Consider the following 922,746-nt stretch of genomic DNA (forward strand, 5'->3'; position numbering starts at 1 on the left):
ATGTCGTGTATGTGACTCCTTCCCATCACTTCCCCTATGGGACGATTCTTTCCGTCAATAGGCGGACGAGGTTGTTGAATTGGGCGCAGGGCGGAGAAGACCGCTATATTATCGAGGATGATTATGATAGTGAATTCCGTTACAGTGGTAAAACGATTCCATCTTTACAAAGTATGGATGCTGGCGAAAAAGTCATATACTTGGGATCATTCTCCAAGTCATTGATGCCTTCCATCCGAATCAGTTATATGGTTCTTCCCGCTCCCTTGTTAGAAAGGCATCAGCAAGAATTATCCTTTTACCATTCAACCGTTTCACGAATTGATCAGCACGTCTTGACACAGTTCATGAAGCAAGGGGATTTCGAAAAGCATTTGAATCGGATGAGGAAAGTGTACCGCCGCAAATTGGACAAAGTGATCGAGTTGCTAAAACCTTATAAACCTATTTCCATCATTGGTGAGCGGTCAGGATTGCATATCGTGCTGATCGTGAGGAACGGCATGGATGAACAAACACTCATTCAAAAGGCAAATGAAAAGCACATTAAAATATATGGCCTTTCTGCCTATTCCATTGAAAAAATGGAAGAGCATCCCCCAACAATCATTTTGGGCTTTGCCGGCATCCCTGAAGCTGAATTGGAGAAGTCCATCCGCCTTTTATTGAATTCCTGGGGTTTGTAAAAAGAAAGAAGTTCACATCGTGAACTTCTTTCTTTTTACCGTTTAGCTAAATATTGTTCCATCATGTCCTTTGGCACCATGCTCCCGCCTGTCGCCCAGATGATATGCGTGGCGTCGTTCATTTTCCCTAGTAGTTTATGATCGTCAAGGTATTTTTGCCCTGTTGGATCCGACATAAGGTGTACGGGTCCATATGCTCCTGCCAGGGCGGATGGCTCTAAATAGTACCCTTCTGTCTCTGCCATCTGCCCGAGCAATTCAAATAATCGCTTATCTTCTATGGTATAGCTACCGCTTAGAATGGCAGTCATTAAACCGGAAACTAAGCCGGATGGCCTTCCGACGGCGAGTCCATCCGCTTCCGTTTTATTGTCGATTCCAAATTCCTGCACCGAGACTTTGTCATGAAGTCCTGTCATTAATCCTATAGTCATACATGGCGAATGCGTCGGCTCTGCAAAAAAGCAATGGACATGTTCACCGAAAGCAAGCTTCAGGCCATAAGTGATGCCACCGGGACCGCCCCCCACTCCGCAAGGCAGGTATACAAACAAAGGATGCTCTTCATCAACGCGTATCGAGCGATGCTTCAATTGATTCTTCAGGCGCTCAGCAGCCGTCGCGTAACCGAGAAACAAGTCCATCGAATCTTCATCATCAATGAAATGGCAATTGGGGTCAAGAGAGGCTTCCACCCGCCCTTCTTCCACAGCCTTACTATAGTCATCATCATATTCCTTTACAATGACACCCAGGCTTGTTAGCTTATCCTTTTTCCACTGCTTCGCATCGCCTGACATATGGACGGTAACCCGGAAGCCCAGCTTTGCGCTGATGATGCCGATGCTCATGCCTAAATTTCCGGTTGATCCGACGGCTATCGAGTAGTTTGAAAATAATTCCTTGTATGTATCGCTTGCAAGGATTCCATAATCATCCGTTTGCTTTAATCCGCCATGCTTCATGGCAATTTCCTCAGCACGCTTCAAGACTTCATAAATGCCTCCGCGCGCCTTGATAGAGCCGGATATGGGCAAGTGACTGTCGCATTTAAGCAAGAGTTTCCCCGTTATTTCAACGTTATAGGATTTTTCCATGTTTTTTTGCATGGAGGGAATTTCCACTAGTGGTGATTCAATAATCCCCTGCATAGTCCTTGTTTCAGGAAATGCCTCGACGATATAATCAGCAAATCTTCCCAACCTGTCTTCTGCCGATTTAACGTGGTCCGCTTGGACGATCGTTTCGTCCAACTCAGTACCGTAATCTGGATTAATCCAGAACACTTCATCCATTTGAATCAAATTATTAAGTAATTGATGCTTCCCTTGCCACTCCAATATTGACAAACCTGCGATTGTTTTCATCAAGAGATCCCTCCCAAAATAAATATCTACATGCTACACTTCGGTTTACTTGGCTGTTTCCATTTCTGATCAGAAGGTTAGATGAACTTTTAACATCCCTCTCACACTATTAATAAACCATATTTCTTCGACCATGGTCAGATCATCCTTTGAAATTGCCCTTTCCTTGATGATGTTTCTGGTGATTAAATCCTGACGAAAAGTTCCTGCCAGGAGTCCAGCTTCGTTTGGAGGGGTAAATAGGTTGCCCCCGATCTTCATCACTACATTTCCGTTCGTGAATTCCGTAATGAACCCTTCTTCATTCCACAGCAGGACATCAAAGTAGTCAGGGTGATTCGCTTGAAATTTTTCATATACTGCACGATTGGTCGTCTTATGAAAAAGAAATGGATTTCCGCTGGATATCGGGCCTTCCGCCAAGATGACAGATACAGGAACTATTGAATCGAATGGCTTGATTGGTTGACTGGAAACTTCAAAATCCCCCTTTTCATTTAGCAGGATTCTTACTTTTTGCAGCTCGCCTTTATTTGATTCGGCATGCTTTTGGACCTCATTTCTAAACTTAGAATCAAGGAACTGAAATCCAAAATAAACCGCAGAATTTTTCATCCGCTCAATATGCTCCTCCAGCAGATGGTACACGCCATCTTCAAGCTTAATCGATTCCAATAACTTGTAGGCAGGCCTTTCCGCTGACAGTAGTTTAGCCTTTAAGAATGCTTCTTCATATTCTTCGGTCAATTCGGAATCCCAAGTGATCCCCCCGCCCACTCCATATTCGGCTTTACCTGTATCCTCATCGATGACAACCGTTCGGATCGGCACATTAAAAACGGCTTCGGATTCGGGTGTGATATATCCAATCGCACCACAATATACCCCGCGTGGTGAGTTCTCGATTTCGGAGATGATCTCCATCGTCTTGATTTTTGGTGCGCCTGTTATCGATCCGCATGGAAAAAGCGCCTTGAATATATCAATGATTGTTGTGTCTGGCTTCGTGTCGGCAGTTATGGTGGAGGTCATTTGCCAAACCGTCGGGTATTTTTCAATTTCCTTAAGCTGCGGTACTTGTACGCTTCCTTGGACTGCAATCATTCCGAGGTCATTCCTGAGCAGGTCAACAATCATATAGTTCTCCGCTTGATTTTTTTCTGAAGCCTCTAACCAGGCTGCATGGTCTTGATCCATTTTCAGTGTCATTCCCCGCTTTACCGTTCCTTTCATGGGACGTGTAACGAGTTGTCCATTTTGCCATCGGAAGAATAGCTCGGGGGAGGCAGATAAGATCCGATGCGTCCCTACGTTCAAATATGCACTGTAATTTGATTGTTGTGCTCTCATTAAGCGATCGAAGAAAGCGAGGTCGTCCCCCTCGAACATGGATTGTAAACGCATAGTATAATTCACTTGATATGTATTTCCCTGTTTGATTTCTGATTTTATGTTTTCAAAGCCGGCACGATAGGAATCGGAATCCGTTTCTGATTTCCAATCAGCCAACTGGAATGCCCCAGAAGAACTTTCCGGTAATCCTTCCGGCTTCTCAAAAATCCCGAACCATAATAGGGGCATGTTTCCGGCATGCTTCACTCGAAAGGAGCTTTCAAATGCCGGTGCGGCTTCGTAGGAAACATAGCCTGCTGCATAACGCCCCTGCTCTACCTCTTCCTGCACCTTTTGAAACTGGGGAAGGACCTCTTCGATGCTATATGCACGAAAGATTTTTATTGGGTTCGTAAAGGATAGCGGCTTGATGTCTCCTTGTTTATCAGTAAAGTGAAATATAAGGGATTCGTCTCGTTTCATTCTTCTCTCCTGCCTTTTTGTTCATAGCGTCAATCGTTATGTATTTGATAAAAAAGCTTGCAGATACGTAATCTGCAAGCTCATTCACATTGGGATTTATTTCATTCCAGTGATTTCTGCAATGATTTCATAGGAACGAAGGCGTGCACGTTGATCATAAATAGCGGAATTAATGATCATTTCATCCGCCTGGGTTTCATCTAAAAATCTTTGCAATTGTTCTTTTACTTCTTCCGGATTTCCGATGATGGAAGCGTTCAGTTGTTTCATGACAATGGCCTTTTCATATTCTGTCCATATGCCCTCCATCGTATCAACTGGAGGGGACAATTGTCCAGGAGTATTCCGAATCAAATTCAAAAACTGCTGTTGATAAGACGTAGCGATCCTTTTTGCCTCTTCCGTCGTATCGGCTGCGAACACATTGATCCCTACCATTACATATGGCTTATCGAGCACTTCCGATGGTTGAAAATTATTGCGGTAACGGGCTAATGCCGGTTGAGTATTTTCAGGGGAAAAATGGCTTGCAAAGGAAAATGGCAGCCCTAGCTGTGCTGATAATGCAGCACTGAAGCCGCTTGATCCCAGCAGCCAAATTGGGATATCCTGTCCTTCACCAGGTATGGCCCGGACCCGATTATGTTTCGAATCAGCATCTAAATAACTACGTAGTTGGGCCAACTGTTCAGGGAAATCCTGACCATTATTTCGTTCGGCGCCGCGAAGGGCCATGGCGGTAAATTGATCGCTTCCCGGTGCACGTCCCAGCCCCAAATCTATTCTGCCAGGATACATTGCTTCCAGTGTTCCAAATTGTTCCGCGATAACGAGCGGAGCATGATTCGGAAGCATGATGCCCCCGGAACCGACCCTGATCCTTTCTGTCTTTCCAGCAACATGGCCAATAAGTACCGATGTTGCCGAGCTTGCGATACCAGGCATGCTATGGTGTTCGGCAACCCAGAAACGGTTGTAATTCCATTGCTCAGCATGCTTGGCCAATTCTACTGTATTTTTAAATGCTCCGGAAACTGAACCGCCCTCAACTATCGAAGCCAGGTCCAGAACGGAATAAGAAATGTCGCTAAGTGTTTTTTGATGGCGATCAGCATTCATATCCTCAACTTCTTTCTATCAATTATGATTAATTGGACGCAAAGTCATCATATAGAAAATGGAGATAAAATGCACACAAAATGCTTGAAGCATTTTAACCATGTAAAAGCTCCCTTGCAACCAAGCGATACGAATTCAGCTTGTCCTCCAATTTGTGGGTGATGGTCATGATCATGATTTCATCTGCTTGATATTTATCCCGAATATCCAGGAGTCTTTGCTTCACTTGAGAAGGTGTTCCAATGATCATTCTTTTATGGTCCATCTCCAACAATCCTTTTTCTTTTTCGTGTTTTCTTACCTCTTCCTTACTTGGAACCTTTTTCTTTTCGCCTTGACCAATTTGAATTTGCCAAAGCATGTTGCTAAGAGCGATTTCCTTTGCATATTCCTCGGTTTCTGCACAAATGACCGCAACCGTGACGATCGTTTTTGGAGCCTTCAGGTCCCCTTTTATTTGGAACAGTTCCCGGTATTGCTTCAAGCTCTCCACTCCATCATTTTCACTCATGAATTCACCGAATGCGTATGCTGTTCCATTCTCTGCTGCAAGAATTGCGCTTTTTCCACTTGTTCCCAATAACCATACTTCCGGCTGAATGCTTGGAATGGGGGCAGCCGAAAACTTTGAAAAAAGATGATCTTTCGAAGAACCTTGTCTAATGAAATCAAGCAATTCCTTTACACGTTCTGGCATTTTATATACATTTTGAAGAAAATTATCATTTAATGCCATCGTTGCTTCCGCAGATCCACCTGGAGCACGGCCTATGCCAAGATCAATTCGTCCTGGTAAAAGGGCAGCAAGCATATTATAGGTCTCCGCTACCCGGTATGGCTTATAATGCGGAAGCAGCACAGCCCCTGATCCGATTCGAATATTCTTCGTTTGAGCACCGACATAGCTTATCAGCACCTCAGGAACCGAGCAAGCCAGGCCAGCCAAGTCATGATGTTCAGTAAACCAGATGCGGTGATAACCAAGCCTGTCTCCCTCTTGTGCAAGTTCCAGTGAAGCCTGCAACGCTTCTTGAGCGGTCTGACCCGATGCAATCGGTGATTGATCTAAAATGCTCAGTTTCATTATCTTCCCTCACTTCTTGACTTCCGTCTCTTCATGGTAAGACAAAACGAGTCGGAAGTCGCCTAAAAAAGCTTGCTTGATTATTTTAGTTTGTTGTTCTTAGCTGAAATTATGAGGAGCTCATACAAAACTTGGGGATTCACGGACTATAATATATTCTGGCGAGGTTATTTATGGAAGATACTTAGTAAACTACAAAGAACCTTCGATTTACACGTAAAAAAAGACTGTAGACAACCTACAGTCCTTAATGCCCCTTGATTGTTGGAACCATTCTTTTTTATTCACTTTTTTTGAATTGAAAGAGTAATTCATCAGCCATCATTTCCGAATCCAAGCGAGCTGCCACAAATGGTGGCTGGACACGATTATTGGACTCAACAGGCAACCCTAACCAGACAACTCGTTTATCGATGATGAAAAAAGCAAAGGAAACGGGTAAACAAATGAAAGAATCTGAAATGATATCCTCATTCCTTTTGGCTGAAATGATCGTCAATTTTACTTCTGGCCTTCGTTTCAGCAAATGCTGCTGCCATTCTATCGGCAAACTCTTCAAGTCCGGTATAGCCATGATCACATCTCGTTTGGCGGTTTGGATATCTTCCATGAAATCCGCCAATTTCCGGGCATGCATCCATTGCAACTTTGGATGCTGGTGGTTAACCCATGTTCCAATATCCTTTTTCGTTACCACCTGATCATTTTGCGTTTGATGATCGACAAGCTGGCGAAGTGTCTTGCTTCGATAAACATGCTTGTTGATGAATGACGTATCACATACATGGACGAACTTTCCTTTCGTCCTTGTTATCGCAACATTAATGAGCCTTTCACTTTCTCTTCCCGTCAGCAGCATACCTGCCCGATTTTGCGGATAGCTGTCGACTGTATCAAAAATCATCATATCCCTTTCACTGCCCTGGAAGCGATGAACTGTTGCAGCGATGATATCGGCCGTATGCCTTTCTTCAGCATATAAATCATCCAATAATTTATCCATCAAGTCTGCCTGAGCACGATATGGTGCAACATAACCGATGGACCTTGCTCCGCCAATATACGCTTCATGAATCAATTGAAACGATAAAAGCAATTGCCAAACATTCATTCTTGAGTGGGATGTACGTTCGGTCATGCAGTATTCTCCTGACAAGCTTGTATCAACAAGTGCTGCTGCTTTGTTTGCAAACGGTTCTGCCAGCGTGATGCTTTCCCTGCTGGTCGCAACGCTATCATGATCACCAACGAAGTTGTTATAAACGACCCGATTGGTAAAGGCCGATATGTCCGGATGCATCCTGCGCTGTTCCTTCAATAAGAACAAATGTGGGTGAAGCTCCCCATCCTCCACTGATTGAGCGACACCCGCACGATGGAAGATATCTTCCTTCAGCCAAAGCTTCACAAGTGAATCACGAGCTGAAGCAATGGGTGGCAGTTGTTTGAAGTCACCACACACGATAATATGTTTCGATAACGCTGCCGCAAAAGCCACTTGGGGTACGTAAGCCATGCTCGCCTCATCCAAAATGACCAGATCATATTCCTTTTGATAAATCGTTTCGTCATTTGCGGCCTTTGCCAGGGTAGTTCCAATGATTTTTGCTTCTTTTACGAATTGGACTTCCTTTTGCCGGATCTTCTCCAATACTTTTGCCAGTTTCTTCTCCAATTCGAGTAATTGATCAGTATCCCTTTTGCTGAATGAACCGGCCAAGTCGTGTTTCAATAACCGTTTCTGCTCCGCAAGCTCTTCTTTTTCCTGCACTAACAACGGTTCATGTTTTCCTAATAATGTCCCTGTAACGATATCCTCATGAATGGCAAGCGTTTCCCCGATTCGAGAACCGTATCTAAGGACATCGCCTTCCTTGAAGCGTTCTTTCTTTTTGATGAATGAAGAAATCTCCGCCATCATGACATCGACCGCCTGGTTGCTATGTGACAAGACCAATATTTTTTTATCCTGAAGATAGTGATTGGCAACGGTTCGTGCCAATGTATAGGTCTTCCCTGTCCCCGGTGGTCCCCATACAAAAGTGACGGGATTGAACTTCGAACGTGCATACAATTCTTTTACGCTGCTTTGTTTGTCACTTACAGGATGCTTAGGCAGCATCGAAGGATCCATCAACCTCTTGATTCGGAGCCTTTTCTTCTTGCTTCTCTTGATTTCATCCAAGCGGGTAATCAATTGTTCAAGCAATTCCCATGGATCATGGAATAAAAATGCTTCGCCGATCATATCGCCTAATGAGCGTTCAAAAACAATGATGATACTTTTCCCTTCTGATGAAAGGATTCTTCCATCCTGTTTGATTCCCCCCCATTCGAGTCGGACGATGGAACCGACTGGGATATTTATCGATGCGCCTGTTTCGAAATAATAGCTAAAAGAACCATCGCCATTGAGCAGATGGCCGTTTGATACGAGGTATTTAGTGCTGCCGAATTTTTTCAAGTGCAGGATTTCCAGCTGTAGTGCCTGCTGCCATTCTTTTATATAATTAACTGTCGAATTCATTTTTTCACTTTCCTCACAAAATATGCCGTTGATTAAAGAAACTGGCCAACTGGCTTGGCCCTGATGTGAATGCTGCCCCTGAATTCCCTTGACATTGTTTTTCGCAAAGGAGTATCTTTCATATAAAATAAGGCCCAATCAATAGATTGGGCCTCTCATATGCCAATAGCTTTACTATAGCATTTTTTTCAGATACATACCATGGGCTCTTTTGGAAGAAATGGTTTAGTTCATCCTTTTGTCAGCTCGGTGAATTGATCGACCAATTCGCTGAAGATCCTCATCGCATTTTCAATCGGTTCTGGTTTAGTTAAATCGACACCTGTTTTCTTAAGAAGCTCGAGTGGAAAATCCGAACTTCCGCTTTTCAGGAAGGTCAAGTAAGTTTCGAGTGCTTTTTGATCGCCAGAAAGAATCCTATCTGCAATCGTAATCGCGGAAACATAGCCTGTAGCATATTTGTACACATAAAATGGGCGATAAAAATGGGGGATGCGTGACCATCCATATTTCACTTCTTCATCAAAAATTATTTCCTCGCCATTATAAGTACGGAAAATCGTTTCATAAGCAGTATTAAAAACGTCAGCATTCAACGGTTCATCATTTTCCGCTTTTTCATGGACAATTTTTTCAAATTCCGCGAACATTACCTGTGTGAAGAATGTTCCCTTGAAACTATCAATGAAATGGTTCAACAAATGCTTTTTCTTTTGCACTTCTTTTGTAGTCTTAATTAAATGGCGAATCAGCAGAATTTCATTCACAGTCGAAGCGACCTCGGCTACAAAGATGGAGTACCCTGCCGTTATTTGCGGCTGGTATTTCGAGCTAAAATAGGAATGCATTCCGTGTCCGGATTCATGTGCCAAAGTGAATACGCTGTCTAAATCATCACGGTGATTTAATAAAATGTATGGGTGGACGCCATAAAGACCTAAATTATAGGCTCCCGACCGCTTACCAGGCGTTTCCCGGACGTCGATATATCTTTTTTCCTTAAAGGTTTTCAGGATGGATATATACTCTTCACCGAGGGGCTTCAATGCCTCAAGCATCAAAGCGAAACCTTCATCGTACGAAATCACTTCTTTTGCTCCTTCGACCAATGGCACACTTAAATCATAGGCACGCAATTCTTCTAAGCCGAGCAGACTTTTCCTTAAGTGAATGTACTTGTGCATGGGACCGATATTTTGTTTAGTAGACATAATTAAATTATCATATACTTCCTTCGGTACTTGATCGCCAAACAGTGATTTTTCCAAGGCAGAAGGATATTGCCTTAGTTTCGATAGGTTCACATTATTTTTGATTGCTGTGGAAAGTGTGGAGGCAATCGTATTTTTCAGCTGTAAATACGGTTGATAATGTGCGATATAAGCCTCTTTCCTTTTTTCTCGATCATCATCTTCAATTAATTTGGCATACATCCCGCGGGTAAGCTCCACCTTTTCACCGTCTTCATTTGTCACCTCGCCAAATTTGATATCGGCATTATTAATCATTCCAAATGTTTTTTGCGGTGCAGAAAAGGCTTCGCCAATTTGGGACAGTACCTCTTCTTGCTCTTTCGCTAACACATGTTCTTTATAGCGATACGAATCAAGTAGATCTTCTTCAAAATATGTTAAACCTTCGACCTCTTTTATGTACCCCTTTAACTTTTGTTCCTCGAGGCTCAAAAGAAACGGCATGAAAAAAGCAGTTGCGTTACTGATTTTCTGCCCTAGCTGTCCTGCTCGATCGAGTAAGGCTTGAGAGGATGTAACCCTTGTATCAAGATCCGCTTGAAGCATGGCAAATACATAAAGCTTGTTATAGATGTATCCAAGCTCCTCACTTAAACGTAAATACTCAAATAAGCCTTGAGCGGAGCTGATTTGGCCATCATAGGTTTTTAATTTTTCTGTCATCTTAAGAACTTCCTGATAATCCTTTTCCCAAGTTGCCTGATCGTCATAAATATCTTTTAAATTCCACTTTTCTTCTTCTTTGATCTCATCACGTGTTTTATACGACTCCATATGGCACTTCCTTTCAAGCTTGATAGCCTTACCCTTTATTATAATCGACTTTCCGAAAAATCTGCATAGAAAAACCAGTATGCTAAAAAACATACCGGTTTTGTCGTTCAGACCATTAGAATTTTGCTGCAGTTTCGGCCACTTTCGCCAATCCATTCGCAACAATGTCCTGAGTTTTGTCTGGATATTGATTGTGTCCCTGGATGATGACCGTTTCCAGGTCCGTAATGCCCCATAAATTTAAATTCATCGTTACGTATTTCTCAGCCATTTCGGCAGCGTTCATTTCTGGCAACGCATAGTCCGAGCCGCGAGCATTCAGCAATGCCACTTTTTTACCTCCAGCAAGACCTACCGGGCCTTCAGCTGTATATTTGAATGTTGTACCTGCTTGGGCAAGGTAAGAAATATATGTGATCAGTGGAGCAGGTACGGTTGCATTCCATAATGGGAAGGCAAAAACCACTTTGTCAGCAGCTAGGAATTGATTTAAGTAGGATTGTACGATATCAGCAATCTTCACTTCTTCTTCTGTCAATTCCATACCTTGACTTCGTTTATATAGCGCAGTGATGGCTGTATTCCCGTAATATGGTAAGTTTAATTCAAATAAATCCAGTTCAGTTATTTCATCGTTACTGTTCGCTTCCTTGTATGCGTTCAAAAACGTTTCATACATTTTCACGCTTATTGATTGTTCCGCTGGACGGTCGTTCGACTTAACAAATAGCACTTTAGACATTTTCAGGTCCCCCAAATGTTTTTTATATTGGTAAAATACTGTCAATCCATATATCTCGAATTAACTGCAATCGATACTATCACATTATAAATCCGAAATGATAATTAGGCAAGAAATATGTTTTAAACAATACGGATGAAAAAAAAATCGAGAACCAATGGCTCTCGATTAAGGTAGTTCTTTGTGATGAAAGGGGCATTTCCCTTTTATCGGTTCGATATCATCACCGATGAAAAATTGTTTCCACTCATTATGGTTTACATCCCCAAAGTGGCTGATATCAGGGTGTTTAGGGAGATTATCCCACTTTTCCACCCTTTCACGAACCTTCTCACGTGACATGATACCGCCTTTTTCCGTTCCTTCCAACCCCTCAAAAATCATTCTCGGCTGAAATCCAAGAACAAGACTATTTCCTAAATCACGGGTTTTACGCTGTTTATATGCTGGTGCATTACCAAAGACGAATATTGGCTCCCCGGCAAAATGATAATCCCATAAATAATGTTCCGGATCTTTCGGCTTTTCAATCGGCCAAGGTTTCTTGTCCTCCTTATGCAGGAATTGCAGGATATCCCAAAAACGCTTTCGGTATAGTTCGATATCTCCTTCTTCCTTCTCAGGCTCCATAAAGACAAACAGCCCGTGCCTGATATAGGGCGGCTCCTGAAATAAACCTAAAAAGCTTTCGACCGCTTTTGGAAGATTCGACCAATCTTTCTGCGTAATGTAAGCATACCGCAGCTCTCCTTTATTCTCGGCCTTCATGCCAAAATAACAAGGAAATGTTTTATCAGTCACCGTTTGATGGAATGTTTGATATTCTTTTAACAACCATTGTGGAACTCGATCGGGATTCGTCATATCCTCTTTGGTCAATAAACCTGTTTTCGAAGTCAGCATCACGTTTCTCCTTATATCGTTTTTCCTATGTGTACCCACGCAAAATGAATTGAAACTTTCTTGCTCTTGCTCTCTTACATAATCCTATTAATTTTCCAAGCTTAACATGACTGTCATTTAAGGAATATACCGAAAACCCAAAATTGTTTTCCCGCTTTTAGGTTAACCTAAGAAAAAAAGAGGAGGTTTGGATGATGGCAAGGAGAAATAAGATCCTGATTGCTGAAGCGAGAAAAGGGCTTGATGACTTGAAGGCCAAGGTGGCTGGTACGGAATATCCTCAGGATGCAAAGTTTGAGGTGGCGAAAGAAATCGGCGTGCCGCTAAAAAAAGACTATAACGGTTTGTTGACGGCAAAAGAAAACGGCAAAATAGGCGGCAGGCTTGGCGGGGGAATGGTCAAGGAGCTTGTTAAGATGGCTCAGGAAAAGTTAATGAAAGAATAAACATACTATTCAGGAACAAAAATGAGAGCGATCGCTTGACCAACAAAAAAAGCGGCATACATTGAACGGCACCCAATGGTTAGACTACAACTAACTATTGAGGTACCGTTTTTTTGACATCTATTAATTGATTCCAACAGGGGCAACACGCGAAGCAACTGATTTTATCAATTCTGCGGACATCGGAAAATTGGCGGCAGCTGGATCCTTCATGACGGCTTTTACAATTTTTTCAACATCCAATTGGCTAACCTGGTAATCACTGAAATCAGATGGCAGACCAAGATCACTCATAAAGAAACGGAGCTTTTCAATTACGTTCGCCAAGATATCCTTTGCATCCTCATCGTCAAATTTCACTTTAAAAGCTTCAGCTATCAAACGGATTTTGGGCACGTATAAATCAGGGATGGACTCCATGACGACTGGCAGGAAAACAGCATTGGCCAATCCGTGAGGAATGCGGAATAATGCACCATACGCATGGGCGAAATTATGGATCGGTATGGCATTCAGGGCACTGGAAAAAGCGGTGATTCCCATCATGCTTCCATGCAGCATTTCCATTCTAGCTTCGATATTCATTCCATCCTTTACAGCAATGGGTAAATTTTCTTCGATGACACGAATGGCTTGAAATGCATAGGCATCCGTTACAGAGGTTGCTTGTGGAGAAACGATCGCTTCAATTGCATGCGTCAAAGCATCTGCTCCAGTAAATGCAGTGATATGGGCCGGCAAACCGACAGTTAAGTTTGGATCGAGAATGGCCATATCGGAACTTAGATAGACATTATATATATTCATTTTCACTTTAATATCCTCGTTATATATGACGGCGATGGGAGACACTTCAGACCCTGTCCCTGCTGTCGTTGCAACGGATATATGAGGGATGTTCATGGGCTGCGCTTTTGGAAAGCCCTCATACAGATAACCTCTTGGTATTGCATCATTTATTTCGGTGATTCCCTTAAATAGCCCAAATTTCAGCGCTTTAGCTGTATCCATGACACTTCCGCCGCCAACGGCAAGTATCGCATCTGCTTGGACTTCACGAGCATAATTCAATGCTTCATTCACACAGTTGCTTCCTGCATCTTGTGTTACCTTGAGAAATTCCCCTACTATTTCTGGACCAGCATTTAAAGTCGGATCCTCAAAAACTTCGGTAACCTTTTTAACAACTCCAGCGTTTTTCAATCCTTCGTCACTCACGAGAAGGATCCGTTTTGCTCCAAGACCTTTGAATAGCCCCGGTATGAGGGAACGTGAATTAGAACCACTATAAATTGAAGACCTTAACCAAAAATTAGAAAGACTATCTAAACCCATATTTCCCCACCCCATATTCATTGTTTTTTTTGATAGACGATGCTTACCCATTGCCTTTATAACCTTTTTTTCATTCGCAATCGACGGGGTAACTGAAAGGAATTTCAGCAACCGATCATAAAACCCCATACTCCTTTTCATGGCTATGATAAATTTCCTCAATCCGCTTCCCTTTTGCCCTTGCCAAGATCTCCATCCTTACAGCTAGCTGTTTCATGGTGAAATCCAACACCGCTTGTTTGTCGTTACCAAAAGGGTTCCCTGACCGCTCATATCCCTCCGTGTTCAGCGCAATGGCCATGGGTGCAAGCTCTTCCATCCTCTTCTCGACCTGGTCGAAGATATGTGGGTGTTCACTGATGATCCGTTGCAGAAGGAAGGTCCCATACGCAATGTGGCGTGACTCATCCTTCTTCAAAAGACCCACACCTTTTAACAAGCCTGGCATCATTTTATTCGCTTCAAGTGTCTGATAAAACCCGAAATATCCGGTTTCTGCAAGAACCCCCTCCGTAAACATGTTGTAAACCGTGGCTGCTTCTGCCATTGCTTCCGGTGATTGGTCCGTTAAAAGTTTCTCCATCGCCTCAGGCAAAATTTCGTAGAAAATCGCTTTATACGTATTTGAGTGAAAAAGCGTCAAATCCCCTTTTTCACCGATTTGATCAAGTGTATATCGAAAAAACTCCATATGTTTCGCTTCCTCGAACAAAAAGGTCGTCAGGTACATTTCCTCTTCAATCCTGCCCTCTTTGGCAATTGTCAAAATGAGCGGAAGTAAATCCAATGTAACCGCTTCTTCTCCACCTTGAAAAAGGGCAATGATCCTTAATAACACCTCCCTTTCGATATCAGTGAATGACTTCCAATCTTCTTTGTCCTGACTGAAATCTATGTCACGAGGATTCCACACGCCGAATTTCTTGGCCTTTTGGTAAAGTTTAAACGGAAGGATATCTTCTCTAAAGCTCCGGCTCGTAGTCGTTAACCCCATTCTTTTCATTTCGCTTCCTCCTCTAGTTTATGCAGCCTCAATATTGTAAGGGCTTTCATAATATTGTAAGATATTAGTAGGGACTCGACCAGCACTGAAAATGTAGGGAGGAATAAAGTCGAATGCTAGCGGAAACTGTCATGAACCATGTTAAAAAGATAACCCATCAAAAAGAAGGCGCCAACAAATCACAAATGATCATAAGGGGCTGTGTGGACTTTTTTCCATTTCACCGAGCTTCCTTATTCAGTTATTTTCAAGCTTAACAGGTATCGGTGAAGGAATATGTGCTTGTACAAGGGAAAATACTTTTTCTTTAGAGCATGTTAAAGAAAATATTCACGATATCTATCCCATTCATCCATAATCAACCGATATATTTAACGTTCCAGCATGCAAAATCCGCCATCCCTGCAAAATACATAAAGAGATTTAACATTGCTTCCTTGGCGATCATCCCGATAATTGTCAAGGAAACGGTGATCGGCATCGTCCTGGTAGACCCTAAAAAGCACAATGAGCCGGTTACCAAGAATGATCTAATGATGCTTTCCCATTATTTGAAGCTAGCAGTCAGTTCGACTTGCAATCCCGATTCTCCCCAATACCTTTTAAGCAAACGTGAAGTGGAGGTCTTACAGCATTTAGCCAATGGCTTGGGGTTAAAGCAAATGGCTCCAAAAATGAAAGTAAGTGAATATACGGTCCGCGATCATATTTCTTCTGCAATCAGGAAATTAGGGGTTACACACCGGACGGAGGCTGTAGCAGTTGCACTAAGGAACAAAATGATCATATAAAAATAAAAAACCTTCAAAGAAGGTCTTAAAATGCATAAAAACCCAATTGTTTGGACGGAAGGTACAATCAAGCCCAGTTCTCCCTCTGCTTGGTTATGAATGCAATGTCATGTTGGTAATGTTCAAGATGACCCTCATCTATCATCTTTTGAAAAGCAGGATCACCTTCACTCGCCTTTCTGGTAATGGTTTTGCATAATCCTTCTAGTCGCAGTAGGACCATTTCCAGATAATTCACTGCTATCCCTTCACCGTAGGATTCAAAAAACATTCCAACTCTGTTTTTAATGCGATACGCATCTTGACTTGCATTATAATGAACTTTTTCACCTGTTTCATTTAGATAAAATCTGCTTAATGGTACACAAGTGTATAGGGTATATGCTATGTCCCAAAGTCGTGGACCAGGTCCTGCTACATCGAAATCAATGATTCCGATTGGCCTTTCTTCTTGAAAAATAATATTATATAACGCAAAGTCGTTATGACATATCACCTCAGTAGGTTGCGGGGTCTGATCGATTGATGGCCAATCATCATTGAACGAAAAGTCGCTTACAGCATCATGATAGTGCCGGAGCATTTCGCCCATTTTCCGTAAGACATCATCTGACCACATATACTTTTTCAAGGGATAATTGCCCGCTTCTCCTTCGATGTACGATATAATTTCTCTTCCATTTTCATCGATACCTAAAAATTCCGGGGCGTATTCGTACCCTTTCTGATCAAGATGCGTTAATAATTCATGGATCCTATTGCTATTTGGTTTCAATTCCCGTCTCACCGTATCACCTGATTTGTAGACTTTTGAGACGTTGCCACCCGCCAACAATTCTTCATTCGAACGATTAGGCATACATAGACCTCCTTATCTTGTTTTTGCAAACCTGTCCGTTAAAAGATAACACATTTAACGTGTCCAAAGGACGATCTTGCGACTTGCTCACTATACTCTCAGCTAAAGGAAGGTAGGTCATCCTAAAAGTGATTTCCGAAACTCAAAAAGGTTTCGGAAGGAATGCCATCCCGAAACCTTTTTGAAATAAAATAAGTATCATTGAGTGACTTTTTCTTCAACTTTCATTGTCCAATTCAACTCATCTTCAATTTTACCTCTTTGAATATCAGTAAGTGTATCATAAAGCTTTTTGGATAATTCACCAGTTTCTCCATTCTGAACGATCATTTCCTCACCGTTCCATAAAAACTCACCAATTGGCGATATGACAGCAGCTGTACCTGTTCCAAAGGCTTCTTCCAGGAGACCTGACTTATAGGCTTCATAAACTTCCTCCATGGAAATGCGTCTTTCAGTAACTGGAAGATTCCAGTGTTTAAGTAATTCAATAATCGAATCACGTGTAATCCCAGGAAGTATGCTGCCATTTAAAGCCGGGGTAATGATTTCACCGTTAATCTTGAAGAATACATTCATGCTTCCAACTTCTTCAATATACTTTTTCTCTACACCATCCAGCCAGAGGACTTGGGCATAGCCCATCTTTTCGGATACCTCTTGTGCTTTGAGGCTTGAAGCATAATTGCCACCAGTTTTAGCTTCTCCAGTACCCCCGTTCACTGCACGGGTGAAGGCTGATTCCACCGCTATTTTAACGGGATGGATCCCCTCTTTATAGTAGGAACCGACAGGTGACATAATGATTATGAACTGATAGTTGTGTGAGGAGGAAACGCCTAGATATGGCTCGGTCGCTATGATGAATGGCCTGATATATAGCGATGTCCCCTCTTCCTGAGGTATCCACTCTTTATCAACGCTAATTAAGGTTTTCAAAGCCTTCAAGGCAAAGTCCACATCGACATCCGGTATACATAGCCGTCCGTTTGAACTATTCAACCGCTGGAAATTCTTTTCGGGACGGAATAAAATTACTTCATCTTCCGGCGAGGCATATGCCTTCAACCCTTCAAAAACGGATTGACCATAATGAAAGATCATCGCTGACGGCTCTAATGTGAGCGGTTGATAAGGAACAATTCTGGGATCATGCCACCCTTGTCCTTGGGTGTAATCCATAATAAACATATGATCGGTAAACTGCTTACCGAACTCAAGCTGGTCGGCTTGTGGTTTTACCTTCTTTGCTGTGCTAAGCGTGATTTGCATGTCTTGTTCCTTCATTACCAAAACCCCTTGCTGAATAAATTTACAAGATTTCACTTCCATAAAATCTATCTCTAATTAGTTTACTCCTATCAGGAATCATAGTTCAAGTCCTTAAGACTAAATTTTCGGAATTTTTTAAAAAATTTTCGGATTTATCCAAATTACTTATGCATGATTCCTGAAAATAAGGCTGCGTATGCCAATGATATAAAAAATTAGTTTTCATTTCGTCTGTTTCAGCCTGTCCGTTTATTGAAAAACAAAAACAAATTTTTATAAATTCCCAGTAGTAAAGCCAATATGTCGTATATTATATCATAAGAAAATACCTATCGCTTGTTCAATAAGCTATTTCATAATAATTATTAAATGATAACCCTTACATCGTTGTATTGCCTCCCGTTTTACCTAAAGGCTGTTTTCGCATTATTTTGTTGCTGTTCAGCAAGTAATGCGGTGTGCATGATTTCTCCTCCAATGAACACTTACTGCCTGACAGGAGTCTCGCACTTCCGCTCCAACCTTTAATCATTTCGTTTAAAAACAACACTCTTTATGAATTGAGCCTACCTTAGAAATTAATCGCCTGTTGCTTTCCAAATCTTGAGTAGGATACTTTTTGACGTGACTTCCGTTGGGTAATCAAAGCTTTTTTTTGCGTTTCTTCGCCCCCTTTCTGATTTAAAACTTCTTTTGAACCTTTGTAATTAGTTTAACTTCGTGGCAATTAAGGGAATCAAGTAACAATGGAATTAGGGGGGATTTTTTTGTGGATCAATAAACCATTTTTTAAATATGCCTGTGCGATTATATTGATCATTTTAATCATTTTTTTACTAGGTAAGATTGAATATGTTTTACAGCCGCTGCAAAACATCATTGCAGCCATGTTCTTCCCGATTATTTTGGCGGGGCTACTATATTACGTATTACGGCCCGTCGTTAACCTATTAACTGAATTTATCCCAAGGACCATCAGCATTTTCACTGTCTTTTTGATTATACTTGGTTTGATTGGGTCAGTTAGTTACTTTGGAAGTCCTATTGTTGTGGACCAATTTCAAAAACTATCCGAAGACCTACCGAACAAAGTCAAGGAAATCTCTAAAGAATCTGAAGATATCATCCAGGAAAATGACTTTGGAATTGTTAATACGGAAGCGTTAAAAGAAAATGCAGGGAAACATTTGAAGGAATATTCCGAAAAGATATTAGTGAATATAACTACCGTTTTTACCACGATAACAAGCGTCTTGACAGTACTTATCATTACACCATTCATTTTATTTTATTTCCTGAAGGATGGAGATAAACTAAGACCATTCCTGCTAAAATATATCCCAAGTGACGTGGAAGCAGAGGGAAACACGATTTTAAAAGATGTCGATAAAACACTTTCAACGTACATAATCGGCCAATTTATCGTATCGCTGGTAATTGGAACATTAATGTATATAGGCTATCTGATTATCGATTTGGATTATGCTCTTGTCTTGGCCCTTCTCGCGATGATCTTTACAGTCGTACCGTTTCTTGGACCATTAATCAGCATCCTCCCTGCCCTTTTCATTGCTTTACAGCAAGACGTAGGGATGGCAGTGAAAGTGCTTATCGTCCTCACTATCGTTCAACAAGTCGAAGGTCATCTTGTAACCCCGAATATTATGGGAAAACGTCTCAATATCCACCCATTGACCATCATCTTATTGTTACTTGCTGCAGGTTCAATCTACGGATTCATCGGCATTTTAATCGCCATTCCCACTTATTCCGTAGTAAAAACGATTTTAGGTAACTTCAGGAAGTTCTATAGATTAAGAAAGAGGACGATGTAAGCGCTGATATCCGAGCCATTTATCCACGATTAAAAGGAGACCTGAAGGTCTCCTTTTAACGTCTGATGTTTGGCTACACTACTGATTGCTTTTTCATCAGCGTTGATTAAATATTCTTTTCACCCATTGTTTTAAGTTCGTTTTCATGCTTTTCTCTTTTTTAATTTGAAAGGTCTGTTTTTGCTTTTCCACATATATTTCCTCTTTGTTTATTGCATCGTTTTCGGCTAGCACAAGACCTAATTCAGAGTCATGGTCCTTATTCAGGACAATTTTATATGGAATATTATGATTCGTAGCCAATTTAATATATTTACCAAGGTACTGATAGTCCATCTGACCATTCAATAACAAATTTGCATCTGAATGCCGTTTCATCATTTGCTCGATCTCAGGATAAACATTAGTTTCAAAAACTTGGCTTTTTTTCAAGACGATGATGACGCGCTCCCTTAAAGTGCCGAGAAATTCTTTTCGCTCACCTGGCTTAATTTCTTTAGGACCATAAATCCCTTGTTCTAAATAGTCCTCGACTTTTAGGCGTGACAATTATTCCCACCTCCATTTTCACTTCAATAATGTATGTAATATGGCCAAAAACAGTGCCCATCATTCTTAATATATCGAAAAAAGTCGAATTTAGACCGACTTGTCTCCCCCACTAAGTGTACCCTCCCCATAACAAATTGTCACTTTTTCCAGTCTGCATGCATAAGATAGTATATGCGTGAGTATATCCGCTGTTTTCAATAAGGGACGGGGAAAACATGAATAAAGTGTTGGTATTGGCATTAATATTCGTATTTAGCTTATTAGGGTTCGACCATTCTACCATTGCAGCATCAAGACAGCTGATTATCATCAAGAAAGCCAATAATCAGCTGGCATATTACGAGAATGACAAATTAGTGAAGGTGTTTCCTGTTGCGACGGGAAAGGAAGCTTCCTATACCCCTGAAGGGAAGTTCAAGGTAGTGACAAAGATCATGAATCGTCCCTACTACAAAGGAAACATTAAGGGAGGAGATCCAAAGAATCCTCTGGGAAAACGATGGCTGGGGATTAATGCACGCAATACACCGGGGAATACGTATGCCATTCATGGCAATAATGACTCTAACTCCATCGGGAAATATATAAGTGCAGGTTGTATTCGAATGTACAACAATGATATCCAATGGCTGTATGAAAAAGTGAGGATGAACACTGTAGTCTTGTTTGCCAGTTCCAATAAGCCCTTTGCTTCCATCGCTGCTCAAAACGGGTATAAAGTGAGTGGCCCTGAAAGTGTGCCAGTACAGGCAACCCTATCGACATTAAAAAAAGGAAGTAGTGGTCCTCAAGTAGTTGAACTGCAAAAAAGGTTGACAAAACTTGGATTTAATACGAAAGGAATAGACGGGGAATTTGGAAAAAATACCGAAGTGGCCGTAAAAACATTTCAAAAAACAAAAAAACTTACAGCTGATGGGGTCGTAGGACCCAAAACAAAAAAAGCGCTTGGCATAAAATAATAAGTCATTCTGATATCCAATTTGAGAGGATATCATTTTTTTTTGCCGCTCGACCTCCACTCATACAACATTACCCAGAACGACCTAAATTTCCCTACGGACATACCGGCTTTGTGTTATAATTTAATCATGAACAGCGAATCATAATCGCACTGTCTTACATTACATACAAGGAGGAAAATCAAATGTACGATGAACTTCTCATAACGATCATTAAATCAACCTTCGTTATCGGTTCCATCTTAATGTTTGTGATTTTAGGATTTGTAAAAGGACGTCAGCTTTAATTTCAATTGTGAATAGCCACAAGCCTGATTACCTTCCTTTTTCATCTTGGTAATCAGGTTTTTTTTGAAGAAAGCCTTACCAATTCCATTTATCCGTTTTATCTAAAAGCTGATCAATGTCAAATGTAACAAGGTGGAATGGAACTGATTCTTCTGCAATCTCTTCAGTAGCTTGCAATAACTGGTCGATATCTATAATGGCCAAAACAGTCCTCTCCTTTTTAAATCGTCTTTACCCTCATTTAAAATACACTAAACAGTACGTTCAAAGGATATTTTATAAGAGGGTAGCTTTTTAATTTCTATATTTGACAATTAATCCATGCGAACGGAATTCTCCTTTTCCAATTCTTCCGGAGAAAGAGTATGTATCAATTTAACCAGCTTATAAAATGTACCGCTGCAAATGGTTACTCCGGGCAAATTATGAAAAATCGATTTTTTGTTAATATGATAGTTGTCTTTCTCGGGTGAATATACAATAATATTTTTATCTAATGATAAAGCATATCCAAGCTCGGAGAGATTCCCCTTTCCTGCAGTTAGGAAAATCAGCATAAAATCGGCTTCCTCAATGCCCTTTTTTTCGTATTCGCCAATGCCATCCGCAATTTGACTTTCTTCTTCATTGACTTGTATATTCCAGTCATTAACACAAGTAAACCCTTTTGAGGTCAGTTTTTTAATCAACGACCTTACTTGCTTCATATTTTTTTCGTCTGATGCCATATAATATTTCACACATACACCTCCAAAATCTATACTTATTCATACTTTTTACCTACGTTACCTATACTATACATATTCGTTATAAAGAACGCAATATCCTTTCCGCAAAAAATAAAAAATTATAATTACAAAAAATAAATACCATCATCCTTTTTAGGAGTGATGGCCGCTCAAAGATAGACGCGTATCGTAGCGTTTAATCCTTTTTTCTATAGATCACATTACCGGGGGATGCCCACTTTAGATTAACGATTTAACATCGATCACCATTCACTTTCCAACATGAAGCCAAAATAAAAATCTTGTCCTTTACTGGGCAAGATTTTCATTTCTCATATATGATATTTTCGATTTCAATTCGGAATGGGGAAGCCTCACAGATATTAATTCCCCTATCAAGGTTCACCTTTTCCATTTCACTTGCATCCGGTATCGTTTTTTTGTCGTGAATGAAATGTTCGACCATGGTTTCCAATAGTTCTTGAGCACAAGCTAAGGCATCTACCCGGTTTCTGCCGCTAACTGAAGAAACAAATCCCTCTTGCCTGAAATCCGGAAAACAAACTTGAACAGAGAAAGAGTCGATAATCAACGGATGTTTTTCATAATAGAATACGGCTGGATACTCAAAGATTTGAATGGTCAAATTATCATCCCTTCATGAATATTTCCAATTATAAGTTAATTATATCATAAAATTTATCCAAAAAGAGGTTTATCTTCCTTTTTCTTTATTTGTCAAGTTATTTTATGTGTTATCAATAGGTAGAAATATCCGTATTCACGACAAAATAAAAAAACACGAAGAAAATTAAAATCGCTATTATATTTAGAATGATCCCGACTACGCTGCACACTTTTCCCGCTGTCACTAAACCATTTCCTGACTCTCCAGTAACCTTCATTTCCGCTTTGCTTTTTGATGCAAAGATTAGCCCAAGTACACCTAATATAATTCCGATTAAAGGAATAAGCAGGGAAAGTACTCCCATAACCAGCGTAACTATCGCTTTACTATTGCTCCGTTTAACTTCATCCATATTTACCCACCCGCCTTCTTACTTTATATATACGGCCAATGAAAGAAAAAGATTCAATTTTTATATGCTCAATCATTTACTGTAGGGCTCCCAGCTCCTTTCTTTGTTTGAGGAGGACAATAGTAACACCCAAAAATGAAAGTTATCCCATTGCTTACATTCTAGATACCCATTCATCAATCACCTGAATGTCAACAGGTCCGGAATATAATCATTCACATATCATGTGCCTCCGCAGACAGGTGCAACGAACAAAGCCTATCGTCAAAACTGAAGATTTGACTGTTTTGTCTTAACGGATCCAATAGGTATTCAACATTCCTGCTGGAATACCAGTCTCCGCTAGAAAAGCGAGGGCTTCACGTACCATTTGACAGTTTGTAAACAAAAAAATGTAGACAAACTCGAATTATCGAGCCTATCTACAATATGAAGTGACTTGTGAAAGCAACATGCTTAAGATCGTCTCACTTCAAGCCTTTGTGCCATCAAGGACAGGCTATAGTTAACGACGAAATACATAAGTGCTACGAGGATCAAAATCGGTATTAAATATTTCTGACTCTGTCCGTAAATAATCTGCCCATGATGGGTCAGCTCCGGCAATGAAATGACGACCGCCAAAGAGGTGTCCTTCAAAAGCGAGATGAATTGGCTGACTATAGGGGGAACCATGCGACGCAGCGCCTGGGGCAGAATGATATGTATCAAAGCCTGTGTATAGCTTAAGCCTGAAGACCGGGCTGCCTCCATTTGACCTTTATCAATGGATTTTAAACCGCTTCTGATGACTTCAGAAAGCATCGCCGACTCAAAGATCGTCAAAGCCACGATGGCTGCAGGAATGATTTCCAGTTTAATGCTTATTTCTGGTAAAGCAAAATAAGTAAAAAATATGATTAATAATAACGGTAAATTCCGTACCGTTTCTACGACAAGAGCTAATATTTGGGATAAAACCGGCACTTTTGCGTATCGGATTATTCCCACAATCCCGCCAATAATGAAACTAAGAACGATCGATATAAACGCTACCTTAAGCGTTACCCATAAGCCTTCCAATAAAAATGCTAAATTATCCGGTGAATAGGCACCTGCAAAATCCATACGTTATACCTCCCTCAATTACTCTTAGCCAGACGTTTTTCCAAATAACCAACGCCTAGGCTTAAAGGAATGGTAAGAATTAAATAAAACGCGGCAACAAAAATGTAGACATCGAACACGACAAAAGTTCGTGAAGAAATTAAATCTCCTTGGTACATGAGGTCAAGTCCGGCAACCACGGCTAAAATGGACGAATTCTTCACGAGATTGATGAATTGGTTACCTAAAGGCGGAATGACTATTTTGACTGCCTGCGGCAAAATGACGAGTGTCATTGCCTGTCCATAGGTCAGCCCTGATGAACGGGCAGCTTCCATTTGCCCTTTTGGCACGGAAAGTATGCCCGCCCTAATGGCCTCGGCAATGAATGATGAAGTATAGATGCTTAAGGCTAATGTTCCTGCATAAAGACCGCTAAGTTTGAGACCGAGAAAGAAGAAAAAGGTAATGATCAATAACGGAATATTTCGAATGAACTCGACATAGGCCGTTCCAAGCCAATTCAGCGGCTTTATCGGGGAAATTCGCATGATGGCAACAAGTATACCAAGGATCAAACTCGCGACTAATGCTATCAAACTCGCCAGTATCGTATTTTTAAAGCCTAATAAATACATATCCAGATTCTCTGTTAAAATGGAGAAATCAAGCACGGCATTCACTCCTTTAACTAGTAAGGATGAGCAATTCGCTCATCCTCACAGAAAAAAATGTTCAAATGTTTGTAAAGACCCTCAACCTTACTTTTGTATTAATGTTTAATCCATTTATCATGGATTTCATCGTACTTGCCAGAATCTTTAAGTGCTTTGAGTGCTTTATTCAATTCGGCAACAAAATCAGCATTTCCCTTTTTAACAGCTATCCCATACGGCTCGTCCGTAAATGTACCGCCAACAAGCTCATAACTCGGATCTTCGTCCGCCATACCATAAAGGATGGAATCGTCCGTAGTCAAGGCATCCCCTTGCCCTGATTTAAGGGCTGCAAACGCTTCAGAATAGTTTTCGAATTCAAGCACTTGTGCGTCAGGTGCTTTTTCTCGGATGTTGATGGAAGATGTCGATCCTTTTACAGCCAATACCTTTTTGCCTTTTAAACTATCGATGCCCTTGATGTCGCTGCCTTTCTTAACTAGCAAAGATTGTCCGGCATCAAAATATACATCCGTGAAATCCACTTCTTTTTTACGATCTTCCGTTATCGTCATGGTCGCTACAATTGCATCGATATCGCCATTGTTTAATAAAGCCATCCGTGTTTTGGAAGTCACTTCTTTAAATTTCACTTTGTTCTCATCACCAAGAACTTCAGCTGCAAGCGCTTTGGCGATATCAATATCAAATCCTTCTACATCGCCGGTACTGGGATTTTTCAACCCGAATAATCTTGTATCATTTTTGACCCCAAACACAATCTCATCCTTATCCTTCACCTGTGTAAGGACATCGGTATCTTTACTTTTACTGCCACCTTCTTTGCCTTTGTCGGAATCCTTGCCAGAGCTGCATCCAGCCAATAAAATGACAGCCAGTAACGATAGCAAAGACAATTTCACCCATTTCTTTTTCTTCAACATGTGATTCACCCCTGTTTTCTATTTTAATGATTTAATATACGGCTAAGGAATAAGCGTGCCCTCTCCTCACGAGGATTGGCGTAGAACTCAGCCGGTGTTGCCTCTTCTAGAACCTTACCTTCGTCCATGAATACGATTCGGTCCGCCACTTCACGGGCAAATCCCATTTCGTGGGTGACCACCACCATCGTCATTCCTTCATGGGCCAGGTCTTTCATTACATCCAATACCTCACCTATCATTTCTGGATCCAAGGCTGAGGTCGGTTCATCAAACAGCATGATCTCCGGTCCCATCGCCAACCCTCTAGCAATTGCAACCCGCTGCTGCTGACCACCTGAAAGCTGGGAAGGGAAAGAATTCGCTTTATCTACGATCCCCACTTTCTCCAAATATTTAAGGGCAATCTTTTTCGCTTCCGCTTCGGATTGTCCCAAAACCTTCCTTGGAGCAAGCATGATATTCTCGAGCACGGTTTTATGAGGATACAAATAAAAATGCTGGAAGACCATACCAATATTCCGGCGCAGTTTGTTTATGTCCGTTTTTCTATCGGCAACATTTAATCCATTAATGGAAAGTGAACCGCCGGAAATCGTCTCCAGGCGATTGATGCATCGCAGCAAGGTGCTTTTCCCTGAGCCGGAGGGGCCGATGACCACGACCACCTCGCCTTTGTTGATTGTAAGATTGATCTCTTTCAACACATGAAAATCACCAAAATATTTATTCACTTCATCAAAAACAATCATAATTAGCCTCCCTGCGACGAAAAATAATATTTAAAAAATCAGAATATTCTATGTATTCATCAACATTACCACCATCCACGACATAAAACCTTTCCATATTATTATTTCCCAATGTCCCTCTGGCAATTTTAAAAACTAGCTGATTTATTATTATTTCAATCTAGTAATTAAAATAATTTATTCAATATTCACAATTTTATTATATCTGACATTACTTAAAATTACCATATAAACTTTAATTTGTTAAAAATGTTATTATATTTCATGATACTATTGCCATATCCCATAAAACATGCATATATATAAGGGTTACCAGGCGATTTATTTCCCATAATCCTGTGTAAGCTTTAAAGAACAAAAAAAAGAAACAGCATAAACTGTCTCTTTCATTCCTTTATAGCATCTTCAAACGGAGCCGAGAATAGGCCTCTCGGCGCCAGCATATCGGTTTCCGATTCTCTGCTTTCCCCTGCTACTGAATATGGACCTGCCGGAAAAAAATCAAACAGATCACTTTCCTTATGAAGGATAAGGAAATAATCATATAAATCATCCATCAATTCTTGATGTTCTTCAAACTTTATGATTACACCATATTCATCAAATTCAAAGTTTTCATTAATTGCATCTTGAAGTTCATCATTATTGGAAGAAGCGATATATAGATCAACATCTCCACATTCCATACATAATAGAAGTTTATCCTTTTTCGCTTCTTCAAAGGATTTTCTGACGATTCCCATTAAAACGGCTTCAATTTTTGCCGCATTTGCTAGTTTAATTTTTGTCTGAATCAAAGAAACCCCTCCCCATTTAATAACAAGACAATTAAAAAAGTATATACCAGCTCGAAAAATTTAAAAAGCAATTCCTCTTATTGGCAACAAATCAATGACAATCTTACATACAAGATAAGAAACGCAGCTCTCCTAATTTAGTAACATGCAATGCTACTATAATACAAAGAAAAAGATGATCGGAAGCGTGATCAAGCTTAATGATGTACTTATGAACGTGGCACTTGATACGAATTCGGGCTCAGTATTGAATTGGAGTGCATACATCGTCGTGTTGGCCGCCGTCGGCATCGCAGCCACGATGATCATGATATGCCTGACCATTTCATTAACTGGCAACGCAAGTGAAATCAGGAAAGCAATCGCTGGTGAAACAGCCAGTTTTAGAAGCAGTGAAATCGATAGCTTCCGGTAGGCCATTTTTTTCAGCGATATGTTGGCAAGCTGCATTCCAAGTGTGACCATGATCGTCGGAATCGCCGCATCTGCAACGAGGTTTACCGCTTCCAATACCGAATTGCTTAAAGATAGATTCGCAACTTGAAAAGCCGCACCAGCAATTGCCCCATAAGCGATTGGCATCCTGCACACCGCTTTTAGTGCAGTCCTGACCCCATTACCCTCAGGGCTGCCCTTCGCAGCGAAATATATTCCAATCGTACACATGACTAATTGCTGACCCACCATGAGGATGATGGCATAATCAAGTCCGATTGCTCCGAATAAAAGGAAAATCACTGGCGTACCGTAATTCCCATTATTCATGAAGGCCGAAGCTAAAACCATGCCGCTCGTTTCAGTCACCGTATAATTCCGGAAAAAAGCAATGATATAGACCACCAATATGAGGGAAAGGCAAAGCGCGATCGTGAATAAGAACAGATAAATATAATCAATCGTAAATTCTGCGGTATAAAACGTTCTAAACACCAGGAATGGCGACATTAAATATAATGCCATCGTCGAAATCGATTTTGTATCAAGATTAAACTTTTTCTGACCGATGAAGCCTAAAACGAAAATTCCGAATATCGGTAATAAAACCCCTAAAAACCCCATGCATTTCACCTTCATCATTTTATTGATTTTAATTTAACCATATCAGGTTTAATTTTATTTGTAAAAATTCTTTCAACTACCTGATATATCCCGTCATTTAATCTAACACAAAAAATATTCCTTAATAACACAAATATGGTATATTATATATTGTATTGACGTTATAAAATATAACATACAGCTCTTGGTTTATTAATTGATGAAGGGGTGTTAAAAATGGATGTAAGATTCATGGAGATGGCGGTTCGAATGGCAAATGAAAATGTATTGGCGAAGAATGGAGGACCTTTTGGCGCCATTATCGTAAAAGATGGCACGGTCATCGGAAGAGGCTGTAATAGTGTGACGACAGCCAACGACCCGACAGCTCACGCCGAAGTACAGGCAATCCGCGATGCTTGCAGGCGCCTCCATTCTTTTCAGCTAACCGATTGTGACATATACTCAAGCTGCGAGCCTTGTCTCATGTGCATCGGTGCCATATATTGGGCACGTCCAAAAGCGGTTTATTTTGCGAGCACCAAGGAAGATGCTGCACATATTGGTTTTGATGATCTCTTTATTTACCAAGAAATCTCCATCCCAGCCGAAAACCGCACCCTTAAAATGGAACGATTGTCTTATAGCGGCCATGATTTACCGTTCCGGGCTTGGGAAACCACTAATGATAAAGTGAACTATTGAAGGGGAGTATGAGGAATCATAAAACTACACAACATTCACCTCGCTTCAGGCTTCCTGCAGAAGCAAAAGGATTTTGGATGAATATTTGTTTGCATCAGGGGACGTGAAGAGATTAATACAATGGAATCAGCCGGAAAATCGTCATCCTCTCTTTTAACGATAGTCATTTGCATATCGAATCCTTGCAAAGTCAGTGCTCTTTTTACTTTTCCCCGCTCTAACCTCATTCCCATAGAAGCATATTGCCACATTGTTAAGCTGGGATGTGTCCCCCCCTTAATCAGGGGTTTTTTTTCGTACAATAAAACATTACCTGATCGCTGCAAAGGAATTCGAGATGCATCTATGGTAAAATATAAGAAAAACGACAACACTCTTGGAGGGATTCATATGGTGAAACATGATCAGCAGATTATCGGTTATATCGGAACGTATACAAAAGGTGACAGCAAAGGTATCTACCGCTTTACCTTAAATACAGTAGAAGGAAAACTCAGCACACCGGTCCTTGCAGCCGAATTAACCGATCCGACTTATGTTACGATCAGCGAAGACAAAAAGCATCTATATGCCATCTTAAAAAAAGCGGGGAGCGGAGGGGTCTCTGCATATTCCATAAATGAAGAATCAGGGGAATTGACATTCCTGGGCGAACAGCTGACACCCAACGGTTCTTCCTGTCATGTTAGTGTTGACAGCAAGAAAGACGTTTTGATCACCTCCAATTATGGAGACGGTCTGATCGAAACATATCGGCTCCGCTCCGATGCGACTCCCCTGCCTGTATCATCCACCATTCGTCATGAAGGCCGCGGACCGAATGAAGAGCGCCAGGAAAAAGCTCATACTCACTTTGCTGGTTTCAGCCCGGATGAACGCTTCTTTGCTGTAGTCGATCTCGGAATCGATAAAGTGATAACGTATAAAATACATAACGGAGTACCGGAAGAAGTAAGCAGCCTATCAGTCGCTCCAGGAAGTGGACCAAGGCACTTGACGTTCCACCCAAATGGGAAGTTTGCCTATGTGATGGCGGAGCTTGTACCCGAAGTCATCGTTTTAAGCTTCGATGATCAAACCGGTCGTTTTTCTGAATTACAAACAATTCGAAGCACCCCCGACGATTTTAAAGAAAACAACCAAGGAAGCGCAATTCATATTTCTGATGACGGACGGTTTGTATATGCTGCAAACCGCGGACATGATAGTATTGCCGTTTATGAAACCGATCAAAAAACGGGACAGCTATCCTTTGTCCAACTTGTTTCTACAGAGGGACATTGGCCACGCGATTTTTCATTGGATCCTAGCGGAAGATTTTTGATTGCTTCCAATGAACAATCTGGAAACCTGACCTTATATTCCAGGAATGAAAATACAGGAACACTAACACTTTTGCAAAAGGATATTGTAGTTCCCTTCCCTGTTTGCGTTAAATTCCTTTAATACATTAAAATAAAAAGGATGGAAGCTGCATTGCCTGCTTCCATCCTTTTTATTACCTGGCCTTCACAGCCATTTCTCCGCCATTTCCGGGAAATCTATCAACGGGTTTCGATTACCCTGAATTTCCTGAATAGCTTGGTTTCTATGTTTTTCATACGTAGTGACCGGAAATAGCCGATGCCATTCCAGCAGAAGAGCCAAGTTCACATTGCTGCTATTGATGATTCCCTCATATCTAATTGAAAAATACATCGTTGCCCTTGCTACAATCCCCTTGCCGTATTCAGGTTCGAACTTACCTTCTTCCGATTTGCCGCACCCCGCTTTAATGCCTGCAGCTCCCACTTCAGGTACATAATCCTCAAAATCATGGTAGGGGAAGTTGCCTCGGCTGCTGTTACAGCCTGGTTCACAGGCAAACAGATGGTGCAAGTCCCCTCTCATCGGCTCTTTTTTATTGAACCACGATTGAGGTACGACATGTTCACAATTGACGAGCATGTTCTCAAGTTTTGCGGATTTGCTAGACAACACTTCCAGTATACGGATGTCGTCTTCGATGGCTTTAATGGGATCCATGCCTTTTCCGGAATACAGACTCTTCAACTTTCCATTTTCCTGTAAATCCACCCAAGGGTAAACATGACGATGCGGTGAGTAGTTCAGCTGGTTTTTATGGGTAACTGCAAGTAGATTTTTCAGCCCATCCCTGCTTAAGGAATCATCTTGATAGTACGCTTTCTTCAGTTCCTGATCTTTGTTTTCGTCGTAGTATTCGCGATTCTCACTGAATTCCACAAGAGTAGCCATGGCCAATTCACGTTCCTGTTCTAGTACTTCAAAACTATTCTTCATCCACTCATCCCTCCCAATTCTATTAAAAGCCATCTTTTCCGTAAATTAAGTTTAATTGATTTAACTGGATAAAAAAAGGTCCTTTAGAAGGGTCTACCGCAGGATATCAATGAAATGGGTAAGGATTTTCGCTGTCATTCCCCAGATGACGCGGTCCCCATATAAGTAAAAATATTCTTCCATCTGTTTTGGCTGCCATTTATAATTTTCCCCGCCTACGATCAAATCGTGGGGGAAGTTTTCATGCGGTTCAATTTTATATTGCACATGATATATTTCAGGAGGTTTTTCCATAAAAAACGAAAGCGGTACGGTGAAAACGGTTTCAACCTCAGCTAGATTAGGCGTAATCTTCTGAAGGTTACTGACAAGGCCTGCAAACGGATACACAATCATCCCAAATGGAGATACCAAATAATCAATTGGATACACGTGAGAGATATCATCCTTCCCCAATCCAAGCTCCTCATTCGTTTCCCTCAGCGCTGCCGCCTGCTCATCTCGATCCAATTTGTCTATTTTTCCGCCAGGAAAACAAATATCCCCGGGCTGCCGCCTTAATTTGTGCGAGCGCTCTTCAAAAAGAACGTGCATTCCATCTTCTTTTTCTATTAACGGCACTAAGACCGCATACTTTGAAAAATTCCCGCTCCCTAAAATTTCAGGGGTATGTACTATCAGTTTTTTTGTTATATCTTCACTTTTCATCTCCCACACCTCTATTTATGGATAATATCGATCTTTATCCTTCCATTTTCAAACATCCGTGAAAACTAATCAAGGAAAAAGATTCCGATTCTCGGTATCATTTGCAATCAAGTTATTTCGTACCAAGAAAATCTTGAAGTGCTGGAAGGCTTTTCAGGTCGGGCGAAAAATCAGCTTTGGCTCATGGTTCCGATTCATTATGGGCAATGCAAAAGCACCGTTACATGTTGAACGGTGCCTTTACAGAGCTATTGGAATCGAGTGTACACCTATTTTAAAGTTCTGCTAAAGTACTCTTTACTGTGGCCGTGATGAAAGAAAAATCTTCTTCTGTAATACTAAGTGGCGGTGCAAGTGTAAGGATATTATTGAAGCCAGCAACCGTATCTCCATTTTTGCCGATGATCAGTCCCTTTTCCTTACAGGACGCTATCACTTTATTGATTTTTGAGAGCTCAATCGGTTGTTTTGTCTGTTTATCTTCGACTAGCTCAATACCTACCAATAATCCCTTCCCACGAACATCTCCAACATTTGGGTGTGATTTGATTTCTTCAAACTCTTGCAGAAAGCGGAGCCCTAACTCTTTTGATCGTTCTATCAGTTTCTCATCTTCATATATTTCCAAATTCTTCAGGGCAAGCGCACAGGAAGCTGGATTGCCGCCAAAGGTATTCACATGACGCAATCGATCATAATCATCCGAACCGACGTACGCTTCATAAATTTCCCGTTTTACAGCTGTGGCCGATAAAGGCAGGTAAGCACTGGTAATCCCTTTTGCCATTGTAACGATATCCGGTTTTACATCATAGTTCATGAATCCGAATTTCCTTCCAGTTCGGCCAAACCCGCAAATGACCTCATCGGAAATAAGCAGTACACCATTTTTCTCGCAAATTTCCTCGACCCGCTTCATATATCCATCAGGCGGCATCAAAATTCCGCCACCGGTGATGATCGGCTCCATGATGACCGCAGCTACTGTCTCCTTTAACTCCCATGTAATCGTACGTTCGATTTCCGCCGCACTTTTTTCGCCGCTTTCGTCCTCTGGATCTCGGTAGGAATCAGGTGGCGACACATGAAGGAATCCAGGAGCAAGCGGTTCATACTTATACTTACGTTGTGCCTGTCCTGTTGCAGCCAGTGCCCCCATTGAATTGCCGTGATACCCACGGTAGCGGGAGATGAATTTATAACGTCCATGATCACCTTTTTGCAGATGGTACTGCCGAGCGATTTTAAAAGCGATTTCATTCGCTTCCGAACCACTGTTAGAAAAGAAAATGACATAATCCCCGCCAAGCCAATCATTCAATTTCGCCGCAAGCTTAATGGCTGGGATGTGACTGTTCGTTAAAGGGGCATACGGAAGTTCCTTCAGCTGCTCGTATGCTGCTTCAGCCAGTTCCGTACGTCCATAACCAACGTTGACACACCATAAACCGGACATCCCATCCAAATACCGGTTCCCATCCAAATCCGTGATCCATGCCCCTTTCCCCTTTTCTATCACCATTGTCCCTGGGTTCGGTTCAGCTCCTTTCATATGGTGCCATACATATTTCCCATCCATAGTCCTGATATCCTGACCTTGTTTTTCAACCTGCATAACACACTCTCCTCCTAAATGATGAATAAAGGAGGGTCGAGCACACATGGTGTCGACCCCAATATTCGTATCAGTATCTTGCCGTCAACATTTTCTTTCTCGTGTAAAATTCCACTCCGTCCTTTCCATTGGCATGGAGGTCTCCGTAAAATGAATTTTTATAGCCGGAGAACGGAAAGAATGCCATCGGGGCTGGTACCCCAAGGTTCACACCTAGCATTCCTGCATCAATTTCTTCGCGGAATTCCCGTATTGCCTTTGCGCTATCCGTATAGATGCAAGCTCCATTGGCAAATTCGGATTGATTGGTCAAGTCGATCGCTTCTTCAAGGGAATTGACCCGTACAATGGATAAGACAGGGGCAAAGATTTCATCCTGCCATATCTTCATGTCCGTTTTTACATGGTCAAATAAAGTCGGGCCAACGTAATAGCCATTTTCCTGATCACCTTCATTCCTGCCATCACGAAGGAGAGTCGCACCTTCTTTTACCCCGAGGTCAATATATTGCTCCGTTTTCTTTTTATGCGAATCACGGATAACCGGTCCAAGAAATACGTCTTTATCCATTCCGTTTCCAATTTTAATATCATTCGCCGCAGCCTTTAATCTATCGACGAGCACATCTCCCACTTCACCTACTGCAACGACCACCGAAGCAGCCATACAACGCTCGCCAGCTGATCCGAAAGCAGCATTGATGATGTTCGTCACGGCATTATCCAGATTGGCATCCGGCATGACGATCGAATGATTTTTCGCTCCCGATAAAGCCTGGACACGTTTTTTATTGGCAGCTGCCGTTTTGTAAACATATTCAGCGACAGGCTGGGACCCAACGAATGAAACCGCTTTAATATCATCATGCTCAAGTATTCCATTCACGACTTCGTGGGCACCGTGGACAATATTGACAACTCCGTCAGGTAGGCCTGCTTCCGTCAATAATTCAACTAGACGGTTCGCCAAGAGAGGCGTCCGTTCTGATGGTTTTAAGATGAACGTATTTCCACATGCTATTGCAAGCGGGAACATCCAGCATGGCACCATCATCGGGAAATTAAACGGTGTGATTCCCGCAACGACCCCGATCGGGTAGCGATACATGCCAGATTCAATTCCAGGGGATATATCAGGCAGCTGGCTTCCCATCATCAAGGTCGGCGCACCCGCAGCGAATTCTACGCATTCAATGCCGCGTTGTACCTCCCCGTATGCTTCCGTGTAGCTTTTTCCATTTTCAATCGTGACGAGTTTGGCAAGCTCATCCCAATGTTCGATCAATAATTGCTGGTAACGGAATAAGAAACGCGCCCTTTTTGGAACAGCAACTCGCTTCCAATCCTTATACGCCTCATTTGCAGCTTTCACTGCTTGATCGACATCTTCCTTAGTGGAAAGCGGGACGATTGCCAAAGCTTCCCCTGTCGCTGGATTAGGCACTTCTTCATGCTTCGATGTGGAGGATGCCACCCACTTGCCACCGATGTAATTCTTTAACGTTTCCACTTCTTTCATAACTTCCATTAATTAACCCTCCCATTCAATACGATTTGATAGTTTAATTATATTTTTCAATCGGCCCTATTACATTAGACGTTTTGTATAGTTTTCGCCTTCATTAATTGCACAAAGTGTTCGTTTTGTCACAATTCGAGACTTTCACTCATTTCGCATCCAGCTGTCTTTCTTGCTTGGTCATTTAATAATGGCATAAAGCTTAAGGTTCACATGCTCCCCTTTCACCAGCATCCCTTTTCTTACGATTCCTTCAAATGACATGCCCGCTTTTTGCATGACTCGCTCCGAACCCAGATTTTCAACATAGCAGCGCGCTTGAATCCGTACAAGATTCATATTTTCAAAACCAAAGGCCACAAACTTTCTAACGGCCTCAGTCATCAAGCCCCTCCCCCAATATTCCGGTGCCAGCACATACCCCATTTCTGCAAGATGATGATTCACAAGCCAGGAAACAAAGTCGATGGTACCAATTAACTTACCACTTTCCTTGTGCTCGATTCCCCACGGTGCAATTTTCTTGTCCTCATAGTTTTGCAGGACAAGCTGGATGAAATCCTTTGTATCACTCAAGGAACGGTGTGCCTCCCAAGTGACAAAACGGGAAACCGCCGGATTCGATGTATAAGCGAACATGTCTTCGGCGTCTTCCATGTTGATCTTTCGCATAATTAGACGTTTTGTTTCAATGGCAGGCAAATCTCCGTATATATCCTTCACGTTCATGTCCACACCCACTTTCATTAATTTGTATCGATAAAACCATCCTAGCACGTTTCCCAATTGATATATAAACAAAACTTACGTATAATTCAGAAAAATGGCAAAGGAGAATGTACATGTCCAAAAGAAAACTCATTATCAGTCATAATTTGAATGAACCTTTAGTGGAAAAAGTTAAAGAATTGGTTCCCGATTGGCAGGTGATCATAGGAAGGTCAACAGATATATGGAAGGATCATTTAACGGATGCCGAAGTGATCGCAGGCTGGAAATCTTCCATGTCCACAAACATAAAAGCAAGCGATGTGAAGTGGATTCAGACGTGGAGTGCCGGAGTGAACAGCCTGCCCTTGAAGAGCTTGGAACAAAATAACGTCCAAATAACGACAGCAAACGGTGTACATGCCTATCCTATATCTGAAACCATTTTCGGGTTGATGCTTGCCTTAACAAGAAAACTAGATACATATATGAAGCAACAGCTAGAAAAGTCTTGGCAACCCGCCAAAATGCATTTGGAGATCCATGAAAAGACGATCGGAATCATTGGTGTCGGTAAAATCGGCAAGGAAACCGCCAAAATCGCCAAGGCTTTTGGCATGACAGTATTGGGGTTGCGCCGCTCCGGGAAATCCGAGCAATTCGTCGACGAGATGTTCACTCAGGAACAATTGGCTGATTTACTTCCTAGATGTGATTATATCGTCGTGACTTTGCCTTTGACGGCAGAGACAGAGAATATGTTCGGCAAAAACGAATTCCAGCTTATGAAGTCTTCCGCTTTCTTCATTAATATCGGTAGAGGAAAACTCGTTAACCAACCGGAATTGGTCCAAGCACTTTTGGAGAAGCAAATTGCTGGAGCAGGCCTTGACGTATTTGAAACTGAACCGCTTCCAGAAACCAATCCTTTGTGGGATATGAATAATGTCATTATTACGCCCCACACATCGGGAGATACGGAATTGTACGACCAAAGGCTGGTCCAAGATATTTTCATTCCTAATTTAATGGAATATCTCAACGGCAAAACACCTTCAACCAACTTACTGGATTACAAAAAAGGCTATTAATAATCTCTGTGTGTTTGGACACCATAAATAATCTAGCTTTGTTCGCTTGCAGATTCCGACATTATCTGTTATATTTAAGAAGAATTATTTTTGTTCGGGAAGATCGATTAGTGAAATACTTTTCGTCTAATGATTGAGCAAGGGTAGTAACACAATGTGTGAATTCACACTAGGAGGCAACAACAATGGAACAAGGTAAAGTAAAATGGTTTAACGCAGAAAAAGGATTTGGCTTCATCGAACGCGAAAACGGAGACGATGTATTCGTACATTTCTCAGCTATCCAAAGCGAAGGATTCAAATCATTAGACGAAGGTCAAGAAGTTACTTTTGAAGTTGAGCAAGGTCAACGTGGGCCTCAAGCTACTAACGTTCAAAAAGCGTAATTTTTTAATACAATATATAACGGACTCTACTTGTAGAGTCTGTTTTTTTTATTAATTTTTCCATTTTTCCATCATAAAAAAATCCCTATTCACTTGGAATAGGGAAACATGAAACAAGTTTAGTAAATGGTAAACACAGTATACCACACTAAGATAGGAAACCCTAATTTATCCGAAAAGTAAAAATTATCACGCACTTCATCCCCATTCCTTTCACGCGTGAATCATTCATTTCTTTTCCGCTTCATGCGTTCGATCCGAGCTCCACGGATAAAATGGTGGCATATCGGAGCTGCTTTTCATTTTGAAATCAGCTTTCCTTTTCTCCAAGAATGCTTCAATCCCTTCCTGAGCATCCGGTTGTTTTCCTGTCCAATGGAGCATCTTCGATTCTATTTTATGTGATTCGACAGGATGGTTGGCCCCAAGCATCGTCCACATCAGCTGCCTGGATAAAGTCACGGAAACCGAAGACGTATTATGGGCAATGTCGGTCGCTATTTCCATTGCCGCAGCCATCAATTCATCCGGTCCGACAATTTTGTTCACCAACCTGCCCTCATACGCTTCGTTGGCCGAAATCATCCTGCCAGTATAAATCCATTCAGAGGCTTTCCCCATCCCGACAAGTCTAGGTAAGAACCATCCGCTGCAAGCCTCCATCGTAATCCCCCTACGTGCAAACACAAAGCCCATTTTGGCTTCCGTTGAAGCAATCCTGATATCCATCGGCAGGGTCATGGTAATCCCAATCCCGACCGCCGACCCATTAATGGCAGCAATGATCGGTTTCTTCAGCTCAAAAATCCGTAATGACAGCACTCCGCCAGCATCGCGGTATTCAACTAAAGGAGTGTGATCCATAAAGGTTTCTGCCCCCTTCTCCAGATCCATTCCAGCACAATAAGCCTCACCGGAACCCGTTACAATAACCGCGCGTACATCATCATTTGCGTCCGCTTCATCAAAAGCGAGAATCATTTCAGCGCACATCTTTTCATTGAAAGCATTCATTCTTTCAGGACGATTTAGCGTAACGATCATGACATGATCGATGATTTCACTGGTTATCGTAGAATACACTATCATTTCCTCCTTTTCTCACACCGAAGCATTCAACACATATTTCTTTATTTTTACATATAATTACATTTTATATGTTTTATATGTATATTCCCAGTTATTTGTTTTAATAAACAGATAATTCCTCCCTAACAACTCTTTTTGTCATGCCTTCTACATGCCGTCTGTGCTTGTTGATTACAACCGTTTCACATATAACGTAATTTTCCCGAAAGCTCCACCACCTTATCGATTCCTATATTTATCGAAGCGATTTTAACAAAATCAGTTCTCGAAATCGAAAGCAAATACCTTCCGTCTTCTTCCACTTCATCCGGTTCGTCCTCAGGGAAACGTCCTGGTTTTTCATCGCTTGGACAAACCGCTTCAGCATTTTCATATTTTTAAAATTCAGACCAGCTGCAACCTTCCAAGGTACCTCCAATTCATCACCAGATTTCATCATTTTTCAAGAAAGGAACTCTTGCACTTGAAAAATCACATAATTTTCAGATTAATATTTTCGTATTCTGCGAATATACCTAAATTATACCACACGATATTATTTGTCCTCAAAAAAAGACCAGCTGCAAAGGGCAACTGGTTTTTAGGTTTACCAATATAAATGACAAGCGACGAAATGTCCTGGTTTTTGTTCTTTCCATTCAGGGACGGCACTGGAGCAAATCTCCATCGCTTTAGGGCAACGAGTCCGGAATACACAGCCGCTTGGCGGATTGATCGGACTTGGAACATCGCCTTTAAGGACGATTCTTTCACGTTTAATCGTCGGGTCAGGAATCGGCACTGCCGAAAGCAAGGCTTGCGTGTATGGGTGCAGCGGATCCTTCGTTAACGATTCACTATCCGAAAGTTCCATCATGCGTCCAAGATACATGACCAAGATGCGATCTGAAATATACTTGACCATCGATAAATCATGCGCGATGAATAAATAAGTCAAGCCCATTTCTTTTTGCAATTCTTTCAATAAATTGACGACTTGAGCTTGAATCGAAACGTCAAGTGCTGAAATCGGTTCATCACAAACGATGAATTTAGGATTTAAAGCCAACGCTCTTGCAATCCCGATCCGCTGCCGTTGTCCGCCGCTGAATTCATGCGGGAAACGAGTGATGTGTTCCGGACTTAGACCGACCAGCTTTAACAGATCTTCCACACGTTTTCTTCTTTCTTTTCCTTTGGATATCCCATGGATGGCAAGCGGCTCGCCAATCAATTCCTCGACCTTCATCCTCGGATTCAGCGAAGCGTACGGATCCTGGAAAATCATTTGGATTTCACGGCGGATATGTGACATTTCCCCCTGTTTATAATCGAAAATATTTTTCCCCTGAAAAAGGACTTCTCCTTCTGTAGGCTCATATAGGCGGGTTATCGTCCGGCCAGCCGTTGATTTCCCGCAGCCGCTTTCCCCAACAAGTCCGACCGTTTCCCCAGGATAAATCTTGAGATCCAAGCCATCGACCGCTTTCAGCGTCTGAGAACCGACGGGAAAATATTTTTTCAGGTTCTTAATTTCAACGAGAGGAGAATCTGCGTTGATTGTTTTTTCTTCTACCGCCTTATTTTTTAGTGAAACCATTGGTTCTCCTCCTTCATACATTAGTCTGTGCTTGCAGCTGTGTTGCTTTTGCCATTGGATGGTGTAGCCAGCAAGCGGCTGTCTGCCCCTCTTCCACTACCTCTAGTTCCGGATCGTGGTCTTTGCATACCTTCATTGCAGATTCACACCTTGGATAAAATGGGCAGCCTTTAGGCGGATCCAATAAATCCGGCGGCGATCCGATGATAGGCACTAACGGAGCCGTTTTTTCCATATCAAGCCTTGGCACAGTCTTGAGCAGCCCTCTTGTATATGGATGCTGCGGCTTGGAAAATATCGCTTCAACTGTACCGGTTTCCACAACCTTACCAGCATACATGACGACCACCCGTTCGCAAGTTTCCGCAACCACTCCCAGATCATGCGTGATCAGAATGATGGATGTTTCCATTCTCCGTTGGATATCTTTCATCAGCTCCAGGATTTGCGCCTGTATCGTTACATCCAAAGCCGTCGTGGGCTCATCGGCAATCAATAGTTTCGGTTCACATGCTAGCGCCATTGCAATCATCGCCCTCTGGCGCATACCTCCTGAAAACTCATGCGGATATTGCTGCATCCTTTTTTCCGGCTGCGGAATCCCTACCAGCTTCAATGTTTCCAAAGCTCGTTCATACGCATCCTTTCGGGAGATATTGCTATTATGCTTCAATATACCTTCCATGATTTGGCTGCCGATTTTTGTCGTAGGATTAAGGGAAGTCATTGGATCCTGGAAAATCATGCTAATATCATTTCCGCGAATCTTCTGCATTTCCTTTTCACTTATTTTCGTAAGATCTTTGCCGCTAAAATTAATTGACCCTTTTCCATACTCTGCTGGAGGTGTTTCCAATAATCTCATGATAGATTTTGCAGTGACACTTTTGCCGCATCCTGACTCTCCAACAATGGCGACGGCTTCCCCTTTTTTCACTTCAAAGTTCACGCCGCGAACAGCCTGCACTTTTCCTGCATACGTATGGAAGGTGATGTGTAAATCGTTTACTTCTAATAGGTTCTCCATCATCGTCCCTCCTATTCTAGTCATATCAAATCTTTATGTTAGGACTCATTTATTTTCGTAGTTTTGGATCAAGAGCATCCTGCAGACCGTCACCAGCTACATTGAACGCGAACATCGTCAAGGAAATCAAAATAGCCGGGATGAGAAGCTGATAGAAATTCCCCACCAGGATGCTTCCCAGTGCATCACTTGTCAATGTTCCCCAGCTTGCCTGCGGCGCCGGCACTCCCAGCCCCAAAAAGCTTAAAGTCGCTTCGGCAAAAATCGCTGTTGGTACCGTCAATGTCAAATTGACAAGAATCGGTCCCATCGTATTGGGAATCATATGTTTTCTTAACGTCCAGCTCGTATTGGCTCCAGATATGGTTGCTGCATGAATGTATTCATTCTCTTTCAACTGTAATACTTGTCCCCTTACCAGTCTTGCCATAGGGATCCATCCTGTTATCGACATCGCGATGATGATCGGCAATATGCCTGGCTTTAATACAACCATCATCAAGATGACCATCAAAAGGTATGGAATCGCATAGATCACTTCTGCAAAACGCATCATCATGTTATCTGTGCGTCCGCCACGGATGGCTGAAATCCCGCCATAAAGCACACCAATCAAAAAGTCTATCAGCGCTGCCATCAATCCGATGAACAAGGAAATCCTTGCGCCATACCAAGCTCGCGTGAATAAATCCCTACCTGAGGAATCCGTTCCAAACCAATGCTCACTATTTGGGCTTAAATTCTTTTTCTCAAAGTCTTGTCCATAATACGTGTAACCGTTAATATATGGACCAAAAATCGCCAGCAGGACCAAGAGGATAATCAGGACGAAACCAGTCATTGCCAGCTTATTTTCCTTAAAACGACGCCAGACGTCAGACCAGTATGAAACTGTCGGTCTCGCAATTTTCTCGGCTTCCTTAAAGTTTCCTTCAGCGGGTTGGAACATATCCTCTGTAAAATGCACTTTATCTGCCATTATTTTTTCTCCCCCGTCACTTTAATTCTTGGATCGATCAACGTATAGGCAACATCAACGATGAATATCAAAATGATTAGCACTGCACTATACACAATGGTTGAACCAAGAATGACCGGGTAGTCTCGGTTGGAAATCCCCTTTACAAACATATCACCCATGCCAGGGATACCAAAAATACGTTCAATGATGAAGCTCCCTGTTACGATATTAGCCGTTAGGATACCAAGGATCGTGATGATCGGCAATAACGCATTCCGTATCGCATGTTTGATGATGACTCCGCTTCGTTTCAATCCTTTTGCTTTTGCTGTCAGAATGTAGTCCTGCCCCATTACCTCAAGCATGCTTGTCCGCATCAATCTGGCAATGAAAGCAAGTGGCATCATGGACAGGGCAATGGATGGTAGTATGGTATGCTGCCATGTTGCCCAAGTGGCAACAGGGAATATATGCCATTTGATTGCAAAATAATTGATCAAAATGGTCGCTAAAATAAAGTTGGGTACCGAAATCCCTACGATGGCAATGACCATAGAAAAATAGTCCGGCCATTTATTTCTTTTAAGGGAGGCCACTACCCCCAAGATGAGCCCAAAGAATATGGCAATCACCAATGCTTGTGCGCCCAAATGCAAGGACACTGGGAACCCCTTCAAGATGTAATCATTCACTGAAATGGATGAGGATTTAAGTGAAGGACCGAAATCGAATTGAACGACTTCCAATAAATAATTCCCATATTGGGTTAGCAAAGGCTTGTCCAATCCATAGTGGGTTTGAAGATTTTCATAAACAGCCGGAGGCATTGCTCCTTCTTTGGCAAATGGATTTCCCGGAATCGTATGCATTATGATGAACGTTAATGTAATAACCGCCCATAAAGTAATAATCGCCCATTTAAAACGATTTAATGTATATCTCAACATGGTAATCACCCCAATCATCGATTTTCTAAGGAGTTGAAAACGGAAATGAATTCATGAAATATTCAAATTCGTAATTGAAAATGGGGTATGTCCTTAATCGGACATACCTCCCATCTCACTTTAATCCTTCTCTTATTTTTTATCCGCGTAAACAAAGTTCGGATAAGCGTTAATCGGTGCATAAACACCAGTAACATTAGATTTAACCATATATGGTTTTGTGTAGAAGTAAACCGGAAGGATCGGCATTTCATCAATCATGACTTTCTCTGCTTTATGCAAAGCATCCATGCGTTCTTTTGGTTCCATTGTAGATTTTGCCTCATTTAATAACTTATCGTATTCTTTGTTTGACCAACCTGCATCATTATAGGCGCCGTCCGTTTCCCAAAGCATGAAAGTCATTGGGTCAACATAGTCACCAACCCATCCTGCACGGGAAATTTCAAAGTCACCAGCTTTTTCACGGTCAAGCTTAACTTGGAATTCTGCATTTTCAAGGGTAACTTCGACACCCAGGTTATCACGCCACATTCCTTGAACCGCTTCAGCAATTTTCTTGTGTGAATCTAAAGTATTGTACAAGATTGAGAAGTCAGGTAATTTTTTCATACCTTCTTCAGCTAGTCCTTCTTTTAACAATTTCTTAGCTTCGGTAACATCTTCCTTAAACAAGTCACCTGTATTCTCCTGGAAATCTCCAGATGCATCAGGAATACCCGGAGGGACTACGCCGAATGCAGGCTTTTGTCCGCCTTGAGCAACGTTATCCGTGATTTTTTGACGCTCGATTGCCATCGATAATGCTTTCCTTACTTTAGCATTATTGAAAGGTTTCACTTTTGTATTGAAATTGTAGTAGTATACAGCAAGTTCTTTGCCCATTTTGAATTCTTTGTCATCAGAATTGACCATTTGACCTTGAATATCTACAGGAAGTGGATAAGCGAGGTCCAATTCGCCGCTCTGATACATTTGCCATGCCGTATTTTCATCTTCAATTAGAGCGAAGTTGACCGCATCCAATTTGATTTTGTCTTTATCGTAGTAGTTTTCATTCTTCTCAATTTTCAGACTTTCTTTATGTTTCCACTCCGTTAACTTGAATGGACCATTCGATACGTGTGTTTTTGCATCCAATGCCCATTTAGGGTTTTCTTCCTGTACCTTTTTATCGATTGGATAGAAAGTATAGAAGGAAGTCAAATCAAGGAAATAAGGTGTCGGTTTTTCCAAAGTAACCTCAAGAGTCAAGTCGTCTGTCGCTTTAACGCCTACATCCTCTTCCTTGCCTTTTTTGCTGTTGTAAGCTTCCCCGCCTTTAAGGTAGTAAAGCTGGTATGCATAGTCAGCAGCTGTTTCCGGTTTCAAAGCATACTTCCAAGCATATTCGAAATCATGCGCTGTAAGCGGATCGCCATTAGACCATTTCAAGCCTTCTTTCAATTTAAAAGTCCATTTTAATCCATCTTCACTGATTTTCCATGATTCTGCATTTCCTGGAACGATTTTACCTTCTTCTGTTTTCTTTGTCAGACCTTCAAACGTATGTTCAAGGATCCATGATTCATGAGTTCCTTGTGCGTTTGCCGGATGTAGCGAACCAGGTTCACTCGAGTTGTTCACGTTTAGCACTTTTTCTTTGGATGAGTCACCCGACCCGCCCTCATTTTCTTTCGAAGTTTCCTTCGAACCGCCATTGCATGCCGCTAGAATAAGCATGATGGCCATTAGTAGAGCAAGCACTGAAAATTTAGACTTTTTCAAAAAATATTCCCCCTCATCTTTACTCTTTCTTTGGATATTCCCGTATTAAGAGATTATCCGACTACCACCTATTAATTGTTGGTACAGTACTTTCAAAATGTCAGCGAGGGCAGTTAAAACCATTAAGCAGAAATTCACCCATTAAAGCTAGCGAACCGTTTGCATAAATCTACGTTTCTTCCAGAAAAAATCCAGAACGGTAGTTTACCAGTAAAAAACCACCCACTTTCTAACCTCGCTAAAAGTACTATGCCTCGAATTAAAGATGTTGAATTTTAAGTATATTACGAATAAATTAAAAAATCAATAAACCAATGAGTACTTTTTCATAAGATAATAATTTTTCGCTGAATAATTCGATCTAGTTCAAGGAAAAATCATGAGGATTCGCTTGTTAAATCAGGAAGAAAATACTCCTCTCCGGCATTTTTGGCATTGAAATATCAGTATTCATATATGTTCACTTCCTGATGATGCATTTAATCATTCTAAATATTCGGATAATTAATCAAACACTTTTGAACAGCAAAAATCTCTCGAAAATTATTTTCATCCCGATGATATATTTTAGTACAATAACGTGTTAATCAATAAAAATCTCTTTTTTAATATCATTCCTTCACCCGATTAGGAAAATCGCTTTGGAAGAATAGGGCTTTTATCCCCCACTTGTTTGTTCCAGGGAGATGCACTCACTTATTTATGGTTGATTAAAAATAGCGATATGAAAAGTACGACTATCCCTGCCACCTTTTTCAAACCCTCATGAATGCGCGCACCTCCCATTAAACCAAAATGTCAATGATTGTCCCGATTAGTATTTGTCCTACGATAACCCCGACCAATACAGGCGTAATTCCAATCCGAGGAATGACCAAAACCATCACAACGACATAGTATGCCCCCAACACTACACCATCAATTTCCACTTAGGAGCCGATGCGACAGCTGTTATATGAACAGTTCCTGCAAACAATACAAGAAGCAATAAAACAATCTTCCTGATTCAAAAAACCACCATTGATCTGTCCTTGAATTGCAATCGTAATGCCGCCAAGGACCGCGCAACGGAAGTGAAATTTCCCCATGCATTACCGCTTTTTAACTTCCTACTGGACTGATGATGAATGATGTGTATCATTACTGATGGCTCGTTTATGCTGCCGTGTATGGAAATCCGAAAAAAAAAAGAAATGAAAGCTAAAACCTTTCATTTCCAATCATTACGAATGTCAGCTTATCTGATTCAATAATATATTCCGCAGCTTCATATCCAATCCGTATACCTCGATATACGGAAAATCAAGGCGGATTTTGCTATATTCCTTCTGATTCTTCTGTTCAGGTAAATAGGTAATATCCCAATTAATGATCTTGTCTTTTTTCAGCCGCTAACAGACGCGAATTGGAAGACCTTTTTACTTCATCAATAATCAATGCACGATGCATAGTTTTTGAGCATTTTTCAAGGACATTTGGAAATAAGGTAAATGACTAGAGCCCATTACAACAAACACGCATCCATCATGGTATTCCTTTCAAACCCTTAAGCTTCAGCCAATAACCCGCATACACACGGAACATTTACGTGAAAAAAATCACAACCCTTCAGCCTTTAGCATAACAATGTTTCAAACCAACTTCATACGCAATCACCCTACAAGTGCCGTCACCATTCATTTCTCTTGGATTCCAATTTCCCGAAAAGATTTTATCCTTTCCAAAAAGACCTGCCCTTATGTTCCTAAGGCAGGTGGACAAAGGTTACATATGACAAGTTTTTCTTTTAGCTTTCTGTTTATGATCTTTCATTTATCGTTAGCGCTAAAATATCCGCTTAATAAAACTTATTCCAGCTCCATAATTTTTCACTATATAATTATTCAGTTTTTCATATCCCCATACAGTTAAGACTAGGTTATTAATGCACATGATTTGATTGTAACCTTCTCTAATTCCTTCTAGGTCCATTTATGTAAAAGGCTACATCCGAATTTGGATTTTTGATTAGTTTCTTCTATATTATTAAAAGATTTCCCGAAAATGACACTTTGTCTATACTCAATTTAATAGTCAAAACCTGTATTGCACTTCACATATGTAACTTTAAAATAGAGAATATTTTGTTCCCATACAGTTCCGTTTTACCAAGCTTTTTATTTTTCCTTAAAAGGTGATATGACACCCCGTTAACTGATTTTTGCTTCATGATCCACCTTTTAAAGATGTCTAATAAATCCAAAAACCACTCCAATTGTTCAAAATAATGGGGATGTCAGGAAAATAGCTTTCCGTTGTAATCAGCATTTCCCCAGCTCTCCTCTAAACATACACTATTTAATTTATTCTAAATAATGGTTCCCGATATTAATCCCAATTCCACTTGTCATCGCCCATGATTCTATCAATAATATGTTCTTCCTCCCATACTGCAGCTTCTTCTAAATCTCTACATTTTTTTTCAGTAGATGGTGAAATTTCTCCTTTGTAATAGATAGAATAGGTCCCAGCCATGGTGTCATAAACACTCATTTCGGGTGGCCATGCTTCCTCTTCAGATGGAAATTCTCGATAATCAACAAGTAGCCATTTTCTAGATTTTAGTACATCTTGATATACTCCTACAATAAAATCAAATTCTTCTTTTTTTGGAAGTTCTTCCATTGTGTTACCTATCTCTTTATATATGCCAATACAGGCATCCTTATAGACTTTTCCAAATGCATACTTTTTGTCTGGTAGAGGAATAGCATACACATTTCCAACTTTTACGCGCTTCTTTTTTATTTTCATTTTATCTAAACTCCCTTTTTCACGCCCTATTAATCTTTTAAAAACAATAGGGCATCTTTACATTTATCAAAAACCCTCAACTAATTTCACCCAATTTCTGAATACTTCTAATATAACCGTCAAATTATTAACACTACCATACCCGAAAAATTTATTATCTCTTACTTTACAAAAAATCCAATCTTCATCAGATTTTTCGAGTTTAAAATCCTTAAAAAACTTCTCTTCACATACTGTCCCTTCAAGATCAATTTCAATTAACCAACCAGGATTGTCTAAGGTCAATACTTTAATACCGTTATGATGTTCCCACTCTCCATCACAATTTTGCACAAACCAGTTTTCAAGCCATTTTAGTGTATTCATATAATTACCTTCTCTGTTTTGGTTTCTCTTTTGGTCGAGCAGATCTAACACGGTACTCGTTTCTTTTCCATTAAACATATGAACATGCGGAGTGGCAATTGCTTTATTTCTTTTCTTAACAAAATATATGAAAAATCAATACCATCTGATACCTATTTCTTGAAAGGATTCTTTGCTTTCCAAAACACCTTCTTGATCATTATTATCAAGGATTGCTCTGTCTTCTTTTGTTAAAGTAATTAATTTATTTGGATTTTTAATTTTTATATCAAATAGTTTATTCATCAAATTGATTTGTTGTGGTTTCATATCGTAATTTTCTATCCACATCTCTTTAGCTTTTTCTGTTGATAGGAGTTGGTACTCTATTAATGAACCGCCATTAATAAAAAATTCCTCGGTTGAATGATAGGAGAATGCTGCATGTTGGCCCCAAAAAATGGTTGTAACTTCCGGGCTAGTTACTCGTTCTCTTTCTTCTAGTAAGTATTGTAAAGTTTCTTCTTCTGCTAATTTTTTTATGGCCTTTGGAGCTTTTCTAAGGAGTAGATTAGGTTTTGTGATGCTGCTATGATTACTATTAAATCCACTATAAAGAAGTTATCTTTAAATGAAATAGTTCCCCTTGTCCCTTGTCCATCTTGCACATTATAATTGTTATCATCCCACGAATGCTCATAAAAAAAATCTGGATATTCCGTCACCATTATCGCATGAGCAATGGAAGCTAATATACAACCATTCCATAAGTTTTGATAATTACAATGATACCCTTTTAATATTTCCGTCAATACTTATTCCTCCTTTTCTTCGACTCTATTTTATCAGATTTATCCCTATTTTCTTTTCTTGTTAAGACTTGTGCATTTTTAAAACTATTAGTGCCTCCTTTCTTTTTAGGGAAAACATGATCAATTTGATATTCATTTGAATTAGGTTTAACTCCTTTTTTACTTTTTTTAGCTTTGTAACATAACTGACCTGACATATCTGAACTTACTACTCCCCCATTTCTTTTTTTATTTTCATTAAAGTTGTCTGCCCCATTTTTCCATACTATTAATAAAGTTCATTAATTAATATCCATTATAAAAATATTTCCCTCACTTTTAAATATGGATGCCTTGAACAATCCTTCAATTATACTTGTTGAGGCAGTATGTACAGTAACGATGTTATTTTCTTCTTCCAGTTCATCCACATAGTCAATTAATATAATACTTACATTACTGATAGATTCATCCTTAACTATTCTATTAAGTTCTAGACTGAACGATTGGATTTCTTTAGGTACTTTATTTAAGGTTTTCCATTCATCAAACTCGCCTAAAAATTCTTGATCATACATTCTAAATACGTTTTCTTTGAAATAATGATTTATATACAAATATTTATCTTTATCCTCTGTTTTAAGGAGACTTACTTGTATATGTTCATTTTCTTCCAAAAATGATGCTGTGCTAAATGTTTCATCCGCATTAAATGAGATAAATTGAATACAATCATAAATAACAAAAGACATATAGCTCACTCCTTCATTTACGATATTTCTTATTTTTCAAGTGCTGATACAGCTGTTTAACATCCTTTTTACCAGGCTTGGTAACACCACCATTTTTTGTTTTTCTTCCTTGTCCACCATAGATTTCTCCATTTTTTGCAGCGTTTGTGGTAGGTTGATGTAAATGTGGAGAAAGGCCACCATGAGAGTCTGCTCCAAACCGTTTAAATTGACCATTAGCATTTTTTTTACTAGTATTAAAATTTTTTGATTTAGTATATAATCTTTACTCTTTGTTTTTAGGAACATTCGCTGTAACATAACCATCAAACGTTCTTTCTCCAGCTTTAGGTGTATATCCTCTTCCAGCTAATCCTTTGTCACTAGAAACGTTTTTGGGTTTCCCTTTATTTTTTCTTTCTTTTTTAATGGGGCTGCTTTAAAATTCTTTACCTTCTTCGCTTTCTTTCCGTACTTGATTGCACTGATCGCGCCTTTGGAGCCCATTTGGCTTGACCGGCACCTAGGACGAAGTTGCTTGCGACCGATACGGTGGCTCCGGCTTTTTGATACTATCTTGGTACATGGCCGCCATCGGGGTCGATGTTGTTGACTGGATCGGAATCTGTATATAGATAACTATTTAGGGAAGTTGTGGCTTCTTCCTAAAACTATCTTTGTATAAAGTTTGTGTTCTTAAGCACGAAGGTTTTTCCGCTCGCTTCTTTCATATACTGCATCGACATTGACGCCTTATCGTTAACCTATTGCTGCTTCTGCCTTCACAGTTCTAAACTGTAACCAAGCTTTGCACACAAAAGGAAACCTTGATAGGTTGTTTCCAATCAAGGTTTTTTAAAATTAATATTTCTTTAACTCTTCTTCTAAATCTAAAATTAATAGATCAATTTCTAATACTGCAGAATCTGCATTGTTCCAAAATATTGAAGGTCTAATACCATCTTCCTTCAATCCTGGTAACCAACCCTGAATAAATTCATCAAGTTCTATTGGTTCAGCTTGATAATTCTCCCAATCACCCAATGCACATAAATTTGCAAATTCTTTTTTCGGCCAAAAGGGCATTAAATAATTTCCAACATCATCTTTTGAGATTGCCCACCCACCATTGAACAATCCCCATACCTCCTCAAAGTCAGCTACTTTCTTTATAAAGTACTCATATCTTTTTGGAGCAGGTAGTTTTTTAACTAATTCAACCTCTTTGTTATTCAATTAAGATCACTTCCGTTATTATTTCTCTTCTCGTTGCAGTCATGCTCATCTTGACAATTTCTTGCATGAAGACACATTTCTTCGTAAAATTGATCATTTTCAGATGCTGCATCTTTCATTTCCACTATCCTCTTTTTAAATCAATATCTTACTGAAACCAATTACGTTTTAAAATAGAGGAAACGTCAGGAAAATAGCTTTCCGTTTTAGAGTACTTCCCTGCCGCTTCTCCAATCGTAAAATATTTGATTTATTTTATTTAAGGGTCTTCGATATTAATCCCAATTCCACTTGTCATCGCCCATGATTCTATCAATAATATGTTCTTCCTCCCATACTGCAGCTTGTTCTAAATCTCTACATTTTTCTTCAGTAGATGGTGAAATTTCTCCTTTGTAATAGATAGAATAGGTCCCAGCAATAATGTCGTACACACTCATTTCTGGTGGCCATGCTTCCTCTTCAGAAGGAAATTCTCGATAATCAACAAGTGCCCATTTTCCTGATTTCAGTATATCTTGATACACTCCGACAATAAAATCAAATTCTTCTTTTTTTGGAAGTTCTTCCATTGTGTTACCTATTTCTTTATATATGCCAATACAGGCATCCTTATAGACTTTTCCAAATGCATACTTTTTGTCTGGTAGAGGAATAGCATAAACATTACCAATTTTCACGCGTTTCTTTTTAACTTTCAATTTATCTAAACTCCCTTTTTGCAGCTTTAATATATTTTTTCCGCTTTTTATTTTAATCAGATATTCCATTAATTTTATTTCCTGATGTTCCACCTTTTGATTGAGCGCCACCATATTTTTCAATAAGTAATTGTTCTCGTCCACGTATTGCATCTTTATTCTTAGATGATTTATCAAATCTAGCTTTTCCAAACCCGGCTTTATTCATGTGATGGTTTCTATCTCTGTTTGCTATATTTTGAAACGGGGTTCCTGTTCCACTTGTTCTACCAGTAGTATAGACCTTCCCTGTTTTTTTATTTTTCTTAGTGTAGGTTTGATATGTTATTTTACAACTATTATGCGTCCAAATCCCCAAAGTAGAGACATAATAAGAGTGATAATCCTTCACCTTGAAGTTGTAGACGGTTTCTTGCTTTTGGACGATTTGGATGGTGTCAATTCGGATGGTGTTGCCTTCATTCGTCTCGACCAGATCTCCCGCTACAAGGTTTTTGGCTTCTACCCAGCCTTCGCCAACGATCCAAAAGGGGTGTTCGTCGGTCGTTTCTAAACATTGGAAATATCTTTAGTAGTTTACAATACTTATAGAAAAACCTTGATAACCATTTGAGTCTTCAAGGTTTTTCTGAATTTTTGATTTTTATTTCGTATAAAGACAGATGCACGGCTCCAGGGACTTTGATAAAAGATAAAAAGTAGTTACGTCAAACCAAAATAGTAAACTTATTTTTAAGATATCCGTTCACTCTTCAGATTTAAATAGTTCTATAATATCGAGTTCCAGCTTGGTTGAATCGAAATCTTTTTTTACCTTTTGCCCCAGGGCTCTTATGGATTCAATGATATTTTCCAAAAGTAATTCTTTTTTCTTTTGAAGATCACCATTTAAAAAACATCGAAATCAAACCTCAATTTAATATATGCATGTTTATTTTTTTTACTGAATATCACCCTTTCTTTGACAACGATCTTTGTCGGTTTTTTCTGTGTTTCAAGTTTAATTCTTATGATGTTTGCAATATTTATAGAAAAACCTTGATAATAATTATCATTATCAAGGTTTTTCTGAATTTTAATATTCAACATGAGCTTGCTACATTTTTATTAAAGACAGCACTTCAATGTTCGCACAATAGAACTTTATACTTTCATTCTCATAATCTTCTACTAAATATTTATTTTGTTTTTCGTACCCACTTTCATTTAAATTTTCGACACTAAAGCCCATTATTTGATTGAATTGGCCTCCAAATCCTAATAAATCTAAAGAAGAAACATCACTGAATTTGAGTTTCAAATTTAGCTTTTTATCTTCTATTTCCAATACAAAATCCATTTCTAAAAAAGATACTTGGTCATAATACGAATTATATCCTAAATAATATTGAAAACCTGTTATTAATTTTACATCATTCACTTTGAAATCGGGAATTTCTTGTTCTAACACAGTTCCTTTGTACCAATCTAAAGTCATTTTTTTCTCCCCCAAAAGTTATATGTATACTCTTTTCCTTTTGCTGAATATCCAGGTCCATATTTATATTCATGTAAATGTGGAACGGTATGTTTATCTGGCATGCTGTGATTTGCATGATCGACTCTATATTTTTGTCTTCCAAATTTATCATATATTACTGTGGATTTTTCTTTTTTTCCTTTATACTGTCTATAATGAATTACTTTCGAACCTGGAGTAGCATTTTGAGGGGCTTTCCTTTCCCAATATTCTTCAGGGACGAAAGTTTTTTTACTAGTTTGTTTATATGTTCCTTTAACAGAACTACGCTTAAATGTAGCCGTTTTTCCTTTTATTTTATAGGTTTTGACTTTTGTTTTGTTTTTTAGTGTCTTCTTTACAGAGGAACTATTGAATTTCTTTACTTTCTTCGCTTTCTTGCCGTACTTGACTGCACTGATCGCGCCTTTGGCGGCCCATTTGGCTTGACCGGCACCTGGAACGAAATTGCTTGCGACCGATACGGTGGCTCCGGCTTTTTGATACCATTTGGATTTAGGGTTTTTGATGGTTTTGATATCATTGCCTATATAGGCATTATACCCTTTTTTCGAGTATTTCTTCGTTGATTTCCAGCCTTTTTGCAGCCATTTTGGAGCATGGCCATCCGGGTCGATGTTATTGACTGGGTCGGCATCCGCATATAGGTAGCGATTTAGGGAAGTGGGATCTTCTTCCGTGCCTTCGTATTCATCAGGCACGATAAAGCGCCCGATTGAAGGGTCATAATCTCTCCAGCCCATTAAGTACAGGTTGGTATCGGCATCATACATGACGCCATACTTCCCTACATAACGGTAAATGTTTGTATTCGCGATATCCTTGTCACCAGTAATGGCTGTAACATTGCCCCATTCATCATACTCATAGGTCGCTTTCGTGTTGCCGGCTTTGTCGGTTAGGGCTATGACGTCTCCCCGTGCATTGAATTGGTAGTAATAGACAACATCATTAAAGCTGAAGCTTAATAAATTCCCATCTGCATCACGATGATATTTATTTTTGTCTTCCCTTTTGATTCCTTCTATACTTTCCAGGAATAACTCACCATTTGTATCCCGATGGTAATGATAGTGCGTGTTCTTCGTTCCATCGTTCACATCTTTGGCAATGCGGTTTCCATCCGTATCATATTCATAGGCGATGGTAGGTTGTTTCTTGCCGTTCACGGTTTGATTGACCTTGACTAGTTGATCATCACTATTGTAACCGTAATCGGTTACCGTCGTGTTTGCGCCTTCTTTGATCGTAACTTTCGCCAGCATCCCGACAGGATTATGGACATAATCAGTCGTACGGAGAAGCGCACCGGATGTTTCGTTATACTCTTTTTTCTGGAGTATCCGATTGTCGGTCGTATACGTATACGTCGCAGCGACCTTGCCCGATGTTACATTTTCCGTTTTAACCAGATTGGAGTTGGCATCATAGCTATATTTTAGCTTCTTTCCATCCGCTTCTACGGTTTCAAGCTGCCCTTTTGCTGTATAGGTGTATTTCTTCTTTATCTTTCCTTTATCGGAGATTTGCGTGATTTGTTCTGTATCGGAATGCTGATATTGAAGGTCAAAAAGCACGCTCTGATCCTTTTGACTTACAGCTTTCAGGGATTTCACTTTAGAACCGCCATTATAGCTGATCGATGTTTCTACTCCAGGCGCTTTTACTTTGGATAATGAATCATCGACTAAATATTCATACTGATAAGAATCAAAATTAGGTGTCAGGATTTTTGTCATCCGGTCATTGTCATCATACGTAATGACCGTATCACCAAGGGCGTTGCTCAAGATTTCTTTATTGTCTTTTTCGTCATATCTCGTCGTCGTCTGTGTATCCGTGTGGGAAATGGTTTCTGAAATCAGGCGGTTATTGGCGTCATATTCAGATACGGTTTCACTGTTATAAATCCCATCACCATCTGGATCCACCGCTACTGGGACGGGATTACTCTCATCATATACCCATGTATGCGTCACATTGCTATTATGATCATGGAGAAAACGGTTTTCCGTTATTTTCCCGTCTTCCATATTACGGCCCGTTTCTTTTACAAGCCTGCTTAACTCATCATATTCATAGGTGACTTCTTTAGAAACGGTTGTCTTGGAGCCATTTATTTCTTTCAAGCTTTTCTTTTTCACTTGACCGATAGAGTCATATTCAAAGGAAGATACTTGTGTCGTAGATTCACCGGAACTTGGATCGGCCTCTGCTTTTTTCTCGGTTTTCAGTTGACCCTCTTGATCGTATTCCCACTCCGTTACGGCACCAGTGGCATCTACAAGTTTCGTTTTATCTCCTGCAGCATTATAGGTGTATGTCGTATATTTTCCGTCTGTATCGACTACATCCTTCAATTGTCCATTGGCTTCGTAAATATAATGTGTTGCGCCTAATTTATCAAAGGCAATCGCTTCATTCCCGAGGCCGTCGTAGAGCGTCCACGTTTCCACTGCTGGACTGGAAGAATCTTTACTGTAGATGGCATTGTCATTCTTATCGTATTCATAACTGACCCAGTCCCCTGTCCCGGATATGGACTTGACAACATTACCGACAGCATCATACTTACTTTGTTCAACCAAGGTGTTTTGGTCTTTGGTCGGATCGGAGTATGCCGTCAGGCGATTTTGTTCATCGTACCGATAATAAGTTTTTCCTTTTGAATAAAGGGTGGAAGTTGTTGTATCCCATGCAAAATTCTCTTCCGTTACCTTATTATCATTTGCATCATACGTCATTCGCAGTTGATTGGCTAATGGGTCGATACTTTTACTAAGTCTGCCCAAAGGATCATATTCAAAGATATTAACGTACCCGTTGCCATCTTTTTCAGCTATTTTTTCACCGAGCTCGTTATATTCATCGATTTCAGTGCGATTCGTTATGTTCGGAGGAAGCGGTTTTTGGAAATCGTAAGCTTTCTTTGTGACTTTCGGGTTCCGTACAACGATTTGATGATTTTGTTCATCAAATTCATACTCCACCGCCTGACCAAGTGCATCCGTTTCCTTCAATAAATTGCCTACACCGTCATATTGATATTTCGTTATTTTTCCAAGTCGATCGATTTGTTCGGTTATTTGGTTATCCAGGTTATAGGAAAACCTTGCTGTTTGTCCCAATTCATTCGTTTCTTTCATTTTGTTTCCAGCTGCATCGTACTCAAATGTCATTTTCTTTCCATAAGGGTCATATGATTCTATTCCATGCAGACCGCTTGAATCGTAAACAGTTCGAGTAGTAAAATCACTTTCTTCCACTCTCACATCATCTACACTGATATTAGATGGTCCAGCTTGTATTTTCACCGTAATGAAGGAAGCATTCGCAGGAATCGCTGCACCTATATGTTGTAAATTCCATCCAGCTCCTGTTGATGCTGCACTGGATTTGGTACTAATTAATTTCTTGGACGAATCATAAAATTGAGCAGAAACAATCGCCCCTGATCCTTTTGTCCAAGCCAATGCCCGTACAGGTAGTTTTCCTGGTTTAATCGGCAGATGCTCCGATTCTATCGAACCTGTTATGGAAACGCTTCTCGTTCCCATTCTTTTTTCGGTTGTTTGGTAGGATGCACTGCCCGAACTCTTCCAATTTGAAATGGATGTGCCTTCACCCGTTTCAAAGCTAAAGTTGGGGACGGCCGCATATAGTGGTCCTCTCTCTGAGGAGCTATCCGTCAAATTTCCGAATTTATCGTATTTAAATGAATCCTTGAAACCTTCTGTATCAACAGTCCATAACCGGTTTCCCTTTGCATCATATTCATGACTGGTGACCCGGCCCAAGGCATCTATTTCTTTCGTCAATAAACTTGTGCCTGGTTTATATTCATATTTCGTTACTGGAGTCGTGCTATTGCCTTCGATGTCTTTTGTAGTGGGTTCGGTTTTCGTTAAAATATTTCCACGTTCATCGTACGTAAAGGACGTTTTATTTCCTTTGCCATCAAAGGAATCTTTGATTTTGTTTTGATCATACACATTCCTGCTCGTTACCTTTAAGCCATCAGGGTCATCAATCGTTTTAAGCAAATTTCCTTTTTCATTCGTTTCATATTCAGAAGTGGTGATCTTGTATTTACCAGATGTCGAAACTCTTGTTGTTCTTTTCAGTAAATCATAAACAAACACTTCTTTCACGGTGGACGGATCATTTTTCTTATTTGCCTTGGCGTTATAAGAGGTGAATTGCCGTTCCGTACTAACGAGCCGATGACCATTATAATCGTAGGAAGTGGCGTTTTTATTTGGATTGATATATTTATTTAACTGGCCGATTCCGTCATATTCATAATTTAATAACCGAACTGATTTTTTGTCTTTATCCTGGTATTCAACCTTTGTGAGTGCTTGATTTTCATAGATGTATTTGGTGGTTGCTCCCGTGCTATCCGTAATTGCGCTTAACAGTGCATCCGTATAAGTAAAGGTTGTACTTCTCCCTGTAGAATCAACGATTTCTTTAATGTTATTCCCATCATAAGAAATGGAATTCTTGTTACCATTTTTATCTCCGATTGATAGAAGTTGACCCTTGTCATTAAAGGTTTGAACGATCTCTGCTTCAACTAAATCGGTTAACGTGTAATCCCCGCCACTGGTTTTGACCAATTCCCGATAAACTCCGTGAGGGGAACTATACGTGCCATTTACATTCTTTTTAAAGCTGTGCCTTGACCCATCTTCGTCAATTAGGCGGATGTCCCCATTCGGCTCTTGAATGAGAGACATATGAACATTGAGTCTCCATCCTTTGCCTAGTGATGTTTGCTGGTCATCTTGACTATTATATGAACGGATTATCGTTGCATCCAGCCCTCGTCCTTTTACAGAACTATCTGTATAAGACAAATGTAGATTCCCATTGGCAAGATTCGTCTTGCTTTCTCCATATCCGGTTTCCGTGCTCGTATAAGCCCAAAAATCTTCTATTCCAAGCATCGATTGTAATGGATCGACCCATACTTTTTTAGTGGCGATCGATGTATTGCTCGCTTTGTCACGCACATTCAACTGAATTGTGTAAAGGCCCGCTTCCAAGCCAGTTACATCCCATTTGCCTAAAACCCCATCTTTTATATCATCATATTTCTTGGTGATTTCAGTCCATGCTTGAGGAGACTCTCCTTTTCCGTAACTGAGCACGTACTCGTCCATATCATCATTATCTGTAGCCGAACCATGGATTTCCGTGATTCCGTTTAGATAATCCAATGTAGCGGGAAAGGTTAATTTCGCCGTTGGTAAAGTTGCATCTAGCAGGATTTTTTCAGAATAAGTTTTTGATTCATTACCTGAACCATCCTTGAACATGACCGATACGGTTTTTTCTCCATTGCCTCCTGATAAGGTCCAAGGTTTCGTTTTCGCTTGTTTTTCATAGGCAGTCCAGTTTGCTTGTTCATTCCGGAACCTTTGGGATATGTCACTATCGCTATTATCGGAGGATGCTAGAGTTAATGTCACGTTAGGCGTATTCGTTACCTTTGCGCCGTGATTAATGACGATTTCCCCTGCAGGGGGAGTGGTATCAACGACTTTGACTTTTTGGGATATTTGATCACCGAACATTCCCGTTTTCAACTTCAGCATTTGCCATTGACTGCTATAGTCCCCGGTTTTTTTACCGCCGTTAAGCTTCACGTTAAATGTCTTTGTTTTGGAAGTGCTGATTGATTCTGAACTTGTCAGCGTTAACCTGGCGTTATTGGAAAATGGATCATTCGTTGCCGTTGATCCGAGCATGAAGCCTTCGGAATTGGTCCATGTCTCGATTCCTTCATTTTTCACCGTTATCGCTACATTGTAATCACCGCTGGCTTCCATTTGCGGAGGAATCGTGTAACTGACGATGGACGCATCCAGTTGCTTTCGCGCTATACCGGACGATGAATCTGAATTGATATAGTTTCCTTGATTATCGACTGCACGAACATACATATGGTATGTGGTACGGGCAACCGCTTTTGGCAAAGTGAAAGAGTTTTGCGTCACTAATGTGCCATTGACGACATCGGTTTTCCCGGCAGCTGTCCCGACGTATACCTGATATCCCTTCAGGCCGGAATTGGAATCCGTCGAGGCCGACCAGGTGAATTTGAAATTTGAATCTAAATGACTTGAAATTGTTGGTTTACCAGGTTTGGTTGGTGCAGTTTGATCGGCAATCGTTGGGGTAAATTGTGCGGATTGTGCACTATCCCCATATTTATTGTATGCCTTGATTCGGAAATAGTAATTTTTTTTATCTTGGTACGTTCCTTTCGAATTCTTATAAACCGGCCTAGGGTCATCCGCTAGTTCAGTTCCCGTTCCATTCAAGCGCAAATTGTAATTCCCAGCTGAGATTTGTGCAGCCGTTGGCCAAATTTTCTTCCCTTTTGTTGACCAGGATGTCACATTTCCTACATTAATTTCTTCGTAGTTTTTACCATTAAAAACGAGGACTTTATATCCTGTAGCTCCTGGGACAGGTGTCCAGTTTACGTTTACGTAGCCTGTACCTGAATTCACCCCGTTTCCGACGGCTGATCCTGTAGGTGCGCTTGGCACACCTGAATAGGTGACAGAAAGATAGGGCTGTTTGGAGGAATAATCGGAAGAGTAAAACTTTCGATATGTTCCAAGAGTGCCTTCGGAAGATGATTTTAACACGACCCCATGATTTGGAACTTTACCTTTATACCACTGATCTACAAGATCTGTAAGGTTAAAGTTATACCAGCCATTATTTCCATTGACTGCGGTACTTCCATATGTTTTTGTCGTATCGATGGAGGGCTGTTTATTCCACGTTACTCCCGTGGATGACCAGCTTGAGGTCACGCGTTGCGCGTATACATTTGTATTGATCGGAGTTGTTGGTTGACTGAATTTATAACCTTTTAATTCGGCGCTTACCAATAATCCTCCACCCATGTTCGGTAAAGAGTTGGTGAAGTCTATATAAGATCTTGTCGTACCAGTTGAATCGGTATATCCAGTTCGTAATTCGGTACTGTTATAATAATTGATTGTCGGGAACTTCTTCATGACATACGTATCTTTTGTATTGGAAGCAGCTCCGCCAATATTTACGGTTGGATCAACAATGATGGGGAAAACACGAGCAGGATCTTCCACGAATTTCTCATCGATTTCCATTTGAATGAATTGCTTATCACCTTCATTGATAACTGAATATTCTATATTTTCGGAGTATTCACCTTCAGCATCTTCCATGAAGGGCGGAAGCATTTCCCATATTACCTTGTTATCCTTGTTAAGGAATTCAATATATCTATCTACCTTTCTTGCTTTAAGTGTGCCATGAACTGAATACTTAAAACTGGTTGCACTTTTTTTACTATGTAAAATAATGTCCTCTTTTATTCCGTTTGGCAGCATTGTGTAATGTATATCGGTGTCCTGATAGACATCTTTATAGATGGCTTTCCCGTCTTTCCTGCTTGCATTTGCCAAATTCGGACCAACCAATCCAAAACCTAGTTTTTCTTTTCCGAATTTAAGTGACACCATTTGTTTCTTTTTAGTAGAGGTGGATAATTTGGCAGAAAACTTATTGTTTCCATTTTTATATTTATAATCCTTTTTGTCTGCTTCTTCATTGATTTCTAATTCATTCTCTATCGGCTTCCACTCTTTTTTTGAATCAGAATAATGGACTGGCCCGTTGTATACCTCTGTGGAATAGCTCAAATCACTATTTAGAAAAGTTTTTTCATCCACTTTTCTTTTTTCTCTAATTTCACTGACCTTTTCCGTGTATTTATGCTCTTCAGCTTTTTTTTTGACAGATTTAGATTTTTCGCCTGTATTTTCTGTTGCTTCCACAGGTTCCGAATGTGATGACATATCTCCATGTGCATACACATTTGCCGGCACCAATGGAATTAATAAGCTGAAAATAATGATAACATTCAATATCTTTTTGGATAATGCGTTTTTTCTGTTCATTTCGACTCCCCTTGTACTTTTTATATCATTCTTTTTACCCACTTACCTCCTTTAATTTCCTGTTTTGGCATCAATAAGCACTACTTTTATATTATTAATATACTTTATCTAAGTTGTCAAATAGGTTTTATGTCATTAATTTAAATCTATAATTACATCAAACCTCATTTATCAATGGTCCTTTATGTCTTTTTATGGGTCGACGCTCTTTTAGTTATTGGCAGAAGATATTTTGTTCAAGGGGAGAAGTAAATATTATTTCGAAAGCAAAACTAGGTGTTGTAAATTTGGTAAAATGATTGGCCCAAGACATACGTCAACAACATAAAAAAACTGGCACAAGTGGCCAGCCAATCCTTCTTATTTATGAAAAAATCCATTAAACCGTGTGTTGATATAGATGCCGATATTCACTGCATAACAGGGAATATACCATCGCATCGTGTGACTCGTGATGAAGAAATACATAGCTTCGCAGGCTGCCTTCCTCTTTAAATCCAAACTTCTTCAAGAGGTTTGCCGAGGCAAAATTATCTTTGAAGGTTAATGCAGCGATCCGGACCAGTTTCAATTCTTCGAATGAATAGCGTAATACTTCATTGACAGCTTCGGACGTATACTGTTTCCTCCAATAATCAGGGTGTATTTCATATCCTATTTCTGCGCGTTTGTTGGCCAGGCTCAATTGATTGATTCCAACAGTACCGATCAATTTGCCCGTATCCTTCAAGACCACTCCCCAGCGTATTCCCCGTTTGTTGATGAATGCACTTTTGAATGCATTAATCAGGCGGCGGGCATCTTCAACGTGAGATAAGCTTTCTATCCCCCCATTTTTAGTCACCTCATCTCTTGAGAGGATGTCAAACAGACTTTCCGTATGCTGGTGACCCATTTCAATCAATCTCAGCCGTTTCGTTTCCAATTCCTTAAACCACATCGAAGGATCCCTCCGTATATTGTGCTGTCTACTTAATTCTACTCATCGGGAGGAAATTCCTGTTTTAATGGGAGACCCTTTTCGGTATATTCCTTTCCTTAAGGTATAAATCCGAATCTGGATGCACACCTTTCGTGAGCAAATCCCTGATGATTTGTGAAAGGATGACACTGTATACCGTCCCGTTTCCGCCGTACCCCAATAAGAAATAGCAATTCGGGTGGTCAGGATATATCCCGATTGTCGGCAAGCCATCATGGGTCTCGCCAAAAAAAGCACCCCAAGCATAATCGGCCGTAATCTCATTTTGTAATTCAGGGAATAAGGAGACGAGCTCTTTCAATAATTCATCTCGTTTGTTTATGAGCATGGAATTCCGTTTCTCGATAAAACCAGTGGATTCGTCCAGTCCTCCAATGATGATTCGATTGTCAGCCGTTTTCCTCGCATATAGATAAGGCCTTGCCGTTTCCCAAATCATCATATCCTCATGCCATTTTGCATGATCAGCAATCGGATTGGTCGCGATGGCGTATGAACTTAGAATCACTGCATTTTTATCCCTTACCTCTTCTTGTGCCTCATATCCTGTGGCGAAGATGACCTTTTGTGCACGGATCGTATGTCCATTTTCAGTAAATAACACGGTTTGATCTTCCTTTAATACCTTTCCGTTTATTTTTGTATTGGAATAGACACGTACGCCTTTATGAAAAGCATTTTCAATCAATAAATGCGCATGTTTATAAGGGTTGATTTCCGCATCATTGCCCGTAACGAGTGCAGCGGCTTTTGAAAATGAGAATTTTTCCTTAATCTCTTTTTCAGTATAATATTCCACGGGGAAATTACGGGATTTCAGATTTTCATATTCTTCCTTCAGCATCGAAACATCGTCAGGGCTTGATGCGTAATACAGGCTTTTCCTGATTTTAAAATCCGGATTTTCTTCAAGAGTTGGGACAACCTCTTTCTCAAGCGTTCGGATCGCATCCAAACAAAGCTGAACATGACGCGTACCAGCTTCTTCACCGAAGCTATGGATGAACGAAGTCAATGTTTTATCATTTGAATACTGAAGAAGTCCAGTATTCGCAATCGTGCTGCCTTCACTAATGTCACGTTTATCGATCAGGACGACGTTCAGACCCGTCTCCGCTAAAAAATGGGCACAATGCGCCCCCGATGAGCCGCTCCCAACGATACATACATCACATGTAAGATCTTCCTCTAAGATTGGATATTTCCTAGCTTTAAATGTATCCTTCCAAAATACTTTCCCTGCCTTCAAATCCATATAAACTCCACCTTTGTACCAATTATTTCTATCATGATCGTCTTAGTTCCATATAGCTAGTTCCCGATTTTCATATGCTTCTTATTTACCCTGAACGATGTGGCTGGCAAACATAAAAATGATTCTTTTTCTACATGGAATTAATCTCCTTTTCTAAAAAAAAAGCACTATGAACAACATTCACCATTTTCCTTTCAGGTTATATGGGCCCTATTTTACTTGGTATGATTCGTTACCTTTTTCCCATTCTTCAAATGAAAAAGAAGAATCTAGTTTTACAGGGAAGAAGTTTTGTAGGATACTAGATTTTCAATCCAGATATTATCCTAGGAGGAAACAAAATGAAGAAAACGATTTTTATGACGGCTCTATCCCTTTCCCTGCTTTCTCCGACGGCAGCTTTAGGCGCCAACACTCACGAAGTGGTACAGGGAGATACTTTATCTAAAATTGCCGCAGAATATGAAGTGAGCATTTCCGATATTCTTAAAACAAACCCAGCCATTTCTGATTCCAATCGAATTATAGTCGGTCAAACAATCGATCTACCAAACGTCCAACAAACTGCAAAACAACAGAATGATCAGACGGTAGAACAACAGATTCTTCGTTTAGTTAATGAAGAGCGTTCCAAAGCTGGACTGCCGAACGTCGAAATGGATACTTCCCTTTCCAAGACTGCAACTTTGAAATCCGAAGATATGCGCGATCATGATTATTTCAATCACACAAGCCCTACATATGGCTCTCCTTTCGATATGATGAAAGCGTTTGGCATTACCTACAAATACGCGGGTGAAAATATCGCAGCCGGTCAGCCAAGCAGCGAATCCGTGATGAAATCTTGGATGAACAGTCCCGGACATAAGGCCAATATTCTGAATAAGAACTATACCCATATTGGAATCGGACATGCAACAGGAGGAAAATACAGCCACTATTGGACACAGCAATTCATCGGTAAATAAGATACTGAAATAGGAGCGGCAAATGGCCGCTTCTTTTTTATTGTGAACATTTCCTCCAAGCATACATTCATTTAATGGCCGCTTTGGTTATATCCGACTATCCTTCCGATAAATGTTACTGACAAAAATAATATTATGTTAAAATATTAATCAAAATATAGGTACAAAGAGGCTATTGGGAAATGGAAATAGAGGTTGGCTCTGTCATCTACGAATTAAGAATCGAACAAAACCTTACAAGAAAAGAACGATCAAAGGATATATGTGAACCTGATGCTTTGTTAGATTATGAAAGAAGCATTTCTTCTCCGACGAAAGAGGAGCTGGCACTGCTTATAGTGGACCTGCCATATTTCTTCATGACCAAAAATGAGCCTATTTATAATTACGTAAAAATCATTAAGCTTTTGGTAAACATGTATAAGCGGCTACGTAATTACGAAACCATTTATGAAATCGTCGAGAAGGAAATGGAAAACCGCTCCGGAAAAATCGATTTCATTTTATCAGTTTTTAAAGTGGCACGAGGGGATTTCCTTTTTTCATTTGTACAAGGACAAACAAAAGGAGATAGAGCTATTGAATGAGGCGCTTCAAATTACGATGGGAAATCGAGGTGCTGAATAGTATCGGAATCATCCATTATAATGCCCCACACTTTCAATAGCTAACACTTGTCCGCTATAATAGGTTCAAAGAAATCCAATTGGAGGAAAGAAAATTGTCTAATAGATTAGGTTTAGTGCTTGATGTAGAAACAACCGGTTTGCGTCCCTCTTCCGATGAAATGATTGAGCTTGCCCTTATATTGTTTACTTATAATAGTGAAACCGGTGAAATCATTAAACACATTGATCAGGAATCATTTTTAAGGGAACCGCTTAGCCTGCAAGCTAGGATGAATTATGATCAAGCATTCCGGATTCATGGCATCCCTTTCAGCTCAGTGGAAGGAAAAAGCTTTCACGATGAAAAAATTATCTCCTTCATCGCTCGTGCCGATGATATTTTCGCGCATAATGCTTCATTCGATAGAAGTTTTCTTTACCAACTGTACCCCGAAGTCAATGATCAAAAATGGTTCTGCACAATGCGGAATGTACCTTGGAAGCAATACGGCTTCGAAAATAGTAAACTGTTAACCTTGCTGCAGGCACATAGAATCACCAACTTCCAAACCCACCGAGCTCTGGATGACATAACCTACCTAATGGAGCTTTTGAGAAAACGGGGCCCTGCCGGTCATCCATATTTGAAAGACGTGATTGCTAAAAATCCGATGAAGAAATACACACCTGCTTCCCTAAAATCACGGGTATAGATGTTCAATCCGTTACACACACTTGATAAAGCCAGCAAGAACTTACATACAAAGGTTCACAAACATCTGGAAACATTTAAGTTGGTACCGATAAAATGTGGCGTCCCATCTCGGACGCCGCATTTTCCTTTGTTCGTTCAGCTTTTACACAGTATCAGAGAAACAGTCCTTCATCACCTTGATAGGCTTTTTCCCCCAGTGTTCACAAGCACCATTTTATTTCTCGTGTTTCAATCTCCAATATTTCCAAAGGTATAATGTGTGTTGAAACCATGGGACTCTGCGAAAACCATTACTTGGAGTGGAAAAAAGCGCCCAACCCCCTAGTTTCGGACAATGGGGGTACTTAGTTTTCAAAGGTTCGATACTGGGAAATACGGTCTAAGGGAAAATCCAGCAGGCGCAATGAAACAAAATCCCCCAACACGGTGGGCAATCTAAACGTATCTTTCGTTTTCACGCAGAGTGGAATGGAAAAGAAGGCGGCGAGACTCCTGCGGGAAATGCGGTTATGGGGAGACACCACAAGCGCAAGCGCCGAGGCGGCTCCCCGACCGCCCGCGGAAAGCGAGCGCCTGCAGTGTAATGAAACAGTTCATGTACAACTATTAAAATCAAAAAACTGCAGACAAACTCCCTTATTATCGGAATTCATCTACAGTATGCTGTACCCCATCCTGGGGCCGTTTTTTTGTTATTCGATTGTCTCTTCCTTATTATCAGCCTTTGCGTTCAACTTTTTGAACCGATACATGAAGTAAAGAAGAGATAAGACTAACGCGACTACGAGAAATATCGCCAAGATACCTAGATTATGCCACATGAAGCTATAATCTCCTGTTGAAATGACTGCCCGAAATGCATTAATCGAATAAGTCATTGGTAAAAATGGTGTAAAACCTTGCAGGAACCCTGGAACCAATTCATTGGGGAAGGTTCCGCCGCTGCTTGTCAATTGAAGAATCAAAATTAACAATGCGATAAATCGACCTGGGTTATCCAAGGCTGAACCCAGGAACTGAATGATCGCCATGAATGTACAGCTCGCAAGGATACTTACTGCAAAAAATAGCGGTAAGCTCGTAACATCAATTCCCAGTCCTAAAATCAGAATCGAATCGACCAATATGGCCTGACAAATTCCTATAAGGGCCATGACGCTATACTTACTGATGAACCAGCTGAATCCATTTGCAGGCTTAACGGCGGGCTCCCTTAACTTGAATATGATCGTCAGGACGATCGCCCCAATGAATAAGCTCAAGGAAATGAGATAGGGTGCAAAGCTGGTTCCGTAGTTTGGTACATTATTGATTGGCAGTTTATCCACTTTAACTGGACTTGCAAACATGTCATAAATATCATCATTGGATTTTATTTTGCCAGCTTCATCTGCGCCATCCTTCAATTCATCATGCAATTCTTCCGAGCCATCGGATAGCTTGGCAATGCCATCTTGCAGCTTGATCGCTCCGTTTGCCAAATCCCCCATTCCCATTGTCAAGCTCGATGAGCCTTCTTTGAGCTTATCAGTTCCGGCAATTAAACTTTTGGAACCTTCGGAAAGTTGAGAGGTACCACTCGATAACTGCTTGGAGCCATCTTCGAGCTGATCAAGCCCGTTAACCAAGTTATTGCTGCCATCGGTTAATTGTCCAAGGCCGTTTTGGGCTTCGTCGATACTATCGCCAAATGTTGTCAAGCCTGATACCAATTGACCTTGACCATCTTTAAGCTCATTCGCACCACTGGCAAGTTTATCTTGAGCTTGCTTCAATTGATTGAAACCACCGCTTAGTGAACCTGCACCTTCACCTAATCGAGTTGCTCCGTCGTTTAAATTGTTGCCGCCCTTAGCCATTTCTAAAGCACTCGCCGAAAGCTTTCCAACCCCCTCGGAGACTCCCTTACTGCCTTCACTGATGCGGGAGAGTGAGGCAATCACACCATCCAATCGTGCTTTCTCGGCGGGATCTTCCGTTATTTCGGATTGTTGCTTCAATCCGGAAATAACTTCTTCCAAACCGGCTGAAACTTCAGCAGCCCCAGCTTTCGCATCACCTGTAGCTGCACTCCATTCGGATAAGGAGCCTGAAAGCTGGCTAGCACCGGCAGCGACACCATTTGCTCCCTCAGTCAAAGCTGGAAGCTTTTCTTCGATCTGATTGAAACCAGCTATTGACTGCTGCAAGCCGTTGGCCAATTCACCGGATCCTGCTTTGGATTTTTTGGCACCTTGTAAAAGCTGGGATTGCCCGTCTTTCATTTGACCTACACCAGAGCTAAACTGTTGCAACCCCTGATTCAGCTCTTTGGACCCTGCCGCTGCTGAACCGATTCCGCTTGAAAAGGTTAATGATTTTTCGGCCAATTTCTCGAGATTATCATGGATTTCGACTGAACCTGAATGAACCGATTCAATTCCGTCTTCCACCTTTTTGGACCCTGCTTTAGCAGAGTTAATTCCTTCACCAAGTTCACTTGATCCGTTTTTGACGGAATCCGTTCCGTCTTTTAACTTTCCTGCACCATCACTGGCACTTTTAAGTCCGTCAGCAACTTCGTTTAAATTGTCAAACATGGATTCCGCGTACGTTTTCGTTACAGCTGATGATACTTCCCCTTTGATTCTTTCAGTAGCAGCATCTCCAATTTTCGTAGATATATAGTTAAATCCTTCGTTAGACGTGTAAATTAAATCGAGTTTTTCCGGATTATCATCTTGCAAAGTCGTTGCATTTTTGGAAAAGTTTTTCGGTATTTCTATTTTCATGTAATAATCTTGGTTTTCAAGACCTTCATTCGCTTCTTTTTGACTGACGAAGTGCCAATCAAAGTCCTTTTTCTCTTTTAACTCTTTCACTAAATCTTTTCCTATTGTAAGTTCCGTTTCATTGAACTCGGCTCCCTCATCCATATTGACGATGGCAACCGGTAATTTGTCCACCTTCCCATATGGATCCCAAAACGCCCAAAGGAACGTCCCGCTGTATAGTAAGGGAATCAATATGATCCCTATAATGGAAATGAGTATCATAGGATGTTTTATAATCGCTGAAAATTCACCCTTTAAAGATTTAAGCACACTTACCAAGTCCTTCCTTCACGGCAATATTACCGCTCATATATTGAATTTCAGTATGGATTGGTTTCTTTTCATCTGAAATATATCGTTCTATTCATTCTGTTCCGCCTGACCTAATAATTAATGACCAATTCGTTCAATTGGTCATTTCTACGATTGACTATAACATTTATCCAACATTTTATCAATGTTTTTCATCCTATTTTTTCTATTTCAAGACCTATTCTTGCAGCTGCTCCTCAAGGATGGCTGGAACAACGGTAACAGAAAAAAGGCATCCATGACCGGATCGCCTTTTTTCTATCATAAAATTATTTCCAAATAAAATAATGAAGCGCTTTCAAATCATTTGGAGGTGATGCCTCTCAATTTCTCCGCCTGCCTCGTCAATTTCCCTAGAGAATCGTGATACTCTTTTTCCAGTTGCTTTATGATGCCGGCAGCAGTATCGATTTTTTTTATCGCTCCAACGCCATGTCCTGCCGACCAGATGTCACGCCACGCCTTTGACTCTGATGTCTTGGACATGCTGTCAAAATCCACCTTCTCTTTTTTGGCCAACTGTTCGGGGTCCATGCCTTCCTTTCTGATGCTCGGCTTCAGCATATTGCAATTAACGCCTGAAAATGCATCAGTCAAAATGATATCATCATGATCCGAATCGACAAGCATTTCACGATACTCATCATTTGCCCTGCTCTCCTTCGCTACAATAAAACGCGTGCCCATATAAGCAAGATCTGCTCCAGCAGCTTGAGCGGCCAGGATACTGTGACCGGTGCTTATCGAGCCGGCTAGGAGTATGATGCCATCCCAGAAGGTCCTGACGCTGTCCACGAATGCAAAGCTATTAATATCACCTGCATGGCCGCCAGCTCCTGCAGCTACCAGGATCAAACCATCCACTCCGGAATCGGCAGCTTTTTTGGCGAATTCCACACTGCTGACATCCGAAAAGACTAGCCCGCCATAGCTGTGTACGACGTCCACCACATGCTTAGGAGAACCTAAGGATGTAATGATGATTGGAGGTTGATGTTTTTTGACCAGTTCCAACTCTTCTTCCAGTCGGCTATATGTACGATGGACCACCATATTCATTGCCCATGGTGCAACCTTGCTGTCCGGATCTTTATCCCTTGCAGCCTCCAATGTGTCGCTTATATCGCCCATCCATTGGTCAAGCACTTCTATCGGGCGTGCATTCGGCGCTGGAAAAGAGCCAATCACACCATTCAAGCAACATTCTTTTACTAGCTCAGGACCTGATATCAAGAACATAGGTGCTGAGATGACTGGCAGAGTTAATTGATTCCACCACTGTTCAGGCAAAGTTCTACTCATTTACGAAACCTCCCACTATTAATATATTACCAAAATATAACTTAACAAGATTATCATACTTCTAAAATGCGGAATTTTCAAGAAATTAATTACGAAGCCCTTAACCAATATGGAATGAAAAAGATTTCAATAAAAAAACCGTATATGGAGAACGCTCCATACACGGTTTCAATTTAATTGGTAAGGACCCATTTACGAATCGCCTTCGCAACCCCATCTTCTTCATTCGTTGCTGTGACCCAATCTGCCTTTTCCTTCACTTTAGCTTGTGCATTTCCCATCGCGACTCCCAGCTTCGCCTCAGAAATCATCGCTAGGTCATTAAGGCTGTCTCCTACTGCCATTACCTGATCCATCGTGATATTAAGCAATGAGCAGACAAGTGTTATCGCTTTCGCTTTATTTACGCCCATGGCATTCACTTCAATATTAGTGGGACTTGAATTGCTGATTTCCAGGTTGCCCCTTGAAACCAATTCATCCATGATGATTTGGCGGGTTGCCTCATCTTCTGTATCGAATCCGAATTTAAGCCATTCGGAATCGTAGATTTTTTCAGGCATTTCGGCTCTGTATACATGATCGCAGCTTATGGCCCAAAAATGCGTGTCATGCTTTTGGCTTAATTCCCACATCCATTGAATGGACTCGGTATCCACGATATTTCTTTCGACCAATTTTCCTTGATTATCGAAAATCTCGCTTCCATTTACCGTAATGAGATAGGATCTGAGTGCCATTGACTTTGCAAAATCACTGCAGGTCGCATAAGATCTTCCTGTGCTCAATACTACAAACACACCTTGTTCTTCTGCTTCTTTGATCGCTTTCCTATTTTCTTCGGAAATCTCCCCAGCTTGATTCAGGAGCGTTCCATCCATGTCTAACGCGACCAGCTTAATTTCTGGTTTCATCATTTTCTTCACCCTTTCGTAAATCTTCCCTATGTACTTCATACCATGATAGCTTATTTTTTGTTAATAAGGAAAGAACGTGAGCAATTGAACAGTTCCTTGTGAGCAAGATTAAGCCCTTCTCCTTGCAGCAAAATAAACAAACTAGTTAATTTGCTGCGGGAGCGTTTAAATCAGCATCATTTGAAAAGGAGGCCATGAAATAATCATGACCTTAGTCAATTGCGCTTTACCTACAAGTAGAGGTCAGTATAAATCATTACTGCTTTTCTTTTTCTATTTCATCCAATTCTTTTTTGATTTGTCCTTCCCATTTAGGAACCCCGTCATTTTCGTCGAACTCTATAATGACATCCGTCACTCCCCGCTCCTTGAATATTTCATCAAACAGGCGATCTTTAATGTCATCCGCTTCCGCAATTGAAATATGGGGATCGAGCTCCACTTCCAATTCAACGTGAAAGTCTTCACCTTCTTTTAATACCGCAAGTTTCTGAATGTCTCTGACATCCGGATCACTCATGACCATGCTACCGATTTTTTGCCGCATTTCTATATCCGCTTCCCCAAGAGCGCCTGCTGCATTGTCAAGGAAAACCCGGCCAACCACATAAAACATGCCAAGACCAATCATGACCGAAGCGACACCTTCCGCTTGAATGAAAGGGGTGAAGTTCGCTAACAGAATCGCAAGAATCGCAAGAAGCCCGCCTCCAGTTGCGACCATATCTTCCATGAATACTAATTTCGTCGCTGGTTTTGCCCGTTTCAAACCAGCAAAGCTTTTAAAGATGATGGCTGTTCCTGTTGCTTCAATCCCAGTCTCATGCACGACTTCCTTCATCGCTTTAAATAAAACATATGATTCCAACACGACCGCCAAGGATAAAACGGACAAGTTAATGATGAGTCCAGTTGAGTGTACAGGGTGCAAAATGTGATGGAACCCTTCTTTGATCGTTTCATAGGACATGATCCCGACAACAAGTACTGCACCTAAAAGCACGAGGTTGACCAAACGTCCGAATCCATCCGGAAATCGATCTGTTGGTGATTTTTTACTTAATGCTGAACCGATGAATACGAAAAACTGGTTCGCGGCATCTCCCAACGTATGTAATGTTTCTGCAAACATAGCGACATTCCCTGTCATGATATAAGCGATTCCCTTTAAGATGGCAATGATGCTATTCACGCAGGCAGCAGTGAATGCCGATTTGTTGCCTTGCTTTAATAATTGGAACAATTCCTTCAATAAGAGTCCCCCCAGTTCTATTTATAAATCCATTATCATAATGTATTATCCCCAACACTGGCTTGGCTGAAACCACAAAAGGGAAAAACGACGTTCTATGCAATTGATGCCTTGTAATGTGAGAAGGAATAAGCTTGGATGCTTGGACACCTTCATCCTTAACTGCGAAACAAAAAAGGCAGTAAGCGATATGCCTACTCCCGAACATGCAAGAATCAGCTTTTTATTTCAAGCTTCCACCCGTTTTACCAGCTTTGATGGATTATTGACTTTATATCGAATTTCCTTATTATATTTCTTGTCGACGACTTTACCATCAAATTCAATTTGGTCGCCTTCTTCTAGCTCAGCTTTTTTCAATGTCTTGCTATAACCGCACCAAGCATCGCCGATTGCTAGTTCCGGTTCTGTTGTAACTTTAACTTCCGACAGCAGGATGACTTCGTCTTCTTCACCCGTAAAATGGTTCATCTTCGCCGTGAATTCCTTGATTATTGCAGTAAAGTGCACTTTTTCAGCTGGTAAATCCAATTTGGGTTTTGCAGTTGCCTTTTTGCTTTTTGTTTTTTCCTTTTTTGGATGATCCTCACTTAAAGGCTTGGAAGGTTTCGTCATGGACGCTTCCTTTTCCGTTTTCGTTTCACTTGAAATTGAGGTTACGTCGGAAACAGGTCCACTCAACAACTCTTTCCCAAAATTAGCACTTTGCATTTCTTTTAAATAGGAAGGATTAATGCAGCTCAGCATCCCATTTTCAAATTCAACGATAACCGTATCAAGGCCGTTCCCATATTGTTCGTACCCTGCCAATTTCACCTTCCCTTGATAGCTCCCGCTTTTATATAGCAGTTCCCTTTTTACCGATCGTGCAGTGAATAATTTCCATTCCAATCCTTTAGAGATATAGTCCTCATCATCTACAAATGAGATAAACTCGCCTTTCGGGGCAATATAATGAACCAATTCTTCAGCTGGAGTATCAGCCACAGTCACCACTCCTAATCTTATGTATATGATTATATTTTAGCAAAGGATCTCCAAGATGCAAATGAATCAAGATCATATGTTAAACTTGCATGACGTGATGGCTCTCCCGAACTCTAAGTGCCTGTAGTGAGATGGATACACTCCCTTCTATGTGGCCAATTTTTTTACCACTAAAAAAGCAACGAGCCAAATTTCCCACTCAAAATTTCAGGCAATCAGAATCCCTTATGTTCAAACGAGCGGAATGAAACGAAAGGCACGAGACTACCATGAAAAATATTATAAAATAAGAAGGGGACCCATCTTCATAAAAATCAACAAAGAGCTGCCCAATATATCGACTTTCCGACTATTGGACACCCCGTGTTCATTGAATATTCAATCTTCTATTGCCGAAATGGTGCATCACGCTGTATGGTCTATTGAATCTTTTTCAGTTGTTCACGTGGCTCAGCAATGGTGACCGCTTTCTTATGATAAAACAGAAAGTATGATCCGATAACGAGAACGGCGAGAAGGGTCGTGAGAAAGAATTGCAGCCTCATGGAATCAATGAAGGCTTGCGCAACGAATATGATAAACAAGATAGCAATGGTAGCATAGGTTAAGTAGGGGAAAAGCCACATTTTCACTTTGAGTGTTCCTGGGTTTTCTTTTTCCGTCTTATTCCGTAAATACAGATGGGAAAAAGCGATAAAGATATACATGATCATGGTCACTCCGCCCGAGCTATTTGCGAGAAAGGCAAACAATTTATCAGGGGAGACAAATTTAAAAGTGGTGCACACATATGCAAAGAATACGCTGGCCATCAACGCCCAGATAGGAATTCCCCGCTTATTCACCCGAGAAAGGATTTTGGGTGCATCTCCTTTTTTTGATAAGGAGTACAACATACGTGAGCTTGTGTATAGTCCAGAATTCAAAACGGAAAGCAACGATATGAAAATAACGACATTCATGACTTGACCAGCGGCAGGAAGGCCTGCCATATCAAATACGCTGGCATATGGTGTTTTCAATAACTCTTCCGCTCCTTGAGGAATAACGATTACCAATACAGCCACTGAGCCGACGAAGAAAAGGAGCAGACGCCATACAACTGCATTTATCGCCCTCATGATATTTTTTTCCGGGTTTTCCGATTCTCCTGCGGCAATGGCCGCCACCTCACTACCCGATAATGAGAAAGTAATGAATATGACACTTAGAAGAACAGGGAGAAAACCATTAGGGAAAAGGCCGCCTTCGCTTGAAATGTTGGAAAGGCCAGGAGAATCGAATCCTGGGACAAACCCGAATATCATGGCTGCACCTAGGAACAAGAAGATAACTATGGCCGTAACTTTCATAAAGGCTAACCAGTATTCAAATTCCCCGTAGGCTTTTACAGAATAAATATTCGTGATCGTCATCAGTATGGGAAAAGATAAACTAGCAGTCCACATGGGGATGGAAGGAACCCACTCATGTATCATGGTACCCAATAATGTCGTCTCAATGGCAATGATGATGACCCAGTTGAACCAGTACAGCCAGCCAATCGTATATCCAGCCCAAGGACCTAATGCTTGATGTGCATAGGTTGAAAAAGACCCACTATCAGGATTGACTACAGCCATTTCACCTAGCATGCGCATAATAAGGACAATCATCAGCCCTGCAATGATATAGGATAAAATGGCGCCTGGACCTGCAGAACCGATGATCGTGCCACTTCCGATAAATAAGCCTGCCCCGATAACTCCGCCAATGGAAATCATGGTCACGTGTCTCGTCTTTAGACCATGCTTCAGTTCATTTGTTTGAAAAGCCACTTTCGTCACCATCCTTTAAACTGTCAGTATTCCTTTTTGTCATCGTGCCTTTTCCTTTGCCGTGGCACCAGCGGAAATCATTCATTCTTTAGCTGATAGGATATGTCCTTTTCCTTCACAGTTTGAAACAAGATCGAGTGAATGGTCGATCAGTAAAATTCATATGTACATTTGGAAAAATTAGAAGGTCTAAGGACCGCTACTTTCCTCCGCAGCGATACGCCGCGCCATTCCCATTATTCTCCTACCCCTCCCCTACATCATTTGGTCAAGCTTAATATATTAAAAAGCAATATCCATGCCAAAAAAAGGTGGGCTATATCGAGGGATATGATGCTATTGGATAAAGCATTAGATTCAATTTTGAATCGGTATAAGAAATCCGAGCTGATGAAATGCAGCGCGATTTTTTTTCATGATAAGCCAAAGAAGATGCCTCGATTCATTGCATGGATATCGGCATCTTCCAATTAATTAAGCTATTTTCCTTTTTTCAAGCCGGGAACTGTGTTTGGTTCCTAACCTATTATGTACACGCAAAAAATCGAATATGTAAAATTTTATCTAATTTATGTATCAACCCAAGTCAAGTTCACTATCCGTCATATGGGAAGTGGATACTGAATGTGGTTAAGTCGTCGTTGGACTGACAATTCATATATCCATCATTGCTCTCGATGATTTTTTTACATACGTATAAACCAATTCCTGTTCCTAACTCTTTAGTGGTGACAAAGGGTTCGAAAATGGTTTCAATCAGTTCACTGGCAATGACAGGCCCATTATTAGAAATACGAATGATTCGTTCATTTTCTTCTATTAAAGAGTGTACCTTCAAAATTCTAGGGTGTTCTTTGTCCTTTAATGCATCAATGGAATTTATAAAGAGATTTAAAAACACTTGCTTCAATCCATCCTTGCTGGCTGTCATGAAGAAGTTCGGATAAATATCTATTTCAACATTAACGCTCGCATCCACAATATTGGCATATGTCAGTTCCTGTATCTCTTCAATTAAATTCATCACGGAAATTTCCTCTCTTTGCTCCTCATTAAAATCAGATTTCGAAGTATGAAGGAATTGAGTTATCCTGAAATTCAACTGATTCAATTCATAGTCAATGATATCCAAATATTTCAATTGTGGATTCTCACGCTTCAGTAATTTATTGAAACCCATAATGGCTGTCAGCGGGTTCCTGAACTCATGTACAAAGCTAGAGGATATTTGCCCAAGCACCGCCAATTTATCTTTATGATTTTCACTGATATAAGACTTTTTTTCCTCGATCAACTCATTCGTAAGATTTGTATACTTCGTTACGGCATGATAACTGAATGTATCAAAGTGTACATTAATGGCATTAATGAATTCCTGCAAATAAGAAATGGGGATATTCGCTCCAAAAATGTTCCTTATGATGATATTTCTCCCTAAATTAATATTATAGAGAAAATCCCCGATATTAATATTTGCTTCAAGGCGCTCTTTTGCAACTTGATGAGCCAACTTTATCAGCATGTCATCAGACAAGTCTCCCCTAAACGCTCGGATGACCAAAGCATACATGCCATATCCATTCTCTTTGATTTTTTCTTTATAGGGATCTATTTCATTGATCTTAATGGTCTCGTTCCATTCAGTTAAAAATATGGTTTGATTTTCTTCCAAGTATTGTATCAGTACTTTTTTATACTGATTATGTTCAGATGACAACTCCATACTATGACCACCACATCCCCTTGCGGAATTTTAGATATTGCATCAATAACATCATTCTATATGAGATTTTGATTTCCTGCACTGCAAAGTTTATTGTATGTGAGACATGGTAACCCTCTCTTTTTCACCCAAGGAAACACGATGAAAAACTCACCTGTTTTTTGAAAAATCAAACAGATTAATAGATAATATAATTATAACAGAATATCCTAATATCTTCTAAAGTGAAACTGCTGGGATTTTAAGTTCCCCCGCTTTTCACTCTCCCTTTCCTATTGCATCCTTATGGATTTTCTCATGGCCAGAACGAGCAAGACTTTAAATCCTGTCCTTCTGGCATTGAACCAAGCACTCTTTCAATTCCAAACTTCATCTAAAGCAGCTCTAAATAGCTGATCCAATTCCTCTGTAGGGTCTTCCGGTTTTATATGCAATGTTTTAGTATAGTTCGTCAACTGACCGATTTCATTTTCTAAAAAATCATTAATGACATCAATTCTAGGTTCAACGTCCAACTCTTCACCATTTATCTTCCTCATCAGCAAAGTTTCAATTTCGGTTTTCAATGGACCCTCTGGAATGATATTGTCCAATAATGCTGGAAACTCGATTGGTGGGATGGTGTTATATTTTTGAATCCAAAGGCATGCCATGACTGGACGAAGCACATAAAAATATTTTTTGATTTTCACTTGTTCATTTTGTAAGTAATCCCTATAATTGCCCTTGGCCATGTTCAAGTAATGATACAAGGCTGCAGTAGGTACAAACACCATGCTACTCATTTCCTTCAACTTATCGGCAATCGAATAAGCTTGATGATATACGATGCCCGAGTTTAACCATTCATGAAGCGGCGGGTTGGATTTTCTGAATAACCGTAGGGCTTTCGTTAACTCCCAACCGCTGATATCCAATAAATCATTAATAGGCAGCTCAATGACATCTCTTTTTTGATCAATGGACAAGTACCACTCTTTTTTATGAATATAAATGAACCTCACATCATAATCACTATCTTTCGATGGAAATTTCCATGCTCGACTTCCCGATTCACAGGCATATAGGATTTTCACATTATAGGTTTCTTCGATTCTCTTTAACTCTTCTATTATTTTTTCTTTCATGCCACTTCCCCTTTTCGATTAATATATCTCACCTAATCTTTCGACATCCTATCCGAAACCCATCGAAAGCCGCTTCAACGATTTCGATAGCCACATCCATAGATGGCGGTTCATTCGTAGCCGCTAGAATTCGGCCTAAATCCACTTTTTTCGGCCTGCAGCCACTTAATTCGGCCTAACCCCAACTTTTTCCGACCTAAATCCACTTTAATTCGACCTAAACCCAACTTTTTCCGACCTAAACCCAATTTAATTCGACCTTGACCCACTTTAATTCGATTTAGACCCACTTTTATCGTAAGAATTGATTCCCATTATATCATTTTAATGCTAATGGGCTTCCATATATAAACAAAGAGGCCATTCATTTGTGAAAGGCCTCTTTGTGGAACATGTTATCCATTCCGTTCGATTTGCATTTTTTCCCTGCTAGCTTTTTCTTTTTCTATTTTTTGCTGCCTGGAGGTTCCAGCGACTAAAATGCCAATGACTACTAATGCTTCAAATCCATATTTAAGGAATGGGTTGGCAAAGTAATCCTGCATGAAGGGTTCAGCGACGATCATCTTGGCAGCAGTCCAGCCAAGTATTCCTGCCCCGATAATGATGATGAACGGGAATCGCTCAATTAGTTTCAGAATCAACGTGCTGCCATACATAACGACTGGAATTGATACAAGCAAGCCAATTACCACTAAAGTGAAGTTACCATGTGATGCACCTGCCACAGCAAGGACATTATCCAGTCCCATCAAAGCATCGGCAATGATGATTGTTTTGATTGCAGCCCACATCGAGTCTGCCGGCTTCAAGTCTGGTTCTTCTTCATCAATAAGTAGCTTGTACGCGATCCATACTAGAAGTAAGCCCCCAATTAAATGAAGCCCGGGAACCTCCAAGATGACGACAACTAGAAGCGTTGCAATGATCCTGATCACAATTGCCCCGACAGCTCCCCATATGATCACCTTTTTTTGCTGATCTTTCGGAAGCTTTCTGGCAGCAAGCCCGATAAGGATGGCATTATCGCCAGCAAGAACCAAATCTATCATAATGATCGCTAAAAGTCCTGAAATAAATTCACCTGTTAAAAAATCCAACACATCTTCCTCCTTTAATACAAAAATAAAGAGACCTCTGCCATAAATGGCAAAGGTCTCGCTAAGCACTAAATGAATTAGGCCAATAAAGCCGGTGGGATTCCCACGTAATGACGACTTTATTTCAGGTTATCCCTGACGCTACTCCCCTTCACGGGAATGAAGAGCAATGGTATAGGTCCTTAAAGAATATACCAATAATATATATCACTAGTTCAGTATACCAAAATTATTAATAAATGAAAGAAAAAAATCAGGAATGATAGACCTGTTTTTTTTCAAATAATTGGCTATCTTACGAAGAGGTCATGAAAATATTCATCACTTCATGCCTACTTTACAAGTTTTAGATGGACGACGCCCCCTCTATCATCTCTTCCAAGTGGTGAGTCAATTCCTTTGCAAGGCCTTTGATTGTGTTCAGGTCCTTCCCCCATAGTTCTTGATTATGCAGGATGGCCTCGATTAATTGTTTAGCCGAAATTTCTTTACGATCGTGGAGACTCCATTGCTTCTGAAAAAATTCGATCACCGGTAAATCGTCTTTAATAATGTACTTCTTACCCTTGAAGCTTTTGCCGATATACTGCCCATTGACTACTTCGCCCTTATAAAAACGCAGCAGACCCGCAAAACCTCTTGTTATCGAAGCCGGCAGCCTTCCATTCCATTCATGGTAGCCTTCCAAGGTAGGAAGGAGGCGCACTTTAAACTTTGACATGCTATTCAAGGAAATGTCTGAAAGGAGATGGTGAACATATGGATTTGCAAATCGCTCCATAACGCTTTCCCCGTATTCGAGCAGTTCATCCTGACTAAAAGGCAAGGAGGGGATTATTTCTTCCTTGATTGCCTGACAGAGCAAATGATGGAAATCCGGATGATCGATGGCTTGTTTCACTTCTTCCATGTCAAATAAAATCCCTAGAGGTGCCATTAATGTATGTAACCCATTTAATACCCTTACCTTCCTCAGCTGATAGGGTGCCAAGTTCTTTACCCAACGTACATTCAAGCCTGATCGCTGCAAAGGAAGGCGGTTATCGAGGTCCGGGTCGCCTTCAATGACCCATAAATGATAAGGTTCAGCAGTGGTCAGCAATGTATCCTTATATCCCCATGAGGAATATAATTCACCCGACTCTTTGACTGGGAAACCTGTTACGATTCGGTCTACAAGCGAGTTAAGGAAGAGGTTATCCCTCTCGACCCAATCCATGAATGTCTTTGGTAAATCCCAATCCGTACAATACTTTAACACACATTGCTTCAACGAATCACCGTTTCTTTCCAAAAGCTCACAAGGAAGCATGATGAGTCCTTTATCCGATGCACCCCCGAAATGAAGAAAACGTTGATATAAAAAAGCGGTAAGTCTTCCTGGAAAAGCTTCGATTGGCTTTCCTTCCACTAAAGGCGTTGGCTGATATTTAAGCCCGGCCTCCGTCGTGTTCGATACTATGAATTCCAATGTAGGGATTTTGGCTAACGCCAAAAACTCCCTCCAGTCTTCATAGGGGTTTATAACCTTTGAAAACACGGAAATGACCTCTGTATGTTCGACCTTTACACCTCGGTGAGACCCACGCAGCATTAAGGTATAACACCCATCCTGCTGCTTCATTTCTTCGATTTTCCCTTTTCCGGAAGGACGGGGCTGTGTAACCGCAATGCTTCCTTTGAAATGACCTTGTTTATTGCATTCGGCTATCATCCAATCGAAGAAACCGCGAAGGAAATTCCCCTCCCCAATCTGCAACACTTTTATCGGATAATCCAACATTTTTGCATGCGTGACAGACTTTGTATCTTGATCTAACCGCTTCTGATCAGCTGAATTCATGTTCACCACAAAACCCCTTTCTTATATGGAAGTGATGATATAGTCCATCTTCCTTTACATTTCGACAATGGCCTTGATCATTTTAGCTTCAGGAGCCAGCCATCCTTCAAACTGATTGATCAGTTCATCCAGCTGTGCACGATGTGTAATGTACATACTTAAATCCAACCGGTTGTTTTTCAGTGTATCCACCACGTCATTAAAATCTTGCCTTGTGGCATTTCGGCTTCCCATCAATGTAAGCTCTTTACTGTGGAAGTCAGGATCGTTAAAGCAAATATCCGATTTCACCAAACCTACATATATTAATCTTCCTCCATGGGCGGGGTACTTGAATGAATTCATCATCGACTTAGCGTTTCCAGTTGCATCGAACACTACGCTTGGCATATCCCCATTCGTCAACTCGGCCAATTTATCCAACGGATTCTCCAAAACGTTCAACGTATGATCCACTTTTGCCCATTTACGGGCAAACGCCAGTCGTTCATCGTTTACGTCCATCACAATCACTTTTGCACCTTTTTCTTTAGCAAATGCCATGACTCCCAAGCCAATCGGGCCTGCACCGATAACCAATGCAAATTCCCCTTCATGTATGGCTGCCCTCCTGACCGCATGAGCCCCAATACTTAGAGGTTCAATCATGGCTGATTGATCAAGCGTGAGCCCCTCGGTTTTCACCAAATGATCGTAAGGAACGGTGATCCATTCACTCATCCCCCCTTCTGCATGTACACCTAACACTTTCATATCCTTGCAGCAATTCGTTTTACCCACACTGCAAGCCATACATTTCCCGCAATTCAGATAAGGGATGATTGCTACTTGGTCCCCGTTCTTCAGTCCTTCCGGGTTTTCCGGTATTTCTTCAATATAGCCGGATAGTTCATGACCAAGTATTCTCGGATAGCTGAAAAAGGGTTGATTTCCTCCGAAGGCATGTATATCCGTACCGCATATTCCTATTCGCCGGATCTGAATCAATGCCTCTTGCTTGTTCGGAACCGGTTTTTCCATCTCGATCATCTTGAATGCATATGGTTTTTCACATACGATACTTTTCATTGGTTAGCACTCCTTTTTGTTTAAAGAATGACTCCTTCTTTAAAAATGCTGATTTCCCTATATCCGGATTTTTCATTATTCGTTTCCCTGGTGCCCGATGAAAGCCCAAGTATGAATTGGAACAAATCTTCTTTTAATTCATCCATCCTTTGTCCTTCAATTAATTGGCCGGCATTGTAATCGATCCAGTGCTTTTTCCTATTTGCCAATTCGGTATTCGTAGCTATCTTGACCGTCGGGACTGGCCCGCCAAATGGCGTGCCTCTTCCAGTCGTGAATAAAACGATATGGGCGCCCGCTGCTGCCAAAGCCGTCACGGATACCAGATCATTACCGGGTGAATTAATTAAATTCAATCCAGGCTTCACAATCCTTTCTCCATATCCGCTAACATCCACAACCGAAGCATGACCGCCCTTTTGCGTGCACCCAAGCGATTTTTCCTCCAGTGTACTTATGCCACCTTCTTTATTACCGGGTGAAGGATTTTCATATATCTCCTGATCATGGCGCATGAAGTATTGTTTAAAATCATTGACTAGGTTAACGATTTTTTGAAAGGTTTCTTCATCCTTTGCCCTGTTCATCAATATCGTTTCCGCTCCAAACATTTCAGGCACTTCCGTCAAAATCGTTGTACCTCCGTTTTCTACAATAAGATCGGAAACTGCCCCGACTAATGGATTAGCTGTAATGCCCGAAAAACCATCGGATCCCCCGCACTTCAAGCCTATTTTTAACTTTGAAATCGGAATGGGCACTCTGTCAAACCCTTTTGCATACTCCACTAACTCCCCGATTAAGCGTAAGCCCACCTCCAATTCATCATTCACCTCCTGGGCTTTTAAAAATTTGATCCGATTAGGCGAAAAATCTCCGATGACTTCCTTGAATGCTTCGATCTGGTTGTTTTCACAGCCTAATCCTACTATTAATACACCAGCTGCATTCGGATGCTGCGCCAGGGCTGCCAAGAGTTTTTGTGTATGTGACAAATCATCCCCTAACTGAGAACAACCGTACGGATGGGAAAAGTGGTGAATTCCATCGATTTGTCGTTCTTTAAACTGTTCATTTCCCATTCTTGCAAGCACTTCGCACGTTTTATTAATGCAGCCAACTGTATTGATGATCCAGATTTCATTGCGGATACCCGCTTCCCCATTTTCACGGATGTACCCTTGGAACGTTTGGCTGGAATTTACCGTTTTTAGCAATGGGCTGCTGGGTTGATAGGAATAATCCAATATCCCTTCCAGGCCGGATTGGAGGTTATGAGTGTGAACCCACTCACCAACAGCTATATGTTCTTTCGCTTTACCGATTGAATAACCAAATTTAATGATGTCAGCTCCCGCATGAACCGGACGAACTAGCATCTTATGGCCTTTGGGAATGTCATCAAGTGCCTTTATTTGCATAATGCCTTTGTCTCTTGCTTGAATCTCGAGGTCCTGTCCCTTACGGATTCCTTCCAATGAGATAACCACATCATCATCGGCATGCAATTGCACGAATTTATTCATCTTATCCTCTCCTTTTTCTACGCTGAACCGTTCAAGTCCACTTGCGAATAGAAAGCCCTTACATATTTATTCTATTAATAGTTTAACATCAAAAAATGAAATATAAATTGCATTTTTTGCTATAAATATACTTATTTTTGTTGTATTATACTTGCAGGAGCTGAGTGAAATGAATAAATCCTCAAAAGTATATGACCATGATGCATTATTCCCATTCGTTTTTGTCTTTCAAGATACGAAAAGCCCTCAGAATGAATTGTCCGATCATATGCATGACTTTTATGAAATCGTCTATGTTTATAGCGGCAAAGGAACCTTTTTTATCGGTGATGTGTTTTATGACATGAGGCAAGGGGATGTATTCCTGATTCCCAACAATACCATTCATAGAGCATTGCCCGATAAGGACGAACCGGTTACTTCGACGATTATCTTTTTCAGTCCGACCTTGCTTTATAAAGACATGATTGATGATTCATTTTCATATTTACATTTGTTCGACCTGACGAAAAAAAGAAAAAAATTCAAAATATCTCTAACGCAAAACAAACGATCAAGAATGGAGGAGCAGCTGCTGCACATTCATCAAGAATCAACCAGTCATGCAGTCGGTTCAAAGCATGCCTGCATGCTTACCGTTCATCAAATCATGCTGGACTTACACAGGACGAGGGTCAATGATAAACAAGCACCCTTTGTTGGCCATACATATAGTCCAGAATGGCTCAAAGCCATCTTGATCCATATAAATGACCATTTGAGTGAACCGTTGACCTTGACTATGCTCGCCGACAAAGCTGCAGTCAGCCCCTCTCATTTCAGCAGGGTTTTTAAAGAAACGACTGGAATCGGACTAGTCGTATATTTGAACACAAAAAGGATCATAAAAGCGAAGGAATTATTATTGGGAACGGATCACACCGTTTCATCCATCGCTGAAATGTGCGGCTTTGAAAGCATGCCTCAATTTTATCGCACCTTTAAAAAATACAATGATAAGACACCTGCCGCATTCCGTAATGGAACAGGCTAAGAAAAAACCGCAAGCCTGAGATCGCTCTTGTCGCAGGTTTTCCTTTCTAGCAATCAATAGCCATGCCCCGGTTCCCATTCAAGTAAAATGGAAGTGTCTCCCCTAATATCATCAAGGTAGACACTTCCATGCTAGTAATCTATTACGCAGGCTTTACTATCGGACGTACAAAGCGAATGACTGCAAGCGATGCAAAAATAGCTAATCCGCCTGCAAGCAGGAAGGCGACGGTGTATGTGCCTGAAGTATCGACGATGTAGCCCGTTAAAGTCGGGCCGATGATTCCCGCCGTATTTGCCAGGAAGTGCATGAATCCTCCAACAGACCCCACATTATCTGGATCTACCACGTCATTGATGATTGCCCAGTAAATGGCCCCCGTCAAATATAGGAAGAACACGGATAGTGCGACGAGAGTCACGGCAGAAACCGTTGTCGTGACGATCCCTGCAAAGCCAATACAGACGGCCGATAAAAACAAGCACGTTACAAGTACTAACTTCCTCGAGAATAAGACACCCTTTTGTGCAAACTTCTTAAAGAAGAAATCCGACACGAAACCACCCAATGCAAGACCGATGAATCCAAAAATCCAAGGAATCACAGTGATGATACTCATGTTTTCTACGCTTAGACCACGAGCGTTCACCAAGTAGCTTGGAAACCAGGTTAAGAAAAAGAACAAAATATAGTTGTACGAAAAAAAGGCGAGTGCTGTAAATAAAACAGTCTTTTGTTTTAAGTAAAAAGTGAACTTCAGCTTTCCTTCCGTCGCTGCCGCTACATATGAATTGCCCGGATTTTCCTGTTCAATCGACTCATTAGGTTTTTCTTTAGCAAATTTCCACCAGCAAATCGCCCATATAAGACCAATGATCATGATGGCGATGAAAGATACTCTCCAGCCATAGGAAATCGCTATAAATCCAACGATCGGTCCTGCTATTGCACCGCCAAGCGGCGTGCCGCTATTCGTTAGGCCAACCACGGATGCCCTCTGATTGGCAGGGAACCAGTTATTGACCATTTTATTGATTGTCGCCGAAAGCGGTCCTTCGCCCATCCCAAACAAGATACGGATGACAATCATACTGGCAAATCCAACAGCCAGTACTAGAGCGCCGCTGAATAAGGACCAAACGATCATCGCCACGAAAAGCGTTAGCTTCGCACCCCATCTATCAGATGCCATTCCGCCAAGGAAGTTGAATATGGCGTATCCAACCGAAAAACTACTAAATATTATCCCCATTTGTGTCGCAGTTAAGGATAGATCATCTTGAATGAACGGAGCTGCAATGGACAGTGCAGACCGATCCAGATAATTTATCACTCCTGCCAAGAATAAAAAAGCAATGATCATCCCTCTACCATTTGAAAACATAAAGACCCCCCTAATACGTTTTTATAAATGCCGCTTCACTGCTGATAACGTTTTCATTTAAAAACCACTGAATTACTAAATCGATTTAGGACCAGCCCGTAAAAAAGCGCTTACTTTTTTACGAAAATTCGAGCTATTGGCTTTAGCAAGAATTTCTCATAAGTAAAGTCGGCTTTAATCGATGCACGCTTGTGTCCTTATTTTCTTCTTTATTGATTTGGCTAAGCAGTAATTCGGCTGCCAAGTTAGCCATTTCAATGGCTGGCTGATCAATCGTGGTGATTGTCGGTGTATAAAAACTGGCATACGGTACATCATCTATCCCGATAACGGCTATATCTTCGGGTATATGTATTCCGTGCTTCTTCATATATCGCAATACGCCATTAAGGATGATATCATTTCCTGCCAATATCGCTTGAGGCGGTTTTTCCAAATCGAAAAAATCTGAAAGCGCATCTGGAATTTCTTCTGCATTCACTGTTTTGATATAATCTGGATTACATCGTATTCCGTGTGCTGAAAGTGCATCTTTGTACCCGTGGATCCGTTCGATTCGAGGACTGATATCACGGATGATCGAGGTTGTGATGATTGCAATGTTTTCGAAACCCTTGTCGACAAAACGATCGACCGCCAGCTTGGACGCTAAATGATTATCAAGCATGACCGTTGCAATATTTAATTCTTCGATCGTTCTATCCATGAAGACAATCGGAAATTGATCACGCTTCATGCGTTTATATAAATCAAGATTGTCCCCCGTAGGGAATATGATGATACCATCGACTTGTTTAGCTCTAAGCATTTCGATATAATTCTTTTCCTTTTCAGGATTGTCATCTGCATTACATACGATGATATGAAAGCCATGATCGTAAAAGTAGTTCTCTATCGCCCTAATAACTTGCGTAGAAAAAGTATGTAGAATATTGGCCACTACCACCCCAACGGTAAAAGTGGATTTCTGCTTTAAACTGCGTGCAAGGATATTAGGCTGATAGTTTAACTCTTCTATCGTTTCTTCGATTTTTTTTCTCGTTTTTTCACTCATATACTCATATCTCTTGTTCAAGTATTGGGAAACCGTGCTTTTCGATACATTTGCATGATTGGCAACATCAGTAATTGTAATGGATTTCATATCATTCATTCCTGTCGTGTGATTTCATTTATCCGCTAATTGCTTTAAACAAAATTGCTCAGATATAAAGAATATTCTATTATAATAATTGGTCGTTTACAATCAACTTCTCATGCAGTGAAAAAAGTCAGCTTCCCATACGATTGAACGAATGCTGTTGCCTAAAGGTCAACCCAATACTTGAATGCATAGTGTATGGGCATCAGGCATTCAGACACCTGAGTAAGCCATGAATCCCCCATCGACCGGTACGGTTATCCCCGTGACAAAACCTGAGTAAGTTTCATCTGCTAGCCAAAGCAAAGTACCAAGTAAATCCTCAGGCTGCCCAAAGCGCTTCATCGGTGTTGCCGTAATGATTTTATTTGATCTAGCCGTCAGGCTGCCATCTTCGGTTAATAATAAATCTCGATTTTGCTTCGTCAGGAAAAAACCTGGAGCGATGGCATTCACCCTTAACCCCTCTTCAGCAAAATGAACGGCCATCCACATGGTGAAATTATTGATCGATGCCTTGGCAGCACTATACGCAGGCACTTTAGTCATTGGCGAGTATGAGCTCATGGAAGATAGATTTACGATGGCTGGTGCTTCCACTTGCAGCAGATCTTTCCCAAAAACTTGACTGGCCAGGAATGTACCCGTGAAATTACTGGAAAAAACTTGCGAGAAGCCATCCTCATTCAAGTCGAAAAATGATTTCCCTTCGATTTCTTCGCCATGTGTCTCAGGAGCTGTGATCGCATCTGGATGGTTGCCCCCTGCACCATTTATTAATAAATCCACACGTCCGAACGTTTTTTTGATTTCCTCTCTTGCCTTTTCCAATGAGCTTCTGTCCAATACGTCAGTCGCGATGGATAGTGCAGTGCCGCCATCTCGTTCAATGAGCTCGACCACTTCCCTACCTTTTTCTGCCGTTCTATTCAATATTGCTATTTTGACTCCGTGACGAGCCAATTCAACGGCCATTTTTGAACACAATACACCGCTGCCGCCAGTGATTACCGCCACTCTATTTGTTAAGTTCTCATGGATGGGCATCATGAGCGGCCACCTAATTTAGTAGCTTCATAGGCATCCCATAGTCCCAGCAAATACATGATTCCTAAAGCTCGGTCGTATAAACCATAACCTGGGCGGCAAACCTCTCCCCATATATGGCGGCCATGGTCTGGTCTGACATATCCTGTATAATGCTGCTTATTCAATTCTGCAACAACACCCTGTACGTTTATCGATCCATCTTGTGTATAATGCGATGTTTCCACAAAATCACCGTTTTCGTAAATTTTAACATTCCGGATATGGGAGAAAGGAGAACGATACGCATATTTTCGAGCTACTTGAACCATATCATTTTCTGGGTTTGCACCCATCGAGCCAGTGCACATCGTAAACGCATTCGATGGTGAATTCGAAATCGAAATCAGTTTTTCATAACTTGATTCGCCGGTAATAATACGCGGCAAGCCAAAGATGGACCATGGTGGATCATCCGGATGGATAGCCATTTTTATGCCGCACGCTTCAGCAACTGGTAATATTTCCCGGAGAAATATTTCCAAATTCACCCAAAGCTGTTGTTCATCCACTTGTTTATATGCCTCGAACAATTCCGAAATCCGCTCCATCTTTTCTTCTTCCCAGCCTGGTAACGTTAAATCTGAAGCTTCCGCTACCGTACGGATCAATTCTTGTGGATCTAACGTATCCACTTTTGCTTTTTCATAAAATAGGGCAGTGGAACCATCTTCGAGTGGATGAAACATTTCGGTACGTGTCCAATCAAAAATCGGCATGAAATTATAACAAATGACCTTTACGCCAACCTCCGAAAGGTTACGGATCGTCTCTTTGTATTTCTCGATATACATCATGCGATCTTGGTTTCCCAATTTAATCGATTCATGAACATTCACACTTTCCACAACATCCGTGTGAAAACCAAAGGATTGGATATAGTCAACTTCCTTTTTGATTTCTTCCTTTTCCCATACTTCACCAACCGGTTTTTGGTGCAATGCCCAAACAATCCCCTTGACTCCAGGAATTTGTTTAACCTGTTCCAACGTAACGGTATCATTATCCTTCCCGTACCATCTAAATGTAATATTCATCATGCACCCCCATTATTCCGCAATTTTTTGCATGTATTTTTTACTCAATTCTACTGCAGCCTCGTAGCCGCCGCTCTTAAAAGCTTTATTCAGGTCACTGCCAATTCCTGTCGCAACTGCACCTGCACGGAGCCAATCTTTCATATTGTCCAAATTAATTCCGCCAGTCGGCATTAGCCTTACATTAGGCAGCGGCCCATTGACACTTTTGATGAATGAAGGATCAATGGTGTTTGCCGGGAATAATTTCAAAATATCACAGCCCGCCTCAAGTGCTGTAGCCATTTCCCTAATTGTCATGCAACCAGGCATATATGGAATTCCATATCGATTGCAGAGCTTGGCAACACCTTCGACAAAATAGGGACTGACAATGAATTGCGCACCAGATAAAATGGCATGTCGCGCCGTTTCGGAATCCAATACAGAGCCTGCTCCGATGAGGGCGTCCGTATTTACCAGTTGCTTGAACACTTCTTCTACTTGTGGTGTTGTATACGTCAATTCAATTGCACGTATACCGCCTTCGATAGCTGCTTTAGACAGTTTGGCAGCTTCCTCGGCATGCTGACCCCGAATGACGGCGACAACCTTCATTTCAGTTATTTGCTTGATTATTGAATGTTTATCCATTATGATCCCCCTTAATTGAATACGATGATCGCTTTGCGAACCTGCTCTGGGTGGCTTTCAACAAAATTGAATGCCTCTTGGACATCCTCAAGGGAAAAAGTATGGGTCACTAATCCTTCTTGTCTAAGCTTACCTTCATTTAACAATTTGACCACTTTAGGGAACTGGTCGGTTTGCAGCCTGGAGCCTTTCACGGAAACTTCCTTTTTCGTGATAGGGAGCTGGGAAATCGCTGCAGTGCGTTCATCAAATCCCAGTACCACAATCCTTCCTGCCGTGGAAACTACCTCGAATGACATTTCAAAAGTCATTGGTAAACAGACGGCATCTATGACGACATTGGCGCCTTCAAAATTCGTCCATTCCTCCACTCGCCTTGGAACATCTTCTTTTCCGGCATGGACAGTAATATCAGCACCGCTTTCTTTGGCGAATTTCAGGCGCTCCTCGCTTAAATCCGTGATCATTACCGATGCACCTTGAAGCTTGGCCATCTTTAATATGCATATACCAATGGGTCCAGCTCCTTGGATAAGGACCGTGTCGCCGTACTCGACCTCCCCCCTCCAAACCGCCTGGGCACCAATTGTGTAAGGTTCAGCCAATACTACTTCTTCCCAAGCGATGTCTGGGTCGACCACATGTAATTGTTTGTCTGGGAGAACACACCATTCCCTCATTCCACCTTCTTCATGGACACCAAACACTGAAAGAGTTTCACAAACATTTTGGCGTCCCTTACGGCAGGCGTAACATTTCCCGCAGTAACGGATCGGCTCTATAACAACGTGGTCCCCCACTTTAATGCCGGCAACTTCTTCACCAATCTCCACAACCTCCCCCGCCACTTCATGCCCAACGACACGCGGCAACGTTGCAAGGGGATTCGTACCATGGTAAATATGCATATCCGAACCACATATCCCGACTCTTTTCACTTTAAAGAGAACATCCTTGGGATTTGAAATCTGTGGTTTATCCACTTCTTGAATGACTAATTCATGTGCTTTACGTACTTGAACCGCTTTCATTCTTTCACCTACTTTGTAAGAAATTCATAAACAGTCGAAGCTATCGTAATACCTTCTTTTAGGTTTTTTTCTTCATTGATTTGTTCAATTTCACCGGGAATGTATACCCGATCGAATCCGGGGGCTGGCTCAACTTGCTGCAGTTCTTCCATCATTCGATCCATTTGCTCTATAAATACATCCGGATTCGTAAAGTAAGAAGGATTGATTACACAAAAGTAATGTCCAAGTTTCCGTTTCTTATCAAGATCTTCATACATTTTCCCTATATGTGGCCCAAACGCTGCACCAGCCAATAATCCAGAAAATACATCGACAATCACGGATAACCCATACCCTTTTGGACCTCCGAAAGGTGAGAGGGAAGCGACTTTATTTGGATCCGTGACAGCAGCTCCGTTTTCATCCACTCCCCAGCCTTCTGGAATTTCCGTTCCCTCTTCTCGCGCTTGAAGGATTTTCCCCAAGGCAGCATGGGAAGTTGCCATATCAAGTATAAACGGCTTCTTCTGTTTGGCAGGCACTCCATAAGCGATTGGGTTGGTGCCCAAAAATGATGTTTTTCCGCCAAAGGGAACGACAATCTTATCCGTATGCGACATCGCAATCCCGATTAACTTGGCATCAGTGGCTTTTTGGACGAAATAGCTTAGCGCTCCGCAATGGGTGCTATTAAACACGGTCACCATACCTACACCATTATTTCGCGCCATTTCGATTGCATGCTTCATCGCTTCTTCACCAATGACATGTCCAAATCCGTCATCTCCATCGACCACACCTGTAACCGGTCCAGTCTTTTCAAAGGAAACCTGTGCATCGAGGTTGATTCCCCCTGCTTTTATCCGATTTACATAATGCTCCGTTCGCAGTACCCCATGGGAATTAACATTTCTTAAATCGGCATGCACTAATACCTCTGCAACTTTCACGGCACTTTCTTCCTTCAAACCCGCTTTGGTCAGCTTTTGTATGACCAATCTTCTTGCTTCCTCTGCTTGTATCGTAACTGTAGCCATGTCACCCTCCAATACTACTAAAGTCTATCTTTCAATAACGACTTCATTGTGGATGAACGGCAGTACGTCATCCAAGTAAGGCAGCCCCTCATTATCTCCTGAAACAGTGGTGACAATTGCCCCAACGGCATTTGCGAATGTCAATCTTTCATCCGCCGATAATCCATGCAGGTATCCGTATATATATCCTGCGTCATATCCATCCCCAGCACCAACAGTATCAACCGGCGTTACCGGGAAGGCTTTTTTTCTATGCCATTCATCTTTTGCATATAATTTTGAACCATGTTCGCCATCCTTGATGACAAGCTGTTCAATGCGGTTTACTTTAGCGAATTCCTCCAAGGATTCCTCCGTATCGCTTCCTGTAATCAACTTTATTTCATCCAGACCTGTAAGCAGAATATCTACATAAGGGAATAACTCTGAATATACGATTCTCGCTTCCTCGATGGACCATAGCTTTAATCGAATATTCGGATCAAATGAAACGGGGATATCTTTTTGTTTGGCAATTTCCATGACACGCTTGGCAATATGTATATTTCCAGGATCTATCGCCAAAAATACCCCAGTGAGATGGACGAGATCGATGTTGTCAAACATCTTATCCGTTATATCTTCAGGACTTAAAGTCAGAATGGGTGATTGATGGCGGTAGTAAAAGGTCTTTCCTGAGCCATCCTCCCGAATTTCTTTAAAGTTAAGAGATGTAGGATATCCGGATACAAAGGCAACATCACTCATGTCAACGCCTTCACCACGTGCGAAATTATATATCACCCTGCCGAACTCATCATTTCCTAAACGGCTCAACCATTTCACCCGCAGGTCAAGTCTTGCACAGCCAATCGCAAAATTGAGCTCTGCCCCTCCTACTTTTCGTGCAAAACGGTTTACGAATCTTAAAGGTCCTGTTTCTTCCGGATTTAACGTTATCATGGCGTCACCCAGCGTCAAAACACCATATTTTGATGACAATACAGTACCTCCTTTTTTCAATCTATCACAATATAAAACACATATTGTGATCCAATCCATTTTTTATTACTCGGTATAATAAATCGATTTAGTAACACAGAGTCAATGAACTAAACCGGTTTGGTAAATCATAAGGAAATTGTAAATGAAAACCCTACCAAAAACAATAGTAAAGTTAGATAATTTGCAATTAATTTATTTTTAGTCATTTTTGCGCTTCTTTTTCTGCAATTTTTTTACTAAAAAACCTCTTTATTCAATTAAAATCCGTCTATTTCCTAATATTTTCTAATTAATTAGCCGTTTCGTTTTTTCAGTTCCACCGTTTCCTAACATTTGCACTCTTTGCTATACTATATCAATTGCTAAATAATTTGGAAGGGTTGTTTTGTATGAGCTATGTAAAAATTTACATGTTACTTACAGGAATTATGATTACATGGGGTTTAAACGTTTCGGTCCTTAAAATTATCGTTATGAATACCGAGCCAGTAACCATAACTGCATTAAGGATCTTTACAGCTTCCATTATAGTCATTCTTATTCTTTTTTATCTTGGACTAATACGTCTCCCGAAGAAAAAGGAACTATTTTATATTTTTGGCGGGGCACTATTGAGTGTCGTTTTCCATCATTTTTTCTTAGCTGAGGGATTAACCCGGACATCCGGTTCCAACGCTGGGTTGATTTTGGGTATGGGTCCCATATTGACAGTCATCCTGACCATGATTTTCTTTCGTCAGAAGCCGACTGTCATCCGCCTTCTTGGATTCCTATGTGGAGCCCTAGGTGTAAGTTTTACCGTAATGGCAGGGGGCGGCGGCATTCATTCTATTAATCTCGGGGACGTCGATATTCTGTTATCCATTCTTTCACAGGCGCTGAGTTTCATTCTGATTAATCAAGCTTCAAAAACGATGGATCCACGACTATTGACCGGGTATATGATGCTAATCGGCTCGTTCATTCTTTTTGCCATCAGCTTTTGGAAGGAACCAAATGGCTTGTCTTCGCTTGCAGATACCCCTCCTTCCATGTGGGGAGCTTTCTTATTTTCGGCAATTTTTGCCACTGCGCTCGGGCACATGAGCTATAATTATGCAATTGGCCAAGTCGGGGCAGCGGAAGCCTCCATTTTCCTTAACTTAAATACATTATTCGCGCTGGTCGGGTCGGTCATTTTTCTTAACGAAGCCATTTTACCTTCACATTTCATCGGACTGATCTTGATTGTTTTAGGTGTATTGCTCGGTTCTGGAGCAATGGAAATGTGGATTCTTCAAAGTAAGAACAGAAGGCTGCCTGATTGATTTCAGGCAGCTTACTTCTTACAATTCATTCAATTTTCGGGCTGGATTACACAATGGATTCCATACTAGAGATATTTGTATGGTCTAAATTATGCTTACAGAACTTCCATTCCTTCATAGGTTATTAGAGAATGCCTAAACCGACTTGGTGCGTTTATTTGCCCTCTCCATCATTGATCTTCATACCTCTTATCAAGACTTCAGCCACCTCTGGACGCGTGAACTCAAGCGGAGGAATAAGTCCCTTCCTCAGCATATCCCTGACCTTCGTCCCACTTAATATAAATCTATCCTCTTCTTTATGGGGACATGTTTTCACGGAAGCCATGTTCCCACACTTTTTACAATAGAAGCTATGCTCAAAGAACAACGGTTTTATGCCAATTTTCAAAGGATCAAACTCGCTGAAAATATCTTGGGCTTCATAAGTACCATAATAATCGCCAACACCTGCATGATCTCTGCCTACAATGAAATGGGTGCACCCATAGTTCTTACGCACAATGGCATGAAATACCGCTTCCCTTGGACCTGCATAACGCATGGCAGCAGGGTAGATAGCAAGTAAGACCCGATTTGATGGGTAGTAGTTTTTCAATAACTCTTGATAACTTTCCATTCGTATATTGGCTGGTATATCATCTTTTTTCGTCTCACCGACCAGAGGGTGAAGCAGGAGTCCATCAACTGTTTCTAATGCTGTTTTTTGTAAATATTCATGAGCCCGATGTACAGGATTTCTCGTTTGAAAGCCCACCACCGTCTTCCAATTTAGATCAGCGAACAACTTTCTCGTCTCTGCAGGGCTCAGATGGAACTTTTCAAAGGGTTCATGTAAAGCCTTATTGATGACATAAATAGGTCCTGCAACGTATACTTCCCCCTGCTCGAACAACTTTTTAACTCCAGGGTGGTCATGATCCACGGTTTTATATACAAGTTTTGCTTCCAGGATTTTATCATAGGAAAATTTTTCCTCAACCAAAATGATGCCGGTTAGTTCTCCATCATCCTTGAATAATGCAACTTCATCCCCTATCTTAATTTCCCCTGCCTCTTCCTTAGAAACCGGAAGGGTGATCGGTATGGTCCATGGCAATCCGTTCACTAAATGCATATCACTTATGACACTTTGGTAATCCGCTTTTCCCATGAATCCGATAAGAGGACTAAAGCCTCCATTCGAAATCATTTCCAGATCGGATACATTCCATTTCGATATGGTCAGAGAAAATAAGGATTTACACTTTTCCAAATACACTTCACGAGCCTCACCTGTTAATTCACGTTGGATAAGCTTGCCGCCATGTGGGGCGATATTCGTCCTTTGAACATTCATAATTAACCCCTCAATCTTTGATTTGGTTTTTTCGACTCTCCTTTTCAAATCGACCTTATATACCTGCATCGACCAAGTAGTTGATGATTTGCTGTACGCATTCCTCAATGGTGTTCTCGCTCGTTTCGATGATGATTTCAGGGTTTTCCGGTTCCTCATAAGGAGCCGAAACGCCAGTGAAGTCAGTGATTTTTCCAATTCTAGCTTTTTTATACAATCCTTTTGGGTCTCGTTCTTCACAGGCCTCAATCGGACACTTTACATAGATCTCGATAAATTCATCGGATTCGACCTTTTTCCTGACATCCTCGCGATCATTGGCATATGGAGATATGAAAGTGGCCAATACGACAATTCCGCTATCAACAAATATTTTGGATACTTCTCCTATTCGCCTTATATTCTCTTTGCGGTCATCCATGCTGAAGCCAAGGTCTTCATTCAATCCATTGCGTAAGTTATCTCCATCCAATATATACGTCGAAACACCCTTTGCGTGAAGCTTAGCCTCAACCATATTAGCGATGGTGGACTTACCTGAACCTGATAATCCTGTGAACCATAGAATATAGCTTTTATGTCCGTGAAGTGTTTGCCTATGCTCTTTCGTAAGCGAAAAAGCATGTTGATGGACATTTTCTTGTCGACTCACTTTATCTCCCCTTTTACTACTTTTTGTTGTTCCGGATAACAACGGCCAAGGAACCTGCCCAACCAAGCAATATCAGCAAATAAATGGCCACAGCCCATTCCTCGACACCCCAAATTGCAATCAATGTTCGGGCATTCGTCAGAACGATGAAGCCCCCTACAAGGACACCCAATAAATGCGATGGCAATTTTGTTACGATCCATGCAGCTATGGGAGCGGCAACGATCCCCCCTGCCATCAAGGAGATGACCCAAAACCAATTCACGTCCTGCCACCCTAGGGCAATGAGAAAACCAAGGCTTGCTGCTACGGCAATCGCGAATTCACTTGTATCAACGGTACCCACCACTTTTCTGGCAGGAACTCCTTTTTGTGATAATAAAACCGGTGTGGTGATGGGTCCCCATCCTCCCCCGCCGGTTGCATCGGCAAAACCCGCTACAAGTCCCAATAGTACTGAATTTTTTCTTGAGAGATTGATTGATTTCTTTTCACTTGTTTTCTTCGTTCCTAAAAAACGAAAAAGGACGAATACGCCAAGAATCAGCAAAAACATGGAAATATACGGTTTCATGACCTCTCCAGGTAATTGACTTAAGAAACATGCTCCTGCAAATGCCCCGATTGATCCGGGGATGATTAGTTTGAAAAGCGCTTGGCGATCAACATTTCCAAATTTCAAATGAGAAACACCAGAGGCAGCCGTTGTCACGACTTCCGCCAAATGGACGGATGCAGAGGCTACAGCAGGTGCGATTCCGAACGTCAGTAACATCGATGTAGATGTAACTCCGTATGCCATCCCTAAAGAACCGTCGATTAGCTGTGCCAAAAAACCGATAAACGCGAATATAATAAGCTTTCTCATGTTTTCCTCCTACGAAGCATTTCCTTTTTATTAGACTTGTTTCTTTAACTTCAATAACATTCAGTACCTTTGGCGCTCGTCCGATGTCGATTATCGAACTTAAACATACACTATACGAAACAAGCGATACATCCACTGATTTATGGCGATTGAGACTTCTATAAGATATGCAATCAACGCTTCGGATGCTCTAGACTTGCGTCTGAAAAAGACAAATGTAAAAATGACTCCTTCATTCAATAAAAAAAGCCCCTTAATGGCCCACTTTCCACCTAGCTTGCACCCACAGAGTCGATGAGAATAAGTACAAACTCAGGCCTATGCCTCGGGGGCTAACCGCCCCTGGATAAGTAATTGCCTGAAGTGGTGACGCTCACGATAATGCTCTTCCAAAAATATGGACTACAGGAGTCCTATCCAATAACTAAAACGGCGTGTAGTGTCATTGAACGACTATAGTAAAAAAAAACCTGTAGACATACTCCATCATCATCGAGTTTGTCTACAGACGGTAAGCACCCTTTGTGGCTTAGTACTCTATTGTTTCTTGAGCTCAGCTATCAGTAATTTTTTCATTTTGGCATGATGTCGATTAATAACGAGCCTATTTTCCTTTTTGATGCTGCCTGCAAATCTTTTGGAACCCATTTGGGTATGGATCCGATATTGTAATAACGGTTGGGGCACAAAATGAAATTTGAAGTTTTGCATGATGCGCAACCATAAATCATAATCATGTGTATATAGGAGGGCCTCGTCAAAAAAACCAATCTGTTCGAATACCTCCCTCTGGATCATGACCGAGCAGCCATTGATGATATTCCCCCTGATCATCGCTTTAATAAATTCAAGGCGAGTGGGTGGGTTGATTCCAATGATGGGGGTAATGATTTCTCCATTATCATCAATGCAATAATAACTTGTATAACTAAATGGGGCATTTACCCTTTTCATTGAATGTAACTGTATTTCCGTTTTTTCAGGGGAAAAGATGTCGTCAGAACTAAGCCAGCATATATAGTCACCTGTTGCATGCTTAATGCCAGTATTTAAAGCACTCGCAGTTCCGCCATTTTCCTTTTCGATAAATAGGATTTTATCTAGAAACGGTTCGATTCTTTCTGAATATAATGTAGAGCCATCATCGACTACGATTATTTCGATATTTTTGTAGGTTTGGTTGATTAAACTCTCCAAAGCTTTATCAATGTATGGACAATTGTAGAATGGAACGACAATAGACACTTTTGACATGTTCGAACCGCCTTTCAAGTATTGAATATCTTACCAGCCGATGGCTAGCCTCCCATGGTTATATTTATTTCACACGTGTAAAATGTGTTCCATCCTTGGTGGCCTCCCGAACATTAACGGCTATAAAACTACAATACATGTCATAGGTATATTAAATGTATATCCATTCAAATTGGAGGGATAGACAGGTTGTTCAAATAATTCATTATTTCCAAATCAGCGTCCTATTGCTCCATTATCAAGAGGAGGGTAAGAATGAATATATTGTTTGTTTTCTATGTGCCGAGCGGCGGTGTGGAAACTTTAAATCGACAGCGATTTATCGCGCTGAAAGAACACGATATCCATGCTCATTTTCTTTATTACGAAAACAGAAGGGATTTCTTGAATGACCACAGTGCTCCAACATTCGTAACGAATGACAATGATGAAATCAAGGGAATTTTGGAGGATGGGGAATACGCCGCTATCGTCATCGTATCGGATTTCAATACATTACCAAGATTCAGATCCATGGGCTATAAAGGAAAAATGATAATAGAAATACAAGGATACGGTCCGAAAAATGTTGCCAAAAATGCCCTTACAAATGCCGTTGAAGTCGTAAATGACCATGCAGATGGATTCCTCAATCCAAAAACGCCGCATATCATGCAGTTATTGGAGGAACTTTATCCGTCATTTCCAACATTCTCTTTTAATAATTGTTTTGATACCAGTCAATTCTCATACAAAGAGATGTCCTTGGATGGCTTTAAAAAAATCGCTTGGATTGGAAGAATAGAAGATAATAAAAATTGGAGGGAATTCCTCAAGATAGGATACCAACTTATTAACAATTACAATCCGAATATCCGATTACTTATGTTTGAAGACCCCACACTAAGCGACCCCATTGAAAGAATGAAATTCAATAAACTAGTCAGGCGCCTAAATTTGAACAGTAAGCTTACTTTGCACTCCAATGTTCCCAATTCGCAAATGGCCGATTTTTTTTCTGTTATCGGTGATTCCGGAGGCTTTTTATGTTCCACCTCCAAGGTGGAGGGAGCTCCCTACGCATTGCTTGAAGCAATGAGCTGCAGGTGTCCGGTGCTGACTACAGATTCAGATGGTGTAAGGAGCTCCGTCATTCATGATCAAACGGGAAAATTTTATTCATTAGGTAACATTGATAGTGCCGTCAAAGAGGCAAAGGAGTTAATGAATAACGAAAGCCTGAGGGAAAGTATACGGGAGAATGCTCTCGAGCACGTAAGGGAAAATTTCAGCCCAGAATTATATGCCCGCAATTTTATCCAAATGCTTGAATCCCTAGGAATTTCCTCTGAATAATATGAAAACAGCCGGAATAATTTCATTCCGGCTGTCGCTTATTCAGGAGCCTTGCTGACGCTTGAACTTTTCCAATTGCTGACGGTCAGCTTCCGTAAGGGATTGAAGTTTTTCGTGAAGAAGGCCCTTCGCAAAATCGTACAGGTCCAAATCCAAATGATTGTAATGCTTGATTAAGTTTATTACATCTATTGGTACTTCCTCTTTTGCCAAACGTTTTTTTGTAATATTTTTTCTAGTATAGTGAATATCCCGCCATGCAAATTGCTTTTGGATACAAAAGAGGGTTTCATTGAATAACTCCGTGACCCCCACCACTGAAAATGTCTTAAGATTTTCCTTCGCTTGTTCCAAATCAGCCGTTTCCTGACTTCCACATACCATTAATGTTTGCAGATTCGGTGCTTCGGGTCCCTTTACTACAAATTCCTCCAGGGTCATCTCTTTTACCATTTCATAACCGGGATAATCCTTTAAAAAATAATAAGACGAGATGACGCGATCTACAGGCTCACGTAACATTGTAAAATAATTGTAAGGTTTTGAGAACTCGTGATGTATTCCATAGAAATAATGGCCAGTGACTGCTTTAATATTCCTTTTTTCCTGTTCCGTTAACTCGGACAGATTCATCATCTTCTTTTCAAACGAGTCATGATCATATATTTCTCTAAGTTTATATTGTTTTTTCAATATTTCATTGATGGTCGTTCCCCCTGTTTTGGGAACATGCATAAAAATATCCAGTACACCTTCAGACATACGTGATTTCCTCCATCTTCACTTCTAGATTTCTATTTTATAGATTTTTCAAATTTTTTTTAAGAATCGGCCGGTAATGACTTTCAATCGTGAGAATATCCGCTAGCATTTCAGGCTGGAACCTACTTGTACCTGACCCTTCATGTATCCTGAACTTTGTGAGAACTTCATCCAAATAATACATCTTATATCCATTGACTAATAAACGAAGCCACATTTCATAATCATGTGTATAACGGTGATAGGTGTTAAAATATCCGACAACTTCGAATAACTCCTTCTTCAAAACCACGGTGCAGCCATTCACGGCGTTACGAAGTAAAAATGCATGGTAGACACCGTTTTCTATATCCGTAAAACGTTCTCCTGTCCAAGACAGGATGATTTCCTCATTTTGGTTAATGCTATCGAAATTCGTAAAGCTTACCTCTGCATCATGTTCAAGCATAAACGAAATTTGGTTCGATACCTTTTCTGGCAGAAAATAATCATCCGAGCTTAACCATGCGACATATTCACCTGTAGCAACACTTATTCCATGATTCAACGCAGTAGCCGTTCCACCGTTTTCCTTTTTTTCATAACGGATTTTCGAAAGGAACGGCTCGATTTTTTCAGTGAAAATGGTTGAACCATCATCCACAACGATGATTTCTAAGTTCATATAGGTTTGATCAATTGCACTTTGAATCGCTTGCTCGATGTAGGGACAATTATAAAATGGAATAATGATTGAAACTTTCGGCTCCATTGCCTACCCTCCTAAAATACTTTCACTTTACTATAAGCCACCTCAATGGTGCAGTCAGTTCCCCCCTCGATAAAAGGTGAGGATGTCCCCCAATGACGTTTCAAGCGGGATGATTGGTTTCCACCCCAAATTACCCAGTTTGGTAGAATTGATCGTCGGCTTAATTTCCATTAATTCATTACTCTGTGCGTTCATCCTTATCTCTTCCTTCGTTACAGACCTATACCCTTCAATGATCTGTCCCAAAGAACAAGCATTACCTGAAGCAACATCATACGTTTCTCCTGACTTCCCCTTTTTTAACAAGTAATCATAAGCTCTCACTGCATCTCTAACGTCCAAAAAATCACGTTGTATATTGGCATTTTCGATCTCGAGCACCTTTTCTGATCCTTGTTTTTCCATTTCGATGATTTTTTGTGCAAAAATGGAACAGACTCCGTTGGATACACCTGGCCCGATAAGATTGGAGGGTTTGGCAATAATGACCTCCAGGTTGTATAAAACGGCCCAGGATTGTGCAATTAGTACTTGAAGTGTTTTACTCAAGCTATAAGGATGGGGAATTGAACTGAGGGAGCCAAGGTCAAATTGGAGAGCCGAGCCGACTATTAAAATTTTGCACGTTGGACTTTCCTTACGAAGGGCATCGATTAAGTATGCCGTGGACATGGAATTTACCTCCAGCGTCGATAATGGATCCACCCATGATGCTCCAACGTGATTTTGGCCTGCCAAATGAAGAACATACTGAGGTTTGATTTTCTTTACAAGATGATAAACCTCATTGCCATTCGTAAGATCACAATATTCCATACTGACCTCATCATCGAAATTCATCTTTTTTCGCGTAACGGCTGTAACGTCATATCCTGCTTTTAGAAAATGAGTACATGCATGCTGACCCGTGAAGCCACTTGCCCCCGTTATTAATAATTTCCTTCCTTTATTCATTGACTTCTCATCCAATCATCATTGATATGACTAATCGCTTTTATCTCCCTAAGATTGAATGGCATGGCCGTACGTCAGCGGCGGAAGAATTATCTGCCCTCTCAAACGACCATTTTCCGTCATTCATCTACAGCGTTGCATCAATCTTCATTTCATCATACACACTGTCTCTCCATTACATTATGTCTACGCCTTCTCGATTGACATGGGCTTCTCTCACATCCCCGGCCAAAAGGGCAAATTGGCATGACACACTTGGATAAACATCGTATCATGTCCCTCTTTTTTCACTTATCCCTCTGCCTGTTCCTCACCGCTACATATGCGAACTATGTTGAAAAGAATGCACAAACATGGCATTCCGGCTACTTGAGCGTTGATGAAATCCAACCATTTTTAGCTGAAGTGAACAACTTGTCTATACAAAACATTCGTCACATTAATATGTTAGAGTATTCCATGATAAAAGAGGTGTTAACAAAATGGGGAAATTTTTAGATGCTCAGACCTCACAGAATGCTAGTTATCGGGATTCCATTTCCATACCTGTAACTACAACTCCGGTGCTGTTCGGTTCACTGGGTCTTAATACGGCAGGAGCCGGAGCTAACCTTCGGGTTGAATTCACTTTCACGGCTACCTTAAGCAGCTTGGCCGCGATTTTGACTCCCGTCAACATCGAGATTTACAGAGGTACCGGAGTCGGCAGGGTGCTTGTTTATTCCGCACAACAAACGTTACCGATAGCAGGATTAGGGGTTGCCTCCGAAACGATCATTTCATTATCCGGCGCGGACTTTAATCCACCTGCACCCAATAACTTTTTGGTTTATCAAGCATTCATCAGCATACCTGGCGGGATCGTCATCGCACCGACCCGTACTGGTCCGGAGAGTTTTTTCGCAGCTGCCTTTTCCGACTGATTGATTTCTTGTTGTGAATGTCGGTGTTGCTCCTTCTTTGTATAGCTTCGGGGCGGGTACTTAGTGATTGGACAAGTACTCGCTTCATCATTTGAATTTTTATGGAAAACCAGGAAACAAGCTACATAAACACCAGCCCATTTTCAGCGAAAACTCATAAAGAGTTACATTAGGAACGATCATTCAATAATATGAACAAAGGGGAGATTGCCATGAAAATATTACTTGCCACTTTTTGGGTCACACCACATGTAGGCGGTGTTTGGAACTATATGCAGCAATTGAAGGATAAGCTTGAAGCATTAGGACATGAAGTCGACTTTCTAAGCTATGGTGAAAATCATGAATATGTTCACATTATCAACGAAAATCGAAGGATAGATATGAATGATTTGCTTTCCGAAGAGATTTTGCAATACATGAAACAGCATAATTCCCCCACTCATCCGGATCCAATCATCCACTATTATGAAACTCGGTGTGATTTTTTTCAGTTAGCTGCCGATTATTTAGGTCTGGATAAATATGATGTCATTCATACGCAAGATATTTTTTCAACCGTCTGCATTAACCGAGTCAGGTCGAAAAAAACTGTACATGTCGCTACTCTTCATGGTTGTGTTGCCCACGAACTTAGAAGTGCTTACTATAGCTCCAAAACTAACAAACAAGACATTGCCAACCTTGGCCGAGAACATTTTGACCGACTGGAATATGATGGGGCGACATCAGCTGACCATACGATAGTGGCAAATGAATGGATGAGGGATATTTTAACCGATGAATTTCACGTTCCGAAAGAACAGCTAAGTGTTTTTCATTATGGATATGATACCGAGGCCTTCCTGAAGCGAGTCGATGAAAAAACCGAAATCGAACGACCGGCAGATAAAAAAGTGCTGATATATACAGGCAGGCTTAGTGAGTTCAAAGGTGTACATCATTTGTTAGGCGCACTATCTCAATTAAAAAAGCGGAGAACCGATTGGGTTTGCTGGATTGTGGGGGACGGCCCCATGGAAATCGAGTTGAAAAATATTAGGAAAGCCCTTGGTTTGGAAGATGATGTGGTCTTTTTAGGAAGACGGAATGATATTCCTTATTTATTATCCATTTCGGATATCTTCGTACTTCCAACATTGATGGAAAACCAACCGCTGTCGGTAATAGAAGCTCAGATCTCCGGAATGGCTGTCATTGCCAGTGATGTTGGAGGAATTCCTGAAATCATTGAACATGGAATCACTGGGGTTTTATCTCCTGTCGGGGATGAGCAGATGCTGTCTATCCATATCGAATATTTATTGGAACATGAATCTTATCGGAAAAACCTTGGGGTGAATGCCAAGACTTGGGGAATGAATCATTGGTCCGCCGATATAGCCGTACAAAAAGTACTTGGTGTATATCAACATTCACTAGACAAAAGTCGACAGAAATAACCACCTGCCGAAATGCTGACGTGTCGTATCGTCGTCAGCATTTTTCTTCTTCCTTTTTCTAAAGAATGCTAGGTAACTGCTTAAGCCAATATGAATCAGCTCACATACAATACTAAAAACAGATTAAAGGGGTATGATGCATGAAGGCTATCGTGACTGGAGGAGCTGGGTTCATCGGTTCCCATCTCGTTGAAGAACTTATCTTGAATGGTGCCGAGGTACATGTATTGGATAACATGATATCCGGACACATCGATCATGTACATCCCGATGCCATCATCCATACTGAAGATATATGCAGTAAGGAAGCTGGTCGAACGATCATTAAGGTAAAACCTGACGTCGTCTTCCATTTGGCAGCACAGGCAGACGTGGCACGCTCCATCCTTGATCCCCAGTATGATGCTGATGTGAATATCAACGGAACGATCAATATGCTCAAGGCATGTCAGGAGGCTTCTATAAAGAAGCTGATTTTCTCTTCCACTTCAGGGGTTTATGGGAATTTACAAAAAGACTTGATTTCCGAAAATGACCCGACCGGACCGATTTCTTATTATGGTTTATCCAAGTTATCGGCCGAAGCTTATATCCGTTTATTTCATCAGCTTTATGGACTCGAGTATACGATTCTCCGTTATGGTAATGTATATGGTCCGAGACAGACGGCAAAAGGGGAAGGCGGAGTCGTCGCTGTTTTTTTGGAAAAACTAAAAAAAGGGCTGCCTTTAAGTATACACGGTGATGGTGAACAAACCCGGGATTTTATCTATGTGAAGGATATTGTCAGGGCAAATATCGCGTCAGTGAATCATGGAAATCAAGAAACGATCCAAGTCAGTACTGCACAGAAAACATCCGTAAATCAGCTGTTAAGCATGCTGACACAAATTCATGGCACGGCCGTGGATACCGTTCACTCGGTCGGAAGGACGGGGGACATCAAGCATAGTTGCCTCGATAACAAGAAAGCCCGGCAATTGCTGAACTGGTATCCAAAGGCAGATATCTTTCAAGGATTATCCGAAACCTACTCTTACTCAAATTAATAGGGAAATTCTCAAGGTCCCTCTTTGATGAGTTTCCAATCAATGATTCTGCGATTCTGCGGGTTAAAGGCAATCCATGACTTAACCCGCCTCTTTTAATCTTACCTATCTTTCTAAAACAATATGCCTTAAGCAACGATTAACCCTAAAATGATAACGCTTACATTTTAAACTGGCGATACCTCATCCTCTGGTGGACCTTATTTGTATATTTCCCGTATATCCCCCAGTGAGCGTTGCCTGATGATCACAACTCCAGAAAAAAACTCCCCGGCAGGAAACTTGATTCATCCACATTTTTTCATTAACAAAAAAGTGGATGCCTTCTGTTTGGATGAGTTTTTTTGTGACTGCACTCCATGAGAAGGAAATTTCCTGATCGAAGAGATCATTACATACCGAGCCTAAAATCCTTTACGAATGAAAGACATGATGCGTACTCAAACTTTTATTCTGATTTACTTCCCATCCATTCTCCCAATTCATCTAACATCTTTTGGTAAGTAGGCATGTTGTATTGAAAATCATTTCTTGTATTTTTTATCGTTCGATCCAAATGCATGGATGAATCAGGCATGATTTCGACATCGTTTTTATGAAAGGTTTGCTGTAACAATTCCAAAAGGGCCGCTTTTGATATTTTTTCATCTGATCCGAGATGATATAATCCTGTGATCTTCTGTTGAATCATCTTGTCCAGTACCTTGGCCAGCTCGAGCGTCGTCACACCATTCCAGAGCACTTTTTCGAATCCATTGATTTTCCCCTTTTGCTTCATGAACCAAAGAAATAAACCAATTCCGTTTTCTTTTAACTCCGGTCCTATTATGGAGGTTCGTATGGTCAAATGTTTATCACTAATTATTTCACCCAAATGCTTTGATTGACCATATATGGTGGAACTATCGGGAATGTCCTCCTCCGTATAATCTCCTTTTTTACCAGAGAAAACACAATCCGTACTAATGTGGATCAATTTCCCATTATTACGTTCGGTCAACTTAACAAGCTGATGCGGAAATACACTGTTAACTTGAAAAGCAAGTTTGGTATTATCACTTGCATGATCATTTAAAATGCCGATGCAATTTATCGTAATGTCCGGTTTTACCTTTTCCATGATTTCTTCAAGACTCGTCACGTCGGTTACATCCAAGTACAATCCCTTTTTATCATTCGGATCTCGAGTCGTATAGGTTACATGATATTTCGAGTCCTGAGTGAAATAGTCTTTTATTACATGGCCTGCCATTCCTTGTCCACCGAGGACTAGTACCTTCATGTTAAATGAAGCCCCCTTTCTCTAACATTCCCTTAATCTTCGTTTTATCGATCAAGCCCGTGGCAGAATTATAATCTTCCAAGCTAACAGGCTGGTATTGGGCGTAATGCTCCTTTATCCCTTTAATGTGGATCGCTGGAAGGATTACATAATATTCATCATCATAAGCAATTGCCGTCGTGCTTTCATATTCCGAAAGCAGGATTTCATGGAGCTTTTCACCCGGACGTATACCGAGGACCTCTACTTCGACGTCTTCCTTTTTCGATGCTTCAATCAACACTTCAGCGAGATCGATAATTTTACAGGAAGGCATTTTCATCACGAATATTTCTCCGCCGATACTTTCGAAAGTCGCTTTGAATACTAATTTTATCGCTTCTTGAATGGTTAAAAAGAACCTGGTCATATTCAAGTCGGTTATACCAATTTTCCCTTTTTCTTTTATTTGCTTTTTGAAAACATGAATGACGCTACCATTCGTTCCTAAAACGTTTCCGCCTCGGATGCATACGAATCTGGTTTTCGTGTTTAATGTATTCGCATGGATGATCAACCTTTCCGCCATAGCTTTTGAAAGTCCATAGAAATTGGATGGATTCGATGCTTTGTCCGTAGAAATATTCACGACGGAGTGCACATTACAGCTAATGGCTGCTTCTATTACATTCTGTGTTCCAATCACGTTCGTTTTTAAGGCTTCGATCGGTTGATCTTCACATACTGGAACATGCTTTAAAGCGGCTAAATGGAAAATATAATCAACGCCTTGGCACGCCTCCACTAATGCTTCCTTTTCTTTTACATCACCAATGATGAATTGCAGCTTCGGATTATTATCAAACTCCTGTTTCATCGTGAATTGATTGGATTCATTTCTGGAGAAAATCCGGATTTCACTTGGTTCGAAATCCAATAATTGCCGAACCAGTTCATATCCCCACGAGCCTGTACCGCCTGTTACCAATATTTTTCGATTCTTAATCAATTTCATGGCCTCCCAGTATAATTTTTAGGACTTTATCTGATACGTTTTTATGGTCGTACCCTTCTGGAAATGACCAGTCTTTTTGTTGGTTAACCATAATATTCACACAATTGATGATTTGTTTAGCATTTATTCCTGACAACATATTGCTGCCTGATTCAATCGTTTCAGGCCTTTCAGTCGTTTTCCGGATGGTAACGGCAGGAACATGGAATAAACAGCATTCCTCTTGAACGGTACCGCTGTCAGTCAGTACACAATAGGCATTTTTTTCAAGTTTCACGAAGTCGAAGAAGCCGAAAGGCTCATGAAATTCTATTAGCGGATGTACATCTAATTGGGGACTGCGTTCTATACGGGATTTTGTCCGGGGATGTAAGCTGCAAATGACTCTTTTTTGATACGTTTCGGCAACTAAATTAATGCCTTTCATGATTTCGAACAAACGGTCTTCATAATCGACATTTTCGGCACGATGGATCGTAACGAGGAAATAATCCTCTTTTTCCAAATTGATTTTGTCCAAAATAACGCTTTGCTCAATTTCATTATCGAAGTGGTCCAAGACCTCATGTATTGGATTTCCCGATAAATAGATCCTTTTACTCGGAATCCCTTCATTGAGCAGATTCTCCTTACTTTGAGGTGTGTACGGTAAATTCAAGCTCGAAACGGCATCAATGATCCGCCGGTTTTTCTCTTCTGGCACTTCAAGGTCGAAGCAACGGTTTCCTGCTTCCATATGAATGACCGGTATGCCCAATCTTTCTGCTAGAATGGAGCTGAGCCCGGAGTTCGTATCCCCCAAAACTAATACTTTATCTGGCTTTTCATTCAATAGGATGGTTTCCAAATCCTTAAAGATGGCAGCTAACTGCTCGCCGAGGGTTTTCTGTTGATTCAGCAAGACATAATCAGGCTTCCTTACCTGAAGCTGTTGGAAGAATATATCACTTAAGGATGAGGTGAAATTCTGTCCAGTGTGTACGAGAATATGTGAATCGGCATACTGATCCAATTTCTTGATTATGAGACTTAATCTGATGATTTCAGGACGCGTCCCTAAAATGGTCATTACTTTCACGATTTGCACTCCTTACTCTTTTTCTGGTATGTGTCCTCTCCGTCTACCCTTTATTGTATGCACCTCAAATTCTATTGATATAGGCTAACCTACTGGATTTAAGCCTCTATTTAGCTAATTGGCGGCACTAAATGCCACTTCTGTCCAAGGCCTAATGCGCGATGAATGACCTTTCCCCATTCAAAAGGGACTTGGAGTATCTCCAAGTCCCTTTCATACTCTAGACAAGCTCGGAAGACATGCAGTTTGGCTAGAGCCTTTTTATACGTGTATACAAGGCACTCCATTGGATGCGACTCCACTATGTTTTAACTTTTTGGCCGTGCATTTTTTCCTATCCATATGCTCTGCATCGCCCATATCGTTCTTCCTAGCTGTGTTCAGTTCTAGCAGGGATTCCTTGTTATGTTTACCTCTTAAGGAATATGGCTGTCACAAAACCAATGCCACATTAAGTACTTACGAGTACGGAAGCCCCTAATGCAGAGGGCAACATCCGTACGTTGAATGAAGCATTCAAAAGTGCTTCCCATACGAAATTAATGGTTGCAGGCGGCGCAGGCAGTCTTTTTACAGACGAAGAGATTCCGACTGCAACCAATCCGACGAAACAATTGGTAGAGATAAAGAGAAGGGCCCTTCCACCAAAAAATGTGGAAGGGCCCTTCTCTTTGTCTGCAAATTGATTGTGGCAATCATTTTTGAAATTGTAATTGATGAAGATTGGCAAAAATGCCGCCTTGCTCAAGCAAGTCATCGTGACGGCCTTCTTCGGCAATACCCTCTTCGGTAACCACAACAATTTTGTCAGCGTTCCGAATGGTGGCCAATCGGTGCGCAATGATCAATGTCGTCCTGTTTTCGGCAAGTTCCGTAAGGGCCTTCTGAATGATCCTTTCCGTCTCGGTATCAAGTGCGGAGGTTGCTTCATCAAGAATCAATATGGGCGGATTTTTCAAGAACATCCTTGCTATCGCTATTCTTTGTTTTTGTCCTCCCGATAGCTTCAGGCCCCGCTCCCCAATTTGCGTCTCATAACCATCTGGAAGTCCGCCAATGAAGGACTCTAAATGGGCTTTACGGGCAGCCTCATGAATTTGGTCATCCGTTGCATCAAGCATTCCATATGCGATATTTTCCTTTAGTGTGCCTGTAAAAAGGAACACATCCTGCTGGACAATCCCAATTTGGGAGCGCAACGACTTTTTCGTCATTTCCCGGATATCGATGCCATCAATGGTTATCGAGCCGGCATTCACATCGTAAAAGCGGGGGATCAATGAACATATCGTCGTTTTCCCTGCTCCTGATGGTCCCACAAAAGCGACGGTTTCACCAGCTTTAATCGTTAAGTCGATACCTTTTAAAACAGGCTTTTTGTCATCATAATTAAAAGATACCTGTTTAAAAGCAATATCTCCCAAAAGGGAATTGACCGCAATTGCATCACTTTTGTCCACTACATCAGGAGCGACATCAAGCAGTTCGGTAAATCGCTTGAATCCTGCCATCCCTTTTGGATAAAGCTCCATTAATGCACTGATCTTGTCGACCGGCTTGAATAAGACGTTAACATATAATACGAATGCCACTAATTCCCCGTTAGAGAGCTGACCGTGATAAGTTAACCATGCTCCAACCACCAATACGGCCAAGGTCATGAATCTCGTCATCATGTAAATGCCTGATAAGCTGAACGACATCACTTTATATCCTACGAGCTTCGCTTTGCGGAACTTGCGATTATTCGTTGAAAACCTGTCCATTTCGTATTTTTCGTTCGTGAAGGATTGGACGACCCTCACTCCCGAGACGCTATCCTCGACGCGGGCATTGACATCGGCAACCTCAGTATACATTTGCTTCCACGCTTTATTCATCTTTAAATTGCTTATGACAATTAATAATACGAGGAGAGGCAATATACAAACAGATACGAGTGCCAGCTTCACATTGATGGTCAGCATGATCCAGAAAGCGCCGACAAAAGTCATGAAAGCGATGAATAAATCTTCGGGTCCGTGGTGAGCGAGTTCCCCTATATCGAACAGGTCATTGGTTATACGGCTCATGATATGGCCGGTTTTCGTGTTGTCAAAAAAGCGAAAAGACTGCTTTTGCACATGTTGGAATAATTCCTCACGCATATCCGTTTCAATATTGATGCCTAGTTTGTGCCCCCAATACCCTACAATGAATTGCAGGAAGGTACTAATGATATAAATCAGCAATAAACCTGCACTGACAGAAACAATTGCCGACCAATTATCGCCAGGCAGCAGTGTATCTATAAACCACTGAACCGCGAGAGGAAAAGCAAGTTCGAGTACAGCAACAACGACTGCACTGAAAAAGTCGATAATGAATAACCGCTTATGCGGCAGATAATATGAAGCAAAACGTCGAATCATCAAATTTTTCTCCTTTTTTACATATACTAAGGAGTATAATTCCATATCGGATATTCAGCAAGCATTACGGTTTCATTTTGATTATTTATGGTAAAATCATTTATATAAACCAGACCGACCCAGCCGATGGACAAAATTTCAAGGAGTGAATCCAATGTGATGATAACAACCATTCTATTAAACTAAAAAATCTTATAAGGATGGTATTCATGAAAAATTCATCATTTCGCTTCCTATGGGTCGGGCAAGCATTTGCCAATCTCGGTGATATATTTTATGTAGTCGGTTTGATTTCACTTATATATGCCATGACGGGATCGGCCTTTTATTTAAGTTTGCTTCCATTCACCACGACGATTTTCCGGTTTATCAGCAGCTTACTTGCCCCACTCGTTATTGACAGGTTTCCATTAAAAAGGATCCTAGTCCAATCACAATGTGGGAAGACAATCTTGCTCATGATTTTGGGGTTCTCCCTTCATTTCAGTGACGGTTCTGCCCTTGTCGTCCTTTGCTTCATTGCATCGATCTCATTATTGGATGGAGTCGCTGCCCCAGTGAGCGCAGCTTTGGTTCCTCAACTGGTCCCGCCCAAAGAACGGATGAAGGCTAATGGTTTCTTGAATGTACTCACCCAGACCATCTTTGTCGCAGGGTGGCCGATTGGTTCCGTGTTATTAATCAATACGAACAGCCAATTCATCATTTGGTTTACGGTCTTCTTATTTGCCGTATCAACTGGCTTTGCTATGAAAATAAAAGTTCAAGATGAAATGACAACAATCAATACCCATCCATCCAGCTGGGATTCCGTTACATCCGGATGGTTGACGATTCGCCAACTCCCAACCATCCGCACACTCATTTCGCTCGATTTCATCACATCTTTAGCATCCAGCGTGTGGGTGGCTGCCGTGATATATGTATATGTTGAACAGAACTTGCAATTAGGTGAAGAATGGTGGGGCTACATTAACACAAGCTACTTCGTCGGCATGATCATCAGTGGATTGATCGTCATCCGTTTTTCCAGATTCATTGAAAAACATACCCGCTCCTTCATCATCATCGGGCTTTTACTGAATTCCTTGCTGATCCTCTTTTTCGGATCGACAACGATGCCAGCATTGGCATTGCTGTTTGCATGTCTCTACGGGCTCCCAGAACAAATTCGCGAGGTAATTTACACCAAGCTGTTCCAAGATTACGCATCTGAAAAGACCTTAGCCAAAATATATGCCGTTTGGGGAGCGGTAATCAACCTTACATTTGCCGGCTCTGTCTTGTTATTGGGATATATAACGGAAACCTTTAGTGTCCGAACGACGTTTCAATTTTCTTCCACACTGGTGTTTCTAGCCTTTCTATATGCAATTGTAAAAAGAAAGGAGCTGTGCAGTAAAGAGTCTCAAAGCAGCATCACATCGGAAAAGGAGCCTTTTTGAAGGCTCCTTTTCCGATGAAGCAGGGCAGGGCTGGATTAACATTGCCCGCTCAGCTTGCAATCTAGCAAAGTGCTTGGTGAAACGCTTACAAACCATTAAAATCATCATCCTATTTTATTGTCACTATTTTTTGATTCATAAACGCCCAGTTCTGCGGAAACGCCAAACCGATTTGCCAATATGTTGCCCCTATCAGTTCATATGCATCAATCAATTCATATTTTGCACTTATCGAACGAATATCTTCAAACCAAACGACATGGTTTTTATCCTCTCTCCAATAAGTATAAGTAGGGGAAGCGGCTGTCGTATCATAAGAGATTTCGGACCCTGTTGCAATCGCAAGATTTTGGGCATTTTGAGCTGATAAGGCTTTCGTTTCATGGCTCGGTACGATCCAGTCATATCCATACATCGGGAATGCCGACTGTAATTTATATGCAGGTATATTCGTCAAAGCATAACGGACCACCTCGATCATCCACCACAATGGGGAAATCGGTTCCGGTGGACCAGTAGGGTACCCATAATCAATCGTCATGACGGCAACGAGGTCCGCCGCCTCACCAATTCCCCGATAATCATGCCCGCCTACAATGCGATTGTCAAGGTTATCCGCCGTCTTTGCATGCACGTTCACATGTAAGGTGAGATCATTCAACTCTGTCTTTAATTCCTTTAAAAAGAGCACATATTCGGCACGTCTTGCTGGAGGGATGAATTCGATATCCATACTGACTCCACCATAGTTCTTCTCCCTGACGAAAGTAAGCAAGCTATTGATTAAATTCCGTCTGGATACTGAACTTGTGAGGACTTCCCCCGCCAACTCAGCATCAAAATCACCGTCCTGGAAATTTCGGAGCATCAATAGCGGCATCACCCCGGTCTGTTTGCATTTCCCAATTAAAGGTCGATCATCACCATCAACGTAAGCATAGCCCTCCCTCGTAAAGGAATAAGCTACAATTGCTAAATAAGTTAATTTATCACCATGCTCTTCAAGAGTCTCAAACACCACTCCACCTGAAGTGGGAAAAGCAAACCCAAGCGTTATCAATTGGTTTTTGTAAGGAGAAGGTATCAAAATTTCCGTACCTACCTTTAATGAGCTTGCGACGATGCCTGGATTGGTTTTGATGATCGACGCAGCACTCGTTCCGAAACGACGGGCAATCATAGAGAGCGTATCCATGCTTTTTATGACATATCTTCGATTATCGACAGCTGTATCCGGTATATACAACGCCAGGCCAGGAATCAAAGCTGTTGATTCCAAGCCATTGACTTCCATTATCCTCGATGGAGTCACTTGATTTTCCGCGGCGATTTCCCAGAGGCTATCCCCTTTATCTACAACAATAATCGTCATTTACACCCCTCCAAACCCCCTTCAAAAAGTTTATGCTAGTCAGGCATTTGGATAGAACGATTTATCACAAATTCATGGGGTCGTTTCCTGCATCAATCCGCACTAAAGCAATTTTTTTGGCATGAGGCAATAAGCAGATTTCCCCCTAAAAAGGAGGCTTTCGAGTAGGACATCCGATATGATTCAATAATTTCATCGTACTTTTTATTCGTTATCCATCAAAGCAAATCTTTAATATCGTAGAACTTCCCATTCTCCAAGTCTTCCCCTTCAAGTAGCTGCAATAATGTCGAAGCTACTAACTCAGGGCTCCTTAGCATACCCTTTTCCTTATAGTCTTGAAATTTGTCCCGATCGACAAAGTCATGCTCGTCTGCTGAACGGATCGTCCCTTGCATCTCCGTATCCATTACACCAGGTGAAAAAGAAATGAGGCACACAGGAAAAGGTACTTTGTCCTGTTCCAAACCTGCCACCCTTGTGAACATTTCCAGCCCGGCCTTCGTACTGCAATAGGCAGCCCAGCCATGGTAAGGATTCTTTGCGGCTCCTGATGAAATGTTGACCACTACCTTTTTTCTGTCCGAATCACTCGTTTGTTTAATGAATTCATCAGTCAATACGATGGGTGCCATGAAATTCACCTTCATGCTGGATTCAAGGCATTCTTGACCAAGGTTTCCAATCGGTTTGATCGGGTCAATGATACCAGCATTATTAATGAAATATAAATCACTTTTCTCATCGACTTCAGTGAGAATTCCCTTGACTAACGAACTTAGCTTTTCCGTTTCCTTTAAGTCCGTTGGAATGAAGGAAAGTTTGGAGTCGGAGCTGCTAGCGAGCACTTCGAACGCAGGATCGATTGTTCGAGATATCAATATGCACCGATCACCGGTCCGCAAACATTGTTTCGCAATCGCTGACCCTAGTCCTTTCGATGCCCCTGTTATGATAAAAGTCTTCACGATATATCCCCCTTTTTTTTTGACACCTTCCATTGTATCAAAAAAAGCGGCCCCGTTTATATGGGACCGCTGCTTCATTTAGTGATTATAAAATTGGTGACAGGAGCCTTGCAATCGATTCTTTAAAGCGAATCCATTTCGATCGTTTTTCAAATTCTTCAATCGTGAGCTGCCTGCAAACTTCAACATCCTTATAAAAAAAACTGGTCAGCGTTTGGGCCATACCTTCGTCATAAATGAAAGCATTGACTTCAAAGTTCAATTTAAAGCTTCGAACATCGATGTTAGCCGTCCCTACAGAAGAAACTTCCTCGTCCACCACGATCATCTTTGCATGGATAAAGCCATTATCGTAAATATAAACCTTGGCCCCCGCCCTTAATAATTGCCCTGCATTGTATGTCGTTGCCCAGTAAACGAAGAGGTGATCAGGTTTATTCGGTATCATGATTTTCACATCTAATCCTGACAAGCTGGCAATCCTCAGAGCATCCAATAAACTTGCATCAGGTATGAAGTAAGGGGTTTGAATGAGAATCGATTTCTTTGCTGAAGAAATTAATTTAATATAGCCATTCTTGATTTGTTCCCATTCGGAATCCGGCCCACTCGTCACGATTTGCAAATCTATTTTGCCCTGAGGTTCTAAAGTTGGAAAATAATGAGGGTGATATGTAATATCATGGTATTTCGAAGCCTGATTCCAATCAAGGATAAAACGGGTTTGGATGGCTTTGACTGCAGATCCCTTTATGCGAAGGTGTGTATCACGCCAGTAACCGAATTTCGGATTGAGTCCTAAATATTCATCTCCAACATTGAATCCACCAACATACCCTACCTTTCCATCTATGATGACTAACTTTCGATGGTTACGGAAATTCAAGCGCAAATTTATGAACTTCAACTTGGATGGAAAAAATGCTTCGACTCGGCCGCCGGCTTGCCTAAACTCCTTGAAAAAGCTTTTAGTCATCCCCCTTGAACCCAACTCGTCGTATAGCAAGCGAACTTTAACGCCTTCATTGGCCTTTTTAGTCAAAGCTTCAAGGAACCGTTTACCAAGATCATCTCTTTGAATGATATAGTATTGTATATGAATATGATTTTCGGCCGCTTCGATATCTTTAAAAAGCTGGTCAAACTTCTTTTTTCCTTCCGTAAATATGTCGACTTGATTATCTTCAGTCAGAACGGCATCATTGTTCCGTAGGTGCATATAGATCAAGTCTCGATAATGACTGGAGGAAGTATTTCGAAACGGAAAATGTTCGGTGGAGAGCTCCTCCATCTGTTTATCCAGAATTTCTTCAATCCCGATTTTCTTCTTATCCTCCCATTGGAATAGATGGGCGTGTCTCAAGCTCGTCCCAAAAAGAAGATATAAAATAAAACCTACGACTGGCAGAAAATATAACACCAATAACCAGGCCCAGGTCGTGCTCGCTTCTCTTCTTTCAAAGAAAATAACGATCGTTGCGAATAGTATGTTAAGAATGATGACGAGGCCGAGCAAAACTGATGTAACATGCGTAAATTCCATAGCATTCCCCTCACTCATATTTTATCCCTTTAAGGATACCATGCAAATTCTTTATATCAAAGGATTTGCTATCGATAAGGAAAACAGGAAATGGGCCTCTCCCTTGAGAGGCCCAAAATCCTTGTATCCAAACCAACGTCCAGCTGTCTTATCAGGAGATTTCGATCTAGCGCCTGAAAGGATTCACTTCCATATAATAAGATCAGTAAAAAGGCCTATCTGCTTTTCACCAATAAATTGACGGCTTCCTTGACAAGCTCCTCTGGGTTCTTTTCCCCCGATTCATTAGCCTCCCGGACACATTCCACAAGGTTGGAGCTTACAATTACCCCAATTGTACGATCAATCGCCGATCTAGTCGCTGATAGCTGGGTTACAACATCGCGACAATCTTTATTTTCTTCCATCATTTTCAATATTCCACGCAGCTGTCCTTCAATTCGTTTCACTCTATTTTTCATTTGTTTTTCGTATTCCATGTGAGGCCAACCTCCTGCCATACCTATAGGATATCATTTTTACCCGACTTCATCCCTTTTCACTTGAAAATGAAGGAGAATGAGAATCTTATAATTTATAATACATATCCCCTAGGTATGATTGTCAAGTGCCTATAGCATTTATGGTCGATATGTATAACTAAATCTGCAGAAGGAGATTTTGTGCTATAGCCTCAGAAAACTCGATTGTCATTTGAGGAACATAGGTTTTCAACAAGGCATTGGCGATTGGGGCTTTTGCTCCTTTTGCGACAATCGCCAGGCAGCCAGTCATTTTAGTCTCTGCCATTCCATATCGTTCAGCTAAAAAATAGCCATACCCATCAAATTTTTCATTTAATCCCCTAAGTTTGAATGTGACCTTATCTGGTTCGTTCCATTCCAATATATTTACTTCCAGCTTGATTTTCTTTTTCATCAATCCTAGATCGCCTTTGAACTCCCATATAAGTGTTTCATCATCTATCATCTCATGATCGATATAACCGGGAACAAGGGGTGCCCACCGATCTATGACACTGACAAACCCCCATACGGTTTCGATTGACACCGGTAAAATGATACTATGCAGTCCTTCAGACAAAGCAGTACCCCCTTAATCATTTTCCTTCCATCCTTTTAATGTATGACCGAAGCTGAAAAACCAGAACCGAAATCAGCATAGTGCCCAGATCATTTCAGTCCCATCACATACTATGCAGTAAAGACATTTTTTGAAAGGAACGCCGCAATGAAAAATGATATGTCAAAAAAGTTATCCAGCTTTTCGAAAAGCAACGATGAGAATAATGATCCATCAGGAAATCCTGTCAGTCAACATGAGCTGAATAATCAAGGCTTCCTTGGGCCAATCGGACCCGTCGGTATAAACGCACCTGCTTTGGCGTATGGCGCTGTTTACGGATCGAGCGCAGCAGTCGTTGTAACTGCCGGAACACTTGTTGATTTCACTTCTTCCGGTCCATCATTGAATATAGCAGCCGATTTGCTAGCAAACACCTTAACGGTAGCAACTTCCGGCATATACACGATTCACTATAACATAAACCTTGCCTTGTCGGTCATATCCACTCTGCTTTCCGCCTCAAACCGGATTATAGAAGTTGCCCTGAACATTAATGGCACGGAGGACCCCGCCAGCATCAGTACTTATTCGATTACAAACATTTCAGGCGTGGCAGCTGCATTGGCTCAAGCTGGAACGGTTAGCAGGAGCATGCTCAGATCATTGAACAGTAACGATGTCGTAACGCTTGGATTCAGGAGTACATCGATTGGTCCCGGGACAGCCACATATACATCCCCGTCCCTTGTCATCACTAGAATCGAATGACACCCCCGCTTAACCTTAACTGACAAAATTAGATATGCTGAAAGCTAACAATCCAAACGTACAAGGGAGAACTCATTTAGGACAAGTCGGTTTATAAACAAACGCCAGATTGTTCTACTTTTTTTCGGAATCTGCAATTTGTCCGGTGCTTTTCACTTCAGAATTCGCTTTCCGACAAGATCCTTCTCGTGGCACCAACGGCTATGGATTTTCCCTTCGATCGTATTTTCATAGCGGGCGTCTTGCACCTTCCGTTTCAATTCATCAATGAGGTGAAAATAACGCTCAATTATCGCTGAGAGAGGCATTGGTGGATAAAAACCGCAGTGGGTTCGTGCCAGTTTCAAAAAAAGACAGCCGGCCAAAGGAAAGGAGCGGTTGTCATTCCATATAATTCAAAAAGGTATCGGAAGGGAGGCCATTCCGATACCTTTTTGTCTATCTAGGGACGAACGATATCAAATAACTCGCCCAGCTTTGTATATGTCTGACCTGCTAATCTGGCTACAGGCTTCAATCCATTTTGATCAATTCGACCATTCTCGTAAATATCTTGCTTTATATGATAGCGGACTATTTTCCCTATCAAAAAATCACATCCAGGTTTTTCAGGTGTACCCGCTAATGGTATGGATTTTTCCAAGATGCATTCAAAGCGGACTTTTGCTTCAAGCAGCCCTGGTACGGATACGACATCACTTTCAGTGGTTGTGAAATTGGTCAATCCAAGCTCGCTTTCTTCAGGGGGAAGCTCTTTGGCCGTTCGATTAGCTTCCGCAACATTTTCTTCATCGGTTATATGAACGACGAATTCACCTGTTTGGATGGCATTTCTCGCTGTATCCTTGGAAGTTCCTTCTTTCCGTTGAACAGAAATGGAAATCATCGGCGGATTGGAACTGACGATATTAAAAAAACTGAAGGGCGCTATATTGACCGTCCCATTCGCAGATTTTGTCAAAACAAGGGCTATAGGTCTCGGAATGATACTTCCTGTCAAAAACTTATAGTTTTCCCTTTCATTTAAACTCTCAGGATTTAAGGAAATCATCCATATCCCCCTTTCCATTTCTATAAAAAGTATCTATGAAACCACGTGCCTGCTGCCTCAACCTCTGATCGCGTCAGCTGATGACCGTAGTTTTCCCAGTGATTATCCACCTTGGCACCGGCTTCCTCCAACATGCGCGTGAGTTCGTTCGTTTCTGCTGCCGGGCAAATCGGATCGTTATTACCAGCAGCGATGAAGACTGGCATATCAGACAGGGCCGGTAAGGTAATCCCCCGTCTCGGGACCATCGGGTGATGAAGGATCGCACCCTTCAAAGCCCCTTCATAATGGAACATCAAACTTGCTGCTATATTGGCACCATTGGAATAGCCTAATGCCACCACCTTTTTTTTATCAAAATCATACTCTTTGGAAGCCAATTCCAAGTAATCATGAAGTTCCTTTGTACGCAGGATTAAATCTTCTTCGTCAAAAACGCCTTCGGATAACCGTCGAAAAAAACGGGGCATTCCATTTTCAAGCACATTTCCACGCACACTTAATACCGATGACCCTGGTGAAACCATTTCCGCTAATGGCAGCAGGTCCGTTTCCGTACCACCTGTACCATGTAAAAGCAAAAGCACCGGTGCTTCTTCATTACTTCCTTTTTGATAGATATGCTTCATGATTTATCCTCCTTCAATACTCGCGGCACTGCCGGTGGCAGCGTTTTTCCCATGAGTTCCCTTTTTTCTTCGAGCCAAGGGGGCAGCATTAATTTACTGCCCATCGTTTCTTTCGTTTCATCATGGGCGAAGCCGGGAGGGTCTGTGGCGACTTCAAAAAGCAAGCCCCCATCTTCCCGAAAATAAATGGCATCAAAGTATTGCCTGTCCTTAAATGGCGTCACCCCATAACCATAGCTACCGATGTGCTCTCTCCATTCTTTATGATCATCAGAATCATTCGCACGCCATGCAAGATGATGAACCATCCCAACTCCCATTTTACCAGTTGGCAAAACCGTTTTCCTTACATCAATCAAATTACCGATGTCTGAAGTGGATTTGAAGCGGATGTAGTCCCCCTCTTCTCCCACTTTTTGCAGACCCAACACGTTCTCCAATAATTCAATCGTTTTGGTGGGCTTTGCCGACAATAAAACGGCACCGCCGAATCCTTTGACAGCCTTATCAGAGGGAACTCCGCCAAAAGACCACTCGCTCCGTTTACCTTCTTTACGCTCAACAAGTTCAAGCCGCAAACCGTGTGAATCTTGAAATTCCATATAATCCTCGCCGAACCGGCTCGTTTTATCATAATCTATATTGAATTTATCCAATCGCCCTTCCCAAAATTCCATCGAACCCTCCGGAACGACATAGGTTGTAGTCCCAACCTGACCAGAGCCGATTTGTCCTTTATATGCCGCGGGCCAAGGAAAGAATGTGATGATCGAGCCTGGGGAACCCGACTCGTCTCCAAAATATAAATGATAAGTCCCTGGATCATCAAAATTGACGGTTTTTTTCACCATCCGTAATCCTAATATACCAGCATAAAAGTCAATATTCTCTTGGGGATCACCAACGATTGCAGTAATATGATGAATTCCAGCCGTTTGCTTAATCATGCCGATACCTTCCTTTCTATGATCAATTAGTCGCCTTTGTATTCAACGGTTTTAGCTTTGATTCGATTTCCCTTCTTTTTGATTCCAAAAAGGGCGGTAAAGCCAGTGTTTCACCTAGGTGCTGCTCCGTTTCATCCGTTGCAAATCCTGGTCCATCGGTAGCCAGTTCAAACAAGATGCCATTCGGCTCTCTAAAATAAAGGGAGCGAAAATAGAAGCGGTCCACATATCCCGAATTCGCAAATTTGAATTCGTTCAATTTTTCTATCCAATTTCTTAATTCTTCTTCATTATCGACCCTAAAAGCGACATGATGCACCCCACCCCTACCTAATCGCTCACGGGGGATATCCGTCCTTTCTTCAATATGGATTTCCGCTCCTGTTCCACCCTCACCTGTCTCGTAAACGCTAATTGGATTTTGTCCGCTTACAGGTGATGGATATGTGCCTGATTTCCTGAAACCGAGCAATTCAGTTAAAACTTCTTCTGTCCGTTCAATATTAGGTACGGTGAGTTTGATTGGTCCGAGCCCGAGAATGAAATGCTCTGGAGGCACAGGACTGCCCTCCCATGGAATTCCACCTTGAACGCCCCTATTTTCCTGGTCCGATACAAGTAGCAGCCTTTGACCTTCCGGATCCTTAAAGGACAAGACCCGTCTCTGAAAGCGGGTGGATACTTCATCATGATCCACATCGTATTCGATAAAGCGTTTTTTCCAAAATTCGAGTGCTTGATCATTACTCACTCTTAAAGAAATTTCTGAAATGCTATTATTTCCTTCATGCGTCCGTGCAGCATGGGGAATTTCAAAAAACGTCAATTCGGTACCCGGCGATCCGATCTGATCACCATAAAATAAGTGATACACATTTATATCATCCTGATTCACCGTTTTTTTAATTAATCTCATTCCCAACACTTTCGTGTAGAATTCAAAATTGTTTCCCGCTTTTGCTGTAAGTGCCGAAACATGGTGTAAACCTTTTAGTTTCATCCGTAACACTCCTATCTTTTATTATCAATCTTTCCTTAACCAATAAAAATTAAAGCTGTCCTTTTATCTTTAATTCGAGATATTATCCAAACGATAAATACCTTCAATAAAAATATCTTGATTTAAAGATAATTGACGGAAGTCCATTTGTCAACCTTCCCTATCTTCCCTATCATAAAAAAATGAATTCTGGTCAAAATAAGGTTGGTATAGATGATGGAGGTGTGCAATTTGACTAAGGATTTCTATAACGCAATTGAAGATCGGCGCTCTTTTTATTCTCTTAGCAAGGAGAAGGTTGTCCCTCAAAATAGGATTAAAGAAGTGATCGACCATGCCGTTCAATATTCCCCTTCCGCCTTCAATTCCCAAAGCGCCAGACTGGTGGTATTAACCGGTCAAAACCATGACCTGTTATGGGATATCACGAAAGAGACATTACGAAATGCAGCCGGTAAAAAGGAGAATGGCAAAACGGAGGATAAAATGCAATCATTTAAAAATGGCTATGGTACCGTTTTATTTTTTGAAGATCAGGTCATTATAGAAGGACTTCAAGCACAATACAAAACATATTCCGATAACTTTCCCATTTGGTCCAACCAAGCATCCGGCATTTTACAGTTTGTTGTGTGGACTTCATTGGAAATTGAAGGATTTGGTGCCAGCCTCCAGCATTATAACCCGTTAATTGACGAGGAAGTTAAAAAGACATGGGACATTCCCCCCCATTGGAAGCTCATTGCCCAGATGCCCTTCGGAAAGGCTACAGAGGGACCTGGAGATAAGGCCTTTGCCCCCATTGAGGAGCGAGTAAAGTATTTTCAATAATGTTTTTGGGCTGGCTCGGTATATCGAGCCAGCCCATTAATATGTTGTCCACTAACAATCCGGGAATGATGCACAAGATTTTGGAAAATGACTTCTGTCCATGTTTTGTCCGATGCATCCATTTCAAATCCCCCTATACAAATCTTATTGGATGGGCGAAGAACGCTTAGGCAGCCAATCCTTCAAATAAGATGGTAAACTCCCCTCATATTGCTTGGAAGCATGTCCACTTTTCAATACTTTATAAGTCTTATCATTACATGTTAAGTGATCCATGACGGGATAAATCATTTCTTGTGGAACCAAACGATCATACTTGCTAGCAATGACCAATACATTGGCATCAATCTTCGCTAACTTCGCCTTTTTCCCCCGCACCTTAAATCCGCCATTAACCAAGCGATTTTTTATCAAAAGATCTTTGGTTATCTGTTTTGCTGCGGCTCCCGACAAGGGCACATGCCCATTAGTCCAGGCATTGAAACGACGCCAATTTTGTACATATTTCTCGTCATCGGCTTGATTCAATAAAGATAAATAAGGTGTAAAATAGACGGGAGAGGTAATTAAACGAATTCCATATTTAACCGCACTGGCCGGAATCGTCTGATAAATATCAATCGTCTCGTCGAAGTTCGCTGTGCCTTTTTTCATGGCTTCCTGCCACTGATCAAAAAATTGTGAGGTGCTGAAATCGATAGGGGTGACGGAGAGGATTAAATTCTTGATCGGCTCATCTGCAATGGCTGCATAAATGGCTGCTATCGTGCCACCGAGACAAAACCCCATGACGGTAATTTCAGATGCTCCAGAATGGCGCAAAGCACGCTTTACCCCGTTTTGAATATAATCGACGATATAATCTTCTATCGATATTTCGCCATCCTCAAAGCCCGGACTTCCGAAATCAAGCAAATACACATCGAACCCTTCATTAACGAAAGACTCTATTAAGCTATTTCCCGGAGACAGATCAAGAATCATGGGAGTATTAATAAGTGAATAAATGAGAAAAACCGGCACATCATATTTTTTTTGTACCGAAGGGTAGTGCCACAAAGTGGATTTATTTTTTTTCCACACGGGGATTTTCGGTGTTAGTCCCATTTCAGGCATAGGCTGATTGGGAATATCCAAGAAGTGCTTCCATTTAGGCTCTTGCCTTGCTTTATTTCCTGGCACTTTCCGTTTAGACATTAGTATTCCTCTGTCCATCGCCATCAGATAACTTTGCACTTAACAATAAGGATTCATTGATGAAGTCCGAAACCCTTTTTTTTCTTCCATCCTTTTCAGTGGAGCTGCCTCTTGATTTCTTTTTCGCTCCTCGTGAAGAACCCCCACTTTTCACAATCCTGTTCTTTTCTGGGCTTGAAAGTATTTCTTCTAACCTATCAATTTTTTCTTCTAGCTGGATGACCAATTTTGCAACAGTTGCCACGTCTTTTTTTGTTGGATAATTCATGATGATTGACATTCTTTCTGAGGCTTCCTGCATCCTATTTATTTTTGGAACCTGCAGCTGTGCGTTTTCGCTTACGGATTCCAATAATGCGCGATTATTCAGCAAACCTTGAATTTGACTATTCAGCTCTTGCTCTTTTTGGGAACCAAGCAATTTCATCCCTTTATAAAAATCTGTCTTTTTCGCCATATAGATCTTCCCTTCTTGTTTGTTTACACTAATGCCGATATTCCCCCATCCAAGATCAACACATGTCCAACCATATAATCGGAAGCCTGTGAAGCCAAAAAAATGGCTGCACCCTTCAAATCAGTTTCATTCCCAAATCTGCGGGCAGGTGTTTTACCTAGGATGTCATAATTGGATTTTTCAAGAATTTTCTTTGTGATTTTGGTTGGAAAAAAGCCTGGTGCTATCGCATTGACTTGGATATTATATCTAGCGAGCTTTACTCCCAAGTCCTTGGTCATCGTTATGACAGCACCTTTACTCGTATTATAAGCAATGGTATCCAACAGTTCCGGAAAAGTGCCGCCAAGACCTGAAACGGATGCAATATTGATGATTTTCCCGGAATTTTGCTGTATCATGACCCTTGCAACGGCCTGTGAAAACAAGAATGTCCCTGTAACATTGACATTCAACACTTTCTCCCATTTTTCCTTTGGAAGATCCACCAACGGGCCAGACCAGGAAGTCCCGCTATTATTGACCAAAATATCGATAGTGCCGAATTGAGCAACCGTTTCGTGTACAACAAGATCAACGTCACTCTCATTGGTGATGTCACATTCAAAAGCAATTGCTTTCACACCCAGTGCTTGCAGCTCCTCACATACCTCATTGCATGCCGAGAGATTGCGCGATGCAATGACGACATTAGCCCCAGCCTCTCCCAATGCCATGGCGATCTGTTTGCCTAAACCTCTTCCGCCTCCGGTAACAATAGCCGTTTTATTCGTTAAATCGAACATATTACTCAATGTAGTCAACTTTTCAGCCCTTTCTGTCATGAATTATGATGAAGATAAACCATCTATATCATTATAGAAAAGCCCAACCGATAATGTGCTTAAAATAGCCTAATGCCTTAGCCTTTTGTTTTACTAGCCCATATCCTTCGGATGACTAACTTTTAGCTACGCCCTTATGGTTCAAAGCAAAATCACATACTTAATCATCGTTATCGTTTAAACTAAAGAACATGAAGGAGGTTTTACCATGACGATGCATCATTTTCATTTAACGGCCTCATGGCCTGGCGGCAGGAACGATATTGGCACAATCCAATCGGGTAATCTTCAGACCGAGATAAGCATCCCTACAGATATGGAAGGACCCGGAATAGGTACTAATCCCGATGAAATGCTGCTTGGAGCTGCCTCGACCTGCTATATCATCACCTTGGCAGCGATGCTGGAAAGAAGCTCCATCAAAAAGGCAAGCTTGACCATGCAATCCGAGGCTTTGGTAGATGTTACGAAGGGTGTATTCACCTATAAAAAAATCATTCATCGCCCGACACTGGTATTGGCACCCGACACCTCCGAGCAAGTGGCCGAAAAAGCGAGGAAGCTTGTTGAAAAAGCTGAATCTTCCTGTATGATATCCAGGGCGATCAAAGGTAATGTAGCTGTGGAATTGGATGCAACCATTTCCATCACACAGCAATCCTGAACAAAAAAATGCCTAACCTCGCTAAGGGGTTAGGCACTTTTTTTCGACTATTGAATAGCGTTCAGTTTGTTTTCGACCTCACGGCACACTTGGTCAGCCGTTAAACCATTCGCTTCAATGATGGACGCTTTCAATGAAGTATCGCTTATTCCCATCACATTACTTTCCAATCCTGTTACTACACAACAATCCAGGTTTTTTGCGTCAGCTTCTTGTTTAATCTCAACTACATCAAATCCTTTTTCACGAAGTGCTTCCTGAATGTTCGTTAATGAATCTTCCACACCGATTTTTGACATGAACACACACCTCCTCTACTTGCTAACCTGTCCTTTTTCGCTTCAATATATGTATAGGGTGCAAAGGAAATAGGGAAAGTAATATGGAGGTGATGAACATGAATGGAAAAAACAAAAAAGATGCCACACAAACTCGTTTAGGCTCTTCTCAAATAGAGGGACAAGGAACCACTACGAAAGAAACCGGGTCCTTCACTCAGCCATCTTCCCTTAAAAAGCAAAAGCGTACTTGACAAAACTAAAAATCCACGCTTTACGAAAACGCTTGGTTCTCTCCAAGCGTTTTCCTGTTTCACTTTTGATGGCCTGTCGTTTTTCGTTTTTAAATTTCTTCTTGAATGATTAAATCACTCCATTCACCCCGAGCAGCGGCTCCTGCTCTTTTTTTGCTATATCGATAGCATCACATTCAAATAAAACTAGCCTTTGAATATTATCCAAAGCGGCTTTTTCATTCCGTTTTTCTTCTGTACACCCGAAGAATTTTGATGAATACACCGCATCATTTCATGCAAAAATATCAATGGAGGTGGTTTTCATGGAAAATAAGAAACCAGGGAATAAGAAAATTCCGGATTTTAAAGAAATGAATGACCGAATCTTCAGGGAGGCATCCCAAAGTCCCCGTCTAGTCATCGGAACAAATCTGGATGCCAAGAACGTAAAGGACGGCAACCCTTACACAGGCAGGGTGAACAGCGAAGGATTTGAAGATTATTTTGAAGAATGAAAAAACCGGCTTAAAAAGCCGGTTTACCTTAAAAGTATTTCTTCTTCCAAAAAATGAAGGCTGTCGTACCAGCTAAAGTGATGGCAACAAGTAAAGTGAAGATAAAAGCATACGAATTGTGCTCAAACGGAAGCTTCACATTCATACCGTAAAAACTTGCCACCATCGTCGGGAGCGTTAAAATGATGGTCACGGAAGTTAAAAACTTCATGGCATTATTGACATTATTGGATATGATTGAAGCGAATGCATCCATCATCCCACTCAGGATGGAAAGATACACCTCTGCCATTTCAATTGCCTGCGCGTTTTCGATGATTACGTCTTCAAGCAATTCCTTGTCTTCTTCATACATTTTCAAATAATTAAAGCGAAGGATCTTATCAAGCACGACACGGTTGGATTTTAAAGATGTCGTGAAATATACAAGACTTTTTTCCAAAGCGAGAAAGGTATATAGCTCTTTATTTTTCATTGACTGGTGCAATTCCCTTTCGGCTTCATTGGTCATTTTATTAATCTGTTTCAAGTAACGTAAATAATAGGATGAAATTTCAAATAATAATTGCAAGGCAAACCTTGTCTTTTTGTTCGTGAAAAAACCTTTAATTTTATTATTTTTAAAATTCGCCAATATGGGTGATTCCTTCAAAGATACGGTAATAAAACAATCTTTGGTAAAAATCATCCCAATCGGGATTGTTTCAAAAATGGGCAAGTTGGCTTCGTCCCGTGTCAAATATGGGAAATCGACAATGATCAACACATTGTCATCTTCTTTTTCAATCCTTGGCCTTTCCTCATCATCCAGAGGATCTTTCATGAAATTGATGGGTAGCTTCAAGGTGTTGCAAATATGTTCAATCTCGGTTTCTGTGGGTGCGACAATATTCACCCATGAACCTTTTGTCATCTCCTCCATATTGTTCAAGAGACGATTTTCATTCGTTTTGTAGATTTCAATCATTCGTTGACCTCCTCTTTATTAGAGGAAGCCCTATTTACCTTCTTCGAGCAGATACTCAGGAAGAATAACAGTCTCGACTTCAAGCATCATATTGGCTTCCTCTTGCTTTCTGGGTTCAGGATCATAAGAACTGCTGTTCACTCGTATCCACTTCCTTTCGATTCTTTTATCTTAATCCTTATTCATTTAAAGCACAATAACGAATTTCCATCTCGATTCCCTTATTTGAAATTCACAATTATCTGATTCCTGGTAAACCATTGTGATTTTATTTTTTCATGAAAAAATCGCTTGGGGAATTCCCAAGCGATTGACACTGCATTAACCATGCTTTGCATTATTATAATAATGAACTCCATACATCGCGCCTTCATCCACCATTTTATTATCTTCATGATCATATGGATCTGGATGACCTGCCTTTTCGATCATTGGATCCAATTCTGAACACTTCCTATTTAAAAAGCTCATTGTCTTATCTTTTGTACTGTTCCAAATATCTTTTACTTTACCTCTGTTCGCTTTAGTTGATAAAAATGAGACTCCGGCAACTCCGACTCCAAGTAACATAACGTTTTTTGCTAATGCCATCATTACCTTCCTCCTTCAATTTGGATTTATATATGTATACCCGATGTCGGGTCATGTAAACCTTTATTTATATGGAGGTTTTTGATAAAAGAAATTAGGCTTCAGTATTTCATTTTTATACGGCTTGTGAAAAACGTGTGTGGTTGCTGGTGAGACAGGGGGAATTAACCATGTCCAATCCCCGGTTATACCCCGGTCATTTAAAGCCTCTTTTTCTTCAAATTTCTTGAATTGCTTTGCGGCAGTATGATGATCGACAATGCTGACCCCACTTTTCTTGAACGAATACAGGACAGCTTCATTTAATTCAATCAAGGCACGATCCTTCCATAAATTAGATTCACGTTTGATATCCAGGCCCATCCTCTCCCCAATTATCGGGAGCATATTGTACCGCTCTTCATCCGCTAGGTTTCTGGCACCGATTTCCGTCCCCATATACCACCCATTAAATGGGGCAGCTGAATAGGTAATGCCGCCAATTTCCAATTTCATACCTGATATGATCGGAACAGCATACCATTTGATTTGAAGCTCCTCGAACCAATTGTACTGCGGGTGCATGATTGGAACTTCCTTCACGAGTCGATCCGGAATATCATAGAGCTTCGGTTGCTTGCCGTCCAATTGAACCACAAGAGGCAATATGTCAAAACGACCAATGTTACCTTCCCAGCCCAATGCCAGACATTGCTTCGTAAATTCAATTGAGCTTGGATCACCGATGACACCATATTCCGTCTCATATCCCGCATAGCGAATGAGCTGATGATTCCAAATATCGATTTTTTCATTCTGTTCCTTCTGCTTGAAAATGGTAATCACTGGCCTGATGTTTCCGTTATTCGTGGCGTACTCGATATGTTCAAAAAGAGACGAAATAATTTCATCCTCACTTTGGACCATCCTTTTATCTATTACCCGCAGTGATTCCCAAAAAAAGCGGCCGATGCAGCGATTACTATTGCGCCATGCTAACTTAGCGCCGTATACTAATTCCTCATATGTATGCTCATATTTGTTTGTTTCCTTGATTTCTCTTTTAATTTGTTCTATTCTGTCATTTATTTCATCTTCGTTTTTTAACAATTCCGTATAGCTTGTCCTGATAAAGGAAATGGCCTCTTGCAGTAAATCACTCATCTTTCCCACGGATCCTTCCATTTGCAAAACTTTACTTTCACTACTAAAGTAACATATTTCTCGAAGAATCTCTAAAAGAAACCTTGAAAAGGGCATTTCTTTTCGTGTTGAAATTAATTCCTAATCATGATACTTAAAGTAAGCTAATATATTATTTACACTATAACATCTCTAGTAACTAAATAATAATCGGTAAAGTTGTTACAGAAGACGTAAATGCATTATAATATAGTAATATGGGGTGATATGATGAATAATACGACACTTTGTCCGCGTTTTGAAAAAGGGATGCAAATTTTGAGTAAACGCTGGACTGGATTGATTGTCAATCAATTGCTAAATGGCCCTCAACGGTTTTGTAATATTGAATCCGCCTTCCCGATTAGCGGCAGGATTCTATCTGAACGTTTAAAGGACTTGGAATTGGAAGGTATAGTGAAGAGGGATGTTTACCCAGAAACGCCAGTAAGAATCGAATATTCCTTAACTGAAAAGGGCATGGCGCTTGCACCGGTAATGAGTGAAATTCAAAACTGGGCTCAAAATTGGCTTGAACCAACTCAGGATCAATGACATAGCCATACGGTAATAAAGAAGGAAGGTCGCTGCATGGCAGACTTTCCTTTTTTATTACCTTCATTTGTTCACCCGTCCAAGAATAGTGGTATATTTTTCACAGATAGAACCACACTAGATTTATTCAAAAATTGTATGGGCGGTGAATTCATGAAGCAAGCAAATTGTATAATAATTGGCGGAGGCATCGCCGGCATTCAAGCAGCTATCCAGCTCGGTAGATATAAACATGATATTATCGTGATTGATTCAGCTCAAGGCCGCTCTTCCATCGCTAAGGCTTACCATAATATTCTTGGATGGCCAGATGGGGTGAGCGGCAGTCAATTAAGGAACCTGGGCAGGCAGCAAGCAGAGAAATCCGGCGTGAAATTCTTGGATGATAAGGTCACAACTCTTGAAAAGATAGAGGACAAGTTCATTGTTTCAACCAAGAAAGACAGTCAATATCAAGCCGATACGATATTTCTTGCGACGGGCATAACCGATAATATCCCGCCAATAAAAAACCTCTACTCCACGCTCGGTACTTCGACTTATATATGCCCAGACTGTGATGGGCATGAGATCACGGATAAGCAAACGGTTGTGATTGGAGGCGGAACTACAGGAGTGAAAATGTCCTTGTCCCTGTTATATTGGTCAAAAAATATTCTGTACGTAAATCACTTGAAAACAACTATAGATGAAAAGGAAAGGGAAAAGCTGAAGGAAGGCCAAATTCCCTTAATTGAAGAAAAAGTCGAGGAAGTACTTGTTGATGATGAACACCAGTTGACTGGGATACAATTGGAAAGTGGTAGAATCATTGAAGCCTCAAAAGCTTTTACAGCATTCAAAGGAAATAAACTCAACAATGAACTTGCGTTGCAATTAGGGGTGCAGGTAAATGAGAATGATCATGTCGTGACCCACCCTCGCACTAAAGAAACGAATATTACCGGAGTTTGGGCGGGCGGCGACCTGATTGCCCATTCAGAACAAGTCACCATTTCAATGGGAGATGGCACCCAAGCAGCGATATGGATTCATAAGAGACTTCTCGGACACCCCCTCCCCTATGATTGATCCGAAACCGACAGAAAAAAGGAAGGGCGACCTGATCACCAGGACGCCCTTCCTTTTCGTACTACATCTACATTCGGTTCCTTCCTTTGAACACTTTTACCAGGATAAGGATGACTGCGATAATAAGCAATATATGTATAAAGCCGGCAGCCACTTTAAAAACTAAACCAAGCACCCATATTAAAATAATTGCACCGATAATTGTCCAAAACATGATAATCTCCCTTTCTTCCATCCTTCTCATCAAAGAACCTTCTTGATGGCTTACCTTTAAATTACCCACTTCTTTCATTTACAAACCCATTTCGAATGGTGGGTAATCCAAAAATAAATTACATAAAACTGTAAATGATGTAAAAGATAATAACGAAATGTGGAATCTTCTAAAGGACGATAAACAAATGACACCCGGAAGTAATCCTTGTTTTTGATTGTCGCCCTTACAGCATGCTAAAACAAACTAAAGGAGTCGTTCATTCATGAAAAAGTTTTTGGCCATCTGTTTCACTGCCTGTGCCCTTTTCCTCGTCAACTTGGATCATCCGGCTGCACAGGATACCAACGCAAATCCGGAAAGAGTCCAATTCACTGAAGCACAAAAAACAGAGCTTGCAAAGATTCAAAAACGAATACTCGCCGACAAAAAGGAATTGATCGGGAAATACGTAGAGTATGGTGCTCTTACACAGGAAGAAGCCGATAAAATGTTTTCGCACTTTGAAAAGCATTATAAAATGATGGAGGAACATAATTTTCAAGTTCCGCAGCACCGGCCCCATGCAAGGCATATGCATAAATGATCAATTATTCAGTCTGTGCCATTCCGGCATGATCATCCGTCCTTACCCCAAGGACGGATTTTTTTCGTTTCTTTGATTCTTGATAAATAATCCTTACGCGTTTACCATTTACTAAAGGATTTATATTTCACTTTAGCGAAATACATACCTATGAGAATGGAAAGGGTGAAAAGGATGAACCAAAAAGGGATAACAGCAAGAGACTTATTTCACTTGAAATCGGTAACAGATCCAAAGCTTTCACCAGATGGCAGCATGGCTGTTTACGTTCAAACAGAAATTGATGAAAAAACGGAAAAATACATTTCCAATCTGTATATGTTCAGCTTAATCACAAATGAAACAAAACAATGGACCTTTGGCGAACATCGCAACACATCACCAGCTTGGTCTCCAGATGGTAAGCATGTCGCATTTATTTCAGACAGATCCGGAAAAAAACAAGTTCACATCATGGGCAGCATCGGCGGGGAAGCTCGACAGCTAACCCATTTCATGAATGGGGCAACCTCCCCTATCTGGTCTCCGTGTTCCACCAAGCTGTTGCTTTCAACAGGTTTAAAAAAGGGAGAAACACTTGACACAGCAGAGGAAAATAAATGGTCTAACGAGATTCATCGATATGACAGGATCAAGTATAAATGGGATGACAGAGGTTATTTCGATCAATTATATCACCAGCTTGTGGTAGTGGATGTCATGAAGAGCGAATCAGTTGTGTTAACGGAAAATGGTGTTGACCATCACCCTAATGCCTGGTCCCCTGACGGTGAGCACATCGCTTTCATATGTGGCGACGCGGAAAAAGGTGACGAAGAGCTTTTCACGGATATTTTCACCATGGAAGTTGAAACGCGAGCGCTACGTAAAATAACGAATAGCACAGGATTTTATAAAGATCCTAAATGGTCTCCAAATGGCGAATACCTTTCCTACATTGGGCATGAAAAAGAATTCGCCGGTGCGACACTGTCAAAAATTTGGTTGTATACCTTGTTTGATCAATCGATTCAGTGCTTGACGGATGGGTGGGATGTTGAGATTGGGGATTCTGCAATCGGCGATTTTCAAATCGGGGCAGTCGACCCAGGTATCTTATGGACAAACGATAGCCAGGGCTTTTACTTTTTGATTAGTGATTATGGCAGCACTGGTGTATATTATGGTTCAATTGAAGGGGCCATGTATCCATCCATTCTTGATGCCCAGCATATATACGGTCTGACTATAGATCCAGAAAGCCATCGTGCCGTCGTGGCCATCTCCACTTCCGTCCAGCCTGGTGACCTGTTTGCGTATAATCTTACAAATGGGGAAAAAGAACAAATCAGTTTTGTTAATGAAGATTTTTTGAAAGAAAAGCAAGTATCTTCAGCTGAGCCCATTTCGTTTTCAGCTGTTGATGGCCTCACGATTCACGGCTGGATCATGAAACCGGTCGGATTTGTTGAAAATCGACAATATCCACTCATTTTGGAAATCCATGGCGGTCCGCACATGATGTATGCCAATACCTATGTTCATGAATTCCAGACATTGGCTAATGAAGGGTATGCCATTTTATTTACAAACCCCCGTGGAAGTAAAGGATATGGCCAGGACTTCGCGAATGCCTGCCGTGGGGATTATGGCGGCGAGGATTATAACGACTTGATGGCTGGTGTTGACCATGCCTTGGCTACATATGATTTTATAAGCGAGCAGGATTTGGGCGTTTCCGGCGGAAGTTACGGCGGCTTCATGACAAATTGGATCGTCGGTCATACGAACCGCTTCAAGGCAGCAGTAACTCAACGGTGCATTAGTAATTGGCTAAGCTTTTATGGTGTCAGCGACATCGGCTATTATTTTACAGAGTGGGAAATTGGTGGGGATATCATTCATTCTGCAGAAAAGTTGTGGCAGCACTCCCCTTTAAAGTTTGTAGGAAATGTGGATACACCTTTGTTATTACTGCATGGTGAACGTGATTACCGCTGCCCGGTAGAACAGAGCGAGCAATTTTTTGTTGCATTGAAACGACAAAACAAAGAAGCGGTACTCGTAACCTTCCCAGAAGAAACTCATGAAGTGTCGCGCAGTGGATCACCGAAAATGCGTCTTGGGCATATTGAAGAAATCAAAGGATGGTTCAATAAATATCTATAATAACAAAGGTACTGTTCCAAAAGCCGTAAAATGACTTTTGGACAGCACCTCCTTGTTACACCATGAGTGAATTTGTCCCTTTCAAAGACAATTACTGCAAACTGTTGATTCGCGCAGACATTTTCCGATTCCCTTTACAAGGGGAATAGAACATTCCGTCTCCGTAAAAAAATTCATCGACATAGAGCTTCTCAAGAATGCCACTTGATGTGAATAAATTCTTGTGACTTCTCATATTCGATTCCCTCCAGTTGATATGCTCCTAGCCTCACTCTAGCAAATTAATCATCTCCTAAACATGAAAAACTCTAAACGACACAAAAGCAGGTTCCCTCTCACCCTATCCGATATACTTATCATTCGCGCGATTCTTGAACATCATCTTCAAAAAAGGCTTCCATAATTCCCTGTCCAATCTTCTGGCTGATTGGATGGGAGTTTGTCCTGGCATTAGGGACTACTACTGAAAAAGCTACTTCAGGATTGTCGTAGGGAGCATACCCCACCAGTGTCAGGTTGTTCGTCGGTTTATCTGTATATGTCTTCCTTAATTCAGGATCATAATAAAAGGATTGTGCCGTCCCCGTTTTACCGGCTATTTTATAGCTTTTGTATGGATGTTTATTAAAATGGGAGGCAGCGCTTCCGCCTTGTTCGTGGAACACTTTGCGGAACCCCTCTTGCACGCGTTCAATCTTTTGTTTATCCATGTCAATGCGATTCAGATAAACTGGAGAGGCGCTTTGGAAAACGACAGGATTTTCATCTTCCATTACCTGTTCGCGGATTTCCTTAAGAAGATGTGGTTGCACCCTATATCCTCCATTAGCAATTGTCGATATGTATTGAGTCAGTTGCATGGGAGTATAAGTATCATATTGGCCGATTGTAAAATCGAGCAAATGGCCTGGGGACCCGCCTTGGCCGCGATATCCGCTGGATTCATTCGGGAGATCGATTCCTGTCTTGACCCCAAGCCCGAATTGATTGAAATAATAGCGAAACGTTTCAAACGCATTCGAATCCAGCGGCAGTCTCATGTTTCTATAATAGGTCTTCCCAAGCATACTCATAGCCGTCTTAAACATATAAACGTTGGAGGATTGCTTCAATGCAATCAGGTCATTGACCATCCCCATCGTTCGAATTGACTTCTTGACTGGGGTGCTCAGCAAGTAGATAGGCTCATCCAGGAAAGACTGACCAGGTTGAATGGCGCCGCTCTCATACCCGGAAAGTACTGTCGCCCCCTTTACAGATGACCCCATTTCAAAAGATGAGTTGACAGTTCCAAGGGCATAATCGGTCGCTGCCCATTTGCCGTTAACTTCTTTAATCTGTTTCCCAACCATGGCCAGAACTTCTCCTGTAAGGGGATTCATCATGACGACAAAGGCTTTATTCAGGAATGCCCCCCCTCCATTCCTCTTAGCATTAATCAATTCAGCAGTGAGTATCTCTTCTACCTTCTCCTGTAAACCCATATCAATAGTCAGTATTAGGTCCTTACCAGGTTTACCAGCTGAGACCTCATGAGTTCCAATAATGTTTCCTTTTCTATCTGTTTCAATTTCAGTCACGGACTTCGTGCCCCTGAGGACATCTTCATATTGGTATTCCAATTGGCTTTTTCCTACTCGGTCATTCCTGCTGTACCCTTTAGATATATAACCGTCGAGCCTCTCTTTCGGTATTCCTTCATCTCGAGACGTCGTGCTTCCTAATACGGACCGAAATAATTCTCCATACCGATAAGTCCGTTCCCAATCAGTCAAAATATCCACTCCAGGAATTTCAGGCAGTGCCTCACTCACTCGTGCTAATTCTTGATAGATTACATTTTTGTCCTTGATTGGCTGAGGCGTATACGCATAGCCCTTCTTCATTTCTCTTAAAATGGCAAGTACCTTCAGTTCGTCATTTCCAATTTCTTTTAAATCGGATTCAACAATCCGGTCCAGCTGCCTCTGATAAATATCATTATTTGTCAGCTGTTGGTTCTGCAGCTCCTTGTCTGTCAGTTTCTTCAGTGCCTTCTTAGATCGTGTCACGATCCAATAATCCTTCATGTCCCGTTCTGTAATTTTGTCTGTTTTGATTGATATATACGCTGACAGTTTCGTAGCAATTTCCAGCAGTTCCTTTTCTGTTTCATTTCCGGTTTTCGTATAAACAATGATGTTTGACGCTTCATTGTCGACAAGCACTTGGTTGTTCCTGTCGTATATTTTCCCTCTTGGCAGGTGATGTCTCACTTCTCTCACATTCGTGCCATTCACTCTCTTATCGTACATATCCCCTTGATGAATCTGCACAAAAGCTAGTCTGAATATCAGAACGGCAAACAATACAAACACAAGGGTCGCGATAATAAACATCCTAGTCGACTTCATCCGCTTTTTATTAGTCTTCTGCCGATTGCCCAACGTCCTGTTCCCTCACTTTCACCCTGTTTTTTTCATTTCGCATCGTCAGACTGACACAAGCTATGCCTACGATACAAAAGAAACTGAGTGTAAGAGGCTGAGGAAAAATAGTGTAAATCATACTGCTGATAATCATCATCTGAATATGTATGGATCTCATTCTGTCCCTCCATTTACTCACCTTACTCACAACTTCATTTTAATTAGTCCCACCCATCAGCTAAAAATTCAGCTGACTTTCTTTATTCATTCTCAGTTAAGTACTGATCCAGCACAGGTTTTATTTTCGCAGTTACATAGTGGCTCCCCCCGCGATTTTTTACATCCTCCACAATGGCTGTAAGCAAGATGGATGGACTCTTTGTATCAAACACAACCACAAAGCCATTTTCCTTTCCGTCTTCCCCTTTCTTGCTCTTCAGCTCAGCTGTCCCTGTCTTTGCAGCCAGTACCTCTTTTGCTGTCTTAAGATTATGGGCAGTCCCATTACCACGCTCCACCACCTGAATTAATGCCTTTTGGACGGTTGAAGCAACCTCACTGGAAATGACGGGTTTATCGATAGGTTTATTATTTTCTTCCTTTATCAAAACAGGCATCACCATATTTCCGTCATTCACAAACGGTGTAAACGCAGCCCCTAAATGGACAATTGACATCAGGACTTCCCCCTGTCCATAGGCGGAGTCGGCAAGTAAGACTTCATTCTCGATTCCATCATTGGATAGCTGGCTCTTTTTCAAATGAATCGGCAGCTGGAAATCCTCCTGGAATCCAAATGTGGAAGCATTCTTCTCAAAATTGGCAGCTCCCATTTCCAGAGCTTCCTGAGCGAAATAGATATTATCGGAATAAGACAGTGCATCAACCATGTCCACCGGACTTGCTTCCTTAACACGGGTGACAAAATAGCCTCCCCAGCTATTGTCCTTCCTCCACTGCAAGCCGGATATTTCTCTTTTCTTCTCCGGGAATGTCGTTCCGGCGGTGAGTCCGGAGGCGGCAGTAATTGCCTTGAACGTAGACCCTGGGGCATACAAGCTGGAGAAACGGTTCAAGAATGGAAGCTGCGGGTTTTCACTATATGCTTTCCACTGCTCCGCCGTCATCCCGCTCACCATTAAATTCGGATCGAAGGATGGATAGCTGACGAGCGCCAACATTTCGCCGGTCAAGGGATGTATCGCAGACACCGCCCCTGCATCTTGCTTCATCGCTTCATACATGTTACTCTGCAATGCAGCATCGATCGTCAGATTTATGTTTTTACCATTGATGACATCCACTTGTTTAAGTATGCTTTTCTGTTCCCCTTTCTCGTTCTTAATTTGTATGATGCCGCCCTTCTTTCCTCTTAACTGCTTTTCATACACTTGTTCCAGTCCCGACTTACCGATATAATCTCCTGAAGTGTATACATGGTCGGCGTCCTTTTTAAGGTCTTCACTTGTTGCTTGCTTTACATACCCAATCAGATGGGCAGCTCTATCTTTTTCAGGATAATACCTTATCCTTTTCGTTTGGAAATATACTCCCGGTAAATCCTCATCAAGGCTTTCCGGCTGAAACTCTGCAGGCATGACAGCAATGGGGACGAAAATATCTTCTGTCACCCATTTCTGATCAAGCGCCTGTCGAAAGCGTTGTTCAGGAATTTTGAAATAAGCGCTTAGCTTAATTATTTCAGCTTCCTTGGACTCTCCAAGCTTTCCGGGGATGATTCCCATTTCATACACATCTTTATCCAGGGCGAGCGGGTTACCATTGCGGTCAAGGATTTCCCCCCGTTGGGGCAAAAAGGACTGAGCGCTGACCTTATCTCCTTTTTCCATCCCAGCAAAGATCAAAGACGGATTCCACTTTATTTTCCACTCTTTCCCATCTTTTGTTTTCTCTTCTTTAAAAAAAGTTTGATAGGATGCTGACACTTCTCCAAGAAATGTATTAATTTTTACCTTGAAAAGTCCTTTATATGTTTCACTGTCATCTTCATAAAGCAGCTCCTTGGATAAAACTTCAATAGAAGAAGTTTCAATACCTGAAAAAATCGCATGATACTTTTCGGTAAAACTCTTTTTCGTATAATCGTATGTTTCCACATCTCCTTCTGATATAAGCTTAAACATTTCCTCGTAGTTTTGTTGGGAAAATTGTCTGACATATTCATTAAAAACTTCTTCCGGGGTAGCCTTGTTCGCTTTAAGATAATGCCATAGCGGCAGTACTCCAACTGTCAATGCTACAACCAACACCAATATGATTATTTTTTTCATTGTTTTTCACTCATCCTCAAATATGCCTGATTCGCATTTTTTATATTCTGACGATTATAAAGCATATCACCTGTCTTACTGCTCTCATCACGATCAAACATCTTACTGCACTCTTTCCACTTCGTGAATATTATCTTCGTTCACTATTGCCTTCCGAGATCGTTTACCGATTCGTTTAACATAAATAAACGTTTGAAGGAGCTATTACTACGCCTCCTCTCCTGATTACAAATACATAAATCTTACACGTGTAATTTTTTAAAGTATTACACATGTAAGATTTACAGTCAATACAATTATGCTTTAAGGAAAAAAATAAACTTACAATTGTAAGTTTAATGGCTAAAGATGATTTTACCGGAATATTCCTCTTAAAATATCGAGGGGTGGACATGAAGAAATAATATAGGTATAGGAATATGGAAAAAGAATATACGTTTCCCCTACCCTTTTTCTTCAAAATTCAGAAATTACACATCAGTAAAATGACATATAATAAGTAAGGAAAGTGTTTAACGTCTTCATATTGCTGCATTGACTTCTAAAAATATGAACCATATAATTAAATTATTACAATCGTAATTTTAAGGATGGTTAAATATGAAAATAACACCCCAAATTTCAGAAGCAGAGCTTGAAGTTATGAAAATAATTTGGAAACACCCTAATATCAATACCAATGAGGTTATCGAAAAGGTCACCAAAACTAGTAAATGGAGCCCTAAAACTATTCAAACGATGTTATTAAGGCTAATAAAAAAAGGGGCACTGAATCATTATAAGGAAGGTCGTGTATTTGTTTATACCCCTAACGTTGATAAAAGTGATTATCTGGAAATAGAGAGCCGCAGTTTTTTAGAACGTTTTTATAATGGGACGTTAAATTCTATGGTATTGAACTTTTTGGAAAAAGATAGGATGTCCGAGGACGAAATTAATGAGCTGTATCAAATTTTAGAAAAACGTATGAACAGAAAGAAGGAATAACATGAGCAGCTCTTTCTTTACGTTTTTTCTCATCAGTAATATCACATTATCTCTCATTTATTGCATTATCCTTCTCATAAAAAAACTATTAAAAATTCAAATAACTGTAAATACCCAATATTATATCAGCATTATTTCTCTTTTATTATTGATTGTTCCTTTTATCCCTTTTCATTGGCTGAAAACAGTTTCTCTTTTTGATTGGATGATAAACTTAGGTGAAAATAATTCAACATTAACCAATATACATTCGGCAGGTAAAACGTCAACAACAAGTGGGCAAAACGCAAATTGGCTACAAGATTTTTCCATGTCCATTGATCAATCACCTTTCCCAATGATGGAGTCTGTTTTTTTTATAATATGGATATCAGGAATAATTTTCATCCTAATAGCTACTTTATATAGCAATCTTAGAATTTACAAAATAAAGAAAAACCTTCAAGTAATTGAAAACAAGCGGTTATCCACGCTTTTTTATACATGTAAAAAGGATATACATTTTAATAAAAAAGTGGTTTTGGGTTATTCCTCATTAATAAAATCACCCATTACATTTGGGGTCATCACTCCATATATTGTCATACCACAAGATACTTCCATGCTTTCTGCGGAAGAGATGAAATGTATTTTGCTTCACGAGTTGTATCATTGTAAACGAAGAGATATGCTAGTAAACTATTTCATGTGTCTAGCCCGAACTGTTTATTGGTTTAATCCCCTCGTATGGTACTTCTTGAATGAAATGAAAACTGAGATGGAGATTTCATGCGATTATGCAGTTTTAAGGTCGCTGGATAATGAATCACATCTAAAATATGGTGAGGTCATTTTAAAATTCGCCTCTCTTTCTAAACGTTCATCTTCTTTGTTAGTTGCTTCGGAAATTAGCAGGTCTTACAAACAAGTAAAAAGGCGTATTGTTAAGATCAGTGATTTTCATGTTGAATCAAATATGCTAAAGATGAAAAGTTCTCTAGTATTCATCTTTTTTCTAGCGATCGTTTTGATTAGTATCCCTTCTATATCTGTAATGGCCCTGAACAAAGAAAAAGAAACACATGCTCTTTCTCATACGAATGTCGTGTATAAAGATTACAGTAGCTTTTTTGATAAACTTACGGCAAGTGCTGTAATATACGATACCAAAATGAAGCAGTATACTATATACAATAAGGAAGAAAGCACTACTAGATTTAACCCTACTTCCACTTATAAGATATTCAGTGCATTGTTCGCCCTTGATTCTGGGATCATTTCAAAGGACAATTCCCAAGAGAATTGGGATGGAACCATTTATCCTTATAAGGAATGGAATGAAGATCAAGATTTATTCTCAGCTATGAAAAGCTCATCCTCATGGTATTTTCAAAAACTCGATCACCAGGTGGGTAAAAAGAAATTACAGAATTACTTTAAGCAGATACATTATGGAAATCGCGATTTATTGGGGGACTTATCTAATTATTGGCTAGATGGTTCACTAAAAATTTCTCCTGTCGAACAGGTAGATATGTTGAAGAAATTATATGATAATGAATTTTCTTTTGACCCTTCTAATATTCAAACCGTGAAAGACTCCATACTGTTAGAAGAATCAAATGGCAAGCTGTTATCTGGAAAAACGGGGACGACTGCTGTAAACGGGGAAAATGTAAGTGGCTGGTTTGTAGGATATGTAGAAACTTCAGATAATACTTTTTTCTTTGCCTTTCACATTCAAGGTGAAAAGGATTCAGGTGGAAGCAATGTTGCTGAGAAAGCACTTTCCATCTTGGAGAAGGAACATATTTATCAATCCGTATTTTGATAGATACGATTTTTTCATCAATTTTTTCGTTTCTCGATATAAACTCCAAGAGTAGAAATAATTTGAACGGGCATGTTTTGTTGCTATGGGGCAAAACATGCTCTTATTTATAAAGCTTAGGAAAGAATCTTATGATCAGATTTATCTTCTTGTGCCTTATTATTAGCATTAGATTGATTTATACGAACTTTACGTGACAATTCCGCTAGATACCTCCTTCTTACATTTCTACTTTTCAAACAATAAAGTATTATCTACCTTAATACTTTTACTCCACCTTCCAATTAAACAAATGGACGGCATGACCAAGTCATGCGGTGTGATTGATTTCCCCTCCAACGCTCAGGTTTACATAGGGCGCGAAGTAAGCCTTCTCGACCTGAACGCCATTGGTGTCTTACTTGTGCTGCTGCTCCCGCAGGAGTCTCGCATATCAAATCGGTTTGAAAACAACAACCTATACGAATTGAGCCAAAAAAAGAGACTTCATAGTCCCTTTTTATGACTTTTTTCAAACCTACACAATATTCCTACCGTCTAACAAGCACTTAAGTATCTGCCCTTTATTGTTTTAGTGTCGAATTTGATCTCTATCCTCGGAAATCGAGCTTAAGGCAATGCCAGCCTCCGAACTTGTTTGTTTATGTATGGCAAGATCCGCTAAAGCAATGATGCCGATCAGCTTATCATTTTCTACAATAGGCAGTCTCCTGATTTGTTCATTACCCATTAACTCCTCAGCTTCGTCCACTAACATATCGGGGCTGCCAGTTATAAGATGAGTGGATATCACATCTGTAATTCTCGTCGAATTCGGTTTTTTTCCGGCAACACAGCGAATCACGATGTCCCTATCAGTAATAACGCCGACCAACTTGCCATTATCCAATACAGGAATGACTCCAACATCATTGTCCTTCATTTTTACGGCTGCCTCATATATATTATCTTCCACTGTACAAAAGAACACATCCGTAGACATAATATCCCTTAAAGTAGACATGAAAATCCCTCCATTATTCAAATGTTGCTTGATTATTGTTGACCACAGGATAGATATTATTCAGCTTGATGCAAGGTTCATTCCACATACTTCCCATGATCAGGCTTAGCCAAAGAGTCGAATTCCCTAGCAAGCTTCAATAGTCCAATATCCAATTCTTCTCCTTCAGCTGGATATCCGTGCCCCGTTACAGCAATCTTAGGCTTAAGTGCTTCAAGCCATCTCACCGATTGCTTGGCCGCCTCCCAATCGGTTGTCAAATACCGCGGTGGGCCTGAGATTTCCCTCTCCTGAGTGAAAACCTTATATAACGAATCCTGCCTGACATTCACAAAAGCATCCCCCGCAATCAGACTTCTATCACTTTCCCGAAAAAGTGAAATATGTCCTTTGGTGTGCCCCGGAGTATGGATCCATTTCCACCCGTCAAGATCTGGTACAGACTGATCGTCAGGAAGGGGTTGAATTTTTTCATCCAGATTGATCCCTTCATTCGGAAACATCCAAGAAATCTTGGCAACCAATCCCCCTTCTACAGATGGGTCAGGCTCAGGATAACTTTCTTGACCCGTCAAATAAGGCATCTCTTTTATGTGGGCATAGACAGGTGCCTTCCAATACTCCATCAGCTCGATCAATGCGCCAACATGGTCGAAATGGCCATGTGTCAATATGATGGCAGCCGGAGGATGGTCCGTTCCGTATATAGCTTCTGCGTTCTTCTTTATTATTTCCGCTGAACGTGGCATTCCCGCATCGACCAATATCCATGTCCCACTTTTCGGAAGTCCTAAAAAAATGACATTGACGATTTGAACAGATAGGCAATAAATATCCTCCCTAACCTTCCTGACCTCTCCACTGGTCACTGATGTCATGGGCAAAATTTTCTCATTCAAATGGTGATCTTCCATTATAACCACTCCTAACTTGGACATACTGTCGTTAGATTACCCCGTAATTGAAAATAAAAACCAGCCCATAATTTATTATAGGCTGGTTATCTTCAATAAACATCCTTCCGGGTGAAGGCGGCAAACGAGACAATTAAAGCAAGCAGCCACCAAACGAGAAGCGTAATGACGGAGGATAATAAGGTCATTCCTTCAATTGGCGGAGCCGAACCACTAATGTAGGTGGTCAACTTCAAATTCACCATGAAGAAATATTTTGCTGATTCCCATGAAGAAACCATATTGTTCAAGATAGCTCCTGAAATCAAGGCTGCCAGCATGATACCCATCCCGGCAGGTGTACTTCTCACAAGCACCGATAGCATGAACGAAAGCGTTCCGATCACGACCGCTACCAGCCATACAAGTCCCAAATCCATCAAAAGGAATTTCCATTGTTCCACTAGCCTTACTTGGCTGACATCCACATCTGCTCCGTTCAATCCAAATCCGGTAATGACCGGGGCCGCCCAGCCTTGATAGCCAAAAACAAGACCAGATAACAAATAGGACAATAATGCTGTCATCGCCACGATGATCGATACCGACAACAATAAGGTTACATATTTGCTCATTAAGATTTTCCATCGCTTCACTGGCCGTGTCAGCAGAAGCTTAATCGTCCCTTGACTATTTTCAGAAGAAACCAAATCGCTTGCTACAATCATGATGAGCAATGGAATGAACAAATCGATGGCATTTTCCAGAAACATGCGTGTAAAAGTTGCAGCCCCAGGTTCTGAAGGGTTTATGTCATGATCAAGGTAATACTGCTGCTGCTTCAGCCCCACTTCGAGCTGTTCACGCCACTCATCGAGCATCCTATTTGAGCTTAAACGGTTTTGTGTATCAATGATCTGCTGCTGAAGAGCAGCGCGCCAATCGGTAGTACCCAACTTCTCCTGCTGCTCTTCCGCTTGCTTATATTGAGCGTACGTAAACATCAGTACCAAAATTCCGACGATGACCCCAATTATGACCAATCGTTTCTTTGCCAACAACTTCATCATTTCATTTTGGATCAAATTATTCAATGCCAGCACCCCCGCCGCCGGTTACTTGTAAAAATAATTCCTCCAAGCCCGGTAGTTTCCGGTTCATTTCATGCACCTTCACCCCAGCCAGGTTAAGTGCAGCATTCCATTCAGGGGTTTCAAGTTCATCATAAGCAGTAATGATATATTTTTGATCTACATTCACTTCCGTGAACCTGCCAAGCACTTCCACTCCCAATTGGATTGGCTCTACTCTCCAAAGTATCCGCTCTTGTGAAGCCAATAGACTTTGCACCGTATCGGTCTGGATTATTTCTCCATTTTTTATGATGGCGACCCGGTCACAAAGCTGCTGTATTTCACCTAATAAATGGGATGATACGAGGACACTCATCCCTTCTTCTTCAGCCAATTTCCTGATGAACTGGCGCATCTCCCTAATCCCGGCAGGATCAAGGCCATTTGTCGGTTCGTCCAAAATCAACAGCTTCGGACTATTCAGCATGGCCTGCGCAATTCCCAACCGCTGCCTCATACCTAGAGAATAGGTCTTCACTTTATCATGAATTCTTGCCTGTAGGCCGACTAGCTCAACAACCTCGTTCATTCTTTGCCTACCCACTTCAGGTAGCATCCTTGCAAAGTGAAGCAAATTATCCCAACCACTCAAAAATGGGTAAAGCTCTGGATTTTCAACGATACAGCCCATATATTGCATCGCCTTCGTAAAATCCTTGCGGACATCATACCCACAAATTCGAATCGATCCTGCAGAAGGCTTGATCAGCCCAACCAACATGCGTATAGTCGTCGTTTTACCGGCTCCATTCGGCCCTAAAAAGCCAAATACCTCTCCTTCGTTCAGGTCAAAATCGATTCCTTTAATAATTTCCCGATCGCCAATCCTTTTTTTCAAGCCCTTGACAGACAATGTCACCTGCTTCATCGTTTTTCATCCTCCCACTTTATTAAAGGAGCAACCCGATCAGCAATTAAACGGTACCCCTTCTTATTAGGGTGAAAATTATCCGTATATAAATAATCATTAACCGACAATTGGAAAAGATCAAAGGTCGGCACGAAAATGGCATTTTTATAGTGAGCCACGACTTCTGCCGTATCATTATTCCAATCCCTGACGATTCGGTTCGTATCCAGGTCATCATCCAATTCTATAAACGGATTATATAAACCAAGCAAAAAAATGGTAGCTTTATCATTGACTTGATTGATATTTTTAAAAATATCATTTAAGTTTTCCATATATTTCTTTTGCGACTCCGAGATGACTTGACTATCATAATCAATCAGCGTCTGTCCCTTCTGAAATAAGTCATTGCCGCCGATTGTCAGTAAAATGACATCGGCTGCCTTGATTTGTCGCCTCACTTCCTTTTGCTTGACCTGCTGCACCAATTCTTCTGAAACTTGTCCATTAATGCCGAGGTTATGTATGATTGGTTTATGATTATATTCATTCTCCAAATCTTCTAAAACAAGCCCGACGTATCCTTTTCCTGACTCATCGCCTGTACCTCGTGTAAGCGAATCACCCAATGCCACGACCGTAAAGTCATTAGCCAGATCCTTTTTAATGGGGGTTGCTTCAGTTGATCTCATATCGGATGTTTTCTTTCCATAATGATCAAAGATCGTCCATCCCAGACAAAACAAAAAAAACAGTCCGACAACAGCTGAAATTATCGTAGTAACCAACACTTTGGATTTGCTCAAGAGCACTCACCCTTCCATTCATTCTCTACTTTCCATTAAATCATATTATTTCCAAAAACAAAAAACTGATTGCTCTTTAAATGAAAAATCAATCTTACCCCCTATTCTTCAGGTCTTTCACCCAGGTGCAGGAACCTTATGGACCGCCTCTGGAAAGCTCAGCGCCTGCCGTGAAATGGAACGGGACAACCAATCCTTTAAAAACATAAAAGCTGCAGACATGCCCTGGCCTACCTAGGTCGTCTGCAGCGGTCTACGAAAAAGGAATAAAATCTAATTTCTAATTACCTGCTGTTCTTCTTGGCACTTTTTGCTTATTATCCAGCCTCATGAGCCAGATTGTTAGCAGCATGCCAATCAAGGTGAGTACACCATAGAATAAATACACCGCATATATACCCGAATCATCCAAAATGATCCCGCCGCAGAAAGTGCTGAACCAATTCCCCAATCCATTGCCGATTGCAGAATAAAGCGTAATGGCCGTAACCGTTATATGGGCAGGCACGACCTTGCGGATATACTGTAGGGCCGCTGGGATGAATAGGCCTAGTGAAAACCCTTGGATGACCGAAGTCACGTATACCATAGCTAAACTCGGTTCGCTAAAATACAGGATCCAGCGAACCAACGAGGCTGCTCCAGCCAATAAGGTGATGGGCAGCAAACCTATTCTATGAATCCAGCTGCCCGCCATTCTCATAAACGGGATTTCCGACAAAACCGCCAGAAGAAAAGCGATACCGATTCCCGTGTATGTCCCGCCTCTCGCCTCTACAAACAAACCATAATATACGTTATTAGCAAGATTAGGGCCAAAAAGCAGGAATGTTATCGCAAGGAATATGAGGAACCGTTTCATCGTAAACAATTCTTTCATCCCGCTGAAAACCTTCACCCTTCCTTGAGGCGGCTCTTCTGGCAACCGGAGAGCTAGAATGGCCGCAACCAATAGACCGGCGAAAAAGGCGTAAAATATAACCGCTGGACCAATGAACGATTCAGATAGCTTCCCCATCATAAAAACGGCCACACCAAAACCAAGTGAACCGAATAAACGGATTTTTCCATAATTTGATTTTATTCTCGTCGTATATTGAAGCGTGATGCTGTCCGAAACCGGTATGATGGCACTTTGAAAGATCGCTAAAGCAATCGCCACGGCCACTAAAAGTAAATAGGGGTCGAACAGCAAATAACCTAACCCGAAAACACCAGCAAGAAATGTGGTCACTGCCAGTATTTTTGCCGGTTTTCCGCTCCAATCACAGACAATTCCCCAAATGGGCTGAAAAATGATCATCACGACAGGTCCAACAGACATGATCGAGCCAATTTCAAGACCGGACAAGCCCGCTTCATTCGCTAAATATACACTTAAAAGCGGTGTTAAACTTCCAACAGCAAAAAATGAAAATAAGTAAAATACCTTCAAACTTATCATATTAGCTCGTATTTGCTTTTCCAAAACCAGTTTCCCCCATGCAGTCAACTTCTATCAAGACAACCTATGCCTTTTCCGAATTTTACGATTCACTTAGAATGACGCCCGTTTTTTCATTGCTTCCCTTGCAAATGGCCTCTACACGTTTTAAGGGAAGGACGATATTAAAGACCGTCCCTTCATTGACCTCGCTTTCAATAAGGACTTTTCCTAGATGATTTTCAATTATTTTGAAGCTGATCATCAATCCTAGCCCATTCCCCGATTTTTTTGTGGTGAAAAATGGTTCTCCGAGTCTTCTTATCTGCTCTGGCCGCATTCCCATTCCTGTATCGATTATCGAAATCTGCACGGCTTCCTCTTTACGTTCAACCTTGACTTTGATGTCTCCGCCATCCGGCATCGCCTCCATCCCATTTTTAATGAAGTTGATAAACACTTGTTTAATCCGGTTCTCGTCACAATTAACGAGAATCACATCATGGGAACAAAATAATTCAAGAGTTACGTTCTTTTTTCTTGCATCAAATTCCGTCAGCGATAAGATATTTTGAATGATTGGCACGATGTTCTTTGTTTCCAAAGTCAAGGACTGTGGTTTGGCCAATTGCAGGAATTCTTCAACGATCTGATTGACACGATCGATTTCATCGAGAATTATTTCCAGATACTCCAACCTGTTTTCGTCCATTTCATCTAATTGGAGAAATTCCGTATATCCTTTCATGGATGTCAGTGGATTCCTTATCTCATGTGCAACACCGGCAGCAAGCTGTCCGACTGCAGCCAATTTGTCTTGGCGATGAAGCATCTCTTCCGTTTGTTTACGCTCTGTTATATCATACCGGATGGATAAAAACTGAAAAGGCTTTCCAATCACCCCGAAAAACGGAACGATGGTTGTATCCACCCAATAGAAGCTGCCATCCTTTGCCCTGTTCCTGATTTCCCCCTTCCAAACCTTCCGGTCATAAAGGGTGCGCCACATCTCCTCGAAGAATCCCTTGGAATGAAGCCCCGAATTAATCAGTTTATGAGTCTGGCCAATCAATTCATTTCTTTCGTATCCGGATATTTCCGAGAACTTTTCATTCACATCGATAATGACTCCTTTAGCATCAGTGATGGCAACAATGGAGGACTGGTCGATGGCATATTGCATGTCCTCTAATTCCTGAATGGATCCGATCAGGTCATTTTCCGCCTTTTTCCTGCGCGAGATATCTGAACAGATTGAAATATATTGATAAGGTTTACCCTTTTTCATGAAAGGAACGATGGTCGTATCCACCCAATACGTAGCGCCGGTTTTAGTTTGATTGCATATTTCCCCATTCCAGGTCTTCCCTTGGCCAATCGTGACCCACAAATCCGTAAAAAACTCTTTTGGATGATAACCTGAGTTGATGATGGAATGATTCGTGCCGATTAGTTCCCGCTCTTCATATTGAGATATTTCCATGAATTTTTCGTTTACATAACTGATCGTCCCTTTTGCATCCGTGATAGCGACAATTGAGGATTGATCTAACGCATGCCTGATATCATTCACCGTATTATCACTCTTTGCCAAACGCCGGCCGACGATCGTACTCGAACCAATCAGACTGGCAAGGATGAATAAAGAAACTAAGCATATTAGGTAAAGCATGAATGGGGTAAGTTGAACAAAATTCCCCTGTGTGTTTTTACTGTCGATCGGTATCACTCTCAAAAAAAGATAATATCCTTCAATGATTGCCCCGCCCATCATCAATGTACTGAGCGGTTTTAATGATGATTGACTGACCTTTTTGAAGTAAAACAAGATGGCCAGTGCTGTTGCAAAGATACTAAAAATGATGAGCAGCGTACTGACAAGCAGATACGGATTATATTGCACAGAGCGGTTAATGGCAAAAATGCACATCAAATAGTTAGACAGCAATGCCATCGTTAGCATAAAACTGCAAAAAACGATTTGCAGCATTTCTGTTTTATACGATATGGCCAAAAGTCCGACTGCTGCGATCGAGATCGCTAAAAGTAAGGAAAAAATTATTGCAGAAAAATTGTATGATGCAACCCCAGAATTATCGAGTGTGTATATGATCACTAAATTCAGTGTCCATATGGCGACCCCGAGCGAACAACTGCTTCCTATGTACAAAAGGCGCTTATACTTCTTGATTGACAGAAATGTTGTCAATAAATCCAACGCCGTATAACATGCCATTATGATTAAGAGTGCCGCAATCATAAACAGGATGGGATTTAATGCTACGATTGATTGTTCCATTTGAAATGATCACCTCTACCGTTCTATTCTCCTATATTGTAATGGAAATTCATAGTGACTCAAAGGTTTTTATTTCCTTTCACCCATCCTTTCGGCCATGGCCCCTTCAGCCAGACCATTTCTGGAGAAATAAAGGCTTTCTTTCATAAAATCAAAAAAATTAGAAATACTATTCTTTTGTATAGAGTAAAATAGAAAAAGGACAAAGGCTGACAACCGTCCGATCAAGCTTTTTCAAGACGGTGCATATCTTTTGACCAAAATAATTATTCAGAAAATATATTATATATGAATGTTAATTTCTTTATTTAATTATCCCTATAGGTTTATAATTAAATGGTACATAGAGAGAGAAGGAGTGAGAGGCATGATTATGTCAGACCTGGCAGGAGCAAGCACAGCGGAAATTATGCAAAAAAAGACCCAGCATAAAAAATTGACGCTAAGACAAATTTTACAGAGAGGTCTTTTGATAACGATCGGGGCAGTTTTGATGGCTGTCGGCCTCGAGATTTTCTTGGTACCGAATAATGTTATCGATGGCGGGATAACAGGCATTTCGATTATGTTATCCTACATAACTGGTTGGAAGCTCGGTATCTTCCTTTTCATCTTAAATCTCCCTTTCTTTTTTATCGGGTATAAACAAATTGGAAAAACCTTCGCATTATCTACCCTGTATGGAATATTAGTCCTTTCCATAACTACTACATTGCTTCATCACGTACCAGCTTTCACACAAGATATTCTCTTAGCATCCGCTTTTGGCGGAATGATTCTTGGCATTGGTGTTGGAATGGTCATTCGTTATGGCGGCTCGTTGGATGGTACGGAAATTCTGGCCATACTTGCCAGCAAAAAGCTCCCATTTTCAGTTGGAGAGATTGTCATGTTCTTTAATTTATTCATCCTTGGCAGTGCTGGCTTCGTTTTCTCTTGGGATCGTGCCATGTATTCGATTATTGCGTATTTCGTGGCCTACAAAACGATGGATATCGTTATCGCTGGTTTGGATGAATCTAAATTCGTATGGATCATCAGTGATGAGTTCGGTGATATTGGAGATGCAATCATGCACCGCCTTGGAAGGGGCGTTACCTTTTTAGCTGGTGAAGGCGCTTATTCCGGGGATGACAAAAAAGTCATCTTTTGTGTAATCAACAGACTTGAGGAAGCAAAGCTTAAGGATATCGTAAAAAGTTTCGATCCATCAGCATTCCTTGCCGTGGGGGACATCGCGGAAGTTCGCGGAGGCAGGTTCAAGAAAAAGGATATTCATTGAGCTTTTCAATTATCCTTGCTGCTTTTTGCATATAGCCTAGGCAAAAAGATAAAAAAAGCTGAAGGGAATCCCCTTCAGCTTTTTTTATACAAAATTTAATAATTTCTTGGATTGTTAATTGCTTGAAGCATTCTGGTTCCGGGTTTCATCTCGCTGCTGCATAGCGGACAAACATGTTCATCGTTGCTAGTAAAGTTATCACGAATCCAACCTTTGCAATCTTCTGATGTACATTCCCATACCTTTGTTTCTTCAGGAATGATTTCTTCCGTATTATTTCTTCTATACATATATCTCACTCCTTAGAATTGAATTGACTCCGTCAAGCATAAAATCTCCCAAGCCATAAAGATAAAAGAAGAATGGATGGCGAATAATCTAAATAATTGTGAGTAATACTCATGCTTATTCTCCACACCCAACTTCACAAGTTTCAGGAAGTTGAGATTTAAGACGATGAATTTTTAATAACTCAATAATCATTATATCATATATATGCCTTAAATAATTGAGTAAAGATTGTAAAGAAGAAATGATTTCTGTAATTAGTGCCAGATAAATATGAAACACAGTCCCGAATACCTCGGGGTAATCGGGACTGTGTTGTAAGAATCCATTCCATATGGTTCTTCCTGCCGGTTCGAATGAAATTATTATAAAATGAACCAGGCATGAGAGTAATTTTAGTGCCAAAACCTAAAACAATGAAAGCCCTGCCTCTCTCCCATCCATACGGTTCCTAGACCGCGCCTGCGAGAATCAGGTAAAAGCTTGTAAGTACATGTTTATTAATTAAAACCGTCCGTAATTCCAATTGGGAAAAGTAAATTCCAAAAGATAAATGGTACATAGAAGTAAGTTAATGAAGAACAGAAATGGATCGAGGAAAATACTTGGTGACTATTTGTATTTCTATTTATCTAGATGTGTTTAACTTGATTCTACTTCATCGCATATATGATGAAAAATTATTTGATTAATAAAAATGCTACTTTAAATTACCCTCCAGTGCTTATTGTTAATAACACTGAATCTTTATATTACCACAAATACATTTACATGTAAAGTGTTATATTTGAATTCAGTTTACCCTGACATTAACGCAAAAAAATAAAGAGGCAAAGTTTCACCTCTTTTATTTGAACGCATTATATTCATTTTCAATTTTCGGCAATTCCCTGACTTCCTCGACCAATTGACTGCCGCACATTGGGCAATCATAATTTTCCGAGGCGAAATCCTTTCTCATCCACCCGTTGCAATCTGCTGATCCGCATGCATATACTATCGTATCTTCCATAATGATTTCTGGTTCCTCTGAATTCTTTTTGCCAAAATACATGAGCAACCTCCTCTTTTTTATATAAAGACTCTGATTAAAGGCATTGACCTCACCTTACATCAACCCTAGTATACGCATTAAATCAAAATCTTATTTATTCACGGTAAAAAATTCCCAAAATCCATCTCATCTTTCTTCTAACCCTGCTTTCACCATGATCGCTCTAATCATGAAATATGAAATATGTTCAGGCAGTGCTTCTTTCAGGGGTTTAAGTTTTTCGGAATCCAAGTGTAACGCCGTTTCCAAAACGAGATTGTACACTTCATCCGAGAATATATCGTCCCATTCAATGTCCAAGCGCTCTTGAGCACACTTTAATAAATGATTTTCGACGGATATCGAAGACAGCCCTCTCAAGGTTCCAATTTCTTTTATTGATTTTCCCTCTTGGTACAAGCGATAGCTTTCCAGGTGTGACGGTTCCACGCTTCGCTTACTTGTTTCTTTAGTAATCATTGTATTCGCCTCAAGTTCAGGGTGTGCCTGTACATATCGGGAAATCCTTTCTATGAACACGGTGCCGAAGCGTTCAAATTTCTGGGTGCCCACCCCTTTGACTTCCAGGAATGCCTGTTCCGCTGTTGGCAGTTTTGCAGCCATATCCTTTAAGGAAGCATCGGAAAAAATAATGAATGGCGGGACATTTTCCTTAGCAGCCATTTCTTTTCTTAGTTGCCGCAGTTCTTCAAATAACCCATGATCCACACTGATGCTGCTAACTTGCTTCACTTCTTTCCGAAGTACTTTTTTTTGTCCCAAAAGAACCTCCCTTCCGGAATTGGTTACTTTAAGGACCGGGAACTGCCCACCCGTCATTTCGATATACTGTTTAGCTGTCAGGAAGTCAATGAAATCAGCAACATCCTTTGCCGTTTGATTATTGATGATTCCATAAGTCGAAAGCTGCTGAAAGCCAAACTCCTCCACTTTCTTATTCCGTGAACCTGTCAGCACCTGTGAAATCATCGTCTTGCCAAATCGTTCACCCATGCGCAGCATGCATGAAAGAACCATCTGTGCCTGGGTCGTTACATCAACGGAATCGCGTTTATCTGTACAGTTCTCGCAATGACCGCAATCCGCCGGGTTTTCTTCCCCAAAATAGCGCAGAATAAAGGCCTGTAAACACCCTTCGGTAAAGCAATAGTCCTTCATTTTATTTAACTTCTTCAGTTCTTGGGCTTGCCACTCCTGAGAGGGGTTGGACTGATCGATCAAGAATCGTTGAATCTGCATATCTTGCGGGGAATACAATAGGATGCATTCACTATCCAAACCATCACGCCCTGCACGACCAGCTTCCTGATAATAACTTTCCATATTCTTTGGAGTTTGATAATGGATGACGTATCTAACATTCGATTTATCGATACCCATGCCAAAGGCCGAAGTCGCAACCATCAAAGAAACTTCATCACGAATGAATTCATCTTGCTGTGTTGAACGATCCTGTTCATTCATCCCAGCGTGGTAGCGTCCGGTTTTGAAGCCAGCTTTATTAAGCTTTGCATGCAATGAATCCACTTCTTTCCTTGTTGCTGCATATATGATACCTGATTCATTTTTATTCTTTTCGATATAGCGCATTAAAAAACGTCCGCGATTTTCTTCCTTCACAACGGAGAAAAACAAGTTTTCCCTGGAGAATCCCGTTGATACGGCATGCTCCTTGGATATACCAAGCGACTGACATATATCGTCAGTCACGTGCGGCGTGGCGGTTGCCGTCAAGGCCAGGACAGTCGGTTCGGCCGGCATGTTCTTCAGCAATGTTTTGATTTTTAAATAGCTTGGTCTGAAGTCATGACCCCATTGTGAGATACAATGAGCTTCATCGATGGCAACCAATGAAATTTCCACACTAAATAATTCCTGTTGAAAAGCAGGGTTTTCCAGTCTTTCCGGAGCAATGTATACCAACTTATATCTTCCTTGCTTAATATCGTTCATTCTCTTTGAAGATTCCAAACCTGAAATGGAGCTATTCAGAAATGTGGCATCAATTCCGTTTTGTTCGAGGGCATCTACTTGATCCTTCATAAGGGAAATAAGCGGGGATATCACGAGTGTAACACCAGGCAGCAAAAGTGCCGGAATTTGATAACAAATGGACTTACCACCCCCAGTGGGCATGATTCCCGCTGTATTCATTCCTTTTAACACCTGTTCAATGATTTGTTCCTGTCCTTTACGAAATGATTCATACCCATAATATTGTTGTAAATATTCACGTGCTTTTTCCATCAATTCACTACTCCTTCTATTTACCTTGTAAGGTTCGTTAAGGATCCATTACTTCCATTGTACCTGCTTTTTGAATGAACCAAAAGCATAAAAAGAGTAGACACATTAATCCCGGTGTCTACTCTACTCTTATATATATAAACATGTTTGGCATAATTCATTTAGTTCAGGACTTGCACTTTAACATTTCTTACGCCCCAATTATTGGCGTCCTGTTCATTAGGAACAAAGATGTCCACTCTATTTCCTTTGATGGCACTACCGGTATCGGCTGCCGTTGCGTATCCATAACCCTCCACATAAACTTTCGAACCTAGTGGAATGACTGACGGATCGACGGAAATCACTTTTGCATTTGGATTAGCTTTCAAGTCAACGCCAGTTGCTGTAGTGCCGCTGCAACCTTGACAATCAGCGGTATAAGCCGTTGCTCTTACGGTCAATTCTTTTTCCACACCGGCTTGATCGTTGGATTCTTGATTTGATTCTGCCTTTTCTGGTTGTTCTGCCGATTTAGCTTGTTCTGCTGGCTTGGCTTGTTCTGCTGGCTTGGCTTGTTCTGCCGGTTTAGCCTGTTCAGATGTTTGCTCAGGGCCCGCGCTTGCTGCTTCCACTTTGTTGCCCGCTGGCTTAATGACTAAATCCTGATCCGGATGAATCATATCCGAATTTAGGTCGTTCCAAGATTTAATATCAGATACCGATACATCATATTTGTGTGCTATTTCCGATAATGTCTCCCCTGACTTGACTTTATGATGCTGTTCTTGAGAGATATGTATGGTTTCTCCTACATAAATCGAGTCTGAAGACAAATCATTCCAAGACTTAATATCTTCTATTGATACTTTATATGTTTGAGATATCCCCCATAATGTGTCTCCATCTTTCACTTTGACATCTTCTGCTTGTACCGGAATAGTGAATGCACCGGATATTGCAGCCGCTGCCGCTAACGATAAGATTGATTTTTTCATATGTTGTTACCTCCTTGTGAACTGCTTTATAAGCTATGAGATAAATAGTAACATAGTTTTTTTCTATACAAAGAACAAACAGATAAAGAATAGATGACAAACATCACAGGAAGATAACGGAACTATAACAAGTTTTTATAATATTCTGAAAAAATATCTTTCTCCAAACCTCACCCCTTTCAGAAGAGTGGAGACATATTATGCATTACCGAGGCATAAAAATTTAAGGGCCATATCTTTACAAAGGAGGCATATCCGTGACGCGTGATAAGACCTTTACATTAGTCAAATCATATAAACCTTTTCATAGTAAGTATGATCCCTGCCCTCCCATAGGGAGGAATTACTACAGAACGCCCCCCAATCTATATATGAATTTTCAACCTCCGAACCTGGAGCAATTCACCCCGGAGGAAGCTCTGAAATACGGGACGCTATGGAAATTCTTTTATGATTACTATGATAATCCATATCGGGAAAGGGAGACGTAAATGAATAAGAACCTGGATGATGAATATTATCATTTGCTGGAACAAATACAGGCTGCGGATTTTGTGCTTGTCGAACTGACACATTATTTGGATACGCATCCTACTGACCAACAAGCACTGCAGCAATTCAATCAATTCCATGAATACTCCAAGCAACTGAAATCGGTTTTTGAACCTAAATACGGTCCATTATCAGGATTCGGAAACAGTTTTGGCGGTGAAAATAAATGGGAATGGGGTCAAGGCCCATGGCCATGGCAGGTATAAGGAGAGATATCCATGTGGGTATATGAAAAAAAACTGCAATATCCGGTTAAGGTGAGGAACTGCAACCCGAGATTGGCAAAATATTTAATAGAACAATACGGGGGTGCCGATGGTGAGTTGGCAGCCGCCCTTCGTTACTTAAATCAGCGCTACACGATTCCAGACAAAGTGATTGGCCTTTTAACCGATATTGGAACGGAAGAATTCGCACACCTGGAAATGATCGCTACGATGATTTATAAACTCACGAAAGACGCTACGCCACAACAGATGGCTGAAGCAGGACTTGGAGATCATTATGTTAACCATGACAGTGCACTTTTTTATCACGATGCCGCAGGAAACCCATGGACTGCCACATATATCCAAGCTAAAGGCGATCCCATTGCCGACCTATACGAAGATATTGCCGCTGAAGAGAAGGCGCGGGCCACGTATCAATGGTTGATTGACATTTCAGATGATCCCGATATCAATGATTCCCTTAGGTTTTTACGCGAAAGGGAAATTGTCCATAGCATGAGATTTAGAGAGGCCGTGGAGATTTTAAAAGATGAACAAGGGAAAAAGAAGTTTTTTTGAAGATCAGTATAAAAACTGGACCCCCATGTAAGACTTTTGCCTAACAATGGGGGTCCAGTTGAGATCTGCGTTATTATCATTTACGGTCTGAAGAATAAGTCCAGCCATCTTCCTGATATATCTTGTCTTCCTTCATTAGTTTGCCAAGAGCACGTTTGAACGCTCCCTTGCTTAAACCGAAGTGAAATTGAATCTCATCTGGTGGGGTTTTATCCCCATAAGGCATCGCTCCGCCACGATTCATTAAATACGTAAAAATGACATCGGCATCTTCGCCCATTAAATCTTGTTTAAACGGGATTAGAGAGACGTTCAGCGTCCCATCTTCTTTACTATCTATGACGCGGCCTTCCACTAATTCCCCAAGGCGAGGCTCCTCCTTGCGTTCACTTTCATGAATGAAGCAGCGATAGCCTTCCTGTGAAACAAAGAACGAACCGACCATAAGCAGCCGATAGACGTTACCGCTCACGGTTGTATTACGAACTCCTTTTAATGGGGCCTTCTCGGCAATCTCCTGGATTACATCCTCCGTTGCAAGCTTACCGAACAAGCGGTCATTGCGATCCGTCTTCAAGGATACATAAAGCCGATCGCCTACCTCAGGCCACAAGCGGTCAATATTCGGAAGATCATCAAGAGATACAAGTATATCTTTGGAGAGTCCGATGTTCACGAACACCCCTAGCTTCCTTTTCACGTTGACAACTTCCGCCCATCCATATCGATCGATTTGAATGTCAGGGATTTTCATTGTAGCCGTAAGTCTTGCTTGTTTATCATGGTAGATGAATACCGTCACCGAATCGCCAATCTCAAGCTCCGTTCCTTCATTCGTTTCATTATGATGAAGTAACACATCTTCTGAACCGTCAGTTAAAAACCAGCCAAAATCCGCCTTACGTTCCACTTCTAACTCGACAGCCATACCGGCCTGAATTTTTTGCATGTATATGAATCCTCCTGTAACTAACCTTTACCTACACTTATATACCATGAATTATTTTTTCCAACATCATTGAATTTATCATCTTTTTGTTGTTATGTATACCCATTCCTATATTTTTCTTTATACCTGCTCATCTTCATTACAGGAATGCGGTATCAAGATTTGCCCTTTTTTACTATTGCTTAACAACGTATGCATGATCACTTTCGATAATTGGCTTGGCTTATATGGCTTAACTAAATAATCCTTGGCACCTAAGGAGAGCCCCTTTTCCCTTTCATCAAGTGCGGTCGATATGAAAACCGGGATTTCCTTCAAGCCAGCGGATACTTTTAACTCCCTTAAGATTCCCCACCCGTCCATCTCTCCTTCTTCAAGCAAGATATCCAGCACAATGGCGTCAGGCGGAGATTTTTTCAGCTCCTGGAAGGCTTTCCTTCCACTATTGAAATAATTCACATGAAAGCCGCTATCCATCAATTCATATTTCAATAATTCCGCCAAATTTATATCATCCTCAATGACCATGATTTCATAGCTCAGTTTTATCGACTGTCCATCATGATTCGAGCCCATCCCCTTTTGGGTAACTCTCGGTAAAGAAATGGTAAACGTGCTCCCTTGTCCGTACTGTGATACCACCGTCACCTGACCGCCGTGTGATTTGATGATTTCATCAACGATGGCCAACCCCAGGCCTGTCCCTCCGATTCTGCGGCGATCTGAATTATCGACACGATAAAACTTCTGAAATAAATGAGGCAGTGATTCTTTTGGGATTCCTAGCCCCTCATCCTCGATGTCTATGGAAAGCATATCATTCCTTGTATGAACACGGACCAATATCCTTCCTCCATCAGGAGAATATTTGATGGAATTGCTTAGTAGGTTGGTAAAGGCCTGTTCAATCTTAATCCGATCTCCTAAAATCATCAAGTCACTAGTTTCAATTTGGAGTTGTATATCATGGTGTTCTGTATTAATTTCAAGATGCTCAATTACCTTCTGAATCAATGGAAGGATTTCGACATATTTTTTTTCATAGATTTGTTTGCCGGATTCCATTTTTTGAACATCAAGAAAATCATTGATAAGTGCTGTAAGGCGTTTCGCTTCATTGTAAATTGTCTGCAGATATTTTGTCTGCCTCTCGGGCTTCAAGGGTTTATTCAGCATCAATTCGGTGAAACCAAGAACACTAGCAAGCGGAGTCCTCAATTCGTGGCTGACCGTACTGACGAACTCGGATTTCATTTGATCCACTTCATATTCCTTTGTAATGTCCCGGTAAACCAAAATAGTGCCAAAACCCTCTTCACGATAGCGCAAAGCTTCAAAATATACCTTTATGACCTGATTCGTCTCTTTCTTTTTAAATGTAAAGCTCCGTTGTTCATGATTGGCTTCTTCAAGATGCTGAATCGCTTCATCCAAAGAACGTAAAAATCTGTCTCCTTCCGTTTGATCAGACATCTCGGCACTCCACTTTTCCCAGGTCAGGTCAATGATCTGTTCTGGGGTGGAACCGGCTTTATAAATATCGCAGAAAGGCTGATTGACCTGAACGACTTTTCCATCCTGATCGATTAACTGGATGCCTTCCTTAATCGTGTTAAGAATGTCTTGATTTAACCTTCGATTCCCTTCGGTTTGCTCGTATAGCTTGATTTTGTCAAGCGACGTCGAGATCTGCTTCGCTAGCGTTTCGCATTCTTCCACCTCCTGATCGGTAAAGGGTGTTCCATATCTGCTAAACACCATGATTGCGTCCACCTCCTGAAACGTGGATAAAACGGGAAGATACAAATCATAGCTGTAATTCGTATTTTCGTGATACCCTTTCTCTGCGTCCAATTGTTCCCTTTTTATCGTGAATGGTTTCTTTTCTTTTAGCAAACGATAATTCAAGCCACTGTGGATATTGTTGCGGAATTGCTTCACGCCATTTTCCGAAATTCCAAATGACGAAGAGGCATCTTCATGTACTAAAGCAATCATTCCCCGATCAGCCGAAATAATCTTGCTCATATTAAAGACAATGCTCTTTAATACTTCGTTCTTATTTAAAGTGGAGGATATTCCATTGATTAATTCATTTCTCCTTGTCAGCTTCTGTTCATTATCCCTTATGATGCCTAGCGTAACTTGCAGTTCATTTTGCTGGGCCTGGAGCTCATCTTGCTGCGCCAGCAACTCTTCATTATGCGCCATCAATTCCTGCTCTTTTTCCTGTACGCTGGATACCATTTTTTTAAAGGCAATCGACAAAACCCCTAGCTCATCCTTGCGACTTTCATTGACGGTAATGACAGCATCCCGACCAGCAGCGATTTCATTGGCTGCTGCAGAGAAATCGGCAAGCGGCTTCCCAATATTCCTGATTATCGATCTGATAATGAATAGGAAGATGACTAAGAAAATTAAAACGAACCCGACAAAAACTCCTTGAAGGATGGATTGTTCTTTTGTAAGATCCTTCACATTTTCATCACGCTTCTCCGTCAGATTGCCTAAATATGATTTTATCAAGCTGCGAAAATCCGAAATTTGTGCGGAGATTTGTGTGCCGCCCATGTTTTCGGGAGAAGCCCTGAAGGATGGGAGATGTTCGCTAAAATAATAATCGGAAAATGCCTCAAGCCTATTGGACATGTTCCTATCCTCCTTGGAAGTGGCAATCGCCTTGAACTGCTCCATTTTTTTCCTGATTGAAGTTTCCTCTTGGACTGCTTGTTCCTTCACTTCCTCATTATTCACTACATTTTTGGACGCGCTATTTAAAAAGACTGTATGATATTGGTCGAGTATATCTTCCACTAATAATTGTTTTTCGACAATGGTTTGCCTGTGATGGATATATTCAGCGTGTAAAGACTGTAATTGGAAAAATAAGATACCTGTTCCGGCAATAAAAAGGATGATGCACCCTGTCATCAATGACACGACTTGCCTGGATAGACTTTTAGTAATGTATGGATTCAGCTTCATGCAGAATGACCTCTATCTTTTCGATTAACTTTAACGGGCTGAATGGTTTGGCCATAAAATAATCCGCACCCGCTTCCAATATTCTATCTTGTTCAAATTGCTGGCTTTTGGCAGATAACATGAGGATTTTCCCTTGTGTTTTTATTTCGGAAGACTGGATTTTTTCAATGATCTCCAGCCCGGTATACCCAGGCATCATGTAATCAAGAATAATCAGGTCATAGGTACGGTCCTTAAGGAGCTGTACCGCCTCCATTCCGTCTGCCGCTTCGTCAACTACATAATCTTCATCCTCAAGGGTGTCCACCACCAGCATTCGCAACACTTCTTCATCTTCCGCTAATAAAATTCGCTTCATCCTTCAGTCTCCTTAAACTCGTTTGTTTCATCCATTTCATCTGAAATGCTTATTTCGCACTATGGTGTTTATATTCTTTCCTTGAAACCGGTTTAAATCAGCTTTGTCAATAGACGCTCTATCCTTGCCTTAAGTTCCGTAATGCTGAATGGTTTGGTTACATAATCATCTGCACCTAATTTCAATGCTTTGGCAATATCATCCGTACTTTTTCTTCCTGTCAGCATAAGTACGGTATAAAAATTAGCATTGCTTCCTTGTTTCACTTCCTGCAGCACCTCGATTCCATCCATGATCGGCATCACTCCATCAAGAATCAGGAAATGCCCCACGTCTTCCTTGGCCCGATCGGAATTCAAAAACGAAGGGCCGTCTTCATAAACGGCAATATTCAAGTCGAAGTGCGGTACCTGCAGCGAACGCAACTCTTTGGTTAAGATGGTCCGGATGATAATATCGTCATCTATCACGGACACATTAAGGGATTTCTTGTTAAATCGTGTTTGCTGTATACTTTCAACCTTTGCACGCCCTGTTCGTTTCGCTTCATATAAAGAAGTGTCCGCTTCCTCAAGAGCTTCCTTCGGCGTAACGTGTTCATTTTCAACCGTAAATACACCGGCGGAAAATGTAATCGAGAATGCTTGTCCCTCGTGGATGAATTCCTTCGTGGAAAAGTCCTTGATTAACCTTGTTAGCTTATGCTTCGCTTGTTCATTTGAAGTATCAGGGAAAATAAGGACGAACTCCTCCCCTCCATAGCGGCAAATCAAATCAGAGCTCCTGATATTGCTTTTAATGAATTGGGCAAATTCGGCAAGTACGAAGTCTCCCACCGCATGTCCGTATTGATCATTCACCCGTTTAAAGTGATCTATATCAATGATGCTTATCGTAAAGCTCTGCCCTGAACGCTTATAATCATTGAAATGTCGCGGCAGTGTGTCTTCAAGAAATCTCCGGTTATATACTTGTGTCAACTCGTCTATTAAAACCGATTGATCAAAAATCCTTTTCCGCTGGATATGTCTCTCCATCTTGACGATAAACTCATCTATATCGATTGGCTTACCGATGAAATCATCCGCCCCCATCTTGAATGCTTTTATTCGGGTATGCTTATCGTTCTGAATGCTGATCATGATTTTCGGAATGAAATATTTCTCATTGTGGACGTGAATGTCATGAAGGATTTGAAACCCATCCTTTGCAGGCAGCTGAATATCAAGAATCAGGCAATCTGGCTGCATTTCAAAATATTGATTGGTCGCCTTGACAGGATCGGCATTCGTGATCACCATCCACCCCTGTTCCTCCAGAATATCTTTCAATAAAATCAGCATGGAAATATCATCATCAATGATCTGGATGAGCGGGGCCTGCGAATTACGTACCGGCTTTCCCTTTATTTCAATTTCATCAAAATGCTCATATTCGTATGTATGTTCAATAAGATCGAAAAGGAAATTCCTAAGATCGGATGGAATCCATAATCGGTCACTTTCTTCATCCATTTCATCTAACAGCTGTTCCGTAATTGACATAAGCCCACATAATTGCAGCGTACCAGCCGTCCCTTTGATAGAATGCAGGAAACGGAATACTTCTTGACCCGGGATGGTCTGAGCATCTTCAAGCTCCAGCCATTCAGACAGTTTGTTCTTAATATTTCCAAATAGACTATTTTTGTATTTTTCCATATTTACAAGTTTCACTTCTAATCACTTGACCCTTTCTTCATGTGGAAATAAAACCTTTGACCTATTAAAATTGCATACCCCACTTAAAATTAGGTCTAAAGTATATAACATCAGGAATATTTTACATCATAAAAGTTTGTCTATAAATAGAATATCGCCATCTTGCAAAATTTATTTAAAATATGTCATAAATTTTTCTTATTTAACCGACTCAGCCGTCTAATGCCGCATTGTTTAAAATAAAGGGAATTCGATGGTATAATTTATTGATCAACAGAAAGGAGCAGGGAAACATTCATGACAAAACAATTATATTATTCGTCCCCCCATACTTCCCAATGGGACTCCAAGCTCATGGGTTGCTTCAAGGAAAATGATTATTACTACGTTACACTTGATGAGACAGCCTTCTATCCTGAAGGAGGTGGCCAACCTTCAGATACTGGAACGATTGATGGACTCGGCGTCCTTGACGTAATTAAGGGGGCTGATGGAGAAATCCTTCACAAGCTTGAGAAAATGCCAAGTTCGAAAATTGTACACTGTGACCTGGATTGGTCACGCCGCTTCGATCACATGCAATCGCATAGTGGTCAGCATCTTCTCTCAGCCGTCTGCCGGGAGCTTTTTGAGGCGAATACCGTCAGCTTCCACCTTGGAAAAGAGTATTTGACCATCGATATATCCGAATCCGATTGGACTGAAGTACATACGATTGCAGCAGAAGAAAAGGTGAATCAATATATCATTGAAAATCGCCAACTGCTCACCTATTATGTAACGAAGGAGCAATTACAGTCTCTTCCCGTCGTCAAAATGCCCAAGGTTACCGAGAATATCCGTATTGTTGAAATCGAAGGGATAGAGTATAACCCCTGCGGTGGAACCCATGTCGAACGAACCGGTGAGATTGGAATGATTAAAATTCTCAAAACCGAGAAGCAAAAGGATCATACCCGTCTATTTTTCAAATGCGGCTTCAGGGCATTAAAGGATTATTCCGAAGGTCTCGGCATCCTTTCGGCTTTATCAAACAAATTCAATACCGGACGTAAAGATATTTTCAATCGGGTCGAAAAATTGGAACATGACCACAAACAGCTTCTTTCGACTATTGAAGACTTAAAGCTTGAAAATGCAAAATTCCTTGCTGACTCCTTGCTTGCAGAAAATAAGGAAGGGTTCATCTACCATATATTCGAAGAAAGCTCACTGAAAGAACTGCAATATTTAGCAGCTATGATTGTAAAAAAAGAAAAAGCGCTCGTATTATTGGCGTCCCGCAAAGATCAAAAAGTCATTTTCTCCAACAGTGGACAACTGCCCATTCATTGCGGCCAATATTTCAAAGCCGAGCTCAGTCCCTTTAACGGAAAAGGCGGCGGAAGTGAACAAGCTGCTCAAGCAGGGTTTAGCTCACAAGATGATTTGCTAGCCTTCTACCGGTTCACTGTGGAAAAATTCAGTCAAACATCCCTTGATTGAAGCGGTGGCGAGAGCATCAATCTTATAAAGATTTGCAATATGGATTAGAACGATAGTGGAAGACGTCCCTAAGGATATGTGTCCAAGCGGGGATACTGATAAAATCATCGTAAAGAAAAAAAGAAGTTGAATACCTACTATATGTAGATAATCAACTTCTTTTATTTATTATAAGTTGATGAAGGTGTTCCTGTTAATTATTCAAAGGGACACTTTTTCGGTAAACTTCAGAAAACTCAGTTCCCAACGTGGACAGCAACGGGCTAAAAACAATACTCTGGCAAGCAAGTTTCCACACCTTTGTGTTAACTCCGAGTGGAATGGAGCGGAAAGAGTGAGAATCCTGCCGTAATGCGCGTATACGTGGGATTTCACAAGCTGAAATTCGCCTCTGGGTAAAGGAATGCCAGCGGTGCAATGAATGCCCGTAGTCCAAATCCTCCAGGATAGTTAAGTACTTACCTTAAAAAATCATCTTATCGAGAGTCCGTCAATAGTCTGAGAGGGCCAAACCGCGCTCTTTCCCATTATTCTTCTACCTTCAATTTTCGTATTCCATGCTCTTCGATATGAATGTGATACTTTTCTTCAAGCTCCATAAGACGTTTAAACGCTTCTTCTTGATTATATTCTTGTTCCTCAGATTCCGCGATAAACTCTTTTCTCGCCAAGTGATAGGCGAGTTTATCCTGGAAGACGCCTTCTTCATACTCGTCTATCACTTTATGAAGTTGATCTTCCAACTCCCTGCTTATATCATATAGCTCATATTCCGGCACAAATTGCACCCCTTCGATGCCGAAATCTTTGGCATAGGAATTGATGTACTGTTCCATCTCCCCAAACTCTTTATTGTTTTCCGTATCGGAAGCGACCCAATATCCATATTGAACCATTTTGAATAACGTTTCATATTGTTTTTTTGTGAAATTAATCTTCATTGTTCAAAACCCCTTTTTATCGATACTAAAAAGAATAAACCGCATTGGAACAAAAGTCCAATGCGGTTCATCTTCAATCCGATATTTCCGTTACGGAAAAATAAGCTGCCTTCTCCGTATCCACGACATAATGACAATCGCCTTTAACCAAATTATAATATCGGTGCTTTTGAATATTTGAAATCATTTGAGTTGAGTCATCACCTTCAACCTCATGCTCTATTTCTTTACCTCCTGGAAAATAAAAACCAACTTTCAAAGTCATCTTCTCATCCTTCCCTTCATCTAGTTGAATCGCTCTTTTATTTCATTTCCCTTATAAGGTAGTTATAAACATAATTTAAATGCTTATTCACCCTTCCCATGATATTCTAGGTAAAAAACAATAAAAGCAAAGGGTGTTTTTTAATGAAAATAAGAAAAGCGATGGAGAACGATATAAAAGGTATAGCCCAAGTGCATGTAAATAGTTGGCAATCAACTTATGCAGGAATTCTCCCACATCACTATTTAGCTTCATTGAACATTGAAACCCGGATGAAAAATTGGCAAAGGAATTTAAAAATGCTGCATAATGTCACATTTGTAGCCGAAAATTCCGACGGGGAAATCATCGGTTTTGCATCAGGCGGGCCTGAACAAACGAATGACCCGCATATACAAGGTGAAGTGTATGCCATCTATTTCTTAAAAGAATATCAGCGACAGGGACTCGGCAAGCAAATGATAAAAACGGTAATTGATGAACTTATGAAAATGGGCCATAAGAATTTAATCATTTGGGCTTTAAAGGATAATCCTTCATGCGGCTTTTACGAGACTTTAGGAGGTCTGGCCGTTGCTGAAAAGACGGTTAAAATGGCTGGCATCGAGCTAATCGAAGTAGGATACGGGTGGAAGGATATCCAGGATATCCTGATTCATTTGTGAAGTTTCCAAGGTGCAGGTCAACATCCACCCCCTATATTTCACGTCTCGATAAGGAAGGCGTCTTTCTTCCGGCCTAAAAAATATAGACGATGCAACGGCCTTGTCATCGTGACGTATAGCAGTTTGATGTCAAGGTCATTTTCGGTGCCATACGTTTCCTCCAGCGATATGGCAAAGACAACATCGAATTCCAGCCCCTTGGCTTGGTATGAAGGAACGATGAGGGTTTTGTCCTTCGGTATGCTTCCGGCCTCGTCTATTAGGTGGAAGGCTTGACTGTATTCGCTTAGCTTATCGTCAGCCAGTTTACAATCCTTCATCGTTTTGGCAATCACCGCAAACGTTTTAAAGCCCTCCTCTTTAAGCGTTTCAATCCGGTCAATCAGCTCTTCTTCCCACCCACCCTTGTCAATGGAGATGAATTCAGGTTCCCTGCCATGACGGACAACAGGTTCAACTTCAGGGAAATCATATGTTAATAACTGAAGAACTTGATTAGCCTGGTTCATGATTTCGACGGTCGTCCTGTAGCTTTTTTGTAATTCCGTATATGTCGCCCGCGGGAAAATACGCCGGTGGACCTCCTCCCACGTTTGTAAGCCCCGGTATGAATGGATGCCTTGTGCCAAGTCACCTACCAATGTGAACATATCCGTATCCACTGCCGTCTTGAGTGCTTGTAACTGCATGAAGCTATAATCCTGTGCTTCATCGATGACGACATTTTTTGCTTTGTTATCTTTGGCGACACCGAAAAGCCGCTCCTGAAGATATAATAATGCACCCAAATCTTCGGTTTCATAGTTTTTCATGGAAAACAATCTTCGATTATAGGCACACAATGTATCAGCATCTTCCAAAGTCAGTTTTCCGTTACTGTACGAGGCCAGCCGCCCAGGGTCTCCAAACAATTCCTCGTAGTATTGGAAGAGGTCTTTCATTTGAAATTGCTTGAAATAGGTTTTTACAGAAGTTCGGATCGCCTTTTGAACCTGCCTGATCCGCTCCTCCTTTTTATCGTGGCATTTCGTAACAAATTCCTTACGTATGACCGGATCGATATTTTTATAGAGTGCCTTTTCGATCTTAGCCTCATAAAATTCAGTGACCCGCTCAATGATAGTTTTCTTTTTCAATTTCACTTCATTTTGTAATATGGCCTTCAGTTTATCCAATCTGGTGTATAGAGGCAAATACCAATAATCCTCTTCCAATAACCTGACGAACTTCTTAGCCGAATAAAGGCGATACTTATCACAATAAAAATCAGCATCCGGATGAAATCCGCTGAATATATCCTTCACATATTCGTCCAAAATATTTTTGAACCCAGGAGAGCCCTTCAAGCCTGAAATCCAGACTGCGGCCTTTGTTTCTTCATCATCCTTCTCCAGCAATCGAATTAACTTATCGTCTGCTGCAAGCTTCACTTGTTTTCCGATTGCCGCCTGGACATATTCGGCGAATGTGAATTGCTTTACTTTTTCAACACCCAATTCAGGCAATGCCTCCGATATGTAATCGATGAATACCCTGTTCGGAGCCAAAATCATCAATTGCCGTGGGTCGAACATGTCTTTATAGTGATAAATGAAATAGGATATCCTATGCAAAGCGATTGTTGTTTTGCCACTGCCTGCGGCCCCCTGAACGATGATCGGTTTATTCAAATCCGCACGAATGATTTTATTTTGCTCTTCCTGAATCGTCGTAATGATATCGGTCAACCGATTGCTTGAGCTTTTGGAAAGGGATTCCTGCAACAATTCATCCGTTGTCGTTAAATCGATGTCCCTTACCTCTTCCAGGATACCTTCCTCGATCATTAGCTGTCTCTTTAACGTAATGTTACCGCTAAAAGTTTCCCCTTCGGCTTCGTATTCTATTTGGCCAATCCTTCCTTCGTAATAAAGATTGGCAATTGGTGATCGCCAGTCGACGATAATCTGTTCCTGGCTTTCCCTCTGGTAAAGGGAGGTTTTTCCGAAATAAAGCATCTCACCGCTGCCGCCATCATTTCTTTCAAAATCGACTCTAGCAAAATAAGGCTTTTTACTCGCCTTCCGCAGACTCTCCAGTTCAGTTTTGGACATTTCAAAAAAGTTCGCTGTCGTCAGCAGCTGAGAATACAATCCGGATTCAGACCAATCCGCATCACCAAAAGCTTCTTGCATATTCCGCTGAAATTGATCTTTGCTCGTTTCTGAGGTTTTGATGACTACATCGATATAGCGTTTAGTAAAATCCAGCCTTTTCCGCTCCTTCTCAAAATCCGGATGACTTCCCAAATCTCCCACTCTCCCTTCACTTTTAAACCGATACTAAGATGAAATGGACATTCATACTATCAGAAAACCTTATGGTTGACAAATCTAAATGCATGATTCTTCCAATTTTGATTTAACTTTATATAGTCGACTGCTACAGGATCCAGATGCGTGTAATCAACACTTTGGGAAAAAAATCCTGATGAGGCTGATCTTAAACTTTATCTCATTTTTCGTAATGTTAAGCCTTTTCGTACTAGGAAGCATAAGCTGATGAGAATTAATATGTCTGGGAGGTATGCGCAGAAGTTGAACGAGGTGAGAGGGACTGCTTGAAGCTTTCGTTAATAAAACAAGAACAAAGGAGTGGAGAAATGACCTCCACCCCCTTACTATTATAATGTAAATATTATTTTATGGAGCCTTCTCCTGTTGCCGTAGGTTTTATATCGGTAGTTGCTCCGGAATCAACACTTGTCAAGGTTGTATTGACTGCATCCATTTCCTTCTGGGTAAGCGGCTGATCATCTTTGGTTTGTTCTTTAACGCTTTTCACTGCCTCACCATGTGCCTTGACTTCATCATTGGCTTTCTGAACCTCTTTTTCTAGCTGCGCCACTAATTTATCTGCTTCTTCAGCTTTTTGTTCAGCATATATAAGCAAACCTTCGTATTTAGCAATCTTTTCTTTCGTTGCATTCAACTCCGTTACTTTCGAATTATACTCGTTAGTCTTAGTATTTAGAGCCGCCCTGGTCGCGTCCAAATTCGTGTTGGAATCGTTTAAGCTTGTTTTTAGATTTGTAATATCAGCTTTAAGTGAAGCGATGTCCGTTGTTAGATTATCTTTTTCTGAGGTCATATTTTTAATATCTTTATTTAATTTTGAAATCTCGTTTTTCTTCCCGCTGATGATGTCATTCGCTTCATTAATTTTAGAATTAGCACTATCCCGTAAAGTATTGATCTTGTTCACCAAGGTTTTCTCATTTCCTTCAAATTGAGTTAACTTTGTTCCTGCTTCTTTAACAAAATCGGTAGCCTGCTGCAATGTGCCAGTCCCTGTGAATACCAGCCCAGCCCCAGCCAAAGTAAAACCTCCTAATACTACACCTGCCGCAATCTTACTTGTAAATAAACCCATTTACTCTTCCTCCAAATGATTAAATATCGACCAACGAACGCTACCGTACGTTGCCTTTACTACTAATTTTTCAATTTAACGCTTGAAACATAAAAAAAGAGCCTTGAATGGCACAAAACAGCTTATTACATATCGTTCAAGTTTTCTTATTTATATGAACTCCCATATTGTTCAACGCATACAATTACGTTAAATATCCATCGGCTTAAACTGACAAAATCTCTCGTGACTATATAGAAAATATTCACTGCTGAAGAACTTCTCTTATTTGCAACCTTTTGTAAACATGCTTTTTTCCATCAAAACACCCACTACCCTAAATGCGGCGGAAGCAGTAAGAGTTTATAAAAACACAACTATTTCATCCATATTAGGCAACCTGAACCACTGCTCAGTCAATCATAAAAGTTCCTCCCATTACATAAGTCACAATTATTTATATTACGGATATAAAAGGAATTTACAATGAGTCTTTGGACCTTTATATATGAACGGAAAAGATTTTCTATCCCTTCCACGAATTTTGTTTGAAATCAAATGCCCTTTTATACTTTTTTCCCATTAACCGTTTGTTTTTACTGATTACCTTTTATTTCCTGAGAAATAAGATACAATATATTGGATGGCATAGTTTGAAGAATCAACTGAACTTGTGTTAAAAGTATTGACACACAAGTATTTTGGAGTAGGCAACAGAAAAATCACTTTAAATACTGTAGGTTTTTCGGAGTGTCATCTCAATCGGTTTAATACTGGGAGAGCGAGAAAGTGATCATATCACCAATGTGGTAATCTACTTGACAAATGCAAAAGCTATCTCCTCCCAATATTGACATTACTAAAAAACTCGAACTGAAGGTGGACGTGCATTGTTTGACCTTCCTGCCTTTTCTAAAGTGAAAATGCTGAAACTAACGATACATGCTTTGCTCATACGCATTTTATTTAGCTTATTTCGTTCATAAAAGAATTAGTTCCGACGTATTTTGCATACCAGTACTCATGTTTTTTTGGATGATGATGGCTATAAAAAAACATTTATCAAAAATAAAATATATTCTCCTGTGGTTATCTTTGAAATATTAATTCTATGTATCTTTATACCTTTTCCCTTCAATCAAAATTCAACAAGCCATATGGTATCCGGGTAATATCCCGCATCCTATTCCGTTCATCTTCTTCCAAAAGCTCATATTTGTGTGAACATATAGGATTGACCATATGTCACTCAGCGAAGCTGAAAGCATGTCCGCTTGAACAATCGTCCAGTATGTCTCCTGACTAACACCTGGAAAAGGCATATGTTCTCCATTTATTTCTTTAAGAACCGGCACCTCCTCCAATATTAGATGAAATCGATGTAAGCAGGATCTCCATTTAGCGCATATGAAAAAATGACACGTACCCTCAATTCAGTTTGCAATTGATAATTAGTAAGTATCAGTTATCCTCATTCATTACAGGAAATGGTAGCCCCATATCCATTGTCAAAGTAATCAAATTTTTTACTGTATTCACTTGTTTTTGCTAATGAACCTTTAAATTTCAACTGAAATAAGATACAATTTAAATGATGCACAGTTTAAAGCATACATGAATGTAAACTGTCTTTTATGTGACACATCAAAAAAATAATGAAACTTATGTTGAAACAAAAGTATTTTGGAGGAATGTAAATAAATGATTACTGTAAATAATGTTGGTTTACGCTATGGCGATCGTAAGCTGTTTGAAGATGTTAATATAAAATTCACGCCTGGAAACTGCTACGGGCTTATTGGTGCAAATGGTGCAGGTAAATCCACGTTCTTAAAAATCCTTTCTGGTGAAATTGAAGCACAATCCGGAGATGTTCATATGGGACCAGGCGAACGCCTTGCCGTACTTAAGCAAGATCACTTCGCTTTTGAAGAAGAGGAAGTCCTTAAAGTCGTCATCATGGGACATGAAAGATTATATCAAGTGATGCAAGAAAAAGATGCCATCTACATGAAGGAAAACTTCACGGACGAGGACGGTATGAAAGCAGCTGAGCTTGAAGGAGAATTTGCGGAATTGAACGGCTGGGAAGCGGAACCTGAAGCTTCCATCCTTTTAAAAGGCCTAGGCATTACAGAAGACCTGCATACGAAGAAGATGGCTGAATTGACCGGTGGCGACAAGGTTAAAGTGTTGCTTGCCCAAGCACTTTTCGGTAAACCGGATGTTCTATTACTGGATGAGCCTACCAACCACTTGGATTTGAAAGCGATCAAATGGCTGGAAGAATTCTTGATCAACTTTGAAAATACCGTTATCGTCGTTTCCCATGACCGGTACTTCCTTAACAAGGTTTGTACACATATCGCAGATCTTGACTTCGGTAAAATCAAAGTGTATATCGGGAACTATGACTTCTGGTATGAATCCAGTCAGCTTGCCCTTAAACTGACTCAAGATGCAAACAAGAAAAAAGAAGAAAAAATTAAAGAGCTGCAAAATTTCATCGCTCGATTCAGTGCCAATGCATCCAAATCGAGTCAGGCAACTTCCCGTAAGAAGTTATTGGATAAAATCAGTTTGGATGATATCCAGCCTTCATCACGCCGCTATCCTTATGTTGGTTTCACACCTGAGCGTGAAATCGGGAACGACCTGCTTCGCGTGGATGGAATTTCGAAAACGATCGATGGCATCAAAATACTGGATAATGTCAGCTTCACGATGAACAAAGGTGACAAGATTGCATTTGTCGGCAAAGATGAGATTGCCAAAACGACCATGTTCAAAATCTTGGCCGGAGAAATTGAACCGGATGGCGGATCTTTCAAGTGGGGCGTAACGACTTCACAGGCATACTTCCCTAAAGATAATGCCGAATTCTTTGAAGGCGTCGACTTGACTCTTGTCGATTGGCTTCGTCAATATTCCCCAAATGATCAAAGCGAAAGCTTCCTGCGCGGATTCCTTGGGAGAATGCTATTCTCTGGTGATGAAGTGACGAAAAAGGCTAGTGTTCTTTCAGGGGGCGAGAAAGTCCGCTGCATGCTTTCCAAAATGATGTTAAGCGGCTCCAACGTACTTATGCTTGATGAACCGACTAACCATCTGGACTTAGAGTCCATAACAGCATTGAACAACGGGTTGATCGCCTTTAAGGGATCAATGATTTTCTCTTCTCATGACCATCAGTTCATTCAAACTGTTGCGAACCGGATCATTGAACTTACACCTAAAGGCACGGTAGATAAGCAAGTCAGCTATGATGAGTATCTTGAAAATAGCCAATTGCAAAAACAAGTGGCTGAAATGTACAAGTAATGTTTTTAAAAGCAGCACATCCATAATTGGATGTGCTTTTTTCGTGATGCCTCCCCTTTTGATCCATTTCTTTTTACCCTTTCAACGTATTGAAGGAATAAAAAACGGTCTGTTTGAAATATAATAAAAAACCATAGATGGACATTGTATAAAACCATTGATTTAAAGGTATAGTGGGAAGAAAGGAGTGGGTTGGTTTGGATGGGCATTCCGTGAAGAATATTTTTGAAGATACTGGCTATCTTTTTTTATACGATAAATTCAATTATCAATTTTATGTATCGGGGCTGTTTGACTCACTCGATCAAGAGCGGATCATTTCTGATTTTTTAAGCGCATTTGCCTTTGACGAAAAAAATCCACTTTTTTTTGATGACTTCTCCTTTTACTTTAATTGCTTTCATTATTCGCAGCAAAAGCAACAAATGTTGGATTTCCTTCGAACCGATTATGATGACCATATATGTTGATTGACCATAAAAGAAGATTTTAATGCCTAAGTATCAGAATGAAGGCAAATTAGATTTAAAGAAAATTTGTCTTCCATTTTTTAAGCTTTTATCATTTGGACTTAATTGCTTTCAATAAAATACAAAAAGGTTGCGAAATGGTTTCGTTCCGCAGCCTTTTAAGTCAGACCTGACTAACGCATTCACCTAACTTTGTATAGGCGTGCTGCCATCGCAATTTACTATCTTAAAACCAAAAAAGGTAAGAGCATTAAATACTCTTACCTTCCTTCATTTTTTCTTAACCGTCACTCTTCCTTGCCTGCTGCCATATCCATGTTCACTTCAGGATTTTCTTGTTTGATGGCGGCTACTGATATATTGCGCTTCCCTGAGAAATTCTCAAGCAAGTCTTTGACATCGATGCCTGAAGATGCCTTTAGTGATTCCTGCAATGTGGCCATTAAATTCGTTGCATAACCCGTCACTTTATTGGCCCCGCCATTCGCACCGCTTCCGCCTGTATCGACGACAGTGATTTTGTCGATATTGCTAAGCGGGCTTGCCACTTGTTTGGCGTATTCCGGAAGCATTTTCAGGATCATATCCATGACGGCTGCCTGACCGAACTGTTCGAAGGCTTCGGCAATCTTCTGTTTGGCTTCAGCCTCTGCCACCCCTTTTAAACGGATGATTTCGGCTTCAGACGTACCCTGTGCCCTTTGTGCGTCCGCTTTGGCTAGACCATCCATACGAACGCGTTCCGCTTCCGCTTGTGCCATGGCTTCGATTTTATACTTATCGGCATCCGCTTCCGTTATCTGTTTCATCTTATTGGCGGAAGCTGCCTGCTCTACCGCATAACGATCGGCATCCGCCTTTTTCTTCACTTCTGAATCATATTGCTTTTCACGGCGAAGGATCTCTTTTTCCTCCAGCTCGATTTGCTTTTGCCTCTCGATGATCCTGATTTGCATTTCCTGCTCGGTTACATCCTGTTTGGAGCGGGCGGTTTCCAAGTCGTATGCTTGGTCAGCACGAGCTTTGGCAATATCTTGCTCACGCCGGAATTCCGCTACCTTCAGTTTGTTGATTTTTTCGGCTTCGGCTATTTCAGTCGCCCTTTCAAGCTCGGCTCGCTGGGCTTCCTTCGATGCTTCGGCCCGCTTGATTCGCGTTTCCTTCTCTGCTTCAGCTGTAGCGATATCGGCATCCCTTTTCACCTGGGCGATTCTTGGCTTACCAAGAGATTCAAGGTATCCGTTTTTATCACGGACATCTTTAATCGTGAACGAGACGATAATCAGCCCCATCTTCGCTAAATCCTGTGAGGCTACCCTTTGCACTTCCTGGGAAAATTTTTCACGGTTTTTATAAATCTCCTCGACTGTCATCGAACCAAGAATGGAACGAAGATGACCTTCTAACACTTCGCGCGCTTCCTGTTCACGGTCATCTTTGGATTTTCCGAGAAATTGTTCAGCCGCTGTGGCAATGTCGGTGATCGAACCGCCAATCTTGATGATCGAGACACCATCCGCCATGACAGGAACCCCTTGTTCCGTATATACTTCCGGAGTCGAGACCTCGAGTTTGCTAGAAAGCAAACTTAATGGTTCCGCTTGCTGGAACACAGGCAGGACGAAAGCTCCCCCTCCGCGTACAATCTTAATTTTATTTCCTGATTCGTCGACGTGGACATTTTTACTGCCCAAGTAGCTTCCGGTTACAATCAAGGCCTCATCAGGACCCGCAGTACGGTATTTCGTAACAAAAACAGCAATGAGTGCGATCAATAAAAATGCCACAATGGCAACGACAATCCAGATTAAACTAAACATAAATGACCTCCTACCCCTTATTCATTCTCGTGGGGAATGACATAGATTACCCCGTTTTTCACTTCAATGATCAAGACTTTCGTATTCGAAACAATTTCTTCATTCTTATAGCTGGCTGCAGTCTTCGCAATGCTTCCACTGATGTTTTCGATCAAGACCTCCCCGAACCCATCAACCGGGACCGATGTCAGGACCCTGCCGACCCTGCCTCTCAGATCGTTGTCATGAAAGGCTAAACTTTCCTCTGCAGATGAGATGGGAATCAACACGAATACGTTCAGTAGGGTGACGATGGAAATTGAAATTAGCAGGGAAATCGCGGCATTCATCACACTATTGATTCCTGTAAGCGATTCAAGCAAAAATCCACTTGCAAAAAAGACCGTTAAAAAACTGAAAATGAGTGTTGGATTAAATATATCCGGTAGTTCAAGGCCAGAGAATATATCATTAAACAAAATGAATAAGAATGTTAGCCCCCCGAAAATAATTAATCCATATAAATAGATCGTTTCTAATGGAACTCCGAATAACTCCATCTCTTTCATCCTTTAAATTTGATTTTCCTAGGCAGCAGTCCGCCTTTAACGGCCTAGGATAGCAATTTGCTGCGAAATGATAATGATGTTCGTGATATATGATCCCCTCCAATTATGCTGCATACCTTTAATACGGGTGACAGATCGGAAAGTTTCATTTTTCTCCCACCTTTAGAATAATTTATCCAATTCTTTCGGGATGTAAGACTTATTAATGGGGAAGAAACCGGGCATCCAATATATACATATGAAAGTCACTTTGATCTCCCAAAATTAGCGAAGAATTCATTCATTTGCTGCCTGAGGTCAAGATTAAGCATTTTTTCACGTTTTACAAACGAATTTTCAGTGGGTCTAAGGTACTGCGAAGCATAATGTTATTGACAGTGCTTACGTAACATATTAAAATTCTAATATGTTAACTATAATTATAATAGGTTTACAATAGGAGGAAGCATAATGAAGGAAAGTCATGAGAAGTTAAGAATGATGATGGTTACAGCTTTGTTTGCAGCACTTATCGGAATACTGGCACAAATTACGATTCCATTGCCATTGGTACCGATCACAGGACAGACATTGGCTGTCGGGCTGGCAGCGACAATACTTGGTTCACGTTATGGAACATCTTCGGTTTTGCTTTACTTATTCATCGGAGCCGCAGGAGTGCCGGTTTTCGCTGAGATGTCCGGCGGGCTGGCCAAAATATTCGGTCCAACGGGCGGTTACTTATTATCCTATATACCAACAGTCTATATAACAGGCCTGATATTGGAAAAAACCCGCTTCACCGTGCCAATGGCTTTCCTTGCAAATATAATCGGTATGCTACTTACCTTGATAATCGGAACGGTTTGGTTGAAATATATGAGTTCGCTATCTTGGACAGTAGCGTTTGCCAGTGGTTTTGCTCCATTTATCATCGTCGGCATCCTGAAGGCTTTCCTTGCATCCTGGCTTGGCATCACGATTCGATCCAGATTAGCAACAGCCAATATGCTTCCCAAAAAAAATGCGACACTTTCCCGTTAAGCTTTACCTAGGCTAAAGCAAGAAAGGGGATCGGTTTTCGGTCCCTCCCCCCCTCTTTGTTATCCATTTATGAAATAGAAAAAAAAGACCCTTATAAAAGAATCTTTTTTACATTTATTTATTGCGGTCCTATCCCCATAAGTCCGAATATGATAGCAAATATATGTTATCCCCTTTGCTAACCGTATCCATTTTACTATACGATCGGCCATTTGACAACCGTTGAGGAAATATAAGTAAGCCTTCATATTAATGGTGGATACCTTTTTTGCGTCTTTATTTATTGTTCACTTTGTACTCTTTTTTCGTGCCATCATCAAAAACGACTTCTAAATCAAACTCTTCATAGTCATCCTTCAAATTAAACACTTTTGTCACTTCTTGAATGACTTCCTCATCTTTGGAATCTTTCGTGAAAGTCAATTTCTCTAACATAGGAGTCAATTCTTTCATGGCTTCATCACCAAGAACTTTGTGGTTGTTCGCTTCGTCTTCAATGGAAGCTTCCGTTTGAGCCCCTGTAGCATCATATTCTGCTTCATAGTCGTTATCATTACCTGGATAGTCAACCTCCAATTGGAAGTCCTTGAACGCGAATGGTAGCTTTTCATTATTATTATCCGTTCCCGTTTCAGTATTCGTGTCCGCTTGGTTTTCATTTTCCTGAACCGGTGGATTTTTCACTTCGTCCTTGTCTTCCCCGCATCCAGCCAAAACTAGCATGGCCGCAAATGGTACTGATAATACTTTCAATGTTCTTTTCATTGTCATTTCCTCCTTGGAAGTTTGTATACCTTATCTATTTCCTAAAAGAAGTCTTTTAAAACCAAAAACCTTTTAGATTTCCTAAGGTAAGCCAAATGAAGGAAACGCTGGAATGACTTATAGTGGAATGATATAAAACAATACAGCAAAAAAGTGTGTGACCGAGCCACCAAGAACGAATACATGCCAAACGGCGTGGTGGAAGGGAAAACCGCGCCATACATAGAAGATTGCGCCAAACGTGTAAAGCAGCCCCCCTGCAATCAGCAACTGGATGCCAGCAGAAGGCATCGTTGCAGTCAGCGGACCCCATACGATCACGATCATCCACCCCATGGCGATATAAAGAATCGTTGAAAGGAATAAGAACTTTTTCACATAGAAAGCTTTGAAGACGACTCCAATTATCGCGACTCCCCAAATGATCCCTAGCAACGTCCAACCGAGGGTTCCTTGTATTACAAGCAGCATAATCGGCGTATATGTGCCTGCAATGAATATGTAGATTGCTGAATGATCGAAGATTTCGAATAAATCTTTTGTTTTCCCCTCCGGAAAGCTATGAACCAGGGTAGATGATAGATATAAAAGAAGCATGGAGACGCCATAAATGACTGAAACGACAACATGCCAAGGCGGTCCCTCCTGTGCCGAGTGTATGATTAAGAATACTAGGGCGGCAATGCTCAATAACGCACCGATTCCGTGAGTTATCGCATTGACCACTTCTTCTTTTTTCGTATAAATATGTGTATTGGCCATGTTACAGCTCCTAACTCTTTCATTAACATTATTTGATATCTTTATTATACATCAGTTCAGTCATAGCCATGTAGGAAAGTGAATATTTACTTGAAAATGGAAGTTAATTAGATTATTATCTAATTAGACAACAATCTAATTAGGAGGTACAGGCGTGCAAATAGAAAAATTGGTCGCATTCCATAAAACGATGGGCGATGTGACGAGAATCAGGATTATATCGATTCTCGCAAATGGACCAAAACGCGGCCAGGCAATAGCAGGCATATTAAGTCTGACCGCCCCAACCATATCACATCATCTGACTAAATTGAAGGAGATTAATTTAGTGAGAGATCGCAGGGAGAAAAATTCGGTATATTATTTCTTAAATGATGATGTCCTTCAGCATTATTCTCGGGCATTGCCTGAAATGATATTAAAAAAAGGGGAATCCAAGATGGATACGCAAAAACTGTCAGGAGAGCAAAAAAAGATCCTTGAAAATTTCCTTACGGCAGATGGTCGATTGAAAACCATTCCAGCACAAAGGAAAAAGAAATTGATCGTTCTTTATCATATAGCTAGCCTTTTGGAAAACGGTCGTAAATATGAGGAAAAAGACTTGAATTCATTCATTCAAACCTTTCATGATGATTACGCAACGATAAGACGGGAGCTTATCATCGGAAGCATCATGTATAGGGAAAACAGCATTTATGAACTGAATCCCCGCGAGATGTGGGCCACTATCGAGTAACATGAATTATTGCAGTAAAAAACCGGCTTCCCTCAAGAGGGTGAGCCGGTTCGATGTTATTAAATGGCAAAATGGTGGCCGCCAATGATCTTGATGACCTCCAATTTTTCCATCCATTTGCTATCCGAAATGCTCGGATTCCAAAAATACAAGGCATCATTCGTGTAGCCATGAACCGCCAGTGCCTCGTTGACAGCCTTCTTTGCGTCTTTACCGGCAGGTCGGTTGATACTCCCGTCGCCGACAGGGGAGAATTGATTTTTTTGATAAATCACTTCCCTCACAGTATCGGGGAATTCATCACTGTCCAAACGATTCAATACTACACCAGCGACTTCCACTTTTCCTCTGTACGGTTCCCCTTTTGCTTCAGCATGAACGAGCCTTGCTAATAATTCTTTATCTTTTTCATTCATTACATGTGGAATGATCAATGTTTTACCAGGTTCGGCAACATTGTTTACATTATGATTGACTTCTTTTAACTTCGCGATCGGCACCCCATACTGCTTAGCAATATCCCATATCGATTCGCCCTGTTTGATGACATGCTTGGTTGCTCCATCAGAAGCTTCACTGGTCGTTCCTTTAGGGAAAATGATTCCTATTGCAATGACGCTTAGAGTCATTATCACAGCTATTACGGCTGGTAATTTCATCCTGTAACCTCCTCATTAAGCATGTACCAAGGATAACAAACCATATAAGAGAAAACAGCACTAAATTTTTTCCAAGGAAATCAAGGAAAAAATTACACGGATCAATGATCATCCTTTTTTCAGTGATTCCCATTCATCACGTATGATTCCCATTCTGATCGAATCATAATATATGCCATCATAATAACGGCATTTTCTCATCCTGCCTTCGATTTGCATTCCTACCTTTTCGGCAACAGCCATCATACGCGGATTGCCTGACCAAGTCGTCAGCCCAACTCGTTCAATCTCGATATTTTCAAACAAGTAGCCCATGTACAATATGAGCGCTTCCGTACCATATCCACCATTCCAATACGTTGGCTCGAAAATCGTAATTCCAATTTCAAGCCAGCGTGAAGGTTCGTGTTCCCAGTAATAAACAATGGAGCCTATTATTTGGTCATCAGTTTCAAGCAAAAGCTCTGAATAAGCCCCAACCTTTTCATCAAAGGCTTTCATCTTCATTTCTTTATCGATAAACATAGTGAAATCAACGAGCTCCAAAGGAAAATATGGTGCATCCCATTTCTTCCATTCCGGATTGGCTTCTCCATACTTCATACTCCATAAGCATTTAAGATCAGCTTCCTTCACGTTCCGTAAGCTAACTCTTTTACCTTCAATTCGAACATCTTCCAATTTGTATCCTCCACTTCCGCCTAAGCTCCTTTTTAACGGTCAACATCCAACTTAATGAAATATTGCCTCTCTCTCGGTCCGTCGAATTCACAAAAGTACACACCCTGCCATGTTCCAAGAATTAAACTTCCTTTATGAATGATTACCTGTTGTGAAGCGCCGACTGTACTTGATTTCAAATGGGCCGCCGTATTTCCTTCCATATGTAAATCCAGTGTATGATTCCAAGGATATTGCTCATCCAATCTTCTCAGCAAATCTTTTTTGACATCAGGATCGGCATTTTCATTTATCGTAACTCCTGCAGTCGTATGCGGGCAATAAATGAGCGCGATGCCTTCTTGAATTCCGCATTCCGTGATGAAAGCCTGCACTTCGTTTGAAACATCAATCATATCATCCCTTTTTGTCGTTTTTAACGTATATTTCTTCAGCATTCCCGTTCACTCCTTCTAGTCATTTTTATTTCTATACCCATTCCCTTGAGACTTATGCTTTTATACCAAAAGGCAATAAAGTAAACTTATCTCTACCGATAAATTAATCAACCTTTCCTTATTGTAGTTTTCGTTTTAAAATTGGAAATATAATGAATCAGGAGAGTGTGAATAATGGACTTCCATTTTAAATCAATCGATCATTTTCAATTAGCATCCCCAAATGGTAGCGAGGACATATCCAGGAGTTTTTATCATGGCATTTTAAAGCTACGGGAAGTCGAGAAACCCGAGACATTAAAGGCTAACGGAGGGGTATGGTTTGAAGCAGGTTCGATCAACATCCATATTGGGACAGAGGAACCCTTCATTCCCGCCCGAAAGGCCCATCCAGCGCTGGAAATCAAAAATCTCCCGGCCCTGAAACAGCATTTAATCGATAACGAAATATCCTTTATAGAAGACGAAAGGCTGCCTGGTGCAAACCGCATATACGTGGCGGACCCCTTCGGAAACCGTATCGAGATTTTGGAATGGAATAAATGATCCGGAACAAACCAATTCGGACCTGTTCAAATTTTAGACAAGTTCGAAATTCGTGTTATGAATAAATTCTTGGTCATCTCAGTTCATCTTAAGGTAATAAAAGGGTGAAGGGGATCATTTAGATGAACCTTTTGATGAAAGAATTTAAAACATCAAAAGACCTATAGGAGTAGCTTTAATTAAATCCTATCAAGATCGACAGCCTTTTACAGGGAATTTCATTTGGTCAGTATTCGTTTTTATTAATACAATTTGTGTGTGCAAACCTTTTTTCATTAATAATTAGGGGGTAAAAAAGAAACAAGGACATTATGAGGACGCCAGGAAAAGGTAAACTCAAGAAGTAATCAAAAAAGCGGGTCCAATCTAATTGGACCCGCTTCTTTTCACGGCTGTTTCTTTTTCCAGACACCTAATAATAATGCAGTGATGAGAGAGCCTATTAATATGGCCAGCAAATAGAGTACAGGGTGATTGACGAGAGGGATGACGAATATTCCTCCATGTGGTGCAGGCAGTGTCACGTGAAAGGCCATTGACAGTGCTCCCGCAGTCGCTGCTCCAATCACACTGCTAACGATGACCCGCAATGGATCCGCTGCAGCAAAAGGGATGGCTCCTTCAGTAATGAATGAAGCGCCCATAAAGTAATTGGTAAAGCCTGATTTCCTTTCCGTTTCACTGAATTTGCTTTTAAAGAACGTTGTTGCCAAAGCAATTCCTAGTGGCGGAACCATACCGCCTGCCATAACTGCAGCATGTGGTCCGAAGCTGGAAGCTTCAATGGCCGCTATTCCAAAGGTGAAGGCAGCTTTGTTAATCGGTCCGCCCATATCCACTGCCATCATCCCCCCAAGGATCAAGCCCAGGAATATGGCATTCGTACCTGATAAGCCTTGGAGCCAATTGGTCAAGCCTTGATTAATGGCCGTCACTGGTTCATTGATGAGAAAAATCATGATCAACCCGGTAATCAACATCCCAAATACAGGATATAGCAGTACCGGTTTTATTCCTTCAAGAGTATGGGGTAGCTTGGAAAACACTTTCTTTAAAAGCAATACGACATAACCAGCAAGGAAACCGGCAATCAGACCGCCAAGAAAACCGGCATTGGCCTGTGCGGCCAATAGCCCCCCGACCATACCAGGAGCAAAGCCTGGTCGATCGGCTATACTCGAAGCAATGAAACCGGCAAGGATTGGAACAAGCAAGAAGAAGGCACCATTTCCCCCTCCAATATCGCTTAATGCTTTGGCAAGGGGATTATACTGTGGGTTTGCCGGATCGGCTGCCTCGATTCCAAAAAAGAAAGAAAGCGCAATCAAGATTCCGCCACCTACTACAAATGGGAGCATATTACTTACCCCATTCATCAAGTGCTTGTAAATCCCTAGACCGCTTTTAGAGTCAGCTTCGTTGCTTTTATCTTTGTCAGATCCTTTGTAAACAGGCGCATCCTGCTTTATCGCTCTAGTCAACAGTTCTTCGGTCTTCCGGATACCTTGGGCAACCGGAACGATTATCACGTGCTTCCCATTAAAACGATCCATCTCGACCTGTTTATCAGCGGCAACGATAATCGCATCCGCCTCAGCTATTTCAGCAGCGGTCAATGCATTCTTGATGCCAGTCGAGCCATTCGTTTCCACTTTAAAGTCGATTCCCATTTCCTTCGCTTTCGCCTTGAGCGCATCCGCTGCCATATAGGTGTGGGCAATCCCGGTCGGGCAGGCTGTAACGGCGAGGACCTTGCCATTTTTATGGACACTTCCGCTTTCAGTCGCATGCAGTTCTTTCTCTTCTGCTGCATCGGCTTCCATTTCTTTTTGGTTGATGATTTCAATTATTTCCTCACCGGTGGAAGCGGAGATCAAGCTGGCTCTAAATTGTTCATCCATTAATAATGAGGATAGACGAGAAAGTGTTTCCAGGTGATCCGCATTCGCTCCGTCACTTGCTGCAATCATGAAGAACAAATGTGAGGGCATGCCATCTAGCGATTCATAATCGACACCGTTTACGGATTTTCCAAAACATATGGCAGGTACCTTCACAGCACTCGTTTTAGCATGTGGAATTGCAATTCCTTCTCCAATTCCTGTCGTGCTCTGTTCTTCACGTTTTAAGATGGCAGCCTTGAATGCCCCCACATCGTTTAAGCGGTCGGCATCCGCCAACTTCCCTGACAATTCATCAATGACAGCTTGCTTTGAAACACTTTGAAGGTCGATGATGATTGTATCCAATTTCAACAAGTCCGTGATTTTCATAGAGTCAGCCTCCTGTTAGTAGATTGATATCGATTTGAGGTAATAATTCTTCTATTTTATCCAATGTCCCAAGATCGGATGAAAAGGCTGTAGCACTTCCTGACGCAAGACTGAAGCGAAAGGCAGCTAAGAGATCGCCGGTCTTTTCATAGGTTCCGATGAACCCTGCCACCATGGAATCACCGGCTCCGACAGAGTTGATGACTTTTCCCTTCGGCACATTGGCCGAATAGCACTGTCCTTTTGAGCAAAGAACGGCACCCTCTCCTGCCATGGAAACGATTACGTTTTGAGCCCCTTTATCAATCAATTTATTCCCATACTCAACAGCATCGGCAACCGTTTTGATTTCGGTACCAAATAGCTCGCCCAGTTCATGATGATTGGGTTTTATTAAAAATGGCCGATGTAAAAGGACATTCAGTAATTCCTTCCCGCTCGTATCCACCACCACTTTAATGCCGTTAGCAGAACAAGTTTCTGCCAAAGCTGCATATACATCCGCAGGGACGCTTGAAGGGATGCTGCCAGACAAAATGAGGATATCACCATTTTCCAATTGCTCGATTTGATTGAATAATTGTTGATAATTTCCTTTTGAAATGGTAGGACCCTGACTGTTTATTTCAGTCTCGACTCCTGTTTTCAACTTAATGTTAATTCTTGTATCCCCTGCAATTTCCGTAAAATCTGTGTAAATCTCTTCTTGCTTTAAAAACCGTTTGACGAAATCACCCGTTTGGCCGCCTATAAAACCTAAGGCCGTCGTATCATTTCCAAGCCTTTTAAGAACTCGGGAAACGTTGATTCCTTTACCACCGGGAAATTTTGCGTCATAAGAAGTCCGATTCACCCTACCAATTTGAAAGCTATCCACCTCTACCAAATAATCGATGGATGGATTGAGCGTTACTGTATAAATCATGAAGTGGTCACAACCTTTACCTTTGGATTTTTTTGGAGCTGAGCAACAGCTTCTTCACCGTTGCCATCCGTTATGATGATGGCATCGCTTACATCCGCTACCTTTGCAAATGTCGCTTCATTCAACTTGGAGCTGTCACAAAGTACGTACGTTTCATTAGAGAGACTGATTGCCAGCTTCTTCAATAAGGCTTCTTCCGGATCCGGAGTTGTGAAACCAAGCTCTTGATGGATGCCATTCATTCCCAAGAAACATTTATCGAATCTGTATTCATTCAAAAATTGTCCGGCATTGCTTCCGATAACCGCATTAGTTGAGAATTTTATTGTACCGCCCACTAGAACGGTTTTAATTTCCAGCTCGATCAGCTTCGGGATATGCATGAGTCCATTTGTCATGACCGTCACATTCTTCTCTTTTAAAAAAGGAATCATTTCTGCCGTGGTTGTACCTGCATCAAGGTAAATGCAATCATTTTTCTCGATGTATGACGATGCCCGCTTTGCTATGAGCTGCTTTTCAGCTCTTGCTTTGTTTTGCTTTTCGATCGTGGTAGGCTCAAGACCTTTTCTTTGAAGTAAGGAAGCCCCGCCATGCACACGTTTCAACAGCTTCATTTCTTCGAGCTGCACTAAATCCCTTCGAATCGTCGACTCTGAAGCCTGGAGCTGATCTACAAGCTCCTGCAGCTTTACCGTTCCATGTTTTTTTAGAATCGAAATGATGAATTCATGCCTTTCAGTCGTTAACAATCCGTCCACCTCACTTTAATATCATCATCATATATGAAAACACCAAAACAATCAATCAAAAACATTTAAAATTATTCAAATTCATTCATATCACCTCAAAATTCGTTCATAAACATTCATATTATAGAAAATTCTATTCATTCAAGCTTGATGTCTCTATTTTTTTCTCCTATAAAAATAACGATATATTCTTTCACGCAAAAAAACCTCCGTCATATGACAGAGGTTTTTTTATCATTTTATTTGTTACCCTTGAAGTAAAAGTTGTTCAGGATCTTCAAGCATATCTTTGATGGCCACTAAGAAGCCAACTGCTTCTTTACCATCAACGATACGGTGATCGTATGATAATGCAAGGTACATCATCGGTCTGTTTTCGATTTGATCTCCAACAGCGATTGGGCGTGTCTTAATTGTATGCATTCCCAAAATCCCGACTTGCGGGGCGTTCAAGATCGGTGTTGATAATAGGGAACCGAAAGTACCGCCGTTTGTGATGGTGAAAGTACCACCTGATAAATCAGAAAGACCTAATTTATTACTACGCGCTTTAACAGCTAAATCCGAAATGTTCTTTTCAATTTCAGCAAAGCTTTTACGGTCTGCATCCCTTACAACAGGAACGACTAAACCTTCATCAGTCGATACAGCTACACCGATATCGTAAAAGTTCTTTTTCAAGATATGGTCGCCTTTGATTTCTGCATTCAATAGCGGATATTTTTTCAAAGCGCCAATGACTGCTTTAGTGAAGAATGACATGAAGCCAAGTTTAACATCATTCGCTTTGACGAATGAATCTTTATGGCGGCTGCGCAATTCCATGACTGCAGAAAGGTCCACTTCATTAAAAGTTGTAAGCATGGCTGCTTCGGATTGTACTTGAACCAGACGCTTTGCAATGGTTTGACGACGGCGAGTCATTTTGACCACTTCAATACGGTCATCATTCACTTCAACAGGTGCTGCGGCTTGTTTAGCTGCAGGCGCTGTATTTGTTGCTGCTGCAGGTGCTGCTGGCGCATTGCTTGCAGCTTCTACATCCTGAACACGTACACGGCCTAGCGGATCGGCTACAGGCACTTGAGACAAGTCAATTCCTTTTTCACGAGCCAATTTTCTTGCAGCTGGTGAAGCAATAACTTGTTGAGTGGATGATGCATCTTTCGTTTCTGCTTTACCTTTTGCAGGAGCGGCTTGTTCCTTTTTGGCTGGCTCGGCTTTTGCTTCCTTAGCTTCTTCTGCTTTTGGAGCTTCCGCTTTAGGAGCTGCTGCAGCTGATCCATTCTCATCGACGATGGCGATTGCTTGTCCAACTTGGACAGTGTCGCCTTCTTCTGCTAAATGTTCAGAAAGTGTACCCGTATAATCTGAAATGATTTCTACGTTTACTTTGTCCGTTTCCAGTTCAAGGACATATTCTCCTTTTTCAACGTGGTCACCGGGTTGTTTTAACCATTGCGCAATAGATCCTTCAGATATCGATTCAGCTAATTCAGGTACTTTTACTTCAGCCATTTTATTTCTCCCCCTCATTATTGCGTGTGATCGCTTGAGTCATAATCCGTTGTTGTTCATTTTTATGGACAAGTGGATCTCCCTCAGCCGGGCTTGATCTGCGTTTCCTTCCGATATATGTGACGGAAAGGTTACGAGGAGCCGCTGCATTAAGGCGTGGTTCAACAAATGTCCAAGCCCCCATATTTTTAGGTTCTTCTTGAGCCCAGAAGATTTCTTTCAGGTTTGTATATTTTTTCAACGCTTCTTGAACCCCAGTGAATGGGAATGGGTAAATCTCTTCGATACTGATGATTTGCAGCCATTCCGTATTTTTTTCAGCTGCCGCTTTTTCACGAAGTTCAACAGCCAACTTACCGGTTGCGAAGACAATGCGTTCAACCGATTTAGGTTTTTTGCCTAACGCCTTCGTTTCCATGAACGATTCAAACGAACCTTCGCTGAATTCCGAAGATGCAGAAGCCATCACTTGGTTACGAAGCATGCTCTTCGGTGTCATGATGACAAGCGGGCGTACTTGCTCTTGATCCAAAATCTTAGCTTGTCTTCTAAGGATATGGAAGTATTGAGCTGCCGAACTTAAGTTGGCAACGGTCCAGTTGTTCTCAGCCGCCAATTGCAGGAAACGTTCAAGGCGTGCACTTGAGTGCTCTGGTCCTTGTCCTTCATATCCGTGCGGAAGCAGCATGACAAGTCCTGATTTCTGACCCCATTTTGCACGGCCGGCAGCGATGAATTGATCAAAGATGACTTGTGCAGTATTGGCGAAATCCCCGAATTGCCCTTCCCATAGTACCAGTGTTTCAGGCGCGAATACGTTATACCCATATTCATACGCTAAAACTGCCGTTTCAGTCAGCGGGCTGTTATGGACAGCGAAAGAAGCTTTGGCCATTTCAAGTGTGTGAAGTGGTGAATAAGTTTTTCCATTCACACTGTCATGTAACATGATATTACGCTGAGCGAATGTTCCGCGCTCTGAATCTTGCCCTGTCAAGCGAATTGGCGTAGCATCGTTCAAAATGGTCGCAAATGCTAGCGTTTCGGCATGAGCCCAATCAATTTTACCCTCAGGTGCAAAGGAATCCAAGCGACGTGACAAGATCTTTCCTAATTTCTTATTAGGAGTGAATCCTTCCGGCCACTGAACAAGTTCTTCGTTGATCGAAACCAGTTCTTGCTTCGGAACTCCTGTCTCGATGGTCGGAATTCCTTTTTCGATGATGCCAGGAGGGTTACACTCTTTAGAAGCTTCTGGTTTGTTTCCAGAAATTTTCGCATAGGCGTCGGCAAGCCTTGTATCCACTTGCTCTGCGATAGCTTTCACTTCTTCTTCCGTGAACTCACCAGAATGAATCAGCTTGTTCCCATAAAGGTCTTTGACTGTTTTATGCTTATGGATCAAAGCATACATTTCAGGTTGAGTCACCAACGGCTCATCCATTTCGTTATGGCCGAAACGTCTATAACCGATCAAATCGATCAAGAAATCTTTTTTATATTTCTCACGGTATTGGTTAGCAAGGTTCACTGCAGCGATACATGCTTCAGGATCATCCGCATTCACATGCACGATCGGCACTTCAAAGCCTTTAGCCAAATCACTGGCATATTTGGTTGAACGTGAATCTTCACTTTCCGTTGTAAAACCAATCATGTTATTGGCGATGATATGGATGGCACCACCAACTTGATATCCGCGTAAACGGCTTAAGTTGAATGTTTCCGGTACAATTCCCTCACCTGGGAACGCTGCATCACCATGTATCAGGATGGCTAGTGACTTGGAAATATCCTGTGCTGGGAATCCCTTTGCCGAACGGTCTTCTTGTGCCGCACGGGAATACCCTTCCACGATTGGACCGACTACTTCCAAGTGACTAGGGTTATTGGCAAGAGTGATTCTTGCTTTTTGTATGTTGGCTTTGGTGATTTGCTTATCAAGACCTAAATGATACTTGACATCACCTGTCCACCCATTGTTAATCCCTGTCGAACCTTCGGAAGGAACCAAATCTTTATTTGGCGAATGTTGAAATTCCGAGAAGATGACTTCATATGGCTTGCCTAGTACATGTGCAAGCACATTCAAGCGTCCGCGGTGGGCCATGGCGATATTTACATTACCTGTTCCGTTTTGGACCGTCTGTGAAATCATTTCATCTAGGATAGGCACTAATATATCTAGACCTTCTATAGAAAAACGTTTTTGGCCGACATATGTGCGGTGAAGGAATTTTTCAAACCCTTCCACCTCATTCAGCCGTTTTAGTAACAGTTCTCTTTTCTCTTTAGTCACTTCCGGGAACATGCTTCCGGATTCGACCATATCTGTAAGCCATTGCTTTTCTTCCAAGTCATTAACATGGTGAAATTCAAAGGCTATCGTTTTTGTATAAAGTTGTTTAAGGTATTGTACGGCATCGTATCCGTCTTTTACGTCCTTTGGTGATTCTGGACAAATAAAGTCAGCCGGTATCTTTCTTAAGTCATCTGCAGTTAAGCCGTATTTTTCAAAGTGAATTTGTTCAGTATCCAGTGCTTCTTCTTTTAAAGGATAAATGTTCGCAGCAAGATGTCCGTAAGCGCGGATGTTTTCCGCTAGCTTCACTGCAGACATAATTTTCTTCATTGGAAGAACTTCTCCAGTTTGTACAATTGGTGCACTTCCGATTGTCGTTTCTGCCGATACATCGAATGAAGGAGGACCTGATACTTCAAAAAAGTTTTTCAGCTCCGGATCTACTTCTTCCGGATTGGCTTGAAATAGATCGTATTGCTCCATGACATACCCAAGGTTTGGACCTGAAAAAGCTCTCCATGGGTCGTATGCCTTAGCATCCTTGATGGTCATTTTTGTAAACCCCCAAATTTCTCTCATAATTTTTTTCAATTCGTTTTATCCATCCCCAAATTTCTTTCTTCTAACTATTCGCCAAATATATGAATGATAATTAATTAACTTTGGTCATGAATAATAAAATTTTAAAGGATAAAACGTTTTCAGATGTTATATTAACATGTTTTTGTCGAAATATCCAAAGGTTAAACCACTTTATGCAACCTTTTTGCAACTATATTTCTGCTTAATTCGTCATTATGCGCCTTTAATTGACTTTTTTGCTCATTAAAGTCTTTTTTCGCTAAAAAAAGATTTACGTATTTTCGTATATTCGATTGCCGGAGGGTCTATTTAACCAGGCGGAAAAACCCTTAAAAATCAATCAAACTTCCAAGCTGTCAAACTTAAGTTGCCGTATTGAAAAGTCCTATGCAGCATAGTCGCCTTTTTGTGTCCATCTCCTGCTCCCATGGCGATGATCAAAGGAATGAAATGCTCTTTGGTGGGCACTGCATCCATACTGTATGGAGCGTATTGATCATAGTTGAATAAAGATTCCAAATCCCATGCCATGATTTTTCCTTCTACCCAGTTTTCGAAATTGATTGCCCAGCCCTCCGCAACATTCATATCCTTCTGAATGTGCGTGAAATTATGTACGATTCCGCCGCTCCCGATGATCAGGACATTTTCCTCTTTTAGTTCCGCCAATGCTTTTCCGATTTCATATTGTTTGTTTAATGGAAGTTCAGGATTGATGGACAGCGATACGATCGGGATATCGGCTTCCGGATACATGATGTGCAATAGCCCCCATGCCCCATGATCCAAAGGGCGTCTATCATCAAGCTCGCCCAAAACTCCGATACTGGAAAATAAAGTTAAGATCCGGTCGGACAGCTCCAAACACCCTGGAGCAGGATAGGTAATTTTGAATATTTCTTCAGAAAAACCAACAAAATCATAAATGACCTGATGTTTCCTCACTGCCGAAATCAACTGCTCTTCGCTTTCCCAATGTGCAGACATGATAACGATTGCAGCAGGTTTATTCATAGCATTCGTATATTCCTTCAAAAAAGCAGTATATCCATTATTTTCCAAAGCCAATAAAGGTGTACCATGTGATAAAAACAATGATGGCATCATAGAAACGATAAATCCTTTCGCAATATAATCTCTTAACCCCACCCTTAATTTACTATATATAAACGAACTGTTCATCAATTAAATTGCATTTTGGGGGTTGTCTCATCAATAGTATCAAAAGAATACCCTTCTTTTTTTAGGAATTCGATAATATCGGGCAGTGCCTTCACGGTATTTTTCATACTATTGATATCATGCAATAAGATATTAACATGCTTTTGACCTTTCGTCCCTTTTTGTACGGAAGAAATGATTTGCTGTTCACTGATCGTCGGACTGATACCGTCTGTCGAATCAATGTTCCAGTCGACATAAGTATAGCCTTTTTCCGTTAATTGTTGAAGGATTCCATTAATGATAGGTCTTGTTGCGGCTTGATGCCTAAGTAAATTATTCGAACCCCCTGGAAGGCGTACAATACGGCTCTTTATACCAAATTCCGTTTGCAGCTTCGATTCTAAACGATTCAAATCTTGAAAGAAGCCCTCAGGCGATTGATAGACGATTGCATAATCATGTGTATAGGAATGCAGGGCAAGCGCATGCCCTCGGGATATCATTTCCTCATAACCTTTCTTGGCATATGGCTCTTCATTACCCATCACGAAAAATGTCGCCTTAACATGATAGCGGTCCAATATATCCAATATATCCATCGTATTCAATGATGGTCCATCATCGAAAGTCAAATAAGCGATTTTCTGGTTTTCTTTACTTTTAACGAGCGGGATCATTTCTTCAGGTACCATAGCATGGACATGAATCGGCCCCAGAGCCGTCAAAAGCATACATATAATAAAAGAACTTACCATTGAAAGTAATAATACTGACAGCTTCTTCATCTTTCGCTCCCCTTCCTCTTGACCTTTAAGATGTACTAACGGAGGGGTTTCATGCGCAAAAAAGGCAGCGGTAAAAAATACCGCTGCCTTATCCATTCATTTAGCGATCGACATTGAAGTAACGTGCTTCCGGATGAGCAAAAACGATTGCAGAAACCGACGCTTCCGGCTCCATCATGCATCCTTCAGTCAATTCCACGCCAATATCCTGAGGCTGCAGGAGGCGGAACAGCTTCTCCTGGTCTTCCAGATTCGGGCAAGCGGGATAGCCAAATGAAAATCTTTGTCCCGTATATTTAGCTGCAAACCGCTCTTTCATGGACATTTCAATTGGATCGCTTATCCCTAAATCATCTCGCATCAATTGGTGCATTCTTTCAGCAAATCCCTCCGCCGTTTCAAGTGCAAGTGATTGCAAAGCATGATTTTTCAGAAAATCACCTTCAAGTTTTAGTTTTTCTGCCCACTTCCTGATTCCTTTACCGGCTGTCACGAGGAAGAATCCAACATAATCCAGTTCTCCCGACGAGACGGGCTTGGCAAAATCCGCTAAACAAAGATGCGGATTGGTATCCTGCCGAGGAAAATCGAACGTTTCCAATATCTCCGAAGGATCATCCGGGTTATAAACCAAGAGTTTGTCTCCATCACTTTGTGCAGGGAAAAATTGATAAATGGCATGTAACCCATAATCCGGTTCCGTTTTTAGGAATTCAATCAGCTCATCGACAAGGTCATTCAGCTGCACCGCTTTTTCATTCCCTTGCTTGATCAGGTCCGCTACCTTGCCCTTTAATCCCAAATGATGCCCAATCAGCATTTGCCGATTAATGTATGGCTGGATGACATCCAAGGGATAGTTTTTCAAAACGTGACGCTTCGTATCACGCGGTTTTTGAACAGGAACGTTACTCAAAGGGGCAGCATTCGATTGTTTTCGAGCAGGCTTCTCCATCGTGGCAGCAATGGCAGCATTCGCTTTCGATTTTTCCCGCTTCTCGACCAGTTCCTCCAAATACACCACTTTTTTGTTCGAGTCATGTAAAATGTTCGTTACCGCCAAGCCATCCATCGCATCCTTGGAATAAAGAACCGGGCCGCCATACTCTGGTGATATTTTAAAATCGGTGAATTTACGGGATAAGGCAGCCCCTCCAACCAATATCGGGGTATCTATCCCCGCATGCCTTAAATCTTGTGCCGTCAAGACCATTTGCTGTGCCGATTTTACAAGTAAGCCTGATAAGCCAATGACCGTTGGTTCATGTTTTCGTACTTCTTCAATGATTTGCTGGGGCGCAACCTTAATACCTAGATCAATCACTTCGTAGCCATTATTCGAAAGAATGATATCCACTAGATTTTTACCGATATCATGCACATCACCCTTCACAGTCGCTAAAAGGATTTTTCCTTTCTTCGCGCTATCTTCGGAGTTCTCCATCAGCGGCTCAAGGTGTGACACTGCCGCCTTCATCACCTCTGCACTTTGAAGAACCTCTGCAACGATAAGCTGATTGTCGTTGAATAATCTTCCCACTTCAGCCATCCCAGCCATCAATGGCCCATTGATGATTTCCAACGGAGCATCTCCACGCTGAATTGCCTTGTTTAAGTCTTCAATTAAGCCTTCCTTCGTCCCTTCGATGATATAGTTCCCTAAACGCTCGTTCAATGGCAGGAGAACGCCATCATCCTTCTTCTCCGCTTTTTTGCCACGATAAAATTCAGTGAAGATGGCCAATGTTTCACTGGATGTCTCGAATAGGAGTGCCTCGGCCAATTTCACCTCATCTTCAGGTATCAGGGCGAAGCGTTCAAGCTTTTCCGTATTCACGATGGCGTAATCGAGGCCTGCTTTTGTACAATGATAAAGGAATACGGCATTCAGGATTTCCCTTCCCCGTGCTGGCAGGCCGAATGAAACATTCGATATGCCGAGTATCGTCAAGCATTCCGGAAACTTATCTTTGATTGCTTTAATACCTTTAACCGTTTCCAACGCAGAACCGATATATTGCTCATCTCCGGTACCGACCGGGAATACAAGCGGATCGAAAATGATATCACTTTTGTTCAGTCCATACTTATTAACAAGCAAATCAACAGAACGGGTGGCCACTTCGATTTTCCGTTCAGCATCGACTGCCATTCCCGTTTCATCGATGGTTCCCACGACGACGGCGGCACCGTATTGATGGATAAATGGTACGATTTTTTCAAAACGCTCTTCACCATCTTCAAGGTTAATGGAATTAATGATTGATTTCCCTTGCGAATGCTTCAATGCTTGCTCAAGAACGGATTCATCCGTCGTATCGATCACCAATGGCACCTTCACCTTTTTGACGACCTCTTCCACGAATTCTTTCATATCGCCTAGTTCATCGCCATCCGGGTCTGCAAGACAAATATCAATTACATGTGCACCTTTTTTCACCTGGGCACGTGCTATTTCGGCAGCTGGCTCGTATTGCTTCCCACGAATCAGCTCCTTGAATTTCCTTGATCCGATAACATTCGTCCTTTCACCTACGAATAAAGGTCGCATTGACTCTTCATAAATGAGGGGCTCTATGCCTGATACGGCATGTCCGTGAGCAGTTTCAGCCCTTAGGCGAGGCTGCAAGCCATCAAGAACCCTAGAAAGCTCACTTATGTGCTCAGGGGTCGTACCGCAGCATCCGCCAATGATATTGACCCAGCCCTTTTCGGCAAATTGCTTCATTTTCTCTGCAAGTGAAGCAGGCGACTCATGATAGTGTCCCTCTTCATCCGGAAGTCCAGCATTCGGGTAACAGCTAATCGCGCTGTTTGCTATCTCTGCAAGTGTCCGGATATGATCGATCATGAATTCCGGTCCTGTTGCACAATTCAGGCCGACTGCAACAGGCTTCATATGCTCGACCGATAAATAGAAAGCCTCTATTGATTGACCGGCGAGTGTTGTGCCCATCGGTTCGATCGTACCGGATATCATCACAGGGACTTCTTTTCCAGTTTTGGCAAAGGCCGCTTTTATTCCTGAAAAGGCGGCCTTGACATTAAGCATGTCCTGACACGTTTCCACCAATAATAGGTCCACACCGCCGTCCAGGAGGCCGAGTGCCTGCTCTTCATAAGAATCGGTTAGAATGTCGAAAGTCGTCCCCCCTGTAACGGATAGTGTTTTTGTCGTAGGTCCCATCGAGCCAGCTACATATCTAGGCCAGCTATTGTTTGAAAACTTTTCACAAGCTTGGACTGCAAGCTTTGCCGAAATTTCATTAATCTTGTATGCAAGCGTGCTTATTTGATATTCCTCCAAGACGATGCTTGTCGCCCCAAAAGTATTTGTTTCAATGATATCGGCACCTGCTGCCAAATATTTTTCATGGATGGATTGGATGAGTTCCGGTTGCGTCAGCGATAAATATTCATTGCATCCCTCGAACTGTTCGCCGCCGAACTCCGCTGCTGTCAAATTCTCCGCCTGAAGCATGGTTCCCATCGCTCCATCAAGTAGGAGAATTTTGGAATCCAACTGTTCTTGTAGCGCTTTTTTATTCATGCACTGCCACCTCTGATGTTTGTTTACTATCGATTTTTTTTATATATTTCGTAAGTTCCGCTGTCATTTCATAACGAAGGAATGGAGTGATTAAATAAATTCCCTTGAATTTATCTCTTGCTGCGTCCACTAGCTCCCTAGCAATGTTAACACCTTCCATCCTTGCCTTTACAGGGTCATTCCCTGCTAAAGCCATTGCTCGCCTGACATTGTCCGGCAATTTGATGCCTGGGATTTCATTGTGGATGAATTCGGCATTCCTCGTGCTTGTCAAAGGCATGATCCCGATGAAGATCGGCGTTTCCAAATGTTTGGTCGCTTCATGAACTTCCTCCATTTGTTGGACTGAATAAATGGGCTGCGTCAAAAAGGAATGCGCACCACAGGCAATTTTCTTTTCGATTCGCTGCACTGCTTTATCCAAATATTTCACATTGGGATTAAACGCGGCGGCAATCTTGAAATTTGCGCGTTGGCCCAAACTTTGACCCGAATAAGAAAGACCCTCATTAAATTGTTTGACCATGCTTATCAAATCAAAGGATGATAAATCATAAACCGATGTGGCACCGGGAAAGTCCCCGATTTTGGATGGATCGCCGGTAATGATCAATATCTCGTTCAACCCCACCGTCTGCAAGCCCATTAAGTGGGACTGCAGACCGATTAAATTACGATCACGACATGTTATATGTACCATTGGCTTCACATTCAATTGGGTCTTCAATAAATTTGCCAGTGCCTCATTCGATATTCTTGGTGAAGCAAGTGAATTATCCGCTAATGTAATGGAATCCACGCCTGCACTTTTTAAAGCTTTCGCACCAATCATGAAATTTTCTATCCCCAACTTTTTCGGTGGATCGAGTTCAACAAGAATCGTCCTTTCTGTTTTGGCCTTTTCATATAGAGGAAGTTCCCCTTCTCTATCGTTTATCTCAATTATTTCTATTTGCCGTGGTTTCGTGAATTTTTCATTTACAGGAGCCAAGCTTCCAACTGCCTTCTTCACGGCTTGAATATGCAGGGGAGTGGTTCCGCAGCACCCGCCTATGATCGTCGCTCCTTGCTTACGTAAGTCCAGGGCACTCGAGCCGAAATATTCAGGAACTGCTTTATAGACGAGCCTTCCATCCACATAATCCGGGAGGCTTGCATTCGGATAGATGGCAATCGAAGCATGTTTTGGCAAATTCACTTCTTCCAATGAACGAATCATATGGTGCGGGCCAAGCCGGCAATTCACGCCAACAACATCTGCCCCCAATTGCTCAAGCTTTTGAAATGCATCATTTAAATGGAGCCCATTTTGGAGATTGCCCAGTTCATGCATGGATACATTTGCAATGATGGGCAGTTCCGTTTCTTTTTTAACGATTTGCAATACGGTTTCCAGTTCTTCGAGATCATAATATGTTTCCAGTAGGATCCCATCCGGATTTTCCATCAATAAGCTGTAAAGTTGTTCACGAAAGCCTCGCTTTATTTCTTCCATGCTCAAATCGGATTTTCTAATACTTCGCTGTGCCCCGATTGTACCGAAGACGTAAGCCTTGCCTTTTGCCGCTTTTTTAGCGAGGATGACTCCTTGGCGATTGATCTTGCTTACCTCATCTTCGAGCCCATGACGCTTCAACTTGTTGAAGTTGGCACCATAGGTATTCGATTGAAGGATATCTGCACCCGCCTCCAGATAGGCACGATGGATCGATTCTATTTGATCGGGGTTCGTACAGTTCAATTCCTCATAACACTGATCAATGCCATAGGAGTATAATAAAGTCCCCATTGCCCCTTCTCCTACCAGCATTCTTTCTTTTAATTCTTTACGAAAATTCATTATTACACCCTCTCTCAAAAACGATTATGTTTTTGTCATTTTCTAAGAGTATGAGAGAAAAGGAAAAAAACCTTCTCAAAGAAGAAGGTTTCTTGAAACTTTCTCCTCATCTATCAAGCTCTGCTTGCTGGATTTAGCACCTTTGCCTAAGCTGGTTGCTGAGGTTTCTTCGGGCCAGTCCCTCCACCTCTCTCGATAAGATCGATATTCAATTTTCACAAATTTCAAAATTTATTTATATTTAATTTACATGATTAACCTGTCCATTTCAATACCTTACTCGCCATTTTTTCATTTTTCCGATAATTACTTCACTTCTTTACAGCCTGAATTCGTTTTCCGGCCCTTTGTTTCCAGTCCTCCGCGAGTGAATCCAAAGCAAATAAAGTACGTGCTCCTTCCAGCCCGTCCCTTCCATGGAGAATCACCTCCGTTGCGTATTGAACGGTAATTTTTTCCTGATGTCGTTCAAGTAACACGATCTCATCTTGCTTCTTTATGGTCCCCTCTTTGATGACCCTTGCAAAATACCCAGTGAAACCAGTTTTCATGACTGATTTCAAAAAGCGAGGCTCGAGGTTATAATGGGATATCGTCGAGCAGGGTATCCTTCCCTGGTTAATTTGGATGATCGCTTCACCCATTTGATAAACATCTCCAATATATGTAGTATCCTCGGTCATCCCTGTCACTGTTACATTTTCACCAAATGCAGGAATATCCAGTTTTTTAGAGAATTTGGCATTCCATAATGCGTAGTGTTCATAAGGATAAAAACATATAACCCGATCAGGACCCCCGTGGAATTTTACATTGCCTACTCCGTCACCCATTATGCCCGATTTTGTTACCGTTAAGGTCTCGACTGCTTGTTTGCTCATCGCGGAGAATATGTTGATATTCGCAAATGTTTCTTGTTTTGGCTTCCCGACTTGAAGTGAAACTATTTTCTTGTTATTCATTTATCCCTCTTCCAATCCTCATAAAATGTGAATTATTCTTATATGAATAAATTATACTAAAAATCCCTTTTATTCTATAGTTTTTTTAGGAGAATATACCATTACTGAAAATCACACAACTTTCGAATTGGATGAAATATCATTGAATTCCAAGAAAAATCATTAGTAAGTTACCGTAATAATGTTGCTATTTCAGAATTAAATATGGTAGAATATGAACACAATATATAGTCGAAAACTACAACGGTTCGCCTATATGTTGATTTCACGATTGAATTCCTCATTGTCGCTCTTTAGGGAGCGATTTTTTTTTGCCCTGCTTTCGCCTTCCGACATGACCACTTCTTCATAGTCGCTAAACATACATACAGAAAGCCAAGCATTCCTTCTCCGCTTGGCTTTTTTTCGTATTAAGCTTGTTTCTTTTTTTTCGGTGCCGCCTTCTTTCTGGTGGTTTTTTTCTTTTCCGGCTCTTCATGTTTCGTTCGGTCAATGGAAGCCTGTAATGCCTCCATTAAATCGGTTACATTGTTTGCGACCGGTTCCTTTGTTGTGGCACTAATCGCCTTCTGTCCCTTTTTCTTAGATTCAATCAGTTCAAGTAAAGCGGTTCGATAATCATCAGTATATTTGGTCGGGTCGAACGTCGATGTTAATTGATCAATTAACAGGACTGCTGTATCAATTTCTTTTTTTACGATCGTATCATTAGCTGGGATATTGGGAACATCCGCTGCAGGACGCACTTCATCCGGATAATGAATCGTTTCCATCACTAGCGTATTATCAACGACTCGAATGACAGCCATTTGTTCTTTTGAACGAATGATTATTTTCGCTATTCCTACCTTATTGGATTCCTTAAGCGCTTGTCTTAAAAGGGAATAGGCTTTTATTCCTCCGTCGTTGGGAGACATATAATAACTGCGGTTAAAATAAATCGGATCGATTTCCTCTATTTTCACGAAATCCACGATTTCCACAGCTTTTTCTTCATTTTGTTTCTTCAGTTGTTCTAGTTCATCGTCCTCCAAGACGACAAACTTTCCTTTTGTATATTCGAAAGCGCGAACGATATCATCTTTACCCACTTCTTTCTGGCATACCGGGCAAACCTTTTCATATTTAATTGGTGAGTGACATTCCTTATGCAACGTCCGTAAAGATATATCCTTATCTTCCGTAGCCGCATGAAGTTTAATCGGTATGTTCACCAAACCGAATGATATGCTCCCCTTCCACATTGTATGCATATGGGTCACCTCATAATTTATTTTTTATTAATTTTAAGAACACTGTTATTATCCCCCTTCGTCATAAAAAAACCGAAAAAAAATTTGCCAACTCTAAGCCTTTGTTTTTTTGGAAAAAATAATGTTAATCATCTATTTGCGGAAGGTGTTATTTAAAAATGAAACCGATGCTGCCAACTTATTACCCAGAAGCGCCCAACTCTAACGATTGGCGTTATGAAGTCAAGTATGACGGCTTTAGGGCCGTTCTAACGGTTGACTCCGATACGATAAGCATTGTGAGTCGGAATGAAAAGGAATTATCTCAGCTATTCCCGGAAGTCATTACCTTCATTAAGGAAATGGATTTGGAAACGTATCTCCCCTTAGAGCTGGATGGAGAATTGGTATGGCTGACGAATCAAGCAAAGGCAGATTTCTTTCAGATGCAATGGCGAGGCCGTTTACGAAACCAATCTTTGATACTGGAAAATGCTCATTATTCCCCATGCCGTTTTATAGCGTTCGATCTCCTGCGAATCAAAGGAAAGGACGTCAGAGGCACATCCATGGAGAAGCGCCGGGAATTGATGGTGAAGATGGGGAAACAACTCGGCCTTCCAAGTCCTCCCGACCCTACCGATCAAGCAATAATACAAATAATTGAAAGCTTCGATTGTCTGGATGCCGCATTGAATGAGGTGATTCTCTTTGATGGAGAGGGAGTAGTTGCCAAGGAAATTCGAGGTACATGGCAAGAAGGGAAACGAACGACATCTTGGATTAAGACCAAAAATTGGAAGGCGGTTTCCTGTTTCATCACGGCATTGCATAAAGAAAACGGATATATATCCCTTGGGGTATTCAAGGAAGGTGAAATATCGAAAATCGGAAGTGTCAAAAATGGTTTGAGTGCTCAAAACAAAAGGATCCTGCATGACCTCATTAAGCAAAATGCCTCAGGAGAGGACGCACAGTTTTACTATATCCACCCTTCCATTTGCATCGAAGTTCAATACTTACACGTTTATGAGGAAAATGAATTGCGTGAGCCTCAGTTTTCGCAATGGCTTTTGCAAACGGTGCCAACTGAATGCACGTGGGAAAAATTCAGATTAAGTCAGTATACTTTTCCCGAAACCGTCCAATTAACCTCCCGCGACAAACCGCTATGGACAACGGCAGGCAAAGACGTGATCAAAGTGGAATATCTTCATTATTTGCGTGAGGTTTCCGCTTTCTTCTTACCTTTCTTAAAGGATAAATTATTGACGACGATTAGGTACCCTCATGGAACTTTGGCTCAAGAAAGGTTTTTTCAGAAAAACAAACCTGATTATGCACCAGGTTTCATTGAAACGTTCAGGGACGAGGGTATTGAGTATATGCTTTGCAACGATGTTGAAACGCTTCTTTGGTTTGGTAACCAACTTGCATTGGAGTTTCATGTTCCATTCCAAAAGGCGGGAAAAACAAATCCTGATGAAATCGTTCTGGACTTGGATCCTCCTTCGATTGAATACTTTTCACTTGCGGTCAAAGCCGCACTGGAAATAAAAAAGGTGACGGAATCATTAAAAATTCAAGCCTTTGTCAAAACTTCTGGCAACAAAGGACTGCAGATTCACATCCCGTTGCCAGAAGGCAAATTCACATATCAAGACACACGAATTTTCACGGATTTTCTCGGTCGTTACTTAACAAGTTCTCACCCCAATGACTTTACCATGGAAAGATTGAAAGTGAATCGGCATAATCGCCTTTACTTGGACTTTATCCAGCACAGTGAAGGAAAAACCATCATAGTACCCTATTCCCCGCGCGGGAATGATTTTGCAGGCGTTGCTACACCTTTATTTTGGGAGGAAGTGAACGAAACGCTGCAACTAAAAGACTATACCATCCAAACCGTCCCAGCCCGCATCAAAAAGGATGGCTGTTCATTCAGGGAATATCGATATGTCGATAATGGGACTGCCTTCCATGATGTTTTGGCCTTTCTCAAGCAAAAGAAGGACTAGCATTGGAGCTACTAATTGTGAGATCGGGGCGTATACTCGTGAATGTAAGATGTTTGCTTGAAAATTGAGTCGTTTACTCGTAAGTTTGAGGCGTTCTCTCTACATTTTTTGATGTTTTTGCATGATTTTGGGCAATTACTCGCCAGTTTGGACGCTCTACTCGCCAATTCAGCATCTTTACTCGCCAATTCAGCGTCTTTACTCGCTAATTCAGCGTCTTTACTCGCCAATTGGTGCTTGACACGCAAAAGTGGATTGCTTTTAGCTCCAGTTCCAAAAAAGGTGAGGAATTAAATGATTCCTCACCTTTTTTGTGTCATTTCTATAAGGCAGTTTGCAAATAGGTTTGAACTTCATCCTGCAGTTTGGCATATAAGCTTGTTTCTTCTTCGAATTTTTGTTTTTCAAGTATTACGAATTGTTCCGGTTGATTTTTGTCTATTTCTAGCGATATCTTGAATTCATAGGTTGCGTTCCCTATTAAATCAATTGAATAGGTTTGTTTTTTTTCATCAAAGTGAACGACGCATTTCACTTTCCCGCCATTATTGTATACGGAAATTTCGCGCTCCAATTCATTCAATCCAATTGAGCAGGTTACTAGGCTAGAAGCGGACATCGCCGTGCCACACGCATTCGTGAACCCCACTCCCCGTTCATAAGTCCGGACATAAATGCTTCCTGGTTCGAGTTCTTTGACAAAACTGACATTGACGCCGTCAGGAAAAAGCTCATTCGGTTGATTGACCTTTGCAGAAAGGTCTGCCTGGAGGCCGCTTTGTAAAATCTCCGAATCGACGAGGGTAATCAAATGCGGATTGGGAACCGCCAATGCCGAGAACAATAGGGAAGAATGAAGCTCTGGCAATGGTTCGTTTTGCAACGTTTCTCTTTCAATGATGAGTGGCAGGTCCTTCACATTGAAACTGACGGGGGAAATTTCGACCTTGAACGTAGGGATTCCCTTATATATATCTTTTGTTTTTTCAACGAGTAAATTCGCTTTCATCGTTTCGACAATCATTTTGTCGAGTCCCAATGCATCGTTTGCATATCTTGCAACACAGCGGAGTCCATTTCCACACATTGATGCTTCCGATCCATCCGCGTTAAAAACACGCATCCGGCAATCAGCCTGTTCACTTTTCATTACAAACAAAATGCCGTCTGCGCCAAGTCTTCCTCTATCGCAAAGGGCTTTTGCCAACTTTTCTCTCTCTTGTTCAGTAAACGTCAAGTTTGTCGTCAATTCATCAATGATCAAGAAATCATTTCCTGAACCATGACTTTTCAATCCTTCAATAATCATCCTGTCACATCCTTAAATATGCATGTCATCATCACTTTTTTAAATATTCTATATCATAGCATTTTCACGATAGATGTGTCATCGCGAAAAGTAAATAAATCAAATCCTTCAATGTTTTGTACTATGCAAGGAAGAGCGGTTGGCAGGAGAACTCCTCCCCTTTCCAACCGCTCTTCCAAAAATATTAACCGATCAAACCGATGATGAAATAGACGATAAACATGGCCGCACTTACATACATCGGGGCTGAAACTTCTCTAGCTTTTCCGGTTACAAGCTTCAAGAATGGGTAGAGAATGAAACCGAATGCCATTCCATCCGCAATACTGTATGTGAATGGAATGATCGTAATGATCATGATTGCAGGTACACTCTCGGTTAAATCGCTGAAATCCAGTCTTTTTATGTTACCTAGCATCAAAATGCCAATTATGATTAAAATTGGCGCAATGGCGCTATCCGGGATCACTTTTATCACCGGAATAAATAACATGGAAAGGATGAAAAGCACACCAGTCACCACAGAGGTGAGCCCAGTCCTGCCCCCGGATGTGATTCCAGCAGCCGTTTCAACTGTTGCAACCGTAGGGCTCGAACCGAAAATACCTGATAACAGAACGGAAACACTCGTCGCCTTCAGCGACTTTTTATAGGCATCCTGGCGGTTGATACTGTCTACATGTCCGTGTACAAGTCCAATATTTTCAAAAACCAGAACCATCGTCATCGCAAAGACACTTATCCAAAATTCGATTCGGTCCGCTTGCATGAACGATAATGAAAAGAAAAGATCGCCATATGAAGCTGTTTCCATACCAGAAAAATGGATGTCCGATAGTTGAACCGTCCCACACAAGTAGGCAATGATACTTCCTGCCAAGATGGTGATCATGAAATTACCAGGGACATTTTTGATGAATAGCGTAATGGCCAGTAAAAAGGTCAGCACCGTCGCACACACGGCTGGATTGCTTAAATCTCCCAGCGCGATGATGGAGGTTGAACCTTCCGTGATGATCCCGCCCTTTTCAAGTCCAATCAGCATCAAGAATAAGCCCAGGCCAACGGATATGGCATCTTTGAGCGAGTTCGGAATCGAATCACTGATTATCCGGGAGTATTTAGTGAAGGCTATGATTACAAAAATAACTCCCGAAATAAATACAGCTCCAAGCGCTGATTGCCAGGATAACCCCATTCCTTGGACCATCGTATAAGCAAATAGTGCATTCACGCCCATTCCTGGAACGAGCAGGATCGGGACATTTGCCCAAAGCCCTATCATGATGCAGCTTAAGGCGGATAAAAGGATGGTGGCAATCACCGCACCGTTAATCGGTATGCCCGCTTCCGATAAAATCAGGGAATTCACGATGAGGATATATACGATCGTAAAATAACCGACAACTCCGGCAAGGATTTCTCGTTTTCCATTCGTTCCATAGCTGGAAAAATGAAAAAGGGCTTCCAAGTTTAATTTCTTCATGTTGTATCCTTATTAAATTATCCCTCGCCCACCCGTTTGTTTAAGTGACAAACTACACTTGGCGATTTTAACAAAAATAAGAGCAAAAATAAATAGAATTTTTAAAAATAAAGAAAACTGCCGAAAATCATTCCGGCAGTTACCTATCTTTTCATTATTTTTCTTCTTCCGCTGCATACCCGTCGACTACCAATTCCAGCTTCCCTGTTTCAGGAGAAATGATTAGTCCATGTACAGGAATTGTTTTAGGAATCAAAGGATGGCCTTTAATTACTTCCACACTGTTTTTACAGCTTTGATAAACATCATCAAATCCGCGAAGCCAGCTGCGGATATCGATTCCTGCAGCTCCCAGTGTATCGATGGTACTCTTTGGAATATCGCGGTCAATCATTTTTTCCACTACGGAATCTGCATCGACTGATGCCATCCCACAGTCATGGTGAGGTATGACCAATACTTCATCAGCCTTTAGCTCATAAATGGCAATAAGGATACTACGCATCACACTACCAAATGGGTGGGAGACGATTGCCCCGGCAGTCTTCAATATTTTCACATCGCCATTTTTGACATTTAAGGATTTTGGCAATAGTTCAACAAGCCGGGTGTCCATACAGCTTATGATGACCATACGCTTCTCTGGAAACTTATCCGTTCTATACTTAACATACTCACCTTTTTCTACAAACTGTTCATTATAATCAAGTATCTCATTAAGTAAACTCATATTTACCACCCTTTTTATGTAATTAAGCTTTTTATTTCTCTATGATTATATCAAATATATAAAAGATTTGCTAAAGTGTATTGTCATAGTCAATTTGAACGATGATTTAAGGTGGCGGCACAGAATCCGAAAATGATGAATCTGGGGATTTCTTCAACATGAGATGAAAAGGTAAGAATAGGTGTATTTGTCTTAAATCGCTTTCCCCATTCTAACGGCATCCATCCTTCTTGGTAGGAAACGATTTTTTCCCCGTTTTTAGTCGCAATCTCAAATGAATTTAAACTTCCCGGCGTGTGAATGGGCATCCACTCCGTACCATCTTCCTTGTATATCATTCCCTCTATTTTCATGAGAGTCCTTTTTTCTTCATAGGAACCAATGAGGCTCCCTTCTTCATCCATGATCGACATTTCATTGAATAGACCCTTTTTGATATGATAATTGGCAAGTAAACGCCCATCATGATCGACTAATTCATACCGCTTGGCTAAGAGCATCGACAAGAAATTAGGTACCATCCACATGAACCACTTCATATTCCTATCCCGAATCTCGCCCAACAGGGAACCATCAGGTGCAAAGAGAAGCAGCCGCAATGTCGGTGCTGGGAGGAACGTCAGCAATATATGTTCAGCATCTAGCAAATCGGCATTTTTCCCATATAGATCATGAGGCAATTCCTTGATTCGGTTTTCATAGATTCGATGGATGATATATTGGACAATACTAAAAAAAATGAATGGAGACGTAATCAAGATGATGGGACCTCGGATCAAGCTCGTAACATGGCCAATGAAAAAGAGAATGGCCAATCCAAGAGATATCCAGGAAGCATGAAAATTGGAATTGCTTATCTTTTGATAATATTCGCGTATATTCATATCTTATTCTGCTTTTCACTCCCTACTAGGAAAGTTCTTCGTCATAAATGGCGTGCCATATATGTCTCAAGCCGCCATCCATCCTTTACCCTTTCGTATTTAATTCGCGTTCATGTGAGCGATTCCCTTTTTTAAACAGCCATTTCCGTGCGCCAATAATATGAAAAAAAAGAAGGACTCCGTCATGGACGGAACCCTTCTTCCTTTTGCTATAATATCCTGAAAATCAACGGGAATCGGTAATCCGTTCCTTCATAAGCCCTAATGGCAGCAATGATCGTGAATATAATTAATGCTATTCCGATAACCGGCAATAGCAAGAAGCCAATCAAGACTATCGAAAGTAACCCAGCAACGATTGAATATATCGTGTAGGAAATGAAAAAATTCAAGTATTCCCTTCCATGATAATCCACAAACTGTGATGAGTCCTTCTTTATTAACCAAATCACTAAAGGACCGATAAATGCTGTGAAAAAGCTGATTACATATATAAGGGCAGCAAACACTCTTTCATCTTTAGTAGGCATAGTGTCTTCTCCTCCTCTCCTATATGAATAATTACGTATCAAATGAAAAATGGTTTCATTTTCTTTTCATTTTATTCGAAAAAAGGGAAAGGAGAGAACCTATTTTTGATAAATCCTTGATGACGAAATATCTGGACATGTTCAACCAGCTGGTGCATAAAGATAACATAATGGATCGTCCGAAATCTTCAGGAATGGAGTGATGTTTTTTTGCTGAACGAATTCCAGGCCTTCATCCTTGGAATCATCCAAGGCCTGACTGAGTTTTTACCTATTTCAAGCACCGGACATTTATATTTGGGAAGACATTTATTCCACCTTGATGAGGCAGGCATTTTTCTCGATACCATGCTGCACATCGGTACATTGCTGGCATTATTGGTCGTTTATAAGAATGACATTCTTTCGATTTTAAAAAACCCTTTTTCCAAACTGACCCTGGTCCTTATTGCCGGAACGATCCCTGCCGTGATTGCCGGCCTTTTACTCAGCGATTGGTTTGATGGTCTTTCAAAAACGGGAGTGACCATAGGCTGGGAATTTTTAGCGACAGGATTGATTTTATGGGTAGCCGACGGGATCAGAAAAGGAGAAAAATCTCTGAATGATATATCCGTCAAAGATGCCTTGATCATCGGAACCTTTCAAGCTGCTGCAATCATGCCTGCGCTTTCGCGTTCAGGCCTTACAATTGCTGCTGGTCTCTTCTGCAGGCTTGATCGGGCGACCGCCGCTTATTTTTCCTTTTTGCTTTCGATCCCAGCCATTACTGGCGGCATTGTTTTTCAGATGAAGCCGATCTTTACGGGGGAGGTTGAGCGGCTTCCCGTCACTGCCCTTTTTGTCGGGACCCTTGCTGCAGCCATATTTGGTTATATTGCCGTGGTTTGGATGATCGATTTTCTTAAAAAGCGGTCCCTTAAAGTATTCTCCATTTACGTATGGGCGCTTGGAGCAATCATTTTATTCATGCAATTCACTGGAAGGTTTTAAGGGATGAAGCACTTGAAATGGAGGTGGAAAACTGGTTTTTCAAGGGCATAATGCAGACGTGTGCCCGCTATTAATACCCGTCAAAAAAAAGTTGGAAATTGACGAAAAAAAAAGGCAAAAAACCTATTCCCAAACCGGATTTTTTTTAGTATTATACCTTCGTAAGCTTCTTTAGATTTATATAATTTCTGACAATAAAAATAGGGAAGGCAAATGGTGCGCCACCGGTTTCCGGTTCTAGTGGGTTCGATTCCCACCCCGAAATTTTTTGATGAACGACTTAAAAAATTTCGAGGGTGGGCAGCGACTACGCATAAAAACTGCCCTCAAACGGAGGGACGGAAATGTTAAAAAAGAGAGATTTCTCAGATTGTTTTTCTCTTTATGAACAAATGACGCATCCAGATGTCTTCCCTTTCGTGCGCCATAAAGTAGATTCATATGAAGAATATGTATTCATTACTAAGCAAACGATCGAGGCAGAAGAAGCTGGGGAACTCATTTCACGAACGATCCTGGACGAATGGGAAAACCCAATCGGTTGCATTTCTTTATACGATATTGAAAATGGTGCAGGTTTCTTAGGCACATGGCTTGGCAAGTCTTATCATGGAAAAGGATATAATGCCATCGCAAAAGACGCTTTCTTTAAAGAGCTCTTCTTCGAACTGGGCCTTGAAACGGTCTTCATGCGAATTCGCAAAAAAAATATCCGTTCGATTAAAGCCGCGGAAAAGCTTCCCTATGCCATCAATGCCAACGATACAAGAAAGTCCCTTTATGATCAGATCAATCATGAAGGAGATATCTTCGATTTGTTTGAAATACCTAAAGATTTGTATAACCTTCATATCCTTAGGCAGCATGATGATGACGAACAGCAATTACTCGAAGCATAAACAGCGGATCGGTTGATTTCTTAAGGAAATTGCTTATCTTTTCATATAAAGGCGAGAGCTTCCATAATTGGATAGCTCTTTTCTCCGTTTTGAAAGGCCAGACCGAAAAGAATGTTGCGATTCCCTATTCTTTTTAGGGATATTTTTTTATAATGAATACAATTGACTCATTCAACATTATATTCAAAGCGTCATCGAAAGGATTTAATCATGAAAAAACTATTGGTTTTTCCCGTGCAGCTTATCCTGCTGCTCATCATTTGCAAGCTCGGCTATTATTTTGCTGACTTACTTCATTTACCCATTCCAGGCAATGTCATCGGCATGATTCTATTATTCTTTTTATTACAAACGAAGGTCCTTAAGGTCGAGTGGATTGAACTGGCTTCAGGATTCTTAGTGAAGCACCTCGCCTTTTTCTTTATTCCCATTTCCATCAGTTTGATGACCATGGGATGGCTATTCATTGAATTCGGTTTGCCTTTGGCACTAACGCTTGGGGTCAGTTTGATTTGTGGGTTCATCGTTTCCGCTTGGACCGTTCAGAAATTTTCTCATAGAGGAGAGGCTAATCAGCATGACAGCGTTAATCACACCCTATAGCATCGTGATAACCCTCCTTGCCTATTATATAGGAAGGAAAATATATGCCAAACATCCGTCACCTTTCACGACGCCCGTGTTTTTCAGCACGGTCACCATCATTCTCATCTTACTGGCCAGCGGTATGGACTTTGATGATTATACACCTGCAAAAGATATCATCTCCTATTTCCTAGGTCCTGCTACTGTTGCTTTGGCTGTACCGCTTTATAAAAATAGAAAGATAATCGTTAAATATGCTATACCGGCGATAAGCGGAATGATATTGGGCCTAATGGTCACCTTGACTATCGCCTTCACCATTGCTCAAGCCTTTTCACTGCCCCATTTTATCCTTCAGGGGCTGGCGGTTAAGTCCATCACTGTCCCGATTGCAGTGGAAATTACCGAGCTTTATGGCGGTGATTCCAATATTTCAGCAGCCTTCGTTATCTTGACTGGTGTCCTGGGAACGATGATCGCCCCCAAGCTGATGGATAAATTGAACATAACCATGCCCTTTGCCCGCGGTATCGCATATGGGACCATCGCTCATGGTCTTGGAACGGCACAAGCTGCTCAGGAAAGCGAATTTACCGGAGCTGTCGCTGGTGCAGCCATGGCGATTGCAGGGATCCTGATTTCCTGCTTTTTCCCCTTGATCAGCCGTTTCCTTTAAATGCAAGAACCGCAACGTCAATGACGTTGCGGTTCTTTTTATGATTGATCTTTTTTCAGGTCTTCGTATAATCGTCTTAAAATATGCGTTTTATACAGTTCGAGCTTTTTCTTCTCGATCGGGTGATAGCTTATCCCTCCGGCTTTCAATTGCTGGATGAACCACCCCTTGGAAAATTCATAAGCCATACTGCCCCCTCCTCTGTTCAAGAAAAAGATATGCTTCGAAGAGGAAATTGATACTTATTTTTTTGCAGTCATGACTTCCAGTAATAAATCATACATTTCTGCAGCTGTCTTGAATGGTCTTTTTTGACGCATTTTATCTTGATATACACCCGATTGATTGACCAACTCTGCTAATGTATCTGTGAAAATCCCGTCATTTAACTCTTCTTCTTGAATGACTTTACAGAATCCCTGCTTTTCAAAGCTGGATGCATTCAGGATTTGATCTCCACGTGATGCATTGGCACTTAGAGGGATAAGCAACATCGGCTTTTGCAAACCGAGGAATTCGAAAATTGAATTGGAACCAGCCCTTGACACGACGACATCTGCAGCCGCCAAAAGGTCGAACAATTCCTCATGGACGAATTCGAATGGTGCATATCCCGGTTGCTTCAATTCCGGTTTCACATGTCCTTTTCCACAAATATGAATGATCTGGTAATCCATTAATAACGCATCAAGATTATCAGTGATCAAGTTGTTGATTTTCACTGCCCCAAGACTTCCGCCCATGACAAGCAACACCGGCTTTTTGCTTGTGAATCCGCAGAAAGCCTTGCCGGCAGAAGCGCTTCCCTTGAAAATACCATCCCGCAATACGGCACCCAGATACATGGCCTTCTCCTGTGGAAGGCCTTTTTCGGTTTCCTGGAAGGTCGTGAAAATTTTTGATGCGAGTGGCATGGCAATTTTATTCGCCAGACCAGGAGTATAATCCGATTCATGTATGGCAATCGGAATCTTCAGCATCCTCCCAGCCAAAACGACGGGAACCGAAACGAACCCTCCTTTAGAGAAAATGAAATCCGGTTTTTCCCTTTTTAAGATCTTTCGTGCATCAAAAATCCCTTTTATGACCCTGAACGGGTCTTTCATATTTTCAATGGAAAGGTAACGACGGAATTTCCCAACGGAAATCGTCTCATAACGAACCTCAGGAAATTCCTTTTCGATAATATTTTTTTCAATGCCTTTTTTTGATCCGATATAAGTAACATCCCAATCTTGCTTGAGAAATTCAGGGATGATTGCTGCATTAACTGATACATGACCGGCAGAACCGCCTCCGGTAAACACTATTTTCTTAGTCAATATTTCCACCTTCCAAACTTAAAAATCACTTTGCATCCATATTACCATATATCCTCGCCATTAATAACTTGAAAAAGCATTTATATGGATTGCTCTTCCCTTAATCATCGATAATTTTTCCTTTTTCAGCAAGGATATATTATAATCTTAGTATTCTACAATACTACAAGATACATTGGAGGAGTAATACATTGCAAGAAGTTTCTAAATCTCTAAATCAGTTCGATGGAATCGAGGCCTGGACCGAATTAGGAATATCTATCGGTATTCTTCTAATCTTTCTTTTGCTTCGGAAAGTATTTACTACATATATATTCAAATTCCTTCTGCGAATTGCCGAAAAAAGAAAAATTGAATTTGCCGCCAACTTAATGCTCGCTTTGGAAAGGCCGGTAAGATGGCTCATCGTTTTGATTGGTGTAATTATTTCCTTGCACTATTTTCCGATTGACTCACCTTCGGATGAGCTTAAATCAAAAATATACAGATCATTTTTTGTTTTCCTTTTCTTTTGGACGATTTTCAATATCAGTTCAATCTTGACGATTTTATTTCCAAAGCTTGTTAGTAAATTCGGCCTGGAAGTTGACCAAATTGTCCTCCCGTTTTTCACAAAAATCATTAAATTGATCATCATCGCTTTTGGTGCATCCATCATTGCGGAAGAATGGGGATTCAATGTCGACGGATTTGTTGCAGGACTTGGCTTAGGCGGATTAGCCTTCGCTCTTGCTGCCAAGGATACCGTCAGCAATTTCTTCGGCGGAATCGTCATCGTTACCGAGAAGCCATTCACCATAGGTGATTGGATCAAAACACCAAGTGTCGAGGGTACGATTGAAGACATCACGTTCCGGAGCACCAAAGTGCGGACATTTGCCCAGGCGCTTGTTACCGTACCGAATGCGACACTCTCGAATGAACCGATCATCAACTGGTCCAAGATGGGGAAACGCCAAATTGCGTTCCATTTGGGTGTGAACGTTACGACTCCAAAGGAAAAGCTGGAAAATGTCATTAAAGACATCGAGTCTATGCTGATCGAGCACAAAGAGGTACATCCCGAAACGATACTCGTCAAATTTGATGAATTCAGTCATTCCGGTTTCAATCTCTATCTTTACTTCTTTACTAATGCAACTGACTTTGGAGGATATTTATCCATCAAGGAAGATGTGAACTTTAAAATAATGGAGATACTTGAACGGGAAGAGGTCCAAATCGCCATTCCTTCCCAAGCGTTCATTCTCCAAAAAGACTCAAATGTGGAAGCGATGAACGAATTTGAATCGATGCGCGACTGACAAACTTCACCTTGCCCTCAATAGGCAAGGTGAAGTTTGTAGACCAAAGGGTTCGGAAGTGACTTTCCGAACCCTTTTGGCTTTTCAACCACTGGTAATGAATGAATGGTACTCACTATTGCCTTCTTTTATTTCGCAAGCATTATCTTTTAAACTAGATATCGTAATACGGAATCATTTTTGCAGAGGTACATGACTCTTGCGGGCAATGCGTGTCTACTCGAGACACCGCCGGCTGAAAGCCAAGGAGGCTCACGGACCGCCGCTGGATAAGCGAGCGCCCGCAGTGAAACGAAACGTCCATTGTACAAACCATCAATCCTGTTTTCTTTGTTTCCACTCATAGTGGAATGAAGCGGTCGGATTTTATAAAACAAAAATTGAATTGTCTACGTTCAGGGACTTGCCTTAAATCGGCAAGTCTTTTTATTGCTAAATAAACTTAAAAACATCACACCATTATGTGATATAATTTTTTCATTGTGTTTACAATTTCAAAATCCAGATATAGAGGTACATCGATGAAACAGACTTACACGAAACCACAAAAGATCCGCCTATTATTTTATATATTGATTCCCATCCTGATCACCCAACTCAGTATGTATGCGATGACATTTTTTGATGTGATGATGTCTGGCCAGTACAGCACGCAAGATGTTGCGGGCGTATCGATCGGCAGTTCGCTCTGGACTCCTGTCTACACGGGGCTGAGCGGGATATTGATCGCCTTGACGCCTGTCGTTTCACAGCTTATTGGTTCCAGAAAATTCAAATCTGTTTCCTATTCCGTCATGCAGGCCGTCTATTTAGCCCTCGCTTTAGCACTGGTCATTTTAATTGTCGGGGCTTTTTGTTTGAATCCGATCCTTACAGCCATGAATCTGGAAGACAATGTTCACCGGGTTGCTCATGATTATTTAATCGCCCTTTCTTTCGGAATCATCCCCCTGTTCGTTTATAACGCATTGAGGGCGTTCATAGATGCGTTAGGGCAAACCAGGATTTCCATGGTGATCACTTTGGGTGCACTTCCGGTTAACGTCATATTCAATTATCTGTTCATCTATGGAAAGTTCGGATTCCCCGAACTCGGAGGCGTCGGATCCGGTTATGCCACTGCCATAACCTATTGGATCATTGCCCTTACTGCCATCCTTGTGGTGTTGAAAATCCACCCGTTTTCCACTTATGACGTCTTTCGTGAATTTTTCCGGGTTTCCTTGAAAGAATGGCGGGCCTTATTATCGATCGGAGTCCCCATCGGGTTGGCCATCTTTTTTGAAACGAGCATATTCTCGGCCGTTACCCTCTTGATGAGTAAATATGATACCGTTACAATAGCATCGCATCAGATTGCCATGAACTTTGCGTCCCTGCTCTATATGATGCCGCTCAGCATGTCCATGGCATTGACGATTGTCATCGGCTACGAAATCGGGGCGGCCCGGTATAAGGATGCCAGGGAATACAGTTTTATTGGCATAACGCTCGCATTGATGATGTCACTTGTATTATCGGCGATCCTATTTTTCTTCCGGGAACCTGTTGCCTCTGCTTATACAAAAGATCATGCCGTCATGCTGCTGACATCTCATTTTTTAATATACGCCATCTTCTTTCAGATTTCAGATGCCCTCCAGGCACCGATACAAGGTATATTGCGCGGATACAAGGATGTGAATGTCACCTTTGCGATGTCACTTGTGTCCTACTGGATACTCGGACTTCCGATCGGCTATTTCTTTGCCAAGTATACGGATATGGGCGCCTTTGGATATTGGATCGGCTTAATATCCGGTTTGGCTTTGGGAGCTATTGGATTGGCGGCCCGGTTAAGGTTCATCCAGCAAGTCAAATTTAAAAAATTGGCGTAAAAATGCGTGAGGCTGAATAATCGGCCTCACGCATTTTTTACACTGAAGATCTTTTCCCGAGGACATCCTTTCCGCCTGTTACCGGTATGATGCTGCCGGTGATGAAATCCGATTTTTCATCACACAGAAACGTGATGACCCTTGCTATATCCTCACCTGTACCCGGTCTTCCGATCGGAACGGTATCATCCTTTTCCTCTTTCGCGACCTTGATCTCTTGCTCCTTCCATTCACCGATGATATCGCCAGGACAAACCATATTCACGGTGATGTTATATGCAGCTTCTTCCGCAGCCAATGTTCTCGTTAAGGAGGTCAATCCGCTCTTTGCTGCGGCAAATGCCGAGCGATATATCCACCCCGGTGAGGTATCACACCGTTCAAACCCAAGTGTAATGACTCTTCCCCACCCTCTTCGGCGCATTTGGGGAATAATCTCCTTTGCAAAATAGAAAAATCCATTTAAATTGCCATCGATGATGTATTTCCATTCATCGCTGCTGTATTCACTCATCGGCTTACGATCGTGCATATAAGGCCCTGCGTTATGAACGAAGATATCAACATGCCCAAAGATCGCAAGGACCTTACTGATGATATGACGGCAATCTTCCTCACTTCCGGCATCACCTTGAACCGCCAGCGCCTTTACGTGATGTTTTTTACACAATTCATCCACCAAATCTAAAGCTGCCTCGTTACTTTTTCGATACGAGATAATGATGGACATTCCTTTTTCCGCTAATGAAAATGCCAACCTCTTGCCGATTCCCGTTGCGCCTCCAGTAATAAAAGCTACTTTTTCATCCACAGGTCATCCCTCTTCGTCTAAAGGATTTTACTTTATTATACATAAGTTTTGCTCATTTTCGATAATTTAGTAATTGTTTGAACGAACCTCTAGGCTTTAGCCTGCATAAAATACACTAAAAATAAACCTGTAAGTCCAAAAGCAGGAGAGAGGAATTCGACATGTTTCCCTGGAATTCACTTTTTTCTTTTAAGAACAACCCGAACCAAAAGGACTTCATGAAAAATATGCAACAAACTGATGTCCAATCGTTCATCGAAAAGATGTTTTCACAAGTCATCCCTGACAATATGCAAGGCATGATGAACAATAATGATTTCGGTTCAAAAAAAGAACCTGCCCGAACAGAGCATCCTTTGCATGCCACTGTATTCGAAACCCACTTATATGTTTTTGTAAGAATTCCCATCGTTGATGAATCTTGGCTAAAGACAATGAAACTTTACCATACCTCTAACCAATCGATCATTGAGGGAATTCCAGAAGCCTCCGATCGTCACGTCATCACGCTGCCAGCACTTGTGAAGAAAAAAGGGGCATCCGCCCAATTTAAAGAATCAACATTGGAAATACGCCTTCAGAAAAGCTTCAATACCCAATATTCCGAAATCGATGTATCCGAGATTTGATTTGGGTGCACACTTAGGAGTGGGTGCGGTTCCTGTGATTTCTTGCTACCTTCGTTCAATACGACTAGCGAAAGCTTAATCTGATTGAAGGCTGATCGATATCGATACGCAAAAAAGCACATCCCGTTTCAATGGGATGTGCTTTAAAACTATCACTCTATTATTTTCCGATGAATTGTTGAGTCCAGTAGTTACCAGATTCTACGTAGCCTACTCCAATGTGAGTGAAGCTAGAATTCATGATATTTTCACGGTGTCCTTGGCTGTTCATCCAAGCTTGTACCACTTCTTCTGGTGTTTGTTGACCTTGTGCGATGTTTTCACCAGCTGATGAATAGCTGATGCCGAATTTTTTCATCATATCGAAAGGTGAACCATACGTTGGGCTATTGTGGTCAAAGTAGTTATTATCTTTCATATCTTGGGACTTGATACGAGCCACTTTGCTTAACTCAGTGTCGATTTTAAGAGCTGACAAGCCTTGTTTTGCACGCTCTGCATTTGTTAATTTAACAACTTGTTGTTCAAAAGCACTTAATTCAGAGTTTGTCTCAGTTTTTTCATTAGTTGGTTTTTCTGGTTTAGCTTCAGGTGCAGGTGCAGGTTTTGCTTCTGGTTTTGCTTGGTTTACCGTTCCATTTTGACCAGGATTTTGAACTGGTTTTTGAACTGGCTTTTGAACTGGCTTTTGAACTGGCTTTTGTTGTGCTTGTGCAGCTGGTAGAGTGATATTATACTTAGCTAGATATTGGTTTAGGACCTTTTGCATATCTTCTTGATTCATTGTTTTATATGTTACTTGTTTAACCGTATCACAGTTAGCTGCTTCCGCTTGGTTAGCTCCTACTCCTGTGAATATAATTGCTGCAGCCGCTGCTGCTGACATGATCATTTTCTTTTTCATTCGTATTTCCTCCTGTGATGTTCGTTTTTTTTGTTGTTCTTGCTTCTGGAATTATCATAACATGCATTTTTTGTAATATATGCCCCATGAATTTCCAACGAATTCACAGGTTACGAACAAGAAAATAATTTTATCGCCAGTTCAGTGAAAGCAAGCGAAAAAGCTTAATCTATCTATGTTTTGATTTGCAGTATATATACTCATAATTTTCCAGACATTCCTTGTCAATGGTAGTTACATAGAACCATTTCCATTGAATACTAATAACTTTTAATTGACATATCATTTTCAAGCAAAATAGTATGACTTTCATTACTTTTATGTTACAAATTTTTCGTTTCCGCTTCACAATTTGAAAAATAAGGTGATATTGTTACGTATATCCATCTTATCGATAAAAGGCTTTGACTTCGATCGCTTTAACATTTTTTAAGGCCTCCCTTTAGCCCACAGTATTGGAGGTTTATTTATAGACTGTTGCTTTTGGCTGCAGGCAGCTGTAACCCCGTACCTTCCGTCCAGTACATTCAGTTTTAACATTTGAATTGAAATTAGATTGGGGAAATGCACTTATCTCGTCCCCTATGCGTGAAAGCAGTACCCTTTTCCTTCCCATTCATCTTTTAAGGGGAGCGGAAGCCTAGAGATTAAAGGTTCACTGAACATGAAAGCTGTTTGACTGGAATATCCATGGAAATGCTCGTAAAACAGCTCATGACTGCCATAATTCCAATGAAAATTAAAAAGGCTTCGGAAGGAAAGCCATTCCGAAGCCTTTTTTGCTGCAGTTTCAATTCATGTCTTTTTCATTCATATCGTCCATTTCATCCATTTCCTTGTTCCCGTCATTTTGTTCAGGAGGACTTGGTTTGCCAATGACGAATTCTTCCTTCGGCATGCTGTGCATATCTCTTGCCGTTACGTGGGCATAAACATAATACGTGCCTTCTTCATCAAAGGTCTTTTCGATCTCATATATGCCGTTGCCTTTATGTTTGGCAGCAATTTTGTCATGATCGTCACTGTTTGCCAACCATATTTCAAAGCTGACATCATCCGCATCTTTCACCTTTTCATCCCCATATGCTACTTTCGCCTGAAACTTCACTGGTTCCTTCATTTCGCCTTGAATCGGATTGACAGCCAAGTCGACATTTAACATTTGTGGAATGTCCTCTTCCTTACCACAGCCGGCCAACATAATGAACATCGTGCAAAATAACATGATCTTTTTCATCTTGAACGTATCCCCTTTTTTATGAAGTCCATTCTTCTTTTATTGTCGGAAGTATAATCTTGACCGTTGTCCCGATTTTTTCCGTACTTTGGATTTCCATCTTGCCTTGTTGCCATTCCACCATTTTTTTAACGATCGATAGTCCAAGCCCTGACCCGCCATCAAAACGACTGCGTGCTTTGTTCACGCGATAAAAACGATTCATCACATACGGCAGATCTGCTTTTGGTATTCCGGTGCCTGTGTCAGAAATCGATAGCTCACACTCCTTATTCTGCTGAATGAGGGTAATATGGATGGATCCACCTGGATTTGTATACTGAATCGCATTATCAATGATGTTATGCAAGATTTGCTCCATCCTCCCTTCATCCCCATAAATAATCGGGTCTGGATCCAGTTCCAATTGCAAGTGCAACTGCTTCTCTTTTATGATCGGTTCATATTTAACGAGGACATCTTCAATGAATTGGGCAAAAGCTATCGGCGTTTTGCATGAATGGAATGAGTCCCCATCCACTTTCGATAAGTCCATCAAATCCCCGACAATCCGCTGCAGTCTTAGTGCTTCCCTTGAAATGAGCTGAAGATATTTCCTTTCCTCACCTTCATTCTTCACGACCCCATCCAAAATGGCATGCGTGTATCCTTTGACGTAACTAAGCGGCGTCCTGAGCTCATGGGCAACATTTTCAAGAAACTCTTTTTTTCTTTCTTCTTCCAAATGAATGGAATTGGCCATTTCATTAAAGGCTTGTGCCAGCTTACCAATTTCATCATGACTCTTTACCTGTAGCTGAATGTCATAGTCCCCTTCAGAAACCCGATGGGCAGCAGCCTCGATTTCCTTTATCGGACTGACGAGCTTCTTCAACCATTTTGTCGTAAAAAAAATCGCGATAATCAGGAATAACAGGATGGCCGCCAGCCATTTTGCAGCAAATTCCTTCAGTAAGTCCGTAATCGAATCCACTGAAACATATGTATAGATGATGCCCTCAAGGCGGTCGTCATCAATTAACGGAATGATGGCCGCTACGATGTTTTTTTCGAACCTTTTTTCATACCCCTCTTTTTCGACCGCTTTTCCAGCCAGAAGCATCTGCCTTTCTTCTTCGGAAATGAGTGTGTCATAATCAATTTCAAAAGGCAGGCAGGCACTCAATTCCCTTGGATTATTGACGACAAAGACTTCGCTTTCATTTTTACTGTTGAACCATTCCACCTTTTCCTTGAAGTCATCACTAATTTCGCCACCGGTATAATCGCCACCAAGCAATGAGGCTTCATTGACCAAATCTGTTTTAAGCTTTTCCACGTAAAGGTTTTTATAATAATATTGTGAAAGGGAGTATGCGAACAGTACGGATAGGATGATGGCTGTGATGATGGTCAGCCATAGCTTAAAGGTGAGCGATTTCCACTTATGGTTCATTTCTTTTCCTCGATTTTATACCCGATTCCCCAGACGGTCTGAATATAGTCGGCCGTCCTTAATTTCATCCGAAGCGTTTTGATATGGGTATCGACGGTACGTAGAGACCCTTCATATTCCCCGCCCCAAACATTTTCAAGGAGTTGCTCCCGGCTGAGTGCTTGACCTTTATGACGCATTAGGAATAAAAGCAATTCAAACTCTTTCAAGGTAAGGCTGATCGACATTCCTTCCACCAAAACCGTTCTCGACGGGATGTTCAAGCTGATTTTCCCGAATCGGACATAGTTTGGATTGCCTTCATTCATTGACAATTTCCCTGTCCTACGCAATACGGCTTCAACTCTTGCGACCAATTCGCCTGGATTGAAGGGCTTAACGATGTAATCGTCTCCTCCGAGCTTCAACCCCTTCACTTTATCCCATTCCTCACCTTTCGCACTGACAAATATAACCGGTATATCCCATTTTTCCCGTATTTTTTCACAAACGGAGAAACCATCCATTCCTGGCATCATGATATCCAATAGGATTAGATCGACTTCCTGTTTTTCAACCAGGCTGATGGCTTCTTTCCCATTTGCAGCCTGGAGGCATCCATAACCGGAGTTCAGTAAATACATTTCAACTAAATTTCGCATATCCTCTTCATCATCAACGACTAAAATGGTGTAAACATGCATGTCATCTACTCCCTCAACAACAATTGAAATGGGCCTTCGCCGACTTTGATCGTTTGTTTAACATCGACTGTCTTTGCATCCATCACATAAATTTCATCACTATCATACCCCGCCACAATCACATCTTTCTTAAAGCTTGCCATTTCAAAGGGATTGACGCCGACCACTTTCCTTTCCACTTCCTCATATTTCCCATTCAATTTATATAATGAGCTGGTTCCATGGCTTAGGACATATATGCCTTCGTCACTCTCCAAAAACTTTATCGGCATGGTAGGCGCCTTCAGCTTTTTTTTCAATTTGCCTGTCGTTGCCGAATAAATGTAAAGGTCCTCTTCGACGTGGTCGCCATCACCGTGGCCGCCTATCCAAATTTCATCCTGTTCTTCCCTTAATAATGTGCCCGTGCTGGAACTATGTATAGGGAATTCAAAATCGACCTTTTTCGTTTCGAGGTTGATCACAGTACATTTCGTATCACCAAAGTTGATTACATACAATCGGTTTGCTTTCTCTCCTTGGAGAACGGTCAAAGGGCTCTTGCCAACCTTGACGACATGCTGTTTCTCTCCTTCACCATTCAAAAAATATATCGAGTGATCCGATTGGTTGACGGCGACGATGCTTTTTCCATCATGCAAGAGCTGCATATTGACGATTCCCTTCCCTGTTTTCCAGCTCTTAATCCGCTTTCCGGCTGATAATGAGAATACTTGGACTTCTTCCATCTCCTTTCCATATAAAAGAATCGTATCTTTATCTGCGAGAAGCAGGGCTCCCGTGAATGGTTCGGCCATGTCCCATTCTGCAAAGGAATGATAGTTTTCGTCGATGAAGGTAAGGGAGGTGTCCTTGATATTGACTGTCGCCAAGAACGCTTCATCTTTGTTTATTTTAGTGTATGCATGACTGCCATTACATCCTGTAAGCAAAAAGGCGGCAAGCAATAGATTAATGCTCCACTTCATATATTGGCTCCTTATTCATGAAATATCTATTTTTGGAAATTTTAACAATGATTTGTGAAAAAAGTATGAAGCAGATAAGAAAATTTTGATAACATGCCTGTATCAAAGTCTATCCAATTCAGCAATATAAACCTTGACGATGGCGTTTTTCATCTCATGGGATAGCGATGATTCCATTACACGTTTAATGCAAAGGTAAAACTTCTCGAGTGCAGGCTTGCGAACACGCGGATGTGCATTTTCATCCGAAAGCTCCCGGCGGACGAGTTCCGCGAGGACGCCCTCCCCACCTTCATCCGTCACCTTGCGATTATTCCAAATGCTTAAATATGCTTCCAATAATGCTTTCTGGTTACTTGTTTCATTCATATTTCTCTTCCATCCTTTACTAATTTATACATATTACCTGTCAAGTTTGTAAAGACTATTTTACTAATAAGATCCATGCTTTAAAAAATAAAAAAAGGAGTGAGTACACTGTCTCAAGTATACCGCTGTCCGAATTGCCGGACAAATAAATCTCGCTTCAATCTCATCCAGCAAGTACCGACCCCCATCAAAAAGGACCCGCAATCCGGAGAGATTGTTGAACAATATTCAAACGATACTCTTCAACCATTCCATCTAGCCTATAATGGTCCGGAGATTCGGGTGCAATGTGCTGCATGCGGTTTAATCGAAGACGAAAAAACTTTTGCAGCATTCGGCTTGCAATCATAAAAAAATGGTCAGGCCCTTTTATGGGCCTGACCATTTTTTCAATCATTTCCCACAGACTTTTTTGCCCGGTCTATGGCAATGGGAATGGCTTTTCCATCCTCATATCCTTCTTCCAATAACGCATTTGCGATTTCTATTGCCTTTTCCCTGACATCTTTATCCAGATTCTTCATCGAATCTGGGTAATCGTTCTTATTCCACGGCATATATACCGCCTCCTTGATAAGAAAGTCTGGTTTTATAATTCCCTCATTCAACTGGCGGCAAACACCTATTGGTTCGCTTTCACTTCCAAAGCCTCCAGCTGACCGATCATGATACCTTTATCAAGCCTTTCCCCGATGATGACGATGTTCAAGGGCATTTTGATCATTTCATTCATATACATCGGCATTCCGTAGGAGTATTGGAATAAGTGGGGGTATTGTGAATGGGTAAAGGAAATGTAACCTTTCATGCGATAGACCGTTTCCGGAAGGGATCTAAGCCAATCTTCAAAATCAGTTTGCTTCACGGACCCTTCAAAAGTATGGACGACAGCCGATAGATGCAAATGATCCTGCACATCAAGCTTTTTATGGCCATTATGCCGTTTTCTTTGCATATGCTGTAACGACGTCAAGGAAATTGCTGCATATTCGGTCAATAAACAGACAGCATCCTTATTCAGTGCTTGTATGGAGTATATCAGCTGTGCCGCCTCCATCTCACTTACCAGATCCGCTTTATTCAGCAATATGAAATCGGCATGATGGATTTGCTCGGCAAGCAATTTGCGCAGCTGCGGGGATAGCCCCTCTCTATCGCGCCACCTCATTAAGTCGACAACCGTTATAATTCCTTTATACTCCAGCCTTTTAGCGAAAAGGGGTGACATGATGCCATCCAGTACTTCTACCGGATGCGCCGCACCGGTCGTTTCAATGTATACGGCATCCAGATCGTTTTCTGTAAGCAGCTCATGTAGCTGGACCTCAAGCTTATCTTGAATGGTGCAGCAGATGCACCCGTCAAAGAGCTCCTTCAGAGGCACTTCATCCCCGATGAGGCCACTATCGACCGATATGCTGCCGAGCTCATTCAAAAGCACCGCCACTTTTCTGCCCGTTTCACTTTCCTGTTTTAATATATTACGCAGAAGCGTCGTTTTCCCGCTGCCGAGAAAACCGCCTAATATGTATACTTCTGTTGTTTTCATTCACATCTGCTCCCATGATCCGGTAATAATTGCTTCCCTTAGATTTTATCATACTTCCCCTCCATAAGCACATGCCGGAACCAACTAAAAAAACCAGCCGTAAGCTGGTTTTCAATCATTGCTCATGCTTGTACTTCATCTTTAGCGTAAATCGGCACCCATCCTGCTTTTGTAACGAAAATACGGACAGCAACTGTTTTCCTATCTTCCGCCAAGGTGAAATAATGTCTTGTCGATTCTGGAACGCTAATTAAGTCTCCTGGTTTAAGCCGTACGTCAAACCATCGTTCATCGGTTCCTTCAATGGCAAAGATACTCGTTCCGCCTGCAATGAAACGGACTTCATCATCTTCATGGTGATGTTCCTGCTTGAAGTTTTCAAGCAATTGATCAAGGTTCGGGGTTGTATCAGATAAAGTGATGATATCATGCGCTTTATACCCTCTTCTTTCGGAAATCTCCGTTATCTCCACTTGGAACGCTGTTAGGATTTCCCCCTTATCAGCATCCGTAAGATCATATTTTTCCACAAGCTGTGCCGGTAATTTTGTAATATCCCACTGCTCATAAATCACCCCTTGAGATTCCAAAAACGCCTTCACCTGTTCACCATTTTCAATAACTTCATTCGTATCATGCAATCTAATTGTCGCCATCCTTCATTCCTCCTCTATGAGTGTTATGTTAAAGAAGCAGTATGTGCCAGTTGAGTATTTAGCAGCAGTTGATATTGAAATAAAAACTCGCAAGCTTCCAGTATTCTTTTTGCTTCAAACCCGCTTTTTCCCCAAACCGTGATCCCATGATTGCGGATGAGCACCGCACCGGAATCGTCTTGAACATGCAGATTGAATTTCTCGGCTAGCAATGGAATATCCCCATGATTATAGATGATTGGAATCCGAAATTCCGAATCCTCATCCCATCTCCCTGTCGCTTTAATGATTTCTTGATTCCGAAAAGTTACAGAACCTTCATCTCCATACAATTCGGACACTACATTATTTTCCACTGTGTGGACATGAAGTACACAATTCGCTTTGGTTTTCCCATAAATGACGGTATGAAGTAGCGTTTCCGCGGAGGGCCTCAGCTCCGTCTCCTGGACGGGGCTTCCTTTTAAATCTACCAATAAAAAATCGGAATCCGTTTGTTTTCGTTTGTCCTTACCGCTTGCCGTAATATAAAAGGTTGGGCCATCGGGCTCGCGGATGGAAAGGTTTCCGCTTGTACCCATAAACCAATCTCGTTCGGCGAGTTCCGCTTTGATTTCCGCTAGCTCCAGCCACTCCTTCGTATCGGTGTTCAAGACTTTACCTCCTCACGCTGCTTTAAAATCTCCATTACATCATAAAACGTTTCGAACCCTCGATGCGGCAGACCTTCACTTATGCATTTCTCAAGCAATATATCACGGGCTATAACAAAATCAGCCCGTTTTGCCGCTTCAAAATCAGTCACGGAATCACCAATTACATACATGAAGTCATCCGCACCAGCCATTTGCCTCATAATCGACGGCTTACAGCAGCCGCACTCATTATTACATTGCTCATCACAAGCATGCGGCCACTCAATATAGATCTTTTTCTTATCAAAGTGGGCATTGTTACAAAAAACCGTGCCTGTGGGCAAGATGTCATTTAATAGTGGGGCAATGAAAAAATCCATGCCTCCGCTTACGATATATAAAGGAAACCCAGCTTGTTTCGTATACTCAACGAAATCATGGAAACCTGGCCGGATGTGTGCTTTCTCCTTCACGAATTGAATGATTTCTGCCTTCAGGTCACTATCAAGCAGGGAAAACATTTCCCCAACCCCAGAGGATATGCTGATTTTTTGCCGAAGAACGTCATCCTTCAACCTTTCCCATTCCGGGGGAGCGAATTTTTTCATGATGGAAATGATGTTATCCGTGTTGGTTATCGTTCCGTCAAAATCACAAAAGATGATTGGTTTCATGCTTTCTCATAGTCCTCCCCATAAAACAAGCGCTTTTTTTAATGCTTCTTCATTTGACGCCGCCTCAGCTAGGTCCTTTCCTTCAAGGACGGCTTCCACAGCAGAACGAAAGGCCTCTGCCCCGCCCTTAGCTCCGTCAGGGTGCCCGTGTATTCCGCCTCCGGCATTGATGACACTGTCCAGTCCGAAATCCTTGATCAAATCGGGTACCATCCCTGGATGAATACCAGCTGAAGGAACTGGAAATGCTTCTTTCCATGAAGGTTCGTCTTTCGTCAATGCACTGGCGATCGCCAATGCTTCCTCTTTTTCAAGTGCGACATTTCCATAAGGGGATGGGAATAATGATAGATCCGCACCTGATAGCCTGACTAATTTACCAAGCAATAGTGGATAGCCGACACCATAAAAGGAGGATGAGCCCAACGCTCCGCTAAATGACGGATGGGCCATGATCGGCAGCTTGATTTGATCATGTTCACTCAGGGCTTGCAATACATCCAAGCCATATGTATGGACGTTGAACAATAAAGCGTCTGCACCCGCATCTGCCGCTTGTTTCGCCTTATCCAATAACTCGAATGTCTTTCCTGATAGATTGACGGCATATAACGTCCGGTGACCAGTACTTTCATGGACTTCGGTCAATATTTTCTTGCCGGTTTTGATTCTTTCAATAAATGGCGTCTGTCCCTGATCAAAGAGGATTTCATCATCTTTAACAAGGTCGACACCCCCCAACGCTTGTTGCTTCAATTGCTCATTATGGAACGTTAGATCACGCCCTAATACACCTTTGAAAATGCTCATGACTAGCGGCCGGTCATACACTCCAATCTTTTTCCTGATTCCTGTAATGCCATATCTGGGACCGGGGAAAGCTTTTTCGATATCCCCGATAAAATCAAGGTCGATCAATTTAACCGCACCGTCCAATGACAGTTTTCCGAAGACCGTGGTCAAAATGGCTGGCAAATCATTTGAGAAATTTCCTGCCGGATACGCGATTTTAATGATCGAACGATACACCTTACGATCGAAGTACCGGTTTGCCCCCTCTTCTTCGGAAAGCGGCGATACGGAGACGACGCGACCCTTATGCTTTTCCAGCTGCTTTTGAACCAGCTGGGGCAGGTCCGTCCATGTTCCTACAGTCAGGCCCAAGGCGATGCCTTCCGCTTTTTTTTCGTGATTCCCATTAAAATCATGAATTAAATAAGTGGCGATTATCTCGCTCATTTGATCACTCCTATAACACGTTAGTAATCTCACGAAGTCATTATCGGACTCTTTAATAATAGTAAAAGCCCCTTCATGACGAAGAGGCTTTAAAAAAGCCATCTTCTTATCTCCCAGCACATATGCTGCAAGAATTAGCACCGTGCCCTGTGGACGAGAAAGTCCGGCGGAGGATTCCGCCCCATCTTACAATGGAATTACGGTCGGTTGCTGGGCTTCATCGGGCTAGTCCCTCCACCTGCTCAAAATAAGAAAACGCTGATATATAGGTACATGGTAGTTTCGAAAGATTAAGAATTTATTTAGTATTCTGACAGGTAATCCATACTTTGTCAATAAGTTTTTAATTGTATGAGGATTCACTAAAGTTTAAAACAGATTTAACCTGCGTATCCGCCCTACAGCCTCCTTGAGCCGCTCTTCGGAGGTCAGAAGCCCGACCCTGACGTATCCTTCGCCAAATTCGCCGAACCCATTTCCAGCAGCTACCGCCACGTGGGCGTGCGTTAATAAATGATCGGCAAAGCTCTCGGAGGTGAATCCCGTTGGTATTTTAAGCCAGGCAAAAAAAGAAGCATCCGGAGCTTTAACCTCCCAGCCAATGTCCCGTAACCCCTCGATGAAAACATTCCTGCGCCCCTCATACACCTTCACCAATTCCTCTACACACTCTTGCGAATCAAGCAAGGCGGTTGCTGCAGCCTCCTGTATCGCCGGAAAAAGGCTCACATATAAATGGTCCTGCAGCAGTTCAAGAGCTTCAATGACACTTTTGTTGCCTACAGCAAAGCCGACCCTCCATCCTGCCATATTGTAAGTTTTCGAGAGTGTATATATTTCTATCCCGACATCCTTCGCTCCCTCTGCCTGGAGAAAGCTAATCGGTTTTCTTCCAGTGTAACCTATTGCCCCATACGCAAAATCATGGACCACACAAATTGAATGCTCTTTAGCATAGGATACGGTTTCGCTAAAAAATTCTCCGGTTGCGGATGCACCTGTAGGATTATTCGGATAGTTCAAGAACATCATTTTGGCTTTATCGAGCACATCTTTATGTATAGCTTCGTAATTCGGTAGAAAAGCATTTTCCTCCTTCAACGGCATGCGTTCCATTTGCGCCTGAGCCAAAACGACACCGGAAAGATAATCAGGATAGCCGGGATCTGGTACGAGTATCGTATCTCCTGGATTCAATAAACACTGCGGCAATTCGACAAGTCCTGCCTTACCGCCAAAAAGAATGGCTATTTCACTTTTTGGATCGAGCTTGACGCCATATTCCCGTTCATAAAAGGAAGCTGCAGCATCTTTTAAATATTGATGTCCCCTGAACGGCGAATATTTATGGTTGATCGTTTTTTCAGCTGCTGTTTGTAACCTTTTCACGATATGCTCAGGCGTCGGTTGATCGGGATTCCCTTGACCCAGGTTAATCACGTCATGCCCTTGCGCAGTAATCGCATTGACCTTTGCGACCAATGAAGCAAAAAACTGCTTGGGGAGTTCCTGAAGCTGCTTCGATTTTTCGAATTGCAACATTTATTCACCTTCTCTGAAATTTCTTGAAATTCTAGTCACAAATGATATATGTTTATCATAGTCTTGTAAAGCATTTTTTACTTATGGAGGTTTTTATTGATGAAATGGAAAATAGCTTGTATCCAGATGGATATTGCCTTCGGACAACCGGATATCAATTATCAGCATGCTGAACAATGGGTGGAGAAGGCCGTAAACGCAGCGGCCGATATCGTAATTTTACCAGAGCTATGGACTACGGGCTATGACTTGACCAGATTGAATGAGATTGGTGATGTAGAAGCCGAAAAGACGATCGGATTTATAAAAAATATGGCGCGAAAGCACCAAATCCATATCGTTGGCGGGTCCATCGCCAAAAAAACGCACAAAGGCATATATAACACGATGATCATCATCGATAAAAACGGAAACCTCGTTAAAGAATATGATAAGCTTCACTTATTTCAGTTAATGGATGAACATCATTTCCTGCAGCCAGGCGAGAATGATGGTTTATTTACACTTGATGACAAAATATGTGCTGGTTTCATTTGTTATGACATTCGCTTTCCGGAGTGGCAGCGTGCCCATTCCGCTCGCGGGGCAGAAGTTCTGTTCGTTACCGCAGAATGGCCGAAGCCTAGACTTGATCACTGGAGGAGCTTATTGATCAGCCGTGCCATCGAAAACCAGGCCTATGTTGTAGCCGTTAACCGTTCAGGATCGGATGTCAACAATGTATTTGCCGGTCACTCCATGATCATTGACCCTTGGGGCCGTATCGTAAGTGAGGCCGGTGAGGAAAGCGAACTGTTGACAGGCACCTTGGACTTCACCGAAGTATCGAGCGCTCGCAGCAAAATACCGGTATTCGAAGATCGCCGTCCTGATTATTATTAATTTGCCATTGACAAACTATTTAAAAGATTGATATCATTTTCCCGAAGATTAAAATTTCAGAAAACATATAAACTCTTATCAAGAGCAGGCTGAGGGATTAAGGCCCTATGAAGCCCAGCAACCGACTGTAATACCATTGTGAAATGGGGCGGATACACCGCCGGATTGCAAAATCCGCAGAGCACGGTGCCAATTCCACCAGAAAACACTTTTCTGGGAGATGAGAGGTCCGAAGCTAATACTTCTGCCTCTTTCTATATGAAAGAGGCTTTTTTATTCTTATTTTTAATGGAGGGGAAAGAAATGACTCAAAACCATTCGAATTTCAAAAGATTGACAAGCGTAACGGCCATTATCCTTGCAAAAAAATTGGGGCTTGTAGATGCCGATGCCAATTTAAGCTGTAAAGAAATTGGTGATGGTAACTTGAATTATGTGTTCCATATAACAGACACGGCCACGAATAAAGGGATAATCATCAAGCAAGCGGTCCCTTATGCCAAGGTGCTTGGCGAAAGCTGGCCGCTGACATTGAAAAGGGCTGCCATTGAAGCGAATGCCCTTATCCATTTCCGAAGCTATTGCCCCGAATTCGTACCGCAAGTCTATTATTCGGATGAACAGCTAGCCATCACGGTCATGGAAGACTTATCACACCTAAAAATTGTCAGAAGCGGTTTTATTGATGGCGATCCGTTTCCATTGCTTTCGCAGCATATTGGGGAGTATGTTGCGAAGACGTCCTTTTACACTTCCGATTATCATTTGGAGCCCTCCGCAAAGAAAGAAGTGGCACGGCACTTCACGAATCCGGAGCTCTGCAAAATTACGGAAGTCTTTATTTTCACCGATCCTTTTTTCGAAGAGCTGCCTGGTGATTTCGAGGTGGAATTGACGGATGCCGCCAAAACGATTTGGGATGATCAAGAAGTGATACTGGAAGTGGCTAAACTGAAACAAAGCTTTGAAACCGAACAGGAAGCCTTGCTCCATGGAGATTTACATACAGGAAGCATCTTTGCAAGTGAAACCGAAACAAAAGTAATCGATCCTGAATTCGCTTTTTATGGACCAGTCGGTTTTGATCTTGGTCAATACACCGCCAACCTCCTCTTTCAGGCGGTCACTCGAAATGTAGCGGGAAAAGAAGAAATTTTTACACATCTCGATCAATTTTGGCGGTCATTCGAAAAAACATATACGGAACTTTGGAACACCCAGAATAAAAGTCCGTTCCGCCATGTGACTGGCTATCTCCCCTATTTACTGACTAAATTCAAGCGGGATGCATTCGGTTTTGCCGGCTGTGAACTGATTAGAAGAACCATCGGCCTCTCTCATGTCGCTGATTTAAATGTCATGGAAGATAAAGAAACGAAAATCGCAGCCAAAACGGCGACATTGAACCTCGGTGCTTTGTTAATAAAAAAACGGGAAGAATTAGATGTTCCAGCGGTCATTGATTTGGTAAAGCAACAAACGCTGACTTCTTATTCACCCATCTAAAAGGAGACCTGCACGTGACGACGTTAGCACCATTACCATATTCGGTACAATGGGAAAATACCCATATCACATTATTGAATCAACAAGCCCTTCCTGCCATCACTGAGTTTATTCATCTTCATTCAGTCGAGGATGTTTATGACAGCATCCTGACATTGAAGGTACGCGGCGCTCCAGCGATTGGACTGACCGCTGCATTCGGGGTGGCACTTGGTGCCAAGCAGGAAGCTGCAACGGATTTAGCCGATTTCAAAAAAAATGTAACGGAACATATCGAGAGGCTCGCCTCTTCAAGGCCCACTGCCGTCAATCTTTTTTGGGCATTGAAGAGAATGAAGAATATTTTGCAGGAGGCCCAGAGCATATCAGCTGCCAAGGAAGCACTTGTTTTCGAGGCTAAGGCCATCTTTGCGGAAGACGAAGAAATGTGCAGGAAAATCGGGGAGCATGGCTTATCGCTATTCGAAAAAGGGGATTCCGTATTAACGCATTGCAACGCCGGTGGAATTGCCACTGCCCGCTATGGAACAGCCCTGGCTCCGTTCCACCTTGCTAAAGAACGGAATTTCCCGCTGAAAGTGTATGCCTGTGAAACCAGACCTGTTCTGCAGGGTGCGCGATTGACCGCTTGGGAACTGATGCAAGCAGGGGTTGACGTCACCTTGATCTCTGATAACATGGCGGCCCATACGATACACCAAAAGGAAATCGATGCCATTATAGTCGGGGCCGACCGCATTGCAGCAAATGGAGATACAGCCAATAAAATAGGGACATTGGGCTTGGCCATCTTAGCCAAGCACTTCGGGATACCATTTTATGTGGCGGCTCCATCAAGCACCTTCGACCTCTCTCTCGAATCGGGTGCTTCCATTCCAATTGAAGAACGAGATGGAGCCGAAATCACCTATATTCAAGGCATCAGGGTCGCCCCGGAAGACGTCAGCACATTCAATCCTGCCTTTGACGTTACGCCCCATCATCTCATTACTGGTATCATCACTGAAAACGGCATCATTACACCGGAATTCGCCCATAACATCCCGAATTTTGTGAAGTGAAGTTTTCCTTCATTATTGGTAACTTAATAAACGAGCTGGATGTTACATCCATGCTCGTTTTATGGAGAACTTTTTCATTTATTCTTGCGAGGTCCATTACTGAATATTGAAATCAGATGACGGTTTTCATTACGAATGGAATAGTCATCCACCCTACTTTGAAAAGAACGCTTGAAGCGCTCGCTTATTTTTCGTTTCATCCATTTCCAGCACAGCACCGATCTCGGGGTATTCAGCATCTTTAAAGCTTCCTTCGACAGGAATCCTCAACGTTTCCACGGTGTCCGATGCCTGGAAGACGGCTTTGGGACCCATCTCCAATATCGTTTTCAGCCCAATATCGGTATCCAGGTAGGAGAGACCTTGTTCAATTATGCTTGGAAGGGCTACAACGCCTTCAAGGGAGGAGATTTGATCGATAAATCCATTCTTTAATTGAAGCAGTACACCTTGCTGCCTGTCCACCCTTCCGAAATCGCTTTCATCATCATGTCTAAAGCGGACATATTTCAATAGCTCCTCACCATGTAAAACATTTTTACCTATACTTGCTTGGATGCTCATATCATCAATGATTTTCTGATCCACGTCCACCACCACCCCCTCAGGGGCAAGCAAGTCCACCATCTTCACAAATCCCTGAAAATCAATTACGGCTACATGATCGATTTTGACACCAAAGGCTTCATCTATTGTTTTCTTAAGCAATTCCTTTCCGCCGTAATAATATGCTGCATTTATCTTATTGTATTGAGGATGATCGCCTGGGATTTTAACATAGCTGTCACGCATGATCGAAGCGAGCTTTAGCTTCCCCCGTTCAGGAAAATATCTGGCTATCATGATCGCGTCCGCTCGCGATTTTTTCTCCCCTCTGGAATCAGCACCAATTAACAGGAATGTTTTCGCGTCTCCGTGGTTACTTTCATCGGTTACTTTTTTATCCGTACTTGCATTTCCATTTTGTTTCGGTAAAGGGGCATAGGTGCATCCTGCCAAAATCAAGACCAATAGATATATGTACAGTACCTTTTGTTTCATTACCTCACCTCATCGGAAAATTACTCCTATCTTTACCTTAAAATGGTTAAATATGCATTAAACGACAAAAAAACTTCGTTCCAAACAACTCAGCTTCAAGTTGAAGCTAGCATCTCGATTGCTTCCAGGATTTTTGAGGGATTGTATGGCAATGGCTACACTTATTTACACCATTATTTGAAGGTGAGAATAGGAGATTGACTGACGCGAGCATGGACATTCACTCAAGAATACTAAGAACAAATGAAAAACGACGCAAAAAATTGATAAAGTAGGACAGCTGAATAATCCTCCTCGTTCGATAAATGGACATGCCCATAACGTTTTCGCTGCTATTCACCAAGGAAATGGGGGTGTGATTGATTTCTCCTCCAAGGCTTGATGAGCTGTACACTTGCCTCAAAGCCTGCAGCGGCTTTGGAACATTATTTAATTTAAAGAATGAACTATTTCATTATAAGAGCTGGTTAATTGAATAAGAATTCAAGGATCATTAAGTTAAGCAAGCTGTCTAGGTTTTATTGCTGAAATACAAATATGCTAAAATCCTTTAAACTCGGACAAAAGGGCTTGTAACGTCGATTACAGGCAAAGTGGAATGAAATGGTCTGGATACATCACCACAAAACGGTGGACAATTGGAATTCCATATACATGTTCTTGCGGGGAGGGTGCAATGAACCGTGCTTAGTACAGCCCTCCAAGACTGTAAAATGAAAGAGATGCCGCCTGTAATATACAGACAGCATCTCTTTCAAGTTGCCCTTTTTTAAAATGTCCTTTTCAGGATACACTTTACTGAAAGGCTTCTTCCGTTTACTTAATATCTTTTTTCACTACCTCTACCGCTTTTTTCAATTGAGTATCGTTTTCGAGGATTTTATCCCGGATAACCTGCATCAATTTCACGGTTGTATCATCTTTAATGATCCCAGTTTCTTTGATTTTTTGATCCCTCTGGAATGCTTTGACCGCATTCGTGGTATCTTCATCAAAGAATCCATCTATCTTACCTGGATCATGTCCGGCTTCCTTGAGCATCTTTTCTGCCGCTTTCACTTCACTGGAGGAATCTGAAGCTTTCAATTCCTTATCCGGCGAAATGTACGGAAGGCTTGCATAATCAGGAAGCTTCACCTCAATATCCGGCTTGATCCCTTTTTTATGGATCCAATTTCCGTCAGGAGTCAACCATTTAGCTGCCGTGTATTTGAAGTTTGAGCCATCATCGAAGTCTTCGGCAGTCTGTACAGTTCCTTTACCAAATGATTTAACGCCTACCAAAGGAATGTCAGCAGATTCACGGACGGCTGCTGCAACGATTTCCGATGCGCTTGCACTACCATCATCGATCAACACGACAACCGGCACCTTCTTCAACGCACCGTCATTATTCGATTTATACACTTCTTTTTTACCGCTGCGATTCTCAACTTGAAGAACCACTTCCCCGTTCGGTATGAACAGGCTTGCCATATCTATCGCTTGATCAAGCAGTCCTCCTGGGTTTCCACGCAAGTCCAAAACCAGGCCCTTCATATCTTTTTTGGACATTTCTTCAAGCGACGTTTTCAACTCATCGACCGTATGTTCGGAAAAGCTGGTCACTTGAATTTTTGCGACACCATCATCAAGCATTTCGGCATAAACGGTTTCAATTGGAATCGTGTCACGTTTGATCGTGAATTCAATCGGGTCCGTCTCACCTGCTCTTGAGATGGTCAATTTCACTTTCGTTCCCTTTTCTCCCCTGATTTTAAGGACAGCTTCTGAAGAGCTTAGCCCTTTTACGCTTTTACCATCCACACTTAAGACGATATCATTCGGTTTTATCCCCGCTTTTTCTGCTGGAGACCCTTTTATCGGTGAGACGACCGCTATGTGTCCATCCTGCTCTTGTATCTCGGCACCAATTCCTTCAAAGGAAGATGAGATGCTCTCATGAAAACTCGAGGCTTCCTTTTTATCCATATAAGCAGAGTACGGATCATCCAAGGATTTGATCATGCCATTGATCGCACCATCAACGAGCTTGTCTTCATCAATATCCTTATAGTAATTACCCTTTATCGTGTCGTATGTAGAAAACAGCTTTTCGAATTCCGAATGTTTATCCGGTGCCAGTGATTCCACTTTTTCATCTCCAAAAGTCAAGGCTATCGTAGTAATCCCTGCAGTTAGAAATATGAGTAAGAAAATCCCCATAATGAACGTAAACTTCTTTACTTTAATGAATTTCCCTGCCTCTTTCGGCTGTTCTTGATTTTCTTCTTCCACTGATGCCTCACCACTTTCATTCTTCATGACAAATATGTAACGATTTGTTTCCATTTTATCAGCTTTGAAGCCAATCGAAAAATATTAGTTATCAAAAATAACAATTTACCTTCCGTGTGTTTTTCAAGTGCTCTCAATTGTATAGATAGAGGGGATCCGCCCGTGCCAGCGTCTCTTCTATCTTCCGTTGCATTAAAAATGCGGATGCCAAGGAATAAATGAGACCGTATCAGGACCAGCATATATACAGCCACATTTATTCCTGGCCACCCGCCAGACCTTCACACTCCTGTATCAGTCTTGTATAGCTGCTTCCAGGGCCACCTCAACCATTTCGTTAAATGTTGACTGACGTTCCTCGGACGACGTTTCCTCACCAGTTAAAATATGATCGGAGATGGTCAACACCGATAAAGCTTGTCGCCCGAATTTAGCTGCAAGAGTGTATAAGGCAGCTGATTCCATTTCTATCGCTAATATCTGGTATTTTGCCCATTTTTCCAATTCACCATTATCATTATAAAATTGATCGGCCGTAAACACGTTGCCGACCTTTAATTGCAAGCCTTTAGCCGTTCCTGCGTCATATGCCTTTCTTAACAAATCGAAATCGGCGGTGGGAGCAAAATCGACTCCGCCAAAAGTCAAACGATTCATTTGTGAGTCTGTTGAAGCACTCATGGCAAGAATTACATCCCTGACCTTTACATCCTTTTGGATAGCCCCGGCAGTACCTACACGAATCAGCTTTTGGACATTATAGCTATTCATCAATTCGTTTATATAGATGGAAATCGATGGGACACCCATGCCTGTACCTTGGACAGAAATGCGTTTCCCTTTATATGTACCTGTATATCCAAACATGTTCCGTACTTCATTATAAAGTTTGGCATCCTCTAAAAATGTTTCAGCAATGTATTTTGCACGCAATGGGTCCCCGGGAAGTAAGACCGTTTCCGCAATTTCATTTTCTTTTGCACCAATATGTACGCTCATTTAACTATGTCCTCCTTAACTTGTGGTTGAAATGATATTCAAAAACTACTATACCATATCAACCACAAGTTAGGAAAATCGAACCTTATTCAAACGCCATAAAAGTTAAGGAGACAGCAAACATGATCTTGGCTCGGCAATTGGAGCTCATGCACCGAAAACAAAACGGCGGAGATCCGCCGTCTTTCGTATGTTTATTTAATTAAGGGAAAGGAAGCTGCTTACCGTCTATTGACAGTCTACTCATCGACTTCTTCATCAATTATGCATTTTTCCAGAAGATATTCGAATGTGATGTCAGCAAGATCTTCAACTTCAGCTTCTGTTGGAAGATAGCCCCGTCTTATCAATTCTTGAAAAAAGAATTCCGCTATCTCTTCTGTATCAATAAAAACCTCGATTTCTCGCAAATCATCGCCCCCTTAATTAAAGGTGTATGAATGGATAGAGACAAATATTCCAGTTAGGGATCCCATAATGGTAATTAGCGGGAAAAGCCCGCTGCTTATTGGCTATTAATGAAGCTTTTATTGGGATTTGTAATAGCGCGCCATAAAAACTTGGAAACACTCACTTTGTTTGCTTCTTTTTATGATCTGGATAGATTTCCTCTGCCGCCTTTTCAATTTTAGCAAGGGCGATTTTCATGATATGACGATATTCATCATCGCCAAAATGCTCATAGAGCTTACAGTAATCATTGTATAAATCCAAAAGTCCATCAATCATTTCCTTTTTTTCATTTTTTGTCATTGTCATATCTCGCTCACCTTTACCGGGGTTGTTTTGTTTAGCAATGATAGCAAGCTCATTATTCTTCTTAGAAAGGAGCAGCCCTAATTTTTGAATAATCCCATCTGCACGCTTAGCATCGGCAATTAAAGTCAATTCTTCCTCATGCGCTTCAAGCCATTCACCATCTGTGATTCTTGATAATTCATAGATGACATCTTCCCAGGCATTTTCCTTATAGCGCCATATTTCCGTTCGATAGCCGATTATCTTGAAATAATCTTGTTCATATCCATCTACCTGGACTAAGTCACCTAATAAAAATTTATATTCAATATCGATTTGTTCCTTTTGATAAAGGATTTCTCCTTCATATTCATTTATCGATTGCAATGTTTTTTCGATATAAAGACCTTCACTATAGTTCACTTCATACACATAAGCACCATCGAGAAATTTTATATCGGTTAAATTTCTAAATTATTGGGTTAAAGAAGTATTCATACTTAAAGAAAAAAGAAAAAAACCTGTGCACCGAAATGGCATACAGGTCGTTTGAGGAATTACTCAGCTTTTTTTAGTGGTTGTTCTTTTTTGTAGTTCTTCTTGTAGGTTCTATCAGAAAGTTCAATTAGTGCTTCAGCTATAAGTTCGATATCAGGTTCGTTGATGAATGTTACTTTGAGTTCCATGATGATCACCTCAGATTAAGATATGTAGACTCTTTGTCTGAGGTGCTTGTATCTATTGATGGGTCAAGTGTAAATCAAAAATAAAAAATAATTTAAAATAACCATTTCATTTCAAAAGAAATAAGACATAGCCAGTTAGGCTATGCCTCAGACTGTAGACAAACTCGATGAAAATCGAGTTTGTCTATTTTTATGAGTTGCACAATGTGGCCGTTGATTTCCTCTCCAGGCACTCGCTTTCCGCGGGCGGTCCGGGAGTCTCCTCGGCTTTACAGCCTGTGGGGTCTCCCGTGACTCGCACTTCCCGCAGGAGTCTCGCACCTTCCGTTCCAATCAACTTTGTTTGTCCCTTTAGATAGAACCCTACCGAGAAGGATTCTTGTTTTAAAATAGAAGGATCAAAACGTGAGGTGATGAGGATGCTTTCTACACATGATTCTATTCAGCGAGATCAACTTGAAATGATTACGTTAGATCAATTGGTGCCACCGAACCATTTGGTTCGTAAAATGGAGGCTGCCATTGACTTCACTTTCATTTATGACTTGGTGAAAGAGATGTATTCTGAGATAGGACGCCCTAGTATTGATCCCGTTGTTTTAGTCAAGCTGGCATTCATTCAATATACCTTCGGTATTCGTTCCATGCGTAAAACGATTGAAGAGGTCGAAACCAATATGGCTTACCGTTGGTTCTTAGGCTATGGTTTCCATGATAAAGTCCCTCACTTCTCTACCTTTGGCAAAAATTATGAGCGGCGCTTTAAAGATACAGACCTGTTTGAACAGATTTTCTATCACATCTTAATGACAGCTGCCAATAAAAAGTTAATACGTGCTGAACATGTTTTCGTGGATTCCACCCATGTGAAAGCCAGTGCGAATAAGAAGAAATTTGAAAAGAAAATCGTTCGCAAAGAAACACGTGCGTATCAAAAACGACTTCAAGATGAAATCAATCAAGACCGTGAAAACCATGGAAAGAAACCTTTTCCACCGGATAAATTTGATAGGAACTAAACGAAAGAAATAAAAGAAAGTACAACGGATTCCGAGAGTGGCTACTATGAGAAAGATGAACGAACAAAACAGTTTGCCTATTCATTCCACGCAGCTGCAGACCGCAACGGGTTCGTATTAGGAACGATTGTAACGCCTGGAAATACGCATGATAGTCAAGTTTTAGAGCCACTTGTTGATCAAGTGATTGAGCATATTGGAAAACCGGAAGCCGTTGCGGCAGATGCCGCATATAAAACACCGGCCATTACAAGCTACCTATTTAACAAAGAAATCACGCCAGCTTTACCCTATACGCGACCACGGACAAAAGAAGGATTCTTCCGCAAACATGAGTATGTTTACGATGAACATTTTGACTGTTACCTTTGCCCATCGGGCGAGGTTTTAACGTACTCAACAACAAATAAAGAGGGATATCGCGAGTATAAATCTCCCAAACACAAGTGTAAGACATGCTCATTTTTATCACAGTGTACGGAAAGCAAAGACCATCAAAAAGTTGGTGACACGCCATATCTGGCAAGAAAATATGGAAGAAGCAGATCATCTGCGTCATCATCAAGATGTAAAACCTATCTATGCGAAACGCAAGGAAACGATTGAGCGTGTATTCGCAGATGCAAAAGAAAAGCATGGAATGCGTTGGACTACTTTAAGGGGACTTAAAAAATTGTCGATGCAAGCGATGCTTACTTTCGCTGCCATGAATGTAAAGAAGATGGCCAATTGGGCATGGTAAATCCCAAAAATGGTTTAACATAGGAGGCTCGTAGAGCCCGAATCTCTTCACTATAGGCACAATTCAAAGAGAATCTCAAAAAGGGGTTCGGAATTTATAATTCCGAACCCCTTTTGTCTACAAACTGAAAGGACCTAACTGGTCCTTTTAATTTTTAATAAAATATTGATTTTATGCTCTTTTTCTTATGCAAAAATTCCGGGCAATAAAAAAGAACAGACTCATAAAAAGCCTGTCCTTAAAGCAATTTATAAAATGCTATATGTTCGTCTTAAATCCAAAATTCCATGAAACCCTGATATGACAACGTTCCAGAGGATAACTAACTTCTTATAATTTTTAATTATGTCAACAAGACGCTGGGAGTGTATATGACTCCAAATAGTACAGGACCGTCACTAAAAAGATAACCTTTTCTTCTATCAGACACACAATCTAATCCTCTGTCATTTGCTCCTTCAATCTCTTCTTCGCTTAATACAGATTCAAGATACTTGATCCTAGCTCTTGTTTTTTTCTTGTCATCTTCACCATGGTAGTCATAATGCCTATCGACGTATAAACCAGCTAATTCTGCAATTTCATTTATTTTCATTATAATTACCCCAATTTTTTATCTGGAGCTATTATAGGGTGCTTACGCAAACCAAAAATCGAAAATAATTTTAAAAACGGCAGATTATTTATACCAATCCGTATATTTATAGTGAGTCTCAGTTTTCACATATTTTGTTCTCTTTGAATCCGAATAAAATTTAACAACTTTCTTTTCACCTGCTACAGGCCTTAAGTACTGTCCTGTTTCCGCATATTTCTTATAAGTTTTTTGAGTATAGTAGACATTTTGTTTATTTAATTGATAGTACAGATTTCCAAGATTTGTAGCGATTTTCCCTTTAGTCCAAGGTATGTATGCAGAAATTACGATACCTATAGCTCCAACAGTGAGTTTTTCTGCTTTTACATTATTCTTAAGAGTTGAGTGATACTCCCAATCTGAGTATTTATAATTTGCTTGTGCAGCCTCTACTTTATTGCTATTAGACAAACCTACAGCAGAACTACCTAACAGAAAGGTCAATGATGAAGCAACAACGATCTTCTTTAATAAATTCAATTAAAAGAACCTCCTTTGGTTTATATTACTTATTATACCAAAAAAGGAAATTAATACTAGTTATTAATGTTTTTATTTTCCTAACTTCTTTCAAAACCTCTGATAGAATTGAAAATCAAAAACAGTATTGTAAAAGATAAGATAGTGATCGCGTTAATATCTACATCTATAAAAACGCTATACAAAACTAAAATACCTAAAACAAGTGCAGTGCTATTCAAATTTTGTTTATTGAAAATATTCTTCATTTGTAAAACCTCCTTGTAATTATAATACTAGACAAAAGTAGTCTTCATGTAGAGTCCTACGTTAAACCAATAAGAGAGAGGTATACCCACAAAAACAAATCTAATTGTCTCTGAGGCCCCCTCACAAACACTGGTTTAATCACTTTTAGGTTTTTTTAAGGCCTTTTCTAAATTTATTTCTACCTGGTCAATTTTTTTTCTAATTGATCAGATCGTTCGTTCAGAGCCTCAATAATCTGTTCCATCTGTAGTACCTCGTTCGATTCCATGTTTGTTGTAGTATCTAAAGCATTTTTTCTTCCAATAACTTCCACCAGCCTTCATTTTCCATCCTTCAATTAATTTTAATATCTCTTCGGCTTTCATTAAATTCTTTCCTTATTCTAAAATGCTCTGTGTTGAATTTTGAAGGAATCTTATACAAATATTCATATAAGAAATTAAAGTTCTGTACACAGCCATTATGGACTTCTGAGAGCTATCTATTAATCATTGCGATACTTTCTTTTTCTTTAAGAGATTTTAATTTTTTAAAGACTCTTTTAAACCTTTGATCAATATTCTCTTCTAACTCTGCAATTCTTTCATCATTAGAACTAACTACCTCTTTTATTGCTAAGAGTTCTTGTTTTGTTTCTTTAAGTAGTTGTAGAAATAATAGATCTCGTTCAATTATAGCTGATTTATGTATCTTACCATAGAAAAGGTTATTCAGTTAGACAATTTGCTTAAACGAGACCTTACCACCCAGACCATTAATGAGAAATGGGTAGCTGACATTACGTATATCCACACGTTAAAAGACGGATGGTTTTATTTAGCTTCTGTATTGGATCTTCATTCTAAGAAAAAAGTAGGGTATGCCTTTTCACGTTCTATGACGACAGAACTGGTCATAAAAGCTTTTAATAACGCACACTTATCATAAAAGCCCTCTGAGGACTTAGTTCTTCATACGGATCTTGGCTCACAATATACAAGTAGTGAGTTTACTCAACATATCCAAAACCATCATATTAAGCAATCCTTTAGCCAGAAAGGTTGCCCGTACGATAACGCCTGTATGGAATCTTTTCATGCAATATTAAAGAAGGAAAAAGTCAACCACGTACAGTATCTAAACTACCAAACAGCAAAATTAGCAATGTCCAATTTATTAAAGGTTGGTATAACCGAAAAAGAATTCACAGCAGCTTAGGATATAAAACCCCACAAGCCATTGAAGATCAAATTAGAAATACAGCTTAAGATTTAACTTTTTTGTGTTCAAAATATTGACTCAAATCCACATTATGATTTGCAATTTTTTCGAGACATTTGTAAGCAAAGCCTTTAATCTTATGCTCTGGAACATTTATGTAACGCTTACTTACAATTGTGTCATTAACGAATTTTTCAATTAAGGAATTCCATTGCTTTTTGGAATATCTACCTAGGGAAAACTTAATGTAGAACTTATTAGATTCATTTGTTAATAATTCTCTAAATTTATCGCATGTTAAAGGTTTCTTGAAATTACAATTGTAATTATCTTTATTTGTATTTATTTCTTTGTTATCTTGTTTATTTGTAAATGTACTCTCAGTAAAGTTCTCTGAGTATTGTACTATGGGTACTTTAGTAAAGTTGCTCTCTTGCACCGAAAGTACAACAGTAATTTTTTCGGTAATGACAAGGTTTGAATGAATCATTGTATCTAAACTTCTTATTACAAATCCTTGTTCTTGAAGTCCTTTAATCTGATCAATAACGAATTCATCGAACTCATCTTGATTAAATGGTACATCTGATACATTGTAAAAATAATTCTTCTTGCCATCTTTGTAGCAACTGAATCCCATCGCATATTTTTTCTCAGCAAGTTCTTTCCATCCTGCATCAACATTTTTACGAGTATAAAAACCTTGGAGCTGAGTTTTGAACAATGTCCAATCTTCTGGAAAACTCATGATATGAGATAATAAGCCAAGTGCTCTTAAATCTTTTAAATCACCCTGTAGCGGATTATTATGAATTTGAGCATAGTTGGAAGTCTTTCTTCTTTTGATAATAGACATGATTTCTTCCCCTTTGACACGGCTAAAGAAGACATGCTAAAATTTAATAGTAGAGGTCTATCTTCTGTGTTTTGTATTAAGGGAGTGGGAAGGGTCCTAATCTTACACCTCTCTCTTATTTAATTATATAATTTTCAGAATATTACGAACATTAAAAGAAAACGAGAGATAATATATCCCTCGAAATTTAAATTTTTTTATGAAACTCTATAGAAATTGTTGGTTCAACTCGATCTACTTTTGTGTCATGGCTACTGCTCATGTTACTGCTAAAATTAATCTTTTTAATAATCATTTTTAAGAAGGCATTAACTTCACCATTTTCTAAATCGCTAAAATCGTTGAGAGTAAATAAGATTCTTTCCAATCTTTCTTGCTCTTGATCAGTATTTAATACGTTCTCACGTTGCATATTAATTAATTCAATTTGTTGTTCGATATTCTGAATTTGTTCATTAACTTCATTTCTTAATTCTTCAAATTCCTGTTTTGTAATTTCTCCGTCAGAACGCATTATTGCAAGGTTTTTACTTCTCTTATTGACACGATTTAAAGAGTTTTGCAAGTCTGTTTTTTGTTCCATCAGCGTCTTCTCAATAGTTGAGGTGTCTCTTGTCTTTAGTCGTTCTAATGATTGCTCAAGCTGAGGTCTTAAATTTTGAACAGCCTTTATAACAGCTTCTTCAATCGGAAGATATTTATGACCTCGATCTTCACATTTGTTGTTGTCGATTTTATAAGAGCAAGTCTTTAGGAATTCAGTTCCATTTCCATCTTTTTGAATGTACCTTTTTCTTCCACAACAGTTACAGTAAATAAGACCATGAAGTTTTCTTGTAGCAATACCTTTTTGTCTGAACTCACGATTTTTTTCTCCAACCACCCTTTGAGCTTCAAAAAACTCTTGCTTCGTTACGATTCCTTCATGAGCATTTTCAACAAATACTTCATCAACAACTTTTCCATTAACTCGCCTCTTCATGGATACGCAGCCATAATAAACATCGTTCTTTCTAAGTATTGAAATATGAGAAGTAGTTAAAACTTTTCCTTGTCGACTTCTCCACTTTAAAGCATCTAATTCTCTTGCTATGCGATTGGAAGAATATCCTTTTATGGTTTTCTCAAAAATAAATTTGATGATACGTGCTTCATCTTCTCTGATTACAAGCTTCTTTTCCTCGTTCTTGTTATACCCAAGAGGAACTTTATTGCTCATCACCCATTTACCTTGTGCTGCCGCTGCCAGTCTTCCTCTGCCCATACGTTTGCGAATTTGCTTCCACTCATAATTTGCTAGTAAACTTGAAAAGCTAAATAATAAATCATTTGACTCGTTATTGAAGTCAATCTCACCAGATGGAGTCAATATCTTGATGTCATTTAATATGAAAATTCTTTTGATTTGTTCTGCCTGAATATTGTCACGAGTCAGCCTGTCAATATCCATAACTAGCACGTAATCATAGTCAGGAAGATTTTCTAGCAGTTTATTGAGCTGAGGTCTTTCTGTGTCCATACCCGAGGAGACTTCTTCGTAAATCTCAAAATGTAAGTTGTTTTTTTCGGCCAACTTAACCAAAGCATTTCTGTGAGAATATAGAACTTCCTCGACACCTCGATTTTCTTCATCTCTCGATAGTCGTAGATAAATAGCTGAAAGCATAAATATCCCCCTTTTTATGTACACCTAGTATATCATTCGATTATTTAGCCAGTAAATAAGAAATTTTATATCGGTTATATTCCCGACTGTCCCATACATTGTTATTACGACTGTATCGCCTAATTTAAATTTCGGCTGTTTCTTCTTGCCCATAAGAGACATCCCCCAATATGGTCCTTATCGTTTGATTAGTAAATTATATGCACAAACAAACAGGGAGGTTAATGGAAAAGGGAGGGCTCTTTGCTCATTTAGATGAGTAAGTTGCTACACTTCCCATCCGTTGCCTACAATTGGAGGTTTCGTATTTTGAGCGTTTCTTCCCGCTCCAGACACTCGCCTTTGCCACAGTGGAAATTCATATCCACAGAAACTCGCGCGCTAGTTCAGGCAAAAGGGAAGTACAGTCGTAAGAAAGTGTGTGCATTCATGAAGGAAAAAAGGAAGGAAGGAAGGCAGGAGGATGGAACGAAAACTCGAAGTGGACGTATAATCGGAAAAATGGCATGTATAACAAAAAAATCAAAAGGGACCCGGATTTGCACATAACCCTGTCAAGTAGACAATAAAAAAAAGAGTGTTTTTTAAGCTGCGGCCTTTTCTCGATATTCAATTGGGGAAAGGCCGTTGAATTTCTCTTGAAAGCGTGCCGTATTGTAAAACTCTATATACTCTTGAATAGCTAGATAAGCCTGGTCTGCTGTTTTTGGACATAGTAAATATAACTTTTCTGTTTTTAAATGTGAGAAGAAGCTTTCTATACACGCGTTGTCGTGACAATTGCCACGACGAGAGTGGCTTCCTCGAATGCCGAGTTCCTTCACCTGATTTTCATATGCTTTCGTCGTATATTGGAATCCTTGATCTGAGTGCAGGAGAGCCCCCTTGCTAAATGGCTTGCCCCTTAGCTGATTTAGCGTATTATGAACCAATTCAAGGTCGTTTCGTGTAGAAACTTCCCATGCAACAATTTCATTATTATACAAATCTAAAACGGCGGAAAGGTAGGCAAACGTGTCTCCAATCCGTACATAGGTTATATCTGTTACTAACTTATGAAACCTCATCTCTGCGTGGAATTCACGATTTAAGACATTATGAAATACAACGGACCCTCTTCGACCGTAGAAAGGACGTTTCTTCCGAATGACAGATTGAACACCCAGGTCTCTCATCAATCGACGAACACGTTTATGGTTTACAACGATTCCTTCTCTGGACAAAGCTCGAGTCATCCGTTTATATCCGTAGTAGGGGTGTAGCTTATGGATGGCTAAAATATGTTCTTTGATCCATAGATTTTTCTCAAGTCGCAGAGAACGAGCAGACTGTGTCTTCCTCCATTTGTAGTATCCAGCCCTTGAAACTTCAGCGATTTTTAATAGCCACGCAAGTGGGTACGTTTTCCTCAAACCATCGATTATTTGAAACCTTTCGGCTTTCAGGACCATTCCTTTCCATGCAGATTTGGATTGCGCTTTTTTAAATAATTCACCTGTGCTTTAAGATAGGCATTTTCCTCTTCTACACTAGAAAAATTCTTACGGTTCCATACACCACGTTGATCTTCAAAAGACTCATTATTCTGCACTTTCTTTACCCAACTCGCTATCTGTGCATCACTTTTAATACCAAAACGGTCACGAATCTGACGATATGACCAGCCTTCCTCCACCTTCAGACGAACCACTTCTCTCTTTAATTCTTCTGTATATGTTTGAAACGTTTGCCCCTTTTTTGCCATATGAAAAATCCCCTCCAGATAGACAGTTAAGAACATTTTATCATGTTCTCTTTTTTCTCTGTCTACCTGTAGGGGATAATACCAATTGTTCATTCCGGGCCCCCTTTTTTCAATTGATGAGCCGGTTCGTAGTGGGGATGATGAGGGTCACTTTCGTCCCTAGCGAGTAGGTGCTTTCAATTAGGAATTTCCCTTTCAATTCCTCCATGATCTGAATGCACGTCGCAATCCCCAGCCCGTTTCCATCCGGCTTTGTCGTGTAAAAAGGCGTGCCGATATTTTTTAAATTATCGGGACTGATTCCATTGCCATCATCAATCACGGTTAACATAACAGACTGTGATCCGGCGGTTTGCCGTATTTCAATACGTCCCCTAGAATCGATGGCTTCACAAGAATTATTCAGCACATTCAATAATACCTGTCGAAGCCGGTTTCTATCGGTATGAACAAAGACCGACTTCGTCACTTTATTGATTATTTCTACATGAGAACTCGGAATTGAAGAAGTATAGATATCCAGTATTTCATCCAGGAAATCCTTCAGATCAAGTTTCTCCCATTCCAATTGATGCGGTTTTGCCAAATCCAATAGCTGGCTCACAAATACATTGACCCGTTCCACTTCAAGAAGCATGACGTCACTATACTTTTCTATTAACGCTTTGTCATGATCCTGACTCTTCAACAGTTGGAAAAAACCCTTTATTGTTGTCAAGGGGTTCCTGATTTCATGGGCAACACCTGCGGCAAGCTGGCCAACATACTTTAACTTTTCAGTCCTTATGATTTCCCTTTCGCGATCTTCAATCGTCTCCATCATTCTCAGAAAAGCAACGTTCAATTTTTCCATTTCCTCAAAGCTACTATTCTCGGAAGTGATGAATTCCTTTCCATCTATAAAGTCCTCTGTTGCTTCGACGAGGCCTTGGACGGGCCTGACAATCGATTTCGTAAGAAGATAGACTGCAAGGATGATCGATACAAACACGATGCTATAAATCGTTAAATAGCGTGTCAATAGGTCATTCAATGGCTGGAACACTTGTTTTTTACTTGCCCCTACCACTACAAACCATTTATTCTCCGTCTGTGCTATCGTATGGATAGGCTGAATGGAATAAATTTTCTCGCCATTCTCTGCACTGTAGAGTTTATCCGATGAGGAAGCTTCCAACAGTTTTCCTTTGGTTAAACCCATTTCATCCAAGGCGGAATTTTGAATGACACCATGCGGATCCTTTTTGGAGATCATGATGCCTTCTTGGTTCATCATGAAGAAATCCACAGGGTATTTATCGCTCACTTCATTAGCCTTTTTCTCCATCATCTCCCAAAGCCCTTCCAATCGGAATGCCGGAGACACGACACCGATCAAATTCCCAGCAGGATCATGCACCGGTGCACTTAAGGCAATGATCGGCTCCGAGTAAGCACGGGTTTTATAGACGTCGGAAAGGAATTCATGCCCCTCCATGGCTTCTTTAAACCATATTCTATTGGAGAGGTTATCTCCAATCATTTTATTGGAGGTATCTGCCGTTACATTTCCTTTTAAGTCCAGAAATAACATTCCGTAATAATTCCCTTTTGCTTCGATGAACTTCTTAAGTTCAACTGACTTCTCTTCTTTTGTAGAGTGAGGGTCCATGATTACCGAATTTGTACTCATCAGCTTTACATCACTGATCCGTTCGTTCAAGTAGCTATATGTTTCATTGACAATATTGAATGAGCCTGCATTCAAGGCATTGTACGCTTCTTTTTCAAGCAGTGAACGTTGTGATTCATAGGAGATGACTCCCAAGATCAGGAGAGGAGCACTTGCAATAAGTAGGGAATAAAGCAAAATACGGGTTTGAAGGCTCTTAATCATCCTTCGACTCCTCCCTATTCCTGATCTCCCTGCAGGAGTCCTTCTTCAATTTGGACATATTGGTCCCACGCTTGATCAAATACAGTCATACTCTCGAGATAGTCTGCGTTCAGTTCCAAATAACTGCTCACTTCATGATAATCAGTCGACTGTTTTGGAAAGCCGTGATCCTCATATGCATGATTGGCAAATTTAGTGATGGCGTCCATTTCCTTCGGTTGACGAAACTTCATTAAATATAAATAAAATGGTCTCATAGTGTCGAGCCCCCCCTAAAAATAACGATGATTCCTGCTTAAATATATCGGAATCTTCCTCTTCCGTCCACTCTTTTGAAATTCCAACCGATGGTTCTTGTTGTTTTATGGAGAAACAACGTTTTTTACCAGGAATTTCAATCTAATGACATTCAAGTCTTACAGCAAGGAATTGATTGATTCCTTTTCGTTTTTTCGGGGGCGGTCAGACCTGTCGGGATGATTGGGAGATTGACTATTCGAGCATCAGCCATTGCTTTCCGTAGTGCATGAATGGAAAAAACCCTTCATTCAGGAGAAGTGATGGACACTCGTTCTTCCCTAAATGAAAGGTTTTCATATGATCGATATTCAGCCACCCTTAAGAAAAGTCAAAGTAGTTACGTTTCAACAACCTTTTCATACCCATTAACTCACTGTACTTTGTCTGTTTTTCAAGCTGCTTCGAATCGATCAAGAACAGTTGATCTTCAATTTCCTTCACAATTTCGTCACTTTGAAAAAGAGCATCGCATTCCGCACAATGAGAGGAAGGAGTTTCAGTAATTTCTATCGCTCTCGTGCCATCCGGCAATTCCCAGTATACGGTCCCATTGATCGCCGTCAGTTTTCCCTTCTCGCACCATGGACACTTCTCCATACTATTCATCCCCCTTTGGCTTGCTCTTTTGTTGCTGGGCCTGGAATTTCTTCTCCTTTAACAAATCCCGCTTTTCCCGCTGGTTTTTCAATGAAGCGTGCTCTGGATTAGTCACATAATTTTCCCTTCGGTTCATCCGTTTCAGTCCTTCAGGCACTAAATTGAATTGCTTGTCGTTCATTAAACCGGATAAGCCAATATCTGACCGTTTTTCTTCCATATCCGGATAAACTCCTTTGAAATAGTCATCTGCCAAACCAGGAGTATAATGCTCGGGTTCTGGATAGGTGGTTATTACGCCCTCAAAATTGCGCAAAACGGTTTTAGTTGGAGACTGCGAGAGGATATAATTCGGCTGGAGCGTGATTTTTCCTCCCCCTCCTGGTGCATCGACTACGAATGTAGGTACAGCGTACCCGGATGTATGTCCCCTGAGCCCTTCAATGATTTCAATCCCTTTTGATATGGGTGCCCGGAAGTGCCCGATTCCTTCCGAAAGGTCGCATTGATAAATATAGTAAGGACGGACACGAATTTTGACTAGGTCATGCATCAGCTTCTTCATGATGGCGACACTGTCATTTATGCCTGCCAAAATGACGGCCTGATTGCCGACAGGGACACCTGCATCGGCAAGCATCTCACACGCTTTTTTCGACTCTTCGGTAATTTCTATTGAAGTGTTGAAATGGGTATTCAGCCAAACCGGATGATATTTTTTTAAAATCGCACATAAATTCTCCGTGATCCTTTGAGGAAAGACGACAGGTGCCCGGGTTCCGATCCTGATTATTTCAACATGAGGGATCTCCCTTAAGTTTTTGAGGATATATTCCAGGATCGTGTCATTGATCAGCAGCCCATCCCCTCCGGATATAAGCACATCCCGTACGGCTGGTGTGTCGCGTATATAGCCGATTGCCGCATCCAATTGTTTTTTAGGTACACCCATGCCGATTTGCCCTGAAAAACGTCTTCTCGTACAATACCGGCAGTACATGGAGCACTGATTCGTCACCAGGAAAAGGACTCGATCAGGATATCTATGGGTCAGACCGGGAACAGGAGAGTCCTCGTCTTCGTGTAAGGGATCTTCCATGTCGTATTTGGTTTTATGCATCTCCTCCGAAATCGGAACCGATTGCATCCTAATTGGACATCGCGGATCATCTTTATTCATTAACGAGGCATAGTAAGGCGTAATGTTCAGCGGAATCGTTTTAGTGGAAATCCTAACTCCCTCTTCTTCATCGGGAGTTAGATCGATCACTTTCTTCAAATCATCGACTGTGCGGATCGTGTTCGTAAGCTGCCACAGCCAATTATTCCATTGTTCTTCGGTTACATCTTTCCATAGCTCGATATCTTTCCAATCACGCTCTGGCTTATATAAGTCAAATAACATGGTCATACCTCCTGAGTTATGATAGTAGTATTAAATGCAAGAGAGGTGCCAAAATGACCCAGAAAATTTCCATTACCCATAAAAAAATCCAGTCTGCAGCGATTGCATCCGGATTCTTTTGCATTCAAATAAATTTCCTGATTTTATATTGCAGCGTCTGCCGCGGAATCTGCAATAGCTTCGATGCCTGAAAAACATTTCCGTTTGTATGAAGCAGTGCATCGGTAATCAATTTTGTTTCCATCTCAAGCATCGCTTCTCGAAGCGGAAGGATATTTTCAGGTGGAGATGATCGTTTCCTTAATAACTGTGGCAAATCTTCAAGAATCAAGATTTCCTGCTCGGCATGGTTCATCATGAATTCTATTGTATGTTTCAGCTCCCTTACATTCCCCGGCCATTGGTACCGCTGAAAAAAGACCCTGGTCTCCTCATCGACTCCTTTCATGTCGATTCCTAATTTCCTATTATACAGGGATACGAAATGCTCCGTAAGAAGCTCGATATCTCTCGCTCGCTCCCTTAACGGAGGCAGCTCGTAACTCAATACATTCAACCGATAAAATAAGTCTGGTCTAAGTTTATTTTCCGAAACGGCCTTATTGGGATCGATATTCATCGCTGCCATGATCCTGACATCCACCTGGACGCTTCCAGTGCCCCCTATCCTCCTGATGGATCCATCTTCGAGCACGCGCAGTAGCTTCGCCTGCAAGTCAATCGGCATTGACTGCAATTCATCCAGAAACAAAGTTCCGCCATGGGCCAATTCAAATAATCCTTTCCGCTCCAAAGCACCGGTGTAGCTTCCTTTAGCCGTTCCGAACAGGAGTGATTCCAGCAACTCTCCTGGTAATGCTGCACAGTTTTGGGCAATGAACGGCTCTTTCCGGCGGCCGGAATCTCTATGGATGCTTTGGACAAAAAGCTCTTTTCCTACACCGCTCTCCCCATAAACCAAAACAGATGAAGAAGAGCGGGCAGCCTTCTTCCCTTTTGATATCAAGCTTTTGAATTGCGGATCGCTCGTTAAGATTTCCGCGAATGAATGCAAATGGCCGTGCTCCGTTTTCTTTTCAGGATTCTTACTTGTCTTGAGCGAGCTCTCCAGGTCTGCTAACCTCTCCGATAATTGCTTTATGCTTGAATAATCCTTGGCAATTTCAATTGCACCTACGATAACCCCGTCAACCTTTATCGGGAGGGTCGTGTTCAGCGTCTCTATGATTCGCCCATGTGCATTTACATAGGACTGGTTATAGTTGTGAATAGGTTTTTCGGATTTGATGACCCGCAGTAATGTGGATGATTTATGATTTAATGATGGAAATGCTTCCAGCAATGGTTTCCCGAGCACTTCCCTTCTTTTCATACCGTCATGATTGGCTGCAACCCCGTTATAAAAAATGGTCTGCCCTTTTGGATCTATCACATGAATTCCTTCATCGATCGAATCCAATATTGCTTCAAGTACCTCGCGTGTATTAAATGATTCACTTGGCAACATATCCCTCCTCAAGTACATACTTGCTATATGTATATGAGGAAATGCCGAAAACTTGCCATGAACCGCCGGATATTTGGCAGTCAGGTGTAATTTTTCACCCATAGATTCATGTCTTCAAGTTTATCGAAAATGTAACAATTATTGGCCAAACGCCCACGATATGAATAGCCATACTGATGCAGTGCCGCATTCATCCCGAACGAGAGCGACCTGGCAATGGAATAGATGCAGTAAATTTCATGTGAAATTAAGTAGTCTTCAATTCTTGCAATCAAATGCTTCATCAAACCATACTGCCGATGTTCCGGCAAAGTGGCACAATCCGTGATTTCTGCATTATGGTAAAAAGCATCAATCTCAGCTGAAGCGGCACTGACAAGCTTCCCGTCATGAAGGTAGATATAAAACACCGTTCCGTTTTCGATGCATTTTTTTACATAGGCCGGATCATCCATCGGAGTGGGATACACCTCGAAGATTTTGCCATACAACTGTGCCAGCTGCTTGGAATCTGACAGCTCCGCTTTGCGTACTTGATAAGCGGAAGGGGGGGCATCCAGCATTGATTTGAGCGGCAGCGCCAAAACATCGTTGAGGATTCGATCTTCCCTAGCCCATCCGTCACTGTTACGCCGTTCATTCCTGGTATATTTAACAAGGAAGAAGCAGTCGCTCCCCAAAAAGAACTTATCAATGCTGCCTTCATATAAGAAGCCCCGTGAGAGCAATTCCTGCATATTTTCCTTGCGTGTTTTGAAGATGATCTTCTCGGCTGCCATCTCATTGGCCACCTTTAAGGACTCTTCGAGGCATTCTTGAAAATGACCGAGATAATCCTCCACCCTGACCCGCTTATTAAAATGATCGATCGTCAAATGTATGGTGCTTCGTTGCTTTTGGATTTTTCTTTCAATGATTCCCGTTTCCATTCATCTCGCTCCTTCCACATCCATTCTCCATTGTAACAAAAGGCCTGACCCTTTTTGGAGTCAAACCCATCGGAAAATGATTAGAGCTGCTCGGCCTCACACCAATCAATAATGGTCAAGGCGATGATTTTCGCAGCCTCCATCATTCTGTCCACTTCTATATATTCGTTGGCGTCATGGGCCATCTTCGTTTCTCCCGGTCCAAATACGACGACGGGAGTCGATCCCACCGTTGACAGATAGCCTCCATCCGTCGCCCATGGAGATGCTTCGACGACCGGTTCTTTCCCCTTCACCAATTCATAATTCGTTCCAATCGTTTTCATTAGCGGATGGTCCGTTTCGAGACTGCCAGGCAGCCACCTGGCGCCAAACCATTCCAATTTCATCGGCTTTTCCTTGAACCATTCGTCACGTTCATTCATGGATTCGATCAACTGTATTAGCGAATTCTGCGCCTGCTCCATGGTTTCGGTAGGAGCAATGCCAAATCGACCTTCAAGAACGGCTGTATCGGGCACGGAAGAAGGCCAGTTGCCGCTTTGCATGCTTCCTATGTTAATAGGAATCGGAATGGGGACATTTTTATAAAGTGAATGACGGAGTGGCTCGTTCCGTTCTTGTTCAAGTTGCTTGATTTCTTTCATGACCAACATGGCTTTTTCGATGGCGCTAACTCCTTCATACCTTGTGCCTCCATGCGCAGACTTACCAGTTACTATCAGCCGAAACCACATCGATCCCTGCTGTAGGGGAAATAGTTTCATATTGGTAGGTTCCGGGATGATTGCCCCATCCGCTTTATATCCGCGTATGACCGCGGCTAGTGTTCCGGCACCGCCGCTTTCCTCTTCAATCACACTTTGAAAAATCACGTCTCCCTTCAATTGGATACCTGACTCGACGATCGCTTCAATCGCCAGCAACAAGGAAACATTGCCGCCTTTCATATCGGTCGTTCCCCTTCCGAATACTTTTCCGTCTATTAATCTGCCACTATACGGATCGTCCTGCCATGCTGAATGATCACCTTCAGGAACGACATCAATGTGACCGTTCAAAATAATGGACTTCCCTGTGCCGGTTCCCCTTTTTATCGCGACAAGATTCGGATTTCCTTTAAAATCCTTGCGATCACAATAAAAATGAGGATGATTCCGCAAATGCTCATCCCCGATTTCCCACAAATCTATTTCAAGTCCGAGTTGTCTGCACTTCTCGACTACTATGGCTTGAGCGCTTCCTTCCTGTCCTCTCTTGCTCGGTTCCTGGACCAGCTTTTGCAACAATTGAATCGCCTTTGTCCGTGAATCATCCAGCCATGTTCTTATTTTATCCTCATACATATCCATTCTCCTTTCTCACTCTTGTAAAATATGGATGTTTTCAGACACGGTAAAGGAGGCTCCGGTCTTATTCCTGATTTCACCAATGCTTGCGGCTGCAAATATATCGGTTAAAAGGAGGCCTTCTCTCGTTACAGAAAATACGCCAAGTTCCGTAATGATCATATGTACGCATTTTTTCGCCGTTAACGGTAACGTACATGCTTCGACTATTTTAGACATCCCCGCTTTGTCCGTATGCTCCATCAAGACGATGACCTTCTTTGCCTTGGCCGCCAATTCCATGGCGCCGCCCATGCCCGGTATTCGACTACCCGGGACGATCCAATTGGCAAGATCCCCGGCTTCACTGACTTGGAGTGCCCCAAGAATCGTGATATCCACCAAGCCGCGCCGTATCATGCCGAACGCAAGCGTACTATCACAGTAGGACGCCCCGTTCCTGATGGTGATCGGCTGTCCGCCTGCATTGCAAAGATGAGCATCTTCCTTTCCTTTGTCAGGGGCACTGCCCATTCCCACTAGTCCATTTTCTGCATGAAACATCACATCTTGAGCATGGATGAGATGATTAGGGACAAGCGATGGAATGCCTATCCCTAAGTTGACCAGCATCCCATTGCTTATTTCAGCTGCTGCCCGTTTCGCTAATCTATTTCTATCTTTGGTTCCCAAGCCCACTTCCAATCGACTCCTTTCGATGGAATGATATGATCCACGAAGGGTCCCGGTACAATGATGTCCTCCGGATCCATCGCGCCAAGCGGAACGATATGCTTGGCTTCGACAATCGTGATTTTGCCGGCCATCGCCACGAGGGGATTCGTATTGCGGGCGGTTTTGTCAAATTTCAAATTACCATATGAATCTGCCATTTCTGCATAAACAATGGCGATATCCCCGGTTAACGACGGTTCGACCAAATAATGTTCATCACCGAGCTGGATGGTCTGCTTGCCGTCCCGGACGATATCGGCATCGATGCCGATATCAGTCAGTATCCCGCCTAAGCCCATCCCGCCTGCTCTAATGCGTTCGGCAAGCGTTCCTTGAGGGGAGAATTCCACCTCCAGTTCACCGTTATTCATGAATGAACCAGCATTGGGATTGGAGCCGATATGGGAAACGATGATTTTTTTGGCACGGCGTTTTGTGACCAATTTTCCAATGCCTATCTCAGGGAAGCCAGTATCATTACCAATCAAAGTTAGATGCTGAACACCAGACTCCAAAATCAAATTAATTAAGCCCGGAGGAGTGCCTACGCCACCAAAGCCACCAAAAAGAATCGACTGATGATCTTTAAAAAGGTGGATAACATCGTCCAAACGGCATATTTTCCCGAATGTATTTTCTGACACCGCAACTCACTTCCTTGTTAGGATGGCAACTTGCCCAAGGTCTCATTAAATTGCTGAAACGTTATATCAATCCTCATTAACAATTCTGCACATTCCTCTTCCGTTATCGTCAGCGGCGGGGATATGATGATCGCTGATCCAGTTACACCGTCAAGACCTGCTGCTGCAGGATAGAGGAGGATCCCATTTTTTGTGCCCAACCCAATGATTGCATTAGTCACATCTGCCGGATTTGCAAATGGCTTCTTAGTCGCTTTGTCCTGTACGAATTCGAGGCCAATCAGCAAACCTCTGCCACGGATATCACCGATAAAGGAATACTTCCGCGCCAGTTTCTTCAGGCCTCTGCTCAGGTCTTTCCCTCGATCGGCTGATTTTTCGACAAGTTCATTCTCCTCGACATATTTCAATACGGCTAACGAAACGGCACACGATAGCGGATTCGCACTAAGCGTGTGCCCGCCTATGATGGACCGTGATCCGTTCCGTATCGGCTCCATCACTTTTTTGGTCATGACTGCCGCAGCTATCGGGGTATATCCGCCGCTCATCCCTTTACCAAATGTAACGATATCAGGTTCCACATCCCAATATTCACAGGCAAGCATCTTACCTGTCCGGCCAAAGCCCGTCATGACTTCGTCGGCAATGAATAAAATGTCATTCTCCTCACAGATTTTCTTTAGTTTTTGAAAATAACCATCAGGCGGGACGATGACACCTCCCGCAGCGCCGATGACAGGTTCAGCTATGAAGGCCGCTATATTATCGCTGCCAATTCTGCGGATTGATGCTTCCAATTCCGAAGCACAGACCATTCCGCACGTATGTGGATCAAGTTGCAGAGGGCACCTATAACAATACGGCGGAGACACGGAAGGATAAGATTCAAGCATCGAGGTAAATCGTTCCCGGCGAATCGGATGACCCGACATCGATAGTGCCCCCATCGTGATGCCATGGTAGCTCATCCAACGGGAAATAACTTTTTGCTTCTTTGGCTTTCCTTTTTCCTGCCAATGCTGAATGGCAATTTTCAAGGCAGTTTCAGTCGCTTCGGAGCCGCTGTTCACAAAAAAGCTATACGCTAAGTCCCCCTTGGTCAATTCAGCCATTTTGTCGGCGAGTTCCTCTGCAGCCTCACTAGTGAACTGTGAACGATAAACAAATGAAACCTGTTTGGCCTGTTGGACCATCGCCTCCATGACTTCCTGCACACCATGGCCAATATTGGCAGTAACTGCACCGGAGGAGGCATCCAGGTAGTCCTTTCCATCTTTGTCATATAAAAAAACGCCATGGCCATGACTGATGGTCGGATAGGTTCCCCCCAGGACCGGCTTAATCAATGAAGATTGCTCCATAAGCCCACACTCTCCTTCTCATAAAAAACATGCAGTATAATAAAGTGTATGTCCTGCAGAAGCTAATCTTGCTAAGGAAATTGCCCTAAGCTTGTTCAGAGATCGATTTCTTGATTTCGCACGATTGTCCAAAAATAACGGACAAAAAAAGTGTATCCACGAGAGATACACTTTTTTATTACACTACGGGTATTAGTTTTTGTTCGCGTATTGATTCCAAAAAACTTTCATCCTTTAAAACAGCCAGTACATTTTTATAAAAAGCAGCTTTATCGATAACTGAAGTATGTACATATTCATACTCTTTTAAAGAAGGATGACGCAAAACATCTTTCATACAGGAAAGACAAACCTTTTTAGTTCCTAGCTTATAGTAGTTCAAGTTGCTTGCATCCCCATTGGAAGTGTCTTCGTTACAAACGAAGCAAGTATGGCTCACACGGCCCTTTTTATTGTACTCGGCCAAAGCCCCTTCTAAACGAATGGATGCGGGAATTGTTAATAACACATAATCACCTTTTCTATTTTAAATCTCTTAGTATTATATCAGAAAAATATAGAATTTGAACAATTAGACTCATATTCCCTGATAATGCTTATAAAACAAGCAAATTTCCAGGGCAGATTAGATGTTTCACTCCTAAAAAACACCAAAAACGAAAATATATTTCTTACTGCCAAAGCAGAATAAAACACCGTCCACTTCTGAACGGCGCATTTACATGAATTTATGGTTGGATATGAATCGTTGCTTTTCCCATCTTCACACTCATGGATGCCTTCGAACCGTTCGGCACCGTCACGAATGGGTGAACATGGCCAAAATTGGCATTTGCGATGACAGGAATGCCCTTAAGCTCTTTTTTAGCTGCAATGATTTCCTGCAACGCATAATCGGTCATTCCCGATTCCTTTTGGAAACGGCCGATGACGATTCCTTTGATCCCACCTGCATCTGGCTGGTGCAGCAATGATTGTAAATCCCTGTCAAAACTGAACGGATGACTTTCTTCGTCATCTTCTAGGAAAAGAATACGATCCTCAAGGGAGGGCATGAACTCAGTACCCTGCAATAAATTGAGCGTACAAAGATTTCCGCCAATGACTGTCCCTGCTGCATCCCCTTCCTGGATGACCATATATCCTTCATTGGGGTGGAAGGTGCGTTCATCCTGTTCCAAATGCCAAGAATCATCACTCCACGTTTCACTCGGTATTAGATCGAAGCCGTCACTGTCGATTATGGCCTTTTTGAAGTGCTCCATCGTGTATGCAAGCCCAGCCTTCATCCCGAATGTAGAAAAATGCGGACCGGAGTATGTAGTCAAGCCTGTTTTTTTGTGGATAGCCAATAAAATCGCGGTTATATCACTATATCCCATCAACACTTTAGGGTTTTTTTCAATTAAATCGTAATCAATATACCGTAATAATTGATTGGCATTATATCCCCCTATGCCTGTAAAGATTCCTTTTACGGACGGATCCCTGAATGCATCATGTAAATCCTCAATTCGATCCTCGATCGAATTCGAAAAAAAGTCATCATGAAACAACGCCGTTTTTCCGTATGTCACCTTAAAACCAAGCTCCGTCAATCTTTCTTCGGCCAATCTCCGTTGCTCCCCCTTGACAATCGCCAAGCTTCTTGAAGGTGCAATGACGCGTATTTCATCCCCTGCTTGTAGACGGGAAGGTATCATTTCCATTTCCCCCTTCATTACGTAACATCGTCGTTATTTTAGCAGAAATGATCAATAAAGAAAAACCAAGACACTTAAAACATGTGCAAAGCAGTGAAAGAAGCCCTTTTTCCTGTTTGTCCTTTTATTATCGATCTTTTAGAAACATTCCTCACCACTCCTTTCCATATGAAGAAAGACCAGCTTTTTCAACTGGTCTTTTAGTCTATTCAATTAGCAACAGAATGAAGCACCGATGATAATCAACAGAATGAACAAGACAACGATTAACGCGAAGCCTGAACCAAATCCGCCGCAACCGCCACCGTATCCACCGCCGCAGTTACCACCATAACCGTATCCTCCGCCAAATCCACCATATCCGTACATTAAGTTTCACTCCTTTTAGAATTCTGATTTCTCTTTACACCTTACCATATGTGAATACGCCCGCCTTGGTCTGTGTATTTGCCCATTTTTCTTGATTTAGGTAAAAACTTTCGGTTTCATCGCTTCATCATAAAGGAATGCTTCACTAAAAATAACGATGAAAAATGTCAAAAATCGTTACTTATTTTATTGTGTTACGTTGAATTTGGGATATAATAAGAAAAAACAATTCTTAGCCTCTTTAGACTATCTCATTCCTATAATGGATACATAAAAGGTTAAACGGGGGAACACAATTGAAAAAGAACACAAAATCCTTCATCCCTTTCGCTGCAATCGCCACGATTCTTCTTATCAGCTATATCCTTCAAAAAGTTCCTAAAACCTATGGATCGGATGATTCATTAAATGTCTATCAAAAATTCCAATCAGGGCAGCCAATTCAATATCTCGTTGTTGGTGACAGTATCGGCCGGGGATCTGGCGCAGAAAACCCTAGCCTGACATGGTTCAAACAGCTAGAGCATAAAATGTACCAAAAAGATGATTCCCGCTTACACGGAGATTATGTAGTCCAAAGCGGCTCCACTGCTTTTGAGGGTCTATTTAAACTCTCCCAAAGAAGGGAACATGAACATAAAGATTTGATTTTCATCGTATTTGGTGAAAACGACCGAAAATATATGAGTGTCGATGATTTTATGATGACCTATGAGGCATTGATCAGAAAGGCAAAGCACCTTCACCCTCACGCAGAATTGTTCACGATTACCGAAAGTTCCTTGAAGCAAGACGAATTTGCAGCTGCAATTGAACGTTTATCTAACCACTATGGCGCAACCAACGTCGATATGCGTCCGATCTTCAAAAATTCGGGTTATACGGAAAAACAGTTGACTAAAGATCTCGTCCATCCGAATGGCCATGGCTATAAATTTTATGCAAATGCCATTTACGAACGCTTCCAGGATAATGTAAAACGGGAAAAGTCTATCGCAGAGCTTCCTTCCAAGCTTCATGCCCATTCTGATTTAGAGTTAACGGAGATTGAACACTATGAAAAAATCAAGGGCTTCCGACCAAAAGGAGGCTATTATACAAGCAGTGAAAAAGGAAGTGTGATAGATTATCGATTCAATGGAAGAATCCTTGGCGTAAAGCTGCTTAGAAGTCCGGATGGCGGAGAGATCAAAGTCTGGATTGACGGCAATGAAGTCACTACATTGAATACATGGTGGCCATTCGCCCGGGAAAGATATATATTCATCACAAACGGGCTTTCCCCTGGTACACATACCGTCCGGTTTGAAGTGGCGGGCAGAATAAAGGCACTGGACCATGACACCCTGCCATATGTCCGGATTGCATCGATCATTACCAATTAACATGATAGGAAAAAACGCCCCCCCGATTATTAGTAATCGGGGGGGCGTTTTATGCTGATTCAATCAAATAGCTTTTTGTATTCTCCGTACCCTTCTTTTTCGAGATCTTCAAGCGGTATGAACCTTAATGATGCGGAATTGATGCAATAACGCAATCCGGATGGTCCCGGTCCATCATTGAAAACATGACCAAGATGAGAATCGGCAGTTTTTGAACGAACCTCGATTCTTCTCATCCCGTAACTCGTATCCAGGTTTTCCACCACTTCCTCTTCTTTTAGCGGTTTCGTGAAACTTGGCCAACCGCAGCCTGAATCGAATTTTTCTTTTGAAGTGAAAAGAGGGTCACCAGAAACGATATCCACATATAGCCCAGCTTCCTTCAAGTTCCAATATTCATTATTAAACGCCGGCTCCGTTCCACTGTTTTGCGTGACTTCATATTGGATTGGTGAAAGTTTTTGTTTCAATTCGTCTTTATTTTTCATTTTTATCCCCCCAGTGGTTTTGTATAAATGCTTTTCTGCCCGAACCGGTTGAATATCTTTCATAATGCTCAGGCTGCTTTTTATAATAATGCTGATGATAGGTTTCGGCTGGATAAAACGTAGAAGCTGGTATGATCGGCGTTACGATCTGTTTCGAAAATTTTCCGCTTGCCGAAAGTTCAGCTTTGGAGGCTTCCGCCAATTCCCGTTGTTTTTCGTCATGGTAAAAAATCGCCGTTTGGTACGAGCTGCCGCGGTCATAAAATTGTCCTCCGGCATCAGTCGGATCGATTTGCTGCCAAAACAACTCGACAATGTTCTCATATGGAAAGACTTCAGGGTCAAAGGTGATTTGAACAGCTTCAAAATGTCCCGTGGTTTCAGAGCAAACTTCCTTGTACGTAGGGTTTTCCGTTTTCCCGCCGGTATACCCGGAAATAACGGATTCGATACCAGGCTGCTCATCGAACGGTTTAACCATGCACCAGAAGCATCCGCCTGCAAATGTTGCTTTCTCTAACTGTTTCGTCAAAAGAAATCCTCCCTTTTACAATCGATTCATTGAATGAATTTTAACGCTTTTCCCTTGTCCTGTAAAATAATATGCCGTTTTACCCTCCATCTTAATGAACGGGGGAGACACACACACTGGCATTCAACCATAAGATGGAGTCATCATGGAAAAATGCGAGGTGTTTGGAAATGAGCGATACACGATCATTTTTACAAACAGCGAAAACGTATGATTTACTATCGTCTTATTATCAATACAGCAATCCGAAGCTACTTGAGTATTATTCCCAGAAACACTTGAAAAATCTTAAAAAAGCAGCACAACAATTAAAGTATGAACAAATGAAAATCACACTTCCTGCCCGAGTGCGCATTTTACATGCGGCTTCAGCTGCACCTTCCATTGATATTCATGTAAATGGTGTACGTATTTTCAAAAACCTTTCATTTAAAGCGAGCAGTGGTTACATGTCGTTTCCTGCTGGAGGGCACCAGTTGGACATTTATTTGAGTGGAGAAGCACGTTCCCCCCTGTACAGCCTGAAAATGGAGTTCGAAGGCGGAGCATCTTATACCGTGGCCAGCGCTTATGCCAATGAGTCCTTGACACTCTTACCATTCATAGATCTTCCATTTGTTCCCCCATGTGAAGGCAAGTTTCGCTTCATTCATTTATCACCCTCAATGTCCCCTGTCGACATTGCCGTCAAAAATGGAGATGTCGTATTTGAAGAGGTCGCTTTCCAACAGGCAAGTGACTATCTTACGATCCATCCCATGATCGTTGATTTTGATGTAAGGGAAGCCGGGACAAAACATAACATATCCTTCTTGCCTAATATGGAATTTAACGAAAATATAACGTCGACCCTTTATTTGATTGGCTTGAACGGTGAAACAAACCGGTTAGAAACGTTAACGTTATCTCCATGAACGGCAAAAAACCAGGACTTATCGAACCTGGTTTTTTCCGTTTTCACACGATCACTGAAACGATGATGGGATGGTCAATAAAAATGAAATGTCATCCTTTTTTAAATTGAAATCCTTCGCCTTGACCCTTATGTCGCTTTTCAATTCCATATCCTGTAACGACACGTAAATGGCTTCATCATTTGGACTGATGCTGACCCATTCCGGCATATTATACCGTTCGTTTATTAAATTCATTACATATGACACGGGAAGATTCATTCGTCCGACAGCGATTGATTTTTGCTTTAAGATCAAGTCGCCATTCTTTTGGGCAATGGGCTCGAATGTTAATTTCATTTCCACTTCACGATTGAAAAATGGCATCGTTCCGTACAACTCGACCTCGTCAGTCAAATATACTTCGTAATGCATGGAGCCTGTCAAACCTTCTTTATCGAGATACTGATTGATTAATCTTGTAAGATCTTCCCGATTTGTGTGAATTTGAAATTGGATATCTTCCTCGTGGCTGACCTTTGGTTTGAGTTCTTTGTCTTTAGCCGGTAAATTAACTAAAATCAGAAAGAACAGGATGACCAGGATGTTTATCGCTAAGAGGGAAAAAAACAAAGTCTTCCATTTGACCTTTGTCATTCTTGGTCATCATCTCCTTTGGCACTTGCTTCCAACGTGTCCTTTCCAATAGTGGTGATATCCATGTCATTATAGATTCTTGTCGCAATCAATTCATAACCACGATCATTCGGATGAAAATAATCCTCAGCATAAAGCAGATCTTCATCAGAATTCTTGAAAATGTCTGCTATCTCAATGAAGTAAGCCGAATCATAATCTTCGATAATTTCTTTACCACTTTCATTCCAATCATTCATGATCAGATCAAGCTCATAAAAATCCCCGAACCACTTGGAAAATGGGTTATACACGCCGACAAGATAGATTTGGGCATGGTCATTTTCTGAGCGCACTTTATCAAGTATCTGCCTCAATCTTTTTTCATACCCTGATTTTGCCGCCTTAAACTGATTCAGTTCCAAATTCGAGAAATTCTTTTTAAAGACCTTCATGATATCATTGCCACCAATTGTGACAACGATCGAATCAGCTTGTTCAATGTCTTCTTTTATTCTTGCTTTATCCAGCCTTTTCAAAAGTTGGTCGGTCCGATTTCCACGTATACCATGATTGATCATCTCTACAGAAGTAATCGATGGTTCTTTTTCCAGCTTATTTTGTAAATAAGGCAGATACCCGCCATTATCTTTGCTATCACCGACGCCTTGAGTCAAGGAATCGCCAATTGACACGATTTTCACAGGATCTGGAAAAAAGCTGGCAGGAATCGTTTCCTTTTCACTCAGCTTAACGATGCTTTTCTGCTGAACAGCTGGTTGGTTTGAAGCAGTTTCACTTTGACCACAACCAGAAATCCAAACTATGCATATGAAAAGACAGGTGATTCTGTATCTCATGGCCCTCACCTTCCTACCCATATATTATATCATGCAAAAAACGTAAGATTGCAAACAATATACCTCCACTGTAATTCAAGCTAAAGCTCTTCCTACCATATGATATGAAATAAGCCGCTAATTAAAGCTGGTCCTATAAAATTTAGCATGTTACTTAGCATGTAAAATCATTCTTCAGTTCCTTCGTTTCTTCAAAAATCCACTCGACCGTTCTACATACCCCTATCAAAAGCAAGATAAACAAAAAGGCTCTTTTCGTAAAGCGTGTAACTTTTAAAACGCAACGATTTACGGTTGATCGGAGCGGGCTGCATTGAAGGGAAAAACAACCTTACCGCATCACTTGGTGAATAGAACAAAGTATGAAAAATCAACCAAAAAAAAGAACAGGTCAATTAACCTGTTCAATAATTTTGCAGGATTTTAATATGCTTGATTATGTCCTCAAAGGGGATATCCTGCAGACCCGTATAATCCCTTATGATCTTGCCTTCTTGATCCATAAGAAAAAAACTGGTCCCGTGAATGACCTGATCTTCTTTTTCTGGCTTTTTGACTAACGTCTTGAAATTATCCAATGCAAATTGCTCGATTTCTTCTTGACCATAACCAGTCAAAAAATGCCAATTTCTATAATCGACGTTAAATTGATTACCATACTTCTTCATTACTTCTGGCTTGTCTATTTCGGGATCCACAGAAAAGGAGACGAATTCCACATCCTCTACCCCTTCATCCTTCAATTGCTGTTGCAGCTTCGACATATTGGAGGTCATTGGCAGACATACCGTCTCACAGCTGGTAAATATGAAATCCGCTACCCAAACCTTGCCCTTGAGATCACTCTTTGAAAAAGGCTTGCCATCCTGATCGATGTAACTAAAATCCTCAAGGTCCCAATTTTTCGCATCCGGGACACCGTTCGATCCACATGCCGTCAATAGCAATAGGATCGATGCCCCCATAGCTGCCATTAGCACATGCAGCTTTCTCATTTTCAACCCCGTCCTTTATGTATAAAATATTCTGATACTTCTTTCATTCTAACAGAACCTTTGCATGGAGGACAGTAACTCTTTCAAAGAGGCGAGTATTTATATGAAAAGGCGGCATCCAGACGTCCCAGCACACTCAATCCCAATAATACATGATTGCCATGGCGCCTTCGCCTGTATGGGTACTGACAACGGCAGTGGTTTCTTCTATCATTATATCTTGAAAGCCTGATAGTTCACTAATGGCATGGCGGACTTTATCTGCCATGGCAAAACCATTGGCATGTACAAAACCAATGCCCCTGATTTTTTTACCTTCCGTATCTTCCTTGAATTTCTTGATGATGAACTTCACGACCTGTGACTGACTTCTGGCTTTGGAAACCGGATGCAAAACGCCATCCTCCAAAAGCGCAATCGGCTTGATGTGGAGCAAGGAGCCGATAAAAGCAGAAACCTTCCCGATCCTGCCGCCCTTTACGAGGTTATCAAGCGTTTCGATGACAATGATCAAGCTTGACTGCTTCTTAATATGCTCCAGCCTCTCAATTATCTCCGTAACGGATTTTCCTTCTTTGGCCAGTTTCGCAGCCTCGATCACTTGAAATGACATCGACTTCGAAATGAATTTCGAATCGAAAACGGTTACCTTCGCGTCCGACATACTTGCGGCACTCTCCGCAGAGCGGACAGTACCGCTCATACCTCCTGTCATATGGATGGAAAGGATTTCCGTGCCATCTTTGCCAAGCTCGTTGTAAACCTCCATAAAAGTTCCTGCCGCAGGCTGTGAGCTTTTCGGGAGTTCTTTTGAGCGGTTCATCCTTTTCAGGAATTCTTCCTGCTCGATTTCAACTTTATCCAAAAAGGTTTCCCCATCAATGGAAATCGATAAAGGAACCATCGTGATATTATAATTTTCCAGTTCTTCTTGTGTCATATCCACCGTCGAGTCTGTTACTATCTTTACTTTATTCATCATTACACATCCCTAAATTAACATATCTATTGTATTATACCTACTCAAGGTAAGCATTTAAACCTAAGTTCATTTTTGTTCTCTCAAGCCATATTTCGCCCCGAAAAGATTACACAAAAAAAGACCATTCCATTCACTAACCTTAAACATATGCCGCTTCATTCGAAGTTTCATGGAATTCGTGGCATTCTTTTATCGGATTAGTTAGAAATGGAACAGTCCGCATTAAGCATTATTAAGTAAATTCCCAGGAAAAATTGTGTTATATACAGGCCATTTGAGCACGGATGCTAAATATTGCTTAAATGAGTAACTTTCTTTATGATCTTTATTGGCAAAAACTTTCTTTACGAATACTTCCAAACGCACGGTCAACATAAAAAAATTCGGATCACTTGGCAGTAAGACAGGTATTTCTGAAATGGTGACCTTATGTCCAAAACAATCTTTGAATTCCAAGCATTTGAACATCAAAATATCAATCCTCATTTTTAACCGATTGCTTACATTATACACAATAAATCCAAAAGTATAAATATTCAAATGTGTAAAAAATCGGACAAAGCATGCTTGTTTTCCATCATTCAAAAAGGCCCATGAAGTCCGAATGCCTTCATGGGCCTTTTTTAGATATTTTCCTCAATATTTCCATCACGTAAGCTCTCACGTTTCACCCTGCGTTTATAGACGACCTTTGATAAGGAAATGCTGATTTCATATAATAGCAGCAACGGAACCATTACCAAGAAGTCTGACATAAAGTCGGGCGGTGTAATCGATACGGCGATGACCACGAGTACAAAGTACGCATATTTCCTTAATTTTTGAAGCACATACGGATTGATGATGCCAATCGAGGTCAAAAACATCGTAACGACGGGAAGCTCGAACAAAACAGCAAATGGCATGGTCATATTGAAGACGAAGGAAAAGTACTTATCCGCCGTGAAACTCGTTATGAACATCCCATCTCCCAGTTCAATCAAAAACTGGAGGATCGTTGGAAATATGACGAAATAACCGAATGCCAGGCCACCGATAAATAACAGGAAAAGTGCCGGGATGTAGGAAAGCGTCGCCCTCACTTCATTTGGCATCAAGGCAGGCTTGACGAATAACCAGATTTGCAGGGCAATTATCGGTATTGTTGCTGCAATGGCTACCACGCCTGAGAGCATGAAGTAAATCCAAATGATATCACTTGGGCCTAACACCATCAGGTCAAAGTCAAGATCCTTCACGAACCATTGATAAATCTCTTCAACATAAATGAAACTGGCGATAAAAAAGATGAGAAAAGCAACAACCGTTATAATGAGCCGTTTTCTTAGTTCATCAAGATGATCGATGATATTTAGTTCTTTATCTTCCACTATTGATCACGCCTTCAAAATCAGTGTCGTTATTCCAGCAAAAAAGGCGCAAGACGATTCCATCTTACGCCCACCATTAATCATTCTTGATTTTTTTGTTGTAGTTTCTTATCTTCCTCATAATCGCCTTTTGTTAATTCACTCGTGGATTTTTTAAATTCACGAAGCGTTTGTCCAAATGCACGGCCAATCTCCGGCAGTTTCTTCGGACCGAATATTATTAGAGCCAATATTAGGATGAGAATTAGACCAGGTACTCCAATGTTCGACATGGATACAACCCCTTTGATGTTATAATTAAACATACCTTGATTATAATACCATTTCCAACCAATTGAAAGTAATCCGACAATCCGTCATATAATGGTAACAATTATCGACAGGATGTTCGTTACGACTGGGAAGGTAGAATGAAGCGTAAAAATAAGTATCATTCTATCCTAATTTATCATGTTGCCGTTGATTAAATCAACAAATGAAATAAATTACTGTCTTTATTGACCTCGACGAAGGAGAAACCTTTCTTGTTCATTCTTTGGATGAGCCCCTCATAATCACCCTTAACCTTCAATTCGATCCCAACCAATGCCGGTCCGCTTTCTTTATTGTTTTTCTTCGTGTATTCAAAACGGCTAATATCGTCATTCGGCCCCAGCACCTCGTCAAGGAATTCCCTTAAGGCTCCGGCGCGTTGTGGGAAATTCACGATGAAATAATACAGCAGCCCTTCATATAATAAAGATTTCTCCTTAATTTCCTGCATGCGCCCTATATCGTTGTTCCCACCGCTGACCATGCAAACGACCGTTTTTCCTTTGATTTGTTCTTTGTACAAATCCAAAGCCGCTACAGATATTGCACCTGCTGGTTCGGCGACGATCGCATGCTGATTATATAAATCAAGAATGGTCGTACAGATTTGCCCGGAAGGAACGACAACGATGTCTTCCAGGTTTTCTTTGCATAACCGATATGTCTTTTGCCCTACACACTTGACTGCTGCGCCGTCCACGAATGTATCTATACTATCAAGTCCCGTGACTTTTCCTTCCTTGAAGGAATATTCCATCGACGCAGCATCAAGTGGCTCCACTCCGATGCATTTCGTATTTGGCGAGACCGATTTGAAATAACTGGATACCCCGGCCATCAGTCCGCCCCCACCAATTGCCGCGAAGACATAATCAATTTCATCTTCACAATCATTCAAGATTTCAACAGCCGTCGTACCCTGTCCGGCAATTACTTTATCATCATCAAAGGGATGGATAAAAGTGCGTCCTTCCTGTTCACAGCACTCCATCGCAAGCGCAAAAGCATCATCGAATGTGTCACCCGCAAGAATGATTTCGACATTATCCTTACCGAAAAGCTGCACTTGATCGACCTTTTGCCTTGGTGTAGTGGCAGGCATGAAAATTTTTCCGTGAATCCCTAACTGGCTGCAGGAAAAAGCGACCCCTTGTGCATGGTTGCCTGCACTGGCGCATATAACCCCGCTCTTCGTCTCTTCGGCTGTCAAACTCTTCATTTTGTGGAATGCCCCTCTTAACTTAAACGAGCGAACATGCTGAAGATCCTCGCGTTTCAAATAAACATTGCATTCATATTTGTCAGATAGTCTCTGATTTTTTTGTAGAGGAGTATGTAGAACAATATCTTTCAGTTCTCTGTAGGCAATTAGAATATCCTCCAATTGGATCCCCCTATTCATTGATGCTGTCTGATTCATAGCAATCCCTCATTTCCTTCCTAATCAATTCAATCATTATAGCACTTTACACAGCTAATGTAATTGATTTTTCTAAAAATTCTTTCTTTTATCCTTTTCATACAAAAAAATCCGGCCATGGGTATTTCCCATGACCGGATCTGTCATTTAACTCTTTTGTAGAATAATAAAATTATGTGCAAAGCGATTTTTTTCATCCACAATTCCTTCAATCGAGGATACCTTTTGCCACTCATTTTCATCAATCGCAGGGAAGAAGGTATCACCTTCGAACGTTTCATGAATTTCCGTAATATATAATCGATCGGCAAACGGCAAGACCTCTTTGAAGATTTCTGCCCCGCCAATCACGAATACTTCATCTTCACGTTTGTCAGCATACGTTTTGATGTTTAGAATATCATGCAAGACCACACAGTCGAGAGCTTGGAAATCCTCATTGCGGGTTACGATGACATTCTCCCTTCCAGGCAGCACCCGGCCAATCGATTCAAATGTTTTCCGTCCCATGACGATGGGATGACCTAGCGTCACTTTTTTAAAATACTGCAAATCTGCCGGCAAATGCCATGGTAATTGGTTATTGTTACCGATTACCCGATTTTCATCCATGGCGACTATTAACGAAATCATATGCTTACCTCACCCTTAATATGGGGATGCGCTTCATAATTTTCCAGAACGAAGTCCTCGAAGCTAAAATCGAAAATATTTTTCACGTCCGGATTTATTTTCATGATCGGCAATGGTTTCGGATCACGAGTCAATTGCAGTTCCACTTGTTCAAGGTGGTTAGAATAAATATGGACATCCCCAAATGTATGTACAAATTCACCGACTTCCAAATCACACACCTGGGCAATCATCATCGTTAACAAGGCATACGAAGCTATATTAAAGGGAACCCCTAGGAAAACATCCGCCGACCGTTGATATAACTGGCAGGAAAGCTTGCCGTCAGCCACATAGAATTGAAAGAAAGCATGACAAGGGGGTAAGGCCATCTCATCCAATTCCCCTACATTCCAAGCACTCACTATCAATCTTCTTGAATTGGGATTCGTTTTGATTTGCTCGATCAATTCACTGATTTGGTCGATTTGCCCACCATCAGCCGTTCCCCATGATCGCCATTGATGGCCATATATCGGACCTAGTTCACCATTATCATCAGCCCATTCATTCCAGATCCGCACGTTATTTTCCTGAAGGTAGCCAACGTTCGTATCTCCCTTTAAAAACCATAACAATTCATGGATTATCGCTTTCAAGCTAACTTTTTTCGTCGTCAGGACAGGGAATCCTTCTCTTAAATCGAACCTCATTTGATAGCCAAAGGTACTGATCGTTCCCGTTCCAGTACGATCGCCTTTTTTAGTCCCATTTTCCAGGACATGCTTACATAGATCCAAATATTGCTTCATGCTATTCCACCTTTTCTACATTCATTCATCTTATTTTAACGTAAGTCCGTTGTTTAATCTAATTGTTTAATAAAATGATAAGTCTCGGGTGCTTTTTGTTTAAGTAACTGGTTTTGTTCTGCGTTCACATAAAACATGGCAAACGTTTCGGCAAAATATTCTTCAGGATAATTGGAAAAATACGTCTGTCCGGGAAACAAACCATCCACTTCCTTACCCCAGATTGTCAAATAATCGATATTCTCCCTGATTCCATCAAATACGATATTATCAATCGAATGCGCCAGCTCATGGAGCTCCAAATTAACCGACCCATGCCCGTTTCCCTTATCGCTTGCGCCGATTTTGACCAATACGGTATGGGAACCGCCCATGCCAGGCACATCATCCCAGGTCGTTTTTTTATTCAGGTAACCGCGGGGCGTCTGTCCCTTTAATTTAGCTGCCGATTGATTTTCGGTTAAATTACCTTGAAATAATTTGACCCTGACACCGCTCTCAGCCGTTTTCTCCAATAACGAAGGGGGCAGTTTGTCAATCGTTGCCCCGATTTTCAACGCTTCGTTTTCATCGAAAGCTTCTTCAGGAAATAAAAATATTTTTCGTAAAACTTTATGATCTTTAAATAAGTCCGCTTGTCTTATTAAACTATCTTTAGGCAATTGACGCCATCTCACACCATCTTCCTTCGCCAATGAATAGGAGAGCATGGATAAAAAAAAGACAAATAACGCAATTATGGTCAGCCACTTTTTCCGCTGCATAAAACCTCTCCCCTTCACCATCACTGAAAATGTATATATAACTATTATTCTAGTATAACATATACGTTGAGAGCGAAACTCCTTGTTTTATTGGTAAATTCGGCAGAGCATATTATGGAGCACCCTTGCAGCAACTTTTTCATATATCAACTATATATAACGTAAAAGGTTTAAGGTGATTTCATGGAATCCAATACTAAAAAGGCCCTGTTGAATGAGCAACGGGAGCTCGCTGAAGAAGTGCTTGATATCTACAGTTTAAAAGTGTTCAGCATTCTCGACCTTTTGCTGTTCTCCATTTTCTTTGGCCTCCTGCTGCATCCATTGCTACCTTCTCTCTGGCTTAACCTTTTATTGCCTGTGGTCTTCTTCATTACATTCACCGCCCTTCTTCAAATACTTGATATGTTCCATAAAAAAAGCTGACATCATTTTTGATATCAGCTCGGACTGTAGACAAACTCAAGAAAATCGAGTTTGTCTATTTTTTTATGGCTAGAACAATGTGGAGGTCTCTAGTAACGATGAGCGCTAAGCTTTCCAGAGGGAGGCCCCGCGAGTCTCCTCCGGCCTCCGCCTATGCTCCCGTATACGTGCATTTCCCACAGCAGTCTCGAACACCCGCTTCAAGCAACTTTGTTTTAACTTAAAGATAAATCCTTTTCCCATAAAGTCATTATTATTTACAATGCTACAGTTCGTGTTAAGTGAACTATAACTCTAAGAGGAAAATTCATTTTTTTATGTAATGTAACATAGCAAGCTGACCTAATTTTTCCACTTTGGTTAATGTATATTTTAAAGTAATATCATCTCCTCCAATATAAAGCGGGATTCCTTTCCCTAAAATAATAGGAGAAATGGCTAGTTGAAACTCATCAATTAAATTTTCTTTAAAAAACTCATGAGCTACATTCCCTCCACCAATTAACCATATATCTTTACCAGGTTTTTGTTTTATATTTTTAATGAAAGTTTTGATATCTTCATTAATGAATGAAGCATATTCATCTGAACCACTAACAGATTTGGAAAATACGTAACTTTCATACTCACTATAAGGATAATTCATATCAAACCCACGAATGACATCATAGGTTCTTTTTCCCATTACAACCGTGTCAATTCTTTCCAGGAGCGACTCGTAGCCAGGGTCTCCTTCTACTTCCGTTGACTCTAACCATTCTAATGTACCATCAGTATTTGCTATAAAGCCATCAATTGAAGTACCAATATATAAAATGATGTTACGCTCTTTATTCATCAACCAGCAGTCCCTCCTAACCATTTTGAAATTTTAGCGACGCTCCCTTCAGTGGAAAGCATTCCTAATTAAAATTAATTCTTCACTTGAATTGTCTCCCTTTTCACAAACCCGCGTCTTACGTTGCAGAAAGATGGACAATAATGGTGGTACGATTTCGAGTTTCGATGATTTCAAAACGTATGGCGACAAAAAGCTGGCATCATTTTTTGATGACAGCATTTCATAATTGTGTTCAGCCATGTTCTTTACGCTTTTTCCCATTTTTCAAATGATATACGATCGTGGTGCCGAAAATCAGCAAAATGAAAGCAAAAAAGATTGTGGACGGTATTTCGATTCCCACGACGGCAATCAGCATTTTTATTGAAATGAACCCGATAAGTACATAAGCCGCCGTTTCCAATTGAGGGATCCTATCGATCAATTTCAAGAATAATCCTGCAACACCCCTCATCATCAGGACTCCAATCATCCCGCCCGTCAGGAGAACCCAGACTTTTTCACTCACTCCAAAGGCAGCCAAGACACTATCGACGGAGAATGCGATATCCATCAGTTCCACTGACGCAACCGTTCCCCAAAACATGCCGAACATTCGGATCAGCACGCTGTTTTTACTCATTCCCTCGATAGCTTCCTCGCCGTCCCCGGCACGCCTTTTTCTTTTATTCCGAAAGTATTTATACGAGAGCCAGCCTAGGTAGGCTGCTCCAATCACTTTCACCCACCATAGTTTAATGAGGAAAACACCGATTCCAATCGCTACGAACCTAAAGGCATATGCCCCCAATAAACCATAAAAAAGGGCCTTCTTACGCTGTTTAACGGGAAGATGCCTGACCATGACTGCCAATACCAAGGCATTATCAGCTGATAGCAATCCTTCCATCAAGACGAGCGTGCCAATAAGCCCCCAACTCACTGGATCTGATAAAACTTCCGTCCACATATGCCAGTCGAAAAATTGGGCATACGTTTGTATGATGTTATTCAACAACTCTGACATGAAAAAGACTCCTCTGCTCCTATTCTGCATAGTAATGATCATTTACCATTATTCCCACTAAAGCGGTGGATAATATCTCCATTCAATGGGAAAACAAAATAAATACGTTGCATGGCAACGTATCATTTACTTGCTATAAGGAATTTCATCTTCATCTTACTCTTCCCATGTAAATAAATCAATGAAACCAACTTAGGAGAGCTTTTGTTTGCTTGTCCATTCAGGCGGTGTGTTTTTATCCCAGTATATCTTCCCGAGATCATGGTGGGCGGCAAACGAATCATGGTAGGTATGATAATGAAAATCGAACCAATATCCTTCAAGCGGAGGGTTTTCCTGCCTGACGTGAAAGCGGATGATATCCTTTCCGCTTATGGAATCATAAATATGAAAGATTTTCTCTGCCCTTCCCGCACTGGGCTGCTCGGTAATCGTTAATTGCTGTAATTTCCCATCAGGATATTGGGACGCCATCTCTGTAAGTGCCTCTTCCATTTTAGGTAGTATCACCTGCTTGAATTCATCGCCGATTTTAGGATTGATCTTTTCGCCAAATTTCATATATGCGCTTTCCTCTGCTTTATCCAGTATTCCTGATAAAAACTCTTCCCGGTTGAACTCCTCTTTCCGTTCAGTCGAGTTCTGTGAAGCAAGATAGGCTAATCCCTCTTCTTCGACCAGCCCTTTTTTCGTATCCTTTAACGTATCGGCCTCGGCAAGCCACGCCAAATCTGAGGGGGTGACAAGACCGAACGTCAAAACGGATACTAAAATGACGAGACTTTTCCTAAACCACGCCGTTGCTTTCAACTTACACTCCCCCTTCTTGTTTGTATTTTCTTTATTTTTAGTATACTTTTATTTTTTGGTAATTACGAATATATAGTGTCCTATGTTTCAAATATTTTAAAAAAGGATAAATACCTATATACACCCAAACTTTTTCACAGAATATCCGAAACCTTACATTTAAATGAAGGATTTTGACGATATTTGGAGAACTTAATTAGATTCAAGTCTTTTTAAGGAGGGGTCTTATATGGCTTTGACCACGACTGCCATGGTGGCTTTATGTCTTGTAACATTAGCATTTTTCGTATATTTATCATTTGCGGATTAAGAATAAATGAATACTTACGAAAAATCTCCTTGTCATTCTCCAACGATGACAAGGTTTTCTTTTCACATAAAGTCGAACATCGTGGTGATAAATGGACTTGATACTGGAGGAATGATCATGGATAACAATAATGGAAATACTAAAGAAGAAGATTATAAACGGGAAACGGCAAAAGGGAAGGCCGGAATGGTTGTAACCGCTCATCCCGTAGCTACCTCGATTGGGGAAAAAATACTACGTGACGGCGGGAATGCCGTCGATGCGGCGGTTGCCATCCAATTCGCGCTCAATATTGTCGAGCCAATGATGACAGGCATCGGAGGCAGCGGTTTCCTGATGGTATATAATGCTAAAGATAAGGCCACAAAAATATTCGACGGCCATGTGAGGGCACCTCAAGCGGCCCATCCGAACATGTTCCTTGATGATGACGGGGAAGTCATTCCATTTAAAGAACGTTCAATCAAGGCTACGGCCGTAGGCATCCCTGGAATCCTGAAAGCCATGGATGAAGCTCTCTCCGAATATGGCAGCAAGCCACTCAGTGACCTGATCGAGCCCTCGATTGAATTCGCTGAAAAAGGCGTCCCGGTCAATTGGGTACTCTGTGATGCTTTGGAAAACTTCGAATACCGATTGGGTGAAGAAGCCCGTAATTTCTTTATGCCTGAGGGTAAACGATATAAAGCGGGCGACTTGCTGGTAAAAGAAAAATTGGCGAATACGTATCGAATATTGCAACGTGAGGGAATCTCCGCTTTTTATGACGGTGAGATCGGAAAGGGCATCATTTCCTGTATTAAGGAGCTTGGCGGTTTCATGGAGCTTTCCGATTTACAGAACTATAAAGCGACCATCGATGAACCGATGTATGGGACGTATAAGGATTATGCCATCGCTTCATCGATGGCACCAAGCGCGGGCGGCTTCACGGTCATCCAAATCTTGAAAATCCTCGAAAGCTTCGACTTGGAGCAGTATGATGTTCATTCTTGGGAAAAATATTATTTAATTGCCGAAGCGATGCGTTTAGCCTTCACCGACAAAAAGGCATTTCTTGCCGATCCGGAATTTGCCGAATTGCCATTGAAGGGTCTCATGCATGACGACTATATAGCGAAACGTCGCTCTTTCATTAATTTTAAATCACGGAATAATGCCATCGAATACGGTAACCCGTGGATTTATGATTCGGTCAACAAAAGCGCAGTGATTCCGCAGCCCAATGATGAAGATATCAGTGAAACGACACACTTCACGGTCCGCGACAGATGGGGCAATATCGCCGCTTGCACCTCAACGGTGGAGCACCCATTCGGATCCGGGATCATGGTTTCCGACTATGGCTTCATGCTGAATAACGAATTGACCGATTTCGATTCCGTTCCAGGCGGCATGAATGAAGTGCAGCCGAACAAGCGGCCAGTCAGCTGCAAAAGCCCGACGATCATTTTTAAAGACGGCGAGCCGGTTTTGACGCTCGGATCTCCTGGTGGACCAACCATCATCAGTTCAGTGGTTCAAACGATCATCAATGTACTAGATTTGAATATGGACTTGAAAGCAGCCATCGAAGAGCCAAGGATTTTCACGCCGATGGGCCCACACATCGAATGGGAAGCAGGCATGGACATGACCAGTAAAGGACAATTGGAAGCTATGGGCTTCGTCTTCAATGAAGTGCCCCATTCTATCGGGAACGTCCAGGCCATCCAAATCAACCCTGATGGCTCTAACTACGGGGCTGCCGATTCAAGCCGGGAAGGCTGTGCCATTGGCCTTGATGAAACAGATTATCACGCTTGATCATCGTACGGAAATGTAGCCAAAATGGAATTTGGATGTTTTTCTCTTTTGTACCTCAAATCCGAATTCCTCAAATCGGGTGCTGCGGAAGTGGTCTTTCAACACGACTCTCTTTCGCGCCACCCGTTTGGCTTGTACCATTATTTCCATTGTTAGCCCCTTATCTTCTGCAAAGTGACCCAGCCCTTTAATTCCATTTGATTCTGATATCGTTTCCTCAAACATGGGATCGAAATAGACTACATCAAAAGAATTATCCGGCATTGATTTCAGCATTTCATGATGATCTGCATGAATGACCTCAATCCTTTTCATCGCTTCTATCATCTTTGCTTCAGCATCACTCCACGTTTTCAAACCTTGTTCCACCAGCAAGGCCAAATATCGATTGCCTTCCAATGCAACGACTCTTCCCTTTGCCCCAACCGCAAAGCTCGCGATGATCGCATCAGAGCCCAAGCCCAGCGTGCAATCCAGCACAGTGCAGTCTGCAGTAATTCCTCCGGCAATGAGAAACGGGTCATGATCCCCTTGAATGATTCTTTTCAAGCGGATCATGGCAAGATTCGGATGAAAAAAGAAGGGTTCCTTCTCGTTGCACCGATATAACTCCATTCTTTTTTTTCCATACACAATGCAGTCTTCTTCTCCAGTGTCACATTGTAAATCACGCACCGAGCGTTTTTTTCTGGCTATATAGGGGATTTGTAATTCTTCTGCCACCTTTCTTGCTAACATCATTGTTTCTTTATCGGCCCTTCCTGCTGTTGTGACAAACATGCTCCTCCCCCTTTTCACACGCATAAATTCGAAAGGAATGCCCCGTTTCCGGGACATTCCAATTCATTACTTATTTACTTGGCTGAATGCCGTTAATAAATTTTCCATAATCGCTTCCATTGGCTGCCCTTCAATATCATGACGGGGAATGAAGTGCAAGACCTCTTTACCCTTCAAAAGTGCCATGGAAGGTGAAGAAGGCTCAATTCCTGTGAAGTATTCCCTCATTTTAGCTGTTGCATCTTTATCTTGACCGGCAAAAACCGTCACAAGATGATTGGGCTTACCCTCTTCCGCCTGCATTACGGCTTGAGTGGCAGCCGGACGAGCTAAACCTGCGGCACAGCCACAAACCGAATTAATGACGACCAATGTCGTACCATCCGCAGATTCCATGAAGTTCTCTACCGCTTCAGCCGTCACCAGCTCATCGAAACCTGCCTGCACCAGTTCCGCGCGCATCGGCTTCACCATTTGCTTCATATATTCATCATATGCCATCGACATAAAAAAACCTCCTAATAACAATTCTTCAATTAGTCTAATCATACTATATTTTTGCGTGAATATGCAAAAATGGCGCTTATTTCTCAATGAATCATTGAGCTAGCTTGGTTCTTTTTCAGCTGCAAGAAGCATTATGCTCTTGCCAAACCATCCTTACTGCGAATCCGCTACAAAATACTCGCATGACATATACATTATCGCTTTACGGAAAGTCCTGCAAACCAATTAATAGTAAATTATCATTACGGGTACATTATCAACAAATAAGAAGAAGAGGTGTATGAATGAAAGCATTGCTCGTGATTATATTATTCCTCTCAACCTCCGTTATCTACCCCACCCACCCTCAGGCAATGATGATGCCTTGCAGTATGGTACTGGAACCGATTGATGAAAAACTAGCTAACGCAAAGGGAGCGGCATTAATTTATAAAGTTCAGTTACGTCCTCCAAGTTCTGCACGCACTAATGTAAGCATCCTTAGTGTCCACCTTCCACCCCCTTCTGCCTACGGAGAATATGATGCCTATGAAGGCTTTGCTTTTATACCTGGCGTCATTAGTTGGCAGTTCATGCTCGATCCTACTCAAGAAGAAAGTCCGACCTGGGCTGGAAGATTTGATGAAATTACAGCGGAAATGGAAAATGTTAAGGTACAGGTCCGTCTTTTCAATTCAAAGACTGCAAAGCTGGGACCAGCTATCCTTGGAAACGATATCAAGAACTGTCATTGAGCCTGAATGAATGAATGATTGAACGAGAATCCTGTCACCTTCAAAATGCGAAGAATTTCCATAGCCAGTTTGGAGCGGTTGAACTTCGACCGTTCCCTTACTGCAGGCGCTCCCATTCTCCTGGAGGTCCGGCAGTCTTCCCGTCGATAAAGCGGCCTGCGGTATTTCCCTTTGGACTCTCACTCCTAAGGGGGATTTGCACATCCTTTATAAATGGAGGTTACCCTTTTCTTGTGCGAGAAAACAACATGGCCGTTTTTACCATGGTGTACAGCAAGCAAATAAAATCAATAAGTGGACACTGCTATATGCGAAACATATGTGGATTCAAAGGAAACTCAAAAGGGGTTTGGAATATTACATTCCGAACCCCTTTTGTCTACAAACTGAGGAGACTCTATCAGGTCTCCTTCCGTTTAAAATAATATAGCCAGTGCCTTTTCAAGGATAGCCCGAAATTAAACTTTCATGACACCGCCTGAGCTTGCATTCGTTACAAGCGCGGAGTAGCGTGCTAAATAGCCAGTTTTCACTTTGGACTCGAAGCCTTTCCAATTGGCTTTGCGTTTTTCGAATTCCTCATCTGAAATCTCCAATTGGATGGTCCTGTTTTCCAGATCCAGCTCGATGATATCACCATCTTCGACAAAGGCGATCGGGCCTCCCTCAGCTGCTTCAGGAGATATATGGCCAATGCTGATGCCGCGGGACGCTCCAGAAAAACGCCCGTCCGTAATCAAGCCGACTTTGGCTCCAAGTCCCCTTCCGACGATTTGGGAAGTCGGTGCCAACATTTCCGGCATGCCAGGCCCTCCTTTCGGTCCTTCATAACGGATGACCACTACATTCCCTTCTTTCACCTTTCCGGTTATGATTCCGGATAATGCATCTTCTTGGGAATCGAAGCATATGGCAGGTCCCCTGTGATAACCACCAACCGAGGCGTCGACGGCTCCCACTTTTATGATCGAACCTTGCGGGGCAAGATTTCCGAACAATACCGCAAGCCCCCCACGCTCAGAATGCGGGTTATCCAAAGGATGGAGAACATCTTTGTCCAAGATTTCACAACCGGCAACATTTTCACGGAGCGTTTTGCCTGAAACGGATAGGCAGTCCCCATTAAAAGCACCTGGTTTTTTGAGCAGCTCGTTGATGATGGCACTTACACCACCGGCATTATGTACATCTTCGATATGATAATCCGAAGCCGGGGCAATTTTAGCTAAGTGCGGTACCCGGTTGGCAATTTCATTGATGCGCTCCATTGGATATTCGAATCCCGCTTCATGTGCCAAGGCAAGTGTATGGAGAACGGTGTTAGTCGATCCACCCATGGCCATATCCAATGCAAATGCGTTATCAATGGCATCGATGGTCACGATATCACGAGGCTTGATATCCTGCTTGATGATTTCCATCAATTGCTTGGCCGATTTCTTGACGAATTCTTTACGTTCCTCGGCGACAGCCAAAATCGTGCCATTTCCCGGTAGTGCAAGTCCAAGGCCTTCAGCGAGACAGTTCATGGAGTTTGCCGTGAACATCCCCGAACATGATCCGCAAGTCGGGCATGCCACTTGCTCGATTTCCTGCAAGTCCTCTTCATTGATATTACCTGCTTGATAAGCGCCAACACCTTCGAATACAGATGTCAATGACAGAGATTTACCGTTTTTATCTTTACCGGCTTTCATCGGCCCTCCGCTTACGAAAATGGTCGGGATATTGACGCGCAGGGCGCCCATCATCATTCCCGGCGTTATCTTATCACAGTTTGGAATGCAGACCATCCCGTCAAACCAATGTGCAGATACAACCGTTTCCACCGAATCCGCGATGATTTCCCGGCTAGGCAAGGAATAGCGCATGCCGATGTGGCCCATTGCAATTCCATCGTCGACCCCGATCGTATTGAATTCAAAAGGAACTCCGCCAGCCTCGCGAATGGCCTCCTTCACTATTTTTCCGAATTCCTGAAGATGTACATGCCCTGGAACGATATCAATATAGGAATTACAAACCGCAATGAACGGTTTGCCGAAATCTTCTTCCTTAACTCCTGCTGCACGCAACAGACTTCTGTGAGGAGCACGATCGACTCCTTTTGTTATCATGTCACTTCTCTTGTTTGATGTAGACATATGCTGTACCCCCAATTTCCACTAAATGTTTGATAATTCAGATAATATAATTTTTAGTATACTCTAAAAATTCTAACATATTTATAAACAAATGCAACCATTCATCGTTTAAATATCTAAAAAATCATTTTCCTAAAATAATAGACCACATTACCATTAGCGTAAACCTCCATAATGCAACAAAAATCGCTCCTCGATATGACTCGAAACTTGCCGATACAAAAAATGGAAAAGGCACGGAGTTCATCACCCTCATGCCTTTTCCATTAATGGAGCTGCTTATTTTTCGTTTACCTTTCGTCGTTCGGTTGTCTTGATTCCGTCATTTGCTTCCAAACCGAACCTTTTGCTTCTTCCCCATTTTCTATCCGGGCGATGGCCATCTTGATCTGCAGGGCGACTTCGAATTCTGGATCTTGTTCTGCTTCCTTTAAGTACGTGAGGGTCGATTCATCACCGGCTTCGTATAAAAACATCGCGGCTCTCCATCTGACCAATTTATTCTTATCCGATAGTGATTGTGACATTTCACCCATCGCTTCCTCAAAGCCTAGGTCGGATAAACAGTCTCCAGCCGTCCGTCTTACGGCAGCACTCTTATCCTTCAATGCCTTGTATAGGCTTGGTAGCACTTTCCTGTCTTCGATCATGCCTAAGTAGACAACCGCAAGCCTCCTGATGGAGACCTTGCTATCGGAAAGGGCCATATCCAATACCGGGATATCATCAGCAGTTGGGTCTTCCATTTGTTCTAGAGCCTGATACCGTTTTTCCCAGCTTTCATCATTCAGCATTTCGGCTGTCAATTTTATTTTGGGGCGTTTCACGAATGATTCTTTTTTATCCGCTAATTGATCAGTTGCCGCTACAAGTTGTTTAATCCGTTCTTCCGGGTAAGCGGCGATTAGCTCGTCCGATACTTCCTTGACGATATCTTCCATATCTCCATATCTTACGCCGTAATCCTTCCATTTTCGAAGCATGACGACGTTATCCTCTTCTTTTTGTGCAGCAGCTATGCCCTTTAGGAAATACTCCGGTAATGCAAAACGTTTTTCCTGATGGCTATCACTCGCCTTTATTTGCATCGGAATGCCTTTGAATTGTTGGATGGCAACCGTCACTTCACCATAATGTTCATTTAAAATCGTTTTCTCGCTTTGTTCTTCGGTTTTTTCCCCGAACACCTGACGGATTTGGACCAGAATATCCTTCCAATCATATTTCGCATTGCGTTCAACCGCGAGGAAGTCCGCAACATGATAGACACCCTTCACCCCATCGATCGTAAATAAATCCTTGATCAGCTGCGGTGCCTGTTCAGCTTGATCCTTCTTATAATTATTGCTTTTACCTGCTAAAAGCTCTTCCGTCAGATTGATTTTCATTGTATTCGGACTTGGTGTGGGTTCTATTGATTTAATTTTCAATGTATATCTCTCCTTTACAAAACGTTTCCATGTACTAGATATTACCACAACGGCTTCAGTTTCTCATGCAATTGAGATTGACGAGAAAAAGACTGGGCCAAGTTTTCTCCCTTGGGCCAGTCCCCGCTTATTCTTCTTCCAACTTTTCCGCTAGATAGGTCCATCTTTCCAGCAGGTGCTCCAGTTTTTCCGTTAATTCCTTTTCTTCCTCAAGCAGAAGCCGGACTTGTTCAAAATCACTCCCCGCTGATGACATGTTTGTCGTGATGTCTTTCAGACGCAGCTCGACTTGTTCCATGTTCCCCTCTATCTCTTCCCATTCCTTACTTTCGGCATAAGTCAGCTTTTTCTTTTTCCTTTCTGTCCGGTTCGGCTGAAGCTCAGGCGTTTTTACCGGTGCCGCCTCCACCGTCTTTTCTTCGAGGAACTCGGAGTAATTTCCATAATAGAAATCGATTTCCCCTTTTTTCTTGAAAACAAGAAGCTGATGGCACGTCTTATCAAGGAAATAGCGATCATGTGATACGGTGATGACGACACCCGAAAACGTTTCTAGGTAATCTTCCAGGACAGTTAAGGTTTGCGTGTCCAGGTCATTCGTCGGTTCATCCAATAGCAGGACATTAGGTGCGCCCATCAATATATTCAGGAGATATAATCGCCTTTTTTCGCCGCCGGAAAGCTTGCGTATCGGCGTTCCATGAGATCCCATCGGAAAGAGGAATCTTTCTAGCATCTGTGCGGCGGAGATGAAGCTGCCATCTTTAAGGGCGATCGAATCCGCCGTTTCGCGAATATACTCGATCATACGAAGATTCTCATCCATATCGACGCTTTCCTGCGTATAATAGCCGATTTTAACAGTTTGCCCAATCTCCACGTTTCCTTCATCGATAGGCTCCCGTCCCGCCAATATATTCAACAGGGTCGATTTTCCACTGCCATTATTGCCGACGATGCCAATTCGATCACCCGGTTTGAAGAGGAAGGAAAAATGGCTGATGACGGACTGATCTCCAAAGGATTTAGAGACATCTTGCAGCTCCAGAACCTTTTTCCCAAGCCTGGCACCACTCAATTCCATTTCCAGGCTTTCCGTTTTTTGCTTATCCTTCACACCCGATTCCAACGTTTCAAAACGCTGGATACGTGCCTTTTGTTTCGTAGTACGGGCCTTTGCACCTTTACGGATCCAAGCCAGTTCTTTTTTGAATAAGCTTTCCTTTTTCGATTTTTCGGCAGATTCATTCTCTTCACGAATGGCTTTGGATTCCAAATAATCTGCATAGTTTCCTTTGTATTCGAAAAGCTGCGTTTGGGAGATTTCCCAAATTTTATTGGAAATGCGATCAAGGAAATAGCGATCATGGGTTACAAATAGAACCGACTTCTGATATTTCCCCAGGTATTCTTCCAACCAGGTAATGCTTTCGAAATCAAGATGGTTGGTAGGCTCGTCGAGAATCAGCAGATCCGGTGTCTCTATTAGCGTTTTTGCAAGGGCCGCACGCTTTTTTTGGCCGCCTGAAAGCTCCCCCAACTTCCGTGAGTGATCTGGAAGTCCAAGCTTGGTCAGTATCGTTCTCGCATTGGCACTCGTATCCCATGCGCCAAGCGTGTCCATATCCTGCTGCAGTTTCAGCAAACGATCCTGCACGGCACCATTCTGTGGGTCAAGCTGGAGTTGAATCAACGTTTTTTCATACTCCTTAATTAACGAAAATACCGGAGTGGAGCTTTCATACATATATTCCATAATCGTCAATTTCTCATCAAAATGCGGATCTTGCGATAGATAAGAAATCGTGTAATCATTCGGATGATCCTTCGTTCCCGAATCACTTTCCTCCAATCCGGCAATGATATTCATCAATGTGGATTTACCGGTACCGTTAATACCGACGATCCCGATTTTTTCCCCTTCAGTGATGGAAAAAGACACATCCTTAAAAAGGAGCTTCTCCCCTTGCGTTTTCATTACATGTTCCATGCTAAAAACTTTCATAAGCGTACATCCCATTCCTTATAAAATTCCTTTAAATATCCGACCATATATTCATGTCTTTCTTGAGCGATCTTCTTTGCTGTACTTGTATTGAGCATTTCTTGCAAACGCAGTAATTTTTCATAAAAGTGATGAACGGAGGAGCTTTTCCCCTTCCTGTACTCCATCTTGGTCATATTTTCCCTTATCGGCAGTTCGGGATCATAAAGGGACTGTCCCGTCTTCCCCCCATAAGCAAATGTCCTGGCAATCCCGATGGCGCCAAGTGCATCCAGGCGATCGGCATCCTGTACAATTTCAGCCTCGATGGAAGGCAGATTCAACTGCCCGGCACTATACGAAATGGTGCGGATGATCTCCCGAATGTCCTTAACACTATCATCATCCAGCATTAATTCCTGCAACCACGCCTCCAGCTTCCCCCACGCTGCATCTTGATCGTCATTTAGTTTATCATCCGGGATATCATGAAGGAGTGCGGCCATTTCAATGATGAACACGTTTCCGCTATTTTCTTCTTTCGCAATATGTAAAGCCAGCTTACGAACACGATCGATATGGAACCAATCATGTCCGCTGGCATCTAAATTCAATTGATCATAAACATACTTCTCCGTTAAATCAATCATCGTTTGTTTCATTTCACCACTCCAAGTCCTTTCTATTTTACCATGGTTCACAATATAGTAGTGCTTTAATCTTCATTGAACCAACTGATTCCAATCGTCTGTTCCCCGGTATGGACACCTATTGCGCTTCCAAGCGAAGAAATATGGGTAATGACTTGGGGAAATTCCACTGATATCCTTTTTTTCCACTTAAGGGCTTCTTTCAGCACAGCACCATATAGTATGGTGCATTCAGTTACTTTTCCCGTTTCGATCGACCGACGAAAATCCGTGAAAATCTGATTTTGTGCCTTTTTTAGGTTTCGTGGCTTCGATTTAGTCTGAAGCAAACCTTTTTCAACCGAAATGATGGGCTTAAAGCTCAAAAGACTTCCAAGAATATACTGTGTATTCGTAAGCCTCCCGCTTCGATGGAGCTGATCCAAAGAACCGATCACTACGTAGGTTTCATGGTTATCCGCATATAACCTCGTTTTCCGGAAGGCCTCTTCGATGGAATTTCCTTCATCCATATATTGCATCAATCTTTTCAAAATTAAGATCATGGGAAAGGAAATGAGTAATGTATCAAATACGTCAACTGGAATCTTAATCAAGTGCCCAGCTTGTTTGCTTGCGGAAACGGTCCCGCTCAATTCGCTTGAAAGATGGACAGCAATGATCCGATCATAATCTTGTTCAAGTTGCTTATATAATGCATGAAATCTACCGACCGAAGGCTGTGAAGTCGTTGCGTTTATTTTTTCCTCCCGCATTCTTCGGTATAGTTCCTCAGGTAAAATGTCAACACCATCTTCATATTCCATTCCACCGATGATAACGACCATCGGAACGACATAAACATGTTGATTCATTGACAAAACTTCGTCTAAAGTTCCCGTACTGTCGGTTACCCATGCAATTCGCTCCATCGTTTCCCCCCTCGATTGTGTTTCCTATTATATTCAGCTTCCCCTTCTTCTTTCCCATTTTGAAAACGTTAGCGGGAGCACAAAAAGAGCCCAACAGAACATGCTCCTTCTGATGAACTCGAGTTGATATATCATAATAATTTTTTTATGTCACTTTCAAACTCCATTGGTTTTGTTTTGGGTGCGTATCGATTGATGATATTTCCTTCACGGTCGATCAAGAACTTCGTGAAATTCCACTTGATCGATTTCGACCCCATCAATCCTGGAGCATTTTCAGCCAAATAGCTGAACAATGGATGAGCTTCCTTTCCATTGACATTGACCTTTGCAAACATTGGGAAGGTTACGCCATGATTCAGTTTACAATATGAATCGATTTCCAGATCATCTCCTGGCTCCTGGTTCAAGAACTGATTGCATGGAAAACCAAGAACGGCCAGTCCTTGTTCTTCATATTGTACATACAGGCTTTGCAAATCATCATATTGTGGCGAAAAACCGCATTTACTGGCGGTGTTCACAATAATCATCACTTTGCCTCTGTATTCCTCGAGCGAAATGGTATCGCCATTGATTTTATTGACTTCATATTCGTAAATGGACATGTATGATCTCCCCCTATTAGTATATTGCTGTCATTTTACCGTATATAGAGGTGCATTTACCAACTTTACTATTCTTCTTTTACCATTAACCATTATCCTTGAAGCTTGACTGCTTGTATGGATTGAATCAAATATTCGACCATATCTTCCAAGTCCTCCATTTGTTCCTCTTTCACGAGTCTTCCAAAAGAAACCTTGTAAACGGAAGAATAATTGGGTTTCTCCTTTTTACGGACCGTTTCACTGGTCTTTAAGGTGATGATCCTTTGATCTCCCCATATTCTTTCCAAATTGTTCAAAAGCTCTTGGGCCATCACTTCATCAAGCTTTGTCGGAATGGATATGAAAATATCGACCGTGCATCCGGTATGAGTCTCATTAATATGGCCCTCAAGTAACTCTGCACTGAGGTTCTCGATTCCTGCATGTATCTCGATCGCACCGCTAATGGAAATGGGCGCAACGTATTGCTTCAATTCCAACCCGATCTTATAGGTTCTGGACATGGTGGAGAGATTCACGATGTCATCACGGCTTATGACGGTTATATCGCCAACGAAATCACGGTCATAAACCGCTCCTTCCAATACCACTTTCATATTATCAAATGCTGTAGGATCAAACAATCTCCATACACCTCCGACTTCTTACGTTTATCTAGATCATCATCACCCCATTTTACCATTAACGGCCATTTCCTTCTTGGATTTACAACAAATTATTAAAATAGCTTTTCTATTCAATAATTTTCTATATAATTAAAATATTATGATTTTGATGAAGGAGGATAATCATGCCAATTAGAATTCCGGAACAATTGCCGGCTAAGGAGATTTTAGAACAGGAAAATATATTCGTCATGGATGAGGATAGAGCGACCAAGCAAGAAATCCGTCCATTGAATATACTGATCTTGAACCTGATGCCAGAGAAAGAAAAAACAGAGGCTCAGTTACTGCGCTTTCTTGGCAATACTCCGATTCAAGTTAATATTTCATTCCTGCGATTGAGCACACATGAATCAAAAAACACAAGCAAATTTCATTTGGATCAATTCTATAAATCCTTCGATGATATCCGGACAAAGCGATTTGACGGCATGATCATTACAGGTGCACCTGTCGAGAAGCTGGAATTCTCTGACGTGAATTATTGGGAAGAGCTGCAAAGCATCATGGAATGGTCGACAAAAAATGTTACATCCACCCTACATATCTGCTGGGGGGCTCAAGCTGCCCTGTACCATCATTATGGGATAGGCAAATACGAGCTTCCGGCGAAATGCTTTGGCATTTACAGGCATGAAGTACTGGAACCGAAAGAAAATCTGGTCCGCGGATTCGATGATTATTTCATGGCGCCTCATTCACGTTATACGGATATAGACTATCAAAAGCTTATCCGCATTCCTGATCTGAAGGTTTTGGCCCAGTCCGATCAAGCAGGGGTATTGATCGCCGCTTCAAGCGATGGCAAAAGAATCATGGTGACCGGCCATTTCGAGTATGATGCCGAAACTCTCGGTGAGGAATATAAGCGTGATAGGGAACGGGGAATCGATACGCAGCTTCCTGAAAATTATTATCCTGATGATGACCCCTCCAACGTCCCGCTTCACCGCTGGAAGAGCCATTGCAGCCTGATGTTTTCGAATTGGCTCAACTATTATGTTTACCAGTCTACCCCTTATGAATGGGATTGAAAGGGAAAGGGAAAGGATGGTTATGCTTTTACTAAGTAGTTTTTTCTTTAGGCAGCCCCTTTCATATATCTCTTGGGAAACAAAAAAACCTGAGTTATTGACCCAGGTTTTTTGTTTCATGACTCTTTATTGCCGAAATAAACCTCTTCATAAGGTTGGACGACCACGAAACCCCGCCCCTCGAATTTCATTTGGACGGATTCGCCGCTTCCCCGTCCGAAAAAAGACTTTAACGAAACATCTGTCACGAATTCTGGCTGAAGATCCCCAGACCAGGCAACTGTGGCATTCGGGTCCGTATAAACGGGATTACCGGGCTCCACAATTAACGTAAGCGGCTCATAATGGGAAGTGAACGCAACCATCCCTTTCCCCTCGAGCCTGACGTTGAATAATCCGCCCGCCAGTAAACCGGCAATGCGCCGCATCATTTTTATATCCCATTGAATGCCCGGCTCGAAGGCGAGTAAATCATTTCCGTTGACACAAATGGATTCGCCATTCAACTGTAAAATTGAAATTTTCTTCCCCTGATCCGCGACATATAACTTACCGCTTCCGGTCGCTTTCATTAAGGATGCACCCTCGCCAGTCAACGCTTTTTTAAAGAGCTTACCTAAACCATGCTCCAGGATTCCTTCCCGTTCAAATTTAATCTGCCCCCGATAAGAAACCATCGTCCCCATTTTTGCCCAGATTTGCTCTTCGAGGTTGATTTCCAGTATTCGTTCCGTTTCCAGTTCAAATAAGCCCTGCCCTTTATCCTGCTGCTTCGTCTTTTCAACGAATTGATAAATTTGATACTTCTCCATCAATCGACCACCTCTTTCTGAAGGAGGAATAACCACATGAACGATACCGCTTGCTTTAATTCCTTTGAGAAATGGCCCAGCTTTTTGTAATCCACTCCTCTTTTCGCAACGCCGATATCCGCGACCATTTCCCATCCCGAATTCATTGCCATTTTTTCAAATTCCCAGGGCTGCATCGTATTCATAATCACTTTGTCCCCTAACAACCGTGGAAAGCTGAACTTTTTTCGCGGCTCCGCTGTCGGTCCGAGTATCGCAAAACAAGCATAACCGCCAGGCTTGATGACCCGTAGGATTTCTTTCATCACCAATAAAGGGTCTCCCGTATATTCCAATGAATTAATGACCATTGCTGCATCCATTTCCTCATCCATGAATGGGAGCGCGTTAAAATCTCCTTGAATAAAGGATAGCCCAGGCTGATGAGCGGCTTTTCCTTCCGCAAAGTCAATCATCACCTTCGATAAATCGACACCCGTCACTTCAAATCCAGCTTTGGCCAGCTTTAAAGAGCCGACACCGTCTCCACAGCCAATATCAGCCACCTTCGATCCCTCAGGAACATATTCGGCAAAGAACGGGATAATAGTTTTCCTGCTGCCCGTTTCCCACATATCATGGGAACTCTTGACCCACATAGGTGCAAAGATGTCCCATTCCTTTTCCGATTCCTTATGCCAAGTATGTATATTCATAGACAAGCTCCCTTCTAACCACACCTTTAAATAATTCGCAGAAATAAACACCCGAATAACAAAGATGCACCCATCACTGCTCACAAAATACAAGAACCTGATTATAACTATTCTGCTCTTCATCAATTAAAACCTTTTTTTTAGACACATTGTCATGAATGGAAAAATAAGATATTAAGAAAATGTACAATCCCATAAAGGGATTATTTCATTCGGAAAACGGGAAGTGGTTTAAACAAAAAAACAACCAACGTAATTTCCGGATTTTTTTAATAGATGATGAAATGTAAAAGTAAAAAAAAGCTGCCAGCGGCAGCTTACAGTTTGTAGACAAAAGGGGTTCGGAATTATAAATTCCGAACCCCTTTTTGAGATTCTCTTTGAATTGTGCCTAGAGTGAAGAGATTCGGGCTCTACGAGCCTCCTATGTTAAACCATTTTTGGGATTTCCCATGCCCAATTGGCCATCTTCTTTACATTCATGGCAGCGAAAGTAAGCATCGCTTGCATCGACAATTTTTTAAGTCCCCTTAAAGTAGTCCAACGCATTCCATGCTTTTCTTTTGCATCTGCGAATACACGCTCAATCGTTTCCTTGAGTTTCGCATAGATAAGTTTTACATCTTGATGATGACGCAGATGATCTGCTTCTTCCATATTTTCTTGCCAGATATGGCGTGTCACCACTTTTTGATGGTCTTTGCTTTCCGTACACTGTGATAAAAATGAGCATCTCTTACACTTATGTTTGGGAGATTTATACTCGCGATATCCCTCTTTATTTGTTGTTGAGTACGTTAAAACCTCGCCCGATGGGCAAAGGTAACAGTCAAAATGTTCATCGTAAACATACTCATGTTTGCGGAAGAATCCTTCTTTTGTCCGTGGTCGTGTATAGGGTAAAGCTGGCGTGATTTCTTTGTTAAATAGGTAGCTTGTAATGGCCGGTGTTTTATAAGCGGCATCTGCCGCAACGGCTTCCGGTTTTCCAATATTCTCAATCACTTGATCAACAAGTGGCTCTAAAACTTGACTATCATGNGTATTTCCAGGCGNTACAATCGTTCCTAATACGAACCCGTTGCGGTCTGCAGCTGCGTGGAATGAATAGGCAAACTGTTTTGTTCGTTCATCTTTCACATAGTAGCCACTCTCGGAATCCGTTGTACTTTCTTTTATTTCTTTCGTTTCGTTCTTATCAAATTTATCCGGTGGAAAAGGCTTCTTTCCATGGTTTTCACGGTCTTGATTGATTTCATCTTGAAGTCGTTTTTGATACGCACGTGTTTCTTTGCGAACGATTTTCTTTTCAAATTTCTTCTTATTCGCACTGGCTTTCACATGGGTGGAATCCACGAAAACATGTTCAGCACGTATTAACTTTTTATTGGCAGCTGTCATTAAGATGTAATAGAAAATCTGTTCAAACAGGTCTGTATCTTTAAAGCGCCGCTCATAATTTTTGCCGAAGGTAGAGAAGTGAGGGACTTTATCATGGAAACCATAGCCTAAGAACCAACGGTAAGCCATATTGGTTTCGACCTCTTCAATCGTTTTACGCATGGAACGAATACCGAAGGTATATTGAATGAATGCCAGCTTGACTAAAACAACGGGATCAATACTAGGGCGTCCTATCTCAGAATACATCTCTTTCACCAAGTCATAAATGAAAGTGAAGTCAATGGCAGCCTCCATTTTACGAACCAAATGGTTCGGTGGCACCAATTGATCTAACGTAATCATTTCAAGTTGATCTCGCTGAATAGAATCATGTGTAGAAAGCATCCTCATCACCTCACGTTTTGATCCTTCTATTTTAAAACAAGAATCCTTTTCGGTAAAAGGGTTCTATCTAAAGGGACAAACAAAGTTGATTGGAACGGAAGGTACGAGACTCCTGCGGGAAGTGCGAGTCACGGGAGACCCCACAGGCTGTAAAGCCGAGGAGACTCCCGGACCGCCCGCGGAAAGCGAGTGCCTGGAGAGGAAATCAACGGCCACATTGTGCAACTCATAAAAATAGACAAACTCGATTTTCATCGAGTTTGTCTACAGTCTGAAAGCTGCCAGCGGCAGCTTATTTTTGATTTTCTTCATTTCTTTTTTGTATCTTGCGTAAATCCTCGACACGTTCAGGCGCTTCCTCAAAAAATTCCACAAGGTCCCCAATCCTATCGATGGCATTCCAACTGAGATGGTGTTCGATTCCCTCAACATCATGATATATATTTTCTTCCTTGACCCCAATCAATCTTAGCATCTGTTCTAAAAGTTCATGGCGATATACAAGCCTTTTCCCGACTTTTTTTCCGTTTGCCGTTAAAACGAGACCGCGATACTTTTCATATATCAAATATTTTTCATGATCGAGTTTTTGAACCATTTTTGTCACGGAAGATGGATGGACCGAAAGATTTTCAGCAATATCTGAAACCCTTGCATACCCTTTTTCTTCAATAAGTAAATATATTTGTTCTATGTAATCCTCCATGCTTGGTGTAGGCATTCGGAGTCCTCCCATTCAAAAGCATATCTAAAAATATTACTATATAAACGTCCCCGAAACAAGCCGTTATTGTCTCAGGGCACCAATAAATGCAGTTTCTGCTCAATTTTGATTGACGGCTTGTCCTGCCGGGAATGTAAAATTGATTTTCTTTTCCGAGTCGGACCAAGATAAAATCGCATCAAAGGTTTTTTCACCTTTCTTAAACCCGCTTATCAAGTCCGTTTCACCGCTCGCCAGCAGCTTTTTAATATTGGCTTGGCTAATTTTCTTATTGAGGATTTTTTTGGATATCGTAAAGTTACACTTCGTTTTTTGATAACTCACACACCCATAGAATTCCCCTTTATCGACAATTTTTGAACCGCATAGCTTACAACTGCCCACGGATGCGGAACTCCTCTTTTTAGAACCGCTTCTTTGAATGGATTCCGTATCCAGCCCTTGGAAATCCCAGCTTTCCGAAGACTCGACAGCATCGCTGATGATTTTTGCTGACATCTTTTTAACAGCTTCCATAAAGGCTCCGGCAGAAGCCCTTCCTTCGCCAATTTCCCTTAATCGCTGCTCCCATTTGGCCGTCATCTCTGGCGAGGCGAGGATTTTCTCCCCAATTGCCGATATCAGCACCTTTCCTTTATCGGTTGCAAATACCTGGTTTTTTTTTACATCAATGTATTTACGGTCTTTAAGCATGGTAATGATCCCAGCTCGTGTAGCTTCGGTGCCAAGGCCTTCCGTTTTCATCAGCACTTTTTCCAGCTCTTCATTATCGAGGTGTTTTCCTGCCGTTTTCATCAAGGTGATCAACTGGCCCTCCGTATAACGCTTTGGCGGCTGTGTTTTTCCTTCCTTCACCTTCAGTTTGGCGACCTTTCCGGAATCTCCTTTTGAAACCGACGGCAATAGGACATCATCGTCTTCTTTATCATTTTGGAAAATCACTTTACGCCATCCTTCTTGGATTTGCTGCTTACCCTTTGAAATAAATTCGGCACGCCTATCGACAAGGGTCTTAATGGTCGTATAATCGAAGATCGCCTTCTCGTAATGAGCGGCAATCAGCCTGCGTACCACCAAGTCATATATATTGCGTTCTTCAGCCGAAAGACGCTTTGGGTCAGTAACCTGCTCCGTTGGAATTATCGCATAGTGATCCGTCACTTTCTTTTCATTTACATACCGCTTATTATTCATGATGCTCGGCTGCGGTAAAGGGAAAAGAGCTTCATATTCCGAAAAGCCACTAAGCTTTTGCAGGATATCAGGAAATGTCGCCGCTTCCCCCTCTGTCACATAGTTCGAGTCGGAACGTGGATAAGAGACGATTCCTTTTTGATATAAGCTTTGAACGATATCGAGCGTCTGCTTTGGTGAATATTTATAAATCTTATTCACGGTTGCCTGCAATGACGATAGATTGAACAGCAAAGGAGGCTGATATTCTTTTCTTTCTGTATCCATTTCAGCTATTTCCGCTTCCTTGTCCTTGCAAAATGCGGCAATCTTTTCAGCAAGCTCTTTTGTTTTTATTCTTGAATCATCGTTCTGCTGCCATTTGCCCTGATATTTCTTACCATCCATCTTGAAATCAGCGAACACTTCCCAGAACGGTTCAGACTTGAACCGCTCAATCTCCATTTCCCGCTTAACGATCAACGCGAGGGTGGGAGTTTGAACCCTTCCAGCTGAAAAAACATCCGATACACCCTTTTGTTTCAATAAAATGCTATAGGCCCTTGATGCATTCATGCCCACAACCCAGTCTGCGCATGCCCTTGTGTATGCTTCATGATAGAGCGGCCTCGTTTTTTCTTCGCTGATCAGGTTTTGGAAACCTTCATAAATGGCTTTCGGGGTCAAAGAGGAAATCCATAAACGCTTCATCGGTTTATGGATGCTGCATAGATTAACGATGTTGCGTACAATCAATTCTCCTTCACGCCCGGCATCGCCGGCATGGATGATTTCATCGACATCCTGCTTCCTTAGCAACGTCTTCACGACATTGAACTGCTTTGCCTTTTGCCGGGTCACTTCATATTGAAACCTCTCTGGAATCATCGGTAACGTATCCAGCGACCATTTCTTCCAATTCGCGTGATACGTTTCCGGAGACACGAGTTGACATAGATGCCCGACAGCCCATGTCACATAAGCTCCATCGGGGAAAAGTTCATTTGGCATTATCTCTATATATCCCTGTTGCTTCCTTGATTTAAATTGAGCTGCTAACGTTGAACCTTGATCCGGTTTCTCCGCTATGATTAGCTTCATGTTCATCTTCACCTAATCCGTAACATAATATCTTTCCCTATTATTATACCTTAATTATTTCAATCGGGTAGAGATGACTTCATTTTTAGAAAACTGTTCTGAAGAAGTTTGAACTGACAGTTGCTTTTTTTATTTTTCCATCCTTTTCTACGGTGTGTCAGTGGCAGAAGCAGCTTGAATGCAAGAAAGGGACATTGAGCTCCTGGAGGCAATACAAGCAGAAATAGAACATTTACGGATGGGAAATTGCCTATTTAAAAGGTTGAATGCCTTAGTTCAAGCATAGAAAGAGGACAAACAACAAAAAGGTAGTATGGCTATCTGCCCTGTAACCTTGAATTCCGTACTCCAGGCCATGTTTTAAACCGCAACTTCAAACAAACTGGTTAGAATGCCCCCCATTCCCTGAAATGAGACTTCACAGCTTTACGCACAAATTAGAGCGGTGTTAGAGTTTCACCTTTTTGGTGAGAAACGATACTTCCTCTTATTCTCAAACTTTATACTGCAAGAATTTGAGAGCAGGAAACTATAGCCACAAACGAATCAAGGCAAAATTAAAAGGATAGGTCCGGTGTGATACCGAACTCCATCCTTATTTGGAGAAGCGTAATTAAATAAAGAGTCTAGCTTTTTAATCAGAACTTGGGAGCAGGTCTTTTTGCATACGGTGAATATCTCGCCTTCACTTGTCATACAGTCCCTTTTAGCGTCTTTTTTTCCTGATTCAAAATTTTCATTTCAAACGGCTGCAGCACATTTTCTTCAAAGACTGCTTCCTCGTGGTTATGGTTCATGACGATCATATGTCCGTTACGAACGACCACTTCTAAGCCAGGTTCGCTCTCAATGAATGCGTTAAAGGCAGTCAAAGGACAGCACACCTGCATTTGCACCGGTTCCGACGTAGTACGCTAGTCCATTTCCATACTTGTTGACAGTTAGTGCTGCATAGTTTATATAGAAACGGTCGCTGTAGGAATAAAGTGCATTTGCCGTCGTTGGGCAGATTATATCTCTCCATCATACTTGCCTTTTTCATAAGGCGAACTTCATCACTAGAAGATACACGCTTGCTCATAGAAATGGAACCTCTTATTCAAATTAGCTTCCTTTTAATTCATTGATGATCTGCACAAGATTCGGATCATTGATATAATTTTCTATAGTAATGATATTTTTGTCTATATGCGTTAATCTCGCTCTTTCTAATAGGTCTTTATGAACCACGATTATATCGGAATCTTGGGGGACATCTTCTATTCTATAATGCTTCACATCAATTCCGGATATATTTTCCTTTTGCAGTCTTTTTCTAAATGTAGTAGCACCGAGCGCGCTGCTGCCAGCCCCTGCATCACAAGCAAATGATATTTTACTTACGTTATTCATAGTTGGCATTTCATTGGTTTTACTTAAGATTTCTTTTCCTTCCGATTTCATGGATTTTGATTTTTCTATTGAACTGGCAAATACTTCGTCATCTTCAGTTTTCTTATCAAGCTTTAAAATGATGGATGTAACGATGAAAGATACTACTGCAGCAACAAGTACCCCTAAAATGATGCCCACAAAATTCCCTTTAGGCGTTAACGCTAAATACGAGAAAATGGAACCAGGGCTTGGTCCGGCTACAAGGCCTGCATCAAAAATTTTGAAAACAGTGATTCCGGACATCCCTCCAGCAATCATTCCTATTAATGTAAGTGGTTTCATTAAAACATATGGAAAGTACAATTCATGAATGCCGCCAAAGAAGTGAATGATAATTGCACCTGGAGCCGTTCTTTTAGCGGCCTTTTGTCCAAAAAAGCTAAATGCCAATAATAAACCCAGCCCCGGTCCTGGGTTCGATGCTACGGTAAAATAAATTGATTTTCCCGCTTCAAGCGTCTCCTGCATGCCTAAAGGATAATAAATGCCTTGGTCAATTACGTTATTCAAGAACAAAACCTTGGCAGGCTCATTGATAATTGAAAGCAACGGTAACATACCCGTCGAAACTAAAGCTTTAATTGCCGATGTTACAAGGTTGTTAGCCGATTCGATAACTGGTCCTATGAAGAAAAAGGACAAAATCATTAATAAGAAGCCTAAAATACCAATTGAAAAGTTATTAACGATCATTTCAAATCCTGCAGGAACTTTATTTTCGATGGATTTATCGAACTTTTGGATAACCCACCCCCCTAGTGGGCCAATGATCATTGCTCCTAAGAACATGGGGATATCTGATCCAACTATTAACCCGATGGCTCCAATGGCACCCATTACAGCTCCTCTTTGACCAGCAACCATCCTTCCCCCGGTGATGGCTAAAAGCAATGGCAGCAAGTAAGTAATGGCTGGACCAACAATTCCCTCAAGTTCTTCGTTTGGAATCCAACCAGACGGTATAAACAACGCGGTGAGTATACCCCAAGCTATAAAAGCTCCTATATTAGGTAAAACCATATTGGTTAAAAAGCCACCAAAGGCCTGAACACGAGCACGAGTTGATGGGGTATTGACTTGGGTTACATTCACTACATTCGCCATATCATATCACCCTTTCTCAGTGTTTTTAAACCCATTTCACATTCGTAACTTGAGAGGTGTTACTTCAAAATGCCCAATGCACGAGATGCTATTCGACCATTTCCATCAGCTCTATTATTTCCTCTTCATTATCCGAACTTTTAAATTTACTCATAACCTCTTCGTCAATTAAGATGGAAGACAAATCTGAAATCAAATCTAAATGTCCTACGCTATCTTCAGCGGCTAAAACAATCAGAAGGCTTACCTCTTTATCTTCCGGAAAAAGTACAGGTCTTTTCAATTTCAATAACGATATACCGGTTTCGATTACTCCTCCTTCATTTTTCGCATGAGGCATGGCAATCCCTGGAACAATTACAATATACGGGCCATTCATCTTGACATTATCGATCATATCTTGAATATATTCAGTTGTAATATTGCCTTTTGTTAATAACGGATCAGCGGCTACTTTTATGGAATTCTCCCATGAAGACACTTCATCTAAAAAACGGATATTATTTTTCAAATATTTACTTAGCATATTAATTCTCCTCTACTTAATTAGTTGTGCAAGCGTTTCACTACTACTATTTTTAAATACATCATATTTTTCTTTCATTTTATTCCGCAATTCTTTATTTTTAATCTGTGTAAAGTGCAAAATTGCTTGATCTATGCCTTTTTCACTGATATATTTCTGTAAAATGACTGATTCTTCATCATGTGGATTATCAAATAGAAAGGCAGCAGCAACCGCCATGGTTAAATATTCTATTGAAAGACCTGCATCAAAACTTTCCCTGGTCGGTTTGGTCAATCGTTCCTCATAGCCTATTTTCCGTATAGGAGATCTTCCCACCCGAAAAATATCATCGCTGATATTTTCATTTTTAAAGCGCTTCATGGTCTTTTCAATGAAAGAGCTCATGTCTTCATTTTCAATACTGAATTTTCGAATAATATATTGTGATGCTTCATTTAATGTATTCCTCACGAAACGTTCAATGCCGGGATTCGCCAGTGCGCTTTGAATGGTGGTATGTCCCGTTAGAAATCCAATATAAGCCGTTGCTGCATGTCCCATGTTGACAATATAAAGCTTACGTTCGATATAAGGTTCCAAATCATCAACATAGCTTGCGTTTTTTATTAAAGGTAAGTCCAAATTAATCATTTCGGATTTATTGATGATCCACTCGTACATAGGTTCTACAAGCGCTATCTCCCCTTCCCCACCGCTTCTTGATAAAGCTAATCGATCAATGGCTGAATTGGGGAACCCAATGAAAAAACTGATTTCTTTCATTTCACCACTTGTTACATGCCGTTCTATTTCTTGTTTCAAGGTTGAAGTAGCATGGATGGCGTTCTCATTTGCCATGATGTCGAGCCTTTTTTTGTTTTCCTTCACTCTCTTCAACAGACCTTTAGAAACGATATTAGCGATTCTAGATAAATTATTCACTCCTACAGATGTTGTAATTAAATCCGCCTCTACGATTGCATCAATCACCCTTGCTTCTTGTGTAATGACATTCAAAGCTGTCACAGGCGAGATTACTTCTACTGTATGACTATCATCCAAAAGTTCCACTATGTAACTTTCATTTTTGTTTAGACGATCAACCATTTGTTGATTGATATCAGCAAAGCAAACATCGTAACCTGTTTTGTTTAACAAATAACCGATAAAACCCTTTCCGATATTCCCGGCGCCAAAATGCAATGCTTTCATATTCCTCCCCCTTCAACTATCACAATGAACGGTTTATTAATATAAAAAACATCATTCCAAATTTGCATGGTATTTCCATAGACTAGGCATATCAAGCTTCTGTTCCCGAATCATCATTAATGCTAATGTGTCGCCCAATAATAATAAGCTTTGTTCAAAAAGACTTGTCATTGGCTGTACAGATGGTATTTCACCTGGCAATTGTAATTTAGTGCTTACAGGTATTTTAACGAAACAGTCCGAAAATTCTCCCATTGAACTATTCGCATTTGCACCGATATGAGCTACTTTGGCCTTATATTGTTTTGCCTTTTTGGCAATGATCAGCGGGAAAGCCGACTCACCGCTCCCTGAACCTACTATTAATAAATCTTTTTCCGTAATGGCCGGCTCAGTGATCTGTCCAACAATATAGGTGTTGAAACCGAGATGGGCCAACCTTTTAGCAATTGCTTTTAAAGATAATAAAACTCTACCAACCCCTACAAAGAAGATTTTATCAGCCCTTTGGATTTCCGATAGCAACGTATTTATATCTTCACCATCAATGTTGCATAAAGTCGTGGTCAGTTCATTCGTAATTTCCTTCGCAATATCCTTTGCACGATCACAGTATTGGCTCATTTTAATTTACCTCCTTATATAAACCTTCTAAAATGGCAGCTTCCATTACTCTTTTATTTTCTGCTAGACTTTCGTTAGGAAGGAACAAACTCGTACTTCCAGCGACTAACGTATCCGCTCCAGCTCTTACCAAGCTTGGGATTGTCTCCAAAGAAACTCTGCCATCGACTTCAATGCTTGTTTCCAATCCTTTTTCTTTTATCAAGCGATACAGATCTTCCACTTTTTTCACTGCATAACTTACTTGTTTTTCATTCTTATCTGTTGCGAATCCCGGATTGATTAACATCAATAAAACCGTATCACACTGTGGCAATACATAGTCCAAAACAGTTAATGGAGTTGCTGGATTAAGAGCCAATCCCACTTTCGTGTCATGTTTTTTTATTAATTGAATAAAACGATCAATATGTGTGCTCGTTTCTTCATGGAAAGAAATTTGTTGAACACCTATGTTTAGCATCTCTTGAATAAAATACTCATTATTAGTGGACATGATATGTACATCAAAATTCATATCCGTTATCTTTCTTAATTGTTTAACGGTTTCTATCCCCAATGGCATACTTGGACTGTACGATCCGTCAATGATATCTATGTGCAATGTTTCCAATCCTTCTCTTTCAATCTCCCTTACACTTTCTTCTAAATTGCATAAGTCTGCACACATAATGGAAGGAGCGATTGTAATATTATCTTTTTGCATGTTTATGTCTCCTATTTCTGCGTTTTTGCGCCTTTTTTCATATTATAAAGCGTTAACACGCTTTAGTAAAGCTTGTTTGTGCATATTTGTAATGTTTTTTGCCTGTTTGCTTAAACGTATGTTAAAATGAAAGAAATAAATGAAGGGGTAATTACACAATGCTAAAAGAAGAACGGCAACAAAAAATATTACAGATATTAGATGACGAGCATAAAGTGATTGCAAGTGATTTAAGTAAGCGCTTATCTGTTTCAGAGGATACCATCCGAAGAGATTTAAAGGAGCTGGATACTCAAGGACATATAAATAGAGTCCATAGCGGTGCCTTGAGAAAAGGGCCTCCTGTTGTGGATTTTTCAACAAGACAGAATATATCTAATGAAATAAAGGGCAATTTAGCACGAAAAGCGCTGGATTTCATTAAAGAAGGAATGGTTCTACTAATAGATGGGGGTACAACGAACTTACAATTGGTAAATCAACTGCCATTAACATTTAGCGCCAAGGTCATAACTAATAGTCCGCCCATTGCTATGGCACTTATAAATCATCAAAATATTGATGTAATTATGATTGGCGGAACCCTATTCAAGCAATCATTAGTTAACTTGGGAATCGACACGGTTGAAGCACTGCGCACAATGAGAGCCGATTTATATATAATGGGCATTTATAAAATCGATCCCCAATTAGGCATTAGTGTCCCAAGTCTCGAGGAGGCATTGGTCAAAAGAAAAATGGCTGAAATTTCCAATAACATACTTGGAATGGTCACTTCTGATAAATTAGCTACAATTTCTTATCAAATCATTTGCCCGACAAGTGATTTAACTTATTTAATAACGGAAAATGTCAATGAAGATATCAAAAGACTTTATAACAAACAAGGTATACATGTGATTGATTGATAAAATATGCCTACCTTCGCCTTACCTTTAAAAAAATATCCTTCCTTTGTTTTGAGATAAAGGCAAAAAAACCTGACTGGTCCGGAAACCAGGCAGGTTTTTCTATCTTCCATCAGTCGGTCTATTCAGATTGAATTGCTATTAGAAGGCAGCTTGTCCTTTTTTCTTCCTTTACGATCAAATTTCTTTCTTTTCCCCCACGGTTTTAAATAAGAAATCACGACTAAAAAAGTTAGGATCGTTACGCTGATTCCCATACCTAAAAATAGGATTTGCCGGCTCTGAAAGTAAAGGGGGTTTTGGAAGGGCTGCACATCACTCGAAATGATTTTCGGGAATAGGTTATGTACTACATTGCCAGTAATGGTTGATCCTAATAAGATGGCGAAGATGTTACCGACCCACTTGGTGATGACCCAATGATATGTCGTAAGTCCTCCCCAATTCGTTCGTAATGCGATCCAAATTCCTGTAACGAAGGCGCCCATTGCGCCTGGGATCGTTAAATAGTCGTCAAAATAACTGATGAATTTCAGTCCTGCAAGAATAGACTCTTTATCTGAAAAGGAAGCCATTGAAAACAGAACCACAAGTTGACCGGCAATGCCGCAGAAATACACAATAACAAAAAGGATATGGGCAATCACCCACCATCGTTTTCGTTTAATGGTCCATTTTTTTGTTACTTTTTTAGCGATGAATACCATTAATCCTATTAACAATAATAATATCGCTGCTACCCGTATAATAAAAATGACCATATGCTAGCCTCCCAAAAGTTTCAACTGACGCTTGAATAACATACTGCATTACAATTACGGGGGAACGGATTTCCAAATTCATCATCTTCCACCAAATGGAGAAATTAGGGTTTTAACACCGAAAATTATCCGAGGCTTCACATTCGATTTGTCGGGGCCGTTTATGCAAGTATCGCTGTCGGCGATCCAGTAAGTGGTTCGCTGTTTTTCCTCATCGGTTACATTTTAATAGCCGGTTCTTATATTTATCATCATAAAAAAGAAAATTCGCTTCAGTGAACGATAACGATCGTCATAACCTTGACACTTCAGTTAAAGAAAAAGCACCTTGATGGTGCTTTTTCTTTAACTAATTCCTGCATCATAACTCCAGATTGTTGAAGGTCATTGGTTAACCAGTAAGAAAAAAACTTGATTTTTCATTAAAGTGGTGGATTTTTCACGCCTAGATGAATCCAATCTTCTTTTGGCGGTCCATAGACACCAGGAGGCTTAATTCCTGCTTGGCGCATTAAAACCGTCATTTGCCCGCGATGATGAACGATATGCTTGATTAACCCCATTAAAATCTCAGCATTCGATTCTTGTCTTCCAAAGGCAGTCCGCGTTTGTTCGAGTGATTCGTCTGTCCATTGCTGTTCGATGATTTGGGCTGCCTGGGAGCTAATGTCCTTAAAGGTCGCCGCAATTTTCCGGGCTGATGCCGGGACGCTTTCTTCGTCCTCTACCCTATCCACCTTGAATCCGAAGTGAGTTAAATAATCAGGGATATTGGTTGTTACATGCCACGCAATTCTTCCTAAAGTGCGCCCTTCGGCATACACTTGTTGTGTTAAGGCATCATCTGTCAAGCTATCCAAAACATTTTGAGTTAAATTGGCTTCTTTATTCCATTCTTTAATAAAATCGGAAATTGAACGATACATACCTTTACCTCCTTATAATGAAACTGGATTGCTCAACATCGAAAACATACATTACAATATTTCATATTAAACGTTCATTCTTGAAAAAAACGCTTCAAATGCCGTTGTCGGATCGGCGAACCATTGAGCAATTTCGTTCGCTTTATCCTGATCCTGTGCACCCTGCATCAGTAATTGAACAACATGCTCAGGCAATGGTCCTGTCATCGCATTTGTCCATTCCGTTATTTCTTTTACGTATTGTTTCGTCCGCTTCCAATAAGATTCTCCCATTTCGCCGTCCCACTTGGAATGCTTCCATTCAATAAGGGTTTCATACAATTGTTCCGCACAAAAAGAAGAGAGATTACAGCCTTGACCAGTAATCGGATCATTTAGAAATACGCTGTCCCCGCAGCCTACCACGAGCTTATCATGAACCATGAGATACGGCTTCCTTATAACAGATGTTATCGCTGGATAGCCGTTTTCATCACATAACTTAAATTTTTCCATATCCATGCGCTTATAAACATGAGGAAAGAAACGTTGCACTGCATCACTCATTTTACAAGTGAATTCCTCTCCGTTTTTCATCCCTTTAAATACGTCCAGATCAGATTTTGGAATGGCCATGATGAATAAAATCGTAACAGGTCCCTGTTCAGTCATTGAGGGGATTTCAAACATATATACCTGCAAAATAGCCAACAATGCACTTTCGCTGCGGGGCTGGAAAGGGAGACAGCTCCGTTTCCAGCGGAAACGGAAAAAGAGGTCCATTTTTCCCGGTACAATCAATGATTAAATCAAATTTTTCAAGTTACGCTTTCGCACTTTCGTTATCCTCCTTTTCCCTTCGGAAGGAAACGCCTTTTTCGGCAAGAACTTTCATTGAATGGGCGTAAAACAAACGCTGATCAACAGATGATGCCGGCTCCTGCAACATACCTGCAAATAGTTTTTGATTTCCAATCGTAATATGGATGCTTTCAATCAGAGATTGTTCTTCCCATTTTGGCATGTTAAAACGTTCCTCACGTGACCTTGTCGATCCGAAGTGGACCTGGGTGGACATGATGCGTCCTTTCCTGATTTGCTCTGATGTATGACGTTCGATGACAGTGATATCAAATTCGTTCCTTAGGGCATATGCCAGGTGCAGCCCGGCTATACCGCTGCCAATGATGCCAATATTCTTTTTCTACAGACCATTTCCTTATCGGGAACAAATTTTTTTCATCATTCAGGAGCTTCCATGTTTGCTGCCTTTGGATGATAATCTGAACAGGTTTACAGCTTATGCTGGCTAACATTTCCAGCCTTCTATTTATTTTATTGGAGGCTGTTTTTCATGTAAATGGTTCTTTAGTGACAACATGGCAGGCTGAAAAAGTATTGAATTCAGCAATGGGACGTCCAAATTCTTTGAAACATCTCTATCGCTTATGTGAATTTTTCCTGTCGCCCAGTATAACGGGCCCTTCTTTTTGAATAGGCAAAAAGGTATATGAGAAGTGAATTATGCTATAATTAGAAAATGAAAAATTACTGAAAAAAAATATTATTCAGTAAATTAGACCTTTTGAGGAGTCGATGGAAATTGACAATTGATATCAGTAAAGAACAAACCATCTTTAACCACATTGGAAATAAAATCAAAACCGAAGATAGAGTGATTAATATAATTGCTAGAATGGAAGAACCACTAATCCTAATTTTAGGAAACGTTTTGAGTAATGAGGAATGTGACGAACTGATCGGATTGTCAAAAGACAAATTACATCGTTCCAAAATTGGCGATACACGCGAAATTAATGAGATGAGAACAAGCAGCAGCATGTTTTTTCAGGAAAATGAAAATGAAACCATTACCAGAATCGAAAAAAGAATATCAACCATCATGAATATCCCCAGTGAACATGGTGATGGCATTCAAATTCTTAAATATACTCCCGGCCAAGAATATAAAGCTCATTTTGATTTTTTCACTAGTAAAGAGACAAAGAATAATCGAATCAGTACACTTGTCATGTATTTAAATGATGTGGAGCATGGAGGGGAAACTTTTTTCCCTAAGCTGAATTTATCCATATCCCCACATAAAGGAATGGCCGTGTACTTCGAATATTTCTATAATGACCATGAAATGAATAAGCGAACCCTGCACGGCGGTGCACCCGTTATAGCCGATGAAAAATGGGTTGCAACCCAATGGATGCGAAGACAAAAAAGGTAACGTTTTAGTGGATTTCCCTGTTAAAGGCGGTACGGTTTTATGGTAGCTTTCGCCTTCAAAAAATATTTTTCCTATCATGTATATTACCCTTTACAATATCGAAACCTATGACTAGCAACACATTAAATTATTAGGAGCTGAAGACATGGCTAAGAATAACAACAGCAATCAATTGGTAGTTAGTGGTGCAGAACAAGCTCTAGAACAAATGAAATACGAGATCGCAAATGAATTTGGCGTAAACCTTGGTGCTGATACAACAGCACGCGCAAATGGTTCTGTTGGCGGAGAAATCACGAAACGTTTAGTGCAAATGGCTGAACAACAATTAGGTGGACGAACTCGTTAAACGAAATCATATGTACTGCTGGGGATAGTGATTATGCTATCCCTTTTCATTTTGTTCATTCCTCTTTAAACTCGATCTCCTTTTAGGGTATCTCCATCATCTCCTCCATATCAAACCTTTTCAGCAAAAAAAATTCAAACGGCCTTTCCCCGATCAGTATCGGAAAAAGGCCGCAGCTTGATTTTCATTTCATATGCTAGTTTGTCGAGGTTACGTTTACGAAAGCAATATCAAGACGGCATCCCCAGAATGGCTTTTGGCTCCAGGAATTCTTCAATTCCGTAATCGCCCCATTCACGTCCGATTCCTGACTGCTTGAACCCGCCAAACGGTGCTGAATAGTCTATTTTTGCATTGTTGACGGTTATCTGACCAGCCCGAATATTCGTAGCCACTTTTCTCAATTGCTCTGGGTCCTGGCCGAACACATACCCAGCTAAACCATAAATCGTATCATTGGCGATCTCAATCGCTTCGTCAATGGTTTCATACGTAAGAATGGACATGACGGGACCGAATATTTCTTCTTTGGCTATCGTCATATCGCTTTTCACATCAGAGAAAACCGTAATCTTCGTGAAATAACCTTTTTCAAGGCCTTCTGGTTTTCCTGTGCCTCCAGCGACAAGTACCGCCCCTTCGTCCATTCCCTTTTCAATGTAGGATTGGACCGTTTTCCACTGTCCCTCCGATACTTGCGGACCCATGAAGGTGGCCTCGTCCTGCGGATCTCCTACAGGGAATTCCGGAAGCACCTCTTTTATCGCTTCAATAAACTCATCCTGCATCGATTTAGGAATGATGGTCCTCGTTGCAGCCGTACAAACTTGTCCAGTATTCATCGCCACATTCAAAACAGCGGTTCGCGCGGCTTCTTTTACATTGGCGTCTTGTAAAATCACTAATGGGGATTTGCCGCCAAGTTCGAGTGACACTTTCTTTATATCCTGAGCGGCGTTTTCCATGATTTTTGAACCGACGCTCCCAGATCCAGTAAATGAAACAAAATCTATATCAGGGTGGGAGCTGATCGCTTCCCCAATGGTGGAACCAGAGCCATTCACTAGATTAAATACACCTTTTGGCATTCCAGCCTTTTCGAAGATTTCCGCGAGAATGATTGCTGTAAGCGGCGTCATGGCAGCAGGCTTCAATACGACTGTGCTTCCTGCAGCAAATGCACTCGCCAACTTCGTGCAAACTTGGTTGGCAGGGAAATTCCATGGTGTAATGAGTCCGGCTACACCAATCGCCTCTTTTTGGATGAAGGTGTCTCCGCGCTGTTCCGTGAATTCGAAGGTTTTCAGCTTCTCGGCCGCTTCCTTAAAATGCTGCAAGCCCATCTCATACTGAACTTGTTCACTTCGTGTAATAGGAGAACCTAATTCTTCTGTCATGACTTTGACAAGGTCATCCTTCCGATTTTCATATTCCTTGGCGATATTCTCCAATAACTTGATCCGCTCTTCTATTTGCATTCTAGAGAATGAAGGAAATGCTGCACGAGCCGCTTCAACTGCGCGGTCGACATCCTCCTTGGTACCCGAAATGATCTTTCCGATGACTTCTTCCGTAGCTGGATTGATAACATCAATCGTTTCCGACCCTGTAGAATCAACCCATTCTCCATTGATATACTGTTGTGTATAATTACGCATCTTTCCAGCTCCTTTATCTTGTATGGATTTATTTATATAGATTATTTTCCCTAAATTATTTTCAGTAAACCCTTAAACAAAATTTGAAATTTTGAATCAACCTTCAAGAACCCTTCTTTTTGACACGATTAACTACCGCCTTACTTAAGCCCCGTCGACGCTCACGCAAAAACCCCGTTCGGCTTTTCCCGAACGAGGTAGAAAAATAGATGTCAAAGTTCCAGCTAAAATCAAGCTATTCTTTGCCCCGATTTTATTCACGATGAATGGGGCTACGAATAGCATGCCTGCCTAAAAGAATACTTGGAACGAATTCTGATAACCGAATACCTCGTTCCCCATGGCAACTGACGGGAATAAAGATACGTAATATAGGGGAAATTGTTGATCATACACGGCATAGACGCAGGTCACTCCCATTACGTACAGCATCAAAAACCAAAATCCTTCAGTAAGAAAAGGCCGCCAACATCCTTCAAGGTTATGGAATCAGCTTTGACCATCTCGTAATCTGTCACTTCTATCTTTACAGACATGATGATGGCAACCAATATGATCGCTGATGCCGATGCCACCCAAAAATTGATATTCGGGTTCACGTTGAATTGCTGACCTGCAAAAAAGGTGGCTGTCTCCCATCCCAATGAACCCCACATTCTCGATTTGCCATATTCAAATCCATATTTCCGACTGACTTTTTCAATGTACGATTCAATGACACCAATTCCAGCCAAAAACGATACGCCTTAATAAATGCCCCCGACCACTGCACCTAAAATGAGATGGTATCGCAAGAGTGGTCCGTACACAAAAATAAAAAACGGTCCTACAAAGATGAGCAACATACTGATGAAGAACAAGATATTCTTCTTTAAACCTATCCTATCCGAAATATAACCATATATAGGTATAGGCTGCATGCATAAAGCGGAGATAGCATTCAGGGAGAAGATGATCCCTGTGGCTGACCCGTCCAAATGTATTGCTTGTCCCAACCAAATGGAAAATAACGCCTAACTGAAAGACCATGTGAAAAAGAAAAAATAGGCACTTAATTTCCAATAAAGCCTTTTTGAATCATTCCTTGTAATTGCCATATGATAGCCCCTTATACTTGAAAATTCCAACCTTATATCGGGAAGAAACAGCCACCGCCTGCATCGCTATTGATAAAGTTGCTTCATTCTCACTGAATGCTAATATGTGCACAGGTAATTCCGGCACATGCAAACCTACTTAATGCCAGTTCCCGAGCCTCCGAGGCCTTCCAAGATGTATCGTTGTGCCACGATATAAATAAGAATCAGAGGAATCGTGGATATCGTCAATACAGCCATGACCTGATTGATGTAAACTGGATCGGTACTATTGATGGCAGTTATCGCCACCTGGATAGGGAATTTCGACTTATCCGTCAAGACCATAAGCGGCCAGATATAATCATTCCAGCTTCCGATGAACGCCAATGTTCCAACTGTGGCGACAGCCGGCTTTGACATCGGCAGCATGATTCTCCAGAAAATCTGCCAATTGTCGGCACCATCCAGTTTTGCCGATTCGATAACTGATTCCGGAATCGCCATGAAGAAGTTTCTGAACAAATAAATATTGAATGCTCCTGCCAATGCGGGCAAAATAACCGCGAGACGCGTGTCCACTAAGCCGAGTTTGTGAATAATGGTAAATTGGGAGATTAAGATCGTTTCGAATGGTACGATCAAAAGCGCCAACAATATCCCGAACAACCATTTTTTCCCGCTGAATTTGAGTTTAGCGAATGCATACCCCGCCATCCCATTGATAATGATGGAGCCGATGGCCACACACCCGCCATAAAACAAACTATTGCCGATATAACCGATTAAATGAAAGCGTGATAGAACTTGACCATATGATACAAACCATTCCGAGATATGAAAGGATGGCAGGAAAGCCTTGAATGTATTCATATTATTGTAAACTTCCGCCTCAGGCTTCATCGAGGATGCTACCATCCAAAATAGCGGGAAAATGAATAGTATCGCTAACATAACCAAGCAAACGTATTCAAGAATGGTTAAGGGCCTGAATTTCTTCTGCATCAATCATCGTCCTCCTTGACCAGTTTTCGTTGCGCAACGGTAACTATTCCAATGATGGTACCAAACAAAAGCGCCATCGAACTGGCATAACCGACCATCCGATCCGTAAATCCCGTTTGATAAATGTAATAGACAACCGTCATGGTGGAATTCATCGGTCCCCCTTGTGTCATGACCATTGGTTGGACCAACAGTTTAAATGCCCCAATCAACGTTGTGATGAAGATGAACACGGAAGTCGGCTTCAATAAAGGTAAGGTGATGTATATGAATCTGTGCCATTTGTTCATCCCATCCATTTGTGCCGCTTCATATACATCCACCGGAATATTCTGCAACCCAGCCAAAAAGATCAACATCTGAAAACCTGCCCCTTGCCAAGCCGAAACCACAACAATCGTAAATATTGCCTGCTTCGGACTCGTTAGAAATGGTTGAGCCGAAATACCGATGTTTCTTAGTGCGTTGTTGATGATTCCCTCATTCGGATTCAGCAAATATAGCCAAAGAACGGAGATGACCACAAGTGACATGACGACGGGACTGAAGTAGGCCACTTTAAAAAACGTATTGGCCCTTCGTTGTTTATTTAATAGGAGGGCCATCCCAAGCGCTGCCCCTACCTGTAATGGAATGACACAAACTACGAATTTCAGTGTGTTTAACAAGCTTTTCAGAAAGATAGGGTCTTTAAATAAATTGAAAAAGTTATCCAGTCCCACAAATTTACGCATATCGGGTGTCAGTAAATAATAATCGGTAAAAGCATAATAGACTGCCATGATTGCCGGTATGACCAGGAACATCGACAAAACCAATAAAGCGGGCCCCAAAAACGCATATGCGATCATATTATCCTTCCAGTGGATACCACCCCTCAACCCTCTCTCCGATTTCATTACCGTGTAGGCCAAACCATTCGTTTTCCATCCCATTCTACTCATATATCCTCCCTCTAATTGGCCTTATCAACAGCTGTTTGCATTTCTTTCGCTCGCGCATCCAGAACTTTCTGAATATCGTGATTTTGATCATAGAAGCTGATATCATCGACCGCTTGCTGGAAGGCACGCGTCACTTGCGGATAAGCTGGTGTCACGGGGCGTGCGTGTCCTGTTTCCTTTAATTGCTTCATGAATACATTCATTTGCTCGGAAAATTCTTTCGACATAACTTCTTCGGAAGAAAAGCGAACTGGCAGTGCGGCAATCGAACGGCTAAGCTCTATATTGGATTCTTTGTTCGTCATCCAATCGACCAATTTTGCGGACCATTCTTTATTTTCCGAGGTTTGCGTCATGGCAAATTGCCAGCTTCCTGAAGGAGAAACCAATTTCTTCGTATTTGGTGAGACTGGATATGGCATGACACCATACTCCACTTCCGGGAAGTTTGTTTTCAAATCCGTCACTGTCCATACACCACTAAATTTCATGGGGTATTTTTCCGTTTCAAATGCTTGTTTGACCGGAGTCCGTGTCGTATAGCCTTTCTTTAGCATCGTCTGGATGAAATCCATAGCTTCAACGGTAGCAGCTTGATTGAAGACACCGTCGGCTTTTTTTCCATCCTTCGAAATAAGATCACCTCCAGCTGACCATACAAAAGGCGTCAGTGCATATGTCAGCATTTCATCTTTCGCTTGTAATTGCATATCGATCGATGGTTTTTTATATTTATCTGTTAGCGTTTTACAAAGCTCAAGGAATTGGGTCCATGTCCAAGGGGAATCGACGGTTGGCAGCGTTTTCAAATCGACTCCAGCCTCTTGAAGCATTTTTTTATTGTAATAAATGCCTACTGAGGATTCACTCACACCGATTGCATAAAGCTTGTCCTGATACGTTCCCTGCTGCTTAATACTTGGAAGCAAATCATCCTGATCTTTCACATATTCGTCCAAAGGCGAAATGACACCAGATTTGGCATATGCGGCTGTATTGGGCCCGTCCAAAGTGATGACATCAGGCAAGGTACTGGTCGTCAGCGCTGCATTCACTTTATCCTCATAGCCCCCGCCATTTCCGCTGCGCGGAATGAACTCGATTTTGGCTTCGACATGATCGGAGGCATACTCCTTGTTAAATACTTCAACACGTTTTTGGTAAACCTTTCCTTCTTCATTTTCATCCGAAACGTGGACCCACATTGTGATATTCTTTTGCCCATCGCCATCCACGCTTTCACTTTTGCTGCAACCAACCGCTACAACTAGCAATAATAGAGATATCCCGACAAAAAGTAATTTTTTCATGGCCTTTCATTCCCCCTTATTCATTTTTAAGATTCATGAGTAAAAGCGCTTTCAACTAGAATTTTATGTCAACCGGTACCACATGTCAATCGGTTGTCATGTTTTTTTTGAAAAATTAAAATTTTATGGTAAACTTCAAAAAAGAATGATGTTGGAAACTATTAAAAATATCCAGCCAAACTAGCTTCCTGTTAAACCATTACATGCTTCTTCGCAAAAACAAGGGACAGGTCGATATCGAAACGAAAAAAAGCTTATACAGTTACTATTTAAGAAAGATGTCTGTACAATATGAATGGACGTGTACTTTACAATGACAAGCGGGAGGAATGAAAATGAAGCCCAGCATTGATGATGTAGCAGAAGCTGCAGGCGTTTCAAGGACAACGGTTTCACGTGTCTTGAATAATCGCGGTTACATCAGTCAAAAAACGAAAGACAATGTATACAAAGCGATGAAGGAAATCAATTATATTCCAAACGATTTGGCTCGTTCCCTTTTTAATAAGCGAACCCATATCATTGGACTGATCGTCCCCAAAACGAGTAACCCCTTTTTCGGTGAACTAGCCTTCCACATTGAGAGCATTTGCGCTTCTTTCGGTTTTAAGGTGTTGCTGTGCAACAGTGTAAACAGAATGGACAAAGAGGAAAAATATCTTGAAATGCTTTTACGAAATCAGGTCGACGGGGTAATCGTTGTCACCTATAACAGAGGAATCATGAATTATCATCGTGAAAATTTCCCTGTCGTCGCGGTTGATCATTACCTTTCAGAAAAGATTCCGGTCGTTGGCTCTGATAATTATGACGGCGGAAAACAAGCTACCGAACTATTATTGAAAAAGGGCTGCCGACATATTATTCATATTAATGGCCCTATTGAGCTGGAAACGCCTGCAAACTTAAGAAGAAAAGCTTATGAGGATATCATGATGGAAAATGGAAGAACGCCCATCACATATGAAGTTTCCAATACATTTGACCAGCAGATCCATCGGGAGCTGATTTGTAAGCTTTTTGATGAGCAGCCCGAGGTGGATGGGATCTTTGCAAGCGATGATTTAATCGCGGCTTCCGTAATGGCTGAAGCTAAAAAACGCAATAAAGTCATCCCTTCGCAATTGAAAGTCGTCGGGTATGATGGCACGGAAACCGGTCAGATTTTATTACCGGAATTGACCACGATCCAACAGCCAATTGATTTAATCGCAAAGACGGCCATCGACATTTTATTGAAAGAAATTGAAGGCGAGTTCAACGATCTGCCGCTGGAAACATGCCTCCCCGTCACTCTCATTGAAGGAGGAAGCACGTAAAATCCATGACAGCCTACATAAGCAAAAAGCCTGTATCCGGAATGGATATAGGCTTTTTGCTTATAGATGAAAAAGGCAAGAATGTTTGATGGATACAACATATAATTAAAACTCCGTCACGTCTGTATCCGAATTTTCTATGGGCCTGGTTGATTTAATTTCAGGCGACAATTTCGAAGACTGAATTTTCCGTATCTTTTGGGTGCAATTCCTTACTACATATAACTATAGTTCCAGTCCTCAATAAAAGGCAATCGGTTTAAGTTGAAACGGTTATTTTCCTAAACCAGGATTCAGCTGTCGCTTTCAAAACGACATTCAGTTCTTCAATATTTCTCTTACCAGTATCTTGTAGCCAGATACGGCCTGCTTGTTCTCCGCCTATGGCAAAAGGTGGCACACCCTCTTTCCAGGTTGCCCGGCCACATAACACACCATTAAAGGTAGAACCAGATTCTTTGGCAAATTTCAATGTTTCTTGAAAGAGTTTTGCACTCACCCCAGCACTCAAGAAAATAAAGGGCAGTTCAGTTGCTTTACTTTGCTCATTGAAAAGAAAGGCAGCTTCTTCTTTACTGTGAACGGCTTCTTCCTCCGCATACCCTTCCACAAAGTTCATATTAACCGGAACCTCAACCTTCAATACATCTACTTGGTATTGGGGTTTGGAGAACTCCTTCATGGCCCCAATCACTTTATTCGGTTTGACTTTTGCAAATTCTTTACTTTTCACATCATCGTTTTTCGCATCATAAGTTATAATTTCCAAGAAAAATGGAAGATCTTCAGCCGCACACTCGGATCCAACCCGTTCCATATAAACATGTTTGGAGTTATTAATTTTATCTGCTTCATCGACATCATAATACAGGAGGAATTTGATCGCATCGGCGCCGGCTTCTTTCAAGCGTTTCACTGACCATTCCGGCAGTAAATCAGGTAGACGTCCCACGTCTGACGCATCGTAGCCTGTTTTTTCATAGGCTACTAATAAACCTGCGTTCTTGTCACGCACCTTTGCCGCTGGGATACCATATTCAGGGTCCAAAAGAATAGCCGTTGCAAAGGGTGTTAATTCCTCAGAAACCAACCTTTTGAAACGAATGATACCTTCATCTCCCACATGGCTAGCATTACCGGTTGCAATCATTTTCTTCAAGGAGCCACGTTGATCAATGGCCAATGCTCCAATCACACCATGTTCATCCGATAAACGTTTAAGAGCTTCCAATTTATTTTTTGTTAGGGCTAACATCGGCATTCTCCTCTTTAATACATTTTTTCAACTTTTACAAAGTTGAAGAACTGTTTAAATTTGTCTTTATTAATATAGCCGGTTCTGGCTTCAATGGTATTTAACATCCCTGTGGTCATAGCCGTTTTCAGCACATTGTCCACAGTTTGATTTCGGTTCAGGGCCACAGCAAATCCGGCAACGGTGGCATCTCCCGCCCCTACTGGATTGATCGCATTTATTTCTGGAATCGTAACCCGGTAGTAATCAGCCCCGTGCTTGACAAAGGCTCCCCTACTACCCATGGACACGACAATCCATTCAATCCCAGCGAAAATCTTATGGTTTAACGTTTGTTTCAAATCCATGATTTCAGCTTCCACTTCGAACCCCAGCAACTGTGACAATTCCGCGGTATTCGGCTTGATGGCAAAAGGTTTTTTCTTTTGCATCAAGACTTGTTTTAACGATTCTCCTGACGTATCGACAATCACGCGTTTCCCTTTTTTATGACTGATTTCAACCATTTCACAGTAATAGTCAGTAGGTAAGCCTTTGGGTAGACTTCCTGAAATTGTTACTAGGGAAGCATGAATTATCAAACCTTCAAATTTTTCTAGAAAAGCTATTCCTTCTTGCTCTGATAATGTCGGTCCAGATTCTAAAATTTCGGTTTGCATTCCTGCATGAAGGATGGCGATACAATTCCTTGAATCACTTTCAATTCTCAAAAAGTCATTTCGAACATTACTTTCATTTAATTGCTGAACAATATAATCGCCAACCGTTCCGCCTAAAACACCTGTTGACATGACATCTTCTTTCATTTGTGAGATTACTCGGGCAACATTCAAGCCCTTTCCACCAGCCGTTTTTCTTACCGTTTCTACACGATTGACATCATCCAATTCAAATCGATTTAACGAATAGGAAATATCGACCGAAGGATTCATTGTTACAGCTACAATCATCATAATCACTCTTTCCGGATGTTGTTAAGGCTTGATAACGACTGTCACCATTCAAACTAGCTGGATCCAATAAGATAAAGCAGCCTACCCCTTTTTCAATTTACTCCCATTCGTTTTCGATTTGAACACTTATAGCAGGAGCATCACTTCCATCTAAATGGCTTATACCGTAATAGCTATACCCCATTGGATACCTTTTTTGATGGCATCTCTCAAATACAAGGACCTGCCTGCTAAAATTCCACCTTCATTTCGGGCAGCTCCATCTTTAACTTCTATAGGATATTCTGCGAGTAGATAAATCCCTTCAGACGTACGTCAGTATCATACAATCAGGAAAAAACAAGGTTGACATGCCAAATTCTATAAAACTACTAAAAGCTCAAGGACATATCATTTACTTATACTCGTACAGGGTTACCCCTTTTACAACACGGTTGACGGTGCCTGTCGGTGAAGGTGTATCAGGTGTATTACCGACTTTTATGGAAGCAAGTAGTGAGACAGTTTGCCCAACCATGACAAATGGTAATGCCAGGTAAGCATCAGGTACGGACTGAGCGTCACAGTTAAATAAAAATGTGTTCCCGGCATATTTGGTTTTTCCATCAACTTCAATGGCACAGATGTAGTTAGCAATGTTATCACGCTGCAATTCATTTAACAGATCCAAATCATATTGACGTGTATAAGGATGATTCGAAACAAAAACAAAAACCACCGCCTTTCCATTGACAAATGATTTGGGTCCATGACGGAATCCTAATGGGGAATCGAATGCTGTTACGATTTTGCCTGCTGTCAGCTCTAATATTTTTAACTGAGATTCCCTCGCCAAGCCTTCCAAGCACCCTGATCCAAGATAAATTATCCTTTCAAAATCATGATCGATAATTTTTTGGATATCTTCTTCTCGCCCGATAACACTTTCGCCCATTTGAGAAATCCTTTGTACAAGTGATTCCTTTTCCTCCAATGGCAGCGGATCAAAAACGAGTAATGCTGATAGCGTCATGCATGAGTAGCTTCCTGTCATAGCAAATCCTTGATCATTCGCTTTTTCGGGCATCAACAATAAAAGATTATCTTCGTCACCTTTTGCCCTTCTCGCTAGCTCTCCATCATTTGCACAAGTAATCGTTAACTGGTAGAAATTAGTGATAATACGCTCCGCTAATTCTACGGCAGCCAAGCTCTCAGGGCTGTTGCCACTTCGAGCAAATGAAACCAACAAGGTTGGGATATCAGCTTTTAGAAATTCATAGGGGTTAGACACCAAAGTGGTAGTTGGGATATTCAGTAATTCCCACTTTTTTTCATTCATTTTCCCTTTTAAATAAGGTGTAACCGTATCACCGACGTAGGCAGAAGTTCCCGCACCTGTAAAAATGACACGAATCCGTTCATATTGTTCGGCTAATTTTTGTAAAAATGCTTGAATTTCTACACGTTTCTTTTTATACAATGAATAGGTTTCATCCCATAAAACAGGTTGTTGCTTGATTTCACCTGTTGTAATCGATGCACCTAACGATACTAATTTTTCCTTATTAAGTGTAAACATCCTTAACACTCCTCTTTTCATGATCGTCCGAATACGTGCAATCCTGCCCCAATGACGCCATTATCTTGCTTCAATGTACTGATGCTCATCTGTCTTAAAATATGTTGTTGTTCAGGTAAAAGGTAACTTCTTAGCTTTCCTTTAATTAACTTCAGCAGAAAGGGGTTATTAACGATGACACTGCCGCCGAAAACCATTTTATGTGGATCCAATAAACAGGAAATCGCATATAGTCCTTGAGCTAGGTTGTCAGTCACCTCTTCGATGACAGGTAGGTAATCACAAGCCCCCTTTACATAGCCTCCAAAGACTTCTTTAGTGGAAATTTGGTCGATTTGCAATTCCATTTCCGCCAACTTTTTAATGGCAGGTCCAGCCGCCACTTGTTCCAATCGCCGATTTTCCTTATCGTTCGCCTTAGAAAGTACTGGTATTAACCCAAGTTCCCCGGCAAATCCCGCCCCCCTGAAAAATGTTCCATTTTGTATGATGGAACAGGAGATGCCGGTACTAATAGTCACATAGACAAATGTTTCATTCCGCTTTTCCTGTACAACCTTCCACTCGGCATATGCTGCCATATGGACATCATTGTCAATGCTTATCCGTTCAATGCCGAATTGCTCTCGCAATCGAGCGATGACGGGGAATTGTTCCCAAGGTAGATTATTTTGAAAAATAGCGATTCCATTCTCACAATCCACTTTACCTGGTACACCCACACCGATACCCTCTATATCAGCCAAGGAAAAAGAGGTTTTTTTAAGAAGTTGCTCCACTGCTTCCAAGACTCTAGCAAACATTTTTTCCCGATCTGATGGATCACTTTCAACCTCCTCACGCATTAGCATTTCTCCGGATTGTGTTATCATCCCCGCTGCAATTTTAGTCCCTCCAATGTCAATGCCGATTGCCTTTTTCATTTTCCTGCACCTCATATCCCTCTCCAACGTCTACTTTTCCAATTCAAGCTGTTACTTTCAAAAGGAGCCAGCTATTTTTCAACTTTCATACCCATCGGTTGGGTTGTTGGTATAAGTTGTTCTTGTAAAAAACTCCTAGCCAAATACTACGAGTTTTTTATACTTATTTACCGCCAGTTACTGCAATTCCTTCAATGAATTGTTTTTGTAAGATGATGAATAAAACGAGCATGGGCAGTATAGCTAAAAAGGAGCCAGCCATAAGTATAGGATAGTTCGTTAAATACTGACCTTGAAGAGATGACAATCCAACTGAAAGTGTCATTGATTCAGGAGAACTGTTCACAATCATTGGCCACATCAATTCATTCCAGCTCCAAAGAGTCGTGAAAATACCCAAGGCAATTAAACCAGGTTTGGCAAGAGGAAGCATCACTTTCCAGTAAATTTGGAAATGGTTACAGCCATCGAGTCTTGCTGCCTCTTCTAGTTCTTTTGGAAGGCCCATAAAGAATTGCCTTAGCAGGAACGTACCGAATGCACTGAACATTCCTGGGACTATTACCGCCTGTAATGTATTCAACCAACCAAGTTTAACCATAATCATATATTGTGGGAGTAAAAACACTTGCCCTGGTACCATTAAAACGGATAAAGCTAACAAAAACAGGATATTCCTGCCAGGAAATTCAATTCTCGCAAATGCATATGCGGCTAACGAACACAAAAATAATTGCCCTGCTGTCCGTACGACCGTAATTATAACTGTATTAAACATAAATTTGAAAAATGGCAGAAGTCCAAAAATTTCTATATAATTACCCCATTGCAAATCCTTCGGAAATATAATGGGCGGAACGTGAATGGACTCAGCATACGTTTTTAAGGAGGTTAAGATCATCCATAAAAAGGGTGTGACCATTGCTATTGATCCCAAAATAAGGACGAAATGGATAAGAAATGTTTTACTTGTCACAAGCTGCCTCGTTTTTTCCACTGGCTCTACCTCCTTTAGTCATAGTGAACCCATTTTTTCTGTAAGACCATTTGGACTGCAGTGATAATCAAGATTACTATCAATAATAGAACAGCGATTGCTGCTGCATATCCTTTATCGTTTAATACAAATGCGTGCTGATAGAATAGATAAACAACTGATTGCGTACTTTCCAAGGCTGTACTGCTTTTACCAATCATCATGAAAATCAGATCAAAAACTTGAAAAGCGCCAATTAAGGACGTGATACTCACAAAGAAAATTACAGGGGAGAGAAGCGGCAGTGTAATATTGAAGAATACCCTGAACGGGCCAGCTCCATCCATTTCAGCAGCTTCATAATAGGACTTCGGAATTCCTTGTAATCCGGAAAGGAAAATGATCATGTTGTAACCGATCCCACTCCAGATTGCTACGACAATTATCGAATATAAGGCAATTTTCGGATCACTCACCCATTGTGGGCCCTTGATTCCGAATAGAGACAAAAGATAGTTTAGCAGTCCGTAATCAGAATTGTATAGCCATTTCCAAACCATTGCGATGGCAGCTGGCATGGTAATTACGGGTAAGAAATATAATGTGCGATAAATGGATTTCCCTTTAATATTTTGGTTCAGGAGTACAGCTATTAGTATCGATAGGAAAATCCCGAAGGGAACAGTAAGGATAATATATATCGCTGTATTCTTAAATGATTTTATGAGGTTTGTATCCTCTAGCATGCGCTTATAGTTATCCAGCCCCGTCCACTCATATTGTCCAAAGGCTCCCCATTCGGTGAAACTAAAGTAAAAGTTCTGAAAGATGGGCCAGAGATAAAAAATGAACAAGCCTAACATGGTAGGAGCAATCATGAGATAAGCCCAAAAAAAGTCTGAACTTTTCCTTGTCTTCGTTAAGTTAGTAACCTTAAGTTTTGTATTCGCTTTAACCTCGACCTGGAGAGGATGTTCCTGCACCGTATTCACTCCTTTTATGTAAAGAAGAGAAGAAACATCTTCCCTCCTTCAATTTTTCTATTTCTTTGATAGTGCCCCATTTGCCTTGTTTGTTAACTCTTTTACGGCATCCTCCACACTTACTTCTTCGCTCCAAACCTTTTTTAGAACATCCGTTTCATACTGCCAAATTTCTCCTGTGTTTTTAACACTAGGCAGCGGAACAGAATAATCAGCGCCATCAATAAAGGCTTGAAGATTTATACTGGGAACGGCTTGAACCCAAGCCTCTTGTGTCCCATTATAGGCTGGAATGACCGTCCCTGTTTTGGCAAATATCTCTGCCGCTTTTTTAGAACCTAGGAATTGGGCAAACTTCCACGCAGCATCTTTATGCTTTGTGTTAGCCGCAATAACATTGGCTAGGCCATGAATGGCAACTGCACGCTGTTTTCCTTTTGGCACGACAGCAACATTTATATCTGGATTGTCCTTATACTCTTGTAACATCCATGGGCCATCGAACATCATCGCTACTTTTCCAGAAGAGAATAATTCGGAAGCGGCTGTTTCTGTCATTTGGGCTTGTGTGGGAGATAATCCTTCCTTTATGAAACTAGTATTATAATGAAGTGCCTCAATCGCTTCCGGTTGATCGAATCCTACAGACTTTTCATCGTCAGAAATGATATAACCCCCATTTTGCCAAATGAAATCATAATAACCACCTTGGTTGCCCATTAAAGCTGCATAACCCCAAATACCTTTTTTATTATCTGTCAGTTTTTCAGCGTTTTCCTTTAACTTATTCCAATCCCAGGTGTCATCTGGATATGGCACACCTGCTTCATCAAAGATTTTTTTGTTATACCATAAGCCTGTTGTATCAAAATCTTTTGGTATACCATATATATCTCCTTTGACAGTATAAAGATCAATTAAAGATTCCGGATAATTATCCAAGCTATAGTTTTCTTTTTTTGCAAGATCGGTAAGTGGTAGAATTACCTTTCCCTCAGCATATTGTTGAACATGGGCACCATTCATCCACATAACATCAGGCAACGCCTCACCAGTGGCAGCAGTTTCAAGTTTTTGAAAATACTGACCGTAAGGAGTTATCTCCTTTTTGACTTTAATGTTCGGATATTTTTCGTTAAATGCTTTGATAACTTCATCTATGGCAGAGACTTGCTTCTTATCCCAAAACCCATACGTGATTTCAACATCCCCGTCCCCTGAGGCTGCGTCCTCATTACTACATCCGGCTATTACCATTAATCCTAAAATCGCTGTCAAAACCATTAGTGGCCATTTTTTCATCATATTTCCCTTCCTTTTAATAAAGTTTAGTAGATTTCTTAAAACGCCTAGGACATGATGGTTTTATGCACAGTTCCACTTTGGTAGCCCTTACATTTCCTTCATCCCTTTATCCATTTCTACTAGCTAGCCGATAAATAGCTACAAATGCTGATAGCTTACCACCCCCACTAAATAAAAAAGTCTCAGAAATAATTTTTCATTTCAGCAAATGACTTCTTGTTTATAAGCCCGGTTGTGAACAAACTTACTTTATAATCGCCCATGTGCCCATGTATTAAATCTTTGTATTTTCTTCTAAACTACGGTAATAATGGTCAATATTAATGGATTGACCTTTATTTAACCTTGACTCTTCAGCAGCAAATGCCATTAGGTGACTTCTTACCGAAGCTAATGCGGATGAAACGCTATCCTGTTTATTTCCAAATTGAATTTCTCTCAAAAAAGTCCTTATGATGCTACTATCACCACCACCATGTCCGCCAATCGGATTGTCAAATTTTATAACCGTTTCATGCTTAGTGAGAAAATTAAAGATCGAAATACTATTTTCCTCCATGTTTCCACGTATTTCCCCTTTAGTTCCCATTATCTGAACAATACGTGTTTGCTCCCTAGTAAACCCGCACATACTAAATGTCGCTGTTGCCCCACCCTCGAATTCCATATTTACGACTTGATGATCCACCACGTTATTATCTGAGCGATAAACACATTTTCCGTATGGAGTATCATTTAATGCTTTTATGATTCCTTCATTCGTATAATCTTCTGTAAATTTCCTTGCCCACCCTCTACCTTCACCAAGATAATACCTTCCAGCATGATAGGGACATTCATATTCAACAGGACAACCATCCAAACATCTCTTTGGCGCTCCGACTGGTGCATTATCTTCTTTAAAATGCATAAGCGAACCATATGAACTTACACGTTTACAATCCCTGCCTATTACAAAAGAAATGATATCCATGTCATGACATGACTTTTGAAGAATCATTGGGCTCGTTCTTTCTTTATTATTCCAATTACCACGTACAAAACTATGAGACATATGCATCACTTCCACGTTTTCATTTAATTGCAGCGACACTACCTCTCCAATTTCCCCAGTGGAAATAACCTTTTTTATCGCTGTCCAAAACTCCGTATACCTCAATACATGACATATTGTAAGATTTCGATTATATTTTTGGGCTGCTTGTTCCATTGCAATGCATTCCATCGGATCTGGGGACATCGGTTTTTCCAAAAGAACATGATAGCCCAGTTCCAATGCTCTCATGGTCGGTTTATAATGATGGCGATCCAGTGTACATATGATTGCAATATCTGCTATTTTTCTTTTTAATTGGAATGCCTCCTCCCACGATTCAAAACTATTTTCAATGGAGATATTATGTTCTTTTTGAAATTTAATTCTTCTATCTTTATTCGGTTCTGCCACACCTGTAATCTTAAATTCATGAGGATTCTCTAAGGCATAAGGTGCGTACGCTCTCCCTCCTCTGTCACCTGCTCCGATAATTATTGCTGTCATTTGTTTCATGGCATATTCTCCCATCTTTGTTTTTCCAATCATTTTCCGGATTTTAGCCAAACGTTTTCCGATAAGTTTTAAAAAAAGAACCGCTCAGGTTCGTTTTATGTTAGAAGATTCTCGAATGACTAATTCAAACGGCAGTATAATTTTCACCGGGAGTTTAATTTTCCCTTCAACCATTTCTATAATCGTTTTAGCTGCCATTCTCCCCATTTCATATTTAGGAATATCTACCGTTGACAGCTGGGGTGACGAATATTTGCCCATCTCTAAATTATCTACTCCAAAGAATGCGATGTCCTCTGGAATTCTAATTTTATTTTCCCTGGCAGCTCTCATGGCAGCGATAGCCATCAAATCACTGGCGCAGACCATTGCTGTTGGCAGGTGCAACGGATTCTTTTTAATCAATCTTTTCATTTCCACATAGCTATTTTCCATTTTCCACCGTGTATTCAATACCCATTCAGGTTGGATTTCCAGTCCGGTTTCTTCCATGGCACGTTGAAAGCCTTTAAAACGATGTTCAGCATACAAATCTTCAAATGTTTCATTAACACCTCCACCAATAAAACCTATATCGCGGTGACCTTGCTTAACTAAATACTTAACAACCATCTTGATAGAAGCCGCGCGATCGTAATCAATGATCGCTATATTTTTATCTGCATAAAAAAAGTCCAACCCTACTAGTGGTATATATTGTTGAATATATTCGATCATATTATCATTAATCTTATCGATGAGAAGCAGTCCTTCAATCCCCAGATCATGAATGGTCTTAAGGAGCAGCGCCTCGTTTTCAAGTTCATCCTTAGTAATACTAATCAAGTTGTACTCATTATTGGTTAATTCATCACGAATGCCTGTATAAATATCTGCAAAGTACGGGTTAATCTCCGCTTGTTTGGGGTTGGCTACCCATCCAATCTTCATTGTTCTTACGTTCCGCTTCTCTTGCTTATTAGCAACTAAATTTCGGGCATGCTGATTTGGTATATACCCTAACTCTTTAACTGCCTCCCAAATTCTCGCTTTTGTTTCCTGGTTAACATTTCTAGTTTGATCATTTTGAATTACTCTCGAAACAGTTGAGATAGAAACTCCTACTTGTTCAGCAATATCCTTTAGCCTTATCACGAATAAAACACCTCTTAATTATGTACTTAACAGCCTTCTTAAATAGAATAACAAATATTGTATCCTTTTAAGAAATACTTTTGCATCTTTATTATGTCTTAAGAGAAGTTTTACTTTTTCCTATGGAATAATCATTTTAAAATTAAGTTAATGGGTTGTAGGTACAAGTTTAACCAAAAAAATATTCCAGCAAAATAATGTTCACGTTAACTTCAATTATTGACAGAAAATTTTAACTAATACAAATATACACTTTAAAAGTTATCCTGTCAACCCGACAACTAAAATGAATTTAAACCATAATTTGAGTCTTTTATCTTTGATAATTTATCATTTTATTTTTTTGTATGTTTAAAAAAGAAAACTCATAGACACATTGCTATGAGTGATTGAATCTTTATGTAAGTTCTGTGTAAAAACGGCAACGATCACCTCGAACGATGGAAATGCAAAATTCAACAGGCTTTCCATTGATATCATAAGCAGTTCTTTCAAGCAACAGAGCTGGACTGCCTTCTTCCGTTTGAAGGTACTCACTTTCTTCAGCACGAATAAGAACTGGTTCAAATGACTCCTTTGCTCTGGTTACTACAATATTAAATTGTTGTGAAAGTAAATCGTATAATGATACTTCACCAACTTTTTTAAGTTGCTCTGTATCTGAAGCCACGTTTTTCGGTATGAAAGATGATTCTAAAATATATGGTTCATCGTTGGCACAACGAAGGCGTTTCATTTCAATGACATTCTCATCTTCCCCAATCAGCAGCGCTTCCCTGATTTTTGAACTTGGATGTACTTCCTCTATTTTTAGAATGATATCTTTGGGATTCATTCCTTTTTCCTTTAATACTTTACTAAAGCTGTAAAACCCCATCAATGACTGATGCAATTTAGGTTTTGCCACGAAGGTACCTTTACCTTGAATTCGGTAGAGGATTCCTTCCTGTACTAACTCTTCAATAGCTTTTTTTGCAGTGTTCCGACTCACGCGAAATTGGTCCATTAATTGATTTTCAGATGGGATTTTATCACCGAGCGACCAATGACCATTTTCAATAGAACCCTTTAGCCTCTCCATTAATTGGTGATAAAGAGGTATTACACTTCCATGCTCCAGTGGTTTCATTATCATAAGCCTACCTTCCATCCAAACTTGCTTTTTACCAAATTATATCATCGACACTAATTGTGTCAAACCAGCAAGCACAGTTGTCTTAGGGTATGGTTTTACGATGGGTAATGAACAATCTATTAAGTTCTGTATTGTGTAGTAAGGTTCTCGACATTCGCCTCTTCCGCTAGCAAGGATCCCCTGTTTAAAAAAGTTATCCATTCACCCATTTCTAATCCGCCTAACAAACCGCTTCATGCTTACAGTGACATGGAATTCGAATTTTCACCATTTGTGGATCTCTTCTTTTTCAAAAGATCATTTAATTTTTCCGAGCCCAAGAACATCGCTGCCACAAAAAAGGCAATGAAAAACGGAAAAATCCCGATAGTTGTGTGAGATGCGATGAAGCCAAGCAGAGGCGGCATGGACATGCTGCCTGTATAGGCCATGGCCATTTGAAAGCCCATGATGGTCTGGGAATGTTCCTTTCCGAAGCGTGCTGGCGTTTCATGCAGCATACATGGGAAAATTGGAGCGAATCCTAATCCAATCATAATGAAACCTACAAGCAAGAAACCTGCCGGCAAAGGTAATAATAAAAGTACTGTTCCTAACAGGGCTGTCACCTGACCGAATCGTATCAGTGTACGATTTCTGACCTTTAATGTAATGAAGCCCGTAATGAACCTTCCGATCGTTATTCCTGCATAATATAAGGAAACCCATTTTGCCGCTGCATCAACAGGCAATTCCTTTACATTCACAAGGAAGCTGCTTCCCCAAAGTCCTATTGTAGCTTCGGCCCCGCAATAAAACAAAAAGGACACAAGAGCAAGCTTCACACCCTTGATTCGCAAAGGCTTTGTTTGTTTAGCCTCTTCTTCAAGCAAGGCACCAGCCTGTTCGTCCTTTTCTTCCGAAGACATGGCAGCACTGTTTTTTGCGATTTTATTCCATAAAGGAAGTGTGAAGAAAAGGATGACGACCAATGCAAACTGAATGCAGGCAATTGTAAGATACCCGCTTCTCCAAGAATTTTGCCCTGAAATGGACTGAGCCATAATGATCGGACCAAGGGTGGCACCGACTCCCCAAAAGCAATGCAACCAACTCATGTGGTGTGCTTTGTAATGTGTAGCAACATAATTGTTCAATCCAGCATCGACTGACCCTGCGCCTAATCCCAATGGTATGGCGAATATGACCAGCCAGACAACCGATGGAGCAAAATGAAACCCTAACAGGCTCCCCGCCGTCAGTAAGCAGCTCACAAAGGTGACATTTCCAGTCCCGAACCGTTTAAGGACGGCTCCGCTAGCTAAACTGGAAATGATGGTACCGCCTGCGATCGTCATGAAAAGCCAGCCAGCCGTTTCAAGCGGAGCACCATATTCCGCGCTCATCACCGGCCAAGCGACTCCTAACAATGAATCTGGTAAACCTAGGCTGATAAAAGCCAAATAGATGATCACTAAAAAAAATGTTGCCATGAATCTGCCTCCCGTTAAGTTGGTTTCTTGTTCTATTGTTGTCCCGTTGCGTTTCAGCTACTTTCTCCTGTAATCATCAGATTAAGGCCGAGAACCTGTAAGCCATATAAATAGTCTTGTTTCCAATCACTTGCTACAAGCTCTGGAAGATGTTTTTCCGGGATATATGTCGAGCTTCTTCCTGAAATTTGTTTCAATATTGTCTCGTCGACTTCATCATTGCAAAAAATGATTGTTTTTGGATTGATGATGGCTGTAAATGAAGCGACTAGCCTGCTGAACGCATCGATTTCATATTCCTCACGAATGGCCTTCTTCTCTGTCCGCTTTCCTTTTCCCAACGCTTGCAGGAAGTTTCGATCATCATACTGAGGGACAAAGGACACCTCTCCCGAAAAAAAGGTGCTCCCTCGAACCACGCCCCCGTTGATCAAGATTCCTGCACCTGGGCCATTTTGACCGGAATATAAATAAACGAGAGAATGATCGTGCTTGATTTTCCTCGTGTTGTGATAGCCAAGTACAGCAGCATTCATATCGTTTTCCACTACTATAGGTATCGAAAAATGATTTTCAAAATACCCTTTTAAATCAAAATCCTGAAGATGCTCATAGCCTGGAATAAAGAAAATCCGGCCATTATCAACAGATCCAGGCACCCCGACCGCCATGGAGCTCACCTGAGGATATTTATCCATGAGATCTTCAATATCCTTGGTTAGCAAACTAAATGCATCATCCTTTAAGGCAGGTGCCGTTTTTCCCTGCTCCTTCACTTCCCCGAAACAATTAAAAATCACATAATTCGTTTCATTCTCCTCCATGAATAAGGCCAAACCTAACTTATACTCTGGATTATATGTATATCTTTTTGCTCTTCGCCCACCACTTGAATCATCGAGACCTGTCAAAATAAGTTCGCCATCCTTCTCCATCTGCTGAAGAAATTTACTTATGGTCGGGAAACTGATTCCCAAATTTTCACTGAGCTCAACCTTTGTAGCACTTCCGCGTTCTAACAGGGCTGCTCGAATGCCATGAAGGATTGCCCTCTTCATGGATTTTGGCTTAGCCACTAATTCATCCATATCGTCACCACCTGCTTCCATTGACTTATTAAAGAAGTTTAATAAGTTCCGATTCAATATATCATATCCAGTTATTGAAAACAATGGATACTAGATTGTTATATTAATACATGCTGAAAACGCAAAGAAGCCTTCGTATCCACTACAAAGGCTGAGGGGATTGGCCTCCCTTTTTTTAAGATTATTTTTTTAAGGTGACAAATGTTGTATCGGCAAGATCCTGAAGAAAATCGGAGATAATGAGCAGCTCGCTTTCGCTGTACTTTTGTAAAAAATGTCCAAAGTTCATTTCCATTTCCTTATGTAATCTTTGATGGAGAATGAAAAGGTCTTGGCCAAGCGGTGTTGTATGGTACAGCACTTCTTTTTTATTGTTTGGGAGATATTCTGCTTTGATTAGTTTTTTTTCAATCAGCTTTCGGGTGATTTTAGATACACTGCCTTTGGGGATATTCAGCTGCCTTGAAATCGTTATGCCATTGACGGGCTCAAACCGTCCGATGCCATCAAGAACATGAAGCATCAGGGTCGTCATTCCCATAATCGTTTCGGTGATGGCATCATCGCTGCTGTTTTGCACTAACCATTGTTTCTCCTCGTCATTCTCCGATTCTCTTTCCATTAATTTAATAAAAGAATCCAGTATTTGTTGTTGTGAAGAATCATTCATAACATTAAGCCCCTCCTTTGAATACTTATCATAATTTCATTTTACTGATATATCAAGACATTGATCAATAATATTGTTTCTGAGAAACAATATTGACAACCGGTTAAAGCATTGATATTATTGTTTCCAGGAAACAATAATACCAATGCTTGTTAGGAGATGACCTGAATGAATCCAGTGATTGAAACAATAATGAGTCACCGCTCCATTCGCCAATTCAAGGATGAAAGAATTTCAAATGAACAAATTTCGTCCATCATAAAGGCAGCACAAATGGCCCCTTCTTCCCGATTCATGCAAACTTATTCGATTATTGGAATAACCAACCCGCTTATTAAAAAAGAATTAGGAAAGATCACTGGCTTAACCTATGTCGAAAACAATGGACACTTCCTACTATTTTGTGCCGATTTACATAGATTGACGATCAAAGCCTCCGATAAGGAAAAGCAAAACATGCAAGATATGCTTGAAAGTACCCAGTTTTATCAAATAGCGACGATAGATGCATCGTTAGCCGCGCAAAATGCTGCACTCGCAGCAGAATCCATGGGACTGGGAGTTGTCTATATTGGTGCCATCGCAAAAGGATTACCTGAAATAGACAAGTTGTTGAACATACCTTCCCATGTCATTCCTTTGTTCGGGATGGCAATCGGCTTTCCGGACCAGCAACCGGAAATTAAGCCTCGTTTACCGCTAGAGGCGGTTTACTTTGAAAATCAATACAATACCAATATGGATGAGCAGCAGGAGCTAATTGAAGGTTATGACCAAAAAATGAAAGCATATTATGAAACACGATCCGAAAATCAACGGGCGGATACATGGTCCTGTAAGAATATTGCTCTCTTTCAAAAAAAAGCGGATGCACATTTTTCACAATATGTAAAAGAAAAAAGAATGAATTTATTATAGAACGGTCTCAGCCCATGCTTTGACCGAATCCAGATAAACTGTTTTGTGAGGCACTATATTTCCTATCAATCACCTTATCTCATTGATTATAAGGTGATGGATAGGTTGCGTACGAAAATGAATTTTCCTTGAATAAGATAGGTCCCCTTACTATGACCTCTCCCTCTCCATATCGATTGTCAGCTGATAGCGGTCTGCTCGGTAGACAGATTTGGCAACTTCAAACGGCTTGTTTGTCTCGAGCCTGCTTATCCGTTCAATTCGCAATACGGGGGCACCTTCTGCAACCTCTAGCATCTCAGCCTCGATTTTTTGAGCGACGGAGGCCTCTATGGATTGCCTTCCAAACTGGATTTTCAGACCAAACGTTTTTTCTGCATGGCTATAAATGGAGGAAAAGGCCATTTCTTCCGTCAATCCCCCTGAAAGTACCTTCGAAAGATAGGCGGTTTCTAATGACATGGGCAAGTGGTCGGCCAGTCTTACCCGTTTCAACTCAAGAATTGGCGTTCCTGCTTCCACCTCAAGTTTAGCTGCCAGATCAAGTTCAGCTTTGATCTCTGATAAACTGATTACACGTGTACTTGGCTCAAGCCCCCTAGCTAGCATATCTTCGGAAAAGCTGGTCAAACCTTGCAGGGGCTGCACGATTTTTTGGTGGGTAACGAATGTTCCAATACCTCGCTGCCTATATAAGTATCCATCATTCACAAGATTAGTTATGGCTTGTCTAACCGTCATCCTGCTTATTTTGTATTTTTCCGTATATTCCCTTTCAGAAGGAATCATCTCACCTGGCATTAATTGATGGGTATGAATTGCTTTTTTAATCGCTTCTTCAAGTTGATAGTATATCGGAAGCGGCGAATTCTTGTAGATCATTTAGGATACATCATCCTTTCATCTAGATGTAGGACAGCCAAAATACCTGTTTGGAACCTACCGAAATATATACCCTCGTCCTAACAAAAATCCACATTACATTCACTTTTCCGGCGTTTCCTTATTTCTTTTCGTGAATTTCAAGACAGATTCCCTTGAACGTTCAATCCCATTTTTATTTTCGTTATAATATTTTGAAACATACGCATAGAAAATAATGCTGACCGTTAAAAGTTGTGCGAACAACGAGCTTGTTGCTGCACTTCGGAATTTAGCCTCCGGTGCACGTACATGCTGTAAAGGCATATCGACTTTTTTCGTTAACCCATTGTCGCCCAAACGCGATAATCCAATCGTTTTAATGCCATAAGCTTTAGCGATATCAACAAGCTGCAGGACTTCTTCGGTTTCACCACTATTGGAAATACAGAAAAAAACGGTATTTTTTGATGCTGCCGCAAGCGCTGTCGCCGTAATATGAGGATCTTGATTTGCACTTACGATTTTGCCCAATCGTAGCCATTTCTGTGTGATATCCTCCGCGATGAGCCATGAAGCCCCCAGGCCATAAACATAAATGACATCAGCTACCCTCATGGTTTCGACTATTTGATCAAGGATGGCTTCATCCAAATAGTGTGCTGTTTCTTGTATGGCCTGAACGGAGTTGGAAACGATTTTATCTTTAATGGAGGCGATCGTTTCGTCAGGTTCTATGTCATGGAAGCCTTTTTTTTCCGGTTGCGAAATAAGCGATGATAAAGATACCTTTAGTTCTGAAAAACTGTTGACTTTTATGGAACGGCAAAACCTTGTTACAGCAGAACTGCTGGCATCGGCGTGAGCAGCTAATTCATGAATGGTCATTCTTACGATATCCTTTGGGTGTTCTAAAATATATTGGGCGATTTTTCTTTCTGATTTTGGCAACTGATTCAGTAGACTTTCAATTCTCAATAAAATATTCTCGACGTGCATATCATGGCTCCCTCGATCTTGTATTAAGTAATATGATTCAACGCTATGTAATAGCAGCCCAGCGTAGATGAAACCTCATCCACGATAAAGGTCACTTCTGGTTTTTCAAGTTTAATATGATTGAAAAAGGAGCTTCGGACCGTTGGGATATGGGTGAGAATGCTGCCTTTTATTGCAATTGTAACATTCTCTCCAACATTTAACTTCCTGCAAACATCGAGGGCGTTCTTTGCAAGGTGATAACCTGCCTGAATAAGAATATTTTTTGAGAACTCATCACCTGAATCCGCTTGTTTGACAATGAACGGAACATATGCGGCAATTTCGGCTTTCGTTGCGGAATAGATGAATTTTTTCAATTCCCCTACACTTCGATAGCCCAGTTTTGTCAGGATCGCCTCCGTTAGTTGGCTATGTTCCAGACCTTCGTCTTCTTGTTTTGTCATGTTGATAAAAGCCTTCATCGCTATCCAATAGCCGCTTCCTTCGTCTCCAAGGAGATGACCCCAGCCTCCAGCCATTTCTTCGGCACCATCATGGATGCCGATACTTACAGCTCCGGTTCCTGAAATCGTCAATACCCCATCATTTCCTTTTAATAAGGCAGCATGGGCAATGATTCCATCATTAACGATCGTAAAGGGGATATCGAATGCCTTCTTTAATGCACTTTTTAGGACTTGTTGGTTTTTCACCCCACCATATCCCGCTAATCCTAAGCAAATGTAAAGGCAGATTCCATCATCAATTGAAGCCTTGCATTGTTCAATGGCCTGGATGATGTTCGCAATCGCTTGGTCTTCATTTATGAGCAGGTTGCCAAACCCGGCATTGCCTTCACTTATTTTATGCCCCGCTAGCCCATAAGCGACTGCCTCTGTTTTAGTGCCGCCACCATCAACACCGATAATATACTTCATTATCATTCTCCTATTCATTAAAAAAAGGGAGGAATCTTTAATGTTCCTTCCCTTTTCGCCTTTAAACGACTAATTCAAACTGAATTGAAATTTACCCCATGGCTCCAAATGATCCAAAAGGAAAATTTCCTCCTCAGTGATACGGCCCACTACGTTCGTTTTTCCTGAGTTTTTCATATCCTTCAAGGCAATCTGCAATTCACCTTTATATTGTCCGTACAGCTCATTTTCGATTAAAAGGTCTCCGCGTTTAATATCCGGCGTGAATGTCGGTTTAAATTCCTCATTCTTATACTTGACGCGAGATTGAGTCGAACGAATAAGATAATCGGACACATCTCCACGGTAAAAATGAAATTCTTCCAAGACGATTTTTTTCTCTAAATCCGTTATCGTTTCATGAAGATCCACATTGAATGTTAACAATCCACTATTCAGCAAGCTAAGCTGTTTCAATTCCGCTTCAGATGCATAGGCATTTGCAATGATTACATCATCTATTAATCCAGTTGCAAACAGGTGCTTCGCTTGTGTAGCACTCGCTAATTCCCGGTGCATCTCCAAAGTACATAGCCCCTCTGTTATAGGCCAAGGGCCAAACGTGGCCGCTTGTGAGCTAATGAAGGCTGCCGTGCGAATGTTATGTTTTTTGAAGGTTTGACAGCATTTCACAAAATGTGAATAGCTCAATCCTGCATAACGATGAGGATAGAAGTTGTGTGATCCAACCAAGTTACCTTTTTTCGGTTTGTAATTCATGATATTATCCAGATAATTCGTTGCATTGCTCATGTTTATTTCAATTTTCAAATCATATGGGTTATGTGTCATGATCGATTCTTCATTCCCTGTAAAGCCCATATCCAGCCTAATTCCATATGCACCTAATTCAGAAAAAAATGATAGGTCGTCGTAAGAAATGCCCAGAGTTCCAAAAACCCGCGGCGCAATATCCACCATCACTTCCATATTCAATTGGTTGGCAAAGCTGATCGTTTCTTTGAAATCCTTCATGATTTTCTCTTTATCGCCTTCAACGGATAGCAGGCAAGTAAAAATCTTTTTGAAACCGTACTTATGTGCCAATGCAATGTATTCCATGTCTTTTGCTACGGTTGAATGTTCTGGGTAGATGGAAATACCTAGTTTGCCCATTTGTTTCACCTCTATCTTTATTTACTGTTGTGGGGATAATTTTTTTATGATCCGAATCATATGTTCAATCAACTTTTGTTCACTCAATGCCGTCATCAGGTGATCTTGCGCATGAATCATCAATAAAGTCTTTTCACTTGGAACTCCGTTCAATTCAGCTTGAATTAGCTTCGTTTGTGTTTTATGAGCCAAATTCAATTCTTCCTGAACTTGTTTAACCAATTCATCCGCTTTTTCAAAATTAAATTCTTCCGCTTCCGATAAGGCTTCAAATGCCAGGCTTCTCGCATTTCCGCTATGTGATATGATTTCGAAGATTTCCATTTCGTTATTGTTCAGTTCAGTTGACATAGTTACACACTCCCGTATATGTTCAATATTGTAAGTTGTGTTTTCATTAAGCTGTATTCGCATGCTTTGCTACCATTCACCAAATAATGCGGTGTGGTTGAATTTCCCCTCCAATGCTCGCGTAACCAAAGGGCTCACTCGATCCGCCGCTCCAATCAACTTTAAAGCGTTTCGTTTTAACTAGGAAAGGGTTGAAGTCCACACGCCGTCCGGGAAGGATTGGATTTAGCCTTGGTTGTTCAACAAAGCATTGTCAGTGAAGAATTGTGGTAAGTGCTCCTCATGCGCCGCCAACAGCTTTTGCAAAACCGCTTCAGCCAGATCATCACTGGGGATCAGCGGGTTTATGGTTAATGCAAGCAAAGCTTTGTCATAGGAGCCTGTAACAGCTGCTTCAGCGCCCATTCTTTCAAACGATTTAATTTGCTGAATCAAGCCCAGTATTTGGACAGGCAGTTTTCCCATTGTCATTGGGATGGGTCCATTTTTGGTGACGATGCAGCTTACTTCGACAGCGGATTCAAAGTCGATTTCGGCAAGAGCACCATTGTTTTTCACATTCAGAACTTGAATGTCCTTTTTGTCATTGTAAATGGAAGATATGACATTACAGGCAGCATCGCTATAGTATGCTCCGCCACGCTGCTCCAATTGTGGCGGCTTGATGGCAAGGGCATCATCCTTGTATAGCTCAAACAAGCCTTCTTCCAATGTTTTGACAATTTCAGCCCGGGTTTGCCCTGATTTGAATGCTTCCAACTCTTCTTCTAAAATGGTACTTGTTTTGTAATAATAACGATGGTATGGGCAGGGTACAACACCTAATGATTTCAGGAATCTCCTGTTCCAAGGAAGCGGGGCAATATTCTTCATCGTCAATTGAATTTCTGGATTGGCGAGCATTTCAAGCACTTCATTGGTCACTTCCCGATCATCAACGAATACATGAATTCCGAAAACCATATGGTTCAGTCCCGCAAAGTCTATATGTACTCTTTTCATTTCCACACCCAGCATTTTGGAAATGGACAAATGCATATTAAACGGCACATTGCATACTCCAATGACCTTTTTGTGGCTGCTATAGCGGAGAAGTGCTTCCGTTACCATTCCAGCTGGGTTTGTGAAGTTAATCAACCATGCGTCCGGGCATAGCTCTTGCATTTCCTCAGCGATTTCAAGGAGAACGGGTATCGTCCGCAGTCCTTTAAACAAACCACCAGCCCCATTCGTTTCCTGACCGATCAGTCCTAGTTCCAATGGAATCCGTTCATCTTTCACTCGTGCATCGAGTAAGCCGACCCTCATTTGCGTAGTGACAAAATCTGCATTTTGCAAGGCTTGACGTCGATCCAATGTAAGATGGATTTCCATGGGCACTCCCGCTTTTTCAACCATCCTCCTAGCCAAACTCCCCACGATCTCAAGCTTTTCTTTTCCTGCTTCAATGTCCACTAACCAAAGTTCTTTAATGGGCAGCTCATCAAAACGTTTAATGAAACCTTCTATCAATTCCGGTGTATAACTGGATCCGCCTCCAATGGTGGCTATCTTCAACCCTTTTGACTCATTCATTTTCCCATCACCTCTTTCTAAAGCTTTTATGCAAAGATGATTGCATAACAAACAACGACGCTGACTGCCAGTAAAGACAGGAATAATAGTGACGCCTGTTTCTTGTTTTTAAACTTACCTTCAACCAAACATATAACCATCGTCAACCCTGCGCTTATCGCGAATGTATTTCCTAAGTAGAGGGATAATTGCTTATCCATACCGAGGGCATTCATCATTGCGTTAAAGATAAAATTAAAAACAAGAATGAAACTGAAAAAGAAAAAGGCACTTTTGTAACTGAAGAAGTGAATTCTGGATGTTGAATTCATGTTTATCCTCCCTTTCCTTATAATAAGAAAAGGAGTCTGGAGCAATTGATCCAAACTCCTTTTTAGATAGTGCTTATAAAGCGATTTTTTTATTTTCCGTTGTTTCTACCGTGTTTTCCTGCGCCAAAAGCTTTTTATCGTACATTTTAAAGAATGGCAGATATATAATAACCGAGATTGCTAAATTGACCATTACTAAAATGATCGCTCTCCAATCACCGCCTGTTGATAGGTAGGCGCCTATTGGAGCAGGCAAGGTCCAAGGAACCATGACATAGGTTGGATTCACTAGCCCAATGGATGTTGCGATATACGCAAGTGTTGCACCAATCAGTGGGGTTATGATAAATGGAATGATCAATACTGGGTTCAGTACAATGGGCATTCCAAAAATAACCGGTTCATTGATGTTAAAAATACTTGGGACGATCGTAGCTTTCCCCATCGCTTTACTGTAAGACGATTTTGCCGTTAAGAGCATAGCGATGACAAGGCCCAATGTTGCACCAGACCCTCCAATCCAGATGAACCACTGGAAAAATGTTTCAGGAGCTATGTGCGGAATTGCCTTTCCAGCTGCAACCGCTGCGGAGTTATTCGCTAAGTACACTTCCCAAACCGGCCTGGCAACGGCGCCCACAACTGACACGCCATGAATGCCAAACGACCAGAAGAATGTAATCAAGAACACCGGAACCAATACACCTGGCAAAGTATCACCTGCACTAATCAATGGTGCAACCGCTTTATCGACAAGGGAATGTAAATCAACAGCAAAGACGACTGTAACCAACGTCATGACAAGCAGGACGATTGTAACCGGTATCAATGCTTCGAATGAACGGGCCACTGATGTTGGCACCGAATCCGGCATTTTAATGGTGATGTTTTTCGTCTTGCATAGCCGCAAGGTTTCCACGGCAAAAATGGATACAAGCATTCCCACAAATAGACCATGGCCTCCGAGATTTGTCATCGGCAGCACAAACCCCACGTCTTCCATCGTTTTTACGCCGATTGTGAACAAGAAGGCGGCCAGTGATAGTAGCCCTCCTGATAATGGATCAAGTTTATAGCTTTGGGATAAGCTGTAGCCTATACCAAATGTTATATAAAGCGTCATGATGAACATCGTTAACCGATATGGAATCAATATTTCCGCAATGTGTTTTGCTGACCATTCACCTATAGCCGAGTCTGCTGAAACAGGCGGGAAAGCAATGATTAAAAACAAACTCCCAAAGATGATGAATGGCAACGCAGAAACCACTCCATCCCGAATTGCCCGTAAATGCTTTTGCTCAGACAGTTTTGCCATCGGAGTTGAAAGATTATTTTCTAAAAACGCTACAAACTTGTCCATGGTTGTTTTCCCCTTTTACTTAAAATAGATAAGAAGCCCTCAATCGTTGATTATTTTACTAGTTCAGTTACGAGTTTCAAGAGCTTAGGGCCGCCAAGAGGGCTGTAAGCTTGAGCGGGTATCGCCTCACATGGCACTCCCGCATCATCTGCGGAAGCCTTGAAGCCGTCAAAACGATGCTTTACCTGAGGTGCCACCATGGCAACATCCCAGCCGTTTCGAACCTCTGAATCGAATTCCTGCGTGCCCACTGCTAACACTTCAATGTTCATACCTTGTTTTTCGCCTTCCTTTTTTAAAGCGCTTACAACGATTGCACTTGACATTCCACCTGAACATACGAATAATACCTTCATCATTTATTCCTCCCTATTTTTTATTAAAAGCTTAGATCGTTTTTCTGATGAATCCTCGTGCTTTTTCCAAACGATTTGCAGCTTCTTCATATGAAACATTCGTTAAAATCATCACGATGGCAATTTTAGGCTGTGAATGTGCCTTTGCTAAATATTCATCTGCCACGTCATAACTGCAGTCGGTGGCATCCATGATAATCCGTTTTGCCCGTTCGACCAGCTTTTCGTTTGTCAACTGTAAATCCACCATTAAATTCCCATAAACTTTCCCGATGCCCACCATTGAAGCTGTGGAAAGCATGTTGCATACGAGCTTTTGGGCCGTTCCCGCTTTCAATCGTGTTGAACCAGTCAGTACTTCAGGACCGTTAACGACTTCAATGGCAACTTTGGCGATTTTCCCTATCTCTGAACCTTTGTTACAGCTTATTGAGATGGTGCCTGCGCCAACTGAATTGGCATATTCAAGACCGGCAATAACATATGGCGTACGCCCGCTTGCCGCAATGCCGACAACTACATCTTCACTTGTTAATTCGATTTTCTTTAGATCCTCAGGACCTAATTCAAAGCTGTCTTCCGCACCTTCTACCGCTTTAATGAAAGCTTTTTCTCCTCCTGCTATAAGACCCACCACTTCCCCTGGGTCAGTATTGAAGGTAGGGGGACATTCCACGGCATCCAACAAACCGATGCGTCCGCTCGTTCCGGCACCCATATAGATCAATCTGCCCTTCTCATTCATCGCAGAAACAATCATATCCACGGCCTTTGAAATTTGCGGAATTTCCTTTTTAACACATTGTGCAACCTTCAGGTCTTCCTCGTTCATCACTTCTAAAAATTCCATCGTTTTCATTTCATCCAAACTCATGGTCTTTTCGTTTCGACGTTCTGTCGTTAAATGCTCTAACATGCCTATCATCCTTTTTATTTCTGTAATGATGCTGTTGAATCTCTAAAAAGAATATAACACTACTAAAAATAAATTTCAATATAGTATATACATTTTTGAAAATTAATTTTAAAATAAGCGTAATACATCGATATTATGTTATTTCCTGGCTTCCTGCTTACAGTTGTCGCTTCATATGCTTTCACTTTTTTTAACAGGCATTCCTTGTCATGGCTTAGGTGAACTATGTATATTCATTATTTGTTAACGCTTACAAATAATCATATAAAAAATTAGAAGCTGAAAAGAGGTTGTACGATTGATGAATGAAATTATGACAAAGAGAAAACTAGGTTCATTGGCGCTGACTGCTTTGGTGGGAGGATCACTTCTCCTTCCCTCAAACCTGATGGCAGGAGCAGAAGCTCACTCCCCCTCTCCCCAAACTGCCTATGTAAAGCAGGAATTGCGTGCCACTTGGATTGCAAGTGTGTTAAATATCGACTGGCCTTCCAAGCCCGGCTTGTCCGTTACGGCCCAGAAGGAAGAATTCATGAAGTATTTGGACGAACAAAAGGCAATGGGGATGAACGCTGTCGTCATGCAGATCAAACCGACGGCCGATGCTTTTTATCCTTCCCGCTATGGGCTTTGGTCACAGTATTTAACAGGTGTTCAAGGAAAGGATCCAGGATACAATCCCCTTTCATTCATGATCAAAGAAGCCCACAAACGAAATATGGAATTTCACGCCTGGTTCAATCCTTATCGAATCACCATGCCTTTAGGGAAGACGGCTGAACTCTCGGATCTTGATAAACTGCCAGAAACCCATCCAGCCAGGCTGCATCCGAATTGGGTCATCCCCTATGGTCAGCAATTATACTTTGATCCAGGCATCCCTGAAGTACAGCAGTTCGTGATTGACGGTATCATGGAAGTTGTAAAGAAGTATGATATTGACGCGGTTCACATGGACGATTATTTCTACCCATATAAGATCGCCGGCATACCTTTTCCAGATGAAGCTTCCTATCAAAGATATGGGGCAAGTGAGTTTTCGAATGTAGAAGATTGGCGCAGGGATAATGTTAATAATCTAGTTAAACATATCAATGAACACATCAAAGCGGAAAAATCATATGTGAAGTTTGGTATCAGTCCGTTTGGAGTATGGCGTAACAAAGCAATTGATCCGACAGGCTCAGACACCGCTGCCGGGCAAACCAACTATGATGATTTATATGCCGATACAAGAACATGGATCAATCATGGCTACATCGATTACATTGCACCTCAATTATACTGGAATATAGGGCTGCCTGTAGCTGACTATGCGAAGCTTCTTGAATGGTGGACTAAAGAAGTCAAAGGTAAGAATGTGCAGCTTTATATTGGACAAGCGGATTATAAAATCAATACAGAGTCCAACGAGGTGCAAAACTGGTTTGATCCGGAAGAACTGCCGAACCAGATAAAATTAAATCGATCTTTCCAGGAGTTCGATGGCAGCATGCATTTCAGTGCGAAAGATTTACGGAAGAACCCACTTGGGATAGCGGACCGGCTGCGTGAAGACATTTATCGCTATCCAGCTTTGGTTCCATCGATGCCTTGGATAGATAATGAAGCACCTAAAGCTCCCCAGGTTGGAAAGGCAAAACAAAAGGGTGCCCCAATCCAATTCGAAATTCGCGACCACAAGCATTCAGATGCTTCGTATTATGCCATATATCGTTTCAATGGGAAGCATAAAGGAAATATTGCGGAACCAAAGAACCTACTGGCTACAGTCCGTAAAGAAGCGAAAGACCAACTATTTAACGATCGCACCGTCGAAAAAGGGCAAACTTACACATATGTAGTGACGGCCTTGGACCGTACTCATAACGAAAGCAAGCAAGCCAATCAGATTACCATTAAAGTAAGATAACATCCCTCAAATTTATAAAACTAACAAAAGTGGGTGACATGACCATGTACATAGTAGGATTAATGTCCGGAACATCATTGGATGGTATCGATGCAGCACTTGTTCGCATGAATAATCGTGGCCTGAAAACGGAAACTGAAATGATTGATTTCATTACCCATCCTTTTCCTAAAGATGTGGAAGAAGAAATCATTCAGTCTTTATCCGTCAATACCTCCAATGTGCAATTGATTTGCAGTTTGAATTTCAAGCTAGGGAAATTATTTTCAGAGGCAACGAAGGAAGTTTGCCAAAAAGCCGGACTGCCTCTGAAGGATCTGGATTTAATAGGGTGCCATGGGCAAACGATTTATCATCAGCCCTTGCAGGAACAGAACATGGTTCCCTCAACCCTCCAAATTGGGGAGCCCGCAGTGATTGCTTACGAAACGAACACACCGGTCATATCCAATTTTCGCACAATGGATATGGCCGCTGGCGGTCAAGGGGCTCCGCTCGTACCTTATACCGAATATGTTCTTTACAGAAGTGAATCGAAGGGAAGATTACTTCAAAATATTGGGGGGATCGGTAATGTGACAGTCCTTCCCAAGCAGGCCACCCTAGATGACATGTATGCCTTTGATACCGGGCCGGGAAATATGATCATTGATGAAGTATGTCGCCAGTTGTTTCATAGGAAATATGATGAAGGGGGGGAAATAGCGAAGCAGGGGCACGTTAATGAAGAGCTCTTATCCCATTGCCTCAGCCATCCCTATATAATGAGCCATCCGCCAAAATCAACAGGCAGGGAATTGTTCGGCAAGCAATATGTTGAAAACCTATTAAAAAAATTCGAAACGGTTCCTGGGCAAGACATCTTAACGACAGTAACGATGTTTACCGCCAAGTCGATCGTTGAGAACTATCGGGCCTTCATTTTGCCGAAAACGGAAATAGAAGAAGTGATCATCGGTGGCGGCGGCAGTTACAATAACACATTAATCGAAATGATCCAGTCATTGCTAGGAGATTCCGTTACAGTCCTCACGCAGGAAGAATTGGGATTCTCATCTGAAGCTAAAGAAGCTATCGCATTTGCCTTGCTTGCAAATGAGACGTTTCATGGCAAACCAAGTAATGTCCCCAGCGCCACAGGAGCAAAAAAAGCTGTCATCCTTGGAAACATCACCTTCCCTCCTTTAAAAGGTAGTAGATGAAGAAACATAAAGGTATGAGCTGAAAAAATACAAAAATCCCCCTAGGAAAAGGATCTTAGGGGAATTTCTCATGCTGTTCCGGGACATCTGTCATAGGCGAGTATGATGAAAAGCAAGTCCTGGATGGCAAAAATACCTTCTATTCGCGCCAGTTGCTACAGCCATGAAATCCTTCATGATATACACTTAGATAGAGAATAACCCGTTCGCAAAATGCCTCTTTGCAAACGGGTTATTTTGTAAGGCTACATAATTTTCTCATTCCCGTTTTCCATCTTCATTGTCGGCGGGATGTTTTTTGCCAATTTGAGCTTATAGAATAATAGGCAGGCTACTAAAAACCCGATCCCATAAAGCAACCCCACCCGTTGCGTCGGATCAAAAGCAAGGAAGATTAATACCATTAAGCAAAAGGCTAAGCAAAACAATGGTACAAATGGATAAAAAGGTACTTTGTATTGCAGCTCCTCCGTTTTCCCTCCCGCTTTTATGAATTTCCTGCGAAACATATATTGTGATAAGGCAATCCCCATCCACGAAATCGTGACGGAAATGCCCGCAATGGACATGAGCAATACGAATACGGTATCAGCTGCCATGAAGCTGGTTAATAACGATAAAAGTGAAAACATTATCGTGAATAAAAGGGCATTCAAGGGCACTTTCCTTTTGGATAATGAACCGAATACCTTTGGTGCCATTCCATCATGAGCCATCGCCCAAAGCAAGCGTGTGGAGGCATAAAGACATGAATTCCCAACGGAAAGGATCGCCGTTAAAATGATGAAATTCATGATGCCTGCAGCATAAGGTACCCCCGCTATCTTCATCAAGGTAACAAAAGGACTTTCCAATAAGCCCAATTCCGAAGAAGGGAATATGGCAGAAAGGATGATGATGGACGCAATATAAAAGACGATGATCCTAAAAAGGACGTTGCGAATCGCCTTGGGGATATTCTCTTCCGGTTTTTCACTCTCCCCCGCTGCAATTCCGATCAGTTCCGAGCCTTGATATGAGAATATCACATTCATCATCGTGACGAAGATAATCGTTACTCCCCCTGCCGGGAAAAGTCCGGAAGGAGCAAGATTCTCAAAGAATGGAGTTGGACGATCCGATAAAGAGATAAAACCGAAAATGCCAGCGATTCCTATTAAGATGAACAAGATGACGGCAATGATTTTTATTCCGGAGAACCAATATTCCGCCTCTGCAAACCCTCTCGTCGTTAAAGCATTCAATGCGAATAAAAGCAGAATGAACACTGCACACCATATCCAGGTGGGTACGTGCGGAAACCAGTGCTTCATCAAGATTCCTGCTGCCGTAAACTCCACTCCCGCTGTGGCAGCCGAGCCGACGAAATACATCCAACCTAGCGAAAACCCCGCGGAAGGCCCGATATATTCAGCGGCGTATTTTTGGAAGGAACCAGTAACGGGCATATGAACCGCCAGCTCGCCAAGGCAAACCATGACCATATATAAAATGACACCGCCCGCTAAATAACCAATCAACGCCCCTCCTGCACCTGCTTGATTAATCGTATAGCCTGCATTTAGAAAAAGCCCCGTACCAATGACGCCGCCAAGCGAAAGCATGAATAAATGGCGTCGCTTCATCGAGCGCTGCAGTTGATCATCGTTCCCCAGTCCATTCCCCATATTTTCCACGTCCTTATCTTGTCTATTAACTACCTTCTCCCTGACTATCTTAAAAAGAATCGAAAAACAGAGACACTTCGGTATCGCTGTCAGCCGTGATTCGTTCTGCAACTCACCGTCCACCGCTTTTTAAGGGAGAAAGGAAAATAATGATGTCAATCCTTTGTCCGTTTGAAACGGTTAAAAGACTAACAGGGAGTAAAGCCACCGCTTCTTTTCAATTGTTAGTTACCGACCGCATAATTCATCTGCGATTCCGACAAAATATCTCACTCCATATTCCAATGCCCCTTCGTCGATTTTAAATTTAGGATGGTGTAATGGGTAAGCTTGTCCAAGCTCATCACTATGGACCCCCAGGAATTGCATGGAAGCTGGAACAATTTCGGAAAACGCCGAAAAATCTTCTGTTCCAAACATAGGATCATCGACGATGATGACCTGTTCTTCCTCGAATATCCCCCCCATTACCGCTCTCGAAATATTAACGGCTGTCTGATCATTCACTACAGCTGGATAGCCTAGATGCCAAGTCAATTCGTACCTTGCTCCATGTGCATCTGCAACACCTTTGACGATTTGCTCCAAGTACTCTCTTGCCTTCACTCGGCTATCGGAATGTAAGGAACGAATCGTACCGCCGATTTCGGCATATTCCGGTATGACATTGAGCGCACTTCCAGCGTGAAACTGTGTAATGGAAATGACGGGTGCTTTAAGAGCGGAAATCTTTCTGGAAACGATGCTTTGAATATTGGTTGTCATTTCTGCGCCGATCATTAGCGGGTCGATCGTCAATTCAGGGGTCGAAGCATGTCCACCCTGACCAATGATTTTGATTTCAAAGTCATCAGCTGCAGCACAGAACACCCCATCCCTTAAACATATTGTCCCTGTTCGTTCGTAAGGAGTCACATGAAGGGCAAATGCCAAATCGACTCCCTCCAGGACCCCTTTTTTCACCAACTCTTGAGCCCCCCCTGGCAAAACCTCTTCAGCGTGCTGGAAAATGAACCTTATCTCCCCATTGATGACGGTTTTTTTTTCAGAAAGGATTTTGGCCGCACCCAATAACATCGCTGCATGCGCATCATGTCCGCATGCATGCATAACGCCAGGATTCTTCGATTTACATTCCAATTCTGTTTCTTCTTCGATCGGCAGTGCATCGATATCTGCGCGAAATGCGATCGTATACGGTTTTTGCGCTGAATTCTTCGTTCCTTTGAGAACCGCCATTACGCTAGTAGCAGTAGGTCTCGTTACCTCTAACCGTGGAAGGGCACTCAATATCTTGTAGATGTAATCCGAAGTCTCGTGCTCCTCATACGAAAGCTCGGGATTTGCATGAAAATGGCGCCTCCACGAAATCACATCATCTAGAATCGTCGCCTGTATCTGTTTCAATATAAAAGGCCTCCTCGAATAATTTATTTTGAAAATTCTGATATTTAAAAACCTAAAAAGGGCCATATTGAATGCTTTGGGCAATGATCAAAAAGATAATCGCCACGATTATCTGTATCATTAGGAAAGGAAGCACCCATTTCACCCATTTCGTGAATGAGATTCCCGCTACGGCAAGACCGGCCAAAAGTACTCCAGACGTCGGGAATATCATATTGGATATCCCATCCCCCAATTGGAAAGCCAGTACGGCAGTTTGTCTTGTCACTCCCATTATATCCGCCAACGGCGCCATGATCGGCATCGTCAAAGCTGCTTGACCGCTGCCGGACGGAACGATGAAGTTAAGGAACATTTGTACGATGAACATACCAATTGCATTGATGGCGGGCGGGAGATACTCGACCAAACCTGCCGCATAATATAAAATCGTATCCAGCAGTCCGCCACTTGTTATGATGACCAAGATCGTCTGTGCAACGCCTATTATCAATGCGCCTGAAACCATACTACCTGCTCCTGAAATAAAACCATTGGCCATCTTGGAAGAAGATAAGCCTCCTATCATTCCCATGATGATTGCGCTTAGTAAAAATAGGCCGCCAATTTCGCTGATATACCAGCCTAATTTAATCACACCATAGATTAATAAGATAAAATTCAACAATAAAATGAGTAACGCCGCAGAATGTCGTTTACTCATCTTAAAGTTATCATCGACCATTGTATGATCTTCACGCCTGAACTTCCCGTATTCACCTAGTTCAGGATTTCGTTTCACTTTCATGGCATGAAAATATATATACATAACGGTTACGATGTAAAACACTGCAAGGATTGCGATTCTCAAGCCCATTCCCGAGTACATGGGCAGTTCCGCAATACTTTGGGCGACACCTACATTGAATGGATTGGTGATCCCGGAAATGAAGCCCGTTGCCAAAGTTCCAAGGATGACAATCGCAAAACCTGTAAGGGCGTCAAAGCCCAAGGCAATCGTCATCGGAACGATGATCGCGATATAGACGAGCGCATCTTCAGCTGAGCCAATCAACGTTCCCAATGATGCGAAGATCAATACCATTAGCGGAATAAGCAATTTTTCTTTTGTCCCGAAACGGACCGCTACAAATTTAATGAATGAGTCGAGTGCACCTGTTGCCTGCATGATTCCAAGTGCACCACCAAATAAAAACACAAACAAGATGATCGATGACCCTTCGACCATTCCAGCATGAATGCTGCTGAACATTTGCAATAGTCCCACTGGTGTAGATTCAATAAATTCGAAGGACGTCGGATCAACGACACTTCTACCATCTTTTTCAATTCTTTCATATTGACCTGCAGGCAAAATATAAGTTAATATCGTTACAATTACAATGACAATGAACATCAATACAAAAGGATTGATTCCTTTTTCGGGTAACTCGGTTAGCTCGTTAGGCACCTTATTCTTCTGATTAAGCGGCTCGGATGTGATTTGCTCGTTAGGTAGGTTATCCATATTCGACCCTCCAATATATTTTCTTCTTTTTGGGGCTACAGCCTTGACCTTTACGTTAATTCATCCTCGCATGCTGTTTTATCTGCCGAAGGATCATGGAGCCTCCTTCAATTCCCCATCAGGGATTTCCATCATGCTTTTGATTAATCTTTCAAGCATGAAAGGAGTCTGAATGAAGGCACTATCGATGTGAAGCCGCTCAGTTCGCTGATGTGCATCCTTTCCGAATGGACCTACATTGAGCACCGGTGCTTGAAGTTGCAGCATATCATCAAATGGAATGCTATAACTATCCCCCCAAACTGGCGTGTTCTTTTCAAACGATGTCCAGCCATCAGAATCATCCTTATACTGAACATAGCTCAGATCGCAAAGACCATTGAAATAATGAACCTGGCTGACTTCTTCCTTAAATGATTTCGCCGTTTCCTTTAATAGTTTAATGGACTCAATGATAAGCGGATCACTGGATGTATTGACGGCAGGATAGTAGGGCGGCGCAAACAGCAAGACAATGGCGGGTGCAAGCTCCTGGCATTGTATCATCAGTTTTTCAACGATCCGCATTGATTTTTCCCGCTCATCCCAATCCGTATTTGCCTGGACGCCTCTTTTTATTTGCTCGACAAGTTCCGCCCCGAATTTCCCGACGGCATAGGATAGCAGCTTTTCGTAGCGCAGCACCTGTACTTCGCCTACCCCTTCCATTCGTTCACGTTGGCATATAGCCTTATAGGACTCATTGCACTTTATCGCTGCTTCTTCTGCAACCTTCTCAAAAATATCCATGATATCCGCAGCGCTTCTCTTCATGATGAAAACATTATAAAGCGCTGCTGCGCGGTAAGGCGTTTGTGTTGAATATTGCAATTTCAAATCTTTTTGCTGAAGTGATACAGGCAAAGGTGTTTCCTCCGAGAGATCTCTTTCCAAAAATGAAGGGTTCCACTCCATGAGCTGTGTAAGGAACGAAGCCATATAGTTAGCTGTCATCCCCTTCAATGGCTCGCCCACGTGTGTTTCCTTCCCATAAAAAAGCGCCGCTGGCATGATTTTCCCCATTGTTCCAGAATATATATAATGTCTTTCGTCTCCAGGTTTCTGTGAAAAAGATGGTTCACTATTAAAAAACATTTTATACGAGAGCCCATGTTTATCACGTAAGGCGACAAGCTCTTTGACTGCTGCCCTCATCCCGGCAGAATTGACTTCCTCATCAGGAACGGTTACGAGCAGGAGATTGATCGGCCATTCTTCCATGCTTGCTTTTTCGATGAGTGCCATATGTAGGGCTAGCCCCATTTTCATATCCATCGTTCCCCTGCCAAATAAGTATTTACCCGATTCGAGATCGATGCGCGCTTCTTCAGGCAAATCATCTTTTCGTTCATGAAGTTTTTTCGTAAGCTGTTCTGGCTGAAAAGCCAGTATCTCGAGGTCACCATATTCCTCTGTCTGTACCGTATCAAAATGGCTAATCAATACGATTGTTTCTTTCACTTCAGGATGCTTATAAAACGCATTGACGAAGTGCCTCCCTAAATCAACTTCATGAAGTGATAGATTGGCCGGATTCTTCTTGAAAAAATCAAGCTTACCTAATTTCTCCTGGACTTTATAAGGAAATGTGATCTCTCCTTCTGTAAGCGTCCTGCTTTCCCAGCTCACAAGCTCACATAATAATGCACGAAGCGCTTCCGGAGTTCCCCATTGTAAATGACCCATTGTAATCCCCCTTTCCGGATTTCATCAAAATGCCAGGAAGCATGCATTCATGCTTTCCCGCATTTACCTTTATTTAAAAGCGGAGCGATAAACAACTCAAACCGCCGTCCTGCTTTTGGAACTCAGACATCTCCAGCTCAATCGTTTCATACCCAGCTTCATTCAATTTACGTTTCGTCTGTTCATATCCGCTTGGGATGATCACATAGTCATTGACTAGAATGCAGTTTGCCGAGTATTCGTCTTCAGCTGACACCGTGATTTTTTTGTATCGGGTAAAATCTGGATGATCAATGAACTCACCTGCGGCAACAATTAAATCATCTCCCAAATACGCAATCCCTGTCTTTAAATGAAAGAACTTTTTTAAGGGAACAATTGTCCCTTTATAGCCTTCGGATTCTACGATTCTCTTTAACTGCTGTGCACCTTCCTCATTTGTCCTGTCGGATATGCCGATATAAAAATGATCATCGACTTGAAGTACGTCGCCTCCATCTAAAGTTCCCGGAGTGTTTATATGGTGAACCGTTTCGTAAAACTCCTTCAGGGTGGGCTCCATAGCTACTATTTCCTTGTTTCTAGCGACATCGCCTGGATTCGTGATGACCGCAAATTCCGAGGCAATGATGGCTGTATCTTCAACGAATGTCGAATCGGGAAACTCTTCATCTGCAGGCAGGTGTGTCACTTCGACTCCGCACTTTTTCAAGGCTTCCACATAAGCGGCATGCTGCTCTAATGCTTTCGCATAGTTTGGTGTGCCGAGATCTGATGTTGTTAATCCATTAATATAACTTCTTCCTGGTGTTTTTACGATGACATGTTTATACATAGCTCATTCCCCCATTATTCACGTTTTTTTTTCGTACTACCGGGCATGTCAAACAGGTTGGACCGCCTGTGCCTTTGTAACTGATTTCAGTTCCTTTGTATTCATATACAGTGGCGTTAGCATCTAGAAGCTTTTGCTTTGTGTAAGCGTTCCCTTCAGTCATTACACAAACCCTTGGAGCCAAGGCAAGTACATTGCAGCCTAGGTTCATATATTCGTCTTCTGGCACGTCGATAAGCTGGATGCCTCGTTCAATAAGGAGTTTTCTGAAGTAGACTGGCATAAGGCGAGAATGGACGACAGCCAAATCATGGTCAATCATGCTGAAGAAGGACATTAGATGGAGACACTCTGCCTCGCCTAGATCATGGGGAATCTGGACTACGATGAATTCATCCACTAGATGTCCAGTCATTTCTTTCAATTGCCGGATAGCCTCGGCGTTAGTCCGGTAACCAAGTCCTGCAACCAGAGTCCTATCATCCAGCCAAACGAGATCGCCGCCATCGGCAACCGCATCACCCGTTAATTCGCCAATGATCGGGATGTCATTATCCATGCAAAAATGCTTATATACACGGGCCTCAGGCTGCCTAAGTTCTTTTCCGGACTTTAAAATAATCGCTCCTTCGCTTGTGAACTTGACTGGGTCATGCGCGTATAAGGAGTCAATGCCCACTTCGTTCGATGCGGGCAAGTAATTGATGTTGGCTACATATTTCTCCAAAATGGAAATGAAATCACCAAACTCCTTTACAGCCTCTTTAAAATCCGGCTCTTCGGAAAAATTGAACGTTTCCCACTTATCATATAAATGTACTTGACTAATAAATGCATCGTGCGGATGTTTAACGATGACACGTTCTAAAGGGGCATACATAGACGAACAATAAACCACTTCCACTCCTCCTTTTCCACAATGCGGAAAACATTTCCGCCAATAGGAATTTTTCTTTTATTATAAAATTACCCATGCTATAATGTCAATATGTTTTAAATATTCAAACAATATATCTTCAAGACTTCTGTACGGAAAGATAGGTGGAATGTTTATGCAATCGATTGACCGTGCGATGAATGTCATTAACGTATTAGTTTCCAATTCATCGGTAAATTGGCTCTCAATTACGGATCTCTCCCAAGAATGTGATCTTCCTGTAAGTTCCATGCATCGTTTGTTAAAAGCCATGTCCAAGCATGGTTTAATTCAACAAGATGAGCAATCCAAGCATTATGGTTTAGGGAATATATGGCTCGAATATGGCTTGCGGATGTACGACAAAATGGATTATATCAGTCAAATAAGGCCTGAGTTGGAAAGGCTGATGAATAAAGTGGAGGAAAGTGTCTACCTCAGCCAGCCAATGGAAATGGAGTCCCTCATCATTGAACGAATCGATAGTGAAAAAAGCCAAATCCGTGTTTATGATCAGCTTGGCTCGAGAATTCCTATGCATATCGGTGCTGCCAATAAAGCTATGTTAGCCTACATGCCATATAGTCAAGCAAACGCAATCATAGAGTCTCTTCTTCCTTTACAGGAAAGGGCCGCTTTTTGGGATATATTGAAAGAAACCAAAAGGTTGGGATACGGAATTAGCCACAATGAGAGAACGGAAGGCACCTCTTCTGTAGCCGTTCCGATCTTAAACCATTTTGGGGAAGTGCATGGCGGAGTGAGTATCGGTTTTGTCAGCTTTAATTTAAAAAGGGACAGACTTGATTTTCTCATTCAAAATGTGATGGAAACAGGTAAGCGTATTTCTTCCATTTTAGGATATAGGGGACCATGACAAGTCAGCCATGGCCCTTCCGTTTCTTTCCTTAACCAGCAAGGCAGGGAGGATGAATGAATGAATGAAAAAAGAAGATGAGTCATATCATCTTCTTTCGCTTACTATTAATCGCTGCCGGTCACGAATGAATCTTCTCGAAAATAGGCGAGGACCTCCCCTGTCACCACTTCTTCCCCTTCCATTACCTCCAATGACTGTATCTCACCGCTGAGACCAATATCGATGATCTCTATACAGCCATCTGGCCTCCTGATTTGAAATAACTGTTCCCATTCGTAAAATCTTGAGTTTTTGGATATCGAAATTTTTTCAACCATGCCTTCGCATGGGCAAAGGATCACATCAAGATACATTTATATACCTCCTCTTACTATTTCCCAAAAATAAACGGGGATTGCAGGACTAACTTGAGAAAGTATTGGAATTCAAGGATATCTTCCAGTTCGATGCCAAGCGTCGGGACCATATCGATCCAAAGGAATATCGTCGGCACACATCAGGATCATCCTTCCGCTTGCATGGAGGTTACCATTGCTTTACCGAAAAACTGCGCCGAATATACAATGGTCACATCATAACCATATTTTTTGGACTATAGCCAATAATGGTCGATCGCTTCGTTTTCTTTAATTTCGGAAAGAATGTCAAAATTCATGGCATAGTCTCCTTCCTTCCAGCTCGCATCATTTTAGTACCTAATCCACCCTCGAAGCCTTGATGCTTCTGCGATTTTGCGTATCCCTTCTATATATGCTGCAACCTTCAAATTCACCGAAAATTTTTGGGAGGTATGATGGACATTCAAAAAGCTTTCTGCCATCTTTTCTTTCAATCGTTCATCCACAAGCTCTTCTGACCAGTAATATCCTTGATTGTTTTGGCACCATTCAAAATATGAGACGATCACTCCCCCTGAATTGGCCAGAATGTCCGGAACGAGGATGATACCTTTTTCATCAAGAAGTTTGATTGCTTCTTTTGTTGTCGGCCCGTTTGCGGCTTCAATCACGATTTTACATTGCAACCGTTCGACATTTTCTTTATGTACCACGCCGCTAATTGCCGCAGGAATCAGTACATCGCATTCCTTTTCCAGGATGTCGGAATTCGATAATGATTCTTTGAATAAATTGGAGACGACACCAAAAGAGTTCCTTTTCTCCAAAAGATATGGAATGTCCAACCCATCCGGGTCATATAAGCCCCCATACTCATCCGCTATCCCAACCACTTTTGCCCCCAATTCGTGCAAATACAAAGCTAAGTGGCTGCCAACATTTCCGAACCCCTGGATGATCACACGCAGACCTTGAATGGGAATCCTCTCTAATTCACAGACCATTTGAAGCGTATATAACACGCCCTTGGAGGTAGCCGTTTCCCGTCCCTTGGATCCGCCTAATGTCAGAGGCTTGCCGGTAATGAAGCCGGGTGAATCGAATTCCCTGATATGATCGTATTCATCGAGCATCCACGCCATGATTTGGGAATTCGTATACATATCCGGTGCAGGAATATCCTTGGTCGGTCCCACTATCTGGCTGACTGCCCTGACATATCCTCTGCTTAATCGTTCTAGCTCAGACGAACTCAACAATCTGGTGTCACAAACAATCCCACCCTTTGCCCCTCCATAAGGAAGATCCGTTATTCCGCATTTCAAGCTCATCCAACCCGCCAAGGCCTTAACCTCTTCAGCTGTGACCTCCGGGTGAAACCGGATTCCTCCTTTCGTCGGTCCTGTCGCATCATTATGTTGGGCTCGATATCCTTGAAACATCCTCGTTTCACCATTATCCATTTGGATGGAAATGCTGACTTCCAAAAATCGCATCGGCACCTTTAAAAATTGATAAACGGAATCCGGATAGCCTGAAACTTGAACCGCTTCTTTTAAGATATCCTGGAACTCTTGCAGGGGATTATCCGTTTGTCGTGTTTCCATCAGCTTTGTTTTGTTTGTCATTATAGCACCTCACTTTTATTTTTATTAAACTATTAAGCAACTTTCATGCCAGTTTTGAAAACACCGGGTATGCAGACGTATAACGTGAGTGTGCCTTCTACTCCGTTGACCTTCATCCTTTCTCACTTATGTATGGATTCATAAGCCATTCAGGTTTGCATATTATGAAACTGAAAGCATTAGCCATGCATATGCCTTATTACTAAATCCACCTCCATGGATGAGTACATTAAATGAAATATGCTTGAACTAGATTGCAGCGGACTAATTCAAGCAACAAAAAAAGGGCTGATGAACGCCCTTTTCACATCAACTCGTTTTGTGCAATGGAGACAGCCAAAAAAATCGTTCCCTAGGTGTCTATTTTTCTCGCAACAGCTTCAATTCATCTACAAACCATTTAGTGATAATTTCCGGACGAGTTATGGCCGTTCCAACCACGACGGCAAAAGCACCGCTTTCAATGGCTTTTCGAGCATGTTCCTTCGTGTGGATATGACCTTCAGCAATGATGGGGACTTCACATGCAGCAGCTAGTTTACGAATGAGATCATAATCGACTTCTTTTACAAGCTTAGTTTCCTCCGTATACCCGGATAATGTCGTTGATACGATATCCGCTCCCAGTTCTTCTGCGATTTGTCCCTCTTCAAAAGTCGCACAATCTGCCATCACTAAAATACCGGGATGCCCATTATGGATCTTCCCTATAATTCCTTCCAGCGTTTCTCCCCCAGGACGCCTTCGTTGGGTGCCATCCAAGGCTACAATGCAGGCTCCAGCATCAATGATGCTTTTAGCACTTTCATAGGTAGGGGTGATATAAACCTCACATTCATCAGACCATTGTTTATGAATCCCCAAGATAGGCAATGCCGTTACCTTCCTGATCGCTTCAATATTTTCAGGCCCGGTTGCCCTTATTCCAACGGCGCCACCTTTTTCTGCAGCCTTGCTTAAGGCACCCATGATATTCGCCCCATACATGGGCCATCCTTCCCTTGCCTGGCAAGACACAATCAAGCCATTTTTAAACGTCTTCAATATACTTTTTTTATCCATCCTTATCACCTACAATACTCCAAAAAATTTACCAGCTAGACCGACAACAAAGCAAAAGAGGATGAGCCAGTATATTGCCTTCTTATATTCTCGCAGCACCCATAAGAAGACAAGCGTCAAGATGAGGGGCAAAAGCCCGGGCAAGATCGAATCGAGAAGTTCTTGCAGGACGATTTCTTTGCCAGCGAAGTTCCATTTAGCGGCCACACCCACATGAACGAAATTGACGATCATTGATCCCGTTACCATTAATCCCACTATGGTTGCCCCTTGTACAAACTTATTGAGAATATCCGAATCTTTCATTTTTAAGATTAGGTTCATTCCAAACCGGTACCCATACATCAAGCCGTAGTAACGCGAGATAATGTTCAGCAATACATTGGGCACGATGAATATGATCGGACCTAATGGGTTGCCCCCCAATGCCAAGCCAGCACCGATTGCCGCAAAAATGGTCATGAAGGTCGCTTTGAACACAGAGTCACCAATCCCAGAAAGAGGCCCCATCAAAGCGGCTTTCGTGGAAGAAATGGTTTCAGAGGTGATTGGTTTTCCTTGCGCCCGTTGATCCTCCAAGGCAAGTGTCACACCGATGATGGCATTAGTAGTATACGGATGACAGTTAAAAAACTCATTATGGCGGACAATTGCTTCTTTTAATTCCTCATCATCTCCATAGAGTCTTTTGAGTGCCGGCATTACCGCATAGCAAAATCCTAAACTGCCATACCGCTCATAATTTATGGACGTCATGCTGAAGAAGGAACGAAAAAAAGTGATGATTAAATCCTTCCTTGTCAGTTTCGCCTTTTCCATCTCACCTCGCTGGGGTGATGGAAGAGACATGTCACGGTTATCCCCCTTATTCATCACCACCGAAATGCTTATTGCAATTCCAAGACCCAACAAGGCAATCGACAGTACAGGAAGTTCCAAATAAACGGCCAGTACGAATCCAATCAGGAAAAATGACCAATACTTCTTGAAGTTCATCATTTTCAGAAGCATCGCCATACCAATGGCAGGCAGAATTCCAGCAGAAACCTTTAAACCATCCATAAACCAAGCAGGCATGGAATCCACAAAGTTCTTTACAAAGTCACTCCCGAAGTGAACAGCCAAAAATGTCGGAATGAACATAACTGTAAAAAAAACGATCAAACCAGACAGATGAAGCCGTCCTGCCCTTTTTAGATTAAGCTCTTTTAGAGCATTGTCAGCACGATGCACGAGATACATATTGAAGTTCCAAGCAAGCATGATCAAAAGCTGTGCCAGAATGCCAATTGGCAAGGCCAGGGCAATTCCAACCTCCGGTTTACCTCCAGCACTGATCGCAAAAATCGTACCAATCAGGCCTGCAATTTGTGCATTGGGAGGGACGCTCCCACCTATCGGCAGCACCCCCATGAACATCAATTCGACGCTTGCCCCTACGATCAATCCCGTTTGGAGGTCGCCCATCATTAAACCTAGTAAAGGGCCCGCAAAAATCGGTCGGCTGATCATCCAATATCCGTACCCATAATTTTCAGTCATTAGAACTGCAACAAAAGCGCTAAGCAAAACGGCCGAAAGGATGCCAATCTCCACTTTTTCTCCTCCTATAATAAATGACGTTCTTTCCCGACTATATTTTCGTGAATAAATCGATGGATTTGTCACTTGGTGATGTCCTGATTTCACAGGCGATCCCGTGACCTCTTATTTTTCGAAAGACATCCCTATCTTCTTCGTCCAAATAGACAGTTTTACTTATTTCCTGTTTACCAGGTTTATAATACATGCCGCCTACATTTATTGAAGGCAGGGTAATTCCCTTTTCAATCAGGGATAAGAGAACATGGGGACTTTTAACGACGATGAATGTTTTCACGGACTCCGGCTGTGCAGCTAAATATCTCACTGCATTTTCGACGGAAAGTATTGCATGTTTTTTTCCGGAAGGGACTGCCATACTAAGCAGCAGGATTTGGGTCGGGTCGTTCGCCGCTTCATCATCAATTACAAGATATTCCGTGACTTGATAAGCAACGCTCCATGAATAAGCGACCTGTCCATGTATAAGCCGTTCATCTATTCGGGTAATAACAATGCTCATGACCAACCTCCTTGACGATTATTATTTGATTACTGAGTTTATATGACTAATGCTTTGGGAAGCATTGGCGATTAACTCTCCCGGACTAGCAGGTGATAGGCAGCATTCAATCACCAAACCCAGATGGAAACCGGCGATTACGTGTATATCGCTCCCTCCCAACACTTGAAGTGTAGCTGCATTGCATGGGGAACCGCCTTTAATATCTGCCAGTATGATAATCTCTTGATGGCAGACCCGCAGTTGATTGACTGAAGTTCCGAGCTGGCTTGAAAATGATTCGAACGTTTCGTTCGCATCCATGCTCAATGCATAGAGATGTTCTTGTTTTCCTGTAATCAGTTCCACACATTCCTTCATCGTCAAGGCTAGTTTGCCATGACTTACAAGTAAAATGGCCCTATTCAAATTATCACCTCCTTATATTTGAATTTTTAAAATATTCTATCTTTAATCATGATATATAAACAGAATTAAAATATCAACATTTTTACATAAAAAACAAGAAATAAAATTTCAAAAATGACATTATTTTCTGCAAATGGACCAAATGAAATTTCAATTGTGATATAAATGTAATAAGGATATCTCTTACAAGGAGGACAATTATGAGCTCATCTTTATTACAAAAAATCAAAGAAAAATCCGACTCACTGTCACGTGCAGAACGGCAAGTAGCCCAATATATATTGGAACATGCCGATTTGGTGCAAACGTACACGATTTCTGAAATATCGATTAACGCTAATGTTTCCCAAGCGAGCGTTGTCCGTTTTTGTAAACGGATGGGCATTGAAAGTTTTAAAACCTTTCAACTTACCTTGGTGAAAGAATTGAGTTCGAACCATACCAATATTAATGACCTTTCTTTATTACGTGAGAATGATACTCCTTACCAACTTTTTCAAAAGGTAACGATGAGCAATAAAATCGCCTTGGATTCGCTAGAACAAACATTGAATAAGAAAGAGTTTGATAAAGCGGTAGAATGCTTAAGCCTGGCAAAGCGGATTGCCTTTTTCGGAGTGGGCGGCTCTTCTACAGCTGCATTGGATGCCAGTCATAAATTCGCCAAACTTGGCGTAGCGACAGGGATGAACACGGATTTTCATACCGTTATCTCGTATGTTTCCAATTTCACTTCACAAGATGCATTGGTCCTTTTTTCAACATCCGGTAAAACGAAGGATGTTTTGGAGATGGCTTCCTATGCAAAAAAAATTGACGTTCCCATTGTGGCCATAACCGCCTACTCAAAGTCTCCTCTATTGAAACTCGCTACGATACAGCTTTGCTTTCCTGACATTGAACATGATCACCGAATCGGCAGCATTGCATCGAGAATCATGCAGCTTAACATGGTCGATGCCCTTTACTTAAGCGTTTTTCACCGCATCGACAAACAGACGATCGATAATTATCAAAAGGCCAGAGAAGAAATCCTTCGTCTGAGAAGATGAATGTACAGGACACATATGCTCGACAAGTGAAGCGCTCACTGCCTTCCATACATCTGTTGCGAGCCATGAACCATTCTCGGTTTTGAAATTGAACTTTAATGTTTTGTCAAAAAAATACAAAAAACCAATAAGGGACTAACATCATCAAATATAACCCATTCTTCACTTAAGGAAAGAATTTAAAAAGGGGTACGGAATTGGAAAAATCCGTACCCCTTTCGTCTATGATTTGAACGCAGCCTTCCAAGATGCCGTTTGTGTTGTGAAGTCTATAGCTGTATTTCTTCCACATGATATTGAGGCGGGGCTGTCCGGAATGCTTTTGTAATGTATAGCAGATAACAAAATCCAATCAAAAACCAGCCCACCCCCATGATTAGGGAACTTGTCTCAAGGTTGATCCAAAGAATGCCAATGGATACCGCCCCGATCAGGGGCATGATTAAGTAATGGAAATATCCCTTTATCGTTCGATACTTGTTTTCCTTAATGATAAAATGGCTGATCACCGACAGATTTACGAAAGTAAAGGCCATTAATGCACCAAAGTTAATCAGTGATGCGGCCGTCACTAAATCGAAGAATAAGGCCGACAAGGCAATGATCCCCACGATGAGTACATTGATGGCAGGTGTTTTCCATTTAGGATGAATATAGCCAAACCATTTTTCCGGAAACACTTTATCGCGGCCCATTACATACAATAGGCGTGATACGCTGGCATGCGACGCCAGTCCCGATGCAAGCGTATTGACGAGAGTCGTACATAAAAAAATCGATTGGAACAGCTTCCCACCCACGTATAGGGCGATTTCCGGCAAGGCAGCGTCAGGTTCCTTGAAACGGGAGATATCAGGAAAAAAGAGCTGGATAAAAAATGAGGAGATAATGAAGATCATTCCGCCCCATAGAGCCGTCAGAAAAATGGCTTTCGGAATCGTTTTTGTCGGATTTGGCGTTTCCTCCGATAATGTCGTTACGGCATCAAACCCCAAAAAGGAAAAACAAAGGATGGTAGCTCCAGTTACAATGGAAGAATAATCCATACCTTCCTGTGCAAATGGCTGAATCGTAAACACCTCCCCTGTCCCTTCTCCACTGTGCAGTCCCCTGATTACTAGAACGATGAACACCGTCATGATGGCTATCTGAATCACTACAAAAAGAGCATTGAAGTTAGCCAGTACATTCACACTCCGCAGATTAAGAATGGTTACAATGGCAACGAACAGGACTACCCATAGCCATGTTGGTACTTCTGGAAATAATGCTGTTAGATAAATTTTGGTCAATAATGCATTTACCATCGGTAAAAACAGATAATCCAACAACGAGGACCACCCTACAAGGAACCCTAAATGGCGGCTGATCGCCTTTTGCGTATACGTGTATGCCGAGCCCGCTTCCGGAAAAACCTTTACGAGTTTTCCGTAGCTTGAGGCTGTAAAAAGCATGCCAACCAATGCAACGATATAAGCAGTCGGCACATGCCCTCCGGTGATTCCGGAAACGATACCAAATGTATCGAATACGACCATCGGAGTCATATAAGCCAATCCCATCATAACAATTTGCCATAATTTTAGCGTTCGTTTCAGTTTCGCATCATTTTCCACTATCATTCCTCCTTGTAACCGCTTTCAATCTTTTGGTTTTACAATCTCTAAATATTGATAAGACCTCCCTCCTTCTTAAAAAACCAACCTGAATATCTAGTAGCAAATATCATGCCAATTGCACATGTCTTACGTCAATAACCGCCATTCCTGAATTATCCAAGGTTCATGTGTGCAGATGGAGCCATGGTTTCTGCTGCATCACGATTCATTTTTCGATAGTTTATTCGCGATTGCATAAAATCCCTAAAGGAAAACGGTAGAGAACGGGTTGAAAATCGCTTTCGGTGAATTGGCATGGCAATTGCATTTGACAAGAGGGAGTATGCAGACGATTAATGGCGAAAAGAAAATGGAGGAATAAAAAATGAAATATCCTTTATCACCGGATGTAAAACCGGAGTTTTGTACCACTGGATCATTTATGCGCTTACCTTCTTCAAGAGAAAATGCCAAATTGGCAGTGGTTGGCCTGCCTTTTGATACAGCCGCTTCATTCAGGGTAGGAGCAAGGTTCGCTCCACAGGCTGTCCGTCAGGCATCCATGACTTTATTCCCGTATCATCCCATTCACAAAGTATTTCCATTTGACGAGTGTAACGCCATTGATATTGGGGATGTTTCAGTGATTCCCCATAATATCCACCGAAGCTATGAATTGATAGAAACGGCAATGGCAGAATTGATGAAAACAGGAATCATCCCAATCGGTATTGGAGGAGATCACTCCGTTACATTGGCCAATTTAAGAGCTGCCGCAAAAATTCATGGACCAGTTGCACTTCTCCATTTTGATTCACATACAGACACATGGGATACGTATTATGAAGAGAAATATTGGCATGGTTCACCGTTCATCCGTGCATATGAGGAGGGATTGCTTCAAACCGATAAAGTTTTCCAAATTGGAATTAGAGGGACGCTCAATCATCCCGGGGATATTGATTCCAGTACAGATTTGGGCTATACCGTGATAACCACGCCTCAGCTGAAGGAAAGAGGGATTATGGATGTCGTGAAGGAAGTCAAAAAGACCATAGGGGATACACCATGTTTCTTGAGCTTCGATATCGATTTCGTTGATCCCTCGTGCGCTCCTGGAACGGGTACGTTGGAGGTCGGTGGATTGAGTAGCTTTGAAACGCTGGAGCTGATTCGCTCCCTGCACGGATTCAACTTCATCGGCTTCGACCTGGTTGAGGTTCTCCCACCCTATGACCCAACCCAAATCACCTCCTTATTGGCGGCCACCATCATTCATGACTTTGCCAGTTTAGTAGCCCTGAAATTAAGGGCAGATCAAGAAATACCAGTAGAAAATAGTCAAAAAAGCTAAGACAGCAAGTGGCCGCGACCAAGGGTTGAATACTTCATTTGATATTTAGGAGGACACCCTCCACCACAGGCAAGAAGGGCCATTTAATAAAAAATGGCCCTTCTTGTCATCTTCTATTATGGCCCACCTACCGAACAAGGATTTTCATTTGAATAACAATGTGGTATCAGGCATCCCTGTTCTTTACGTTTGTGATAATTGATAATAGGTCGTTGCATGAACTGACTGTATTTTTCATATTCCTTTTTTCGTTATTATGTGGTCATTGCGCTCCTTTTTTCATCAATATTTGTTCAATGTCCTTAAAGCCTTTCATTCGGGCGTGCTGTAATGGGGTCACTTTTTCATGATCGGCTAAATTCACATCAGCCCCATGATCTAACAGCAATTGCACGGTTTCCTGTTGCCGTTCCCCTCCATCATTCAAAAGAATCGCCTCCAATAATGCCGTCCAACCTAGGTTATTGACATGATTTATATCAATATCAGTTTGTGTCAAAAGCTCATTGATCACGTGGACATACCCATGTTCGGAAGCAGGAATCAATGCCGTTCCTCCATATCGGTTGGTCATCGCAGGGTCTGCACCTGCATCAATCGTAGCCTTGAGGATTTCTAGATACCCTTCTGCACCAGCATATAAGAAAGGATTGTTTTTCAGATTATCTTGGATGTTGACGTCTGCACCTGCTGCGATTAGAATTTTTGCCGTCTTAAGATCATTATGATAAGTAGCGATCATAAGGGCTGTCCTCCCCTTTGAATCCTGAGAATCGATATCAGTTCCGCCCTCTATCAACTTACTTATCGTTTCCGTATCTTCCTTTTTTGCAGCTTGAAAAAGTTGTTCATTCAATTCAATCTCTTCATCCCCCATTTTTCTCAATTGCTTCTTGGAATCAGGCGCACATGCTTGAAGCAAGAAAAGACATCCCACCATTACAACCATCCACTTCCACATCCATAACACGTCCCTTTTATCATTCGTTTCCGATCTTCGTTACATCTGCCTTCCATTCCGCTGAACCCATTGACTCAAGCTTGAACCCAGCCCTGTTCGGTCTCCCTCCCATTAATACTTAGCTGAAACTTTTTATCCGTCCAATATGAGGGTAAAGCCTAATCATTAACTCCCGTCATGCAATTTCTTAAAAAAAGCTTAACATCTTTCAAAATTTCATTAATGATTATAAAAAACCGCCACTTTTGTGACGGGTAATGCAAAGACCATCTATACATTGAATCGATACCCGGCACCCCAAACCGTTTCCAGGTATTTAGGATGTGCTGGGTCTCTTTCGATTTTTTCACGTAATTTTCTAATATGAACGGTCACAGTCGAGACATCAGCGGCCGACTCCATTCCCCAATTACTTTCATATAGTTGTTCTTTGCTCAACACTTGGTTCGGGTGCATCACAAGAAACAGTAACAAATCGAATTCCTTTGTCGTGAAGGGCACTTCACTGCCATGGATTTGAACTTTACGCGAAGCCTTATCTATCGAAATACCATGAACGAAAACAGTATTCATTTTGGATTGATTCCCTGCCAAACGATCATAGCGGGCTAAATGCGCTTTCACCCTGGCAACCAATTCACTTGGGCTAAAGGGCTTCGTGATATAATCGTCAGCCCCTAAGCCAAGTCCTCGAATTTTATCGATATCCTCCTTCTTGGCTGACACGATCAATATCGGTATATCCCTGGCAGCACGTATTTGCTTGCATATCTCAAATCCATTCACGCCGGGAAGCATGATGTCGAGAATAATCAGATCATAGTTTTTTTGAAGGGCCTGCTGAAGTCCTGCATCACCAGTATGTTGAATGTTGACTATAAAATCATCAATCTCTAAATAATCCCGCTGCAGTTCAGCAATGCTGACATCATCTTCAATAAGTAATATTTTTTTCATTTCTGCTCACCTTTCTTTAAGGTAAAGAAGACACTTGTGCCTTTTCCTTTCTCGCTTGTAGCCCAAATATCCCCTTGATGCTCTCGTATAATTTGGTTGGCAATCGCAAGCCCTAAGCCACTTCCACCAGTCTGGGAATTCCTCGATTGTTCTGCTCGGTAAAAACGGTCAAAAATGAAAGGGAGGGAAGCAGGATCTATTCCTTGCCCGTTATCCGTAACCTTTACAACTGCATCTTCCTGTCCTTCATGCAAACTAATGGAAATGTTCACTTCATCCCTCTCCGCATATTTCATGCAATTACTGATTAAATTAGCCAATACTCGCCTTAATTTTTCCCTATCCGCTGTCACGAATATTGGTTCATCCAATTGATTCCATTCAATTTGTGTCCCCTTTTGAAGGAAATCCAATTGAATTTCTTCCACATAGTCACTGATAAATTGATTCAGTTCGACATTTTCAAAAGTGAATGGTTCTTTATTTAAATCCAGCTTGGAAAATAGGAATAATTCATCGATCAAAGAATCCAGGTCTTTCGCCTTTATATGGATAGTCGATAAGTATTTTTCCATTTTTTGCGGGGTATTGGCTACACCATCCTGTATCCCCTCAACATATCCGATGATCGAAGTAATCGGTGTTTTCAGATCATGCGAAATATTTGATAGGAGTTCTTTCCTGTTTTCTTCATATTGAAGCTGGATCTTGACGGACTCTTTTAATTTTATCCTCATTTCATCGAAGGTCCGATTCATTTGTCCGATTTCATCATTGGAAACAGCTTTTATTTCAAAGTTTAAATCACCTGATTTAATCCGATTAGCTCCTTCCTTAAGAAGCGAAATCGGTTTGATGATGCTTCTTGAAACTAAATAGTTTAACAGCCCGATGATCATAATGAATAGAAATAGTAACAGCCCGAATAAAATAGGAAATAACTCCCGAGCCAGCTCGGCAGAGGAACTCGCCTTTCGCAACACAAATATACTTCCTTGGCTTTTATCAGAAAAATAAAAATCAAACTTTACATACGTATAAAAAAAGTCATCAAACTTAATCGTATCCCTCGTATTGATGTTCGTTGCTTCAAACCCTGGAAGGGACCTGCCAAGTACCTGCTTATTAAAGGAGAGCGACGTAAACTCGATCTTCGAATCTTTTCTGACGACGATGTCGATGCCCTTCTGTTTAATTTCCTTCAATTGATTTTCTTTCAAAAGCTGTTCAGGTTTATTTTTAGCCAAGAGCTTCAAATCGAGAAATGCCGTTTCCTCAACAGTTGTCAATGGTTTCTGGACATAAGATTTTTTGTAAAAATTTTCGATGGCGTTTGCATCGCCAGTTATTGCAAAAATAATTAAAAACCCAGCGACCAATAACAAAGCGATGGAGAATAGGATCACCCCGACGTAAGATAAGAGAAACCTCGTTTTAATTGACATTCAATCAACTCCGGTTGTACGTTTCAGTGCTTCTTTTACTAATTTATTCGTGCTCAAAATGCGAGTTTACCACTACAATAGCACAAAAATCTTAAAATTTTCTAAAGTAAGTATGAAAAATCCCTAAACATTGAAGTACAATATGACTTAATGGTACGTTCCTTCACGATTTTTATAAAAGCGTGCCGCTTCTCTTCTATGTGGCTAGTTTCCTTGATTATACTGGACAAGATATTATAAGAGGAGAGTAGATGGGGTATTGTTTGCGTGGGTTCGATCAGTCATGTCAAATCATTCCCTTGTTATTCATCCATTCGTTCTTTAATTAGGATCGTCAACATTGTTGGGCTACCTCCAAATTCCAGGAGATTAGATATACTCCCTCTCACCGCTTACTTAGGATAGGTTAATTTCCTCCTTGCCACCAAGTGTTGCAAGCGGGCACAATTATATGTTTGAACGATATTGATTGGAAAAAAGGATAGCATAGACTCCATAGGAAAAAGAAACCCGCTGGAAGGATCGAAAGCCAGTGAGTTAATTTTGCGCGTTTTGATTCCAATATGAATGTCGTAAAAGAGCTTGTATCCGTTCCTTGAAGCCCTTTCTTTTCAAAACTGCGTTTGATTATTTTGATCCATCCGGTATGTAATCTTTCCATATTTTCACTAGGCAATACATGTGCCACACTTGACGTTATTTTCACAGCCTTTTACCCGGTTTATTAATGAATATTCGATCAGGTACATTCACAGAAAATAGTGATATTCCTATAAAAAAACACGATGCAGCAATATCGATGATTATTTCCAACCCGCCTGGCAAAAGGCGGGTTAATCGCTTCGGTTGCATTCATCCTGCCAAATGCCTGTCTGCATCGTCAATTTCATTAAATAAAACACCCAGTTCTGAAACATACATAATTCTTCTCCATTTTTCTTTTCGAAATAGATTTGCAGGTGAATTAGCCTTGAGCGGAATCCTTTTGCACGATTTTATCCCGTACTTGCTGGCCGCTTAACGTTACCATGGGCATTCCACCGCCAGGATTAACGGTCCCCCCCACGAAGTAGAGATTATCGTATCGTTCACTTTGCTTTCCATGCTTGAATCCACGGTTTTTCGTACGGTGGGAGACTGTGCCATAAATGGATCCGCGATGTGATCCATACATTGTTTCAATATCATGTGGCGTCCACATGTCTTCCGTAACAATATTTTGACGCAAATCCGTCAAGCCCATTTTCTCCAATTTCGTTAATACACGTTCACGAAGCTTTATGTAATCATCCTGAGTGAATGGTTTATCTTGAATATAAGGGATATGTGGAAGTATTTTAATATTTTCATGTCCAGGAAGTGCCTGGGATGGATCTGTTTTGTTCACATTGACCACATATATGGTTGGATCATCGGGCAGTTCATGGTCACGGAATACTTTATTCATTTGTTCGTGTAAGTTATTAGAAAAGAAAAAGTTATGATGTGACAGCTGAGGGTATGTTTTGCGTACACCTAAGTGCAGGATTAGCCCAGAACTGGATGGCTCAAAACGTTTTTCAAGCTTTTTGATGAATTTCGGTTTTTCATCCAATAACTTTTCATAAGCTGGAATCACTTCCATGTTGGAGATAAAATAATCTGCTGTTTTCCTCGATCCATCATTCAGCTCTGCTGCTATGATTTCCCTTGAAGGTCCTTTCCTGATGAGTTTTTTGACCGCTTTTCCAGTATATAATTCCACACCTAATTCAGTTGCAAGTTTGACCATACCTTGAGCGATTCGATGCATCCCACCAGGGACGTACCAAACACCTTGAGCATGCTGCATATAGATCATCATATTAAGAACGGCAGGTGCATCATATGGAGAAGACCCTACATATTTAATAAAATAAGCGAGCATATCCCGGAGCTTTTGATTGCTGATTCGTTTCCTGATGGCATCATACATCGTTGAAAAAAGATCAAAGCCTTTAAAGGATTCTAACAAACCATGCTGTTTAAAGATTTCCATCGTCGAATCTAAGCCCTTATCAAAGTATCCTTCTTCGGTCACCTCATATATCCGGCGGGCATAGTCTAAAAAATGTTTGTATTCCTCTATGTCCTTTTCGCTCAAACAAGAGTTTTCCTGCAGCATCAAAGTCAAATCTCCATAGAGATCTATGATCGAATCGTCCGGAAAGAAGGAACGCCATTCATTTTTTAATCGAATGGTAGGGATATAGTCAGCCATATCGCGGCCGCTTTTTACAAACAATGTTTGGAATATTTGAGGCATGGTCAAAATCGACGGGCCAAGGTCGAAACCAAAGCCATCCTGTTCCAGTCGATTCAATTTACCTCCAAGATGGCCGTTCTTTTCATAAAGTGAAACCTTATAACCACTTTGGGCCATGGATATTGCGGCTGAAAGTCCTCCCAGCCCGCCTCCAATAATGACAACCGTTTTATTGGCTTCGGTCATGACGCCCACTCTCCTTATTCTTTTTTTAAAATATAGACAATCGCTGACCTTTTCCATATCGAAGCGGGAGCGAAAGGCAGGATAGCATCACACAGTTAAAACCTTGGTTTCTTGTTGAATTTGCTCCATTTCTTCTGGAGATATAAAGTTCCTCTTCAAAAGGCAGTCATATTTATTATCCCTAACGGCGTTTAAGATTCCACGATAAAGACGTGCCGATAGCAAAACCTGGAATTGGCTGTCTTTATCAAAATAATGGACGCCTTCTTGAAATTCATCAAACAACTCTTCGGCACGACGGGCCATCTTTTCCCAAATCCTGATGAAGCCGATACTGATTATGGCTTTTTTGATATCCTCCTCAGTGTACGACTCCGATTTCATCTCGGACAACGGCAAGTAAATTCGATCATTTTTTCTATAGTCCTCCCCGACGTCCCTTAATATATTAGTAATTTGCATAGCCACGCCAAGAGATATCGCTTGCTGAGTGAGGTCTTGTTTTGATTCTGAAGCAATGATGGGCAAGAGCATTAAACCAACCGTCCCTGCAACATAATAGCTATATTCTTCTACCTCCCCCATTGTTTGAGGAATTGTGAAATCAATGTCCCTCCTCTGACCATTCAGCTGATCAAAGAAAGGCTGAATATCCATTTCATAACGGGTAAACACATCTCTTAAAGCTCTCCAAAGTGGCTGGTCCATTTCCTTATTTGCCTGGAACAAGCTCAACTCCTGTTTTATACGGTTTAAAGCGTTGATTTTTTCTGACCTGTGCCCCCCCAAGTCAACACTATCATCTGCAATCCTGCAAAAAGCATAGATGGCATAAACGGCGTTTGCTTTCTCCTTCGGTAATCCTAAAAAAGCAAAATAGAAACTTTTAGAATTCTGCTTGATGATGTCCTCACAATACCGATAATCTTTGTCCAATTGTGTTTGATCAGTCAATCTCATTGGCCGACCTCCTAATTATTACCTGCATGTAATACCTGCTTACTGCCATGATCATCCAAAATCAATTCTTCTGTAGCGATTTTAGCTGAAAGTAATACGATGGGGACTCCGGCACCAGGGTGAGTGCTGCTTCCAGTAAAATATAGATTTTCACATTTTTTAGCTTTACTCTGTGGGCGAAGATGATTACTTTGTGCCAGGTTAGGACGTAAGCCGAAGCAGGCACCGTTATAGGCATTGAATTTTGATTCAAAATCAGGCGGTGTCATATAGGATTCCGAAACAATTTCATTTTCAATATTTTCAAGGCCTTCTACTTTTTTAAGAGATTCGAACACTTTTGAACGGTAATAGCTTATCGTCTCATCATTCCATTCGTATTCCGAGGTGGACAAATCAGATACAGGCACCAAAATGTAAATCCCATCTTTTCCTTCTGGAGCCAATGAAGGATCAAGCTTTGAGCCGAGATAAACATAAAAGGATGGGTCATCTAAAATCCGTCCATCAAAAATGTCTGTTAAGTTCTTCTCTAACCCTTCGCTAAATACAAAATTATGGATCGTTTTCAGCGATTCATATTTCCGATCCATTCCCAAATACATAATGAAACACGAACAGGAATACTTCATGCTGTCAATTTTTTTATCGGTATACTTGCCTTTCGATTTCGTGTCTTTGACCAGATTTTTCATCGCATATGGAAAATCTGCATTACAAAGTACGTAGTCGGAATAAATATCTTTATCATCCACTTTAATGCCAAGGGCTTGCTGATTTTCAATCAGGATTTCTTGAACACTCACGTTATAGTGCACATTGCCGCCTAACTCTAAAAACAGTCGTTCCATGGACTGGGCCATCGTATACATTCCACCTTTGATGAACCAAACGCCATAGAGTAATTCGATCATCGGGATAATGGTATATAAGGAAGGTCCATTGTATGGAGATACACCTATGTATAAGGTTTGAAAACTAATCATCTGCTTAAGGCGTTCATTCTTCACATATTTCCCGATAAAATGATCGGCATTATCGAAAGTCTTCAATTTCAATGCTTGACGAATCATGAATGGGTTATAGAAATCAGACGCGTGTCGGAACGGCCGTTGAATAAAATGATTTTTTGCAACAACAAACCGTTCATAGATTTTTTGAAGATACTTCAAGAAACCTTCTGCATCTTCGTCGCTAATTTTCTCCAAGGTCTTCATTAAATCCACTAAGTCTGAAGAGATTTCATATGCATCTTCCGGTTCGCTTCCAAAGAAAACGGAATACATCGGATCTAATTTCTCCATTGGAATATAGTCATCAGGATTACGGCCTGCCAGTTCAAAAATTTCCTGGTAAAGCTCAGGCATCATGACGATGCTTGGTCCTAAGTCGAATTTGTAGCCATCCTTTTCAATTCTGTGCATTTTCCCACCGGGCATCGATTCTTTTTCGAATATTTCTACTTGATACCCTGCATGCTGCAATCGGATTGCACTTGCCAATCCAGCTACACCCGCTCCCACAACGATTACTTTCTTTTTATTTACCATGGTTTCCCCCAATATCATATTCATTATTTTTTTGTATAAGTTCAAATAGTCTGCCAGTTTTATCGACAAAATAGATGAAAGTCAATTTTAACGATATTAAAAGTATTGATTTAATTATTGCTAGGAAGTTGTTTAGTTGTCAACTGTTTTGTATAATGTTTAATGATAAACATTATACAAAACAGTTGACCATCCTGTCTAAGCCAATAGAGTGAATAAGCAAGTCACTATATACATTCCGTTAAATGGCTTGTACAATATTATAGGATTTTCATTATACGTTCGAAGCCGCAGATTATACATAAAATATTTCGATATAAAGGATGAAAGCTATGAATCATACTCGTGGTGGTACGTTTTATATAAAAGATGTTTCAGCTGTTACAGGACTTTCCAAACAAGTTATCCGAAAATGGGAAGAAAGGTATGACATCATACAACCTGTCCGCCATGAGAATGGATACCGACTTTACAGCAAGGAAGATATCAACACTCTTTTAACTATAAAATCGCTTCAAAAAAAGGGATTCTCCATTAAACAAGCAGCTAATTTCGCAAAAGAGGGGCTACTTACGGAGGAAAAAGCAGAGGTACAGTCCAATAGTGCTTTTAACCCAGATTTAAATGATTATGTGATTCGGTTGATTGAAAAAGGGTACACGTGTAATGAATTGGATTTACTTGTAGTTTTAAAACAGGCTTACCACTTTTACGGTTTAGAAAAATTCCTAACAACCGTCGTTTCCCCTTTTTTAATAGAAGTCGGTGATAGGTGGGAAAGCGGTGAATGGGATGAATATCAGGAATCTGTCTCAAGCATGGTAGTGAAGGATTTTCTTGTCCAAATACGCCGTAACTTTCAATACGCGGATAAAGCGTCATTAGTTTTAGGCGCATGCCTTCCACATGAACATCATGAGATACCTGTACACTATATTTTGTTACGCTTCATGTTAAGAGGCTGGAAAACGACCCTGATAGGTGCTTCACCGGCTCCTGGATCCATTCAATCATTAGTTACAAGATTGAAACCCAGAAAAGTGCTGCTATCTGCTTCGACGACACTTCCATTCGAAAAGGATCCTGATTTACTTAAAACCCTTGATTCATTCGCTGCTGAAAATAAAACAATCGAGTTTTATTTAGGTGGAGCTGGTGCGATGCTATACACTAAAGATAAAACGATCAACAACATATGTGTTACCAACAGCATTGAAGATATCCTGTCTTTGAAGCAATAGTAGGAAGCAGGAACTTCGGGGCAGCTTGATGAATGATAAGGCATTTTACTCATATACCGAAAGACCGACATACATTTCATATTTATGTCAGTCTTTCACAAGAGTTTTCACCCATTTTTAAAACTGGTTATTGCCGGATAATCCTCAACTCATGGTCCAAACCTGTCATATGTGCTAGATCATAAAAGTTTCGCCATACAAAAAAACGACCATCTTTTAGATAGTCGCTAATAAATGGTCATTTGAATATGATGGATATGATTTTTTCTGTTGACATTTTACTATCCACCTCATATGTTCCAGGGCGTAAACCGTTGGCTTTGCCTTTCTTTTCAACCTCGTCAGAAAATGCATTTGCATTTTTAATGACTTTTGCCTTTTGTAGGTTTTTCCCCACATCGATGCTAGTCGAACCTTTAGACACTTGCAACACTGTGCGGTATACGATTTTTTCTGTTGGTTCTTTTTCTGCTTCTTTTTCTTTTGCCGCATCCATTTGTTCTTTAATGGACTCCGCTTCAGCAATTTGATCTTCCCATTCCTTTTCAGAATGGATGACATACCCTTTGGAAGTGAGGGACGCTTTCATATCATCATCAGAAATTTTCTCCGAGGTGCCCGTCGCTTCTCCCGGTCCAAAGAAGTATACTGCTCCGCACAGACCGGCAGCCACAATGAGACCGCCTGCAAAGCTGCGCATTGATTTAGATGTCATTGGCAACGGTTCTCCTTTCATTCTTCGTTTTTATGTAAGGAGTAAGCAAGATTTCAATCTCATTTTCTGGATATTTAGTTTTCAATGCGATGCTTTCTGATGAATAGCCACGCTTATGTAGATCTAGCACCTCTCGCAGCAAACTCCGCTTTTCGGAAGACATGGCAAGGACGCCTGCCTCTTGTGCCGTAATTTCCGCATCTATCTCGATGTTCCTGATTTTTTCTTGTAATACATTCATTTCATCTCCAAATGTACTGGCAAGCTGCTCCATTTGTTCGTCCACTTTTACGGAATCCTTTTTGCTAAACGATAAAATGAACAGTAAAACTGCTGCACCAAACAAAATGACAAGAGTCCATTCCATCATTCTATGTCCCTCCTTAATCTTGTATCGATTGTCTCGCTTTCTAATTATATATTGATTTGCATGAAAACTCGATTTAAAAGAACAAAATAACACAAAAGTCATGCATTTATGACAAAAAAAGGCGTAATAATGCCACCACTCCCGATTCTGCATGATTAAACGAAAGATCCACCTTCCATTTAAGGACCATTTTACCATAAAATAATCCACTTTGATAGATTTGGTACTTGCAAGCTTCCCTTGAATGATTGCTGATACATCGTATTCTATTTGACCCTTACGAAAGCTTTTCGCGATTTCCATGACGAACTTGCTTCACCTTCCTTCCAGCCTTTAAAAGTAGATTAACATGACAAATACGGTTTTAAACGATAAAATATGTAGTATAAGGTTCCTTTCCTGTTTCATTAAATAGGTGAAATTTTTCCGTGTCATTTGCTTAATGGATGCATGCAAAATCATAAGGAGGAAACTATGAATATAAAACTAACGAATATCCCGAGTTTCATGCAGGCAGAACTTGACCAGCTTCAGGAAAATCTATCTCCTATGTTGAAGAAAAGCATGAAATACGGCTTGCTATCGACTGCGATGATCGGGTTTTCCGTCATCAATCTTTTTTTCTTATTCTTTAACAACGAGTCCTTATCGATCTCGAATATAGCACTTGGAATCTATGCATTGATTGGCGCTATCGGATTTGCTCTATTGAAGGAAAATAAGCATAACCAAAAAGAAATTGCTAAAATGAGCCGGACCTATATGTTGGACAGGATGAAAAAAAGCCGCTATGTAACGGAGGCGCGAAAAAGCAATTACTATAAAAAGGTGAATGAGCAGCCTCTATATGCCATGAATGTTTTTTTCGAGTTTCTAGCGGAAGAACAGCAGCGGAAGGACCAATCCTTCCATAACGAATTTTAAAGGCAACAAGCCCCTTCATGATCGTTCAAGAAGGGGGCCCGGGCTATAGCAGAACTCGCGATAATGGATTGACCTTGAGCAATTTATACGTTGGTCGACCTTTGCCACTGCTGGTGCTCGGCCTAGCGCTTGCAGTGACTCTCATGTCTCGCACTTCTTAGCAGGACTTCCGCCCTTTCAATCAATGAACTATTCATGGCAGCTGCCCTTTCTTTAAAAATCGAATTCACGAAAACGGTGGAAGAAGATTTTTGACAGGAAATGAACTAAAGCCCCCTTATGAACGCATAAGGGGGCTTTATATTAATGCTGACATTCATTCACTTAGTACGAGGTCTGCAATGACAAGGATTTTTCCTGCCTTGATATCTTCCACGTATTGATCGACTTCTTCTTCCTCTAATCCCATATCCAATAGCGGTTTCCTCAAGCCGCCTGCTCCTGAGGCTGCTCCAGCTGCCGCTCCGCCAAACGTTGCAAATATCGGCCCAGCTGCCAGGATGGGTCCTATTCCCGGTACGGCTAATGCACTCATCCCAATCAATAGCCCCGTCAAGCCGACAGCACCGCCAGCTGCTGCACCGGCTACCAATCCATCAGTCTTTGTCGGGCTGACTTCTTCCGCTTCATTAGGCAATTTGTCAATGTTCTTTGCTATGATGGATATTTGTTCCGAAGTATATCCTTGTTGCTTTAAATTCCCTACTGCTTCAGTCGCTTGTTTTTCATTTTCATATATTGCGATAAACCTCTTGTCCATGGTATCTGCTCCTTTAAAAGTAATGTACTCTACAATACCCTTATTTGAGCTTCACTAACCCTCCATAGAAAAAATGAATGTCACCCGCGAATTTGCCCCTGACCATAAATGAAGTACTTGCTCGATGTCATGGCAGGCAGGCCCATTGGTCCACGTGCATGAAGCTTTTGAGTGGAAATGCCGATTTCTGCACCATAACCGAATTCAAAGCCATCTGTAAAACGGGTGGAAGCATTGTGGTAAACTGCTGCTGCATCCACTTTATTTAAAAATATGGCGGCGTTTTGTTCATCTTTCGTAAGAATCGCTTCGGAATGCTTCGTACCGTAGCAATTGATATGATCGATGGCTTCCGTTACATCCTTAACGATTTTCACGCTGATTTTCAATGCTAGGTATTCATTGGACCAATCTTCCTCCGTAGCAGCTTTCGCTTTCGGAAAAGCAAGGCATACCTCGTCATCCCCAACTATTTCGATTCCCGCTTCATCGAGAAGTGTCAGTATGCGCTGGCCATTTCCCTTAAACCAGTTTTCATGAATGAGCAAGCTCTCGATTGCATTGCATACGGATGGACGCTGTGTTTTACCGTTTAAGACAACGCTCCCGACCATATCGATATCTGCCGCCTCGTCGATGAAGATATGGCAATTACCTGCTCCTGTTTCAAGGACGGGAACAGTGGACTCCTTAATGACCGTTTCAATTAACTGCTTACCTCCCCGGGGAATCAAAACATCTAAGTATTCATTAAGATGGAAAAGTTCCTTAGCGGTTTCTCGGCTCGTATCTTCGATCAGCTGTATAGCTTCCACAGGAATATCCGTTTTCTCCAAAGCTTCATGGATGGAGGAAACCAACGCCATATTGGAATGTCTCGCTGATGAACTCCCCCTTAGCAGGACGGCATTCCCCGTTTTTAAAGCTAATGTAGCGGCATCGATGGTCACATTCGGCCTTGCTTCATAAATCATTCCAATTACACCGATCGGCACCCGCCGTTTTTTAATCAATAAACCGTTTTCTTTTTCGATCGTCTCCAATGTTTCACCGATTGGATCTTTTAATTCTATTAAAAGCCTTATCGCAGCTGCCATATCATCTATACGAACATCATTTAACATGATCCGATCCAATATTGACTCACTCAAGCCCTTTTTTCGGCCTTCTTCAAGATCTTTTTTGTTTTCTAGTAACAGCCTTTCTTTATCGTTAACAAGTTGCTCAGCTATTTTCTCGAGTGCCTCATTCTTTTTTCCCGTTGTCGCTCCGATTAGCTCATAACTGGCTGCCTTCGCTGCTTTACCCTTCGCCATCACTTCACTCATTTCAAATGCCCCCTATTCCTGCTTTAGATTAATTATGCTTTCACCCATCTATCACGGTGGATGACTTCAATGGATGTGATTACAAGCTCGGTTGTCCGCTTGCCCATGGCCTGTTTCAATTCCTCATCGGAATATAGGACCTCTCCACGACCTAACAATCCGTTTGCCCCATAGACCTCCACGACGTCCCCCTTGTTAAAAACGCCGGTAATATCATAAATCCCTGCAGGCAATAGACTGCTTCCATTCGAAACCAATGCCCGTTCAGCACCTTCATCAACGAAGATTTTTCCGGAAACTTGTGAATGAAGGGAGATCCATTGCTTGTTTTTCGTAACCGTCGTCAAGACGTCCTTGCCAATGTATGTGCCGTCCCCTTCACCCTCAAGGATCTTGATGAGTTTTTCACTTCCCGCTCCAGACCCGATAAATACTTTCACACCAAGAGACAATGCTGTCTGGGCAGCAATCAGCTTTGACTTCATCCCTCCTGTGCCCACACTGGAGCCTGTACCTTTTGCCATGTGCAATAAATCGTCCGTGACGTCGGAAAGCTTATCAAATCGTTTAGCCTCCGGGTTTGTATGGGGATTGGCATCATAGAGGCCATTGATGTCCGTTAAAATGATTAAGTGGTTAGCGTGGACCAATCCGCTCACTAAAGCGGAGAGCATATCATTGTCACCGAAGGTCAGCTCTTCGACAGATACTGTATCATTTTCATTGATGATCGGCAGGATGCCACGCTCCAGCAACTCCATTAATGTAGCATAGGCATTCTTGTATCTATCTTTTTTCGAGAAATCCTTACGGGTTAACAAAATCTGTGCCGGCACGATTCCAAACTGCCCCAACTGCTCCATATATGACTGAATCAGCAAGCTTTGGCCCACAGCCGCTGCCGCTTGCTTTCCTTTTAGCGTAACGGGTCTTGTCGGATATCCGAGCTTGCGGAATCCAGTCGCTACAGCCCCTGATGATACAAGGACCACTTCATGTCCCGCTTTCCTTAAAGCTGCCACAGCCTGAATATGATCGCTAAATTTGCTTTGATCGATTTCACCTTGTGAGTTGGTTAAAGAACTACTTCCTATCTTCACTACGATGCGTTTCTTTTCCATCGATTCTGTCCTCCAGTAAATATCTTAGCCATGAAAAAAAGCCCTTTTCATCCTCGAAACAAGGACGAAAAGGGCTGCTCTCCGTGGTACCACCTTCATTGAATGCCAGCTTGATGCATTCCACTTTGCCTGATAACGCCAGGTTCTGCGCCTATGTGTTGCATAGGACTCAAGAAGCAGGTTCTGCGTTTTCCTGTCGCGGGCCTTCCAGCTATTGGCGCCGCTCTCTGTCACAGTCATGTCTCGCATACTAATCTTCTCTCAACGTTCATGGTTTTAATATAGTATGCAAAATTATCTTCTTGATGTCAACAACATTCCTTGCATGAAAACCTACCTGCTTATAACGACACGGCAGGACCGAAGAACTCGTAGTGAATGTTATCCGGTTCGACGCCTAACTCCTTCAGGCATGTGATGATCGCTTTCATGAAAGGAACAGGGCCACAAATATAATAGTCAGCGTCAGGCTTTACATGGAGGCTCAATAATTCCTTATCCATATACCCTTCCTTCACAAAATTTGGCAGCTGCTTATCTTCCTTCTCCGGATTTTTAAACACGAACGCTAATTGATAGCTCTCGAGTTTCTGTGCGAGACCTGTCAGTTCTCTTCTGAACGGTTGTACTTTCCCATTATCGGAAGCATGAATGAATTGTACATCACGGTCGGGCGTTTGATCGGCAACAGCATGCACCATGCTCATGAAAGGAGTGATTCCGACGCCGCCGCCAAGGAAGACGACAGGTGTCCCTTTCTCCAGATCAATGGAGAAATGGCCTGCAGGCGCGGTTAAGTCAAGACTGTCCCCCACCTGGATGGAATCATGCAAATAGTTCGAGACTCTGCCATCCGGAGAGCTTTCCGTCCGCTCTTTTTTAACGGAAATTCGGAAGTAATCTTTTCCGGCAGCATCTGATAAACTATATTGCCGATTGAATAGAAAGCGTTCACCCGGTATCCCGATACGAACGGTTACATATTGACCAGGAAGGAAGGCTGGAATTCCTTCACCATTTGCCGGCTTTAAATAAAAGGATGTAATTACATCACTTTCCGGCACCTTTTTGACGACTGTGAAGGGTTTGAAGTCAGCCCATCCCCCTTCCTGTTTAGAAGCTTGGTCGTACATTTCCTTCTCGACGCTTATGAAAACCCCGGCGATGACTCCATAAGCGTCCCCCCATGCTTGGAGGATCTCCTCGGTAGCTGCTTCTTGCAGAACTTCCTTGATTGCAGCCAATAAATATTCCCCGACGATTGGATAATGCTCAGGCTTAACAGCGAGACTTCTATGCTTCTGTGCAATTTGCTTCACTACGGGCAAAATCGTTTCGAGTTGATCGATATGTTTGGCAGCAGCCAAAACTGTATTGGCAAGTGCATGTTGCTGCCGTCCCTTTTTCTGGTTGGCATGATTGAAAATATTCAATAATTCCGGATATGCTTCAAAAAGATTTTTGTAGAATACGGTTGTGATGGTTGTACCATGTACCTCTAATACTGGTACAGTGGATTTAATGATTTCGATGGTTTTCTGGGATAGCATAAATAAACCCCTTTTCATAAACAAGTATTTTAAATACATGTTTATATTAGAACGGAACTGTTTAAAAAGCAATATATTTAATACATCTTTTCAGCGGCTAAAGTTTAATGTTTAAAAATTGTTCACATTTATGATATAGTCAAATGGGGATAGAATGTGAGGCGATAGACATGAGGTTGACAAGTTACTCCGATTACTCACTTAGAGTGTTGATATACCTGGCTTCCCACGACCAAAGCAAATTATCGAATATAAAAGAGATTTCGGAAGTTTATCAACTATCTAAAAATCATTTGATGAAGATCGTTCATAATCTAGGTAAATTAGGCTATATCGAGACGATACGCGGAAGAAATGGCGGTTTTCGCCTGGCAAAACCACCTGCTGAAATAAATGTCGGGGAAATTGTAAGGAAAACAGAAGAGGATTTTTATTTGGTGGAATGTTTTAAGGACCATGGCAATTGCATCATTTCCCCTGTCTGTTCATTGAAATTTGTCCTTAATGATGCTTTGGATGCTTTCCTACAGGTCCTTGATCAATATACGATTGCAGACTTCATCGAAAATAAAATGATGCTCAAAGCCTATTTCGATTCTGCAAAACAGCATGACGAAGGGACCGACTCTTTATAATCGGTCCCTTTTTCATTAACCAATAATCCGTTCGATTCCACAATCCTCTTCCCTTCTCAGGTCTTTGATCCCAGTTTCCGTATTCACCAAAACTTTAAGCGGATCGTATGGATTGATCATGATGACCGTCCCCGTTTGCCTATTGGTCAGCATGACTTCTTTACCTACCAGGGTGGACATCAATTGATTGATGAACCCCATCAGTATTGCCGGATTGAATTTATCGAACATATCACGATTCATTTGTTCAATCACCTTATAAAATGGCATGGCCTTTTGATACACACGATCGGATGACATGGCGTGAAATACATCGGCTATCGCCACGATCTTCGAATGATGATGAATATCGTTTCCCTTCAATCTTAACGGATAACCGTTCCCATTTTCCCGTTCATGATGCTGAAGGGCAGATAATGCAATCGAAGGCGGCAATCCAGGGATATCTTTCATTAATTCATAACCATAGATTGTATGAAGCTTCATTTCCTCATATTCTGCCGCAGTCAATTTAGCCCTTTTTTCCAATACGCTCTCGGAAATCCTTGTTTTACCAACATCGTGCAGAGTGGCGGCCAAAGTCAGTGTTGAAAGATTTTCTTTGGAAAATCCAAGCTTTCTCCCTATGTAGGTCGCAATGATCGCCACACCGATATTATGGCTGTATGTGTACTCTTTGCTTGCTTGCAATTGTTCGAAAAGGTAATGAATATCCGGATTTTTTGCAGCTTCCAAAATGACAGGTGCAATATCCGTTTGAATTGCCTGGACCGTTTCAAGCTTCATATTTCCATTGCTGCGTATATCTTGAAAAAAACCTTTCATTCGAACGGAAGCTTCATTAATTTTTCTATTGATTTCCGCTTTGGATAGTGATTGATGTTCGGTCAGGCCCGATCTGCAATCTTCGCCTTTTTTCAGTTCTGCGATCATGATGTCAATTTCCGGAATGGTAAGAGGCGGTAACGGTTTATTATTATTCAGCTTCCCTTTTCTATTGTTCAACGCGCTCACACTTTCCTCTATTTTTTACCTATAATACCATACCCTTGATGAATCTGCAGGAGATAATGAGTGACTTTATTAAAGCTTACACATGGCCTTTAAGTTCGTTGCCTAGCTTCTTTAGCTTTTCCCCAACCGTACATTCGGTAATACAGAACTGATGGGCGTAAGTACGTCCCTTCTCTTTCCGGAAATGTTTTCTCAAAAAGCAATCCTGGCAGAATGAAGTGAGGACATCTTCGACTTCTTCATAAATTTTTTTCCTATTCATGGTTGATATGGCTCCTTTGATCCTGCAATTTCGGATTTGCTGAAAATGGCCTTTCCCTCAAGAGCAATGGTTGCCAGACGATCGGCTTCCTGATTGTCCTTTCGCGATATTGGCTTATAAACTGGAATGATCTTTAACTTATCAAGCTTAGCCTCAATGCGGTCCAGCCACTTATTCAAATTTTCTTCCATGCATGGCCATTCACCTGAAAGTTGATTTAAGACAACAAGCGAATCCCCTTTGAATACACAGCTCTGGTGGTGGACCCCAAGTTCATCAAGTTGTCTGACGGCTTCGTGAAAGGCAGCATATTCCGCTTCGTTATTGGATTCGAATTGCTCCAGTTTTAAATTGGCGCGTAAACGCCAGAACTTTTTGCCTTGGCGAAAGTAAATGGCAACACCTATTCCGGCGATCCCTTCTTCTTTAAGGTGCCCGCCATCAAAAAAAATCGTCACATCCTGCGGTTCTTCCTCAACTTCCTTCAAGAGTTTCTTTAACTGCTTCTTCGTCCATGCTGTATCGAATTCATCCTTGTATTCAACTTCCTTCAGCCTTCCTGCCTTTTCAAGATCTTCTGTAATGACGAGCGCAATATCGGCTTCCAGCCAATCCGATATGAAAACGGCAGATGGCTTTTTTGATGCATGATAGGTCCATTGCATAATAACCTTCAAAAATATCCAGCTCCTTTTCATCTCAATATTCATGCAGCATAGTCGTACAATTTGATACCTATTTTTCTCCATACCATTTATAATATAAGGTAGGGGAGTTAATGCATTCTTACTATTATAGTCCCCATATTAGCTTGAAATTCTCTGTTTCAAGCTTATTTCTCCACATAATAGTAATTCTTAAACCAGAGGGGGGAGTACATCATGATTGAAGTATATATCGATGGTGCCAGCGCAGGCAATCCAGGGCCAAGCGGTGCTGGTGTATTCATAAATAACAACGGCGTAGTGGAACGGCATGCCATTCCACTTGGAATAATGGACAACCACGAAGCGGAATACCATGCTTTAATTAAAGCATTGGAAATTTGTGTAGCCAACAAGTATGAAGTCGTTTCATTCCGAACGGACTCCCAAGCCATCAATCAAGCCATTGAAAAGGAATATGCTAAAAAAAAATACGCCATTTTGCTTGAACGGGCGCTCAAGCTCTCAGCCAAGCTTGATCTATTTTTCTTGAAATGGATTCCAAGTATTGAAAATAAATCTGCTGATGAGTTGGCTAGACGGGCCATTCGCTTAAATCAGAATGAGGAAATTCATGAACAAGACTGCTGACCTTTCATTATTATTCGTTGTTTTCATCTGGGGAGTAACGTTTGTCATGGTTCAAAACGCCCTGTCGTTTCTTGAACCCTTCACATTCAATGCCGTCCGTTTCTTCATGGCCTTCATTTTCTTGCTGATCCCTTATTTACTGACCTTACGCAAAAGGCAAAAAAGAAGCAATAAAGGTCTGTTATTGGCAGGGATTCATATCGGGGTTTGGCTCTTTCTGGGATATGGGTTTCAAACGGTTGGATTGAATTACACGACTCCTGCGAAGACAGGCTTCATAACGGGATTGAGTGTTGTCATGGTCCCCGTTTTTTCACTTCTCCTTTTAAAGCACAAGCTTTCCCGCCCTACCATGATAGGTGTCGGTGCCGCCACAGCAGGACTCTACTTAATGACCTTCGCTGACAGGTCCACCATGAATATCGGTGATTTACTGGTATTTTTATGCGCAATAAGTTTTGCCATGCAAATCATCACGACAGCCAGATATGCCAAGAGTTTGCCTGCATTACCGCTGACGCTGGTCCAGCTTTCTACCGTATCATTATTATCATTTGCGTCAGCCTTCATTTTCAATGAGAATCATTCCGTCATCTTCCAGTCATCAGTCATGCTGCAAAAAGACGTATGGACCGCATTATTGGTGACGGCAGCATTTGCCACCGCTTTCGCTTTTTTTGCCCAAACTTTCTTCCAAGCGTATACGACACCTACGAGGGTTGCATTGATCTTTTCAATGGAACCGGTTTTTGCAGCGTTATCTTCTTACATATTGATTGGGGAAAAATTGACTTCCGCTTCCCTCATCGGCTGTGTACTCATTTTCTTGGGGATGATACTTGCTGAGTTGCCATCAAGACGGAAGAAAACGAAGATAACTCAGGAAATTACCTGATGATTCACAAAAATAAATCGGACTTCTAAATAAGGAAGTCCGATTTATTTAAGAAGCCCTTGTTCCATTGCGAAAGATATCGCCCCGTTACGCGTTTCTATGCCATTTTGTTTCAAGTTTTCCAAAAAGGAGATATAAAAGCTGCCGTCAAAATTCTTTTGGACCTTTAAAGTTAACTCTATCGCTGCATTGACTAAAATATCACTTGCATCTGTATAGCGCTTGCCAAAATAAATAAAGCCAATGGCATCATTGCCAAAGGTGAATCCCTTTCCTTCCAAAAAACGAACGTACTCCTCAGTCGATTTCACCACTTCTGCATCCACTCCAAAATTCATGCCTTATTTTCATCTTACCGTAAATAAAAGATTTTGACTATCCATTTTTCGACAAAAAATTCACCGTACAAAGAAATGAAGTTTCCTTATGACAGCTGCTGTTCTTTAGACAAAACCCATGAAAATCAAGGAACGACACGCATATTTGCCTCAGGAGTCCCGTACCTTCCGTTTCAATTCACTCTGCTAGAAAATGTGGAATGGATTTCAGATTGCTTGTAATTTTTGTCGTTTTGTCCAGAATCGGCCACATTAAGTTAGACAAGTATTATGACATTACTAGATCGCCGTACATTTACCCAAAAATGTGAAGAACGAATGATGCAAATTGAATACTTGCCTAACAGAAGTGGTAATGCCAACCTCTTAATCTTAGCCGATAATTCAAAGGGGAGCTTCCATTTAGGAAGCTCCCCTTGTTTCGCGTTTATATCATCCTCAGTAAAGCCCTGAATTCATGGTCCCTAGCCAGAGTCTGCACCTTCTCACGGTCATACCGGTAGACTGCATCATCCAATGAACATGAAATTGGTACGTCACATTTTATTTCAGCAAGTTTTCTGGATAAATGAAGCATATCGACGGCAGACTCGATCTTAACCCGCTGCCCGTTAGTCAATGAAGCGACATTTTCAAGGATGCCTTCAATGCTTTGATACTGTATTAATAATTTTAACGCTGTCTTCTCCCCAATCCCTTTCACTCCGGGATAATTATCAGCAGTATCACCCATTAGAGCCTTTAAATCAATCATTTGCCTTGGGGTGATCCCTTTCCACTCATAAAAGCTATCGGGATTATGAACCTCATAATTACCATAGCCTTTCTTTAACAAAAGAACGGATATGTTTTCTTCTATTAACTGAAGCATGTCTTGATCGCCTGTCAATATACTTACTCGGCTATGCTGGGCAGAAGCTTTTGCAATGGTCCCGATACAGTCATCCGCTTCATAACCAGAGAGCCCTATATTTGGTATGTCAAATGCTTCTACTGCTTTTTTCGCCAAGTCGAATTGCGGGATCATTTCAATGGGAGCTTCGGAACGGTTGGCCTTGTATCCATCGAATAATTCATTCCGGAACGTCTTGCTGCCCATATCCCAGCATACAGCTACATGACTGGGCGAAAATTGATTCACAGCTGTCAGCATATGTTTCAAAAAGCCTTGAACGGCATTTGTCGGCATTCCCTTTGAATTGACCATGAATTGACCGGTAACGGCCGTTGCATAAAATGCCCTGAATAGGAGCGCCATTCCGTCAACAAGCATGAAGGAACGTTGCTGCTCGTTTTCTTTCTCTAACACAATATCACCTCTATCATGATGTATATCCATTTTATCATACTTGGCCACTTTTTTAAGAGCGTTTATTTGGAAACTAAATCACTCAACCGGATTATCTTCATAGGAAATCCAGTCACTAAAGCTGCCAATATAAATTTTAACATGTTTAAAACCAGCTTCTTTCAATGCAATGAAATTGGGGGAAGCCGTAACCCCTGAACCACAGTACACTATGATTTCCTTATCTCTGCTGATATCACTGAAATTCGCCTGAAGCTCTTCCTTCTTTTTGAAATGGCCATTAACGAGCACCTTCGTCCATAGCTTGTTGACTGCCCCAGGAATATGTCCTGCTTTTTTATCGATTGGCTCCTCGATCCCCTGGTACCGTTTCGATTCTCTTGAATCCACTAAAACGATATCATCTGGCCTATTCAATGTAAAACCCTTCACTTTTTCATAAGAGGCAAAAACTGCCTCATTTAATTCAATACGATAATCCGTTGAAGGGTACTCCGGAAGGGAATTATCAATCGGGTAACCGGCTTCCTTCCAGTCGGCATATCCTCCGTCAAGCACCTTTACATCCCGATGGCCAAGATAGCTCAGCAGCCAGGCAAACCTTGACGCATAAGAACCATCTCCGCCATCATAAGCCACGAGTGCCGTATCATTGGTTATTCCGTATGCTTCCAATTTCCCTTTTAACGTTGATAAGTCTGGAAGCGGATGCCTGCCACCATGTATCTGGACTGGTCCTGATAAATCTTTTTCAAGATCGAAATAAACGGCGCCAGGAATATGGTCTTGGTCATATTCACTTCGCCCTGCTTCAGGAACGCCTAGACGAAAACGGCAGTCACAGAATCTAATATCATTGGAAGTGAGTAACGGCAACAATTTTTCCTTGTCAATTATATAACTCATCCACATCTCCTCCTTTTTTTAAACCAAATCGGTCCACAATAGCTAGAATGCACGTACTTGCAGAAGGCTTCATTCTTTCATTCTTTATGGATGATGGTTTTCCTTCTATTGATGAAAATTTTTTTCGCCTGCCTGGCAATGGCGATCTGCCATCCATCCGTTGTTTTCGACTCTCAGTTGGATATATACGGAGGATACTGTAAATCCTTTGATGAATGAAAAGAATGGCTGCCTGCAGCAGCCATCCTTTATTTTCAGTCTTTTTATCCACTTTAGGTTTGTGGTTCTTTACTTAGTTTATTTCGATTGCATATTCGCCAATTGCAATACCGCATTTTCATAGTATGGTAAATCCACTTTTTCCTCCAAAGCTGCACGTAGCCCCGCAAATATATCGGCTATCTCCTTCTTGAACTCATTTTGGATGGCAAGCAATTCTTGATCAAGCACTTGATCATACATGGCAAAAATCCGTTCACCCTGCTCTTTTACATACGTAAGGGCAGGTTCATCCAGACGCTTCTGAAGTCCCTCGCTCATCTTCACCTTTTCATTTTTTTCAAAGAAAGATTTAGGGTTTTTGAATAAAGCCAATTCTTTCTTGAATTCCGCCGTATCCAATTGGACGAAAGCTCCCGTGAATTCCGGAGATTCCCGCTCATTAGGTTCATATGGCTGTAACGAGAGCGTTTTTCTTACTTTCTGCATTTGCTGCAGCAAACCGTTTTGTTTCTCATTCAATAATTTATTCACGAACATTTCCGATCTTAAAGCCGTTGCCCGCATTTCCTGGGCGAGGTCAAAGCCTAGCGCGTCCAGCAGATTGATCAGTGCTTGCTTAAGGACCATTTTCAGATCTCCGCCATCCTCCTTCAATACAGCCGGGTTGAAAGACTCCTTGAAGAAATCATTGAACCGGAAGAAGACCCGTTGCTTACTATAAAACGTCAATTCATCAATCTCTTTTTTCAGGCGTTGCTTTTCTGCATCACCTTTCATGACAGAGAGAATTTCGGTAATTGCCTGAGCCTCAACCGAAAGGGTTTCTAAAGCTTTTCGTTTCGTTTTTTCATCCTGCTTTGAAGCCGCAATCACATCACGAAGCAGCTCTTCCGTTCTCTTTACGGCTGCTTGTGCCGATTCAATGGCCAGTCCTGTTAAATCGTTTTCAATAAAGAAATCGAACTGCTTCTGAAACTCGGAAATCCCACTATTCGGAAGGAACGAGTGCTTAAAGGAACCTGGCGTTTGTTTTTCCGATAAGGCCCCTTTACTCGTAAGCGGAAATAGCTTCGGAAAACGGATGCCAAACCCATTCAATTGATCTGTGACATATTCCATCACTTCGTCCAATTCATCGGTTGTTTGGGCAAGATCGACGGCATTGACGATAAAGAACATCTTATCCATGGCAAACGAATCCTTGACACGGCCAAGTTGAATCAGGAATTCCCTGTCTGCCCGGGAAAATGGATGATTATAATAGGTCACGAAAAGAATGGCGTCGGAATTCTTGATATATTCGAAAGCAGCGCCTGTATGCCGTGCATTTATCGAATCCGCCCCTGGAGTGTCGACAAGCACCATCCCCTGCTTTGTCATTTCGCAGTCATACCTCAATTCGATCAAATCCACTAGACATGACTTGGATTCTTCCGCAGCAAACCGTTTGAACCCATCGAGATCGACCGTTACCACATTGCCTAAATCGGCTTTATGCTCGGGCATCCCTTGGTGAAAGGCGCGAAGAAAGGATAAATGTGTTTTCCCTTTATCCACTTCGCCGGCTTTCGCAATGATTTGCCCTGCCAGTTGAAGGGCTTCTTCAAGTGTCTTAGCCGATTTATCAAAAGCAGCCAGAGCCAGGCTAACATCTTCTAACAGCATCGCTTCCGTTTTTAATTTGACCGTTGCTGTCCCGTGGGGATGATCAGCGTCAGATGCCATGATTTTGTTGATGGCCGCTGTTGTCGGGTTAGGCGAAACAGGAAGGACGCTTTCTCCCATTAAAGCATTGGCAAAGGAAGATTTACCGGCACTGAAGGCACCGAAAAGGGCAACAGTGAAAGTTTGCTTCTCCAAGCGATTGGCCTTATCTGTCAATTCTTTATGAAGTGATTGGAAGCCTCTCAAAGGCTGAATCAATTCAGCGGCTTGCTGCAAGCTTGTGGCCGTTTCCATTAGCTTTTCTTTTCCCCGTAGATCCGTTGCACCTTGGAATGGAACCGCAGTTAAAGGTGCAGCACCCTGCAATCCTTGCTGAGATACAACTGGATCTTTGATAGGCTTTGGCGTACTCGCTTCCGCTGTTTTCATGATTTTGACGGTAATGTTTTTTTCCTCATCATTCCACTGACTTAATAGATTTTCAATATCTTGATCCGTTGCCAATGTTGCCGTTTGATTGGCGATTGCCTCCAATCTTTCCGATTGGGCTTCTATTTCAGCGTTGATTGCCGCCGTTACTTTTAAGGCTTCCGCGAATTCGGCAAAGCCCTCCAGCTCCTTATCGATGGATTGTGACTGCACTTCCACGATTCCTTCCATGACGGAAGCTATTTGATTCAAAAAGCCTTCCGATACATCACGGGCCTTCTTTTTGATGGCAGTGGCCAAGTCATTTGTATAGTTTAAGACATATTCACCGGTAATATCGACTTGAGGCTTCAAGGAGTCTTTTATGTAAGCTTCCGTTACCTCGATTTGCAGTGCTTGTGCCGTGCCCTCAAGCGCTGAATCATGAACTTCCGCTTTTGTCAGCGTTTTGACCGCCAACTCCTTAAGATGCCATTCCAGCTGGGTCTTCACCTTTTCTTGCAAATCCGCCAAAAATGCTCGAATCCGTTCCTCACGCTGCGCCTCCGTTTTTTTCTTAGCAAATAGAAGCCCCATTTTAAAATCGGGTTGTGCTGACTCCAAGAAGGCTTTTCCTAGGTCACGTGTGGACGCGGGCATGATGTATGCACTCTTCAGGATTGTTTCCAAAGCCTCCGAATATTGGACCTTGATGGCTTGGATCCGGCCATTCAATGAATTTTTTTCCTTCATTAGGCTGTCCACTTGATGCGTCAGGTGCGTTCGCTCTTCAAAAGGAAGTTCCGACAAGACTTCAAAATCATTCGCATGCTCTTCTTCATATTGTTCCTTAAGCCAGACAAGATGCCTCTCGACCAAGGCTTTAGCTGATTGCATGATGGCATCCTTTCCATCACTGTGGCCCCTATCCGCCATTTCATATATAAACTTGCGAACCTCTTCTATTTCATTCTCTTTGTTATTCAGATCTCTAACGGATGTATAAAAAATCCCATCAGGATACACATTCCAATTTGCAAATGCTTCGGAAACGGAAAGCTTGAAGTCTTGGAAGCTAAGCTCACTCTCATCATGCTTATCGATCATGTTGATAATCAAATACGTCGGTTTCTCGGCCTCAAGCAATTCTTTCGTGAACAGGAAATTCACTTCTGATTGAACGTGATTATAGTCCATTACATAGAAAACGACATCTGCGAGATGGAGGGCTGATTCCGTAGAAACCCTATGTGCATCGTCAGTCGAATCGATTCCCGGCGTATCCATGATGGCACATGAATCCGGCAGGGAAAAATGCTTGGAACTTATGGTTATTGCCGAAACGGAATCTCCGTCTTTGGCAAATTTCTTGACCTCTTTAAAATCATATGGTGCAGGAAATAAAACGGGCGGCTGATTATGATAAAAGACTTTGGCATAGTCTTCCCCTTTTTGCACTTTAACCGTATTGGCACTCGTTGGAATCGGTGAAGAAGGCAATACTTGTTCATCAAGCAGAAAATTGATCATACTTGATTTTCCTGCTGAAAAATGCCCGCAAAAAGCGATGATGAATTCCTCATTATTCACTTTCATGATTAACTGCTTCAGCTTATCAGCGTTGCCTGTATCTCCTGCCGATTGAAATTTCTCATACATCGCAGTCAAAATTCCCAATTTGGACTGTTGTTTAACTGTTTCTTGAATCATGAATCCATACCCCTTAATCTATCGTCATTTTAATATTCTTATTGTAAACGATTTCGATTGTTATTCATACCGTCAGCTTTTAGTTTTACTATATGATTCAATACAGGGCATGTTAAAAAAACCACCGATTGGTGGATAGTCTCGGTTTGATTGAAAACATCCTAATATTTTTTGAAACAAAAAAAACCAGGCAATTTACCTGGTTGTCGGAGTGGGGTTGAATGAAGCTCGGTTTTCCTTTGTTGACTCATCATAAGATTTAATTGCCTTTGCCGGTTTTTGAATATTACTCAGTACATATTTCATCACAAAACCATATGTAGCGATTGTCAATAAAATGAATACCCAGACCATTACATACACCATCCTCTTTTATATTAAGCTGCCATTAATTATTTTAAGATTTCAATGATATCCGATTGAGAATAATTTTCATCTTCATTTAAAATCTTATCACGAACGATAATCATTTTCAATAAGAAAATGGATTTTTTCTCATTTTCCTTTGAAAACCGTCGAGTATTGCGTATTTTCCTTTAACGCCTTCTCTTCAAGAGGGATTCTTACCGCCATCATCCAGGCATTCAAGATCGTAAAGAGGATGGCTGTAAAAAAAGCATTGAAAAGCAAGGAAATAACAATGATTTCAGTAGCCACTATAATATAGTTTGGATGTTTGAAAAATTTATAAGGTCCTTTTATGACCACTTCCGCATCAGGAACGACGATGATTTTTGTATTCCAATGCTTCCCTAATGAACTGATCACCCAAATCCTTCCTGATTGGGCAACCAGAAAAAGAGTCAGCCATATCGGCCAAAGTGCAGAGACATTCCTTCCAAATGCGAGCACCTCCAATATGAGGACGACAAAAAAGCTCACGTGCATCAGGACCATCCATCTGTAATGGGACTCCCCGTATTCAACAGCTCCAGCCACTTTGAGCTGCTTTTCATTTTGTTTGGCAATATATAATTCTACAAGGCGTTGAATGGCAATCAGGATAATGAAAATGGTGAAAATCATCATGTCCACCTCATTAACAAAAGTTCCGATGAAAATCCTGGCCCCAATGCGGCGGCCAAGCCTATGTCTTCTTTATTTCCGCCACGCTGCATGAATCTTTCCAAGACATACAAAATGGTAGCTGATGACATATTGCCAAACTCCCTCAATACACTCATTGACTCTCTTGTCATGCTTTCATCGAATCCCAAAGCTTCATGATAGGCGTCAATGACCTTTTTCCCGCCTGGATGGGCAATGAAGTCCGAGATATCGTCGAGCTTCAGACCATTTTCAACTAAAAAGGCTTGTACATTCGGTTTTAGCCATTCCTTGATGATGGTTGGGATATCCTTGGAAAAAACGACGTATAGTCCCTGATCCCTTACATCCCAACCCATTACATCCAAAGAATCCGGCATGAGCGTGGATTGGGAATTCATGAAGGCCAAATGACTTTCTTTTTTTGAAAGCTCATGAGGGACTTCGTCGCCGCAAACCAATACACAGCTTACTCCATCAGCGAATAAGGAAGTGCCAATTAGATTGCTTTTTGAAATATCATTTCTTTGGAATGTCAAACTGCACAACTCCACGCTCAAGACAATGACCTTCGCCCTCGGGTATGCCTTGCAATATTCGAAAGCCCGCGATAATCCGCTTGCCCCTCCTGCACAGCCTAGCCCCCAAATCGGGATTCTTTTCGCATGCGGGTTAAATGGAAGTTCATTCATGATCCTGGCATCGATCGTCGGAGTGGCCATCCCCGTGCTGGATACATAAAAGAAAGCATCCAATTCGTTTGCCGGCAGCTCTTCTTTTAAAAATTCCGTGTTGGCTAAGCACTTTTGTATCGCCTCCACCCCAAACTCGATCGCCTGCTTGATGTACAAATCATTCCGCTCGGCAAAAGTATGATCCTCTTTAAACCATTCAAGATCATTTGAAAAATACCGATTCTCTACTTGACCATTCTTAAAAGCCTTTAGTAACCGTTCAATATTTTTAAAGGAAGGTCCGAAAATTTCCCGTGAAAATTCCATTATTTTTTCCTGTGATAATAAATATGGCAACTTTATATGTGCAGCAGATAGCAAATATGGCATGAGCCCACCCCTTAATATTCATGATATGGTTAATATACCCACATAGGCAATATTTATGCTTTCCATCTAAATACCCATTATATTTACTGGAAACTTATTATTTTTTCTTATTTCATTAAAATAATTAGGCAAAAGAACCTATTTATTTGTTAAAATAGAGAAAATACCATACCATCGGAGGAATATTCATATGGAAAGCAACGCTGTTCTCACAAAAGTCTTAAATGGGACCATTCTTGCCGTCAAATCGGTCCTTCCCTTCTCGTTAGTTATTCAAAAGCCTTCTTTCCTGAGGCAGCCATTCGAGCAGGAATCCATCAGCGTCCTTATCGGGATGACGGGCGATATTCGGGGCAGATTGATCATTGAGGGCACAAATGAATCCATGAGTAAAATTGGTGAAAGCATGTTTGGCATGCCGCTGGAAGGCGAAATGCTTGAATCTTTTGCAGCAGAACTTGGCAATATGCTCGCAGGAAATATGACAACTTCCTTAGCAGCGGATACAATCATGGATATTACGCCACCCACCGTCATTGTGGGCAAGACGAAATTGTACGGGTTTAATGAAGCGATCAATTTACCCATCTCTTTGGAGGGTGCAGGAACGCTACATTTCATCTTCATGATTGAAATGTAGTGATATCCAATAAAGCCCCCTTACCGATGAGGTAAGGGGGTGATTTCAATCTTCCTCTTTTACGGAAGATTGATTTTGTACTTGAATAATGATGTTTTGAAACTCCTCTTTGCCACAAACACTGCATCTAAACTCCTGACTTAAAATGGTGCGACAATGAATGCAATATTTTTTTTCCATCTCTATCACTACTTTCCTGAACATATACTATCAATATATTCATAAACGGAAGATAGTTTCCTTTTATCTGAAAAAATCAGTCATTCTTTATCGACGCTTCATTTTCCTGGACAAAAAATGCCCAAATTCTCTTATATTGAGATTTTAGGGCATGATTTGTCTGAATCTATTACTATTTAGGCCGCCTTCTGGCCATCGATACGTGCTTGCTTTACTTTTCCCTTTGTCGGAATGATGTTGAAGATGATATTCAGGAAAATCGCTGTCAAACTTCCGGCAACAATTCCGTTTTCCGTCAAGATTCGAAAACTTTGCGGAATTTGGGCAAATAACTCAGGAACGACCGTTACCCCAAGTCCCATGCCGACTGAACAAGCGATGATCAATAAATTTTCTTGGGATGCAAAGTCCACTTTGCTCAACATTTTGATCCCGGCTGCAACCACCATGCCGAACATCGCCACCATTGCACCACCCAGGACGGATGAAGGAATAATGGTCGTGAATGCACCAATTTTCGGAACAAAACCAATGAAAACAAGGATACCAGCCGTTGTATAAATGACATTCCTTGTTTTAATGCCTGACAATTGAATCAAGCCGACATTTTGTGAAAAAGCGGTATATGGAAATGCATTGAACAAACCGCCAATCATGATGGCTAGCCCCTCAGAACGGTATCCACGAGCTAGATCGTCTTCTGAAATCTCTTTTTCCGTAATTTCACCAAGAGCATAATATACGCCAGTGGACTCCACCAAGCTGACTATCGCCACCAAGGTCATGGTGATGATCGGTGTGACATGGAATGTCGGAAGGCCGAAGTAGAAGAAATGCGGCATATGCAGCCACGTAGCGTTTGCCACTGAACTAAAATCCACCTTCCCAAGGAAGAATGCCACCAAGGTACCGGCCAACAGCCCCAATAAAATGGATATGGACCGTACGAATCCCGTTGAGAATTTATACATGAATATGATGAATAATAAAGTACCAAACCCAAGAGCTACGTTCGTCAAGTCACCGAAATCCTCAGCCCCTTGACCTCCGCCAAGATTGTTGATCGCGACAGGAATGAGTGTGATGCCAATGATCAAAACGACCGAGCCAGTGACAATCGGCGGGAAGAACCTTGCCAATTTACCGAAGAATTTACTGATTAACACGACAATCAATCCCGAAACCAAAATGGAGCCATAAATGGAGTTGATTCCATATTGCGTACCAATGGCTATCATCGGGCTAACTGCTGTGAACGTGCACCCCAGGACGACAGGAAGGCCAATCCCAAAGAATTTATTTTTCCATACTTGCAATAAAGTTGCTATTCCACACATTAAAATATCAATCGATACTAAGTAAGTTAACTGCGCTGCGGTCAATCCCAGCGCCCCTCCGACAATCAATGGAATGACGATCGCACCTGCATACATGGCAAGAACATGCTGTAATCCTAAGGAAGCAACTTTTAATGGTGATTGATTAGACATTGATTGGAGCCCCTTCCTTTTCTTCAACGAACGTTATCTCACCGAATTTCAACTCTGCTATTTCTGCAAGCGACTCCACTTGAAAGCCTTGTTCCCTAAGGTCCTTCCCGCCACTTTGGAAAGCTTTTTCTATAACGATGCCGATTCCTACCACATCTGCTCCAACTTGACTGCAAATATCCACCAAGCCTCTAGCTGCTTGACCGACCGCAAGGAAGTCATCGATGATCAAAACCTTATCCCCTGCTTCAATATATTTATTCGAAACCGTGATTGTATTGGTTTCTTGTTTTGTAAAAGAGTGGACCGAGGCAGTCACTAAATCATTGGTCAAAGTAAGCGATTTACGTTTGCGTGCAAAGATCAGCGGGACTCCCAATTCCAAGGCTGCCATCAATCCAGGGCCAATTCCTGAAGATTCAATGGTCAGTACTTTCGTTATTTCCTTTTGTTCAAAACGTTTGGCGAATTCTTTACCGATTTCTTTCATCAGCAAAGGATCCATTTGATGATTTAAGAATGAATCCACTTTTAATATGTCTTCAGATAAAGCTTGGCCCTCTGATAAGATTTTTTCCTTTAAAAGTTGCATGATGGTTCCTCCCAATATTGGATGTTTAGTGACCCATAAACCATGCCTATTTTCCCGACAAATAAAAAAGCCCAGGAAACATTGCGGCACTTTGTTGGAGTGAGGCAATATTTCCTGGGCATACATGAAAAATGAATCAGCAAAAGCCTTCCATTGTATGCGACAGAATCCATTACTCACCCATAGTCGAATCATTTACGGTAATTCGGTAGAAACTTGCAGGCCATATCCCTGCTATTATACGAGTGAAACTTTATACTTTTATTAATATATGAATTATAACAACGCTTGTTTAATTTGAAAAGGCATTTTTTATAAAAACCGAACTTTCTATTAAAATATGAAAATATCATTCGTTTTTTTAGAAAATTTCGACATTTACAACAAGCCAATTCTCCGCTCGGTCCAAAAATATGTGAAGACCCTGGCAATTTTGCCAAGGTCCCCCTTATTCTATTCGATTTTATAAACAGCTTTGTATTTATCTTCAAGATACTGAATCAAATACTGAACATTCAACCCTTCCCCTGTCGTCTCTTCCAATATTTCCAAGGGTTTTTTTGTTTTTCCGTATTTATGTATCTTCTCATTCAGCCATATCCTGATTGGGGCAATGTTGCCGGATTCCAACAAATCATCAAAGTCTGGCAAGTCTTTTAGCATGGATTGCTTGATTTGGGCTGCATACATATATCCCAATGCATAAGATGGAAAGTAGCCAAAGCTGCCGTCTGACCAATGTACATCCTGCAATACGCCCATGGCATCATTCTCAGGCACGATCCCCAAATATTCCTTATACTTTTCATTCCAGAACTTAGGTAAATCCTTCACTTCAAGCTCTCCGTTAAACAGGGCTTTTTCCAATTCATACCGAATCATGATGTGTAATGGATAGGAAAGCTCATCTGCTTCGATACGGATGAACGAAGGCTTTGATTCGTTAATGCCACGGTAAAAGTCATCCAGTGTCACATCATTGAATTGGTCTGGAGCAAATTCTTTTAGAAGGGAAAATTTATTCTTCCAGAAACTATGGTTCCGTCCAATGAAGTTTTCGAAAAACAATGATTGTGATTCGTGAATTCCCATTGAAGTCCCTTCATCAAGTAGTGTCCCGGTTAGCTCCTCGGCGATATTCTGCTCATAAATGGCATGTCCGCATTCATGGATCGTCCCAAAGATGGCCCCCCTGAAATCATTTTCATCGTAGCGGGTCGTCACCCGGACATCACCGCGGTTTATCCCAGTCGCAAAAGGATGAACGGTTTCATCCAGCCTGCCAGCCTTGAAATCATATCCCAGCTGCTCTAAAACGGCCAGGTTCAGCTGATGCTGCTTATCTTTTGGAAACTTTTTATAAAGGAATGCCGTTTCAGGTGGATGTTCACTTGCTGCGATTCGCTTTACAAGAGGAACTATACTCGCACGAAGTTCACCGAAAACCTTGTCAAGTATATCTACGGTTACACCTGGCTCATACATATCCAAAAGGGTATTATATTTCTGCCCCTCATAGCCCCAATACTCAACGAACTTACGCGTATACGCAACGATTTGCTCTAAATATGGTTGAAATAACGAAAAATCCGCTTTTTCCCTTGCCTCTTCCCAAGCACTTTCAGAGCGGGATTGCAAAATCACGAATTCTTTGAATTCATCTGCAGGGATTTTCTTGTTTCTGTCAAACTCTTTTTTACACTCTTGTACCATTTTATTGGTCGTCTCGCTCAAGCGTGTTTCCCCCATGGCAAGTTCTATAATGAAGGACTCCATTTCTTTACTTGTGCTCATATTAAAAACCTCTGAGGATAATACCCCAATGACTTCTGATCGCTGCTCCACACCCTTTTTCGGTGCCCCTGTGCGCAAATCCCAAAAAATCAGCGCAAGGGCCTCCTTATAGGCTGCAATTTTCTTAACATAATCTTTAAATTCATTTTCTATCAGTTCGATACCCTCATTATTCATATTCATTGCTCCTTCCACCTACAGTTTACCATATTATACTAAAAACCTTCACCTCAGAACTATCAGCAAAAAAAAGAGCCAAGGAGCATGCCCCTATAGCTCTAAATAGTATGTGAGTTTATAGCGTTACAGGAAGTACGGAGACAATCTTAGCTTTCACTTGCTCCGTCATATCCTTATCCGTCAATATCTGTACGGTCCCGGAGTCATTGCTCGTCCTGATCAAACGGCCAATTCCTTGACGCAGGCGGAGGAGCATGTAAGGAAGATCCACTTCCTCGAATGCATGGGCGACTGAATTCCGTTTCGCTTCAAAAACCGGATCACGCGGCGGGAAAGGCAAGGAGTGTATCACGACATTTTTAAGTGATGATCCTGGAACATCCAGACCCTCCCATAAATGATAGGAGAAAAGAGACGATTGCTCTTCTTCTTGAAATTTCTTAACAAGCTCGCTGATTTCCGCTTCCCCTTCAAAATAAAAGGGATAAGCTGATTCCGGACAATGATTCTTGAACCAATGCAATTCCTCTTTAGAGTGGAATAACACCAGCGTCCTTCCTTCATTTTCCTCAATCGTTTTCAGTGTATACTGAAGTTTCGCCAATTGATCACCCGCTTCAAAGACAGGCATTTTCATTTTCATGACTTCATCATAGTCGAATGGAGATTCGACAGAGAAGCTGTCATACTTTTCTATCCCTAAGCTATCGGCAATGTATTGGAAAGATTTATTATCCGATAATGTTGCCGATGAGAAAATGTATGGGATCTTTTTAGAAAAGACTTGTTCAGACAGGATATCCTGTACCAGCCTTGGCATGATGACCAATGTCTTCGTCATCTCATTTTCTTCAAACCAGGAAACGGCCTGCTCATCCCTCACGAATAGTGAAAGCGAGTAGCCAAGCTGTTCTAAATATTCTTCCGTCACTTTTAGGTCATAATCATTGATCGTGTACATTTCCGCTTCAAAAACGAGGCTTTCCTCCAACTCTTCAACCTTTTTATGAAGCTTTTGGGCGAAGCTCGTTATTTCTTTGGACATCGGGATTTCATAGCGATTCGATCCGCTTACATGGATCGCTTTTTCATCGAGCAAATCAAAAAACTCTTCATTGATGTCAATTAAGTCTTCAATGATGTATAGCGTTTCTTCACGAACCTGATTGCCTGTTAGCAATTCCAAAACGGAAGCAAGCGTTTGTTCGCCGACTTTGTACGTTAACGCCTTTTGAGCAGCAAATTCCAATAGATGGCCTTCATCAAAGACGACGCAGCTATGCTCTGGAAGTAACGGCAATTGTCCTTCACGCTTCCGCTTCTCTTTAGTCCATACATGCTCCATAAAAAAGTCATGTGAACAAATGATCAAATCACTTGATTTTCGATAGTGATCCCTTGATAGGGTCTGACCGCAGCGATGCCGTTTATCACAAGTAAAACAGTTTTGAAGCTGATCCCAGCCGACTTTGGACCAATCCTCATCATTTAAATATGGATACTGTTTACGATCACCATATGGTGTATAGGCGTTCATGGATGAGTTATCATGGACAAACTTCGGAAGTTCATCATAAAGCTGATCTATTCCTTCAGAATCTTCATGGTTGACTGCATGCTCCAATTTTTTAAGACAAACATATTGATCGTGATATTTTGCAAGACGGACATCCACTTCTATACCTAAAGCATTTTTGATTTTTTCAATGTCGCCTTCTTCTTTCACAAGCTGTTCAATCAACGTTTCATCTGCACATGAAATGATTGCCGGCTTATTCGTATATCTTGCATAACAAATCGCATATAGTAAATAGACCAAGGTCTTACCGGTCCCTACACCAGCTTCAGCAAAGCTTACATTCTTTTCTTTAAAGGCTTTTTCCAATTGAAAGGCCATGAAGATTTGTTCATCACGCAGCTCGAATCCTTTTTCGGGAAGAATATCGTAAAAAACATCACCGATCCATTCTGAAAGCTTATCGTAAAAAGAATCTTCCTTTGTTACCGAAAAAGGCAGTGTTTTAAGCATCCTGGTCTCCCCTTTTATCTATCATAAGTAAGTCTAATCCGCACACTAATTTTCTTAAGCAAAAGTATATTATCCTTTATTGCACTTTAATAGTCAAGATATTTGCCAATATACCAAATATGAAAGCCCCATATATGCTGTCCCTTTTTTCATTCATATTGAAAAAAGGCTGTTTACGCATACTTTTTTGCCATTCATCAAGTAATGCTGTGTGGTTGACTTCCCCACCAATCAACCTTAAATGGTTCCGTTTTAAAAACAATAGCCTTACGAAAAGCGCCAAAATAAAAGACAGGCTCTTAAGAGCCTGTCTGTAAATAATATAGGGTTGAATTAAGCTTTGTTTACGTTTGATGCTTGTGGTCCACGTTGACCTTGTTCAACATCAAATGTAACATCTTGGCCTTCTTCAAGTGTTTTGAAACCTTCGCCTTGAATAGCTGAGAAATGTACGAATACATCGTCTCCGCCTTCACGTTCGATGAAGCCAAAACCTTTTTCTGCGTTAAACCATTTTACTTTACCTTGTTCCATTTTTGTTGCCTCCTAGTGTGTTCTCCACACATTATATTACTATCCTTGCTCATTGCACATTAAGGTATTCCTTAAATCTGAACAAAAATAATTCACTATTAGAATAACAGAAAAGGAAATGATAAGCAAGACTGGAACCTATTATGAATAAAACGTCCTGACTATTCAAAATGTTCCATTATTCAGGACCTACTCATCCACTCGAGGCTGTCTCGGCGGGCGTTTCCCCCAATATTGATAAAGATCGGCCCGAATGAAACCGTTAAATAGCTTCCTTTTTTTAGTTGCCGGTTTACCATAATGCTGCTCGAAGTCAGGATTGGAGGTAATCATGTATACGGACCATGTATCTAGCTTCTTGAAGGCTTGGCCCATTTCCCGGTACATCCGTTCAACCTCTTTTTTCTCCCCGAGACGTTCTCCATAAGGCGGATTCCCGACGATGACACCATACTCTTTCCTGGTTGAGATATCCCGCACCTGCATCTGCTTGAAGTCAATCAAATCCCCTAGGCCCGCTTCAAAACTATTAGCTTTGGCTATATCGACCATCCGATGATCGATATCACAACCGGAAATGTCCAAATACTGATCATAATCGGCTAAGTCCTCCGCTTCATTCCTCGCTTCATCCCAGACCTTACCGTCCATCCACGACCACGTTTCCGCAACAAATTCCCTATTGAATCCAGGTGCTATATTCTGCCCAATCAAAGCTGCTTCGATCGGAATCGTTCCAGATCCACAGAATGGATCTATAAAGGGTTTATCCGGTTTCCAATTGGTCAGCATGATCAAGGCTGCGGCCAGTGTTTCTTTAAGGGGAGCTTCCCCCTGCCCGGTCCGATATCCCCGTTTATGCAAGCCTGCACCTGAGGTATCCATTGTAAGCGTCACTACATCTTTCAAGATGGAAACTTCAATTTTAAACAAAGGACCAGTCTCAGCAAACCAGGATACTTGTTTATATTTGCTTTTCAATCTGTCAACGATCGCCTTTTTGACGATAGCCTGACAATCAGGCACGCTATATAGCTGCGATTTAACGGATTTACCGCTAACAGGGAACTCGACATCGGCAGACAAATAATCTTCCCAATTCAAGGCCTTCGTTTTTTCAAACAACTCATCAAAAGAATATGCTTTAAATTCTCCGATTTTAATTTTGACTCTATCTGCACTCCGAAGCCATAAATTGGAGCGGGCAATGGCAGATTGGTCTCCTTTGTACATGATCTTTCCATTTTCGACCTGACATTCGTAGCCTAAGTCCCTAACTTCCTTGGCAACAATGGATTCCAATCCCATTGCTGACGTAGCGATAATATCGAATTGTTTCATTAGCCTTGCACCTTCTTTCCATTAATCCAAATCGATGTCACCCAGCGCTGCCTTCCTTTGCCGGACGGGACATCGATTTAAGCAAGTAAAGCTTTCTTCAAAAAAGTTCACTTTCCATTTTAATTCTCTTAGCGTTCGTCATTGATTGCCGCTTTACAAAGCTTCGCCGTATGCAGTCCCTCCAACGCTAAAAGCTTACACACATTCTATGTATCGACTGGCAAGCACCGGAATCGTTTATTGATGAAATTTCGATACTCGTGCAGCTATTCACAACCATCCATATAAACTATTATTGAATCCTTATATTATATAGGATACCCAGAATCATGGAATAGCTTAACGATCTCACGTATTTTTTAAGAAGCATACAGGCAGTGGATGAAATAATCCATTGTCCTTCTGATAACCGGAAAACTTTGTGATTCTTGATTTCGAAGCCCACCAAGTACTTAGTGTAACACAGAGGAGTTTTGGATATCGAAAAATAATGAAATCCGTCCACTTTTTATTAAAGGGCTGCTTCATATAACAAAAACTCTCCTTCATAAAAGGAGAGTTGTGCTTTTGATATAATATGATAACGTTCTGTAAGCCATGTTTTGTTCCTCAGTACTGCAAGCGACTTGCGTCTCGTACTTCGGCGGTAATCATCTATCTACAGAAGCATGGCTTCTGTCCTTCTCCTCGTTCAATTCCAAGGAAGAAAGCGCCCCTACCATTAATTTGGGTTTCTCGCTCGTGGGGTTTACCTCGTTCCACCCTTTACATTTCTGTAAAGGCTCCGTCACTGTGGCACTTTTATAGGTAGTCATGCCATATCCAAAAGGACTTAGGCATTTTCCCAGCCGTCAGCAATCCAAGACTGCTGCCCAAGCTTATTTTTTCGCCAGGCACGAACACTACGGACATCGCAGTCCGTGCGAGCATGGACTTTCCTCTACTGCAAAGAATGCAGCAGCAATTACCCAAACGTTAACATAACATCATTGATTATACTTCATTACTTATCAAAACACAACACCAAAATCATTTTCCTTTTTGTAAAAGATCTTAATCAAAAAGCTTGTTTCCAAAAACGTGCTTTTCCAGATTGGATAACCGTTTTAGGATGTCAAAGTTAGTGGTTCCCGGAGTTGCACTGGGAGCAGGTTGGTTGGGACGTTTTGTACTTTCTTCGGCATGTTTTTTCAATTTGAGATTTTCTTGCTTAAGATCTTCGATTTCCTGATGGAACACTTCATAATCTTTAATGATCAGATCCAGGAATTGATCGACATCTTCAGGTTTATAACCGCGCATGGCTGTTTTAAAATCCTTCTCAAGAATATCTTTAGCCGTTAATTTTATCTTATCGGATAGCATAAGACTTCACCTCAATACTTTCGCCAATACAATCGACTTTTTATTATTTTTTCAAATCTGACCGGGTTTGTCAACGAAACACACCAATAAATGAATACTGTTTACGTGCACGCTATGTACTCCCGTGAATCTCTACCTAAATTTCATCATAATATGAATGGCTTTCAGAAACAACTTTTAATCCATATTATTTTCACACAGTCATTGTTCCGACCAGTTGCCCTCTTCCGCCGCCATTTGCAGGTCATCAAAGTTTACCTGGTAGATTGGGTATGGTTGATTTCCCGCCTGTTTCAGCGCTTCATAATATGGGTATTTGGCTGAACCATCTTTTTCGGCTTCAAAAATGATGAGCATCGCATCACTTTTATGGATCATATATTTATTTTTCATTTTCAATTGTTCGGGCCCTTCATATGGTTTATTGAATATGGATTGCACAAAATCGGCACGTGCCAATATCGATCGATAATACTCTTGATTGGTCTCGTTCCATGATTCCTCCTGTTTCAGGAAGGGTGTGAGAACGCCTAATTTCAGCTGTTCATAATGCTCCCGCATTTCAAATACCACTTCGGCTCCCCAAAGCTCGGTACCTAGCTGACCGGATATGATTACCCATTCCAGCCCATCTTCCACCAACGGCAAGAGACGCTGTTCAATCGCTTTCTTTATATATCTTACGGCTTCGTGGTCATTTTTGAATATCCCGAATTCAAAAGCTTTGTAGCCAGTCAAATATAAAACCTTCATTGCTTGGCCAATCTCCCTTTTTAGTGATTATGTATGAAAATAAGGGCTTGATAGCCCTTATTCATTAGTATCCGAAATGCCTAGGTGGACAGCACGGGTTGTGCGGCTTGCCACAAATCAAGTTTTGGGTATAGCATTCATTCACCACGGATTGTGTATGCGGGAAGTAATGTTTATACGTGTTCACATGTTTGTTGACGGTTGTCGTATGTGATGGATGAACGACAGGAATCACTGTGTTCGATACATTCGTATTGACATATTGCTTCGTTGGGTTGACTTGTGCTGGAGCCGTTTGGGATGGAAGTGTTTGCGTTGGGCTATATTGCATCGGTGGGGAATAAGCACCCATCACATTGGAGTTATTATTGTTGGATACGCCCATAACGTTAGAGTTGTTGTTGTTGGATACGCCCATTACGTTATTATTTGATACACCCATTACGTTATTATTTGATACGCCCATAACATTGGCGTTATTGTTATTGGATACGCCCATTACTCCTGGTGCGTTCCCATAAGCTCCCATTACATTGGCGTTATTTCCTCCACAATTACGAAAATTCATTTAAAATACGTCCCCTTTCGTCTGATAAGTTTAGTCTTACCATTACAGACTATGAAAAAAGGGGGAGACGTGTACTGAGGAAATGACCTATTTATACCGAATAGGCATAAAACTCTTGTGACGGACGCCGCATACACATCATATACAGTGGCTAACCCTTAATGCGATTCATTCAGGTTATGCTTTTTCTTATAAAAAGGAGTATAAACTGCCTTTTAGTGATGTAAATAAAACAATCGTTAAACAAAGGACAACAAAAAATAGAAATAAAGTCGTTTTATGCATTTCTCCGCTCCGCTTTCAAATTTAATTGATGTCAAGAAGTGAAAGCAGCATCAAGAGGCTTTCACATCCTCAGCTCTTTCCATTTTACACATAATAGTTGAAGGCTACAATATTTGTATTCTTTTTTTTACTCACTGATTGGCATCGCTGATTTTCTTGCACCATTGGCAATATCGTTGGATTTTTTTTTCTGTTCGAGCCGGTGAATCCTTTTTTCCAGCTCGATTTGTTTTCTTTTGGAAGGGAGTCCCAGCTCTTCCCCCTTCATCTCTTGTTGTGCAGCTAAAGAGCATTCGATAGCGTTGGGTATATCCTTGAATTGATGCTCATATAATTTTGCACATTCAATACTTGCCGCTATCCTTAACTGTACTTGCCCCTTCAAGGCAACCTCCCTCCAAATTTCCAGCGCTTCATTGTATTGTTTCTGCTTCTTTTTCTGAAAAGCAAGGGCGTGGCCGGCAATAATCCGGTCTTCTTCGTTTCCAGCTGCCAGTATTTTTTCATAGGCATCCACCGATTCTTGTTTCTTCCCCAAGTAATCGAGCCATCGTGCAATTTCCATTGATTCTTCCGTATATCCATCCATTTGGAGAATTTTCCGGGACAAATGAATATACAAAGTGATCAATGATAAAACATCCATTTCATTGTGCTTCATGATCCCGAATAAAATTTCCGGATTCTTTCTCTCAACAAAATCAAAATATATCATCGGTGCCAAATATCCGGGAATGTCATCCTTCCGATGTACTCCTAGAATATCCGTTTCGACTGCCGACAGCTTCACGCGTTCCAATTTATTTTTCCATAGCCTCCTAGAAGCATGGTATAGATCGAAATGTCCGAATTCAGGGAGTTTCGGAACGTGTTCCTTAATCAGGGTATGCCTCGTTTTTAACTGAGGCCAGTCAAATGACTTCCCATTATAAGTGACGAGCGTTTCGTAATTGATGCTTTCAAGGAAGCTTTGATATAGCGGTATTTCACTTCCTGGCTCTCGCAGGATATGCTGCTTGACGACTACCTCTTCGCCTTCAATATAAGCATATCCGAGCAAAAAAATGGTATTGCCCGCACCACCGCCAAGCCCTGTCGTCTCTGTATCGAAAAAAAAGAGCTCTTCACTTTTCCTACCCTTAGTGGAAAGTGGATGCGAAAGCGGCGTTTGATTCCATTCCTTTACGATCTTTTTCAGTTCGGAAAAGGCATATATCCCATGTTCATGATTCAAAGGGTAGCGTACCTCCCTGATGAAACAATAGTCATCATCGAAATGATAAGAAACGGTATCGTCCTCCAACCACTTGTCGAGATAAGGAATGTCCTTTCCGGTCCCGGCATTTTTAGCAACAGGCAAAGAATGCGTAGCCGGCTCTAGATTCATATGCTTTTTCATCCGGTTTAATTTATTTTTTAAAGACATGAACAACACCCCTTTTTTCCAATATCAGCACTCTAGCACTCTATGATCGTTTTTCCTTACAAAATTGCCCTAATAACCTTTTGGCATCACTTTTGGCTGTCATGGCAGCGGATTCCGTTCCAATACAGGAAGGGCAGCCGCTTTCACACGTACAATTTTCAATCATTGATATCGTTTCTTGGAGAATCAGCTCAGAATTCTCATATACTTTATCACTTAAGCCTATCCCCCCTGGATAACTATCATAGATAAAAATCGTCGGTTTCTCATTATGCGCCGCCTTAACCTGGGGATACACATGGATATCATGAGGATCGCACATAACATATAGCGGAATTATGCAATTAAGTGCATGGGAGGCACCTATCATGCCTTGCTCGATGCGATTTTCGTCCCATTCAAATATATCAGGCTCCGTTGATAGCATCGCGGAACTTGTATGTAATTCCATTTCAGGCAAAGTGATAGGACCTGATCCAATGTTTTCGTGCGTTTCAAATTTGATTTTTTTGAAGATCGTCGGCATCGCCCGGATGGCTACGTCACCAAAGGCCGCAGAAGTGGAAGCGAAGATCCGCTGTTTATCCACTTCCAATACAGACAGCTGCACAGCCAGGTTAGCATCCGTATAATAATCCACATTCACTTCACGCACAAAAGCTTTCTTTTCTTCCCAATCCAGTTTTTCCACTTGGAATTGGGTGCCCTGATGCAAATAGATGGCTTCGTCGTGAAGAAGAGTCATCGCACTGAACGTATCCATCTCTCCTATGACCTTATTGCCCGGGGCATTGGTTTGATCGATAATTACGACATTCTCCTGGGCTGCTGAGCGAAGGCTTATATTGCTTGCAGGAAATGCATCGTTCATCCAATGCCATTTATCGCCATTCTGATGCAAGACCCTTTCTTCGGTAAGGAACTCCAGCACGTCCATGATTTCTGCCTTTCCAAACGTATCCCCTTTTTTAAACGGGAGCTCATATGCGGCACACTTGACATGATCAACCAAGATCAGAAGATTATCCGGATTGATTCTTGCCGTTTCTGGATTTCTGTTAAAGAAATAATCAGGGTGCTGTACAATATATTGATCAAGGGCGCTGGAGCTGCCAACCATGATGATCAGTGCTTCACCATGCCTTCTTCCCGCTCGGCCGGCCTGTTGCCAGGCACTTGATATTGAACCAGGGTAACCGGTCATGATGCAAACTTGAAGCTGGCCGATATCGACTCCCAGCTCCAGTGCATTTGTTGATATCACTCCATAAATGGAGCCATCCCTCAAGCCTTGTTCAATTTCTCTACGCTGCGTCGGAAGGTAGCCGCCACGGTAGCCCCTGATCGATTTTGGCCCGAGCTGCTTTGATACAAGTTCCTGCAAATACGACAATAATATCTCTACACGAACCCTGCTCCTGGCGAAAACGATCGTTTGAATTTTATTTTTCAAAAACTCGTTTGCCAGCCTCCTGACCTCCAAAACCGCACTTCTTCGAATATTCAGCGGTTTATTGACGACTGGTGGATTGTAAAAAACAAAGTGTTTTTTCCCACTAGGCGCCCCGTTATTATTGACGAGGACCATGGGGGTTTCCGTAAGCTCCGTGGCCAACTCTTTAGGATTGTTGATGGTAGCGGATGTACACACGAATACGGGATCACTTCCATAAAACCGGCAAATTCTTTTTAACCTTCTAATGACATTTGCCGTATGACTTCCGAAGACGCCCCGGTATATATGAAGCTCATCAATGATTACATACTTAAGGTTTTCAAAAAGAGAGACCCATTTCGTATGATGCGGCAGGATTCCAGAATGAAGCATATCTGGATTGGTGATAACGATATGCCCAGCCTGACGGATTTTCTGTCTAATGTTGGAGGGTGTGTCTCCATCGTACGTGTAACTATTTATTTGAACTTCCATTTCGTCGATCATTTCGTTCAATTCGCTTTTTTGATCGTAACTAAGCGCTTTGGTAGGAAAAATATAAAGCGCCCTCGCTTTTTCATCTTCCAGTATTTTTTGAAGGACCGGCAAATTATAGCATAATGTTTTACCGGATGCCGTTGGCGTGACCGCAACAAGGCTATTGCCGCTTACCGCTGTTTCAAATGCAGTTGCCTGGTGGGTATACAGCCCATCGATTCCTCTTTTGTACAATGCCTGTTTGATTTTTTCATCCAACCGTTCCGGAAAAGGAACATGCTTAGCCTCTTTTGCTTCAATTACTTGCCAATGTACAATATTCTCATTAAAATCCTCATTCGTTTTTAAATCAGAGATAACTTCTTGTAAATCTTTTCTCAATTTCATATACCCACCTCATATCCCTATTCTACTGAATGAACGTTCTATGCAAAAGGGAAACTATTTCCTTTTCAAAAAAAAAAGCAGGAAACGGCAACATCCCGTCTCCTGCTTTAATCTATAGTGTGTTAATTCGTATCGACAAACTGCCTGATCTCTTCGACCAATCTCCTTGGAGATTCTTGCATACTCATGTGGCCGCAACCTTCAAGGGTAATTTCCTGAATATGGTTACCTTTTACGGAAAAAGTTTTTTCTGCAGGTATGACCTTATCATGTTCACCTGCAATTAAAAGGACAGGCAGCTTCGTTGTTTTTAGTACATGATTTCTGTCCACTCTATTCCTCATCGCATGTAATGAGCCAATCGCTCCACTTTCACTTGTTTTGTATCCGATTTCCTTCATTGGTTCTATGCGAGTGTCATCTGAATGGGCGAAAAGCTTAGGCACAAGCCCATCAATGAAATCAGGTACCCCCTTCGCTTCGATGGTTTCAATGGATTTTAAACGACCTTCCTTACCCGCTTCATCATCAGGCAAGGCGGTGGAATGAACCAGTGAAAAACCAGACAATTTCCCAGGAAACCTATCAGCAAACGCCAAAGTAATATAGCCGCCGAGAGAATGTCCAAACATATAAACCTGATCGATTTCCAGCTCTTCCAGCACCGATGCGACATCATTTGCCATATCTTCGATTGAAAAAGATGCATCAATCGGTTCACTTTCACCGTGTCCCCGTAAATCGACAGCCACTATGCGGTATTCATCTTTTAATTTTGAGACGATATCATTCCAGTATTCAAGGCTTCCGCAAAAACCATGGATAAATAGCAACGTTTTATTTCCCTTCCCCGTATCTATGTAAGAAAGCTTGCTACTTTCTGTCATATTAATCCCTCATTTCCGATTATATTCATCCATAATGTTATTCCCCGTAGCTCCCCTTCTAAAACCTTCGTGCATTCACAAATCTTCAGGCTTCACATAGCCTATAGGCAAAGGAATTTTTAGAAAGGAGCACCGTGATGACCTCTTCTGAAAAAAACAATAATAGGACTCGAAGCGAACCGTTTACTCATTTCATCAATAAAATGGATCGGCTGTTTTCAGAAAGACCTCCTAAAGGCATGCTGCAATCTTTGGATGAATTCTTTGGTTCCACTAAAGAACGCGGCTTTCCGGTTGATATACAAGAATCAAATTCGGAATATATCCTGACAGCTACCCTGCCTGGCATCGCACGCAACCAAATATCGATTGATGTGCTGACACAGGCAGTGACCATATCGGCGAGGCAGCCCGAAAAACCGCATAAACAGCATGGCCCTCATGGCATGTTTCAAAAGGATGGCACTACAGGGAGCATGTCACGCACCATAACCTTTCAAAAACCAATTGATGATGCACATGTGACTGCACGCCATCGCGATGGCATCCTTACACTGCACCTGCCCAAAATTAGAGGAAATCGAATTGAAATCAATTAGGCAAAATTAAAAGCAGACTTAGAAAAGTGGCTGGGTCACTTGTAAGTCTGCCTTTTTTTTATTTATCATTAAACTTTAAAGAAGCCCCCTACCCCTTTGACCATTGAAGAAACTTGAGAAACCGTATTCATCATTTGTCCAGCTGTATTCATCATCTTCGTTATATCCATGGAGCCATCTTGGGTTTTGAATTGGTTCATCACCGATTTGATGCCTGATGGCTGAGGCTTTTGCATGAACTGCTGTTTCGGATAAGGGTTATGGGCCTGCTGTTGTCCAATAGGTGGCCTTTTGGCTGGCAACAGTGGGTTGTCGAAAGGGCTGAACGCTTGCTGCTGCGGATACTGATTGTACTGATTCGATTGCATGTGTGGCATGTAATGCATTTGCGGCATTTGCTGCGTTGGCTGCATTTGCGGTGTCGGCTGCATTTGCGGTGTCAGCTGCATTTGCGGTGTCGGCTGCATTTGCTGCGTTGGCTGCATTTGCGGTGTCGGGGACATCGGCTGCATGACACTGTTTCCCGGATGCTGCGCACTTACAGGAATTGTCTGCGGCTGACTTTGTTGAAATGGCTGATAGGCACCCTGCTGATAATTATCATGAAATGGCAGCATATAGCCCTCCGAATTTTGCGGATATGAGGGAAAGAAGGTTTCATGATTCTGTTCATTTTGCAAGGGATACTGCATGTGCTGTTGGTATCCACCCCCGTAGTCCGGCAGTGATTGAGGATACTGTCCTGGATGTGGGGAGAATTGGTTAAAACCGGATCTCATCATGCTCAATGAGCCCTCCTCTCTTTTCATTACATCGTTCTGATAATATATGAAAAAAGAGGAAATAAAGTGTAGGTGTTTTTTATGATAATATCCGTGCGATTTCCGCTTTTACATTATGCAAAATAAAGTCGACGGATTGGACATGACTTTTGAATCGCTTATAGCTGGTCTTCGGAAAAAATGCCTGTACGGCTACATCGGAAAGGTTATGGGCTGTTTGTTCGATTTGCTCAGGGAACAGATGCTTGAATTCGGTTTCCCTCATCCATTGCTTCATTCCAGCTTCCCACTCGTCGCACGCTTCCCTTACCTGATCAGCAAATGGCTTGACTTCAGCATAAAAATCTTTTTCTTTTCCTTCTTCACGAACATCCTCATAGATATCATTCGCTTTTGCCGTATATGTTATTAATTCTTCTGTCAATCGTTGCAGCTTTTCTTTTTCCACAATGGATTCCTCCGGAGATTTTTCCCTAAGTATAATCCAGTTCCTGAAAAAATGAAATTTTGGGCTTATATCTGCACTTCAGTCAGAATTTTGGGCTTATTCACCGATTTCTCCGTAATGAAGGAAAAGGAACGGTCATCTGCAGTATTCACCCAAAAATCCTCGGCTTTCTCTATGGCCTCCTGGGCATCATTCACCAATGTATATTGCTCTGCCCATAGTTTGCACCGTACTGTATTAACAGTTTCCCCATATGAAAGTTCCAAGCGATCCAGGCTGGTACTGATCTCAGCTATCATCCTCAATATTTCCTCTGTTGCTACACTTTTATTGACCATGCTGACCCCTCCCATTCTTTACCTGTACTATTCTTTTTTTTATCTTAAAGCCCTTCATGCCTGACAAAACTAGAAGCGAATCGGCAAAGAAAGTGGAATTCACTTAATTTATTATGCCCTTCGACAACAATGGCAGAATGAAGATTGGACTTTTAAACAAAAATACATCATATAGGAGGTGATTTCATGCAGTCGAATGACAGCAAAGAGCAAGAGTACGAAAAACGACAAAAGCCGCCCTCTAAAAAGGCAGGAACCGGCAACCCGAAACTTAGCGGGAAAAACCATCCCTCAACGTAACGGATGAAGGTTAGCACCACGAACAGGGAAGGTTTTATACGCTGCCTTCCCTGTTTACTTTCTAATAAATCCAATTCTTGACCATTACGGCTAGGTGAAGCTGTTTCTGCTTATGGTCATACCATTCGGTCAATTGCGGGTCTTCCTCCCACTCCGGCTCAATGAACCAATCCTTTTTTACTCTCCTGAACATATCCCACTGTTCTGTCTTCCCTGCTTGATGGGAAATCACCGGATAAACTCTTCGCAGCATCGGAGTTTCATGGAATCTCGGTTCATCCCTATATTGTTCATAATCAAGTCTAGCCCCGGTCGGCTCCGTTCTATAGGAAAACTCAAGAAATTGCGGAAACAATTCTTCGGAAAACAAGAGGCCGGCCAACCTTTTCCCCAATTTGATCCTTTCATCGATATTTCTGAAATGGGAAACGGATGAGCCATAGAGCTTTCCATTGCAGGTGGGGAATAGCACAGTGCTAAAATGCATCCAATCCTGCAGGAAAAATAATAAAGAATGAAAAACGAAGGATTGTTTTTTGATAACCGGTTTTTCAATGATATTTTGTTCGTTTATTATAAGTGCAGTGACCAGTTTTTCTTTATTCCCGTGTTTCCAAAAGGCATTCCATGCCTTTGTCATGAATTGAGTAATGAAAAAAAAACGACATAAGTGAAACAAAGGGCGACCATTCCTCGTCGAATAGTGGTAGAGAAGTAATTGCGGATATGCATCTTGAAATATTCTCCAATTGGCTTCTTCATATGTAAGGAATAAGTGTCGCCTGTACTTAAGGCCCAGCATCCGGGAAAACCAAATCCCTTCAAGATCGCACATATTCCAGCCTGCATTCCTGGAGACCATTCCTGCTAAAAAAGACCATTGAATTTCGGGATGTTTTTTAAAAAATTGTTCATATGCCTTCGTTCTTGATATATTATCTCTATTCGCTCTTGCTGTTTGGACTTTTATGGAATGGAGCAATCGCTTTTCCGTCTTTGACAAATGCATTTAAGATATCAACCCTTCCTTAAGCGTGTGAATTGTGACATATCATTGTACTTAAACCCTATCGTTCTAAGAAACAATTCTTTTTATTCACATTTTGGATTCTTTTTTTGCTAATATAGATAAGTGAAAAAAAGGAGGGGTAAAAGTGGCATTTCATTATCCCAACGGACGAAGATTTGAACCGCAGGCCATGGAAGAAAAGAAAAGCCCACTAAAAAAAATCAGTTATAGCAACCGGGGAAAAACATTGGAAGACGACTTGAACGAAACCAACCAGTATTATTTAGCACACGGCATAGCCGTCATCCATAAAAAACCGACACCGATTCAAATTGTCGATGTCCACTACCCGAAGAGAAGTGCTGCCGTCATCAAGGAAGCTTACTTCAAACAAGCATCGACCACTGATTACAATGGTGTTTATAAAGGAAGGTACATTGATTTTGAGGCAAAGGAAACGAAAAATGGCAATTCCTTCCCCCTCAAGAACTTTCATGATCATCAAATTGAACATATGAAACACATCGTCCAGCATGACGGAATTGCCTTTGTGATCATCCGGTTCTCCGCAAAGGATGACATATACTTAATGAGTTCCGAGCAATTGAGTTTTTATTGGCAGAGAATGAAAGATGGCGGACGAAAATCCATTACTCTTAAAGAGGTTGAAAACAGCTCAAAGAAGATTACTCTTGGCTTTCAACCGAGAATTGACTATATTAAAGTAGTAGATTCGCTTATCGCAGAAAATTTTTAGTTTTTTTTAGAAAGGCAGGTTAGCTGTAATGGCTGAAAAATATAATACTAGAGAAGAGCGCCGAAAGCAGGGTCAGTCTCAAAAAAAGGTCCCGAAAAGCGGCCCTAAAAAGTCAACCAATATGCTTAAGCGCATTTTCCTTATACTCGTAACGATCGGGATCGTCGGATTGGTTACAGGAGGCGCGGCTTTGGCTTATTTTATAAGCGATGCCCCCAAGCTCGATGAAAAGTTATTGAAAGATCCAGTCACATCCAAAATACTTGATGAGAATGGCAAATTGCTGGCTGAAGTCGGTACCGAGAACCGGGATTTTGTCAATTATGAAGACATCCCCGATCTTGTCGAACATGCCTTCCTCGCAACGGAGGATTCCCGTTTTTATAAACATCACGGAGTAGATTTCCTACGTCTGGGCAGTGCCGTCATAGCCAACGTCAAAAACGGATTCGGCTCAGAGGGCGCAAGTACATTGACCCAGCAGGTCATCAAGCGTTCTTATTTGACGCCTGATAAGACCATTAAAAGGAAAGTCCAGGAAATGTGGCTATCCATCCAGCTTGAACGGAAATATACAAAAGAAGAAATTTTTGAAATGTATGTGAATAAGATTTTCTTTGCTAACCGTGCAAATGGGATCTTAACTGCATCACGAACCTACTATGGAAAAGACCTAAACGAATTGAAATTGAATGAAGCGGCCATGCTTGTCGGGTTACCGCAAAGCCCAAGCCGTTATGATCCGTACAAATATCCGGAACGCGCGAAGGAACGCCGTGATATCGTCCTTCACTTGATGAATAAACACGGATATATCACCGAAAAAGAAATGAAGGATGCACAAGCGATCGATATAAAAGAAGGACTGCAAGAAATTGATAAAAGTCAAATCGATACGACTGCTTACGATGCATTCATTGACTTAGTAATCGAAGAAGTCGGTGATATGGGTGACTATAACGTCTTCACCGATGGTTTGGAAATCCAAACGACGATCGATAAAGACGCCCAGGAATATGTTTACAAAATGCTGAACAGTGATGAAATCATCAATTATCCAAGTAAGGATCTTCAAGCTGGGATCACCTTACTGGATACGCAATCCGGTGAAATCAAAGCAGTCGGCGGCGGCAGGAATACGACGGTCAAACGCGGCTGGAATTACGCCACGGATGCCAAGCGTTCACCAGGATCGACAATCAAGCCGATTTTGGATTACGGTCCTGCTGTAGAATATTTGAATTGGTCCACCTACCAACCAATTAAAGATGAGGAATATTCATATACCAATGGAACTCCGCTTAAGAATGCGTCAGGCCGACATTATGGCACGGTAACCATTCGCGAAGCGTTGGCGCGGTCATTAAATATCCCTGCCTTGAAAACACTTCAGGAAGTCGGATTGGACAGGGCACGAGATTTTGCCGTCGAGCTCGGCATTCCCTTTGATAAGGAAATTACCGAATCAGCTTCACTTGGCGGCGGCAAGGACGTATCGACCCTTGAACTTGCCGGGGCTTATAGTTCATTCGGAAACAACGGGACTTATAATCAACCGCATAGTGTGAAAAAGATCGTTTTACGTGACAAAACGACCATCAAGAACAAAACTGAATCGAAGCCAGTCATGAAGGATTCCACTGCTTTCATCGTGACGGATATGTTGAAGAGCGTCTTGAATGAACCTTATGGAACAGGAAGGCTAGCGAATATACCTGGTCTGCCTGTAGCCGGTAAAACGGGATCAACCAATTTCACGCCTGAACAGCGTGCAGCAAACAACATCCCCTCTTCCGGTGTTAAAGATAGCTGGATGGCTGGATATACAACCAATTATACAGTCGCGGTTTGGGCTGGTTATGATAATGCATCAGGCAAAAAACTGGAATACCTTGGAGATTCATCGCAAAGGATTCCTAAGGCGATCTTTAAGAATTTGATGGAGCATATGGCGCAAACAAAGGAAACGAAGGACTTTGATCAACCGGACAGCGTTGTGAAGGTTGGCGTCATTAAAGGTTCGAATCCAGCGGTAAAAGCCAATGCCTATACACCGAGCAGTAAAATCACTTATGAGTATTATGTTAAAGGCCATGAGCCGACACAGGTGACGACAGAATATGAAAAAATCGACAAACCTAGTATAAGTGCTTCTTACGATCAAGAAGGTAATCAAATCAACCTATCATGGGCATATCCTAAAGGTGACGGAGATACTCAATTCGAGGTGAAGATGTCCGTTGATGGCGGTGCTCAGAGTGTATTGAAGAAATCGAAGGATACTAGTTTAACGATTCCAAAACCAAACCCAGGAAGTAAATATACCTTCTCTGTGGTAGCTTTGGCGGATGGTCAACAAAGTGACCCTGCAAGCACCTCCGTGAATATCCCTGCAGAAGCGGAGGATCCGGAAGGTACGGATGATGAGATTAAAGATCCGGCTGAAGATGAAAATCCTGATCAAGAAACGCCGGCTGAAGGCGATGAAGATAAGCAGGATGAAGACAAAAACAACAATGGCGATACTGATAATGGCAATACCGATAATAATGGCAACACTGATAATAATGGGAACGGCAACACTGATAATAATGGCAATGGCAACAACCCGGATGACGGAAAAGGCAAAGATGATGAAAACGGTGAGGATGGGAATACCGGTACCGACCCTGGTACGGTGGAAGAAGATAAACCCGCGGAAACTCCTGCCCCTGAGCCTGATCCGGAAAAAGATAAAGACCAGGATAATGGTAACAATGGTTAACTAAACAAACAAAACCGTCCAGGCTATAACCTAGGCGGTTTTGTTTATCTTCAAAAAGAACTCTATCTTAGAGCAACCTATTAAACCTAATTTTCACGCAAAGTGAAGTGGAATGAAGCAGTTAAACTATCAAATCAAAAAAACGTCTAAGCTTCCGCTTGGACGTTTTTTTTGACATGTGCATGTTTCATCATGTATTTGGCATATTGTTTTTCAAATTCTTGGAACAGCTCGCTAAGCTGCCTATATGAGGGATAGAAAGCCGGTCTGGAAAGGATGAACGCAAGCCTTTCAGCCACATTAACCGGAATCGTATGGAAGGACTCCATTTGCTCCTGCCAGGCTCTCAGCATCACAGGCCTTCCATGCAACCAGAAAACTGCTGCCAAAAATAAGCTGATTCCCCTCTTCATAAGTTCTAAGGTCTGTCCTGCTTTCCGTTCTGAAAACAGCAATCTGCATTCCGTCTCAATTTGCTTCCAGTTTTCCAGAATTTCCTTTATATGCTCAGCCCCCTTTGTCCAGGGTGTATATGAAACCACTTCATTTAAATACAGGACTTCAAATGGAAAAGCCTCAAATGGAATTGACTCACTCCAAGCTGCATAGTGTCCTGTTTCTAAAATAATTTCCTTTTCAGGGAAAAATAAGGGATGATTCAATTGCTTGGGCACTTTTAATGATAGGAACTGCGTCAAATGGCTTCTTTCCTTTTCATTCGTTTTTTTCCTTCACGGCATAAATCAAGAAGTGGACAGATTTCACATTGTGGTGACTGGGCCTTGCAATGATAGCGTCCAAAGAAGATCAAACGGTGATGCGTAACGGACCATTCATCCTTCGGAACCTTAACCATCAATGCTTTTTCAACCTCTAAGACACTATCCTTCCAGCGGCAAAATCCCAAACGCTTGGAAACACGCTCTACATGCGTATCCACTGCTATCGCTGGCACATGATAGGCTACGGAAACGACCACATTCGCCGTCTTTCTTCCGACACCTGGTAATTTAACTAGCTCATCACGGTCCCGGGGCACTACCTTCCCATAATCGTCGATCAGCATGCGCGAAAGCTTTTGAATATTTTTAGCCTTGTTACGAAACAAACCGATCGAGCGAATGTCATTTTCCAACTCTTCTATCGGAACGCTTATGTAATCCTCAGGCGTTTTATATTTTTGAAAAAGATCCTTCGTGACTTTATTGACCAATACGTCGGTACATTGAGCTGAAAGTGCAACAGCAATCACCAATTCAAATGGATTGGAATGATTCAGCTCACAATGGGCATCGGGAAACATTTCCCCCATTGTATCCAGACAATATCGAATTTGAGCTTTGTTCAACATTTTCGTTCTCCTTCATTTGCATTACTGCTCTAGCCAATTATAAAAGGGCACATCTTTGATTGGTTGTGCAGTTTCCGTTTTACGTTCCCTCTTTTGATGGACTCTGAACTTTTGTCCTTGCTCCCTTGCCTGTGACAAAGTTTTTATCCCATTCTTTTTCCACTCGAACAATATTCGATCAATGTAACGGAAATTCAATTTCCCGGAAATGACTGATTCCCTGAGCGCTGACTTAATGATTTCAGGTTGGTGGTCATCCTCCATCCACATTGCCAATGTCTCACATTCAAAAGGAGATAGCGGACGGCCAAATTCCTGTTCGAAAATCGTATAGAGGCTCTCCTCCGCTTTTTGCACTTCAGCCGATTCTGCCTGCTTCAACGTTTTCAGGAAACAGTCCATCATTTTTTCATATAGCGGAGCTAGCGAATATTTTTCCTGGCCAATTTCTTGATTTTCTTCAACAGCCATTTGCACGAATCCCCTTTGAACCAACCGCTGAATCAAGAATAGACACTCCGTCTCCTGAAGGGTCATTCGATCGGATATTTGGGATGGTGCAGGAAAATGGTTACCTTTATCGATAAAGCTTTGCAATTGTAATAATAGGACCATTTCTTGCTCATTAAGTCCCAATGACTTATAGTTAGTCAACAAAAAGGATGGAATTGTTATCGTTCCTTCCTTAAACCACGCATATAAATGTTCTTTATTCATGTTTTTGGACACCTCGTTTTAAGTATAACATGAATACGGCTCCCCGAATAAGTTTATAATTTTAACAAAAAACGGTTATCTGCCAAAAATGACAAGATAACCGCTTCATCAAGAAATCAAGGATATAATCGATTCAATAGACGTGGGAACGGAATCGTCTCACGGACATGCTCCACACCGCTGATCCATGCAACCGTCCGTTCCAACCCCAAACCGAAGCCTGAATGTGGTACAGAGCCGTATTTTCTTAATTCCATATACCATTTGTATGCATCTTCGCTCAATCCATGCTCATTTATTCTCTGTTCAAGCAATTTTTGATCATGAATTCGCTCCGAACCGCCAATGATTTCTCCATATCCTTCTGGGGCAATCAAATCTGCACAAAGAACGACTTCCTCCCTACCAGGGGCTGGCTGCATATAGAAAGGTTTGATTTTAGTTGGATAATGCGTGATGAAAACCGGCTTATCGTAACTTTCAGCAATTGCCGTTTCATGCGGAGCCCCAAAGTCATCACCCCATTGTATATCTTCAAATCCCTGTTCATGAAGGAATTTAATCGCATCATCGTACGTGATCCTCGGGAAAGGAGCTTGTATTTGTTCAAGTTTGGCCGTGTCCCGGCCTAAGGTATTAAGCTCAAGCTGGCAATTTTTCAACACCGACTGGATGACGGAAGAAACGAACTGTTCCTGAACCTCCAGGTTTTCATTAAATTCGATGAAGGCCATTTCAGGTTCAATCATCCAAAACTCGATTAAATGACGTCTTGTTTTGGATTTTTCAGCGCGGAAAGTCGGTCCGAAGGAAAATACCTTTCCTAGCGCCATGGCTGCCGCTTCCATATAAAGCTGACCGCTTTGTGAAAGGTATGCATCTTCATCAAAATATTTAGTTGCAAACAATTCACTCGTTCCCTCTGGAGCGCTGCCAGTCAAAATCGGGGGATCTACCTTGACGAATCCTTCTTCATTGAAGAATTCATATGTAGCACGGATGATTTCGTTGCGGATTTTCATGACAGCATGCTGACGTTTTGAACGCAGCCACAGATGGCGATTATCCATCAAAAATTCAGGTCCATGTGCTTTAGGTGTAATCGGGTAATCCAATGATTCATGAATGATTTCAATATCTTTCACTTGTAATTCAAAGCCGAACGGCGAACGTTCATCCTTTTGGATCACACCCGTTACGTACAAGGATGTCTCTTGTGTAACCGATTTCGCACGGGCAAAAATTTCTTCACCCACTTCAGCCTTCACGACCACCCCTTGAATGAAACCGGAGCCATCACGAATTTGAAGGAAAGCAATCTTCCCACTGGAACGTTTGCTGGCAAGCCAGCCTCCAATCGTAACTTCTTGATCGACGAACTTGCTTGCATCTTTTATTGTAATTTTCACGGAATTTCCCTCCAAAAATAGCTTAACTTACTAAGGAATTTACTCTACTTATTATACCTATAGCCCTCCTTACAAGCAAATAAATCTCCTATCGGATATTCACCCGCTCTCAATCATCTTTTTGGAAGCCGACTCACAGGTAGCTTGATGGTTTGCTTATTTACAAGTCCGAAGAATGTCGGGCTGTAATCAAAACCAAAATCATGAAATGTTCTCCAATCATCCATATTATAACCGGCTATCGATCACATCCAGTCTCATGACCTGCTAACCTAGCTTTTACCTATATATGCGGAACAAATATTTTACTTTTTTTTACTCATTATCCTTAATAATCTAAAAATGTTGAACTTGAACAAAAAATCATATACGATATCATATATGATTGTAAAAAATTTCGAGGGGTGAGAGCATTGGTAAAAGCAAGGGTGAGACTTAAAGATTCCGAGTTTTCAGTAAATGTTCATGTTTCTGATCGTCATTTGGAAATGAACGGAAAAAACTATGAATTATCTCAGGTGAGTCTGGATATTCCGATTACAGGAACCGTATATGGAACATTATTAAACTTCCAAGGATCATTGGAAGCGCTGAAGGAACAAGTACACCACCCACCATATAATCAACCGCCTATAGGTCCGGTGCTTTATATTAAGCCCAGAAACACATTTTCTGCTTTTGCGAAACCAATTCCCCTTCCAGCTGGGGTACCTGAATTGGAAATCGGTGCATCACTTGGAATTGTAATCAGCAAGACAGCTACAAGAGTCAAGAAAGCACAGGCAATGGATTATATAGAAGGATTTACGATCGTCAATGATATTAGTATCCCCCATGAAAGCGTTTACCGACCGGCGGTCCGTTTTAAAGCCCGTGATGGTTTTTGCCCGATCGGCCCTTGGGTAGTAACTAAAGATTCGATCTTGGATCCCGATTGTTTAGGAATCCGTGTGTATATTAATGGGGAGCTAAGGCAAGAAAATACAACAGCCAATCTCATACGGCCCATTTCCCGGCTCATTGAAGATGTAACGGACTTCATGACCTTGAATGCCGGGGACGTTCTTTTAGTCGGAGTACCGGAGAATGCCCCTCTCGCGAAGGCGAATGATCATATCAGAATCGAAATAGACGAAATTGGTTATTTGGAAAATCCAATTATACCGGAAGAAAAACTAGCGATGGAGGGGATATCATGAAAAATGCACGTGTAGCCTATGCTGGTGCCATCCATCAGGCATGCGAATTCAATGGACAGCTAAAATTGGCAGATGGTCGGATCGTTGATGAGCAAGATGTTATCTGGCTTCCTCCGTTGGAGCCCCGTACAGTATTCGCATTAGGTTTGAATTATGCTGACCATGCAAAGGAACTTGCTTTTAAAGCCCCTGAAGAACCCCTGGCTTTCTTAAAAGGGCCCAATACTTTCATCGGACATCGGGGGCAGACAAAACGGCCCATTGATGCCACATATATGCATTATGAATGCGAACTGGCTGTCGTCATCGGAAAAACGGCGAAGAACGTAAAAAAGGAAGAAGCATTCGAATATGTTTGCGGTTATACCATTGCCAATGATTATGCAATAAGAGATTACCTCGAGAACTACTACCGCCCGAACTTAAAGGTTAAAAATCGCGATACTTGCACCCCGATTGGCCCATGGCTCGTCGATGCTAGAGATATTCCAGACCCGATGAACCTTAAGCTGAAGACTTACGTGAACGGGAAATTGACCCAGGAAGGCAATACGTCCGATATGATATTCGGAATTGCTGAATTAATTCAATACTTCAGCAGTTTCATGACACTGAGTCCAGGTGATGTGATATTGACCGGAACACCTGAAGGCTTGGCGGATACCGCTGTAGGCGACGAAATCACAACGGAAATTGAAGGAATCGGGAAGCTCGTCAGCACCATTGTCAGTGACGATATCTTCACGAAAGGACAGGACCATTCGCACATAAAAATTCCTTATTAATAGAAAGGATCAATCATATGCCTCATATCATTATAGAATACACGGACAATATTAAGGAAGACATCCTGATTGAAGAATTATTAAAGAAAATGAATGATGTATTGATTTCCTATCCCTCCATCTTTCCGATTGGCGGCATTCGTTCCCGTGCCATTGAACTGAAGCATTATCGGGTTGCCGATGGCACAGAGAATGATGCCTTTGTTCACGCCATGCTGAAAATTGGCGCAGGAAGAAATGAGCCTGATAAGACTAACGTATGCGATTTGCTTTTTGCAACGATGGAAGCCCATTTCGCAACGCTCTTTTCCAAAAGATATCTCGCCCTTTCCATGGAGCTTGTGGAATTCAGTGAGTCGGGCACATATAAAAAGAATAATATTCATGATCGATATAAGTGAAACTTTATATTTAATTCCAATTCAAAGGCCTTCCCTATAATTAGGAAGGCCTTTGATTATTACACTCTATATAGATCAGTTGATTTCTGCGAGATGTTCAGAGCGGTTTAAAAACTCCTTGACGCGGTCCACATATTCCTGTTTGTCGTAGCCGTTATATAATGCGCTTGCCATCCGGATCGGATCTCCAAAAAAGAACCGTTCATACAGCGTTTGTCTTGTGCCAAATGAGCTCATGCACACATCCCAAGCCAGCCGGTACAACCTGACCCTTTCATATGCCGGCCCATTTGCTGCCTGAAGATATTTATCTAAATCTGGCCGGAGCTCAGAATTGAAATCCGCCTCATTCGGAATGGCCATTAAGCCGCTCGCTCCAAGAAGCTGCATGATTTCACTGAACCTCGGATAAATTTTCGGATAATAATTACGGGCAATGTTCAGCGGGGTGAAATCCGGAGTCATAATTCCCCACTTATCCAATTTTGCATTTGCCTCAGAGGCTGTAATGAATGCCTTCACCGTTTCAAGTGCAATGATGACTTCCGAAATCTTTTCCTGGACATGCTGATACTGCCCAATGTTGATCGTTTCCACCATCAGTTGCAAAATCCCCAAGATGAACTCCGTTTTTGCGATATTCTTTGCTACCACCTGATGCGTCATATGGACAACGGCATTACTTTCATTATAAGCTTGGTTACAAATGCCAACATCCCCGTAGGCAAATACCCGATTCCAAGGAACGACCACATCATCAAAAACGATGATTGCATCCATTTCCTCAAATCTTGAGCCAAGCGGATGGTCATAATGTGATTTGCCATAATCGAAGGTTTCTCGACAAATGAACTTTAGTCCTGGAGTGTTATTGGGGATGGAGAAGGCGAAAGCATAAGGATTTTCTTCTTCCGATTGCTTAAGTAATGTTGAAGGAAAAACCATGATTTCATCCGTTATCCCCCCCTGTGTAGCAAGTAGCCTCGCTCCTTTAATAATGAGCCCTTCTGAATTCTTGCCCGCTATCCTGGCGGCGATGTATGGATCGGGAAGCTTTGCCGCACTTACTCCCCTATTGACCTGCGGCTGGATCAGGGTATGTGTCAATGACAAATCCTTTTCCCTGCAGAGCTCATAATAAGCTTTCATATTTTTTGCAAATGCCGGATCCTGCGTGCCGAACATGTCCGCAGCCGAGCCATAGGCCATCAGCCCGCTATTGATATAATCAGGAGACCTTCCCATCATGCCATTATTATGACGAGCCCATTCCTGAATCATATTTCTTCTTGTTTCAAGATCTTCCTTCGTCCGCGGCTGCAAGAATGAAGTCCCCACCCTATCATTCGAGGTTGGCGAGATGTATGTCATGATATCTTGTTTTTTGGGGTCATGCTGAAGGTCATATAATTCAGCCTGGGTTTTCATGACTCCCATGAATGCGGGATGTTCACTGAACTTACCCTTCACTTGCTCCCCATCGATCCATACATTCGCCCCTGCTTCGTCCACCCCATTAATATATTCTTCCCCTGTTTTCGCTGGCATCTAGTATCCTCCTTTAATCCAATGATAATGAAGCGCTTATAAAATACGGTTCTGAAAATGCCGAAATCTGCCGTCCAATTTTTGAAAACCCTTCCTGCAACAAACGACAGCTTGAAGCCGCAGGCCTAGATCATGAATTCAGGCTTCTTTTTTTCAAGGATGGGATCTTCAAGGAGAACTTCTTCGCGCGTGATGATATCAAGGACGACGGAAGCCTCATCGAACCAAGAATCAGGAGCCTTGGCACCCCAGAAGGTCTGTCGCCTCGGATCATCCAAATCCCAATGGATCGGTTCATTATCAGGATCGGACGTTAAATAATCGCCATTGTATAATTCGATCCTATGTCCATCCGGATCTCTTAAATAAAGGAAAAATGCGTTGGAAAGACCATGCCTTCCGGGTCCGCGTTCAATGGACTGGGCATAACCGAGTGATGCCAGCACATCACAGGCATGGATGATCGCGAGCGGGTCCGGCAGCCAGAAGCCGATATGGTGCAGCTTTGGACCAACACCATTCATGAAGGCCTGATCATGGACCGTTTGTTTCCTATGCAGCCATGTAGCCCATAAATGCCCCGCCTCATCGATTGTATCTTCCGAGCATACAAAACCTAATTCTTTGACATAAAAGTCATGGGCTTTTTGTACATTGGGAACGCTGCAATTCACATGATCGATTCTCTGGACCCTTGAGCCTCTGTGCAAATCGAATCGTTGCAGCAGTCTCTCCGCTTTATCCATTTTGCAAAAAAACTCCATTGGCAGGCCGGAAATGTCCTGAACACGAAGCGTCCTGCCTAAAGCATGCTGCGTTCCAGCCTCCATCCACTTCATTTTCATCCCTTTGGATTTCAGAAATATTTCCAGTTCATTTAAATCCTCCTCTTTTTCAACCTTGTACCCTATCGCCTCCACGCTAGGATTTTCCGCCTTTTGCAGGATCAGCGAATGATGGTGCGCTTCCTCCAGTCCGCGTAGATAAATGTGTTCATCCGTTCTTTCCGTTTCAATAAAACCTAAGGCGTCCACATAGAATGCCCTCGATTTGTCTAAATCGGTAACATTAAGGATCGTTCTCGCAACACGAATAATGGAAAAGTTCATAGAGTTCTCCCCTTCTTAATCTCGATTAATTTTCGGCAGATGAAACGGCATTCTGTTCTTCCACTCCAAATTTCGGAATGTGATGCTCTCCAATTGCAACATGGATGACTTGGGTTTCCGTATAAAATTCAAAGCTGTAATGGCCGCCTTCACGACCAACCCCACTGTATTTCGAACCTCCAAACGGAATGCGCAAATCCCTGACATTTTGGGAGTTCACCCACACCATTCCGCTGTCCACCGCTTGAGCGAATCTATGTCCACGCTTCATATCGTTCGTCCATACATATGCGGCAAGCCCATACTTTACATCGTTAGCCATTCTCAGGACTTCCTCTTCCGTCTTGAATGGAATGACCGCCATCACTGGGCCAAAAATCTCCTCCTGTGCCACCGTCATTTCATTTGTGCAGTTCAGTAGTAGTGTCGGGGCGATAAAGTTCCCTTGATTGAACTCCTCCGGAATGGTAGCGCTTACAACACTGGCGCCTTCATCCTTCGCTATTTTCAAGTAACGGGAGACATTATCAAAATGATTTCGATGGATTAGCGGGCCGATCTCCGTTCCTGGATCCAGTGGATTACCAATCTTGATCGTGTGAACACGCTGCTTCAATTGTTGAACGAACGGATTGATGATCGATTCATGAACGAATAACCTCGAATTTGCCGTGCAGCGCTCCCCATTGAAAGAATAGATCCCCCAAACGACGGAATCCAGGGCCCTTTCCAAGTCGGCATCTTCAAAGATGATTGCAGGTGACTTTCCTCCGAGCTCCATGGAAAACCGCTTCATTGTATCGGCGCCATTTTTAATGATTTCAGCCCCAGTAGTCGTCTCTCCGGTAAAGGAAATCAATTGGACATCAGGATGGGCAACGAGCGATGCACCTGCCGTCTCCCCAAAACCGTGGACAATATTCAATACGCCTTTTGGCAAACCTGATTGCTCAATGATCCGAGCTAATTTATTGGCGGTCAAAGGAGACCATTCCGCTGGTTTAAGAACACAAGTATTGCCTGTGGCCAGAGCCGGGGCGATTTTCCATGTTTCCAGCATGAAAGGTGCATTCCACGGTGTAATTAACCCGGCAACACCTATAGGTTTATGAATTGTATAATTGATGAAAGTGTCATCGACCTGATACGATTCACCAATCAATCTGCTTTTCACCATTTCAGCATAAAACCGAAAATTCTCCGCTCCCCTTGCTGCCTGTTTTTTTGTCTGGCTGATGGGAAGCCCGGTATCAAGTGTTTCCAAAAAGGAAATTTCCTCGGCATTTTCTTCAATCAAATCAGCAATCCTGCTCAAGTATGCCAATCTTTCTTCCACCTTCATCGTTCGCCACGGTCCATTATCGAATGCTTCTTTTGCAGCTGCTACCGCCTGATCGATATCTTCTTTAAACCCTTCTGCGACATTATTGATCACTTGATTATTAAAAGGATTCAGATTGGCAAAGGTTTTTCCTGATTTTCCATCAATAAATTGCCCATTGATGTAATGCTGGACATCCTGAACTGGAAAGGTTGGCAAGATGATTCCTCCTTTGATTTATCATATAAATTGTAGGGATAATTAAAATTACATTATCCCTACAATCTCGTAATTATGACTTGATTTCTCTTTTAACCAATCCGTATGATTGAAGGGTTTCACGCAATTCACGCTCCAAAGGTTCAGAAGGCGGGCCCATCGGAGGACGCAGTGCTGGATTTATTTTCCCCATCATTCCCATCGCCGCTTTCAATGGTCCTGGATTGGTTTCTTTAAACAATACATCATTGAGAGGCATCAATTTATAATGGAGGTCGAGTGCCTTATCTACCTCGCCTTCCACCCAAAGGTTATAGATTTCGGCCACTTCTTTAGGCGTGATGTTCGCTGTCGCACTAATATGACCCGCTCCGCCGATCGCCAGCATAGGATAGCATAACAATTCGATGCCAGAATATAAGAGGAAATCCCTTCCACAATTTAACAAGACGCGGTTCACATGTTCGAAATCCTTATTGGATTCCTTTACACCAATGATATTTTTGCAATCTTCAGCAAGGCGTGCCAGGGTCTTCACTTCTAAATTAGTCGCCGTCCTGCCAGGAATGTTATAAATGACAATCGGCATAGCAACTGAATCCGCCACTGTTTTAAAATGATTGTAAAGTGCCTGCTGGTTTGGCTTATTGTAGTAAGGAACGATCACTAAAGCGGCATCCGCTCCCATTTCCTCAGCTCTCTTTGTCAAATGCAGCGTTTCTTTTTGATTGGCGGATCCAGTACCTGGTGCAACCGGAACACGGCCATTTGCTGTTTTTATTGCAGTTTCCATCACCAATTCCCGCTCTTCAACGGTTAATGAACTGGGCTCTCCTGTCGTCCCGCATACCGAAATTCCATGGGTACCACTTTCAATATGCCAGTTTACGAGATTTTCCAGTGCAGGTACGTCCACCTCCAATTTATTGTCAAATGGTGTTATGACTGGAGCGATGGATCCCCTTAAACGACTTTTGATTTCCTCGTACATTTTTTCGACCACCTTTTCATTAGTATGAATATTCCGAATGATACAAGTGAAAAAAAATTGGCTTTGCTTTTATAGATAATCAATCGACTATTATAAAACAAAGCCTGGGTCATCAAAGTGCTTGATCGCGGTTCGTGTCTGCCCTCTGCTTGAATGTACTGATGGCATTCAGCTTATGCTTCCTTACCATTGATTCAATTTCTTCAAATGATGCTTTTTCCTTAAGGAGCTTGATGATATGTTCATGTTCACGAATCGATTGGACTGCACGCTGCGGCACCATGGTGAACATCGACTTTCTGACTCTATTCATTCTTTGCTGGGAATGCTTGATTTCTTCTATTAAAAAGGAATTTCCGCATTTCTCATTAATTTCGGCATGGAAGCACTCGTTTAATTTTCCAAACAGCTCCAATTCAAAGAGATGGAGCGCTTTTTCCATCTCTTTGTTTAAATTAATTAGTTTGTCAAAATCCTGATCATCCATCGTTAAAGAACTTAGCGCCGCTGCATAGCCCTCAAGAAGCGATAAAACAGAAAGCGTTTCAATGTATTCGCTTTCATTGATGCTTGTGACAACCGCTCCGCTATATGGCTTATATTGAATGAGTCCATCGGATTCAAGTTGCCTGATCGCTTCCCTGACCGGGATTGGACTTAATTTTAGTTCTTTAGCGATTTGATCGATGATGATACGCTGTCCAGAACCGTATGTTCCATCCAAGATCAATTGACGAAGATGTTCATATGCCATTTGCTTTTTACTGATTTTATTGTTTTTATTTTCCATATTTTCATCATATATGAAATCATATACGATTGCAATTGATTTTTACGGAAAATCATATATGATTTTCACGTCTTTAAAACTACCTAACTGGATATTGGCATTAGCTGGCGAGCGCTTTTTGTCTAACGGACTAACTGGTCTCGCCCATGCCTCCCCAATTGGTTTGAGCCCCGACGATGGAAATTTATGCAAGTAATTTATGATGCAATCTCCTCGGTATGCAAAAAAAAGCCTGCAGGTGTCCGGTTGTAACGGATAACCTGCAGACTAAATACATATTAGGCCATTTTGGATGTAACAAAAGAATGAATTCTCTCAATCGCCGCTTCAAGCAATTCCAACGAAGTTGCATAAGAAAGACGGATGTTATCAGGTGCACCAAAACCTGAACCTGGAATGACAGCTACTTTAGCTTCTTCCAGCAATGCAGTCGTGAAGTCCTCGACATTACTGTACCCTGTCAATTCAGCGGCCCGCTTAACATTCGGAAACAGGTAAAATGCTCCCTGAGGTTTAATGCAGCTAAATCCTGGGATCTCGATCAATTTATCATATATCTTATTCAGACGTTCCTCGAACGCTTGACGCATTTCTTCAACGGCGTCCTGCGGCCCTTCATAGGCAGCAATCGCCCCATACTGTGCAGTCGTCGTAGGGTTCGATGTACTATGGCTGGCAAGGTTCGTCATCGCTTTAATGATCGACTCATCACCTGCAGCATAGCCGATTCTCCAGCCTGTCATTGAATGAGATTTGGAAACGCCATTGATGATGATCGTTTGCTTTTTCAATGCAGGTGAAATCTCTGCAATGGATGTATGCGTTGCATTTCCATAAACCAATTTTTCATAAATTTCATCGGAAACGATCAAGATATCATGTGCAAGGCACACTTCCCCAATGGCCGCCAGCTCTTCCCTCGAATAAAGCATGCCCGTTGGATTGCTTGGAGAGTTAATGATCACCGCTTTCGTTTTCTCGGTTATGGCTTGCTCTAATTGTTCCTTCGTTATTTTATATTGATTTTCCTCCGTACCAACAATATAAACCGGCTTTCCGTCAGCAAGCTTAATTTGCTCAGGGTAACTTACCCAATATGGAATCGGGACGATGACTTCATCACCTTCATCCAGGATCGCTTGAAATAACGTATAAAGTGCATGCTTGGCACCGGATCCTACCAGGATTTCGGAAGTCTTGTATTCCAAGCCTTGATCACGCTTCAATTTAGCTGCAATCGCTTCTTTAAGCTTCGGCAGACCAGCAGAAGGTGTATATTTGGTTTGACCGTCATTCATCGATTGAATCGCTGCATCTATAATATGCTGGGGCGTATTATAGTCAGGCTCACCTGCCCCCAAACCAATGATATCAATACCTTGGGCCTTAAGTTCTTTTGCTTTTGCCGTGATGGCCAATGTTGTTGATGGTGTCAATGACTGAACCCGGTTAGCTAATTTCATAATAAAATACTCCCCCATTCTAAATGCTTCGATAATACTTAAGCCATTCCCCCGTTTTAAAATCATAATAATCATAATTAAAACGCTCGGATTCATCAAGATATGTTACTTCCCAAAGAGGAACATTCTTTTCCATGCCAAGCTTGACGGAAATGATTTTTTGCGGATTTAGCTTTTCCTCGGCAATGCGTAAGATTTCTTTTTTCGATTTACCATCTTTATAGTCTTCCACTACTAGTTTCTTTTTCTTATCCTCGGGAAGCCAGACTACTTTTTTAGTCCCGTTTTCCCCTTTACCAATGATGACGGAATACGAATCCTGTCCATTATAAAGGTAGAAATCATCCATGGTCCGAAGGCCGGCCTCTTCCCTTGCCTTTTTAAAAGCCGCACTGCCAGCTTCTTTTTTTGGCTGCAATGCTTTAATATATGCTCCCCCGACAAATCCGATAAAACAAAGGACCAGAATGGAAGCGATAATCAACCATTTTTTCAAAGCTGCTTTTCCTTCTTTCTATGTACGATAAATTGTAAATATCGCTTTTTCTTGATCTTCGGAATCCAATGCCAATCCGAACATTAAATCGTCTTTTTTCAATGTTCGGTTCAAAGAATCCACAATTTTATACAAGTCAGGTGAATGCTGCAGCCTGACTGTCGAAATAACTTCGATTTTGCTTTCCATGAAAACGCCCCTCCATTATAAAAATTGTCAATTATCGCTGGTATGAATAGGATGAGAAGGCTTTACCACCTTTCACATTATACCAGTTCGAAGATTATTTTTCTTTAAAATTTCACAAAAATTCAACGGATCTCACCAATTATCAAAAAACTCATTCTATCCAGTCTTCTATCATCTCGGCCATCTCAGAGATGGACGCTTGGTGCCAGTCGACCGCGGGAATGGCTTTTCGGAATTCAGGACCATATTTGGCCGTGACGATACGGCGATCAAGAATGACCAAGACCCCTTTATCGGTTGGAGTCCGTATGAGCCTGCCGAACCCTTGGCGAAATCTTAGCAATGCTTCAGGTAAAGAGTACGCAGCAAATGGGTTGCGCCCTTGCTTCTCGAAATACTGGCATTTTGCAGCGGTTACCGGCTCATCCGGCGGTGAAAACGGCAGCCTGACAATGACCAAACAAGATAAATCCTCACCTGGGATATCGACGCCCTCCCAAAGGCTTGTCGTTCCAAAAAGGATGGCTTTCTCAAAATTTTGGAAGTTCCTGAGTAGCCTCATTCGGCTTCCTCCAGAAATCCCTTGCGCAAATAAAGTGAACTCATCCAGAACCCCAGTGTCTTTGATGGAATGATAAGTGGCCCGCAACATCTCATGCGAAGTGAATAATACCATCATCCTGCCTTTGGCTGCCTGAGCAGCGGCAATAATATGGTTCGCTGCCGCTTCTGAAAACTCCTCCACCGATAAACCATTGATATCGGGTAAGTCATTGGGTACGAGAACCTTTACAAGTTCCTTATAACGGAATGGCGAAGGAAAACTAGCCGTAAGGATTGACTGGTTCTCTAATCCAAGTTGTTCTTTGAAGTACTGAAAAGAATTCTTCACGACAAGGGTAGCCGATGTCATCACCACGCTTTTTTGGCGCCCGAAATAGGAATCCCACAGCCATTTACTGCCGGCAATCGGCTGAACCGTCAAAGTCACTCCATGCTGCGGCGCTGCATTCGTATAATCAAGCCAATAAATATTTTCTTCATGCGGCTTCATGAAAAACTCATGTAACGACTCCCTCGTATCCTGTAACTGACCAAGCAGCACTTCTATATCGTTTAAGTAGAATAATGAATTTTTTCCTAAGGGAGACTCGTGATCCAATAATAGCGCCAATCTTTGCGAGAGCTCCGTTATGATGAGCCCCAACAAGTCAACCAATCGCTCACCAATCAGGATGGCCTTACCCCACTTTCCATCATCGACTTTGAATGAGATCCGTTTTGGACCCATGGAACGTGAAAGTTTTTCCGCCTGATTGGAGAGGTAATGAAAAAGCTGCTCGAATTCATAAGAAAAATCATTCAGCTTTCGATCTAACTCCTGACTGTTCCTGCCTTCAGCCAATCCATTATTTACGAGTAATTTATTCAATTTATATAATAACTGCTTTTGATCGGATGTCCCTAATCGGTTCAAAACGGTCTTGACCGCTATATAATTGAGCCTTCGTCCCAGCTGTTTAGAGGCAGCTTGCTCTAAATGATGTGCTTCATCGAGGATCAGGTATCCTTTCTTTGGAATCAAGGCATCTTCTGTAAGGAGATCGGACATTAAAAAAGAATGATTGGTAATGATGATATCGGCCTTGACTGCCGTTTTTTTGGCCCGTTCAAAAAAATCCAATGTCTGCCAAGGTTGTTTCAAACCATTATATGTAAGGCCGTCACTTTGCAGCCTATTCCAGAACAGCTGACCGCCACTGGAGAGATTCAATTCATCCTTATCCCCTGTTTCCGTTTCAGTGAGCCAGACCAGTATCTGCATTTTCGTTAAGGCCGTTTCATAATTATCTTCCTTTTCACGTAATGCCCGTTCGAACTTCGCCAGGCTTAAATAATTTCCCCTCCCCTTTAAAAGGACAGCCTGAAAGCTAAATGGAAGGATGGTCTTAAGCTTAGGAACCTCGTTTTGGAGAAGCTGATCCTGCAGTTGAAGCGTATACGTCGAAACGACGACCGGTTTTTTATGTTTTTTTGCAAAATAAACGGCTGGAAGCAAATAGCCTAACGATTTTCCGATTCCCGTCCCGGCTTCGATGATTGCATCTTGGTTGGTTTCGAAGGAATGGTGAATCATATTCATCATTTCAAGCTGTCCGCTCCTTGCTTCGAAAGCAGGAAAAGCACGTTGAAGCAGCGCCATTTTCTCCGAAACATCGAGCGGGTAATCCGACTCGGTGTCACTGCGCTCACTTTCTTCCTCGTTCTTTTTAAAGGCAAGGCCCCTATACGCATTAAATTCAGGTGAATGCACTTCCGCTTTCGCCAATTTGCTTGCAATGCAAGCATCTATCAATTCGGAAACCTCGCTTTGCAGCGAATAAGATAATCGATATAACTGTTTTAGCGTCATCACCGGAAGATTCATCAGCTTTTTCTTCAATTCCAGCAAAAGCAAGGCAGTTGCATATGCATCACTGTCCGCTTGATGTGGCCTCGAATGATCAAGGTTCTCTTCTTTAGCGAGCTGATGAAGCTTATATCCATCCGATGTTGGTTTTAAAATTTTGGCTAATTCCACCGTATCCAGGGTCGAACCGTAAAACGGCTCAAATCCGCAGCGTACCAATTCTTCCTGTAAAAAAGATAAATCAAATAAAACATTGTGGGCTACAAAACATGCCCCATCTATAAGCTGGGCAATATTATTTGCTACATCTTCAAAGTCAGGTGCATGTTTTACAGTCTCGTTGCTGATTCCGGTCAATTCTTCAATAAATAAGGAAATTTCCTGCCCAGGGTGAATATATGTCGAGTATTCATCAACAATTTGGTCATTTTCAATGACCACCCCGGCAAACTGAATAATTCTATCCCCTTTTTTCGGAGAATTCCCTGTTGTTTCTAAATCGACCACTACATATCGTTGCGTCATCAATGTACACCTCAAACTTCGCTTTCTCCACTTCCTGATGGAATTCTCTTATCTTTTTTATACCATAATAATCGTAATAAAGGAAACAAGCCGTTCATCCTTTCAGACGAAAAGGGCCGGCCCATATATGCGAGATTCATGCACACATGGGCCGGCCCTTTACTTACATGATTGTAGCGGCAGGTTCGTTGGAAATCAATTCGATTATTTTGTTTTCTTCATTCATGATCGCTACCTTTGGCTTGTGATCACTGAGCTTCTCTTCAGCGACCAGCACATACGATATGATTATCACGATATCTTCCGGCTGGACAAGTCTTGCTGCTGCCCCGTTCAAACAAACGACACCACTTCCCCGCTCTCCCGCAATTACGTATGTTTCAAGTCTTGCTCCATTGTTATTATTCACGATGGCAACCTTTTCATTAGGCAGGATACCTACTGCATCAATGATATCTTCATCGATAGTAATGCTGCCTACATAATTCAAATTTGCCTCGGTCACCCTTGCACGATGGATTTTCCCATTCATCATCGTTCGAAACATCTAAATTCCCCCTGAAGAACTATGTTTTATTTCATGTTAATCGTCATATTATCTATGAGACGCGCATGCTTGAATTTAACGGCTAGTGCAATGATGATGTTTCCCGAAAGCGTTTCAAGCGGTTTAAGCTCTGGATATTGGTAAACTTCAACATAGTCGATCACTCCATGTGTGTGGGATTCGATATGTTCCTTTATAAGTGCCCTAACGGTCTCAGCATTCGATTCACCTGAATCAATGGCTTTTGCCGCTCTCAATAAACTTTGGTACAACTCTTTAGCTTCCATTCGTTCAGAATCTGATAGGTAAACATTACGCGAGCTCTTCGCTAACCCGTCTTCTTCACGAACAGTATCTACAGCGATAAGCTGTATCGGGAAATTAAAATCCTTGATCAAACCATCTATCACCGCGACCTGCTGGGCATCCTTCTTGCCGAAGTATGCCCGATCGGGAAGGATGATATTGAAAAACTTCGTTAGGACTGTGGCTACACCATCAAAGTGGCCTGGCCTTTGCCTGCCGCATAGGCAATCCGTCCGGCTTTGGACCACAACCGTCACTGAAGGTTCCTCACCGTACATCTCTTGTACGGTTGGATAAAAGAGAAAATCCACCCCCGCATTGGCAGCAACATTCTCATCACGTACCAAATCGCGTGGGTATGTTTCGAAATCCTCATTCGGCCCGAATTGCAAAGGATTGACGAATATACTCAATACGACGATATCATTTTCCTTCCGTGCCTTCTCCATGAGAGTAGCATGCCCTTCATGTAAATAGCCCATCGTCGCTACATAGCCGATACTTTTCTGGTTGCTTTTTTCTTCGCGAAGCATCTGCTGCAATTCTCCTGCTGATGTATAAGTTTTCATCTTTTTCCTCCGTAAAGCTCTGTGAGCTGCTCTTCCTTCATCGTGAATGTATGTTCTTGAGACGGAAATTGATTGCTTTTCACTTCAACGACGAAGTTTGTTAGTGAGTGCCCAATGAGTTCATTCGCATCTCCATACACTTTGACGAATTTGGCAACTCGATCAACGCCATATCTGATCACGTCATGATAAACGAGAACCTGGCCATCCGTATCTGCACCTGCTCCAATCCCGATGGTCGGTATTCCCAAGTGATGCGTGACGAGCTCCCCCACTTGATGGGGTACACATTCAAATACTATTGCCATTGCCCCAGCAGCTTCACATTTCTTCGCATCCTCCACAAGCTGTGCAGCAGCTTCGGCGTCTTTTCCCTGTACTTTATATCCCCCTAGCACCCCTACCGATTGGGGAGTCAAGCCAAGATGGGCTACAACCGGGATGCCAGCCTTCGTCAAGGCCGCTATTTTTTCAACGACATCATCTGCTCCTTCAAGCTTCACGGCATCTGCATGGCCTTCCTGCATGATCCGTGCTGCATTCCTGAGTGTTTCATCCATTGAAAGATGATAGCTCATGAAGGGCATATCGGTGACGACAAATGTATCGGGCGCCCCCCGTTTTACGGCCTTGGTGTGATGAATCATGTCATTAACCGTTACAGGAATCGTAGACTCATATCCCAATACGACCATTCCTAGAGAATCGCCCACTAAAATCATATCTACTCCTGCTTGTTCGGCTAATTTTGCGGACGGATAATCATAAGCCGTCAGCATGACTATTTTCTCTTGATTTTGTTTCATTTTCAAAAAATCTCCGGACAATTTCATTACGTTTCCTCCTTTTTGATGGAGGAGATGAAAACATCAGTGTAAGGTAAACTGGTGTCTCTACATTCATACGCAAAAAAAAGACTGACTAAAAGGGTATCTGTTCCGCTACGACAAATGGAAAAAAATCCACGTATCGTTCAATAAACAGCACTTGTCTTTTTAGTCAATCCTTTTGTTCCAGCAGAAGTATCATCCCTCCGTCCCAGTCCAGTACTCTGGATCAAGGCAGATTTTCAAATAATTTGGCATTTATGGGGGTGCAGTTCAAATAGATACTGCCCACTTGCATTATATCAAGCAAAAATCAAAATTTCTATTTTTTTTTTACGAATTGACAAATTTCTACTGAATCTCAATGTCTGCTGAATAAACCGAGTGTACTTTTCCTTTATCATCTTCAAGGAGCAACACTCCGGCATCGGTTATGCCCAATGCTTTTCCGACAATCGTATCGTTTACAGTGCTGGCCCTGATAACCTGTCCAAGGCTGATCGCATAACTTTCCCATAAATCCTTTATCGGTTTGAAGCCTTCTTTCAGGTAAAGATCATACAATTTTTCCAGGCGATATAAAGCACGTTGAATGACCGTCGATCTTGAAATCGTTTCTCCACTTTCTATTAAAAGTGAAGATGCCTTTTCCTGCAGTTCTTCGGGGAAGTCTTCCAATTGCTGATTGATATTCATTCCAATCCCGATAATGACAGAATGAATCCTATCCGATTCCGCCTGCATCTCAGTCAAGATGCCAACCACTTTCTTGCGATTCACCAAAATGTCATTGGGCCATTTTATTTGCGGTTTCAAGGCGGTCGTATCCTCTATGGCCTGAGCCACGGCAACTGCTGCCAGCAAGGTTAGCTGGGGGGCTTCATGAACCGGTATTTTTGGCCGTAAGATGAGGCTCATCCATATGCCGCTGTATTTTGGTGAATGCCAAGATCTCATCAGTCTGCCTTTTCCGGAGATTTGCTCCTCGGCAACAACCAATGTCCCCTCCTGAACGCCTTCATTTGCCAGTTGATGGGCAATTTTTTGTGTGGATTCCACCGTTTCCTGATAGTGGATCATTTTGCCTATCGTCCTTGTTTCCAAGCCAAGCTGAATTTCGCTTTCGGACACTTTTTCTGGTGCTGATATGATCCGATAGCCTTTTTTTCTAACCGCCTCCACACGATATCCTTCACTGCGCAGGTCTTCTATATGCTTCCAAACCGCTGTTCGTGAACAACCAATATATTCGGCAATTTCCTGGCCTGAAATAAATGCGCCATCCGCCTTTGAAAGGGCTTCCATCAACTTTGTTCTTAACTCAGATTGCATTTCACGAGCCACCTCTTTATTTCTTCTTTATCATTTCTCACTTGTCCATCCAAGACAGCTTTTACGATCATTTCCAAGACGGCTTTTACCCATGGACCTGGCTTTTCTTGACGCCAATTCACTAAATCCGTCCCCGTCACGGCAAGATCGGACATCGTTTTGATGGTCAGTGAGTCGTAATGATGCCGGCCGCTTTCCTCTGCATCGAAAACATCCGCCCCCGTCAGGGAAGCCCTTACCTTGAACGCCTGTACAGTCAAGTCGTTCCCTGCCTGGAATACCTCTAGTGATGATTTTTCAAATGATGGTTCCTGCTTTACCAGCTGTACAATCCGCTGGACGTTTCGGATCGTTTTCAATGGCAGTTTCCACGCTCTCAAAGCCGCTTCCATTTCATCATCATTAGTCTGAACCATGATCAATGACCATAACTCTGCCGCCTTTAAATGGCGAAGCGGCAGATCCAGTATTTTCCTTAAATGGTCCTTCTTGTCCGAAAGTCGGGGCAAGTATTGATATAATCCACTTTCCAGCAAAAGGGAGATCGCCCTCTTCTTGTTTGTGCCATCCATTAACTTCTCAAATTCGACAAGGATCCTTTCGACTGCAATTTTGCTGATGATGGGGGCATTCACTTGAAGCGAGTGAAACGTATCATAATCCAAATCAAAACCAAGCTGGCTGACGAACCTTAATGCCCTCATCATCCTTAATGCATCCTCATGAAACCTCTCATGCGGGTTACCGACCGTAATGATCCTTTGCTCTGAAAGATCACGCTTCCCATTGAATGGATCGATGATATTCCCCGCTTTATCCATGGCCATGGCATTGATCGTAAAATCCCTTCTCTGCAAGTCCTCCCTCAAAGAGCGGACAAATTGGACGGAATCCGGTCTTCGGAAGTCCGAATAACTGCCTTCCGTTCTAAATGTCGTAATTTCATATGTACCTGATGCCGTAATGGCCAGCACCGTTCCGTGATCGATCCCGATATCCGCCGTTTTGGGGAAAACCTCTTTTATTTCCAAGGGTGTCGCGGAAGTGGCGATGTCCACATCATTTATCGGACGACCCAGAATATAATCCCTTACAGATCCACCAACAAAATAAGCCTCGAATCCTGCATGTTCAATCTTTTCAAGAATGGGCACCGATTTTAAGAATAATTGATCCATCAGCATCCCCTCCCTATCTCATTGAGTTAGCTTCAAGAGCTTCCATGTAAATGGCTTCATATTGCGACATGATCGTATCCGAATGAAAATCAGTACTGGCCCTTTTCAGTGCAGCCTTTGAAAAACGTTCATGTAACGCCGGATCACTTAAAAGACCGATCGCTTTTTCAGCAACCGTCGTGACATCTCCCAGATCACATATATAACCAGTCTCCCCATCAATGATGACCTCGGGAATACCGCCGATATCCGTCCCGATACAAGGAACTCCACAGGCCATCGCCTCTAGCAGGACAAGGCCAAAACTTTCTTTTTCCGATAACAGATATAACAAATCACTAATTGAATATAATTCGGCAAGGTTATCCTGTTTGCCAAGGAACAAGACCGATTCATCGATTCCAAGTTCTTTAGCCAAATTCAAGACGGTTGTCACTTCCGGTCCGTCCCCAACCAGGAGAAGCTTGGCAGGAATTTTCTTTTGGGTTAAATAAAACGCTTGAATCACATCTTTCACACGCTTGACCGAACGGAAATTCGACACATGTATGACCACTTTTTCCTCATCCTTGATGCCATATTCATCTTTCAAGTAATCGGAATCGGATTTATGGTAATCTCTTTCATCAATGAAATTATATACCGTTTTAATTTCCTTATCGGGCGCGATCAGATCGTATGTTTGTTGAACAAGTGAATCTGACACACCTGTAACCACATCTGATTGTTCGATACCGAATTTTATTAAATTGGTCAGTGAAGGATCATGTCCCAGTACGGTTATGTCGGTACCATGAAGAGTGGTCACGATTTTAACTTCATTGCCTGACATTTGTTTGGCCAGGATCGCACAAACAGCATGGGGAATGGCATAATGCACGTGAAGGATATCCAATTTCTCCCGTTTCACCACTTCTGCCATCTTGCTAGCAAGCGCCAAATCGTATGGTGGATATTGAAATACGGAATACGAATTCACTTCCACTTGGTGATAATAAATATTGTGATACATCTTATTCAGGCGGAAAGGAAGGCTTGAAGAAATAAAATGTATTTCATGGCCTTTCTCCGCAAGCATTTTGCCTAATTCAGTCGCTACAACACCTGAACCTCCAACTGTAGGATAGCAGGTAATTCCAATTTTTAATTTCATAAGATTAATTTTCTCCTAACAAATCGGCATCAATCAGTAACGGTTTCTTTGTCATGAATCCCTCAGCATATGGGACTCCAACTTCTTTGCCAAGCATTCGCTCCCGTGCCTCCACTGTCTCGATATAGCCGTTCACAAGCGGGGTATCGACCGTTACATCACTTTTTTCGAATTGGCTGCCGTACGCCCTGAGGCTTTCCAGTTTTTTCGGCAATGTAGAGGTGATGTCCACAACGAAGTCCGGCTTGTGAAAACCGTTTATCATATAGTAATACATATCTTTAACACGATGATGTGTCACTCCGTCTTCTTCCAAACATTTTCTTACGCCTGCAGAAAAAACCGCTTCTTCCACTAATTTGGCGCAGTTTCCATGATCGGGATGGCGATCAGCCGCAAAAGGAGCAAACACGAGTGAAGGTTTGTACTTGCGAATGACGGTTATGATTTGATTTATGTATTCCGCTTTCATATATAGCCCGCGGTCGGGTAAATCAAGGGATATTCGCTCCACTCCAAGGATGTCTGCAGCCTTTTTCGCTTCCTTTAGTCTTAACGGCACGGATCCATTCGATGACATTTCAGCTTTGGTCAAATCACATATTACGATTTTCTTGCCTTGCTGTACATATTTAGCGATCGTGCCGCCCATACCGATTTCAACATCATCGGCGTGTGCACCGAACGCCAGAATATCTATATTACTTTTGTTTATCATTAATCTCACCTTGTTTTTTTCGTAGTTTAAGCCAGTCCATATACCCATGCTTCAAACCTTGTATCAGTACTTCTGCCGTACCCATATTGGTCGCCAAGGGAATTTCATACACGTCGGAAAGGCGGATAAGGGCCGATACATCAGGTTCATGGGGCTGTGACGTCAATGGATCGCGGAAAAATAAGACCATATCCATTTCCCCGCGTGCAATCATGGCTCCAATTTCCTGATCTCCGCCTAGTGGTCCTGAATGAAAGCGATGAACTGTCAAGGATACTTCTTCCATGATTCGTTTCCCGGTCGTTCCTGTTGCAAATAATTCATGCTGCTGAAATACTGATTTATACGCTGTTACAAATTGAATGATATCTTCTTTTTTCTTATCATGGGCAATTAAGGCAATTTTCATCGTATATCCTCCACTCCCTATTCAATAATATTTTCCAGACCGTATACAAGTATGTCCAATTTCATGACCGTATCTACGGCAAGTTTAACCCCAGACATGAAGGATGCCCGATTAAAGGAATCATGCCTAACCGTCAGCAGCTCCCCATCACTTCCGAAAAGCACCTGTTGATGTGCGACGAGCCCAGGAAGCCGAACACTATGGATATGCATGCCGTCTACATTCGCTCCCCTTGCTCCCTGAATGGTTTCTTTCTCATTGGGGTGGCCTTGTTGCTTCGTTTCCCTTACCGCTGCAATCATATCCGCCGTTTTGGAGGCCGTTCCTGAAGGTGCATCCAGTTTCTGATCATGATGCATTTCAATGATTTCCACATCCGGGAAATATTTAGCCGCCATTTGGGAAAACTTCATCATCAATATGGCACCTATTGCAAAATTTGGTGCGATAATGCAGCCGATGCCTTTTTCCTTAGTCAATGATTCCAGCTTCGCTAAATCTTCCTTCGTAAAACCGGTCGTGCCCACTACGGGCCGGATGTTGTGGTTCAGCGCGGTTTCGGTATGGTACATCCCGACTTCCGGTGTAGTCAAATCAATCAATACATCTGCTTTCACCGTAGAAAAGCATTCGTTTATATCCGAAAAAACAGGCACCTCCATGCCTTGAAAACCTTCTATGGAGGAAAGGGTAATTCCGTTATGTTTATGATCGATGACAGCCGCCAACTCAAATTCTTCTGTCCTTTGCACCAGCTTCACCGCTTCATTTCCCATTCTGCCACGCGGACCGGCTACAATCACTTTTACTTTACTCATCTTTACTTTCCCCCTCCGTTTTATCTTCTTTTTTTGTCCATCTATCTTTATCACGGGTTGTAAACTTCTGCATCACCTTATCATGTGAGTTCTGGAGGTCGATACCTAAAGAATTGGCAAAACAAATCAAAACAAAAAGCATGTCGCCCAATTCTTCCTCTACCGTGTTCTCGTCCTCCGTCGTTTTCTTCGGTTTTTCACCATGGAAATGATTGACCTCCCTAGCCAGCTCCCCCAGCTCTTCAGTCATGCGAGCGAGCATGGCCAGAGGGCTGAAATAGCCTTCCTTGAATTGACCTATGTATTCGTCTACCTCAGCCTGCATTTGTTGAATCGTCTTGTGCTTTTCCATATAGTCACCCAATCTCGATTTTCGTTTACAAACTTTATGTCTTCTCCATGTTAGCTAAAAGTGAAACAGATGACAACAGATACGTTTGCGAAACACAATTGCCCATAGTTGGTTAATTAGTTATAATAAGTCAATTGATGTTTTACTCAACCATTTGGAGGTATGGAGATGCTTTACGGCTTAAAACTAAAAAATACACTATTCATCCTATTTGGGGCTGGAATCTTTGCCTTTGGCCTTGTACATTTCAACATGCAAAATAATTTGGCAGAAGGCGGCTTCACCGGTCTAACCTTGATTATATATCAACTTGTCGGCATAAATCCTTCCTATTCCAATTTGGTTTTGAACATTCCCCTGTTTTTAATCGGGTGGAAATATTTAGGTCGCACTTCCTTCCTTTATACACTCATTGGAACGGTAGGCCTTTCGGTTTGGCTATGGGTGTTTGAAAAGTACCAAATCCATATCAACCTCGGAAACGACTTGATGCTGGTAGCGCTGTTTGCCGGGGTATTTGTCGGTGTCGGTCTTGGTATAATCTTTCGTTACGGGGGAACAACGGGGGGAGTCGATATCATTGCCCGTTTTGCACATCGGTATTTAGGAATGGGCATGGGACGTACCATGTTCATCTTTGATGCCGTCGTGATCGGCCTATCCATCCTCACCTACTTGGACTATCGCCAAGCGATGTATACGCTTGTTGCCGTATTTATCGGGGCTAGAGTGATCGACTTCATGCAGGAAGGAGCGTATGCAGCCAGAGGGGCGATGATCATTAGTGAAAAGAACGACGAAATTGCCCAAAAGATCATGAAAGATATGGAGAGGGGCGTGACGGTCTTACGAGGATATGGATCCTTCACTCGGAATGACCGGGAAGTTTTGTATTGCGTAGTTGCCAAAAATGAGCTTGTCCGCTTAAAAAATGCCATTACATCAGTTGATCCCCATGCCTTCGTATCCGTAAGTGAAGTGCATGACGTATTGGGTGAGGGCTTCACCCTTGATGAGAATAAGAATCCGATAGAAAGGTGATTCATCATTCTGAAGGATTCCCGGAAACGCTTAATTTCATGACAAGCCATCTTTTCATGCTTAACGTATACGAAAAAGGACGCCATCATATGATGGCGTCCTTGACCTATTAATCCTCATCCCTCATCATGCCTGTATACATCAGCAGAAGGCGGACCAGTTCAAGCACGGCTACAAGAGCGGCAGCAACATACGTCATCGCAGCAGCACTCAATACCTTTTTCGTCTCCCGCTCTTCGTCATTCCGGATGACACCAACTGAAACGAGTTGGTCCATTGCACGTGACGAAGCATTGAACTCGACCGGCAGTGTAATCACTTGGAATACTACAGCCGCTGCCATAAATACGATCCCCGCCAATAGCAACCCTGGAATACGAGCCAACATCCCGACTAAAATCAAAATCCAAGATATGTTGGAACCAAAGTTAGCTACCGGTACCAATGCATGGCGAAAACGCAGGAATGCGTACGCTTCTTTATCTTGGATCGCATGTCCGACTTCATGCGCCGCGACAGCTACACCTGCAACCGAGTGACCGTGATAGTTGTCCGTTGATAACCGTACCGTTTTATCTCTTGGATCATAATGGTCAGATAGCATTCCAGGCGTCTCTTCCACCCTTACATTGAACAGCCCATTTTGATCCAAAATGGCCCTTGCCGTCTCAGCACCATTCATCCCGGAAGATGCCGGCACTTGGGAATACTTTTTATACGTACTTTTCACTTTCATTTGAGCATAAATCGGGATTAAAATGATAATCGCCAAATATATGAAATACATGGTCTCCTCCTATAACTATAATTACTCTTAATTCTATGGATAGAAGACACCCCTGTCAAATATAGTGTTCTCTCCCCTTCTATTTTTAATCATTATGTTGCTTTCTTGGTTTTTCCCGATCTCCTTTGTATTTTCTCCAGCCTACATAAGAAAGAGTCATGATGATGATGCTTCCCGTAGATATGATGACCCACCAAAGCGAAGGATCGGTATCATCTTCTCCCATATCTTCAAAAATGGAAGTCAGTTCGGTTTGTAAAGCGTCCAGCTCCTTTTGACCTTCACCATCATTGATCACTTCCGGTCTATACTGGTTAATGTATTGGATCCTTGTGTCCAATTGCTGCATCGTTTCTTTGGAAAGGTCCACTTTCAAGCTTGGATAGATCATTTCATATTGTGATAGGAATAAGTTCAATTGACTGTTGAAGGTAATCGTGTCTTGTTTGATGGCTGCATTCTTCGTCTGCTGGAAAGAACTCATCATCTGATCCTCCATTTCGGTCCAAAGGGGCTGATGAGTTGACTTGACCGCATCAACGACAAGGCGGAATTTCGTCACAGAATTGACTTTTTCGGAATCCCCCTTGTTCATATCCTTTATCGTCATCAACGCCTCATTATGAGCTACAGTGATAATGCGAAGTTCGTCCATATCAAGAATCTGCTCTTTCGCTGTCTCTTTTAAAAACCGGTCAGAAAAATACGTCAACATCTTTTCCGAATCTCCATATCGCTTCAACTTGGTCATTTCCAAGGCTCTATCGGAAATGTTATCCAATTGCTCCAAACTTGAAGAGGATTCTGCATAGACAGGGAATTGTAAGACGACAAATGAAACAGCAATGGTCAATATGAATTTTTTCAACATGCTACTCGTCCCTCCTCATATCTCTACTAAAACGATATGAAACAAAAAACATGAGTAGACCTTGTTCCACATAAAAAAGTTAACCTCGCCTTTACAAAACTGTAGCGAGGTTAACTTTTTAATGAATGAAAGAAAGCGTAATTCGTTTTTTTCTATACCCGAAGTACCAGCCAACAAAGATGGAAAGGATACTGAGCCAAAAAGTAAAATAGCCGATTTCATTCATATACATCAATAGATCACGGTATATAGGCATCATTTCAAAAACGTAATCAATTATGTCATTATGTATCGTCCATATTCCCGCAACAATCAAATGCCAAGGCTTTATTCGGTAAAATGGTGCATATAATATTCCTTGAATCGCCATGCCCAAGTGGGAGGCCATTAACATATAACCTTCCCATGGCAATGTACCTGTTGTCACTAGCGTCATTACATTCATGACAACTGCCCAAATGCCATATTTGAATAAGGTTATGATCGCTAAAGCTTCCATTAGACCAAAATTCCTTTTTAACAGGAATCCCAATAGCACAAACACAAAAAACAGGCTTGCTGTCGGGCTATCCGGTACGAAGGCCAAAAATATGCCTGGCGTCTCTTCCAATTGCCTCCCGTACCAATAATACCCAAATGCAGTCCCGAGTACATTTATGATGAATAACAAAACTAGCATTTGCCGACTGGCAAGCCACCCATAAATAACATTCATTCCCTTAACCTCTCTTACATTCTCAATTATTCTCATTCTACAGGTCTTTCTCGAGAAAACCAAGAAATTATCTTCAATTTCTTTTCATTTCCGCTTCAATTTACCAATAAAAAAAGCCGACAACCGCAGTCGTCAGCTTTTTCGTTTGTTCTGCTTGTGGTGGAAACTGAATGTTTCGCTTATTTCGCCGATAATCCAGATACGAATTCAGCCAATGTTGCCAATTCTTTATCTGAACCTTTAAACATGCCAGCTGGCATCGCACCCTGTCCTTTGACAGCGATTTTTGAGATTTCTTCTGGACTTAGTCCCGTGTCTATCAAGCTTGGTGCTCCTGCACCGCCAGTTAATTCAGCACCATGGCAACTGATACAGCCATTTTTATCCATCAGCTTGTATCCATCGCTGTCTTTATCGATGTCTGCACCTTCGACGATTGCCCCTTGCTTCTTGGAAGCTTCCCAGTCATGATGGGCAGCGGACTCCCATGTTAAATAAAAAACACCGGCAATGGCCAATAGCATGAAGCCGACAGCAAACGGACGTTTCGCTGGGCTCCGCTCTGGACCACGGTCCAAAAAAGGCGCCAAAAGCAATGCCCCGAAAGCCAAACCGGGAATGACGAGAGCCCCGATTGCATTGTATGGTCCTGAAGCATACGTATACTTAAGTAATTGGTAAAGGAATAGGAAATACCAGTCAGGCAGCGGGATATACGCTGTATCTGTAGGATCTGCTATCCTTTCCAATGGAGATGGATGTGCGATTGTCAGGCATAGGTAGCCAACAAGAAATACAGCTCCAACCATCCATTCCTTTAAAAGGAAATTAGGCCAAAATGCTTCAGTTTTTCCTGGATATTCTGAGTAATCTTTCGGAATATTCGGTTTACGGTTCGCGGAAATACGCGAGTCACCTACGAATTTCATACCTTTCCCACGATGCATTGAACAATTCCCCTCCTTTATGAAAAGGTTTTTTTGGTTCTTGGTTCATAATTCTCTTATAGCGGACCTGAAATACCTTGTTTACGGATCATTAAGAAATGAGCCGCCAGTAAAGCGAATAATGCTGCAGGCAGGAAGAATACATGAATGGCGAAGAATCGTGTCAATGTCTGTGCTCCGACAATGGTTGGGTCTCCTGCGATCAATGTCTTGAGTGCCGGTCCCATTAAAGGTACCGAATCGACGATTGTCAACGTAACTTTCGTCGCGAATAGCGCTTTCATATCCCACGGCAGTAAATAACCGGTCAAGCCTAGTGCCAGCATGATGAAGAAAATCAATACGCCGACCATCCAGTTCAATTCACGCGGTTTTTTATAAGCTCCCTGGAAGAAGACACGAAGAGTATGTAAAAACATCATAACAATAACGAGACTCGCTCCCCAGTGATGCATACCACGTACAATTTGACCGAAAGCAACTTCATTTTGTAAATAATAAACAGATTCCCAAGCGTTTTTAATGTCCGGGACATAGTACATGGTCAAGAACATGCCTGATAAAATTTGGATGACCGTGATGAAAAATGTTAACCCACCAAAACAATATACGAATGCAGAAAAATGATGTGCGGGGTTAACATGTTCAGGAACCTCATGGTCAGCAATATCCCGCCATAACGGCGTAATGTCTAAACGCTCGTCCACCCAGTCATATAACTTTGTTAACAATGTTTACGCCTCCCCGTGCGGTTTTAGTCGACCCAAGTAAAGAATTCCATCTTTTTCTTTCGTTTCATAGACATCCAAAGGTGAAACTGGAGGTGTCCCTTTTACGTTGACGCCATCTTTCGTATACCTGCCGTAATGGCAAGGACAGAAAAATTGATTCGGATGGGATTTATCCGTATTCCACGCCACCGTACACCCTAAATGCTTACAGATTGGAGATAATGCAATGATTTTTCCATCATCCATCTTGTACACCCAAGCTGTATTTGTTTCTTCAGACTCATACCACCCATCGACCTGTTTAAAACTAAAGTCAACACGAGTCGGTTCGGTAGTCAGTTCGCTCACCTTCTGTTTGGTTGCAATGTAATCTCCGGCTTTATCTGCAGATAATACAGGATCGATCGCAAACCTTACCATCGGCATCAACATACCGGCCGCCATAAATCCACCAACGCCAGTAAGTGTGTAATTAAGGAATTGACGTCGTGAAACATTATGCTTGCTCATGCGTTTTCCCCCCCTCTATTACTATACTGAGAGTCCAAAGGACCAATTAATAGCAACACTATAAAACTAGGACATTTCCATGATATCTCAATAATTTACCAAGGTCAATATTTGTAAAACCCAAAAGGTGGCAACTATGTGTCAAATTATGCGAAAAATCCTACTTTTTTTCATTTTTCCAATTATAAGTGAAAATATCTAGTATTTGGATCACTTGCTGGTTGATCATTCCCCTGGCTTGGTCAGTTTCCAGACTTTCCAATGCGATGGCAGGAATCCAAATCAAGTGGTTTTCCAATTCCCCTTCGTGCTTCTTCCATTCATAATCCGATGTCAGAAAAAAAACATGCTTGATATTATTTTCCTTCACTTCATTTGCCCAATACTTCAAACGTTCCACCTTATCTCCTTCATTACTTACATAATGAAAGGATGGCATTAGAAGGATCCTCCCTTTCATTTGTTTTTCGATTTCCATGCTTAAAATGGTAAGAAATTCATTCATGGAGCCCGAATGCTTCATTTGTCCCCCAAAAGATATCGGTACCAATGGAATCAAAACGGTATCCACATATTCCTTTGACTGACTATACATGTCAAGTTCTTTTGCTGTCCATCTCATACTGTTTCTTCACTCCCGATTTTTCGAATCAACTCCTTTTCATTTTACCATGATTTTTATAACATCTTTACCATATACCCATAGTCTTTACAAAAATGTGGATTTTATCTATATTTTATGAAAAAACCCTTCCTCTACAAGGAAAGGAGAGTTTGTATATAGTTTTATGGTTTAACATAAGAACATTTCTTTCCACTGCAGGCTTTCGCTTATCCAGATGCACTTTTTCCGGCCGTTCATAGGATTTATTCGTCCGTGCATGGGCGCTCATGATATTACTATCCGTATAGTCGCTTTGAATCCAACGCTTAATAAAAAAAGATTTCGGAATAGAAATATTCCGAAACCTTTTTGTTTACAACCCGACCTTACGTTAATAAGGAAAGGGTTTTTATGTCAGCCAAGCACTTTCAATTGATTCAATTGTTCAGTCAAGCTCTTGAATGCTTGTTCATCATGCTTATCCAACGCTTCATCGATTTCCTTCAGCAGGCGATCCCTTTGAAAGTAGAGCATGCTTTTTTCTAAAAATTGTTCCGCCAGCAACTGATCTTTTTCATTGGATGCCGTGATTTTTGGCATGAATGGGTTTTGCTCCAAAACCGCTGCGTACTGATAGGACGAATAAGCCGATTTAAAATTGAGCTGGATATAAATATCTTCATCCCGGTTTAATCGAATATCGTGAAAGGATTTCTCTGCATCCGTCGTCATGATATTGGACTTATAAAATCGGAATGGAACCTCTTCCACACAATGTGTCGACATGATGAGTCCACGAGGGCAATATTGGGCATTTTCCACAAAATGAACCTTTTTCATCAGTTGATCATGACTCATCAAATAATTCAATATCCAAACGCATTCTCTTCGTTTAAGTTGATAATGATTTAAAAACCACCGAATAAAATCCTTCTTCTCATTCACAGAAACAGGGGCAGCCACCATGAATTCCCTCCTCTGTCTTGATTTAGTTTCAATTCACTTGCCTATGCTTCTTCCGGACCTTCATCAAGCCGCTCCAAAATCATGGCATACTCATCATTCGCTGGGTTGATCTCAAGCAGCTTATTAAATACTTCTCTAGATGTGGCTCTGTCTCCTTCTTCAATTAAAAAGAAACCATAGTCTTCTAGGAAATCTTGATTGTTCTTGAATGAATTATATGCATTATGATAGCTGGTTAATGACTCTTTAAATTGTTCGGTGTGTTGGTAGGATACGGCAGCTATCCAATCAAACTGCGGATCATCCTCCCCGTACCTCCTCACTTCCCCGATGCATTCCAAGACATCTTCGTACCTTTCCTGATGCGTATACAATTTCAAGAGGGTAAGTGCCGCTTCCAAGTATCCTGGATCAAGGGCTAGAGCTTCTTTAAATAGGTTTTCAGCTTCTTCATCAAGTCCGCTTTTCAAGGCTATTTTGCCGCCGAAGAAATAAAGTTCCTTATTGAATTCATCAGCCTTGATTCCATCCTTGGCCGTTTTCAAGGCTTTTTCCAAATCCTCCAGATGTTCATAACTCTTTGCCAAGTATAAATACAAGGAATGATACTCATGATCCAAGTCTTTCAGCTCGATAAATTTACGGACGGCCGTTTCGTATAACCCGGCTTGGAAAGCCGTGAAAGCATACTCGAATAGCGTATTGATTTCAAGTCCATCCTCCAAGGCTTTCTCAAAATGCGGAAGGGCCTCCTCGAACTTACCTGAACTGCTTAATGCTTCAGCGAGCCGCTGATGGACATTGACTCCAGGAACTTCTTGTTCGTGTTCCAAAACCTTTATGTAATTTGCAATGGCTTCCTGATCTCTTCCTTGATGGAAGAACAGTTCACCTAGCGCAAAATCAATGATGACCTCTTCAGGTAGTATTTCCTTTGCTTTCAGTAGTTTTCTTTCACTGACCTCATCCATCCCCTGTAATTGGTATAGGTCCGCTTCCAAAAGCAAAGCACTTGGATATACTTCATCATCTGCACTTACTTTTTCAAGCATTAACATCGCTTCATCTTCCTGGTCCATGTCAATCAGGATTTCGGCCAACGAAACCAACAATTCGCCTTCATCCGGATAGAGTTCAAGGAGATGTTCAAAAAGGTCTTTAGCCTCCTCCACAAAACCAAGCTGGAGCATTTCTTCGGCCAGCAGCAAAATGTCCTCCACTGACTCTGATGATTTAATTCGATTTATATGTTTAAGAGCTTCCTTTAATTCCCCTTTTTTTAAATGCTGGATAACTTGTTCCACTGTTTTCATTGCTAATTCCTTCCTTTTGCATGATAAACTGGTTTTTCATCAAACATCCTCACGCGAAAAAATCTCATATCCTTTGAATGAAATACTCTTGTAATGGTGAGGTGCCCGGTAAACAGTATTTATTAGTTTACCATACTGCAGCCCTGTATTCCATTGATGAAGTCCCCTCCATTCTCATTTAAAAAAGGTTACTAGTTAATTCTCCATACTATGGTCAATTTCCTTTTTGATTCGAGGGCCCTTTTTCATGAATATCATGCCCCAAATACGCATAAACGCCGTTATGACAGCGCTTCCAACGACTGAAAGCTCCTGAAATGAAAATAAAAAAAGTTTACGGTCCTGATTAGGGCCGTAAACTTTTGGATATTCATTTCATCAAATGCGTCAAATGCTCAAAGAATTCCGGATAAGAGACATCAATCGCATCAGGATCGGCGAGTTCAACATCACCATCCGTTATCAAGGCTGCCACTGCCAGCATCATTCCGATGCGGTGATCTCCATGGCTTGTAACGCTTCCACCATTTAGAGATTTGCCTCCATTGATAATCAATCCATCTGCTGTAGGTGTTATATCCGCCCCCAGGATCGAGAGCTCGTTTGCCACCGTATCGATTCGATTGGTTTCTTTCACCTTTAGTTCTGCTGCATCCTTGATTGTCGTCATTCCTTCTGCCTGGGAAGCCAGAAGGGCAATAACCGGAATTTCATCGATGAGGCGCGGTATTAGGTCACCTGAGATGGTTGTTCCCTTCAGGCGTGAGCTCCTGACAGTGATATCCCCTGCCGGTTCTCCCCCGCTCGTCTTCTTCTCGATGGTGATATCCGCTCCCATCGCTTTCAAGACATCGAGGATTCCAGTCCTAGTCGGATTTAAGCCGACATTCTTTAAGACCACTTCACTATCTTTTGTAATCGCAGCTGCGACCAAGAAGAAAGCGGCTGAAGATATATCTCCCGGCACATGGATGGTCGTTCCTTTGAAAACCTGATTTCCCCCCACCTTGATGGTATGACCATCCTTTACGATTTTCCCGCCAAACGCCTGGATCATTCGTTCGGTATGATCACGGGTCTCCTCCGGTTCGATTATGGTCGTTTCCCCATCGGCCTGTAAGCCTGCCAGGATGATCGCGGATTTGACTTGAGCACTTGCCACAGGCAATTCATAGCGGATCCCTTCCAGCTTGCCCCCTCTTATGAAAATCGGGGTATATTCTGCTCCTTTACGCCCATCAATCCTCGCTCCCATTTGACGGAGTGGGTTCACCACCCTTGTCATTGGTCGCTTGGCTATGGATTCATCCCCTGTCAACACGGCCGAAAAATCTTGACCTGCCAAAATGCCCGTCATTAATCGGATTGTCGTCCCTGAATTTCCGACATCCAGCACTTCTTTAGGTTCCGTTAATCCATTAAAGCCCTTGCCTTGGATGCGAACTTGCTTCCCTTCCCGTTCAATGTGGATGCCCAGCTGCTTAAAACACGAAATCGTACTTAAACAATCGGCTCCCGGAAGAAAATTAGTGACGGTCGTTTCACCCTCGGCAAGTGCTCCGAACATGATCGAGCGATGGGAGATGGACTTGTCCCCTGGTATGTCTATCGAACCACGTAATGAGTGGATCGCCGTTAGTAATTTTTTTGTTTTCATACTACCTTCCTTCCCCTGTCATCATGCCAGGATCGTTTCATAATCAGAATGTCTGGAGATACAATCCGCTGCTTTAATGCGATCAACATCCGTTTGGAAGCTAATGACCAATACACCGTATATCTCTTCCCTGGTTTCGATGATTCTTATATTCGTAATGCTGATTCCTTCTTGCGCCAAATATCCGGTTATTTCTGAAATTATTCCAGCATAGTCCGGTATATCGATATATAAATCATAAAAGGCTGGTATCGCACCTTTTGCGTGAGTTGGAAGATCATCCCTGAAAACCTTGGCGTCGGCAAAGAAGCGAAGGATTTCCTCACTATCTTCTTTTTCCACCAACCCTTTAACATGCTTCATTTCTTGCAGCCAATCATCCATTAACTCGAGTAACACGTTCCGGTTATGCAACAATATGTCACGCCACATTTCCGGGCTGCTTGAAGCTATTCTAGTAATATCACGAAAACCACCGGCCGCTAGCCTGGAAATCAGTTTATTTTCCTTACTATAATTTTCTGCCTGCTTCACAAGCCCTGATGCGACAATATGGGGAAAATGACTGACGACTCCGGTCAGCTTATCATGCATGGCAGGAGTGACGACCAAGAAGTTCGCTCTTGTTCCCTTTAGCCATTCCTTCAGCTGCTCCACCTTTTTCTCCTCGATGGATTCATCGGGAGTAAGCAAATAAAACGCATGTTCAAAAAGATGCAGCTTGGCTGCGCCAGCGCCGCTTTTGTGGGAACCAGCCATAGGGTGTCCCCCGATGAAGGCCACCCCTTTATCTATCAATGGTTTTGCTGCCTTTACCACTGTGTCCTTCGTGCTTCCCGCATCCGATATAAGGACGCCACTTTTTAAATTCATGTCAGCTAATTGTGTTAAAATCTTGACGGTCTCATTGACTGGCACAGCAAGAAGGATTAAATCAGCCTCACATGCCCCCGCTTCCAAAGTGGATACGGAGTCATCTATCGTGCCTAACAGCATCGATAGCTGAATATTCTTTTCACTTACATCCGTACCAATTATCATGGCTTCAGGATGTGCATAACGTACAGCCTTGGCCAATGATCCACCAATTAGCCCGAGACCTATTACAAAAACCTTTCCCTTCACTCTTCTCTCCTCCGCATCCTTAAAGGCTCCATAGGGTTTGATACCACTTCAAAGCAGCGAATCAGAAGGCGCCTCAACTTCATTCAAGAAGGCATTGATAGCGTTGATCATTCCTTCATTTTCCTCCGTTGAACCAATCGTAACCCTTAAGCTGGTAGGAAAACCGAAAGCTTTACCCGACCTTGCAATATAGCCGCGCTCAAGTAAATATTGAAACACTACATCGGCATCTTGTTTAAAGTGGATAAAAATGAAATTACCTTGCGAGGGGTAATATGCTAAATTTTCCATGTCACAAAATTCGTAGTACCGCTTAAGCCCTTTTTGGTTTTCATCCTTGCATTTTTCTATGAAAGCTTGATCTTCCAGAGCGACTATAGCGATATTCTGTGCGAGTGTGTTGACATTGAATGGTTCGCGCGATGGATCCAGCTTCTGAATGATGTCCTCATCAGCCAATCCATAACCTACCCTGAAGCTTGCCAGACCATAAATCTTTGAAAATGTTCGAAGTATGATCAAATTTTTGAATGTATTGATCCATTGATTCGTTCTTGGGTAATCCTCAGCCGTTGCGTATTCACAATAAGCTTCATCCAGTACGATAAGGACATCTTCAGGCACCTTTTCCATGAACGATAATAGGTCCTTCTCCGGGATGTATTTCCCTGTCGGATTATTCGGTGTACACAACCAAACAACTGCGGTTTTTTCGTCAATCGCCTTTAGCATACCTCCCAGATCATGCGCTCCGTCGAGATGAGGAACTTCCCTGACCTCTGCACCTTCAAGCGTAGCATTGTGACGGTATTGTGAAAAAGTGCCAGTTGCCATGACCGTATTTTTTCCTGCCCCCAACAAACTTCTGGAAATGATTTGAATGTTTTCATCAGAACCATTTCCAAAGATGAGCTGAGTCTGCTTGACGCCTGTATGCTTTGCAACAGCTTCTCTAAGCATCGTGGCATAGCCATCCGGATATATGGCAAAAGAATGGGTTGAACCCTTGACGGCATCCCTGACCTTTTCGGAACACCCGAACGGGTTTTCATTGGAAGCTAATTTCGTGATTTTTTCGAGACCGTATAATTTTTTCACTTCATCTGTGGACTTTCCCGGTTGGTAAGACTTCAAGGAAAGGACCGCTTCATTCCATTTCATATCAATCACCTCTATAGTTTTTATCACTTTAAAGTAAGAAAGTGTGGGAATAGTATATCATATTCATAGGTTTCAGAACGTCTTAAACCTATTTTTTCAAGTCTGGCCGTAATGCAATGGCCCCTGCCTGATAGATATGCTTAATTTCTTGTTGCTTCTTCGTTGTATTGACATGAATCATGACGCGTATGCAAAATGGAAGGGAGTTACTCACTGGTATCTCCCTCATGCAGGTTACTGGAACATACGTCCAACCGTCGAATTTCCTCAAGGCTTTGGCAGGGAAAACCGAACGGATTTCATCCGTAGCTGAAAAAAATACGGAGGCAACCATGTCAGGATCAATCTCATTGGCCTGGATGATTTCCGCCATCAACCTCTCGGCGGCCGCAAGGACTTCAGTTTCTGTGTCTTTTTCAACTGTAGTGGCACCTCTAATTCCTCTTATCACACACAGTTCCCCCTTTTCCTGAATTCATTTCATTTCAATCATTTCCTCTATCAGCTCAGAGTCGGCTATATCCATTAATATTGGGGACCCCACCTGATTCAAGAGGACGAAGGTGGCCGCTTCATTGACCGATTTTTTGTCCGTTTTCATTAAATTGAGTAATATTGCAGTTTCAAGACCGTCAGGAATGGTGATTCGGTACCCTAATTGAGATACCCATTCAATGAATTCCTCAAGATTAAAATCGAGACCCTCTTTTTTAATGCTCAATTTAAGTGCATAAATCATTCCGATCAAAATCGATTCTCCATGCGTGAAATTTCCATAGCCCATGGAGCCCTCCACTGCATGCCCAAGTGTATGACCAAAATTCAAATATGCACGAATGCCCATTTCTTTTTCATCTTCTTCGACAATTGCCGCTTTAATGGAAATTCCTTTTTTAATCATTGTCATAAATTGCTCATCCGTTATATCATTCAAGTCGACTATATTCGACTTTAGCCATTGATAAAAGTCATGATCGGCAATCAAGGAATGCTTAATGACTTCAGCGAAACCTGACCTTAATTCTTGCAGCGGCAAAGTTTGTAAAAACTCCAGATCATAAATGACCGCTTCAGGCTGATGAAAGGCACCGATCATATTTTTCCCTAGGGGGTGATTGATCGCAACCTTGCCTCCCACGGCACTATCGTGGGCAAGCAAAGTCGTCGGGACCTGCATAAACGGGATCCCCCTCATGAATGTAGCCGCAACAAATCCAGCCAAGTCACCCACTGCACCTCCACCAAGGGCAATGATCAATGACTTGCGATTAAGCTTTTGGGAAAGGCAATAACTTTGGCATTCATAAAATACATCGAATGTTTTCGCATGCTCCCCTTCAGGCACGATATGCTGCAGCACCGGTTTCCCTGCCTTGATCAATGCCTGTTTCACGGATTGTAAATGAAGCTCAGCCACTTTCTCATCCGTTATGATCAAAATCTTGTTTATGTGGTTGAATTCATGTGTGATTAATTCTGGTAATTCCTGTATAGCTTTCTCGCCAACCAAAACCGGATATTGCTTGGAAGCCGTCTTTACTTGGATGGATTCCATCTTTTAAAACCCCTTTACATCTTCCCGATAAGACCTTATGTATTCCGCTAACTGCTCATAACGATCTGAAGGGAATTGATCAACGATGGCTGCCGCCAGCTCCCATGCTACCACTGCTTCGGCAACGACTGCCGCTGCTGGAACTGCACAACTATCTGAGCGCTCGACACTCGCTTCGAAAACTTCTTTCGTATCGATATCAACACTTTTCAAAGGCTTATATAAAGTCGGGATTGGCTTCATCACACCGCGGACAACGATCGGCATCCCAGTTGTCATACCGCCTTCGAAACCGCCAAGGCGATTGGTTTTCCGGTAATACCCCTTTTCTTCATCCCAGGCAATTTCATCATGGACTTCACTGCCGAAGCGATGGGCCGCTTCGAATCCAAGACCTATTTCGACCCCTTTAAATGCATTGATGCTCATGATTGCAGCAGCTAGCTTGGCATCAAGCTTACGATCATAATGCACATAACTTCCTACACCAACAGGCATTCCTTCGACAATGACTTCGACGATGCCGCCAATGGAATCGCCTTTTTGTTTCGCTTCATCAATGGCATCCTTCATCTGCTGCTCGACATTTTTATCAAAGCATCTAACTGAAGACTCTTCTGTCACTTGTTGTAATTGCTGAATCGTTTCATATGCCGGCGGTTCCGCCTTCACTCCGCCAATTTCCAAAACATGCGAGGCCACTTCAATCCCCAATAATGACAATAGCTTTTTAGCCACGGCACCTGCCGCTACCCTAACAGTTGTTTCCCTTGCTGATGACCGTTCCAAAACGTTTCTCAAATCGCGGTGTCCATATTTGATCCCGCCGTTCAAATCCGCATGTCCTGGACGAGGACGGGTGATTTTACGTTTGATTTCTTCAGCTTTTTTCTCTGAAAGACCTTCACTTCCCATGATCTTTGTCCAATGCTTCCAGTCGTCATTCTCGACGACTAAAGCCACCGGTGAGCCCAATGTATAACCATGTCTTATCCCCGCGGATATAAAAGCCTGATCCTTTTCGATCTGCATCCTGCGGCCACGACCATGCCCTTTTTGCCGGCGTCCCAGTTCTTCATTGATATCTTCATTCGTAATCGGCATTCCAGCCGGTAATCCCTCAATAATTGTAGTTAGCTGCGGACCATGTGATTCTCCCGCTGTTAAGTATCTCATCTTCCAGCCTCCTTTTAGCACTTTAAAGTGTATATGTATCAATATACCACAATTTTATTGAATGTGGGTATATGTAAACCTAAAAACCTTTTTGTACGTTGAATTTATTCATTATTCATTTTATTTTACATCTTCTCCACCATTTTCGATATAGTTTAATCATTCTAGTCATGGCCCTCGTCATCATTGATCATTTTACAGGCGAACGAAAAGAGACTGAATGCGTATGCACGATCAGTCCCTTTTAATTTAGTATTCACTTTTTTTGATAAAAAAATGTGTCGATCGTCTCGAATTGATATTTTCCGGGGGTGAATATTTGCTCGGTACTTCCTACAAAAAATACCCCGCCGTCATTTAACGATGAGCTGAATTTCCCATACAATAAATTTTTGGCTTCCTCGGTGAAGTATATCAAAACATTCCGGCAAACGACTAAATCAAATCCCCGCTCAAAAGGTTCCGCAAGAAGATTATGCTGTTTAAATGTGACCCTCTTTTTGATTTCATCTGCGACGTGATAATAATCCTCTTCTTTTTTAAAGTACTTCCTCTTTATTTCTTCAGGCACTTCATTCAAGGACCTTTCCGGGTACATTCCCAATTTCGCCCTTGCCAAGACATTTACATCCAAATCCGTTGCCAATATCTCTATTTGGCTGAGTGGGACAAGGTTCGATAAAATCATTGCGATCGTATATGGTTCCTCCCCCGTTGAACAGGCTGCACTCCATATTTTCAATTTTTTTTTGCTTCCCAATAATCCAGGAAGAATCTTTTGCTCCAGCACTTCCCATCTTTTCGCGTTTCTATAAAATTCAGATACATTGATGGTCATCCTATCCAAAAACTCGTTTAACACGCCGGGTTTGGCCTGAATTTCATTATAGTAATCACCGAATGAACGATACCCTCTTTTTTCATATAAAGATGTCAGGCGCCTTTTCATTTGCCCTTCCTTATATAATGCCAAATCAATGCCTGTCAGCATCTTGATATTCCGAATAAACGCTTCATATTCTTGAGGCATTCCAACGACTCCCCCGCACCTATTTATTTGATTTAGTTCTTCTTTATATATATCGGAGAATGACATTTTTTCTTTAAAGCCCAATATAAAAAAGCGGATTCCGTCGCATGAGGGCGATGAAATCCGCTTTAACATTCAATTACATCTATTGATTAATAAACCCACTCATTAACAAGCTTTGAATACTCAACAAGTTCTTCTTCTTTGAAGAATAAACCGATTTCACGTACAGCGCTTTCAGCTGAATCAGATCCGTGAATGATATTCTTGCCGACAGTTACAGCGAAATCGCCGCGAATGGTTGCTGCAGCTGCATCTTTAGGGTTAGTTGCACCCATCATTTGACGTGCAGTCGCGATAACATTTTCACCTTCCCAAACCATTGCGAAGACAGGACCGGAAGTGATGAAGTCCACTAATTCGCCAAAGAAAGGACGTTCTTTATGTTCGCCATAATGCTGCTCAGCCAATTCCTGAGAAATGACCATTAATTTTGCCCCTGCAAGCAAGAAGCCTTTCTTTTCAAAACGGGAAACGATTTCACCGATTAAATTGCGTTGAACGCCGTCAGGCTTAACCATTAAAAATGTTCTTTCCATTGTTGTCACTCCTAATATGTATCTTTGTTATTTGCCTATATAAGGCAATCCTTTTAGAATATTACCATTGTTTGAGCATTTTCGCAACAGCAAGTATTAAAACTTTCTTTTTCCGATATTTTTCGCGATATCGGATAGTGTTTTTCTCGCTTTAATGGCAGGCAAGCCTTTCAATTCAGCAAATGCCTTTTCCAAATACATGTCACTGACGTTAGCTGCCTGTTCAATGGCACCGGAAGATTTTATCGCATGGATGATGGCGGACATTTCCTCTTTAGGCGTATCCTCACGGACGGTTTCGATAAGCTTCTTCAGCTTGGGATCCTCCATTGCGATCAATACGGGCAATGTGATGTTTCCCTGGATCAAATCACTACCGGCCGGTTTTCCAAGTTCTTCTTCGGAAGCGGTGAAGTCCAATATATCATCGGTGATTTGATAAGACATCCCGACATAATATCCGAATTTGAATAGCTTTTGATGAATCTTCTCTTCAACACCTGCAGCAATGGCTCCCAATTGGCAGCTGGAGGCGATGAGCAATGCCGTTTTTCGTTTGATCCTTCTAAAGTAGATCCGCCAATTCTGTTCGAAATTATATTTATCTTTAATTTGTTCTATTTCCCCTAGACATAGTTCGACCATCGTATCCGCTAAAATTTGATGTGCAAGGGGAGATTCGATCACTGACATCATTTCCAGTGCACGTGCAAAAATGAAGTCGCCTGTATACATGGCGACACGGTTATCCCATTTTGATTTGATGGTTGCAGATCCCCGGCGCAAATCCGCATCATCCACAACATCATCATGTACAAGGGATGCAGTATGAATCAGTTCCAATGTTGCTGCAACATGCTTGACGATATGGATATCATAATCGCCGAACTTCGCTCCCAATAGGACGAATACCGGTCGGATACGCTTACCGCCGGATTGCAGTAAATGCAGGGAGGCTTCCCTTAAAACAGTGGAGTCCGCTTCAATCGCGGCTTCTAATTCTTTTTCTATTAATTGCAAATCTGCATTCAAAAATGAATACATCATTTTAAATTTCATACATTCCACCCAGCTTTGTCCATTGCTATTATGCTTATTTTGAAGGCTTATACCCGAAATGTGTTGCTGCAACACCGCCGAAGTGAGCCTTGTAACTGACCTTTTCCATTCCTGCCTGCTTGAACATGCCTTCAAGCTTTTTCATACCTGGGAAATCGCGAGCAGATTCCTGAAGCCAAGAATATTCGCTGTAGCTTTTTGCGAATAACTTGCCGAATACAGGCATGATGAAGCGGAAGTAAAAATAATACCCCTGCTTGAAGCCAAGCATCGTTGGCTGTGATGTATCAAGACAAACGACCATTCCTCCAGGTTTGGCGACACGGTTTAACTCTTTAAGCACTTGCATGTAGTCAGGAACATTCCGCAGCCCGAACCCGATCGTGACATAATCGAAGCTATCATCCTCAAAAGGAAGCTCCATTGCATTCCCCTGCATCAGGGAAACTTGCTCCAAATTGAGATCCTTCACCTTTTGTTCACCGATTTTGAGCATGTTTTTACTGAAGTCCAGACCGACAACACTACCTTCTGGTCCCACTTCATTAGCGAGGGCAATGGTCCAGTCCGCGGTTCCGCAGCATACGTCAAGGGCGCGGGCGCCTTTCGGGACATTCATGGTGGCCATTGTGGCCTTACGCCATTTAAGATGCTGCTTAAAGCTGATGAGGGAATTCATCTTGTCATAGTTACCGTAAATCTTTTCAAAGACATGATGAACTTTTTGCTCTTTAGACTGCTCCATGGTTCACCCTTCTTTCACATATGAATTGGCTATACTTGCTGTTTGCTCCATGAGGACCTTCACTCGATCCTTAAGATCATCATCCACTTTCACCAGCTTTTTCATCGAACGCTCCAAGGATTTCCTGGCATCCCCCAAACACTTCTCGAACCTGATCCGGACCTGTTCTTCCTTTTGTGGAGCAAGTTCGTCCTGTCCAGCCGAACAGCCTGAAGGCATATCCCGGAGGATATCGAATATGATCGATTGCCCCGTCGTCAAGTAACGCCCCTTCTCGGCATGAAGCCTACTCAAAAGCAAGAAATCTTCTGAGACATAGCTCCAGTCAGGCTGTTGATAATAAGAGGCGAGTTTATGGATCAACGAAGCCTCGATCGCTTTAATCGTCGTTAAAAGCGACTGAACATCCTTTATTGACCCTTGTTGATATAGGATGATTTTGTTATCATTTATTTTTTTTATGGCGCTTGATAGAATACGGATCATTTCAACATTCCCCACAGTGGCAAGGACCTGATAGTACAGCCCACTGTAGTAGTCGCCGGCAAGCACTTGCAATTGGCGGTTTTTCAATACGTCAGGCAAATCCAGTCCCTCACCTGAATTCGAAACGATTTCGTGTGTGTCAAGGGCTATTTGCACGAGCATGGTCGAAGTGATGTATTGATCCCTTTTTTCGCTTTTAACATCCACATCGTTAAACAACCCCCAAAGCAATAACAATTTATCTTCGTCCAAGCTTGGTTTTTGTATAAACTTCAATAAATATGGATGTTGAGCTTTCTTTTCTATTAATTGTTTTAATTGGCTTTTGTCGTCCGTTATGTTTAACAAATGAGACCACCCTTGCATCCCTGAAAGATATTTTTTTCATGCATATTGGTTTCTGTCTGTGTAAAATACACATTATTATACCATAAAAACAATCAGATGAAATGGACAACGTTTATAAAAAGAAACTTCCAATAATAAGGAAACGGCCAGCTTCGTTTCTTCAAAAAAATGGATGCGGGGAATTTCCAGCTTGTTAAACGTGATATCAGATGATTGATTCAGTGTCCTGCAATATTTAAACAAGTTATTATTTATCGGATGGGGATTTTTTAGAATCACTTTCTATTTCACCGAATGGCGTATACACTTTCGCATGTCCCCTGATTTTGATCGCCGAGGTGTGCTCCGTGAATTGCGCAATCATCACCTCGCCTGAGTCAAGCTTTTCGGAGTGATGGAACTTGGTGTCCGTTCCTCTCGTCAATCCGATTACATTCACACTATCCTCAATGGCCTTGATTACGACAAAATCATTCAGTATCTTTTTCTCATTCATTTTTTTTCCCCCAAACCCTTAGTTTTTAATGAACGCCAACACTTCCGCCCTTGTACGATGATCTTTCGCGAAAGTTCCCCTTACAGCTGATGTAATGGTTTTGGAACCTGGCTTTTTGACACCGCGCATCGTCATGCACATATGTTCAGCCTCGACCACCACCATCACACCATGAGGTTCAAGCTTTTCCATTATCGAGTCGGCAACTGTTGAAGTGATGCGCTCCTGCAGCTGTGGACGTTTTGATACGGCCTCGACCGCACGCGCCAATTTGCTTAAGCCTGTCACTTTTCCGTTTTTCGGGATATAAGCTACATGCGCTTTACCGTAAAAAGGGACTAAGTGATGTTCACAGACTGAGTAAAAGGGAATATCCTTCACGAGGACCAGTTCTTCATGGTCCTCACCAAAAACCGTATCGAAATATTCCTTCGGATCCTGATTGAGTCCAGAAAAAATTTCCTCATACATTCTTGCCACACGCCCTGGTGTATCAAGCAGTCCTTCTCTATTCGGGTCTTCCCCTACAGCCTCAAGAAGCATCTTCACTGCTTCTTCTATTTTGGCATGATCTACATTAGCCATTCATCCGTACCTCCTAAAAATTCGAAAATAGTATGTATTTTAAAAAATCCAAGGCAACCATACCTTGATATCCTTCAATCCTATCGTTTATGCAGCCCGTACCGCCTGCAAAATTGTACCATTCAAGCACAGCCTTGTCAGAACCGTATTTTACGAGCCTCATTTCATTATAACTCATTCTTCCTCTAGAGCATTTCTAAAATATTCACTGTCTTTTATATTATCACAGATGGAAATTAAGAAGCAAAAAAAGGACCGCGTTTGCACGCGGCCCTTTTCGGTTAAGCACCCGTATGTAATGGTAGAATTACTTCACTGCATCTTTCAGTGCTTTACCAGGTTTGAAAGCTGGCACTTTGCTAGCTGCAATTTCGATTTCGTCTCCAGTTTGTGGGTTGCGTCCTTTACGAGCCGCACGTTCACGAACTTCAAAGTTACCAAAACCAATCAATTGGACTTTATCACCGTTTTTTAGAGCTTCTAAGATTGTATCAAAAACAGCATCAACAGCTTTTGTAGCGTCTTTCTTAGAAATTTCAGTCGCTGTAACAACTTCATTAATCAATTCTGTTTTGTTCATGCCATTCACCTCCTCCCAAAAGGAATCTTTATAAAAAATCATTATTACAACACTATAATAGTGATTTGATATTTGTTTCGTTTCGAACATTTTCAATCCCTCTCATCGGGGATCACCAAGCTAATTAAATTTCCAAATAATGCATCGGAAAATTTAAAAATAGGTTGAAATCGCTGTTACAACGCGTTTTCTGTATGTAGATTATCACAAATCCTATAAGCTTAGCAAGGGAATTCAAAAAATAATGGGAATCTTTTCATTAATATTTGTATATATTATAAATTTTGTCTTTCGCTATTCATCATTTCCCGTTTTTATAGATATTAAACTTATTATTTCTTTCAAAATCGCTTAACCATAGGGTTTTTTCAAGATTTCCTTAAAAAAGCGAATCATTTTTTTAAAAAAAGCGGACTCTAGCTGAGATTCTTTTTTTAACTCTTGCCGGCGGTGCATGCAAAAAGACCAATCCATTAAAGGAGTTGGTCCAACTTTTTTTACGCTTATAAGATGATCGCTATTAAGCCCCCGCTGCCCTCATTAATGATCCTCTCCAAGGTTTCTTTCAATTTATAACGTGCATTGTCTGGCATCATCGCCAGTTTTACCTGGATGCCTTCCCTTACGTAAGAACTCAGGCTCCTGCCAAAAATATCCGAGTTCCAGATGGAAAGTGGATTGTCTTCGAAATCCTGCATCAAGTATCTTACCAATTCTTCACTTTGCTTCTCCGTCCCAATGATCGGGGAGAATTCCGACTCGACATCAACCTTGATCATATGGATGGAAGGAGCCACCGCTTTTAGTCTGACACCGAACCTGGCTCCCTGACGAATAATTTCCGGTTCATCAAGGCTCATATCATTTAGTGAAGGCGCCGCCACGCCGTATCCGGTTTGTTTGACCATCCTCAGTGCATCGGCTACCTGATCATATTCCGCTTTCGCATACGCAAAATCCTGCATCAAAGATAATAGATGGTCCTTGCCCCGTATTTCCACACCGACGATTTCCTTCAGGATTTCATCATAGAGTTCATCAGGGGCGTATAGGTCGATTTCAGCAACGCCCTGACCCATTTCGATACCTGCAAGTGCTGCACGTTCAATGAACTCGAATTCATTGAAATGGCCGACCACCCGATCAACGTCCCTCAGTCGCTTAATGTCCTTCACGGTCTCTTTAACCGCTTCCTGATAACTTTCCCTTAACCAATGATCTTCACGTAAAACCATTACCCAGCTTGGTAGGTTCACATTGACTTCGAGGACAGGAAATTCATAAAGGGCTTCACGGAGGACGCTGTAAACATCCGATTCCCTCATTCCCTCGACACTCATCGCCAATACAGGGATATCATATTTTTCCTGGAGGGATTCCTTCAAGGCTACCGTATTGGGATGGTGCGGCTGAACGGAATTGACAATCATGATAAACGGCTTGCCGACCTCCTTCAATTCTTCTACTACCCTTTCCTCCGCCTCTAAATAATCACTCCGTGGAATATCTCCGATTGAACCATCCGTCGTAACAACTACACCCAATGTGGAATGATCTTGAATCACTTTGCGTGTGCCAATTTCCGCCGCCTCATTGAACGGGATTGGATCTTCATACCATGGCGTATGGATCATACGCGGGCCATTTTCATCTTCATACCCTTTTGCTCCAGGTATCGAATAACCGACACAATCCACTAAACGAATGTTCACTTCCAGTCCTTCAGCTATTGAAATCGATGCCGCCTGGTTAGGTACGAATTTAGGCTCTGTCGTCATGATCGTTTTTCCGGCAGCACTCTGCGGCAATTCATCCTGTGCCCGGGCACGGTCAGCCTCTGACGGGATGTTGGGTATAACGACTAACTCCATGAATTTTTTAATGAATGTTGATTTTCCAGTCCTGACGGCACCAACCACCCCTAAATATATGTCGCCGCCGGTCCGCTCAGCTATATCTTTAAAAATATCTACCTTTTCCAAGGTATCCCCTCCCGAATTAGCGTTTTGGGATTTCGTTTTTCGATTTGCTTTTATTAGGACACTATATATCTATGATGTTGTCCTAAAAATTTATTCCAATTATTTCCCTGGTTTCATCCCTTCCTCCACCAGAAATTTTATATAAGGGTTGTTATTTTTATAAGTAAGATGAAATGAAGATAAAGAAATAACCCTTCCCCTACAATATATTTTGCAGAAGAAGGGTTATGCCTATTTTGTATAAAAAACTGGATTATTTGTTTTTGCATCAATTGTATACGGCAATGAATAAGCAGGAACGAACTCTGAACTTTGCACAAGCAGTTCCCTGATATCATCACCAGGCTTGATTTTTGCTTCATTCGCTTTCAAAGCTTCAATGAGGTCCGGGGTATAATCAACAAAAATATTTCCTTGTCCATCCACTACAAGATATAGATCCCTTTGTGAGAAGGGACTCGTGACCGTGGGTGCTTCCTTCAGACCCATTTTTTCATAATCAAGGGTAAATACATTGTCCGATAACCTTTCCTTGAATGGCGGATATCCGTTGCTCTGCTGATACGCGGTCAATCTCAAGGAAACATCCTGGATCTTCTGTGCCATCCTGACATCAAGCAGTTTTACAGTCGGATCGTTTTCAACATTGACCAGGATATATTGAAAAACACCTCCAGATTCATAGGCATTATCCGGCGGCTCTGCCATGTACTTAGGAGAAATCTTGGAAAATTTAATAACGTATTTTTGATAAATCGGTGTCTCTGCGTCTTTCGTAACGATTGGCAAAATGCCACCTTCGTCTTTTTGAAATTGATCGACTGCACTTTGGACGGATTGCATTTGCTCTTTATAAGGGAGCTGATTTTGCATTTTTTGCTTCTCCGGATACAAACAGCCGGATAATGATACAGAGATGGTCAATAAACATAATATTTTGAAAAAATTTTTCATCATTTCTCCTCACCTATCAAGTGGTTGGCCCGCTAAGAACAACGACAATGATGATCAAGCCGGCTAGTATCATGAGTATGTATGCGATGATTGCTGTCAAACCTCTCCAAAAACCTTTAAACTTGTATCGGCTTAAGTAGATAAGAAATATCGAGATAACCATAAAGCCCATAGCTATGAAGGATATCCACATTTTTTGCAGAGCAGGTGTCATAAATTTATCACTCCTTTTTCCAGAAATTATTATAACATACCAAATTACGTTAAAGGAATTAAATCATTGTCCAAACTGTGTAATTGTCCCTCTAACTCCTCATTTTCACATAGGAAACATCACGAATCCGCTTCCTTTGCCATGGCTCCTCGGCTTGAATCAAGATGGATTTGCGTATTCCATTCACATTGTCCAACCATAAAAATAGACAAACTCGATTTTCATCGAGTTTGTCTACAGTCTGAAAGACAGCCCTAAGGCTGTCTTTCTGCAGATCCCACTTATGCTTGAAGCGTTGGAAGCACTTCTTTAAACGCGTTAATGACTGTATCGACTTCATCCAATTGAATGGTCAATGACGGCTCAATCCTGATCGTTTTAGAATTAATGAGCGTACCTGCCACTAAAATGCCTTTATCAAACAAAGCCTTTGAAAATTCGTAGCCCACCTCATCTTTATGGAATTCAATACCGATCATCAACCCTTGGCCGCGAATTTCCAAAACCTTGTCTTTATGCCCGGAAGCTGCTTCCCTTAAGCCATTCAAGAAATATTCTCCCACTTCCGCAGCACGCTCCGGTAATTTTTCTTCCAAAAGAACGTCGATCGTAGCAATGGCCGCAGCGCAAGCGAGTGGGTTTCCACCAAATGTCGTCGTGTGCATGAACGGATTGTCAAACCAGCTTTTGAACACTTTCTCATTGGCCACGACAGCACCAGCCGGCATTACACCGCCGCCAAATGCTTTTGCCAAACAAATAATATCCGGAACGACATCATAGAGCTCGGAAGCGAACATTTTTCCCGTCCGACCCATACCAGTCTGAACTTCATCCAATATCAACAATGCATCATATTCATCACACAAAGCCCGAACCTGTTTTAAATAATCTTGCGGGGGTAGAATGACCCCGCCTTCACCCTGGATAGGTTCCAACAGCACGGCAGCGACATCCTCACCGACCAATGCGCAACTTTCAAATGTTTTTCGCATCATATCCACATCACCGAAAGCAACATGACGCACTCCAGGAATCAGTGGAATGAATGGTTTTCGGAACATGCCCTTTGCAGTAGCCGAAAGAGAACCAAGGCTCTTACCATGAAATGATTTAGTCGTGGAGATGATCGTGAAGCGATCACTGTACATTTTAGCAAGCTTTAGCGCAGCCTCCACGCTCTCCGTACCGCTGTTCGTAAAGAAGGAGTATTTAAGATCCCCCGGTGTGATATCGGCAAGGATCTTGGCTAGCATCGCCCGTAACGGGTCCAGTAAGTCCTGGCTATGGAGGGCTTGTCTTTGTAATTGATCTGTGACTGCTTTCACGACTTTAGGATTACGATGACCAACATTATAAATCCCGAAGCCGCCTAAACAATCAATATACTTTTTCCCATTTACATCCGTAAAGCAGGAGTCCTGGTCTGACCATTCCACAGCTGCGAATTGTGTGTCTTTTGTGACCGTCTTCCGATATTCCAAAAACCCTGGGTTTACATGATTGCGGAAATTTTCGACCGTTTCCTTTGTAACCCATTGGGCATCCTCTTTGGATATTTCCTTTTGCTCGATTAATTGAAGCACTTTTTTAATATAATCTTGAGTTTCCGATTGGTTAGCTTGCCTTTTTTTGCTTTCAACTTTGATTGACATTTTTTTAATCTCCTTTTTGATAACTGTATTGGATGAATCGTTTATTAATCATTTCTGATGAGACGTTAATGCTTACCTCCCTTTTTGCTTATATATATCTATTAAGCAAAAACCATGCCAAGATCAATGTGCTTTGAATATTGCGATTCTGATAAGAAAACCCTTCAAAACTATGCATACTTGCATAGCATTATTTTCATTTGCATAGTCCCGTATTAGCCGGCAAATGTCGGCCACCCTGATTCTCCATGAAAAAAGCTTTTGGGCAAGTCGCTATAAAGCACTTGTCCAAAAGCTTGATTTAAAATGCATTTTCTCCGATTCTCCTGCTCTGTTCTGCCAAGACCTTTTGATACTTCCTGCTGACGGAGGACTGACTTATCCCTAGTGCTTTAGCCGCTTTCGTCGTCGTTTTATACTGTTTCATGGCAAGCATGATCAATTGCTCCTCGACATGATCTATCGCTTCCTGAAGTGGCAGGATTCTCGTTATGATCGGCTTCGTTTGTTTAAAGCCGCTGCCGACAGGAATGAATCGTTGAATGAAGTCAGCATCAATCATCTCTTCATCAGCAGAAACAACCAATCTCTCGATCATGTTCTGCAATTCACGAATATTGCCGGGCCACGTATAAACCTCCAGTATGTTCAAGGCATCAGGGGAAAAGTGGTAGTTCCGCTGATATCTTTCATTCAGTTTCTGCAGAAAATGAAAAGCAAGCGGCGGTATATCCTCCGGCCTTTCCCTTAAAGGCGGAACATGTATCGGAATGACGTTCAGCCGATAGAACAAATCTTCCCGGAACGTTCCCATTTCGACCATTTTTTCCAGTCCTTTATTTGTGGCGGCAACGATTTGAACATCAATGGGTATCGGTGTCGTACTGCCGATTGGAATCACTTCCTGTTCCTGAAGGACCCGCAGAAGCTTGACCTGAAGATGGATTGGCATGTCACCCACTTCATCAAGGAATAATACACCTTTATTGGCCTGTTGAAAATAGCCCACCTTCCCGTTTTTATCCGCTCCGGTAAAGGACCCTTTCGTATAACCGAACAATTCACTTTCAAGAAGGTTTTCCGGTATTGCCCCGCAATTTATCTTTAGGAAGGGCTGCTTCGAACGCCTCCCCATTTTATGAATGGCTTCGGCTATGACCTCTTTCCCGACTCCCGATTCCCCGTTGATCAGTACGGTAGATGAAAAATGAGCGATTTTCTTGATTTGACTGATGATTTGTTCCATTTTAGGACTGGCAAAAATCAACTCTTTGTAAAATTGATCTTGCTTCTTGAACGAATCCAATTCTTTTCTCATTTCATTCAATTCCGATTTCAACTTAGTCGTTTCGGTGATATCCCTTGATGCAATCACAATTCGTTCGATCTCACCTTTTTCATTGAATACTGGCGTTCCGACGGAAAGGACTTTTTTATTCATTTTCGTATCTTGGACAATCGAGACCTTCTTTTTTTGTTCAAGGACAAGCCGGGTCACCGATGGATTGAAAATCCCTTCATCCTCTAACTGCAAGAGATTCTTTCCGATATAATCCTTTAAATCCTTTCCCCAAAAACCGGAAATGATGCTGTCACTATAGCGAAGCAGTTCTCCTTTTTGATTGACGACCAAAATTTCATCATAAATATTAGCTAAAATGGCATTCAAGTCTTTATTCGAACTTTTTATCAATTCTATTTCCATAGCCATTTCCTCAACCATCGGTAAATCCTGAACGATGATGATCAGGCCTTCCACTTCTTTTGCATGGTTGAGGATAGGGCTATAATCGACAAGCACACTCATGATATCCGTGATTTCCAGCTGATTTAGTATACTTCCACCGCTCGCGAACACGCTATGTATATGCTCTTTATTGAAGATGGTCGCTGCTGGTTCATTTAAAACCTGTTCAGCAGGCTTCTTGATCATTTTCAAGCCCGATTCATTGAAGTTCACGATATTTTTTTCTTTATCCGCTACAAAAATCCCCATTGGAATGGAAGTTAACATGACATTAAGCAGGTCCACATTTTGCTTGCTGTCCTGCTTGAATAATTCCGCTAACACATCTTCCCTTTTGACATAACCGGTAAGCACGCCATCATCTGTCTTGATCAAGACGATTGGTTCACCGATAATTTGAAACAGAAGCGGCAAGGAAATGTTTGGAGGCAATTTACAGACATTATCTATCGATAAGGCATACTGTAAAAGCTGTTCGACTGTTGTTATACTTTCATTTAACGGCAAATCATCCAAACGGATATAGGCAAACACTTGATTTTCCTTCATCAGAAAGAAAAATGGTTCCTGTATCTCATGAATGTTTTGCTCTGAAAGTGCTGGCTGATCGATTGTGATCGTTATGAATGGTCTAATTTTATCATCCGGTATGGATAACACAGTTTCACTCCCCTTAAAGTAACCTAGTCTATATTTTAACATAATTCCGAATTGCTAGAAAAAATAATCTGCAACTTTCGATACCCACTTCCTTTTCAACTCATTCCAACCACAATAAAAGGGCCCTCCGCTGGACCCTTTTCATCTTAGAGAATGACAGGCAAAAGCTTATAAGAAGGCGCTTTTGTAGCGTTTTACCTACCTACACACTCCCAATCGTCACAATAATCAGTAAACTGACTACCTACGTATCAAGTTGAAAAAGCTGTTTCACCATATACTTGGACCCATTTATGGTTATATGGGGATAGAACGGCTGCTGCGAAAAGGCATGAACCTAAAAAATGTTTTGTCCCATTGCAGTGAAAACAACAACGCACTCACATATGCGTTGAATCTGCGCTAGCCAAGACGATACGGAAACCGATTGGAACATAAGGATGAGCGTTGACGAAATTTTATTGGACGATTGGTGGCTTCCTTCAATTCACGGAAAGTGGTTTACTGGGCTTCTTCAAAGCGGAATAGTGGAGGGGATTCCGTAAACCATTTCGTCCGGTAAAGAAGATAAGCGATGCCCATTGCCGCCCAGATAGTTCCCAGAATCAAGGAGCTCATTTCAAGATTTAGCCAAAGGATGAACACCGATGCCCCTCCAATAACCGGGAACAGTATATTGGAAATAAATCCTTTAACCGAATGGTACCTTTTGTTCCTGACTGCGTGGACGATAACGCACAAATTCACGAAAGTAAAGGCCATTAACGCTCCGAAATTTATTAGGGAGGTAGCCGTGACCAAATCCAGGAATAAGGCGACCAAGGAAATGATTCCGACAAAGATGACATTATAAAAGGGCGTATTATATTTAGGGTGGACAAACCCAAAAAGTTTTTTCGAGATCATCTGATCTCGCCCCATGACATATAACAACCTTGATACACTAGCATGGGAGGCAAGTCCTGAGGCAAGGGTACCGCATAGTGTGCCTGCCAGGAATATGGATTGAAATAACTTCCCGCCTACGAAAAGTGCAATTTCCGGGGAAGCCGCTTCCGGATCATTGAAACGGGAAACATCGGGAAAGAATAGCTGGGTGAAAAATGCAGCTGTGACAAACAAAACCCCGCCAATAAGGGCAGTTAAGAGGATCGCCCGCGGAATCGTTTTGGCTGGATTTGGTGTTTCTTCCGATAAGGTCGTGACAGCATCGAACCCCAAGAAGGAAAAGCAAAGAATCGTTGCACCGGCTATGAGCGTCGACATTTCCATATGAGACCCGATAAAAGGCTGAAGCGAGGTGACATCCCCTGTCCCTTCACCACTCATGACCCCTTTGATGACAAGTGCCACGAAAATGATGATGACCAACATTTGAAAGAAAACAAGGAAGCTGTTGAAGTTGGCAGCGAAATTAACATTGAACAAGTTGATCCCTGTCATTAACAGGACAAATCCAACTACCCACATCCAGGGGGAAACTTCGGGAAATAGTGCAGTTAAATATATTTTTGTTAAGATTGCGTTCACCATCGGTAAAAATAAATAATCAAGCATCGATGACCATCCGACCAGGAAGCCTAAATGTGGATTGATCGTTTTTTGTGTATACGTATAAGATGACCCTGCTTGAGGATAAATTTTCACCATTTTCCCATAGCTTGCTGCCGTAAACAGCATTGCCACCAAAGCAATGACATATGCAGTCGGTACATGTCCTCCCGTTAATTCAGAAACGATCCCGAATGTATCAAAAACGACCATCGGGGTCATATACCCCACACCTAGCAAGACGATTTGCCATAAGCTTAAAGACCTTTTCAGTTTACCTGTTTGCATGTATCATACCCCTTCCCTTTTTGCCGGGAAAAAGTGAATGAGCTTCCCCCGGTAACCTCGATAATTCTTTGATATAATACACTCCGCAATTTTCATACCAAAAAAAACAGTCGAAATTTAACTGAAAACAAGGAATTAAAGCGAATATTTCATGCAGTTTTGAATAACTTATTCAATTTTTCATAATTTACAGATAATTATATCGCACAAAAAAAAGCAGAAGATATCGATATCTTCTGCTCATTTGACTAAATCCCCCCGTGCCGAGGTCAAATTACTAGTTTACTTTCGTTGCATTGTATGCTGATACATGGCAAGACGCATCATCGAATGCCTAATTTATTGAAATTCTTTTATGAAAGAGGCTTTTTAGGGGAAATCCTACTGCCTGCTATCCAGGATGTTATAAAGTTCTTCCATTTCATTGGTCTTTGAACGATTCATCAAAAGGTCAACTGCCTTTTTCACTTCTTCTCCATTGAATAAAACGTTATACAAGGCTTCCGTGATCGGCATATTGACTTCGTATTTTTGAGCTAGCTGGTAAGCGGCTTTAGTGGTTCTGACTCCTTCTACCACCATCCCCATATTTTCCAGCACTTCTTCCAGTTTTTTCCCTTTACCAAGCATATTCCCCGCTCTCCAGTTTCGGGAATGAACACTTGTACAAGTGACGATCAGATCACCTATACCTGCCAGTCCGGAAAAGGTAAGTGGGTTGGCACCCATGGCCACTCCTAAACGGGAGATTTCAGCCAATCCACGGGTCATCAAGGCAGCCTTGGCATTATCACCATAGCCAAGCCCATCGGTAATGCCTGAAGCTAAAGCAATGATGTTTTTCAAGGCCCCGCCAATTTCAACACCAATCAAATCCGGATTCGTATAGACGCGGAAATTATTGTTGATAAAGACGTCCTGAACCTTTTCGGCAGCCTTCATATTTTTTGAAGAAACGGCAACTGTCGTTGGGTGACGGAGACTGACTTCTTCTGCATGACTTGGTCCAGAAAGAACCACGATATCCTTCAACCAATCCGTGGAAGACACTTCTTCAATCATTTCCGAAATGCGAAGCAAGGAATCCGGTTCAATCCCCTTACTCACATGAACGATTGTCAATGGTTTATCATGAGCTGCTTCAATCTGTCCAAGCACTTCCCGGTAAGCTTTGGTCGGAACAGCCAAAATGATCATTTCGATTCCGGCCAATGCTTCCTTAATGGAAGTATATCCTTTAATCCCTTTAGGCAATTCAATACCAGGCAAGTATTTGCCATTCGTATGATGTTGGTTTACTTCTTCGATTTGCTTCGAATTATGTCCCCATAATCTAACTTCATGCTGGTTATCAGCTAATACCATCGCTAAAGCAGTTCCCCAGCTACCTGCACCAATGATTGCGATGCTTTCTTTTGCTTTCACCATTGTATGACTTCCTTTACTATTTTCTTTGTCGTCCGAAGATCCGAATTGGTGTTCCTTCAAAACCAAAGGCATCCCTAATTCGATTCTCTAAAAATCTTTCATATGAGAAATGCAATAACTCAGGATCATTAACGAATACAACGAAAGTAGGCGGCTTGATCGCTACCTGGGTCGTATAATAAATTTTCAGGCGGTTCCCATTATGGGTCGGTGTCGGATTCATCGCCACGGCATCCATGACCACTTCATTCAATACATTTGTTTGAACACGAATGGCATGGTTTTCACTAGCCTGATCGATGACCGGGATTAATGTATGTGTCCGCTTTTTAGTTAAGGCAGATAGATAGATGATCGGCGCATAATCCAGGAATAGGAAATGGGCACGGATTTTTTCTTCAAGATCCTTCATCGTTTTCTCATCTTTCTCGATGGCATCCCATTTATTGACGACGATGATGACCGCCCTGCCCGCTTCATGGGCATAACCGGCGATTTTTTTATCTTGCTCACGAATGCCTTCCTCAGCGTTCAATACCACAAGAACGACGTCTGAGCGTTCAATCGCCCGTAACGCACGAAGTACGCTATATTTTTCCGTACTTTCATACACCTTTCCTTTTTTCCTCATTCCAGCGGTATCAATGATGACATACTCTTTACCGTTGTATTTATAAGGAGAATCGATTGCATCACGGGTCGTCCCCTCAATTTCACTGACGATAACACGGTCTTCCCCTAACAATGCATTGACCAATGATGATTTGCCTACATTCGGCCTTCCGATCAAACTGAATTTAATGACATCATCTGCATAATCCTGACCGCTGAATTTAGGGAAATGTTTCGCAGCCTCATCCAGTAAGTCTCCAAGTCCAAGTCCGTGTGACCCGGATATCGGGTATGGATCCCCAAAGCCTAACGCGTAGAAATCATAGATTTGATCCCTCATCTCTGGATTATCGACTTTATTGACCGCAAGGACAACAGGCTTTTTGGATTTATAGAGTATCTTGGCAACCTCTTCATCCGCAGCCGTCACCCCTTCACGGCCATTCGTCATAAAGATTATCACATCGGCCTCGTCGATCGCAATTTCGGCTTGCTGGCGAATTTGTTCAAGAAACGGCTCATCACCGATATCGATTCCGCCTGTATCAATGATGTTAAAGTCATGTGTCAACCATTCACCAGAACTATATATCCTGTCACGCGTCACACCTGGAACGTCTTCTACAATCGAAACCCGTTCTCCCACTATTCTATTAAAGATCGTCGATTTACCTACGTTCGGACGACCGACTATCGCAATTACCGGTTTTGGCATTGCTATTCACCCTTTCTGCTACTATATCTCTGTCAAAGTCACGAAATCCATGAATGCGTGCATTGCCATTGCTTTGCATTGTTGTTTTTCATTATTTCCTGTTCAAGGAAAAGACTGTATCCATCATCATATAAAGGAAACTTTCATCAGGACTACATGCACAACTGATGAACAGTTAAACGTATCAAGGATTCACAGGCAGTTTGTCCGCTTCTTTTAAAGTGAACCGACTGCATGCTAAAACGTGATTGTATACAGCCCAAAAAAATGAAGAAAGCTCTAAGGCATGTGCTTCCTTATAAATTAGTTTAGAGCACTTTACGATTTATCTACAGACCTCTAACTACCCTATAGTAACAAATTTCGCGCCAATCAACAATGATTGTATAAATAAAAGCCTCCCATTCCAATATACTCCATTTATTGGACCTCATTTGAACAAATCAGGGGAAGGAAATCCTTTTAACGCCCCACCTCTATTTTTCACTGATTAAAATTCTCTTTCCTGAGCTTTGTTGACAACTTCGATTGGGATGATAAATAAATATATTGTCCAACAAGCTCCAACATCCGCCATACAATATTCGCTCCAAGTACAAGCGCTGCATCATCATGCCAGGCGAATGCTAAAGCCACATATGGCAAAGAGTGATAAACGAGCAATACAGCATAGATGATATCGCCCATGATCAAACCAATCAAAAGGACAAACAATCGGTGTTTCCAATTTTTAAAAAGTAATAGGATAAGATAATTCAGAAAGAGGCATAGGAGATAGGAGGGTTTGATAATAAGCCATATCGGGTCAAGTAAAGAAAAAAGTTGAAAACTTGCATAAGCGAGCGTAACGATAAGGCAGCCGCTGATCAGCTCCATGATTTTGAAAATCGATTGCTTCCTGATATACACACATAGGATAAAAAAAAGGTATAAGCCGCTCATATGCATGGAAAGAAAGGAAATCTCCAATTTATATCCCGCTAATACCATGACGGCCAATAGATGAAACAAGAAATCGAAACGAAATGGAACCGTTTTCGGAATAAAAAACATGACAATGACCCAAACTATCCATGACATCCAATAAAACAATATTCCATCCATGCAGCTTCCCCCCTTTAGGAAACATTATGGCTCGTTTTTTAAAAGAATAAACGTTAACTCTGTAATTCATAGGCTTTACATAAGGCTCATTCCGATTCGATTCGGTCATTATCTTTATAAAGGAGGTGGCAAAATGGGCAAAGATCGGCAGGAAAAAAAGTTGAAAGAAAGTAAACGGGTAGAGTCTGATAGAGATCAATCCTTGAAGTATAAAGGGGCAACAAGCATGGAAGGCCCTGAAGAGGCACGAAAAAGGAATAGCTAAACCTGTTTAAACGGAAAAGAAGCATCCCAATGCTCAATTGAGATGCTTCTTTCCATGGCTATATCATCTAGCATAAGCGGAACAATCAAATCCCCTTTGTGTTAACCAATGGTAGGTTGCCCCTGAAATAACCATTTTTGATTTCCTTAATTCCTGGATATCACGACAGCCAAGGGCAGTCATGATAATTTTTAAATCTTCATGTATGTAGGTTATTTCTTTTATTAATTGTTCAAGGCCAAGCTCTTTATGCACCTTGAGAAAATGGCCGGCCAAACCTACACCTTTCGCTCCTAAGGCAAGGCTTTTTGTGATTTCCAGGGAATTACGGATGCCGCCGGATCCGATCACTGAAAGCTCAGGTGAAACTTTAACCGCTTCCACGATTGAAGCAGCCGTCGGAATTCCCCATTCATTAAAATATCCGAGTACTTTCGCTCGCCTTTCATTCTCGATTTTGGCAAAATTCGTGCCGCCAAAACCACCTACATCAATGATTGAAACTCCAACGGAAAGCAATTGCCTCACCGTTTCCTTACTCATTCCAAAGCCGACCTCTTTTACAATGACAGGAATTCCGATGCTGCTGTTGATTTTTTCTATTCTTGACAGGGTTCCTGCAAAATCCCTATCTCCTTCAGGCATCGTCAGCTCCTGTATCGTGTTGATATGAATCTGCAAGGCATTTGCCTCAATCATGTCACTTGCTCGCTTCGCTTGGTCTACAGTTGCTTCCCCGCCAAGATTGCCAATCAGCACGCCGTCAGGATTCTCCTGTCTGACCACTTTGAAAGAAGCCTGCTGGGCAGGTTCCTTGATTGCAGCCATTTGTGAACCGACCGCCATGGCGATCCCCGTTTCCCTTGCTGCTATCGCAAGGTCACCATTTAATTTTTCCGTTTCGGCGCCCCCGCCTCCGGTCATGGCATTTATGAAAATTGGCGAACTTAACTCAAGTTCGCCAATTTCTGCTGTGAGGGTCACGTTATTCAAGGAAATTTCTGGTAAGCTTTGGTGGATAAACGAAATATCTTCTAGTCCGGAGTTATGCTGCTGACCTGTTTTTAGCGCAAATTCTATATGATCTAATTTTCGTTTTTCTCTCTCCAAGGCCATCACCATTATTATCTTATTTTAGTTTTTTTAATTGATCCCCAATCATATCACCTAGCTGAAAGCCCTTTGATTCTTCGGGAAGTTCATAATTTGATGTGTTGTAATTAGAGGATTGAGGTTCTTCAAGTTCTTTTATGCTCAATGATAGACGCTGTTCCGTTTCATTGACATCCAGGACCTTCACCTCGACTGACTGACCTTCCTTCAGTACTTCTTGTGGTGTGGCAATATGCTTATGCGAGATTTGTGAAATGTGGACAAGTCCTTCCACACCCGGGAAAATCTCGACGAATGCACCGAATGAAACAAGGCGCTTCACGCTTCCCTCTAGTGTAGAACCTTTTGCTGCCTTTTCGGCAATGCCCGCCCACGGTCCTGGAAGAGTATCCTTGATGGAAAGTGATATCCTCTCATTATCACGATCGATGGAAAGCACCTTCACGTGGACGTTGTCTCCTTCGGAAACGACATCGGATGCTTTGTCGACATGCTGGTGGGATAGCTGGGAAATGTGGACAAGTCCATCCACGCCTCCAATATCGACGAATGCCCCAAAATCGGTGATCCTTTGGACAACACCCTCAAGCACCTGCCCACTTTCAAGGTTATCGAGTACATTCGCCTTTTGTTTTTCCTTTTGATCTTGGACTACTGCACGATGTGAGAGAATTAAGCGATTCTTGTCTTTCTCAAGCTCGACGATCTTGAATGTTAAAGTTTTGTTTTTGTAATCAGAAAAATCTTCAACGAAATAGTCTTCTACTAGAGAAGCCGGAACGAAACCACGTACGCCTAGATCTACAACAAGTCCGCCTTTGACGACATCTTTCACTTCAGCCTCAAATACGTCACCGTTTTCAAATTTCAATTCAAGGTCATCCCAAGCCTTTAGCGCATCGATTTTACGTTTTGATAGAATAAGAGCTTCTTCTTCCACTTTAATGACTTCAAGCTCCAATACGTCCCCTTCGGAAACGGCATCTGATGCCTTTTCGACATGAAGGCTGGACAGCTCACTGATAGGAATGATTCCATCGGATTTACTGTTTTCAACATCGACGATGACCTGCTTTTCTTCTACCTTTGAAACGGTTGCTTTCACTTGATCCCCAACTTTGTAATTGTTCACTTCTACCTGGTTCATATCTTCTGTCATTACTAACTCCTCCTTAACCCATGACTGATCAGCAATATTCCTCTCCATCGGCCACATATTTTATTTAAGTGGTTCAATAAAAACACTTACCTAATAAAGATAAAAACAGTTTTTTTAGAATAATCCCTATTTTATAAATTCTAACAAATTCAGAAAATTGTCAAGTATGAAGGACTATTTATGCTCGGAAATCAATTTCCTTATATGGTCCATGATGATTTTTGTCGCTTCATCTGCTGAAATCTTCTGATCCCGATATTCGCTGAAATGAATCGGAGGACCGTACACCACCTTCAATGGCCGTAAAAACTTATAGGGGCCGATGATGGCACAAGGTATGATCACGGCATCGGATCGCAATGCGAAAAATCCAGCACCCGCCAAACCATCTCCCAATTCACCTGTCTTGCTTCTGGTTCCCTCAGGAAACAGCCCAATGACCTTACCTTCCTTCAGAAGCTTTAAACCCTTTCTTAGCGATTCCCGATCACTGTTGCCCCGCTTAACGGGAAAAGCGTTAACCCTTGGTAATATACCCTTTAAAACGGGTGCTTGAAACAACTCTTCTTTCGCCATGAAATGTATATCCCGAGGTGATGTCATGCCAACTACGGGCGGGTCCAAATTATCAATGTGATTGGCACAAATCAAAACTCCCCCCTCTTTAGGTACATGTTCCCTTCCTAGCGTTTTAACCCTATAAGCAGGCGTTAAAACGCCTTTAACAACGTTTTTGGCAAATGTGTAAAAATCCAAATTCATCTTTTCCTCTCTTCTATTAAAGACATGATGCTTTCTGCCACTTCATGAATCGATAAGGAAGTCGTGTCGATTTCGATGGCATCCTTTGCCTTTTTCAGGGGTGATACCTCCCGTTCGGAATCCAACTTGTCCCTTGTTGCAATCTCTTCCCTTAACTTTTCAATGTCGGAAGGAAAACCCTTCGAAAAGTTTTCCTGATGCCTCCGTTGTGCCCTTTCATCAACAGATGCAATCAGGAAAACCTTCACTTCAGCGTTTGGCAGCACATGTGTGCCGATATCCCTTCCATCCATGACCACGCCGCCATTTTCACCAAAGATTTGTTGCCTGCGCACCATTTCTTCACGGATACTCCTATGCTTCGCCACTTCCGATACGGATCCAGTCACTTCATTGTTCCTGATTTGAGCCGTGACATCCTCATTATCCAGGAACACCAACTGGCCATTTTCACTTGGCCTTAATTCGATTTCCGTATCGAGGAGCACTCCGAAAAGAGCTTGCTCATCATTCAGGCGAATCTTTTGGTTAAGAGCCTTAAAGGTAAGGGCCCTGTACATTGCGCCTGTATCCACATATATGTAATTGAATTTTTCTGCGACAATTTTAGCAACCGTGCTTTTGCCAGCAGCAGCTGGCCCATCGATTGCAACTGATATTTTTTTTTCCATAAATCCTCCCAAGAATCTTACAATCATGCTGATTATTTATTTCCCTTTCATTTTATCACAACTGGCAGGAAAATCATTAATAAAAGGAAGAGTACAATCAAAATCCCCCTTCGATTTAACCAACCCTCAATAGTTTTCCATTATTGAAAATCCTCATACAAAAAAAAGCGGTTCACCGCTTCATTTTGAAATCCCATTGAACGTTTCAATGATTTTCGTATAATTATTGCTCGTAACACCTTCATACCTCGAAAGCTTGGTAAAATCAAAGATTTGATCCTCCCTGCTTAAAAGGAACTGGAATAAGAACAAGCAGACCAGTTGGATGATAATCACTTTAATTAAAATTCTTTCAAACGTTTTCATGCTCCGCCCCTTCCATACTGAATATATTAGCAGTATGGATGGAATCACCGTTTTTCATTCAATTCTGTCAAACATACAACCCTTTTTTCTTTAAATCGACCTGCTTTTCGAAAATGAATCTCATTAAAGTTTGTACATCATTTTTTGTCGGCTCAAGAAATTGAACATGTAAAAGCATATTGCCATGATCCTTCTCCGTCACCCGAATGACTTTGCTTTTCAAGCGTAAATAATGTATTTCCCCCGATTTCAGAGTAAGCGCCATCCATAGGTATAACTGCGATGCCGATTGTATCGTAGCCCCTTTTAAAAGCCTCAAGGATGCTCCGCCAGCACTGATATCCTCCGTTAATGCACGAAAGGGGGAAAACTCGGAATGTTCCGGATGAAGCGCAGCATCAAGGGTTACATCCAGCCGCACGTACTGCCTTCGCTGTATTTTCACAAACGTGTCCATATGCGGGAGCGACAGCTGAATCATCGGTATTCTCCCTTTCACTTTTCCGAGGACTTCAGAATCAAACACATAAACTGCCTGTTCCTCATTGGAAAACGTGACGTTCAGCTCAGTCCCATCCATCAGGAAGGCGATTTTTCCCGTTTCTGCATGAATGGGAAAATCTATATAAACAGAACCGGGCTCCAATTCCACTACCATACATTTGAATTTTTCCTTATGGATGGAGTATTTCTGTTCGAGCATTAATATATCACCAATTTTTAACAATGCGATCCACTTCCTTTATGAGAGCAAGTAATGAAGTTTCAACACCAAATTACCCACCAATCTTCCCATTTAATCCTGAAATCATTTATATTATTATGTCATGAAATGAGGAAAAGGGAAAGTGACTAGGCACATTTCCCCATTGTAAAATAATCTGTTAAATTAAATTTTCGTATACCGGCTCGGAATTCTTTAATTTTTCCACCTTTTCTTCTTGACCAGTATCGGCATTAATGAAAATACGATATGTATCTTCCTTAATCGTACCAAGAAATTCATAACATAGGACTTCCTTGCCGATATCATTGATGATTAGCGCTTTTCCAGCTTCCATGATCGTTACATTTTGATTGATTTTATCCCTGGCTTCTTTCTCGGATATCTTTGGAGTTTCGATTTCCCTCGTTTTATGTGATTTTAAATACTCATCCGCCGAGAATCCTATAACGGCTCCGTCATCCAATGCAATCTTGACTTTGACTGAATCCGGATAAATCTTGACTCCATTCACGGATGACACGAAATTCAATAAAGCGATGTTATCGTACTGTGCACTTTCAAAAAGCTCAAGTGAACTGAAGTCATGTTCTTTTAGAAATTCCGCCGCTTTTGTATAGGCTTGATTCAAATCAATATTTGTTTTATTCACATCCCTATTATTTATATACCAAATAGGGTAACCGCCTTTTTTGGTCAAATCCATATTCAATTCGCTATTGGAATCTTTATTCAGGATGCTGACGCTATAGAAACCATAATCAGAACCTTTTCCGTTTTCCTCCACCTTCACTTCTACATTTCCACTTTTGGAGTGTGCATAGCTTTTTGCCGTCTCGATCGCTTCTTTTTTAGTGATCGTTTTACCTTGCAAATTCTTGAAGTTTTCATCCCTCTGCTGGGAGGAGGTGAAGGTCGGATTCATTTCATCTGCCTCTCCATACCCCGAAACTTTTTTCTCCACCGTCTCCAAACCATCAATGATCGTATTATCCGAATTTTCTTTTCCGTTCGCTAGGGCCATCTCAACATCCATCCATCTTAAATGGTTTTTAAGGACTAAATATTGCACCTTCCTCAATTCGCCCTGGATGTCTCCAGCCTGTGCATATAAGGATTGTAAAGTCGAATATTCCTGATCATTCAATGGTTCTTTTTCAAGGTCACGTACAGCTGTTTTATAACTGAAATCCGCAATTTTCGATAAAAATTCTTCCGTCTTATTAAAAGGAAGCAAGGTCAGTGGCAACTGCCCGACATCGCTTTGGGCTTCGGAAGTGATCCGCCAAACGTCTGTCAGGGCCGGACTTAATGAATAGCGTGAATTCATCGCCAATGTACTGCCGACCTTGTCGTGCAATATATCCACTTGATAACTTAAATCGTGAAAGGCGCGCTGATATGTGTTTTCCGCATTGATTAATACGGCGTTTTTTTCCTTATGTTCTTGATAGCCCCAGAATGCAGTTCCTGCAACACCTACAACTAGCAGGGCAATGACTATATTCCTGATCATGTACCTTCACCTCTTTACTTACAAAAGATATGTTTTCCGATTTTTTTGATTTGCGGTCTGGTCCAAATCCATTTGCTTGTTGCCGTTTCGGGATTAAAGTAATATTCGGCATTGCCGCTTGGATCCCAACCATTGATGGCATCCACGACAGCTTCTTTTGCCCGTTCGTTCGGAGTCAGCCATATTTGTCCATCCGCAACAGCAGTGAAGGCACCAGGTTCAAAAATCACCCCCGAAATGGAGTTAGGGAAAGCGGCACTTTCCACTCTGTTCAAAATGACCGCGGCAACTGCCACCTGTCCTGTATAAGGCTCGCCACGGGATTCTCCATAAACGGCATTGGCCATCAACTGAATATCGTTTTGAGAATAACCTCCCGGAAGATTGGCTGAAGTTCCTGGCTTCGCTGGCTCCTTCCCTGCATTGGCATTCCCTCCACCCTGCTTGGATCCATTTGCATTTCCTTTCACCTTTACCTGCTTGTCTATATCGACTCCGCCGTAATAGGTGAACTCGTTCCCTTTATTAATTTGTTCGTGGACGAACTGCCTATTGAAATTGGATGCCTTCGTCAACTTCTGTTTTGTCGTGGTCCCTGCCAGTCCATCGATCGGCAGCCCGAAATCTTGCTGAAAGTTTCGAAGTGCCCAATAAGTGCCCCAACCATAGACCCCATCAATCTTTCCATGATAGTAACCGATGTTCTGCAAGCGTGCCTGAAGTTCAATTACATCATCTCCAACCGCACCTTTTTGAATGATTTGGCTCGAAAAGGCATTTGTTCTTGTTTCCGGGTAAATTCCGAAACATATTGTTATACACGAAAACAGCAAAAGCCATTTCCATTTTGACGAAATTCCTTTCATCAAAAACACTCCTCTTTTTCTTGAATTAATGTAAACATATTTTCTTCTTAACTGACTTTTTTATTCCATTCCATAAAAAAAACGGAGTGGGCAAAATATGCCAGCACTCCGTTTAGATCGTATTCGTCATTTGCTGATGAATTGTTTTCGAGACAGCTTTTCTGCATGAAAATCAGATAATATACGGGCTTTTTTCACTTTTTTCATCCCTAACCACCAAAGGTATATCATGAAGGGCATGATGAAATATATCCAAAACTTTTGGGACACTAAAATATAATCATAAACGCCATGTAATGATATGGGGATGATTAGTGCCAATAATAAATAAAATCTATTATTTGAGGATGAAAACTTTGCCCTGCCCAAATAGTACCCCATTATCACACCAAACAAAGCATGACTGGATACAGGAAGAACGGCTCTGATAAAAGCATGTTCCACTCCATTTGCCAGCAAATACAAAATATTCTCCATCGTGGCGAAACCAAGCGATACGGCCGCACCGTATACGATCCCGTCATATGGCTCATCGAAGGCTACATGCTGATAAATGACATAAATGAGGATGAACCACTTGAAGAATTCCTCAAGCAATGCTGCCCATAGAAAGGCGTTTGCTAAGTCGGTATTCAAAATTTGCTCCGTTTCAAGCACATACTGTATGAACATAATCGGCAAAACGAGGAAGACGCCGAATAAAAATGTTTTGACCACAACCGATATCGGTTCGGTTTCATATTGATCTTTCAGATAGAAATAGCTGAGAAGCGCCAAGCCTGGCGCAATAGCCGCAGACATCATGACCAGCATTAGCTGACCCTCTTTTCCTCTTCTTTTCCTTAATCCTACCACGTAATGCAAAAAAACTGAATCCAAGAATCCAGTCTTCCAGCATTTATTTTTAACGCGTCAGTACTTAAAGAAGGTTTCATCTACTTCGTTTTCACTTGCCAGCACGACAGCCAACTTTATTCTGGCTTTCTTGCTATCATAATCGGCACCTAAAATCACGCCCCGCTGTTTCAAATCAAAAGCACTGCCTTCATAATCATAGGCTGGATAAACCTTACCTTCTTCGGCACTTGTAGTCATGACGATCGTTATGTCTTGATCGATCGCATCTTGAATCGACTGAACCATTTCCGGAGTAACTTGTCCCCTTCCCACACCTTCAAGCACGATTCCCTTCGCACCAATCTTGACCGCAGACTCAATAAAGATGCCATCAGCACCCGTATGGCACTTGATGATATCCACTCTCGGAATATGATTGTGAGTCTCATAATACTCCCTATGTAACGGTTTTTGGTAAATGCTGACGACATCGTTATCGATTATGCCTAAATACCCATAACCAAAAGATTCGAACCCTTGCAAATTGGAAGCATGCACTTTTTTCACATATTTTGCCGAATAAATCCGTTCATTAAAAACGACAACCACACCTACATCCTTTAGGAGGTCACTTGCAGCACATAAGATCGAATTCCTTAAATTGGAATATACATCCGTTCCAACTTCTTTTGGAGAACGCTGTGATCCCGTTACAACGATGGGACGTCGATCTTTATTCGTGATATCAAGGAAATAGGCCGTCTCCTCCAATGTATCGGTCCCATGGGTCACGACGATCCCGGTCACTTCCGGATCCTCCAGTTCCTTTTGGATGGCAAGATTAAGTTGTTCCATTCTCCCGAAAGACATGGACATGCTTGAAATCTGGAAAAGGTCGACCACTTTAAGTTCAATATCGTTTGGTAATTCACAAGTTGAAGCCAGTTCCTGCCCGCTTAGCGCACCAGAAGCCAACATTCCGTTTGTCGTTTCTTTACTGGCAATCGTTCCGCCTGTCGTTATTAATGATATTTTCTCCATGCTCATGTATGCTCCTTTTCATTCGTATTTGGCTTTTTCAACAATTAAATGATTAGCAATCAAACCACCATGGAATCTGCCGTTTTCAATGAAGATTTCGTTCGCATTATTCCCAGCTGCCAGAACTCCGGCAATATAGATACCTTTAACATTAGTCTCCATCGTTTCCTCGTTATAAGCAGGCCTTCCCGTTCCCTTATCAATATTTATGCCCATAGAAGCTAAAAAGGAATGGTCAGGATGATAACCAGTCATGGCAAACACAAAATCATTTTTCACAGCCTTTTCCTCTTCGCCTACATGGTATATGACGCTATCTTCCGTAATCTTGTCCACATTCGCATTAAATTCCATCTTGATTGTTCCATTGCGGACCAATGCTTCGAATTCGGGAAGGATCCATGGCTTAATACTTGGGGAATACTCGGTTCCCCTATAAAGGACGGTCACCCTTGCACCGGATTTGACCAATTCCAGCGCCGCATCCACACTTGAATTTTTACCGCCGATCACCGCCACATCACAACTAAAGTAAGGGTGGCCTTCTTTGAAATAATGAAACACCTTCGGGAGCTGCTCGCCGGGAATGCACATATAATTCGGATGATCGTAGTATCCTGTTGCGACAATCACTTGCAGGGCCGTATAGTCACCTTTCGAAGTCTGGACCGTAAATTTCCCATCTTCCCGTTTCCCGACCCTTTCCACTTTTTCGAATGTATTTACACGTAAATCTTTCCTTCTGACAACCTCCCGATAATAGGCCATCGCCTGACTGCGGACCGGTTTCCGGTTTTCAATGATAAAAGCGGTGTCTCCGATTTCCAATTTCTCGCTTGAACTAAAAAAGGTTTGATGTGTAGGGTAACGATAAATCGAATCCACCACATTGCCCTTTTCAATGATCAGGGACTGTATTCCCGCGTCTTTAAGCGCGATTGCAGCAGCCAGTCCACAAGGGCCCCCACCTATGATAATGACTTCTTCAACTTTCATCTTAACTCCACTGCCTTTCCATCCACTGTTTAATTCGTTCATTTAAAAATAAAAACTCCTATCAATACATGATAGGAGTTTTTGCGAATCATTTCAATGATAAACCAATGAATATGATTTTACCTATGAAGCGAACTCAATCGCAATCTTTTAAATCCAACCGCGGAAGCGTGAAGCTTCAGCCATTTTCCTTACGCCGATCATATAAGCGGCAAGACGCATATCAACACGTCTCGATTGTGCAAGTTCATAAATGTTATTGAAAGATTTCACAAGGATTTTTTCCAGTTTTTCGTCCACTTCTTCTTCAGACCAGTAGTACCCTTGATTGTTTTGCACCCATTCGAAGTAAGAAACCGTCACTCCGCCTGCAGATGCCAGGACATCAGGAACAAGCAGAATGCCTCGGTCCGTCAGGATTTGTGTCGCTTCTATAGTCGTTGGTCCATTAGCTGCTTCGACAACGATTGAAGCTTTAATATCCGCAGCATTTTCTTCTGTAATTTGATTTTCGATTGCAGCAGGTACTAAAATATCACATTCCAGCTCAAGCAGCTCTTTATTTGAAATTGTCGTTTTAAACAATTTGGTTACGGTTCCGAAACTATCTCTCCGATCAAGAAGATAATCGATATCAAGACCTTCAGGGTCATGAAGGGCACCATATGCATCCGAAATCCCTATTACCTTAGCACCGGCATCATGCATGAACTTAGCGAGGAAACTTCCTGCGTTACCAAAACCTTGAATGACCACCCTAGCCCCTTTAATATCGATGCCGCGCTTCTTGGCAGCTTCATTGATGCAAATCGTTACACCCTTAGCCGTTGCAGATTCACGTCCATGTGAACCACCAAGGACAAGCGGTTTACCTGTAATGAAACCTGGTGAGTTGAATTCGTCCATACGGCTGTATTCATCCATCATCCAAGCCATGATTTGTGAATTCGTAAAAACATCCGGTGCCGGGATATCTTTAGTCGGCCCGACAATTTGGCTGATTGCGCGAACGTAGCCCCGGCTCAGTCTTTCCAACTCACGGAAGGACATATTACGAGGATCACAAACGATACCGCCCTTTCCTCCGCCATATGGCAGATCCACGATACCACATTTTAAGCTCATCCAAATGGATAATGCCTTCACTTCACGTTCCGTTACATTGGGATGGAAACGGATACCGCCCTTTGTTGGCCCTACAGCGTCGTTATGCTGTGCCCTGTAACCCGTGAAAATCTTTACCGATCCATCATCCATGCGGATTGGCATTTTCACTGTTAATAAACGCAATGGCTCCTTCAACAACTCATAAACTTCCTCCGGGTAACCTAGCTTGTCCAAGGCTTTATGTATGACAGTTTGAGTGGACCTCAGTACGTCATGTTTTTCTTCTTCATTTACATGGCTATTGTCTTTTGCCGATTCCATTAAAAGTACCTCCTAGAAAATCTCATCCATATATTAAAATATAATTAACAAATAGTCCTCTTCATGTGCTAGTATACACCTTCGTTATATTTATGCAAGAGTAAAAATGGGAAATGTAAAGTTGGAAATATTCAAAAAATGAAACCGTTATCATCCCTATGATCCCCCATTCCATTCTTCATCCAGGAAGGTGAGGCAAATAAGGCAAACCACATAGTTTTTTCGACGATGCGCCTGCCTTGTCTCCATCTTTTTGGTTCTAGCTAAAGTGTGCAACCAAGATTTGTATCGCCTCATTTTCAATTATGCAAGTTCCATATTCATTGATACGGCACATAGTGAGCGTTGAAGCACGGCCATACTCGGCAGCTAAGGAAATGACCATGTCATAGGTGGTATCTTTGACATTTTCGATAAGTAAATAATACCTTCCCTCATAATGATACAGGTTACTTTTCAGCATGCCTTGTATAGATAATCTATGAGATAATTGGACAATATCCTCAAACTCATCAAAAACGTACAAAATATGGGGGAAATCATCGATTTTCACCTGTAAGTCCAAGAATTCGTCTTCATCAGCCAATAATTCTTCTTCATCCTTAGTAACGATGATGATCAGTCCTTGGGCGGGCAGGGAAAATATTTCGATTGCAATGGAACCACTCATTTTAAAGCTGAGTTCTTCGCACGCTTCTTCGACCATATCCTGAAATAGCTTGTGGACCTTTAAAGAATTCCCTAAAATATCTTCTTTGGTTATGCCTCTATCAATTAAATCATCAAGGGTCAAAAAAATCTTGATTTTATTATTCGTTAATCGTTCCAGCTTCATAAAAAAATGCCCCCTGGTTACCATCTTCATACATCATATGAAGCCTTGGTCGCAGGGTGCATATCCATTATTCCACTCAGTATCGACAGCTAAACCTTCAGCCATTCCTCCCAATCCGATTGCGTTTCCCCAATCATGATGCCGCATAAGTCTTCACGCTCTTCTTCGGATATAAAACTGAGCGCCGCTCCCCCAAGCCCTACCTTCAAATCCGGGAAGTCTTTTTTTAATGCTTCAATAAGCTCTAGTGTCGCTTCAAGGTTCGCTTGCATTGAACATGACATGAATAGGTATCGAGGCTTTATGATGTTCAATACGATTAAAAGGTCGTTATCGGCAATGGATTCCCCCAAATAAATGGTTTCATATCCCTTCCGTTTTAAAAAAATGGTAAAAATCAGTAAACCGAATTCATGCTTCTCACCCGGGGCGCAAACAGCAAGGGCTTTTGGAAGAAAACCGCTGGTCGGTATCGTATGCATGACGGAGCTGATCCTTGCTTTTAATATATTGGACGCAAAATGTTCATGAGCAGAAGTGATTTCTCCATTTTCCCACTTATCGCCTATTTGCACCAATATGGAACCAAGGACACCCACTATCGTATGTTCGATTGTATACATGCTGAAGGCTTGGCTAATCAGCATTTGCGCTTTGTTTTCATCGAAATTCAACAAAGCTTCGATCAGGTCATCCGATAGCTTGATCGTTTGCTCATCCTTGCGGTTTTCAGTCGATCCACTTTCTTCAGACCCGGTGCTTTCAAGAAGGGACACGGCTTGGCTTATCGTGAACCCTTGTTCGGTTTTATTGATGAGCCACTTTAAGGTTTGCAGGTGTTTTTCTGTATAAAGCCTGTGACCTGACTCATTTCTGACGGGTTCGATGAATTTATAGCGCCTTTCCCATGCTCGTAGAGTTCCCGGCTGTATGTTTAGCAGGTTTGAAACTGCCTTTATATTATATTTACCTTCTTGCATGGTTTTACAAGGCCTCCAATAGCTGAACTTTCATTTATTGAAATTATAGTGGATTCTTTTTCGACTGTAAAATTCCAATATGCTGACTGGACAATCCCGCTTAATAGACCTTCTCCACCGCTTCGCCAATTTCCGTCCGTTTCCCTCTTTTCAAGGTGAAAAGATGTGTCTCCGGCCTAGCTTCAAGCCTCAAAGGCACAGCGCTTGTCCCGTAGCCATTGCTTGTCATGTACAAACAGTCCCCCTCTTTTTTTATGCCGCCAATCTGATAAGGTCCGTAGCCGAATATCCGAATTTGCCCGCCATGGGTGTGACCTGACAGGACAAGACTGATTCGGTGTTCCGAAGTTAGCTGTTTTTTGACCGAGGGGTTATGGCTCACCAGAATCCTAAAGGGCTCATTTCCGCAATCTGAAAGGGCTAGGTCAAGGCGATCACGTTCTTCCGTAATATCATCAATGCCCAATAGAGCAATTTCCCTGCCTTTTTGCGATTCGAATGACACCGCTGTATTATCAAGGATTTTCACTCCATGCTTTAAAAGTGTTGCATCGAGTTCATGAAAATCTCCTTCATAATCATTATTTCCCCATACAAAATAAAGAGGACCAAGTTCTTTCAATTTCAAAAGGTTGTTTTCCACACGTTCAATGGGCACCCCGCTCTCTCTTATATCTCCGCCGATGATCACCAAATCGACTTTGCCGCGGGCGCCTTCAATCAAATGATCCGAAAGGATTCGTCGATGAAGATCAGAAATGAAAAAAATCCGCATGTCGCCAAATCCTTCAGGAAAATCATTGAAATATAAATCTTGAATAATCAGCCGATCTTGCTTTGCCGTTCGCCACATGTAAAATACCATGACAAATACCAGCACAATAATGATAAAAAATACTCCAGATACCCATAACATCTGCATTAAACCTTCTTTCCATCCTAAGCCTAAGAGTTATCTTCATGTAACCATAAAATCATGATACCCGCAATCATCTATCATTTAACACATCATCATTTGTTTTCATGGTATAAATTGATATCAAAATTTTTCTTCATCATTTCAAAAACCTTATGGCGGCTTTTCCACTCTTCCTCTTTTTCCCACAGCTGCTTACTTTTATTGATGATTTCACAGCGAAGCAGTTGAAATTCCTTTTCCGCTTTATCGAGCTTCTTCTTAATCATCACCATATATCCATAAAGCCCGATAGCTGAAGCCAAGAACAGGAAATGGCTGAAATGGTCGACGAAAACACTGAACATCGTGAAAAAAGAATATGAATAAGGAACTACAATATTAAGATAAAGGTAAATTAAAAAAAAACCAGCAACAATCATGGTCGCCCATAAGCTTTTCATGTGCTTTTTTTTAAGAGCCTCGAACTTCTTTTTGCGGTCCACTACATTCTGCAGCATTTGTTTTGTTGCTTGGTCCGTCTTTTCATCCAATAAAATGATTGTCGATTCCATTCTTTTTCCTCCTTCACTCTCTCTAAAATAGAATATGAAGTTGTCCAGGAAAAAATGATAAAGTGCCTACCCATCTTGTTTTTGCCGTATATGAAAAATTGGAATTAAAAATAACACCCTGGCTATAAGACAGGGTGTCATCATTATTTCTTAATCGGAATCTTCAATACCTGCCCCTTGGAAATTTCATTGCCATTCAATCCATTCCACTGCCTGATCAGCGCAATGCCTTCCTGCGATTTATAATAGTTCATTGAAATCCGGAAAAGGGTTTCCTGTGGTTGAACCGTATGTAAGACAACCTTATACTCATCCTTATCAGGCTTTGCGGCTTGAACGTCTTGGGTCGCCTTCTGCTTTTCTTCCGCTTCCTTCTTGGCTCTTTCATCAGCAAGTTGCTGAGCCCGAGCCTTTTCTTTTGCTTCTTGCTCCGCTTTGGCCTTTTCTTTCGCTTCCTGCTCAGCTTGGGCTTTCTCTTCAGCCTTTTTCTTAGCTTGTTCCTGCTCCTTAGCCTTCTGCTTTTCCTCTTCTGCCTCCGCTTTAGCCTTAGCTTCTTCTTTCTCTTTCTTCGCATCCGCCTTCGACGAATCTTTTTCATCATTATCCTTTAAGTCACTTGCAGTTGCTGTAGTCGGAATCGCTTCTTTAGCGTCCTCACTGTTATCAATGACGATTGGATTGGGTTTTTGATCATGTTCCGGTAATTTCTGAAGATATGAATAAAGGCTGTAAAAACCAATCGGAAGCAAAATGAAAAACAACGCTAATGCCTTAATAATCGGAAACTTAAACTTCACCTTACTTTTTTTCTTTTTATTTTGATGGATTTTACTGCGCTTAGGCAAAGACTTAGCCTTATGACGATCAACTCGCGAACGAAGTTCACCCGCCTGATCGTTTTCCTTCTCACTCTTTTGCACTCGATTCATTCAAGTCACCTCCCTTCTTGCTCAACCTCAACGTTTTTTGTTTTTTTCCCTAATTAAAACCCCAAGAATAAAGTCAATGACAAAATGGGCCATTATCGTCACGATGATATTATCGGTCCATTCGAACAGAAAACCGATAAAAAAGCTCAAAACCAATACGTTTAAAAATAAGAACCAATTAAACAAGTAACGATAATGAACGGCTGCAAAAATGATGCTCGTCCAAAGCAAACCAAAATGAGTTTGCAGCACTCCGCGGAATAATAATTCTTCACTTATCGCAACAACTGATGCAACGACAAAAATCATCGAATATGGCAAATTGCCGAAAATGCGTTCGTTAATTCCACCATCATCCTGATAGGAAGGCGGTGTCACTTTCATCAATATAATATCCAATACAACAACCAGGACTCCAGCGGGTACCCCGATCAATAAAATGCTCAGGTCATCGAACATAAATAATTCGAAAAATGCAGAACGGTCTTCAAATAAAATAATACCCAAGAACAATGCTAACATTAAGAGAATAATTTGTGTAAGAAACAAATTATGGAGCAATTGTTTATCTGTCAGTTGCTTAATTAATTCAGCCTGCTTATTTTTCATGCCCATTTTCCTTCTTCAATAAGATGAAAGCCAGTTCCTCTTTCCATGTGGAAAAGGAATTAACGTGTTCAAGCTTGACATCAGGCCATAGCTCTTCCATTTTTTTAGCGTCCATCCCGCAGTTATCACAGCATTGCGGGTTCACTGCTTGCTGCTCTTCATCAAAATAGGCCAGTACTCCCGTGCGGCGGCATTCCTTTGCACGGATCCAATTCAGGAATTTTTGCAGCTTTTCTTGATTCGCAAACTTTCGTTTACGGCAATATTCCTTCATCTCCGCCACTTGGTGTAACGGATTTGCAGTGGCTACAATGAGTTGAATGAAAAAACGAAGCTGGACTTCGTTCAAGGAATACGATTGGGACAGATGTTCTTTTTCCGTAAGGGTGCAAGTCGCTAGAGTCATGCCTGTAGCTCCCAAGTACGAACAAACCCCTTCAATTTGATTATCTGTAGGCAATTGTTGCTCCATCAAATGCAGGGGAAGCCCTTCATCGCCATCATTATATAGTAAAATGGCCACGCTTTGCTTCTGATCCCTTCCCGCTCTGCCTATTTCCTGAAGATATGCTTCCATTGTCGAAGGCATATGAAAATGAATCACATATCTGACATCCGCTTTATTTACCCCCATACCGAAGGCACTTGTCGCACAGATCACTTTCAGCTGACCGGAAATGAATTGCTGCTGAATCAGCATCCTTTGTTCCTGTTCCATCCCACCGTGATAATAATTGACACTATCCACTCCATTTTCCTGTAAAAAACCAGTGACTGCCTCAGCCACTCGTTTAGATGAAAAATAAATGATTCCACTGCCGGTAAATTCCTTGACAAGTTCCAATAAGCGATATTGCTTCTCTTCATAGCTGTGGATACGTTCTATTAATATCGTAATATTTTCACGGTCAACGGACGAAACGATTTCCTTCGCTTGTCCGATGTTGAGTTTACTTACGATGTCCTGCCTGACTTCATTCGTTGCGGTCGCAGTCAGAGCTAGCGTCAGCGGATCGTTCAGCTCCCGCCTCACTTCACCTAAGTTCAAATAATCGGGACGGAAATCATAGCCCCATTGCGAGATGCAATGGGCTTCATCTATGACGAACAAACCTATATCGATTGATTTCAAGGATTGGATCACACCTTCAAGGCTAAGCATTTCAGGTGATAAAAAGATAAACCGGTACCTATGTAGCCGATCGAATGCCATTCTTTTTTGATTCATCGTCAAAAAGGAATTGAGCGTCAAAACACTTTTTTCCCCATTCATTTTCAACTGATCTGCCTGATCCTGCATTAATGATAATAATGGGGAAACAATGAGGACGGTCTTATTCAAAAGATAAGCAGGCAGCTGATAGCATAGCGATTTACCGGATCCGGTGGGCAGCATCGCCAATGTATGGTGGCCGGACATCAAGGATTCAATCACTTCTTTTTGTCCCGGTCGGAATTCGTCAAAGCCGAATTTCATTTTAAGGAAATGTTTGATATTCATCATTGGTCACCCATTTTCGCCAGTACAAGCCTGATTTGGAAAAAGCTTATTTGTTTATTATCGACCATTTGCATGATTGCCTTTAGCTTTTTGGTGCCAAGTTCCGCAATTGCTGCGGCAATATCACGTTCATCCTCGCCCGACACATAATCGTGTATTGGAAAGCTTTTATCCGAAAGTACAATTTCGACAAGATGATCTTCAATCGTATTTTGCTTCAAGCGGCGGATTTCGGCGATTTCCCCCATGCTTCTCCCTTCCAGCAAGTATTGCAGGGTCCTTTGTGTCGATTGGGTCAAATGAGGGTTTCCTCCCCTTTTCCAATCATATGTCAACGACGCCAAAAGGGGATGATCGGCTCCATCACCCAATTCGGCAAGCAATTGATGCAACGAGTCAAAAAACATGAACCGCACATATTCTTCTTCTGCCTCTTTGCTTTTGGCAATCTGTTCAAAAGTTAGCCCAATCCTGTTAACGCCCGTTAATTTCAAGATGAATATATCCCTTTTCAAGTCACTTTGCCCCTCTAGTAGCGATACCAGTTCTTCATAGAGATGCCTCGCAATCAAGTCTCGATCCTGACGATGTGTATGCAGGAATTCCTTAACGAAGGATTGGATCTTAAGGTTTCGCTGTATCGGATAAAAACGTCTTTCATTGTGGACAATATGGGATATAGTTTGAATGAGTAAGTTTAACCTTCCCCAGAATACCGGGGTTATATTTTGGTACTTCCAACCATTAAGATAGGTTGGAAACGGATTATTCAGCAAATATCCGGCTAATATCCCCTCACCATGTCCGCTAATTTCATATGCATCGGTTTTATCCGTTGGATTAATGAAGCCATCTTTAAGGAATTGTTCAATGTTTTGATTTAATTGCTGACGGGTAAATACAGGCATTGTCCCAAAAATATTCGTTAATCCGAACAAATGGGCATCCTGAATCGTTTGTGACGACTTCTTCCCCTGCAGCATATGGTATATAGCATAAACGGAACGCTCGCCTTGAAATTTTTTTATCGCATATAGAATGATTGCCTGTAGATAATTATTCATGGGACACACATCCTTATTTCATGGATCCATTAACTCCATTGTAACAAAAAACTGCAAAAACCGCCGTTTTTATTACTTAAATTAAGGAAGAATTTGTGACTTCATGACGAAACAAGGCAAGAATAAAATTAAATATATGAATGTTTTCCATTGACATTCCGCTCTATGATAGTAATTCTCAATACACTTTCTATTGAAAAGTTTGGCATTGGGTCTTACAATAAGAAAGAGATAATAATCTGGACAAAAAGATTATCAGTTGTTAAGTAACTTAGGAGGGGTTATATTCATGGCTAAATTTACGATTGTGGATAAAGAAACATGCATCGCATGCGGAGCTTGTGGAGCAGCAGCACCGGATATATATGATTATGATGACGAAGGGATCGCTTTTGTCACCCTTGACGATAACGAGGGTATCGTGGAAATTCCGGATGTACTGATAGATGACATGATGGACGCGTTCGAAGGGTGTCCAACAGATTCGATTAAAGTTTCCGAAGAGGCATTTGACGGGGACGCACTGAAATACGAATAAAGTCACAAGCCATTTTCAAATGAGAATGGCTTTTTTTTAGGCATACTATTCCGCTTCTTCCCTTTCATGTAGGCGGACAAAAAAACCGGATAGCGCTATCCGGTTTTTTTTGTTCATATTTTCTATGTCATCAAGCATTTTTATATAATATTTGTTTATTGATCCATGTCTGCAGTTTAATGAACAATACCATGAATACAGAGGTGATCAGTAGGCCCTTTATCACGTTGAAAGGTAGAATGGCAGTCGTGACAAGTGTTCTTGATTCTGGTCCCGACATGGCTTCCGCCCCTAAAAAGAAGGTGTATGCCGGTAGAAAAACGAAATAATTCAGGACACTCATGAAAACCGCCATGGTTACTGTGCCTGCAAGCAAAGCGAAGGTCATCCCTTTTTTTGAATTGATTTTTTTGAACACATAGTAGGTTGGCAACACGAACAGGATGCCCGCTATGAAGTTAGCGATGTGTCCAATTGGTACAACTGTCAGTGTACCTGTCATGACTAAATCCAAAAGGTTTTTAATGAACTCAACCAAAATTCCAGCGACAGGTCCAAAAATCAAGGCAGCCATCAATGCTGGAATATCACTAAAGTCAACATTAAGAAATGGAGGGAATCCGGGAAACGGAAAATTCAAAAGCATCAATAAATACGAGATGCTTCCCATCATGGCCAGTGTCACCGTTTTTTTCACTTTGTTCTTTTTCATAGTTCTCTCTCCTTCTTTTCCGATCTACCTGAAAAAGAGGTTTGGGTTCCATCAGCAAGTTGATGTTCAATAAAAAACCCTTTAATTCCGATTGAATTAAAGGGATAAATTAAAGGTTACATCAAACAAACGTTCAGCAAATGATTGTTGAAACGCAATCAGGAACCTCCATCTTCTCCCATCCAGACTATACTGTCGGCTTTGGAATCACACCAAATCCTGCCCCTTAAGGCTCGCGGGCTTAGAAGAACATTTCTTCATCACCGCCGGTGGGGAATTGCGCCCCGCCCCGAAGATAGACCTATAAAATTTTTTATTTAACAAACCCATTATATCCGATAATCTTACTTTTGAATAGCATTTTCTTTTAATTAATTGTTATAGTATGGAAAACGGCCAACATAAGTGACGATTATTCACTTGGGCGTCCCACTCTCCCTGGACCGCTTCCGGAAAGCTTATCTCCTGCAGTGGAACGAAACGGCCGATGTCCAAATCTCAAAATAGTGGGCTATGTGCTTTTTAGCTGCTGAACCTAAAGGGGATGCACTCAGATGAAAGCTATAGACAACCCCATTTTCATCGAATTTGTCATAGACTGAGAATTATTGAAAATTTTTTTCTGCCGTAGCTCACTACGGTAAAACCACTAATACGTTATGCTTGAGCTGCGCACATAAGGCCACCCCCTCCAATTAAACGTATAAACGACAAAGCACCAAATTGACATCATCCCTCATTCGATTGTAAAATTAACTGAAATTTAAGATAATTCATTCATAAGGAAGGTGTATAATCGTGTATCGGATTTTAGTAGCAGATGCCATCAAACCAGAGGGACTCGAACCTCTATCAGGCGCATCCAATATTCTTCTCATTCAAAAGACGGTAGAGGAAGCAGCAAACGAACTTGAGCAGATTGATGCTATCCTTGTTAGAAGCGCAACGAAGGTCACCGAAGAATTAATGAAAGGGATGCCTCAATTGAAAATCATTGCCCGCGCAGGTGTTGGCGTTGATAATATAGACATCCCGGCTGCAACGAAACGCGGAATCGTCGTCGTCAATGCACCTGATGGCAATACCATTTCAACAGCTGAGCATACTTTTGCCATGATGGCTTCACTAATGCGCCACATTCCGCAGGCAAACGCCTCACTAAAAAATGGAGAATGGAAACGTTCTTCGTACACAGGTACGGAACTTCGGGGCAAGACATTGGGCATTGTTGGATTTGGGCGTATTGGAGGGGAAATCGCCAAGCGAGCTAAAGTGTTTGGGATGGATGTCATTGTATATGATCCATTCCTGTCAGCCGATCGTGCTAAAAAGATGTCGGTCCTATCATTACCCTTGGATGAATTGCTTCCTAAAGCAGACATCATTACTGTACATACGCCTCTGACCGCTGAAACGAGAGGGTTAATCAATAAAGAAAAATTGTACACTTGTAAAAAAGGCGTTTATATACTGAACTGTGCCCGGGGTGGAATTCTGGACGAAGATGATTTATATGAGATGATCGTTAAAGGTCAAGTAGCAGGCGCTGCCTTGGACGTTTTCGTCGAAGAACCTCCGTTTGGACATAAACTCCTCGAACTTGATAATGTCATTGCCACACCACATTTGGGAGCCTCCACGAAAGAAGCCCAATTGAATGTGGCCGTACAGGTTGCCCAGGAAGTCCTGACCTTTTTTGAGGGAAATCCAGTCTCAAGTTCCATCAACCTTCCAGCCATCTCTAAAGAAGTGTTCGAAAGGGTCCAGCCCTTTTATCAGCTCGTTCAGCAAATGGGATCGATTGCCTCACAATGCATGAAAGAAGGTATTCAAGAAATCTCGGTAACATACGCAGGCGAATCACTAGACTTCGATACTGCAATTCTGACAAAAAGTTTAATTTCAGGTTTCTTCAAATCAAGAGTTGACGCATCCGTCAATGAGGTGAATGCCTTGCTGGTCGCAAAAGAGCGCGGCATCACTGTCGGGGAAAAAATCTCCACTGACTCACTAGGGTACGCGAACTTGATCAGTGTAAAGGTGAAAGGAGATAATCGGGAACTAACGATCAGTGGGACTTATATCGAAAATTACGGTTCACGGATTGTAAATTTGAATGGCTTCAAAATCGACTTTCATCCGGAAGCACATTTACTTTATATTCAGCATACCGATAAACCTGGGGTAATCGGAAACGTAGGGAAAATCCTTGGAGATCACAAGGTGAACATCGCCACGATGCAGGTAGGCCGAAAAGAAGCTGGAGGAGAAGCCATCATGGTATTGAGCTTTGATGCGCCGCTCGAGGACGCTCTGAAACAAGTCCTGATGGAAACAAAAGAAATCACCTTCATGTCCCGCATTTCATTATAAACAAATAAAAGTGCCCGAATCCCGGGCACTTTTGCTTGTTCCTCCCCTGACTCAATTCATTTGGTTCGGGGCTCTCGGCACTGCTATATCTCCAGTTAAATCCAGATGCCCCACTTTTTCAATTGAAGCATTTTCGAACCTCACTGTTTCATACCCAAAATCCTTCGCAATGAAAAGAATCGCTTCTAAAGCTTGAAGGGTCTGTTTACTATTTTCAATGGCCGTATTTTCTGCGAAATGAATGGTCACATGACTCCCATTGATATTTACCCTTTTCCAATTCAGGTCTCTCGGGATGGCAGGAGCTATCCCTTTTATATCAGACTGGCTTTTTGCCGCCTGCAGCGCTTCAGCAAAGCTTTGATACTTGACATTGCTTGGAACAAGTAAACTTGGAGAGTATTCATCTTTTTTGTAAAGAAGATATGTTCGATGTTTATATTGGGGTATATCCAGCGTCTTTAAAAAACCCTTATGCGAAAACTTTGCCCCCGGCTTGCCATCTGTAGCAAAAGTCATCTTCGTTATATTATTATAAGATAGGGTTTCTTCCATGGAAGCTAGAAAAAGTGCATCATCATCCAATAGTGAACTATCTTCTTGAAACTCAATGTGAGCAGTGGTGCTATCGGTACCTTTGCTAATGGTCACATCAAGGGGAAAATAGTCGGATAATCCATATTGCTTTTCATCGATAGCAGACATTTGCTTGACCATCTGGATCAGGGTATCCGATTCGTCAAAGTATTTAAGCTTGATGGAAACGGGAACGATGATATTCATTTGATCATCCGGTATGCCTATCGTAATGGTCGAGGCATTTTTCAGTTCATCCTCGTAAATCGCATGTGCGAACATGTTTTCCTGTGCTCCTTTAAAAGGGACAATATCCAATTGCTCGTCTTGAGCTAGGATTTTTGGGTGCTCGCTCGAAAGCGCTTGATTTTCCTGAATATCATCCGAGCTGTTTCCTTTGGATTTCGCTCCGTAATCCGCTGATTCCTTACTCTCAGAAACTGATAATTTTTGATTGCTGTCACTTTTCTCTTGACTTACCTCCCCTTCTTTACCAGTCATCAATGCTGACGCCAAAATAATCATCAGGATTAGGGAAGCAGCGCCAGCCATCAGATGTAACGAGCGCTTCTTTTTCTTTTTCTTTTTATCTTCTATTCCCACCATTATCTCAGCCTTGGTTCTGTCATCCGTCACTCTCGGAAGCTCGCGTAGCATGTCTTCAATATCTTTTTCGTTCCATCGGGATTTCCTCAATGGGGCGTCCCTCCTTCCCAGTTAAATCTTCCATCAGCTTTTTGATAACCTTCAAGGCTCGGTGTTGGGTCGTTTTCACCTTACTTTCACTCCAGTTTAATATATCAGCTGTTTCTGTTATCGACATCCCCTGTATATATCGCAGAATGATGACCGACCTTTGATTCGTGGTGCATCGGTTCAAGCATTGATAAAGAGCTTGGATATCATCGTTCAATATCGCCACTTCCTCCGGCATCGGCTTGGTATCTTCAATCGATTGCCGATCCCAATCGAAGTTAGCGAAAATTTTATCCTTCCACCCTTTTTGTTTTCGGAAATGATCGATCGTCACATTTCTCGCTATGGAATACATCCAGGTTTTTTCACTGCTTTTACCTTCGAATCGTTCATAGGCCTTCATGATCCGGATATAGACTTCATGCATAAGATCCTCTGCCGTTTCACGATTTTTAGTCATATAATAAATGAATTGATAAATTTCCTGATGATATTTTTCATAAAGATCGTGGAAAACGGAATCCATCATTTCCCCACATCCGTTCGTAAATATAGTCGTCAAACTTTAACGAAAAGTTACATAATCCCGCTTCATTCCCATTATAACATTCCGGCATTTTTTCCTTTATCTTGCTTAAAAAAACAAAGGCAGTTGGAATTACGTCCAATTGCCTTTGTTTTCACCGTTTCTTATGAAACAAGATTTTCTGGCAAGCTCCCCGTCATTCATTCAGGATTTTCCATAATTCGAGGCAGGATAAAACTGAATGTTGTTCCTTTATCCAGTAAACTGTTTACCGAAATGTAGCCATCGTGGGCATTGATGATATTTTTTGCGATTGCCAACCCCAATCCCGTACCTGACCGACCGCGTGTCCTTGCTTTATCCGCTTTATAAAATCTCTCGAATACAAATGGTAAGTCCTCTTCGGGGATACCCGATCCAGAATCCCTCACATCTATGACCAGGCCTCTTCGATCACTTGTCCTTTGAATGACATCAATGTTCCCTCCTGAAGGAGTATGGCGGATTGCATTATCGATCAGATTCGTCAAGACCTGTTCAATACGATCCGGATCGAAATGCCAATCGATATCATCATCTTGAAGGCTCATCGATATGGAGATTCCCTTTTCCTTGGCAAGCACGGCAAACTTGCTGGTAATTCTTTTCAAGTAAGGGGAAATGTGAACACGCTCATAGCTAAGATTCATTTTTCCCGATTCCAATTTAGCTAAATCGAGTAAATCATTGACTAAACGGCCCATCCTCAAGGACTCATCATAAATGATGCGGGCCATCTCCATCTTTTCCTCTTCGCTGCCGGCTATGTCATCAACGATCGCTTCACTGTACCCTTGCAGCATGGAAATCGGTGTTCTCAGCTCATGGGAAACATTCGCAATGAAATCCGTTCTTAGCTTGTCCATCCGCCTTTCATCAGTCATATCGCGAATGATGGCAACCGCTCCCCGGATATTGTCGGGAGTGGTATATAAGGGACTGACAATCAAGCCCCAGTCGCGCCCCTGCAACGTAATTTCCCCGATTTGCTCCTTATCCAGAGAATCCGACTCATCAAATAGATTCATCAGCACCAACGGGACATTCACATTATCTTCCCTGTTAAATCCCTTTTCGAAATACCAGGATTGCAGGAATCTTTCAGCTGGCGGATTCGTCTCAAGAATCGTACCATCTTTATTGAAGGTAATGACCCCATCTGCCATACTGCTTAAAATGCTTGAAAGGTGCTCCTTTTCCTGGCTGAGCGCATTCATATTGAATTTCAGTTGCTTTCTCATCTGATTAAACGCTATCGCCAGCTCACCGATTTCATCTTGGGTCAGGATCGGCACCTTCGTATCAAACTTCCCTCGTGCGATGGCAAGTGCAGCCTCCCTCATCTTCACTAATGGAGCATTGATTCTGGTTGATAAAAAGAAGGCAAAAAACGTAGTTAAAATAATGGCAATTCCTGCTGCCAATAAAATGAACTGTGTCGTAGATTTAGTCGTTTCTTCCATCGACTCCAACGATTGAAACAGGAAGACCTCATCCTTCTCTCCATTCAACTCAAGCGGCACGCCTACAACGATGGCGGATAAATCCTCATCATTTTTTTTAGACAGCGCCATTTCCTTTTTTACGGTCTTCCTTTCCGTAAAAACCTTAAGCAATTCGGAGTCTGACTTAATCGATTGCGGCGTTATTTCAATTTCGTCATCACCGATGGATGAGAATACCATTTTATCATCGTTCAAAATGATCATTTTCGTTTCATTGCCTATCAGTTCAGAAGCTATTTGTAAAACATCCGTATTAGATCCTTGATGATCATTTGTCACCTTGATGATTTGTTCAGCCGTTTTCGTTAAATCATTCTCAATATTTTCTATTTGGAAATTCTCAAAAAATTCGACGAGAAGAACGGTTAAAACGATCAATACAAATGACACGAGCAATAAGATCGTTGCCCAAAGCTTTCCTACAACACTGCCCCATAACATCAGTCATTAATAACTTCGAACTTGTAACCGACACCCCAAACCGTGACAATCATCTTAGCTGCATTTTCTGATATTCGGTTTAGTTTTTCACGCAAGCGTTTTACGTGTGTGTCTACAGTTCGAAGATCTCCAAAGAATTCATAGTGCCACACTTCTTTTAATAGCTGCTCCCGATCGAAAACTTTATCAGGGGATTTGGCCAAGAAATATAATAATTCATATTCCTTTGGAGTTAGAGAAACCTCTTTGTCATCGGCTAGCACCCTATGGGCATCATTATCTATGGTTAAATGCGAGAAAACGATAACATCTTTAGCAGTCGTTTCAGTCTGTACGTAACTCGTGCTGGACGATCGACGCAATAAAGCTTTCACCCTCAATACGACTTCCCGGGGACTGAACGGTTTCACGATATAATCATCGGTCCCGACTTCGAATCCTTGGACCCGGTTCACTTCTTCTCCTTTAGCCGTCAGCATGATGATAGGTGTCGTTTTCTTCTCCCGCAGCTCACGGCATACTTCGATTCCATCTTTACCAGGCATCATGATATCCAATAAAATTAAATCATAATCATTTTCGAGGGCTTTTGTTAATGCCACATCACCATTTTCCGCTTCATCGATTATGTATTCCTCTCTTTCCAAATACATCTTTAATAACCGGCGGATTCTTTCTTCGTCATCCACCACGAGAATTTTAATTGCATTATACATTATGTAATCAGCCTCCTATCCTATATTCTACAAAATGAATACTGCGATGACTAATATTATTTCCATCCAAAGTATGATAAAAAGGCAATTCCGCATCACCACCACGGACATTTCACCATTTTGTCACAATGATTGGCTGCACCCACTCTACATTCAACGCGTTATCCTTTTTATAATCATCTTTATAAAAAAAAAGGATCGTTCTCTAGAAAATTCGATCATCCATCTCCTCGAATTTCTATCAAAAGACCCCCTTCAGCTACATATTACAATACAGAATCATGCGTATGAATGCAAACCGGCTATAACGAGATTAACGAATATCAAATTGAATATCATGATGGCGAAACCGATTACGGCAAGCCAGGCCGATTTCTCCCCCTGCCAGCCCTTTGACATGCGCAAATGCAGGAAAGCGGCATAAAACAACCAGGTTATAAGCGCCCATACCTCTTTCGGGTCCCAGCCCCAAAATCTTGTCCACGCCACTTGTGCCCATATCATGGCAAAAACAAGTGCACCGAGCGTAAAGATTGGAAAACCGATAAGCACCGAACGATAACTGATCTCGTCCAATAGGCTCAAATTAACATTTTTAACGATTGGCTTTATCAATGCCGCCACTCTTCTGCGGGTTATCAATCTTATTAGACCGTAAAGGACAAGCCCCGCACCTGTTGACCAAATGACTGTATTCAATTTTTTGGCATTGATGATAGCAGGCATGTTCACAAGCGGCTCCAACCGATCCGACTCGATCAGTTTTCCTTCATGGGGGCCCACTAAGGCAGGCAGGTTGAATTCCTGCTTGTCCGCTGCACCCTTTTTATCGACCCAATCAAAATTCGCTTTGTAATCCATTGCTGCAAAGCTTGAAGTGATGATGACAAATCCGATGGTGCTGACTAACGTGAACATGATGACCTCCAGCCAGAACGTTCTTTTACTGGAATGTGTCTGATCGACGAATTTGACCAAGTATATGATGGCTGCAACGAAACTGATGGCAAGTATTGACTGACCTGCCGCTGCAGTCGTAACATGAATATGAAGCCAATCACTCTGCAATGCAGGGATGAGTGGTGATATTTCTCTAGGGAACATACTCGCATAGGCAATGATCAATAATGAAATGGGTAAAGCGAACAACCCAAGGGCGGGTGTTTTATAAAGGAAGTAAATCAATATGAATGCACCGACCAGCATCATTCCGAAGAAGGTCGTAAATTCGAACAGGTTACTTACAGGGGCGTGGCCTGCTGCAATCCATCGAGTAATGAAATACCCAATTTGCGCAGCGAAACCTAGAATGGTAATGAAAATGGCGAGCTTTGCCCATTTATTTTGTTTCTTTTCCTCCGCTCCCTGTTTATCCTTTATCGCACCCCCGAAAAAGAAAGTGGCGACCAGGTATAGAATGAAAGCTGCATATAAAAAGTTACTGCTTATTTCAGCCATTTAAAACTTCCCCCTTAGTAGAAGATTTCTCCTCTTCAAGTTGATCTGTTGGTTCAGAAAGAGATGTCGATTCTATCGCTTTTTTAATATCTCTTTTGATGCCGTGCCAGTTTTTATTTGTATGGCCGGCTATCACTATCTCATCCTGTTTCCTCTTGATCCAGATACGACGGTGATTCCAATACGACCCTTGGACCACACCCACCATGAAAATGATCCCTCCGCTGAACAGAATCCAGAGCGTCAAATCCTTCCGGACGGTCAAGGCCGTGACATCTTGTGTTTCCACACCATTGAAAGCCATTTTAAATGTGTTTTCACCTAATGGCTCGGCAGTCTCTTTAATCGCCACGAAACTGACTTCACCCTTAGGCTTGTCCGGTGTATGCATCTTGAAAATAAATGCTGGATTATTCGGAATCTTCGATATCGTCCTAGGTTCTCCTTTTTCATCAAATTCGAAATCAGGGAAGTAACTGATCAGATCCACGGAATATCCCTTATCCAATTCGTATTTCTTTTGCGGATCATTCAAATCGATCTTCACACTACCAAATTTTTCTTCCGTTTTTTTATTGATCAAATTAAAGGACATCGTACTGAGCTCATCCAACTTATAATCTACTTGATACAGGGCGTAATGATCATATTTCAGAGGTTCATTGACTTTGATTTTATAATCTTTAATCTTTTCTAGGTCAACTTTGGCCCCTGGTATGGCTTCCCCCTTGCGTTCATAAAGCGTAACATCGGACTGATAGGTTTTGGCTATCGTGCCGGTCTTATCGATGGCGGCACTATATTGTTCATCCTCTTTATTGCCTTTGTCATAGACCTCTAAGGTAAATTCATTATTCTGGAGATAGTATTCACCATTCGTGCCAGGAATCTCTTTTTTCTCGCCTTCCCTAAGCCAAACGACTTTATCGATATACATGCCTGGGACAGAACGCAGCAAGGCGCCAATTAAAAAAATGATAAGTCCAATATGATTTACATAGGGCCCCCACCGTGAAAACCTGTTTTTTTCGGCAAGTATATGACCATTCTCCTCACGTATATGGTAACGCTGCCTTTTTAGTTCAGCCTTTACTTTATTTAGGTCGCTATCCGGATCAACAAGCTTCGTTACCCCATAAACCCTCTGCCGTTTCATGAACCCGTCATGTCGGGTGACTCCTTGTTTTTTTAGAGAACGATAGAGAGGGAAGAAACGATCGATGCTGGCAACAAGCAGTGATATGCCGAGCATGCCGATGATGAGCAAATACCACCATGAACTATACAAATTATGAAATCCGAGTTCATAATACACCTTACCGAACCAGCCGTATTCCATTTCATAATGCTCTGCCGGCGTAGCAGTCGAAGGAATATACATTTCCTGCGGTAAAATCGTACCGATGGCTGAAGCTATCAAAGCTATGACAATGAGCGTCACCCCTACCTTGACGGATGAAAAAAAGTTCCATATTTTATCAATCGCCGTTTTCTTGTAGGTTTGCGAACGCCTCGCACTACCTTCATAGCGCATATCGATTAGCTGATTATCTTTTTCATTACCAAGCACCATTCCACACTTTCCACAAATCTTCGTGCCGAACGGATTTACATGACCACAATCGCATTTTACTTCTTTCATGTCAAAAACTCCCCAGTATTATGGTTTGATTCTCTCCATATGCTTTTGGATGCTCTCTTCTGTCAAAGCTCCGGTGATGATATCTATCACTTGTCCCTCTTTATCAATCAAAAAGGTAACGGGTAAAATATCCACGCGATAAGCATTCTCCACTTCCCTGCCTTGATCAATCATGACTGGAAAGGTAAGATCATGCTTTGTGATGAAATTATCGACAGCATACTCGGATTCCCCGACGTTGACCGCCAATACTTCCACACCCTGGTCTTTATAGTTTTGATATTGATGTTCCATATACGGCATTTCATATTCACACGGCTTACAATATGTACCCCAAAAATTCAGGAAAACACCTTTTCCTTTGTAATCGGACAGTTTATGTTCTTTGCCTTTCATATCCGTCAATACGAAATTGGGCGCATCTGATCCTTTTCTAAGACTTTCATTCTTATCTTTAGTGAAGTTCGTATAAAGGGCAAACACTAAAGCTGCACCTAACAGCAACAGAATGATGGTTCTGCTTATTAAGCGTCGCTTCTTTTTTTCCATAGAAATCCTCCTAAGGCAACACTAAATTTAACCCTACCATTATACCACTTAACACCATGCCCATTTTTTTGCATTTTCGAAGGTTTTGTGACATTCATTACCGTATCATGAAAGAAAAGGGATTTACAGGTTGGTTTCCACCCCATCTTCACCGAAAAAGATGGGGTAGTGGCCTTCAATCTATCAAAACAAGTACAGTCTTGCTTACATCCTTCTTTGTTTAGGGTCGGTCGATGCCATGGTACGCATCAATTTGACCTCATGCGGAGTAAGCTCCCTGGAATCCCCTGCAGTTAAGCCATCCAAGGTCAAAAATCCGTATTGTTCCCGCTTCAATTTAATCACGGGATGTCCAATCGCTTCGAACATGCGGCGTACCTGTCTGTTCCTGCCCTCATGTATCGTGATTTCAACAATGGCCGTTTCCTTTTTTTTGTCGGTCGACAATACCCTTGTCTTGGCTGGGGCTGTCTTGCCATCTTCCAGCTTGATGCCTTTTTCCAGCTTTTTCAAACTCTCACGAAGAGGCATTCCTTTCACTTTTGCCACATACACTTTATCCACTTCATGCTTGGGATGCATTAATGTATTTGCAAATTCTCCGTCATTGGTCAATACCAACAAACCGGATGTATCGTAATCCAAGCGACCGACTGGATATATCCGTTCATTGATGTAAGGGAAATAATCCGTAACGACCTTTCTATTCTTATCATCCGAAACGGCCGAAATGACCCCGCGCGGTTTATAGAAGAGGAAATAAACCGGAGCTTCTTTTTCAAGCGGGACTTCATTGACCTCAACCTTATCATTAGGACCCACCTTCACACCCAATTCCTTCACTACTTTGCCATTCACCTTGACCTTACCTTCCAAAATCAACTCTTCTGCTTTACGGCGGGAAGCCAGTCCAGCATGCGCTATCACCTTTTGTAATCGTTCCATCTATCTTCACCTCATAGTCTAATCATTCGTTTGTTATTGTCTACAAATACACAATCATACAATTATTACATATAGAGAGACAAAAACAAAAGGTTTTTCGCGATAATGGGCTTTTCTTTTATTATTGCACCAATAATGAGACTAGTTAAATGGGTTGGTTTCCATAATGAGTGTAACATAGCTTTTTTTTCCATACAAAAAAATGTTCCTTCTTTTAGATAAAGTTTAAACAGACGAAAAACACGGGCCCCCACTACGGAACTTTTGTTGAAAAAAGACAAAAAAAAAGAAATGGGGCGCCCATTTCCTTGACTTTTAATTCATTCCGAAAACGAGTGTCACGACAATGACAGCTGCTATGATTCCGATCAAATCGGCCAAGAGTCCAACCTTCAGGGCATCCCCCATTTTTTTAATCCCGACAGCCCCAAAATAAACCGTCAATACATAGAAGGTGGTATCTGTGCTTCCTTGGATCGTGCCAGCTAGACGGCCAACAAATGAATCAGGTCCATAAACCGATATCAGGTCACTTGTCATGCCTAATGCAGCCGTTCCCGAGATGGGCCTGATTATCGCAAGGGGTAAAACCTCGGACGGAAAATGGAGAAGTGCAAGCAATGGATTTACCAATTGGACAAAGTAATCCAAAGCCCCTGATGCCCTAAACACCGAAATCGCTACTAACATCCCTACAAGGAAAGGGATGAGGGAAAAAGACATGTTAATTCCTTCTTTTCCCCCTTCGACGAAGGTTTCATAGGTCGGGACTCTTTTCATTGTACCGTACAGTAAGATGGAGAGAATCAAAAGCGGTATCATCCAAATCGAAATGGTGGTCATCCAATGCAACATATTATTCCCTCCCGTTCCTCTTTCTCCTATAATAAAAATATCGATCGATCGCAATGCCCCCGATGGCGGAAATGGCGGTGGCTATTATCGTCGGAAAAACGATGTCTGTTGGGGAATGGGCATCGTAATTCATGCGGATCGCAATGACAGTCGTAGGAATCAGCGTTACGCTTGAGGTATTGATTGCCAAAAAAGTGACCATCGAGCGGCTGACCGTCGCTTTTCCGCCATTTAATTTCTTTAGCTGCTCCATGGCTTTTATCCCAAGGGGAGTAGCGGCATTTCCAAGACCGAATGTATTAGCCATCATATTCGATAATATATACCCCATGGCAGGATGGTTGGGCGGGACTTCAGGAAATAACCATCGCATGAATGGCTTGAACAAGGTGGATAGCTTATCAAGCAATCCCGATTCCTCAGCAATCTTCATCAAGCCCAGCCAAAAAACAAGTATGCTCATCAAGCCCAGACATAGGGTGACAGCTTCCTTTGCACTGACAAAAAGAGCTTCATTCACCTGATCCATCGTTCCATTGATCATCCCGAATACAATCCCGATCACGAACATGCCACCCCAAATGTAATTAACCATTGCGTTCGAGTCCCAACACAGCTTCGAAGATCTCAGCCCAAGAAGATTGGAATGATTGCTGCTTGAAGCTCTCTTTTGATTCCCCATAAAATATCGACCGCGTCCCTATTTTCTTTCCATCGAGATAAATGGAGGCCTTGCCGACCACTTCCGGGATTTTCCGTTTATCTTCCCAGGCTTTCTTTGGCTTCAGCAATTTCATTTTCACCTTGACCAGTTCGCTTTCTTCTTTCGTCAGCGGGTACGTGAAATCGTTTTTAATGTAAACATGTCCTTTATATGCTTTGTTTTTCATGTCAGCTACCGGGCCTTGGGGTAAGATTTCCGTCCGCTTGTAATCCTTAAAAGCGGATTCATACATTTGAATATGATCATTCCAATCATCCGGCCCATTCAAAGTCACAGCGATCAGATCATGCCCGTTTTTTGTTGCCGTCGTGACCAAGGTGCGTTTTGCCAGCTTCGTATACCCTGTTTTTCCACCTGTACAATATTCATATAATTGTGTGAGAAGACGGTTTTTGTTCTTCCATACATAATCCCATTGTTCATTTGAATTGGGCGCTCTATGCAGTTTCGTGCCGGCAATCTTTGCGTACGTTTCATTTTGCATCGCATAGCGGGTCAGAATGGCCATATCATAAGCCGTTGAATAATGGTTTTCCGTATTATCAAGTCCATGTGGATTTGAAAAGTGTGTATTCTTCATGCCGATTTCTTCCGCCTTTTGATTCATCATCCATACGAACCCATCCAGGCTGCCGCCGACCTTTTCACTGATTGCGACAGCTGCATCATTCCCGGAACGCAGCATCAACCCGTAAACCAAATCTTCGAGCTTGATCTTTTCACCTTCTTTCAAATAAAGGGAAGAACCCTCCGTCCCGAAAGCATTGCTGCTGACCTTTACTTTATCATCCATTTGTCCCGATTCGATGGCAAGGATTGCCGTCATGATTTTTGTGATGCTCGCTATGCGATTCTTTTCATGAGCATTCACCTCATAAATGACCCTTCCGCTTTCCTCATCCATTAGGATCGCACTATGGGCGCTGACGGCTACAGCTGCTTTGGCGCTTTGTACAGGTGCCATAAAAGACAGCAGGAGAATGACTATACAGAAACTCGATAACTCTTTATATGGAAAACGCATGAGTGCCCCCTCGTCTCTTTACTTGTTTTTGTACAAGTTTATGCAAAGGGACAAGGGTTATGAATAAAAGAATTAAAACCGCAGTGGATTTCGCTTTTTCAAGTACAGAGGCAAATAAAAAAACGATAGAGGAAACCCCCTATCGAATTATCGTTCTATTATACTAATAATGCAGCGATTTCATCGATTTTCTTGGCACCGAATACGACTTCTTCATCATTGATGATCATAGCCGGGACACTCATGACTTTATATTTCTTCTTAATTTCCTGGAAATTACTGATATCGACCATTTCCGCTTCAACATTAGGGTTTTCGATCGCAATGCGCTGTGCACCGACTACAACATCTGGACAGTAATGGCAGGCCAATGAAACCATAACCTTAATGTTCGCTTTTTTACTGATTCCCTTAATTGAATTCAATACGGTTGAATCCAAAGCCTGACCTGGACCAGCTAAATTATAGATAGCCAAAATGAACGAATTCAACTCGTGGCCGCCTGGTACACCATGATATTTGACGCCGCTGTATTCACCGTTCGCATTCAGGAGGGAAACGACAGGGAATTTATCGGCATTGATTTTTTCCTCGATTTCCTTGTTCTCACCCTTTACGTACAATTCAAGATGAAGCTTGTCACCTAATTCCGCAACGTCCAATAGGAAGTCACGCAATTCGACCGATTTTGGCAAACTTTCATCCACGATGGAAACCAATGTGACATCACTCTCCATTTTACCGAAGATTCCCTTCAATTGGCCCCGTAATGCATCACTTAATAATGCGCTCTTCCCTGTTGGGACGGCAGCTTGTTCTTTCTTCACCGGTTTTTCAGCCTCAGGCTCGTCCTTGATGCCTAAGCGATCTTTTTCCTCGGCGATATATTTGCCAGCATCCGTTGCGGCAATCGCACCGTCAGAAACAGCCGTGATAATCTGGCGCAGGGATTTTGGCCTTAAATCACCAGCCGCATATACACCATTCACATTCGTCTTCATATCATCATCCGTAAGAATGTACCCAGCATGGTCCATTTCAATATGACCGCGGAAGATTTCCGTTTTCGGCTCGTATCCAATAAATACGAATACACCGAACGTGTTGTCTTCTTCTTTCGCCATATATTCAAATTCCACTTTGGTCTTGTTATTGATAAAGCGGGCACTTTGAATCATCCCGTCTCCATATACACCAAGGATTTCTGTATTGAATTTCACTTCAATCCTATCATTGGCCATTACCTTATCGATGATGGACGGGGCACACGTGAAGTTTGATTCCCGGGCAATGATTGTAACCTTCGTAGCAAATCGAGTCAGGAAGATGGCCTCTTCGGCAGCTGCATATCCAGCACCGATGACGAAAACTTCCAACCCATCAAAGAATTCCCCATCACACGTGGAGCAATAAGCTACCCCGCGTCCGGTAAATTCCTCTTCACCGGGAAATCCAAGTGTTCTCGGTGAAGCGCCTGTTGCGATGATGATGGCACGCGCATTGTAGTCCCCGCCAAGTGTTTTAACGACTTTCACCTCACCGGAGAAATCGACGCCCGTAACGTCAGCTTTTGCGAATTGGACGCCAAAATCTTCATTTTGAAGCTTCATTTCTTCCACTAACCTCGGTCCGGAAATATGGCGGATACCGGGATAGTTCGCTATTTCCGATGTCGTGGCAGCTTGTCCGCCGCCAGTTCCTTTTTCAAGGATGATGGTCTTCAATTTAGCTCTCCCTGCATAAACGCCAGCTGAGAGGCCTGCAGGCCCACCGCCAATAATCAGTAAATCATATATGTTTTTCATTTTTTGTGCTCCTTGCTGTATATTAATTCCGTGCCAAACCGATTATATTGAAAAACAAAAGGCACTTATTTTAGGTAAGTGCCTTTTGCATTAAATTCGACCCGATAAAAATTAAAGTTTTCCTACTAGGTCTAAGCTTGGTTCAAGTGTATCTTCACCTGGAGTCCATTTAGCAGGGCAAACTTTATCTCCATGTTCTGCTACGAATTGTGCAGCTTGTACTTTTCTAACAAGCTCTTCTGCATTACGGCCAATTCCTAGGTCATTAATTTCATATGCTTTGATTTGCCCTTCTGGGTTTACGATGAAAGTACCGCGTAGTGCCAGTCCATCTTCTTCAATCAATACGCCGAATTGACGGGATAATACGTTTGCTGGGTCAGCTAACATCGGATATTGGATTTTGCCGATTGTATCTGTAGCATCCGCCCATCCTTTATGGCTGAAATGAGTATCAGTGGAAACGGAGTATACTTCACAGCCGATTTCCTTGAATGTTTCATAGTTATCTTGAAGGTCCGCTAATTCAGTAGGACATACGAATGAGAAGTCAGCTGGGTAGAAAAAGAAGACAGCCCATTTTCCTTTAACATCTTCAAGTGTAACCTCTTTGAATTCTCCTGCATGGTAAGCTTGTACTTTGAAATCTTCAACTTGTTTATTAATCAATGACATATTAAATTCCTCCAATAGCTTTTTTTTATCTGCTCCTATTTATAATAATTATTAAATAGAAATTAGTCAATAAATATCCCTTAATAATTTTCGAGTTCACAATTTAGTCACAGTTTATATATTGATATATATTTATTAATTTCATTTACCTGACATACTTTAAAATAGCTCATTCTTCAGATTTTTAATACTATCTCAAGGTAATATTGAAACTCAAAATCATTATTTCAAAAGTCATCTTTGCCTCCTTTTTCAATTAATATCAATTCCCAAATGAGAATCAATAGACCCACAATCACGCCAAGCCATTCCTTAATAACATTTCCATATTCCCCCTAAATGATTCTTCTTCCACATGATCAAGCAAAAAAACCGGACCATTACGGCCCGGTTCCTTCAATTTGCGTTCCCAACTCCCTTTAGGTAGTGTCCGTTATTGTTTTTTCCAGATAAGCTTCTTCGCCTCGGAGAACCTCGCCGCCGTTTGCGGCCAGTTTACGACATCCCACCATTTATCCACATAGCTGGCGCGTTCATTTTTATATTGAAGGTAATAGGCATGTTCCCACACATCAAGTACAAGGATCGGAATCGTATCCCATTGGGTGAGGACCATATGCAGCTCCGATTGAAGGATTTCCAACCGCCGCGCCCTAGGTGCCCAGACTAATATCGCCCAGCCAACACCTTCAACCTGTTTGGCCGCTTCGCTAAAATGGCTTTTAAAAGCTGTAAAGCTTCCAAAATCCTTCTCTATCTGTTTAAGTATATCCCCCTTTGGCTGCCCGCCTCCTCCTGGAGTCATCTCTTCCCAAAATAATGTATGAAGATAATGACCTGACCCATGAAAGGCTGCTTCCTTTTCCCAGTGCTTCAGCAAGGCATAGTCTTTCGTTTCCCTCGCTTTTTCCATCATTAGCTCCGCTTTATTCAGACCATCAACATAGGATTGATGATGCTTATCATGATGAAGTCTCATGATTTCCCTTGAAATCGTCGGTTCTAGTGCTTCATAGGCATAAGGTAATGGCGGCAGTGTATGTTTTCCGATCGGGACGGATTGCCTATCCTTGCTCCTGAGTTCTAAAGCTATTTCCTCAATTTCTCCATAAACCCGCGACATTTCTTCTTCAATCACGACCATATCATCATAATCCATTTCTTCCTCATCCAAATCCTTGGTCCATTGGGAAAGCCGTTCGATATTTGACAGCAATCGCGAATCCTTTATATCGATCTTTTCGAGGTATATCATGATTTCATCAATCCAATCACTTACCTCTTTAACATACTCTCTTACATCAGACATCTTTCACCCTCCTTGTAGCCTTATTGCACATAAATCATCAACGTATTTTATGTTTTGATTACGCGGAGATTCCATTTTAAGAATAAAAAAACAGCAAGGCCTGTAAGCCTTGCTGTTTTTTCATCTTGACTGTAACATTTTCGTGCGGTAATCCGTTTCATAAAACTCCAACTCTTCACGCATGTTCTGAAAACCGCTTTCGACTGCCTTCAGAATCACTATGATGCTATCTGGTACACTTTTGTGAAACTTTATCGAGTTCTTTCCTGTATAAGCCGATCTGCTATCCTCGAACCAACGATCAGATTTTGGGGAAAAATATTCTTCGATACATTGGTGATAGACTCTATAAAGCGTTTTTTCAGCTGCTGCTTTATTGAAGTTTTCATTCTTCAGGACGATTTGGCAAGCTTCCAAGCCCTCTTCACAACTTACAAGCATTCTTCTTAAACTGGAAAGGACACCTTTATAATACATTTCATCGCCGCTTTTTTCCTCTTGCAGTTTAGAATAGGTCGTCTCATTCATGAATTCTTCTAGCTGAGCCACTGTCAATTCTAAAAAGCTTTTTACATCCTCAAGCTGAGATTTTACCAATGTATTCCCCAACCGTGAACCCTCCTCAAAATGATCAAGATTGAATATAATAGTCAAAAGCTGTTTCTATATCATATGGTTTAGCTTGGTCAATCGATATAAACACTTTCTCCAATTTTTGAAAATCGATATTTTCGAAATAACCAGCTAACTCTTTTTCCGAATTTATATATATACGTTTTCGGTTAACCAAACTTGGGTCTTTAAGTAGACAGACCAGAGCAATGATATCAACCATGTAAATCTCCCTGTTAGGGGTTTGGAATATGGGATTGGCAGGATAGGGAGTCCGATGCATGACCATCTCGTCAAAATAACGAAGGTAAAGTACATTCAATGATTTTTCTTTTCCATCCTTTATGTATTGTATAACGGATCGATTAAAAAATTCCTCAGGCGAATTCGACTTTTCCTTTTCAAGCTCAAATCCATTGCATGCAACAATTCTCACCTGCAATCCCCCCGCATTCATTTTTTTCTATATTATCACAATTCAAGGGAAAATGTTATTCGATTGTTTGCTGAAATTTTCAAAAAATAAATCCGCTTCACCATTTTCAAAGCCTTCATCCGAATGGTCGGTAAGAGGCGGCAGCTCATCAATGGAATTGAGACCGAAGTAATCCAAAAACTCCTTTGTCGTCCCATATAAATAAGCCCTGCCCGAGCCCTCCGCACGGCCGACTTCTTTAATCAGTACCTTCGTGACGAGTGTATGGATTGGTCGATCTGTTTTCACACCGCGAATTTCATCGATTTCAGCCCTTGTAATCGGCTGCTTATAGGCAATGATTGCAAGGGTTTCCAAAGCTGCCTGGGATAAGCCCTGGGTGCTTGATGTTTCTACAAGTTTTTTCAAATATTCAGAGTGTTCCTTTTTTGTTGTCATTTGATAGACACCTGCAATTTCAATTACCTGGATCCCGCGTATATCCTCTACATATTCTTCCTTCAACCCTTCAACGATGTCCGTTGCTTGAAATTCCGTTATATCGAGTACAGAAGCGATCTGCTTGACGGAGAGCCCTTCATCTCCAGCAGCAAACAGCAATGCCTCCAAAATCCCTTTCCAATTAATAACTTCCAACTGTCTCTACACCTCCCTTTGCTCCAATCATGATTTCGGAAAAATTATCTTCCTGTTCAACGATGATTTCATTCAGCTTCATCAGTTCCAGCATCGCCATAAAGGTGATGACGATATGTTCTTTAACCGGGACAGGGAACAGTTCGAAGAAACTCTTCTTTCCTTTAATCGATTGTAGCTCCAACAAAATTTCATCCATCCGCTTTTCTATCGATATCTCTTGTTTCGTCACTTTCGTGTAAAGCGGCTTTTGTATTTTTTGCCGCCTGAGCAGTTTTTGCAGGGCCCCCAACATATCATATAGACTTATATTCAATTCCTGTTTATCGCTTTCCGCCTCTTTGGCATACACCGATAAATCACTTGGAGGTTTCGTGAACATCAAGCTGCGTTCTTCCTCCAACCCTTTAAACTCTTCAGCGGCATTTTTATACTTTTTATATTCTAATAGTTTCTCCACAAGCTCATCCCGTGGATCCTCTTCAAATAGGTCCCCATCTTCATCGATCAATTGTTCATCTTCGTGCTTCGGCAGAAGCATTTTACTCTTGATGGCAAGCAATGTTGCAGCCATTACCAAATATTCGCTGGCCACATCCAATTCAAGATGCTGCATCGTATGGATGTAACCTAGGTATTGATCTGTAATATCAGCCATCGGAATATCATAGATGTCTATTTCGAGGCGATTAATCAAATGCAGGAGTAAATCCATTGGACCTTCGAACGCATCAATTTTTATATTATAACCCATTAAATTACCCCATTTAAATCTAATTGGCCTAGATAAGGCCTATTTTCTTTTACTATTCAAGTATAGTGGATTGCTGTCCTTTATCCAATAATAATAATTTTGGTACTTAAAATGTTCTTAAACGGATTTTAAACAATTGGGTTTTTGCCCAATCACTTTCTTAAAACCAACATAACCTAGGAATGTAAGAATAGCAGAACAAAGGAGGTACTCATTATGGGTGCAGGTGGTTTCGGAAACGGCGGCGGATTCGCGTTTATCGTAGTATTGTTCATTTTGTTAGTAATCGTCGGTGCTTCTTGGTGTTAATGGAAGGCTGATGAATCAAGCTGATTGCTTAGCAATCGGCTTTCTTTATATTCCAAGAAAAAATTCTATGCTACACTTAGACAGAAACAATGCGATTGTTAATCTCCTTAGGTGATTCATCAAAATAAAAGGGGGACTCCTAATGAAATACGCGGAAGACTACCTTTCTTTCCTTGTCCATTTCCACGGTTCAAGGGATTACTTCGAATGTCATGAAATTCTTGAGGAATATTGGAAGGAAATCGCCCCAAAGGAGCGTGACTCCCATTGGGTCGGCCTCATCCAAATAGCCGTTGCCCTGTACCATGAACGTAGGGGAAATAAAAAAGGGGCTGCACGGACCCTGGCAAAAGCGGTTGCAAATCTTCAGGCTAAAAAGCCTGAGCTCCTCAAGTTGGGACTTGATCCCGAAATGCTGATGAACATACTCGGCGAGGTCCATCAAAGGATGTTAACCGAGAGCCCATATGAAAGCATCAACCTTCCGATTGCCGATCAACGATTGATCGAGAAATGCCGTTTCATTTGCTTGAAGGAAGGATACATATGGTGCAGCAAGAGCGACATGGGGAATGCAGCATTAATCGATAAGCATCTAATCCGCGATCGATCGGATGTCATTTCCGAAAGGGCCAGGCAACTATCCCTGCGACAAACAAGAATGGAGGACCGCCCTTAAGGGTGGCCCTCCATTCTCACTTACCCACTCAGACCTCTTCACACCGGTCAAGAAAGCTCTCCGTAAACTCGTTTGCCTTCAATTCCTTGTCAGGGTATTGCTCCTTAATAGCCCTGACCATCGTTTTACCGATACCTTGCTTCCGAAAGGATGGATTTACAGATATATGCTGTATCTCAATCTCATGTTGAGAAACTTCAATTCCGATCAAGCCTGTAATCTCTTCATCTTTCCACAGAAACAACTGCAGATTTTCATCCGTTTCATAATTCTTCATGGTATTCCGGAGCACTTTTATCTCTTTTTCATTTGGCATGAAAGATAATAATCCCATGGCAAACTTCTCATAGCTTTTCTTATACTTAATCAACATAATATCCCTCGTTACTGAATAACGTTTTTATTATCTACCTGATTCGCTTTGAATTTATAACATTTCCATCATACATAAAAACCTCATTCGTTTCAACATCACTTTAAGCACTTGATTTATGGACGTGCCTTGTGCTATGTACTACGCGATAAACAGCCAGTATACGATTCCCCAAATTAAAGCGGTTGCAAACATCATTAGTGAAGCTCGTGATTGCGTTTCGTCATTCCCTACTCCCTTTATGAACGGTCCCAATATTGATATACCGCATTCATTTTACTATAACTTAACACAATCTGACAAATATCCCTTGCAATCTTGCTTCGATTTTACTACATTGATAAAGTGCTCTTCGTTCATGTCGGGCACAAAGGGGATAAAAGATATGGCCGTGTCTTTTAGAATTCATTGACGGTCTTTTGCCTGGAGAATATTTTTTTATAAAAATATGTATCTTTTTTATCCTTTGTTTCGTCCAATACTATGAATCTTCATTTAAAGCGCATCCCTTTAAATGAAAGATTCGAATTCAGCAGGAAAATGTTAAGGAGGATTACGATGAAAAAAATGAATAAATGGGTCATTTTGACCATATTATTATGTCTATTACTGCCATATAAGGCTTTTGCCGATGCAGCTGTTGGCGAAATGATCGTCACTCTAGGAGAAAATTTGTCAAAAGAACAAAAGAATATGATTCTGTCGGAAATGAAAGCCCCCAATGATGTAGAGGTTCTAACGGTTACGAACGCCGAGGAGCATGAATACCTAGGAGATTATATCGCCAGCCGATTAATTGGTACAAAAGCGATTTCCTCTTCCGCCATTACATTGGAGGAAAAAGGCACAGGTCTTAAACTCGAGTCGAAAAACATTAACTGGGTCACCGATGAAATGTATATCAATGCCCTGGCCACTGCTGGAGTGAAGGATGCCACCGTTTATGTCACGGCACCTATCCCCGTTTCTGGTACAGCAGCTTTGACTGGTGTCATTAAAGCATATGAGCTTTCTTCCGATAAGAAAATCCCAGAGGACGTGAAGCAGGCCGCCAATGAAGAAATGGTGAAAACGGCTAAGTTGGGCGATGAAATCGGTACCGAGGAAGCTTCGGCACTGGTAACGAAAATTAAAGAAAAAATGGCTGAAAATCCCCCTGCCAATACCGAAGAAGTACGCGATGTGGTCGAATCTTCGGCGAAAGATCTTGGAATCTCCTTGAATGATGCCCAAGTTCAAAGTCTTATTGACTTATTCAATAAGCTGAAAGAATTGAATATTGATTGGAACGCAGTCGGCGATCAGCTTACTGCAGCAAAAGATAAGCTATCCAATTTTCTTGAATCCGAAGAGGGTCAATCATTTCTGGATAAACTTAAAGAAGTCTTCAGCAGTTTAATAGATGCAATAAAATCACTCTTTAACTGATTTTATTAAAAATGCTTCGGAATGGTCTATCTTCCGAAGCATTTTTTTGATTTCCAACTAAAAAAAAACTGTAAAGAAACCCCGTTATCATCGAGTTTCCCTACAGTTTGAGAGCAACGATCATTATTTTTCATTCTTTATTCGTAACAGCTGCTTCCTGAAGCGCCAAATCCAAAGAAATAAGATCTTCGAACGTCTCACGTTTGATGACAAGCCTGGCTTCCCCATTTTCGACGAAGACGACGGCTGGTCTTGGAATTCGATTGTAATTGTTGGACATGGAATACCCATATGCACCTGTACAAAAGACGGCCAGCACATCCCCGCGGCCGGCTTTCGGCAAAGGCAAATCCCATATCAGCATATCCCCGCTTTCACAGCATTTACCAGCGATGGACACGGTCTCTTCTACAGGATCAAGCGGCCGGTTTGCTAAAATGGCATCATATTTTGCTTCATAAAGCGCGGGACGTATATTGTCACTCATGCCGCCATCAACCGCAATATATTTACGGACATTCGGCACTTGCTTTTCAGAGCCGACTTTATACAAAGTGACACCGGCATCCCCGACTAATGAACGGCCAGGTTCAATCCAGATTTCAGGCATTTGCAAATCTGTATCGGCAACCAAATTCTGCACTTCCCTAACGATTTCTTCAACATATTGAGAAGCCGGCAGCGGGTCATCTTCCTGCGTATAGCGAATCCCGAAGCCACCGCCGAGATTCAAAACCTTCGGCTGATACCCTATCGAACCATGCCAACTATCCAGCTTGCCGATGATTTTCCGTGCAGCAAGCAGGAAGCCTGTCGTTTGAAAGATCTGCGAGCCAATATGGCAGTGCAGGCCGAGAACCTCCAGCCATTCGCTCTGCAGCGCTTGTCTAAGGGCATCTTCCGCTTGACCATTAATGAGATCGAAACCAAATTTGGAATCTTCTTGCCCTGTCAAGATATAATCATGGGTATGGGCTTCGATTCCTGGTGTAACACGAAGAAGGATTTTCACCTTTTGTTCACGGTTTGTACAAATTTCTTCTAACAGCACCAACTCTGAAAAATTATCGACTACGATACAGCCAATTTTATGATCCAAAGCCATATGTAGCTCTTCTTCACTTTTGTTGTTTCCATGAAAATGAATGCGTTCAGTTGGGAAATCCGCCTTGATTGCCGTATACAATTCCCCTGCCGAGACAACATCGAGAGAAAGCCCCTCTTGGTCAGCCAACTGGATCATGGCAATCGAAGAGAAGGCTTTACTTGCGTAAGCAACTTGTGCCGGTATTCCCAATTCTTCAAAGGTCCTTTTGAATCCTCTTGCTCGTTCACGTATTAGCTCTACATCATAAACATATAATGGTGTCCCGAATTGCTCGATCAGCTCGATCGTGTCCACTCCGCCAATCTCCAGATGTCCACGCTCATTGACACCACTGGTTCCGTACAAATGCATGATAGCTTCACCTTCCTGACTTAGAAACTAAAGATTAATTAGAAATGAGGCAGCCTCCAAAAAAGAAGCTCCTGAAGTACGTGAAGGGTTCTCCATATCGACAAGCCTCATCCGAATCAATCGATCATCCCATTTAAATATTGTTATCTATGACTGCTCAGTAGTTCGAAGGGAAAGCCAGATTGATTTAACGTCAAAGAGTCATGATGCCTCCATCTGTTTGTGATCCTCAACTTTACCGCTTTATCGAATAAAATTAAATTACCACAACTTTTCGACAACATCAACCTTAAGGTTTTCTAGGCTGCCTATATTTATCCTGCGGATGCACAATACTTGGACGTTCCACTGATCCTGGAAAAGGTCTTCTGAATAGTATATGTGACAAGGCCTTAGGTTGAAATGGGATAAGCGGCCATAAATACGGTGTATTTAAAGCTTTTATGCTAGCCAATAAAATGATGTAGAGAGTGATGCCTATGACCAGCCCAGGCACTTTAAATAATGCGACCAGCACGAGCAGCATCAGACGGGAGATTTTATTCGCCACACCAAGTTCCAGGCTAGGAGTAACGAAGGTGCCGATTGTCGCCACGGAAGCGTAGAGGACCACCTCAGGGACAAATAGGCCGACGTCTATTGCAATCTGCCCGATGAGCACTGCCGCAACCAAGCCCATGGCGGTCGAAAGCGGCGTCGGGGTATGGACGGCTGCCATCCTCAGAAATTCTATCCCGATATCGGAAATGAAGATTTGTACCACAATGGGAATATGTGTTTTTTCGTTAGGTCCGATAAATTCGAACTTCTCCGGCAGAAGCGATGGCTCCAAACAAAACAACAACCAAATCGGCAGCAAATATAACGAAACGAAAATCCCGAAAAAACGTGTCCAGCGCACGAGCGTTCCAACAGCGGGTGCCTGCCGATACTCCTCGGCATGCTGCATATGATGGAAAAGGGTCGACGGGGTAATGATGACACTTGGGGAGGTATCCACATAAATCAGGACATGCCCTTCAAGTAAGTGTGTAGCCGCAACATCAGCACGCTCGGTATAGCGCACAAGCGGATATGGGTTATATCCTTGTTTGACGATGAACTCTTCGATCGTTTTATCAGCCATCGTTAATCCGTCCACATCAATGCCTTCCAATTCCTTACGAACGATATCGATCAAATCGGGATCAGCAATACCTTTAATGTAGCCAATCGAAATATCCGTTTTGGAGCGTTCACCAACGTGCAGCATTTCAAAGCGTAATCGCTCATCCCGGATCCTTCGTCTCGTTATCGCCGTATTCACGATGATGTTTTCGACAAAACCATCCCTGGAACCGCGAACGACTTTTTCCGTATCCGGTTCTTCAGGCTGCCGTCCTGGGTAACTCCTCACATCCACGACCAATCCAATTGGTTTACCGTCGATAACGATGACGATCAAGCCGGATAATACTTGATCGACAAGCTCATCCATCGTACTTATTTCTTCAACGGACTGGTGTACGAGCAAACCTTTTACAACTTCGAAAATTTTCGTCGTGACGATTTCCGTGTTTTTATTATGGATTAGCGAGTCAAGGATTTCGATGATGTACTCCGTATCCGTCAATCCGTTTATATAGTAGAGATGCACATCTTTTTTTAACACCTTTATCCTTCTTACGCCTAAGTCAAAGCTGACGCCAAGACCCACTTTCTCTTCCATGAAGGCGTCTACTTCCGCTACCTTATTCGGAATCGGTTTCATGTTTTGCGGTTTTTCTGAAGACATCGTGACCACTCCTTTCCAATATGATTTCCACCGCTAGCTTCGTGATGGGCGAACCCCTTTTACAATCATCCTGATGGGACATTTTACCTACATCCCCTATCCCCACTACGATCGGGACATGCAATCCGTCGATGCAGTACACCGTATCTCCTGTGATCTTTCCCAGCTCGAATTCCTCGGCACCGTATTTATCGACGCCATTAGGTGTCAAATTCCCATCCCGGTCGATACAGACATCGACCTTGGTCCATTCTTCCCTTCTAGTCTTTGAGGCGACGGCTATCACACCAAGGACATTCATATCAGGATGTCCGGCAACCACTTTCAGCGCCTGTTCACCGGATCCTTCGCCGATAAAACCACTATCATCAAACATGACCAACACTGGATCATGCTTCGCCCTTTTTATCAATTCAACTAGCTCCAAGCCCGTATATCGTGATGGATTTCCTTGGGACATCGAGATACATCGCCCGCCAATTTCCTTGGCTACAAGTTCCACGGCCCGTTTCGCATATTCATCTCCATCCGTAATCAATATCACATTTCGTTTGGTCACCATCTTGGGCCTACCTTTCATCAGGAATAGTTACCTAAAAAACTTACATATCGACAAAATAAATCCATTGAAATAACGACCCTGCTATCTTCCCCAAAACGAGTGCCATTAACAGATAAATGATTTTCTCCTGAATGCCGATTCGCTTTGATAAAACGGGGAAAACATTGAGAACCTCAGTCAAGGCAGCTGCAAGCATCCCATTAAAGACCCCGTCAGCCAAACCAATCGGAATCAATAGGACTTGCGGGAGGAAAAACTCGGTTTCTTGTAGTCCGAACCATGTTCCAGCGACAACACCGGCAATGATGGCTCCTTCGTAGTAATGGATCATTTTCATTGTTTTTGTCAGCTGAGTCAGTCTCGGAATCACCCCAAGTACAGTTAAAAACGCTACAAAACCTGCACCAGTCGCGAAACCACCTGCTAAACCGGCAAAAATGCCAAAGATGATTCTACCTGTCATCAAGATGACGCACATTCTCCTTGTTTTCATTCATGGTGACATAACGATCCAAATCCTGCTGATAGTTGAACATTTCAACCTCGAGCGGACTAGGTTCCTCGTTGAAGCGTTTTTTAAAGAAGTGATTGAAAAATAAAATCATCCCTATCCCAAGACCAAAGCTATAAGGAATTTGGATCAATAAAGGCTTTTCCTCCACTTTTCCCGTTATGATCGTAAAGATTTTTTGATGCACTTCCCCCATGCTGACATCCACATGAAAATTCATGATGGTCATCGCACCGCCAATGAACAGCAGGAACCAGACTAATGCAAAGGTGAGAAATGACATTTTCTTTTTTGTGAGTATGATTTCAATGATCGTTTGGGATGGTCCGAAGGTTTCCACTTCAATACTTGGGTCCACTTTTCGAATGGCCATGATCACTTGGGCCAAATCGATGACGATGATACTCCTATCTTCCTTTTTGACGGTCAGTAACAAGATTTCTTCAATCATTCGTATCTCATCTTCAGGGCCGATTATCCTTGCTATATCTTTTATCCTCACCGTCTGATTTCCCTTTACTTGTACACGGTTCCTCATCCTGATATATACAACTGCCACGTTCATCACATCCCGACCTTTTATTTCCTTATACTAGTAGTATGGATTGGAAACAGATTGAAAATGCAGGAAGTGACCTATGTCCAAATATTACTAATTACAAAAAAAAAGACACGCTGCAACGACAGCATGTCTTTTTCGTAATTAATGGGTAGGGAAGAAAATGAGTTGCACCATAAAGATCACTCCGAAAATATAAATGAGCGGATGAACCGATTTCCCTTTTCCACTAAATAGCTTCATAAGGGGGTACGTAATGAAACCTATTGCAATCCCAGTCGATATGCTCGACGTAAGCGGCATCGTCAAAATGATTGCGAAAGCCGGAAATGCTTCATCGAACGTTTTCCAATTGACTTTTGCCAAGCCCTCCATCATGAAACATCCGACGATAATCAAAACGGGAGCAGTAATCGCTGCAACAGATGAAATTGCAGATATTAACGGAGAAAAGAAAATCGATGCAGCGAACAAGATTGCCACCACTGTAGCCGTTAATCCCGTACGTCCGCCTGCAGCCACTCCTGTACTCGATTCAACGTAAGCTGTCGAAGGACTTGTACCAAACAAGGATCCGACTGTCGTAGCAATGGCGTCACCCAAAAACGCTTTCTTGGCTCGAGGGATCTTGCCGTCCTTCGTAAGCCCAGCCTGTTCCGTCACACCAATCAAGGTACCTGTCGTATCGAAGATCGTGACAAGTAAAAAGGCGAAAACAACCGAATATAAAGAATGAGTGAACACCCCAGCTATATCAATATCAAAGAATACCGGTGTAGGCGGCACGGATAAGATGCCTTTGAAATCGAGCAAACCGATGAAATAGCCAATGATGGCCGTAACGATCATGCCAATGAAAATGGCTCCTTTGATATTGCGCGCCATTAAAATCAAGGTAATGAACAAGCCAGCTAACGCTAAAACGGTTCCTGGCTGATGCAGGTCACCAAGAGTCACCATCGTTGATTCATTAGGTACGACGATACCTGCGTTTTTCAAACCGATAAACGCGATGAATAAACCAATTCCTGATGTGATGCCATACTTTAAGGAATTAGGAATGGCGTCAATGATCATTTTACGCAAGCTTGTCACGCTAATTAATAAAAATAGCAAGCCTGCGATGAAGACAGTCCCGAATACGGTCTGATAGGAGAGGCCCTGCGCCCCCACTACGCTAGCAAAATAAGCATTCAAACCCATACCCGGCGCTATCGCAATCGGGTATTTTGCGACCAGCCCCATAAGAAGGGTTCCGATGACTGCTGATATGACTGTTGCCATGAAAACCTGTTCAAAGGGGATACCGATTGAAGATAGCAAAGCTGGATTCACAATAAGGATATAAACCATAGTCAAAAATGTCGTAACACCCGCCATGACTTCCGTACGGACATCCGTCCCATTTTCTTTCAGGGAGAAAAACTTTTCCATAAACATATTTAGACCTCCAGATCTAAAGGAAACACCGACAACCGTTTGCATGCGAAGACTTGGTGTCCTAAAATTGTACTGCAACGACGCTTTTTCTGTTGGAATCATTCATGTAACGAACAAAAAAACGAATGAAAAACGCGACCTTTACTATAATATTCGTTTTTAATACGAAATTCAATAAAAAAATTTGCTCGACAGTGAATTTTTCATATTTTTTTATCCTTCCCGGATGATGGGAGGGCGAGCACTTTAACTTTTTTCCAAAAGCGAGATTTATCTCCAGTAAAAATGAAAAACCACATGAATCACTGATTCATGTGGTTTTTCATTTGCTGAAGAATCTTTTTTTCAAGCCTGGATACTTGAACTTGCGATATACCAAGCCTCGCAGCCACTTCCGATTGTGTCTGGTCTTTGTAATATCTCAGAAAAACGATTAGCCGTTCACGTTCATTCAATTCTTGGATCGCTTCTTTCAAAGCGATTTGATCGAACCATGATGTTTCATTATTGTCGGCAATCTGATCAAGAAGCGTAATCGGATCACCATCATTTTCGTAGACCGTTTCATGGATGGATGAAGGGCTCCTGCTAGCTTCTTGGGCCATGATGATTTCCTCAGGCGATAACTCAAGATGTTCCGCCAGTTCATTGACAGTGGGGACACGGCCATACGTCTTGGAAAGTTCCTCTTTCGCCCTGCGGATTTTATTTGCCATTTCCTTTAAGGACCGGCTCACCTTTACCGTTCCGTCATCACGGATAAAGCGTTGGATTTCACCAATGATCATTGGCACAGCATACGTAGAGAATTTCACTTCAAACGATAAGTCAAATTTATCCACGGACTTCAACAGACCAATACAGCCAATTTGATAAAGGTCATCCGGTTCGTAACCTCGATTGAGGAACCTTTGCACCACTGACCATACAAGCCTAAGATTACTATTGACGATCAAGTTCCTTGCGTCTTGGTCACCGCTTTGACTGCGTTGGATTAAACTCCTCAATTCCTCATCTTTTAAATGGGGCTGGCCTTTTTTACCCTTCTCGTTTTTAACCTCCACATCCATATGCAAGTCTCCCTTAATTGCACAAAGCTCTGCTTGTAGTTAAGTGCTTTTTTAATCGAATGATCGTGCCTTCACCCTTATGGGATACGATATTGATTTCATCCATGAAGTTTTCCATAATGGTGAATCCCATGCCAGAACGTTCAAGCTCCGGTTTCGTCGTGAACAACGGTTGTTTAGCCTCCTCGACATCCTCAATGCCCAATCCTTCATCCCTGATCGTCAATTCGACCGTATCGCCTTCGATGACCGCTGAAATGTATACCCAGCCTTCCGGGTCACTCTCATATCCATGAATGATCGAATTCGTAACCGCTTCAGACACGACCGTCTTGATTTCCGTCAATTCATCCATCGTCGGGTCCAATTGGGCGATGAAAGCCGCAACAGTCACCCTGGCAAAAGATTCATTTTGGCTTAGTGCAGAAAATTTCGTTTCCATTTTATTTTTCATATTAGGCAACCCCCAGTCTTTGCAAAGCGTTTTGTTCGGATAGTTCCATTTTAACAATTTTAAACAACCCTGACATCTCGAATAACCGCTTTACTGCTGGAGAAATTGCACAGACCACCATTTCACCTTGCTTTTTATTTACCTGCTTATAACGCCCTAATATGACGCCGAGCCCAGAACTGTCCATAAAATGCAATTCTTCCATGTTGAGGATAATATGCTGAATGTTGTGCTTTTGAATGGCTGCCTCAGCCTGATTTTTCAATTTTTCTGCTGTATGATGATCTAAATCACCTTTGAGACGAATGCACAATACGCGATTCTTCGCCTCCATATTAATCGTAAGACTCACTATATACAGCCTCCTTCACTGTCTTATAAGAGTCAAATTCTCTTTTTCACCTGCCGATTCCTTCTTACTGGCAAAACTAGTGCCGTTTCGCCTAAATTAGTTTTATTACCAAACATTGCGACATTTTTTTTATTTCGCTTGGGTAAACATGCCGAAAGCCCGTTTATACAATTGCCACCAGCTCGCATTTTTAACCGGTTCCTTCGCAACAATCGGTGATTTCACATACACCTTGCCGTTTTTCTTCAATTCAAGCGTACCAATTTCATCACCCTTTTGAATCGGGGCTTTCAAATTGTCATCAAGCGTGATTTTTTTCGTAAAGTCTTTTGCCGTTCCGTTTTTTGCCGTCAAAACCGAGATCGGCTCGCTTGTCACACCAATCACCGATTTCTTACTGCCTTTGCTTACCTTCGTTTCCCCTAACACCTCACCGCGTTTATAAATTGGATAGGTGATGTATTGTGAAAATGCGTAATCTAACATCTTCGTAACCTGGGCGTTTCGTTCCTTAGGGGAAGCAGCTCCGAATACGACGGCAATGACCCGCATATTCCCTTTTTTTGCGGTTGCCGTTAAACAGTACTTCGCTTCATTCGTGAATCCTGTCTTCAACCCATCCACCCCAGGGTAAAATTTCACTAATCGGTTCGTATTGACGAGCCAGAATTTCTTATCGGTATTTTCACGGAGATAATCTTCATATGTACCCGTGAACCTTGTAATCATATCGTATTTCAATAGTTCCTTCGCCATGATCGACATATCATGAGCAGAACTGTAGTGATCCTTAACTGGAAGGCCCGTTGCGTTTTGGAACTTCGTATTCTTCAGCCCCAGTTCCTTTGCCTTTTCATTCATTTTCTTTACGAATTCTTCTTCCGATCCGGCAAGACGTTCAGCCATCGCCACCGAGGCATCATTCGCCGAACCGACAGAAATGCCTTTGAGCATGTGCTCTGTGGTCATTTCTTCACCTGGCTCGAGGAATATTTGGGATCCCCCCATCGATGCTGCATACTCGCTCGTCCTGATTTTTTCCTTCATGCTAAGCTCGCCTTTATCAATGGCTTCCATGATTAGCAGCATCGTCATGATTTTGGTCATGCTTGCCGGTGAAAGACGAACATCAGAATTTTTATCATAGAGAACAGTGCCTGTATCCCGTTCAATCAAAATAGCGGATTTAGCATTCGCTGCCAAGTCCACTCCTTTATTTTCCGCTGCCTTTGTATGTGGGCTGCCAAAACTTATTACTATAAATACAGTTAAAAATAGAGAAAGAACCCGCTTCATCTCCATACCCTCCAATCTTTATATCATTTATTTTTTCCACAAAACCCATTTTTATACAAATAAAGAGCAATTTTGAATTATCACCAGACGGAAGAAATCATAGTGGCGATATCGCTTTCCCTCTGCTCACCCTGATCGCCCATGAAAAGCTACGTATCGTAGAGCCGAAAGGTCAAATTAAAGCAAATGGGATTCACACAAATACGAACGTTGAAAGGAAGGAGCGAGTGCCGGGGAGGCTCAGGAGCGCCTGCAGTGGAATGGAACTACGCACAGTTTCATCCGAGTTCGGGTTTTTCGTAAATTTCGCGCTTTTCACACGCAGTTTGGGTCTTAACTCGACAGTTTCATGCGCGTTTCTCGCAAAATGCTCGTGTTGATGCGTTCCATGATCATTTTGGAGCGTTACTCGCGAGTTCAGGCTGTGCATCGAATTCTGCGCAAAGTGGATTGGATTGAAATGGTCCAAAAACCTAAAAAAACTGTAGACAAACTCAATTGTTATCGAGTTTGTCTACAGTGATATTTTGGAAAATGTTCATTATTCCATAATTTCTTTATAAATCAATGTCGGTTTTTCAACTTTCGCTTTTGAAACCGCAATGCTTTCATACAATTTTTCCTTCACTTTGGAAACATCTTCAAAGTTGCTGTAAATCGTTACAAGGGATTCACCTTTTGCTACGGTTTCCCCAATTTTTTTACGGAGTACAAGCCCGACTGCCAAATCGATTTCAGATTCTTTCGTCGCCCGGCCGGCACCTAGAAGCATGGCTGCGGTTCCCACTTCATCCGCGATGATTTCCGATACATAGCCGTCCTCTTTCGCTTCCAGCTCAAAAGTATAAGCGGCCTGCGGAAGTTTTTCCGGATGATCAACAACCGATCCATCGCCTCCTTGTGCTTCCAAGAAAATTTTGAACGAATTAAGTGCAGATCCATCTTTGATCGCATTTTCAAGCAACGTTCTTGCTTCTTTCAATGAATCCGCTTTTTTAGCTAGGTAAACCATATGGCTTCCCAGTGTTAATGAAAGTTCCGTTAAATCCTCCGGTCCCTCTCCTTTAAGCGTATCGATCGCTTCCTTCACTTCTAAGGCATTTCCGATTGCGTAACCAAGCGGCTGGCTCATGTCGGAGATGACAGCCATCGTGTTTCTTCCAACATTGTTTCCGATGCTCACCATTGCATGCGCCAATTCTTCTGAATCGGCAAGAGTTTTCATGAAAGCCCCTGCACCTGTTTTAACATCAAGCACGATAGCATCTGCACCAGCGGCGATTTTCTTGCTCATGATCGAGCCAGCAATCAGACCGATGCTATTGACAGTGGCTGTTACGTCGCGCAACGCATACAGTTTTTTATCGGCTGGGGTCAAGTTCCCGCTTTGTCCGATAACGGCGATTTTGTTTTTATTCACAAGTCTAATGAACTCATCATTTTCAATTTCAACATGAAAACCTGCAACGGATTCCAGCTTATCGATCGTACCGCCCGTGTGGCCAAGTCCGCGTCCTGACATTTTTGCAACAGGAACACCTACCGCAGCAACCAATGGGCCAAGCACTAGTGTCGTCGTATCGCCAACACCGCCTGTTGAATGTTTATCGACCTTGATTCCTTCAATCATCGATAAATCGATTTGATCACCCGACTCGACCATTGCCATCGTTAAATCAGCACGCTCCTGCTCATTCATTCCTTTGAAATAAACAGCCATCGACCAGGCGCTCATTTGGTAATCAGGAATCGTTCCATCCGTGAAGCCTTTGATAATGAATTGTATTTCTTCTGTTGAAAGGGCCTTTCCATCACGCTTTTTCTCGATTAAGTCTACCATTCTCATATTAGAATCCCCACTTCTTAATGACACCTATTTTCAGGTGCACTTGTATTTTTTGATCGGTTTAAATGTCCTTAACGATTTGCTTAACAAATTCCAGGAAACTGCTTTTCACCTTTTCAGTTGTTTCGATTACTTCTTCATGTGACAAAGGCTGATCCAGAATGCCTGCAGCCATATTGGTGATGCATGAAATTCCGAGGACCGACATGTCACTATGTCTAGCCACGATGACTTCCGGAACGGTTGACATTCCCACCGCATCCCCTCCAAGGATCCTTGCCATTTTCACTTCTGCAGGTGTTTCATAAGTCGGCCCGGAATTCCCGACATAGACGCCTTCCTTAATATCCATATTAAGTGAAGATGCGATTTTTTTAGCTTTTGCACGAAGGTCTTTACTATACGCTTCTGACATATCAGGGAACCTTGGCCCGAATCGATTCTCATTAGGACCAATCAGCGGGTTTGTCCCCATGAAATTGATATGATCCGTAATAAGCATCAAATCGCCAGGTGCGAAGCTTTCATTAACGCTTCCGGCAGCGTTCGTTACAATTAACTGCTCCACACCGAGAAGTTTCATCACACGGACAGGAAAAGTGACCTTCTCCATGGAGTAGCCTTCATAAAAGTGAAAGCGTCCTTGCATGGCTACCACTTTTTTACCGCTTAATTGGCCAATGACAAGCTGACCCGCGTGCCCTTCAACAGTCGAAACCGGAAACTCCGGGATGTCTTGGTAGGGAATCGTGATCGGATTTTCAATTTCATCTGCCAATACTCCCAGCCCAGAACCAAGAATCAATCCTATTTCCGGAGAACCATCTATCTTGTTTTTTATGAATGCTGCAGCTGTCTCTATTTTATTGAACATCTATTTCTCTCCCCCTTATTTTAAATCGCCTAACATACTTTCCCCGAATGCCGGCATTTTCACATCGAAATTAGCAGCAACTGTCGCCCCGATATCAGCAAATGTATCTCTTACTGAAAGCTCGGCGCCTTCTTTGAAACGTTTGGAGTAGACCAATAATGGAACAAATTCACGTGTATGATCGGTTCCTTCATGTACAGGGTCATTTCCATGATCGGCAGTGATGATCAATAAGTCATCCTCTTTAAGCTTTTCAAGGACTTCCGGCATCCTGGCATCGAATTCCTCCAGTGCCTTACCGTAGCCCTCTGGATCGCGACGATGGCCGTATAAAGCATCGAAGTCGACTAGGTTAAGGAAGCTTAGTCCTTTGAAGTCCTGGTCTATCGTTTGGATTAACTTATCCATTCCATCCATATTGGATACAGTCCTTAGTGATTCAGTCACGCCTTCTCCATCAAAAATATCCGAGATTTTCCCGATTGCCAGTACATCAAACCCGGAATCCTTCAATTCATCCATCACCGTCCGGTTAAAAGGCTTCAACGCATAATCATGGCGGTTAGGCGTCCTTTTGAAGCTGCCCGGTTCACCAGTGAAAGGCCTCGCTATCACACGGCCAACCTTGTACTCATCGGCCATTGTCACTTCACGTGCAATTTCACAAACCTTGTATAATTCTTCGATTGGAACGATATCTTCATGTGCAGCAATTTGCAGGACGGAATCAGCTGATGTATAAACGATCAATGCGCCCGTCTTCATATGCTCTTCGCCAAGCTTTTCAATGATTTCCGTGCCGCTTGCCGGTACATTTCCTATGATTCCACGGCCCATTTTCGCTTCAAGCTCATTGACCAATAATTCAGGAAAGCCATTTGGAAATACCTTAAACGGAGTGGAGATATTCAGCCCCATTATTTCCCAATGCCCAGTCATCGTATCTTTTCCTGTTGATGCCTCTTTCATTTTCGTATAGTATGCGAGAGGTTGCTGGGCTTTATCGATTCCTTTTATGTCACGGATATTGCCTAAACCGAGCTTTGCGAGATTCGGCATGTGCAATCCATTCATCTCTTCAGCAATATGTCCGAGTGTATCGGATCCTTTATCGCCGAATAAATCCGCATCAGGTGCTTCGCCGATTCCGACCGAATCCATAACCACTACAAATATACGTTTAAACGCTGAATTCCCTTCCATGCTCATTCCTCCTAAAATAGTAAATCGCTTTTTATACTCTTTATCTTACCCTTAACCTGCTTAGTTACTCTTATAAAAAAATCAAATAGCGAGAACGTCAGAAGTCTGACCTCTCTACATTGTAAACGATTACCTAGATGGAGACAAATAATATATTTCAAAAAAACCAACGAAGTGACGATGTGAATCACCAGGAATGCCAAGCGAACTTTCCGCTCCTAGCACCAACTGGAAAAAGGCTGCTTCCCCTGCCTGACCTGCAGGTAGGAAGCAACCGCTCTATCATTCTACTATTCTTCTATGCCCGCGGATGGAATTTTGAATATACATCCTTTATGCGAACGTTGGTTATATGTGTATATATTTGTGTTGTCGAAATATCCGCATGTCCAAGCATCTCCTGGACGGCACGTAAATCAGCCCCATTCATCAAAAGATGTGTCGCAAAAGAATGCCTTAGCGTATGCGGCGTGATTTCTTTTTCTATATGGGCCGATTTTACAAGTTTCTTGAGGATCTTCCAAAAACCCTGTCTTGTCAGCCTGTTGCCATGATGATTCAAAAAAAGCGAATCCGTCCTGTGCTTCGGGCTGGCCAACTTTCCTCGGGAACCCTCCAAATAATGTTCGATGGCTCCCAATGCCGTTTGTCCAATCGGAATGATCCTCTCTTTATTTCCTTTCCCGACACAGCGGACAAACCCCATCGATGCATGAACATCACTCACATCCATGGAGATCAACTCACTGACCCGCATACCCGTCGCATACATCAATTCAAGCATCGCCTTATCTCGCAAACCGAATTCGTCCATCATCTTCGGAGCTTCCAATAACGCTTCAACCTCTTCCATGCTCAACACTTTCGGCAAGGTACGCTCCGGTTTTGGCGTTTCTATATGTATGGAAGGATCCTGATCTGTTACTTTTTCCCTTAGAAGAAATTGATGGAAAGACCGAATCGAGGCGATATGACGGGCTACCGTTTTCGATGATTTCCCTTGATCCTTCAAATGTACGAGAAAATGCAGGATGTTCACACGCCGTGCACTGTTCCAGTCGTCAATGGTTTCAACTTCCATCAAATAGTTCCAGTATGATCTTAAGTCGCGCTCATAGGAAACGAGCGTATTCTTGGCAAGACCCTTTTCAATCGTTAAAAAATGAATGAAATCCCTGATTTGATTTTCCATAGTCATTACTCCCCGTTTAAATAAAACAGCATTAAGCGTTCCAGCCATGCATCATCACCCGTATCTACGGCCTTCGATACTTTCACGGCCATCCCTTTCGGTTCATCATAACGATGATAACTTTGATATTCCTGATTTAACCATACCATTCCTATATAAAAAAGAACAGTGAAGCTAACGAAGAGCACCATCACTTTTGCCGTATGTAACACAAGCGATAAAGATGTTTTCATCATCTTTCCCCTCCCATTTCATCCCTTGTATCAATCTATGCCCAACAGGACAAGATTTATACGTGTTTCGATACGGGGAAGGAAAAAACCGCCTTTACTTTGCCGATACCCCTATTGCACGGATGTCCGTAACAGGAATCGGTTTTGTATCTTTTTTAAACGCAGAAAACCTTCTCCAGTAAATGGAAAAGGTCCGTCTTCATTCACCTTTATTTTCTTGTTTATCATGACATCGATGACAAATGCCATGAAAGGTTAATCTATGATCTTTTATCTTGAAGTTCCAATCGCGTTCAACGATGGATTCCACGTCTTCAAGTAAGTCCTCCTGAATCTCATCCACCGCACCGCATTCCACACAAACAAGATGATGATGGAAATGCGCAGCTCCTTCTTGTCTTAAATCATAACGGGAAACCCCGTCTCCAAAGTTAATTTTATCCACTATTTTCAATTCAGTCAGCAACTCTAGCGTACGGTATACTGTTGCCAATCCAATTTCCGGCGACTTTTCTTTGACAAGGAGGTAAACGTCTTCTGCGCTTAAATGATCCTCTTCGTGCTCAAGTAAAACGCGGACGGTCGCTTCTCGCTGAGGCGTTAATTTGTAGCTGGACGAGTGCAACTGCTTTTTTATCCTATCGATTCTGTTTTCTATTTCCATACCTAATATTCCCTCCCGCGCCGCTATCTTATCCATTATATCAAATGAGGGAAAACTGTCAAAATAGATTTCTTGTTAATGATAAAAAAATTTGCGATAAAGGCAAATTTTCGTCAATTACCCAATAGACTCACGACGTTTTTCATTAAGGAAGGTGATAGGTACGCTTCAAATGCAGCAGCCGTTACCAAAAACAAACCAGACAGGATCAACGAGAAAATATACCTTGATATGATTGGCTTCAGCGGCTCACGAACCTGCTTAAGGAAAATCCTGCTGATCATTTTCATCGACAGTGACACCGCAAGGACCGTTATCACGATGAAAATCGGCACGATGAAGATATTTTGAGGCAGAATGGAGACGAAAGATAATAAGAACCCACTCCATCCCATTTGGTTGACCAAAAAACCGACGGTGAAGCCGACTACCATCCCTTTTATGAATAATAAAACCAAAATGACCGGCAAGCCGATGACCGATATTCCTAATATCCAGATGACGCCAATATATCTTATATTATGCATGATACTTTGGGTGAACATATCATGGGAAGAGGCAAATTCACCTTTGGATACTTGTCCGAAGAATTGCGATAAATAATAGAACAAGTCCTCCTTTTGGGTAAAGCTCAAACTATTCACAAGAACCGCTCCAAAAATGACACCCATCAAAAAAAGCACGGTGATAAAGACATATAATGAGGAATGTTCGTTAATATGTTTCATTACGGCATTTTGTACGACAGATTTTTTTTTCATCTTTCATCCTCCCAACTCCGCTTACTAGAATCTATGTTTTCACTCTCTCATTTATGCTAAGAAAAACTTTTCGTTGTAAACGGACATCCGAAATGGAATCCGTGCTATAATTTTCCATAATCATGAGATGGAGGTAGGTTATGAAAGCGATATTAATGGATTTCCCAGAAAAGATCGAAACCCCGCGATTATATTTAAGGCCCTGTCAGCCAGGGGATGGCCTTGATGTTTACGAGGCCATCATCCATTCTGAACATGAACTTAAACAATGGCTGCCATTCGCCCATCAAGAGGCGTCAGTGGATATTTCCGAGCGGAACGTGTTGAAATCCTTTGCGGACTTTATTTTAAAAGAGGATATCAGGTTGCTTATTTATAGGAAAGAAGACGACCAGTTCATTGGTTCAACCGGCCTGCACCGAATTGATTGGACCATCCCTAAATTCGAAATCGGCTATTGGATTGATACGAGGTACAGTAAAAAAGGATACATAACGGAAGCGATAGAAAAATTGACAAAGTTCGCTTTTTACCACTATGGAGCAAAGCGGGTGGAAATTCGCTGTGATCCCAACAATATTGCCAGCAAACGAATTCCCGAGAAGTTAGGGTACACGCTTGAAGGAATTTTGCATAATGACAGCCTTAGTGCGGATGGCAAGGATGTGCGGAGCACCTCGGTCTATGCGAAAACGACAAATTAAAAAATGCCAGGAAGCTTAGCAATCTCTAAAAAGATAGTACCCTATGGGATCATACTTCGAGAGAGTCTATCCCATAGGGTACTTCCGTTCATGATAAGTAACAACGTTCCTTTCACTACAGGCAACCGCTCATCCATAATTCAGGAGCTTACCCGTCGCTTTTAGCTAGTCAATGGAATCTAAAAAAGCTGCCGCCTGCAATTTACAGACAGCAGCTCCTTCAGGTTGCCCCTCATGCTCTTCAGCTTTCCTTTTTGACCTTCCCGTATTTCCCTCCGCCCCCTGCTTCCAAGATAAGCGTCCCTTTCCTGGCTGCATCGATGTAGCCGGCCAGCTTATCAGGCACGATGGCCTTAAGCTGTTCGAGCGTAACTTTATGAAGGATATTCATTTCGGTCCCAAATGCCTCAAGCAGTTTTTCCATGGATTTAGGTCCGAGCCCTGGGATGAAGTCGAGTGGCACTTGATGGATATATGGCGGTCTTTTCCTTTTGAATCCATCATCCCTTTTTACTTTCGACAGTTCCTGGATGCGCGAGGATACCCCTTTTATGATTGATTCATTCCCGCATTCGGTACATGGTCCACTTATGTTCAATACCTCACGGAAACATGCGGAACATACGGTTTGATGATATTTCCCCAATAGGGGATTCAATCCATAATTGGCGACCACTTTACGATTTCCTTTTTCTTGTAGCGCTTTTTCCAGCTCAGCGAAGCTTGGTTCCTCAAGCTGGATTTTTTGATATTCTCGTGCGATTTTCCCAAGTGAATGGGCATCTGAGTTCGTCACGAATACATAAGACTCCAACTCCGCGATATCCTTGACCATTTCTGTATCCGAGCTCAGACCAAGCTCGATGGCATCAATTAGCTCTGCATCGAATACTTCTTTCAGACTTGACCGCACCCCTTTTCCATATAAGCTCTTGAACGGGGTGAAAACATGGGCTGGAATGAACAGGCCGCCGAGTGACTTTACGATTTTTTGCAGCGTCTTTCCCTCACAATAAATCCTTTGTGAACTTAATGTGATGTTTTTAACATGGCCGCTCATCCATGCGGAGAATTCCTTCATCGCCTTTAAGGTGGGAAAGTAGGCAAGAACATGGATTGGCCCCTTGCAATTCTGATCATAGATTTCAATCTCCGAGCCGGGAATGATGGTTGTTTCCCTGTAAAGAAGACCCCCTTCACTCTTCTCGATGATTTTCCCATCCACAATTGCCGCTTCGATTTCTTGGATTATTTCTGGTGAATGGCAATCGATGATCCCGATTAAATCAAGGCCCTTCCTCTCACTTGCCACCTGCAGGATGCTATTGAAGGTCAATGTTTTAGCACCGGTTATTTTCACGGCCTTCCCGCTTCTCGTCCTGCCTATATGGATATGGAGGTCAGCGTAGCACTCTTTCATTTAAGAATTCATCGCCTTTTTCAGCAGCAGATACTGAACGGCATATGCCGTCTTGGCATCTTGGATTTTCCCTTCAAGTAAATGGTTTTCGGCCTCCTCGAGCGTAAGCTCAATCAGCTCGACAAATTCATCTTCATCCAGCGGTGCAGCATTTTCTTTCTTTTTCAAATTGTGGGCCACATAAAGATGGACCAATTCATCAGCAAAGCCTGGCGACGTGTAAAAGGAAATGATGTGCTCCATTTTTTCGCATTCATAGCCGGTCTCTTCTTCCAGCTCCCGTTCTGCTGACAAAACCGGCTCCTCGCCTTTTTCCAGCTTTCCGGCAGGAATTTCGATCAAACTTCGTTCCAGCGCTTTACGATACTGTTCAACCATGATGATTTTATTGTCTGCCGTAAGTGCTATGATGGCAACCGCGCCCGGATGTTTAACTATTTCACGTTTACTCGTTTTTCCATCAGGAAGCTCCACTTCATCCACTTGCAGGCTGATTACCCTTCCTGTGAAGATTTTTTCCGAAGACAGCGTTTTTTCTTCAAATTTTTTCATTCTGAACACTCCTCTGTTCTAATTGCAGCATGATTTCTCATACATTTTACCATAATAGAGATGGAGGGCGATTTAATGAAGATTTATGTACTGGAAAAAAGCGTTACTTTATCCGGAAAGAGCTGGGAGATCATACAAAAACTAAAACAAATGCAAGATCAATATGTCTATATCAATGATTGGATTGCCGACATGGGCCGCCAGGGTCCCCATCCCCCTTTAAAAAGGATCAAGTGAATTCTTTGAGTGAAATGGGTTTCTCCTTTACAATGAACGTAAAGGGAGAGTGGATAATATGAAAAAACGCAGACTTGGTCATTCAGATTTGCTCGTTTCTGAAATCGGGCTCGGATGCATGTCATTGGGGACTGATGAAAAACAAGCATCCGAAATCATACAAGCCGCTTTAGATGAAGGGATCAATTATTTCGATACCGCAGATTTATATGATTTCGGTGTGAATGAAGAAATTGTCGGGAGGAATTTAAAATCGGTCCGCGAACAGGTCTACATAGCCACCAAGGTTGGAAACCGCTGGAATGAAAATAAAGATTCCTGGTCTTGGGACCCTTCTGCCACTTATATCAAAGCGGCCGTAAAAGATAGCTTAAAGCGGCTCGCAACGGATTACATCGATCTCTACCAGCTGCATGGAGGAACCATGGCAGATAATATCGAAGAAACGGTAGAAGCGTTCGAAGAGCTAAAAAAGCAAGGCTATATTCGCCACTATGGTATATCCTCGATCCGTCCGAACGTGATCAAGGAATTCACTGAAACGTCCGAGCTTGATTCCGTAATGATGCAGTATAGTCTGCTCGACCGCCGACCGGAAGAGTGGATGCCCCTTTTGGAAAACAAACAAATCAGCATCATCGCACGCGGTCCCCTTGCGAAGGGCTTGCTTAGCGAGAAAATGCTTGAAAAGGCAAATGAGGATGGATACCTTGATTATAGCTATCACGAGCTGAAAGATTTGCTTCCGCAATTAAAGGACAAGCTTTCCAATCGGAAATTGAATGAAACGGCACTTCAATATACACTGTCACATCCAAGTGTCGCTGCCGTTGTTTCAGGAGCAAGCTCAGTAAAGCAGCTCCGTGAAAACTGCCAGGCCGCCAGCAGCCCTTCCTTGTCAAAAACCGAGCTTGACATCCTGAAGCAGCTGACCAAAGCGAGCCGATATGAAAGTCATCGCGAATGACAAAAACAATTGGAATAGGCTGCACCCTCCACACGTTTAGCCAACGGGAGGGGCAGCTTATTTCCGCTTGCCTTCTTATTGCGCGGCCTGCGTTTCCTAGCTCGAACATCTCTAACCTGGCTGATGAAATCATTCGATCTTTTTGATTGCCATCGCCAAATTAATGTTGTACAATTCAGTTGTGCACAATTAAAATATGAGGATGAGGGAGAATAACAATGACTAAAACATTATTTACTACATCTGTAACGGTTGATGGCGGAAGAGAAGGAACGGCCATTTCTGCAGATGGTAACTTCACGGTTGATATTGCGATGCCTGGAACACCGAGGGCGAAACAGATGCCTGAAGCATCCAATCCTGAACAGCTATTTGCTGCTGGGTATGCGGCATGCTTCGATAGTGCTTTGCAATCAGTCGGTAAAGTCGAACGTGTTTCATTCGATTCAAAGGTCACTGCCAGCGTTAGTTTATTGATGGGTGAGATGCATCAGTACAGCTTGGCTGTCACCTTAGCTGTGAAAGGATCGGGCATCGATAAAGACACGTTTGAAGCTCTCGTTCATAAAGCCCATCAAATGTGTCCCTATTCAAAAGCAATCAATGGCAATGTCGACGTCACCATTGAAATCGATGTAGATTAATATATCCAACAAGAAAAACGCTTCGGGTGAAGTCTCACCCGAAGCGTTTTTCTTTAAAATTGCTGTAAAGTTTTCAGTAGATGCAGCAACGAAGCTTTCAAATCCTCGACCACCCGCTTATCTTCGCCAGATATAGCTGAAATGCGATCGGGAATGAAGCAGGCATCTGCCTGCAAGCCGCGTCCTTTTTCAGTCAGCAAAATCATGACCGAACGTTCATCTTGGGCGGAACGTTCTCGGACAATCAAATCATTCTGCTCCATTCGTTTCAACATCGGGGTAAGCGTTCCTGAATCAAGGGCCAGTAGCTCCCCTAGTTTCTTGACCGTAAGTGTATCCTGTTCCCACAGCAGGAGAAGAACGAGATATTGAGGATACGTCACTTCAAGTTTATCCAGCAGCGGTTTATATTTTTTCGTCATTTCCCTTGAGCTTGCATAAAGCAGGAAACATAATTGATTTTCAAGCACATTTTCCAGTTTATTTTGCATCGTATCACCAGCTAGTCTTAGTCAGTCCGAGCTTCATCCGATCGGAACTTATCTTTACTATAATCGTTCTGCTTTATAAAATAAAGGGATATCCTGATGGATGAATGACAGCTCCTTCGGTTTTGAAAAATCCGGAAAATAGGGACTGCTCCATTTTGTCTCTATTTATAATTCTTCCAGTTCAGATTGCTTTCGCCCAGTAGTTCTTCGAATGATTTATTCTTCTCCCTCTGCTTTCTTTCTGCGCGTTTCTTTTCTTCTTCCGCCGCCTTTTTCTCAACTTCCGCCGCATTCAGTTCTTGTTGCTTTTGACGAAGCTGGGACATGATATCCTGATTAAGCATATCGCCAAGTTTCAATGATGATGAATCCTTTTCTTGGCTTTTACTGGAATTTTGCTTTTGTGGCTGTTTCTTTTTCATCCTTAAACCTCCTAGCCCTTATTATGACCTGATTATATCATGATTGCCGTTTTTCCCGTTACGGTTTTCAAACCGTGTTTTCCCATTTCTCTCGTGGTAAAATAAAGAAAATCAAACGAGGGGGATCCTTCATGAAAAAATGGTGGCTTGCATTAGTTGGGATTCTGACTTATATCATCGGCGTCGGCCTTTATTTCTCCAATCGGATCATGTACATGAAAAAGAAAGAAGATGCTTTCATTCAAAATCGGGAAATCACGGCCAAACGTCTGATCAGGGAGGATTTTGATAATCTGCCCAAAACGGATATCTGGGTATCCTCACCCTCGGGCTATTCATTGAAATGCTTGTTTGTCGAACCGCATGACACCAACAAGTGGGTCGTCATTTCTCATGGTGTGACGGAAAACAAAGTCAATTCGATTAAGTATATGAATATTTTTCTTAAGCGGGGCTTTAATACGATCATTTATGATCACCGTCGACACGGGGATTCCGGTGGCAAGACGAGCAGCTATGGACATTATGAGAAACTCGACCTGAAGGCCGTAATCGATGAATTGAAGCGGCGTAAAGGCCCCGACCTTACCATTGGCATTCACGGGGAGTCCATGGGGGCCGCAACCTTGCTTTTATATGCCGGGATGCTTGAAGATGGAGCTGACTTTTACATTGCCGACTGTCCATTTTCGAATTTCGAGGATCAGATCCAACATCAGCTCAAAGCTGAAATCCCCATTCCTTCATGGACCGTATTTCCGCTTGGGCGCATGTTCATCAAACTCCGGGACGGATATTGGACCAATGAAGTGTCCCCGATTGAATATATTAAAAACATCCGCAGCCCGGTGCTCTTCATTCATAGTGAACAGGACACCTTCATTCCCGTTTCGATGACGATCGAATTATATGCAGCAAAAGAGGGCCCAAAGCAGCTGTACATCGCTAAAAAAGGGGCCCATGCTCAATCTTATAATGAAAATCCGCAAGAATATGAAGCTCAAATCGATCAGTTTCTAGAAACTTGTCTGAAAAGCAGCTGAAAGGAAACAGAGGGTATTTAAAACTCCCTCTTTTCTTCCTTTACATTTTGTTAAAAAAGCTCATTCTTGGGTTCAAGATTTGATTCGGACTTTTTAACTGAAAACTGTTCGCTTCCGGCACGAAGTCTATTTTCATGCTTTCATCGAGAAAAATCATTTTTGATTTTTCCACGAATAGCGGGATACCGTTCGTTTCCACCTTTTCCGTCCCTTCTTCCACTTCGTCGACCAGCCATAATGCCGTCACACCGCTTACAACGCAGCCGCAGCCCTCCGTGTCATATTTCAGCTGTAAATGCCCTTTTTGTCCTTCTAGCTTATCGGCTATTTTCCCTGCCGCTCTTTCCGTCCATTCAATATACATGATCACATGCCTCCCGATGTCTTTGCATGCTCCCATTATAAACGATAAGCATGCTGCTGTTAATGAATTTGCCTGCTTCACTGATGTTTTTATTGCCGAGGTGCCGCCCTCTAAAAGAGGCGGTCCTTCCGCATCAGCCTTCCATTATCCTCACATCCGCTATATCAGAAAGCTTGATATAGTGGGCCTGCTGAAAATGATCGACGATATGGAGTTTTTGGGTGAGTTCATTATAATAATGAATCCTGCCAATTAGCAGCTGATACCGGTTTCCTTCATAATGTGCAACCGTGACATCCTTTCTCTCCTCCATCGCCTCCCCCATCACGGCATTCATTTCTTCCAGTTGCTGCTCATCAAGGATGCGCTTCGTTTCATAACCATCCTCCACCACCCAATCACGCAGCATCTTCACATGCTCCGGCAACATCATTGATGTCCATTTGATACGGCCTCGATCTTGAATCATTCTTTTTTCCTCCCTTCAAAATTCCAGCCTCATGCCTTATGTCCGCCAAGCAGCCTGCTTCGGTAAACGGCTGTACCCGCTTCTGTGTACGAAACGGCACGCAATAACGCTTTGTGCCCATATTTATGGCGAATTCGATCAACCGTGTAACTCAGCTCCCGCTTCTTCCAGCGCGACGTATCAAATAAAGCCAGCTGCATCTCGTTATCATCGACAATATTCGAGAGTGTGACCGCTATGCTCCGAACCGTTTTTTGCTTCTTATAGTTCTCACGGAAAAGCTCCAGGCAAACTTTATACAGCTCCATCGTAATGTTGGTCGGTTCGCTAATCGAACGGGAGCGCTGAAAGCCCCCGCCAAATTCATCCTTGCTGTAACCAATGCCCAGGCTGACCGTCCTTCCTGCCTTGTGATGGGTGCGTGCCCTTCTTCCAACTTCTTCGCAAATCTCCAGCATCACCTGCTTGATTTCATGCTCCTCCTTGTAATCCCGCAGCAGGATCTGGCTTTTGCCAAAGCTCACCTGTCCCTCGATGATCGGTGCACCCATATCCGATAAATCTACTCCCCACGCATGGTGATAAAGCTGATTGCCCATAATTCCAAACTTCGCTTCAAGTAATTGAAGGTCATAATTGGCAAGCTGCCCAACCGTGAATATCCCCATTCCATTAAGGGTTTTTTCCACACGCCTGCCAATTCCCCACATTTCACGAAGCGGGGAAATCGACCAAAGCTTGTTTGGTACATCCTCATACTTCCATTCCGCAATCCCTTCATGCTTAGCTTCTAAATCCAAGCAAAGCTTAGCCATAAGCATGTTAGGACCAATCCCTATGGCGCAGGGGAGCTGTAATTCCCTTTCGATCTCATCTTTTATCTTTTCAGCTATCGACCGGGCATCTCCCCATAAAGAAGCGGCCCCATCGACTTTCACGAAACTTTCATCGACACTATACACATGAATGGCTTCTTTCGGCACATAACGGTTGAACAGTCGCGTGATTTCCGTCGAGACCCTTAAATAAGTCGCCATTTTCGGTTCAACGACGAAAATCCTTGGATCATCCGGAATCTCAAACATCCGCGAACCCGTTTTGATGCCAAATTCCTTCTTCATCTTTGGAGAAGCAGCAAGCACAATGCTTCCCGTCCTCTGCAAATCACCAACCACCGCCAGATAACACTCGAGCGGATTCAAGCCAAGCATGACCGCTGAACAGCTTGCGTAAAAGCTTTTCATATCGATACACATAATTGATTGGTTCGGCATCGTTCCATAATCCATCATCCATTCACCCTAACAAGAATATATGTTCGCTTTTATTGTATTCATTACTTTAAACGAATATACGTTCTTATTCAATGGAAGTTTTCAACCGAATTTCTACTTTTTATTGCATTTTCCTCAAAAAAATAGATTCACCCTAAAAATAGATAAAAACCCAGTATTTCTCTGTATATCCATATAGTTTTTTCACAATCGATCAATTCGTAGCTTGAATAGTTAAAAATGAATCTAAATGCCCACTTCATCATTTTATTCACTTTTGATATCAATAGACTTTAGACCGTCATTCACATGGTCTTTGTGCTTATTTTTTGTAATGAAATTGTAATCAAAAATATGTCTATTTGTCATAATGGTATTGTAGGATAATATTGTTAAGAAGAATCGTGAGATAGATAGAGAGGAAATGAAAACAATGAAGAAATGGATCGCTTCAGCTGCTGTCGCTTCTGCCATGATGCTAACCCCGCTGCAAGCCTTTGCTAATATTGGAGACCAAACCCTCAGACCCGGAATGACAAATAACGATGTCAAACAACTACAACAACTATTAAAAACCAAAGGTTACTTCACATATTCAGGTTCACTGACTACATACTATGGAACCTATTCCACATCAGCGGTAAAGAAATTCCAAAAAGCTAAAGGACTAACGGCCGACGGAATTGCCGGCCGAGGCACATTCAATGCACTTGGTGTTTATAATGTCAATAACACAAGCATGATTAACTATGCAAAAACCTTAATGGGCAAACCATATAAATGGGGCGGAACGACTCCGGCTGGATTCGATTGCTCCGGCTTCATCTATTACGTGTTCCAAAAGTCACAAGGTATCACCTTACCTCGTACCACGTCCTTGCTTTATTCCAATACAGGTTTAAAAGTATCGTCACCGTCTAAAGGTGATCTTGTATTCTTCGATACTTCTTCAGGGAGAACAGGCGTATCACACGTTGGGATTTATATCGGAAATGGTCAATTCATTCAGGCTTCGACATCAAAAGGAGTAACCATTACGGATATGGATAATTCTTATTGGAAACCAAGATATTTAGGTGCAAAAACTTTATAAACCCCAGGATGCGAGCTCGACTTATGAGCGAAGCACCACTCAAGGAACCGGACGGAATCATCTGTCCGGTTCCTTTTTTTATTTATGGTTTCGTTACAGCTGATTATCATGGATCAGCGACCGAAAGAAAGAGGGCTCAACGTCGTCCGCTTTCATATCCCCTTAAGTGCACATAGCTGTTATTTTAATAAACTGAACGAAAGAAAAGACCCATGAAGGGTGCATTTTCGTATGAACCGCCATCAATCGCAATGAGTTCACGATGAACATCCCTAATCCGCATGGTATGACATGTGCCGTCATTTTTGACCTTCTCAAACCTATTAACATGACCGGCTAGTTCATCAAGAACTATTTTATATACAAAATCTCATCCGTTACATCCTCTACAATGACCATGAAAGAAGCATCCATATTGGAACGATTCATCATTTCGATCGTGTACACATGCTCCGATGGCAGATGGGTGACTCCAAGAACGATGAAGCGCTGACTTTCAGCTTCCCTGACATGTTCTAGGGCAGCAGTCACCGCTCGTTGCTCGGCTGCGCTTTCCTCGTCCGTCAAAACAAGAATTAATTTCGCATTCGCTTTCCCAGGAAATGATTTCGTGGCCTCGCCCCTGTGCCACGGTTTCACTTTCATCCCGACCTTTAACTCGGAATAATCAAGATGCTTACCATGTTGATTTTGAATATATGTATCATGGGTCACCTTATAGTACGTCCCTTTAATCAGAAGTCTTTCATCATCGAGATCTGTAAGGAAGCCTTCTTCTCCCTTATCAATGCCCTCCCGCTTGTTCCACTCGGAGGGCTGACAGCTCCCCAGCATACAGGCGATCAGCACATACAGGTAAAGGTTTACCATCTTCTTCATGAAAATCCCTCCTAAGAAATAGACGCAATCCACCATGGAATGGTTACCAATTCATTTTGAATAAATGACCCTTCCCCAAAAAAAGTGTCAGTTTTGGTTGGGTGAAATCACATTTTTGAAAGGATAATGGCAATCGTACGGTTTTATCAATGCATCCGTAACGATGCAGCCCATGGAAAGAAGGGAATTGGCATGTTTTATAGAATTAGTAGGTAGTACATTTTGATTTTGAAAGGAAGGAAACGCGTGAAATTAAAAATCATGAACAGTATTCGGACAAATAATTTTAATGACGAACATTTGATGCAAAAGATTACAGATTTATGGCAGGAGGCCTCTGGTCTTCTGGATAATCAAAAAGTGATTACCTACGCTGTATATCATAATTATGAAAGTGACTATAAAGGTGATTATTCATTAAGTATAACCGTTGAAGATGATGCTGGGGAACCTTCATTGAAAATCCTGAATAACGCAAAATATGAAATCTTCAATGTCGATACAACAAAGGAACATGGGGTCTACGACACCTGGAAGGAAATATGGGCCCGTGAGGAAGCAGGCACATTGGAGAGGGCATACTCATTTGATTTTGAGAAATATAGCCCTAATGGAGAAATTGAAGTATACATAGCATTAAGATAGTGTGCTTGTATGTGACCAATGACGAAAAACGGAGGTTTGCACTAAAGACGTTCCTTTCATATGCAAGGCCCGCGGGCAGTCCTTGTGGGCCCTCCCTTGTGCCTCCGACGCCTTCTGCGGCGCTGTCCAGGGGCACGTATACTAAGGAAGAGTGAGCATCGATTTCCACTTATGCTTTCCATTTTTGTATGACGGCATCACTATAAATGGCTAAAAAAAGGGTTTCAAAATGAAAACATTTCATTTCGAAACCCTTTTATCTATAAACTGAATCCCCAGATAGTATCCAAGCGTTATGTCCGAATCCTGTACATGGGGTTATTTTTTAAAAAATGCTTTTTTTCCAAAAAATTCGGTGATTGCCGGAAACAGGGTATACCATTTACCCGCTAAATCCATCCAGCCAGGGAGATTGATTTCCCTTTTATTGGTGAGCATCGCTTTGACAATTTCAGTCGCGACTTTCTCAGGCTTAAGCATGAATTTTTCAATATTCTTTACATATGTACCCGATTCATCGGCAATGTCGAAGAAATTCGTTTCTATCGGGCCCGGGTTGACGGTGGTCACATAAACATGATCTTCCATCAGCTCGAGCCGAAGAGCGTTTGAATAGCCAAGTACGGCAAATTTGGTCGAAGAATATAAGGTTGATTTAGGAGTGGCAATTTTAGCTGCCTGTGAAGCGATATTGATGATATGCCCTGATCTTCTCTGCTTCATATAGGGAAGGACTTGCTTTGTACAGGCCATTAATCCTATCACATTGACGGCAAACATCGCTTTCGTTTCGTCGATTTCCGTATCCTGCGCTTCTTTGAATGTCCCGAAGCCAGCATTATTGACCAATACATCCACTTCACCTATTTGCGTATGAATGTGATGAAAGACAGCGGCAATCTGATCTGTATCTGATACGTCAAGCTTACAAGCATATGCATCAATTCCATATTGAGTGGTTAACTCACTCTTTACCTGTTCTAATTTATCAAGGCTTCTCGCCAAGAGAACAAGACGGCCGCCCCGCTTTGCCGCATCGATAGCCACTTCCTTGCCAATCCCTCCGGAAGCACCGGTAATCACGATTACTTTCCCTTGCAAGTTTTTCAAAAAGTTGCTCCTCCTTTAAGCGATGGAATAGAGAATGACCCCAGCTTGGATTTCCGTTTCGACTTCACCCAGACTTTCCAAATAATCCAACTGACCGATCGTTTCAGAAAGTGTCAAGCCCACTTCCTGAAGATATACTTTCGGGAACAACTGCTGACACACCTCAAAAACCGATAATGGCTTGTCATAAAGCATTCCTTTCACCTGCATCGCCCGATTATGCTGCCGCTCGAATCTGTATTGAATGAGGTCCGCCACGGCATCGCCTTTCACTTCATCTCCATGTCCGGAGTAGACGGTAGATATGGAAAAATCCAATAACTTCTGAAGTGAAGCATTATATTGCAGTAACGGCCGCGGTCTATTGCCTCCCGGAAGAATCGGCGGTTCCATCAATGGATTAGGTGAAATTTTGGCAAGCAAGTGATCCCCCGCAATCATGACACCGTCACTTTCCCGATAAAAAGATAAGTGACTTTGCGCGTGCCCAGGAGTCTCGATTGTTTTCCAGCCCGGAAGACCAGGGAGTTCATCACCCTCAGCCAAATATCCCCGCAGCTTTCGTTCACTGAGAAAACCGATTTCGTCGCGATGATGGGTCAATTTATTTTTCAATTCTTCAGCCACTCCAAACTTCGCGGCATAATCAAGAAAGAAACGATTATGGCTTTCAAGGAAATCGTCACTAATGTCCAGCCAGCGCTGATTGTTTTTGTGCCCATAAACCGGGATTTCCTTTGCAAAGAAATCGAGTGCGCCAGCATGATCAGGATGATGGTGTGTCAAAATGATTTGTTCGATATCGGACAATTCCAGGCCCAAAGCCGCAAGTCCCTGAGTCAACGCTTCTTTTGATCGTTCTGTTTTAACGCCAGTGTCTATAAGGGTCAATGCATCCCCTTTCACTACATAAACATTTACATCACCCACTGCAAACGGTGTGGGCAAAGCAATTTTTGCAATATCTCCATTCCATTTCACCATAAATATTTCCACCTTAAAAATTATATTTATATAAAATTTTTTATGCATCAAACCAAATTCTTAGTACACATTACAAGAAATTCATTGTATAATTACCATTTTACATATTTTTATTAACACTGTCATTATTTTCACATAATTCATGTCTAATTTTTGATGTCGATGCATATATTATCATTGACAGAGTACCGATTTATCCTTCATAATCACAAGTAATTAAAGACGGCATGGCTTTGATTAAGGCCAAGTAAATCTATTGATGGTGTAAAGAGAATGAAGCCCGGTATGTGCTGAAAGGCTTCATCGCCCTCTCATGATTGAACCTACCTTATGAGCCTTCAGGAAAACCTGACGTAAATCCCGCGTTAGAGGATACGAGTGCAGCCTTCCTGTTTATTCGGAACGCTGAACAAAGGTGGTACCACGGAAGCGAGACCTTTCGTCCTTTATAGGATGAGGGGTCTTTTTGTTTTTATGAAAGAATTATTTTTAGAAGGAATAGGAGCGGAGATCATGAAGAAAATCGCATTCATCGGGGCTGGTTCGATGGCAGAAGCAATCATTTCGGGGCTGGTGACGCAACGGGTGATACAGCCTGCCAATATTTTCGTAACGAATAAAAGAAATGATGACAGGTTCAATTATTTAGCGGAGCAATACGGCGTCACGACCACAAGATCGCTGCAGCCATTATTGCAGGATGCCGACCTTGTCGTCCTTGCAGTGAAGCCGAAGGACATTCTTGAAACGATGCAATCAATAAAAGGATATATCCGTGAAGAAATGCTGTTGCTTTCCGTAGTGGCCGGAGTTCACACATCAAGCTTGGAGGGAATCGCCAACAAGCAATTCTCCATCGTCCGTGCCATGCCGAATACATCGGCGACAGTAGGAAAATCAGCAACGGCCCTTGCCGCAAATGGCCATACGAAGGAGTCGCAATTACAAACGGCGATCACCCTTTTTGAAACGGTAGGGACGGTCGCAATCGTTGAAGAAAATCAGCTCGATGCGGTTACAGGCTTATCAGGAAGCGGTCCAGCTTATATTTATTACTTGGTCGAAGCATTGGAAAGATCAGCCGAAACAATTGGTCTCGATTCCCAAACGGCGAAGCAATTGATTCTTCAGACCTTGTTGGGCGCAGCCGACATGTTGCAGAAATCGCCTAAAACGCCAGCCGTACTCAGAAAGGAAGTAACGTCACCGGGCGGAACGACTGAAGCAGGATTGAAAGAGCTTCAAGCCCATCAAGTGCAGGAAGCCTTCATTGCCTGTGTACAAGAAGCGACTGAGCAATCGAAGCGAATGGGTGACCAAATAAGCAAAGAACTTGCCAAATATGTCGTCCCCCAGTAAGCATTGGGTAATGGGCTGATGTCTGGCCCCCCCTTCATAGGGAGCGGCCGCAAGGCATCAGCCCTTTTCGTGATGCATGGCAACCATTTTAGTAGGGGACGCTCACTCTATGATCAGCATATCTTTTTCGTCAAAACGCCAATCCTTCGAATACGCCACTTCCCAATAGTACCCATCAAGATCGGAAAAATACCCACTGTATCCCCCCCACTCCACATCTTGGGGTGACTTCTCGATTACTCCACCGGCTTTTTCAGCCTTACTCATCACCTCATGCACTTCTTCAACCGATTTGGCATTATAAGCAAGCGTGATGCCCGAAAATCCCCCCCGCTTCAGCGGTTTCTCCGTGCTGATATCATTCGCCAGCTCCTCCAATGGGTACAAAGCAAGTTTCGTTCCCGCATTATTGAAAAAAACAATGGCAGGATCATCGTCTTGAATCGAGGTCTGAAACCCCAATCCATCCCGATAAAATGTTAGAGATTCACTTATATCCTTTACGCCTAACGTGATAAGGTTGATCCTGTTCATGATATTCCTCCTTTTTTCGGTTCAAATGGTAATTCGACATCAAAAGTACATATCCCTTTTTCGGTACGGGGCAGCATGTACATCCCTTTGGCGTCGCCCCATAGATCTTCATGCAAATTACGTAGGAAATCCACTTTCTTTGCCGAATGGATACAAGTTTTGTCAACTGTAAAGGATTTGTTTCTTTCTTATCGAATTCAACAACCAAAAGGGGGAATTTCGATGAATACAAGTGCAGTTGCCCGGTTACTGAATGTTTCCCATAGTACGATCCAACGTTGGGTTAGCCAATTGAACATGGAAGTAGAACGGAATCAGCTTGGCCACTACCAGTTTTCAGAGGAAGACATTGCCTTGTTAAGAAAAATCCAAAATCAGCTGAACGAAGGGATCATTCTCCAAAAGGTCAGCATATCAGAGAGTAAGATCAGAAAAGCAACCGTTCAGAAACACACTGAAATGACGAAAGAACATGAACAACTGCTGGAACGGATCGTCCGGCTTGAAAATGGTTTGAAAACAAAAGCCGATGATGTGGTATCTTATCAACTTTTACAGCACAGAAGTGAAATGGAAGAGATGCACAAACTCGTAAAAAAACTCGAAGCTCGAATCGAAGCTTTAGAAACGCCAACCATTCCGCCGTTTGATTACTTCATCGCTGCTGAAGAAGCCGCCGTCACTAAAAAAACGAAAAAGAGACCGTTCATGAAAACGATTTTCGGCATTGGCAGAAAGGACGATTCTACTTCATGGAGCACGGCAGACAGCGATTAAGTCGCGTTTTAGAAAAAATGAAAAGGCCCTGACCCTAGGTTCGTTTCACCCTTGGGTCGAGCCTTTTTCTTTTTACCTTAGATCAGCACGGCACGGTCATTGATCATTTTCTCGCCTTTGATCCGTTGGAATTCGTTAAGCAGTTTTTCAACGGTAAGCTTCTGCTTTTCAACCCCTCTGGCTTCAAAAATGATTTGTCCCTTATCCATCATGATCAAGGAATTTCCAAGATCGATTGCCTGCTGCATATTATGGGTGACCATCAAGGTGGTCAATTGGTTCTTTTCGACGATTTCCTTCGTCAAGTTTGTTACAAGCTCCGCCCTGGAGGGATCCAGAGCGGCAGTATGTTCATCAAGAAGCAATATCTTCGGATCGGTAAAGGTTGCCATCAACAATGATAATGCCTGACGCTCACCTCCTGATAATAATCCGACCTTGGCAGTCATCCGGGTTTCCAATCCTAAATGGAGGGTAGCCAAACTTTCTTTAAAAAGCTCCTTCCGTTTTTTGGTCACGCCGAAGCCTAGACCTCTTCTATTGGTCCTGCCATAAGCAATGGCCATATTTTCTTCAATTGTCATATGCGGGGCCGTGCCAAGCATCGGATCCTGAAACACACGGCCAATCATCTTGGCACGGGCATGCTCCTCAATTGCCGAAACGTTCCCGCCATGTATGAAGACTTCACCGGCATCAGGGAGAATTTTACCGGAAATCATATTCATCAACGTCGATTTCCCGGCACCGTTACTTCCGATGACCGTTACGAATTCGCCTTTTTTCATTTGCAGATCCAGATTACAAAGGGCCAGCTTCTCATCCGGTGTCCCTTCATTGAAGACCTTATAAATCCGATTTAACTGAAGCATATCCATCCCCCCCTTTCGATAAAGACCCCGCATGGCGGGTTTGAATTTCCTTGAGGCGCTTTTTCTTCCGGCTTTTTTCCTTTTGTTTATCGGAGATTTTCGGAATGACAAGTGCTCCAATCACAATAAGTGCCGTAATCAATTTAACATCACCTGTATCAAAGAATTTCACCCGAAGGGCCAAAGTGACGACGATTCGGTAAATGATTGCTCCCCCAATCACCGCAAGCGTTGCACGGGCAATCGTTTTTGCACCGAATAACGCTTCACCAATGATGACGGAGGCCAAGCCGATGACAATGATGCCTATCCCCATTCCAATATCGCTAAAGCCGTTATATTGGGCAACGAGGGCACCAGAGAAGGCGACCAGGGCATTCCCGATAGCGAGTCCCAAGACCTTCATGCTGCCAGTATGGGCAGAAAAACTGTTGACCATCGCTTCATTATCCCCCGTCGCTCGTAAAGCAAGACCAATTTCCGTTTTTAAAAATGCGGACATCCCCATTTGAATGATTACAACGACGATCAGCATGACGATCAATATCGACCACGTTTTCGGCAGGCTATCACCAAGGCCCATCATCGTTAAAAGTCCATTCAACATATTGTCCAATCCAGTGCCAGCAAAAGCGTCCTGGATTTTCGTGATAATGGTCGTCTGGGAAAGCAACGGGATGTTGGATGCACCCATGATCCTTAAATTGATGGAGTAGAGGGCGATCATTATCAGAATACCTGCCAGGAGCGGATTGACTTTCCCCTTCGTATGCAGAAGCCCCGTTATGGTCCCAGCGATGAAGCCGGCCACCATCGCACAGAAGGTGGCCAGGATCGGCGAGAAGCCATTAACGATCATTATGGCGGCGACTGAGGCACCAGTCACAAAACTCCCTTCGACTGTCAAATCCGGAAAGTCGAGGATCCTGAACGTTAAATAGACACCAAGCGCCATAATCGCGTAAATCATTCCCGACTCAAAAGAATTGAATAAGGCTGTAGGCATGTTCTTCTTCCTTCCCTGAACAAAAGCAGAGTTTATTTTACAAACTCAGCATCTGCTTTCCATTCTTCTTTTATTTCAACACCCATTTCTTTTGCTGCCTTTTCATTAATGACCAATTTCAGCTTTTGTGGATATTGAACCGCGATATCTCCAGGTTTTTTACCATCCTTCAAGATTTCAACCGCTTTTTGTCCCGCTTCATAGCCAATATCGAAGTAGCTGAAGCCATAGGCTGCGAAGCCGCCGGCATTCACGGAATCTAGCTCGCCAACGAACAACGGGATATCTTTGTCATTTGCCACCGAAATGACCGATTCCAGTGCCGAGACTACGGTATTATCGGTAATGATATAGAAAGCATCCGCTTTGCCAATTAATGATTCCGTTGCCTGTTTAACGTCCGCTGAAGTCGAAACCGAAGCTTCCACGACCTTCAATCCGGCTTTTTTCGCTTCCACTTTCACGTTTTTGATTTGGACGACGGAATTTTGCTCCCCTGTGTTATAAACGGTCCCGATCGTCTTTGCCCCAAGTTCTTCCGCCAGGAATTTCATCGATTTGGCAATCGCTTCCGGATGTGAATCCGTCGTCCCCGTTACATTCCCGCCTGGCTTGTCCAAAGAAGTAACGAGCTTAGCCGCCACAGGGTCGGTGACCGATGTAAACACGATAGGGATATCCTTTGTCGCATTCAAGGCACTTAGGGCACTTGGAGTCGAATTGGCGAAAATCAAGTCAACCTTATCGCCAACAAAGTTACTAGCAATCGTCTGATTGTTGTTTTGATCGCCCTGCGCGATTTGAAGGTCATACTTGGCCTTGACGTCATTGTCCTTCAAAGCGGCCTTGAATCCTTCATACGCCTGATCCAGTGAATCATGCTGAACGATTTGGGTCACCCCGATGTTGTAAGTATCCGTTTTGCTTCCTTCCTTTGCCGTATTTTTTTCCTTGTCACTCCCGCAGCCTGCCAATGCCATCCCTGCTACTAAGGTCATGGCTAAAGTCGAATATAATTTCTTTTTCATATTTTCCCCCCGCTTTTTACTTATTTAAGAACATGTACTTCCAATCACGCCAGCTTTTTCACGTTTATGTCCTAAATTATAATCGTTTAGTCCCAATTATTCCAATATATTTTTTAACTTTTTAGAATTTTTTGAGTTATCAGATGAATTATCCAAAAAAAGCTGCCGTGAAAGGGTATCTCACCTTTTCACGGCAGCTTTTTTTTGGAATGGTCAATGTTCAACAACTTGGTTCACGATGTCGGTTACAGTGGCACGATCAATTTTTTCTTTGCCCTCTTTTAATGCCTTCAATGTAGCTTTTGCTAATTCCAAGGGGATTTTGCAAAAATGGATGATTTCTTTCGTTTCTATCTCTGCAATATAGGCATCCGCTAATGCTAAATTACGTTCCGTATGGGAGAGCATCTCTTCGAATCCCCAGCCATCAGGATAAAAATTAACCCCACGTTCGGCATCTTCCTCCCGGTTACGGAGAATATTGACCGTTTGGAGCCCACGGCCAAATGCGATGGCAAGTTTACGATCCGTTACGGTTCCATCAAACCAATTCCACATATCAGACAGCATGACGCCAACTAAACCTGCAACATAATAGGTATAATCATCAAGCTCTTCTTCATCATGGATTTGCCAATCCTTCGTAACCCATTTTGCCATGCCTTCTGCCATCTCCCGTGTCGACTCCAAAACCTTGGCTCTCGCTCCTGGAGGACAATATTGAATCCAATCAGCTAAAAGCAAGGTCACCTCGGGCAGATCATCTTTATATGGCGTGAATAATGATTGAAGCTGTTCTTCACGGTAATCCGCCTTAAGCAGGTTGCTTAGGGATTGTAATAGGGAAACCTTACTGTCTGCAGGAAGGCCTGGATGATCCTCGATCTCATCTATGGCACGCATGCACAGGTAGGCAGCTCCGATCGCCTCTTGTAATCCTTTCGGAAGATAGCTAATCGGAATGAAGAAAGTCCGGCTTGTTTTTAAGAGAAAATCCATTGCTTTAGTATGTAGGTTGCTTTGGTCAGTCATAGGTTACACTCCTTTAAATATCCAATGAACAGTTGTTTCATTATATCAAACATTCGTATTGATTTCAGCTTCCCTCTTTCTCTGCATATAATGGAATTTTAATCGTCATTAAATCTTCTGCCATGATGGTGTTTTTGAATATTGCCTCGCTTTGCTTCTTTAACCGCTCCGAATCCTCGGCGCTATACCGCGAGCTGATATGGGTAAGGATTAAATGCTTGGCGCCTGCCTTCGAGGCCGTCGTTGCCGCCTGGGCGTTTGTCGAATGGTAATAGCTAGAGGCCATTTCCGTTTCTTCTGCAGAAAATGTGGCTTCATGAACAAGGTAATCTGCCGAATCAGCAAGTACGAGGGCATTGTCGCACACTCTTGTATCCCCAAGGATCGTGATGATCCGCCCCCTTTGCGGAGTGCCTAGATAATCTTTCCCGTTCAGGACACGGCCATCCTCGAGTTGGACCGTTTGTCCATCTTTCAATGCTTTAAAAAGCGGACCAGGCTTCACACCCGCTTGATGGAGCCGGTCAACGAGCAGGCTTCCTGGACGGTCCTTCTCTCTAATCCGGTAACCGATGCTATATATGCCATGATCAAGCGGCATGGCCGTCACGGTGAATTGTCCGTCCTCGAACACGATGCCTTCTTCGATTTCGACGATTTCCAATGGGTATTTCAAATGAGTGCCACTCACAAGTAAGCTTGTCTTGATATAAGCATCAAGCCCTTTCGGACCATATACGGTCAATTTATCCACCCCGCCCTGAAAAGATCTGCTGCTTAACAGGCCAGGGAGACCGAAGATGTGATCACCATGTAAATGGGTGATGAAAATCTTTTCAATCTTTCGCGGTTTGACAGCCGTTTTTAAAATTTGGTGCTGTGTTGCCTCACCACAATCGAATAACCAAACGGTCCCGCGTTCTTCCAATAATTGCAGGGCGATTGACGTCACATTCCGCGCCTTGGCGGGAACGCCGGCACCTGTACCCAATAAAACAAAATCCACTGATACTACCTCCGTTGCAAATACGTTAATAGCTTAACTATAGCATAACCATGTCGGTTCTTTCATTTATGACCGACAAAAAACTTAATCAGATAAAACATTTTATGAAATATGATAAAAAATGCGCAAATTGATTGCTTTGAGGGAAAGCTAACCGTAAAATTAGAAATTGGTACACATACGGGAATTCCAACTTTAGATATAGAATTAACGGAAAGTTGAGGTTTTAACATGACAGAAAATAATAAACCAACGGCATTGATCATGATTTTTGGTGCTACTGGAGATTTGGCAAAAAGGAAATTGTTTCCTTCCATATATCGACTTTTTCAAAAAGAAAAAATCAATAAATTTGCCGTCGTGGGCGTAGCAAGGAGATCCTTGACAAACGAGGAGTTTCAATCGAGCGTCAAAGATTCCATCCTTACGTTCGGACACGCGGAGGAAAAAGTCGATGAATTCATTTCACATTTCCAATATCATTCTCATGACGTATCGAGCTCAGAATCATATCTGCAGTTAAAGGGGATTGCCGAGGAATTGGACGGGCAGTATCAATTGGAAGGCAATCGCATTTTCTATTTAGCGATGGCGCCTGAGTTTTTCGGAACGATTGCCGAACAGATTAAAGCGCAAGGCCTGACTGAATCGAAAGGATATAAGCGCCTGGTCATTGAAAAACCATTTGGGCACAGTTTTGAAACGGCCCAAAAATTGAATGAACAAATACGCACGGCATTCGCCGAAGATGAAATATACCGTATCGATCATTATTTAGGTAAAGAAATGGTTCAAAACATAGAAGTCATCCGTTTTTCGAATGCGCTATTCGAACCGCTTTGGAATAACCGGTATATCTCCAATATCCAGGTTACTTCCAGTGAGACGCTTGGCGTTGAAGAACGCGGCCGTTATTATGAAACGAGCGGTGCCCTTAGGGATATGGTCCAAAACCACTTGCTCCAGATGGTGGCCTTGCTTGCGATGGAGCCTCCGATCGCTTTGACGACGGAAGAGATTCGCAGCGAAAAAGTACGGGCATTGCGCTCGCTTCGGCCGATGAAGGTCGATGAAGTCGATAAATACTTCATCCGCGGCCAGTACGGGGAAGGAACAGTAGACGAGAAAACACTGCCAGGTTACCGCAATGAACATAACGTGAATCCTGATTCCAATACAGAAACCTATGTTGCCGGGAAATTGCTGATTGATAACTTCAGATGGGCAGGTGTTCCTTTTTATATTCGCACCGGCAAGAGAATGGATGTAAAGTCGACGAATATCGTTGTCCAATTCAAAGATATCCCGATGAATCTGTATTACAAAACGGAAGAAACCTTGAACCCGAACCTGCTCGTTATCAATATCCAGCCAGATGAGGGCATCACATTATACTTAAATGTCAAGAAATCCGGGACGACTTCGAATACGAAGCCAATGAAGCTGACAGTCTCCAACAAGGGGATCGAGCACATCAATTCCCCAGAGGCATATGAAAAGCTATTGTTCGATAGCATGCGCGGAGATGCTACAAACTTCACCCATTGGGACGAGGTCGCCCTCTCATGGAAGTTTGTCGATACGATTTCCAACGCATGGGAACACACGAAAGAAGAGTCTTTCCCGAACTACGCTGCAGGGTCTACAGGTCCGCTTGCATCCGATGAACTTTTAGCTGATGACGGACATATTTGGTGGCAAATCAAGAAAGACACAACCGAGAGCAATTAAATAAATGAAGGGGATGCAGAGTTAACCCTGCATCCCCTTCTTCATTCATGATACACGCTTCCTGACTAACTTCTCCCGGATCGTATGAAGCATTTCCTTAGATTTAGACAGTTCTTCATCCATTTCGGAATTGAGCCAATAAGAAACACCAAGTTCTAAAGCAATAAAAAATAAAAATATGGCAATAGCCAACCAGATGATAAACATGTTCAACCCGCTCCTTCTCTCTTGACTGCCGACTTATCATGAATTCCGTCCTTAGCTTTACATGTTTATATTCCTTGTTATGTTGGTGTTCAAACCTAAATGGGAAGCATGAGGTATATCATACTATATTTTCCATTAAAAAGGGAGAAGTTTCTTTGATCATTCCCATTTTCACCATGTTCGACCAGTAGAAAACTTGGTCACGAACCTGCAGGATCTTGTGCATACTCCCGTTATCTACAACGATGCATGGATCTGCTTTTTGGGACTGGAATGGTACGGTCTTGCAGAGGTTACACTAAGACGGGTGCTTCATAATGAAACGGCACCAATACTTCGATGTGGAGGGATTAAACGATGGACATTCGTGAAGGATTAATTCCAACAGCGTTAGGGACAGCCGTAACAGCAGCGGGTTATGCAATGAAGCAGACTCGCGGCTCAAACAAAATGGTCGCCAATACCGTCTTTGGTTTCGGTTTGGCACATGTTGTGTTAGGGGTCATTGACCTTGTAGAGCATCGGAGATCATGAAAAGAGAGGGCGCCGCTTGGCGTCCTCTCTTTTTTACGTGCGTCTCGCTTCCTTTACAAAAGCCGTCTAAAAAGGAGTTATTTTTCCATCCATTCGGTATGGAATGTACCTTCTTTGTCGATGCGTTGGTACGTATGGGCTCCGAAATAATCGCGCTGCGCTTGAATTAAGTTGGCTGGCAGCGTTTCAGTACGGTAGCTATCGAAATAAGCAAGTGCTGACGAAAGACAAGGAACGGGAACTCCGTTCATCACCGCTGTCGAGACAACCTCACGTAAAGCCCCTTGGTAGCTTTCAACGATTCCTTGGAAGTAAGGATCAAGCAGCAGGTTGTTCAGGTTGGCTTCACGATCATACGCTTCCTTGATTTTTTGCAAGAATTGTGCACGGATGATGCAGCCGCCACGGAATATCATCGCGATGTCACCATATTGCAAGTTCCAATCATTTTCTTCCGACGCTGCTTTCATTTGTGCGAAGCCTTGTGCATAGGAACAGATTTTACTCATATAAAGTGCTTTACGAATGCTTTCGATCAAGGCCTTCTTATCGCCTGTAAAGCTCTCCGCCTTTGGACCGCGCAGGATTCTGCTCGCTTCGACACGCTCGTCCTTGATGGCCGAAATGAAACGGGCGAATACGGATTCGGTAATGATTGGCAGCGGTACACCAAGATCAAGTGCACTTTGGCTTGTCCATTTCCCGGTTCCTTTTTGGCCAGCTTTATCTAAAATGACATCAACCATCGGCTTCCCGGTTTCTTCATCATACTTTTTGAAGATGTCAGCAGTGATTTCAATGAGATAGCTATCAAGTTCCCCTTCATTCCACTCGGTAAATACTTCATGGAATTCCTCAGCAGTAAGTCCAAGAAGATTTTTCATGAGGAAATAAGATTCGGAAATCAACTGCATGTCGCCATACTCGATACCGTTATGTACCATCTTCACATAGTGGCCTGCTCCATCCGGCCCGATATACGTACAGCAAGCATCGCCATCTACTTTAGCCGAAATATCCTTCAAGATCGGTGCAACCAGTTCATATGCTTCTTTTTGACCGCCAGGCATGATGGAAGGACCCGTAAGCGCTCCTTCTTCCCCGCCTGAGACACCTGTACCGATGAAATGGATGCCAAGCTGACTTAATTCCTCATTGCGGCGTTGAGTGTCCTTGAAGAACGTATTTCCGCCATCAATGACGATATCACCTTTTTCAAGTAACGGTTTTAATTGTTCGATGGTTGCATCCGTGGCCGCGCCGGCTTTAACCATCAACAAGATTTTGCGTGGTGTTTCCAATGAATCGACGAATTCTTCAAGCGTATATGCAGCCTTTACATTTTTGCCTTCCGCTTCCTTCATCATGTCATCCGTTTTTGAACCTGAACGATTGTAAACGGATATCGAATAGCCTCTGCTCTCGATATTAAACGCAAGATTCTTACCCATTACTGCAAGTCCGATAACACCAATCTGTTGTTTTGTCATGACCATCTTTCCCTTCTCTATATCTTTACACAGCCAGAAGCTATTCTTTGCCACCTGGAGGACCCTTCCTCCTTGATCGCTCGAAGAAATCTTTACTGAAGCTCGTGTCTGTTCCGATCGAACCGTTCTTCAAGGGCAATCCCTTTTTAATAATATTTTCTCCGTACTTATTTTGCAAGTGTTCCATCGCTTCATACAACGGTTCCTTTTCAGCTTCCTTTTGAAAAGAAAAAATATCCAACTGCAAGAAGGCCGACTCCTTCTCGACGACATCATGGGCGGTTACGCCGAGAAGCCTGATACCTTCACCATTCCAATTTTTCATGAAAAGTTCGGTCGCTCCAGCCAATATGTCCTTTTTTTCAAACACCGGGTTGGAAACGGTCCGGCTTCTCGTAATGGTGCGACGGTCTTTGTACCGGATCGTCACTCCTATTTTTTGACCAAGGAGGCGTTTATTTTTCAAACGGGCAGCCACCTTTCCCGAAAGCTTTTCCAGGACACCGAGCAGTTCTTTTTGGTTGGTGGAGTCATGAGGGAGAGTGGTCGAGTTCCCGATGCTCTTATGTTCAAAAATCGATTCAGGATCCACAAGCCTTGGGTCAATGCCATTGGCCCTATCTTTCAAACGGATCCCATTGATCCCAAGCAATTGTTTCAGCTGACTTTCCAGGGAATGGGCAAGGTCTTTGATTGTGATGATGCCGATCGTATGAAGTTTTTCGGAGGTTTTCTCACCGATACCATGCATTTCACCGACTTGCAGTGGCCAAAGCTTCTCAGGAATGTCCCTTTTCCTTAAAACCGTGATCCCCATTGGCTTCTTCATATCCGAGGCAGTTTTGGCCAGGAATTTATTAGGAGCGATCCCGATACTGCATGGGAGGTCCATCGTGTTATAAATCCTTTCCTGAATGCTTTTGGCTATTTCCACAGGTGAACCCAATTCGGCGCATTCACTGATATCCAGATAGCCTTCATCGATCGAAACCGGTTCAACCAGCTCCGTATATTGCCTTAATAAATCGAAAATGGCCAGTGAAGCCTTTCGATAACGTTCGAAGTTCGGCTTCTGGATGACCAATTGGGGGCAGAGTTTTTTCGCCTGCCATATCGGCATCGTCGTTTTAACCCCGAACTTTCTCGCCTCATAGCTGCAGGTGACGATTATGCCCCTTCTCTCTTCAACATTACCAGCGATAGCAAGCGGCTTGCCCTTCAAAGAAACATCATAGGACATTTCCACCGAAGCATAAAAGCTATTCATGTCTACATGGAGAATGACCCTGCCATTTTTGGGATACATGTTCTTCATATTGACCGTCACATCCTTGAAAAAATAAAAATACGGATAGCGGGGTCCATAAAAAAACATTTCTTCTAAGATCCCCCTATTAAAACGGGTTAGCCAAGGGAAAGGCTTGTCGCTTAAAGAAAAACAGCCATCATTTCATTGATGACCGTAAATGTCTTCTGCCATACTTGAACGCCAACCGCAATCAAACCGTTAATAGCCTTTCATCCAATAGTCACATAAGCAGATTTAAGCTTGTGCTGCCGTTACATCAAGCCCGTCCATCATCTTCTATTGAATATGAGCAAGAACAGGGGATGGTTCAGAAGCAACTTCTCGTCTAAGTACTTAACGGAAACGAAGCTCCCCACATCCCCTATCCTTTTTTCACTACTACGCGGATACTTCCTGAATGATGCTGATGACCATTTCAGCAAGTTTTGTCAATTCCTCAACCGGAATTCTTTCATTCGTAGTATGGATATCTTCATAGCCGACTGCAAGATTGACAGTTGGTATCCCAAAACCAGCAATGACATTCGCATCGCTTCCGCCGCCGCTTTTCACAAGCTCGCATGGGCGGCCGATTTTTTCCGCTGCCTTCCTTGCAATTTCGACAACATGATCGCCGGCACCATATTTGAATCCAGGGTACATGACGTTAACTTCCACTTCAGCACGCCCGCCCATTTCAATGGCTGCCGTCTCGAATGCTTCTTTCATTCTCGCTACCTGTTTTTCCATCTTCTCAGGGACTAAGGATCTTGCTTCAGCAAGGATTTCCACATGGTCACAAACGATATTCGTTTGCTGTCCTCCTTGGAAACGGCCGATGTTAGCTGTCGTTTCCTCGTCGATACGGCCCAATGGCATTCTTGAAATCGCTTTGGCAGCAATCGTTATCGCTGAAACCCCTTTTTCAGGAGCCACACCGGCATGGGCGGTTTTGCCTAAGATGGTTGCAGACACTTTCGCCTGAGTAGGTGCAGCGACCACCACATTCCCCACTTTTCCATCACTATCAAGTGCAAAACCGAATTTAGCCGTTACAAGGGAGCGATCCATCGCTTTTGCTCCAACCAATCCAGATTCTTCCCCGACCGTGATGATGAATTCGATTGTCCCATGCTCAATTTTTTGTTCCTTCAATACTTTAAGCGTTTCTAACATGACCGCTAATCCCGCTTTGTCATCCGCTCCCAAAATGGTTGTTCCGTCTGACACTATGTATCCATCCTTAATGGAAGGCTTGATGCCCTGACCAGGCACAACCGTATCCATATGCGAAGTGAAATAAATTGTATCTACGCCTTCCTTCGTTCCTTTAAGCGTACATATTAAATTGCCTGCACCATGACCGGTAACAGCCGTTGTATCATCTTCGAAAACCTCTACACCTAAAGCCGTGAATTTTTCTTTCAGGACTTTGGCGATGGCTGCTTCATTTTTCGTTTCGGAATCAATTTGCACCAATTCCATAAATTCGCTTACGATACGCTCTTCATTAATCATAAAATAAAACCTCCAAAAAAGTTTTCCTCTTTAATTATACTTCTAAAAGCGGCGCTCCGGCAAATAATGTGAAAGTCAATCGCCTCTGATCATGCTTGTTAACTGCTGAGTGAAACTCTGCATCACTCCCTTTTAGCTTTCTCCCCCTAGAGGTAAGAGCCCAAACAACTAGCATTTGGGCTCTTTGCATATGGCATTACAGCGGGATATTTCCATGTTTTTTCCACGGTCGCTTCTCTTTTTTGTTGCGGAGCATTTCAAGCGATTGGATGATCTTGATCCTGGTTTCCCGGGGATCAATGACATCATCCACCATACCAAGGCTGGCAGCGATATAAGGATTGGCGAATTTTTCCCGGTATTCTTCAATTTTAGCCGCACGAGCAGCTTCCGGATCTTCACTGTTTTGTATCTCACGAGCAAAGATGATATTTGCCGCTCCAGCAGAGCCCATCACCGCAATTTCGGCATTCGGCCAGGCAAAAGTAAGGTCCGCCCCAATCGATTTACTGTTTAAGGCCACATAGGCTCCGCCGTATGCTTTACGCAGGATAATTGTCAACTTCGGCACGGTCGCTTCGGAGTAAGCATAGAGAAGCTTTGCTCCGTGGCGGATAATCCCCCCATGCTCCTGCTTGACACCCGGGAAGAATCCTGACACGTCCTCAAACGTAATTAAAGGAATGTTGAATGAGTCACAAAAACGGATGAAGCGGGCAGCCTTATCGGATGAATCAATATCCAGTCCGCCAGCCAACACTTTCGGCTGGTTGCAAACAAGCCCCACTGTTTTCCCTTTGATTCGTGCCAAACCAATCACGATATTTTTCGCAAAGCCCTCCTGTACCTCCATGAAGGAACCCTCATCGACGACTTGCTCCAACACTTTCCGAACATCATATGGGCGAATACCTTCAAAAGGGACAACATCCGTTAAATCAGGACGGTAGTCATCTCCATCGTCACTTTCCAAAACCGGCGGCTTCTCTTCATTATTTTGTGGCAAATAGCTCAGGAGACGTCTAACGTCAGCCAGAACCTGCTCTTCAGATGCCCCCTTGAAATGGGCATTACCGCTAATGGTATTATGTACAGTCGCTCCGCCCAATCCTTCTGATGAAATCTTCTCCCCTGTAACTGTCTCAATCACTTTTGGTCCAGTAATGAACATTTGACTCGTTTTTTCCACCATGAAAACGAAGTCGGTTATGGCTGGAGAATAAACGGCCCCGCCTGCACAAGGTCCCAAGATAACTGAAATTTGTGGAATGACGCCTGAATAAATGGAGTTCCGGTAAAAGATTTGGCCATATCCGTCAAGAGAGACTACACCCTCTTGAATGCGTGCCCCTCCAGAATCATTCAAACCGATGAAGGGTGCTCCATTTTCCGCTGCCAAATCCATGACATTGGCAATTTTCAAAGCATGCATTTCCCCTAGTGCACCGCCAAACACAGTGAAATCCTGTGAGAACAAATAGATGTCACGGCCGTTTACCTTTCCGTAGCCCGTAACGACCCCTTCCCCCGGTCCTTCTTCCTTTGCCATCCCAAAATTGGTGTTACGGTGTTTGATAAAGGGATTAAGTTCGATGAACGATCCTGGATCAACTAAAAGATCGATCCTTTCCCTTGCCGTAAGCTTTCCTTTTTCATGTTGCTTATCGATTCTTCCTTCACCGCCGCCCATCTCCACTTTACGGCGTCTATCATATAAATCATTGATCGCTCCATATATGTCCTCTGTCATCCCTGCTCCTCCTTCGATAATGATTGTTCACAAAGTTCATATAATACACCTGCAGTAGACTTCGGATGAACGAAAGCCACATCCGCATCATGTGCCCCCTTACGCGATGTATCATCGATCATGCGTATTCCTGATTGTTTCAAATCTTTGATCCGCGCTTCGATATCCTCTACACCAAGAGCGACATGATGAATGCCTTCACCATGCTTTACGATGAATTTAGCGATTGGACTTTCCGGTGATAACGCTTCCAATAATTCCAAACGGGTATTGCCTGCCATGATAAAGGCTACTTTCACACCTTGGCTTTCCACAGTCTCGATCCCTTCGAGTTCCAACTTCAGTGTTTCCGTGTAAAGCGGCAACGTCTCATCCAATGACTTGACCGCAATGCCGATATGATCGATATGTTTTATCATCTTCCAGTCCCCCTAATCCAATCGGTTGATTCTATTAAAATATGACTATCATTCACATGAAATCCTAAGATTCGAAATAATATGAACATTATACTTTTACTTGTTTCTGCCAAACGTACACGTTAAAATGAAATCAATTAAACTGTTTAAAGGGAGAGAGCATATGGGAAACAAAAAAATGAGAAAAATCGTTGTGTATTTAATGCTTATCTCAATGATACTAACAACGTTATTGTCAGGGATTGCATTTCTTTTGTAATAGATATCGAATGGAGAGGGGAGCATCAAGCTTCCCTCTCTTTATTTTATCGCGCCACTTTTCATTGCCAATGTTTTGAAGTCCTCGGATGAATGGGTGATCAACACCTTTGTACCTGCAGTGACTTTTTCGTACAAGCGCTCTACATCGGATTTATGCATGCGCACACAGCCATTTGAAATGAACTTTCCAATCGAGGAAGGTTGATTCGTACCATGAATCCCGTAAATCCTTCCATCGGTATTCCGTGCATCAAATCCAATCCATCTCGATCCCAATGGATTCCTGGGATCGCCGCCAGGAATATTCTTTTTTCGATAATAAGGATTGACAGCTTTAACCTTAATGGTGAAAATCCCTTCAGGCGTCAGCTCCTGGCTCTTCCCGGTACCGACCGGCAAAATCTCCTTGACCTCGTTATCATCGATGAAAGCCAATTTATTGCTGGCTTTATTGATGATGATGAAAGCATCACCAGCCTTAACGGGCTGAGGTTCGGCATGTACAGATAGCGGCCACAACGATAACATAAGCATTAAAGAAAGGATCCATCTCATTTGTATCAATTCCTTTACTTTTTGCTTAGTTTAAGCCAAGTGCCTCTTCTTCATTCGGTGATTGTTAAGTTTCGGCAATCCCTTGAATGAATGCTTCAACAATAAGTAGCGCTCCATTTCCTTCATGAGCTGCAATAATGCGGCCCTGGATTCAAACTCTTCCCGTGTCTGCGGAAGTGCCATCCCCCTAAAAAAGACCTCCAGCTCCTCAAGCTTCTTCAAGTAGATGATGGCCGTATTTTGGGGATGGACATTCTCGGCCAGGTCTTCTATGAAATTCGCCACGATGCCGCTTTGCTTGACGACCAACGGAATATTCGTGACTAAAGGGAGAATGCGCTCAATTATTTCAAATTGCTTTTCACGCATTTTAAAATAATGGTAATACAGATCTTCTTCCCTTAAAAAATGATTCTCCACATCCCTGAAGGCAAGGCTTTTGGCTTCGTTAAGAAGATCACCCGTTTCAGTGATTTCCTTTCCACCCCATGTGTGATCATTATCCCGTAAATACCGGACGATCCCCATCAAAATTTCGCTGAAATTCGTTTCAATGCGCTCCTGATAGTCCAAAAGCTTATCATCCACACTAGGCATGTACAGATTCATGACAAGCGCCACCCCGACCCCTACGGCGATTAATATCGTTTCATTCATCAGCAAGGAAAACGTGATGTCTCCCGAACCATATAAATGTAAAATGATGACACAGCTCGTAACGATTCCCTCATTGATCTTCAAGGCAACGGTCGTAGGAATGAAGATCAATAGGATCAATCCTATGATCAGCGGATGGAAGGCGATGAATTGAAACATAAGGGCTGAATAGGCCATTGCGATTATACAAGCTAAAAACCGGTGCCAGGAGGCATACACCGACTTTTTTTTCGTAACCTGGATACATAAAATCGTAATGATTCCCGCAGACGCGAAATTATCCAAATTAAGCATTTGTGAAATAATGATTGCCAAGGTAGCCCCTAAAGCGGTTTTAATCGTTCTGTATCCGATTTTAAACATTGTTATGTATCACCTGGCTCTTTCTCTTACTATTATAATACTATCAGGATTACAGAAATTTTCACAGTCCTTTGAACATAAAATTCCCGATTTTCATATACATTCATTCAAAAATACGTTATTGAAATAAAATAAAAAAAGGCAACCTAAATGTCACCTTTTTTTCTTGATTATATACTATTTGCTCCGCTTATAAAACTTTTTCCAAGAAGTCTTTTGCTCGCTGACTTTTTGGATTGGAAAAGAATTCACTCGGGGCACTTTCCTCAACGAGCAGGCCTTCATCCAAGAACAGAACGCGATCGGCCACTTCTTTGGCGAATCCCATCTCATGCGTTACGATCAGCATGGTCATTCCCGTATGAGCCAATGACTTCATGACCTCGAGCACTTCCTTCACCATCTCGGGATCGAGCGCTGAAGTCGGCTCATCGAAAAGCATGACCTCCGGGTTCATGGCCAATGCCCGTGCAATGGCAACCCTTTGTTTTTGTCCGCCTGACAGGCGATTCGGGTAGGACGATTCTTTATCGGCCAAGCCCACTTTGGTCAAGAGCTCACGTGCTTGCCTTACTGCCTCCGCCTTGGATAATTTTTTCACCTTCATCGGTGCATATGTCAAGTTTTCAAGCACGGTCTTATGAGGGAATAAATGAAAATGCTGAAATACCATACCGACATTTTCCCGCACTTTCATGATATTGGTCTTTTTATCGGTGATAACTTGATCTTTAAACCAGATTTGACCATCTGTAGGGGTTTCCAGCATATTAATGCAACGCAGGAAGGTTGATTTACCGGATCCGGATGGACCGATAATGGCCAACACTTCACCCTGGGCGATCTCGGTGCTGATTCCTTTCAACACCTCGAGCCTGCCATAATTTTTTTTGAGTTCATCAATTTTAATCACTGCGTCTCATTCTCCTTTCAATCACTTTGCCTAAGATGGTAAGAATCATGACCATCACATAATAAATGAGGCCGGCAAATAAAATCGGCTCGAAGAATTTATAGGTCTCACCGCCGACAATATATGAACGGCGCATGATATCACCCAATCCAATGATCGTGACCACAGCCGATTCCTTCGTCAGAGATATCAGTTCGTTCACGAGGGACGGCAGGATATTCTTGATGGCTTGCGGAAGGATAATATTGAGCATCATCCCGGAATACGGAACCCCTAGCGCCAGTGCAGCCTCACGCTGTCCTTTATCAACAGCTAAGATGCCTCCCCTGATGATTTCCGAGATGTACGCGGCAGAATTTAATCCGAAGGCTAAAAATGCTGCTTGGAATGCTTCGATTTGGATTCCGAGTATTTGTGGTGAACCAAAATAAATTAACATCAATTGCAGTACTAAAGGTGTACCGCGAAAAATGGAAGTATAAAAGTCCGCAATCCAATTCAGTGGTTTAATTCTACTGATTTTAAGTATTGATAATAGTATCCCCAAAACGAAACCTATTACAGCCGCTACCGCCACTACCTTTAATGTAGTCGGTATCCCTTCCATAATATATGGCAGGGATGGCATGATCCTATCAAATTCCAGATTCACTCCATTCATCCTCTCTAAAAGAAGGTCCCCGTGACCTTCCTTGCTTCATTACAACAACAATAAAGCGAGGAAAAACGTTCAGAAGGTATACTATTGCATCACTTCTGAACGCTTTTCCTTTCTTTGTATTATTCAGTTGCGTTACCACCGAACCATTTTATAATTAATTTTTCCATCTCGCCATTCTCTAACATTTTCTTCAATTCAGCATTGAATTGGTCCGTTAGTTTACTTCCCTTTTGGAATGCGATTGCCGAACCGGCTTCTTCTTCACCGGATTCGATTAAGTAGCCAACTAACTCTTTATTGTCTTTTAAATAGCCTTTTGCCACAGTATCTTCCATGATGACGGCATCAAAACGTCCAGTGGACATTTCTTGAACAACCTCTGGAATCCGATTCCGCTTTTCGACCTTCATTCCAAGATCCTTGCTTTTATCCAAGTCTGTCGCCAATGTCTCCTGAATGGATGCAAGCTGCACGCCAACCGTTTTTCCTTTTAAATCTTCAACCGTTTTGATTTTGCTGTCCTGTGTCGTGATGATCATGTTTTTAGCCGTATAATAAATATCACTGAAATCGACGGATTGCTCACGTTTTTCTGTAGGTGTCATTCCAGAGATGACAAAATCGATGGATTTGTTTTCCAGCGCAGGAACGAGACTATTAAAATCAATATCCTTCACTTGAACCTCATAGCCCAATTTCTTTCCGATCGCTTTAGCGATATCGATGTCAAAGCCCTTTATTTCATCACTTTTAGATGTTTCCACATATTCAAATGGCGGATAATCCGCAGAAGTTCCCATGACCAGAACCTTTTTGTCCTTATTGCCAGCTGTGCTCTTATCTTCTTCTTTCTTTGATGTTCCGCATGCCGCCAATACTCCAATCATCAATACGGTAGCAAGCAACAACGATAACTGCTTTTTAAATTTCATCATTATTCCTCCAAAATGATATTTTCATTTCTTTTGTTATTAAATTTGGTAATTAGTTAAAATATCAATTAATTTAAATAACTAATATTCATACACTATTTTGTATTTTAACACACTCTTGCAATTATTCAATATCGCAATCAATAGATTTATTTTTCAGAATATTACCATAAATCACATTGCTGTGCTCACCTTTTTCTCAAGCGCAAAGCTTATATGTGACCCTTCTTTATCTTTTTTCCTAAATGTTTCTTTTTTATGCAGATTTACGAATGAAAAGACCAACCAAGCTTGCGGGGCCAGGCTGTGGAGGAAGGCAAAGGAACACGAAGTTTATCTATCATATATTTTCGTGAAATTCGAATGTTGTTTTTTGATTGACACTGCTAGAAATAGGACGGAAAGCGAGCTCCCAAGTGTATAAACAAAATAGCGTTCACTAAATAGCAAAAGGGGTCCGGAATTAAATCATTCCGAACCCCTTTTTTCTGAACGCGCCGAACGGGCGGTGCCTTCGTTTTATTAATGACTTACACTTCTTCGCAATATTGATCGAAGTAGTCTTGTAATTTTTCGACAACTGACATCGGATGATGGCCTTCAATTTCATGGCGTTCTATCATCGTGATGATTTTTCCATCTTTAAGCAATGCGAATGATGGCGATGATGGCGGATACCCTTCGAAATAATCGCGCGCCTTCTCCGTCGCTGCTTTATCTTGCCCGGCAAAAACTGTCACAAGCTGGTCTGGACGTTTATCGTTATGGATGGCATGAGCCGCTGCTGGTCTGGCTATTCCCCCCGCGCAGCCACAAACGGAGTTGACCATGACAAGTGTGGTGCCTTTTTGTGCAAATACTTCTTCCACTTCCTCGGGAGTCGTCAATTCTGTATATCCAGCAATCTTAATCTCATCGCGAGCTTGTTTGACCACATCGTTCATCAAAAAATTAAAATCCATATTCATGGTTATGCCCCTTCCAAGTTTTCTCTTCAACTCTATCATAACAATTGCCACATCTCGATTCAATAAATTTACCTGCCATTTTGCCTAAAGGCTTAGACAAACAAGTTTAAAACGGAACCGAAGTGGGAAACATATGTCTAACAACGAGAAAGCTTCACTTCATACAAAAGGAAGGGATATGCATAAACTAATGCATACTCCCTTTTTTTACTTAAGTGTATCCATAAAAGCTTGAAATGCCTGCTTAACGGCAGCGGTGACCGTTTTATTGCCAGACATCACCTCATTTTCGAGGATGGGGAGCAGCTCCTTGACGGCTTCATTTTTATAAAACATCATTTTAAGCTGATGATCCATTAATGAATAAAGCCACTCCTTGGCTTGCATTCTTCTCCGTTCCTGGAAAACACCAGATTTCTTTGTCGTATCGGAAAAATCCTCCAATACATCCCAAAGCTCGGGTATTCCTTTTCCGGTTATTGCAGAACATGTATAGGCTTTCCCTCCCCACCCTTTCGTTGCCGGCTGGAGAAAATGCAGGATTCTGCTATATTCCGACTTCGTCCTAATCGCAAGCGGAATATTATCACCATCCGCTTTGTTGACCACAATCCCATCAACAAGCTCCATTATCCCTTTTTTCATTCCTTGTAATTCATCGCCTGCGCCTGTCAGGACAAGGAGCATGAAGAAATCAACCATGCTTCGGACGATCGCTTCACTCTGACCGACACCGACGGTTTCAATAAGGATGACATCGAATCCTGCCGCTTCACAAAGCAGCATCGTTTCCCTAGTTTTGCGATGCACGCCTCCCAAAGTACCTTCTGAAGGCGAAGGTCTGATGAATGCGAAAGGATTTCTTGCCAGTTCCTCCATCCTCGTCTTATCACCTAATATACTTCCCCCGTTAATGGAAGAACTTGGATCGACGGCAAGGACCGCAACCTTATGGCCTTTGTCACATAAATAGGTTCCGAACGTCTCGATGAACGTGCTTTTCCCGGCTCCTGGCACTCCTGAAATACCGATTCGAATCGACCGCCCCGTATGGGGAAGGAGTGAATGCAACAATTCCTGTGCATAATCAAAATGGTGGGCAGCATTGCTTTCAATCAATGTAATACCTTTAGCCAGCCTTGCCCTGTTCCCGGATAAGATCCCCTTTTTCAGTTCTTGGACCGATATGGGGGCATCTTGCTTTTTGACGAATCTGCTCGTTGATCCTTTGTTACGGTCAGAGGTCAATTCCACACCTGGTTTTAACGATGAAGCAAAACCCTCCTGATTGTTAGGATCGAACCATTCCGGCTTCTTGTGATCACTCATTATTGGGCCACTTCTTCATATCCGAGGCGCCTGTATATTTCGAAAAGCACCTTTTTCGCTGCCTGGGGAATGACCGTTCCAGGCCCGAAAATGGCAGAAGCACCATTTTCCATTAAGTACTCATAATCCTGTGCCGGAATGACGCCGCCAACGATCACAATGATGTCTTCACGCCCCAGCTTCTTCAGTTCCGCCATAAGCTGCGGCAACAGGGTCTTATGTCCGGCAGCCAGTGAGCTCATGCCAACTACGTGTACATCATTTTCGACGGCCTGTAGAGCCGTTTCTTCCGGGGTTTGGAATAATGGACCGATATCGACATCATAGCCCAAATCTGCAAATCCCGTTCCCACCACTTTTGCTCCGCGATCATGACCGTCCTGGCCCATTTTGGCCATAAGCAAACGCGGTCTCCTTCCTTCATTTTCAAGGAATTCCTCCGTCATGCGGACAACTTCCTCAATCTCCGCTTCCCTGGAGTATGCAGCGCTATAAACGCCGCTGACGGAACGGATCGTCGCTTTGTGGCGGCCGGCGACCTCTTCGATCGCATCCGAAATTTCGCCTAACGAGGCCCTCACCCTTGCAGCCTGCACAGCCAATTCAAGCAGATTCCCCTCACCTGTACTGGCAGCCGCTGTTAAAGCCTGAAGAGCTTCGTCCACCATTGCCTGATCACGTTTCCCCTTCAATTCACGTAAACGCTTAAGCTGGCTTTCGCGAACGGCGGTATTATCGATCTCCAGTATTTCAATAGGATCTTCTTTTTTCAAACGATATTTATTGACCCCGACGATCGTCTCATCTTGGGAGTCGATTTTAGCCTGCCGCTTTGCCGCTGCCTCCTCGATTCTCATTTTTGGCAGTCCGGTTTCAATCGCCTTTGCCATTCCTCCAAGCTCTTCGATTTCTTCGATATGGGCCCAGGCCCGCTCGATTAATTCATCCGTAAGTGCTTCTACATAATATGAACCTGCCCACGGATCGATGACCTTTGTAATTCCCGTCTCCTCCTGCAAATAAAGCTGTGTGTTACGGGCAATCCGTGCCGAAAAATCGGTAGGCAGAGCAATGGCCTCATCCAAAGCGTTCGTATGCAGGGACTGTGTATGTCCAAGAGCGGCTGCATGTGCTTCAATCAACGTCCGCGCAACATTGTTAAACGGATCCTGTTCGGAGAGACTCCAGCCAGAGGTTTGGGAATGGGTCCTCAACGCCATCGCCTTTTTGTTTTTCGGATCGAATTGTTTCATCAGTTTTGACCAAATGAAACGGGCGGCCCTCATTTTCGCCACTTCCATGAAGTAGTTCATCCCTACAGCCCAGAAGAATGACAGCCGCGGCGCGAATTTGTCGATGGCTATGCCTGCTTTCATCCCTGTACGTGCATACTCAAGACCATCTGCCAACGTATACGCAAGCTCGATATCCGCCGGAGCCCCAGCCTCTTGCAGATGATAGCCGGAGATGGATATGGAATTGAATTTCGGCATATATTTGGACGTATACTCGAAAATGTCAGCAATGATTTTCATCGACATTTCAGGCGGGTAAATATACGTATTCCGAACCATATATTCCTTGAGGATATCATTTTGGATCGTACCTGAAAGTTTATCCTGTGTGACGCCTTGCTCTTCTGCTGTCACGATGTAAAAAGCCAGAATAGGCAGAACGGCACCATTCATCGTCATCGAAACAGACATCTGATCGAGCGGAATCCCATCGAAAAGGATTTTCATGTCCAAAATGGAATCAATGGCAACACCCGCCTTCCCCACATCACCGATAACACGGGGATGATCGGAGTCATAGCCACGGTGTGTGGCTAAATCAAAAGCAACGGAAAGTCCCTTTTGGCCCATCGCCAAATTACGCCTGTAAAAAGCATTGGATTCCTCTGCAGTAGAAAAACCTGCATATTGACGTACCGTCCAAGGGCGATTGACATACATAGAAGGATAAGGTCCCCTTGTAAATGGAGCGATGCCCGGCATACTTTCCATATGCTCCAAATCCTGATTATCCGTTTTTACATAAAGCGGCTTGACCATTATTTGTTCGTTCGTTTCAAACACTAAATCATCAATTTTTTCTCCAACGGCTTTTTCAGCTTCTTTTTTCCATGCTTCAACGGTCCCTTTTCTTTCCGCCCTGATTGGGTTTATAGTTGAAAAATCCGGCTTTTTCATTTCATTCCACCCCTAGCTCATGCAATAATTCCTCTACCATGGCAATAGCATTCGTTTTAACATGAATAAAATCTTTGACACCAGCTTCGCTTAGGGTAATTTCCAGTTCCTTTTGCTGTTTGCCGGCACAATAAATATGGATATGTGGAAATCGCTTTTTAATCTCGCTAATGACGACTGCCGCGAATTCGCTGTAGTCAGCATCGCTCCCACAAACACAATAGATGGCGAGATTGGTTGAAGCGACGTACTCGACTGCTTCCCCAATGGATTGACAGCCTTTACTTTCCAGCGTTTCGATCCCTCCTGCTGCAGTAAGTCCTTTTATGAAGTCGGCACGCGGCTTATGGGATTTGATGTCTTTCAAATTGATCAAGCCGATTTTCGGTGAAGCTCCGTTCGTTGCCTTGTGCCTTTCGCTGCGCATTCTAATCCTTTCGAACTGAACAGATATGCGTTCCAAGTTAATTGGCATGATTTCAATTGCCTTCTCAACCTTGATATATGATGTATGGCCTTCCTTCGCAGGGGCTTTCATAATCTTATCTGCTGGATTCGGATATACATTCGTCCCGATCATGCTTTCTTTTCTATAAGCTGCCTTTTGGATTCTTTCTTGGAAGACGCTAGCTATTTCCTTCTGTAAAGTTCCTTGCTTGATCAACGGTATAATCCCTCCGGCCTCGTCGATTTCAAGGAATTTATTCCAAGCCTTTTCAGCCAATTCATCCGTTAATTGCTCAACATACCAAGAACCGCCTGCAGGATCGACCACCGTCGTTATATTCGTTTCTTCTTTTAAGATCAAGTGTATGTTACGGGCAATTCTTTCCGCAAAATCATCCGTTCCGCCACTAGCGTGATTGAATGGATGAATTTGAAGATAATCAATGCCTCCAATGGCGGCTGCAAAGGCTTGGTTGGTGGTCCGAAGGATATTGACGTGCTCGTCATATAGCGTTTCCGTCAATTCGGACGTAACGGCATGAATCGACATTTTAAAATGATCCGGAGCTGTTTCAAAAGCTTCGCCAATACAGGCCCAAAGGCGCCTAGCCGCCCTTAGCTTAGCGATTGTCATGAAGTAATTGGAGTCCACTGCAAAAGAAAAGACGATTTTTTCGGCAAAGGCAGCGATAGGCAGTCCTTGTTTTTGCCCTTCCAATAAATAATGGACGGCAACCGACAATCCGTACGCAATTTCTTGCACGGCATTCGCTCCGCCATTATGATATACAGCCGTATCGATCAGGACGGTTTTTAAATTTTGACCTACCTTTTGATATTCTTCGGTCGTCTTCACCCATTCTGCAAAATAATCGTCCATATCTTCCGGCAACTGGCCGACAATGAGCCATTGGGCAATGGGATCCTCTGCAAGTACGCCTGTCAATTGGGCATTATCGGATTTGCCTGCAGCTTTGAATTGTGCCAGAAATCTCTTTTGGCCACCTTTTAAATCCATGAAAACCGGTACAACCTTTAATGGAATATCCTTAATCAAGTTTTCAAACCTTACTCCTTCAGCAAGCAACCGGGCTGGGTATGCAGCGATATTTTGGCCGCGCTTGAAAGCTGCCAGCATTTTTTCATTCGCCTCTTTTGCCGTGATACCGCTTACAGGCTGGACGGCGAGCCAAGGATTTTCATGATAACCCATGGGGGATGTTCCGCGCGTGAAAGGAAAGAACCCTGGTAATTCAACTTTTTTTGCTCTTGAATTGGCCGTTTCCGTATAGAGCGGATCTAGGGTGATGCCTTCATATGTATCTGTTTTTAATTGGTCCATACTTTTACCTTTTAAAGTGACCTCCACCGCTTCTTTCCATTCGGCTAAAGAAGGCTCCGGAAAGGTTATGTTTCTTACATCCTTAAGCTCCATTTGTAATCGCTTTCTTATCGCTTGTCATCTCAAGCGTCCAGCCTTTTTACGGAGAACGAACGCTCAGTCAGTTTAGATAAGAAAACCACCCTCCCATCGATATGATCTCGATTATACTAATATTCTATCATAATTTTCTTGCAATTTAAGGTAAGGGAACTATTTTCGCCTATGAAAGGTTACAGTCAAAGAGCTGTATTACAACAGCCCTCTCTAAAATAATAGCAAAAATAAAATTTTTGTCGATGTTTTTCTAGGAAAAAGGAAGCGATAATACCGCCAAACAAGATTCTTTTCAGCGAAATCCACTTGAAAAATCATCGGATTCCTAAAAAGAAGCTGCCATTGGCTGCTCTTTCATTCGTACGAAAAACAAAAAAATGTCAAAAGGGGTTCGGATAAAAATCCGAACCCCTTTGTCTGGAAACTGCCTATTTGGCCTTTCCTTTTCAATCTTTTAATAGATCGAGGTGTTGTCTTTGGAAATATTTTCGATGATTTCTTTGACCCTGGCAAGGAACCGGCCGCATACAAGACCGTCCAAAACACGATGGTCAAGAGATAGACAGAGATTCACCATGTCACGTACAGCAATCATGTCATTGATCACGACTGGACGTTTTACAATCGTTTCGACTTGTAAAATCGCCGCCTGTGGATAATTGATGATTCCCATGGATTGCACCGAACCGAATGAGCCTGTGTTATTCACCGTGAACGTGCCGCCCTGCATATCCTCAGCTTTTAACCTGCCTGCCTTCACTTTTGATGCAAGCTCTTGTATCTCCCTTGCAATTCCCTTAATTGATTTTTCATCTGCATTTTTGATGACTGGAACAAACAAGGCATCCTCCGTCGCAACGGCAATCGAAATATTGATATCTTTCTTCTGGATGATTTTATCTCCTGCCCACGTCGAATTAAGCTCAGGAAACTCCGTTAGTGCTTGTGCGACCGCTTTAACGAAAAAGGCGAAGTATGTCAAATTATATCCTTCTTTTTGTTTAAAGCCGGATTTAAGATTATCACGCAGTTTTACCATATTGGTTGCGTCCACTTCCACCATCGTCCAAGCATGCGGAATTTCGTGCTTGCTTTTTAACATATTGGAGGCGATCGCTTTACGCACACCAGTAACGGCAATTTCCTTGTCGCCAGCAGCAGTCGGAACAGATGAAGCGTTAACTTCTGGTGCTGAGCGCCGAGTCATGGCAGGAGCTGCTTCATTGTGAGTCGGTTCGGTTGTTCGAGAAGGTTCGTCCATGCTAGGAACGGCACCTGACTCAACAAGCTTTAGTAAGTCCTTGCGGGTGATTCGCCCTTCACTTCCCGTTCCTTTCACTTTGGAAAGATCGATTCCATGCTCCTGGGAGAGTTTCAACACGGCAGGTGAATAGCGAGCTTTCCTAGATTGGTCAGCTGTTTGCTGCACTTCTCCTGTAAGAGGCGCTCCAGCATTTTCTTCCGTTCGTGAAGCTGCTTGCCCTTGATTTTCAGTATCCTTGTTTGCCGATTCGACTTCAATTGAGCAAATGACTTCGCCCACGGCCAGCGTTTGGTTTTCTTCCGCTTTCAATTCCTTGACGATGCCGGTAAAGGAAGAAGGAACCTCAGCATTTACTTTATCCGTCATCACTTCAGCCAGCGGGTCGTATTTCGTGACATGATCGCCAGGCTTAACAAGCCATTTACTGATGGTTCCTTCTGTGACACTTTCGCCTAGTTGAGGCATCTTCATTAATTCCATAGCCATAAATCGTTCCTCCTTCTTACAGTCATTAATACTCAGCCAATTCCCTCATCGCTTTTTCCACTTTATCCGGATTGACCATAAAGTGTTTTTCCATCGTAGGAGCATAAGGCATGGCAGGCACATCAGGTCCAGCCAACCGCCTTACCGGAGCATCCAGATCGAATAGGCAATTCTCGGCAATGATGGCGGCGACCTCACTCATGATGCTGCCTTCCTTGTTATCCTCGGTAACGAGAAGCACTTTCCCCGTTTTTGAGGCTGCTTCGATGATGGCTTCCTTGTCTAAAGGATAGACCGTCCGCAGGTCCAGAACGTGAGCGGAAATTCCATCTGCAGCTAATTTTTCTGCTGCCTGCAGGGCAAAATGCACGCAAAGTCCATAAGAGATGACCGTAATGTCTTCCCCTTCCCTCTTCACATCCGCCTTACCGATTGGCAGTACATAATCATCAGTTGGCACCTCTCCCTTGATCAGGCGATAAGCGCGTTTATGTTCAAAGAAAAGCACGGGATCTTCATCTCGAATGGCTGCTTTAAGCAGTCCCTTGACATCATATGGTGTGGATGGCATCACGATTTTCAATCCCGGCTGATTGGCAAAGATGGCTTCAACCGATTGTGAATGATACAAGGCCCCATGAATGCCTCCGCCATATGGAGCACGAATGACCATGGGACAGCTCCAGTCATTATTGGAGCGATATCTAATCTTGGCAGCCTCCGAAACAATTTGGTTAATGGCAGGCATGATGAAATCGGCAAATTGCATTTCCGCAATTGGCCGAAGGCCGTACATGGCTGCTCCAATTCCCACCCCCGCAATGGCAGATTCAGCTAGCGGCGTATCGATGACCCTGTCTTCACCGAATTGCTCGTATAAACCATTGGTTGCTTTAAAGACGCCACCTTTTTTACCAACATCTTCCCCCAATACGAATACACGGGAATCTCGTTCCATCTCTTCCCTCATTGCCATCGTTACGGCATCTATATAAGAAATCACTGGCATTCTATTACCCCCTTACTTTTGTGCATACACATGGTTCATCGCACTTTCAGCTTTCGGATATGAAGCATTTTCAGCATAATCAGTCGCTTCATTGACGATTTTCATGACCTCATCGTTCATTTGTTTTTCAGACTCGTCATTCAAAATGCCCACTTCTCTCAAATAAGCTCCGAATGTTTTGATGGAATCCTTCGTTTTTGCTTCGGCCACTTCATCGGCAGTCCTGTAACTCCGGTCATCATCATCACTGGAATGAGGCGTGAGCCGGTATGAAACCGTTTCTACAAGGGTAGGACCTTCTCCCCTTCGTGCCCGATCGGCCGCTTCCTTCACTGCGGCGTAAACTTCCAGTGGATCATTCCCATCCACCGTTATACCAGGCATGCCATAGCCAATTGCCCTGTCGGAAACATTTTCACACGAAAGCTGTTTCGAAATCGGAACGGATATTGCATACTTATTATTTTCACACATGAAAATCACCGGTAGCTTATGCACACCTGCGAAGTTGGCACCTTCATGAAAGTCACCTTGATTGGATGAGCCTTCCCCGAACGTTACGAAGGTTACCAAATCCTTCCCTTCCATCTTCCCTGCAAGGGCAATTCCGACTGCATGCGGGACCTGCGTCGTTACAGGAGATGAACCAGTGACGATCCTATTTTTCTTTTGACCAAAATGGCCAGGCATTTGACGTCCTCCGGAATTCGGGTCCTCCTCTTTCGCAAAACCTGATAGCATCAAGTCTTTTGCCGTCATTCCGAAGGTTAGCACCACACCTACATCCCGATAATAAGGCAATACATAATCCTTTTGCCGATCAAGTGCAAACGCTGCCCCAACCTGCGCAGCTTCTTGCCCCTGGCAGGAAATCACGAAGGGGATTTTCCCAGATCGGTTCAACAACCACATCCGCTCATCAATCCTTCGGGATAATAGCATTGTCCGATACATATCTAGAACCGTTTCTTCGTTTAAGCCTAATTGTTCATGACGTTTTTCTGACATCATAAAACCTCCTGACCTTATTCTTTATGAATGAATGGCTAGACCATCGACAGCTAGCGCTGCCTCGCCGATTGCTTCGGAAAGACTTGGATGCGGATGAATGGTTTTTGCTATCTCCCAAGGCGTCGCATCAAGCACACTTGCAAGACCTGCTTCTGAAATCATATCCGTGACATGTGGTCCTATCATATGAACTCCTAGGATATCATCCGTTTTCTTGTCTGCAATGATTTTGACAAAGCCATCCGCTTCTCCATAAACAAGCGCCTTACCGACTGCACGGAATGGGAATTTACCAATTTTAAGCTCGTACCCTTCCTTTTTCGCCTGTTCTTCCGTCAGACCTACGCTGGCGGCTTCCGGACTTGAATACACACATTTTGAAATAAGCGAATAATCCAATCGTTCCGGTTTTTGCCCAGCCATATGTTCGACGGCTGTAATCCCTTCATGTGAAGCTACATGTGCCAATTGCAAACCGCCGATACAGTCACCGATCGCATAGATGTGCGTTTCCTTCGTTTGGAAAAACTCATTGGTTTCAATGTAGCCTTTTTCTTTGACGATTTCAGTATTTTCAAGGCCGATTCCTTCAACATTTGCTGACCTGCCAACGGAAACGAGCATTTTTTCTGCCGTGAATTCCTCTGTCGTTCCATTTACTTCAGCAGAAATGACTACTGAACCATCCGTTTTCAAGGTTTCTGGCAATACCTTTGCTCCCGTGACGAATTTAACGCCTTTTTTACCGAGAAGACGCAGCATTTCCTTTGATATATCATGATCCTCGGTCGGGATGATCCTATCTGCATATTCCAGCACCGTCACTTCCACGCCAAAATCGTTAAGCATGGATGCCCATTCAATGCCGATGACTCCCCCACCGACAATTATGATGGAACGGGGCAGGCTCTCAAGCTTAAGAGCTTCATCAGATGTAAGCACCATTTCGCCATCGATTTCCAAACCGGGCAGTGTCCTTGGACGGGAACCGGTGGCAATGATGATATTTTGGGGAATCAGCATTTCATTTTCACTGCCATTGTTCATTTCCACGGAAATCGTTCCTGGCATCGGTGAAAAGATCGATGGGCCAAGGATACGCCCCAAACCTTCATACACCGTGATCTTCCCTTGTTTCATCAGGTGCTGTACACCTTTATAAAGTTGATCGACCACTTTATTTTTTCTGTCCTGCACCTTTGAGAAATCTATCTTAACATCTTCGGTCACAATACCGAATTCCTCACTTTTCACGGCAGTCTGATAAACTTCCGCACTTCTTAAAAGTGCTTTTGAAGGAATACATCCATTATGTAGACACGTTCCGCCGAGTTTGCCCTTCTCCACGACAGCCGTTTTCAAACCTAATTGAGCAGCCCTTATTGCAGCCACATACCCGCCAGTTCCTCCGCCGAGGATAACGAGGTCGAATTCTTCAGCCAAAATGACTCCTCCTCACTATTAAACAATTGGGCCCCCAATTTCACTGCCCCTTTGTTTATTACGTTACCCATGTTCAAGATTCCTGTGTTCATTTGTAAATAATCACAGGAATCTTCATGTTGTCCCATTAAAATCATTTACGTCCATTCAATATATGCTTTTCATTTTGCAGAAATTGGCTTCTCGAATTCCTCATTCGTGCAATACGTTCCTCAGCCATCCGGTCCGCGGCTTTATAGGTTGGAATTTGATCACGTTTTGCGATCTCAATCACGCGTTCAATGGTGTCATAAACCATTTCCACCTTCTTAAGGGCTCTTTCCCGATTATACCCTAAAAGCTCATCCGCGACATTTATGACTCCGCCTGCATTAATGACATAATCAGGTGCATAAATAATGCCTTTTTCATGAATTTGGTCTCCATGAACAGCTTCCTTCAATTGATTATTGGCTGCTCCTGCAATGACCTTCGCCTTAATTTGATTGATGGTTTGATCATTGATGACGGCACCCAATGCACAAGGTGCATATATATCACATTCGACTCCATAAATTTCATCCGTATTAACGGCAGTTGCGCCAAACGATTCAACCGCACGTGCAACGCTATCTTTATTGATATCCGTAACGATGAGCTTAGCACCCTCCTCATGAAGATGACGGCATAAGTTATAAGCCACATTCCCGACGCCTTGAACGGCTACGACTTTCCCTTCCAATGAATCCGTGCCAAAAGCTTCTTTGGCAGCGGCTTTCATTCCACGATAAACGCCATAAGCCGTTACAGGTGAAGGATTGCCTGAAGAACCGAATGCAGGGGAAATCCCGGTTACAAAATCCGTTTCCTCATGAATAAGATCCATATCCTCCACTGTTGTCCCTACATCTTCAGCTGTTATATAACGTCCGTTCAACCCTTGGATATACCTTCCGAAGGCACGGAACATTTCCTCATTTTTATCCTTACGCGGATCGCCGATGATCACGGTTTTACCTCCGCCTAAATTCAGCCCGGCAGCCGCGTTTTTATAGGTCATCCCTTTTGAAAGCCTCAGGGCATCTTCGATCGCATCTTCTTCGGATGCATACGTCCACATCCTCGTACCCCCAAGTGCTGGCCCCAACGTCGTATCATGAATGGCTATGATTGCTTTCAAGCCTGATTGTTTATCCTGACAGAATAGCAATTGTTCGTAATCATACTTCTCAAGATATTTAAAAATTTCCATAAAGAAATCCTCCCTAGATGTTTTATTGCGTGACAGTTTAAGCAAGGATGAAACGGTTCAGCCTTACCGTTTAATACGTTCATTTCAATTAATATTTGCTGCTTACATGATATTTTCCTCGATGGAAAAAGTGCGCTTGAAACATGCAACTCACCTAACTATCGTACGCGTTAATTCGTTGCGTACGTTTTATTAAATATGCAAATAACATGCCAATAAAAGGGTGCCAAAAGCCCCGGTCACATCAAAATGGGGATGCCTGCTGAAAAGTTTACCCATTATAGCCTATACCAAAATTAAAAAAATTTCATGCCAGAAGTGAATTCTCACATAAATTAAAATAAATCAGAAAATTTCATGCAATATTTTGCGCACTACGCAATATTTTGCATGCATTTTTTTTCACAGTTCTAGTTTTTCCATTTTGTAATATAGATTTCTGACTGAGATGCCAAGCGCTTTTGCCGTAAGCGTTTTATTTCCATTAAAGGTATGTATCGCTTGCTCAATGATTTTCGCTTCACACTCGTCTATTATCTCCGAGAGCGTTTTACCTGATACGTAGGCAGGGGGCTTCGATATCTCTTTATCATGTTTAAATGATTCTGATTCCGTTTCGATAAAATCGGGAATATGCTGGATATCAATGATCGTTTCATTCAATTTCATGAAAATGATCGCCCGTCCCAATATGTTTTCCAGTTCCCTGACATTCCCCGGCCAGTCATAATTTTTCATTTTATGTATCGCAGACGCAGTGATTCCTTCTATGCCCCTCCCGTACTCTTGATTGATTTTATGAATTAAATGTTCCGCCAGTTCCCTTAAATCTTCCTTTCGCTTCCGTAAAGGAGCGATGAAAATAGGCATGCGGTTCAACCTGAAGTATAGGTCTTCCCTGAAGGAACCGTTGGATATCGCTTTTTCAAGGTTGATATTCGTAGCGGCTATGACCCTGACATTGATGGCAATCGGCTTTGTTCCGCCTACTCTGATGATTTCCCGTTCTTGTAAAACACGAAGCAATTTAGCTTGGATATTGGCAGGCAATTCACCAATTTCGTCCAAAAAGATACTCCCTTGATTGGCCTCTTCAAAGAAACCGACCTTTCCGCCCCTGCTTGCCCCTGTAAAGGCTCCCTCTTCATACCCGAACAGTTCACTTTCAAGTAGTGATTCAGAGATGGCTGCACAGTTAACGCGAACGAATTTATTGAATTTCCTATCGCTCGCATTGTGGATGGCATGGGCAAATAACTCCTTGCCTGTCCCTGATTCACCCCTCAGTAAAACAGTCGCCGGTGTCCTTGCTGATAATTTCGCCTGTTCAACGGGCAGCTTCATTTCTTCGGAAGCTCCTATTATATCATCAAAGGAATATTTAGCCTGAAGTGTCCTGATGATCTGACGTGCCCGATTCAATTCATGAGTCAAGTTCTGGATTTCCGACACATCATGAATGACGCCCACACTTCCTTTCAAATGGCCATCGACAATGATTGGCGCAACATTCACGATTACCTCCTTATGCTTCGGGCCGACGCGCATATTGACTCCCCGCACAGGCTTTCTTGTCTGGAGCACTTTCATATGCATGCTTTCGCCTTCGTATATATCAATGGATGCCGGCTTTCCAATCACTTGGTTCTTTGTCAAACCGGTAATCCTTGTATATGCAGGATTGATCAAAAGGCCCCTCCCTTGCTCATCTACGACTGAAATGGCTTCATCACTTGATTGAATGATTGCTTGGAGCATTGTCTGAATTTCCTTTAAATCCGTGATTTGCTCCGCTAGCTGGACTGCTTCCGTTTTATTCCTGAACATGGAAAAGGCACCGATGATTTCCCCATCGGCATTCACAAGAGGAATTCTTGTTGCAATGAGCTCCAATCCATTACCAAGGATGATCCGCTGATTCACTTCCTTCCGGTTCGTTTCCATCACACGCAACAAACCCGTTGAAGGGACGAGATCTTTAATATGTCTGCCAATCACATCCTTACGTGGTATGCTCGCTGCTCGCTCGGCACTATCATTGAACATGACGATCAATCCATCATGATCGATCACGACCATTCCTTCACTGGTCGTATTGAGGATGAGGTCCATTTTTGCCGAAGCGTTCTCCAATATATTAATTAACCGATTTTTTTCTTCAAAAAGCTTGGACATGATGTGGGCGACGCTGCCTGGAATGAGGATCGTCCGATCGCCCATCTCCCTTTTGATCTCCTTATAGACCGCTGGATCCCCCGTGGTATCGACGATGATGTCCAAATCCTCAGTTAATCCCCTTCTCCAGCTAGTCACTGTAGGAATCCCTCGTTCTTTGGCAGCAAGCATCCCTTCTGTACATTCATTCGTATCAGCCATATAAACGATTGAGAATACTTCACTTTCCGAAAGGAGTTTCAACACGGTCGTTCCCCCGACGCCCCCTCCTACTATCATGACCTTTTGCATGAGCCAGCTCCCTTCAGATAATTACCTCATAAATAAAAAATACCCAGCAATCCTTTTCGTACTCTCCCCTCATTTTAGCATATTGATTTAATCTAAAAAACAGTCATCACACTCCCAGCCTTTTTCCGTTTTCCCGGAACTTGACAAATATTTTATATCCTTTATCATTTTTTTAAGACGGAATTATCGGAAGGGATTGGACCGAATGAAACGCTTACTCGCTTTTTTGATACTTTTTATCCCCGGGGCATTTGCCGCTTACGGTATAAAAATAATGAGGGACATGGTATTCGGCATTTTACAGCCTCCCTATCCACACCTATGGCTGCAATTCTTAATCGGTATGATTATTACGATTGGGGGAATTGCCTTTATTGCAGGGTTCATCCTTCATCGAGATCGGAAACAAAATAAGGTTCAAAGCAGGTTCAATAAGTTTTAATTCTTGAAAAGAAGGTGCCATTCAATATGGCACCTTCTTTCTTTTACATATTAAGTCCTTCCCTGACCCGTACCGCTACTTTGGGAAAATCGGTGATGATGGCGCTGCACCCCATACCGTATAACCGCTTCATTTCAGCTGCTTTATTAATGGTATAGGGCCTTACAGGCATACCCATGCTCAAAGATGCTTGAATGATGGCATCCGGGGCAGCACGGATATTCGGATGGATGGCGCTTCCGCCAATTGCTTTTGCATAAACCCACGGCATGTAAAGGCCATCCCTATAGAGCGGTGCTGTTTCCAGTTCAGGCGCCAATTGATGACAATTGACCAAACTATAATGATTGAAGGAAGAAAGAATGATCCTTCCCTCCATCTCGTATGCACGTACGAGTTGGATGACCTTCTCCTCCAAGCCTGGATAAAGGAAAAAAGTGTTTTTCAATTCAATGTTGCACAACAATTGATTATGGCTTAGCCATATCAATAACTCCTCGAGCGTCGGTATTTTTTCTTTTCCCCAATTCCCCTTAAAACCGAAGGATGCATCGACCGTCTTCAACTGTTGCAATGTCCAATCCTTTACATATCCAGAAGCATTTGTCGTTCGGTCCAGCCTCTCATCATGCATGATGATGACTTCTCCATCTTTAGAAAGCTGAACATCCGTTTCAATTCCATCCGCCCCGACACGTGCTGCTTCATGGAACGCGGACATCGTATTTTCCGGATGTGTGCCTGCCGAGCCCCGATGAGCAAAGATTAAGGTCATGTTGAACGCACCCACCTCTCAAAAACCGTTATATCCCAATTTATGAAAAGTCAGCGAAATTCAGTCGAAATGCAGGTGATTATTTTCTGCATAGAATGTTCCCTTCGTCATATCATCCAATTTCTTTTCCAAACTTTTGATTTGCAAGCGTGTATGCGGAAAGGCCATTTGGCCAATCGTGATTTCACCTTCTCCTTTTGATTCAAGCATATCCATGAGAGATTTCCGTTTCCCATCAATTTGAAAAATATGGGCTAACAATAACTCCATTTGCTTTCTGGTCTGTTCATATTGGAATTGCTGCACTTCAGTCCATTCACCAAGAAACATATCAAATACTTCAAGCTTTTCCTTTATCGATTCCAATTGTTTTATCTTTGACTTATATAGAAGCAAGGTTTGGTTCAGTTCTTCCTTGATAAGATTACGATTAAACCCCTTAACGGTAATGATCGTTTTCCGTTCCATACGGTTACCGATCACTGCCGCCCTCACCTTTCCTTGCGCCTCGATTACGCCGCCAATTAATTTCCCCTTTTTTTCGTCCGTGAAAATATTCTTCGCTTTAAGGAAACTGCCCAGCGAATATGATCCAATATGTATATTTTCTCCAGCGGTTAAATGACATTCATTGGCATATTTCACAAAAATGTTTCTTCCGGCCGAGACCTTTGATAGCCCTTTACCAAATATCCCCCCTTTAATGAAAACATCGCCCTCTTTTGAGTTGATTTCTTCCACATTACATACACCGAGTTCACTTAATATGGAGATATCCTTCGTAGCTGTCATGGAAAAATGATCCATGACCGTTCCTTTAACCGTTACGCTCCCATCAAATTCGATATTACCGGTTTCAATCCCTACATCTCCATCAATCAATAAGTGTGCGCCTACCGTAATCTTTCCATCCCTGAATTCCACTACTCCGTCAATCAATGCTCTTAAAACAATCTTACCTTCTTCCTCATATTCAGCGATCGTCTTTTTGTCATAAAGAAGTTTTTTATCCTTTCCTTTTCTAGGCAAAGCAAGCTCCCCCGTTATCAACCGCCCCATTTCCCCTGAAGAAGGCGGTATCCTTTCGCCAAGCCAATCGCCCTTCTTCACCTCATCGAGAAAACTCATGTCATAATAATCAGCTTTCCCATCTTCCCTGACCGCAGGCTTTCGCTCCGATCGTTTGAAATAGGTGACGACGGCATCCTTGCCATGGACTGGTTCCTTTCCCAACGCGATGACCGTACGATCTTTATTGGTCAGTTCGTTTTGCAAAACATTCATCAATATCCCATCTGAAATATATTCCTTTTGTAAATTCTCCAGAATATTTGCGACAATGGCTGAATGATTCTCGTTAAGGTAGTTTTCTGAACAATTGAGCTTAACATGTGCGGACATTTTATCTTCAGCTATGTCCACCTCCACTATCGGTTTCACCCGTCCCACAGGAATTCTTTCACCATTAGCCTCCGTAAGGGCTTGTTTTACGTCTTTCACGTGCTCTAGCACTATTTGTGGAAACGTGAGCAGGATCGCGTTTAAGTTCAGAATCGGAAAGCCCTTCAAATGAACGCTGATATACACAACTCCGAGGTCATCCTCTAATACAAAATGCTCATTTTTCACAAAAATCATATGCGATCACCTCCATCAAACGATTATATATACCTATGATTATAATCGAAACATTAAGATAAATCCCAAAATAGGAAACTTTTTTCTATTTTTAAAATGATCTGACTTGATAAGAAAAACAAAAACGCCTTTTATTTATTGGATTCTTCCTGCAAAATCCAATAAATAAAAGGCGTTTAATTTTTAGCCGGCAGTGTAAAAAATTGAAGTTGCCAAATAGAATGAATCGCAAAGCAACTTCTTTCAGTCTCATGCCACCAGCAAGGGGAATTCCTATTTATCTTTAGCGGCTCTAGCCTTTACTTGTCGAAGGATAACACAACGAGTCTTTATCAACAGGTTCCCCGTATCCCTGTCAAGAAGCTTTATGTTCAAGGCGAAGCTTATCGGCAACCATCGCTATAAATTCGGAATTCGTGGGTTTTGCCTTGGTCATGCTGACTGTATAACCGAATAGAGATGAAATGGATTCAATGTTGCCGCGGCTCCAGGCCACTTCAATTGCATGGCGGATGGCACGCTCAACACGGCTGGCGGTTGTATTGTATTTTTTGGCGATATCCGGATACAAAACCTTGGTAATCGACCCCAGCAGTTCAATATCGTTGTAAACCATGGATATTGCTTCCCTCAAATACAAATAGCCCTTAATGTGTGCAGGTACACCAATCTCATGGATGATGCTTGTAATGCTGGCATCAAGATTTTTGGGCTTGGATTCGTTTTGGGGACGATAGCTGAACTGACTATGATTTTTCAATACCGCCTGTCCTTTACCGCTCACCTGCCGAATATGATTGGCCAGGTTCTCCATATCAAAAGGCTTTAGGATAAAGTACGACGCGCCTAAATCAACTGCTTTTTTCGTGACATCTTCTTGACCAAAGGCAGTAAGCATAATTACATTAGGCATGGCGCCACGTTTTACTTCACGAAGCTTTTCCAGTACACCTAACCCATCTAAATGAGGCATGATAATATCAAGGATCAATATATCGGGATCAACGCTTTCAAGCATACCCAGGCAGTCTTGACCGTTATGGGCTACCCCAATTACCTCCATATCTTCCTGTGCAGAAATGTATTCTTCCAGAAGGCCAACAAGTTCTCTATTATCATCTACAACGCACACCTTAATTTTTTTCACGCTTGATTTCCTCCTCAACTACAATTGGTCTTTTTTTCTATATGACTAAATTCTATTGTAATTGAACTTTTCGACAATGGAAACTAAATTCCTTTTATTTTTGAAAAAATATAAGGAATTCAATATTATTCTCCCGATATCTCTTGTTTTCGACTTCGTTTGCTATCCGAATAAATCGATTTGTCGAAAAATCTTCACATCGTTATCATTTTATCACATCGTTTCGAAAAATCCTCTACTTTTTAATTAAAACAATTGAAATCCCCTACTTACCCTTTTTTGCGAATGGAACTCTGACCGTCACTCAAGCAAAAAAGGGCATCCAAAAGGATACCCGGCTCTTCAACTTGCCTTTTCGTAATTATCTTTGTCGTATATATTGATACCGGCTTCGTTTAACATCCACTCAATATGGACTCCATACCCACTTGTAGGATCATTAACAAATACATGGGTGACTGCACCGATTAATTTCCCATTTTGTATGATGGGACTGCCGCTCATACCTTGAACGATCCCACCCGTTTTTTGGAGCAATTCTTTATCCGTCACTTTCAAAACCATTCCTTTGATAGCAGGAAACTTTTGAGGAATGGAACTGACGATTTCGACATCGAATTCTTCTACTTTGGAGCCATCTACCACCGTCAGGATTTTTGCTGGTCCTTCCTTTACCTCATGGGAAAGGGTGATGGGGAGTGCTTTGTCACTAATCCCATTTTTAAAATCTTGATTTAATTTTCCGAAGATCCCAAAAGGACTATTACGATTTATATTCCCTATTTTTTCTTTATTGGAAGAAAAGCGTGCCAATTTTTCTCCCGGATCTCCATTGCTTCCCTTTTCAATGGATGTGACCGTCGATTGAACAATCTGTCCATCCTTTACAACAATCGGTTTTTTCGTGTCCATATCAGAAATAACATGTCCCAACGCCCCATATTTTTTTGAATCGGGGTGATAAAAAGTCATCGTTCCGATGCCAGCTGCTGAATCACGGATATATAAACCCAATTTGTATGTTCCTTCATTCTTATCCTTTAAAGGTAAAAGGGTACTATGAAGCACTTCATTATCACGATTGATGACAAGTTTCAACGCTTCTCCCTTTTCACCTGCCTGCTGAACAAAAGGGGTAACATCCCCCATCTTCTTTATCGTCTGACCATTGATTTCTGTAATAATATCACCGATTTCAATTTTCGCTTTTTCTCCTGGTGATTTTTTTCCCTGCGCAGTATCAATAAGATGATGACCTACTACGAGCACCCCAAGAGTATTAAGTTTCACCCCGATGGATTGGCCTCCGGGCATGACTTTAAAGTCCTTTAACACCCTAATGTCGACCTTTTTGGCAGGCAATCCCGCTACATCAAGTAACACTTCATTCGTCCCCGGTTTCTCAGCACCAAGCGTAATAGAAGCTTGCTCATCATGAAGCGAAATCCCGTCACTGGATCCAGAAGCTCTTGCAGAAACAGGCAATGATTTGGAAATACTATATTGACTTCCTTCAAATAGTACAAGATGATTTGGAATCAAAAAATATTCACGAGATGGCTGGTATAACCCTAATGTTAATAGCGAAACAAGGAGAATTCCACCGATGATTCTTTTTATCCATATAAATTTCACTCCATTCACTCTCCTCGCTCTCTGAAACTTTATGGCTACACCTTTAATTTAGCCCTCATGACAATCATTTATAACAGGAGCAAAAAATAAAAGCTATCCGTTTTTGGATAGCTTTACAATGAATGCTTATGATGAAGTTGAAAAAATCTTCATAATCTTCTCACGACCCCATCAAGAAGTGATTTTCAGCCTTTTGGCGAGCTGTATTAGCTCACTGGCATGCTGCTTCGTTAAATCGGTAATCTCGACTCCTGAAATCATCCTGCCAATTTCTTTTATTTTTTCGGTTTCTATCAGAGGCTTGACGGAGGTATTGGTGCGTCCTGCCCTGACATTTTTTGCAATGAATAAATGGGTATCCGCCATAGCCGCGACCTGCGGCAAATGGGAGATGCACAAAACTTGAGATCCCGTTGCCACTTTATAAATCTTCTCGGCAATGGATTGGGCAACCCGCCCGCTGACACCTGTGTCCACTTCATCAAAAATGATGGAGGTAATGCCTTGATGCTTGGAAAAAATGCTTTTCAGCGCCAGCATGATCCGCGACAGCTCTCCGCCCGAGGCAATTTTGGAAAGTGGTTTTAACGGTTCGCCTGGATTCGTGGAAATATAAAATTCCATGGAATCCAAACCGGACTGATTTATGCCTCTATCTGACAATTCATCGAACGTATATGCAGTTTGATGGAAATGAGGCTCGAAAATTGTTTTTTCCATGTATAAATCTTTTAATTCCTGATGAATTTTTTTTGTAAGCTGCCGAGCGAATGCCTGCCTTAATTCTGACAGGTTCTTTGCTTCGACGATTAAATCGGCCTTAATCGATTTCATTTCCTTTTCAAGCTTCGCTATGTGCGTTTCCCTGTTCAGGAGTTTTTCGACTTCCTCTTCGATGCCGGCACCATATTCGAGAATTTCCTCGATGGAACGACCGTATTTACGTTTCAATTGATTTATTTCGTTAAGGCGGCCCTCAATGAATTCGACACGCTCCGTATCATAATCCAAGGAATCCAATTGATCTCGAATGTTAGACACGGCTTCTTCAAGCAGAAAGTAACTATTGGAGACGACCTCCGAGCTTGCTCTTAACCCCTCATCAAGGCCTGCCGCCTCTTCCATGTTATTCATGGCTACCGATAGCCAATCGATTGCATGCTGTTCACCATTTAAGGCATTGTAGCTCGTTTGCAGCGCTTCATGAATTTTTTCGAAATTATTAATTTTCTTCCGTTCTTCCATCAATTCTTCATCTTCTTGAAATTTCAAATCAGCTTTTTGGATTTCATCGAATTGAAATTGGATCAAGTCAAGGCGGTGGACCATTTGTTGCTCGTTTTGACTTAAATCATTCAATTGCTTCGAAGCGAATTCATAGCGTTTATATAGTTTTTGGTATTCCGTAAGCGCCGATGCGATTTTTTCACCGCCAAATTGGTCCAGCAGCGGCAGATGAAGCCTTTCGTCCATTAATTCCTGATGCTCATGCTGGCCATGGATATCAATCAATGTCCGTCCTATCTCCCGTAAAATAGCGATCGTTACGAGTTTTCCATTAACTCGGCATACGCTTTTTCCACTGAGCGAAATGTCTCTTCTAAGAATGGCCATACCATCATTCATGTCCAGACCAAATTCTTCGGCCTTGGCAAAGACCGGATGTTTTTCATCATCGATTTGAAATAAACCTTCTATCTCCGCCTTTGACTCACCATGCCGAATAAATTCCGAGGAACCGCGCCCCCCAACCAGAAGATGGACAGCATCTATAATAATTGATTTACCTGCCCCTGTTTCCCCGGTCAAGACAGTCAAGCCTTTCTCGAACGAAACGGAGAGGCTATCTATGATCGCAAAATTTCTTATCGATAGTTCTGTTAACAAATGAGGTCACCTCACAAAAATATTAGAGCATGTCCAAGAATTTACCGGAAATGATCTTTGCATCTTCCTCAGAGCGGCAAATAATTAAACACGTATCATCGCCGCCGATCGTCCCAAGTATTTCCTCCCAATTTAAATTATCAATCAATGCACAGATCGCCTGGGCGTTTCCCGGAAGCATTTTCATGACGAGTAAATTGTTCGCTGCATCGATGCGTACAAATGCATCAACCAGGATCCTCTTTAATTTTTGAAGCGGGTTGAAGCGTTGATCGGCAGGCAGGCTGTATTTATACCTTCCATCCGATAACGGAACCTTTACAAGATGGAGCTCCTTGATATCCCTCGACACTGTCGCCTGAGTCACGTTATATCCAGCTAATTTAAGCTCTTCAACTAGCTCATCTTGCGTTTCGATATCATTATTGGTGATAATGTCCCTAATTTTTATATGTCGTTGTCCTTTATTCATAAGTAGAAGCACCTCTTCTCAACTGTTGTTCATTAATGGTCATCGGTATCACTTCGTATCATACGGCTTCGCAAACATCCCTATGTGCAAATAGGCCGCTTTTGCCGTCGTCATTATTAATGTTAGCGGATTTTTATGCAATTGTACAACTTTTTCTCTAAATGGCATGCGTGGCGCTTTCACTGTTTGTTGACAAATACTCCCCGATTCTTCCCCCATTTAAAGGTAAAAGGCTCCTTTTAGCCAACCATTCAGCCAAAGGAGCCATTCAAAGTTCCAGCTATTCTTTTTTAAACTGGGCATGTGCTTCCACAACGATATCATCGACCGTTTTTGGCAGCTTGATCTCTCCATCCGCTTTGGAGCCTTGCCAAAATAAATGAAGCAGGAATTCAATATTTCCATCGCCGCCGGTAATCGGGGAGAAGGAGGCATCCAAAATATCGTAGCCTTCTTTTTTCGCAAAAGAAATGATTTTATCCAGCACCTGCTTATGGATTTTTGGATCACGAACGATTCCCTTTTTCCCCACTTGATCCTTTCCAGCTTCGAATTGCGGTTTCACCAGGGCAACGACATCACTGTTAGGAACCAGCAAAGTCTTTAACACAGGTAAAATTAACGTGAGCGAGATGAAAGAAACGTCAATGCTTGCAAAGTTCGGCATCTCCCCATCAAGATCTGCCGGTGTAACGTAACGGAAGTTTGTCCGCTCCATTACTTTCACCCGCTCATCCTGCCTAAGCTTCCAAGCAAGTTGGTTATAGCCGACATCAAGTGCATAAGACATTGTCGCACCATTTTGCAAGGCGCAGTCGGTGAACCCTCCAGTTGATGAGCCGATATCCAGGAGGATCTTCCCATCCATTCGCAAGTCGAATTCGTTTAAGGCTTTCTCCAGTTTCAAACCGCCTCTCGAAACATAGGGCATCACTTTTCCTTTGATCGTAAATTCGAGATCGACGGGCACCTTTTCCCCCGGTTTTTCGTACCTCTCCTCATTCGCGTAGACAAGACCGGCCATAACCATCCGTTTTGCTTTTTCACGTGTATCGGCCAAGCCCTGTTCCACTAGTAATACATCTACTCTTTCTTTCATTACTTTCATATTGTCAGGCCCTTTTTTCTTTTTTGGGTGTTATCATTTTTATCTTTTTAATGGCTGTTTCGGACGTCAAGCCGATTTCTTCAAGCAATTCATCGACACTGCCATGTTCAATGAAATAATCCGGGATGCCCATTCGATCGATGATGGCACCATAAAAGCCCTGATCATGAGCATATTCCAGTACTGAACTTCCAAATCCACCTTGTAGCACGGCTTCTTCTATTGTCAAGATCGGCATTTTTTCACCAAGGAGGCTGCTAAGCAGCTTCTCATCCAAAGGCTTAATGAACCTGGCATTGATCACCTTGACGGAATAATCCTCTTTCTCCAGTTGTTCTGCAGCTTCAAGAGCCATTGGAATCGTAGTGCCGAACGTCAAGATCGCAGCATCCGTTCCCTCTTTCAGGACTTCCCATGACCCGATTGGTATCTGTTTTAATTCGGAATCCATCGCAATGCCCAAGCCGTTACCGCGCGGGAAGCGCATGGCGATCGGACCATCATCATAGCTTATGGCCGTATTGACCATATGCTGACCTTCGTTTTCATCCTTCGGCATCATCAATACCATATTCGGAACATGACGTAAGAAAGCGATATCGAAAACGCCTTGATGCGTTTCCCCATCGGAACCAACCAACCCGGCACGATCGATTCCTATGAATACGTTCAAATTCTGGCGGCAGATATCATGAACCACTTGGTCATAAGCTCTTTGGAGAAAGGTCGAATAAATAGCCAAAAATGGTTTCATGTTTTGGGTGGCCAATCCAGCTGCAAAAGTGGCAGCATGCTGCTCGGCAATCCCTACATCATAGAAACGCTCCGGGAATTCTTGAGCAAACCCTACCAATTTCGAACCGACCGGCATTGCAGGTGTAATGGCTACAATGCGTTCGTCTTCACGGGCAAGCCTGCTGACGGTATCGCTCACAAGGGCGCTCCATGCAGGACCTTTCGTAGGCGATTTGACGAAATCACCAGTATCGACCTTGTACGGGCCTGTCCCATGCCAATTACCTGTCGTGTCCAATTCGGCTGGGGAATAGCCCTTGCCTTTTTTCGTGATGACATGCAGCAGGACCGGCCCCTTCGTTTTCTTGGCGTATCTTAAATTCTCCAGCAATTCTTCATAATTATGGCCATCTACCGGGCCAAGGTATGTGAAGCCAAGCTCTTCGAAAAAGATTCCTGAAACCAATAAATACTTCATGCTATCCTTCAAGCGTTCAGCGGTAGCCGCAAGCTTCCCTCCGACGGCAGGTATTTTTTTCAGCAGTAACTCCAATTCATCTTTTGCCCAATTATATTTGCCCGCCGTACGCAATCTTCCCAATATCGTGTGCAAGGCGCCAACGTTAGGCGCAATCGACATTTCGTTATCATTAAGAATGACGATCATGTCCTTTTTTTCGTCACCGATATGATTCAAGGCTTCAAGTGCCATTCCACCTGTAAGGGCTCCGTCCCCGATTACGGGTAAAATGAAACTTTGTTCACCTTTTATATCACGGGCAGCTGCCATGCCCATTGCAGCCGAAAGGGAAGTTGAACTATGCCCTGTTTCCCAAACATCATGGGGGCTTTCAATCATTTTCGGAAAGCCGCACAGCCCTTTGTATTTCTTTAAGGTATCGAACTCCCCGGCCCTGCCTGTCAGGATTTTGTGGACATATGATTGATGTCCGACATCCCACAAAATTTTATCATTCGGACTGTCGAACTCTTTATGCAAGGCAATGGTCAATTCAACGACTCCTAAATTGGGACCGATATGCCCTCCTGTGACCGATAACTTTTCCACAAGGAATTTACGTATTTCCACACTTAACTCTTCTAATTCTTCATTATTCATCTTCTTCAAAAAAGAAGGGTCTTTTATAGATAGAAGATCCAAACAGGATCACTCACTTTCTGTCATTTTCGGTTGAAGGCAAAACAAAGCCTCTTATACGAAGGCTATATGGAAGACTTGACCGAAAAATTGGTTTTAAGTTTTAAGTTAAAAATAGCCGCCAACACCCAGGTGATTTCGGCGGCTTAATATACCTATTTATCACATTTTTCATTAAAAAAGCAAATATTGTATTTCGCATATTTTTGCACAATGAGTATACCATAAAACCTTAATTGATAACAAATTTAGCCACAATCAATGATCACGAGTAGCTATTAAATCGGTCAGCTCATTCAACAAACCGGTCTGCAGGGCCGTTTTTCCTAGGGAGGCATGGGCAAGTCCAATATGTTGGTCAAGCTTTTCCTTCGCCCCTTGTAGCGTAAGCAGTGAGGGATAGGTGCTTTTATGGTTTTCCTCATCACTGCCAACCGGCTTGCCGATCAATTCGACAGAGCCTTCAATATCCAGAATATCATCCCGAATTTGAAAAGCAAGTCCTAGGTGATAGCCGAAGTCACGCAAATGCTGAAGCTGTTCTTCATTCGCTCCTGATAAGATGGCCCCCGAAAGGATGCTTGCCGTGAGAAGCTTGCCAGTTTTATGCTCATGGATATACTCCAATTCCTGAAGGCTCAACCGCTTATCTTCACCTTCCATATCGGCGACTTGACCGCCAACCATTCCCTCTGCTCCGGCAGACTTGGCAATTTCGCTTACAAGGTCCAGTTTCATTTGGGCCGTCACCTCGGGATCGTTCATGCCAGAGACCAACTGAAAACTATATGTAAGCAAGGCATCACCGGCAAGGACGGCTACTGCCTCTCCGAAAACTTTATGGTTCGTCGGTTTTCCGCGGCGAAGATCATCATCATCCATCGCTGGAAGATCATCATGGATCAAGGAATATGTATGAATCATTTCAATCGCGGCAGCCGCCGGAATCCCGCACCTCAGGTTTTTGCCGAAAGCTTCCAACACCGCAAAAACCAATAAAGGACGTATTCTTTTTCCGCCTGCTTCAAGTGAGTAGGCCATCGCTTTTTTCACCACGGCGGGAGCTTCAAGCTTATTGACATATTCAATGATTTCCGTTTCGATTATTGCCTTATATTCTTTAGAAAAATGGTCGAAGGACGCCGTACCCATGTTATTCTTCCTCCTGTACAGTAAAGTTTTCAAGTTCCCCGTCTTCACGTAAAATTTGCGTCAGCTGATCTTCCACTGCTTTAAGCTTGGAATGACACAGTCTGGATAAATCCATCCCTTGTTTATATATGGAGATGGCTTCTTCCAAGGGCACATCTCCCTCCTCCAATTGCTCCACGATTTTCTCGAGATTCTCCATTGCCTCTTCGAATGTAGCTTCCTGTTTTTTTGTCATGGTTCAATTCGCTCCTTTATATCTTTAATTTCACACTCAAGAATGCCATCCTTTATGGAAACGGCTATCTGTTCCCCAATGGATACCTGCTGCGTGGTCTTCACGAGCGTCTCATCTCCAGCAAAAACCAATCCATATCCCCGTTCCATGATTTTCAATGGGCTGAGGGCAGATAACGTGGCAGTAGTATGAACGAACTGCTGCGACTTTTGGCGAAAGATCGCTTCCATCGCCCTCCGCAATATCTTTTCATGCTGTTGCAGTGCTTCCTTAGCATTGTTCACTGCTTGTTCAGGATGCTGTTTCTTTAGAATATCGTTCAATTGATTTAGCTCGTCCCTCTTTTTCAAAAAGTACCGCGTACTTGTCTTAAAGAGCCTGTCCTTCGTCCTGTCAAGCTGTTCAAGCTTCTGTTCATACATTTTATGCGGATAACGGAAAGCATAGGATCTTTCCAGCCTCGTCAATTTGGTGCGTTCAAAATTCACCGCCTCACGAATCGAGCGGGTCAAGCGGTTCTTGCGGTTCATCAGGCGCTCCAGTATTTCATTCAAATGCGGGACCGCTAGCTCTGCCGCCCCGGTTGGTGTCGGAGCACGCATATCAGCGACAAAATCGGCAATCGTAAAATCGGTTTCGTGCCCGACAGCAGAAATGATCGGGATATCGGAATCATAGATCGATTCAGCCACTATTTCTTCATTAAAGGCCCATAACTCCTCGATCGACCCACCGCCCCTTCCGACTATAAGCACATCGCTCTCCGCCCTTGCGTTGGCCATCGAAATCGCCTTGGCAATCGATTTAGCCGCATTGTTCCCTTGGACAAGCGCCGGGTAAACGATGATCTTCGCAATAGGATACCGCCGCTTGATGGTTGTCAGGATATCTCGTAATGCAGCACCGGTCGGAGAGGTTATCACACCTACCGATTTTGGATACTGTGGAATCCCTTTCTTATGTTCGGCCAAAAACAAGCCTGCCGCCTCCAGCTTTTTCTTCAGCTGCTCATAAGCCAGATACAAATCCCCCACACCGTCCGGGGCCATGCTTTTCACATATAGCTGATACTGTCCGCTCGCTTCATATAATGAAATATCACCCTTAACGAGTACCTTCATTCCATTTTCGGGCATGAATTTCATCCCTTTGGAATTTGCGGCAAACATGACGGAAAGGAGGCGGGCCTTCTCGTCTTTGAGCGTGAAATACATATGTCCGCTCGTATGCTGTTTAAAATTCGAAATTTCACCTTTTATGTATACATTCTGTAAATGGGGATCGGCATCAAATTTCCTTTTAATGTACTTCGTTAATGCCGACACGCTTAAATATTGCTGCTGGTTACTCATATCATGTCTCCTTCCGACAAAAATCGGATATAAAGAAAGCTCATCTATAGGTTACACGTAACGCTCGAATAAAATCTATCAATGAAAAAAAGCGGTCTCCCGTTATTATAAAACAAGAGGTCCGCTTCTTTAAATGATTTAACGCTTTTTTCAGCTTTTTTGTGCTGATTTTCTCTGTTCAAGGGCTTTTTGAGCAGATTTCACCGTATTCTTCATAAGCATGGTAATTGTCATGGGACCGACGCCTTTAGGAACGGGGGTAATGTATGACGCCTTATTTTTCACTTCATCAAACGCCACATCACCGCAGAGCTTTCCTTCATCATTCCTGTTCATCCCGACATCAATGACGACCGCACCTTCTTTAATATGGTCACTCGTGATTGTATCCCTCTTACCGACAGCTGCCACGACCACATCAGCTTGCTTAGTGAAATACGCAAGATCCTTTGTCTTTGAATGACAGTAAGTAACGGTTGCGTTTGCATTTAAAAACAATTGTCCGGCCGGTTTTCCGACGATATTGCTTCTTCCGACAATGACCACATGCTTCCCTTCGACATCATAGCCGATATGCTCAAGCATCACCATGATCCCATAAGGCGTACAAGGCAAGAAAGCATCCTGACCAGTCATCATACGACCAATGTTAATCGGGTGGAACCCATCAACATCCTTCTCGGGGGAAATCGCCTCGATGATCGCCTTTTCAGAGATATGTCCTGGCAATGGGAGTTGTACCAATATGCCATGAATGCTTTCATCCTGGTTCAATTCATCAATGCTCTGAATTAATTCCTCCTGAGTCAGATTTGCAGGTTTTTTGATCAATACAGAATGCATGCCCAAGTCCTTACACGCTTTTTCCTTATTGCGTACATAGGTTTGTGAGGCTTGGTTGTCACCGACGAGAATTACAGCCAGCCCCGGGATAAAATGTTTTTCGCTTAATTGTTGAACTTCCTTGCTGATTTCCTGTCTAACTGCCTCTGCAATTTCTTTACCATTAATGATTTGAGCTGACATGTGTATATTCCTCCCAAGTTGATTTTGCTAAAGAAATTGCTGGGAGATTCATGGCTAGACTGCAGCCTTAGCTGTCGCTTTTCACCTTCACTTTGGATAAAACGGCATTTACAAAGCTGCTGGATTGATCATCACCGAATTTCTTAGCAATTTCAATAGCTTCATTCATTGCGACACTTACAGGAACATCTTCACTGTGAACCATTTCATAAATCGCGATTCGCAGTAAATTCCGATCAATGTTCGCCAATCTTTCCAACGTCCAATTCTCTAAATTGTCCCTGATCATTCCATCAAGCTGTTCTCGATTTTCCGTAATCCCCTTGACCAATTTCTTGAAATATTCATCAGTAGGAGCGCCATTCAATACGCTTTCCATTGCTTCTTCTGCATTCGACTTGGCAATATCTATCTGATATAGTGCTTGAAGGGATTTTTCACGGGCTACTCTTCTTTTCATAATCTTACTCCTTTAACATCTACTATTATATATGAAAACGCCAGAACAAACGAACATTAATTGACATCTTTTCGAAAATATTAAGATTTACAGCGTGTTTTAACGTAATTAGTCTTATTTTCACTTAAAGAAAGGGCAAAATGCATAATCATCTCGCATCCTTTCAAGTGAAAAAACACGATTTCCATCCTTTTTGAAAGTGTCAAAAAAGGGGATTGCCTAGCTTTCATGCTCATATTTCACCTTTTACACTCTAACAGAAATCACCCTTGAATTAAAGGGAAACTTCCAGACACGGCCTTATTATGTTCAATTACCGTAATATTATCAGCACAGCTCGCTTGAAAAGCAAAACAAGTCTTGAGCAAAAATCCACAAAAACAAAAACCCGGCTTTTTGCCGGGTTTCTGCAGGTGTGAATCGAATGATGACACTTACACTTCTTGTTCGTAATCCGCTTCTTGTTTCGCGTTTTCAAACGCTATGCCGACAACATGGATATTCACTTCACCAGCATCGATAGCCGTCATGTTCAACAATGCTTCACGAATGTTGTCTTGCACTTCTTGAGCAACTTTCGGAATTGAAACACCGAATTTCATGACGCAGTATAGTTCGACTTTGATCGCTTCTCCCGTCAAATCCACCTTAACGCCCTTACCGTGGTTCTTTTTACCAAGCTTTTCAACTACACCAGTTGCGAAATTCCCACGCATATGTGCAACACCTTCAACTTCCGATGCAGCTATGCCCGCAATGACCTCTATCACTTCAGGTGCAATCTCCACTTTGCCCAGTCCACTGTTATAATCATTCATTTCTAGTAATTGGCCTTCCATTTCACTCATTCAAAAGCACCTCCTGTCTTCCTTTACATTATGAGTTCATTACATCATATATTTCAAGGAATTTGGTATTAAATTCTCCGGAAACGAATTGTTCATGCTGAAGTAACTTAATATGGAAAGGAATGGTTGTACTGATCCCTTCGATGACAAACTCACCTAATGCCCGCTTCATCTTCTCGATCGCTTCATCTCTAGTCGGTGCATGGACGATCAACTTGGCAATCATGGAATCATAATATGGAGGTATCGAGTACCCTGGATATGCTGCAGAATCCACCCTAACCCCATACCCTCCCGGAGGTAAATACATGTGTATTTTCCCTGCGGAAGGCATGAAATTCTTTTCAGGGTTTTCCGCATTGATCCGGCATTCGATGGACCAGCCGTTAAATGTTACATCCTCTTGTGAAAGGGAAAGCTTATCGCCTGAAGCGACTTTGATCTGTTCTTTAATCAAATCCACTCCCGTCACCATTTCCGTAACTGGATGTTCAACCTGGATACGTGTATTCATTTCCATAAAGTAGTATTTTCTATTCACATAGTCATAAATAAATTCGACTGTACCGGCTCCTGAATAATTAACGGCAAGAGCGGCAGTAACTGCAGCCTGCCCCATTTCCGCTCTTATTTCACCGTCCAAAGCCGGAGATGGAGTTTCTTCAACCAGCTTTTGCAGGCGTCGTTGAATGGAGCAATCACGCTCACCTAAATGGATGGCATTGCCATGATTATCGGCCATGACTTGAATTTCAACATGACGGAAGTCTTCAATGAATTTTTCAATATAGACACCCGGATTGCCAAATGCCGTCGCAGCCTCCTGTTGCGTGATGTTGATGCCCTTGATGAGATCTTCTTCGGTTCTTGCAACCCTGATTCCTTTACCGCCTCCGCCGGCCGTGGCTTTGATGATGACTGGATAGCCCATTTCATTAGCAAGGGCCACCCCTTCATCCGTATCCTTAATGATGCCTTTGGAGCCGGGAACGATCGGTACGCCAGCTTTGCGCATCGTTTCCCTCGCTACGTCCTTCGTTCCCATTTTATTGATCGCTTCAGGGCTAGGGCCGATGAAAATAATATTGCATTCACGGCAAAGCTCAGCAAAGTTCGCGTTTTCAGCAAGGAAGCCATATCCCGGGTGGATTGCATCCGAACCCGTTTTCTTGGCGGTACTGATGATGTTCGTTGTATTTAAATAACTGTCTTTTGACAGTTTGGGACCGATGCAATATGCTTCATCAGCAATTTGGACATGTAATGCCTCTTTGTCGGCTTCTGAATAAACCGCTACAGTCTCAATTCCCAGTTCCTTGCATGCCCGGATGATTCGGACAGCAATTTCCCCTCTATTGGCAATTAATACCTTTTTAATCATTTAAGAACAGCTCCTCATTCCGGCTTCACTAAAAATAATGGTTGACCATATTCTACAAGTTGCCCTTCTTTTATAAGGACTTCAACGATTTCGCCACTAACTTCAGCTTCGATTTCATTGAATAGTTTCATGGCCTCGACGATGCAGACAATCGAATCCGCTGTCACTTTATCGCCTGCTTTTACGTATGCCGGAGAATCCGGTGCAGGTGATTGATAAAATGTCCCCACCATAGGAGAAGTGATTTTATGTAGGTTTTCCCGTTCAGAGACGGCGGCAGCCGGTGCTGCAGCTTCAACGGCCTTTGGAGTTGCAGGGGCAGCAGGCTTGACCTCAACCGCTGCATTGCCTTGAACAACGTCAGGAGAAGCCGTTGGCTGGATGACAGTTACCGTTTCAGTTTTTTTCAATTTAATTTTCGTTCCTTCGTTTTCATAAACGAATTCATTGATATTGGATTGATCGACTAGCTTGATGATTTCACGAATTTCTTGCACTTTCATTTTTGTGCACCCCTTGTCTAATTTAATATGAGTTTGTGAGGCAATAATTTTTTATATAACATTTTATACCCTTTTACTCTTAGCTTATCTCTATCTTGTCCAATTCTGCAAGATGAAGTCGAGCCTCCATCCGAAAGCGATGCACGCTTCCTGTTTTATAACAGAATTTCACTTTCCCAAAATATTGTTCGTTTAGAGAATTGAAAAGTTTATGACCAGCTTCTAACATCATACAATATTAGCTTATACAAATTCAATGATAGATTAGTTGCAAGTTGATATCCACACTTCCATTCTACACCTTTATTATACTATTGTGAATTCTTTACCCTTCGTTTCCTTGGAACATTCCCTTGAATTTCATTGATTTCACTCCTAAATGACAATAAACTTACCTTAAATTACTTTTCTAGAAAAGTAATTTCTTATCTCCTTCTTGATTTTTCAATATCAATTGGCATAAAAAAGCTTTTCCTCTAAAATTTACGCCTAATACGAGATCGAAAAACACAAAAAAAAGATCCCTTTTATAAAGGGAGTCCTTTAAACTGGAGCTGTTGTGTATCAGCACGCTTTATCGTGGCAACTATTTTTCAGGTTGGAAGTCGACCACTACATTTTGCGCATCGCTCACTTCTTTTCGTACTAGACGGATAATGTTATTGGCTTCTGTTTTTGTTTGCTTATCAGCCTTGACACTCACCTTCACGTCCGTTCCATCTACGCGAACCAGTGCTGCATTATAATCCATGGCTACAATTAAGTTTTCGATGATATTTTCTTTAACCTTCGTTTCACTTAATTGTTCCATTTTTGCATATGCCTCGTCTCTCTCTTCAGCCGATAGATCTGTATTACCCATCTTTGTAGTCAGTTCTTCATTGAGCTTTGCGCGTTCATCTTCGATTTGCATCCTTAATGATTCAAATTCATCACCTGATGCTATCGTTACAGAAGAACCTTCAGCATTTTTGGCCGTTTCTTTATTCACTTTGCTTTCACCTTTTGTTTCAGTTTTGCTGTCTGTTTTATTTTCCATTTTATTTTCTGCCTTTTCCGCTTGTTCAGTTGCCGTCATATCGGCAGCATTTTCTTCAGGAGCGGTCAAATAGTAGACTGAAAGGACAACGACCAGACTTAACATAGTCAATAACCAAACCGTTTGCTTTTTTAATAACATGTGAATTTTCCCCCTTATTTTTTAGGCATGACAGAAACCCTGTGACTCGGTACATCGAGTGATCGTGTGACAGCTTCGATGATCCACTTTTTTATTTGGATGTTTTCGGCTCCTTTTGCGACTACCAGAACGCCCCTTACACTAGGCTTCTTAGTTTCGGAAATGATCGGCCCTTCTTTTTCCCCGCTTTTAACCAAAACGAGTTGTTCGTCCACCGATGTATCCTCCACCGTCCTTTTGCCGCCTTCCTGGTCGGTTTCTTGCGTGACCTGTTTCTGGGTGACTTTATTCCTTTCGTATACTTTTTTCTCGGACGCATCCACATAGATTACGACTTTTACATCCTGGACCCCCGCTATCGATTCCAACGCTTCCTTCATTTCATTCTGAAGGTATATTTCATAATCCTTCGTTGTCTTGAATTCGGATTGATTTTTCTGCCCGAATGTTTCAACATCATCTTTATCCTCTTGCTTATTATTGAATACCGTCTTCACGTCGGATGTTTGTCCCGTCTGGTTGGTGGTTAACAAATTACCGGCCATCATGATCCCCGCTCCCAAAAGGACGACGATTAAAGCATAGACATACAGGGAAGGTTTTTTTTCCTTAGGCTCTTTTTGGTCAGGGTCCTTATTCAATAGTTTTTGCAGCCAGGATAATGGACCTTTGTCTTTGTTCAATACTTAAGTCACTTCCTTTCCCCGGCGATTTCAATGATCTCTTTATCGACAGACCAACTTGTTGCCAAAAAACTTTTGACAGCATCCAGATTCGCATCGCTTGAAGGTGATGGCCTTTCTGCGTTAATATCGATTTTTGCAACAGCCTCTATCGAAGTGTCTTCTTTCCCTTCTGCCGTTTCCAAAGATATGTTGATATTTTGCAAATTTTCCGCGGTGGGGTTTTCCTCATTTTTGACGTCAACTTCAATCGCACTGATCTTCATGTTATAATCCTTCATCAACTCCTCTTCCACTTCTGCCTGTAAGTCAACAGCCATTTGTTTTAAAATATATGCACCCTGGGTAGCTTGTATTTCTTTTTTCTTCATTTCTGTCAAATTTCCTAAATCTTTTTTTTTCTGATTTTCAAATTCGCTCGTGGCGGCAGATAGAATTTCGTCGAAATCTTTATTGAATAATCCCAATATAGGTGTGATGATGATGGCAATCAGTAAAAGCCCGATTACCATTTTTGCATATTTCTGCAAAGCTGAATTGGGAAGGAGCATATCGATTACAGTGGCAAGCAATACGAATACGATGATATTGGATACCCAGCCAGCCAAAAAGCTCACCAAGCCCTCCTCCTTTCTAACGAACCATCAGTGTAATGTTTCCAGAGGCGATGATGACCGTGATGCTTAAAAAGAACATGAGCGATACGATGGCCAATGCCGCAAAGATATAAATCATGCTTTTACTGATGATATCCATACATTTTATTACCGGGCCGCCGCCAAGCGGCTGTAAAAGGCTTGCTGCCAATTTATAGACAAAAGAAATCATTAGGATTTTGATTGCGGGAAAGGTCGTAATGAGCAGCAGGATGATGACCCCTGACAATCCAACCGTATTTTTCAGAAGGACGGAGGCACTGATGACCGTATCCGTTGCATCGGTGAACATGCGACCGATTACCGGTATGAAGTTACCTGTCACGAATTTGGCCGTTCTGATCGTCACCCCATCCGCTACAGCGGAGGATGCCCCCTGGACGGATATGACGCCAAGGAATATCGTCATGAACGCTCCTAAAATACCGATGGCAAAGTTACGGAGAAGCTGAGCCAGCTGAGTTACTTTGTAATGTTCCGTGAGCGTGCTGACAATGCTTAAAATCGCTGCAAAGAATAATAACGGGAGGACGATGTATTGTATCAGGATACCGCTCGTATTCATTAAGAACATTAAGACCGGATGAAAGAAGGCCGCTGACACAAGCCCGCCTGATGCGGCTATCAAAGCTAAAAGCAGGGGGATGAGCGCCATCAAAAAGGAAATCATCAAATCTATCGTGTCTTTTGTATATTCGATCGCGACATGAAAGCTGTTAAGCGCCAAAATGATCAGCACCATATAAACGATTGCATAAGCGACCTTACTTACGGAGCTTTGCTCGAACGCGTTCTGCAAATTCTGTAAAAACATGCTGAAAACGGTTAACAAGATGAGTGAGCCCAACAACTTACCATTGACGAGCAGTTCATGAAAAATGAATTTTGTAATGCCCTTCAGCCACTGATCAAAGGAGAATTTCTTTTCACCGCTCACAAAATCCATGAAACTGCCTTTCTGGCTTTCCGGCAAGAATCCCCCGTATTCCGTGACAATGCCATCCCAATATTGTTTAAGCTCATCAACCCCCAGTCTTTCTATTTGAGCTTGTACCAGTTCGGACTGCATGATCGGCTCTTGTACGGTTTCAACATTTTCAGGGTTTTCGGCAGCTTGTCCAATAGATGCATGAAAAAAAAAGAGTAAAATGAATACAATCGATAAATAAGGCATCCGCTGCTTCATATATTCACCTCATTGACTAGTAGGAATATCGATTAACTTGGGAGCATTTGAATAATCGTTTCGATGATGACCGTCAAAATCGGAATTGCCATCGCCAATATCAATATTTTTCCGCTCAATTCTATTTTGGAGGCAAGCGAGCCTTGCCCGGCATCTTTTGTAATTTGGGAAGCGAATTCAGCAATATAGGCAATTCCGATTATTTTTAAGATGGTCTCAAGATACACCGTATTTACATTGGCATTGACTGCAATTTTTTCTAACATTAAAATGATCTCGTATATTTTATCTGCCAGAAAAAGAAAAATGGAGCACCCTACAAAAACGATGAGCAGGAATGCCAAATTGGGTTTTTGCTCCTTGACGATTAAAGCCAGAAAGGTGGCAACTAGGGCAATGGCTACGATTTTTATGATTTCAATCGCCAATCCCCCCTTACTGAAATAGGAATACAGATTTAATTTTTTGGAATAAGTCCTCCACTACAGAAGCGACCATGAATAAAATATAGATGAAGCCGAAAAGTGTCACCCACTGGGCATACTCCTTCTTCCCAACCTGGTCGAGTATCGTGTGAAGAAAGGCCACAACAAGGCCAACACCTGCTATTTTAAAAATGATGTCCACATCAATGCCCATTTTCATTCCCCCCACTTAAACTACATCAGCAAGATGATCAATAATAATCCGGTTAAAAAGCCAAGGCTCTTCATCATTTTTTCATATTTTCCCTGTCGGTCCAGGGCATCGCTCTCCTCCCGTTCCAAGTGTGCCATCGTCAGCATGATTTGTTTTTGCTGATGGTGCCTATCGCTTTTTCCAAGCGTCTCGCCGAACTGCGAAAGGATTTCGAACTCCCCCTGCTTCAAGGCTAGGGATTGCCATATTTTCTTCAGGCTCTCATCCCAAGCTTCTTTGACGGTCGTCTCACCTGACTGGAGCCGATTTGCGAATGTATCGAAAAAGAAGGATAAAGGTTTTGCCAGCTGCTTGGAAAGCTTTCTCGCCGCTTCTTGAAGAGGTGTGTGTCCGTACATGATTTCCGCTTCAAGCGATTGCAGGGCGACCTTCAGCTGTCTTAGCTGCCGCGGCCTCATACTCAATTTTTTTGCAGCCTCGAAACCTGCCCATGTCGTGGCAAGGATGATGATTGCTGCCCCCACCAACTTAAACATGCCGCTTCACACTTTCACCCGAGAATAGGGTAACCCCATCGGCGTTCAGCACTTTGTAACTTCTCGTCCCAGCTTTGGTTCTTTGTAATTCTATAAAGCGTTCAAAGATGTTTTGTTTTAATATTTCTGCGATGAAGGGACGCTTCTTCATTTCTTCCAGTGTATGGCCATGTGTCGTGATCATGAGTTTAATGCCGGCATTCACCGCTTCAAGAACTGCTTGAGTATCTTCTGCGCGGCCTATTTCATCCACGACCAATACATCCGGGGACATCGAACGTATCATCATCATCATTCCTTCCGCTTTAGGACATCCATCGAGGACATCAAGCCTCGTACCGAATTCAAGTTGCGGCACACCATGAACAGAGCCCGCAATTTCAGAGCGCTCGTCCACAATTCCCACCTTTTGCGGGGCAATCCCCCTCTTTTCATTTCCACTGGATATCATTCTTGCAATATCCCGTAACACCGTCGTTTTTCCAGTTTGCGGAGCACCGATCAATAAGGTATGCTGCCATTCCCCATTATATAAATATGATGTAAGCGGCTCAGCCACACCTACTTTTTCACGGGCAATCCGAAAATTGAATGAGGAAATATCCCGGATTGCCTTGACCGCTCCATTTTCCAGGATCACCTTGCCTGCAAGACCAACCCGATGTCCACCAGCTATGGTTATATATCCTCGCTTTAATTCTTCCTCAAGCGTATACAACGAAAATTGACCTATTTGGTTCAATAATTGATCTGCATCCGTTTTGGTCACTGCATACGAAAAGAAGAAGGGTTCCCCACCTATAATGACCTCAAGCGGCCTTCCGATCCGTATCCTCAGCTCTTCCATTTTTTCAATCATCATCGGTGTCATACCCTGGAGCTGCTCGTAAATCGTTTTCGGTAAAAAAGAAAGAATCGTTTCCATTTTGACAATCCTCCTGTATACACCACTTTCAATAAAATATATGCCGTCCCTTCGTCAATGATGCCAAGCTATTACAGAAACTGGACATTTATTGAATGTTTATGGGCCGTGCTGAAACAAGCAAAAAAATGGCCGAGACACGAATCTCGGCCACCTAATGGATCGTTTCCTTCTACTTTGCGTAAAATTTTGTGCACGCCAGTCTTGGAAAATCTGTACTTAGACGTTTCATTGCACTGCAGGATCTCACTTAGACGCGCACTTCCCGCAGGAGTCATGAGGAAACGCCTCGAATTCAGTCCAAAACCTAAACTCGCGAGTAAAGCTCCTAACATGAAATCAACTGGTGGTTAGTACATTATCTGGTTTTTAACTGGGGATGCCATTGACACATTGACTAAGCTATGGGTTGGCCTGCTTTAAGGGGCTTAAATAATGGTCCAAGCTTACGGCTTATCTTTTCAAAGTGAACTGCAAAAGGGGTCCGGAAATTTAATTCCGAACCCCTTCTGTCTATAAACTGAAAGACCGAGATATGAATCTCGGCCTTCTAGCCATTATGCGCGTGATACGTATGAACCTTCGTTCGTATTGATCAATAATTTGTCACCTTGGTTGATGAAGAATGGTACTTGAACGGATAGGCCTGTCTCAAGCACTGCTGATTTCGTTCCACCTGAAGAAGTATCGCCTTTAATTCCAGGCTCAGTTTCCGCCACTTCAAGCTCCACTGTATTCGGAAGCTCAACCCCAAGCGTTTCAGCTTGGAACGTCATGATATGGACTTCCATATTTTCTTTAAGGAATTTCAATTCGCGCTCGATGCTTGAAGCAGGCAGCTCGATTTGGTCATATGTTTCGTTATCCATGAATACATGGCTATCGCCGCTTGCATATAGGTACTGCATCTTGCGGTTTTCGATATGTGCCTTTGCAACTTTCTCGCCGGCACGGAATGTTTTCTCTTGGATGGAGCCTGTACGAAGATTGCGAAGCTTAGAACGTACAAAGGCTGCACCTTTACCAGGTTTAACATGTTGGAACTCGATAACCTGCCAAATTCCATTATCTACCTCAATGGTAACACCCGTGCGAAAATCGTTTACAGAAATCATAAATTTGTCCTCCTACATGTACATGTTTACAGAATGATTAACTCTTTCGTTGAATGAGTAAGTGCTTCGTTACCTTCAATTGTAACGATTGTATCATCTTCAATCCGCACCCCGCCGACACCTGGCAAGTAAATGCCCGGCTCTACGGTTACGGCCATACCTGGTTCCAAAATGATATCAGACCTTAAGGATAATGCTGGACCTTCATGAACTTCAAGACCGATTCCATGTCCGGTCGAATGTCCAAAATACTGCCCAAAACCCTTTTCTTCAATTAAGTTACGAGTCAGTGCATCCGCTTCCTTGCCCGTCATGCCTGGTTTGATCCCAGCCATACCGCGCAGCTGCGCTTCCAAAACAATGTCATAAATGTTAATAAGTTCTTCACTTGGCTTGCCAACTGCTAATGTCCGAGTTATATCAGACACATACCCGTTCAAGTATGCTCCATAATCCAATGTGACAAAATCGCCTTTTTCAATGATTTTATCCGTAGCCACTCCATGTGGAAGTGCCGACCTTTTGCCGGATGCTACAATAATATCGAAGGAAGAAGAAGTTGCCCCCTGTTTTCTCATGAAGAATTCAAGTTCATTGGATACATCCAATTCCGAAATTCCTGGACGGATGAAATCGAGGATATGTGTAAAGGCAGCATCGGCAATAGCAGCCGCTTCCTTTAATATCTTAATCTCTGATGAAGTCTTTATCAAGCGTAAATTCTCAATAATGGCGGACACTGGCAAAAGTTTTCCTTCAACAGCTGCCTCGTATGCCTTGTATGTCGCAAAAGTCATGTGCTCCTGCTCAAAACCAAGTACGCCAATATTCATTTCTTTAGTCTGTTTACCGACTTCTTCGATGATGGTGCCCTTGTGTTGAACGATTTCATAGTCCGTTGCCTGCTTACCCGCTTGTTCCACATATCGGAAATCAGTGATGAATTTAGCTTCATTCCGGGAAATCAATACGACCCCGGCGCTGCCCGTAAAATTCGTCATGTAACGGCGATTATATGTACTGGTGATCAAAAGGCCATCAATGCCCGCCTTTTCCATCGAGGCTCTTAAGCTCAAAAGTTTATTCATTCAATTTCTCCCCTTTGCAATCTTTGTGACCGCCTGCAATGCCAATTCATATCCGTGTATCCCCAAGCCGACAATTTGCCCTGCCGTGACCGGTGCGGTCACTGACTCATGCCGAAAGCTTTCACGGGCATGGATGTTCGAAATATGCACTTCCACAACTGGAACATCAATTCCGGCAATTGCATCACGAATCGCATAGCTATAATGAGTAAAAGCACCAGGATTGATGATAATCCCGTCGATCCCATGATCCTCTGACCAATGGAGCTTATCGATGATTGCTCCTTCATGGTTAGATTGAAAAGAAGTGAATTCCACCTGCAACCCTTCAGCTTGCTGCTGTAAAATGGCTTCCACATCCGCAAGCGTCGAGGATCCATAATGCGCTGGTTCCCGCTTTCCTAATCGATTTAAATTCGGACCATTGATTAATAAGATTTTTTCCATCACTTAACACCTGCTCATACATAAAAGAATGCTTACCATCAACATTCTACCATAATTGCAAATTGTCTTACTACTTTTTTACAACTAAGTTGCCTTCACCTTCCTGTTGCTTTTGAGCCTTGTTTTTTTCACGTATATATTCCTGATGATCGTATGATATAGAATATCCTACAAAAAGTCCGTATAAAATAAAAATGCAAGCACTTGTTATGATCGTATTAGACGACATTTTCGAAAAAGCGGGCAAATCGGAGAACATCGGTTTTAAAACGAAAATTAACAAGGCCCAGCAAACCGCTCCAAAAATTATCCCTGTCAAAATGCTCTTCATCCTTTTAAAAAAGCCATAGTATATTAAAGCAATCACCATGGATAGGATTCCAAATACGATGATGGTCATGACTGCGCCGAGCCAGTGCTCGATCCAGCTCATATTCGACCAAGAAGTAAGGATGAATCGGGGACTGAAATCCATGAAATTAACATAGTGTGCAATCATTCCGGCAAGACTGCCTGCCGCCCCTCCTACAAAACCGATAATTAATGCGTTAAAGACTAATACGCTTTGATTTTCCCGTTGATTTTGTCCATGTTCATTAGAAGACATATCAAACACCTCCGCTTGTAGTATGCCCTTTGTCAAATAGAACTATTTTTTTTTATTGTTATAGAGGAGAATCACTAGAGGTTTTTCGATTTATTCTGTATGATTAAATCATAAATAATGGACTTTCAACGAAGGAATATATGTCCCCTTTGTTGAAGTTTATAAAGTACACAGGATGCTCCTTTCCCGTGATTCTTCAACATTCATAAAGCATTGCTGGTATTTATAAACCCGATTCCTTTATGGATATCGTCTCAACCCCTGCAATGCTTGATAATAAACATGTTAGCACCCATGAGAGAGCTACATGAATAACTATTTAGGTTGGTGTAGAAATGTCTGAGGTCCAAAAACCCGTTTATGGAGGGCAGGCTGTTGTGGAAGGCGTCATGTTCGGCGGCAAGCATCACACAGTCACTGCGGTCCGCCGCAAAGATTCAACGATCGCTTATTATCATTTACCGCGTGAATCGAAGCCTGCTGTTAAGCTGATGAAAAAAATTCCGTTTCTACGGGGGATCGTATCGTTGATCCAATCCAGTGCTACCGGCTCGAAACATCTGAACTTTTCCACAGAACAGTATGAAGAAGAAGACGGGGAAAAACAGGTCGAAACGAAACAAGAAACGAAAGACCCCTCTAAATTAAGCCTTTGGCTGGGTGTTGCCGTAATCGGTGTGATCTCCTTCCTATTTGGGAAATTGCTCTTCACCTTGATTCCTGTCTTCCTCGCCAAATTGACGGAACCCATTTTCAGCGGCGATACGGCTCAGGTATTAGTCGAAAGCTTGTTCAAGCTGATCTTACTGCTCGTATATATTTATGTGGTTTCCTTGACGCCATTGATCAAGCGGGTTTTTCAATATCACGGTGCTGAGCATAAGGTGATCAATTGCTTCGAAAGCGGAAAGGAATTGACCGTGGCAAATGTGCAGGCAAGTTCCCGTCTTCATTATCGCTGTGGAAGCAGTTTTATTTTATTTACGGTCATTGTAGGCATGTTTGTCTATCTTCTCGTCCCGGTCGATCCATTATGGGTTCGCGTCGTCAATCGCATTTTACTTATCCCCGTCGTGCTCGGCATTGCCTTCGAGGTATTGCAGGCTACGAACAAATTAAAAGATATTCCTGTTCTGCGCTACCTTGGTTACCCTGGGCTTTGGCTTCAATTATTGACGACCAAGGCTCCCACAGATGATCAAGTCGAAGTCGCATTGGCGTCCTTCCATGAATTATTAAGGATGGAAAAAGAGACGGAAAAAGGTTTAGGGTCTGATGTTATTGTGTAAAAACCTATACACAATTCACTCATGAAATCACATATACTACCTAAGGGAACGATCTTCATTTTTTGAAATATTTTACATGGAGAATGTTTAAAATAAGCCAAAAATGCTTATGATGCTCTTAAGGAGGTGTCTTTGTTGAAACGTTTCATATCTTTCATGATATACGGAATCATCGCCCTCGGAGTCCTCGGATTATTGAGCCGACTATTTAATGACCCGATTGGCTTTTTTAGGAACATTCTCATAATTGCCATTGTCGCAGGGATTATTTATATGATTTATACCGGATTAACAAAGGGTAAACCAGTGAAAAAAGAGCAGCAGGCATTCCGGAAGGCTGCCCGCCAATCGAAAAAAAGGCTAAAAAGCCGAACGTCGAAAAAGGATAATGTGGCTAGCTTTTCAGCAGCAAAATCTTCAAACAAAATAAAAGTCAGAAAAAAAACGGATAGCCATCTAACCGTCATCGAAGGAAAAAAGAACAAAAAGAAAAACCGGGCTTCTTTTTAAAAGCCTAGTTCAGTTTGTAGTTAAAAGGGGGGCGGAATTAATAAATTCCGCCCCCCCTTTTAACGTTGAAGGGAACGGAGGGAGCGAGACTCCTTCGGAAAAATGCATCCACGGGAATCCCAGAGACGGCGGTCCGCGGAAAGGAAGCCCTGCATTCATAAAAGAACTGCAGACAAAACTCCATGATCACCGAGTTTGTCTACAGAACCATTTTTCTTTTCAAGATCCGATTTATAGGTTCATCAATAGGTCCATTGCTTTAGGAATTCTTTCGTACGCTGTTTGCCTCGATTAATCAATTCCATCTTTTTTTCATCATTCAGGTTGAAATCCATGGCAGATATCCCTTTCATCGGGATAAACACAATATTTTGGACGTGCTTCTTGGAAATGTAACGTGCGTCATGAGCATCTTTCATCGTCTTGAAAAGGGCGGAAAACAATTCAACCGCATTATCCACCTCATGCGGTTTCCATATTTCATCGACGCTCAGACGCAATCCAATGACCGGCCTTTCCTTCCTTACATGATCTGAATTGAATAACCACATTGGAAAATTACTCAAAACACCTCCATCCACAAATAGGAATGTGCTTTTCCCTACTTCAAGTTTGACAGGCTCGAAGAAATAGGGAATGCTGCAGCTCATTCGTACTGCCTTGGCCACCGGGAACGTAATTGGATCAAATCCATAATTCGGCAAATCATCAGGCAGTACAACCAATTTCCCATTCGTGATATCAGAAGTTATGATACGAAGGGAATTCGGTCGAACATCCTTGAAGGTGACTACATCTCTTTCTGCAAGCTTACCGGCAATCCATGCTTCCATCGCATCCCCTTTATAGAGACCCAATTTCCAATATACGAGAAGCCATTTGGCAAGCGGGATAGGCAAAAGTCCCCTCCTTTTATCTAATAGACTGCTTAAATCTATATCAAAAAACAGCTTTTCCATTTCTTTTCCCGTATATCCGGCAGCTACGAAAGCCGCTATTATCGAACCTGCACTAGTACCGGCTGTCCTATGAAATACGAATCCCCGATCCTCCAGTTCCTGCAGGGCTCCCACTAAACCATAACCTTTAATCCCGCCTCCGGAAAAAACGCCGTCAATAATCATAGCTGCCCTCCCCTAATCCGGTCTTTACATTTCTAAGCGGGATCAGGGTGAATTATGACAATTTTATCTGGAAAATCCCCTTCATCAAGTAAAGTACTGAATGTCCGCTTTAGGGAAAAATTCAGCTATATACCCACGGATGGTCGTCTCCAGTTCTGCGGCTTCTTCGTTTTGATAAACATATTTCCCAATTCCGTACCGCCCCCATTTATACTTGCGCTTCGATTCATCCAATTCCAATTTCGTTTTCGGGTAGTTTTTTTGAATCACTTTTTTTGCAGGTCCGGTAAATCGATGTTGGATCAGTTCAAACGTCAAGTCCGGGATATCCACCCCTTCCAAGGCCACACTTAACCGTTCGAATAGCTCATGATAGCCTTCCTTCCATCCTTCATGACGATAAATCGGGGCAACGATAAATCCTAGCGGATATCCCGCGCCTGCAACCTTGCGAGCTGCCTCCATTCTCTCCTCGAAGCTGGATGTGCCCGGTTCGAAATTTTTTATCACATAACGGGAATTGATGCTGAATCGAAATCTAGTTTTCCCATTATGCTCGGCATCCAGAAGATGATCGACGTGATGGAATTTGGTTACGAATCTTAAGACCCCATATTCGCTCTTCCCAAAATATTCGATAGCCCGTTTTAATGAATGCGTCAAATGATCGATGCCTACGATATCAGATGTACATGCTGCTTCAAAACGGGTGATTTCCGGCTTTCTCTCTTCTATATATTTTTCGGCTGCCTCGAAGATTTCATCCAGATTCACATAAGTCCTAATATAAGGCTTGGAGCCAAGTGTCGTCTGCAAATAACAATAATGGCAATGTCCCATGCATCCGGTCGCAAGCGGGATCGCATATTCAGCAGATGGCTTGGATGTATCGAATTTCAATGTCTTTCTGATCCCAACCACAAGCGTAGATTTGGCTACACGATATTTCTGCAGATCATTTTCACCTGGAAGGTCCCTTATTTGGTTGTGTGAGGTTGTCTCTCGGATTTCAATATTCATATCCTCGAATTTCTTCTTCAACTCGCGCCCAAGCGGATATTCCAAGGCTTTAGGCTCAATGTAAACTAACTGTGGGATAAATGGTTTCATATCGTTCTCCATTCTTTTAATTGATACAGTTAGCTTTTCTTTATTCTGTTATCCTCATGATTGTTTTTAGCTGGAAATTATAAGGAAGGAAATATGTAAAGAAAAACGGCCGTCTTTATGGACACTTCATGCTGTGGGATTTCCCATATACGCGCATTTCACCCTAAAGTCATGATTATTCACAATGGATATTAAGAGGTAGGACGCCCAAGTATGGATGCCTATTTTAGTTATACTGACGTGATGATACGGCATATCCGGCAAACACATATGGAAGGGGCAGATCATCTGCATCTTCATCAAGATGAAAAAACGATCTATGCGAAACGTAAAGAAACGATTGAGCGTACATTCGCAGATTCTAACGAAAAGCATGATATGCAGGGGACTTAAAAAACGGGCGATGCTTACTTTTTCCTGCCATGGGATGTAAAGAAGATGGTCAATTCGACATGTTAAAGTCAAAACTGCCCTAACATAGAGAGGACCCGTAGAGCCCAGATTTATTAACTTTAGGTGAAAATCAATGGGGAATTTAATAAGGGAGCGGATTTTAACCAATTCGAGAAAAAAAAAGCCGTTAAGGAAATAAATCTCCTTAACGGCTATTCGGCTAGCTTAGAGTCCGCATTTCAATTGTGCGCCGCAATTGGTGCAAGTGTTACAGCCACCCATTTCCTGAACTTCCCCTTTACGGCAAACAGGACAAGTGTTGCCCACTTCCGAACCAATCGTAACATTCGTCGAACGCAGTTCATTAATCGTATCGACCAATACAACTTTTTTCTTTACTTCCACATCTGTCAATTCGTCCATTTCAAGCTGCTCGTCCATTTGGTTTTCTTCCGCTTTAAGCGTTAGGACCTGACTGTCACGGCTGCCATCGACATACACGGTACCGCCTTTTGCTCCGCCTTTATATAGACGTTCATATACTTTTTCGACTTGCTCGACCGTATATCCCTTTGGTGCATTGACCGTTTTACTGATCGAGCTATCAATCCAGCGTTGAATGATGCATTGAACATCTGCATGAGCTTCAGGTGCCAGTTCCATCGCGGAAATGAACCATTTTGGAAGCTCTTCCGTTGCCGCTTCAGGATGACGGTCCAGATACTCCTGTACAATGTCAGCTTTCACTTCAATGAACTTACCGAGACGGCCGCTGCGGAAATATGTGAAGGAGAAATACGGTTCAAGTCCCGTTGATACCCCGACCATCGTCCCTGTGCTACCAGTAGGCGCCACTGTCAATAAATGAGAATTTCGGATGCCGTATGCAGCAACGCTCTCCCTGATATCTTCCGGCATTTTTTCCATGAATCCAGTTTGTGTAAAACGTGTTCTAAGCTCTTCAGTTTCTTTATCCGTAGACCCGATCAGGAACGGGAAACTGCCTTTTTCTTTCGCAAGCTCGACGGAAGCCCTGTAGGCTGTAGTCGCAATCGTTTCAAAAACCTTATCCACGAGGAGATTTCCTTCCTCGGAGCCATATTCCGTTTCACAGTAGATCAACAAATCATGCAGACCCATCACACCGAGGCCGACCCGACGCTCTCCAAGGGCTTGTTTCTTGTTTTCCTCCAAGAAATAAGGAGTGGCGTCAATGACATTATCCTGCATGCGCACACCGACTTCGACCGTTACTTTAAGCTTCTCGAAATCGACGGTTTTATTGTCTTTATCAGCCATTTCAGCCAAATTGACGGCCGCAAGGTTACATACAGAATACGGAGCCAAAGGCTGCTCTCCACATGGGTTCGTAGCAACGACCTGTTGACCATAGGCCTTCGCATTCGTCATTTCATTGGCATTATCGATAAAGAAAATGCCTGGTTCAGCTGAATAAGTCGCACAAATGTTAATCAAGTTCCAAAGCTCTTTAGCACGGATTTTACGATAAACACGAACTTTATGACCGAGCTTCTCCCATTCACGAACATCGCCGACTTTATGCCATTCTTCATTATAAATGGCCATTTCTTCGGCATTGTAGCTTTCAACATCAGGGAAGCGTAATTCATACTCTTCATCTCGTTCTGCCGCTTCCATAAACTCCTTGGTCAAGCAAATCGAAATGTTGGCCCCTGTCAGAAAATCAGGATTATGAACGCTGTACGTTCCGCCCGTACGGAGCTTTTCCTCCGCATCCCTTATGATTTTCTCGTTAAATCCGCCTAGACCAGGAATTTCTTTATAATTGATGATTCCTTGATACATCGCCAATTCCTGCTCGTTATGGGCAGTGAACTTCAACTTATCCGTCGCATACTTCTTGATCATTTCATCTTTCGTGTTTTCCACCAGATAACGAAGAATCCGTGGGTTTTGCATTTTAGAAATGATGAATTCTGCGATATCCGGGTGCCAGTCAGCAAGCATGATCATTTGAGCACCGCGCCTGCTGCCGCCCTGCTCAACAAGATGTGTCAGTTTCGCAATATCATCCAGCCATGACACCGAACCTGAGGATTTTCCATTTACCCCTTTTGCCAGCGTGTTTCTTGGACGAAGTGTCGATCCATTCGTTCCTACCCCGCCGCCGCGGCTCATGATTTCCATGACCTGTTTCCGATGTTCGGAAATGCCTTCACGCGAATCCGGCACGAACGGCATCACATAGCAGTTGAAGTACGTAACATCCGTATTGGAACCAGCACCATATAAAACGCGTCCTGCTGGAACAAAATTAAGGTTTTTCAATTCCTCATAGAATTTATTGAACCATTCCGTCCTTTTTTCTTCCGTTGTTTCCACTGAAGCCAGTCCCGTTGCATTTCGTTTAGCAATTTGCTCATAAAATATTTCAAGCGGCTTTTCGATGATATCCAGCGGGCGGTTTACGATACCCGTCTCGACTTCTTCAGGATTATCCAATACGCCGCGGAATTCCTCATCCACCAAGACCTTGGCTTTTTTCGTTTCCCAATCTATTTCAACGATGGAACCGAGGCCCCGTGCCGGGAATTTCGGATCCTCCTTAATTGTCAGCACCACAAAATCGCCTGCCGAGAGCGTGATTTTTTCAGTATCCTTAAAAGAATAGCGGTCAAGCATGACTAGACGGGATACACCCTTATGCGTCATTTTCATATCAGCCGTTACGGGGTGAACCTGGGGAAATAAAGAAATATCCTTATTCAACCTTTCTAGATCAACCTTCAAAGCATCTTTTATTACAACCGACATAATTCCCTCTCCTTTATATGTTTCAAGATCCGTCCTTGCTGATGCAAAAATCTATATGTAGCCTTACATGCCGTTTCGCTTAAACAAGTATCCTAAATTTATCATAGCGAACCCCAAATATCAACATATAGTGTGATTCAAATTATTAAAACCACTATATATTGTGTTTTTTTGAATAACTTTTTATTTTGTCAAACGTTTAATCAATTAATATAGTTAGCAAAAGGGAGGAAAATGTCGATTTACGATAAATTTTCATCAGATTTCAATTAATTTGAGCCTTGCTTTTTTATCATCCCTTTTTACGCTTATCCCATCAAGGAAAAGCCCTTTCAGTCATATTAATCTGAAAAAACTTTTTTATTACAAAGCCCATTAACTCGCTTTCATCTCATGAAATTCCATTCATCGCTTTCATATTTACTTTCTGCAATCGCCTTCACTTCCAGCATTTGCTTTTCAGTGAGGGTGTATGGCACTAAATCGATGGACAGTCCCTCTGCAAACCCTTTTTCAAAAGCATCTTTCGCTTCCGGTATGCCTATTTTTCTCCCAGCAATGTCATTTATCGCCACTGCTTTATTTTTCAGGTTTTTTTGCATTCTCTCTTTAACCCTGTCATTGGAAAATTTAAATACACTAAACAGTTTTTCATCATCAAGTTCAAGTAAAATCGCACCGTGCTGAAGGATGACTCCCTTTTGTCTCGTTTGGGCGCTGCCGGCAACTTTCCTGCCCTCCACGACAAGTTCATACCAGCTTGGTGCATCGAAGCAGACGGAAGACTTCGGCGCTTTTAATGCCGCTTTCTCCTGATCGGTTCGAGGCACTGCAAAGTAAGCATCCAAACCTAGGTTCCTGAACCCCATTAATATGCCTTCTGAAATAACACGATATGCCTCGGTGACAGTGCTCGGCATGCCAGGATAGGATTCCGGGACGATTACGCTATATGTCAATTCATGCTCATGCAGGACCGCTCTTCCTCCTGTGGGTCTCCGCACAAACCCAAGACCTTGCCGTTTGACTTCCTCAATATCAATTTCCGCTTTTGCCTTCTGGAAATAACCAATCGACAATGTCGCCGGATCCCAACCGTAAAAGCGTATGATGGGAGGAATGTCCCCTTGGCTTTGCCAGTTCAATAGTGCTTCGTCCAGCGCCATATTAAAGGCTGGTGAACAATACCCGGAATCGATAAAACCCCATTTTTCTTTCGTCATCCTTACCCCTCATTTCAAATAGACTATATCTCTAAATCGTCATACCCTATAAAAAACTCACATGTAGTAGTTTAACAGACTTTATCGCTCTAAAAAAGAAACAGCCACCAAGTTCGATCCTGAAATTGCTGAAAATTCTTTTTGATTATTGTGTAAAGCAATTATATAATAAAGATTGTCTGTATTCGTTAAGGTAGAAGGGAGTTTTTATGCTTGGAAATATTATATACACTGCTCATCATCTTAGGAGCGGTTATTGTGTATTCACTTTTTAATTGGTACCGCCAGCGTAAAATCGTTAAAACATTGACACAGGACGAGTTTATCGCCAACTACAGAAAAGTGCAGCTGATCGACGTGCGGGAACCGAATGAATTTGATAACGGTCATATCTTAGGAGCACGGAACATCCCCATGACGCAAATGAAAACCCGCTTGGTGGAAGTCAGGCCTGACAAGCCCGTATATTTGTATGCCCAAAGCGAAATGATCAGCGGAAGAGCTGCGGCCATGCTATACAAAAAGGGATACAGGGAACTTTATCACCTAAAAGGCGGTTTCAAGATGTGGACAGGGAAAATCAAGGCTAAGAAATAAGCCCAAGCTTTTGCTGGGCTCAGCCTCGATATACCTCTTTACTGTAACTGAAAGTGCACGCATGGACTTTTATGGATTCTTCACTAGATACATAAGCAAGAAAAAATCCCCGCCCGACAGGCTGGGATTTTTTTTCATATACTTGCAGGTATTAAAGGCTACGCTTGATAACGCAGAATTGGCTTTCTTGCAGCAAGTGTTTCATCAAGACGCTTAATGACAGTTGTGTGCGGAGCTTCCTGAACGATTTCCGGCGTTTCTTCCGCTTCCTTGGCAATCTGGATCATGGCATCGATGAAGGCATCAAGGGTTTCCTTCGACTCCGTTTCAGTCGGTTCTATCATCATTCCTTCTTCCACATTCAACGGGAAGTAAATGGTTGGAGGATGATAACCGAAGTCCAACAGCCTTTTCGCTATGTCGAGAGTCCTGACACCCAATTGCTTTTGCCGGCGACCGCTTAATACGAATTCATGCTTGCAATGGCGATTATATGGCAAATCGAAAAATGGTTCCAGCCTTCGCATCATATAATTTGCATTGATGACCGCATTTTCGGTGACCGCTTTCAGACCATCCGGTCCCATTGAGCGGATGTACGTATATGCCCTCACATTTATACCGAAGTTTCCGTAATATGGCTTCACCCGTCCAATCGATTGCGGGCGATCGTAATCCAAGGTGTATCGCTCATCCTGTTTGACCACGAGCGGCTTCGGCAAGTAAGGAATCAAATCCGCTTTCACCCCGACAGGCCCAGAACCCGGGCCGCCGCCGCCATGCGGGCCAGTGAAGGTTTTGTGAAGATTCAAGTGCACCACATCAAAGCCCATGTCACCAGGACGCGCCTTGGAAAGTACGGCATTCAGATTGGCTCCATCATAGTATAGCTTCCCGCCGGCTTCATGGACAAGCTGGGCCATTTCCAAAATGTTCTCCTCGAATAATCCGAGCGTATTGGGATTCGTCAGCATCAAGGCCGCCGTATCCGGTCCCACCACTCTCTTTAAATCTTCAAGGTCAACTAACCCATTTTCATCGGATTTCACCGTAATCGTTTCAAGACCGGCAACCGTGGCAGACGCCGGGTTCGTACCATGGGCCGAATCGGGCACGATCACCTTTGTCCTTTCTGTATCGCCGTTCGCCTCGTGGAAGGCCCGGATCATCATTAACCCGGTCCATTCACCGTGTGCACCTGCCGCAGGCTGCAAGGTCACTTGATCCATCCCGGTGATTTCGGTTAAATGCTCCTGCAAGTCAAATAATAGCTCCAAGGCCCCTTGGACGGTAGATGGATCTTGATATGGATGAATATGGGCAAATCCGTTATAACGAGCAACGTTTTCATTGATTTTCGGATTGTATTTCATCGTACATGATCCTAGCGGATAAAAACCTGAGTCCACCCCATGATTACGCTTGGAAAGGGCTGTATAGTGACGCATGATATCAAGCTCCGACACCTCGGGAAGGGCGGCTTCTTCTGTACGGATATACCCCTCCGGAAGGATTTCTTCAAGCGGAGTGGCTTCCACATCCATTTCCGGCAGGCTGTACCCGATGCGTCCAGGTGTACTGATTTCAAAGATGAGTGATTGATCTTGATTATTCATGTTGATCCCCCAATTCCTGCACAAATGCATCGATTTCTTCTTTGGTCCTAAGTTCAGTTACAGCGACAAGCATATGGTCATTCAATTCAGGATAAACCGAGCCTAAGTTGAAGCCGCCGATCATCCCTTTTTCAAATAGGTTCTTATTGACTTCCGAAAACGGAGCTGGAAGTTTGATCACGAACTCATTGAATGACGGACCATCAAACACAATCTCCATCCCTTTTTGCATGAAAGCTTTTTTTGCATAATGCGCCTTTTGAATATTTTGCACAGCCATCTCCTTGACACCCTTTTTCCCTAGGGCTGTCATGGCAACGGAAGCCGCCAGTGCATTCAACGCTTGGTTGGAGCAAATATTGGATGTTGCTTTATCACGGCGAATGTGCTGCTCACGGGCTTGGAGCGTCAGCACGAAGCCTCTCTTACCATCTTCATCGACCGTTTGACCGACGAGCCTTCCAGGCACTTTTCGCACTAATTTATTCGTGACGGCAAAATATCCACAATGAGGACCGCCAAAAGCTGCCGGAATGCCGAAGGGCTGGGCATCTCCAGTTACGATATCCGCACCAAGTGAACCTGGCGACGCCAAAGCTCCCAATGCAAGCGGATTACTGGACACGATGAACATGGACTTGGCAGCATGAATGATTTCTTCCATTTCTTTCAATGGCTCGATCCGGCCAAAAAAGTTAGGATATTGCACGATGACCCCAGCGATATCCTCGTTTGCCAATTCCTTCAAAGCGGCAACATCCGTCACCCCGTCTTTATAAGGAATTTCGATCACGTCCACGCGTTGCCCCTTCGCATACGTCTTGACCACTTCTCTTGATTCAGGATGTACCGCTTTGGACAGGAGAATTTTCTTCCGGCGTGTCTGACCTGAAGCAAGCATCGCCGCTTCAGCAAGCGAAGTCCCCCCGTCATACATCGAGGAGTTAGCTACATCCATACCCGTCAACTCACAAATCATCGTTTGGTATTCAAAGATGGCTTGAAGCTCTCCTTGCGAAATTTCTGGCTGGTAAGGTGTATAAGCGGTATAGAATTCAGAACGGGAAAGAACATGGTCGACGATGACCGGTGCATAATGGTCATATACACCCGCACCAAGGAATGATGCATAGCTTTTCAGATCAGCATTCCTGGAAGCGAGCCTCGCTAATTCCTTCATTAACGCAGGCTCTGATTTAGCTGGTTTGATATCATATTCCCCTTGAAAGCGTACACTTTCAGGGATATCTTTAAAAAGATCTTCAACCGTGGGTACCCCTATCACTTGCAGCATGTCCTGTTTATCTTGCTCTGTCATGGGTAAATAACGATGTTTCATCTAATGACCAGTCCCCTCTATTTACGTGGTTTTTTATAAAAAGGTGTTTGTATGATAACGGCTTTCAAACGTTTGGAGCGTATTTCCACTTCGACTGTTGCATCCAGTACCGAGTATTCCTTATCGATAAGCACCAATCCAACATTTTTCTTCAATGTAGGGGATTGGGTTCCGGTCGTGACCTCGCCAATGATTTTGTCGCCGCTGTATATCTTATAACCATGACGGGGAATCCCGCGGTCAATCATCTCAATTCCAACAAGCTTGCGGGGAGCCCCTTTTTCCTTTTGTTCGGCAAGAACGGCTTTCCCGAAAAAATCAGCCTCCTTATCCACTTTCACTGCAAAACCGATTCCAGCCTCTATCGGCGTGATGTCGGCCGATAGCTCCTGCCCATATAGCGGCAGCTTTGCTTCGAATCGCAGCGTATCCCGCGCACCCAAACCGATCGGCTGAATTCCTTCTTCCTGCCCGGCATCCAAAATCGCCTTCCATAGGGCAGGACCATTTTCACTGCGGCTATATATTTCAAAACCATCTTCACCTGTATATCCGGTACGGGAAACGATCGTTGCGATCCCGTTGATCATGACGTTTTCCTTGAACTTGAAAAAGCCAATTTCACTTAGGTCCGTGTCACCGGACAGTTTTTGCAATATCTCCTCAGCAGCCGGTCCTTGAAGGGCTAGCTGTGTATAGTCACTCGATACATTCGTAAGTTGGACATCATCCGGACAATTGGCCTGCAGCCAGTTAAAATCTTTTTCCGTGTTTGCTGCATTGACCACGAGCAAATAGTCGTCTTCGGCCAGTTTATAAACGATGAGATCATCAACCGTACCACCGTTTTCATAACACATAGCCGTATACAGCGCACCGCCCTGCTGCAGCTTCGATACATCGTTGGTAAGCATCTTCTGTAAAAAAGGGAGGCTTCCAGACCCCTTGACAACAACCTCACCCATATGGGATACATCGAATAATCCCGCCTTTGTACGGACTGCTTCATGCTCATCCTTGATGCCCGAAAATTGAACGGGAAGTTCCCAGCCGCCAAAATCAATCGTTTTTCCTCCGCTTTCCTGATAAACCTCGAATAGTGGTGTTCTTTTTAAATTGGTCAAAAAATGACCCCCTTCGGATTTTTTTTGGATTAAATGGCTTCATTGATCAATTAGCTTCTTAATCATTCGTGTTTCGGAAAAAAGCACAAAAAGGACAGAGAAAGCCCCCATGAGCTTTTTCTCTGTCCTGAAACCTGAAAGTTTACCTATATGATAGGTTTTCCCCTTTGGTGGCCGTCCTTAATTGGCGGCGCTCTCCAGAGTTGCGTCCAATAAGAGTTCTTTTGCCTGAGAGATTCACTGCTAAGTTTGCTCCTTCGGCGCTACATTCGTAGTCTCTCCCCTTATCTTCAACCGCATATAGATGGGTTACGAATGAAAGGGATCACTCCCGAGCATTCTTAATCCCTGGCATTCATGGAACGTGTTCGCTGCCTCCTCTTTTGAAAACTCCCGAAACTGATTGTATGCTCGCTTCAGTTAACTTGGATAAAGTGGGAGCCTATGGCCCATACTATGAAAAAACGAGCCACAAAATCAAAGTGCTACATGCATGGGAAATTGGAATTTTCTAAATATACTTATATCCTACCCTAAGAAACTTATCTCTGCAATATCTTTTGGAGATAATATTTTTCTTATTTCACATACGGAATGTTCGGATTTCGACCATATATTAAGGAAATTATGATGTAAGAGGGAGTTATTTCTATGAAAATCAATATATCCTCCAATTCTGAATGGAATGATGAGTTTCTGCAAAAAATTGAAAATGACGGCCCATGGGGAAATTGGGAGCTTTTTAAGCTGGCTGTTCAAATGGAGAAAAAACTCATCATCCCTGATTTTGAAGGGTTACAGGCACCCAAGCACCTTCCTCATTTAACCTCGCTTCCCCATCAATTGGAGGCAGCAAAACAAGTCGTGGAAACGATGAATGGAAAGGCCATTTTAGCTGATGAGGTGGGACTCGGAAAAACGATCGAAGCTGGGCTGATTTTAAAGGAATATATGATACGCGGTCTTGTCAAAAAGGTTTTGATCCTTGTACCTGCTTCCCTCGTTTCACAATGGGCATTTGAATTGAATACGAAATTTCATATCCCGGCAGTCGCCCAAAGGAAAAGCTATGTTTGGGAATCATGTGATGTTGTCATTTCTTCCATTGATACTGCGAAACGCGCTCCACATCGTGATATCATTTTCAATCAGGAATATGACTTCATCATCATTGATGAGGCTCATAAACTTAAAAATAACAAGACGAAGAACTATGAATTCGTCCAAAACCTGAAAAAGAAATTTTGTTTGCTCCTGACGGCAACTCCCATCCAAAATAAAGTGGAGGAGATCTTCCACCTTGTTTCCTTACTGAAACCAGGCCACTTAGGTAACGCGTCACTCTTTTCGGAGAAATATAAAGGAAAAGGAAAGAACATAATCGAAGACGAACGCCTCAAGGAACTGGTCAACACGGTCATGATTCGCAATCGAAGGGCCGATACTGGGATTGAATGGACAAAAAGGCATGTGGAAACCATCATCATCGAGTTTTCCCCGACCGAACAAGCCTTATATGATGCCGTTTCCCAATTCAAGCCTCTTTCAGATGGAACGAAAGGAAGCGCCTTTTCCGCTCTCACTCTCCAAAGAGAAGCTTGCTCAAGCAGGGAGGCGGTCTATTACACATTAAAAAATATGAAAGCAAAATATGAGGAGCCTTCGCCCGACTATACCGCAAAGCTTGATGATTTATTTACAAAAGTGAATGAAACGGTTCAGAACTCGAAGGCCGAAAAGGCTCTGGAACTCATCAAAAAAATCGATGATAAAGTAATCATTTTCACTGAATACAGAGCAACCCAACTTTATTTACAATGGTATTTACAACAAAACGGCATATCCTCCGTCCCTTTTCGCGGCGGCTTCAAACGCGGAAAGAAAGACTGGATGAGAGAATTGTTTCAAAAGAACATACAAGTATTAATTGCTACAGAAGCTGGCGGTGAAGGGATAAACCTGCAGTTTTGCCATCATTTGATTAATTTCGACCTACCATGGAACCCGATGAGACTTGAGCAAAGAATCGGGCGGATTCATCGGCTTGGTCAAGAAGAAGATGTCATGATTTATAACTTTGCCACGAAAAATACGGTTGAAGAGCATATTCTCAAGTTACTATATGAAAAGATTAATTTGTTTGAAAAGGTAATTGGGGAATTGGATGATATTCTAACCAAATTGGATATCAGCAATATTGAAGAATATTTAATAGATGTAGTCGGCGAGTCGAAAACCGAGGGTGAGATGAAAATCAAAATGGATAATTTTTCTTCGTTAATCCAATTCGCTCAAGCCATGAAGGAAGGTGAGGTTCATGCAGCAACAGGAAATTCATGATTTTTTACGAACTTACTTTAAAGCCAATGATTGCGAAATACTGGACGATGCAACCTCTCATCTCACCATTCAACTGACAATCGACATGGATAAAGAGTTAATGAATCGGCCTTTTTATTGGCATTATCTAGAAAAGACAGGCGGTATCCCGAACCCGGCAAGAATCACTTTCATAACCGATCAAGAAAAAGCACCGGCAGATTTAAAGGGGGAAATGATTCATTTCGGTTCACCTCGCCTTCATCAAATTATTCAATCCACAAAAAAACTGGCCGGGTATACGAGACTATTCGAGAATACACCACCGGCCAAAGGCGGGAATCACCCATTATTTCCATGGCTGACACTCAATGTGAAAATATCATATCAATGCGATCGTAAAAAAGATACATTTATGTCCATCGGTTTGAATCTCATCTCAGGGGAAATCAAGGAGGATTTCCACAATCGGCTCTTGCCAGTCAAGGTTACTCCTAAGATACCGGATTACTCCTTTACCCTTTCACCGCTCATCAAGCCTAAGAGTGGATTGGCAAGACTGGATACATACATCAGAACCAGCTTCGAGGAAGATGATCACACTTGGGCGGAAGAAGCCATGAGACGCTGGCAGGATGACTTGAATCTGCTGGAGCATTTTTACAAAGACATGGATGAAAAAAGTGAAAGCTATTTTACCGAAAAAGAGGCGCTCAAGGCCCAATATGAGCCAAACATCCGCATATCGATCATTAACGGAGGATTGTTTTACCTTTCAGACCGAGCATTGGGATAATCCGTCCCTCATTGTTATTAATCCGGCCTAACTCGAGATTAATCCGTCCCACATTGTATTAATCCGGCCTAACTCGAGATTAATTCGTCCCACAACGCCATTAATACGGCCTAACATGTAAATGTGAATCAAAATTCAAATAAAAAATAACTGTAAGCAAACTCCCGTATTTTAATCGAGTTTGCCTACAGTTTGAGATGTCCTTGTGCATCGTTGAGGATATCTGTTTCATTTTTTGATATTTTTCCTTACGAACATCGTCAACGCAAAAGGGACAATGCCAAACCAATGGGACATCCCATGATTTTTATCCTCTTTTCTATGACGCCGCTTTTCTTTTCGTTCTTTTTTGGTCAGATTAAAATATTCGACAAACTGTTGCGTCAAAAATTTTATATAAGCATTAGTAGACATTTGAAATCACCCTATGCGTAGCATGCCCGTTTTCCGCCGCTTTTATTCCTCCCCTTCTCTTAAACGAACCTAGGCCCTGAGTTCATCCCACCTGTTTTTCGATCCACCCGACCACCATCCCCGCTTCTTTATCATATTGAATGATGATCCTTCCCACTCGATCATTAGCAGTCGTGGAAGAAAATTCGATAAAGGCATATCGACCGTCTTGTTTCATTAACGAATACCGCACCAAACCATTGGGGTACGAAATGTCCCCTTGAAAAATTTCCGGAGTTTCCTCCTCCCACCCTGCCGTCACCTCCTTAACGGCAAGGTGAACAAGATGATCGGCCACTAGTGACTCTTCCACTTCTTTATAAAATCTTTTATCGATGATAAATTGATCAATCATTAAAATCATCAGCATGATGAAAATACTGGCTATAATCAGCACCATCGGGAAAACGACTCCTTTTTGATTATTCATCGGCTTCCTGCACATTTTTAAGATAAGGATGAAAGCTGCGGCTAAAAGTAGTCCCGGCCTTGTCCGTTATTTCCAAGATAATGACGCCGCCATCCTTCTCCACCTTAAATCGCGAAATATTCTGTAAAATGACTTCATGTCCCATTCCATCCACCCTCCTGCGAACCTTATCTTCATATTGTTCAATGAACGACAATTTTTCACCTGTAAGTAAATATAATCGGTTTCCAGCTACATCCTGAAACTTTGAGCTTCGAACCTCCTGCTGCATTTGCATGGTAAAGACCTCCCACTCTTTAGGATGCAATTTGTCAATGGCCCCTACCTGGGTTTGAATGATTGAAAAAAGCTGCAAGACAAAAAGAGAGATAATCAGCAAAATCAGCAGCGAAAAAAGCATTTCGATCATCGTAAAGCCATCATTTTGTCGCAGTATCACAAATGGTTTGACTTCTTCCTGACGCATCTTCATAACGTACACATCCTTCAATAGTCCCCATTGAGTCTTTACCGTCTTTCCAGATCATGCGATACATTCTTTCTTGAATTATGAATTCCTGCTCCATGCCTTGTATCTCCCCATCCATGAACGCCGTCAATCTCTCATACAATAAATGATGGGCTTCCGTTCTCATGATCATATTTTTGCGGTCCGTCATCACTTTCTCCAGAATCGGTAAAATCGACAGCACCAAAAATATACAAACAGAAAAGGCGGCTATCAGCTCAAGGTAGACATACCCTTTACAATTTCTCAATCCTGAACCTCCCTTTACCGATATTCAGAACCAATTTGTACTTCCCTTTTGGCGTGTCAATCCTCATCGTTCCTGCCTTTGATACATTTCCATTTTGATTAAAATGAAAGCTATGCCCCAAAGTGCTACTTAAAAAGTGAACATCTGCCGGTATGCTCCGTTCCAAGATCCTTCCCTCCTTGTACGAGGAAATGATATAAATCTTATTCCCGTTATTGATATGCAGGTAAATCAGGCTTTCATGGCTGATGGCATATTGTTGTGCATAAAAAAGATCCTCATGAAATTGGGAAAGGAACATCCTTTCTTCCATCCCTTTATGGAAGCGCGGATATAAATTGGGGGTTATGGAAAGCAGCAGTACGAAAATGGTGAGGACAATAAGGGTTTCCGACATGGTAAATCCCCCATTGGCAGTTTTCATTATTCCTTTTCTTCTACTCAACGATCGTTATCTTTCCATTTTTGTCCAAACTAATATCATCTCCATTCGGACAGGATGTCTGATTAAGGTAGCCTTGACTTTCCAATTCATCGATACTTCCAGGCAGCTTGGCATTGTCAATTTCATATGCCTGCACTTGAGCTTGAGCCATCTTAACGAATGCTTCACATCCTCTAGAATGGATTGTCGATTGATTCTTGGTGATATTGGGAATCGTAATAATCAAAAGTATCGATATGACAAGTAAAACAATAAGCATCTCAATTAGGGTGAAACCTCTTTCATTCAAAACTTTTTTCATATCTTCCTGCTCCAAAGCCTTTGGATTCAAAATGGCTTTCGTGCAGTTTTCACCTCCTAATAAAATTCTATATACCTTCGAGCAATGAAAACATCGGCAGTAAAACCGCTAAATAAATCGATACGATCAAGAGACCAATCACCGAAAACATTAGGGGCTGGAGAATTTTCAGGATGCCATTCATTCTCTCCTCCATTTTCTCAAGCAAAAATCGGCTGTAATGAAGCAACTCCACATCTAGCCTGCCATATTTTTGTCCATTTGCGGCAATCACTGACAAATTCATATCAAAATACGGAAGCTCCCGGAAAACCATTTCAAGCGAACGGCCCTCTGTCAGATCATCCTTAATGATCGAACATAGTTTTTGGTAGAATGGCTGCTGCTGATTTATCGAAAATAATTTAATGCTTTCGTTAATGGACAATCCCCCGGAAAGCATACCGCTGAATTGGCTCGCAAAAAAATAGGTTTCATATAATTTGATGAAGCTCCCGAATATTGGAATGCCCATTAATATTCTTCGCTGCCGTAAAGGGCATAATCTGTCAAACCAAAAATGCTTGAACAGAAGTAAGCATAGGAACAAGCCAAGCAAAATGAAGGGAAGAAGAGGAAGAATGAAGGAAAACGCTGACAACAGGATCAGGATGGCATTTTGGTCGACATCCATCGTGACATAGATAGCTTGAAATTTAGGAAGAAGGACACTTTGGAGAATATAAAACACGATACTTACAAAAAAAATCAAGAATATGGGGTAAATCAATATTTTTTTTACTTTATCCATATCTTCCGTTCTTTTCTTCCAATATCCCCCTCCTTCTTTCAACGCCCGATCAAGGTCGCCGTACTGCTCCCCATAAAAGATATAACTAACAAGTTGAGGATGAAAATGAAGATGGGTCAGCACCTGATGCAAGGGATAGCCATTTCTTAAATCTTGTAAGGCTTTAGCAAAATCGCCCGCCTTCTTCTTAGATTCTTGAAACTCCAGAAAATGGATAGCTTCTGCCAAGGGATAGCCATGACTTAATAATTCCCCTAGCTTCGTTACGAAGACGGCTTGTTCCTTCAACTGCCATTTACTTTTTGCCATCTTGATATACCAACCGGTCATATTCCTGTGAATCGACATAGCCCATCGCAACGGCTTTTCCAATTTCATCCCTTAATCGGCGATAGCTGATGAACGCGCTGCCCTTTTCGTCCTTAAGCATGTGAATAAGGTCGACCAAACTTTTTCCATATAGCATTTCATACACACTTGCCCTTTTCGCACAATTACAGTCGCCCATGCATGCAAGGCAGCGAAGTTCAACCAACCGCTGCGCCGTCACGCCAATCAAGCTTTGTTCAATCTCAAGCAAGCTTACACCAAATTCCAGCAATCTGGAGATGGCGCCTTGAGCATCCCTCGTATGCATCGTCGTAAGAATCAAGTGGCCGGTCAATGCGGCACGCACCGCGATTTTTGCCGTTTCTGCATCCCTGATTTCCCCCACTATGATCACATCAGGATCATGCCGCAGCACAGCTTTTAAGCCGACGGAATAGGTAATGCCCGCCTTTTCATTAATTTGGACCTGCAGCACCTTTTCGGACACATTTTCAATCGGATCTTCAAGTGTAATGATGTTTCGAGTAAGCATCACATGTGCATGATGGAGCAGGGAATATAAAGTCGTCGTTTTCCCGCTGCCTGTTGGACCTGTAAGAATAAGCATGCCATGGGAGTGCTTCAAAAGCGCAATTAATTTTTGAGCGGTTTTCGGGAATAAGGATAATTGTTCCAGAGGAAGGATCTTCTGTTGGGGTATCAAGCGGATGACCAGACTTTCGAGATAGGCAGTGGGAAGTGTGGAGAGGCGGAGCCCTACCACTTGGTCCGCTAAATTCATGGTGATGGCACCACTTTGCGGCCTCCTTTTCTCGCCAATATCCATCGCGGCAAGGAACTTCAAATGGGCTATCAGCCTTTCAGCTTCAAAGAACGATAACGTTTCCTGAGGTACGAGCTTATTATCTATCCTGAACTGGATAAATGGTCCCTCCTTGCGAAAAAAAATGTGGATGTCCGACGCCGATAACTGAATGGCACGAGTAAGGATTTTTTCTGCTGTCTTTTCAATTGATATCAAATCATTCATCACCTCCTGTTTTTCTTGAAGTAATATTTCGACAACGAACGACAATTTCCTGCTTTATCAATAAAAAAATCCCCGAAAAATTTCGAGAATCATCATTACATGCTCATTTTCAAATCCTGTTTTTTTGAAACCAAATTCTTCAATGCATCTTCATTGTGGCCGATCACTAATTTTTCCCCATCGGTAAGGATGGGCCTTCTTAATAGCCTTGGCTCTTTTGTAAGTAATTGGATCACATCAAAAAGCATCATTTCGTCAATATTAACATGTAAGCCTTTAAATGCCTCACTTCTAGTTGCCAATACCTCATCTAGCCCTTCTGTTGTCAATTCAAGAATTCGCATTAACTCTGCCTCCGTCGGAGTTTCTCTGAATAAATGGCGCTCGTCGAAGGAAATATGATTGGCATTTAACCATTTTTTTGTTTTACGGCAAGATGTACAACTAGGATACGAAAAGAAAGTTAATCGTTCCATTTTTACAACCCCTCAGTCACAATTTGTCTATTTATTCTTTTTATATAATCATTGTACAACATTTGTATAATGTATGTATATTTATATGCTCTATAATAACGTCTCAAATGTGAACTTTTTCTAACTATAGCGGGATTGCCCGTTCTCTTATTCCATTTTTTTCTGCCTGTATTATAATGAACAAGTAATACTATGGAAAAGCAGGAGGGCATTATGGAACATACTTTAAAAATCACGAACGTGTTAGCAGATCCTACTCGATATTATATATATCAATATATTGTGAACAATCATGGGGATGTGACGGTACAGCAAATTGCCGATTCGTTTAATATCCATCCAAATGTCGCCCGTCTACATTTATCAAAACTCGAAGATATTGAGATGTTGACATCGGAAGCTCGTAAAACGGGGAAAGGCGGACGCCCAAGCAGGCTTTATCGTTTGTCGGATAAAGTCATTCAGCTGCATTTTCCCTATAGGGATTATCAGCTGCTTTCAAGGATTAGCATCCAGACGATGATGACATTAGGCGAGCAAGGAAAACAGGCCCTTTACGATACGGGGAAAGTATTCGGAGAGGAGTTGGTCAACCAGCAATTAGCACTGAGCTTAAACTCGGTCAACAGTCTTACTTTTGAGGAAAAAGTCGGCATGCTTAAAAATGCCGCTGCCATTGCAGGGTTCTCGCCTGAAATTCAAGCAAGCGAAGAAGAAAATAAAATCCTCTTTCGTATCTTCAATTGTCCATTCAAGGAAGTTACAGCCGTAGAGCCAAGTATAATCTGCTCGATGCATAATTCATTCTTAAAAGGAATGTTCGAAGCCTTGTTTGATAATGTCCATATTGTGGAATTAGAAAATATGATGTCTGATTGTTCCACATGCTCTTATCAAGCATCGGTTCTCACATAGAAACAAAAGGCATCCTTTACATTACCTTACAATTTCATTTATAATTATTTGGAATGTACACGACTAAAAAAGGAGGGATTCGGATGGAACGCATGTTCAGAGTATGTGGATTTTGGACAGGAATTATGGCTATTTTCTTTTATCTCGGCCATATGCATCAAACGTCTTTACTTTTCTTTGCACAAACTATCTTTTTTGTTCTTTTAAGTTATTTGAAATTATCTGAGCGCATGTATATTTATGTTTTTGGCGCCTATCTCACCGTTTTCTTTGCAGGATTTTCGTACTGGAGCGTATTTATGATGACTCCTGGTGCCGCCCATTAAGTACGGAATAAGCATGATACATAACCCATGAATTTTGGTTCATGGGTTTTCACTTGTCATCATTCAGGAAAGACCTTTGCTGTTTCAGCTAGTTCCTTCGTTTGAAGCAGTACCCTGAAATGCTCGCTGAATCCGCCTGGAACGATTAATCCCCGTATTGCACGATTGCGTTTTGCCTTTTTTGAGAATGGATCCTTCTCTTGGTGTTCCTTCAGTTCCTGGAGGATTCCCGTTTTAAGCAGGAATTCATGCTGCTGATAAAGTTCACAGGTAGCTAAACCATTTTTTTTCCCACTATCCATTAATGTGTCAAAATGGATATGCGTGGTCAAATCCATATCACCTGGATACATAAGGGCATCTTTCATCATTTCATGCTGATGATAGCCCCTTAGGCTTCCCTTATGGTGTGCTGGCTCCATCCATTCTTCTTGAGTATAACCATAATCGATTGTAAGAAGGACCCCCGACTGGATGTTTGAGGCGATCTTTTCATATTCCTCAACCATTTTCAGCGGAATTTCGTATCTTTGCTTATCTTGTAATGTCACGGAACGTTCCGAAAGGTAAGTAAGGATATCAGGATTGTCCAAAGGTTCCTTCACTTCCAACAATCGGCCATCCTTAACCGTGACGAAGACCTCTACAAGGGCTCCGTCATCCTTTTCAATGACATGAACAGGCAAAGCATCGAAGAATTCATTTGAAAACACGATTCCATTCATGTTTGTCCATTCTTCTGCCTCAGAAGCAAAACATGCCTGTTTGAACATCCCAATACGCTCTTGCTGCGCCTTTTTATGAAATGGACTTGTTTCGACCAGAACATACGTCAGCGAGTCCCAAATCTGCGGCTCGGTTTCTTTAATATAGACAAGAATGTCATATGCAAGCTTCCCCTCTCCTGCACCGATTTCAACGATTTTCGGGGATATCCCGCACACCTTTATCAAGTGAACGAACCACCTTGCTAGGGACCTCCCAAATGCGTCCCCGACATTGCCCGACGTATAAAAATCCCCTTTGGAACCAATCTTCTTTTTTTGCTTCACATAGTAACCGATGGCGGGGGCATATAAAGCGGCATTCATGTAGTCATGATAGGAAATTCTCTTTTTTGGGCTGCTTTCAATCATTTTTTTCAGGTGATGCTTCAACATAACGCCTCCTCTTCCTTCATCCTACATAACGAATGAGTTTGTTTCTTTGACATCCATGCACAAAAACCCGATTGATTTTTCACGAAACAATCTTTTTCATCCAGGAAATATATTCAGTATAATTCCACGTACTTTTTCAATATTCTAACATTTTCGGACCGAAAAATAAAACAGGTGCCATATGGCACCTGAAAAAGCGATTATCTCAAGAATGGATTGGCATTCTTTTCATCTAAAATGGTCGTGACTGGCCCATGTCCCGGAAAAACGATCGTATCATCAGGCAGCGGCAGCAGTTTCGTATCAATGCTATTTAACAGCACTTGTTCACTTCCGCCTATTAAATCTGTCCTGCCGACGCTTCCCTGGAACAAGACATCACCCGAAAAGAGCAGCCGTTCATCCCTTGCAAAATAGGATACACTGCCTGGTGAGTGCCCTGGTGTTTCAAAAATGTCGAAAGTGAAGCCTCCAATGGTAAGCTTTTGCTCATTTGCAATGATATGGTCTGCCGGCTTCATGCGCATCGGGTTTTCTGGAAACCAGTTCAAGGAGCCATTCAACGCGGGATCAAGCAGCCACTTGGCCTCTTTTTCATGAAGATAGGCAGGCACTTCATAATGATCCCGGATGGCATCAAGAGCACCAATATGATCAAAATGAGCATGTGTCAATAAAATCGCCAAAGGCTTCAATTTTTTTGTTTGTATATATTGTATGATTTTCTGCGGCTCTTCTCCCGGATCGACAATGATGCAATCATTTCCATCGGAAACTACATAACAATTCGTTTGCAGCGGGCCTAGAGGGATTTGTGTCCATTTCATTTCCATCAACTCCAATATGATATTCTCTCTCCATCTTACACCAAATCATGTCGTTCATGTTAATCCACTTCACTACAAGCTAAGTGAGATTCACCTTTAAACCTCGACAAATAATTGAAAAAATATTAAAATATTAACAAATGCATTCTTTTCTACATATTTTTGGTAGTTGTTTTATCCTCTGGGTATATTATTAAGGATTGGCATTACGAAAAAAGGGGGTTTTAAGATGATATTAATGGTCGTATTCGGACTGGTGGCTATATTGGGAGTAGCTGCTGTATTTACCTCATTAAAAAAGAGAAACTTCTTAGGATTCATTTTTGCAGCCGGCAGTGCGGTCGTATTCGGCTGGTTCACTGTCATGACGATCATCAACAGCGGCTTTCCTGTTGCCCATTAACGAAAAAAAGGTTTTGGAAGGATATCCCTTCCGAAACCTTTTTTGATTCCCCGATTGCCTAAAGTTTGGAGTATTTGTACTTAGACCGTTACATTGCACCCGGTGTGAAAACTTAGGTTAGAATTGAAACGATCTGGATGCAATTTTGTGGAAGTCTCAACGAAGGTTATGACATACAGTAGTGTTTCTATTCATATTGTCCTAATGGATCCGGGTTACGTAATAACAAAACATCCACTACAAAACGTACCTTAGTGTTAAAGAAGATATCAATACAATGGCACAAATACATACAATAACAAGTGAAATTCGGATTTATCCTTACAAGCAATACAGGTAGATGTAGAGGTAGTTTTATTTTATTAAGGTTGTGTTATTATTTGCTCCACTTTATTAAGAGTCATCGCATTACTTGGAATAAATTGAGCAGTCAGTTGATAGTCTCCTTTTGAAAGCAACTTCGAATGTATCGTTATCGTATACTCCCATGTTTCTCCTTTTTTAAGCTCTTTGTAATGTTCTTTAGTTGGTTGAGGTTCAACTGTAATGATTGTATCCCCTTTAATTGAACGATTCTTTAAAGAGTGGATTTCTACATCTATTTCATCCCCTATATCAAACCGCAGATTAACATTTTTATTAGCCTTATTAGCAATTTTATAAGTAAAAATCTCATAGTCTTTTTCTGTCAATCGATGTTCAAGCGATTGTTCGACGCTCAGTTCGATTGCATTGTTCCCTTTATCCATTTGAGCTATGTAGGAGTAATATCCAAATGCTATTAATGAAATAGACACAATAACAACAATACTACTCATAAGTAACTTACTCATACTATCCCCCCTTCAACCATTGTGTATGGCAAAAAAATGCTTAGAACAGAAAGAGAGTAATTCATCCTCTCTTTCTGTTAATTAGTAACTTTTCACACTGCTTTTAGGAGGATTGTCAGCGTAGTCTTTACCCGTTCCTGTAGAAATTCCGTATGAAAAACCTCCTGAGCCACCACCTATAGATGGAGTGATCATTGTGAAAGCATGAGAATATTCTACCATTGCCTGTAAAGGTCCATTGTTTTTACTTGAAGCAGACTTAGGCAGATAAATATATTGTGTGAATTTTCCGATATCATCATGCGATCCAGCACGTAGATCTACTTTCCAAGACATACCCGCTTTTAATGAAGGTTTAAAAACAGTAACAGATTCAGTAATGGGAATTGCACCATAATAGGTATGAGATAATTTACTTGTAGATTTATACCAAGCGTTATCAGTCCAGGCTAGAGCAAAAAGATCCACGTACCGATTTTTTGGCATGCTATTCCAATTATAACTACCCTTTATTTTAAACTGTTTTTCATTACTATTCTTGATTCCAAGATAAGACGCACTTACTTTTAGAGTAATACTTCCACCATTCTTTAAATTTTGAGCTTGAACATCCCCACTAAATTCATCTTCCGGTACAAGAGTATAAGTCGTTTCAGAATAGTCAGGATTCATAGCTCCTTCAGATATAAACTCTTGCAATTCTTGATTAGTTGTTCCATTGATAGCTTCTTCTGACCAACCTGCTTCAGTTAGAAATGCCAATTCTTCTTCATTTAATTCATCTTGTTTTGAATCTGTTTGGATGTTATCTGGATTGTACGGTTCTACATATTGAGAGATAGAAGGATCAATATTCACCAAATTATATTTTTTTTGATTATCTATTGTTGTAGCGAAGTTTTTTAATTTTGTGTGTATTTCTTTATTATCAAGGTTTACATTTTGTGACCAAAGAAGGGCTGCAGCTCCTGAAACATATGAGGCAGCTATAGAAGTTCCACTTGCAGTTATATGATCGCCATTTAAATCTAAAGTTTGAATATTTACTCCCGGGGCAACCAGTTCTAATTGATTGCTATAATTAGACAGTGAACTCATTTGATTATAGAAGTCTGAGGCTCCAACACCAATTACATTATCATAGGCGGCCGGATAAGTAACTTTTTCAGTCCCCTCATTTCCAACTGAAGAAATCATTAAAACTCCTTGTTCATAAGCTTTATCAATTACATTTTTCAATATTTCAGATTCTTTAATACCACCGAAGCTCATGTTTATAATATTGATATCTTCTTCAATTGCCCACTCAATTCCTTCAATTATATCACTATATTGTCCTGTTCCATTTTGATCAAGTACTTTCCCAACATATAATTTAACATCTGGAGCTACTCCGTGGAACCCAGAACTTTCATATGAAGTTGCAATTATACTAGATACTGCTGTTCCGTGACCGTTTAAATCAATAACTCCTTCTTCACTATCTATAAATGAAGCTTGCTTTTCTATTACTATCCCAGAATGATTTGAAATTCCCGTGTCTAAAATGGCAAGTTTAATACCTTTTCCAGTAATACCATTTTCATGTGCTTTATCAGCATTAATTCTTTTTGTCCCCCAACTATATCCATTTTCTAGATATGTTTCTCCATTTAAAGGAGTAGATTGTACTGTTACATCTTCTTCAATCAATTTTACACTTGGATTTTTCTTTATTTTATATAATTCATCAGTTGTTAATGATGCTTTTGCAGTCTTAAAATGCTTGTATTTTCCTTTAATTTCCCCTCCCTCTTTTTCTATTAATTTAGTATCCAATTTTTTATTAAACTCTACTAAATAGTTTTTTTCGCCTTGATTCTTTGCCTTAATTGCACGAGGCTGTGAAAAAAATGAAAATATTAAGATAAAAACCGCAATAAATGAAATTATTTTTTTCAACTAATACATCTCCTAGTTCTTTCTTGTCTTAAATTAATTTTTTAACAAATTCACTAATGCGATGGAATGTTACATACCTATAAATCATCTGGAGTATATGAAACAGAAACATCGCAGAGGTAATAATTGTTTTCAGCCCTCCCTAATAATACAAAACTTACTACGGTGGATTTGTTAATAATCAAATTAAATCATGTAAAACTACACCATAGCGTCCCTATTTTGAAATGTGCATTCTCAAATTTGGAATTAGCAATTCGAACTAGTAGGTTTATATGAGGACTTTTCATTATCATGGGGCCCGATTTAATAGTTAGGTAATTTAGCGAAGAATCTCGTGAAGTCTCGGAGACTATGTCAGTATCGCAAGTGTCTACACTATTATTATCCAGGCTAATTATATGGATTAACTGAGAACAATGGAAATTCCATAACACTCACAGTGGAATGAAACGGAAGGCGGCGACACTCCTGGGGGAAATGCGCGTCTTCGTGAGACCCCGCAGGCTGGAAGCCAAGGAGGCTCACGGACCGCCCGCGGAAAGCGAGTGCCTGAAGTGCAATGAAACGGTCTAAGTAGCCCCCCCATACTGTGGGCAGAGATGTTCTTTCTATCTATTAAATCTAAGTGGAATGCAACGGAAGGCGGCGACACTCCTGGGGGAAATGCAGTCTACGTGAGATCCCGCAGGCTGGAAGCCGAGGAGGCTCACGGACCGCCCGCGGAAAGCGAGTGCCTGAAGTGCAATGAAACGGTCTAAGTAGAAACCTCATACTGTGGGCAGAGATGTTCTTTCTATCTGTTAAATCTAAGTGGAGTGGAACGGAAGGCATCGAGACTCCTGCGGGAAATGCGTGTCAACGAATGAAACGGTCGATGGACAGAAACTAACGTGGGTAATAGAGGATTTATAATAGTTTTCACGCAAAGTCGTTTAAAAAACAGTGTTCAGATTTTCTGAACCTAAAAAAATACTGAAGGTACACTCCATCCTTACAAAGTGTGCCTACAGTATAAAAGCTCGCCATTGTGGCGAGCTTGTGGTTTAAGTCATGATTGTTTAAATAGTCTTTGTATTTGATGGGTTTTCATATCAATGATTTTCTCGAATTGATATCCATATAAGCAGAAGTTGCCATCAAGCGAACAGCTTAACGGTTCATTTTCCATGTCCTTCATCACTTCTTCTTGTGTGCCTTTTTCCCAATTTAATTTAGTCAAGGTAAACCTTCCCTCATATTGGTCCGCGTCTTTTGATTCATTTGGAATGAACGTTATGAATTCCTTGTTTTTTTCATTGAAATCATAGGAAGGAATCACCCAATCTGAAAAGCTTTTCAATAGCGGCACGGAAAAAGAGTGAATCGGCTTGTTTGTTTGATCATAAAAAGCGTATGTACCCCGATCATGTTGTTCTGTCTCCACTTGAATCGTCATAAGCGCATGCTTCATTTTTTTAAAGTGAATGACATCGAGCATAAGGCTATCCGCCCCATCAGCATTCAACGCTTTTTTTACTAAGGGAGCCGTCAAAGCAGGTTCATTCCTATCCCAATCGAGAAACATCAATTCCTTTTCACCCGCCCACTGTGCAAAGGGCTGTGGAAAATCGAGTGCTTCCATTGATTGTTCATCCGGGTTCAGCACATAGGAGCTGTATGTCCAATCTTCATTAAAACTAGATAAAAACAGCGTTCCATCTCGATAGGAGTTCCACTCATAAGCTAATTCATAGGCTGGTATCGCCACAGAATACAATGGATTGCCTGTACGGTCGAGAATGGTGATTGATGCTTTGCCTGAAGATGTGAAGGACGATATCAAGACATGCGTTCCAGATGGACTGATTGAAACTTCGGAAAACGCAGTGGCAGGCTGATAGAAAACGGATGTGTCATTCGTTTTCGTATTCCAAGTCATTAGCTGGGGGAGTTCATTGCCATCCCGCTTTCCAGCAAATAAAATGGTTTTGGAATCAAGCCATCCATAAATCGCGTCGATTTTTTCGGTTTCAGCAGTCGGGATCTTCCATTCACGCGAAGAATTCCCCATATTCGATTGGGAGTGTTCTTTTTCCGTATCAGTTACGGGTTTACTAAGGTCCTTGGAAGGCTCACAAGCCGAGATAAGAAGGATAGTGGAGATAAATAATGGGACGAAACACAACATCTTGCAAATGGTAATCCGCATACAAAGCGCTGCTTTGATTGCTTTAATCTCCACACACCTCCAACTTCAAAACTAAAAAACGCCTGGCATATGTGAGCGAGACATTAGAAAGACGCAAGGATCACTCGAATCCTTACGACTTTCATTATAAAGTAAAAAAGTGAAAATGTGGCGAATAATTATCTTATATTTTTGTGGAAGTATATTCCTTAGTCAAATCGGCTCACATATACAGCCCTGCCATTAAAATCTTCACGGAATCTTCATAAATGCCAGGCAGATGCGATAAAGGAAGTGGATTGATTCCCTTCCCCAGCTCAATCGTGAATCCAGGCCGTTTGAATTCCTGAATGAACCAATCTTTATAGCCGGCATGGCTATCAACGTAGCGAACGGCACGATATCCGCTGCACTCTTCAAACTCCCTTGCGATATTCGCTGAATGCTCAGGCTCATATCCTTCATATCCCCAATAAAATTCCTTTCCCTGTGTATGAAGCGCGATCACGCCTTCAAAATTCCGCTTTTCAGCCAACTCCTTCATGGCTAATGCTTCTGGCTCCGATATTGGGAACTCTCCCGGGAAATCCCTCGGAGCAGGAAATTTTGGAAGCTTTCTTTCCTTTTCAATCTCCCAATTAGCAGGATATTGATTATTCAGGTCCACACCACGGATATTGGCCTTCCAGGCGTAAAAGGCTGGGTTGCCGTTATTCATCTTTATAACATCAAATTTCCCTTCAGCGGCTGGCTCACCTTTTATCACTAGGTCAACTCCATCTGGATCGACCATCGGTACGAATGAGATGGTCACATTTTGATAAAAAGGCATGCAGTCCACACCGCAAAGCCGGCAATCATTCGTAACCGCCAACAGGAAATCATTCAGCCATTTCATCAATACTGCCGAGGTGATCCATTCGTTGGCATGGAATGAGCCGTTATAATGGATCACCTTCTTCCCTTGACCGACCCTTACTTCAAAAAGCTCTTTTCCTAATACACTCTTCCCGATCGATTCAACTTGAATGAAGGGATAATGAAAAGAAAGAATGTCAAGGTCATCAAGAAGGGATTGGTAATCATACGGTTTGTCGATGATAAGCAAGGGATCGATGATCCTAACCGGCACGGAAAACGTTTCTTTTTCAACTTGATTCAATAATGATAAAGCATCGACGGGCAATTGGGCTCGTAACGCGATCTCTTTCAACGTACTCCCCGAACGGGATTCTTTCCCCGTAACAAACCCGGGAATCTGCACCTCGATGTCTGTTGGCAAAATCCCTTCAGAGATGGTGGGATTGGCATCCGCCAGTAAAACTTGAGGGATTTGGAACAATTCACTGTAATAAGTCAATGTATCCCCGCTTCTGCTCACGACTTTCATATAATGTTCCGCCCCCTTCCTAGTCTGATTTTATGAAGCGATCTCCAAAAAAATGTTCGGAAGAGCACTACAAAAAAAACCTGGATTGCTCCAGGCTTTGTTTGGTTATTGCTTCTTATAAAAAATCCAGGGGCATTGTTCTTGACCCCCACAGGATGCATTCAAGCTCACTTACCAACATTAATTTTTTCGAACCTTTTTCTGGGCACTTTTTTTAAGCAGGGCTGAAAGGGAAACGGCTCAAGAATGATTCTTAATTAACCAAGCTGCTCCTATTACGCCTGCATCATTGCCTAATGTTGCGAGGCTTATTTTCGTTGATTTGCCAACGCGTTTGAACGCATATTTTTCAAAGGCGGAACGGACAGTATCAAGCAAGATTGCTCCTGCCTGAGAAACGCCCCCGCCAATGACGATTTTGTCGGGATTCATGACATTTCCTACATGTGATAGCGCAAGTCCTAAGTAATTGCCTACCTTATCGACCACGGCTTTTGATAGGGGATCGCCATCGATTGCGCATTGGAATAGCAATTTGGAAGAAACTGCATTTCCTTCGTTCACTTTTTGCTGCAGCAAAGATGTTCCATCGTCTTCATTCAATGCCTCCACAGCCAGTCGCACGATTCCAGTAGCTGAAGCAACCGTTTCCAAACAACCTGTCTTGCCGCAATTACATGGTGCTCCTCCTTCCGGTATTACCGTCATATGCCCTATCTCTCCCGCCGCCCCACTTGTTCCATGGACAATGCGGCCATTATGAATGATTCCGCCGCCTACACCCGTACCAAGTGTGACACAAACAAGATCTTTGGCCCCATTACCAGCACCCTTCCACATTTCTCCGAGAGCAGCCATATTGGCATCATTATCAATGACCGCAGGCAGAGAGGTTTCCACTTCCAATAAATCCTTTAATGGATAGTCTTTCCAACCAAGATTCACTCCTTCATAAATGGAGCCATTGACAAAATCCACAGGGCCAGGTGCACCCATTCCTATCCCCACTACCTTACTTTTCGGTTCATTCAATTCTTCAAGCTTCGCATCGATCGATTTAGCAATGTTCGTCGTGATGAATTTCCCCTTTTCGGAGATGTCGGTGCTGATTTCCCATTTATGTATGATCTCCCCATATGAATTGATTAAAGCTAGTTTGGTAGTTGTACCGCCTAAATCGACACCCATCAGCCATTTTTCCATCATTCTCACCTTTTTTTATCAATTTTTTTCTGTTTCTCCAACTCAAGAGACAATTGCTGCCTAATTAAAAGGATTGCCATTTGATAATCTTTCGTATCCATCATCTGCATACGATGGATTTCCCTGATCTCAGCTTCCATCAGTTCAAGCTCCGCAATACGATCGCCAATGTAAATAAATGTACCAAATCTTTTCAAATATTGTTGAAGATCATAATAGGTTTTCATAATCTGCCTCTTTACTCTTTTCTATAGGAAAGTATATCGAATCAGCCACTTTGTAACAAGCATCCATTTCCGCTTTTGATAATTTCCCGATCTCCCTCATACATGTCCGACTCCATTCATATGATGGAATACAGGACAAGTGAACGCCGTTATTCATATTTTAACAGGCAATACTGCTGGAAAGCCTTGCATCATGCATTAAAACGGAGGGGAAAAATGAAATTACAATTAAAGTATACCGTTTTATTAGTCATAACTACCATTTTTGTCATCCTTTATTTTTCAAATAATCAGGCAGAGGAAACGATCACATATTTTCCCATCGATTCCTCGCTTCATTTTGAACATGCCTCCACACTTCTTACGCCAAAGGAAAACGGGGGTTCCGCCTATTCGATCACTTGGAGGGTTACTTCGGCTTTGGATCGGCCAGCCTACCTCCGTCAAGACGTATCCCTTTTATATACCAATGGAAAATTGACAGGCGCTCTAAAAAATTGGCGGCAAAATAAACAAGAGCTGTCCCAAAAAGCGAAAGCAAAAGAAAGTGAAAGCGGACGCTATGATGCCGTTACCTTCCATTATGCAGAGGTTCATCCAAGTGAAACCATTTTCACCAGTGCCCAGCAGCTCAGTAAAGATAAAATTTATGCGATAACGACACCTTCATTCCAATATTTCCACCGTCCAATTTCGGAAGAGCAGATCGAATGGAAAAAAACTTTGGACAGCTTGACGAATCAAACGGTCCAAGACGGTTTGGAAAAAGCCAGTCATGCCTATCAAATAAATTTAGAACAATATAACATCATCCCATTAACCGACCTTCCCGACAAAAAAAACCAGTGGCTTTCCGCATTTCCTTCATTCAAGCGGGAAGAAATTGTTGGCAAGCTATGGGAGGGACTTTATAAAGATTATGTATTAGGAGTAAAAAAAGAGGATGGGTCCACCGTTAATGCACAAGGCAGCACCATCCCCCTATTGCTAATTGCGCAAAATCAGCGTGAACTACTTGTCTTGTTTACGCTGAGGGATGGCACCCCCATCATGCTGCGTCAAGAATTATAGTTGTGCTTCGACTTTCTTCAAAAGTTTAGCATATGACTTGTTTTCCGGAGCAAGCTCGGTCGCCATTTGTGCTTGCTCCTTAGCTTGATCGTAAGCTCCTAGGCTCATTTGGACCAAGGCAAGGTTGTAATGCGCTTGATGTAAATCTGGGTCCGCTTCGATCGATTTTTCATAATATTCCTTGGCCTTGTATGTGTCTTTTTTATCAAGGGCTAAATTTCCGAGCATGAAAAGCGAAACCGATGCATTCGGGTTTTCACCTACATAATTGATTAACATATCTTCCGCTTTAGCTGTTTTTTCATCATCCATATACTTTTGGGCTAGCATAGCCATCGTCTTATCATTTGTCTCCGAGCTGTTTTGATGATTGAAGCCGTACTGTAGCAAAATATAAGTCAAAATCACCGTTCCAAATAGAAAAACGAGCCGTCGCAGGAGATTTTTGTTTTTAGGCAGATGAACCACTCCTGCAGCCAGGAAGCCACCAATCAAACCACCTATATGTCCCGCATTGTCAATCCCCGAAACGGAGAACCCATATATTAAATTTATGATGATTAACACGAAGACCGATGACCCCATCGAGCGCATGAATAATTTTGGATAGACGATCCCAAAATACAGCAGTGCACCAAAACAGCCAAAAATGGCTCCGCTCGCTCCAGCCGAAAGGTTCGGGGTCATGATGAAGCTTCCTAGTGTCCCGGCAAAACCAGCAAATACATAAATGAAAAGGAACCGGGCATTACCGTAAATCCTTTCCACTTCAGCCCCAATTAAATACAAAGAAAAAGTGTTCATCAGCAAATGAAAGAAGCCAATATGGACGATCATCGGGCTAAAGAACCTCCACCACTCCCCTTGCATGATCAATGGGGAGTATTTCGCCCCAAATTCAATCAATGTATTGGAATTGGTGCTGCCCCCATTAAACTCCATCAGGATGAATACAGCTATCTGAATGGCCATGAACATATATGTAAAGAATGGCTTGTTGGCATTTTGAAACACTTTCTGCTCGGCCTTCGCCTTTTTGACTGACTCCGAGATGGCTTCCTTCTTTAGTACAAGAACCTTTTCTTCATCTATTTCATCTTCTTGAAGAACTTGAATTGAAAGTGGTTTTTTCAAAACATGCTCAAGATTTTGCAGCGACTGTTGATATGTTTCACAAGAGAAAATGAATGTGTTCACCTTCGTTTTTTTATAGGAAGCAGCCTGAAAACTAAATTCATGATCATCGACAGGCGCAAATTTACTCACATAGATACTTAATATGTTTATTGGTTTTTTGTATAATTTCTGTCTGATTCTTTCCCCATTCTGCAACGTCCGTTCCATATCACGCTTCAGCCAATTAGCCCAATCCAAATCATGCCGGATCAGCCTGATGACCGGAAATTCCTTATTCGTATCACTTTCAAGCCATATCTCCTGATGGTTTTCCGTGACGGTGATCATTCGATAATCATATTGGGCCGACAACTCCCTGATGGTTCCCCAAAACAAATAATCCTCTTTAAATCCCAATGCCTTCCCCACTTTCCAATCGATCTCAAGCTTCTGATTTCATTACTTAAAACTATAGACGATATCATGAAAAAAGTAAAAAAAGGAGACTGCTTTGATGATTCTTTCTCCCTTCTAAATGAAAAAGGAACCTTGAGCAGGTTCCTTTTTAAGAAATGCAGGCATCATTCATTTGGTCTGACTGAACATGCTTTGCATCATTTTATCCCTGAACATTGGCATACTCAAGGATTTGGTCACTAGAAATCTTCTCAGGATGCCATTGGAAAGAGCTGCGTTGACCAAACGGTACCGGTTTTTATAACCGGCATAAACTGCCAAACCAACCAAGAAGATGTGAATAATCGATCGAAGCATAACGATCCCTCCTACCATTAGTGTGATACAGGACAGGATTTTTATGAGCTAAATGTGATAAATATTAAACATCTTCTATTGGGCGGACGTCCGCAGAACTTTTGAAGGGGTAATCAGCTTACCAACTGCAATATCGTGAACCTCCACCGGTAGCTCATCCACAAGTTGAATCTCGTATGCAAGGGCCAACGTAGCACCTTTGTATCCGGGGAGGAAACGGTCATAATAGCCGCCCCCGAAGCCGAGGCGAAACCCCTCTTTCGTAAACGCGAGGCCCGGGACGATCAGTGCATCCAATTCGTCTTTGGTCACTTTGGCTGTTTCGGCTACTGGTTCAAGCAGCCCATGATATACCGTTTCCAGCTGATTGAAGGAGGAAATCTTTCTGAATTCCATCGTCTTTTTATCAGGGTCACATTTTGGTACCGCCACTCCCTTGCCTTCTCTCCACGCTTGTTCGATGATCCGGATTGTTGGAACTTCAGGATGGATGGAAATGGTGATGCCGATCGTTTTAGCCTTTTTCCATTCTTCCAGCGAAAATAGGTTATCTGCTATCCCGCTCGATCGTTCTTCATGCTCCTCAATGGTCAGCTCCATTAAGCGCGATTTAACTTCCTCCCGGAGCTTTTTCTTGTTTTCCTTCATCATTTCACACTCCTTTGTTCTGCTACAATTAGTATCTCATGATAGTAGTGCGTTTCCGAAACGTCCGTGACACATCAAAAAAAAAATAAAAAAAAGCATAAAAAAAACAACAGGAAAAATCCTGTTGCTTACTTTGTTTCACGGTGAGTCGTGCTGCGTTTTTCTCTTGAGCAGTATTTTTTAAGCTCAAGACGGTCTGGATTGTTACGTTTATTTTTTTTAGAAATATAGTTACGGTCTCCACATTCAGTGCAAGCTAATGTAATATTCACGCGCATGTGTATTTCCCTCCAAACATATTGACTTTTTCACATAGGACTTTTCTATAATAGCATTATTTCATGTGAATTGCTAGTATGTTTTTTGGGAAATGGAACATTAACTTTTAACCAAGTCAATTCGTAACGTTTTGCATCGTCAGTAGAAGCTGATTATTGATGATTTTCGCTTCCTCCTTCGTTTCTGCATGAATGACCCAGGCTACCGCTTCGATACATTCCTTTGGCAGGATCTCCGCCTCCAATGTAAACATGCTTGTCACTTCCCCCTTGGCGAGCGGTGAGTAAGCAAGGAGCCCTTCTTTCAATGATTTGAAGCACCCCTCTTGATAAAGGCTTCCCTTGCCTTGAATGCAATATTGCGAGATGCTTTTACCTTTGACCAAGCCACCTAATAAGGCAATGGATCGGGGGGCTACATGTAAGATGGCCCGCTCATTTGGGCTATAAAAAGCCACAGCCTGCCTTTCGAAAGCGTTTTCATAGTGAAAAAACACTTTTGGGTGCTTCGTCTCGAATGAGGTATTCCTGATCGTGAACTTCGAAAAGGTCACCTGCCCTTGTGTAAAGGTTTGTACCAGTGTCCGTATCTCCCCATTCGGATGACTCATCATGTCTTCTTCCGGATACCAATCGAAACTCTCATCCATCCATAAACCAGCCTTTAATCCCTTACGATATAGATCTTGGTTATCCTGCGGTATATATGCGTATAACGAATTCATCTAATCATCCCTTCCCCTCTCTATTGATAGACAGCTTATCGTTAGGCGCTGACAGCGAAAGAATCCACTCTTGAACCTGAACACCATGCCCTCATGATTAAAAATGAATATTCTAAATATTTCGTTTTCCGATTTATTCTATCTTCATGTTAGCACTGATTGGGCCCATGGACAATAAACACATTTTGTCGAATTTTATGCAAGCTATCAAGCAAAGCTTTTATGCCGGATTTTTCTGGTTCACTTTTTTTTCAAAGCTATAGCCCTGATGCGTTTCGACATTTTTTTAGAAAAAATCAGACAAAAAATGGAGCTTATTACCCATGCAATGGATATATAAATAGGAAATTCTCCATTTTTTTAAAAATATGTGTAAAATATAAGTATATGTCGAAAATTATCTTCTGAGGTGAAAACATGGAAACAATAATCATCCTTCTCTTCTCGCTGGCGATCATCCTTCTTATCCTTTCCTTTTTCAGTAAAGATAAAGTGGCCAAATTGGAAGAAGATATAGAACAGATGACAATAACGTATATGCAGGATATTTACCAATTAAAAAAGAAAGTGAAGATCCTTGAAGAGGAATTCGTCATCGGGGATGATCCAATTCCTGCCGTAAAAGCCAACTATCAGCAACCACCGGGCACTTCCGGTGGTTCCGAACCGATTCATGAGATACTAAAGAGCCAGGTTCTATCCTTATACGGACAAGGGCTTTCTTTGGCCCAAATCGCTAAACAATCCTCCTTAACCGAGGAGCAAACCCTATCGGTCATCGAACAGCATAGAATGCGGGGAAATGAGCATGTTTAAAGCAAAGCTGCAAGGCTTTTCCACCGGAATCATCTTTACGACAAGCATCTTTGCCGGCTGTTATTATGGCACCGGATTAATGAAAGAGACTAACTTGACCAAGGAAGAGGCCAAGGAAATGCTCGAAAATGACGGTTTCGTCGTCTCGCTTCCTAAGGAGGCGGACAAGCAGGCTGTCCAGCCGTCCATGGAAACCGACAAAGCTGCAAAGGTAAAGGAGCTTCCTATCGTTTCATATACCATCAAAGTCAAATCCAATATGACCACAACGGAAATTGCCAGCGCCCTTTATAAGGAAAAGATCATCGATGATGAGTCCCGATTCGAAACTTACATGAACGATCATGGATTTTCGAAAAAAGTTCAAATTGGCGAGTTTGTGGTTACGAATACGATGACCTATCGGCAATTGGCCAATACCTTATCACATCAGTGAATAAATAAAAGAGGCTTTGTAAAAAGCCTCTTTTATTATTCAATCAGTCATTTCTGCCGATATATCTGCCTCTTACAAGGAAATAAATGTTTTCTGCTATATTAGTCGTATGATCGGCAGTCCTTTCCAGGTAGCGGGCAATGAAAGAGAGCTGCGTTACCTGTTGAAGGTTCTTTTCATCGGATAGCCGGAGGAGGCTGCGGATCATTTCTCCATAAAAGCGATCGACCTCTTCATCCATTTCGATAATTTCCCGAGATAACACAACATCTTCCTTCTCGAATGCTTCTATGGAGAGTTCAATCATATTTAATGTGATTTCATACATCTGTTGCAGCGGCGTTAAAGGGAGTATGAACGGCTGATCGCCGATACGGATTGCCGACTTGGCGATATTGACGCCAAAGTCTGCCATCCGTTCAATGTCTGAGGCAATTTTTATGGCCGCGATGATCCTTCTCAAGTCAATGGCAACAGGCTGCTGCTTCGCAATCAGCAAAATCGCGAAATCATTGATTTCCTCCTCCAATAAATCCGCTTTCGTATCATCATCAATGACTTCCAGTGCCGCTTCTACATCCCTGTTTTCCAGTGCTTGGAATGATTTTGAAATAGCATCAGAAGCTAAATTGGCCAAATCGACTACTTTTTCTTGTAACTCTTTCAATTGAAGCTCAAAATTTTCACGAACGATCATGATATTATCTCCCTTTCTCGTTAACCGAAGCGTCCTGTAATGTAATCTTCCGTTCTTTTATCAGTCGGATTAGAGAAGATGGTATTGGTATCGGCGTACTCTATGACTTCCCCGTTTAAGAAGAAGGCTGTTCTATCGGAGATACGAGCTGCCTGCTGCATATTATGGGTGACAATGATGATGCTGAAGTCCTTTTTCAGTTCCTGGACCAATTCTTCTATTTTCAAGGTGGATATCGGATCGAGGGCGGAAGTCGGCTCATCCATTAATATGACGTCCGGTTCGATTGCCAAGCACCTGGCAATACAAAGCCGCTGCTGCTGTCCACCTGAAAGTCCATATGCATTTTCGTGCAGCCGGTCTTTCACTTCATTCCAAATGGCTGCTCCCTTTAAACTCTTTTCAACGATTTGATCCAGTATCTTTTTGTTTTTGATACCGTGGGTTCTTGGTCCGTAGACCACATTATCGTATATGGATTTAGGGAATGGATTAGGTTTTTGGAAGACCATTCCCACCTGTGTCCGTAAATCTTCGACCTTGTATGACTGATCGAGGATATTTCTATTCCTGTATTTGATTTGACCTGTCGTTTTGACATCAGGGACCAATTCGATCATTCTGTTCAAAGTTTTGATGTAGGTGGATTTCCCGCATCCAGAAGGCCCGATGATGGCTGTCACCTCATTTTGATGCATATCAAGGTTAATATTTTTCAATGCATGGTTTTCCCCATACCATAAATTGAGATAGGACGTTTCATATACCTTTTCCGGTGAGGCGGCGGGTTGTACAGCACCCGTCGCGATGGCTGGTGACTCTTTTTCTCTCGTTAAGGTCATATTCATGCTTCCTTCCTCCTAATTTAGTATCTTTTTTGGAATTTATTTCGAATCAGAACCGCAATTGAATTCATAAATATCAACAAGATCAGTAATACGATAATTCCTGCGGCAGCGACCTGCTGGAATTCCTCCTGTGGACGAGATGTCCAATTGTAGATCTGCATCGGAAGCACCGTAAATGTATCTAGGACCGTTTGAGGCAAAAAGGCGATGAACAATGGGATGCCAACCACGACCAACGGGGCCGTTTCACCGATTGCCCGGGATAAAGCAAGTATTCCGCCCGTTAATATGCCGGGTATGGCAGCTGGCAGGACAACTTTCCGTATCGTCTGCCATTTTGTTGCTCCCATCCCAAATGAAGCTTCCCTCAAATCACGCGGGACGGCACGTATGGCCTCCTGGGATGCCACGATGATCACGGGAAGGACGAGGAGACTCATCGTCAAGCCTGCCGCCAATACGGACCGATCCAACGCAAGGGCCCGGACGAAAACCGTTAAGCCAAGCAATCCGAACACAATCGAGGGAACACCGGCCAGATTGGAAATATTCACTTTGATGAAAGTGGTGATCCAATTCTTCCGCGCATATTCCTCTAAATAAATGGCCGTACCGACACCAAGCATCAGCGAAACGGGCGCAACGACGGCCATCAACCAGATCGACCCGATCAAGGCCGCTTTTATTCCAGCTTCCTCTGGCTTCCTCGAAGCGAAATTCTGCAGGAAATCCCCATTCAAATGTCCAATTCCTTGAGTGAATATCCGATAAAATAAGATGGCCAATACAATAAGGCCAATCAGTGTTGCCAAGAAAAACAATCCTTTACATATCGTGTTGACAGCCAGCCTTACGGGCATTTTTTTTGCAACATGACTTTTATTTATCAGCTTCATGTCTTAATATTCCTCCCTGAACCTGCGAGAGATGAACTGCGCCAGTAAATTCATAACAAGCGTAAAGACGAACAGTGTCATTCCCACCGCATAGATGCTGTAGTAAATCGTTGTCCCATACCCTGCATCCCCGGAACTTACCTGTACGATATAGGCAGTCATCGTTTGAATCGACGATGTGACATCCATATTCATGCTCGGGGTCGATCCCCCTGCCACACTCACGATCATGGTCTCGCCGATCGCCCTGGATAAGCCAAGCACGATGGATGCGACAATTCCAGAAATGGCCGCCGGCAATACCACTTTAATGGTCGTCTCAAGTTTTGTTGCACCAAGCGCATACGCACCTTCACGAATCGACTTTGGCACGGAAACAAGAGCATCTTCCGACAAGGAGGCCACCATCGGCATGATCATGATTCCTACAACGATCCCGGGACTTAAGGCGTTGAACATGTCAAGGGAAGGAAATAGTTCCCGCAAGACCGGTGTTACAAAAGTTAAGGCAAAGAAGCCGTAAACGATAGTCGGGATCCCGGCTAAAACTTCTAAAATCGGTTTGATGATCCTCCGTGTTTTCTCAGATGCATATTCACTCAAGAAAATGGCTGTTGCAAGTCCTACAGGAACTGCAACCACCGCTGCTATCAGCGTAATCTTCAACGTCCCAACGATAAGGGGCATGATCCCAAAAGAAGGAACGGATGCAAATGGGAGCCACTTGCTTGCCGTGAAAAATTCCACGATGGAAACCCTGTCAAAAAAGATGAATGTTTCAAAAATGAGCGTCAGGATAATCCCGATAGTAGTAAAAACGGAAATGGCCGCCATAAGGAACAAAAGCTTCGGTATGATTTTTTCTACATCTACTTTTTTCTTGCTTTTCTTTTCCAGGATCATTTGCTGTACAGAATAGGTTTCTGTTTCTCTCAGTTCCAACTTGCATCCTCCATTTCAGACACGCAATATTTGGATTTACAAGCCGTTGCCCCCGCCTTCACCTTGCCAAGGCGGGATCTTTCATAGCCTGTAAAATCAATTATTTTTTCAGTTCTTTCAATTTATCAAGATCTTTTTGGTACTCTTCTTCAGGAAGGCTTATATACCCCACCTCTTCGGAGAGTTCCCCTGCATTTTCGATGACGAATTGAGTATAGTCGGCCACCTGTTCTTTTTCAGCTACAGATTTGTTGGCGACATATGTGTAAAGCGGACGGGACAATGGTGCATACTCCCCGCTTTTAATCGTTTCATGAGTTGGCTCAACAGCGCCTTTTCCGTTATCGATGGAAATGATCTTCAGCTTATCTTTATTTTCCGCATAGTAGGCAAATCCGAAGAATCCGATGGCATTTTTATCACCTTCCACACCTTGTACAAGGACGTTATCGTCTTCGGAAAGCGTCGCATTTTCCACCATCGGCTTTTCTTCCAGGATGACTTCATTGAAATAATCGTATGTGCCCGAATCTGTTCCCGGGGAGTAGAATTTAATTTCTTCCTTCGGCCAGTCAGGGCGAATATCGGACCACATCTTCACCTTGCCATTATCAACCCACAGCTTTTGCAGTTCTTCGACGGTAAGTGAGTCGATGAAGTCATTATCTTTATTGACGACGATTGAAATGCCGTCAAATGCCAGTTTCAACTCTGTATATTTAATTCCCTTGTCATCAAGCATTGCACTTTCTTCTTCTTTGACCGGGCGTGAGGCATTACTTAAATCCGTCTCACCGGCGATGAATTTCTTAAAGCCGCCGCCAGTTCCTGACGATCCAACGGAAACTTTGACATCAGGCTGTGCACTCATATATTCTTCTGCCACTGCCTCCATGATCGGAAAGACCGTAGAAGAACCATCCGTGATCACTTCCCCTTGCAGCTGGCTTGAACCTTTTGCTTCACTGCCGCTAGTCTTAGCATCATCAGATCCACAACCTGCCGCCACTGCAATTACTCCGCCCAACACTACAGTCATCGCCACACCTTTGAAACGTCTCATTTGTAAATCCCCCTAAGAATTTTTTATATGAATATTTTGTCCTACAACCAAATCATACGGTTAATCTGTAAACCACGTTTGAAGGGATTGTAAATATTCAGTAAATTATTGTGTGTTAATTGTAAATATGTCGAATCAGGAATGATTAAGGACAAAATGGGCAAAAAAAACACGCCTCGGTTTATCCGAAAACGTGTTTTGATTTCTTTTATTCATTTTCCTGGCTTTTTCTGACCTCTGCCTGATCTTTTTGGACGTCTTTTCCATTTTCCACTTTCAAATCAGTCGATTTTTCAGCATCTTTATTCGTTTCCTTCTTAGCCCGTTCTTTTTTCAGTTTGAAATACGTGTCCATGATATCTCTACCTATTTCTTTACTCATGTCATGACCCGTATGGCCCTGATATGCCCACGGTACGACGACTGCAAATGCAACCTCCGGATTTTTAGCAGGTGCATAGCCCACCATCGTGATGTTCATCGTATCTTGAGGCTCGCTGAACTTCGCCCGGTCCGGTCCGTCATAAAAGGCTTCAGCGGTCCCTGTTTTAGCAGCGACTGTATAAGGCTTATTACCGAAAAACCGATAAGCTGTTCCGCCTTGTTCCATTGATACCTTCTCGAAACCGCTCTGTACGCGCTTGATCCAGTCTTCCTTCATATCCAGGCGATTCATGACCGTCGGCGAAACATCTTCGGCCACAGGGCCTAAATCCTCGTTATTATCGACCGGATCACGGATTTCCTTGACCATATGCGGCTTCATGCGGTTTCCGCCATTGGCTATGGACGAAACATATTGCGCAAGCTGCATCGGTGTGTACGTATCATACTGCCCGATAGCAAGGTCAAGCAGCTTACCTGGAGATGTTTCCGAGCCTTTGAAACCGCTCATTTCATTTGGAAGGTCGATTCCCGTGCGAACACCCAAGCCAAATTGCGAAAATGAATTCCGCATCGTCGAAAAGGCGCTTGACCTGATATTCAACGGCTCATTCGGCACATAATGGGCACCCGCGATATTGATGGCCGTCCTGAACATATAAACGTTCGAGGAAACTTTCAAGGCCGTCAAATCGTTGATATTCCCGAAGTTACTGTATGATCCCTTTGCCTTTGTACCCTTGATCTTCAGTTTCGTATCATAAAAGACGGTACCCGGCTGGATCGCTCCTTGCTGGTATCCCGTCAGGACGGTGGCACCCTTCACGGCAGAACCCATCGTGTAAGAGGTCGTGATATTCCCTAAGGCAAAGTCCTCTATGCTCGATTTTCCCGTTTTCGAATCTTTTTCAATTTTCTTGCCCGCCATCGTCAAAACTTCCCCTGTGTCTGGATCCATCATCACGACGAATGCCCTATCGAGGAACTTCGTGTTACCCAATTTTTTCTTGGCGATCAATTGTTTCTCAATGATTTCTTCCGTAGCCAGCTGTAAATCCATATCAACTGTCAATATAAGATCTTTTCCACGCTGCCCTTCCGAAATCACTTCGGAGTCGACGACATTTCCCGACTTGTCAGTCACGTTTTTCACTTTGGCTTTCTGCCCCTGAAGGATATCTTCATATTGCAGCTCAATATAGCTCTTCCCTACACGGTCATTCCGGCTGTAGTCACGTGCCAGGTAGTAATTAAGGCTTTCACTCGGCAACCCTTCTTCGGAAGAGGAAACTTTTCCTAATACAGATTTAAGTGTCTTATTATACGTATAAAAACGATCCCAATCCGTCGATATATCCACTCCTGGGAGCGAATCGAGGTTTTCACTCACCCTGGCGAATTCTTCTTTTGTCACTTTCTTGTTTTTCACGATCTGCGGCGTAAGTGCATATCCGCTGGCAAACTCCCTATATATCGCGAGGGTTTCCAAGTCCTTGTCAGAAAGTTTTATTTCATCTTCTGTAATCCGGTCAAGCTGAAGCTTATACAAATCACTCTCTTTCAGCTCACCTTCTTCCACTTTCTTTCTCTCTTTACTGGTAACCTTTTTCTCTGCCAGCTTTGGATTATTCATTATCCAGAAATCCTTCTTATCGCGCTCAGTCACTTTATCCGTATCTTTTTCGATCAACTTCGCAAGTTTCTCGGCGGTTTCCACCATTTCTACTGGTTTCGTACCTTGCTTTCGTGTATATGTAATTGCATCCAGTGGTTGGTTATCGACCATCAATTTTAAATTCCGGTCATACATTTTCCCACGGGGCACCGAATTATTCACGGTCACTTCCTCTGTTCTTTCAATTTCACGCCGGTAATCGTCGCCATATACAATCTGCACAACACCTAAGCGTAAAATGAGAGCGGAAAACAAAACAAACACTAAAAAGAAAAGAATATTCAATCTGAAAGGCACATGCGTCTTTTTCTTTTTCTTTTTATTCACACTAAGCCACACATCCTTTTTTACATAGTCATAATGGTCCTTTACTATTCTATAGAACATTCTTATTTTTTTCTACCTTAGTGTTCTAGAAATATTAAACATCTGACCAACTTTCGACAAAATGTGACTTACGGCTCATACCTACAAAAACAGATATCCATTCATTGAAAAAGAGGCCTCTTTAGGCCCCTATTTCAATCATGGTCGTTGATATCGATCTTCCGCACAAACCAATATATCATCGTATGCCCTGCGCCGACGATCAGCAAATAAATCGGCAGGACTTGCTTGAGGTCAAAAAGCATGACGGACAAAATGAACCCCAAAATGGAGACAATCCTTCCAAAATGGACGAATAGCTCCCTGACGACAATATATTCAATCCTCATGTCGGCAGCCTTCCATGCCCGGCCTATGATGTCATAGGTCAAGGATATGTATGGGACCAACAGGATCGGATAAGCAGTCGCCACAATTGCCCCATAAATCAGGAGCTTCCCGAAGGTGACATCAAATGAAATCAGCAAGACCCCCGCATATAACAGAATTCCCCCTATAAGGATCGCTTTTTTTCGCATCGGTTGTTTTATATACCGAGAAGCGAGAAAATACGCAACGAATGCTATCGCGGAATTCAATAAACCATAGCTACCCAAGGCAAGTTCACTATCTGTCTGAATGTAAACGATGATCGAAATGATGAACATGAAAGTACCCTCTCGCAGCCCTTGAAAAAAATGGGCACGAGTGATCAAGAGCCAATTCCGATTGTTCTTACGCTCTTTCAATATCCTCAGGAAAAAGTATTTCCCATGAGCAGGGCGCCTTTTTAACGAAAAGCTAAGAAACACGGCAACGGAAAACAAAAGCAATGATAATCCGAATACAATGGAATACCCCGTGAATTTTTCAAGCCTCGAAATGATGAAACCTGAAAGAATCGGACCAATCATTCCACCAAGTGAAGATAAAATCCCAAGAAACCCATTGAAGAAGTCCCTCGTTTCCGGTTCGGTAATCTCGAAAGTCAATACATTAAAAGCCAGCCAATAAAACCCATACCCTATCCCAATCAATGCACCAAGAAGCCAAATGAAATCCGTGGCACTTGTCCCGACCAAAAGAACAGATAAATAAAACAGGGCCAAAAAGATAACACCCAGACGCAAAACAATGATACGATCCACTTTCTTCGCCAACCTGCCAGCAAAGACAAAAGTCACTGGTTGAAAAAGCACCACGGTTAGATTATATACGGCAATATCAACAATTTGACCGGATTGTTTCCACAAGTACACATTAACGAAGGTATTGGACAAAGCAATACTCAGGCTATAAAGTCCGCCAATAAACAAAAGCAGGTGCAGATCTTTCTTCCCTCCCGCTTCACCCAACCATCTCTCTAAAATACCCATTGTTTTAACTCTCCTTTAAATTCCACTCTAGTGTTTGAGAAAACAAGGGGATTTATGTAAAAAAAAGCAAAGAAAACTCTTCGATTGGAGAGACAAGGCGGAGACAGAAAAGTAGTTCGTAAAATCTGAGTATTTACTCGTGAATTGGAGCGTAATCATCGTGATTTCACAGTTTGCACACCCATAGTTGAGCGTAACTCACTAGTTTCGCTCTTTTACTCGCCAATTCAGCTCCTTTACTCGCCAATTCAGCTCTTTTACTCGCCAATTAGGGATTCAGTTAGGAGAAAAAGCAAAAAGACAGGATCCCGCCAAGGGAACCTGTCTTTTTTAAATTTCACTGCTTATTTAGCAGCGTTGTAACGTTTAGACACTTCATCCCAGTTTACAACATTCCAGAAGGAATTGATGTATTCAGGACGACGGTTTTGGTAGTTTAGGTAGTAAGCATGTTCCCAAACGTCCAATCCAAGAAGTGGCGTTTTGCCTTCAGATAATGGATTGTCTTGGTTCGGAGTGCTTGTTACTTCCAACTCTCCATTGTTGACGGCAAGCCAAGCCCAGCCAGATCCAAAGCGGGTGGTAGCCGCTTTTGCGAACTCTTCTTTAAAGCTGTCGAAGCTGCCGAATTTAGATGTGATTGCATCTGCTAATTCACCAGTTGGCTGTCCGCCACCGTTCGGTGAAAGGATTTCCCAGAATAATGTGTGGTTAGCGTGTCCGCCTCCATTGTTGCGAACTGCAGTGCGAGCCGCTTCAGGTACTGCATCCAGGTTAGCGACGATTTCTTCAACGCTTTTGCTTAGAAGCTCTTGGTTGCCTTCAAGGGCATTGTTCAAGTTCGTCACATATGTGTTGTGATGTTTAGTGTGGTGAATGTTCATTGTTTCTTTGTCGATGTGTGGTTCCAATGCATCATATGCGTACGGTAATTGCGGAAGTTCAAAAGCCATAATAAAATTCCTCCCTATGTAAGCTGTTTTTTTGAGGGCTTCAGTTCCCGAAGGATACTGAAGCTCGCTAGCATTAGAGTATCAAATTTTTGTAAACGTTTCAAACCTTATGCCTCGTTTTGCGATTTTATTTCCTATGAGAATACCACGAATAGAAAATAACCGATCATCAATAGTTGGATGATGCCTTTCGTGATCACACTGCTAATAAAACCAACTACAGATCCGAGTCCGATTTTAGATGCAGTAACCGGATCTTTTCTGTGAACGAGGATCTCTGCCAGAAAGGCACCGATGAAGGGCCCAATCAAGATTCCGACGAACGGGATCACGAACGGTCCAACCAAAAGTCCGATCGTACTGCCCCAAATGCCAGCTTTCGTACCTCCGTATTTTTTGACACCAACCATGTTTGCGATATAATCCGCCGCGAACAAAAGGATGACGAATAAAATTTGGACGGTCCAGAAGAACCAGCCAAACGGGGCAAAGGAATAAAACAGGCCATAAAGTACGATTCCGCCAAATATGAATAAAACGCTTGGTATGATTGGAAAAATCAGACCGACGAAGCCCATTATGAACATAAGGACAATAATTATCCAAAATAATGTATCCACAATCAAAACGCCCTTTCTCATTTCATTTATGTTTGCTCTATCTCTCCATAATTGCCTCTTTACTGTTAGTTGAAACCACTGGCTCCTCATACAGGTTGTTTTATTTTCCCCATATAGTTAAAATTGGTTAGGAATCTTAAAAAGATAGGTGCTGAAAAAATTGAACATATTCAAACAACTTTGGGTAAGCTTATATTCCCCTAAAGATATCGCTTCCTTTCAAAACCAAGGTATCGGCAAAACGATTTTATACGTATTCCTTGTAAGTCTCATTGCCTTTCTTCCCTCTGCCTTTTATTTCGGTACAATGATGGTTGATGGGATAAATGCCATGCACGAAACCGTTTCGGAAGACTTACCGGAATTCAAGATCCATAATGGCACATTGACGACAGAAAGTGATGAACCATTCAGCTTGAATAAAAATGGTTATCAAATATTCGTCGATGGAACCGGTACGCTGAACCCGGAAGATGTCGCTGAAAAAGCAGATGAGGCTGTAGCCCTGTTAAAAACGGACCTGGTTTTCGTATCTGGAGGCAACGTGCAATCCTCACCATATTCTCTTCTGGAAGGAGATAACCAGGAAATTTCGTCTTGGCTCGATTCCGTCGAATCCGTGCTGCCAATTATCCTACCGTTGCTGCTCCTTATATTATACCTGTTTACTGCCAGTGGAATCTTCATCAAAGTAACGATTCTTGCTGCCTTCGGTCTTCTATTCAAGAATGCTCTTGGCCGGACGCTTTCATATAGGCATCTTTGGAGAATTGGTGCATACAGCATAACGCTTTCGACCATTTTCTTCACCGTCATGGATTCGTTTCAAGCCACGGTGCCTTTTGCTTCATTCATCAGCTGGTTCGTCACATTGATGATGCTCTATTTATCCATTAAGGAAACCTCGGCCAACTCTCCCGTGGAGTGACCAAAAAACACAAAGATCAAGTCCCCTCGGGCTGAAGATCTTTGTGTTTTTTCCTTTTTTTCAGGTTCTTTCATCCGATTCCTTCCATATGACTGCAGTCATCATTTTTTATATCTCCTTAATTCGACAAAATACTCAGCAAGTATTCCCTATACTGATGATGTTAATTGAATTAGGTTATAAGAGGTGATAAACGTGAAGACAAGTTATCTTGATTTGCAGTGGTTGTCACTAATCATGGAGGCAAAAGAAATAGGTCTGACTCCGAAGGAAATCAGTGCCTTTCTTGACTCCTGCTCAAATAAACAGGATGCTACACAATTGAATAAAAATAATTGACCATTTTAGAGATGCCCATTTTTAGGCATAATTGCAGTCCCTTTCAAGTATATATAGTGTAAAGACAAGCTTGGGAGGGTGGAAAATTGAAAAGGCTATTGGTTTTTATTTCATTTTGCTTCACATTATTCATTATTTATTTCGATTTGACTACCGGCACTCTGCCGACTCCACATTCACCGGCTTCCACAGTTCAGCCAGCCATCCCGGCAAGTCAGCAGCAACCTGCCCCGACTGCAGTTTTTAAAGAAATTACCATGAAACCAGGAGATACCTTACTCTCCATCGTCGAAACGCAAAAATACGGGAACAATAAGCCGATCGAAACAATCATCTCTGATTTCCAAAGCTTGAATGAAGGTATAAAGCCTGAAAATATGCAGATCGGAAAAACATATAAGATTCCTGTTTATAAATAGACGGAAAACGGGAAGGGTTTTGCGTTTTCGAGAGTAACGAAAGACATCGGAAATATCGGGAAGTATGAATTCTTCCCACCGAAAAAAGATATTACGTCCTATTTCCTTGTCAAGAAGTAAGTACATTGATACAATATTTCAGAGAAGTAAATGAAAAATCAAAACTGATTTTTTCCTAAAGGAGAGAATTCCACTTGAGTGAAATCATACATCGCACCAAGACGCGGCCAATTAAAGTCGGAAACTTAACGATTGGCGGCAATAATGAAGTTATCGTACAAAGCATGACAACAACTAAAACACATGATGTCGAAGCAACTGTTGCAGAAATCCTTCGCCTTGAAGAAGCGGGATGTCAAGTCGTACGAGTTGCCTGTCCGGACGAAAGAGCGGCAGATGCAATTTCTGAAATAAAGAAACGGATAAACATTCCCCTTGTAGTCGATATTCATTTCGATTATAAGCTGGCATTGAAGGCAATTGAAGGCGGAGCGGATAAAATCAGGATCAACCCAGGAAATATCGGACGCCGCGAAAAGGTTGAAGCAGTCGTTAAAGCTGCGAAAGCAAAAGGCATTCCAATCCGGATCGGGGTCAATGCCGGTTCCCTTGAGAGGAAAATCCTTGATAAATACGGATACCCAACGGCAGATGGAATGGTCGAAAGTGCCCTGCACCATATCAAGATTCTCGAAGATCTCGACTTTCATGACATCATCGTGTCCATGAAGGCTTCTGATGTGAATTTAGCCATCGAAGCATATGAAAAAGCTTCGAAAGCATTCGATTACCCACTACATTTGGGAATCACTGAATCCGGTACTTTATTCTCCGGAACGGTAAAAAGCGCTGCCGGCCTAGGGGCGATCCTAAGCCAGGGCATCGGAAGCACGATGCGTGTTTCCCTTAGCGCGGACCCAGTCGAAGAGGTGAAGGTAGCACGGGAGCTCCTGAAAGTATTCGGACTTGCTTCCAACATGGCCACTTTGATCTCCTGCCCGACTTGCGGTCGCATCGAGATCGATTTAATCTCCATCGCCAATGAGGTCGAGGAGTACATCCAGACGATTAAAGCCCCAATCAAGGTATCTGTGCTCGGTTGCGCGGTAAACGGTCCTGGAGAGGCCCGTGAGGCTGATATCGGCATAGCCGGTGCCCGCGGTGAAGGCTTGCTGTTCAGAAAAGGGCAAATCGTACGTAAGGTACCTGAAGAAACGATGGTCGAGGAACTGAAGAAGGAAATTGACAAAATCGCTGAAGAGTATTATGAAAAACAAAGAGCGGAAGCTGCTGCATCGAATAAATAAAACAAAACCCCGATTTTTTATCGGGGTTTTTGTTTTACTCTAAAAGAACGGCAGGATGAATATGCCTACGATGATGGAAAGAGCACCTATGCCTATTGCCCATGTACCCATGTTCGATCCACGGCTGCGGGCCACGATCCCTACGATGATCCCTGCAATTCCCAAAAGGAAGGGCATCATGAATAGCGATAAAATGGAAATGATCAAGGCTGCAACACCAATGACTTTTCCTCTTGATGCCACGTCCCCAGAATCAACAGCCCCTGCTACAGACTCATCCTTATATGACCTGCTTCTTCGAGGCATGGTCGAAATCTCTGCCGACGTCTCTTCATGATACCGGTTATCCGCATTTGACACGGACCTTCGATTTTCATTACGCCGGTCATCTGCCGGTTGATCTTCATTATAATACCGCTCATGATGCGGGTCATCGACAATCGTTGGTTCAGTGCCTTCTTTGCTCAATCGTATTTCATCGTCAACACTGGAGTATTGATCTTTTTCCATTCGTGCATCCCTCACTTTCGTTTATAGGAGCAGTTATAGTATATGTAAAAGCTACGGAATCCACCGTGATAATGGTTTCTTGTCTTGGAAATAAATAAGCGATTTTACCAAAGCCGTGATTGTATATGTTACACTATTACAAGTACTTTTAGATGAGGAGAGATTCATCATGAAAAAACGTTTTGGCATCGACATAGACGGGACTGTCACAAGACCTGATTCGATGGTCCCCTTTTTAAATGAAGCTTTTCAGCTGAATTTAGCTTATGAAGACATTACCGAGTATGACTTATTCCCATTCGTCAATGTACCGAAGGAGGATTTCACCAAATGGTTCATCGAGACGGAGCCGCTCATATACACCGAATCTTCATTGGCTGAAGGAGCGAAGGATGTTCTCGAAAAATGGACAAAACAAGCCGACCTATATTTCATCAGTGCCAGAAGCAACCGGTTATTCGATGTGACGAAGGATTGGTTCACAACGAACGGAGTCCTCTATAATCATATAGAGCTTGTGGGCTCACACGATAAAGTGGCGGCAGCCAAGAAATTCGCGGTCGATCTCTTCCTAGAGGACAAGCACGATAATGCGGTGGCCATTTCTGAAGAATGCAAAATACCGGTGATTTTATTCAATACCCCATACAACCAAGACACTGTGCCTGAAAGCGTCATCCGGGTCAACAATTGGCAAGAGGCCTCTTCCTGGGTGACCAACTGGCTGGCAGAAAATCCTGTTGCCATCAAATGAAAAAAAACCATTGACTAAAAAGTCAATGGTTTTTTAGGCCTCTACAGATACACTGCATGCGGGACAGCGCCCGTATATTTCAAATTTATGTCCTGAAACATCGTAGTCCTTCAAGCTATCCTCCAGCTCCTGCATCGGGCACACTTCAATTTCTTTCGTTTTACCGCAATTCAAGCAGATGAAGTGATGATGATGGGAAGAATGGCCGCATGTGAAGCGGAAATGCTTTTCCCCTTCCAACTCGGTCGTTTCAAATATCCCCAATTCAACGAACAAAGAAAGGTTCCGGTAAATCGTATCAAAGCTCAATCCCGGATAATCCTGTTTCATATTCTCCAGCACATCTTTTGCGGTTAAATATTTATCGCTGGTCGAGAAAAGCTGAAGCATCTCTTCCCTCTTCCCAGTATGTTTAAAACCTTTATCTTTCATTAATTGCATGGCAGTAGAAACGTTCAAAACATCACCCCATCTATCGATTTTTCCACTTATCAAACAAAATTGACAAGATGAGAATTAGCACAGCGATTATTACAATGGTGCCGCCAGGAGCGAGATCAAGGTTGTATGATAAAAACAAACCACCTACAACTGAAACCTCACCGAATAAGATCGAAAACACGATCATTTGCTTAAAGCCCTTCGCAAAGCGGAGACTAGCCGCCACAGGAAGCGTCATGAGCGAAGATACCAGCAATATGCCAATGATTTTCATGGAAGCGGCGATCACCAAGGCTACCATCACGATAAAAATAAAATGTATGGCTTTATACGGAATTCCGGAAGCTTTGGCATGCTCTTCATCAAATGATAACAGAAATAATTCTTTATACAATAGGGTAAGGGTCAAGACGACGACTATCCCCACTGCCAAGATGACATACAAATCCGTCCGGCTGACTGCACTGACACTGCCGAATAAATATCCATATAAATCCGTGTTGAAGCCGTCTGCAATGGATATGAAAATGACGCTTAGGCCCATCCCGCCAGACATAATGATAGGAATTGCAAGCTCTTGGTAATGCTTGTATACCCCTCTTAATTTTTCAATGAATAATGAACCACCCACGGAAAAGGCCATCCCCATATAGAGCGGATTCAATCCAGCCAGTGAAAGAAAACTCTTCTGAAGCAATAAACTGAACGCTATGCCAGCAAGCGCTACATGACTGAGCGCATCAGAAATCATCGACATCCGCCTCACCACAACAAAAACGCCCACTAATGGCGCAATCGCTCCGATTATGATTCCCGTCAAGAATGCGTTCTGCAAAAATTCGAATTGCAATATCCCCGATATCATTCGGCTATCCCCCAAAACTTTTTAATGATCATGATTTAAAAATTGGACGCCATGCCCATAAATGGATGAAAGCTCGACTTCATCCAGCTCATTATATTCACAGGCATCTCCGTGAAAATGGAGCTTTTTATTCAGGCAGGCAACATGTGTGACTTTATCGGTCACTGTACCGACATCATGGGTTACCAAAATCAAGGTGATTCCCAACTTTTTGTTCAGCATCTCTAGCATTTCATAAAATTGATGGACATTCTTTGAATCGACTCCGACCGTGGGCTCATCCAAGATCAACAATTCCGGCTCACTGACCAGTGAGCGGGCAATGAATACCCTCTGTTGCTGCCCTCCGGACAATTCTCCGATATTGCGGTTCTGATATCCAAGCATGTCGACGGATTCCAGAGCCTTCTTCACCCTGCTCTTATCCTCTTTGCTTGCGAACTTGAATAAGCCGATTTTCTTGGTCAAGCCGCTCTGAACCACTTCAAATACGGTCGCAGGGAATCCAGAGTTGAAGGAATTCGCCTTTTGGGAAACGAACCCAACCCTTTGCCAAGCTTTAAAACGTCGTATGTCTTCCCCGAATAATTCAATTTTACCTTTTTGGAGCTTGAACAGTCCGAGGAGCAACTTTAATAATGTCGATTTTCCAGAGCCATTCGGACCGACGATCGCCAGGAATGCCCCCTTGGGAATTTCAAGCGAAACATGTTCAAGCACCAGATCTTTTGTATATTTGTAAGAAATATCTTCTATCTTGATTATCGGGTTTACTACATTATCCAAAGAGATCACCTATTTTTTTTAAGAATCATTACGATTAACAATCGTTAGTATAAAACAAAGACGGCCAGATGTAAAGAAACTGGACCTTTGGATCAACGCCCCTCCATCCCGAATCACCGAAATTCGTCAATTACCGTGAATCAAACGAAGTTTCATGTTCACATACGCCTTCCTCCTTCATATGTTTTAAAAAAGGAGGAGATCGTTTGAAATTATTCGAAATGATGGTCAATCATAAAATCAACAATATTCGGCCCGATGAACTGCTTTCCCTTGCCAAGCAGCATAAGGTTGCAATCACGCAAAAACAAGCACAGGATATCACTGCACTTCTAGCCGGTAAAAATATCAACATTTTTGATATACGCCAAAGGCAAAATGTATTGGGACAGATTACAAAGGTTGCCGGAGCAAATACAGCCAGGGAAATAGAATCTCTCTTCAACAATCTTACTTCCACCTTTTAAAAAGTACATTTGTTTAAATGAAAGGACGATTCATCTGTAGTGGATGAACCGTCCTTTTTCAAATTGGAATATTATTGGAATCGTATCTTCTCCAGTATATGTTCGTCAAATTGATTGTTCTTAAACATATCGATTTCAAATTTATATGGGGCCTTTTTGTCTTTCTTGTCTTCCCCAACATAAGGTGTTTCCAGTATTTTCGGAACGGCACTTAACTGTGGATGATGGACTATATCATTTAACGCCTTGAATCCGATATGACCGATCCCAATGTTTTCATGGCGATCCTTGCGCATGCCTCGTTCATTTTTGCTGTCATTGATGTGCAGTACCTTGATGCGTTCGACTCCGACCAATTTGTCGAATTCATTCAGGACGCCATCGAAATCTTCAATGATATTATACCCGGCATCATGGGTATGGCAAGTATCGAAGCATACCGATAATTTTTCATTGTGGGTAACACCGTCGATGATCATCGCCAGCTCCTCGAATGACCTGCCGCATTCAGACCCTTTTCCAGCCATCGTTTCAAGGGCAATCTGAACCTTATCGTCTGCTGTCAGCACTTCATTCAAGCCTTCGATGATCCGCTTGATCCCCAGTTCACTGCCTGCTCCGACGTGCGCACCTGGATGAAGGACGATTTGCCTGGCACCAAGCGCTTCTGTGCGATCGATTTCGCTCCGCAGGAAGCTGACACCTAGCTCGTATGTGGCTGGATTGGTCGTGTTCGCTATGTTAATGATATATGGAGCGTGGACGACGATGTCCGTTATGCCATTTTCCTCCATATGCAATCTTCCGGCCTCGATATTTAAATCCTCGATTTTTTTACGTCTTGTATTTTGAGGGGCCCCCGTATAGATCATGAATGTATTGGAGCCATATGAAACGGCTTCTTGACTCGCAGCAAGAAGCATGTTTTTCCCACTCATGGAAACATGCGATCCTATCTTCAGCATCTGATTACTCCCCTATTTCTTTCTCTGTAAACGACGTTCGCGTTTTTTGAAGTTTTCCACGTCACGCTGGATTTTCTTCTTGTAACCTGGTTTTACTTTCGTAGGCTTCTTAACATGCCTGCTCGCTTTAACATCGATATCAGATTTTTGTTTTTTACGGTTTTTCCGTTTATTGCGTTCTTCTATATCCACCCAATCCCCATTTTGGATATCGGCATCACGAAATTCGATGCCCATTTTTTCCAAACGGTTCAAAGAATCTTCATCTGATGTATCATAGATGGTTGTGGCAATGCCTGAATAGCCTGCACGAGCAGTCCTTCCCGTCCTATGGATGTAAAAATCGAGATCTGTTGGCAATTCATAGTTGATGATATGGCTGACACCTTCAATATCGATTCCACGGGAAGCCAAATCTGTCGCAACGATGAATTGATACTCAAGGTCATTGATTTGCTTCATCATTTTTTTACGCTCACGAGGCGTTAAATCCCCATGAATGCGGCCGACATTCAGACCCTTTTCAATCAAGGAATTGGCCACATGGTCCGCCATTTTCTTTGTGTTCGTGAATATGATCGCCAAATATGGATTATACCGAACGATGATATCATGAAGCAGCTGTTCTCTGTTACGGTGGCGAAGCGGTACCAAAACATGCTCGATCTTCGCAGCGGTCGCCTGCTTCGGATTCACCTGGACGTACTTCGGATTTTCCATATATTTATTTAAGAACGGCTTCAGTTTTTCTGGAATGGTTGCAGAGAAGACGAGCATTTGGATTTTTTCAGCCATACGCGACGCGAATATATCGACATCTTCAATGAACCCCATATCCAACATAAGGTCCGCTTCATCGACTACAAGCATTTTTGCCGTATATACTTGAAGTGCCTGAGCCGCGACAAGATCCTTGATCCTGCCTGGCGTTCCTATCACGACCTGTGGCTGTGTCTTCAACTTATCGATCATGCGCTGTTTATCCGTGCCACCGATAAAACAACGAACAGAAATCTGCTCATCTTCAGGGAAATGCTCAGCAATTTTCAAAGCTTCTTTGTAGATTTGGTTCGCTAACTCACGGGTTGGTGCGGAAATAATCGCTTGAACTTCATTTTTACCTGCATCAAGCCTATTCATAATCGGCAGCAAATAGGAATGTGTTTTTCCTGTACCTGTCTGCGACTGTCCAATTAAGCTACTTCCCTTTAAAAGCGACGGAAGCACGCGTTCCTGAATCTCCGTCGGCTTATCGAACCCTAAAGTACGAACCGCATCTAGAATGTAGCTTTTCAAATTAAATCGTTCAAATTGGTTTTGTTTCATCAAAAAACTCCTTTATCCTTGTCAGTCATTAGACATGTCCTGTTATTATAATAAATTATACACAAAAAGCGCAAGCGCCTTGGGCAGCTCGGGCAGGAAAATAGGGATGGACCCAGAAGGCGATCTTTGCCTTTTGCGGTCCATCTTCTTTTTCTCACCGAGCTAGGTGCTGGAGCTGGATTATACAAAAAGCGCAAGCGCCTTGGGCAGCTCGGGCAGGAAAATAGGGATGGACCCAGAAGGCGATCTTTGCCTTTTGCGGTCCATCTTCTTTTTCTCACCGAGCTAGGTGCTGGAGCTGGATTATACAAAAAGCGCAAGCGCTGAGGCTAGTTCTCTTAAAATGGACTCTTGCAAACGAAAAGCCCCTGTCCTGGTCATAGCGTATCCCCCGCAGACATGGAGCTAAAAGACTACCGTTACCATCTTACCTTCTTTACGGTAACTTCACAACAGCCCAGTCACTCTTTCCTCAAACCTTTTTTGCCGACTTGCATAATTTATAGAGAAGAATACACCTGCACATAAAATCAGAGGAGGTGAAACCTATGTTCCCAGATAGAAATCGTCAACCCGGACCCGGTTTTGGGCCGCCCCGTGGCAGGAGGATGCAGCAGCCTCCTGCACCATTCAGGCAGCCGACGCATATGCCTCAAGCTTTCCAGCCGATGCGGCGGCCTATTACCCCGAATGGACCACATGCTCAGCAAGGACCACAAGGTTTCCGGGCACCATTCGGCCAGCAGCAGCGGCAGGATATGCCACAAGCAAAGAAGGAAGGCCTGCTGTCGAAAATACTTGGCAAGTCCAAACAAAGGGGTGCTCCTCCGAACTTGTTCGCCCCAGCAGCTTCCAGTAACCAAAGTTCATCAAGAAGCAGCGCTGGAGGGATTTTGGAAACATTGAAAAATCCCGATTCCTTGAACAATATGTTAGCCAACACGCAAAAGGTGCTTCAGGCAGCCGAACAGTTCACCCCCATGGTGCAACAATACGGACCCGTGATTAAAAACCTGCCGTCCATGTGGAAGGTCTTCAGGAGCATATCATCAGCTGGCGATACAGAGAACCAGGAGACATCCGTTGATGCCGATCCTCATTCAGTGACACAAACGAACGTTGAGGAAACGGCGGAGCCAATTAAAAAGGAGAAACCACTGGATGCTGTGTCCACCACAAGGCTTCGTCCTGAAGGCAAACGGAAAAGATCATCCGGACCCAAGCTTTATATATGAATTCCAAAAAAAAATTTCCAGTAACTGATTTTAAAGAAATAGGATGTTTTGTAATATCATCTATGGTCTTATATAATAGAAAGGTATAAAAAGTGAGAGTTTCTTGCCTTTGAAGGAGGACACATAGATGAAAGTGATTAAAATTTCCCCGCGCGGCTATTGTTATGGTGTTGTCGATGCCATGGTCATCGCCCGAAATGCGGCTTTAGATAAAACATTGCCACGCCCCATCTACATTTTGGGCATGATTGTGCATAACAAGCATGTTACGGATGCATTTGAAGAAGAAGGCATCATCACATTGGACGGCAGCAACCGCAACGATATCATCGAGCAGGTGGACAGCGGAACCGTCATCTTCACTGCTCACGGCGTTTCCCCTGAAATCAGGAAGATCGCTAAAGAAAAAGGGCTGGTGACCCTTGATGCAACCTGCCCGGATGTTACGGCCACGCATGACTTGATCCGCGAAAAAGAAGCGGAAGGCTATCAGATCATCTATATCGGCAAAAAAGGCCATCCAGAGCCGGAGGGCGCAGTCGGAGTTGCTCCCGATGTCGTTCACCTCGTACAAAAAGATGAAGATGTCGAAGCCCTGACATTGAATAGTGATAAGATCATCGTGACCAACCAGACAACGATGAGCCAATGGGATGTTTTGGATATCATGGATAAGGTGAAGGAAAAATTCCCGCATGCCGAAGTTCATAAGGAAATTTGTCTAGCGACACAGGTGCGTCAAGAAGCCGTTGCCCAGCAAGCTGGCAAGGCTGATGTTTTGATCGTCGTCGGTGATCCGAAAAGCAATAACTCAAACCGCCTGGCACAAGTATCCGAGGAAATTGCCAGTACGACCGCTTATCGAATTGCCGATATTTCAGAGCTGAACCTTGAATGGCTGAAAGATGCCCAAACGGTTGCTGTCACTTCCGGGGCCTCAACACCGACCCCGATCACAAAAGAGGTCATCTCATTCCTGGAACAGTACGAACCAAATGATGAATTGACTTGGAATACCGAAAAGAAAACGCCGTTGCATAAAATTCTACCTAAGATTAAAGTAAAGAAATAAACAAAAAAGGCAGCCATAATGGCTGCTCTTTTTTATTTCAGATGAAGCGGAAAGGGTCTGTATTCAGCTGCGAGGAAATGAATTCGACATCGAAGTTCCTTTCGCGGCACATTTCTCCAAGTATCCGGGCAACGCCTTTTTTCATCACTTTTTCAACATTATGGCCTGGGTCCACAATATTCAAGCCGAGCATCATCGCGTCATGGGCGGTATGGTAATACATATCGCCTGTAACATACACATCGGCTCCCTTGAATTTAGCTGTCGCAAAGTATTTATTGCCGTCTCCGCCAAGCACGGCCACTTTTTTAATCGGACTTTGCAAATCACCGACGACCCGCACCTTATCAACATCCAGTGTCATTTTCACGTGTTCGGCAAACTGTTCAAGTGTCATTTCTTCAGCAAGGATGCCAATCTTCCCCAATCCTAAAGATTCGCCCTGATTCTCCAGTTGGTATATATCGTAAGCGACCTCCTCATAAGGGTGTGCCTTCATCATTGCAGCAAGCACTTTTTTTTCGATATTTTCCGGGAATACCGTTTCAATCCTTATTTCAGCGACAGCTTCGAGCTTGCCTTTAGAGCCGATTACCGGTTGGCTGCCTTCACCGGGCAGAAAGCGGCCTGTCCCTTCCGAAGAAAACGAACAATCGCTGTAATTTCCGATTGCTCCTGCACCTGCCTTACCTAGCGCGTCCCTTACCTTTTGTTCAGCGGCCGCTGGAACATAAACGACGAGTTTTTTCAAGCGCGTCTCATAAGTCGGCACCAGCACTTGTGTATCCTGTAATTGAAGCGCCTCGGCAAGTAAATCATTCACCCCGCCCTTGGCGACATCCAAATTGGTATGTGCCGCATAAACGGCGATATCATGTTTGATCAGCTTTTCGATGATACGACCTCCGGCAGCCATCGTATCAATCCGTTTTAATGGCCGGTATATGAGCGGATGGTGGGCGATGATCAATTCAACTCCTTGTTCGATCGCTTCGTCCACGACCTCCTCCAGCACATCAAGGGCTATCATGACTTTCGTAACAGTCTTGTTCAGCTGCCCGACATGCAGCCCGATGGGGTCTCCCTCCATAGCATATTGCTTTGGTGAAAATTGCTCAAACAGCTCAATGATCTGGTTACCGTTTACCTTCTTCACCGTTCAAGCACCTCCTCAATCATCGATATTTGCGACTGTAGTTCCTTGCGCTTCGTTTCCAGTCCGCTCCGCCCGCTTTCATCCAGCTGTTGGATGATTCTTTCCAAATGCTTTTTCTCCAGCTGCCATTTCTTGATGAAGGTGCCACTGAATTGCTCTGTTAAATACGGACCGAACATAAGGCCCTTTTTCTTGTCTGCACGATAAGGCCGAAGTGGGTCCCCTTTTTCGGCAATTAATATTTCGTAAATTTTACCATCCTCTTCAAGGATTTCCTCACCACTTAGCTCCCAGCCGTTATCGATCAGCCAGCTGCGCACATTAGCCGCACCGACATTCGGCTGAAGGATAAGCCTTTTTGCCGTGCCTAGTTTTTCTTTCCCGCTTTCCAATATGCTGGATATTAGGGTCCCTCCCATGCCGCAAATCGTAATGCATGTCGCTTCATCAGGATTCAATACTTCCAGTCCGTCCCCTTTACGCACTTCTATCTTAGCCTCAAGTCCCGTCATTGCCACTTGCTTACGGGCTGACTGATAGGGTCCTTCCACAACCTCTCCGGCTATGGCATGGTCGCACAGGCCGTTACTCACTGCATAGCAAGGCAAGTAAGCATGGTCGGAGCCTATATCGGCCAGAACGCTCCCTTTAGGGATATGTATGGCAACTCGTTCCAATCTCATCGATAGTCTTTCATGATTCATATTCATCAACTCTCTTAATTCTAGTAATGTCTTACAAATAATTAGTTTCCCATTCGATTATAACAAGTTCCATGGAAAAATTACAGAAAGAGAAAAGACACTCTCCATCACCGCACGGAAGGAAGCCTTCCATTTTGAAACTCCCTTTTTTTGAAAAAAAAAAAACCGACCCAAAACCTCGCCTTCCAACGATTTTTTTGAGTCAGTATCCGGACATTATTTCAATCCATGAATATATTTGGCCATGGCGTCAATGTTCTGTTCTTCCACCAAGCCTGCTGGCATGGCGCCACGTCCATTCGTGATCACTTCTTTCACCTGGTCTACCGACAGACGGTCACCCACGCCTTTAAGGGCTGGACCGACGCCGCCCTGATAGGCGTTACCGTGACAAGAGATACAGTTTTTCTTATAGATGTCTTCAGGTGAAGCAGAGGCACTGTCAGATTCTTCAGTCTTTGCGCCGCCCTCTTTTTCCTTGGCAAGATCTTTGGCATCACCCAAACCTTTAAACGAAAGTAAAAACATAAGTCCAATACCAAAAACCATGATAATAATAAAAGGCATTACTGGATTGCGATTCATAGTCTTTCCTCCCCTATGTATAACCTAAACTTACCATATTTAATATTATATACAAACAGCTATATATTATTTTACTTGAAAAGAGTTTCAAGTAAAACCCCAAAAATAGAAGATATTATATAATTTCTTAAAATTGTCAAAAATTTATGTATATTTCCAAACATTTTCCCTTTAACTTACATATTTTTCATAATACCCTTAATTCCCCATTTGAAACCACTGAAATCCTTTTGGCTTTACGTCAGCAAAAAGTAAAGAGTGACGGCAGCCCCCAAGCCTCCGGCAATCGAGAAATGAAGCAGCTTCAGTCTAACACCGAGGAAAATCCAGGACCCGCAATTCAAAAACAAGAACATAAATAGGATTCCCACTTTTCCAGGTGCGATGAAATCAGCCAAGCTGACCGTCAAAAGTAGCAAGGTTAAGGTCATTCCCATCAATGCCATCTGAAAGACGAGCTTCCTGCCGATGAAGCGGCGGACCATCAGCCCAAAGACGATGATCGAAATAGTTGTCAGAAGCATTTGCATTCTTATGGGTATTTCAGTAAAATAATTCAAAAATACAATAAATGCAAAAAGCGCTCCAATCCACAGCATGGAAAAGAGATCTTTTTTACCTTTTTGGATTTTATGCGAAGAAGGGGATGCGGGCCTATCACCTTCACTGTATAGGGCAAGCAGGTAATTACAATATTGCTCAGGAAGCATACGGCTTTCCTTCCAGGCATTTATTTCTTGAATGATTATTTTCTTTCTCGTCTCATCCATACATTTCACATCCTTATGGCATCTGTTCTTTTTTACGGCTTTCAGCCGGGATTTGCAGGTAATGTATGTGCTTTTAACATCCATTGCAAATTGACAAAAAAAAAGCCGCTCCCGAACGCTGGGCATTCAAAGAGGGCTCTGTGAAGGGCATTTATCTATATTATTCCAAGAAATCTTTCAGGCGCTTGCTGCGGCTTGGGTGCCTTAGCTTACGCAATGCTTTCGCTTCGATTTGGCGGATACGCTCGCGGGTAACCCCGAACACCTTACCTACCTCTTCAAGTGTGCGAGTACGGCCATCATCAAGTCCAAAGCGCAGTCTCAAGACGTTTTCTTCACGGTCAGTCAGTGTATCCAATACGTCTTCAAGCTGTTCTTTCAGAAGTTCATACGCTGCATGCTCCGATGGGGAAGTCGCATCCTGATCCTCAATGAAGTCACCTAAATGGGAATCATCTTCTTCGCCTATCGGCGTTTCCAGGGAAACGGGCTCCTGAGCTATTTTCAAGATTTCGCGGACCTTTTCAGGCGTCAAGTCCATATCCTCTGCAATTTCCTCCGGTGAAGGCTCACGCCCTAAATCCTGAAGAAGCTGTCTTTGGACACGAATCAATTTATTGATGGTTTCCACCATATGAACCGGTATCCGAATCGTTCTTGCTTGGTCGGCAATGGCACGGGTAATGGCTTGGCGAATCCACCATGTTGCATACGTACTGAACTTGAATCCTTTGCGGTAATCGAATTTTTCCACCGCTTTGATAAGACCCATATTCCCTTCCTGAATCAAATCAAGGAAAAGCATGCCGCGTCCTACATAGCGTTTGGCAATGGAAACGACCAGACGAAGATTGGCTTCAGCCAAACGGCGTTTCGCTTCTTCATCGCCGTCTTCGATTCGTGTAGCCAATGAGATTTCCTCTTCAGCGGATAATAGGTCCACCCGGCCAATTTCCTTCAAGTACATCCGGACTGGATCATTAATCTTAACGCCAGGAGGAACACTTAAATCATTCAGATCAAACTCTTCTTCTTTTGCAAGCTTCTTCTCATCCGGATCATCTTCATCATCGTCTTCCTCGCCATCCGTGAGAATTTCGACGCTATTTTCTGTCAACACCTCATAGAACTCATCCATTTGATCGGAATCCAACTCAAAGCCGCCAATCATTTCAGCGATTTTTTCTAAAGTCAAAGAGCCTCGTTTTTTACCTAGCTCTAATAATTTTTCTTTCACCTGCTCAAGGCTAAACTCATTATCAACTTGTTTGGAACGTGCTGGTTTTTCAGCCATTAGTTCCCCTCCTTCCAGGACTTACACCTAAACAACTACAACATTTTTCGCAATTTAATGATTTCCATGGCTATTTGCGCAGCGGTGACATAATCACTTCGTCTGACTGCATCTTTTTCTTCAACTTGTTTTTCTTTTATCTTTAACAATTTTTCATATTTCAACACTTGATTTATACAATCGGTCAGCTCTTTATCGGTAACTTCCTCATTCACTGACATCATTTCTATTTCCGAAACGATCCTTCTCAAGTTTGGATCCGGTAAATAAGTTAGGAAAAAGCTTGTATCCGGTTCGTGTCCATCTTCATAGAACGCATATAAATAGGTGATGATTGCCTGATGTTCATCTACATGAAAGGACGTTTGCCCAAGTAGCTGCTGAATTTTCAAACTCATATCCCTGCTTTTAAGCATATGGGCAATCAACTTCGTTTCAGCATTATGGTGTGCAGGCTTTAACTTATGCTCATATTGCAGGGCCATTTTCTTTTGGGCTGCAGGCTGCGGCAATGTCCCCTTCTTCCGTTCCGTAAAGAACACTTGTCGCTGCTGCTGCTCCAGCGCATCCAATGACAGGGAAAATTCAGAGGATATTTGCCGGAGATAATGATCCCTCTCCACTGCATTGGGCAATCGCGAAATCTCCTTAAGGACTTCTTCGATATATTGAATTCGATCTCCTTCATTATTTACATTTTTCCCTCGGCGCAAATAATGCATTTTGAAAGCCATGTAGGTTAAACTGGCCCCTATTACTTCAGAAACAAAGCTTTTTTCACCGAATTCCTTTATGTAGTCATCGGGGTCCAGGTTATCGGGCATGAGAGAGACCTTCACTGAAAAGTCATGTTCCTGTAACATATTGACTGCACGATTGGCAGCATTCAAACCCGCAGAGTCCGAATCGTAGCAGATAAGTATCTGATCGGTATTCCTTTTTAACAGCTGGATATGCTGCTCCGTCAGGGCAGTCCCCATAGTCGCGACCGAATTCTCCACCCCTGCACGCACAGCTGAAATGCAATCGGCAAAGCCCTCAAAGATAACGACTTGTTCTTTCTTGCGTATGTGCGGTCTTGCCAGATGAAAATTATATAAAGTTTTACTTTTATTGAAGATTGGCGTTTCGGGACTATTCAAATATTTGGGCTCATCGTCCCCCATCGCTCTCCCTGAAAACGCAATCGTATTTCCTTGATGATCCATAATTGGGAACATGACTCTATTTCTGAAACGGTCAAAATATGACTCGTCTTTTTCCCTGTATATAATTAGCCCTGCTTGTTCCATATATTCCGCTGGAAATCCTCGTTTCAAAAGAAATTTGGATACGAAGTCCCAGGAATCCAACGAATAGCCGATTTGGAACTTTTCGATCGTCTCTTCGCTAAAACCTCGTTTGAGTAAGTATTCGAGTGCTTCCTGCCCCTCATTAGTATTAACGAGGAGATGATGATAGAACTTCCGCAGCAGGTCATGGGCTTCAACCATTTGCTGCGATCCGGCAGGCATGTTGGAACGCTTTGAATCCTTATTAACTTCAACATCCAAAGGAATATTTCCTTTTTCAGCTAAAACTTTTGCCGATTCCACAAAATTGTAGCCTTCTATGTCCATTAAAAAGGTGAAAATGTTTCCGCCTGCTCCGCATCCGAAACAGTGAAAGATCTGTTTATCCGGTGAAACGGAAAACGAGGGCGAGTTTTCACCATGGAAAGGACATAGACCAAAGTAATTGCGCCCTTGCTTCTTCAGCTGGACATACTCCCCAATTAAGTCGACGATGTCCACAGCTTCGCGAATTTGGTTAATTTTCTCATCTTCTATGCGGCCATTTATCATTTTTCCACCTTGCCATATTGGTGATAGTTTCTAATTCGATACAGATTACTAATTTCCTGCAAAGTTCGACAAAGTTTTCAAAAGTATATTTGTAAAGCACAGTCGATCTTCCTTCGTGAATGGCTTCGGCCCTTTCGTATGCTTACCCTGCCTGCGCAGCTTAGCAGACTGATAGCGCATATCCAGGAGCATGAAAATATTCTCGTCCGTGTATTCCTTTCCCCTTGGAGAAAGAACGTAAACACCTTTAGGAAGCAGGGTACCAGCCAATCCAATATCTGCAGTAACGACAATATCACCCTTTTTTACTGAGTTTACTATATAAAGATCCGCCGCTTCCTTGTCTGCATCGACATAAACCCATTTTCCTTCAGGTTCATTCATCATGTTCTTATATGATGCAACAAAACAGACATCTATATCGTGTAATCGTGCACAATGGAGGATTTCGGATTTCACCGGGCATGCATCGGCATCGACATGTATCGTTGGTTTTTCATTCATACCTTTTAATTCTACATCTTTCTGCATAATCCTTTTTCTCCCCTAAACTTTATGAAGATATAGTGAATTTTCAGCGTTAGTTCAAAGTGAATACGCTAAAAGAGCTTACATTATTCTTCAAGGAATACCGCTTATTTAAGTGAAAATCCTGCTATTGCGTTGATTATACGGAACATGTCGAATTATTTTTTTGGTAAAAACCTTGACATCTCACTAACCTTTAGTTTATTCCTTATTAATTAAGTCTAAACCTTAAGATTGCTTTTTTCTCACAATTTTTTATTATAGTCTATTTGTTTGAAAGATGCCAACATTTAAATTACGTTTATGTTTTCACGCCAATCTACGGATGGGCATGAAGGAATTAAGGAGGAATATATGTAATTTTATTCTATTTTTGTTGACGATTCCCTAAGACGAGCTTGGCATTAAAATGTGAGCTGACACTATAAGTGTCTAGCTCACATTTTGTTTTTTCCTGATTTATGAAAATGTATCGTCAACGATTTTTATTTTGGAGGATATTGATGATCAAGTTGGCTGTTTCTTCCACAGCCTTATTGGTTACATCAATGATTGGACAGTTCAGCCTTGATATGATTTTATCAAAGTATGTCAATTCCTCTTTTATGCGCTCCACATTTGCGTAAATGGCATGATCATTGAGCCCGAGTGACTTTAACCGTTCTTTGCGTATATGGTTCAGCTTTTCCGGACTGATCTTTAAACCGATGCATTTTTCAGGAGGAACCAGGAACAATTCTTCTGGAGGCTCCACCTCAGGCACTAAAGGCACATTCGCCACTTTATAGCGCTTGTGGGCTAAATATTGTGAAAGAGGCGTTTTTGAAGTACGTGAAACGCCGACAAGAACGATATCTGCACGTAAAATGCCTCGGGGATCTCGGCCATCATCATATTTCACGGCAAATTCAATTGCCTCGACACGCTTGAAATAATCATCATCCAGCTTCCTTACAAGACCAGGTTCATTAAGCGGTCCCTTTGGCGCCCTTTCCTGTAGAATGTCCATGAGCGGTCCCAGAATGTCATAAGCAGACAGGTTTTCACGTTCGACCTGTGCTTTCATATACGCCCTTATAGCTGGCTTCACAAGAGTATAAGCAATGATCGCCCCATCTAGCTTAGCCAATGAAATCACTTCATCCACGTTTTGTTCGTCTTCAATATACGGTATTCGCTTTATGGAAAAAGCCGACCCAGCGAACTGGCTGGCAGCTGCTTTCGTAACCAGTTCAGCCGTTTCCCCCACTGAATCCGATACAACATATATAATAGAACCCTTCATATTCTCCGTCATCCCTTTTGCAAGCCCCCTAATAGCCTTCTTCAGCCAAAGCTACGAATGCTTTGGTTATATTGGTTTTTGTAATTCGTCCAATTACTTCATAGCCCTTATCGGTGTCTTTGACGACCGGTAATGAATCGATTTGTTTATCTATCAATTTTTTGGCAACATCTATCAGAAGGTCTTCTTTTGAACACATGGTAATATTGGGCATCCTGGTCATGATGATATTGACTGGAATGGAGTTAAGCTCCTGTTTGCCAATACTCGCACGCAACAAGTCCTTTCTTGATAAGACACCGACAAGCAATGCATGTTTATCGACGACAAACATGGTCCCGACATCTTCTAAAAACATCATGACGATCGCATCATATACGGAAATGCCCTCGTCAACAACGACAGGGATCGATTGGTAATCACGTACATATAGATGGTTCAGGCTGTCCGTCAAAAGCTGTGTGCCCGACCTGCCTGTATAAAAATACCCCACACGCGGCCTGGCATCAAGGAAACCTGCCATCGTTAAAATCGCTAGGTCTGGACGTAATGTAGCCCTTGTGAGATTCAATCTATCTGCAATATGTTCTCCTGTAATCGGTCCATTTTCTTTAACAATTTGCAAAATAGTTTCCTGACGCTTATTTAATTGGATTGTAATCACCACCCCACTGCGCTTCGCAGAGCAAAGTAACAAAAGTTATTCATTCAATAATTATATACTAAATTATTTAATAAAGGCATGTTTGTCCTATTTTATCTTTTGGCAAATGGAAACCCTGCTTAAAAAGGCTTCCATTTACCTTTCCTTATGAAAGGATGATTTTATTCATCGCCGCGAAACTCGCCACCCAATCACTGATTTCCTTCATTAGCGATAATCGGTTAATACGGAGAGCTTCATCCTCTGCCATGACCATTGTATTGTCGAAGTACGCCTCTATTTCGCTTTGCAGAGAAATAAGCAGTTCAAACCGCTCATCTTCGTTTTTGGACTCTTTATATTGCACTGCCGCATGCTGATATTTTTCATAAAGGGCCTTTTCTTGATCATTTTCAAAAACGCTTGGATCGACCGTCACTTTATCATCACATTTTACGGCAATGTTCATGACCCGGCTCAATGCCTCCATGCTTTCTTTAAAGCCTGCTTCATCCTTTCTCGTATCCAGGACGTGGGCACGCTCGACGATGGAGTGAATATAGCCGATTTCACCGAACAGAACGGCATCAATCATATCATAGCGGATTTGCTCTTCTTGCAGAAGATGCTTGATCCTTGCTTTGAAGAACGTGAACATATCGGCTTTAACTTCCTCTATATCGCGTTTCAAGATATTTTTTGCTTCAAGACCTTCAAGGCCAAGAGCGATTAGCTCCTCCAAAGAAATATCCCATTTCTTCTCGGCGAGAATCTGGACGATACCGCTCGCCTGCCTTCTTAACGCATATGGATCCTGGGATCCTGTCGGGATGACGCCTATAGCGAAGAATGATGCTAGCGTATCGATTTTTTCGGCTAAACTTACAACCGCTCCAATCACCGATGGCGGTACATCGTCTTCCGCATGTCTTGGCATATAGTGTTCGTTGATGGCCGCAGCCACTTCTTTGGCTTCGCCTTTTAGAAGCGCGTATTTTTCACCCATATATCCTTGCAATTCCGGGAATTCATAAACCATATGACTCACCAAATCGAACTTGGCGATTTCAGCTGCACGAAGGGCCAATCCTTTTTCTTCCCCTAAGTTCAGGACGTCCGCAAGAATGCCCGCCACTTCCTTCACTCGCTCGGTTTTCTCGGCTAACGTACCGATTTCTTCATGATAGACGATGCTATCAAGTTTTTTCAAAGCATCTGAAATTTCTTTTTTCTGATCTTCCTTATAGAAAAATGCTGCATCGGATAACCGGGCCCGCAATACTTTTTCATTTCCTTTAGAAACCTTATCCAGGTGCTTTGCATCTCCGTTACGAACGGTTATAAAGAAAGGAAGTAACTTGCCATCTTGGTCCTTTACAGGGAAATAGCGCTGATGCTCCTTCATTGAAGTGATCAGTACCTCCGCCGGAAGCTCAAGGAACTCTTCCTCGAATTGACCAAATAGCACCGTTGGATATTCGATTAAATTATTGACTTCTTCCAGCAACGATTCGTCGACGGGGATGATCCAGCCTTTTTCCTGCTCAAGTCCTTTAATTTGATCTAAAATGACTTGCCGGCGTTTATCCGGATCGGCCATTACAAATTGTTCCGCCAACGTTTCTTCATATTGGGCCGGTTTCTCGATGATTGCTTTTTCACCCAAGAAACGATGACCTTTCGTTTCACGTCCCGTTTGCACATCCGCGATCGAAAATGGCACGACTTCCTGGCCGAATAGCGCAATCAGCCACTTAATCGGACGGACAAAGCGCAGCTCTTGATCGGCCCATCGCATATTTTTCGGAAACGTCATCCCGCTGATAATACCCTCCAGTTCAGATAAAAGTTGAACTGTCGGCTGTCCCTTAATGAATTTATTCACATGAGCATATTCAACACCCTTAAGTTCCTTGAAAAAAATATCCTCGGAGGTCATTCCTTGACCCCTGACGAAGCCCAAAGCCGCTTTTGACCAGTTCCCTTCACTATCCAAGGCGATTTTCTTAGCCGGTCCTTTAGCTTCTTCTTCGATATCCTTTTGGGATTCTTCAACATCCTTCACCAATATCGCTAATCGTCTTGGTGTTGAAAAAGCTTCAACCGTGCCGAATTGAATCGCTTTTTCCGTCAGCCATTTCTGCACTTTATCTGACAGCTGGTTCATCGACGCTGTCACGAACCGGGCCGGCAGTTCTTCCAAACCAATTTCCAATAACAAATCACGCTTGCTCATTTGTATTTTCCCCTTTCACTTTCAGAATCGGGAAGCCTAATTTCTCGCGCTCTTCATAGAAGGTTTTGGCAACCTTACGCGCCAGATTACGGCACCGGGCAATGTATCCGGTTCTTTCCGTCACTGAGATGGCCCCTTTTGCATCCAAAAGGTTAAATGTATGTGAACATTTCAAAACATAATCGTAGGCTGGGTGTACAAGACCTTCTTCCATTTGGCGATGTGCTTCCTTCTCGTACATCGTAAATAGTTGGAACAGCATATCAAGGTCCGAGGTTTCAAACGTATATTTTGAATGCTCGTATTCCGGCTGCCCAAAAATATCACGGACTGTGAATCCTTCTGTCCATTCAAGGTCAAATACGTTCTCCTTATCTTGAATGTAAGAGGCAAGACGTTCGATTCCGTATGTAATTTCAACGGAAACCGGCTTGCACTCAAGACCGCCCACTTGTTGGAAATATGTAAATTGGGTGATTTCCATTCCATCAAGCCATACTTCCCAACCTAGGCCTGCACATCCAAGTGATGGGTTTTCCCAGTTATCCTCGACGAAGCGAATGTCATGCTCAAGCGGATTGATGCCTAATGCCCGCAGTGAATCCAAATATAACTCTTGGATATTGTCAGGTGAAGGCTTCATGATCACCTGGAATTGATGATGCTGATACAGGCGATTGGGGTTCTCGCCGTACCTGCCATCTGCCGGGCGGCGTGATGGCTCGACATAAGCAACGCTCCACGGCTCAGGGCCAATCGCTCTCAGGAACGTATATGGGCTCATCGTGCCTGCCCCTTTCTCGACATCATAAGCATTCATTAATATACAGCCCTGTTTAGACCAATGCTTTTGTAGCGTTAAAATCATATTTTGAATATTCATCGTACACCTCCAAATTATTTAAAACGGCTCTTTGTAAATTCAGGTCCGGAGTTCATCCACAGTTTTTTGCAAACAAAAAACTCCCGTCCCTATGCGATTTGCATAGGGACGAGAGTTTACCCGCGGTTCCACCCTAATTGCCGTCATTAAACGGCCTCTTTTCAAAGCAGCATGCTCCGGAAACGCCCTTCCCTGTCATTCCATATCCCGGCTTCCACCTTCCCGGGTTCGCTTTTTATGGATAATGCCAGATACTCTTTTCCATCAACGCACATCTTCTATTTTAATGATTAGAATTCTATACAATCTATCACGGAATGTCAATAGGTCAGGTCTTAAAACATATCTTTCATCGTATCAATCTGCTTCAGGAACTTTTTTGATTTCAAATGAAGACCGGAATATTCCTCGTAATAAGCATCAATGATTTTCTGCAGTTCCTTTTTCGTTTCCGGCTTGACGGAAATGTTTCCGAGCCTGGATAAATCCAAGTAATAAAAGATTCGCAGCAATCTGACGGCTGCCGGTGATATTTTATAATGATAAGGATCTTTGCCTAAACAGCGGTGACATATGAACCCCGCTTCCCGAAGCGAGAAGGAGAATTCCCCTTCCGTTTCACCACAAACAGCACATTGATTCAGCACTGGATTAATCCCATTGACGGGCAGCATCTTCATTTCAAATATGAATTTCAAGACCTCTGCGTCATATTCTTCGTTTATGTAATGCAAGGTTTGCGCAAGAAGCTCATACAAGTAGGGATTCGGTTTTTTATCCTCGACACTTTTATCAAGCAGTTCCACAATGTAAGAAGCATACGCAGTGGCAAATAGATCTTCCCTGATGAAGCGGAGCGAGTCGACCATCTCCCCTTGCTGAAGACTTCCGAGACCGGTAGATGTGGTTACAAGAAAATACCCGGAGCAAAAAAGCTGGGTGACGGCCGATAGCCTACTGTTAGGTTTACTGGCCCCTCTAGCCATAACGCCAATTTTTCCTAGCTCACGGGTATAAATAGTAATGATTTTGTTATTTTCTCCATATGCAGTTCGCCTTATGACAATGCCTTCACATTTTTGGAGCACACCAAGACACCACCCACACTAGTCAAGACTAACCTATGAAACGGGAAAATCAAATTCTGCTAGCTCTTCTTTCAGTACCAAGGGTCTTTCCTGTCTTTCGACTTCTATCTCCTTAAACAGCAAATAGGTGTCCACATTACCTGTTTCACTAAATAATTCCCAGGTAAATTCCAACATATAAAGCCCACCTTTCATTTTTAACTAGCAATATGAATATCCGACCATATAATTAGCTTGACCGTTTTCCAAACTTTCATGAAGCGTAAAATTTGTTAATTAATATTCGCTTTCATTGAAGCCGTAATCACGAAGCTGACTGGCTTTGTTGCGCCAATCCTTCTGGACCTTGACCCATAGTTCCAGGAATACCTTCGAGCCCAATAGATTTTCGATATCCACGCGCGCACGGCTTCCGACTTCTTTAAGCATTTTCCCTTGCTTTCCGATGACGATGCCTTTTTGGGAATCACGCTCGACGACGATCGTCGCCATCACATTGATGGTATCGCTGTTATCCATCTTTTTAATCGAATCGATGACAACGGCCACGGAATGCGGAATTTCTTCACGCGTTAGGTGCAGAACCTTTTCACGGACCAATTCGGAAATGATGAAACGCTCCGGATGGTCGGTCACTTGGTCAGCAGGATAAAACTGGGGACCTTCAGGCAGATGCTCCTTGATTTGTTCAAGCAGTGTATCGACATTATTTCCTTCAAGGGCAGAAATCGGAACGACTGCCGCGAAAGGATAAAGCTGCTGATATTTTTCGATGATCGGCAGCAGCTCATCTGGATGCATCGCGTCGATTTTGTTCACAACTAGGAAAACGGGCGTTTTAACGGTTTGGAGTTTTTCAATGATGAACTCGTCACCGCGGCCATATCCTTCGGTCGCATTGATCATGAAGAGAATCAAATCGACCTCTTTCAATGTATTCGTCGCCACTTTCATCATGAAATCACCAAGCTTATGCTTCGGCTTATGGATGCCAGGCGTATCAATGAATATCATTTGTGAGTCGTTTTGCGTTAGCACGCCTTGCACTTTGTTTCTAGTCGTTTGCGGTTTATCACTCATTATGGCAATCTTTTGGCCAATGACACGATTCAAGAACGTACTTTTTCCAACGTTTGGACGGCCAATGATCGAGATGAAACCTGATTTGTATCCTTTTTCTTGTGTATCTTGAAATAATTTATCCATTTAAATCCTCCGGTGAAAAAGCTCCTGGAAGCAATTCCTGTACTGTTAATTCTTTTATATCACCATTTAAGTTGGTCAAGACAACCGGCATATCCTTATCGCACAGTTCGGATATAACCTGCCTGCACGCTCCGCATGGGGATACGGGGCCATCGGTATCTGCGACGACCGCCAGTTTGGTGAATGCTTTATCGTTATGTGCATAAGCGCTGAATAAAGCGGTCCTCTCGGCACAATTGCACATGCTATATGCGGCGTTTTCTATATTACAACCATGATAGACCTTGCCATCGACGGTTAATAGGGCTGCGCCCACTTTAAATTTGGAATAAGGCACATAAGCTTTTTCCCTTGCCATTTTAGCTTCCTCAATCAAATCTTTCGTATTCAATTCTCATCTTCCTTTCAAATTGAGTGCCACGCTGCCAGCTACAGGCCCAGCTTAGGCAAAAAAATAATCAATCCAACTATGATAGAAAATATAGCATATATGAATACAGCTCCGGCTGCAATATCTTTTGCCTGCTTGGCCAATGGATGGAATTGATCTGTAACCAGGTCCACGACCCTTTCAATTGCTGAATTGACAAGCTCCAATGCAATCGTTCCCGCTATCGCTGCCAGTATGAAGAGCCATTCCATCCCATTCAAGGAAAAATACCAGCCAAAGAATAGGATGATTGCCGTGAGCACAAAATGAATCTTGATATTGCGCTCCGTTCGAACTGCCTCCAAAATCCCCTGACAGGCAAAAGAGAAACTTTTAATTAAAGGATACCTTTTTTTATCCTTCTCTTGAAAGTCCATATTCTTCCAAGATCTCCTTTTGTTTAGTGAACATCACCTTTTCCTCTTCTTCATTCATGTGATCGAATCCCAATAAATGAAGGAAGCCATGAAGTGCCAAAAAACCAAGCTCACGGTCGAAGGAATGCCCATATTCTTCCGCCTGCTCTTTCGTACGCTCAATCGAAATGATGATATCGCCTAGCATCCGCGGCATTTCCCCTCCGACAATCTCGACTTCATCTTCTCCCATTTCTTCAAGTGCAAAGGAAATGACATCCGTAGCGGCATCTTTATGACGATATTCCTTATTGATTTCACGAATTCGTTCATTGTCCACGAATGTGACGGATAATTCGGTATCCTCTTCGATTTTTTCTTTTTTTGCCGCAAATTGCAGAATGCTTTCAACAAGTTGTTGAGCTTCCTCCGTAACTTCGTTCGTTTCATCCATTAAATCGATCGCTAAAATCATTCTTTCACCTTCTGTCCTAAATTATCCGGCTCCGGATATTCAATCCTGGAGTGGAAGATACCGTTCAGCGATTCACACAAGGAATGCTTCACGATACTTAATTCTCTCATAGTAATGTCACATTCATCAAATTGACCATCTTGAATCCTCTCCTGGATGATGAAATTCACCAGTTCTTCTATCTTGTCCGGAGTTGGATGCTGCATCGATCTCACGGCAGCCTCCACACTGTCGGCAATGCCGATGACCGCCACTTCCTTCATGATTGCCTTCGGTCCAGGATAACGATATGCGTCCTCAAGTGTGGCATCATCCTGTTTTTTTGCCTTATAATAGAAAAATTTCAACAAAGTCGTCCCATGATGCTGCTCTGCGATATCGACGATTTCTTTAGGCAATTTATGATTCCGCAGCATCTCCCCGCCATCCACGGCATGGGCAATGATGATATCCCTGCTCGTTTCGGGCTGCAGCCGATCATGCGGGTTATCACCGCTCATCTGATTTTCGATGAAAAAATGCGGCATCTTCGTTTTGCCGATATCATGATAATAACTGCCGACCCTTGCCAGCAGGCCATTCGAACCGATCGCCTCGCAAGCCGATTCCGCCAAATTGGCGACCATCACACTGTGATGGTACGTTCCCGGTGCCTCGATCAAGATCTTCCGCAATAAAGGATGATTGGGGTTTGCAAGCTCGATCAGCTTCATCGATGATAAGATGCCGAAGCCCGACTCGAAAAATGGCAGAAGGCCCATCGTCAATATCGCCGAGCCAACACCAGAGCCAATTGCCGCACCAGCATAATACAAATACTCCATTCTAGTATAATGGCCGTCCATGATGAAGATAAGCGAAAATACAAAGGCCATATTGATTAAAGACAGCAACAGACCTGCCACGAGCACCTTTGATTTGAAATTGAGCCTCGATAAGATGAGGATGGCCGTCAATCCGCCGAAAATGATATAAAGCCCCATTGAAACATCGAGATTTCCAGGCGTATCTCCATTGAATATGACCGTTCCATAAGAACCTAACAAAAGGATCATCGCCACCGCTAACTTATCATTCAATAAAATCTTGATGAGCATTGCTGACATGGCAACAGGGAAAATATATTCCAAATTCGAGTTTTTCATATCTGCCAGGATGCTGATCGTTTTCATGGTGGCCATAGAAAGGATGAAGACAAGACTGAAGATCAATAATTGATTGTACTTGTTATCCTTTTTGGAAATCGAAAAGGTGAAAAAGTAATAAAAGGCAGCAAAGGTCAACATGATGAATAACAGCAGTCCGATATACGGATAAATCGTCGACTCGGTATTTAAAAAGCCTGCAAGTTCAAGCTGCCGATACACATCCCTGTCCACTAACTGATTTTCCTCGACGATGATTTGCCCTTGGAGAATTCGGATCGGCTCCACGCTTTCAATCGCTTTCCTGCGCTGTTCCTCCGTTTTGTCCTTATCGAAAAAAACATTTTGGATGATTGCCGTGCGTGCCAAGGAATTAGAAGCTTTTTTCATATCACTGCTGATACTCATATAGCCCAATTCCTCAACGACCTTTTTCTTGGCGTTTTCGACGTCACTCGCTGCAATCCTGGAGCTCATCACATTATTCACGGCAGTGATGGTTGAATCCCTCGCAATCTTCAGCTCGTCTTCATCCGCCTGCACTAAAGCGAGGAAAACGGATTCCTCAATATTTTTATTGACTTCATCAGTCAATTTTTCTTTTAAAATGGAAACCTTTTGTGCATCCGTCTTCAAGGTTCCCTTTTTATTTTCCTTCTCCCCGTCGTTTTTATGATCGCTATCGGGATCCGTTTCCTTGTTGACCTCGATCGCCGTATCGAAAATCGATGAAATCAGATCGACTTTATTCTTGGCATACTCTTTTTTTAACGAATATACATCCGCCACCTGCTTGGATATCTCTTCTTTTTCCTGTTCCGTCTTATAAGTATCTTCCACGGTCTTGGTTGAACGAATCGTTTGTTCCGCAGGTTTAAAAAGCTCAACTTGGACTCTTTCCGGTTTAACGTTGGAAAACATTAGCCCGTAGGCGAATACCCCAAGTATGATGAACAATAGCACTTGAAAAAAACGATGGACCAACAGCCCTTTTAATTTAGTGAAGAATTTCTGGATACGATTCAAGGAAGGTCCTCCTAAAAAATGATGGTTATTATTCTAGATATGTAAAATCATAACAGTTTTCATATTAATTTTCACCTGCGTATTCGATAAATGTAAGGCTCGTTCACTTCATTTCCACTTTTTCATGAAAAAGGCGGGGCATTACGAAAAATCCGCCTATTGAAATGGCGGATTCGTCCTTACCCCTTTGCCTGCTCGTAAGCAGTGATGATTTTGGCAACTAACGGATGTCGCACTACATCGCTTTGTTCAAAATAAACGAAGGAAAGGCCCTTGACATTCTTCAAGATTTCCTCTACCCGGACCAAACCTGACTTCATCCCTTTTGGGAGATCAATTTGGGTCCGGTCCCCCGTAATGACCATCTTCGATCCGAACCCAAGACGGGTCAAGAACATTTTCATTTGGGCTTCCGTCGTATTTTGGGCTTCATCCAAAATGACAAAGGCATCTTCAAGCGTACGGCCCCTCATATAAGCCAGGGGAGCGATTTCAATCGTCCCTCGCTCTATCATCCTTTGGGTCTGTTCCATCCCAAGGAGATCATGAAGAGCGTCATATAGCGGCCGTAGATAAGGATCTACCTTCTCCTTCAGGTCGCCCGGAAGGAAACCGAGACTTTCGCCAGCTTCGACGGCAGGCCTTGTCAGGATGATCCGCTTAACTTGTCCATTTTTCAGGGCATTGATTGCCATCACTACTGCGAGATATGTCTTTCCCGTTCCCGCGGGCCCGATTCCAAATACAAGGTCTTGTTTCTTTATCGCCTGGATATAGTATCTTTGCCCGATCGTTTTGACTTTAATCGATTTCCCCTTCGCCGTTTTGGCGATTTCCTCATCATACAATTCACCGAAATACTCAAGGGTGCCTTTTTTAGCCAATTCAATGGCATAAAGGACATCTCTAGAACTGATTGCAATTCCTTTTCTAATCACTGTCAATAGTGCTTTCAGGATTTCCTGCCCCATCGTTATCCTATCGATATTGCCGGCGACACTGACGGCTTCACCGCGGGTAATCACGGAAATGCCCAGCTCCTCTTCAAGCACTTTTACATTTGAATCCCCATTGCCTAACAAAGCGATCGCTTCATTAGGTGATTCGATTTCCAGCTTAATTACTTTCACATCATCTGCCATTCGTTAGTCTCCTTGAATGATTGGCTGTCCAATCGCTATATCTTCAATAACTTGGTAATGTATAGACAATTTAACTTTACCATTCTCCATGCTTTCGTGCAAAATTTTTTCTTCGATGATTTCATCTTCTTCATCCAAATGCTTTTTCAACTCCGCTTTAGCCATTTTCCTCCCCTCTTTCACCGCCTCTTCCCTCGTATAACTGCGAACGATATCCTCCTTGCTCCTTAACGTCACCTGTTTGTAGGAGATGGGGAGCTCCCATTGCAAAAAGTGAAAAGGCTTGAGGGTCGTTTCTTTTTCCTGCTTGTCATATTTTGGATCCTTGAATCCCCAAACCGGAAGGGAAAAATCGCCCATTTTCAAATAGTGCTTGTTCGTTTCATTTCCATTCAGTACGGAAAATTTAGTTTTCATCGGGATTTTCACTTCGGCATTGTACCAGGTTTTTCCTTTGATCACTCCCTGTGCCGATACGATTTCCTGCTTATCCTCTTTTCCGATCAAACCTGAGACGAGAAGCTGTCCCTTTCCGACATAATCATTCACATTTACTATAGATTGTCCTTTTTTTACATACATATCAGCAATAACCGCCTTTTTCGAGGCCACCAAATTTTGCGGAGATGTTTTTTCCACTTCCTTCGGCTGTCGTTTTTCAACGACACGAAAATGGTACGTCGTTCCCTTGAGCTCGACCCCAACCCATGTCAATGCACTGATTCGATCCGAAAGCTTACGCTGGATCGTATCCACATCATCAACGAAAAATTGCAACTTGCCGATCTTCACGCCCATCTTGTCCAATTCTTTGCGGATCGCATGCTCGGTTGCCGGCTTCGCATCCTTCACCTCGATGCCCCACACCATATTGGAAAGCACGAAAATGCAAAGCAGGAACGCAATGAGACCGACCAGGAACCCGCTGTTCTTCATCACTCTCTTCACTAGGAAAGGGAAGCCCCTTCCCTGCATGAACGATACCTTGCAATCGCTTTTGCGCATGACCTGCCGGAGTTTCGGTATATCCCTGAAATCCATATGGAAAATCAGGGTTTCACTTCCGACGCGCTTCAAATCCCAGATATGAAGCCCCCTTCGTGTCAGCATATTGATCAGCCGTTCTGCACCTTTTCCATGTGCCTTCACTTTTACATAGCCTGTATAATAGTTTGTCCATTGGTTTTTCATCGAGACCTCCCGGGATCATTCATTAATAAAATAAACCTTATCAATCTTGCCTTCGAGCATGATTTCTTCAGGTAAGATCGTCTTTATGACAAAGGAGCTACCCTTTATCAGCAGCTGACCATTTTTCAGCATCAATCGTACTTCGCTGTCAGTAAAAGCCAACAAGCCACGATGGTTTTCAATGTAAATATGTAATTGTCCAATCATTGTGATTCGCGGCAGGTCCATCATGACATCTTGCGGAAGGTCCATTGTTTTGGTCATAAGCTGTTTCATTTTTTTTCCCCAATTACGAGCCATAAAAAAGAACCCCCTTTCATCTCAATGTATGAGGTGAAAGGGGGTTCTAGCACAAAATAATCTCGGAACGATAGTCTATTTTTTCTTGAAGCGATCACGAGAGGAATAAACCTCCATGCTCGGTTATCTCCTAGACCTTTGGAGACTTCGCTTCGCCCTTGGCGGTCCAAGCACTTCTGACATGATGATGCCATCAATCAACTGCTTTTTCCCAAAAGAAGGCCCTTTCCGATAAACGGGACTTACATGATCGGAAATGGATGAAGCGATGTTATCGGCCTTCGCCTTTTGATATAAACGTTCTTGATCGTACTTCTGCTGAAGCCGCCTAAGCTCGGCAATCCTTTTGTTCGCTTCGTTCTTCGTCTCATCGATTATCTCGGCAGCCTGAGGTGCTTGCTGTTCGGCCTTCCTTACAGGAGCTGGTGCAGGACGACCTTGCTGCTGATCTCCTTGCATTTCACCTTGAAGCTCCCGCATGACCTCCTGCCATTTCTTTTTGGGCGGGCCGTTAGGGGCATCAGTTTGCTGAGACTGCTTTTTTCTTCCTAACATGGACGATACAATACCGATCAAGATAATGATTAGGAATGGGTTCCCGAGAAAGAAATCAATGATATCTCCCATTTAAAGACCTCCCTTCCCTAACCTAGTTATTATGGTTGTTATTGTTGTTATCTTTCGGATTTTCGGAAATTTTGCTGATCGAACCACGCATATCGGTATCAGCTGTTATATTTTGAATGTTCATATAATCCATTACGCCAAGATTTCCGCTTTTAAGTGCATCTGCCATGGCCAGCGGTACTTCCGCTTCGGATTGGACAACCTTCGCACGCATTTCCTGAACACGCGCAACCATTTCCTGTTCAAGGGCAACAGCCATCGCACGGCGCTCTTCGGCCTTTGCCTGGGCAATTTTCTTATCGGCTTCGGCTTGGTCCGTTTGTAAGATGGCCCCGATGTTTTTGCCGATATCCACTTCAGCGATATCGATGGAAAGAATTTCAAACGCGGTTCCTGAATCCAATCCTTTTGATAATACGGTTCTTGAAATCAGATCTGGATTTTCGAGGACATCCGTATGCATTTTCGAAGCACCGATCGTCGATACGATCCCTTCACCTACACGGGCAATGATCGTTTCTTCACCGGCACCACCGACAAGACGTTCTATATTGGCTCGAACAGTGATCCTTGCCTTCGCCTTCACTTCGATCCCGTTCATCGCCACACCGGAGATGAATGGCGTTTCGATCACTTTCGGGTTAACGCTCATTTGAACGGCTTCCAGTACATCACGACCAGCTAGGTCAATGGCTGCACCGCGCTCGAAAGGCAGTACGATATTGGCACGTTCCGCAGCAATCAAAGCATTCACGACCCGATCGACATTACCTCCTGCTAGGTAATGGCTCTCCAATTGATTCGTTGAAACATTAATTCCTGCCTTGTGTGCCTTGATAAGGGGGTTAACGACCCTGCTTGGTATAACCCGGCGAAGTCTCATCCCCACCAATGTAAATATACTGATTTTGACTCCTGCCGCCAGAGCGGAAATCCAGAGCATTACTGGTACGAATGTAAAAAATACCGACAATACGATGATGGCAGCAATCACTGCCAGTACAATAAAAACTGTTCCTGATGTTATCACCTAAGAATTCATCCTTCCTGTATCCTTTATTATTTAATTGAAGTCCGGTATTTCCCGGACGACTACCCTAGAGCCTTCAACCTTAACGATGATGAGTGACGACCCTTTGGAAATGTAGCTTCCCTCTGTCACGACATCCACTCTCTCATCAATGATCAAAGCAGTTCCCGAAGGCCGTAAATCCGTAAAGGCCTTCCCTTTTACACCTAATAGATCGACTCGATTCGGATTGCTAACGTATCCTTGCTCCGTCTTTGTTGCATCGGTTAAAATCATTTTTTTGAAAAATTTCATTTGTTTTCCAAACACCTTTACAAGTAGAATGAATGCCAAAATCGATACGGTGACCGCAATAAGCAGGGATATCGTCATATGGACAGGATCATCCGTAGCGAGGAACAAACTCCCCACTATCGCCGTAAATCCTAGCAGGCCTATAATTCCCCCTGGGAGGAAGAATTCCGCCAGCACGAGGATGACCCCGATGATGAACATCGTCAACGATTCGTACCCCGTGATGCCTGCGACAAGATGACCATAAAAGAACAAAACAAGACTGGAAACCCCAATGACTCCCGGAATTCCAAAGCCAGGCGAAAACAATTCAATCACAATCCCGATACCGGCAATCGTCAATAAAATCGGAACGACAATTGGATTGGTCAAGAAACGGGCAAGTTTTTCAGGAAAACTTTCTTCAATCGTTCTGATATCTGCATCCTCAACCCCAAGTTTGCTGTACAGCTCCGATTTGCCCGAAACAATCCCTTCACTATATCCAGCCTTTTTAGCCTGTTCCGCTGTAAATGTGAGCAGCTTCCCTTTTCCTGCGCCATATTCAGGAAGGTTGATGTCTTCATCCGCCATGGCTTGGGCGAATTTCGGATCGCGTCCATTTTGTTCCGCTGCTGTCTTCATCGCAGCCAGCCAATAAGACTGTGCTTTCTTGCTTGCAGCGTTCCCCGCCGAATCAATCACAGCTGCCGATCCCATCGTAGCACTTGGGACCATATAGATTTCATCTGCACTCAGGGCAATATATGCACCCGCAGACAAAGCCCTGTTATTGACATAGGCGACGGTTTTCACCGGAGAATCCGACAGTAGCTTCGAAATCTCTCCAGCTGCATCGACAGCACCGCCAGGGGTATTCACCTCGAAAATGACAAGATCTGCATCAGCTGCTTCAGCAGTGTTCAGTGCACGCTCCAAAAAAGCCGAAAGTCCCTTTTCCACCGTCTTTTCAATCGGAACATGATAAACGATTTTCTCCTGTGCAGAAGCCGCCAATCCTCCAAATGATGACATGGTGAACAGCAATCCTAATATGAGTACAGATATACAACGCCAAATTTTCAGGCGGAACGCCCCCTTCCCCGTCTCAAATGCTGTAAGCCCCACCAATTTCCAGAAGAGTCCTTACCATTCACATTCAGCTCTTAACTAAAAGCGGAATAAGGATACCCGAAGCCACCCTTTACACTGTTCCTTAGTTATTACGTATGTATATGAAAAAGGTTTCAAAATAAAGCAAATAAATTTGAAAACGCCGCTGTTTCCTAGAGCTCCGTTACAATAATATACGCATAATGATCGTGAAATACACAAAAACCACAGGCAATTTGCCTGCGGTTAGGTTTCGAGTTTTAAGTTTCGAGTTTAAGATAGATGTTGTAATACTAATTTGTTAACTAGAGAACCATCTGCTTTACCTTTAACTTTAGGCATTAAAGCTCCCATAACTCTCCCCATATCTGCTTTGGATGTTGCATTGACTTCTTTGATCGTCTGTTGAACGATGTCAGAAATCTCTTCTTCTGAAAGTTGCTCAGGCATATATGCCTCTACGTATACTAGTTCGGTGCGGACTTTATCCACGAGATCGGAACGACCTGCGTTTTCAAACTCCTGGAGGGAGTCTTTGCGTTGTTTTAATTCGCGAGAGAGCACTGTCAATTCTTCATTATCCGTTAAATCTTGTCTCAGCTTAAGAGCTTCGTTTTGAATGGAAGCTTTCAGCATCCGAATAACAGATAGTTTGTCCTTTTCCTTGTTCTTCATCGCTTGTTTCATATCATTATTTAAACGCTCGAGAAGACTCATCTTTCCACCCTCTCTTAGAATTTACGTTTTCTTGCAGCTTCAGACTTTTTCTTACGTTTTACGCTTGGTTTTTCATAAAATTCACGCTTCCTAGCTTCCTGAAGCGATCCTGCTTTAGATACAGTACGTTTGAAACGACGAAGAGCATCTTCAAGCGATTCGTTTTTACGAACGACGGTTTTAGACATCTCTTTCCCTCCCTCCGAAAACAACACACTAACTCAAGTTGTCAACATGTTATACATGTACTAAACAATTATAATATATGATCTTTATCAGGTCAACCAATATAATCAAACTTATTTCGATTATTCTCATGTTCTTTCCATAATTTTTATCAAACCGATCATTCCAGTAAAATGAAACCCTTTTTAAAGCATGTCTCCCCCAACTGGACCATATGCTTAGAAAGGGGTGAGAGTCATGTATGAGCTTTTTTTATTCGGATTTTACATTGCGATGTTTCTTGCAGGAATGTCGGTTTTGCGAATCGGCCTGTTCAATATGTCAGGCGCCGCACTAAAGACTTTCCTCTCAAAGGTAACGGATAAGCCATGGAAGGGGTTTATCGCAGGGACCATCTTCACTGGCATCCTTCAGAGCAGCTCGGCAGTCATGGTCATGACGGTCGGACTCGTCTCTGCAGGAAGTTTAACTTTCCCGCAAACAATCGGGATTATTCTTGGAACGAATATCGGCTCCACTCTCACAGCAGAGTTCATGAGCTTCACTTTGGATCGATGGATCATTCCCGGCGTCATATGCGGAGCCCTCCTATGCTTCATGCCCAAAGTCTTGCCGAGAAGCTTGGGAATGACACTCATCGGCATCTCAGCCATCTTTGCGGCGATGGGGGGGTTCAAAACACTTTCGACACCTATTGCCGCATACCCAGCCATCCAAACGCTCATCTCTTACATAGAAGGCCAAATGAGTTATGCCCTATTAGCCGGGATCGCATTAACGGCACTGATCCACTCCAGTTCTGTAACCATCGGGATTGCCATGAGTTTTTTGATGAATGGAGAATTATCCGTCTCTTCCGCCATCATCATCATGCTCGGCTCCAATATAGGCACATGCATCACCGGATACATGGCGAGCATCGGTTCCGGCAGACAAGCTGCCTTTACAGCATATGCCCATATTTGGCTTAATGTCCTCGGAGTTGCCGCTTTCCTGCCCTTTGTCGATCTACTGGAACGAACCGCTGCCTTTTTCACTGAAAATGAAGCGACACAACTCGCACACGCAAGCGTCATTTTCAATATTTTGACCTCGCTGGCTGTCCTGCCATTCGCACGGCAATTTTCCACCTACATCCTTTGGGTGCATCGGGCGAACATGAAAAAATGAAGTGCCGTCCTTCCTGACTCTGACTCAGTTTTGGACCGTTTTCTCACCAATTTGGCGCTTTCACTCGCGAGTTCAGCTGTTTTCTCGCCAATTTGGCGCCTTTACTCGCCAATTTCATGCTTTTACTCACGAGTTTAAGCTGTTTTCTCGCCAATTCGGCACTTTTACTCGCGAGTTTTAGCTGTTTACTCGCCAATTCGGCACCTTTACTCGCGAGTTTCAGCTGTTTACTCGCCAATTCGGCACCTTTACTCGCGAGTTTGGTATTTGTGCATTTTTCTTTAAAGTGGAGGCCTATATTCATTCCCATATATCCAATATACATAATTATGAAAGCTTGCTTGTTCCAAAAATAACGTATGAGAATTCAAATTTGAGACATTCTTCACCATTTGCCGTGAAGAGGCTTTTTCTTTGGCAAGCAGAATACAAGCGCGATGAGGTGCTGAGAAAAAAAGGGTAATAAAAAAAGGCGGAGAAAAATTATTCTCCGTCCTTTGAAAAATCAATAATCGGAATCAGCCGTTAAGCCTTTTACGATGGAGACGCCTGCACTGGCACCAATTCTTGTGGCTCCTGCTTCAATCACATTTTGAGCGTCAGCCGTGTTACGGACTCCTCCAGAGGCTTTGACACCGATGTTTGGTCCAACCGTTTTTCTCATCAATGCGATATCTTCGACAGTTGCTCCTCCAGTGGAGAAACCAGTTGATGTTTTCACGTAATCCGTACCCGCTTTTACAGCCAGTTCGCAAGCGCGGACTTTTTCTTCCTCAGTCAATAATGAGGTTTCGATGATCACTTTTGAAAGAGCTTTCCCAGTTGAAGCGGCCACTACAGCACGGATATCCCGCTCTACCAATTCATCATCCTTGTCCTTCAAGGCGCCGATGTTGATGACCATATCGACTTCGTGTGCACCATTGGAGATGGCATCCTTCGTTTCAAATGCTTTCGTTTCCGGTGTTGTTGCACCTAGAGGGAAACCGATGACCGTACATACTTTCACTTCTGAACCTTCCAATAGTTCGCTTGCATATTTCACCCATGTCGGATTCACGCAAACGGAAGCAAACTTGTACTCGCGCGCTTCTTCGCATAATACCTTTATTTGCTCTTTCGTTGCATCTGCTTTCAATAACGTGTGGTCTATTAAACCTGCTACATTTTGTGACATATATTTTCCTCCTCAAAACATATTATTACTAGTTGTACGTACCTCTCATGATATCACAATTTGTCCAATTTGACGATATATATAGTCTTTACCCGAATGATCAAAGAAAACACATAAAAAAAAGACAGCGTAATTCGCTGTCTTACATGTTTGCTGCTTGCTGCAACGGAAAATCTTTCACAACCGTCACGAACTGACCTTCACTATGAGGGTAGCCAGACTTTGTTATTTTCACTTTTACGATTTCACCGACCATTTCTTCTGTAGCCGGAAAGACGATTTTCATGTAATTATCGGAGTAGCCTTCATATAAGCCATTTTCCAGCTTCGTCTCAGGAATGACTTCAAGGACTTCCCCTTCGAAACGGGAAGCATACTCTTTTGCCAATTGATCGGACAAGGCGATAAGACGGTGGACGCGTTCGTTTTTGACCTCTTCATCCACTTGATCTTCCATTCGTGCTGCCGGAGTACCGGTACGCTTTGAATAAGGGAAAACATGAAGCTCGGAGAATTTATATTTTTCGATGAAGTCATACGTCTCCATGAACTCTTCTTCCGTTTCACCCGGGAAGCCAACGATGACATCCGACGTAACAGCTAGGCCAGGAAGTGCAATTTTCAATTTTTCGATGCGATCACCGAAGAAATCCATCGTATATTTACGTCTCATCCGTTTTAGGACTGTGTCGGATCCCGATTGTATCGGAATATGCAGATGACGCACCACTTTTTTCGAATTCGTCAGCACTTCGATGATTTCATCAGTGATTTGGCTGGCTTCAATCGATGAAATGCGTATGCGCTTCAACCCATCGACTTGTTCCAAGTCACGAAGAAGCATGGCTAAATTGTAGTCCTTCAAATCATCTCCGTATCCACCTGTGTGAATTCCGGTCAAAACTAGCTCTTTATACCCTGCCTCGACAAGTTGTTCTGCTTGGTGTACGACTTCCTTTGGATCACGGGAACGCATTAAGCCGCGTGCCCAAGGTATGATGCAGAAAGTGCAGAAATTATTGCATCCTTCCTGGATTTTCAGTGAAGCGCGGGTACGATCCGTAAAAGCAGGTACATCCAGTTCTTCGTAAACACGGTTTTTCATGATATTGCCCACTGCATTGATCGGTTCACGCTCTTCCTTGAACTGCTCGATGTAATCTAGAAGCTTAACCCTATCCTGTGTTCCGACGACAATATCCACGCCTGGTATGGCCATGATCTCCGCTGGCGATGTCTGGGCGTAGCAACCGGTTACCGCGATGACGGCATTCGGATTTTTGCGAATGGCACGCCGGATAACCTGGCGACTCTTCTTATCGCCCGTGTTGGTCACCGTGCATGTGTTGATGACGTATACATCCGAAGCATGTTCAAACTCAACACGATCATATCCTCCAGTTTTGAATAATTGCCAAATAGCCTCTGTTTCATAATGATTCACTTTACAGCCTAATGTATGGAAAGCGACCGTTGCCATTTTCATCACCTCAAAAGTTCTACATGATAAGAAACAGCGGAAAGTGCATATAAAGGTGCTGTTTCAGTTCTTAATATTCTTGGTCCAAGGCCGCAAGCTACAAAGCCGGCAGCGGACAGTTTTTCGATTTCCTTGTCTGTTAAGCCACCTTCAGGGCCAAATACGAATAAGATCGACTGTCCTGCGGTGATATTCTTCAAGACGGATGCAAGCACGGAAGTTTCCCCCCGTTTCGCTTCCTCTTCAAAAGCGATTAATTTATGATCGAAATTGGCAGCATGCCGGGCTAGCTGATCTGCCGTCATCGGCTCCTTGACTTCAGGGATGACCGTTCGATGAGATTGCTCAGCCGCCTCTTTTGATATCTTCTGGAGCCTCTCCAATTTCTTTTCCATCTTTTTGTGGTCCCATTTTACCACCGAACGAGCAGCAATAAAAGGGATAAATTCAGCGGCACCAAGTTCGGTCCCCTTCTGAACGATATATTCCAACTTATCCCCTTTAGGCAGACCGCTCGCTATCACCACCCTCACGGGAAGCTCCTTCTCTTCATTCTTCCATTCCATGACAGTTCCTATAACGGCATCATCCGTCATTTCGGAAATTTCGGTGACAGCCGCCATACCGTTTGCCTTCACAGTAATGATTCGCTCTCCCGGCGCCATCCTCATCACCCTGGCGATATGGTGAAAATCATCGCCTGAAATCGTTACCGTGCTTCCTTTGATGTCTTCGTCGTTAAGAAAATACCGTTGCACACTGCCACCTACTTCTTCTAGTCTAAAAACCTTACAGCCTGGTCAGAGGCCCATTACCAAGCATACAAGCCGTGCAAAGATTCAAGCTAAAAAAAGGTACTCTGAATATCCAACTACCCGATAATCAGAGTAACTTTTCCAATTAATCATTCCTTTTTGCGATTAAGGCCACCCAATCTTCCATCAAGATCGTTTCCTCGATGGTGAATCCAGATGCCGTGATCGCATCCTTGACATCTTGTTTTTTCGGCTGGATGATCCCGGAGGCTATGAAATGACCGCCAGGCTTAACCACTTTTGCCACATCATCGGTAAAGCGCATGATGACTTCGGCAAGTATATTGGCCACGACGACGTCGGCTTGTTCATCGACACCATCCAACAAGTTGCCTTGTGAAACAGATACCCGATCTTGTACGTTATTGAGCTCCACGTTTTGCGTTGCGGATTGTACAGCCACTTCATCCAAATCCAGAGACTGAATTCGCTTTGCTTCGAGCAATGCGGCAGCAATGCTCAATACGCCTGAACCGGTTCCTACATCAACCACCAAATCGCCAGGCTTCACTGTCCGTTCCAACGCTTGGATGCACATGACCGTAGTAGGGTGTGTGCCTGTTCCGAAGGCCATCCCTGGATCAAGCTCAATGATCAATTCATCACTGCTTACAGGAGTGTATTCCTCCCATGTAGGAACGATGGTAAAGCGTTCGGAAATCTTTACGGGATTATAGTATTTTTTCCAGGCGGTCGCCCACTCTTCTTCATTCACTTCGCTGATGGAGACGATATTCTTCCCAAGGTCAATATCAAAAAGAAGGAGATTATTGATAGATTCCTTAATGGCATCAACGGTTTCACCAAGAAAGCTGTTTACGGGCAGATACGCCTTGATCATTACACCTTCATCCGGATAATCATCGGGGTTCAAGTGATAGATTTCGCCAAAAACATTTTCACGTTCCTTGACTAATTCCAGAGGATCCTCAATGACAACACCGCTGGCACCTGCCTCATGAAGAATATTCGAAACAGGTTCAACCGCTTCATTCGTTGTTTGGATTGCAAATTCAGACCACTTCATAATCTACCAACTCCCAATTTCTTCATTTACTTTAGTCACCTAATCATTCACCTATCTTTAAAAGCACGCTTCACTTTCGAGAAAAAGCCATCCTCTTGTTCATCCAGATCTGGCTGCCCGCTGATATCGCTGAATTCACGAAGCAGGTCCTTTTGTTTTTCCGTCAATTTTTTAGGCGTGACCACCAATACGACAACATGCTGATCTCCTTGGCCATATCCCCTGACATTCGGGACACCTTTGCCTTTCAAACGGAAACGGGTACTAGTTTGTGTACCGGCAGGAATCTTAAGTTTCACTTTTCCATGAAGAGTGGGAACCTCGATTTCATCCCCTAATGCTGCCTGGGCAAACGTGACCGGCATTTCACAATAAATGTCATCGCCATCCCGCTCGAAGAATTCATGGCTGCGCACGTGGAAGACAACATATAGATCTCCAGCCGGACCACCATTGATTCCTGGTTCCCCTTGACCTGTTACCCGCAACTGCTGCCCATCATCAATTCCGGCCGGCACTTTGACTTGAATCTTTTTACGTTTTTGAACTTTTCCATCTCCGCCACATGTTGAACATTTGTGAGGAATGATTTTCCCTGTTCCTTGACAGTGATGACATGCTCTCCGGTTCACAATCCTGCCGAACGCAGTATTTTGCTCTACATTCAATTGACCGGTTCCATGGCAATGTGAACAAGTTTCGACTTTAGTCCCTGGCTTGGCGCCGGATCCTTTACATGTATCACAATCCTCTTCACGCGGAATTTCAATTTCGGTATCTTTTCCGAAAGCCGCCTCTTCAAACGAAAGCGTCATGGTATATTGCAAATCCGCCCCTTGGCGTGGTGCATTAGGATCTCTCCTACGTCCGCCGCCGCCAAAAAAGCTGCTGAAAATGTCTTCAAAGCCGCCGAAACCGCCGAAATCCTGACCGCCGAATCCTTGGTTCGGATCGGTATGCCCGAATTGATCATAATGGGACTTTTTTTGTTCGTCGCTCAATACCTCATAAGCTTCCTTGATTTCCTTGAACTTATCCGCTGCATCGTCCGCTTTATTAATATCAGGGTGATATTGTTTGGAGAGCTTGCGGTACGCTTTTTTGATTTCATCCTTCGAAGCACTCTTCGAAAGGCCTAACACCTCATAATAATCGCGTTTACTCATATCTAAAATCCACTCCCGATTCGATTCACATAAAGGTAATATTATCACTGAACGAAGACAATAATCAACTAGAAAAGTACAAACGGCTTTGACACTTTTTTGCAAATGTTATGCCAGCCCCGATTTGCACACTATTTCTCTCATCATTACATGTTTCCCCACGCGATGATCGTAAGAGAGAAAGCTAGTTGCCATTCATTATAAAAAAGCCAAAGTCAAGATAACCTGACTTTGACTTTTCTACAATGACAGGCCATAAACACTGCCATATATCAGTGTCCCGGTTGGGTCACTTTTTATTTTTTCTCTTCTTCGTTAACTTCTGTGTATTCTGCATCAACGACGTTATCGTCTTTAGCATCGGCTTCACCAGCACCAGCTTCGCCAGCTTGCTGAGCTTTTGCCGCTTCTTCATAAAGCTTCATTGTCAATGCTTGAACGATTTCGTTCAGTGCATCTTTTTTCACGCGGATTTCTTCAAGCTCGTTTTTCTCGATGGCAGCTTTCAGTTCGTCCTTCGCTTCGTTAGCTTTCGTTACTTCCGCTTCGTCCACTTTACCTTCTAGATCTTTAAGCGTTTTTTCCGTTTGGAAGACTAATTGATCGGCTTCATTGCGAAGCTCCACTTCTTCCTTACGTTGCTTATCGCTATCAGCATTTTCTTCCGCTTCGCGTACCATGCGGTCGATTTCTTCATCTGAAAGGCCTGAAGATGATTTGATCGTGATCGCTTGCTCCTTGTTTGTGCCAAGATCCTTGGCACGAACGTTTACGATACCATTTTTATCGATATCAAATGTAACTTCAACTTGTGGAATCCCGCGCGGTGCCGGTGGGATGTCACTCAATTGGAAACGGCCAAGCGTCTTGTTATCCGCTGACATTGGACGCTCACCTTGAAGAACATGGATATCAACAGCTGTTTGGTTATCGGCAGCAGTCGAGAATACTTGGGATTTACTAGTTGGAATCGTTGTATTACGGTCGATCAATTTCGTGAATACGCCGCCCATCGTTTCAATTCCAAGTGAAAGTGGAGTTACGTCAAGAAGAACGACGTCTTTAACATCTCCTGTTAATACGCCACCTTGAATGGCTGCACCCATAGCCACTACTTCATCAGGGTTGACACCTTTGCTTGGCTCTTGGCCGATTTCCTTTTTGATCGCTTCAACAACTGCAGGAATACGCGTAGATCCACCAACAAGGATGACTTTATCGATTTCAGATGCTGAAAGACCTGCATCTTTCATTGCTTGACGAGTAGGTCCCATCGTGCGCTCGACAAGGCCTGAAGAAAGCTCATCGAATTTAGCTCTAGTCAATGTTACATCCAAGTGAAGCGGGCCAGCATCCCCAGCTGTGATGAATGGCAATGAAATTTGTGTGGATGTTACACCGGAAAGATCCTTTTTCGCTTTTTCAGCTGCATCTTTCAAACGTTGAACGGCCATTTTGTCTTTGGAAAGGTCTATTCCGTTTTCCTTCTTGAATGCTTCCACTAAATAATCGATGATGACTTGGTCGAAATCATCTCCGCCAAGACGATTGTCACCAGCAGTGGATTTCACTTCGAATACGCCATCGCCAAGTTCCATGACGGATACGTCGAATGTACCGCCGCCAAGGTCGAATACAAGGATCGTTTGATCTTCTTCCGTTTTATCCAAGCCGTATGCAAGTGCTGCAGCTGTCGGTTCGTTGATGATACGTTCCACTTCTAGACCGGCAATTTGCCCAGCGTCCTTCGTTGCTTGACGTTCTGCATCATTGAAGTAAGCAGGCACAGTGATGACCGCTTTCGTAACTTTTTCACCTAAATATTCTTCAGCATAAGATTTCAAGTATTGAAGGATGATTGCCGAAACTTCCTGAGGGGAATATTCTTTTCCTTCAATCACTTCTTTATGGTTAGTACCCATATGACGTTTAATGGAAATGATCGTGTTAGGGTTCGTGATCGCTTGGCGTTTTGCCACTTCCCCTACTTGTCTTTCTCCATTTTTGAATGCCACTACGGATGGAGTTGTACGGTTTCCTTCTGGATTCGGGATTACTTTTGGTTCCCCGCCTTCAAGTACAGATACACAAGAGTTTGTTGTACCTAAGTCAATACCAATAATCTTGCTCATAGTTTCACTACCTCCCAATAAATATATGTAAATTTCTTATTCGTTCACTTTCACCATTGCTGGTCGGATCACTCGGTCCTTAAGCACATATCCTTTTTGGAATTCCTCCACGACGATATTAGAACCGAAGTTTTCATCTTGAACCTGCATGACCGCTTGATGCAAACGAGGATCGAACTCTTCACCAACCGAGCTGATCGGCTCGATGCCTTCTTTGGCCAATGCATCTGTAATCGCCTTGTAAACCATTTCCATGCCCGAAAGCAAGGATTTCGTTTGTTCATTTTCCGCTTCGATTTTTGTAGCTCTTTCAAAATTATCAAGGGCTTCAACTAAATCTCCAGCGATGCTTTGAACTCTGTATTTTTGAGCCGCCTCCATATCAAGCTTGGCACGGCGTCTAGAATTATCAAAATCGGCCTGCAGACGAAGATAACGGTTGTCCATTTCTTCGATTTTTGCTTGAAGCTCGGCAATCTTTTCCTGAGCCAATTGAAGCTCATCCTTTTCAACCGGACTCTCGCTTTGCTCCGCTGGAATTTCTTCTTCAGCGAAAACCGCTTCTGCAGCGTTTTCTTCGATTGTTTCATTTTCCAATGTTTGCTCTTCGTTTTTATTTTCTGTCACAATCTCACCTCCCTAAAAGGGTTATACAATTTATGCTAAAGTATTATGCCAGACAGCGGGATTTTGCCGCCCCGCCACCTTAACAATATTACCTTTGCTCCTATTTTTGATACAGTTTTGTCATGAGCGCAGTCAAATCCTTCGAGAAAAACGAAAGCAAACTGATCACCCTCGAATATTCCATCCTCGTCGGTCCCAATATGGCTAATGTGCCGACTTGCTCCTGCCCAATTGAGTAAGTTGCGGTAATCAAGCTGCAATCATCAAGCACCGTGTTTTGATTTTCGCGGCCTATCCTGACGTGAATGCCGGATGGGTTTTGGGTAATGAGTTCATAAAACCCTTGCTCTTGCTCAATCATGGATAAAAGCGTGCTGACTTTAGCGATATCATGGAACTCCGGCTGCCTCAGCATATTCGTTTTCCCGCCGAAAAAGATCTTTTCGGGCTTGGTGTCCGTCAGGGTATCCGCAAGGACGGAAACCATCGATCCATAGTTATGAATGTGGCGGCTTAACAAAACGGCCACTTCCTTATAAATCTTATCCTTCAAATCCACTAAAGGAACGTCGACCAGACGGGCATTCAATATGTTTACCATCTTTTCGATTTCGTTTATATCGAAGGAGGGTGGCAGGGAAATCATTCGATTCTCCACATGACCTGTATCGGTAATGATGATGGCAATCGCAGTCTCGGGACTCAAGGGAATGATCTGGATTTTCTTAAGCTTATGTTCATTCACTTTCGGCCCAAGCACTATAGCCGTATAATTCGTCAGTTCCGAAAGGATTTTCGCTGACTTTTGAACGATCTTTTCCAATTCATAAATTCGTTCTACAAAAACGGATTTCAATAATTTCATTTCATTCTTTTTCGGAGCTTGAGGAGAAAGTAAATGATCCACATAATATCTATACCCTTTTTCAGAAGGAATCCTACCGGAAGATGTATGGGTTTTTTCTAAAAAGCCCATTTCTTCAAGATCGGACATTTCATTGCGGATTGTCGCAGAGCTGAACGTAATTTCATCCTTCTTCGACAAGCTTCGTGACCCGACTGGCTGGGCTGAATGGATAAAATCCTCGATTATCACTTGTAGAATCAACAATTGACGATCAGTTAGCATGGATGATCACCTCTGTTAGCACTCTATCTCCCTGAGTGCTAATATACTAATAAATTATCAAATGCAGCCAATGATGTCAACAAAGAAAACCCGTAATTCATCGTAAAGTGACGAGGGATTTCCTTCACTCAGAATCGGCAACACCTAAAAATGATTGGAACACTTCATTTCCTAGCAGTTTCCCTTGTTCAGTCAAGCGGACGAAGCCATCCTTCACCATTAAAAGACCCTTTGACACTTCTTCCTGGAGCGGTTTTTGAAAAATCTCCGTCATGTCAACAGAAAATTTATCCAAGAAGTTCTCCATTGAAACGCCCTCGGTTTTTCGAAGGCCCAAAAACATTTCCTCTTCCATCCGTTCATGGAGCGGGACATGATGTTCCTCTAAAACCGGCAGCTGATTTGCTAATAACGGGGTGATATATTTCTTCACCGGCCCATGATTAGCCACTCTCTTTCCTCCAGTATAGCCATGTGCACCCGCACCAATGCCATAATACTCCACATTATCCCAATATGTCAGATTGTGCCGGCTTTCAAAGCCAGGCCGGGCAAAATTACTGATTTCATATTGCTGGTTACCATGCTTCTCCATCTCTTCCATGAGCTTCTCATACATGGAGGCCTCGAGCTCCTGCGGCGGCAGGTTCAATTTCCCCCTGCGCATCTGATTGTAAAAAACCGTCTTTGGCTCAACGATCAATGAGTAGCTGGAATAGTGCGGCAATTGGAGGGCAAGAGCTTTATCCAACGTATCCTCAAAGTCTGCCATCGTTTGTCCGGGCAATCCATAAATCAAATCGATGCTGATATTCGTGAAGCCCACCTCTTGAGCCAAGGCGATCGTTTCATACACCTCTGAAGCCCGGTGAGTCCGGCCTATCCGTTTCAATAATTCATCATTGAAGCTTTGCACGCCAAAGCTAAGTCGATTGACACCCGATTGATGCAGGATCTCGAGTTTTTCTCTCGAAAGGTCCCCTGGATTAGCCTCGAAAGTATACTCCGCTTTTTCCGGATCGAATGGCAAGGTTTCATTGATCGCTTCACATAGGAATGTGAGCTGTTTTTCATTTAATGAGGTCGGTGTTCCTCCGCCGACGAAAACGGTATCCAATCCAGTCGTTGGGTATTTGGCAAGCTGCAGTGCCATTTCCCTCTTCATCATCTCCAAATATTCGTCGACAGGCTGTCCCTGCAGGAATACTTTATTAAAATCACAATAGTGACAAATATGTTCACAGAACGGTATATGGAGATAGGCGCTTTTAATCATCGTGTTCACAACCTTTATTCGAATGAGTCGATAGAAAAAGAGGCTAGAATCACTCTACCCTCTTTTCCCCTCTATCGTTAATTTAATTTATTTCTTAGGTGTCGTATCATCCATTTTCAAAACAGCCATGAAAGCTTCTTGCGGCACTTCAACGGATCCTACCTGCTTCATCCGCTTTTTACCTTCTTTCTGTTTTTCAAGCAACTTACGTTTACGAGATATATCTCCGCCGTAACATTTAGCCAATACGTTTTTGCGCATTGCACTAATTGAGGAACGGGCCACGATTTTCTGTCCGATGGCTGCTTGGATCGGCACTTCAAATTGTTGTCTCGGAATCAATTTCTTCAGTTTTTCAACAATGACTTTACCGCGTTCGTAGGCAAAGTCTTTATGAACGATGAAGCTCAAGGCATCCACCGTTTCCCCATTTAGCAAGATATCCATCTTCACAAGCTTGGACGGTTTATAACCGATCAACTCATAATCGAAGGAAGCATAGCCTCGCGTATTCGATTTCAATTGATCGAAGAAATCATACACGATTTCCGATAATGGTATTTCATAATGAATGCTCACGCGTGTCTCATCGATATATTCCATGTCAATGAAGTTTCCGCGTTTGTTTTGACAAATTTCCATGATGGTCCCGACGAATTCAGTCGGTGCCATCATCGTTGCTTTTACATATGGCTCCTCGACGCGTTCAATCTTTTGGGCGTCAGGCATATTAGATGGGTTATCTACCTTCAGAACCGTTCCGTCCGTTTGGACGACATCGTAAATAACACTTGGGGCAGTGGTGATTAAATCGATTTTGAATTCACGTTCAATCCGTTCTTGAATGATTTCCATATGAAGAAGCCCAAGGAATCCGCAACGGAAGCCGAAGCCTAACGCTTGCGATGATTCCGCCTCGAACTGAAGCGCTGAATCGTTCAATTCCAGTTTTTCCAAAGCATCCCGGAGATCATTGAACTTCGATGCGTCAATTGGATATAACCCGCAATATACCATCGGATTCATCTTCCTGTAACCTGGAAGCGGCTCTGTAGCACTGTTCACGGCACTTGTGACCGTATCACCCACCGTCGTATCGCCGACGTTTTTGATGGCCGCTGTAAGGAAACCAACATCACCCACGTTCAGTTCATCGAGGAGCTGCGTTTTTGGATTGAAGACACCCAATTCCGTTACATCAAATTCCTTGCCCGTGGACATCATTTTAATTTTGTCGCCCACTTTTATGGAACCTTCGACAACACGGATATAGGCAACAACACCGCGATAGGCATCAAACAATGAATCGAAAATAAGCGCCTTGAAAGGGGCATCCGGATCTCCTTGAGGCGGCGGCACCAATTCAACCACCTGCTCCAGAATCTCCTCGATCCCAATACCGGCTTTTGCCGAAGCCAACACCGCATCGGAAGCATCGAGGCCGATCACTTCTTCAATTTCTCCACGCACCCTTTCCGGGTCAGCACTTGGCAAGTCGATCTTATTAATGACCGGAATGATTTCCAGGTTGTTATCCAAGGCCAAATACACATTAGCAAGCGTTTGGGCTTCAATGCCCTGAGCTGCATCAACGACAAGGACTGCACCCTCACAAGCTGCTAGGCTTCTTGAAACCTCGTACGTGAAATCGACATGCCCCGGTGTGTCGATCAGATGGAAAATATATTCTTCTCCATCTTTCGCATTATATTTCAATTGAATTGCATTCAATTTAATCGTAATTCCACGCTCACGCTCTAAATCCATGGAATCCAGCAGTTGACTCTTCATTTCACGCTGAGTCATGGCGTTCGTTTTTTCAATGATGCGATCCGCCAATGTAGATTTACCATGATCAATATGAGCGATGATGGAAAAGTTACGAATCTTGGATTGTCTTTTTAATTTTTCTTCTCTATTCACAACATTCACTCCCACTAGTCGACACAATACACTATTTTTTATTATATCAATAGAAAATGCAAGATTCAACAGAATAGTTACAAAAGAAGCATTCTTAAAGGGCAAACCATAAAAAAAGGCTGCATTCCGGATGGGAAGCAACCCTTTTGCTGGAGAAAGTACAACTTCTGGAACTAAATCATGTCAATAAGCGCCTGAAAGGCCCCTGAGATGGTGTCACCAAGCGTTTTACCGATCGAGGAGAAAAAATTGAAGGCTTTCATTTCTTCAAGCCTTTCTTTTTTCGTCTCCAAATCATGGCTCGTTACTTTTTGGCCAAGGATATCGGCCTCCATCTCCCCTTGGTCTGATTGGTTGATGATGAATGCACTATTTAAAGAAGGATCTTCATACCCCTTCATTTTCTTCATCCCGTCATTCGCCTGCTGCATCCCAATCAGAACGCCTAAAAATAATACGAGTACAATCCCTGCACATTTCAACCAAAATCGAACCATTATGGAGATCTCCTTTCCCATTACTTCGCTTCCGGTTCTCCGGACGTTTTATCCACCGCTTTCGCATCCCAATAAAATTCGCTGAAAACGTCTGAAAAGGCATCGACGGTTAAATACATTTCCTCAAAAGTATTGTCCACGCCGCCAACCTCGATTAACATGGCATTGCCTGATAAATCCTGATTATATATACCATTATGGGTAGATCCGCCCTGTTTCATAACCCCGCGGGAAATGCCTGGGTATTTTTTCTCCAAGGCTTTATGCAGTTTGTTTGCAAGAGCGGCATTTTTTTCAAAGTTAGGATTATTACCGCCAATCACGAAGGCGATTTTTGCATATTGCTTGCCGTTAATCGTAATCGTCGTATATTTTTTGCGTTTCGAATCCCGGTGGATATCAATGAGATACTCCAAATCCTTGTTAGTGGCCAAAGCCGTCTGAACGGATTTTCGAGATTCTTGATAGGATTTGTTGTAGTTCAGTCCTTTGTTATTCAAATTGCCCATGATATCCGTTTTATCGAGCGAAGATCCGATTCCTTTATCAGCAAGATCCTTAGACATTCGCTCCCCAAGTTTCGTTATGTTAATTTGAGAGTGATAGGCGAGATTCGGATTCGTCACACCCTTTAGATAAGGAAGATAAGATTCCCGATTGTGGCTATGATAGATTTCGACCACCTTCCGCCCATTGGTGGTTTGGTTAGGCTGGTTGGCATCTCCCTTTTCAGGTTCTTCAATTTCATCCAGATTTTGCAGGGATGCATCCCGGTCTTCATTCAATACGTCCACAGGCGGCGAGGATTCATAAGGCATGTTCGTATAATTCGTTCCTTCTCCAGCCACGAGAATCTCATTATCAAAAATCGAGAAACCAGGAAGTTCCCTGCCAAGTAAACTGCGCGGGTCCTCCAATGATATGTTGGTTGATACTTTTATCAGCTGATCCGTGATCACCGATTCTTTTTTGCCCTCAGGCAATGCGTTAAAAAAGTATTGGTTTTCATTAGCCATCATCGAAAACAGCATTTTCCCTGAAAATTGGTTGGCTACGGTATGTACCGAATCGGAAGATATCCGATACTCCGGTTTCAGGGAAGTCATGACCCCACTGATTGAAAAAACAAAAAGAAGCAAGGCGAGAATACCTAGAAATGTTTTTATGATCGTTGTTCCGTGAATGGCTGTTATGATCCCTGGGGAATTTCTTCTTTTCATCCTTCCACCCTCTCTATAGCTTGTCTATTAATACTTATGACTTTGCTAGAAAGGGTAGAACACCATTTTTGGGCACAAACATGATTCAGCGGGTGTAGTATCCGGCATTATCTTGATTGATTGATTTATGCAGGGCTGCGTTAAGCCCATTCGCTATCAAATTAGCCATATCCTCAATGAAAACATCGACTTCCTTCGGTGTAACCATTAAATTTTGCCCGAGAGGTGACAGCACTTCATAGATCAACTTCCGTTTTTCGTCATCGGGAAGAACCCCGATCATCCCCATGAAAGTTTGGCGTTCCTTCTCCCCTGGCATGTCCTCATCGGTAAGCTTTGTACGCTTGCCAAAACTAAATCCAGCAGGTGCCAAGGAGCGTGATGGCCTGTCCCCTTCATTCAGCTCCTTGCCAAAGTGCTTCAAAATATAATCGATCGTATCGCTCGCAATCGATACGGCATCGACGACCGTGGGAATCCCTATCGCTATGACGGGAACCCCCAGTGTATCCTGACTCAGCTCTTTCCGCTTATTCCCTACACCAGAACCTGGATGAATGCCGGTATCGGTAATTTGGATCGTGGAATTGACACGGTCGATCGAGCGTGCAGCCAGGGCATCCACGACAATCAGGAAATCCGGTTTGCTTTTCTCGATGACACCTTTTATGATGTCACTCGTCTCAATGCCGGTAATCCCCATTACACCTGGTGAAATCGCACTGACTGGCCGATACCCTTCTTTAACGGACCCCGGCTGCAACTCGAACAAATGTCTTGTGACGACAAGATTCTCAATGACTGCAGGTCCCAGAGCATCGGGAGTTACATTCCAATTACCAAGTCCCACAACTAAGCAGCTGTGTTCTTGGGTGATTTTATTCCGTTGCAGGAAGTAAGCCAGTTCATTGGCGAACACCTTTTCCACCCGGTGCTGTGTATCCGTATCCTGTTGGCGAATCCCCTGGACCTCGATCGTCAAATAGCTGCCCTGTTTTTTGCCGATCTCCTTTTCTCCCTCAGCCGTGACCTCGACCAAGGAAACCTTCAGCTCATCTACTTCTTTTTCCTTTATGATGACCCCTTCGATATGGGATACATCCACTTCCTCAACGACACCTTTATGTTCAAGGGCAATTTCCTTTGCTTCAATTGCCAAATCTGTCCGAATTCCATATTCACTAAGGTCCAAATGATTTTCCATAGCGCCCTCCTGCTGTTTGAATTGTAATCCAATCTAGTAATTTCCATAGTCTCTCTTAAACATTCTGTCGTTTTTGCTTTTTTATTATTCATTTTTTTGGTACAATGAATGGTGACGAGATGAATTTATTTTTGAAATTATAATTCCTTTTCGATTCTCAATCTGAAGTATTGCATATTTATGAGCAGTCTGATAGAATAGCACTTGTGCTATTTGATATGGATTTGAAAAGTCGAGTTCATATAATCTCGATTTCTTTGTAGGAGGTGAACGGAATGCCAAACATTAAATCTGCTATTAAACGTGTGAAAATCAACGACAAAAAACGCGTACAAAACATTACAGTTCGATCTACTATGCGTACTACAGTGAAAAATGCTGAAGTTGCATTAGCTGGTGAAAACGTTGAAGCTGCTAAAGAAGCCCTATTAACAGCTGCTGTGAAATTAGACAAAGCTGCATCTAAAGGATTAATCCATAAAAATGCGGCAGCCCGTAAAAAATCTCGTTTAGCGAAAAGACTTAACGCTCTTAACGCATAATGACAAAAAATTAAACGATCCAACCGGATCGTTTTTTTTGTGCCTTATTTTCCATGTATTCGCAGTGTCCCATCAATTTTGAACATTCTCCCCTTCCCACTTTGGATGACAGAAAAAAGTAACTTTAAACATGAATAAGGTGACAGCAATGCTGTCACCTTATTCATCATCTAATTTTCAAGAGCAGCAATTCAAGCGTTATCGCCTTATCTGCTTGGCCGGTTTTCATTTTATAATCCGCCTCCGCCAAATCGTTCATGATGCCCAATAGCTCGCGTTCCTGGAATTTCCCGGTCTTTTCAAGTGCGAGCTTTACCCTGAAAGGATGCACCTTTAATTGCCCGGCAATTTTTTGCTGGCTGTATCCTTGACGGGAAAGCTCCTTCACTTGATACATGAGCCTGACTTGTCCAGCCATCACACTCAATATCTTGATCGGCTCCTCGTTCTGACGGAGAAGGTCGTGCAAAATCGTCATCGCACTCTCCATCTTCCGCTGTAACACATGGTCAACAAGCGTGAAAATATTCTGTTCAAGTGATTTAGCAACAAGCTTTTCCACAATCTCGGCGGTGATGTGTTTATCGGCTTCCACATAAAGCAACATTTTATCCAATTCATTCGTCAGCATCATAAGATTCGTTCCTGCAAGTTCAAGTAAAAGCTCTATGGCCTGCTCATCAATACGGACAGAACCTACCCGCTCCCTAACCCACCCCTTCAACTCATGATCACCAAGCTTCTTCGCTTCAACGAGAACCGCTTTTCGCTTCAGTTCCTTAGTGATTTTCTTTCGTTCATCCAACTTCTCATAGGGCGCAGTCAGGACGACGATCGAATAAGGGACGGGATCAGCCAAATAAGCTTCAAGTCTCTTCACATCGTGCTCAACTCTCGACTTCGCTTTTTCAGCAGTCAGAAAAAATGGGTTTTGCATGAAAACGAGTCGACGCTCCCCGATAAAGGGTAGTGTTTCTACATCTTCGAGCGCCGTTTCAACAGGCGTCTCTTCCAAGTCAAATTGAGAAAAATTGAAATCCATCTCATCTTCATGAAGGACATTTTCAATTAAAAGCTGCTTCGTTTCATTAATAAGGTAGGCCTCCGTCCCAAACAACAAGTACACTGGCGCGAATTGCCCTTTTTTTATGCTCTTCCAAACGTCTAATACCAATAGAATCCGCCTCATTTTTTATGTATTCTTCTCTAATGGTATAGGTGGATTGACCATTTGACAAGCGATAAAAGGGAACTAGCCCCCTAAAGGACTAATTCCGGATCTATATGAACACTTTCAAGAAAGGCCCGGGTAATCTTCCTTGAAAGCGGGTAAAGTATTCATGTAGAACAAATTTCGAGCTTTTCTTTTTTCACTTGCTTTGTTTGTACTTTTATTTTGACCTCATAACCGTAAACTATTTGTGACAACTCTTGTCAGTAAAGGAAATGAAGAAGTATGACCTGTAGATTTTTTATTGGTAATGTTTTATACTATTAGCAGAAATAGGAGGGGTAAATCATGAACGAATTCGAAAAGAATGTCCAATCTAAGACAGATGACGTCGCCGATTCCGCAATCGGATTCATCGGATCTTTTGTATTTTTCGCTGCCATGTTCACCATAGCTGTCGTCATCAAAGCTGTCGGATCCTGATTTCTGCACTTATTTTTCTGGAATGGGGCTGCTTTTGCAGCCTTTTTCTTTTTGATTTCTACAACATACTATGGAATAGTCTTCCGAAAGGTTCCTTTCCTTTTGTAATACTTGTAAATGATGGAGCCATCTTCATCCGTCCTGAACACCCTAATTCGATGTGCTTCCAGATTTCCTAAGACGTCCTGATGGGGATGACCGTATCTATTATCTTTTCCGGCTGAAATCAACGCAACTCCCGGCTGCAGCTGCAGAAGGAAAGGCTCGGAGGTAGATGTCTTGCTGCCATGGTGGCCTACCTTCAATACATCCGCCTGCAATCGCGGAAAAGCTGTCACCAGCTTCCTTTCCCCCTCCTCCTCCACATCTCCCGTCAAGATCCATGATAGGCCCCCAAGCTCCGTGTATATAACGATTGAAGAATCATTCTTGTTTTCCTCTTTTCCCTCTGGATTAAGAACGAAAAACGCAGCTCCGCCCGCTACCCACCTGTCCCCTCTTTTACTTACTGACATCTGCACTTTTTTACTCCTTGCAATCGAAACAAAGTCCAGATCGCGATATTGCTCTTCACTGCCGCCTCCGATGACGATTTCTTCCACTTTGAAATGTTCGATTAATTCTTTCGCACTTCCTACATGATCTGCATCCGCATGAGTCAGGATCAGTTTATCCAATTGATGGATTCCCTTACTTTTCAATAAGGGAATGATGATATCGTCCGCAGTGTTGAACTTCTTCCGACTTTGCGCCCACGGCTCTACGGGAAATGTTATCTGCCCGCCTGTATCGATCAAATAATTGCCACGATCAAACGGCAGGATGATTAAAATGGAATCACCTTGTCCAATATCGATTATTTGCACTTCCCCAAAGGGTGACAACTTTTGTATATTATATTGAAAAAACAAAAGCACAATCAGAATCCCCCACCACCATTTGCTTTTTTCAAAAGATTTCTCCCAAGTGAGGAATAGCCCCAACAGGGATACAACTAGTAAGGACATCACGATAAAATGGGGCTTTCCAAAGACAATGGAGGCTAAAGGCAAATTGGAGGCTGCATCGGCAGCTTTATTGGAGAGGGAGAAGCAGACATTCAATATCAAGATAAACAGCTCGCCTAATGCAGGGAATAGTACATGACAAATGAGGGCAATCAAAGAAAGAGGCAGCAAAACAATTGAATAAAGCGGAACATACACGACATTCAGGGACACTCCAAGAAAAGAGGCTTCATAAAAGTGAAAAAGCAAAATCGGAAGGGCCGTCAATTGGCAGATGAGGCTAATCATGAATAACTGCAGCATTTTTTGCGGGTAGCGCAAGAAGATGCTTGAGGACATGATTATGGAAAAAGTAACGGCAAACGAGAGTTGAAAACCGATATCATAAAGCATATTGGGCCGAAAGAACAACAATGCGATATAAACCAGTCCAATCGTGGATCCTGCGGAGACTCGCTTTTTGAATAACAAAAATAAAAAGAATAGCATCGCCATGAAACAGGAACGAACGACAGATGGACTGCCTCCGGAGAGCACCATATAAACGGGCAGGAAGATTAGAAGGACGATAATCATCCTTTCCCGGGTAATTCCAATCCTGATGCCTAAGTAAAATAACATCCCTGTCAAAAAACTGACGTGAAGCCCTGATATCGCCAATAAATGCACCAAACCAAGCCTTTGATAATTAGTAAGGTCATCTTCATCGATATAGGTTTGGTCACCGAATATGAGAGCAGTGACAAAGCCGCTTGATTCTTGTGGAAAGTGCTCCTCAATATGCGCAATTCCCCTCATCCGTAAATTACGTATCTTACTGACAATCGAGTTTCCTTCATTGACGCATTCTTGAAACGTAATGGATTCAGCTTTCAAGATCCAATGAGTGCTATTGCGCTTAAGATAGCGTTGATAATCGAAACCGTTTTCATTCCTTTGTTTGTCGGGAATCATCAGGCTCCCTTCGACTGGGCAAGTTAAGCCGATCCGTAAACTTCTGCCCAGCGTTTCTTTTTCTTGCTCAGAGCCCATTTTATAACGGAGCATGAGCCTTTCGCCGTGCTTACTGACGATGACGCCTTTTAATGACTTCCCATCTATATGCGGCTGGTCGGTGAAGGTGATGGTAAAACGATTTTCCGTCCCCTCATACATGGTTTCGTTTCGATGTTCGAAATGGAAAGCCGCCCCAAAAAAAATCACGATCACCACTACATGCAGGCTGAGGGCCGCAGCACTCAGCCGCAACGAATAATAGAGGAAGCTGAGAAAGATCATGATCATGATCACGATCAGTTGCGTTACATTTAATGATGAATGGGCCGCTACGCCAAAAGTGGCTGAAACGGCTAATAAAAGAAGGTGTCTTTCCATACCTGCACCTCCGTCAATCTACTTAGCGAATATTTGTTTCGCCTGCCTTTCAAGCTCCGATACCGCTTCTTTTTCTAACCCTGTTTGTTCAAGTTGGGCCAGTAAGGTACGTACAAAGTCTTGTTTTTCTTTTCCGTTAACGTCGATGGCCCCTCTTGCTTCAACTTTTTCTGTCCTGACACCTGCCTGCTTGAACAAATCAAGTGCATATGGATGATTTTTATAATCCTCCGCATAAAAAACGGCTTTAATTCCAGCTTGAATGAGCGATTTACAGCATTGCAAGCAAGGAAAATGGGTCACGTAAATCTCTGCTCCATCAGTCGGCACCCCGAATTTTGCACATTGCAGGAGTGCGTTCATTTCAGCATGTATCGTCCTGACACAATGGTTATCGATTACGTAACAGCCATCATCTATACAGTGCGTCCCTCCAGCAATGGAGCCGTTGTATCCTCCTGCAATGATCCGATTATCCCTGACGATCGTCGCCCCTACGGTCAGGCGCGTACATGTGCTTCTTAACGCTAATAAATGGCTTTGTGCCATGAAATATTGATCCCAGCTAATCCTGTTCATGTTGAAGTATCCCCTTATTTAAAAATGATTTTCTTCAATTTTACCCTCTTGCTGTCCATTTGTGTAGTCCCTTCAAGCATTCACTGTACTGAAATGGAGTCCTGTAGCCTTTCGAATGTTTTCTCACCGATTCCCGTCACTTTCTTCAATTCATCAATTTGCTTGAATTTACCTACTGATTCCCTGTATTCCAAGATGGCAGTCGCTTTGGATGGACCTATTCCGGTAAGCGTCTCCAATTCTTCCTGAGTGGCTTTATTCAAATTCACCTGCCCCGCCGTCACACCACCTGAAGGAGAGGTATTGTTAGGTTCCAAAATCCCTTTTTCTTCTTCACCTATTTCCGGAACATAAATGACCATTTGATCTTCCACAAGTTGAGCAAAATTCACCTTGTCCTTATCGGCCTTTTCCGTAAAGCTACCTGCAGCCGAAATCATATCAATGACCCTGTCACCTGCCTGAGCAGTAAAAATACCGGGCTGCTTTACCGCTCCTTTGACATCCACTTTAATGACAAGGTCATCCAAAACATTTTTTTCACTTTGTTCCACCGAATCTCCTTTTGCGGCATCGGCAAAGATATCGTCCGGTTCAATAGGATCGTGATCATGGTCATTTTGCAAAAAGAAGTAAATGAACACGGACCCAATTACCATTGCAAGGGCAATCATCGTCGTTTTATTCTTTAAAATCCTATCCATCCATTTGCCTCCTTATTGGATTTTGCAGCATACATAGTCATAGGACAGATCATTAATACATAGTGTTTCTAGGAGAATCAATCGTTTTTAAGTGAGGGGAGTTGATCGGTTTTGAAGAAAATCGGTGTGATTGGAACAGGCAATATGGGTACCATTTTAATCGAGGCGTGGCTGGAGGCAAAAATATTGAATCCGGCAGATCTAATGATTACAAACCGGACACTATCCAAAGCATTGTCCCTGAAAGAAAAGCATCCAGATATCGAGGTTGCGGAAAGCGCGGCCGAAATCGCCCAGCAAGCGGATTTTATTTTTCTTTGTGTAAAACCATTACAAATCGACGGCTTGCTTTCAGACATCAAGCATCATATAAACAAGGAGCAATTGGTCATCTCCATCACGAGCCCACTATCGGTGGCGCAGCTTGAGTCGGCCGTAAAGGCCCCTTGCGCGCGATTCATCCCCAGCATAACCAATCGGGTCGGTTCGGGGGTATCGCTGCTGAGCTTCGGTGAAGGATGCAGCAAGGAGGCCAAGACAGCCTTGCATGAATTGGCCTCTGCGATATCGGCACCTGTCGTCATTGAGAATGATATCACCCGGGTAGCTTCCGACATCGTCAGCTGCGGTCCTGCCTTCTTTAGCTATTTAGCACAAGCTTTTATTGACGCAGCCTGTCAGACGACGAAAATAGACAAGGAAACGGCTACGACTTTGACTGAGAACATGCTGATCGGATTAGGGGAATTGCTTGGCAAGGGCGTTTATACATTGCCGGCCTTGCAGGAAAAGGTATGTGTGAAAGGTGGAATAACGGGAGAAGGGATCAAGGTTTTGGAAGCAGAGACAGGGGAAATGTTCCACCATCTTTTTCAAGCGACGCATGAGAAGTTTGCGGAAGATCTTCATGAAGTAGAAAAGCAGTTTGGCCATCCTTATTAATATTCGTAATGCTTTTCTCATTTCCTGCTAAAAATAAAAAAAAAGAGGTCAGACTTTACTCGCATATGCGGGCGAGGTCTGACTTCTTGATTCATTTTCTGGCTACGAACAAAATCCGTTCAGTTTCTGTTACAGGCAGAGCTTCTTCGAGATCGGCCATAAGCTCAGTCACGGTAAATCCTGCTTGTTGCAACCATTTTTTATATTGGTCAACCGGATAAGTCCGTTGATAATGCAATTCATCAAAGCGGTCATACAGGCCACTCCGTTCATCCTTGACGAAAAAACTCAACTCATGTTCCACACTGTAGGCTTCTTCTCCGGGAAAACAATCCCATATATAGGATACGTCTTCATCGCTGACGGCAAACGTATGGTCACGAAACACTTCTTCCATTTTATAGATGGAATGGACATCGAACAAAAATAGTCCTCCATCCTTCAAATGCTCGTGAACTCTGTTGAACGTTTTTACGATATCCGCTTCATCACGAAGGTAGTTCAATGAATCACAAAAAATCGTGACACAGTCAAATTGGCCCAGCCCTTCAAGTTCCGCCATATTCTGTTGGAAAAGGGGAATCGCTAACCCGAGCTTCACCGCTTTTTCGTTGGCGACCAGAAGCATTTCGTCAGAAAGGTCCACACCAGTGACCTCAAATCCGTGCTGAGCTAATTCGACGGTCATTTCACCGGTTCCACAAGCTAAATCGAGCACTTTCCTTCCGCCAATTCCGTACTGTTCCAGCTTCGCCGTAAGGATCATCAGCCATTTTTCATAGGGAGCATCCTTCATCAATTCATCGTATACATAGGCAAAGCGTTCGTAGGTCATGTAGTCAGTTCACTCTCTAAATCTTCAAAAGGTGCATCTCCCCATAAACGCTCGAGATTATAATAGTTTCTTTCATCCTTATGGAAAATGTGCGCAACTACATCGCCAAGATCGACAAGCACCCATTTCGCTTCATCAAATCCTTCAAGGCGTTTTACATCGATACCTGATTCATCAGCCTTGCTCTTCATTTCACGAGCGATGGCTTGTACTTGTTTTTCGGAATTACCGTGACAGATTAAAAAATAATCGGCAACAAGTGATATGCCTTGCATATTCAGGGCCACAATATCCTCCGCCCTTTTATCATCCGCCGCTTTTGCTGCAATTACAAGAAGTTCACGTTCAGTCATTACATCTTCTCCTTCAAATTCATGATCAAATCATTGTATGTGTAAAATGTGTCAGGGTAAATAGCCTGATTTCGTTTCATTAAAAAAACAACGGTATTCCTTAAAGCCTGTATGACAGCATGATCCAAGTTTTGCTTGGCTGTCTGCCTGACTTCTTCGACCCCTGGGAAGGAACGTCCCGGCTCAATATAATCCGCAAGGTAAATGACCTTATCCAAAAGGCTCATGCCGACCCTGCCTGACGTGTGATGGGCGATCGCATCCAAGATTTCGACATCCGTTATGCCTGCTTCCTTTTTCACCAGGTAAGCCCCGACTGGAGCATGCCATAGCTCCATGTTGTATTGAAGTAAATCCGGCGCCATCTTTTCGGCGATGATGATTTGCTCCATTTCTTCCTTTGGACGAAACTTTGCATAATCGTGGAAGATAGCTGCAAGTTCCGCTTTTTTTATGTCAGCACCATAGAGCTCGGCAAGTTCAATCGCTGACTCCATCACGCCAAGAGTATGGATGTACCTGCGCTCCGTGATTTGTTCCTTGACAAGCGCAAGTGCTCTTTCACGATTCATATAAACCATTCCCTTTAATATACTTCACCACTGGATCTGCAATTAAATATTTCACGGTTTTCCCCGTTCTTAGCTTCCTTCGTATCATGGAAGAGGAAATGAACATCTGCGGGACTTTCACCATCGTAATCGGGTATAAGGTCTCCTCATTATAGCCAGGACGCTTCACCCCGACGAAATGGACCAATTCCATCAACTCGTCGATGCGATGCCAATTAGGTAAATACTCAATCATATCTGCGCCAATGATGAAATAGAATTCATTGGTCGGCTCAAGTTCTTTCAGGAGCTTTATCGTATCATACGTATAAGATGTGCCTTTTCTTTCTATTTCAATACCCTCAATATAAAAAGCTGGATTGGTGGCTATCGCATTTTCCAACATAGCCAGCCTGTCCATATCGGTTACTTCCTCCGATTTTTCCTTATGGGGAGGAACATGATTTGGCATGAATCTGATTTCATCAAGCTCTAGAGCGTCCAGCACTTCATTCGCTATAATTAAATGACCGATGTGCGGTGGATTGAATGTACCGCCAAGAATTCCAATTTTTTTCATGGATAGGTTCCCTTAAGGTAGTTTGATTTGTTTGTTTTCTTTTGATTCTTTATACAGGACGATGGTGTTGCCGATGATTTGAACCAATTCCGCCCGCGCGCCTTTTGATAAAGAAAGTCCGACGTCATTGCGGTCTTCTTCACAGTTTTGCAGAATGCTGACCTTGATCAGTTCACGTACTTCAAGCGCCTCACCAATTTGTTTGATGAGATTATCATTGACCCCGCCTTTACCAACTTGAAAAATCGGATTGAGGTGATGGGCCTTTGATCGTAAAAATCTTTTCTGTTTTCCTGTTAACATGTGTTACCTCCTAGTTTGTTCAAGACAATATCTGTCATTCTTGCTGTATCCGGAATAATGTCCGTCCATATCTCAAAAGCGAGCGCAGCCTGGTTGATGAACATTCCGAGGCCATTCTGCGTTTTCGCCCCTTTTTCGAAAGCTTCAAGCAATAGCTTAGTCTGCAAGGGATTGTAGATGATGTCACTTACTATTGCACCGGCTTTGAGCTGGTCGAGCTTCAAAGGAGAATGATCCGTTTCCGGACTCATTCCAGAAGAAGTCGTTTGGATGATCAAATCATATTGTGATAAGCTTTGTTCCGCTTCGATAATCGAGAGTGCCTTCGATATTTTATCATATGGGCAATCAGAAACAAGCTCTGCCGCTCTTTCCTTCGTCCGATTTGCAATATCAACCTGCTTTACCCCTTCGTTAACAAGAGTAAAATAAATCGCACGCGCAGCACCGCCCGCTCCGATCACTAACGTTTTTTTAGCCTTAATGTCACCTGATATTTCATCGCATAAAGATTTTAAAAATCCTTTTCCGTCTGTATTATACCCTATAAAGCGACCATTTTTGTTAACAACCGTATTTACAGCCCCGATTGCCAAGGCCAATTCATCCACTTCATCAAGGAAGGGGATGATTGCCGCCTTATGCGGGATCGTGATGTTGAACCCTTCTATACCAAGGGCTTTCATGCCTTTCACAGCATCTTGCAATCCTTCTTTCGTCACATGAAAATGGTGATAAACCGCTTCTATATTTTCTTTTTCAAATGCATCATTATGAATGTCCGGTGACATCGAATGTGCAATTGGATCTCCCATTACCCCATAGATCTTTTTCATAGACTTTGACGACCCCTATATCAGATTAATGATTTTCGAACGATGACATTGACCCCTTTTGGGACATGTGCAACGACCTTTGCTCCCGGCTCATTGACGGTCACCCAGCCAAGACCAGAAAACACAATATCCATTTTACCATCTTTCAAAGAGAATTCATGTGGAATCAACTTCGGAAATTCCTCTAGCTGTTCTGGCCGTGGAGGCGCCAATAATTCCCCTGCATGATTTTCGTATAATTCATCGGCCTTTTCCAATTTCGTACGATGGATGTTCAACTCATTCGAAAGGTAGCAAGTGAGGGAACGTCTTCCGCCGGAGATGTAATCCATCCTGGCCAGTCCTCCAAAGAATAGCGTCTGAGCCTCATTGAGCTGATACACTCTTGGTTTGATTTCCTTCTTTGGCATGATCACCTTGAAATCCCGCTTGTCCACGTAATGGGCCATTTGATGGTGATTAATGATACCTGGCGTATCGATCAATGCCTGTCCATCATCCAAAGGAATTTCAATCATATCCAAAGTCGTGCCCGGGAAGTGGGATGTCGTGATGATATCGCCTTCTCCGCTCACTTCTTTAATAAGGCGATTGATGAAGGTAGATTTACCAACATTCGTACAGCCCACAACATAGACATCCTTCCCTTTGCGGTACCGTTCAATCGCATCGGCCGCTTCCAGGATGTTCTTCCCCTTATCTGCACTGACAAGTAAAACATCGACTGGGTTCAGCCCCAATTCCTTTGAAGATTGCTTCATCCAATTAATCAATTTATTCGGTTTAACTGACTTTGGCAATAAGTCGACCTTATTCCCGATCAAAAGAACATCATTTCTTCCAACAAATCGATGAAGGCCTGGCAGCCAGCTTCCATTGAAATCAAAAATATCGACGATCTTGACGATCAAGGAATCTGTTTCGCCGACCTTATTCAAGATTTTCAAGAAGTCATCGTCTGTCAAGGATACATCCTGAACCTCATTATAATGTTTCAATTTAAAGCAGCGCTGACAAACGATCGTCTCTTTTTCCAAAGCTGATTGAGGCGCATAGCCCAATTCCTTAGGATCTTCTGTCTGGACCTTCACGCCGCAGCCGATGCATACTAATTCTTGATGATTGTTCAATTGTGATCCTCCCATTTTATCATTCCTTTTCGTTTAAAAAACGCCATGATCTTTCTTTCAAAATAACGATTGATTTTCGTCCTGAACTCATCAGTCTGGGCGACAGGAACGACTAAGATCGTATGGAAGCCACCTCTGTTCCCTCCCAATACATCCGTCAATAGCTGGTCGCCGATTACCACTGTTTCTTCCAACTTCAGCCCCATCGCCTTACGGGCTTTATGGAACGCCCTCGACATCGGCTTCCTCGCCTGATGTATGAACGGAATGTGAAGCGGATCGGAAAATGACCGGACACGATTTTCATTATTATTGGAAACAATCGTCACTAAAATCCCATGGTCCCTCATATTATCGAACCATTTGATTAAATCAGGCGTAGCGGTTGGTCTGTCCCATTCCACGAGAGTATTATCCAAGTCCGTGATGACTCCCTTAATCCCTTTTTTCTTCAATTCTTGAGGATCTATATTAAAAATGCTTTTAACATGTTCACTCGGCAAAAATAATTTAAGCATATTGACACCTCTATATTTTCATTAAAATTTACCGTCTCCATCATATCGAATTTTCGGCTTACTTTCAAAAAAATTTAGGAAAGCGGGGCTTGCGGTAAAAAATCATCATAATGTAAGTTTTCTGATATGGGAAGGCATTTTTAAGAAAGACAGGAAATTTAGCGTAACGTAAGACCTAATTATTCCGAAAAGATTTCGACAAAAATTTCATTCTTCCAGCCTGTGGATAACTTTACTAACATTTTCCAAGCTGACCCGTACCATTTCGGCCACTTTGTAAACATTTTAACCACAGGTTATCCACTTTTAACTGTGGATAACAGAACGATTGTTCTCCGTGTTTATTTCTGATACAGTAGGGGTACAGCAAGGAAGACTTATCAATATATGTAAGGAAACACTAAATTATTCCTCGCAATTCCTACTGGAGGTGAGCAGCCGTAAATGGCGTCCTGATGCAAAAACTATCTGATGACCTGTTGCTGGAATCCTATTTTAAAGCGCAGAATTTAAAGTTAAGTACCGAATTCATCCGTCTCATAGAAACGGAAATTCATCGAAGAGCCCTGACACATAAAATCCGATCCTTATTTTAATATCGAATACATAGGCTGACATCAAATGTCAGCCTTCTTATTTTTTTCGTGACTAAACGGCCTTCATGAACCCGATCGTTTCACCGACACGGACATCGGCGGGAATGGACAGGTTGCCTTCAAGCTCAAACTTATTCTTTTCAAAGAGAAGGACGACAGTCGACCCAAAGCTGAAATAAGAAAACTCCTGGCCTTGCTCCAATTCCTTCGATTGGTCGGTAATGACGATCGAATTGATATACATGGCACCAACCTTCACCATCGCCAAACTCCCCTCCTCATTTTGAAGTTCAGTTATTGTACGATAATTTTTGGATAAAGGCTCTTTTCCATATTTCATCCCCCATTTATTAACGGGGTACGATTTCCTCCCAAGCGTCCAACGTTTGATTACGGAGCCCTTGATCGGTGCATGAATCCTATGATAATGACTTGGGCTTAAGTACAAGACCAGGTATTTGCCACCTAAGTACTTTTCCAATGCAAGCTCGTCCCCAAGCATTTCCTCCATCGAATATACTTTTCCCTTAACGACGATTTTTTTATCTGTCCTTATTTCCCCCGCATCCTCGAGAACGCCATCCACGGGACATGCCACCGCACAAGGGAGGGACGTAATTGGCCTGACCTCCTCCTTCAGCTTCCTCGTAAACAACTCGTGCAGATTGGAATATGCTTTTATATCTTCCCCAAATTCTTGTTGATTGAGATTAAATGTTTTTACATATTGCAAAATCAAGGGTTTGCTCCAGCGAGATTGGCTAAAGCGCTTCAATAAACCGGATGAATACCTTCCATTCGTCAGTTCAATCAAAATCCGATAAAAAGATTGATACAAATAAATCCACTCCAAATTGTAAAATTATTCAAAAATACCTTGCATAAATTGTGCTAAATAAAATATTATTATATAATAAACGCTTGTGTTCATTATATTTTTGTTTCATTTTGTTTCATTTGAAAGGAGTGAAAAGATGTTTTTTCTACACGCCCTAGATCAAACCATTAAAAAAGTGAAAGCTCAAACAGCAAATATACTTACTTTAATGAATTTATCCCTTGGAGGATTCGCAATAATTGCCGTGATGCACGGCCAAATGAATTTAAGCCTGCTATTGATATTCCTAGCTGCCCTTGCAGATCGCTTTGACGGAATGGTTGCACGGAAGTTCAACATTGAATCGGAGTTGGGCAAGCAGCTTGATTCCATGTGTGACATCATATCTTTCGGCGTCGCACCCGCTCTATTATTATACCAAGGAATTTTAATAGAATTCGGTGCTCCAGGCACAATTTTCACAGTTTTCTATATAGGCTGCGGTGCTTTCCGCCTCGCACGCTTCAATATTAGCGAAAGCAACGGTTACTTTACAGGGGTTCCCATTACGGTCGCCGGCTGCATTGCAACGGTTAGCTATCTGGCCATCCCATATTTCCATCCGGCCTTTTTCTTATCCCTCATGATTATATTATCATTGCTTATGGTCAGTCCATTTAAATTGAAGAAAGTTTAATTGGAAAAGCGGATTGTCCTAAACTGGACATCCGCCTCACAATGCAGGCAAACTCAATAAAAAATGAGTTTGCCTATATTTTTTTCTTGGTGTATACCATTTTGAACAATGATGTCCACAGCAGGCACATAGCTTTGCAAAGACATCCGGGGGCATCGACTTTGATTTAACTTTTCGATAACCGAACGTGTCAATGCAAGACAGCGGACGTCCTATACCGGACATCCGCTTTTTTTGGTTACTATTCACCCATTTATGAGGGTTTACGCTTTTTTGACAAGCGGATCAGTCAGACTCATGAATTCCTCGACATCTTTCATGCAGGTGTGAACCGCTTCTTCCCAAAAATCACGTGTAGTCAAATCGACACCTAAATGCTTCATGGCTAAATCCTCGACCTTCATTGACCCAGTATCCTTTAATAAGGCAATATATTTTTCTTCAAAACCAACAGGTTCCTTTAGAGCATTCGCATAAATCCCTAAGGAAAATAGGTAACCGAATGTGTACGGGAAATTATAAAATGGCACACCGGTAATATAGAAATGCAGCTTCGAAGCCCAGAACGTTGGATGGTAATCACTTAATGCATCACCATATGCTTCTTTTTGGGCGTCAAGCATCAGCTCATTCAATCGTTCTTCACTGACATATCCTTGTTTCCGCTCATCATAAAATCTTGTCTCGAATAAAAAGCGGGCATGGATATTCATCAATAATGCCACGGAACGCTGAATTTTATCTTCTAACTGAACCAATCTTTCCTCCTCGCTGCCCGCTTCCTTCACAGCCGCATCCGAAACGACCATCTCAGCAAAGGTCGAAGCGGTTTCTGCCACGTTCATCGCATATGAACAATTCAGCGGATGGATGTCCCTCATCGCATAAGAATGGAACGCATGTCCCAATTCGTGAGCCAACGTCGACACATTCGAAGGTGTACCCGAATACGTCATGAATATCCTCGACTGCTTATGTAATGGGAAGCCCGTACAAAATCCCCCAGGCCGCTTACCAGGCCTGTCCTCCGCTTCAATCCAGCTATCCTCGAAGGCTTTTCGAGTGAAGCTTGCTAATTCAGCTCCGAATTTAGAGAATTGCTGGACGATGAAGTCTGCACCTTCTTGATATTCCATCACTTTGGATTCTGCAGTAACCGCTAGCGGTGCATCCAAATCCGCCCAACTCAATTTATCCAAATCCAGTAACTCCGCTTTCCTTTGTAAGAACCTCACCAACGGCTCCTTATGATCCGCAATGACATTCCACATGCTCTCGAGGGTTGCTTTTTTCATCCTTCCGATCTCAAGCGGCTCTTTCAAAATATCCTCCCAGCCCCTTTTTTCATTCACACTGAGACGAAACCCAGCCAAATGGTTCAACGTTCGGGCAAAAAGTTCACTTTTTTCTTCCCAAGCCTGTTCCCAGGCTGCAAACAATTCTTTCCTCGCTTTTTGATCGGGCTCTGAAAATTTATTCGCCGCTTGACCTACCGAGAGCATCTCCCCTTTATACGGAATGGACATGGAACCGACGATCGTATCATACATTTGGCTCCACCCTTCGAATCCATCCATGGACAATTGGGTGATTAATGCCTCTTCCTTCACTGAGAGCTTATCCTTCGCCCTTTTTCGGCGTTCGTTCACAACAAATGCCAACTCATTCAGCGGTTCTTTGCCTAGCATGCTTTGCAAAAATGCCTCATCAAGCTGGATCAGCTTTTCATCAAGCTTGCTCATAACCATTTTGAGCGAAGCGACGACCTTCATTTGCTCGATCCGCAGCTGCCCTGCTTTTTTATCCTGCGCATTTTGAGCTTCCAGACACCCGATGTAGGCGCTGGCCTGCTTGGATTTCATCTGGGTGTTTTTCAATAGATCGAATGCTTTGATGAATTGGCTTTCGTCATTTGCTTCTGGAGAGATGATGCTCACAAGCTGATCGAGTTCTTGCACCTCTTCCTTGATTTCATCCAAAAAAAGCAGGAACTCACCAGAAGAGCTTCCTCCTTTAAAAAAGACATCCAAATCCCAAGTTAAAGAATATCCCATTTGCAATTACCCCCTTTTATCAATACATTCATTATAGAGGTTTATGCTATTTTTTTCTAATTAAAAGGAATTTTCAGTTTTTTTAATGCATTTTTCTATATCTAAGATGAAAAAAGTGTTATGATGTATATATTCTTCGGGAAAGGGGTGGTTCATATGAAATTCTTCATCCAGCTGTCTGCCATCATTCTCCTTTTATGGACCGTGCCCGGGCAGTTCCATCAGCACACGCAACAGCTAACCCTTGAAGAGCATACCGATGTTCACCATTGGGATAAAGCCGATAAGAAAGTGCCTTTCATCCCTTCCTTAAATTCGTTGCAGGCGATCATCATTTTTCTAGTATTCGAAATATCGATTTTAAGTTTTCTTTATTTCCATTCGAACCTGCGGCAACGGTATCTCAGTCCCGTATTTTTTCAGGCGAATTACGTAGCCGCCCACTCTGACATTTTATTAAAAAAATAAAATCGAGGAGTGATTCATATGTGGTTTCGTTTTATTATGATAGGGATTTTTTCATTAACCGCGTCACGTCTGTTCCTATTTCAAGGTATCGAGATTTATCATGCATTTGCAGACATGGTTCGAAGTAAATATTAATGCAAAAAGAGTGCCGGGAATATTCCCGACACTCTTTTTTACGTTTACCCTTTAGCCTTCTTTTCCTTCTCTTTTTCTGCCCTGTAAAATTCATGGAACATCTTCATCAATGCCCGCTTCTCGATCCTTGATACATAACTACGGGAAATCCCTAGTTCTTTAGCGATTTCCCGCTGGGTTTTTTCCTTTTTCAAATCAAGCCCGAACCTGCCTACAATGACTTCCTTTTCCCGTTCATCCAAAATATCAATGTACTTTTTCACTTTTTCGATTTCCATATTGAGCTGGATCGTATCGATGACATCTTCCGATTCCGATTTCAGCACATCGATTAAACTGATTTCATTTCCCTCTTTATCCTGGCCAATCGGATCATGCAAGGAAATATCCTTCTTCGTTTTCTTTGTCGCACGCAAATGCATCAGAATCTCATTCTCGATACATCGCGCAGCATACGTAGCGAGCTTGGTGCCTTTCCCATCCGAATAACTTTCGATCGCTTTTATCAGTCCAATCGTCCCAATTGAAATCAGATCCTCCGTATCTTCGCCCGTATTCTCGAATTTCTTGACAATGTGGGCAACAAGCCTGAGGTTATGCTCGATCAAAATGTTGCGGGCATCACCATCCCCCTCACTCATGAGCTTCAGATATTTCTTTTCATCCTGTGCTGATAAAGGCTGGGGAAAAGCATTGTTCTTTACATAGGAAACAAATAAGTAAAATTCTTTGATGATATAGCCGACAACAGTAAGTATTCCGGGCATTGGTTTCATCCCCCGTTTCTTAGGTTTCCCTATTCATACCTATGCAGCGGTGGGCTTGTTCGTGTCTGTCCCGTTAAAAGAAAATCATGAAAGGATGAAATATTTGGAACGGTAATGGCTGAATTCCCATGCGGACAAAAAAAGAGAAGGATGTCCTGGAACGGAATCTAACTATGAACCATACGGTTGCTGCAACTATGATATCCAAATCCGCCACCCCATTTAGTAGGTGGGTACGAATCCGTTAATGCTTGTTTATTTTCCTGTTGGTTGTATTGCCCCCATACAGGTTTCGCTAGTTTCCAGCATACGGATACAGCGGAAAAGGTGCGTGCTGCTTAATCAAAAAAACTCGGCATTTGGCCGAGTTTTTCCTTTTAACCTGCTCAATTTTCCGATTGGGGATCATCCGTTATGTGCCAAGTTCGTTAGCCGGTATCCTTCTCCTGCCAGTAGCAACGCTTCGCTCCCTTTACATAAACTGAATTCATCATATTAACCTCCACCTTTCATTGAATTATTGGGAAACCAAACCTCATTAACTTAGAAAAAAGGACGATGCTTCATCGCTTTGTCTAAATGTTCTTCCCGAAGTTTATTGATTCTCTCCTGCTGCATGCATTCTTCGGCAGTCATTTTTTTCATTTTGATTGTAATTGTGAAAAAAAGCATATTCAATGTCATAAATATCACCTCCTTTTAGGGTGCGGCCCCGCAAAAAGGCATAAAAAGGCCGCAGAAAGTTATGTCCTCCTGCAGCTTTTTCAAAAAAATATAAAAAGGCCGCAGGACAAAAGACTTCTCCCTGCGGCCGCTATGTCTGAATGATTAATAAAGCCCGTTTGCTTTAGAAATATTCCGCGTGGCACAGGTCGAATAGTATTTGATTGTCAATTGAAACAGTCCAGCTAATTTGAGTGACGACTCCATATAGATACAAATTCATTTTCTTCGACCTCCCTTGGAATATTTTTTATTACTTGGTAAGTATATCCACAAATCCGTAATTTGTAAACGGCTTTTGCCCATTTTTTTAAAAATTCTTTCTTTTTACCCATTTTTCAAACGGAATTTATTGAAGGGGGAGGCAATAAGAATGACAAATCCGTGCAATATAAGCTTACTCTTGAGTTAGAAAAAAAAGTGCGACACTCCTGTGGAAAATACGTGTCCGCAGGAGCCCCTATGGACGAAGAGGCCGATAATGGCCTTGCGGACACCGCCTCTGGATAAGGGAGTGCCTGCAGTGCAATGCAACGGTCTAAGGTACAGTTACTCGCGGATTTTGTGCTTTTTCTCGAGAGTTTGGACTTTGCATCGAAATTGAGGTGTTTTCCACTAAAAAGTCCCCTTTTCACAGACAGTTGGGGCCGTTTCTCGTCTATTTCTTGCGTTACTCGCGAATTTATCGACTTTACTCGCGAGTTTAACCACTTTACTCGCGAGTTTATACTTTCCATCGAATTTAAAGAATTTTTTCATGAAGATCGTGATATTCACATGCTTTTTATACCGTTTCTCGCCAGCTACATGTACGGAGTGCCTGCAGTGAAATGTAACGCACAAGGTACAAATCCTCAAAAAGAATCATGCAGAATGAAACCAAAAAAAGGCTGCAGGCGAACTCCTTTAACACTTGAGTTTGCCTGCAGCCTTCATCCTGATTTTATTGTTGTAAAGAATCCTGGTCATCCATTTCTGCCAAGACCTTTTTGTATTTATTTGATAAACGGAAAAATACAATGGATACACCAAGGAACAGGATCGTCGCTCCCATATAGGCATATGTGTCAATCATCGTTTTGCCGTCAGAGGGAAGGATGGTTCCTAAATAGAAAAACGAACCCACACATAGCAAAGTGATGCCAAATTGTTTAAAATCGGCCATTTTCGAACGCAGTATTGCAGCCGTCTGGTTTGTACGGTTTTTCATGCCATTCCACCTTCTTTCAAGCTAATAAGTTATCGATATCTCATTCTACCATATTTATTCCAGATGACAGAAAGTAAATAATGGCAGTCAGCTTGAATCGGCGGCATGTTCCGCGTTTATCCTCTTAGTGCTTGCTCCAAGTCTTCCAATAAATCTTCCGCGTCCTCCAGGCCTACGGAAAGTCGGATCAGCCCGTCAGTTATTCCAAGCTCGGCACGGCGCTCTGCTGGAATGGAAGCATGCGTCATCAAAGCCGGAATGGAGATTAAGCTTTCCACCGCTCCAAGACTTTCAGCCAGCGTGAAATATTTCACCTTTTTCAAAACAGATGCGGCTTTTTCGGCACTGCCGACATCGAATGAAACCATGCCGCCGAAGCCTCGTGCTTGCTTCTTCGCTATTTCATGATTCGGATGGTTTTCCAGACCTGGATAATAGATTTTCGACACGCCTGCATGACCGGATAGATATTCAACGATCCGGGATGTATTTTTTTCATGCTCTTCCATCCGGATTCCCAGCGTTTTAATGCCTCGCATCAACAACCACGAATCTTGAGGCCCTAGCACGCCTCCTGTGGAGTTTTGGATGAAGTGAAGGTCATTGCCGATTTTTTCATCATTCACCACGACAAGGCCCGCTACAACATCGCTGTGTCCCCCTAGGTACTTAGTGGCGCTGTGAAGGACGATATCTGCACCGAGCGTAAGTGGATTCTGCCAGTATGGCGTACTGAAAGTATTATCCACGATCGTAAGGATGCCGTTTGCCTTCGCAATTTTTGCTACAGCTTCCAGATCCGTGATTTTCAATAATGGATTCGTCGGAGTTTCGATGAACAATGCTTTCGTATTGTCCCTGATTTCGTTCTGAATCGAATCTATATCGCTCGTATTGACGAATGAAGCTTCAATTCCGAAGCGGTTCAGCACCTTCGTCATCACCCTGAAAGAGCCTCCATAAACGTCATCGGTCATCAAGACATGATCGCCATGACTCAGCAGCATCATCACAGCTGTCATCGCCGCCATACCTGAGCCGAAAGCGAAGCCCCTTTTTCCATCTTCAAGATCCTTGATCAATTCCTCAAGGGCATGGCGGGTAGGATTGCCCGTACGGGAATACTCATATCCGCGATGATCCCCCGGTCCATCCTGCTTATAGGTGCTTACTTGATAAATCGGCACCGAAACGGCACCTGTTGCTTCATCACCAAAAATTCCACCGTGAATCAATTGTGTTTTCTTTCTCATTTTACATACCTCCCTGATAAATTTTCTTGCTTAAGTAACGTTCACTGGAATCCGGGAATACCACGACGATATTCGTGCCTGGGGATGCGTTGGCCGCCTCATTCAAGGCTGCAGCGAATGCCGAGCCCGATGAACTTCCGACTAGCAAGCCTTCCTTCAAGGCCAATTCCTTGACCATGTCGAACGCTTCCCGATCGCTTATCGTATGAATACGATCAAAGTACGTTTCATCCATATAAGCTGGCAGGAACTCCATACCTATGCCCTCTGTTTTATGAGGTCCCGCTTCTCCTCCGTTCAAAATCGATCCTTCCGGTTCGACAATGATCGTTTTGATAGCAGCTTTTTTTTCTTTTAAATAACGTGATGTTCCCATGAAGGTCCCTCCCGTCCCGGCACCGGCAACAAAAACATCGACCTTGCCATCAAGCTGCTCCCAAAGTTCAGGTCCCAGTGTTTTGTAATAAGCATCGGGATTGGCTGGGTTGGCAAATTGCTGAGGACAATAAGATCCTGGAATTTCAGCAAGCAACGCCTTCGCTTTTGCAATCGCTCCTGTCATTCCCTCCTCTGTTGGGGTCTGGACCACTTTTGCTCCCAGAGCACGCATCAATTCCTGTTTTTCGGCACTGAATTTCTCGGGTACACAAAAGATCACATCGACTCCGCTGTTTATCGCTGCCAGCGCCAGTCCAATCCCGGTATTCCCGGCAGTCGGCTCGATGATCGTTCCGCCCTTTTTCACTTTCCCAGTCTGCAACGCTTGTGTCAAAAGCTCCTGACCGAGGCGGTCCTTCACACTGCCTCCCGGATTGAAGTATTCCAATTTGGCAAAGATGCGAACGCCCTCAGGAAGCGTGAAATGGGTAATTTCCATCAACGGCGTCTTCCCGATCAACTCATGTATGTTTTGAAAGACCTTCATATTCGTACATCCTTTCATAGTTACCCTACCAATTTAGTGAGTTATAAAACTAAAGAGTAATCAGCGGAGAGCCTCACGCTGATCACTGCCCATTCATTTCATTTTCCCAACCATTTTCAAAATCAATTCCGCTGAATGAAGGGCCGCCGTTTCAAGGAACTTATCAAAGGAAATATTGGACTCCTTACCTGCGATGTCCGAAAGCGAACGGATGATGACAAATGGTGTTTGGAATTGGTAGGCTACCTGTGCAATCGCTGCCGCTTCCATTTCCACAGCATATAGATCCGTGAATTTCCCTCTGACGAATTCGACCCTGACAGGATCATTCATGAACGAGTCCCCCGTAACGATCAATCCTTTCGCCACTTGTATATCCTGGATTTCCTTAGCAGCTTCTTCTGCAAGAGCAAAAAGCTTCTCATCCGGGATGAAGGCTGCCGGCAGCTGAGGAACCTGGCCATACTCATATCCAAAAACCGTCACATCGACATCATGATGGCGAACTTCGGTAGAGATGACGACATCCCCTACATTAAGTTCCGGATGATAACCGCCTGCGGAACCAGTATTGATGATGGCATCCGGTTTGAATCTTTCCAAAAGGACTGCAGTTGACATGGCGGCATTCACTTTACCGATACCGGATTTAAGCAAAATGACTTCGACACCGTTCAGTTTTCCTGTATTGAATTCGGAACCGGCAATGGTCACCTGCTCCAAACCTTCCAATTTATCACGTAAAATCGTAACTTCTTCTTCCATTGCTCCGATTATGGCTACTTTCATTAGTAAAAACCTCTTCCTATAATTTTTCCGCCTCCATAATCCAGACAAATTGATTGCAGCGCTCGAAGTTCACCGTATAACCATGTGCTTCAAGAACTTTTTCCAAAAAAGGAATGGTTGTGTAATATTCCGTTTGCAAATCTTTCGCCAAATTATGGAAGCCTGCCTGCGTTGCCTCGGAAATCGCCTGTTCGTGCGCTTCCTTCGATTGATACATCGTATCCGCAAACACTATTTTACCACCAGTATTCTGTAACTTTCCATAGCTGGCTATCGCTTTTTCTTTTTCTTCATCCGTCAAATGATGAAATGCATACGTACTCACGATCGTATCGACCTGCTCAGGCTCAGGGAAATCCATGAAATCGCCATCGGCTATATGCGTTACATTGCCCAGCTTGCCGACCGCAATCTCCCTCATTGCCGGTGAAGGCTCGATGCCGGTAACCTTGAGGCCTTCCTTCAATAACCTCTCCGTTAAATTCCCGGTGCCCACCCCGAACTCAAGAACATGCCCATGAGCCCGCTTCGTCACGCTATCCAAGATCTTATCATAATGTTTAAATACCTCTTGATATTCAATATCGTGTCCACCGACAGTATCATCATACGATTTCGACCATTCTTCAAATAAATCCAAAAATTCTCTGCCCATTTTTTATCACCTTTTTATTATAATATAATAAAGCCTATAAGTATAATATGAATTAAACACTAAATTAGTGCTCGTTATTTAGGCGAATCCACCAAAAGCTATCGATTCGACTAAGCACTCTTTTATTATAATACAATAAAACCTATAAGTATAATATGAAATAATATAAAAACAGTTCGGATTTTTTAGGCAAATCCCTCATTTGGTTTTGATTGAGCTAAAATGGTGTTAAACTATCATTATCTAACATGTTGGAGGGAAGCCGTTATGAATTTCCAGCTCGACTTAAATCTATTCGAAGATAAAATAGAGTTTTTCGAAGCAGAAAGCATCAAGAATCTCGAAGAAAAAATCCAGGCACAGATCGAAATCAATAAAGCGATCATGCTCCAGGTTCATTCCGTATCACACGAAATGTATGTAAGCGAGGAGGGCAGACGTTTCTATAGTGCAGTCGTTCACTTCAAGGCAAAAAAATGACCAATATGAAAATCCCTCGGAATTAGTGCTTCCGAGGGATTTTTGGGCTATTTGCGTTTATCATTAACCTTCAATTCTTCAACTTTTTCAGGTTTCCAGCCAGAACCGTCGACCCATTCGATATGGACCCGATAGGTTTTTGGATTGTCCCCAGCAGATACGGTACCGATTGCCGTGTTGGGCGAGCCGCCATTTTGAAGCCACCATAGCTTCATGCTTCCTTCATCGATCCCAGCTCCGAGCGCAATGGCTTTACGCATTTCATTCCAGTCGACCGAATCCTTTTGAAAGCTTGCCGTATGGTCCCCGGATTGCTCGGTACCGACTGGTTTCCAGGCCTCACTCGTATAGGTAGCCGCGACATTGCCATCTCCGCTGCCTTCGACTTCCACCAACTCGGCATCCCCTCCTTCATCAGAAGCTTCTTCATCCTCTGTTGCCCCTTCTTCACTTTCCTCTTTTGCTTTAAGATCTTCGTCCGCTTCCTTCTCTGAATCCTTTTCTTCCACCTTTCCAGCTGGTTTGTCCACTTTGCCCTTGTCTTTATCGGCAATTTGCTTTGGTTCAGTCGTGGTCGGATCAGCTTTTGTACCGCCATCACTTAAGAAAATGGTGATGGCGACTATGACGATTAAAACGGAAACGATGGTTATTGCAATATTGTATATTTTATTTACTTTTCTTTTTTGATCTCGTTGATTGAATCTTGAGCCCAAGGTCCATTCCTCCCTCACCATTTCATTACTGCCCCATTTTAACATGATTCAGTGACAGATAGAAGAAAAGGGTTTCCTACATTTTTCGTCATTTCCCGTATCAATCCTGGTCCTTGGAGTATAAAACTTTTACAATATCCGAAAAAAGCGGCGTCATGCTGGTGCTATTCTCCTTCGTTTCAAAATTTACGGCAACTAGTGCATATTGGGGATTTTTATAAGGAAAGTAGCCAGCAAACCATTTGTTGAGCTCCCCTTTTTCCATGTTCGTCTGAGCCGTTCCCGACTTGCCCGCAACCTCTACAGGCAAGTCCCTCAAGGAAGCACCGGTCCCCTTATCTTCGGTCACAACCTTCCTTAAAAGCTGCTGCATCTTCATTGCTGTGTAGGGAGAAATTGTCTCCCCACCCATGTCTTGATTCTTAAAATCGACCACAGTCGTACTATTGTTGAATTCAACCTTGGATACGGCTTTGACTTGTTCCTTCTTGCCGCCGCGGGCGATCGTGGCCATCATGTTCGCTATCGCCAATGGTGTCGTTTGGACATCCTGCTGGCCGATGGCGGTTTTGGCAATCATTTTAGGATCTTTTTTTAAATCGGCGTCGTGCCACACCTTTCCGGTTTGTTCATGATACAGCTGAGTAACTCTCGTATGATATACATCACCTTGCCAGCCCGTTTCACCTATCAAGCCCAACTTCTTCGCATAGCTTTCCAGGAAGTCAGGATCCTTCTCGGCAATTTCCTGAGACAATTCGGCGAATGTCCTGTTACAGCTTTGGGCAAAGCTGCTTTCGAAATTGAGCATCCCCAGTTCCCTCTGTTTATCCGTCCTTCCGTCAATCGTCAAGTTACAATTGAATGTCCTGGAGGGACTTGCCGCTTTATGATCAATGGCCGCTGCCGCAGTGACCGTTTTAAAGACGGACCCTGGCGTTTTTTGCGTGAGCATCATATTGACTGCCCCTGCGCCATTCGGATCTTTTACATTCAGTGCTGGACGCGATACCATGGCGACGATTTCACTTTTTTTGATATCGATCAGTACAATCCCGCCTTTTTTTATGCCGCGCTCATCCACCAGCTTTTCCGCCTTTTCCTGTATCTCTTTATCGATTGTCGTTACGACCTTCACAGGGTATAAGGGGTTGGCCGGTTCGACGTATTTCACATCGACGCCAAACATCGGGCCGCCGCTCGCATCCACATGAAAAACAAGCTTCGATTCCCCTGAGGAAAGCAAAAACTCATCAAAGGTCCTTTGCAGACCTGTATTGCCTATCTTCGTTTCCGGGGATAAATTCATGTCAGGATACCGTTTTTTCTTCTCCGCATCCGATATATTCGTCGTGCCGATCAATTGTGCTGCAGGTGTTTGGTTATGATACAGCTTTTCGTTCACGGCAAATACCCCGGGAATTTTCAATTGGTTGATCGCCTTCGATTGACTGGCCGTCAATTCGATCGGTTCATCCCCGCCGAATACGAACGGTTCATCCGCTTGCTCAATGGCCCTTTTCAGCTCACTTTCCGATCTGCCGATAATCGAGGCGATTTCATCTATCGGCCATGTCATTTTTTTCAGAAATGGAAATAGCACGAGCGTGGGAATTTCTTCATGAGCAAGAGGCTCCCCATTCCTGTCATAAAACTTTCCACGTCCATCATCTATCTTTAATATTTGTGAACGTTGATCCACACTTGCTTCTAACAGGTTTATATCATGCTTCGAAAAAGATTCTGTCGATACAAGTTGAATGTAAACAAGCCTGCCTATGAGTATCAGCATGCAAGTCGTCAAAAAAATGGCCAGCAACCTCATTCGTTTCTTTTTCATAAAATACACCTCGTAACCATTGTTGACGAGGTGCGAATTTTTAAACAATTATATACAACTTTCACGCAACATTTTTTTTCGCAAAAAAAAAAGGATGCCCAAATGGGTCATCCTTTTTTAATCTGTACTTTGGATTAACTGATGGATACGATCTTGACGCTCATTTCGCCGCCAGGTGTTTGGATCGAGACTTTATCGCCAACCCTTTTTCCCATCAGGCTTTTCGCGATCGGCGAATCGTTGGAGATTTTCCCTTCAAACGGGTCCGCTTCAACGCTTCCTACGATGGAGTATGTTTCTTCGTCGCCATTTGGCAGTTCCACGAATGTTACCGACTTCCCAAGTGAAACGGTATCTGTATTCGAATCATCGCCTTCGATGATTTTTGCATTCCGGATCATGTTTTCAATCGTTGTAATACGGCCTTCAACGAAAGCTTGCTCCTCTTTTGCCGAATCGTACTCAGAGTTCTCGGAAAGGTCTCCAAAACTGCGGGCAATCTTGATCCTCTCCACTACTTCTTTCCGTTTAACCGTTTTTAATTGTTCCAGTTCCTGTTCAAGTTTCAACTTACCTTCTTTAGTCATTGGATATTCTTTTTCAATTGCCAAAACCCTTCACTCCTTCAAATTCTTTATGCCAAGTTTATGTACTATACATTGCTTAACCCTAAAAACTCGAGTCAAAATATATAAGTGCGCGACTCAAGAAGCACGCACAACCGATACTAAGAAACGACCGTTCTTTAGTATATGAACCGACTGCGGTGAGCAGCCGGTTCATTCTGTATCAAGAATAGAGTATTGCGTTTTCCAACATTTGTCCAGCATTTCCCTCTAAATAAAGGTGATTATTTCAAAAACGGAGGAAAATGGCGCCTATCATTATTTATGCTATGTTATTACAAAAAAGACTTTTGTTCAAGGATTGTTTGAATTTTAGTCACCATGAGGTCAATCGCCACATGGTTCTGTCCGCCTTCAGGAATGATGATGTCGGCATAACGTTTCGTTGGTTCGATGAACTGGTTGTGCATCGGGCGGACGACACTGATATATTGATCGATGACGGATTCTATGGAACGGCCGCGTTCTTTAATGTCACGCGTCATCCGGCGGAGTATCCGCAAGTCTGCATCCGTATCCACATATAGCTTCATGTCCATCAAGTCGCGAAGGCGTTCATCCTCCAGCACCAGAATCCCTTCAAGGATGATGACATCCTGCGGTTCGACGGTGATGACCTCCTCGGAACGAGTATGGATCGAATAATCATAAACGGGTTTTTCTATCGCTTCATAGCGCAGTAAAGCGTTAAGGTGTTCGATCAGCAAATCATTATCAAATGCCAACGGATGATCATAATTCGTTTTCAACCGCTCTTCATACGGCAGGTGACTTTGATCTTTATAGTAATAATCTTGTTCGATCATCAAGATCGAGTGTCCTTGAAAGAATTCAAAAATGGAACGGGTAACACTCGTTTTACCTGAACCCGATCCTCCCGTAACTCCGATGACCACTGGTTTTTTTCTTGTCATGTCAATTCTCCTTCCGCATCATATTGCTCACATATACTTGATTATCTACTTGAATGCGGACAATTTGAAGCGGATGGCGAGCAGCCTCCAGCTCGTTGCCTGACTCATCCCAGATCGTTCCGATTTTTTGCGTGAAGTTCTCGATTTCCGGACCGAAGAACTCGACTTCATCTCCAGGCTTGAAGAAGTTACGCTGTTGCAAGGTCGCGATTTGCGTTTCTTCGTCGTAATCAAGCACCAAACCTGCGAAGTCGAAGCGAGTCTTTACGGTATGATTCCCGAACATTTGCTGTTTATACCCAGGAATTTCCCCTTCCATGAAGGATGATGCCGTCTCACGGTTCGCACACTTATCAAGCTCCTCCAGCCATTCTTGTTTGATCTTGAAATGGTCCGGATCGGCGCAATACGCATCAATAACCTTGCGATAGACGCTGATTACCGTTGCAATATAGTGAATCGATTTCATCCTTCCTTCGACTTTTAAGCTATCAATGCCAATTTCGATCATCCCTGGCAGTGATTCAATCAACTTCAGGTCTTTCGGGCTCATGGCGAATGGAGCATCTTCTTTTTCGAATAATGCTTTTTCACCGTCTTGACCCAATTCGTATAAATCGTAATCCCAACGGCAGGATTGGCAGCAGCCGCCGCGGTTCGAGTCACGTGCCGTCATATGATTCGAAAGCGTACAGCGTCCGGAATAGGCGATGCACATGGCACCATGAACGAAGGCCTCGATTTCGATATCGACCTTTTCCTTCATTTCACGGATTTCTTCAGCACTTGTCTCACGGGCCAAGACGACACGCTCCAAGCCCTCCTCTTTCCAATACTGGACAGCCTTCCAGTTTGATAGTGATTGCTGTGTGCTCAAATGGATTTCCACTTTCGGGGCGACTCTTTTGCACGTTTCAATGATTAAGGGATCGGCGACGATGATTCCATGAACGCCAGCCTCCTGAAGACCTTTTAAATATTCATCAAGGCCATCGATATTTTCATTGTGCGCAAAGATATTGGTCGTAACATATACTTTCGCACCGTACTTTTTCGCGAATTCGACGCCTTCGGTCATTTCCTCAAACGTGAAATTCCCCGCATTGGAGCGCAGTCCATATTCCTGCCCGCCAATGAAAACGGCATCTGCGCCATAATGGACGGCGATTTTTAGTTTTTCCAAATTGCCAGCCGGGGCCAGCAATTCAGGTTTTTTAACAATGACTCTCTTCCCATCGATGATCCTGGAAATTTTATCAGCAATAGCATTCAAGGCTATTCCTCCTCTTTCTCGTACGCTTTTCTTTAATAAACCGACTCTTTGAAGAAGAATCCTGTATCCAGCTCCCGGCTAATTGGCTGAAGCGCTTTGACTTTTTCATAAAGTTCCATTTTCGAATCTTCATAACGGTCGGGATCTTCTACACATAAATCGATCGCTTCCCGATATAGGTTCGTCATTGCCGTTATATATTCAGGGGTTTGTAATAACCCTTCGATTTTTAACGAGTCGATTTCAGCCTCAATCAAATCCTGCAGTTCATCGATCATGCACATATCGTTCGGGCTCATGATATGTGTCCCATTTTCATCTTCATAGATTGGATATTTGTTTTCACGTTCCTTATCATGCAGGAACATGTTTCTGTTTTCCTGGCGATTTTCAACGGCCAATTCCTTGCCCTGGTATTCAAAGTAGTTTCCAAGAAGCGTACGCTTGGATTGGAATATGCACGTCATGCCGTGTACCTGCACTTCAAGCTCGACCTCGGCATTTTCCTTCATTTCTACTATTTCGTCCAAACTTATTTCACGGGCAGCGAGTGCACGGACAGCACCGCGTTTTCCCCAATAATTACAGGTGTACCAATTCGTCACCGTCATCTCTGTATTCCAGTGCAAAGGCATGTCAGGAGCAACGGCACGGACTGCCATCAAGACTGCCGGGTCACCGAAAACAATCCGGTCTGCACCGGCTTCTTTAAGGAACGTGACATAATCTTCAAGCTCATCCACCAATTCATTATGGAAAATGGCGTTCATGGATACGTACACCTTCTTGCCTGCGGCATGAACCATCCCAATCGCTTTCTTGACATCCTCACGGGTGAATTCCCCTGCCAGCCTAAGAGCGTAGCGTTGCTCGCCAATGACGAAGGCGTCAGCACCAGCGTCAATAAGCTCTCGGAGATGAGTGACGCTGGTCGGGGTCACGAGTAATTCAGGCTTTTTCATTTTTTGTCACCTCTATGTTTACTTATGGCTACACCATCTCCAATCGGCAATATGACGGTATCGAAGTGAGGATGGTCATGTAACCATATGTTAAAGTCTCTAATTTTTTTGATGAGTGCTCGCTTACGTCTCGTCATTTCCATTTCTTCAATGTTTTCTGCGACCAAGCCTTTAAATAATACATTATCAGTAATGATTACTCCAGTTTCAGCAAGGAATGGTTCAAACAGTTCAAAGAAACGTTTATACTGCCCCTTGGCAGCATCCACGAAGATGATATCGAACGGGCCATGCTCGTCCACTTTCGGCCCGGCTTCAAGGGCATCTCCTTCAATGAGAGTGATCCTATTGGCAAGTCCAGCTTTGTTGATGTTGGCTGTTGCCTGCTCAATACGAGCCTCATTGCGTTCAAGCGTCACGATTTTAGCCTCGGGCAGTGTTTCTGCCATCCTAATGGCGGAATAACCTATCGCGGAACCTACCTCCAATATCGCCTTCGGCTGATGAAGCCTTAAGATCTGAAGCAGCACCTCAATGCCTTCCGGCTCCATGATCGGCACGTTATGTTCCAATGCGAAATCTTCCATCTCCTTGATCAACCCCGTACGATCCGGAATCAAGGAATGAAGATATTGTTCTATTTTACCGTTCAAGACGTTTCCTCCAGTTATAAGAAAAACGAAAGCGCTTCGTCAGTCATGCTATACATGCCAGGTCCGAATGATGCCTGCAAGTCATCACGATGGCTGAAGCAAATATGCTTGACGACCTACATTTCCTTATCTTTCAAAATAAAACCCGGCATTCGCCGAGTTACTGATCACCGATAAAACGGATCCGAAAATTCACTTGTACTATTCTATCATAAAAACAAGGGGAAAGTAATATCTCTCCCCCTACGTTGCCTGGCTTTTATTTATTGGAAATATGTTCTGCCTTTTTAATATTATGTTCATCCAAGTTTTTGGAGTAAAGGACTTCGCCTTCTGGTGTTGCCAAGAAGTATAGGAAATCCGTTTTCTCCGGTTTCAATGCCGCTTCGATCGATGTCGCTCCAGCATTGGCAATCGGTCCTGGCGGCAGCCCCTTATTCTTATACGTATTATACGGGGACTTCACCTCAAGGTCTTTATAATACACCCTGCTTTTATGGGACCCTTTTGCATACAGCACGGTAGGATCCGTTTGAAGCGGCATGTCCTCCTTGATACGATTGTAAAAGACGGAGGCTATTTTGCCCCGATCTACCTGCGCCGTCGCCTCTTCTTCCACTAGCGAAGCGAAGGTCAGCATTTCGTGCACGGAATAATCATCCTTTTCCATCTGCGGTTTATATACTTGGAGCGTCTCTTCGGTTTTCTTCAGCATCTCGGTGACGATCGATTCAAGGTTTGGTTTTTCCTCATAGAAGTCATAGGTTGCCGGGAAAAGATACCCTTCGAGCGGATATAAAACCTTTTCATTTTCGATTTCCGAAGTCAATAACTCCGGGAACTGCTCCTGCATGGACTTAACGAATTTCTTATCATTCAATTCCTTAAAGACTTTTTTCGGGTCTTGGCCTGTCTTTACGGCAATGATATCGGCAATTTGAACAAGCTGCTTCCCCTCGGGGATTGTAATCTTCAATGCCGCTTCTTTCATCAGTTTCCCGGTTTTGATGCTTGTGACGATATCTTCAATCGGCATGGAAGGTGATAACTTATACTCACCTGCCTGGAAACCGGATTCATTGCGGAATTTAATATAATATTTGAATACCCGCGCGTCCTTGATTATTCCCTGCTCTTCAAGCAGTGTCGAAATTCCGTTCACGGAAGAACCGATCGGTATTTTCACTTTTTTGATGGTATCATCATCCGGATCGACGGGTTTCATGGCCGAATTTATGTATAAAAAACCGACGAGACCAACAATCCCAATTAGTAATATGAGCGAAGCTATCGTAATCAAGATAATTTTACGAACGAGCCTCGCTTCTCCTTGCCGTTCCAACAATTTCATTTGGATATGTTCCTTTTTAGATAAATTATGATCTTTTTCATCCATTTTCATTCCCCCTGCAAACTCACACCAACTTCAGAATGGCTTCTGGATGATGCTTTCTCTAATAGACTTTGCTTCGAACATTATACTAAAACCAACAAAAAATTACATGTTTTTTGTGAAACTACATTCATTATTACTCTATTTTTGGCAAAAACGCACTAGTTTTGTCAGTACCAGGAGTTTTTAACAGAAAAAAAGCGTTATGATCACTATTGCATTTTAGTAAGGATGATCCGTATCCATTTTTATGGTAGACAATTCATCCACGAACCGGAATAATCATATAATAGGCTTATTATGAAAAGGAAGGCGGTGTGAAGGAATTGGATAATTCTTATTTTGTCGGGTGGGGGACGCTGGCCCTCATAAACGCCGGACTCGCGCAAGGTAAAAATAGAACGGCGTTGAATTGGTTCTTGCTTTCTTTATATTTAGGACCTTTAGCGACTTTTATTCTTCTATTCGCAGAGAAAAGATAAGGCTTCATAGGTACATAAATGAAAAAGCTCGATAAAACAGTTAATTTATATGCTTTCGAATGCTTCATAGGCAAAAATATAGCCGTTATCCTTAAGTTCCGGCGCCTTATTCGTGAATTTGGGCTCTTTACTCGCCAATTCGGGCTCTTTACTCGCGAGTTTTGATGCTTTACTCGCCAATTCTGATGCTTTACTCGCCAATTCGGGCTCTTAATTCAAGAGTTTGATGCTCATCTCCTGCCCTCTTGCATTGCTGGGCATGAGAGGAAAAATCAATTACACGCATTGCTTGATGAGTAGCAACGACATATGTGAAAACAGCAAAAAAAGATGCCGCCTGCAAAATACAGACAGCATCTCCTTCAAGTTGCCTGGTTTCATTAAGATGCCCTTAATCAAGGATGCACTCTATGAACCCAAGTCAGTTTTTTTATTCTTCTTCGGCTTCTTCCTGATCCAGGAATGTATTTAACATTTCCTCGACTAGGTCCCACTCTTCTTCTGTCTCGATCGGAGTAAGCTCACCATCTTTGTTGTCTTCGCTCGGTACGAATGAAGAAGCGTGGATTTCAATCTCTTCCTCTTCATCTTCTGCGGACATCGGATAGTAAAGGACATAAGATTTGTTGAATTTATCTGAATCGAATGTGAAAAGGATTTCGCATAGCTGCTCGTTTCCGTTTTCATCTACTACTGTAATGTTGTTTTCACCGTGTTCCATTTGCATTCACCTCATATTGAATTTGTTTGTCTGTCCAAGAAACCTTGCAGAATCATGACAGCTGCCATTTTATCAATGACTTTCTTACGTTTGCTTCGGCTCACGTCCGCCTCAAGAAGGACACGTTCAGCTGCCATAGTTGTCAACCGTTCATCCCAGAGAAACACCGGCAGCTTGAATTTCTTTTCTAATCGCTTAGCGAAATCTTGGCTGATTTCGCCTCGCGGTCCTACAGTCCCGTTCATATTTTTAGGTAAACCGAGGACGATTTTAGAAACTTCATGCTCTTTTATGATTTCATTGAGACGTTTAAAGCCGAAGTCATTTCCAGCTTCGTTAATTTTGATCGTTTCCAATCCTTGTGCAGTCCAGCCCATCGCGTCGCTTACGGCGACGCCGATGGTTTTTGAACCTAAATCAAGACCCATTGTGCGCATTAGTAATCCTCTCGGTGTTTCGTTAGATACGACTTGACCAACTCTTCGATGATTTCGTCGCGTTCAAGCTTACGGATGATGTTTCGGGCATCCATATGGCGCGGGATGTAAGCCGGGTCACCGGATAATAGATATCCGACAATCTGGTTGATCGGATTATAGCCTTTTTCCTGAAGGGCAACATAAACTTGAGACAATACTTGTTGTACATCTCTTTCAAATGGTTCTTCCGGAAAATTAAATTTCATCGTTTTATCAAAGGAACTCATTAACATGCACCTCTCCTCAGCGTCCAAAATCCACTAATACCTACATTGTACAACACTTTTCATGGATTATGAAATCGTTAAGACCCATTCTTCAACAAAATTAAGTGCTGCATCCAATTTTTCTGGGTCTTTCCCCCCTGCTTGGGCCATATCCGGACGGCCGCCGCCGCCGCCGCCGCAACGGGATGCCACTTCTTTGATCAATTTGCCTGCATGGAAGCCGCGATCGATATAATCTTTCGTAACACCTGCAATCAAATTGACTTTATCACCTTGGGCCGACCCTAATACGATAATGACAGAATCAAGCTTTTGTTTCAAATCATCCGCCATGGCGCGCAGATTATTCATGTCAGTAGCTTGAACCTTGGCCACCAATACTTGGACCCCGTTGATTTCTTTCACATTGGACACGAGGCTTCCTGCTTCAATATTGCTTAATTTAGCAGTCAGGCTTTCATTTTCACGATGAAGATCCTTCACCTCAGCCAAGACCGTTTCGATTCTTGCAGGGACATCCTTCAGGTTCGTTTTCAATTTAGCTGCCGCCTCTTTTAAGATGCCGATTTGATCCGTCATCAATTGGTAGGCGCCAGCGCCCGTTACCGCCTCGATCCGGCGCGTTCCTGCACCGATGCCGCTTTCGGAGACGATTTTGAACAAGCCGATCACCGCAGTATTCGGGACATGTACACCGCCGCAAAGCTCAAGGCTATAGTCGCCGATTTGAACGACACGTACGACCTTTCCGTATTTTTCGCCGAACAAGGCCATGGCTCCCATCGCTTTTGCTTCATCAATATTTTTATAATCTGTATTCACTTGAAGGCTTTGCCAGATCTTTTCATTTACAATCGTTTCGATCCGCTCTATTTCCTCGGCCGTTATCTGTCCGAAATGAGAGAAGTCGAAGCGAAGGCGTTCAGCTTGTACGAGTGAACCAGCTTGATTGACGTGTGTTCCGAGAACGTCCTTCAATGCCTGATGCAACAGATGTGTCGCTGTATGGTTTTTAGTGATATGGATGCGGTTTTCTTGATTTACCGCAGCAGCTATATCGGAATCTGTCGTTAAAGTGCCGGCAACGACCGTAACACGATGCAGGTTTTGACCATTCGGTGCCTTTTGAACATCGTGGACATCGACTTTCACGGATTCACTAGCCATCGTGCCTTTATCGGCTATTTGTCCGCCGCTTTCCGCATAGAAAGGAGTTTTGTCCAGAATGACCTGCACTTCCTCCCCTTCCTGTGCTTCCGTGACAAGCTCGCCATTTTTAATGATGGCGGCAACCTTGGCATCGACCGCAACTTGATCATAGCCGACAAATTCGCTTTCGATCTTAATATCGCCCAATACTCCGCCTTGGATTTGCATTGAATCCACATCTTGGCGTGCTGACCGAGCACGTTCACGCTGTGCATCCATTTCCTTTTCGAATCCTGCGTGATCGACCGTCATGCCCTCTTCCTCGGCATATTCCTCCGTTAGCTCGATTGGGAATCCATATGTGTCATATAAACGGAAAGCATCACTGCCAGGTATGGTCGTGCCGCCTTTTTCCTTTTCCTTTTTAATGACCTCCGAGAGAATGGCCAATCCATCATGAAGGGTTTCGTGGAAGCGTTCCTCTTCATTTTTGATTACTTTTGCAATGAAATCTTTATTATTGAGTACTTCAGGATAGAAGTCCTTCATGATTTCACCAACGACTGTCACAAGCTCGAACATGAACGGGCGATTGATGTTGATTTGCTTGGCATATCGAACAGCCCTGCGAAGCAAACGGCGCAATACATACCCACGGCCTTCGTTTGATGGAAGAGCTCCGTCCCCTACAGCAAATGCCACCGTACGGATATGGTCGGCAATGACCTTGAAGGCAACGTCTTTTTCTGCGTCGACACCATACTTCACATCGGCGATTTCTTCGACCGCGCGGATGATTGGCATGAATAGATCCGTATCATAGTTCGTCGCCACATCCTGCACGACGGAAGCCATGCGCTCCAGCCCCATTCCCGTATCGATGTTTTTCTTTGGAAGCGGAGTATAAGAACCGTCCGGATTATGGTTGAATTGAGAAAACACTAGATTCCAGACTTCTAGATGACGTTCATTTTCCCCGCCTGGATATAATTCCGGGTCATTCGGATCATCCCCATAGGCTGGTCCGCGGTCGTAAAAAATCTCCGTATTGGGACCGCTTGGACCTTCCCCGATATCCCAGAAATTTTCTTCAAGACGAATGATCCTTTCTGCAGGAACACCGATCTTTTTATTCCAAAGTTCAAATGCTTCATCATCTTCAGGATGGATGGTCACGGCTAATTTCTCCTTGTCGAACCCAATCCATTTTTCATCAGTCAAAAACTCCCATGCCCAAGTGATGGCTTCTTCCTTGAAGTATTCACCAATCGAGAAGTTACCTAGCATTTCAAAAAATGTATGATGACGTGCCGTCTTACCGACGTTTTCAATGTCGTTTGTACGAATCGCCTTCTGTGCATTCGTGATGCGGGGATTCTCAGGGATCACACGCCCATCAAAATATTTCTTTAACGTCGCCACCCCGGAGTTGATCCATAGCAATGATGGATCTTCATGAGGAACCAATGACGCACTCGGTTCGATGTTATGGCCTTTTTCACTAAAAAAATCTAAATACATTTGGCGGATTTGGGCACCAGTTAAATACTTCATATATATATCCTCCTTTAAAAATCAGGCTATTTCCGCAGAATTGGTTGCTATTGAACAAGGTATGCACTGTAATTCAAGAGGGCGGGCGATGCTTTCCCCTCCGCTCCAAACAACCTTATATCGTTTCACAAACTTTACGAAAAGAGCCAAAAATTATGTAATTTTTGGGCACACAAAAAACCCCCATCCCAAAAACAGGGACGAGAGTCAACTCGCGGTACCACCCTGATTACGGACGCAGGAAAATCCTATGTCCATCACCTTCATAAAAGCCTTAACGCGGCGGGACGGCAGGTATTAGCTGCTCTCGGGACTAGCTTTCTGCCGCTCTTCACCTCGCGATCCCTCTCAGCCAAGGGGACCCGTCTCTTTTAGGTGGACTTCAGCATACTTCATCCTTCAACGAATTATCTTATGTAATGGATTATATTCACAAGACTTTTATTTGTCAATAAGGGGCGGCTTCTTTCTAAAGTGAACACGGGCATGAAGGACAAAAACTTTCAGCACAGCCAAAATGGGAATCGACAGGACCATCCCCATGATACCGCCTATTTCGCCACCGGCCAATAAGGCAAGCATGATGAATAGCGGGTGCATATGCAGGCTTTTCCCGACAATCAGCGGCGATAGGACATTTCCTTCGAGAAATTGAAGGACGAGTACGATGACTGCAACGATCACCACCATTTTCACTGAAATCGTCGCGGCGATTATTACGGCAGGAATAGCGCCGATGATCGGGCCGAAGTACGGTATGACGTTCGTTATCCCGATGATCGCCCCCAATAACAGCGGGTAATCCATTCCGACTATCCAAAAGAGCAGCGAGGATAACAAGCCGATCACGGCACAAACGATGATTTGCCCGCGAATATAACTGCCAAGCGATGCATCGACATCGCGGACGAATGCCCGTCCTCTATTACGCCATTTTTTCGGGGTCATATACCAGGCCATTTTTTTCAAGACGGTGAAATCCTTCAGTATATAAAATGCGATGAATGGGATCAGCGCAATCAGCAAGATGAAGTCGATCATTTTCACGGCATACTCCATCGCTTTTTCGGGCATACGCTTCAACCAGCCCTCGAATAGGAAGATGCCTTCTTCCACTCTTTCATGAATTCCGAATGGCCAGGCCGCGGTTTGATGATTAAGCTTATCGATCCGGCTCCGGTACTGTTCAACCAGTTCCGGCACGCTTTCGGAAAGCTCCCTAACCTGACTGACCATCACCGGTATCCCTTTATACACGGCAAAGCCGATACCGCCGAAAAATAACAAATAAATGATCGTAATCGAAAGCCAGCGACGCATTCCTTTTCCCTTTAAATATTCGACGACCGGATGCAGCAAGTAACTGATGAACGCGCCGATCAAAAAAGGGGTCAGGACTGTTATGCATACGGTGACAATCGGTCCCCACAGGGGTTCAAGTTTCATGAAAATATAAACGACGAAGAATAAGAGCAATAAAAAACCGAGGCGATAAAACCACTTTACACGAATACTCACACCTAAAACCTCCCGCTCGTTTATTCTTCGAAAGGCAGCTCGTTTTCATACATGAAAAAAGAGTGCCCTGTGATAAGGACACCCTAGCCACACGTTATAATAATGACTTTAATCTTTTACGGACCTTCTTCATGCTTCGTTTGAGCATCTTCGAGTTCATCATGTCCGAACCGAAACTCATGAGTCCATTGCGTGAACGTCTAGCCATTGCAAACACCTCTTCCGATAATTACATACTGAAGCGGCGGTCATTTTCCTCAAACAAATCGTCCAATGAGCTTAAACTTCCATCTTCCTCGACCTGGTGAGTATTGATGATTCCTTCGGACAAGGACATTTCAATAAAACAATTCCAACAATAATATTGGTTTACACCGATTTTCCCCACATCTTTACTGCGGCAATTCGGACATTTAATTTCCAAGATTGGACACCTCACTGTTCATAAACTGAAACAATGATGGTATCCTTCCCAAACGTAGGCGGCTGTTTTGATTGGATCACTGTCGACTCCGAGAAAAACCCATCCGTTGTTTCATACGCTATAATCGTGCCCATTTTTTCCTTGAAATATACATCCTGCAGTAAACCAAGCTCCTCGCCCATTTCTGAAAAAAGCATCCGCCCCAATAACTCGTCCTTCGTGAAGCAAAGTGTATCCTCGGGCATTTTTTTTGCGGCTGAATCTTTGAGCTTGATGACGATCCCGTCTTGCCCGTAAGAAGTTATGTCGGTTAATTGCAAATGGAAGGCTCTCTTGAACAATGCTTGCTGATGAATGACCAAGCCGATTACCTGACCCGATTCTGAAATTGATAAATCATGGACGGTGCCGATTCGTTCTCCTGATATGGTAAAAACCGGCATCCCTTTCAATAAAGAAAACGTCCGCAAGGTCATCCCGCCTTTCCGAACATTATTATTATTTCTTTCAGCTTGAAAATAGATGTGCTGAAAGGTTTTCCATTCTCGTTTGGGGTTACACATAATCTTGATGACACATCATGAAAAAAAGCACCCCAATTCGTCGGTATGTCCAACGATTGGGGTGCTTCACATTTCCATATCCCTTTACTTCCTTACCAACCTCTGCTGGAGCCTCCGCCACCGGAGCTTCCTCCGCCGCCTCCGCGCGGGCCGCCTCCGCCCCGGCCACCGCCGCCGCCTCCTCCACGACTGATGAATATCAAGAGGATATTCAGCAGCGTTTGCAGGAAAAAGCCTTTAAAGAATTTGGCATCGAGGATGAACACGATGACGATGACAAGGATAATGAGAAAAATCTGTATCCCGGATGGCTGAAAGGTATCTGGCTCTGGCTGAACGGAAAGATCTTGCTGAAACTCGTCGCCTAAATCATATTCTTTCGTGACATCGTTATAGACGGCCTTGTAGGTTTCAGTCAGTGCAGAATCATACTTCCCTTCCTTCAGCTCTGGAATGGCGATATTGTCCAAAATCTGTCCAGATCTTATATCGGTAATGGCCCCTTCCAGACCATACCCCACTTCAATGCGGATCTTCTTCTCTTCCTTGGCAAATACGATGAGGACGCCATTGTTCAGCTCAGCATCTCCAAGCTTGAATGACCTCAATGCCGCAACCGAGTACTCTTCGATCTCGGATCCTTCCATTGAATCCACGGTCAATACGGAAATCTGCGCTTTCGTTGCATCATCCAAGCGTTTTCCAAGTTCGTTCAGCTCGGATTTTTCCTGATCATCAAGCACTCCGGCAAAGTCTTGGACATAGATATCCCCAACGGGTGCCGGGATGTTAGGTTGTGCTGCGACTACGTTTGCAAATTGTAACGTGAAAATGAAGAATAGCGCAAACACAGCGAGTCTTTTCATTATTTATCGCTCCCGAAATCAACCTTTGGCGTTTCTTTTTCTTGGTCGGTCACTTCAAAATACGGCTTCGTCTCGAACCCGAATGCGCCCGCCATCAAGTTCTTCGGAAAGCGTTTGATCGTCTTATTATATGTTGTGACTTCATCATTATAGTCTTTTCGTGCCACCGTCAGACGGTTCTCCGTCCCCTCCAGGCTGCCCATAAGTCCCTTGAAATTCTCATTTGCCTTTAAATCGGGATAGTTCTCAACGACAACTAAAAGACGGCTTAAAGCCCCGCTCAGCTGTTGATCAGCTTGTATTGCATCTTCTGTAGTATTGGCTCCGGCAAGCTTCGAACGAGCATCACTGACCGCTTTAATGGCTTCCGTTTCGTGCTTCGCATATCCCTTTACCGTTTCGACGAGATTTGGAATCAAATCCGCCCTCCGCTTCAATTGGTTATCCACCTGTGACCACTTATTGTCGACGTCTTCATTGGCACTGACAAGGCCGTTGTATGAGCTTGCCCCATATATTACAAGCAAAACGACAACGACTATTCCTATGATCCATCCTTTTTTCATCCTGGTCCCCCCTGCTCATTCATATCAGTTATATTTTATAGTACTTCCACCAAAACTATGATTGTAAAACAAAATTCCACAAATCGATGAATGGAACCTGTTACATAAAATCATAAGGTGTGACATTTTCCATCCCGATCATCGGGTCAGCCTGCATGAAAATATCAAGATAGCGTGCCTCAGGCTCATGCACAATGCCCTCTTCAACCGGAGCTTGAGCTTCGCTCAAAGCCTCGCGCAGCTTTTCACGGAGGGTCGTTTTTCGGCGCATCTCATCATTCCGTTCGATTCCCAGACGGAACGCATCTTCTTCCCCACAAAGAATCAGGAAATTCTTGCTGCGGGTGATCGCGGTATACAGTAGATTGCGCCGAAGCATACGATAATAGCTTTTCACTACAGGCAAGATGACGATGGGAAACTCACTTCCCTGTGACTTATGAATCGAGCAGCAATACGCATGTGTAATCTGGTTCAAATCCTGTTTCGTGTAGGTCACTTCGATCCCTTCAAACGATATGATGACTTTATCGACATGATCGGTATTTTCCTTAGCGAACAAAATCGACACGATTTCTCCCATATCGCCGTTAAAGACCCCTTCCTCAGGCTGGTTCACCAGCTGCAATACCTTATCTCCCGTCCTGTAAATCACATCGCCAAATTTGATTTCCCGCCGCTTTTCATCCACATTGCTATTGAAAACTTCCTGAAGCATTTTATTCAAGGCATCGATCCCGGCTGGACCTCTGTACATTGGCGCCAAAACCTGTATATCCCTAGCCGTGAAGCCCTTTGTTCGCGCATTTGCGACCACCTTCTCGATAACCTGGGCGATTTGGCCGGTCTGGCAGCGAATGAACGACCGATCTTCTTGCTGCTTCGTCACATCATCTGGCAGCCTTCCCTTTTTGATATCATGGGCCAATTCAATGATCGAAGAACCATCAGCTTGACGATAAATATGCTCAAGACTGACCGTAGGTACACAATTCGAAGCAAGCAGATCCTTCAGAACCTGTCCGGGACCGACTGATGGCAGCTGGTCTTCATCACCAACCAAGATAACCTGGACATTTTCCGGCAGGGCTTTAAATAATTGATTGGCCAGCCACGTATCCACCATGGACACCTCATCGATGATCACGATCCGGCCATCCAACTGATTATCCTCATCATGGGAAAAGCCTTCACTCCCGTTCCATCCCAGCAAACGGTGAATCGTGACGGCCGGGAGACCGGTCGATTCAGCCATTCGTTTCGCCGCACGCCCGGTAGGGGCCGCAAGGACAAAGGGAAATGGGTCGCTTCCTTCTTTTTTATAATCATTGATATCCATGGATACACCATGAAGCTCTGCATAAAGCTCGACAATCCCCTTGATGACCGTCGTCTTACCGGTACCCGGGCCCCCCGTCAAGATTAACATGGGTGATTGCAGGGCTGTCTGGATCGCTTCCTTTTGGGCCGAGGCATAGGAAACACCAAGCCGCTCCTCCAACTCACCAAGTGCCAGTAAAAACTCCGATTCCGGAAACTGGTCCTCATACTCTGTTTGGTCGAGCAGCCGCTTGATGTTCTTCACGATCCCCATTTCGGAAAAGAATAAGGAAGGCGGATAAATCCGTTGATCTTCGACAACGATTTTCCCTTCCTCCGTCAATTCGATTATTTCCGAGGAAATGTTCGTGAATTCGATCTGGTCCCGTTTATTTTCCTCAAGCAGCTTCTTTACCGCTTCCAAAAGCTGCTCGGCTTCTATGTAGATATTTCCGTCCTGGAGGCACTGTGATTCAAGCGTATACAGGCAGGCAGCCTTGATACGGTCAGGGTGGCTTCCGGATATCCCGAGCTGATGCCCTAGTTCATCCGCCCGTCCAAAACCGATCCCTTCAATATCCTCGACCAGCTTATACGGATTTCCCTGTACCATCGAAATCGTATCCTGCTTATACATTTGATAGATCTTCATCGAGAGCTGCGGACCGAAGCCATATTGATTCAGGGCAATCATCACCTGCTCCAGACCTTGATGCTCCACTAACGTGTCATAGAGCCCCTTAGCTTTTTCACCGGATAGCTTCGGGATATCATCAAGTAACGATGGCTGAGCCAGAATCTTGGAAATTGCCTTTTCCCCTAGCGTATCAACAATGCTTTCGGCTGTTTTTTTCCCAATGCCTTTAAAAAGGTCACCGGACAAATAACTGACGATGCCTTCCTTCGATTGGGGCAAATCCTTGCGAAAATGCTCAACATGAAATTGAAGGCCAAAACGCGGATGCTCCTTCATGGCCCCATAAAAAATATAGATCTCGTCCTCATGCATCCTTGGAAAATAACCGGTTACGACAGCTTCCTTCTCTTCATAATTCAAATTCGTTTCATGAACGCGAATTCTTACGACCGAGTACATATTATCATCATTATGAAAAATCGTTACCAAATGGCTACCCTTCATGAACATTTTCTCTTCTGCAAACAAATCCAACGAATCTTGCTGGCTCAACGCTACTCCCCACCTCTCCAACAGCATATGCCTTCTATTTACTCGGCATTCATTTCTTCCATCAGTTTTTTACCGTGCGCCGCCAGCATGTGGTCAGGCTGTGCTTCCAGCGCTTTGTTGAAGTAAGTCATCGCTGCCTGCGCATCTTCCTTATATCCAGCAAACGCCACCCCTAAATTATAATAAGCATCGGCATGACCCGGATCCTGTTCCACCACGAGATTCAGCTGATTGATCAATTCATCATACAATTCGGCATTTGCAAGGCAAAGTGCATATTGAAATCTCGCATCAACATCCTCCGGGCTCAGCTCCACCGTTCTTTGTAAATAAGGCATAGCCAGCTTTGGCTGCTCCAATGCCATCAAAGTCAAGCCAAGCATGAAGTAAGAATCGCTGTTTTCCAAGCCTAAACGGATCGCTTTCTCAAACATGTCCTTCGCCTCACTTAATTTCGAATCAGACTCATAGTATAAGTTACCTAAAGAATAGTAAGCGGCAGCTGCGTTTTCATCCAACTCAATCGCCTTTTTGTAAAACTTGACGGCTTTATCCGTTTCACCCACTGCGGTCAATACATTCCCAAAGTTTATATAGGCAACAGGCTCCTTCGGATTTTCCTCGATTGCCTCATTGAAGACCTTCGCCGCTTCCTCGTATTTCCCTTGCTGCATAAATTCAATGCCTTGTTGATTTTTATCCATGTCCATTCACACTCCATTTTCATAATAAAAAGTATAGCATAAGCAAGTGGTCGGTTTCAGGCGGACCACCCGCAATCCAAAAAGCCCCCAACCGCAAACACAGCTGGGGACATGCCTATTTTACCCTACGTAAGTCAGTTTTTCACCTTTTTTAAATACTTCATCGATCGTACCGCCGCCAAGGCATACTTCACCATCATAAAATACGACCGCTTGTCCAGGTGTGATCGCACGGACAGGCTCGTCAAAGATAACCTCGACATCACCATTTTCCAAGACCTTCACATGAACGCCGCTATCCTCTTGACGGTACCTGAATTTCGCCGTACAGGAAAATTCCCCTGCCGGGATATGCTGCGCGACCCAGCTGACATTAACGGCCAGAAGGGAATTGGAATACAGCACATCATTATCAAAGCCTTGACACACATATAATATGTTACGCTTCAAGTCTTTTCCCGCAACAAACCAAGGATCGCCGCTGCCGCCAATCCCAAGGCCGTGACGCTGACCGATCGTGTAATACATCAATCCATCATGCTTGCCCATGACCTTCCCGTCCATCGTGACCATGTCACCTGGTTGGGCTGGAAGGTAATTGCTTAAAAACTCCTTGAAATTGCGTTCGCCGATGAAACAAATACCTGTCGAATCTTTCTTCGTTGCCGTTGCCAGACCCGCTTCTTTCGCCATCTCACGAACTTCCTTTTTATCGATATGCCCGAGCGGAAACATGACTTTTTCCAATTGCTCTTGCGTAAGCTGGTTGAGGAAGTACGTTTGATCTTTATTGTTATCAACACCGCGTAGCATTTTGTATTCGCCATCCCGATATTCAACCTGAGCATAATGCCCTGTGGCGACATAGTCCGCTCCGAGGCTTACCGCATGCTCAAGAAACGCCTTGAACTTAATTTCCTTGTTGCACATAACATCCGGATTTGGGGTACGGCCCGCTTTATACTCCTCCAAGAAATATGTGAACACTTTATCCCAATATTGCTTTTCGAAGTTGACTGCATAATAAGGGATGCCGATTTGATTACAAACGGCAATCACGTCATTGTAGTCCTCCGTTGCGGTACAAAATCCGTTTTCATCCGTATCATCCCAGTTCTTCATGAAGATCCCGACCACATCATAGCCTTGATTCTTCAACAGCAGGGCTGACACAGAGGAATCCACGCCTCCTGACATGCCGACGACTACGCGGGTATCTTGTGGTGCTTTATTCATCCTGTCACCTCGTTTATTTTAAAGGAAGGTTTATCTTCCCACTAATCTGTTAATGATTTTCACGGTCACCTCAGCCGCCTGCCTGACTTCCTGTTCCGTATTGTGCAAACCGAAGCTAAAGCGAATCGAATTCTTCGTCCGCTCCGAATCCTTGCCAAACATGGCGACAAGTACATGCGAAGGCTCGATGGACCCTGCCGTACAAGCGGAGCCGCTCGAAACCGCCACCCCTGACAGGTCCAGATTAACGAGCATCGATTCCACGTTCGTGCCTGGGAAACTTACATTCAGCACATGCGGCAACGACTGTTCGATAGATCCGTTAATTTCATATTGTACATCCGCCTCATCGAAGACGGCAAGCAATACGTCTTTAAAGCGCTTGTACTGTGCCGGCTTCCTTTCCAACTCATGTTGGGCGATTAACACCGCTTCTGAAAATCCAGCAATGGCCGGCACACTTTCCGTACCCGCCCTGCGTTTGCGTTCTTGCTCCCCGCCATATAGAAACGGACTCAGCTTCAACCCTTCACGAATATATAGAAAGCCGATTCCCTTCGGACCGTTAATTTTATGGGCTGAAACACTCAGCAAATCCACGCCCAATTCATGAACGTCGATGGGCATCACTCCGTATGCCTGAACCGCATCCGTATGGAAAAGGGCTGGATGGCCTTTAAGCAGCTGCCCAATTTCAGCAATCGGCTGGATGGAACCGACCTCATTGTTGCCGAACATGACCGAAACCAAAATCGTATCATCGCGCAATGCCGCCTTTAAATCCGCAACGGAAATAAGCCCCGCTTCATTCACAGGCAAATAAGTGAGTTCAAAGCCAGACTTCTCAAGGAATTGGCAAGTATGCAAAACCGCATGATGCTCAATCTCCGTCGTGATGATGTGCTTTCCTATATTTTCTTGGGCATTCGCCACCCCTATGATGGCCGTATTATCCGCCTCTGTTCCACCGCTCGTGAAAATGATTTCATTCCGTCCGGCACCAATGCTCTTGGCAATGCTCGAACGCGCCTCATCCAAAACATGGCGCGCCTCCCGCCCGAAAGCATGAATGCTCGAAGGATTACCAAAGTCATGGCTCATGACGGTCATCATCCTATCCACCACATTCGGATGCATCGGTGAAGTCGCCGCATGATCTAAATATATTCTCTCCACTTTTTTGTCGCCTCCATTAAAAAAAACGCAAGCGCCTACATAATAGGCGCATTGCTGATCACTTAAATATAGTACATATAAGAATCGATTTCACCCGTATCTTTATAATTCGCCAAATCCATCAACGTCGTATTATCCAATACATCCTTCACGGCATCCCTGATGCGGATCCAAAGCTGGCGCTTAACCGGCTCTTCCTCCTCGATTCCTTCAACCGGGGTGATCGGGCCTTCCAACACGCGAATGACATCACCCGACGTAATCTCCTGTGGATCCTTGGACAAAACATACCCGCCATACGCCCCACGGACGCTCTTCACCAAACCCGCATTACGAAGCGGTGCAATCAGCTGCTCCAAGTAATGCTCGGACAAATTATGCGTCTGCGCAATCGATTTCAAGCTCTTAGGTCCTTCTCCATAATGTTTAGCAAGCTCGATCATGATCGTTAAACCATAACGGCCTTTAGTAGATATCTTCATACATATACACCTCAAATTATTTATCCGTTTCTAAATCCTTATGAAATTATAGCATATCCCCGGCAGAAATGCATTCACCCTCCCTTCATTTTACAAATTATCCTAATTGGAGAACTAGGATAAGTAAAATGACTACTTTTTAAGACGAATGGACGAATTATCCCCCGGGCGGACGGATTTCCTGCCCTTTGGGACGGATTATCCTCCGGACGGATTTTCTGCCCTTTGGGACGGATTCTCCCCCGGGCGGACGGATTTTCTGCCCTTTGGGACGAATTATCCCCTGGGAAGGACGGATTTTCTGCCCTTTAGGACGGATTTTTCCCCGGGACGGACGGATTTCCTGCCCTTTGGGACGATTCCCCTCCGGGCGGAACGATTTTTCGCACTTTGAGTCGAATTATCCCTTGGACGCACAAATATACCCTTCCCTTAGGAAAAATTCATTCTGGATGGCCGTATTAAACAGAAGTTTGATTATTTATTTGATTTATTTTCTCCAAATTACAGGAAACCAATTGTTAATGGAGAATACTTTACTTAAATCTATAAGGAGTGATGACAATGATCATAAAAGATTGCAAAATGCCTTTAAAGATAGGCATGCTAGAATCTCTCGTGAGGCGTTTACCTCCTGGGCATGTAAGGCACCCGTCAATAAATGAAGACATCAAAAAAATTCAAGCAGGGTACAGAGGTGAATATAGAGTCTTCCATTTACTTAAAGCCCTTCCCGAAAAAGACTATCTACTCTTTCATGACCTCCGACTAAGCGGTTCCCCTTTTCCATTTCAAATGGATATCCTGATCCTCACACCCTTTTTCCTGTTAATCGTTGAAGTTAAAAACATGGCTGGTGAAATTTTATTTGACAACACATTCAATCAACTTATCCGCACAAATCCAGATGGAAAAACTGAAGCTTTTGACGATCCAATATCGCAGGTAAGCCGACAGCGGATACACCTGTTAGAATGGTTAAAAACAAAAAAAATCAACAACCTTCCAGTTGAAACCCTCGTAGTCAGTGCCAATTCTTCAACCATCATTCGCGCAGCGAATAAGGAGCTTAAAGGAAAAGTAATACGCAAGGATCGGATTCTTCTTCAAATTGCGGAATTAAAGAATAAATATACCGAAGAGTCACTTTCAAAAAGAGCTATAAAACGTTTATCGAATGTACTGCTCGATGGACATACCACTTTTATTCCTAAACCTTTAGAAACCTATGGAATACCAAGTTCTGCCCTTCAAACAGGTGTCTTCTGCCAAAAGTGTCATACTTTTACCATGGAGCGGCATAGAAAGTGGATTTGCCACACATGTTTGGATACTTCCCATGATGCTCATATTTCGGCACTTATAGATTATGTATATCTCGTAAAACCCTCCATTACCAACAGCGAATTTCGGAACTTCCTCCAAATCAAATCTCCATCAAGCGCAAAAAAATTATTAACTTCATTGAACCTGAAACATTCCGGACATACAAAAGGCAGAGTTTATCTACTAGATTCTCTAATAGAAGGCTAGAACGGATTCTCCGCTGTTTGGGACGAATTCTCTCGACGGTAGGTCGAATTAAACCTATTTGGGACGAATTCTCTCGATGGTAGGTCGAATTAAACCTGCTTGGGACGAATTCTCTCGCTGTTGGGACGAATTAATCCTGCTTAGGACGAATTCTCTCGACGGTAGGTCGAATTTTTCCTGTTTAGGACGAATTCTCTCGACGGTAGGTCGAATTAATCCTGCTTAGGACGAATTCTCTCGACGGTAGGTCGAATTATCCCTGTTTGGGACGAATTCTCTCGACGGTAGGTCGAATTAAACCTGCTTGGGACGAATTCTCTCGACGGTAGGACGAATTAAACCTGCTTAGGACGAATTCTCTCGACGGTAGGTCGAATTTTTCCTGTTTAGGACGAATTCTCTCGACGGTAGGTCGAATTAAACCTATTTGGGACGAATTCTCTCCCCGGTAGGTCGAATTAAACCTGCTTGGGACGAATTCTCTCGACGGTAGGTCGAATTAAACCTGCTTAGTACGAATTAACCTCGGTAAAGGCGGGTTAATTATGATTTTATCGTTACAGGCATCATAATCAGCGCATTTCACCCATAAGTTGTGATACCTTATATTAAAAGGAGAGGTGCGCAATGAATATTAAACCGCTGGCTTACCGGATGCGGCCTCGATCGATAGATGAGATCATCGGGCAGGAGCATCTGGTTGGTGAAGGGAAAATAATCGCGAGAATGGTGAAGGCCAAGCAGCTTTCCTCGATGATTTTGTATGGACCTCCGGGAATTGGCAAAACATCGATTGCAAGCGCGATTGCCGGAAGCACGAAGTTTGCATTCCGGACGTTGAATGCCGTGACCAATAACAAAAAAGATATGGAGATCGTTGCAGCCGAGGCAAAAATGTCCGGCAAAGTGATTTTACTGCTCGATGAAGTTCATCGCCTCGATAAGGCCAAACAGGATTTCCTTTTGCCTTATCTGGAAAATGGCATGATTACCTTGATCGGTGCAACGACTAGCAATCCCTATCATGCCATCAATCCGGCCATCCGCAGCCGGTGTCAGATTTTTGAATTAAAATCGTTGGAAACCGTTGATATCATCAAAGCGTTGGAACGGGCACTGCATGATGAAGAGCGCGGGCTTGGTACATATAAAACGAATGTCGACCTTGAAGCCCTTACCCATTTCGCAACCGCTTCGAATGGTGATGTCCGCAGTGCGCTAAATGCTTTGGAGCTCGCCGTCATTTCGACCGAGCCTGATGAAGAAGGTACGATTCAGATCGATGTGCAGATTGCAGAGGAATGCATGCAGAAAAAGAGCTTTTCACATGACAAGGATGGTGATGCCCACTATGACGTCCTGTCAGCTTTCCAGAAATCGATTCGGGGCAGTGATGCGAATGCAGCCCTTCATTATTTGGGGCGCTTGGTCGAAGCCGGCGATCTTGTCAGCATTGCCCGCCGCATGGTGGTCATTGCCTACGAAGACATTGGCTTAGCCAATCCGCAGGCTGGCCCGAGGGCACTCGCTGCGGTCGAAGCTGCTGAACGGCTCGGGTTTCCGGAAGCCCGGATCCCGCTTGCCAACTCCGTGATCGAGTTATGCCTATCACCTAAATCGAACACGGCCATTACCGCGATTGATGCGGCTCTTTCCGACATTCGCAGCGGCCATAGCGGAGATGTACCCGATCATCTTAAGGATGCCCATTATAAAGGGGCCGCCGATCTCGGGCGCGGCATCAATTACCTTTATCCGCATGACTATGAGAATGGCTGGGTGAAGCAGCAATACTTACCGAATAAATTGCTTCGCAAAAAATATTACAAACCGAAAAAGAGCGGGAAATTTGAGCAAGCCCTGGCCACTGTTTATGAAAATATCGAGAAAAAGAAATAACTCCGGATCGCTTCAGACCGGAGTTATTACCATTATCGGTTTTGCCGACTGTCCGCGAGACTTCGTTAACAAGCGTTCCTGGCCTTCACATTCAATCAACAGAAAAAAAGAGGCACATCAACTATGTTTGCATACACAAAGAAAGGCACAACAACTCCATTTGGTTGCTGTGCCTGTTTGGTCTTTCTTGTTACTTATTGTTTTGAGATGATGCTTTGATTAAGTTCTCAAGCCATAACTGCTTGAATTGGTTTGAACGGACGCGTCTTTGACCCCTGCCTGAGCTTTCATCTGAGGAACTGCTTGATGAGCTCTCGCATGAGGAACTGCTTGACGAGCTCTCACATGAAGAACTGCTTGATGAGCTCTCGCATGAGGAACTGCTTGACGAGCTCTCGCATGAGGAACTGCTTGATGAGCTCTCGCATGAGGAACTGCTTGATGAGCTCTCGCATGAGGAACTGCTTGATGAGCTCTCGCATGAGGAACTGCTTGACGAGCTCTCGCATGAGGAACTGCTTGACGAGCTCTCGCATGAGGAACTGCTTGACGAGCTCTCGCAACAAGTTTCTTCTATCCGAACCGATAAAGCTACGAATTGGATATGTTCCGTTGTCACATAAAATAACTCTTCATTATGCACAACAACGATATATTCTTCAGCCACTTCAATCAGAATTCCTTCAACCCTTTCAGGGCCGCCTGCGCTAACGGATACCCAGTTGTGGATCAATCTTGAAAGAATGCCATTAAGTGAATCAATACCCTCATATAGGTCCTGAGGAGGCAATTCACGGCATGCAAATTCCACCACAATTACACTTTTGATATGGGAGATCGGGAATAAAACCAACCCTTCCCTTTCCGTGGAAAGCACCAAAAATTCTTCTTTCACATCGATAACCCGGCCAACTTTTGAAGTCGGGCCGCCGCCATTCACTTGAATGCAGCTATCCTGCAATGCTTCCAGCGCCCCTATAAAAGTTTCTGGATATACAAATCCTTTATCGTTGATCGGGCATAAATTAAGTGCCCTCTTCGCATTTTCGACCACGATCTTCAAATGCTCGATGGCGTAATAGACGAGGTGATTTTCTTCCGTTTGCAGAACGATATAATCACTCCGAACTTCTACAAGCCTGCCTTCTCTCGATTCAGGGCCGCCTTTATATACCCTCACAAATTTCCCCTTTAAAGCTTCAAGGTACGGTAAACTAACAGTCTCTGCCATTTTTCCTTTAGCCTCCAATAGTTATTTATACTTTAGTGATATCCGTACTGCATATATATGCGCCTTATTTCTATTACGGACTCTTCCAATCACCCATTTTGCAGTAAATCGTCGAACGCCCAGAAATACTATATGAAACTTCACTTTTTCCAGTCTATTCACAATTCTGAAAAGCGTTTTTCTTTTCACAAAAAAAACTCCGGATTTTTCCCCCGGAGTGTTGTTCCATCACCATGAATGATTCCTTCTTGAAGTCAGTTTTGAGTTTTCAGATTCTTTTTACGTCGCAATCAACCAATAGATATTCGAAGGTCAATCCGCCAGCCGGAGCCCGCTAATCATTTTTCCTTATCGTACGGAACCGCCAAACGGGCACTTTCCCTTTGCCCATGCTTAGTCACCGTCATAGACAGCTTGCCTGATTGCTTTCCAAGCTGCTTGATCGACACATTCTCCACTTTCCCTTTGGCGGTCGCCTTGGCCAAAACGGCTCCTTTGCCACCGTATACCTTGATTACATCGCCTTTCGTCACGCCGCTCACTTTGACGATATCGGCTTTTCCTTTATTATTGACCACCTTTACCTGGGCTTTTTTCAAAGGATCAGAGATTTCACCTTGGTAGGCCCGAGCCACAAGGACGCTTTCCCTCAATGGTGACTGTGTTGCCGAAACGTAGATATTCCCCGATTTCTTACCAAGCTGCTTCACCTTAACAGTCAATGACGTTCCTGCTGCGGTAGCTTTCCCTACCATTTTCCCCCTGCTTTTTTCGTCATACACTTTAATGATGGTCCCCTTTTTCATGCCGCTCAGCTTGATATCATCCGGCTTTCCAGTTTCATTTGACACGCTGATTTGGGCTGCCTTTACTGCAGGCGAGGTATCCGAAAGGGTAAACTGATAGGGAGCATCGATCGTATTCTCAGCGTTTTCCATGACCATGTAATAGCTCCCTTTTTTCAAGTATGGTGTGATGGCCGGCTTTTCACTCGTGTATAACTCACCATATTTCTTACCTGAACGATCTTGAATCACCGCATGCCAATTCGTCTCAGCTTGTTGTTTAACTGACATGACTACATGCCCATTTTGCGGAACGTTGAACTTGAATGCATCACGATCATCGGAAGTACTGATCACCCCTCTCCACGTCTCATTCAAGCGAATGGCATTGGCCGCCTCTAGCGTATCATTCGACTCTTGTTCAAAATGGTCATCCTTCGTGTACTTCACCGAAAACTGAAACGGAACCTTCGTAGCCGCCCCATTATCGCTAATCACGATATGATACGTCCCCTTTGGCAGTCCAACTTTCACTTCCTCGAAGCTCGAACTGCCATTTTGACTGCCCGTATAGACGTGAGTATAGTTGGTTCCTTTATCGTTCTGGATGGTACCCTCCCATGAAGCCTTGGCATTACGCTTGATCGATAACGTCACAACTCCAGCTTCCGGCAATACAGCTTTATAGACCTTCTTGTCCTTGCTGCTGGCTAAGGCTCCTTTATACATTGTATTGACTTGACCATTCAACGGGGCATGAGCCTCTGTGTTAACAGCCAGCGTTAGGAGGAGAATGACGATCCCAAGCCCCAATACACCTTGACTCAACTCTCTTATTCGCACCATCTCTTACCCCTTCACGATTAAAATGATAGTATAATATAACTAGTTACATACTCCTACACTACCACGATTAAGCCCTTTCTTACACACGAATAAAAAAAGCTCCAAAGAAAATTTGGAGCTTGACCGTTCACCCATGATTTTCTTTTAACCATCCGATTATTGATTTCCCCCTGCTTTCGCGGAGAGCTTCTGCTCCTTCCTTGACGATGACCTTGCCTTCCTTTATGATGATCACTTCATCCAGGATGTTCTCAATTTCCTCAATTTCATGAGTGGCCATGATTACCAATTGTTTATCTAAATCCACATAAGAAAGCAGGCTCCGGACAATCGACTCCCTGACCATGACATCGAGCCCTGAAAATGGTTCATCCAATAGCACGATAGGGGCTTCCCGGGACAGAGCGAGCAATAACTTAAGCTTTCCCCGATTTCCCTTGGACATCGCAACGACCTTCTTTTCGGCATCCAATTTCATGAATGCGAGCATTTCGATTGCCTTTTCCCGATTAAAATCGGCAAACTGCGATGCATGAAAATCGATATAACGACCTGCCGTAAAATTAGGATAGAAAAAATCAAGCTCAGTCAAATAAGACACCTCTGAAGCAATCCTCCTGTCAACTGCCACTCCATCCACCAGCACCTGACCCAATTCCGGTTTCACGAGACCGGCAACCAGCTTCAGCAACGTCGACTTACCGCTTCCATTGGCTCCTAACACCCCGTAGATCCTTCCCGCCTCAAAGGTGAGCGAAATATCTTCAAGGGCAGCAATGCTTCGATACTTTTTCGATACCTTGTGCAACTCAACCGTCATTTTTCATCCTCCTGTTTTTTCAGAAATTGCTGGACAGCCGCCACCATTTCTTGATTTGACATGCCAATGCCCTTCATGTTTTGAACGAATGTCTCTGTAATCTCCGCTTGAATCCTGGTCCGCAATGACGAAATCAAGGCGGAATCATTTTTCACGAACGTTCCCTGCCCCCTTCTTGTCTCCACGAATCCATCCCTCTCGATCTCCGCATACGTACGCTGGATGGTGTTCGGATTGACCCCCATTTCGACCGCCATTTCACGGACAGATGGCAGCTTTTCCCCGCCCTTCATATCACCGCGTGCAATCGAATGGCAAATTCGGTCGGCTACCTGTAAATAAATCGGTCTTGATGCATGAAAATCGGCTGACATACCTCACACCTCAATCTTTCTATCCAGCAGCCAACATGAAATGAGGAACAATATCACTAATCCGATCAATTCGAATCCGCTTGTCAACAGGGAAAGGCTGCCCCCTGTTTGGAAGGAAAACTCAAAGTGATCAAGAGACATGCTAAACGACGAATCACTTATGATCGGAACTGTCCATAATTCGTCCAGCTTCATGTACAAGCCCGTACTGAACAGCCAATTGCGGAAAAACAACATCCCTAAGCAGATAGCTGAAATCAAAAGCACACGAAGCGGTTTCATAACATCATTCCCGGCGAGCGCGTGATAGACGATCCATAAAAACAGGGTAAACACAGCAAGAGCTAAACTAACCACGACCAATACTCCGGCTGTCATCAGCAAGCTGCCACCATCCAGCATCGTTTCATTATGAAAACCCTTTTTAAACAGACTTTCAGGAATCTTCATCCCCCCAAAAACAACACAAGCAGAAAAGAAAATAGATGCGACTTGAAAAAACATGCTGATCGAAAGCTTACTGCCTAGGAGCATCGCTGCAGATTGCGGATTATGGATCCAGAGCAGCGTCTTCCCCTCAGAATGTAAACAGCTCAGAATGACAGAGAAAATGAAAAGAGGCTGCACCAGCATATTTAACCAAGTACAAAGATAAAAAAGACCAGCAACTTCCCAATACTTGGCCGCGAAAAAAGCAAGGCAGACAAAGCCAGCCTGTGCAACCAATAACCAAAGCAGGGTCGTTTTTCCGACCACCCACTCCTTTTGGACTAAACCTTTGAACGAATTCACGTTTCCAACTCCTTCACTACTGTTCTAGTTATATAGTACACTAGTAAACCAAATTATGTCAAAGCTATGATAAAATAGTAAATTATACTGTTATTTTCGCGAAAAATTAAATATAATAGAGTATGTAGCAACAAAAAGAGGAAGGAAGTAATCTATGAGACACGAAAAAAAGAAGAAAAAGAAACGGACTTGGCTAAAGGTAGTCGGGATAATTGTCCTACTTTTCATATTAGCAGGAGGCGCTTTTGCCTACTCCGTCTGGAATTCCCTAAATAACACCGTCGATTCCATGCATACGCCCATAGACCGTGACACAGATAAACGAACGAAGGAACTTGCCCTATCCGATCGGGAGCCCTTCTCGATGCTCATGCTTGGGGTCGATGAACGTGATGGCGACAAAGGCCGCTCGGATACGATGATCGTGTTGACCGTCAACCCACAGAAGAAGTCCGTGAAAATGCTCAGCATCCCACGTGATACACGGACCGAGATCGTCGGCCATGGCACACAGGATAAAATCAATCACGCCTTTGCATTCGGCGGAGCAAAAATGTCCATGGATACCGTTGAAAACTTCCTCGATATTCCGATCGATTATTATATGAAGATCAATATGGAGGGCTTCAAGGATATCGTCGATGCCGTCGGCGGCGTGACTGTGCAAAACGATTTGGACTTCTCTTATGACGGTTACCATTTCGCCAAGGGAAGCATCAGCCTGACTGGAAAAGAAGCGCTAGCCTATTCGCGTATGAGATATGACGATCCAAATGGTGATTTTGGCCGTCAATCGAGACAACGTGCCATCATTGAAGCCGTCATTAAAGAAGGCGCAAGCATCTCTTCCTTGACGAAATATGATGATGTCTTCGATGCCCTAAGCAAAAACATCCAGACGAATTTGACGTTCGATGACATGATGGATATCCAGAAGCATTACAGGGATGCAAGCAAAAGCATCACCCAATCGACGATTCCTGGCGATGGAAGGAAAATCGACGGAATCTACTATAATATCGTGTCCGATGAAGAAAAAGAAATGGTCCAATCCGAATTAAAGGAACAATTGGACATTAAATAAGCAAAAAAGTAAAGCTGCCAGAACCCGCATTCTGACAGCTTTTTCTTTTTATCCATCCAATATTCTGACAAAAAATGGACGTCAATTGTAGAGATTTGTTGGAATTTTTGTTGTTTATTAGACGGTAAAAGACGGTATAATCTAGTATGAGCCAATAAAAAACCAACTTCCCCCTGCCCCTTTCACCAAATGACTCTAGTAATCTCTGGACCCGGAACCCACCAACCGCCATTCATTGCCTACAATAAATCATCCTAAACAAAAGGAGTGTATCGTATGAAAATCAAAGCAGGCAGCTGGGCTATGCTAAGCAAACAGGACAAAATGTTCATTCTGAAGGCCATCAGTGATCGCTCGAGAATGAAATATGTTTCATGAGGATTGAATCCCTTCCTTCCCCATAAGCATCCCCTCTCTTTTTTCAATCTACAGCTCTGGTGCCCGAAAAAGGAGAGGAATTCCATTCACACCGCAAACGCCATTCGCCAAATCATAAAAAAAAGAAGCATGTTGTTGGACATGCTCCTTCCATGTATGGATCGGTTTCAGACATGATTTCTTCAAGTTCGACGTTTTCTCCAACGATTAAACATCAGAAAGCAAAAAAGGCCTAACAAGCCGCCAAACGTATCGAGCATCACATCCTGCAGCAACGGAGTACGGCCGCCCGTCAGCTTTTGGTGCAGCTCATCGGCACTCGCATAAAGCAGGACACAAACCAAAGCCCCTGAAAACGAAAGCACTGCATTCCTGACAAAATGCCGCCAAACACCCAACGTTAACAGCCCAAACACGAAAAAGATAAACAGATGGGCCCCCTTCCGAATGAAAAACTCCAGAAACCCACTCACCCCGGCCGCACGGGCACTCACTTCAGCCCCGCCATACATGAAGGAAATGCCCGCCAAGCGATCATACCAATACGGCGTATCGAACTGCGCAAAAAAAGGCGTAATCCTCTGCTCCTCATACGTCTGCGAGGAAAAAAAGAAAATCACCATCGCCCAAACAACGAGCAGGATGGGGAATATGTATTTTGGGATCATAAACGATCAGACTCCTCGATGATTGCGCTTAATTTTTCCTTAAGCTCCTCCACCAGCCCAGTCAGGGTAATATCCTCTCCCGACTCCCCTTTTGCAAACGTATCCTTTAAGATTTCAAAAAACTCCATATTAAGCTCCCACTCCAATGTAATCGAGCCGCCTTCTCCGACTGATTCCCAATTCCTAATATTGAAATATAAGGAATATAGCTCATTTATTTGATAATTACATAAATGGCGGGGATTGGCAAGTGGAAGTACTTCAAAGTACCTATCTTGAAATCATTTGAATTCCAAAGGGGCCTTATCAATTTTACCAAAACGATATAAAATATCTTGAACGATTCGATAAGATGCTTGGCCATCTCCATAAGGGTTTGCCGATTTAGCCATTTCATTGTATTTCCCTTCATTATTCAATAACTCATGTGCAGTCTGAAAGATAATATCTTCATCAGTGCCAACAAGCTTTAATGTTCCTGCTTCTACTCCTTCCGGCCTTTCTGTTGTATCTCTAAGAACCAGCACAGGAACACCTAATGATGGAGCTTCTTCTTGAACTCCACCAGAGTCAGTCAGAATGAGGTGTGAACGTGAAGCAAAGTTATGGAAGTCTATTACTCCTAACGGCTCGATCAGATGAATCCTTTTATGATTGCCCAATACTTCTTTGGCCATTTCTCTTACAGCAGGATTGCGATGAACAGGATAGACCACTTGCACATTACTGTTTTCTTCTAAAAGACGTTTAATGGCCTTAAACATGTTTCTCATAGGTTCACCAAGATTTTCCCGTCTATGAGCAGTCAGCAATATCATTTTATCTAAGCCGATTTCTTCGATAAGGTCATGCTTATATGAATCTGATACAGTAGTTTTTAAAGCATCGATAGCCGTATTGCCTGTTACAATGATCGCTTCTTGTTTTTTATTTTCTTGTATAAGATTTTCTTTCGACTGTACTGTTGGGGAAAAATGCAGATCCGCTATTACTCCTGTTAATTGCCTATTCACTTCCTCGGGGAATGGTGAGTACTTATTCCATGTCCTTAAACCAGCTTCAACATGACCAACTGCTATTTGGTTATAAAACGCAGCAAGACTTGCTACAAAAGTGGTTGAAGTATCTCCGTGAACGAGAACCAAGTCTGGCTGCACTTCTTTCATTATTTTTTCTAAGCCAGATAAAGCATCTATCGTGATTCCTGCCAAAGTTTGACGTTCTTTCATGATATTCAAGTCATGATCCGGGGTTATATTGAATACCTCCAAAACTTGATCTAACATTTCCCTATGCTGTGCTGTCACAGTAACGATGGATTCAATAGTATCGGAATGTTTCTTTAATTCCAATACTAGGGGAGCCATTTTAATGGCTTCAGGTCTTGTTCCAAAAATGGTCATTATTTTAATTTTACTTTTCATGCTTATCTCCTTCATTTAAAATATAAATCACGCTAGCCCCTTATCCTGCTCCGATTGTGGCTGATGGGAGGATCGTCCGCTGGTTTTGGCTTTTCCTTTGTGACGGATGGTTCATATGCACCTTGCTATGTTTATTCCGCTAGCTCTTGTTCAATAATTTCAAATCTAGTACTCCAATCATTCCTTTTAGCAAAGGACTTTAATGAACTCTTATCGAATTTTGTTGTTAGCATCGTCTTTAATTTCCCCAAAAACTCTACCTTATTTATAGCAATTTCGAATGGGCCATCAATATGATTTATTTCATTAAAACTAGTAGTCAAGGTCGGGGTACCCGCTGCCAAATACTCAAATAACTTAACGGGATTGATCGCGTTCGTTAATTTATTCACTTTAAAAGGGATGATGGCTATGTCACTAAAAAATAAAAAATGTGGTAGACTATTATATTTTTTAGGACCAATAATGTGTACGTTGTTAAACCTTTCAAGCCCTGTTAATCCACCATGATCCGGTCCAATGAAAAAAAACTGAACCTCACTTAGATGACTAACTACAAATTCGATCAATTCCTTATCCAGCCATTCACCTATGGCTCCAATGTATATACATATTTTACTGTTTTGATGTTCCTTGAATTCCGAAGGCAATACATAAGTTTCTTTTTGAAAATCTTCAAAGTTTACAGCATTGGGCAGATAAATAACATCACTTCTAATTTCCCTCACTCTATTTTCCAATAACTTGGCAGTCGAAAAAACGATATCACTTTCATTGATCAATCTCTTCTCAAAGTTTTCAAGCGTTTTAAAGTAACCTTTAAAACCTGTTTGTTCATCTGCTACTCGATGAACAAGCTTTTTATAAGTAAGGAATTCTTTTATATAATAAGATTTAATATTCGAAAGCCATAATACATCAACGTCTCCAAAACCGATTTTCATTAATTCTTTCTTTAAATTTGGTATAGCCGTATACAAGTACTTTTTTCCTATTACCGATGTATTGAATATTGGCATTTTTATAAATGGAATCAAAGTAAATGGGGCATACCCATATATATTTTTGCTCAATTCAACTCTCTTAGATGAGTTAAGTTTCCTTCTTTGGTTTACCAACGCTTTATCATTAACATAGTGAGCAATGCTATACGCTGGAGATAGCCACAAAACCTCATACCCATTTTTTGCGAATAATTCAGCGTAATGGTGAGCACCAATTTTTACAGTGCTATTAAACTCCTGACTTTCAACCATTACTATCTTTTTCAATTTTTTACCCCCTTTTGTTACAACCACCAAAAAATTGAACACAAACCGTTTGCACAAACTGCCAAACTATTTTTTTAAATTCTTGTAATTAATAAAAAATATGACCATTAAGAGAAAAATCCCTATACCTATTTGTATCGGATTCGTTTTAGTAAGCGTAGAAATTAATGCAAAAAACGTTAAGGAAAAAATTTCAAAATAAAGCTTTTTATAATTAATATTAAAAGAAAAATTCTTCACACCAAAATTAGTTCGTAAAATTAAGAAGAACACATAAGAAACCCCAGTTGAAATTGCCGCTCCCTTAGCTCCCAAATAGGGAACTAATCCAAGGTTCCCTATTATGCTTACCAAACATACCAATACGGAAATCAAAATATGATATTTAGGTTTTTTATTGAAATTTATGCCAACAACCGAAATCTCGGAAATGGTATACATAACCGGAACTAAGACTAACATTGGAAATATGTATACGGCTTCCATATATTGTTCTCCAAACATTATCTTCAACAAATCTTTGGAAAATATCAAAATAAAGCCTATAGCAGTCATGGCAAAAGAAACCAGGCTAAACATCCTCGAAAAGAACTGTCTATCTTGATTATTTTCTTGGTATTTTTGATTACTTAGTGGAACCCAAAAGGTTGTAAAACTAATTTGAATGATCGTTAAAATCGCGACTAGCTTAAACGCAGCGGCATATAATCCAAGCTCTCTATAATCCCCTAATGCTTTAATGAAAAATCGGTCGGTATATTGGAAAACCCATGTCATGATCATTGTTATGGCTAATGGAAAGCCATAGCTGATCAATTGCCTATAGTTATAGGTTTTCTTGTTTCCAGGATCACCTTTACTTAATTTCCAATTTTCTTTCGTAAGAATAATGGCGATGAGTGATACTGCAAGACAAGTAACTATCATTGAAATTATGGGAATATAATATTCTTTTATATTGAAATAACTATAATATATAAGGAGCAGGATACCGAAATCCAATAATTTTGTTGTGACCTGGAGAACGGAATATAAGCCACCCCGTTGCTCCATCCTAACAACCAATAGGGAAAATCTATTGAAGATACTCATCACTAATCCTATTAATAATAAGATGATTAAATTAAAATCATTACTATCAAAAAGGAAAAACACAGCATACTCACGAAAGATTAAAATGATCAATGCAATTGCTATGAGCATGAAGAAGGAAATCCTCAAACAATAAAATAATAAATTCTTCCTTAATCCTTTATCCACTTCATAATAAAATCTCCCATAACTTTGATCCGTACCAAGCATTGAAATCATTAATAATAGATTAAGTATGATGGTGAAAAGTGAAAAAACTCCAAAGTCCTCAGGGGAAATGATTCTTGTAATGATCGGTGTACTAATTAAAGCTATTAATAAGCTCACCCAATTTCCTATGGAAAAAGAAAGGAATTTTTTCATTAAAGAATGACTAAACATTTTTCGCATCAGAAATTAACTCCAGCTCTTTTGATGTAACTAATTCTGGTCTGCACTTTTCCTGTATGGACATTGACGCATGTTTAGAAAGGAATGCAAATTCAGAAGGATTCTCATATAAATGTTTAATGGAGGAAGCAATTTCTTTAGCTCCGCCAGTAAGAATCCCTGTTTTTTCATGTACCACATACTCAGGAATGGCCGTGTTATTGGAGGTGATGGGAACCAATCCACTTGACATTGCTTCACACATCGAGACTCCTTGGGCATCCTGTCTTGTTGGACAAAGAAAGATCCCATGTTCTTTATGTACGTTAGCCATTTCCTGTTGATTTAAAAAATTCCTGTGCAGCTTTACATTCTTGAATTTTTCCAGTGGTTCCGTTAATGGATCAAAATACTTTCCTTCCCCGTAGATGGTAAACTCCAATTCATTAAACATAGATTCTTCACTTAATTGCAGAATGGCATCGATAGCGATATCATTGGCATATTTTTTAGAAGAGAAAGGCCTGATCATCAATATTTTTCTCCTTAATTCCTGACCTTTCTCTAAATATGGAAACAATTGATTGTCTATAGGGTTAGGTATAATATCAAATCGTTTGATCTTAGTGCCCGTGTCACATTCTAAAATATCTTTCATCCACTCAGATACAAATATGAAGGACGTATTCTTATTTGAATGGTTGATGAATTTCCTGAAATTCCACATTTGTCTCATGTTTATCAACGCGTATTTTGGAAATTCTCTCCAGTCGAAATTAAATAACCTTCTGTACCATCCAAGCGCCTCTACACCATGGACCCAAACGATCGTCTTGATGTGAACTTGTTCAATAACGGACATCATATGTCTATCCAAAAAATGAATCAATAATTTTTCCGGTTTTATTTGATTGATGATTTCCAGCAAATCCTCACGATTGCCTTCAACGATATCAATCGAATCAAAGGAATAGTTTATCTTGCTTTTTATCTTATTATCTAAAACAAAGACAGATATATTCATATTTGGCGAGAATTCCAGATAATTAATGATTCTTCGATGTACAAAGGCATTTCTATATAAATTCCCTTGTTTAGGATACCTATTAGTAATTAAAAGATAATTCAATGTTAATCGCCTCAAACGGTTAGGTATTTTTCTGTTGCTGCATTATCGTATGGCTCACTTTTCGTATATAATCCCCTCGTATCTATGATATGTTTTTCCTTAATACTATTTTTATCTATTGCTTTAAAGTAGTCGTGATCCACTAATATGACCAATATGTCGGCATTTGCTATTGCATCCTCCGTGTTTATCAATTCAATGTTTTTATTTCTAAGAACACTCGGTAATTCCGAAATATGAGGTTCCACTACATAAATGGTCGAAGGAAGCATTTCAGCTAAATCTTTTACGATTTCCAAAGCGGGGCTTTCTCTTAAATCATCAATGTTTGCCTTGAAAGCAAGACCTAAACATGCAATTTTGGAATGGGCCGGATCAGTAGCTGCTTCTTTGATTTTATCAATAACGAAGTTTGGTTTTGAATCATTGACGTTTCTTGCGGTATAAATCAATTGTGCTCTCTCAGGTGCTGCATCCACAATGAACCATGGATCGACCGCAATACAATGTCCCCCGACTCCAGGACCCGGTTGTAGAATATCCACACGGGGATGATGATTAGCCAATCTTATCAATTCCCAAACATCAATCTCTTGATCATCACAAATCATGGAAAGTTCATTTGCAAAAGCAATATTCACATCTCTGTATGTGTTTTCAGTTAGTTTGGTTAATTCCGCAGTCTTTGCATTTGTCTGAAGGACCTCCCCCTCAACGAATGATTCATAAAATTCCGCTGTTTTTTGTGTGGACATCTTATTGATCCCGCCGACAGTTCGATCATTTTCAATTAATTCCTTCAGTATTTTCCCAGGCAATACACGTTCCGGACAATGCGATATGAAAATTTGGTTGGATTTTCTTTCATCCATGCTTAAATCCGGTCTTTCATTTAATATCCACTCTGCCATTTTTTCAGTCGTACCGATGGGGCTAGTAGATTCAAGGATGATTAGGTTCCCAGGTTCAATATATGGGATGATCGATTTAGTGGCTGATTCGACATATGCCATATCAGGCTTATGCTTCTCTTTAAATGGTGTCGGTACAGCCAGAATATAAATATCGGCCTTTATAGGCTCGATATCGGCCGTCAATTTACCTGCCGTCACCACCTTTTTCACAACTTTCTCTAGGTCCGGTTCATATATGTGCACCTGCCCATTGTTAATTAAACGGACGGCTTCTTCATTAACGTCTACACCATGTACCGTGAATCCTTTATCCGCTAAAACAGCTGCTGTTGGTAAACCAATATAACCCAAACCAACTATACAAATCTTTGATTTCAATTCAATCATCTCCATTTTTTTAGTAAGTCTTACCCGAAGTAATCATGCATTTCTCGTTTCCATATCAAAATATACATTTCGGTTATGGATATAAGCCACAGCTTTCCATTTGGCTACTCCCTTACTGATTATTCTTTTACCTTTTGTTTTTCTAATAGATTTTCTATAAACGCCAAAATATCATCTTTAAGAATGTCATCCTTCAAGGCAAACTCAATCGTTGTCTGGATGAAACCGAATTTCTCGCCAACGTCAAATCGTTTCCCTTCAAAGTCGTAAGCAAAGACTCTCTGAATTTCGTTCAATTTTTGGATGGCATCCGTCAGTTGGATTTCTCCGCCAGCCCCCAGTTCTTGTTTCTCCAGGAACATGATTATTTCCGGGGTGAAAATGTAACGGCCCATGATTGCCAGGTTGGAGGGGGCTGTCCCTTTTTCCGGCTTTTCGACAAAGTTATGGACTTCATAGCGCCGGCCGTTCCGGTTACCGGGATCGACAATTCCGTAACGGTGCGTTTCTTCTTGCGGAACGGTTTGGACACCGATGACAGACGATAAGGTTTTATCGTATTGGTTGATTAGCTGCTTTAAGCATGGTGTCTCCGCTTGGACGATATCATCGCCAAGCAAAACGGCGAAGGGTTCATTTCCGATGAATTTCCTTGCACACCAGACAGCATGACCCAACCCTTTTGGCTCCTTTTGCCTGATGTAATGAATGTCCACTTTGGAAGGAGCCTGTACTCTCTCCAATAATTCGAATTTGTTTTTTTCCATTAAGTTATTTTCCAGTTCGAATGCATTATCGAAATGATCCTCAATCGCGCGCTTCCCTTTTCCAGTCACGATAATGATATCTTCAATACCGGAAGCCACCGCTTCTTCAATGATATATTGGATGGTCGGCTTATCCACGATCGGCAGCATTTCCTTCGGCATCGCTTTGGTCGCAGGCAGAAACCTTGTTCCTAGCCCCGCCGCCGGAATGATGGCTTTTTTAACTCTTTTCAAACGGTTCTCCCCCTCTAGCAATTCGTCAGCCCCATAAAAAAATGAACCTGAGGCTAATGAGCATTTTTTCACTCAATATCAAATAAACGGTGATATTCCCTTCCTTGAAAATGGCAAGATTCACAAAAGCCTGATATTCCATGCAGCTACTATTGCGCTCTTAACCATTGATTTAATTGTTACTTCTTCTTTTTTCAGCAATCTCTGTATAAATGGATCTTCCTTAAACCATCATAAGCTTCGTTCATTTTGAAGCTCGATTTGTAGTATACTGAGCATCTGTCATTCCTTCATTTTATAAGAATAAATGACACGAGGTGTTCCAAATTTGAAACTCCCTGTGCCATTTATGAACTTCATCAAAAGCATTTTTATGATTCGTAATACAGAGTATCGACCATTGCACGCGTTAGTCGTCGCATGTGCACTCGATGTAATTAGACGGAATGATGTAATCCTCCGCGCGTTCAACCCCAAAATAAGAGACTCCACTGTTCAGGTGAAATTTGCACCAAATAAAAAAAGAGCGGAACCGACGAATCTCTCTGGTTTGCCAGTAAAAGATTCAGTACATGCCCCTACTCCTATTGTGGAAACCCGATGTTCCCAGTTTTTTTTCACACACTTGTTTTGAGAGAATCTGCAGTTAGCTGGGTGAACTTTCTATCCAAAAGGATGAAGAGCACCCGAACTCTTAGATGAAGACGATCATGCATCGATTATGAAACTGGGCATTTTATCAATTTCGATGAAAATGGGGAAAAGTAAACCGGTGTTGAAGTATGCCCACTCACCTCAACCCGCCCAAGCATGAAGGAAAACTCCCCCAAGCAATCCTATTAAAGCGAACTGCGCGCCAATAAAGGCGTCATCCCCTGCTCCTCATAGATCTGCGAGAAAAAAGAAAATCACCATCGCCCCGGATGGGGTATATGTATTATGGATCATACACGTTCAGGCTCCTCGATGATTGCGCTTAATTTTCCCTTAAGCTCCTCCACCAGCTCCGTTATCGTAATATCCTCTCCAGACTCCCCTTTTGCGTACGTATCCTTTAAGATTTCTAAAAATTCCATTTCAAAATCCAACTCCCATATAGTCGAGCCGCCCGCTCATACTGTTTTCCCATTCCAATTTTTGATATATTAGGAATATAGCTCATTTAATTGATAATTACATATATGGTTGAATATGACAAGTTAAATTACTGTAAAGCTACCATTAGTAACTAGTTCAACTAGTATATTTAGCGGATACAACAAAAAAAAGGACCGATTCCTCAGCCCCAGCATTCCCCAATTATGATTGACCCAGAAAAAAAGTCATGACTGAAATTAAAACCAAAATAATCGTAATATAAGACCCGATAAACAGCTTCTTTTTTCTCTGTTTCTTTGCATAAACTTCCTCGAACGTAATGAATTTGTTTTTTGTCATCGAATAATCTCCTTTAATTCTGATGGCAGCTAACTGACATCGCCCTCCGCGAAGTCCCTTTGCTTTATTTATATGTATAGTATCGGCACACATCGCGAAATATTTAAGAGATTATATGAACTATTTTTCATCTTCCTTTTGTAGAAGGTTCACTTGGGATGAAATAAAAAAAAGACTGTATAACAGTCTTTCAAAGAAACCCTTTCCTATACTCTTATGTATTGCTTTTCTCTCGTACCATTTTCTGCAATGAATATTTGCACATCTTCAATGGATAGCCCAGCATTTCTCGCTTCCACCATTAAACTAACCCATTCTTCCAATTCCTTGCTTGCGTTCAAGACAAACCCCACCCAACTTGTGGCAACACAGCCATCTTAGCATTAGCCTTAGACCTGTAATTTTGCGTCCCTACTTTTCAATAGGTTTGCCTTTCTCAAGAATTCTCCGCATTTTTTCCAATCGATTAGACCAATATTAATTATCTTGAATACTTACTATTATTATACTTTTAATTATGATTAAAAGGATCAAAATAGCTCATAATACTATTCGTTTTATTTCGTCATTTTTCACCAATTAGCGACATCTTGATATAAAATCATTGTTAAATCAATCTTTCTCCATTCAGAAAAAATAGAAACAACTGTTGAAATTAAATAATATTACTATTCCATAAAAATAATTTCCATACCATCATCATCAAGCATTTCAGTAACTACCCTATAAAAAAAGACAGGATGACAAACCATTTCATAGGTGCATCCTGACTTTCCTTACATGATATATATGTCTTTTACCCATACACACTAGATTTCTTTGGAATGCCTAATAAATGGCTGAATATCCCTCCCCTCACATTCGCTAACTGATTATATTCACCCACCTGTATGATTTCTCCCTGATTCATGACAAGCACTTGATCTGCATCGTCTAAACCTGATCACTTTAACTTTCTGCGATGTTTATTAAACACTTTCATGAAAATACTTCCATCATCTGTTTTGTAAAACTTTACTCCAACTAATTTTAAAGGTGTCCATACTTCTCTCATTTGGTATAAAGGCATAAAAATTCATCCTTTCTTTTCTAATTCATTAATCGAGTTTTTGCTTTGGATGAGGAAAAAATACAAATGTATATTTACCATTTTCACAACTGTATTTTTATAAAATCTCTTTATCTTTTTTATCTAAGAACGATTTGTTCATTATAACGAATTAATAAAAAAAACTTACCACTCTTACATTATTATGTCAATTAGCTTCATTCCTCTTTCTATTTACCTCACTATCTATTGGTAAACTTTCCTCAGCCATTAGGACTATATCTTTTTTAACATTTGTCCTTCCCGTAACCCGACTTGCCTATTTACAGTCAATTGTCTCTTGAATCAGTGGATGCTCTAGGCATATAGGAACAAATAAAAAAAAGCTGCTTTTTTTCCAATATTCTTTCGAATTCCAAAGAATTAACGTTACTTTTTTTTATATGTTCCTCAGGCAAAATATAAGATTTCATCATTAGGTTTATGCTTTTTTTGTCTAATTTTGTCTGTTTTAAAGAACTTAGTATACTTTATTGAGAACAAATGCTATATTATAAAAAAACGGTTCATATGGAGGAAAATATGACTAGCAGATATGGGGAATTTGACTCATTAAGGGGGGTGGCAGCGCTTATTGTCTTAATTGGGCACTATATGATGGTTTTCCCGTCATATGCAAATTATCAGTACGGTTCAAACAGCCCGAATATGGTCTATTTTTTCAAGGAGAGCCCCCTACGCCTTATTTTCAGCAGTGGAAATGAGTCTGTCATTTTGTTCTTTGTATTGAGTGGTTTTGTTTTGTATTTATCCATTAATAGTAAAAAATTCGACTATTCTACATTCTTAGTAAAACGGATGTTTCGAATTTATATTCCATATATAGTGGCTATAAGCATCGCTATACTAGCAAAGGTTCTCTTAAGTCATACTGAATTGCCATTTATCAGTACGTGGTTTGCTAAATCGTGGAAATCCTTGGATACACCTTCCTTATTAATACAACATTTTTTATTTATTGGACAATACAATACAGATGCCTATAACAATGTAATCTGGTCACTTGTTCACGAAATGAGAATATCCATTATATTTCCTGTATTAATCTTCTTATTTATAAGAAAAAAGCTTATGTACTCATTATTTTGGCTTGGAGGCTTAAGTCTATTAACGACTTTAATTCTTTATGTGTTTGGTTCTGGTTTAAGTATTACGAGCATTCTTCTTAGCCTTCATTACTGTACTCTTTTTTTAATGGGAGCTATCTTGGCTAAATACCGACATGAACTTTTTGCCTATGCTTCGAAAATGCGAAAAGTGATGAAAACGACATTATTAATTGTCGCAATTATCTGTTTCATGTACGAGGGGATCATTGGTGAAGTTGATTTTCTGAACAATTATATTTTTAGAGATTATGTAGTCTCATTTGGTGTTTGTATCTTTATCACCTTAAGCGTGTCTTCCCAAAAAGCTTCTAGGCTATTAAGATCTAACATTCTTACTTTTCTAGGGAAAATATCATATAGCTTATATTTATATCATCTCGTTTCCTTATTCTCATTGATGTACCTATTTTACGGTAAGATGCCGACCCTTTTATTATTGGTATGTTCCTTGATCTTTTCTATTCTACTCTCTTCAGTGGCTTATCAATTCATAGAAAAACCATCGATGAAGCTCGGATCTTATTTTACGAAGACGAAACGGATAGATACGATAGAAGAAACAATCGAGGCAAAACGCAAAGTCGGATAACTGCTTACGTTTTCCGAACACCCATACTTACAAAAAATCATTAGCTCCATCTTTAAACTTATGGATTTTCTTACTATTTCGAAAAAGTGGTGAACTCGATGAATGAAAAAGTGAAAATTAAAGATTTTATACGGATTCTAAAAAAACGACTGCTGATCATTATACTCACTGCACTTTGTATAACTGGCTTCATTATTTTTTCATCCCTGTATATTATGAAACCTACGTATCAATACTCGACGCAAGTGCTCGCGGGATCATTAAGCATGAATGAAAAGGAAGCTTCCATAAATAAAGTTCAAGAAAATAGGCAACTCGCCCTTTCATATATGGATATTATCAAGAGTCCGCAAATCATGATAGGTGTTAAAGAGGCATTGAATCTTAAGACTTCAAGCTATGACTTACTTAAACAAGTATCGATTACCAATCGTGATAATTCACAAATCATTACGATTGCCGTCAAGGATTCAAATCCTGAATCCGCAAAAGTGATCGCTCAAACGGTCGCGACGCAATCCATCTCAACATTCAAGGACATTACAAGTGTAAAACAAATCAGTATCCTTAATGAGAACGAAACGGGTCAAGCAGAGCTGCTTTTCCCAAAACCGAAATTCATCATCGCCATTTCAATTGTAATCGGATTTTTTGCCGGAATAGGATTGGCGCTTCTTAGAGAACATTTCGATGACTCTACCTACACAGATCGGGAACTTGAGCGTCTTGGCATTCCTATATTAGGTCGTTTACATGTAAATGACAAAAGAGCTAACAGAAAACGGAAAACATCTTATAAAAATTTACCTTCCACGAAACGAGGTGAATTCAGTGAGTATTAAATTCACAAGGAAACAATCCTTTTACCTAAATGATGTAATCAATAAAGACCAATTATATTCCATATGTAATACGATTCAGGCCAAACTTCAAAAAGATAATTCCGTATTGATGATCACTTCCATCTCACAATCTCAACATATAGCAAATGCTGCCGCATACTTGGCACTCGCCTTGTCCGATCAACGAAAACGGGTGCTGGTAGTTGACGCAAATCTGCGCCAACCTTCGCTGCATCAATTGTTTAATATCGATAATTCATTTGGTTTGACCAACTTGCTTTTAAGTGAAGCGCCCCTTAATAACCAGGCTATACATATAAAAGGGACTCTATTTTGTCTTCCAACAAGCGAAGTACTTTATGAACCAACAGCTTTATTAACATTAGACACCCTCCCTACTTTGATAGCGGAATGGAAGGAACATTTCGATATCATTTTATTTCACACATCGGATAGCTTGGATAAACCTGATGCGAATATTGTAGCTAAATATTGTGATGGCATCATTTTAGCGATACAAGAAGGAAGAGATAAGTTAGAAAAGATTGCAGGTGTGAAAAGGCAATTTGAAAGGGCGAATCTTGAAATATCGGGATCAATGATCATTTCATGACTCAAGGAGGGTAACCATTGGAATCTAAAGTAAGAGTCGATGGACAAGAAGAAATTCTACTGAAGCCACTATCGACATCATCATATTTTCATATAAAGCGTGCTATGGATTTTATCATCTCGTTTTTGTTGTTGCTGCTTTTATCACCTGTTTTATTCTTATTTTGCATTCTCATCCCTCTTGATTCGACTGGCTCGCCTTTTTTTTATCAGCAGAGACTCGGGCTGGATGGGAAGCCTTTCCAAATAATCAAATTACGTTCCATGGGCATCGACGCCGAAAAAAACGGTCCTAAATGGGCAAGCCAAAATGATCCGAGGGTGACGAGAATCGGCGCATTTATCCGAAAAACCAGGATTGATGAGCTCCCTCAATTAATTAATGTTTTAAAAGGAGATATGTCACTCATCGGTCCAAGGCCTGAAAGGGAATATTTTTATAAAGAATTCGAAACGTTTTTGCCTGGCTTTAAAAACCGTTTATATGTGAAGCCTGGAATAACGGGATGGGCGCAGGTGAATGGGGGGTATGATTTAACGCCAAAAGAGAAGCTGCATTTCGATTTATATTACATTCGCCATCGCTCATTTACTATGGAGCTCAAGATTTTCTTACGAACGCTGACTATCGTCTTTACGGGTAATGGAGCCAGATAAACTATTAAAAGGGGTAATGAAAAATGAATAAGGTACTAGTAACCGGGGGCTTTGGGTTTATCGGCTCTCATATTGTCGATGCATTGATGCGGAAAAATTATGAAGTGGCCATATATGACAACCTATCCAGCGGCTCCATCGGGAATGTACAAGCCAAAGTCACTCCCTTCTTTGGAAATGTGGAAGATGAAGCCTCCCTTGAAAATGCAATGGATACCTTCAGGCCTGACTATGTCATCCACCAAGCTGCCCAGGTTAGTGTACAAAAGTCGATATCTGATATTACGAACGATGCACGGATCAATATCATGGGAACGATCAACATCGCCAAGCTCTCCCATAAGTATTCGGTAAAAAAGGTCGTGTTCGCTTCATCCGCGGCCGTATATGGAGATTCCGATGTTATGCCCATCACTTTATCACATCCTACTTCTCCATTATCTCCTTATGGTGCTTCAAAAAAGACGGCAGAGGATTATCTAAAGCTTGCTAAAGAATTATACGATTTAAACTATGTGAATCTTCGGTACAGTAATGTGTATGGGCCTAGGCAGACAGCCAATGGCGAAGGCGGCGTCATATCGATCTTCACTAATTTAGTCATCAATAATGAGCGGCCTTATATATATGGGAACGGTAATCAAACGAGAGATTTCATTTTTGTAAATGATGTAGCCGATGCCAATGTGAAAGCGTTGGAATTCGAAGGAAGCGGCACCTTCAATATCTCATCAACCACCAGTACAAGCATCAATCAATTATTTTCCATCATTCAATCATTTGGCAGTCATCATATATCTCCCCTTTATAGACCAGCGAAAAACGGGGATATTAAAGAAAGCTTACTTTGCAATAAAATGACTATCCAGAAATTAGGTTGGGAACCCATTCATTCACTTGAATCCGGCCTTGCCAGCACATATGAATTTTATGCCAATCAAAACCAGCATTCTTTACCTGCAACCGAAGTTGGTTCAACTTCACCTATTCTTAAGCCAACGACTTTATCGTCTTGAATCGGGAGCAAAACTAGTGAATACAAAGAAAAACTCCATATTGATCAATATTGTTCATTTATTTTACAGCACCATTCTATCAAATGTATTAAATGCTGCGACTCTCATTTTATTAGCCAATTATTTCAACTCCAAGAACTATGGAATTTTCAGTGTGGCTCTTGCACTTGCCATGGTCATGAACTTTTTTACGGATCTCGGAGTAAGCAATACTTTTTTGCGTGAAGGAACGAAGCTGGAAAACCTCGGAAGAACATTTTCATCTTATATGAATCTTCGGATTGTCTGCTTGTTAGTAACCTTTATTGTATTCTTCTTCGCAATCAAGGTTCTCTATCAAGAACAAGACGTTTTGTATATGATTTATAGCTTGATGATTCCGATGGTTATTGGCCTGGCCATGCAAAGTATCGGCATCACCTATTTTCAATTGATTGAAAGGATGCAGTTCATAGCATCCATCAAAATCTTCTCGTCCGTCGCTTTGATCATTTCAACAGCAGTTAGTATGGGCTTGCAAGTCGATGTCCATATAGCCGCCTTTTTATATGGATTTTCTTATTTATCCGGTGGACTTTACAGCCTGTATTTACTGCTGAAGAAAGCGCAAATGAATTGGGGAACTTCTTTTGAAAGAAAATTGTTAACGAACCTCAGTCCGTTTTTGATCAGTGGATTATTCATTATGTTAATCCCGCAATTGGGTCCGCTAGTGTTGGAAAAGACCTTGCCTTTAACGCTTGTTGGCCTATTTGCAGTAGCCTATCGGATTCCATCCGCTTTATACCAAATACCAGGGGTCATTGCAGGGGCTTTCTTTCCGCTTTTGTTTAAGCAATATAATCGAGGTGAACTGGGCGAACACACGAGATTAAATATACTGCAAATGAAAATCATGTCATACATCGGTATGTGCATGACGGTATCATTATTTTACCTGGCTGCCTACCTCGTCACCCTTTTATTTGGTGCCGAGTGGGGCTCTGCGGTTCAGCCTTTGAAAATATTGGCCTTCATCATCGTTCTGCAAGGCTTTAACATTGCCATCGCTGACGGTCTCACAACCAGAGGCCTACAAAACAGACGTACAATCGTTCAGTTTTTCACCATCATGATCGGGTTGCTTTCCTTCTATTATATGAGCAGCAACTATGCTGTCGCTGGTGCAGCCTTTGCCGTATTAACCATGGAGATTGTCTCCTTCATTGGCTATGTCATTGCTTACCCAGAGAAGAAAACGGTCATTACAAAGGTCATCCTGCCTTATGGTGCCTTCTTTACGATTAGCTTTGGCTTGATGGACTACTTATTATCAAAGCATCCTTTCATAGCCATGATTTCCACCATCATGATGGTAACAGCCGCCATATTGCTGCTTGATAAACAGATCAAGGATCTAATCACAAACTTCATTAAAAAGAAACATACGGCCAAACATGAACAAGATGGGAGACAAAAAGGGAATGGAAAGATTGCTAATTAATAAAAACACCTCCATATGGTCAGTCTTTCTCTTGCTATTTTTCATAACGCTCAGTAAATACAATATCTCCATCGGTTTTTCCTTAAAAATTTACATGATATTTCTAGCCATTTTTTTCTGCATGCATTTTCGGGATTTTTATTTCGGTACACTTTATCATTATGAAATCCTTTTGCTGCTATTTTATTTCACTTATTGCCTGAGCGGCGCATTTTCACAATATCCTGAATCAAGCATTCGCGTCATCCTGGGAGTGATACTCGTAATCGGCTGTTATTTCATCATGAGATATGTACTGGAGTTAACGTCTATAGGTGCCATTGAAAGCTCCATTGCCAATGTAGGAATCATCTTCAACATCCTCAGCCTATTCTTATATATCGTTGGAATACAGGTGACAGGAAGATTCCCGACGGGTGTTGAGATTACATCATATGGTTTATTATTGGACCGGGATTATCCAAGATTGATTGGTCTGCTTGATGATCCAAACATCTTCATTTTCTTTAACACTCTATTTTTCTCGTTTTATTTAACCCATTTAAAGGGCTTCAAGCATTCAGCCGGATTCATCCTATGCATGATCACTTCCCTCCTGACTTTTTCAAGAGGCGGAATTTTAGCTCTTGTCCTTGTGGTGTTTTTGTACATGCTGATAGCTAATTTTTCAAAAAAAATCAAAATGATCGTTGTATCCTTATTATGTATATCCATGATGTATATCGCTGCATCACTCATACATATCGATGTTAATGACATCATCACGAGCCGTGTTGATGACTTTTCAACCGATGGAGGAAGCGGACGGTTCGAGCTATGGGAGCAGGCACTTAACTACTTCATGTCCAATCCCCTTTTCGGTATTGGTGCTTTCAACTTTTCCGATTATTACGCCTTCGAGCATGACGAAAAGCTTTATGTCCACAACACGTATCTCGAAGTTTTAGTGGAATCCGGAATCATTGGTTTCCTTTTTTACCTATCTTTTTTATTGATGCTCATCATCACCTTATTCAAGACTAGATTACATAAAGAAAAACCGTTCATTGTGCTTACCCTGTTTGCCTTCTTGATACAGATGATGTCCCTTTCGCTTATGATCAATGAAGCATTTTTTTTCTTTTTAGCATTAACGTTAAAATATATTTCCCTATATGAGAGAAAAGAGGTGGATTATAATGACTTTCAGCATAAAGGATGACAGTCCTTTAGTTTCCGTGATAACGCCCTCATATAACTGCTCGGCCTATATTAAGGAAACCATCGACACCGTCCTGGATCAATCCTACCCTAACTGGGAAATGATCATTGTGGACGATCACTCACAGGATGACTCGGTACAGGTCATTCAATCCTATGAGGCTATGGATTCACGGATCAGACTAATCCCTTTAGCTAACAATGTCGGGGCGGCACGTGCTAGGAATATAGCCATTAAAGAAGCACGCGGAGATTATATTGCCTTTCTTGATAGTGATGATTTATGGCTTCCTACTAAATTGGACGAACAAGTCGAATTCATGAAAAGCGGGAATCTCGCTTTTTCCTTTACCTCTTATTCTTTAATAGATGAACAAGGCCATTCACTTGCTATCGAAGTAAAGGCACCGCAAACAGTCGATTATAAGCACCTGATTGGAAATACGACGATCGGCTGTTTAACCGTTATGCTGGATAGAAAGCAAATCAAGCATATTGAAATGCCCGATATCCAGCCTGAGGATACGGCATTATGGCTGTCATTGCTGCGGAACGGATACCAAGCGCATGGCTTACCGAAGATTCTATCCAAATACCGGATCGTCAGTAACTCGACTTCAAGAAATAAATGGAAGGCTGCCTATCGATATTGGAAGCTATTGAGGGTCCAGGAAAAACTGAATATTGTCGAAGCGAATTTTTATTTTACCAAATATGCCTATAATGCCTACAACAAAAGCAGAGGGTTACAGCCTGTCTCTATACAAAATGGGGGAAAATGAATATGAACAATGTCCTGCTACTTACCGATAAACTCATAATAGGCGGAGCCGAGATGTATTTTTGCAAATTGGAAAACCATCTCCAAGATAACAACATGACCTTTTACTCTGCCGCCGCCACTGGTGAATTATACAAGCACATCCAGCACAAACAACAATTCATTCCGTTAAGCGTAAAGAATCATGCTGCTAATCTAAAGCTGTTAAGCAAACAAGTCCTCCTAAAACAGATTGATGTGATTCATGCCAATAGCTTGCGCATGCTGCTTTACTCGATTGCGATCAAGAAACTGACCAGAAGAAAGATCAAGCTGGTGTACACGAAGCATAATGTAACCATCCTGGAAAAAAAGCTGCCTTCCCTTTTTAAAAGGGTGCTGAATGAGCATGTAGAGCAAATCATCGCCATTAGTAATTTTGAAAAAGAAAACCTGCTTCATCTAGGAGTAAATGAAGCGCTTATTCGGACGATTTACAACGGAGTGGATGTTGAACACTTTTCTTTTAAACAGATTCAGCCTAAGCAAGCATTCAATGTGGGCATTCTAGCCCGCTTATCAAAAGAGAAAAATCATGAGCTTTTCTTAAAAATCGTAAATGAGTTAAAAGAGGTACCTAACGTGATGTTTTATATCGCTGGAGATGGACCTGAGCGGGAGTTCGTCGAAGAGGTGATTAAAGACTTAAAGCTACAACATAAAGTGATGCTCCTAGGCAATGCTTCCAATCCATACGAATTCATATGCAATATGGACGTACTTCTATTAACTTCAATAAGAGAAGTCTTCCCAATGGTCGTGCTCGAAGCAATGGCGGCAGGAACGCCGATGATGTCAGTCGATGTAGGCGGCATTAAAGAAGCGATCGTGGACCATGAAACCGGGATTCTCATTCCACATCACTCAGAACGGGAATTTGCTAAACAGATCCAATCTCTTCAGGAAGATGAGGACTTAAGGCTGCGATTGGGAAGCAAAGCACGGCAAAAGGTCGAGGAATCCTTCTCCCTCTCGCGTATGATCCATTCCACACTTAAAACGTATCAATGATAAAAAACAAACGATGCTCTCGTTTGTTTTTGTTTTTTATACCTATACATCCATTCTGGACAAGCATATACTATATAACATTACCATAAAAGGAGTGTTATACATGGCAGACCCACTCAACCTCCCTGAAGACTGCCAGAACGGGAATGCTGCCAATATTGATTGTTTTGGCGCCCATCCTGATCTAGCGGACAATTCAGCCGCCATTCAAGCAGCGATTGATTATTGTGTAGATAATCATTATTCAAAAGTTGTCATTACAGGGACGAAGCAATATACCCTATCCTCCCCCATTGTCATCAAGTCGAATGTACATCTTGAAATGGATCCCACCATCACATTACGTGTAAAAGGTGATTTCCAGGTTTTTGAACTCCAAAAGGATGCATCCATCTCCGGCGGGACCATTGAAGTGGTCGATAAGAGTTTTAATTCATCCGTCATTTTTCTTTCGGGGGAGCAACAAATCGAGATCCATAATCATACAGCCATATCCAACATCAATTTGATAAACCGATCGGCAAGCTACCAAGGAATAGCCATCCATTTATCCTGTAAAAAAGCATGGGATTTCATCAGCTTCTTTAAGGTAAGCTCCCTCCAAATCACTAACTTCCAAACCGCCATCTATCTAAAAACCGAAAAACTGTTCAATGTAGATACCCCCTGCTGGATCAATGCGAACTCCTTCCAGTCGATTTTTATCGATGGCTGCCAGTACGGTATCGAGATCGTAGGAAACAGCGATTTGCCATACGAAATTTCGGGGAATACCTTTACCGATATCCAAGTCCAATGCCGAAAACAAACAAAAAAAGTCATTCGCTGCTCAGGCGCTTACAATCTATTTGGAGGTGTCATATGGGATACGTACCGTATGGATACCCCTCCCATCGTCATTGAATTCTCGGCTACTTCCCATCACAATTACCTGAACTCGAATCAAGTAGCGACATCGATTCTTGATCGCGGCCAATACAACCGATGCACAACTCCTCATGAAGAATCCCTCCAGGTAACTCCGCCTCTTGCGCTCGGTAAAGCCCATCTCGTCGGGAATCAGGATGATATTTTAGTACAGGCAAACGTTCGCTACGCTGTCCGTCAGCTTTCCGGAAAAGCCCCTTACGGAGGTACTATCAATAACTGTTTCAACTTACTCGATGAACAAAGTGTCAATTACCTGGATGTTCCCAGTGCCCAACCGGTTGTGATCGAACTGGATTTTTCGAAGCAGCCCATTAACATGCTCAATTGCTTTGGCATTTATTTTGGATGGAATGAAAGCCCCAGCCGCGTTGTGATTGAATATCAACAAAGCTTGAATGGACCATGGACCGTTGCCAAAAACCTCCCATTCAATGCCGGTAACACGGTTATATCAGAAACAAGAGCAGAAACGCTCTATAAAATTAGACTGACCTTAAGCGGCTATACACAGGAGCACAAACGATTCCGGATCAACCGGATCTTCGCAAGATCCTCGCTGCAGCAAGGTGCAGCATGGCTGCCGACCGCAGGCGGAACATTATATGGAGATCTGGAACTGCAAAAAGGAAAAGCCGTGACAATGACTTCACCAAACGGTACGAAGTGGAAAGTGAGCATGAATGACCAAGGTCAAATCATCACCTCAAAGCTATGAGCAGTAAATAAAAAAACTGGCACATATACTCGTTATCCAATGAGGAAGTTCATAGATAATGAGGATAAGACCAGTTGACTCTCCCATTCAAAATACAGGGTGTGTGCCTCTTTTATTAGCTAATCACCCTTTCCATTAATTCAACCTATTGGCCTGACCATTATCTGTGATCCGGTCCATCGGCAATGACGGCATATCAAAGCTAGTGTTCATGCTATTTTCGGTAAGTTCAATGACTTCGTTTTGCATCGTGATTTTGTCCAAATCCCAAATCATTCCCTCGAACGTATTGTATTGCCCACTTACTTTCAGTATACGCTTTGTATTGTCTGAAGGCTGTATTTGTAAGTTCGTAAATTGGTTGCCACTGACCTCATTCGGGACGGTAGTGCCACTAATTATGTCTATCATATTCACACAATCCTCTAACGATAGACTCACAAACCGATTGGCATTCACCCATGCCTTACCTGAAGCCGGTGCTTCTGCCATTAGCTTCACTCCCGTCTTCATCCCTGCAACCTTGATATCCTCAAAGTTCACGAATGAAATCTCCTGTTCCTTACCACCGGCATATAAAGAAATTCCCGTCCCCTGATGACTCTCGGACCAATTAATGATATTTACATCCTTCACCTCGGTTTTGTTCCAAGTATTATAGTACTTATATTTCCCATCTAAATAAATGACCTCAGAATTGAAATCAGCATCATTGATCACTACATAAGCACCTTCAATGGAAGCATTCTGCTCAAGCTCAAGCACCCTGAAATTCCCCTCGACAATCAACTTCGTACCGTATCCGGAAAGCAGCTTAACGCCTTTCCTCACGATGATCGGTGATGAAATCACATAATCCCGATCATCCAGCATAACCGTCTTTAGCTTATTTTTTTTCGCATGATCAATCGCAGCCTGAATTTTCGCAGAATCAGTAGCCCCTTTAAAATCTTCAACATAAATCTTTTCTTCGTGCTTCGATGGAGAATGTTTCTGCTGGAAAATGAAGAAAACGAGTAACAATAAACAGAAGGCAAAAACGATGATTTTTTTCATGAAACACATCCTTATTTTCTTATGGGTAGTATTATTGAAGGCATTTATAGTAAAATATGTGTGTTGGGCATGAGGAATATATAATAGAAGAAACACGACTCATCCAGGTTAATAAAAAGACAAAGAGCTTTCAGTGTCAACATCGGTTTTCCCCATTTTCATCGAAATAAAAATCCCCATTCATATCGGTTACTCAGTTAACTTGGTAGGGAAAACGCCTGCCTTTTTCTTTTCTTTGAGGCGATAAGATTCACCTTTGATATTAAAAGTGATGGAGTGACGAAGGATGCGATCTAGAATCGCTGTAGCTAACACATCATCTCCAAAAACCTTTCCCCATTCCATAAATGATTTATTAGATGTTAGGATCATCGCCCCATTCTCATATCGTTTGGACACTACCTGAAAAAAGATATTGGCCGTTCGTTCATCAAAAGGAAAATACCCTACTTCATCGATGATGAGTAAATTGGGTCGGCTCCATTTGTTAACTAAACGATGGATAGTCCCTTTGAATTCTGCCTTTCGGCATTCTGATACCACACTTCATCAGCCGTTAAAAATAAGGCAGTGTATCCTTATGTAAGAGCTTCTATGGCGAAGGATATGGCCAAATGTATTTTTCCTACACCTGGTGGACCTAATAGAATTCTATTTTCCCCGTTTGCGATGTATCGACAAGCAAGGTCTTCCTTACGCGCTGCTCACTTACACTTGGTTGAAACGTATATTCAAAATCATAGATTGTCTTCATGTAAGGAAGCTTGGCACTCTTCATCCTCTTGGATAAAAGATTTGACTGTCTAGCTTCAGATTCTCTCAAAACAAGCGTGTGTAAAAAATGAAAATATGATACATTTTTTTAGAAGCTTTCTCTAAAAGATCATCTAATTGATTGGCTGTTTCTAGCCAACCAAGCGTCTCTAACTGCTCTTCGAGTTGGTTTTTCATAGTGAATCACCTTCTTCCAGAGCTGCCTAAGAAGCTAGGGAACGTGTTTCAACCATAGGAGTAGGGACTTGTACAGAATTTTTGGCCGCCAAACCAGGAGGATTCGTGAGTTCCTGCTCTTTTTCTATTTCTTGCATTCCTTCATAATGCTCTTGCTTTACATAAACCTTCGTTTTACTCGTTAAAATAGGATGTTGAGCAATGCATTCCTGCTCGTCATACATTTCAATTTGATGATCCAAGGTTACTTTAACCTTTACTTTTTGACCCGCATACCGGAAAGGAACAGAATATTTTTTACCTAAATAAGAGATAAAATAATCCCGGCTTACTTCTCGCATTTCCCAATGACTAGTCGGGAAGAGCGACTTAATTCCCCAAGACCGAAGAAATTTTTGTTCGTGTTGTAGGCGTTGAACCGGTGTTTCATTAGTCGTTTGATTCTTCTTTTGATTGGCCGTATGATCAAGCCATATACGGATATCATGATTTAAAGCATACAATGTCGGTTCATGTTTTCTTTGAAAGAAATTATTCTTCACGTAAAGAACCGTTCTTTTCACTTTCCCTTTTGTTTGAGGGAGATAAGGATAACACGCTTTTGGCTTATGACGACTGTTTTCATATTGTCATAGAGGATCTGTTCCGGCAGTCCATTAAAGTAGGCAAAGGTATTCATATGGCATTTCATCAGTGTTTCTAATTTCATATCTGGTATAAAATCCACATATTTCATTCTGGAATAACTTAAAAACATGATGAATTCATGCACTTTTTGAACATGCACCTCATACATCCCTACATCCACCCAATCCATCTGAGCCTGTTTTTCTGGTGGAGTTTCAAATCTTACAGTGGCTTGTTTTTTCGGCTGAATTCGATAGGGTTTGGATAGGCTACACTTAGTTGGACAGAATTTTTAGGTCAAGTAGACTACAGATAATATATTCGAGGAGAATCTACATGACCAAAAGAGAACGCAGAACATTTACGGGAAGATTTCAAACAACAGATGGTACAGCTGTACCAAAACGGGAAACCAAGAAAAGAGATTATTCGTGAGTATGACCTTACGCCTTCGTCTTTGGATAAGTGGGTGAGTCAAAGTCAGAACTCTGGTTCCTTTAAGGAAAAAGAGAATCTAACAGATGAACAAAAGGAACTGATCGAACTCCGAAAACGAAATAAACAACTTGAAATGGAAAATGACATTTTAAAGCAAGCTGCGCTGATACTAGGACGAAAGTAAATGTGATTCAGAATAATCAACATAAATACTCGATATCAGCAATGTGCAAAGTCCTTCAACTACCGAGAAGCACCTATTATTATGAAGCGAAGGAAAGAGAAAAAGAGGATGACATTACATCCGATGTGATCGACATATTTTTGGCAAGCCGTCAAAATTATGGGACACGTAAAATCAAAGTAGAATTAAAAAAGCGCGGACTCATCGCCTCGCGGCGAAGAATTGGACGTATTATGCAAGAGCAGGGTCTTGTCTCTACTTACACCGTAGCTCAATTTAAGCCACATATGAAATCATGTAATGAATCAAAACAGAAAAATGAACTAAACCGTGCGTTTGACCAGGAGGAAGAAATGACGGTGATTGTAAGCGATTTGACGTACGTAAGAGTCAATCAACAATGGCATTACGTATGTGTATTTGTCGATCTCTTTAATCGAGAAATCGTAGGCTTCAGTACAGGCCCAAACAAAGATGCCTTCCTCGTTTATCGTGCATTTGCCTCCATCAAGGTCGACCTACGTAAAATACAGTTGTTCCATACGGATCGTGGAAATGAGTTTAAGAATAAACTGATTGACGATGCATTAGAGACTTTTCATATTCAGCGGTCTTTAAGCACGAAGGGCTGCCCCTATGATAATGCAGTAGCTGAAGCAACGTTCAAAATCATCAAAACAGAGTTTGTGAAAGGTCAACATTTTGATAGCTTAGAAGAATTAACAAGGGAATTACATGACTATGTCCACTGGTTTAATCATATACGAATTCATGGGACACTTGGTTATGTAAGTCCGATTAATTACAAACTTGAACACCTTAAAAAAGTTGTCTAGTTTAGTGTTGACAGTCCAAAACTTCATAAACTCCCTTTCTTGAAATAGTTTATATTTGAGCATTTAAGTTCCTCAACAAATCCGATTAATAAAACAGTAGATGATTTATTAAAACAACTATAATGATAGATTTCATATAACACTAATAAACACTAGCTACCGCCATCAGTTCCTCTCAACTCTACGTTTTTAAGACGTGTATTTTTGACTGACCCACTACTGTCTGTATTTCTTTCTAGAAATATTGGTCGTTCCGCTTCAATTTCCGCATTTTCCACAACTACATTATCACCCATTATTAGTATTCCAGTATTTTGGCTATTGCTTGTTGGGGTAGTTTTTTCTATTTTTATATCAATATTCCGAAAAGTTGTGTTCCTACCAACAGCTGCTAAAGCAATATAAGCCTTACCGCGAATTGTCACGTCTTCAATTACACTGTTAACCTTTTCTCCTAAGCCTTCTCCAGAGTTAACAAATATGGCTGATAGAGCATCATTGGTTTCTGAATATGCATATACCTTTTTTATATTTACGTTTGAGGCATGTAGTTTAATTAGACGCTTTCCAAAATTGTATCCGTATACGTCCTCAATGTGTAAATCATTTTTATTATCGTTTTTCGAAGTTATAACATAAATACCGGACGTATCCTCATTAGTTATATTATTTTTGGAGTCTATATTGTGAATATTATTAATGCGAACACCTTTAATTTTGCCTACAGCTGAAGAGGTGACTACATTTGTAATATAGAGGCAGGTAAGATTTCCAGCATAGTCTGTAATCACTCCATTTCCCTTTTTTTGCATATCTTCAAAGGCTATATCTTGTACATTCAACCGATTGCCTTGAGTTTCTATGTACACGATAATTGTACCATCATTACTGTTGGAGTCTTTAATGTTTTTGAACTTAATGTTCTTCAGTGAAATATTTCCTAGTTCAGCATGAAAAAACATACCGTACCGTAAAAACCCGTGGTTAAAGTCAAATACAATATTTTCAAACGATATGTTGCGACTTAATTCTAAAAGATTCTCCCCTGCTGCTAACTTAACAGAAATCACAACGTCTGATCCTCCTGAGACATGACGTGTTGTTCCAGGTGTAACGATGATTGGAGAAGTTATTAAATACTTTCCACTTGGAAAGTATAGATCACTCACATCCTCAGAATTGAAGGCTCTTTTAATAGCTTTGGTGTCATCAGAAACTCCATCTCCTTTTGCACCAAACGATTTTATATTGACACCATGACTTTCTATTTTCTCTTTATCAGTAATCCCTTTATTAGAATTTATTATCTGATTAATAACAATTAAAATCACAATAATTACCAGAGTGATGATGAGACTACGTTTTTTATTATTTTTAATCCAATGCAAAGTCAGTAATCCCTTTTCCATTTTCATGTTTCTAATTTTTTCTTATTGTCAAAATTCAATCTGTGAGTGATCCCTAGAATTAGGCAAAAGATACAAAAAAAAGTAAACCATCCTTGTATGATCGGTTCGACGAAAAACGTTATAAAACTTGTTGTATATAGTGCAATAAATATTCCTTTTATGATAACGGGATGCTTCGCTTTCACAAATCTTAATAAAGAAATTAAAGATAAAAGAGTGAAAATACATAATAATAGGAAAGGGACAATTCCTGCATCATAACCAGTGTCAAGCCACAAATTATGAGCGTAATTTAACTGGATTTCAGTTTGTCGTCCTCCTAACGGGTTATCCAGAATCCCTATGAATACTTTTTTCCATGTTATAATTCTGGGATCTTCGGATAATTCCATATCTTGAAAACGAGCATGTAATAGTGTGCCTTCCCAAGCATATCTAATACTTAAAAAATTACTATCAAAAAGAACTTTAGTAATAATAGTTAAAGTTAACAAAAGAACAAAATTGATTATCTTTCTGGCACTTACTTTCATTGAAAATAGGAATACCGTTATAAAACAAGCCACTATTATAATAAGGCCCGTCCTGTTCCCTAATTGAGTAACTGAATAAGCACTAGCTCCGAAACAAAGGATAATTAAAATCTTCATCTTAGAATATGCATTATTTTTAAAAGTTAGAAATATCACAGGTAGCAATGCTAATCCAAACGATAAGCTCGTATTTAGCCCTGTAGCTGTTATAGTATTCCCCCCCCAAATACTTATAACTATCCTACCGCCTAATGCAGAACTAGCGTTTTCCATGCTCCCAAATGTTTGTATTGTTTGTATTAAGCTAGAAAAACCAAAAAAAGTAAAAGATGCAACAATCAAAAAAATCCACCTGTTGGTTTTTTTGTATTTGTGGTCACCCTCTACAAGCTTATACCCTAAAATAAATAAAGTGATAGGGTAAATTAAATACATAAGAACTAATCCTTTTGTAGCGAATCCGTAATTATAAACAATGATTGAATATAATATAGAGAATGAAACCAAAAAAAGAGTGATTAACCAAAAACCTTTTCCAAATCTACTTTTCATTAGGTATATAAAAGTATATGGAAAAAAAGCTAAAGGAAGATAAACTCCTAAATTTAAAAGATTTGTACAGTAAGCAAATATAATAAACATCCACAATATATTTTTAAAATTCACTTGTATACAACGATTATTTTCTAGTGTTAATGCATATTCCATTGCATTTCCCCATCCCTGTTAATGTTCACTTCTAATCTACCCCATATCTAGGAGCCTAAAAAGCGTATGTAAGACCCCAAAAATCGGAATTCAAGAGAGGTGGAAAAGATTCTTCCACTCTATGGAAGTACCTTTGAAGCGCAATGATGTTACCAACCTACAATAATTTTGCACTTATATCTAAAAAAGGTGCCTGAAACTATATAATTTTCTTTTTTTTGTTTTTAGTCCTTTTGAAAATGAGTTTTCTTTTAAAATATTGTAAAATTTCATAACTTAATAAATGTAATAAACTTTTATTAGAAATTGCCCTCACATCATATCTTACTTCTGATATTTTGAGATTATTACTCTGAATAGCTGTTATATTTGTTTCTTCACTGTATGTATCATAAAGGTAAATCCCCTCACCCTTTAAATTATATTGTACATTAAGTTCATGAGGTCTTAGTTGAATTGGGAATTTTTTGATTACCTTATAATTACATACTTTTGCAGTTAACCAAAATTGCTTTTTATGAATATTATTTTTATCACCATAAAGATCCACACATAATTCTTCATCACTAAGATTTAAAACACTACCTAAATCCTCCTGCTCAAAAAAAACATCATACTTCAATGTATCTTTTTTAAAATCCGGAAGGTTATAGGTTTCTTTATTAAAAGAGAGCAAGGGAACCTGAAAACCAGTATTTGAAATGCTATTATGGGTACCTGGATCAGTAAAATTAGTAGTAAGTGCTACATATGGATAAACAAAATAACGATTTGTCTTTACGATATAACGAATATAATATTTTAACCAAGAAGATTTTGGCCAATTAACAACGCTATTGGGTAAATCTATATCTTCACTAAATTCATGATTATTTTCTATATACCATTCATAAAACTGAGACCACATTCTCTTAGTCCAAACTTGTCCCCATGATTGTGCGTACTGTAAAAAGTAAGCATCGTACCCATTATTCTGTGGAACAAATGGTCTGTGAATTCCTACATTCCATAAATGAGTATAAAGAGAAATACCAGCAATTTGATCACATGAATCATATTTTTCAATTGATTGATAAACATAGGGGATAAAATTCTTTGATATAAATAAATCGTCCTCTAACATTACCACAGCATCATAATTACTTGTTAAATTCCCACAATACAAAACGTGATTTCTTAAACCAAGACGATTAGGATGTTGAATAACCTCTTTTTCACCAAAAGGCCATTTAAAATCACGTGCATACGATGCAACTTCGTCGCTACCGCTATTGTCTATACTAATTATTAGAGTTATCTTTTTTCCGTAGTATTCCGCTTGTGTTATTGACTTTAACAATCTAGATAATGAATTAACACGATTGAATGCTACAACAACTATAGCTATATTTTTCATGTATGCCCATCTCCGTATTCTAGTGAGTGTAAAGCCATGAATTTTTTTATATCTGAAAATAAAAAGGCATTTTCGCTAATCCATTCTGTTTCACGTTCCCACCATTTAAAACTTAAAAGAAACGCTTTTTCTTCTTCTGTAAATCTAGTTCCAATTCTCCTTGCTGGTACTCCACCATAAATATTATATGGTTCCAAATCATTAGCAACTACTGCCCCTGTAGCAATGATAGCTCCATCACCAATATTAACTCCTCCAATTATCTTGACATCGGCTCCTATCCACACATCATTTCCAATAGTAACAGCATACATATCATTAATATCTGAATACTTAAACTCATTAAATTTTGTATCTGTAACATAACTAAATCCCGATTGTTTTAACGTAGAAAAAAAGGCTGGATGTGTAGATACGAATGTATTTGTAGGGTGACCCCCAGTTATTAATTTTACATTCTCAGCTATAGAACAATATCTTCCAATTAGAGAGTTTGTTAATTTCGAATCTTTTCCAATATAAGTACCATACCCTAGTTTACTATTAGAAAAGGAAACATTATTATGAATAACATTTCTTCCTTCTAGTACAGTGTTAAAATTCACGTCGCATCTTTCTTTTATAATAGATTTAGTTTTAATAGATAGATACCTCGACAAAAAAAACTTAATAACCCTTTTAGCTGTAGACTTCAATTTATTTCACCTATCTTCATAAATTTTTTTTAAGTAATATGGTGGTAAATCACTCCTACTCATCAAAGATAAAAATTTTATTTTTAGAGAAAATAAGTAATTGCTGTGTTCCTTTCCTATTGAACTTTGCATAGATTTAAAATAACAATAACAATGCTCCTAATCTCATAAAAATAGGCTGATATATTTGTCGTTTTTATACACATGTTTTTCTCAATCTAACTCTCTCGAATAAGAGTGAACACTTTTTCAAAAAAATTTAGTAGCCGTTGGTATTTCTTTTCATAGCTCAGAATTACTGAGGCTCCATGTATACTAATAATATGAATAATCATTTTTTACTTCACTAGATTGTTTCACTATTGAATTATTTCCTTAGTTTTGACCATTGCACAAAAGTAACCACTACACATGTAAGACTTTATTTATCATTCTTTTTAATAATTTTTAATGACTTCAACATACTGGAGGTTATAATTCTTCATAGCAGGACATTCTAACACTTTATACTTCATTGTATTGCATTTAGTAAACAACCGTTCCCTGCCCCAAAGGTTCTAAATATCCCTTTAAATAATATAGCTTAGATTAAATTACTGAATCTAATTAACATTTAAAGTTTTCTTATCATTCTAATACTTTCTATAAGGTTTGGTATTGAAAATGCCTTTAGTATCATATAAGTAGAAATCTTAGTTTTAGAAAAGAAATATAATACAAATACATTAGCAAATATTTGTGCAGCCAAGGTAGCAATAGCTGCTCCATACGCACCCATTTGGGGTATTAAGAAATAATTTAATATGACGTTTAATATTAAACCTACAAGAGTATAAATTAATGTGTATTTTTGTAAGCCTTCAGATATTAACCATACCGACCTCGCCGATCCAAGCAAAGCAAATGTTCCTGCAAAGACACTGATAGACAAAATACTGGCCGCTTCTATATATTCTACTCCATACAATACTCTTACTATTATTTTTGACAAAATTAATATTGCTATCCCAAATCCAATTCCAGTCCATGCGATAATGGTGTACAAAATTTGCATAGAGTTAAGGTAGTTTTCTTCATTGTTAATTTTATTATTCATAATTATAGGTTTAAACGAGGTTATAATGGCCATTGGTACAAAATACCACATTTCGGAAATTTGCACTGCTGCAGAGTAGATACCAACTTCTGTCTTTGTTGGCATCATTGTTCCAAGCATAACCTGGTCTATTCTCATATAAAGTGTAATCATAAGACCTGAGAGTATAAGATACCAACTCTGCGTTAAAATTCCTTTTGCATAGGAAAAACTAAATGTCCAGAGTGATTTATCCTCTCTTACTTTAAAATAGGCTATCAAAAGGGCGACACTAATTAAAAACGCATCAAGAGTATATATAAGCGCAAATTGTAGGAGAGTTCCTTCTTTAACAACTAAGAGAATTTTCAAAACAGCCATAATGACATAAACAGACATGCGAATGATAGAAGAAATTTTAGCTTTTTGATTAGCCTGTATCCAGTACTCGATTACTTCAACTGATTTAACACTTATCGTAAACGACATAACTAGAACTAACAAATGCAGGTTTTTGTCCTCAGGTTCAATGATTCTTATTATCCCAGTAGCCATTATTGTTAAAACAATTCCACCAATTACTCTAAGTAGTAAGCTTGTAAATAAAATGACCCCTTCATTTACCCTCTTATCGATGATAGACTTAACAGTCAACGTTTCCAGTCCTAGAGTAGAAATAGCAGTAAACAAAGAAACAAATGCCAAGGTGTAGTTAAATTGACCATATTGCTCGGGTCCAAAATAGCGAGCAATAAGGGCAGTAACAAACACGCCTATAACCAACGTAAACAGCTTATCACTTACTATCCAGCCGGAATTTTTGATTATTCTAGTAGCAACTACATTTTTTGAAATAAGCATTTTAAAAGTTTTATTACTATTATTCATAGTCAAATTATTTCCTTCTCGCTTATTATATATTTTGACCAGCTCTATTTTTTATATTTTAATTCGCCAAATATTTTAGAAAACAAAAAAATGCTCCTAGTTATATTACGGACGAATAAAAAAAGGAAACCTAAATTCAAACACTATTACTTGTATAATAAAAATATGAAATTTTGTTAGAATTATATATACTCAATCCATATTAAATCAATGGTTACTCCGTTTTTTAAAATATAGATTAATTTATGATTCCAGTACAAAAAGTATTAAATGTCAAATTCTGACCTACAAACCCAATCTACCTTAAACTGGATGTAGTTATTAGTGGAAACAAAAGAATATCCTAAAAGTGTGAAAGACTATAATAAAATAACAAAAAAAAAATCTTTTTTTAAAAATTTAAAAACATTACTAAACTTTTCACAGAAAAATTTCAAGAAGATATAGGCGACCAAAAATGTAAAACTCTATTCGATGGATTTTTCACTAAAAGAACAGAAAACCAATCCATAAGTGTCAACACCAAAACTTTTCTTGATTAAGACACAACTTTTATTAAACAATCCGCTTGATAATAAAGAGATTATCATCGTGAGCAAATCATGTGTGAATTTCGCAAGTATGTTTGGTGAAGACTAACTTAAATGGAATAATTATCTTAGAGTTGATATATCTTTATATAATTATATTACTAATAGATTACATAACCACTACAAACCCGAAAAAAATGTATTTTATTGGTTTATTTGCTATAAGTTAGAATACTAATTTAAAACTACCGCTGCCTATCTAAGTTATTAGGTTATAACAGCTATTTTTTAAAAAAAAGATATTGTCACAAGACCTTATCCGTTTTAATTTCATTCACTAAATCAATTATTCTTTTAGCTTGAATTTTATTATTTTTTTCATTTATTACAAAATTTCGAGCTTTCATACCATGAAGTTTTAATTCTCTTCTACCATTTTTTAAAACTCTTTCTATACTAGAAGCTATACCTATTGGTCCTATCCCTTCAATTGTAAATATATAACTATAATACTCTTCAGGAATACCTTGTAATTTATAAATTAACACGGGAGTACCTGAAAGCAAATATTCCATAGTTTTTGATGGAAATGAAAATTTAGTATACTCTCCCTCATTGTTACGTGGGTTAATTAAAAGATTAGCTTCACTTTGAAGCTTCATTGCAGTATTTCGAGATACCTGACCAAAGTACTTAATTCTCTCATCATACGCAGATGATTTTTCCACTTCTACTTGGGCATCACCTGCCCCACAAATCCAAAGATGAATAGAAGGATCAGTTATTATATTAAATGACTCTAAAAGGTCCATTATACCGTAAGCTTTGTTTAGCGTCCCCGTATATAACACTACTTTTTCATTACTTTTTTTAAACTCATCGTTTTGTTTTACTATTAACTCACTAGTATTAACTATCCCTTCCATAACAATCCAAGGTTTAGTTCCTACAGCGATTCTTTCTTCCATATACTTGGTTAAAAACACAAATGAATCAACCATTTTTAAAAACCGATTCATGAAATATTTATCCATGGACTTAAGTATACTTAACAACTTGTTATCCTTTCCTCCTGGATTCATGTATTCTGGTAAATCAGGACATATAAGACAAATATGTACATTTGGATTTACTTGCTTCGCTTTTATAGCTGCATATATGAAAGGAGTGTGCATTGAGTATATAATTATAACCTTTTTCTCATCATTTTTAGTTTCAGCCCATTTTAATATTTGTATGCTTAAAGCTTTAGCTTTCCACATATGCTTTACTCCAAACAAATTAAGGAAACCTACATCTTTGTCGTTTGCACCATTAGTATGGCTCCAATGTCTTGATTTTATATAAATATCTTTATAACGATTAGGGAATGATCCCACAAAAATAGAATTTATTATTTTAATAGGGGTTATATTCCAAGAGTCTAACCCCTCTATAATATTCCATTGTAATGCATTTGCTGCAGCTTGAACTGTTCCATTACTCTTTTTGTAAATTTCCTCTTCTTTATCTTTTGCAAATACTCCTCCTAAAAAAAGTATATCCATTTTAATCATCCTCGAATAAGTTTATTCTTTTCTCCATACTACTTTATCTATTATCTTTACATAACTTTGCAAAATCTTAATAACCTTAACCGACACATTTTCATCCTGATAATCATTCGCAAGATATGTTATTTCCTCGTTCTCCCACATTGCTCTGCTCAATTCTACACCTAGCACAATATCTTTTTCTGTAATACCACCGATTACCACAGTTCCTTTATCAAGAACTTCAGGACGTTCTGTTGATGTCCTTATTAAAACACCTGGGAAGTTTAGAATAGCAGATTCCTCTGAAAGTGTTCCGCTGTCTGATAATACTGTGAAAGCATTATGCTGCAGCTGGTTGTAGTCAAAAAATCCGAAAGGTTGTAATTGACGGACGAGTGGATGGAATTTGAAACCTCTTTCCTCAATTTTTTTCCAGCTACGTGGGTGAGTTGAATAAATAACAGGTAATTGATATTTTTCTGCAATATTGTTAATAGCATTCATTAATGATAAAAAATTTTTTTCGTTATCAATATTTTCTTCACGATGTGCCGAAATAAGGATATATTCACCTTTTTCAAGATTTAATTCTTCTAGCACTGCACTATTTTTAATACTATTCATATTTTTATTTAGAACTTCTGTCATTGGGGATCCTGTTACAAAAACATGTTCTTTTCTAATACCTTCTGATAATAAGTAGCGACGACTATGTTCCGTATAGGCCAAATTGATATCAGATATATGATCCACAATTTTTCTATTTATTTCTTCTGGTACATTTTGGTCAAAGCAACGATTACCAGCTTCCATATGAAAAATAGGTATTTTTAAGCGTTTTGCCGCAACTGCACTTAAACAGCTATTTGTATCCCCTAAAATCAATAGCGCATCAGGTTGCTCTTGTTTTAGAATTTTGTAGGAAGCAGCGATAATATTCCCCATGGTTTCACCAAGATCTTCACCAACCACTCCTAAATAATGATTTGGCTGTTTTAATCCTAATTCATCAAAAAAGATATCATTAAGACTATAATCCCAATTTTGTCCTGTGTGTACCAAAATATGTTTAAAGTATTTATCGCAAGCTTTAATTACTTCTGATAGCCTAATAATCTCTGGTCTTGTTCCTACTATAGTCATTACTTTCATTTTTTCCATTAAAATTATACCTCCAAATATATTGTATCGGGTTTTTCTGAATCAAAGCATTCATTAACCCACATTACTGTTACAAGATCATTTTCTCCTACATTTACAATAGAATGTGTATAGCCAGTAGGAATATCTACAACTTGTAACTTTTCTCCGCTTACTCTATATTCAATAATTTCTTCTGAATCTATTTTTCTGAATCTAATAAGACCTTCTCCACTTACTACTAAAAATTTTTCATTTTTAGTATGATGCCAGTGGTTTCCTTTGGTAATACCAGGTTTTGATACATTTACCGACACTTGCCCTCTTTCAGGTGTTCTAATAAATTCTGTGAAAGAACCTCTGTTATCACAATTCATTTTCAAATCATAGGAAAAGCTGTCTTCTGGTAAAAAGCTTAAATATGTACTGTAAAGCTTCTTTGTTAAGACGTCTTCCATATTAGGAATGCTTAACTCCACTCTACTCTCTTTAAAGCTTTTTATACGTTCAGCTAATTCCCCTAATTTAATCGTATGTGTTGTTTTCACGTAGCAATATAGATTTTCTTTAGTAGGATTCCCTTCCAAAGCGTTTATAAATTCTTCTAGTACATCATCAATATAACAGAGCGTTAATTCGGCATCATAATTATTAATTTGAATATCTATATTTCTAGAGATATTATGGCAATAAGTCGCCACAACTGTATTGTAATTAGGTTTACTCCACTTTCCAAATAAATTAGAAAGTCTGTATACAAATGCCTCAGCTCCTGTTTGATTACTATATTCAAACAGAACATCCTCACCAGCTTTTTTGCTTATACCATATGGGTTATCTTTTCCAGCCTGTATAGACGAGGTAATAAGCACAGGCGATTTATTATTATGTTTTTTTAATAGCTCAAGTAACTCGAGCGTAAAGTGGAAGTTACCTTGAATAAATTCTTTTTCATCGTCAGGACGGTTTACTCCCGCCAAATGAAAAACAAAATCACATTCTTTAGCATAAGTATCCAATAAAGTCGGTTCAGTTTCTCTAGTAACCTTGAAAATATCTTCATAGCCTTTATTTTTTAATTCCTCAATTAAGTTTTGGCCTACAAATCCATTTGCTCCTGTAACGAGTATTTTCACTATAAAAACCAACCTTTCTAAGTACCTAAAAAATATAAGAAGCTTAATGTATTCTTATTATGAAGAAAGTACCTTCATACCCTTAAGTTCATTTTGAACATATTCTAATTCAATTAGTTTTTCTTTAATCTGTTCGATACTTAAGATTTGGGTATTATGAGAGTTATATTCTTCTTCCGTAGATAGCTTTTTATCACCTTCTGCGAAATATTTATCATAATTTAAATCTCTTTTATCTGCTGGAACCCGGAAGAAACCACCTAGATCTTCTGATACTACATATTCTTCTCTTGTAAGCAGAGTTTCGTATAATTTTTCTCCGTGCCTTGTACCAATAACTTTAATTTCATTATCTGCCTTGAATAATTCTTTAATCGCCTGAGCCAAGTCTCCAATGTAACTTGCAGGTGCTTTCTGTACCATAATGTCTCCAGCTGCTGCATTTTGGAACGCAAAGATAACCAGCTCTACTGCTTCTTCAAGACTCATGAGATATCTAGTCATATTAGGATCCGTAATGGTTAAAGACTGACCACTTTTAATTTGTTCAATAAATAATGGTATAACAGATCCACGTGAGGCCATTACATTACCATATCTAGTTCCACAAATAAGCGTTTTTTCTGGATCAACAGTTTTTGCTTTAGCAACAAAAACTTTTTCCATCATGGCTTTAGAAATCCCCATGGCATTTATTGGGTAAGCTGCTTTATCTGTTGAAAGACAAATTACCTTTTTGACTCCGAAATCTATAGCCGCTGTTAAAACATTATCCGTCCCTAAAATGTTAGTTTTCACGGCTTCTAACGGGAAAAACTCACAAGATGGAACTTGTTTTAAGGCAGCAGCATGGAAAACATAATCCACCCCGTGCATAGCATTTTTAACACTAGCCAAATCTCTAACATCCCCAAGATAAAACTTAAGCTTATCGTTATTATATTTCTTTCTCATATCATCTTGTTTTTTTTCATCACGAGAGAAAATACGAATTTCTTTTATATCAGTATCTAGAAATCTATTCATTACGGCATTACCAAATGAGCCAGTTCCTCCAGTTATTAATAACGTTTTATCTTTAAACATATTAGTTCCTCCTATTTATAAATGCTTTATTATTATATCTACTGTCTTTTTTATATCAAAGTTATCTTCTAAATACTTCCTTCCATTAAGACCCATTTGACACCTTAATCTTTCGTCTTTTGAAAGTTTATTTGCGTTACCAATAAAGGTATTTACATTAAAACTTTCTGACCATAGTCCACTTTCTGATTCCTTTAGTACATCTTTTAAGTCTGTATTTTTATCAGTTGCTGCTAATACAGGAAGGGAATACTCCATATAGGCAGTTAATCTGGAAGGGAAGTTTGGGATAGTAAATCTTCTGTCTAAAAATATTAATCCCACATCAGCTATCTCCAGTAATTGGTCATATTCATCCTTAGGTAGTTTATTAAATAAACTTACGCTTTTAGTTTTTTTCTGTTCTATATGCTTTTTTATTTTTACATACTCAGTACCTGACCCTACAATTAACAGATGACCATTACTAATTTTATGAAAATTATCTGCTACTTCTAATAAAAATTCTATTCCTTGTGGTTTCCCTAAATTTCCTCCATATACAAATAAGGTTGATTCATTAGGTATGTTAAATTTACTAAAGAGTTCTTTATTTTTATTTTCCCTTTCAAATCTCTCAATCGGGCTTATTGAATTAGGAAAAATTTCCACTTTTCTTTTTTGAATAAAAGGATTATGTTTTAATACATAATCCATGTTCCCTTTTGACATGCAGCCAATTATATCTGACATTTCATACAATCTTTTTTCTTTATTTCTAAAATGTTTCCATAAAAGGCTCCCTTCCTTTATTACATTTATATCTACTGCATTTTGCGGAAAAATATCTTTTAGAACAAGATAAGTTTTACTTTTATGCTTTTCTTTAAAATATTGAACAACTTTTTCAAAGGTTATAGGTGGAGTGGAGTACATAACCATATCAAAGTGAATATCTTTAAAATATTTTTTTACCGCTTTTAGATATTGCTTTTCTATAACAAGTGTTGATATACCTTTTTCAATAAAGTTTGTTTTTGTAATATTTCCTGTCCTAACTTTTAAGACATTTATATTATTATTCGTAGAAAACTCTGTAGGTAAGTCAGTTCTCTTTTCTCTAGGTGCAACTACATATACATTTATTCCTCTATGAGAGAGTTCCCTTACAAGATCAGTATAGATGCCTCTTTGATCTACATTTTCCATATTTGATAACGTTAAAAATAATACGTTCAAACTATCACCTACTAGATTTTGTTAGGCTAACATTATAACTTTTGAGAGAACTTAACACTATACGAACATCTTTTTCAACTAAATTACTACTACAAGGGATATTCAAAAGATTTCTCTCATAAAACTCTGCTTCCTCGATTTTATATCTTTGGTTTTCCGTGTAAGGTTTTTGTTTATGCATTAAACCCCATAAAGGCCTTGTCTGAATTTTATTTTCATTTAGCTTAATTAGAAGTTCATCTCTATCCATACCAAACTTTTCTTTATCAACTAATACTGAATAAAACCAATGATTAGCCCTAGTATCATTTCTAAATGATAATAAAGTTAAACCTTCAATACTTTCTATAGAAATTCTATAAAGATTATAGTTCTTTATCTTTGTCTCAATGAAACTCTCAATTCTATCTATTTGATCCGTCCCAAAGGCCGCTTGGATGTTTGTCATACGATAGTTGAAACCTACTTCATCATGGATAAAATATAGTGGGTCTGTTTTTGCTTGGACAGATAAAAAGGCTATTTTATCTAATAACTCCAGGTTGTGAGAAACTACCATCCCCCCACCACCAGTTGTAAGAATCTTATTAGCGTTAAAAGAATATACTCCGATATCCCCAATGGTTCCACAATGTCTACCTGCATATTTTCCATTTAGATAATAAGATCCTAGAGCTTCTGTAGCATCCTCGATAAGTTTTAAGTTATATTTCTTTTTTATCTCAATGAGCTTTTCCATTTGAAGAGGATTACCAAATACATGTACAGCAATTATTGCCTTAATTACTTTACTTGTTTTTTTATTAATAACCTTTCCATCTATATAATGGCATTCATTTTCTAAAAATTCTTCGAGTTTATTCATATCCATATTTAGATTTTTGTCACAGTCCATAAATATGGGTTCTGCCCCCATATATTTAACAGGATTTACTGCAGCAACAAATGTTACTGTAGGGACAATAACTTCATCTCCATGTTCAATTCCAAGAACTCTCAATGCAAGATGTAAACCTGCTGTACCACTTTGACAAGCGATAGCTTTATCTACACCAACATATTTAGCTATTTTACTTTCAAATTCTTGAATGAATCTTCCTCCAGTAGATACCCATCCAGTTTCAATAGTTTCTTTTACATTTTCCAGGATATCTATAGAGAGGTTTGGTACTGAAAGAGGTATTGTTTTGTTAACCATTTTCTATCACTCCGACCCTTTTTTTATTATTGCTGGAACTCCTGCCGCCATAACATTATCAGGAATATTTTTAATAACAACCGCACCGGCAGCCAATACTACATTACTTCCTATAATTATATTATTGATCACACTTGAACCTATTCCAGCCCATGAACACTCATCTATAGTTACGGTTCCACCAAGATTCACACCAGGTGATATATGTACACCATCTTTAAGAATACAGTCGTGATCGATGCTAGAAGAAGTATTTATGATACAACCCCTTCCAATACGTGTATCCGCATTTATCACAGACCCTGCCATCACAACAGTGCCTTCGCCTATATTGCTTGATTTACTTATTGAGCTATAGGGATGAATTAATGTAACCATAATAAATCCTTCTTTTGACAATAGCTCAATCCATTTAAGCCTTAATTTATTATTTCCTATGGCAACAAAGGCATATTGAAAGTTTTGTTTAAAATAATTATAATCATTTAATTTACCGATTATTGATATATTTAAAACTTCCTTTAAATCATCTCTATCGTCAAGAAAAGCTATATTTCTCCAATAATTGGAGAGTAATGCTATTTCGGAAACCACTTTCCCATGACCTCCAGCACCAAATATTAATAAATTCGCCATAGTTCCCCCTCAATAAAGTTTACTATTACATATTGTTCTGCTTTTGTGTTTCCTTGTTTCCTGTAAAGAATGGCATTGTATTGCCTTGAGAATTATTAATATCTTTTCTATTCAAGACATTATATAAAGTTAGCCAAAGTATCCTTAAATCGAGACAAAGACTAATGTTATCTACGTACCAAAGGTCAAGTTTAAATTTTTCTTCCCAACTGAGTGTATTTCTTCCATTCACCTGAGCCCACCCTGATATTCCAGGAGTAATCTCATGTCTTCTCATTTGTTCATGAGAGTAATGTTTTAAGTAACTGACAAGCAACGGTCTAGGACCTATAAAACTCATCTCACCACGAAGTATATTGAAGAGTTGAGGCAGTTCATCTACACTAGTCTTACGTAAAAATGAACCAATCTTTGTCATTCTCTCCATATCTGTAAGTGAGCGCCCCTCTCTCTGAGTTTCAATTTTCATTGTCCTGAATTTATAAACTGTAAAAATTTCTGCGTTTTTTCCAGGTCGTTCTTGTTTGAAAAGTGATGGTCCTTTTGATTCCAATTTTATAGCTATACTTGCTAAAAACATAATTGGCGATGCTATTATTAATAAAATCATTGAAAAAAAGAAATCTAATATTCTCTTAAGAACTAAATACGGTTTCATTAACAACATCCTTAAAAATTCATATTTTTTTGGTTATTGTTACATTAAATAGAAATATTGAAGTATTATATTAATTTTATTTTTCCACCAATACTTTTTGTTTTTTTACATTTGGACGCCCTATTGAATAATATTCAATTTCATGTTCTTTGACATTACTTAACTCGTAACAGTTACGACCATCAAAAACAATTGCTTCTTTCATTAATTTTTTGTAGTTTTCCAAAGGAAATTCTTTTATTTTACTCCACTCAGTAAGAATTAATGCTAAATCAGAACCCTTTAGCGCATCCTCAACAGAATTAACATAAATAATTTCACTTGATAATAGCTTCTTAGCATTTTCAATCGCAGCTGGATCATACGCAATTAATTCAGCCCCCTGTTCAATTAATCTTTTAGTAACAACAATCGAAGGAGCCTCTCTCATATCATCCGTATTAGGTTTAAATGCAAGACCTAACACAGCAATTTTCATCCCAGCAATACTATCAAACCGTTGATTCAACTTATATAAAAGTAGATTTTGCTGATTTTGATTAACATGCACAACTCCCTTTAAAAGCTCAAACTCATATCCAGCATTACCAGAAATTTGAATTAAAGCCTTCGTATCTTTTGGGAAACAAGACCCCCCATACCCAATACCAGCATTCAAAAACTGATTGCCAATTCTACTATCCTGCCCCATTCCTAAAGCTACATCTTCAACATTAGCTCCAATACGTTCACAAATATTTGAAATTTCATTAATAAAACTAATTTTCGTAGCTAAAAATGCATTTGAAGCATATTTAATCATCTCTGCACTTCGTAAATCAGTTTTAAATACAGAAATATCAAACGGCTTGTTAATCTCTTCTATTAACTTTCCGGCTGGCTCATGGTCAGCTCCAATAACAATTCGATCACCATTAAACGTATCAAAAATTGCTGACCCTTCTCGTAAGAACTCTGGATTAGAAACAACATGAATTGTAACATTATTCACTAAGTTGTTTTGAATAATTTCATTTATTCTATCATTCGTCCCTACTGGGACTGTGCTCTTTGTAACAACAACAACATCTGAATTAACATTTTCCGCGATATCTTTAGCAACCCGCTCTACATATAATAGATTTGCCGAACCATCATCATTTTCTGGGGTTCCAACAGCAATATATATCGCATCAGCATCCATGAAGCCTTCCTTATGATTAGTGGTAAAAAACAAACGTTTTTCTGCTATATTTTTCACCATCAGTTCTTCTAAACCAGGTTCGTAAATAGGAGAAAACCCCAAACGCATCTTCTCGACTTTTTCACTGTCAATATCAATACATTGCACCTTATGACCAATATCAGCTAAACATACTCCCGTTACTAACCCGACATAACCCGTTCCAACAACTGCAATTTTCAAGCTAGACCCTCCCGCTTATAGTCTTTTTTTTACAATTTTTTTGTAAATACTGAAATACGATTTCTCTTAAGCCTTCACTTTCTAAAACAAATTCAAAATTGAAATTCTCCACTAGTTCTAGGAGTTTGCTTTACAACTATTTCAAAGATTCCCGGTCCAATGTATACATTCCTATAATTACATAGTTAGATGGTGCATCTTTCATTAGGTTTTTCTACCACTCACCTATTCGTCCTCCTTCAGCCTATTTCACTGCTGAATAAGTTTTATTTCTTCTGCGATTGGCTAAATTTATCACGAATTGTTTAAGTTCTGTCATGGAAAAACCATCATAGGAGTTTAAAAGATACTGAATTTCATCTTCCTGATCCAATACCGCTTTTCCGATAAAGATTTTCGGGAATACGGCTTCACTATGAACCTCTTTTTCCCCTAATAGTTCTTCATACATCTTCTCACCAGGTCTGATCCCTGAGAATTCGATTCCGATATCCTCTATTGAATAGCCGGATAATTGGATAAGATTCGTTGCTAATTCAACGATCTTCACGGGTTCACCCATATCAAGGACGAAGATTTCTCCGCCTCGAGCCAACGAACTTGCCTGGATGACTAATCTGGATGCTTCGGGTATGGTCATGAAATACCTCGTCATGTCTGGATGGGTGACGGTTACAGGACCACCGGCTTGGATTTGTTTTTTAAATAACGGGATGACACTTCCTCTGCTGCCCAAAACATTTCCGAAGCGAACGGCAACGAATTTGGTTGCGCTATTTTTAGCCAGCTGCTGGATGATCATTTCTGCAATCCGCTTCGTCGACCCCATGACATTGGTTGGGTTGACGGCCTTATCGGATGAAATCATCACAAATGCTCCTACACCAAACGTTTCTGACGCTTCTGCAACATTCTTCGTTCCAAAAACATTATTCTTGACAGCTTCACGTGGATTGTATTCCATAAGGGGAACATGTTTGTGTGCAGCGGCATGGTACACGACATCAGGACGATGTGTCTCCATCACTTCGAAAATCCTTTCCCGATCCTGAATATCTGCAATGACCGGTATGATTTCCATTTGATTGGCATATAACTTTTTCAATTCCATATCAATTTGATAGATACTATTCTCGCCGTGTCCTAGGAGGATCAGTTGGCCGGGTGAGAAGCGGCAGATTTGCCGGCAAATTTCCGAACCGATCGAGCCTCCAGCCCCTGTAACCAAAATCGTCTTGCCGGTTACATATTGGGATATGCTCGTTATGTCCAGTTCAACCGGTTCCCTGCCCAATAAGTCTTCCACTTCGACTTCTTTAAATTGATTCACGGCTACTTTCCCTAACATAATATCTTCAATCATCGGAATAATTTGAGTTTTCGCACTCGTTTTTACACACTCATCAAATATGACCTTCAACTCTTTCTTGCTTAATGAAGGAATTGCAATGACGATATTATCGATATGATATTTCTCTACCATTTCTGGAATATGCTTAGAGTTGCCGACAACGGGTATTCCCAAGATATCCAATTTTTCTTTTTTTGGATCATCATCGATGAATGCGACAGGCTTCAGTTCAATATCCTGATTAGTAAGAAGCTGCCGTACAGCCATCGTTCCTGCCGATCCAGCACCGATGATCAACGTATTCCTGGTTTCCGTTTGATTATGGATCAGACGGTTCCGCAGCATTCTCCACGAAAAACGGGACCCGCCAATGAGGATGATATGCATCATCCATGTAAGTGCCATGGCTCGTACAAACACATCTTGAAAAACGATGATTTGAATGGCGATAACCGCAATAACAGATAAGCTTACTGCTTTAACAATCGACACTAACTCCCGGATGCTCGCATATTCCCAGGCATTCTTATACAGTTTATAAATGGAAGCAAAAAAATGATGGCTAAATAATAGAGAGACTGAAGTGACCAAGAGTGTTGGTAATTTAAATATTTCCAAATAAGGATACAAGAACAAATAACTTACATAAATGGCCGATAATACGATCAATGAATCCAACAGCGCCAATAATGTCAGTCGTTTCCGATAGGCCAACTACATTTCCCCCTTTAATAAAATTCACAGGTACCCGCGCTTTTAAATGAAGCATTGAAATATTGTGTTCCTTTTCACAAGAAAGTACTATAAAAAAATTTGCATTGCAGAATAGGCCCCTCTTGTAGCTAGCATGTCCCATTACACTTACCTTTTAAAAAATGCCTAGTATTTTCTTTTTGAATGGCAGTGGTTTTTCAACAGCTGGACTTAGTCCCTTCATGAGCAGTTCCGCATTTTCCTTAAAATAAAAGCTCCGTTCGACACCATGCATCTTTGTGATTGTTTCGTACGCCTCTTGTAGGGTGAATCCCCTTGAGCCGGTATTATGAGCATCAGTTGCAACGAAATGTGCCAGATTATGCTCGATGATTTTCTTTGAAAACGTTTGAATTTTCTTCCCGAAATTGCCGATGATGCTTCCAGAGGTAATTTGCGTTAAGGCACCTTCTTGAATTAATTCAAATAACCGTTTAGGGTTTTCCATCAATTCCTTATTTCGTTCCGGATGTACGATAATCGGGGTGATCCCTCTCAGCAGCAGCTCGTATATCATATCTTGTGTGTATGTAGGGACACGTCCAGACGGAAGCTCCAGTAGCATATACCTGCCTTTGTCGTCGAGTGTCAGAATTTCTTCCTTTTCCAGTGAAATGAATAAATCTCGGTGTATTCTTACTTCCTGCCCGAGATGAATCGTAAGGGGAATATGGGTCTGTTGAAATTTCTCGTTTAATTTCATGACTCTAGCGATGATGTCACTCTTCACGTTGACAAACTTCTCATTTAAGTGATGCGGCGTTGCATACAAATCGGTGATTCCTTCTTCCACCGCTTTTTTTGCCATGCTCATGCTTGCCTCCACGTCTGTAGATCCATCATCGACGCCTGGGAGAATGTGACAATGTATATCAATCAATCTCAAACACTTCCTTTATAACGAACGGGTCTAAATACCTACTTCGTAAAAATAGTAATTATTACCCTGATTAATAGTAGCATACAAACCTTCCATTAAACAGGGTGTTATTTTGTCGAACTTTGTCTTATTGATCAAGATTGATAGTAATAATAATTGCTGTTATCCGTTTCCACGCCATTCAAGACGACACCAAGCACGGATGTATTGGCTTTCGTTAATAGCTCCTTCGCCTTCACTGCACTTTGTTTGTTCGTCTTGCCGCTTGAGACGACCATGATCACGCCATCACATTTATTGGCGACAATTTGAGAGTCAGGAACGACCAGGACCGGCGGTGTATCAAAAATGATATAATCATACATTTCTTTCAGTTCCTTTATGGTTATGCCTATCGCTCTGGAATTCAATAATTCCGAAGGGTTGGGGGGAATGGGTCCGCTCGTCAAAATCTCCAGATTAGGCACATCCGTCTGCATGACCGCTGTTTCAATGCTCATTTTCTTCGTTAGCACACTCGTGAGTCCTTGTATATTACTAAGACCAAAGGCATAATGAACGGACGGTTTTCTCAAGTCTGCATCTACAAGCAGTACTTTTTTCTCCTCCTGAGCCAATACAATCGCGAGGTTCGCGGATGTCGTCGATTTCCCATCATTAGGCTCGGCTGAGGTAACGACAATGGTTTGTATATCTTCATCCACTGAGGAAAATTGGATATTCGTCCGAATCAATCGATATTGCTCCGTGATCGGTGATTTAGGATTATTTTGGGCAATCAAATTCACTTGTTTTTTATCTTTACTTCTCAAAAATCCCGCTTCCTTTCGTCCAGCTTAGCCTTTATTATGTACGTTCGAAATCTTCTGAATCGAGCCAAGTAGAGGCAATTCCAGGAGTGTCTCGATATCCTTCTCATCCTTGATCGTATTGTCCATGAACTCGAGCAAAAATGCCAAGCCAACGCCAGCCATCAAGCCGACCACCGCTGCAATCGCGATATTCAATATGGGATTAGGTTTTACAGGTGCAGGGTTCTCTTTGATTTCAGCTTTGGCAAGTACGCTAACATTGTCGACGTTCATGATATTTTTGATTTCTTTTTGGAACGTTTCAGAAATCGTATTGGCAATCTCCACTGCTTGCGATGGATTGCCATCCTGGACCGTTAAGGAAAACACTTGTGAATTTTGTTGGCTGTTAATGGTGATTTTTTCACTAAGCTGCTCCACGCTTTCGTCCAGTCCAAGCTTATCGATGACCTTCTCCAAAATGGCTGGGCTTTTAATGATCACGCTGTATGTATTGATCATGTCGATATTGGATCGTATTTGGGTCGAGTCCAATGGATTTTCGGATTGTTTCTGATTAACGAGAATTTGTGTCGAAGATTGGTAGACGGGTGATAATAAGAAATAAGAAATCGATCCACTGATTAACGCCGCAATTAATGTCAGCAGCATGATTAGCTTCCAACGCTTCTTTAATGTTTTGAAAATATCTGTAATACTAATCGTTTCTTCCATTTCATCCTCCTAATATAATAAAAATGACCTAGTGCATTATAACACATAATATTACCTATATTAATGTATTATCAAGGAAATTTTCATGAATCTTACAATGCATGAATACTTTTCTAGCGCTTAGATGATTCTATCGTATAAATATCCTCGATTCAAAGGAATTTTTTTCCTAATCAAGCACCTTTGAAGCCATTACAGCTGAAGAACCCGCATTCTAAAAGGATTTCCGGATAAATAAATTAATCCTATTTACCCAATACTTGGTGTCCCCCATTGACACGATTAGATGAATCCACCTAAAACTAATTGCCCATTAAATGAAGAAAAACCATTTATGGACCGAATTGTGTCAGGTTTTTAGGGCGTAGTTATCATTATTAATGGAGTAAAACTGTGTAAACTGAAAATATGGTTTATATATTCATAGAAATGGTTAGGTGTGGTCAATATGATAGGTTACCGAGTCAAGTCGCTTAGGGAAGAAAGGAACATGTCAATTAGTGAACTCTCCACAAAATCGGGCGTTGCCAAATCCTATATAAGCTCACTGGAAAGAAACCTTCAAACAAACCCCACTATTTTAGTTTTGGAAAAAATAGCAAGAATTCTAGGTATTAAGGTTGATGCACTGCTTTATGAACAAGGAAACAAAAGTATGGATGAAGAGTGGATCCAAATCATGCAGGATGTTATGGGTTCTGGCATATCGAAAGAGGAAATGCGCGAATTCATTCAGGATCGCAAATGATCGGTTTACATTATCGGTATCGCTTTCTTATGTATGCCAGTGAAAAGGGGGGAAGCAGCTTAAGCCACTCCTTCCCCCTTTTTTTCACTACCTGTCCTGTTTTTGCTGAAAATAGTCCTGCAGCACCTCGAACCATATCTGATGTCCTCGGTCATTTGGATGGATGTTATCATTGGTTAAAACATCAGCCAATCTCAAATTCTGTTTTTCTAGCTTCTTTTCCATACCTGCCTTGCTATTCAAATACGTCCACTGATTCTTTTTGATGACATCCTCGGAAGCGTTCATATAATCCAGATAACTCAAACCTAAGCTATTTTCCATTTCACCATTTGCGACTGAATTTGGTGAAATCATCAGAATCTTGGCATTTGGCCGTTCTTTTTGCCATTTTGCCATGATTTTTTCCAAATCGATTTCCGTCTGTTCCAGGCTAAGTGATTGATAGTGATTGTTAATCAGCGGCTTTTCAAAAATAATCAAATCAGGGTCATCTTTTATGACTTCTTCGATTTTTTTACCTTCCAACAAATCCTCAGTTGAATACCCTTCATGACTATGATTCAAAAAACGCAATGCTTTAGCCTCATCAAGATCGGCACGCAGACTCTTCTCCAGACGCGCTGTCCATCTTTTCGCAGAAGTACTTGCTCCCGTTCCTGAAGTACCGTTACTCCCCACTAGGGAGACAATGACCTTATCTTGCGTAAGTGACTTATACCGTAAATAATCGATTAACGGCTGCTGTTGATTATCTTCCGGTTTTAAGCTCTGTATCAATGCTTCCCTTTCTTCTTTTTCCTTTTGTTTAAGTTTTGCTTCAGCTTCTCTAGCCTCCACCCCGGCTGCCTGGTTTTTGTTTTTCCAATGGATTTGACCGGATGCCAGTACAGCTAAGCAAATGATCGCGATAATGATTAACCCATACTTCCTCATCTTTACCTCCGTTTATAAACTAAGAATTTACATGGACCACGATTCAATACTTTTCTCTTTTTTTTGTCTAATTCATTATAACTAACATATTATCCGTTATAAAGAATGTTTTTCCAATCATTTCTGACATCACTCGACAAATCCGATGAATAAGATTCATTCATTAACCCCACGTAAACTATGTAATGCCCATATGAAATTTCCGTAATGTTATTGTATTTCCTGCTTCCTTCACGCTTTTTCGTTGTATGATAAGAAAAAAAGGAGTTTTGGTAATGATTATTCTGCAGTATATGGAAAAGATTTTTTCATTCATGCATAAGGATATACCGGAAACTCATGTAAAATGCCATGTTTGTGCAGGTACGGGTGCCTACGATATTTATACGGATTGCCTTACCTGTAATGCAAAGGGGCTGATCAGTAAAGTGGAGTATAAGAGGAGGCTTGAAGAAGGTGAAATTTAACGGATTTCGTGAAGTCGATATGTGTAATCAAAGAAGCGGTATTGGCTATCGCTTCTTTTTTTTGTTTCAAAAAGGACCGTTTGTCCGCTGTCGTAAAAGGGTATTTTATTACGAGAGGTGATGGATATGACAGCAATTACGCACATCGGCTTGGCTGTGCCTGATTTGGATGCTGCGATTTCGTGGTATGGGCAGGTCCTGGGATTCAAGCTATTGGCGGGTCCGTATTCGTTTGATGCGAGTGCCGAGGACATGCCGAATATGACAAATGATCTTCTTGGCAATCATGTTAAAAAAATGCGGAACGCCCATTTGATGGCGGATAATCAGGTCGGCATCGAGCTTTTTGAATTCCAGGAGCCGAGAATGCCCAAAAGTGATAGTGATGCGTATCAGGGCTTTTTTCATATTTGCTTGGTTTCTGAAGATATTGAAGAGCTTGCCGATAAGATTGCGGATTCTGGCGGGAAGAAACGAAGCGATATGTGGAATACGTGGGAGAACAAGCCCTATTATTTAATTTATTGTGAAGATCCTTTTGGCAATATCATTGAACTATACAGCCGCAGCACGGAATGGATGTATGGCAATAAGGATTGATGCAAAAACAGCCCCCCAAACGATGGGAGGCTGTTTTTTTCCGTTACTTTTTCACCGTGACTTTTCTTGCTTCACTTACATTTTTCGCTTTGTCCTTAGCGGTGACATAGAGGTTCTTCCCTGCTTTTTGCTTCGGGATCCTAACCGAGAAGGTCCCTTTATTCGTTGCTGTCGCAGAGCCGATTTCTTTCCCTGATACCTTGATGGACACAGTGGAATTGGCTTCCGCTTTGCCTGTTACAATCGTCGTTTTCGTCGTGACCTTGTCTACCGTCGGTTTGCCAGGTGCGGTTTTGTCTGCGACGGTGACGGTTTTGATCGAGCTTGTATTGCCAGCCTTATCCGTAGCTGTAATCGAGAGGACGGTTCCGGCTTTTTGTTTTTTTGACATCGTTACGGTGAAGTTCCCTGCGCTATTGGCATTCGCCTTTCCAAGGACGGTGCTTTGGCTTTTGACCGTGACGGAGGAGCCTGCTTCCGCTTTGCCTGTCACTTTTACCGTATTGTCACCAACCGTATTGACTGACGGTTTGTTTGGCGCAGTTTTATCTTCGACTTTAAAAGAAACGGGCACACTTTTATTTCCTGAATGATCGATGATTCTTGTAGTGATTGCCGTGCCGGCTGTTTGTTTGGCTATCGTCGCTGTAAACGTTTTTTCGCCATTGATCTTCAATGTGGCCAGCTGCTTCTTATCGGTGTAAATCGAGACGGTTCCCGTTTTGAAATTGGCTGGGATGCTTCCTGTTATCTTGATGTCCTTATCGGAAATCGTTTTAACGGTCGGCTTGGTCAGCGTCTTCATCTCCAAGGCCTTTTTCGCATTGACCCTTCCGTTTCCATAGTATATGTCCTTCCCTTTCGTACCAAGATCCTTCGCTGAATCATAGAGACGATATTCAACCTCCGTTTTGTTGAGCTTAGGCTCATTGGACCAAATGAGTGCCGCTACCCCCGCCACCATGGGCGTGGCCATCGATGTTCCGCTCATCCAGCCATATTTACCATGCGGCAAGGTAGAAAGGATCTCATCCCCAGGGGCTGCAATATCCACGGTTGAATCGTAATTGGAATAATAGGGGCGCTTGTCCCTTTCATCCGTGGCGGCAACGGAAATGACGTTATTGTAGGCGGCTGGGTATACCCGCTGGACATTTTTCCCCATATCGCCTTCATTACCGGCAGCCGCAACGATCAAAATCCCTTTTTTCGAGGCTTCCTGAACAGCTTTATTCAATGCCTCCGAATACATGTTGACTCCGAGACTCATATTGATGATTTTCGCTTTTTTCTGAATCGCATAATGTATCGCCTCAATGATATCGGCCGTATCGGCATACTCGCCATCAAAAACATTGATCGGCATCAGCTTTACATTCGGGGCAACACCCGCTCCGCCCATGTTATTGTTTGCACTTCCGGCAATGATGCCGGCGATATGCGTCCCGTGCTCCCCTTCCGGCAAAATATTCTTCCGCTTGCGGATCGTATCATAAGCTTCGACGATTTTCCCGGTTAAATCCTCATGCTTGCGATCGATTCCATCGTCGATGATCGCCACGATCATCTCCTTCGAACCCATCGATTTTGTCCAGGCACTTTCCGTACCAAGATTTTTATGATGCCACTGATCTATGTAAGCTGGATCATTTGGTATATCCATCTTCTTGAACAAATAGTTGGGCTCGGCATATTCGACATTCTTCCGTTTCTCAAGCTTCTCGATCAGCTTGTCCGTCGTTTGCCCTTTCGGAACCTCGACCTTCTCTATCAGCTCGTGAATCGGCTCATCATCCGTTTCCTTATATTTGACGAGAACACCATCGGATTCCGGGGCTTCCTCCGCAGCTGCAATCTCTGGCTGAATATGTGGCAGGAACATGAACAGCAACACAACCGGCAATATCGCCTGAATAAACTTGTACATGAAATCACTCCAAAATTATATGATTAAGAATAAATATGATGACGTTGATGCAAGATCTCACTCTACCATTATCCCTAACTAGATTGTATACCGAGTGAAATCGTTTTACTAACCTTTTTATTTATGAAAGACTTTTTTTGGAATAATACGAACGTCATATTGTCACAGCTGGCAAACCGAAGATGGTATTGATAGATTAATGTGGTTAAATCTGACTGCTTAGACTTGGTGGAATGGAAGGCAAGGATCACAGTACAAATTCCCGAGATTACGGGCCATTCGAGCTCTATTTTATATATACAGCGTGGGATGAAGCGGTTCTTGGTAAAGTTTCCTGCTTTCACTCCCGGGTTTGGACGTTGCTGTGAATATGAGGTGAGCTCCCATAAAAATGGCCCTTTTCACAGGGAATGGGGGCCGTTTTGCGTCCATTTTTTGCGTTACTCTCAAATTCGACTATGATTCTACTTATAATTCCTGCTTTCATTCTTCATTTCGGAGCGTTACTCGCGAATGAAAGATTAAGTCCGTATAATTGTGTAAAAAAAGAGAGTCATTTCGTTCACTCTTGGAAACAATGTTTTCTACCACAGAAATCACATTGAAAAGAGGAATAAAATGACTCAGTTACAGTTTAACCTTGATCTCGATCTTTTAAAAGTATCCATTATGAATTCTACAATGGATGACGTGATTAAATCAGCGGTTGTATTAATCTTAAATGAGTTTATGGAGAAGGAGAGAGACGCCTATCTACAAGTTTCATCTTATGAGCGCTCCTCCGAACGTCAGGATTATCGGAATGGCTATTATGAACGTGACTTTACGATGAGTATTGGGAAGATTAAATTGAAGGTACCCAGGACGCGTACTGGTGACTTTTCCCCTTCTGTTTTTGAAAAATATGCCCGGTGTGATCAGGCGCTTATCCTTTCCATGTTGGAGATGGTGATCAATGGGGTCTCTACTCGGAAAGTCACCCATGTTGTCGAACAGCTTTGCGGAGAAAGTGTTTCAAAGTCTTTTGTTTCCTCGCTTACCCAAAAGCTGGATCCCATTGTTAATGGCTGGGCAACTAGGCCCCTAAATATCACATACTATCCCTTTATTTTCGTGGATGCCATGTATATCAAGGTGCGTGAGCACCAACAGGTTGTTTCAAAAGCCGTATATATCGCCACAGCTCTTACCAAACAAAATAAGCGGGAGATTATAGGGGTACATATCGATCATGTTGAAAGTTTTGAATGCTGGTCCCAGTTCTTTAAACAACTAAAATCTCGTGGCCTTCAATCCCCTAAGCTGGTGATTTCTGATGCCCATCAAGGATTACAAAAAGCGATCCAACGCGATTTCATTGGAACCTCCTGGCAAAGATGCAATGTCCATTTTAAGCGGAACATTTTAGAGAAACTGCCCAAAAAGGGATCATCCGACATTCGTTTAATGATTAAACGGGTATTTGAGGCTGTCACGATTGAGGATTGTCGTCTATTCAAAGCGGAGTTAATCGATAAATTCGGGGAGGAATTAAAATATGAAAAAGCCCTTCAAATTTTAGATGAAGGGTTCGAAGACACCGTTCAATACATGAATCATCCAGAAAAAATCAGGCAGCACATCCGCAGTACCAACTCGCTGGAACGTTTAAACCAAGAAGTTCGTAGAAGAGAAAGAGTCATCCGAATCTTTCCTAATACCCAATCAGCCTTCCGATTAATAGGTGCCGTATTAATGCAGTATCAAGACACGGTTTACGCTAAGAAAAAAGGATAGTCCAAGTACCTATTTTGTGAAACTTTCATCATGAATAATTTCACATTCGAACAGGACCGTCAAAGTGAAAAGCCTTTGACAGCCCTGCCCGAATGTGAGAGAAGATGATCATGAAAGTTTCGCAAAAAAAATGTGTCAGGATAGAGTTTTGCGTACCTCTAAAATAGCTTTTTAATCTGAGGAAACATCAAATTAAATGGTTGAAAACATTGTGTTAGTGAATTTACACAATAATAAGGGCTTGACTGAATTTAACCACTTTACTCGCCAATTTATCGATTTTACTCGCGAGTTTCCTGCTTTTACTCGCCAATTTATCGACTTTACTCGCGAGTTTCCGCTTTCCATCGGAAAAATAAGTGCCTGCAGTACAATGAAACGTTCGTTGTACAAAACATCAAAAAACTGTAGGTAAACTCCATAACTTATCGAGTTTACCTACAGTATGTGAACGCTCTTGGCCCTTTAATGTCCGCCTAAATAAGCCTTCTTGATTTCCTCGCTTGTGGTCAGCTCCTCTGATTTCCCTGAAAGGACAATCCGACCCGTTTCAACGACATAAGCTCTGTCGGCAATTGATAGCGCCAAGTTGGCGTTTTGCTCGACAAGCAGGATCGTCGTTCCCGTCTTATTGATTTCTTCTATTATATGAAAAATCTGTTTCACCAATAATGGCGCAAGACCCATCGACGGCTCGTCCAATAGAAGCAGCCGGGGCTTGGCCATCAGCGCCCTCCCCATGGCAAGCATTTGCTGTTCCCCGCCGGAAAGCGTCCCGGATTGCTGCTTCAGACGTTCGAGCAAACGCGGGAATAACTCATAGACCTTCTCCATATCCTGCTTGATGCCTGCCTTATCCTTGCGTAAATAAGCGCCTAGCTGAAGGTTTTCTTCAACGGACATGTTAGCAAAGACCCGGCGGCCTTCAGGAACATGGGAAATGCCCATTTTCACGATCGACTGTGCAGCCTTTCCGCCGATTGACTGCCCTTCATAGAGGATTTTGCCTTGCTTTGGTTTTAATAGGCCGGAAACGGTTTTCAGCATCGTACTCTTCCCTGCCCCGTTCGCGCCGATCAAGGTCACGATTTCACCTTCGTTGATGGAAAGCGAAACTCCCTTCAACGCTTGAATGTTTCCGTAATAGACGTTAATATCCTCGATTTTCAGCATTATGAAACCTCCTCGCCCAGATAGGCCTCGATGACTTTTGGATTGTTGCGGATTTCCTCAGGCTGTCCTTGGGCGATCAGCTGTCCGTGGTCCAGTACGTATATGCGTTCGCAAACACCCATGACAAGCGGCATATCATGCTCGATCAATAGTACGGTCAAATCAAATTTTTCCCGGATGAGGGCGATCAGGTTCATCAGTTCATGCGTTTCTTGGGGGTTCATGCCCGCTGCCGGTTCATCGAGCAAAAGCAGCTTCGGGTTGGCGGCAAGTGCACGGGCTATTTCCAGACGTCTCTGTTTTCCATAGGGCAGGTTCTTCGCCTTCTCATCCTTGTATTGATCAAGGTTGAAGATCTTCAGGAATTCAATCGCCTTCTCATCCATCTCCTTTTCCCCTTTAAAATGGCTGGGCATGCGGAAGATCGAGCTTAAAATGCTATGCTTCGAAAGGGAATGATAGGCAACCTTTACATTGTCAATGACGGATAGCTCACTGAACAAGCGAATGTTCTGGAAGGTCCGGCTGATTCCCTTTTGCGTGATTTTATAAGGCGGGCGTTTTTTCAAGTCCTCCCCTTCCAAGGAGATCGTTCCTTCCGTCGGGACGTAAACCCCTGTCAGCAGGTTGAAGAATGTGGTTTTCCCAGCACCATTCGGCCCGATCAAGCCAACCAATTCACCTGGATATAGCTCGACGTTCACATCGGAAACGGCTTTAAGCCCCCCGAAATGAATGCCGACCGAATCGACCTTAAGCAGCGGTGTTTTTGTTTTCATGGCTGCTGCCTCCTTTACGTTTGAACATGGAAGTTATTTCTTTCGTACCCATTAAGCCTTGCGGACGGTAAATCATCATGACGATGAGCACCAGACTGTAAATGATCATCCGCGTTTCCGGATAATCCTGGAGGAATGTCGTGATCACCGTCAGTAATATGGCCGCCAATACAGCTCCGGACAAGCTTCCAAGTCCGCCAAGCACGACTAGGATCAAAATATCGAATGACTTCAGGAACCCGAAGTTCGATGGCTGGATGATATAGAAGTTATGGGCATAAAGCGCTCCGGCAATACCGGCGAAAAATGCACCGATCGCAAATGCGACAACTTTGTAATAGGTTGTATTGATTCCCATTGAATCGGCCGCCGTCTCGTCCTCACGGATCGAGATGCAAGCCCTTCCATGTGTCGAGCTCGTGAAATTCCTGATGACGATGATCGTAACGAGAACGGAAGCGAATACCCATGGCCAAGTGGTCAAATGGGAAACCTGCATGCCGCTCGCCCCGCCAACATAATCGATATTCAATAGCACGATACGGACGATTTCCCCGAACCCAAGGGTGGCTATTGCCAGGTAGTCACCTTTTAGACGCAAGCTTGGAATTCCGATGATCAGTCCGGCAAGTGCTGCCGCCAAACCGCCCACTATCAACGCTAGCGTGAATGGCATGTTCAGCTTCATCGTCATGACGGCTGAAGCGTAGGCACCGACTGCAAGGAATCCGGCATGGCCGATGGAGAACTGTCCCGTTATCCCGATGATCAAGTGCAGGCTTGCTGCAAGGATGATATTGATCCCGATGAACATGAGCGTATTTTGATAAAAAGGATTGAGCGATCCGCCGCCGATCAGCACTTGTACGATGGCGAAAAAGATCAATGATAGTGAAATCGAGAGCCAAAAACCTTTTGCTCGCTTAATTGTTGTCATTGCTTTGTCTCCCCTATACTTTTTCTTTTTTGTTTTTACCGAATAAGCCTTGTGGCATGAAAATCAAGATAAGAATCAGGACGACGAAGGCTACCGCATCACGCCATAATGAGTAACCGGCGGCACTGACCAAAGCTTCGATGACACCAAGCAATAATCCTCCGACCATCGCTCCCGGAATGATCCCTATCCCGCCAAGCACAGCGGCGACAAAAGCCTTAAGACCAGGCAGCACACCCATAAGCGGCTCGATCTTAATATAGTAAATCCCGAAAATGACTCCTGCTGCCCCAGCTAATGCGGAACCGATTGCAAAGGTGGCAGAAATCGTGTTATTAACATTAATTCCCATCAGTTTGGCTGCATCCGCGTCGAAGGAAACGGCACGCATCGCTTTGCCTATTTTGGTTTTATGGACGATGATTTGGAGAATGATCATTAAAACGACAGCGACTCCAAAGATCAAAATCGATTGGCTATTGATGGAAACTCCGAAAATATCGAATTTGTCTGTCGGCAATACATCATTCGGATAAGCTTCCGGCTGTGCGCCGCGGACGTAAATGAAGCCATATTCGATCAACAGGGAAACCCCGATCGCCGTGATGAGTGCGGCAATGCGTGTTGCGTTACGCAATGGCTTGTAAGCGATGCGTTCGATCAATACCCCAAACAGTGCACAGACCGTCATCGAGATTAACAGGGCGGGCACGAATGACAGATCCAAAACCGTTATCGAATAAAACCCTACGAATGAACCAACCATGAAAACATCACCATGTGCAAAGTTAATCAATTTAACAATCCCGTAAACCATCGTATAACCGAGAGCGATAAGGGCATAAATGCTTCCTAATGAAACCCCGTTTATTAACTGCTGTATCAATTCCATGTTCGACTCTCCTTGAAAAATCTAATTTTATAATGATCGTCCAGACTCTTTCATTCCACTCATGGAAGTTTCGGCAACCTGGTATTCTGGAAAAATGAGAATTCGCCAGCGCCTTCTTATGGAAGAAGGGCCGGCGAAGGGTTGGACTTTTTTTCGGTATTAAGGATTGATTTTTGTATTGAATACTTGTTTTCCTTCTTTGAACTCAAGGATGGTGGCTGATTTGATCGGATTATGTTTTTCATCCAAAGTGAAGGTACCTGTTACAAGCTCAAGGTTTTTGGTTTTTTCCAGCGCTTCCTTGATTTTTGTCGAATCCGCAGATCCAGCACGCTTGATTGCGTCTGCTAGGAAATATCCTGTGTCATAGCCAAGCGCGTTAAAGGCATCCGGAGATTTATCTTTGTATTTCGCCTTGAATGCAGACACAAAATTCTGAATTTTCTCATCGGGATCACCTGAAGAATAGTGGTTCGTGATGAACGTGTTATTCAATGCCTTGGCACCGGCAATTTCCACTAGCTTAGGAGAATCCCAGCCGTCACCGCCCATGAATGGAACATCGAGTCCAGTTTCCCGAGCCTGCTTCACGATCAAGCCGGCTTCCTCATAGTAACCTGGCAGGAAGATGAAATCAGGTTTGGCTGATTTCAAACGAGTCAATGTGGAGCGGAAATCGGTATCCTTCGCGATGTAGGCTTCCTCTGCGACGATCTTTCCGCCATTTTTTTCGAATTGCTCTTTAAAGGCTGCCGCTAAACCTTTTGAATAATCGCTTGCGCTGTCGATATAGATGGCTGCACTTTTCGCTTTGATTTCTTTGGACGCGAAATTCGCAGCAACCGTTCCTTGGAACGGATCGATGAAGCTTGTCCTGAAGATGTAGTCGTTCAATTTATCTTTGCTGAATGTGATTTCCGGGCTCGTACCTGAAGGTGAGATGACCGGCACTTTATTATCCTGTGCAATTTGCACCTGGGCAATTGAATTCGTGCTTGTCGCCGCACCGACGATCGCTGCAACCTGATCTTGTGATGTCAGCTTGATCGCTCCGCTTGTTGCTTCGGATGCTTCGGATTTATTATCGACTTTGATAAGTTTGATTTTTTTACCGTCAATGCCTTCTTTATTGATTTCCTCTGTCGCCAGCTCGAGGCCTTCGGCAATCGATTGGCCATATGAGGCTACACCGCCTGATAATTCAAGGTTGACACCGATTTTGATCGTATCACCATCCCCGCTAGATTTATCTGATGAACCAGAGCCGCTACATCCTGCTAGCATGCCTGCAGCAAGTGATAGAGAAAGAAATGCACCTGCTAGTTTTTTCTTCTTCATAAATAATCCCCCCATTTTGTAATCAGAGCTCTGATGCATGAATAATTATTCAATACGCTTCAGAAAAATTTGATTAGATGAAATGTTTAAAATTTAATTAATATTTCGAAAAATAGTTTACCGCATAATTTTCATTCCGTCTATACAATAATAGTGAGAAAATTTCGTGAAATAGGAGGTTTTTCATAGACTTTGAGAAGACCTTTTTATATCCATATATTTTAAATATTGCGAAAACACGCATCATATTCAGAAAAGACTGATAACTTAATTATATTAATATCGTATTTTCTGCCTTTATTACCCAAAATTTTTTATTCAATTCCTTCTTTTCTTCTCCCTATTACTTACATTTATCCCAAAAAAGTTGTATACCAATAGGGAATTACCCCCAGCTGGGACAATTCGTTTTAGTCTTATTTCCTATTTCAAAATTGAATTATACTATCTTGGATGCATAAAATATTGCATGAACCGTCTGCCTATCTTCATGCCGCCTTATATATTTTGCATATTCACACACAAAAAAAACCGCCTGTTGGCGGTTCAGTGTCCTCTTAAATGAGCCTGCTTGATTTCTGGTTATGGATTGATTTTTGTCTTGAATGTTTGTTTGCCATCCACATATTCCAAAATGGTGGCCGATTTGATCGGATCATGATTTTTATCGAGGTTCAGTGTACCTGAAACTAATTGAAGGTCCTTGACATCCTCCAATGCTTGCCTGATTTTTTCTGGTGATGCATCGCCAGATCTTTTGATGGCATCCGCCAGGTAGTATCCCGTATCATAGCCAAGCGCGGCAAAGGCATCCGGTGTTTTATTGTACTCTTTTTTGTAGGCTGCAACGAAATCCTGGATTTTTGCATCTTCATCTTCAGGTGAATAGTGATTGGTGATGTAGGTATTTTTTAGAGCGTCGGCTCCTGCAATTTCAACGACTTTCGGGGAATCCCAGCCATCTCCGCCCATGAAAGGAAGGTCTATGCCATTTTCCCGTGCCTGCTTCAAGATTAAGCCGACCTCTTCATAATAACCAGGAAGGAACACGAACTCCGGCTTGGCCGATTTAATACGCGTCAATGTGGAGCGGAAATCCGTATCTTTTGTGACATAGGCCTCTTCCGCTACGATTTTGCCGCCTTTGGCAGTGAACGCTTCTTTAAAGGCAGCGGCCAATCCTTTGGAATAGTCACTTGCACTATCCACATAGATCGCTGCTGTTTTCGCCCCTACTTCGTCAGAGGCAAAATTGGCTGCAACCGTCCCTTGAAACGGATCGATGAAGCACGTTCTGAACACATAATCATTCACTTTTCCAGCTTTATTGGTGATGTCGGGATTTGTTGCAGTAGGTGTGATCAACGGGACCTTGTTATCTTGTGCGACTTGAACCTGAGCCAATGTATTCGTGCTTGTAGCCGATCCGACCACAGCCACTACCTTGTCCTGACTGACCAGTTTAATCGAGCCGCTTGTCGCTTCTGCAGCATCGGATTTATTATCAACCTTGACGATTTCCAATTTCTTTCCGTTGATGCCCTCTTTATTAATTTCATCGATGGCCAGTTTCAAACCATCTGCAGCCGATTGGCCGAATGATGCCGTACCGCCAGACAACTCAAGATTCGCACCGATCTTAATCGTGTCACCCGAATTGGATGAACCTCCGCTTGAACTGCTCGTTGTTGAGTCGCCGCAACCTGCGAGTACCCCAGCAACCAATGAAAGTGATAGAAACACTCCTGCTAGCTTTTTCTTCTTCATTTGAAACCCCCTTGTTTGGTATGTTCTTTCAGCCCATTAGAATATCTGAATAAAAATAATATTCTGAAAACAGTTTATCTCATTCTTTCGACCCCGTCTATATGATCTGGATAAAAAAGTTATTTAAAGGAAAAATCTACTATATCTACACAAAAAAAACTGACTCTCTGCCTGGAGTCAGTTTGTCGGCTTGTCAGTCGTTTACACGGCGGACTTCGACCTCTTTTAATAGATCGTTGATCACCCAGCTTGCTGCAATCAATCCAGCTACTGAAGGGACGAATGCATTCGAGGACGGCGGCATTTGGGCTTTACGGATTTTTGCTTGTTCATTGCCGACCTCTTTGCGAACATCCTCACGAATGACAATCGGACTTTCGTCAGAGAAAACAACCGGAATTCCCTTTGTGATGCCCTCTTTGCGCAATCTTGTACGGATGACCTTCGCAAGCGGATCGGTATGCGTTTTGGAAATATCGGCGATTTGGAAACGTGTCGGGTCCATTTTGTTAGCGGCCCCCATGCTTGAAATCACCTTGATATTCCGCTTCAGGCACTCCTTCATCACGTGCATCTTATAAATCACCGTATCGGAGGCATCAATGACGTAATCGAGGCCATAACTGAAGAACTCCTCAAACGTTTCTTCTGTATAAAACATTTTCAGGGCAATCACTTCGCAGTCTGGATTGATATCATGAATGCGATTTTTCATCAATTCCGCCTTCGGTTGGCCAACTGTCGATAAAAGAGCATGAATCTGCCTGTTGACATTGGTGATGTCGACATCGTCCTTGTCGACTAGAATGATCCGGCCAATCCCGGTACGGGCCAGTGCCTCAGCTGAAAAAGACCCTACACCGCCTACCCCTAGGACAGCAACGGTCGTGTTTTTCAGTATATCGATGCCTTCTTTGCCAATTGCTAATTCATTACGTGAAAACTGATGCAGCATATATATTCAACTCCAATAAATTCTGTTCTTATTTAGCTTCCCAATTAACAATATATCATAAACATCATTTATGACAAGCGAAATATGAGCAGTCTAATCGGAATTAGGTTTCTCGTTCATTTTTGACAATTTTTGAATGACGGTCGCCAGCAGCAAAGTCCGCTCAGTCAGGCTCGGTATTTCCAGATATTCTTCCTCACTATGAGCATTCCCGCCAATCGGTCCAAGTCCATCCACTGTCGGTATTCCCAAATCTGCCGTAAAGGAAGCATCCGAACCCCCGCCCGTCGCCGTATCGGTGATATTGATGCCAATCTCCTTCCCCGCCTCGCGGATCGTCTCCAAAAGCATCGTCGTTTTCTCGGTCTTTTCCATCGGAGACCGATCCATTTTTCCAGTCAATGTCGTCTTCGTTCCTGGAATATTTGACTTTGCACATATTTTTTTCATTTGCTTCAGGATGAAATCTTCCTGCCTTTTTTCCGTGATCCGTACATCGACAAAACCGGCCGCATGCGAAGCGATCGTATTGACCGCAGACCCGCCCTCGATCATGCCGACATTAACGCTGATCCCCTTCTTCCGATCATTCAATTGATGGAAGGCTATGATTTTATGAGCCAATTCCTCAATGGCACTTCTTCCCTTTTCCGGCTCGATCCCCGAGTGGGCCGCAACCCCGATTATATCTATCTTGAATTGGCCGCAGCCCCTTCTTGCCGTCACCAATGACCCATCCATCCTTGCCGGCTCAAGCACTAACGCATACTTCTTTCTTGCCGCCTTTTCAGCAATGAGGGAAGACGAAGACGGTGAACCGATCTCCTCATCACTGTTCAAAATGATTTGAACATGCTTATAGCCTGTCTGCCCCGTCTGTTTCAAACAAAGAATCGCATAAAAAATTTCGACCAAGCTCGCCTTCATATCAGCTACACCAGGCCCGAACGCCCGATTTCCCTTCACCTTGAACGGCCGTTTCAGCACCGTCCCTTCCGGAAACACCGTATCCATATGTGCCACGACCAGAATATGCGGCTGAACCGCTTCACGATGCTGAATGACCAGCTGATTGCCATACTCCTTTTGCTTCACGACATCCACAATGAAATCCAAACCTTCAAATTTCGCTTTCAATATCAAGCCAATTTCATCTATGCCCTTTTTGGTATAAGAGCCGCTATCGATATTCACCAGCTGCTCCACGAATTGCAGCATTTCTTTCCGCTTAGCATTCAATAAGTCTCTCAAAGCCCTCACAACTTTCCTTCCATGGCTTATGATTTTTCAACCTTACTATAATTTACGAAGCTATACGATGGAATGTTACTTAAATGGGAGATAATTTAAAGTGTATAGGTGCTTTACTCGGGAATTTGAGCACTTTACTCGCCAATTTGCGGGCTTTACTCGCCAATTCGCGCGCTTTACTCGCCAATTTGCGCGCTTTACTCGCCAATTTACGGGTTTTACTCGCCAATTCGCAGGTTTTACTCGCCAATTCGCGCGCTTTACTCGCCAATTCGCAGGCTTTACTCGCCAATTAATCTTTCAAGACTATATACTCTATTTCTAAATTTCCCCCAATGGGGCAATTCCAAGACATATAACATTTTCTGCATAGTATTGATTGACTCCACCTGCAAAAATTGACGTGCCTGTTTATTGGTAATCGTGGCATTGATAAGAAGGGCGTAATCACGTAGAGTTTGAATGTGGGCATCTTTGGAGACCTTAGAACAGTGGCGGCATGACCATTTTCCCCAGTGATATTGCATCTGAAGGGCAGAACAGGCAGGACATTGAACGCTATTGAGCAAATCTTTTTCTTCAATTTGATACATTTGGAGGATATCAGGATAATGTGGGGTATTTTTTTCCACTATCGTCTTGGTTAGCTTGTTTTGCTGCCTTTGAGTTAATTGTTCAGATGGGTACCTATCTTTCAAGGTTTGGATTTTGGAGATGAGCATTTCTTTTCCTGTGATTTTCTTGAGAATGGGAGTAAAACCGGGGGTAGTCCTGATAATTGTATTCGGGTTGGCATTCGCAACAAGCGTTTCGATCGGCAGCGCAGGAAAATCATGAACAGCGAACCATTCGCTTAACCGTGTTTTTTGCACATCGACCTGGAGGAGTGGATCCAGATAAGCTTGTTCCTGTCCATCTTTCGTCTGAATCAATTGATGGTAGGTTCGATCGAAATAGAGCATTCCTTTGAAGTCTTTCACTTCTATGATGAGGCAGTATTTCTTTGATATTATGAGGTAATCGATTTGAAAAAAGCGGTTCCCTTCGTGGCATAATCTCAAATCATGTAATACGTGATAATCTTTCGAAAGACTATTTAACTCATTTCCAATCCTCCGCTCCCCGTTAAAGCCCGCACGGATTTTTCGGAAATCATTGTTAATACTTTCCTGTTTAGGATGATTCGCTGGCAGCCTCCTCATCAAAGCCTCCAGCATAAGCATTTTAACCGGCTTTTCACACTGTTTTCGCATATTCATCACTCCTTCTCCTTTATTTTCTTTATTGAAGCTCGCTATTCCTCCTAGAAGCTGAAAATCGGTGCTAACTAGGCTATTTTTTGCTGTTTTTTTGCGAATTTGGGAGCTTTACTCGCCATTTCCCGGGTTTACTCGCCAATTCTCAGGCTTTACTCGCCAATTCGCGCACTTTACTCGCCAATTCGCGTACTTTACTCGCCAATTCGCAAGCTTTACTCGCCAATTTGCAAGCTTTACTCGCCAATTGAGCTTTTGGCATGAGTACGGGTGCTTTTCTCATGAATTGAGCGTTTGCGGTTTTATTGGTTTTTTGCGCGCTTCACTCGTGAAAGCGCACAAAAAAACCCATGTCAGGAACATGAGTTGCTTTGTGATGTATAAGAGTCCCAATTGTGCCGTTTACGCCTTTGTTTTGAACCCGCTCTCCGCAGGTGGGTGCTCGGTTCCTCGCGTTTGTAAGTCCTCCTCGAGGGGAGGCATGTACGCGGCCAGGAAACTAGTGCTCCCGGTAACTATAAGTGTTCGGTCAAAACTTATAGGTTAAAGAACGAACACATCAGGACTCTTATTTATTGAAAACATCATATCATAATGCTTCGCTCTCTTTCAAGAGAAAGCATCTAGGTATTTTTTCATATTTTTCCCAAGCTGTTATTTCTTTAAGGCGGCCAGTCTTAGGCTTAGTTCTGCCAGTTGCTTGTCGCTTACGGCACTTGGTGCGTCAACGAGCAGGTCGCTTGCGCTTGCGGTTTTCGGGAACGCGATGGTGTCGCGCAGGTTCGTGCGGCCTGCAAGCAGCATGACCATGCGATCCAATCCAAGGGCGATTCCGCCATGTGGAGGCGTTCCGTATTCGAAGGCATCCATTAGGAAGCCGAATTGTGCGTTGGCTTCTTCTTCCGAGAATCCAAGTACTTTGAACATTTTTTCCTGAACGTCACGTTCGAAGATACGGAGCGATCCACCGCCAAGCTCGTAGCCGTTCAAGACGAGGTCATATGCTTGGGCACGGACGCTTGCCGGATCTGATTCCAGTTTGTCCATGTCTTCACGGAATGGCATCGTGAAAGGATGGTGTGCTGCATAGTAGCGGCCTTCTTCTTCGTCATATTCGAATAGTGGCCAATCGGTTACCCAAAGGAAGTTGAATTTGCTTTGATCGATCAAGCCTCTTTCCTTGCCGAGCTTGTTGCGAAGCGCTCCAAGTGCATCGGCGACGATGCCTTTCTTGTCTGCCACGAATAAGATCAAATCGCCCACTTCCGCTTCCAGTGCAGCCACTAGCTGCTGTTGGTCTTCAGCGAAGAATTTGGCTATCGGTCCTTTCACGCCGTCTGCTTCCACTTTCAGCCAGGCTAATCCTTTTGCGCCGTAGATGGCGGCGAATTCAGCCAATGCATCGATATCTTTACGGGAATAGTCGGCGTTTCCGTCCTTGACGACGATCGCTTTAACTTGCCCGCCGCTTGCAACGGCGCCAGTGAATACTTTAAAGTCGCTGTCTTTGACGATTTCAGATACGTCTTTAAGCTCCATTCCGAAACGTGTATCCGGTTTATCTGAGCCATAGCGGCCCATCGCTTCATTGTAGGTCATTCTAGGGAATGGCAAGGATACGTCAAGTCCTTTTACATCCTTCATCACTTTCGCCATCATCTTTTCAGCCGTGTTAATGATATCTTCTTGGCTCATGAAGCTTGTTTCGATATCGATTTGCGTGAATTCAGGCTGTCTGTCAGCACGCAGATCTTCATCACGGAAGCAGCGGGCAATTTGATAATAACGTTCGAAGCCGGATACCATCAATAGCTGCTTGAAAATTTGCGGTGACTGTGGAAGCGCATAGAATTCGCCTTCGTGTACACGGCTAGGCACCAAATAATCACGGGCCCCTTCAGGTGTGCTTTTCGTTAAGATAGGTGTTTCGATATCAAGGAAGCCTTCACCGTCCAAATAATCACGGATTGCCTTAGTGGTTTGGTTACGCATTTTCAGCGTTTCGAACATCGCCGGACGACGCAAGTCCAAATAACGGTATTTCAAGCGGATATCTTCTGAAACATCCGTTCTCTCATCAATGATGAAAGGAGGGGTTTTCGCTTCATTCAAAATCGTAACGCTTTCGGCTTGGACCTCGACCGTTCCCGTTGATACATTCGGGTTGATATTGGCTTCATCACGCTTGATGACTGTACCCTGGATATCAAGGACATATTCATTGCGGATTTTTTCGGCAGTGGCCAAAGCTTCCGCCGAAATGTCAGGATTGAAAACGACTTGTACGACACCGCTTCTGTCGCGAAGGTCGATGAAGATGACCCCGCCCAAGTCGCGTCGTTTTTGTACCCAACCCTTTAATGTTACTTTCTCACCAATTGCTGCTTCTGTTACTTCTCCATTGAAGTATGTTCTGCCAAACATGGTATTTCCCCCTTAAGCCTGTAGCTTTTTGAATTGTTCAACGAAAGTGGCAAGCTCCAATTGGACTTGTTCTCCGGTTTCCATGAACTTTACATTGATTTTATCATTAGCCAATTCATCATCACCGAGTGTCGCCACATATCTCGCTTCCAGGCGGTCGGCCGATTTGAATTGGGCTTTCACTTTACGGTCTTGATAGTCTTTTTCAACAGTGATACCGGCACTCCGCATTTGATGGGCAAGCTTGACGTTATAATCCTTGGCTGCTTCGCCTAGAGATACGAGGTAACAGTCGATGCCCTTTTTGATGGGCAGTTCGATGTTTTCTGCTTGCAAGGCTGCAATCAGGCGTTCGATGCTTAGTGCAAAGCCGATTCCCGGAGTTTCCGGACCGCCAAGTTCTTCAGACAGACCATTATATCGCCCGCCCCCACATAGCGTTGTAATGGCGCCAAAGCCCTCTGCATCACTCATGATTTCAAACGCGGTATGGTTATAATAATCCAGGCCACGCACTAATGTCGGATCTTCAACGAAGTCGATTTCCAAATCGGTCAAATGCTGTTTCACCTTGTCGAAATAAACACGAGATTCATCATTTAAGTACTCAATGATGGATGGCGCCGTTTTCATCAATTCATGATCATGGTCTTTTTTACAATCCAGGATTCTCAACGGATTTTTTTCAAGACGGTTTTGACAATCACCGCAAAACTCGCCAATCCGAGGTTGAAAATGTTCGATTAGGGCATTTCGATGGGCCATGCGGCTTTCCTTATCTCCAAGGCTGTTGATGACAAGCTTCAGCTTCTTCAGCCCAAGCTCCTTGTACAGGCTCATCGCAAGTGATAAAACCTCGGCATCGATGCCTGGATCCTTGCTTCCTAAAGCTTCGATCCCGAATTGAACGAACTGGCGGAACCGCCCTGCCTGCGGACGTTCATAACGGAACATCGGCCCGATATAGTATAGCTTGACCGGTTGATTCGCCCACCCGAACATCTTGTTCTCGATGTATGAACGGACAACCGATGCAGTGCCTTCCGGACGAAGGGTCAAATTCCGCTCGCCGCGGTCTTGAAAGGAATACATCTCTTTTTGGACGATATCGGTCGTATCGCCTACACCGCGTAAAAATAGTTCCGTATGCTCGAAAATCGGTGTACGGATTTCTTTGTATTGATAACGGAGACAGATCTCACGCGCGGTTTTTTCGATATACTGCCAAATTTCCGTCTGGCCCGGTAATAAATCCTGTGTACCTCTAGGAATCTGAATCGACATATATGTTTCCTCCTTTAAAGCAAAACGCCTCATTGTTACGGCGCTATACTGATTTTTGCCAAACAAAAACTCCCGCCCCTTGTAACTGATCCGTTACAAGGGACGAGAGTTGGATATCCCGTGGTGCCACCCTAGTTGAAGCACAAAAAAATCAGTGCCCCCGCTTAAAACAGTTAACGCCTGTTATACGTCCATCTCCTATTAGGAAATCCGTTCGGAGTGAAGCCTACGGAGGGTTCTTTCATTAAGTCATCATGCAGAATGCTTTCAGCCAAGGCATTTCCTCTCTTTTCATGTGTTTCTTAATTACTCTTCTCCATCATTGGTTGTTGCAGTTATAAGTCTGATATTTTATAATCATACGGACGTTAACTACAAATGTCAAGGCAGGCTTTAAGATTTCACCGCATTTTATTGGTTCAAATGTTTTTTCAGGTTTTTGATTGTCCGGACATTGACTCCGAACTCGGATGCCAATTCAACCAGATTTGCACTTTGTTCCTTTTGGATAAAATCGTGGAAATCGACGCCTAACACTTGATTGCCTCCGCTTAGACTCGTTTGATCTTTTTCGCTGAATTTCATGTGATTCCCTCCTATATCTATATACGGTTTAGTCTTTCCTAAAAAAAATGTTTTTTGCATTGGGAAAGAGGGAAATTTTTATTGAACAAGAATACATACAGTAGGACACGAAAAGGGAGAGACAACTTATGAAGAAGAAACCGGGTTTATTCAGCCTGATCCTTTTACTGATCATGGCAGCGATAGTGCCCGTCAATCATGCATTCGGAAAAGAAGCAGGGGAAATAACCGTGACGAGTAAAGTGGTCAATGTCCGGGAAGGCGCCGGCCTCAGTTTCCCCATCGTCAAGAAACTGGAAAAAGGGGAATCGTACCCTATCGTAAAAGAAGAAGGCGACTGGTTTGAAATCCGGATGGACTCAAATGAAACGGGTTGGGTTGCCAATTGGTTAGTGGAAAGAAAATCCGAGTCAAGCGTTACGAAAAAAGGTTCAGGACAAGGACAAGGAATCATAACAGGCAGCTCCGTCCGTGTCCGTACAGGTCCCGGCACTACGTTCCAAACGGTCGGGTCCTTGACGAAGGGAACGGCTGTTGACATTATTGAAAAGAACCAAAATTGGACAAAGATCAAAACCGCGGATTTCGAAGGCTGGGTCGCTTCAGACTACTTAGAGGACGAGTCAGCATCGGGCAGTGCCGTAAAGAAAGATGAAGATACCAAAAAAGAAGCGGACACTGAATCAGTTAAAACCGGAGTCACCTTGGTCGACCGGCTTAATGTTCGCTCCGAACCTTCGAAAAATAGCTCCACACTTGGGAAGCTGAACAAAAACACTTCAGTGACCGTACATCGCATGGAGAATGAATGGGCGGAGATCGATTTTCAAGGGGGAAAAGGCTGGATAGCGGACTCTTACATACAGATGGACGAGGATCAAGTCAAAAAGGCCATCGATCCGGCTGGCGACACAGCGAGGGTGACCGCTTCCAGTTTGCATGTACGGAAGGATGCCTCTTTGAACGCCAAGGTCATCGGCTCGGTGAACAAGGATGAAACCTACACCGTTTTGCAAACGAAAGGAAAGATGACACAAATCCAGCTTTCCCATTCCCAAAAGGGCTGGGTCGTCAGTTGGTATTTGGAAAAAGAACGTGTGGAAGAACCAAAGAAAAAGAAGATGGATATCAAGGGACACAAGATTACCATCATTCATGATGGTACGATATTGAGGAGTTCTGCCAGCGGAAACTCAGGGATAGTCGGGCAGGCAAATGAAGGGGAAACCTTTTCTGTCAGCGGTATGGAGGGCGACTGGTACTCCATTAAACTAAAAGGTGGAAAAAAGGCTTATGTTGCTGGCTGGATCGTGACGCTTGAGGGAAATTCCGAGCAGGTCCAACGCCAAGGCGTCGAGAAATATTTAAAGGATAAAACCATCGTCATCGATCCAGGTCATGGCGGCAGGGATAGCGGTACAATCGGTGTCGGGGGCACCCTTGAGAAAAATCTGACGATACGGACGGCCGAGCTGCTGCGGGACAAACTTCAGGCAGCGGGCGCAAAAGTGATCCTGACGAGAAGCGGCAATACCTATGTGCCTCTGTCTTCCCGGGTCGGCACATCACATATCCATAACGCGGATGCTTTCATCAGCCTCCATTACGATAGCACCATGGACCAAATCACCAGCGGCATCACTACGTATTATTATCATGACTATCAGAAAGGTTTGGCGTCTTCACTCGCCCATTCCTTCAGCTCAACCATGCAGGTGACCAACCGCGGGTCACGTTACGGAAATTACCATGTGATCCGTGAAAACAAGCGGGTGGCAACGCTGATTGAATTAGGCTATTTAAGTAACCCCGTCGAAGAATTGACCATAACATCAAATGAATATCAAGAAGGAATCACCTCTGCCATTTATAATGGATTGGCGCGGTATTTCAAATGAAAGCGCGCAAGGCCCGCTCAAGGGGTATGAATGGAACTTGCACCAAAACAAAAATAACCTGCCGCAGCAGGTTATTTTTTGCTTTCCAGTATTAATGTAACCGGTCCGTCATTCGTAAGCCGCACATCCATCATGGCTCCAAATTGACCGGTTTCCGTATGGACGCCCTTCTTACGGAGCTCCTCGTTAAATGCTTCATATAATTCATTCGCGACTTCCGGACGGGCGGCATCCATGAAGTTCGGGCGGCGTCCTTTACGGCAATCGCCATACAAGGTGAATTGTGAAACCGATAAAATCGAACCTCCGACATCCAACAAGGAATGGTTCATCTTTTCATTTTCATCCTCGAATATGCGAAGATGGACAATCTTATCGGCCAAATAGGCGGCATCCTCGATGGTGTCACCATGGGTGATGCCGACCAACAGGACGAGCCCGCTGTCGATTTGGCCGATTATTTCATCTGCAACAACGACTTTCGCCGCTTTGGCACGTTGTAAAACTACACGCATGGCATGAAAAACTCCTTAGTTCATGATCCTTCGAACGGAATAAACATCCGAGATTTGTTTTATACGGTCGACGACCTTCTGCAGGTGGGCAATGTTATGAATATATATCGACATATGAATGGTCGCCACTTTATTTCTGTCGGATTTACCAGAAACCGCTGAAATGTTCGTTTTCGTTTCATTGACGGCCTGAAGCACTTCGTTCAATAAACCACGACGGTCATATCCGCTGATTTCAATCTCGACGATGTATTCCTTCCGCTCATTGATCGTGCTTTCCCATTCAACCGGAACGAGGCGGTGATCGGAATCCCCGCTTTCCAGGTTCGGACAGTCCTGCCTATGGACAGAGACACCCCGGCCTTTTGTGATATAACCGACGATTTCATCACCAGGGACTGGATTGCAGCAGCGAGATAGGCGGATAAGCAGGTTATCGATGCCTGGTACCTGTACACCTGAATCGCGTTTTTTAGAGGAGGTGGAGAATGTTTTCAAATCGGCCACTGCCTCTGAAATATCCGCCTCCTGCTCGACCATTTTCTGCTTGCGCCACTTTTCGGTGAGGCGGTTAGCTACCTGAAGGGCGGTGATTCCGTTATACCCGACTGCAGCATACATATCCTCTTCATTCAGGAAGTTGAATTTATCCGCAACACGCCTAATGTTGTCGGCAGTCAGGATTTCCTTTAGTTCGAACTCCATATCCTTGATCTCTTTTTCAACAAGCTCTTTGCCTTTTTCGATATTTTCTTCGCGGCGCTGTTTTTTGAAAAACTGGCGGATCTTGTTTTTCGCCTGAGATGTCTGGGTAAGCTTTAACCAGTCCTGACTTGGACCATAAGAATGCTTGGACGTCAAGATTTCTATGATATCGCCAGTCTTCAGTTTATAATCCAGCGGCACCATCTTCCCGTTCACCTTGGCACCGATCGTCTTGTTCCCGATTTCGGAGTGGATCCGGTAGGCAAAGTCGATCGGGTTCGATCCGGCTGGCAGTTCAATAACATCACCCTTTGGCGTGAAGATGAACACCATATCGGAAAAAAGGTCGATCTTAAGGGATTCCATGAATTCCTCGGCATTGGTCGCGTCATCTTGGAATTCAAGTATTTCCCTGAACCATGTCAATTTTTCTTCTAATGAAGGCTGCTCGCCCACATCCTTGCCTTCTTTATAAGCCCAATGCGCCGCAACCCCGAATTCGGCGATGCGATGCATATCCGAAGTGCGGATCTGCACTTCAAGCGGATCGCCTTTCGGTCCGATCACGGTCGTATGAAGCGATTGGTACATATTCGGCTTAGGCATGGCGATATAATCCTTGAATCGGCCAGGCATCGGCTTCCAGCACGTATGGATGATTCCCAGGACGGCATAGCAATCCTTGATGCTATGGACGACGATCCGAACAGCCAGCAAATCGTAAATTTCGCTGAACTGCTTGTTCTGTAGAGCCATTTTCCGATAAATGCTGTAAATATGTTTCGGCCTGCCGGAAAGATCGGCTTTAATGTTGACTTCCTCCACGTTTTTACGCACTTCATCAATGACTTCTTCCAAGTACTTTTCACGTTCTGCCCGCTTTTTCTTCATCAGGTTGACGATCCGGTAATACTGCTGTGGATTCAAATACCTCAAAGCCGTATCTTCAAGTTCCCATTTGATCGTACTGATGCCAAGACGATGAGCGAGCGGCGCAAAGATTTCCAGCGTCTCGTTCGAGATCCTTCTTTGCTTTTCCTGCGGTAAATGCTTCAATGTCCGCATATTATGCAGCCTGTCTGCAAGCTTGATCAAGATGACCCGGATGTCCTGGGCCATCGCCACGAACATTTTCCGATGGTTCTCCGCCTGCTGCTCCTGCTGTGATTTATACTTGATTTTCCCTAATTTGGTCACGCCATCCACGAGCATGGCAACTTCAGGACTGAAATTTTCTTCGATATCCTTCAGAGTGACCTCCGTGTCTTCAACAACATCATGTAAAAAACCTGCCGCAATGGTTGCCGGATCCATCTCAAGATCGGCGAGAATGCCCGCGACCTGAATCGGATGAATGATATACGGCTCTCCCGATTTACGGAATTGTTCTCGGTGAGCAAACTCTGCATACTTAAACGCTCTATGAATAAATTCAGCTTCTTCAGGCTGAAGATATAAGCTGGCCCGTTCCACAACCTGCTCGGCAGTCAATATTTGATCATTAGCCATTTAATCACCTTAACCCCACTTTAACTGCCACCGGATATGATCCGGATTGAGTATGATTGGTAGCACTTCCCTTAATTCAGCAAAACGTGACAATTTCTGCGAAAAAAATAAATCCGCTAAAAACGGATGCAAGTGCAAATAACTTATTAGCAGAAAAACTCTTTAATATTACTATTATCGAAAAAAAAGGCTAGGATGTAAAGACTTAAACGAGTATTTTATTAAGAATACTGCTTTTTTTCACTGGAAATTCGACAAAATCCAATAAAAACATGCGCAAAACAGAAAGAGCACCCTTATTAGAGTGCTCTCCTTTATTAAAAGCTCATCAATGTCAAAACATCATAGCCATCTAATTTATCTTTACCGTCAAGATCAGTCAATTCGATGAGGAATGCAATCCCGGCCACGATTCCGCCAAGCTCCTCGACCAATTTGATCGTTGCTTCGATTGTACCGCCAGTGGCAAGCAAATCATCTGTGATCAAAACACGTTGTCCCGGTTTGATGGCATCTTTATGGATGGTCAATACATCCGTTCCATACTCCAGGCCATATTCCACTTTGATCGTTTCACGCGGTAGCTTTCCTTCTTTTCTCACTGGTGCAAAGCCCACTTCCAATGAGTAAGCGACTGGACACCCGATGATGAATCCGCGTGCTTCCGGTCCCACAACCAAATCAATTTGCTTATCGCGTGCATACTCGACGATTTGATCTGTTGCGTATTTATAAGCGGCGCCGTTATCCATTAATGTTGTAATATCTTTAAAGATAACACCCGGTTTTGGCCAGTCTTGCACAATTGTTACATATTGCTTTAAATCCATTGCTTTGTTTCCTCCTCAAGGTCTGTTGCCTCATGAACTAAATAAAGATTGAACCAATCGAATAATTGCTGATAGGAAGAATAAACAAGCTCTTGTTCAAGCTCAAATTGCTCTTTCTTTCTTATGAACGATTCAGATTCACTGAGATCGCGTTTTTTCGCATTGGTTGTGAGCATAATTAACCCATTCTCTATTGTAACAAAATCCAGCTCAAAAAACACCTTTGAAATGAAATCGACCGTATCCCTGGACCAGCCGCGGTATTTGGCCAAGTCATCTCCATACCGTTTCACGTCGAGCGGACCCTTTTTTGCCAGAAAGGCATAAAACCATTTAAAATGATCCCTTGTCGGCATCGTGCTTAAAAAATGATCCTGATCATGGGAAAAATGGGCATAAATGCGCGATGGCTGCTTATTGGCAATCACCCGTTTCAAAACATCCCTTAATGGAGGCATGTCCATGAAAACGACATGCGCCCCGAAGCAATCGAGTTGATCGGCATCCTCCCCGTTCTTGATATGGACAAGTTCGGGATGATTTTGTAAAAATGGATGCCTTGCAAGAATATCCTCCGAGAAAATGACGATTTTCCGGTTTGCGGGAATGTCCGCCAGCCATTTTTCCGTCTGTCCCTTCCCGCGATAATCGAATAGCTGCCAATGGTCCACCGAAATGTCCTGGACAAAGATCTGAGGCTTCTTCATATTATTCCATTCATTGATGGATAGCTCCCCGATCATTGAAACTTCAGCGTGAGGGGCTATTTCATCGACAAAGTGACCGAGCCCGAAGCCTACGCCGTCCAGTTTGTGATTGTCCCCGTCTTCAAGCTGAACTTTCAAATGATTTTGGTTCGCACCGATTTTGCGGACACTTGAAAGCTGAACGGAATCTATCAAAATCCTCGGCTTCGGATTCGTCACCCCAAATGGAGCAAGCAAGCTCATCTCCTGAATCGTTTGAATCGAAACGTCAGCCAAGGCCGTCTCCCCATCCAAGTCAGTAATGGGCGTGAAGTCCTCCTCCGTTAGCTGTTCCTTGGCTATCGCGTTCATGCGGTCCCTAAGCTCCTGAACATCTTCTATTTTCAATGTCATTCCAGCTGCCATCGGATGTCCGCCAAAATGGGGCAGCAATTCCCGGCAGGACGAAAGGCTTTCGAAAAGATCGAATCCGGCGATGCTCCGTGCAGAACCTTTCGCCAATTCCTTTTCCTGGTCATAGCTCAAAACGATCGTGGGACGGTAAAAGCGTTCAACAAGCTTGGAGGCGACGATCCCCACCACTCCTGCATTCCAGCCTTCCCTTCCGATGATGAGCACACCATTGGATGCCGGCGGGAAGTTTTCCTCGACTTCCTTGATCGCCTCTTCCGCCATCGTAGCGACCATGGCTTGCCGTTCTTTATTGATATCATTGATTTCATTGGCAAGCTCGATCGCTTCCGCAAGGTTTGCCGACATCAATAGATCGACAGCCGGGTCGGCATCACCAAGCCGGCCGACTGCATTGATCCGCGGAGCCATGGCAAACCCGATCGATTCCTCATTCAAGGCTTCCTGTTGGATATTCGCCACTTTCATTAGGGCAACAAGCCCCGGACGGCCAGTCAAGCGCAGCTGCTCGATTCCTTTGGCTGCGATGAGGCGGTTCTCCCCTTTTAAAGGCACCAAATCCGCAATGGTGCCGATTGCCGCTATTTCTAGCAAATCCTCAGGCAGTTCGCCAAGCAAGGCGTGCGCCAGCTTAAAGGCGACACCCACTCCTGCAAGGTCTTTAAAGGGATATGAACCATCCTCCAGTTTAGGATGGATGATGGCCAATGCCTTTGGCAGTACAGGACCTGGTTCATGGTGGTCGGTCAAGATATAATCCATGCCAAGCTCGCCGGCAAGGTCCGCTTCCGCGACTGCCGAAATTCCGGTATCAACGGTGATCAATACCTTCACTCCTTGCTCAGCCGCCAGGCGAAATGCCATCGGATTCGGGCCATAGCCCTCCGTAAACCGGTTCGGAATATAAAAATCCACATCGGCTCCCATTCTCATCAGCGTCGTCAACATCACCGTAGTCGATGTTACTCCATCGGCATCATAATCACCGAATATCCTTATTTTTTCTCCATTTTGAATCGCTTCTTTTATTCTATATACGGCTTTATCCATATCTTTCAATAAAAATGGATCATGGAAAGTTTGATTTTTTACAAATAAAAAGGATCGGGCACTATCGATCGTATCCATGCCTCGATTCACAAGCAGGGCTGCAACCAAAGGTGTGATATGAAGCTCTTCCGCTAGTATAGCAACTTTGTTTTCATCGGCAGTTCGCAAGTTCCACCGCGTTTTAGGCTTTAACATGAATTCACCCCTCAATTCACTTATTATACAAAACGAGTATGCCGGTTTCAATTTTATTTTAAACCCAAAGGTATGAAGAAATTTATGAAGGGAAAGAAAAGGAGGCTGGCATCATGCCAGCCCCCGTACGTATTAAACTTGCCCTTCAAGACTTTGTTTCTTTTCTTTTGCCGTATTCAGCGGACCTTTCTTCTTCAATTCCCTGATTTTCAAATCAAGCCAGAATTGCGAAGCGATCAATAGTGATGAGTACACGCCGCATATCAACCCGATGAACAGGGCAATCGAAAAGTTCCTGATCGCTTCACTGCCGAAAATCGTCAAGGCGATAACCGTAACGAGTACCGTCAGTACCGTATTGATCGATCTCGTCAGCGTTTGCCTGATACTGATATTGACGATGTTCTCAAGCTCTTCGACGGTTTTGATTTTACGGCTGAAACGCAGGTTTTCCCGAATCCGGTCAAACGTAACGATCGTATCATTGATGGAATAACCGACAATTGTCAGTACCGCAGCAATGAAGGTGATATCGACCTCAAGGCGAAGCAAGCTGAAAATCGTAACGATGAAGAACGCATCATGAATGAGCGCTACGACGGCCGGTACAGCCATTCGCCATTCGAACCGTATCGAAACATACAAAATGATTCCGAGTGAGGCGATCGCCAAGGCAAAGATGGCATTTTTGGCAAGCTCTTTCCCTACAGTCGGGGATACGGTGCTCACATTCGGCTCTGCTCCGTAATCCTTCTTGAAATGATCCTTCAAGACAGCGATTTCCTGCTTATTAAGGACCCCTACCGTCCGGACGACAGCATTTTTGTTTTCTTTCCCGGCAAGTCTGACATCCTTGATATCATTGACATCAATGCCGGCCTTGCCCATTTCGGTTTCGACTTGTTCAGTCGTAAGGACATTTTTAGACGCGACTTCAATGCGGGTACCGCTCGTGAAGTCGATTCCCAGATTCAAGCGGAAAACGAACAGGAAGATGATCCCGATAATCGTAATTCCGATCGAAATGGCATAAAAGGCCTTCCGATGTTTGACGAAGTCGATTTTATCGAAGCGTGTCGGCAATGACATTAAATTGATCTTCTCGTTAATGTTATGAATGTATTTCTTCTTCACGCCAAACCATGATTTACGATTGTCGAGGAACCCGCTTTTCACCCACAGGCTCATGAAAAGACGAGTACCATAGACGGCTGTAATGAAGCTCATAAAAATCGAAATGATCAAGGTCGTCGCAAACCCTTTAACCGAGCTTGTCCCGTAATAGAACAGAACGGCTGCAGCAAGCAGGGTCGTCAAGTTCGCATCCATGATCGTGCTGAGCGAGTTTTTCGTACCTTCTTTATAAGCCGCTTTTACAGAACGTCCGAGTTTGAGTTCATCCCTGATCCGTTCATAGGTGATGATATTGGCATCGACGGCCATCCCGACCCCGAGCACCAATGCCGCTATACCTGGAAGCGTAAGGACTGCATTCATCCACTCGAAGACGAGCAGCGTCAGGAAAATATATATGCTCAAGGTGACGACGGCGATGAATCCCGGGAAGCGGTAATAAACAAGCATGAAAATGAATATGAGTGCAATCCCGATGATGCCCGCAATAATCGTATCATTCAGTGCGCCTGCACCAAATTGGGCTCCTACGGAAGTGGAGTATTTTTCCTTCAAGTCAACCGGCAGTGCGCCCGCATCAAGTAGGTCTGCAAGCTCCTTCGCCTCATCTACCGTGAATTGCCCTGTAATGTATACCTTTTTCGTATTGAAGACTTCACTGACAGCAGGAGCGGATATCATATTGTCCTGTGAAGCTTTATCCTTGATGGAATCTTTGCCTTCCTCGAAGTCCAGCCAGATGGCAAGTACATTCGTCGGTGATGGCATTGATGAAATTTTTTGCGTGATTTCTTTAAACTTGTTCACATCTTTCAATGTGACTTCAACGACGGGCTTATTATCTTGGAACGTTTGTTTCGCGCCGCCTTCTTTCAGGTCGGCTCCGGTCATCATTTCCTTATCGTTATAATCCCGGAAGGATAATTTAGCTTGTGTCGAAAGGATTTCCCGAGCGTTATTTTGGTCTTTAACCCCGGCCAACTGAACCCTGATCCTGTCTTTCCCTTCGATTTGAATATTAGGCTCGCTAACACCCAAAACATTGACACGTCGCTCAAGTGAGCTTACTGTAGCCCGTAAAACTTCCGGGGTGATCTTTTCCCCAGACAGAGGCTTCACTTCATATAACACTTCAAAACCGCCTTGAAGGTCAAGCCCCAGCTTGATATCCTTTAGGATTCCTTTTGAAGTCGTTCCCATCGCTGCGAAAATCAAAAGAACGATTAGAAAAAACGCAACGATCCTGCTTCTTTTTACCATTATGTAGTAGGCCCCTTTCTATAAACCGCCTGTTCCTGAAGTTTAAAAACCTGTCATTTTTTGCTTGCATTTCCTTTGATTCTTGAGAAAAAAGGCACAGCTACCCATGCTTTTTTCCAAAAAAAGCATAACCATATCTATTATGAGTCATTTACAAACAGCTGTCAATTTAAGTATATCTTTGTTTCATTCCTTTAAAAGTTCTTTCAATTCCTCCTCGGATAGCGGCTCAAATAGGCTTGGTGATTTATATGCTTCGACCATTTGAAAGGTCATGAACTGGTTGCTCGAAAATGTCACGATATCCGCGACAAGCTCGTGAAGGTGAATGTTATCCTGCGGGCGCTTCCATTTGTTTTTCGTTAAGGTTCCCCAAATATCCTCTTCCGTCACGGCATTCAACCCGACCATTTGAAATTCCTCGCGCTTGCTCTTCAAAAATGGACGTACCTTTACATAGTAGCTTTCATAGGGATGATTCATTTTCGCCATCACTTTGCCTCCAGTAAAAATGATTCTCTATCGATTGCGCATTTTCTTAGCAGGGTTCCAATCGGATGTCAGAGCGCAAACAAACACTTTTGTCATGCTTTGTCCAAGTACAAGCATATAGATAATTGTATAGCATATCCGCTTTTTTGAGAAGGCAGGGAGGGAGTTCAATGTCTAAATTTTTAAAAGGGACGCTGATATTATTAATCGCAAGCCTGATTACAAGAGTTCTTGGGTTCATTAACCGCATTGTCATCGCCCGCTTCATCGGCGAAGAAGGCGTTGGTTTATATATGATGGCTTTACCGACCCTCTTTCTCGTCGTTAACATTACCCAATTGGGGCTGCCGATCGCGATTTCCAAATTCGTGGCCGAGGCCAATGCCCGGGGTGACGAACGGAAAATCAAAAAGATCCTCGTCGTTTCTTTGGCCTGCACCTTTGCTCTATCGATGATTTTCACTCCAGCGATGCTGTTGTTCGCACCGGTTCTCTCAGAATACTTATTCACCGATCCGCGAACGGTCTGGCCCCTGATGGCGATTGCACCAATCGTACCGATCATTGCGATATCATCCGTACTGCGCGGGTATTTCCAAGGCAAGCAAAATATGAAGCCTTTCGCTTTCTCGCAAGTGATCGAACAGGTGGCACGCATCACTTTCATCGCCGTCCTGACGAAAGCCTTTTTGCCATATGGGATTGAATATGCGGCTGCCGGGGCGATGTTCGCCTCGATAATCGGTGAGCTCGTCTCTCTCATTTACCTTTTGACTAGCTTCAAGCTTAAGAAGCATTTTAAGTTCAGGAAGAACTTTTTCAAAAATGTGAAGTCGGGTAAGGGGACGTTCACGGAATTGATGGGAATCGCCCTTCCTTCCACCGGAAGCAGGATGATCGGCTCCCTTTCATGGTTTTTCGAGCCGATAGTGGTGGCCCAGAGCTTGGCCCTTGCCGGTGTCACCGCGGCCGCAGCCACCAGTCAATACGGCGAGCTGACAGGATATGCCCTGCCATTACTGATGCTTCCTTCTTTCATTACATCATCCTTGGCGACCGCCCTTGTACCGGCAGTCAGCGAGGCTCGCACGACCGGAAACTTCCTGCTTGTTGAACACAGGCTGCAGCAGGCCCTGAAAATCACATTTATCACAGGCTGCTTAGCCGTCGTCATTTTGTTCATCTTTGCCGAACCGATCCTGCAGGTGATGTACGGCTCATCACATGCCGCCGTTTTCATAAAATTCCTGGCACCTTTCTTCATCCTCTTTTACTTCCAGTTCCCGCTGCAATCCATGCTTCAAGCATTGGACCTTGCAAAAGCGGCCATGTTCAACAGCCTGGCGGGTAACATTCTTAAAATCGGTGTGATCTGGCTGCTTGCATCAAAGGAAAGCTTCGGGATCATGGGGGCAGCGGTCGGGATAGCGGTCGGTTCAATGCTCGTCACCTTCCTGCATTTTTCCACCGTGCTGAAAGTCGTTCCCTTCACGCTGCATTTCAGGAGTTATATATCAGCTTTGATCATTGCACTAATCTCAGGCTGGGGCGGCTATTATTTGTATCAAGCCCCACTCTCGGCACAACCGCTCGTACCAAGGCTGTTGCTGTCCGTAACGGTCGTGATCCTGCTGTTCACCTTTTTCCTGCTCATGACGGGCAGTATAAAAAAAGCAGACCTGATCCGGATTCCTGTAGTGGGCGGATTCTTATCGAAGTTTGCCTGGAAATAAAATGGACCGAAGCATTTACCCGCTTCGGTCATTTCTTCGTTTCATTTGTATCGATATAAAATTGGCCATCTATGTACCCGCAAATCGAAATCTCTTGAATTTTCACTTCACCATGTTTTTTCAACTGGTGCCGGAGCCAAAATTGATTTTTGCCAATTTTATAAAGATTGTCTTCCTGAATCTTTCCATCAACGATAAGAGGATAAGGGGTTTCCTTCATTTTTGACCTTTTCCCTTGGGTATTTTTGATGACTGAAAGTTTCCCCGAGGATTCGAGGATGGCAAATTGTACATCATTGAGATCATTGATCCCTTGCTCCCTCAACTGTGTCAATAAATCATCAAAATTATATCGTTGCTTACGCATCGCCTTTTCATCTATTTTCCCTTGATTGATGATGATCTGCGGCGTACCGTCGACGATATTCCGAAACCTGATGCTTTTCAAGGAAATGAAAGCCAAGACGATCTGGATGAAAGCCAGAACGAACATCGGGGTGATTTGCCGGAAAAATGGTTTATCCAAATCTTCAAAGGATAGGACTGCAATGTCCCCTATCATGATGGATACCACTAAATCCAGAATGCTCAGTTCCCCAACTTCCCGCTTACCCATCATTCGGAAAAGGAATAAGATGACTAGATAGATCACCGTCGTTCTAAAAATAATAGCCAGATAGGTTTCCACTTCAATAACACATCCTTCTTCCATAGCATGGCTTGCGAATAGAAAAATTACTCCATAATCTTTTCTATTTTCACGGCAGCTATGGTCTAAAGGCTTCATATGAGGAATATGCTTGTACAAACACATATACAGGCTAAAACGTATCAGCCTTAAAAAAGGAGGAATACCCATCGAAACTAAAAAAATGAGTGTCGCCGTAATTTATGGCGTTGGCTCCATCTTTGCCATAGCGATGATTGCAAGTTTGATCGTTTCCATCCTTCTTCGTTTCACTTCATTGACGGAATCATCCCTGACATACGTGGTCATGATCGTATCCTTTTTATCGTTGTTCATTGGTGGATTCATTTCAGGAGGCAAAGGTAAAAAGCAAGGACTTTTCTTAGGCGGCAGCACAGGATTGCTTTATCTTTTGGTCGTGTTCCTTTTTCAATATTTGGGGCATGATGCCCTCTTTACCATCAAGCAATGGATTTACTATGGCTGCTTTGTCATCACGGCCATGATGGGCGGCGTGCTTGGGGTCAATATGAGCTCCGACTCACGCACCGACTAATAAAAAGCAAAAAACCGGGCATCTTGCCCGGTTTTCGTTCGTTAAGGGGCATAGCACCGAAGAGGCTCCCTGCCGCCCGCTGGATGTAAACCTCAAAACCAGGAGCTGATGGATTTTTCTGTAAATGTTAAAAGTGAGAGGTCGCAACTGAAGATACGGGGTCTCCCCTGGTTATAGTACAACAAAAAAACTGTGGACAAACTCCATTTTCATCGAGTATGTCCACAGTCGGAACCGGCCACACGGGCCGGTTTTCGTTTATCTTATATGGATACTTCTTTATTCGGTGCACTTTCCGTAATTTCACGGATTGCAGCGCGATCGAATGTCAATTTAGTACCATCTGGTGACTTAATGACGATTTGCAATTCATCGATGGCATCGATTGTTCCATGCATGCCGCCGATAGTGGCAACCTTATCACCTTTTTTCAAGCTGCTTTGCATGCTTTGAGTAGCTTTTTGGCGTTTTTGCTGCGGGCGGATCAATAGGAAATAGAACAATACGAACATTAAGATTAATGGAAGTATTTGAGTTATAGCCATTTGTAAATTCACTCCTTTCGTTCATTAAAATATTTATGGAATTAGAAGTTTCTCGCATTTGGTTGATTGAAACCATACTGCTCAAAAAACTCTTCCCTAAAGTCTCCAAGACGATCTTCTCGAATGGCTTGTCTGACCTGTTCCATCAAGTTTAACAGAAAATGCAGGTTATGATAAGTCGTAAGACGAATCCCAAAAGTTTCTTCACATTTAATCAAATGGCGGATATAGGCACGGCTGTAATTCTTGCAGACATGGCAATCGCAATTTTCGTCGATAGGACCAAAGTCGCGTGCATACTTTGCATTTTTCACGACAAGGCGGCCATTGCTCGTCATCAATGTACCATTACGCGCAATTCGCGTCGGCAGTACACAGTCAAACATATCGACACCGCGTATGGCCCCATCGATCAAGGAGTCAGGCGAACCGACACCCATCAGGTAACGCGGTTTATTGGTTGGCAGAAGCGGACTTGTAAACTCAAGCACGCGGTTCATGATATCCTTCGGTTCCCCTACGGATAGTCCTCCAATAGCATAACCCGGGAAGTCAAGGGAGACAAGGTCTTTTGCACTTTGTTTGCGAAGATTTTCAAACTCTCCGCCTTGAACGATCCCGAACAGCCCTTGGTCATTCGGACGTTCATGGGCATTCAAGCAACGCTCCGCCCAGCGTGATGTCCGTTCAACCGATTTCTTCATATACTCCTCGGTTGCCGGGAATGGCGGGCATTCATCAAATGCCATCATGATATCGGAGCCAAGCGCGTTTTGGATTTCCATCGCTTTTTCAGGAGATAAAAATAGTTTATCGCCATTGAGATGGTTCCTGAAATGTACGCCCTCTTCCTCAATTTTGCGGAATTCGCTCAAACTGAAGACTTGGAAGCCGCCGGAATCCGTCAAAATCGCCCGATCCCAGTTCATGAACTTATGCAATCCACCAGCTTCCTTGATGATTTCATGCCCAGGACGTAGCCATAGATGGTACGTATTACTGAGGATGATCCCTGCACCCATCTGCTTCAGATCTTCCGGGGACATCGTCTTGACAGTAGCAAGCGTCCCTACCGGCATAAATGCCGGTGTATCGAAAGAACCATGCGGCGTATGGACCCTGCCTAGCCGCGCCCCGGTCTGTTTACATGTTTTGATTAACTCGTATCGTATTGCTGTCAACGCAATAACTCCCTTCAAGAGCTTATCACTCTTATATTACTTAATTAACATTGCATCTCCAAAACTAAAGAACCTGTATTTTTCTTCCACTGCCGTTTCATAGGCATGCAGAACATGCTCCCTTCCAGCCAAGGCAGAAATAAGCATGATTAAAGTCGATTTCGGTAAATGGAAATTCGTAATCATGGCATCGATCCCTTTAAACTCATAACCGGGATAGATGAAGATGCTCGTCCAGCCGCTTGCTTCCTTGAAGACGCCAGCATTACCGGAGGCAATCGTTTCCAAAGTCCTTGTGGAGGTTGTACCGACGGTGATGATTTTACCGCCTTTTTCTTTCACTTCATTAAGCAAACGGGCAGTGCCTTCGGTCATTTGGTAAAATTCCGAATGCATTTCATGGCTGTCGATATCGTCCACACTGACCGGGCGGAACGTTCCAAGCCCGACATGAAGCGTAATGAAGGCGATATGTACTCCCATTCCTTTCAGCTTCTCAAGCAAATGCTCGGTAAAGTGCAGTCCGGCCGTCGGTGCGGCTGCGGATCCTCTTTCACGCGCATATACCGTTTGATAACGATCCTGATCGTCAAGCTGCTCCTTAATATATGGAGGCAGCGGCATTTCCCCAAGCTTATCCAGTATTTCGTAGAAAATACCTTCATATCGAAACTCCAGGATACGGCCTCCATGCTCAAGTACGCCTGTACAGACGGCACTTAACTTACCATCGCCAAAGAAGATGGTCGAGCCTTCTTTTATTCGTTTGGCTGGCTTTACAAGGGTTTCCCAGACATCATCATGCTCCTGCTTGAGCAGTAAAACCTCTATTTTTGCACCGGTTCCTTCCTTGCTTCCATATAATCGTGCCGGCAGCACCCTCGTATCATTCAAAACAAGGCAATCTCCCGGTTTGATATATTCAGTGATATGGCTGAAGACATCATGCTCGATCTTGCCCGTTTCCTTGTCCAGCACCATCAACCGACTTGCTTCCCTATCTTCCAAAGGAACCTGGGCAATCAATTCCTCCGGTAAATGAAAATCAAACATATCCAATTTCATCTGTTCCACTTCCTAACCTGTGTATCATGCTGTATTCATCATTTAAAACGGCCAATCAAATAAAAAATAGCGGACAACACGACACTGACGATGATAGATGTCACAATCGGAAAATAAAACGTCGTATTGCCTTTTTTGAGGAAGATATCTCCCGGCAGCCTGCCGAGGTGGATATACTTCATCGCAAAACCGATCACGAATATGATCATGCCGAGTATCATCACCATTTTCGGTATATTCATCATTCAGGCATCACCAAACCGAAGTGCTCGTAAACGAGCTGTGTCGCGATACGTCCCCTTGGGGTACGCTGAAGAAAACCGACTTGGAGCAGATATGGCTCATATACATCTTCGATCGTATGTGCTTCTTCGCCAATCGTGGCGGCAATCGTCTCCAGACCTACGGGGCCGCCGCGGAATTTTTCAATGATCCCTTTAAGTAATTTATGGTCAATATGATCGAGTCCTAAACGGTCGACCTGCATTAATTCAAGTGCATAATCGGCAAGCCCGGCCGTTATCGTACCATCTCCGCGAACCTGCGCGAAATCCCTGACCCTCCGTAAAAGGCGATTGGCAATCCTCGGGGTGCCCCTCGATCTCCTCGCAAGCTCTGCAGCTGCTTGGTCATCCATTTCCGTATCCATGATCCTGGAGGTACGGATGATGATATCGGTCAGATGGTTTTCCGTATAATATTCGAGCCGGCACAAAACACCGAAACGGTCCCTAAGCGGTGCAGACAATGAGCCAGCACGTGTCGTTGCCCCGACGAGAGTGAACGGCGGCAGGTCTATTCGAATTGATCGTGCCTCCGGACCTTTGCCGACAACGATATCGAGACAGAAATCCTCCATCGCCGGATACAGCACTTCCTCGACCACCCGGGGCAGGCGGTGTATTTCATCGATGAAAAGCACATCGCCAGGTTCGAGCGCACTCAAAATCGCCGCCAAATCTCCGGGCCGCTCAATGGCAGGTCCGGAAGTCGTGCGGATATTGACACCCATTTCGTTGGCGATGATGACCGCAAGCGTCGTCTTCCCAAGACCAGGCGGCCCGTATAAAAGGACATGATCGAGCGTTTCCTCCCGCATCCTTGCCGCCTCGATGTATACACTTAAGTTCGCTTTCACTTTATCCTGTCCAATATATTGCTTTAAGTTTTGCGGCCGCAGGCTTTGTTCAAAGGACAGTTCGTTCAAATCGGCTTCCTGATTGAATATTCTCTCCTCCATTGCGCCACCCCTTATCTTAGCATCAATTGCAATGCTTTCTTAATATATTGCTCGGTCGTCATTTCTTCCGTCTGTAATTTCTTGGCAACCTTTTGGATTTCCTTTTCCGAATAACCAAGTGCCTTCAAAGCAAGCATCGCTTCATCCAAATCCTCCGAGTAGCCATTTGAACCGGAAGCAGCCGTGACACCTTCGTTGAACAAGCTTGGAAAAGCATCCGGAATGATGTTCTCCAATTTCCCTTTCAAATCCAGGATCATCTGCCTGGCCGTCTTCTTGCCGACTCCCGGGAATTTCACCAAAAACGATTCATCTTCATTTTCAATTGCCTGCACCACTTGATCGACCTGACCTGACGCAAGTATGGCAAGCGCCCCCTTCGGCCCGATTCCAGTTACATTCAACAGCTTGGTGAATAATGCCTTTTCTTGACGATTCTGAAAACCATATAAGGCAACCATATCCTCACGTACGTAATGATACAAAAAAACTTGGATATCTTTCTCGTATTGGGCGGAAAAAATAAAAGGATTCGGCGTCATCACTTGATATCCGATTCCCCCATTTTCCACGACTATGTATTCAGGTCCAATATAATCGACCTTGCCTTTTATAAAATCATACAAATTAATTCTCTCCCTGATTTTGCTGTACCTCTCATTTTATCATAAAACGGATCGTTGTTCATAGAAAGTTATTTTATAATCGGCAAAGGGCTGAGTTACTCGCGAATTTGGTAACTTTACTCGGGAGTTTCGGCTTTGCATTGAATTAAAAGCTGGTTTACGTAAATATTGCGCTTTTTACACTCACATTTGGGGCCGGGTTTCGCCATTTTCTTTGTTTACTCGCCAATTTAGCCACTTTACTCGCGAGTTTGGCGCTTTTACTCGCCAATTTAACGACTTTACTCGCCAATTCCGTGCTTTTTACTCGCCAATTTCGGCTTTGCATCGAATTAAGCTGGTTTACGTAAATATTGCGCTTTTCACACTCGCATTTGGGACGGGGGTTCGCCGGTTGCAATTGGACAATGGGGATTCCTTCTTCGCGTTCACATAGAGTTGAGGGGGAACGGAAGACGCGAGACCGGTTCGGGACATCATACGGTCCAGCGGAAAGCAGGTGTTTTCAATTGAAACAGACAAAGTAAAGATCATCCAAAACTGTGGTCATGCTGGATTCCTCTTTCGTTTAAATAAAAAGTTTTTGTAATTAAATCCCTTTTAATGATAATATTTCATAAAATACAATTGTGAATTTCAGGGGGAGAAGCGTTGAAAAAAATGATCACTGTATTATTTCTCATGATGGTTTTAACAGCTTGTGCTAACGCCACTGATAAAGAGAATTTGGAAGCCACTAAAAAAGATTCTACGAAAAAAACAGAACACCATTATCAATTTACAGGAGAAAGCGAACACTGGGAGGCTGTATATTCTTATAAAGCAACCCAATTATGGGGAAGAGAAAACGGACAAATAACTTATTCTAGCAAAGATAATTATGTACTTACATTAAAATACAAGGGGTCCTTGAAAGAATTATCTTCCATGAAAAAACTTGAATATTCTTATGAAACAACCGCTTCAAGCGGAAGTAAAACAGAGGACTACCCTGATCCACCTAGGGAAAATTCATTTAAAACTAGTGGAGGTTCTAAAAATGGAGCATTGGTAGGTAAAGGGGAAGTTATAAAGGTGAATGTAAAATGGGCTGACAATGACGAGTCATTTGAATTGCGTAATAAAGCAAAGTAATTTTGTCCAAGAAGGAAGCAGCAAATTCGATTAAAATACTCAAAATAAATGGCTTCGTCATGGAAGTCATTTATTTTGAGTGGTCAATAAAATGCTCACTTCGTTTTATTGCAGATTGGAACGCAACGGTCAAACCAAAATTGCGGACTGTTGGGATTCTCCTACTCCTTATGAAAAGTGGAATGAAGGAATGGTCAAATAACACTCAAAAAAAACTCTGAATGATGTGGAATCCTCCCACGCTAGTTTACCGAATAAGGCTCGTATTCTTTAATAAGCTGTTTATATTGGTCTTTATTCATGATCGGGATACCCTTTTGCAGTTCCTCCTGCTTATATACTTCAAGTTTCCCAACATCCAATTGATAAAAAGTATGAATGATTTTGGCGTGCTCAGGCCTTCCGATAAAAATGGACAACGTCCCATCCTCCCTCATCCCGAGATAGCCGTTCGCTTTCAAAAGCGGAGAGATATCATTTTCAATTTTCTTAAGAACGATTTGCTCCTCATTTTGGTCGACCACTTTCCATCCTTCATATTTGGACCAAAAATCTTCCATCGACCATATTGTTTCAGTCAACTTCTCCTCGCTGAGTTCACCATCCAAATACATACGCTGCAGGATGACCTTCCTTTCGATCGGGTCATTTTCCTTTTGCACTGATTCTTCCGCAAAAACGGTCAAGCAAAAGGGCATGATGAAAAGGGTCAAGAATAGTTGAAGTCTTAGCTGTTTAGTCAATATACTCACCTCTTAAGGCGTTTACTTTTTAAGTAGTTTGACCTCAAACAACGTTTATTAACCAGACAAAATCAAAAAGACTGACCCAATGATCGCGGTCAGCCCCTATATCATTTCAAGTGATTTTCATGGATGTTAAGATTATCGAACATATCATTCGCATCCTGAATGATCAAGTCCCTCGTATCGCCATCGCGAAGATTGTTATCAAGTGTCATCGTCCGGAAATAGACCCCTTCATCAGTAGTGACATATAAGGTCCTTCCTTGAGATAATGGTCCGATTTTTTGCTTCACCGCTTCTTTGGTTTCTTGAGCTTGGCTGTAGTCATCAAGCAGCAGTGCAACAAGCATTTCATTTTTCATGATGACGGCCCTTGCATCAACGACCGGATCGACACTATTGGCAGTCTGATTGACCCGGTCTGCCAAATTGCCTTCGTATGCATTATAATAGGATGACTTGGCCCGGAGCGGCTTACTTTCATGACCATGGTAGTTTCGATCACGTTTACTGTAAGCATCATCTTTATCATATAGCCCTTGCACCATATTATGATAATTTATGTTCCGGACCAACTGATCTTTTTCAGTGGAATGGTATCCCGTTTCATCTATGAGGCTCTCGTTTTCCGCTGTATCATTATTGGCACATCCTACCAGACAAACGGCGGCTAATGCTGTATAAAGCGGCAGTACACATTTTATTTTTTGCACCCATGACCCTCCCATAGCAAGTAATGAACGATAATTCGCTCATAGTTAGCATGGGTGTCTTCCTTCAATTGTACTCAGTAAGTTATGGCCAAAATAACGGGTTATTTCCTATTCAGGGAGGAAATCTTTTTCGCCAGCTTTTCATTCATTTCCATCCGCTCCGAAAAACCTTCGACAGTCAGTTTCCATACGGAATGTAACTGTGATGAGCTCTTATTAAGTCGATTCCATTCCCGGAAAATATCCGTTGGATACGTTAAAGCATATAAAAAGGCAAGATCTGACTCGTATTTTTGCAGCTGCGGCACGTGCCACAGCTTCGTTGCGGCATCACCTAAATGATGGGATATCCGGTTTGCGTATTGTAAATAATCAATGCATCGTGGAGCAATCGCCATCAAATCAAAATCAATCAAAGTCAGTGTGCCGTCTGCTTTCCGCAAAAAATTATGGTGGGCACAATCTCCATGGATGATGACTTTTTTCTCCTGATCCCATAAGGACTGGTTTTTTTCAAATCCTTCTAATGACCACTCCCCCCACCTAATCCATTCCTTGACGATATCTTCAGAAACATATTGACGAACATAAGTAAAATTCTTTTTAAATAGAGATAGCCGTTCGCGCCATTTTTTTGCTTGATCGAATAATGGTGCCTTTATGGAAAGGTTTTCAGATACATCATGGAAGCTTTCCAGTAGCTTTATCCCCTCCAAGCGGTCCTTATGATGCGAGAAGCGAAATTTTTTCTTGCTAGGTTGAAAATAGTCCATACTACCATACCATTTTCCTTTGAATTGAAAGGGCATTAAGTTCTGGTGAATATTATACGTTTGATCAAATCCCTTTTGCCTTAACAAGGTTGTCAATTCTCGTTGCCGATCCCACTTTTCAAAACTGTCGAATCCTTTAAGGATCAATGGCCCGCCCTTTTCAAAAGTTATTAAATAGACGCTGCTTTGAAGATGATGGATACTCTTTGGCTGACGGTTTAAATAAGAGAGGAGACGAGTGTTGAACACACTGTCTCCGTGATAATTAGTAGTCATCGCTTTCATCTACATATGTCGGCATTCCAAATGTTTCAGGCGCACGAACACCGCCGAATTGGCCTGGTTGGCCTCCCATTTGTCCAGGTAACATTGCTTCCGGGTGACCCCCAATCTGACCGCGCATCATGCCGGGCTGGCCTCCGTTTTGACCGCCCATCATGCCGGGCTGACCTCCATATGGACCGCCCATCATCATGCCGGGCTGACCTCCGTTTTGGCCGCCCATCATCATGCCGGGCTGGCCTCCGTTTTGACCGCCCATCATCATGCCGGGCTGGCCTCCATTTTGGCCGCCCATCATGCCGGGCTGGCCTCCATTTTGACCGCCCATCATCATGCCGGGCTGGCCTCCGTTTTGACCGCCCATCATGCCGGGCTGACCTCCATTTTGACCGCCCATCATCATGCCGGGCTGACCTCCATTTTGACCGCCCATCATGCCGGGCTGGCCTCCGTTTTGACCGCCCATCATGCCGGGCTGACCTCCATTTTGGCCGCCCATCATGCCGGGCTGACCTCCGTTTTGGCCGCCCATCATGCCGGGCTGACTTCCGTTTTGACCGCCCATCATGCCGGGTTGGCCTCCGTTTTGACCGCCCATCATGCCGGGCTGACTTCCATTTGGACCGCCCATCATGCCGGGCTGGCCTCCGTTTTGGCCGCCCATCATGCCGGGCTGACTTCCATATGGACCGCCCATCATGCCGGGCTGGCCTCCGTTTTGGCCGCCCATCATCATGCCGGGCTGACCTCCGTTTTGGCCGCCCATCATCATGCCAGGTTGGCCTCCGTTTTGACCGCCCATCATCATGCCGGGTTGGCCTCCGTTTTGACCTGGCATTACGAATGGCTCATATTGTTGAACCTGCTCTGATTCCATTGACTCTGTTTCATGCTCATATTGCATTTGATTGCCCATCTGTGGATAGGCGCCTAAATTCGGGTCATGGTAATGCTGCTGTGATGGCTCGGATTGATGATAATCAGGATGGTGATGTCCATAGGCATTCATAGATTGATCGGATTGATACTGGCCCTGCGCTTCCGGCCCATACGTTCCAAGTAACCCTTTATTACAGCCACAATCTTCTTCATTTTCAGACTGTTGTTGTGAATGATTATGATGGTTGTATGAAGCTGGCGATTCACTTGGCGACTCATGGTCTTGTTGCATATATGAGCCTGCCACTTGATGCTGCTGCCCCATCCCCCCATAATAATGGTGCGGCATCGGTGCAGATGCTTGATATGGATAGTGTTGCTGCTGCTGACCGTATGGATTCATGCTTGCACCTTGAACAAATCCTTGCTGCCCCATTGATTGCATGTCAGGAGATTCTCCCCAGACCTCGGAGCTTTCTTCCATCATTTGATAGCCTTGTGTTTCCGGGTTTCCATAGCCGCCATGATATGGGGCTTCCATCCCCTGCATCGGCATATGCGCCCATGGCGGAGGCTGCATACTATAGCCGGTTCCTGGCATGATTGGCGTCATCGGAATGCAATCATCGACAGGCTCACAATAATCCTGGGTTGGAGAAACGGCTGGCTTTTTCTTCTTTTTCTTTGTAGCGACAGGTTCTTCTTTTTTCTTCGGTATTGGTGGCGGTGCAGGGGGCTTTTGCACACTCATATTGGTCATGTTGACCATATAATAATTATTGATATCGATCTCAGGTATCACCGGTGTCGGTACCGGAGCTTCTTTTGGAACAATTATTTGCTTTTCTTTCACGATTGGTTTTGGCTGAACGATCGGCTGCTCTTTGATCGGAGCTTGATACTTCGGTTGTTCTTTGATCGGCTGCTGATATTTCGGCTGCTCTTTGATCGGTGCCTGGTACTTCGGCTGTTCTTTGATCGGCTGCTGATACTTCGGGTGCTCCTTGATCGGTGCCTGATACTTCGGCTGTTCTTTGATCGGCTGCTGATATTTCGGTTGTTCTTTGACTGGCGGTTTTTGCATCATTTGCTGCTCTTTCATTGGTGTCGGCTGAGCCGGATACGGTTGGATTTGGGATTCTTTCACTCCCATATGAATATTAGGTTTAATCGTTTCTTTTAATACTGCTCCGGTTGTCCCTGGTATTTTAATTTTCATTCCCGGCATCATCATGTCCGGGTTGCTCAATTGCGCGTTCACTTTTTTTAGTTCTTCAAAACTGACACCGTATTTTTTGGCGAGTTTCCAAAGTGTATCGCCTTTTTGGACTATATGAATTTTCACGCTGTTAACCCCTCCTGTGCATATGTCCATATATACTATGATGTAGTGGGTGAATTGCTATTATTTTTATCATGAAAACTTATGCATCAAAATGGGCATTTATGATTGGATCAATGATTTAGGGACAGTGATGCCCTTTTCTGACGAAAAAATTAGCGTTGAAACAATCCAGGAATTTCCCACATCTTCAACCCTGGCTTTATTTTCGGACGTACTCTTCCTTTTACCACCTGTCTAAACTCAAGGCATTCCGGGTATAAGAAAGTAGATGGCCCAAGGGCTATATCTGGCACTTATATTCATCCTGGGAGGAATGTAAATGAAATGGAAGGGACGTCAGGGCAGTTCGAATGTCGAGGACAAAAGGGGAATGAGCGGCAAAGGGATGGCAGGCATCGGCGGCGGGGTCGGATTGATAATCGTCTTGATCGTGACACTGCTCGGTGGCAACCCAAGCGATTTGTTGGGCGGGTTGACTTCACCTGATCCCGGAAGCGGCGGCACTTATGTGGAAAGTGATGAAGAAAAGGAATTGGCACAGTTTGTGTCAGTCGTACTAGCAGATACGGAGCGTGTCTGGACGGAGGAATTCCGGAAGAATGGCCTTGAATATGAAGAACCGACTCTTGTTCTGTACTCAGGAAGTGTGGAATCGGCGTGCGGGATCGCAGGTTCTTCAGTGGGACCGTTTTATTGTCCAGGTGATAAGAAGCTTTATATCGATCTCAGCTTTTATCAGGAGTTAAAGGAAGAATTCCAGGCACCAGGGGATTTTGCCATGGCCTATGTGATTGCTCATGAAGTGGGGCACCACGTCCAGACATTACTGGGAACGACAAAAAAGGTTATGCCTGATCGTTCAAAGGTTAGTGAAACGGAATATAATAAGTATTCTGTCCGCCTCGAATTACAGGCCGATTATTTAGCAGGGGTTTGGGCACATCATGTTCAAGGAGAGAATTTGCTTGAGAAGGGCGACCTTGATGAGGCTTTGAATGCAGCGAGCGGTGTGGGAGATGACACCATCCAGAAAAAGGCACAAGGCTACGCAGTTCCAGACAGCTTCACTCACGGTACCTCCGAACAGCGAAAACGTTGGTTCAATAAGGGGTTTGAATCAGGGAATATGAATGAAGGCAATACATTCAAAGTAAAAAATCTTTAACGGTAAAAAAATATGGGACATACATAAAAAGGGGGCTGCAAAGGCCCCCTTTTTATGTATGTCCAGTAAGCCTCGAGATAGTCGGGGCAATCATGCCCTTTCAAGCATTCGATTCAAAGCAAGGATGGCATCAGCCGCCATTTTCTTTTCCACTTTTATCGGGTTGATGGTTTGATTTGCTTCAATTGATTCAAGCGCCCATAACAAATGCGGTAAATCTATTCGATTCATCGTAAGGCATGGGCACATATTCGGATTTAACGAGATGATGTTCTTGTCTGGATTATTGGCGATAAGTCGTTTGACGAGGTTCATTTCCGTGCCGATTGCCCAAGAGCTGCCCGCTTTTGCCTTTTCAATCATGTCAATGATATAGGATGTCGAACCTGCATAATCCGACATGGCCACCACTTCCCGGCGGCATTCCGGATGGACGATGATGTTCATCGCAGGCTGTTCTTCCCTTAATGCTTCAATATTCGCCGTCGTGAAATTTTCATGGACCGAACAATGCCCTTTCCAAAGAAGTACCTTTAGATCCTCGATGTCACCCTCATGGATCAATTCCTCCTTATGAGGATCCCAAACAGCCATGGCATTCAATGGAATGCCAATATCAAAGGCTGTATTCCTGCCAAGATGCTGATCGGGAAGAAACAGGATCCGTTCTTTTTGCTCAAATGCCCATGAAACCATGTCTTGGGCGTTTGAAGATGTAACCGTAGCCCCGCCATTTCTACCCACAAATGCTTTAATGGCCGCAGTCGAATTAACATAAGTAAGCGGAAGGATCGTATCACCGAATAATTCCTGAAGCTTCGTCCAGGCCCGTTCAGTTTGGTCGATATCCGCCATATCTGCCATGGAACAGCCTGCACGCATGTCAGGCAGAATGACGGTCTGCCGCTCCTCCGTCAAAATATCGGCGGTTTCCGCCATGAAATGAACGCCGCAAAACACGATATAATCCGCTTCACGATTTTGGGCGGAAAGCTGGGCCAGCTGAAGTGAATCTCCCGTTACATCGGAAAAGCGAATCACTTCCTCCCGTTGATAATGGTGACCAGGAATATAAAGACGATTACCTAAGCGCTTTTTTATGCCCAGTACCGCTTTCTCCATATCCTCCACTGACATCGTTTTATACTTTTCGGGCAAGACATTGCCTGCTGAGCTAACCATCTCCACTATATTCATCTCATTATCCCCTCACATTCTGTAACCTTTGCGCTAATATCGAGTGCCCGGACGCTGTGCGTCAGACTGCCCAACGAAATGTAATCCACCCCTGTTTCACGATACGTTGCTAAATTGCCAAGCGTCATTCCACCGGAGGCTTCCGTTATGATCGAATCAGGAACAGATTTGACCCATTGCTTAATTTCTTCTGGCGTCCTGTTATCGAACATGATGATATCCACACCGGCTTCCACAGCCTCAAGCACCTGTTCCAGTGACTCCGTTTCAACCTCCACTTTCCACGCATGACCCAATTTGCCTTTGACCGCTTGAACCGCCTTCGTGATGGAACCGGCGAAAGCAATGTGATTGTCTTTGATCATGACGGCATCATACAAACCATTTCGGTGGTTGAAGGCCCCGCCTGAACGAACCGCATATTTTTCAAGCATCCGCAGGCCAGGCGTGGTTTTCCTTGTATCACATGCCCTTGTCTTCGTCCCCGCCAGGATCATCGTCGCTTCACTTGCAAGCGTGGCAATTCCGGACATGCGCTGCACCAAGTTCAAAACGACCCGTTCCCCTTTTAATAGCGAAGCCATATTGCCGGTCATTCGCGCAAGCTGCTGACCTGCTTCAAACACTTCACCATCACGGACATGCAGGGCCACCTCGATTTGGGTATCCAACAAGGAAAAGCCTGTTATGATGACGTCGCCTCCGCTAAAAACCCCTCCCTCTTTTGCAATGAAAGTCAAGGTCCCTTGTTTTGCTTGGCCAAAAATCGTATCACTCGTTACGTCATATTCCCCTATATCTTCGATCAAAAAATGCTCCAGCATTTGCTTAAGCTTCAATATGTTCATATTGCCTTCTCCCCTTCACTCGGTTTTTCACATCTTCGCAAGCAAGGATGACCGAATTTTCTAGCCATGAGGAGTCATCTTCGCTTGGATAATCACTGCGGAAATGACCGCCCCTGCTTTCCGTTCTAGTCAATGCCGATTCGGCAATCAGCCACGCGACGATCATGGCGTTAGCTTTAGTGATTTCCGTCAGCGATCGTCCGGTAACGTCCGGATGGAGCAAGCTTTCGATGTGAAAAGCCTCAAGATAACCCTTCAAGCGAATTAACCCAGCTTCCGTTCGGACGATTCCGGCTTCACTCATCAATTTTTCCTGCAAATCCGATATATCGGGTAATGAAGCTATATGACAGGAAACCTTAGGATACTCCTTTTCTGCTGGTAGCTCCCTTGCTGGCAAATTAGCCAGCAAATCACCAAGTGCCCTGCCAAATACGAGGCCTTCGAGAAGCGAATTGCTTGCCAACCGGCTCGCACCATGTACACCCGTGCATGCCACCTCACCGACTGCATACAACGAGGGGACAGAGGTTCGCCCCGATTCATCCACTTCGATTCCGCCCATTAGAAAATGATTTCCAGGTGCAACCGGGATTTTTCCGAGCTGGAGGTCCACCCCGTTTTTTTCACATAATGAGCTTACCGTCGGGAAACGCTTTTTAAAATCCTTGATCATCGATATATCCAAAAACACCTTTTCACCGCTCTGTAAATAAGAAAAAATCGTCTGTGCGACAATATGCCTTGGGGCAAGGTCCTTCAAATGATGAATATCCTGCATGATCGGACTTCCATTTTCAGTCACTAATATGGCGCCATCACCACGGACCGCTTCTGAAACAAGCCCCTCGGCTTTATCATTCATAAAAAGGAGCGTCGGATGGAACTGGATGAATTCCATATCACGGACTTTTGCCCCTGCCTTGAAAGCAAGAGCGATGCCATCACCCGATACCGTTTGTGAATTGGACGTTATTTGGTATAGCGAACCGCATCCGCCCGTTGCCAAAACCGTGTGCTCTGCATGATAGACAGCCAGTTTCCCTGACCTATCAAGCGTTTTGATGCCGATGCAAGAGTCATCCTCACCGACGACCAACTCCACTGCAGCCTCATTCTCGATAACCTGAATCTTCGAGCCATTCAAGCAGCCTATTAAATGTTCCATGATGTACTTTCCAGTCCCATCCCCATGACTATGGAGGATTCTCCTTTCACTATGGGCACCCTCCAGGCCAAGCATGAGGGACCCGTCATGATCTCGGTCAAATTGCATCCCGGATTGAAGAAGTTCAGCTATCGCCAAAGGAGCTTCCTCGACAAGTTTCTCCACAGCCTCCACTTTGTTATATCGCTGACCAGCAGCCAGCGTGTCTTTTTTATGTAAGGATACTTCATCCTGATCGGATATTGCGGCAGCAATACCGCCTTGCGCCAAATATGAATTACTATGACGAATTTTTGATTTTGTGATGAGTATCACATGCTTATGCTCACTTGCTACCAATGCCGTTTTCAAAGCCGCAATACCGCTGCCTATCACGATGACTTCCGTTTTGACCATCATTACATTCCTCCTGTTTATGACAGGTGTCTTGACAACTATATTTACATATTATTAAACTATTATCAAGAGTTTTTTAAAATGAAGGATGGAAGTGATTCAATGATTTATTTGGACTATGCGGCCACAACGCCGATGGATGAAGAAGCGATTGACGTGTTCAGCCAAGCATCCCGGAGGTTTTTCGGAAACGCAAGCAGCTTGCATGATATAGGCTCTGAAAGTGCACGTTTATTGGATATGTCACGACGGCAGCTGGCAGAAATGCTACATATGAAAAAAGAAGGCGTCATCTTTACGAGCGGCGGATCGGAAAGTAATATGCTTGCAATCGATACATTTATCGCTTCAAAACCGGCCTGGCAGAATCACTTGATCGTTAGCCGGACCGAGCATGCATCGATCGACAACCTTATCTGCAGGTTTGAACGCTCCGGCTACGAGGTGACGTATTTACGGCATGGGGAGGATGGCCGCATCGATATCGAACACCTGAGAGGAGCGCTGTCGGAGAAAACCTGCCTGGTCATTGTCCAACATGTGAATTCAGAAATCGGAGTCATACAGCCGATTGAGCAAATAAGTAAAATCGTTAGGGAGCATCAAGCCTTTTTACATGTCGACTGCGTTCAATCGTTTGCAAAATTGCCATTGGACGAGATATCTGGGTTATGTGATGGAATGTCCATTTCCAGCCACAAAGTTTATGGACCAAAAGGGACAGGGGCCGTCATTTTCCCAGCAATCCATCAGTTGAGGGCTCCGATTCCGAATATCACCCATGAATCCGGCTTCCGGCCTGGTACGGTGGACGTCCCCAGTATAGCCTCCTTCGTAACCGCCGCCAAAAATTCAGCAAATATCAGCGAAAAGGAACATGAACGCATCTCCAAGCTGAGGAAGCAATTGATCCAGCAACTAACCGAAAGAAAGATGGGCTTTCAAATCATCGGCGCGAAAACCGAACAATTGCCGCACATTCTTGCTCTTACCTTCCCTGGCTTGCAAGGCCAGTACGTCATGCTCGAATTAAACAAGAAGGGCTTTGCCGTATCGACGGGAAGTGCCTGTCAGATCGGTAAACAAAATCCATCCAAAACCATGATGGCGATTGGAAAAAGCGAAGAAGAGGCGCATCAATTCATCCGCCTTTCCTTTGGTAAACATACGACGGCGGATGATATTGAAAAATTGGCAGACTGCCTCGAAGGAATCGCTTCCATTCGATAAAACCGCCCATTCTATGATAGAATGTTTATATATTAAAGAGGTGAATGAATGATGGAAAGAAAGAAATTACTCGGGGAAGAAAGACGAACGAAACTTTTACATATATTGCAAACAAGTGCACAGCCCGTTACAGGCACGGAGCTTTCGCAAATGGCCAATGTAAGCCGCCAGGTCATCGTTGGTGATATAACGCTCCTGAAGGCCCGGAATGAACCGATCATAGCCACGAGCCAAGGCTATATCTTTTTGGCGACCGAAAGTACGAAAAAGCCAGAAAGGACAATTGCTTGCCAGCACGATCCTTCCCGGGCTCAGGAAGAGCTTTACCTGCTCGTGGATATCGGGATCACGGTGAAGGATGTCAAAATCGAGCATCCTGTATACGGCGACCTAACTGCTTCCATCATGGTCAGCAGCCGTAAGGAAGTCCAGCAATTCCTCTCAAGGGTATCTGCCACGAATGCTTCTTTTTTATCGGAGCTAACGAGCGGCATCCATCTCCATACACTGAGCGCATCCTCGGAGGAACTGCTTGACGAGGCGGAGACTGCCCTGCGTGAAGCCGGCATATTGGTCGATTGACTGACGAAACCCTTCATATCCTGAGGGGTTTTCCTTATCTTATGCTCCTATGCCGGCTCATCATCCGACTGGCTTTCACTGTTGCTTCTCAATTGGCCGATGAGGTTGAGGACGGAGCCGACGGCTTGTATCCAGCCTCCCATCGTCTGTATTAATTCGCCATCTGTCGGCTTTTCTTCTAAATCCGGGTATTGATATTTTTGTTTCCCTTCCTCGTTCCCTTCTTCTTTGTCTTCATCGTCCTCATCTTGTGTTTCATCTTCATCACTTTCCTGATCTTTTTCCAGAATGCTATTCCTTAGTTCGCTAATTCCTCCAATCGCCTGCATCGAGTTCCCTATCGCCTGCAACATATTTCCCGTGACATTCAAGGCCTGTTCTGGTTCATCAGGATTCTCGTAAGCCCCCGCCACCGCAGTTCCTCCTCCTAACGCTTGAATCAGGTTACCTTTGATGATCAATTCCTTCTTCGTCACCTCATCGAAGTCAATGACCAATCCTAAGATGACAGTCGAATTTCCGATGGCCTGTATTTGATTGCCGAATTTATTTAGTGACCATGTGTCTTCCGAATCCGCCAATATCGCATTTCCTGTCGCTTGAAGTTCATTGCCGATCAAATCCAAGTTTTTTCGGAAATCCTCGTCGAGCACATTCGATGGCGTTCCTCCAACAGCGGAAATGACTGTCCCTATCGCTTGGGTCCAAGAACCGAAAGTTTCTTTGAATTGACTTTCCATCTCTACTGAACACCACCCGCTCCATGCATTTTTGATCCTTCTTTTGCCATAAAAAAAGTGCCGCAGTTACTCCAGTCTTGAAGGTATGTATCTTCGTTAATGATATCGCGGTCGCCTAGCCATTGTATACGAAATCACCAAGAATGGTGTGTAATCTCTCCTCTATTTCAAGACTGAATACCCTTCGATTCAAGAACGGCGCCCCCACACAAAAAAACGCCCCGGATAATTGAACTATACCCCGGATAACGGACACACATAAAAAAGTGTTCCTTATCCGGGTTTTTTTATGTTTCAATGGATGTAATGAGTATGGACGGAGGGTTTCTATGAGTAAGAATATATATACTGAATTTCAAATTAAAGAACTTGAAAAGAATCCAAATATCATTAGTGCTTCCGAGCGATCTATTTCCTATAGTCCTGAATTCAAGAAAAAATCTGTTAAAGAATATAAAAAGGGGAAAGCCCCCTCTCAAATTTTCATGGACCAGGGAATTAATCTCGAAATAGTTGGAAAGAAACAACCCATACGTTGTCTACAGCGCTGGCGTAGTACCTTTGAAAGGTTTGGTGAGGAAGGCTTCCTTACGGAACGGCGTGGAAAAGGAAGTACAGGACGTCCCACTTCCAAGCCACAGTCTGTAGAGGAACAACTTAGGAAGGCCGAGGCGAGAATTAAATTCCTTGAAGCAGAAAATGACTTCCTAAAAAAGCTGGAAGAGCTAGAAAGGCAGGCTTTGAAAAAGAAATAATTCTAACTTCTGCCGAGAAGTTCTATCTGATTGAAAGGACGATTAGAATACACCAATTAAAGAAGGCTGTTTCTTATCTATGCAAATTGGCTGGTGTAAGTCGAAGTGGTTACTATGATTGGGTAAAGGCAGCTCCTTACCGGGAGCTACGTGAAGAACAGGATGGATTGGATATAGAATTGATCAGAAATATTTTCATCAGTAAAAAGGAAAAAGTAAGCGCTCTCCAAATCAAAATGATTATGGAGAATGACTACTCTGCTGTAATGAATCATAAGAAAATCAGACGGTTGATGACAAAATATAATCTCCTAGCGAAAATCAGAAGGGCGAACCCCTATAGGAAGATGGCCAAGGCAACCAAGGAGCACCTTACTTGTCCAAACCTTCTTAAACGTAAATTCAATCAGGAGGTGCCAGGGAAGGTCCTGCTTACTGACATTACCTATCTTTATTATGGGAAAGGCCAAAAAGCTTATTTATCATGCGTGAAGGATGCCGCCACAAAAGAAATCGTTACGTACCATTTATCTACTTCATTAGAAATGGATATTGTTTACGAGACCTTACATAAGCTAAAGCAGGCTGTGTGTCACGAATTCCATCCGAGTGTAATCCTTCATTCTGACCAGGGGTTCCATTACACCAATCCTCTATTTCAACGCAAAGTGAAGGAACTTGGGATAACCCAATCCATGTCCCGTAAGGGAAACTGTTGGGATAATGCGCCAATGGAAAGTTTTTTTGGCCACTTTAAGGATTTGGCAGAATATAAAACATGTACTAATTTAACGGATGTGAAGGAAGAAATTGATCGAGTTATTGAAGAATATAATGAACATCGATACCAATGGGGGTTAAAGAAAATGGCCCCGGTACAATACCGGGACCACTTATTAGCCATTTAGGCACTTTTTTATACTGTCCGTAAAATGGGGTACAGTTCAAATTCCAGGGCGCCACTTCATTCCTTATTTTCCTTCTTCAATCCATGTCCCGTTGGAAAAGGATCGCTTTCCTTGGAGCAAGTGATTCAATGCAGGAAATCAACGCTGTACCACACCGCTTCTTACTTTAAAACATGAATAGCTTCCCATGACCGTAACCTTGCAGCCGAGGGCCTCCAACTCGGAAATGGCGCCTGGGATGAGGACATCGTCAAGGCCCATTTCAATGTCAATGATGAAAAGATAATTGCCAAGGCCCGTTTTCATCGGTCTTGATTCAATTTTGGAGAGATTAAGCTTTCTCCAGGAGAAAGCGGAAAGGACTTGGTGCAGCTGCCCTGAATGGTCGGCTGGAAGCTGGATCATCAAAGTCGTCTTCGCATCTCCTTCAACCGTCAAATGCCCGGCATAATCAACTTCACTGTTGGATACGACGATAAACTTCGTATGATTATGTTCGTAATCATGGATATTTTGCTTGACGATTGTCAGCCCATACTCCGCTGCCGCCATATCATTGGCAATCGCAGCAATGTTGATATCAGGGTTCTCCATCACCATCTTAGCCGCAGCGGCAGTGGAAGTAACATATTCATACGGGATGCCCCTCAGTTCTTTATGTAGGAATTTGCGGCATTGTGCAATGGCATGGGAATGTGAATAGACCATGTCCGGCTTGAAGCCGGAATACGCATGATCCGGATGCACCATATAATGCTGCTGTATCGGAATCGTCACTTCCCCTTTTATCGGCAATGTGACTTCATGGATCAAGTAATCCATCGTTATATTGACCGATCCCTCCAATGCATTCTCGATCGGGACGAGCGCGTGGTTCGCTTCGCCGTCACGGACAGCATCAAGGCAGTCAGGAATCGTGTTCATCGGCATTTTTATGTCATTAGGAAATAGTCGTGAAACAGCTAAATCCGTGAACGTTGCTTTTGGTCCTAGAAATGCAATTTTTTTTGATGTCATATTATAAACTCCTTTTCACGGAAAATCTATTGTTTATGTTATGCCATTTTCTGATTTTTTACAATACTTATTCGCTAATTTCGGAAAACAGCCTGTAGACGTCCCCAGGATGTCTACAGGCTGTTGCAGATTATTGAAATTTGCCCCCGCTGATTGGGACACAGGGCATCCCCTTTCCTCGGGCGGTCCTGGAGGCTCGTGTCCTTTTGCTTTTTTTAGATTAGAAACGCGTCATTGTTCCCCTGCACGAATTTCTTTGGTCTCGCATGAAACCAATAAGCGAACTGTTCGTCCATCTTTTTATAACATAGTTGCCGCCACTCTCAGAATTGATTACAAATAAACAGCCTGTACATCTGAAATGTACAGGCTGTTTTTCATGCGCCATTCCCAATGATTTCGACTTTTTCGACGAACTCCATTTTACGCAGTTTGGTAAGCAGTTCATTAATATCCATCGTCATTCCGCCCGTGTTTAAAGACAGGGTGACATTGGCACGTCCCTGCAAAGGGATCGTTTGATGGATGGTCATGATGTTGCAGCCGGATGATGCGACGAGCCGTAAGAGCTCCGATAGAGTACCGGAACGATCTTCAAGATAGAAGAACAGGGTAATCAGTTTTTCTTTGACAACTGTATGAAACGGAAACACCGTGTCACGGTATTTGTAAAAAGCACTTCTGCTTAGGTCGACACGCTGTACCGCTTCCCAAACTGATTCTGCTTTTCCCCGTTCAATCATTTCTTTTGCATCCAGCGTTTTTTTCATCGCTTCGGGAAGGACATCCTCACGAACGAGGAAAAACTTCTGATCGGCCTTATTCAAACTCTGCACGCCTCCTTTTGCCTGCCGTCATGGCAACTAATCAATCAACAAATTCAAATTCATATTCAAGGATACGGACGATATCACCATTTGTAGCACCTCTTTGACGTAGGCCTTCGTCGACTCCGAATGAACGAAGCTGCCTGGCGAAACGACGGATCGATTCTTCACGGGTGAAGTCCGTCATTTTGAATAGACGCTCGATCTTGAATCCTGATACGGCAAAGCTGCCATCCGATTCGCGTTCAATGTTGAACTCATCCGTCTGTGATGTGTGTTTATAAAGAACACGGTGAATTCCCGTATTTTCTTCTTCATGATCAAGAGGGAACTCAGGTGTTTCTTCGATTTTATCAGCAATTGCATAAAGAAGCTCACGTATTCCGTCACGCGTTACCGCAGAAATCGGGAAGACCGGGTAGTCTTCTTCCAGCTTTTCTTTGAATGCCGCCAGATTTTCTGCTGAGTCCGGCATATCCATTTTACTTGCAACGATGATTTGCGGACGCTCGGTCAAACGCAGGTTATATTCTTCCAACTCTTTATTGATTGTTTGGTAGTCTTCATACGGATCCCTGCCTTCAAGACCAGACATATCGATTACATGAACGATTACCCTCGTTCTTTCAATATGGCGCAGGAATTGATGCCCAAGGCCGACCCCTTCGGAAGCCCCTTCGATCAGACCAGGCAAATCGGCCATGACGAAGCTGCGGTGATCTTCCGTTTCCACCATTCCGAGGTTAGGGACGATCGTAGTGAAATGATATTCGGCAATTTTAGGTCTTGCTGCAGATACGACTGAAAGCAAAGTGGATTTCCCCACGCTAGGGAAACCGACCAAGCCGACATCAGCAAGCAGCTTCAATTCCATGATGATATCGCGTTCCTGGCCGGGTTCACCGTTCTCCGCAATTTCTGGAGCAGGGTTGGCAGGTGTAGCAAAACGGGAGTTTCCACGGCCTCCGCGTCCACCCTTGGCAATAATGGCGCGCTGCCCGTGCTCAACTAAATCGGCAAGGACTTCCTTCGTTTTTTCATCAATGACCACCGTGCCTGGCGGAACTTTGATGATCATATCCTTCGCGGCCGCCCCATGCATGTTTTTGGACATGCCATGCTCTCCGCGGGGTGCCTTGAAATGACGCTGATAACGGAAATCCATCAACGTACGCAAGCCCTCTTCCACTTCAAATACGACATTGGCCCCATTACCGCCATCTCCGCCGGCAGGTCCGCCTTTTGGAATGAATTTTTCGCGACGATAAGCAACTATCCCGTTACCACCGTCTCCGCCTTTTATATAGACTTTCGTTTGATCGACAAACATGCTATCACTTCCTTGTTTTCTGCAAGTCAATTCTTGCTGTATACTTCTCTAAAAATTAATATTCATCTTAAAAAACAGTTCATCTTCATTACATTCGCACAATTCAATCGTTTGCCCATCGGTTAGGGAACGTTCCAAAAACTCCATCACTTCGGATTGGTCAATGAACCGGCCTTGCATATGAAATGAACAGTGCATGCCATTCACTTCTTTTTCTCCCAAGGAAACAGCCAATATATTTTCAAAAGCCGGATCCAGGCTCTTATCCAAAATGGTAAAGTAAGCGGCCGTCCAGCGATACATCAGCTCATCCAAATCGGCAGAGCCTTTAAAAACATCGATGATTTCATATTCGCAATAAAAGGAGCCACTATTCCAATTCGATGTCAGCAGCATCTCGGTGAACTTAGGTAAATTCAAACTGGAGAGGCGTGCTTCATTCTGGGTTTCAACAATGATTTCATCAATGATGCCCTTGACTCGATCGATCCTATTCAACTCGAGGTTCCCTTTGATGATTTGAATTTTGTTCAGCCAATCATGCCTGGTTTGACGCAAGGTTTCTATAGTCGCCCAATTTTTATCCATTATTAACACCTTCAATTATGATAAAGAAACTTTTTTCGGCTCTATCATGTTGAATACTTCCATTTGTACAGTATAACAAAAAAACAACAAACAGGAAATGAAGCTCGATTCACATGCCTTCACATGAAAGCCCCCGTCCAAAAAATACAGCCACACACCCTGAGTTCTTTGGACGATGGTAGAGCCATTTGAACTGGAAAAGAGAATGGGCCTTTTTTATGCACCAATTGGAGATATTACAGTTGTGATGGACTGTCCATTTGAAAGAACAAATGGGATGGATCAGTAATCCGGTTTCCCCCTGAAAGTGTAAGAAAGCCCGCCGGTTGGCGAGCCTTTTGTAAGTCAGAGGTTGTTTTCCTTATACTGATGACTAAAGTCTCCTGCAAAACGCTGGTTATTCATCGAACCATATTATAAATAAAGGGCCGGACCCCTTCTTCACTATATCGCCCTTCCATTATTAAAAATGACCGGTATATAGTTTCTCGTAGAAGGAATCAGACCCTTTTGAGTCAGCCTCTGTTCAAAGATGCCAATTATGCTTCTTGTGCAACTGGATATACGCTTACTTTTTTACGGTCACGTCCGAAACGTTCGAATTTAACAACACCGTCTACTTTAGCGTATAGAGTATCGTCTCCACCACGGCCTACGTTCTCACCTGGATAGATTTTCGTTCCGCGTTGACGGTAAAGGATAGAACCACCAGATACGAATTGACCGTCTGCACGTTTAGCGCCAAGACGCTTAGATTGAGAGTCACGTCCGTTCTTTGTAGAACCTACTCCTTTTTTCGAAGCGAAGAACTGAAGATTTAATCTTAACATTTGTTCCACCTCCTATTGGTTGAGGATAATTTTCATGTATTTACCATAATCACGCTCGATGGTTTGCAGCGATACGAGCATGCCGTTCAAAAGCAGCTGGACCTTCTCTTCGGATTCCGGTGAAATATTCGCCGGAATGGCGCAGCGAAGGTAGCCGCCTTCTCTTCCTTGCTCGATCTCAGGCTTCACGTCCGTTAAGGACATGATCGCATTGACTGCCCCGAAGGAAACAGCCGATACACCTGCACAAACGATATCGGAACCTTTTTTAGCAAAATTAGCATGTCCGCTTAAGGTGAACGAAGCGATTCGTTCCTGCGGAGCATCAAAGACAACTTTAATCATCTAGAATCAGCCCTTACGCGTTGATTGCTTCGATAACAACTTTTGTGTATGGTTGACGATGACCTTGTTTTTTACGATTGTTTTTCTTCGCTTTGTATTTGAAAACAGTGATTTTCTTTTGCTTCCCTTGTTTTTCGACAGTACCTGTTACAGTAGCGCCTTCAACTAGTGGAGCACCGACTTTCACGTCTTCGCCACCTACGAATAAAACTTTGTCAAATGTAACAGTTTCGCCTGCTTCTGCGTTTAATTTTTCAATGTAAACCGCTTCGCCAGCTGCTACTTTAATTTGTTTACCGCCAGTTTCGATAATTGCGTACATACTTGCACCTCCTTGAATGTCTCAGACTCGCCAATCACAGGCGTTCTACCTGAAAGGCAAAAGCTTAGGACCTGTTGTTGAGCGGTTGTAGCACGGGTGCTACAAACATAACAGTAAAATCCTATCATGAAACCGGAATGCCTGTCAATATATTTATAGAAATTCTTGCCCTTCACTTGAAGGCGCCGCTGATTTCCTGAATGCTGCCGAAGCGCTTGATGGAATAGGCATTCATGGAGCCGGGGATAAATGATAGGAATAACCTTTTGCCGATCAATTCCTCCAGTGTCTGCCTGTACGATTCCTTTTCACCGAGCAGCGCATCGGCCACTGCCTTGCTTGCCTCGACCCAGACCGCTTCATCATCTGTCTTCCGATGCTCCAGCAGTTCACGCTCCAGCCGGAAGGCCACGGTTTCCGGGCTCTCGATTTTGCCGCTTCCACTGCAAACCGGACAGGGAACCGTCATCAATTCACTTAAAGATGGCGACGTTCTCTTTCGCGTCACTTGGAGGATGCCCAGATCAGTGAAGCCGATGACCTGGACCCGCTTCTCATCCTTCGCCGTTTCCTTTTTGACGATATCTTTGATTTCCTGTTCGTGTCTTGATTGGGCCATATTGATGAAATCAATCAAGATGATGCCACTGATATTCCTTAGCCTTAACTGGCGGGCGACCTCTTTCGCCGCCGCCTGATTGACGGCAAACAAGGTTGCCTCCTTTGCCACTTTTCCGGTGAACTTGCCAGAGTTGACATCGATGACGGTGAAAGCTTCCGTTTCTTCAAAAATCAAATAACCGCCATTATCAAGCCAAACGATTTTCTTGTTCATTTTCTCCACTTGCGCTTCAATATCCATTTCGGAAAACACATTTTGCGGACCGGGTGCATGGGATATTTCCCACTCCTTATGATTTTCCTGTGCCCATTTCTTCAAGTCACGGCAGGCGTCGAAATCATCGATGACTAGCTGTCCACCAGCCGTTTGGGACATTTCATTCATGACCATCATAAGAAACGTGTCCTTCGCAAGGAGCAGCGCCGGAGCCTTGAGTGTGGCAGCCTTCCGCTCAAGTCCTTTATACTGCTCACGCAATGAAGACAGCCTTTCCAAGAAGACCGCTTCACTCTCATTCTCCATAGAGGTACGGACAATCAATCCCTCATCACGGTTTTTATTTTGCAGGGCCATTTCCCGCCACCGCTTTTGCTTATGCTCATTTTTGAATTTCTTTGAAACACCGACATAATCCATTCCATGTATGTATACGAGGGTTTCTGTGGAAAACTCGATCAGCCCCGTCAATTTAGCCCCTTTTGTTCCTGCCTCATCCCGGCTTACCTGAACGAGCAGCTTTTCTCCCTGACGGACAAATTGCCCGATGGCTGCTTTTCCATCACTGTTTTTTGTCAATTGGTAAGAGGGAAGCTCGTCGCGATGCAAAAAGCCATTCTTCTCTGCTCCATAATCAATGAAGACGGCGTCCATGCCCGGTAATACCTTCGTCACTTTCCCAAGATAAACATTGCCGACCGTACTGCGCTGGTGATCAGGCGTAATGACAAGCTTACTTAACACCCCATCCTCCAATACGGCGATTCTTTTTTCGCGTGAAGCCAGGTTCGCGATCATCTTTTTCATTAAAAAAATCCTCTCCTCAATTTGAAGAAAGGATAACATATTTAATAAGAATATAATAGGTCACCGATTTTCCCATTTGTCATTTTCTCGGAAAAATAGGCATGAAGGATTTCCGTTTCATCCAACGAGCCGCTTTCCTTGCCGTTTTTCATGATGATGACGGGATGTTTGCACCCCCGTTGAAACATTTCCAGCACTTTATAAATCGGTTCTTGTGAATCCACCAAAATCGGCTTCAATTTCGCCAAATCATTCGTATGCCCATAATGACGCTGCAGGAGGAACCGGATAAACGCATAATAGCGCTGCCGCCATTCCATCACGAGTGAGAGACTGATGAAAAAGATGATGAGCCAAATGTTCAAATTGAGCGGATCAAGAATGAGCCAGGTCAAAAAAGCGACAACAGCGAATGCTGCCGAAAAATGAAGTGTGTGTTTCTGTGCTTCGAGGAATGTGCAATATAGCGACACCCCGATGAATAGAAGCCGTCCCCCATCCAAGGGCCAAATCGGCAACAAATTAAAAGCCAGCAGCATCAGGTTCATGTACAAAAAAGGCTGATACAGCTCATAGGAAATAAAAGAAAAGAAATAAAGCAAAAAAGCAGCACCAATGAGCCAAACATGCTGAAGCGGACCGGCAAGCACCACCGCCAAATCCTCCTTCAAGCTTTTGTTGCCATACTCCTCGGTCTCGACAGCCCCCCCAAAAGGAAGTAGCTGGATGGACTTTATCCGCCATTTAAAGTGCTGAGCACAGATGGCATGCCCCATTTCATGAATGAAGACGATGAGCAGGAGCATCAGCATTTCAACGAAATGAGCAGTAAGGATGGCGACGCCAATGACGAACCACAATGTCGGATGCACCCTGATCTTAAGCAGCAATTTCCCATATTCACTCAAATTCGATCACCTTTTTAGGATTGACGAAAGCGTCATTTTCCTTGATGGCTAAATAAAATCTTCCCTTGGAGCCGTCTTCACTGACTGTAACCTGTCCTACTTCATTGCCCTTTTTAACGGTTTCGTACAGCTTTACATCAATCTCTTTCAGCTGCCCATACCAGGATTCACTTTTATTGGCATGCTGAATGACGACCGTCTTTCCTATCCCCTCCTTTTCCCCGGCAAAAATGACGACCCCTTCATTGATTGCCTCCACCTTGGAGCCTTTGCTCGTTTCCAGTATGAGTCCCTCACCGTTTGTCTCGAAAGTTTGGGTTATCTTGGCTGAGGCAGGCTTCGCATAGCCTTCCTTCGAGTCGACCGTTTCCTTGTCCGCTTCCTTCGGCAAAAAAGCGATTGGCTTGCCAAACGCACTTTCGTACCAATTGGAGATCGAAGCGAACTGAAATTCCTTGCTCATGTTTTCCGTCACAAAGCTCCTGGCAGTATCCAGCCGTGCCGAAGGGTGTTTAAACATCACCGCGATGACCAGGAACAGGCAGACACTGACAAGTATTTTAAAGAAGAAATATTCTTTCCTGAAAAGCGGATGATCTTTTTCGGAATATCCATTGAATGAATCAACACCGTACGGTTCATCATTGTTGATCTCCGTCCAACTTCCGTTTTCAATCGGACTATCATTAAACTTACGTCTCTTGGCGATACGATTGCGGATATCTTTCCTGCGATCATCCATACAGAATCCCCCCTGCTCTTGTCAAAACGCTATATTACAACGTATGAGCAACTTGTCCTGACTATGACCGAGAAAGGATTTTAGAAATAAAATAAATATTTCCAATGAAAATCAGGTGAAAACTCAAAAAATACAAGGTTTTTTCGAAATGATTGATGAAATCGGACAATTGGGGCAAAAATCCGATTGATATTGTTCCCGAAAATTTGTTATAATAAAGTGGTTTTAACATTATCGAGGGGGAACATTTTTTTATGTCAATCGAAATAGGCAGCAAAGTACAAGGTAAAGTAACAGGTATCACTAATTTTGGAGCATTCGTAGAATTACCAGGAGGCTCGACAGGTCTTGTGCATATCAGTGAGGTAGCAGATAGCTATGTAAAAGACGTCAATGACCATCTTAAAGTAGGCGACCAAATTGAAGTAAAAGTGATTAGTGAGAAAGACGGAAAAACTGCCTTGTCCATCAAAAAGGCTATAGATAGACCCGAAGGGCAAACCTCTTCTTATACCAAACGCCCACCACGCCAAGGGGATAGCCGTTCTAAAGATTTTCGTTCAAAAGGTAATTTCCAGCCAAAGGAAAATTTCGAAGATAAAATGGTTCGCTTTTTAAAGACTAGTGAAGAAAATTTATCGACTCTTAAACGCAGCACTGAATCGAAGCGCGGCGGCAGAGGCGGAAGACGCGGATAACCCATCTGCATTTTTCAACCATATGGATAAGGCAAGCCAAGAACGCCGGCTTGCCTTTTTTATATATGCGGAAGCAAAAAAAAGCGGGAGCATCAAGTGCTCCCGCTTCCAGAATCCAATTCAATTGGCTTACCAAGCAATCGTAATCAAGCCAGAGGTCAAGTCACCGAAAAAAAACCTAGCGCACGCTAAAGAATTTTTTCAATTTGGACATGAAGCCCTTCGGTTCGATGCCGATAGGCGACAAAGGTACGGATTCACCAAGAATCCTGCGGGCTATGTTCCGATAGGCAAGTGAGACTCTATTGTCTGGATTATAGGCGATCGGTTCCTTTTTATTCGCAGCCACAATGACCTGGTCATCGTCGGGAATTACGCCAATTAAATCGATTTTAAGAAAATCGGTAACGCCGTCGATATCCATTTCTTCATCTTCATGAAGCAAATGGCCGCGTATCCGGTTGATGATCAATTGGGGCGGTTCGATTTGCTCCTCTTTTTCAAGCAAGCCAATGATGCGGTCTGCATCCCTGACAGCAGGTCTCTCCGCCGTCGTAACGATGATTGCCTTGTCTGCACCGGCGATGGCATTCCTGAAGCCCTGTTCAATGCCTGCGGGGCAGTCAATGAGGATATAATCATAGTCCGGCTTCATATCGCTTATGAGCTTCTTCATTTGCTCCTCATTCACAGCAGATTTATCACTATTTTGTGGAGCCGGAAGCAAATAAAGCAGATCCTCGAAGTGCTTATCTTTAATAAGCGCTTGATGTATCTTGCAGCGCCCTTCGACCACATCGACCAAATCATAGATGATCCGATTTTCCAACCCCATGATCACATCCAAGTTCCGAAGACCGATATCCGTATCAATCAAGCAAACCTTTTTGCCTAGAAGAGCTAAAGATGTTCCCAAATTGGCGGAGGTAGTCGTTTTCCCGACACCACCCTTACCGGATGTTATAACTATTGCCTCTCCCACGATTAGAGACCCCCTTCTAATCTATTTAAATTAGGTCTATATTTCTTTAATACTTGCAGTTTATCGATGATGATATTTTCTTCTTCATCCATGAAGGCACATTCCAAATCATGTCCCCATTTCGTATATTCGTCAGGAGATAAATTGACTTGTCCGGCAATGCGGAGCTGGGCAGGCTTCATGACCGAGGCCGCTATTATGGCCTCGTTATTCCCCTTGTAGCCGGCATGGGCTATTCCCCTGAGCTGTCCCATGACATATATGCTGCCACCCGCGCGTACCGTTCCATCCGGATTGACATCCCCGATCAAAAGTAAATCTCCGGGAACTTCAAAAACCTGTCCAGATCTTATCACCTTGGTTACGGTCGTCACTTGGTTTTCGTCTTTCCAGCGGTTCGCTTCATCCTTTGTCAGGACATTCGAAATCATCTCATCTACGAAAAGCTTTTTCTTTTTGTGGATGACTTCTTTAATCATTTCTTCTTGTTTATCATCAAGATAGCGGTTCCCTGTATGTACTTTAACGGAAATGGACGGGTCATTTTCTTGAAACTGATAGTTTGCCGAAAGCTTCGCTTCTAACTCTTTCAATAATTCGGAAAATGAGCAAGAATCATCGAGATGAAGCATAAACCCGTCTTTTGTTCCCTTAATCATGACATTTTGCTGAATTCTTTTATTCATGACGTTTGTTTCACCTCAATGAAATATAATTCGACATAGGAAAACAAATTTCCTTTTTCTATGATCCCGGAAAGGAGAAAATACTTTCCTGCCTGCTCTCGGACATTGAAACGTTATTCCGCGTCTCCTTGCAAATCAAGCTTTTCAAATATTCTCTTTAAAGGATAGCAGCTGACGATGATGAATGCGAGGTTCAATAACAAGGTCGGCAGCAATCTCCTTTTTGCGAATTCACCGAATGGCATATCGGCGAAAGAAAGGATGGTATTCATCTGAAAGATGACCAGCTCTAAAACGGCCGTGAATACAAAAGCCGTCAAACAGGCAATCAATATATTATTTTGCAGGATTTTCATGCATTTTGAAATCAAGTAGGCAAGAAAAGGAAGCAGGAACATATAGATCCCCAAGATTTCCGTATACACGACATCATAGGTCAATCCAAGGATGGCCCCATAAAGCATGCCCATTTTCCTGGAGCCGTACATGGTCAGGAAAAAAATGAAAATCATCATGAAATGGGGAACCAGGATTTTATCGTCCCCGAATGTATCACCAGCAAATAGCTGCGCGAAGATGCTTTCAAAAACAAAAAAAACCAAGGCTATAAAAGAAAGGATGAATTGTTTCACTCCACTTCATCCTCCCCATCGCTTTCATCCGCTACCCCGCCAACTTCACGTTGAACGACCATAACATTATTTATATCGTATAAATCCGTGGCAGGTTCGATATACGCCGTCTGATTCAGTCCATATTGATCCACTTTGACATCAACCACTTTTCCGATCAATAGACCTTTAGGGAAGATCCCTCCATAACCGGAAGTGATGACCGTAGAACCCTTCTTGATTTTTTTATCATATGGAATCCGTTTCATTAACAAAAGGTTCCTTTTATCATCGAATCCTTCGATCAAACCGTATGCTTTATCACCTTGGACGATCGCCGAGACACGGTTGGCTTTATCGATCGAGCTTAAGAGCTGAACAGAAGCCGTGAAATCAGTCGCCGATTTAACCTTGCCCACAAGCACATTGGACTTGATGACCGCCATATTCTTTTCTACCCCATTACGCTTTCCTTTATTGATCGTCAGCATTTCATTCCAACGGTCAGGATTACGGCCGATGACCGTCGATTGAATCGATGAATACTTCCGGAGGTCATCTTCTTTTTTGAGGTTATCGCGAAATTCATCATTTTCTTCTTTTAAATCCTGAACTTGGGTTTTCAATAATACATATTCATCCAAGCGGGCCTTCAACTTTTTGTTTTCATCGTATGTATGCTGAAGATCTTTTAAGCCCCCTACAAAACCTGTTATACCCGATACTGGCTTATTAAACACATTTCCAACCCAGCCTGTCGTGTCTTTCAGGAATTGCTCCGGCCATGTCAACTCTTCTCTCTCCTTTAAGGAAAAACCGATCAATGCCACGAGAACGATGATACTAACGAGCAAGAGAAGGAGCTTTTTATTAAAAAACTGTGGCATGATAATTGCACCTCTATCTAAAAATCTAAAATCTCAACACTTAAAATCCTAATACTTAAAATTTTTACGTCTAAAATCTTAATATCAAAAATGCGTTTCCTGTGCTATCGGGTCATGAAGCGCTTGAACATAAGAAAAACCGGCTCAAAATTGCAACCTTTTGTTGAGCCGGCTCCTATTTGAGAAGATATGCTTATCGGGAATCTCTTGATTTAGTTTTGAATAAATGAATGTGGTCCAACGCTTTCCCCGTGCCGATCGCGACACAATCAAGCGGATCTTCGGCGATGATCACCGGCATTTGCGTTTCTTCGCTGATGACTTTATCCAAATTACGCAGCAAAGCGCCTCCGCCCGTCAACACGATGCCTCTGTCCATGATGTCAGCGGCCAATTCAGGTGGTGTTTTTTCAAGTGTGTTTTTCACGGAATCCACAATCGCAGAAACTGTATCGCCTAATGCTTTCGAAATTTCATCTGCTGTAATTTCAATCGTCTTCGGTAGACCAGTCAATAAGTCACGGCCGCGAATTTCCATGTTATCGACGCCTTCCGTGTCACCGGCAGAACCAATTTCCATTTTGATCGCTTCAGCAGTACGCTCACCAATCATCAAGTTGTAGTTTTTGCGTATGTAAACGATAATGGCATCATCCATTTCGTCACCAGCAATGCGGATGGATTGGCTTGTAACGATTCCGCCAAGGGAAATGATCGCCACTTCCGTCGTACCTCCGCCGATATCCACGACCATGCTGCCTGTAGGTTCCCAAACAGGAAGGTCTGCACCGATCGCCGCTGCAAACGGTTCTTCGATAGGGTATGCATCACGTGCACCGGCTTGTCTGGCAGCATCGATGACAGCACGCTGCTCAACTGCCGTTATTCCAGAAGGCACGCAGATCATGACATATGGCTTGTTACCGAATACACCCTTTTTTTGAGCTTCTTTCATATAGTACTTCATCATGGTAGCCGTCGTTTCATAATCGGCAATTACCCCATCTTTCATCGGACGAAGGGCAACCACGTTTCCTGGTGTACGGCCGATCATGTTCTTTGCATCATTCCCGACTGCAACGATTTGCTTTGTATCGGTTTGAACCGCAACAACCGATGGTTCGCGAACTGCAATCCCTTTTCCTTTCACATATACGAGTGTGTTAGCCGTTCCTAAATCAATCCCTATATCTCTAGCGCCTATTCCAAACATTGGTATCTCCCTTTCGTAAACAAAAATGCCTTTTTTTATAAGTTCAACATGTAATTTGTCGTTTTTTGACAATAAGAGTTTTGAAAAAGTTTCCTCTTTTAAAAATCATAAACAATATTATATCGTATCGTCAAAAATTTTGATAGTGTCATAAATAACCTTTTTCCTTCAAACTAACATATTTATGCTCCCCGATAATGATGTGGTCCAATACCTCGATCCCGATAATTCTACCACATTCGACTAATCTTTTCGTCACTTCAATATCTTCTCGGCTAGGAGTGGGGTCTCCGGAGGGGTGGTTATGAAGACAGATGATAGAGGCGGCAGACCTTCTGAAAGCTTCTTTAAAAACCTCTCGGGGGTGCACGATTGAAGCATTGAGGCTGCCGATGAAGACTGTTGTTTTTTGAAGCACTTGATTTTTCGTATTTAAATAGAGGCAGACGAAATGTTCCTGCGACAAAAACCGCATTTCCTCCATGCAGTAATTGGCCCCGTCTTCAGGGGAACGAATCACATAGCGATCTTGATCATTCAATCGATTGATCCTCCTGCCAAGCTCGACTGATGCCAGAATATGAATTGCCTTCGCTTCACCTATTCCTTTGATCCCGGTCAATTCCTCCACGGTAGCTTCTTTTAACAGACGCAGGCCTTTGACGGAATTGATGAGCCTGCCAGCTAGTTGCAGTACGGATTCTTCCCTTGTTCCCGTTCTCAATAGCAGCGCAAGCAATTCCTGGTTGGAGAGGCTTTGCGGCCCGTCCTCCAGAAACCGTTCGCGCGGTCTCTCTTCTTTTGGGTAATCCCGTATTAACATTTTTTCACTCAAAACATCCGCCCTCCCATAGAATGGGAGATGCCAGAAGAGATCTATCAGCCTAAGTCCGCCTGCATCGACTTGAGCTCACGGGCCAATCTTGAAACCGGAAGCCCGACGACAGAGAAATAGTCCCCTTTGATTTGTTTGACAAGCAGGGATCCGTATCCTTGTATCCCGTAGCCGCCAGCTTTATCAAAAGGTTCCCCGCTATCCAGATAACGGTCGATTTCAGCTTCTGGCAGCTCCCAAAATGTCACTTCCGTTTTTTCCGCGAACACTTTGCAATGCTCACCGAATAAGATGGCAACACCCGTATATACATCATGTGTCCTGCCAGATAACATCTCCAGCATCCTTTTTCCATCCGCTCGGCTTGTTGGCTTGCCTAATATCCTTCCATCAAGGACGACAACCGTGTCCGAACCGATTACCCAGCGTTCCTGATACGCTGCTGCAATGGCTTTCGCTTTACGCGAGGCAAGCTCTTTCACCGCAGCATCCGGACACATCGTATCATCAATACTTTCATCGACATTGGAATTGATGCTTTCGAAGGGGATTTGTAGAAATTGCAGAAGTTCTTTGCGACGTGGTGATGAAGAAGCTAAAATCAATGGCTGCATAATTAAAAGGTCACCTTTCTTTACATAGGGAGATACATATCTATCCTATCAAATTATTATGCAATCCACAATTATTGTTTACTAGGAATCGACAAATCTGGAGAAGTATTTCCCGGAAAATAAAAAAAGCTGTCACCTGACAGTTTCTTGATGGGGAGCTTGTCCGGTTGGATAGCTCCCTGTACTCGTCAGTTAACTTGCTGAACTTTGGTAACTCGATAAAAATTCCAGAAGGCTTCCTTGTGCCTGCAGTAGCTTGTCTTCCTTTTTGGAAAGCTCAAATTCGGCGATCGACTCTGCCGCAGCAGACAGGTCAGCATTCATTTTCGATAACTCTGTCGACACTTTCGCCGTTTTCAATTCATTCAGGTTTTTCTTCAGCGCTTCTCTGTTCACTGTCGCTTCCTTACCGCGAAGCTTGGCAGCGGATATTTCCGCTAACGAAGCATATACATTCTTCATCTTGTCGAGAGTTTGCTCATCTCCTCCATTTTTTACAGAGCCTTCCAAATTGATTTCCTTCCAATATACATCCACATCATAGGATTTCAAGAATAAGGCCAGCTCCTTACTTGAAGCTAGACTCTCTGCGGAACCCAGGAATAAATAATAGCTGTCTTCCACTTTGAAAATTTCAGCGGGAACCTTCTTTTCCAAAATTTTCTTTTGTATTTGCTTAGCCGCATCCTCGCTGCTGAACACTCCTCCCTGAACAAGGAATGTCTTCAACTGGTTCCCATTCTCCTTCACTGCCGCTTTTTTATCCTCAACTGGAGCCTTCGTTGAAATGGGAGTCTCGACTGATGGAACCGCGGCTTTTTCCCTGGTGATCGTTTTAACGGCAATCAAGCCAAGAATCGACCCAAAAAACACGGCACAAATGACGGCGATCAAAAATGTTTTAATCGGCCTATTTCCCGAGCCTTTTCGTGAGCTGGCACCAAAACCGATAAGCTTCGGCATTTTCTTCTTTGGAGGTGAAGGGACCAATACAATCTTGTTCTCATTCATTTCATCAGGAAGTATCCATTCGAAACTCTCATCTTGTTGCTCCTGCTCTTCACTCGCTGCCTCTTCGCTTTCCATTCTGCCATTATCGGCAAACACTTTTTCTTCCCCATTAATTTTAATCGTGACACCTTTGCTTTTTCCTGACTTGCCCACTTTTTTTCCTCCTCTCCTAATCATTTTTTTCATCCTATCATAGTGCAAAAAAAAAATAACAAGACTTTTGTCGTCTTGTCATTAATAGGTTTCGTCAAATTTCCCTTTTGCCGGCTACTGGATTACACGGCACTCCGAAGTGACTGGTACTTCTGGTTCATTGCCGCATCATTATCCGTGCCTCACCAATTACGAGCCACTCCGATTCTTCATTTTCACCTGTAAGCGAATGGGGGAAATTCACTAGCTTTGCTTACAGAGGGGAATTGTGACAAATTCCCACTTTTATGGAATGGTCCTTTACGCTCATCTTAGGAAGCTTGCGTACAAATGCACAATGTGATCGCCCCAAAAATAAGCCGTCAATGTCCCAAAAACGATGTACGGGCCGAATGGTATGACGGTTTTCTTTTCTAGGACGCCGGTGAGCATACCGATGATGCCAAGGATCGCCCCATAAAAGCTCGCAAAAAGAAAGGACAATAGCATCAGCTTCGTTCCCAGTGCAAATCCTATCACGGCAAACAGTTTGATGTCCCCGCCGCCCATACCGCCCTTGCTCACTATGGCAATCAAGAGAAGCAGACTGAAGCCCATCAAGGCCCCAGCTATTGAATCCCACCATGGAGACAGCGGGAATGATACTCTCAGCATAATGAAAATCACCATAAAGAAAAGTAGGATTTTATCAGGTATGAGCATATAAATCACATCGGATACCAAGATGATCATCAATAATGAGATCAAGGTCCAGCAAATAAGAAGCTCGTCAGACCAGCCTAGGACTAGTGGTGCAGAGGCAAATAATGTGCCAGTCAGCAGTTCCACGACTGGGTATATGGGGGATATTCCAGCTCTGCAGCCCCGGCATTTACCGCCCTGCAGCATATAGGAAATAACCGGTATCAGCTCGAAGGACGTCAAGGTACGCCCACAGGAGGGGCAAGCGGAGCGACGGTTCACAAATGGCTGACTTACCGGAACACTTAAACCGACAACGTTAAAAAATGAGCCCAAAACTAAACCAAGGACGAAGAGATAAATATGGATACTTATCATATATGTATTCTGCACAAGGAATTCATCTGTACAGGCTCCTTCATCAGCACGTTCCATTCCTTTGCCAGGATATTCATTGTACAATGCCCGCTACGGTACTTCATCGCCAATCATCTCCCCGTATATCATTCTCCTCCATGCCTTCCCTTCTGTAAAAATCCCCATCCTCTATTGATTCCAGTCATCTACAAACAATATATAAGCATATTTTAACAAATATACTAGATGTTAGCTGACATTGACTTCATAATAAGCCAAGGAATCCGGCAACGATCCTTTGCTGCTGCGCACATTTCCTTCACGCCAACGGGATTAATCTTTCCCGAACCAGATCAGTCATTCAACAGACAGGAATGTTTTCACAAATGAAAGGAAATGCAGGGAACCGGTGATGACAAGAATCTCCTTATCCCCTGTCTTCCGCCTTCCTTCCGTTATGGCCGCCTTCCAATCCTTGATTAACTGTTTATTCTCTTGATGAGCTGCTTCAAAAAGCTCCTGCGCATCGGCGGCCCGATCATGGACGAATTCGGTAACGATGACCTCAAGCGCATCTTTTTCAAGTTCATGCAGCATCTTGGCATAATCTTTATCCTTAAAAGAGCTGAAAACGAATCGGTACTTATATTCAGGGTAATGCACCTTCAGCGCATCCACGAGTACCTGAATGCCCGCAGGATTATGGGCACCATCCATGATCACCAAAGGATCTTTGGAAACCATCTCAAAACGGCCATCCCATTTCGCATCCGCTATTCCCTTGCGGATGTTTTTTTCATTGATACGTTCAAGGCCAATCAGGACAGCAGCAATGGCCAATGCAGCATTCTCGATTTGATGCTGGCCCAACATGTTCATATCGATATGATCGATTGTCCCATTTTCATGCGTAAGCGAGAAACTTTGTTTGCCTTCGCTTATCTCGACATTTGATACATGAAAATCCCTGCCTAATTGGTAATACGGAGCACCGACTGCATGCGCCTTATCTTCGATCACGTCCGCCGGTTCTTTCTCCCTCACTCCGCTTATGACCGGCGCCCCGTTTTTAATGATGCCCGCCTTCTCTGAAGCGATTTCAGCCAGTGTATCACCGAGGATATTCGTATGCTCCAATGAAATCGAGGTAATGATCGATAGTAGCGGCTTGATGACATTCGTTGTATCCAGCCTGCCTCCAAGCCCGGTTTCCAGTAAGACCAGATCCGGCTCTTTTTTGCTAAAATAAGAAAACGCCATGGCTGTCAGTATCTCGAATTGGGTGGGACCACTGCCAGCAAGATCCATCTCTTGGATGGACGGCCACATTTCCATGAACACAGCGATGAAATCCTTATCGCTGATTTCATCCGCATTTATCTTTAGCTGCTCATTCATGCGGCTTAAATACGGGGATGTGAACGAAGCGACCGTGACCCCTTCTGCCAACAGGATTTCTTTCATATACTGCAGCGTCGATCCTTTGCCATTCGAGCCGGCAATATGAATATACGTTAACCCTTCATGCGGGTTGCCTAATTTCTTTAATAATGCTTCCATGCGGGACAGGCCGAAATTCATGCCCAGCCGAACTTGGCGTCGTTCAAAAAAATGATTGATTTCTTTCATGGTCATTGCCATTAATCATCGAGCCTCCTCTATCTTTATACCGCTCTCATGCGTTAAGATTATTTTATCAATATATGAACGATTAACCTAGATGAAAGGTAGTGTTATTTCATGAAAACTTCTGACCTCCACTGTTGGATCGTCGTGAATGGCTATTTACAGCATGATAAATTTTCCAGCTTAGCTTTGTTCATTCAAGACTCGGCTGAAAGACAAAAGATCAAAGCAACCTTAATCCGTAATTCGGACCTTATTCCAGTCATAGAAAAAGGGGTTCCCCTGCTTAAAGGAGCGTTTGAAATGCTGCCTGATTTTGTGCTGTTCATGGATAAAGACATTCATTTGGCACGCCATTTAGAGTTGCTTGGCCTTCCGGTATATAACAGCAGTACCGCCATCGACATTTGCGACAGCAAAGCAAAAACCCATCAAGCCTTAGCGGGGCATGGCATACCGATGCCAAAGACCATCTTTCCCCCTTTCACATACGAAGGTATCGAAAGGGTTGATATGGATGTGTTTAAACAAATCGGGAGCGAACTGGGATTTCCGCTCATCGTCAAAGAATCATACGGTTCTTTCGGGGAACAAGTTTATTTGCTCCAAACTGAGGAAGAGCTTCTGATGACGATCCGTCAACTTGGCCACAAACCCTTTATCATCCAGGAATTCATCAGGCACAGCAAAGGACGGGACATTCGTGTCAATGTCGTCGGCGATCAAGTCGTCGCTGCGATGCAACGACATTCCGAGCACGACTTCCGAGCGAACATGACTGCTGGAGGCAAGGCCGTACCCTACACGCCCACGAAGGAGGAAGCCAAACTGGCGATTCGCTGTGCAAAGCTTCTCGGCGCCTCGTTTGCCGGGGTCGATTTGTTGTTTGGGGAAGATGGCCCGCTTTTGTGCGAGGTCAATTCTAATTCGCATTTACTGAATATATATGAATGCACTGGCATCAACATCGCTGACAGCATGTTTGAGCATGTGCTCAACAATTTAGGAAAAGGGAGTACGACAGATGAAAAAACAAGCAGGTTGGCTGATTTATAAACGCGAGGATGCCGCAAAAAATAAAGGATACATAGATTGGATGCTAGACGAGGCAAATACGCTCGATCTTGATTTGCATATATACCACCGTGAGGATCTTAGGATCGGCCATCGCTTCAATGAACTATATGTCGAGCATATGTTGGGGCCCCTCTCCTTGCCAGCCTTCGCCATCGTGAGGACCATCGATCCTTTTTTCACGAGGCAGCTGGAACAAATGGGGATTGCTTGCTTCAACTCCTCTTTCGTATCCGAAATGGCGAATGACAAAGCCAAGACGCATCAGCATTTATCAGCTCTGGGAATCCCAATGACCGATACCGTATATTGCAACGGAAGGCCGACTTCCAAAGATATGGAATTCCCCTTCATCGCTAAAGAAACAGGGGGACGCGGCGGGAAGCAGGTTTATTTAATCGAGAATAACGCCGATTTGGCCCAGTTGAATGATGGAAATTGGATTGTCCAAAAGCCCGGGCGGTTCGGACAGGACATCCGTGTCTTTGTAGTAGGCAACCAAGTGCAGGCAGCCGTGCTCCGCGAATCTGCATCCAGCTTCAAGGCGAATTATACATTAGGCGGAACAGCTTCTTTATATGAGCTGACTTCACACGATTTAGCGCTTGTTGAAAAAGTTATCGAAGCCTTTGATTTCGGCCTGGTCGGCATTGATTTCATTTTTGCCAAAGATGGCAGCCTGATGCTCAACGAAATCGAGGATGTCGTGGGCAGCCGGACGTTAAGTGCCTTAAGCGACATGAATATTGTCAGGGAGTACCTCACATTCATCAAAGAAAGAATCTCTTCCTTTTAGGACGCTGGAGAAATAAAAAGGATGAACCAGCAAAAGCTGAGTCCATCCTTTTTGTTTTACAGTTGTTTCAGTTCATTGATTCTGTGGATCACGGAGTCGCGTTTCTCGCTATAGTCTTTTTCTTTGGCCCGCTCTTCTTCAATGACGCTTGCTGGCGCCTTCTTCACGAAGCCCTCGTTACCCAATTTTTTCTGCACCCGTTCCACTTCTTTGTTAAGTTTGTCGAGTTCTTTTTCGAGACGTTTCACTTCTTCGTCAATATTGATCAGTCCTGTAAGCGGAAGGATCAACTCCACTCCGGTTACGACAGCTGTCATCGCCTGAGCTGGCTCTTCAACTTCGATTCCGATCGTCAATTGTTCAGGATTACAGAAACGCTCGATATAACTGCTGTTTTTCTGCAGTGTCGTCAAGATGGATTCGTCCTTCGCTTTTAAAATCAAATTGATTTTTTTGCTTAGCGGCGTGTTCACCTCAGCCCGGATGTTACGGACGGAGCGAATGATTTCAACAAGCAGCTTCATTTCCTCGGCTGCAGCCGTATCCGTCAATTCTTCGTTCACTTCCGGCCAAGCGGCAACAGTGATGGATTCCCCTTGATGAGGTAGGTTTTTCCAGATTTCTTCTGTGATGAATGGCATGAAAGGATGCAGCAGCCTCATCGTGTTATCAAGCACATAAGCCAAGATTGAACGTGTCGTTTTCTTTGCCGCTTCATCTTCCCCGTATAATGGAAGCTTCGCCATTTCGATATACCAGTCACAGAAGTCATCCCAGATGAAGTTATAAAGCACACGGCCGACTTCACCGAATTCATAACGGTCCGCGAGCCTCGTCACGTTCGTGATCGTTTCATTCAAACGTGTCAAAATCCATTTATCGGCTACGGATTTCTCGCCGCTTAAATCGATTTCATCATATGTCATGCCATTCATGTTCATTAAAGCAAATCGGGATGCGTTCCAGATTTTGTTCGAGAAGTTCCAAACCGCCTCGACCTTTTCCGTGCTGTAACGAAGGTCCTGGCCTGGTGAGCTGCCGGTCGATAAGAAGTAACGCAAGGAATCGGCGCCGTATTGATCGATGACATCCATCGGATCGACCCCATTTCCAAGCGATTTACTCATCTTGCGTCCCTGTTCATCACGAACAAGACCGTGAATCAGCACATCTTCGAATGGACGTTCACCCGTGAACTCAAGAGCTTGGAAAATCATCCTTGACACCCAGAAGAAGATGATGTCATAGCCCGTAACAAGTGCACCGGTCGGGTAGTAACGTTTGAAATCGACACTGTCCGCATCTGGCCAGCCCATCGTCGAGAACGGCCATAAAGCCGAGCTGAACCATGTATCCAGAACATCCGTGTCTTGTTCCCAGTTCTCCGCATCAGCAGGCTCCTCATGTCCTACATACACTTCACCTGTTTCTTTATGGTACCAGGCCGGAATGCGGTGGCCCCACCATAGTTGACGCGAAATGCACCAGTCACGGATATTTTCCATCCAGTGTAAGTATGTTTTTTCGAAACGGTCTGGAACGAAATGGACTTTTTCATCATCGGACCCTTTTTGAAGTTCAACCGAAGCATCAGCAAGCGGCTGCATCTTAACGAACCATTGCGTGGACAAATAGGGCTCGACAACAGCTCCGCTTCTCTCTGAATGTCCGACTGAGTGCAGGTGATCTTCGATTTTGAAGAGTACACCCTCTTCCTGAAGGTCTTTGACGATTTGTTTACGGCATTCAAAGCGATCCATGCCTTCATATTTACCAGCCTTTTCATTCATCGAACCATCTTCATGCATGACGAGGATGCGCTCCAAATCATGACGGTTGCCGATCTCAAAGTCATTCGGATCATGTGCCGGAGTGATTTTCACCGCGCCGGAGCCGAATTCCATATCGACATAATCATCACCGACGATCGGGATTTCCCTGCCCGTGATCGGCAGGCGGACCATTTTGCCGATCAAGTGTTTATATCGATCATCTTCAGGGTGTACAGCAACCGCCGTATCGCCAAGCATCGTTTCCGGACGGGTTGTGGCTATTTCGATTTCACCCGGGCCGTCCACTAAAGGGTATTTCATATGATAGAACGCACCTTGAACATCCTTGTAAATGACCTCGATATCGGACAGCGCCGTTTTCGTTGATGGATCCCAGTTGATGATGTATTCGCCGCGGTAAATCAAGTCCTTGTTATAAAGGGAAACGAATACTTCGCGGACCGCTTTTGAAAGCCCCTCATCAAGAGTGAAGCGTTCACGCGTATAATCAAGCCCAAGACCTAGCTTTGACCACTGTTCGCGGATATGGCTGGCATATTCTTCCTTCCATTTCCATGTTTCTTCAACGAACTTTTCACGTCCAAGGTCATAGCGGCTTACGCCTTCAGCACGTAGTTTCTGTTCCACCTTCGCTTGCGTCGCGATACCGGCATGGTCCATGCCCGGCAGCCATAATACATCATACCCCTGCATCCTTTTCATGCGCGTCAATATATCTTGAAGCGTCGTGTCCCATGCGTGGCCAAGATGCAGCTTGCCTGTCACGTTCGGCGGCGGGATGACAATCGTATAAGGTTCTTTTGTATCGTCACCCGTCGTTTCAAAAAACTTCCCATCCAGCCACCATTTATAGCGGCCTTTCTCTATTGTCTGCGGATCATATTTGGTCGGCATCGAAATCTGGTTCTCTTCCATATCATTTCCTCCTTTTTGGGCATAAAAAAAACTTCCATCATCATAAAAGGACGAAGGAAGTTGTTCGCGGTGCCACCTTTTTTCCGAAAAAGAGAAATAATCCCTTTCGGCTCTCAAATCGGATAACGGCTCTTCACCGGCCTTCGCTACTAAAAATCTTTCACGAAAACTGCTCACGGACGACTTCGGATGCTGCTGCCCGGAAGCCTCCCACCAATCGGCTTCCTCTCTGAAAAGTGCATTTCATCTTACTATTTCCGGTCTTAGCTTTGATTTATATTCATATGTAAAATCATTAAACGCATATAGTATATAGTACAAAAAATATGGGTCTCCAGTCAATCCTCTTTTCGCTTACTTTTTTAAGGATATTTCATAGTATCCTCCAATAACGGTCAATGTGACGGCTTTTTCACCTTTTCCACTGGCACCCATACAATACAAGAAGTCCTAAAAAGGAAGGTAATCAATATGAAGCGAAGATATACTCCCTATACTTTACCGCCTTGGATGAAAAAATTCCGTGGTGTTTGCCAGCAATTCATCGTTCCCTTCATCGTATTTCAAGGGTTGCGGACCCTTATTTTCCCGACGTTCTTTGATATGCTCCTATTGGTCGCATTCATTTTCCTGGCTATGTCTTTATATTTCGAATGGATTTAATTATTCCCTTACAGCAAAAAAATATACATGACTGGAAATGATCCAATCATGTATATTTAGCTTGAGGGTGATTGCTCTTCTTTGGCGGCCTCGGCAGCTGCCTTTTTCTGCTGTTCGATTTCCTCGATTTTCATCACCATATACTCAACATTCTTCAATAACCAGAATTGCCGCTGCAACTGGGTGACATGATCAAGCTCTGAACGCTTCGACCTGCCATCCGAATACCCCTTCACCAATTCCAAAGCCGACCCAGGAAAAGCTAAATAGCTCTGCATGAGCAGCAGCTCTTCCTCCTTAAGCGGAAAATAGCGCATGTAATTATATAGCCAGTCGACGCAGTCATCACATTGGACTGGATACGTCCTCGCAGATTTAACGAGAAAAGGCAATAAATCGAAATGTGGCGGCGCCGTATTCGAATTCTCAAAATTGATAAAATAACCATATCCCCGTTCATCATAAACGAAATGCTTAAGGGAAACCTTACCATGAGTAACTACGGTTCGAACCTTTTCACTTTCCTTCGTCTTCTCATACCAGGTTTCGAACTTCTTTATCGAATACTTCAGTGCCTGTGAAATATCAGTGAAGAACGTACATACCGACATTTCGAACGGCGACATATACCACTTCTTTTCACAGCTGACAATATACTCATCCATAAAGTCCTTCTCGTTATTCCAAGCATCAAGCGTCCGCTCATAGTGCGCTTCCCGTTCTTCTATATCCACTTGTATATCCTTTACGGTCAGCGTATGCATCCGGGCAAGCTCCCGGAACATTTGCTTATGCTTCTCATCGCGCTCCCCATCCCCTTCGTTGTTCAGCCAGGGCATCAAGTAATACAACCGGCCATTATGGAGGACGGCATAACGTTGATCCATCGTTTGATAGATGGGAACGATCCGATTATAACCGCGATGGTACAGCTTTTGGACATTTTTTATAAAATCGATCCCATTATGCGGTAATATCGATTTCAAGGCAAACGTACCACGATCACTATATACTTTCTTCACCCGTCCGAAATCCTCAATATATTGTACATAAAGGGCATATTCCTTCAAGACGGATTCCGTGTCCCGATCCCGATTAGCCGACTGCTGATTCTCGTTTTCCCTCACGAGACTCACTCACCTTCTTTAATAAAAACTAAAACCCGACCTTTTCCCTAGTAAAAAACAGGAGCAGGCCATTTATATGCTCTGCTCTCTGTCATGGTTAATTTTTATAGGCAACTGCCTTCGGTATATAGACGACTTGACCTTCCTCGATATTTTGATTCGATTCCAATTCATTGCTGAAAAGTATCGATTGCACCGTTACATCATAACGCTGGGCCAAATCTTCCAGCGTTTCTCCTTGCTGAACGATGCACACCTTCATCCTCACCAACTCTTCTTCTTGCTTTCTGCCGAATAAATCCATGATGGAAGACTGCTTTTCCCCATGTTCAGCCGCTTCTTTTTCATCGCGATCCGCAGCTTGCTTCCTGCCCTTATAAGTTTTCACTTCCTTGTCTTTCGCTTGCGGTGCCGGTCTTTCCCGTTCTTTGAACAGGTCACTTATCGATGAAGGAAGCTCCTCATCCTTTTCCACCTTCACCTGTTCGTTGAGAACCGGACCGGCTGCCACAACTTCATTCTCTTCCTGACGGGGGCTGCCCTCGGTTTTAAAACGCGACACAGGACCGCTGGCAATCGGAGCACTTTGTTCACTGCCAACAATCTCCTGAGCTTCTTCCGCTTTCAAGGACTCCTTTGCCGTCTCCACCTTCTCTATCGTTTTTTCCTGTCTGCTTGGCTTCTCTTCTTGAATGGATGCGGCAGGTTCCCCGGTTCCTTGTTCACTGGCAACATTCATATCTTCCTGCCTGCTTACCTCCGCTTCCCACTCCTCCTCTTCAGGATAAGGAGAAACCGGCATTTCAAAAACAGGAGCACTATTTTGATCACTTAAGAAAATCGGCTCTTCTTCCTCTTCCTCAGCTTCCGCTACCCGTTTGGCCTCTGCAGAAAATGGCGTATATAACTCATCTTCCTCGTCATCACGGAAAATAGGCTGGAAATCCGGAATGGTCGGCATACCAGCCGCATAAGGAATGTAAGATTCATTTTCACCATCCGTTTCTTCCTGTTCCTCCATTTCCGCTACTTCCTGTTCCGTATCGAACCGCTCTTCCACATACGAATCATTATAAATACCAGTAATCAGCAAATCCGCCTGCAACTTCAAACAGTTATGTTCAGGCAACGCATAATCAAAGCTCTGGATCGAGACATCAATCTCCTCTAATGAGGCAATCCGATTAGTCGGTATCGTTATATCAACCGGAAAACGGTGTGTGAACTCATTAAGTCCATTGAGATGCCTCTCGACCTTTTGCACGGCTTTTGGCAAAAAGGTTTGCGAAAACTCCGCTTGTTCACCATTTTGCGAATCCTTATATTCACCGCATAAGTCTAACGAGCCTCGTATAAAAACATATTGATCACTCTCTTGAATCGTCACATTCGGATCCAGTGAAATCGAATAAAGCTCAGCCACTTCCTGTCCCTTCTGGAACCAAACGGATTCCTCTAAAGAAAATCGTAAATACGATTCATTTTCTTGCGACAAGACAACTCCTCCTTTCAGCTTCAGAAACGGTACATATACCAATAACAATCTATGAGGGAAGACTATCGATTATTCCTTCTTTCATGGAAACTCACCTTGTCCCCCGTTTTCTGCAGCATGGAAAGGAGATTTTGCAGCGCGCAGATTCTTATTGCACCTGAATCGACCTTATATAGACAACATCCACTATAAATTGTCCTGCATTATGCTTTTTTTTGCCCTTGATTCTGCTTTTTTTGGCCTGGATTTCACTTTTTTCGTCCTACAACCACTTTTTCCGGCCTACACCAAACTTAATTCGGCCTACAACCACTTTTTCCGGCTTACAACCAAATTTAGTCGGACTGCAACCACTTTTTCCGGCCTACATCTAACATAATTCGTCCTACAACCAACTTAAATCGTCCTACGCTCAACTTATTCCGGCCTTCACCCAACTTAATTCGGCCTAAGCCCAACTTAATCCAGCCACGTTCGCGAAAATAAAAAAAAGTCAGGCTCCCGTTTTCAAAAAAGGGAGTCTGACTTAGCAGTTTCATTCAAGTCATTTTTTCAATTGGGCAAAAGCCTTTTCTGCAGCAGAGATGGTTTTTTCGATATCTTCATCAGTATGAGCAGTGGATAGGAATAAGCCCTCGAATTGGGACGGCGGGAGGTAAATGCCTTGGTCCGCCATTTCCCGGTAATAAGATGCAAAGAATTCCAAATCGGATGTTTTGGCAGTATCGTAGTTGATGACTTCTTCATTTGTAAAGAATAGTCCAATCATCGAGCCTGCCCGGTTGAAAGTATGCGGTACTCCATATTTTTGGGCTGCTTCACCAATACCTTTTTCAAGCATATCGCCTTTACGGGTGAATTCTTGATAAGATGCTGGAGTCAATTGGCTGAGTGTTTCAAGACCAGCCGTCATGGCCAGCGGGTTTCCTGACAATGTTCCCGCTTGATAAATCGTTCCGCTCGGTGCAATTCGTTCCATGAATTCACGCTTGCCGCCGAAGGCTCCTACCGGCAGACCACCGCCAATCACTTTTCCAAGGCAGGTAAGGTCCGGTGCGATGCCAAAATATCCTTGGGCACAATTATACCCGACACGGAAGCCCGTCATGACCTCATCAAAGATCAATAGTGCCCCGTATTTGGTCGTCACTTCCCGTAAGCCTTCGAGGAAACCTGGCTGCGGCGGCACGACACCCATATTCCCGGCAACTGGCTCGACGATGATACATGCAATGTCTTCGCCAAATTGTTCAAATGCATATTTGGTTGCTGCAAGGTCATTATATGGCACGGTGATCGTATTTTTCGCAATGCCTTCCGGTACTCCTGGGCTATCCGGCAATCCCAACGTCGCAACGCCCGAGCCTGCTTTGATTAACAAGGAATCTCCATGACCGTGGTAAGAGCCTTCGAATTTCAGGATTTTATCCCGGCCTGTAATGCCTCGCGCCAACCTCAGCGCACTCATGGTCGCCTCCGTTCCGGAAGACACCATCCGGATCATTTCAATCGAAGGCACGCGGTCCATGACCAACTTAGCGAGCTCATTTTCGATCACCGTAGACGTTCCAAAGCTAGTACCTGATTCGGCTACCTTTTTCAATGCTTCGACGACACGATCATTTGTGTGACCTAGGATGAGCGGTCCCCATGAAAGAACATAGTCGATATATTCATTGCCATCGATATCATACATTTTTGAGCCTTTGCCGCGCTCCATGAATATCGGGTCCATGTTCACAGACTTGAAGGCACGCACCGGGCTGTTCACTCCGCCCGGCATCAAATTCACTGCTTCGGCAAACGCTTTTTTCGAATTTTCATATGACCGCATGTTTTAATCCCCTTTTCCATTACCGGTTTTTTTATTATCTTTGTAGATCTTCGTCCATCCACCGTGCAACATCTTTTGAGAAGTATGTGATGATCAAGTCGGAACCAGCACGTTTCAAGCCTGTCAGCATTTCCATTACGATCGCTTTTTCATCGATCCAGCCATTTTGGGCAGCTGCCTTGACCATGGAATATTCACCGCTGACATTGTAGGAAACGACAGGGAGATTGAAATTATTTTTAACATCACGGATGATGTCCATGTAAGCGAGTGCCGGTTTAACGATCAGGAAATCGGCACCTTCGGCGACATCGGATTCAGCTTCACGGAATGCTTCAAGGCGGTTGGCAGGATCCATTTGATACGTTTTCCTATCGCCAAATTGCGGCGCGCCATTTGCAGCATCGCGGAAGGGGCCGTAAAAGGCCGAAGCATATTTCACGGCATAGGACATGATCGGAATATCTTCATAGCCAGCCTCATCCAGTCCGGCGCGGATGGCTGCAACGAACCCGTCCATCATATTGGAAGGGGCGATGATATCAGCTCCGGCCTCTGCCTGGCTTATTGCCGTTTTGGCAAGGAGGTCAAGGGATGCGTCATTAAGGATTTTTTCCCCTTCCACCACTCCGCAATGACCATGGCTTGTATATTCACAAAGGCAGGTGTCAGCAATGACGATCACTTGGGGATATTGTTTTTTTATAAGGCGGGTCGCTTCCTGGACGAGTCCGTTATGATGAAATGCCCCTGTACCATGCTCGTCTTTGTCATGTTCAAAGGGAACACCGAATAAAATGACCGACTTAATGCCAAGACTGACCACTTCATCCATTTCCGCCTCCAAATTATCCATGGAGAGCTGATAGATCCCCGGCATCGAGTTAATTTCATTTTTTACCTGTTCACCATCAATGACGAAGATGGGATAAATCAAATCCTCTTTATGTAATTGCGTTTCACGGACCAAAGCCCTCATGCCTGCACTTGCACGCAAGCGACGGTGGCGATTGAATGGAATGTTTTTCATTGTAAAGTTCCTCCCTTGGTATTTCGCTTCATGATGAAGAGAATGATATCGGCAACCATGGCTTCCGTCGTGTAAACATCCGGACACACGTCCACTGATAATCCATGTCTGGCAGCCGTCTTAGCGGCGATGGGTCCGATGCATGCGATGACTATCCGGTCTAAATATGCACCCAGCTCATGGCGCTCCATGGTCTGCAGGAAATGGTTGACCGTCGAAGAACTCGTAAAGGTTATGATGTCAATGGCATGATTCTTTATAAGATGTACGAGTTCTTGTTCGCTGCTTGCTGGAAGTACGGTATGATAGATGATCACTTCATCGCATGATGATCCGGCTTCATTAATGGCCTCCGCAATGACGGACCGGGCGAGATTTCCTTTCGCCAGCAGCACACGGGTTCCCGGTGCCAAAGTGGTAATGAACTCCGAAACGAACCCTTCGGCAACAAATTCGGATGGTACGAAATCCGCTTTATATCCGTATCGTTTCAGGGCGACTTCCGTCTTGGAGCCGATCACTGCTATTTTCGGAAGCATGATCGGCTGTTTTCCGAGAAGCTTAAAGAAGTAATCCACCCCATTTTGACTGGTCAAGATGATCCAATCATAAGTATGGATCGCCCCTAAGCGTTGGTGGACCTCCTCCATATGATCAGGCAGGGTGAACTCCAGCAATGGCACAAGAAGCGGCGTTCCGCCATTTTCCTTGATTGACGCCATTAGACCCTCAGCCTGATCTTTCCCTCTGGTGATCAGTACGTGATAATCCTTAAGGGGCTGTACGGGAAGCATTACTGATCGAGCTCCTCTTTTACGCGATCGATCAACTCTTTACCGCCCATTTCACTAATTTTTTTGGCAGCTTCATGTCCAACTGCCTCGGGATCTGCTCCCTCGACCATTTCCTTGTAAATCACCTTACCATCAGGAGAAGCGACCAATGCCGTCAAGGATACGGAGCCATTATCCTTTGCCACCGCGAATCCGGCAATCGGCACCTGGCAGCCGCCTTCCATTTTATCCAAATAGGCTCGTTCCGCTTCGACGGTCCTTTTCGTTTTTTCACATGTTAATTTCGCAAGTTCAACGAGCAATTCTTTGTCATCTTCACGGCATTCAATGGAAAGCGCGCCTTGGCCGACTGCAGGAATGCAAATGTCTTCATCCAAAAATTCGGTGACGGTCTCCCGTTCCCAGCCCATTCTTGAAAGTCCGGCTGCCGCTAAAATGATGGCGTCATAATCTTCCGTTTTCAGCTTGTTTAGACGAGTATCGATATTGCCGCGAATCCATTTAATTTCAAGATCGGGCCTTCTAGCCAAAATCTGGGCACCGCGGCGAAGGCTGCTTGTGCCGATGATGGAGCCTGGCTTCAATTCAGATAGGGTTTCATGGTTTTTTGATATCAAGGCATCCCGGTGATCCTCACGCGGCGGTATGCAGCCTATCGTCAAGCCCGAAGGAAGCATCGCGGGCATATCCTTCATGCTATGTACGGCCATATCGATTTCTTTATCCAGCATCGCTTGTTCGATTTCCTTGACGAACAAACCTTTACCGCCTACCTTGGAAAGCGTAACATCAAGGATTTGGTCACCTTTAGTGACGATCTCCTTCACCTCGAACTCATAGGGAGCTCCAAGCTCTTTAAGTTGGGCAATGACCCAATTCGTTTGGGTGATCGCTAATTTACTTCTTCTAGAACCGACAATAATTTTTCTCATAGTTTCCTCCTAAGTATTCCAAAAGTGGAATGTTGAAAGGCTTCCGAAAAGGAAAAAGTTGATCAACACAATCATGAAGGATCCAATATTCAGAAAGGCCAGTGTCCTTCCATACATTTGTTTCCGGATTTTCAAGTATAAAAATACACTGTAGCCGACGAGCAATATGAACGAGCCGATGATTTTCATATCCAGCCACGATACACCCGGCACTTTTATATAGGCCCATTGAATGCCAAGGATAAGCGAGACTACCAATAAGGGAACTCCTATTACCGCAAGTACATAAGACATATGCTCGAGCTTTGTTAGATCACCGAGTCGAAGCAGCCTTTTCCCCCACTTCTTCCGTTTCAATAAATCATATTGAATCAAGTAGAGCAGTGAAAATACGAAAGAAAGGGTAAATGCCCCATAAGATAGAATGGCAAAAGTGATATGTATGAGCAAAAGCTCTGACACGAGACGCTGTGCCAGAACTTGTGATTCTATCTGGACAGGTGCAAAGGTATGTATGGCCATGACCATAAAGCCTAAAACATTCGTAAAAAAGACCGTAAAATCGACTCTTAACAATCGATTAATGATTAATGATAACGATACGAGGACCCATGCATAAAAGTATAAGCCTTCGAAAATCGTCAATACCGGGAACCTGCCCGTTTTCCATACATATAGAAACAAAAAAATTGTTTGCAGTACCCAAACAATAGAAAGCAACCAGAAAGCGACCTTGTTCGCCTTCTGGTCATTATTAAGGAAGTCCATAAAATATAAAAGCATACTGATGGCATACAGCAATACAGTGACTTCATGCAATCTTGTCATTAGTAATTCTAATTCCATATCTACCTCATTACTGGACAGGAACTGGATTTAGCAGAGATGCCTTGGAGCCGTTCCGTTCTTTTGCATCATCCGCTACGAGATGGTCTTCTACCAATTCCTCCAAATGGAAAATCTTCACGAAGTTATTTAATTGCTCTTTTGCATTTGGCTCATCCGCTAGCTCTTTTGCATAAAGGATCGGATCTTTTAACATTTGGTTGATGATGCTCTTCGTATGCTTGTTCAGTACCTTTTTGTCACGCTCGCTTAAGTGCGGAAGCTTTCTCTCGATGCTTTCCATCGTTTCCTTCTGTATCGAAAGCGATTTTTCCCGCAATGAAGATATGACAGGAACCACACCAAGCAAATTTATCCATTGATTGAAGTCGACGATTTCGGATTCAATCATCATTTCAATTTTGTCGGCAGCTTTTCTGCGCTCTTCGATATTCGCCTGCACGATCCCTTCAAGATCGTCAATGTCGTACAGGAAGACATTCTCAAGCTCCGCCAATGTTGGATCGAGGTCACGCGGAACTGCGATATCGACCATGAAAATGGGACGGCCTTTACGAAGCTTATTCACGAATGTCATCATTTCTTTTGTTACGAGAAGCTCTTTGGCCCCAGTGGAGGTGATCAGGATATCCGCTTCCACTAAAGCGCATTGCAGCTCCTGAAGCTGTTTCGCCTTACCATTGAACCTTCCGGCCAAATCGACCGCTTTCTGGAAGGTACGGTTAATGACCGTAATGCTGTCTGCACCATTGCTATGAAGATTTTGAATGGCCAGCTCCCCCATTTTACCGGCACCAAGAATCAGGACATTCTTGCCGTTCAGACCGCCGAAGATTTTCTTCGCAAGCTCGACGGCCGCATAGCTGACAGAAACGGCATTCGTATTGATTTCGGTTTCTGAATGGGCCTTTTTCGCCAATGTAAGGGCTTGCTTGAAAAGATGGTTAAAAACGGTCCCGATCGTATCTTCTTTCTGTCCAAGCATATAGCTGGAGCGTACTTGTCCCAAAATCTGGGTTTCACCAAGTATCATGGAATTCAAGCCGCACGTAACTGAAAATAAATGCTCGACGGCCCCATCGCCTTCATAGATGAACAGGTATTTGGAAAATTCCTCTTTATCGATCTGGAACCATTCGGAAAGAAATTCCTTGATGTAATACCTGCTTGTATGAAGCTGGTCACCGACCACATATATCTCCGTTCTGTTACATGTTGAAATAATGATATTTTCCAAGATACTTTTTTTATTTTTAAGAGCTTTCATTGCCTCGGCAAGTTCGGCTTCGCTAAAAGATAGTTTTTCCCGAATTTCAACAGGGGCAGTTTTGTAATTAATACCAACCGCTAAAATATGCATCCTTTTGTTTTGCACCCCCAAAATTTTTCATGTAAATTTATTATACCATGTACTAAAATTGATTCCCGCAAATAATATGAACAGTTTATGAAAACATATGCTACCATGAAAAGAAGTTAATACGCCTGAATTGCTTCTAAAGCTTTTCAAGCGGGATTCGTTACGTTACATACATATTTCGACATTGTGTACAAAAGTACCATATCAAAAATGGCAAAAAACTTCAAGTAATCGAATTGGATAGGAGGATAACATGAAAACGCAACGTATTTTTCCTGGAATCGTATTGATCGGTTTCGGTCTCTATTTTTTTCTTGAACATTCTCAAATAGAAATCTTCCCTGGCTTTTTTAGCTGGCCGACCTTATTGTGCATAGTGGGGGCCGCCTTCTTGATTCAGGCTTATAGCGGAAATGAATATGAGTCGATCCTGCCAGGTGTGATCTTGCTTGGGTTTGGGGCTCATTTTCACATCGTAAAAAACCTGGAAATATGGCCAGATAATATAGGTACCTTTATTTTAATCATCTCACTGGGATTTATACTGCGGGCCCGTAAAACAAATAATGGAATGTTTCATGGATTGATACTGCTGATCATCTCGTTGCTTTTCTTATTCTATGATAAAATCACAACCTCTTTCGGGCTGGTTGAAACGAGCACGGCGAACATTGAAAGGTTTTGGCCATTTGCCTTGATGGCAATCGGCATCTATTTTTTAGTTCGGAAAAAGTAATACTGAAAAAGGGTATTCCGGAAGCGGAATACCCTTTTTGTTTACATATATTTCTTTAGTACGCCCCAGGCTTGTTCTTTCCCTTCGCCCGTTTCACCAGAGAAAAGAAGCAATTCATCTTCTTTTTCCATGTTTAACGTTTGGCGCGTGACTTTTAAGTGCTTCTGCCATTTGCCCTTCGGAATTTTATCCGCTTTTGTGGCGATGACGATCCGTGGCAGGTCATAATGCTTCAGGAATTCATACATCGCGATATCATCCTTTGTCGGTGGATGACGCAAATCGACGACCAGAAGTGCAGCGCGGAGCTGATCACGGGAAGTGAAGTACGTTTCGATCATCCTTCCCCAAGCATCACGCTCCGTTTTCGATACTTTTGCGTACCCATAACCAGGAACATCCACAAAATGAAGTGCTTCATTTATGATATAGAAGTTCAAAGTCTGCGTCTTGCCCGGTTTGGACGATGTGCGTGCCAAGTTTTTCCGGTTGATCATTTTGTTGATGAAGCTGGATTTACCAACATTGGAGCGGCCAGCCAGGGCAAACTCCGGTATTGGAGTATTGGGATATTGTTCAGGCTTTACGGCACTGATGACAATATCTGAACTTGTCACTTTCATTCGTCCGCACCTGCCAATGCATGCTCAAGAACTTCATCGACGTGTGAGACTGGAACAAATGTTAATGCTTTACGGACACTCTCCGGGATATCATCAATATCCTTTTCGTTATTTTGCGGGATGATGATTTTCGTAAGTCCTGCCCGGTGAGCCGCTAAAGATTTTTCTTTAAGGCCGCCGATTGGAAGGACCCGTCCGCGTAATGTAATTTCGCCTGTCATGCCTACCTCTTTTCTGATCGGCCTGTTTGTAAGGGCCGATATTAACGCTGTTGCAATCGTGATGCCTGCAGAAGGACCATCCTTAGGGACAGCACCTTCAGGGACATGAATATGAATATCATATTTTTCATGGAAGTCCGTATCAATATGAAGTTTCTCGGTTTTCGAACGGACATAACTGAAAGCGGCCTGTGCCGACTCTTTCATTACATCGCCAAGCTTTCCTGTCAGGATCAGCTTGCCTTTACCTGGTGATAAAGAAACCTCGATTTGCAGCGTATCGCCGCCAACCGATGTGTAGGCCAAACCATTGGCTACACCGACTTGGTTCTCGACCTCCGCCTGACCATAATGAAACATCGTTTTCCCAAGAAACTCCTCGACATTCCTGTCAGAAATGACGACCCGCTTTTTATCCCCGGACACGATGATCTTCGCGGTTTTCCGGCAGATGCCTGCAAGCTGTCGTTCCAAGCTCCGGACACCGGCTTCACGGGTATAATAACGGATGATTTTGGTAAGGGCTTCCTCACGTATTTGCAATTGTGTCTTCAATAAACCATGGCTCTCCAACTGTCTAGGCAGGAGGTGGTCCTTGGCTATATGAAGCTTCTCTATTTCAGTATAACCTGCAATCGAAATGATTTCCATACGATCACGAAGCGGACCTGGTATGGATCCCAAATTATTTGCCGTCGCTATGAACATGACTTTGGAAAGGTCATACGTTTCTTCAATATAATGATCACTGAAGTTATGATTTTGCTCCGGATCGAGCACCTCAAGCATCGCTGCAGATGGATCTCCCCTAAAGTCATTGGACATTTTATCCACTTCATCAAGTAAAAAGACGGGATTGATCGTTCCAGCTTTTTTCATGCCCTGGATGATACGTCCCGGCATCGCCCCTACGTATGTGCGGCGATGTCCGCGGATTTCCGATTCATCACGCACTCCACCAAGGGAAATTCGAACGAAGTTCCTATTCATGGATGATGCGATCGATTTTGCCAGGCTTGTTTTCCCGACTCCAGGCGGTCCGACCAAGCAAAGGATCGGCCCCTTCAATGAATTGGTCAATTGCTGGACAGCCAAATACTCCAACACCCGCTCTTTCACCTTTTCCAATCCATGATGATCCCTGTTCAGGATTCTTTCAGCTTTATGGATGTTCAAATCATCTTTAGTCGCTTTGGACCAAGGAAGTGCGATCAGCCATTCAATATAGTTGCGGATGACAGAGCTTTCGGCAGAGCTTGAAGGCACTTTTTCGTACCGGTCCAATTCCTTTAAGGCCGCTGCTTTAATGTGTTCAGGCATATCCGCTTCTTCGATCTTTTCGTTAAGGACTTCAATCTCGCCAGTCTTTCCTTCTTTATCGCCCAGTTCCTTTTGGATCGCCTTCATTTGTTCTCGCAGATAATATTCCTTTTGAGTGCGTTCCATCGAACGTTTGACGCGCTGGCCGATCTTCTTCTCGAGAAAAAGAACTTCTTTTTCATTATTGATGATCTCGATTACACGGCTTAATCGCTTCTTCATGTCGATGGTCTCAAGCACTTCTTGCTTTTCCTTCAGCTTCAGAGGCAGATGGGAGGCAATGATATCAGCCAATCTGCCCGGCTCTTCAATATCGGAAGTGGATGTGAATGTTTCACCGGTTATTTTCTTGGACATTTTTATGTATTGTTCAAAATAATCCAGTAGAGTGCGCATCAACGCCTGATGTTCCGCATCCTTTTCATCACTGTCTTCGTATATTTTTATTTTGGCACCATAATGTGTCTCATAATCGTAAAATTCAACGACCTCCGCTCGGTTCAACCCTTCCACCAATACGCGGATTGTTCCGTTCGGGAGCTTCAACATCTGTTTCACCTTTGTTAAAGTGCCCATTTTAAATAAGTCTTCTTCGCCTGGTTCGTCCAACGAAACATCTTGTTGTGTCGTCAAAAATATAAGATGGTCTTCCACCATTGCTTTCTCAAGTGCTTGCACCGATTTATCTCGGCCTACATCTAAATGAAGTACCATCGTTGGATATACAAGCAATCCTCTAAGCGGCAGGAGGGGGACGATGATTTCTTTATCAGTCATTTCCTGACACCTCCATCTATTTAGTATCGTCGTTGTAAACTATTTACCCATGTTCTCAACCTTTTAACAATTCTATCCTATTTATATAGAAGTGTCTATTCGTTTACCTTATCACGTTTCGACTGCTCTTATTATCTCCAATATTAAATAAAAAAGCACGCCTGAACTTGCAATTATTTTTCCTGGAGAATGATTACATGACTTCATTATAATGCCCCGGTTCCATTAAGCCGGGGCACTTCCTTTATACACTTTCTTTTTTCGATAGGTCCAAGGATGTGAGTATTTGCTCCGCCATCATTTCCTTTTTCAATGCTTTATCCAGCACTTCTTTTACATGTGTAACCGGAATGATTTCGATATCTTTGATTTCCAGCAACAGCGGCTGCATATTATCTGCCGGGATGATCACTTTTTTTGCTCCCGCTAGCTTCGCCGCCTTGATTTTCGGGATCACCCCGCCAATCGGCTTAACACCGCCATGAATGCTGATTTCCCCAGTCATCGCTATTGTGTGGTCAACAGGGATTTTATAAATGGCCGAGTATATGCCCGTTGCCATCGCTATCCCCGCTGAAGGTCCATCGACGGGACTTCCGCCCGGGAAGTTCACATGGATGTCGAATTGATCGGCCGGAACCCCCATCGAGCGAAGAACCGTAATCACGTTTTCAACCGACCCTTTTGCCATGCTCTTGCGGCGGATCGATTTGCCATTTCCTCCCCCAATGCTCTCTTCTTCAACGATCCCGGTAATATTTATCGAGCCTTTTTCATTGGATGCTGCCATGACGGTAACCTCGATTTCCAGCAGCGCTCCCGAGTTGGGACCATAGACGGCAAGACCGTTGACGAGGCCGATTTTCGAATTCGCTTCAATTTTCCGATCCATGCGTTGAGTCAATTGACTGCTGTGTGCCATCCAATCAATATCTTCTTCCCTGATGAAGGTCCTGTCTTCATTAATGGAGATTCCTGCAAGACTCTGAATCATATTGACCGCTTCCCTACCATTGCGGGCATAATCGGAAACCGACTGCAAACCTTTTTCACTTATCGTGATCCCGACTTTATCGGAGGCGTTCTTAGCCACTTTGATTATCTCTTCCCGGTCAAGCTCGCGGAAAAACACTTCTATGCATCTTGAACGGATCGCTGGTGCTATTTCATTCGGGGTCCTCGTGGTCGCGCCAATCAAGCGAAAATCGGCCGGAAGCCCATTTTTGAAAATATCATGGATATGAGTGGGGATATTTTGATTTTCCTCTTGATAATAGGCACTTTCGAGAAAGACCTTCCGATCCTCCAATACCTTCAAAAGTTTATTCATCTGGATGGGATGCAGCTCACCTATTTCATCTATGAACAGTACCCCGCCATGAGCATTGCTGACAGCGCCTTGCTTTGGCTGCGGTATGCCAGCCTGCCCCATTGCCCCGGCCCCTTGATAGATCGGGTCGTGCACCGAACCAATCAGCGGATCGGCAATACCACGCTCATCGAATCTGGCTGTTGTCGCATCCAATTCAACAAACACGGCTGAATTCTTAAAAGGTGACTTACCATTTTTCTTAGCCTCTTCAAGGACAAGTCTGGCTGCTGCGGTTTTCCCAACTCCCGGAGGGCCGTAAACGATCACGTGCTGCGGATTTGGTCCACATAATGCAGCTTTTAATGCTTTAATTCCATCTTCCTGCCCGATGATTTCGTTGAATTTGCTAGGTCTGACCTTCTCTGCCAAAGGTTCCGTCAATGATATGGACCTCATCTTCCGTAATTGGTCCATTTCCTTTTTTGAATCACGGTCAATCGAAACCTTTTGGGTCCGCTGGCCTTTCAATAGGTTCAAAAAGTACAATCCAATAATAATCCCAAAAAACAGCTGAATAAATAACGCCAATCCTGTCCAATTCATTCTATTCCCTCCTGCACTCTCCTAGTTTGTCATTTCTGTTAGTATCTCCTTGGGAAGGGCGAAATTATCCAAGAAATCCACGTTGTAAATTTTTGGGGTTTTGGCAGGGAAATTCCGTTTTTCCGTTCAGATTGAGGTTAGACTTTCATTGCCTAGAATTTCGGTGAGTTTGAACAATGACCGTTTCATTGCACTGCAGGCGCTCCCTTTCCGCGGGCGGTCCTTGAGCCACCTCGGCTTTCAGCCTGCGGGTCTCAAGTGGACACGCATTTCCCGCAGGAGTCTCGCCGCCTTCCGTTTCATTCCACTTTACGTGAAAATGTATTTCGAATCCTGCCTAATCACAGGTTTGGAGGACATGGACATTGACCGTTGCTTTACTTTTCAGGCACTCGCTTATCCAGAGGAGGTCGGGGAAAATGATGAGCTACATTTTGGGTCTTAACTTGTTTAAACAGTTCTTCTACCGCGCCTAGCCACCGAAACATCGGACAAGAGGATAAAATCAAGCGTGCAATTTGCAAAAAAAGGGTTTCGGAATGAGATCACTCCGAAACCCTTTTGTCTATACTTGGAGACTGCCCTTATGTACTGGCCGTCTTATTTTTTCGATTAAGCAGATGTTTTCTTTTCTTGTCCCTTGATGGTTGTGCCATCTTTAAGGACAAGCTTGGGAGATTCATTTTTGGAAATGGTGTTGCCTGTGATTACACATTTTGCAACATCATCACGTGAAGGAAGATCGAACATCACTTCAAGAATGATACCTTCAATGATGGAACGCAATCCACGGGCACCCGTTTTACGTTCAATCGCTTTTTTGGCAATTTCACTCAACGCTTCCGGTTCGAATTCCAATTCAACATCATCAAGCTCAAGTAATTTTTGATATTGTTTAACAAGAGCATTTTTCGGTTGTGTCAGGATTTCAATCAAAGCCGCTTCATCCAATTGCTCAAGAGTTGCAATTACTGGCAGCCGTCCGATGAATTCCGGAATCAATCCGAAACGAAGCAAGTCTTCAGGAAGCACTTTGGAAAGCAATTCTTTTTCGGCAATATCATCCTTTTTCACATCAGAGCCAAAGCCAATGACCTTTTGGCCAAGACGGCGTTTGATGATCGGTTCGATGCCATCGAATGCACCGCCACAGATGAACAGGATATTGGTCGTATCGATTTGGATGAATTCCTGATGCGGATGCTTACGCCCACCTTGAGGCGGAACGCTTGCAACCGTTCCTTCAAGAATTTTTAACAAGGCTTGTTGCACGCCTTCTCCAGATACGTCACGTGTAATCGATGGATTTTCCGATTTACGGGCAACTTTATCGATTTCATCAATATAAATGATTCCTTTTTCCGCTTTTTCCACATCATAATCGGCTGCTTGGATCAATTTAAGGAGGATATTCTCGACATCTTCCCCTACGTATCCAGCTTCCGTCAATGAAGTCGCATCAGCAATGGCAAAAGGAACATTCAATAGTCGGGCCAGTGTTTGCGCAAGAAGGGTTTTCCCGCTTCCTGTCGGTCCGATTAGGGCAATGTTACTTTTAGAAAGCTCGACATCGTCGACTTTGCTATTGGAATTGATGCGCTTATAATGATTGTAAACGGCAACAGCCAAAGATTTCTTCGCCTGTTCTTGTCCAATCACGTATTCATCAAGAATTTCACGGATTTCCATAGGTTTAGGTACATCTCTGAATTCGACTTCTTCATCGGTACCAAGTTCTTCCTCGACGATTTCCGTACAAAGCTCGATACACTCGTCACAAATATATACACCTGGACCAGCAACCAGTTTACGGACTTGTTCTTGTGTTTTTCCGCAAAAAGAACATTTCAATTGTCCTTTTTCATCATTAAATTTAAACATGTACGTTCACCCCTTTTAATACTCTTCCAACTCTATTACATAGCGGTACCCAATCTTAATTGAAAAAAAACTAGGCACACATCTACTTAAGCATTCCAAAATCCCTAGTATGTTTTGCATTTTAACATGTTCTTGGAAGTTTAGTAACAAAAATGCTCACGTGTCGAGTTGTTGAATAAGTACAATGATCAATCAATATGTATTTGCCCTTTACCAGTATGCCCAAAACTTTTGATTTTTAAAATTAGGATTCGCTGTATAAATATGTATATGCGGTATTAGAACTAATCTACACCGAAATCCAAAAAAAATCAATCAGGAAATAACCGATATTTAAAATTTCCACTAATTCTCAATATGTATAAAACAAGGCACGATTACTCGCGCCTTGTTTTTTTAAAAAAGGAACTATTAAAATCCCCTACTTATAAAAATTATTTAGCGTCAACTGTTTTGCTGTTTTCTACCAAGAAGTCAATCGCTTTCTTAATTTTAAGATCGCCTTTGATACCTTCTAAGTTTCCAAGAGCTTGTTTGATCGCATCGATTTCCATATTGTACATTGTAGCCATTTGTCCAAGCTCAGCTTCTACATCTTCATCAGTCGCTTCAAGCTTTTCAGTTTCGGCGATTGCTTCAAGAGTTAAGCTCGTACGAACTTGTCCTTCAGCTTCTTCTTTCATTTGCGCTTTCAAAGCCTCTTCGTCTTGACCTGAGAATTGGTAGTAAAGTTCTAGATTAAGACCTTGAGATTGAATGCGTTGAGAGAATTCATTCATCATGCGGTCCACTTCGTTGGAAACCATAGCTTCAGGAACGTCCATTTCTGCACCTTCAACAGCTTTGCCAATTACAGTGTTTTGAATGAAGTTTTCTTCTTCGTGTTTTTTGTCATGCTCTAATTTATGTTTTGTTTTTTCTTTCAGTTCAGCCAACGTTTCCACTTCGTCGTCAACGTCTTTCGCGAACTCATCATCCAACTCAGGAAGTTGCTTTGTTTTGATTTCGTGGATTTTCACTTTGAATACAGCTGGTTTTCCTGCAAGTTCAGCAGCATGGTATTCTTCAGGGAAAGTAACCTCGATATCTTTTTCAGCGCCAGTTTCAAGACCGACAAGTTGCTCTTCGAATCCTGGGATGAAAGAATTAGAACCGATTTCCAATGAATGGTTTTCGCTTGCTCCGCCTTCGAATGCTTCACCATCAACGAATCCTTCAAAGTCAAGAACAACTGTATCGCCTTCGGCAACTTGTCCTTCTTCTTTCACGACTAGCTCAGCTTGACGTTCTTGTAGAGTTTTCAGTTCGTTGTCAACATCTTCGTCCGTTACTTCAGTGTTGAACTTTTCAACTTCAACACCTTTGTAATCTCCTAATTTAACTTCCGGCTTAACTGTTACAGTTGCAGTGAAAATTAGGTTTTCGCCTTTTTCCATTTTTTCGATGTCGATTTCTGGACGGTCTACAGGCTGAATTCCAGCTTCTTCGACAGCATTTGCGTAAGCATCCGGAAGAATGATATCAAGCGCATCTTGGTAAAGTGATTCTACGCCGAATTTTTTTTCGAACATTTGACGTGGCATTTTACCTTTACGGAAGCCAGGTACGTTTACTTGTTTCACTACTTTTTTGAAAGCTGCGTCTAAACCTTCGTTCACTTTTGCAGCGTCAACTTCGATTGTTAGTACACCTTGATTACCTTCTTGTTTTTCCCATTTTACAGACATGTGTTTCCCTCCAAAAAATCTATATACTTCAATAATAAGCATTGGATGAATATGCTTTGCAAGTGTTAACAAGTCATCCTTCAAATATACCCAAAAAAAACTTGGGATTTCGTCAAAATTAGACGAATTATACATTACAACCACTACATTATACCACAGGTTGAATCTGTTACAACAGCAATAGGTTAAATAATGGGATAAGAAATTTCCTCAAGTTCTTTTAAATAGGACAGAATATCAGCCATGGTTTCCTCTTTTGCGTGATAAAAACCCGCTATGTTCCCCACGGAAACTTCGCCAGCCATGTATTCCTCCGCTAAGGCATGGTAAGCCCCCGCCCAGGAAGGGATGCTTTCCCCCTCCGGTTCGAAAGGGTACAACAAGAACGAATGCCGTTCGATTAAACTATGCACCATTTCAAATAAGCTTGGATTATCCTGACTGATTTTTTCTTCCGTCAGGCTGGTGATCGTCTTATAGAAGTCCGTTTCCTTCATACTCTTCAATTCCGTCGGTAGGATAGCTTTCCATTCATCGAATTTTATAATTGACACTTCTTCGTTGTATTCCTGTTCGGTCAAAATATTCAGGAGCATCGTTTTAAAGAAGGGGTGCCCTTCATCGCTTTGAAGAAATTGCTCGATTTGAGGAATAAACGGTCGGATATTGATATGCGTTATTTTGGAAATGACCAAGAACATTTCACTATCCGTCTTTCCTTCAAAAAGCCCATCCTCTTGTAACTCGGCGGAAATTTGCTCATTTTGCCTATCTTCTTCTTCTTTTTTATCTTCAATTGCCCGTTTACTGAACTGAAGCATCTTTTCGAATTGTTCCTCTTTATCGAACGGAATCTGGTTCTCATCAAATAGCAGTTCGATCGTCGTGACCATTTCCTGATGCTCGCCTAATTGCAGCAGGACCATCAAATGGATATTGATCAGTTGAAAATAGTCACCGATGCCTTTATTCAGCATCTCTATACACAACTCTTTCGACTCCTCATAAAACTCCAATTCAACAAGTGAGACAACAAGCCCCATACAAACCTCATCATCTTCAGGTTCATACTCCCTCGCTTGACTGAAGAGCTGTGCAGCAGCTTTGAAGTTTCTGTTTTCCAGCTCATCCAGGCCTTTTGCCTTCAGCCTTTCACCGAGATTTGGAAAGGCGATAATCCTGGATTCTCCAGCCTTATTTCGGTTTTTCTCATTATCCATCCTATTTTCCGCCTCACCGTTCACTTTTTGAGAAACAGTTTAGCATGGAATGGAAGGAAACACAAAAATTCAATCGGCTACTTATCCCCTATGTCCTGATTTCCCCGGGCCCAATCCATAAAAAATCCCGCTTCTTTCCACAGTGGAAAAGAGAACGGGATATCATCCTTCTACTATTAAATGGAAACCTTCGTTCGTGATTCATAAGCGGAAATCTCTTTGTCATATTGAAGGGTGATGGAAATTTCATCCCATCCTTTCACAAGCATTTCCTTCCAATATGGATGAATTTCAAAGCTTGCTTCGAAACCTTGGTCATCCTTCAAGGTTTGATTGGGAAGATCGATCGTCAACTCGTAATCAGGTGCTGATGCTCCCTCCATCAAACGCTTAACTTCATCAGGTGTCAGGGCAATCGGGACCATGCCGTTTTTCATGCAATTACTTTTGAAAATATCAGCAAAGGACGGGGCAACGATGATATCGAAGCCGTAGTCTTTCAATGACCATGGAGCGTGCTCGCGCGAGGAACCACAGCCAAAATTTTCACCTGCTATTAAAATGGATTTGTTTTGATTATCGGGTTGATTCAATTCGAACTCTGGACGTTCTTTCCCGGTTTCATCGAAACGCCAGTTATAAAATAAAAATTCCCCGAACCCGCTACGCTCGATCCGTTTCAAAAACTGCTTTGGGATGATTTGATCGGTATCCACGTTTTTACGGTCGAGCACCGCCGCTCTTCCTTTATATAAAGTGATTGGTTCCATTTTGCACCTCCAGTTTTATTCCTATCAGTGGACTTGTTCAGTCCGCTGAAAATTTCTGATATCGACAAATTTCCCATGAATGGCCGCGGCAGCAGCCATGGCAGGACTAACCAAGTGTGTTCTTGCTCCTGCCCCCTGCCGGCCTTCAAAGTTTCGGTTACTGGTGGAAGCACAATGCTCACCGGATGGCACGGCATCAGGATTCATGCTCAGACACATGCTGCAGCCCGACTCACGCCACTCAAAGCCTGCCGATTTAAAGACTTCATCCAGCCCTTCATCTTCGGCTTGCCTCTTGACACTTTGCGAACCGGGGACGACCATCGCCCGAACCCCTTTATGAACCTCCTGGCCTTCTATCATTTCTGCAGCTTGTCGCAAATCCTCGATCCGGGAATTCGTACAAGACCCAATGAAAACATGCTGAACGGGAATATCCGTGATGGCCATGCCTTCCTCCAGGCCCATATACTCAAGTGCTCGATTCAATTCCTTGGAATCGATGACATCCTCGGCAAAGGTCGGCACCTTTCCGTCTACACCACTAGCCATTCCAGGGTTCGTGCCCCAGCTTACCATTGGTGGAATAAGGCTGCCATCGAGAAAGATTTCTTGGTCATACACAGCATCGTCATCACTGGCCAGTGATTTCCAATCCTGAACACAACGCTCGAACTCCTCCCCTTTCGGCACATATTTACGACCATTCAAATAAGAAAAAGTCGTTTCATCCGGAGCGACCAGACCTGCTCTCGCTCCCCCTTCTATGGACATATTGCATACGGTCATTCGCTCTTCCATGGACATATCCCGGAAAACTTCCCCACAATATTCAATGATGTGGCCCGTACCAAAATCGACACCGAATTTGGAAATGACATATAAAATGACGTCTTTCGCCTTCACGCCATGCCCGAGCATCCCATTGACCTCAAGCTTTAAAGTTTTCGGTTTTGTTTGCCATAAAGTTTGCGTCGCCAATACATGCTCGACCTCACTTGTACCGATTCCGAACGCAATCGATCCGAATGCACCATGAGTGGAGGTATGACTGTCTCCACAAACAATTGTCATCCCCGGCTGCGTCAGCCCCAATTCCGGACCGATGACGTGAACGATCCCTTGTTCCGGGCTATCCAAATCAGCAAGGCGGATACCGAACTCCTTACAGTTTTGCTCAAGTGCTTCTAGCTGCTTCCTGGCAATATCATCCTCGATGAAATAGCGATTGACGGTCGGTACATTATGGTCCATCGTCGCGAAGGTACGGTTAGGCCTCCTGACGGTGCGCCCCTTTAATCTCAACCCCTCAAATGCTTGCGGCGAGGTCACCTCATGGATATATTGAAGATCTATATACAATAAATCCGGTTTACCTTCCTCTTCATTCACAATATGACGGTCCCATATTTTCTCTATTATCGACTTTCCCATCCGTATCCACCTCGATCAAATTCTGTATTTTTTTAAAAAACACGGCCTAAGGTTAGGCCGTGAAAGACGTTTATGCATAAGCACCCATAATATTGGAAATGGCTTCCTGGTCTAAAAGACTGGCTTTGATTTCGGAAATCATCTCTGAAGTAGAGGTGATTTCCGGTTGGCCATTTGCGATATCGCCTGTTCTTAAGCCATATTCAAGCACCGTTTCCACAGCCTGCTCGACGGCATGTGCCTCATCCTCCAAACCAAAGGATAACCGCAGCATCGACGCCGCTGATAAAATGGTCCCGATTGGATTGGCAAGGTTTTTACCCGCAATATCAGGTGCAGAGCCATGAATCGGCTCATAAAGATTCGGTCCTTGCGTAGATATCGAAGCCGAAGGAAGCATACCAAGCGAGCCGGTCAATACGGACGCTTCATCACTTAAAATATCACCGAACATATTTTCCGTTACGATAATATCGAATTGTTTCGGGTTTTTAATCAGCTGCATGGCCGCATTATCCACAAGCATGTGTTCAAGCGTTACATCGGGATAATCGTTGGAGACTTCCTCGGCCGTTTCACGCCACATCCTGCTGGATTCAAGGACATTCGCTTTATCGACGGATGTCACCTTTTTCTTCCGATCTGATGCCAACGCAAACGCCAGTTCAAGAATACGTTTCATTTCACTTTTCTGATAGAACAGCGTATCGACGACCGCTTCTTCGCCATCCCTTTCCACTCGTTCACTTGGCGTTCCAAAATAAAGACCTCCGGTTAGTTCCCTGACGATCACGAAATCCACATCTTCAATGAATTCCTTTTTAAGGGGCGAAGACTCCGACAAGCTGGAATAGTAGCTGATAGGACGGATGTTGGCATACAGATTCAAGTCTTTACGGATTTTCAGCAACCCTCGTTCAGGCCTAAGATGGGCTGGCTGATCATCCCATTTCGGTCCTCCTACGGCTCCTAATAATACCGCATCGCTGTTTTTACAAATCTTCACCGTTTCATCTGGCAATGGTGAACCTGTAAGATCGATGGCGCCGCCGCCAATATCACCATATTGAAAGTCAAACTCATGTCCGTATCTTTGGGCAACGGCTTCGAGGATTTCCACAGCGCCTCTTGTCACTTCTTTCCCTATGCCGTCTCCTTGAAGCACCGCAATATTCCTTTTCATCGAAATCTCCCCTTCCTATTGTAATACTGCCTTTTCTTCCAATTCCTTCATGATGATGACACGGTTCACAGCGTTCAAATATGCTTTGGCGGATGCTTCGAGAACGTCCTGATCAAGGCCGCGGCCGCTCGTTTCCACACCATCAAAATCAATTTTGACAAAAACTTGAGCAAGGGCATCCATTCCGCCGCCTATTGATTGAATTCGGTAGTCCTGCAAGTTCACTTCGCACCCCAAGCATCTCTCAAGCGTATTATAAAGGGCCTCAACACTTCCTGCGCCTGTAGCCGCTTCCTGGATTTCTTCGTTATCGCCTTTTTTCAACGTTACCGTCGCTGTCGCTGTCTGATGTGTACCGTGAGAAATCTGCAAGGAGGCCAAGTCATAAAAGCTGATATCCGTCGCTTTCTCTTCAAGCACAAGTGCCACGATATCTTCATCCGTCATTGTCTTTTTATTATCAGCCAATTCCTTGAATTGAACGAATAGCGAGTTCATTTCCTCATCCGAAACGGAAAAATTCAATTCTTGCAATCTCTCTTTGAAGGCATGACGCCCTGAATGTTTGCCTAATACGAGTGAGTTGGAGGATACCCCGACTAGTTCAGGCGATATGATTTCGTATGTCGTTTTTTCTTTCAACATGCCATCCTGATGAATGCCTGACTCATGGGCGTAAGCATTGGCACCAATTATGGCTTTATTGGCAGGAACCTGCATGCCTGTCAGACGACTGACCAAATCACTGGTCCTTTTGATTTCGTTCAAAACAAGATCCGTTTTTGCGTGATAGAAATCTTTACGGATGTACAGCGCCATGGCCACTTCTTCTAGTGCAACGTTTCCGGCACGTTCGCCAATGCCGTTGATCGTTCCTTCCACTTGTGTCGCCCCGCCTTCGATGGCAGCCAATGAATTGGCCGTTGCCATTCCAAGGTCGTCATGGCAGTGTGCCGATAAACTTACCTTATCAATAGAAGGAACATGTTCCCGAAGGTAGCGGAAGATGTTGCCGTATTCGATAGGAGCGGCATAACCTACCGTATCCGGTATATTGATGACCTTAGCACCAGCCTGTATGACCGCCTCGACGATCTCCGCCAAATAGTCAAGCTCCGTTCGACTCGCATCTTCTGCGGACCACTGGACGATTGGAAAACGAGCTGCCCCGTATTTGACCATCTCGACTGACTTCTCAATCACTTGCTGCTTCGTCATTTTCAACTTATATTCACGATGTATCGGGGAAGTGGCGATGAACGTGTGCAATCTCGGTTCCGCGCCCATCTTCAATGAATCCCAAGCTGCATCGATATCCCCTTTCACCGCACGCGCCAGCCCTGTAACAGAGCTGTTTTTAATTTTGCGCGCGATTTCCTGGACCGAATTGAAATCTCCTTTTGATGCTGCTGGAAAACCAGCTTCGATAATATCGACACCCAGCCTTTCAAGCTGATAAGCTATTTCAAGTTTTTCGGAAAAATTCAAGTTGACTCCAGCCGATTGCTCCCCATCCCGAAGCGTCGTTTCAAATATATTAATTTTTCGCAACGGCTACCACTTCTTTCTCTTTTTGTTGAGGTTTGACGAATGGCATCATATTTCTTAATTCACGCCCGACCACTTCGATCTGATGTTGGTTTTCACGATTATTGATGGCATTGAAGACTGGGCGATTCGCTTGGTTTTCCAAGATCCATCCTTTAGCAAACTCACCGTCCTGGATATCTTTCAAGATCGCTTTCATGGCCTCTTTCGTCGTTTCCGTCACAACGCGCGGTCCGGACACGAAATCTCCCCATTGAGCTGTGTCGGAGATCGAATAGCGCATGTTCTCCATTCCGCCTTCATACATAAGGTCGATGATCAATTTAAGTTCATGTAAACACTCGAAATAGGCGACTTCCGGCTGATATCCGGCTTCTGTCAAGGTTTCAAAGCCAGCTTTGACTAAGGATGTCAGTCCGCCACATAGGACCGCTTGCTCACCGAACAAATCCGTTTCCGTTTCTTCCTGGAATGTCGTTTCCAATCCGCCCGCTCTTAATGCGCCGATTGCCCTAGCGTACGCAAGAGCCAATTCCCTTGCATCTCCCGTTACATTTTGATGGATGGCAAACAATGCCGGTACCCCTGCCCCTTGTTCATATGTACGGCGAACTAAATGTCCAGGACCTTTTGGAGCTACCAATAATACATCTACGTCTGCCGGAGGAACGATTTGATTGAAATGGACATTGAATCCGTGCGCGAACATTAACGCTTGACCTGCACGCAATACCGGTTTGATTTCATCTTGATATACTTTAGGCTGAGTTTCATCCGGCAACAGGTTCATGATTACATCTGCCTGTTCAGCCGCTTCTTTAACCGTGTAAACGTTGAATCCGTCTTCCACCGCTTTATCGAAGGATTTTCCTTTTCTGATTCCGATGATCACTTCAACGCCGCTGTCACGAAGGTTTTGTGCGTGTGCGTGTCCTTGTGATCCATATCCGATTACTGCTACCTTTTTATTGTTGAAAAAATTCTCGTTTGCTTCTGCGTTATAATATACTTTTGCCATAATAATTACATCTCCCTTTTCTTTTCATGTTTTTTAGTATTTTGTTTTATACGATGGTTGCGCTTTTCGCATGTGCCATTTGCATGCCCCGCGGGATGGCAGCTGTCCCTGTCCTTGCCAATTCCTTGATGCCATATGGTTTGATCAGTTCAATGAAGGCTCCGATTTTATCGGATTCCCCAGTGATTTGTACGGTCAGGCTATCTTTGCTGACATCGATGACGGATGCTCGAAACGGTTCAATCAATGCATAAATCTCGGTCCGGCTCTGTGTGGTCACCACTATTTTGATAAGCGCAAGCTCCCTCGCCACAATGGATTGGTTCGTAATGTCGATCACTTTCAATACTTCGATTTGCTTATTCAATTGCTTCGTGATTTGTTCGACGACCGCTTCATCATCAACATCGACCACGAAGGTCATTCTTGAAATGCCTTCCTGCTCGGATGGTCCGACAGCCATGCTTTCAATGTTATAATTTCTTTTCGTGAACAGGTTCGTAATCCGATTCAGGACACCTGGCCTGTTGTTCACTGTGAGGCTAAGAATTCCCTTCATTACTAAACTCCTTCCATTTCATCAAGCCCTTTTCCTTGTGCCACCATCGGAAAGACATTTTCATTTTGCTTTACACGAAAATCAATCAACACTGGGCCATCAGTCGCTAACGCTACATCGAGGCAGCGGCTTGCTTCTTCCTCCGTCGTCACCTTGTATCCCGGTATTCCATATGCATCAGCCAATTTCACGAAGTCTGGATGCGATTGGAAAATACTGTGTGAAAAACGATTTTCATGAAAGAGTTCCTGCCACTGCCTAACCATTCCGAGCGCCCCATTGTTGACGATGATGATTTTGATCGGCAGCTTCCTTTCGGCAATGACCGAAAGTTCCTGAAGGCACATCTGGAATCCCCCATCCCCCGATATCGAAAGCACCGTCGCCTTCGGATCGGCCAGTTGTGCCCCCAGGGCCGAAGGAAGCCCAAAGCCCATCGTCCCCAGCCCCCCCGAGGTGACCCATGAATTCGGTTTGTTAAATGGATAGTATTGCGCTGCCCACATTTGATGCTGTCCGACATCCGTCGTGACAATTGCTTCTCCATTCGTTTTTTCATGAAGCATCTGGATGACCCGCTGCGGTTTCAGCACTCCCTCTTCCTGTTCATACCGCAATGGAAACTCTTCATTCCACTTCGTCAGCTGCGCCGTCCATTCTTCGATTTCAGGCTTCCTGCCGTTTTGTGCAATCAATTCCTTCAGCGCTTCCTTTGCACTGCCGACTACCGGAATCTTCGTCGGGATGTTTTTACCGATTTCAGCTGGATCAATATCGATGTGGGCGATTGTTGCATGCGGTGCGAACTTGGCCAGATTACCGGTCAAGCGGTCATCGAACCTGGCACCGATATTAATTAATAGATCACATTTCGATAACGCCATATTGGCTGCAAAACAGCCATGCATACCGCCCATTCCGATAAAGAGCGGGTGATCGGCGGGAAATCCCCCAAGCCCCAATAAGGTGTGGACGACAGGAATGCCTTGCTGCTCGACATAGTCCTTTAATAAATGGGACGCCTTCGCATGCAGGACTCCTGCCCCTGCGAGGATGACCGGTCTTTTCGCTCCGCTTACCGCCTCCACAAGCTTTCTGATCTGCAGGTAATTCGGATGGGTTGTCGGCTGATAACCCGGGAGATCCATTTCGGGCTCGGTTTCCAAGGACGCCGCTTCCACAATCGCCATGTCTTTTGGGATATCGATCAATACAGGTCCAGGCCTTCCGCTTGAAGCGATATAAAAGGCTTCTTTTATGATGCGCGGGAGGTCTTCCGGTTTTCTTACCTGATAGTTATGTTTCGTAATCGGGGTTGTGATCCCCAGTACATCTGCCTCCTGGAATGCATCTGAACCAATCACACTTGTAGAGACCTGACCTGAAATAACGACCAGAGGCAAGGAGTCAATCATCGCATCCGCCAAACCGGTAACAATATTCGTTGCACCGGGACCTGAAGTGACGATGACCACCCCCGGCTTGCCGGTGATTCTGGCGTATCCTTCAGCTGCATGGATGGCGCCTTGTTCATGCCTTGTCAAAATATGAAAAAGCTCCGAGCTATAGAGCTTGTCATAAATCGGCAATACCGAACCGCCCGGGTAACCAAAGATGACATCGACATTTTCCTTCTTCAATGCATTCAACAAGAACTCGGCACCACTGTAATGCTTCTTGCCGCTTTTCCGATCAGCCACCACTGATTTTTGTGCCATTTCGTAAAGACCTCCTTCTCTTTCTCACCCTTTTAAAAATCTGAATTTTCAGCTTTTTGCGCATACAAAAAAGCCTTCACACCCCAAATGTACTTGCCTTTGCAAGTTAAAGGGGTGAAAAGGCTTGATGAGCCACTCCACGGTACCACCCTTTTTCGCATGAGTTTCCATGCGCACTTCGAACGGCCTATAGCCATTCTCTGTTTTGGTAACGGGTACTGGTACGCACCCGTTCAGCTCTACTAGTCTGACGTTCAAGCTGAAACTCCAAGGTGAGTTCATCTTTCGGGACAATACCGGTTCTCAGCTACCCGGCTCTCTGTGAATGCCTTGTAAAAAGACTACTTATCCTCTTCAATGTTTTTCGCATTATTCAGTATTTTCAGAAATGATTATGTGTGATGTCTTGTATTTGTGATTATCTTACGCGTATTTCAGATGGTAGTCAACAGGTTTTTGAGAATTTTTTGATAATTCCAAATTAAAAGAATTATTGTATACGCTTACATACCTGCCACGGCCATATTCTATAAAAATGTTATTTCAATAATTATTTTTTTGGAAGTGGCCATTGAAGTACGAACCTCTTGTCGAAAAATCACCTCTTGTAGCAGATGCCGAATCTGGGCTTTTCACTGCCCGTCTTCTTTCTGGTCCCGAATTCTGGATATAAGTCTTGGCCTCCACCCCTGCTGGAGATTTCTTATGGAAAGCCCACCTGTCATTTCAAGGTGCGGAATATCCTTGAACAGGGAAAAATCCCCGCCCCAAACAAACCCTAGTGATTTCGCGATGACCGCTACTCTTGTCCACTTTTTATCATCAGTCCACATTGCGCGCCTGCCGTCATCGCCAACAATGACAAAATCTACAGCTAACCCATAATTGTACAACGATTGACCCGGTTTGGCATAGGTCACGATCGGCTTGGATTTGTCCGTCCTCCCATGCCCATACAATTGGGCTTGCTGCGAAAAACTTCGATGACCGAGTGTTATTCGTACCATTATCCCTTCTTCATATGCTAATTTCACCACTTCCAGCATCGTCTCTTTCACGATCGGGTTCATGCCGCTTCCCATACATTCGTCCGCGGAATTCAAAAGGGTTTGCAATTTAATGGCCATATTGGCACCTCCCCTATATTTAATGCAAGCACAGCCGCTTGCGGAAAGGCACTTTACGACAAAGTTTGGATGAAGGCACTTTCAGGAGATGATACGCAAGCGATAAAAAGGCAAAAGGGCTGGAGAAGGAAGGGGTCAGAATACATTTCTCCCTCCCAGTTCCAGCCCTTTCATTCATTTAGCCCAAACATCCGCGTATTCCGCATGTTTTTCGAACTGCTGCTGAACGAAGGAACATACCGGAACAATTTTCAGGTTTTCCTCACGTGCAAATGCAACTACTTTTTCAAGAAGGGCATTTCCTACCTTCTGACCGCGAAGCTTGTCAGACACGACAGTATGGTCGACGGTAATTTCATGAACACCTGATTTAAAGAATGTGATTTCTGCAAGCCTTTGGCCATTTTCTTCAACAAAAAAGAATTCTCCCCTTTTTGGATATCCACCATATGGATGACCTCCTTTCAGATCTCTTTTATCATATCTCACAAAATCGAAATTAAACAAATGATGCATATCCGGCTCCCTTACTCCTCTTCATCTGCAGATCTGCTGGTGAAGACTTGCCATGTAAAGCTTTCTCTCAATGATTTTTAACACAAGATCTCCAACAGGATGCTTTAGAGAACGAAATCCACGGAGCATTAAGGCAGCCCTGCCCACGGACCTAATGGAAGGAATCTTACCAAATCGATGTAATCATATAGAAAGAATTAAAAAACTGCCCTATGGCAAGGGCAGGATGAAAAACTTTCATAAAAAGGAAAAATATAAAACGATCATTGATAGCAGGATGACCATGAATACTGCGATAAGTATGACGTTCACACTGGAGGGCTGGAAGGTCCCTTCATGGATTTGCCGCCTCTTCTGCAGATATGCGGCCGTTGCCAGCACTGTAATGATAAGGCCCAAAGCACACGCGAACATGCCGAGCACGATACTGATCAAATCTATCCGGGCATCGCGATGGACACCGATCGTGAAATGCAAGCTCGTCGTTAGAAAACCAACCCCGACGATTGCAATCACCGTTCTAATCCATGCTAAAAAGGTGCGTTCATTCGCGAGGTGCTGCTGGGCATATTTCAATTGATTTTTATCCATGTCATCATTGCGCTTCATTCATTTGGCTCCATCCAATCCTTTTATGTACTTTACCCCGTTTTTACACATCACCCATCATTTTTTAAGGAGAGAAAAAGCCCTGATCATCGAACCTATGAACATAAGCCCCGCACCGCCAAGCAAAAAATATATACAACGTGTTTTATCAATAACATTCAAAGGATAAAGCAAGGCACATAGTGCTATGATTGTCCCTATCCCGGTCATCACCCATCCTAGTTTTTTCATTTGCAGCTCCTATAAATATATTATTTAGTGAACGTTTTTCTACGAAAACGATTCACCCCTCAATAATAGCTTAAACCATTTAAAAACCAACAACAAGTAGACCATGAAATTATACACAAAAAAAAGAACCATAATCGGCTCCTAGTTGAAAATTTCCACCTTTTTGTCTCTTCCTTAATACTAGCTAACCTGCCCTTCCTTCAAGCAGAGCTGTAGTGATTCAGTCGGCTTTCTCCTTGTTATAGCCGCGTACCCCATACGGCTGCACCTTCTCCAGCCACGCTTCTTCAAGTTTTTGCAGTTCCCGTTTCGTATCAAAAAAACCTGTTTCCTTCGGCTTTAATACCTCTAGCACCTCAAAGACAAAAGCATCTTTTCCATAATGATTCCACTCCTCTTGCAGCGCTTTATTGGTACTGGTTCCCATCGATAATTCAAATTGTTTACCTTTCAATGTCTTCAGGTTTCTTGTGCTCGCGATCAACACCTTCTGATTTTGCTGATTTTTTATTTGATAAATTCCCGCTTCAACTTTCGTTTCTTTAAATAATTGCTTCAATTCTTTTTTGCGATCCATCTTCATTGCCCCCATTCTTCATTTCTTCAGCCAATATTGGCTCCCATCAGACGTTCTATCCAAAAATCCGTATTCAATCAAGTATCTTCTCAAAAGAACATGATCGTGATAGACCGTTTCTAATATTTGATTGATTTCTTTTTCATCGTACTTCCGCTCATTTTCGAACCGTTTCGTAATTTCCTGGAGAATGAGCAGCCTTTGTTTTTCCTTTGGCGGAAAAGACTTCAATGCATCCTCGCTCCCATGAGGGAAAAACTTCTTTAAAACCACGGCTTTTTCATCCTCTGTAACGTTATAACGGTCATCGACCATCCTTGCTTTTTGATGGAGCGGAACGAATGCCGGCGCATGTTCATCTCTCTCTTTCAAAAGTTCCATCATCGCTAAAAAAAGCTTGGCTTGACGCTCCTTCTCCTTCAAAACAAAACGGTGGTTCCGAATGGTCGAAGCACTGCCAATACCCATTTCCTTTTGAACCTCGGCATCGCTCTTTCCTTGGTAAAACAGACGAAGAAGGCGATTTTGATGTTCCGTGAGACCCGTAAGTTTTTTATCAAGATCCATCAAGTATTCAAATACGGATCGGTGTTCACGTTCGATATGAATGCGTATATACCGCTTCGCCTCATAAAGAACCCCCTCCTCAGGGTATACGATCCCTTTCTGAACCGCATGTCCGCACAATAAGCATGTATATTGCCGCTCATCTTCGATATACCCTTGTTTAAGTTCATCCTGAGATGCACTCCAAAACATTTCTGCCTTTTCCAAAAACAAACACTTCCTCTTTTTGTTTACTATATAATAAACATAATATTCATTAGTTTGAAATATGTCAAATCTTTTTCCTACTTCGCCATCATCGGCAGGCGCTTTTACGAAAGTTTAACTCAGACTGATGTTACTATACAGGAATAATAACCTATACGGGGGGATTATCGCGGATGTCGAATGATAGCCATCCGTGTATCATTTTCTTATCCTCCTAAAATGCTATAAAGGACCGGACAAAACTTAAAGGGGGTTATACATTGAAAGATGAACACGAAACGAAGAATACTGCCATTGAGAACCCCGACCTACATAGGGCATTACGTGATTTATCGGAACGATTCAACCTAACCATGACTGAATTATCTGCAACGGTTAGAATTCTCATCCAAAACCAAGCAGGCATCAAGCTATATGATGAAGATGAGGAAAAAGACTCTCCTGTCGAGGAATGGAAGTCAGCACTCATCAAAAACGAGGAAATCATCAAAAAAAACCTGTAAACACTTAACAGGCTTTGAAAGTAACGATATAGGTTTAGCGGTTCGGAACAAGCGCCGAGGATGCTCACGGACAGCCTCTGGATACGCTAAGCACATGCTGCAGTGCCATATAAAAGTCTGTAGAGAAACTCTGTTAACATTCGCGTTTGTCTACAGATTGAAGCATATGAAGCATTACAGGAAAAGCTAATCCGTTAAAGCTCTTAACGAATTAGCTAGGCACAAACTTCAGTATTCCCTCCAGATAAATTCCTTGCTCCTTGCGCGTGCATTCCCTCAGCTTGATTCTACCTTCGTTCTCTAACTCCTTGGCTAATTGGGCCACCTTAGTTCCATCTTCGGCTATCTCGACTGAAAAGAAATTACCCCGAGTGGAAGTTTGAATGAACTTGAACAAACGATCTTTATTCATTTAAACAACTCCTTATCCATTACAAATTCGACATAAAAAGCAATCCACCTGCGATAATTTGAAATTAAATACTTCTTACCTGCATGTGAATATCTGCCGCCCTCGATAGAAAGATTCAGTTTCAATAAAAAACAAAACACTTTTATTTTTTTATAAATTACCCGATACAAAAATCGTCATATAGTCCCGTTTACTCACTATTTTTTTCATTATTCATAGATAAAATACAGACTTTTTACTTGTTTTTGTTTGAAATTTATCAGAATATTATATATACTTTAGGTGGTTGCAGCCAATATAACCTTTAATTGGAAGGAGAATTGCATTGGCTGAAAAATTTGCACCATATTCGTTGAGAAAATCAAACACTAGAGGTGTTGTTAATTTATCAAACGATTCTGGTTCTGCATGGATTACAGCAACTATGAAAAACTCTGATGGTGTATACATAGGTGGAACAACTGTCCAAAGAGGAAAGCGGGCCACATTTTCAGCTGTAAATTGCAAAGTAGGGTATAAGTACAAATTAGGGCTAAGAAAAACGAATAATACCGGCGGAGGAAAAGTGACGATTAAAGGTTCTTGGTCCGCAAGTGGAGGTTAAACGTTAATGGAATAATAAGTGTTGTCCGGGATTTCATTCTTGGGCAACACTCCTTTTAATAATTAAAGCTAGTAGAAACAGCGGAGGAAATTCAATGTTACTCAGTAAATTTAAAATCAGAAGCAGATATATGGCGTTAGCATCATTTTTGTTGTTTGGCGGATTAACCCTTTCCTGGGTGTTTGCTAGTCATTATTTTGAAATCATGACTATGGATTATAACGCACCTGATTTAGTAGGGTCTAAAGAAGACATCAGACACAGTTTTATAGCAGGCATTTCAACTTGGGAAGTATTTGTTGATTCATCGATGTTTCACATCATCAACTTCATTCCCGTTTTATTCATATTACCTACGCTTGGATTATTCACAGAAAAGAGAAGTTTATACGTTCTCGGAAGACATCGATTTCCATTGATAAAGAAGGCTGTTTATAGAGATGTCATACAATATACATTGTTATCAACGTTTACTGTTGTATCAACCTATTTATTGTATTATTCGATCGGGGCAATCTTTGTTTATCGCAGTCTTGATGATATAGGAGGATTTGCTTCGATTTTACCTCACAATTTTTATAGCAGCCATCCTTACCTCTTCTTTGTTTTCATGGTATGTACGATTTATTTATGTTTAGCATTCGTGTTCAGTTTGTTAGCGTGTGCATTGGTTTTATTATTAAATC

Annotated in this window: 901 protein-coding genes, 2 other RNA genes, 9 pseudogenes, 8 riboswitches and 4 other annotated features (2 of these 924 cut by a window edge); of the genes and pseudogenes, 167 read left to right on the forward strand and 745 right to left on the reverse strand. The window is 42.3% G+C overall.

The window, feature by feature from the left end; all coding sequences use genetic code 11:
- Positions 1–686 carry the 3' end of a MocR-like pyridoxine biosynthesis transcription factor PdxR gene (gene pdxR / locus ABE28_RS12115; RefSeq protein WP_064464937.1) on the forward strand. 709 nt of this gene lie to the left of the window's left edge, so only the last 686 of its 1,395 coding nucleotides appear in the window; its start codon lies beyond the left edge, outside the window; the stop codon is at positions 684–686.
- A 35-nt stretch (positions 687–721) separates the two neighbouring features.
- Here pdxR and ABE28_RS12120 read toward each other — a convergent pair whose 3' ends face one another.
- The 8 genes from ABE28_RS12120 to ABE28_RS12155 all read right to left on the reverse strand — a co-directional run bounded on the left by ABE28_RS12120 (position 722) and on the right by ABE28_RS12155 (position 12,270).
- The gene (locus ABE28_RS12120) at positions 722–2,053 is read right to left on the reverse strand and encodes a D-serine ammonia-lyase (protein WP_064464935.1); all 1,332 of its coding nucleotides are present in this window, start codon (positions 2,051–2,053) and stop codon (positions 722–724) included.
- 69 nt (positions 2,054–2,122) lie between these two features.
- A complete protein-coding gene (pabB, locus tag ABE28_RS12125; RefSeq protein WP_064464933.1) occupies positions 2,123–3,868 on the reverse strand; it encodes an aminodeoxychorismate synthase component I in 1,746 nt (581 codons plus the stop codon).
- A gap of 96 nt (positions 3,869–3,964) precedes the next feature.
- Complete coding sequence (locus ABE28_RS12130) at positions 3,965–4,987, reverse strand: LLM class flavin-dependent oxidoreductase (RefSeq protein WP_064464931.1); 1,023 nt, start codon at positions 4,985–4,987, stop codon at positions 3,965–3,967.
- 94 nt (positions 4,988–5,081) lie between these two features.
- Positions 5,082–6,071, reverse strand: coding sequence for an LLM class flavin-dependent oxidoreductase (locus tag ABE28_RS12135; RefSeq protein ID WP_064464929.1), 990 nt, complete (start codon positions 6,069–6,071; stop codon positions 5,082–5,084).
- 280 nt (positions 6,072–6,351) lie between these two features.
- A complete protein-coding gene (locus ABE28_RS12140; protein ID WP_064465308.1) occupies positions 6,352–8,598 on the reverse strand; it encodes an AAA domain-containing protein in 2,247 nt (748 codons plus the stop codon).
- 230 nt (positions 8,599–8,828) lie between these two features.
- The gene (gene pepF / locus ABE28_RS12145) at positions 8,829–10,625 is read right to left on the reverse strand and encodes an oligoendopeptidase F (RefSeq protein WP_064464927.1); all 1,797 of its coding nucleotides are present in this window, start codon (positions 10,623–10,625) and stop codon (positions 8,829–8,831) included.
- Positions 10,626–10,740: 115 nt separating this feature from the next.
- On the reverse strand, positions 10,741–11,367 hold the full coding sequence (locus tag ABE28_RS12150; protein WP_064464925.1) for an FMN-dependent NADH-azoreductase: 627 nt from the start codon (positions 11,365–11,367) through the stop codon (positions 10,741–10,743).
- 168 nt (positions 11,368–11,535) lie between these two features.
- Complete coding sequence (locus ABE28_RS12155) at positions 11,536–12,270, reverse strand: YqcI/YcgG family protein (protein ID WP_064464923.1); 735 nt, start codon at positions 12,268–12,270, stop codon at positions 11,536–11,538.
- A gap of 194 nt (positions 12,271–12,464) precedes the next feature.
- Here ABE28_RS12155 and ABE28_RS12160 point away from each other — a divergent pair, with 194 nt between their 5' ends.
- Positions 12,465–12,716 (forward strand): alpha/beta-type small acid-soluble spore protein, encoded by a 252-nt coding sequence (locus ABE28_RS12160; RefSeq protein ID WP_064464921.1) that lies wholly within the window; start codon positions 12,465–12,467, stop codon positions 12,714–12,716.
- A gap of 123 nt (positions 12,717–12,839) precedes the next feature.
- Here ABE28_RS12160 and ABE28_RS12165 read toward each other — a convergent pair whose 3' ends face one another.
- Positions 12,840–14,051 (reverse strand): iron-containing alcohol dehydrogenase, encoded by a 1,212-nt coding sequence (locus tag ABE28_RS12165; RefSeq protein WP_064465307.1) that lies wholly within the window; start codon positions 14,049–14,051, stop codon positions 12,840–12,842.
- Positions 14,052–14,166: 115 nt separating this feature from the next.
- Entirely contained in the window at positions 14,167–15,054 is an 888-nt protein-coding gene (locus ABE28_RS12170; RefSeq protein WP_064464919.1) for a R2-like ligand-binding oxidase, read from the reverse strand.
- Between the two features lie 314 nt (positions 15,055–15,368).
- Between ABE28_RS12170 and ABE28_RS12175 the strand changes: the two genes are divergently transcribed.
- The gene (locus tag ABE28_RS12175; protein WP_064464917.1) at positions 15,369–15,845 is read left to right on the forward strand and encodes a response regulator transcription factor; all 477 of its coding nucleotides are present in this window, start codon (positions 15,369–15,371) and stop codon (positions 15,843–15,845) included.
- Between the two features lie 67 nt (positions 15,846–15,912).
- Here the strand turns inward: ABE28_RS12175 and ABE28_RS12180 are convergent, their stop codons facing one another.
- A complete protein-coding gene (locus tag ABE28_RS12180; protein WP_064464915.1) occupies positions 15,913–16,704 on the reverse strand; it encodes a phosphotransferase enzyme family protein in 792 nt (263 codons plus the stop codon).
- 198 nt (positions 16,705–16,902) lie between these two features.
- Positions 16,903–17,991 (reverse strand): branched-chain amino acid aminotransferase, encoded by a 1,089-nt coding sequence (locus ABE28_RS12185; RefSeq protein ID WP_064464913.1) that lies wholly within the window; start codon positions 17,989–17,991, stop codon positions 16,903–16,905.
- 752 nt (positions 17,992–18,743) lie between these two features.
- Between ABE28_RS12185 and ABE28_RS12190 the strand changes: the two genes are divergently transcribed.
- The gene (locus ABE28_RS12190) at positions 18,744–19,811 is read left to right on the forward strand and encodes an AI-2E family transporter (RefSeq protein ID WP_064464911.1); all 1,068 of its coding nucleotides are present in this window, start codon (positions 18,744–18,746) and stop codon (positions 19,809–19,811) included.
- Between the two features lie 96 nt (positions 19,812–19,907).
- On the opposite strand, the gene ABE28_RS12195 is transcribed toward ABE28_RS12190, so the two are convergent.
- Positions 19,908–20,360, reverse strand: a complete 453-nt coding sequence (locus tag ABE28_RS12195) for a YueI family protein (protein ID WP_064464909.1) — start codon at positions 20,358–20,360, stop codon at positions 19,908–19,910.
- A gap of 218 nt (positions 20,361–20,578) precedes the next feature.
- On the opposite strand from ABE28_RS12195, the gene ABE28_RS12200 reads away from it, so the two are divergent.
- Entirely contained in the window at positions 20,579–21,325 is a 747-nt protein-coding gene (locus ABE28_RS12200; protein ID WP_064464907.1) for a L,D-transpeptidase family protein, read from the forward strand.
- A 363-nt stretch (positions 21,326–21,688) separates the two neighbouring features.
- On the opposite strand, the gene ABE28_RS25735 is transcribed toward ABE28_RS12200, so the two are convergent.
- The 10 genes from ABE28_RS25735 to ABE28_RS12245 all read right to left on the reverse strand — a co-directional run bounded on the left by ABE28_RS25735 (position 21,689) and on the right by ABE28_RS12245 (position 28,675).
- Positions 21,689–21,817 (reverse strand): hypothetical protein, encoded by a 129-nt coding sequence (locus tag ABE28_RS25735; protein WP_257390566.1) that lies wholly within the window; start codon positions 21,815–21,817, stop codon positions 21,689–21,691.
- A gap of 110 nt (positions 21,818–21,927) precedes the next feature.
- Positions 21,928–22,353: a nucleoside 2-deoxyribosyltransferase gene (locus tag ABE28_RS12205; protein ID WP_064464905.1), complete on the reverse strand. Its 426-nt coding sequence runs from the start codon at positions 22,351–22,353 to the stop codon at positions 21,928–21,930.
- Between the two features lie 313 nt (positions 22,354–22,666).
- On the reverse strand, positions 22,667–22,987 hold the full coding sequence (locus ABE28_RS12210; RefSeq protein ID WP_064464903.1) for a type II toxin-antitoxin system HicB family antitoxin: 321 nt from the start codon (positions 22,985–22,987) through the stop codon (positions 22,667–22,669).
- 112 nt (positions 22,988–23,099) lie between these two features.
- A complete protein-coding gene (locus ABE28_RS12215) occupies positions 23,100–23,381 on the reverse strand; it encodes a DUF4190 domain-containing protein (protein WP_064464902.1) in 282 nt (93 codons plus the stop codon).
- A gap of 456 nt (positions 23,382–23,837) precedes the next feature.
- Positions 23,838–24,488 carry an amino acid ABC transporter permease gene (locus ABE28_RS12220; RefSeq protein ID WP_064464900.1) on the reverse strand — a complete coding sequence of 217 codons (651 nt, stop codon included), beginning with the start codon at positions 24,486–24,488 and terminating at the stop codon, positions 23,838–23,840.
- 14 nt (positions 24,489–24,502) lie between these two features.
- Complete coding sequence (locus tag ABE28_RS12225; protein WP_064464898.1) at positions 24,503–25,141, reverse strand: amino acid ABC transporter permease; 639 nt, start codon at positions 25,139–25,141, stop codon at positions 24,503–24,505.
- Positions 25,142–25,239: 98 nt separating this feature from the next.
- Positions 25,240–26,067 carry a transporter substrate-binding domain-containing protein gene (locus tag ABE28_RS12230; RefSeq protein ID WP_064464896.1) on the reverse strand — a complete coding sequence of 276 codons (828 nt, stop codon included), beginning with the start codon at positions 26,065–26,067 and terminating at the stop codon, positions 25,240–25,242.
- 23 nt (positions 26,068–26,090) lie between these two features.
- Entirely contained in the window at positions 26,091–26,819 is a 729-nt protein-coding gene (locus ABE28_RS12235; protein ID WP_064464895.1) for an amino acid ABC transporter ATP-binding protein, read from the reverse strand.
- 386 nt (positions 26,820–27,205) lie between these two features.
- The gene (locus tag ABE28_RS12240) at positions 27,206–27,616 is read right to left on the reverse strand and encodes a hypothetical protein (protein WP_064464893.1); all 411 of its coding nucleotides are present in this window, start codon (positions 27,614–27,616) and stop codon (positions 27,206–27,208) included.
- Between the two features lie 156 nt (positions 27,617–27,772).
- Positions 27,773–28,675 carry an AEC family transporter gene (locus ABE28_RS12245; RefSeq protein ID WP_064464891.1) on the reverse strand — a complete coding sequence of 301 codons (903 nt, stop codon included), beginning with the start codon at positions 28,673–28,675 and terminating at the stop codon, positions 27,773–27,775.
- Positions 28,676–28,891: 216 nt separating this feature from the next.
- Here ABE28_RS12245 and ABE28_RS12250 point away from each other — a divergent pair, with 216 nt between their 5' ends.
- Complete coding sequence (locus ABE28_RS12250; protein WP_064464889.1) at positions 28,892–29,359, forward strand: nucleoside deaminase; 468 nt, start codon at positions 28,892–28,894, stop codon at positions 29,357–29,359.
- A gap of 393 nt (positions 29,360–29,752) precedes the next feature.
- Complete coding sequence (locus ABE28_RS12260; RefSeq protein ID WP_064465306.1) at positions 29,753–30,805, forward strand: lactonase family protein; 1,053 nt, start codon at positions 29,753–29,755, stop codon at positions 30,803–30,805.
- Between the two features lie 63 nt (positions 30,806–30,868).
- On the opposite strand, the gene ABE28_RS12265 is transcribed toward ABE28_RS12260, so the two are convergent.
- The 5 genes from ABE28_RS12265 to ABE28_RS12285 all read right to left on the reverse strand — a co-directional run bounded on the left by ABE28_RS12265 (position 30,869) and on the right by ABE28_RS12285 (position 36,231).
- A complete protein-coding gene (locus tag ABE28_RS12265; protein ID WP_064464884.1) occupies positions 30,869–31,660 on the reverse strand; it encodes an endonuclease I family protein in 792 nt (263 codons plus the stop codon).
- Positions 31,661–31,753: 93 nt separating this feature from the next.
- On the reverse strand, positions 31,754–32,368 hold the full coding sequence (locus tag ABE28_RS12270; protein ID WP_064464882.1) for an NUDIX hydrolase: 615 nt from the start codon (positions 32,366–32,368) through the stop codon (positions 31,754–31,756).
- 274 nt (positions 32,369–32,642) lie between these two features.
- Complete coding sequence (locus ABE28_RS12275; protein ID WP_064464879.1) at positions 32,643–33,983, reverse strand: aspartate aminotransferase family protein; 1,341 nt, start codon at positions 33,981–33,983, stop codon at positions 32,643–32,645.
- A gap of 70 nt (positions 33,984–34,053) precedes the next feature.
- Positions 34,054–35,511 carry a CoA-acylating methylmalonate-semialdehyde dehydrogenase gene (locus ABE28_RS12280; protein ID WP_064464877.1) on the reverse strand — a complete coding sequence of 486 codons (1,458 nt, stop codon included), beginning with the start codon at positions 35,509–35,511 and terminating at the stop codon, positions 34,054–34,056.
- A gap of 171 nt (positions 35,512–35,682) precedes the next feature.
- On the reverse strand, positions 35,683–36,231 hold the full coding sequence (locus ABE28_RS12285; RefSeq protein WP_064465305.1) for a GNAT family N-acetyltransferase: 549 nt from the start codon (positions 36,229–36,231) through the stop codon (positions 35,683–35,685).
- Positions 36,232–36,344: 113 nt separating this feature from the next.
- Here ABE28_RS12285 and ABE28_RS12290 point away from each other — a divergent pair, with 113 nt between their 5' ends.
- Positions 36,345–37,301 carry a D-2-hydroxyacid dehydrogenase gene (locus ABE28_RS12290; protein ID WP_064464875.1) on the forward strand — a complete coding sequence of 319 codons (957 nt, stop codon included), beginning with the start codon at positions 36,345–36,347 and terminating at the stop codon, positions 37,299–37,301.
- A 185-nt stretch (positions 37,302–37,486) separates the two neighbouring features.
- A complete protein-coding gene (locus ABE28_RS12295) occupies positions 37,487–37,687 on the forward strand; it encodes a cold-shock protein (protein WP_029714163.1) in 201 nt (66 codons plus the stop codon).
- A 228-nt stretch (positions 37,688–37,915) separates the two neighbouring features.
- On the opposite strand, the gene ABE28_RS12300 is transcribed toward ABE28_RS12295, so the two are convergent.
- The 24 genes and pseudogenes from ABE28_RS12300 to ABE28_RS12400 all read right to left on the reverse strand — a co-directional run bounded on the left by ABE28_RS12300 (position 37,916) and on the right by ABE28_RS12400 (position 63,377).
- Positions 37,916–38,770, reverse strand: coding sequence for a crotonase/enoyl-CoA hydratase family protein (locus ABE28_RS12300; protein ID WP_257390567.1), 855 nt, complete (start codon positions 38,768–38,770; stop codon positions 37,916–37,918).
- Positions 38,771–39,362: 592 nt separating this feature from the next.
- Positions 39,363–40,355, reverse strand: a complete 993-nt coding sequence (locus tag ABE28_RS12310) for an ABC transporter ATP-binding protein (RefSeq protein ID WP_064464871.1) — start codon at positions 40,353–40,355, stop codon at positions 39,363–39,365.
- A gap of 13 nt (positions 40,356–40,368) precedes the next feature.
- Positions 40,369–41,382 carry an ABC transporter ATP-binding protein gene (locus ABE28_RS12315; protein ID WP_064464869.1) on the reverse strand — a complete coding sequence of 338 codons (1,014 nt, stop codon included), beginning with the start codon at positions 41,380–41,382 and terminating at the stop codon, positions 40,369–40,371.
- Positions 41,383–41,431: 49 nt separating this feature from the next.
- Complete coding sequence (locus ABE28_RS12320; RefSeq protein ID WP_061140251.1) at positions 41,432–42,361, reverse strand: ABC transporter permease; 930 nt, start codon at positions 42,359–42,361, stop codon at positions 41,432–41,434.
- Positions 42,361–43,290 (reverse strand): ABC transporter permease, encoded by a 930-nt coding sequence (locus ABE28_RS12325; RefSeq protein WP_064464868.1) that lies wholly within the window; start codon positions 43,288–43,290, stop codon positions 42,361–42,363. The genes ABE28_RS12320 and ABE28_RS12325 overlap by 1 nt, the downstream gene beginning before the upstream one ends.
- 132 nt (positions 43,291–43,422) lie before the next feature.
- Entirely contained in the window at positions 43,423–45,057 is a 1,635-nt protein-coding gene (locus tag ABE28_RS12330; RefSeq protein ID WP_257390568.1) for a peptide ABC transporter substrate-binding protein, read from the reverse strand.
- A gap of 785 nt (positions 45,058–45,842) precedes the next feature.
- Complete coding sequence (locus ABE28_RS24525) at positions 45,843–45,965, reverse strand: DMT family transporter (RefSeq protein WP_156775752.1); 123 nt, start codon at positions 45,963–45,965, stop codon at positions 45,843–45,845.
- Positions 45,966–47,424: 1,459 nt separating this feature from the next.
- Positions 47,425–47,850: an Imm26 family immunity protein gene (locus ABE28_RS12335; RefSeq protein WP_064464866.1), complete on the reverse strand. Its 426-nt coding sequence runs from the start codon at positions 47,848–47,850 to the stop codon at positions 47,425–47,427.
- 66 nt (positions 47,851–47,916) lie between these two features.
- Positions 47,917–48,216, reverse strand: coding sequence for an immunity 53 family protein (locus ABE28_RS12340; RefSeq protein ID WP_064464864.1), 300 nt, complete (start codon positions 48,214–48,216; stop codon positions 47,917–47,919).
- 135 nt (positions 48,217–48,351) lie between these two features.
- Complete coding sequence (locus ABE28_RS24530) at positions 48,352–48,525, reverse strand: hypothetical protein (protein WP_156775753.1); 174 nt, start codon at positions 48,523–48,525, stop codon at positions 48,352–48,354.
- 209 nt (positions 48,526–48,734) lie between these two features.
- A complete protein-coding gene (locus ABE28_RS24535; protein ID WP_083232065.1) occupies positions 48,735–49,007 on the reverse strand; it encodes a hypothetical protein in 273 nt (90 codons plus the stop codon).
- A complete protein-coding gene (locus ABE28_RS12350) occupies positions 49,004–49,204 on the reverse strand; it encodes an HNH endonuclease domain-containing protein (RefSeq protein WP_064464862.1) in 201 nt (66 codons plus the stop codon). Before ABE28_RS12350 ends, ABE28_RS24535 begins: the two co-directional genes overlap by 4 nt.
- An 84-nt stretch (positions 49,205–49,288) precedes the next feature.
- Positions 49,289–49,738 (reverse strand): hypothetical protein, encoded by a 450-nt coding sequence (locus ABE28_RS12355; protein WP_064464860.1) that lies wholly within the window; start codon positions 49,736–49,738, stop codon positions 49,289–49,291.
- A 36-nt stretch (positions 49,739–49,774) separates the two neighbouring features.
- Entirely contained in the window at positions 49,775–50,047 is a 273-nt protein-coding gene (locus tag ABE28_RS12360) for a hypothetical protein (protein ID WP_156775754.1), read from the reverse strand.
- A 531-nt stretch (positions 50,048–50,578) separates the two neighbouring features.
- Complete coding sequence (locus ABE28_RS12365; protein ID WP_064464856.1) at positions 50,579–50,953, reverse strand: DUF2750 domain-containing protein; 375 nt, start codon at positions 50,951–50,953, stop codon at positions 50,579–50,581.
- The gene (locus ABE28_RS25740) at positions 50,950–51,072 is read right to left on the reverse strand and encodes a hypothetical protein (RefSeq protein WP_257390569.1); all 123 of its coding nucleotides are present in this window, start codon (positions 51,070–51,072) and stop codon (positions 50,950–50,952) included. The genes ABE28_RS12365 and ABE28_RS25740 overlap by 4 nt, the downstream gene beginning before the upstream one ends.
- Positions 51,073–51,228: 156 nt before the next feature.
- Positions 51,229–51,723 (reverse strand): Imm26 family immunity protein, encoded by a 495-nt coding sequence (locus ABE28_RS12370; RefSeq protein ID WP_156775755.1) that lies wholly within the window; start codon positions 51,721–51,723, stop codon positions 51,229–51,231.
- Positions 51,707–51,862 carry a hypothetical protein gene (locus tag ABE28_RS25745; protein ID WP_257390570.1) on the reverse strand — a complete coding sequence of 52 codons (156 nt, stop codon included), beginning with the start codon at positions 51,860–51,862 and terminating at the stop codon, positions 51,707–51,709. Before ABE28_RS25745 ends, ABE28_RS12370 begins: the two co-directional genes overlap by 17 nt.
- 132 nt (positions 51,863–51,994) lie before the next feature.
- Positions 51,995–52,177, reverse strand: a pseudogene (locus ABE28_RS26095) (polymorphic toxin-type HINT domain-containing protein); the annotation flags it as partial.
- 222 nt (positions 52,178–52,399) lie between these two features.
- A pseudogene (locus ABE28_RS26100) lies at positions 52,400–52,546 on the reverse strand (hypothetical protein); the annotation flags it as partial.
- Between the two features lie 204 nt (positions 52,547–52,750).
- Entirely contained in the window at positions 52,751–53,131 is a 381-nt protein-coding gene (locus ABE28_RS12385; RefSeq protein ID WP_064464850.1) for a hypothetical protein, read from the reverse strand.
- A complete protein-coding gene (locus ABE28_RS12390) occupies positions 53,128–61,140 on the reverse strand; it encodes a DNRLRE domain-containing protein (RefSeq protein ID WP_156775757.1) in 8,013 nt (2,670 codons plus the stop codon). Before ABE28_RS12390 ends, ABE28_RS12385 begins: the two co-directional genes overlap by 4 nt.
- 379 nt (positions 61,141–61,519) lie before the next feature.
- Positions 61,520–62,080, reverse strand: a complete 561-nt coding sequence (locus ABE28_RS12395; RefSeq protein WP_064464846.1) for a GNAT family N-acetyltransferase — start codon at positions 62,078–62,080, stop codon at positions 61,520–61,522.
- Between the two features lie 64 nt (positions 62,081–62,144).
- Positions 62,145–63,377, reverse strand: coding sequence for an NAD(P)/FAD-dependent oxidoreductase (locus ABE28_RS12400; RefSeq protein WP_064464844.1), 1,233 nt, complete (start codon positions 63,375–63,377; stop codon positions 62,145–62,147).
- Positions 63,378–63,718: 341 nt separating this feature from the next.
- Here ABE28_RS12400 and ABE28_RS12405 point away from each other — a divergent pair, with 341 nt between their 5' ends.
- From ABE28_RS12405 to ABE28_RS12415, 3 genes are all read left to right on the forward strand, one after another.
- Positions 63,719–64,345: a CAP domain-containing protein gene (locus ABE28_RS12405; protein WP_064464842.1), complete on the forward strand. Its 627-nt coding sequence runs from the start codon at positions 63,719–63,721 to the stop codon at positions 64,343–64,345.
- A 182-nt stretch (positions 64,346–64,527) separates the two neighbouring features.
- Positions 64,528–64,932 carry a hypothetical protein gene (locus ABE28_RS12410; RefSeq protein ID WP_064464840.1) on the forward strand — a complete coding sequence of 135 codons (405 nt, stop codon included), beginning with the start codon at positions 64,528–64,530 and terminating at the stop codon, positions 64,930–64,932.
- A 134-nt stretch (positions 64,933–65,066) separates the two neighbouring features.
- Positions 65,067–65,666, forward strand: coding sequence for an exonuclease domain-containing protein (locus ABE28_RS12415; protein WP_083232067.1), 600 nt, complete (start codon positions 65,067–65,069; stop codon positions 65,664–65,666).
- Positions 65,667–66,360: 694 nt separating this feature from the next.
- On the opposite strand, the gene ABE28_RS12420 is transcribed toward ABE28_RS12415, so the two are convergent.
- The 12 genes from ABE28_RS12420 to ABE28_RS12475 all read right to left on the reverse strand — a co-directional run bounded on the left by ABE28_RS12420 (position 66,361) and on the right by ABE28_RS12475 (position 83,455).
- On the reverse strand, positions 66,361–68,751 hold the full coding sequence (locus ABE28_RS12420) for a YhgE/Pip domain-containing protein (RefSeq protein WP_083232068.1): 2,391 nt from the start codon (positions 68,749–68,751) through the stop codon (positions 66,361–66,363).
- 345 nt (positions 68,752–69,096) lie between these two features.
- Positions 69,097–70,095, reverse strand: coding sequence for an NAD(P)H-dependent flavin oxidoreductase (locus ABE28_RS12425; RefSeq protein ID WP_064464836.1), 999 nt, complete (start codon positions 70,093–70,095; stop codon positions 69,097–69,099).
- Positions 70,096–70,268: 173 nt separating this feature from the next.
- The gene (locus tag ABE28_RS12430; RefSeq protein WP_083232251.1) at positions 70,269–71,009 is read right to left on the reverse strand and encodes a Cof-type HAD-IIB family hydrolase; all 741 of its coding nucleotides are present in this window, start codon (positions 71,007–71,009) and stop codon (positions 70,269–70,271) included.
- Between the two features lie 259 nt (positions 71,010–71,268).
- A complete protein-coding gene (locus ABE28_RS12435; RefSeq protein ID WP_064464833.1) occupies positions 71,269–72,264 on the reverse strand; it encodes a cation diffusion facilitator family transporter in 996 nt (331 codons plus the stop codon).
- 228 nt (positions 72,265–72,492) lie between these two features.
- Positions 72,493–73,251: a hypothetical protein gene (locus ABE28_RS12440; protein WP_083232069.1), complete on the reverse strand. Its 759-nt coding sequence runs from the start codon at positions 73,249–73,251 to the stop codon at positions 72,493–72,495.
- Positions 73,252–73,670: 419 nt separating this feature from the next.
- Positions 73,671–75,080: an amino acid permease gene (locus ABE28_RS12445; protein ID WP_064464831.1), complete on the reverse strand. Its 1,410-nt coding sequence runs from the start codon at positions 75,078–75,080 to the stop codon at positions 73,671–73,673.
- A gap of 583 nt (positions 75,081–75,663) precedes the next feature.
- Entirely contained in the window at positions 75,664–76,791 is a 1,128-nt protein-coding gene (locus ABE28_RS12450) for a histidine kinase N-terminal domain-containing protein (RefSeq protein WP_064464829.1), read from the reverse strand.
- Between the two features lie 356 nt (positions 76,792–77,147).
- Positions 77,148–77,918, reverse strand: a complete 771-nt coding sequence (locus ABE28_RS12455; protein ID WP_064464827.1) for a nucleotidyltransferase domain-containing protein — start codon at positions 77,916–77,918, stop codon at positions 77,148–77,150.
- Between the two features lie 395 nt (positions 77,919–78,313).
- On the reverse strand, positions 78,314–79,018 hold the full coding sequence (locus tag ABE28_RS12460) for a TerC family protein (protein ID WP_064464825.1): 705 nt from the start codon (positions 79,016–79,018) through the stop codon (positions 78,314–78,316).
- 346 nt (positions 79,019–79,364) lie between these two features.
- Positions 79,365–80,861: a tagaturonate reductase gene (locus ABE28_RS12465; RefSeq protein ID WP_064464823.1), complete on the reverse strand. Its 1,497-nt coding sequence runs from the start codon at positions 80,859–80,861 to the stop codon at positions 79,365–79,367.
- Positions 80,862–80,915: 54 nt separating this feature from the next.
- Positions 80,916–81,929, reverse strand: coding sequence for a zinc-binding alcohol dehydrogenase family protein (locus tag ABE28_RS12470; protein WP_064464821.1), 1,014 nt, complete (start codon positions 81,927–81,929; stop codon positions 80,916–80,918).
- Between the two features lie 20 nt (positions 81,930–81,949).
- Positions 81,950–83,455 carry a UxaA family hydrolase gene (locus tag ABE28_RS12475; protein WP_064464819.1) on the reverse strand — a complete coding sequence of 502 codons (1,506 nt, stop codon included), beginning with the start codon at positions 83,453–83,455 and terminating at the stop codon, positions 81,950–81,952.
- Positions 83,456–83,624: 169 nt separating this feature from the next.
- Here ABE28_RS12475 and ABE28_RS12480 point away from each other — a divergent pair, with 169 nt between their 5' ends.
- Positions 83,625–84,488: an AraC family transcriptional regulator gene (locus ABE28_RS12480; protein WP_064464817.1), complete on the forward strand. Its 864-nt coding sequence runs from the start codon at positions 83,625–83,627 to the stop codon at positions 84,486–84,488.
- A 142-nt stretch (positions 84,489–84,630) separates the two neighbouring features.
- On the opposite strand, the gene ABE28_RS12485 is transcribed toward ABE28_RS12480, so the two are convergent.
- The 8 genes from ABE28_RS12485 to ABE28_RS12520 form a co-directional block, all read right to left on the reverse strand.
- Positions 84,631–85,872: an MFS transporter gene (locus ABE28_RS12485; protein ID WP_064464815.1), complete on the reverse strand. Its 1,242-nt coding sequence runs from the start codon at positions 85,870–85,872 to the stop codon at positions 84,631–84,633.
- A gap of 142 nt (positions 85,873–86,014) precedes the next feature.
- Positions 86,015–87,016, reverse strand: coding sequence for a LacI family DNA-binding transcriptional regulator (locus ABE28_RS12490; RefSeq protein WP_064464813.1), 1,002 nt, complete (start codon positions 87,014–87,016; stop codon positions 86,015–86,017).
- Between the two features lie 210 nt (positions 87,017–87,226).
- Positions 87,227–88,063, reverse strand: coding sequence for an SDR family oxidoreductase (locus ABE28_RS12495; RefSeq protein WP_064464811.1), 837 nt, complete (start codon positions 88,061–88,063; stop codon positions 87,227–87,229).
- Positions 88,060–89,136, reverse strand: a complete 1,077-nt coding sequence (gene uxuA, locus ABE28_RS12500) for a mannonate dehydratase (protein ID WP_064464809.1) — start codon at positions 89,134–89,136, stop codon at positions 88,060–88,062. Before uxuA ends, ABE28_RS12495 begins: the two co-directional genes overlap by 4 nt.
- Before the next feature lie 12 nt (positions 89,137–89,148).
- Positions 89,149–89,769 carry a bifunctional 2-keto-4-hydroxyglutarate aldolase/2-keto-3-deoxy-6-phosphogluconate aldolase gene (locus tag ABE28_RS12505; RefSeq protein ID WP_064464807.1) on the reverse strand — a complete coding sequence of 207 codons (621 nt, stop codon included), beginning with the start codon at positions 89,767–89,769 and terminating at the stop codon, positions 89,149–89,151.
- A gap of 11 nt (positions 89,770–89,780) precedes the next feature.
- On the reverse strand, positions 89,781–90,800 hold the full coding sequence (locus tag ABE28_RS12510; protein ID WP_064464805.1) for a zinc-binding alcohol dehydrogenase family protein: 1,020 nt from the start codon (positions 90,798–90,800) through the stop codon (positions 89,781–89,783).
- A gap of 8 nt (positions 90,801–90,808) precedes the next feature.
- A complete protein-coding gene (allD, locus tag ABE28_RS12515) occupies positions 90,809–91,819 on the reverse strand; it encodes an ureidoglycolate dehydrogenase (RefSeq protein ID WP_064464803.1) in 1,011 nt (336 codons plus the stop codon).
- A gap of 24 nt (positions 91,820–91,843) precedes the next feature.
- Entirely contained in the window at positions 91,844–92,800 is a 957-nt protein-coding gene (locus ABE28_RS12520) for a sugar kinase (RefSeq protein WP_064464801.1), read from the reverse strand.
- A 392-nt stretch (positions 92,801–93,192) separates the two neighbouring features.
- Between ABE28_RS12520 and ABE28_RS12525 the strand changes: the two genes are divergently transcribed.
- Entirely contained in the window at positions 93,193–94,110 is a 918-nt protein-coding gene (locus ABE28_RS12525; RefSeq protein WP_064464799.1) for a DMT family transporter, read from the forward strand.
- Between the two features lie 154 nt (positions 94,111–94,264).
- Here ABE28_RS12525 and sat read toward each other — a convergent pair whose 3' ends face one another.
- The 4 genes from sat to ABE28_RS12545 form a co-directional block, all read right to left on the reverse strand.
- Positions 94,265–95,449 carry a sulfate adenylyltransferase gene (sat, locus tag ABE28_RS12530; protein WP_064465299.1) on the reverse strand — a complete coding sequence of 395 codons (1,185 nt, stop codon included), beginning with the start codon at positions 95,447–95,449 and terminating at the stop codon, positions 94,265–94,267.
- Between the two features lie 55 nt (positions 95,450–95,504).
- Positions 95,505–96,101: an adenylyl-sulfate kinase gene (gene cysC / locus ABE28_RS12535; protein WP_064464797.1), complete on the reverse strand. Its 597-nt coding sequence runs from the start codon at positions 96,099–96,101 to the stop codon at positions 95,505–95,507.
- Between the two features lie 16 nt (positions 96,102–96,117).
- Positions 96,118–96,969: a sulfite exporter TauE/SafE family protein gene (locus ABE28_RS12540; RefSeq protein ID WP_064464795.1), complete on the reverse strand. Its 852-nt coding sequence runs from the start codon at positions 96,967–96,969 to the stop codon at positions 96,118–96,120.
- Between the two features lie 537 nt (positions 96,970–97,506).
- Positions 97,507–98,223, reverse strand: a complete 717-nt coding sequence (locus ABE28_RS12545; protein WP_064464793.1) for a glycosyltransferase — start codon at positions 98,221–98,223, stop codon at positions 97,507–97,509.
- Between the two features lie 255 nt (positions 98,224–98,478).
- On the opposite strand from ABE28_RS12545, the gene ABE28_RS12550 reads away from it, so the two are divergent.
- The gene (locus ABE28_RS12550; RefSeq protein WP_064464791.1) at positions 98,479–99,558 is read left to right on the forward strand and encodes a glycosyltransferase family 4 protein; all 1,080 of its coding nucleotides are present in this window, start codon (positions 98,479–98,481) and stop codon (positions 99,556–99,558) included.
- Positions 99,559–99,600: 42 nt separating this feature from the next.
- Here the strand turns inward: ABE28_RS12550 and ABE28_RS12555 are convergent, their stop codons facing one another.
- The 3 genes from ABE28_RS12555 to ABE28_RS12565 are packed head-to-tail and all read right to left on the reverse strand — an operon-like array spanning position 99,601 to position 102,025.
- The gene (locus ABE28_RS12555; RefSeq protein ID WP_064464789.1) at positions 99,601–100,320 is read right to left on the reverse strand and encodes a sulfotransferase family 2 domain-containing protein; all 720 of its coding nucleotides are present in this window, start codon (positions 100,318–100,320) and stop codon (positions 99,601–99,603) included.
- Between the two features lie 37 nt (positions 100,321–100,357).
- Positions 100,358–101,071: a glycosyltransferase gene (locus ABE28_RS12560; protein ID WP_064464787.1), complete on the reverse strand. Its 714-nt coding sequence runs from the start codon at positions 101,069–101,071 to the stop codon at positions 100,358–100,360.
- A gap of 54 nt (positions 101,072–101,125) precedes the next feature.
- Entirely contained in the window at positions 101,126–102,025 is a 900-nt protein-coding gene (locus ABE28_RS12565) for an NAD-dependent epimerase/dehydratase family protein (RefSeq protein ID WP_064464785.1), read from the reverse strand.
- Between the two features lie 482 nt (positions 102,026–102,507).
- Here ABE28_RS12565 and ABE28_RS12575 point away from each other — a divergent pair, with 482 nt between their 5' ends.
- The 3 genes from ABE28_RS12575 (at position 102,508) to ABE28_RS12585 (ending at position 105,439) form a co-directional block, all read left to right on the forward strand.
- Complete coding sequence (locus ABE28_RS12575; protein ID WP_064464781.1) at positions 102,508–102,948, forward strand: hypothetical protein; 441 nt, start codon at positions 102,508–102,510, stop codon at positions 102,946–102,948.
- A gap of 212 nt (positions 102,949–103,160) precedes the next feature.
- Entirely contained in the window at positions 103,161–104,390 is a 1,230-nt protein-coding gene (locus tag ABE28_RS12580) for a glycosyltransferase family 4 protein (protein ID WP_064464780.1), read from the forward strand.
- A gap of 140 nt (positions 104,391–104,530) precedes the next feature.
- Positions 104,531–105,439: an NAD-dependent epimerase/dehydratase family protein gene (locus tag ABE28_RS12585; protein WP_064464778.1), complete on the forward strand. Its 909-nt coding sequence runs from the start codon at positions 104,531–104,533 to the stop codon at positions 105,437–105,439.
- A gap of 448 nt (positions 105,440–105,887) precedes the next feature.
- Here ABE28_RS12585 and ABE28_RS12590 read toward each other — a convergent pair whose 3' ends face one another.
- From ABE28_RS12590 to wecB (ABE28_RS12600), 3 genes are read right to left on the reverse strand one after another with little or no spacing between them, the layout of a single operon-like run.
- Positions 105,888–106,721 (reverse strand): dTDP-4-dehydrorhamnose reductase family protein, encoded by an 834-nt coding sequence (locus ABE28_RS12590; RefSeq protein ID WP_064464776.1) that lies wholly within the window; start codon positions 106,719–106,721, stop codon positions 105,888–105,890.
- A 1-nt stretch (position 106,722) separates the two neighbouring features.
- Positions 106,723–107,709, reverse strand: coding sequence for a polysaccharide biosynthesis protein (locus ABE28_RS12595; protein WP_064464774.1), 987 nt, complete (start codon positions 107,707–107,709; stop codon positions 106,723–106,725).
- The gene (gene wecB, locus ABE28_RS12600) at positions 107,702–108,793 is read right to left on the reverse strand and encodes a non-hydrolyzing UDP-N-acetylglucosamine 2-epimerase (protein ID WP_064464772.1); all 1,092 of its coding nucleotides are present in this window, start codon (positions 108,791–108,793) and stop codon (positions 107,702–107,704) included. Before wecB (ABE28_RS12600) ends, ABE28_RS12595 begins: the two co-directional genes overlap by 8 nt.
- A 488-nt stretch (positions 108,794–109,281) precedes the next feature.
- Between wecB (ABE28_RS12600) and ABE28_RS25755 the strand changes: the two are divergent.
- Positions 109,282–109,386: pseudogene (locus ABE28_RS25755) on the forward strand (NAD(P)-dependent oxidoreductase); the annotation flags it as partial.
- Between the two features lie 102 nt (positions 109,387–109,488).
- On the opposite strand, the gene ABE28_RS12610 reads toward ABE28_RS25755, so the two are convergent.
- A complete protein-coding gene (locus ABE28_RS12610) occupies positions 109,489–111,204 on the reverse strand; it encodes an ABC transporter ATP-binding protein (RefSeq protein WP_064464768.1) in 1,716 nt (571 codons plus the stop codon).
- A 209-nt stretch (positions 111,205–111,413) separates the two neighbouring features.
- Here ABE28_RS12610 and ABE28_RS12615 point away from each other — a divergent pair, with 209 nt between their 5' ends.
- The gene (locus tag ABE28_RS12615; protein ID WP_064464766.1) at positions 111,414–112,649 is read left to right on the forward strand and encodes an MFS transporter; all 1,236 of its coding nucleotides are present in this window, start codon (positions 111,414–111,416) and stop codon (positions 112,647–112,649) included.
- A gap of 109 nt (positions 112,650–112,758) precedes the next feature.
- Here the strand turns inward: ABE28_RS12615 and ABE28_RS12620 are convergent, their stop codons facing one another.
- The 5 genes from ABE28_RS12620 to ABE28_RS12640 all read right to left on the reverse strand — a co-directional run bounded on the left by ABE28_RS12620 (position 112,759) and on the right by ABE28_RS12640 (position 117,615).
- The gene (locus tag ABE28_RS12620) at positions 112,759–114,021 is read right to left on the reverse strand and encodes a glycosyl hydrolase family 18 protein (protein WP_064464764.1); all 1,263 of its coding nucleotides are present in this window, start codon (positions 114,019–114,021) and stop codon (positions 112,759–112,761) included.
- Between the two features lie 218 nt (positions 114,022–114,239).
- The gene (locus tag ABE28_RS12625) at positions 114,240–114,989 is read right to left on the reverse strand and encodes a (S)-benzoin forming benzil reductase (RefSeq protein ID WP_064464762.1); all 750 of its coding nucleotides are present in this window, start codon (positions 114,987–114,989) and stop codon (positions 114,240–114,242) included.
- Between the two features lie 85 nt (positions 114,990–115,074).
- Entirely contained in the window at positions 115,075–116,532 is a 1,458-nt protein-coding gene (gene cls / locus ABE28_RS12630) for a cardiolipin synthase (RefSeq protein ID WP_156775760.1), read from the reverse strand.
- 215 nt (positions 116,533–116,747) lie between these two features.
- Positions 116,748–117,011 carry a metal-sensitive transcriptional regulator gene (locus ABE28_RS12635; protein ID WP_064464758.1) on the reverse strand — a complete coding sequence of 88 codons (264 nt, stop codon included), beginning with the start codon at positions 117,009–117,011 and terminating at the stop codon, positions 116,748–116,750.
- Between the two features lie 160 nt (positions 117,012–117,171).
- The gene (locus tag ABE28_RS12640; RefSeq protein WP_064464756.1) at positions 117,172–117,615 is read right to left on the reverse strand and encodes an SRPBCC family protein; all 444 of its coding nucleotides are present in this window, start codon (positions 117,613–117,615) and stop codon (positions 117,172–117,174) included.
- 147 nt (positions 117,616–117,762) lie between these two features.
- On the opposite strand from ABE28_RS12640, the gene ABE28_RS12645 reads away from it, so the two are divergent.
- Entirely contained in the window at positions 117,763–118,365 is a 603-nt protein-coding gene (locus tag ABE28_RS12645; protein ID WP_064464754.1) for a hypothetical protein, read from the forward strand.
- Between the two features lie 442 nt (positions 118,366–118,807).
- On the opposite strand, the gene ABE28_RS12650 is transcribed toward ABE28_RS12645, so the two are convergent.
- Genes ABE28_RS12650 through ABE28_RS12665 form a run of 4 tightly spaced genes read right to left on the reverse strand, consistent with a single transcriptional unit; the run spans position 118,808 to position 121,992 of the window.
- Positions 118,808–119,416, reverse strand: a complete 609-nt coding sequence (locus tag ABE28_RS12650; RefSeq protein WP_064464752.1) for a flavin reductase family protein — start codon at positions 119,414–119,416, stop codon at positions 118,808–118,810.
- A 20-nt stretch (positions 119,417–119,436) separates the two neighbouring features.
- On the reverse strand, positions 119,437–120,045 hold the full coding sequence (locus ABE28_RS12655) for an alpha/beta hydrolase (RefSeq protein WP_064464750.1): 609 nt from the start codon (positions 120,043–120,045) through the stop codon (positions 119,437–119,439).
- Complete coding sequence (locus ABE28_RS12660) at positions 120,042–120,992, reverse strand: ring-cleaving dioxygenase (RefSeq protein ID WP_064464748.1); 951 nt, start codon at positions 120,990–120,992, stop codon at positions 120,042–120,044. Before ABE28_RS12660 ends, ABE28_RS12655 begins: the two co-directional genes overlap by 4 nt.
- 22 nt (positions 120,993–121,014) lie before the next feature.
- Complete coding sequence (locus ABE28_RS12665; RefSeq protein WP_064464746.1) at positions 121,015–121,992, reverse strand: ring-cleaving dioxygenase; 978 nt, start codon at positions 121,990–121,992, stop codon at positions 121,015–121,017.
- Positions 121,993–122,208: 216 nt separating this feature from the next.
- Here ABE28_RS12665 and ABE28_RS12670 point away from each other — a divergent pair, with 216 nt between their 5' ends.
- Positions 122,209–122,823: a nitroreductase family protein gene (locus tag ABE28_RS12670; RefSeq protein ID WP_180320004.1), complete on the forward strand. Its 615-nt coding sequence runs from the start codon at positions 122,209–122,211 to the stop codon at positions 122,821–122,823.
- Here the strand turns inward: ABE28_RS12670 and ABE28_RS25760 are convergent.
- Genes ABE28_RS25760 through ABE28_RS12685 form a run of 4 tightly spaced genes read right to left on the reverse strand, consistent with a single transcriptional unit; the run spans position 122,817 to position 125,262 of the window.
- Positions 122,817–122,945, reverse strand: a complete 129-nt coding sequence (locus tag ABE28_RS25760; RefSeq protein ID WP_257390572.1) for a hypothetical protein — start codon at positions 122,943–122,945, stop codon at positions 122,817–122,819. The two genes, ABE28_RS12670 and ABE28_RS25760, sit on opposite strands and share 7 nt — an antisense overlap.
- A gap of 22 nt (positions 122,946–122,967) precedes the next feature.
- The gene (locus tag ABE28_RS12675) at positions 122,968–124,020 is read right to left on the reverse strand and encodes an alpha/beta fold hydrolase (protein ID WP_083232071.1); all 1,053 of its coding nucleotides are present in this window, start codon (positions 124,018–124,020) and stop codon (positions 122,968–122,970) included.
- The gene (locus ABE28_RS12680) at positions 124,013–124,477 is read right to left on the reverse strand and encodes a hypothetical protein (protein ID WP_064464742.1); all 465 of its coding nucleotides are present in this window, start codon (positions 124,475–124,477) and stop codon (positions 124,013–124,015) included. The genes ABE28_RS12675 and ABE28_RS12680 overlap by 8 nt, the downstream gene beginning before the upstream one ends.
- A 23-nt stretch (positions 124,478–124,500) precedes the next feature.
- Positions 124,501–125,262, reverse strand: a complete 762-nt coding sequence (locus ABE28_RS12685; RefSeq protein WP_257390813.1) for an SDR family oxidoreductase — start codon at positions 125,260–125,262, stop codon at positions 124,501–124,503.
- 247 nt (positions 125,263–125,509) lie between these two features.
- Between ABE28_RS12685 and ABE28_RS12690 the strand changes: the two genes are divergently transcribed.
- The gene (locus tag ABE28_RS12690) at positions 125,510–125,965 is read left to right on the forward strand and encodes an OsmC family protein (protein ID WP_064464738.1); all 456 of its coding nucleotides are present in this window, start codon (positions 125,510–125,512) and stop codon (positions 125,963–125,965) included.
- Between the two features lie 47 nt (positions 125,966–126,012).
- Here the strand turns inward: ABE28_RS12690 and ABE28_RS12695 are convergent, their stop codons facing one another.
- Positions 126,013–126,264, reverse strand: a complete 252-nt coding sequence (locus ABE28_RS12695; RefSeq protein WP_064464736.1) for a YkuS family protein — start codon at positions 126,262–126,264, stop codon at positions 126,013–126,015.
- 98 nt (positions 126,265–126,362) lie between these two features.
- On the opposite strand from ABE28_RS12695, the gene ABE28_RS25055 reads away from it, so the two are divergent.
- Complete coding sequence (locus tag ABE28_RS25055; protein ID WP_156775762.1) at positions 126,363–126,497, forward strand: YuzL family protein; 135 nt, start codon at positions 126,363–126,365, stop codon at positions 126,495–126,497.
- Positions 126,498–126,606: 109 nt separating this feature from the next.
- Here the strand turns inward: ABE28_RS25055 and ABE28_RS25060 are convergent, their stop codons facing one another.
- Positions 126,607–126,762, reverse strand: a complete 156-nt coding sequence (locus tag ABE28_RS25060) for a hypothetical protein (protein WP_156775764.1) — start codon at positions 126,760–126,762, stop codon at positions 126,607–126,609.
- A gap of 40 nt (positions 126,763–126,802) precedes the next feature.
- Here ABE28_RS25060 and ABE28_RS12700 point away from each other — a divergent pair, with 40 nt between their 5' ends.
- Complete coding sequence (locus ABE28_RS12700; RefSeq protein WP_064464734.1) at positions 126,803–126,994, forward strand: hypothetical protein; 192 nt, start codon at positions 126,803–126,805, stop codon at positions 126,992–126,994.
- A 28-nt stretch (positions 126,995–127,022) separates the two neighbouring features.
- Here the strand turns inward: ABE28_RS12700 and ABE28_RS12705 are convergent, their stop codons facing one another.
- The 3 genes from ABE28_RS12705 to ABE28_RS12715 all read right to left on the reverse strand — a co-directional run bounded on the left by ABE28_RS12705 (position 127,023) and on the right by ABE28_RS12715 (position 129,695).
- Positions 127,023–127,961, reverse strand: a complete 939-nt coding sequence (locus ABE28_RS12705; RefSeq protein ID WP_064464732.1) for a magnesium transporter CorA family protein — start codon at positions 127,959–127,961, stop codon at positions 127,023–127,025.
- Positions 127,962–128,282: 321 nt separating this feature from the next.
- Positions 128,283–128,555: a hypothetical protein gene (locus ABE28_RS12710; protein ID WP_064464730.1), complete on the reverse strand. Its 273-nt coding sequence runs from the start codon at positions 128,553–128,555 to the stop codon at positions 128,283–128,285.
- Positions 128,556–128,615: 60 nt separating this feature from the next.
- Entirely contained in the window at positions 128,616–129,695 is a 1,080-nt protein-coding gene (locus ABE28_RS12715) for a nitric oxide synthase oxygenase (protein ID WP_064465297.1), read from the reverse strand.
- A 249-nt stretch (positions 129,696–129,944) separates the two neighbouring features.
- On the opposite strand from ABE28_RS12715, the gene ABE28_RS12720 reads away from it, so the two are divergent.
- A complete protein-coding gene (locus ABE28_RS12720; protein ID WP_064464728.1) occupies positions 129,945–130,268 on the forward strand; it encodes a winged helix-turn-helix transcriptional regulator in 324 nt (107 codons plus the stop codon).
- A gap of 153 nt (positions 130,269–130,421) precedes the next feature.
- Positions 130,422–131,339, forward strand: a complete 918-nt coding sequence (locus tag ABE28_RS12725; RefSeq protein WP_064465296.1) for an NAD(P)/FAD-dependent oxidoreductase — start codon at positions 130,422–130,424, stop codon at positions 131,337–131,339.
- A gap of 67 nt (positions 131,340–131,406) precedes the next feature.
- On the opposite strand, the gene ABE28_RS12730 is transcribed toward ABE28_RS12725, so the two are convergent.
- On the reverse strand, positions 131,407–131,553 hold the full coding sequence (locus ABE28_RS12730) for a lmo0937 family membrane protein (protein ID WP_152983703.1): 147 nt from the start codon (positions 131,551–131,553) through the stop codon (positions 131,407–131,409).
- Positions 131,554–131,818: 265 nt separating this feature from the next.
- Here ABE28_RS12730 and ABE28_RS12735 point away from each other — a divergent pair, with 265 nt between their 5' ends.
- Together ABE28_RS12735 and ABE28_RS12740 are read left to right on the forward strand one after the other, a co-directional pair.
- Positions 131,819–132,139, forward strand: a complete 321-nt coding sequence (locus ABE28_RS12735; RefSeq protein ID WP_064464724.1) for a YckD family protein — start codon at positions 131,819–131,821, stop codon at positions 132,137–132,139.
- A 174-nt stretch (positions 132,140–132,313) separates the two neighbouring features.
- Positions 132,314–134,287, forward strand: coding sequence for a S9 family peptidase (locus tag ABE28_RS12740; RefSeq protein WP_064464722.1), 1,974 nt, complete (start codon positions 132,314–132,316; stop codon positions 134,285–134,287).
- A gap of 356 nt (positions 134,288–134,643) precedes the next feature.
- Here ABE28_RS12740 and ABE28_RS12745 read toward each other — a convergent pair whose 3' ends face one another.
- The 3 genes from ABE28_RS12745 to pbp4 form a co-directional block, all read right to left on the reverse strand.
- On the reverse strand, positions 134,644–136,713 hold the full coding sequence (locus ABE28_RS12745) for a peptidoglycan D,D-transpeptidase FtsI family protein (RefSeq protein WP_064464720.1): 2,070 nt from the start codon (positions 136,711–136,713) through the stop codon (positions 134,644–134,646).
- Positions 136,691–136,873 (reverse strand): hypothetical protein, encoded by a 183-nt coding sequence (locus tag ABE28_RS12750; RefSeq protein ID WP_064464718.1) that lies wholly within the window; start codon positions 136,871–136,873, stop codon positions 136,691–136,693. Before ABE28_RS12750 ends, ABE28_RS12745 begins: the two co-directional genes overlap by 23 nt.
- A gap of 82 nt (positions 136,874–136,955) precedes the next feature.
- Positions 136,956–138,986, reverse strand: a complete 2,031-nt coding sequence (pbp4, locus tag ABE28_RS12755; RefSeq protein ID WP_064464716.1) for a penicillin-binding protein PBP4(5) — start codon at positions 138,984–138,986, stop codon at positions 136,956–136,958.
- 600 nt (positions 138,987–139,586) lie between these two features.
- Between pbp4 and ABE28_RS12760 the strand changes: the two genes are divergently transcribed.
- Together ABE28_RS12760 and ABE28_RS12765 are read left to right on the forward strand one after the other, a co-directional pair.
- Positions 139,587–139,973 (forward strand): BlaI/MecI/CopY family transcriptional regulator, encoded by a 387-nt coding sequence (locus tag ABE28_RS12760; protein ID WP_064464714.1) that lies wholly within the window; start codon positions 139,587–139,589, stop codon positions 139,971–139,973.
- 1 nt (position 139,974) lies between these two features.
- On the forward strand, positions 139,975–141,783 hold the full coding sequence (locus ABE28_RS12765) for a BlaR1 family beta-lactam sensor/signal transducer (RefSeq protein ID WP_064464712.1): 1,809 nt from the start codon (positions 139,975–139,977) through the stop codon (positions 141,781–141,783).
- A gap of 571 nt (positions 141,784–142,354) precedes the next feature.
- On the opposite strand, the gene ABE28_RS12770 is transcribed toward ABE28_RS12765, so the two are convergent.
- From ABE28_RS12770 to ABE28_RS12800, 7 genes are all read right to left on the reverse strand, one after another.
- Positions 142,355–142,786: a CBS domain-containing protein gene (locus tag ABE28_RS12770; protein ID WP_064464710.1), complete on the reverse strand. Its 432-nt coding sequence runs from the start codon at positions 142,784–142,786 to the stop codon at positions 142,355–142,357.
- 77 nt (positions 142,787–142,863) lie between these two features.
- Complete coding sequence (locus ABE28_RS12775) at positions 142,864–143,700, reverse strand: MBL fold metallo-hydrolase (protein ID WP_064464708.1); 837 nt, start codon at positions 143,698–143,700, stop codon at positions 142,864–142,866.
- A 92-nt stretch (positions 143,701–143,792) separates the two neighbouring features.
- Positions 143,793–144,773, reverse strand: a complete 981-nt coding sequence (locus tag ABE28_RS12780) for an ABC transporter permease (protein ID WP_064464706.1) — start codon at positions 144,771–144,773, stop codon at positions 143,793–143,795.
- Positions 144,766–145,680 (reverse strand): ABC transporter ATP-binding protein, encoded by a 915-nt coding sequence (locus ABE28_RS12785; protein WP_064464704.1) that lies wholly within the window; start codon positions 145,678–145,680, stop codon positions 144,766–144,768. Before ABE28_RS12785 ends, ABE28_RS12780 begins: the two co-directional genes overlap by 8 nt.
- On the reverse strand, positions 145,677–146,468 hold the full coding sequence (locus ABE28_RS12790; RefSeq protein WP_156775766.1) for an SGNH/GDSL hydrolase family protein: 792 nt from the start codon (positions 146,466–146,468) through the stop codon (positions 145,677–145,679). The genes ABE28_RS12785 and ABE28_RS12790 overlap by 4 nt, the downstream gene beginning before the upstream one ends.
- A 280-nt stretch (positions 146,469–146,748) precedes the next feature.
- The gene (locus ABE28_RS12795; RefSeq protein ID WP_064465295.1) at positions 146,749–147,912 is read right to left on the reverse strand and encodes an MFS transporter; all 1,164 of its coding nucleotides are present in this window, start codon (positions 147,910–147,912) and stop codon (positions 146,749–146,751) included.
- Positions 147,913–147,994: 82 nt separating this feature from the next.
- A complete protein-coding gene (locus ABE28_RS12800) occupies positions 147,995–150,190 on the reverse strand; it encodes a PAS domain S-box protein (RefSeq protein ID WP_064464700.1) in 2,196 nt (731 codons plus the stop codon).
- A 409-nt stretch (positions 150,191–150,599) separates the two neighbouring features.
- Between ABE28_RS12800 and ABE28_RS12805 the strand changes: the two genes are divergently transcribed.
- Positions 150,600–151,472: a YitT family protein gene (locus ABE28_RS12805; protein ID WP_373921344.1), complete on the forward strand. Its 873-nt coding sequence runs from the start codon at positions 150,600–150,602 to the stop codon at positions 151,470–151,472.
- A 95-nt stretch (positions 151,473–151,567) separates the two neighbouring features.
- On the opposite strand, the gene ABE28_RS12810 is transcribed toward ABE28_RS12805, so the two are convergent.
- The 4 genes from ABE28_RS12810 to ABE28_RS12825 all read right to left on the reverse strand — a co-directional run bounded on the left by ABE28_RS12810 (position 151,568) and on the right by ABE28_RS12825 (position 156,038).
- Positions 151,568–151,762 (reverse strand): cold-shock protein, encoded by a 195-nt coding sequence (locus tag ABE28_RS12810; RefSeq protein ID WP_034307294.1) that lies wholly within the window; start codon positions 151,760–151,762, stop codon positions 151,568–151,570.
- Positions 151,763–152,607: 845 nt separating this feature from the next.
- Positions 152,608–152,814: a cold-inducible protein YdjO-related protein gene (locus ABE28_RS12815; RefSeq protein ID WP_053346482.1), complete on the reverse strand. Its 207-nt coding sequence runs from the start codon at positions 152,812–152,814 to the stop codon at positions 152,608–152,610.
- A 126-nt stretch (positions 152,815–152,940) separates the two neighbouring features.
- A complete protein-coding gene (recQ, locus tag ABE28_RS12820) occupies positions 152,941–155,061 on the reverse strand; it encodes a DNA helicase RecQ (RefSeq protein ID WP_064464698.1) in 2,121 nt (706 codons plus the stop codon).
- A 161-nt stretch (positions 155,062–155,222) separates the two neighbouring features.
- Positions 155,223–156,038, reverse strand: coding sequence for a LysM peptidoglycan-binding and 3D domain-containing protein (locus tag ABE28_RS12825; RefSeq protein ID WP_064464696.1), 816 nt, complete (start codon positions 156,036–156,038; stop codon positions 155,223–155,225).
- A gap of 257 nt (positions 156,039–156,295) precedes the next feature.
- Here ABE28_RS12825 and ABE28_RS12830 point away from each other — a divergent pair, with 257 nt between their 5' ends.
- The 3 genes from ABE28_RS12830 to cotJC are packed head-to-tail and all read left to right on the forward strand — an operon-like array spanning position 156,296 to position 157,378.
- Entirely contained in the window at positions 156,296–156,529 is a 234-nt protein-coding gene (locus ABE28_RS12830) for a spore coat associated protein CotJA (protein WP_064464694.1), read from the forward strand.
- Positions 156,530–156,796: a spore coat protein CotJB gene (locus ABE28_RS12835; RefSeq protein WP_064464692.1), complete on the forward strand. Its 267-nt coding sequence runs from the start codon at positions 156,530–156,532 to the stop codon at positions 156,794–156,796.
- A gap of 12 nt (positions 156,797–156,808) precedes the next feature.
- On the forward strand, positions 156,809–157,378 hold the full coding sequence (gene cotJC, locus ABE28_RS12840) for a spore coat protein CotJC (protein WP_064464690.1): 570 nt from the start codon (positions 156,809–156,811) through the stop codon (positions 157,376–157,378).
- 76 nt (positions 157,379–157,454) lie between these two features.
- Here the strand turns inward: cotJC and ABE28_RS12845 are convergent, their stop codons facing one another.
- The 4 genes from ABE28_RS12845 to ABE28_RS12860 form a co-directional block, all read right to left on the reverse strand.
- On the reverse strand, positions 157,455–158,327 hold the full coding sequence (locus ABE28_RS12845; protein ID WP_064464688.1) for a CvfB family protein: 873 nt from the start codon (positions 158,325–158,327) through the stop codon (positions 157,455–157,457).
- A 120-nt stretch (positions 158,328–158,447) separates the two neighbouring features.
- Positions 158,448–161,315, reverse strand: a complete 2,868-nt coding sequence (locus ABE28_RS12850) for an ATP-binding protein (protein ID WP_064464686.1) — start codon at positions 161,313–161,315, stop codon at positions 158,448–158,450.
- A complete protein-coding gene (locus tag ABE28_RS12855) occupies positions 161,290–161,673 on the reverse strand; it encodes a response regulator transcription factor (protein WP_064464684.1) in 384 nt (127 codons plus the stop codon). Before ABE28_RS12855 ends, ABE28_RS12850 begins: the two co-directional genes overlap by 26 nt.
- Positions 161,674–161,765: 92 nt before the next feature.
- A complete protein-coding gene (locus ABE28_RS12860; RefSeq protein ID WP_064464682.1) occupies positions 161,766–163,373 on the reverse strand; it encodes a GGDEF domain-containing response regulator in 1,608 nt (535 codons plus the stop codon).
- A 297-nt stretch (positions 163,374–163,670) separates the two neighbouring features.
- On the opposite strand from ABE28_RS12860, the gene ABE28_RS12865 reads away from it, so the two are divergent.
- Complete coding sequence (locus ABE28_RS12865) at positions 163,671–164,858, forward strand: alanyl-tRNA editing protein (RefSeq protein ID WP_064464680.1); 1,188 nt, start codon at positions 163,671–163,673, stop codon at positions 164,856–164,858.
- Positions 164,859–165,385: 527 nt separating this feature from the next.
- Here ABE28_RS12865 and ABE28_RS12870 read toward each other — a convergent pair.
- Complete coding sequence (locus tag ABE28_RS12870) at positions 165,386–165,799, reverse strand: hypothetical protein (protein ID WP_064464678.1); 414 nt, start codon at positions 165,797–165,799, stop codon at positions 165,386–165,388.
- 73 nt (positions 165,800–165,872) lie between these two features.
- Entirely contained in the window at positions 165,873–166,064 is a 192-nt protein-coding gene (locus tag ABE28_RS12875; RefSeq protein WP_064464676.1) for a hypothetical protein, read from the reverse strand.
- 143 nt (positions 166,065–166,207) lie between these two features.
- Between ABE28_RS12875 and ABE28_RS12880 the strand changes: the two genes are divergently transcribed.
- Complete coding sequence (locus ABE28_RS12880; protein ID WP_064464674.1) at positions 166,208–166,729, forward strand: GNAT family N-acetyltransferase; 522 nt, start codon at positions 166,208–166,210, stop codon at positions 166,727–166,729.
- 38 nt (positions 166,730–166,767) lie between these two features.
- Here the strand turns inward: ABE28_RS12880 and helD are convergent, their stop codons facing one another.
- On the reverse strand, positions 166,768–169,017 hold the full coding sequence (helD, locus tag ABE28_RS12885) for an RNA polymerase recycling motor HelD (RefSeq protein ID WP_257390573.1): 2,250 nt from the start codon (positions 169,015–169,017) through the stop codon (positions 166,768–166,770).
- Between the two features lie 388 nt (positions 169,018–169,405).
- The gene (locus tag ABE28_RS12890) at positions 169,406–170,140 is read right to left on the reverse strand and encodes a hypothetical protein (RefSeq protein ID WP_064464670.1); all 735 of its coding nucleotides are present in this window, start codon (positions 170,138–170,140) and stop codon (positions 169,406–169,408) included.
- A gap of 1,680 nt (positions 170,141–171,820) precedes the next feature.
- Here ABE28_RS12890 and ABE28_RS12895 point away from each other — a divergent pair.
- On the forward strand, positions 171,821–173,440 hold the full coding sequence (locus ABE28_RS12895; RefSeq protein ID WP_064464668.1) for an ABC-F family ATP-binding cassette domain-containing protein: 1,620 nt from the start codon (positions 171,821–171,823) through the stop codon (positions 173,438–173,440).
- Between the two features lie 197 nt (positions 173,441–173,637).
- Entirely contained in the window at positions 173,638–173,910 is a 273-nt protein-coding gene (locus ABE28_RS12900) for a hypothetical protein (protein WP_064464666.1), read from the forward strand.
- A 287-nt stretch (positions 173,911–174,197) separates the two neighbouring features.
- On the opposite strand, the gene ABE28_RS12905 is transcribed toward ABE28_RS12900, so the two are convergent.
- Both ABE28_RS12905 and ABE28_RS12910 read right to left on the reverse strand, forming a co-directional pair.
- Entirely contained in the window at positions 174,198–175,730 is a 1,533-nt protein-coding gene (locus ABE28_RS12905) for a flotillin lipid rafts scaffold protein FloT (RefSeq protein ID WP_069191709.1), read from the reverse strand.
- Positions 175,731–175,747: 17 nt separating this feature from the next.
- Complete coding sequence (locus tag ABE28_RS12910; protein ID WP_064467381.1) at positions 175,748–176,269, reverse strand: NfeD family membrane protein; 522 nt, start codon at positions 176,267–176,269, stop codon at positions 175,748–175,750.
- Positions 176,270–176,728: 459 nt separating this feature from the next.
- Here ABE28_RS12910 and ABE28_RS12915 point away from each other — a divergent pair, with 459 nt between their 5' ends.
- A complete protein-coding gene (locus ABE28_RS12915; RefSeq protein WP_064467380.1) occupies positions 176,729–177,301 on the forward strand; it encodes a biotin transporter BioY in 573 nt (190 codons plus the stop codon).
- 276 nt (positions 177,302–177,577) lie between these two features.
- On the opposite strand, the gene ABE28_RS12920 is transcribed toward ABE28_RS12915, so the two are convergent.
- Both ABE28_RS12920 and trhA read right to left on the reverse strand, forming a co-directional pair.
- Entirely contained in the window at positions 177,578–178,066 is a 489-nt protein-coding gene (locus ABE28_RS12920) for a YusW family protein (RefSeq protein WP_064467379.1), read from the reverse strand.
- A 117-nt stretch (positions 178,067–178,183) separates the two neighbouring features.
- On the reverse strand, positions 178,184–178,828 hold the full coding sequence (gene trhA, locus ABE28_RS12925; protein WP_064467378.1) for a PAQR family membrane homeostasis protein TrhA: 645 nt from the start codon (positions 178,826–178,828) through the stop codon (positions 178,184–178,186).
- A 154-nt stretch (positions 178,829–178,982) separates the two neighbouring features.
- Here trhA and ABE28_RS12930 point away from each other — a divergent pair, with 154 nt between their 5' ends.
- Positions 178,983–179,567, forward strand: coding sequence for a DUF2087 domain-containing protein (locus ABE28_RS12930; RefSeq protein ID WP_064467377.1), 585 nt, complete (start codon positions 178,983–178,985; stop codon positions 179,565–179,567).
- 59 nt (positions 179,568–179,626) lie between these two features.
- Here the strand turns inward: ABE28_RS12930 and ABE28_RS12935 are convergent, their stop codons facing one another.
- The 3 genes from ABE28_RS12935 to ABE28_RS12945 all read right to left on the reverse strand — a co-directional run bounded on the left by ABE28_RS12935 (position 179,627) and on the right by ABE28_RS12945 (position 181,344).
- Positions 179,627–180,226 (reverse strand): cell wall hydrolase, encoded by a 600-nt coding sequence (locus tag ABE28_RS12935; protein ID WP_083232074.1) that lies wholly within the window; start codon positions 180,224–180,226, stop codon positions 179,627–179,629.
- A gap of 108 nt (positions 180,227–180,334) precedes the next feature.
- Positions 180,335–180,907: a GNAT family N-acetyltransferase gene (locus tag ABE28_RS12940; RefSeq protein ID WP_064467376.1), complete on the reverse strand. Its 573-nt coding sequence runs from the start codon at positions 180,905–180,907 to the stop codon at positions 180,335–180,337.
- Positions 180,908–180,939: 32 nt separating this feature from the next.
- On the reverse strand, positions 180,940–181,344 hold the full coding sequence (locus ABE28_RS12945) for a secondary thiamine-phosphate synthase enzyme YjbQ (protein WP_064467375.1): 405 nt from the start codon (positions 181,342–181,344) through the stop codon (positions 180,940–180,942).
- Positions 181,345–181,518: 174 nt separating this feature from the next.
- Here ABE28_RS12945 and ABE28_RS12950 point away from each other — a divergent pair, with 174 nt between their 5' ends.
- Complete coding sequence (locus ABE28_RS12950; RefSeq protein WP_064467374.1) at positions 181,519–181,890, forward strand: VOC family protein; 372 nt, start codon at positions 181,519–181,521, stop codon at positions 181,888–181,890.
- Between the two features lie 386 nt (positions 181,891–182,276).
- Here ABE28_RS12950 and ABE28_RS12955 read toward each other — a convergent pair whose 3' ends face one another.
- From ABE28_RS12955 to ku, 11 genes are all read right to left on the reverse strand, one after another.
- Complete coding sequence (locus tag ABE28_RS12955) at positions 182,277–184,163, reverse strand: PTS fructose transporter subunit IIABC (RefSeq protein WP_064467373.1); 1,887 nt, start codon at positions 184,161–184,163, stop codon at positions 182,277–182,279.
- 4 nt (positions 184,164–184,167) lie between these two features.
- Entirely contained in the window at positions 184,168–185,088 is a 921-nt protein-coding gene (gene pfkB / locus ABE28_RS12960; RefSeq protein WP_064467372.1) for a 1-phosphofructokinase, read from the reverse strand.
- On the reverse strand, positions 185,085–185,840 hold the full coding sequence (locus ABE28_RS12965) for a DeoR/GlpR family DNA-binding transcription regulator (protein ID WP_064467371.1): 756 nt from the start codon (positions 185,838–185,840) through the stop codon (positions 185,085–185,087). The genes pfkB and ABE28_RS12965 overlap by 4 nt, the downstream gene beginning before the upstream one ends.
- Before the next feature lie 246 nt (positions 185,841–186,086).
- Positions 186,087–187,358 carry a 2-oxoglutarate dehydrogenase complex dihydrolipoyllysine-residue succinyltransferase gene (gene odhB / locus ABE28_RS12970; RefSeq protein WP_064467370.1) on the reverse strand — a complete coding sequence of 424 codons (1,272 nt, stop codon included), beginning with the start codon at positions 187,356–187,358 and terminating at the stop codon, positions 186,087–186,089.
- A 1-nt stretch (position 187,359) separates the two neighbouring features.
- Positions 187,360–190,212 (reverse strand): 2-oxoglutarate dehydrogenase E1 component, encoded by a 2,853-nt coding sequence (locus tag ABE28_RS12975; RefSeq protein WP_064467369.1) that lies wholly within the window; start codon positions 190,210–190,212, stop codon positions 187,360–187,362.
- Positions 190,213–190,578: 366 nt separating this feature from the next.
- On the reverse strand, positions 190,579–191,349 hold the full coding sequence (locus ABE28_RS12980; protein WP_064467368.1) for a dioxygenase family protein: 771 nt from the start codon (positions 191,347–191,349) through the stop codon (positions 190,579–190,581).
- Positions 191,350–191,423: 74 nt separating this feature from the next.
- Positions 191,424–192,191 carry a polysaccharide deacetylase family protein gene (locus tag ABE28_RS12985; RefSeq protein ID WP_167353403.1) on the reverse strand — a complete coding sequence of 256 codons (768 nt, stop codon included), beginning with the start codon at positions 192,189–192,191 and terminating at the stop codon, positions 191,424–191,426.
- 100 nt (positions 192,192–192,291) lie between these two features.
- Positions 192,292–195,741, reverse strand: coding sequence for a methionine synthase (gene metH, locus ABE28_RS12990; protein ID WP_064467367.1), 3,450 nt, complete (start codon positions 195,739–195,741; stop codon positions 192,292–192,294).
- Positions 195,734–197,581 carry a bifunctional homocysteine S-methyltransferase/methylenetetrahydrofolate reductase gene (locus ABE28_RS12995; protein WP_064467366.1) on the reverse strand — a complete coding sequence of 616 codons (1,848 nt, stop codon included), beginning with the start codon at positions 197,579–197,581 and terminating at the stop codon, positions 195,734–195,736. Before ABE28_RS12995 ends, metH begins: the two co-directional genes overlap by 8 nt.
- A 103-nt stretch (positions 197,582–197,684) precedes the next feature.
- Positions 197,685–197,783: riboswitch (SAM riboswitch) on the reverse strand.
- A gap of 109 nt (positions 197,784–197,892) precedes the next feature.
- Positions 197,893–198,543 (reverse strand): MOSC domain-containing protein, encoded by a 651-nt coding sequence (locus ABE28_RS13000; protein WP_064467365.1) that lies wholly within the window; start codon positions 198,541–198,543, stop codon positions 197,893–197,895.
- A gap of 410 nt (positions 198,544–198,953) precedes the next feature.
- Entirely contained in the window at positions 198,954–199,796 is an 843-nt protein-coding gene (gene ku, locus ABE28_RS13005; RefSeq protein ID WP_064467364.1) for a non-homologous end joining protein Ku, read from the reverse strand.
- Between the two features lie 158 nt (positions 199,797–199,954).
- Here ku and ligD point away from each other — a divergent pair, with 158 nt between their 5' ends.
- On the forward strand, positions 199,955–201,796 hold the full coding sequence (gene ligD / locus ABE28_RS13010; protein ID WP_064467363.1) for a DNA ligase D: 1,842 nt from the start codon (positions 199,955–199,957) through the stop codon (positions 201,794–201,796).
- A gap of 322 nt (positions 201,797–202,118) precedes the next feature.
- Here ligD and dapF read toward each other — a convergent pair whose 3' ends face one another.
- The 5 genes from dapF to ABE28_RS13035 all read right to left on the reverse strand — a co-directional run bounded on the left by dapF (position 202,119) and on the right by ABE28_RS13035 (position 206,735).
- Entirely contained in the window at positions 202,119–203,105 is a 987-nt protein-coding gene (gene dapF, locus ABE28_RS13015) for a diaminopimelate epimerase (RefSeq protein WP_064467362.1), read from the reverse strand.
- A gap of 184 nt (positions 203,106–203,289) precedes the next feature.
- Positions 203,290–204,591, reverse strand: a complete 1,302-nt coding sequence (locus tag ABE28_RS13020; RefSeq protein ID WP_064467361.1) for an NCS2 family permease — start codon at positions 204,589–204,591, stop codon at positions 203,290–203,292.
- A gap of 154 nt (positions 204,592–204,745) precedes the next feature.
- Positions 204,746–205,321 carry a beta-class carbonic anhydrase gene (locus tag ABE28_RS13025; protein ID WP_064467360.1) on the reverse strand — a complete coding sequence of 192 codons (576 nt, stop codon included), beginning with the start codon at positions 205,319–205,321 and terminating at the stop codon, positions 204,746–204,748.
- Positions 205,322–205,410: 89 nt separating this feature from the next.
- Positions 205,411–206,205, reverse strand: coding sequence for a hypothetical protein (locus tag ABE28_RS13030; protein ID WP_064467359.1), 795 nt, complete (start codon positions 206,203–206,205; stop codon positions 205,411–205,413).
- A 209-nt stretch (positions 206,206–206,414) separates the two neighbouring features.
- Positions 206,415–206,735, reverse strand: a complete 321-nt coding sequence (locus tag ABE28_RS13035) for a DUF4870 domain-containing protein (RefSeq protein WP_064467358.1) — start codon at positions 206,733–206,735, stop codon at positions 206,415–206,417.
- 213 nt (positions 206,736–206,948) lie between these two features.
- Between ABE28_RS13035 and ABE28_RS13045 the strand changes: the two genes are divergently transcribed.
- From ABE28_RS13045 to ABE28_RS13060, 4 genes are all read left to right on the forward strand, one after another.
- On the forward strand, positions 206,949–207,728 hold the full coding sequence (locus tag ABE28_RS13045; RefSeq protein WP_064467385.1) for an undecaprenyl-diphosphate phosphatase: 780 nt from the start codon (positions 206,949–206,951) through the stop codon (positions 207,726–207,728).
- A 344-nt stretch (positions 207,729–208,072) separates the two neighbouring features.
- Entirely contained in the window at positions 208,073–208,627 is a 555-nt protein-coding gene (locus ABE28_RS13050) for a GNAT family N-acetyltransferase (RefSeq protein WP_064467356.1), read from the forward strand.
- Positions 208,628–208,837: 210 nt separating this feature from the next.
- On the forward strand, positions 208,838–209,230 hold the full coding sequence (locus ABE28_RS13055; RefSeq protein WP_064467355.1) for a CidA/LrgA family protein: 393 nt from the start codon (positions 208,838–208,840) through the stop codon (positions 209,228–209,230).
- A complete protein-coding gene (locus ABE28_RS13060) occupies positions 209,205–209,888 on the forward strand; it encodes an LrgB family protein (RefSeq protein ID WP_064467354.1) in 684 nt (227 codons plus the stop codon). Before ABE28_RS13055 ends, ABE28_RS13060 begins: the two co-directional genes overlap by 26 nt.
- A gap of 38 nt (positions 209,889–209,926) precedes the next feature.
- On the opposite strand, the gene ABE28_RS24545 is transcribed toward ABE28_RS13060, so the two are convergent.
- A complete protein-coding gene (locus ABE28_RS24545; RefSeq protein ID WP_083232076.1) occupies positions 209,927–210,076 on the reverse strand; it encodes a DUF2639 domain-containing protein in 150 nt (49 codons plus the stop codon).
- Between the two features lie 54 nt (positions 210,077–210,130).
- A complete protein-coding gene (locus ABE28_RS13065; RefSeq protein WP_257390576.1) occupies positions 210,131–211,219 on the reverse strand; it encodes an undecaprenyldiphospho-muramoylpentapeptide beta-N-acetylglucosaminyltransferase in 1,089 nt (362 codons plus the stop codon).
- 182 nt (positions 211,220–211,401) lie between these two features.
- On the opposite strand from ABE28_RS13065, the gene ABE28_RS13070 reads away from it, so the two are divergent.
- Both ABE28_RS13070 and ABE28_RS13075 read left to right on the forward strand, forming a co-directional pair.
- The gene (locus ABE28_RS13070; RefSeq protein ID WP_064467353.1) at positions 211,402–212,514 is read left to right on the forward strand and encodes a mechanosensitive ion channel family protein; all 1,113 of its coding nucleotides are present in this window, start codon (positions 211,402–211,404) and stop codon (positions 212,512–212,514) included.
- 521 nt (positions 212,515–213,035) lie between these two features.
- Complete coding sequence (locus tag ABE28_RS13075) at positions 213,036–214,391, forward strand: MATE family efflux transporter (RefSeq protein WP_064467352.1); 1,356 nt, start codon at positions 213,036–213,038, stop codon at positions 214,389–214,391.
- A gap of 37 nt (positions 214,392–214,428) precedes the next feature.
- Here ABE28_RS13075 and ABE28_RS13080 read toward each other — a convergent pair whose 3' ends face one another.
- Positions 214,429–215,202, reverse strand: coding sequence for an SDR family oxidoreductase (locus tag ABE28_RS13080; RefSeq protein ID WP_064467351.1), 774 nt, complete (start codon positions 215,200–215,202; stop codon positions 214,429–214,431).
- 218 nt (positions 215,203–215,420) lie between these two features.
- On the opposite strand from ABE28_RS13080, the gene ABE28_RS13085 reads away from it, so the two are divergent.
- Complete coding sequence (locus ABE28_RS13085) at positions 215,421–215,831, forward strand: Hsp20/alpha crystallin family protein (protein ID WP_257390577.1); 411 nt, start codon at positions 215,421–215,423, stop codon at positions 215,829–215,831.
- Positions 215,832–215,991: 160 nt separating this feature from the next.
- Here ABE28_RS13085 and ABE28_RS13090 read toward each other — a convergent pair whose 3' ends face one another.
- The 6 genes from ABE28_RS13090 to ABE28_RS13115 form a co-directional block, all read right to left on the reverse strand.
- The gene (locus tag ABE28_RS13090; RefSeq protein ID WP_064467349.1) at positions 215,992–216,735 is read right to left on the reverse strand and encodes a CAP domain-containing protein; all 744 of its coding nucleotides are present in this window, start codon (positions 216,733–216,735) and stop codon (positions 215,992–215,994) included.
- Positions 216,736–217,525: 790 nt separating this feature from the next.
- Entirely contained in the window at positions 217,526–217,972 is a 447-nt protein-coding gene (locus tag ABE28_RS13095; protein ID WP_064467348.1) for a FixH family protein, read from the reverse strand.
- A 19-nt stretch (positions 217,973–217,991) separates the two neighbouring features.
- Complete coding sequence (locus tag ABE28_RS13100; RefSeq protein ID WP_064467347.1) at positions 217,992–219,407, reverse strand: sensor histidine kinase; 1,416 nt, start codon at positions 219,405–219,407, stop codon at positions 217,992–217,994.
- Entirely contained in the window at positions 219,404–220,090 is a 687-nt protein-coding gene (locus ABE28_RS13105; RefSeq protein WP_064467346.1) for a response regulator transcription factor, read from the reverse strand. The genes ABE28_RS13100 and ABE28_RS13105 overlap by 4 nt, the downstream gene beginning before the upstream one ends.
- 5 nt (positions 220,091–220,095) lie before the next feature.
- Positions 220,096–221,058 carry a YncE family protein gene (locus tag ABE28_RS13110; RefSeq protein WP_064467345.1) on the reverse strand — a complete coding sequence of 321 codons (963 nt, stop codon included), beginning with the start codon at positions 221,056–221,058 and terminating at the stop codon, positions 220,096–220,098.
- Positions 221,059–221,160: 102 nt separating this feature from the next.
- Complete coding sequence (locus ABE28_RS13115) at positions 221,161–221,427, reverse strand: hypothetical protein (protein ID WP_064467344.1); 267 nt, start codon at positions 221,425–221,427, stop codon at positions 221,161–221,163.
- A 108-nt stretch (positions 221,428–221,535) separates the two neighbouring features.
- Here ABE28_RS13115 and ABE28_RS25765 point away from each other — a divergent pair, with 108 nt between their 5' ends.
- Complete coding sequence (locus ABE28_RS25765) at positions 221,536–221,778, forward strand: DNA alkylation repair protein (RefSeq protein WP_083232253.1); 243 nt, start codon at positions 221,536–221,538, stop codon at positions 221,776–221,778.
- Positions 221,779–221,816: 38 nt separating this feature from the next.
- On the opposite strand, the gene ABE28_RS25065 is transcribed toward ABE28_RS25765, so the two are convergent.
- The 7 genes from ABE28_RS25065 to ABE28_RS13150 all read right to left on the reverse strand — a co-directional run bounded on the left by ABE28_RS25065 (position 221,817) and on the right by ABE28_RS13150 (position 227,722).
- Positions 221,817–221,984, reverse strand: a complete 168-nt coding sequence (locus tag ABE28_RS25065) for a DUF2188 domain-containing protein (protein ID WP_156775768.1) — start codon at positions 221,982–221,984, stop codon at positions 221,817–221,819.
- A 65-nt stretch (positions 221,985–222,049) separates the two neighbouring features.
- Positions 222,050–222,976 carry a CobW family GTP-binding protein gene (locus tag ABE28_RS13125; RefSeq protein ID WP_064467342.1) on the reverse strand — a complete coding sequence of 309 codons (927 nt, stop codon included), beginning with the start codon at positions 222,974–222,976 and terminating at the stop codon, positions 222,050–222,052.
- Between the two features lie 122 nt (positions 222,977–223,098).
- A complete protein-coding gene (locus ABE28_RS13130) occupies positions 223,099–223,632 on the reverse strand; it encodes a cupin domain-containing protein (RefSeq protein ID WP_064467341.1) in 534 nt (177 codons plus the stop codon).
- A gap of 23 nt (positions 223,633–223,655) precedes the next feature.
- On the reverse strand, positions 223,656–224,285 hold the full coding sequence (locus tag ABE28_RS13135) for a methylthioribulose 1-phosphate dehydratase (RefSeq protein ID WP_064467340.1): 630 nt from the start codon (positions 224,283–224,285) through the stop codon (positions 223,656–223,658).
- Positions 224,282–224,941, reverse strand: a complete 660-nt coding sequence (locus ABE28_RS13140; RefSeq protein WP_064467339.1) for a 2-hydroxy-3-keto-5-methylthiopentenyl-1-phosphate phosphatase — start codon at positions 224,939–224,941, stop codon at positions 224,282–224,284. The genes ABE28_RS13135 and ABE28_RS13140 overlap by 4 nt, the downstream gene beginning before the upstream one ends.
- A 6-nt stretch (positions 224,942–224,947) precedes the next feature.
- Complete coding sequence (mtnW, locus tag ABE28_RS13145; RefSeq protein ID WP_064467338.1) at positions 224,948–226,180, reverse strand: 2,3-diketo-5-methylthiopentyl-1-phosphate enolase; 1,233 nt, start codon at positions 226,178–226,180, stop codon at positions 224,948–224,950.
- Between the two features lie 103 nt (positions 226,181–226,283).
- Positions 226,284–226,434: riboswitch (SAM riboswitch) on the reverse strand.
- A 115-nt stretch (positions 226,435–226,549) separates the two neighbouring features.
- Complete coding sequence (locus ABE28_RS13150) at positions 226,550–227,722, reverse strand: pyridoxal phosphate-dependent aminotransferase (protein WP_064467337.1); 1,173 nt, start codon at positions 227,720–227,722, stop codon at positions 226,550–226,552.
- 99 nt (positions 227,723–227,821) lie between these two features.
- Here ABE28_RS13150 and ABE28_RS13155 point away from each other — a divergent pair, with 99 nt between their 5' ends.
- From ABE28_RS13155 to mtnA, 3 genes are all read left to right on the forward strand, one after another.
- Positions 227,822–228,604 (forward strand): carbon-nitrogen family hydrolase, encoded by a 783-nt coding sequence (locus tag ABE28_RS13155; protein ID WP_064467336.1) that lies wholly within the window; start codon positions 227,822–227,824, stop codon positions 228,602–228,604.
- 72 nt (positions 228,605–228,676) lie between these two features.
- A riboswitch (SAM riboswitch) is annotated at positions 228,677–228,831 on the forward strand.
- 76 nt (positions 228,832–228,907) lie between these two features.
- Positions 228,908–230,110, forward strand: coding sequence for an S-methyl-5-thioribose kinase (gene mtnK / locus ABE28_RS13160; protein ID WP_064467383.1), 1,203 nt, complete (start codon positions 228,908–228,910; stop codon positions 230,108–230,110).
- 14 nt (positions 230,111–230,124) lie between these two features.
- Positions 230,125–231,171, forward strand: a complete 1,047-nt coding sequence (gene mtnA / locus ABE28_RS13165; RefSeq protein ID WP_064467335.1) for an S-methyl-5-thioribose-1-phosphate isomerase — start codon at positions 230,125–230,127, stop codon at positions 231,169–231,171.
- A 153-nt stretch (positions 231,172–231,324) separates the two neighbouring features.
- On the opposite strand, the gene ABE28_RS13170 is transcribed toward mtnA, so the two are convergent.
- The 6 genes and pseudogenes from ABE28_RS13170 to ABE28_RS25770 form a co-directional block, all read right to left on the reverse strand.
- Positions 231,325–232,212, reverse strand: a complete 888-nt coding sequence (locus ABE28_RS13170) for an LCP family protein (protein ID WP_064467334.1) — start codon at positions 232,210–232,212, stop codon at positions 231,325–231,327.
- Positions 232,213–233,028: 816 nt separating this feature from the next.
- On the reverse strand, positions 233,029–234,543 hold the full coding sequence (locus ABE28_RS13175) for a lmo1851 family serine protease (protein ID WP_257390580.1): 1,515 nt from the start codon (positions 234,541–234,543) through the stop codon (positions 233,029–233,031).
- A gap of 240 nt (positions 234,544–234,783) precedes the next feature.
- Positions 234,784–235,488 carry a purine-nucleoside phosphorylase gene (deoD, locus tag ABE28_RS13185; protein WP_064467331.1) on the reverse strand — a complete coding sequence of 235 codons (705 nt, stop codon included), beginning with the start codon at positions 235,486–235,488 and terminating at the stop codon, positions 234,784–234,786.
- A gap of 239 nt (positions 235,489–235,727) precedes the next feature.
- The gene (locus tag ABE28_RS13190) at positions 235,728–235,898 is read right to left on the reverse strand and encodes a YozD family protein (protein WP_064505166.1); all 171 of its coding nucleotides are present in this window, start codon (positions 235,896–235,898) and stop codon (positions 235,728–235,730) included.
- A gap of 160 nt (positions 235,899–236,058) precedes the next feature.
- Positions 236,059–236,691: pseudogene (locus tag ABE28_RS13195) on the reverse strand (hypothetical protein); the annotation flags it as partial.
- Positions 236,692–236,783: 92 nt separating this feature from the next.
- Complete coding sequence (locus tag ABE28_RS25770; protein WP_257390582.1) at positions 236,784–236,912, reverse strand: hypothetical protein; 129 nt, start codon at positions 236,910–236,912, stop codon at positions 236,784–236,786.
- A gap of 419 nt (positions 236,913–237,331) precedes the next feature.
- Between ABE28_RS25770 and ABE28_RS25070 the strand changes: the two are divergent.
- Positions 237,332–238,673 (forward strand): annotated as a pseudogene (locus tag ABE28_RS25070) (IS1182 family transposase).
- 343 nt (positions 238,674–239,016) lie between these two features.
- Here the strand turns inward: ABE28_RS25070 and ABE28_RS13205 are convergent.
- The 3 genes from ABE28_RS13205 to ABE28_RS25075 form a co-directional block, all read right to left on the reverse strand.
- On the reverse strand, positions 239,017–239,268 hold the full coding sequence (locus ABE28_RS13205) for a hypothetical protein (protein ID WP_064462095.1): 252 nt from the start codon (positions 239,266–239,268) through the stop codon (positions 239,017–239,019).
- A gap of 84 nt (positions 239,269–239,352) precedes the next feature.
- Positions 239,353–239,790, reverse strand: a complete 438-nt coding sequence (locus ABE28_RS13210; RefSeq protein WP_064462096.1) for a hypothetical protein — start codon at positions 239,788–239,790, stop codon at positions 239,353–239,355.
- Positions 239,791–240,266: 476 nt separating this feature from the next.
- Entirely contained in the window at positions 240,267–240,404 is a 138-nt protein-coding gene (locus ABE28_RS25075) for a hypothetical protein (RefSeq protein WP_156775769.1), read from the reverse strand.
- A gap of 328 nt (positions 240,405–240,732) precedes the next feature.
- Between ABE28_RS25075 and ABE28_RS25775 the strand changes: the two are divergent.
- Positions 240,733–241,286, forward strand: a pseudogene (locus ABE28_RS25775) (IS3 family transposase); the annotation flags it as partial.
- Here the strand turns inward: ABE28_RS25775 and ABE28_RS25780 are convergent.
- The 16 genes from ABE28_RS25780 to ABE28_RS13300 all read right to left on the reverse strand — a co-directional run bounded on the left by ABE28_RS25780 (position 241,283) and on the right by ABE28_RS13300 (position 258,262).
- The gene (locus ABE28_RS25780; protein ID WP_257390583.1) at positions 241,283–242,095 is read right to left on the reverse strand and encodes a hypothetical protein; all 813 of its coding nucleotides are present in this window, start codon (positions 242,093–242,095) and stop codon (positions 241,283–241,285) included. The pseudogene ABE28_RS25775 and the gene ABE28_RS25780 overlap by 4 nt on opposite strands.
- Positions 242,096–242,282: 187 nt before the next feature.
- Positions 242,283–243,761 (reverse strand): recombinase family protein, encoded by a 1,479-nt coding sequence (locus tag ABE28_RS13220; RefSeq protein WP_064462097.1) that lies wholly within the window; start codon positions 243,759–243,761, stop codon positions 242,283–242,285.
- A gap of 584 nt (positions 243,762–244,345) precedes the next feature.
- Positions 244,346–245,505, reverse strand: a protein-coding gene (locus tag ABE28_RS13230; RefSeq protein ID WP_156775658.1) for an IS3 family transposase whose coding sequence is annotated in 2 segments (ribosomal slippage) — positions 244,346–245,247 and positions 245,247–245,505 — 1,161 coding nt in all. Because the reading frame shifts where the segments join, the coding sequence is not laid out codon by codon here.
- Between the two features lie 109 nt (positions 245,506–245,614).
- Positions 245,615–247,381 carry an ATP-binding protein gene (locus ABE28_RS13240; RefSeq protein WP_064467388.1) on the reverse strand — a complete coding sequence of 589 codons (1,767 nt, stop codon included), beginning with the start codon at positions 247,379–247,381 and terminating at the stop codon, positions 245,615–245,617.
- Positions 247,382–247,395: 14 nt separating this feature from the next.
- Positions 247,396–247,638, reverse strand: a complete 243-nt coding sequence (locus ABE28_RS13245; protein ID WP_064467389.1) for a YozE family protein — start codon at positions 247,636–247,638, stop codon at positions 247,396–247,398.
- Positions 247,639–247,999: 361 nt separating this feature from the next.
- Complete coding sequence (locus ABE28_RS13250; protein ID WP_064467390.1) at positions 248,000–248,278, reverse strand: YokU family protein; 279 nt, start codon at positions 248,276–248,278, stop codon at positions 248,000–248,002.
- Between the two features lies 1 nt (position 248,279).
- Positions 248,280–249,683, reverse strand: a complete 1,404-nt coding sequence (ablA, locus tag ABE28_RS13255) for a lysine 2,3-aminomutase (RefSeq protein ID WP_064467391.1) — start codon at positions 249,681–249,683, stop codon at positions 248,280–248,282.
- A 124-nt stretch (positions 249,684–249,807) separates the two neighbouring features.
- A complete protein-coding gene (locus ABE28_RS13260) occupies positions 249,808–251,190 on the reverse strand; it encodes a sigma-54 interaction domain-containing protein (RefSeq protein WP_064467392.1) in 1,383 nt (460 codons plus the stop codon).
- Between the two features lie 80 nt (positions 251,191–251,270).
- Positions 251,271–252,119, reverse strand: a complete 849-nt coding sequence (ablB, locus tag ABE28_RS13265; RefSeq protein ID WP_064467393.1) for a putative beta-lysine N-acetyltransferase — start codon at positions 252,117–252,119, stop codon at positions 251,271–251,273.
- 80 nt (positions 252,120–252,199) lie between these two features.
- Positions 252,200–253,471: a peptidase gene (locus ABE28_RS13270; protein ID WP_064467394.1), complete on the reverse strand. Its 1,272-nt coding sequence runs from the start codon at positions 253,469–253,471 to the stop codon at positions 252,200–252,202.
- A gap of 9 nt (positions 253,472–253,480) precedes the next feature.
- Positions 253,481–254,146, reverse strand: a complete 666-nt coding sequence (locus ABE28_RS13275; RefSeq protein ID WP_064467395.1) for a 3-oxoacid CoA-transferase subunit B — start codon at positions 254,144–254,146, stop codon at positions 253,481–253,483.
- Entirely contained in the window at positions 254,113–254,826 is a 714-nt protein-coding gene (locus tag ABE28_RS13280) for a CoA transferase subunit A (protein ID WP_064467396.1), read from the reverse strand. Before ABE28_RS13280 ends, ABE28_RS13275 begins: the two co-directional genes overlap by 34 nt.
- A 17-nt stretch (positions 254,827–254,843) precedes the next feature.
- A complete protein-coding gene (locus tag ABE28_RS13285) occupies positions 254,844–256,190 on the reverse strand; it encodes an aspartate aminotransferase family protein (RefSeq protein ID WP_064467397.1) in 1,347 nt (448 codons plus the stop codon).
- A gap of 178 nt (positions 256,191–256,368) precedes the next feature.
- Complete coding sequence (locus ABE28_RS13290) at positions 256,369–256,698, reverse strand: hypothetical protein (RefSeq protein WP_064467398.1); 330 nt, start codon at positions 256,696–256,698, stop codon at positions 256,369–256,371.
- A gap of 220 nt (positions 256,699–256,918) precedes the next feature.
- Positions 256,919–257,893: a S66 family peptidase gene (locus ABE28_RS13295; RefSeq protein ID WP_064467399.1), complete on the reverse strand. Its 975-nt coding sequence runs from the start codon at positions 257,891–257,893 to the stop codon at positions 256,919–256,921.
- Between the two features lie 213 nt (positions 257,894–258,106).
- The gene (locus ABE28_RS13300; protein WP_064467400.1) at positions 258,107–258,262 is read right to left on the reverse strand and encodes a YjcZ family sporulation protein; all 156 of its coding nucleotides are present in this window, start codon (positions 258,260–258,262) and stop codon (positions 258,107–258,109) included.
- A gap of 296 nt (positions 258,263–258,558) precedes the next feature.
- Between ABE28_RS13300 and ABE28_RS13305 the strand changes: the two genes are divergently transcribed.
- Positions 258,559–259,647, forward strand: a complete 1,089-nt coding sequence (locus ABE28_RS13305; protein ID WP_167353405.1) for an SGNH/GDSL hydrolase family protein — start codon at positions 258,559–258,561, stop codon at positions 259,645–259,647.
- Positions 259,648–259,706: 59 nt separating this feature from the next.
- On the opposite strand, the gene msrB is transcribed toward ABE28_RS13305, so the two are convergent.
- Together msrB and msrA are read right to left on the reverse strand one after the other, a co-directional pair.
- Complete coding sequence (msrB, locus tag ABE28_RS13310; protein WP_064467401.1) at positions 259,707–260,135, reverse strand: peptide-methionine (R)-S-oxide reductase MsrB; 429 nt, start codon at positions 260,133–260,135, stop codon at positions 259,707–259,709.
- Positions 260,125–260,616 (reverse strand): peptide-methionine (S)-S-oxide reductase MsrA, encoded by a 492-nt coding sequence (msrA, locus tag ABE28_RS13315; protein WP_064467432.1) that lies wholly within the window; start codon positions 260,614–260,616, stop codon positions 260,125–260,127. The genes msrB and msrA overlap by 11 nt, the downstream gene beginning before the upstream one ends.
- Positions 260,617–260,837: 221 nt before the next feature.
- On the opposite strand from msrA, the gene ABE28_RS13320 reads away from it, so the two are divergent.
- Positions 260,838–261,581 (forward strand): DUF4397 domain-containing protein, encoded by a 744-nt coding sequence (locus ABE28_RS13320; RefSeq protein WP_064467402.1) that lies wholly within the window; start codon positions 260,838–260,840, stop codon positions 261,579–261,581.
- 51 nt (positions 261,582–261,632) lie between these two features.
- On the opposite strand, the gene ABE28_RS13325 is transcribed toward ABE28_RS13320, so the two are convergent.
- From ABE28_RS13325 to ABE28_RS13375, 11 genes are all read right to left on the reverse strand, one after another.
- Positions 261,633–262,217, reverse strand: a complete 585-nt coding sequence (locus ABE28_RS13325; protein ID WP_064467403.1) for a YpmS family protein — start codon at positions 262,215–262,217, stop codon at positions 261,633–261,635.
- Positions 262,214–263,056: an SGNH/GDSL hydrolase family protein gene (locus ABE28_RS13330; RefSeq protein ID WP_064467404.1), complete on the reverse strand. Its 843-nt coding sequence runs from the start codon at positions 263,054–263,056 to the stop codon at positions 262,214–262,216. Before ABE28_RS13330 ends, ABE28_RS13325 begins: the two co-directional genes overlap by 4 nt.
- 404 nt (positions 263,057–263,460) lie before the next feature.
- Complete coding sequence (locus tag ABE28_RS13335) at positions 263,461–264,051, reverse strand: SCO family protein (RefSeq protein ID WP_064467405.1); 591 nt, start codon at positions 264,049–264,051, stop codon at positions 263,461–263,463.
- Positions 264,052–264,187: 136 nt separating this feature from the next.
- Positions 264,188–265,030, reverse strand: a complete 843-nt coding sequence (locus tag ABE28_RS13340; RefSeq protein WP_064467406.1) for a DegV family protein — start codon at positions 265,028–265,030, stop codon at positions 264,188–264,190.
- Positions 265,031–265,255: 225 nt separating this feature from the next.
- The gene (locus ABE28_RS13345) at positions 265,256–265,519 is read right to left on the reverse strand and encodes a DUF2535 family protein (protein ID WP_306807340.1); all 264 of its coding nucleotides are present in this window, start codon (positions 265,517–265,519) and stop codon (positions 265,256–265,258) included.
- Between the two features lie 137 nt (positions 265,520–265,656).
- Positions 265,657–266,403: a twin-arginine translocase subunit TatC gene (tatC, locus tag ABE28_RS13350; RefSeq protein WP_064467407.1), complete on the reverse strand. Its 747-nt coding sequence runs from the start codon at positions 266,401–266,403 to the stop codon at positions 265,657–265,659.
- An 80-nt stretch (positions 266,404–266,483) separates the two neighbouring features.
- Entirely contained in the window at positions 266,484–266,675 is a 192-nt protein-coding gene (tatA, locus tag ABE28_RS13355) for a twin-arginine translocase TatA/TatE family subunit (protein ID WP_064467408.1), read from the reverse strand.
- 191 nt (positions 266,676–266,866) lie between these two features.
- The gene (gene ilvA / locus ABE28_RS13360) at positions 266,867–268,135 is read right to left on the reverse strand and encodes a threonine ammonia-lyase IlvA (RefSeq protein WP_064467409.1); all 1,269 of its coding nucleotides are present in this window, start codon (positions 268,133–268,135) and stop codon (positions 266,867–266,869) included.
- Positions 268,136–268,282: 147 nt separating this feature from the next.
- Positions 268,283–268,768: a dihydrofolate reductase gene (locus tag ABE28_RS13365; RefSeq protein ID WP_064467410.1), complete on the reverse strand. Its 486-nt coding sequence runs from the start codon at positions 268,766–268,768 to the stop codon at positions 268,283–268,285.
- Entirely contained in the window at positions 268,765–269,559 is a 795-nt protein-coding gene (locus tag ABE28_RS13370) for a thymidylate synthase (RefSeq protein ID WP_064467411.1), read from the reverse strand. The genes ABE28_RS13365 and ABE28_RS13370 overlap by 4 nt, the downstream gene beginning before the upstream one ends.
- A 53-nt stretch (positions 269,560–269,612) precedes the next feature.
- Positions 269,613–270,323, reverse strand: a complete 711-nt coding sequence (locus tag ABE28_RS13375) for an anthrax toxin lethal factor-related metalloendopeptidase (RefSeq protein ID WP_064467412.1) — start codon at positions 270,321–270,323, stop codon at positions 269,613–269,615.
- 183 nt (positions 270,324–270,506) lie between these two features.
- Here ABE28_RS13375 and ABE28_RS13380 point away from each other — a divergent pair, with 183 nt between their 5' ends.
- Positions 270,507–270,749, forward strand: coding sequence for a hypothetical protein (locus ABE28_RS13380; protein WP_064467413.1), 243 nt, complete (start codon positions 270,507–270,509; stop codon positions 270,747–270,749).
- A 307-nt stretch (positions 270,750–271,056) separates the two neighbouring features.
- On the opposite strand, the gene ABE28_RS13385 is transcribed toward ABE28_RS13380, so the two are convergent.
- From ABE28_RS13385 to ABE28_RS13395, 3 genes are all read right to left on the reverse strand, one after another.
- Positions 271,057–271,587 (reverse strand): dihydrofolate reductase family protein, encoded by a 531-nt coding sequence (locus ABE28_RS13385; protein WP_064467433.1) that lies wholly within the window; start codon positions 271,585–271,587, stop codon positions 271,057–271,059.
- A gap of 235 nt (positions 271,588–271,822) precedes the next feature.
- Positions 271,823–272,596 (reverse strand): TerC family protein, encoded by a 774-nt coding sequence (locus ABE28_RS13390; protein WP_064467414.1) that lies wholly within the window; start codon positions 272,594–272,596, stop codon positions 271,823–271,825.
- 192 nt (positions 272,597–272,788) lie between these two features.
- Entirely contained in the window at positions 272,789–273,406 is a 618-nt protein-coding gene (locus ABE28_RS13395; protein ID WP_064467415.1) for a YpjP family protein, read from the reverse strand.
- A 427-nt stretch (positions 273,407–273,833) separates the two neighbouring features.
- Between ABE28_RS13395 and ggt the strand changes: the two genes are divergently transcribed.
- Complete coding sequence (gene ggt, locus ABE28_RS13400) at positions 273,834–275,522, forward strand: gamma-glutamyltransferase (RefSeq protein ID WP_257390584.1); 1,689 nt, start codon at positions 273,834–273,836, stop codon at positions 275,520–275,522.
- On the opposite strand, the gene ABE28_RS13405 is transcribed toward ggt, so the two are convergent.
- Complete coding sequence (locus ABE28_RS13405; protein WP_064467417.1) at positions 275,523–276,302, reverse strand: class I SAM-dependent methyltransferase; 780 nt, start codon at positions 276,300–276,302, stop codon at positions 275,523–275,525.
- A 66-nt stretch (positions 276,303–276,368) separates the two neighbouring features.
- Complete coding sequence (locus ABE28_RS13410; protein ID WP_064467418.1) at positions 276,369–276,809, reverse strand: BrxA/BrxB family bacilliredoxin; 441 nt, start codon at positions 276,807–276,809, stop codon at positions 276,369–276,371.
- 284 nt (positions 276,810–277,093) lie between these two features.
- On the opposite strand from ABE28_RS13410, the gene ABE28_RS13415 reads away from it, so the two are divergent.
- A complete protein-coding gene (locus ABE28_RS13415) occupies positions 277,094–277,543 on the forward strand; it encodes a YoqH family protein (protein WP_064467419.1) in 450 nt (149 codons plus the stop codon).
- 458 nt (positions 277,544–278,001) lie between these two features.
- On the opposite strand, the gene ilvD is transcribed toward ABE28_RS13415, so the two are convergent.
- The 7 genes from ilvD to ABE28_RS13455 form a co-directional block, all read right to left on the reverse strand.
- On the reverse strand, positions 278,002–279,687 hold the full coding sequence (ilvD, locus tag ABE28_RS13425; RefSeq protein WP_064467421.1) for a dihydroxy-acid dehydratase: 1,686 nt from the start codon (positions 279,685–279,687) through the stop codon (positions 278,002–278,004).
- A 290-nt stretch (positions 279,688–279,977) separates the two neighbouring features.
- Positions 279,978–281,117, reverse strand: coding sequence for a conserved virulence factor C family protein (locus ABE28_RS13430; RefSeq protein ID WP_064467422.1), 1,140 nt, complete (start codon positions 281,115–281,117; stop codon positions 279,978–279,980).
- Between the two features lie 127 nt (positions 281,118–281,244).
- A complete protein-coding gene (locus ABE28_RS13435; protein ID WP_064467423.1) occupies positions 281,245–283,122 on the reverse strand; it encodes an ABC-F family ATP-binding cassette domain-containing protein in 1,878 nt (625 codons plus the stop codon).
- A complete protein-coding gene (locus ABE28_RS13440; RefSeq protein ID WP_064467424.1) occupies positions 283,119–283,763 on the reverse strand; it encodes an HD domain-containing protein in 645 nt (214 codons plus the stop codon). The genes ABE28_RS13435 and ABE28_RS13440 overlap by 4 nt, the downstream gene beginning before the upstream one ends.
- 53 nt (positions 283,764–283,816) lie before the next feature.
- The gene (locus ABE28_RS13445) at positions 283,817–284,662 is read right to left on the reverse strand and encodes a DegV family protein (RefSeq protein WP_064467425.1); all 846 of its coding nucleotides are present in this window, start codon (positions 284,660–284,662) and stop codon (positions 283,817–283,819) included.
- 131 nt (positions 284,663–284,793) lie between these two features.
- On the reverse strand, positions 284,794–285,270 hold the full coding sequence (locus ABE28_RS13450) for a glutathione peroxidase (protein WP_064467426.1): 477 nt from the start codon (positions 285,268–285,270) through the stop codon (positions 284,794–284,796).
- A gap of 92 nt (positions 285,271–285,362) precedes the next feature.
- The gene (locus ABE28_RS13455; protein WP_064467427.1) at positions 285,363–285,896 is read right to left on the reverse strand and encodes a hypothetical protein; all 534 of its coding nucleotides are present in this window, start codon (positions 285,894–285,896) and stop codon (positions 285,363–285,365) included.
- 167 nt (positions 285,897–286,063) lie between these two features.
- Here ABE28_RS13455 and metA point away from each other — a divergent pair, with 167 nt between their 5' ends.
- A complete protein-coding gene (gene metA, locus ABE28_RS13460; protein ID WP_064467428.1) occupies positions 286,064–286,972 on the forward strand; it encodes a homoserine O-acetyltransferase MetA in 909 nt (302 codons plus the stop codon).
- Between the two features lie 116 nt (positions 286,973–287,088).
- Here the strand turns inward: metA and ABE28_RS13465 are convergent, their stop codons facing one another.
- The 12 genes from ABE28_RS13465 to ABE28_RS13515 form a co-directional block, all read right to left on the reverse strand.
- Positions 287,089–287,784, reverse strand: a complete 696-nt coding sequence (locus tag ABE28_RS13465) for an AIM24 family protein (RefSeq protein WP_064467429.1) — start codon at positions 287,782–287,784, stop codon at positions 287,089–287,091.
- Positions 287,784–288,479 carry a class I SAM-dependent methyltransferase gene (locus tag ABE28_RS13470; RefSeq protein ID WP_064467430.1) on the reverse strand — a complete coding sequence of 232 codons (696 nt, stop codon included), beginning with the start codon at positions 288,477–288,479 and terminating at the stop codon, positions 287,784–287,786. Before ABE28_RS13470 ends, ABE28_RS13465 begins: the two co-directional genes overlap by 1 nt.
- 429 nt (positions 288,480–288,908) lie before the next feature.
- The gene (locus tag ABE28_RS13475) at positions 288,909–290,267 is read right to left on the reverse strand and encodes an IS1182 family transposase (protein ID WP_069191711.1); all 1,359 of its coding nucleotides are present in this window, start codon (positions 290,265–290,267) and stop codon (positions 288,909–288,911) included.
- A 292-nt stretch (positions 290,268–290,559) separates the two neighbouring features.
- Positions 290,560–290,988: a transcriptional regulator MntR gene (gene mntR, locus ABE28_RS13480; RefSeq protein WP_064462806.1), complete on the reverse strand. Its 429-nt coding sequence runs from the start codon at positions 290,986–290,988 to the stop codon at positions 290,560–290,562.
- 102 nt (positions 290,989–291,090) lie between these two features.
- A complete protein-coding gene (locus ABE28_RS13485; protein ID WP_064462807.1) occupies positions 291,091–293,265 on the reverse strand; it encodes a DNA topoisomerase III in 2,175 nt (724 codons plus the stop codon).
- 692 nt (positions 293,266–293,957) lie between these two features.
- Positions 293,958–294,137 (reverse strand): hypothetical protein, encoded by a 180-nt coding sequence (locus ABE28_RS13490; RefSeq protein WP_064462808.1) that lies wholly within the window; start codon positions 294,135–294,137, stop codon positions 293,958–293,960.
- Positions 294,124–294,279, reverse strand: coding sequence for a beta-galactosidase trimerization domain-containing protein (locus ABE28_RS26105; RefSeq protein WP_083232254.1), 156 nt, complete (start codon positions 294,277–294,279; stop codon positions 294,124–294,126). Before ABE28_RS26105 ends, ABE28_RS13490 begins: the two co-directional genes overlap by 14 nt.
- 90 nt (positions 294,280–294,369) lie before the next feature.
- Positions 294,370–295,803 carry a PTS mannitol transporter subunit IIBC gene (locus tag ABE28_RS13495; RefSeq protein WP_083232087.1) on the reverse strand — a complete coding sequence of 478 codons (1,434 nt, stop codon included), beginning with the start codon at positions 295,801–295,803 and terminating at the stop codon, positions 294,370–294,372.
- An 88-nt stretch (positions 295,804–295,891) separates the two neighbouring features.
- Positions 295,892–296,329: a PTS sugar transporter subunit IIA gene (locus ABE28_RS13500; RefSeq protein ID WP_064462809.1), complete on the reverse strand. Its 438-nt coding sequence runs from the start codon at positions 296,327–296,329 to the stop codon at positions 295,892–295,894.
- Positions 296,330–296,341: 12 nt separating this feature from the next.
- Entirely contained in the window at positions 296,342–297,523 is a 1,182-nt protein-coding gene (locus ABE28_RS13505; protein ID WP_064462810.1) for a mannitol-1-phosphate 5-dehydrogenase, read from the reverse strand.
- A 51-nt stretch (positions 297,524–297,574) separates the two neighbouring features.
- Positions 297,575–298,147, reverse strand: a complete 573-nt coding sequence (hxlB, locus tag ABE28_RS13510; RefSeq protein WP_064462811.1) for a 6-phospho-3-hexuloisomerase — start codon at positions 298,145–298,147, stop codon at positions 297,575–297,577.
- A gap of 1 nt (position 298,148) precedes the next feature.
- Positions 298,149–298,853 (reverse strand): ribulose-phosphate 3-epimerase, encoded by a 705-nt coding sequence (locus tag ABE28_RS13515; protein ID WP_064462812.1) that lies wholly within the window; start codon positions 298,851–298,853, stop codon positions 298,149–298,151.
- Positions 298,854–299,011: 158 nt separating this feature from the next.
- On the opposite strand from ABE28_RS13515, the gene ABE28_RS13520 reads away from it, so the two are divergent.
- Entirely contained in the window at positions 299,012–299,761 is a 750-nt protein-coding gene (locus tag ABE28_RS13520; RefSeq protein ID WP_064462813.1) for a DeoR/GlpR family DNA-binding transcription regulator, read from the forward strand.
- Positions 299,762–299,886: 125 nt separating this feature from the next.
- On the opposite strand, the gene ABE28_RS13525 is transcribed toward ABE28_RS13520, so the two are convergent.
- From ABE28_RS13525 to ABE28_RS13540, 6 genes are all read right to left on the reverse strand, one after another.
- Positions 299,887–300,522, reverse strand: a complete 636-nt coding sequence (locus ABE28_RS13525; protein WP_064462814.1) for a hypothetical protein — start codon at positions 300,520–300,522, stop codon at positions 299,887–299,889.
- Between the two features lie 422 nt (positions 300,523–300,944).
- The gene (locus ABE28_RS13530; RefSeq protein ID WP_064462815.1) at positions 300,945–301,448 is read right to left on the reverse strand and encodes a DinB family protein; all 504 of its coding nucleotides are present in this window, start codon (positions 301,446–301,448) and stop codon (positions 300,945–300,947) included.
- A gap of 66 nt (positions 301,449–301,514) precedes the next feature.
- Entirely contained in the window at positions 301,515–302,117 is a 603-nt protein-coding gene (locus ABE28_RS25785; protein WP_257390585.1) for a styrene monooxygenase/indole monooxygenase family protein, read from the reverse strand.
- Complete coding sequence (locus ABE28_RS26110; protein WP_373921345.1) at positions 302,110–302,232, reverse strand: styrene monooxygenase/indole monooxygenase family protein; 123 nt, start codon at positions 302,230–302,232, stop codon at positions 302,110–302,112. Before ABE28_RS26110 ends, ABE28_RS25785 begins: the two co-directional genes overlap by 8 nt.
- An 18-nt stretch (positions 302,233–302,250) precedes the next feature.
- Positions 302,251–302,622: an NAD(P)-binding protein gene (locus tag ABE28_RS25790; protein ID WP_306807341.1), complete on the reverse strand. Its 372-nt coding sequence runs from the start codon at positions 302,620–302,622 to the stop codon at positions 302,251–302,253.
- Positions 302,558–302,743, reverse strand: coding sequence for a hypothetical protein (locus tag ABE28_RS13540; RefSeq protein WP_064462816.1), 186 nt, complete (start codon positions 302,741–302,743; stop codon positions 302,558–302,560). The genes ABE28_RS25790 and ABE28_RS13540 overlap by 65 nt, the downstream gene beginning before the upstream one ends.
- Positions 302,744–303,030: 287 nt before the next feature.
- Here ABE28_RS13540 and ABE28_RS13545 point away from each other — a divergent pair, with 287 nt between their 5' ends.
- Both ABE28_RS13545 and ABE28_RS13550 read left to right on the forward strand, forming a co-directional pair.
- Positions 303,031–303,666: a 2OG-Fe(II) oxygenase gene (locus ABE28_RS13545; RefSeq protein WP_064462817.1), complete on the forward strand. Its 636-nt coding sequence runs from the start codon at positions 303,031–303,033 to the stop codon at positions 303,664–303,666.
- Between the two features lie 145 nt (positions 303,667–303,811).
- Complete coding sequence (locus ABE28_RS13550; RefSeq protein ID WP_064462818.1) at positions 303,812–304,015, forward strand: alpha/beta-type small acid-soluble spore protein; 204 nt, start codon at positions 303,812–303,814, stop codon at positions 304,013–304,015.
- 230 nt (positions 304,016–304,245) lie between these two features.
- Here ABE28_RS13550 and ABE28_RS13555 read toward each other — a convergent pair whose 3' ends face one another.
- The 5 genes and pseudogenes from ABE28_RS13555 to ABE28_RS13575 form a co-directional block, all read right to left on the reverse strand.
- Positions 304,246–305,673, reverse strand: coding sequence for an aldehyde dehydrogenase family protein (locus ABE28_RS13555; RefSeq protein ID WP_064462819.1), 1,428 nt, complete (start codon positions 305,671–305,673; stop codon positions 304,246–304,248).
- 180 nt (positions 305,674–305,853) lie between these two features.
- Positions 305,854–306,770, reverse strand: a pseudogene (locus tag ABE28_RS13560) (oligosaccharide MFS transporter); the annotation flags it as partial.
- A 135-nt stretch (positions 306,771–306,905) separates the two neighbouring features.
- Positions 306,906–307,754 (reverse strand): carbohydrate ABC transporter permease, encoded by an 849-nt coding sequence (locus ABE28_RS13565; protein WP_064462820.1) that lies wholly within the window; start codon positions 307,752–307,754, stop codon positions 306,906–306,908.
- Positions 307,754–308,698: a carbohydrate ABC transporter permease gene (locus ABE28_RS13570; protein ID WP_083232088.1), complete on the reverse strand. Its 945-nt coding sequence runs from the start codon at positions 308,696–308,698 to the stop codon at positions 307,754–307,756. The genes ABE28_RS13565 and ABE28_RS13570 overlap by 1 nt, the downstream gene beginning before the upstream one ends.
- A gap of 11 nt (positions 308,699–308,709) precedes the next feature.
- Positions 308,710–310,008, reverse strand: a complete 1,299-nt coding sequence (locus tag ABE28_RS13575; protein WP_064462821.1) for an ABC transporter substrate-binding protein — start codon at positions 310,006–310,008, stop codon at positions 308,710–308,712.
- 335 nt (positions 310,009–310,343) lie between these two features.
- Between ABE28_RS13575 and ABE28_RS13580 the strand changes: the two genes are divergently transcribed.
- Entirely contained in the window at positions 310,344–311,327 is a 984-nt protein-coding gene (locus ABE28_RS13580; protein WP_064462822.1) for a LacI family DNA-binding transcriptional regulator, read from the forward strand.
- 259 nt (positions 311,328–311,586) lie between these two features.
- Here the strand turns inward: ABE28_RS13580 and lacD are convergent, their stop codons facing one another.
- The 13 genes from lacD to ABE28_RS13645 all read right to left on the reverse strand — a co-directional run bounded on the left by lacD (position 311,587) and on the right by ABE28_RS13645 (position 326,331).
- A complete protein-coding gene (gene lacD, locus ABE28_RS13585) occupies positions 311,587–312,582 on the reverse strand; it encodes a tagatose-bisphosphate aldolase (RefSeq protein ID WP_064462823.1) in 996 nt (331 codons plus the stop codon).
- 14 nt (positions 312,583–312,596) lie between these two features.
- Positions 312,597–313,532 (reverse strand): hexose kinase, encoded by a 936-nt coding sequence (locus ABE28_RS13590; protein ID WP_064462825.1) that lies wholly within the window; start codon positions 313,530–313,532, stop codon positions 312,597–312,599.
- A 397-nt stretch (positions 313,533–313,929) separates the two neighbouring features.
- The gene (gene agaS / locus ABE28_RS13595; protein WP_064462827.1) at positions 313,930–315,096 is read right to left on the reverse strand and encodes an AgaS family sugar isomerase; all 1,167 of its coding nucleotides are present in this window, start codon (positions 315,094–315,096) and stop codon (positions 313,930–313,932) included.
- A gap of 17 nt (positions 315,097–315,113) precedes the next feature.
- Entirely contained in the window at positions 315,114–316,019 is a 906-nt protein-coding gene (locus tag ABE28_RS13600) for an ROK family protein (RefSeq protein ID WP_064462829.1), read from the reverse strand.
- Positions 316,020–316,182: 163 nt separating this feature from the next.
- Entirely contained in the window at positions 316,183–316,941 is a 759-nt protein-coding gene (locus ABE28_RS13605) for a carbohydrate ABC transporter permease (protein ID WP_156775949.1), read from the reverse strand.
- Positions 316,942–317,030: 89 nt separating this feature from the next.
- Complete coding sequence (locus ABE28_RS13610) at positions 317,031–317,978, reverse strand: carbohydrate ABC transporter permease (RefSeq protein WP_064462833.1); 948 nt, start codon at positions 317,976–317,978, stop codon at positions 317,031–317,033.
- Positions 317,979–318,035: 57 nt separating this feature from the next.
- Positions 318,036–319,280: an ABC transporter substrate-binding protein gene (locus ABE28_RS13615; protein WP_064463630.1), complete on the reverse strand. Its 1,245-nt coding sequence runs from the start codon at positions 319,278–319,280 to the stop codon at positions 318,036–318,038.
- Positions 319,281–319,557: 277 nt separating this feature from the next.
- On the reverse strand, positions 319,558–320,832 hold the full coding sequence (locus ABE28_RS13620) for a Gfo/Idh/MocA family protein (protein WP_064463632.1): 1,275 nt from the start codon (positions 320,830–320,832) through the stop codon (positions 319,558–319,560).
- 84 nt (positions 320,833–320,916) lie between these two features.
- On the reverse strand, positions 320,917–321,966 hold the full coding sequence (locus ABE28_RS13625; RefSeq protein WP_064462835.1) for a LacI family DNA-binding transcriptional regulator: 1,050 nt from the start codon (positions 321,964–321,966) through the stop codon (positions 320,917–320,919).
- A gap of 397 nt (positions 321,967–322,363) precedes the next feature.
- A complete protein-coding gene (locus tag ABE28_RS25965) occupies positions 322,364–323,101 on the reverse strand; it encodes a GntR family transcriptional regulator (protein ID WP_306807294.1) in 738 nt (245 codons plus the stop codon).
- Positions 323,102–323,340: 239 nt separating this feature from the next.
- On the reverse strand, positions 323,341–324,573 hold the full coding sequence (locus ABE28_RS13635) for an MFS transporter (RefSeq protein WP_064462837.1): 1,233 nt from the start codon (positions 324,571–324,573) through the stop codon (positions 323,341–323,343).
- A gap of 53 nt (positions 324,574–324,626) precedes the next feature.
- A complete protein-coding gene (locus ABE28_RS13640) occupies positions 324,627–325,661 on the reverse strand; it encodes an ROK family transcriptional regulator (protein WP_064462839.1) in 1,035 nt (344 codons plus the stop codon).
- A 181-nt stretch (positions 325,662–325,842) separates the two neighbouring features.
- Positions 325,843–326,331 (reverse strand): winged helix DNA-binding protein, encoded by a 489-nt coding sequence (locus tag ABE28_RS13645; protein WP_064462841.1) that lies wholly within the window; start codon positions 326,329–326,331, stop codon positions 325,843–325,845.
- 168 nt (positions 326,332–326,499) lie between these two features.
- On the opposite strand from ABE28_RS13645, the gene nfsA reads away from it, so the two are divergent.
- The gene (nfsA, locus tag ABE28_RS13650) at positions 326,500–327,249 is read left to right on the forward strand and encodes an oxygen-insensitive NADPH nitroreductase (protein ID WP_064462843.1); all 750 of its coding nucleotides are present in this window, start codon (positions 326,500–326,502) and stop codon (positions 327,247–327,249) included.
- A 150-nt stretch (positions 327,250–327,399) separates the two neighbouring features.
- Here the strand turns inward: nfsA and ABE28_RS13655 are convergent, their stop codons facing one another.
- The 10 genes from ABE28_RS13655 to murQ form a co-directional block, all read right to left on the reverse strand.
- Positions 327,400–328,131 (reverse strand): GntR family transcriptional regulator, encoded by a 732-nt coding sequence (locus ABE28_RS13655; protein ID WP_064462845.1) that lies wholly within the window; start codon positions 328,129–328,131, stop codon positions 327,400–327,402.
- Between the two features lie 102 nt (positions 328,132–328,233).
- The gene (locus ABE28_RS13660) at positions 328,234–329,109 is read right to left on the reverse strand and encodes a MurR/RpiR family transcriptional regulator (RefSeq protein ID WP_064462847.1); all 876 of its coding nucleotides are present in this window, start codon (positions 329,107–329,109) and stop codon (positions 328,234–328,236) included.
- A 23-nt stretch (positions 329,110–329,132) separates the two neighbouring features.
- Positions 329,133–330,029, reverse strand: coding sequence for an N-acetylglucosamine kinase (locus ABE28_RS13665; protein WP_064462849.1), 897 nt, complete (start codon positions 330,027–330,029; stop codon positions 329,133–329,135).
- A gap of 69 nt (positions 330,030–330,098) precedes the next feature.
- Positions 330,099–331,184: a DUF871 domain-containing protein gene (locus tag ABE28_RS13670; RefSeq protein WP_064462851.1), complete on the reverse strand. Its 1,086-nt coding sequence runs from the start codon at positions 331,182–331,184 to the stop codon at positions 330,099–330,101.
- 21 nt (positions 331,185–331,205) lie between these two features.
- Positions 331,206–331,535 carry a PTS lactose/cellobiose transporter subunit IIA gene (locus ABE28_RS13675; protein ID WP_064462853.1) on the reverse strand — a complete coding sequence of 110 codons (330 nt, stop codon included), beginning with the start codon at positions 331,533–331,535 and terminating at the stop codon, positions 331,206–331,208.
- A 225-nt stretch (positions 331,536–331,760) separates the two neighbouring features.
- Positions 331,761–333,110, reverse strand: coding sequence for a 6-phospho-beta-glucosidase (locus ABE28_RS13680; RefSeq protein WP_064462854.1), 1,350 nt, complete (start codon positions 333,108–333,110; stop codon positions 331,761–331,763).
- A gap of 26 nt (positions 333,111–333,136) precedes the next feature.
- Positions 333,137–333,421 (reverse strand): hypothetical protein, encoded by a 285-nt coding sequence (locus ABE28_RS13685; protein ID WP_064462856.1) that lies wholly within the window; start codon positions 333,419–333,421, stop codon positions 333,137–333,139.
- Positions 333,422–333,494: 73 nt separating this feature from the next.
- Positions 333,495–334,784, reverse strand: coding sequence for a PTS sugar transporter subunit IIC (locus tag ABE28_RS13690; protein ID WP_064462858.1), 1,290 nt, complete (start codon positions 334,782–334,784; stop codon positions 333,495–333,497).
- 50 nt (positions 334,785–334,834) lie between these two features.
- On the reverse strand, positions 334,835–335,140 hold the full coding sequence (locus ABE28_RS13695) for a PTS sugar transporter subunit IIB (protein WP_064462860.1): 306 nt from the start codon (positions 335,138–335,140) through the stop codon (positions 334,835–334,837).
- A gap of 31 nt (positions 335,141–335,171) precedes the next feature.
- Positions 335,172–336,065 carry an N-acetylmuramic acid 6-phosphate etherase gene (gene murQ / locus ABE28_RS13700; RefSeq protein ID WP_257390586.1) on the reverse strand — a complete coding sequence of 298 codons (894 nt, stop codon included), beginning with the start codon at positions 336,063–336,065 and terminating at the stop codon, positions 335,172–335,174.
- A 379-nt stretch (positions 336,066–336,444) separates the two neighbouring features.
- Between murQ and ABE28_RS13705 the strand changes: the two genes are divergently transcribed.
- Together ABE28_RS13705 and anmK are read left to right on the forward strand one after the other, a co-directional pair.
- The gene (locus ABE28_RS13705; RefSeq protein WP_156775950.1) at positions 336,445–337,968 is read left to right on the forward strand and encodes a glycoside hydrolase family 10-like protein; all 1,524 of its coding nucleotides are present in this window, start codon (positions 336,445–336,447) and stop codon (positions 337,966–337,968) included.
- 44 nt (positions 337,969–338,012) lie between these two features.
- Complete coding sequence (gene anmK, locus ABE28_RS13710; RefSeq protein WP_064462864.1) at positions 338,013–339,170, forward strand: anhydro-N-acetylmuramic acid kinase AnmK; 1,158 nt, start codon at positions 338,013–338,015, stop codon at positions 339,168–339,170.
- Between the two features lie 245 nt (positions 339,171–339,415).
- Here the strand turns inward: anmK and ABE28_RS13715 are convergent, their stop codons facing one another.
- The 6 genes from ABE28_RS13715 to ABE28_RS13740 all read right to left on the reverse strand — a co-directional run bounded on the left by ABE28_RS13715 (position 339,416) and on the right by ABE28_RS13740 (position 347,191).
- Positions 339,416–340,837: an amino acid permease gene (locus ABE28_RS13715; protein ID WP_064462866.1), complete on the reverse strand. Its 1,422-nt coding sequence runs from the start codon at positions 340,835–340,837 to the stop codon at positions 339,416–339,418.
- A gap of 228 nt (positions 340,838–341,065) precedes the next feature.
- The gene (locus ABE28_RS13720; protein ID WP_257390587.1) at positions 341,066–342,244 is read right to left on the reverse strand and encodes an amidohydrolase; all 1,179 of its coding nucleotides are present in this window, start codon (positions 342,242–342,244) and stop codon (positions 341,066–341,068) included.
- 52 nt (positions 342,245–342,296) lie between these two features.
- A complete protein-coding gene (locus ABE28_RS13725; RefSeq protein WP_064462868.1) occupies positions 342,297–343,751 on the reverse strand; it encodes a YfcC family protein in 1,455 nt (484 codons plus the stop codon).
- 93 nt (positions 343,752–343,844) lie between these two features.
- The gene (locus ABE28_RS13730) at positions 343,845–345,476 is read right to left on the reverse strand and encodes a M20/M25/M40 family metallo-hydrolase (protein ID WP_064462870.1); all 1,632 of its coding nucleotides are present in this window, start codon (positions 345,474–345,476) and stop codon (positions 343,845–343,847) included.
- A gap of 73 nt (positions 345,477–345,549) precedes the next feature.
- Entirely contained in the window at positions 345,550–346,311 is a 762-nt protein-coding gene (locus tag ABE28_RS13735) for a dimethylarginine dimethylaminohydrolase family protein (protein WP_064462871.1), read from the reverse strand.
- Positions 346,304–347,191 (reverse strand): dimethylarginine dimethylaminohydrolase family protein, encoded by an 888-nt coding sequence (locus ABE28_RS13740; protein WP_064462873.1) that lies wholly within the window; start codon positions 347,189–347,191, stop codon positions 346,304–346,306. Before ABE28_RS13740 ends, ABE28_RS13735 begins: the two co-directional genes overlap by 8 nt.
- Before the next feature lie 172 nt (positions 347,192–347,363).
- Between ABE28_RS13740 and ABE28_RS13745 the strand changes: the two genes are divergently transcribed.
- Complete coding sequence (locus ABE28_RS13745) at positions 347,364–348,104, forward strand: IclR family transcriptional regulator (protein ID WP_064462875.1); 741 nt, start codon at positions 347,364–347,366, stop codon at positions 348,102–348,104.
- Positions 348,105–348,211: 107 nt separating this feature from the next.
- On the opposite strand, the gene ABE28_RS13750 is transcribed toward ABE28_RS13745, so the two are convergent.
- Positions 348,212–348,460: a biotin/lipoyl attachment domain-containing protein gene (locus ABE28_RS13750; RefSeq protein WP_064462878.1), complete on the reverse strand. Its 249-nt coding sequence runs from the start codon at positions 348,458–348,460 to the stop codon at positions 348,212–348,214.
- Positions 348,461–348,514: 54 nt separating this feature from the next.
- Here ABE28_RS13750 and ABE28_RS26115 point away from each other — a divergent pair, with 54 nt between their 5' ends.
- A complete protein-coding gene (locus ABE28_RS26115) occupies positions 348,515–348,685 on the forward strand; it encodes a hypothetical protein (protein WP_257390588.1) in 171 nt (56 codons plus the stop codon).
- 110 nt (positions 348,686–348,795) lie between these two features.
- Here the strand turns inward: ABE28_RS26115 and ABE28_RS13755 are convergent, their stop codons facing one another.
- From ABE28_RS13755 to ABE28_RS13775, 5 genes are all read right to left on the reverse strand, one after another.
- Positions 348,796–350,073 (reverse strand): Glu/Leu/Phe/Val family dehydrogenase, encoded by a 1,278-nt coding sequence (locus ABE28_RS13755; protein WP_064462880.1) that lies wholly within the window; start codon positions 350,071–350,073, stop codon positions 348,796–348,798.
- 360 nt (positions 350,074–350,433) lie between these two features.
- Entirely contained in the window at positions 350,434–351,135 is a 702-nt protein-coding gene (locus tag ABE28_RS13760; protein WP_064463641.1) for an N-acetylmannosamine-6-phosphate 2-epimerase, read from the reverse strand.
- Between the two features lie 9 nt (positions 351,136–351,144).
- Positions 351,145–352,731: a PTS system mannose/fructose/sorbose family transporter subunit IID gene (locus ABE28_RS13765; protein ID WP_218971328.1), complete on the reverse strand. Its 1,587-nt coding sequence runs from the start codon at positions 352,729–352,731 to the stop codon at positions 351,145–351,147.
- A gap of 37 nt (positions 352,732–352,768) precedes the next feature.
- Complete coding sequence (locus tag ABE28_RS13770) at positions 352,769–353,239, reverse strand: PTS sugar transporter subunit IIB (protein ID WP_064462882.1); 471 nt, start codon at positions 353,237–353,239, stop codon at positions 352,769–352,771.
- Between the two features lie 21 nt (positions 353,240–353,260).
- Positions 353,261–353,647: a PTS sugar transporter subunit IIA gene (locus tag ABE28_RS13775; protein ID WP_064462884.1), complete on the reverse strand. Its 387-nt coding sequence runs from the start codon at positions 353,645–353,647 to the stop codon at positions 353,261–353,263.
- Positions 353,648–353,847: 200 nt separating this feature from the next.
- On the opposite strand from ABE28_RS13775, the gene ABE28_RS13780 reads away from it, so the two are divergent.
- On the forward strand, positions 353,848–354,699 hold the full coding sequence (locus ABE28_RS13780; RefSeq protein ID WP_064462886.1) for a MurR/RpiR family transcriptional regulator: 852 nt from the start codon (positions 353,848–353,850) through the stop codon (positions 354,697–354,699).
- Positions 354,700–354,968: 269 nt separating this feature from the next.
- Here the strand turns inward: ABE28_RS13780 and ABE28_RS13785 are convergent, their stop codons facing one another.
- Positions 354,969–356,315 (reverse strand): APC family permease, encoded by a 1,347-nt coding sequence (locus ABE28_RS13785; protein WP_373921279.1) that lies wholly within the window; start codon positions 356,313–356,315, stop codon positions 354,969–354,971.
- 367 nt (positions 356,316–356,682) lie between these two features.
- Between ABE28_RS13785 and speB the strand changes: the two genes are divergently transcribed.
- Positions 356,683–357,651, forward strand: a complete 969-nt coding sequence (gene speB, locus ABE28_RS13790; protein WP_064462890.1) for an agmatinase — start codon at positions 356,683–356,685, stop codon at positions 357,649–357,651.
- A gap of 262 nt (positions 357,652–357,913) precedes the next feature.
- Here the strand turns inward: speB and ABE28_RS13795 are convergent, their stop codons facing one another.
- The 7 genes from ABE28_RS13795 to ABE28_RS13820 form a co-directional block, all read right to left on the reverse strand.
- Positions 357,914–358,612, reverse strand: a complete 699-nt coding sequence (locus ABE28_RS13795) for an ankyrin repeat domain-containing protein (protein ID WP_156775776.1) — start codon at positions 358,610–358,612, stop codon at positions 357,914–357,916.
- A 270-nt stretch (positions 358,613–358,882) separates the two neighbouring features.
- Complete coding sequence (locus ABE28_RS13800; RefSeq protein WP_064462892.1) at positions 358,883–359,569, reverse strand: response regulator transcription factor; 687 nt, start codon at positions 359,567–359,569, stop codon at positions 358,883–358,885.
- Positions 359,566–361,014, reverse strand: a complete 1,449-nt coding sequence (locus tag ABE28_RS13805) for a sensor histidine kinase (protein ID WP_064462894.1) — start codon at positions 361,012–361,014, stop codon at positions 359,566–359,568. The genes ABE28_RS13800 and ABE28_RS13805 overlap by 4 nt, the downstream gene beginning before the upstream one ends.
- A gap of 406 nt (positions 361,015–361,420) precedes the next feature.
- Positions 361,421–361,675 carry a glycosyl-4,4'-diaponeurosporenoate acyltransferase CrtO family protein gene (locus tag ABE28_RS26120; RefSeq protein WP_373921346.1) on the reverse strand — a complete coding sequence of 85 codons (255 nt, stop codon included), beginning with the start codon at positions 361,673–361,675 and terminating at the stop codon, positions 361,421–361,423.
- 303 nt (positions 361,676–361,978) lie between these two features.
- Entirely contained in the window at positions 361,979–363,484 is a 1,506-nt protein-coding gene (locus tag ABE28_RS13810) for a phytoene desaturase family protein (RefSeq protein ID WP_064462896.1), read from the reverse strand.
- Between the two features lie 87 nt (positions 363,485–363,571).
- Positions 363,572–364,444, reverse strand: coding sequence for a phytoene/squalene synthase family protein (locus ABE28_RS13815; RefSeq protein WP_064462898.1), 873 nt, complete (start codon positions 364,442–364,444; stop codon positions 363,572–363,574).
- A gap of 11 nt (positions 364,445–364,455) precedes the next feature.
- A complete protein-coding gene (locus ABE28_RS13820) occupies positions 364,456–365,994 on the reverse strand; it encodes a phytoene desaturase family protein (RefSeq protein ID WP_064462900.1) in 1,539 nt (512 codons plus the stop codon).
- Between the two features lie 332 nt (positions 365,995–366,326).
- On the opposite strand from ABE28_RS13820, the gene ABE28_RS13825 reads away from it, so the two are divergent.
- A complete protein-coding gene (locus tag ABE28_RS13825) occupies positions 366,327–367,235 on the forward strand; it encodes a MerR family transcriptional regulator (RefSeq protein ID WP_064462902.1) in 909 nt (302 codons plus the stop codon).
- Positions 367,236–367,473: 238 nt separating this feature from the next.
- Here the strand turns inward: ABE28_RS13825 and ABE28_RS13830 are convergent, their stop codons facing one another.
- Positions 367,474–367,950: an endolytic transglycosylase MltG gene (locus tag ABE28_RS13830; RefSeq protein ID WP_064462904.1), complete on the reverse strand. Its 477-nt coding sequence runs from the start codon at positions 367,948–367,950 to the stop codon at positions 367,474–367,476.
- Positions 367,940–368,320: a hypothetical protein gene (locus ABE28_RS13835; RefSeq protein ID WP_257390591.1), complete on the reverse strand. Its 381-nt coding sequence runs from the start codon at positions 368,318–368,320 to the stop codon at positions 367,940–367,942. The genes ABE28_RS13830 and ABE28_RS13835 overlap by 11 nt, the downstream gene beginning before the upstream one ends.
- A 474-nt stretch (positions 368,321–368,794) precedes the next feature.
- Here ABE28_RS13835 and ABE28_RS13840 point away from each other — a divergent pair, with 474 nt between their 5' ends.
- Entirely contained in the window at positions 368,795–369,244 is a 450-nt protein-coding gene (locus ABE28_RS13840) for a DUF5392 family protein (RefSeq protein WP_064462906.1), read from the forward strand.
- 316 nt (positions 369,245–369,560) lie between these two features.
- Here the strand turns inward: ABE28_RS13840 and ABE28_RS13845 are convergent, their stop codons facing one another.
- From ABE28_RS13845 to hmpA, 4 genes are all read right to left on the reverse strand, one after another.
- Positions 369,561–370,004, reverse strand: coding sequence for a general stress protein (locus ABE28_RS13845; protein WP_064462908.1), 444 nt, complete (start codon positions 370,002–370,004; stop codon positions 369,561–369,563).
- A gap of 80 nt (positions 370,005–370,084) precedes the next feature.
- Positions 370,085–371,332, reverse strand: coding sequence for a glutamate-5-semialdehyde dehydrogenase (locus ABE28_RS13850; RefSeq protein WP_064462910.1), 1,248 nt, complete (start codon positions 371,330–371,332; stop codon positions 370,085–370,087).
- A gap of 32 nt (positions 371,333–371,364) precedes the next feature.
- A complete protein-coding gene (gene proB, locus ABE28_RS13855) occupies positions 371,365–372,453 on the reverse strand; it encodes a glutamate 5-kinase (protein ID WP_064462912.1) in 1,089 nt (362 codons plus the stop codon).
- A gap of 341 nt (positions 372,454–372,794) precedes the next feature.
- On the reverse strand, positions 372,795–374,003 hold the full coding sequence (gene hmpA, locus ABE28_RS13865) for an NO-inducible flavohemoprotein (RefSeq protein ID WP_064462916.1): 1,209 nt from the start codon (positions 374,001–374,003) through the stop codon (positions 372,795–372,797).
- 170 nt (positions 374,004–374,173) lie between these two features.
- On the opposite strand from hmpA, the gene ABE28_RS13870 reads away from it, so the two are divergent.
- Positions 374,174–374,638 (forward strand): RrF2 family transcriptional regulator, encoded by a 465-nt coding sequence (locus ABE28_RS13870; RefSeq protein WP_064462918.1) that lies wholly within the window; start codon positions 374,174–374,176, stop codon positions 374,636–374,638.
- A 15-nt stretch (positions 374,639–374,653) separates the two neighbouring features.
- Here ABE28_RS13870 and ABE28_RS13875 read toward each other — a convergent pair whose 3' ends face one another.
- From ABE28_RS13875 to ABE28_RS13885, 3 genes are all read right to left on the reverse strand, one after another.
- A complete protein-coding gene (locus ABE28_RS13875; RefSeq protein ID WP_156775777.1) occupies positions 374,654–375,643 on the reverse strand; it encodes an HD-GYP domain-containing protein in 990 nt (329 codons plus the stop codon).
- An 85-nt stretch (positions 375,644–375,728) separates the two neighbouring features.
- Positions 375,729–375,914 (reverse strand): zinc-finger domain-containing protein, encoded by a 186-nt coding sequence (locus ABE28_RS13880; RefSeq protein ID WP_064462920.1) that lies wholly within the window; start codon positions 375,912–375,914, stop codon positions 375,729–375,731.
- A complete protein-coding gene (locus tag ABE28_RS13885) occupies positions 375,911–376,591 on the reverse strand; it encodes a reverse transcriptase-like protein (RefSeq protein WP_257390592.1) in 681 nt (226 codons plus the stop codon). The genes ABE28_RS13880 and ABE28_RS13885 overlap by 4 nt, the downstream gene beginning before the upstream one ends.
- Positions 376,592–376,795: 204 nt before the next feature.
- Between ABE28_RS13885 and ABE28_RS13890 the strand changes: the two genes are divergently transcribed.
- Positions 376,796–377,209 (forward strand): reverse transcriptase-like protein, encoded by a 414-nt coding sequence (locus ABE28_RS13890; RefSeq protein ID WP_064462922.1) that lies wholly within the window; start codon positions 376,796–376,798, stop codon positions 377,207–377,209.
- Complete coding sequence (locus ABE28_RS13895) at positions 377,193–378,104, forward strand: DMT family transporter (protein WP_064462923.1); 912 nt, start codon at positions 377,193–377,195, stop codon at positions 378,102–378,104. Before ABE28_RS13890 ends, ABE28_RS13895 begins: the two co-directional genes overlap by 17 nt.
- Positions 378,105–378,148: 44 nt before the next feature.
- Here the strand turns inward: ABE28_RS13895 and ABE28_RS13900 are convergent, their stop codons facing one another.
- The 7 genes from ABE28_RS13900 to ABE28_RS13930 all read right to left on the reverse strand — a co-directional run bounded on the left by ABE28_RS13900 (position 378,149) and on the right by ABE28_RS13930 (position 386,773).
- Entirely contained in the window at positions 378,149–378,442 is a 294-nt protein-coding gene (locus tag ABE28_RS13900) for a DUF6123 family protein (RefSeq protein ID WP_257390593.1), read from the reverse strand.
- Positions 378,443–378,869: 427 nt separating this feature from the next.
- Positions 378,870–379,715: a 5'-3' exonuclease gene (locus ABE28_RS13905; RefSeq protein ID WP_257390818.1), complete on the reverse strand. Its 846-nt coding sequence runs from the start codon at positions 379,713–379,715 to the stop codon at positions 378,870–378,872.
- 114 nt (positions 379,716–379,829) lie between these two features.
- A complete protein-coding gene (locus ABE28_RS13910) occupies positions 379,830–380,657 on the reverse strand; it encodes a sulfurtransferase (RefSeq protein WP_064462927.1) in 828 nt (275 codons plus the stop codon).
- Positions 380,658–380,954: 297 nt separating this feature from the next.
- Positions 380,955–384,662, reverse strand: coding sequence for a dynamin family protein (locus ABE28_RS13920; protein ID WP_064462931.1), 3,708 nt, complete (start codon positions 384,660–384,662; stop codon positions 380,955–380,957).
- Positions 384,663–384,857: 195 nt separating this feature from the next.
- Positions 384,858–385,016: a hypothetical protein gene (locus tag ABE28_RS25090; protein ID WP_156775780.1), complete on the reverse strand. Its 159-nt coding sequence runs from the start codon at positions 385,014–385,016 to the stop codon at positions 384,858–384,860.
- 141 nt (positions 385,017–385,157) lie between these two features.
- Complete coding sequence (locus ABE28_RS13925) at positions 385,158–385,691, reverse strand: isoprenylcysteine carboxyl methyltransferase family protein (RefSeq protein ID WP_306807295.1); 534 nt, start codon at positions 385,689–385,691, stop codon at positions 385,158–385,160.
- Positions 385,688–386,773, reverse strand: coding sequence for a type III polyketide synthase (locus ABE28_RS13930; protein ID WP_064462934.1), 1,086 nt, complete (start codon positions 386,771–386,773; stop codon positions 385,688–385,690). The genes ABE28_RS13925 and ABE28_RS13930 overlap by 4 nt, the downstream gene beginning before the upstream one ends.
- A 190-nt stretch (positions 386,774–386,963) precedes the next feature.
- Between ABE28_RS13930 and ABE28_RS13935 the strand changes: the two genes are divergently transcribed.
- The gene (locus ABE28_RS13935; RefSeq protein WP_064462936.1) at positions 386,964–387,413 is read left to right on the forward strand and encodes a chemotaxis protein CheX; all 450 of its coding nucleotides are present in this window, start codon (positions 386,964–386,966) and stop codon (positions 387,411–387,413) included.
- A gap of 356 nt (positions 387,414–387,769) precedes the next feature.
- Here ABE28_RS13935 and ABE28_RS13940 read toward each other — a convergent pair whose 3' ends face one another.
- From ABE28_RS13940 to ABE28_RS14010, 13 genes are all read right to left on the reverse strand, one after another.
- Positions 387,770–389,083: a nucleobase:cation symporter-2 family protein gene (locus ABE28_RS13940; protein WP_064462938.1), complete on the reverse strand. Its 1,314-nt coding sequence runs from the start codon at positions 389,081–389,083 to the stop codon at positions 387,770–387,772.
- The gene (locus ABE28_RS13945) at positions 389,076–389,675 is read right to left on the reverse strand and encodes a xanthine phosphoribosyltransferase (protein ID WP_064463655.1); all 600 of its coding nucleotides are present in this window, start codon (positions 389,673–389,675) and stop codon (positions 389,076–389,078) included. The genes ABE28_RS13940 and ABE28_RS13945 overlap by 8 nt, the downstream gene beginning before the upstream one ends.
- A gap of 163 nt (positions 389,676–389,838) precedes the next feature.
- Positions 389,839–389,940: riboswitch (purine riboswitch) on the reverse strand.
- A 188-nt stretch (positions 389,941–390,128) separates the two neighbouring features.
- Positions 390,129–391,652, reverse strand: a complete 1,524-nt coding sequence (locus ABE28_RS13950) for a carboxypeptidase M32 (RefSeq protein WP_373921280.1) — start codon at positions 391,650–391,652, stop codon at positions 390,129–390,131.
- Positions 391,653–391,764: 112 nt separating this feature from the next.
- The gene (locus ABE28_RS13955; protein ID WP_064462940.1) at positions 391,765–393,678 is read right to left on the reverse strand and encodes an ATP-dependent DNA helicase; all 1,914 of its coding nucleotides are present in this window, start codon (positions 393,676–393,678) and stop codon (positions 391,765–391,767) included.
- 333 nt (positions 393,679–394,011) lie between these two features.
- Positions 394,012–394,212, reverse strand: coding sequence for a cold-shock protein (locus ABE28_RS13965; protein ID WP_034307871.1), 201 nt, complete (start codon positions 394,210–394,212; stop codon positions 394,012–394,014).
- Between the two features lie 189 nt (positions 394,213–394,401).
- Positions 394,402–395,553 (reverse strand): THUMP domain-containing class I SAM-dependent RNA methyltransferase, encoded by a 1,152-nt coding sequence (locus tag ABE28_RS13970; protein ID WP_064462944.1) that lies wholly within the window; start codon positions 395,551–395,553, stop codon positions 394,402–394,404.
- A 586-nt stretch (positions 395,554–396,139) separates the two neighbouring features.
- Positions 396,140–396,529: RNase P RNA component class B (gene rnpB, locus ABE28_RS13980), an RNA gene on the reverse strand.
- Positions 396,530–396,606: 77 nt separating this feature from the next.
- The gene (gpsB, locus tag ABE28_RS13985; RefSeq protein WP_057915139.1) at positions 396,607–396,918 is read right to left on the reverse strand and encodes a cell division regulator GpsB; all 312 of its coding nucleotides are present in this window, start codon (positions 396,916–396,918) and stop codon (positions 396,607–396,609) included.
- A gap of 201 nt (positions 396,919–397,119) precedes the next feature.
- A complete protein-coding gene (locus ABE28_RS13990; RefSeq protein WP_064462949.1) occupies positions 397,120–397,671 on the reverse strand; it encodes an SLOG family protein in 552 nt (183 codons plus the stop codon).
- Positions 397,672–397,735: 64 nt separating this feature from the next.
- Positions 397,736–398,239 (reverse strand): spore coat protein, encoded by a 504-nt coding sequence (locus ABE28_RS25810; RefSeq protein WP_257390594.1) that lies wholly within the window; start codon positions 398,237–398,239, stop codon positions 397,736–397,738.
- 412 nt (positions 398,240–398,651) lie between these two features.
- Positions 398,652–399,950 (reverse strand): ribonuclease H-like domain-containing protein, encoded by a 1,299-nt coding sequence (locus tag ABE28_RS14000; RefSeq protein WP_064462951.1) that lies wholly within the window; start codon positions 399,948–399,950, stop codon positions 398,652–398,654.
- 40 nt (positions 399,951–399,990) lie between these two features.
- Positions 399,991–402,270 (reverse strand): DEAD/DEAH box helicase, encoded by a 2,280-nt coding sequence (locus ABE28_RS14005; RefSeq protein ID WP_064462953.1) that lies wholly within the window; start codon positions 402,268–402,270, stop codon positions 399,991–399,993.
- A gap of 122 nt (positions 402,271–402,392) precedes the next feature.
- Positions 402,393–403,157, reverse strand: a complete 765-nt coding sequence (locus tag ABE28_RS14010) for an alpha/beta fold hydrolase (RefSeq protein ID WP_064462955.1) — start codon at positions 403,155–403,157, stop codon at positions 402,393–402,395.
- 137 nt (positions 403,158–403,294) lie between these two features.
- Between ABE28_RS14010 and ABE28_RS14015 the strand changes: the two genes are divergently transcribed.
- The gene (locus ABE28_RS14015) at positions 403,295–403,756 is read left to right on the forward strand and encodes an Hsp20/alpha crystallin family protein (protein ID WP_064462957.1); all 462 of its coding nucleotides are present in this window, start codon (positions 403,295–403,297) and stop codon (positions 403,754–403,756) included.
- A 68-nt stretch (positions 403,757–403,824) separates the two neighbouring features.
- On the opposite strand, the gene ABE28_RS25525 is transcribed toward ABE28_RS14015, so the two are convergent.
- The 4 genes from ABE28_RS25525 to ABE28_RS14035 form a co-directional block, all read right to left on the reverse strand.
- Positions 403,825–404,538, reverse strand: a complete 714-nt coding sequence (locus ABE28_RS25525; RefSeq protein WP_064462959.1) for a YppG family protein — start codon at positions 404,536–404,538, stop codon at positions 403,825–403,827.
- A gap of 79 nt (positions 404,539–404,617) precedes the next feature.
- Positions 404,618–404,986 (reverse strand): YppE family protein, encoded by a 369-nt coding sequence (locus ABE28_RS14025; RefSeq protein WP_064462961.1) that lies wholly within the window; start codon positions 404,984–404,986, stop codon positions 404,618–404,620.
- Positions 404,987–405,051: 65 nt separating this feature from the next.
- Positions 405,052–405,324, reverse strand: coding sequence for a hypothetical protein (locus ABE28_RS14030; protein ID WP_064462963.1), 273 nt, complete (start codon positions 405,322–405,324; stop codon positions 405,052–405,054).
- A gap of 361 nt (positions 405,325–405,685) precedes the next feature.
- On the reverse strand, positions 405,686–406,633 hold the full coding sequence (locus ABE28_RS14035) for a DUF2515 family protein (protein ID WP_064462965.1): 948 nt from the start codon (positions 406,631–406,633) through the stop codon (positions 405,686–405,688).
- Positions 406,634–406,778: 145 nt separating this feature from the next.
- Between ABE28_RS14035 and recU the strand changes: the two genes are divergently transcribed.
- Positions 406,779–407,390 (forward strand): Holliday junction resolvase RecU, encoded by a 612-nt coding sequence (gene recU, locus ABE28_RS14040; RefSeq protein ID WP_083232095.1) that lies wholly within the window; start codon positions 406,779–406,781, stop codon positions 407,388–407,390.
- Between the two features lie 28 nt (positions 407,391–407,418).
- Positions 407,419–410,154: a PBP1A family penicillin-binding protein gene (locus tag ABE28_RS14045; protein WP_064462967.1), complete on the forward strand. Its 2,736-nt coding sequence runs from the start codon at positions 407,419–407,421 to the stop codon at positions 410,152–410,154.
- Positions 410,155–410,300: 146 nt separating this feature from the next.
- Here the strand turns inward: ABE28_RS14045 and ABE28_RS14050 are convergent, their stop codons facing one another.
- The 4 genes from ABE28_RS14050 to asnS form a co-directional block, all read right to left on the reverse strand.
- Positions 410,301–410,852 (reverse strand): YpoC family protein, encoded by a 552-nt coding sequence (locus ABE28_RS14050; RefSeq protein ID WP_064462969.1) that lies wholly within the window; start codon positions 410,850–410,852, stop codon positions 410,301–410,303.
- Positions 410,849–411,505 carry an endonuclease III gene (gene nth, locus ABE28_RS14055; RefSeq protein ID WP_064462971.1) on the reverse strand — a complete coding sequence of 219 codons (657 nt, stop codon included), beginning with the start codon at positions 411,503–411,505 and terminating at the stop codon, positions 410,849–410,851. The genes ABE28_RS14050 and nth overlap by 4 nt, the downstream gene beginning before the upstream one ends.
- A gap of 21 nt (positions 411,506–411,526) precedes the next feature.
- Positions 411,527–412,222 carry a DnaD domain-containing protein gene (locus ABE28_RS14060; protein ID WP_064462973.1) on the reverse strand — a complete coding sequence of 232 codons (696 nt, stop codon included), beginning with the start codon at positions 412,220–412,222 and terminating at the stop codon, positions 411,527–411,529.
- A gap of 116 nt (positions 412,223–412,338) precedes the next feature.
- The gene (gene asnS / locus ABE28_RS14065; protein WP_064462975.1) at positions 412,339–413,631 is read right to left on the reverse strand and encodes an asparagine--tRNA ligase; all 1,293 of its coding nucleotides are present in this window, start codon (positions 413,629–413,631) and stop codon (positions 412,339–412,341) included.
- A gap of 404 nt (positions 413,632–414,035) precedes the next feature.
- Here asnS and ABE28_RS14070 point away from each other — a divergent pair, with 404 nt between their 5' ends.
- The 3 genes from ABE28_RS14070 to ABE28_RS14080 are packed head-to-tail and all read left to right on the forward strand — an operon-like array spanning position 414,036 to position 416,016.
- Complete coding sequence (locus ABE28_RS14070; protein WP_064462977.1) at positions 414,036–414,830, forward strand: fumarylacetoacetate hydrolase family protein; 795 nt, start codon at positions 414,036–414,038, stop codon at positions 414,828–414,830.
- Positions 414,827–415,615: a fumarylacetoacetate hydrolase family protein gene (locus ABE28_RS14075; protein WP_064462979.1), complete on the forward strand. Its 789-nt coding sequence runs from the start codon at positions 414,827–414,829 to the stop codon at positions 415,613–415,615. Before ABE28_RS14070 ends, ABE28_RS14075 begins: the two co-directional genes overlap by 4 nt.
- A gap of 17 nt (positions 415,616–415,632) precedes the next feature.
- Complete coding sequence (locus tag ABE28_RS14080) at positions 415,633–416,016, forward strand: 5-carboxymethyl-2-hydroxymuconate Delta-isomerase (RefSeq protein ID WP_064462981.1); 384 nt, start codon at positions 415,633–415,635, stop codon at positions 416,014–416,016.
- Between the two features lie 75 nt (positions 416,017–416,091).
- On the opposite strand, the gene hpaB is transcribed toward ABE28_RS14080, so the two are convergent.
- The 19 genes from hpaB to ABE28_RS14175 all read right to left on the reverse strand — a co-directional run bounded on the left by hpaB (position 416,092) and on the right by ABE28_RS14175 (position 435,286).
- Positions 416,092–417,564, reverse strand: a complete 1,473-nt coding sequence (gene hpaB, locus ABE28_RS14085) for a 4-hydroxyphenylacetate 3-monooxygenase, oxygenase component (RefSeq protein ID WP_064462983.1) — start codon at positions 417,562–417,564, stop codon at positions 416,092–416,094.
- Positions 417,565–417,689: 125 nt separating this feature from the next.
- Positions 417,690–418,673 (reverse strand): 3,4-dihydroxyphenylacetate 2,3-dioxygenase, encoded by a 984-nt coding sequence (gene hpaD, locus ABE28_RS14090; protein WP_064462985.1) that lies wholly within the window; start codon positions 418,671–418,673, stop codon positions 417,690–417,692.
- Positions 418,674–418,698: 25 nt separating this feature from the next.
- Complete coding sequence (hpaE, locus tag ABE28_RS14095) at positions 418,699–420,213, reverse strand: 5-carboxymethyl-2-hydroxymuconate semialdehyde dehydrogenase (protein WP_064462987.1); 1,515 nt, start codon at positions 420,211–420,213, stop codon at positions 418,699–418,701.
- A 73-nt stretch (positions 420,214–420,286) separates the two neighbouring features.
- Entirely contained in the window at positions 420,287–421,204 is a 918-nt protein-coding gene (hpaI, locus tag ABE28_RS14100; RefSeq protein WP_064462989.1) for a 2,4-dihydroxyhept-2-ene-1,7-dioic acid aldolase, read from the reverse strand.
- Positions 421,205–421,316: 112 nt separating this feature from the next.
- Positions 421,317–421,994 carry a GntR family transcriptional regulator gene (locus ABE28_RS14105; RefSeq protein WP_064462991.1) on the reverse strand — a complete coding sequence of 226 codons (678 nt, stop codon included), beginning with the start codon at positions 421,992–421,994 and terminating at the stop codon, positions 421,317–421,319.
- A gap of 278 nt (positions 421,995–422,272) precedes the next feature.
- On the reverse strand, positions 422,273–423,457 hold the full coding sequence (locus ABE28_RS14110) for a pyridoxal phosphate-dependent aminotransferase (protein WP_064462993.1): 1,185 nt from the start codon (positions 423,455–423,457) through the stop codon (positions 422,273–422,275).
- A gap of 19 nt (positions 423,458–423,476) precedes the next feature.
- Positions 423,477–423,953, reverse strand: a complete 477-nt coding sequence (locus ABE28_RS14115; protein WP_064462995.1) for a cell wall elongation regulator TseB-like domain-containing protein — start codon at positions 423,951–423,953, stop codon at positions 423,477–423,479.
- 18 nt (positions 423,954–423,971) lie between these two features.
- Positions 423,972–424,142 (reverse strand): YpmA family protein, encoded by a 171-nt coding sequence (locus tag ABE28_RS14120; protein WP_064505144.1) that lies wholly within the window; start codon positions 424,140–424,142, stop codon positions 423,972–423,974.
- Between the two features lie 151 nt (positions 424,143–424,293).
- Complete coding sequence (gene dinG, locus ABE28_RS14125; protein WP_064462997.1) at positions 424,294–427,077, reverse strand: ATP-dependent DNA helicase DinG; 2,784 nt, start codon at positions 427,075–427,077, stop codon at positions 424,294–424,296.
- Positions 427,078–427,240: 163 nt separating this feature from the next.
- Positions 427,241–427,624 carry an aspartate 1-decarboxylase gene (gene panD, locus ABE28_RS14130; protein WP_064462999.1) on the reverse strand — a complete coding sequence of 128 codons (384 nt, stop codon included), beginning with the start codon at positions 427,622–427,624 and terminating at the stop codon, positions 427,241–427,243.
- 26 nt (positions 427,625–427,650) lie between these two features.
- A complete protein-coding gene (gene panC / locus ABE28_RS14135) occupies positions 427,651–428,499 on the reverse strand; it encodes a pantoate--beta-alanine ligase (RefSeq protein ID WP_064463001.1) in 849 nt (282 codons plus the stop codon).
- Entirely contained in the window at positions 428,496–429,332 is an 837-nt protein-coding gene (gene panB / locus ABE28_RS14140; RefSeq protein ID WP_064463003.1) for a 3-methyl-2-oxobutanoate hydroxymethyltransferase, read from the reverse strand. Before panB ends, panC begins: the two co-directional genes overlap by 4 nt.
- A 345-nt stretch (positions 429,333–429,677) precedes the next feature.
- Positions 429,678–430,658, reverse strand: a complete 981-nt coding sequence (locus tag ABE28_RS14145) for a biotin--[acetyl-CoA-carboxylase] ligase (RefSeq protein ID WP_064463005.1) — start codon at positions 430,656–430,658, stop codon at positions 429,678–429,680.
- Positions 430,643–431,836, reverse strand: a complete 1,194-nt coding sequence (locus ABE28_RS14150) for a CCA tRNA nucleotidyltransferase (protein ID WP_064463007.1) — start codon at positions 431,834–431,836, stop codon at positions 430,643–430,645. Before ABE28_RS14150 ends, ABE28_RS14145 begins: the two co-directional genes overlap by 16 nt.
- 13 nt (positions 431,837–431,849) lie before the next feature.
- The gene (gene bshA, locus ABE28_RS14155) at positions 431,850–432,989 is read right to left on the reverse strand and encodes an N-acetyl-alpha-D-glucosaminyl L-malate synthase BshA (RefSeq protein WP_064463009.1); all 1,140 of its coding nucleotides are present in this window, start codon (positions 432,987–432,989) and stop codon (positions 431,850–431,852) included.
- A gap of 4 nt (positions 432,990–432,993) precedes the next feature.
- Positions 432,994–433,707 carry a bacillithiol biosynthesis deacetylase BshB1 gene (gene bshB1, locus ABE28_RS14160; RefSeq protein WP_064463011.1) on the reverse strand — a complete coding sequence of 238 codons (714 nt, stop codon included), beginning with the start codon at positions 433,705–433,707 and terminating at the stop codon, positions 432,994–432,996.
- Positions 433,691–434,116, reverse strand: coding sequence for a methylglyoxal synthase (locus tag ABE28_RS14165; RefSeq protein WP_064463013.1), 426 nt, complete (start codon positions 434,114–434,116; stop codon positions 433,691–433,693). Before ABE28_RS14165 ends, bshB1 begins: the two co-directional genes overlap by 17 nt.
- 17 nt (positions 434,117–434,133) lie before the next feature.
- Positions 434,134–434,934 carry a 4-hydroxy-tetrahydrodipicolinate reductase gene (dapB, locus tag ABE28_RS14170; protein ID WP_064463015.1) on the reverse strand — a complete coding sequence of 267 codons (801 nt, stop codon included), beginning with the start codon at positions 434,932–434,934 and terminating at the stop codon, positions 434,134–434,136.
- Entirely contained in the window at positions 434,927–435,286 is a 360-nt protein-coding gene (locus ABE28_RS14175; protein ID WP_064463017.1) for a nucleotide pyrophosphohydrolase, read from the reverse strand. The genes dapB and ABE28_RS14175 overlap by 8 nt, the downstream gene beginning before the upstream one ends.
- A 168-nt stretch (positions 435,287–435,454) precedes the next feature.
- On the opposite strand from ABE28_RS14175, the gene ABE28_RS14180 reads away from it, so the two are divergent.
- Positions 435,455–436,327: a YitT family protein gene (locus tag ABE28_RS14180; RefSeq protein ID WP_064463019.1), complete on the forward strand. Its 873-nt coding sequence runs from the start codon at positions 435,455–435,457 to the stop codon at positions 436,325–436,327.
- 109 nt (positions 436,328–436,436) lie between these two features.
- Here the strand turns inward: ABE28_RS14180 and ABE28_RS14185 are convergent, their stop codons facing one another.
- From ABE28_RS14185 to ABE28_RS14340, 32 genes are all read right to left on the reverse strand, one after another.
- The gene (locus tag ABE28_RS14185) at positions 436,437–437,114 is read right to left on the reverse strand and encodes a zinc metallopeptidase (RefSeq protein WP_064463021.1); all 678 of its coding nucleotides are present in this window, start codon (positions 437,112–437,114) and stop codon (positions 436,437–436,439) included.
- 85 nt (positions 437,115–437,199) lie between these two features.
- Positions 437,200–437,985 (reverse strand): sporulation protein YpjB, encoded by a 786-nt coding sequence (gene ypjB, locus ABE28_RS14190; protein WP_064463023.1) that lies wholly within the window; start codon positions 437,983–437,985, stop codon positions 437,200–437,202.
- Positions 437,986–438,103: 118 nt separating this feature from the next.
- Complete coding sequence (locus tag ABE28_RS14195) at positions 438,104–438,700, reverse strand: lipoprotein heptaprenylglyceryl N-acetyltransferase LhaT (RefSeq protein ID WP_064463025.1); 597 nt, start codon at positions 438,698–438,700, stop codon at positions 438,104–438,106.
- A gap of 179 nt (positions 438,701–438,879) precedes the next feature.
- Positions 438,880–439,647 (reverse strand): menaquinol-cytochrome c reductase cytochrome b/c subunit, encoded by a 768-nt coding sequence (locus tag ABE28_RS14200; RefSeq protein ID WP_064463027.1) that lies wholly within the window; start codon positions 439,645–439,647, stop codon positions 438,880–438,882.
- 56 nt (positions 439,648–439,703) lie between these two features.
- Positions 439,704–440,378, reverse strand: coding sequence for a menaquinol-cytochrome c reductase cytochrome b subunit (qcrB, locus tag ABE28_RS14205; protein WP_053346766.1), 675 nt, complete (start codon positions 440,376–440,378; stop codon positions 439,704–439,706).
- A gap of 3 nt (positions 440,379–440,381) precedes the next feature.
- Complete coding sequence (locus tag ABE28_RS14210) at positions 440,382–440,888, reverse strand: Rieske (2Fe-2S) protein (RefSeq protein ID WP_064463029.1); 507 nt, start codon at positions 440,886–440,888, stop codon at positions 440,382–440,384.
- Between the two features lie 160 nt (positions 440,889–441,048).
- The gene (locus tag ABE28_RS14215; RefSeq protein ID WP_064463031.1) at positions 441,049–441,510 is read right to left on the reverse strand and encodes a YpiF family protein; all 462 of its coding nucleotides are present in this window, start codon (positions 441,508–441,510) and stop codon (positions 441,049–441,051) included.
- 396 nt (positions 441,511–441,906) lie between these two features.
- A complete protein-coding gene (locus ABE28_RS14220) occupies positions 441,907–442,458 on the reverse strand; it encodes a ReoY family proteolytic degradation factor (protein WP_064463033.1) in 552 nt (183 codons plus the stop codon).
- A 41-nt stretch (positions 442,459–442,499) separates the two neighbouring features.
- Positions 442,500–443,771 (reverse strand): tetratricopeptide repeat protein, encoded by a 1,272-nt coding sequence (locus tag ABE28_RS14225; protein ID WP_064463035.1) that lies wholly within the window; start codon positions 443,769–443,771, stop codon positions 442,500–442,502.
- Between the two features lie 370 nt (positions 443,772–444,141).
- Positions 444,142–445,428, reverse strand: a complete 1,287-nt coding sequence (aroA, locus tag ABE28_RS14230) for a 3-phosphoshikimate 1-carboxyvinyltransferase (protein ID WP_064463037.1) — start codon at positions 445,426–445,428, stop codon at positions 444,142–444,144.
- Between the two features lie 21 nt (positions 445,429–445,449).
- Positions 445,450–446,553: a prephenate dehydrogenase gene (locus tag ABE28_RS14235; RefSeq protein ID WP_064463039.1), complete on the reverse strand. Its 1,104-nt coding sequence runs from the start codon at positions 446,551–446,553 to the stop codon at positions 445,450–445,452.
- A gap of 48 nt (positions 446,554–446,601) precedes the next feature.
- Positions 446,602–447,714 carry a histidinol-phosphate transaminase gene (gene hisC, locus ABE28_RS14240; RefSeq protein ID WP_064463041.1) on the reverse strand — a complete coding sequence of 371 codons (1,113 nt, stop codon included), beginning with the start codon at positions 447,712–447,714 and terminating at the stop codon, positions 446,602–446,604.
- Positions 447,715–447,802: 88 nt separating this feature from the next.
- Positions 447,803–448,165 (reverse strand): chorismate mutase, encoded by a 363-nt coding sequence (gene aroH, locus ABE28_RS14245; protein WP_064463043.1) that lies wholly within the window; start codon positions 448,163–448,165, stop codon positions 447,803–447,805.
- A gap of 24 nt (positions 448,166–448,189) precedes the next feature.
- Entirely contained in the window at positions 448,190–449,269 is a 1,080-nt protein-coding gene (gene aroB / locus ABE28_RS14250; RefSeq protein ID WP_064463045.1) for a 3-dehydroquinate synthase, read from the reverse strand.
- Between the two features lie 3 nt (positions 449,270–449,272).
- On the reverse strand, positions 449,273–450,445 hold the full coding sequence (aroC, locus tag ABE28_RS14255) for a chorismate synthase (protein WP_064463047.1): 1,173 nt from the start codon (positions 450,443–450,445) through the stop codon (positions 449,273–449,275).
- 256 nt (positions 450,446–450,701) lie between these two features.
- Positions 450,702–451,475, reverse strand: a complete 774-nt coding sequence (locus ABE28_RS14260; RefSeq protein ID WP_064463049.1) for a CheR family methyltransferase — start codon at positions 451,473–451,475, stop codon at positions 450,702–450,704.
- 152 nt (positions 451,476–451,627) lie between these two features.
- Complete coding sequence (gene ndk, locus ABE28_RS14265; RefSeq protein WP_034308008.1) at positions 451,628–452,074, reverse strand: nucleoside-diphosphate kinase; 447 nt, start codon at positions 452,072–452,074, stop codon at positions 451,628–451,630.
- A 96-nt stretch (positions 452,075–452,170) separates the two neighbouring features.
- Positions 452,171–453,133, reverse strand: a complete 963-nt coding sequence (gene hepT, locus ABE28_RS14270; protein WP_064463051.1) for a heptaprenyl diphosphate synthase component II — start codon at positions 453,131–453,133, stop codon at positions 452,171–452,173.
- Between the two features lie 34 nt (positions 453,134–453,167).
- Entirely contained in the window at positions 453,168–453,878 is a 711-nt protein-coding gene (locus ABE28_RS14275; RefSeq protein WP_064463054.1) for a demethylmenaquinone methyltransferase, read from the reverse strand.
- A 3-nt stretch (positions 453,879–453,881) separates the two neighbouring features.
- The gene (locus ABE28_RS14280) at positions 453,882–454,712 is read right to left on the reverse strand and encodes a heptaprenyl diphosphate synthase component 1 (protein WP_064463055.1); all 831 of its coding nucleotides are present in this window, start codon (positions 454,710–454,712) and stop codon (positions 453,882–453,884) included.
- Between the two features lie 247 nt (positions 454,713–454,959).
- Positions 454,960–455,208, reverse strand: coding sequence for a trp RNA-binding attenuation protein MtrB (gene mtrB / locus ABE28_RS14285; protein WP_064463057.1), 249 nt, complete (start codon positions 455,206–455,208; stop codon positions 454,960–454,962).
- 18 nt (positions 455,209–455,226) lie between these two features.
- Positions 455,227–455,793: a GTP cyclohydrolase I FolE gene (gene folE / locus ABE28_RS14290; RefSeq protein ID WP_064463059.1), complete on the reverse strand. Its 567-nt coding sequence runs from the start codon at positions 455,791–455,793 to the stop codon at positions 455,227–455,229.
- Positions 455,794–456,100: 307 nt separating this feature from the next.
- A complete protein-coding gene (locus tag ABE28_RS14295; protein WP_034308023.1) occupies positions 456,101–456,373 on the reverse strand; it encodes an HU family DNA-binding protein in 273 nt (90 codons plus the stop codon).
- Positions 456,374–456,876: 503 nt separating this feature from the next.
- On the reverse strand, positions 456,877–458,355 hold the full coding sequence (gene spoIVA, locus ABE28_RS14300; RefSeq protein WP_064463061.1) for a stage IV sporulation protein A: 1,479 nt from the start codon (positions 458,353–458,355) through the stop codon (positions 456,877–456,879).
- A gap of 231 nt (positions 458,356–458,586) precedes the next feature.
- Positions 458,587–459,309, reverse strand: a complete 723-nt coding sequence (locus ABE28_RS14305) for a hypothetical protein (protein WP_064463666.1) — start codon at positions 459,307–459,309, stop codon at positions 458,587–458,589.
- Positions 459,310–459,325: 16 nt separating this feature from the next.
- Entirely contained in the window at positions 459,326–459,523 is a 198-nt protein-coding gene (locus ABE28_RS14310; protein ID WP_064463063.1) for a DUF2768 domain-containing protein, read from the reverse strand.
- A gap of 281 nt (positions 459,524–459,804) precedes the next feature.
- Entirely contained in the window at positions 459,805–461,178 is a 1,374-nt protein-coding gene (locus tag ABE28_RS14315) for a putrescine aminotransferase (RefSeq protein WP_064463065.1), read from the reverse strand.
- Positions 461,179–461,479: 301 nt separating this feature from the next.
- Positions 461,480–463,585 (reverse strand): sigma 54-interacting transcriptional regulator, encoded by a 2,106-nt coding sequence (locus tag ABE28_RS14320; protein WP_064463067.1) that lies wholly within the window; start codon positions 463,583–463,585, stop codon positions 461,480–461,482.
- 501 nt (positions 463,586–464,086) lie between these two features.
- Positions 464,087–465,424 (reverse strand): APC family permease, encoded by a 1,338-nt coding sequence (locus ABE28_RS14325; protein ID WP_064463069.1) that lies wholly within the window; start codon positions 465,422–465,424, stop codon positions 464,087–464,089.
- A 381-nt stretch (positions 465,425–465,805) separates the two neighbouring features.
- On the reverse strand, positions 465,806–466,852 hold the full coding sequence (locus tag ABE28_RS14330; RefSeq protein WP_064463071.1) for an NAD(P)H-dependent glycerol-3-phosphate dehydrogenase: 1,047 nt from the start codon (positions 466,850–466,852) through the stop codon (positions 465,806–465,808).
- Positions 466,853–466,868: 16 nt separating this feature from the next.
- A complete protein-coding gene (gene der, locus ABE28_RS14335; protein WP_064463073.1) occupies positions 466,869–468,179 on the reverse strand; it encodes a ribosome biogenesis GTPase Der in 1,311 nt (436 codons plus the stop codon).
- A 483-nt stretch (positions 468,180–468,662) separates the two neighbouring features.
- A complete protein-coding gene (locus ABE28_RS14340) occupies positions 468,663–469,283 on the reverse strand; it encodes a YphA family membrane protein (protein WP_064463075.1) in 621 nt (206 codons plus the stop codon).
- 133 nt (positions 469,284–469,416) lie between these two features.
- On the opposite strand from ABE28_RS14340, the gene ABE28_RS14345 reads away from it, so the two are divergent.
- Positions 469,417–469,548 (forward strand): YpzI family protein, encoded by a 132-nt coding sequence (locus ABE28_RS14345; protein ID WP_064505146.1) that lies wholly within the window; start codon positions 469,417–469,419, stop codon positions 469,546–469,548.
- Between the two features lie 63 nt (positions 469,549–469,611).
- Here ABE28_RS14345 and fni read toward each other — a convergent pair whose 3' ends face one another.
- The 20 genes from fni to ABE28_RS14445 all read right to left on the reverse strand — a co-directional run bounded on the left by fni (position 469,612) and on the right by ABE28_RS14445 (position 488,415).
- On the reverse strand, positions 469,612–470,658 hold the full coding sequence (fni, locus tag ABE28_RS14350; protein ID WP_064463668.1) for a type 2 isopentenyl-diphosphate Delta-isomerase: 1,047 nt from the start codon (positions 470,656–470,658) through the stop codon (positions 469,612–469,614).
- 19 nt (positions 470,659–470,677) lie between these two features.
- A complete protein-coding gene (rpsA, locus tag ABE28_RS14355; RefSeq protein WP_064463077.1) occupies positions 470,678–471,820 on the reverse strand; it encodes a 30S ribosomal protein S1 in 1,143 nt (380 codons plus the stop codon).
- 174 nt (positions 471,821–471,994) lie between these two features.
- The gene (locus tag ABE28_RS14360; protein ID WP_064463670.1) at positions 471,995–472,576 is read right to left on the reverse strand and encodes a lysophospholipid acyltransferase family protein; all 582 of its coding nucleotides are present in this window, start codon (positions 472,574–472,576) and stop codon (positions 471,995–471,997) included.
- A gap of 2 nt (positions 472,577–472,578) precedes the next feature.
- Positions 472,579–473,253 carry a (d)CMP kinase gene (gene cmk / locus ABE28_RS14365; RefSeq protein WP_064463079.1) on the reverse strand — a complete coding sequence of 225 codons (675 nt, stop codon included), beginning with the start codon at positions 473,251–473,253 and terminating at the stop codon, positions 472,579–472,581.
- 180 nt (positions 473,254–473,433) lie between these two features.
- On the reverse strand, positions 473,434–473,619 hold the full coding sequence (locus ABE28_RS14370; RefSeq protein WP_064463081.1) for a YpfB family protein: 186 nt from the start codon (positions 473,617–473,619) through the stop codon (positions 473,434–473,436).
- Between the two features lie 67 nt (positions 473,620–473,686).
- Positions 473,687–474,346, reverse strand: coding sequence for a flagellar brake protein (locus ABE28_RS14375; RefSeq protein ID WP_064463083.1), 660 nt, complete (start codon positions 474,344–474,346; stop codon positions 473,687–473,689).
- 157 nt (positions 474,347–474,503) lie between these two features.
- Positions 474,504–475,859 carry a germination protein YpeB gene (ypeB, locus tag ABE28_RS14380; protein ID WP_064463085.1) on the reverse strand — a complete coding sequence of 452 codons (1,356 nt, stop codon included), beginning with the start codon at positions 475,857–475,859 and terminating at the stop codon, positions 474,504–474,506.
- 14 nt (positions 475,860–475,873) lie between these two features.
- Positions 475,874–476,725, reverse strand: a complete 852-nt coding sequence (gene sleB, locus ABE28_RS14385; RefSeq protein WP_064463087.1) for a spore cortex-lytic enzyme — start codon at positions 476,723–476,725, stop codon at positions 475,874–475,876.
- Between the two features lie 126 nt (positions 476,726–476,851).
- The gene (gene prsW / locus ABE28_RS14390) at positions 476,852–477,538 is read right to left on the reverse strand and encodes a glutamic-type intramembrane protease PrsW (RefSeq protein WP_064463089.1); all 687 of its coding nucleotides are present in this window, start codon (positions 477,536–477,538) and stop codon (positions 476,852–476,854) included.
- A gap of 99 nt (positions 477,539–477,637) precedes the next feature.
- Entirely contained in the window at positions 477,638–478,603 is a 966-nt protein-coding gene (locus ABE28_RS14395; protein ID WP_064463091.1) for an asparaginase, read from the reverse strand.
- An 18-nt stretch (positions 478,604–478,621) separates the two neighbouring features.
- On the reverse strand, positions 478,622–479,599 hold the full coding sequence (locus ABE28_RS14400) for a YpdA family putative bacillithiol disulfide reductase (RefSeq protein ID WP_064463672.1): 978 nt from the start codon (positions 479,597–479,599) through the stop codon (positions 478,622–478,624).
- A 150-nt stretch (positions 479,600–479,749) separates the two neighbouring features.
- The gene (locus ABE28_RS14405) at positions 479,750–481,027 is read right to left on the reverse strand and encodes a Glu/Leu/Phe/Val family dehydrogenase (RefSeq protein WP_064463093.1); all 1,278 of its coding nucleotides are present in this window, start codon (positions 481,025–481,027) and stop codon (positions 479,750–479,752) included.
- A 259-nt stretch (positions 481,028–481,286) separates the two neighbouring features.
- Positions 481,287–481,862 carry a genetic competence negative regulator gene (locus tag ABE28_RS14410; RefSeq protein WP_064463095.1) on the reverse strand — a complete coding sequence of 192 codons (576 nt, stop codon included), beginning with the start codon at positions 481,860–481,862 and terminating at the stop codon, positions 481,287–481,289.
- 89 nt (positions 481,863–481,951) lie between these two features.
- Positions 481,952–482,842, reverse strand: a complete 891-nt coding sequence (locus ABE28_RS14415) for a MerR family transcriptional regulator (RefSeq protein ID WP_064463097.1) — start codon at positions 482,840–482,842, stop codon at positions 481,952–481,954.
- Between the two features lie 100 nt (positions 482,843–482,942).
- Positions 482,943–483,758 carry a metallophosphoesterase gene (locus ABE28_RS14420; protein ID WP_064463099.1) on the reverse strand — a complete coding sequence of 272 codons (816 nt, stop codon included), beginning with the start codon at positions 483,756–483,758 and terminating at the stop codon, positions 482,943–482,945.
- A gap of 95 nt (positions 483,759–483,853) precedes the next feature.
- Positions 483,854–484,312 carry a YpbF family protein gene (locus ABE28_RS14425; protein WP_064463101.1) on the reverse strand — a complete coding sequence of 153 codons (459 nt, stop codon included), beginning with the start codon at positions 484,310–484,312 and terminating at the stop codon, positions 483,854–483,856.
- A 143-nt stretch (positions 484,313–484,455) separates the two neighbouring features.
- Entirely contained in the window at positions 484,456–485,241 is a 786-nt protein-coding gene (locus tag ABE28_RS14430; RefSeq protein WP_064463103.1) for a LysM peptidoglycan-binding domain-containing protein, read from the reverse strand.
- 27 nt (positions 485,242–485,268) lie between these two features.
- Positions 485,269–485,850 carry a CPBP family intramembrane glutamic endopeptidase gene (locus ABE28_RS14435; protein WP_064463105.1) on the reverse strand — a complete coding sequence of 194 codons (582 nt, stop codon included), beginning with the start codon at positions 485,848–485,850 and terminating at the stop codon, positions 485,269–485,271.
- Positions 485,840–487,354, reverse strand: coding sequence for a RecQ family ATP-dependent DNA helicase (locus ABE28_RS14440; RefSeq protein WP_257390600.1), 1,515 nt, complete (start codon positions 487,352–487,354; stop codon positions 485,840–485,842). Before ABE28_RS14440 ends, ABE28_RS14435 begins: the two co-directional genes overlap by 11 nt.
- Positions 487,351–488,415 carry a YpbB family protein gene (locus tag ABE28_RS14445; RefSeq protein ID WP_064463109.1) on the reverse strand — a complete coding sequence of 355 codons (1,065 nt, stop codon included), beginning with the start codon at positions 488,413–488,415 and terminating at the stop codon, positions 487,351–487,353. The genes ABE28_RS14440 and ABE28_RS14445 overlap by 4 nt, the downstream gene beginning before the upstream one ends.
- A 289-nt stretch (positions 488,416–488,704) precedes the next feature.
- Here ABE28_RS14445 and ABE28_RS14450 point away from each other — a divergent pair, with 289 nt between their 5' ends.
- On the forward strand, positions 488,705–488,953 hold the full coding sequence (locus ABE28_RS14450) for a ferredoxin (protein ID WP_064463111.1): 249 nt from the start codon (positions 488,705–488,707) through the stop codon (positions 488,951–488,953).
- A 130-nt stretch (positions 488,954–489,083) separates the two neighbouring features.
- Here ABE28_RS14450 and ABE28_RS14455 read toward each other — a convergent pair whose 3' ends face one another.
- Complete coding sequence (locus ABE28_RS14455) at positions 489,084–489,665, reverse strand: ECF transporter S component (protein ID WP_064463113.1); 582 nt, start codon at positions 489,663–489,665, stop codon at positions 489,084–489,086.
- Between the two features lie 166 nt (positions 489,666–489,831).
- Positions 489,832–489,966, reverse strand: a riboswitch (FMN riboswitch).
- 497 nt (positions 489,967–490,463) lie between these two features.
- On the opposite strand from ABE28_RS14455, the gene serA reads away from it, so the two are divergent.
- Positions 490,464–492,038, forward strand: coding sequence for a phosphoglycerate dehydrogenase (gene serA / locus ABE28_RS14460; protein WP_064463115.1), 1,575 nt, complete (start codon positions 490,464–490,466; stop codon positions 492,036–492,038).
- A gap of 51 nt (positions 492,039–492,089) precedes the next feature.
- Here the strand turns inward: serA and ABE28_RS14465 are convergent, their stop codons facing one another.
- The 18 genes from ABE28_RS14465 to ABE28_RS14550 all read right to left on the reverse strand — a co-directional run bounded on the left by ABE28_RS14465 (position 492,090) and on the right by ABE28_RS14550 (position 509,961).
- Complete coding sequence (locus ABE28_RS14465; protein WP_064463117.1) at positions 492,090–493,310, reverse strand: hypothetical protein; 1,221 nt, start codon at positions 493,308–493,310, stop codon at positions 492,090–492,092.
- Positions 493,276–493,836, reverse strand: a complete 561-nt coding sequence (gene sigX / locus ABE28_RS14470; RefSeq protein ID WP_064463674.1) for an RNA polymerase sigma factor SigX — start codon at positions 493,834–493,836, stop codon at positions 493,276–493,278. The genes ABE28_RS14465 and sigX overlap by 35 nt, the downstream gene beginning before the upstream one ends.
- A 200-nt stretch (positions 493,837–494,036) precedes the next feature.
- Complete coding sequence (locus ABE28_RS14475; RefSeq protein ID WP_064463119.1) at positions 494,037–495,824, reverse strand: ATP-binding protein; 1,788 nt, start codon at positions 495,822–495,824, stop codon at positions 494,037–494,039.
- Positions 495,821–496,537 (reverse strand): response regulator, encoded by a 717-nt coding sequence (locus tag ABE28_RS14480; protein ID WP_064463121.1) that lies wholly within the window; start codon positions 496,535–496,537, stop codon positions 495,821–495,823. Before ABE28_RS14480 ends, ABE28_RS14475 begins: the two co-directional genes overlap by 4 nt.
- 279 nt (positions 496,538–496,816) lie before the next feature.
- Complete coding sequence (gene ccsB / locus ABE28_RS14485; protein WP_064463123.1) at positions 496,817–497,995, reverse strand: c-type cytochrome biogenesis protein CcsB; 1,179 nt, start codon at positions 497,993–497,995, stop codon at positions 496,817–496,819.
- Complete coding sequence (gene resB / locus ABE28_RS14490) at positions 497,988–499,637, reverse strand: cytochrome c biogenesis protein ResB (protein ID WP_064463124.1); 1,650 nt, start codon at positions 499,635–499,637, stop codon at positions 497,988–497,990. The genes ccsB and resB overlap by 8 nt, the downstream gene beginning before the upstream one ends.
- 18 nt (positions 499,638–499,655) lie before the next feature.
- The gene (gene resA / locus ABE28_RS14495) at positions 499,656–500,186 is read right to left on the reverse strand and encodes a thiol-disulfide oxidoreductase ResA (protein WP_064463126.1); all 531 of its coding nucleotides are present in this window, start codon (positions 500,184–500,186) and stop codon (positions 499,656–499,658) included.
- Positions 500,187–500,390: 204 nt separating this feature from the next.
- The gene (gene rluB / locus ABE28_RS14500; RefSeq protein WP_064463128.1) at positions 500,391–501,131 is read right to left on the reverse strand and encodes a 23S rRNA pseudouridine(2605) synthase RluB; all 741 of its coding nucleotides are present in this window, start codon (positions 501,129–501,131) and stop codon (positions 500,391–500,393) included.
- 315 nt (positions 501,132–501,446) lie between these two features.
- Positions 501,447–501,986 (reverse strand): spore maturation protein, encoded by a 540-nt coding sequence (locus tag ABE28_RS14505; RefSeq protein ID WP_180319963.1) that lies wholly within the window; start codon positions 501,984–501,986, stop codon positions 501,447–501,449.
- 1 nt (position 501,987) lies between these two features.
- Positions 501,988–502,581 carry a nucleoside recognition domain-containing protein gene (locus ABE28_RS14510; protein ID WP_064463130.1) on the reverse strand — a complete coding sequence of 198 codons (594 nt, stop codon included), beginning with the start codon at positions 502,579–502,581 and terminating at the stop codon, positions 501,988–501,990.
- Complete coding sequence (locus ABE28_RS14515; RefSeq protein ID WP_064463132.1) at positions 502,574–503,734, reverse strand: D-alanyl-D-alanine carboxypeptidase family protein; 1,161 nt, start codon at positions 503,732–503,734, stop codon at positions 502,574–502,576. The genes ABE28_RS14510 and ABE28_RS14515 overlap by 8 nt, the downstream gene beginning before the upstream one ends.
- 158 nt (positions 503,735–503,892) lie before the next feature.
- Positions 503,893–505,539: an FAD-dependent oxidoreductase gene (locus ABE28_RS14520; RefSeq protein WP_064463134.1), complete on the reverse strand. Its 1,647-nt coding sequence runs from the start codon at positions 505,537–505,539 to the stop codon at positions 503,893–503,895.
- A 111-nt stretch (positions 505,540–505,650) separates the two neighbouring features.
- Positions 505,651–506,214 carry an alkyl hydroperoxide reductase subunit C gene (ahpC, locus tag ABE28_RS14525; RefSeq protein WP_061144331.1) on the reverse strand — a complete coding sequence of 188 codons (564 nt, stop codon included), beginning with the start codon at positions 506,212–506,214 and terminating at the stop codon, positions 505,651–505,653.
- A 433-nt stretch (positions 506,215–506,647) separates the two neighbouring features.
- Positions 506,648–507,523 carry a superoxide dismutase gene (locus tag ABE28_RS14530; protein ID WP_064463136.1) on the reverse strand — a complete coding sequence of 292 codons (876 nt, stop codon included), beginning with the start codon at positions 507,521–507,523 and terminating at the stop codon, positions 506,648–506,650.
- 120 nt (positions 507,524–507,643) lie between these two features.
- Entirely contained in the window at positions 507,644–508,132 is a 489-nt protein-coding gene (locus tag ABE28_RS14535; protein WP_064463139.1) for a YpuI family protein, read from the reverse strand.
- A gap of 22 nt (positions 508,133–508,154) precedes the next feature.
- Positions 508,155–508,571 carry a hypothetical protein gene (locus tag ABE28_RS14540; protein WP_064463141.1) on the reverse strand — a complete coding sequence of 139 codons (417 nt, stop codon included), beginning with the start codon at positions 508,569–508,571 and terminating at the stop codon, positions 508,155–508,157.
- A gap of 42 nt (positions 508,572–508,613) precedes the next feature.
- Complete coding sequence (scpB, locus tag ABE28_RS14545; protein WP_064463143.1) at positions 508,614–509,207, reverse strand: SMC-Scp complex subunit ScpB; 594 nt, start codon at positions 509,205–509,207, stop codon at positions 508,614–508,616.
- Positions 509,194–509,961: a segregation/condensation protein A gene (locus ABE28_RS14550; RefSeq protein WP_064463144.1), complete on the reverse strand. Its 768-nt coding sequence runs from the start codon at positions 509,959–509,961 to the stop codon at positions 509,194–509,196. Before ABE28_RS14550 ends, scpB begins: the two co-directional genes overlap by 14 nt.
- Before the next feature lie 216 nt (positions 509,962–510,177).
- Here ABE28_RS14550 and ABE28_RS24595 point away from each other — a divergent pair, with 216 nt between their 5' ends.
- Both ABE28_RS24595 and ABE28_RS14555 read left to right on the forward strand, forming a co-directional pair.
- The gene (locus ABE28_RS24595; RefSeq protein ID WP_072273196.1) at positions 510,178–510,270 is read left to right on the forward strand and encodes a YjcZ family sporulation protein; all 93 of its coding nucleotides are present in this window, start codon (positions 510,178–510,180) and stop codon (positions 510,268–510,270) included.
- Between the two features lie 142 nt (positions 510,271–510,412).
- Positions 510,413–510,949 (forward strand): DUF309 domain-containing protein, encoded by a 537-nt coding sequence (locus tag ABE28_RS14555; RefSeq protein ID WP_064463146.1) that lies wholly within the window; start codon positions 510,413–510,415, stop codon positions 510,947–510,949.
- A 28-nt stretch (positions 510,950–510,977) separates the two neighbouring features.
- Here ABE28_RS14555 and ABE28_RS14560 read toward each other — a convergent pair whose 3' ends face one another.
- Positions 510,978–511,322, reverse strand: coding sequence for a GNAT family N-acetyltransferase (locus ABE28_RS14560; protein ID WP_064463148.1), 345 nt, complete (start codon positions 511,320–511,322; stop codon positions 510,978–510,980).
- A 567-nt stretch (positions 511,323–511,889) separates the two neighbouring features.
- On the opposite strand from ABE28_RS14560, the gene ABE28_RS14565 reads away from it, so the two are divergent.
- On the forward strand, positions 511,890–512,750 hold the full coding sequence (locus ABE28_RS14565; protein ID WP_064463679.1) for a DUF1002 domain-containing protein: 861 nt from the start codon (positions 511,890–511,892) through the stop codon (positions 512,748–512,750).
- A gap of 130 nt (positions 512,751–512,880) precedes the next feature.
- Here the strand turns inward: ABE28_RS14565 and lysA are convergent, their stop codons facing one another.
- From lysA to spoIIM, 17 genes are all read right to left on the reverse strand, one after another.
- The gene (gene lysA, locus ABE28_RS14570) at positions 512,881–514,209 is read right to left on the reverse strand and encodes a diaminopimelate decarboxylase (protein WP_064463150.1); all 1,329 of its coding nucleotides are present in this window, start codon (positions 514,207–514,209) and stop codon (positions 512,881–512,883) included.
- Between the two features lie 289 nt (positions 514,210–514,498).
- Positions 514,499–515,959, reverse strand: coding sequence for a spore germination protein (locus ABE28_RS14575; RefSeq protein WP_373921347.1), 1,461 nt, complete (start codon positions 515,957–515,959; stop codon positions 514,499–514,501).
- Positions 515,940–516,545, reverse strand: a complete 606-nt coding sequence (locus tag ABE28_RS14580; RefSeq protein ID WP_064463153.1) for a stage V sporulation protein SpoVABEA — start codon at positions 516,543–516,545, stop codon at positions 515,940–515,942. Before ABE28_RS14580 ends, ABE28_RS14575 begins: the two co-directional genes overlap by 20 nt.
- 40 nt (positions 516,546–516,585) lie before the next feature.
- Positions 516,586–517,008: a stage V sporulation protein AB gene (locus ABE28_RS14585; protein ID WP_064463155.1), complete on the reverse strand. Its 423-nt coding sequence runs from the start codon at positions 517,006–517,008 to the stop codon at positions 516,586–516,588.
- Positions 516,998–517,594: a stage V sporulation protein AA gene (locus ABE28_RS14590; protein ID WP_373921348.1), complete on the reverse strand. Its 597-nt coding sequence runs from the start codon at positions 517,592–517,594 to the stop codon at positions 516,998–517,000. Before ABE28_RS14590 ends, ABE28_RS14585 begins: the two co-directional genes overlap by 11 nt.
- Positions 517,595–517,759: 165 nt before the next feature.
- Positions 517,760–519,049, reverse strand: coding sequence for an NCS2 family permease (locus ABE28_RS14595; protein WP_064463681.1), 1,290 nt, complete (start codon positions 519,047–519,049; stop codon positions 517,760–517,762).
- 308 nt (positions 519,050–519,357) lie between these two features.
- Complete coding sequence (gene sigF / locus ABE28_RS14600; RefSeq protein WP_064463159.1) at positions 519,358–520,125, reverse strand: RNA polymerase sporulation sigma factor SigF; 768 nt, start codon at positions 520,123–520,125, stop codon at positions 519,358–519,360.
- Positions 520,126–520,138: 13 nt separating this feature from the next.
- On the reverse strand, positions 520,139–520,579 hold the full coding sequence (spoIIAB, locus tag ABE28_RS14605) for an anti-sigma F factor (RefSeq protein WP_057914309.1): 441 nt from the start codon (positions 520,577–520,579) through the stop codon (positions 520,139–520,141).
- A gap of 1 nt (position 520,580) precedes the next feature.
- The gene (spoIIAA, locus tag ABE28_RS14610) at positions 520,581–520,931 is read right to left on the reverse strand and encodes an anti-sigma F factor antagonist (RefSeq protein WP_064463161.1); all 351 of its coding nucleotides are present in this window, start codon (positions 520,929–520,931) and stop codon (positions 520,581–520,583) included.
- 129 nt (positions 520,932–521,060) lie between these two features.
- Positions 521,061–522,227 (reverse strand): D-alanyl-D-alanine carboxypeptidase family protein, encoded by a 1,167-nt coding sequence (locus tag ABE28_RS14615; RefSeq protein WP_064463163.1) that lies wholly within the window; start codon positions 522,225–522,227, stop codon positions 521,061–521,063.
- A gap of 541 nt (positions 522,228–522,768) precedes the next feature.
- Positions 522,769–524,073 carry a pyrimidine-nucleoside phosphorylase gene (locus tag ABE28_RS14620; protein WP_064463165.1) on the reverse strand — a complete coding sequence of 435 codons (1,305 nt, stop codon included), beginning with the start codon at positions 524,071–524,073 and terminating at the stop codon, positions 522,769–522,771.
- A 61-nt stretch (positions 524,074–524,134) separates the two neighbouring features.
- Positions 524,135–524,947: a purine-nucleoside phosphorylase gene (locus ABE28_RS14625; protein ID WP_064463167.1), complete on the reverse strand. Its 813-nt coding sequence runs from the start codon at positions 524,945–524,947 to the stop codon at positions 524,135–524,137.
- 15 nt (positions 524,948–524,962) lie between these two features.
- A complete protein-coding gene (gene deoB / locus ABE28_RS14630; RefSeq protein ID WP_064463169.1) occupies positions 524,963–526,150 on the reverse strand; it encodes a phosphopentomutase in 1,188 nt (395 codons plus the stop codon).
- 298 nt (positions 526,151–526,448) lie between these two features.
- Entirely contained in the window at positions 526,449–527,342 is an 894-nt protein-coding gene (gene xerD / locus ABE28_RS14635) for a site-specific tyrosine recombinase XerD (RefSeq protein ID WP_064463171.1), read from the reverse strand.
- A gap of 5 nt (positions 527,343–527,347) precedes the next feature.
- Complete coding sequence (locus ABE28_RS14640) at positions 527,348–527,578, reverse strand: YqzK family protein (protein WP_370662551.1); 231 nt, start codon at positions 527,576–527,578, stop codon at positions 527,348–527,350.
- 196 nt (positions 527,579–527,774) lie between these two features.
- Positions 527,775–528,233 carry a ferric iron uptake transcriptional regulator gene (gene fur / locus ABE28_RS14645; protein ID WP_061144437.1) on the reverse strand — a complete coding sequence of 153 codons (459 nt, stop codon included), beginning with the start codon at positions 528,231–528,233 and terminating at the stop codon, positions 527,775–527,777.
- A gap of 119 nt (positions 528,234–528,352) precedes the next feature.
- Positions 528,353–529,000: a stage II sporulation protein M gene (spoIIM, locus tag ABE28_RS14650; protein ID WP_064463173.1), complete on the reverse strand. Its 648-nt coding sequence runs from the start codon at positions 528,998–529,000 to the stop codon at positions 528,353–528,355.
- Between the two features lie 140 nt (positions 529,001–529,140).
- Here spoIIM and ABE28_RS14655 point away from each other — a divergent pair, with 140 nt between their 5' ends.
- On the forward strand, positions 529,141–529,704 hold the full coding sequence (locus ABE28_RS14655) for a GNAT family N-acetyltransferase (RefSeq protein WP_064463175.1): 564 nt from the start codon (positions 529,141–529,143) through the stop codon (positions 529,702–529,704).
- A gap of 241 nt (positions 529,705–529,945) precedes the next feature.
- On the opposite strand, the gene ABE28_RS14660 is transcribed toward ABE28_RS14655, so the two are convergent.
- The gene (locus tag ABE28_RS14660; protein WP_064463178.1) at positions 529,946–531,124 is read right to left on the reverse strand and encodes an endonuclease Q family protein; all 1,179 of its coding nucleotides are present in this window, start codon (positions 531,122–531,124) and stop codon (positions 529,946–529,948) included.
- Entirely contained in the window at positions 531,125–531,676 is a 552-nt protein-coding gene (locus tag ABE28_RS14665; RefSeq protein WP_064463180.1) for an NUDIX hydrolase, read from the reverse strand.
- Between the two features lie 75 nt (positions 531,677–531,751).
- Here ABE28_RS14665 and mciZ point away from each other — a divergent pair, with 75 nt between their 5' ends.
- From mciZ to ABE28_RS14675, 3 genes are all read left to right on the forward strand, one after another.
- Positions 531,752–531,913, forward strand: coding sequence for a Z-ring formation inhibitor MciZ (gene mciZ / locus ABE28_RS24600; protein WP_156775785.1), 162 nt, complete (start codon positions 531,752–531,754; stop codon positions 531,911–531,913).
- A gap of 58 nt (positions 531,914–531,971) precedes the next feature.
- Positions 531,972–532,880: an aldo/keto reductase gene (locus tag ABE28_RS14670; protein WP_064463182.1), complete on the forward strand. Its 909-nt coding sequence runs from the start codon at positions 531,972–531,974 to the stop codon at positions 532,878–532,880.
- A gap of 218 nt (positions 532,881–533,098) precedes the next feature.
- Entirely contained in the window at positions 533,099–533,524 is a 426-nt protein-coding gene (locus tag ABE28_RS14675; RefSeq protein ID WP_064463184.1) for an organic hydroperoxide resistance protein, read from the forward strand.
- A 53-nt stretch (positions 533,525–533,577) separates the two neighbouring features.
- Here the strand turns inward: ABE28_RS14675 and ABE28_RS14680 are convergent, their stop codons facing one another.
- Positions 533,578–534,015, reverse strand: coding sequence for a MarR family winged helix-turn-helix transcriptional regulator (locus ABE28_RS14680; protein WP_064463186.1), 438 nt, complete (start codon positions 534,013–534,015; stop codon positions 533,578–533,580).
- A 161-nt stretch (positions 534,016–534,176) separates the two neighbouring features.
- Positions 534,177–534,437: a YqkE family protein gene (locus ABE28_RS14685; protein ID WP_064463188.1), complete on the reverse strand. Its 261-nt coding sequence runs from the start codon at positions 534,435–534,437 to the stop codon at positions 534,177–534,179.
- A gap of 131 nt (positions 534,438–534,568) precedes the next feature.
- On the opposite strand from ABE28_RS14685, the gene ABE28_RS14690 reads away from it, so the two are divergent.
- Positions 534,569–535,480, forward strand: a complete 912-nt coding sequence (locus tag ABE28_RS14690) for an alpha/beta hydrolase (RefSeq protein WP_064463190.1) — start codon at positions 534,569–534,571, stop codon at positions 535,478–535,480.
- 40 nt (positions 535,481–535,520) lie between these two features.
- Here ABE28_RS14690 and ABE28_RS14695 read toward each other — a convergent pair whose 3' ends face one another.
- From ABE28_RS14695 to ABE28_RS14705, 3 genes are all read right to left on the reverse strand, one after another.
- Positions 535,521–535,844 (reverse strand): iron-sulfur cluster biosynthesis family protein, encoded by a 324-nt coding sequence (locus ABE28_RS14695; RefSeq protein WP_064463192.1) that lies wholly within the window; start codon positions 535,842–535,844, stop codon positions 535,521–535,523.
- 133 nt (positions 535,845–535,977) lie between these two features.
- On the reverse strand, positions 535,978–536,313 hold the full coding sequence (locus tag ABE28_RS14700; RefSeq protein ID WP_064463194.1) for a YolD-like family protein: 336 nt from the start codon (positions 536,311–536,313) through the stop codon (positions 535,978–535,980).
- Between the two features lie 29 nt (positions 536,314–536,342).
- Positions 536,343–537,605: a Y-family DNA polymerase gene (locus tag ABE28_RS14705; protein WP_064463196.1), complete on the reverse strand. Its 1,263-nt coding sequence runs from the start codon at positions 537,603–537,605 to the stop codon at positions 536,343–536,345.
- A gap of 415 nt (positions 537,606–538,020) precedes the next feature.
- On the opposite strand from ABE28_RS14705, the gene ABE28_RS14710 reads away from it, so the two are divergent.
- Entirely contained in the window at positions 538,021–538,680 is a 660-nt protein-coding gene (locus tag ABE28_RS14710) for a C40 family peptidase (protein WP_064463198.1), read from the forward strand.
- Between the two features lie 351 nt (positions 538,681–539,031).
- On the opposite strand, the gene ABE28_RS14715 is transcribed toward ABE28_RS14710, so the two are convergent.
- Positions 539,032–539,559, reverse strand: a complete 528-nt coding sequence (locus tag ABE28_RS14715; RefSeq protein WP_064463200.1) for a hypothetical protein — start codon at positions 539,557–539,559, stop codon at positions 539,032–539,034.
- A gap of 246 nt (positions 539,560–539,805) precedes the next feature.
- On the opposite strand from ABE28_RS14715, the gene ABE28_RS14720 reads away from it, so the two are divergent.
- Positions 539,806–540,204, forward strand: coding sequence for a GyrI-like domain-containing protein (locus tag ABE28_RS14720; RefSeq protein ID WP_064463691.1), 399 nt, complete (start codon positions 539,806–539,808; stop codon positions 540,202–540,204).
- Positions 540,205–540,522: 318 nt separating this feature from the next.
- On the opposite strand, the gene ABE28_RS14725 is transcribed toward ABE28_RS14720, so the two are convergent.
- Entirely contained in the window at positions 540,523–541,314 is a 792-nt protein-coding gene (locus tag ABE28_RS14725) for an SDR family NAD(P)-dependent oxidoreductase (RefSeq protein WP_064463202.1), read from the reverse strand.
- A 15-nt stretch (positions 541,315–541,329) separates the two neighbouring features.
- Positions 541,330–542,298, reverse strand: coding sequence for an MBL fold metallo-hydrolase (locus ABE28_RS14730; protein WP_064463204.1), 969 nt, complete (start codon positions 542,296–542,298; stop codon positions 541,330–541,332).
- A 474-nt stretch (positions 542,299–542,772) separates the two neighbouring features.
- Between ABE28_RS14730 and proC the strand changes: the two genes are divergently transcribed.
- Complete coding sequence (gene proC / locus ABE28_RS14735) at positions 542,773–543,657, forward strand: pyrroline-5-carboxylate reductase (RefSeq protein WP_373921281.1); 885 nt, start codon at positions 542,773–542,775, stop codon at positions 543,655–543,657.
- 102 nt (positions 543,658–543,759) lie between these two features.
- Here proC and ABE28_RS14740 read toward each other — a convergent pair whose 3' ends face one another.
- Entirely contained in the window at positions 543,760–544,191 is a 432-nt protein-coding gene (locus ABE28_RS14740) for a VOC family protein (RefSeq protein WP_064463206.1), read from the reverse strand.
- Positions 544,192–544,413: 222 nt separating this feature from the next.
- Between ABE28_RS14740 and ABE28_RS14745 the strand changes: the two genes are divergently transcribed.
- Positions 544,414–544,968, forward strand: coding sequence for a MerR family transcriptional regulator (locus ABE28_RS14745; RefSeq protein ID WP_064463208.1), 555 nt, complete (start codon positions 544,414–544,416; stop codon positions 544,966–544,968).
- Between the two features lie 77 nt (positions 544,969–545,045).
- Here ABE28_RS14745 and ABE28_RS14750 read toward each other — a convergent pair whose 3' ends face one another.
- The 5 genes from ABE28_RS14750 to rnz all read right to left on the reverse strand — a co-directional run bounded on the left by ABE28_RS14750 (position 545,046) and on the right by rnz (position 549,912).
- A complete protein-coding gene (locus ABE28_RS14750; RefSeq protein ID WP_064463210.1) occupies positions 545,046–545,840 on the reverse strand; it encodes an ABC transporter ATP-binding protein in 795 nt (264 codons plus the stop codon).
- Positions 545,815–546,846 (reverse strand): ABC transporter permease, encoded by a 1,032-nt coding sequence (locus ABE28_RS14755; protein ID WP_064463212.1) that lies wholly within the window; start codon positions 546,844–546,846, stop codon positions 545,815–545,817. Before ABE28_RS14755 ends, ABE28_RS14750 begins: the two co-directional genes overlap by 26 nt.
- Positions 546,847–546,878: 32 nt before the next feature.
- Positions 546,879–547,874 (reverse strand): ABC transporter substrate-binding protein, encoded by a 996-nt coding sequence (locus ABE28_RS14760; RefSeq protein ID WP_064463214.1) that lies wholly within the window; start codon positions 547,872–547,874, stop codon positions 546,879–546,881.
- A 213-nt stretch (positions 547,875–548,087) separates the two neighbouring features.
- Positions 548,088–548,906: a squalene/phytoene synthase family protein gene (locus ABE28_RS14765; RefSeq protein ID WP_064463215.1), complete on the reverse strand. Its 819-nt coding sequence runs from the start codon at positions 548,904–548,906 to the stop codon at positions 548,088–548,090.
- Positions 548,907–548,970: 64 nt separating this feature from the next.
- A complete protein-coding gene (gene rnz / locus ABE28_RS14770) occupies positions 548,971–549,912 on the reverse strand; it encodes a ribonuclease Z (RefSeq protein WP_064463217.1) in 942 nt (313 codons plus the stop codon).
- Positions 549,913–550,143: 231 nt separating this feature from the next.
- Here rnz and zwf point away from each other — a divergent pair, with 231 nt between their 5' ends.
- Positions 550,144–551,643, forward strand: a complete 1,500-nt coding sequence (gene zwf / locus ABE28_RS14775; RefSeq protein ID WP_064463219.1) for a glucose-6-phosphate dehydrogenase — start codon at positions 550,144–550,146, stop codon at positions 551,641–551,643.
- A 45-nt stretch (positions 551,644–551,688) separates the two neighbouring features.
- On the opposite strand, the gene ABE28_RS25100 is transcribed toward zwf, so the two are convergent.
- On the reverse strand, positions 551,689–551,850 hold the full coding sequence (locus ABE28_RS25100) for a hypothetical protein (RefSeq protein ID WP_156775787.1): 162 nt from the start codon (positions 551,848–551,850) through the stop codon (positions 551,689–551,691).
- 357 nt (positions 551,851–552,207) lie between these two features.
- Here ABE28_RS25100 and ABE28_RS14780 point away from each other — a divergent pair, with 357 nt between their 5' ends.
- Positions 552,208–552,384 (forward strand): hypothetical protein, encoded by a 177-nt coding sequence (locus ABE28_RS14780; RefSeq protein WP_064463220.1) that lies wholly within the window; start codon positions 552,208–552,210, stop codon positions 552,382–552,384.
- A gap of 77 nt (positions 552,385–552,461) precedes the next feature.
- On the opposite strand, the gene gndA is transcribed toward ABE28_RS14780, so the two are convergent.
- From gndA to mce, 5 genes are all read right to left on the reverse strand, one after another.
- Entirely contained in the window at positions 552,462–553,874 is a 1,413-nt protein-coding gene (gene gndA / locus ABE28_RS14785) for an NADP-dependent phosphogluconate dehydrogenase (protein ID WP_064463695.1), read from the reverse strand.
- 40 nt (positions 553,875–553,914) lie between these two features.
- Entirely contained in the window at positions 553,915–555,189 is a 1,275-nt protein-coding gene (locus ABE28_RS14790; protein WP_064463697.1) for a DNA polymerase IV, read from the reverse strand.
- A gap of 372 nt (positions 555,190–555,561) precedes the next feature.
- Complete coding sequence (locus tag ABE28_RS14795; protein WP_064463225.1) at positions 555,562–556,680, reverse strand: tripeptidase T; 1,119 nt, start codon at positions 556,678–556,680, stop codon at positions 555,562–555,564.
- 196 nt (positions 556,681–556,876) lie between these two features.
- A complete protein-coding gene (locus ABE28_RS14800; RefSeq protein ID WP_064463227.1) occupies positions 556,877–558,430 on the reverse strand; it encodes an acyl-CoA carboxylase subunit beta in 1,554 nt (517 codons plus the stop codon).
- The gene (gene mce, locus ABE28_RS14805) at positions 558,427–558,849 is read right to left on the reverse strand and encodes a methylmalonyl-CoA epimerase (RefSeq protein WP_064463229.1); all 423 of its coding nucleotides are present in this window, start codon (positions 558,847–558,849) and stop codon (positions 558,427–558,429) included. Before mce ends, ABE28_RS14800 begins: the two co-directional genes overlap by 4 nt.
- A gap of 163 nt (positions 558,850–559,012) precedes the next feature.
- Between mce and prli42 the strand changes: the two genes are divergently transcribed.
- On the forward strand, positions 559,013–559,108 hold the full coding sequence (gene prli42, locus ABE28_RS25105) for a stressosome-associated protein Prli42 (protein ID WP_155645590.1): 96 nt from the start codon (positions 559,013–559,015) through the stop codon (positions 559,106–559,108).
- Positions 559,109–559,149: 41 nt separating this feature from the next.
- Here the strand turns inward: prli42 and ABE28_RS14810 are convergent, their stop codons facing one another.
- The 15 genes from ABE28_RS14810 to ABE28_RS14880 form a co-directional block, all read right to left on the reverse strand.
- The gene (locus tag ABE28_RS14810; RefSeq protein WP_064463232.1) at positions 559,150–559,665 is read right to left on the reverse strand and encodes a L,D-transpeptidase; all 516 of its coding nucleotides are present in this window, start codon (positions 559,663–559,665) and stop codon (positions 559,150–559,152) included.
- Between the two features lie 30 nt (positions 559,666–559,695).
- A complete protein-coding gene (locus ABE28_RS14815; protein WP_064463233.1) occupies positions 559,696–560,685 on the reverse strand; it encodes an aromatic acid exporter family protein in 990 nt (329 codons plus the stop codon).
- Positions 560,686–560,875: 190 nt separating this feature from the next.
- The gene (locus ABE28_RS14820; RefSeq protein WP_064463235.1) at positions 560,876–561,598 is read right to left on the reverse strand and encodes an amino acid ABC transporter ATP-binding protein; all 723 of its coding nucleotides are present in this window, start codon (positions 561,596–561,598) and stop codon (positions 560,876–560,878) included.
- The gene (locus ABE28_RS14825) at positions 561,591–562,250 is read right to left on the reverse strand and encodes an amino acid ABC transporter permease (protein WP_061144441.1); all 660 of its coding nucleotides are present in this window, start codon (positions 562,248–562,250) and stop codon (positions 561,591–561,593) included. Before ABE28_RS14825 ends, ABE28_RS14820 begins: the two co-directional genes overlap by 8 nt.
- 128 nt (positions 562,251–562,378) lie before the next feature.
- Positions 562,379–563,191 (reverse strand): transporter substrate-binding domain-containing protein, encoded by an 813-nt coding sequence (locus ABE28_RS14830; RefSeq protein WP_064463237.1) that lies wholly within the window; start codon positions 563,189–563,191, stop codon positions 562,379–562,381.
- Between the two features lie 530 nt (positions 563,192–563,721).
- Positions 563,722–564,159, reverse strand: coding sequence for a BrxA/BrxB family bacilliredoxin (locus ABE28_RS14835; protein ID WP_064463239.1), 438 nt, complete (start codon positions 564,157–564,159; stop codon positions 563,722–563,724).
- A 207-nt stretch (positions 564,160–564,366) separates the two neighbouring features.
- The gene (gene meaB / locus ABE28_RS14840) at positions 564,367–565,488 is read right to left on the reverse strand and encodes a methylmalonyl Co-A mutase-associated GTPase MeaB (protein ID WP_064463241.1); all 1,122 of its coding nucleotides are present in this window, start codon (positions 565,486–565,488) and stop codon (positions 564,367–564,369) included.
- Complete coding sequence (gene scpA / locus ABE28_RS14845) at positions 565,488–567,680, reverse strand: methylmalonyl-CoA mutase (protein WP_064463243.1); 2,193 nt, start codon at positions 567,678–567,680, stop codon at positions 565,488–565,490. Before scpA ends, meaB begins: the two co-directional genes overlap by 1 nt.
- Position 567,681: 1 nt before the next feature.
- Positions 567,682–569,562, reverse strand: a complete 1,881-nt coding sequence (locus tag ABE28_RS14850) for a methylmalonyl-CoA mutase family protein (RefSeq protein WP_064463245.1) — start codon at positions 569,560–569,562, stop codon at positions 567,682–567,684.
- A gap of 457 nt (positions 569,563–570,019) precedes the next feature.
- Positions 570,020–571,315, reverse strand: a complete 1,296-nt coding sequence (locus ABE28_RS14855) for a dihydrolipoamide acetyltransferase family protein (protein WP_064463247.1) — start codon at positions 571,313–571,315, stop codon at positions 570,020–570,022.
- A gap of 25 nt (positions 571,316–571,340) precedes the next feature.
- A complete protein-coding gene (locus ABE28_RS14860; protein WP_064463249.1) occupies positions 571,341–572,324 on the reverse strand; it encodes an alpha-ketoacid dehydrogenase subunit beta in 984 nt (327 codons plus the stop codon).
- A 12-nt stretch (positions 572,325–572,336) separates the two neighbouring features.
- A complete protein-coding gene (locus ABE28_RS14865) occupies positions 572,337–573,332 on the reverse strand; it encodes a thiamine pyrophosphate-dependent dehydrogenase E1 component subunit alpha (RefSeq protein ID WP_064463251.1) in 996 nt (331 codons plus the stop codon).
- A gap of 24 nt (positions 573,333–573,356) precedes the next feature.
- Positions 573,357–574,778: a dihydrolipoyl dehydrogenase gene (gene lpdA / locus ABE28_RS14870; protein ID WP_064463253.1), complete on the reverse strand. Its 1,422-nt coding sequence runs from the start codon at positions 574,776–574,778 to the stop codon at positions 573,357–573,359.
- Positions 574,779–574,911: 133 nt separating this feature from the next.
- Positions 574,912–576,009, reverse strand: coding sequence for a branched-chain amino acid dehydrogenase (bcd, locus tag ABE28_RS14875; protein WP_064463255.1), 1,098 nt, complete (start codon positions 576,007–576,009; stop codon positions 574,912–574,914).
- Between the two features lie 402 nt (positions 576,010–576,411).
- The gene (locus tag ABE28_RS14880) at positions 576,412–578,475 is read right to left on the reverse strand and encodes a sigma-54 interaction domain-containing protein (RefSeq protein ID WP_064463257.1); all 2,064 of its coding nucleotides are present in this window, start codon (positions 578,473–578,475) and stop codon (positions 576,412–576,414) included.
- Positions 578,476–578,680: 205 nt separating this feature from the next.
- On the opposite strand from ABE28_RS14880, the gene ABE28_RS14885 reads away from it, so the two are divergent.
- The gene (locus ABE28_RS14885) at positions 578,681–578,917 is read left to right on the forward strand and encodes a DUF2627 domain-containing protein (protein WP_064463259.1); all 237 of its coding nucleotides are present in this window, start codon (positions 578,681–578,683) and stop codon (positions 578,915–578,917) included.
- Between the two features lie 43 nt (positions 578,918–578,960).
- On the opposite strand, the gene ABE28_RS14890 is transcribed toward ABE28_RS14885, so the two are convergent.
- The 28 genes from ABE28_RS14890 to ABE28_RS15025 form a co-directional block, all read right to left on the reverse strand.
- The gene (locus ABE28_RS14890; RefSeq protein ID WP_064463260.1) at positions 578,961–579,692 is read right to left on the reverse strand and encodes a glycerophosphodiester phosphodiesterase; all 732 of its coding nucleotides are present in this window, start codon (positions 579,690–579,692) and stop codon (positions 578,961–578,963) included.
- A gap of 60 nt (positions 579,693–579,752) precedes the next feature.
- The gene (locus ABE28_RS14895) at positions 579,753–581,330 is read right to left on the reverse strand and encodes a flagellar assembly protein A (protein WP_064463262.1); all 1,578 of its coding nucleotides are present in this window, start codon (positions 581,328–581,330) and stop codon (positions 579,753–579,755) included.
- A 355-nt stretch (positions 581,331–581,685) separates the two neighbouring features.
- Positions 581,686–582,477: a sporulation transcription factor Spo0A gene (spo0A, locus tag ABE28_RS14900; RefSeq protein WP_034308269.1), complete on the reverse strand. Its 792-nt coding sequence runs from the start codon at positions 582,475–582,477 to the stop codon at positions 581,686–581,688.
- A 342-nt stretch (positions 582,478–582,819) separates the two neighbouring features.
- Complete coding sequence (spoIVB, locus tag ABE28_RS14905) at positions 582,820–584,112, reverse strand: SpoIVB peptidase (protein ID WP_064463264.1); 1,293 nt, start codon at positions 584,110–584,112, stop codon at positions 582,820–582,822.
- 171 nt (positions 584,113–584,283) lie between these two features.
- Positions 584,284–585,999: a DNA repair protein RecN gene (gene recN, locus ABE28_RS14910; RefSeq protein ID WP_064463266.1), complete on the reverse strand. Its 1,716-nt coding sequence runs from the start codon at positions 585,997–585,999 to the stop codon at positions 584,284–584,286.
- 22 nt (positions 586,000–586,021) lie between these two features.
- Positions 586,022–586,471: a transcriptional regulator AhrC/ArgR gene (ahrC, locus tag ABE28_RS14915; RefSeq protein ID WP_064463268.1), complete on the reverse strand. Its 450-nt coding sequence runs from the start codon at positions 586,469–586,471 to the stop codon at positions 586,022–586,024.
- A 280-nt stretch (positions 586,472–586,751) separates the two neighbouring features.
- Positions 586,752–587,579, reverse strand: coding sequence for a TlyA family RNA methyltransferase (locus tag ABE28_RS14920; protein ID WP_064463270.1), 828 nt, complete (start codon positions 587,577–587,579; stop codon positions 586,752–586,754).
- 4 nt (positions 587,580–587,583) lie between these two features.
- Positions 587,584–589,476 (reverse strand): 1-deoxy-D-xylulose-5-phosphate synthase, encoded by a 1,893-nt coding sequence (gene dxs, locus ABE28_RS14925; protein WP_064463272.1) that lies wholly within the window; start codon positions 589,474–589,476, stop codon positions 587,584–587,586.
- Between the two features lie 255 nt (positions 589,477–589,731).
- Entirely contained in the window at positions 589,732–590,625 is an 894-nt protein-coding gene (locus ABE28_RS14930; RefSeq protein ID WP_064463274.1) for a polyprenyl synthetase family protein, read from the reverse strand.
- A gap of 1 nt (position 590,626) precedes the next feature.
- Positions 590,627–590,860, reverse strand: a complete 234-nt coding sequence (locus ABE28_RS14935) for an exodeoxyribonuclease VII small subunit (protein WP_064463276.1) — start codon at positions 590,858–590,860, stop codon at positions 590,627–590,629.
- Positions 590,857–592,212 (reverse strand): exodeoxyribonuclease VII large subunit, encoded by a 1,356-nt coding sequence (xseA, locus tag ABE28_RS14940; protein WP_064463278.1) that lies wholly within the window; start codon positions 592,210–592,212, stop codon positions 590,857–590,859. The genes ABE28_RS14935 and xseA overlap by 4 nt, the downstream gene beginning before the upstream one ends.
- Positions 592,213–592,362: 150 nt before the next feature.
- Positions 592,363–593,238, reverse strand: a complete 876-nt coding sequence (gene folD / locus ABE28_RS14945) for a bifunctional methylenetetrahydrofolate dehydrogenase/methenyltetrahydrofolate cyclohydrolase FolD (RefSeq protein WP_064463280.1) — start codon at positions 593,236–593,238, stop codon at positions 592,363–592,365.
- Between the two features lie 67 nt (positions 593,239–593,305).
- Positions 593,306–593,698: a transcription antitermination factor NusB gene (nusB, locus tag ABE28_RS14950; protein WP_064463282.1), complete on the reverse strand. Its 393-nt coding sequence runs from the start codon at positions 593,696–593,698 to the stop codon at positions 593,306–593,308.
- 434 nt (positions 593,699–594,132) lie between these two features.
- Positions 594,133–594,537, reverse strand: coding sequence for an Asp23/Gls24 family envelope stress response protein (locus tag ABE28_RS14955; RefSeq protein ID WP_373921349.1), 405 nt, complete (start codon positions 594,535–594,537; stop codon positions 594,133–594,135).
- A 37-nt stretch (positions 594,538–594,574) separates the two neighbouring features.
- A complete protein-coding gene (accC, locus tag ABE28_RS14960; protein WP_064463286.1) occupies positions 594,575–595,927 on the reverse strand; it encodes an acetyl-CoA carboxylase biotin carboxylase subunit in 1,353 nt (450 codons plus the stop codon).
- Positions 595,928–595,941: 14 nt separating this feature from the next.
- The gene (gene accB / locus ABE28_RS14965) at positions 595,942–596,430 is read right to left on the reverse strand and encodes an acetyl-CoA carboxylase biotin carboxyl carrier protein (RefSeq protein ID WP_064463288.1); all 489 of its coding nucleotides are present in this window, start codon (positions 596,428–596,430) and stop codon (positions 595,942–595,944) included.
- Positions 596,431–597,016: 586 nt separating this feature from the next.
- Positions 597,017–597,610 carry a SpoIIIAH-like family protein gene (locus ABE28_RS14970; RefSeq protein ID WP_064463290.1) on the reverse strand — a complete coding sequence of 198 codons (594 nt, stop codon included), beginning with the start codon at positions 597,608–597,610 and terminating at the stop codon, positions 597,017–597,019.
- Between the two features lie 14 nt (positions 597,611–597,624).
- Positions 597,625–598,293, reverse strand: coding sequence for a stage III sporulation protein AG (gene spoIIIAG / locus ABE28_RS14975; protein WP_064463292.1), 669 nt, complete (start codon positions 598,291–598,293; stop codon positions 597,625–597,627).
- 8 nt (positions 598,294–598,301) lie between these two features.
- On the reverse strand, positions 598,302–598,910 hold the full coding sequence (spoIIIAF, locus tag ABE28_RS14980; RefSeq protein ID WP_064463294.1) for a stage III sporulation protein AF: 609 nt from the start codon (positions 598,908–598,910) through the stop codon (positions 598,302–598,304).
- 16 nt (positions 598,911–598,926) lie between these two features.
- The gene (gene spoIIIAE / locus ABE28_RS14985) at positions 598,927–600,135 is read right to left on the reverse strand and encodes a stage III sporulation protein AE (protein WP_064463296.1); all 1,209 of its coding nucleotides are present in this window, start codon (positions 600,133–600,135) and stop codon (positions 598,927–598,929) included.
- A gap of 32 nt (positions 600,136–600,167) precedes the next feature.
- Entirely contained in the window at positions 600,168–600,563 is a 396-nt protein-coding gene (gene spoIIIAD / locus ABE28_RS14990; protein ID WP_100531630.1) for a stage III sporulation protein AD, read from the reverse strand.
- A 7-nt stretch (positions 600,564–600,570) separates the two neighbouring features.
- Positions 600,571–600,774: a stage III sporulation protein AC gene (spoIIIAC, locus tag ABE28_RS14995; RefSeq protein ID WP_034308319.1), complete on the reverse strand. Its 204-nt coding sequence runs from the start codon at positions 600,772–600,774 to the stop codon at positions 600,571–600,573.
- 20 nt (positions 600,775–600,794) lie between these two features.
- A complete protein-coding gene (gene spoIIIAB, locus ABE28_RS15000) occupies positions 600,795–601,310 on the reverse strand; it encodes a stage III sporulation protein SpoIIIAB (protein ID WP_064463298.1) in 516 nt (171 codons plus the stop codon).
- A complete protein-coding gene (gene spoIIIAA, locus ABE28_RS15005) occupies positions 601,303–602,235 on the reverse strand; it encodes a stage III sporulation protein AA (protein WP_064463300.1) in 933 nt (310 codons plus the stop codon). The genes spoIIIAB and spoIIIAA overlap by 8 nt, the downstream gene beginning before the upstream one ends.
- 557 nt (positions 602,236–602,792) lie before the next feature.
- On the reverse strand, positions 602,793–603,350 hold the full coding sequence (gene efp, locus ABE28_RS15010) for an elongation factor P (protein ID WP_034308328.1): 558 nt from the start codon (positions 603,348–603,350) through the stop codon (positions 602,793–602,795).
- 26 nt (positions 603,351–603,376) lie between these two features.
- Entirely contained in the window at positions 603,377–604,438 is a 1,062-nt protein-coding gene (locus tag ABE28_RS15015) for a M24 family metallopeptidase (protein ID WP_064463302.1), read from the reverse strand.
- Positions 604,439–604,885 (reverse strand): type II 3-dehydroquinate dehydratase, encoded by a 447-nt coding sequence (gene aroQ, locus ABE28_RS15020; protein WP_064463304.1) that lies wholly within the window; start codon positions 604,883–604,885, stop codon positions 604,439–604,441.
- Positions 604,886–604,955: 70 nt separating this feature from the next.
- Entirely contained in the window at positions 604,956–605,492 is a 537-nt protein-coding gene (locus ABE28_RS15025) for a YqhR family membrane protein (protein WP_064463306.1), read from the reverse strand.
- 335 nt (positions 605,493–605,827) lie between these two features.
- Between ABE28_RS15025 and ABE28_RS15030 the strand changes: the two genes are divergently transcribed.
- Complete coding sequence (locus tag ABE28_RS15030) at positions 605,828–606,781, forward strand: DUF1385 domain-containing protein (RefSeq protein WP_064463308.1); 954 nt, start codon at positions 605,828–605,830, stop codon at positions 606,779–606,781.
- Positions 606,782–606,916: 135 nt separating this feature from the next.
- Entirely contained in the window at positions 606,917–607,291 is a 375-nt protein-coding gene (locus ABE28_RS15035) for an SA1362 family protein (protein ID WP_083232098.1), read from the forward strand.
- Positions 607,292–607,533: 242 nt separating this feature from the next.
- Here the strand turns inward: ABE28_RS15035 and ABE28_RS15040 are convergent, their stop codons facing one another.
- Positions 607,534–608,415 carry a patatin-like phospholipase family protein gene (locus ABE28_RS15040; protein ID WP_064463310.1) on the reverse strand — a complete coding sequence of 294 codons (882 nt, stop codon included), beginning with the start codon at positions 608,413–608,415 and terminating at the stop codon, positions 607,534–607,536.
- An 84-nt stretch (positions 608,416–608,499) separates the two neighbouring features.
- Positions 608,500–609,525: a spore photoproduct lyase gene (gene splB / locus ABE28_RS15045; protein WP_064463312.1), complete on the reverse strand. Its 1,026-nt coding sequence runs from the start codon at positions 609,523–609,525 to the stop codon at positions 608,500–608,502.
- A gap of 213 nt (positions 609,526–609,738) precedes the next feature.
- Here splB and ABE28_RS15050 point away from each other — a divergent pair, with 213 nt between their 5' ends.
- A complete protein-coding gene (locus tag ABE28_RS15050; RefSeq protein ID WP_064463314.1) occupies positions 609,739–609,918 on the forward strand; it encodes a hypothetical protein in 180 nt (59 codons plus the stop codon).
- Between the two features lie 225 nt (positions 609,919–610,143).
- Here the strand turns inward: ABE28_RS15050 and ABE28_RS15055 are convergent, their stop codons facing one another.
- Both ABE28_RS15055 and ABE28_RS15060 read right to left on the reverse strand, forming a co-directional pair.
- A complete protein-coding gene (locus ABE28_RS15055) occupies positions 610,144–612,714 on the reverse strand; it encodes a vitamin B12-dependent ribonucleotide reductase (protein WP_064463316.1) in 2,571 nt (856 codons plus the stop codon).
- Between the two features lie 386 nt (positions 612,715–613,100).
- Complete coding sequence (locus ABE28_RS15060) at positions 613,101–613,937, reverse strand: lipoate--protein ligase family protein (protein ID WP_064463318.1); 837 nt, start codon at positions 613,935–613,937, stop codon at positions 613,101–613,103.
- 213 nt (positions 613,938–614,150) lie between these two features.
- On the opposite strand from ABE28_RS15060, the gene ABE28_RS15065 reads away from it, so the two are divergent.
- A complete protein-coding gene (locus ABE28_RS15065) occupies positions 614,151–614,534 on the forward strand; it encodes a rhodanese-like domain-containing protein (protein ID WP_064463320.1) in 384 nt (127 codons plus the stop codon).
- 158 nt (positions 614,535–614,692) lie between these two features.
- Here ABE28_RS15065 and gcvPB read toward each other — a convergent pair whose 3' ends face one another.
- Genes gcvPB through gcvT form a run of 3 tightly spaced genes read right to left on the reverse strand, consistent with a single transcriptional unit; the run spans position 614,693 to position 618,613 of the window.
- Complete coding sequence (gene gcvPB, locus ABE28_RS15070; protein WP_064463322.1) at positions 614,693–616,150, reverse strand: aminomethyl-transferring glycine dehydrogenase subunit GcvPB; 1,458 nt, start codon at positions 616,148–616,150, stop codon at positions 614,693–614,695.
- A complete protein-coding gene (gene gcvPA, locus ABE28_RS15075) occupies positions 616,143–617,489 on the reverse strand; it encodes an aminomethyl-transferring glycine dehydrogenase subunit GcvPA (protein ID WP_064463324.1) in 1,347 nt (448 codons plus the stop codon). Before gcvPA ends, gcvPB begins: the two co-directional genes overlap by 8 nt.
- Before the next feature lie 17 nt (positions 617,490–617,506).
- Positions 617,507–618,613 carry a glycine cleavage system aminomethyltransferase GcvT gene (gene gcvT, locus ABE28_RS15080; RefSeq protein WP_064463326.1) on the reverse strand — a complete coding sequence of 369 codons (1,107 nt, stop codon included), beginning with the start codon at positions 618,611–618,613 and terminating at the stop codon, positions 617,507–617,509.
- 120 nt (positions 618,614–618,733) lie between these two features.
- Positions 618,734–618,816: riboswitch (glycine riboswitch) on the reverse strand.
- Positions 618,817–618,819: 3 nt separating this feature from the next.
- Positions 618,820–618,907, reverse strand: a riboswitch (glycine riboswitch).
- Between the two features lie 357 nt (positions 618,908–619,264).
- Between gcvT and ABE28_RS15085 the strand changes: the two genes are divergently transcribed.
- The gene (locus ABE28_RS15085) at positions 619,265–620,953 is read left to right on the forward strand and encodes a DEAD/DEAH box helicase (protein ID WP_064463328.1); all 1,689 of its coding nucleotides are present in this window, start codon (positions 619,265–619,267) and stop codon (positions 620,951–620,953) included.
- Entirely contained in the window at positions 620,931–621,728 is a 798-nt protein-coding gene (locus ABE28_RS15090; RefSeq protein WP_064463330.1) for a YqhG family protein, read from the forward strand. Before ABE28_RS15085 ends, ABE28_RS15090 begins: the two co-directional genes overlap by 23 nt.
- A 228-nt stretch (positions 621,729–621,956) precedes the next feature.
- On the opposite strand, the gene ABE28_RS15095 is transcribed toward ABE28_RS15090, so the two are convergent.
- The 9 genes from ABE28_RS15095 to ABE28_RS15135 form a co-directional block, all read right to left on the reverse strand.
- Positions 621,957–622,142 (reverse strand): YqzE family protein, encoded by a 186-nt coding sequence (locus ABE28_RS15095; RefSeq protein ID WP_064463332.1) that lies wholly within the window; start codon positions 622,140–622,142, stop codon positions 621,957–621,959.
- An 82-nt stretch (positions 622,143–622,224) separates the two neighbouring features.
- Positions 622,225–622,611: a competence type IV pilus minor pilin ComGG gene (comGG, locus tag ABE28_RS15100; protein ID WP_064463334.1), complete on the reverse strand. Its 387-nt coding sequence runs from the start codon at positions 622,609–622,611 to the stop codon at positions 622,225–622,227.
- Positions 622,604–623,083, reverse strand: a complete 480-nt coding sequence (gene comGF / locus ABE28_RS15105) for a competence type IV pilus minor pilin ComGF (RefSeq protein WP_064463336.1) — start codon at positions 623,081–623,083, stop codon at positions 622,604–622,606. The genes comGG and comGF overlap by 8 nt, the downstream gene beginning before the upstream one ends.
- Positions 623,031–623,369 (reverse strand): hypothetical protein, encoded by a 339-nt coding sequence (locus ABE28_RS15110; protein ID WP_064463338.1) that lies wholly within the window; start codon positions 623,367–623,369, stop codon positions 623,031–623,033. Before ABE28_RS15110 ends, comGF begins: the two co-directional genes overlap by 53 nt.
- Positions 623,356–623,766 carry a competence type IV pilus minor pilin ComGD gene (comGD, locus tag ABE28_RS15115; RefSeq protein WP_064463340.1) on the reverse strand — a complete coding sequence of 137 codons (411 nt, stop codon included), beginning with the start codon at positions 623,764–623,766 and terminating at the stop codon, positions 623,356–623,358. Before comGD ends, ABE28_RS15110 begins: the two co-directional genes overlap by 14 nt.
- A 40-nt stretch (positions 623,767–623,806) precedes the next feature.
- Complete coding sequence (comGC, locus tag ABE28_RS15120; protein ID WP_064463701.1) at positions 623,807–624,115, reverse strand: competence type IV pilus major pilin ComGC; 309 nt, start codon at positions 624,113–624,115, stop codon at positions 623,807–623,809.
- Positions 624,116–624,182: 67 nt separating this feature from the next.
- Positions 624,183–625,214: a competence type IV pilus assembly protein ComGB gene (gene comGB, locus ABE28_RS15125; RefSeq protein WP_064463341.1), complete on the reverse strand. Its 1,032-nt coding sequence runs from the start codon at positions 625,212–625,214 to the stop codon at positions 624,183–624,185.
- The gene (gene comGA / locus ABE28_RS15130) at positions 625,201–626,265 is read right to left on the reverse strand and encodes a competence type IV pilus ATPase ComGA (RefSeq protein WP_373921284.1); all 1,065 of its coding nucleotides are present in this window, start codon (positions 626,263–626,265) and stop codon (positions 625,201–625,203) included. Before comGA ends, comGB begins: the two co-directional genes overlap by 14 nt.
- A 95-nt stretch (positions 626,266–626,360) precedes the next feature.
- Positions 626,361–626,741, reverse strand: a complete 381-nt coding sequence (locus ABE28_RS15135) for a Spx/MgsR family RNA polymerase-binding regulatory protein (RefSeq protein ID WP_064463343.1) — start codon at positions 626,739–626,741, stop codon at positions 626,361–626,363.
- Positions 626,742–626,954: 213 nt separating this feature from the next.
- Between ABE28_RS15135 and ABE28_RS15140 the strand changes: the two genes are divergently transcribed.
- Positions 626,955–627,656: a helix-turn-helix transcriptional regulator gene (locus ABE28_RS15140; protein ID WP_064463345.1), complete on the forward strand. Its 702-nt coding sequence runs from the start codon at positions 626,955–626,957 to the stop codon at positions 627,654–627,656.
- 83 nt (positions 627,657–627,739) lie between these two features.
- Positions 627,740–627,982 carry a DUF2626 domain-containing protein gene (locus tag ABE28_RS15145; RefSeq protein ID WP_034308393.1) on the forward strand — a complete coding sequence of 81 codons (243 nt, stop codon included), beginning with the start codon at positions 627,740–627,742 and terminating at the stop codon, positions 627,980–627,982.
- A gap of 59 nt (positions 627,983–628,041) precedes the next feature.
- Here ABE28_RS15145 and ABE28_RS15150 read toward each other — a convergent pair whose 3' ends face one another.
- Positions 628,042–629,142, reverse strand: a complete 1,101-nt coding sequence (locus ABE28_RS15150) for a class I SAM-dependent methyltransferase (protein WP_064463347.1) — start codon at positions 629,140–629,142, stop codon at positions 628,042–628,044.
- A 200-nt stretch (positions 629,143–629,342) separates the two neighbouring features.
- Positions 629,343–629,969 carry an MBL fold metallo-hydrolase gene (locus ABE28_RS15155; RefSeq protein ID WP_064463349.1) on the reverse strand — a complete coding sequence of 209 codons (627 nt, stop codon included), beginning with the start codon at positions 629,967–629,969 and terminating at the stop codon, positions 629,343–629,345.
- A gap of 229 nt (positions 629,970–630,198) precedes the next feature.
- Here ABE28_RS15155 and ABE28_RS15160 point away from each other — a divergent pair, with 229 nt between their 5' ends.
- Complete coding sequence (locus tag ABE28_RS15160) at positions 630,199–630,372, forward strand: DUF2759 domain-containing protein (RefSeq protein WP_064505148.1); 174 nt, start codon at positions 630,199–630,201, stop codon at positions 630,370–630,372.
- Positions 630,373–630,734: 362 nt separating this feature from the next.
- Here ABE28_RS15160 and ABE28_RS15165 read toward each other — a convergent pair whose 3' ends face one another.
- The 6 genes from ABE28_RS15165 to ABE28_RS15190 all read right to left on the reverse strand — a co-directional run bounded on the left by ABE28_RS15165 (position 630,735) and on the right by ABE28_RS15190 (position 638,136).
- On the reverse strand, positions 630,735–631,205 hold the full coding sequence (locus ABE28_RS15165; RefSeq protein WP_064463351.1) for a hypothetical protein: 471 nt from the start codon (positions 631,203–631,205) through the stop codon (positions 630,735–630,737).
- An 81-nt stretch (positions 631,206–631,286) separates the two neighbouring features.
- The gene (locus ABE28_RS15170) at positions 631,287–633,146 is read right to left on the reverse strand and encodes a S8 family peptidase (RefSeq protein ID WP_064463354.1); all 1,860 of its coding nucleotides are present in this window, start codon (positions 633,144–633,146) and stop codon (positions 631,287–631,289) included.
- Positions 633,147–634,197: 1,051 nt separating this feature from the next.
- A complete protein-coding gene (locus tag ABE28_RS15175; protein ID WP_064463356.1) occupies positions 634,198–635,370 on the reverse strand; it encodes a YqgU-like beta propeller domain-containing protein in 1,173 nt (390 codons plus the stop codon).
- Between the two features lie 169 nt (positions 635,371–635,539).
- Entirely contained in the window at positions 635,540–636,706 is a 1,167-nt protein-coding gene (locus tag ABE28_RS15180; protein WP_064463358.1) for a M14 family zinc carboxypeptidase, read from the reverse strand.
- 240 nt (positions 636,707–636,946) lie between these two features.
- Entirely contained in the window at positions 636,947–637,912 is a 966-nt protein-coding gene (locus ABE28_RS15185; protein WP_064463360.1) for an ROK family glucokinase, read from the reverse strand.
- Between the two features lie 2 nt (positions 637,913–637,914).
- Positions 637,915–638,136 carry a YqgQ family protein gene (locus ABE28_RS15190; protein ID WP_064463361.1) on the reverse strand — a complete coding sequence of 74 codons (222 nt, stop codon included), beginning with the start codon at positions 638,134–638,136 and terminating at the stop codon, positions 637,915–637,917.
- A 216-nt stretch (positions 638,137–638,352) separates the two neighbouring features.
- On the opposite strand from ABE28_RS15190, the gene ABE28_RS15195 reads away from it, so the two are divergent.
- Complete coding sequence (locus ABE28_RS15195) at positions 638,353–639,207, forward strand: hypothetical protein (RefSeq protein ID WP_064463363.1); 855 nt, start codon at positions 638,353–638,355, stop codon at positions 639,205–639,207.
- Here ABE28_RS15195 and ABE28_RS15200 read toward each other — a convergent pair.
- The 5 genes from ABE28_RS15200 to ABE28_RS15215 all read right to left on the reverse strand — a co-directional run bounded on the left by ABE28_RS15200 (position 639,202) and on the right by ABE28_RS15215 (position 642,748).
- A complete protein-coding gene (locus tag ABE28_RS15200) occupies positions 639,202–640,740 on the reverse strand; it encodes a rhomboid family intramembrane serine protease (protein WP_064463366.1) in 1,539 nt (512 codons plus the stop codon). The genes ABE28_RS15195 and ABE28_RS15200 overlap by 6 nt on opposite strands.
- 168 nt (positions 640,741–640,908) lie before the next feature.
- On the reverse strand, positions 640,909–641,097 hold the full coding sequence (locus ABE28_RS15205) for a hypothetical protein (protein WP_064463368.1): 189 nt from the start codon (positions 641,095–641,097) through the stop codon (positions 640,909–640,911).
- 75 nt (positions 641,098–641,172) lie between these two features.
- Entirely contained in the window at positions 641,173–641,748 is a 576-nt protein-coding gene (locus ABE28_RS15210) for a 5-formyltetrahydrofolate cyclo-ligase (RefSeq protein WP_306807296.1), read from the reverse strand.
- 125 nt (positions 641,749–641,873) lie between these two features.
- Entirely contained in the window at positions 641,874–642,023 is a 150-nt protein-coding gene (rpmG, locus tag ABE28_RS24605) for a 50S ribosomal protein L33 (protein ID WP_028391797.1), read from the reverse strand.
- 116 nt (positions 642,024–642,139) lie between these two features.
- On the reverse strand, positions 642,140–642,748 hold the full coding sequence (locus ABE28_RS15215; protein WP_064463372.1) for a hypothetical protein: 609 nt from the start codon (positions 642,746–642,748) through the stop codon (positions 642,140–642,142).
- A 417-nt stretch (positions 642,749–643,165) separates the two neighbouring features.
- Between ABE28_RS15215 and ABE28_RS15220 the strand changes: the two genes are divergently transcribed.
- Positions 643,166–643,564, forward strand: a complete 399-nt coding sequence (locus ABE28_RS15220) for a hypothetical protein (RefSeq protein ID WP_064463374.1) — start codon at positions 643,166–643,168, stop codon at positions 643,562–643,564.
- Positions 643,557–644,000, forward strand: coding sequence for an endolytic transglycosylase MltG (locus ABE28_RS15225; protein WP_064463376.1), 444 nt, complete (start codon positions 643,557–643,559; stop codon positions 643,998–644,000). Before ABE28_RS15220 ends, ABE28_RS15225 begins: the two co-directional genes overlap by 8 nt.
- A 43-nt stretch (positions 644,001–644,043) precedes the next feature.
- Here ABE28_RS15225 and phoU read toward each other — a convergent pair whose 3' ends face one another.
- The 9 genes from phoU to ABE28_RS15270 all read right to left on the reverse strand — a co-directional run bounded on the left by phoU (position 644,044) and on the right by ABE28_RS15270 (position 653,820).
- Entirely contained in the window at positions 644,044–644,697 is a 654-nt protein-coding gene (phoU, locus tag ABE28_RS15230) for a phosphate signaling complex protein PhoU (RefSeq protein WP_064463378.1), read from the reverse strand.
- Positions 644,698–644,717: 20 nt separating this feature from the next.
- Positions 644,718–645,539: a phosphate ABC transporter ATP-binding protein PstB gene (gene pstB / locus ABE28_RS15235; RefSeq protein WP_373921350.1), complete on the reverse strand. Its 822-nt coding sequence runs from the start codon at positions 645,537–645,539 to the stop codon at positions 644,718–644,720.
- 23 nt (positions 645,540–645,562) lie between these two features.
- Positions 645,563–646,441 (reverse strand): phosphate ABC transporter permease PstA, encoded by an 879-nt coding sequence (pstA, locus tag ABE28_RS15240; protein WP_064463381.1) that lies wholly within the window; start codon positions 646,439–646,441, stop codon positions 645,563–645,565.
- 3 nt (positions 646,442–646,444) lie between these two features.
- Positions 646,445–647,344 (reverse strand): phosphate ABC transporter permease subunit PstC, encoded by a 900-nt coding sequence (gene pstC / locus ABE28_RS15245; protein ID WP_064463705.1) that lies wholly within the window; start codon positions 647,342–647,344, stop codon positions 646,445–646,447.
- Between the two features lie 139 nt (positions 647,345–647,483).
- Complete coding sequence (locus ABE28_RS15250) at positions 647,484–648,446, reverse strand: PstS family phosphate ABC transporter substrate-binding protein (RefSeq protein WP_064463383.1); 963 nt, start codon at positions 648,444–648,446, stop codon at positions 647,484–647,486.
- A gap of 208 nt (positions 648,447–648,654) precedes the next feature.
- Positions 648,655–650,832 carry a peptidoglycan D,D-transpeptidase FtsI family protein gene (locus ABE28_RS15255; RefSeq protein ID WP_064463385.1) on the reverse strand — a complete coding sequence of 726 codons (2,178 nt, stop codon included), beginning with the start codon at positions 650,830–650,832 and terminating at the stop codon, positions 648,655–648,657.
- 194 nt (positions 650,833–651,026) lie between these two features.
- Entirely contained in the window at positions 651,027–652,247 is a 1,221-nt protein-coding gene (locus ABE28_RS15260) for an MFS transporter (RefSeq protein WP_064463387.1), read from the reverse strand.
- 344 nt (positions 652,248–652,591) lie between these two features.
- Positions 652,592–653,200: a superoxide dismutase gene (locus ABE28_RS15265; protein WP_064463389.1), complete on the reverse strand. Its 609-nt coding sequence runs from the start codon at positions 653,198–653,200 to the stop codon at positions 652,592–652,594.
- Positions 653,201–653,334: 134 nt separating this feature from the next.
- The gene (locus tag ABE28_RS15270) at positions 653,335–653,820 is read right to left on the reverse strand and encodes a DUF456 domain-containing protein (protein WP_064463707.1); all 486 of its coding nucleotides are present in this window, start codon (positions 653,818–653,820) and stop codon (positions 653,335–653,337) included.
- A 160-nt stretch (positions 653,821–653,980) separates the two neighbouring features.
- On the opposite strand from ABE28_RS15270, the gene ABE28_RS15275 reads away from it, so the two are divergent.
- From ABE28_RS15275 to ispG, 4 genes are all read left to right on the forward strand, one after another.
- Positions 653,981–654,748 carry a DUF1189 domain-containing protein gene (locus ABE28_RS15275; RefSeq protein WP_064463391.1) on the forward strand — a complete coding sequence of 256 codons (768 nt, stop codon included), beginning with the start codon at positions 653,981–653,983 and terminating at the stop codon, positions 654,746–654,748.
- Positions 654,749–654,943: 195 nt separating this feature from the next.
- Positions 654,944–655,087, forward strand: a complete 144-nt coding sequence (locus tag ABE28_RS24610) for an anti-repressor SinI family protein (RefSeq protein ID WP_083232102.1) — start codon at positions 654,944–654,946, stop codon at positions 655,085–655,087.
- A gap of 86 nt (positions 655,088–655,173) precedes the next feature.
- Positions 655,174–655,506, forward strand: a complete 333-nt coding sequence (locus ABE28_RS15280) for a LysM peptidoglycan-binding domain-containing protein (protein WP_064463393.1) — start codon at positions 655,174–655,176, stop codon at positions 655,504–655,506.
- Positions 655,507–655,709: 203 nt separating this feature from the next.
- Entirely contained in the window at positions 655,710–656,813 is a 1,104-nt protein-coding gene (gene ispG / locus ABE28_RS15285; RefSeq protein ID WP_180320011.1) for a flavodoxin-dependent (E)-4-hydroxy-3-methylbut-2-enyl-diphosphate synthase, read from the forward strand.
- 39 nt (positions 656,814–656,852) lie between these two features.
- Here ispG and ABE28_RS25530 read toward each other — a convergent pair whose 3' ends face one another.
- Entirely contained in the window at positions 656,853–657,323 is a 471-nt protein-coding gene (locus ABE28_RS25530) for a DUF308 domain-containing protein (RefSeq protein ID WP_180319965.1), read from the reverse strand.
- 169 nt (positions 657,324–657,492) lie between these two features.
- Between ABE28_RS25530 and ABE28_RS15295 the strand changes: the two genes are divergently transcribed.
- On the forward strand, positions 657,493–658,077 hold the full coding sequence (locus ABE28_RS15295) for a 5' nucleotidase, NT5C type (protein ID WP_064463397.1): 585 nt from the start codon (positions 657,493–657,495) through the stop codon (positions 658,075–658,077).
- A 33-nt stretch (positions 658,078–658,110) separates the two neighbouring features.
- Here the strand turns inward: ABE28_RS15295 and ABE28_RS15300 are convergent, their stop codons facing one another.
- The 3 genes from ABE28_RS15300 to ABE28_RS15310 are packed head-to-tail and all read right to left on the reverse strand — an operon-like array spanning position 658,111 to position 660,169.
- The gene (locus tag ABE28_RS15300) at positions 658,111–658,536 is read right to left on the reverse strand and encodes a Fur family transcriptional regulator (protein ID WP_064463399.1); all 426 of its coding nucleotides are present in this window, start codon (positions 658,534–658,536) and stop codon (positions 658,111–658,113) included.
- A 13-nt stretch (positions 658,537–658,549) separates the two neighbouring features.
- Positions 658,550–659,383 carry a metal ABC transporter permease gene (locus tag ABE28_RS15305; RefSeq protein WP_064463401.1) on the reverse strand — a complete coding sequence of 278 codons (834 nt, stop codon included), beginning with the start codon at positions 659,381–659,383 and terminating at the stop codon, positions 658,550–658,552.
- A 21-nt stretch (positions 659,384–659,404) separates the two neighbouring features.
- Complete coding sequence (locus ABE28_RS15310) at positions 659,405–660,169, reverse strand: metal ABC transporter ATP-binding protein (protein ID WP_064463403.1); 765 nt, start codon at positions 660,167–660,169, stop codon at positions 659,405–659,407.
- Between the two features lie 206 nt (positions 660,170–660,375).
- Here ABE28_RS15310 and ABE28_RS15315 point away from each other — a divergent pair, with 206 nt between their 5' ends.
- The gene (locus tag ABE28_RS15315) at positions 660,376–660,636 is read left to right on the forward strand and encodes a DUF2624 family protein (RefSeq protein WP_064463405.1); all 261 of its coding nucleotides are present in this window, start codon (positions 660,376–660,378) and stop codon (positions 660,634–660,636) included.
- 71 nt (positions 660,637–660,707) lie between these two features.
- On the opposite strand, the gene ABE28_RS15320 is transcribed toward ABE28_RS15315, so the two are convergent.
- On the reverse strand, positions 660,708–661,601 hold the full coding sequence (locus ABE28_RS15320; protein WP_064463408.1) for a deoxyribonuclease IV: 894 nt from the start codon (positions 661,599–661,601) through the stop codon (positions 660,708–660,710).
- Positions 661,602–661,613: 12 nt separating this feature from the next.
- Positions 661,614–662,927: a DEAD/DEAH box helicase gene (locus tag ABE28_RS15325; protein WP_064463410.1), complete on the reverse strand. Its 1,314-nt coding sequence runs from the start codon at positions 662,925–662,927 to the stop codon at positions 661,614–661,616.
- Positions 662,928–663,475: 548 nt separating this feature from the next.
- Between ABE28_RS15325 and vrrA the strand changes: the two genes are divergently transcribed.
- A complete protein-coding gene (vrrA, locus tag ABE28_RS15335; protein ID WP_064463414.1) occupies positions 663,476–664,162 on the forward strand; it encodes a VrrA/YqfQ family protein in 687 nt (228 codons plus the stop codon).
- A gap of 127 nt (positions 664,163–664,289) precedes the next feature.
- Positions 664,290–665,234, forward strand: coding sequence for a 4-hydroxy-3-methylbut-2-enyl diphosphate reductase (locus ABE28_RS15340; protein WP_064463416.1), 945 nt, complete (start codon positions 664,290–664,292; stop codon positions 665,232–665,234).
- Positions 665,235–665,271: 37 nt separating this feature from the next.
- Here the strand turns inward: ABE28_RS15340 and ABE28_RS15345 are convergent, their stop codons facing one another.
- From ABE28_RS15345 to rpsU, 26 genes are all read right to left on the reverse strand, one after another.
- Positions 665,272–666,390, reverse strand: a complete 1,119-nt coding sequence (locus ABE28_RS15345) for a Nif3-like dinuclear metal center hexameric protein (RefSeq protein WP_064463418.1) — start codon at positions 666,388–666,390, stop codon at positions 665,272–665,274.
- Entirely contained in the window at positions 666,387–667,094 is a 708-nt protein-coding gene (locus ABE28_RS15350; RefSeq protein ID WP_064463420.1) for a tRNA (adenine(22)-N(1))-methyltransferase, read from the reverse strand. Before ABE28_RS15350 ends, ABE28_RS15345 begins: the two co-directional genes overlap by 4 nt.
- A 216-nt stretch (positions 667,095–667,310) precedes the next feature.
- Positions 667,311–667,679: a cytochrome c550 gene (gene cccA / locus ABE28_RS15355; RefSeq protein ID WP_061140670.1), complete on the reverse strand. Its 369-nt coding sequence runs from the start codon at positions 667,677–667,679 to the stop codon at positions 667,311–667,313.
- A 236-nt stretch (positions 667,680–667,915) separates the two neighbouring features.
- Entirely contained in the window at positions 667,916–668,449 is a 534-nt protein-coding gene (locus ABE28_RS15360) for a hypothetical protein (RefSeq protein WP_064463422.1), read from the reverse strand.
- 160 nt (positions 668,450–668,609) lie between these two features.
- Positions 668,610–669,743 carry an RNA polymerase sigma factor RpoD gene (gene rpoD, locus ABE28_RS15365; RefSeq protein ID WP_064463424.1) on the reverse strand — a complete coding sequence of 378 codons (1,134 nt, stop codon included), beginning with the start codon at positions 669,741–669,743 and terminating at the stop codon, positions 668,610–668,612.
- A 35-nt stretch (positions 669,744–669,778) separates the two neighbouring features.
- Positions 669,779–671,584 carry a DNA primase gene (gene dnaG / locus ABE28_RS15370; RefSeq protein ID WP_156775953.1) on the reverse strand — a complete coding sequence of 602 codons (1,806 nt, stop codon included), beginning with the start codon at positions 671,582–671,584 and terminating at the stop codon, positions 669,779–669,781.
- 51 nt (positions 671,585–671,635) lie between these two features.
- The gene (locus tag ABE28_RS15375; RefSeq protein WP_257390603.1) at positions 671,636–672,118 is read right to left on the reverse strand and encodes a YaiI/YqxD family protein; all 483 of its coding nucleotides are present in this window, start codon (positions 672,116–672,118) and stop codon (positions 671,636–671,638) included.
- Positions 672,119–672,590: 472 nt separating this feature from the next.
- A complete protein-coding gene (locus ABE28_RS15380; RefSeq protein WP_061141028.1) occupies positions 672,591–673,400 on the reverse strand; it encodes a pyruvate, water dikinase regulatory protein in 810 nt (269 codons plus the stop codon).
- Positions 673,401–673,428: 28 nt separating this feature from the next.
- Positions 673,429–674,067, reverse strand: coding sequence for a transcriptional regulator CcpN (locus ABE28_RS15385; RefSeq protein WP_064463713.1), 639 nt, complete (start codon positions 674,065–674,067; stop codon positions 673,429–673,431).
- 142 nt (positions 674,068–674,209) lie between these two features.
- On the reverse strand, positions 674,210–676,279 hold the full coding sequence (glyS, locus tag ABE28_RS15390; RefSeq protein ID WP_064463428.1) for a glycine--tRNA ligase subunit beta: 2,070 nt from the start codon (positions 676,277–676,279) through the stop codon (positions 674,210–674,212).
- Positions 676,266–677,162 carry a glycine--tRNA ligase subunit alpha gene (gene glyQ / locus ABE28_RS15395; RefSeq protein WP_064463430.1) on the reverse strand — a complete coding sequence of 299 codons (897 nt, stop codon included), beginning with the start codon at positions 677,160–677,162 and terminating at the stop codon, positions 676,266–676,268. Before glyQ ends, glyS begins: the two co-directional genes overlap by 14 nt.
- A gap of 335 nt (positions 677,163–677,497) precedes the next feature.
- Positions 677,498–678,250 carry a DNA repair protein RecO gene (gene recO, locus ABE28_RS15400; RefSeq protein ID WP_064463432.1) on the reverse strand — a complete coding sequence of 251 codons (753 nt, stop codon included), beginning with the start codon at positions 678,248–678,250 and terminating at the stop codon, positions 677,498–677,500.
- A 33-nt stretch (positions 678,251–678,283) separates the two neighbouring features.
- Complete coding sequence (locus tag ABE28_RS15405; RefSeq protein ID WP_064505149.1) at positions 678,284–678,427, reverse strand: YqzL family protein; 144 nt, start codon at positions 678,425–678,427, stop codon at positions 678,284–678,286.
- Between the two features lie 99 nt (positions 678,428–678,526).
- Positions 678,527–679,456, reverse strand: coding sequence for a GTPase Era (gene era / locus ABE28_RS15410; RefSeq protein WP_061140677.1), 930 nt, complete (start codon positions 679,454–679,456; stop codon positions 678,527–678,529).
- The gene (gene cdd / locus ABE28_RS15415) at positions 679,449–679,847 is read right to left on the reverse strand and encodes a cytidine deaminase (RefSeq protein WP_083232103.1); all 399 of its coding nucleotides are present in this window, start codon (positions 679,845–679,847) and stop codon (positions 679,449–679,451) included. Before cdd ends, era begins: the two co-directional genes overlap by 8 nt.
- Before the next feature lie 38 nt (positions 679,848–679,885).
- Positions 679,886–680,263, reverse strand: a complete 378-nt coding sequence (locus ABE28_RS15420; RefSeq protein ID WP_064463434.1) for a diacylglycerol kinase family protein — start codon at positions 680,261–680,263, stop codon at positions 679,886–679,888.
- Positions 680,241–680,717 carry an rRNA maturation RNase YbeY gene (gene ybeY / locus ABE28_RS15425; RefSeq protein WP_064463435.1) on the reverse strand — a complete coding sequence of 159 codons (477 nt, stop codon included), beginning with the start codon at positions 680,715–680,717 and terminating at the stop codon, positions 680,241–680,243. The genes ABE28_RS15420 and ybeY overlap by 23 nt, the downstream gene beginning before the upstream one ends.
- The gene (locus ABE28_RS15430) at positions 680,714–682,888 is read right to left on the reverse strand and encodes an HD family phosphohydrolase (protein WP_064463437.1); all 2,175 of its coding nucleotides are present in this window, start codon (positions 682,886–682,888) and stop codon (positions 680,714–680,716) included. Before ABE28_RS15430 ends, ybeY begins: the two co-directional genes overlap by 4 nt.
- A 179-nt stretch (positions 682,889–683,067) precedes the next feature.
- The gene (locus ABE28_RS15435; RefSeq protein ID WP_064463440.1) at positions 683,068–684,030 is read right to left on the reverse strand and encodes a PhoH family protein; all 963 of its coding nucleotides are present in this window, start codon (positions 684,028–684,030) and stop codon (positions 683,068–683,070) included.
- A gap of 3 nt (positions 684,031–684,033) precedes the next feature.
- Positions 684,034–685,221 carry a sporulation protein YqfD gene (yqfD, locus tag ABE28_RS15440; RefSeq protein ID WP_064463442.1) on the reverse strand — a complete coding sequence of 396 codons (1,188 nt, stop codon included), beginning with the start codon at positions 685,219–685,221 and terminating at the stop codon, positions 684,034–684,036.
- A gap of 15 nt (positions 685,222–685,236) precedes the next feature.
- Positions 685,237–685,521, reverse strand: coding sequence for a sporulation protein YqfC (yqfC, locus tag ABE28_RS15445; protein ID WP_061140684.1), 285 nt, complete (start codon positions 685,519–685,521; stop codon positions 685,237–685,239).
- Between the two features lie 123 nt (positions 685,522–685,644).
- Positions 685,645–686,148 (reverse strand): hypothetical protein, encoded by a 504-nt coding sequence (locus tag ABE28_RS15450; protein WP_064463443.1) that lies wholly within the window; start codon positions 686,146–686,148, stop codon positions 685,645–685,647.
- A gap of 22 nt (positions 686,149–686,170) precedes the next feature.
- A complete protein-coding gene (gene floA / locus ABE28_RS15455) occupies positions 686,171–687,154 on the reverse strand; it encodes a flotillin-like protein FloA (protein ID WP_373921351.1) in 984 nt (327 codons plus the stop codon).
- Positions 687,155–687,211: 57 nt separating this feature from the next.
- The gene (locus ABE28_RS15460) at positions 687,212–688,486 is read right to left on the reverse strand and encodes an NfeD family protein (protein ID WP_083232104.1); all 1,275 of its coding nucleotides are present in this window, start codon (positions 688,484–688,486) and stop codon (positions 687,212–687,214) included.
- A 351-nt stretch (positions 688,487–688,837) separates the two neighbouring features.
- The gene (locus ABE28_RS15465; protein WP_064463447.1) at positions 688,838–689,281 is read right to left on the reverse strand and encodes a GatB/YqeY domain-containing protein; all 444 of its coding nucleotides are present in this window, start codon (positions 689,279–689,281) and stop codon (positions 688,838–688,840) included.
- A gap of 14 nt (positions 689,282–689,295) precedes the next feature.
- A complete protein-coding gene (gene rpsU / locus ABE28_RS15470; RefSeq protein ID WP_028391853.1) occupies positions 689,296–689,469 on the reverse strand; it encodes a 30S ribosomal protein S21 in 174 nt (57 codons plus the stop codon).
- 235 nt (positions 689,470–689,704) lie between these two features.
- Between rpsU and ABE28_RS15475 the strand changes: the two genes are divergently transcribed.
- Positions 689,705–690,637 (forward strand): Na/Pi symporter, encoded by a 933-nt coding sequence (locus ABE28_RS15475; RefSeq protein ID WP_064463449.1) that lies wholly within the window; start codon positions 689,705–689,707, stop codon positions 690,635–690,637.
- A gap of 43 nt (positions 690,638–690,680) precedes the next feature.
- Here the strand turns inward: ABE28_RS15475 and ABE28_RS15480 are convergent, their stop codons facing one another.
- The 14 genes from ABE28_RS15480 to gpr form a co-directional block, all read right to left on the reverse strand.
- On the reverse strand, positions 690,681–690,941 hold the full coding sequence (locus ABE28_RS15480) for a hypothetical protein (RefSeq protein WP_064463451.1): 261 nt from the start codon (positions 690,939–690,941) through the stop codon (positions 690,681–690,683).
- A 201-nt stretch (positions 690,942–691,142) separates the two neighbouring features.
- Positions 691,143–691,814, reverse strand: coding sequence for a deoxyribose-phosphate aldolase (deoC, locus tag ABE28_RS15485; protein ID WP_064463453.1), 672 nt, complete (start codon positions 691,812–691,814; stop codon positions 691,143–691,145).
- Positions 691,815–691,956: 142 nt separating this feature from the next.
- Positions 691,957–693,294: a tRNA (N(6)-L-threonylcarbamoyladenosine(37)-C(2))-methylthiotransferase MtaB gene (mtaB, locus tag ABE28_RS15490; protein WP_064463455.1), complete on the reverse strand. Its 1,338-nt coding sequence runs from the start codon at positions 693,292–693,294 to the stop codon at positions 691,957–691,959.
- A gap of 5 nt (positions 693,295–693,299) precedes the next feature.
- Positions 693,300–694,052, reverse strand: a complete 753-nt coding sequence (locus tag ABE28_RS15495; RefSeq protein WP_064463457.1) for a 16S rRNA (uracil(1498)-N(3))-methyltransferase — start codon at positions 694,050–694,052, stop codon at positions 693,300–693,302.
- Between the two features lie 142 nt (positions 694,053–694,194).
- Positions 694,195–695,136 (reverse strand): 50S ribosomal protein L11 methyltransferase, encoded by a 942-nt coding sequence (prmA, locus tag ABE28_RS15500; RefSeq protein ID WP_064463459.1) that lies wholly within the window; start codon positions 695,134–695,136, stop codon positions 694,195–694,197.
- A 47-nt stretch (positions 695,137–695,183) separates the two neighbouring features.
- Entirely contained in the window at positions 695,184–696,302 is a 1,119-nt protein-coding gene (gene dnaJ, locus ABE28_RS15505) for a molecular chaperone DnaJ (RefSeq protein ID WP_064463461.1), read from the reverse strand.
- A 296-nt stretch (positions 696,303–696,598) separates the two neighbouring features.
- A complete protein-coding gene (dnaK, locus tag ABE28_RS15510) occupies positions 696,599–698,434 on the reverse strand; it encodes a molecular chaperone DnaK (protein WP_064463463.1) in 1,836 nt (611 codons plus the stop codon).
- Between the two features lie 36 nt (positions 698,435–698,470).
- Positions 698,471–699,061, reverse strand: a complete 591-nt coding sequence (gene grpE, locus ABE28_RS15515; protein ID WP_064463465.1) for a nucleotide exchange factor GrpE — start codon at positions 699,059–699,061, stop codon at positions 698,471–698,473.
- Positions 699,062–699,161: 100 nt separating this feature from the next.
- Positions 699,162–700,190: a heat-inducible transcriptional repressor HrcA gene (hrcA, locus tag ABE28_RS15520; protein WP_064463467.1), complete on the reverse strand. Its 1,029-nt coding sequence runs from the start codon at positions 700,188–700,190 to the stop codon at positions 699,162–699,164.
- 124 nt (positions 700,191–700,314) lie between these two features.
- Positions 700,315–701,466, reverse strand: coding sequence for a radical SAM family heme chaperone HemW (gene hemW, locus ABE28_RS15525; protein WP_064463468.1), 1,152 nt, complete (start codon positions 701,464–701,466; stop codon positions 700,315–700,317).
- Between the two features lie 87 nt (positions 701,467–701,553).
- Positions 701,554–703,389: a translation elongation factor 4 gene (lepA, locus tag ABE28_RS15530; RefSeq protein ID WP_064463470.1), complete on the reverse strand. Its 1,836-nt coding sequence runs from the start codon at positions 703,387–703,389 to the stop codon at positions 701,554–701,556.
- Positions 703,390–703,562: 173 nt separating this feature from the next.
- Positions 703,563–703,886: a YqxA family protein gene (locus ABE28_RS15535; RefSeq protein WP_064463719.1), complete on the reverse strand. Its 324-nt coding sequence runs from the start codon at positions 703,884–703,886 to the stop codon at positions 703,563–703,565.
- 20 nt (positions 703,887–703,906) lie between these two features.
- Positions 703,907–705,106, reverse strand: coding sequence for a stage II sporulation protein P (gene spoIIP, locus ABE28_RS15540; RefSeq protein ID WP_064463472.1), 1,200 nt, complete (start codon positions 705,104–705,106; stop codon positions 703,907–703,909).
- An 85-nt stretch (positions 705,107–705,191) separates the two neighbouring features.
- Positions 705,192–706,310 carry a GPR endopeptidase gene (gene gpr / locus ABE28_RS15545; protein WP_064463483.1) on the reverse strand — a complete coding sequence of 373 codons (1,119 nt, stop codon included), beginning with the start codon at positions 706,308–706,310 and terminating at the stop codon, positions 705,192–705,194.
- Positions 706,311–706,585: 275 nt separating this feature from the next.
- On the opposite strand from gpr, the gene rpsT reads away from it, so the two are divergent.
- Positions 706,586–706,852 carry a 30S ribosomal protein S20 gene (gene rpsT / locus ABE28_RS15550; protein WP_064463485.1) on the forward strand — a complete coding sequence of 89 codons (267 nt, stop codon included), beginning with the start codon at positions 706,586–706,588 and terminating at the stop codon, positions 706,850–706,852.
- A gap of 166 nt (positions 706,853–707,018) precedes the next feature.
- Here rpsT and holA read toward each other — a convergent pair whose 3' ends face one another.
- Positions 707,019–708,026: a DNA polymerase III subunit delta gene (holA, locus tag ABE28_RS15555; RefSeq protein ID WP_064463487.1), complete on the reverse strand. Its 1,008-nt coding sequence runs from the start codon at positions 708,024–708,026 to the stop codon at positions 707,019–707,021.
- A 345-nt stretch (positions 708,027–708,371) separates the two neighbouring features.
- Here holA and ABE28_RS15560 point away from each other — a divergent pair, with 345 nt between their 5' ends.
- On the forward strand, positions 708,372–708,506 hold the full coding sequence (locus ABE28_RS15560; protein WP_034308559.1) for a YqzM family protein: 135 nt from the start codon (positions 708,372–708,374) through the stop codon (positions 708,504–708,506).
- A 68-nt stretch (positions 708,507–708,574) separates the two neighbouring features.
- Here the strand turns inward: ABE28_RS15560 and ABE28_RS15565 are convergent, their stop codons facing one another.
- The 3 genes from ABE28_RS15565 to ABE28_RS15575 all read right to left on the reverse strand — a co-directional run bounded on the left by ABE28_RS15565 (position 708,575) and on the right by ABE28_RS15575 (position 712,170).
- Positions 708,575–710,887, reverse strand: coding sequence for a DNA internalization-related competence protein ComEC/Rec2 (locus ABE28_RS15565; RefSeq protein ID WP_064463489.1), 2,313 nt, complete (start codon positions 710,885–710,887; stop codon positions 708,575–708,577).
- Positions 710,888–710,905: 18 nt separating this feature from the next.
- Positions 710,906–711,466: a ComE operon protein 2 gene (locus ABE28_RS15570; protein WP_064463491.1), complete on the reverse strand. Its 561-nt coding sequence runs from the start codon at positions 711,464–711,466 to the stop codon at positions 710,906–710,908.
- Positions 711,467–711,546: 80 nt separating this feature from the next.
- A complete protein-coding gene (locus ABE28_RS15575) occupies positions 711,547–712,170 on the reverse strand; it encodes a helix-hairpin-helix domain-containing protein (RefSeq protein ID WP_064463493.1) in 624 nt (207 codons plus the stop codon).
- Positions 712,171–712,281: 111 nt separating this feature from the next.
- On the opposite strand from ABE28_RS15575, the gene comER reads away from it, so the two are divergent.
- Positions 712,282–713,112, forward strand: a complete 831-nt coding sequence (comER, locus tag ABE28_RS15580; protein WP_257390604.1) for a late competence protein ComER — start codon at positions 712,282–712,284, stop codon at positions 713,110–713,112.
- A 91-nt stretch (positions 713,113–713,203) separates the two neighbouring features.
- On the opposite strand, the gene ABE28_RS15585 is transcribed toward comER, so the two are convergent.
- Genes ABE28_RS15585 through ABE28_RS15620 form a run of 8 tightly spaced genes read right to left on the reverse strand, consistent with a single transcriptional unit; the run spans position 713,204 to position 718,218 of the window.
- A complete protein-coding gene (locus ABE28_RS15585) occupies positions 713,204–713,947 on the reverse strand; it encodes a class I SAM-dependent DNA methyltransferase (protein WP_064463495.1) in 744 nt (247 codons plus the stop codon).
- Positions 713,944–714,300: a ribosome silencing factor gene (gene rsfS, locus ABE28_RS15590; RefSeq protein WP_064463497.1), complete on the reverse strand. Its 357-nt coding sequence runs from the start codon at positions 714,298–714,300 to the stop codon at positions 713,944–713,946. Before rsfS ends, ABE28_RS15585 begins: the two co-directional genes overlap by 4 nt.
- On the reverse strand, positions 714,300–714,872 hold the full coding sequence (gene yqeK, locus ABE28_RS15595) for a bis(5'-nucleosyl)-tetraphosphatase (symmetrical) YqeK (protein WP_064463499.1): 573 nt from the start codon (positions 714,870–714,872) through the stop codon (positions 714,300–714,302). The genes rsfS and yqeK overlap by 1 nt, the downstream gene beginning before the upstream one ends.
- Entirely contained in the window at positions 714,862–715,431 is a 570-nt protein-coding gene (locus ABE28_RS15600) for a nicotinate-nucleotide adenylyltransferase (RefSeq protein ID WP_064463501.1), read from the reverse strand. Before ABE28_RS15600 ends, yqeK begins: the two co-directional genes overlap by 11 nt.
- Positions 715,432–715,443: 12 nt before the next feature.
- Entirely contained in the window at positions 715,444–715,734 is a 291-nt protein-coding gene (gene yhbY / locus ABE28_RS15605) for a ribosome assembly RNA-binding protein YhbY (protein WP_064463503.1), read from the reverse strand.
- Complete coding sequence (gene aroE / locus ABE28_RS15610) at positions 715,728–716,570, reverse strand: shikimate dehydrogenase (RefSeq protein ID WP_064463506.1); 843 nt, start codon at positions 716,568–716,570, stop codon at positions 715,728–715,730. The genes yhbY and aroE overlap by 7 nt, the downstream gene beginning before the upstream one ends.
- Before the next feature lie 20 nt (positions 716,571–716,590).
- Positions 716,591–717,700, reverse strand: a complete 1,110-nt coding sequence (gene yqeH / locus ABE28_RS15615; protein ID WP_373921285.1) for a ribosome biogenesis GTPase YqeH — start codon at positions 717,698–717,700, stop codon at positions 716,591–716,593.
- On the reverse strand, positions 717,697–718,218 hold the full coding sequence (locus tag ABE28_RS15620) for a YqeG family HAD IIIA-type phosphatase (protein ID WP_064463510.1): 522 nt from the start codon (positions 718,216–718,218) through the stop codon (positions 717,697–717,699). The genes yqeH and ABE28_RS15620 overlap by 4 nt, the downstream gene beginning before the upstream one ends.
- Before the next feature lie 455 nt (positions 718,219–718,673).
- On the opposite strand from ABE28_RS15620, the gene ABE28_RS15625 reads away from it, so the two are divergent.
- A complete protein-coding gene (locus tag ABE28_RS15625; RefSeq protein ID WP_057911663.1) occupies positions 718,674–718,814 on the forward strand; it encodes a sporulation histidine kinase inhibitor Sda in 141 nt (46 codons plus the stop codon).
- A 52-nt stretch (positions 718,815–718,866) separates the two neighbouring features.
- Here ABE28_RS15625 and ABE28_RS15630 read toward each other — a convergent pair whose 3' ends face one another.
- Positions 718,867–719,652, reverse strand: a complete 786-nt coding sequence (locus ABE28_RS15630; protein ID WP_064463512.1) for a phosphatidylserine decarboxylase — start codon at positions 719,650–719,652, stop codon at positions 718,867–718,869.
- Positions 719,653–719,788: 136 nt separating this feature from the next.
- On the opposite strand from ABE28_RS15630, the gene pssA reads away from it, so the two are divergent.
- Positions 719,789–720,328 carry a CDP-diacylglycerol--serine O-phosphatidyltransferase gene (pssA, locus tag ABE28_RS15635; protein WP_064463514.1) on the forward strand — a complete coding sequence of 180 codons (540 nt, stop codon included), beginning with the start codon at positions 719,789–719,791 and terminating at the stop codon, positions 720,326–720,328.
- 263 nt (positions 720,329–720,591) lie between these two features.
- Here the strand turns inward: pssA and ABE28_RS15640 are convergent, their stop codons facing one another.
- On the reverse strand, positions 720,592–722,382 hold the full coding sequence (locus tag ABE28_RS15640) for a M3 family oligoendopeptidase (RefSeq protein WP_064463516.1): 1,791 nt from the start codon (positions 722,380–722,382) through the stop codon (positions 720,592–720,594).
- A gap of 156 nt (positions 722,383–722,538) precedes the next feature.
- Between ABE28_RS15640 and ABE28_RS15645 the strand changes: the two genes are divergently transcribed.
- Positions 722,539–722,850: a hypothetical protein gene (locus ABE28_RS15645; RefSeq protein WP_064463518.1), complete on the forward strand. Its 312-nt coding sequence runs from the start codon at positions 722,539–722,541 to the stop codon at positions 722,848–722,850.
- Positions 722,851–723,029: 179 nt separating this feature from the next.
- Here the strand turns inward: ABE28_RS15645 and sigK are convergent, their stop codons facing one another.
- The 8 genes from sigK to ABE28_RS15680 all read right to left on the reverse strand — a co-directional run bounded on the left by sigK (position 723,030) and on the right by ABE28_RS15680 (position 729,307).
- A complete protein-coding gene (sigK, locus tag ABE28_RS15650; protein WP_064463520.1) occupies positions 723,030–723,752 on the reverse strand; it encodes an RNA polymerase sporulation sigma factor SigK in 723 nt (240 codons plus the stop codon).
- A 543-nt stretch (positions 723,753–724,295) separates the two neighbouring features.
- Positions 724,296–724,436, reverse strand: a complete 141-nt coding sequence (locus tag ABE28_RS24615) for a YrzI family small protein (RefSeq protein WP_083232105.1) — start codon at positions 724,434–724,436, stop codon at positions 724,296–724,298.
- A 654-nt stretch (positions 724,437–725,090) separates the two neighbouring features.
- A complete protein-coding gene (locus ABE28_RS15655) occupies positions 725,091–725,318 on the reverse strand; it encodes a hypothetical protein (RefSeq protein ID WP_064463522.1) in 228 nt (75 codons plus the stop codon).
- 100 nt (positions 725,319–725,418) lie between these two features.
- Positions 725,419–725,685: a YrhC family protein gene (locus tag ABE28_RS15660; protein ID WP_064463526.1), complete on the reverse strand. Its 267-nt coding sequence runs from the start codon at positions 725,683–725,685 to the stop codon at positions 725,419–725,421.
- Positions 725,686–725,801: 116 nt separating this feature from the next.
- Positions 725,802–726,938: a bifunctional cystathionine gamma-lyase/homocysteine desulfhydrase gene (locus tag ABE28_RS15665; RefSeq protein ID WP_064463528.1), complete on the reverse strand. Its 1,137-nt coding sequence runs from the start codon at positions 726,936–726,938 to the stop codon at positions 725,802–725,804.
- A 1-nt stretch (position 726,939) separates the two neighbouring features.
- Positions 726,940–727,863 carry a PLP-dependent cysteine synthase family protein gene (locus ABE28_RS15670; RefSeq protein ID WP_064463532.1) on the reverse strand — a complete coding sequence of 308 codons (924 nt, stop codon included), beginning with the start codon at positions 727,861–727,863 and terminating at the stop codon, positions 726,940–726,942.
- A 93-nt stretch (positions 727,864–727,956) separates the two neighbouring features.
- Positions 727,957–728,652: a 5'-methylthioadenosine/S-adenosylhomocysteine nucleosidase gene (mtnN, locus tag ABE28_RS15675; protein ID WP_064463534.1), complete on the reverse strand. Its 696-nt coding sequence runs from the start codon at positions 728,650–728,652 to the stop codon at positions 727,957–727,959.
- 16 nt (positions 728,653–728,668) lie between these two features.
- Complete coding sequence (locus tag ABE28_RS15680) at positions 728,669–729,307, reverse strand: class I SAM-dependent methyltransferase (RefSeq protein ID WP_064463536.1); 639 nt, start codon at positions 729,305–729,307, stop codon at positions 728,669–728,671.
- Positions 729,308–729,574: 267 nt separating this feature from the next.
- On the opposite strand from ABE28_RS15680, the gene ABE28_RS15685 reads away from it, so the two are divergent.
- Positions 729,575–729,787 carry a DUF2536 family protein gene (locus tag ABE28_RS15685; protein WP_064463537.1) on the forward strand — a complete coding sequence of 71 codons (213 nt, stop codon included), beginning with the start codon at positions 729,575–729,577 and terminating at the stop codon, positions 729,785–729,787.
- Between the two features lie 47 nt (positions 729,788–729,834).
- Here ABE28_RS15685 and ABE28_RS15690 read toward each other — a convergent pair whose 3' ends face one another.
- From ABE28_RS15690 to cymR, 23 genes are all read right to left on the reverse strand, one after another.
- Complete coding sequence (locus ABE28_RS15690; protein ID WP_167353407.1) at positions 729,835–730,503, reverse strand: YrrS family protein; 669 nt, start codon at positions 730,501–730,503, stop codon at positions 729,835–729,837.
- A 100-nt stretch (positions 730,504–730,603) separates the two neighbouring features.
- The gene (locus ABE28_RS15695; protein WP_064463542.1) at positions 730,604–732,343 is read right to left on the reverse strand and encodes a peptidoglycan D,D-transpeptidase FtsI family protein; all 1,740 of its coding nucleotides are present in this window, start codon (positions 732,341–732,343) and stop codon (positions 730,604–730,606) included.
- Positions 732,344–732,477: 134 nt separating this feature from the next.
- Complete coding sequence (gene greA, locus ABE28_RS15700; RefSeq protein ID WP_064463544.1) at positions 732,478–732,954, reverse strand: transcription elongation factor GreA; 477 nt, start codon at positions 732,952–732,954, stop codon at positions 732,478–732,480.
- 290 nt (positions 732,955–733,244) lie between these two features.
- On the reverse strand, positions 733,245–733,883 hold the full coding sequence (gene udk, locus ABE28_RS15705; RefSeq protein ID WP_064463546.1) for a uridine kinase: 639 nt from the start codon (positions 733,881–733,883) through the stop codon (positions 733,245–733,247).
- 1 nt (position 733,884) lies between these two features.
- Entirely contained in the window at positions 733,885–735,156 is a 1,272-nt protein-coding gene (locus ABE28_RS15710; RefSeq protein ID WP_064463548.1) for a peptidase U32 family protein, read from the reverse strand.
- Between the two features lie 32 nt (positions 735,157–735,188).
- Positions 735,189–736,118, reverse strand: coding sequence for a peptidase U32 family protein (locus tag ABE28_RS15715; RefSeq protein WP_064463550.1), 930 nt, complete (start codon positions 736,116–736,118; stop codon positions 735,189–735,191).
- Complete coding sequence (locus tag ABE28_RS15720) at positions 736,115–736,771, reverse strand: O-methyltransferase (RefSeq protein ID WP_257390605.1); 657 nt, start codon at positions 736,769–736,771, stop codon at positions 736,115–736,117. The genes ABE28_RS15715 and ABE28_RS15720 overlap by 4 nt, the downstream gene beginning before the upstream one ends.
- A gap of 259 nt (positions 736,772–737,030) precedes the next feature.
- Positions 737,031–738,173, reverse strand: a complete 1,143-nt coding sequence (gene mltG, locus ABE28_RS15725) for an endolytic transglycosylase MltG (RefSeq protein ID WP_064463554.1) — start codon at positions 738,171–738,173, stop codon at positions 737,031–737,033.
- A gap of 518 nt (positions 738,174–738,691) precedes the next feature.
- Positions 738,692–738,847 carry a hypothetical protein gene (locus ABE28_RS25120; protein ID WP_156775795.1) on the reverse strand — a complete coding sequence of 52 codons (156 nt, stop codon included), beginning with the start codon at positions 738,845–738,847 and terminating at the stop codon, positions 738,692–738,694.
- A gap of 229 nt (positions 738,848–739,076) precedes the next feature.
- The gene (locus ABE28_RS15730) at positions 739,077–739,367 is read right to left on the reverse strand and encodes a DUF1292 domain-containing protein (RefSeq protein ID WP_034308630.1); all 291 of its coding nucleotides are present in this window, start codon (positions 739,365–739,367) and stop codon (positions 739,077–739,079) included.
- Positions 739,368–739,378: 11 nt separating this feature from the next.
- A complete protein-coding gene (ruvX, locus tag ABE28_RS15735; RefSeq protein ID WP_064463555.1) occupies positions 739,379–739,804 on the reverse strand; it encodes a Holliday junction resolvase RuvX in 426 nt (141 codons plus the stop codon).
- Entirely contained in the window at positions 739,804–740,073 is a 270-nt protein-coding gene (locus tag ABE28_RS15740) for an IreB family regulatory phosphoprotein (RefSeq protein WP_064463722.1), read from the reverse strand. The genes ruvX and ABE28_RS15740 overlap by 1 nt, the downstream gene beginning before the upstream one ends.
- Before the next feature lie 66 nt (positions 740,074–740,139).
- Positions 740,140–742,776, reverse strand: a complete 2,637-nt coding sequence (gene alaS, locus ABE28_RS15745; protein WP_064463557.1) for an alanine--tRNA ligase — start codon at positions 742,774–742,776, stop codon at positions 740,140–740,142.
- A 441-nt stretch (positions 742,777–743,217) separates the two neighbouring features.
- Positions 743,218–744,294: an AI-2E family transporter gene (locus ABE28_RS15750; RefSeq protein ID WP_064463559.1), complete on the reverse strand. Its 1,077-nt coding sequence runs from the start codon at positions 744,292–744,294 to the stop codon at positions 743,218–743,220.
- Between the two features lie 229 nt (positions 744,295–744,523).
- On the reverse strand, positions 744,524–744,712 hold the full coding sequence (locus ABE28_RS15755; protein WP_064463723.1) for a hypothetical protein: 189 nt from the start codon (positions 744,710–744,712) through the stop codon (positions 744,524–744,526).
- A 17-nt stretch (positions 744,713–744,729) separates the two neighbouring features.
- Positions 744,730–745,188 carry a PRC-barrel domain-containing protein gene (locus ABE28_RS15760; protein ID WP_064463724.1) on the reverse strand — a complete coding sequence of 153 codons (459 nt, stop codon included), beginning with the start codon at positions 745,186–745,188 and terminating at the stop codon, positions 744,730–744,732.
- 185 nt (positions 745,189–745,373) lie between these two features.
- On the reverse strand, positions 745,374–746,147 hold the full coding sequence (locus tag ABE28_RS15765) for a TPM domain-containing protein (protein WP_064463561.1): 774 nt from the start codon (positions 746,145–746,147) through the stop codon (positions 745,374–745,376).
- Entirely contained in the window at positions 746,147–746,713 is a 567-nt protein-coding gene (locus ABE28_RS15770; protein WP_064463563.1) for a LemA family protein, read from the reverse strand. Before ABE28_RS15770 ends, ABE28_RS15765 begins: the two co-directional genes overlap by 1 nt.
- A 100-nt stretch (positions 746,714–746,813) precedes the next feature.
- On the reverse strand, positions 746,814–749,222 hold the full coding sequence (gene recD2, locus ABE28_RS15775; protein ID WP_064463565.1) for an SF1B family DNA helicase RecD2: 2,409 nt from the start codon (positions 749,220–749,222) through the stop codon (positions 746,814–746,816).
- Positions 749,223–749,260: 38 nt separating this feature from the next.
- Complete coding sequence (locus ABE28_RS15780) at positions 749,261–749,926, reverse strand: tetratricopeptide repeat protein (RefSeq protein ID WP_064463567.1); 666 nt, start codon at positions 749,924–749,926, stop codon at positions 749,261–749,263.
- Between the two features lie 120 nt (positions 749,927–750,046).
- On the reverse strand, positions 750,047–751,162 hold the full coding sequence (gene mnmA / locus ABE28_RS15785) for a tRNA 2-thiouridine(34) synthase MnmA (protein WP_064463568.1): 1,116 nt from the start codon (positions 751,160–751,162) through the stop codon (positions 750,047–750,049).
- A gap of 30 nt (positions 751,163–751,192) precedes the next feature.
- On the reverse strand, positions 751,193–752,338 hold the full coding sequence (locus tag ABE28_RS15790) for a cysteine desulfurase family protein (RefSeq protein WP_064463570.1): 1,146 nt from the start codon (positions 752,336–752,338) through the stop codon (positions 751,193–751,195).
- A 62-nt stretch (positions 752,339–752,400) separates the two neighbouring features.
- On the reverse strand, positions 752,401–752,820 hold the full coding sequence (cymR, locus tag ABE28_RS15795; RefSeq protein WP_057911634.1) for a cysteine metabolism transcriptional regulator CymR: 420 nt from the start codon (positions 752,818–752,820) through the stop codon (positions 752,401–752,403).
- Positions 752,821–753,384: 564 nt separating this feature from the next.
- On the opposite strand from cymR, the gene ABE28_RS15805 reads away from it, so the two are divergent.
- Positions 753,385–754,353, forward strand: coding sequence for a nuclease-related domain-containing protein (locus ABE28_RS15805; protein WP_064463573.1), 969 nt, complete (start codon positions 753,385–753,387; stop codon positions 754,351–754,353).
- A gap of 627 nt (positions 754,354–754,980) precedes the next feature.
- Positions 754,981–756,252: a replication-associated recombination protein A gene (locus ABE28_RS15810; protein ID WP_064463574.1), complete on the forward strand. Its 1,272-nt coding sequence runs from the start codon at positions 754,981–754,983 to the stop codon at positions 756,250–756,252.
- Between the two features lie 190 nt (positions 756,253–756,442).
- On the opposite strand, the gene ABE28_RS25535 is transcribed toward ABE28_RS15810, so the two are convergent.
- From ABE28_RS25535 to ABE28_RS15835, 5 genes are all read right to left on the reverse strand, one after another.
- Entirely contained in the window at positions 756,443–757,483 is a 1,041-nt protein-coding gene (locus ABE28_RS25535; protein ID WP_064463575.1) for a hypothetical protein, read from the reverse strand.
- 338 nt (positions 757,484–757,821) lie between these two features.
- Entirely contained in the window at positions 757,822–759,114 is a 1,293-nt protein-coding gene (locus ABE28_RS15820; RefSeq protein ID WP_064463576.1) for a hypothetical protein, read from the reverse strand.
- Between the two features lie 127 nt (positions 759,115–759,241).
- Positions 759,242–759,934, reverse strand: a complete 693-nt coding sequence (locus ABE28_RS15825) for an ABC transporter ATP-binding protein (protein ID WP_064463577.1) — start codon at positions 759,932–759,934, stop codon at positions 759,242–759,244.
- A complete protein-coding gene (locus ABE28_RS15830) occupies positions 759,931–760,308 on the reverse strand; it encodes a GntR family transcriptional regulator (RefSeq protein ID WP_064463578.1) in 378 nt (125 codons plus the stop codon). Before ABE28_RS15830 ends, ABE28_RS15825 begins: the two co-directional genes overlap by 4 nt.
- Before the next feature lie 3 nt (positions 760,309–760,311).
- A complete protein-coding gene (locus tag ABE28_RS15835; RefSeq protein WP_064463579.1) occupies positions 760,312–761,100 on the reverse strand; it encodes a hypothetical protein in 789 nt (262 codons plus the stop codon).
- Positions 761,101–761,254: 154 nt separating this feature from the next.
- On the opposite strand from ABE28_RS15835, the gene tagU reads away from it, so the two are divergent.
- A complete protein-coding gene (tagU, locus tag ABE28_RS15840; protein ID WP_064463581.1) occupies positions 761,255–762,184 on the forward strand; it encodes a polyisoprenyl-teichoic acid--peptidoglycan teichoic acid transferase TagU in 930 nt (309 codons plus the stop codon).
- Between the two features lie 560 nt (positions 762,185–762,744).
- On the opposite strand, the gene ABE28_RS15850 is transcribed toward tagU, so the two are convergent.
- The 11 genes from ABE28_RS15850 to ABE28_RS25135 all read right to left on the reverse strand — a co-directional run bounded on the left by ABE28_RS15850 (position 762,745) and on the right by ABE28_RS25135 (position 772,595).
- A complete protein-coding gene (locus ABE28_RS15850; protein WP_064463585.1) occupies positions 762,745–763,230 on the reverse strand; it encodes a VanZ family protein in 486 nt (161 codons plus the stop codon).
- Entirely contained in the window at positions 763,227–763,358 is a 132-nt protein-coding gene (locus tag ABE28_RS25815) for a YwzD family small protein (protein ID WP_257390606.1), read from the reverse strand. The genes ABE28_RS15850 and ABE28_RS25815 overlap by 4 nt, the downstream gene beginning before the upstream one ends.
- A 153-nt stretch (positions 763,359–763,511) precedes the next feature.
- Positions 763,512–764,654 (reverse strand): non-hydrolyzing UDP-N-acetylglucosamine 2-epimerase, encoded by a 1,143-nt coding sequence (gene wecB / locus ABE28_RS15855; protein ID WP_064463587.1) that lies wholly within the window; start codon positions 764,652–764,654, stop codon positions 763,512–763,514.
- 131 nt (positions 764,655–764,785) lie between these two features.
- Positions 764,786–765,925: a GumK N-terminal domain-containing glycosyltransferase gene (locus tag ABE28_RS15860; protein WP_064463589.1), complete on the reverse strand. Its 1,140-nt coding sequence runs from the start codon at positions 765,923–765,925 to the stop codon at positions 764,786–764,788.
- A gap of 66 nt (positions 765,926–765,991) precedes the next feature.
- Positions 765,992–767,407, reverse strand: a complete 1,416-nt coding sequence (locus ABE28_RS15865; RefSeq protein WP_083232108.1) for an oligosaccharide flippase family protein — start codon at positions 767,405–767,407, stop codon at positions 765,992–765,994.
- Entirely contained in the window at positions 767,391–768,410 is a 1,020-nt protein-coding gene (locus tag ABE28_RS15870; RefSeq protein WP_083232259.1) for a glycosyltransferase family 4 protein, read from the reverse strand. The genes ABE28_RS15865 and ABE28_RS15870 overlap by 17 nt, the downstream gene beginning before the upstream one ends.
- 116 nt (positions 768,411–768,526) lie before the next feature.
- The gene (wecC, locus tag ABE28_RS15875) at positions 768,527–769,807 is read right to left on the reverse strand and encodes a UDP-N-acetyl-D-mannosamine dehydrogenase (protein WP_156775797.1); all 1,281 of its coding nucleotides are present in this window, start codon (positions 769,805–769,807) and stop codon (positions 768,527–768,529) included.
- A gap of 128 nt (positions 769,808–769,935) precedes the next feature.
- Positions 769,936–770,817, reverse strand: coding sequence for a UTP--glucose-1-phosphate uridylyltransferase GalU (galU, locus tag ABE28_RS15880; protein WP_064463595.1), 882 nt, complete (start codon positions 770,815–770,817; stop codon positions 769,936–769,938).
- A gap of 944 nt (positions 770,818–771,761) precedes the next feature.
- Positions 771,762–771,893, reverse strand: a complete 132-nt coding sequence (locus tag ABE28_RS25820) for a YwzD family small protein (protein WP_257390607.1) — start codon at positions 771,891–771,893, stop codon at positions 771,762–771,764.
- A 223-nt stretch (positions 771,894–772,116) separates the two neighbouring features.
- Positions 772,117–772,254, reverse strand: a complete 138-nt coding sequence (locus ABE28_RS25130) for a hypothetical protein (RefSeq protein WP_156775799.1) — start codon at positions 772,252–772,254, stop codon at positions 772,117–772,119.
- Between the two features lie 206 nt (positions 772,255–772,460).
- Positions 772,461–772,595: an anti-repressor SinI family protein gene (locus tag ABE28_RS25135; RefSeq protein ID WP_257390608.1), complete on the reverse strand. Its 135-nt coding sequence runs from the start codon at positions 772,593–772,595 to the stop codon at positions 772,461–772,463.
- Positions 772,596–772,613: 18 nt separating this feature from the next.
- Positions 772,614–772,696: riboswitch (cyclic di-GMP riboswitch) on the reverse strand.
- A gap of 1,188 nt (positions 772,697–773,884) precedes the next feature.
- Between ABE28_RS25135 and ABE28_RS15890 the strand changes: the two genes are divergently transcribed.
- The 10 genes from ABE28_RS15890 to ABE28_RS15935 all read left to right on the forward strand — a co-directional run bounded on the left by ABE28_RS15890 (position 773,885) and on the right by ABE28_RS15935 (position 784,346).
- Entirely contained in the window at positions 773,885–775,060 is a 1,176-nt protein-coding gene (locus tag ABE28_RS15890) for an acyltransferase family protein (protein WP_064463598.1), read from the forward strand.
- A 98-nt stretch (positions 775,061–775,158) separates the two neighbouring features.
- Complete coding sequence (locus tag ABE28_RS15895; protein ID WP_064463600.1) at positions 775,159–775,902, forward strand: YveK family protein; 744 nt, start codon at positions 775,159–775,161, stop codon at positions 775,900–775,902.
- Positions 775,892–776,515 (forward strand): P-loop NTPase family protein, encoded by a 624-nt coding sequence (locus ABE28_RS15900; protein ID WP_064463602.1) that lies wholly within the window; start codon positions 775,892–775,894, stop codon positions 776,513–776,515. Before ABE28_RS15895 ends, ABE28_RS15900 begins: the two co-directional genes overlap by 11 nt.
- 104 nt (positions 776,516–776,619) lie before the next feature.
- Positions 776,620–777,171, forward strand: a complete 552-nt coding sequence (locus tag ABE28_RS15905; RefSeq protein WP_167353430.1) for a sugar transferase — start codon at positions 776,620–776,622, stop codon at positions 777,169–777,171.
- A 23-nt stretch (positions 777,172–777,194) separates the two neighbouring features.
- Complete coding sequence (locus ABE28_RS15910) at positions 777,195–778,187, forward strand: NAD-dependent epimerase/dehydratase family protein (RefSeq protein WP_064463606.1); 993 nt, start codon at positions 777,195–777,197, stop codon at positions 778,185–778,187.
- A 16-nt stretch (positions 778,188–778,203) separates the two neighbouring features.
- A complete protein-coding gene (locus ABE28_RS15915) occupies positions 778,204–779,670 on the forward strand; it encodes a lipopolysaccharide biosynthesis protein (RefSeq protein WP_064463608.1) in 1,467 nt (488 codons plus the stop codon).
- Positions 779,651–780,871, forward strand: a complete 1,221-nt coding sequence (locus ABE28_RS15920; protein ID WP_064463610.1) for an O-antigen ligase family protein — start codon at positions 779,651–779,653, stop codon at positions 780,869–780,871. Before ABE28_RS15915 ends, ABE28_RS15920 begins: the two co-directional genes overlap by 20 nt.
- On the forward strand, positions 780,843–781,652 hold the full coding sequence (locus ABE28_RS15925; protein ID WP_373921352.1) for a glycosyltransferase family 2 protein: 810 nt from the start codon (positions 780,843–780,845) through the stop codon (positions 781,650–781,652). The genes ABE28_RS15920 and ABE28_RS15925 overlap by 29 nt, the downstream gene beginning before the upstream one ends.
- Before the next feature lie 2 nt (positions 781,653–781,654).
- On the forward strand, positions 781,655–782,701 hold the full coding sequence (locus ABE28_RS15930) for a glycosyltransferase family 4 protein (protein WP_064463614.1): 1,047 nt from the start codon (positions 781,655–781,657) through the stop codon (positions 782,699–782,701).
- 103 nt (positions 782,702–782,804) lie between these two features.
- Positions 782,805–784,346 (forward strand): pectate lyase family protein, encoded by a 1,542-nt coding sequence (locus ABE28_RS15935; RefSeq protein ID WP_064463616.1) that lies wholly within the window; start codon positions 782,805–782,807, stop codon positions 784,344–784,346.
- A 135-nt stretch (positions 784,347–784,481) separates the two neighbouring features.
- Here the strand turns inward: ABE28_RS15935 and ABE28_RS15940 are convergent, their stop codons facing one another.
- The 6 genes and pseudogenes from ABE28_RS15940 to ABE28_RS15955 all read right to left on the reverse strand — a co-directional run bounded on the left by ABE28_RS15940 (position 784,482) and on the right by ABE28_RS15955 (position 787,149).
- The gene (locus ABE28_RS15940) at positions 784,482–785,402 is read right to left on the reverse strand and encodes a hypothetical protein (protein WP_064463618.1); all 921 of its coding nucleotides are present in this window, start codon (positions 785,400–785,402) and stop codon (positions 784,482–784,484) included.
- A gap of 189 nt (positions 785,403–785,591) precedes the next feature.
- On the reverse strand, positions 785,592–785,945 hold the full coding sequence (locus ABE28_RS25975) for an ATP-binding protein (protein WP_306807297.1): 354 nt from the start codon (positions 785,943–785,945) through the stop codon (positions 785,592–785,594).
- A gap of 35 nt (positions 785,946–785,980) precedes the next feature.
- Positions 785,981–786,225: pseudogene (locus ABE28_RS25980) on the reverse strand (ATP-binding protein).
- A complete protein-coding gene (locus ABE28_RS25985; protein WP_306807298.1) occupies positions 786,222–786,353 on the reverse strand; it encodes a hypothetical protein in 132 nt (43 codons plus the stop codon). Before ABE28_RS25985 ends, ABE28_RS25980 begins: the two are co-directional and overlap by 4 nt.
- 26 nt (positions 786,354–786,379) lie before the next feature.
- Entirely contained in the window at positions 786,380–786,916 is a 537-nt protein-coding gene (locus ABE28_RS15950; protein ID WP_064463620.1) for a Mu transposase domain-containing protein, read from the reverse strand.
- Positions 786,913–787,149 carry a transposase gene (locus ABE28_RS15955; protein ID WP_064463621.1) on the reverse strand — a complete coding sequence of 79 codons (237 nt, stop codon included), beginning with the start codon at positions 787,147–787,149 and terminating at the stop codon, positions 786,913–786,915. The genes ABE28_RS15950 and ABE28_RS15955 overlap by 4 nt, the downstream gene beginning before the upstream one ends.
- A gap of 167 nt (positions 787,150–787,316) precedes the next feature.
- Between ABE28_RS15955 and ABE28_RS15965 the strand changes: the two are divergent.
- A pseudogene (locus ABE28_RS15965) lies at positions 787,317–788,438 on the forward strand (IS3 family transposase).
- Between the two features lie 152 nt (positions 788,439–788,590).
- On the opposite strand, the gene ABE28_RS15970 reads toward ABE28_RS15965, so the two are convergent.
- From ABE28_RS15970 to ABE28_RS16055, 18 genes are all read right to left on the reverse strand, one after another.
- Positions 788,591–789,853, reverse strand: coding sequence for a glycosyl hydrolase family 28-related protein (locus ABE28_RS15970; RefSeq protein WP_064464429.1), 1,263 nt, complete (start codon positions 789,851–789,853; stop codon positions 788,591–788,593).
- Positions 789,850–791,088, reverse strand: coding sequence for an O-antigen ligase family protein (locus ABE28_RS15975; protein ID WP_064464427.1), 1,239 nt, complete (start codon positions 791,086–791,088; stop codon positions 789,850–789,852). Before ABE28_RS15975 ends, ABE28_RS15970 begins: the two co-directional genes overlap by 4 nt.
- Before the next feature lie 199 nt (positions 791,089–791,287).
- Positions 791,288–792,484 carry a glycosyltransferase gene (locus tag ABE28_RS15980; protein ID WP_064464425.1) on the reverse strand — a complete coding sequence of 399 codons (1,197 nt, stop codon included), beginning with the start codon at positions 792,482–792,484 and terminating at the stop codon, positions 791,288–791,290.
- Entirely contained in the window at positions 792,481–793,179 is a 699-nt protein-coding gene (locus ABE28_RS15985; protein WP_064464423.1) for a xenobiotic acyltransferase family protein, read from the reverse strand. Before ABE28_RS15985 ends, ABE28_RS15980 begins: the two co-directional genes overlap by 4 nt.
- A 613-nt stretch (positions 793,180–793,792) precedes the next feature.
- Positions 793,793–795,142: a flippase gene (locus ABE28_RS15990; RefSeq protein ID WP_064464434.1), complete on the reverse strand. Its 1,350-nt coding sequence runs from the start codon at positions 795,140–795,142 to the stop codon at positions 793,793–793,795.
- 835 nt (positions 795,143–795,977) lie between these two features.
- On the reverse strand, positions 795,978–797,219 hold the full coding sequence (locus ABE28_RS15995; RefSeq protein ID WP_064464421.1) for a glycosyltransferase: 1,242 nt from the start codon (positions 797,217–797,219) through the stop codon (positions 795,978–795,980).
- Between the two features lie 21 nt (positions 797,220–797,240).
- Positions 797,241–798,368 (reverse strand): non-hydrolyzing UDP-N-acetylglucosamine 2-epimerase, encoded by a 1,128-nt coding sequence (gene wecB / locus ABE28_RS16000; protein WP_064464419.1) that lies wholly within the window; start codon positions 798,366–798,368, stop codon positions 797,241–797,243.
- A gap of 5 nt (positions 798,369–798,373) precedes the next feature.
- Positions 798,374–799,483, reverse strand: a complete 1,110-nt coding sequence (locus ABE28_RS16005; RefSeq protein ID WP_064464417.1) for a polysaccharide biosynthesis C-terminal domain-containing protein — start codon at positions 799,481–799,483, stop codon at positions 798,374–798,376.
- Between the two features lie 57 nt (positions 799,484–799,540).
- On the reverse strand, positions 799,541–800,569 hold the full coding sequence (locus ABE28_RS16010; protein WP_064464415.1) for a polysaccharide biosynthesis protein: 1,029 nt from the start codon (positions 800,567–800,569) through the stop codon (positions 799,541–799,543).
- A gap of 15 nt (positions 800,570–800,584) precedes the next feature.
- Positions 800,585–801,787: a glycosyltransferase family 4 protein gene (locus ABE28_RS16015; protein ID WP_064464413.1), complete on the reverse strand. Its 1,203-nt coding sequence runs from the start codon at positions 801,785–801,787 to the stop codon at positions 800,585–800,587.
- A gap of 4 nt (positions 801,788–801,791) precedes the next feature.
- Positions 801,792–802,985 (reverse strand): LegC family aminotransferase, encoded by a 1,194-nt coding sequence (locus tag ABE28_RS16020; RefSeq protein ID WP_064464411.1) that lies wholly within the window; start codon positions 802,983–802,985, stop codon positions 801,792–801,794.
- A gap of 6 nt (positions 802,986–802,991) precedes the next feature.
- Positions 802,992–803,621 (reverse strand): acetyltransferase, encoded by a 630-nt coding sequence (locus ABE28_RS16025; protein ID WP_064464409.1) that lies wholly within the window; start codon positions 803,619–803,621, stop codon positions 802,992–802,994.
- Positions 803,622–803,646: 25 nt separating this feature from the next.
- Positions 803,647–804,279: a sugar transferase gene (locus ABE28_RS16030; protein ID WP_064464407.1), complete on the reverse strand. Its 633-nt coding sequence runs from the start codon at positions 804,277–804,279 to the stop codon at positions 803,647–803,649.
- 76 nt (positions 804,280–804,355) lie between these two features.
- Positions 804,356–805,684 carry a UDP-glucose dehydrogenase family protein gene (locus ABE28_RS16035; RefSeq protein ID WP_064464405.1) on the reverse strand — a complete coding sequence of 443 codons (1,329 nt, stop codon included), beginning with the start codon at positions 805,682–805,684 and terminating at the stop codon, positions 804,356–804,358.
- A 244-nt stretch (positions 805,685–805,928) separates the two neighbouring features.
- Positions 805,929–807,749: a polysaccharide biosynthesis protein gene (locus tag ABE28_RS16040; protein ID WP_064464403.1), complete on the reverse strand. Its 1,821-nt coding sequence runs from the start codon at positions 807,747–807,749 to the stop codon at positions 805,929–805,931.
- A 154-nt stretch (positions 807,750–807,903) separates the two neighbouring features.
- Positions 807,904–808,668, reverse strand: a complete 765-nt coding sequence (locus ABE28_RS16045; RefSeq protein WP_064464400.1) for a tyrosine-protein phosphatase — start codon at positions 808,666–808,668, stop codon at positions 807,904–807,906.
- Positions 808,669–808,802: 134 nt separating this feature from the next.
- Positions 808,803–809,480 carry a CpsD/CapB family tyrosine-protein kinase gene (locus tag ABE28_RS16050; RefSeq protein WP_064464398.1) on the reverse strand — a complete coding sequence of 226 codons (678 nt, stop codon included), beginning with the start codon at positions 809,478–809,480 and terminating at the stop codon, positions 808,803–808,805.
- A 24-nt stretch (positions 809,481–809,504) separates the two neighbouring features.
- Positions 809,505–810,194 carry a YveK family protein gene (locus ABE28_RS16055; RefSeq protein WP_064464396.1) on the reverse strand — a complete coding sequence of 230 codons (690 nt, stop codon included), beginning with the start codon at positions 810,192–810,194 and terminating at the stop codon, positions 809,505–809,507.
- 448 nt (positions 810,195–810,642) lie between these two features.
- On the opposite strand from ABE28_RS16055, the gene ABE28_RS16060 reads away from it, so the two are divergent.
- Positions 810,643–810,942: a helix-turn-helix domain-containing protein gene (locus ABE28_RS16060; protein ID WP_064464394.1), complete on the forward strand. Its 300-nt coding sequence runs from the start codon at positions 810,643–810,645 to the stop codon at positions 810,940–810,942.
- Positions 810,943–811,029: 87 nt separating this feature from the next.
- Here ABE28_RS16060 and ABE28_RS16065 read toward each other — a convergent pair whose 3' ends face one another.
- On the reverse strand, positions 811,030–811,878 hold the full coding sequence (locus ABE28_RS16065; RefSeq protein ID WP_064464392.1) for an SGNH/GDSL hydrolase family protein: 849 nt from the start codon (positions 811,876–811,878) through the stop codon (positions 811,030–811,032).
- A gap of 275 nt (positions 811,879–812,153) precedes the next feature.
- Between ABE28_RS16065 and ABE28_RS16070 the strand changes: the two genes are divergently transcribed.
- Positions 812,154–812,345 (forward strand): hypothetical protein, encoded by a 192-nt coding sequence (locus tag ABE28_RS16070; RefSeq protein ID WP_064464390.1) that lies wholly within the window; start codon positions 812,154–812,156, stop codon positions 812,343–812,345.
- Positions 812,346–812,471: 126 nt separating this feature from the next.
- A complete protein-coding gene (locus ABE28_RS16075) occupies positions 812,472–812,945 on the forward strand; it encodes a VOC family protein (RefSeq protein WP_064464388.1) in 474 nt (157 codons plus the stop codon).
- 43 nt (positions 812,946–812,988) lie between these two features.
- Here ABE28_RS16075 and ABE28_RS16080 read toward each other — a convergent pair whose 3' ends face one another.
- Positions 812,989–814,872 carry a peptidase S8 gene (locus tag ABE28_RS16080; RefSeq protein ID WP_064464386.1) on the reverse strand — a complete coding sequence of 628 codons (1,884 nt, stop codon included), beginning with the start codon at positions 814,870–814,872 and terminating at the stop codon, positions 812,989–812,991.
- A gap of 618 nt (positions 814,873–815,490) precedes the next feature.
- Between ABE28_RS16080 and ABE28_RS16085 the strand changes: the two genes are divergently transcribed.
- Positions 815,491–816,648, forward strand: a complete 1,158-nt coding sequence (locus tag ABE28_RS16085; protein WP_064464241.1) for an IS256 family transposase — start codon at positions 815,491–815,493, stop codon at positions 816,646–816,648.
- 465 nt (positions 816,649–817,113) lie between these two features.
- Here the strand turns inward: ABE28_RS16085 and ABE28_RS16090 are convergent, their stop codons facing one another.
- The 14 genes from ABE28_RS16090 to ABE28_RS25480 form a co-directional block, all read right to left on the reverse strand.
- Positions 817,114–817,821, reverse strand: coding sequence for an ABC transporter ATP-binding protein (locus tag ABE28_RS16090; RefSeq protein ID WP_064462136.1), 708 nt, complete (start codon positions 817,819–817,821; stop codon positions 817,114–817,116).
- Positions 817,821–818,600 carry an ABC transporter ATP-binding protein gene (locus tag ABE28_RS16095; RefSeq protein WP_064462135.1) on the reverse strand — a complete coding sequence of 260 codons (780 nt, stop codon included), beginning with the start codon at positions 818,598–818,600 and terminating at the stop codon, positions 817,821–817,823. The genes ABE28_RS16090 and ABE28_RS16095 overlap by 1 nt, the downstream gene beginning before the upstream one ends.
- Positions 818,575–819,537: a branched-chain amino acid ABC transporter permease gene (locus ABE28_RS16100; protein ID WP_064462134.1), complete on the reverse strand. Its 963-nt coding sequence runs from the start codon at positions 819,535–819,537 to the stop codon at positions 818,575–818,577. Before ABE28_RS16100 ends, ABE28_RS16095 begins: the two co-directional genes overlap by 26 nt.
- A 13-nt stretch (positions 819,538–819,550) precedes the next feature.
- Positions 819,551–820,429 (reverse strand): branched-chain amino acid ABC transporter permease, encoded by an 879-nt coding sequence (locus ABE28_RS16105; RefSeq protein WP_064462133.1) that lies wholly within the window; start codon positions 820,427–820,429, stop codon positions 819,551–819,553.
- A gap of 159 nt (positions 820,430–820,588) precedes the next feature.
- The gene (locus tag ABE28_RS16110; RefSeq protein ID WP_064462132.1) at positions 820,589–821,767 is read right to left on the reverse strand and encodes an ABC transporter substrate-binding protein; all 1,179 of its coding nucleotides are present in this window, start codon (positions 821,765–821,767) and stop codon (positions 820,589–820,591) included.
- 582 nt (positions 821,768–822,349) lie between these two features.
- Complete coding sequence (locus tag ABE28_RS16115) at positions 822,350–823,534, reverse strand: ABC transporter substrate-binding protein (RefSeq protein WP_064462131.1); 1,185 nt, start codon at positions 823,532–823,534, stop codon at positions 822,350–822,352.
- Between the two features lie 193 nt (positions 823,535–823,727).
- Entirely contained in the window at positions 823,728–824,489 is a 762-nt protein-coding gene (locus tag ABE28_RS16120) for a tRNA threonylcarbamoyladenosine dehydratase (RefSeq protein WP_064462130.1), read from the reverse strand.
- Positions 824,490–824,582: 93 nt separating this feature from the next.
- Entirely contained in the window at positions 824,583–825,749 is a 1,167-nt protein-coding gene (locus ABE28_RS16125; RefSeq protein WP_306807299.1) for a M20 family metallopeptidase, read from the reverse strand.
- Positions 825,750–825,819: 70 nt separating this feature from the next.
- Positions 825,820–826,032, reverse strand: a complete 213-nt coding sequence (locus ABE28_RS25140; protein ID WP_156775801.1) for a hypothetical protein — start codon at positions 826,030–826,032, stop codon at positions 825,820–825,822.
- Positions 826,022–826,999 (reverse strand): nuclease-related domain-containing protein, encoded by a 978-nt coding sequence (locus ABE28_RS16130; RefSeq protein ID WP_064462129.1) that lies wholly within the window; start codon positions 826,997–826,999, stop codon positions 826,022–826,024. Before ABE28_RS16130 ends, ABE28_RS25140 begins: the two co-directional genes overlap by 11 nt.
- Before the next feature lie 379 nt (positions 827,000–827,378).
- A non-coding RNA gene (gene ssrS, locus ABE28_RS16135) (6S RNA) lies at positions 827,379–827,565 on the reverse strand.
- A gap of 85 nt (positions 827,566–827,650) precedes the next feature.
- Positions 827,651–829,420, reverse strand: a complete 1,770-nt coding sequence (aspS, locus tag ABE28_RS16140) for an aspartate--tRNA ligase (RefSeq protein ID WP_064462128.1) — start codon at positions 829,418–829,420, stop codon at positions 827,651–827,653.
- A gap of 12 nt (positions 829,421–829,432) precedes the next feature.
- Positions 829,433–830,704: a histidine--tRNA ligase gene (gene hisS, locus ABE28_RS16145; protein ID WP_064462127.1), complete on the reverse strand. Its 1,272-nt coding sequence runs from the start codon at positions 830,702–830,704 to the stop codon at positions 829,433–829,435.
- A gap of 95 nt (positions 830,705–830,799) precedes the next feature.
- Positions 830,800–831,036 (reverse strand) — a binding site (T-box leader).
- Between the two features lie 79 nt (positions 831,037–831,115).
- Positions 831,116–831,289, reverse strand: a complete 174-nt coding sequence (locus tag ABE28_RS25480; RefSeq protein ID WP_057911594.1) for a hypothetical protein — start codon at positions 831,287–831,289, stop codon at positions 831,116–831,118.
- A 128-nt stretch (positions 831,290–831,417) separates the two neighbouring features.
- Between ABE28_RS25480 and ABE28_RS16150 the strand changes: the two genes are divergently transcribed.
- Positions 831,418–833,187, forward strand: coding sequence for an N-acetylmuramoyl-L-alanine amidase family protein (locus tag ABE28_RS16150; protein ID WP_064462126.1), 1,770 nt, complete (start codon positions 831,418–831,420; stop codon positions 833,185–833,187).
- A gap of 71 nt (positions 833,188–833,258) precedes the next feature.
- On the opposite strand, the gene dtd is transcribed toward ABE28_RS16150, so the two are convergent.
- From dtd to ABE28_RS16180, 6 genes are all read right to left on the reverse strand, one after another.
- Positions 833,259–833,702: a D-aminoacyl-tRNA deacylase gene (dtd, locus tag ABE28_RS16155; protein WP_064462125.1), complete on the reverse strand. Its 444-nt coding sequence runs from the start codon at positions 833,700–833,702 to the stop codon at positions 833,259–833,261.
- 15 nt (positions 833,703–833,717) lie between these two features.
- Positions 833,718–835,916, reverse strand: a complete 2,199-nt coding sequence (locus ABE28_RS16160; protein WP_064462124.1) for a RelA/SpoT family protein — start codon at positions 835,914–835,916, stop codon at positions 833,718–833,720.
- Between the two features lie 317 nt (positions 835,917–836,233).
- Positions 836,234–836,746, reverse strand: a complete 513-nt coding sequence (locus ABE28_RS16165) for an adenine phosphoribosyltransferase (RefSeq protein WP_064462123.1) — start codon at positions 836,744–836,746, stop codon at positions 836,234–836,236.
- Entirely contained in the window at positions 836,737–839,109 is a 2,373-nt protein-coding gene (gene recJ, locus ABE28_RS16170; RefSeq protein ID WP_064462122.1) for a single-stranded-DNA-specific exonuclease RecJ, read from the reverse strand. The genes ABE28_RS16165 and recJ overlap by 10 nt, the downstream gene beginning before the upstream one ends.
- Before the next feature lie 132 nt (positions 839,110–839,241).
- Entirely contained in the window at positions 839,242–841,503 is a 2,262-nt protein-coding gene (gene secDF / locus ABE28_RS16175; RefSeq protein ID WP_064462121.1) for a protein translocase subunit SecDF, read from the reverse strand.
- 186 nt (positions 841,504–841,689) lie between these two features.
- Positions 841,690–841,995 (reverse strand): post-transcriptional regulator, encoded by a 306-nt coding sequence (locus tag ABE28_RS16180; RefSeq protein WP_064462120.1) that lies wholly within the window; start codon positions 841,993–841,995, stop codon positions 841,690–841,692.
- Positions 841,996–842,165: 170 nt separating this feature from the next.
- On the opposite strand from ABE28_RS16180, the gene spoVB reads away from it, so the two are divergent.
- Entirely contained in the window at positions 842,166–843,728 is a 1,563-nt protein-coding gene (spoVB, locus tag ABE28_RS16185) for a stage V sporulation protein B (protein ID WP_064462119.1), read from the forward strand.
- Between the two features lie 28 nt (positions 843,729–843,756).
- On the opposite strand, the gene ABE28_RS16190 is transcribed toward spoVB, so the two are convergent.
- Positions 843,757–844,440: a DUF421 domain-containing protein gene (locus tag ABE28_RS16190; RefSeq protein WP_064462118.1), complete on the reverse strand. Its 684-nt coding sequence runs from the start codon at positions 844,438–844,440 to the stop codon at positions 843,757–843,759.
- A 160-nt stretch (positions 844,441–844,600) separates the two neighbouring features.
- Between ABE28_RS16190 and ABE28_RS16195 the strand changes: the two genes are divergently transcribed.
- The gene (locus tag ABE28_RS16195) at positions 844,601–844,972 is read left to right on the forward strand and encodes a TIGR04086 family membrane protein (protein WP_170946870.1); all 372 of its coding nucleotides are present in this window, start codon (positions 844,601–844,603) and stop codon (positions 844,970–844,972) included.
- Between the two features lie 263 nt (positions 844,973–845,235).
- Here ABE28_RS16195 and yajC read toward each other — a convergent pair whose 3' ends face one another.
- The 7 genes from yajC to ABE28_RS26125 all read right to left on the reverse strand — a co-directional run bounded on the left by yajC (position 845,236) and on the right by ABE28_RS26125 (position 849,957).
- A complete protein-coding gene (gene yajC, locus ABE28_RS16200; protein ID WP_061143720.1) occupies positions 845,236–845,517 on the reverse strand; it encodes a preprotein translocase subunit YajC in 282 nt (93 codons plus the stop codon).
- Between the two features lie 41 nt (positions 845,518–845,558).
- Positions 845,559–846,698 (reverse strand): tRNA guanosine(34) transglycosylase Tgt, encoded by a 1,140-nt coding sequence (gene tgt, locus ABE28_RS16205; protein ID WP_064462117.1) that lies wholly within the window; start codon positions 846,696–846,698, stop codon positions 845,559–845,561.
- A 36-nt stretch (positions 846,699–846,734) separates the two neighbouring features.
- The gene (queA, locus tag ABE28_RS16210) at positions 846,735–847,763 is read right to left on the reverse strand and encodes a tRNA preQ1(34) S-adenosylmethionine ribosyltransferase-isomerase QueA (protein ID WP_064462116.1); all 1,029 of its coding nucleotides are present in this window, start codon (positions 847,761–847,763) and stop codon (positions 846,735–846,737) included.
- A gap of 38 nt (positions 847,764–847,801) precedes the next feature.
- Positions 847,802–848,008: a DUF2905 domain-containing protein gene (locus tag ABE28_RS16215; RefSeq protein ID WP_064462115.1), complete on the reverse strand. Its 207-nt coding sequence runs from the start codon at positions 848,006–848,008 to the stop codon at positions 847,802–847,804.
- A complete protein-coding gene (gene ruvB / locus ABE28_RS16220; protein WP_064462114.1) occupies positions 848,005–849,003 on the reverse strand; it encodes a Holliday junction branch migration DNA helicase RuvB in 999 nt (332 codons plus the stop codon). The genes ABE28_RS16215 and ruvB overlap by 4 nt, the downstream gene beginning before the upstream one ends.
- 11 nt (positions 849,004–849,014) lie before the next feature.
- Positions 849,015–849,629, reverse strand: a complete 615-nt coding sequence (gene ruvA, locus ABE28_RS16225; protein ID WP_064462113.1) for a Holliday junction branch migration protein RuvA — start codon at positions 849,627–849,629, stop codon at positions 849,015–849,017.
- A gap of 157 nt (positions 849,630–849,786) precedes the next feature.
- A complete protein-coding gene (locus ABE28_RS26125; RefSeq protein ID WP_156775803.1) occupies positions 849,787–849,957 on the reverse strand; it encodes a hypothetical protein in 171 nt (56 codons plus the stop codon).
- Positions 849,958–850,280: 323 nt separating this feature from the next.
- On the opposite strand from ABE28_RS26125, the gene ABE28_RS16230 reads away from it, so the two are divergent.
- A complete protein-coding gene (locus tag ABE28_RS16230; protein ID WP_083232112.1) occupies positions 850,281–850,763 on the forward strand; it encodes a hypothetical protein in 483 nt (160 codons plus the stop codon).
- 242 nt (positions 850,764–851,005) lie between these two features.
- Here the strand turns inward: ABE28_RS16230 and ABE28_RS16240 are convergent, their stop codons facing one another.
- The 4 genes from ABE28_RS16240 to safA all read right to left on the reverse strand — a co-directional run bounded on the left by ABE28_RS16240 (position 851,006) and on the right by safA (position 855,501).
- Positions 851,006–851,506: an intercompartmental signaling factor BofC gene (locus ABE28_RS16240; RefSeq protein ID WP_156775804.1), complete on the reverse strand. Its 501-nt coding sequence runs from the start codon at positions 851,504–851,506 to the stop codon at positions 851,006–851,008.
- A gap of 110 nt (positions 851,507–851,616) precedes the next feature.
- Positions 851,617–852,222: a YhcN/YlaJ family sporulation lipoprotein gene (locus tag ABE28_RS16245; protein WP_064462110.1), complete on the reverse strand. Its 606-nt coding sequence runs from the start codon at positions 852,220–852,222 to the stop codon at positions 851,617–851,619.
- 101 nt (positions 852,223–852,323) lie between these two features.
- Positions 852,324–853,271 carry a phosphotransferase gene (locus ABE28_RS16250; RefSeq protein ID WP_167353408.1) on the reverse strand — a complete coding sequence of 316 codons (948 nt, stop codon included), beginning with the start codon at positions 853,269–853,271 and terminating at the stop codon, positions 852,324–852,326.
- On the reverse strand, positions 853,261–855,501 hold the full coding sequence (safA, locus tag ABE28_RS25825; protein ID WP_064462108.1) for a SafA/ExsA family spore coat assembly protein: 2,241 nt from the start codon (positions 855,499–855,501) through the stop codon (positions 853,261–853,263). The genes ABE28_RS16250 and safA overlap by 11 nt, the downstream gene beginning before the upstream one ends.
- Positions 855,502–855,820: 319 nt before the next feature.
- Here safA and ypfJ point away from each other — a divergent pair, with 319 nt between their 5' ends.
- A complete protein-coding gene (gene ypfJ / locus ABE28_RS16265; RefSeq protein ID WP_064462106.1) occupies positions 855,821–856,666 on the forward strand; it encodes a KPN_02809 family neutral zinc metallopeptidase in 846 nt (281 codons plus the stop codon).
- A gap of 90 nt (positions 856,667–856,756) precedes the next feature.
- On the opposite strand, the gene nadA is transcribed toward ypfJ, so the two are convergent.
- The 3 genes from nadA to nadB are packed head-to-tail and all read right to left on the reverse strand — an operon-like array spanning position 856,757 to position 860,278.
- On the reverse strand, positions 856,757–857,863 hold the full coding sequence (nadA, locus tag ABE28_RS16270) for a quinolinate synthase NadA (RefSeq protein ID WP_064462105.1): 1,107 nt from the start codon (positions 857,861–857,863) through the stop codon (positions 856,757–856,759).
- Complete coding sequence (gene nadC / locus ABE28_RS16275; protein ID WP_064462104.1) at positions 857,860–858,711, reverse strand: carboxylating nicotinate-nucleotide diphosphorylase; 852 nt, start codon at positions 858,709–858,711, stop codon at positions 857,860–857,862. Before nadC ends, nadA begins: the two co-directional genes overlap by 4 nt.
- Positions 858,692–860,278, reverse strand: coding sequence for an L-aspartate oxidase (nadB, locus tag ABE28_RS16280; protein WP_257390610.1), 1,587 nt, complete (start codon positions 860,276–860,278; stop codon positions 858,692–858,694). The genes nadC and nadB overlap by 20 nt, the downstream gene beginning before the upstream one ends.
- Before the next feature lie 78 nt (positions 860,279–860,356).
- On the opposite strand from nadB, the gene ABE28_RS16285 reads away from it, so the two are divergent.
- Positions 860,357–861,505, forward strand: a complete 1,149-nt coding sequence (locus ABE28_RS16285) for an IscS subfamily cysteine desulfurase (RefSeq protein ID WP_257390611.1) — start codon at positions 860,357–860,359, stop codon at positions 861,503–861,505.
- Positions 861,506–861,553: 48 nt separating this feature from the next.
- A complete protein-coding gene (locus ABE28_RS16290; RefSeq protein WP_064462103.1) occupies positions 861,554–862,087 on the forward strand; it encodes a transcription repressor NadR in 534 nt (177 codons plus the stop codon).
- Positions 862,088–862,134: 47 nt separating this feature from the next.
- Here ABE28_RS16290 and ABE28_RS16295 read toward each other — a convergent pair whose 3' ends face one another.
- On the reverse strand, positions 862,135–862,827 hold the full coding sequence (locus tag ABE28_RS16295; protein ID WP_064462102.1) for a DUF6944 family repetitive protein: 693 nt from the start codon (positions 862,825–862,827) through the stop codon (positions 862,135–862,137).
- A gap of 329 nt (positions 862,828–863,156) precedes the next feature.
- Between ABE28_RS16295 and ABE28_RS24625 the strand changes: the two genes are divergently transcribed.
- A protein-coding gene (locus ABE28_RS24625) for an IS3 family transposase (RefSeq protein WP_156775806.1) occupies positions 863,157–864,490 on the forward strand; the annotation gives its coding sequence in 2 pieces (ribosomal slippage) (positions 863,157–863,529 and positions 863,529–864,490; 1,335 coding nt in all).
- Positions 864,491–864,628: 138 nt separating this feature from the next.
- Here ABE28_RS24625 and pheA read toward each other — a convergent pair.
- The 10 genes from pheA to ABE28_RS16355 all read right to left on the reverse strand — a co-directional run bounded on the left by pheA (position 864,629) and on the right by ABE28_RS16355 (position 873,044).
- Positions 864,629–865,507: a prephenate dehydratase gene (gene pheA, locus ABE28_RS16310; RefSeq protein WP_064465869.1), complete on the reverse strand. Its 879-nt coding sequence runs from the start codon at positions 865,505–865,507 to the stop codon at positions 864,629–864,631.
- A gap of 377 nt (positions 865,508–865,884) precedes the next feature.
- The gene (locus tag ABE28_RS16315) at positions 865,885–866,334 is read right to left on the reverse strand and encodes an ACT domain-containing protein (protein WP_061143471.1); all 450 of its coding nucleotides are present in this window, start codon (positions 866,332–866,334) and stop codon (positions 865,885–865,887) included.
- Positions 866,335–866,374: 40 nt separating this feature from the next.
- On the reverse strand, positions 866,375–867,664 hold the full coding sequence (gene obgE / locus ABE28_RS16320) for a GTPase ObgE (protein ID WP_064465870.1): 1,290 nt from the start codon (positions 867,662–867,664) through the stop codon (positions 866,375–866,377).
- 48 nt (positions 867,665–867,712) lie between these two features.
- Entirely contained in the window at positions 867,713–868,252 is a 540-nt protein-coding gene (locus ABE28_RS16325) for a Spo0B C-terminal domain-containing protein (RefSeq protein WP_064465871.1), read from the reverse strand.
- A 539-nt stretch (positions 868,253–868,791) separates the two neighbouring features.
- Positions 868,792–869,082, reverse strand: a complete 291-nt coding sequence (rpmA, locus tag ABE28_RS16330) for a 50S ribosomal protein L27 (RefSeq protein WP_034308845.1) — start codon at positions 869,080–869,082, stop codon at positions 868,792–868,794.
- A 12-nt stretch (positions 869,083–869,094) separates the two neighbouring features.
- A complete protein-coding gene (locus ABE28_RS16335; protein WP_064465872.1) occupies positions 869,095–869,427 on the reverse strand; it encodes a ribosomal-processing cysteine protease Prp in 333 nt (110 codons plus the stop codon).
- A gap of 13 nt (positions 869,428–869,440) precedes the next feature.
- Positions 869,441–869,749 (reverse strand): 50S ribosomal protein L21, encoded by a 309-nt coding sequence (gene rplU, locus ABE28_RS16340; protein WP_034308849.1) that lies wholly within the window; start codon positions 869,747–869,749, stop codon positions 869,441–869,443.
- A 13-nt stretch (positions 869,750–869,762) separates the two neighbouring features.
- Positions 869,763–869,846: a sequence feature (ribosomal protein L21 leader region), on the reverse strand.
- Between the two features lie 75 nt (positions 869,847–869,921).
- A complete protein-coding gene (locus ABE28_RS16345; RefSeq protein ID WP_064465873.1) occupies positions 869,922–871,394 on the reverse strand; it encodes an Rne/Rng family ribonuclease in 1,473 nt (490 codons plus the stop codon).
- A gap of 41 nt (positions 871,395–871,435) precedes the next feature.
- The gene (locus ABE28_RS16350) at positions 871,436–872,302 is read right to left on the reverse strand and encodes a M50 family metallopeptidase (RefSeq protein ID WP_064465874.1); all 867 of its coding nucleotides are present in this window, start codon (positions 872,300–872,302) and stop codon (positions 871,436–871,438) included.
- Complete coding sequence (locus ABE28_RS16355; RefSeq protein ID WP_064465875.1) at positions 872,295–873,044, reverse strand: M23 family metallopeptidase; 750 nt, start codon at positions 873,042–873,044, stop codon at positions 872,295–872,297. The genes ABE28_RS16350 and ABE28_RS16355 overlap by 8 nt, the downstream gene beginning before the upstream one ends.
- A gap of 254 nt (positions 873,045–873,298) precedes the next feature.
- Here ABE28_RS16355 and ABE28_RS16360 point away from each other — a divergent pair, with 254 nt between their 5' ends.
- Positions 873,299–873,742 (forward strand): S1 domain-containing RNA-binding protein, encoded by a 444-nt coding sequence (locus ABE28_RS16360; RefSeq protein WP_034308861.1) that lies wholly within the window; start codon positions 873,299–873,301, stop codon positions 873,740–873,742.
- 178 nt (positions 873,743–873,920) lie between these two features.
- Here ABE28_RS16360 and minD read toward each other — a convergent pair whose 3' ends face one another.
- From minD to ABE28_RS16410, 10 genes are all read right to left on the reverse strand, one after another.
- On the reverse strand, positions 873,921–874,724 hold the full coding sequence (gene minD, locus ABE28_RS16365) for a septum site-determining protein MinD (protein ID WP_064465876.1): 804 nt from the start codon (positions 874,722–874,724) through the stop codon (positions 873,921–873,923).
- Positions 874,725–874,726: 2 nt separating this feature from the next.
- Positions 874,727–875,410: a septum site-determining protein MinC gene (minC, locus tag ABE28_RS16370; protein WP_064465877.1), complete on the reverse strand. Its 684-nt coding sequence runs from the start codon at positions 875,408–875,410 to the stop codon at positions 874,727–874,729.
- 113 nt (positions 875,411–875,523) lie between these two features.
- A complete protein-coding gene (mreD, locus tag ABE28_RS16375) occupies positions 875,524–876,042 on the reverse strand; it encodes a rod shape-determining protein MreD (RefSeq protein WP_064465878.1) in 519 nt (172 codons plus the stop codon).
- Positions 876,039–876,908, reverse strand: coding sequence for a rod shape-determining protein MreC (gene mreC / locus ABE28_RS16380; protein ID WP_064465879.1), 870 nt, complete (start codon positions 876,906–876,908; stop codon positions 876,039–876,041). Before mreC ends, mreD begins: the two co-directional genes overlap by 4 nt.
- A 193-nt stretch (positions 876,909–877,101) precedes the next feature.
- Positions 877,102–878,121: a rod shape-determining protein gene (locus ABE28_RS16385; protein ID WP_064465880.1), complete on the reverse strand. Its 1,020-nt coding sequence runs from the start codon at positions 878,119–878,121 to the stop codon at positions 877,102–877,104.
- Between the two features lie 148 nt (positions 878,122–878,269).
- Positions 878,270–878,944 (reverse strand): RadC family protein, encoded by a 675-nt coding sequence (gene radC, locus ABE28_RS16390; protein ID WP_064466135.1) that lies wholly within the window; start codon positions 878,942–878,944, stop codon positions 878,270–878,272.
- Positions 878,945–879,000: 56 nt separating this feature from the next.
- Positions 879,001–879,570 carry a Maf family protein gene (locus ABE28_RS16395; RefSeq protein ID WP_064465881.1) on the reverse strand — a complete coding sequence of 190 codons (570 nt, stop codon included), beginning with the start codon at positions 879,568–879,570 and terminating at the stop codon, positions 879,001–879,003.
- A 192-nt stretch (positions 879,571–879,762) separates the two neighbouring features.
- A complete protein-coding gene (locus ABE28_RS16400) occupies positions 879,763–880,734 on the reverse strand; it encodes a hypothetical protein (protein ID WP_064465882.1) in 972 nt (323 codons plus the stop codon).
- Between the two features lie 306 nt (positions 880,735–881,040).
- Positions 881,041–881,793 (reverse strand): prepilin peptidase, encoded by a 753-nt coding sequence (locus tag ABE28_RS16405; protein WP_180320013.1) that lies wholly within the window; start codon positions 881,791–881,793, stop codon positions 881,041–881,043.
- A gap of 336 nt (positions 881,794–882,129) precedes the next feature.
- The gene (locus ABE28_RS16410) at positions 882,130–883,413 is read right to left on the reverse strand and encodes a bifunctional folylpolyglutamate synthase/dihydrofolate synthase (protein ID WP_064465883.1); all 1,284 of its coding nucleotides are present in this window, start codon (positions 883,411–883,413) and stop codon (positions 882,130–882,132) included.
- A gap of 99 nt (positions 883,414–883,512) precedes the next feature.
- On the opposite strand from ABE28_RS16410, the gene ABE28_RS16415 reads away from it, so the two are divergent.
- Both ABE28_RS16415 and ABE28_RS16420 read left to right on the forward strand, forming a co-directional pair.
- Positions 883,513–884,454, forward strand: coding sequence for an ATP-grasp domain-containing protein (locus ABE28_RS16415; RefSeq protein ID WP_064465884.1), 942 nt, complete (start codon positions 883,513–883,515; stop codon positions 884,452–884,454).
- The gene (locus ABE28_RS16420) at positions 884,423–885,268 is read left to right on the forward strand and encodes an ATP-grasp domain-containing protein (protein WP_064465885.1); all 846 of its coding nucleotides are present in this window, start codon (positions 884,423–884,425) and stop codon (positions 885,266–885,268) included. Before ABE28_RS16415 ends, ABE28_RS16420 begins: the two co-directional genes overlap by 32 nt.
- Positions 885,269–885,324: 56 nt before the next feature.
- Here ABE28_RS16420 and ABE28_RS16425 read toward each other — a convergent pair whose 3' ends face one another.
- Positions 885,325–887,976, reverse strand: coding sequence for a valine--tRNA ligase (locus ABE28_RS16425; protein WP_064466137.1), 2,652 nt, complete (start codon positions 887,974–887,976; stop codon positions 885,325–885,327).
- A 43-nt stretch (positions 887,977–888,019) separates the two neighbouring features.
- Positions 888,020–888,250, reverse strand: a binding site (T-box leader).
- A 197-nt stretch (positions 888,251–888,447) separates the two neighbouring features.
- Here ABE28_RS16425 and ABE28_RS16430 point away from each other — a divergent pair.
- Positions 888,448–888,639, forward strand: coding sequence for a hypothetical protein (locus ABE28_RS16430; protein ID WP_061143490.1), 192 nt, complete (start codon positions 888,448–888,450; stop codon positions 888,637–888,639).
- Positions 888,640–888,695: 56 nt separating this feature from the next.
- On the opposite strand, the gene ysxE is transcribed toward ABE28_RS16430, so the two are convergent.
- The 8 genes from ysxE to hemA form a co-directional block, all read right to left on the reverse strand.
- Positions 888,696–889,766, reverse strand: a complete 1,071-nt coding sequence (gene ysxE, locus ABE28_RS16435; RefSeq protein ID WP_064465886.1) for a spore coat protein YsxE — start codon at positions 889,764–889,766, stop codon at positions 888,696–888,698.
- A gap of 97 nt (positions 889,767–889,863) precedes the next feature.
- On the reverse strand, positions 889,864–891,261 hold the full coding sequence (gene spoVID, locus ABE28_RS16440) for a stage VI sporulation protein D (protein WP_064465887.1): 1,398 nt from the start codon (positions 891,259–891,261) through the stop codon (positions 889,864–889,866).
- Positions 891,262–891,805: 544 nt separating this feature from the next.
- Positions 891,806–893,095: a glutamate-1-semialdehyde 2,1-aminomutase gene (gene hemL, locus ABE28_RS16445; protein WP_064465888.1), complete on the reverse strand. Its 1,290-nt coding sequence runs from the start codon at positions 893,093–893,095 to the stop codon at positions 891,806–891,808.
- 34 nt (positions 893,096–893,129) lie between these two features.
- Positions 893,130–894,125, reverse strand: a complete 996-nt coding sequence (hemB, locus tag ABE28_RS16450) for a porphobilinogen synthase (RefSeq protein WP_064465889.1) — start codon at positions 894,123–894,125, stop codon at positions 893,130–893,132.
- On the reverse strand, positions 894,122–894,919 hold the full coding sequence (locus ABE28_RS16455; RefSeq protein ID WP_064465890.1) for a uroporphyrinogen-III synthase: 798 nt from the start codon (positions 894,917–894,919) through the stop codon (positions 894,122–894,124). Before ABE28_RS16455 ends, hemB begins: the two co-directional genes overlap by 4 nt.
- On the reverse strand, positions 894,919–895,851 hold the full coding sequence (hemC, locus tag ABE28_RS16460; RefSeq protein WP_064465891.1) for a hydroxymethylbilane synthase: 933 nt from the start codon (positions 895,849–895,851) through the stop codon (positions 894,919–894,921). The genes ABE28_RS16455 and hemC overlap by 1 nt, the downstream gene beginning before the upstream one ends.
- 9 nt (positions 895,852–895,860) lie before the next feature.
- Positions 895,861–896,697, reverse strand: a complete 837-nt coding sequence (locus tag ABE28_RS16465) for a cytochrome C assembly family protein (RefSeq protein ID WP_064465892.1) — start codon at positions 896,695–896,697, stop codon at positions 895,861–895,863.
- A gap of 10 nt (positions 896,698–896,707) precedes the next feature.
- A complete protein-coding gene (hemA, locus tag ABE28_RS16470; RefSeq protein ID WP_064465893.1) occupies positions 896,708–898,057 on the reverse strand; it encodes a glutamyl-tRNA reductase in 1,350 nt (449 codons plus the stop codon).
- Between the two features lie 253 nt (positions 898,058–898,310).
- On the opposite strand from hemA, the gene ABE28_RS16475 reads away from it, so the two are divergent.
- Entirely contained in the window at positions 898,311–898,793 is a 483-nt protein-coding gene (locus ABE28_RS16475; protein ID WP_064465894.1) for a LiaI-LiaF-like domain-containing protein, read from the forward strand.
- A 41-nt stretch (positions 898,794–898,834) separates the two neighbouring features.
- On the opposite strand, the gene yihA is transcribed toward ABE28_RS16475, so the two are convergent.
- The 19 genes from yihA to ABE28_RS16575 form a co-directional block, all read right to left on the reverse strand.
- Complete coding sequence (gene yihA, locus ABE28_RS16480; RefSeq protein ID WP_064465895.1) at positions 898,835–899,416, reverse strand: ribosome biogenesis GTP-binding protein YihA/YsxC; 582 nt, start codon at positions 899,414–899,416, stop codon at positions 898,835–898,837.
- Positions 899,413–901,734: an endopeptidase La gene (gene lon / locus ABE28_RS16485; RefSeq protein WP_064465896.1), complete on the reverse strand. Its 2,322-nt coding sequence runs from the start codon at positions 901,732–901,734 to the stop codon at positions 899,413–899,415. Before lon ends, yihA begins: the two co-directional genes overlap by 4 nt.
- Positions 901,735–901,978: 244 nt before the next feature.
- Entirely contained in the window at positions 901,979–903,649 is a 1,671-nt protein-coding gene (lonB, locus tag ABE28_RS16490) for an ATP-dependent protease LonB (RefSeq protein WP_064465897.1), read from the reverse strand.
- A gap of 612 nt (positions 903,650–904,261) precedes the next feature.
- On the reverse strand, positions 904,262–905,530 hold the full coding sequence (gene clpX / locus ABE28_RS16500) for an ATP-dependent protease ATP-binding subunit ClpX (RefSeq protein WP_061143503.1): 1,269 nt from the start codon (positions 905,528–905,530) through the stop codon (positions 904,262–904,264).
- 434 nt (positions 905,531–905,964) lie between these two features.
- On the reverse strand, positions 905,965–907,257 hold the full coding sequence (gene tig, locus ABE28_RS16505; RefSeq protein WP_064465899.1) for a trigger factor: 1,293 nt from the start codon (positions 907,255–907,257) through the stop codon (positions 905,965–905,967).
- Between the two features lie 185 nt (positions 907,258–907,442).
- Complete coding sequence (locus ABE28_RS16510; RefSeq protein ID WP_064465900.1) at positions 907,443–908,477, reverse strand: tetratricopeptide repeat protein; 1,035 nt, start codon at positions 908,475–908,477, stop codon at positions 907,443–907,445.
- Positions 908,478–908,653: 176 nt separating this feature from the next.
- Positions 908,654–909,247 (reverse strand): 3-isopropylmalate dehydratase small subunit, encoded by a 594-nt coding sequence (gene leuD / locus ABE28_RS16515; protein WP_064465901.1) that lies wholly within the window; start codon positions 909,245–909,247, stop codon positions 908,654–908,656.
- Positions 909,248–909,271: 24 nt separating this feature from the next.
- Complete coding sequence (gene leuC, locus ABE28_RS16520) at positions 909,272–910,681, reverse strand: 3-isopropylmalate dehydratase large subunit (RefSeq protein ID WP_064465902.1); 1,410 nt, start codon at positions 910,679–910,681, stop codon at positions 909,272–909,274.
- Between the two features lie 70 nt (positions 910,682–910,751).
- A complete protein-coding gene (gene leuB / locus ABE28_RS16525) occupies positions 910,752–911,864 on the reverse strand; it encodes a 3-isopropylmalate dehydrogenase (RefSeq protein ID WP_064465903.1) in 1,113 nt (370 codons plus the stop codon).
- Positions 911,865–911,879: 15 nt separating this feature from the next.
- Positions 911,880–913,415 (reverse strand): 2-isopropylmalate synthase, encoded by a 1,536-nt coding sequence (locus ABE28_RS16530; RefSeq protein WP_064465904.1) that lies wholly within the window; start codon positions 913,413–913,415, stop codon positions 911,880–911,882.
- Positions 913,402–914,430 carry a ketol-acid reductoisomerase gene (gene ilvC, locus ABE28_RS16535; RefSeq protein ID WP_064465905.1) on the reverse strand — a complete coding sequence of 343 codons (1,029 nt, stop codon included), beginning with the start codon at positions 914,428–914,430 and terminating at the stop codon, positions 913,402–913,404. Before ilvC ends, ABE28_RS16530 begins: the two co-directional genes overlap by 14 nt.
- Positions 914,431–914,476: 46 nt before the next feature.
- Complete coding sequence (ilvN, locus tag ABE28_RS16540) at positions 914,477–914,989, reverse strand: acetolactate synthase small subunit (protein WP_064465906.1); 513 nt, start codon at positions 914,987–914,989, stop codon at positions 914,477–914,479.
- Between the two features lie 2 nt (positions 914,990–914,991).
- Positions 914,992–916,707: an acetolactate synthase large subunit gene (gene ilvB / locus ABE28_RS16545; protein WP_064465907.1), complete on the reverse strand. Its 1,716-nt coding sequence runs from the start codon at positions 916,705–916,707 to the stop codon at positions 914,992–914,994.
- Between the two features lie 107 nt (positions 916,708–916,814).
- Positions 916,815–917,074, reverse strand: a binding site (T-box leader).
- Between the two features lie 265 nt (positions 917,075–917,339).
- On the reverse strand, positions 917,340–917,834 hold the full coding sequence (locus ABE28_RS16555; protein ID WP_064465909.1) for a M15 family metallopeptidase: 495 nt from the start codon (positions 917,832–917,834) through the stop codon (positions 917,340–917,342).
- 174 nt (positions 917,835–918,008) lie between these two features.
- Positions 918,009–918,350, reverse strand: coding sequence for a GNAT family N-acetyltransferase (locus ABE28_RS16560; RefSeq protein ID WP_083232118.1), 342 nt, complete (start codon positions 918,348–918,350; stop codon positions 918,009–918,011).
- A gap of 237 nt (positions 918,351–918,587) precedes the next feature.
- Positions 918,588–918,959, reverse strand: a complete 372-nt coding sequence (locus ABE28_RS16565; RefSeq protein ID WP_064465910.1) for a YidH family protein — start codon at positions 918,957–918,959, stop codon at positions 918,588–918,590.
- Positions 918,960–919,016: 57 nt separating this feature from the next.
- Positions 919,017–919,190, reverse strand: a complete 174-nt coding sequence (locus tag ABE28_RS25485) for a hypothetical protein (RefSeq protein ID WP_167353409.1) — start codon at positions 919,188–919,190, stop codon at positions 919,017–919,019.
- A gap of 220 nt (positions 919,191–919,410) precedes the next feature.
- On the reverse strand, positions 919,411–919,767 hold the full coding sequence (locus ABE28_RS25545; RefSeq protein ID WP_064465911.1) for a GIY-YIG nuclease family protein: 357 nt from the start codon (positions 919,765–919,767) through the stop codon (positions 919,411–919,413).
- An 18-nt stretch (positions 919,768–919,785) separates the two neighbouring features.
- Positions 919,786–920,541, reverse strand: a complete 756-nt coding sequence (locus ABE28_RS16575) for a DUF2087 domain-containing protein (protein ID WP_064466139.1) — start codon at positions 920,539–920,541, stop codon at positions 919,786–919,788.
- Positions 920,542–920,801: 260 nt separating this feature from the next.
- Between ABE28_RS16575 and ABE28_RS16580 the strand changes: the two genes are divergently transcribed.
- Complete coding sequence (locus ABE28_RS16580) at positions 920,802–921,044, forward strand: hypothetical protein (protein WP_064465912.1); 243 nt, start codon at positions 920,802–920,804, stop codon at positions 921,042–921,044.
- Between the two features lie 211 nt (positions 921,045–921,255).
- Here ABE28_RS16580 and ABE28_RS16585 read toward each other — a convergent pair whose 3' ends face one another.
- The gene (locus tag ABE28_RS16585) at positions 921,256–921,456 is read right to left on the reverse strand and encodes a hypothetical protein (protein ID WP_061143516.1); all 201 of its coding nucleotides are present in this window, start codon (positions 921,454–921,456) and stop codon (positions 921,256–921,258) included.
- Positions 921,457–921,781: 325 nt separating this feature from the next.
- On the opposite strand from ABE28_RS16585, the gene ABE28_RS16590 reads away from it, so the two are divergent.
- A complete protein-coding gene (locus tag ABE28_RS16590; RefSeq protein ID WP_064465913.1) occupies positions 921,782–922,060 on the forward strand; it encodes a hypothetical protein in 279 nt (92 codons plus the stop codon).
- 94 nt (positions 922,061–922,154) lie between these two features.
- Positions 922,155–922,746: the 5' portion of a hypothetical protein gene (locus ABE28_RS16595; protein ID WP_064465914.1), read on the forward strand. It continues 224 nt past the right edge of the window; only the first 592 of its 816 coding nucleotides appear in the window; its start codon is at positions 922,155–922,157; its stop codon lies off the right edge, out of view.

The organism is Peribacillus muralis (assembly GCF_001645685.2).
Taxonomy (GTDB): Bacteria; Bacillota; Bacilli; order Bacillales; family DSM-1321; genus Peribacillus; species Peribacillus muralis_A.

Excerpts from the sequence above, each read along its gene's own strand:
- ABE28_RS12120 (WP_064464935.1), bottom strand. The coding sequence starts at position 2,053 with ATGAAAACAATCGCAGGTTTGTCAATATTGGAGTGGCAAGGGAAGCAT.
- pabB (WP_064464933.1), bottom strand. The coding sequence starts at position 3,868 with ATGAAACGAGACGAATCCCTTATATTTCACTTTACTGATAAACAAGGA.
- ABE28_RS12130 (WP_064464931.1), bottom strand. The coding sequence starts at position 4,987 with ATGAATGCTGATCGCCATCAAAAAACACTTAGCGACATTTCTTATTCC.
- ABE28_RS12135 (WP_064464929.1), bottom strand. The coding sequence starts at position 6,071 with ATGAAACTGAGCATTTTAGATCAATCACCGATTGCATCGGGTCAGACC.
- ABE28_RS12140 (WP_064465308.1), bottom strand. The coding sequence starts at position 8,598 with ATGAATTCGACAGTTAATTATATAAAAGAATGGCAGCAGGCACTACAG.
- pepF (WP_064464927.1), bottom strand. The coding sequence starts at position 10,625 with ATGGAGTCGTATAAAACACGTGATGAGATCAAAGAAGAAGAAAAGTGG.
- ABE28_RS12150 (WP_064464925.1), bottom strand. The coding sequence starts at position 11,367 with ATGTCTAAAGTGCTATTTGTTAAGTCGAACGACCGTCCAGCGGAACAA.
- ABE28_RS12155 (WP_064464923.1), bottom strand. The coding sequence starts at position 12,270 with ATGCTGACTTCGAAAACAGGTTTATTGACCAAAGAGGATATGACGAAT.
- ABE28_RS12160 (WP_064464921.1), top strand. The coding sequence starts at position 12,465 with ATGGCAAGGAGAAATAAGATCCTGATTGCTGAAGCGAGAAAAGGGCTT.
- ABE28_RS12165 (WP_064465307.1), bottom strand. The coding sequence starts at position 14,051 with ATGGGTTTAGATAGTCTTTCTAATTTTTGGTTAAGGTCTTCAATTTAT.
- ABE28_RS12170 (WP_064464919.1), bottom strand. The coding sequence starts at position 15,054 with ATGAAAAGAATGGGGTTAACGACTACGAGCCGGAGCTTTAGAGAAGAT.
- ABE28_RS12175 (WP_064464917.1), top strand. The coding sequence starts at position 15,369 with ATGTTAAAGAAAATATTCACGATATCTATCCCATTCATCCATAATCAA.
- ABE28_RS12180 (WP_064464915.1), bottom strand. The coding sequence starts at position 16,704 with ATGCCTAATCGTTCGAATGAAGAATTGTTGGCGGGTGGCAACGTCTCA.
- ABE28_RS12185 (WP_064464913.1), bottom strand. The coding sequence starts at position 17,991 with ATGAAGGAACAAGACATGCAAATCACGCTTAGCACAGCAAAGAAGGTA.
- ABE28_RS12200 (WP_064464907.1), top strand. The coding sequence starts at position 20,579 with ATGAATAAAGTGTTGGTATTGGCATTAATATTCGTATTTAGCTTATTA.
- ABE28_RS12215 (WP_064464902.1), bottom strand. The coding sequence starts at position 23,381 with ATGGATGAAGTTAAACGGAGCAATAGTAAAGCGATAGTTACGCTGGTT.
- ABE28_RS12220 (WP_064464900.1), bottom strand. The coding sequence starts at position 24,488 with ATGGATTTTGCAGGTGCCTATTCACCGGATAATTTAGCATTTTTATTG.
- ABE28_RS12230 (WP_064464896.1), bottom strand. The coding sequence starts at position 26,067 with ATGTTGAAGAAAAAGAAATGGGTGAAATTGTCTTTGCTATCGTTACTG.
- ABE28_RS12235 (WP_064464895.1), bottom strand. The coding sequence starts at position 26,819 with ATGATTGTTTTTGATGAAGTGAATAAATATTTTGGTGATTTTCATGTG.
- ABE28_RS12245 (WP_064464891.1), bottom strand. The coding sequence starts at position 28,675 with ATGGGGTTTTTAGGGGTTTTATTACCGATATTCGGAATTTTCGTTTTA.
- ABE28_RS12250 (WP_064464889.1), top strand. The coding sequence starts at position 28,892 with ATGGATGTAAGATTCATGGAGATGGCGGTTCGAATGGCAAATGAAAAT.
- ABE28_RS12265 (WP_064464884.1), bottom strand. The coding sequence starts at position 31,660 with ATGAAGAATAGTTTTGAAGTACTAGAACAGGAACGTGAATTGGCCATG.
- ABE28_RS12270 (WP_064464882.1), bottom strand. The coding sequence starts at position 32,368 with ATGAAAAGTGAAGATATAACAAAAAAACTGATAGTACATACCCCTGAA.
- ABE28_RS12275 (WP_064464879.1), bottom strand. The coding sequence starts at position 33,983 with ATGCAGGTTGAAAAACAAGGTCAGGATATCAGGACTATGGATGGGAAA.
- ABE28_RS12280 (WP_064464877.1), bottom strand. The coding sequence starts at position 35,511 with ATGGAAGTTATGAAAGAAGTGGAAACGTTAAAGAATTACATCGGTGGC.
- ABE28_RS12285 (WP_064465305.1), bottom strand. The coding sequence starts at position 36,231 with ATGAACGTGAAGGATATATACGGAGATTTGCCTGCCATTGAAACAAAA.
- ABE28_RS12290 (WP_064464875.1), top strand. The coding sequence starts at position 36,345 with ATGTCCAAAAGAAAACTCATTATCAGTCATAATTTGAATGAACCTTTA.
- ABE28_RS12295 (WP_029714163.1), top strand. The coding sequence starts at position 37,487 with ATGGAACAAGGTAAAGTAAAATGGTTTAACGCAGAAAAAGGATTTGGC.
- ABE28_RS12310 (WP_064464871.1), bottom strand. The coding sequence starts at position 40,355 with ATGGTTTCACTAAAAAATAAGGCGGTAGAAGAAAAAACAATCAACGCA.
- ABE28_RS12315 (WP_064464869.1), bottom strand. The coding sequence starts at position 41,382 with ATGGAGAACCTATTAGAAGTAAACGATTTACACATCACCTTCCATACG.
- ABE28_RS12320 (WP_061140251.1), bottom strand. The coding sequence starts at position 42,361 with ATGGCAGATAAAGTGCATTTTACAGAGGATATGTTCCAACCCGCTGAA.
- ABE28_RS12325 (WP_064464868.1), bottom strand. The coding sequence starts at position 43,290 with ATGTTGAGATATACATTAAATCGTTTTAAATGGGCGATTATTACTTTA.
- ABE28_RS12335 (WP_064464866.1), bottom strand. The coding sequence starts at position 47,850 with ATGAAAATAAAAAAGAAGCGCGTAAAAGTTGGAAATGTGTATGCTATT.
- ABE28_RS12340 (WP_064464864.1), bottom strand. The coding sequence starts at position 48,216 with ATGAATACACTAAAATGGCTTGAAAACTGGTTTGTGCAAAATTGTGAT.
- ABE28_RS24530 (WP_156775753.1), bottom strand. The coding sequence starts at position 48,525 with ATGAAACCACAACAAATCAATTTGATGAATAAACTATTTGATATAAAA.
- ABE28_RS12350 (WP_064464862.1), bottom strand. The coding sequence starts at position 49,204 with ATGTCAGGTCAGTTATGTTACAAAGCTAAAAAAAGTAAAAAAGGAGTT.
- ABE28_RS12355 (WP_064464860.1), bottom strand. The coding sequence starts at position 49,738 with ATGTCTTTTGTTATTTATGATTGTATTCAATTTATCTCATTTAATGCG.
- ABE28_RS25740 (WP_257390569.1), bottom strand. The coding sequence starts at position 51,072 with ATGAAAGATGCAGCATCTGAAAATGATCAATTTTACGAAGAAATGTGT.
- ABE28_RS12370 (WP_156775755.1), bottom strand. The coding sequence starts at position 51,723 with ATGGAATATCTGATTAAAATAAAAAGCGGAAAAAATATATTAAAGCTG.
- ABE28_RS25745 (WP_257390570.1), bottom strand. The coding sequence starts at position 51,862 with ATGAATAAAGCCGGGTTTGGAAAAGCTAGATTTGATAAATCATCTAAG.
- ABE28_RS12385 (WP_064464850.1), bottom strand. The coding sequence starts at position 53,131 with ATGACTTTAGATTGGTACAAAGGAACTGTGTTAGAACAAGAAATTCCC.
- ABE28_RS12390 (WP_156775757.1), bottom strand. The coding sequence starts at position 61,140 with ATGAACAGAAAAAACGCATTATCCAAAAAGATATTGAATGTTATCATT.
- ABE28_RS12395 (WP_064464846.1), bottom strand. The coding sequence starts at position 62,080 with ATGTGGTTTAAGGAATTGGAAACGAAACGGCTGAGATTGATTGAAATG.
- ABE28_RS12400 (WP_064464844.1), bottom strand. The coding sequence starts at position 63,377 with ATGGATTTGAAGGCAGGGAAAGTATTTTGGAAGGATACATTTAAAGCT.
- ABE28_RS12405 (WP_064464842.1), top strand. The coding sequence starts at position 63,719 with ATGAAGAAAACGATTTTTATGACGGCTCTATCCCTTTCCCTGCTTTCT.
- ABE28_RS12410 (WP_064464840.1), top strand. The coding sequence starts at position 64,528 with ATGGAAATAGAGGTTGGCTCTGTCATCTACGAATTAAGAATCGAACAA.
- ABE28_RS12425 (WP_064464836.1), bottom strand. The coding sequence starts at position 70,095 with ATGAGTAGAACTTTGCCTGAACAGTGGTGGAATCAATTAACTCTGCCA.
- ABE28_RS12430 (WP_083232251.1), bottom strand. The coding sequence starts at position 71,009 with ATGAAACCAGAAATTAAGCTGGTCGCGTTAGACATGGATGGAACGCTC.
- ABE28_RS12445 (WP_064464831.1), bottom strand. The coding sequence starts at position 75,080 with ATGGTGACGAAAGTGGCTTTTCAAACAAATGAACTGAAGCATGGTCTA.
- ABE28_RS12450 (WP_064464829.1), bottom strand. The coding sequence starts at position 76,791 with ATGGAGTTGTCATCTGAACATAATCAGTATAAAAAAGTACTGATACAA.
- ABE28_RS12455 (WP_064464827.1), bottom strand. The coding sequence starts at position 77,918 with ATGAAAGAAAAAATAATAGAAGAGTTAAAGAGAATCGAAGAAACCTAT.
- ABE28_RS12465 (WP_064464823.1), bottom strand. The coding sequence starts at position 80,861 with ATGAATTCAGCTGATCAGAAGCGGTTAGATCAAGATACAAAGTCTGTC.
- ABE28_RS12470 (WP_064464821.1), bottom strand. The coding sequence starts at position 81,929 with ATGAAAAGTATCGTATGTGAAAAACCATATGCATTCAAGATGATCGAG.
- ABE28_RS12475 (WP_064464819.1), bottom strand. The coding sequence starts at position 83,455 with ATGAATAAATTCGTGCAATTGCATGCCGATGATGATGTGGTTATCTCA.
- ABE28_RS12480 (WP_064464817.1), top strand. The coding sequence starts at position 83,625 with ATGAATAAATCCTCAAAAGTATATGACCATGATGCATTATTCCCATTC.
- ABE28_RS12485 (WP_064464815.1), bottom strand. The coding sequence starts at position 85,872 with ATGTTTTCAAATGGTAGAGGGATGATCATTGCTTTTTTATTCTTGGCA.
- ABE28_RS12490 (WP_064464813.1), bottom strand. The coding sequence starts at position 87,016 with ATGAAATCCATTACAATTACTGATGTTGCCAATCATGCAAATGTATCG.
- ABE28_RS12495 (WP_064464811.1), bottom strand. The coding sequence starts at position 88,063 with ATGATGCCCATCCATGAGAACTTAACAAATAGAGTGGCGGTAATCACT.
- uxuA (WP_064464809.1), bottom strand. The coding sequence starts at position 89,136 with ATGAATATTACATTTAGATGGTACGGGAAGGATAATGATACCGTTACG.
- ABE28_RS12505 (WP_064464807.1), bottom strand. The coding sequence starts at position 89,769 with ATGGATAAACATTCAATAATCAAGCAAATAACTGAAATGAAGGTTGTC.
- ABE28_RS12510 (WP_064464805.1), bottom strand. The coding sequence starts at position 90,800 with ATGAAAGCGGTTCAAGTACGTAAAGCACATGAATTAGTCATTCAAGAA.
- allD (WP_064464803.1), bottom strand. The coding sequence starts at position 91,819 with ATGGCTACAGTTACGATACAAGCAGAGGAAGCAAGAAGATTGGTCATA.
- ABE28_RS12525 (WP_064464799.1), top strand. The coding sequence starts at position 93,193 with ATGAGCTATGTAAAAATTTACATGTTACTTACAGGAATTATGATTACA.
- sat (WP_064465299.1), bottom strand. The coding sequence starts at position 95,449 with ATGAATGTTCAAAGGACGAATATCGCCCCACATGGCGGCAAGCTTATC.
- ABE28_RS12540 (WP_064464795.1), bottom strand. The coding sequence starts at position 96,969 with ATGAGAAAGCTTATTATATTCGCGTTTATCGGTTTTTTGGCACAGCTA.
- ABE28_RS12545 (WP_064464793.1), bottom strand. The coding sequence starts at position 98,223 with ATGTCAAAAGTGTCTATTGTCGTTCCATTCTACAATTGTCCATACATT.
- ABE28_RS12550 (WP_064464791.1), top strand. The coding sequence starts at position 98,479 with ATGAATATATTGTTTGTTTTCTATGTGCCGAGCGGCGGTGTGGAAACT.
- ABE28_RS12555 (WP_064464789.1), bottom strand. The coding sequence starts at position 100,320 with ATGTCTGAAGGTGTACTGGATATTTTTATGCATGTTCCCAAAACAGGG.
- ABE28_RS12560 (WP_064464787.1), bottom strand. The coding sequence starts at position 101,071 with ATGGAGCCGAAAGTTTCAATCATTATTCCATTTTATAATTGTCCCTAC.
- ABE28_RS12565 (WP_064464785.1), bottom strand. The coding sequence starts at position 102,025 with ATGAATAAAGGAAGGAAATTATTAATAACGGGGGCAAGTGGCTTCACG.
- ABE28_RS12575 (WP_064464781.1), top strand. The coding sequence starts at position 102,508 with ATGGGGAAATTTTTAGATGCTCAGACCTCACAGAATGCTAGTTATCGG.
- ABE28_RS12580 (WP_064464780.1), top strand. The coding sequence starts at position 103,161 with ATGAAAATATTACTTGCCACTTTTTGGGTCACACCACATGTAGGCGGT.
- ABE28_RS12585 (WP_064464778.1), top strand. The coding sequence starts at position 104,531 with ATGAAGGCTATCGTGACTGGAGGAGCTGGGTTCATCGGTTCCCATCTC.
- ABE28_RS12590 (WP_064464776.1), bottom strand. The coding sequence starts at position 106,721 with ATGAAGGTACTAGTCCTCGGTGGACAAGGAATGGCAGGCCATGTAATA.
- ABE28_RS12610 (WP_064464768.1), bottom strand. The coding sequence starts at position 111,204 with ATGATTCGACGTTTTGCTTCATATTATCTGCCGCATAAGCGGTTATTC.
- ABE28_RS12615 (WP_064464766.1), top strand. The coding sequence starts at position 111,414 with ATGAAAAATTCATCATTTCGCTTCCTATGGGTCGGGCAAGCATTTGCC.
- ABE28_RS12620 (WP_064464764.1), bottom strand. The coding sequence starts at position 114,021 with ATGACGATTATTGTTGTAGATAAAGGGGATAGCCTCTGGGAAATCGCC.
- cls (WP_156775760.1), bottom strand. The coding sequence starts at position 116,532 with ATGGAATTTACGCATGTTACATCAGTTTTGCTCGGCCTCGTCATCATT.
- ABE28_RS12635 (WP_064464758.1), bottom strand. The coding sequence starts at position 117,011 with ATGGAATACGAAAAACAAATGAAAAATAGAGTGAAACGAATTGAAGGA.
- ABE28_RS12645 (WP_064464754.1), top strand. The coding sequence starts at position 117,763 with ATGAAAAATGATATGTCAAAAAAGTTATCCAGCTTTTCGAAAAGCAAC.
- ABE28_RS12650 (WP_064464752.1), bottom strand. The coding sequence starts at position 119,416 with ATGATTTCCTTAAATCCTGAGAGTTTAAATGAAAGGGAAAACTATAAG.
- ABE28_RS12655 (WP_064464750.1), bottom strand. The coding sequence starts at position 120,045 with ATGAAGCATATCTATCAAAAAGGAAGTAATGAAGAAGCACCGGTGCTT.
- ABE28_RS12660 (WP_064464748.1), bottom strand. The coding sequence starts at position 120,992 with ATGATTAAGCAAACGGCTGGAATTCATCATATTACTGCAATCGTTGGT.
- ABE28_RS12665 (WP_064464746.1), bottom strand. The coding sequence starts at position 121,992 with ATGAAACTAAAAGGTTTACACCATGTTTCGGCACTTACAGCAAAAGCG.
- ABE28_RS12670 (WP_180320004.1), top strand. The coding sequence starts at position 122,209 with ATGGAGGTGTGCAATTTGACTAAGGATTTCTATAACGCAATTGAAGAT.
- ABE28_RS25760 (WP_257390572.1), bottom strand. The coding sequence starts at position 122,945 with ATGGATGCATCGGACAAAACATGGACAGAAGTCATTTTCCAAAATCTT.
- ABE28_RS12675 (WP_083232071.1), bottom strand. The coding sequence starts at position 124,020 with ATGTCTAAACGGAAAGTGCCAGGAAATAAAGCAAGGCAAGAGCCTAAA.
- ABE28_RS12680 (WP_064464742.1), bottom strand. The coding sequence starts at position 124,477 with ATGGCGAAAAAGACAGATTTTTATAAAGGGATGAAATTGCTTGGTTCC.
- ABE28_RS12685 (WP_257390813.1), bottom strand. The coding sequence starts at position 125,262 with ATGTTCGATTTAACGAATAAAACGGCTATTGTTACCGGAGGCGGAAGA.
- ABE28_RS12690 (WP_064464738.1), top strand. The coding sequence starts at position 125,510 with ATGACGATGCATCATTTTCATTTAACGGCCTCATGGCCTGGCGGCAGG.
- ABE28_RS12695 (WP_064464736.1), bottom strand. The coding sequence starts at position 126,264 with ATGTCAAAAATCGGTGTGGAAGATTCATTAACGAACATTCAGGAAGCA.
- ABE28_RS25055 (WP_156775762.1), top strand. The coding sequence starts at position 126,363 with ATGAATGGAAAAAACAAAAAAGATGCCACACAAACTCGTTTAGGCTCT.
- ABE28_RS12700 (WP_064464734.1), top strand. The coding sequence starts at position 126,803 with ATGGAAAATAAGAAACCAGGGAATAAGAAAATTCCGGATTTTAAAGAA.
- ABE28_RS12705 (WP_064464732.1), bottom strand. The coding sequence starts at position 127,961 with ATGATTGAAATCTACAAAACGAATGAAAATCGTCTCTTGAACAATATG.
- ABE28_RS12710 (WP_064464730.1), bottom strand. The coding sequence starts at position 128,555 with ATGATGGCATTAGCAAAAAACGTTATGTTACTTGGAGTCGGAGTTGCC.
- ABE28_RS12715 (WP_064465297.1), bottom strand. The coding sequence starts at position 129,695 with ATGAGTGATTTACTGCAAGAGGCCATTTCCTTTATCAGGACAAGCTAT.
- ABE28_RS12720 (WP_064464728.1), top strand. The coding sequence starts at position 129,945 with ATGAATAATACGACACTTTGTCCGCGTTTTGAAAAAGGGATGCAAATT.
- ABE28_RS12725 (WP_064465296.1), top strand. The coding sequence starts at position 130,422 with ATGAAGCAAGCAAATTGTATAATAATTGGCGGAGGCATCGCCGGCATT.
- ABE28_RS12730 (WP_152983703.1), bottom strand. The coding sequence starts at position 131,553 with ATGTTTTGGACAATTATCGGTGCAATTATTTTAATATGGGTGCTTGGT.
- ABE28_RS12735 (WP_064464724.1), top strand. The coding sequence starts at position 131,819 with ATGAAAAAGTTTTTGGCCATCTGTTTCACTGCCTGTGCCCTTTTCCTC.
- ABE28_RS12740 (WP_064464722.1), top strand. The coding sequence starts at position 132,314 with ATGAACCAAAAAGGGATAACAGCAAGAGACTTATTTCACTTGAAATCG.
- ABE28_RS12750 (WP_064464718.1), bottom strand. The coding sequence starts at position 136,873 with ATGAGATCCATACATATTCAGATGATGATTATCAGCAGTATGATTTAC.
- pbp4 (WP_064464716.1), bottom strand. The coding sequence starts at position 138,986 with ATGAAAAAAATAATCATATTGGTGTTGGTTGTAGCATTGACAGTTGGA.
- ABE28_RS12760 (WP_064464714.1), top strand. The coding sequence starts at position 139,587 with ATGAAAATAACACCCCAAATTTCAGAAGCAGAGCTTGAAGTTATGAAA.
- ABE28_RS12765 (WP_064464712.1), top strand. The coding sequence starts at position 139,975 with ATGAGCAGCTCTTTCTTTACGTTTTTTCTCATCAGTAATATCACATTA.
- ABE28_RS12770 (WP_064464710.1), bottom strand. The coding sequence starts at position 142,786 with ATGTCTACTTTAAGGGATATTATGTCTACGGATGTGTTCTTTTGTACA.
- ABE28_RS12775 (WP_064464708.1), bottom strand. The coding sequence starts at position 143,700 with ATGGAAGATCACCATTTGAATGAGAAAATTTTGCCCATGACATCAGTG.
- ABE28_RS12785 (WP_064464704.1), bottom strand. The coding sequence starts at position 145,680 with ATGAAGCAGGTGACATTGTCTGTCAAGGGCTTGAAAAAAAGGATTGGC.
- ABE28_RS12795 (WP_064465295.1), bottom strand. The coding sequence starts at position 147,912 with ATGATAAGTTTGAAGGTATTTTACTTATTTTCATTTTTTGCTGTTGGA.
- ABE28_RS12800 (WP_064464700.1), bottom strand. The coding sequence starts at position 150,190 with ATGGAACAATCAATCGTAGCATTAAATCCCATCCTGTTTATGATTGCG.
- ABE28_RS12805 (WP_373921344.1), top strand. The coding sequence starts at position 150,600 with ATGCAAAAAAAGACCCAGCATAAAAAATTGACGCTAAGACAAATTTTA.
- ABE28_RS12810 (WP_034307294.1), bottom strand. The coding sequence starts at position 151,762 with ATGTATAGAAGAAATAATACGGAAGAAATCATTCCTGAAGAAACAAAG.
- ABE28_RS12815 (WP_053346482.1), bottom strand. The coding sequence starts at position 152,814 with ATGTATTTTGGCAAAAAGAATTCAGAGGAACCAGAAATCATTATGGAA.
- recQ (WP_064464698.1), bottom strand. The coding sequence starts at position 155,061 with ATGGAAAAAGCACGTGAATATTTACAACAATATTATGGGTATGAATCA.
- ABE28_RS12825 (WP_064464696.1), bottom strand. The coding sequence starts at position 156,038 with ATGAAAAAATCAATCTTATCGTTAGCGGCAGCGGCTGCAATATCCGGT.
- ABE28_RS12835 (WP_064464692.1), top strand. The coding sequence starts at position 156,530 with ATGAATAAGAACCTGGATGATGAATATTATCATTTGCTGGAACAAATA.
- cotJC (WP_064464690.1), top strand. The coding sequence starts at position 156,809 with ATGTGGGTATATGAAAAAAAACTGCAATATCCGGTTAAGGTGAGGAAC.
- ABE28_RS12845 (WP_064464688.1), bottom strand. The coding sequence starts at position 158,327 with ATGCAAAAAATTCAGGCCGGTATGGCTGTCGAGTTAGAAGTGGAACGT.
- ABE28_RS12850 (WP_064464686.1), bottom strand. The coding sequence starts at position 161,315 with ATGAAGCTGAATCCATACATTACTAAAAGTCTATCCAGGCAAGTCGTG.
- ABE28_RS12855 (WP_064464684.1), bottom strand. The coding sequence starts at position 161,673 with ATGAAGCGAATTTTATTAGCGGAAGATGAAGAAGTGTTGCGAATGCTG.
- ABE28_RS12860 (WP_064464682.1), bottom strand. The coding sequence starts at position 163,373 with ATGGAAAAATACAAAAATAGTCTATTTGGAAATATTAAGAACAAACTG.
- ABE28_RS12865 (WP_064464680.1), top strand. The coding sequence starts at position 163,671 with ATGACAAAACAATTATATTATTCGTCCCCCCATACTTCCCAATGGGAC.
- ABE28_RS12870 (WP_064464678.1), bottom strand. The coding sequence starts at position 165,799 with ATGAAGATTAATTTCACAAAAAAACAATATGAAACGTTATTCAAAATG.
- ABE28_RS12875 (WP_064464676.1), bottom strand. The coding sequence starts at position 166,064 with ATGACTTTGAAAGTTGGTTTTTATTTTCCAGGAGGTAAAGAAATAGAG.
- ABE28_RS12880 (WP_064464674.1), top strand. The coding sequence starts at position 166,208 with ATGAAAATAAGAAAAGCGATGGAGAACGATATAAAAGGTATAGCCCAA.
- ABE28_RS12890 (WP_064464670.1), bottom strand. The coding sequence starts at position 170,140 with ATGGGTTTATTTACAAGTAAGATTGCGGCAGGTGTAGTATTAGGAGGT.
- ABE28_RS12895 (WP_064464668.1), top strand. The coding sequence starts at position 171,821 with ATGATTACTGTAAATAATGTTGGTTTACGCTATGGCGATCGTAAGCTG.
- ABE28_RS12905 (WP_069191709.1), bottom strand. The coding sequence starts at position 175,730 with ATGTTTAGTTTAATCTGGATTGTCGTTGCCATTGTGGCATTTTTATTG.
- ABE28_RS12910 (WP_064467381.1), bottom strand. The coding sequence starts at position 176,269 with ATGGAGTTATTCGGAGTTCCATTAGAAACGATCTATTTATATGGATTA.
- ABE28_RS12915 (WP_064467380.1), top strand. The coding sequence starts at position 176,729 with ATGAAGGAAAGTCATGAGAAGTTAAGAATGATGATGGTTACAGCTTTG.
- ABE28_RS12920 (WP_064467379.1), bottom strand. The coding sequence starts at position 178,066 with ATGAAAAGAACATTGAAAGTATTATCAGTACCATTTGCGGCCATGCTA.
- trhA (WP_064467378.1), bottom strand. The coding sequence starts at position 178,828 with ATGGCCAATACACATATTTATACGAAAAAAGAAGAAGTGGTCAATGCG.
- ABE28_RS12935 (WP_083232074.1), bottom strand. The coding sequence starts at position 180,226 with ATGAAATTACCAGCCGTAATAGCTGTGATAATGACTCTAAGCGTCATT.
- ABE28_RS12945 (WP_064467375.1), bottom strand. The coding sequence starts at position 181,344 with ATGCTGAAGAAATATACGTTAAAAACGACAAAAAGGGATGATATGATT.
- ABE28_RS12950 (WP_064467374.1), top strand. The coding sequence starts at position 181,519 with ATGGACTTCCATTTTAAATCAATCGATCATTTTCAATTAGCATCCCCA.
- ABE28_RS12955 (WP_064467373.1), bottom strand. The coding sequence starts at position 184,163 with ATGAAAATCACGGACTTGTTGAAATTGGATACAATCATCATCGACCTT.
- pfkB (WP_064467372.1), bottom strand. The coding sequence starts at position 185,088 with ATGATTTATACAGTAACGCTCAATCCATCCATCGATTATTTGGTAGAG.
- odhB (WP_064467370.1), bottom strand. The coding sequence starts at position 187,358 with ATGGCTGAAGTAAAAGTACCTGAATTAGCTGAATCGATATCTGAAGGA.
- ABE28_RS12975 (WP_064467369.1), bottom strand. The coding sequence starts at position 190,212 with ATGACCATCAAGGATGCTAAGGCATACGACCCATGGAGAGCTTTTTCA.
- ABE28_RS12980 (WP_064467368.1), bottom strand. The coding sequence starts at position 191,349 with ATGATGCCATCATTGTTTTTATCACATGGTACACCTTTATTGGCTTTG.
- ABE28_RS12985 (WP_167353403.1), bottom strand. The coding sequence starts at position 192,191 with ATGAAGAAGCTGTCAGTATTATTACTTTCAATGGTAAGTTCTTTTATT.
- metH (WP_064467367.1), bottom strand. The coding sequence starts at position 195,741 with ATGAATAAAAAAGCGCTACAAGAACAGTTGGATTCCAAAATTCTCCTA.
- ABE28_RS12995 (WP_064467366.1), bottom strand. The coding sequence starts at position 197,581 with ATGAATTTTCGTAAAGAATTAAAAGAAAGAATGCTGGTAGGAGAAGGG.
- ABE28_RS13000 (WP_064467365.1), bottom strand. The coding sequence starts at position 198,543 with ATGAATAACAAGAAAATAGTTTCACTTCAAGTCGGGAAGCCAAAACAA.
- ku (WP_064467364.1), bottom strand. The coding sequence starts at position 199,796 with ATGCATACAATGTGGAAGGGGAGCATATCATTCGGTTTGGTGAACATA.
- ligD (WP_064467363.1), top strand. The coding sequence starts at position 199,955 with ATGAAACCGATGCTGCCAACTTATTACCCAGAAGCGCCCAACTCTAAC.
- dapF (WP_064467362.1), bottom strand. The coding sequence starts at position 203,105 with ATGATTATTGAAGGATTGAAAAGTCATGGTTCAGGAAATGATTTCTTG.
- ABE28_RS13020 (WP_064467361.1), bottom strand. The coding sequence starts at position 204,591 with ATGAAGAAATTAAACTTGGAAGCCCTTTTTCATTTTTCCAGCTATGGA.
- ABE28_RS13025 (WP_064467360.1), bottom strand. The coding sequence starts at position 205,321 with ATGAGTTTACTTAATGAGATACTTGATTATAATGAACAGTTTGTAGAA.
- ABE28_RS13030 (WP_064467359.1), bottom strand. The coding sequence starts at position 206,205 with ATGAATATACGCGAATATTATCAAAAGATAAGCAATTCCAATTTTCAT.
- ABE28_RS13035 (WP_064467358.1), bottom strand. The coding sequence starts at position 206,735 with ATGCCTACTAAAGATGAAAGAGTGTTTGCTGCCCTTATATATGTAATC.
- ABE28_RS13050 (WP_064467356.1), top strand. The coding sequence starts at position 208,073 with ATGTTAAAAAAGAGAGATTTCTCAGATTGTTTTTCTCTTTATGAACAA.
- ABE28_RS13055 (WP_064467355.1), top strand. The coding sequence starts at position 208,838 with ATGAAAAAACTATTGGTTTTTCCCGTGCAGCTTATCCTGCTGCTCATC.
- ABE28_RS13060 (WP_064467354.1), top strand. The coding sequence starts at position 209,205 with ATGACAGCGTTAATCACACCCTATAGCATCGTGATAACCCTCCTTGCC.
- ABE28_RS24545 (WP_083232076.1), bottom strand. The coding sequence starts at position 210,076 with ATGGCTTATGAATTTTCCAAGGGGTGGTTCATCCAGCAATTGAAAGCC.
- ABE28_RS13075 (WP_064467352.1), top strand. The coding sequence starts at position 213,036 with ATGAAACAGACTTACACGAAACCACAAAAGATCCGCCTATTATTTTAT.
- ABE28_RS13085 (WP_257390577.1), top strand. The coding sequence starts at position 215,421 with ATGAAAAATATGCAACAAACTGATGTCCAATCGTTCATCGAAAAGATG.
- ABE28_RS13090 (WP_064467349.1), bottom strand. The coding sequence starts at position 216,735 with ATGAAAAAGAAAATGATCATGTCAGCAGCAGCGGCTGCAGCAATTATA.
- ABE28_RS13095 (WP_064467348.1), bottom strand. The coding sequence starts at position 217,972 with ATGAAAAAGATCATGTTATTTTGCACGATGTTCATTATGTTGGCCGGC.
- ABE28_RS13100 (WP_064467347.1), bottom strand. The coding sequence starts at position 219,407 with ATGAACCATAAGTGGAAATCGCTCACCTTTAAGCTATGGCTGACCATC.
- ABE28_RS13105 (WP_064467346.1), bottom strand. The coding sequence starts at position 220,090 with ATGCATGTTTACACCATTTTAGTCGTTGATGATGAAGAGGATATGCGA.
- ABE28_RS13110 (WP_064467345.1), bottom strand. The coding sequence starts at position 221,058 with ATGAAGTGGAGCATTAATCTATTGCTTGCCGCCTTTTTGCTTACAGGA.
- ABE28_RS13115 (WP_064467344.1), bottom strand. The coding sequence starts at position 221,427 with ATGAATGAAACAAGTAACCAGAAAGCATTATTGGAAGCATATTTAAGC.
- ABE28_RS25065 (WP_156775768.1), bottom strand. The coding sequence starts at position 221,984 with ATGCCGTGGAATAAGAACGATTACCCAGATTCGATGAAGAATCTGGAT.
- ABE28_RS13125 (WP_064467342.1), bottom strand. The coding sequence starts at position 222,976 with ATGAAAACAACAGAAGTATACATATTAGGCGGTTTTCTCGGCAGCGGG.
- ABE28_RS13130 (WP_064467341.1), bottom strand. The coding sequence starts at position 223,632 with ATGGCGACAATTAGATTGCATGATACGAATGAAGTTATTGAAAATGGT.
- ABE28_RS13140 (WP_064467339.1), bottom strand. The coding sequence starts at position 224,941 with ATGAAACCAATCATCTTTTGTGATTTTGACGGAACGATAACCAACACG.
- mtnW (WP_064467338.1), bottom strand. The coding sequence starts at position 226,180 with ATGAGCGAGATAATCGCCACTTATTTAATTCATGATTTTAATGGGAAT.
- ABE28_RS13150 (WP_064467337.1), bottom strand. The coding sequence starts at position 227,722 with ATGTTGCAATTCGAAAAATCGAAGCAGCTTCAGGAACTCCCCAAGCAG.
- ABE28_RS13155 (WP_064467336.1), top strand. The coding sequence starts at position 227,822 with ATGAAATGGAAAATAGCTTGTATCCAGATGGATATTGCCTTCGGACAA.
- mtnK (WP_064467383.1), top strand. The coding sequence starts at position 228,908 with ATGACTCAAAACCATTCGAATTTCAAAAGATTGACAAGCGTAACGGCC.
- ABE28_RS13170 (WP_064467334.1), bottom strand. The coding sequence starts at position 232,212 with ATGAAACAAAAGGTACTGTACATATATCTATTGGTCTTGATTTTGGCA.
- ABE28_RS13175 (WP_257390580.1), bottom strand. The coding sequence starts at position 234,543 with ATGGAAACAAATCGTTACATATTTGTCATGAAGAATGAAAGTGGTGAG.
- deoD (WP_064467331.1), bottom strand. The coding sequence starts at position 235,488 with ATGAGCGTACATATTGGTGCAAAAGAAAATGAAATTGCGGAAACGGTC.
- ABE28_RS25770 (WP_257390582.1), bottom strand. The coding sequence starts at position 236,912 with ATGGAACTCAAAGTAACATTCATCAACGAACCTGATATCGAACTTATA.
- ABE28_RS13205 (WP_064462095.1), bottom strand. The coding sequence starts at position 239,268 with ATGAAAATAAATGAAATTGCAGAATTAGCTGGTTTATACGTCGATAGG.
- ABE28_RS25075 (WP_156775769.1), bottom strand. The coding sequence starts at position 240,404 with ATGAAAGCCGAAGAGATATTAAAATTAATTGAAGGATGGAAAATGAAG.
- ABE28_RS25780 (WP_257390583.1), bottom strand. The coding sequence starts at position 242,095 with ATGTCTATTATCAAAAGAAGAAAGACTTCCAACTATGCTCAAATTCAT.
- ABE28_RS13220 (WP_064462097.1), bottom strand. The coding sequence starts at position 243,761 with ATGCTTTCAGCTATTTATCTACGACTATCGAGAGATGAAGAAAATCGA.
- ABE28_RS13240 (WP_064467388.1), bottom strand. The coding sequence starts at position 247,381 with ATGATTAAGAGCCTTCAAACCCGTATTTTGCTTTATTCCCTACTTATT.
- ABE28_RS13245 (WP_064467389.1), bottom strand. The coding sequence starts at position 247,638 with ATGAGACCATTTTATTTATATTTAATGAAGTTTCGTCAACCGAAGGAA.
- ABE28_RS13250 (WP_064467390.1), bottom strand. The coding sequence starts at position 248,278 with ATGGAGAAGTGTCCATGGTGCGAGAAGGGAAAACTGACGGCGATCAAT.
- ablA (WP_064467391.1), bottom strand. The coding sequence starts at position 249,683 with ATGTTATTTGACTTATATAAGCCAGAGCGTGATTGGAAAGATATCGAG.
- ABE28_RS13260 (WP_064467392.1), bottom strand. The coding sequence starts at position 251,190 with ATGTTGCCAAGTGAATCATTTAATACACGCGAGGTACTTGAAGCAATA.
- ablB (WP_064467393.1), bottom strand. The coding sequence starts at position 252,119 with ATGGAAACGGGAATCATTGAAAGAAAAATCCAAAAGCAACGAAGCACC.
- ABE28_RS13270 (WP_064467394.1), bottom strand. The coding sequence starts at position 253,471 with ATGGATATGTATGAGGATAAAATAAGAACATGGCTGGATGATTCACGG.
- ABE28_RS13285 (WP_064467397.1), bottom strand. The coding sequence starts at position 256,190 with ATGGAGCAATCTTCATTGATTAAGCCGGTCCTGGGGGGAACCTATCCG.
- ABE28_RS13295 (WP_064467399.1), bottom strand. The coding sequence starts at position 257,893 with ATGATACCTTCCCGTCTACAAGCAGGGGATGAAATACGCGTCATTGCA.
- ABE28_RS13300 (WP_064467400.1), bottom strand. The coding sequence starts at position 258,262 with ATGTACGGATATGGTGGATTTGGCGGAGGATACGGTTATGGTGGTAAC.
- msrB (WP_064467401.1), bottom strand. The coding sequence starts at position 260,135 with ATGAAAAATAAAGACGAATTGAAACAAAAACTTTCACCAATCCAATAT.
- msrA (WP_064467432.1), bottom strand. The coding sequence starts at position 260,616 with ATGGTTAAACCGTTCGATGAGCAGCCTGGTATCGAATCCGTTATTTCC.
- ABE28_RS13320 (WP_064467402.1), top strand. The coding sequence starts at position 260,838 with ATGAGCGATACACGATCATTTTTACAAACAGCGAAAACGTATGATTTA.
- ABE28_RS13325 (WP_064467403.1), bottom strand. The coding sequence starts at position 262,217 with ATGACAAAGGTCAAATGGAAGACTTTGTTTTTTTCCCTCTTAGCGATA.
- ABE28_RS13330 (WP_064467404.1), bottom strand. The coding sequence starts at position 263,056 with ATGAGATACAGAATCACCTGTCTTTTCATATGCATAGTTTGGATTTCT.
- ABE28_RS13335 (WP_064467405.1), bottom strand. The coding sequence starts at position 264,051 with ATGAGAAAGCTGCATGTGCTAATGGCAGCTATGGGGGCATCGATCCTA.
- ABE28_RS13340 (WP_064467406.1), bottom strand. The coding sequence starts at position 265,030 with ATGAATAAAGTAAAGATAGTAACAGACTCGACGGTGGATATGACACAA.
- ABE28_RS13345 (WP_306807340.1), bottom strand. The coding sequence starts at position 265,519 with ATGAGGATTGATATTTTGATGTTCAAATGCTTGGAATTCAAAGATTGT.
- tatA (WP_064467408.1), bottom strand. The coding sequence starts at position 266,675 with ATGTCGAACATTGGAGTACCTGGTCTAATTCTCATCCTAATATTGGCT.
- ilvA (WP_064467409.1), bottom strand. The coding sequence starts at position 268,135 with ATGAATCAGACAGCATCAATGAATAGGGGGATCCAATTGGAGGATATT.
- ABE28_RS13365 (WP_064467410.1), bottom strand. The coding sequence starts at position 268,768 with ATGATTTCGTTAATAGTCGCCATGGATGAAAATCGGGTAATCGGTAAC.
- ABE28_RS13370 (WP_064467411.1), bottom strand. The coding sequence starts at position 269,559 with ATGAAGCAATATTTGGATCTATGTAAGCATGTCCTGGAAAATGGGACT.
- ABE28_RS13375 (WP_064467412.1), bottom strand. The coding sequence starts at position 270,323 with ATGCAGCGGAAAAAGTGGCTGACCATAATTGCGTTATTTGTCTTTTTT.
- ABE28_RS13380 (WP_064467413.1), top strand. The coding sequence starts at position 270,507 with ATGGAATCCAATACTAAAAAGGCCCTGTTGAATGAGCAACGGGAGCTC.
- ABE28_RS13385 (WP_064467433.1), bottom strand. The coding sequence starts at position 271,587 with ATGAATAAAGAGCGTAACATCATTTTATATATTGGTACTTCAATTGAT.
- ABE28_RS13390 (WP_064467414.1), bottom strand. The coding sequence starts at position 272,596 with ATGTCAGAGTTGTTGAATAACATCATACAAACGTATGCCCAATTTTTC.
- ggt (WP_257390584.1), top strand. The coding sequence starts at position 273,834 with ATGGATAACAATAATGGAAATACTAAAGAAGAAGATTATAAACGGGAA.
- ABE28_RS13405 (WP_064467417.1), bottom strand. The coding sequence starts at position 276,302 with ATGTTTGTCACAACAGCAGGAAGGGCCGATAAAGAAACAATGATGTTA.
- ABE28_RS13410 (WP_064467418.1), bottom strand. The coding sequence starts at position 276,809 with ATGTCGATGGCATATGATGAATATATGAAGCAAATGGTGAAGCCGATG.
- ABE28_RS13415 (WP_064467419.1), top strand. The coding sequence starts at position 277,094 with ATGAAAGCATTGCTCGTGATTATATTATTCCTCTCAACCTCCGTTATC.
- ilvD (WP_064467421.1), bottom strand. The coding sequence starts at position 279,687 with ATGTCTACATCAAACAAGAGAAGTGACATGATAACAAAAGGAGTCGAT.
- ABE28_RS13435 (WP_064467423.1), bottom strand. The coding sequence starts at position 283,122 with ATGAAAGTTTTTAGCATGGAACATGTAATGAAAACGCAAGGGGAGAAG.
- ABE28_RS13440 (WP_064467424.1), bottom strand. The coding sequence starts at position 283,763 with ATGAAACAAACGATGATTGATTTAACGGAGAAGTATGTTTATGATCAA.
- ABE28_RS13445 (WP_064467425.1), bottom strand. The coding sequence starts at position 284,662 with ATGGAGCGAATTGCATGGGTAACCGACAGTACGGGAACTTTAGACGAA.
- ABE28_RS13450 (WP_064467426.1), bottom strand. The coding sequence starts at position 285,270 with ATGTCCATTTACGAATATGAAGTCAATAAAATCAATGGCGATACCATT.
- metA (WP_064467428.1), top strand. The coding sequence starts at position 286,064 with ATGCCAATTAGAATTCCGGAACAATTGCCGGCTAAGGAGATTTTAGAA.
- ABE28_RS13465 (WP_064467429.1), bottom strand. The coding sequence starts at position 287,784 with ATGGAGAAGTATCAAATTTATCAATTCGTTGAAAAGACGAAGCAGCAG.
- ABE28_RS13470 (WP_064467430.1), bottom strand. The coding sequence starts at position 288,479 with ATGAATATACATACTTGGCATAAGGAATCGGAAAAGGAATGGGACATC.
- mntR (WP_064462806.1), bottom strand. The coding sequence starts at position 290,988 with ATGCCTACACCAAGCATGGAGGATTACATAGAACAAATATATTTACTT.
- ABE28_RS13485 (WP_064462807.1), bottom strand. The coding sequence starts at position 293,265 with ATGAAGCTAATCATAGCGGAGAAACCGGATCAAGGTTCAACGTTAGCA.
- ABE28_RS13495 (WP_083232087.1), bottom strand. The coding sequence starts at position 295,803 with ATGGCGAATGTAGTGAATGTAACCCAAGTCAATACCCCATCAACTCGT.
- ABE28_RS13500 (WP_064462809.1), bottom strand. The coding sequence starts at position 296,329 with ATGCTAAGTAAATATTTGAAAAATAATATCCGTTTTTTAGATGAAGTG.
- ABE28_RS13505 (WP_064462810.1), bottom strand. The coding sequence starts at position 297,523 with ATGAAAGCATTGCATTTTGGCGCCGGGAATATCGGAAAGGGTTTTATC.
- hxlB (WP_064462811.1), bottom strand. The coding sequence starts at position 298,147 with ATGAGCCAATACTGTGATCGTGCAAAGGATATTGCGAAGGAAATTACG.
- ABE28_RS13515 (WP_064462812.1), bottom strand. The coding sequence starts at position 298,853 with ATGCAAAAAGATAATATTACAATCGCTCCTTCCATTATGTGTGCAGAC.
- ABE28_RS13520 (WP_064462813.1), top strand. The coding sequence starts at position 299,012 with ATGCTAAAAGAAGAACGGCAACAAAAAATATTACAGATATTAGATGAC.
- ABE28_RS13525 (WP_064462814.1), bottom strand. The coding sequence starts at position 300,522 with ATGGTCATTTTTATTATACGGGTAGCAGCGATATTATTATTGTTAATA.
- ABE28_RS13530 (WP_064462815.1), bottom strand. The coding sequence starts at position 301,448 with ATGTATCGTTCAATTTCCGATTTTATTAAAGAATGGAATAAAGAAGCC.
- ABE28_RS25785 (WP_257390585.1), bottom strand. The coding sequence starts at position 302,117 with ATGTTTGAAATCCCCTCAATGACTGAACAGGGACCTGTTACGATTTTA.
- ABE28_RS13540 (WP_064462816.1), bottom strand. The coding sequence starts at position 302,743 with ATGTTAGCCAGCATAAGCTGTAAACCTGTTCAGATTATCATCCAAAGG.
- ABE28_RS13550 (WP_064462818.1), top strand. The coding sequence starts at position 303,812 with ATGGCTAAGAATAACAACAGCAATCAATTGGTAGTTAGTGGTGCAGAA.
- ABE28_RS13555 (WP_064462819.1), bottom strand. The coding sequence starts at position 305,673 with ATGCGTAATTATACACAACAGTATATCAATGGAGAATGGGTTGATTCT.
- ABE28_RS13565 (WP_064462820.1), bottom strand. The coding sequence starts at position 307,754 with ATGCAGAAGAAATTCAGGCCCTTAACCATTCTTGAATACGTTTGCTTG.
- ABE28_RS13570 (WP_083232088.1), bottom strand. The coding sequence starts at position 308,698 with ATGAGTAGAATGGGATGGAAAACGAATGGTTTGGCCTACACGGTAATG.
- ABE28_RS13575 (WP_064462821.1), bottom strand. The coding sequence starts at position 310,008 with ATGAAAAAATTACTTTTTGTCGGGATATCTCTATTATTGCTAGTTGTA.
- ABE28_RS13580 (WP_064462822.1), top strand. The coding sequence starts at position 310,344 with ATGAAGCCCAGCATTGATGATGTAGCAGAAGCTGCAGGCGTTTCAAGG.
- lacD (WP_064462823.1), bottom strand. The coding sequence starts at position 312,582 with ATGTTAGCCCTAACAAAAAATAAATTGGAAGCTCTTAAACGTTTATCG.
- ABE28_RS13590 (WP_064462825.1), bottom strand. The coding sequence starts at position 313,532 with ATGATTGTAGCTGTAACAATGAATCCTTCGGTCGATATTTCCTATTCG.
- agaS (WP_064462827.1), bottom strand. The coding sequence starts at position 315,096 with ATGTTTACACTTAATAAGGAAAAATTAGTATCGTTAGGTGCATCGATT.
- ABE28_RS13600 (WP_064462829.1), bottom strand. The coding sequence starts at position 316,019 with ATGAAAAAGGCAATCGGCATTGACATTGGAGGGACTAAAATTGCAGCG.
- ABE28_RS13605 (WP_156775949.1), bottom strand. The coding sequence starts at position 316,941 with ATGGTCACACCCTTTTTATGGATGATCTTAACCTCCTTAAAAACGTAT.
- ABE28_RS13615 (WP_064463630.1), bottom strand. The coding sequence starts at position 319,280 with ATGAAAAAATGGCCACTAATGGTTTTGACAGCGATTTTAGGATTAATG.
- ABE28_RS13620 (WP_064463632.1), bottom strand. The coding sequence starts at position 320,832 with ATGAAACAAATGACAGCAATAATTATCGGAGCAGGTGACAGAGGAGGG.
- ABE28_RS25965 (WP_306807294.1), bottom strand. The coding sequence starts at position 323,101 with ATGATAATGAAACCACTGGAGCATGGAAGTGTAATACCTCTTTATCAC.
- ABE28_RS13635 (WP_064462837.1), bottom strand. The coding sequence starts at position 324,573 with ATGGCAACATTTTTTTTAGTGATCATCTATTTGGCTTTTATCAGCCTA.
- ABE28_RS13640 (WP_064462839.1), bottom strand. The coding sequence starts at position 325,661 with ATGGATGAATTAGTGGCTAAGCCAAAATCCATGAAGAGGGCAATCCTT.
- ABE28_RS13645 (WP_064462841.1), bottom strand. The coding sequence starts at position 326,331 with ATGAATGATTCTTCACAACAACAAATACTGGATTCTTTTATTAAATTA.
- nfsA (WP_064462843.1), top strand. The coding sequence starts at position 326,500 with ATGAATCCAGTGATTGAAACAATAATGAGTCACCGCTCCATTCGCCAA.
- ABE28_RS13655 (WP_064462845.1), bottom strand. The coding sequence starts at position 328,131 with ATGATCTACAAGAATTCGCCGCTTCCGATATACTATCAACTTGAAGAA.
- ABE28_RS13660 (WP_064462847.1), bottom strand. The coding sequence starts at position 329,109 with ATGCACGTCGAGAATATTTTATTGAGAATTGAAAGTCTACTGAATCAG.
- ABE28_RS13665 (WP_064462849.1), bottom strand. The coding sequence starts at position 330,029 with ATGAAGTATATTATCGGTGTTGATGGTGGCGGCACTAAAACAGAGGCA.
- ABE28_RS13670 (WP_064462851.1), bottom strand. The coding sequence starts at position 331,184 with ATGGGCAAACTAGGTATTTCCATCTACCCAGAACATTCAACCGTAGCA.
- ABE28_RS13675 (WP_064462853.1), bottom strand. The coding sequence starts at position 331,535 with ATGTCAACTGAACTGAACAATAACGAAATGGAAATCTTCGAAATCATA.
- ABE28_RS13680 (WP_064462854.1), bottom strand. The coding sequence starts at position 333,110 with ATGAATGAGTCAAAAGGGTTGAAGATAGCCACCATTGGAGGCGGATCC.
- ABE28_RS13685 (WP_064462856.1), bottom strand. The coding sequence starts at position 333,421 with ATGAATTCAACATCCAGAATTCACTTCTTCAGTTACAAAAGTGCCTTT.
- ABE28_RS13690 (WP_064462858.1), bottom strand. The coding sequence starts at position 334,784 with ATGGACAAGTTTGTAGCGTTTTTAGAAAATAATCTTTCAACTCCGATG.
- ABE28_RS13695 (WP_064462860.1), bottom strand. The coding sequence starts at position 335,140 with ATGAAGGTATTATTCGTATGTTCAGGTGGAATGTCAAGTGCAATCGTT.
- murQ (WP_257390586.1), bottom strand. The coding sequence starts at position 336,065 with ATGATAGGCATGTTAGAGCATTTAACGACAGAACGTCGAAACGAAAAG.
- ABE28_RS13705 (WP_156775950.1), top strand. The coding sequence starts at position 336,445 with ATGGCAGGAGCAGAAGCTCACTCCCCCTCTCCCCAAACTGCCTATGTA.
- anmK (WP_064462864.1), top strand. The coding sequence starts at position 338,013 with ATGTACATAGTAGGATTAATGTCCGGAACATCATTGGATGGTATCGAT.
- ABE28_RS13715 (WP_064462866.1), bottom strand. The coding sequence starts at position 340,837 with ATGGGGAATGGACTGGGGAACGATGATCAACTGCAGCGCTCGATGAAG.
- ABE28_RS13725 (WP_064462868.1), bottom strand. The coding sequence starts at position 343,751 with ATGGATAACCTACCTAACGAGCAAATCACATCCGAGCCGCTTAATCAG.
- ABE28_RS13730 (WP_064462870.1), bottom strand. The coding sequence starts at position 345,476 with ATGGGTCATTTACAATGGGGAACTCCGGAAGCGCTTCGTGCATTATTA.
- ABE28_RS13735 (WP_064462871.1), bottom strand. The coding sequence starts at position 346,311 with ATGTATAAACATGTCATCGTAAAAACACCAGGAAGAAGTTATATTAAT.
- ABE28_RS13740 (WP_064462873.1), bottom strand. The coding sequence starts at position 347,191 with ATGTATGCCCCTTTAGAACGTGTCATCGTTAAACATCCGCACGATGCA.
- ABE28_RS13745 (WP_064462875.1), top strand. The coding sequence starts at position 347,364 with ATGCAATCGATTGACCGTGCGATGAATGTCATTAACGTATTAGTTTCC.
- ABE28_RS13750 (WP_064462878.1), bottom strand. The coding sequence starts at position 348,460 with ATGTATCTTGATGTGATCCTTTGCCCATGCGAAGGCATGGTTGAAAAA.
- ABE28_RS13755 (WP_064462880.1), bottom strand. The coding sequence starts at position 350,073 with ATGACAAACAAAACAAAGCTGATGGAAACACGACAAACGGATAATCCC.
- ABE28_RS13760 (WP_064463641.1), bottom strand. The coding sequence starts at position 351,135 with ATGGATAAAAAAAGTATATTGAAGACGTTTAAAAATGGCTTGATTGTG.
- ABE28_RS13770 (WP_064462882.1), bottom strand. The coding sequence starts at position 353,239 with ATGAGCATTGTTATTACCCGAATAGATGAACGGCTTATACATGGACAG.
- ABE28_RS13780 (WP_064462886.1), top strand. The coding sequence starts at position 353,848 with ATGAGCTCATCTTTATTACAAAAAATCAAAGAAAAATCCGACTCACTG.
- speB (WP_064462890.1), top strand. The coding sequence starts at position 356,683 with ATGAAATATCCTTTATCACCGGATGTAAAACCGGAGTTTTGTACCACT.
- ABE28_RS13795 (WP_156775776.1), bottom strand. The coding sequence starts at position 358,612 with ATGTGGAAGTGGATGGTTGTAATGGTGGGATGTCTTTTCTTGCTTCAA.
- ABE28_RS13800 (WP_064462892.1), bottom strand. The coding sequence starts at position 359,569 with ATGAAAAAAATATTACTTATTGAAGATGATGTCAGCATTGCTGAACTG.
- ABE28_RS13805 (WP_064462894.1), bottom strand. The coding sequence starts at position 361,014 with ATGTCAATTAAAACGAGGTTTCTCTTATCTTACGTCGGGGTGATCCTA.
- ABE28_RS26120 (WP_373921346.1), bottom strand. The coding sequence starts at position 361,675 with ATGGAAAGATTACATACCGGATGGATCAAAATAATCAAACGCAGTTTT.
- ABE28_RS13810 (WP_064462896.1), bottom strand. The coding sequence starts at position 363,484 with ATGACCGAAGCCAATAAAACGGTTGTCATTATTGGAGGCGGGCTGGGA.
- ABE28_RS13815 (WP_064462898.1), bottom strand. The coding sequence starts at position 364,444 with ATGAGATTGACTGATCAAACACAATTGGACAAAGATTATCGGTATTGT.
- ABE28_RS13820 (WP_064462900.1), bottom strand. The coding sequence starts at position 365,994 with ATGGTAAATAAAAAGAAAGTAATCGTTGTGGGAGCGGGTGTAGCTGGA.
- ABE28_RS13825 (WP_064462902.1), top strand. The coding sequence starts at position 366,327 with ATGAATCATACTCGTGGTGGTACGTTTTATATAAAAGATGTTTCAGCT.
- ABE28_RS13830 (WP_064462904.1), bottom strand. The coding sequence starts at position 367,950 with ATGACATCTAAATCAATGCGCAGCTTTGCAGGCGGTCTCATTGTGGCT.
- ABE28_RS13835 (WP_257390591.1), bottom strand. The coding sequence starts at position 368,320 with ATGATGGAATGGACTCTTGTCATTTTGTTTGGTGCAGCAGTTTTACTG.
- ABE28_RS13840 (WP_064462906.1), top strand. The coding sequence starts at position 368,795 with ATGAATATAAAACTAACGAATATCCCGAGTTTCATGCAGGCAGAACTT.
- ABE28_RS13845 (WP_064462908.1), bottom strand. The coding sequence starts at position 370,004 with ATGGACAAGAGGTTTATCGCAATATATGAAAATGAAAAACAAGCGACT.
- ABE28_RS13850 (WP_064462910.1), bottom strand. The coding sequence starts at position 371,332 with ATGAGTGAAGTGATGGCGAAGGGTAAAGCAGCGAAGGCAGCCAGTTAT.
- proB (WP_064462912.1), bottom strand. The coding sequence starts at position 372,453 with ATGGAAAAGAAACGCATCGTAGTGAAGATAGGAAGTAGTTCTTTAACC.
- hmpA (WP_064462916.1), bottom strand. The coding sequence starts at position 374,003 with ATGCTATCCCAGAAAACCATCGAAATCATTAAATCCACTGTACCAGTA.
- ABE28_RS13870 (WP_064462918.1), top strand. The coding sequence starts at position 374,174 with ATGAGGTTGACAAGTTACTCCGATTACTCACTTAGAGTGTTGATATAC.
- ABE28_RS13880 (WP_064462920.1), bottom strand. The coding sequence starts at position 375,914 with ATGAATAGGAAAAAAATTTATGAAGAAGTCGAAGATGTCCTCACTTCA.
- ABE28_RS13890 (WP_064462922.1), top strand. The coding sequence starts at position 376,796 with ATGATTGAAGTATATATCGATGGTGCCAGCGCAGGCAATCCAGGGCCA.
- ABE28_RS13895 (WP_064462923.1), top strand. The coding sequence starts at position 377,193 with ATGAACAAGACTGCTGACCTTTCATTATTATTCGTTGTTTTCATCTGG.
- ABE28_RS13900 (WP_257390593.1), bottom strand. The coding sequence starts at position 378,442 with ATGAATTTTGGAGTGGATGCAGAAGTGGTGAAATCGACTGAGGAGTAC.
- ABE28_RS13905 (WP_257390818.1), bottom strand. The coding sequence starts at position 379,715 with ATGCTTGTTGACGGAATGGCGCTCCTATTCAGGGCATTTTATGCAACG.
- ABE28_RS13910 (WP_064462927.1), bottom strand. The coding sequence starts at position 380,657 with ATGAGTTATATAATTGACAAGGAAAAATTGTTGCCGTTACTCACTTCC.
- ABE28_RS13920 (WP_064462931.1), bottom strand. The coding sequence starts at position 384,662 with ATGATTCAAGAAACAGTTAAACAACAGTCCAAATTGGGAATTTTGACT.
- ABE28_RS25090 (WP_156775780.1), bottom strand. The coding sequence starts at position 385,016 with ATGGTCTGGGTATTCATTTTATTGACAATCGCTACATATGGTTTTGTG.
- ABE28_RS13925 (WP_306807295.1), bottom strand. The coding sequence starts at position 385,691 with ATGATGATTTTCACCATTTTCATTATCCTGATTGCCATTCAACGCCTT.
- ABE28_RS13930 (WP_064462934.1), bottom strand. The coding sequence starts at position 386,773 with ATGCCATATTTGCTATCTGCTGCACATATAAAGTTGCCATATTTATTA.
- ABE28_RS13935 (WP_064462936.1), top strand. The coding sequence starts at position 386,964 with ATGGAAAGCAACGCTGTTCTCACAAAAGTCTTAAATGGGACCATTCTT.
- ABE28_RS13940 (WP_064462938.1), bottom strand. The coding sequence starts at position 389,083 with ATGTCTAATCAATCACCATTAAAAGTTGCTTCCTTAGGATTACAGCAT.
- ABE28_RS13945 (WP_064463655.1), bottom strand. The coding sequence starts at position 389,675 with ATGCAACTTTTAAAGGAAAAAATCTTATCAGAGGGCCAAGCTTTATCT.
- ABE28_RS13950 (WP_373921280.1), bottom strand. The coding sequence starts at position 391,652 with ATGAATATGAATAATGAGGGTATCGAACTGATAGAAAATGAATTTAAA.
- ABE28_RS13955 (WP_064462940.1), bottom strand. The coding sequence starts at position 393,678 with ATGCTTAAAACACTGCCTTTTTCGGTAACAAAGGAAGATTCTTTTTAC.
- ABE28_RS13965 (WP_034307871.1), bottom strand. The coding sequence starts at position 394,212 with ATGGAACAAGGTAAAGTAAAATGGTTTAACGCAGAAAAAGGTTTTGGC.
- ABE28_RS13970 (WP_064462944.1), bottom strand. The coding sequence starts at position 395,553 with ATGAAACAATTCGATATTATCGCTACGTCAGCAATGGGATTGGAATCC.
- gpsB (WP_057915139.1), bottom strand. The coding sequence starts at position 396,918 with ATGCTATCCGATAAGATAAAATTAACGGCTAAAGATATTCTTGAGAAG.
- ABE28_RS13990 (WP_064462949.1), bottom strand. The coding sequence starts at position 397,671 with ATGAAGGTTTTATATTTGACTGGCTACAAAGCTTTTGAATTCGGGATA.
- ABE28_RS25810 (WP_257390594.1), bottom strand. The coding sequence starts at position 398,239 with ATGAATTTTCGTAATTGTGGAGGAAATAACGCCAATGTAATGGGAGCT.
- ABE28_RS14000 (WP_064462951.1), bottom strand. The coding sequence starts at position 399,950 with ATGTCTTTAAAAAATAAATTAAACCGGATGAAAAAGCATATGAATCTA.
- ABE28_RS14005 (WP_064462953.1), bottom strand. The coding sequence starts at position 402,270 with ATGAAATTGAGAAAAGATTTACAAGAAGTTATCTCTGATTTAAAAACG.
- ABE28_RS14010 (WP_064462955.1), bottom strand. The coding sequence starts at position 403,157 with ATGACAGAAAGTAGCAAGCTTTCTTACATAGATACGGGGAAGGGAAAT.
- ABE28_RS14015 (WP_064462957.1), top strand. The coding sequence starts at position 403,295 with ATGACCTCTTCTGAAAAAAACAATAATAGGACTCGAAGCGAACCGTTT.
- ABE28_RS25525 (WP_064462959.1), bottom strand. The coding sequence starts at position 404,538 with ATGATGAGATCCGGTTTTAACCAATTCTCCCCACATCCAGGACAGTAT.
- ABE28_RS14030 (WP_064462963.1), bottom strand. The coding sequence starts at position 405,324 with ATGGTCAATAAAAGTGTAGCAACAGAGGAAATATTGAGGATGATAGCT.
- ABE28_RS14035 (WP_064462965.1), bottom strand. The coding sequence starts at position 406,633 with ATGCATTTGTCAAAGACGGAAAAGCGATTGCTCCATTCCATAAAAGTC.
- ABE28_RS14045 (WP_064462967.1), top strand. The coding sequence starts at position 407,419 with ATGGCTGAAAAATATAATACTAGAGAAGAGCGCCGAAAGCAGGGTCAG.
- nth (WP_064462971.1), bottom strand. The coding sequence starts at position 411,505 with ATGTTGAACAAAGCTCAAATTCGATATTGTCTGGATACAATGGGGGAA.
- ABE28_RS14060 (WP_064462973.1), bottom strand. The coding sequence starts at position 412,222 with ATGAATAAAGAACATTTATATGCGTGGTTTAAGGAAGGAACGATAACA.
- ABE28_RS14075 (WP_064462979.1), top strand. The coding sequence starts at position 414,827 with ATGAAAAATGCACGTGTAGCCTATGCTGGTGCCATCCATCAGGCATGC.
- ABE28_RS14080 (WP_064462981.1), top strand. The coding sequence starts at position 415,633 with ATGCCTCATATCATTATAGAATACACGGACAATATTAAGGAAGACATC.
- hpaB (WP_064462983.1), bottom strand. The coding sequence starts at position 417,564 with ATGCCAGCGAAAACAGGGGAAGAATATATTAATGGGGTGGACGAAGCA.
- hpaD (WP_064462985.1), bottom strand. The coding sequence starts at position 418,673 with ATGAACTTTTCCATTATTCGTGTTGCGAGAACGATCCTTAATGTTACC.
- hpaI (WP_064462989.1), bottom strand. The coding sequence starts at position 421,204 with ATGTACGAGGAAATCAAAAGTCGTTTAAGGGGATCCATCGCTCCAGTC.
- ABE28_RS14105 (WP_064462991.1), bottom strand. The coding sequence starts at position 421,994 with ATGGAAAATAAAAACAATAAAATCAGTAAAAAGCAAATGGCATATGAA.
- ABE28_RS14110 (WP_064462993.1), bottom strand. The coding sequence starts at position 423,457 with ATGAAATTAGCTAACCGGGTTCAGTCATTGACACCATCAACAACATTG.
- ABE28_RS14120 (WP_064505144.1), bottom strand. The coding sequence starts at position 424,142 with ATGGAAAGCAAAATCGAAGTTATTTCGACAGTCAGGCTGCAGCATTCA.
- dinG (WP_064462997.1), bottom strand. The coding sequence starts at position 427,077 with ATGACGCAACGATATGTAGTGGTCGATTTAGAAACAACAGGGAATTCT.
- panD (WP_064462999.1), bottom strand. The coding sequence starts at position 427,624 with ATGTTTCGAACGATGATGAATGGGAAAATCCATCGTGCAAGGGTGACC.
- panC (WP_064463001.1), bottom strand. The coding sequence starts at position 428,499 with ATGAAAACTTATACATCAGCAGGAGAATTGCAGCAGATGCTTCGCGAA.
- panB (WP_064463003.1), bottom strand. The coding sequence starts at position 429,332 with ATGAAATTGTCCGGAGATTTTTTGAAAATGAAACAAAATCAAGAGAAA.
- ABE28_RS14145 (WP_064463005.1), bottom strand. The coding sequence starts at position 430,658 with ATGCAATCTGAGTTAAGAACAAAGTTGATGGAAGCCCTTTCAAAGGCG.
- ABE28_RS14150 (WP_064463007.1), bottom strand. The coding sequence starts at position 431,836 with ATGGATCAATTATTCTTAAAATCGGTGCCCATTCTTGAAAAGATTGAA.
- bshA (WP_064463009.1), bottom strand. The coding sequence starts at position 432,989 with ATGAAATTAAAAATTGGAATTACCTGCTATCCTACAGTTGGAGGTTCA.
- bshB1 (WP_064463011.1), bottom strand. The coding sequence starts at position 433,707 with ATGATAAACAAAAGTAATATAGATATTCTGGCGTTCGGTGCACACGCC.
- ABE28_RS14165 (WP_064463013.1), bottom strand. The coding sequence starts at position 434,116 with ATGAAAATTGCCTTAATTGCCCATGATAAGAAAAAAGAAGATATCATT.
- dapB (WP_064463015.1), bottom strand. The coding sequence starts at position 434,934 with ATGAGTAAAGTAAAAGTGATTGTAGCCGGTCCGCGTGGCAGAATGGGA.
- ABE28_RS14175 (WP_064463017.1), bottom strand. The coding sequence starts at position 435,286 with ATGGAAAAGCACAAGACGATTCAACAAATGCAGGCTGAGGTAGACGAA.
- ABE28_RS14180 (WP_064463019.1), top strand. The coding sequence starts at position 435,455 with ATGCTTTACGGCTTAAAACTAAAAAATACACTATTCATCCTATTTGGG.
- ABE28_RS14185 (WP_064463021.1), bottom strand. The coding sequence starts at position 437,114 with ATGTATTTCATATATTTGGCGATTATCATTTTAATCCCGATTTATGCT.
- ypjB (WP_064463023.1), bottom strand. The coding sequence starts at position 437,985 with ATGTTGAAAAAATTCATATTGACCATTGCTGTTTCATTTGTCGTCTTA.
- ABE28_RS14195 (WP_064463025.1), bottom strand. The coding sequence starts at position 438,700 with ATGAATGTTATTTATGGGTGGCTTGCCAGTCGGCAAATGCTAGTTTTG.
- ABE28_RS14200 (WP_064463027.1), bottom strand. The coding sequence starts at position 439,647 with ATGCATCGTGGGAAAGGTATGAAATTCGTAGGTGACTCGCGTATTTCC.
- ABE28_RS14210 (WP_064463029.1), bottom strand. The coding sequence starts at position 440,888 with ATGAGCAAGCATAATGTTTCACGACGTCAATTCCTTAATTACACACTT.
- ABE28_RS14215 (WP_064463031.1), bottom strand. The coding sequence starts at position 441,510 with ATGAGATGGACAGCAAAAGAACTTGACATGTATAGTCAGTCAAAGGAA.
- ABE28_RS14220 (WP_064463033.1), bottom strand. The coding sequence starts at position 442,458 with ATGGTGGCTGCCCCTGTTTCTGTGAATGAGAAGAAGGATTTTATTCGG.
- ABE28_RS14225 (WP_064463035.1), bottom strand. The coding sequence starts at position 443,771 with ATGAAAACAGTGGAACAAGTTATCCAGCATTTAAAAAAAGGGGAATTA.
- aroA (WP_064463037.1), bottom strand. The coding sequence starts at position 445,428 with ATGAAAACAAAAAAATTACTAACGGCGATCCACTCATTACGTGGTTCG.
- hisC (WP_064463041.1), bottom strand. The coding sequence starts at position 447,714 with ATGAAATGGAATGAAGCGGTCCTTTCCTTGAAGTCTTACCAACCGGGA.
- aroB (WP_064463045.1), bottom strand. The coding sequence starts at position 449,269 with ATGGAATCCATCCAAGTAAAGACGGCTTCCAAGCAATATCCGGTTTTG.
- aroC (WP_064463047.1), bottom strand. The coding sequence starts at position 450,445 with ATGAGATACTTAACAGCGGGAGAATCACATGGTCCGCAGCTAACTACA.
- ABE28_RS14260 (WP_064463049.1), bottom strand. The coding sequence starts at position 451,475 with ATGCCTCAAGAATATGAAGCGTTTATTCGGAATATCAAGATGCTGACA.
- ndk (WP_034308008.1), bottom strand. The coding sequence starts at position 452,074 with ATGGAAAGAACATTTTTAATGGTTAAGCCTGACGGCGTTCAACGCAAT.
- hepT (WP_064463051.1), bottom strand. The coding sequence starts at position 453,133 with ATGAAATTTAAAATGATGTATTCATTTTTGAATGCAGATTTGCAATTA.
- ABE28_RS14275 (WP_064463054.1), bottom strand. The coding sequence starts at position 453,878 with ATGGAGCAGTCTAAAGAGCAAAAAGTTCATCATGTCTTTGAAAAGATT.
- mtrB (WP_064463057.1), bottom strand. The coding sequence starts at position 455,208 with ATGAATGAGAAAAAGATACTGAATGATTTTGTCGTAATCAAGGCCATT.
- folE (WP_064463059.1), bottom strand. The coding sequence starts at position 455,793 with ATGGCTAATGTAGATCATGCCAAAATAGAAGAAGCAGTGAAGATGCTT.
- ABE28_RS14295 (WP_034308023.1), bottom strand. The coding sequence starts at position 456,373 with ATGAACAAAACAGAATTGATTAATGAAGTTGTTACAGCGACTGAAATT.
- ABE28_RS14305 (WP_064463666.1), bottom strand. The coding sequence starts at position 459,309 with ATGAAAAATTTTTTCAAAATATTATGTTTATTGACCATCTCTGTATCA.
- ABE28_RS14310 (WP_064463063.1), bottom strand. The coding sequence starts at position 459,523 with ATGACACCTGCTCTGCAAAAAATGTGGATATCCTTCATAGCTATGGGC.
- ABE28_RS14315 (WP_064463065.1), bottom strand. The coding sequence starts at position 461,178 with ATGTCAATCAAAGTTGAAAGCAAAAAAAGGCAAGCTAACCAATCGGAA.
- ABE28_RS14325 (WP_064463069.1), bottom strand. The coding sequence starts at position 465,424 with ATGCAAACAGGTAAACTGAAAAGGTCTTTAAGCTTATGGCAAATCGTC.
- ABE28_RS14330 (WP_064463071.1), bottom strand. The coding sequence starts at position 466,852 with ATGGTGAAAGCAAAAGAAAGCATCGCAATCATTGGTGCAGGTAGCTGG.
- der (WP_064463073.1), bottom strand. The coding sequence starts at position 468,179 with ATGCCAAAACCGGTAATTGCGATAGTCGGTCGTCCGAACGTAGGTAAA.
- ABE28_RS14340 (WP_064463075.1), bottom strand. The coding sequence starts at position 469,283 with ATGGATGGAATATTGTTTTATTGGATGTCATGGATAGTTTGGGTCATT.
- ABE28_RS14345 (WP_064505146.1), top strand. The coding sequence starts at position 469,417 with ATGGGCAAAGATCGGCAGGAAAAAAAGTTGAAAGAAAGTAAACGGGTA.
- rpsA (WP_064463077.1), bottom strand. The coding sequence starts at position 471,820 with ATGACAGAAGATATGAACCAGGTAGAAGTGAACAATTACAAAGTTGGG.
- cmk (WP_064463079.1), bottom strand. The coding sequence starts at position 473,253 with ATGGAAAAAAAAATATCAGTTGCAATCGATGGGCCAGCTGCTGCTGGC.
- ABE28_RS14370 (WP_064463081.1), bottom strand. The coding sequence starts at position 473,619 with ATGAAAACGTTTGAAAGAATTTTAATTAAAGTGATTATCATCCAACTG.
- ypeB (WP_064463085.1), bottom strand. The coding sequence starts at position 475,859 with ATGATCAGGAATATAGTCATTGCCCTGCTAGTTGTAGGTGTTGCAGGA.
- sleB (WP_064463087.1), bottom strand. The coding sequence starts at position 476,725 with ATGAAAGGAATTTCGTCAAAATGGAAATGGCTTTTGCTGTTTTCGTGT.
- prsW (WP_064463089.1), bottom strand. The coding sequence starts at position 477,538 with ATGCTGGTCATGATGTCTGCGGCTATTGCGCCAGGCTTGGCGCTTCTC.
- ABE28_RS14395 (WP_064463091.1), bottom strand. The coding sequence starts at position 478,603 with ATGGAGAAAATATCATTAATAACGACAGGCGGAACGATTGCCAGTAAA.
- ABE28_RS14400 (WP_064463672.1), bottom strand. The coding sequence starts at position 479,599 with ATGAAAGTTGAAGAAGTCATTATCATAGGTGGGGGCCCTTGTGGACTG.
- ABE28_RS14405 (WP_064463093.1), bottom strand. The coding sequence starts at position 481,027 with ATGGAATCGGCAAAAGACAATAGCCATGTAAATGAAGAAGAAAAACAT.
- ABE28_RS14410 (WP_064463095.1), bottom strand. The coding sequence starts at position 481,862 with ATGAAGCTGGAACGATTAACGAATAATAAAATCAAGATTTTTTTGACC.
- ABE28_RS14415 (WP_064463097.1), bottom strand. The coding sequence starts at position 482,842 with ATGCAAGAAGGTAAATATAATATAAAGGCAGTTTCAAACCTGCTAAAC.
- ABE28_RS14420 (WP_064463099.1), bottom strand. The coding sequence starts at position 483,758 with ATGTTATGGGTATCTGGAGTATTTTTTATCATTATTGTGCTGGTATTT.
- ABE28_RS14425 (WP_064463101.1), bottom strand. The coding sequence starts at position 484,312 with ATGGAATCGACAATCATTTTATTGGATGAAAAGACGGACCAAGCAACA.
- ABE28_RS14430 (WP_064463103.1), bottom strand. The coding sequence starts at position 485,241 with ATGAATCGAGTGCAAAAGAGTGAGAAGGAAAACGATCAGGCGGGTGAA.
- ABE28_RS14435 (WP_064463105.1), bottom strand. The coding sequence starts at position 485,850 with ATGAAAAATAAGCAGGCTGAATTAATTAAGCAACTGACAGATAAACAA.
- ABE28_RS14440 (WP_257390600.1), bottom strand. The coding sequence starts at position 487,354 with ATGATGAATATCAAACATTTCCTTAAAATGAAATTCGGCTTTGACGAA.
- ABE28_RS14445 (WP_064463109.1), bottom strand. The coding sequence starts at position 488,415 with ATGAATAATTATCTACAGGCAATCATTCTATATGCGATAAAAAAATTT.
- ABE28_RS14450 (WP_064463111.1), top strand. The coding sequence starts at position 488,705 with ATGGCTAAATTTACGATTGTGGATAAAGAAACATGCATCGCATGCGGA.
- ABE28_RS14455 (WP_064463113.1), bottom strand. The coding sequence starts at position 489,665 with ATGAAAAAGAACAAAGTGAAAAAAACGGTGACACTGGCCATGATGGGA.
- sigX (WP_064463674.1), bottom strand. The coding sequence starts at position 493,836 with ATGGATTCCGTTTTCCACGATCTTTATGAAAAATATCATCAGGAAATT.
- ABE28_RS14480 (WP_064463121.1), bottom strand. The coding sequence starts at position 496,537 with ATGTATAATGCAATTAAAATTCTCGTGGTGGATGACGAAGAAAGAATC.
- ccsB (WP_064463123.1), bottom strand. The coding sequence starts at position 497,995 with ATGGCTGAAATAAGCAGTAACTTTTTATATGCAGCTTTCATTCTATAC.
- resB (WP_064463124.1), bottom strand. The coding sequence starts at position 499,637 with ATGAAAGAAGTAAAATGCGATTGTGGTCATGTAAATCCGTTCGGCACG.
- resA (WP_064463126.1), bottom strand. The coding sequence starts at position 500,186 with ATGGAAAAAAAGAAGCGACGCTTAATAAGCAGAACCATCATTCTGTTG.
- rluB (WP_064463128.1), bottom strand. The coding sequence starts at position 501,131 with ATGGAACGATTACAAAAGGTGATAGCGCATGCTGGACTGGCTTCCCGC.
- ABE28_RS14505 (WP_180319963.1), bottom strand. The coding sequence starts at position 501,986 with ATGTTGCATTGGATGACCACCATTTCGATTTGGATGATACCGCTTTTG.
- ABE28_RS14510 (WP_064463130.1), bottom strand. The coding sequence starts at position 502,581 with ATGGTTAATTACATTTGGGGTGGCATGTTCGTGATCGGGATTGTATTC.
- ABE28_RS14515 (WP_064463132.1), bottom strand. The coding sequence starts at position 503,734 with ATGCGTTTTCCATATAAAGAGTTATCGAGTTTCTGTATAGTCATTCTC.
- ABE28_RS14520 (WP_064463134.1), bottom strand. The coding sequence starts at position 505,539 with ATGAAAAACATATATGATTTACTGATTATTGGCGGTGGGCCTGCAGGC.
- ahpC (WP_061144331.1), bottom strand. The coding sequence starts at position 506,214 with ATGTCATTGATTAATAAACAAGTTGAAGATTTCAAAGTACAAGCTTAC.
- ABE28_RS14530 (WP_064463136.1), bottom strand. The coding sequence starts at position 507,523 with ATGTCTGATGTAAGAGAGTATGTTAAAGAGGTAAGTGATTGGATTGAT.
- ABE28_RS14550 (WP_064463144.1), bottom strand. The coding sequence starts at position 509,961 with ATGGGTTATAATATAAAAATTGATGCGTTCGAAGGTCCAATGGATTTA.
- ABE28_RS24595 (WP_072273196.1), top strand. The coding sequence starts at position 510,178 with ATGGGTGCAGGTGGTTTCGGAAACGGCGGCGGATTCGCGTTTATCGTA.
- ABE28_RS14555 (WP_064463146.1), top strand. The coding sequence starts at position 510,413 with ATGAAATACGCGGAAGACTACCTTTCTTTCCTTGTCCATTTCCACGGT.
- ABE28_RS14560 (WP_064463148.1), bottom strand. The coding sequence starts at position 511,322 with ATGTTGATTAAGTATAAGAAAAGCTATGAGAAGTTTGCCATGGGATTA.
- ABE28_RS14565 (WP_064463679.1), top strand. The coding sequence starts at position 511,890 with ATGAATAAATGGGTCATTTTGACCATATTATTATGTCTATTACTGCCA.
- lysA (WP_064463150.1), bottom strand. The coding sequence starts at position 514,209 with ATGCATTTGTACGGAACCAGTGGTGTCAATGAGCGTGGACATCTGGAG.
- ABE28_RS14575 (WP_373921347.1), bottom strand. The coding sequence starts at position 515,959 with ATGAAACCGATTCCGAATAAGGTAGCGGAAGTAGACGCCTTCATGGAA.
- ABE28_RS14580 (WP_064463153.1), bottom strand. The coding sequence starts at position 516,545 with ATGGTGACCAAACGAAATGTGATATTGATTACGGATGGAGATGAATAT.
- ABE28_RS14585 (WP_064463155.1), bottom strand. The coding sequence starts at position 517,008 with ATGACAGGTAGAATCATCTTTGGCATTTTTGCCGGTTTAGCAGGTGGT.
- ABE28_RS14590 (WP_373921348.1), bottom strand. The coding sequence starts at position 517,594 with ATGAGGAACCGTGTACAAGTAAAGGGAAATCAGACGGTGAGGATAAAA.
- ABE28_RS14595 (WP_064463681.1), bottom strand. The coding sequence starts at position 519,049 with ATGGAAAAGTTTTTCTCCCTGAAAGAAAATGGGACGGATGTCCGTACG.
- sigF (WP_064463159.1), bottom strand. The coding sequence starts at position 520,125 with ATGGATGTGGAGGTTAAAAACGAGAAGGGTAAAAAAGGCCAGCCCCAT.
- spoIIAB (WP_057914309.1), bottom strand. The coding sequence starts at position 520,579 with ATGAAAAATAAAATGGAAACGAAATTTTCTGCACTAAGCCAAAATGAA.
- ABE28_RS14615 (WP_064463163.1), bottom strand. The coding sequence starts at position 522,227 with ATGAAGCGGGTTCTTTCTCTATTTTTAACTGTATTTATAGTAATAAGT.
- ABE28_RS14620 (WP_064463165.1), bottom strand. The coding sequence starts at position 524,073 with ATGAGAATGGTAGACTTAATCGAGAAAAAGCGTGATGGAAAGGCCCTT.
- ABE28_RS14625 (WP_064463167.1), bottom strand. The coding sequence starts at position 524,947 with ATGTTCAATAAAATAGAGACAGCTGCAGCATTCATAAAAAACAAGATA.
- deoB (WP_064463169.1), bottom strand. The coding sequence starts at position 526,150 with ATGGAAGGGAATTCAGCGTTTAAACGTATATTTGTAGTGGTTATGGAT.
- xerD (WP_064463171.1), bottom strand. The coding sequence starts at position 527,342 with ATGGAAAATCAAATCAGGGATTTCATTCATTTTTTAACGATTGAAAAG.
- ABE28_RS14640 (WP_370662551.1), bottom strand. The coding sequence starts at position 527,578 with ATGATGAAAACATCTTTATCGCTTGTGTTACATACGGCAAAAGTGATG.
- spoIIM (WP_064463173.1), bottom strand. The coding sequence starts at position 529,000 with ATGAAAAAAAAATCTGTCGTACAAAATGCCGTAATGAAACATATTAAC.
- ABE28_RS14655 (WP_064463175.1), top strand. The coding sequence starts at position 529,141 with ATGAAAGCGATATTAATGGATTTCCCAGAAAAGATCGAAACCCCGCGA.
- ABE28_RS14660 (WP_064463178.1), bottom strand. The coding sequence starts at position 531,124 with ATGAAAGAGTGCTACGCTGACCTCCATATCCATATAGGCAGGACGAGA.
- ABE28_RS14665 (WP_064463180.1), bottom strand. The coding sequence starts at position 531,676 with ATGAAAAAATTTGAAGAAAAAACGCTGTCTTCGGAAAAAATCTTCACA.
- mciZ (WP_156775785.1), top strand. The coding sequence starts at position 531,752 with ATGAAGATTTATGTACTGGAAAAAAGCGTTACTTTATCCGGAAAGAGC.
- ABE28_RS14670 (WP_064463182.1), top strand. The coding sequence starts at position 531,972 with ATGAAAAAACGCAGACTTGGTCATTCAGATTTGCTCGTTTCTGAAATC.
- ABE28_RS14675 (WP_064463184.1), top strand. The coding sequence starts at position 533,099 with ATGACTAAAACATTATTTACTACATCTGTAACGGTTGATGGCGGAAGA.
- ABE28_RS14680 (WP_064463186.1), bottom strand. The coding sequence starts at position 534,015 with ATGCAAAATAAACTGGAAAATGTGCTTGAAAATCAATTATGTTTCCTG.
- ABE28_RS14685 (WP_064463188.1), bottom strand. The coding sequence starts at position 534,437 with ATGAAAAAGAAACAGCCACAAAAGCAAAATTCCAGTAAAAGCCAAGAA.
- ABE28_RS14690 (WP_064463190.1), top strand. The coding sequence starts at position 534,569 with ATGAAAAAATGGTGGCTTGCATTAGTTGGGATTCTGACTTATATCATC.
- ABE28_RS14695 (WP_064463192.1), bottom strand. The coding sequence starts at position 535,844 with ATGTATATTGAATGGACGGAAAGAGCGGCAGGGAAAATAGCCGATAAG.
- ABE28_RS14700 (WP_064463194.1), bottom strand. The coding sequence starts at position 536,313 with ATGATTCAAGATCGAGGCCGTATCAAATGGACATCAATGATGTTGCCG.
- ABE28_RS14705 (WP_064463196.1), bottom strand. The coding sequence starts at position 537,605 with ATGATGGATTATGGAACGATGCCGAACCAATCAATTATGTGTATCGAT.
- ABE28_RS14710 (WP_064463198.1), top strand. The coding sequence starts at position 538,021 with ATGAAGAAATGGATCGCTTCAGCTGCTGTCGCTTCTGCCATGATGCTA.
- ABE28_RS14715 (WP_064463200.1), bottom strand. The coding sequence starts at position 539,559 with ATGAAGAAGATGGTAAACCTTTACCTGTATGTGCTGATCGCCTGTATG.
- ABE28_RS14730 (WP_064463204.1), bottom strand. The coding sequence starts at position 542,298 with ATGGTGAAATGGAATGGAGATATTGCAAAAATTGCTTTGCCCACACCG.
- proC (WP_373921281.1), top strand. The coding sequence starts at position 542,773 with ATGAAAGAATTATTTTTAGAAGGAATAGGAGCGGAGATCATGAAGAAA.
- ABE28_RS14740 (WP_064463206.1), bottom strand. The coding sequence starts at position 544,191 with ATGAACAGGATCAACCTTATCACGTTAGGCGTAAAGGATATAAGTGAA.
- ABE28_RS14745 (WP_064463208.1), top strand. The coding sequence starts at position 544,414 with ATGAATACAAGTGCAGTTGCCCGGTTACTGAATGTTTCCCATAGTACG.
- ABE28_RS14750 (WP_064463210.1), bottom strand. The coding sequence starts at position 545,840 with ATGCTTCAGTTAAATCGGATTTATAAGGTCTTCAATGAAGGGACACCG.
- ABE28_RS14755 (WP_064463212.1), bottom strand. The coding sequence starts at position 546,846 with ATGCCTACAGCCTTATTCAATTCTTTTGAGTCGGGAATGATTTACGCG.
- ABE28_RS14760 (WP_064463214.1), bottom strand. The coding sequence starts at position 547,874 with ATGAAAAAGAAATTATATTCGACTTTAGCCATGACCTTAGTAGCAGGG.
- ABE28_RS14765 (WP_064463215.1), bottom strand. The coding sequence starts at position 548,906 with ATGACTGACCAAAGCAACCTACATACTAAAGCAATGGATTTTCTCTTA.
- zwf (WP_064463219.1), top strand. The coding sequence starts at position 550,144 with ATGACAGAAAATAATAAACCAACGGCATTGATCATGATTTTTGGTGCT.
- ABE28_RS25100 (WP_156775787.1), bottom strand. The coding sequence starts at position 551,850 with ATGTTTATCATCTGGTTGGCTATTGCCATATTTTTATTTTTTATTGCT.
- ABE28_RS14780 (WP_064463220.1), top strand. The coding sequence starts at position 552,208 with ATGGACATTCGTGAAGGATTAATTCCAACAGCGTTAGGGACAGCCGTA.
- gndA (WP_064463695.1), bottom strand. The coding sequence starts at position 553,874 with ATGACAAAACAACAGATTGGTGTTATCGGACTTGCAGTAATGGGTAAG.
- ABE28_RS14790 (WP_064463697.1), bottom strand. The coding sequence starts at position 555,189 with ATGAAGAACATGTATCCCAAAAATGGCAGGGTCATTCTCCATGTAGAC.
- ABE28_RS14795 (WP_064463225.1), bottom strand. The coding sequence starts at position 556,680 with ATGATTAATGAAGAGCGTATCGTAAGCGAATTTATGGAATTGGTGCAA.
- ABE28_RS14800 (WP_064463227.1), bottom strand. The coding sequence starts at position 558,430 with ATGACAGAGGACATATATGGAGCGATCAATGATTTATATGATAGACGC.
- mce (WP_064463229.1), bottom strand. The coding sequence starts at position 558,849 with ATGATAAAACATATCGATCATATCGGCATTGCGGTCAAGTCATTGGAT.
- prli42 (WP_155645590.1), top strand. The coding sequence starts at position 559,013 with ATGGGAAACAAAAAAATGAGAAAAATCGTTGTGTATTTAATGCTTATC.
- ABE28_RS14810 (WP_064463232.1), bottom strand. The coding sequence starts at position 559,665 with ATGAGATGGATCCTTTCTTTAATGCTTATGTTATCGTTGTGGCCGCTA.
- ABE28_RS14815 (WP_064463233.1), bottom strand. The coding sequence starts at position 560,685 with ATGTTTAAAATCGGATACAGAACGATTAAAACCGCTTTAGGGGCTACC.
- ABE28_RS14830 (WP_064463237.1), bottom strand. The coding sequence starts at position 563,191 with ATGAAATTTAAAAAGCAGTTATCGTTGTTGCTTGCTACCGTATTGATG.
- ABE28_RS14835 (WP_064463239.1), bottom strand. The coding sequence starts at position 564,159 with ATGAATATGGATTTTAATTTTTTGATGAACGATGTGGTCAAACAAGCT.
- meaB (WP_064463241.1), bottom strand. The coding sequence starts at position 565,488 with ATGAGTGATCACAAGAAGCCGGAATGGTTCGATCCTAACAATCAGGAG.
- scpA (WP_064463243.1), bottom strand. The coding sequence starts at position 567,680 with ATGAAAAAGCCGGATTTTTCAACTATAAACCCAATCAGGGCGGAAAGA.
- ABE28_RS14850 (WP_064463245.1), bottom strand. The coding sequence starts at position 569,562 with ATGGAGCTTAAGGATGTAAGAAACATAACCTTTCCGGAGCCTTCTTTA.
- ABE28_RS14855 (WP_064463247.1), bottom strand. The coding sequence starts at position 571,315 with ATGGCTATGGAATTAATGAAGATGCCTCAACTAGGCGAAAGTGTCACA.
- ABE28_RS14860 (WP_064463249.1), bottom strand. The coding sequence starts at position 572,324 with ATGCCAGTGATTTCTTATATAGATGCCGTAACGATGGCAATGAGGGAA.
- ABE28_RS14865 (WP_064463251.1), bottom strand. The coding sequence starts at position 573,332 with ATGTCAGAAAAACGTCATGAACAATTAGGCTTAAACGAAGAAACGGTT.
- bcd (WP_064463255.1), bottom strand. The coding sequence starts at position 576,009 with ATGGAAATTTTTAAATATCTTGAGAAGTATGATTACGAACAATTGCTA.
- ABE28_RS14880 (WP_064463257.1), bottom strand. The coding sequence starts at position 578,475 with ATGCAAAAGGTCATGATAGTAGGAGGGGGCGTCGGGGGAACGACCGTG.
- ABE28_RS14885 (WP_064463259.1), top strand. The coding sequence starts at position 578,681 with ATGAAACGCTTACTCGCTTTTTTGATACTTTTTATCCCCGGGGCATTT.
- ABE28_RS14890 (WP_064463260.1), bottom strand. The coding sequence starts at position 579,692 with ATGACCTTAATCTTTGCTCATCGGGGCTCGGCAGGCACACATCCGGAA.
- ABE28_RS14895 (WP_064463262.1), bottom strand. The coding sequence starts at position 581,330 with ATGATTTTTGTGAAAAATGAGCATTTTGTATTAGAGGATGACCTCGGA.
- ahrC (WP_064463268.1), bottom strand. The coding sequence starts at position 586,471 with ATGAATAAAGGACAACGACATATAAAAATTAGGGACATTATCACCAAT.
- ABE28_RS14920 (WP_064463270.1), bottom strand. The coding sequence starts at position 587,579 with ATGAAAGTAATGAAAGAAAGAGTAGATGTATTACTAGTGGAACAGGGC.
- ABE28_RS14930 (WP_064463274.1), bottom strand. The coding sequence starts at position 590,625 with ATGGGTACGGCGTCCTTCGACCATTTTTCTAAAGAATATAAGGCAATA.
- ABE28_RS14935 (WP_064463276.1), bottom strand. The coding sequence starts at position 590,860 with ATGACAAAAAAACAGGAAGCTACATTCGAAGAGGCAATGGAGAATCTC.
- xseA (WP_064463278.1), bottom strand. The coding sequence starts at position 592,212 with ATGAGTAACCAGCAGCAATATTTAAGCGTGTCGGCATTAACGAAGTAC.
- folD (WP_064463280.1), bottom strand. The coding sequence starts at position 593,238 with ATGTCAGCTCAAATCATTAATGGTAAAGAAATTGCAGAGGCAGTTAGA.
- nusB (WP_064463282.1), bottom strand. The coding sequence starts at position 593,698 with ATGAAAAGAAGAGTAGCCCGTGAAAAATCCCTTCAAGCACTATATCAG.
- ABE28_RS14955 (WP_373921349.1), bottom strand. The coding sequence starts at position 594,537 with ATGGAAGGCCAATTACTAGAAATGAATGATTATAACAGTGGACTGGGC.
- accC (WP_064463286.1), bottom strand. The coding sequence starts at position 595,927 with ATGATTAAAAAGGTATTAATTGCCAATAGAGGGGAAATTGCTGTCCGA.
- accB (WP_064463288.1), bottom strand. The coding sequence starts at position 596,430 with ATGAAAGTGCAAGAAATTCGTGAAATCATCAAGCTAGTCGATCAATCC.
- ABE28_RS14970 (WP_064463290.1), bottom strand. The coding sequence starts at position 597,610 with ATGTTATTAAAAAAGCAAACGGTTTGGTTATTGACTATGTTAAGTCTG.
- spoIIIAE (WP_064463296.1), bottom strand. The coding sequence starts at position 600,135 with ATGAAGCAGCGGATGCCTTATTTATCGATTGTATTCATTTTACTCTTT.
- spoIIIAC (WP_034308319.1), bottom strand. The coding sequence starts at position 600,774 with ATGGGCATTGATGTGGACATCATTTTTAAAATAGCAGGTGTTGGCCTT.
- spoIIIAB (WP_064463298.1), bottom strand. The coding sequence starts at position 601,310 with ATGTTTAAGTTGGTGGGGGCAGCAATCATCATCCTTGCCACGACATGG.
- spoIIIAA (WP_064463300.1), bottom strand. The coding sequence starts at position 602,235 with ATGGAAACGATTCTTTCTTTTTTACCGAAAACGATTTACGAGCAGCTC.
- efp (WP_034308328.1), bottom strand. The coding sequence starts at position 603,350 with ATGATTTCTGTAAACGATTTTCGCACGGGTGTTACCATTGAGGTAGAT.
- ABE28_RS15015 (WP_064463302.1), bottom strand. The coding sequence starts at position 604,438 with ATGAATAAACTTTTGAGCTTAAGAGCCTCGATGGAAAAGGCGGGCATT.
- aroQ (WP_064463304.1), bottom strand. The coding sequence starts at position 604,885 with ATGGAAAAAATCTTATTAATCAATGGTCCGAATTTAAATCGATTAGGA.
- ABE28_RS15025 (WP_064463306.1), bottom strand. The coding sequence starts at position 605,492 with ATGTCTTCTAATGAACATGGACAAAATCAACGGGAAAATCAAAGCGTA.
- ABE28_RS15030 (WP_064463308.1), top strand. The coding sequence starts at position 605,828 with ATGTCTGAGGTCCAAAAACCCGTTTATGGAGGGCAGGCTGTTGTGGAA.
- ABE28_RS15040 (WP_064463310.1), bottom strand. The coding sequence starts at position 608,415 with ATGATTATTGACGGCGTTTTTTCCGGAGGCGGGATTAAAGGTTATGGT.
- splB (WP_064463312.1), bottom strand. The coding sequence starts at position 609,525 with ATGAAACCATTTATCCCACAGTTAGTTTACATTGAGCCTAAAGCCTTG.
- ABE28_RS15050 (WP_064463314.1), top strand. The coding sequence starts at position 609,739 with ATGGATGCCTATTTTAGTTATACTGACGTGATGATACGGCATATCCGG.
- ABE28_RS15055 (WP_064463316.1), bottom strand. The coding sequence starts at position 612,714 with ATGTCGGTTGTAATAAAAGATGCTTTGAAGGTTGATCTAGAAAGGTTG.
- ABE28_RS15060 (WP_064463318.1), bottom strand. The coding sequence starts at position 613,937 with ATGACGAAAGAAAAATGGGGTTTTATCGATTCCGGGTATTGTTCACCA.
- gcvPB (WP_064463322.1), bottom strand. The coding sequence starts at position 616,150 with ATGAATAATCAAGATCAATCACTCATCTTTGAAATCAGTACACCTGGA.
- gcvPA (WP_064463324.1), bottom strand. The coding sequence starts at position 617,489 with ATGAAACATCGTTATTTACCCATGACAGAGCAAGATAAACAGGACATG.
- ABE28_RS15085 (WP_064463328.1), top strand. The coding sequence starts at position 619,265 with ATGAAAATCAATATATCCTCCAATTCTGAATGGAATGATGAGTTTCTG.
- ABE28_RS15090 (WP_064463330.1), top strand. The coding sequence starts at position 620,931 with ATGCAGCAACAGGAAATTCATGATTTTTTACGAACTTACTTTAAAGCC.
- ABE28_RS15095 (WP_064463332.1), bottom strand. The coding sequence starts at position 622,142 with ATGTCTACTAATGCTTATATAAAATTTTTGACGCAACAGTTTGTCGAA.
- comGG (WP_064463334.1), bottom strand. The coding sequence starts at position 622,611 with ATGAATAATCAAAAAGGAGTCGTTTTCCCGATGGTGCTGATTATAGCC.
- comGF (WP_064463336.1), bottom strand. The coding sequence starts at position 623,083 with ATGAAGATGCGTCAGGAAGAAGTCAAACCATTTGTGATACTGCGACAA.
- comGD (WP_064463340.1), bottom strand. The coding sequence starts at position 623,766 with ATGTCGGAAACCCTTATTGTCCTCACCATTTTCGTACTGCTGCTTTCC.
- comGC (WP_064463701.1), bottom strand. The coding sequence starts at position 624,115 with ATGAAAAAAGTTTTGAATGAAAGAGGTTTCACCCTAATTGAGATGCTT.
- comGB (WP_064463341.1), bottom strand. The coding sequence starts at position 625,214 with ATGGCAAAAAGTAAATGGCAGTTGAAGGAACAAGCCGTCTTCGTAACG.
- comGA (WP_373921284.1), bottom strand. The coding sequence starts at position 626,265 with ATGAATGATTTGATATCAATTGAAAAGACAGCAGAAAAAATCCTTACT.
- ABE28_RS15135 (WP_064463343.1), bottom strand. The coding sequence starts at position 626,741 with ATGGAACGATTAACTTTCTTTTCGTATCCTAGTTGTACATCTTGCCGT.
- ABE28_RS15140 (WP_064463345.1), top strand. The coding sequence starts at position 626,955 with ATGGAACATACTTTAAAAATCACGAACGTGTTAGCAGATCCTACTCGA.
- ABE28_RS15145 (WP_034308393.1), top strand. The coding sequence starts at position 627,740 with ATGGAACGCATGTTCAGAGTATGTGGATTTTGGACAGGAATTATGGCT.
- ABE28_RS15150 (WP_064463347.1), bottom strand. The coding sequence starts at position 629,142 with ATGTTGAAGCATCACCTGAAAAAAATGATTGAAAGCAGCCCAAAAAAG.
- ABE28_RS15155 (WP_064463349.1), bottom strand. The coding sequence starts at position 629,969 with ATGAAATGGACACAAATCCCTCTAGGCCCGCTGCAAACGAATTGTTAT.
- ABE28_RS15160 (WP_064505148.1), top strand. The coding sequence starts at position 630,199 with ATGATATTAATGGTCGTATTCGGACTGGTGGCTATATTGGGAGTAGCT.
- ABE28_RS15165 (WP_064463351.1), bottom strand. The coding sequence starts at position 631,205 with ATGAGTAAGTTACTTATGAGTAGTATTGTTGTTATTGTGTCTATTTCA.
- ABE28_RS15180 (WP_064463358.1), bottom strand. The coding sequence starts at position 636,706 with ATGAAAGTCGTGAGCAGAAGCGGGGATACATTGACTTATTACAGTGAA.
- ABE28_RS15185 (WP_064463360.1), bottom strand. The coding sequence starts at position 637,912 with ATGATGGAAAAATGGCTGATGGGTGTCGATTTAGGCGGTACAACTACC.
- ABE28_RS15190 (WP_064463361.1), bottom strand. The coding sequence starts at position 638,136 with ATGAAAACCTATTATGATCTTCAACAATATTTGAAAAGATTTGGTACA.
- ABE28_RS15195 (WP_064463363.1), top strand. The coding sequence starts at position 638,353 with ATGAAATTACAATTAAAGTATACCGTTTTATTAGTCATAACTACCATT.
- ABE28_RS15205 (WP_064463368.1), bottom strand. The coding sequence starts at position 641,097 with ATGCTTCGATCGATTATTCACATCTTCTTGGTTGGTTTGGCAGTTTAT.
- ABE28_RS15210 (WP_306807296.1), bottom strand. The coding sequence starts at position 641,748 with ATGATGAAGGAAAACAAGAAAAAGCTCCGGGAGGAAGTTAAATCGCGC.
- rpmG (WP_028391797.1), bottom strand. The coding sequence starts at position 642,023 with ATGCGCGTGAATATTACATTAGCTTGCACTGAATGTGGAGACCGTAAC.
- ABE28_RS15215 (WP_064463372.1), bottom strand. The coding sequence starts at position 642,748 with ATGAATTCGTTATACGCATATATACCGCAGGATAACCAAGATCTATAT.
- ABE28_RS15220 (WP_064463374.1), top strand. The coding sequence starts at position 643,166 with ATGGAAACAATAATCATCCTTCTCTTCTCGCTGGCGATCATCCTTCTT.
- ABE28_RS15225 (WP_064463376.1), top strand. The coding sequence starts at position 643,557 with ATGTTTAAAGCAAAGCTGCAAGGCTTTTCCACCGGAATCATCTTTACG.
- phoU (WP_064463378.1), bottom strand. The coding sequence starts at position 644,697 with ATGATCGTTCGTGAAAATTTTGAGCTTCAATTGAAAGAGTTACAAGAA.
- pstB (WP_373921350.1), bottom strand. The coding sequence starts at position 645,539 with ATGACCTTAACGAGAGAAAAAGAGTCACCAGCCATCGCGACGGGTGCT.
- pstA (WP_064463381.1), bottom strand. The coding sequence starts at position 646,441 with ATGAAGCTGATAAATAAAAGTCATGTTGCAAAAAAAATGCCCGTAAGG.
- pstC (WP_064463705.1), bottom strand. The coding sequence starts at position 647,344 with ATGATCCTGGAAAAGAAAAGCAAGAAAAAAGTAGATGTAGAAAAAATC.
- ABE28_RS15250 (WP_064463383.1), bottom strand. The coding sequence starts at position 648,446 with ATGAGACGTTTCAAAGGTGTGGCGATGACTGTAGTGTTGGGCGGAGTA.
- ABE28_RS15260 (WP_064463387.1), bottom strand. The coding sequence starts at position 652,247 with ATGGGTATTTTAGAGAGATGGTTGGGTGAAGCGGGAGGGAAGAAAGAT.
- ABE28_RS15265 (WP_064463389.1), bottom strand. The coding sequence starts at position 653,200 with ATGGCTTTTGAACTTCCGCAATTACCGTACGCATATGATGCATTGGAA.
- ABE28_RS25530 (WP_180319965.1), bottom strand. The coding sequence starts at position 657,323 with ATGGAAAAAGATCAATACTCCAGTGTTGACGATGAAATACGATTGAGC.
- ABE28_RS15295 (WP_064463397.1), top strand. The coding sequence starts at position 657,493 with ATGAAAAAACGTTTTGGCATCGACATAGACGGGACTGTCACAAGACCT.
- ABE28_RS15305 (WP_064463401.1), bottom strand. The coding sequence starts at position 659,383 with ATGATATCGGGGATATTGCAATTCGAATTTTTGCAGAACGCATTCTTG.
- ABE28_RS15320 (WP_064463408.1), bottom strand. The coding sequence starts at position 661,601 with ATGCTGAAGATAGGATCGCATGTTTCCATGAGTGGGAAAAACATGCTT.
- ABE28_RS15325 (WP_064463410.1), bottom strand. The coding sequence starts at position 662,927 with ATGAAACAAAACCAATTTGAACGATTTAATTTGAAAAGCTACATTCTA.
- vrrA (WP_064463414.1), top strand. The coding sequence starts at position 663,476 with ATGTTCCCAGATAGAAATCGTCAACCCGGACCCGGTTTTGGGCCGCCC.
- ABE28_RS15340 (WP_064463416.1), top strand. The coding sequence starts at position 664,290 with ATGAAAGTGATTAAAATTTCCCCGCGCGGCTATTGTTATGGTGTTGTC.
- ABE28_RS15350 (WP_064463420.1), bottom strand. The coding sequence starts at position 667,094 with ATGAATCATGAAAGACTATCGATGAGATTGGAACGAGTTGCCATACAT.
- cccA (WP_061140670.1), bottom strand. The coding sequence starts at position 667,679 with ATGAATCGCAATCCAGTAATGCCTTTTATTATTATCATGGTTTTTGGT.
- ABE28_RS15360 (WP_064463422.1), bottom strand. The coding sequence starts at position 668,449 with ATGGATGAGACGAGAAAGAAAATAATCATTCAAGAAATAAATGCCTGG.
- rpoD (WP_064463424.1), bottom strand. The coding sequence starts at position 669,743 with ATGGCTGAAAAACCAGCACGTTCCAAACAAGTTGATAATGAGTTTAGC.
- ABE28_RS15375 (WP_257390603.1), bottom strand. The coding sequence starts at position 672,118 with ATGCAGAAAGATGTAGAATTAAAAGGTATGAATGAAAAACCAACGATA.
- ABE28_RS15380 (WP_061141028.1), bottom strand. The coding sequence starts at position 673,400 with ATGAAGGGTTCTATTATATATGTTGTATCGGATTCAGTGGGGGAAACG.
- glyS (WP_064463428.1), bottom strand. The coding sequence starts at position 676,279 with ATGAGCAAGCGTGATTTGTTATTGGAAATTGGTTTGGAAGAACTGCCG.
- glyQ (WP_064463430.1), bottom strand. The coding sequence starts at position 677,162 with ATGAATATTCAAAATATGATTTTAACGCTACAAAAGCATTGGTCTAAA.
- ABE28_RS15405 (WP_064505149.1), bottom strand. The coding sequence starts at position 678,427 with ATGTTGGAATTTACCTGGGAATTATTTAGTGAAACAGGTAATGTGGAC.
- era (WP_061140677.1), bottom strand. The coding sequence starts at position 679,456 with ATGGATAAATTATTTCAAGATACACAAGAAAAAGGATACAAATCAGGT.
- ABE28_RS15420 (WP_064463434.1), bottom strand. The coding sequence starts at position 680,263 with ATGGACTTTCAAGAGAAGGATAAAAAAAGGTATCCTTTAATTAAAAGT.
- ybeY (WP_064463435.1), bottom strand. The coding sequence starts at position 680,717 with ATGATTTTAGCGATCGATTTAATGGATGAAACGAACGAAGTTACGGAG.
- ABE28_RS15435 (WP_064463440.1), bottom strand. The coding sequence starts at position 684,030 with ATGGCAGATGATGTGAAAGTAATTAAGCTGGAAATCGAATCACCTAAT.
- yqfD (WP_064463442.1), bottom strand. The coding sequence starts at position 685,221 with ATGAAAAACCAATGGACAAACTATTATACAGGCTATGTAAAAGTGAAG.
- yqfC (WP_061140684.1), bottom strand. The coding sequence starts at position 685,521 with ATGGCTCGTAATTGGGGAAAAAAAATGAAACAGCTTATGACCAAAACA.
- ABE28_RS15450 (WP_064463443.1), bottom strand. The coding sequence starts at position 686,148 with ATGGGAGATATCATTGATTTCTTTCTCGGGAACCCATTCCTAATCATT.
- ABE28_RS15460 (WP_083232104.1), bottom strand. The coding sequence starts at position 688,486 with ATGTCATCATTTGGAGGATTGGCGGCTTCTGCACAGGAGAAAATCGTT.
- ABE28_RS15465 (WP_064463447.1), bottom strand. The coding sequence starts at position 689,281 with ATGAGTCTTCTCGAGCGTTTAAATAATGATATGAAACAAGCGATGAAG.
- rpsU (WP_028391853.1), bottom strand. The coding sequence starts at position 689,469 with ATGTCTAAAACCGTCGTTCGTAAAAACGAATCGCTTGAAGATGCTCTT.
- ABE28_RS15475 (WP_064463449.1), top strand. The coding sequence starts at position 689,705 with ATGTATGAGCTTTTTTTATTCGGATTTTACATTGCGATGTTTCTTGCA.
- ABE28_RS15480 (WP_064463451.1), bottom strand. The coding sequence starts at position 690,941 with ATGAATATAGGCCTCCACTTTAAAGAAAAATGCACAAATACCAAACTC.
- deoC (WP_064463453.1), bottom strand. The coding sequence starts at position 691,814 with ATGTCACAAAATGTAGCAGGTTTAATAGACCACACGTTATTGAAAGCA.
- mtaB (WP_064463455.1), bottom strand. The coding sequence starts at position 693,294 with ATGGCAACGGTCGCTTTCCATACATTAGGCTGTAAAGTGAATCATTAT.
- prmA (WP_064463459.1), bottom strand. The coding sequence starts at position 695,136 with ATGAAGTGGTCTGAATTTGCAATCCAAACAACGAATGAAGCGGTTGAA.
- dnaJ (WP_064463461.1), bottom strand. The coding sequence starts at position 696,302 with ATGAGTAAACGCGATTATTATGAGGTGTTAGGCCTTTCGAAGAGTGCT.
- dnaK (WP_064463463.1), bottom strand. The coding sequence starts at position 698,434 with ATGAGCAAGATTATTGGTATTGACTTAGGTACAACAAACTCTTGTGTA.
- hrcA (WP_064463467.1), bottom strand. The coding sequence starts at position 700,190 with ATGCTAACTGATCGTCAATTGTTGATTCTACAAGTGATAATCGAGGAT.
- hemW (WP_064463468.1), bottom strand. The coding sequence starts at position 701,466 with ATGATTAAAAGCGCCTATCTCCATATACCGTTCTGTGAACATATTTGT.
- ABE28_RS15535 (WP_064463719.1), bottom strand. The coding sequence starts at position 703,886 with ATGGTTCGATTTTGGTTGAAATGTGCAGGGATTGTACTCGTATTATTT.
- spoIIP (WP_064463472.1), bottom strand. The coding sequence starts at position 705,106 with ATGAAAAGAAGAAATTCCCCAGGGATCATAACAGCCATTCACGGAACA.
- gpr (WP_064463483.1), bottom strand. The coding sequence starts at position 706,310 with ATGGAAAATCATTTGGACCTTAGTGAATATGGAATTCGGACAGATTTG.
- rpsT (WP_064463485.1), top strand. The coding sequence starts at position 706,586 with ATGCCAAACATTAAATCTGCTATTAAACGTGTGAAAATCAACGACAAA.
- ABE28_RS15560 (WP_034308559.1), top strand. The coding sequence starts at position 708,372 with ATGAACGAATTCGAAAAGAATGTCCAATCTAAGACAGATGACGTCGCC.
- ABE28_RS15565 (WP_064463489.1), bottom strand. The coding sequence starts at position 710,887 with ATGGAAAGACACCTTCTTTTATTAGCCGTTTCAGCCACTTTTGGCGTA.
- ABE28_RS15570 (WP_064463491.1), bottom strand. The coding sequence starts at position 711,466 with ATGAACAGGATTAGCTGGGATCAATATTTCATGGCACAAAGCCATTTA.
- ABE28_RS15575 (WP_064463493.1), bottom strand. The coding sequence starts at position 712,170 with ATGGATAGGATTTTAAAGAATAAAACGACGATGATTGCCCTTGCAATG.
- ABE28_RS15585 (WP_064463495.1), bottom strand. The coding sequence starts at position 713,947 with ATGACCTACGAACGCTTTGCCTATGTATACGATGAATTGATGAAGGAT.
- rsfS (WP_064463497.1), bottom strand. The coding sequence starts at position 714,300 with ATGACTGAACGTGAACTTCTTGTAATTGCAGCAAAAGCGGCGGATGAT.
- yqeK (WP_064463499.1), bottom strand. The coding sequence starts at position 714,872 with ATGAATCGTGAAAGAGCACTTGCGCTTGTCAAGGAACAAATCACGGAG.
- ABE28_RS15600 (WP_064463501.1), bottom strand. The coding sequence starts at position 715,431 with ATGAAAAAAATTGGAATTCTTGGCGGTACATTCAATCCACCGCACATC.
- yhbY (WP_064463503.1), bottom strand. The coding sequence starts at position 715,734 with ATGTTAACAGGAAAACAGAAAAGATTTTTACGATCAAAGGCCCATCAC.
- aroE (WP_064463506.1), bottom strand. The coding sequence starts at position 716,570 with ATGAAAAAGATCTATGGGGTAATGGGAGATCCAATTGCACATTCGATG.
- ABE28_RS15620 (WP_064463510.1), bottom strand. The coding sequence starts at position 718,218 with ATGCTTAAATTATTTTTGCCGAGTGAACATGTTAAAAGCATTTTTAAT.
- ABE28_RS15625 (WP_057911663.1), top strand. The coding sequence starts at position 718,674 with ATGCAAAAACTATCTGATGACCTGTTGCTGGAATCCTATTTTAAAGCG.
- pssA (WP_064463514.1), top strand. The coding sequence starts at position 719,789 with ATGTTTTTTCTACACGCCCTAGATCAAACCATTAAAAAAGTGAAAGCT.
- ABE28_RS15640 (WP_064463516.1), bottom strand. The coding sequence starts at position 722,382 with ATGGGATATTCTTTAACTTGGGATTTGGATGTCTTTTTTAAAGGAGGA.
- ABE28_RS15645 (WP_064463518.1), top strand. The coding sequence starts at position 722,539 with ATGAAATTCTTCATCCAGCTGTCTGCCATCATTCTCCTTTTATGGACC.
- sigK (WP_064463520.1), bottom strand. The coding sequence starts at position 723,752 with ATGCCCGGAATACTTACTGTTGTCGGCTATATCATCAAAGAATTTTAC.
- ABE28_RS24615 (WP_083232105.1), bottom strand. The coding sequence starts at position 724,436 with ATGACATTGAATATGCTTTTTTTCACAATTACAATCAAAATGAAAAAA.
- ABE28_RS15660 (WP_064463526.1), bottom strand. The coding sequence starts at position 725,685 with ATGAAAAACCGTACAAACCAGACGGCTGCAATACTGCGTTCGAAAATG.
- ABE28_RS15665 (WP_064463528.1), bottom strand. The coding sequence starts at position 726,938 with ATGAGAAAGAAAACACAATTGATTCACGGTGGAATTTTTGGTGATGAA.
- ABE28_RS15670 (WP_064463532.1), bottom strand. The coding sequence starts at position 727,863 with ATGAAGGTCTTTCAAAACATACATGAGTTGATCGGGAAGACGCCGTTG.
- mtnN (WP_064463534.1), bottom strand. The coding sequence starts at position 728,652 with ATGAAAGTAGCCATAATCGGAGCAATGGAAGAAGAAGTTACGATTTTA.
- ABE28_RS15680 (WP_064463536.1), bottom strand. The coding sequence starts at position 729,307 with ATGGGCAGAGAATTTTTGGATTTATTTGAAGAATGGTCGAAATCGTAT.
- ABE28_RS15685 (WP_064463537.1), top strand. The coding sequence starts at position 729,575 with ATGAATTTCCAGCTCGACTTAAATCTATTCGAAGATAAAATAGAGTTT.
- ABE28_RS15695 (WP_064463542.1), bottom strand. The coding sequence starts at position 732,343 with ATGAAAAAGAAACGAATGAGGTTGCTGGCCATTTTTTTGACGACTTGC.
- udk (WP_064463546.1), bottom strand. The coding sequence starts at position 733,883 with ATGACAAGAAAAAAACCAGTGGTCATCGGAGTTACGGGAGGATCGGGT.
- ABE28_RS15715 (WP_064463550.1), bottom strand. The coding sequence starts at position 736,118 with ATGAAAAAGCCTGAATTACTCGTGACCCCGACCAGCGTCACTCATCTC.
- mltG (WP_064463554.1), bottom strand. The coding sequence starts at position 738,173 with ATGAAAATGGATGAAAAAGATCATAATTTATCTAAAAAGGAACATATC.
- ABE28_RS15730 (WP_034308630.1), bottom strand. The coding sequence starts at position 739,367 with ATGGAACACGGTGAAAACAACATTACAGTAGTAGATGAAAACGGAAAC.
- ruvX (WP_064463555.1), bottom strand. The coding sequence starts at position 739,804 with ATGCGCACAATGGGTCTTGATTTAGGTTCAAAAACCATCGGCGTCGCC.
- ABE28_RS15740 (WP_064463722.1), bottom strand. The coding sequence starts at position 740,073 with ATGAGTTCCTTTGATAAAACGATGAAATTTAATTTTCCGGAAGAACCA.
- alaS (WP_064463557.1), bottom strand. The coding sequence starts at position 742,776 with ATGAAGTATTTAACTGGTGCCCAAATCCGCCAAATGTATTTAGATTTT.
- ABE28_RS15765 (WP_064463561.1), bottom strand. The coding sequence starts at position 746,147 with ATGAAAAGACTCGCTGTGTTTGCGCTATTCTTCATTTTCACGTTACAA.
- ABE28_RS15770 (WP_064463563.1), bottom strand. The coding sequence starts at position 746,713 with ATGAAAAAAGGATGGATCATAGGAATAGTCGTTGTCGTTTTGCTTGTA.
- ABE28_RS15780 (WP_064463567.1), bottom strand. The coding sequence starts at position 749,926 with ATGGATAAAAATCAACAAGGCATTGAATTTATGCAGCAAGGGAAATAC.
- mnmA (WP_064463568.1), bottom strand. The coding sequence starts at position 751,162 with ATGAATAAAGCACCACAAGATACCCGCGTAGTCGTCGGCATGTCAGGA.
- cymR (WP_057911634.1), bottom strand. The coding sequence starts at position 752,820 with ATGAAGATATCTACTAAAGGCCGTTATGGTTTAACGATCATGATCGAG.
- ABE28_RS15805 (WP_064463573.1), top strand. The coding sequence starts at position 753,385 with ATGATCATAAAAGATTGCAAAATGCCTTTAAAGATAGGCATGCTAGAA.
- ABE28_RS15810 (WP_064463574.1), top strand. The coding sequence starts at position 754,981 with ATGAATATTAAACCGCTGGCTTACCGGATGCGGCCTCGATCGATAGAT.
- ABE28_RS25535 (WP_064463575.1), bottom strand. The coding sequence starts at position 757,483 with ATGGCAGAGACTGTTAGTTTACCGTACCTTGAAGCTTTAAAGGGGAAA.
- ABE28_RS15820 (WP_064463576.1), bottom strand. The coding sequence starts at position 759,114 with ATGGTGCGAATAAGAGAGTTGAGTCAAGGTGTATTGGGGCTTGGGATC.
- ABE28_RS15825 (WP_064463577.1), bottom strand. The coding sequence starts at position 759,934 with ATGACGGTTGAGTTGCACAAGGTATCGAAAAAGTATCGAAGCATTGCT.
- ABE28_RS15830 (WP_064463578.1), bottom strand. The coding sequence starts at position 760,308 with ATGTCAGCCGATTTTCATGCATCAAGACCGATTTATTTACAGGTAGCC.
- tagU (WP_064463581.1), top strand. The coding sequence starts at position 761,255 with ATGAGACACGAAAAAAAGAAGAAAAAGAAACGGACTTGGCTAAAGGTA.
- ABE28_RS15850 (WP_064463585.1), bottom strand. The coding sequence starts at position 763,230 with ATGATCCCAAAATACATATTCCCCATCCTGCTCGTTGTTTGGGCGATG.
- ABE28_RS25815 (WP_257390606.1), bottom strand. The coding sequence starts at position 763,358 with ATGGAGTTTTTTGAAATCTTAAAGGATACGTTTGCAAAAGGGGAGTCG.
- wecB (WP_064463587.1), bottom strand. The coding sequence starts at position 764,654 with ATGAAAAGTAAAATTAAAATAATGACCATTTTTGGAACAAGACCTGAA.
- ABE28_RS15865 (WP_083232108.1), bottom strand. The coding sequence starts at position 767,407 with ATGCGAAAAATGTTTAGTCATTCTTTAATGAAAAAATTCCTTTCTTTT.
- ABE28_RS15870 (WP_083232259.1), bottom strand. The coding sequence starts at position 768,410 with ATGAATATATCTGTCTTTGTTTTAGATAATAAGATAAAAAGCAAGATA.
- ABE28_RS25820 (WP_257390607.1), bottom strand. The coding sequence starts at position 771,893 with ATGGAATTTTTAGAAATCTTAAAGGATACGTACGCAAAAGGGGAGTCT.
- ABE28_RS25130 (WP_156775799.1), bottom strand. The coding sequence starts at position 772,254 with ATGACAAAAAACAAATTCATTACGTTCGAGGAAGTTTATGCAAAGAAA.
- ABE28_RS15890 (WP_064463598.1), top strand. The coding sequence starts at position 773,885 with ATGACTAGCAGATATGGGGAATTTGACTCATTAAGGGGGGTGGCAGCG.
- ABE28_RS15895 (WP_064463600.1), top strand. The coding sequence starts at position 775,159 with ATGAATGAAAAAGTGAAAATTAAAGATTTTATACGGATTCTAAAAAAA.
- ABE28_RS15905 (WP_167353430.1), top strand. The coding sequence starts at position 776,620 with ATGGATTTTATCATCTCGTTTTTGTTGTTGCTGCTTTTATCACCTGTT.
- ABE28_RS15910 (WP_064463606.1), top strand. The coding sequence starts at position 777,195 with ATGAATAAGGTACTAGTAACCGGGGGCTTTGGGTTTATCGGCTCTCAT.
- ABE28_RS15920 (WP_064463610.1), top strand. The coding sequence starts at position 779,651 with ATGGAAAGATTGCTAATTAATAAAAACACCTCCATATGGTCAGTCTTT.
- ABE28_RS15930 (WP_064463614.1), top strand. The coding sequence starts at position 781,655 with ATGAACAATGTCCTGCTACTTACCGATAAACTCATAATAGGCGGAGCC.
- ABE28_RS15935 (WP_064463616.1), top strand. The coding sequence starts at position 782,805 with ATGGCAGACCCACTCAACCTCCCTGAAGACTGCCAGAACGGGAATGCT.
- ABE28_RS15940 (WP_064463618.1), bottom strand. The coding sequence starts at position 785,402 with ATGAAAAAAATCATCGTTTTTGCCTTCTGTTTATTGTTACTCGTTTTC.
- ABE28_RS25985 (WP_306807298.1), bottom strand. The coding sequence starts at position 786,353 with ATGAAAAACCAACTCGAAGAGCAGTTAGAGACGCTTGGTTGGCTAGAA.
- ABE28_RS15955 (WP_064463621.1), bottom strand. The coding sequence starts at position 787,149 with ATGTATGAGGTGCATGTTCAAAAAGTGCATGAATTCATCATGTTTTTA.
- ABE28_RS15970 (WP_064464429.1), bottom strand. The coding sequence starts at position 789,853 with ATGAAAATGGAAAAGGGATTACTGACTTTGCATTGGATTAAAAATAAT.
- ABE28_RS15975 (WP_064464427.1), bottom strand. The coding sequence starts at position 791,088 with ATGGAATATGCATTAACACTAGAAAATAATCGTTGTATACAAGTGAAT.
- ABE28_RS15980 (WP_064464425.1), bottom strand. The coding sequence starts at position 792,484 with ATGAAAAATATAGCTATAGTTGTTGTAGCATTCAATCGTGTTAATTCA.
- ABE28_RS15990 (WP_064464434.1), bottom strand. The coding sequence starts at position 795,142 with ATGAATAATAGTAATAAAACTTTTAAAATGCTTATTTCAAAAAATGTA.
- ABE28_RS15995 (WP_064464421.1), bottom strand. The coding sequence starts at position 797,219 with ATGGATATACTTTTTTTAGGAGGAGTATTTGCAAAAGATAAAGAAGAG.
- wecB (WP_064464419.1), bottom strand. The coding sequence starts at position 798,368 with ATGGAAAAAATGAAAGTAATGACTATAGTAGGAACAAGACCAGAGATT.
- ABE28_RS16010 (WP_064464415.1), bottom strand. The coding sequence starts at position 800,569 with ATGTTTAAAGATAAAACGTTATTAATAACTGGAGGAACTGGCTCATTT.
- ABE28_RS16020 (WP_064464411.1), bottom strand. The coding sequence starts at position 802,985 with ATGGTTAACAAAACAATACCTCTTTCAGTACCAAACCTCTCTATAGAT.
- ABE28_RS16025 (WP_064464409.1), bottom strand. The coding sequence starts at position 803,621 with ATGGCGAATTTATTAATATTTGGTGCTGGAGGTCATGGGAAAGTGGTT.
- ABE28_RS16030 (WP_064464407.1), bottom strand. The coding sequence starts at position 804,279 with ATGAAACCGTATTTAGTTCTTAAGAGAATATTAGATTTCTTTTTTTCA.
- ABE28_RS16055 (WP_064464396.1), bottom strand. The coding sequence starts at position 810,194 with ATGGAAGAAACGATTAGTATTACAGATATTTTCAAAACATTAAAGAAG.
- ABE28_RS16060 (WP_064464394.1), top strand. The coding sequence starts at position 810,643 with ATGATAGGTTACCGAGTCAAGTCGCTTAGGGAAGAAAGGAACATGTCA.
- ABE28_RS16065 (WP_064464392.1), bottom strand. The coding sequence starts at position 811,878 with ATGAGGAAGTATGGGTTAATCATTATCGCGATCATTTGCTTAGCTGTA.
- ABE28_RS16070 (WP_064464390.1), top strand. The coding sequence starts at position 812,154 with ATGATTATTCTGCAGTATATGGAAAAGATTTTTTCATTCATGCATAAG.
- ABE28_RS16075 (WP_064464388.1), top strand. The coding sequence starts at position 812,472 with ATGACAGCAATTACGCACATCGGCTTGGCTGTGCCTGATTTGGATGCT.
- ABE28_RS16080 (WP_064464386.1), bottom strand. The coding sequence starts at position 814,872 with ATGTACAAGTTTATTCAGGCGATATTGCCGGTTGTGTTGCTGTTCATG.
- ABE28_RS16085 (WP_064464241.1), top strand. The coding sequence starts at position 815,491 with ATGACTCAGTTACAGTTTAACCTTGATCTCGATCTTTTAAAAGTATCC.
- ABE28_RS16090 (WP_064462136.1), bottom strand. The coding sequence starts at position 817,821 with ATGCTGAAAATCGAGGATATTAACGTCTATTACGGAAACATTCAAGCG.
- ABE28_RS16095 (WP_064462135.1), bottom strand. The coding sequence starts at position 818,600 with ATGAAAACAAAAACACCGCTGCTTAAGGTCGATTCGGTCGGCATTCAT.
- ABE28_RS16100 (WP_064462134.1), bottom strand. The coding sequence starts at position 819,537 with ATGACAACAATTAAGCGAGCAAAAGGTTTTTGGCTCTCGATTTCACTA.
- ABE28_RS16105 (WP_064462133.1), bottom strand. The coding sequence starts at position 820,429 with ATGGAATTGATACAGCAGTTAATAAACGGGGTTTCATTAGGAAGCATT.
- ABE28_RS16110 (WP_064462132.1), bottom strand. The coding sequence starts at position 821,767 with ATGAAGAAGAAAAAACTAGCAGGTGCATTTCTTTCTCTATCACTTGCT.
- ABE28_RS16115 (WP_064462131.1), bottom strand. The coding sequence starts at position 823,534 with ATGAAGAAGAAAAAGCTAGCAGGAGTGTTTCTATCACTTTCATTGGTT.
- ABE28_RS16120 (WP_064462130.1), bottom strand. The coding sequence starts at position 824,489 with ATGCTGCATCAGTTTTCACGTAATGAATTAGCAATTGGCAAAGAAGGC.
- ABE28_RS16130 (WP_064462129.1), bottom strand. The coding sequence starts at position 826,999 with ATGAATATGCGAAAACAGTGTGAAAAGCCGGTTAAAATGCTTATGCTG.
- aspS (WP_064462128.1), bottom strand. The coding sequence starts at position 829,420 with ATGTTTGGCAGAACATACTTCAATGGAGAAGTAACAGAAGCAGCAATT.
- hisS (WP_064462127.1), bottom strand. The coding sequence starts at position 830,704 with ATGTCGATTCAGATTCCTAGAGGTACACAGGATTTATTACCGGGCCAG.
- ABE28_RS25480 (WP_057911594.1), bottom strand. The coding sequence starts at position 831,289 with ATGAAATTCAGCGAAAAAGATCAAACGAGTCTAAGCGGAGGCAATCAA.
- ABE28_RS16150 (WP_064462126.1), top strand. The coding sequence starts at position 831,418 with ATGAAGAAGAAACCGGGTTTATTCAGCCTGATCCTTTTACTGATCATG.
- dtd (WP_064462125.1), bottom strand. The coding sequence starts at position 833,702 with ATGCGTGTAGTTTTACAACGTGCCAAAGCGGCGAAAGTCGTTGTTGCA.
- ABE28_RS16160 (WP_064462124.1), bottom strand. The coding sequence starts at position 835,916 with ATGGCTAATGATCAAATATTGACTGCCGAGCAGGTTGTGGAACGGGCC.
- ABE28_RS16165 (WP_064462123.1), bottom strand. The coding sequence starts at position 836,746 with ATGGATTTAAAGCAATATGTAACAATTGTGCAAGACTGGCCAAAACCG.
- recJ (WP_064462122.1), bottom strand. The coding sequence starts at position 839,109 with ATGTTAAAGCCTAAAACGCGGTGGAACTTGCGAACTGCCGATGAAAAC.
- secDF (WP_064462121.1), bottom strand. The coding sequence starts at position 841,503 with ATGGTAAAAAGAAGCAGGATCGTTGCGTTTTTTCTAATCGTTCTTTTG.
- ABE28_RS16180 (WP_064462120.1), bottom strand. The coding sequence starts at position 841,995 with ATGGCGAAAATGAATCATCCCTATGAAAGCTACTATGTAAAGGTACGT.
- spoVB (WP_064462119.1), top strand. The coding sequence starts at position 842,166 with ATGTCTAAATTTTTAAAAGGGACGCTGATATTATTAATCGCAAGCCTG.
- ABE28_RS16190 (WP_064462118.1), bottom strand. The coding sequence starts at position 844,440 with ATGGAAGAAGGATGTGTTATTGAAGTGGAAACCTATCTGGCTATTATT.
- ABE28_RS16195 (WP_170946870.1), top strand. The coding sequence starts at position 844,601 with ATGAGTGTCGCCGTAATTTATGGCGTTGGCTCCATCTTTGCCATAGCG.
- yajC (WP_061143720.1), bottom strand. The coding sequence starts at position 845,517 with ATGGCTATAACTCAAATACTTCCATTAATCTTAATGTTCGTATTGTTC.
- queA (WP_064462116.1), bottom strand. The coding sequence starts at position 847,763 with ATGAAATTGGATATGTTTGATTTTCATTTACCGGAGGAATTGATTGCC.
- ABE28_RS16215 (WP_064462115.1), bottom strand. The coding sequence starts at position 848,008 with ATGATGAATATACCGAAAATGGTGATGATACTCGGCATGATCATATTC.
- ruvB (WP_064462114.1), bottom strand. The coding sequence starts at position 849,003 with ATGGAGGAGAGAATATTCAATCAGGAAGCCGATTTGAACGAACTGTCC.
- ABE28_RS26125 (WP_156775803.1), bottom strand. The coding sequence starts at position 849,957 with ATGCAAAGCCGAAATTGGCGAGTAAAAAGCACGGAATTGGCGAGTAAA.
- ABE28_RS16250 (WP_167353408.1), bottom strand. The coding sequence starts at position 853,271 with ATGACTACTAATTATCACGGAGACAGTGTGTTCAACACTCGTCTCCTC.
- ypfJ (WP_064462106.1), top strand. The coding sequence starts at position 855,821 with ATGAAATGGAAGGGACGTCAGGGCAGTTCGAATGTCGAGGACAAAAGG.
- nadA (WP_064462105.1), bottom strand. The coding sequence starts at position 857,863 with ATGAATATAGTGGAGATGGTTAGCTCAGCAGGCAATGTCTTGCCCGAA.
- nadC (WP_064462104.1), bottom strand. The coding sequence starts at position 858,711 with ATGAACATATTGAAGCTTAAGCAAATGCTGGAGCATTTTTTGATCGAA.
- nadB (WP_257390610.1), bottom strand. The coding sequence starts at position 860,278 with ATGATGGTCAAAACGGAAGTCATCGTGATAGGCAGCGGTATTGCGGCT.
- ABE28_RS16285 (WP_257390611.1), top strand. The coding sequence starts at position 860,357 with ATGAAGGATGGAAGTGATTCAATGATTTATTTGGACTATGCGGCCACA.
- ABE28_RS16290 (WP_064462103.1), top strand. The coding sequence starts at position 861,554 with ATGATGGAAAGAAAGAAATTACTCGGGGAAGAAAGACGAACGAAACTT.
- ABE28_RS16295 (WP_064462102.1), bottom strand. The coding sequence starts at position 862,827 with ATGGAAAGTCAATTCAAAGAAACTTTCGGTTCTTGGACCCAAGCGATA.
- pheA (WP_064465869.1), bottom strand. The coding sequence starts at position 865,507 with ATGACATCAAAAAAAATTGCATTTCTAGGACCAAAAGCAACGTTCACG.
- obgE (WP_064465870.1), bottom strand. The coding sequence starts at position 867,664 with ATGTTTGTCGATCAAACGAAAGTCTATATAAAAGGCGGAGACGGTGGT.
- ABE28_RS16325 (WP_064465871.1), bottom strand. The coding sequence starts at position 868,252 with ATGGATAAAAATTGGGCGACTATAGAAACCTTGCGTCAAACCAGGCAT.
- rpmA (WP_034308845.1), bottom strand. The coding sequence starts at position 869,082 with ATGTTAAGATTAAATCTTCAGTTCTTCGCTTCGAAAAAAGGAGTAGGT.
- ABE28_RS16335 (WP_064465872.1), bottom strand. The coding sequence starts at position 869,427 with ATGATTAAAGTTGTCTTTGATGCTCCGCAGGAACGAATCGCTTCGTTC.
- rplU (WP_034308849.1), bottom strand. The coding sequence starts at position 869,749 with ATGTACGCAATTATCGAAACTGGCGGTAAACAAATTAAAGTAGCAGCT.
- ABE28_RS16345 (WP_064465873.1), bottom strand. The coding sequence starts at position 871,394 with ATGAAAAAGATGATCGCGAACCTGGCTTCACGCGAAAAAAGAATCGCC.
- ABE28_RS16355 (WP_064465875.1), bottom strand. The coding sequence starts at position 873,044 with ATGGATGATCGCAGGAAAGATATCCGCAATCGTATCGCCAAGAGACGT.
- ABE28_RS16360 (WP_034308861.1), top strand. The coding sequence starts at position 873,299 with ATGTCAATCGAAATAGGCAGCAAAGTACAAGGTAAAGTAACAGGTATC.
- minC (WP_064465877.1), bottom strand. The coding sequence starts at position 875,410 with ATGAATAAAAGAATTCAGCAAAATGTCATGATTAAGGGAACAAAAGAC.
- mreC (WP_064465879.1), bottom strand. The coding sequence starts at position 876,908 with ATGCCACAGTTTTTTAATAAAAAGCTCCTTCTCTTGCTCGTTAGTATC.
- ABE28_RS16385 (WP_064465880.1), bottom strand. The coding sequence starts at position 878,121 with ATGTTTGGAATAGGCGCTAGAGATATAGGGATTGATTTAGGAACGGCT.
- radC (WP_064466135.1), bottom strand. The coding sequence starts at position 878,944 with ATGTTAATACGGGATTACCCAAAAGAAGAGAGACCGCGCGAACGGTTT.
- ABE28_RS16395 (WP_064465881.1), bottom strand. The coding sequence starts at position 879,570 with ATGCAGCCATTGATTTTAGCTTCTTCATCACCACGTCGCAAAGAACTT.
- ABE28_RS16405 (WP_180320013.1), bottom strand. The coding sequence starts at position 881,793 with ATGATAAGTATCCATATTTATCTCTTCGTCCTTGGTTTAGTTTTGGGC.
- ABE28_RS16410 (WP_064465883.1), bottom strand. The coding sequence starts at position 883,413 with ATGGCAATGACCATGAAAGAAATCAATCATTTTTTTGAACGACGCCAA.
- ABE28_RS16415 (WP_064465884.1), top strand. The coding sequence starts at position 883,513 with ATGAAAACTTCTGACCTCCACTGTTGGATCGTCGTGAATGGCTATTTA.
- ABE28_RS16420 (WP_064465885.1), top strand. The coding sequence starts at position 884,423 with ATGAAAAAACAAGCAGGTTGGCTGATTTATAAACGCGAGGATGCCGCA.
- ABE28_RS16425 (WP_064466137.1), bottom strand. The coding sequence starts at position 887,976 with ATGGAAGAGAACCAGATTTCGATGCCGACCAAATATGATCCGCAGACA.
- ABE28_RS16430 (WP_061143490.1), top strand. The coding sequence starts at position 888,448 with ATGAAGCGAAGATATACTCCCTATACTTTACCGCCTTGGATGAAAAAA.
- hemL (WP_064465888.1), bottom strand. The coding sequence starts at position 893,095 with ATGCGGTCATATGAAAATTCGAAAAAAGCGTTTGCCGAAGCAGTGAAT.
- hemB (WP_064465889.1), bottom strand. The coding sequence starts at position 894,125 with ATGAAAAACATTCCATTCAATCGCCACCGTCGCTTGCGTGCAAGTGCA.
- ABE28_RS16455 (WP_064465890.1), bottom strand. The coding sequence starts at position 894,919 with ATGCTTCCCGTACAGCCCCTTAAGGATTATCACGTACTGATCACCAGA.
- hemC (WP_064465891.1), bottom strand. The coding sequence starts at position 895,851 with ATGAGAAAAATTATTGTCGGTTCTAGAAGAAGTAAATTAGCGATCACC.
- ABE28_RS16465 (WP_064465892.1), bottom strand. The coding sequence starts at position 896,697 with ATGGAATTAGAATTACTAATGACAAGATTGCATGAAGTCACTGTATTG.
- hemA (WP_064465893.1), bottom strand. The coding sequence starts at position 898,057 with ATGCATATTTTAGCGGTTGGTATTAATTACAAAACTGCCCCTGTTGAA.
- ABE28_RS16475 (WP_064465894.1), top strand. The coding sequence starts at position 898,311 with ATGAAAACGCAACGTATTTTTCCTGGAATCGTATTGATCGGTTTCGGT.
- yihA (WP_064465895.1), bottom strand. The coding sequence starts at position 899,416 with ATGAAAGTGACAAGTTCAGATATTGTCATCAGTGCCGTAAAGCCTGAA.
- lon (WP_064465896.1), bottom strand. The coding sequence starts at position 901,734 with ATGACTGATAAAGAAATCATCGTCCCCCTCCTGCCGCTTAGAGGATTG.
- lonB (WP_064465897.1), bottom strand. The coding sequence starts at position 903,649 with ATGAATTGGACAGGATTGGCGTTATTTATTCAGCTGTTTTTTGGGATT.
- clpX (WP_061143503.1), bottom strand. The coding sequence starts at position 905,530 with ATGTTTAAATTTAATGATGAAAAAGGACAATTGAAATGTTCTTTTTGC.
- tig (WP_064465899.1), bottom strand. The coding sequence starts at position 907,257 with ATGTCTGTAAAATGGGAAAAACAAGAAGGTAATCAAGGTGTACTAACA.
- ABE28_RS16510 (WP_064465900.1), bottom strand. The coding sequence starts at position 908,477 with ATGGATAATGAGAAAAACCGAAATAAGGCTGGAGAATCCAGGATTATC.
- leuD (WP_064465901.1), bottom strand. The coding sequence starts at position 909,247 with ATGGAACCAATCACTTTATATAAAGGAAGAGCGGCGGTGCTCGACCGT.
- leuC (WP_064465902.1), bottom strand. The coding sequence starts at position 910,681 with ATGGGAAAGTCGATAATAGAGAAAATATGGGACCGTCATATTGTGAAT.
- leuB (WP_064465903.1), bottom strand. The coding sequence starts at position 911,864 with ATGAAAAGGAATATTGCGGTGCTTCAAGGAGACGGCATAGGGAAAGAA.
- ilvC (WP_064465905.1), bottom strand. The coding sequence starts at position 914,430 with ATGGCAAAAGTATATTATAACGCAGAAGCAAACGAGAATTTTTTCAAC.
- ilvN (WP_064465906.1), bottom strand. The coding sequence starts at position 914,989 with ATGAAGGGAATTCTTAGCCTCACAGTGAACAACAGGCCAGGTGTCCTG.
- ilvB (WP_064465907.1), bottom strand. The coding sequence starts at position 916,707 with ATGGCACAAAAATCAGTGGTGGCTGATCGGAAAAGCGGCAAGAAGCAT.
- ABE28_RS16555 (WP_064465909.1), bottom strand. The coding sequence starts at position 917,834 with ATGGCCATTAAATTGCAAACCCTTTTGAATTCCGCGGACGAATGTATG.
- ABE28_RS16560 (WP_083232118.1), bottom strand. The coding sequence starts at position 918,350 with ATGCATCATTTGTTTAATTTCGATTTTGTGAGATATGATAAAAGAGAT.
- ABE28_RS16565 (WP_064465910.1), bottom strand. The coding sequence starts at position 918,959 with ATGAAGCGCAATGATGACATGGATAAAAATCAATTGAAATATGCCCAG.
- ABE28_RS25485 (WP_167353409.1), bottom strand. The coding sequence starts at position 919,190 with ATGAAAAAACTAGGATGGGTGATGACCGGGATAGGGACAATCATAGCA.
- ABE28_RS25545 (WP_064465911.1), bottom strand. The coding sequence starts at position 919,767 with ATGGATCGCAAAAAAGAATTGAAGCAATTATTTAAAGAAACGAAAGTT.
- ABE28_RS16585 (WP_061143516.1), bottom strand. The coding sequence starts at position 921,456 with ATGAATAAAGATCGTTTGTTCAAGTTCATTCAAACTTCCACTCGGGGT.